Annotated in this window: 888 protein-coding genes, 4 tRNA genes, 3 rRNA genes, 3 pseudogenes and 1 riboswitch (2 of these 899 only partly in view); of the genes and pseudogenes, 504 read left to right on the top strand and 394 right to left on the bottom strand. The window is 41.4% G+C overall.

Annotated elements, in window-relative coordinates; genetic code table 11:
- Positions 1–105 carry the final stretch of a ketosteroid isomerase-related protein gene (locus tag AC6JA8_RS14340; RefSeq protein WP_497974414.1) on the top strand. Its footprint begins 288 nt before the window's first position, so 105 of the gene's 393 nt are visible here — the last part of the coding sequence; its start codon lies off the left edge, out of view; it ends in the stop codon at positions 103–105.
- An 8-nt stretch (positions 106–113) separates the two neighbouring features.
- A complete protein-coding gene (locus AC6JA8_RS14335) occupies positions 114–1,088 on the top strand; it encodes a hypothetical protein (RefSeq protein ID WP_497974413.1) in 975 nt (324 codons plus the stop codon).
- Here AC6JA8_RS14335 and AC6JA8_RS14330 read toward each other — a convergent pair.
- Positions 1,075–1,644 (bottom strand): hypothetical protein, encoded by a 570-nt coding sequence (locus tag AC6JA8_RS14330; RefSeq protein ID WP_497974412.1) that lies wholly within the window; start codon positions 1,642–1,644, stop codon positions 1,075–1,077. The two genes, AC6JA8_RS14335 and AC6JA8_RS14330, sit on opposite strands and share 14 nt — an antisense overlap.
- A gap of 175 nt (positions 1,645–1,819) precedes the next feature.
- Here AC6JA8_RS14330 and AC6JA8_RS14325 point away from each other — a divergent pair, with 175 nt between their 5' ends.
- The 3 genes from AC6JA8_RS14325 to AC6JA8_RS14315 all read left to right on the top strand — a co-directional run bounded on the left by AC6JA8_RS14325 (position 1,820) and on the right by AC6JA8_RS14315 (position 5,789).
- Positions 1,820–2,614 carry a hypothetical protein gene (locus AC6JA8_RS14325; RefSeq protein WP_497974411.1) on the top strand — a complete coding sequence of 265 codons (795 nt, stop codon included), beginning with the start codon at positions 1,820–1,822 and terminating at the stop codon, positions 2,612–2,614.
- On the top strand, positions 2,611–3,771 hold the full coding sequence (locus AC6JA8_RS14320; RefSeq protein WP_497974410.1) for a hypothetical protein: 1,161 nt from the start codon (positions 2,611–2,613) through the stop codon (positions 3,769–3,771). Before AC6JA8_RS14325 ends, AC6JA8_RS14320 begins: the two co-directional genes overlap by 4 nt.
- Positions 3,772–3,866: 95 nt before the next feature.
- Positions 3,867–5,789, top strand: a complete 1,923-nt coding sequence (locus AC6JA8_RS14315) for an RND transporter family protein (RefSeq protein ID WP_497974409.1) — start codon at positions 3,867–3,869, stop codon at positions 5,787–5,789.
- On the opposite strand, the gene AC6JA8_RS14310 is transcribed toward AC6JA8_RS14315, so the two are convergent.
- Genes AC6JA8_RS14310 through AC6JA8_RS14300 form a run of 3 tightly spaced genes read right to left on the bottom strand, consistent with a single transcriptional unit; the run spans position 5,786 to position 9,164 of the window.
- Positions 5,786–6,907, bottom strand: a complete 1,122-nt coding sequence (locus tag AC6JA8_RS14310) for an isoprenylcysteine carboxylmethyltransferase family protein (protein WP_497974408.1) — start codon at positions 6,905–6,907, stop codon at positions 5,786–5,788. The genes AC6JA8_RS14315 and AC6JA8_RS14310 overlap by 4 nt on opposite strands.
- A gap of 10 nt (positions 6,908–6,917) precedes the next feature.
- On the bottom strand, positions 6,918–7,970 hold the full coding sequence (locus AC6JA8_RS14305) for a type III polyketide synthase (protein ID WP_102244484.1): 1,053 nt from the start codon (positions 7,968–7,970) through the stop codon (positions 6,918–6,920).
- Between the two features lie 12 nt (positions 7,971–7,982).
- Positions 7,983–9,164, bottom strand: coding sequence for an NAD(P)/FAD-dependent oxidoreductase (locus AC6JA8_RS14300; RefSeq protein ID WP_497974407.1), 1,182 nt, complete (start codon positions 9,162–9,164; stop codon positions 7,983–7,985).
- Positions 9,165–9,334: 170 nt separating this feature from the next.
- On the opposite strand from AC6JA8_RS14300, the gene AC6JA8_RS14295 reads away from it, so the two are divergent.
- Entirely contained in the window at positions 9,335–9,814 is a 480-nt protein-coding gene (locus AC6JA8_RS14295) for a helix-turn-helix transcriptional regulator (protein WP_497974406.1), read from the top strand.
- Positions 9,815–9,850: 36 nt separating this feature from the next.
- On the opposite strand, the gene AC6JA8_RS14290 is transcribed toward AC6JA8_RS14295, so the two are convergent.
- The gene (locus tag AC6JA8_RS14290; RefSeq protein ID WP_497974405.1) at positions 9,851–10,261 is read right to left on the bottom strand and encodes a hypothetical protein; all 411 of its coding nucleotides are present in this window, start codon (positions 10,259–10,261) and stop codon (positions 9,851–9,853) included.
- A gap of 132 nt (positions 10,262–10,393) precedes the next feature.
- Here AC6JA8_RS14290 and AC6JA8_RS14285 point away from each other — a divergent pair, with 132 nt between their 5' ends.
- Complete coding sequence (locus AC6JA8_RS14285) at positions 10,394–11,398, top strand: Ppx/GppA phosphatase family protein (protein ID WP_497974404.1); 1,005 nt, start codon at positions 10,394–10,396, stop codon at positions 11,396–11,398.
- Here the strand turns inward: AC6JA8_RS14285 and AC6JA8_RS14280 are convergent.
- Positions 11,395–12,318, bottom strand: coding sequence for an alpha/beta hydrolase (locus AC6JA8_RS14280; RefSeq protein ID WP_497974403.1), 924 nt, complete (start codon positions 12,316–12,318; stop codon positions 11,395–11,397). The two genes, AC6JA8_RS14285 and AC6JA8_RS14280, sit on opposite strands and share 4 nt — an antisense overlap.
- A 125-nt stretch (positions 12,319–12,443) precedes the next feature.
- Between AC6JA8_RS14280 and AC6JA8_RS14275 the strand changes: the two genes are divergently transcribed.
- The 8 genes from AC6JA8_RS14275 to AC6JA8_RS14240 all read left to right on the top strand — a co-directional run bounded on the left by AC6JA8_RS14275 (position 12,444) and on the right by AC6JA8_RS14240 (position 22,302).
- Positions 12,444–14,096 carry an extracellular catalytic domain type 1 short-chain-length polyhydroxyalkanoate depolymerase gene (locus AC6JA8_RS14275; RefSeq protein WP_497974402.1) on the top strand — a complete coding sequence of 551 codons (1,653 nt, stop codon included), beginning with the start codon at positions 12,444–12,446 and terminating at the stop codon, positions 14,094–14,096.
- Positions 14,097–14,158: 62 nt separating this feature from the next.
- Positions 14,159–15,475 carry a hypothetical protein gene (locus AC6JA8_RS14270; protein WP_497974401.1) on the top strand — a complete coding sequence of 439 codons (1,317 nt, stop codon included), beginning with the start codon at positions 14,159–14,161 and terminating at the stop codon, positions 15,473–15,475.
- Positions 15,476–15,588: 113 nt separating this feature from the next.
- Positions 15,589–16,560, top strand: a complete 972-nt coding sequence (gene galE / locus AC6JA8_RS14265; protein WP_497974400.1) for a UDP-glucose 4-epimerase GalE — start codon at positions 15,589–15,591, stop codon at positions 16,558–16,560.
- 80 nt (positions 16,561–16,640) lie between these two features.
- Positions 16,641–17,222: a nucleotide-binding protein gene (locus AC6JA8_RS14260; RefSeq protein ID WP_497974399.1), complete on the top strand. Its 582-nt coding sequence runs from the start codon at positions 16,641–16,643 to the stop codon at positions 17,220–17,222.
- Positions 17,223–17,227: 5 nt separating this feature from the next.
- Positions 17,228–18,451, top strand: coding sequence for a GumC domain-containing protein (locus AC6JA8_RS14255; RefSeq protein ID WP_497974398.1), 1,224 nt, complete (start codon positions 17,228–17,230; stop codon positions 18,449–18,451).
- Between the two features lie 18 nt (positions 18,452–18,469).
- Positions 18,470–19,933, top strand: coding sequence for an O-antigen ligase family protein (locus AC6JA8_RS14250; protein ID WP_497974397.1), 1,464 nt, complete (start codon positions 18,470–18,472; stop codon positions 19,931–19,933).
- On the top strand, positions 19,933–21,081 hold the full coding sequence (locus tag AC6JA8_RS14245) for a glycosyltransferase family 2 protein (RefSeq protein ID WP_497974396.1): 1,149 nt from the start codon (positions 19,933–19,935) through the stop codon (positions 21,079–21,081). The genes AC6JA8_RS14250 and AC6JA8_RS14245 overlap by 1 nt, the downstream gene beginning before the upstream one ends.
- Before the next feature lie 15 nt (positions 21,082–21,096).
- Entirely contained in the window at positions 21,097–22,302 is a 1,206-nt protein-coding gene (locus tag AC6JA8_RS14240; RefSeq protein WP_497974395.1) for a glycosyltransferase, read from the top strand.
- On the opposite strand, the gene AC6JA8_RS14235 is transcribed toward AC6JA8_RS14240, so the two are convergent.
- From AC6JA8_RS14235 to AC6JA8_RS14225, 3 genes are read right to left on the bottom strand one after another with little or no spacing between them, the layout of a single operon-like run.
- Entirely contained in the window at positions 22,292–23,416 is a 1,125-nt protein-coding gene (locus AC6JA8_RS14235) for a glycosyltransferase (protein ID WP_497974394.1), read from the bottom strand. The genes AC6JA8_RS14240 and AC6JA8_RS14235 overlap by 11 nt on opposite strands.
- Positions 23,400–24,833, bottom strand: coding sequence for an oligosaccharide flippase family protein (locus tag AC6JA8_RS14230; protein ID WP_497974393.1), 1,434 nt, complete (start codon positions 24,831–24,833; stop codon positions 23,400–23,402). The genes AC6JA8_RS14235 and AC6JA8_RS14230 overlap by 17 nt, the downstream gene beginning before the upstream one ends.
- Positions 24,830–25,933: a glycosyltransferase family 4 protein gene (locus tag AC6JA8_RS14225; RefSeq protein ID WP_497974392.1), complete on the bottom strand. Its 1,104-nt coding sequence runs from the start codon at positions 25,931–25,933 to the stop codon at positions 24,830–24,832. The genes AC6JA8_RS14230 and AC6JA8_RS14225 overlap by 4 nt, the downstream gene beginning before the upstream one ends.
- Before the next feature lie 103 nt (positions 25,934–26,036).
- On the opposite strand from AC6JA8_RS14225, the gene AC6JA8_RS14220 reads away from it, so the two are divergent.
- From AC6JA8_RS14220 to AC6JA8_RS14175, 10 genes are all read left to right on the top strand, one after another.
- Positions 26,037–27,047 (top strand): polysaccharide biosynthesis/export family protein, encoded by a 1,011-nt coding sequence (locus AC6JA8_RS14220; RefSeq protein ID WP_497974391.1) that lies wholly within the window; start codon positions 26,037–26,039, stop codon positions 27,045–27,047.
- Position 27,048: 1 nt separating this feature from the next.
- Entirely contained in the window at positions 27,049–27,726 is a 678-nt protein-coding gene (locus AC6JA8_RS14215; protein WP_497974390.1) for a 4'-phosphopantetheinyl transferase family protein, read from the top strand.
- Between the two features lie 222 nt (positions 27,727–27,948).
- Positions 27,949–34,653, top strand: a complete 6,705-nt coding sequence (locus AC6JA8_RS14210; RefSeq protein ID WP_497974389.1) for an amino acid adenylation domain-containing protein — start codon at positions 27,949–27,951, stop codon at positions 34,651–34,653.
- 32 nt (positions 34,654–34,685) lie between these two features.
- Positions 34,686–40,319 carry an amino acid adenylation domain-containing protein gene (locus tag AC6JA8_RS14205; RefSeq protein WP_497974388.1) on the top strand — a complete coding sequence of 1,878 codons (5,634 nt, stop codon included), beginning with the start codon at positions 34,686–34,688 and terminating at the stop codon, positions 40,317–40,319.
- A gap of 12 nt (positions 40,320–40,331) precedes the next feature.
- Positions 40,332–43,505 (top strand): hypothetical protein, encoded by a 3,174-nt coding sequence (locus AC6JA8_RS14200; RefSeq protein WP_497974387.1) that lies wholly within the window; start codon positions 40,332–40,334, stop codon positions 43,503–43,505.
- Positions 43,506–43,513: 8 nt separating this feature from the next.
- Entirely contained in the window at positions 43,514–44,404 is an 891-nt protein-coding gene (locus AC6JA8_RS14195) for a cupin-like domain-containing protein (RefSeq protein WP_497974386.1), read from the top strand.
- Positions 44,405–44,510: 106 nt separating this feature from the next.
- Positions 44,511–45,476, top strand: a complete 966-nt coding sequence (locus AC6JA8_RS14190; protein ID WP_497974385.1) for a cupin-like domain-containing protein — start codon at positions 44,511–44,513, stop codon at positions 45,474–45,476.
- 256 nt (positions 45,477–45,732) lie between these two features.
- Positions 45,733–46,419 (top strand): sugar transferase, encoded by a 687-nt coding sequence (locus AC6JA8_RS14185; RefSeq protein ID WP_497974384.1) that lies wholly within the window; start codon positions 45,733–45,735, stop codon positions 46,417–46,419.
- Positions 46,420–46,676: 257 nt separating this feature from the next.
- A complete protein-coding gene (locus AC6JA8_RS14180; RefSeq protein WP_497974383.1) occupies positions 46,677–49,130 on the top strand; it encodes a WD40/YVTN/BNR-like repeat-containing protein in 2,454 nt (817 codons plus the stop codon).
- A complete protein-coding gene (locus tag AC6JA8_RS14175) occupies positions 49,111–50,400 on the top strand; it encodes a S41 family peptidase (RefSeq protein ID WP_497974382.1) in 1,290 nt (429 codons plus the stop codon). Before AC6JA8_RS14180 ends, AC6JA8_RS14175 begins: the two co-directional genes overlap by 20 nt.
- Here AC6JA8_RS14175 and AC6JA8_RS14170 read toward each other — a convergent pair.
- Positions 50,381–51,625, bottom strand: a complete 1,245-nt coding sequence (locus AC6JA8_RS14170; protein ID WP_497974381.1) for a M20/M25/M40 family metallo-hydrolase — start codon at positions 51,623–51,625, stop codon at positions 50,381–50,383. The two genes, AC6JA8_RS14175 and AC6JA8_RS14170, sit on opposite strands and share 20 nt — an antisense overlap.
- 117 nt (positions 51,626–51,742) lie before the next feature.
- Here AC6JA8_RS14170 and AC6JA8_RS14165 point away from each other — a divergent pair, with 117 nt between their 5' ends.
- The 4 genes from AC6JA8_RS14165 (at position 51,743) to AC6JA8_RS14150 (ending at position 58,978) form a co-directional block, all read left to right on the top strand.
- Positions 51,743–54,883, top strand: a complete 3,141-nt coding sequence (locus AC6JA8_RS14165) for a hypothetical protein (RefSeq protein WP_497974380.1) — start codon at positions 51,743–51,745, stop codon at positions 54,881–54,883.
- Between the two features lie 81 nt (positions 54,884–54,964).
- Positions 54,965–56,119: a TolC family protein gene (locus AC6JA8_RS14160; protein WP_497974379.1), complete on the top strand. Its 1,155-nt coding sequence runs from the start codon at positions 54,965–54,967 to the stop codon at positions 56,117–56,119.
- A gap of 28 nt (positions 56,120–56,147) precedes the next feature.
- Positions 56,148–57,668, top strand: a complete 1,521-nt coding sequence (locus AC6JA8_RS14155; RefSeq protein ID WP_497974378.1) for a hypothetical protein — start codon at positions 56,148–56,150, stop codon at positions 57,666–57,668.
- A gap of 20 nt (positions 57,669–57,688) precedes the next feature.
- Positions 57,689–58,978, top strand: a complete 1,290-nt coding sequence (locus tag AC6JA8_RS14150) for a hypothetical protein (RefSeq protein ID WP_497974377.1) — start codon at positions 57,689–57,691, stop codon at positions 58,976–58,978.
- Between the two features lie 66 nt (positions 58,979–59,044).
- Here the strand turns inward: AC6JA8_RS14150 and AC6JA8_RS14145 are convergent, their stop codons facing one another.
- Together AC6JA8_RS14145 and AC6JA8_RS14140 are read right to left on the bottom strand one after the other, a co-directional pair.
- Positions 59,045–60,022: a phospholipase A gene (locus tag AC6JA8_RS14145; protein ID WP_497974376.1), complete on the bottom strand. Its 978-nt coding sequence runs from the start codon at positions 60,020–60,022 to the stop codon at positions 59,045–59,047.
- A gap of 52 nt (positions 60,023–60,074) precedes the next feature.
- On the bottom strand, positions 60,075–60,257 hold the full coding sequence (locus AC6JA8_RS14140; RefSeq protein WP_102244451.1) for a DUF1328 domain-containing protein: 183 nt from the start codon (positions 60,255–60,257) through the stop codon (positions 60,075–60,077).
- 174 nt (positions 60,258–60,431) lie between these two features.
- On the opposite strand from AC6JA8_RS14140, the gene AC6JA8_RS14135 reads away from it, so the two are divergent.
- The 3 genes from AC6JA8_RS14135 (at position 60,432) to AC6JA8_RS14125 (ending at position 62,678) form a co-directional block, all read left to right on the top strand.
- Positions 60,432–61,835, top strand: a complete 1,404-nt coding sequence (locus tag AC6JA8_RS14135; protein ID WP_497974375.1) for a sigma-54-dependent transcriptional regulator — start codon at positions 60,432–60,434, stop codon at positions 61,833–61,835.
- 143 nt (positions 61,836–61,978) lie between these two features.
- A complete protein-coding gene (locus tag AC6JA8_RS14130; protein WP_497974374.1) occupies positions 61,979–62,308 on the top strand; it encodes a CsbD family protein in 330 nt (109 codons plus the stop codon).
- 91 nt (positions 62,309–62,399) lie between these two features.
- A complete protein-coding gene (locus AC6JA8_RS14125; RefSeq protein ID WP_497974373.1) occupies positions 62,400–62,678 on the top strand; it encodes an Hpt domain-containing protein in 279 nt (92 codons plus the stop codon).
- Positions 62,679–62,714: 36 nt separating this feature from the next.
- Here AC6JA8_RS14125 and AC6JA8_RS14120 read toward each other — a convergent pair whose 3' ends face one another.
- Positions 62,715–63,314 carry a hypothetical protein gene (locus AC6JA8_RS14120; protein WP_497974372.1) on the bottom strand — a complete coding sequence of 200 codons (600 nt, stop codon included), beginning with the start codon at positions 63,312–63,314 and terminating at the stop codon, positions 62,715–62,717.
- A gap of 228 nt (positions 63,315–63,542) precedes the next feature.
- Between AC6JA8_RS14120 and AC6JA8_RS14115 the strand changes: the two genes are divergently transcribed.
- From AC6JA8_RS14115 to AC6JA8_RS14100, 4 genes are read left to right on the top strand one after another with little or no spacing between them, the layout of a single operon-like run.
- Complete coding sequence (locus AC6JA8_RS14115; protein ID WP_497974371.1) at positions 63,543–63,722, top strand: hypothetical protein; 180 nt, start codon at positions 63,543–63,545, stop codon at positions 63,720–63,722.
- A 54-nt stretch (positions 63,723–63,776) separates the two neighbouring features.
- Entirely contained in the window at positions 63,777–65,219 is a 1,443-nt protein-coding gene (locus AC6JA8_RS14110; RefSeq protein WP_497974370.1) for a CHASE3 domain-containing sensor histidine kinase, read from the top strand.
- 28 nt (positions 65,220–65,247) lie between these two features.
- Complete coding sequence (locus AC6JA8_RS14105; RefSeq protein ID WP_497974369.1) at positions 65,248–65,682, top strand: response regulator; 435 nt, start codon at positions 65,248–65,250, stop codon at positions 65,680–65,682.
- A 2-nt stretch (positions 65,683–65,684) separates the two neighbouring features.
- A complete protein-coding gene (locus AC6JA8_RS14100) occupies positions 65,685–67,232 on the top strand; it encodes an ATP-binding protein (protein ID WP_497974368.1) in 1,548 nt (515 codons plus the stop codon).
- Between the two features lie 173 nt (positions 67,233–67,405).
- Here AC6JA8_RS14100 and AC6JA8_RS14095 read toward each other — a convergent pair whose 3' ends face one another.
- The 3 genes from AC6JA8_RS14095 to AC6JA8_RS14085 form a co-directional block, all read right to left on the bottom strand.
- Entirely contained in the window at positions 67,406–68,455 is a 1,050-nt protein-coding gene (locus AC6JA8_RS14095; RefSeq protein WP_497974367.1) for a hypothetical protein, read from the bottom strand.
- Between the two features lie 9 nt (positions 68,456–68,464).
- Positions 68,465–69,106 (bottom strand): hemerythrin domain-containing protein, encoded by a 642-nt coding sequence (locus AC6JA8_RS14090; RefSeq protein WP_497974366.1) that lies wholly within the window; start codon positions 69,104–69,106, stop codon positions 68,465–68,467.
- 103 nt (positions 69,107–69,209) lie between these two features.
- A complete protein-coding gene (locus AC6JA8_RS14085) occupies positions 69,210–69,911 on the bottom strand; it encodes a hypothetical protein (RefSeq protein ID WP_497974365.1) in 702 nt (233 codons plus the stop codon).
- 287 nt (positions 69,912–70,198) lie between these two features.
- Here AC6JA8_RS14085 and AC6JA8_RS14080 point away from each other — a divergent pair, with 287 nt between their 5' ends.
- Complete coding sequence (locus tag AC6JA8_RS14080) at positions 70,199–70,471, top strand: hypothetical protein (protein WP_497974364.1); 273 nt, start codon at positions 70,199–70,201, stop codon at positions 70,469–70,471.
- 50 nt (positions 70,472–70,521) lie between these two features.
- Here AC6JA8_RS14080 and AC6JA8_RS14075 read toward each other — a convergent pair whose 3' ends face one another.
- Together AC6JA8_RS14075 and AC6JA8_RS14070 are read right to left on the bottom strand one after the other, a co-directional pair.
- On the bottom strand, positions 70,522–71,025 hold the full coding sequence (locus AC6JA8_RS14075) for a hypothetical protein (protein WP_497974363.1): 504 nt from the start codon (positions 71,023–71,025) through the stop codon (positions 70,522–70,524).
- Between the two features lie 63 nt (positions 71,026–71,088).
- Positions 71,089–71,580, bottom strand: coding sequence for a CsbD family protein (locus AC6JA8_RS14070; protein ID WP_491637141.1), 492 nt, complete (start codon positions 71,578–71,580; stop codon positions 71,089–71,091).
- Positions 71,581–71,958: 378 nt separating this feature from the next.
- Here AC6JA8_RS14070 and AC6JA8_RS14065 point away from each other — a divergent pair, with 378 nt between their 5' ends.
- The 12 genes from AC6JA8_RS14065 to AC6JA8_RS14010 all read left to right on the top strand — a co-directional run bounded on the left by AC6JA8_RS14065 (position 71,959) and on the right by AC6JA8_RS14010 (position 81,470).
- The gene (locus AC6JA8_RS14065) at positions 71,959–72,144 is read left to right on the top strand and encodes a DUF1328 domain-containing protein (RefSeq protein WP_497974362.1); all 186 of its coding nucleotides are present in this window, start codon (positions 71,959–71,961) and stop codon (positions 72,142–72,144) included.
- Positions 72,145–72,184: 40 nt separating this feature from the next.
- Entirely contained in the window at positions 72,185–72,457 is a 273-nt protein-coding gene (locus AC6JA8_RS14060; protein ID WP_497974361.1) for a hypothetical protein, read from the top strand.
- A 41-nt stretch (positions 72,458–72,498) separates the two neighbouring features.
- A complete protein-coding gene (locus AC6JA8_RS14055) occupies positions 72,499–73,113 on the top strand; it encodes an outer membrane beta-barrel protein (protein WP_497974360.1) in 615 nt (204 codons plus the stop codon).
- A gap of 132 nt (positions 73,114–73,245) precedes the next feature.
- Entirely contained in the window at positions 73,246–73,602 is a 357-nt protein-coding gene (locus AC6JA8_RS14050; RefSeq protein WP_497974359.1) for a BON domain-containing protein, read from the top strand.
- Between the two features lie 10 nt (positions 73,603–73,612).
- Complete coding sequence (locus AC6JA8_RS14045; protein ID WP_497974358.1) at positions 73,613–74,146, top strand: DUF3341 domain-containing protein; 534 nt, start codon at positions 73,613–73,615, stop codon at positions 74,144–74,146.
- Positions 74,147–74,209: 63 nt separating this feature from the next.
- Positions 74,210–74,341, top strand: coding sequence for a hypothetical protein (locus AC6JA8_RS14040; protein ID WP_491637129.1), 132 nt, complete (start codon positions 74,210–74,212; stop codon positions 74,339–74,341).
- Positions 74,342–74,425: 84 nt separating this feature from the next.
- On the top strand, positions 74,426–75,217 hold the full coding sequence (locus AC6JA8_RS14035) for a YihY/virulence factor BrkB family protein (RefSeq protein WP_497974357.1): 792 nt from the start codon (positions 74,426–74,428) through the stop codon (positions 75,215–75,217).
- A gap of 118 nt (positions 75,218–75,335) precedes the next feature.
- Complete coding sequence (locus AC6JA8_RS14030; protein ID WP_497974356.1) at positions 75,336–75,950, top strand: hemerythrin domain-containing protein; 615 nt, start codon at positions 75,336–75,338, stop codon at positions 75,948–75,950.
- 29 nt (positions 75,951–75,979) lie between these two features.
- Positions 75,980–76,219, top strand: coding sequence for a hypothetical protein (locus tag AC6JA8_RS14025; RefSeq protein WP_497974355.1), 240 nt, complete (start codon positions 75,980–75,982; stop codon positions 76,217–76,219).
- A gap of 99 nt (positions 76,220–76,318) precedes the next feature.
- Positions 76,319–77,104, top strand: coding sequence for a murein L,D-transpeptidase catalytic domain-containing protein (locus AC6JA8_RS14020; protein ID WP_497974354.1), 786 nt, complete (start codon positions 76,319–76,321; stop codon positions 77,102–77,104).
- Positions 77,105–77,172: 68 nt separating this feature from the next.
- The gene (locus AC6JA8_RS14015) at positions 77,173–77,724 is read left to right on the top strand and encodes a DUF3617 domain-containing protein (protein WP_497974353.1); all 552 of its coding nucleotides are present in this window, start codon (positions 77,173–77,175) and stop codon (positions 77,722–77,724) included.
- Between the two features lie 65 nt (positions 77,725–77,789).
- Positions 77,790–81,470, top strand: a complete 3,681-nt coding sequence (locus tag AC6JA8_RS14010; protein ID WP_497974352.1) for an ABC transporter transmembrane domain-containing protein — start codon at positions 77,790–77,792, stop codon at positions 81,468–81,470.
- Here AC6JA8_RS14010 and AC6JA8_RS14005 read toward each other — a convergent pair whose 3' ends face one another.
- A complete protein-coding gene (locus AC6JA8_RS14005) occupies positions 81,471–83,495 on the bottom strand; it encodes an ATP-binding protein (RefSeq protein WP_497974351.1) in 2,025 nt (674 codons plus the stop codon). It lies immediately after the preceding gene.
- Positions 83,495–83,941: a hypothetical protein gene (locus tag AC6JA8_RS14000; protein WP_497974350.1), complete on the bottom strand. Its 447-nt coding sequence runs from the start codon at positions 83,939–83,941 to the stop codon at positions 83,495–83,497. The genes AC6JA8_RS14005 and AC6JA8_RS14000 overlap by 1 nt, the downstream gene beginning before the upstream one ends.
- A 221-nt stretch (positions 83,942–84,162) precedes the next feature.
- Between AC6JA8_RS14000 and AC6JA8_RS13995 the strand changes: the two genes are divergently transcribed.
- The 5 genes from AC6JA8_RS13995 (at position 84,163) to sugE (ending at position 87,732) form a co-directional block, all read left to right on the top strand.
- A complete protein-coding gene (locus AC6JA8_RS13995; RefSeq protein WP_497974349.1) occupies positions 84,163–84,612 on the top strand; it encodes a CBS domain-containing protein in 450 nt (149 codons plus the stop codon).
- Positions 84,613–84,704: 92 nt separating this feature from the next.
- Positions 84,705–85,952: a PepSY-associated TM helix domain-containing protein gene (locus AC6JA8_RS13990; protein ID WP_497974348.1), complete on the top strand. Its 1,248-nt coding sequence runs from the start codon at positions 84,705–84,707 to the stop codon at positions 85,950–85,952.
- Between the two features lie 90 nt (positions 85,953–86,042).
- Entirely contained in the window at positions 86,043–86,315 is a 273-nt protein-coding gene (locus AC6JA8_RS13985) for a metal/formaldehyde-sensitive transcriptional repressor (protein ID WP_102244423.1), read from the top strand.
- Positions 86,316–86,321: 6 nt separating this feature from the next.
- On the top strand, positions 86,322–87,305 hold the full coding sequence (locus AC6JA8_RS13980) for a cation diffusion facilitator family transporter (protein ID WP_497974347.1): 984 nt from the start codon (positions 86,322–86,324) through the stop codon (positions 87,303–87,305).
- Positions 87,306–87,312: 7 nt separating this feature from the next.
- Positions 87,313–87,373: riboswitch (guanidine-III (ykkC-III) riboswitch) on the top strand.
- Between the two features lie 38 nt (positions 87,374–87,411).
- The gene (gene sugE / locus AC6JA8_RS13975; protein WP_102244421.1) at positions 87,412–87,732 is read left to right on the top strand and encodes a quaternary ammonium compound efflux SMR transporter SugE; all 321 of its coding nucleotides are present in this window, start codon (positions 87,412–87,414) and stop codon (positions 87,730–87,732) included.
- On the opposite strand, the gene AC6JA8_RS13970 is transcribed toward sugE, so the two are convergent.
- The 3 genes from AC6JA8_RS13970 to AC6JA8_RS13960 are packed head-to-tail and all read right to left on the bottom strand — an operon-like array spanning position 87,716 to position 91,200.
- On the bottom strand, positions 87,716–89,053 hold the full coding sequence (locus tag AC6JA8_RS13970; protein WP_497974346.1) for a TIGR04282 family arsenosugar biosynthesis glycosyltransferase: 1,338 nt from the start codon (positions 89,051–89,053) through the stop codon (positions 87,716–87,718). The two genes, sugE and AC6JA8_RS13970, sit on opposite strands and share 17 nt — an antisense overlap.
- 3 nt (positions 89,054–89,056) lie before the next feature.
- Positions 89,057–90,022, bottom strand: a complete 966-nt coding sequence (arsS, locus tag AC6JA8_RS13965; RefSeq protein WP_497974345.1) for an arsenosugar biosynthesis radical SAM (seleno)protein ArsS — start codon at positions 90,020–90,022, stop codon at positions 89,057–89,059.
- Entirely contained in the window at positions 90,019–91,200 is a 1,182-nt protein-coding gene (locus AC6JA8_RS13960) for a metallophosphoesterase (protein ID WP_497974344.1), read from the bottom strand. The genes arsS and AC6JA8_RS13960 overlap by 4 nt, the downstream gene beginning before the upstream one ends.
- Before the next feature lie 47 nt (positions 91,201–91,247).
- Here AC6JA8_RS13960 and AC6JA8_RS13955 point away from each other — a divergent pair.
- Positions 91,248–92,114, top strand: a pseudogene (locus AC6JA8_RS13955) (FAD-dependent oxidoreductase); the annotation flags it as partial.
- A 44-nt stretch (positions 92,115–92,158) separates the two neighbouring features.
- On the opposite strand, the gene AC6JA8_RS13950 reads toward AC6JA8_RS13955, so the two are convergent.
- Genes AC6JA8_RS13950 through AC6JA8_RS13940 form a run of 3 tightly spaced genes read right to left on the bottom strand, consistent with a single transcriptional unit; the run spans position 92,159 to position 94,762 of the window.
- Positions 92,159–93,166, bottom strand: coding sequence for a lysylphosphatidylglycerol synthase transmembrane domain-containing protein (locus tag AC6JA8_RS13950; protein WP_497974343.1), 1,008 nt, complete (start codon positions 93,164–93,166; stop codon positions 92,159–92,161).
- Complete coding sequence (locus AC6JA8_RS13945; protein ID WP_497974342.1) at positions 93,163–93,789, bottom strand: hypothetical protein; 627 nt, start codon at positions 93,787–93,789, stop codon at positions 93,163–93,165. The genes AC6JA8_RS13950 and AC6JA8_RS13945 overlap by 4 nt, the downstream gene beginning before the upstream one ends.
- Before the next feature lie 7 nt (positions 93,790–93,796).
- Positions 93,797–94,762 carry a hypothetical protein gene (locus AC6JA8_RS13940; RefSeq protein ID WP_497974341.1) on the bottom strand — a complete coding sequence of 322 codons (966 nt, stop codon included), beginning with the start codon at positions 94,760–94,762 and terminating at the stop codon, positions 93,797–93,799.
- A 175-nt stretch (positions 94,763–94,937) separates the two neighbouring features.
- Between AC6JA8_RS13940 and AC6JA8_RS13935 the strand changes: the two genes are divergently transcribed.
- From AC6JA8_RS13935 to AC6JA8_RS13920, 4 genes are read left to right on the top strand one after another with little or no spacing between them, the layout of a single operon-like run.
- Positions 94,938–95,801 (top strand): phosphate/phosphite/phosphonate ABC transporter substrate-binding protein, encoded by an 864-nt coding sequence (locus AC6JA8_RS13935; RefSeq protein ID WP_497974340.1) that lies wholly within the window; start codon positions 94,938–94,940, stop codon positions 95,799–95,801.
- 3 nt (positions 95,802–95,804) lie between these two features.
- The gene (gene phnE, locus AC6JA8_RS13930) at positions 95,805–96,692 is read left to right on the top strand and encodes a phosphonate ABC transporter, permease protein PhnE (RefSeq protein ID WP_497974339.1); all 888 of its coding nucleotides are present in this window, start codon (positions 95,805–95,807) and stop codon (positions 96,690–96,692) included.
- On the top strand, positions 96,689–97,438 hold the full coding sequence (locus AC6JA8_RS13925; RefSeq protein WP_497974338.1) for a phosphonate ABC transporter ATP-binding protein: 750 nt from the start codon (positions 96,689–96,691) through the stop codon (positions 97,436–97,438). The genes phnE and AC6JA8_RS13925 overlap by 4 nt, the downstream gene beginning before the upstream one ends.
- Before the next feature lie 8 nt (positions 97,439–97,446).
- The gene (locus tag AC6JA8_RS13920; RefSeq protein ID WP_497974337.1) at positions 97,447–98,253 is read left to right on the top strand and encodes a metallophosphoesterase family protein; all 807 of its coding nucleotides are present in this window, start codon (positions 97,447–97,449) and stop codon (positions 98,251–98,253) included.
- Here AC6JA8_RS13920 and AC6JA8_RS13915 read toward each other — a convergent pair.
- On the bottom strand, positions 98,250–99,512 hold the full coding sequence (locus tag AC6JA8_RS13915; RefSeq protein ID WP_497974336.1) for an Hsp70 family protein: 1,263 nt from the start codon (positions 99,510–99,512) through the stop codon (positions 98,250–98,252). The genes AC6JA8_RS13920 and AC6JA8_RS13915 overlap by 4 nt on opposite strands.
- 139 nt (positions 99,513–99,651) lie before the next feature.
- Between AC6JA8_RS13915 and AC6JA8_RS13910 the strand changes: the two genes are divergently transcribed.
- On the top strand, positions 99,652–101,328 hold the full coding sequence (locus AC6JA8_RS13910; RefSeq protein ID WP_497974335.1) for an NAD-dependent malic enzyme: 1,677 nt from the start codon (positions 99,652–99,654) through the stop codon (positions 101,326–101,328).
- On the opposite strand, the gene AC6JA8_RS13905 is transcribed toward AC6JA8_RS13910, so the two are convergent.
- Complete coding sequence (locus AC6JA8_RS13905) at positions 101,317–102,027, bottom strand: alpha/beta fold hydrolase (protein WP_497974334.1); 711 nt, start codon at positions 102,025–102,027, stop codon at positions 101,317–101,319. The two genes, AC6JA8_RS13910 and AC6JA8_RS13905, sit on opposite strands and share 12 nt — an antisense overlap.
- A 42-nt stretch (positions 102,028–102,069) precedes the next feature.
- Between AC6JA8_RS13905 and AC6JA8_RS13900 the strand changes: the two genes are divergently transcribed.
- The gene (locus tag AC6JA8_RS13900; RefSeq protein WP_497974333.1) at positions 102,070–103,002 is read left to right on the top strand and encodes a S66 peptidase family protein; all 933 of its coding nucleotides are present in this window, start codon (positions 102,070–102,072) and stop codon (positions 103,000–103,002) included.
- A 1-nt stretch (position 103,003) separates the two neighbouring features.
- Here AC6JA8_RS13900 and AC6JA8_RS13895 read toward each other — a convergent pair whose 3' ends face one another.
- On the bottom strand, positions 103,004–104,452 hold the full coding sequence (locus AC6JA8_RS13895) for a hypothetical protein (protein ID WP_497974332.1): 1,449 nt from the start codon (positions 104,450–104,452) through the stop codon (positions 103,004–103,006).
- A 191-nt stretch (positions 104,453–104,643) separates the two neighbouring features.
- Between AC6JA8_RS13895 and AC6JA8_RS13890 the strand changes: the two genes are divergently transcribed.
- Positions 104,644–105,861 (top strand): MFS transporter, encoded by a 1,218-nt coding sequence (locus AC6JA8_RS13890; RefSeq protein WP_497974331.1) that lies wholly within the window; start codon positions 104,644–104,646, stop codon positions 105,859–105,861.
- 162 nt (positions 105,862–106,023) lie between these two features.
- The gene (locus tag AC6JA8_RS13885; protein ID WP_497974330.1) at positions 106,024–107,013 is read left to right on the top strand and encodes a hypothetical protein; all 990 of its coding nucleotides are present in this window, start codon (positions 106,024–106,026) and stop codon (positions 107,011–107,013) included.
- Positions 107,014–107,028: 15 nt separating this feature from the next.
- On the opposite strand, the gene AC6JA8_RS13880 is transcribed toward AC6JA8_RS13885, so the two are convergent.
- From AC6JA8_RS13880 to AC6JA8_RS13870, 3 genes are all read right to left on the bottom strand, one after another.
- On the bottom strand, positions 107,029–107,850 hold the full coding sequence (locus AC6JA8_RS13880; protein WP_497974329.1) for a hypothetical protein: 822 nt from the start codon (positions 107,848–107,850) through the stop codon (positions 107,029–107,031).
- 172 nt (positions 107,851–108,022) lie between these two features.
- Complete coding sequence (locus tag AC6JA8_RS13875; RefSeq protein ID WP_497974328.1) at positions 108,023–108,487, bottom strand: hypothetical protein; 465 nt, start codon at positions 108,485–108,487, stop codon at positions 108,023–108,025.
- Positions 108,488–108,500: 13 nt separating this feature from the next.
- Positions 108,501–109,475 carry a hypothetical protein gene (locus AC6JA8_RS13870; protein ID WP_497974327.1) on the bottom strand — a complete coding sequence of 325 codons (975 nt, stop codon included), beginning with the start codon at positions 109,473–109,475 and terminating at the stop codon, positions 108,501–108,503.
- Positions 109,476–109,634: 159 nt separating this feature from the next.
- Between AC6JA8_RS13870 and AC6JA8_RS13865 the strand changes: the two genes are divergently transcribed.
- Together AC6JA8_RS13865 and AC6JA8_RS13860 are read left to right on the top strand one after the other, a co-directional pair.
- Positions 109,635–110,891, top strand: a complete 1,257-nt coding sequence (locus tag AC6JA8_RS13865; RefSeq protein ID WP_497974326.1) for a sensor histidine kinase — start codon at positions 109,635–109,637, stop codon at positions 110,889–110,891.
- On the top strand, positions 110,891–111,400 hold the full coding sequence (locus AC6JA8_RS13860; protein ID WP_497974325.1) for a response regulator transcription factor: 510 nt from the start codon (positions 110,891–110,893) through the stop codon (positions 111,398–111,400). The genes AC6JA8_RS13865 and AC6JA8_RS13860 overlap by 1 nt, the downstream gene beginning before the upstream one ends.
- Before the next feature lie 46 nt (positions 111,401–111,446).
- Here AC6JA8_RS13860 and AC6JA8_RS13855 read toward each other — a convergent pair whose 3' ends face one another.
- The 3 genes from AC6JA8_RS13855 to AC6JA8_RS13845 are packed head-to-tail and all read right to left on the bottom strand — an operon-like array spanning position 111,447 to position 114,771.
- A complete protein-coding gene (locus tag AC6JA8_RS13855; protein ID WP_497974324.1) occupies positions 111,447–112,295 on the bottom strand; it encodes a c-type cytochrome in 849 nt (282 codons plus the stop codon).
- Entirely contained in the window at positions 112,288–113,349 is a 1,062-nt protein-coding gene (locus AC6JA8_RS13850; RefSeq protein ID WP_497974323.1) for a c-type cytochrome, read from the bottom strand. Before AC6JA8_RS13850 ends, AC6JA8_RS13855 begins: the two co-directional genes overlap by 8 nt.
- A gap of 3 nt (positions 113,350–113,352) precedes the next feature.
- Positions 113,353–114,771, bottom strand: a complete 1,419-nt coding sequence (locus AC6JA8_RS13845; RefSeq protein WP_497974322.1) for a c-type cytochrome — start codon at positions 114,769–114,771, stop codon at positions 113,353–113,355.
- A gap of 159 nt (positions 114,772–114,930) precedes the next feature.
- Here AC6JA8_RS13845 and AC6JA8_RS13840 point away from each other — a divergent pair, with 159 nt between their 5' ends.
- The 5 genes from AC6JA8_RS13840 to AC6JA8_RS13820 all read left to right on the top strand — a co-directional run bounded on the left by AC6JA8_RS13840 (position 114,931) and on the right by AC6JA8_RS13820 (position 119,337).
- The gene (locus AC6JA8_RS13840) at positions 114,931–115,467 is read left to right on the top strand and encodes a hypothetical protein (RefSeq protein WP_497974321.1); all 537 of its coding nucleotides are present in this window, start codon (positions 114,931–114,933) and stop codon (positions 115,465–115,467) included.
- Positions 115,468–115,593: 126 nt separating this feature from the next.
- A complete protein-coding gene (locus tag AC6JA8_RS13835; protein ID WP_497974320.1) occupies positions 115,594–116,397 on the top strand; it encodes a trypsin-like serine protease in 804 nt (267 codons plus the stop codon).
- Between the two features lie 6 nt (positions 116,398–116,403).
- Positions 116,404–116,979 carry an SCO family protein gene (locus AC6JA8_RS13830; RefSeq protein ID WP_497974319.1) on the top strand — a complete coding sequence of 192 codons (576 nt, stop codon included), beginning with the start codon at positions 116,404–116,406 and terminating at the stop codon, positions 116,977–116,979.
- A gap of 13 nt (positions 116,980–116,992) precedes the next feature.
- Positions 116,993–117,403, top strand: a complete 411-nt coding sequence (locus AC6JA8_RS13825; RefSeq protein ID WP_497974318.1) for a copper chaperone PCu(A)C — start codon at positions 116,993–116,995, stop codon at positions 117,401–117,403.
- A 245-nt stretch (positions 117,404–117,648) separates the two neighbouring features.
- The gene (locus AC6JA8_RS13820) at positions 117,649–119,337 is read left to right on the top strand and encodes a HAMP domain-containing methyl-accepting chemotaxis protein (protein WP_497974317.1); all 1,689 of its coding nucleotides are present in this window, start codon (positions 117,649–117,651) and stop codon (positions 119,335–119,337) included.
- A 19-nt stretch (positions 119,338–119,356) separates the two neighbouring features.
- On the opposite strand, the gene AC6JA8_RS13815 is transcribed toward AC6JA8_RS13820, so the two are convergent.
- The gene (locus AC6JA8_RS13815) at positions 119,357–120,538 is read right to left on the bottom strand and encodes a PAS domain S-box protein (RefSeq protein ID WP_497974316.1); all 1,182 of its coding nucleotides are present in this window, start codon (positions 120,536–120,538) and stop codon (positions 119,357–119,359) included.
- 68 nt (positions 120,539–120,606) lie between these two features.
- Here AC6JA8_RS13815 and AC6JA8_RS13810 point away from each other — a divergent pair, with 68 nt between their 5' ends.
- From AC6JA8_RS13810 to AC6JA8_RS13795, 4 genes are all read left to right on the top strand, one after another.
- Complete coding sequence (locus AC6JA8_RS13810) at positions 120,607–121,707, top strand: sensor histidine kinase (protein WP_497974315.1); 1,101 nt, start codon at positions 120,607–120,609, stop codon at positions 121,705–121,707.
- 20 nt (positions 121,708–121,727) lie between these two features.
- Positions 121,728–122,423 carry a response regulator transcription factor gene (locus AC6JA8_RS13805; RefSeq protein ID WP_497974314.1) on the top strand — a complete coding sequence of 232 codons (696 nt, stop codon included), beginning with the start codon at positions 121,728–121,730 and terminating at the stop codon, positions 122,421–122,423.
- A gap of 122 nt (positions 122,424–122,545) precedes the next feature.
- A complete protein-coding gene (locus tag AC6JA8_RS13800) occupies positions 122,546–122,974 on the top strand; it encodes a MerR family transcriptional regulator (protein ID WP_497974313.1) in 429 nt (142 codons plus the stop codon).
- The gene (locus tag AC6JA8_RS13795; protein ID WP_497974312.1) at positions 122,971–125,250 is read left to right on the top strand and encodes a heavy metal translocating P-type ATPase; all 2,280 of its coding nucleotides are present in this window, start codon (positions 122,971–122,973) and stop codon (positions 125,248–125,250) included. Before AC6JA8_RS13800 ends, AC6JA8_RS13795 begins: the two co-directional genes overlap by 4 nt.
- Positions 125,251–125,256: 6 nt before the next feature.
- Here AC6JA8_RS13795 and AC6JA8_RS13790 read toward each other — a convergent pair whose 3' ends face one another.
- Complete coding sequence (locus AC6JA8_RS13790) at positions 125,257–126,132, bottom strand: LysR family transcriptional regulator (RefSeq protein WP_497974311.1); 876 nt, start codon at positions 126,130–126,132, stop codon at positions 125,257–125,259.
- A 93-nt stretch (positions 126,133–126,225) separates the two neighbouring features.
- Between AC6JA8_RS13790 and AC6JA8_RS13785 the strand changes: the two genes are divergently transcribed.
- Both AC6JA8_RS13785 and AC6JA8_RS13780 read left to right on the top strand, forming a co-directional pair.
- Entirely contained in the window at positions 126,226–126,510 is a 285-nt protein-coding gene (locus tag AC6JA8_RS13785; RefSeq protein ID WP_497974310.1) for a hypothetical protein, read from the top strand.
- A gap of 119 nt (positions 126,511–126,629) precedes the next feature.
- The gene (locus tag AC6JA8_RS13780) at positions 126,630–128,390 is read left to right on the top strand and encodes an ABC transporter substrate-binding protein (RefSeq protein ID WP_497974309.1); all 1,761 of its coding nucleotides are present in this window, start codon (positions 126,630–126,632) and stop codon (positions 128,388–128,390) included.
- Here the strand turns inward: AC6JA8_RS13780 and AC6JA8_RS13775 are convergent.
- Positions 128,341–129,252, bottom strand: coding sequence for an EamA family transporter (locus tag AC6JA8_RS13775; protein WP_497974308.1), 912 nt, complete (start codon positions 129,250–129,252; stop codon positions 128,341–128,343). The genes AC6JA8_RS13780 and AC6JA8_RS13775 overlap by 50 nt on opposite strands.
- A gap of 64 nt (positions 129,253–129,316) precedes the next feature.
- On the opposite strand from AC6JA8_RS13775, the gene AC6JA8_RS13770 reads away from it, so the two are divergent.
- The 5 genes from AC6JA8_RS13770 to AC6JA8_RS13750 all read left to right on the top strand — a co-directional run bounded on the left by AC6JA8_RS13770 (position 129,317) and on the right by AC6JA8_RS13750 (position 134,483).
- Positions 129,317–129,943, top strand: a complete 627-nt coding sequence (locus tag AC6JA8_RS13770) for a LysE/ArgO family amino acid transporter (RefSeq protein WP_497974307.1) — start codon at positions 129,317–129,319, stop codon at positions 129,941–129,943.
- Positions 129,944–129,954: 11 nt separating this feature from the next.
- Positions 129,955–131,127, top strand: coding sequence for a chromate efflux transporter (gene chrA / locus AC6JA8_RS13765; protein WP_497974306.1), 1,173 nt, complete (start codon positions 129,955–129,957; stop codon positions 131,125–131,127).
- Positions 131,128–131,315: 188 nt separating this feature from the next.
- Positions 131,316–131,939 (top strand): hypothetical protein, encoded by a 624-nt coding sequence (locus AC6JA8_RS13760; RefSeq protein ID WP_497974305.1) that lies wholly within the window; start codon positions 131,316–131,318, stop codon positions 131,937–131,939.
- A gap of 25 nt (positions 131,940–131,964) precedes the next feature.
- Positions 131,965–132,666: a DUF1554 domain-containing protein gene (locus AC6JA8_RS13755; protein ID WP_497974304.1), complete on the top strand. Its 702-nt coding sequence runs from the start codon at positions 131,965–131,967 to the stop codon at positions 132,664–132,666.
- Positions 132,667–132,773: 107 nt separating this feature from the next.
- Positions 132,774–134,483: a sensor histidine kinase gene (locus AC6JA8_RS13750; protein ID WP_497974303.1), complete on the top strand. Its 1,710-nt coding sequence runs from the start codon at positions 132,774–132,776 to the stop codon at positions 134,481–134,483.
- Here AC6JA8_RS13750 and AC6JA8_RS13745 read toward each other — a convergent pair.
- Complete coding sequence (locus AC6JA8_RS13745) at positions 134,469–135,095, bottom strand: response regulator (protein ID WP_497974302.1); 627 nt, start codon at positions 135,093–135,095, stop codon at positions 134,469–134,471. The genes AC6JA8_RS13750 and AC6JA8_RS13745 overlap by 15 nt on opposite strands.
- Positions 135,096–135,314: 219 nt before the next feature.
- On the opposite strand from AC6JA8_RS13745, the gene AC6JA8_RS13740 reads away from it, so the two are divergent.
- Together AC6JA8_RS13740 and AC6JA8_RS13735 are read left to right on the top strand one after the other, a co-directional pair.
- Positions 135,315–136,559 (top strand): hypothetical protein, encoded by a 1,245-nt coding sequence (locus AC6JA8_RS13740; RefSeq protein ID WP_497974301.1) that lies wholly within the window; start codon positions 135,315–135,317, stop codon positions 136,557–136,559.
- A gap of 64 nt (positions 136,560–136,623) precedes the next feature.
- Positions 136,624–137,943 (top strand): hypothetical protein, encoded by a 1,320-nt coding sequence (locus AC6JA8_RS13735; protein ID WP_497974300.1) that lies wholly within the window; start codon positions 136,624–136,626, stop codon positions 137,941–137,943.
- A 24-nt stretch (positions 137,944–137,967) separates the two neighbouring features.
- Here AC6JA8_RS13735 and AC6JA8_RS13730 read toward each other — a convergent pair.
- The 4 genes from AC6JA8_RS13730 to AC6JA8_RS13715 all read right to left on the bottom strand — a co-directional run bounded on the left by AC6JA8_RS13730 (position 137,968) and on the right by AC6JA8_RS13715 (position 140,281).
- A tRNA-Gly gene (locus AC6JA8_RS13730) sits at positions 137,968–138,042 on the bottom strand.
- A gap of 45 nt (positions 138,043–138,087) precedes the next feature.
- Entirely contained in the window at positions 138,088–139,107 is a 1,020-nt protein-coding gene (locus AC6JA8_RS13725; RefSeq protein WP_497974299.1) for a KamA family radical SAM protein, read from the bottom strand.
- Positions 139,104–139,379: a hypothetical protein gene (locus tag AC6JA8_RS13720; RefSeq protein ID WP_497974298.1), complete on the bottom strand. Its 276-nt coding sequence runs from the start codon at positions 139,377–139,379 to the stop codon at positions 139,104–139,106. Before AC6JA8_RS13720 ends, AC6JA8_RS13725 begins: the two co-directional genes overlap by 4 nt.
- Entirely contained in the window at positions 139,379–140,281 is a 903-nt protein-coding gene (locus AC6JA8_RS13715; protein ID WP_102244371.1) for a 3'-5' exonuclease, read from the bottom strand. The genes AC6JA8_RS13720 and AC6JA8_RS13715 overlap by 1 nt, the downstream gene beginning before the upstream one ends.
- 89 nt (positions 140,282–140,370) lie before the next feature.
- On the opposite strand from AC6JA8_RS13715, the gene lpdA (AC6JA8_RS13710) reads away from it, so the two are divergent.
- From lpdA (AC6JA8_RS13710) to AC6JA8_RS13680, 7 genes are read left to right on the top strand one after another with little or no spacing between them, the layout of a single operon-like run.
- Positions 140,371–141,756, top strand: a complete 1,386-nt coding sequence (gene lpdA, locus AC6JA8_RS13710; protein WP_497974297.1) for a dihydrolipoyl dehydrogenase — start codon at positions 140,371–140,373, stop codon at positions 141,754–141,756.
- A gap of 29 nt (positions 141,757–141,785) precedes the next feature.
- Positions 141,786–143,444: a 2-oxoglutarate dehydrogenase, E2 component, dihydrolipoamide succinyltransferase gene (sucB, locus tag AC6JA8_RS13705; RefSeq protein ID WP_497974296.1), complete on the top strand. Its 1,659-nt coding sequence runs from the start codon at positions 141,786–141,788 to the stop codon at positions 143,442–143,444.
- Complete coding sequence (locus AC6JA8_RS13700) at positions 143,444–143,740, top strand: hypothetical protein (RefSeq protein ID WP_497974295.1); 297 nt, start codon at positions 143,444–143,446, stop codon at positions 143,738–143,740. Before sucB ends, AC6JA8_RS13700 begins: the two co-directional genes overlap by 1 nt.
- Positions 143,741–143,748: 8 nt before the next feature.
- Positions 143,749–144,165, top strand: a complete 417-nt coding sequence (locus AC6JA8_RS13695; RefSeq protein ID WP_497974294.1) for a hypothetical protein — start codon at positions 143,749–143,751, stop codon at positions 144,163–144,165.
- Positions 144,166–144,189: 24 nt separating this feature from the next.
- Positions 144,190–145,020, top strand: coding sequence for a glycosyltransferase family 2 protein (locus AC6JA8_RS13690; protein WP_102244366.1), 831 nt, complete (start codon positions 144,190–144,192; stop codon positions 145,018–145,020).
- 2 nt (positions 145,021–145,022) lie between these two features.
- A complete protein-coding gene (locus tag AC6JA8_RS13685; protein ID WP_142409159.1) occupies positions 145,023–145,907 on the top strand; it encodes a glycosyltransferase family protein in 885 nt (294 codons plus the stop codon).
- Positions 145,908–146,990 (top strand): glycosyltransferase family 4 protein, encoded by a 1,083-nt coding sequence (locus tag AC6JA8_RS13680; protein WP_497974293.1) that lies wholly within the window; start codon positions 145,908–145,910, stop codon positions 146,988–146,990.
- 1 nt (position 146,991) lies between these two features.
- Here AC6JA8_RS13680 and AC6JA8_RS13675 read toward each other — a convergent pair whose 3' ends face one another.
- From AC6JA8_RS13675 to AC6JA8_RS13660, 4 genes are all read right to left on the bottom strand, one after another.
- The gene (locus AC6JA8_RS13675) at positions 146,992–147,285 is read right to left on the bottom strand and encodes a hypothetical protein (protein ID WP_497974292.1); all 294 of its coding nucleotides are present in this window, start codon (positions 147,283–147,285) and stop codon (positions 146,992–146,994) included.
- 88 nt (positions 147,286–147,373) lie between these two features.
- On the bottom strand, positions 147,374–148,219 hold the full coding sequence (locus AC6JA8_RS13670; RefSeq protein ID WP_497974291.1) for an endonuclease I family protein: 846 nt from the start codon (positions 148,217–148,219) through the stop codon (positions 147,374–147,376).
- Between the two features lie 177 nt (positions 148,220–148,396).
- Positions 148,397–149,125: an endonuclease I family protein gene (locus AC6JA8_RS13665; protein ID WP_497974290.1), complete on the bottom strand. Its 729-nt coding sequence runs from the start codon at positions 149,123–149,125 to the stop codon at positions 148,397–148,399.
- Between the two features lie 172 nt (positions 149,126–149,297).
- On the bottom strand, positions 149,298–150,602 hold the full coding sequence (locus AC6JA8_RS13660; RefSeq protein WP_497974289.1) for a replication-associated recombination protein A: 1,305 nt from the start codon (positions 150,600–150,602) through the stop codon (positions 149,298–149,300).
- Between the two features lie 109 nt (positions 150,603–150,711).
- Between AC6JA8_RS13660 and rpsU the strand changes: the two genes are divergently transcribed.
- From rpsU to AC6JA8_RS13635, 5 genes are all read left to right on the top strand, one after another.
- The gene (gene rpsU, locus AC6JA8_RS13655) at positions 150,712–150,942 is read left to right on the top strand and encodes a 30S ribosomal protein S21 (RefSeq protein ID WP_407079773.1); all 231 of its coding nucleotides are present in this window, start codon (positions 150,712–150,714) and stop codon (positions 150,940–150,942) included.
- A gap of 81 nt (positions 150,943–151,023) precedes the next feature.
- Positions 151,024–151,296 (top strand): 4a-hydroxytetrahydrobiopterin dehydratase, encoded by a 273-nt coding sequence (locus tag AC6JA8_RS13650; RefSeq protein WP_497974288.1) that lies wholly within the window; start codon positions 151,024–151,026, stop codon positions 151,294–151,296.
- Between the two features lie 68 nt (positions 151,297–151,364).
- On the top strand, positions 151,365–152,801 hold the full coding sequence (locus AC6JA8_RS13645; RefSeq protein ID WP_497974287.1) for a serine hydrolase domain-containing protein: 1,437 nt from the start codon (positions 151,365–151,367) through the stop codon (positions 152,799–152,801).
- A gap of 20 nt (positions 152,802–152,821) precedes the next feature.
- Entirely contained in the window at positions 152,822–153,499 is a 678-nt protein-coding gene (locus AC6JA8_RS13640) for a phosphatase PAP2 family protein (RefSeq protein WP_497974286.1), read from the top strand.
- Entirely contained in the window at positions 153,489–155,108 is a 1,620-nt protein-coding gene (locus AC6JA8_RS13635) for a phosphoethanolamine transferase (RefSeq protein ID WP_497974285.1), read from the top strand. Before AC6JA8_RS13640 ends, AC6JA8_RS13635 begins: the two co-directional genes overlap by 11 nt.
- Here the strand turns inward: AC6JA8_RS13635 and AC6JA8_RS13630 are convergent, their stop codons facing one another.
- Entirely contained in the window at positions 155,109–156,410 is a 1,302-nt protein-coding gene (locus AC6JA8_RS13630) for a TolC family protein (RefSeq protein WP_497974284.1), read from the bottom strand.
- A gap of 2 nt (positions 156,411–156,412) precedes the next feature.
- A complete protein-coding gene (locus AC6JA8_RS13625) occupies positions 156,413–157,000 on the bottom strand; it encodes an ABC transporter substrate-binding protein (RefSeq protein ID WP_497974283.1) in 588 nt (195 codons plus the stop codon).
- Positions 157,001–157,046: 46 nt separating this feature from the next.
- Here AC6JA8_RS13625 and AC6JA8_RS13620 point away from each other — a divergent pair, with 46 nt between their 5' ends.
- Positions 157,047–159,386, top strand: coding sequence for an efflux RND transporter permease subunit (locus AC6JA8_RS13620; protein WP_497974282.1), 2,340 nt, complete (start codon positions 157,047–157,049; stop codon positions 159,384–159,386).
- Between the two features lie 4 nt (positions 159,387–159,390).
- Here the strand turns inward: AC6JA8_RS13620 and phhA are convergent, their stop codons facing one another.
- Together phhA and AC6JA8_RS13610 are read right to left on the bottom strand one after the other, a co-directional pair.
- Positions 159,391–160,182 (bottom strand): phenylalanine 4-monooxygenase, encoded by a 792-nt coding sequence (gene phhA, locus AC6JA8_RS13615; RefSeq protein WP_497974281.1) that lies wholly within the window; start codon positions 160,180–160,182, stop codon positions 159,391–159,393.
- Positions 160,179–160,604, bottom strand: coding sequence for a hypothetical protein (locus AC6JA8_RS13610; protein ID WP_497974280.1), 426 nt, complete (start codon positions 160,602–160,604; stop codon positions 160,179–160,181). The genes phhA and AC6JA8_RS13610 overlap by 4 nt, the downstream gene beginning before the upstream one ends.
- A 143-nt stretch (positions 160,605–160,747) precedes the next feature.
- Between AC6JA8_RS13610 and AC6JA8_RS13605 the strand changes: the two genes are divergently transcribed.
- From AC6JA8_RS13605 to AC6JA8_RS13590, 4 genes are all read left to right on the top strand, one after another.
- The gene (locus tag AC6JA8_RS13605; protein WP_497974279.1) at positions 160,748–160,966 is read left to right on the top strand and encodes a hypothetical protein; all 219 of its coding nucleotides are present in this window, start codon (positions 160,748–160,750) and stop codon (positions 160,964–160,966) included.
- 28 nt (positions 160,967–160,994) lie between these two features.
- Positions 160,995–161,192, top strand: a complete 198-nt coding sequence (locus AC6JA8_RS13600; RefSeq protein WP_102244351.1) for a hypothetical protein — start codon at positions 160,995–160,997, stop codon at positions 161,190–161,192.
- Positions 161,193–161,267: 75 nt separating this feature from the next.
- Complete coding sequence (locus tag AC6JA8_RS13595) at positions 161,268–161,936, top strand: response regulator transcription factor (protein ID WP_497974278.1); 669 nt, start codon at positions 161,268–161,270, stop codon at positions 161,934–161,936.
- 2 nt (positions 161,937–161,938) lie between these two features.
- Positions 161,939–163,390, top strand: coding sequence for a sensor histidine kinase (locus tag AC6JA8_RS13590; RefSeq protein ID WP_497974277.1), 1,452 nt, complete (start codon positions 161,939–161,941; stop codon positions 163,388–163,390).
- Here AC6JA8_RS13590 and AC6JA8_RS13585 read toward each other — a convergent pair.
- On the bottom strand, positions 163,369–163,911 hold the full coding sequence (locus tag AC6JA8_RS13585; RefSeq protein WP_497974276.1) for a hypothetical protein: 543 nt from the start codon (positions 163,909–163,911) through the stop codon (positions 163,369–163,371). The two genes, AC6JA8_RS13590 and AC6JA8_RS13585, sit on opposite strands and share 22 nt — an antisense overlap.
- Positions 163,912–164,119: 208 nt before the next feature.
- Between AC6JA8_RS13585 and AC6JA8_RS13580 the strand changes: the two genes are divergently transcribed.
- Positions 164,120–164,605, top strand: a complete 486-nt coding sequence (locus AC6JA8_RS13580) for a hypothetical protein (protein ID WP_497974275.1) — start codon at positions 164,120–164,122, stop codon at positions 164,603–164,605.
- Between the two features lie 8 nt (positions 164,606–164,613).
- Positions 164,614–165,327, top strand: coding sequence for a YceI family protein (locus AC6JA8_RS13575; RefSeq protein WP_497974274.1), 714 nt, complete (start codon positions 164,614–164,616; stop codon positions 165,325–165,327).
- 36 nt (positions 165,328–165,363) lie between these two features.
- On the opposite strand, the gene tyrS is transcribed toward AC6JA8_RS13575, so the two are convergent.
- Together tyrS and AC6JA8_RS13565 are read right to left on the bottom strand one after the other, a co-directional pair.
- Positions 165,364–166,635 carry a tyrosine--tRNA ligase gene (gene tyrS / locus AC6JA8_RS13570; protein ID WP_497974273.1) on the bottom strand — a complete coding sequence of 424 codons (1,272 nt, stop codon included), beginning with the start codon at positions 166,633–166,635 and terminating at the stop codon, positions 165,364–165,366.
- 97 nt (positions 166,636–166,732) lie between these two features.
- Positions 166,733–167,149: a hypothetical protein gene (locus AC6JA8_RS13565; RefSeq protein ID WP_497974272.1), complete on the bottom strand. Its 417-nt coding sequence runs from the start codon at positions 167,147–167,149 to the stop codon at positions 166,733–166,735.
- 157 nt (positions 167,150–167,306) lie between these two features.
- Here AC6JA8_RS13565 and AC6JA8_RS13560 point away from each other — a divergent pair, with 157 nt between their 5' ends.
- Positions 167,307–167,669 carry a thiol-disulfide oxidoreductase DCC family protein gene (locus AC6JA8_RS13560; RefSeq protein ID WP_497974271.1) on the top strand — a complete coding sequence of 121 codons (363 nt, stop codon included), beginning with the start codon at positions 167,307–167,309 and terminating at the stop codon, positions 167,667–167,669.
- 36 nt (positions 167,670–167,705) lie between these two features.
- Positions 167,706–168,707, top strand: a complete 1,002-nt coding sequence (locus tag AC6JA8_RS13555) for a cation diffusion facilitator family transporter (RefSeq protein ID WP_497974270.1) — start codon at positions 167,706–167,708, stop codon at positions 168,705–168,707.
- Positions 168,708–168,710: 3 nt separating this feature from the next.
- On the opposite strand, the gene AC6JA8_RS13550 is transcribed toward AC6JA8_RS13555, so the two are convergent.
- Positions 168,711–168,926 carry a hypothetical protein gene (locus AC6JA8_RS13550; protein ID WP_133566608.1) on the bottom strand — a complete coding sequence of 72 codons (216 nt, stop codon included), beginning with the start codon at positions 168,924–168,926 and terminating at the stop codon, positions 168,711–168,713.
- 90 nt (positions 168,927–169,016) lie between these two features.
- On the opposite strand from AC6JA8_RS13550, the gene serS reads away from it, so the two are divergent.
- Positions 169,017–170,291, top strand: coding sequence for a serine--tRNA ligase (gene serS, locus AC6JA8_RS13545; RefSeq protein WP_497974269.1), 1,275 nt, complete (start codon positions 169,017–169,019; stop codon positions 170,289–170,291).
- Positions 170,292–170,293: 2 nt separating this feature from the next.
- Here serS and AC6JA8_RS13540 read toward each other — a convergent pair whose 3' ends face one another.
- Positions 170,294–171,028: a phosphatase PAP2 family protein gene (locus AC6JA8_RS13540; RefSeq protein ID WP_497974268.1), complete on the bottom strand. Its 735-nt coding sequence runs from the start codon at positions 171,026–171,028 to the stop codon at positions 170,294–170,296.
- A gap of 225 nt (positions 171,029–171,253) precedes the next feature.
- Here AC6JA8_RS13540 and AC6JA8_RS13535 point away from each other — a divergent pair, with 225 nt between their 5' ends.
- Positions 171,254–171,916 (top strand): response regulator, encoded by a 663-nt coding sequence (locus AC6JA8_RS13535; RefSeq protein WP_497974267.1) that lies wholly within the window; start codon positions 171,254–171,256, stop codon positions 171,914–171,916.
- On the opposite strand, the gene AC6JA8_RS13530 is transcribed toward AC6JA8_RS13535, so the two are convergent.
- The gene (locus AC6JA8_RS13530) at positions 171,888–172,670 is read right to left on the bottom strand and encodes a Rossmann-fold NAD(P)-binding domain-containing protein (RefSeq protein ID WP_497974266.1); all 783 of its coding nucleotides are present in this window, start codon (positions 172,668–172,670) and stop codon (positions 171,888–171,890) included. The genes AC6JA8_RS13535 and AC6JA8_RS13530 overlap by 29 nt on opposite strands.
- A gap of 62 nt (positions 172,671–172,732) precedes the next feature.
- On the opposite strand from AC6JA8_RS13530, the gene AC6JA8_RS13525 reads away from it, so the two are divergent.
- Genes AC6JA8_RS13525 through AC6JA8_RS13505 form a run of 5 tightly spaced genes read left to right on the top strand, consistent with a single transcriptional unit; the run spans position 172,733 to position 176,878 of the window.
- Positions 172,733–173,164, top strand: a complete 432-nt coding sequence (locus AC6JA8_RS13525; RefSeq protein WP_497974265.1) for a c-type cytochrome biogenesis protein CcmI/CycH — start codon at positions 172,733–172,735, stop codon at positions 173,162–173,164.
- A gap of 2 nt (positions 173,165–173,166) precedes the next feature.
- Positions 173,167–173,796, top strand: a complete 630-nt coding sequence (locus AC6JA8_RS13520) for a hypothetical protein (protein ID WP_497974264.1) — start codon at positions 173,167–173,169, stop codon at positions 173,794–173,796.
- Between the two features lie 15 nt (positions 173,797–173,811).
- Complete coding sequence (locus AC6JA8_RS13515) at positions 173,812–175,176, top strand: TldD/PmbA family protein (protein WP_497974263.1); 1,365 nt, start codon at positions 173,812–173,814, stop codon at positions 175,174–175,176.
- A gap of 14 nt (positions 175,177–175,190) precedes the next feature.
- Complete coding sequence (locus tag AC6JA8_RS13510; RefSeq protein WP_497974262.1) at positions 175,191–176,426, top strand: metallopeptidase TldD-related protein; 1,236 nt, start codon at positions 175,191–175,193, stop codon at positions 176,424–176,426.
- Positions 176,426–176,878 (top strand): hypothetical protein, encoded by a 453-nt coding sequence (locus AC6JA8_RS13505; protein WP_497974261.1) that lies wholly within the window; start codon positions 176,426–176,428, stop codon positions 176,876–176,878. The genes AC6JA8_RS13510 and AC6JA8_RS13505 overlap by 1 nt, the downstream gene beginning before the upstream one ends.
- Here AC6JA8_RS13505 and AC6JA8_RS13500 read toward each other — a convergent pair.
- From AC6JA8_RS13500 to AC6JA8_RS13485, 4 genes are all read right to left on the bottom strand, one after another.
- The gene (locus AC6JA8_RS13500) at positions 176,862–177,224 is read right to left on the bottom strand and encodes a hypothetical protein (protein WP_497974260.1); all 363 of its coding nucleotides are present in this window, start codon (positions 177,222–177,224) and stop codon (positions 176,862–176,864) included. The genes AC6JA8_RS13505 and AC6JA8_RS13500 overlap by 17 nt on opposite strands.
- Before the next feature lie 148 nt (positions 177,225–177,372).
- Positions 177,373–178,104: a YebC/PmpR family DNA-binding transcriptional regulator gene (locus AC6JA8_RS13495; protein WP_102244331.1), complete on the bottom strand. Its 732-nt coding sequence runs from the start codon at positions 178,102–178,104 to the stop codon at positions 177,373–177,375.
- Positions 178,105–178,146: 42 nt separating this feature from the next.
- Positions 178,147–178,653 (bottom strand): GNAT family N-acetyltransferase, encoded by a 507-nt coding sequence (locus AC6JA8_RS13490; RefSeq protein ID WP_497974259.1) that lies wholly within the window; start codon positions 178,651–178,653, stop codon positions 178,147–178,149.
- On the bottom strand, positions 178,646–180,232 hold the full coding sequence (locus AC6JA8_RS13485; protein WP_102244329.1) for an ABC-F family ATP-binding cassette domain-containing protein: 1,587 nt from the start codon (positions 180,230–180,232) through the stop codon (positions 178,646–178,648). Before AC6JA8_RS13485 ends, AC6JA8_RS13490 begins: the two co-directional genes overlap by 8 nt.
- A gap of 182 nt (positions 180,233–180,414) precedes the next feature.
- On the opposite strand from AC6JA8_RS13485, the gene AC6JA8_RS13480 reads away from it, so the two are divergent.
- From AC6JA8_RS13480 to AC6JA8_RS13470, 3 genes are read left to right on the top strand one after another with little or no spacing between them, the layout of a single operon-like run.
- Entirely contained in the window at positions 180,415–180,681 is a 267-nt protein-coding gene (locus AC6JA8_RS13480) for a DNA-directed RNA polymerase subunit omega (RefSeq protein WP_102244328.1), read from the top strand.
- A 2-nt stretch (positions 180,682–180,683) separates the two neighbouring features.
- Positions 180,684–180,821, top strand: a complete 138-nt coding sequence (locus tag AC6JA8_RS13475; RefSeq protein ID WP_158649684.1) for a hypothetical protein — start codon at positions 180,684–180,686, stop codon at positions 180,819–180,821.
- A 24-nt stretch (positions 180,822–180,845) separates the two neighbouring features.
- A complete protein-coding gene (locus tag AC6JA8_RS13470; protein ID WP_497974258.1) occupies positions 180,846–183,545 on the top strand; it encodes an SNF2-related protein in 2,700 nt (899 codons plus the stop codon).
- A gap of 8 nt (positions 183,546–183,553) precedes the next feature.
- Here AC6JA8_RS13470 and AC6JA8_RS13465 read toward each other — a convergent pair whose 3' ends face one another.
- Entirely contained in the window at positions 183,554–184,492 is a 939-nt protein-coding gene (locus AC6JA8_RS13465; protein WP_497974257.1) for an HD-GYP domain-containing protein, read from the bottom strand.
- Between the two features lie 174 nt (positions 184,493–184,666).
- Between AC6JA8_RS13465 and AC6JA8_RS13460 the strand changes: the two genes are divergently transcribed.
- From AC6JA8_RS13460 to AC6JA8_RS13420, 9 genes are all read left to right on the top strand, one after another.
- The gene (locus AC6JA8_RS13460; protein ID WP_102244325.1) at positions 184,667–186,289 is read left to right on the top strand and encodes an ABC-F family ATP-binding cassette domain-containing protein; all 1,623 of its coding nucleotides are present in this window, start codon (positions 184,667–184,669) and stop codon (positions 186,287–186,289) included.
- 2 nt (positions 186,290–186,291) lie between these two features.
- Positions 186,292–186,921, top strand: a complete 630-nt coding sequence (locus AC6JA8_RS13455; protein ID WP_497974256.1) for a 2-hydroxychromene-2-carboxylate isomerase — start codon at positions 186,292–186,294, stop codon at positions 186,919–186,921.
- Positions 186,922–186,923: 2 nt separating this feature from the next.
- Positions 186,924–187,481 (top strand): peptidylprolyl isomerase, encoded by a 558-nt coding sequence (locus AC6JA8_RS13450; RefSeq protein WP_497974255.1) that lies wholly within the window; start codon positions 186,924–186,926, stop codon positions 187,479–187,481.
- A 40-nt stretch (positions 187,482–187,521) separates the two neighbouring features.
- The gene (locus AC6JA8_RS13445) at positions 187,522–188,004 is read left to right on the top strand and encodes an FKBP-type peptidyl-prolyl cis-trans isomerase (protein ID WP_102244322.1); all 483 of its coding nucleotides are present in this window, start codon (positions 187,522–187,524) and stop codon (positions 188,002–188,004) included.
- A 110-nt stretch (positions 188,005–188,114) separates the two neighbouring features.
- Positions 188,115–188,975: a hypothetical protein gene (locus AC6JA8_RS13440; protein ID WP_497974254.1), complete on the top strand. Its 861-nt coding sequence runs from the start codon at positions 188,115–188,117 to the stop codon at positions 188,973–188,975.
- 13 nt (positions 188,976–188,988) lie between these two features.
- Positions 188,989–189,444 (top strand): 6-pyruvoyl trahydropterin synthase family protein, encoded by a 456-nt coding sequence (locus AC6JA8_RS13435; RefSeq protein ID WP_102244320.1) that lies wholly within the window; start codon positions 188,989–188,991, stop codon positions 189,442–189,444.
- An 8-nt stretch (positions 189,445–189,452) separates the two neighbouring features.
- Complete coding sequence (gene folE / locus AC6JA8_RS13430) at positions 189,453–190,103, top strand: GTP cyclohydrolase I FolE (protein ID WP_497974253.1); 651 nt, start codon at positions 189,453–189,455, stop codon at positions 190,101–190,103.
- A 104-nt stretch (positions 190,104–190,207) separates the two neighbouring features.
- On the top strand, positions 190,208–190,675 hold the full coding sequence (locus AC6JA8_RS13425) for a nuclear transport factor 2 family protein (protein ID WP_497974252.1): 468 nt from the start codon (positions 190,208–190,210) through the stop codon (positions 190,673–190,675).
- A 95-nt stretch (positions 190,676–190,770) separates the two neighbouring features.
- Positions 190,771–191,094, top strand: a complete 324-nt coding sequence (locus tag AC6JA8_RS13420; protein WP_497974251.1) for a hypothetical protein — start codon at positions 190,771–190,773, stop codon at positions 191,092–191,094.
- Here the strand turns inward: AC6JA8_RS13420 and AC6JA8_RS13415 are convergent, their stop codons facing one another.
- Together AC6JA8_RS13415 and speD are read right to left on the bottom strand one after the other, a co-directional pair.
- Positions 191,095–192,123: a serine/threonine protein kinase gene (locus tag AC6JA8_RS13415; protein WP_497974250.1), complete on the bottom strand. Its 1,029-nt coding sequence runs from the start codon at positions 192,121–192,123 to the stop codon at positions 191,095–191,097.
- 33 nt (positions 192,124–192,156) lie between these two features.
- Positions 192,157–192,933 carry an adenosylmethionine decarboxylase gene (speD, locus tag AC6JA8_RS13410; protein ID WP_491636934.1) on the bottom strand — a complete coding sequence of 259 codons (777 nt, stop codon included), beginning with the start codon at positions 192,931–192,933 and terminating at the stop codon, positions 192,157–192,159.
- A 131-nt stretch (positions 192,934–193,064) separates the two neighbouring features.
- Here speD and speE point away from each other — a divergent pair, with 131 nt between their 5' ends.
- The 6 genes from speE to AC6JA8_RS13380 all read left to right on the top strand — a co-directional run bounded on the left by speE (position 193,065) and on the right by AC6JA8_RS13380 (position 199,719).
- A complete protein-coding gene (gene speE, locus AC6JA8_RS13405; RefSeq protein ID WP_497974249.1) occupies positions 193,065–193,958 on the top strand; it encodes a polyamine aminopropyltransferase in 894 nt (297 codons plus the stop codon).
- Positions 193,959–194,237: 279 nt separating this feature from the next.
- Positions 194,238–194,987 carry a hypothetical protein gene (locus AC6JA8_RS13400; RefSeq protein ID WP_102244313.1) on the top strand — a complete coding sequence of 250 codons (750 nt, stop codon included), beginning with the start codon at positions 194,238–194,240 and terminating at the stop codon, positions 194,985–194,987.
- Positions 194,988–195,017: 30 nt separating this feature from the next.
- Positions 195,018–196,289: a hypothetical protein gene (locus AC6JA8_RS13395; protein WP_497974248.1), complete on the top strand. Its 1,272-nt coding sequence runs from the start codon at positions 195,018–195,020 to the stop codon at positions 196,287–196,289.
- 1 nt (position 196,290) lies between these two features.
- Entirely contained in the window at positions 196,291–197,628 is a 1,338-nt protein-coding gene (locus AC6JA8_RS13390; RefSeq protein ID WP_497974247.1) for a hypothetical protein, read from the top strand.
- Between the two features lie 172 nt (positions 197,629–197,800).
- A complete protein-coding gene (locus tag AC6JA8_RS13385; RefSeq protein WP_497974246.1) occupies positions 197,801–198,832 on the top strand; it encodes a hypothetical protein in 1,032 nt (343 codons plus the stop codon).
- 47 nt (positions 198,833–198,879) lie between these two features.
- On the top strand, positions 198,880–199,719 hold the full coding sequence (locus AC6JA8_RS13380) for a DMT family transporter (RefSeq protein ID WP_497974245.1): 840 nt from the start codon (positions 198,880–198,882) through the stop codon (positions 199,717–199,719).
- A 53-nt stretch (positions 199,720–199,772) separates the two neighbouring features.
- Here AC6JA8_RS13380 and AC6JA8_RS13375 read toward each other — a convergent pair whose 3' ends face one another.
- The 4 genes from AC6JA8_RS13375 to AC6JA8_RS13360 all read right to left on the bottom strand — a co-directional run bounded on the left by AC6JA8_RS13375 (position 199,773) and on the right by AC6JA8_RS13360 (position 203,935).
- Entirely contained in the window at positions 199,773–200,888 is a 1,116-nt protein-coding gene (locus AC6JA8_RS13375; RefSeq protein WP_497974244.1) for a hypothetical protein, read from the bottom strand.
- 113 nt (positions 200,889–201,001) lie between these two features.
- Positions 201,002–202,054, bottom strand: coding sequence for a hypothetical protein (locus AC6JA8_RS13370; RefSeq protein ID WP_497974243.1), 1,053 nt, complete (start codon positions 202,052–202,054; stop codon positions 201,002–201,004).
- Positions 202,055–202,131: 77 nt separating this feature from the next.
- On the bottom strand, positions 202,132–203,007 hold the full coding sequence (locus AC6JA8_RS13365; RefSeq protein WP_497974242.1) for a hypothetical protein: 876 nt from the start codon (positions 203,005–203,007) through the stop codon (positions 202,132–202,134).
- A 16-nt stretch (positions 203,008–203,023) separates the two neighbouring features.
- Positions 203,024–203,935: a TIGR02147 family protein gene (locus tag AC6JA8_RS13360; protein WP_497974241.1), complete on the bottom strand. Its 912-nt coding sequence runs from the start codon at positions 203,933–203,935 to the stop codon at positions 203,024–203,026.
- Between the two features lie 313 nt (positions 203,936–204,248).
- Here AC6JA8_RS13360 and AC6JA8_RS13355 point away from each other — a divergent pair, with 313 nt between their 5' ends.
- On the top strand, positions 204,249–205,466 hold the full coding sequence (locus AC6JA8_RS13355; RefSeq protein WP_497974240.1) for a class I SAM-dependent rRNA methyltransferase: 1,218 nt from the start codon (positions 204,249–204,251) through the stop codon (positions 205,464–205,466).
- Here the strand turns inward: AC6JA8_RS13355 and AC6JA8_RS13350 are convergent.
- Positions 205,463–205,993: a DUF2799 domain-containing protein gene (locus tag AC6JA8_RS13350; protein WP_497974239.1), complete on the bottom strand. Its 531-nt coding sequence runs from the start codon at positions 205,991–205,993 to the stop codon at positions 205,463–205,465. The genes AC6JA8_RS13355 and AC6JA8_RS13350 overlap by 4 nt on opposite strands.
- A gap of 306 nt (positions 205,994–206,299) precedes the next feature.
- On the opposite strand from AC6JA8_RS13350, the gene AC6JA8_RS13345 reads away from it, so the two are divergent.
- The 4 genes from AC6JA8_RS13345 to AC6JA8_RS13330 are packed head-to-tail and all read left to right on the top strand — an operon-like array spanning position 206,300 to position 210,746.
- Complete coding sequence (locus tag AC6JA8_RS13345; protein WP_497974238.1) at positions 206,300–208,147, top strand: hypothetical protein; 1,848 nt, start codon at positions 206,300–206,302, stop codon at positions 208,145–208,147.
- Positions 208,144–208,818: a Type 1 glutamine amidotransferase-like domain-containing protein gene (locus AC6JA8_RS13340; RefSeq protein WP_491636920.1), complete on the top strand. Its 675-nt coding sequence runs from the start codon at positions 208,144–208,146 to the stop codon at positions 208,816–208,818. Before AC6JA8_RS13345 ends, AC6JA8_RS13340 begins: the two co-directional genes overlap by 4 nt.
- Positions 208,819–208,845: 27 nt before the next feature.
- Entirely contained in the window at positions 208,846–210,492 is a 1,647-nt protein-coding gene (locus AC6JA8_RS13335) for a protein-glutamine glutaminase family protein (RefSeq protein ID WP_497974237.1), read from the top strand.
- Positions 210,492–210,746, top strand: coding sequence for a hypothetical protein (locus AC6JA8_RS13330; protein ID WP_497974236.1), 255 nt, complete (start codon positions 210,492–210,494; stop codon positions 210,744–210,746). Before AC6JA8_RS13335 ends, AC6JA8_RS13330 begins: the two co-directional genes overlap by 1 nt.
- Position 210,747: 1 nt before the next feature.
- Here the strand turns inward: AC6JA8_RS13330 and AC6JA8_RS13325 are convergent, their stop codons facing one another.
- Genes AC6JA8_RS13325 through AC6JA8_RS13315 form a run of 3 tightly spaced genes read right to left on the bottom strand, consistent with a single transcriptional unit; the run spans position 210,748 to position 212,563 of the window.
- A complete protein-coding gene (locus AC6JA8_RS13325; protein WP_497974235.1) occupies positions 210,748–211,332 on the bottom strand; it encodes a methyltransferase family protein in 585 nt (194 codons plus the stop codon).
- A complete protein-coding gene (locus tag AC6JA8_RS13320; RefSeq protein WP_497974234.1) occupies positions 211,332–211,697 on the bottom strand; it encodes a YbaN family protein in 366 nt (121 codons plus the stop codon). The genes AC6JA8_RS13325 and AC6JA8_RS13320 overlap by 1 nt, the downstream gene beginning before the upstream one ends.
- A complete protein-coding gene (locus AC6JA8_RS13315) occupies positions 211,694–212,563 on the bottom strand; it encodes a LysR family transcriptional regulator (RefSeq protein ID WP_102244294.1) in 870 nt (289 codons plus the stop codon). The genes AC6JA8_RS13320 and AC6JA8_RS13315 overlap by 4 nt, the downstream gene beginning before the upstream one ends.
- Positions 212,564–212,750: 187 nt before the next feature.
- On the opposite strand from AC6JA8_RS13315, the gene acnA reads away from it, so the two are divergent.
- The 5 genes from acnA (at position 212,751) to AC6JA8_RS13290 (ending at position 220,637) form a co-directional block, all read left to right on the top strand.
- Positions 212,751–215,414, top strand: coding sequence for an aconitate hydratase AcnA (gene acnA / locus AC6JA8_RS13310; protein ID WP_497974233.1), 2,664 nt, complete (start codon positions 212,751–212,753; stop codon positions 215,412–215,414).
- Positions 215,415–215,565: 151 nt separating this feature from the next.
- Positions 215,566–217,413, top strand: a complete 1,848-nt coding sequence (locus tag AC6JA8_RS13305; protein WP_497974232.1) for a S41 family peptidase — start codon at positions 215,566–215,568, stop codon at positions 217,411–217,413.
- A 136-nt stretch (positions 217,414–217,549) separates the two neighbouring features.
- Complete coding sequence (locus tag AC6JA8_RS13300) at positions 217,550–219,733, top strand: carboxy terminal-processing peptidase (protein ID WP_497974231.1); 2,184 nt, start codon at positions 217,550–217,552, stop codon at positions 219,731–219,733.
- Positions 219,734–219,737: 4 nt separating this feature from the next.
- Positions 219,738–219,962, top strand: coding sequence for a hypothetical protein (locus AC6JA8_RS13295; RefSeq protein WP_497974230.1), 225 nt, complete (start codon positions 219,738–219,740; stop codon positions 219,960–219,962).
- 33 nt (positions 219,963–219,995) lie between these two features.
- The gene (locus AC6JA8_RS13290; RefSeq protein ID WP_497974229.1) at positions 219,996–220,637 is read left to right on the top strand and encodes an RDD family protein; all 642 of its coding nucleotides are present in this window, start codon (positions 219,996–219,998) and stop codon (positions 220,635–220,637) included.
- Positions 220,638–220,639: 2 nt separating this feature from the next.
- Here AC6JA8_RS13290 and AC6JA8_RS13285 read toward each other — a convergent pair whose 3' ends face one another.
- Positions 220,640–221,725 (bottom strand): type IV pilus twitching motility protein PilT, encoded by a 1,086-nt coding sequence (locus AC6JA8_RS13285; RefSeq protein WP_497974228.1) that lies wholly within the window; start codon positions 221,723–221,725, stop codon positions 220,640–220,642.
- A 62-nt stretch (positions 221,726–221,787) separates the two neighbouring features.
- On the opposite strand from AC6JA8_RS13285, the gene AC6JA8_RS13280 reads away from it, so the two are divergent.
- Positions 221,788–222,798: a glycosyltransferase family 9 protein gene (locus AC6JA8_RS13280; RefSeq protein ID WP_497974227.1), complete on the top strand. Its 1,011-nt coding sequence runs from the start codon at positions 221,788–221,790 to the stop codon at positions 222,796–222,798.
- Here the strand turns inward: AC6JA8_RS13280 and AC6JA8_RS13275 are convergent.
- Positions 222,749–224,422: an amidohydrolase family protein gene (locus AC6JA8_RS13275; protein ID WP_497974226.1), complete on the bottom strand. Its 1,674-nt coding sequence runs from the start codon at positions 224,420–224,422 to the stop codon at positions 222,749–222,751. The genes AC6JA8_RS13280 and AC6JA8_RS13275 overlap by 50 nt on opposite strands.
- The gene (locus AC6JA8_RS13270; RefSeq protein ID WP_497974225.1) at positions 224,422–225,456 is read right to left on the bottom strand and encodes a DnaJ domain-containing protein; all 1,035 of its coding nucleotides are present in this window, start codon (positions 225,454–225,456) and stop codon (positions 224,422–224,424) included. The genes AC6JA8_RS13275 and AC6JA8_RS13270 overlap by 1 nt, the downstream gene beginning before the upstream one ends.
- Positions 225,457–225,518: 62 nt before the next feature.
- On the opposite strand from AC6JA8_RS13270, the gene AC6JA8_RS13265 reads away from it, so the two are divergent.
- A complete protein-coding gene (locus AC6JA8_RS13265) occupies positions 225,519–226,520 on the top strand; it encodes an enolase C-terminal domain-like protein (protein WP_497974224.1) in 1,002 nt (333 codons plus the stop codon).
- 55 nt (positions 226,521–226,575) lie between these two features.
- Here the strand turns inward: AC6JA8_RS13265 and AC6JA8_RS13260 are convergent, their stop codons facing one another.
- Positions 226,576–227,814, bottom strand: a complete 1,239-nt coding sequence (locus tag AC6JA8_RS13260; protein ID WP_497974223.1) for a hypothetical protein — start codon at positions 227,812–227,814, stop codon at positions 226,576–226,578.
- A gap of 109 nt (positions 227,815–227,923) precedes the next feature.
- Here AC6JA8_RS13260 and AC6JA8_RS13255 point away from each other — a divergent pair, with 109 nt between their 5' ends.
- The 3 genes from AC6JA8_RS13255 to AC6JA8_RS13245 all read left to right on the top strand — a co-directional run bounded on the left by AC6JA8_RS13255 (position 227,924) and on the right by AC6JA8_RS13245 (position 230,692).
- Positions 227,924–228,613 (top strand): hypothetical protein, encoded by a 690-nt coding sequence (locus AC6JA8_RS13255; protein ID WP_497974222.1) that lies wholly within the window; start codon positions 227,924–227,926, stop codon positions 228,611–228,613.
- 14 nt (positions 228,614–228,627) lie between these two features.
- A complete protein-coding gene (locus AC6JA8_RS13250; protein ID WP_497974221.1) occupies positions 228,628–229,764 on the top strand; it encodes a glycosyltransferase family 4 protein in 1,137 nt (378 codons plus the stop codon).
- A 97-nt stretch (positions 229,765–229,861) separates the two neighbouring features.
- Positions 229,862–230,692 (top strand): flagellin, encoded by an 831-nt coding sequence (locus AC6JA8_RS13245; protein ID WP_497974220.1) that lies wholly within the window; start codon positions 229,862–229,864, stop codon positions 230,690–230,692.
- Here AC6JA8_RS13245 and AC6JA8_RS13240 read toward each other — a convergent pair.
- The 8 genes from AC6JA8_RS13240 to AC6JA8_RS13205 all read right to left on the bottom strand — a co-directional run bounded on the left by AC6JA8_RS13240 (position 230,670) and on the right by AC6JA8_RS13205 (position 237,380).
- Positions 230,670–232,019: a sensor histidine kinase gene (locus tag AC6JA8_RS13240; RefSeq protein WP_497974219.1), complete on the bottom strand. Its 1,350-nt coding sequence runs from the start codon at positions 232,017–232,019 to the stop codon at positions 230,670–230,672. The genes AC6JA8_RS13245 and AC6JA8_RS13240 overlap by 23 nt on opposite strands.
- Positions 232,020–232,021: 2 nt before the next feature.
- On the bottom strand, positions 232,022–232,738 hold the full coding sequence (locus tag AC6JA8_RS13235; protein WP_497974218.1) for a response regulator transcription factor: 717 nt from the start codon (positions 232,736–232,738) through the stop codon (positions 232,022–232,024).
- A gap of 2 nt (positions 232,739–232,740) precedes the next feature.
- Positions 232,741–233,376, bottom strand: a complete 636-nt coding sequence (phoU, locus tag AC6JA8_RS13230; protein ID WP_497974217.1) for a phosphate signaling complex protein PhoU — start codon at positions 233,374–233,376, stop codon at positions 232,741–232,743.
- 17 nt (positions 233,377–233,393) lie between these two features.
- The gene (gene pstB / locus AC6JA8_RS13225) at positions 233,394–234,170 is read right to left on the bottom strand and encodes a phosphate ABC transporter ATP-binding protein PstB (RefSeq protein ID WP_497974216.1); all 777 of its coding nucleotides are present in this window, start codon (positions 234,168–234,170) and stop codon (positions 233,394–233,396) included.
- 2 nt (positions 234,171–234,172) lie between these two features.
- Complete coding sequence (gene pstA, locus AC6JA8_RS13220; RefSeq protein WP_102244276.1) at positions 234,173–235,021, bottom strand: phosphate ABC transporter permease PstA; 849 nt, start codon at positions 235,019–235,021, stop codon at positions 234,173–234,175.
- Between the two features lie 3 nt (positions 235,022–235,024).
- Positions 235,025–235,939, bottom strand: coding sequence for a phosphate ABC transporter permease subunit PstC (gene pstC / locus AC6JA8_RS13215; protein WP_497974215.1), 915 nt, complete (start codon positions 235,937–235,939; stop codon positions 235,025–235,027).
- A 100-nt stretch (positions 235,940–236,039) separates the two neighbouring features.
- The gene (locus AC6JA8_RS13210) at positions 236,040–236,258 is read right to left on the bottom strand and encodes a hypothetical protein (protein ID WP_102244274.1); all 219 of its coding nucleotides are present in this window, start codon (positions 236,256–236,258) and stop codon (positions 236,040–236,042) included.
- Positions 236,259–236,372: 114 nt separating this feature from the next.
- Positions 236,373–237,380: an HD-GYP domain-containing protein gene (locus AC6JA8_RS13205; protein ID WP_497974214.1), complete on the bottom strand. Its 1,008-nt coding sequence runs from the start codon at positions 237,378–237,380 to the stop codon at positions 236,373–236,375.
- A gap of 260 nt (positions 237,381–237,640) precedes the next feature.
- Between AC6JA8_RS13205 and AC6JA8_RS13200 the strand changes: the two genes are divergently transcribed.
- Positions 237,641–238,603, top strand: coding sequence for a hypothetical protein (locus AC6JA8_RS13200; RefSeq protein WP_497974213.1), 963 nt, complete (start codon positions 237,641–237,643; stop codon positions 238,601–238,603).
- Between the two features lie 21 nt (positions 238,604–238,624).
- Here the strand turns inward: AC6JA8_RS13200 and AC6JA8_RS13195 are convergent, their stop codons facing one another.
- Positions 238,625–239,125: a hypothetical protein gene (locus tag AC6JA8_RS13195; RefSeq protein ID WP_497974212.1), complete on the bottom strand. Its 501-nt coding sequence runs from the start codon at positions 239,123–239,125 to the stop codon at positions 238,625–238,627.
- A 331-nt stretch (positions 239,126–239,456) separates the two neighbouring features.
- Here AC6JA8_RS13195 and AC6JA8_RS13190 point away from each other — a divergent pair, with 331 nt between their 5' ends.
- Positions 239,457–239,621, top strand: coding sequence for a hypothetical protein (locus AC6JA8_RS13190; protein ID WP_497974211.1), 165 nt, complete (start codon positions 239,457–239,459; stop codon positions 239,619–239,621).
- A 61-nt stretch (positions 239,622–239,682) separates the two neighbouring features.
- Here AC6JA8_RS13190 and sfsA read toward each other — a convergent pair whose 3' ends face one another.
- Complete coding sequence (gene sfsA / locus AC6JA8_RS13185; protein ID WP_497974210.1) at positions 239,683–240,375, bottom strand: DNA/RNA nuclease SfsA; 693 nt, start codon at positions 240,373–240,375, stop codon at positions 239,683–239,685.
- 109 nt (positions 240,376–240,484) lie between these two features.
- On the opposite strand from sfsA, the gene AC6JA8_RS13180 reads away from it, so the two are divergent.
- A complete protein-coding gene (locus AC6JA8_RS13180; protein WP_497974209.1) occupies positions 240,485–241,828 on the top strand; it encodes a hypothetical protein in 1,344 nt (447 codons plus the stop codon).
- Positions 241,829–241,839: 11 nt separating this feature from the next.
- Here the strand turns inward: AC6JA8_RS13180 and AC6JA8_RS13175 are convergent, their stop codons facing one another.
- Complete coding sequence (locus AC6JA8_RS13175) at positions 241,840–243,210, bottom strand: HD domain-containing phosphohydrolase (RefSeq protein ID WP_102244268.1); 1,371 nt, start codon at positions 243,208–243,210, stop codon at positions 241,840–241,842.
- 148 nt (positions 243,211–243,358) lie between these two features.
- On the opposite strand from AC6JA8_RS13175, the gene pyrE reads away from it, so the two are divergent.
- The 3 genes from pyrE (at position 243,359) to AC6JA8_RS13160 (ending at position 246,392) form a co-directional block, all read left to right on the top strand.
- Positions 243,359–243,988: an orotate phosphoribosyltransferase gene (gene pyrE, locus AC6JA8_RS13170; protein WP_497974208.1), complete on the top strand. Its 630-nt coding sequence runs from the start codon at positions 243,359–243,361 to the stop codon at positions 243,986–243,988.
- A gap of 78 nt (positions 243,989–244,066) precedes the next feature.
- On the top strand, positions 244,067–245,338 hold the full coding sequence (locus AC6JA8_RS13165; RefSeq protein WP_497974207.1) for a citrate synthase: 1,272 nt from the start codon (positions 244,067–244,069) through the stop codon (positions 245,336–245,338).
- Positions 245,310–246,392 (top strand): small ribosomal subunit Rsm22 family protein, encoded by a 1,083-nt coding sequence (locus AC6JA8_RS13160; RefSeq protein ID WP_497974206.1) that lies wholly within the window; start codon positions 245,310–245,312, stop codon positions 246,390–246,392. Before AC6JA8_RS13165 ends, AC6JA8_RS13160 begins: the two co-directional genes overlap by 29 nt.
- Here AC6JA8_RS13160 and AC6JA8_RS13155 read toward each other — a convergent pair.
- The 4 genes from AC6JA8_RS13155 to AC6JA8_RS13140 form a co-directional block, all read right to left on the bottom strand.
- Positions 246,389–247,366, bottom strand: a complete 978-nt coding sequence (locus AC6JA8_RS13155) for a transglutaminase domain-containing protein (RefSeq protein ID WP_497974205.1) — start codon at positions 247,364–247,366, stop codon at positions 246,389–246,391. The two genes, AC6JA8_RS13160 and AC6JA8_RS13155, sit on opposite strands and share 4 nt — an antisense overlap.
- A 115-nt stretch (positions 247,367–247,481) precedes the next feature.
- Positions 247,482–247,943, bottom strand: coding sequence for a hypothetical protein (locus AC6JA8_RS13150; protein ID WP_497974204.1), 462 nt, complete (start codon positions 247,941–247,943; stop codon positions 247,482–247,484).
- Between the two features lie 140 nt (positions 247,944–248,083).
- Positions 248,084–248,308 carry a 50S ribosomal protein L31 gene (gene rpmE, locus AC6JA8_RS13145; protein WP_497974203.1) on the bottom strand — a complete coding sequence of 75 codons (225 nt, stop codon included), beginning with the start codon at positions 248,306–248,308 and terminating at the stop codon, positions 248,084–248,086.
- Positions 248,309–248,425: 117 nt separating this feature from the next.
- Positions 248,426–248,716: a hypothetical protein gene (locus tag AC6JA8_RS13140; RefSeq protein ID WP_497974202.1), complete on the bottom strand. Its 291-nt coding sequence runs from the start codon at positions 248,714–248,716 to the stop codon at positions 248,426–248,428.
- A gap of 117 nt (positions 248,717–248,833) precedes the next feature.
- Here AC6JA8_RS13140 and rpmG point away from each other — a divergent pair, with 117 nt between their 5' ends.
- Together rpmG and AC6JA8_RS13130 are read left to right on the top strand one after the other, a co-directional pair.
- A complete protein-coding gene (rpmG, locus tag AC6JA8_RS13135; protein ID WP_102244260.1) occupies positions 248,834–249,013 on the top strand; it encodes a 50S ribosomal protein L33 in 180 nt (59 codons plus the stop codon).
- A gap of 216 nt (positions 249,014–249,229) precedes the next feature.
- On the top strand, positions 249,230–250,609 hold the full coding sequence (locus tag AC6JA8_RS13130; protein ID WP_497974201.1) for an HD-GYP domain-containing protein: 1,380 nt from the start codon (positions 249,230–249,232) through the stop codon (positions 250,607–250,609).
- Here the strand turns inward: AC6JA8_RS13130 and AC6JA8_RS13125 are convergent.
- Both AC6JA8_RS13125 and AC6JA8_RS13120 read right to left on the bottom strand, forming a co-directional pair.
- Positions 250,606–251,634: a DUF4340 domain-containing protein gene (locus tag AC6JA8_RS13125; RefSeq protein ID WP_497974200.1), complete on the bottom strand. Its 1,029-nt coding sequence runs from the start codon at positions 251,632–251,634 to the stop codon at positions 250,606–250,608. The genes AC6JA8_RS13130 and AC6JA8_RS13125 overlap by 4 nt on opposite strands.
- A 5-nt stretch (positions 251,635–251,639) precedes the next feature.
- Positions 251,640–252,425 carry a hypothetical protein gene (locus tag AC6JA8_RS13120; RefSeq protein ID WP_497974199.1) on the bottom strand — a complete coding sequence of 262 codons (786 nt, stop codon included), beginning with the start codon at positions 252,423–252,425 and terminating at the stop codon, positions 251,640–251,642.
- A gap of 285 nt (positions 252,426–252,710) precedes the next feature.
- Between AC6JA8_RS13120 and AC6JA8_RS13115 the strand changes: the two genes are divergently transcribed.
- On the top strand, positions 252,711–254,405 hold the full coding sequence (locus AC6JA8_RS13115) for a S8 family serine peptidase (protein ID WP_497974198.1): 1,695 nt from the start codon (positions 252,711–252,713) through the stop codon (positions 254,403–254,405).
- 3 nt (positions 254,406–254,408) lie between these two features.
- On the opposite strand, the gene AC6JA8_RS13110 is transcribed toward AC6JA8_RS13115, so the two are convergent.
- From AC6JA8_RS13110 to AC6JA8_RS13065, 10 genes are all read right to left on the bottom strand, one after another.
- Complete coding sequence (locus tag AC6JA8_RS13110; protein ID WP_497974197.1) at positions 254,409–255,806, bottom strand: sensor histidine kinase; 1,398 nt, start codon at positions 255,804–255,806, stop codon at positions 254,409–254,411.
- Positions 255,803–256,303: a hypothetical protein gene (locus tag AC6JA8_RS13105; RefSeq protein WP_497974196.1), complete on the bottom strand. Its 501-nt coding sequence runs from the start codon at positions 256,301–256,303 to the stop codon at positions 255,803–255,805. Before AC6JA8_RS13105 ends, AC6JA8_RS13110 begins: the two co-directional genes overlap by 4 nt.
- A gap of 88 nt (positions 256,304–256,391) precedes the next feature.
- Positions 256,392–256,625, bottom strand: a complete 234-nt coding sequence (gene rpmB / locus AC6JA8_RS13100) for a 50S ribosomal protein L28 (protein WP_102244253.1) — start codon at positions 256,623–256,625, stop codon at positions 256,392–256,394.
- 153 nt (positions 256,626–256,778) lie between these two features.
- The gene (locus AC6JA8_RS13095; protein ID WP_497974195.1) at positions 256,779–257,249 is read right to left on the bottom strand and encodes a 2OG-Fe(II) oxygenase; all 471 of its coding nucleotides are present in this window, start codon (positions 257,247–257,249) and stop codon (positions 256,779–256,781) included.
- Positions 257,246–258,265, bottom strand: a complete 1,020-nt coding sequence (locus tag AC6JA8_RS13090; protein WP_497974194.1) for an SPL family radical SAM protein — start codon at positions 258,263–258,265, stop codon at positions 257,246–257,248. The genes AC6JA8_RS13095 and AC6JA8_RS13090 overlap by 4 nt, the downstream gene beginning before the upstream one ends.
- Positions 258,255–259,316 carry a 5'-methylthioadenosine/S-adenosylhomocysteine nucleosidase family protein gene (locus AC6JA8_RS13085; RefSeq protein ID WP_497974193.1) on the bottom strand — a complete coding sequence of 354 codons (1,062 nt, stop codon included), beginning with the start codon at positions 259,314–259,316 and terminating at the stop codon, positions 258,255–258,257. Before AC6JA8_RS13085 ends, AC6JA8_RS13090 begins: the two co-directional genes overlap by 11 nt.
- Positions 259,316–260,524 (bottom strand): ABC transporter permease, encoded by a 1,209-nt coding sequence (locus AC6JA8_RS13080; protein ID WP_491636814.1) that lies wholly within the window; start codon positions 260,522–260,524, stop codon positions 259,316–259,318. The genes AC6JA8_RS13085 and AC6JA8_RS13080 overlap by 1 nt, the downstream gene beginning before the upstream one ends.
- The gene (locus AC6JA8_RS13075; protein WP_491636812.1) at positions 260,521–261,213 is read right to left on the bottom strand and encodes an ABC transporter ATP-binding protein; all 693 of its coding nucleotides are present in this window, start codon (positions 261,211–261,213) and stop codon (positions 260,521–260,523) included. The genes AC6JA8_RS13080 and AC6JA8_RS13075 overlap by 4 nt, the downstream gene beginning before the upstream one ends.
- Before the next feature lie 7 nt (positions 261,214–261,220).
- On the bottom strand, positions 261,221–262,222 hold the full coding sequence (locus AC6JA8_RS13070) for an efflux RND transporter periplasmic adaptor subunit (protein ID WP_497974192.1): 1,002 nt from the start codon (positions 262,220–262,222) through the stop codon (positions 261,221–261,223).
- Positions 262,219–263,526 (bottom strand): TolC family protein, encoded by a 1,308-nt coding sequence (locus tag AC6JA8_RS13065; RefSeq protein WP_497974191.1) that lies wholly within the window; start codon positions 263,524–263,526, stop codon positions 262,219–262,221. Before AC6JA8_RS13065 ends, AC6JA8_RS13070 begins: the two co-directional genes overlap by 4 nt.
- A gap of 85 nt (positions 263,527–263,611) precedes the next feature.
- Between AC6JA8_RS13065 and AC6JA8_RS13060 the strand changes: the two genes are divergently transcribed.
- From AC6JA8_RS13060 to AC6JA8_RS13040, 5 genes are all read left to right on the top strand, one after another.
- Positions 263,612–264,562 carry an aldo/keto reductase gene (locus AC6JA8_RS13060; RefSeq protein WP_497974190.1) on the top strand — a complete coding sequence of 317 codons (951 nt, stop codon included), beginning with the start codon at positions 263,612–263,614 and terminating at the stop codon, positions 264,560–264,562.
- A gap of 41 nt (positions 264,563–264,603) precedes the next feature.
- Positions 264,604–264,909, top strand: a complete 306-nt coding sequence (locus AC6JA8_RS13055; RefSeq protein WP_497974189.1) for a hypothetical protein — start codon at positions 264,604–264,606, stop codon at positions 264,907–264,909.
- A 7-nt stretch (positions 264,910–264,916) separates the two neighbouring features.
- Positions 264,917–265,921, top strand: a complete 1,005-nt coding sequence (locus AC6JA8_RS13050; RefSeq protein WP_497974188.1) for a histone deacetylase family protein — start codon at positions 264,917–264,919, stop codon at positions 265,919–265,921.
- A 1-nt stretch (position 265,922) separates the two neighbouring features.
- A complete protein-coding gene (locus AC6JA8_RS13045; protein WP_497974187.1) occupies positions 265,923–266,276 on the top strand; it encodes a nuclear transport factor 2 family protein in 354 nt (117 codons plus the stop codon).
- A 146-nt stretch (positions 266,277–266,422) separates the two neighbouring features.
- The gene (locus AC6JA8_RS13040; RefSeq protein WP_497974186.1) at positions 266,423–266,824 is read left to right on the top strand and encodes a response regulator; all 402 of its coding nucleotides are present in this window, start codon (positions 266,423–266,425) and stop codon (positions 266,822–266,824) included.
- Positions 266,825–266,841: 17 nt separating this feature from the next.
- Here the strand turns inward: AC6JA8_RS13040 and AC6JA8_RS13035 are convergent, their stop codons facing one another.
- On the bottom strand, positions 266,842–268,203 hold the full coding sequence (locus AC6JA8_RS13035; protein WP_142409184.1) for an HAD-IG family 5'-nucleotidase: 1,362 nt from the start codon (positions 268,201–268,203) through the stop codon (positions 266,842–266,844).
- Between the two features lie 102 nt (positions 268,204–268,305).
- Here AC6JA8_RS13035 and AC6JA8_RS13030 point away from each other — a divergent pair, with 102 nt between their 5' ends.
- The 4 genes from AC6JA8_RS13030 to AC6JA8_RS13015 all read left to right on the top strand — a co-directional run bounded on the left by AC6JA8_RS13030 (position 268,306) and on the right by AC6JA8_RS13015 (position 271,067).
- Positions 268,306–269,745 carry a thioredoxin-like domain-containing protein gene (locus AC6JA8_RS13030; protein ID WP_497974185.1) on the top strand — a complete coding sequence of 480 codons (1,440 nt, stop codon included), beginning with the start codon at positions 268,306–268,308 and terminating at the stop codon, positions 269,743–269,745.
- A 17-nt stretch (positions 269,746–269,762) separates the two neighbouring features.
- Positions 269,763–269,838, top strand: a tRNA-Ala gene (locus tag AC6JA8_RS13025).
- A 196-nt stretch (positions 269,839–270,034) separates the two neighbouring features.
- The gene (locus AC6JA8_RS13020) at positions 270,035–270,547 is read left to right on the top strand and encodes a nuclear transport factor 2 family protein (protein WP_497974184.1); all 513 of its coding nucleotides are present in this window, start codon (positions 270,035–270,037) and stop codon (positions 270,545–270,547) included.
- A gap of 52 nt (positions 270,548–270,599) precedes the next feature.
- Positions 270,600–271,067, top strand: a complete 468-nt coding sequence (locus AC6JA8_RS13015; protein ID WP_497974183.1) for a hypothetical protein — start codon at positions 270,600–270,602, stop codon at positions 271,065–271,067.
- Here AC6JA8_RS13015 and AC6JA8_RS13010 read toward each other — a convergent pair.
- From AC6JA8_RS13010 to AC6JA8_RS13000, 3 genes are all read right to left on the bottom strand, one after another.
- The gene (locus AC6JA8_RS13010) at positions 271,064–271,957 is read right to left on the bottom strand and encodes a chemotaxis protein CheX (RefSeq protein ID WP_497974182.1); all 894 of its coding nucleotides are present in this window, start codon (positions 271,955–271,957) and stop codon (positions 271,064–271,066) included. The two genes, AC6JA8_RS13015 and AC6JA8_RS13010, sit on opposite strands and share 4 nt — an antisense overlap.
- Before the next feature lie 116 nt (positions 271,958–272,073).
- Entirely contained in the window at positions 272,074–273,354 is a 1,281-nt protein-coding gene (locus tag AC6JA8_RS13005; RefSeq protein WP_497974181.1) for an ABC1 kinase family protein, read from the bottom strand.
- A gap of 74 nt (positions 273,355–273,428) precedes the next feature.
- Positions 273,429–274,739 carry a DUF1554 domain-containing protein gene (locus AC6JA8_RS13000; protein WP_497974180.1) on the bottom strand — a complete coding sequence of 437 codons (1,311 nt, stop codon included), beginning with the start codon at positions 274,737–274,739 and terminating at the stop codon, positions 273,429–273,431.
- Positions 274,740–274,903: 164 nt separating this feature from the next.
- Here AC6JA8_RS13000 and AC6JA8_RS12995 point away from each other — a divergent pair, with 164 nt between their 5' ends.
- A complete protein-coding gene (locus AC6JA8_RS12995; RefSeq protein ID WP_497974179.1) occupies positions 274,904–275,491 on the top strand; it encodes a DUF2239 family protein in 588 nt (195 codons plus the stop codon).
- On the top strand, positions 275,488–276,339 hold the full coding sequence (locus tag AC6JA8_RS12990) for a class I SAM-dependent methyltransferase (protein ID WP_497974178.1): 852 nt from the start codon (positions 275,488–275,490) through the stop codon (positions 276,337–276,339). The genes AC6JA8_RS12995 and AC6JA8_RS12990 overlap by 4 nt, the downstream gene beginning before the upstream one ends.
- A 5-nt stretch (positions 276,340–276,344) precedes the next feature.
- Here AC6JA8_RS12990 and AC6JA8_RS12985 read toward each other — a convergent pair whose 3' ends face one another.
- From AC6JA8_RS12985 to AC6JA8_RS12975, 3 genes are all read right to left on the bottom strand, one after another.
- Complete coding sequence (locus AC6JA8_RS12985) at positions 276,345–276,689, bottom strand: hypothetical protein (protein WP_497974177.1); 345 nt, start codon at positions 276,687–276,689, stop codon at positions 276,345–276,347.
- A gap of 8 nt (positions 276,690–276,697) precedes the next feature.
- Positions 276,698–278,032: a hypothetical protein gene (locus tag AC6JA8_RS12980; RefSeq protein ID WP_497974176.1), complete on the bottom strand. Its 1,335-nt coding sequence runs from the start codon at positions 278,030–278,032 to the stop codon at positions 276,698–276,700.
- A gap of 132 nt (positions 278,033–278,164) precedes the next feature.
- Entirely contained in the window at positions 278,165–278,800 is a 636-nt protein-coding gene (locus AC6JA8_RS12975; protein ID WP_497974175.1) for a DUF1826 domain-containing protein, read from the bottom strand.
- A gap of 715 nt (positions 278,801–279,515) precedes the next feature.
- On the opposite strand from AC6JA8_RS12975, the pseudogene AC6JA8_RS12970 reads away from it, so the two are divergent.
- A pseudogene (locus tag AC6JA8_RS12970) lies at positions 279,516–279,602 on the top strand (SEC-C metal-binding domain-containing protein); the annotation flags it as partial.
- Between the two features lie 64 nt (positions 279,603–279,666).
- Positions 279,667–279,870 (top strand): SEC-C metal-binding domain-containing protein, encoded by a 204-nt coding sequence (locus tag AC6JA8_RS12965; RefSeq protein ID WP_497974174.1) that lies wholly within the window; start codon positions 279,667–279,669, stop codon positions 279,868–279,870.
- 69 nt (positions 279,871–279,939) lie between these two features.
- On the opposite strand, the gene AC6JA8_RS12960 is transcribed toward AC6JA8_RS12965, so the two are convergent.
- The 9 genes from AC6JA8_RS12960 to AC6JA8_RS12920 form a co-directional block, all read right to left on the bottom strand.
- Positions 279,940–280,146, bottom strand: a complete 207-nt coding sequence (locus AC6JA8_RS12960; RefSeq protein WP_142409202.1) for a hypothetical protein — start codon at positions 280,144–280,146, stop codon at positions 279,940–279,942.
- A 117-nt stretch (positions 280,147–280,263) separates the two neighbouring features.
- Positions 280,264–281,388 (bottom strand): hybrid sensor histidine kinase/response regulator, encoded by a 1,125-nt coding sequence (locus tag AC6JA8_RS12955; protein ID WP_497974173.1) that lies wholly within the window; start codon positions 281,386–281,388, stop codon positions 280,264–280,266.
- Positions 281,385–281,963: a chemotaxis protein CheB gene (locus AC6JA8_RS12950; RefSeq protein WP_497974172.1), complete on the bottom strand. Its 579-nt coding sequence runs from the start codon at positions 281,961–281,963 to the stop codon at positions 281,385–281,387. Before AC6JA8_RS12950 ends, AC6JA8_RS12955 begins: the two co-directional genes overlap by 4 nt.
- On the bottom strand, positions 281,964–282,788 hold the full coding sequence (locus AC6JA8_RS12945; protein WP_497974171.1) for a CheR family methyltransferase: 825 nt from the start codon (positions 282,786–282,788) through the stop codon (positions 281,964–281,966). It lies immediately after the preceding gene.
- 3 nt (positions 282,789–282,791) lie between these two features.
- Complete coding sequence (locus AC6JA8_RS12940; RefSeq protein WP_497974170.1) at positions 282,792–286,274, bottom strand: response regulator; 3,483 nt, start codon at positions 286,272–286,274, stop codon at positions 282,792–282,794.
- A 172-nt stretch (positions 286,275–286,446) separates the two neighbouring features.
- The gene (locus AC6JA8_RS12935) at positions 286,447–286,647 is read right to left on the bottom strand and encodes a hypothetical protein (RefSeq protein ID WP_102244224.1); all 201 of its coding nucleotides are present in this window, start codon (positions 286,645–286,647) and stop codon (positions 286,447–286,449) included.
- A gap of 103 nt (positions 286,648–286,750) precedes the next feature.
- Positions 286,751–287,956, bottom strand: a complete 1,206-nt coding sequence (locus tag AC6JA8_RS12930; RefSeq protein WP_497974169.1) for an NAD(P)/FAD-dependent oxidoreductase — start codon at positions 287,954–287,956, stop codon at positions 286,751–286,753.
- 73 nt (positions 287,957–288,029) lie between these two features.
- Positions 288,030–288,500, bottom strand: coding sequence for a hypothetical protein (locus AC6JA8_RS12925; RefSeq protein WP_497974168.1), 471 nt, complete (start codon positions 288,498–288,500; stop codon positions 288,030–288,032).
- An 87-nt stretch (positions 288,501–288,587) separates the two neighbouring features.
- A complete protein-coding gene (locus AC6JA8_RS12920) occupies positions 288,588–289,031 on the bottom strand; it encodes a hypothetical protein (protein ID WP_497974167.1) in 444 nt (147 codons plus the stop codon).
- Between the two features lie 114 nt (positions 289,032–289,145).
- Between AC6JA8_RS12920 and AC6JA8_RS12915 the strand changes: the two genes are divergently transcribed.
- From AC6JA8_RS12915 to AC6JA8_RS12895, 5 genes are all read left to right on the top strand, one after another.
- The gene (locus AC6JA8_RS12915) at positions 289,146–290,375 is read left to right on the top strand and encodes an MFS transporter (protein WP_497974166.1); all 1,230 of its coding nucleotides are present in this window, start codon (positions 289,146–289,148) and stop codon (positions 290,373–290,375) included.
- A gap of 106 nt (positions 290,376–290,481) precedes the next feature.
- Positions 290,482–290,808, top strand: a complete 327-nt coding sequence (locus AC6JA8_RS12910) for an FHA domain-containing protein (RefSeq protein ID WP_102244220.1) — start codon at positions 290,482–290,484, stop codon at positions 290,806–290,808.
- A gap of 185 nt (positions 290,809–290,993) precedes the next feature.
- Positions 290,994–292,712, top strand: a complete 1,719-nt coding sequence (locus AC6JA8_RS12905) for an ABC transporter ATP-binding protein (RefSeq protein ID WP_497974165.1) — start codon at positions 290,994–290,996, stop codon at positions 292,710–292,712.
- Between the two features lie 2 nt (positions 292,713–292,714).
- Positions 292,715–293,338 carry a hypothetical protein gene (locus AC6JA8_RS12900; protein ID WP_497974164.1) on the top strand — a complete coding sequence of 208 codons (624 nt, stop codon included), beginning with the start codon at positions 292,715–292,717 and terminating at the stop codon, positions 293,336–293,338.
- A complete protein-coding gene (locus AC6JA8_RS12895) occupies positions 293,335–293,652 on the top strand; it encodes a DMT family transporter (protein WP_491636733.1) in 318 nt (105 codons plus the stop codon). The genes AC6JA8_RS12900 and AC6JA8_RS12895 overlap by 4 nt, the downstream gene beginning before the upstream one ends.
- 1 nt (position 293,653) lies before the next feature.
- Here AC6JA8_RS12895 and AC6JA8_RS12890 read toward each other — a convergent pair whose 3' ends face one another.
- The 4 genes from AC6JA8_RS12890 to AC6JA8_RS12875 all read right to left on the bottom strand — a co-directional run bounded on the left by AC6JA8_RS12890 (position 293,654) and on the right by AC6JA8_RS12875 (position 299,133).
- Positions 293,654–294,082 (bottom strand): hypothetical protein, encoded by a 429-nt coding sequence (locus AC6JA8_RS12890; RefSeq protein ID WP_497974163.1) that lies wholly within the window; start codon positions 294,080–294,082, stop codon positions 293,654–293,656.
- Between the two features lie 73 nt (positions 294,083–294,155).
- Positions 294,156–295,733, bottom strand: coding sequence for an exonuclease domain-containing protein (locus AC6JA8_RS12885; protein ID WP_497974162.1), 1,578 nt, complete (start codon positions 295,731–295,733; stop codon positions 294,156–294,158).
- Entirely contained in the window at positions 295,730–298,108 is a 2,379-nt protein-coding gene (locus AC6JA8_RS12880) for an ATP-dependent DNA helicase (RefSeq protein ID WP_497974161.1), read from the bottom strand. Before AC6JA8_RS12880 ends, AC6JA8_RS12885 begins: the two co-directional genes overlap by 4 nt.
- 122 nt (positions 298,109–298,230) lie before the next feature.
- Complete coding sequence (locus AC6JA8_RS12875) at positions 298,231–299,133, bottom strand: NAD(P)/FAD-dependent oxidoreductase (RefSeq protein ID WP_497974160.1); 903 nt, start codon at positions 299,131–299,133, stop codon at positions 298,231–298,233.
- 109 nt (positions 299,134–299,242) lie between these two features.
- Here AC6JA8_RS12875 and AC6JA8_RS12870 point away from each other — a divergent pair, with 109 nt between their 5' ends.
- From AC6JA8_RS12870 to AC6JA8_RS12855, 4 genes are all read left to right on the top strand, one after another.
- The gene (locus AC6JA8_RS12870) at positions 299,243–300,166 is read left to right on the top strand and encodes a LysR family transcriptional regulator (protein ID WP_497974159.1); all 924 of its coding nucleotides are present in this window, start codon (positions 299,243–299,245) and stop codon (positions 300,164–300,166) included.
- 72 nt (positions 300,167–300,238) lie between these two features.
- Entirely contained in the window at positions 300,239–301,879 is a 1,641-nt protein-coding gene (locus AC6JA8_RS12865) for an acyl-CoA dehydrogenase family protein (RefSeq protein WP_497974158.1), read from the top strand.
- A 129-nt stretch (positions 301,880–302,008) separates the two neighbouring features.
- Positions 302,009–303,127: a DegT/DnrJ/EryC1/StrS family aminotransferase gene (locus AC6JA8_RS12860; RefSeq protein WP_497974157.1), complete on the top strand. Its 1,119-nt coding sequence runs from the start codon at positions 302,009–302,011 to the stop codon at positions 303,125–303,127.
- Between the two features lie 161 nt (positions 303,128–303,288).
- The gene (locus tag AC6JA8_RS12855) at positions 303,289–304,149 is read left to right on the top strand and encodes a pirin family protein (RefSeq protein WP_497974156.1); all 861 of its coding nucleotides are present in this window, start codon (positions 303,289–303,291) and stop codon (positions 304,147–304,149) included.
- Between the two features lie 30 nt (positions 304,150–304,179).
- Here AC6JA8_RS12855 and AC6JA8_RS12850 read toward each other — a convergent pair whose 3' ends face one another.
- Positions 304,180–305,079 (bottom strand): DUF72 domain-containing protein, encoded by a 900-nt coding sequence (locus tag AC6JA8_RS12850; RefSeq protein ID WP_497974155.1) that lies wholly within the window; start codon positions 305,077–305,079, stop codon positions 304,180–304,182.
- Positions 305,080–305,295: 216 nt separating this feature from the next.
- Between AC6JA8_RS12850 and AC6JA8_RS12845 the strand changes: the two genes are divergently transcribed.
- The gene (locus AC6JA8_RS12845) at positions 305,296–306,777 is read left to right on the top strand and encodes an FMN-binding glutamate synthase family protein (protein ID WP_497974154.1); all 1,482 of its coding nucleotides are present in this window, start codon (positions 305,296–305,298) and stop codon (positions 306,775–306,777) included.
- Here AC6JA8_RS12845 and AC6JA8_RS12840 read toward each other — a convergent pair.
- Complete coding sequence (locus AC6JA8_RS12840; RefSeq protein ID WP_497974153.1) at positions 306,774–307,379, bottom strand: inorganic pyrophosphatase; 606 nt, start codon at positions 307,377–307,379, stop codon at positions 306,774–306,776. The genes AC6JA8_RS12845 and AC6JA8_RS12840 overlap by 4 nt on opposite strands.
- 193 nt (positions 307,380–307,572) lie before the next feature.
- Between AC6JA8_RS12840 and AC6JA8_RS12835 the strand changes: the two genes are divergently transcribed.
- From AC6JA8_RS12835 to AC6JA8_RS12810, 6 genes are all read left to right on the top strand, one after another.
- Positions 307,573–308,358, top strand: coding sequence for a S1 family peptidase (locus AC6JA8_RS12835; RefSeq protein ID WP_102244207.1), 786 nt, complete (start codon positions 307,573–307,575; stop codon positions 308,356–308,358).
- A 98-nt stretch (positions 308,359–308,456) separates the two neighbouring features.
- Positions 308,457–308,933 carry a methylated-DNA--[protein]-cysteine S-methyltransferase gene (locus AC6JA8_RS12830; RefSeq protein ID WP_497974152.1) on the top strand — a complete coding sequence of 159 codons (477 nt, stop codon included), beginning with the start codon at positions 308,457–308,459 and terminating at the stop codon, positions 308,931–308,933.
- Between the two features lie 31 nt (positions 308,934–308,964).
- Positions 308,965–309,861 (top strand): EamA family transporter, encoded by an 897-nt coding sequence (locus AC6JA8_RS12825; RefSeq protein WP_497974151.1) that lies wholly within the window; start codon positions 308,965–308,967, stop codon positions 309,859–309,861.
- Positions 309,862–309,919: 58 nt separating this feature from the next.
- Positions 309,920–311,503 carry a HAMP domain-containing methyl-accepting chemotaxis protein gene (locus AC6JA8_RS12820; RefSeq protein WP_497974150.1) on the top strand — a complete coding sequence of 528 codons (1,584 nt, stop codon included), beginning with the start codon at positions 309,920–309,922 and terminating at the stop codon, positions 311,501–311,503.
- Positions 311,504–311,695: 192 nt separating this feature from the next.
- Complete coding sequence (locus tag AC6JA8_RS12815; protein ID WP_497974149.1) at positions 311,696–312,130, top strand: hypothetical protein; 435 nt, start codon at positions 311,696–311,698, stop codon at positions 312,128–312,130.
- Entirely contained in the window at positions 312,131–312,898 is a 768-nt protein-coding gene (locus AC6JA8_RS12810; protein WP_497974148.1) for a transglycosylase SLT domain-containing protein, read from the top strand.
- On the opposite strand, the gene AC6JA8_RS12805 is transcribed toward AC6JA8_RS12810, so the two are convergent.
- Positions 312,899–314,242, bottom strand: coding sequence for a hypothetical protein (locus tag AC6JA8_RS12805; RefSeq protein ID WP_497974147.1), 1,344 nt, complete (start codon positions 314,240–314,242; stop codon positions 312,899–312,901).
- The gene (locus AC6JA8_RS12800) at positions 314,235–314,690 is read right to left on the bottom strand and encodes a hypothetical protein (protein WP_497974146.1); all 456 of its coding nucleotides are present in this window, start codon (positions 314,688–314,690) and stop codon (positions 314,235–314,237) included. Before AC6JA8_RS12800 ends, AC6JA8_RS12805 begins: the two co-directional genes overlap by 8 nt.
- Before the next feature lie 175 nt (positions 314,691–314,865).
- Here AC6JA8_RS12800 and AC6JA8_RS12795 point away from each other — a divergent pair, with 175 nt between their 5' ends.
- Both AC6JA8_RS12795 and AC6JA8_RS12790 read left to right on the top strand, forming a co-directional pair.
- Positions 314,866–315,345: a hypothetical protein gene (locus AC6JA8_RS12795; protein ID WP_497974145.1), complete on the top strand. Its 480-nt coding sequence runs from the start codon at positions 314,866–314,868 to the stop codon at positions 315,343–315,345.
- A 145-nt stretch (positions 315,346–315,490) separates the two neighbouring features.
- Positions 315,491–316,291 carry a response regulator gene (locus AC6JA8_RS12790; protein WP_497974144.1) on the top strand — a complete coding sequence of 267 codons (801 nt, stop codon included), beginning with the start codon at positions 315,491–315,493 and terminating at the stop codon, positions 316,289–316,291.
- On the opposite strand, the gene AC6JA8_RS12785 is transcribed toward AC6JA8_RS12790, so the two are convergent.
- On the bottom strand, positions 316,288–317,193 hold the full coding sequence (locus tag AC6JA8_RS12785) for an alpha/beta hydrolase (protein WP_497974143.1): 906 nt from the start codon (positions 317,191–317,193) through the stop codon (positions 316,288–316,290). The two genes, AC6JA8_RS12790 and AC6JA8_RS12785, sit on opposite strands and share 4 nt — an antisense overlap.
- A gap of 326 nt (positions 317,194–317,519) precedes the next feature.
- On the opposite strand from AC6JA8_RS12785, the gene AC6JA8_RS12780 reads away from it, so the two are divergent.
- Positions 317,520–317,795 carry a hypothetical protein gene (locus AC6JA8_RS12780; protein ID WP_497974142.1) on the top strand — a complete coding sequence of 92 codons (276 nt, stop codon included), beginning with the start codon at positions 317,520–317,522 and terminating at the stop codon, positions 317,793–317,795.
- Positions 317,796–317,825: 30 nt separating this feature from the next.
- On the opposite strand, the gene AC6JA8_RS12775 is transcribed toward AC6JA8_RS12780, so the two are convergent.
- Together AC6JA8_RS12775 and AC6JA8_RS12770 are read right to left on the bottom strand one after the other, a co-directional pair.
- Complete coding sequence (locus AC6JA8_RS12775) at positions 317,826–318,545, bottom strand: siderophore-interacting protein (RefSeq protein WP_497974141.1); 720 nt, start codon at positions 318,543–318,545, stop codon at positions 317,826–317,828.
- Between the two features lie 21 nt (positions 318,546–318,566).
- Entirely contained in the window at positions 318,567–319,805 is a 1,239-nt protein-coding gene (locus tag AC6JA8_RS12770) for an MFS transporter (RefSeq protein WP_497974140.1), read from the bottom strand.
- A 249-nt stretch (positions 319,806–320,054) separates the two neighbouring features.
- Between AC6JA8_RS12770 and AC6JA8_RS12765 the strand changes: the two genes are divergently transcribed.
- The 8 genes from AC6JA8_RS12765 (at position 320,055) to AC6JA8_RS12730 (ending at position 329,415) form a co-directional block, all read left to right on the top strand.
- Positions 320,055–321,833: an IucA/IucC family protein gene (locus tag AC6JA8_RS12765; RefSeq protein WP_497974139.1), complete on the top strand. Its 1,779-nt coding sequence runs from the start codon at positions 320,055–320,057 to the stop codon at positions 321,831–321,833.
- Positions 321,827–322,816, top strand: a complete 990-nt coding sequence (locus tag AC6JA8_RS12760) for a GNAT family N-acetyltransferase (protein ID WP_497974138.1) — start codon at positions 321,827–321,829, stop codon at positions 322,814–322,816. The genes AC6JA8_RS12765 and AC6JA8_RS12760 overlap by 7 nt, the downstream gene beginning before the upstream one ends.
- The gene (locus AC6JA8_RS12755; RefSeq protein ID WP_497974137.1) at positions 322,813–324,558 is read left to right on the top strand and encodes an IucA/IucC family protein; all 1,746 of its coding nucleotides are present in this window, start codon (positions 322,813–322,815) and stop codon (positions 324,556–324,558) included. The genes AC6JA8_RS12760 and AC6JA8_RS12755 overlap by 4 nt, the downstream gene beginning before the upstream one ends.
- Positions 324,551–325,819: a lysine N(6)-hydroxylase/L-ornithine N(5)-oxygenase family protein gene (locus tag AC6JA8_RS12750; protein WP_497974136.1), complete on the top strand. Its 1,269-nt coding sequence runs from the start codon at positions 324,551–324,553 to the stop codon at positions 325,817–325,819. Before AC6JA8_RS12755 ends, AC6JA8_RS12750 begins: the two co-directional genes overlap by 8 nt.
- A gap of 15 nt (positions 325,820–325,834) precedes the next feature.
- Positions 325,835–327,931, top strand: a complete 2,097-nt coding sequence (locus AC6JA8_RS12745; RefSeq protein ID WP_497974135.1) for a TonB-dependent receptor — start codon at positions 325,835–325,837, stop codon at positions 327,929–327,931.
- Between the two features lie 6 nt (positions 327,932–327,937).
- Positions 327,938–328,618, top strand: a complete 681-nt coding sequence (locus AC6JA8_RS12740) for a hypothetical protein (RefSeq protein WP_497974134.1) — start codon at positions 327,938–327,940, stop codon at positions 328,616–328,618.
- Between the two features lie 141 nt (positions 328,619–328,759).
- Positions 328,760–329,038, top strand: coding sequence for a helix-turn-helix domain-containing protein (locus tag AC6JA8_RS12735; RefSeq protein WP_497974133.1), 279 nt, complete (start codon positions 328,760–328,762; stop codon positions 329,036–329,038).
- A gap of 2 nt (positions 329,039–329,040) precedes the next feature.
- Positions 329,041–329,415, top strand: coding sequence for a response regulator (locus AC6JA8_RS12730; RefSeq protein WP_497974132.1), 375 nt, complete (start codon positions 329,041–329,043; stop codon positions 329,413–329,415).
- Here AC6JA8_RS12730 and AC6JA8_RS12725 read toward each other — a convergent pair.
- A complete protein-coding gene (locus AC6JA8_RS12725) occupies positions 329,402–330,124 on the bottom strand; it encodes a YceI family protein (RefSeq protein ID WP_497974131.1) in 723 nt (240 codons plus the stop codon). The genes AC6JA8_RS12730 and AC6JA8_RS12725 overlap by 14 nt on opposite strands.
- A 118-nt stretch (positions 330,125–330,242) precedes the next feature.
- On the opposite strand from AC6JA8_RS12725, the gene AC6JA8_RS12720 reads away from it, so the two are divergent.
- Positions 330,243–331,124: an AraC family transcriptional regulator gene (locus AC6JA8_RS12720; RefSeq protein ID WP_497974130.1), complete on the top strand. Its 882-nt coding sequence runs from the start codon at positions 330,243–330,245 to the stop codon at positions 331,122–331,124.
- Positions 331,125–331,177: 53 nt separating this feature from the next.
- Complete coding sequence (locus AC6JA8_RS12715) at positions 331,178–332,548, top strand: acyl-CoA dehydrogenase family protein (protein ID WP_497974129.1); 1,371 nt, start codon at positions 331,178–331,180, stop codon at positions 332,546–332,548.
- Here AC6JA8_RS12715 and AC6JA8_RS12710 read toward each other — a convergent pair.
- Together AC6JA8_RS12710 and AC6JA8_RS12705 are read right to left on the bottom strand one after the other, a co-directional pair.
- On the bottom strand, positions 332,532–333,350 hold the full coding sequence (locus tag AC6JA8_RS12710) for a substrate-binding periplasmic protein (protein WP_497974128.1): 819 nt from the start codon (positions 333,348–333,350) through the stop codon (positions 332,532–332,534). The two genes, AC6JA8_RS12715 and AC6JA8_RS12710, sit on opposite strands and share 17 nt — an antisense overlap.
- An 82-nt stretch (positions 333,351–333,432) precedes the next feature.
- Positions 333,433–334,050, bottom strand: coding sequence for a TetR/AcrR family transcriptional regulator (locus AC6JA8_RS12705; RefSeq protein WP_497974127.1), 618 nt, complete (start codon positions 334,048–334,050; stop codon positions 333,433–333,435).
- Positions 334,051–334,203: 153 nt separating this feature from the next.
- Between AC6JA8_RS12705 and AC6JA8_RS12700 the strand changes: the two genes are divergently transcribed.
- From AC6JA8_RS12700 to AC6JA8_RS12670, 7 genes are all read left to right on the top strand, one after another.
- Positions 334,204–335,604 carry a TolC family protein gene (locus AC6JA8_RS12700; RefSeq protein ID WP_497974126.1) on the top strand — a complete coding sequence of 467 codons (1,401 nt, stop codon included), beginning with the start codon at positions 334,204–334,206 and terminating at the stop codon, positions 335,602–335,604.
- A gap of 1 nt (position 335,605) precedes the next feature.
- On the top strand, positions 335,606–338,812 hold the full coding sequence (locus AC6JA8_RS12695; protein WP_497974125.1) for an efflux RND transporter permease subunit: 3,207 nt from the start codon (positions 335,606–335,608) through the stop codon (positions 338,810–338,812).
- A 2-nt stretch (positions 338,813–338,814) separates the two neighbouring features.
- Complete coding sequence (locus tag AC6JA8_RS12690; RefSeq protein ID WP_497974124.1) at positions 338,815–339,435, top strand: TetR/AcrR family transcriptional regulator; 621 nt, start codon at positions 338,815–338,817, stop codon at positions 339,433–339,435.
- 3 nt (positions 339,436–339,438) lie between these two features.
- Positions 339,439–339,960: a glutathione peroxidase gene (locus tag AC6JA8_RS12685; RefSeq protein ID WP_497974123.1), complete on the top strand. Its 522-nt coding sequence runs from the start codon at positions 339,439–339,441 to the stop codon at positions 339,958–339,960.
- An 83-nt stretch (positions 339,961–340,043) separates the two neighbouring features.
- Positions 340,044–340,676 carry a glutathione binding-like protein gene (locus tag AC6JA8_RS12680; protein WP_497974122.1) on the top strand — a complete coding sequence of 211 codons (633 nt, stop codon included), beginning with the start codon at positions 340,044–340,046 and terminating at the stop codon, positions 340,674–340,676.
- A complete protein-coding gene (locus AC6JA8_RS12675; RefSeq protein WP_497974121.1) occupies positions 340,676–341,515 on the top strand; it encodes an aldo/keto reductase in 840 nt (279 codons plus the stop codon). The genes AC6JA8_RS12680 and AC6JA8_RS12675 overlap by 1 nt, the downstream gene beginning before the upstream one ends.
- A 6-nt stretch (positions 341,516–341,521) precedes the next feature.
- On the top strand, positions 341,522–342,403 hold the full coding sequence (locus tag AC6JA8_RS12670) for a pirin family protein (RefSeq protein ID WP_497974120.1): 882 nt from the start codon (positions 341,522–341,524) through the stop codon (positions 342,401–342,403).
- Between the two features lie 4 nt (positions 342,404–342,407).
- On the opposite strand, the gene AC6JA8_RS12665 is transcribed toward AC6JA8_RS12670, so the two are convergent.
- Positions 342,408–343,292, bottom strand: a complete 885-nt coding sequence (locus AC6JA8_RS12665; protein WP_497974119.1) for a LysR family transcriptional regulator — start codon at positions 343,290–343,292, stop codon at positions 342,408–342,410.
- 108 nt (positions 343,293–343,400) lie between these two features.
- Between AC6JA8_RS12665 and AC6JA8_RS12660 the strand changes: the two genes are divergently transcribed.
- Both AC6JA8_RS12660 and AC6JA8_RS12655 read left to right on the top strand, forming a co-directional pair.
- A complete protein-coding gene (locus tag AC6JA8_RS12660; protein WP_497974118.1) occupies positions 343,401–344,282 on the top strand; it encodes an SDR family oxidoreductase in 882 nt (293 codons plus the stop codon).
- A 19-nt stretch (positions 344,283–344,301) separates the two neighbouring features.
- Complete coding sequence (locus AC6JA8_RS12655; RefSeq protein WP_497974117.1) at positions 344,302–344,934, top strand: MOSC domain-containing protein; 633 nt, start codon at positions 344,302–344,304, stop codon at positions 344,932–344,934.
- On the opposite strand, the gene AC6JA8_RS12650 is transcribed toward AC6JA8_RS12655, so the two are convergent.
- Together AC6JA8_RS12650 and AC6JA8_RS12645 are read right to left on the bottom strand one after the other, a co-directional pair.
- A complete protein-coding gene (locus tag AC6JA8_RS12650; RefSeq protein WP_497974116.1) occupies positions 344,931–346,475 on the bottom strand; it encodes an ATP-binding response regulator in 1,545 nt (514 codons plus the stop codon). The genes AC6JA8_RS12655 and AC6JA8_RS12650 overlap by 4 nt on opposite strands.
- Positions 346,476–346,747: 272 nt before the next feature.
- Positions 346,748–348,178, bottom strand: a complete 1,431-nt coding sequence (locus AC6JA8_RS12645) for a DNA-3-methyladenine glycosylase 2 family protein (protein ID WP_497974115.1) — start codon at positions 348,176–348,178, stop codon at positions 346,748–346,750.
- A gap of 146 nt (positions 348,179–348,324) precedes the next feature.
- On the opposite strand from AC6JA8_RS12645, the gene AC6JA8_RS12640 reads away from it, so the two are divergent.
- On the top strand, positions 348,325–349,158 hold the full coding sequence (locus AC6JA8_RS12640; protein WP_497974114.1) for a rhomboid family intramembrane serine protease: 834 nt from the start codon (positions 348,325–348,327) through the stop codon (positions 349,156–349,158).
- Here the strand turns inward: AC6JA8_RS12640 and AC6JA8_RS12635 are convergent.
- A complete protein-coding gene (locus AC6JA8_RS12635) occupies positions 349,121–349,570 on the bottom strand; it encodes an LEA/WHy family protein (RefSeq protein ID WP_497974113.1) in 450 nt (149 codons plus the stop codon). The genes AC6JA8_RS12640 and AC6JA8_RS12635 overlap by 38 nt on opposite strands.
- Positions 349,571–349,761: 191 nt before the next feature.
- Between AC6JA8_RS12635 and AC6JA8_RS12630 the strand changes: the two genes are divergently transcribed.
- The 3 genes from AC6JA8_RS12630 (at position 349,762) to AC6JA8_RS12620 (ending at position 353,291) form a co-directional block, all read left to right on the top strand.
- On the top strand, positions 349,762–350,514 hold the full coding sequence (locus tag AC6JA8_RS12630; protein ID WP_497974112.1) for a GAF domain-containing protein: 753 nt from the start codon (positions 349,762–349,764) through the stop codon (positions 350,512–350,514).
- A 243-nt stretch (positions 350,515–350,757) separates the two neighbouring features.
- Positions 350,758–351,492 (top strand): helix-turn-helix domain-containing protein, encoded by a 735-nt coding sequence (locus AC6JA8_RS12625; protein ID WP_497974111.1) that lies wholly within the window; start codon positions 350,758–350,760, stop codon positions 351,490–351,492.
- Between the two features lie 134 nt (positions 351,493–351,626).
- Positions 351,627–353,291: a sensor histidine kinase gene (locus AC6JA8_RS12620; protein WP_497974110.1), complete on the top strand. Its 1,665-nt coding sequence runs from the start codon at positions 351,627–351,629 to the stop codon at positions 353,289–353,291.
- Between the two features lies 1 nt (position 353,292).
- Here the strand turns inward: AC6JA8_RS12620 and AC6JA8_RS12615 are convergent, their stop codons facing one another.
- The 3 genes from AC6JA8_RS12615 to AC6JA8_RS12605 are packed head-to-tail and all read right to left on the bottom strand — an operon-like array spanning position 353,293 to position 357,014.
- Positions 353,293–354,828, bottom strand: a complete 1,536-nt coding sequence (locus AC6JA8_RS12615) for an SDR family NAD(P)-dependent oxidoreductase (RefSeq protein WP_497974109.1) — start codon at positions 354,826–354,828, stop codon at positions 353,293–353,295.
- A gap of 44 nt (positions 354,829–354,872) precedes the next feature.
- Complete coding sequence (locus tag AC6JA8_RS12610) at positions 354,873–355,706, bottom strand: alpha/beta fold hydrolase (protein WP_497974108.1); 834 nt, start codon at positions 355,704–355,706, stop codon at positions 354,873–354,875.
- Between the two features lie 27 nt (positions 355,707–355,733).
- The gene (locus AC6JA8_RS12605; protein WP_497974107.1) at positions 355,734–357,014 is read right to left on the bottom strand and encodes an acetyl-CoA C-acetyltransferase; all 1,281 of its coding nucleotides are present in this window, start codon (positions 357,012–357,014) and stop codon (positions 355,734–355,736) included.
- 63 nt (positions 357,015–357,077) lie between these two features.
- On the opposite strand from AC6JA8_RS12605, the gene AC6JA8_RS12600 reads away from it, so the two are divergent.
- Together AC6JA8_RS12600 and AC6JA8_RS12595 are read left to right on the top strand one after the other, a co-directional pair.
- Positions 357,078–357,653 (top strand): TetR/AcrR family transcriptional regulator, encoded by a 576-nt coding sequence (locus AC6JA8_RS12600; protein WP_497974106.1) that lies wholly within the window; start codon positions 357,078–357,080, stop codon positions 357,651–357,653.
- On the top strand, positions 357,643–357,879 hold the full coding sequence (locus AC6JA8_RS12595; protein ID WP_497974105.1) for a VF530 family protein: 237 nt from the start codon (positions 357,643–357,645) through the stop codon (positions 357,877–357,879). The genes AC6JA8_RS12600 and AC6JA8_RS12595 overlap by 11 nt, the downstream gene beginning before the upstream one ends.
- On the opposite strand, the gene msrB is transcribed toward AC6JA8_RS12595, so the two are convergent.
- The 6 genes from msrB to AC6JA8_RS12565 all read right to left on the bottom strand — a co-directional run bounded on the left by msrB (position 357,843) and on the right by AC6JA8_RS12565 (position 362,792).
- Positions 357,843–358,352 carry a peptide-methionine (R)-S-oxide reductase MsrB gene (gene msrB, locus AC6JA8_RS12590; RefSeq protein ID WP_497974104.1) on the bottom strand — a complete coding sequence of 170 codons (510 nt, stop codon included), beginning with the start codon at positions 358,350–358,352 and terminating at the stop codon, positions 357,843–357,845. The two genes, AC6JA8_RS12595 and msrB, sit on opposite strands and share 37 nt — an antisense overlap.
- A gap of 75 nt (positions 358,353–358,427) precedes the next feature.
- Positions 358,428–359,873: a hypothetical protein gene (locus AC6JA8_RS12585; RefSeq protein ID WP_497974103.1), complete on the bottom strand. Its 1,446-nt coding sequence runs from the start codon at positions 359,871–359,873 to the stop codon at positions 358,428–358,430.
- A 56-nt stretch (positions 359,874–359,929) separates the two neighbouring features.
- On the bottom strand, positions 359,930–360,976 hold the full coding sequence (locus AC6JA8_RS12580; protein ID WP_497974102.1) for a mechanosensitive ion channel family protein: 1,047 nt from the start codon (positions 360,974–360,976) through the stop codon (positions 359,930–359,932).
- 11 nt (positions 360,977–360,987) lie between these two features.
- Positions 360,988–361,911 carry a glutaminase A gene (glsA, locus tag AC6JA8_RS12575; protein ID WP_497974101.1) on the bottom strand — a complete coding sequence of 308 codons (924 nt, stop codon included), beginning with the start codon at positions 361,909–361,911 and terminating at the stop codon, positions 360,988–360,990.
- Positions 361,912–361,956: 45 nt separating this feature from the next.
- Positions 361,957–362,379 carry a DUF6691 family protein gene (locus AC6JA8_RS12570; protein ID WP_497974100.1) on the bottom strand — a complete coding sequence of 141 codons (423 nt, stop codon included), beginning with the start codon at positions 362,377–362,379 and terminating at the stop codon, positions 361,957–361,959.
- A complete protein-coding gene (locus AC6JA8_RS12565; protein WP_497974099.1) occupies positions 362,379–362,792 on the bottom strand; it encodes a YeeE/YedE family protein in 414 nt (137 codons plus the stop codon). The genes AC6JA8_RS12570 and AC6JA8_RS12565 overlap by 1 nt, the downstream gene beginning before the upstream one ends.
- Positions 362,793–362,856: 64 nt before the next feature.
- Here AC6JA8_RS12565 and AC6JA8_RS12560 point away from each other — a divergent pair, with 64 nt between their 5' ends.
- From AC6JA8_RS12560 to AC6JA8_RS12550, 3 genes are read left to right on the top strand one after another with little or no spacing between them, the layout of a single operon-like run.
- A complete protein-coding gene (locus tag AC6JA8_RS12560; RefSeq protein ID WP_497974098.1) occupies positions 362,857–363,618 on the top strand; it encodes a TSUP family transporter in 762 nt (253 codons plus the stop codon).
- Positions 363,615–363,911, top strand: coding sequence for an ArsR/SmtB family transcription factor (locus AC6JA8_RS12555; protein WP_102244155.1), 297 nt, complete (start codon positions 363,615–363,617; stop codon positions 363,909–363,911). The genes AC6JA8_RS12560 and AC6JA8_RS12555 overlap by 4 nt, the downstream gene beginning before the upstream one ends.
- Positions 363,912–363,925: 14 nt before the next feature.
- Positions 363,926–364,777 carry an MBL fold metallo-hydrolase gene (locus AC6JA8_RS12550; RefSeq protein ID WP_497974097.1) on the top strand — a complete coding sequence of 284 codons (852 nt, stop codon included), beginning with the start codon at positions 363,926–363,928 and terminating at the stop codon, positions 364,775–364,777.
- Here AC6JA8_RS12550 and AC6JA8_RS12545 read toward each other — a convergent pair.
- From AC6JA8_RS12545 to AC6JA8_RS12525, 5 genes are read right to left on the bottom strand one after another with little or no spacing between them, the layout of a single operon-like run.
- Entirely contained in the window at positions 364,774–365,523 is a 750-nt protein-coding gene (locus tag AC6JA8_RS12545; RefSeq protein ID WP_497974096.1) for a phosphatase PAP2 family protein, read from the bottom strand. The two genes, AC6JA8_RS12550 and AC6JA8_RS12545, sit on opposite strands and share 4 nt — an antisense overlap.
- Positions 365,511–366,437: a hypothetical protein gene (locus AC6JA8_RS12540; RefSeq protein ID WP_497974095.1), complete on the bottom strand. Its 927-nt coding sequence runs from the start codon at positions 366,435–366,437 to the stop codon at positions 365,511–365,513. Before AC6JA8_RS12540 ends, AC6JA8_RS12545 begins: the two co-directional genes overlap by 13 nt.
- On the bottom strand, positions 366,419–366,742 hold the full coding sequence (locus AC6JA8_RS12535) for a hypothetical protein (RefSeq protein ID WP_497974094.1): 324 nt from the start codon (positions 366,740–366,742) through the stop codon (positions 366,419–366,421). Before AC6JA8_RS12535 ends, AC6JA8_RS12540 begins: the two co-directional genes overlap by 19 nt.
- A gap of 60 nt (positions 366,743–366,802) precedes the next feature.
- Positions 366,803–367,474, bottom strand: a complete 672-nt coding sequence (locus AC6JA8_RS12530; RefSeq protein WP_497974093.1) for a hypothetical protein — start codon at positions 367,472–367,474, stop codon at positions 366,803–366,805.
- A gap of 20 nt (positions 367,475–367,494) precedes the next feature.
- Complete coding sequence (locus tag AC6JA8_RS12525) at positions 367,495–367,842, bottom strand: hypothetical protein (protein ID WP_497974092.1); 348 nt, start codon at positions 367,840–367,842, stop codon at positions 367,495–367,497.
- 94 nt (positions 367,843–367,936) lie between these two features.
- On the opposite strand from AC6JA8_RS12525, the gene AC6JA8_RS12520 reads away from it, so the two are divergent.
- Positions 367,937–368,782: a M48 family metalloprotease gene (locus tag AC6JA8_RS12520; RefSeq protein ID WP_497974091.1), complete on the top strand. Its 846-nt coding sequence runs from the start codon at positions 367,937–367,939 to the stop codon at positions 368,780–368,782.
- A 15-nt stretch (positions 368,783–368,797) separates the two neighbouring features.
- Complete coding sequence (locus tag AC6JA8_RS12515; protein ID WP_497974090.1) at positions 368,798–369,436, top strand: DedA family protein; 639 nt, start codon at positions 368,798–368,800, stop codon at positions 369,434–369,436.
- A gap of 47 nt (positions 369,437–369,483) precedes the next feature.
- On the opposite strand, the gene AC6JA8_RS12510 is transcribed toward AC6JA8_RS12515, so the two are convergent.
- The gene (locus AC6JA8_RS12510) at positions 369,484–370,818 is read right to left on the bottom strand and encodes a D-alanyl-D-alanine carboxypeptidase (protein WP_497974089.1); all 1,335 of its coding nucleotides are present in this window, start codon (positions 370,816–370,818) and stop codon (positions 369,484–369,486) included.
- A 275-nt stretch (positions 370,819–371,093) separates the two neighbouring features.
- Between AC6JA8_RS12510 and AC6JA8_RS12505 the strand changes: the two genes are divergently transcribed.
- Positions 371,094–371,684 carry a hypothetical protein gene (locus AC6JA8_RS12505; protein WP_497974088.1) on the top strand — a complete coding sequence of 197 codons (591 nt, stop codon included), beginning with the start codon at positions 371,094–371,096 and terminating at the stop codon, positions 371,682–371,684.
- A gap of 48 nt (positions 371,685–371,732) precedes the next feature.
- On the opposite strand, the gene AC6JA8_RS12500 is transcribed toward AC6JA8_RS12505, so the two are convergent.
- The gene (locus AC6JA8_RS12500; RefSeq protein WP_497974087.1) at positions 371,733–372,077 is read right to left on the bottom strand and encodes a hypothetical protein; all 345 of its coding nucleotides are present in this window, start codon (positions 372,075–372,077) and stop codon (positions 371,733–371,735) included.
- A 46-nt stretch (positions 372,078–372,123) separates the two neighbouring features.
- On the opposite strand from AC6JA8_RS12500, the gene AC6JA8_RS12495 reads away from it, so the two are divergent.
- Together AC6JA8_RS12495 and AC6JA8_RS12490 are read left to right on the top strand one after the other, a co-directional pair.
- Positions 372,124–372,600: a hypothetical protein gene (locus AC6JA8_RS12495; protein WP_497974086.1), complete on the top strand. Its 477-nt coding sequence runs from the start codon at positions 372,124–372,126 to the stop codon at positions 372,598–372,600.
- Between the two features lie 12 nt (positions 372,601–372,612).
- Entirely contained in the window at positions 372,613–373,353 is a 741-nt protein-coding gene (locus AC6JA8_RS12490) for a nicotinate-nicotinamide nucleotide adenylyltransferase (protein WP_497974085.1), read from the top strand.
- Here AC6JA8_RS12490 and AC6JA8_RS12485 read toward each other — a convergent pair.
- From AC6JA8_RS12485 to AC6JA8_RS12470, 4 genes are all read right to left on the bottom strand, one after another.
- Positions 373,350–374,147 (bottom strand): alpha/beta fold hydrolase, encoded by a 798-nt coding sequence (locus tag AC6JA8_RS12485; RefSeq protein ID WP_497974084.1) that lies wholly within the window; start codon positions 374,145–374,147, stop codon positions 373,350–373,352. The genes AC6JA8_RS12490 and AC6JA8_RS12485 overlap by 4 nt on opposite strands.
- 8 nt (positions 374,148–374,155) lie before the next feature.
- Positions 374,156–375,832, bottom strand: a complete 1,677-nt coding sequence (locus AC6JA8_RS12480) for an IucA/IucC family protein (protein ID WP_497974083.1) — start codon at positions 375,830–375,832, stop codon at positions 374,156–374,158.
- 182 nt (positions 375,833–376,014) lie between these two features.
- Positions 376,015–376,638, bottom strand: coding sequence for a 30S ribosomal protein S4 (rpsD, locus tag AC6JA8_RS12475; RefSeq protein WP_102244139.1), 624 nt, complete (start codon positions 376,636–376,638; stop codon positions 376,015–376,017).
- A 120-nt stretch (positions 376,639–376,758) separates the two neighbouring features.
- Positions 376,759–377,616, bottom strand: coding sequence for an aminotransferase class IV (locus tag AC6JA8_RS12470; RefSeq protein ID WP_497974082.1), 858 nt, complete (start codon positions 377,614–377,616; stop codon positions 376,759–376,761).
- Positions 377,617–377,699: 83 nt separating this feature from the next.
- On the opposite strand from AC6JA8_RS12470, the gene AC6JA8_RS12465 reads away from it, so the two are divergent.
- Both AC6JA8_RS12465 and AC6JA8_RS12460 read left to right on the top strand, forming a co-directional pair.
- A complete protein-coding gene (locus AC6JA8_RS12465; RefSeq protein WP_497974081.1) occupies positions 377,700–379,022 on the top strand; it encodes a CFI-box-CTERM domain-containing protein in 1,323 nt (440 codons plus the stop codon).
- Between the two features lie 27 nt (positions 379,023–379,049).
- Positions 379,050–379,424, top strand: coding sequence for a response regulator (locus AC6JA8_RS12460; RefSeq protein ID WP_497974080.1), 375 nt, complete (start codon positions 379,050–379,052; stop codon positions 379,422–379,424).
- 29 nt (positions 379,425–379,453) lie between these two features.
- Here AC6JA8_RS12460 and grxD read toward each other — a convergent pair whose 3' ends face one another.
- From grxD to AC6JA8_RS12445, 3 genes are read right to left on the bottom strand one after another with little or no spacing between them, the layout of a single operon-like run.
- Positions 379,454–379,819 (bottom strand): Grx4 family monothiol glutaredoxin, encoded by a 366-nt coding sequence (gene grxD, locus AC6JA8_RS12455; RefSeq protein WP_497974079.1) that lies wholly within the window; start codon positions 379,817–379,819, stop codon positions 379,454–379,456.
- A gap of 19 nt (positions 379,820–379,838) precedes the next feature.
- Positions 379,839–380,093, bottom strand: coding sequence for a BolA/IbaG family iron-sulfur metabolism protein (locus AC6JA8_RS12450; RefSeq protein ID WP_497974078.1), 255 nt, complete (start codon positions 380,091–380,093; stop codon positions 379,839–379,841).
- Between the two features lie 6 nt (positions 380,094–380,099).
- Positions 380,100–380,489, bottom strand: coding sequence for a hypothetical protein (locus tag AC6JA8_RS12445; protein ID WP_497974077.1), 390 nt, complete (start codon positions 380,487–380,489; stop codon positions 380,100–380,102).
- A gap of 123 nt (positions 380,490–380,612) precedes the next feature.
- On the opposite strand from AC6JA8_RS12445, the gene AC6JA8_RS12440 reads away from it, so the two are divergent.
- Positions 380,613–383,573, top strand: coding sequence for a helicase C-terminal domain-containing protein (locus AC6JA8_RS12440; RefSeq protein ID WP_497974076.1), 2,961 nt, complete (start codon positions 380,613–380,615; stop codon positions 383,571–383,573).
- A gap of 2 nt (positions 383,574–383,575) precedes the next feature.
- Here AC6JA8_RS12440 and AC6JA8_RS12435 read toward each other — a convergent pair whose 3' ends face one another.
- The gene (locus tag AC6JA8_RS12435; RefSeq protein WP_497974075.1) at positions 383,576–384,319 is read right to left on the bottom strand and encodes a hypothetical protein; all 744 of its coding nucleotides are present in this window, start codon (positions 384,317–384,319) and stop codon (positions 383,576–383,578) included.
- 85 nt (positions 384,320–384,404) lie between these two features.
- On the opposite strand from AC6JA8_RS12435, the gene AC6JA8_RS12430 reads away from it, so the two are divergent.
- The 12 genes from AC6JA8_RS12430 (at position 384,405) to AC6JA8_RS12375 (ending at position 396,520) form a co-directional block, all read left to right on the top strand.
- Positions 384,405–384,761 carry a SirB2 family protein gene (locus tag AC6JA8_RS12430; protein WP_497974074.1) on the top strand — a complete coding sequence of 119 codons (357 nt, stop codon included), beginning with the start codon at positions 384,405–384,407 and terminating at the stop codon, positions 384,759–384,761.
- Complete coding sequence (locus tag AC6JA8_RS12425) at positions 384,762–385,448, top strand: class I SAM-dependent methyltransferase (RefSeq protein WP_497974073.1); 687 nt, start codon at positions 384,762–384,764, stop codon at positions 385,446–385,448.
- 15 nt (positions 385,449–385,463) lie between these two features.
- On the top strand, positions 385,464–385,949 hold the full coding sequence (locus AC6JA8_RS12420; protein ID WP_497974072.1) for a YchJ family protein: 486 nt from the start codon (positions 385,464–385,466) through the stop codon (positions 385,947–385,949).
- Between the two features lie 136 nt (positions 385,950–386,085).
- Positions 386,086–388,818, top strand: coding sequence for a 2-oxoglutarate dehydrogenase E1 component (locus tag AC6JA8_RS12415; RefSeq protein WP_497974071.1), 2,733 nt, complete (start codon positions 386,086–386,088; stop codon positions 388,816–388,818).
- Positions 388,819–388,829: 11 nt separating this feature from the next.
- Positions 388,830–390,056 (top strand): 2-oxoglutarate dehydrogenase complex dihydrolipoyllysine-residue succinyltransferase, encoded by a 1,227-nt coding sequence (gene odhB, locus AC6JA8_RS12410; RefSeq protein WP_497974070.1) that lies wholly within the window; start codon positions 388,830–388,832, stop codon positions 390,054–390,056.
- A 47-nt stretch (positions 390,057–390,103) separates the two neighbouring features.
- Positions 390,104–390,937: a methyltransferase domain-containing protein gene (locus AC6JA8_RS12405; protein WP_497974069.1), complete on the top strand. Its 834-nt coding sequence runs from the start codon at positions 390,104–390,106 to the stop codon at positions 390,935–390,937.
- A gap of 32 nt (positions 390,938–390,969) precedes the next feature.
- Positions 390,970–392,373 (top strand): dihydrolipoyl dehydrogenase, encoded by a 1,404-nt coding sequence (gene lpdA / locus AC6JA8_RS12400; RefSeq protein ID WP_497974068.1) that lies wholly within the window; start codon positions 390,970–390,972, stop codon positions 392,371–392,373.
- A gap of 95 nt (positions 392,374–392,468) precedes the next feature.
- On the top strand, positions 392,469–393,233 hold the full coding sequence (locus AC6JA8_RS12395; protein ID WP_497974067.1) for a dienelactone hydrolase family protein: 765 nt from the start codon (positions 392,469–392,471) through the stop codon (positions 393,231–393,233).
- Positions 393,234–393,377: 144 nt separating this feature from the next.
- Positions 393,378–394,127, top strand: coding sequence for a 3D domain-containing protein (locus tag AC6JA8_RS12390; protein WP_497974066.1), 750 nt, complete (start codon positions 393,378–393,380; stop codon positions 394,125–394,127).
- An 11-nt stretch (positions 394,128–394,138) separates the two neighbouring features.
- Positions 394,139–394,501, top strand: coding sequence for a hypothetical protein (locus AC6JA8_RS12385; RefSeq protein ID WP_497974065.1), 363 nt, complete (start codon positions 394,139–394,141; stop codon positions 394,499–394,501).
- A complete protein-coding gene (locus tag AC6JA8_RS12380) occupies positions 394,498–395,967 on the top strand; it encodes a hypothetical protein (protein WP_497974064.1) in 1,470 nt (489 codons plus the stop codon). The genes AC6JA8_RS12385 and AC6JA8_RS12380 overlap by 4 nt, the downstream gene beginning before the upstream one ends.
- Before the next feature lie 184 nt (positions 395,968–396,151).
- The gene (locus tag AC6JA8_RS12375; RefSeq protein WP_497974063.1) at positions 396,152–396,520 is read left to right on the top strand and encodes a response regulator; all 369 of its coding nucleotides are present in this window, start codon (positions 396,152–396,154) and stop codon (positions 396,518–396,520) included.
- 11 nt (positions 396,521–396,531) lie between these two features.
- On the opposite strand, the gene AC6JA8_RS12370 is transcribed toward AC6JA8_RS12375, so the two are convergent.
- The 3 genes from AC6JA8_RS12370 to AC6JA8_RS12360 all read right to left on the bottom strand — a co-directional run bounded on the left by AC6JA8_RS12370 (position 396,532) and on the right by AC6JA8_RS12360 (position 399,762).
- A complete protein-coding gene (locus tag AC6JA8_RS12370; RefSeq protein WP_497974062.1) occupies positions 396,532–397,656 on the bottom strand; it encodes a hypothetical protein in 1,125 nt (374 codons plus the stop codon).
- A 106-nt stretch (positions 397,657–397,762) separates the two neighbouring features.
- On the bottom strand, positions 397,763–398,263 hold the full coding sequence (gene tpx / locus AC6JA8_RS12365; protein WP_497974061.1) for a thiol peroxidase: 501 nt from the start codon (positions 398,261–398,263) through the stop codon (positions 397,763–397,765).
- A 74-nt stretch (positions 398,264–398,337) separates the two neighbouring features.
- Entirely contained in the window at positions 398,338–399,762 is a 1,425-nt protein-coding gene (locus AC6JA8_RS12360) for a lipopolysaccharide biosynthesis protein (protein ID WP_497974060.1), read from the bottom strand.
- A 98-nt stretch (positions 399,763–399,860) separates the two neighbouring features.
- On the opposite strand from AC6JA8_RS12360, the gene AC6JA8_RS12355 reads away from it, so the two are divergent.
- Positions 399,861–403,976 carry an amino acid adenylation domain-containing protein gene (locus tag AC6JA8_RS12355; RefSeq protein WP_497974059.1) on the top strand — a complete coding sequence of 1,372 codons (4,116 nt, stop codon included), beginning with the start codon at positions 399,861–399,863 and terminating at the stop codon, positions 403,974–403,976.
- A 3-nt stretch (positions 403,977–403,979) separates the two neighbouring features.
- Here the strand turns inward: AC6JA8_RS12355 and AC6JA8_RS12350 are convergent, their stop codons facing one another.
- Positions 403,980–405,572 carry an FAD-dependent oxidoreductase gene (locus AC6JA8_RS12350; protein WP_497974058.1) on the bottom strand — a complete coding sequence of 531 codons (1,593 nt, stop codon included), beginning with the start codon at positions 405,570–405,572 and terminating at the stop codon, positions 403,980–403,982.
- A gap of 158 nt (positions 405,573–405,730) precedes the next feature.
- On the bottom strand, positions 405,731–409,321 hold the full coding sequence (locus AC6JA8_RS12345; protein ID WP_497974057.1) for an Ig-like domain-containing protein: 3,591 nt from the start codon (positions 409,319–409,321) through the stop codon (positions 405,731–405,733).
- 290 nt (positions 409,322–409,611) lie between these two features.
- Here AC6JA8_RS12345 and AC6JA8_RS12340 point away from each other — a divergent pair, with 290 nt between their 5' ends.
- Both AC6JA8_RS12340 and AC6JA8_RS12335 read left to right on the top strand, forming a co-directional pair.
- Positions 409,612–410,052 (top strand): hypothetical protein, encoded by a 441-nt coding sequence (locus AC6JA8_RS12340; protein WP_497974056.1) that lies wholly within the window; start codon positions 409,612–409,614, stop codon positions 410,050–410,052.
- 96 nt (positions 410,053–410,148) lie between these two features.
- Positions 410,149–410,514 (top strand): hypothetical protein, encoded by a 366-nt coding sequence (locus AC6JA8_RS12335; RefSeq protein ID WP_497974055.1) that lies wholly within the window; start codon positions 410,149–410,151, stop codon positions 410,512–410,514.
- On the opposite strand, the gene AC6JA8_RS12330 is transcribed toward AC6JA8_RS12335, so the two are convergent.
- From AC6JA8_RS12330 to AC6JA8_RS12320, 3 genes are all read right to left on the bottom strand, one after another.
- Positions 410,509–411,699, bottom strand: a complete 1,191-nt coding sequence (locus AC6JA8_RS12330) for a hypothetical protein (protein ID WP_497974054.1) — start codon at positions 411,697–411,699, stop codon at positions 410,509–410,511. The two genes, AC6JA8_RS12335 and AC6JA8_RS12330, sit on opposite strands and share 6 nt — an antisense overlap.
- A gap of 9 nt (positions 411,700–411,708) precedes the next feature.
- Complete coding sequence (locus tag AC6JA8_RS12325) at positions 411,709–412,983, bottom strand: hypothetical protein (protein WP_497974053.1); 1,275 nt, start codon at positions 412,981–412,983, stop codon at positions 411,709–411,711.
- 102 nt (positions 412,984–413,085) lie between these two features.
- Positions 413,086–413,862: a hypothetical protein gene (locus AC6JA8_RS12320; protein WP_497974052.1), complete on the bottom strand. Its 777-nt coding sequence runs from the start codon at positions 413,860–413,862 to the stop codon at positions 413,086–413,088.
- A gap of 141 nt (positions 413,863–414,003) precedes the next feature.
- Between AC6JA8_RS12320 and AC6JA8_RS12315 the strand changes: the two genes are divergently transcribed.
- Entirely contained in the window at positions 414,004–414,609 is a 606-nt protein-coding gene (locus tag AC6JA8_RS12315; protein WP_491636519.1) for a hypothetical protein, read from the top strand.
- Positions 414,610–414,655: 46 nt separating this feature from the next.
- Here the strand turns inward: AC6JA8_RS12315 and AC6JA8_RS12310 are convergent, their stop codons facing one another.
- Entirely contained in the window at positions 414,656–415,414 is a 759-nt protein-coding gene (locus AC6JA8_RS12310; RefSeq protein ID WP_497974051.1) for a hypothetical protein, read from the bottom strand.
- A gap of 78 nt (positions 415,415–415,492) precedes the next feature.
- Complete coding sequence (locus AC6JA8_RS12305; protein ID WP_497974050.1) at positions 415,493–416,269, bottom strand: hypothetical protein; 777 nt, start codon at positions 416,267–416,269, stop codon at positions 415,493–415,495.
- Positions 416,270–416,455: 186 nt separating this feature from the next.
- On the opposite strand from AC6JA8_RS12305, the gene AC6JA8_RS12300 reads away from it, so the two are divergent.
- Positions 416,456–417,886, top strand: coding sequence for a hypothetical protein (locus AC6JA8_RS12300; RefSeq protein WP_497974049.1), 1,431 nt, complete (start codon positions 416,456–416,458; stop codon positions 417,884–417,886).
- Here the strand turns inward: AC6JA8_RS12300 and AC6JA8_RS12295 are convergent, their stop codons facing one another.
- Positions 417,887–418,456: a DUF4833 domain-containing protein gene (locus tag AC6JA8_RS12295; RefSeq protein WP_497974048.1), complete on the bottom strand. Its 570-nt coding sequence runs from the start codon at positions 418,454–418,456 to the stop codon at positions 417,887–417,889. It abuts the gene before it with no gap.
- A 119-nt stretch (positions 418,457–418,575) separates the two neighbouring features.
- On the opposite strand from AC6JA8_RS12295, the gene AC6JA8_RS12290 reads away from it, so the two are divergent.
- Entirely contained in the window at positions 418,576–419,283 is a 708-nt protein-coding gene (locus AC6JA8_RS12290) for a hypothetical protein (protein ID WP_497974047.1), read from the top strand.
- A gap of 41 nt (positions 419,284–419,324) precedes the next feature.
- On the opposite strand, the gene AC6JA8_RS12285 is transcribed toward AC6JA8_RS12290, so the two are convergent.
- Positions 419,325–419,465: a hypothetical protein gene (locus AC6JA8_RS12285; RefSeq protein WP_158649663.1), complete on the bottom strand. Its 141-nt coding sequence runs from the start codon at positions 419,463–419,465 to the stop codon at positions 419,325–419,327.
- Positions 419,466–419,523: 58 nt separating this feature from the next.
- A complete protein-coding gene (locus AC6JA8_RS12280; RefSeq protein WP_497974046.1) occupies positions 419,524–419,868 on the bottom strand; it encodes a hypothetical protein in 345 nt (114 codons plus the stop codon).
- A 73-nt stretch (positions 419,869–419,941) separates the two neighbouring features.
- Here AC6JA8_RS12280 and AC6JA8_RS12275 point away from each other — a divergent pair, with 73 nt between their 5' ends.
- Positions 419,942–420,859, top strand: a complete 918-nt coding sequence (locus tag AC6JA8_RS12275; protein ID WP_497974045.1) for a GNAT family N-acetyltransferase — start codon at positions 419,942–419,944, stop codon at positions 420,857–420,859.
- Here AC6JA8_RS12275 and AC6JA8_RS12270 read toward each other — a convergent pair.
- From AC6JA8_RS12270 to AC6JA8_RS12260, 3 genes are read right to left on the bottom strand one after another with little or no spacing between them, the layout of a single operon-like run.
- A complete protein-coding gene (locus AC6JA8_RS12270) occupies positions 420,856–421,608 on the bottom strand; it encodes a substrate-binding periplasmic protein (RefSeq protein WP_497974044.1) in 753 nt (250 codons plus the stop codon). The two genes, AC6JA8_RS12275 and AC6JA8_RS12270, sit on opposite strands and share 4 nt — an antisense overlap.
- Positions 421,605–421,910, bottom strand: coding sequence for a hypothetical protein (locus AC6JA8_RS12265; protein ID WP_497974043.1), 306 nt, complete (start codon positions 421,908–421,910; stop codon positions 421,605–421,607). Before AC6JA8_RS12265 ends, AC6JA8_RS12270 begins: the two co-directional genes overlap by 4 nt.
- A 5-nt stretch (positions 421,911–421,915) precedes the next feature.
- Positions 421,916–422,434, bottom strand: coding sequence for a hypothetical protein (locus AC6JA8_RS12260; RefSeq protein ID WP_497974042.1), 519 nt, complete (start codon positions 422,432–422,434; stop codon positions 421,916–421,918).
- A 132-nt stretch (positions 422,435–422,566) separates the two neighbouring features.
- Here AC6JA8_RS12260 and AC6JA8_RS12255 point away from each other — a divergent pair, with 132 nt between their 5' ends.
- On the top strand, positions 422,567–423,838 hold the full coding sequence (locus AC6JA8_RS12255) for an acetyl-CoA hydrolase/transferase family protein (protein ID WP_497974041.1): 1,272 nt from the start codon (positions 422,567–422,569) through the stop codon (positions 423,836–423,838).
- Here AC6JA8_RS12255 and AC6JA8_RS12250 read toward each other — a convergent pair.
- Complete coding sequence (locus AC6JA8_RS12250) at positions 423,817–424,569, bottom strand: SDR family oxidoreductase (protein ID WP_497974040.1); 753 nt, start codon at positions 424,567–424,569, stop codon at positions 423,817–423,819. The two genes, AC6JA8_RS12255 and AC6JA8_RS12250, sit on opposite strands and share 22 nt — an antisense overlap.
- Before the next feature lie 47 nt (positions 424,570–424,616).
- Here AC6JA8_RS12250 and AC6JA8_RS12245 point away from each other — a divergent pair, with 47 nt between their 5' ends.
- The 3 genes from AC6JA8_RS12245 (at position 424,617) to AC6JA8_RS12235 (ending at position 428,814) form a co-directional block, all read left to right on the top strand.
- Complete coding sequence (locus tag AC6JA8_RS12245) at positions 424,617–425,852, top strand: hypothetical protein (RefSeq protein WP_497974039.1); 1,236 nt, start codon at positions 424,617–424,619, stop codon at positions 425,850–425,852.
- Positions 425,839–427,026, top strand: coding sequence for an SGNH/GDSL hydrolase family protein (locus AC6JA8_RS12240; protein ID WP_497974038.1), 1,188 nt, complete (start codon positions 425,839–425,841; stop codon positions 427,024–427,026). Before AC6JA8_RS12245 ends, AC6JA8_RS12240 begins: the two co-directional genes overlap by 14 nt.
- 90 nt (positions 427,027–427,116) lie before the next feature.
- Positions 427,117–428,814, top strand: a complete 1,698-nt coding sequence (locus tag AC6JA8_RS12235) for a hypothetical protein (RefSeq protein WP_497974037.1) — start codon at positions 427,117–427,119, stop codon at positions 428,812–428,814.
- Here the strand turns inward: AC6JA8_RS12235 and AC6JA8_RS12230 are convergent.
- Both AC6JA8_RS12230 and AC6JA8_RS12225 read right to left on the bottom strand, forming a co-directional pair.
- Positions 428,811–429,662 carry a class I SAM-dependent methyltransferase gene (locus tag AC6JA8_RS12230; protein ID WP_497974036.1) on the bottom strand — a complete coding sequence of 284 codons (852 nt, stop codon included), beginning with the start codon at positions 429,660–429,662 and terminating at the stop codon, positions 428,811–428,813. The genes AC6JA8_RS12235 and AC6JA8_RS12230 overlap by 4 nt on opposite strands.
- Before the next feature lie 35 nt (positions 429,663–429,697).
- Complete coding sequence (locus AC6JA8_RS12225; RefSeq protein ID WP_497974035.1) at positions 429,698–429,940, bottom strand: hypothetical protein; 243 nt, start codon at positions 429,938–429,940, stop codon at positions 429,698–429,700.
- Between the two features lie 379 nt (positions 429,941–430,319).
- Here AC6JA8_RS12225 and AC6JA8_RS12220 point away from each other — a divergent pair, with 379 nt between their 5' ends.
- Entirely contained in the window at positions 430,320–431,276 is a 957-nt protein-coding gene (locus AC6JA8_RS12220) for a hypothetical protein (RefSeq protein WP_497974034.1), read from the top strand.
- Here the strand turns inward: AC6JA8_RS12220 and AC6JA8_RS12215 are convergent.
- Both AC6JA8_RS12215 and AC6JA8_RS12210 read right to left on the bottom strand, forming a co-directional pair.
- Positions 431,269–432,165, bottom strand: a complete 897-nt coding sequence (locus AC6JA8_RS12215) for a S1 family peptidase (protein WP_497974033.1) — start codon at positions 432,163–432,165, stop codon at positions 431,269–431,271. The genes AC6JA8_RS12220 and AC6JA8_RS12215 overlap by 8 nt on opposite strands.
- Positions 432,166–432,245: 80 nt before the next feature.
- The gene (locus AC6JA8_RS12210) at positions 432,246–433,295 is read right to left on the bottom strand and encodes an acyltransferase family protein (protein WP_497974032.1); all 1,050 of its coding nucleotides are present in this window, start codon (positions 433,293–433,295) and stop codon (positions 432,246–432,248) included.
- Positions 433,296–433,468: 173 nt separating this feature from the next.
- On the opposite strand from AC6JA8_RS12210, the gene AC6JA8_RS12205 reads away from it, so the two are divergent.
- Together AC6JA8_RS12205 and AC6JA8_RS12200 are read left to right on the top strand one after the other, a co-directional pair.
- Positions 433,469–434,251, top strand: a complete 783-nt coding sequence (locus tag AC6JA8_RS12205) for a methyltransferase domain-containing protein (RefSeq protein ID WP_497974031.1) — start codon at positions 433,469–433,471, stop codon at positions 434,249–434,251.
- Positions 434,252–434,287: 36 nt separating this feature from the next.
- Complete coding sequence (locus AC6JA8_RS12200) at positions 434,288–435,121, top strand: hypothetical protein (protein ID WP_497974030.1); 834 nt, start codon at positions 434,288–434,290, stop codon at positions 435,119–435,121.
- On the opposite strand, the gene AC6JA8_RS12195 is transcribed toward AC6JA8_RS12200, so the two are convergent.
- The 5 genes from AC6JA8_RS12195 to AC6JA8_RS12175 all read right to left on the bottom strand — a co-directional run bounded on the left by AC6JA8_RS12195 (position 435,122) and on the right by AC6JA8_RS12175 (position 438,582).
- Positions 435,122–436,042, bottom strand: a complete 921-nt coding sequence (locus AC6JA8_RS12195) for a hypothetical protein (protein WP_497974029.1) — start codon at positions 436,040–436,042, stop codon at positions 435,122–435,124.
- Positions 436,043–436,058: 16 nt separating this feature from the next.
- A complete protein-coding gene (locus AC6JA8_RS12190) occupies positions 436,059–436,595 on the bottom strand; it encodes a hypothetical protein (protein WP_497974028.1) in 537 nt (178 codons plus the stop codon).
- Positions 436,592–436,960 (bottom strand): MGMT family protein, encoded by a 369-nt coding sequence (locus AC6JA8_RS12185; protein ID WP_497974027.1) that lies wholly within the window; start codon positions 436,958–436,960, stop codon positions 436,592–436,594. Before AC6JA8_RS12185 ends, AC6JA8_RS12190 begins: the two co-directional genes overlap by 4 nt.
- Before the next feature lie 54 nt (positions 436,961–437,014).
- Positions 437,015–437,575, bottom strand: a complete 561-nt coding sequence (locus tag AC6JA8_RS12180) for a hypothetical protein (RefSeq protein WP_497974026.1) — start codon at positions 437,573–437,575, stop codon at positions 437,015–437,017.
- A 116-nt stretch (positions 437,576–437,691) separates the two neighbouring features.
- Positions 437,692–438,582: a LysR family transcriptional regulator gene (locus tag AC6JA8_RS12175; RefSeq protein WP_497974025.1), complete on the bottom strand. Its 891-nt coding sequence runs from the start codon at positions 438,580–438,582 to the stop codon at positions 437,692–437,694.
- A gap of 126 nt (positions 438,583–438,708) precedes the next feature.
- Here AC6JA8_RS12175 and AC6JA8_RS12170 point away from each other — a divergent pair, with 126 nt between their 5' ends.
- The 4 genes from AC6JA8_RS12170 to AC6JA8_RS12155 all read left to right on the top strand — a co-directional run bounded on the left by AC6JA8_RS12170 (position 438,709) and on the right by AC6JA8_RS12155 (position 441,466).
- Positions 438,709–439,407 (top strand): pirin family protein, encoded by a 699-nt coding sequence (locus AC6JA8_RS12170; RefSeq protein ID WP_497974024.1) that lies wholly within the window; start codon positions 438,709–438,711, stop codon positions 439,405–439,407.
- A gap of 9 nt (positions 439,408–439,416) precedes the next feature.
- Complete coding sequence (locus AC6JA8_RS12165; protein WP_497974023.1) at positions 439,417–439,806, top strand: hypothetical protein; 390 nt, start codon at positions 439,417–439,419, stop codon at positions 439,804–439,806.
- A 21-nt stretch (positions 439,807–439,827) separates the two neighbouring features.
- A complete protein-coding gene (locus AC6JA8_RS12160; protein ID WP_497974022.1) occupies positions 439,828–440,205 on the top strand; it encodes an OsmC family protein in 378 nt (125 codons plus the stop codon).
- 103 nt (positions 440,206–440,308) lie between these two features.
- On the top strand, positions 440,309–441,466 hold the full coding sequence (locus AC6JA8_RS12155; protein WP_497974021.1) for a DnaA/Hda family protein: 1,158 nt from the start codon (positions 440,309–440,311) through the stop codon (positions 441,464–441,466).
- Between the two features lie 27 nt (positions 441,467–441,493).
- Here the strand turns inward: AC6JA8_RS12155 and AC6JA8_RS12150 are convergent, their stop codons facing one another.
- Entirely contained in the window at positions 441,494–442,579 is a 1,086-nt protein-coding gene (locus AC6JA8_RS12150) for a Rieske 2Fe-2S domain-containing protein (RefSeq protein ID WP_497974020.1), read from the bottom strand.
- Positions 442,580–442,692: 113 nt separating this feature from the next.
- Here AC6JA8_RS12150 and AC6JA8_RS12145 point away from each other — a divergent pair, with 113 nt between their 5' ends.
- A complete protein-coding gene (locus tag AC6JA8_RS12145) occupies positions 442,693–443,574 on the top strand; it encodes a phospholipase A (protein ID WP_497974019.1) in 882 nt (293 codons plus the stop codon).
- A gap of 2 nt (positions 443,575–443,576) precedes the next feature.
- Here AC6JA8_RS12145 and AC6JA8_RS12140 read toward each other — a convergent pair whose 3' ends face one another.
- Positions 443,577–443,879, bottom strand: a complete 303-nt coding sequence (locus AC6JA8_RS12140) for a helix-turn-helix domain-containing protein (protein ID WP_102244072.1) — start codon at positions 443,877–443,879, stop codon at positions 443,577–443,579.
- A gap of 8 nt (positions 443,880–443,887) precedes the next feature.
- Positions 443,888–444,121, bottom strand: coding sequence for a hypothetical protein (locus AC6JA8_RS12135; RefSeq protein WP_491636444.1), 234 nt, complete (start codon positions 444,119–444,121; stop codon positions 443,888–443,890).
- A gap of 120 nt (positions 444,122–444,241) precedes the next feature.
- Here AC6JA8_RS12135 and AC6JA8_RS12130 point away from each other — a divergent pair, with 120 nt between their 5' ends.
- Both AC6JA8_RS12130 and AC6JA8_RS12125 read left to right on the top strand, forming a co-directional pair.
- Positions 444,242–445,198, top strand: coding sequence for an NAD(P)/FAD-dependent oxidoreductase (locus AC6JA8_RS12130; protein ID WP_497974018.1), 957 nt, complete (start codon positions 444,242–444,244; stop codon positions 445,196–445,198).
- Positions 445,188–445,487: a TIGR03643 family protein gene (locus AC6JA8_RS12125; protein ID WP_497974017.1), complete on the top strand. Its 300-nt coding sequence runs from the start codon at positions 445,188–445,190 to the stop codon at positions 445,485–445,487. The genes AC6JA8_RS12130 and AC6JA8_RS12125 overlap by 11 nt, the downstream gene beginning before the upstream one ends.
- An 8-nt stretch (positions 445,488–445,495) precedes the next feature.
- On the opposite strand, the gene AC6JA8_RS12120 is transcribed toward AC6JA8_RS12125, so the two are convergent.
- The 9 genes from AC6JA8_RS12120 to AC6JA8_RS12080 all read right to left on the bottom strand — a co-directional run bounded on the left by AC6JA8_RS12120 (position 445,496) and on the right by AC6JA8_RS12080 (position 451,350).
- Complete coding sequence (locus AC6JA8_RS12120) at positions 445,496–446,584, bottom strand: ankyrin repeat domain-containing protein (RefSeq protein WP_497974016.1); 1,089 nt, start codon at positions 446,582–446,584, stop codon at positions 445,496–445,498.
- A 139-nt stretch (positions 446,585–446,723) separates the two neighbouring features.
- Positions 446,724–447,515 (bottom strand): hypothetical protein, encoded by a 792-nt coding sequence (locus AC6JA8_RS12115; protein ID WP_497974015.1) that lies wholly within the window; start codon positions 447,513–447,515, stop codon positions 446,724–446,726.
- Positions 447,516–447,641: 126 nt separating this feature from the next.
- The gene (locus AC6JA8_RS12110) at positions 447,642–448,328 is read right to left on the bottom strand and encodes a glutathione S-transferase family protein (RefSeq protein WP_497974014.1); all 687 of its coding nucleotides are present in this window, start codon (positions 448,326–448,328) and stop codon (positions 447,642–447,644) included.
- Between the two features lie 13 nt (positions 448,329–448,341).
- Complete coding sequence (locus AC6JA8_RS12105; RefSeq protein ID WP_497974013.1) at positions 448,342–448,989, bottom strand: hypothetical protein; 648 nt, start codon at positions 448,987–448,989, stop codon at positions 448,342–448,344.
- A gap of 2 nt (positions 448,990–448,991) precedes the next feature.
- A complete protein-coding gene (locus AC6JA8_RS12100; protein ID WP_497974012.1) occupies positions 448,992–449,366 on the bottom strand; it encodes a hypothetical protein in 375 nt (124 codons plus the stop codon).
- 11 nt (positions 449,367–449,377) lie between these two features.
- Entirely contained in the window at positions 449,378–449,875 is a 498-nt protein-coding gene (locus AC6JA8_RS12095; RefSeq protein ID WP_497974011.1) for a DUF421 domain-containing protein, read from the bottom strand.
- A 93-nt stretch (positions 449,876–449,968) separates the two neighbouring features.
- Positions 449,969–450,415: an FAD-dependent oxidoreductase gene (locus AC6JA8_RS12090; RefSeq protein ID WP_497974010.1), complete on the bottom strand. Its 447-nt coding sequence runs from the start codon at positions 450,413–450,415 to the stop codon at positions 449,969–449,971.
- A 252-nt stretch (positions 450,416–450,667) separates the two neighbouring features.
- Positions 450,668–450,871 carry an FAD-dependent oxidoreductase gene (locus AC6JA8_RS12085; RefSeq protein ID WP_497974009.1) on the bottom strand — a complete coding sequence of 68 codons (204 nt, stop codon included), beginning with the start codon at positions 450,869–450,871 and terminating at the stop codon, positions 450,668–450,670.
- The gene (locus AC6JA8_RS12080; protein ID WP_497974008.1) at positions 450,868–451,350 is read right to left on the bottom strand and encodes a carboxymuconolactone decarboxylase family protein; all 483 of its coding nucleotides are present in this window, start codon (positions 451,348–451,350) and stop codon (positions 450,868–450,870) included. The genes AC6JA8_RS12085 and AC6JA8_RS12080 overlap by 4 nt, the downstream gene beginning before the upstream one ends.
- A gap of 96 nt (positions 451,351–451,446) precedes the next feature.
- On the opposite strand from AC6JA8_RS12080, the gene pdxR reads away from it, so the two are divergent.
- Positions 451,447–452,856 carry a MocR-like pyridoxine biosynthesis transcription factor PdxR gene (gene pdxR / locus AC6JA8_RS12075; protein WP_497974007.1) on the top strand — a complete coding sequence of 470 codons (1,410 nt, stop codon included), beginning with the start codon at positions 451,447–451,449 and terminating at the stop codon, positions 452,854–452,856.
- Between the two features lie 22 nt (positions 452,857–452,878).
- On the opposite strand, the gene AC6JA8_RS12070 is transcribed toward pdxR, so the two are convergent.
- Complete coding sequence (locus AC6JA8_RS12070; RefSeq protein ID WP_497974006.1) at positions 452,879–453,334, bottom strand: hypothetical protein; 456 nt, start codon at positions 453,332–453,334, stop codon at positions 452,879–452,881.
- Positions 453,335–453,406: 72 nt separating this feature from the next.
- Positions 453,407–453,495 (bottom strand) — tRNA-Leu (locus tag AC6JA8_RS12065).
- 57 nt (positions 453,496–453,552) lie between these two features.
- On the opposite strand from AC6JA8_RS12065, the gene AC6JA8_RS12060 reads away from it, so the two are divergent.
- The 7 genes from AC6JA8_RS12060 (at position 453,553) to AC6JA8_RS12030 (ending at position 461,191) form a co-directional block, all read left to right on the top strand.
- The gene (locus AC6JA8_RS12060) at positions 453,553–454,992 is read left to right on the top strand and encodes a hypothetical protein (RefSeq protein WP_497974005.1); all 1,440 of its coding nucleotides are present in this window, start codon (positions 453,553–453,555) and stop codon (positions 454,990–454,992) included.
- A gap of 116 nt (positions 454,993–455,108) precedes the next feature.
- Positions 455,109–455,696, top strand: coding sequence for an NADH-quinone oxidoreductase subunit B (locus AC6JA8_RS12055; RefSeq protein ID WP_102244063.1), 588 nt, complete (start codon positions 455,109–455,111; stop codon positions 455,694–455,696).
- Between the two features lie 18 nt (positions 455,697–455,714).
- On the top strand, positions 455,715–457,421 hold the full coding sequence (nuoD, locus tag AC6JA8_RS12050; protein WP_497974004.1) for an NADH dehydrogenase (quinone) subunit D: 1,707 nt from the start codon (positions 455,715–455,717) through the stop codon (positions 457,419–457,421).
- Positions 457,418–457,930: an NADH-quinone oxidoreductase subunit NuoE family protein gene (locus AC6JA8_RS12045; protein WP_497974003.1), complete on the top strand. Its 513-nt coding sequence runs from the start codon at positions 457,418–457,420 to the stop codon at positions 457,928–457,930. The genes nuoD and AC6JA8_RS12045 overlap by 4 nt, the downstream gene beginning before the upstream one ends.
- Positions 457,930–459,231, top strand: a complete 1,302-nt coding sequence (gene nuoF / locus AC6JA8_RS12040) for an NADH-quinone oxidoreductase subunit NuoF (protein ID WP_497974002.1) — start codon at positions 457,930–457,932, stop codon at positions 459,229–459,231. The genes AC6JA8_RS12045 and nuoF overlap by 1 nt, the downstream gene beginning before the upstream one ends.
- Before the next feature lie 2 nt (positions 459,232–459,233).
- On the top strand, positions 459,234–460,667 hold the full coding sequence (locus AC6JA8_RS12035; protein WP_142409314.1) for an NADH-quinone oxidoreductase subunit G: 1,434 nt from the start codon (positions 459,234–459,236) through the stop codon (positions 460,665–460,667).
- A complete protein-coding gene (locus AC6JA8_RS12030) occupies positions 460,664–461,191 on the top strand; it encodes a NuoI/complex I 23 kDa subunit family protein (protein ID WP_102244059.1) in 528 nt (175 codons plus the stop codon). The genes AC6JA8_RS12035 and AC6JA8_RS12030 overlap by 4 nt, the downstream gene beginning before the upstream one ends.
- A 37-nt stretch (positions 461,192–461,228) precedes the next feature.
- On the opposite strand, the gene AC6JA8_RS12025 is transcribed toward AC6JA8_RS12030, so the two are convergent.
- The 6 genes from AC6JA8_RS12025 to AC6JA8_RS12000 form a co-directional block, all read right to left on the bottom strand.
- Positions 461,229–461,738 (bottom strand): hypothetical protein, encoded by a 510-nt coding sequence (locus AC6JA8_RS12025; RefSeq protein ID WP_497974001.1) that lies wholly within the window; start codon positions 461,736–461,738, stop codon positions 461,229–461,231.
- 152 nt (positions 461,739–461,890) lie between these two features.
- Entirely contained in the window at positions 461,891–463,243 is a 1,353-nt protein-coding gene (locus tag AC6JA8_RS12020) for a YiiX/YebB-like N1pC/P60 family cysteine hydrolase (protein ID WP_497974000.1), read from the bottom strand.
- Positions 463,244–463,341: 98 nt separating this feature from the next.
- Positions 463,342–463,980: a leucyl/phenylalanyl-tRNA--protein transferase gene (aat, locus tag AC6JA8_RS12015; protein WP_497973999.1), complete on the bottom strand. Its 639-nt coding sequence runs from the start codon at positions 463,978–463,980 to the stop codon at positions 463,342–463,344.
- A gap of 2 nt (positions 463,981–463,982) precedes the next feature.
- Positions 463,983–465,107: an arginase family protein gene (locus AC6JA8_RS12010; protein ID WP_497973998.1), complete on the bottom strand. Its 1,125-nt coding sequence runs from the start codon at positions 465,105–465,107 to the stop codon at positions 463,983–463,985.
- Positions 465,104–466,051 carry an NAD(P)-dependent oxidoreductase gene (locus tag AC6JA8_RS12005; protein WP_497973997.1) on the bottom strand — a complete coding sequence of 316 codons (948 nt, stop codon included), beginning with the start codon at positions 466,049–466,051 and terminating at the stop codon, positions 465,104–465,106. Before AC6JA8_RS12005 ends, AC6JA8_RS12010 begins: the two co-directional genes overlap by 4 nt.
- Complete coding sequence (locus tag AC6JA8_RS12000; protein WP_497973996.1) at positions 466,032–467,777, bottom strand: YiiX/YebB-like N1pC/P60 family cysteine hydrolase; 1,746 nt, start codon at positions 467,775–467,777, stop codon at positions 466,032–466,034. Before AC6JA8_RS12000 ends, AC6JA8_RS12005 begins: the two co-directional genes overlap by 20 nt.
- A gap of 160 nt (positions 467,778–467,937) precedes the next feature.
- Here AC6JA8_RS12000 and map point away from each other — a divergent pair, with 160 nt between their 5' ends.
- The gene (map, locus tag AC6JA8_RS11995) at positions 467,938–468,711 is read left to right on the top strand and encodes a type I methionyl aminopeptidase (RefSeq protein WP_497973995.1); all 774 of its coding nucleotides are present in this window, start codon (positions 467,938–467,940) and stop codon (positions 468,709–468,711) included.
- On the top strand, positions 468,708–469,505 hold the full coding sequence (locus AC6JA8_RS11990; protein ID WP_497973994.1) for a (2Fe-2S)-binding protein: 798 nt from the start codon (positions 468,708–468,710) through the stop codon (positions 469,503–469,505). Before map ends, AC6JA8_RS11990 begins: the two co-directional genes overlap by 4 nt.
- On the opposite strand, the gene AC6JA8_RS11985 is transcribed toward AC6JA8_RS11990, so the two are convergent.
- Positions 469,467–470,114, bottom strand: a complete 648-nt coding sequence (locus tag AC6JA8_RS11985) for a hypothetical protein (protein WP_497973993.1) — start codon at positions 470,112–470,114, stop codon at positions 469,467–469,469. The two genes, AC6JA8_RS11990 and AC6JA8_RS11985, sit on opposite strands and share 39 nt — an antisense overlap.
- A 95-nt stretch (positions 470,115–470,209) precedes the next feature.
- On the opposite strand from AC6JA8_RS11985, the gene tatC reads away from it, so the two are divergent.
- From tatC to AC6JA8_RS11965, 4 genes are read left to right on the top strand one after another with little or no spacing between them, the layout of a single operon-like run.
- A complete protein-coding gene (tatC, locus tag AC6JA8_RS11980; RefSeq protein WP_497973992.1) occupies positions 470,210–470,950 on the top strand; it encodes a twin-arginine translocase subunit TatC in 741 nt (246 codons plus the stop codon).
- Positions 470,947–471,444 carry a hypothetical protein gene (locus tag AC6JA8_RS11975; protein WP_102244048.1) on the top strand — a complete coding sequence of 166 codons (498 nt, stop codon included), beginning with the start codon at positions 470,947–470,949 and terminating at the stop codon, positions 471,442–471,444. The genes tatC and AC6JA8_RS11975 overlap by 4 nt, the downstream gene beginning before the upstream one ends.
- Positions 471,441–472,418, top strand: coding sequence for an ADP-glyceromanno-heptose 6-epimerase (gene rfaD / locus AC6JA8_RS11970; RefSeq protein ID WP_102244047.1), 978 nt, complete (start codon positions 471,441–471,443; stop codon positions 472,416–472,418). The genes AC6JA8_RS11975 and rfaD overlap by 4 nt, the downstream gene beginning before the upstream one ends.
- Positions 472,419–472,428: 10 nt before the next feature.
- Positions 472,429–472,860, top strand: a complete 432-nt coding sequence (locus AC6JA8_RS11965) for a FliG C-terminal domain-containing protein (protein WP_102244046.1) — start codon at positions 472,429–472,431, stop codon at positions 472,858–472,860.
- 38 nt (positions 472,861–472,898) lie between these two features.
- Here AC6JA8_RS11965 and AC6JA8_RS11960 read toward each other — a convergent pair whose 3' ends face one another.
- Positions 472,899–473,570 carry a hypothetical protein gene (locus AC6JA8_RS11960; protein WP_497973991.1) on the bottom strand — a complete coding sequence of 224 codons (672 nt, stop codon included), beginning with the start codon at positions 473,568–473,570 and terminating at the stop codon, positions 472,899–472,901.
- A gap of 381 nt (positions 473,571–473,951) precedes the next feature.
- Between AC6JA8_RS11960 and AC6JA8_RS11955 the strand changes: the two genes are divergently transcribed.
- The 4 genes from AC6JA8_RS11955 (at position 473,952) to AC6JA8_RS11940 (ending at position 475,850) form a co-directional block, all read left to right on the top strand.
- The gene (locus AC6JA8_RS11955; protein ID WP_497973990.1) at positions 473,952–474,092 is read left to right on the top strand and encodes a hypothetical protein; all 141 of its coding nucleotides are present in this window, start codon (positions 473,952–473,954) and stop codon (positions 474,090–474,092) included.
- A gap of 102 nt (positions 474,093–474,194) precedes the next feature.
- Positions 474,195–474,647, top strand: a complete 453-nt coding sequence (locus AC6JA8_RS11950; RefSeq protein WP_497973989.1) for a hypothetical protein — start codon at positions 474,195–474,197, stop codon at positions 474,645–474,647.
- Positions 474,648–474,844: 197 nt separating this feature from the next.
- Positions 474,845–475,297: a TraR/DksA family transcriptional regulator gene (locus tag AC6JA8_RS11945; protein WP_102244043.1), complete on the top strand. Its 453-nt coding sequence runs from the start codon at positions 474,845–474,847 to the stop codon at positions 475,295–475,297.
- A 202-nt stretch (positions 475,298–475,499) separates the two neighbouring features.
- On the top strand, positions 475,500–475,850 hold the full coding sequence (locus AC6JA8_RS11940; protein WP_497973988.1) for an FHA domain-containing protein: 351 nt from the start codon (positions 475,500–475,502) through the stop codon (positions 475,848–475,850).
- Here the strand turns inward: AC6JA8_RS11940 and AC6JA8_RS11935 are convergent.
- The 3 genes from AC6JA8_RS11935 to htpG all read right to left on the bottom strand — a co-directional run bounded on the left by AC6JA8_RS11935 (position 475,847) and on the right by htpG (position 480,688).
- Complete coding sequence (locus AC6JA8_RS11935; RefSeq protein WP_497973987.1) at positions 475,847–476,662, bottom strand: hypothetical protein; 816 nt, start codon at positions 476,660–476,662, stop codon at positions 475,847–475,849. The genes AC6JA8_RS11940 and AC6JA8_RS11935 overlap by 4 nt on opposite strands.
- Before the next feature lie 349 nt (positions 476,663–477,011).
- Entirely contained in the window at positions 477,012–478,598 is a 1,587-nt protein-coding gene (locus tag AC6JA8_RS11930; RefSeq protein WP_497973986.1) for a hypothetical protein, read from the bottom strand.
- Positions 478,599–478,777: 179 nt separating this feature from the next.
- The gene (htpG, locus tag AC6JA8_RS11925) at positions 478,778–480,688 is read right to left on the bottom strand and encodes a molecular chaperone HtpG (protein ID WP_497973985.1); all 1,911 of its coding nucleotides are present in this window, start codon (positions 480,686–480,688) and stop codon (positions 478,778–478,780) included.
- A 74-nt stretch (positions 480,689–480,762) separates the two neighbouring features.
- On the opposite strand from htpG, the gene AC6JA8_RS11920 reads away from it, so the two are divergent.
- The 7 genes from AC6JA8_RS11920 (at position 480,763) to AC6JA8_RS11890 (ending at position 486,256) form a co-directional block, all read left to right on the top strand.
- Positions 480,763–481,299, top strand: a complete 537-nt coding sequence (locus AC6JA8_RS11920; protein WP_497973984.1) for an asparaginase domain-containing protein — start codon at positions 480,763–480,765, stop codon at positions 481,297–481,299.
- Positions 481,300–481,310: 11 nt separating this feature from the next.
- Complete coding sequence (locus tag AC6JA8_RS11915) at positions 481,311–482,030, top strand: hypothetical protein (RefSeq protein ID WP_497973983.1); 720 nt, start codon at positions 481,311–481,313, stop codon at positions 482,028–482,030.
- Between the two features lie 55 nt (positions 482,031–482,085).
- On the top strand, positions 482,086–482,793 hold the full coding sequence (locus tag AC6JA8_RS11910; protein ID WP_497973982.1) for a hypothetical protein: 708 nt from the start codon (positions 482,086–482,088) through the stop codon (positions 482,791–482,793).
- Between the two features lie 167 nt (positions 482,794–482,960).
- Positions 482,961–484,799: a hypothetical protein gene (locus AC6JA8_RS11905; protein WP_497973981.1), complete on the top strand. Its 1,839-nt coding sequence runs from the start codon at positions 482,961–482,963 to the stop codon at positions 484,797–484,799.
- Between the two features lie 51 nt (positions 484,800–484,850).
- Positions 484,851–485,267, top strand: coding sequence for a methylmalonyl-CoA epimerase (mce, locus tag AC6JA8_RS11900; RefSeq protein WP_102244034.1), 417 nt, complete (start codon positions 484,851–484,853; stop codon positions 485,265–485,267).
- A 12-nt stretch (positions 485,268–485,279) separates the two neighbouring features.
- A complete protein-coding gene (locus tag AC6JA8_RS11895) occupies positions 485,280–486,020 on the top strand; it encodes a rhomboid family intramembrane serine protease (protein ID WP_497973980.1) in 741 nt (246 codons plus the stop codon).
- Positions 486,021–486,082: 62 nt separating this feature from the next.
- Positions 486,083–486,256, top strand: coding sequence for a hypothetical protein (locus AC6JA8_RS11890; RefSeq protein ID WP_497973979.1), 174 nt, complete (start codon positions 486,083–486,085; stop codon positions 486,254–486,256).
- A 55-nt stretch (positions 486,257–486,311) separates the two neighbouring features.
- On the opposite strand, the gene AC6JA8_RS11885 is transcribed toward AC6JA8_RS11890, so the two are convergent.
- From AC6JA8_RS11885 to AC6JA8_RS11855, 7 genes are all read right to left on the bottom strand, one after another.
- Positions 486,312–486,794: a flagellar basal body-associated FliL family protein gene (locus tag AC6JA8_RS11885; protein WP_102244032.1), complete on the bottom strand. Its 483-nt coding sequence runs from the start codon at positions 486,792–486,794 to the stop codon at positions 486,312–486,314.
- Between the two features lie 119 nt (positions 486,795–486,913).
- On the bottom strand, positions 486,914–488,020 hold the full coding sequence (gene ald / locus AC6JA8_RS11880) for an alanine dehydrogenase (RefSeq protein WP_142409332.1): 1,107 nt from the start codon (positions 488,018–488,020) through the stop codon (positions 486,914–486,916).
- A gap of 89 nt (positions 488,021–488,109) precedes the next feature.
- Complete coding sequence (locus AC6JA8_RS11875) at positions 488,110–488,619, bottom strand: hypothetical protein (RefSeq protein WP_497973978.1); 510 nt, start codon at positions 488,617–488,619, stop codon at positions 488,110–488,112.
- Positions 488,620–488,626: 7 nt separating this feature from the next.
- Positions 488,627–489,922 (bottom strand): FesM, encoded by a 1,296-nt coding sequence (locus AC6JA8_RS11870; RefSeq protein ID WP_497973977.1) that lies wholly within the window; start codon positions 489,920–489,922, stop codon positions 488,627–488,629.
- Positions 489,922–490,326: a FixH family protein gene (locus AC6JA8_RS11865; protein WP_497973976.1), complete on the bottom strand. Its 405-nt coding sequence runs from the start codon at positions 490,324–490,326 to the stop codon at positions 489,922–489,924. The genes AC6JA8_RS11870 and AC6JA8_RS11865 overlap by 1 nt, the downstream gene beginning before the upstream one ends.
- The gene (locus AC6JA8_RS11860; RefSeq protein WP_497973975.1) at positions 490,326–490,889 is read right to left on the bottom strand and encodes a hypothetical protein; all 564 of its coding nucleotides are present in this window, start codon (positions 490,887–490,889) and stop codon (positions 490,326–490,328) included. The genes AC6JA8_RS11865 and AC6JA8_RS11860 overlap by 1 nt, the downstream gene beginning before the upstream one ends.
- A gap of 12 nt (positions 490,890–490,901) precedes the next feature.
- Positions 490,902–491,717 (bottom strand): MBL fold metallo-hydrolase, encoded by an 816-nt coding sequence (locus AC6JA8_RS11855; protein ID WP_497973974.1) that lies wholly within the window; start codon positions 491,715–491,717, stop codon positions 490,902–490,904.
- Positions 491,718–491,802: 85 nt separating this feature from the next.
- Between AC6JA8_RS11855 and AC6JA8_RS11850 the strand changes: the two genes are divergently transcribed.
- Together AC6JA8_RS11850 and AC6JA8_RS11845 are read left to right on the top strand one after the other, a co-directional pair.
- A complete protein-coding gene (locus tag AC6JA8_RS11850) occupies positions 491,803–493,224 on the top strand; it encodes a M16 family metallopeptidase (RefSeq protein ID WP_102244026.1) in 1,422 nt (473 codons plus the stop codon).
- Positions 493,224–494,621, top strand: coding sequence for a M16 family metallopeptidase (locus tag AC6JA8_RS11845; RefSeq protein WP_497973973.1), 1,398 nt, complete (start codon positions 493,224–493,226; stop codon positions 494,619–494,621). The genes AC6JA8_RS11850 and AC6JA8_RS11845 overlap by 1 nt, the downstream gene beginning before the upstream one ends.
- Before the next feature lie 43 nt (positions 494,622–494,664).
- Here AC6JA8_RS11845 and AC6JA8_RS11840 read toward each other — a convergent pair whose 3' ends face one another.
- Genes AC6JA8_RS11840 through AC6JA8_RS11830 form a run of 3 tightly spaced genes read right to left on the bottom strand, consistent with a single transcriptional unit; the run spans position 494,665 to position 496,928 of the window.
- Positions 494,665–495,000 carry a bactofilin family protein gene (locus AC6JA8_RS11840; protein ID WP_497973972.1) on the bottom strand — a complete coding sequence of 112 codons (336 nt, stop codon included), beginning with the start codon at positions 494,998–495,000 and terminating at the stop codon, positions 494,665–494,667.
- Positions 495,001–495,009: 9 nt separating this feature from the next.
- On the bottom strand, positions 495,010–495,876 hold the full coding sequence (locus AC6JA8_RS11835) for a hypothetical protein (RefSeq protein ID WP_497973971.1): 867 nt from the start codon (positions 495,874–495,876) through the stop codon (positions 495,010–495,012).
- Positions 495,876–496,928: a L,D-transpeptidase family protein gene (locus AC6JA8_RS11830; protein ID WP_497973970.1), complete on the bottom strand. Its 1,053-nt coding sequence runs from the start codon at positions 496,926–496,928 to the stop codon at positions 495,876–495,878. The genes AC6JA8_RS11835 and AC6JA8_RS11830 overlap by 1 nt, the downstream gene beginning before the upstream one ends.
- Positions 496,929–497,087: 159 nt before the next feature.
- Between AC6JA8_RS11830 and AC6JA8_RS11825 the strand changes: the two genes are divergently transcribed.
- Genes AC6JA8_RS11825 through AC6JA8_RS11815 form a run of 3 tightly spaced genes read left to right on the top strand, consistent with a single transcriptional unit; the run spans position 497,088 to position 500,848 of the window.
- Complete coding sequence (locus AC6JA8_RS11825; RefSeq protein ID WP_497973969.1) at positions 497,088–498,767, top strand: hypothetical protein; 1,680 nt, start codon at positions 497,088–497,090, stop codon at positions 498,765–498,767.
- A gap of 3 nt (positions 498,768–498,770) precedes the next feature.
- On the top strand, positions 498,771–499,772 hold the full coding sequence (locus tag AC6JA8_RS11820; RefSeq protein WP_497973968.1) for a GGDEF domain-containing protein: 1,002 nt from the start codon (positions 498,771–498,773) through the stop codon (positions 499,770–499,772).
- Positions 499,769–500,848 (top strand): metallophosphoesterase, encoded by a 1,080-nt coding sequence (locus AC6JA8_RS11815; protein WP_497973967.1) that lies wholly within the window; start codon positions 499,769–499,771, stop codon positions 500,846–500,848. Before AC6JA8_RS11820 ends, AC6JA8_RS11815 begins: the two co-directional genes overlap by 4 nt.
- Before the next feature lie 122 nt (positions 500,849–500,970).
- Here AC6JA8_RS11815 and AC6JA8_RS11810 read toward each other — a convergent pair whose 3' ends face one another.
- Together AC6JA8_RS11810 and nadE are read right to left on the bottom strand one after the other, a co-directional pair.
- Positions 500,971–501,339: a hypothetical protein gene (locus AC6JA8_RS11810; protein WP_497973966.1), complete on the bottom strand. Its 369-nt coding sequence runs from the start codon at positions 501,337–501,339 to the stop codon at positions 500,971–500,973.
- 19 nt (positions 501,340–501,358) lie between these two features.
- Complete coding sequence (nadE, locus tag AC6JA8_RS11805; protein ID WP_497973965.1) at positions 501,359–503,098, bottom strand: NAD(+) synthase; 1,740 nt, start codon at positions 503,096–503,098, stop codon at positions 501,359–501,361.
- Positions 503,099–503,202: 104 nt separating this feature from the next.
- On the opposite strand from nadE, the gene AC6JA8_RS11800 reads away from it, so the two are divergent.
- Genes AC6JA8_RS11800 through AC6JA8_RS11790 form a run of 3 tightly spaced genes read left to right on the top strand, consistent with a single transcriptional unit; the run spans position 503,203 to position 506,184 of the window.
- Positions 503,203–504,108 (top strand): DMT family transporter, encoded by a 906-nt coding sequence (locus AC6JA8_RS11800; RefSeq protein ID WP_497973964.1) that lies wholly within the window; start codon positions 503,203–503,205, stop codon positions 504,106–504,108.
- A gap of 40 nt (positions 504,109–504,148) precedes the next feature.
- The gene (locus tag AC6JA8_RS11795; RefSeq protein WP_142410290.1) at positions 504,149–505,093 is read left to right on the top strand and encodes a UDP-glucuronic acid decarboxylase family protein; all 945 of its coding nucleotides are present in this window, start codon (positions 504,149–504,151) and stop codon (positions 505,091–505,093) included.
- A complete protein-coding gene (locus AC6JA8_RS11790) occupies positions 505,090–506,184 on the top strand; it encodes a glycosyltransferase family protein (protein ID WP_497973963.1) in 1,095 nt (364 codons plus the stop codon). The genes AC6JA8_RS11795 and AC6JA8_RS11790 overlap by 4 nt, the downstream gene beginning before the upstream one ends.
- Here the strand turns inward: AC6JA8_RS11790 and AC6JA8_RS11785 are convergent.
- The 5 genes from AC6JA8_RS11785 to apaG form a co-directional block, all read right to left on the bottom strand.
- Complete coding sequence (locus AC6JA8_RS11785; RefSeq protein WP_497973962.1) at positions 506,159–507,331, bottom strand: hypothetical protein; 1,173 nt, start codon at positions 507,329–507,331, stop codon at positions 506,159–506,161. The genes AC6JA8_RS11790 and AC6JA8_RS11785 overlap by 26 nt on opposite strands.
- A 64-nt stretch (positions 507,332–507,395) precedes the next feature.
- Complete coding sequence (locus AC6JA8_RS11780; protein ID WP_497973961.1) at positions 507,396–508,139, bottom strand: amino acid ABC transporter ATP-binding protein; 744 nt, start codon at positions 508,137–508,139, stop codon at positions 507,396–507,398.
- Positions 508,139–508,831 (bottom strand): amino acid ABC transporter permease, encoded by a 693-nt coding sequence (locus AC6JA8_RS11775; protein ID WP_497973960.1) that lies wholly within the window; start codon positions 508,829–508,831, stop codon positions 508,139–508,141. The genes AC6JA8_RS11780 and AC6JA8_RS11775 overlap by 1 nt, the downstream gene beginning before the upstream one ends.
- 7 nt (positions 508,832–508,838) lie before the next feature.
- Positions 508,839–509,612, bottom strand: coding sequence for an ABC transporter substrate-binding protein (locus AC6JA8_RS11770; protein WP_497973959.1), 774 nt, complete (start codon positions 509,610–509,612; stop codon positions 508,839–508,841).
- A 65-nt stretch (positions 509,613–509,677) separates the two neighbouring features.
- Positions 509,678–510,118, bottom strand: coding sequence for a Co2+/Mg2+ efflux facilitator ApaG/CorD (gene apaG / locus AC6JA8_RS11765; protein ID WP_102244013.1), 441 nt, complete (start codon positions 510,116–510,118; stop codon positions 509,678–509,680).
- A gap of 207 nt (positions 510,119–510,325) precedes the next feature.
- Here apaG and AC6JA8_RS11760 point away from each other — a divergent pair, with 207 nt between their 5' ends.
- Positions 510,326–510,673, top strand: a complete 348-nt coding sequence (locus tag AC6JA8_RS11760; protein WP_497973958.1) for a high-potential iron-sulfur protein — start codon at positions 510,326–510,328, stop codon at positions 510,671–510,673.
- 40 nt (positions 510,674–510,713) lie between these two features.
- Here AC6JA8_RS11760 and AC6JA8_RS11755 read toward each other — a convergent pair whose 3' ends face one another.
- From AC6JA8_RS11755 to AC6JA8_RS11745, 3 genes are read right to left on the bottom strand one after another with little or no spacing between them, the layout of a single operon-like run.
- Positions 510,714–511,367: a tRNA-uridine aminocarboxypropyltransferase gene (locus AC6JA8_RS11755; protein ID WP_497973957.1), complete on the bottom strand. Its 654-nt coding sequence runs from the start codon at positions 511,365–511,367 to the stop codon at positions 510,714–510,716.
- Positions 511,368–511,372: 5 nt separating this feature from the next.
- Positions 511,373–511,960, bottom strand: a complete 588-nt coding sequence (locus AC6JA8_RS11750) for a hypothetical protein (protein ID WP_497973956.1) — start codon at positions 511,958–511,960, stop codon at positions 511,373–511,375.
- Between the two features lie 6 nt (positions 511,961–511,966).
- Positions 511,967–512,794: an endonuclease I family protein gene (locus AC6JA8_RS11745; protein ID WP_497973955.1), complete on the bottom strand. Its 828-nt coding sequence runs from the start codon at positions 512,792–512,794 to the stop codon at positions 511,967–511,969.
- A 210-nt stretch (positions 512,795–513,004) separates the two neighbouring features.
- Here AC6JA8_RS11745 and AC6JA8_RS11740 point away from each other — a divergent pair, with 210 nt between their 5' ends.
- Positions 513,005–514,018: a 3-oxoacyl-ACP synthase III family protein gene (locus AC6JA8_RS11740; protein ID WP_497973954.1), complete on the top strand. Its 1,014-nt coding sequence runs from the start codon at positions 513,005–513,007 to the stop codon at positions 514,016–514,018.
- 70 nt (positions 514,019–514,088) lie between these two features.
- Here the strand turns inward: AC6JA8_RS11740 and AC6JA8_RS11735 are convergent, their stop codons facing one another.
- Together AC6JA8_RS11735 and AC6JA8_RS11730 are read right to left on the bottom strand one after the other, a co-directional pair.
- Entirely contained in the window at positions 514,089–516,413 is a 2,325-nt protein-coding gene (locus AC6JA8_RS11735) for an acetyl-CoA hydrolase/transferase family protein (RefSeq protein WP_497973953.1), read from the bottom strand.
- A gap of 5 nt (positions 516,414–516,418) precedes the next feature.
- Entirely contained in the window at positions 516,419–517,546 is a 1,128-nt protein-coding gene (locus AC6JA8_RS11730) for a hypothetical protein (RefSeq protein WP_497973952.1), read from the bottom strand.
- Between the two features lie 142 nt (positions 517,547–517,688).
- Between AC6JA8_RS11730 and AC6JA8_RS11725 the strand changes: the two genes are divergently transcribed.
- From AC6JA8_RS11725 to AC6JA8_RS11715, 3 genes are all read left to right on the top strand, one after another.
- Entirely contained in the window at positions 517,689–518,087 is a 399-nt protein-coding gene (locus AC6JA8_RS11725) for a hypothetical protein (protein ID WP_497973951.1), read from the top strand.
- Between the two features lie 159 nt (positions 518,088–518,246).
- Positions 518,247–519,533, top strand: coding sequence for a S8 family peptidase (locus AC6JA8_RS11720; RefSeq protein ID WP_497973950.1), 1,287 nt, complete (start codon positions 518,247–518,249; stop codon positions 519,531–519,533).
- A 68-nt stretch (positions 519,534–519,601) separates the two neighbouring features.
- Positions 519,602–520,441 carry an RluA family pseudouridine synthase gene (locus AC6JA8_RS11715; RefSeq protein WP_497973949.1) on the top strand — a complete coding sequence of 280 codons (840 nt, stop codon included), beginning with the start codon at positions 519,602–519,604 and terminating at the stop codon, positions 520,439–520,441.
- Here the strand turns inward: AC6JA8_RS11715 and AC6JA8_RS11710 are convergent.
- On the bottom strand, positions 520,410–521,732 hold the full coding sequence (locus tag AC6JA8_RS11710; protein WP_497973948.1) for an MATE family efflux transporter: 1,323 nt from the start codon (positions 521,730–521,732) through the stop codon (positions 520,410–520,412). The genes AC6JA8_RS11715 and AC6JA8_RS11710 overlap by 32 nt on opposite strands.
- Positions 521,733–521,800: 68 nt before the next feature.
- On the opposite strand from AC6JA8_RS11710, the gene AC6JA8_RS11705 reads away from it, so the two are divergent.
- Positions 521,801–522,616: an acyltransferase gene (locus tag AC6JA8_RS11705; RefSeq protein ID WP_497973947.1), complete on the top strand. Its 816-nt coding sequence runs from the start codon at positions 521,801–521,803 to the stop codon at positions 522,614–522,616.
- Between the two features lie 2 nt (positions 522,617–522,618).
- Here AC6JA8_RS11705 and AC6JA8_RS11700 read toward each other — a convergent pair whose 3' ends face one another.
- Both AC6JA8_RS11700 and AC6JA8_RS11695 read right to left on the bottom strand, forming a co-directional pair.
- Positions 522,619–524,034 (bottom strand): cryptochrome/photolyase family protein, encoded by a 1,416-nt coding sequence (locus AC6JA8_RS11700; RefSeq protein WP_497973946.1) that lies wholly within the window; start codon positions 524,032–524,034, stop codon positions 522,619–522,621.
- Positions 524,035–524,037: 3 nt separating this feature from the next.
- Positions 524,038–524,964, bottom strand: a complete 927-nt coding sequence (locus AC6JA8_RS11695; protein ID WP_497973945.1) for a TIGR01777 family oxidoreductase — start codon at positions 524,962–524,964, stop codon at positions 524,038–524,040.
- A gap of 174 nt (positions 524,965–525,138) precedes the next feature.
- Here AC6JA8_RS11695 and AC6JA8_RS11690 point away from each other — a divergent pair, with 174 nt between their 5' ends.
- Positions 525,139–526,065, top strand: a complete 927-nt coding sequence (locus AC6JA8_RS11690) for a MerR family transcriptional regulator (protein ID WP_497973944.1) — start codon at positions 525,139–525,141, stop codon at positions 526,063–526,065.
- On the opposite strand, the gene AC6JA8_RS11685 is transcribed toward AC6JA8_RS11690, so the two are convergent.
- Complete coding sequence (locus tag AC6JA8_RS11685) at positions 526,062–526,544, bottom strand: glutathione peroxidase (RefSeq protein ID WP_497973943.1); 483 nt, start codon at positions 526,542–526,544, stop codon at positions 526,062–526,064. The genes AC6JA8_RS11690 and AC6JA8_RS11685 overlap by 4 nt on opposite strands.
- Positions 526,545–526,638: 94 nt before the next feature.
- On the opposite strand from AC6JA8_RS11685, the gene AC6JA8_RS11680 reads away from it, so the two are divergent.
- From AC6JA8_RS11680 to AC6JA8_RS11665, 4 genes are read left to right on the top strand one after another with little or no spacing between them, the layout of a single operon-like run.
- Complete coding sequence (locus AC6JA8_RS11680; protein WP_497973942.1) at positions 526,639–527,358, top strand: ABC transporter ATP-binding protein; 720 nt, start codon at positions 526,639–526,641, stop codon at positions 527,356–527,358.
- Positions 527,358–528,170, top strand: coding sequence for a hypothetical protein (locus tag AC6JA8_RS11675; protein WP_497973941.1), 813 nt, complete (start codon positions 527,358–527,360; stop codon positions 528,168–528,170). Before AC6JA8_RS11680 ends, AC6JA8_RS11675 begins: the two co-directional genes overlap by 1 nt.
- Positions 528,171–529,943: a carbamoyltransferase family protein gene (locus AC6JA8_RS11670; RefSeq protein WP_497973940.1), complete on the top strand. Its 1,773-nt coding sequence runs from the start codon at positions 528,171–528,173 to the stop codon at positions 529,941–529,943. It begins immediately after the preceding gene.
- The gene (locus tag AC6JA8_RS11665; protein WP_102243992.1) at positions 529,930–530,325 is read left to right on the top strand and encodes an SxtJ family membrane protein; all 396 of its coding nucleotides are present in this window, start codon (positions 529,930–529,932) and stop codon (positions 530,323–530,325) included. The genes AC6JA8_RS11670 and AC6JA8_RS11665 overlap by 14 nt, the downstream gene beginning before the upstream one ends.
- A gap of 3 nt (positions 530,326–530,328) precedes the next feature.
- On the opposite strand, the gene AC6JA8_RS11660 is transcribed toward AC6JA8_RS11665, so the two are convergent.
- From AC6JA8_RS11660 to AC6JA8_RS11635, 6 genes are read right to left on the bottom strand one after another with little or no spacing between them, the layout of a single operon-like run.
- Positions 530,329–530,481, bottom strand: a complete 153-nt coding sequence (locus AC6JA8_RS11660; protein ID WP_491636277.1) for a DUF5989 family protein — start codon at positions 530,479–530,481, stop codon at positions 530,329–530,331.
- A 17-nt stretch (positions 530,482–530,498) separates the two neighbouring features.
- Positions 530,499–531,788: an ABC transporter permease gene (locus tag AC6JA8_RS11655; protein WP_497973939.1), complete on the bottom strand. Its 1,290-nt coding sequence runs from the start codon at positions 531,786–531,788 to the stop codon at positions 530,499–530,501.
- Positions 531,745–532,416 carry an ABC transporter ATP-binding protein gene (locus tag AC6JA8_RS11650; RefSeq protein ID WP_497973938.1) on the bottom strand — a complete coding sequence of 224 codons (672 nt, stop codon included), beginning with the start codon at positions 532,414–532,416 and terminating at the stop codon, positions 531,745–531,747. Before AC6JA8_RS11650 ends, AC6JA8_RS11655 begins: the two co-directional genes overlap by 44 nt.
- A gap of 24 nt (positions 532,417–532,440) precedes the next feature.
- The gene (locus AC6JA8_RS11645; RefSeq protein WP_497973937.1) at positions 532,441–532,980 is read right to left on the bottom strand and encodes a ZrgA family zinc uptake protein; all 540 of its coding nucleotides are present in this window, start codon (positions 532,978–532,980) and stop codon (positions 532,441–532,443) included.
- Positions 532,977–533,435 carry a DUF3299 domain-containing protein gene (locus tag AC6JA8_RS11640; RefSeq protein ID WP_102243988.1) on the bottom strand — a complete coding sequence of 153 codons (459 nt, stop codon included), beginning with the start codon at positions 533,433–533,435 and terminating at the stop codon, positions 532,977–532,979. The genes AC6JA8_RS11645 and AC6JA8_RS11640 overlap by 4 nt, the downstream gene beginning before the upstream one ends.
- Positions 533,436–533,444: 9 nt before the next feature.
- On the bottom strand, positions 533,445–533,891 hold the full coding sequence (locus tag AC6JA8_RS11635; protein WP_102243987.1) for a Fur family transcriptional regulator: 447 nt from the start codon (positions 533,889–533,891) through the stop codon (positions 533,445–533,447).
- 107 nt (positions 533,892–533,998) lie between these two features.
- Between AC6JA8_RS11635 and AC6JA8_RS11630 the strand changes: the two genes are divergently transcribed.
- Positions 533,999–535,360: a hypothetical protein gene (locus tag AC6JA8_RS11630; protein WP_497973936.1), complete on the top strand. Its 1,362-nt coding sequence runs from the start codon at positions 533,999–534,001 to the stop codon at positions 535,358–535,360.
- A gap of 2 nt (positions 535,361–535,362) precedes the next feature.
- Here AC6JA8_RS11630 and AC6JA8_RS11625 read toward each other — a convergent pair whose 3' ends face one another.
- Positions 535,363–536,103 (bottom strand): MipA/OmpV family protein, encoded by a 741-nt coding sequence (locus AC6JA8_RS11625; RefSeq protein ID WP_497973935.1) that lies wholly within the window; start codon positions 536,101–536,103, stop codon positions 535,363–535,365.
- A gap of 169 nt (positions 536,104–536,272) precedes the next feature.
- Between AC6JA8_RS11625 and AC6JA8_RS11620 the strand changes: the two genes are divergently transcribed.
- The 3 genes from AC6JA8_RS11620 to AC6JA8_RS11610 all read left to right on the top strand — a co-directional run bounded on the left by AC6JA8_RS11620 (position 536,273) and on the right by AC6JA8_RS11610 (position 540,456).
- A complete protein-coding gene (locus AC6JA8_RS11620; RefSeq protein ID WP_102243984.1) occupies positions 536,273–537,154 on the top strand; it encodes a M48 family metalloprotease in 882 nt (293 codons plus the stop codon).
- A 197-nt stretch (positions 537,155–537,351) separates the two neighbouring features.
- Entirely contained in the window at positions 537,352–538,230 is an 879-nt protein-coding gene (locus AC6JA8_RS11615) for a M48 family metalloprotease (RefSeq protein ID WP_497973934.1), read from the top strand.
- An 81-nt stretch (positions 538,231–538,311) separates the two neighbouring features.
- The gene (locus AC6JA8_RS11610) at positions 538,312–540,456 is read left to right on the top strand and encodes a type IA DNA topoisomerase (protein ID WP_497973933.1); all 2,145 of its coding nucleotides are present in this window, start codon (positions 538,312–538,314) and stop codon (positions 540,454–540,456) included.
- A gap of 44 nt (positions 540,457–540,500) precedes the next feature.
- On the opposite strand, the gene AC6JA8_RS11605 is transcribed toward AC6JA8_RS11610, so the two are convergent.
- The 9 genes from AC6JA8_RS11605 to AC6JA8_RS11565 form a co-directional block, all read right to left on the bottom strand.
- On the bottom strand, positions 540,501–541,586 hold the full coding sequence (locus AC6JA8_RS11605; protein ID WP_497973932.1) for an AgmX/PglI C-terminal domain-containing protein: 1,086 nt from the start codon (positions 541,584–541,586) through the stop codon (positions 540,501–540,503).
- Between the two features lie 18 nt (positions 541,587–541,604).
- Positions 541,605–542,030, bottom strand: coding sequence for an ExbD/TolR family protein (locus AC6JA8_RS11600; protein ID WP_102243980.1), 426 nt, complete (start codon positions 542,028–542,030; stop codon positions 541,605–541,607).
- Positions 542,031–542,068: 38 nt separating this feature from the next.
- Entirely contained in the window at positions 542,069–542,680 is a 612-nt protein-coding gene (locus AC6JA8_RS11595; RefSeq protein WP_158649654.1) for a MotA/TolQ/ExbB proton channel family protein, read from the bottom strand.
- A gap of 91 nt (positions 542,681–542,771) precedes the next feature.
- On the bottom strand, positions 542,772–543,668 hold the full coding sequence (locus AC6JA8_RS11590; RefSeq protein WP_497973931.1) for a tetratricopeptide repeat protein: 897 nt from the start codon (positions 543,666–543,668) through the stop codon (positions 542,772–542,774).
- A gap of 5 nt (positions 543,669–543,673) precedes the next feature.
- Complete coding sequence (locus AC6JA8_RS11585; protein ID WP_497973930.1) at positions 543,674–546,589, bottom strand: hypothetical protein; 2,916 nt, start codon at positions 546,587–546,589, stop codon at positions 543,674–543,676.
- 48 nt (positions 546,590–546,637) lie between these two features.
- On the bottom strand, positions 546,638–546,895 hold the full coding sequence (locus AC6JA8_RS11580) for a hypothetical protein (RefSeq protein WP_497973929.1): 258 nt from the start codon (positions 546,893–546,895) through the stop codon (positions 546,638–546,640).
- 14 nt (positions 546,896–546,909) lie between these two features.
- On the bottom strand, positions 546,910–548,352 hold the full coding sequence (locus AC6JA8_RS11575) for a hypothetical protein (protein ID WP_497973928.1): 1,443 nt from the start codon (positions 548,350–548,352) through the stop codon (positions 546,910–546,912).
- Positions 548,353–548,374: 22 nt separating this feature from the next.
- Entirely contained in the window at positions 548,375–549,094 is a 720-nt protein-coding gene (locus tag AC6JA8_RS11570; protein WP_497973927.1) for an outer membrane beta-barrel domain-containing protein, read from the bottom strand.
- Positions 549,094–550,404, bottom strand: coding sequence for a vWA domain-containing protein (locus AC6JA8_RS11565; RefSeq protein ID WP_497973926.1), 1,311 nt, complete (start codon positions 550,402–550,404; stop codon positions 549,094–549,096). The genes AC6JA8_RS11570 and AC6JA8_RS11565 overlap by 1 nt, the downstream gene beginning before the upstream one ends.
- A gap of 324 nt (positions 550,405–550,728) precedes the next feature.
- Here AC6JA8_RS11565 and AC6JA8_RS11560 point away from each other — a divergent pair, with 324 nt between their 5' ends.
- From AC6JA8_RS11560 to AC6JA8_RS11530, 7 genes are all read left to right on the top strand, one after another.
- The gene (locus tag AC6JA8_RS11560) at positions 550,729–550,938 is read left to right on the top strand and encodes a hypothetical protein (RefSeq protein WP_497973925.1); all 210 of its coding nucleotides are present in this window, start codon (positions 550,729–550,731) and stop codon (positions 550,936–550,938) included.
- Positions 550,919–552,355: a protein adenylyltransferase SelO gene (locus AC6JA8_RS11555; protein WP_497973924.1), complete on the top strand. Its 1,437-nt coding sequence runs from the start codon at positions 550,919–550,921 to the stop codon at positions 552,353–552,355. Before AC6JA8_RS11560 ends, AC6JA8_RS11555 begins: the two co-directional genes overlap by 20 nt.
- A 16-nt stretch (positions 552,356–552,371) precedes the next feature.
- Positions 552,372–552,710 (top strand): CoA-binding protein, encoded by a 339-nt coding sequence (locus AC6JA8_RS11550; RefSeq protein ID WP_497973923.1) that lies wholly within the window; start codon positions 552,372–552,374, stop codon positions 552,708–552,710.
- Positions 552,711–552,801: 91 nt separating this feature from the next.
- On the top strand, positions 552,802–553,983 hold the full coding sequence (locus AC6JA8_RS11545; protein WP_497973922.1) for a hypothetical protein: 1,182 nt from the start codon (positions 552,802–552,804) through the stop codon (positions 553,981–553,983).
- 13 nt (positions 553,984–553,996) lie between these two features.
- Entirely contained in the window at positions 553,997–555,160 is a 1,164-nt protein-coding gene (locus AC6JA8_RS11540) for a hypothetical protein (RefSeq protein ID WP_497973921.1), read from the top strand.
- A gap of 65 nt (positions 555,161–555,225) precedes the next feature.
- Positions 555,226–555,462, top strand: coding sequence for a hypothetical protein (locus AC6JA8_RS11535; RefSeq protein ID WP_497973920.1), 237 nt, complete (start codon positions 555,226–555,228; stop codon positions 555,460–555,462).
- Positions 555,463–555,623: 161 nt separating this feature from the next.
- The gene (locus tag AC6JA8_RS11530; protein ID WP_497973919.1) at positions 555,624–557,321 is read left to right on the top strand and encodes a methyl-accepting chemotaxis protein; all 1,698 of its coding nucleotides are present in this window, start codon (positions 555,624–555,626) and stop codon (positions 557,319–557,321) included.
- Here the strand turns inward: AC6JA8_RS11530 and AC6JA8_RS11525 are convergent.
- Together AC6JA8_RS11525 and AC6JA8_RS11520 are read right to left on the bottom strand one after the other, a co-directional pair.
- Entirely contained in the window at positions 557,318–558,742 is a 1,425-nt protein-coding gene (locus tag AC6JA8_RS11525) for a bacteriohemerythrin (RefSeq protein WP_497973918.1), read from the bottom strand. The genes AC6JA8_RS11530 and AC6JA8_RS11525 overlap by 4 nt on opposite strands.
- A gap of 140 nt (positions 558,743–558,882) precedes the next feature.
- A complete protein-coding gene (locus AC6JA8_RS11520; protein WP_497973917.1) occupies positions 558,883–560,901 on the bottom strand; it encodes a hypothetical protein in 2,019 nt (672 codons plus the stop codon).
- Positions 560,902–560,961: 60 nt separating this feature from the next.
- Between AC6JA8_RS11520 and AC6JA8_RS11515 the strand changes: the two genes are divergently transcribed.
- A complete protein-coding gene (locus AC6JA8_RS11515; protein ID WP_497973916.1) occupies positions 560,962–562,704 on the top strand; it encodes a DUF6178 family protein in 1,743 nt (580 codons plus the stop codon).
- On the opposite strand, the gene AC6JA8_RS11510 is transcribed toward AC6JA8_RS11515, so the two are convergent.
- On the bottom strand, positions 562,701–563,081 hold the full coding sequence (locus tag AC6JA8_RS11510) for a hypothetical protein (protein ID WP_491636222.1): 381 nt from the start codon (positions 563,079–563,081) through the stop codon (positions 562,701–562,703). The two genes, AC6JA8_RS11515 and AC6JA8_RS11510, sit on opposite strands and share 4 nt — an antisense overlap.
- 7 nt (positions 563,082–563,088) lie before the next feature.
- On the bottom strand, positions 563,089–563,601 hold the full coding sequence (locus AC6JA8_RS11505) for a hypothetical protein (RefSeq protein WP_497973915.1): 513 nt from the start codon (positions 563,599–563,601) through the stop codon (positions 563,089–563,091).
- 189 nt (positions 563,602–563,790) lie between these two features.
- Between AC6JA8_RS11505 and AC6JA8_RS11500 the strand changes: the two genes are divergently transcribed.
- The 3 genes from AC6JA8_RS11500 (at position 563,791) to AC6JA8_RS11490 (ending at position 565,932) form a co-directional block, all read left to right on the top strand.
- Positions 563,791–564,390 (top strand): hypothetical protein, encoded by a 600-nt coding sequence (locus AC6JA8_RS11500; protein ID WP_497973914.1) that lies wholly within the window; start codon positions 563,791–563,793, stop codon positions 564,388–564,390.
- 12 nt (positions 564,391–564,402) lie between these two features.
- Positions 564,403–565,437, top strand: coding sequence for a TadA family conjugal transfer-associated ATPase (locus AC6JA8_RS11495; RefSeq protein ID WP_497973913.1), 1,035 nt, complete (start codon positions 564,403–564,405; stop codon positions 565,435–565,437).
- A gap of 153 nt (positions 565,438–565,590) precedes the next feature.
- Positions 565,591–565,932: a hypothetical protein gene (locus AC6JA8_RS11490; RefSeq protein ID WP_497973912.1), complete on the top strand. Its 342-nt coding sequence runs from the start codon at positions 565,591–565,593 to the stop codon at positions 565,930–565,932.
- On the opposite strand, the gene deoC is transcribed toward AC6JA8_RS11490, so the two are convergent.
- The gene (deoC, locus tag AC6JA8_RS11485) at positions 565,929–566,612 is read right to left on the bottom strand and encodes a deoxyribose-phosphate aldolase (protein WP_497973911.1); all 684 of its coding nucleotides are present in this window, start codon (positions 566,610–566,612) and stop codon (positions 565,929–565,931) included. The two genes, AC6JA8_RS11490 and deoC, sit on opposite strands and share 4 nt — an antisense overlap.
- A gap of 42 nt (positions 566,613–566,654) precedes the next feature.
- Here deoC and AC6JA8_RS11480 point away from each other — a divergent pair, with 42 nt between their 5' ends.
- Genes AC6JA8_RS11480 through AC6JA8_RS11465 form a run of 4 tightly spaced genes read left to right on the top strand, consistent with a single transcriptional unit; the run spans position 566,655 to position 570,406 of the window.
- A complete protein-coding gene (locus tag AC6JA8_RS11480) occupies positions 566,655–567,593 on the top strand; it encodes a sensor histidine kinase (protein ID WP_497973910.1) in 939 nt (312 codons plus the stop codon).
- A 3-nt stretch (positions 567,594–567,596) separates the two neighbouring features.
- On the top strand, positions 567,597–568,367 hold the full coding sequence (locus AC6JA8_RS11475) for a response regulator transcription factor (protein WP_497973909.1): 771 nt from the start codon (positions 567,597–567,599) through the stop codon (positions 568,365–568,367).
- A gap of 47 nt (positions 568,368–568,414) precedes the next feature.
- Positions 568,415–569,182 carry an enoyl-ACP reductase FabI gene (locus AC6JA8_RS11470; RefSeq protein WP_102243955.1) on the top strand — a complete coding sequence of 256 codons (768 nt, stop codon included), beginning with the start codon at positions 568,415–568,417 and terminating at the stop codon, positions 569,180–569,182.
- A 60-nt stretch (positions 569,183–569,242) separates the two neighbouring features.
- Positions 569,243–570,406: a hypothetical protein gene (locus tag AC6JA8_RS11465; RefSeq protein ID WP_497973908.1), complete on the top strand. Its 1,164-nt coding sequence runs from the start codon at positions 569,243–569,245 to the stop codon at positions 570,404–570,406.
- A gap of 437 nt (positions 570,407–570,843) precedes the next feature.
- On the opposite strand, the gene AC6JA8_RS11460 is transcribed toward AC6JA8_RS11465, so the two are convergent.
- From AC6JA8_RS11460 to AC6JA8_RS11395, 14 genes are all read right to left on the bottom strand, one after another.
- A complete protein-coding gene (locus AC6JA8_RS11460; RefSeq protein ID WP_497973907.1) occupies positions 570,844–575,013 on the bottom strand; it encodes an RHS repeat-associated core domain-containing protein in 4,170 nt (1,389 codons plus the stop codon).
- Positions 575,014–575,040: 27 nt separating this feature from the next.
- Positions 575,041–576,237, bottom strand: coding sequence for a bactofilin family protein (locus tag AC6JA8_RS11455; RefSeq protein WP_497973906.1), 1,197 nt, complete (start codon positions 576,235–576,237; stop codon positions 575,041–575,043).
- On the bottom strand, positions 576,218–577,456 hold the full coding sequence (locus tag AC6JA8_RS11450; RefSeq protein ID WP_497973905.1) for a hypothetical protein: 1,239 nt from the start codon (positions 577,454–577,456) through the stop codon (positions 576,218–576,220). The genes AC6JA8_RS11455 and AC6JA8_RS11450 overlap by 20 nt, the downstream gene beginning before the upstream one ends.
- Complete coding sequence (locus AC6JA8_RS11445; protein ID WP_497973904.1) at positions 577,446–578,120, bottom strand: hypothetical protein; 675 nt, start codon at positions 578,118–578,120, stop codon at positions 577,446–577,448. Before AC6JA8_RS11445 ends, AC6JA8_RS11450 begins: the two co-directional genes overlap by 11 nt.
- A gap of 14 nt (positions 578,121–578,134) precedes the next feature.
- A complete protein-coding gene (locus tag AC6JA8_RS11440; RefSeq protein ID WP_497973903.1) occupies positions 578,135–579,433 on the bottom strand; it encodes an LbetaH domain-containing protein in 1,299 nt (432 codons plus the stop codon).
- A 16-nt stretch (positions 579,434–579,449) separates the two neighbouring features.
- The gene (locus AC6JA8_RS11435; RefSeq protein ID WP_497973902.1) at positions 579,450–580,523 is read right to left on the bottom strand and encodes a hypothetical protein; all 1,074 of its coding nucleotides are present in this window, start codon (positions 580,521–580,523) and stop codon (positions 579,450–579,452) included.
- 14 nt (positions 580,524–580,537) lie between these two features.
- Positions 580,538–582,268, bottom strand: a complete 1,731-nt coding sequence (locus AC6JA8_RS11430; protein WP_497973901.1) for a hypothetical protein — start codon at positions 582,266–582,268, stop codon at positions 580,538–580,540.
- A gap of 44 nt (positions 582,269–582,312) precedes the next feature.
- Positions 582,313–591,270, bottom strand: coding sequence for a choice-of-anchor D domain-containing protein (locus AC6JA8_RS11425; protein ID WP_497973900.1), 8,958 nt, complete (start codon positions 591,268–591,270; stop codon positions 582,313–582,315).
- 190 nt (positions 591,271–591,460) lie between these two features.
- Complete coding sequence (locus AC6JA8_RS11420; protein ID WP_497973899.1) at positions 591,461–592,498, bottom strand: uroporphyrinogen decarboxylase family protein; 1,038 nt, start codon at positions 592,496–592,498, stop codon at positions 591,461–591,463.
- Positions 592,499–592,509: 11 nt separating this feature from the next.
- Positions 592,510–593,196, bottom strand: coding sequence for a response regulator transcription factor (locus AC6JA8_RS11415; RefSeq protein ID WP_497973898.1), 687 nt, complete (start codon positions 593,194–593,196; stop codon positions 592,510–592,512).
- On the bottom strand, positions 593,189–594,094 hold the full coding sequence (locus AC6JA8_RS11410; RefSeq protein ID WP_497973897.1) for a sensor histidine kinase: 906 nt from the start codon (positions 594,092–594,094) through the stop codon (positions 593,189–593,191). The genes AC6JA8_RS11415 and AC6JA8_RS11410 overlap by 8 nt, the downstream gene beginning before the upstream one ends.
- Entirely contained in the window at positions 594,094–595,371 is a 1,278-nt protein-coding gene (hemL, locus tag AC6JA8_RS11405) for a glutamate-1-semialdehyde 2,1-aminomutase (RefSeq protein ID WP_497973896.1), read from the bottom strand. The genes AC6JA8_RS11410 and hemL overlap by 1 nt, the downstream gene beginning before the upstream one ends.
- Before the next feature lie 10 nt (positions 595,372–595,381).
- Positions 595,382–596,911, bottom strand: a complete 1,530-nt coding sequence (gene hemC / locus AC6JA8_RS11400; RefSeq protein ID WP_497973895.1) for a hydroxymethylbilane synthase — start codon at positions 596,909–596,911, stop codon at positions 595,382–595,384.
- Positions 596,895–597,851, bottom strand: coding sequence for a Rossmann-fold NAD(P)-binding domain-containing protein (locus tag AC6JA8_RS11395; protein ID WP_497973894.1), 957 nt, complete (start codon positions 597,849–597,851; stop codon positions 596,895–596,897). The genes hemC and AC6JA8_RS11395 overlap by 17 nt, the downstream gene beginning before the upstream one ends.
- A 101-nt stretch (positions 597,852–597,952) precedes the next feature.
- On the opposite strand from AC6JA8_RS11395, the gene AC6JA8_RS11390 reads away from it, so the two are divergent.
- The 7 genes from AC6JA8_RS11390 (at position 597,953) to rplT (ending at position 603,084) form a co-directional block, all read left to right on the top strand.
- Entirely contained in the window at positions 597,953–598,225 is a 273-nt protein-coding gene (locus AC6JA8_RS11390; protein WP_102243945.1) for a hypothetical protein, read from the top strand.
- A gap of 78 nt (positions 598,226–598,303) precedes the next feature.
- Complete coding sequence (locus AC6JA8_RS11385) at positions 598,304–599,365, top strand: guanosine monophosphate reductase (RefSeq protein WP_497973893.1); 1,062 nt, start codon at positions 598,304–598,306, stop codon at positions 599,363–599,365.
- Positions 599,365–601,206 (top strand): 1-acyl-sn-glycerol-3-phosphate acyltransferase, encoded by a 1,842-nt coding sequence (locus AC6JA8_RS11380; protein WP_497973892.1) that lies wholly within the window; start codon positions 599,365–599,367, stop codon positions 601,204–601,206. Before AC6JA8_RS11385 ends, AC6JA8_RS11380 begins: the two co-directional genes overlap by 1 nt.
- Position 601,207: 1 nt before the next feature.
- Positions 601,208–601,645 (top strand): hypothetical protein, encoded by a 438-nt coding sequence (locus AC6JA8_RS11375; protein WP_497973891.1) that lies wholly within the window; start codon positions 601,208–601,210, stop codon positions 601,643–601,645.
- Between the two features lie 55 nt (positions 601,646–601,700).
- On the top strand, positions 601,701–602,345 hold the full coding sequence (gene infC, locus AC6JA8_RS11370; RefSeq protein ID WP_497976885.1) for a translation initiation factor IF-3: 645 nt from the start codon (positions 601,701–601,703) through the stop codon (positions 602,343–602,345).
- 111 nt (positions 602,346–602,456) lie between these two features.
- A complete protein-coding gene (gene rpmI / locus AC6JA8_RS11365; protein ID WP_102243941.1) occupies positions 602,457–602,657 on the top strand; it encodes a 50S ribosomal protein L35 in 201 nt (66 codons plus the stop codon).
- Positions 602,658–602,736: 79 nt separating this feature from the next.
- Positions 602,737–603,084: a 50S ribosomal protein L20 gene (gene rplT, locus AC6JA8_RS11360; protein WP_102243940.1), complete on the top strand. Its 348-nt coding sequence runs from the start codon at positions 602,737–602,739 to the stop codon at positions 603,082–603,084.
- 49 nt (positions 603,085–603,133) lie between these two features.
- On the opposite strand, the gene AC6JA8_RS11355 is transcribed toward rplT, so the two are convergent.
- Positions 603,134–604,009 carry a matrixin family metalloprotease gene (locus AC6JA8_RS11355; RefSeq protein ID WP_497973890.1) on the bottom strand — a complete coding sequence of 292 codons (876 nt, stop codon included), beginning with the start codon at positions 604,007–604,009 and terminating at the stop codon, positions 603,134–603,136.
- Between the two features lie 68 nt (positions 604,010–604,077).
- Positions 604,078–604,725 (bottom strand): fructose-6-phosphate aldolase, encoded by a 648-nt coding sequence (gene fsa / locus AC6JA8_RS11350; RefSeq protein ID WP_102243938.1) that lies wholly within the window; start codon positions 604,723–604,725, stop codon positions 604,078–604,080.
- A 106-nt stretch (positions 604,726–604,831) separates the two neighbouring features.
- Between fsa and AC6JA8_RS11345 the strand changes: the two genes are divergently transcribed.
- Positions 604,832–605,674 carry a hypothetical protein gene (locus tag AC6JA8_RS11345; protein ID WP_497973889.1) on the top strand — a complete coding sequence of 281 codons (843 nt, stop codon included), beginning with the start codon at positions 604,832–604,834 and terminating at the stop codon, positions 605,672–605,674.
- A 33-nt stretch (positions 605,675–605,707) separates the two neighbouring features.
- Here AC6JA8_RS11345 and AC6JA8_RS11340 read toward each other — a convergent pair whose 3' ends face one another.
- Positions 605,708–606,718, bottom strand: a complete 1,011-nt coding sequence (locus AC6JA8_RS11340) for a tyrosine-type recombinase/integrase (protein WP_102243936.1) — start codon at positions 606,716–606,718, stop codon at positions 605,708–605,710.
- 180 nt (positions 606,719–606,898) lie between these two features.
- Between AC6JA8_RS11340 and rnc the strand changes: the two genes are divergently transcribed.
- The 4 genes from rnc to AC6JA8_RS11320 all read left to right on the top strand — a co-directional run bounded on the left by rnc (position 606,899) and on the right by AC6JA8_RS11320 (position 612,446).
- Positions 606,899–607,747 (top strand): ribonuclease III, encoded by an 849-nt coding sequence (gene rnc, locus AC6JA8_RS11335; protein WP_497973888.1) that lies wholly within the window; start codon positions 606,899–606,901, stop codon positions 607,745–607,747.
- Between the two features lie 30 nt (positions 607,748–607,777).
- Positions 607,778–608,749 (top strand): GTPase Era, encoded by a 972-nt coding sequence (gene era / locus AC6JA8_RS11330; RefSeq protein WP_497973887.1) that lies wholly within the window; start codon positions 607,778–607,780, stop codon positions 608,747–608,749.
- Positions 608,749–610,692, top strand: a complete 1,944-nt coding sequence (locus tag AC6JA8_RS11325; protein ID WP_497973886.1) for a ribosome biogenesis GTPase Der — start codon at positions 608,749–608,751, stop codon at positions 610,690–610,692. The genes era and AC6JA8_RS11325 overlap by 1 nt, the downstream gene beginning before the upstream one ends.
- A 191-nt stretch (positions 610,693–610,883) precedes the next feature.
- The gene (locus AC6JA8_RS11320; RefSeq protein ID WP_497973885.1) at positions 610,884–612,446 is read left to right on the top strand and encodes a B12-binding domain-containing radical SAM protein; all 1,563 of its coding nucleotides are present in this window, start codon (positions 610,884–610,886) and stop codon (positions 612,444–612,446) included.
- Here the strand turns inward: AC6JA8_RS11320 and AC6JA8_RS11315 are convergent, their stop codons facing one another.
- Positions 612,447–613,262 carry a hypothetical protein gene (locus tag AC6JA8_RS11315; protein WP_497973884.1) on the bottom strand — a complete coding sequence of 272 codons (816 nt, stop codon included), beginning with the start codon at positions 613,260–613,262 and terminating at the stop codon, positions 612,447–612,449.
- Positions 613,259–613,750 carry a hypothetical protein gene (locus AC6JA8_RS11310; protein WP_497973883.1) on the bottom strand — a complete coding sequence of 164 codons (492 nt, stop codon included), beginning with the start codon at positions 613,748–613,750 and terminating at the stop codon, positions 613,259–613,261. The genes AC6JA8_RS11315 and AC6JA8_RS11310 overlap by 4 nt, the downstream gene beginning before the upstream one ends.
- Positions 613,751–613,915: 165 nt before the next feature.
- On the opposite strand from AC6JA8_RS11310, the gene AC6JA8_RS11305 reads away from it, so the two are divergent.
- A complete protein-coding gene (locus AC6JA8_RS11305) occupies positions 613,916–614,599 on the top strand; it encodes a YfgM family protein (protein ID WP_497973882.1) in 684 nt (227 codons plus the stop codon).
- 22 nt (positions 614,600–614,621) lie between these two features.
- Positions 614,622–615,737, top strand: coding sequence for an outer membrane protein assembly factor BamB family protein (locus tag AC6JA8_RS11300; protein WP_497973881.1), 1,116 nt, complete (start codon positions 614,622–614,624; stop codon positions 615,735–615,737).
- Between the two features lie 31 nt (positions 615,738–615,768).
- Here AC6JA8_RS11300 and AC6JA8_RS11295 read toward each other — a convergent pair whose 3' ends face one another.
- The 13 genes from AC6JA8_RS11295 to AC6JA8_RS11235 form a co-directional block, all read right to left on the bottom strand.
- Complete coding sequence (locus AC6JA8_RS11295) at positions 615,769–616,686, bottom strand: hypothetical protein (protein ID WP_497973880.1); 918 nt, start codon at positions 616,684–616,686, stop codon at positions 615,769–615,771.
- 121 nt (positions 616,687–616,807) lie between these two features.
- On the bottom strand, positions 616,808–617,782 hold the full coding sequence (locus AC6JA8_RS11290; protein ID WP_102243926.1) for a deoxyhypusine synthase family protein: 975 nt from the start codon (positions 617,780–617,782) through the stop codon (positions 616,808–616,810).
- Between the two features lie 18 nt (positions 617,783–617,800).
- Positions 617,801–619,732: a biosynthetic arginine decarboxylase gene (speA, locus tag AC6JA8_RS11285; protein ID WP_497973879.1), complete on the bottom strand. Its 1,932-nt coding sequence runs from the start codon at positions 619,730–619,732 to the stop codon at positions 617,801–617,803.
- A gap of 81 nt (positions 619,733–619,813) precedes the next feature.
- A complete protein-coding gene (locus AC6JA8_RS11280; protein ID WP_497973878.1) occupies positions 619,814–620,734 on the bottom strand; it encodes an endonuclease/exonuclease/phosphatase family protein in 921 nt (306 codons plus the stop codon).
- Positions 620,731–621,471 (bottom strand): hypothetical protein, encoded by a 741-nt coding sequence (locus AC6JA8_RS11275; RefSeq protein ID WP_497973877.1) that lies wholly within the window; start codon positions 621,469–621,471, stop codon positions 620,731–620,733. Before AC6JA8_RS11275 ends, AC6JA8_RS11280 begins: the two co-directional genes overlap by 4 nt.
- 8 nt (positions 621,472–621,479) lie before the next feature.
- On the bottom strand, positions 621,480–622,820 hold the full coding sequence (locus tag AC6JA8_RS11270; RefSeq protein ID WP_497973876.1) for an ABC1 kinase family protein: 1,341 nt from the start codon (positions 622,818–622,820) through the stop codon (positions 621,480–621,482).
- 3 nt (positions 622,821–622,823) lie between these two features.
- The gene (locus tag AC6JA8_RS11265; RefSeq protein ID WP_102243921.1) at positions 622,824–623,303 is read right to left on the bottom strand and encodes an acyl-CoA thioesterase; all 480 of its coding nucleotides are present in this window, start codon (positions 623,301–623,303) and stop codon (positions 622,824–622,826) included.
- Positions 623,304–623,326: 23 nt separating this feature from the next.
- Entirely contained in the window at positions 623,327–624,163 is an 837-nt protein-coding gene (locus AC6JA8_RS11260) for a metal ABC transporter permease (RefSeq protein WP_497973875.1), read from the bottom strand.
- Entirely contained in the window at positions 624,160–625,005 is an 846-nt protein-coding gene (locus tag AC6JA8_RS11255) for a metal ABC transporter ATP-binding protein (protein WP_497973874.1), read from the bottom strand. The genes AC6JA8_RS11260 and AC6JA8_RS11255 overlap by 4 nt, the downstream gene beginning before the upstream one ends.
- 4 nt (positions 625,006–625,009) lie before the next feature.
- Complete coding sequence (locus AC6JA8_RS11250; RefSeq protein ID WP_497973873.1) at positions 625,010–625,867, bottom strand: metal ABC transporter solute-binding protein, Zn/Mn family; 858 nt, start codon at positions 625,865–625,867, stop codon at positions 625,010–625,012.
- A gap of 51 nt (positions 625,868–625,918) precedes the next feature.
- Positions 625,919–631,120 carry a hypothetical protein gene (locus AC6JA8_RS11245; protein WP_497973872.1) on the bottom strand — a complete coding sequence of 1,734 codons (5,202 nt, stop codon included), beginning with the start codon at positions 631,118–631,120 and terminating at the stop codon, positions 625,919–625,921.
- A 228-nt stretch (positions 631,121–631,348) separates the two neighbouring features.
- Positions 631,349–633,571 (bottom strand): hypothetical protein, encoded by a 2,223-nt coding sequence (locus AC6JA8_RS11240; protein ID WP_497973871.1) that lies wholly within the window; start codon positions 633,569–633,571, stop codon positions 631,349–631,351.
- A gap of 163 nt (positions 633,572–633,734) precedes the next feature.
- Positions 633,735–634,820 (bottom strand): tRNA dihydrouridine synthase, encoded by a 1,086-nt coding sequence (locus AC6JA8_RS11235; RefSeq protein WP_497973870.1) that lies wholly within the window; start codon positions 634,818–634,820, stop codon positions 633,735–633,737.
- Positions 634,821–634,899: 79 nt separating this feature from the next.
- On the opposite strand from AC6JA8_RS11235, the gene AC6JA8_RS11230 reads away from it, so the two are divergent.
- The 6 genes from AC6JA8_RS11230 (at position 634,900) to AC6JA8_RS11205 (ending at position 639,592) form a co-directional block, all read left to right on the top strand.
- The gene (locus AC6JA8_RS11230; protein WP_497973869.1) at positions 634,900–635,394 is read left to right on the top strand and encodes an HAD family hydrolase; all 495 of its coding nucleotides are present in this window, start codon (positions 634,900–634,902) and stop codon (positions 635,392–635,394) included.
- A 2-nt stretch (positions 635,395–635,396) separates the two neighbouring features.
- Positions 635,397–636,860, top strand: a complete 1,464-nt coding sequence (ffh, locus tag AC6JA8_RS11225) for a signal recognition particle protein (protein ID WP_497973868.1) — start codon at positions 635,397–635,399, stop codon at positions 636,858–636,860.
- 84 nt (positions 636,861–636,944) lie between these two features.
- Positions 636,945–637,187: a 30S ribosomal protein S16 gene (gene rpsP / locus AC6JA8_RS11220; RefSeq protein ID WP_102243912.1), complete on the top strand. Its 243-nt coding sequence runs from the start codon at positions 636,945–636,947 to the stop codon at positions 637,185–637,187.
- A 56-nt stretch (positions 637,188–637,243) separates the two neighbouring features.
- Positions 637,244–637,474, top strand: a complete 231-nt coding sequence (locus AC6JA8_RS11215; RefSeq protein ID WP_102245490.1) for a KH domain-containing protein — start codon at positions 637,244–637,246, stop codon at positions 637,472–637,474.
- Positions 637,475–637,622: 148 nt separating this feature from the next.
- The gene (locus AC6JA8_RS11210; RefSeq protein ID WP_497973867.1) at positions 637,623–637,994 is read left to right on the top strand and encodes a response regulator; all 372 of its coding nucleotides are present in this window, start codon (positions 637,623–637,625) and stop codon (positions 637,992–637,994) included.
- A gap of 26 nt (positions 637,995–638,020) precedes the next feature.
- A complete protein-coding gene (locus tag AC6JA8_RS11205) occupies positions 638,021–639,592 on the top strand; it encodes an N-acetylmuramic acid 6-phosphate etherase family protein (protein ID WP_497973866.1) in 1,572 nt (523 codons plus the stop codon).
- Here AC6JA8_RS11205 and tatA (AC6JA8_RS11200) read toward each other — a convergent pair whose 3' ends face one another.
- Both tatA (AC6JA8_RS11200) and queF read right to left on the bottom strand, forming a co-directional pair.
- A complete protein-coding gene (gene tatA / locus AC6JA8_RS11200) occupies positions 639,593–639,775 on the bottom strand; it encodes a twin-arginine translocase TatA/TatE family subunit (protein ID WP_497973865.1) in 183 nt (60 codons plus the stop codon).
- Positions 639,776–639,784: 9 nt separating this feature from the next.
- On the bottom strand, positions 639,785–640,330 hold the full coding sequence (gene queF / locus AC6JA8_RS11195; protein ID WP_497973864.1) for a preQ(1) synthase: 546 nt from the start codon (positions 640,328–640,330) through the stop codon (positions 639,785–639,787).
- Between the two features lie 72 nt (positions 640,331–640,402).
- On the opposite strand from queF, the gene hemH reads away from it, so the two are divergent.
- Complete coding sequence (hemH, locus tag AC6JA8_RS11190; protein WP_497973863.1) at positions 640,403–642,820, top strand: ferrochelatase; 2,418 nt, start codon at positions 640,403–640,405, stop codon at positions 642,818–642,820.
- A 1-nt stretch (position 642,821) separates the two neighbouring features.
- Positions 642,822–643,208 (top strand): VOC family protein, encoded by a 387-nt coding sequence (locus AC6JA8_RS11185; RefSeq protein WP_497973862.1) that lies wholly within the window; start codon positions 642,822–642,824, stop codon positions 643,206–643,208.
- On the opposite strand, the gene AC6JA8_RS11180 is transcribed toward AC6JA8_RS11185, so the two are convergent.
- The 3 genes from AC6JA8_RS11180 to AC6JA8_RS11170 form a co-directional block, all read right to left on the bottom strand.
- Positions 643,205–643,873, bottom strand: coding sequence for an MBL fold metallo-hydrolase (locus tag AC6JA8_RS11180; RefSeq protein WP_497973861.1), 669 nt, complete (start codon positions 643,871–643,873; stop codon positions 643,205–643,207). The two genes, AC6JA8_RS11185 and AC6JA8_RS11180, sit on opposite strands and share 4 nt — an antisense overlap.
- Positions 643,874–643,945: 72 nt before the next feature.
- Positions 643,946–644,428, bottom strand: coding sequence for a bacterioferritin (gene bfr, locus AC6JA8_RS11175; RefSeq protein ID WP_102243904.1), 483 nt, complete (start codon positions 644,426–644,428; stop codon positions 643,946–643,948).
- Positions 644,429–644,470: 42 nt separating this feature from the next.
- Complete coding sequence (locus tag AC6JA8_RS11170; RefSeq protein WP_102243903.1) at positions 644,471–644,668, bottom strand: (2Fe-2S)-binding protein; 198 nt, start codon at positions 644,666–644,668, stop codon at positions 644,471–644,473.
- Between the two features lie 218 nt (positions 644,669–644,886).
- On the opposite strand from AC6JA8_RS11170, the gene AC6JA8_RS11165 reads away from it, so the two are divergent.
- Positions 644,887–646,356: a phospholipase D-like domain-containing protein gene (locus AC6JA8_RS11165; protein ID WP_497973860.1), complete on the top strand. Its 1,470-nt coding sequence runs from the start codon at positions 644,887–644,889 to the stop codon at positions 646,354–646,356.
- Here AC6JA8_RS11165 and AC6JA8_RS11160 read toward each other — a convergent pair.
- Positions 646,348–647,193 carry an ATP-grasp domain-containing protein gene (locus AC6JA8_RS11160; protein WP_497973859.1) on the bottom strand — a complete coding sequence of 282 codons (846 nt, stop codon included), beginning with the start codon at positions 647,191–647,193 and terminating at the stop codon, positions 646,348–646,350. The two genes, AC6JA8_RS11165 and AC6JA8_RS11160, sit on opposite strands and share 9 nt — an antisense overlap.
- Positions 647,194–647,253: 60 nt before the next feature.
- Here AC6JA8_RS11160 and AC6JA8_RS11155 point away from each other — a divergent pair, with 60 nt between their 5' ends.
- The 9 genes from AC6JA8_RS11155 to AC6JA8_RS11115 all read left to right on the top strand — a co-directional run bounded on the left by AC6JA8_RS11155 (position 647,254) and on the right by AC6JA8_RS11115 (position 656,547).
- A complete protein-coding gene (locus AC6JA8_RS11155; protein WP_497973858.1) occupies positions 647,254–648,324 on the top strand; it encodes a M14 family zinc carboxypeptidase in 1,071 nt (356 codons plus the stop codon).
- A gap of 97 nt (positions 648,325–648,421) precedes the next feature.
- Positions 648,422–650,392, top strand: a complete 1,971-nt coding sequence (locus AC6JA8_RS11150; RefSeq protein WP_497973857.1) for a sigma 54-interacting transcriptional regulator — start codon at positions 648,422–648,424, stop codon at positions 650,390–650,392.
- An 11-nt stretch (positions 650,393–650,403) separates the two neighbouring features.
- Complete coding sequence (cdaA, locus tag AC6JA8_RS11145; RefSeq protein ID WP_497973856.1) at positions 650,404–651,219, top strand: diadenylate cyclase CdaA; 816 nt, start codon at positions 650,404–650,406, stop codon at positions 651,217–651,219.
- Complete coding sequence (locus AC6JA8_RS11140) at positions 651,216–651,899, top strand: CdaR family protein (protein WP_497973855.1); 684 nt, start codon at positions 651,216–651,218, stop codon at positions 651,897–651,899. Before cdaA ends, AC6JA8_RS11140 begins: the two co-directional genes overlap by 4 nt.
- 35 nt (positions 651,900–651,934) lie before the next feature.
- Positions 651,935–653,299: a phosphoglucosamine mutase gene (gene glmM, locus AC6JA8_RS11135; protein ID WP_497973854.1), complete on the top strand. Its 1,365-nt coding sequence runs from the start codon at positions 651,935–651,937 to the stop codon at positions 653,297–653,299.
- 25 nt (positions 653,300–653,324) lie between these two features.
- Positions 653,325–654,080: a pyridoxine 5'-phosphate synthase gene (locus AC6JA8_RS11130; protein WP_497973853.1), complete on the top strand. Its 756-nt coding sequence runs from the start codon at positions 653,325–653,327 to the stop codon at positions 654,078–654,080.
- A gap of 12 nt (positions 654,081–654,092) precedes the next feature.
- Entirely contained in the window at positions 654,093–654,521 is a 429-nt protein-coding gene (tsaE, locus tag AC6JA8_RS11125; RefSeq protein ID WP_497973852.1) for a tRNA (adenosine(37)-N6)-threonylcarbamoyltransferase complex ATPase subunit type 1 TsaE, read from the top strand.
- Between the two features lie 366 nt (positions 654,522–654,887).
- The gene (locus tag AC6JA8_RS11120; RefSeq protein WP_102243893.1) at positions 654,888–655,394 is read left to right on the top strand and encodes an Rrf2 family transcriptional regulator; all 507 of its coding nucleotides are present in this window, start codon (positions 654,888–654,890) and stop codon (positions 655,392–655,394) included.
- Complete coding sequence (locus tag AC6JA8_RS11115) at positions 655,375–656,547, top strand: cysteine desulfurase family protein (RefSeq protein WP_497973851.1); 1,173 nt, start codon at positions 655,375–655,377, stop codon at positions 656,545–656,547. The genes AC6JA8_RS11120 and AC6JA8_RS11115 overlap by 20 nt, the downstream gene beginning before the upstream one ends.
- A 40-nt stretch (positions 656,548–656,587) precedes the next feature.
- On the opposite strand, the gene AC6JA8_RS11110 is transcribed toward AC6JA8_RS11115, so the two are convergent.
- The 7 genes from AC6JA8_RS11110 to motA all read right to left on the bottom strand — a co-directional run bounded on the left by AC6JA8_RS11110 (position 656,588) and on the right by motA (position 662,757).
- A complete protein-coding gene (locus tag AC6JA8_RS11110; RefSeq protein ID WP_497973850.1) occupies positions 656,588–657,307 on the bottom strand; it encodes a Bax inhibitor-1/YccA family protein in 720 nt (239 codons plus the stop codon).
- A 287-nt stretch (positions 657,308–657,594) separates the two neighbouring features.
- Positions 657,595–658,245: a MarC family protein gene (locus tag AC6JA8_RS11105; RefSeq protein ID WP_497973849.1), complete on the bottom strand. Its 651-nt coding sequence runs from the start codon at positions 658,243–658,245 to the stop codon at positions 657,595–657,597.
- Between the two features lies 1 nt (position 658,246).
- Positions 658,247–659,857: a murein biosynthesis integral membrane protein MurJ gene (murJ, locus tag AC6JA8_RS11100; RefSeq protein ID WP_497973848.1), complete on the bottom strand. Its 1,611-nt coding sequence runs from the start codon at positions 659,855–659,857 to the stop codon at positions 658,247–658,249.
- Between the two features lie 50 nt (positions 659,858–659,907).
- The gene (locus AC6JA8_RS11095) at positions 659,908–660,696 is read right to left on the bottom strand and encodes a hypothetical protein (RefSeq protein ID WP_497973847.1); all 789 of its coding nucleotides are present in this window, start codon (positions 660,694–660,696) and stop codon (positions 659,908–659,910) included.
- Between the two features lie 44 nt (positions 660,697–660,740).
- Positions 660,741–661,001, bottom strand: coding sequence for a hypothetical protein (locus tag AC6JA8_RS11090; protein ID WP_102243887.1), 261 nt, complete (start codon positions 660,999–661,001; stop codon positions 660,741–660,743).
- Between the two features lie 89 nt (positions 661,002–661,090).
- Complete coding sequence (locus tag AC6JA8_RS11085) at positions 661,091–661,855, bottom strand: flagellar motor protein MotB (RefSeq protein WP_491636083.1); 765 nt, start codon at positions 661,853–661,855, stop codon at positions 661,091–661,093.
- 44 nt (positions 661,856–661,899) lie between these two features.
- Positions 661,900–662,757 (bottom strand): flagellar motor stator protein MotA, encoded by an 858-nt coding sequence (gene motA / locus AC6JA8_RS11080; protein WP_102243885.1) that lies wholly within the window; start codon positions 662,755–662,757, stop codon positions 661,900–661,902.
- Between the two features lie 146 nt (positions 662,758–662,903).
- Here motA and AC6JA8_RS11075 point away from each other — a divergent pair, with 146 nt between their 5' ends.
- Positions 662,904–665,213, top strand: a complete 2,310-nt coding sequence (locus AC6JA8_RS11075; RefSeq protein WP_497973846.1) for a hypothetical protein — start codon at positions 662,904–662,906, stop codon at positions 665,211–665,213.
- Positions 665,214–665,265: 52 nt separating this feature from the next.
- Positions 665,266–667,566 carry a hypothetical protein gene (locus tag AC6JA8_RS11070; RefSeq protein WP_497973845.1) on the top strand — a complete coding sequence of 767 codons (2,301 nt, stop codon included), beginning with the start codon at positions 665,266–665,268 and terminating at the stop codon, positions 667,564–667,566.
- A 6-nt stretch (positions 667,567–667,572) separates the two neighbouring features.
- On the opposite strand, the gene AC6JA8_RS11065 is transcribed toward AC6JA8_RS11070, so the two are convergent.
- On the bottom strand, positions 667,573–668,190 hold the full coding sequence (locus AC6JA8_RS11065) for a hypothetical protein (protein ID WP_497973844.1): 618 nt from the start codon (positions 668,188–668,190) through the stop codon (positions 667,573–667,575).
- 234 nt (positions 668,191–668,424) lie between these two features.
- Here AC6JA8_RS11065 and fusA point away from each other — a divergent pair, with 234 nt between their 5' ends.
- The 12 genes from fusA (at position 668,425) to AC6JA8_RS11005 (ending at position 680,516) form a co-directional block, all read left to right on the top strand.
- Positions 668,425–670,584, top strand: a complete 2,160-nt coding sequence (gene fusA / locus AC6JA8_RS11060; protein WP_497973843.1) for an elongation factor G — start codon at positions 668,425–668,427, stop codon at positions 670,582–670,584.
- Between the two features lie 166 nt (positions 670,585–670,750).
- The gene (locus tag AC6JA8_RS11055; RefSeq protein ID WP_497973842.1) at positions 670,751–671,308 is read left to right on the top strand and encodes a hypothetical protein; all 558 of its coding nucleotides are present in this window, start codon (positions 670,751–670,753) and stop codon (positions 671,306–671,308) included.
- A gap of 197 nt (positions 671,309–671,505) precedes the next feature.
- Positions 671,506–672,411, top strand: coding sequence for a LysR family transcriptional regulator (locus AC6JA8_RS11050; protein WP_497973841.1), 906 nt, complete (start codon positions 671,506–671,508; stop codon positions 672,409–672,411).
- The gene (locus AC6JA8_RS11045; protein ID WP_497973840.1) at positions 672,408–673,547 is read left to right on the top strand and encodes a tRNA nucleotidyltransferase/poly(A) polymerase family protein; all 1,140 of its coding nucleotides are present in this window, start codon (positions 672,408–672,410) and stop codon (positions 673,545–673,547) included. Before AC6JA8_RS11050 ends, AC6JA8_RS11045 begins: the two co-directional genes overlap by 4 nt.
- Complete coding sequence (locus tag AC6JA8_RS11040) at positions 673,544–674,077, top strand: GNAT family N-acetyltransferase (RefSeq protein WP_497973839.1); 534 nt, start codon at positions 673,544–673,546, stop codon at positions 674,075–674,077. The genes AC6JA8_RS11045 and AC6JA8_RS11040 overlap by 4 nt, the downstream gene beginning before the upstream one ends.
- Positions 674,078–674,184: 107 nt before the next feature.
- On the top strand, positions 674,185–674,613 hold the full coding sequence (locus tag AC6JA8_RS11035; protein WP_497973838.1) for a hypothetical protein: 429 nt from the start codon (positions 674,185–674,187) through the stop codon (positions 674,611–674,613).
- Between the two features lie 40 nt (positions 674,614–674,653).
- Complete coding sequence (locus AC6JA8_RS11030) at positions 674,654–675,412, top strand: DUF3050 domain-containing protein (protein WP_497973837.1); 759 nt, start codon at positions 674,654–674,656, stop codon at positions 675,410–675,412.
- A 92-nt stretch (positions 675,413–675,504) separates the two neighbouring features.
- On the top strand, positions 675,505–676,755 hold the full coding sequence (locus AC6JA8_RS11025; RefSeq protein WP_497973836.1) for a hypothetical protein: 1,251 nt from the start codon (positions 675,505–675,507) through the stop codon (positions 676,753–676,755).
- Positions 676,756–676,828: 73 nt separating this feature from the next.
- A complete protein-coding gene (locus tag AC6JA8_RS11020; RefSeq protein ID WP_497973835.1) occupies positions 676,829–677,692 on the top strand; it encodes a trypsin-like serine peptidase in 864 nt (287 codons plus the stop codon).
- Between the two features lie 75 nt (positions 677,693–677,767).
- Positions 677,768–678,637, top strand: coding sequence for a trypsin-like serine peptidase (locus AC6JA8_RS11015; RefSeq protein WP_497973834.1), 870 nt, complete (start codon positions 677,768–677,770; stop codon positions 678,635–678,637).
- A gap of 24 nt (positions 678,638–678,661) precedes the next feature.
- Positions 678,662–679,930 carry an aldo/keto reductase gene (locus AC6JA8_RS11010; RefSeq protein ID WP_497973833.1) on the top strand — a complete coding sequence of 423 codons (1,269 nt, stop codon included), beginning with the start codon at positions 678,662–678,664 and terminating at the stop codon, positions 679,928–679,930.
- Positions 679,931–679,994: 64 nt separating this feature from the next.
- Positions 679,995–680,516: a hypothetical protein gene (locus tag AC6JA8_RS11005; RefSeq protein WP_491636054.1), complete on the top strand. Its 522-nt coding sequence runs from the start codon at positions 679,995–679,997 to the stop codon at positions 680,514–680,516.
- Between the two features lie 20 nt (positions 680,517–680,536).
- On the opposite strand, the gene AC6JA8_RS11000 is transcribed toward AC6JA8_RS11005, so the two are convergent.
- The 3 genes from AC6JA8_RS11000 to AC6JA8_RS10990 are packed head-to-tail and all read right to left on the bottom strand — an operon-like array spanning position 680,537 to position 684,461.
- Complete coding sequence (locus AC6JA8_RS11000) at positions 680,537–682,081, bottom strand: cytochrome c biogenesis protein (protein ID WP_497973832.1); 1,545 nt, start codon at positions 682,079–682,081, stop codon at positions 680,537–680,539.
- Complete coding sequence (locus AC6JA8_RS10995; RefSeq protein WP_497973831.1) at positions 682,081–683,721, bottom strand: cytochrome c biogenesis ResB family protein; 1,641 nt, start codon at positions 683,719–683,721, stop codon at positions 682,081–682,083. Before AC6JA8_RS10995 ends, AC6JA8_RS11000 begins: the two co-directional genes overlap by 1 nt.
- Positions 683,722–683,771: 50 nt before the next feature.
- Positions 683,772–684,461, bottom strand: coding sequence for an acetyltransferase domain-containing protein (locus AC6JA8_RS10990; RefSeq protein WP_497973830.1), 690 nt, complete (start codon positions 684,459–684,461; stop codon positions 683,772–683,774).
- A gap of 26 nt (positions 684,462–684,487) precedes the next feature.
- Here AC6JA8_RS10990 and AC6JA8_RS10985 point away from each other — a divergent pair, with 26 nt between their 5' ends.
- On the top strand, positions 684,488–686,851 hold the full coding sequence (locus AC6JA8_RS10985) for a penicillin acylase family protein (RefSeq protein ID WP_497973829.1): 2,364 nt from the start codon (positions 684,488–684,490) through the stop codon (positions 686,849–686,851).
- Here AC6JA8_RS10985 and AC6JA8_RS10980 read toward each other — a convergent pair.
- Positions 686,846–687,505 carry a motility associated factor glycosyltransferase family protein gene (locus AC6JA8_RS10980; RefSeq protein ID WP_497973828.1) on the bottom strand — a complete coding sequence of 220 codons (660 nt, stop codon included), beginning with the start codon at positions 687,503–687,505 and terminating at the stop codon, positions 686,846–686,848. The two genes, AC6JA8_RS10985 and AC6JA8_RS10980, sit on opposite strands and share 6 nt — an antisense overlap.
- 46 nt (positions 687,506–687,551) lie before the next feature.
- Here AC6JA8_RS10980 and AC6JA8_RS10975 point away from each other — a divergent pair, with 46 nt between their 5' ends.
- The 4 genes from AC6JA8_RS10975 (at position 687,552) to AC6JA8_RS10960 (ending at position 689,725) form a co-directional block, all read left to right on the top strand.
- Positions 687,552–688,160: a hypothetical protein gene (locus AC6JA8_RS10975; RefSeq protein ID WP_497973827.1), complete on the top strand. Its 609-nt coding sequence runs from the start codon at positions 687,552–687,554 to the stop codon at positions 688,158–688,160.
- A gap of 69 nt (positions 688,161–688,229) precedes the next feature.
- Entirely contained in the window at positions 688,230–688,535 is a 306-nt protein-coding gene (locus AC6JA8_RS10970; protein WP_497973826.1) for a c-type cytochrome, read from the top strand.
- A 36-nt stretch (positions 688,536–688,571) separates the two neighbouring features.
- Positions 688,572–689,015 carry a GNAT family N-acetyltransferase gene (locus tag AC6JA8_RS10965; RefSeq protein ID WP_102243863.1) on the top strand — a complete coding sequence of 148 codons (444 nt, stop codon included), beginning with the start codon at positions 688,572–688,574 and terminating at the stop codon, positions 689,013–689,015.
- A 257-nt stretch (positions 689,016–689,272) separates the two neighbouring features.
- The gene (locus AC6JA8_RS10960) at positions 689,273–689,725 is read left to right on the top strand and encodes an SWIB/MDM2 domain-containing protein (RefSeq protein WP_142409369.1); all 453 of its coding nucleotides are present in this window, start codon (positions 689,273–689,275) and stop codon (positions 689,723–689,725) included.
- A gap of 108 nt (positions 689,726–689,833) precedes the next feature.
- Here AC6JA8_RS10960 and AC6JA8_RS10955 read toward each other — a convergent pair whose 3' ends face one another.
- Positions 689,834–691,030, bottom strand: a complete 1,197-nt coding sequence (locus AC6JA8_RS10955; RefSeq protein ID WP_497973825.1) for a hypothetical protein — start codon at positions 691,028–691,030, stop codon at positions 689,834–689,836.
- A 126-nt stretch (positions 691,031–691,156) separates the two neighbouring features.
- On the opposite strand from AC6JA8_RS10955, the gene AC6JA8_RS10950 reads away from it, so the two are divergent.
- Genes AC6JA8_RS10950 through AC6JA8_RS10940 form a run of 3 tightly spaced genes read left to right on the top strand, consistent with a single transcriptional unit; the run spans position 691,157 to position 696,630 of the window.
- Positions 691,157–695,335 (top strand): bifunctional proline dehydrogenase/L-glutamate gamma-semialdehyde dehydrogenase, encoded by a 4,179-nt coding sequence (locus AC6JA8_RS10950; protein ID WP_497973824.1) that lies wholly within the window; start codon positions 691,157–691,159, stop codon positions 695,333–695,335.
- 10 nt (positions 695,336–695,345) lie between these two features.
- Positions 695,346–696,128: a pyrroline-5-carboxylate reductase family protein gene (locus tag AC6JA8_RS10945; RefSeq protein WP_497973823.1), complete on the top strand. Its 783-nt coding sequence runs from the start codon at positions 695,346–695,348 to the stop codon at positions 696,126–696,128.
- Position 696,129: 1 nt separating this feature from the next.
- Positions 696,130–696,630 (top strand): PaaI family thioesterase, encoded by a 501-nt coding sequence (locus tag AC6JA8_RS10940; RefSeq protein ID WP_497973822.1) that lies wholly within the window; start codon positions 696,130–696,132, stop codon positions 696,628–696,630.
- On the opposite strand, the gene AC6JA8_RS10935 is transcribed toward AC6JA8_RS10940, so the two are convergent.
- The 3 genes from AC6JA8_RS10935 to AC6JA8_RS10925 form a co-directional block, all read right to left on the bottom strand.
- Entirely contained in the window at positions 696,627–697,397 is a 771-nt protein-coding gene (locus AC6JA8_RS10935) for a Nif3-like dinuclear metal center hexameric protein (protein WP_497973821.1), read from the bottom strand. The two genes, AC6JA8_RS10940 and AC6JA8_RS10935, sit on opposite strands and share 4 nt — an antisense overlap.
- Positions 697,397–698,461 (bottom strand): tetratricopeptide repeat protein, encoded by a 1,065-nt coding sequence (locus AC6JA8_RS10930; RefSeq protein ID WP_497973820.1) that lies wholly within the window; start codon positions 698,459–698,461, stop codon positions 697,397–697,399. The genes AC6JA8_RS10935 and AC6JA8_RS10930 overlap by 1 nt, the downstream gene beginning before the upstream one ends.
- A 210-nt stretch (positions 698,462–698,671) precedes the next feature.
- On the bottom strand, positions 698,672–700,405 hold the full coding sequence (locus tag AC6JA8_RS10925; RefSeq protein ID WP_497973819.1) for a hypothetical protein: 1,734 nt from the start codon (positions 700,403–700,405) through the stop codon (positions 698,672–698,674).
- A 206-nt stretch (positions 700,406–700,611) separates the two neighbouring features.
- Between AC6JA8_RS10925 and AC6JA8_RS10920 the strand changes: the two genes are divergently transcribed.
- Positions 700,612–701,040: an acyl-CoA thioesterase gene (locus tag AC6JA8_RS10920; RefSeq protein WP_497973818.1), complete on the top strand. Its 429-nt coding sequence runs from the start codon at positions 700,612–700,614 to the stop codon at positions 701,038–701,040.
- On the opposite strand, the gene AC6JA8_RS10915 is transcribed toward AC6JA8_RS10920, so the two are convergent.
- On the bottom strand, positions 701,037–702,224 hold the full coding sequence (locus AC6JA8_RS10915) for a hypothetical protein (protein WP_497973817.1): 1,188 nt from the start codon (positions 702,222–702,224) through the stop codon (positions 701,037–701,039). The genes AC6JA8_RS10920 and AC6JA8_RS10915 overlap by 4 nt on opposite strands.
- Positions 702,225–702,232: 8 nt before the next feature.
- A complete protein-coding gene (locus AC6JA8_RS10910) occupies positions 702,233–703,045 on the bottom strand; it encodes a hypothetical protein (protein WP_497973816.1) in 813 nt (270 codons plus the stop codon).
- Positions 703,046–703,198: 153 nt separating this feature from the next.
- Between AC6JA8_RS10910 and AC6JA8_RS10905 the strand changes: the two genes are divergently transcribed.
- Positions 703,199–703,825 (top strand): C40 family peptidase, encoded by a 627-nt coding sequence (locus AC6JA8_RS10905; protein WP_497973815.1) that lies wholly within the window; start codon positions 703,199–703,201, stop codon positions 703,823–703,825.
- On the top strand, positions 703,794–704,414 hold the full coding sequence (locus tag AC6JA8_RS10900) for a class I SAM-dependent methyltransferase (protein WP_497973814.1): 621 nt from the start codon (positions 703,794–703,796) through the stop codon (positions 704,412–704,414). Before AC6JA8_RS10905 ends, AC6JA8_RS10900 begins: the two co-directional genes overlap by 32 nt.
- An 84-nt stretch (positions 704,415–704,498) precedes the next feature.
- Here the strand turns inward: AC6JA8_RS10900 and AC6JA8_RS10895 are convergent, their stop codons facing one another.
- The 3 genes from AC6JA8_RS10895 to AC6JA8_RS10885 form a co-directional block, all read right to left on the bottom strand.
- Positions 704,499–704,786 carry a hypothetical protein gene (locus tag AC6JA8_RS10895; RefSeq protein WP_102243851.1) on the bottom strand — a complete coding sequence of 96 codons (288 nt, stop codon included), beginning with the start codon at positions 704,784–704,786 and terminating at the stop codon, positions 704,499–704,501.
- Between the two features lie 209 nt (positions 704,787–704,995).
- Positions 704,996–705,922, bottom strand: a complete 927-nt coding sequence (locus AC6JA8_RS10890; protein WP_497973813.1) for a CoA transferase — start codon at positions 705,920–705,922, stop codon at positions 704,996–704,998.
- A complete protein-coding gene (locus AC6JA8_RS10885; RefSeq protein ID WP_497973812.1) occupies positions 705,922–707,967 on the bottom strand; it encodes a thioredoxin domain-containing protein in 2,046 nt (681 codons plus the stop codon). The genes AC6JA8_RS10890 and AC6JA8_RS10885 overlap by 1 nt, the downstream gene beginning before the upstream one ends.
- A 182-nt stretch (positions 707,968–708,149) precedes the next feature.
- On the opposite strand from AC6JA8_RS10885, the gene AC6JA8_RS10880 reads away from it, so the two are divergent.
- The 16 genes from AC6JA8_RS10880 (at position 708,150) to AC6JA8_RS10805 (ending at position 725,166) form a co-directional block, all read left to right on the top strand.
- Complete coding sequence (locus AC6JA8_RS10880) at positions 708,150–708,989, top strand: lytic transglycosylase domain-containing protein (protein WP_497973811.1); 840 nt, start codon at positions 708,150–708,152, stop codon at positions 708,987–708,989.
- A 104-nt stretch (positions 708,990–709,093) separates the two neighbouring features.
- Complete coding sequence (gene cmk, locus AC6JA8_RS10875; protein ID WP_497973810.1) at positions 709,094–709,810, top strand: (d)CMP kinase; 717 nt, start codon at positions 709,094–709,096, stop codon at positions 709,808–709,810.
- Positions 709,807–710,901 carry a glycosyltransferase family 9 protein gene (locus tag AC6JA8_RS10870; RefSeq protein WP_497973809.1) on the top strand — a complete coding sequence of 365 codons (1,095 nt, stop codon included), beginning with the start codon at positions 709,807–709,809 and terminating at the stop codon, positions 710,899–710,901. The genes cmk and AC6JA8_RS10870 overlap by 4 nt, the downstream gene beginning before the upstream one ends.
- Positions 710,901–711,923: a bifunctional heptose 7-phosphate kinase/heptose 1-phosphate adenyltransferase gene (locus AC6JA8_RS10865; protein ID WP_102243845.1), complete on the top strand. Its 1,023-nt coding sequence runs from the start codon at positions 710,901–710,903 to the stop codon at positions 711,921–711,923. The genes AC6JA8_RS10870 and AC6JA8_RS10865 overlap by 1 nt, the downstream gene beginning before the upstream one ends.
- 589 nt (positions 711,924–712,512) lie before the next feature.
- On the top strand, positions 712,513–713,580 hold the full coding sequence (gene pheS / locus AC6JA8_RS10860; RefSeq protein ID WP_497973808.1) for a phenylalanine--tRNA ligase subunit alpha: 1,068 nt from the start codon (positions 712,513–712,515) through the stop codon (positions 713,578–713,580).
- Positions 713,581–713,597: 17 nt separating this feature from the next.
- Positions 713,598–716,015, top strand: a complete 2,418-nt coding sequence (pheT, locus tag AC6JA8_RS10855; protein ID WP_497973807.1) for a phenylalanine--tRNA ligase subunit beta — start codon at positions 713,598–713,600, stop codon at positions 716,013–716,015.
- Positions 716,016–716,383: 368 nt separating this feature from the next.
- Positions 716,384–717,934, top strand: a 16S ribosomal RNA gene (locus tag AC6JA8_RS10850).
- A 195-nt stretch (positions 717,935–718,129) separates the two neighbouring features.
- Positions 718,130–721,048: ribosomal RNA gene (locus tag AC6JA8_RS10845) — 23S ribosomal RNA — on the top strand.
- Between the two features lie 135 nt (positions 721,049–721,183).
- Positions 721,184–721,300 (top strand): 5S ribosomal RNA (gene rrf, locus AC6JA8_RS10840).
- Together the 16S, 23S and 5S rRNA genes form the textbook arrangement of a ribosomal RNA operon.
- A 65-nt stretch (positions 721,301–721,365) precedes the next feature.
- Positions 721,366–721,896 carry a ribosome maturation factor RimM gene (rimM, locus tag AC6JA8_RS10835; RefSeq protein WP_497973806.1) on the top strand — a complete coding sequence of 177 codons (531 nt, stop codon included), beginning with the start codon at positions 721,366–721,368 and terminating at the stop codon, positions 721,894–721,896.
- Between the two features lie 3 nt (positions 721,897–721,899).
- Positions 721,900–722,640: a tRNA (guanosine(37)-N1)-methyltransferase TrmD gene (gene trmD, locus AC6JA8_RS10830; protein ID WP_497973805.1), complete on the top strand. Its 741-nt coding sequence runs from the start codon at positions 721,900–721,902 to the stop codon at positions 722,638–722,640.
- Positions 722,637–723,197 carry an RNA methyltransferase gene (locus AC6JA8_RS10825; protein WP_497973804.1) on the top strand — a complete coding sequence of 187 codons (561 nt, stop codon included), beginning with the start codon at positions 722,637–722,639 and terminating at the stop codon, positions 723,195–723,197. The genes trmD and AC6JA8_RS10825 overlap by 4 nt, the downstream gene beginning before the upstream one ends.
- A 77-nt stretch (positions 723,198–723,274) precedes the next feature.
- Positions 723,275–723,643, top strand: a complete 369-nt coding sequence (gene rplS / locus AC6JA8_RS10820) for a 50S ribosomal protein L19 (protein ID WP_102243839.1) — start codon at positions 723,275–723,277, stop codon at positions 723,641–723,643.
- Between the two features lie 72 nt (positions 723,644–723,715).
- Positions 723,716–724,459 carry a ribonuclease HII gene (locus AC6JA8_RS10815; RefSeq protein ID WP_497973803.1) on the top strand — a complete coding sequence of 248 codons (744 nt, stop codon included), beginning with the start codon at positions 723,716–723,718 and terminating at the stop codon, positions 724,457–724,459.
- Positions 724,422–724,730 carry a hypothetical protein gene (locus tag AC6JA8_RS10810; RefSeq protein WP_497973802.1) on the top strand — a complete coding sequence of 103 codons (309 nt, stop codon included), beginning with the start codon at positions 724,422–724,424 and terminating at the stop codon, positions 724,728–724,730. Before AC6JA8_RS10815 ends, AC6JA8_RS10810 begins: the two co-directional genes overlap by 38 nt.
- Position 724,731: 1 nt before the next feature.
- Positions 724,732–725,166: a hypothetical protein gene (locus tag AC6JA8_RS10805; RefSeq protein WP_102243836.1), complete on the top strand. Its 435-nt coding sequence runs from the start codon at positions 724,732–724,734 to the stop codon at positions 725,164–725,166.
- Here AC6JA8_RS10805 and AC6JA8_RS10800 read toward each other — a convergent pair.
- The gene (locus AC6JA8_RS10800) at positions 725,163–725,549 is read right to left on the bottom strand and encodes an STAS domain-containing protein (RefSeq protein ID WP_497973801.1); all 387 of its coding nucleotides are present in this window, start codon (positions 725,547–725,549) and stop codon (positions 725,163–725,165) included. The genes AC6JA8_RS10805 and AC6JA8_RS10800 overlap by 4 nt on opposite strands.
- A 117-nt stretch (positions 725,550–725,666) precedes the next feature.
- Here AC6JA8_RS10800 and rsmI point away from each other — a divergent pair, with 117 nt between their 5' ends.
- Positions 725,667–726,491, top strand: coding sequence for a 16S rRNA (cytidine(1402)-2'-O)-methyltransferase (rsmI, locus tag AC6JA8_RS10795; RefSeq protein WP_497973800.1), 825 nt, complete (start codon positions 725,667–725,669; stop codon positions 726,489–726,491).
- An 86-nt stretch (positions 726,492–726,577) separates the two neighbouring features.
- Positions 726,578–727,342 carry an MBL fold metallo-hydrolase gene (locus AC6JA8_RS10790; protein ID WP_102243833.1) on the top strand — a complete coding sequence of 255 codons (765 nt, stop codon included), beginning with the start codon at positions 726,578–726,580 and terminating at the stop codon, positions 727,340–727,342.
- A gap of 10 nt (positions 727,343–727,352) precedes the next feature.
- Here the strand turns inward: AC6JA8_RS10790 and AC6JA8_RS10785 are convergent, their stop codons facing one another.
- Entirely contained in the window at positions 727,353–729,938 is a 2,586-nt protein-coding gene (locus tag AC6JA8_RS10785) for a hypothetical protein (protein WP_497973799.1), read from the bottom strand.
- Between the two features lie 165 nt (positions 729,939–730,103).
- Here AC6JA8_RS10785 and AC6JA8_RS10780 point away from each other — a divergent pair, with 165 nt between their 5' ends.
- From AC6JA8_RS10780 to AC6JA8_RS10755, 6 genes are all read left to right on the top strand, one after another.
- Positions 730,104–731,372: a folylpolyglutamate synthase/dihydrofolate synthase family protein gene (locus AC6JA8_RS10780; RefSeq protein WP_497973798.1), complete on the top strand. Its 1,269-nt coding sequence runs from the start codon at positions 730,104–730,106 to the stop codon at positions 731,370–731,372.
- Positions 731,344–733,707 carry an LPS-assembly protein LptD gene (locus AC6JA8_RS10775; RefSeq protein WP_497973797.1) on the top strand — a complete coding sequence of 788 codons (2,364 nt, stop codon included), beginning with the start codon at positions 731,344–731,346 and terminating at the stop codon, positions 733,705–733,707. Before AC6JA8_RS10780 ends, AC6JA8_RS10775 begins: the two co-directional genes overlap by 29 nt.
- Entirely contained in the window at positions 733,697–734,227 is a 531-nt protein-coding gene (locus tag AC6JA8_RS10770; RefSeq protein WP_497973796.1) for an aminodeoxychorismate/anthranilate synthase component II, read from the top strand. Before AC6JA8_RS10775 ends, AC6JA8_RS10770 begins: the two co-directional genes overlap by 11 nt.
- Before the next feature lie 62 nt (positions 734,228–734,289).
- Positions 734,290–734,961, top strand: a complete 672-nt coding sequence (locus tag AC6JA8_RS10765; protein WP_497973795.1) for a hypothetical protein — start codon at positions 734,290–734,292, stop codon at positions 734,959–734,961.
- A 21-nt stretch (positions 734,962–734,982) separates the two neighbouring features.
- The gene (surE, locus tag AC6JA8_RS10760) at positions 734,983–735,792 is read left to right on the top strand and encodes a 5'/3'-nucleotidase SurE (RefSeq protein WP_497973794.1); all 810 of its coding nucleotides are present in this window, start codon (positions 734,983–734,985) and stop codon (positions 735,790–735,792) included.
- Between the two features lie 45 nt (positions 735,793–735,837).
- Positions 735,838–736,491 carry a M23 family metallopeptidase gene (locus AC6JA8_RS10755; protein WP_497973793.1) on the top strand — a complete coding sequence of 218 codons (654 nt, stop codon included), beginning with the start codon at positions 735,838–735,840 and terminating at the stop codon, positions 736,489–736,491.
- A 110-nt stretch (positions 736,492–736,601) separates the two neighbouring features.
- Here the strand turns inward: AC6JA8_RS10755 and AC6JA8_RS10750 are convergent, their stop codons facing one another.
- The 12 genes from AC6JA8_RS10750 to thrS all read right to left on the bottom strand — a co-directional run bounded on the left by AC6JA8_RS10750 (position 736,602) and on the right by thrS (position 749,886).
- Complete coding sequence (locus AC6JA8_RS10750; RefSeq protein WP_497973792.1) at positions 736,602–737,201, bottom strand: exonuclease domain-containing protein; 600 nt, start codon at positions 737,199–737,201, stop codon at positions 736,602–736,604.
- Between the two features lie 56 nt (positions 737,202–737,257).
- Positions 737,258–737,518, bottom strand: coding sequence for a 2Fe-2S iron-sulfur cluster-binding protein (locus AC6JA8_RS10745; RefSeq protein ID WP_497973791.1), 261 nt, complete (start codon positions 737,516–737,518; stop codon positions 737,258–737,260).
- Positions 737,515–738,747, bottom strand: a complete 1,233-nt coding sequence (locus AC6JA8_RS10740; RefSeq protein ID WP_497973790.1) for a hypothetical protein — start codon at positions 738,745–738,747, stop codon at positions 737,515–737,517. Before AC6JA8_RS10740 ends, AC6JA8_RS10745 begins: the two co-directional genes overlap by 4 nt.
- Positions 738,748–738,818: 71 nt before the next feature.
- The gene (locus tag AC6JA8_RS10735) at positions 738,819–739,202 is read right to left on the bottom strand and encodes a hypothetical protein (protein WP_102243822.1); all 384 of its coding nucleotides are present in this window, start codon (positions 739,200–739,202) and stop codon (positions 738,819–738,821) included.
- Positions 739,203–739,438: 236 nt separating this feature from the next.
- On the bottom strand, positions 739,439–740,275 hold the full coding sequence (locus tag AC6JA8_RS10730; RefSeq protein WP_497973789.1) for a trypsin-like serine peptidase: 837 nt from the start codon (positions 740,273–740,275) through the stop codon (positions 739,439–739,441).
- 79 nt (positions 740,276–740,354) lie between these two features.
- Positions 740,355–740,975 (bottom strand): 3-oxoacid CoA-transferase subunit B, encoded by a 621-nt coding sequence (locus AC6JA8_RS10725; protein WP_497973788.1) that lies wholly within the window; start codon positions 740,973–740,975, stop codon positions 740,355–740,357.
- Between the two features lies 1 nt (position 740,976).
- A complete protein-coding gene (locus tag AC6JA8_RS10720; RefSeq protein WP_497973787.1) occupies positions 740,977–741,681 on the bottom strand; it encodes a CoA transferase subunit A in 705 nt (234 codons plus the stop codon).
- Entirely contained in the window at positions 741,681–742,874 is a 1,194-nt protein-coding gene (locus AC6JA8_RS10715) for an aminotransferase class III-fold pyridoxal phosphate-dependent enzyme (protein ID WP_497973786.1), read from the bottom strand. Before AC6JA8_RS10715 ends, AC6JA8_RS10720 begins: the two co-directional genes overlap by 1 nt.
- 4 nt (positions 742,875–742,878) lie before the next feature.
- Complete coding sequence (locus tag AC6JA8_RS10710; RefSeq protein ID WP_497973785.1) at positions 742,879–743,976, bottom strand: C45 family autoproteolytic acyltransferase/hydrolase; 1,098 nt, start codon at positions 743,974–743,976, stop codon at positions 742,879–742,881.
- Positions 743,973–747,065 carry an aminotransferase class III-fold pyridoxal phosphate-dependent enzyme gene (locus AC6JA8_RS10705; RefSeq protein WP_497973784.1) on the bottom strand — a complete coding sequence of 1,031 codons (3,093 nt, stop codon included), beginning with the start codon at positions 747,063–747,065 and terminating at the stop codon, positions 743,973–743,975. Before AC6JA8_RS10705 ends, AC6JA8_RS10710 begins: the two co-directional genes overlap by 4 nt.
- A 14-nt stretch (positions 747,066–747,079) precedes the next feature.
- Positions 747,080–748,093 carry a D-alanine--D-alanine ligase gene (locus tag AC6JA8_RS10700; protein WP_497973783.1) on the bottom strand — a complete coding sequence of 338 codons (1,014 nt, stop codon included), beginning with the start codon at positions 748,091–748,093 and terminating at the stop codon, positions 747,080–747,082.
- A gap of 44 nt (positions 748,094–748,137) precedes the next feature.
- The gene (thrS, locus tag AC6JA8_RS10695) at positions 748,138–749,886 is read right to left on the bottom strand and encodes a threonine--tRNA ligase (RefSeq protein ID WP_497973782.1); all 1,749 of its coding nucleotides are present in this window, start codon (positions 749,884–749,886) and stop codon (positions 748,138–748,140) included.
- A 205-nt stretch (positions 749,887–750,091) separates the two neighbouring features.
- Here thrS and AC6JA8_RS10690 point away from each other — a divergent pair, with 205 nt between their 5' ends.
- The 10 genes from AC6JA8_RS10690 (at position 750,092) to AC6JA8_RS10645 (ending at position 761,132) form a co-directional block, all read left to right on the top strand.
- Complete coding sequence (locus AC6JA8_RS10690; protein WP_497973781.1) at positions 750,092–751,363, top strand: winged helix-turn-helix domain-containing protein; 1,272 nt, start codon at positions 750,092–750,094, stop codon at positions 751,361–751,363.
- Between the two features lie 10 nt (positions 751,364–751,373).
- Entirely contained in the window at positions 751,374–751,820 is a 447-nt protein-coding gene (locus tag AC6JA8_RS10685; protein WP_497976884.1) for a GNAT family N-acetyltransferase, read from the top strand.
- 208 nt (positions 751,821–752,028) lie between these two features.
- Positions 752,029–752,616 carry a ribosome maturation factor RimP gene (rimP, locus tag AC6JA8_RS10680; RefSeq protein ID WP_102243811.1) on the top strand — a complete coding sequence of 196 codons (588 nt, stop codon included), beginning with the start codon at positions 752,029–752,031 and terminating at the stop codon, positions 752,614–752,616.
- A 52-nt stretch (positions 752,617–752,668) separates the two neighbouring features.
- Complete coding sequence (gene nusA / locus AC6JA8_RS10675) at positions 752,669–754,075, top strand: transcription termination factor NusA (protein ID WP_497973780.1); 1,407 nt, start codon at positions 752,669–752,671, stop codon at positions 754,073–754,075.
- A gap of 25 nt (positions 754,076–754,100) precedes the next feature.
- Positions 754,101–756,983 (top strand): translation initiation factor IF-2, encoded by a 2,883-nt coding sequence (infB, locus tag AC6JA8_RS10670; RefSeq protein ID WP_497973779.1) that lies wholly within the window; start codon positions 754,101–754,103, stop codon positions 756,981–756,983.
- A gap of 5 nt (positions 756,984–756,988) precedes the next feature.
- Positions 756,989–757,351, top strand: a complete 363-nt coding sequence (rbfA, locus tag AC6JA8_RS10665) for a 30S ribosome-binding factor RbfA (protein WP_497973778.1) — start codon at positions 756,989–756,991, stop codon at positions 757,349–757,351.
- Between the two features lie 7 nt (positions 757,352–757,358).
- A complete protein-coding gene (locus tag AC6JA8_RS10660; protein WP_497973777.1) occupies positions 757,359–758,327 on the top strand; it encodes a hypothetical protein in 969 nt (322 codons plus the stop codon).
- A gap of 78 nt (positions 758,328–758,405) precedes the next feature.
- A complete protein-coding gene (locus tag AC6JA8_RS10655; RefSeq protein WP_497973776.1) occupies positions 758,406–759,284 on the top strand; it encodes a transporter substrate-binding domain-containing protein in 879 nt (292 codons plus the stop codon).
- Positions 759,285–759,403: 119 nt separating this feature from the next.
- A complete protein-coding gene (locus tag AC6JA8_RS10650) occupies positions 759,404–760,255 on the top strand; it encodes a ferredoxin (protein WP_497973775.1) in 852 nt (283 codons plus the stop codon).
- 64 nt (positions 760,256–760,319) lie between these two features.
- On the top strand, positions 760,320–761,132 hold the full coding sequence (locus AC6JA8_RS10645) for a hypothetical protein (protein WP_497973774.1): 813 nt from the start codon (positions 760,320–760,322) through the stop codon (positions 761,130–761,132).
- Between the two features lie 8 nt (positions 761,133–761,140).
- Here AC6JA8_RS10645 and AC6JA8_RS10640 read toward each other — a convergent pair whose 3' ends face one another.
- On the bottom strand, positions 761,141–761,827 hold the full coding sequence (locus AC6JA8_RS10640) for a M14 family zinc carboxypeptidase (protein ID WP_497973773.1): 687 nt from the start codon (positions 761,825–761,827) through the stop codon (positions 761,141–761,143).
- A gap of 9 nt (positions 761,828–761,836) precedes the next feature.
- Positions 761,837–762,331: a 6-pyruvoyl trahydropterin synthase family protein gene (locus AC6JA8_RS10635; RefSeq protein WP_497973772.1), complete on the bottom strand. Its 495-nt coding sequence runs from the start codon at positions 762,329–762,331 to the stop codon at positions 761,837–761,839.
- 230 nt (positions 762,332–762,561) lie between these two features.
- Here AC6JA8_RS10635 and AC6JA8_RS10630 point away from each other — a divergent pair, with 230 nt between their 5' ends.
- From AC6JA8_RS10630 to AC6JA8_RS10580, 11 genes are all read left to right on the top strand, one after another.
- Positions 762,562–763,050 (top strand): ribonuclease H family protein, encoded by a 489-nt coding sequence (locus AC6JA8_RS10630; protein WP_497976883.1) that lies wholly within the window; start codon positions 762,562–762,564, stop codon positions 763,048–763,050.
- An 18-nt stretch (positions 763,051–763,068) separates the two neighbouring features.
- A complete protein-coding gene (locus tag AC6JA8_RS10625; RefSeq protein WP_497973771.1) occupies positions 763,069–763,818 on the top strand; it encodes a 5'-nucleotidase, lipoprotein e(P4) family in 750 nt (249 codons plus the stop codon).
- Positions 763,819–763,895: 77 nt separating this feature from the next.
- The gene (gene bamJ, locus AC6JA8_RS10620; RefSeq protein ID WP_102243802.1) at positions 763,896–764,606 is read left to right on the top strand and encodes a BamJ family beta-barrel-assembly machinery protein; all 711 of its coding nucleotides are present in this window, start codon (positions 763,896–763,898) and stop codon (positions 764,604–764,606) included.
- A gap of 81 nt (positions 764,607–764,687) precedes the next feature.
- On the top strand, positions 764,688–764,999 hold the full coding sequence (locus AC6JA8_RS10615) for a hypothetical protein (protein ID WP_497973770.1): 312 nt from the start codon (positions 764,688–764,690) through the stop codon (positions 764,997–764,999).
- Position 765,000: 1 nt separating this feature from the next.
- The gene (locus AC6JA8_RS10610) at positions 765,001–765,624 is read left to right on the top strand and encodes an Hsp20 family protein (RefSeq protein ID WP_497973769.1); all 624 of its coding nucleotides are present in this window, start codon (positions 765,001–765,003) and stop codon (positions 765,622–765,624) included.
- 73 nt (positions 765,625–765,697) lie between these two features.
- Positions 765,698–766,681, top strand: coding sequence for a hypothetical protein (locus AC6JA8_RS10605; protein ID WP_497973768.1), 984 nt, complete (start codon positions 765,698–765,700; stop codon positions 766,679–766,681).
- Between the two features lie 7 nt (positions 766,682–766,688).
- Positions 766,689–767,966, top strand: coding sequence for a hypothetical protein (locus AC6JA8_RS10600; RefSeq protein ID WP_497973767.1), 1,278 nt, complete (start codon positions 766,689–766,691; stop codon positions 767,964–767,966).
- Positions 767,967–767,980: 14 nt separating this feature from the next.
- Positions 767,981–769,777, top strand: coding sequence for a S8 family peptidase (locus AC6JA8_RS10595; RefSeq protein ID WP_497973766.1), 1,797 nt, complete (start codon positions 767,981–767,983; stop codon positions 769,775–769,777).
- A gap of 2 nt (positions 769,778–769,779) precedes the next feature.
- Positions 769,780–770,052: a hypothetical protein gene (locus AC6JA8_RS10590; RefSeq protein ID WP_497973765.1), complete on the top strand. Its 273-nt coding sequence runs from the start codon at positions 769,780–769,782 to the stop codon at positions 770,050–770,052.
- A 126-nt stretch (positions 770,053–770,178) separates the two neighbouring features.
- Positions 770,179–770,739, top strand: a complete 561-nt coding sequence (locus AC6JA8_RS10585; RefSeq protein WP_497973764.1) for a hypothetical protein — start codon at positions 770,179–770,181, stop codon at positions 770,737–770,739.
- Between the two features lie 14 nt (positions 770,740–770,753).
- Positions 770,754–771,896 (top strand): TadA family conjugal transfer-associated ATPase, encoded by a 1,143-nt coding sequence (locus AC6JA8_RS10580; RefSeq protein WP_497973763.1) that lies wholly within the window; start codon positions 770,754–770,756, stop codon positions 771,894–771,896.
- A 3-nt stretch (positions 771,897–771,899) separates the two neighbouring features.
- Here AC6JA8_RS10580 and AC6JA8_RS10575 read toward each other — a convergent pair whose 3' ends face one another.
- Genes AC6JA8_RS10575 through AC6JA8_RS10565 form a run of 3 tightly spaced genes read right to left on the bottom strand, consistent with a single transcriptional unit; the run spans position 771,900 to position 773,203 of the window.
- Positions 771,900–772,148, bottom strand: coding sequence for a hypothetical protein (locus tag AC6JA8_RS10575; protein WP_102243793.1), 249 nt, complete (start codon positions 772,146–772,148; stop codon positions 771,900–771,902).
- A gap of 32 nt (positions 772,149–772,180) precedes the next feature.
- Positions 772,181–772,477, bottom strand: a complete 297-nt coding sequence (locus tag AC6JA8_RS10570) for a hypothetical protein (protein WP_102243792.1) — start codon at positions 772,475–772,477, stop codon at positions 772,181–772,183.
- Positions 772,478–773,203: a protein-glutamine glutaminase family protein gene (locus AC6JA8_RS10565; RefSeq protein WP_497973762.1), complete on the bottom strand. Its 726-nt coding sequence runs from the start codon at positions 773,201–773,203 to the stop codon at positions 772,478–772,480.
- A 133-nt stretch (positions 773,204–773,336) separates the two neighbouring features.
- On the opposite strand from AC6JA8_RS10565, the gene nth reads away from it, so the two are divergent.
- Positions 773,337–773,990, top strand: a complete 654-nt coding sequence (gene nth / locus AC6JA8_RS10560; protein WP_497973761.1) for an endonuclease III — start codon at positions 773,337–773,339, stop codon at positions 773,988–773,990.
- 1 nt (position 773,991) lies between these two features.
- On the opposite strand, the gene AC6JA8_RS10555 is transcribed toward nth, so the two are convergent.
- Complete coding sequence (locus tag AC6JA8_RS10555) at positions 773,992–774,738, bottom strand: hypothetical protein (RefSeq protein WP_497973760.1); 747 nt, start codon at positions 774,736–774,738, stop codon at positions 773,992–773,994.
- Between the two features lie 74 nt (positions 774,739–774,812).
- On the opposite strand from AC6JA8_RS10555, the gene murI reads away from it, so the two are divergent.
- The 6 genes from murI to AC6JA8_RS10525 all read left to right on the top strand — a co-directional run bounded on the left by murI (position 774,813) and on the right by AC6JA8_RS10525 (position 780,300).
- Entirely contained in the window at positions 774,813–775,595 is a 783-nt protein-coding gene (gene murI / locus AC6JA8_RS10550; protein ID WP_497973759.1) for a glutamate racemase, read from the top strand.
- 10 nt (positions 775,596–775,605) lie between these two features.
- Complete coding sequence (gene eno, locus AC6JA8_RS10545) at positions 775,606–776,886, top strand: phosphopyruvate hydratase (RefSeq protein WP_497973758.1); 1,281 nt, start codon at positions 775,606–775,608, stop codon at positions 776,884–776,886.
- 51 nt (positions 776,887–776,937) lie between these two features.
- Complete coding sequence (locus AC6JA8_RS10540; protein ID WP_497973757.1) at positions 776,938–777,663, top strand: ATP-binding protein; 726 nt, start codon at positions 776,938–776,940, stop codon at positions 777,661–777,663.
- Between the two features lie 66 nt (positions 777,664–777,729).
- Positions 777,730–778,326 (top strand): basic helix-loop-helix domain-containing protein, encoded by a 597-nt coding sequence (locus tag AC6JA8_RS10535; protein WP_142409398.1) that lies wholly within the window; start codon positions 777,730–777,732, stop codon positions 778,324–778,326.
- On the top strand, positions 778,319–779,491 hold the full coding sequence (locus AC6JA8_RS10530) for a hypothetical protein (RefSeq protein ID WP_497973756.1): 1,173 nt from the start codon (positions 778,319–778,321) through the stop codon (positions 779,489–779,491). Before AC6JA8_RS10535 ends, AC6JA8_RS10530 begins: the two co-directional genes overlap by 8 nt.
- Positions 779,492–779,568: 77 nt before the next feature.
- Positions 779,569–780,300, top strand: a complete 732-nt coding sequence (locus tag AC6JA8_RS10525; RefSeq protein ID WP_497973755.1) for a hypothetical protein — start codon at positions 779,569–779,571, stop codon at positions 780,298–780,300.
- A gap of 37 nt (positions 780,301–780,337) precedes the next feature.
- Here the strand turns inward: AC6JA8_RS10525 and AC6JA8_RS10520 are convergent, their stop codons facing one another.
- Complete coding sequence (locus AC6JA8_RS10520) at positions 780,338–780,658, bottom strand: hypothetical protein (RefSeq protein WP_497973754.1); 321 nt, start codon at positions 780,656–780,658, stop codon at positions 780,338–780,340.
- 70 nt (positions 780,659–780,728) lie between these two features.
- Here AC6JA8_RS10520 and AC6JA8_RS10515 point away from each other — a divergent pair, with 70 nt between their 5' ends.
- Positions 780,729–781,088 carry an Hpt domain-containing protein gene (locus AC6JA8_RS10515; RefSeq protein WP_497973753.1) on the top strand — a complete coding sequence of 120 codons (360 nt, stop codon included), beginning with the start codon at positions 780,729–780,731 and terminating at the stop codon, positions 781,086–781,088.
- Here AC6JA8_RS10515 and AC6JA8_RS10510 read toward each other — a convergent pair.
- The 5 genes from AC6JA8_RS10510 to AC6JA8_RS10490 all read right to left on the bottom strand — a co-directional run bounded on the left by AC6JA8_RS10510 (position 781,071) and on the right by AC6JA8_RS10490 (position 787,626).
- Entirely contained in the window at positions 781,071–783,140 is a 2,070-nt protein-coding gene (locus AC6JA8_RS10510) for an alpha/beta fold hydrolase (protein ID WP_497973752.1), read from the bottom strand. The genes AC6JA8_RS10515 and AC6JA8_RS10510 overlap by 18 nt on opposite strands.
- Before the next feature lie 2 nt (positions 783,141–783,142).
- Entirely contained in the window at positions 783,143–784,240 is a 1,098-nt protein-coding gene (gene dinB, locus AC6JA8_RS10505; protein ID WP_497973751.1) for a DNA polymerase IV, read from the bottom strand.
- Positions 784,241–784,301: 61 nt separating this feature from the next.
- Positions 784,302–784,913, bottom strand: coding sequence for a transcriptional repressor LexA (lexA, locus tag AC6JA8_RS10500; RefSeq protein ID WP_497973750.1), 612 nt, complete (start codon positions 784,911–784,913; stop codon positions 784,302–784,304).
- A gap of 62 nt (positions 784,914–784,975) precedes the next feature.
- Positions 784,976–786,754 carry a monovalent cation:proton antiporter-2 (CPA2) family protein gene (locus tag AC6JA8_RS10495; protein WP_497973749.1) on the bottom strand — a complete coding sequence of 593 codons (1,779 nt, stop codon included), beginning with the start codon at positions 786,752–786,754 and terminating at the stop codon, positions 784,976–784,978.
- Positions 786,755–786,795: 41 nt separating this feature from the next.
- Positions 786,796–787,626 (bottom strand): alpha-ketoglutarate-dependent dioxygenase AlkB, encoded by an 831-nt coding sequence (locus tag AC6JA8_RS10490; RefSeq protein ID WP_497973748.1) that lies wholly within the window; start codon positions 787,624–787,626, stop codon positions 786,796–786,798.
- A gap of 154 nt (positions 787,627–787,780) precedes the next feature.
- Here AC6JA8_RS10490 and AC6JA8_RS10485 point away from each other — a divergent pair, with 154 nt between their 5' ends.
- The 4 genes from AC6JA8_RS10485 (at position 787,781) to AC6JA8_RS10470 (ending at position 791,765) form a co-directional block, all read left to right on the top strand.
- Positions 787,781–788,647, top strand: a complete 867-nt coding sequence (locus tag AC6JA8_RS10485; RefSeq protein WP_497973747.1) for a hypothetical protein — start codon at positions 787,781–787,783, stop codon at positions 788,645–788,647.
- 157 nt (positions 788,648–788,804) lie between these two features.
- Positions 788,805–789,908, top strand: a complete 1,104-nt coding sequence (locus tag AC6JA8_RS10480) for an imelysin family protein (RefSeq protein WP_497973746.1) — start codon at positions 788,805–788,807, stop codon at positions 789,906–789,908.
- Position 789,909: 1 nt separating this feature from the next.
- Positions 789,910–791,262 (top strand): di-heme oxidoreductase family protein, encoded by a 1,353-nt coding sequence (locus AC6JA8_RS10475; RefSeq protein ID WP_497973745.1) that lies wholly within the window; start codon positions 789,910–789,912, stop codon positions 791,260–791,262.
- Positions 791,263–791,270: 8 nt separating this feature from the next.
- Entirely contained in the window at positions 791,271–791,765 is a 495-nt protein-coding gene (locus AC6JA8_RS10470) for a hypothetical protein (protein WP_497973744.1), read from the top strand.
- Here the strand turns inward: AC6JA8_RS10470 and AC6JA8_RS10465 are convergent, their stop codons facing one another.
- The gene (locus AC6JA8_RS10465; protein WP_497973743.1) at positions 791,766–792,746 is read right to left on the bottom strand and encodes an extracellular catalytic domain type 1 short-chain-length polyhydroxyalkanoate depolymerase; all 981 of its coding nucleotides are present in this window, start codon (positions 792,744–792,746) and stop codon (positions 791,766–791,768) included. It abuts the gene before it with no gap.
- A 190-nt stretch (positions 792,747–792,936) separates the two neighbouring features.
- On the opposite strand from AC6JA8_RS10465, the gene AC6JA8_RS10460 reads away from it, so the two are divergent.
- Genes AC6JA8_RS10460 through AC6JA8_RS10440 form a run of 5 tightly spaced genes read left to right on the top strand, consistent with a single transcriptional unit; the run spans position 792,937 to position 797,770 of the window.
- A complete protein-coding gene (locus AC6JA8_RS10460; protein ID WP_497973742.1) occupies positions 792,937–793,746 on the top strand; it encodes an alpha/beta fold hydrolase in 810 nt (269 codons plus the stop codon).
- The gene (locus tag AC6JA8_RS10455; RefSeq protein ID WP_497973741.1) at positions 793,747–794,781 is read left to right on the top strand and encodes a 3-oxoacyl-ACP synthase; all 1,035 of its coding nucleotides are present in this window, start codon (positions 793,747–793,749) and stop codon (positions 794,779–794,781) included.
- Positions 794,782–794,805: 24 nt separating this feature from the next.
- On the top strand, positions 794,806–795,537 hold the full coding sequence (locus tag AC6JA8_RS10450) for an SDR family oxidoreductase (RefSeq protein WP_497973740.1): 732 nt from the start codon (positions 794,806–794,808) through the stop codon (positions 795,535–795,537).
- Positions 795,528–796,304 carry an alpha/beta fold hydrolase gene (locus tag AC6JA8_RS10445; RefSeq protein WP_497976882.1) on the top strand — a complete coding sequence of 259 codons (777 nt, stop codon included), beginning with the start codon at positions 795,528–795,530 and terminating at the stop codon, positions 796,302–796,304. Before AC6JA8_RS10450 ends, AC6JA8_RS10445 begins: the two co-directional genes overlap by 10 nt.
- Entirely contained in the window at positions 796,301–797,770 is a 1,470-nt protein-coding gene (locus AC6JA8_RS10440; RefSeq protein ID WP_497973739.1) for a class I adenylate-forming enzyme family protein, read from the top strand. The genes AC6JA8_RS10445 and AC6JA8_RS10440 overlap by 4 nt, the downstream gene beginning before the upstream one ends.
- Before the next feature lie 3 nt (positions 797,771–797,773).
- On the opposite strand, the gene AC6JA8_RS10435 is transcribed toward AC6JA8_RS10440, so the two are convergent.
- Complete coding sequence (locus AC6JA8_RS10435; RefSeq protein WP_497973738.1) at positions 797,774–797,896, bottom strand: hypothetical protein; 123 nt, start codon at positions 797,894–797,896, stop codon at positions 797,774–797,776.
- A 65-nt stretch (positions 797,897–797,961) separates the two neighbouring features.
- Complete coding sequence (locus tag AC6JA8_RS10430; protein ID WP_497973737.1) at positions 797,962–798,258, bottom strand: (2Fe-2S) ferredoxin domain-containing protein; 297 nt, start codon at positions 798,256–798,258, stop codon at positions 797,962–797,964.
- Positions 798,259–798,364: 106 nt separating this feature from the next.
- Between AC6JA8_RS10430 and AC6JA8_RS10425 the strand changes: the two genes are divergently transcribed.
- Genes AC6JA8_RS10425 through AC6JA8_RS10410 form a run of 4 tightly spaced genes read left to right on the top strand, consistent with a single transcriptional unit; the run spans position 798,365 to position 801,378 of the window.
- Positions 798,365–799,777, top strand: a complete 1,413-nt coding sequence (locus AC6JA8_RS10425; protein ID WP_497973736.1) for a TonB-dependent receptor — start codon at positions 798,365–798,367, stop codon at positions 799,775–799,777.
- On the top strand, positions 799,767–800,594 hold the full coding sequence (locus AC6JA8_RS10420) for a S1/P1 nuclease (RefSeq protein WP_497973735.1): 828 nt from the start codon (positions 799,767–799,769) through the stop codon (positions 800,592–800,594). Before AC6JA8_RS10425 ends, AC6JA8_RS10420 begins: the two co-directional genes overlap by 11 nt.
- 18 nt (positions 800,595–800,612) lie before the next feature.
- Complete coding sequence (locus AC6JA8_RS10415) at positions 800,613–801,017, top strand: response regulator (protein ID WP_497973734.1); 405 nt, start codon at positions 800,613–800,615, stop codon at positions 801,015–801,017.
- 10 nt (positions 801,018–801,027) lie between these two features.
- Entirely contained in the window at positions 801,028–801,378 is a 351-nt protein-coding gene (locus tag AC6JA8_RS10410) for a Crp/Fnr family transcriptional regulator (protein WP_102243761.1), read from the top strand.
- Position 801,379: 1 nt separating this feature from the next.
- On the opposite strand, the gene AC6JA8_RS10405 is transcribed toward AC6JA8_RS10410, so the two are convergent.
- Genes AC6JA8_RS10405 through pgsA form a run of 4 tightly spaced genes read right to left on the bottom strand, consistent with a single transcriptional unit; the run spans position 801,380 to position 804,164 of the window.
- Positions 801,380–801,970, bottom strand: coding sequence for a leucine-rich repeat domain-containing protein (locus tag AC6JA8_RS10405; RefSeq protein ID WP_497973733.1), 591 nt, complete (start codon positions 801,968–801,970; stop codon positions 801,380–801,382).
- A gap of 3 nt (positions 801,971–801,973) precedes the next feature.
- The gene (gene panD, locus AC6JA8_RS10400; protein ID WP_497973732.1) at positions 801,974–802,318 is read right to left on the bottom strand and encodes an aspartate 1-decarboxylase; all 345 of its coding nucleotides are present in this window, start codon (positions 802,316–802,318) and stop codon (positions 801,974–801,976) included.
- 15 nt (positions 802,319–802,333) lie between these two features.
- Positions 802,334–803,536, bottom strand: coding sequence for a phosphoserine phosphatase SerB (serB, locus tag AC6JA8_RS10395; RefSeq protein WP_497973731.1), 1,203 nt, complete (start codon positions 803,534–803,536; stop codon positions 802,334–802,336).
- Positions 803,520–804,164 (bottom strand): CDP-diacylglycerol--glycerol-3-phosphate 3-phosphatidyltransferase, encoded by a 645-nt coding sequence (gene pgsA / locus AC6JA8_RS10390; protein ID WP_102243757.1) that lies wholly within the window; start codon positions 804,162–804,164, stop codon positions 803,520–803,522. The genes serB and pgsA overlap by 17 nt, the downstream gene beginning before the upstream one ends.
- Before the next feature lie 70 nt (positions 804,165–804,234).
- On the opposite strand from pgsA, the gene AC6JA8_RS10385 reads away from it, so the two are divergent.
- The 8 genes from AC6JA8_RS10385 to AC6JA8_RS10350 all read left to right on the top strand — a co-directional run bounded on the left by AC6JA8_RS10385 (position 804,235) and on the right by AC6JA8_RS10350 (position 810,966).
- Positions 804,235–804,957: a PilZ domain-containing protein gene (locus tag AC6JA8_RS10385; protein ID WP_497973730.1), complete on the top strand. Its 723-nt coding sequence runs from the start codon at positions 804,235–804,237 to the stop codon at positions 804,955–804,957.
- A gap of 109 nt (positions 804,958–805,066) precedes the next feature.
- Positions 805,067–806,020 carry a class II fructose-bisphosphatase gene (gene glpX, locus AC6JA8_RS10380; protein ID WP_102243755.1) on the top strand — a complete coding sequence of 318 codons (954 nt, stop codon included), beginning with the start codon at positions 805,067–805,069 and terminating at the stop codon, positions 806,018–806,020.
- Positions 806,021–806,052: 32 nt separating this feature from the next.
- Positions 806,053–806,478: a type II toxin-antitoxin system RatA family toxin gene (locus AC6JA8_RS10375; RefSeq protein WP_497973729.1), complete on the top strand. Its 426-nt coding sequence runs from the start codon at positions 806,053–806,055 to the stop codon at positions 806,476–806,478.
- 18 nt (positions 806,479–806,496) lie between these two features.
- Positions 806,497–806,817, top strand: coding sequence for a hypothetical protein (locus tag AC6JA8_RS10370; protein WP_497973728.1), 321 nt, complete (start codon positions 806,497–806,499; stop codon positions 806,815–806,817).
- Positions 806,804–807,487, top strand: coding sequence for a YggS family pyridoxal phosphate-dependent enzyme (locus AC6JA8_RS10365; protein WP_497973727.1), 684 nt, complete (start codon positions 806,804–806,806; stop codon positions 807,485–807,487). Before AC6JA8_RS10370 ends, AC6JA8_RS10365 begins: the two co-directional genes overlap by 14 nt.
- Before the next feature lie 182 nt (positions 807,488–807,669).
- Complete coding sequence (locus AC6JA8_RS10360) at positions 807,670–808,611, top strand: isopenicillin N synthase family dioxygenase (protein ID WP_497973726.1); 942 nt, start codon at positions 807,670–807,672, stop codon at positions 808,609–808,611.
- Positions 808,612–808,795: 184 nt separating this feature from the next.
- Positions 808,796–809,242, top strand: coding sequence for a chemotaxis protein CheW (locus AC6JA8_RS10355; RefSeq protein WP_497973725.1), 447 nt, complete (start codon positions 808,796–808,798; stop codon positions 809,240–809,242).
- Positions 809,243–809,262: 20 nt separating this feature from the next.
- A complete protein-coding gene (locus AC6JA8_RS10350; protein ID WP_497973724.1) occupies positions 809,263–810,966 on the top strand; it encodes a HAMP domain-containing methyl-accepting chemotaxis protein in 1,704 nt (567 codons plus the stop codon).
- A 51-nt stretch (positions 810,967–811,017) separates the two neighbouring features.
- Here AC6JA8_RS10350 and AC6JA8_RS10345 read toward each other — a convergent pair whose 3' ends face one another.
- Positions 811,018–811,935 (bottom strand): hypothetical protein, encoded by a 918-nt coding sequence (locus AC6JA8_RS10345; RefSeq protein ID WP_497973723.1) that lies wholly within the window; start codon positions 811,933–811,935, stop codon positions 811,018–811,020.
- Between the two features lie 197 nt (positions 811,936–812,132).
- Here AC6JA8_RS10345 and AC6JA8_RS10340 point away from each other — a divergent pair, with 197 nt between their 5' ends.
- The 4 genes from AC6JA8_RS10340 (at position 812,133) to AC6JA8_RS10325 (ending at position 819,038) form a co-directional block, all read left to right on the top strand.
- On the top strand, positions 812,133–817,532 hold the full coding sequence (locus AC6JA8_RS10340) for a hypothetical protein (RefSeq protein WP_497973722.1): 5,400 nt from the start codon (positions 812,133–812,135) through the stop codon (positions 817,530–817,532).
- 62 nt (positions 817,533–817,594) lie between these two features.
- Positions 817,595–817,933, top strand: a complete 339-nt coding sequence (locus AC6JA8_RS10335; protein WP_497973721.1) for a DMT family protein — start codon at positions 817,595–817,597, stop codon at positions 817,931–817,933.
- Positions 817,934–817,945: 12 nt separating this feature from the next.
- Entirely contained in the window at positions 817,946–818,776 is an 831-nt protein-coding gene (locus tag AC6JA8_RS10330) for a ParA family protein (protein WP_497973720.1), read from the top strand.
- Positions 818,760–819,038: a hypothetical protein gene (locus AC6JA8_RS10325; RefSeq protein WP_102243739.1), complete on the top strand. Its 279-nt coding sequence runs from the start codon at positions 818,760–818,762 to the stop codon at positions 819,036–819,038. Before AC6JA8_RS10330 ends, AC6JA8_RS10325 begins: the two co-directional genes overlap by 17 nt.
- A 3-nt stretch (positions 819,039–819,041) precedes the next feature.
- On the opposite strand, the gene AC6JA8_RS10320 is transcribed toward AC6JA8_RS10325, so the two are convergent.
- From AC6JA8_RS10320 to AC6JA8_RS10310, 3 genes are all read right to left on the bottom strand, one after another.
- Entirely contained in the window at positions 819,042–820,583 is a 1,542-nt protein-coding gene (locus AC6JA8_RS10320) for a fibronectin type III domain-containing protein (RefSeq protein WP_497973719.1), read from the bottom strand.
- Positions 820,584–820,672: 89 nt separating this feature from the next.
- A complete protein-coding gene (locus AC6JA8_RS10315) occupies positions 820,673–821,896 on the bottom strand; it encodes a hypothetical protein (protein WP_497973718.1) in 1,224 nt (407 codons plus the stop codon).
- 149 nt (positions 821,897–822,045) lie between these two features.
- Positions 822,046–822,345, bottom strand: a complete 300-nt coding sequence (locus AC6JA8_RS10310) for a hypothetical protein (protein WP_102243736.1) — start codon at positions 822,343–822,345, stop codon at positions 822,046–822,048.
- Positions 822,346–822,416: 71 nt separating this feature from the next.
- On the opposite strand from AC6JA8_RS10310, the gene queA reads away from it, so the two are divergent.
- The 7 genes from queA (at position 822,417) to AC6JA8_RS10275 (ending at position 828,815) form a co-directional block, all read left to right on the top strand.
- Positions 822,417–823,484, top strand: coding sequence for a tRNA preQ1(34) S-adenosylmethionine ribosyltransferase-isomerase QueA (gene queA / locus AC6JA8_RS10305; RefSeq protein ID WP_497973717.1), 1,068 nt, complete (start codon positions 822,417–822,419; stop codon positions 823,482–823,484).
- Positions 823,485–823,486: 2 nt separating this feature from the next.
- Positions 823,487–824,614, top strand: a complete 1,128-nt coding sequence (tgt, locus tag AC6JA8_RS10300; protein WP_497973716.1) for a tRNA guanosine(34) transglycosylase Tgt — start codon at positions 823,487–823,489, stop codon at positions 824,612–824,614.
- Positions 824,615–824,639: 25 nt separating this feature from the next.
- Positions 824,640–824,999, top strand: coding sequence for a preprotein translocase subunit YajC (yajC, locus tag AC6JA8_RS10295; protein ID WP_102243734.1), 360 nt, complete (start codon positions 824,640–824,642; stop codon positions 824,997–824,999).
- 15 nt (positions 825,000–825,014) lie between these two features.
- The gene (tatA, locus tag AC6JA8_RS10290; protein WP_497973715.1) at positions 825,015–825,281 is read left to right on the top strand and encodes a twin-arginine translocase TatA/TatE family subunit; all 267 of its coding nucleotides are present in this window, start codon (positions 825,015–825,017) and stop codon (positions 825,279–825,281) included.
- Between the two features lie 93 nt (positions 825,282–825,374).
- Entirely contained in the window at positions 825,375–827,075 is a 1,701-nt protein-coding gene (gene secD, locus AC6JA8_RS10285) for a protein translocase subunit SecD (RefSeq protein WP_497973714.1), read from the top strand.
- Positions 827,076–827,098: 23 nt separating this feature from the next.
- Positions 827,099–828,034, top strand: coding sequence for a protein translocase subunit SecF (gene secF, locus AC6JA8_RS10280; RefSeq protein ID WP_102243731.1), 936 nt, complete (start codon positions 827,099–827,101; stop codon positions 828,032–828,034).
- Entirely contained in the window at positions 828,006–828,815 is an 810-nt protein-coding gene (locus AC6JA8_RS10275; RefSeq protein ID WP_497973713.1) for a hypothetical protein, read from the top strand. Before secF ends, AC6JA8_RS10275 begins: the two co-directional genes overlap by 29 nt.
- A 3-nt stretch (positions 828,816–828,818) precedes the next feature.
- Here the strand turns inward: AC6JA8_RS10275 and AC6JA8_RS10270 are convergent, their stop codons facing one another.
- Positions 828,819–830,525 carry a hypothetical protein gene (locus AC6JA8_RS10270; RefSeq protein WP_102243729.1) on the bottom strand — a complete coding sequence of 569 codons (1,707 nt, stop codon included), beginning with the start codon at positions 830,523–830,525 and terminating at the stop codon, positions 828,819–828,821.
- A 276-nt stretch (positions 830,526–830,801) separates the two neighbouring features.
- On the opposite strand from AC6JA8_RS10270, the gene AC6JA8_RS10265 reads away from it, so the two are divergent.
- The 7 genes from AC6JA8_RS10265 (at position 830,802) to AC6JA8_RS10235 (ending at position 837,410) form a co-directional block, all read left to right on the top strand.
- Positions 830,802–831,107, top strand: coding sequence for an HU family DNA-binding protein (locus tag AC6JA8_RS10265; RefSeq protein WP_102243728.1), 306 nt, complete (start codon positions 830,802–830,804; stop codon positions 831,105–831,107).
- A 71-nt stretch (positions 831,108–831,178) separates the two neighbouring features.
- Positions 831,179–831,256: transfer RNA gene (locus tag AC6JA8_RS10260), tRNA-Cys, on the top strand.
- A gap of 216 nt (positions 831,257–831,472) precedes the next feature.
- The gene (locus tag AC6JA8_RS10255) at positions 831,473–831,952 is read left to right on the top strand and encodes a hypothetical protein (protein ID WP_497973712.1); all 480 of its coding nucleotides are present in this window, start codon (positions 831,473–831,475) and stop codon (positions 831,950–831,952) included.
- Positions 831,953–831,963: 11 nt separating this feature from the next.
- Positions 831,964–832,863, top strand: coding sequence for a hypothetical protein (locus tag AC6JA8_RS10250; protein WP_497973711.1), 900 nt, complete (start codon positions 831,964–831,966; stop codon positions 832,861–832,863).
- A gap of 163 nt (positions 832,864–833,026) precedes the next feature.
- On the top strand, positions 833,027–833,425 hold the full coding sequence (locus tag AC6JA8_RS10245; RefSeq protein ID WP_497973710.1) for a hypothetical protein: 399 nt from the start codon (positions 833,027–833,029) through the stop codon (positions 833,423–833,425).
- Between the two features lie 380 nt (positions 833,426–833,805).
- Complete coding sequence (locus AC6JA8_RS10240; protein ID WP_497973709.1) at positions 833,806–836,778, top strand: hypothetical protein; 2,973 nt, start codon at positions 833,806–833,808, stop codon at positions 836,776–836,778.
- A gap of 98 nt (positions 836,779–836,876) precedes the next feature.
- Entirely contained in the window at positions 836,877–837,410 is a 534-nt protein-coding gene (locus AC6JA8_RS10235) for a hypothetical protein (RefSeq protein ID WP_142409438.1), read from the top strand.
- A 49-nt stretch (positions 837,411–837,459) separates the two neighbouring features.
- Here AC6JA8_RS10235 and AC6JA8_RS10230 read toward each other — a convergent pair whose 3' ends face one another.
- The gene (locus tag AC6JA8_RS10230; RefSeq protein WP_497973708.1) at positions 837,460–838,461 is read right to left on the bottom strand and encodes a phosphatase PAP2 family protein; all 1,002 of its coding nucleotides are present in this window, start codon (positions 838,459–838,461) and stop codon (positions 837,460–837,462) included.
- 203 nt (positions 838,462–838,664) lie between these two features.
- Here AC6JA8_RS10230 and AC6JA8_RS10225 point away from each other — a divergent pair, with 203 nt between their 5' ends.
- Positions 838,665–839,240 (top strand): YaeQ family protein, encoded by a 576-nt coding sequence (locus AC6JA8_RS10225; RefSeq protein WP_497973707.1) that lies wholly within the window; start codon positions 838,665–838,667, stop codon positions 839,238–839,240.
- A gap of 51 nt (positions 839,241–839,291) precedes the next feature.
- Here the strand turns inward: AC6JA8_RS10225 and AC6JA8_RS10220 are convergent, their stop codons facing one another.
- Both AC6JA8_RS10220 and AC6JA8_RS10215 read right to left on the bottom strand, forming a co-directional pair.
- On the bottom strand, positions 839,292–840,992 hold the full coding sequence (locus AC6JA8_RS10220; protein WP_497973706.1) for a hypothetical protein: 1,701 nt from the start codon (positions 840,990–840,992) through the stop codon (positions 839,292–839,294).
- Positions 840,993–841,167: 175 nt separating this feature from the next.
- Positions 841,168–842,397, bottom strand: coding sequence for a multidrug effflux MFS transporter (locus AC6JA8_RS10215; protein ID WP_497973705.1), 1,230 nt, complete (start codon positions 842,395–842,397; stop codon positions 841,168–841,170).
- 245 nt (positions 842,398–842,642) lie between these two features.
- Here AC6JA8_RS10215 and AC6JA8_RS10210 point away from each other — a divergent pair, with 245 nt between their 5' ends.
- A complete protein-coding gene (locus AC6JA8_RS10210) occupies positions 842,643–843,068 on the top strand; it encodes a response regulator (RefSeq protein ID WP_497973704.1) in 426 nt (141 codons plus the stop codon).
- 93 nt (positions 843,069–843,161) lie between these two features.
- The gene (locus AC6JA8_RS10205; protein ID WP_497973703.1) at positions 843,162–844,373 is read left to right on the top strand and encodes a multidrug effflux MFS transporter; all 1,212 of its coding nucleotides are present in this window, start codon (positions 843,162–843,164) and stop codon (positions 844,371–844,373) included.
- Here the strand turns inward: AC6JA8_RS10205 and AC6JA8_RS10200 are convergent.
- Both AC6JA8_RS10200 and AC6JA8_RS10195 read right to left on the bottom strand, forming a co-directional pair.
- Entirely contained in the window at positions 844,366–845,316 is a 951-nt protein-coding gene (locus AC6JA8_RS10200) for a hypothetical protein (protein ID WP_497973702.1), read from the bottom strand. The two genes, AC6JA8_RS10205 and AC6JA8_RS10200, sit on opposite strands and share 8 nt — an antisense overlap.
- A complete protein-coding gene (locus AC6JA8_RS10195; protein ID WP_497973701.1) occupies positions 845,313–845,660 on the bottom strand; it encodes a hypothetical protein in 348 nt (115 codons plus the stop codon). The genes AC6JA8_RS10200 and AC6JA8_RS10195 overlap by 4 nt, the downstream gene beginning before the upstream one ends.
- 223 nt (positions 845,661–845,883) lie before the next feature.
- Here AC6JA8_RS10195 and AC6JA8_RS10190 point away from each other — a divergent pair, with 223 nt between their 5' ends.
- From AC6JA8_RS10190 to AC6JA8_RS10165, 6 genes are all read left to right on the top strand, one after another.
- The gene (locus tag AC6JA8_RS10190; RefSeq protein ID WP_497973700.1) at positions 845,884–846,630 is read left to right on the top strand and encodes an ImmA/IrrE family metallo-endopeptidase; all 747 of its coding nucleotides are present in this window, start codon (positions 845,884–845,886) and stop codon (positions 846,628–846,630) included.
- Positions 846,631–846,709: 79 nt separating this feature from the next.
- Positions 846,710–847,039 carry a hypothetical protein gene (locus tag AC6JA8_RS10185; RefSeq protein ID WP_497973699.1) on the top strand — a complete coding sequence of 110 codons (330 nt, stop codon included), beginning with the start codon at positions 846,710–846,712 and terminating at the stop codon, positions 847,037–847,039.
- 73 nt (positions 847,040–847,112) lie between these two features.
- Positions 847,113–848,294 carry a TolC family protein gene (locus AC6JA8_RS10180; protein WP_497973698.1) on the top strand — a complete coding sequence of 394 codons (1,182 nt, stop codon included), beginning with the start codon at positions 847,113–847,115 and terminating at the stop codon, positions 848,292–848,294.
- Positions 848,272–848,790 (top strand): hypothetical protein, encoded by a 519-nt coding sequence (locus AC6JA8_RS10175; protein ID WP_497973697.1) that lies wholly within the window; start codon positions 848,272–848,274, stop codon positions 848,788–848,790. The genes AC6JA8_RS10180 and AC6JA8_RS10175 overlap by 23 nt, the downstream gene beginning before the upstream one ends.
- A 12-nt stretch (positions 848,791–848,802) precedes the next feature.
- The gene (locus tag AC6JA8_RS10170; protein ID WP_497973696.1) at positions 848,803–851,982 is read left to right on the top strand and encodes an efflux RND transporter permease subunit; all 3,180 of its coding nucleotides are present in this window, start codon (positions 848,803–848,805) and stop codon (positions 851,980–851,982) included.
- 43 nt (positions 851,983–852,025) lie between these two features.
- A complete protein-coding gene (locus AC6JA8_RS10165; protein ID WP_497973695.1) occupies positions 852,026–852,535 on the top strand; it encodes a hypothetical protein in 510 nt (169 codons plus the stop codon).
- Positions 852,536–852,565: 30 nt separating this feature from the next.
- On the opposite strand, the gene AC6JA8_RS10160 is transcribed toward AC6JA8_RS10165, so the two are convergent.
- The 5 genes from AC6JA8_RS10160 to AC6JA8_RS10140 form a co-directional block, all read right to left on the bottom strand.
- A complete protein-coding gene (locus tag AC6JA8_RS10160; RefSeq protein WP_497973694.1) occupies positions 852,566–854,212 on the bottom strand; it encodes an ATP-binding protein in 1,647 nt (548 codons plus the stop codon).
- Between the two features lie 91 nt (positions 854,213–854,303).
- Entirely contained in the window at positions 854,304–854,765 is a 462-nt protein-coding gene (locus AC6JA8_RS10155) for a DUF4383 domain-containing protein (RefSeq protein WP_102243709.1), read from the bottom strand.
- 59 nt (positions 854,766–854,824) lie between these two features.
- Entirely contained in the window at positions 854,825–855,292 is a 468-nt protein-coding gene (locus tag AC6JA8_RS10150; protein ID WP_497973693.1) for a hypothetical protein, read from the bottom strand.
- A gap of 114 nt (positions 855,293–855,406) precedes the next feature.
- The gene (locus AC6JA8_RS10145; protein ID WP_497973692.1) at positions 855,407–856,546 is read right to left on the bottom strand and encodes an SGNH/GDSL hydrolase family protein; all 1,140 of its coding nucleotides are present in this window, start codon (positions 856,544–856,546) and stop codon (positions 855,407–855,409) included.
- Between the two features lie 19 nt (positions 856,547–856,565).
- Positions 856,566–856,976, bottom strand: coding sequence for a response regulator (locus tag AC6JA8_RS10140; RefSeq protein ID WP_158649640.1), 411 nt, complete (start codon positions 856,974–856,976; stop codon positions 856,566–856,568).
- Positions 856,977–857,185: 209 nt separating this feature from the next.
- Between AC6JA8_RS10140 and AC6JA8_RS10135 the strand changes: the two genes are divergently transcribed.
- Together AC6JA8_RS10135 and AC6JA8_RS10130 are read left to right on the top strand one after the other, a co-directional pair.
- Complete coding sequence (locus AC6JA8_RS10135; RefSeq protein WP_497973691.1) at positions 857,186–858,523, top strand: esterase/lipase family protein; 1,338 nt, start codon at positions 857,186–857,188, stop codon at positions 858,521–858,523.
- A 38-nt stretch (positions 858,524–858,561) separates the two neighbouring features.
- Positions 858,562–859,041: an SAM-dependent methyltransferase gene (locus AC6JA8_RS10130; protein WP_497973690.1), complete on the top strand. Its 480-nt coding sequence runs from the start codon at positions 858,562–858,564 to the stop codon at positions 859,039–859,041.
- Here AC6JA8_RS10130 and AC6JA8_RS10125 read toward each other — a convergent pair.
- Entirely contained in the window at positions 859,038–860,939 is a 1,902-nt protein-coding gene (locus tag AC6JA8_RS10125; protein ID WP_497973689.1) for a response regulator, read from the bottom strand. The two genes, AC6JA8_RS10130 and AC6JA8_RS10125, sit on opposite strands and share 4 nt — an antisense overlap.
- Positions 860,940–861,250: 311 nt before the next feature.
- Between AC6JA8_RS10125 and AC6JA8_RS10120 the strand changes: the two genes are divergently transcribed.
- The 4 genes from AC6JA8_RS10120 to AC6JA8_RS10105 all read left to right on the top strand — a co-directional run bounded on the left by AC6JA8_RS10120 (position 861,251) and on the right by AC6JA8_RS10105 (position 865,047).
- Complete coding sequence (locus tag AC6JA8_RS10120; protein ID WP_102243702.1) at positions 861,251–861,697, top strand: hypothetical protein; 447 nt, start codon at positions 861,251–861,253, stop codon at positions 861,695–861,697.
- 70 nt (positions 861,698–861,767) lie between these two features.
- Entirely contained in the window at positions 861,768–862,631 is an 864-nt protein-coding gene (locus AC6JA8_RS10115; RefSeq protein ID WP_497973688.1) for a DUF4423 domain-containing protein, read from the top strand.
- The gene (locus AC6JA8_RS10110; protein WP_497973687.1) at positions 862,628–863,509 is read left to right on the top strand and encodes a hypothetical protein; all 882 of its coding nucleotides are present in this window, start codon (positions 862,628–862,630) and stop codon (positions 863,507–863,509) included. The genes AC6JA8_RS10115 and AC6JA8_RS10110 overlap by 4 nt, the downstream gene beginning before the upstream one ends.
- A gap of 152 nt (positions 863,510–863,661) precedes the next feature.
- The gene (locus AC6JA8_RS10105) at positions 863,662–865,047 is read left to right on the top strand and encodes a sensor histidine kinase (RefSeq protein WP_497973686.1); all 1,386 of its coding nucleotides are present in this window, start codon (positions 863,662–863,664) and stop codon (positions 865,045–865,047) included.
- Here AC6JA8_RS10105 and AC6JA8_RS10100 read toward each other — a convergent pair.
- Both AC6JA8_RS10100 and AC6JA8_RS10095 read right to left on the bottom strand, forming a co-directional pair.
- Positions 865,026–865,739 (bottom strand): hypothetical protein, encoded by a 714-nt coding sequence (locus AC6JA8_RS10100; RefSeq protein WP_497973685.1) that lies wholly within the window; start codon positions 865,737–865,739, stop codon positions 865,026–865,028. The two genes, AC6JA8_RS10105 and AC6JA8_RS10100, sit on opposite strands and share 22 nt — an antisense overlap.
- A 32-nt stretch (positions 865,740–865,771) precedes the next feature.
- Entirely contained in the window at positions 865,772–866,416 is a 645-nt protein-coding gene (locus tag AC6JA8_RS10095; RefSeq protein ID WP_497973684.1) for an iron-containing redox enzyme family protein, read from the bottom strand.
- A 183-nt stretch (positions 866,417–866,599) separates the two neighbouring features.
- Between AC6JA8_RS10095 and AC6JA8_RS10090 the strand changes: the two genes are divergently transcribed.
- On the top strand, positions 866,600–867,031 hold the full coding sequence (locus AC6JA8_RS10090) for an MAPEG family protein (RefSeq protein ID WP_102243696.1): 432 nt from the start codon (positions 866,600–866,602) through the stop codon (positions 867,029–867,031).
- Between the two features lie 23 nt (positions 867,032–867,054).
- On the opposite strand, the gene AC6JA8_RS10085 is transcribed toward AC6JA8_RS10090, so the two are convergent.
- Positions 867,055–868,275 (bottom strand): TCR/Tet family MFS transporter, encoded by a 1,221-nt coding sequence (locus tag AC6JA8_RS10085; RefSeq protein WP_497973683.1) that lies wholly within the window; start codon positions 868,273–868,275, stop codon positions 867,055–867,057.
- Positions 868,276–868,353: 78 nt separating this feature from the next.
- Between AC6JA8_RS10085 and gloA the strand changes: the two genes are divergently transcribed.
- The 5 genes from gloA to AC6JA8_RS10060 all read left to right on the top strand — a co-directional run bounded on the left by gloA (position 868,354) and on the right by AC6JA8_RS10060 (position 873,837).
- Positions 868,354–868,857, top strand: a complete 504-nt coding sequence (gene gloA, locus AC6JA8_RS10080) for a lactoylglutathione lyase (RefSeq protein WP_497973682.1) — start codon at positions 868,354–868,356, stop codon at positions 868,855–868,857.
- Between the two features lie 149 nt (positions 868,858–869,006).
- Entirely contained in the window at positions 869,007–869,990 is a 984-nt protein-coding gene (locus AC6JA8_RS10075; protein ID WP_102243694.1) for a hypothetical protein, read from the top strand.
- 84 nt (positions 869,991–870,074) lie between these two features.
- Positions 870,075–870,563 (top strand): HNH endonuclease signature motif containing protein, encoded by a 489-nt coding sequence (locus AC6JA8_RS10070; protein ID WP_208107828.1) that lies wholly within the window; start codon positions 870,075–870,077, stop codon positions 870,561–870,563.
- A 69-nt stretch (positions 870,564–870,632) separates the two neighbouring features.
- The gene (locus AC6JA8_RS10065; protein ID WP_497973681.1) at positions 870,633–873,158 is read left to right on the top strand and encodes a PAS domain-containing sensor histidine kinase; all 2,526 of its coding nucleotides are present in this window, start codon (positions 870,633–870,635) and stop codon (positions 873,156–873,158) included.
- Positions 873,159–873,240: 82 nt separating this feature from the next.
- The gene (locus AC6JA8_RS10060; protein ID WP_102243692.1) at positions 873,241–873,837 is read left to right on the top strand and encodes a thioredoxin family protein; all 597 of its coding nucleotides are present in this window, start codon (positions 873,241–873,243) and stop codon (positions 873,835–873,837) included.
- Positions 873,838–873,862: 25 nt separating this feature from the next.
- Here AC6JA8_RS10060 and AC6JA8_RS10055 read toward each other — a convergent pair whose 3' ends face one another.
- The gene (locus AC6JA8_RS10055) at positions 873,863–875,029 is read right to left on the bottom strand and encodes a pyridoxal phosphate-dependent aminotransferase (RefSeq protein ID WP_102243691.1); all 1,167 of its coding nucleotides are present in this window, start codon (positions 875,027–875,029) and stop codon (positions 873,863–873,865) included.
- A gap of 142 nt (positions 875,030–875,171) precedes the next feature.
- Here AC6JA8_RS10055 and AC6JA8_RS10050 point away from each other — a divergent pair, with 142 nt between their 5' ends.
- Positions 875,172–875,591, top strand: a complete 420-nt coding sequence (locus AC6JA8_RS10050; RefSeq protein ID WP_497973680.1) for a hypothetical protein — start codon at positions 875,172–875,174, stop codon at positions 875,589–875,591.
- A gap of 23 nt (positions 875,592–875,614) precedes the next feature.
- Positions 875,615–876,802, top strand: coding sequence for a C1 family peptidase (locus AC6JA8_RS10045; protein ID WP_497973679.1), 1,188 nt, complete (start codon positions 875,615–875,617; stop codon positions 876,800–876,802).
- Here AC6JA8_RS10045 and AC6JA8_RS10040 read toward each other — a convergent pair.
- Together AC6JA8_RS10040 and AC6JA8_RS10035 are read right to left on the bottom strand one after the other, a co-directional pair.
- Positions 876,799–877,602, bottom strand: coding sequence for a hypothetical protein (locus AC6JA8_RS10040; RefSeq protein WP_497973678.1), 804 nt, complete (start codon positions 877,600–877,602; stop codon positions 876,799–876,801). The genes AC6JA8_RS10045 and AC6JA8_RS10040 overlap by 4 nt on opposite strands.
- A gap of 66 nt (positions 877,603–877,668) precedes the next feature.
- Complete coding sequence (locus AC6JA8_RS10035; protein ID WP_497973677.1) at positions 877,669–878,970, bottom strand: hypothetical protein; 1,302 nt, start codon at positions 878,968–878,970, stop codon at positions 877,669–877,671.
- Between the two features lie 179 nt (positions 878,971–879,149).
- Here AC6JA8_RS10035 and AC6JA8_RS10030 point away from each other — a divergent pair, with 179 nt between their 5' ends.
- Genes AC6JA8_RS10030 through AC6JA8_RS10020 form a run of 3 tightly spaced genes read left to right on the top strand, consistent with a single transcriptional unit; the run spans position 879,150 to position 881,406 of the window.
- The gene (locus tag AC6JA8_RS10030; RefSeq protein ID WP_102243686.1) at positions 879,150–879,761 is read left to right on the top strand and encodes a MotA/TolQ/ExbB proton channel family protein; all 612 of its coding nucleotides are present in this window, start codon (positions 879,150–879,152) and stop codon (positions 879,759–879,761) included.
- Positions 879,762–879,797: 36 nt separating this feature from the next.
- Positions 879,798–880,235 (top strand): ExbD/TolR family protein, encoded by a 438-nt coding sequence (locus AC6JA8_RS10025; protein WP_102243685.1) that lies wholly within the window; start codon positions 879,798–879,800, stop codon positions 880,233–880,235.
- 22 nt (positions 880,236–880,257) lie between these two features.
- The gene (locus AC6JA8_RS10020; RefSeq protein WP_497973676.1) at positions 880,258–881,406 is read left to right on the top strand and encodes an AgmX/PglI C-terminal domain-containing protein; all 1,149 of its coding nucleotides are present in this window, start codon (positions 880,258–880,260) and stop codon (positions 881,404–881,406) included.
- A 36-nt stretch (positions 881,407–881,442) separates the two neighbouring features.
- Here the strand turns inward: AC6JA8_RS10020 and AC6JA8_RS10015 are convergent, their stop codons facing one another.
- Positions 881,443–882,237 carry a fatty acid desaturase gene (locus AC6JA8_RS10015; protein WP_497973675.1) on the bottom strand — a complete coding sequence of 265 codons (795 nt, stop codon included), beginning with the start codon at positions 882,235–882,237 and terminating at the stop codon, positions 881,443–881,445.
- Positions 882,234–883,007 (bottom strand): fatty acid desaturase, encoded by a 774-nt coding sequence (locus AC6JA8_RS10010; RefSeq protein ID WP_497973674.1) that lies wholly within the window; start codon positions 883,005–883,007, stop codon positions 882,234–882,236. Before AC6JA8_RS10010 ends, AC6JA8_RS10015 begins: the two co-directional genes overlap by 4 nt.
- A 110-nt stretch (positions 883,008–883,117) precedes the next feature.
- Between AC6JA8_RS10010 and AC6JA8_RS10005 the strand changes: the two genes are divergently transcribed.
- Complete coding sequence (locus AC6JA8_RS10005) at positions 883,118–884,281, top strand: glycosyltransferase family 2 protein (protein WP_497973673.1); 1,164 nt, start codon at positions 883,118–883,120, stop codon at positions 884,279–884,281.
- Positions 884,282–884,284: 3 nt separating this feature from the next.
- Here AC6JA8_RS10005 and AC6JA8_RS10000 read toward each other — a convergent pair whose 3' ends face one another.
- The 5 genes from AC6JA8_RS10000 to AC6JA8_RS09980 all read right to left on the bottom strand — a co-directional run bounded on the left by AC6JA8_RS10000 (position 884,285) and on the right by AC6JA8_RS09980 (position 887,954).
- A complete protein-coding gene (locus AC6JA8_RS10000) occupies positions 884,285–884,737 on the bottom strand; it encodes an EVE domain-containing protein (protein ID WP_497973672.1) in 453 nt (150 codons plus the stop codon).
- Positions 884,738–884,739: 2 nt separating this feature from the next.
- Positions 884,740–885,501 carry a substrate-binding periplasmic protein gene (locus tag AC6JA8_RS09995; RefSeq protein ID WP_102243681.1) on the bottom strand — a complete coding sequence of 254 codons (762 nt, stop codon included), beginning with the start codon at positions 885,499–885,501 and terminating at the stop codon, positions 884,740–884,742.
- 2 nt (positions 885,502–885,503) lie between these two features.
- Entirely contained in the window at positions 885,504–885,791 is a 288-nt protein-coding gene (locus tag AC6JA8_RS09990) for a hypothetical protein (RefSeq protein WP_497973671.1), read from the bottom strand.
- Positions 885,792–885,933: 142 nt separating this feature from the next.
- On the bottom strand, positions 885,934–886,326 hold the full coding sequence (locus AC6JA8_RS09985) for a hypothetical protein (protein ID WP_497973670.1): 393 nt from the start codon (positions 886,324–886,326) through the stop codon (positions 885,934–885,936).
- Between the two features lie 2 nt (positions 886,327–886,328).
- Entirely contained in the window at positions 886,329–887,954 is a 1,626-nt protein-coding gene (locus AC6JA8_RS09980) for a protein-arginine deiminase family protein (RefSeq protein ID WP_497973669.1), read from the bottom strand.
- Positions 887,955–888,148: 194 nt separating this feature from the next.
- On the opposite strand from AC6JA8_RS09980, the gene AC6JA8_RS09975 reads away from it, so the two are divergent.
- Positions 888,149–888,787: a hypothetical protein gene (locus AC6JA8_RS09975; RefSeq protein ID WP_497973668.1), complete on the top strand. Its 639-nt coding sequence runs from the start codon at positions 888,149–888,151 to the stop codon at positions 888,785–888,787.
- Positions 888,729–889,649 (top strand): hypothetical protein, encoded by a 921-nt coding sequence (locus AC6JA8_RS09970; RefSeq protein WP_497973667.1) that lies wholly within the window; start codon positions 888,729–888,731, stop codon positions 889,647–889,649. Before AC6JA8_RS09975 ends, AC6JA8_RS09970 begins: the two co-directional genes overlap by 59 nt.
- Here AC6JA8_RS09970 and AC6JA8_RS09965 read toward each other — a convergent pair.
- The 6 genes and pseudogenes from AC6JA8_RS09965 to AC6JA8_RS09940 all read right to left on the bottom strand — a co-directional run bounded on the left by AC6JA8_RS09965 (position 889,646) and on the right by AC6JA8_RS09940 (position 894,485).
- Positions 889,646–889,954 (bottom strand): HNH endonuclease, encoded by a 309-nt coding sequence (locus AC6JA8_RS09965; RefSeq protein ID WP_497976881.1) that lies wholly within the window; start codon positions 889,952–889,954, stop codon positions 889,646–889,648. The two genes, AC6JA8_RS09970 and AC6JA8_RS09965, sit on opposite strands and share 4 nt — an antisense overlap.
- 39 nt (positions 889,955–889,993) lie before the next feature.
- Positions 889,994–890,164 (bottom strand): annotated as a pseudogene (locus tag AC6JA8_RS09960) (HNH endonuclease); the annotation flags it as partial.
- A 112-nt stretch (positions 890,165–890,276) separates the two neighbouring features.
- Positions 890,277–891,422: a DEAD/DEAH box helicase gene (locus AC6JA8_RS09955; protein WP_497973666.1), complete on the bottom strand. Its 1,146-nt coding sequence runs from the start codon at positions 891,420–891,422 to the stop codon at positions 890,277–890,279.
- Positions 891,422–892,360, bottom strand: a complete 939-nt coding sequence (locus AC6JA8_RS09950; RefSeq protein WP_497973665.1) for a class I SAM-dependent methyltransferase — start codon at positions 892,358–892,360, stop codon at positions 891,422–891,424. The genes AC6JA8_RS09955 and AC6JA8_RS09950 overlap by 1 nt, the downstream gene beginning before the upstream one ends.
- On the bottom strand, positions 892,360–892,875 hold the full coding sequence (locus tag AC6JA8_RS09945) for a VOC family protein (protein ID WP_497973664.1): 516 nt from the start codon (positions 892,873–892,875) through the stop codon (positions 892,360–892,362). The genes AC6JA8_RS09950 and AC6JA8_RS09945 overlap by 1 nt, the downstream gene beginning before the upstream one ends.
- Positions 892,875–894,485 (bottom strand): peptide chain release factor 3, encoded by a 1,611-nt coding sequence (locus AC6JA8_RS09940; RefSeq protein WP_497973663.1) that lies wholly within the window; start codon positions 894,483–894,485, stop codon positions 892,875–892,877. The genes AC6JA8_RS09945 and AC6JA8_RS09940 overlap by 1 nt, the downstream gene beginning before the upstream one ends.
- Before the next feature lie 174 nt (positions 894,486–894,659).
- Between AC6JA8_RS09940 and AC6JA8_RS09935 the strand changes: the two genes are divergently transcribed.
- On the top strand, positions 894,660–896,207 hold the full coding sequence (locus AC6JA8_RS09935; protein WP_497973662.1) for a bifunctional metallophosphatase/5'-nucleotidase: 1,548 nt from the start codon (positions 894,660–894,662) through the stop codon (positions 896,205–896,207).
- A gap of 53 nt (positions 896,208–896,260) precedes the next feature.
- On the opposite strand, the gene gcvPB is transcribed toward AC6JA8_RS09935, so the two are convergent.
- Positions 896,261–899,278: an aminomethyl-transferring glycine dehydrogenase subunit GcvPB gene (gene gcvPB / locus AC6JA8_RS09930; protein ID WP_497973661.1), complete on the bottom strand. Its 3,018-nt coding sequence runs from the start codon at positions 899,276–899,278 to the stop codon at positions 896,261–896,263.
- An 84-nt stretch (positions 899,279–899,362) separates the two neighbouring features.
- On the opposite strand from gcvPB, the gene AC6JA8_RS09925 reads away from it, so the two are divergent.
- Positions 899,363–900,079, top strand: coding sequence for a class I SAM-dependent methyltransferase (locus AC6JA8_RS09925; protein WP_497973660.1), 717 nt, complete (start codon positions 899,363–899,365; stop codon positions 900,077–900,079).
- On the opposite strand, the gene AC6JA8_RS09920 is transcribed toward AC6JA8_RS09925, so the two are convergent.
- Complete coding sequence (locus AC6JA8_RS09920) at positions 900,076–900,471, bottom strand: translation initiation factor (RefSeq protein ID WP_497973659.1); 396 nt, start codon at positions 900,469–900,471, stop codon at positions 900,076–900,078. The genes AC6JA8_RS09925 and AC6JA8_RS09920 overlap by 4 nt on opposite strands.
- Before the next feature lie 69 nt (positions 900,472–900,540).
- Between AC6JA8_RS09920 and AC6JA8_RS09915 the strand changes: the two genes are divergently transcribed.
- Complete coding sequence (locus AC6JA8_RS09915; RefSeq protein WP_497973658.1) at positions 900,541–901,536, top strand: adenosine kinase; 996 nt, start codon at positions 900,541–900,543, stop codon at positions 901,534–901,536.
- 28 nt (positions 901,537–901,564) lie between these two features.
- Complete coding sequence (asnS, locus tag AC6JA8_RS09910; protein WP_102243665.1) at positions 901,565–902,977, top strand: asparagine--tRNA ligase; 1,413 nt, start codon at positions 901,565–901,567, stop codon at positions 902,975–902,977.
- A gap of 65 nt (positions 902,978–903,042) precedes the next feature.
- Here the strand turns inward: asnS and AC6JA8_RS09905 are convergent, their stop codons facing one another.
- The 6 genes from AC6JA8_RS09905 to AC6JA8_RS09880 form a co-directional block, all read right to left on the bottom strand.
- A complete protein-coding gene (locus tag AC6JA8_RS09905) occupies positions 903,043–903,432 on the bottom strand; it encodes an Ig-like domain-containing protein (RefSeq protein ID WP_102243664.1) in 390 nt (129 codons plus the stop codon).
- 11 nt (positions 903,433–903,443) lie between these two features.
- Positions 903,444–905,036 carry a PSP1 domain-containing protein gene (locus AC6JA8_RS09900; protein WP_497973657.1) on the bottom strand — a complete coding sequence of 531 codons (1,593 nt, stop codon included), beginning with the start codon at positions 905,034–905,036 and terminating at the stop codon, positions 903,444–903,446.
- A 59-nt stretch (positions 905,037–905,095) separates the two neighbouring features.
- The gene (locus AC6JA8_RS09895; protein WP_497973656.1) at positions 905,096–905,776 is read right to left on the bottom strand and encodes a DNA polymerase III delta subunit-related protein; all 681 of its coding nucleotides are present in this window, start codon (positions 905,774–905,776) and stop codon (positions 905,096–905,098) included.
- A complete protein-coding gene (gene tmk, locus AC6JA8_RS09890) occupies positions 905,777–906,484 on the bottom strand; it encodes a dTMP kinase (protein ID WP_497973655.1) in 708 nt (235 codons plus the stop codon).
- A 55-nt stretch (positions 906,485–906,539) separates the two neighbouring features.
- A complete protein-coding gene (locus tag AC6JA8_RS09885) occupies positions 906,540–907,700 on the bottom strand; it encodes a hypothetical protein (RefSeq protein WP_497973654.1) in 1,161 nt (386 codons plus the stop codon).
- 142 nt (positions 907,701–907,842) lie between these two features.
- Entirely contained in the window at positions 907,843–908,973 is a 1,131-nt protein-coding gene (locus AC6JA8_RS09880) for a hypothetical protein (RefSeq protein ID WP_497973653.1), read from the bottom strand.
- A 222-nt stretch (positions 908,974–909,195) separates the two neighbouring features.
- Between AC6JA8_RS09880 and AC6JA8_RS09875 the strand changes: the two genes are divergently transcribed.
- The 5 genes from AC6JA8_RS09875 to AC6JA8_RS09855 form a co-directional block, all read left to right on the top strand.
- Entirely contained in the window at positions 909,196–910,503 is a 1,308-nt protein-coding gene (locus tag AC6JA8_RS09875; RefSeq protein ID WP_497973652.1) for a hypothetical protein, read from the top strand.
- Positions 910,504–910,505: 2 nt separating this feature from the next.
- Positions 910,506–911,906 carry a hypothetical protein gene (locus tag AC6JA8_RS09870; RefSeq protein ID WP_497973651.1) on the top strand — a complete coding sequence of 467 codons (1,401 nt, stop codon included), beginning with the start codon at positions 910,506–910,508 and terminating at the stop codon, positions 911,904–911,906.
- On the top strand, positions 911,903–912,127 hold the full coding sequence (locus AC6JA8_RS09865; RefSeq protein ID WP_497973650.1) for a Flp family type IVb pilin: 225 nt from the start codon (positions 911,903–911,905) through the stop codon (positions 912,125–912,127). The genes AC6JA8_RS09870 and AC6JA8_RS09865 overlap by 4 nt, the downstream gene beginning before the upstream one ends.
- A gap of 151 nt (positions 912,128–912,278) precedes the next feature.
- Entirely contained in the window at positions 912,279–913,385 is a 1,107-nt protein-coding gene (locus AC6JA8_RS09860) for an OmpW/AlkL family protein (protein WP_497973649.1), read from the top strand.
- A gap of 171 nt (positions 913,386–913,556) precedes the next feature.
- A protein-coding gene (locus tag AC6JA8_RS09855; RefSeq protein ID WP_142409481.1) for a thiolase family protein crosses the window boundary here: on the top strand, positions 913,557–914,131 show its start. 721 nt of this gene lie beyond the right edge of the window; only the first 575 of its 1,296 coding nucleotides appear in the window; it begins with the start codon at positions 913,557–913,559; the stop codon falls past the right edge of the window.

Raw genomic sequence — 914,131 nt, 5'->3', positions numbered from 1 at the left:
AAGTACGTTATTCGTGCTGGAAGCTTCTTTGAAGTTAAAAACAATAAGATCACTCGCGTGACAACTTACTACAACCTTCCACTTTGGATTGAACTGGTTAAATAAAAAAACTTATGGAAAAGAACTTGATTTTTTCAAGCAGGCTAGAAGACTTCGCCAAGATTTTCCTGGCGACGTTTTTAGTTTTCTTTTTCATGATGATGACAGATGTCATGACTTCGACGGCCTTCCTTCTGGTGACGATTTATTTTCTGGATGGGGGGCACGTCTACTCAACACTGCTGGAAGTTTTGGGTGACCCGGAGGAAGTGAGAAAGAAGTATGTCTGGATTGTCCTCTTGGGGTCTTTTTTTCTTAACTTTTTAGTTCATTTTATTTTTACTGATTATTTTTTTTACTACATTTTCTATTTCACTATTTATCACAATATGAGACAGGGCCTGGGTGTGACGTTCCTTTACCGCATTGGTGAAAAGCGTGCGGTACAGGTGGTGAAGTGGGGCTATTATTTTCTGACGATGCTGCCTTTTATTCTTTTTCATATGAAACCTCAGATGACCGAAGGGAAGCTGGGGGAGGCCATCATCAAGCCAATCGATCTCTATCAAGTCTTTTCAGCGCAATCACTAGAGAGTGCTTTTAAAGCAGGCGTGATCCTTTACATCGCAGGGGCCGTGTTTATTGGTGCTTATTTAATTTATAAAAAGAATGCCAGAGGCTTTTTATCGATGCTCTTTTTTATGGCGGTCTACGCTTATGCTTTTTTAATTTCAACTAATGAAATGAAAAGCTATGCGCTTCTTATTTTTTCTCACGCTATCCCGTATTACTTCCTGATGGAAAAGAGGCTAGGGGTGACTCATAAACTCAATTTCATGCAGCGATACGCCTGGTTGTTTCTGTTGGCCATTTTTGCGGTAGGTGGTGTGATTGATTATTATCAGACAGACATTGTGGATTTAATGGAGCCTTTTGATTCTCTGGCATGGGCGCTTTTAACCACGCCGCTTATTTCACATTTTATCTATGATGCCATTATCTGGAAGAGAGGAAACGAACGTTTTCACGCTTTCGTTACTCATACATAGCAGTTCCCAAGGTTACACATCTTTCATAGGTTTCAAAAAGTTTGCGATTAAACATGCGCGCCACTTTCATCTCTTCAAGTTTTTGTTTTGAAGGGCATGGAGGAGTTGCAGTTATTGCGGCCGTTGTGTCTGTTGGTTTTGGTTTCGGTCTTTCATTCCACCCCATCAGTTCATCAATGCGCGAGATCACTCCATTTTGTGCTCTCACAAGCTCCTGGCATTTTGCTACTAATTTAGGATCGCGGCTTTCTCCAGAACGAGGAGAGCAATGAACCATATTGTACTCAACTTTAATGGCGACTTTTTTTAATTCAAGGCCGATCTTCTCACTTGTCGCTTGAAGTTCCGCCACTTCTTTTCTAATAGCTTCCTGATTGGCGGCGTAAACGTCTTCAATACATTTAATTCTGATCTTCTCAGCATCAGTCAAGAGACGATCAAGAAGTCCAGGTTTAGCCCCGCACATTTCATAACCAGACCTGGCCTGAACCAGTCCACTGATCATCAGTGCCAGAACGAAAAGAAAGAAAAAGGTTGCGGCGTGGAGTTTTTTCATAAGTTGAGTATAAAGCATATTAGGCTTAGTTTCTCTGGAGAAAAAGATACCATTTGGTTTGCAGAGCTTTTTAGTCGGACATCTAAGTAGGCATACTTTGAGGGATTGAAGGGGGGAGTTCTCTCTGCGAAAATAAAGAATATTTTATCGTCCCCCTAACCCTGAGGATCAATCTATGTTTATTCAATCTCTGATTCTTCTCCTCTCGAGCGCCACGAGCACAGTGAGTGCCAGTGAAAGTATGCCATGGAGAGCGTTTACCGACATGAAATGCCAAAAAGAGTTCCAGCAGCTGGCCGCTGAAAAGCTGTGGGACAAAGAAATGTTTAGAGAACAGGTGAGCTCATACAGCGAAACTGTTTACCGCAACCTTTCCCACACTATTGGAGAGTGGGTGGAAGTTCATGTTAAACCGAAGGCCTCTCCTGAAGTTATGCTCATTAAAGACACAACTCTGACTCGCATGACTTTCAACAACGATTGCGATTTGCAGACAAAAAATGAAAACCTTCCTTGGGACCTGGATAAAATTTTTAATAAAAAAACGGCCGAAGATTGGACTAATGATGATTTAAGAAATGTAGTGAGCTCTGGAAAAAGAGGGATGATCTATTACTGGTCTCCAAAATTCACTTATTCTGTCTATGATCTGCCAAGAGTTGAAAAACTGGCGAAAAAATTTGGTTATGAATTCACTTCTGTTGTCGATCCTCGCGCTAGCAAAGAAGAAGTGGAAGGCGCTTTGGAAGTCATGAAAAAACACAACCGCTCTAAAGTAAGAGGAGTGGCAAGTAACAAACCTTTTAACCGTAACCTGGCGATGGACATTCATATGCGAGGAGGATTTAATCATTTCCCGGTAGTGTATGTGTATAACAACAAGATGATTCATCCTCGTTGGATCACAGGTGTAATGAAAGACAATGGTCTTCGCACAATGGCCAATGAAATGGCAGGAGAATTGAAATGAAAAAAGTTTTGCTCTTAAGCTTTTTTACTTCTCAAGTACTCTCGGCCGCTACATGTGTGCCTCCCCATGAGTATTATCCCTTTGAAGGGAAATGGGTTTCTAAAAATGATAACGGTGATATCGTCCTGGGAATGTACTCTCGCGTAAGCCCGGATGGAAAATATGTTTTAAGATCTTATTCCGGTAAAGGATTAAGTCAGGTGACATTAATGGAATTAGTTAAAGGGGAAACCAATTCAGTTAAGCCTTATGAAACGCCATTAAAAAATGAAGCCTTTCCGGTTCAGGGGACGTGGAGGTATTTAGTTGACGTCAATGGTGATCACTACAAAATCACAGACATTCTAAAAAGACAAAAGGATGCCAAGAAGCAATTCAAAGGCGGTATCAGTGGTTTTTATACTGTGGCCGCAGAGCTTGCTGGGGGGACACCAAAAAATCACAAGATCAGGTCTCTTTCATGGCCAACAGACAACAGCGACAATCAGGGCGTGGGGGTTCTTTCTAACCGCGTGATCACGGCAAGCTTTGATCAAGATGGAATCGCAGAAAAAATCGACAGTGGTTCAACGAACTACATGTGCAAAAACCTAAGTTCAACAGATGGGCAAATCATGAGTCTTCCGATGATTTCAATGGATGGAAGTGAGTTTGCTTCCATGCCACAAAATCCTCGTGGGTCAGACCCTTCGATGAGAATTTATAAATTCGGTGCTGACAATAAGTCTTGTGAAAAGCGCGATGACTTAAAAGTAATGGCAGCAAAAGTCATTTTCTCTCGTCCTGAATTAAACTCAGTTCTTTTTTATGCTAGCGGTTCAATGGGATCAAAAGGTAATGGGATTTATTTTTTTGACCGCGACGTAAGAAAGAGTTTTACTTTGGATGACCCGGAGAGAAAGGTGCGTGCTGATAGCTATCCTGGATTCACTAACGATGGGCGTATTGTCTATGGGGCCTATTGGGAAGAATGTGGAGAGAAGGGATGTGTGGATAAGGCAGGTTATGTTATTTCTGACCCATACCAGTCATCCGACATCAAAGACTTCCGTGCACAAAACCCTGAGGCCGGAAAGAAGTTCAAAGAATGCATCACTGATGAAGACGTGAAAGCGAATTCTGAAGAGCAGGCTAAAATCTGGAGTTATACACTTTGAAGAAAAAAATTTTGATAATTCTCTTATCTGTCGTCGGAGTTTTTAGCCTCTGGTTTTCTCATGACCTTTCTCAGCGAAATCCAGAGACCATTTTCTTGACAGAAAAGAGTCTGGAGCAATACGACTTATTTAAAAAAGAAGTTGTTGAAAAGCATGCTCTGGTTATCAAGAAAGAAACGAAGGATAAAAATGGCTTTTATGAAAACCTGAAAAAAATAGAAGAGCTTTGCGTGGATGATTGTGAAATGATCACTCCTCGCAAGCTCAAAAAAAATCAGGACGGTAAAGAGTCCAAAAATGAGCTTATGCACCTGGAGTCCGCGGATTATATCGCGGTTATCGTTCAGGACAACAATGATGAAATCCATAAAAAAATCCTGACCTATGCCGAATCTACTCCTTATTGGAGTGATGCCCAGACTTCATTTGCGGGGATTCCTTACACCAATTTTTTACTGGATAAATACTCACTGGTCATTCAGGAAAAACTTTTCCCGGCCATGTTTATCATGGGGCTGGTGATCTCGGTTATTTTCATCGGAAGAGTGAAAAATGCTGTAGTTGTTTACTTGCCATGTTTATTTGCGGCCGGTTTTTCGCTGACGACGCTCAAGCTTCTCTATGGGCAAATGAACATGGTGACGTCGATCATTCCTTTAGTCGTCTTTACTGTGACACTTTCTCTGTCATTTCATCTTTATTTTTCATTGATGGAGCTCAAAAACTTAAAGAATGTTTTTAAAGTTAAATGGGTTCCGATTTTTTTAATGATGTTTACGACTTATATCGGATTTTTAAGTCTGGGCTGGGCCGAGATTTATGTCATCCGCCAATTCGGTTTTGTCTCTTCTCAGCTGGTGTTGTTTGCCACGTTGTTTGCTTTTCTTTGGTACTTCTTATGGGAAGAACACCTCGCCGCACCTGTTGAGAGAAAAATAACATTTTTTTCATCAAAGATTTTTGCCAGAACGCTACCTGCATGGATGATTATAGTCTTTAGTGTCCTAGGGATTGCCAGTGTGGTCATGGTTCCAAAGAGGCTCAACGTCATCACTGATGCCACTCTTTACTTTCCCAAAGATAAGAAAATAAGAGAGCGCATTTTATCAGTCACAGAAACGGTCTCGGGGATGCCCATTATGGAAATCGCCCTAAGTTTAGGCCACGACTTTGACCTGGCCTTTGCCCAAAAAATCAAAATATGGGAAGAGGGAATTGGGGCCTTAAAGCTTTCGCAAAATTACACGATCATCTCCAACAACACACTCGTGACGAAAGTCAATCATGAATACTCAGGCAATGAGCAATTGCCAGAGAGCATTGACAGCTACCTTCTCTTGCGAGGGCAATTGCCACCATCACTTCAAGAAAGTTATCCGGTCGAAGGGACTTATCGTCTGACTCTTTTAGGAACCCCACTCAATGTCACAGATTACATGCAAGATTTAAAAAAAGTGGAAGACTACTTAAAAGATCAAAAGGCCAGCTATCTTATTAATGGGATTCACCACAATTTGATGGTTTCACAAGGGGCGATGATTGATGTTCTGGCAAAAAGTTTTCTTTCCAGCGCTATCGTCATTTTTATTTTTTCTGCCCTTTTCTTGAAGTCATTAAGATTTAACCTGGTGTTTATCACTGTAAGTCTTCTTCCTGTGGCCCTCACTTTTGGTTTGATGTACCTGTTAGGTTTTTCAATCAATATTGCGACTGTTATGACTTTTTCTATTTCATTGGGATTGGTAGGGGATTCAAGCTTTCATATTATTTATGCCAAGAAAGTGCGCTTTAAGGATTTTGATGAGTACGGCCGAGGAGTCCTTTCACCAGTGGTTGGCTCAGGACTTCTCTTATGCACATGTTTTGGGATGTTCGCTTTTAATAGTTTTATGCCGATTAGAGAGTTTGGCGGTATTCTCGCCATTATCATGCTTTTGGGAACGCTGGCCGATTTATATGTCCTTCCCACTTTATTATACGGGACGAGCGATCACAAAAAGGCCTACGAAGAAGTTTAATCCAAGACCACATTAAACTCGATATCAAAAAGATCCCTGACCTTAGCAATCATAATGCTTGGGTCGGGAAGCCCCATTTCCTGAAGCCCTAGTTTTGCGCTGCCGTTAACCAGTATTTTTGAATCTTTTTTACTCACGGTAAAAGTCACCGGGCGGGATACTTTTTTATCTTTAATCGTAAAAATCATGTTGATCGTCTGAGTGCCTTCTGTGAGTGCAACCGGGCCAGTGTAAGAAGCTTTTAGCTCGGGGTATTTTTCAGCATCCATGATTTGGTTATGCATTTTATCATCTCTTGAGCCAACGTCAGTATCAAGGGATTTGACTGCAACACTGACTTCGAGATCTTTAAGATGATCTTGTTCAAGTTGATAATTAATTTTAAAATCTTTAGCGTAACCATCAAAGTTTGTACTAATCAAACCCAGCTTGGTGCTGGTGCTTTGAAATTTAAGAAAAGATTCATTCTTTTTAGCTTCGTTATAGTTAGGTGTTTGAAAGACTTTCTCTTTAGCATGAAGAGGCAAAACGCTCAGGCACAGCATAAAGATGAAAGGGATAAAGCGCTTTTTTTCTTCAAAGTGAATGCGATAAGCAGAATGCTTCATAAGAGAGCTCTCCTCGGCCTTGATTCTTCTGGCCAGAATAAAAAAATTAATGAAAGAAAAAATCCCCATGGTCCAATAGGCCTTAAAGAGTAGAGGAATGCAGAGCAGTTCGATCATGACGATAAAATAATTAGGATGGCGCACGTATTGATAAAGGCCACTGGTTGAGATCTTTGGATTTTCCAGCGAAAGAACTTTAATCGTCCAAAAGGCCTTTAATTTTTCCATAGAGTGCAATCTGATAATCAGGCAAATGCCAAGAATACTGTAAATGATCAAAGCGTACAAAGGTTGCTGTAGTTCTTGTTTTAAGTTGGCCTCTAGAATGAGAGAGACGAACCATAGTGAGTGGAAAACTCTCATTTGCGCACTTTCTTTTTTGTCGACTTCTAAAGCATGGTGATGCAGGTAAAGCCATTTTTCATTGGTCTTACTGATAAAGACTTCACTTAATCTTTGAATCAGATAAAAGAGGATAATGCCATTCATGATGAGTATTGGTTTTGTCATAAACATCATCCTATAGTTTTTTTATCAATGCCATTTCTGAGCAAAAAGCAGGACCCATGGCCAGCATAAGGCCAATTTCATTGCGGGCCTTTTTGTCTGCAATCGTTTTTTCCAGAACGTGTAGGACTGAGACTGAAGACATATTTCCTTTTTCTCTCAAGCTCGTCCAGCTGTGCTTGAATTCTTCAGGGGCCTTGCCAGAAATCTCACTTAACTTATCTAACACTTTTGGTCCACCTGGGTGTGAGACCATAAAGTTGATATCGCTTCCAGTAAGTTTTTTTCCTGATAAAAAGTCTTCGAGATTGGGTTTTACCTTTTCTTCGACGATTTTTGGCACATCACCGCTTAAGACGATCTGAAAACCACTCGAGACCAGATCCCAGCCCATGATGCGTTCAGTGTTTGGATAAAAGTAACTTTCTCCAGCGAGGATTTGAAACTGGGAGTCTTTATAAAGAGGGTGCTCTTCACCGACCATTAAAACAGCGGCCGTTCCATCGGCAAATAGGCTGGTTCCAACCAGGTTGGCCACACTCTTGTCCTGAAATTGAAAAGTCAGGGTACAGAGTTCGCTGGCAAGGAGCAAGGCCGCTTCTTTTGGGTGGCCTTTTAAGTAGTCATTTACGCGGTTGATTCCGGCAACTCCACCTAAACAACCCAGACCAAAGATAGGAAGTCTTTTTGTATTCTCTTTAAAAGGAAGTTTATTCATCAGGCGAGCTTCAAGAGTTGGGATAGCTAGTCCGGTTACTGTTGTCGTCGCAATAAGGGAGATGTCAGAAGGCTTAAGGCCAGCTTGATTTAAGAGATTTTGCACATTGATTGTTTGGAGAGCAAGGGCCACTTCCAGCCAGCGCTTTGAGCGCTCACCGACATCACCCAGACTTTTATATTTTTCAAGCGGAATAGAGAGGTGCCTTCCGTTTACTTGTGAAGCATTGTGAAACTGCTCAACATAAGATTTTTTATCAGGCCAAAGTGAAGCAATCTCTTTCATGATTTCTTCCTGGCTGACATAGATATCCGGAAAATTGGTAGCAACAGAATAAATAGCGCTCATAGGTTTCCTCTCTTATGCTCTTAGCATTTTAATGATGCCTTGAATGGGTGTGTGGATATTTCCGATAATGCCAATAAAATGATTGGCCCTCTCTGGTGACTTGTTTAAAAATTTAACGACCAGACCAACTAATAATGGTCGTCTGATCAGGAATTGGAAAAAGTGGTTAAGTATATTTTTTTGTAAGCTTAAAATTTTCTTTTTTCTTTTGTACTCAGCTAGCGCCAAATCCAATCCACGATTTTTCTCTATTGATTGAACCAACAGACTTGCTGACAAAAGAGCATTGTAAATGCCTTCGCCTGTAAGCGGGTCTATAAAACCAGCAGCATCACCCAGATAGGCGAGGTGGTCTCCGGCAATAAATGAGTTGCTGTTTTTTAAACTGCTCACAATGCGGATCTCGGTTTTTCTGGTAACGAGGTCAAACATTTCCTGCAGGCGTTTTGAACCAGCAATCGTTTGATTGATAATTTCTTCCGGGCGATTGTTTTTTAAGAGTGAGGCATTACAAACGATAGAAAAATTCACGTGGTCATCATCAATAGGATCAAGTCCACAGTAACTGCCATTTTCAAGAATGTGCATTTCCCCCAGGCGCAGGCCGTGGTGAGTTTTTCTTGGAAGGTAGCAGTGAAGGGCCACTCTATCGGTGATGGCCTCGCGGGAATGTTTTAAAAGGTGGCCAATTTTTGATTGTCTGCCGTCAGCAGCAATTAACAAGTCACATTCAAAAGACTCTTTATCTGTATGGACGGCCCACTGCCTTTTTTCCTGGTCAAAAACAACAGAGGTAACGATTCTTTCAAAAAGAATATCGGCCCCTTTCATTATGGCGAGGTCGACTAATCTTTGGTCAAAAATTTCTCTATTAAGTGAGAGTCCTTTTTCTTTTTTATGAACATGTGGGAAATAGCTAGGGATAACCTCATTTTCAGGGGATACCAGAACCATGCCGTGCAGAGGTGAAAATCCCGCTCCTAAATGATTCAGAAGGTTAAGCTCTTCCAAAAGATCGACCCCTTTTGGGCATAAGTATTCTCCGCATACCTTGCGCTCAATACTCTTTTTACGCTCTAAAACCTGGACTTTATGGCCTCTTAGAGCAAGCAGGTAAGCTGCTAAGCTTCCAGCTGGGCCTGCGCCTACGATGACAATATTTAATGGATTATTTTTTAAATTCTCAACTGACATGAAGTCTCCTCTTGGAGATAATGTTCTCACAACCTGCAAAAAAGTCGATCGAACTAACGTTAGACTTCAAAAAGAATTAAGGACTTAAGCGAATTACTATGACAAGTGTTCAAGAAAATAGAATCAAAATTATCACCTTTATAATACTCCTTGGAACCAGCCTTTTTGCTTTGGCTGACATCGTATTAGACTTAAAGGAGGGTGTACCTTTCACCCACTTAGTTCACGAAGCCGCTCTGTGGTTGTTTTCGATGGTAGGGGCCTTCTATCAGTTTAGAATCATTAAGTGGCAAAATCATGAAATGCGCGGCTACCAAAAAAGAATCCATGACCTGGATCAACTCAATGCCGACTTAAAAAAAGAACAGGAAAATTTTGAGAAAAAAATCTCTCATCTTTCCAACGAATTTTTAAATCATATAGATGAGCAATTTAATAAATGGACCTTCAGTCGTGGAGAAAAGGAAATCGCTTTACTATTGATCAAGGGACTTTCAATGAAAGAAATTGCCGATATAAGGGGATCAAACGAAAATACAGTAAGACAGCAGGCCAGCCAGATTTATAAAAAAAGCTCTTTAAGTGGAAGAATGGAATTGAGTGCTTTTTTTCTTGATGATCTTCTGGCGCTTTCAAAATTACCAGAATAAAAAAAGGCCGGATTAACCGGCCTTTTTTTTTGCATTTTATTTTACGCTTGAACAAACCATTGGAAGATTGCTGAAGAGTTTTTCAACAGTAATTGAAGACGTTCTTCCTGTCACTTTGCCAACTTTAATTGGACGTGTCCCGATGGCCAGAGTCACTTGAGCGTGAGTTTTTGGATCGTTTCCAACATACTTAAGTGGAGTACCTGCAGACATTGGTGGAGGAAGAATTTTTTTAGCTTGTACTTTAATCGCTTCATCGTCACCAGAAAGATTGATCACTAATTGTGCCTGACCGTCCTGAGCTTCCTGAACGTCAACTTTAAGTTCACTTCCTTCAACCTTCTGTGCCGTTTCACATTTTGTTACAGTTTTAAAAACAAGAATTGATCTCGCTTGTGCACCTGCAGAAAGAGAAAGAAGAAGGGCCGTCATTAATACAGATTTCATACAAATCCTCCAAATAAAGTGTGTTGTGGGCAAACCATACCAGAAAAAAAGACTAGTACTGAAAGAAGTGTATTTTTTTCAGCTTTGCCGTTAAAATACTGCTTTGACTATCTAACTATCCCGGAGTGTCTTTTGAAACATTACTTGTACTTAATTCTTGCGTTTACTTTTACAATTTCGACCCCTTCCTTTGCAAAAAACTGTCAGGAAGTTCGTCTAGGATTTGATATTGGCTCAGGCTCTACCAAGATGATGGTGGCCAAGGTGGATTATTGTCACAAAAAAGTTTTAGAGGTTTTACTCAATGAAAGTAAGCCGATTTCTTATAACGAAGACCTGGAAAAAAGCACGGATGGAAACTTAAGCCCTGCGATCATTGAAAAAGGCCTAGCGGCCTTGACTGAAATGCAGGCGAAGGCCAAAACATTCAAACCAAAAAAGTCTTATGGTGTAGCGACTTCTGTTTTTAGAAAATCAAAAAATGGAAAAGACGTCATCAAAGGTTTCGCGAAGAAATTAAAAATCCGCCTGGAAGTCATCGACCAGGAAGAAGAAGCGACTCTAGGGTATTTATCAGTGATGTCTTTGATGGATGAAAAAACTCTCGGGCCAAAAAACATGGTGGTGTGGGATATCGGTGGAGGTTCAATGCAGATGTTCAGCCAGGATGAAGGCAAGAAGGCCCAGAAGTACCTTGGTGATTTAGCTTCGGTAACTTTTAAGAATATGGTGATTGAAGTTTTAGAAGGGAAAAGTCTTGAGACGACATCATCGCCAAACCCAATTGGAGATAAACGCGACCAAGCTCTTGCTCTGGCGAGATCTTATGCCCGCATTCACGTTCCTGCTGATTTGAAGGCCGATATTCACGAACGCACAGTTGTGGGAGTGGGTGGAGTGCACTCACATTCCATCAGAGGGCAAATTGGCACAAAAGAAATGAAGTACACGTTAGAAGAACTGGATAAGACAAGTAAGCTTCAAGCAAAAAAAAGCGATGCTGAATTAACGGGTGACTACCGTTCAACAGACGTCACCAACCTGCTTCTTGTTCAGGGCTTTATGGAAGCCCTAGGTATCAAGGAAGTCAAAGTCGTCAATGCGACTCTTCTTCAAGGTGTTGTTCTTAAAAATTAGTTAGCAGAAAAAATCAGGTGCTGAACCTCACTGGCCACTTTACTTACTGAAGGGACCATTAAGTGGTGAGGTTCTTCACCTTTGTACCAAACAAGCTGAACTTTTTCATACTCGCGGTTAACCACTTCTTTTGTTGCATCCGTATCAACAGTCCAATCACCCTCAGATAAGAATAACTGCACCGGAACTTTAATTTGAGAGTTTCCTCTCATCTCATACACTTTTAGGCCCAGGTCTTTAACCTGCAGAGCAGAGTCGACCGGAAGATTCTGGTGGTAGTACTGGCGATCAATCGTCATCGGTTTTAAGTCTCTAAAGCGCGTGACGAAGTAAGCAGTATCAACAGAAATCCCATTGACGAAAAATCCCAGGATGCGGTCGAAAAATCCACCGAAGCGCTGAATGAAATAAGGAGAGACGAGGTGGACACTTTTTAAATTGGCCGGAGTCGGCTCTGTTAAAAGATAGTGGTGAAGCAGAAGTCCACCAGTAGAGAAACCAACCACGCGCACCTCAGAGAAGCATTCAAAAACAAGATTCAGCTGTTCTTTAATATCCTTAATCCAGCGCGTATTTTTATATTCATTGGCCACTTTATAAGTCGAGCCATGTCCCGGAATTAAAAATCCGATTACCGAGTATCCTTTTTGGATAAAAGGTTTCGCTAAAAACATCATTTCTCCTGGGCTTCCCATATAGCCATGGGCCAAGAAAATGGCCTTGTTGGCTTTGGGATCACCTTCTAACCATAGGGCGCGTTTTTCAGCTGTTACACTCTGATTAGGATCAATCTTGCTGTATTCCTGATAAAGGGATTCATTCATCGCCAGGAATTTTTCGCGATTGGTTTGCTCGCAACTTGAAAAAGCGTTAAAGGAAAATGTCAGGGCCACAAGGGTGCTTAGGATGAGTGTTTTCATGGAATCAGTATATACAGAGATTAAGAGGAAATGAAAGAATTTTAACCATGTTTTAATATGACGAACTGTTATGGCAATTGTATCGTTTTTTAAGTGCTCAATTCAACCTGACCGTGAGAGTTATCATGAAAAACATGCTTGTTCTTTTATCTCTTTTAGTAAGCGCTCCTGTCTTTGCAGAATGGAAGTTTGAAACGATTGAAGGCGTCCAGGTCCATTACTATCTTCCCAAGACAACAGCTCCCTTAGTGGCGAAAGCACAAAAAAGGGCCTTGATGGTCAATCTTCATGGATGCTCACAAAAAGCAGAAGACTTAAAAAAAGACGGCAACTGGGAAAACACAGCTGACGATTACAATATGATTGTCGCTCTTCCGAAAGTTCCAAATGGTGGAGTGATTGCGGGGTGCTGGGATTATTACGGAGCTGACCATACGATGAGCAACCGTCACAATGCTCCTTTGATTAAATTAGTTCAAGCACTGCTGACAAAAGCAGAATTAAATATTGATGCCGCTCAAGTTTATCTCTCAGGTCTTTCCTCTGGTGGAGGAGAGACGATGGTTCTTGGTTGTATGGTTCCTGAAATGTTTGCAGGAATTGGCATCAACGCCGGTCCTTCAACGGGGACATCTTCTAGTGAAATCTCTCGCCCGAAAACATCTTATGAATCGATGCTCGCTGCTTGTAAAAAATTAGGAAGTGGCAAAGAAGAATTTTTTAAAACTCAACTGACGTCGATTATTTACGGCAACAATGACTTTATTGTAAACACAGCTTTTAACACTAATAACGCTGAGATCATGCGTACAATTTATGGTGCTAATAATAAGTCTACTTTCGATACAAAAAAATTAGCAGGAACAAACACTGATGGAGCTGGAACGCTGTGGTCAGATGACAAAGGGCCTCGCGTTTCTCTGATTATGAACACCAACCTGGGACACAACTGGCCTGCTGGTCAAGGTGGAAATGGGGGATCGTTCATCAATAAAAAAAGCATCAATTACCCCGACTACCTGGCGAAGTTTTTCTTTACGAACAACCGCCGCTCGCAACTGGTGAGCCTGCCGGAAGTGATGATTGATCCGATTGAAACGAAGGAGTCAAAATTCATCGTCTCAGGGACTCTGACGATTCCAAAAGAATGGGTAAAAACGATTGATATCCAGGTGAAGAAAAAAGACACACAGGAAGTTGTTGATACAGTCAAGGTCGTCGTAGGAAGAGACAGCCGCTTTAGTGGCTTTTCAAAAGTTCTCCCTGATGGAGAGTACTTTTTTGATTTCCATGTCATGAATGCCTTGGGAACAAAACGCACTTTTAAACGCTCATCGTGGTTAGGAGAAGTGGCCGGTGTCAATCTTCCTCAGATTTTCAACACCCGCTACCAAAGTGTGCTGGGATGTTTTTCAATTGAAGGTCAGGCGGTCAATAACGGCGGAGATAAAGTCACCAACGTTCACATCACAATTGATGGAGAAGATAATTATTCTGTGCCTGTTGAAAATACGATGTGGGACTTTAAGACATGCTCTTTAGCAGAGGGTGCTCACGAAGCAGTGGTCGTCGCAGAAAATGAATCAGGTCTTCTAAGCGGAGCTCAACAATTCTCTTTTACATCAGGGCCAAACACGGCGACATCGACACTTCAGGAGCATATGGAAGCTAAGCGCTTGAATTGGGACGAATACGGCTTCTGGTACCTCAAATACGGTTATAGTAGATTTACTTTAGTCCTTGGAACTGATGGGATCTGGAGAGAGAAAAACCTCTAAAAGTCCCTGTCATTTTTTCATGCTTTCACCATCGTGCCCGGGTTTTTAGTTAAAATCTGGGTATGTATAAAACGTTGTTATTTATCCTTTTTTTCGGGATCACATCCCATGTTATGGCAGCCTCACCAAGTGATTGCCGCTCGATCATGCTCGATTTCATCGCGAAGGCGGACAAAAAAGAAAACGTCTCGCTTTTAAAAAATAACTGGAAAGCGAGTGAGAAAAAGAAATTCTTAGACGAAGCTAAATCTCTTGGCTTTTCTGATTCAGACATCAAGCTTTTAATTGAAGGCCTTAATATGCAGACTCAGGAAGTGAGTCTTGCCCGCGTGAAAAACTACCTGACTTACGTTTTAAGCTTAAGCGATAAAGAGCAAAAGGTGGCGATCCTTGATATTGCCCAGCTGGACTCTAGAGAGATCAATTCAAAACACATTAAAAAATTCATCCAGCACGAAAAGAAGATCCAGGAAAAGTCATTGGCAAAGAAGCTAAGCCCAGAGCAGGAAAGACGCTACCAAGAGCTTTATTACGGCTGTAGAGCGCTTCGTCCAAATGATGTGAATAAGAACGCAGCCCGCGACTTTAAACGCTTTAACCTGGCCCTTAACCTGGGGACGCTGGGAGCGAGTTACGCTTTCTACAACATGGATAAAGACATCAATGGTGAATGGTTTGCTAAGCTTGGTTATGACGTTGGGATTACCCTGCTGTTTTCTTACGTGGGTGGAAGTATCCAGACAAAAGCAACGGACACTCAGATTGTGAAATCACTTAAGAGTTACCTGATGGGACGAGTGATGGGGCTTACTGATGTGGCCATCTACGATCCAATGTTTAATAAAGAAAGAGAAAAAGCTGAAGCTCGCATTGAAGAGCTAAAAAAGAATCCTGAAAACAAAGCTGAAATTGAAAAGCTTTTAAAGAGCTACAATGAGCGCGGGCTTTACCGTAAATATAAAGCAGAAGTAGTGAGCGCACTAAAGAGTCTTCCAGAGGGAATTAGCCTGGGAGTGAAAGGAAATTCTGTCGATGAAAACAATGTGGACTGGAATAACCTGAGTCACGCAGATTTAGATCGCCCGGAAGTTCAAGAGGTCCTGGTTCTTGCGGCCATGGCCCAGGTTTACGAAGAAAGCAAAGGCCAGTGGATTGACACTGGTGACGCTGGACTCGACCGCTACGCATTTAATACAGTGTTTTATGCTGTTCAGATACCAAAGAGTATCGCGCAGAATTTCATTACCTATAAAATGCTTTGCATGGGACAGGATAATGCGAAACTATCATTCACCAAAGCGGTGATCTTCAATGTGTCTACGAACTTTATCGTTAATCAGGGGCTATACGGCTACCGCGAAAAAGCGATTAACCAGTAAAACTTTAGAGAAGTTCAAGACAACCTATCGTGTAATTAATACAAAAATTGCTATGGGGCTTTTCATTTAGTGATATTATTGCCCAACTCTAATTTAAGAAACAGGAAGAGATTATGAGCGTTTTAGTGACAGGTGGAGCTGGTTACATTGGTTCCCATGTAGTGAGTCTTTTGGGGGAAGCGGGAAAAGATATTATCATTCTCGATAACCTTACAACCGGAAGGCCAGAGAATATACTCTACGGAAAATTAATCATCGGAGACCTACGCAATCAAGCTTTGCTCGACCAGGTTTTTGCTGATCATAAAATTGAAGCTGTTCTTCACTTCGCAGGAAGTATCGTTGTTCCTGAGAGTGTAACAAACCCTACGCTTTACTATCAAAACAACACGGAAAACTCAGCGGCACTCATTAAAACATGCTTAAAGTATGGAGTGAAGAAATTCATTTTTTCTTCGACAGCAGCAGTGTATGGCATGCCGGAAAGTGGTGTGGCCTCTGAAGAGACACCAACGAGTCCAATCAATCCATACGGACGCTCAAAACTGATGACAGAGTGGATGCTGGAAGACGTTTCTAATGCCCACGATTTCTCTTATGTAGCTCTTCGCTATTTCAACGTTGCAGGCGCTAGCAAAACAGGGAAAATCGGGCAGTCGACACCTCGAGCGACTCACTTGCTAAAAACAGCGGCGGAAGTCGTAACGAAAAAGAGAGCTGGAATGTCCATTTTTGGGACAGACTATAAGACCAAAGATGGGACATGTATCCGCGACTATATTCACGTCGATGACCTGGCCCAGGCCCATTTAGACGCTCTGTCTTACCTGGATAAGGGTGGTAAGTCACAAGTGTTAAATTGTGGATACGGTCACGGTTTTACGGTTAAAGAGGTTATTGGAGCTGTTGAGTCTTACATCGGGCAAAAGCTGAATGTTGAAATGGGCCCGAGACGTGCAGGGGATGCCGTGGAATTAATCTCAAAGGCAGAAAAAATTAAGACTGTCTTAGGGTGGCAACCTAAATACAACGACCTCGACTATATCGTGAAGTCCGCGATTGAGTGGGAAAAGAAGCTTAAGTAACTATTACAAGGTCCCTATTAAGGACCGTTGGGCTTTGGTATTGTGAACTAAATAATAGGTGTATTTTTTTAAGGTGACTCATGATGAATGAAACGCATGCAACGACTGTTTGGGACGCAGGTCCGATCAGTTCAATGATTCAACGTATTCACTATAAGCACACAACGAAAGGGTTGCGTTCAATCAGCGTTTTGAGTGAGAAGCGTTCAGAAGGAAAGACGACTGTGTCGATGCTTTTAGCTCGTGGTCTTTCTGAAGTTTATAAATTTAAAATCCTTCTGATTGATTTAAATCCAGACGGAGACCCGCTTTTAAACCAATACTTGAAAGCTTACGAAAAAGAAAAAACTCAAGACGGTATGGTTCAAGGCCACCCGTTCGACTTCCAGATTTTCAGACTTAAAAACATCGATATGAACTGGCTTAAAAATGCTTATGACGGTCTTTACACGAACCAGTTGGTGAATTCATTCTCAACTGAGTATGACCTGGTGATTGTTGATACGATGACGAGTGGAACAAACGACCACTCTGTGCGCGTAAGCACTCACTCAAACATTATTGTGAGCACAGAGAAGTCATTTGGAAGAAGCGTAAATAAACTGCAATTGGAACTAGAGCAAAACCGCAAGGACGTTCTAGGTGTCCTTTTTAACAAGTAGAATATATGAAAGAAAAAATTTACATCAGAGATTTTTTTAGCCTGCTGGTTTTCTATAAAAAACCTCTGGCGATTATCATGCTTGCCAGCGTTCTGTGTCTGGTGCAGTTAAGTTTTATTCTTCCAAAAACATACCGCTCAGAATTCGAGCTCAATATTTATTCAAAGTACTTTAAGAACGCATTGATCAGTGAAGTTATCCCGGGAATGAACTCAATTGCCGAAATGACTCAGACAACTGATTCGATGGTAAAAGAAACATTAAATGACGAATTCATCGATTCAATCGGAAATGAATTTAAAATCTATGCTCCAAACATGACTCCACAACAGCTTTCAAAAGCTCGCGAGCAGTTAAGAGACAGATTTGAACTGTTCTCAACAGGGGGGCAGTCTTACCACGTTTCATTTTCTTACGGCGACCCGACGGTTACTTATGAAGTGACAAAAAAAGTTATGGACGCAGTAAAGGCGACATTCATCAATTCAAGAATTGAGACAATTGAAAACGCTAAGAAAACAATCCAGCAAAAACTTGAGTCAGTAAACGTGACAAAACAAATCACTGAAGACTCAATTTCTGCCAACGCTCTGGCCTCAAAGAACCCGGACGTTTTAAGATCAGAAATTGCTAAAATCAACTCAGACCTAAGCGCTTTAAAAATGCAATTTAACGTGCACCACCCGCGCATCGTAAAATTAGAGCAAAGAAAAGCGACGATTCAAAATTGGTTAGAAGAAATTGAAGCCAAAGCTGAAAAAACAGAAAAAGCGATCAATGAAGATGGAACTAAAGAGTATTCAGATGCTCCACTTCTAATGGCCGGAGATAAAGAAATCTCTCAAAACATCGCTTCAAAACTTTATACAAAATTTAACGACATCAACGTAGCTCTTGATATCGAAAGAAAAAGCTTACCGGGATACATTGGAGTTATTATCGCTCCTCAAATCCCGTCTTCACCACTTTTTCCTAAGAAAAGACTTTTTGCCAGCCTTGGATTCATGATCGGTCTGGTTCTTTGTTTCGGGTACGTTTTCTACAATGAAATTATGCAACTTTCTCCATCGGAGAGAGCACGTGCAATGGCCCGCGACTTAAAAGGTGAATACTTTGGAGTTCTGCCTCACATTGGAGAAGAAGGTCTTATGACCAATACTGCGATCATTTGGGAAGAAAGAAAACTTCTTGAAAGCAATATCTCTAACAGAATCGCTCTGGACAATTAATAGCGAGAGGCGCTGGTTATGATAGCTGGAGATGACTTTTTATTCACGCTTCATCAGTTTATCATAACCTCACTATGTGTGTTCTTTATGTACTTTGCCTGGAGAGACCAGGCCGCCGGTACTTTCGATCGCCTTGAGCACGTCAATCTTAAATTCATCGGGCCTTTACTCATCGGGATCTTCCTGGGAGTTTATGCTCTATTGTTAAACGAGTGGGGAAGCCTGGGGATTGTCCTGGGATTTGCTTTTGCCTTCCTGATCACGTTTTCTATCTTTGACCCAAAATACGCCGTATCGTTTTTCATTTTCCTTCTGATTTCCAGACCGTGGGAAATTTTTAAGAATGACCAAATGATGGCGGGGATGCCGAGAGATATCTTTATCCTGTGCTTTTTAAGTTTTATCGGTCACAAGATCATTAGAAAAAGATTTTATTTCCAATGGAACCTGGCGAGTGCTTTCGTTCTCTTTTTTGCTATCTGGACATTTTTTTCAATCATACCTTCCTTCCAGTTAGTGGGAGCTCTAATCAATTACAACGAAATCTTTATTAAGGGGATTATCGTTTACTTCCTGATTGTGAATGTTGTTGATAAAAAAGAATACATCCTTCCGGTTCAGTCTGCCCTGGTTTTAGGGATCACTGAAAAAGCAGCGATGTCTTTTTACAATTCATTTTTCCTGGGAAAAGTGGCCGATGGTGAGCGTTTAACCAGCGTTGGTATCTTAGAGAACTCAAACGACATTGCGGCGATTATGATTCTCGTGATCCCCTTTACGCTGGCCTTCTTAAAAGGGATTACGGTTTCTTTTTTCAGATACCTTTTGGGTCTGATTATTTTCTCTTTTTATGCTTACCTGATCTGGCAATCAAAATCGCGCGGAGCTGTTCTTGGTGTAGGGACACTGATTGTTGGATGGTTCTGGCTTAAAGCTCAGAATAAAAAAATGGCAACTATTATTGTAGCTTTGGGAATGCTCCTAAGTATTGGTGCGATGTCGATGATTAAAAGAAATGCCGAAGATGTTGAAGGTTCAACCAACAACAGAAAGATCTATTGGACTGCGGCCCTTAATATGGGAATCAGGCACCCGCTTTTAGGTGTCGGTTACGACGGATATCCTCTTAACCTTCTAACATACACTGATGGTCACGTTGGAACGGAAGGAAAACATAAAACAGCGCACTCGACCTGGCTTTTGGCCCTGGCCGAAACTGGAATTGTCGGATTCTGTTTTTATGTAGGGATTTGGATTTTCTCATTGAGATCAGCGTGGGTGATGAGAAACGAGCACCCCGAGTTTATCCTCGCCATGCTCTCTTACGGAACAGCAATAACATTTTTATCTCACACATATATGTTGTATCCTTATATCCTGTTAGGGTTAACGGTGGCCTCTGGCCAGTTTTATCTCAAGGATGAAGTGAAAGTGCCGACCAAAGGGCTTGAGGCCGCGGTACTCGCTAAAGGGTTACATTGATGAACTACCTGATTCTCTTTTTACTTTTTATTATTTTCTATTCATATGCCGGTTACCCATTAACGATTCTTTTCCTATCTCTTTTTTCAAATAGCAAAGTTAAAAAAGATGACAACTTTCTTCCGGAAGTTTCACTGCTCATTGCTGCCTACAATGAGGAAGAGGGAATTGCTGACAAGATTAAAAACTCATTGGAGTTAGATTACCCAAAAGACAAACTGGAAATCGTTGTTGTCTCTGATGGATCAACTGACCGCACAGATGAAATCGTAAAGAGTTTTGAAAAAGACGGAGTGAGACTCTTTAGAGTGGAAGGCCGGGTTGGAAAAACCGAAGCAAGAAATCAGGCAGTGCTGGCGATGAGAAAAGAGATTATTGTTTTCTCAGACGCGACTGCTGTTTACAAAAAAGATGCTATTAAAAAGATGGTACGCAATTTTGCTGATCCAACAATTGGAATGGTAAGTGGGAATTTGACTTATTTTGAAAAAGGTCAAAGCTCAATGGGACTGGCAACTAAGATTTACTGGAATTATGAGCTGGCGATTAAAAGGGCCCAAAGCCGTATGCACACTCTGACAGGGGCCATCGGTTGCATCAATGCTTTTAGAAGAAAGCTCTACCATGTTCTTCCACCAAATATTATTGAAGACTTTACTGAGCCTCTCATGATCGTGGCCCAAGGGTATCGCATTGCCTATGAAGAAGAGGCGGTTTCATATGAGAGAACAACTCAAAAACCTTCGCAAGAATTCAACATGCGTGTGCGTGTGATCCGCGGCGGGATGAAAGGTTTTTTATACGCTTTTAGAAGACTAAATTTCAAAGACCACACTTTTGTTTTACTGCAACTCTTTGGTCATAAAGTTCTTAGATGGCTTGTCCCCGTATTTTTAATCATGCTTTTTATTGTCAACCTGGCGGCCTTCATCTGGGGAAATAATATGCTGGTTGATGTCTTAATGGTGGCGCAGTTTTTATGTTACTCGATGGCCTTGTTGGGAATGTTGTGGAGACCTCCGGGGCTCCTGGGGAAGATTGCTTCTATCCCAACTTATTTTGTCATTGTAAACTCGGCGAGTTTAAAAGCGCTTTATTTAACATTAACAACAGACTTAGAAGCGACTTGGGAAACCAACGTCTATTAAATTTTGGATAATCGAATGAAAAGGTGTTTGTGGGTTGTACCCAAAGGAATTTTTCCTGTCCGCGATGGCGCACGCGTAGCGAATCAGGCCTTGTTAAAATCTGTCCGACCACATTTTAATGAACTTGATATTATGCTTTTTAATGAAGAGGACTCGGATGAGCTTCACTTGAGCGAGTACAACAAAGAATTCAATCCAACAAATGTTTATTTTTTCAAAAAAGCTTCAGCTCCTGGCAAACTAGAAAAACTTCTTTTTTTAGGAACAAGTTTTTTAAAATCACCTGCACTCCCTGTGACGACAGGATACTTCCTGACATCAAAACTAAAAAGAGAAGTAAACCAGGTCCTAACTCACAGGTCTTATGACCTGGTTGTTTTTGACGGCCTTCACCCGTATACAACTTTTAAAGACATTCCTGCTTTTAAAAACACTCAAGTGGTCTACCGCGCTCATAATGTAGAAGGGGATCTTTGGTCGACAGCGGCCGCTAAAACAAATAACACAATCATCAGCAAGCTCTTATTGTGGCAAGGGCAGAAGATGAGTGCCCTGGAATCAAGTCTGATTAAAAGGGCTAAGAAAGTCTGGTGTATTGCTCCTGAAGACTTAAAGCGTTTTGAAGATTTAAACCCGAATGAAAAAGAAAAACTATCTCTCATCCCGGTAGGATTAGATTTCAAAAAAATCGAAGAGAAAAAAGAGATCAGTGAATCTTCTCCATTAAAACTTCTTTTCCTAGGCAAGATGGACTGGGCGCCTAATAAAGACGGACTCAAGTGGTTTTTGGAAGAAGTCTGGCCGAAAGTTGATCAGAAGAAACTTGAACTGCACATTGTTGGCAGTGGTGACTCAAGCTGGGGAACTGAATTGTTCAAACAGCCTGGAATAAAGTTCTTTGGTTTCGTTAAAGACTTAGATGCTGTCTACCGCGATTGCGACTACAGCATTATCCCCATTCGTTATGGATCTGGAACGAGAATTAAAGTTATTGAAAGTATCTCAAAAGGCATGCCTATTGTTGCAACAGACATGGGAGTGCAGGGAAGTGGGCTTAACGATTATTTTAAAGCAGAGACTAAAGAAGAGTGGATTGCAACTCTTAATAAACTTGACCGTCAAATGGGGAAGGCCATGGCCGCAGCTGCTTTTAAAGAATTGGAGTCGGTGTATTCACCGAAGGCCATTGGGGCAAAGGCCTTTGACTCTGTTATGAATTGATTTCTTTTTGATAAAGCTCACGGGTTTTTTGTGCCCATGAATCAGCACTAAAGCGCTCTTCAATTCCCTGGGCTTCACTTTCAGCTTGTTTTTTCCAGCGAGAGACATTCTGTAGTGTTGCCTCTAGAACCTTCACCCAGCTCTCTGGTGAAAAATCCTCTGCAAAAAAGCCGTTGTGATTATGAGTAACCATACTGGCAATGGCACCTACGTTATTGGCAATGACTGGAACACCAGAGGCCAGGGCCTCTATTAATGTCATTGGCAGGCCTTCTCGCAGGCTTGGCATAATGAGAATATCGGGTGACGTGAAGTAGCTTGAAGGATCACTTACGAAACCGTGAAAAGTTATTTGTTCAAGAAGCCCGTTGTCTCGGGCAAAGGCTTCAGCTGCGGCCCTGTCAACACCATCTCCCAGGACAGTAAGGTGAAAACGTTTTCTTTCCGGGGTCATCGACCATGCTGTTAAAAATGGGAGAAGTCCTTTTTCGGGGCTTATGCGCCCGACGTAGATAAGTTTGATGATCTCGCTTTCAGTTACAAGATTTTTTCTTTCACTTCTAATTTTCGCTGCATTTTTTAATGAAAGCATATTTTCAATGACAACGATGCGATTAAAAGGGCGTAGCGATTTTTCCAGTTCATCTTTCATTTTATAAGAAACAGCAACCACCACACGACAAGACTTCATTGTCATCATGGCGATCTTTTCATAGATGCGCACTTTGAATGTGTGGGCCGTGTTTCCATGGTGAGTGTGAATGTGCGGATGTTTTCCTTTGCTCATATAACAAGCAATAAGCGCTTTAAAACCATGGCTATGAAGAATCAAAGGGAGTGTTTGATCTTGCAGGGATTCTCTAAGTCTTTTGGGAAGCTCTATATCTAAAGCTTTCGTCGAATCGATAATGCGGTAATCAATGTGAGAAGGAATTATTTTTTCAAAGTCGTGGGCCAGGTGAGGGATTCTTGTTTCTCTGATAATAACCATCAAAGGGTTAAGACCAATAGCGGACAAGGCCGCAAGTCCTGTAAGGACAACTTTTTCAGCACCGGCAAGGACACCGGGAGCAAGAACGAGAACTGGTCTATAGGCCTTAGGCTTTGAGTTCATGTTTTCCTTTTAAGTGTCTTAAGTAGTTTACCACTCCTAAATAGAGAGCAGCGTAAATCGGGCTCAGTACTAAAAACCACATTTTTTCTGATGAAAAAACATTTTTTAAAGCATAACAAGCAATCATTAAAATAGCATTCATACCAACATAAAGAGCGAGAGACTTCCAGGCGATCAGATTCCTAATTGGGTAACCGGTAATTTGAGATGAGTAAATCAGTCCCGGGATTTTTGGCAAATAAAAGAAGACCATGCTGGAAATAAGGGCACCCATCGCCCCCCAAATCCCGGCGCAGAAATAAACCACAACAATTGAAAGTGGAGTCAGGATTAAATACATTTTTAAAACCCAACTCGTTTGTCCGGTTGCTCTGGGAATGGCGTCGTGAGGAATGATGTAGGCAAGATATGTTAAAGCGAAAACTTTTAAGTAAACTGCTGACTGCATGTACTGATCGGTGAAAAGAATTTCAATGATCGGGCGGTTAAAGATAATCAAACCGAAAACGGCAGGGATCATGAGATAAGCAATATCGCTTTGAGCTTTTCTATAATGCTGAATCATGCTCAGTTTATCACCAGTGTGAAAGGCGCCAGACACAGCAGGAACCAGGACTTTTTGCACCGACATTTCCAGAATATAAAGTGGTGGTACAGCTAAACACCCCATCGAGTAGAAAGCAAAGCTTTCAGGAGTCAGTTGAGATGAAAGGAGAATCATATCTACTTTTTCCAGGAAAAAACTAAGAACGCCGGCTATTGAAATAGGTGCACAGTAACGCCAAACATCTTTTAGTTTTTCTTTATCGACTTCGAAAGTCAGGACCTTTTCTTTTTTTCCAAGATAGGCTGCAAGAGCAAGCTTAATCAAGAAGAGGGCAGTAAAGCCCCAAAAAGCAGCATTGATGTGTCTTGTGACATAAACTAAAGCGATGATAACAATCCCTTTAATGATTTCAAAACCACTGTTGAATAAGCTTCCGTTGATGCGTCTTCCTTTGGCGATCAGGTACTCACCATAAAAAGAAGCCGGAGCTGCGGTGATGGCCGAAAGAAGTAGCAGGATCGTTTGTGTTTGAGTGATAGAGATAACATGCGAGAGTGGAACTGAAAAAAGAAGTCCGACAATCGCACAAACTACGCTGAGAACAAAACTTAAAACCCAGGCGTGCTCAACATAACGAAGCGAGTTTTCTTTTTTGCCAATCCAGAAGTAGACGCTATAAAGCGGTCCACCGGTTAGGGAAAGAAAAGTGATCGACTGAGCATAAAGAAAGAAGATCTTGTAGATCCCGATATCAACAGGATCAAGAATACGAACCAGGACAACTGGCAAAAACAAATTGGTGATGGCCGAGACCATAGAGATGAGAAAAACCGGCCAGTGACCGGCCTTGAGCTTGTGAAGGCCAATCATGCTTCATATTCCTTGAAATAATTATTCACCATCGTTTTAACTGAATAGTGATCTTCAACCAGGCCTCGTGCCTTTTGCGCATTTTTTTGTGTTTGATAGATACGGGCAAACATTTCGTCGAACTTATTTAAGAAGTCATCTTGGTCGTGGAGTTTAAAAAGCTCCACGTAATCGCCGTATTTTAAAAGAGTCATGTGACCAGGAATTTTGCTGACCAGGCAAGGAGTTTCCACCGCCATAGCTTCAAGGACGGCAACAGGGATTCCTTCGTGAGTCGAAGCACTGACATACATATCAGAGCCCATATTGTAATCGGCCACCAATTCCTGTGAGCCGACCATCTTAATATTTTGGTCTTCCATTTTTTTTAGTTCATCGTAATAGCCTTGCTCACTTGGTGGGCCGGCAACGATGAGTTGATAGAAAGGTCTTTTCTTTAGAGCTTCAATCAAAAACTTTTGATCTTTGAGAGGAACGACTCGTGAAAGTGAAAGAATAATAGGTCGGTTGACATCAAGACCATGACGAGCGGCCAGCCATGCCTTTTTTTCAGCGCGCATTTCAGGAGTGATCTCTCCTTCGTATGTGGAGATACCATTTTGGATAACGGCCACTTTTTTTGCAGCAAGGCCTATGTCGCGCGTATAAAATAGTCCGATCTTTTCACTGACACCAATCATCTTGTCAGCTAAGCGCGAGAAGATTTGCTGGTAAAGTTTGCCGCGTGGGTAATTATCAATGTGATCCAGGCCGTGAGTTGTATGGATAAGTTTGCCCCATTTTTTGAAAGTGAGTTTCTTCCAAAGGCGCAAAGGTCCAAGATACATCAAGGGATTGAGATCGTGGGAGTGAATGACATCGTAACCTTGAAAGTCATGATCCATGCGCTTTAAAAGCGAGAAATCATAACCAGGTTTTTTCAGTTCAGGAGTGATGACATTGAGACCACTTTTCCTGAAGAAATCAACCCATGTGCGTTCGTGATCGTAGATGTAAATGTCTACAGTGTGACCGCGCTTTTGTTGCTCAAGGGCAAGGTGATAGACAATTTTTTCCAGCCCCCCGATTCCTAGGAACTGGGCCACGTGAACAATTCTCATCTTAAAAGTCATCCAGGCAATATGCCTTTAAAGAAATTAGTGTTATTCTCAAAAATCAATATATACTTTATATATTAAATATACTTCGAATTAGGGGACGGACGTGAAATATTTATTTTTTCTTTTGAGTGCTGTTGTTTTCTTATCAGGATGCTCAAGTAATTCGATTTCTGATTATCCTCGCTACACTCAGCACGTGGCAAAGGTGATGGAGAACCAAGAGGCCAACAACCCTGCGAGCGCATTAAACTCTGAAGTCCCAGATATGTCAAAAATCCCTCAGTATATGGCCCCTGGGCATTTGTTCACAATGTCTCATTCGAGTGACAGCAAACTAAGCGGAAAGTTTAGAGCTGACTTCAACGGAATTCTACAACTGCCATACAATGTAAATGTTGATGTAACGAACAAAACTTTTGCCGAAGTAAAAGAGACAGTACTTAATGCTTATAGAAAATTTTTCCAAAAAGGTGTTGAGAGCGTAAATTTCACTCTGACTTCAAAAGACTACTGGGTAGAAGTAAGAGGTCTGGTAAAAAAACCAGGACGTTATTTAGTACGCCCTTCAGACACATTGGATCTTGTTGTTGATGCAGCAGGTGGAGTGCAGGGAGATATCAGCGTAGATTACTTCACAGCTTCTTTAAAACAATCGACTTTTGACTATCAGGTTTTATTAAACCGCTACTTCGAATCATCTGAGAGTGTAGATAAAATCAGATGGCTTGGTGGTGATAGTGTTTTTGTTGCCAAATTAGATAGTCTTGCGGGAGCTAGCCGTGAAATTCCATTCGTCACAATGCTTGGTGGTGTCCAAAAACCAGGTAAAGTTCTTCACCAAAAAGATGCCGGTCTTTATTACTACATCGAAAAATCTGGTGGACTGGTTCAGGGGCTTGGTTACAACGAGTGTTACGTTTTTAGAAACACAAAAGAAGGTGTGAAGAGAATCAACTTCTCTTTTGATAAACCAGAAACAATACCTGTGATTTTCCCCAATGATACGATTTATATGAACTCAAAAATCGAAACAGAAGGGGACACTTGGCTAAACCGTTTTGGACAGATTGCCGGTATCATTTCAACTGCGGCCTTGTTAATCATCGCCCTATAGAATGAAAAATCCTTGGTCTCATCTTTTTCTCAGGTCCTCTTTTTTTGCTCTTAAAAAAGAAGAGGACCTGGATGCTTCTCTAAAAATCGAGCATTCAAAACTTCAATACGACAGTGCTGTTGATGGATTTCATCCAAAGAGAAAAGACGAATTTCTTCTCGGAAGACTTTGTGCTGCAAAAGCATTTTACGAGTGCACCAAACAACCACTTTACGATTTAAAAAATAACCCAGACCGCTCGCCGGCATGGCCTTCTGGAGTAGTCGGAACTATTTCTCACAATGAATTCTGGGTTGGAGCTGCGGTTGCAAAAGACAGCGATCTTCTGGGTGTAGGAATGGATTTTGAAGTCATGGGGAGAACAAAATTAGAACTCGCCAAACAAATCAGGAGTGGAGGCGATCTTCTTTCTCATCCCCAATTTTCCGATGAAGAATTGCTGACTCTTATTTTTTCTGCAAAAGAATCTCTCTATAAAGCTCTCTATCCTCAAGTTAAAAAATTTTTTGGTTTCGAAGATGCTTCCGTCACAAAAATTGATTTGGATAACGGAACATTTGTGATCAATTTAGTTAGTGACCTTAACCTCAATTTTGGCCCAAAATCACGGTTTTCATTCGAGGGCCGCTTTACAGTAGACAACAAAACCTGTTTAACTGTGCTGGAACTGTCTCACTAGAAAACCTGATTCTAGTTGGATTTTTCCGGACTAGTTCAAAAGATTTTTTAGCCCCCATTTGGGCATTTTAAAAATCAGTGACTTAGCCTGAGAATTTCTGACAAATTTGCTATGAAAACTTTACATTTTCCGCACTTTACCGATAAGTGAATGGTGCTTAGTGTTATTATTTATCAATTAATTATTTAGTCATTCGTGCAATTTTTAACCAGGACCCCAGGCTTGTTCATCCATTCGTTATTCGAAAAAACAGCTGATGAAAAAGAGAATGCGATCGCATTGTCGATGGGGGATCGCGCGTGCACTTATGGTGAATTAGAAAAATTATCCAACAAAATTGCTCATGTTTTAAGACAAAGCGGTGTCGGGCCAGGTGACGTCGTCGGTGTCTCGATGAAGCGCTCGTTTGAATTAGTGGCCACAGTGATTGCTATTTTAAAAAACGGAGCTGCTTATCTTCCGCTTGATCCTGAATACCCGGTAGAACGTTTAAAATACATGGTAGCGCATTCGCGCGTTTCAAAAATTATTGCCCACGAAACGTTCACCAATATCTTTCTTGACTCTCGTGCGGACGTTTTATGTTTTGAGAAAATCAATCTCGACACTGCTTCTGAGAAGCGAGTGATCGTTGATTCTAAAAACATTGATCTTGCTTATGTCATTTACACTAGCGGTTCAACTGGAAACCCAAAAGGTGTTTCGATGAATCACAAAGCTCTGGTGAATTTAATCGAATGGCAAAACGAGCAGACGATCAACAAAGACACAATCACTCTGCAGTTTACTCCGTTAAGTTTCGATGTTCATTTTCAGGAAATGTTCTCGACGCTTTCAATGGGAGGGGAACTAGTGTTAATCAGCGAAGAAATGCGCTTAGACACTCATGCACTTTTAAAAGAACTTATCAAGAAAAACGTCAATAGACTCTTTCTTCCATACGTCGCTCTTAACCACCTTTCTGAAGTGGCCGTTGCTCACAATTTGATTCCTTTGAATTTAAAAGAAGTGACGACAGCTGGTGAGCAGTTAAAAGTTACTTCAAACATCAGAAGCTTCTTTAAAAAACTCAATGGAGCTTTTTTATACAATCACTACGGGCCGAGTGAATCTCACGTTGTGACAAGCTTAACTCTTGAAGGAAATCCTGATGCGTGGCCTGGACTTCCAACGATTGGAAAGGCAATTAAAAACTCACAAGTTTATATCCTTGATGAAAATCTCAACCCTGTCACTGACGGAGTGGAAGGGGATTTATATCTGGCAGGAACATGCCTAGCGAATGGATATCTCCATTCACCAGAACTGACGAGTGAGCGTTTCTTAGACAATGAAAAACTAGGACGCATTTATAAAACGGGTGACATTGGTTTTGTAAACCCGGAAGGCAATATCGTTTTCCTTGGAAGAAAAGACGGACAAGTTAAAATCAGAGGCTATCGCATTGAGCTTGGAGAGATTGAAGTGTCTCTTTTAAAACAAAAGCATGTTGATGGCGGTGTGGTTAAGGTTGTTGAGCTTAACGAAGAAAATGTGATCTGTGCCTATATCACGGGGAATGCTCAAATCGGTGAGCTTCGCGAGAAGCTTCGCCTGGAACTTCCTGAGTACATGATGCCGTCTCACTTTATTAAATTAAAAGCTCTTCCTCTGACTCCGTCGGGAAAAGTGGATTATAAAAATCTTCCGCTTCCAAGCAATGAGAGACCAGATCTTTCAGTGGAGTACGCAGCGGTTGAAAATGAAACTCATGCCAAACTTTTAAAGCTTTGGACAAAATACTTAAAAATTCAGGGAATCGGTATTGATGATAACTTTTTTGACCTTGGCGGTAACTCGCTGATGGCCATTAAAATCTTAATCGACATCAATCTCGTATCTGAAAAACAACTGACAGTTGTCGATCTATTTCAATTGCCAACCATTAGAAAGGTTGCCGCTTTCATGAATAATGAAAGAGATGAACTAGATGCTCTGTTTGAAAGAGATGACCTGAACACAGGTCTTATTTCAAATGATATTGCTGTTATCGGCATGGCCGGAAGATTTCCGGGTGCTAAAAACATTGATGAGTTCTGGACGAATTTGATTAATGTAAAAAGCAATATTGAAATCTTCTCCAAAAATGAAATCAATCCGGATGTCTCAGAAGAAATGAGCAACGATCCAAATTACGTTTTTGCCGAAGGCCTTTACCCGGGTCAAGAATCATTTGATAATAAATTTTTTGGGATGACTCCGCGTGAAGCAGAGTTGATGGACCCTCAACAAAGAAAGTTCCTGGAACTGACTCACGAAGGTCTGGAGCTGGCGGGTTATAACTCAGAAAACTTCCAGGGTTCAATCGGCGTGTTTGCCGGAATGGGGAACTCGAAATACAACCGTCTAGTGGATCAGTATCCGGAGAAAGTGGCCATGATTGGTGACTTCAACGTTATGCTTGGTCTGGAAAAAGATTATATCGCTACACGTGTGGCCTTTAAATTAAACCTTAGAGGACCGGCGCTTTCAATTCATACAGCATGCTCAACTTCACTGGTCGCTATTATCGAAGCAGTAAAGAGCTTACGCCTGAAAAACTGCGACATGGCCCTGGCCGGAGGGATCTCTATTTCTGGAGCTCCTCACACTGGACACTTATTCCAGGAAGGCGGGATCTTAACGAAAGACGGTGAGTGCCGATCATTCGACAGTGAAGCCACTGGTACCGTATTCACTGATGGCGGTGGTGTTGTTGTTTTAAAGAGACTTTCGGATGCTCAAAGAGACGGTGATAATATTTTAGCTGTCATTAAAGGTGTTGGGATCAATAACGATGGGTCCAACAAGATGAGTTTCACTGCTCCAAGTGTAATGGGGCAAGCTGAGGCCATCCTTCGCGCGCAAAAAGACGCCAATATCACTGCAGATACAATTGGCTTCATTGAAGCCCATGGGACAGCGACTCCTGTTGGAGACCCGATTGAAGTGGAAGCTTTAACTAAAGCTTTTAGAAAATCAACGGCAGCTAAAAATTACTGCTATCTCGGCTCACTAAAATCCAACCTTGGTCACTTAACTGGATCAGCAGGTGTGGCGAGCTTTATGAAAGCAGTGAAGGCCGTGAAGACGGGAATGATTCCGGGAACGGCCCATTTCCATAAACCAAATCCACTATTAGATTTAGATAATTCTCCTTTTATCATTACGAATGAAACTCGTCCTTTCCCTGAAACTCAGGGGCCGAGAAGGGCCGGGGTTTCCTCTTTTGGTGTTGGGGGCACAAACGCTCACGTGATCATTGAAGAGTATAAAGCAGAGGCTTCAAATTCAATTCACGATCAGAGTCCGACGCTCTTTAAGGTTTCAGCGAAAACTGAAAAACAAATGAAACTGATGAGAGAAGAGCTTTTGAGCTTCTTGCAAAAATCAGACATCACTGAGTGGAAAAAAATTGCTTACACGCTTGAGACGGGAAGAAAAGACTACAAGTTCAGGTCTTTTATTTCGGCAAGCTCTCATAATGACCTGGCCAAAATTAACGGGACTAATTCAGGAAGTGGAGAGTTCACAAAAACTCCTGAGCTTTATTTTATGTTCCCTGGGCAAGGATCACATTATAAGCAAATGGGCAAAGGTCTATATGAGGCCAATGCCGTCTTTAGAGATTTATTCGATCAGTGTTGCACGCTGATTAACAAGCACCTTTCGTACAATATAAAAGACATTATTCTGAGCGAGAGCTCTGAAGAGAACTTAAATAATACTTTCTACTCACAACCGGCCATTTTTATCGTTGAATATTCACTGGCAATGACTCTAAAAGCTTTAGGCTTTAATCCTAAAGGTTATATCGGTCACAGCATTGGGGAGTTCGTAGCGGCGACAATGAATGGCGTGTTCTCATTAGAAGATGGTCTGCGTGCTATTGCCAAGAGAGCAGAGATCATGCAGTCGCTTCCAACAGGGATGATGCTTTCGGTGGGAATGCCTGAGAGTGAATTGCAAAAACGCCTGGAAGTTCTGGAGCTGGATATTGCTGCTGTTAATGGATCAGCTTCATGTGTTGTGGCCGGAGAAACATCAAAGGTTCTGGCGTTTAAAGAAATGCTGGCCCTTGAAGGAATTGCCGCGATTGAACTTAAAACATCGCACGCTTTTCACTCGCGCATGATGAATCCTGCGGTGGAAATGTTTGAGACTTTCCTAAAAGGACTGACTCTTAATAAACCAACGACAAGCATGTACTCAACAGTGACGACTAATCTTGAGTCGGATCTTTTTGGAGAAGCTTCGTACTGGGCCAATCATATTGTGGATACGGTGCAGTTTGCCCGTACCATTAATAAGATTTTAGGACAAAAGAATATCCTGCTTTTAGAGGTGGGAACGAAAAATATCCTGACGAATCTGGCAAAGAAAGAGATGAGTTTTGTCTCTGGTTCAGAGGCCAAGATCGTCACTCTTATGGGTGCTAAGACTGAAGTGGAAATGGCGTCGTTTAATAAGGCCCTTGGAGACCTGTGGTTAGCAGGACTCAAGGTAAGCGATCCATCGATTCAATTCCAGGAAAGCGACAGAAGAAAGGTGATTGCCCCTGTTTATATCTTTGAAGAAAACAGGCTGTGGCTTGATCACAAGAAAAAAGCTCTTAATAAAACTTTATATACAAAATCAGAACCCCGCACTGAGGAAAAGCCTATGAATGCAAAATTAACCACACTTCAAAATACTCTTGTCGAAATTTTCGAAAGATCTTCGGGAATGGAAGTCGGAAGTTATGGCAATGATGTGACCTTTTTAGAAATGGGAATGGACTCATTATTTCTTACTCAAGTGGCACTTCTATTAAAGAAAGAGCTAAAGGTGAACATCACTTTCAGGCAATTGATGGAAGATTATGCTTCAATCAACTTACTGGCCAATTACCTGGTTGATAAAGTGGATATTAAAGTTGATGCTCCTGCGGCGGCAGGCCCAGCTCCTGAAGTTCAGATTCCTTCAATCCCGGCACCTGCTTCAGCAGCAAGCATTGCTCCAACTCCAGCGGCCCCTGCTCCGATTCAACAGCAAGCGGTGATGAGCGCTCCAATGCCAGTGCAAAATAATGTGATCATCCCAACTCTAAGCCCGGCAACTACGGGATCAGGATTGGAGTCGATTATTAATCGTCAGCTTGAGTTAATGTCTCAGCAGATTATGCTTTTAAGTGGTCAGCCAACAGCTGCGCTTTCTCCTGTGGCGCAAACCATTGCCCCGCAAACTCAAATCCAGATTCCTGCCCCAACAGCTTCTCAGGCAATGCCTCAGGCCCCAGTAGCTTCACAAGCTCCGGCAGCAACAAAAGAAGAAGCTCCTAAAAAAGGAAAGGTGAGTGTTACTAACGTAAAAGAAGCGTTTGGTGCTCAAGCAAGGATCATTGCAGAGAAAAACTCTGAGCTAAAACTTTTAGAAAACCCAAAAGTTAAAAACTTCTTTGATCAGTATATTGCGAAAACAAAAGGCTCAAAGAAGTTTACTCAAGATAACCGCGTAAACCACGCAGACCCACGTGTTGTAACGGGGTTTAAACCAGAGAGTAAAGAAATCGTTTATCCTATCGTTGTGAAAAAATCTTACCTGCAAACTCTGTGGGACTTAGATGACAACAAGTATATCGATATGACTTGTGGTTTTGGTTCAAACTTCTTTGGTAACGGAAATGAAAGAATTAAAAAATACGTTCTTCGCCAGATTGAAGAAGGTATCGAGCTTGGACCTCAGCATCCGCTAGTTGCTGAAGTTTCAAATCTTGTTAATGAATTAACTGGTAACGAAAGAACAGCTTTCTGCAACACTGGTTCAGAAGCCGTTTTAGGTGCGATGAGAATCGCTAGAACTGTTACAGGTAGAGAAAAGATTATCGTTTTCAGTGGCTCGTACCACGGTATCAATGACGAAGTTATTCTAAGAGGAGCTAAAAACGGTAAGTCATATCCGGCTGCTCCGGGAATTAATGGAGAAGCGGTTTCTAACATGATCGTGTTAGATTACGGAACTCCTGAATCTCTACAAAAAATTAGAGAAATGGCCCACGAAGTAGCAGCGGTTCTGGTTGAACCGGTACAAAGCCGTCGTTCAGATTTCCATCCGCAAGAATTCTTAAAAGAAGTAAGAAAGATTACACTTGAGTCAAATACGTGCTTAATCTTTGATGAAATCATCACAGGTTTTAGAGTTCACCCAGCTGGTGCTCAAGGGTATTTCGGTATCCGCGCTGACCTTTGTACATACGGAAAGATCGTCGGTGGTGGAATGCCAATTGGTATCGTTTCAGGAAAGACAGAGTATATGGACGCCCTTGATGGTGGACACTGGCAATACGGAGATGAGTCAACTCCAACTGTCGGAGTGACTTATTTCGCAGGTACATTCGTTCGTCACCCATTGGCACTAGCTGCTGCAAAAGGTGCGCTAGAGATTCTAAAAGAAGGCGGAGTAGAGCGTCTTGATCAATTGAATAAAAAAGCACAAAAATTTGTAGATGATTTGAACTTGTTCTTAATGACAGAGCAAGCACCAATCAAGATGGATAACTTTGGATCTCTGATGAAACCAAAGTGGAAGTCGGATATTAACGGTGGTGAAATCCTTTTTGCTCTTTTAAGATATAAAGGTGTTCACGTCTATGACGGATTCCCTTGGTTTGTGAACCTGGCGCACACAGATGCAGACCTGGCAGAAGTTTTAAATGCATTTAAAGAATCAGTTAAAGCTATGCAGGAAATGGGACTCTTTATTAAAGAAGGACAAAGCGCTCAGACAGACATCGCGCTTGATCCAAACATCTTCGACCAAAAAGGTGCACCGATGGTCGGAGCAAAGATCGGAAGAGATGAAAAAGGTAACCCTGCATGGTTCGTTGAAGATCCAGAAAGAGCAGGAGAGTACTATAAGATTAAAGGGTAGGAATGGATTCAAAAGTTCTTGGGGGTGACACTTTGAAAAATAAAGTCACCTATAATCCATTTGAAGGTGGCCCTGTTGCTAAAGCCGTTCCATCAACTGAAGCGCAAAGAGAAATCTGGGCTTCAATGGTTATGGATGAGCAGGCAACTCTTTGCTACAACGAATCGCTGGCGATAGATTTCGAAGGAAATCTTCGCCCTGATGTTTTAAACCTAGCTTACCAGGAGCTGGTAAAAAGACATGATGCTCTTCGCGCAGCTTTTAGCCGTGATGGAAAGACTTTCTTTGTAAAAGAGTATCAACACACTCCAATTAAAAATCTCGACTACTCTCAAAAAAATAGAAGTGAACTGGAAGTCCTAAAAAGAGGTGAAGTCCAGTTTAAGTATGATCTTATTCACGGGCCATGTTACCGCATGACTTTAGTGAAGACATCGTCGACTTCATACACACTTTTATTCTCGGCCCATCACATTGTTTGCGATGGATGGTCACTTGCTATTTTGTTAACAGAACTCAGCACGACCTATATGTCACTTTTAAAAACAGAAAGACTGGCGGTGGAAGAAGCTCCACAGTTTGCCGACTTTGCTGTTTTTGAATATCGTAATGGTCTTGATCACAATCATAAATCTTATTGGCTAAAAGAGTTTGCGACTCCTTTGGTGACAAATCCTTTTCCAATTGATTTCAAGCGCCCAAGCTTCAGGACTTTTAATAGCACTCGCTACGATGTGGTGATTCCAGTGGACACTGTCCGCGGAATGAAAAAACTGGGGAACTCTCAGGGCTGCAGTTTCTATAGCACCTTGATTTCATCTTTTACTCTTTTACTTCATAACCTGAGTAAGTCTCAGGATGTTGTCGTTGGGATGGCCTCAGCGTCTCAGCCTGCGATGGAGCAGAATGATTTAATCGGTCACATGGTGAATCTTCTTCCTCTGCGCACGACGATCAAAGATAACATTCCTTTTAACCAGTTTATGAAATCGGTGCGCTCAAAAATGCTTGATGCTTTTGACCACCAGTTTTATTCATACGGGCCTTTAGTTAAAGACCTAAACTTAAAACGCGATCCTTCGCAAATGCCTCTGCTCAATGTTGTGTTCAATATCGATCAACAGGCCCCGGATCAAGGGCTTAAGTTTGAAGGCCTGCAGGCCTCTTACACGACGATAGCCAGAGAGTATGACAACTTTGAAATTTTTATCAATGCTGTTAGTTGTGGAGATAAACTCGTTCTTGAGTGCCAGTACAACACGAACCTTTTTAGTGCTTCGACGATTGAAAACTGGATGGCCTCATTTATTGAATTAATGAATCACATTGTGCTTGATCCAACAAAGGGGATTAAGCAGTTTGAACTTCCTTATTTAAAAATTCCAAAAGGCGCAGAAGCTCAGTCCGAAACAAAAACAGTTGTTAACCTGATAAGAAACCCTCAGGTTGAAGAAAAAATCAAAGCTATCTGGGCAGAGGTTCTGCTCAATAATGTCGTTGATGTTGAAGACAACTTCTTTGCTATCGGTGGTCACTCACTCCTGGCCATTGAAGTGGCGACTCTTCTTCAAAATGAATTTAAAACAGAATTTACGATTAAAGATATTTTTGAGAATCCGACCATCCTTGCTCTTTCAAATAAGATTGGCAGTGGATTAAAGGGACCAAAAGAGAATCTTCCAACTCTAGTGGCCCAGGCCCTGAGTTCGGCCAATGTCAGCCATAACCAGATGCAGGTTTGGTACTTAGAGGAAATGCACCCGCAGACTCTAATGCACAATCTTCCTGCTTCTATCAGAGTCAAAGCGAAGATTGACCGTGAAGCGCTGGAAAAAACCCTGCATTTTATTATTGAACGTCACCCGTCTCTGCGTACCGCGATCGTCATTGAGAATGGTGTTCCTGTTCAGAAGATTCTCGATAGAGGGCTTTCGCGTTTTAGACCGCGTTTAGAACTGATTAAGACTAGCGAAGAAAAAATCGTTGATCTTCTCAATAAAGAAGCTCAGTTTGCTTTTAACAAAGAAGAGCCACCTCTTTTTAAAGCAAAACTTTATGAACTTGGTCCAGAAGATTACGTTTTCTTCTTTATGGTCCACCATGCGATCTGGGATGGATGGAGCTTTGATATTTTCTTTGAAGAGTTAAGCACTGTGTATGCAGCGATGTTAAACAACGAGGCCCCAGTCTTTACGAAGAACCCGGAGATTACTTACGCTGATTATAGCTCTTGGCTGCACAATTTAATCACTGAGAAAATCCTCAATAAGCAAATTACTTACTGGGAAGAAAAATTAAAAGGACCGCTGCCGATCCTGGATCTGCCGCTGGATTATAAACGTCCATTGATGATGTCTCACGAAGGAGCAACTTTTCCTTTTACTCTTGAGCCGTCTCAGGCAAAACAACTTCGCGATTATGCCAAGAGACACAATTCATCACTTTTTAATGTTTTCCTGACAGCTTTTAAAGTCACTCTGGCCCGTTATAGTGGATTGGATGATATTATCGTTGGTCTTCCGGTTAGAGGAAGAACACGTCCGGAAATCATGCAGACGATTGGTTATTTCGTTAATACGGTGGCCTTAAGGTCATCAATCAATCTCAATCTGGGTTTTGAAGACAATCTGAAAAATGTCAGCGATACATGTATCGAGGCCTTTGATAATCAATTGATTCCATTTCAGATTGTTCTCAATAAAGTGAATCACTCCCGCGATACGAGCAGAACTCCCGTTTTCCAGACTTTCTTCTCTTACCAGGACGTCAGCAACCGTTCGGCAGAGTTAAACGGAACACCATACACGCAAATTAATATCGATAAAGCTTCTACTCATACAGACCTGGATCTATGGATTAAGGCAAGTGATAGAAAAATTGAAGGAGCTTTTGAATTTAGAAAAGATCTTTTCAAAGAAATCTCTATTCAGCGCTTTGCTGAGTGTTTCTTTTACGTGCTTGAAGGCCTGGGAAATGAAGATAAAAGGCCATTAAACATTCAAAGATCAATTCCTGAAATTCAGGAAACGATGATCATGAAAGAGTGGAATAATACTTGGTCAAACACCCAGGGACTAAAGCCGTTTCATAAATTAGTAGAGACTCTGGCCGCATTAAACCCAAAAACGACTGCGATTGAATCAAGCGTAGGCAGCCTAACTTATGCTGAACTTGATAAACTCTCAACCAGAATAGCTAATGCTCTTATGGCCAAAGGTGTAGGAAGAGGGAGCTTAGTAGGGATTTCACTAACTAGAAATTTAAATCTTGTTCCGACAATCCTTGGTGTTTTAAAAACCGGAGCAGGCTACGTGCCACTCGATCCAGGATTCCCACAAGATCGTCTGGACTATATGATTGAAAGCAGCAGACCAAAAGTACTGGTCACTGAAGAGTCTCTGGTTTCACGATTTACTCATGGTGGAGAGAAGATTCTTCTCTCACAAATCATTCACGATACAAGTTTTGATGGGCCTCTTCCAGAGATTCATCACTCACAAGAAGATACAATTTACGTTATCTATACATCTGGTAGCACTGGAAATCCTAAAGGTGTTCAGCTGACTCACGGATCAGTAACGAATTTCCTTCTTTCAATGCAGGAGACGATTGGATTTAACCCAACTGATAAACTTCTTGCGGTAACAACACTGAGCTTTGATATCGCCGTCCTTGAACTCTACCTTCCGCTTATTTCTGGAGGAACAGTTTTCCTTGCGACCAGTTCGGAAGCAATGGATGGGGCGACGTTAAAGACTATTTTAGAACAAAAACAAATTTCTATTATGCAGGCAACACCTTCGACATGGAGACTTCTTCTGGCCTCAGGTTGGAATGGAAATCGTTCGATGAAGATTCTGTGTGGTGGTGAAGCTTTCCCAATCGACCTGGCGAAAAAACTAATCCCGATTTGCCAGGATGTATGGAATATGTACGGGCCGACGGAAACAACAGTTTGGTCTGCTTGTAAAAAATTAACACTAAAAGATGACTTTATTACAGTTGGTAAACCTATTGCCAATACATCGCTCTATGTTCTTGATGACAACCGCTTTATGAAACCTATTGGAGCAACCGGAGAACTCTTTATTGGAGGATTTGGTCTTGCCCGTGGATACTTCGGACGCGATGACCTGACGAATGAGCGTTTTATTGCAGACCCGTTTATTCCGGGAGCAAAAATGTATGCGACCGGAGATCTGGCAAGATTCACTCACAATGGTGAGATTGAATGCCTTGGACGCAACGACGGTCAAGTAAAGGTCCGCGGGTATAGAATTGAACTCGGGGAAATTGAAGCTGATCTTCAACGCATCCCTGGTGTTAAAGAAGCAGCGGTTATTACCAGCGAATACCGTCCTGGGGACGTGAGAATTTTTGCTTATCTTTCAGTTGAGTCGAAAGAGACAACGACAGAAAGAGTGTTGAGAGAAAATTTAAGCAAGAAACTTCCTGCTTATATGATTCCATCTCACTTCACTTATATGGATGTGATCCCTAAGACATTAAATGGAAAGATTGATAAAAAATCTCTTCCACGAATTACGGCCCTGGCCGCAGAAGCACCTGTTGTTGAAACAACTCCAGAAGTTGTTCCACTGCAGACGATTCATGAAGAGATGAGCGATAAAGAAGTGATCCGCCATATGTGGATGGATATTTTAGGTGTAAGTGAATTAAAAAACACTGACAATTTCTTTAACCTGGGAGGGAATTCACTCCTGGCCGTGTCTTTATTTGCCAAGATTTCTGCCCGCTACAAAATAAATATCCCTCTGGCGATGCTGATTGAATCAGAAAACTTTGAAGGGTTTTCTCATTCAGTAATGGCAAAAATTCCGGGAAAACAAGACAGTCTTCTCAATGAAGGGATTACTTTAAAGACAGAGAGAGCTGATTCAATTGCCGTTGTTCCTCAGTTGTTTAAATCTCTGGTTGCAATCAAGTCGACCGGGTCAAAAAATCCATTCTTCTGCTTCCATGGAGTAGGTGGAAATATTCTTAACTATGTAACTTTAGTTCCTGCAACGAAAAATGAAAGGCCGCTTCTTGCTCTACAGTCGGTAGGGTTAGATGGTGTGACACCTCCATTAAGAAGCATTGAAGAGATGGCAAAGAGTTACATTAGAGAAATCAAACTTGTCCAACCCGAAGGCCCTTATTTGCTGGCCGGCGGATCGATGGGAGGAATGATTGCGCTTGAAGCTGCGATTCAATTGATGAAAGCAGGCGAGAAAATCGATAAGCTGATTATGTTTGATACATTTGGGCCAAACCTCGATTTGCGTTCCTATACGAGCGAGCGAGGACGTCCTTTCTTAAAACGTATAAAAGATGCCTTCCAAGTCAGGTCTAAAAATTTATTTAATAAATTCCAAGCGAAGATTTATAGAAAACTAGGGCTTCCTGTCCCACTTCCAATTCTCTTAATTGAAATTGAAAGAAAGAACTATCAGGCCATCTGGAAATACTACCCTAAAGAGCGCTTTAAGGGAGACTTATACCTGGTGAGATCGAAACTCGAACCTCGTGGCTGGTATAGTGACCCTGTGATGGGCTGGAAGGGAATCATCGACGGAGAGATCAAGACATTTGAGATCACGGGGACTCATGAGAACTTCATTGAAAGCCCAGAGCTCGTCGCCGTTTTAAAGAAGTTAATTTAACCAAAGTAATATATGAAAACAAAATACATCCTCTCATCGTTTTTGAGTTTCTCTCTTCTTGTAGGCTGCGCGTATTCAAAAAGTTTCAGCTTCACACCTAAAGAACCCCAATGGAGTTTTTATGGAGAAGGAACCGGGGCCTACGTTTCAAACACCGGCCGCGATAAAGATCAGACGAGCCTTTGGCTTTCCACAGACTGGGGAGAGAGTGAGACGGCCTATTTTACCTGGAATGACCTTTCACCCGGACTATATAAAGTTATCACTTATGTCAGAGCTCAAGACGTGCAAAAAGGATCAGAAGGCGCTTCTTTCTGGCACTTTTACGACGGAGGATTCGGGACAGTTTCTCCTTTTATGGATCTGCATGGAGATTACGATTGGAGAAAAATTGAGTACACAATCAAGGTTAAAGATAAAGACCTGACGGTGTGGTTTAGGCTCAAGGCCCCGGGACAAGTCTGGGTGGATGACTTTTATCTGGAAAAAGTTGAGACAGGAAACGACAAAGTTTCTATTGAACCAGCAGCTCCACTAAAAGTATCTGGAGCGCTCAAAAAACTCGCAGCTAAAACAGCAACGAAAAAAATCCTTTATACATTCGATAAGAGCGAACCTGGTCATCCTTTTGATTTAAAAAACAAAGCAGGAACTTTTTCTCCTCAGAAATTTTTTAATTTCAAAGTGGATAAGATGCCGGTTAAAGACTGGTCAGCTTATGATCGCATTGAAATGGACGTCTTTAACCCCAATGAAAACTACATTGATTTTTACCTGACTTTGGCCGATGACCAAACAACAAACTATTGGTCGCAAGTTAACCATAAACAAACTCTTGCTCCAGGCTGGAATAAACTTAATTTTTCACTGACTCAATATGTAGGAGAGAGAGGCTCTCATCGCTTTCAGCGATCAATTAATCTTTCCAAATTAAATAAAGTGTTCGTGGTGATAGATCCGGATTCAAAGAACACTTACGAAAATAAAAACTTTCTGATCGACAACATTGCCCTTACAGCGAACCCAATGCCGGCCATTCCTGAAAATGTCTGGGCCTTTGACTTCACTTCACAAAAGGCAAATAACAACACTAACCTGACTCAAGTGACGACTCAGACCTCATTCAATGAAGCCCGCGGCTTTGGTTTTGTTGAACCGAAATTCTGGCGAGTCGAAGACTCACAATACGCCAGTGAAATGTTGAGATACTCTATTGGAATGCTCGGTGGGCATTTTCGCGTGAAACTTCCCAATGGAAAATACCAAATGAACCTGGTGGTGGATAAACTAGGCTATTGGGATGTTCCCTTTTGGTCTGACCGCACTGTTTATGCCAATGGAACTCCTATTTTTAAAGAGACCAGAGGGAGTGCGGGGGATTTTTTAGGGGACCTGCTGCGTTTTGAAGGAATCACTCCTGAATCATGGGATCATCCATACGATCTTTATCTCTCAAAAGTTTTTTATAACATCGACAAAACAGTCGACGTCTCAAACGGCTATCTCGACCTGGAGTTTGATGGAGATGCGACGGGAATCAGTTTAAACTCGCTGGTTCTTTGGAGTAAGAGTGCAGAGGCGCAAGCTCAGGCCTATAAAATAGCTCTGGAAAAAAGAAACAAGTTAGAATTTGACTGGATGTCTCGCGCGATCTCAAAAGATAAAACAAATCCTTCGCAAAAGTTTAGTGCAGTTCTGGTTGAGCCAGATCTTTATTTAAATCCTACTTCAGCTAAAAAAGCTTCGGGCACAACTCTTTCATTCCAAGGGGGAATTGGAGATACTCCGTATCAATTGATTCAATTGACGGCTTCAGCATCTAGCGATGAAAAAATTAGCTGGAGTTTTGGTGATTTTACCAATGAAAAAGGCGAAAAAATTGCAAAAGGTGACTTGAATGTAAGCGAACTCGTTTTTCAGTACACATCACCGGACATCAATCATGAAACATATTTATTGACCGGGAAATATTTAAAACCTCTTAAAGATGTTTCTGTTGTCGTTAAAAAATCACAGAACAAATACTTATGGCTCCAGACCAAGATTGGAGAAAAAACTCCTCAAGGTGTTTTTAAAGGCGAGGTTGTTCTTCATAGAGGAAGTGAAAAAATCTCTTTTCCTACAGAGATCACAGTTCTTAATTACACTCTGCCGAAGGTCGATTTTCCTGTGGGATTTTTTGGATTAGACCCTCTACCGTACAGCTATTTCCCAAAAAATGGTTATAACGATCTTAGAAAAAAGTACCGCTACATGGCCCTTTCAAAACTAGGCGAGGCGGGGTTTACGACCTTTACGGGTCTTCCGGAAGATACAAGTGAGTTGAACGATCTGTTTAAAGAAGCTCTCAAATGGGGAATCCAAACTGTTTATTCCTATGGCGGACAATTCCCCCAGGCCTATCTGGACTTGAATAAGAAGCCGGGAAATATGTCAGAGGAGGAGTTCTATAAGAGAGCTGCTGATACATTAAAACCACTCCTTTCTAAAAAAGACTGGCCAAAAATCGTCCATACATTCAGTGATGAGGCCGGTGGGTACTCGGATAAAACAGCTTCTGATATTGAACTCGCTAAAAAATTTCAGAAGTACTTACCGTTTATGACCTTAGGAGGATTTGGGTCTTTCCACGGAGGAGACTCGGCAAAACTTAACGGCTACTTCACTTATGGTTTTTACTCAAGCCTTTCAAAAGGTGATATCTCTCGATTGAAAGATAACAATCTACGTTGGGGGTTTTACAACGCTTCGGCCGGGAATCTTGACGACCCACGTTTTTCATTTGGGCTAGGATTGTACGTGGCCCGAACTAATGGGCTTTCACAGTATCTTGAATGGCATTCAAGCGCTTTTAATAATTATCCTTATTATGATTTTGACGGACGTGAGTCTGATGTGGTTATGTTTTTTCCGACGAGAGATGGAAAACTTTTACACTCTCTTCGGTTTGAGCTGGCAAGTGAAGGGCTTCACGCATATAAAAAGTTAAAGCTGTTGGAAAACGCTGTTACATCCGGAATCGGAAACCGAGAAGCCCTGAACTCGGCCAAGACATGGATGGACTCTCTTAGACGTGAGAATTATTTTTACTCATCGACGACGTTTATGAGTAACAAGAAAATCAATTTCAGAGAGTTTGAGACTAAGTTGAACGAGCATTTAAAAAATGTATTCCTCAAAAAATAGGGCAAACTGTGAAGACATTAAAGTGTTTAAAAGGCGATTTTGAGAATTCTAAACTTGATCGAAAACCCTTTGGTTTCCATCACACCATGAGTAATCACCCCGCCCTTAGCATTGAGAGTCTCTCACTCATCCTGCAAGAACTCCCCAAAGAAAAAGTCATGTTTTCAAAAGGTCTAAACGACCTGAATGTTAACTTCGACGATGCCCTGAACCACGATACAAAAAAGTTAAACTTAAATGAGATGATTGAAACCATCCGCACTGGAAATGGGTATATCGCTGCCAGAAACCTGGAAATGCACCATGCTTTTAGAGGACTTTATGAAGATCTTTTAGAAGATATTGGCGAGCTTTTAAAACTCAATAAAACTGGGACAAAGGCCCTGGAGCCAATGGTGTGGTTGTTTATCGCTTCACCTAATGCCGTCACACCTTTTCACTTTGACCGCTCTTCAAACTTCATCTTCCAAATTAGAGGGAGTAAAGAGCTGGCCGTTTTTCCTCCAAGAGTCGAGGAGATTATTAGTGCAAAGGATACTGAGTCCTATATCGATTGGGCCTCAGACCTACCTCCATGGAGAGAGGAGCTGGATAAACATGCTCATAAGTTTAATTTCAAGGCCGGCGAAGCCGTGCATATCCCTTTTGTATCCGGGCACTACGTGAAAAACGGGCCGGAGGACATCTCGATAACGATGTCGATTTTCTTTCACTCTAAGGAAACTAAGCGCTGGAGTGATGCCATGAAGTTTAACAACCGCCTGAGACGCTTTGGCGTTAAACCCAACGTGGTAGGTGAAACTCCCTTAAAAGACAGGCTAAAGGCAGGCTTCTTCCCCGCTATGAATGGGGCCTTTGTGGTTGTAAAAAAGATCCTGATCCTCTTTATGCTGACATAAATCATCGAAGTTGCAGGTATTTCATAAGGTAAACTTTTACACGGTTTATAGAACCCCACCCTTATTTAGTTTATAAATATTGAGTACAACTTAATATGGGTGACGAATGAAAAACTTAAAGTGTCTTCAAGGCGAGATCAATCCTAAAAATTTAGACCGTAAACCTTTTGGTTTTTCTCATAATCTTGCTAATCATCCTTCACTTTCTTTTGAAAACCTCTCAAGAGTCATTACCACAATGCCAGAAGAGAAAGTCATGTTCTCTAAAGGTCTTAATGATTTAAATAAAGACTTTGAACAAGTTCTAGTTGATGGAAAAAAAGGTTTTGATCTTCACGAAGTTATTGAAACGATCCGCACTGGAAACGCTTATATCGCTGTTAGAAATCCAGAACTTGATCCTTCATTCAAAGATATCTTTGAAGGTATTTGTCACGATGTCGGCGAGTTCATGAAAAAGAATGGAACAGGAACAAAGCCACTTGAGCCAATGCTTTGGCTCTTTATCGCTTCTCCAGGATCAATTACTCCTTTTCACTTTGACCGCTATTCAAACTTCATTATGCAAATTCGTGGAAGTAAGGAGCTTGCAGTTTTTCCTCCGCGTGTGGAAGAAGTTATCAGTTCAAAAGAGCTTGAGTCTTATATCGACAATAAGCCAGCATATCCAGAATGGAATGAAGAGAAGGATAAGCACGCCCACAAGTTCAATTTCAAGAGCGGTGAAGCTGTTCACATCCCATACACATCAGGTCACTACGTGAAAAATGGAATGGACGATATTTCCATTACGATCTCGGTCTTTTATCACACAGAAGAAACTCTGGGCTGGAGCAAGGCCATGATGGTAAATAACCGTATGAGACGAATGGGGATTACTCCAAAAGCAGTAGGGAAGTCTGCGCTGTTGGACAGATTTAAATCGGCCATGGTTCTGCCACTACTAGATAACATGTATGCAATGAAATCGAAGCTGCGCACAAGCGCGAGATATTCGAACTTAGCAGTATTAACATTCGCTAATTTATGGAGTCTCGACGCTCTTTGTATCCTTGACACGATCTTGTTATAAGAAAAAAATCCGTATTCTTGTTGGTATATGGGGCATTCTTTCAATAGTGCCCTAAAGCTCTCCTTTGCCTAAAATTACTAAGCTCCTATAACCTCATTTGACTGCACTGCGCTCTCAATAGTTATTCACATGGTACTTAACTTGCTTTTTCCCCCAGTAATTATTACTAGGTGGCCCAATAATTTGGCCACTTAGAAAACGATTATGGTAATAATTCAGCCATAAAAAAATCTGTCCCTAGATTGGAGTGAGAGCTATGAGTAATTTAGCTGTATCGAGCAATGGTTCGTTGGATATCGAGAAATTCGATATGAGAAGCTTTTTTTATACAGACAGTTTTCTTTTCAAGAATCTTACGATGGGCGAGAGAGCGGTAACCGTTTTTGAAGCGGCCTTCGCTGTTTTTCTTCTTGTTCTTTTTTCGCCAATCATGCTTTTGGTCGCAGTTGCTATCAAAATCAGTATGCCAGGAAAAATTCTTTATTCGCAAACGAGAGTTGGAAAAGATGGAAAGAATTTTTCAATTCATAAGTTCCGCACGATGATTGAAAACGCTGAAGCAAAGACAGGTGCTGTTCTTGCTTCAAAAAATGACCCGCGTATTACAAAACTTGGAAATTTTCTTCGCGCTAGTCACCTTGATGAGCTACCACAACTGTTAAACGTTTTAAAAGGTGAGATGTCTTTTGTTGGACCTCGTCCAGAAAGACCGGAATTCGTAGAAGTGTACGAGAAAGAAATTGTAAAATACACTCGTCGTCGTGAAGTAAAGCCAGGAATTACTGGTCTTGCTCAAATTTGTCTTCCATACGATGCAACTGCTAGTGAAAAAATCCAATACGATATTTACTACATCGATCAAAGACACTCGGTAGTGTTTAACATTTTAATCAGCTACTACACAGCGATTAAAATGCTCTCTTTTATGAAGTTTTTAAAATAACAAAATTAATTCGTCTTTTAAGTAAATACAGACATTTTAAATGAACTTGAAAAAGCCTCTCTCTCGAGAGGCTTTTCTTTTTGTGCCTCAAAAAATTGTCACTTTGGAGTCATTCTGACTCTGTTAAATAAATGCTCTATGTAGGCAGAATCTGCCAGCTTTTTATGATGCTCATAGGTAGGCCCTCTTTTCTTTTAGAATAGACTAACGATCATCATAGCTCTCGTTATTAACCTGCAAATTAATCGGAGAAGTTCATGAAGTACTTTCAACGAAAGCAATTATTGCTTATTTTAATTCTCGCAACATTTTCTCTTTTTGCTTGTAAGCCAAGTGACTCTGGAAACGGAGGAAGCGATTCTGGTACAACCACTGATGGTGGTGCTGGAAGTGGAGGCGGCGTGATTGAAGAACACGTCGGTACATCTGGATATATTTTTAAAACAATCTCAGAATACCAATTCCCAGATGACCCTAACACTCACATCTATGAACCACGCGGTATCGGCGGTGGTGGAGCGATGAGTGGTTTTTCTATCTCTCCTTATAGTTCTCTTTGGTTCGTTGGAACTGATATGGGGACACTCTTTAGAAGTATCAATAGAGGCCAAACCTGGATTCCTATTAATCACAACCAAACAACTTACTCTTCAGATTTAACAAGTGCCGTTGGTGTTGGATTTTCTGCCGACCCGGAAGTTGTTTTCCACGCCCCAGCAGGAAGAAACCCGGTTAGAAGTGACGATGCCGGTGAACATTGGAGTCGCATCTCTTCATTTGCTCTGGCGAGTGGAGAAAAAATTAAATACTGGAGAGCCAACAGCTACGACGCCAACTATATGTATGCCGGAACGACATCAGGTCTATGGCAAAGCCGCGACAACGGATTAACATGGGCAAAGCTTTCTGGAATTTCTGGAGAGGCCCGTGGAACATATATCGACTATCATAAAGACGGTCATATCATCTATCACGCGACTCCAACTGGTATCTGGAAATCAACCAATCAGGGATCAAGTTTCTCTCGTGTGTACCAACCTTCTGGTGGATTACAAATCAGGGCCTTTACGGCCGGCCGAGATGATTCAAAGATTACTTTTGCTTACATTGATAACGATGGAGCGAATGCTTGTTCATCAGTTTCAAGCTTTACTAATGACTGGGGAGCAACAAGCATGAACGCTCACTATGCTCATTGCGGTTATGTGTGGGTTGGTAATGAGAATTTATCTTTTACCAGAACAAACAAAGAAGGCGGCGATCATATTAAGATGGCCGAAAACAATTCAAAGTTCATTGTTGTCACTGGATCAACCGCATGGATTCGTCAGTACGGTACAAAAGTCTGGAAGAGTACAGACTCTGGAGCAAGTTGGGGATTAAAACTTAATCAATACAACTGGGACGTTGTTCCTTATGCGGCCTGGGGTCAGGATAAACTCGAATACAGTGCTGCTGCTTTAGATGTTGGCTGGGACGACAGTGGATACGAAAGTTTTGATATGCACTTGCGATCACCGGCAACGATTGGTGGTACTGGATACTATTTCTTGCACACGTCTAAAAATGGCGGTGATTTCTGGAATGCACCTTTCACAAAGTATGCAGACACGGGATCAAGAGCAAAAGGAAAGAAATGGAAATCAACAGGTCTTGAAGTGACATCTGTTTACCGTTTTAAATTTCACCCAACAAACCCATTGGTTGGTTATGCTGCGATGGCGGATATGGGAGGAATGGTAACGGAAGATGGAGGAAAGAGTTTTAGGATTTCCAAGGTTGCTTACAATAGTAACTACGATTACGCTTTTGACTCAAACAACGACCAGGTCGTGTACGCAGCTTCGGGTTCACAGCACGATTATCCGATGGAGTGGCATGCTAATGCGGCTTCAGGGGATGAAGGTGGGATTTATAAATCTTCTAACCGTGGCCAGACGTGGACGAGGCTGACGCCAAATAACTCGACTTATAACCGCCAGTTTTTAACTGTCGCTTACGATGATAATTCAAACGCCCTTTACGGTGGCCTTCACGGAACGGGGATTGCCAGAAGTTTAGATGGTGGATCGACTTGGTCCCTGTTTAATACTGGTCTGCCTGCCGGGACAAAGATCATCCCGCAAATCGAAATCGACCCGGACAACGGTGGTGTGTATGCCTTATTAACGGGAGACGCTCCGACATTTTCTAATTCATCGAGCACAGGGATTTATTACCTGGCACCTGGAGGGTCTTCGTGGACTCTTTTAAGAACGACGGTGACGAGGCCTTCTGGAGTCGATGCCAACACGAGACTTTGGTATTATCCAACATCTTTTGCTGTGGACTTCTCACCTGGAAGCGATAGAAGCACTCTTTGGTTAGTCGATTACGAGAACAACTCAAACTGGCTGGCCACTGGGATTTGGAAAAGTACGAATAGAGGAGGCACATGGACGAGGCAATCCCAGTTCACGCACCCTTTAAGCATCACGCTTGATCAGGAAAACCCAAGCAACGTTTACGTCAACGGACTTCACACTATCGATGGTTCGTGGGGGAATGGCGGTCTATATTACACAACTAATGGCGGAGCTGTCTGGAAGAAGAATACAATTCCTGCATTTCAATCTAACGCAAGATCGGCTACCATAGATCCAAACGATAGAACTCAACTGTTCTACACATTCTTTGGAAGTGCGATGCTTTATGGACCACGCCCGCAATAAAATTCACCTTATTTCATTCTTATCAATCTTTTTATCAGCATGCTCACCCAAGCCGGGAGAGGTGCTGATTAAAGACCTGGAAACCAAATACGCTAATCTCTATGTTAACGGTGAAACAACCAAAAGACAGGCGATTAAAGAGCTCTCAGATTATCTAGAAAAGAATTCATTTACTGATGAAAACTTAGAGACCATTAATCATAAACTGCACAAAATCGGCGATGGTCACGTTGTGCTGTATGACTCTCGCGCAGAAAAAAATGTGCGTTACCAAAGTGGACTAAAGTTTTATCCTGGGTCTTTTATTGTTTCTTCATGTGAAAGTTGTATCCCGGCAGTTCCTGCAGGAAAATACGCTCTGGCCGAAGTAAACAACAAACCACTTTCTTTTTATATTGAAGAAAAAAAAGACACAGTCGCGGCCTCTTCTAAATGGGGGAGAGATTATAGAGTTGTAGAGCTTTTAAGAGAAAATCCTAAAGAAGAAGATATCACGGTGAGACTGATTCCTATCAAGGGCCAGGCCATCAACACAAAACTTCAATGGACTAAAAAAGAGAATAAAACTCCAGTGTGTGTGAGTTCAGAAAGATTAAGAGACGACCTTTTTAAACTCAACGTGCTGAGCCTGTGGTGCGATGACCCGACAGCTCCAGGGGATCGCAATCAAATTTTTGAAAATTTTAAAAAGCAATTCGATGCTGCCATCGCCGGGGCCAAGCCTACTGATAAGTTTATTATCGACCTTCGTGAAAACGGTGGCGGTGGGGATTATGAAGTTGAGTATGTCCTGAATACCTTTTTTGAAAAATCAATCTTCGTTTATAAGTACCAATACCTAAGAAAGACTCACCCTGGAACGATGAAGTGGATTGAAAAGATCTGGCCGTTTAAGCTGGGCCTGTGGTCACCGGTAGAATTCCAGTACGCTGACTTAAGCAGAAGACCTTCTCAAACCTTCTTTAATAACCGTGCCGTCACGATGATCTCTGCCGGCTGCTTTTCTTCATGTGAAGGCATTGCCTCTGCTTTAAAGCAGGAAAAGCGCACTGTCGTGATTGGAGAAACAACTCACGGTGGAGCAGGAGACCCGGTCCCTTTTCCTATTAAAGGAACACCATTTTCCATCAACCTTCCTACTTGTGTTGTTTGGCAAAAAGATGGAAGCCTGTACGAAGGACAGGGGGTAAAACCAGATATGGTCAAAATTCAGGACAGATTAAGTCCTGCAGATGATGTCCTGCAAATGGCTATTGGTCTAATTCAATAAGATAGGCCATTCCCAACTTTGTAAACATACTCGCGTGCTCAGTCGTGTTATTCGACTTCTCAAACGTGTCGTTTGCTGTGTGGATGTAAGGGCTTTGTTCGGCATTGATGGCCTCTACCGGAAAGCTTGCACGGTAGCCTTCATAGTTCCAGGCCGCGTGGTCAGAGCATCCGTATCCGCATTGCTCCCATGTCCATCTCACCTTAACGTATTTATCGATAAGAGAAGCAACAAACATGTTTTGCTCTTCATTTGTACTATCACTGATTAGTGCCATGTCATAGGTCTTTTTGATGTTGTAGTTAACGCCATCAAATTGGAAGACACCTAGAACTTTCTTTTTGTTTTCGCGGTAAACGCGCGCCAGTTCATATGAACCCTGGATTCCCACTTCTTCAGCGGCGTAAGCGATAAACTGAATCGTGTGTTTTGGTTGATAGCTCTTTTTAACCATGACTCTGATGATATCGCTGATAACGGCGATACCGGCAGCATTGTCGTCAGCTCCTGGCGCGTGAGAATCCACACCTTCATTATCAGTGTTAATTGAATCACCATGACCACCAAGGATAATGATCTGGTCTTTGAGTTCAGGATCACTTCCTTCAATCGTTAAGATAACTGTTGGCTGGTTGTGGTTTTGGTATTTGTAGTATTCAACTTTAGCGTCAGTTCTGCCTTCGGTAAGTTTTGACCATTCAGCACCAATCCACTTTAAAGCGGCTTCACCTTCAGGTGATTTGTAGTAGCGATTCTTATAAGAGGATAAGTGAGTGACGATTCCATTCATGTAATCCACAGACACTTCCGGGAGCCATGAAAGAACTTGAGACTCTTGATTGATTGAGTAGTCAGGTTCAAGAGATGTTTGGAAATCGTACCAGCCGAAGCTCTTGTTGAATAAGTACATGTAGTCGGTGCTTTTCTTTTTCTGGTCTTTTGGTTCACCATGAAGCACGCGGTATCCACCACATCTTTTAAAGTTGTGATGAATGAAGTGGGAAATTTTATCTAATTCAGATTCTTTGATTTTGAAGTATGTTTCTTTTTCGCCTTTAACGACGTCTTTGAATTCAAAAACGCGAAGCCTGCTTTCAGTTATTGTCTCTAAAACTTTTGGTTCGATTCCGATCCACAGAGTTTTGTTAAAAGGATTAATCCCTGCGTGTGAGTTCGACAGAGAAAGACCAAAAAAGAGTGTAAAAGCAAAAAGTTGTGTTTTCATGGCGCCATTATATTCCAAAGAAGTTTCATGCAACCGGACTGGGTAATTATTACAGAGTCCGTGGCTTATCTGTCAATTGCATCCTACAACACGACAGCTCAACATATATAGATACTAATGGGGTTGTACGTGACTGCTTTTATCCGCTCAATGAAGGCACTGGGGATTGTGTCTCTATTCTTAAATTTAGCTCAAGCCACTGAATTGTGGACGCGCTCTCAATTGACAAGCCGAAATTATCTTTCGATTGAAAGAACTGATGAGGCCTTAAAGTTAAATCATTTTTACCAGGAAAAAGGAGAGTTTCAGACTTTAATCGGCTCTTACTCTTTTAAGAAAAAAGCTGAGATTGAAGCTTATGTTTTAAAGAACTTTCCCGCCTATAAACCAACAGAGAAACTGGTCGCGTGGCCAATCCAGGCAAAACTGGAGAAGGAACAAAATAAGCTTTTTGGCGGAAAGAAAAATGAATACATCTGGCTGGCTAAAAACCAATGGAACGATGATTGGGAAAAGAAATACTCTGAGTGGCTGCAAAATGAAGTGACACCAGAGTTTTTTAAAAAATATAAAATTCAAACAGACTGTGCTGATGCTTTAGTCGGCCTGCGCTGGATTTTTGCCCGCATGAACTATCTTCCAGTCGCTAACACTGTTGCCGACACCGGTGGGTTATTTGGTCACTTCTCAATGAAAAAAGAGTGGAGAAAGTACGATACAGCGGCCAACTGGTATGATGACGAACTTTTCATGGCCGCACTTGATTATATCATGAACCTAACGAGCACTAGAACGGTCATTAATGATGGTTTCCCGGTCAGGCTTGATAAAGAAGGATTGGTTGCCGGAACTTTTATCATCACTCAAAACAATGGTTCAGGTCACGCTAAGATCATTACTGAAACTCATTACGAAGAAGTCACAGAACTTCCTCTTTATACTCTGGCCTCAACAAGTCCTCGAGCTCTTCGCGTTTTAACCAAAGAAGTTTTTTTAGATCAAGACTGGCCTTTTAAGGGCAATAAAGAAATCCTGGCCTTCAGATGGCCGGTAGTTGTGAACTCATCATGGGTTTTGCAGAAAAAAGATGCCCGCCCGACTTATTCGGAAGAGCAGTTCAGCGACGATCTCAAAGCTGATTTCCCGGCCTTCATTCAATTTGTTCTTTCGCGAGTCAAGGGAAGTTATGACCCATTAAAGCTGGTGGACCTCGCAGTAAAAGACATTCTTAATTATGCAGATCAACGCATCCAGGTTGTCACTAAAGGTTATGAGTACTGTAAGAGAAATGACTGTCGTCCCGGGACACAAGGCGATGATGACTGGGGAACTCCTAGCCGCGATTCGAAGCTGTTAAAAAAATTCCATGACATTGATATGCTGGTGAAGGAATTTGAAAATCTATCTCCGGGTCTTAATGACCAGTGGATTGCCGGATTAAGAAACGCTACTTTGATTGTTGAAGGAGTTCCTTTAAAACTTTCAAGCTTGCGCTTTATTATGGAAAACGGTCTTTATTCCAGTAACGGCAGCGATACTCCTCTAAGAAGATGGGGACTCAATGCAGATGAATTAATGACTAAATGGATGGCCTCTTCGGAAAAACTTTTAAATGAGAGAGAAGCCGTTATCAGCCGCCCGGAAAATCCATGCAGCAAAGACTGTTATCCAAAGACAAATTTATGGGTAGGCCTAAGCACATACCATATCGATGCTGAACTAAATCAGCTCTATACTCAAATTACGACTTACTGTACTTTGATTGAACCAAAGGCCTGTCAGAATTTCTTTTCTTCAAAAGCTCAAAAAGCAATGGTTTTTAATGGTGAAACGAAATCGCTGGAGTCATGGTTTAAGTTAATTCCATTTTTTCACTCTGATCCAAGAGCTTCAATCGCCCGTCGCTGGGGAGAGTTACCTCAAAATATCAGAGCAAGGGCCTTGCCTTATTTTGATACGATCAAAATTTCAAAAAACTCACTGGCCCTGTTAGATACCACAAAGCTAATGGACTTAAAGACTGGAAAAATCCTGTTTGAAGCGAGTAGAGAATCGAGAATTATCCTGACTGATGTTGGTGTGGTTTATAAAATCAATGATGCCAAAGGTATCATTTTCCGTCTGAATCTGGAAAATTTAAGCTGGGTACAGATCGCTGATCCAGATAACATTCTAAGTTTAGAAATGCAGAGACAATTGTATGTTCAGGAAGACAATGGTTATACAATTTTTTTAAAGCCGCTTTCAAACGGACAAATCATTTTCAGAATTAATGACGATCGCATTGAGTTTATTAAAGAGTACCAGGGTGCTGGACACCAATTAGGAACTCTAGTGACGACAGCCTTAGATAAAAACACGATGAGTTTTATCGATCTGGATCGCACTTTAAATATCGATATCACAGTTCCATCGAGTTCAAGTTTTTACGATATGAACCTGGTGAGCATTTCTTCTTACAATTACCCTGAAGCAGTTCTTGAATACAGAGATCGCGATCAGGATATTTACTACTCTGTATTGGTGAATTTGGAGAAGAAATCGTGGACGAGAATCGCTCCTTCAATCGATGAGCGCTCATCACTTCTGTGGTCAGATGTTCGATTAAGAAAAGCCTTGATCCAGACTAAGTTCAACGACGAATTCCCTCAAGTCTATGCTGTTTCTTGGGATTTGTTTTCACAGTTCCAAGTTCAAAAAATGAACAATCTTTTGCTGGGAACGAAAATCTCAGGGGATACAGTCTATTTTATTGATGGGACAGGCGGTGTTTGGGATCAAAATCCCAAGACAAAGCTTATTGAGTGGGGTAAGAAGCTCGTCGAACTTCCTGGACCCGCAAATTCTGAAGTGAAATTTTTAACTTCACTTGGAGCTTATTTTTCTTCAGATGAAACTGGTACTCTGCGAACTCTTGGCAGTGTGCTTGGGGAACCAAAGAGTTTTAGACTGCCTAAAGATTTACTTCCAGAGAATGAATTTTGCCAAATTCAGACTAAAACTGAGGATATCTTTAGTTTTAGATTTAGTCCAAGTTATGGAGATTATTCGTGTATGGGCGGTAGTCTTTTGAAAAGCGAGATAAGTACTTCAAAAGATGAACTAGTCCCTCAATTTTCTCACTACTCTTGGATAAACAAAGAAAGTTTGTTAGACCTTCGTTGGCATCAAACTTTCGCGGAGTTTGATGTTCAGAAAGGTCTCCTCATTGGCCTTGGAAAGAATATCGGTCTTTGGTGGGATGAGAAGACAGAGTAAAAAATACAGTGTGATTAAAGTGTTGGAAGGATTCCTAAATAAACGTGCTAAACATAGTTAATAAAATTTGGAGATGTGTGTATGAAAAAGATTATCGGTTTTGTGGTCCTGCTTGGGCTATTTGCTGCCCAATCGTTCGCTGGAGAGCAATACTCTCTTCAAACAGCGAAAGAACAAGTTGTTAATGAAAACATTAAAGTTTCAATTGCGTACGAGCAGTACGTATTAGTAAAAAGCCAGGCAAGAACGAAGTCACTTCAACTTCTTCCAACTCTTTCAGTAGATATGCTTATCTACGATTACCAATATGCAATTCTTCGTACACTAGTACCAGAACCATCAAGATTTTTCGAAGCAGCAGCTCAAAAAGACTTAGCTCAAGCAGCTAACGTTAACAGAAGAATCGTTCAAAAAAACCTTCTTGAAGATCTAGAAAACACAATGTTCCTTTTCCAATACCACAATGAAATGCTTGAATCTTTCAAGAAAGAACAAGCGATCACAAACGAAATCGCAGCTCGTTCACAAGAAGCTTACGATCTTGGTGCGATCGACTTCTCTGAGTACTACAGAACTCAAAGAAACGTAGTTTCTTCAAAGACTCAAACAGTAAACGGAAACGAACTTGTTAAAACTGAAGAGTTCGCTCTTAAGTTAATCCTTCAAGTAAAAGACAACCAAGAAGCTCTTGGAATCGACCAACTGGAATTCTATAACGAAGGTCTTGATTTCCCAGCTACTGCTGAAGAAGCAACAAAAATCGCAGTTAACAACTCTAAAGAAGTTGAACAATTCGACTGGATGATCTCAGCGGCTAACAAGCAAAAGAAAGGTGTAGCTCTTTCTTGGATCTCATGGGGTGGAGTTGGATTTGATTACTTCTCAAGAGTTTCAATCGCTAAGCACGAAGTTAACAAAATCGAACTTATGAAGAAAAAAGCTATCTACGAAATCAAAAACCAAGTAGTAGCTCAATACTCACAAATCGAATCTCAAAAACAAAAAATCGCTTACCAAGCACAGTTATTAGACATGGCCAGAGAAGAGTACGCTCAAGCTCAGGCAGCACAAACTGACCTTTTAAACTCTTTCATCGCGACTAAAAAAGCGGAACTAAACGTTATGTACGCAGAGAGAGAAGCTTCAAAACTTAAGTACGAGCTAGAACTTAAGTACATCAAGCTTAAGCGTCTGATTGGTGCAAACATGATCACTAACGAGATCCCTCGTTCATAATAACGGCTAGGTAAAAGGAAATACTTATATGAAAAAACTAATTGCAGCAGCGCTGGTTTTATCGATGAGTGTGGCTAACGCCGCCGTCGTAAACCCGCTTCCAAATGTCAGAGATAATCTTGAAGCAATGTTAAAAGTTACGGAAGGAAGAAAGTCGATCAGCGAAATGAAGAAAATCGCTAACGACAGAAACACTGACGTTGATATCGCTTTCGAGAACTATATTATCGCTAAAAGAAACGTTTCAGTAGCAAGAGCTCAATTCAACCCAATTACAACTGGTCACCTTCTGGGGATGGCAATGGGTCTGAGTTATTTCTGGGCCCCAATTGCTGTTGAAGCCGTTCTTTCTATCCCAACTAAGATCTACAACGTTTCTAAGAACAAATACCTTGAAAAGGCCGCTCTTTATAACCTATATGATGCGCGCGATGTTCTTAACAACGAGCTTGCTCACCTTTACTACGATATTCTTACTCACGAAGTTATCCTTAAGACAATCGATCTTGAAGTTCAGATCCTGAGCTACCAACAAGAAAGATGGATCGAAAGAAAGTTCTCAGCTGATAGAATCGCTGACCTTAAGAAATGGATCCTTCGTTTAAACATGGAAAGAGTGGACATCTACAGCATGTACACTTCTGAGCTTGCAGCGATCAGAACACTGATCTCTACAACTGACGCTAACAAGTACGAACTTGCTCAAGTAGAAGCTAGACTTAACAAAGGGCTAACTTCAGACCTTGATCAAAGAAGCCTACAAAGCTACGCACTTTTAAACAGTGATAAGCATAAAATGGCGATCAACATGGAAAGAGCTTCTCAGGCAAACGTTAAGTCTGTTAAGTGGTCGATCCTTTCATTCTCAGGTCTGAACTTCTCTTATAAGAGAAGAGTTCAGGAAGCAAAGAACGAAGAGAATATTGCTGAGCTAAGAAAAGAATCTGTTGGTGAAGAAGTAAAGACAAACGTTCTACTTCAACTACAAAAATTAGACTCTTCTCTTGATATCTCTGCTAACTACGGTTCAATCTCTGAAGAGTCACTTCAAATGTTTGCTGATTCTTATGAAGCAAACCAAATGGGACAGATGAGCGAAGACGCTGTTATTGAAACAGCTCTTGGAGCGATTCGTGACTACAGAAGTAAAGTAGTGGCCCATTACTCTGCATGGTCTTCATATGAAGACTTCGCAACAGCTTCGAACTACGATTTTACAGCTAACCCAAAATTAGCTTCTAATAAATCAGTTCAGTCCCTAATTGAGACAAACCCTCTTTATAGACTTGAAGAGTCTGACTTCAGAATCGTGAAGAAAGATGGTTACACTTCATTCACATTATCACTTGATACTGACAAAAAAGACGCTGTTGCTGAAGTTGATTACATCTTCAATGGCAGAAGCTTCCCGAACAGATCAAATGACAATGAGAACAGCAACTTCGCTGTAACACTTCAAACTGGAGAGAATTCACCTTCAGTTGTGTCAGGAGTTGCTATCGTGACATTGAATAACGGACACCAATTTAACGTTAAATTTAAGCTTTAAAATAAACTGAGGTTAATAATATGAAAAAACTACTTTTGATCCTGGCACTAGTTGCATCGGTCCCGGCTTTCGCTCTAAACGCGAAACTTGAACCAGCTGTAAAAATGGTAGAAGCGTGCTTAGCTGAGCAAGGCGTTCTTCTATGTAACAGCGAAATCACTGAAGTCCTTAAGACGGTAAGTCTTGATGCAAGAGGTGAGTTTGTTTACTACCTAAAAGACCTTGTTAATAAGAATGAAACTGAAGCAGTTATCAAGAACCTTTACACTGAACTACAAGTTCTAGTTCCAATCTACGAAAAACTTGATGGTTGTTCTGAGTGGTCATGTCGTGACCTTAAGATCTTCCTTGGAGACGTATCAGTTCGTTACGTAAAGATCTCTCCAATCGACTCAAGCCTATACATTACTCTTTATAAGGCACAAGCAGTTCAGTCAGGACGTTACAATCTTCTTATGACTCTTTCAGCGAAAGCTCAAACAGCTAAGACTGTTGCGGAAATGGATGAAATGGTAAAATTCGCTGAATTCGCAAAGGATTACTCTCGTGCGATTAAAGATGAATACTACTTATACCAAGCTGGTGTTGCTATCGTTCGCGATATGACTCTTGCTGCGATGAAATTGCGTCCAGGACACGAAGGTGTTTATAAAGTAACTTTCGACAACGCAGAAATGGCGAAAAACCTAAGAATCGACAACGTAATCGTTATGGAGTCTAACGACCGTGACGCTCTAGTTGTTAACTTTGTTGCTTCTCAATCAAGAATCATTAAAGTTTCTTTCAAACAAGCAGGTCTTCTTGGAAACACATTCTTCTCTAACGAAGATGTTTACAACAATGACAACAACCAGGAAATCCAGTCTCCATTCTTCAAAATGGAACTAGATAGAGAAACAAAAACTGTAAAAGGATACTTCGCAACAGCTCGTTATGGAAAATCAACTTTCACAGGAACTCTTGCTCAGTCAAATATCTCTGTATACGGACAAGCTAACGTTGAAGGTCTTTCAATCGACCAACTTGTTGGTAAGCATGCTGTAAACGTTGGTGGATACGACATGACTCTTGTTATCGGGAAGAGAGCTGACGATAGATCGACTTATGAAGGTGCACTTGTTAATCAAAACGCACTTATCTCTTTCTCAAAAGTATCTCTAGATTCTTCTAAAGGGATTATCTCTCTAGTTGACTCTAAGAACGAAAGAAAGCTTACTCTTGGTGTAACTGACATCTCGAATTCTCCAGTATTCAAAGGACAATTCCTGAATGCAGCTCAAGCTAAGATTCTAAACGTGCAGTCAAAATAATTACTGCCAACTTACGATTTAAAAACAGGCCACCTTCGGGTGGCCTTTTTATTTTTGACGAACAAACTAAAAGAAAAGCATTAGTCCAAGACGGGCATTGCTTTGTTTCTTGTCGTAAGCTAGCAGGTTCTCTGCGTACCCACTGAAGTATTGAAAATAGATTGAAGGATTAAAGTTGGGGCTTCCGAAGTGGTAGATGAGTCCAAGTTCGCGTCCACCTCTGCTAAAGTTGATGATTTTTTTCCCAGCAAACACTCTGTACTCCAGGTCCAGGCGTCCTTTTCCAACAGTCAGGATGTGGGTGATAATCATCTTGAGTTCCCAGTATCCCATGTAGTCGACAATGTTGCGGTTGTTGTTAGCTTTGCTGTAGATGTGCTGAAGTTTCAGTTCTCCTAGGATGTTGTTTCGTCCAATGTGAGAAGCGAAATTTGCTTTAGTGAAAAGGCGGTTGATGGAGCGAGATTTATCGCCGTCTTCACCGTTTGATGTATGAAGCATCCCAATGTCTAAAGAGCGCAAGAATTTGGTATCGTTTTCCGTCAGCCTGTAGAAAGCCTCCGGGTTGTAGTTGATGTCACCAAAAGGAGCAGAGCTCTCGTAAATGTTCCAGAACATCGTCTGGGTGTAACCTAGATAAAGGTTGTAGGATTTAGCGACTCTGTATTTACCGCTAAATTGTAGTTTTAAATCGTCTTTTCCAAAAATGAAGTAGGTTGGTTGGTAGAGAGAGAATTTTTCTCTTGGATTAACTCCTACGACGTCTGATGAAGCTTCCTCGATTTCTTTTTGAGGATCGTGTTTTTCTATTTCTTCGTTAATTTTTTCTTCGTTGCTAGTGGTTCCTTCAACAGGTGTGGCCGAAAAGGCCTGAGGTGAAAGAGCGAAGACCAGGGAGACAAAAAGTGGTTTAAGCATTCCGCGTCCTAAAATAAAAAAAAGCAGCCATGCTTTTTTCTTCCAGTGATAAATTCTTATCAGTGAATGAGAGATAAAAAGAATGACTGCATTTTGGATTTTTTCCTTAAGCGTGAGGGCCTTCAATTTTGCAGGATTGAAGACCCGTCAAACTTATTTAAACAATGTCGTTTGAAAGTTAAGGGAGGTGCTTTCCACCACCGCCTCTGATTAGGCCAACAACAAAGCTTAGGATGGCCAAAACGATGAATACCATCAGTAGAACTTTACCAACCTCAATTGAAACTCCGGCAATACCGTAGGCCCCGAAAAGCATGGCAATAAGCCCCAATACGAAAAAAATAATGGCTGCGCGCAACATATCTATCTCCTTTAAAGAAGTTCACGACTCTGATACTAATTAAAAGCAGGACTTATGCCATCTTTGCATTATTTAATTACATATACTTAGCTGATAGGTGTTGACAGGGATTGGGAAATATGCCACACTTGCCACGTGAACGGTACTAAAAACCCCAGAGAGTAAAAATACCCCATGAAAACAAAAAAACTATCAACACTCATGATTATCGATGATGATAAAGACCTTTTAGACCTGCTTTGTTCGTTCTTTAAACAAAGAGGCTACAACGTTGTTACGTACGAAGATGCACGACTTGCACTGGACGATATTGAGAGTTCAAAAGTAGCAGTCGATGTTGTTCTATCGGACTTCAAACTTCCGGTTATGTCGGGAGTGGATTTCATTAAGCGTATTAGAAAAATTAATTTAGTTCTGCCAATCATTCTGATGACAGCGGAAGGAAGTTTAGAAGTCTCTCTTGAGGCCATCGAGGCCGGAGCTTATGACTTCGTTTTAAAGCCGCTGCACTTTCCACAATTATTAATTTCAGTTCAAAGAGCTCTATTTTTAAATCAGGTGCAAACTGAGAACACTAACCTGAAGAGTCTTTTTAATGAACAGGACTTCCTCGGCCTTAAAGGTGTGATCGGAAGAAGCCCTGGTTTTAAACAAGCGATGGAGCTGGCAAAAAGAGTTTCCAGCTCGCAGGCCAATATTATTATCAGCGGAGAAAGTGGATCTGGTAAGGAAGTTGTCGCTCGTGCAGTCCATGATTTGGGAGAGAGAAAAAACCAGCCATTCATTGCGATTAACTGTTCAGCGATTCCTGAAAATTTATTGGAATCCGAGCTCTTTGGTTATGCCAAAGGAGCGTTCACAGGAGCGATGGGAAGTAAAATCGGTCTTTTTGAAGAGGCCAATAACGGAACATTATTCCTGGATGAGATCGGTGATCTGGCCCTTCCATTACAGGCAAAACTTCTGCGCGTTTTACAAGAAAGAAAAATTAAGCGTATTGGTGAAAACCAACCAAGAGATATTACTGCAAGGATCATCTGTGCGACTCATAAGAATTTAAAGAAAGAAGTGGAAGCGGGACGATTCAGAGAAGACTTATATTTTCGTCTGAACGTTATTCCGATTTATATGCCACCTCTTCGCGACAGAAAAGAAGATATTCTTCCTCTGTCAGAGTACTTTTTGAAAAAATTCAGCTTAATGAACAATGTAAGCATTAAAGGATTTACAAAAGAAGCGATCAAAAAACTTGAAACTCTGCCATGGCAAGGAAACGTTCGCGAGCTGGAGAATGCGATTGAAAGAGCCGTTGTTCTGGCCCAATCGGATTATATCGAGCCCGATGATTTACCTAGCACAGACCATTCAAGTGAAGAAAAGAAAAACGAAGGCTCAGTTGACGGAGCTCTTTTTTCAATCAATTCACTGATGACTCTGGAAGATGTTTGTAAGAAATATATCGAATTTATTTTTAAAAGAAATAATTTTGCTAAAGAACAAACAGCAAAAGAACTTGATATTGACCGCAAGACACTTTATCGAAAATTAAAAGAAATCGAATCCTACGAACTGAACTAAAAAAAGGGGGTATAATTACCCCCTTTTTTATTTTTTCTTTCTTTAACAATTCAAATTTACATTCAATTTTTTGGCAGACAATTTGCTCTATTTATTTTGATTCCCAATGGAGAAAATCATTGGAAAAAACACAGGGAGGAATTATGCATTTTGATACAAACAAAGAAACAAAACGTGACTTCGTTTTGAACGAAGACACCATTAAAGGAAAATGGACGGAGGCCAAAGGCGAAATTAGAAAGATGTGGGGGAAGCTCACTGATGATGATTTAGAACAGGCCAAAGGTGATTTGACAGCATTAACTGGAATTATCCAGCAACGTTATGGCGAGTCGAAAGAATCGATTCAGGCCAAACTAAATGATTATTTTTCTGATACCTGGGGCAATGTGAAGAATGGAATTGCCAGAGGAGCAGAGAAGGCAAAAGAAGCAGTGGCCGAAGCCGCAGAGAGTGCAAAGCAAAAATTGTAATAACAAAGCTTGGACATTGCTTAAGAAAATTTAAGCATAAACTCAATGTTTTGCACCTTGATTACTTATAAAAGAGGTGTAGATTCAATTTATGGAAATAATGAAAGACCAAAAACTCGTCTATTTATCCAGAAGGCAAGCAGAAGTTGCTCAGCTGAAGGAAAGTCTTGCAAAAGATGATTTTGAGTTTTCTCAAGTTGTCGGTCACAGATTAAAAGGACATGGTGAAACATTTGGCTTTCCTCAAATTAGCGCTCTTGGTATTTCGCTGGAAACGGCCGCCAAAGACCGCAATATGGAAAAGCTAAAAGAAATCGTGAAGAGTTTAGATGAGATGGTTGAAGAAAATATCCGTTTAATTAATGCTTAAAAAAGGGTGGTTTTAAACCACCCTTTTTTATTTCTTTTACTCAACTTCTGAGTAATCTACCATAATAAGAGCTTTTCCGGCCTTGTCTTTCATAAAGGCATTCAGTTCTGTTCCTGCTGGAACTGCATTCGGTTGCCCAAAAACTTTCTTTGTTTTGTAGTCATCACCTCTGAAGAATTCATTCACTTTATTTGGACGTTTGGCCATGTTGTAAGTGGCGTAGTCACCATCCGTTTTTAGATCTTCTTTAAGATATTTTTCGATGGACTTAGTTCTTTCTTTGGCAATAGCGACATCGCGGTCAGAAAGTCTTGCTCCTTTTTCGTTAGGGTATTCTTTATCCGCCCAGGCAAGGATCTTGATATCATCGATTGGTTTACCTTCTTTTTTTGCAGTTTGAATAAAATTTTTTAAGTTTCGTTTTCCAGCTTCACTCAAACGCTGAGTCCCTTTATCGAATTCTAATACGGCGTAATAAGCATCAGTAGAGGACGCAGGTGTTGTTGCTTTTTGCTCACCATATTTTTGTGCTTCATACTTGTTTGTTGCTTTGCCATTTTCCATATTGCCTGAAGATGAACAAGCAGTTGCAGCGATAGTAAAAAGAAGTGCTGCAAAAAATTTCTTTGATCCCATGTTAACTCCTCATTGTTGAGCCTCATCATTGAAGCCTTAATGCTCTCATGAAAAGCAAGTCTGATACCCAATTTCCATAACACCTTTTGGACAAAAATCCCGGGAATACTGCCTCAAAAGAGGAGGGCATTTTTTTATAAATTAAATGATATTAATAGTTTGTTATATGCCCCACAGGTGTCCTAATTTGGCCTGTCAATTGCTAAACAAAAGACTCAGGAGTGAAATATGAACACAATTGCTGTTATGCTAGGGACTGGCCTTATTAAAAAAGAAAAAAAGATAAAAATTTCCACAAAAAGTAAGAGTGAAAAACCTTCGCGTCGCTCAAGAAGAGATGTTTCTGTAGAAATATTTCTCAGAGAAATCTTAGGAACACGCCTTATTCAATTGGAAAAAAAATATTAATTCTTTATTTAATAGGATATGGTAGCCGAACTAATTTCTTTCTAGGGAAAGGTTATGCAACAGCTGCCAAAAAAGCTTCTGCCTTCAATGGCCGGTCGTGGGGATCATCCAGTAGATCCAAGAGAATTTAAAAAAATTCTTTTTCAAGCGACTATTCTGCCAATTGCTCTTTCACTTTTACTTTCCATTCTTTTTGTTAAGCAGATTTATACCGTTTTGGAAGAAAATCACAAAGTTCGCCATTCTGATGAGGTGATCAATACGGCCACTGAGAGCATTAAGCTTGTCATTGATTCGGAAACCGGTTTTAGAGGCTATATCATTACCAACAATGAAGCCTATCTGGGGCCGTGGAAGCTCGCAAAAACGAATTTTTTTGTATTGGCCGATAAAATTATCGAGCTGGTTAAAGACAATCCTACTCAGCAAAAAGAAATCCGTGAGATAAAAACACTCTACACCGGGTGGAATGAAAACGCAGAGGCGACAATTGCCTATCGTATAAAGTTCAAACAGCCTTCTCCTGATGAAATGATTACTGCCCGCAAGGCCATCATGGATTCTATCAGGAAAAACTTTGATGAGTTTATTGAGAGAGAAAGAGGGTTAAGAAATAAACGCTGGGCAGAGGCTGAAGAGGCTTCTCGCGATGCTGTTGTAGTGACGATTGCCCTTGGGGTTATTCTGGGGATTTCCCTTGCAGTAATGTCAATTCTTCAGTTGAGGCGCTTGTCGCGAAATTATAGTGCCGCTTATTCATCACTGGCCGAAGCGACAGATCACTTGGAAGAAACAGTTGCTCTCAGAACTCACGAGCTCACGCTGGTGAATAAAGAGCTTGAAGCTTTTAGTTATTCGGTGTCACACGATTTAAGAGCACCATTAAGAGGGATTGATGGCTTTAGCCAGATTCTCATTGAAGAGTATTCTGGAAAACTTGATGGTGAAGCTCTTAAGTATTTAGGTTTTATTCGCTCAGGCGTGCAGAGAATGGGAGTTCTCATTGACGATCTCATTAATTTGTCCCGTCTGACTCGTGCAGAATTTCGCAAAGAAGATGTGGAGTTGTCACAAGTGTCACTGGATATTATTAACGAACTTAAACAAAATGAGCCGACAAGAAAATTTGAATTCACCAACTTCCTGCCACAAACCGTTTCTGCTGATCCAGGTCTTTTAAGAGCGGCCTTGCAGAACTTAATTTCTAATGCGTGGAAGTACTCTCGTACAAAAGAAGTCAGCATTATTGAACTTGGACAAATTTATAAAGATGGGAAAGTCACTTACTATGTAAAGGATAACGGAGTCGGATTCGACATGCGTTTTTACGACAAGCTTTTTCAACCTTTTCAAAGACTGCACCCTAAAGAGCAATTTGATGGTTCGGGAATTGGACTGGCCACTGTGGCCAGAATTATTCGCCGTCACAACGGTAGTATCTGGGGAGAGTCAGAGTTAGGAAAGGGTAGTACTTTTTATTTCACATTAGGCCTATAATTATTTAGCTATTATAGCAGGAGATTTCATGAATAAGATGCCGTACATTTTTTTGATTGAGGACAACGAGCAAGATGAAATTTTAACTATTAAAGCATTAAAGAAGAATAAAGTTTTAAATGATATTAAAATTGCCCGTGATGGGGCGGAGGCCCTGGACGTTCTTTTTAATCCAGAAGCAGCTAACTACGAAAAAGATCTTCCACAATTGATTCTTTTAGATTTAAAACTTCCAAAGATCGATGGCCTTGAAGTGCTAAAAAAAATCAGGAGCAATCCTAGGACAAAAATTGTTCCGGTGGTCATCCTGACAACTTCAAGAGAGGATAGTGATTTGCTTTCAGGATATGAATCAGGTGCTAACAGCTACGTGAGAAAACCTGTAGACTTTCATGAGTTTTCAGATGCGGTAAAAAGTCTGGGAACTTATTGGTTATTACTTAATGAGAGGCCGCCAGTTTAGTCATGATCAAATTACTTAACATTGAAGACTCAGAAACGGATTATCAGCTGATGCTGTATCACCTTAAAAAAGGTGGCATTACTGATCTTTATTCAGAGAGAATCGAAACAGAAGAACAGCTTCGCGAAGCCTTGGGGCGCGAGAAGTGGAGTCTTGTGATTTCAGATTACAATATACCTGGCTTTAGCCCGCTCAATGCTTTGGGGATTGTTCGTGAGACTTCAAGACACCTTCCTTTTATTGTTGTTTCTGGATTGGTAGGGGAAGAAAGTGTCGCCGATATGATGAAGGCGGGAGTGGAAGATTTTGTTATTAAGTCCCGTTATGAACGCCTAACTCCGGTCGTGAAGCGTGCTCTTCGCGAATTTGAAATTCATGAACAGGAAATGAAATCCCGTGCGATTGCCAAAAAAGCTCTCGAGGCCAAGGAAGAGATGCTGGCGATTGTTTATCACGATATTAAAAATCCTTTAGCGGCCATTCAGCTGGATGCACAGCTATTGGAGCTTCTTTCGTATAAAGAGCCCAATGAAGAGATGATGGGAGATTTGCGAATTCAGGCCAAGAGAATTTTAAAAACAGTGGACCGCCTTAAAGTTTTGGTAAGCGATCTTCTTGAACATAATAAACCGACAGCTGAAACGGATTTTGAACACAGTTTTATTATTCGTAAGGCCTTTTACAATCCTCTCCAGGTGCTCAATGAGGTTCTGGATTCGTACAAACCACTCATTCATGAGAAAGATCTTTCAATAAAAAAAATTGTTGTTCAAAGAAAGATGATGGCCTCTTTTGATAAAGACCGCATTTACCAGGTGCTTTCAAATCTTTTAAGTAATGCCCTTAAGTTCTCTCCGGTTGGAGGGGATATTATTATTGAGCTGGAAGAAACAGAAAAAGGCGAAAATGTTTTTGCCGTGACTGACAGTGGACCGGGAATTGCCGAAGAAAACCTGGATAAAATCTTTGAGAAGTATTGGACCGGAGGATCGGGCAATGGTCTGGGGCTCTATATTTGTAAATCAATAGTTGAAGCTCATGAGGGGGTAATTAAAGTTGAAAGCAAAGTAGGCAAAGGGGCCCGCTTTAGTTTCACAATCCCACGCTGTGAGAAGGCCATTGTTTTTGCCGAGCACTCCAAAGATGAACAGAAATTAAAACAGGAAAGAAAAGAGCCAAGCTCGAAAAATATTTACATCATAGATGATGATGAAGACTTGCGAGAAGTAATGACTTGGGCAATTGAAAAGGAAGGCTTCAGAGTTTTTTCTTACGGCAATCCTAAAACAGCGCTGGAGGATTTAAACCTAACAGCTTTTCCGGCCAACTTAATTATTCTTGATTATCATATGGATAAAATGACGGGGAAAGATTTCCTCAATATGAAAAAACACAGCTCACTTGCGGCCATTAAAAATTGCCCGGTTATTATGGTTTCAGCGGCCCCACAAGTCGTCAGAGAAACAGTTGATCCTCAGCTTTACTCTGAAATTCTTTTAAAGCCTCTTGATCTTACGCGCTTAACTTCGGCCATCCGCAGGTACGTCTAAAATCATTTTACATGAGGGTCATTGGCAACAGGAGCGGGCATGTTTGGCTCACCCACAGCTTTTTGTTCGACTGTCGGAGGTTGAGCAGGAGTTGTGGGTGGCGGTGTTTCGCGGGAGCAACTGACGAAGACAAAGAGAGCGATTGGTAAAAAGAAAAGCTTCATAAAGATCTCCTAATTTTCAATGTGGTATTTGTTTTCAATCCCAGGTTTTAGTTTTTGCTTAAATCCATTTTCAATGGCCTTAGAAATTCCCTGGCCAGTATCTACATTGAATTTTCCGTCATAGTTAAAATCCAGGTAAGTTGCCACTGTTTTTGTATCTGAGTCTCTGAGGATCAAATTGCCAATGGCGGTTAATATTTCAATCCCAAAATGTTTTAAGCTGACAAATTTTTCTTCGTTTTTAACTACATCAACATCTCTAATAAAAGGCTTGATATAGCCCTTTATCATTTTGTCATCATTTTTTGCTTCAGCGTAGAGGTCCACTTTTCCCTTAGTGAAAGTCAGAGGCAGGTTGCGTTTTAAAACCTTATTTAATGCCGTCAGGTCAAAGTCTTTAAGTTCCACATCAACATCCCATAACATCGGCTTCTGAGTTAGGTTAAGGCTTCCGATAAATATAAATTCAGATGATCCTTGAAGAGACGCTGTCAGATTGAAGTTCGAATAGGGGTCTTCTTTGGAAGAAGTAATATTGGTGATTCGGCCGTTGATATTTTCAATGCGTAATCTGGATTCATCATCGAGGGATGGAATTTCTTCAAAGACCACCCGGGCGTGGCGCAGGTCCACGGTTTCAACTTTGACGGGAAAGAGAGTGTCTTTAACGTCTTTGACTTCTTTTTTGGCATTTGTAACTGAGAGTTTGCTCATATCTTTTAAGAAAAGGAAATCGACATTTTCGGTGACGATATCAGTGACGATTTTTCCTTTAAAGATTTCCCTCCATGCAATAGAGACATCAACAGAATCAATGGAAACAAACCGTTTTTCATCGCCTTTTAGGTTTCCCTGCACTTTTTCAAAACGGTAAGCTCCTCGCAGGATACTAATATCCAGATCATCCATATGCAGATAATAAATGGGAGAGAATTCGCTTAGGTATTTGTTGGCCTGATGAAGAAGAATCTGAGGTAGAACCATTCGAAAAGCGATTAAAAAAAGAATAATGGCAAAAGGGATATAAAATTTTTTTTGCTTTATAAAGGTCTTAATCATTCAGAAGCCTCATGTCTTGATAAAATAGGGGGATTGAGAAACGATGGCCCCAATGTAGCGATTGACCTTTTTCATAAAGTCTCCTGACCACTGATAAATATTTCGTTTTGAATTACAAACGGTATAGTAAATTTCTTTTTGTAATTCGGGATAGTTTTCCAGGTCCTGGGGGGTAAAGCGTCTGAGGATCATAAACTGAAAACCGATCTCGTTGAGAATACCCTGATCGAGGTTTTCTTTAATTAATGGAAAGAGGTTTTTTTCCTCTTCATCAATATGATTGCGTACGATTTTTGCCAGTGTTTTTATTTCGGCCTCTGTGACATCATCCAGGTCTTTAAGTCTCGCCATTCTAGGCCAGAGGGTTGAGATCATCCGCTCCATGATGGCATGTTCGACTTCGCATTCAAGAACTTTTGTATGCAACTCATCCATGTCAATCAGGGAGTCGTAAACTGTTTTTTCTTCTGCTGCCGAATGTTTCGTTAAGGTATCGAGAAATGTTCTGGAAAAAAATAACTTTTGATGTTTGTCGGCATCGTCGCTAAGAATGACCTGGATGCACTCTCTTAAGTAGGCATGATCAATTAATAAAATACCAACGATATTAAAGCTATTGTCTGTGGCGATCTCTTCACTAATGTTTTGCATGAGTATCTCCGTTGATCAGGAAAATATATTAAAAAAGGAGTTGAGTTTTGAAGAATTAAAACTCTGCCCCGGAGGGCAGAGTTTCAACAAAATGCAGTCGGAACTACATCTTCTTTTTAGCATCGTTAGACGACACTTCGGATGATTTAGGTGCAGCTTTCGCTGTAGATAGTTTGGTTGCAGAAGAGCGATCTCTTCCTAGGGGGATATCCGAGCTCACGCTAGGATCTTGAGAAGGGTAGAATTCATCCGGTGAGGTAAAATCTGCATATGATTCATTTTGATCTAATTGATTGTAGTATTCATCTACGCTTTCATCGTCTTGTGATGATCGTGAGTATGTAGATGTTGAATAAGCTGAAAGCTCATCATCAGCTTCGCGATTCATATTTGGGTTATGATCGATTTTTGCGTAATTAGCATTCAGTCTTCTCTCTGGAGAATCTCCATGGAAAACTTCATCTAAGTTGGCCGAAGAGTGCTCTTGATAGACTGGCGTTTCACTTGTGCCATCGGCTTGAGAGATTCCTGTCCCCGGGTGGGTTTCAAGAGTCTTTGAAGTCAAAGGAGTTACTTCAGTCTTTGGAGAAACACTTTTTGATGAATGAACTGACGACATACAAATGCGTTCGTAAGTTTTATCGAACTCTTCATTATTGCCGTATTTTCTGTGAACAAGTTGTCCTAAAGATTTCGGAGAACCATGAGTCTTTTCAACGTCCGCTTCTGATAACTTATTCCAGCGGCTAAGAACTTGTGTCTTAATCGTCGGCCAATTATTTTGAATCTGTTGGTTGTTTAACATGATAAACCTCAATGTTTATAACTTTACGGATCTCTTGATCTCACAGGTATCTATTGCACCATTGATGCCAAAATTTGGAATAATGGTTTTACAGTAAGTTAGTAAGAAATAACCCATCGAGTTGGGGGAAAATATCCTCAACGGTGTAGCAGAATGGTCATCGTTGCGGTGCGCTTGTTCCAAAATGCTCTGGTATTTATTCACATTTACAGGCACCGATTTTGCTTCACTTTCGGGGAGACCTTTCTTGGTTTCGTTTTAATTTATCTATTACTATGGAGTGAATTATGGCAGTGAAAAAAACAGCACACAAAAATGGACGTCAAAAAAAAGTATTAAAGATGGTGGCAGAAGCTCATGCTCACGACTTCGATAATATGGAAGAACAAGTGTTGAAACATGAAGAGGATGCTATCCGCCGCCAGTTCCTGGTGATTAAAAAAGATTACACCCGATTGATGAGTGACGTGGCCACTGGTTATGGCCTGATTCGAAACTGGGTCAATCTTCAAGCGGTTAATAGAGGAGAGCTCCTTAGAGCTCGTTTTATTAAGAACTAAAAAAAGGGAACCAAAGGTTCCCTTTTTTTATTGCTGAATTTTATATTGAACTAATGTCTCGTTTCTTCCGCTTCTTCTGTTCGAGAAACTGTTGCTCTTTCGGACGCATTCGCGCTTTCAGTTGCGCGGTTGAATTCGCGTTCTTTGACAAAGTCCATGATCAGTAAAGCAAGAGCATCCTGAAGAGGATGAACCACACCGACATTTTCTTTTGTCAGAGTCTCTCTTTTCTTTTCACGGCCTGGTTCCTGGAAATTTCTGACGATGACGGCTCCGATAATTAAACTCACCAGAGAAAGGGCCAGACCCATTATGATCATTGATGAGAAATAAACGAATCCATTCTGGTCATACTGTGCACCAATATCGACAGCGACTAATAAAAGTCCACCGGCAAACATTGTCGCAAGGGCAGAAGCAGCGGCAAAAAGAGTAATCACCGCAACGGCATTGCTTCTGATTAAGTCTTTGATTTCTTCAACAGGATTAATAGTTGGATGTTCACTGGAAAAAAAGGGTTTGATAACTGAGAAAATCAAGAGTAGCCATTTCATTAAGGACCTCCAAACAGAAGAAGGGCCCATTTGCACGGGCCCTTTACTTCATTTTTATTTTAATTATCTACGACGGAAGAAATAAGCTCCGGCAAGGAAGCCTACTGTCGCAGCCCCAAGAATGGCATAACCTGGGTTATCTTTTACTAATCCAGTTGTTCTGTCGACAACTTGAGCACTCAAGTCTCTTGCTCTTTGAAGATACTCTTTTCCTGGCTCAATGATATCATCTTCAATCATGTGACTAGCTCTTGCTTTGATTTTGTTAGCATCGTATTGACCATTTAATTGTGAAGCTGTTGCCATATATTTCTCCTTGGTGTTGGTAAGATCGCGAGCCGTATCGCGAAAGTAATCAGCATGTTTTGATTTGAATTTATCGAATTCCTCGGTAGCGCGCTCTTTGGTGAAGCCGTAGGCCTTTTGAATTTTACCGACAAGCTGGTCAACGCCGCCATCAAGATAAGTCAGGTCATCATCTGTTAATTTTGACCAAGTTTGTTTCAGGTCGCCTTTAAGATCTTTTAGTGATCCTTGAATCATATCTGTGTTCATTTTCTTCTCCTTGAAAATACTAGAACCAATTTCTCGAAATAATCCATTCCAAGATTTATGCCACTAAAAAATCACTTTAAATTTTGGCAACTTGAAGCTTGTCGTAAAAAAAATTGGGGCAAATAGTGTAAGAGGGTTGGGAAAATATGGGACGTGAAAAGTAAGATTTCAATGATTCGTTTATATCATTATATGCATTTCCTTTTTTGGTACTGGCAAAAAACCACACAGAACTTTTTTCCCCGTCTAGCTGTAGAAAAAAACCTCACTATCTTAAGAAACTCCATAAAATTGGTATGAAAAATTTGGCACACAAACTGCTTATACACCTTTGTGAAGTTTCCTTAACAAACTTTTATATGGAACAAGGAGTGAGACATGTTAAAGGCGGCCATTACATTTTTTATTCTTGGAGTCCTGGCAATGTTGCTGGGAGCTTTTGGGGTTTTAGGCCTTTCAACAGATATGGGCGAAATGATTTTATCAGTTTTCTTTATCTTCGCGCTTATGAGCTTTATCGGAAGTGCAGAGATTGAAAGAAAACGTCACAAAGATATTCACTAAATTTCCTTATTAACCTGCATATCGAATAAAAGGAGAGATTATGCAAATGAAAAAAAGTCTTTTAGTTCTAGTTACCATCACTCTGATTGGTGGTTTCACTTCAAATTATGCACACGCACTTGGCAAAGATGAAACAGTTAAAGAAAAAGCTGAGGAAATGGGCAACGACACAAAACGAGCTGCTAAAAAGGCCGTAAGAAAGGCCAAGGACGAAACATGTGAAATGGTCGATGGGAAAATGAAGTGCATGGGCAAAAAGATGAAACATGCTGCTCAGAATGTAGGCGATAAAATCGAAGATGCGGTTGATTAGAAAATAATTTAAAAAGTATTTACATATTACGGAGGATTTTGATGAAAAAGTTTCTTTTTCTAGTGTCGCTTATTGCCTTCTCGAGCATCACTTACGCACAGGAAAATAATGAAGGCGGACTATTTGTTGAACCTATGCTGACATGGGAAAGAGGAAGAGGGGATGTGAATTTCCCGGCGCCATTTAGTAGTGCTGATACTGAACTTGATGGTTTCGGTGTCGGTCTAAGATTTGGTGGGCATGTTTACAATTCTATTTTTTTAGGAGTGGATGGACGTTACTCAATGCCAAAATTTAAAGACAACAAGCTTAACATGGATACAGATGCCAAAGCATGGAACGTAGGCCCTGTTGTCGGGATTCAAATGCCAACAGCGATCGCTCTTCGCGTTTGGGCCGGATGGATTGTTGCCGGTGAAGTTGATCCTGATAAGGATGAAGGTGTTGATGCCAAATTTAAAAGCGGGCAAGGTTACCGCGTAGGTGCCGGCGTGAAACTGGGTTTTGCCAGCTTAAACGTCGAATACCAAAATATGAAGTATGACGACACTGTTTTACAGGAAGTCGGAGTCTTCACTCCAAACACCACACGAGGCGATGTTGAACTCAGCAATGAATCAATGATTCTCAGTGTGAGTTTCCCGGTTGCTATCTAATCATTTTCACACGCCGAAGTTAAAAGCTTCGGCGTACTCAAGTATTTTTTGGCCGGCACACGCTTTGCTCTTTAAATAAGCGGCGGACGTAAAAAATACTGTAGCGCTTGGATTATTTATTAGGAGGAAAAAATGAAACTTTGGTCAATTTTAATGGTCATGGTTCTTTGTACATCTTTTAACTCTGCAATGGCCAAACAAGGCCCAGGTGCAAACCCTCGAGTGGTCGATCAAGAAACAGGTCTGACGGCCGGGGATCAGTCGAACAAACCTCAGGATGTATTGGTGACTAAAAAGATTCGAGCTGAGCTAATGAAAGATGCGGCCCTTTCTATGAAAGCAAAAAATATTAAGATTATCGTTATTAACAATGGTGTGACACTTAAAGGAAATGTGGCAACTGCGGACGAGAGAGCAAGAATTCTTGAACACGCTTATGTCACTGCTCCCAAACACAAAATTTATAATCAGATAAGTGTAGTGAAGTAAGGAGGAAAAGATGAGAACACTAAGTAGGGACAAAATGAATGTTTCAGTTTTCGGAATCTTTGACACCCGTTCATCTACGGAACGCGCTGTAGAGCGCTTAAAAACGTCAGGATTCAGAATGACTGATATTTCAGTGTTGATGCCGGATAAAGATACCACCAGACAATTCGCCCACGAAAAACACACCAAGGCCCCTGAAGGAATAGCGACAGGTGCAAGTACTGGTGTCGTTGTCGGTGGGACTCTCGGATGGCTGGCCGGTATGGGAGCTTTAGCTCTTCCTGGTATCGGGCCACTTGTGGCCGCAGGTCCGATTATGGCCGCAATCGCCGGAGCTGGTGTTGGCGGAACAGTCGGAGGAGTGAGCGGAGCCCTCGTTGGACTGGGAATACCGGAATACGAAGCTAAACGTTATGAAGGATCAGTGAAAGACGGAGGGATTCTTCTGTCAGTTCACTGTGACAATAACGATTCAATTAAAAGTGCAAAACAATTATTAGAAGTCACTGGAGCTCATGACATCGCTTCATCTACTGAGGCGTAGTCATTTCCATTCCCGCAGAAGCCCCCTAACGACTTCTGCGGGTTACACAACCAAGGAAAAGGTATGAAGAAAAAAATGAATGAATTAGTCGAAGATGTACAAGGAAAAGTGGCAGTACCTATTTTAATGTACATTCTTGGTGTGCCTGGATTTGTTTGTATCCTGGCCTGGTTATTTTTCTTTAAAGGTAAATAGTTTCTTTAAGAGGGTGTGATGGTCATCTCAACTCTAAAAAGAGGCTTATTTAGATTTGGCCTTAGAATAAAAGAATTTATTTTTTTGATTTTAAAACACAATATTTTCTTTCATTCTTCGGCCATCTCGTATTATGCCGCTCTTTCAATCGCCCCATTTCTTTTAATTCTTTTACAAGTAGCGGCCTTATTAGGTCATAGAGTTCAAGCAGAACTTACCAGCCAGACATACTTTATTCTCGGTCCTGAAGTCGGACGCATCACTGAAATGATCTTTAACAATGCAGTTGAAGGCATCAGCCTGGCCTCTATCTCTGGAGTGATCGGTGTGATCACACTGCTTTTTACAGCATCCTTTGTCTTTATGCAGCTGCGCTTTTCTTTTGATATGATTTTTGGTTACTACGATCCAGATTCATCTCGAAGTTTTAAAGAGATTGTAAAAGAGCGCATGCTCTCGATGCTTTTTGTTGTAGCGATCGCAGTGTTGTTTCTTTTATCACTCTTTGTTTCCAACATTGTTAAGTACGTCGCCGGAACAGACATGAATGATACTATTCTCGGGCAAGTTCTCTCCAATCTTTTAAGCTTTCTGATCAATTTGATGATGTTCAGTGCACTTTATTATTTTGCTCCTTCAAAAACACCAAAAATAAAGACAGCAGTAGAGGCGGCGATTTTTACATCCATTGCTTTTGTCTTCGGGAAAATATTAATCGGCCTTTATTTTAAAAATATTGCGATCAATTCAGTTTATGGCGCTACAGGGACACTGCTAGTGTTTCTTATCTGGGCCTATTACTCATCCTTTACACTCTTTTTAAGTCTTGAAGGCTTTCTTTTTCTTCACCCAGAAAACCGACAGTTAAAGACTTGAATCATAGGGAAAGTTGACCAATCGATAGCCTCTAAATGAACTTTTCAGTTACTTGGCGCACGCCTTTTTTGGCCTTGATTTTGCGAGGTAAAAAGAGACGTTCAACCTGGAGGGACCAATGACATTTAACATGGATGAAGTTGTTCAAAACAACAAATTTAACATTATTGATGTTTTGCTTTTAGACCACAAATACTTAAAAGAGTGTATTAAAGTTCTTAAGAATGAAGATGAAGATAAAAAACTCAAAGTGAGATATGCCAAAACATTCCTCGATGCTCTTCATAAACATTCAGAGGCCGAAAAGAAAGTCGTTTATGCACCGTTGTTAAAAGTGGCCGATTTAAGAAAACTTATTCTTGAAGGAGAGATTGAGCACGGGATTGTCGATGCTAAAGTCAAAATGCTCACTCCGAAAATAACCGGGCTAAGAACTCTTAGTGATGAAATGGAAATAGAGATGAAAGTTCTCGCAGAATTAGTCGAGCATCACTTAAAAGAAGAGGAGTCTGATATAATTCCAAAAATGCGCAAGGACCTGGATAAAACGATACTCAATGAAATGGGATTTCAGTTTATGAAGTTGAGAAGTTTTACAACCAAGGATCTTCGCCAGTACCCAAAACTGCAAAAAGAAGTAGCAGGTCTTAAAAAATTAGGACATCGAGTTTCTTCACATTTTATCGCCAAAGTTCAAAAGCACACGACGAACAGAGCGCTTCACTCCCGCTAGTTGAGGCAAGCAGTTGCCGGAGGTTTATCATGAAACGATATATTTTTTTAATGCTGGCCTTTTTCCTGAGTTTTACTCAGGCTTTTGCCATTGGGATTTCAGCCCCTTCTATTAGTGCCTCTCCCGGGGCATTCACCAGTATGAAGCAGTGGCCAGATAGCAAGGTTTCACTAAAAAAACCGGCGAAAAATAAGGTGCTTACGAATGCCAACTGCAATGACTGCGTAGAAAAGATCAAATCCCATAAACAAGCTAGAACTACAAAATAAGAAGTGGTATATCCGTCTTCCATTGTCGGTCTTGGGTAAAGTTATCCAAGTCCAGCAATGGAAGACTCTATCGGGTAAACTGATAGAACGAGGTATATCATGAAGTTAATGACAAAAACATTTTTGGCCCTGGCCCTTATTTCAACGGCACTTTCAGCGCGTGCTGATTATCTTTCATGGAAAGAAATCGAAAATCGTTTTAAAGCAGAAGGACTCAATACGAAGGCCCTAAGTCATGTTCAGTGTTTTTTTGAAAAACATGAGAACACAGTTTTTAAAAGAAAAATGTCATTTAATGAAGCTGATAACCGCTGTGGGCAAGATTCACAAATCACCTTGGATAAAAAACGCGTTTTTGCTTTAATTGATTATACAGCCCCAAGTGACCAAAGAAGAATGTTCTTAGTCGACAGGCTTACTGGCGGGATTTCCATGATGGCCGTGGCCCATGGACGCTACAAAGCTCATATGCTCAATACACACTTATCAGAAAATAAAAATTCTATTAAACATGCCCGCTACTTCAGCAATGAGTTAGGTTCAAATGCACCTTCAAGCGGATTTTATGTTTCAGGAGTAGAGTACGAAGGAAAGTTCGGCAGAAGTATGGTTCTGCATGGACTGGAAGATGGAATTAACGACAACGCTTGCGAAAGGGCCGTTGTTGTTCATAAACACTTAATGGTTACGCGCTCAAGTGCACATGCTCTTTCAAGTGGCTGTCCGATGATTAGCCGCGATTATATTGATCACGTCATTAATCTTTTAGAAGGGCACTACGATCCTGCGACCAACGAAGTGACTAACGGATCGGTCGTTTTTATCTACGGGCCTCGTGAAACAAAATGGGCCGCTTCAACTTGTGAAGGGAATTTTAATCTCTAATTTCGATTGCCAAGCTCACAATATTGTCCGTTAATAGACTTACAATATTTGTTTAGTGAGGGAGTCACATGAAATTTAAATCTCTTTTCGTTTTTCTTGCCACTTCAAGTCTTATTTCTTCTGTTTCTGCAGTGGAGAGTATGAAGCCTGGTTTATGGGAGCATAGCTTCACGATTAAAAGTCAAAGCGGACAAGTTGAAAAAGGTCTCGCTGATATGAAAAAAAGTATGGCAAAAATGCCTCCTGAGCAACGCAAAATGATGGAAGAGATGATGGCAAAGCAGGGAATGGGCGTGAGCGATAAAGGAACAAGTGTAAAAGTTTGTATTTCTAAAGAACAGGCAGAAAAGCTTGATATTCCACAAAGCCAGGACTCAAATTGCAAACAAGAGATCCTAAGCCGCACTTCAAAAAATATCAAAATGAAATTTACATGTACGGGAAATCCATCGAGTACAGGAGAGGGTGAATTCACTTTAATTAACCCAGGGGCTTACGTGGGAAAGGCCGTGGTTAACACTGATTCAAATGGGAAGAAAGACCGTTTAGATATGAACCAAAAAGGAAAGTGGCTTTCAGCTGATTGTGGCGCCATTGAGCCGGTTAAGACTCAAAAATAATCTTCAGAAAATGACCAAAAGATAACCAAAAGAATAACAAAAGAATAACAAAGATAGGCCAGTTTATGGTAGGTTTAACCACCATGCTGGCCGCTCTAAAAAACTTCTTCTTTTTTAATGTCTCTCCACTCGTCAAAAAAGGACGAAAAAAAATTCTTACGTTCGAAGACCTGCTTCCTTTACCGGAAGAGCTTAAACTCAACCGCACTCTGGAAGTGGCACCGATTGATTTAAGTTCCCAGAGAAAATTTATTTCTTCACTTGTTGGTGAACAAAAAAAGTTAGTCACAAGAGCGTGGAGCTTTTATGTGATCGGGACACTTTCAAGTTTATCCAGCCCATTTTTTGTGAATCAATTCATCACTCGCCTGACTCGTCTTTCTGAAGGAACAGCGACGTATTGGGAAGTTCTTCCCATTGCTGTGTGTATCGGTTTAATTGGGGTGATGATGGGGATTGGATACCAACATAACTTCTACGCCACTTTAAGGGCAAACGTTTTGATCGTTGCCCGCTTAAACAGATTGATTTTTGAGAAGGCGCTTAAGCTTTCACAAAAGGCCCGCCAGAATGTCAATGTGGGCGATGTGGTCAACCACATGAGTTCAGACACAGAAGCTCTGGCCGAAGTCCCGATGCTCATTGGAGACTTGGGATGGGCGACCCTACTTTTAGTAGGTAGTGTTTCGATGCTTTTTTATTACCTGGGATGGACTGCTCTCATTGCAGTGGCCATTCTGGCGATACTGACTCCGGTCACAAGAAAGATCGCAAAAAGATTCATCCATCTTGAAGATGAGATGATGAAAAAAAGAGACCACCGCGTGACACTGATGGGACAAATCCTTCAGTCAATGCGATTGGTGAAGTATTACGTTTGGGAAGAAGAAATTTCCAATCAAGTTTCACAAGTCAGAGAAGAAGAAGTAAAAGCGAGAAGAAGCCTGGCCAAAGTAGAAATGCTTTCAGGCTTAAGTTTTGTTGCGATTTCCACCCTGGTGTTATTTGTCGCTCTTTGTGTGCACGTCCTAAGAGGCGAAGCTTTAACACCGGCGCTGGTCTTAACTTGTGTTTCACTTTTTGGATTATTACAGGAACCCATCGGGCATTTACCGGGAGTGCTTTCTCGTTTAATCAACGCCTGGGTTTCGGCCAAGAGGATTATTGGATTTTTAAATTCAGAATCAGTTGATGTACAGGTCCTCTCTACAAATGATCGGCCTATTATTTTTGATCGTGTGTCTTATCAAAGTGAAAAGGGCAATTTTGCTTTTAAAGACTTATCATTTTCAATTGCAGAAGGTGAAACTGTCGCGGTTGTGGGGGAAGTTGGTTCTGGAAAAACGACGCTTTTACAATTGATCCTTCAAGAAATTAAACCGCAATCGGGCAGCGTTGCTATTAGCCGCTCAACTCTTGGTTATGTCAGCCAGGAAAGTTATATCATGAATGCGACGGTCTTAGAGAACCTGAAAATGGGGAAAGATGTCAGCGAAGCACGAGTGAAGGAAGTCCTTTATGTTACCTCGATGGAAAGAGATATTAAAAATCTTCCCGGCGGTCTTCTAACTGAGATTGGTGAAAAAGGTGTGAACCTCAGTGGTGGGCAAAAACAGCGCGTGTCTTTAGGCCGCTGTGTGATTCAGGATCCCGACATTGTTTTATTAGATGATCCTCTCTCTGCAGTTGATGTAAACACGGAAAAGGCCCTGGTGAATAACCTGATTCTGGGCGAGTGGAAAAAGAAAACTGTCATCATTGCGACTCACCGTTTAGAGGCTTTAGCTAAGTTTGACCGCATTCTTTTTTTAGAAAATGGAAAAGTTGCGGCCATTGGATCATTAAATGAACTTTTAGAGCAGAGTGAATCGTTTAAGCATTTTTATTCTCATCACCTGGAAGTGCATGCGCTGGAAAAAGATTCAGAGCTGGCCGCTTCAATCAGTGGAGAAAGCGATAAAACTGAAACGCGTTTAATGAGTGATGAGGACCGCGAAGAAGGAGCGGTTAAAGGCTCATTATATATTGATTACATCAAAGCTTTAGGTGGTGAAGGAAAACACCAAAGGGCTATCATTGCGGCCTTAGTTTTAGGAGTCCTGGCCATTTCAGTCTTCCCATTATTTAACCAATGGTGGCTGAGCTGGTTTTCTGGGCATCCGACTCAGATTACGCCGATTCAAGGTGTAATGATCTATGGATTAATTGCGCTTGTGAGTTTAATTGTTCAAATGAGCAATCAGATTTTCTGGCTTAAGCGTGGGATTAAGGCGGGAGTAGAGCTTCACGATAGAATGCTAGCGGCTATTTTAAGAGCACCAGTGCGTTTTTTTGATACGACTCCTGTCGGAAGATTACTTCAGCGTTTTTCGCGTGATTTGGAATCGGTGGATATCCAATTGCAGTGGAGTTTTGAAGCGGCCGTTCAGGCCCTGTTTCAAATTGTGGTTTCACTAAGTTTAATTATTGTTTCCGTACCACTTATTTTAGTGGTGATTATCCCTATCGGGTTTGTGTACTGGAACCTGCAGATTCTCTATAGGGCTTCGGCCAGAGAGGCCAAACGCATGGACTCGATTGCACGTTCACCTCGTTATGCTCATTTTAAAGAGACTTTAGGAGGGCTTCCTGTCATCCGGGCCTATAAAAAAGAAGCGTGGTTTAGGGAGCAGTTTTTCTCTCACCTGGAAAAAAGTCAGCAGGCCTTTGTTAATAACTTTTTACTTAACCGCTGGTTTTCGATTCGCATTCCGATGATCGGAGGGCTTATCTCTGGTTCAACGGCACTGTGTTTGATCGTCAGTGTTTATAATGGATACTTAACAGCGGCGACGGCCGGGCTTGTGATTCTTTACTCAATGTCTTTCTGGGGCGCCTTAAACTGGGGGATTAGAATTCTCTCTGATCTTGAATCGCGCATGACTTCTATTGAACGCATCAGGTTTATGACGAGAATACCAAGTGAAAAACGATTCGTTACTTCTAATCCAGCCGTCGTTGATGAAGCCTGGCCAAGTGAAGGGCGCATTCATTTTTCTAATGTGCATGCCCGCTATGATGAAAGCCTTCCTGAAGTCGTGAAGGGATTAGATGTTACTATTCCCGCTGGTGCACAGGTCGGAATTGTTGGAAGAACTGGCGCAGGAAAGACGACACTTTTTCAAATGATCTATCGTTTTATCAATGTCCATAAAGGAAGAATTGAAATTGATGGAGTAGATATTGCCAGTATCGACCTGGGGACGTTGAGATCAAGACTTGCCATTATTCCACAAGACCCGACACTTTTTATGGGGACTTTAAGAAGTAATTTGGACCCTTATTCGCGAAAGTCGGATGACGAGATCTGGAAAGTTTTAAAAGACACAGGACTAGAAGAATTAGTTAAAAGCTTTCCGTTGGGGCTTCTGTCGGCTGTCAGCGATGGGGGAGCGAACTTATCTCAAGGGCAAAGACAGCTATTTTGCCTGGCCCGTGCACTTTTATTAAATGCTAAAATCATTATGCTTGATGAAGCGACGGCAAGTGTAGATGTTGTGTCTGATGCTAAAATTCAGCGAGTCTTAAGAAGAGAGTTAAAGGGGAAAACAGTTTTAGTTATCGCTCACCGCCTGGGGACAGTCGCAGACCTGGATTACCTGATGGTTATGAATGACGGGCGTCTGGAGTCGTTTAAAGCTCCAAATAGAGAGTTTTTAGAGGAGAGTTCAGCTGAGCTTGGACTCGAAGAAGCTTTAGAAGTTTAATTATTTTTCTGGAAGCTCGACAGTGAATGTTGAGCCTTCGCCTAACACACTTTGAACATAAATATTTCCATGGTGAGCTTCCACAATCTGTTTACAGATATAAAGACCTAAACCAAGACCACCGATATTTTGCTTGTCACTTACGCGCTCAAAGCGTTTAAAAATTCTCTCCTGGTTCTCAGGGGAGATTCCCGGTCCTTGATCAGTGACTTGAATTTTGATCATGTTATTTTCTTTTTTCATTGTCACTTGAATCGGTTTTTTCGGAGCGTATTTCGAAGCATTGGTCAGAAGATTGATAAGCACCTGCTCAATACGAACCTTATCCCATAGACCAACAATGTCCGTTTCAATTTTAACTTCAACCGGAGACTGGGCGTGCTTGAACTGGTGAGAGTACTGGGCCACCACATCCATAATCATTTCTTTCATGCTGAAGTGTTCTTTATTCAAAGAAAGTTTTCCTGCTGAGATACGAGTGACGTCGAGAAGATCGTCAATTAAAACTGAGAGTCTAGTAATCTGGCGGTCAGAGGTTTCAACCATTTTAATCAGTCGTTCAGGTGTCAGGTTAGAGACATTGTCATTATCAATTTGGCGGGCCACACCTTGAATTTGCATTTTTAGGGGAGTCAGTGGAGTGCGCAGCTCATGCGAAGCAATTGATAAGAACTCATCTCGTACTTCGATGGCCTTTTTAGCGTCATCGTAAAGCTGTGAGCGGTGGATGGCCTGGGCGCACTGACGGGCCAGGGCAATCATAAAATCACGTTCAAGCTGATCGAATTTTTTATTGATCGGGAAGCTAAAGCTTAAGGCCCCAAGCGTTTTGCCTTCGACATTCAGGGGAATGTAGGCCACAGCGTATGATTTCTCAAAACGCTCTACAAGGTCAAGGGCAGAGTATTTATCAAGCATGTCTGATGTAATGAACTTGGGTTGACCGGTGCGGACAACTTCAGCAATCGGCACATCTGTAGAGACCGGGAACTTTTTCCATTTTTCAAAAATTTCATCAGGGAAACCAACAAGGCGTTTAAGCTCCAGGAAGTTTTTATCTTCGCCTAATAAAACGATGGAGCCAGTGTTGGCCTCCATGGCTTCAAAGGCCTGTTTAAAAACAACCTCAAAAACTTGATCGGGTGTCAGTGCTTCTGAGAAAGATTCAGTGATACTTTGCAGGCGAGTGGTGCGGTCAATGGCCAGGTTTAGCTGTTCTTGATTGGCCTGAAGAGAGGTGATCATGCGGTTAAAAGCATAAGTCACGCGACCGATTTCATCGTTTTCTAAAATCGGGGCCTGGTAGGTGATATTTCCTAAACCCACTTTTTCAGTCGCATCAAGCAGGTTTAAAATCGACTTGGCCGCATTGCGGGCCATGGCCCATCCGATAGTGATGACAAATGTTAAGAAGAGAATACAAAGGCCAACGGCCACTAAAAGAGGGCGGTAACGGTTTTTGTAGATTGAAGAGAAGATCCCTTCATTTTGTTTGTTGATGTGAATCTGAATTTTTCTTAAGATCTCTTTTGCATCCATCAGGTATTGACTGGTCATTAAGAGATCAGCATTAAGTTCTTCGATCTGATCCTGACTAGTAATTTTATGGATGTTTTTTAGTTTTTGGAAAATCACTTCGTGACTGTGTTCCAATTCATCAAGAGACAAAATAGCGTCGTTTAAGTTTTTAGTTAATAGTTCGTCATCTTTAGTTAAAAGAATACTGTCGTAAAGCAGGCGCTTTGTGACTTTTAAATTTTCTTCAAACTTATAACGAAGTTCGCTGACATCCTTGCGCACGAAAATAACGTTCATATTCTGTTCGGTCGAATTTAAGCTTTCAATCGCCTGAGTGTTTAGACTCAAAAGCGTATTGGCCGTACTCAGTGTTTGGATGTCTTGAAGCTGGTGATAGTTAGAGACGTAAATGGCCAGGAAGCACAGGATGATAAAGAGCACGATCGATAGCATAACCGTGCGCAGACGCTGAACAATAGAAGAGGTTTGATTAAAAGTTTTTTCCATTATGTGCCCTCTTTAACCGCAATGATCTTTACGGTCTTTGGCAGAGGGAATTTTTTAGAAACATAACCAATTCCACCAGGAAAGCGTGAAACCATCTTAACCATCATCGAATCCGAGGTGATTTGAATAGGAGCAATGTGACCGGTGTAGATTTTTTCTCCTATCCAATAAAGCTCAACTTCACGGGATGTTTTTTTGATGTATTTATCTAAAAAAGCTTTGCGGTTTTTGTTGTCGTCGCGGTGATCGAAAAAACGAACGGCATTGCCATTGGGCCAGGTGCGATCCTTTTTCATAAAATAATCTTGAAGTTCTTTTGTTGTCAGAGAATCGAGTGGATTCTTTTGGCTAACAATCACCACGACACTTTCAGCGCTAAAGGCTAAAGAGCTGGAGAAGGCCAGGACCAAAATGAACATCAAGGTTTTAACGAATGGAAATTTCACAGATATATTTATATCCCGAGGAGACGTTCAAATCAATAAACAATGTACGACTCTCTTCATATGAAGCACAGCATATTCAAGTGAAGCATAGCTCAAGGGGCAAAAAGACAAAAGCGAAGGGGATTTTTGGTGAAAGAGGGCAAATTGACGCTTCATTTTTGCGGTCTTTATCTTGCAGTTACCGGGACAGTTTCTTTAACAACACCAACGGAGGTGATTTTATGATCGTAAAGGAATGCATGACTAAGGGAGTGGAGCTTGGAACACCAGAGATGACTCTACATGAAGCGGCCAAGAAAATGCGCGATGGAGATTTTGGAGTTTTGCCTATTCAGAAGAATGATCGTCTCGTTGGAATGTTGACGGATAGAGACATTGCCATTCGCTGTGTAGCAGAGGGACGCGATTATAAAAATATCAATGTCGGTGAAGTGATGACGGAAAGAGTGCTTTATTGCTTTGAAGATCAAACGTTAGATGAAGTGGCCAAAAATTTAGGAGAAAACCAAGTGAGAAGACTTCCGGTGGTTAACCGTGAAAAACGTTTGGTGGGAATTCTCTCTCTTTGCGATTTGGCACATGCGCACCTCAACCCAAAACAACTGGAGAGTACCGTCAATTCGATTACGACTCATGGCCACTCAATGAGCAACAATGATTTTATGTACTAGGAGTTTTTATTAGTAAGCCTGATAGGACGACAAAAAAATAGCAACATCTTGTTGCATCGACTTGGGAGGGCACCTGACTTAAATTCTAGAGTATGAATTTACTTAATAGTTTAAAAAGGTTTCACGCCTTCCTTGGTCTTTTTATCGGGCCCTTTATTTTTATTGCTGCTTTTAGTGGGGCCATTTACGCTTTTACTTTTGCTATGGAGAATTGGGTCTACCGCGATATTTTGACTGTTAAAAAAGGACTGCAGGCAAAATCTCTTGCTGATCAAGTAGAGGCCGCAGAGGCCAAAGTTCATGGTGAATCCCACTTACTTTCAATCAGGCCAGCAGTTAATGAAACGAGTTCTACCCGTGTTCTTTATACCGATTCGACTCTTCCAGCGAGTCAATACCGCACATTGTTTATTGATCCCTACACACTAGAAGTGAAAGCTGATTTGATCACCTATGGTTCAGGGGGAGCGATGCCTGCGCGTATGCAGGTCGATCTTTTTCACCGCGATCTTCTCTTGGGAAAAGGGGGAAGATGGTATAGCGAACTGGCCGCTTCTTGGTTGTGGGTCGCAGGGCTCTCAGGTCTTGTGCTTTTTTGTACCCGTAAAAAACGCGAAGGAAACTCTTATCAGCGTCTGGTGAATAAGCATGTCTCTTTGGGTCTTTTTTCATTGATTGGTGTCTTGATGCTTTCAGTGACCGGACTGACGTGGTCAGAGTTAGCAGGAGAGAATATTTCATGGCTGCGCACTCAGATGCAGTGGCAGACTCCATCGCTTGATACAAAGTTGGATCATCGCCCTTTTAAAGCTTATGAATTCACTCAATTTGATAAAGCTCTTCTTTCAGCTCGCCAAGCGGGAATTGATTCTTCACGCCTCGAAATTAAACCTCCACGAAAAGATAATGAAGGGTGGCAGGTTAATGAGATCGGAAGAAGTTTTCCAAGTGAAGTTGATGGTGTTTTGTTAGACCCTGATACAATGGCGGCGATCGATAAGGTGGAGTTCAGTAAGTTTCCTCTCATGGCCAAATTGACGAGATGGGGGATTGACGTACACATGGGGACACTCTTTGGTTTTGTTAACCAGATGATTGTCGGGCTTATGTCCCTGGGAATTTGCGCCTTAGTCGTTACTGGTTACTGGATGTGGATAAAGCGCAGAGGTTGGCGTTTTAAGAACTCGCTTTATTCAGAATTAAGAAAACTCTCTTTAGAGCAAGTTCTTTATGTTGGGTGTATCGCTCTTCCGGTTGCTTTTTTCTTTCCGCTAATTCTCATCAGCCTCCTTATTTTTATTCCATTCGAGGAAATTTATTTTCGTTTAAAGCGTCCCTAATTGGCCAAGCGACTCGAGATTTCTGGCCGTTAATAAATTTTTCACGCCTCCCTTGTAGTATACCCCCCTATACTATATACTAGAGGGACTATGGCACACACAATTAAAGAAAAAAGCAAAATAACCGCAAGAATCAATCGAATTAAAGGGCAGCTTGAAGCTGTCAGCAAGGCCATCGAAGCCGAGCAGGATTGTTACCAGGTCATGCAGTTGATCGCCTCTTCGCGTGGGGCCTTAAATGGTCTTATGGCAGAGGTTATTGAATCTCATATTCGCGAGCACATCGTTCATTCAGAAAGTAAAAAAGAAGCATCAGAGTCTGCCGAAGATCTTATTGATGTGATGAAAAGTTTTTTAAAGTAGGCATATATGCAAAAGCACTCTTGCAAAGATCACGACCATCATCATGACCACGATCACCACCATGGCCACTCTCATGGGGGAGGCTTAGGTCATCATCACCATCATCACGGACCAAAAAATTACAATTTTGCTTTTGCCTTTGGCATTGGACTCAATATTATTTTCGTAGTTGTTGAAGCCGTTTATGGTTACTTTTCTAATTCATTGGCACTGATGGCAGACGCCGGACATAATTTAAGTGATGTCGCTGGTCTTGTCCTGGCATGGGGAGCAGTCTGGCTTACGACAAAAAAACCAAATGGACGATATACTTATGGTTTTCGCAAATCGACGATTCTCTCTGCGCTTTTTAATGCCCTCATTTTAATGGTTGCTGTTGGTTTTATTATCTGGGAAGCGATCGCACGCTTAAATCATCCTGCCCCAATTCAATCTGGCACGGTGATTATTGTGGCCTTAGTTGGTATTGTGATTAACGGCTTAACGGCCCTGCTCTTTTTTAAAGATAAAGATCATGACATCAATTTAAAAGGGGCCTACTTACACATGGCCGCTGATGCTCTCATTTCTCTGGGAGTTGTTGTCTCGGGAGTGGTGATTTCCTACACATCATGGGAATGGCTTGACCCTGCTGTAAGTATCGCGATCTCTTTAATTATTGTTTATGGCACATGGGATTTATTAAAAGGCTCAGTTCATCTCTCAATGGATGCTGTCCCTTACGGTATTGATCAGGACGAAGTAAAAAAATACCTGGAGTCACTTCCCGATGTAAAAGATGTGCATGACTTACATATCTGGCCGATCAGTACAACTGAAAATGCTTTAAGTGCTCACTTGTCTCTTAGCGATTCTATTCTTCGTAATGAAAGAATCGAAACGATTTCAAAAGTCTTAAAAGAGCGCTTTAAAATTGATCACCCGACTCTACAATTCGAGTTGTGGGACGAAAATTATCACTGTGCTTTTAAATCCCATGACGTTTTATAGAAAACGTGAGAAGATAGAGCCCTAATCGGACGAGGTGCGCCGTACCCGACAAGCAAAGACGACGCTTTAAACTTTATTTTTAATGGAGGTTATTGTGTCACAAACGATGTCGTGGGTTCTTTTAGTTATCGCTGGTCTTTTGGAAGTGGGCTGGGCCATTGGCCTGAAGTACACAGAAGGATTCACTAAAGTCACTCCTAGTATTCTTACAGTTTCGGCCATGGTGGTGAGTATGCTTCTCTTAGGAAAAGCGACGAATGCATTACCTATTGGAACGGCTTACGGCGTGTGGGTGGGGATTGGAACAGTTGGGGCTTCTATACTCGGGATTTATCTATTTAAAGAGCCAGCTTCAGCAATGAAGATCTTCTTTCTGGTGACTTTAATTATCTCAATTATCGGTCTTAAAGTTACTTCTGCGTCTTAAGAAATTCTTTGAGCCAAACAAAGACATTGTCTTGTTCTGGTAAAAGATTTTTGCGCTCAAGTGAGTTTAGTTTAATGAGGTCTTCGTAAAAGTCGACATCAAATTCTTTAGGCAAAAAAGAGAATTTTAATCGGTTTAATTCTTCAATGAGTTTCGCGGCCGTTTCATCTGTAGAGTATGGAATGGCCTTCCATGATTTTTTATCGATAGGTTTTTTTCCACCGAAAAGATAAAAACCGCCATCATCTGTTTCTCCCATGACATAGTCTGTTTGTTCGATTTTTTTGGTAGCTTCTATTAATCTTTCAGCTGGAAGATGAGGAAGATCTGCTCCGATTAAATAAACGGAAGAATGTTTTTTTTGTAGTGTAGAGTAGATGTGGTGTAAGCGTTCGCCCAGGTCTCCTTCTCCTTGTGAGATTGTTGAGAAGTTTGCCCATAAAGGATTTCCTAGTTCCGCATTTTCAGCAACGGCCCAGTATACGGCGAGTTCTCCTTTGGCCTCTCGTGCGGCCTCTGCTGCTACAGCTTCAGTTGCTTTTAAAGAGAGATGAAAAAACTCTTCTGCTTTTTCCTTACCAACGACAGAAGCAAGCCTGCTTTTCACAGTAGAGACGCCTGGAGTTTTAACAAAAATAGCAACGGCCGGGCGCTTATGGGGACGGATGGTCTTGAGCCATTCAGGAAAGGCCTGCTTATAAGTCAGATAGACGTGAGTGAGCGTTGTTTTTAGCCAACCGTGATCCTGATATTTCCGCGGGCTTGTTTCAAGTGTTTCATTCACTGGAACAATATCGATTCCATGTTGATGGGCACGCCAGACGAGGAGGTGATCTTCACCATAAGGTGCATCCAGGTCAAATTGGCCAAGCTGGTAAAAAACTTTTTTGGACATAACAAGTCCCTGGTCGCCAAAGGGCATCTTTAGCCAGCGCGATCGCATCCAGACACCAAGAGCGTTTAAGCTCATAAGTTTTGGCCCAGTTTTGGAAAACGTTAAGTCGAAAAAATAAAGTGCATTAGGATTCTCTTTAAAACGGCTTAAAAGAGATGTGAGATTATTTTCTTTAATTTTTGTATCAGCATGGAGAAACCATAAAAGAGAGTGACGGGCCGCTTTCGCCCCGGTATTGAGTTGCCTGGCCCTTCCCTGAGAAGAGTAAACGAAGCGTACTTTTTCGTTAGTGCTTGTTTTGTTTTTGAAATCCGGGCCAACTAAAATAATTTCAAAAGAAGCATTGAATGCAAGAAGAGAATGGACTAATGATTCCCAGCAGGAATCAGAGCTCTTGACCGGAATAACAATACTTAATTGATTCATAAGTTATGTCAGGGCCCCGCCGCAGGAACTTCCTGCACCAGCAGTACAGCCATAACAATGATCACCAAGAGCAATTGTTTTTTCAACAAACTCATTGAAGTTTTCAAAGTCCCACAGAGTGATTTTTTTGGCGGCAGCAGGCAGCTCCAGCATTTGATTGAAGTCACAATCATAAACTTGCCCATCCCATCCAATAGAGACGAGAGTTTTGCACATTACTGAATCAGCTGCTTTTGGGTTAAAGTTATTTACTAAAAGCTCCATGTAACTTTCATATTTCCCCTGACGGTTAAGGTCATCGAGGAAGCGCTTGATGGGCATATTGGTAATTGTGAAGAGATTGTTGAATTCGATATTAAAGTAATGTTTTAATTCTTTTTTATAATCGGCCTGAAGTTTTTCCTGTGCCCCTGGAAGAAAAGCGCCACCTGGATTGTAAACCAGGTCAAGGGCAAGTCCCGTTCCTGGAACACCATAACCAAGAGAGTTTAGAAGTTTTAAGGCCTCGACACTTTTATCAAAGACTCCGCGCCCTCGTTGCTTATCAACGTTGTCTTTTGTATAGCAGGGAAGAGAAGCGATTACGTGGATTTTGTTGTCTTTTAAAAACTGCGGAAGATCTTCCTGTCCTTTTTCATAGAAGACTGTCAGGTTACAGCGGTCGATGACTTCCAGATTTCTGCTTCTGGCAAATAAAACAAGCTTTTTAAAAGAGGGGTTGAGCTCCGGTGCTCCGCCTGTGAGGTCAATTGTTTTAAGAGTCGGAGTTTTTTCAATCAGTGCGATGATTCTATCGACAGTTGCTTCCGACATGATTTCAGTGCGCAATGGTCCGGCCTCTACATGGCAGTGGTGGCAGGCCTGATTGCATAATTTACCAACATTGATTTGCAATGTTTCAATCGCACTTCTTTTTAGATCTATTTTATGATCGCGAATCTTTTTAGCAAAAGCTACAACATTGCTCATGATGTTTTCTCCGAAGAGGTAAAAGTTATTTCTGCAATTTCAGATTTAACCATAAAACGGTTAGGTGGTCCCCAAAATCCTGTCCCGCTGTGGACATAAATATTCATCCCTTCATGGTTGTGAAGGCCTTTAACGTAAGGCTGAATCAAATAAACAATCAGGTTCCATGGAAAGCCCTGTCCACCGTGAGTGTGGCCAGAGAGCTGAGTGTGGAAACCTTCTTTGACAGCAGCAAAACAGCTTTTTGGTTGATGTGCTAAAAGTATTTTGTATGCGTCCTTGGGAATGCCTGCGGCGGCTTTTTTTGGATCAGAAGCACGTGCTTTATCCAGGCGATCAGCTGATGGATCGTTCACTCCCGCGAGGTAAAAATCTACATTGGCATGTTGAAGTTTTACGTGTTCATTTATCAAAGGATTTAGTCCTGAGCTCTTGGCCCATTCAAGCCACTCGTTAGCATACCAGTAGTACTCATGGTTACCTAAAATGTAGTAGACTCCGTGTTTGGCCTTTAAATTCAATAGAGGCGCCATCTCGTCGCGAAGGAATTCGACTGTGCCATCGATGCAGTCTCCAGTAAGGGCGATGATGTCAGCTTCCATGGCATTGACGGTCTTGACCAGTTCTTCGCAAAATTCTTTTTTTAGAGTTGGCCCGATATGCATGTCAGAGAGCTGGACGATTTTTAATCCATGGAGTCCTGAATGTTCAGGAGGTAGAGGAATGGAAACTTTAACAATCTCCGGGGTAAAAGACTGGTAGAAGCCAACCCCTGTGACGGTTGTGGCACTTCCTAATCCGGCAAGCAGGACATTCTTTTTTAAGAAGTCGCGGCGGGATTGATCGATTTCTTTGTGAGGGTATTTTTTTGTTCTCCAGCGATACAACAACCGGGAGATATCAAGACCGATACATAGAAGAATACTCAGACCGAGAAAACCTAAGAGGACGTAACTTAGGTTCATTAAAAAGTAGAAGGTCTTTGAATGGATATAGATATTCTGGAGCCTGTAGACAAAACGGAAGTAGGCGCAGAAGAGAAAAAGGAAGTCAAAAAGGTAAAGCCATCTTCTGGAAAGTGGAAGAACGTCAATAATATTGCGTTTCATGCTAGAGCGCACATAAAACCACAAGATAAGTGTAAATAGAGCTGAACCGATAATAGGTATAATTGTCATTCATTTATTATAATGAATATTTTTTCGTTATAAATTAAAATAACGACATGGAACTTATGACTAAGAGACAAGTGATTATAATCGGCGCCGGACCTGCAGGTTTGGCCTTAGGGTATCACTTACAGCAGGCAGGAATTGATTACTTGATTTTAGAGCAGAACGATGCCGCCGGCTCTAGCTGGAATGCTATGCCTGACCATCTCTCTCTAATAACCCAATGGCATTCAAATAACCTGATTGATGAAGATCTGCCTCTTTTTGAAAGATCAAAAAGCCATTCGGCCAAGGAGTTTTCAGCTTACCTGAGGGATTTTGCCCGACATCGCGCTTTGAGTATTTCTTACCGGGTTAAAGTGAAAAAAGTGAGCAGGGAAAAGCAGTTTTTTTATATTGAAACTGATATGGGCATTTATCGCTCAGAGGTGGTGGTTGATTGTAGAGGGTATTTTAATTTTCCTTACACTCCCTCTTTCCCGGTAGTGGGTTCACCTCCTCTTATGCTCCATTTTAAGGATTACCGCAACACTCGAGATGTGGAAGGTCGAAAAAATATTCTGATCGTTGGAAAGCGTTTATCTGCTGGTCAGCTGGTAAGAGAGCTCTCAGCAGTAAAAAAGCATAAGCTTTTCCTGGCCACCCGCAGTCCTATTAAATACAGTTCGCGCCCCTTCGTTTACAATTTCTTCCTTCGTCACCTGGGAATTCTGGAGAAAATCATCAAGAAGATGAAAATAAACATCAAAGCAGAGATTGATGTCCCAATGGAATTTTCGGTCAAAAATATTGTGGAAAAAGAAGTCCAGATCAGAGGCGAAATTAAAAGAATTGAAAATCATGATGTCTTTTTTTCTGATGGGCATAAAGAGGAGATTGATGCCATTATTTTTGCAACTGGATTTCATCCACCAGTAGAAGATTTGGGAGATGACTTTGAATCAAAATCAACACCAGGGCTTTATTACTTAGGCAGAAGCGGCCAGCGCAGTTTCACTAGTCGTTTTATTAGAGGGATTCGCGAAGATGCCCCTGAACTTTGTAAGTTGATCGCAGAAAAACTTTCTTTAAGCATTAAAGACCAGTAAGAGTAAAATCCCACTGGAAATAAGAAGAGCATCATAATGCTACGATCAATAAGACTCGCTAACAAAGCTGTTTCAAATTGAATTCCGTACTGTTTTCCAATATAAGCTGTTGCCATTTCTTTGACCCCAATATTGCCGGGAACAACCTGAAAAAAAGAAGAGGCAAGCAGGATAAGACTCATTTCAATCGTTTCTGTTAGACCCAGGTCAATCCCGATGGCCTTAAATGAAAGATAAATTTTAACCGGGTTAATCAGCAACATCCCCAGGTAACAAAGAGATGAAACACTCATAATTTTTTTATCTACAAGATACTTTTTAGGAGAGTATTTCGCATCCATTTTAAAAAGACTGATAACAAAGTCAGAAGCAAAAACAAAAATCAAAGAACTCACCGTCACGCAGACATAGAGGATTTCCAGTGCGTAAAAAAGCGGGTTGATGTGGGAGAGAAAAAGATGACAATAAATCGCCCCAAAAATACCCAGCATTAAAAAGCCAGTCATAACCACGGCCAGCCCCATCGAAAGAAGCTCTCTTTTTGAAATATGGTACTTGTCGTGAAGATAGAGAAGGCGAATCGCACTTCCTCCACGGGCAGGAAGAAGATAATTAAACATTTCTGAAATGGTCGCTAGTCCATACCAATCTCTAAATTTTAAATAAACCCCATATTTACTTAATGGGTAGGCATGAGTGATCCCCAACAGGAGATAATTGACTACGTGGAAGCCGATAAGCCAGGCAATAATCGAGAGATCAATTTGTTTGAGTCGTTCAAAGGATTCACCATTGCGGTAAACATACACGGCAAGTCCTACTAAAAGGGCCAGAGAAAGAAAGAGCAGGAAGAAGTGATAAAGAGTTTTCCAGCTGGACTTCATTTCACCGCCAAAACCTGAGGCTTAAAAACACGCAGGAAGCGGAAATGAATGTTGCTTAAGAAGAAAACCCAGCTAAAGCGCCAGGTGATAATGCTTATATCAAAAAGGACTCGGGCAAAAGGTTTGGTCCTCGTTGTGTAAAACTCAAGAGCAAGGGGTTCTCCCTTTTTATTCAAAAGACCTTTTTGAGCGATACCATTAAAAAGAGATCGTGGAGTTGTTCGCAAAATAGAGTGCTTTGGAATACGGATGCCAATTCCTTTTTCCAGGACTTGTAAAAGTCCCTGATGACAAGTTGGTGTGCGCTTATTTTTTAGAGTAAGCAAGTAATCCTGTAGTTTGAGTAAATCTTCTTTTGAGATATTTTTAATTCGGATAAACACTGCGGCCCTAACGCTATCGAGGCGAGAAGGCTGCACTTTACAAGGATTGATACTAAAGCGCGGGTGGAATTCTTCTTTTCCACAAATTAAAAAGCAGTGATAGTTTGTTGGAGAAAAACCGATAATCAGCTCGTCTTCAATATTCAAGCGATCGCCAAAATACCAAATCCCGTCGTTCGTTCCGTCGGGTTTAGTGACTTCGTGAGAGAGGTTAATAAAAAAATCTTTTGTTAGATTCATAATTTTTTTAAAGTGAGTTCACTTTTAATACTTTTTCCATCAAACGATCAAAGAGGTTAGGAAGGCCTTTTGCTGGATCAAATTTATAACCTCTAGAGAGTTTTCTTAAGTCGACAAAGAAAAGATTCCCTTTAGCTCCTCTGGCCACAACTCTTTCATCGGTAAAGCGTGCCAGGAATTGTTCCTGAGGTTTTACAACTGAGCGCTCGCCAACATAAACCTTGTGGGCGAAATATTGTTTTTCAATTGGCCTTCTACATACTGTTTGTCTTCCAGCTTCCGTATAAATTTTGTAAGTGTCAGTCATCCAGTGCCCCGTAATTGTGTTAACAGCGGGGTATGGGGCTGGATTTCCCCATCCAATTCTTTTTTTATTTCCGTTAGTATTTGAGAACCATGGAAAAATTGTTCTTAAGAAACACACGAACTCCAGGAACTCTACGCGGTCGTAATTTCTGTTTCTAAAAATAGTCACCGGCTCTCTTTTTTCTTCTTTCACAAAACGTTTAAAAGAGGCCTGAAAGTCAGGGTGGCTAAAATGAGTGATAGCATCTTTGAAATCATTGAAGATAAGAAATCCACCGTTATAGTGAACGCATCCGTGGATATAGTTAATTGCCGGTGGCATTCTGTCAGGTTTACCTTGCGGGTATTTTTTTGATTGAGCTGAATTCTCAACCATCTTGCGCATATAGTTTCCTACGTCGCATACAATCTCTTCATCGCTTGGTCCGTCTTGGTATTCTGGAGAGCGCACAGATTGGAAAACAATATTTTGTGTCCAGATAGGTTGATTCGTTTCAGGGTTTAATCCAGTGACCATCGGGTGATCTTCAGTCAGCAGTCCGCCCTTCATAGGTTTAACCCACACGATATTAAAAACGTTGAGAATTCCCCACGTGTTGTGCACAGTTAGGCGTGTCCAGATGATGCCGGTTCTTACAAGATCAATCAAGGTCAATAATGACTTCATAAAGGCCTCTTCCAAGGTGATAAAATAGGGTTCATTTGGGAGTATAGCCCTTGCTTAGATTCAAGGGGGAGGGATTGAAATTTTTACATTCACTGTAGATAAATTGTCATAGTAGAAATTGACGGCTTCCCCTATACTTAAGGGATCAATTAACTTTTAAGAAGGACTTTAAAAGATGAAAACGATCGCTTTGTTAGCCTTATTATTGAGCAGTTCCCATGTTTTTGCAGAGTTAGCCCCCTTAAAATTCGGGGTTGGTCTCTTCCAGCCAGACAAAGAAAAAAACGATGCGACTTATAGGCCGCTGGCGGATTATCTTGCTCGTGAACTTAAACGTCCGGTTGAATTAAAAACAGTGGATACTTGGGAAGGGCTGGCAAAGTCGATTGCAGCAGGAGAGACTGACATCGCTCTCATGGGTCCATGGGGTTATGTACTTGCTAATAACGAAGCAGGTGCTGAGGCCGTGGCAACGATTCTCTATGATGGGAAGCCTGAGTACTATGCCATCATCGTGACTCACCCAAATTCTGGGATTACAAAAACTGAGCAACTCAAAGGGAAGACCTTTGCCTTTGGTGATAAAGGTTCAACGTCTGGTTACTTGATTCCTTTCCACTATTTTCAAAAAACATTCAACGTAAAAGAGCCGGAAGAATTTTTCTCTAAAGTTCTTTATACAAAACACCAGGCGATTGAAACTCAAGTGACAGCTGGAGAGCTGGATGCTGGTGCAGACTACAACCGCAACCGCAACGCGATGATTGAGCAAGGTCTTATTGATGAGAAGAAGTCAGTGATCATCTGGACATCTTCGCCGCTGCCAAATGATGCGATGGCCGTAAGTGCTGAACTGAAGAAAGATAAGAAGTTTGTCGCTTCTCTTCAAAAAGCTCTGGAGAATGTAGGAAAAGAATTAAAGACAAATACGACTCTTCTTCCAGCTCACTACACCGGCTTTGTAAAAAAAGATAATACTTTCTATCGTCCGATCAAAGAAGCGGGATTGGCGACAGGGAAACTCGTTCCTAAAAAATAATTGATGAATAAAAGAGAAGCACTAAAACAAAGCGGGCAGATGAAATCCAAAACCTTTTGGGTAAGCGGATTTTATCTGCTCGTTCTTTTTTTATGTCTTTGGAGCTTAGCTCGTCAGGATGACCTTTCTTTTGGGCGAAGACCTTGGCAAAACCTGGTCAAGACCGCTCAGGATTTTACCCGTCCAAGTTTTATCAAAGTTTGGACTGGAGATGAAAACTTTGAATACAAAAATGACGATGGAGTTGTTCTTCGCACTGAAAATCAAAAGGAACTTGAAAAAAGTTTTTTAAAGTCATTAGGACGAGCTGTCTGGATGACTTTTAAGATTGCGACTTTGGGATCGGCCTTAGCTTGTGTGCTCGGCTTTTTGCTTTCATGGCCAGCGGCCAGAAAGTTAAAATTTCCAAAACCTCTTTTTTACCTCGCCAATGGTATCCTTAATTTTTTTCGCTCAATCCACTCTCTGGTTTTTGGTCTGATGTTAGTAGGGATTGTTGGCCTGGGACCAATGGCCGGTATCCTGGCGATTGCTCTTCATTCAACCGGGACATACGGAAAACTTTTTGCTGAGTCGATTGATTCACTTGATCTTCTTGAAGCAGAAGCTTTAAGACTTAGTGGGGCGGGAGCGATTCAAACTTTCTTCCATGCGATCTGGCCCGAACTTTTGCCTCAATTTCTTTCAACCCATCTTTATGTTTGGGAATACAATATAAGAGACTCCGCAGTTCTTGGGCTGGTAGGAGCAGGGGGAATGGGGTTGCTCTTAAGTGATGCTGTCTCACTTTTTCAGTGGCAGCGATTAGCGACGTTGTTATTGTGCCTTTTTATTTTAGTCAGTGGATTTAGTTTTATTAGCAATAAAATCCGACAGGATATTCTTGCATGAAAAATCTCATCGTCAATTTCAGTGGTGTTTCCTATAAAATCCCTTCTGGAGAAGAGATTCTTAAAGATGTGACTTTTGGGGTAGAAGAGCACTCTTCCTTAACAATCATTGGTCACAACGGAGCAGGAAAATCCAGTCTGTTAAAACTCATCGTAGCTGATCGCTTTAGCTCTCAAGGCGAGACTTCTGTTTTTGGGCACAAACTCAGCTCGGGAATGGACAAAAAAGAGATTCAAGTGCTTCGTTCACGCATTGGTTTTATTCACCAGGGACTTCACCTGGTCGGGAGAAAAAATGCGCTGGAAAATGTTTTAATGGGTCGTTTGACTCACAACCATTCAATGAAGACATGGATAGGTATATTTAATTCAGAAGATTACGATAAGGCCTATGAAGCGATTAAAGAAGTCGGTATGGCCAATAAGGCCTTAGTCCGTGCAGATAAACTCTCAGGCGGAGAGAGACAAAAAATTGCCATCGCCAGGGCCCTGGCCCAGTCTCCTAAACTCTTACTTGCTGATGAGCCGACGGCGGCCCTTGACCCAAGAGCTGCGGGGAATGTGGCAGAACTTTTAAGTGAATTAGTGACGAATAAAAAATTGAGCTTGGTCACAGTTGTCCATTCATTGGAACTCATAGAGAAACTTTCAGAAAGAGTTGTGATCATGAAACAGGGACACATTTCTTTCGACGGGCCCCGAAATGATTTATCGGCCGAAGCTGTGGCCGGTTTTTATAACTTCTAGGATAAACGATGAACACACCAGAGATGATTATCGACAAGAGTGCGCGCCTTTTTTTATGTGGTGGCCCTTATAGCAATTTTTCTTCTTTAGAAGCTTTTTTAAAAGAAAGCGCTAAGGGCGATTACCGTTTTTGCCTAGGAGATATTGGGGGTTTTGGACCTCATCCAGACCGCTCGATTGAACTTTTAAGAAATAACCAGGTCTATTGTATCCAAGGAAACTACGATCAGACTGTTGGCGAAGGCGAAGCCGATTGTGGTTGTGGTTATATCGACCCTATTGATAGAAAATTTGCTCAGGTTAGTTTTGATTACACTCTAAAAAATACCAGCGATGCCAATCGTGCATGGCTAAGAAGTCTTCCAAAACATCTTAAACTTAAATGGGGTGATAAAAAGATCCTGCTTTGTCATGGATCACCTGATGAAGTGAATGAGTTTGTTTTTGAGAGTGAAACATCCGAAGAAAAAATTGATCAGTGGTTAAAAAAATACGATGTTGATGCTATTTGTGTCACACACTCCGGGCTTCCATGGGTGAAAAAAACCAAACTTGGCCACTGGGTGAATGTAGGTGTTCTCGGAAGGCCTGCCCATGAAGGACTTCAACGCGTTTTTTACGCCAGTGCTTCTTTAGTTAATGGTGAACTCTTTTTTGAACTTCATCCTATGGAGTATGACCACACTGAGGTGGTGGCGGCGATGAGGTCAGAAGGATTACCTGAAGAGTTTGTCCAGTCACTTCTAATCGGAGAGTGGACGACTTGCGCGGCGATTCTTCCAATTTCAGAACGAGCGGTAAAGAAAAAGTTTTAAGCTTTGATTTGGCGTTTAGCGTATTGGGCAAGACCATTCACGACAGATTGATAGATATTGTATTCAATAAGTTTTTCTTCACCGAAAGCTTCTGCCAGTTTTTGTCTGATGAGTTTTAATTGAGACGTCCCGCCTGTTAAGCAGACTTGGTCGACGTCTTTTGGCGAAATACCAGATTGAGTGAAAACTTCCATCATCGTTGATGTAATGTTCTCGACCGTTGAAGAAATGCTTTCTTCATACTTTTCTTTAGTGATTTTTTCAGAGATATCAATGCCAGGATAAGTGTATCTAAAAAGGACATCGGACTGGCTTCCAAGCTTCACTTTTGTTTTTTCAATTTCATCAAAAACCGGAAAACCTAATTGGCATTCAACCAGAGTAAAAAGCTGGTTCATGTGTTGCGTCCCATCCGAAGAAAGGGCGAATTTTTGAATGTGCTGTAGGAATTCCCATGTGTCTCGCTCGCGCAGGTGAGTGATGTGGGCAGGTGAGCAGATTTTCGTTAGAAGTTGTCTAGGGAAAGTCAGGACATTGTTTCCACCGGGAATCTTGTATTCAAAACGAGACCCAAAATGAGGAGCAATAAAATCTCTCATCATCATCCCATCGAGAGCATCTCCCGCTTTGAAGATACCACTTAGCCCCAGGATGTCGTCTTTAGAGTAATTGCCGGTATGCACTTTCATCAAAGTAAAATCAGATGTCCCTCCACCGAAATCGGCAATCAGGATAATTTTTTCATCACCGTTCGCAGAGCTATAATCAAGACCGGCCGCAATCGGCTCCGGACAAAAGAGAACTTCTTTAAAGCCTGCAATCTCTGCGGCCCTTTGCATTCTATCTTGTGCCAGTTGGTCTTCAGTTGGGTTGAGTGAGTAAAGAGCAGGACGCCCTAAAACAATGCGCTCAACATTTTCTCCACACACTTTATTGGCGCGTCTTCTCATTTCTCCTAAAAAGACAGCGACGATTTCAGATATGTTCATAGTCTTATTAAAAACAGTCGTGCCGTTATAATTGCTCTCAGGAAGAAATTTTTTTACTGACCTGAAGAAGCGACCTTCGCCATCGTTGTTGATGTATTCTTTAATGGCCTCTTTTCCAAAAAACCATTTGTTGTGCTCTGGTGTATAAAGCAGAGAGCGCAAAACGAGTGCTGAATCCTGCTCCAGAGGGATAGGAGTGATTTTCCCGTCTGATGAGACGTGCGATAAGAGCGAGTTGGATGTTCCGAAATCGACAGCGTAATAAGACATTCTGGCAGTATAGCGCAAAAATAACTAATGTGCAAAAGCTCTTGATTTTTAAGGAATATTTTTTAGGGGCTATTGCTGGACGAGCGTCTTTTGGAGGAGTAAAATTCATCAGGAATTTAACTCCACTTTAGGACCTATTATGCATCATAAATCAGTTGCTATCCCATATACCGGAACCAATCTTCTGGAAATTTCTTTACTAAACAAAGGAAGTGCTTTTTCTGAAAGAGAAAGAGCTGAGCTTCATCTTCATGGTCTGGTTCCACCTACAGTTGAAACAATAGAGGAGCAAGCAGAGCGCGTGAGTGCTCAGTATTCATCATTAAAAGATGACCTGGAAAAACATATTTTTCTTCGTCACCTTCAAGATGTGAATGAAACATTATTTTATCATTTTGTTGTAAACAATGTTCGTGAAATGCTTCCTTTAATCTATACGCCGACAGTCGGAAAAGCTTGTCAGCATTTTTCGAACATCTACCGTGCTTCCAGAGGTCTTTTTATCTCTTATCCAAACCGCGAGCGCATTGATGAAATCCTAAGCAATGTTACAAAAAGAAATGTTAAAGTCATCGTGGTGACAGATGGTGGACGCGTTTTAGGTTTAGGAGATCAAGGGCTTGGTGGAATGGGGATTTCTATCGGGAAACTTTCTCTTTATACGGCCTGTGCCGGTGTGAGTCCTGCTTACACACTTCCAGTTGCTCTTGATGTTGGAACAGACAACCAACAACTCATCAACGACCCTCAATACATGGGCTGGAGACACTCTCGTGTGACAGGGAAGGATTATGAAGATTTTATCGATGCCTTCGTTCAAGCAGTTAAAAGACGCTGGCCGGATGTTTTATTACAGTTTGAAGATTTTGCTCAAACCAATGCTATGCCGATCCTGCAAAAATACCGCGATCAACTTTGTTGCTTCAATGATGACATTCAAGGAACAGCAGCAGTGACGCTGGGAAGTCTAATGGCCGCAGGTCGCACGGTTGGAAAACGCTTAAGTGATCAGCGCATTGCTTTTTTAGGGGCCGGAGCTGCCGGGTGTGGAATTGCAGAGAAGATTATCTCTCGAATGAAGTACGAAGGATTAAGCGATAGTGAAGCGAGATCAAGAGTGTTCATGATTGACCGCTTTGGATTACTGACAGATCAAATGCCAAACCTGCTTGATTTCCAGGTGAACTTAGCACAAAAGAGTGCGAATCTTTCTTGGGCAAAAGATCACAAAGATATTTCTCTTTTTGAAACAGTTCAAAATGCAAGGCCAACAGTGCTTATTGGTGTTTCTGGACAGCCAGGACTTTTTACTGAAGAGATTATTAAAGAAATGTACGCCCACTGTAAAAATCCAATTGTGATGCCGCTTTCTAACCCGACATCAAGAGCAGAAGCTCTTCCAGTGGATATTATTCGCTGGACAGAAGGAAATGCACTGGTGGCAACAGGAAGTCCATTTGCTCCGGTAGAATACAATGGAAAAGTTTTTCCAATCGCTCAATGTAACAACTCTTACATCTTCCCAGGAATCGGCCTGGCCGTTATTGCTTCGGGAGCTAAGAGAGTGACAAACAATATGCTTATGGCCTCAAGTGAAGCGCTTGCTGATGTTTCACCAATGGCACTAGGTCTTGGTGATGATCTTCTTCCGGCCATTGAAGACATTGAAAAAGTATCGCGTGCGATTGCTTTTAAAGTCGGAAAAGTGGCACAGAAAGATGGTGTCGCAAGAGTGACATCAGATGCAGAACTTCTAGCTGCTATCGATGAAAGTTACTGGTATCCAGTGTATAGAGATTTCACTCTAAAAAAGTGATCTTAAAATCTCGTTAATCACCTCAGGTTTTTCCAGAGGAACAAAGTGGCCACATTCAGGGACAATATGAATGTTGGCTGCTTGATGGTGATCCTTAATTCTTAGAATACTTTCTTTTGAAACAATTTTATCATCTTCACCACCAATAGCAGTAAAAGGCATTTTTAAGCTGCCGATTTCGTCTGATAGATCCCGTCTTTCTAAAGTTGCATCAAGTTGATTGAGATAAACCTGGGCCGCATCTTCTCCAGACATTGAGTGAATAAGATTTCTGAGCTCCTGATTCTCGTAAGCTTTTGGATGAAGAAACTCTTTTAATCTTCTGTCTGTTATTCCTTTAAAGAGTCCTTTTTTAATAAACTCTTTCGCTTTAATAGAAACTTCTTTTTCTTCTTTAGGATATCCTTCAGATGAAGAGGCGATCGAGATCACGTGTTGAACGCGTTGTGGATAGGCGAGAGCAAACTCCTGAGCAATATGTCCTCCCATGGAAAAACCCACCAGGATAAAACGTTCTCTTTTGACCGCATTGACAGCGTCTAGCATGGCTTCCTGAGTGTTTTGCGTACGTAGGTTTACAACAGTGTTGTCGGTAAAATCCTGTGTCTGAAATTTCCAGACGCGTTCATCGCAAAGAGTTCCGGGAAGAAAAACAAAATGTGGCATAAGAACTTCAGGTTTGAGTTTGCTATTTTCCACAATATGTTAGTATTGATGAGAACATCTATCAAAGGTATTTTTATGGCACATTGGAAGTTCTTACAAGAAGGCGACATAATTGATGCAGTTTCTCCGGGCTATGCTTCAACTCCAGAAGACATCGAAGGCTCAAGAGAATTTCTTTTGCGATGGGGACTAACACCGAGAATACCGAAGAATCTTATTAAGCCTCACTTTTTGCATTCCAATGAAGATGAAGCGCGCTTTGCTTTTTTAAAAGCGGCCATTGAAGCAGAAGATTCAAACACGATTTGGTGCTTGCGCGGAGGATATGGGAGCAACCGCTTACTTCCGATGCTCGCTAAACTAAAAAAACCAAAACAACCTAAATTAGTTATTGGCCTAAGTGATGTGACATCGCTTTTTGCTTTTTTTCAACAGGAATGGAAGTGGCCAGTGATGCATGCTCCGATTTTGGATCGCATGGGCAGGAATGTCACTCTTCCTCGCCATGAAAAAGAATTTCGCGATCTGCTTTTCGGAGCAAAAAAAGAAATCACATTTAAAAAGTTAAAACCTTTAAACGAGGCTGCTAAAGAAACAAAACAAATCAAATCTAAAATTGTCGGTGGGAACCTGACTGTTCTTCAAAGCACGATGGGGACTCCTTGGCAGATTAAAGCAGACCGCTCATTACTTTTCATTGAAGATATTGGAGAGCGTGGATACCGCATTGACCGCATGCTGGAGCAGTTCAGACAAGGTGGCATTTTTAAAAAATGCGACGGGATTATTCTGGGAGAGTTTCTTGAAGGGGCTGAGCCAAAAACAGGCGTGAACAATTTTAAACAAGTCTTTACCCGCTGGGCACAGGATTTAGAAATTCCTCTTTATTCAGGATTAGAAGCAGGACACGGAGCGATTCAAAGACCAATCCCGTTAGGGACGTCTTGTGAATTGTCTAAATCCGGCAATAGCTTTGAGCTTGTTATTCAAAGCGGTGGGAAAAAGTAAACTATCTGCCTTGAATGTAGATTTCACTCGTATTGCGAAGAAGTTCGGTATCACTGTACCATACTTTTTCTTCCTCATTTGCATACATGGTTTGTGAGTTTCTGATTTTAAATTCACAATGCTTAGTCTCTTCATTCCATCTTCTGCCTGTCACCAGGATAAGATGGTTCGTCTTAAGACCTTTTCCCCAAATGTTCTCTTTATAAAGGAAGTTGTCATTGACTGAAATCATCGCTGGGGATTGATTTAAATTTTCATTAAGTTTTGCCAGGGCCGTATTGAGACTATAAGTAAAAGTGTAACCTTGCATAACCCAATTCTGGTGCTGGTTGGGAAGCTCGATACGTCTATCTTTACAGGTACTCTCTGCCAGAGTGATATAAAGATCGTTCTTAGGATTAAGGGCGGCCAATGCCTCATCAAGTTTAGCAAAAGGGAAGAGCTGTTTATGGCCAAAAGTTTCAAGCTTTTTTGTTAACTCGTTTTTACTTAAACGGCCGGCCTGATACTCGCTTCCTAATTCTTTGATCCAATCAATAACATATCCCATTGCGACAGGTTGACCTTTTTCATCACGGGCCTCCGAGCGCAAACTCTCTTCAGAGCAAAGACTAATCGTTGATTGCTTTCTAAAAATTTGATCGGCATCTCCACCCTGATAAACGTACTCAACGGGGATAATATCTTCTTCCGTTAGCAGGCGTCGTTTATAAAGGGCCGCTGTTCTATTATAGCTGTCTCTTTCTTCCTGAATCCTTTTTGCACGATACTTCAAAACTAAATCGGCAGCTGAAACACTCTGGCCACTAGTAGCTTCGAGGAAATCAGCATATCCGAAGGCGTAACACCAGCTGGTGTCTGTCTGTCCTTTGCGGGGAGAGAAGGCGCTTGACCAGTCAGTCTCTTCCTTACACGATTGGCGGCTTATTTCGATTTGTTTTTCTCTTTGTTCTTTATATTGAGAGATAAATTTTTCGATATAGGCCTTGTCTGCTTTGGCCCAGGCTTCGTTTTTATTTTTCTTATAACGACGGGCCTGGATTTCTTCTAGTTTGTTTTTCATTTGCTGGTACTCATTTTCATCGAGTAGGCCAACACCTTTAGAATAAACAAAGGATTTATAAAATGACCATTCTGATTCGTAGATGGCCCTGTTTTTCATCGCCGGGATATTTTTTTCCAGGTCGAGTTTGAATTCTTTTTGTAGATTGTTGTCTTTGATAAATTTTTCGGCCTTTTCAATTTCATCGAGATTGTTATAGGAAAAAGAATTCTCCATCGCAGAAGTCACCATTGCCTTTGCTCTGGCCGCCGGTGAGGGAGGAGTTTGAGGTTTTAGCGCAACCACGGACATATTGACCGTCGCCACAGCATTGGTCGCATAGTCTCTTTCTCTTGCTTGTGTGCTCAAAACTGAGACAAGCAGGGTAAGCAGAAGCAGCTTTTTCATAAAAACCTCGAAACGAATGAGAGTCTAGAACGTATAAAGCAATTGAGTGGCCAAAAAGACAAATGTATTTACAGTGCTTTGGCCTTAAGAATCTGTCTAAAATTCAAACAGATGTAAAACTTTTAATATTTCCAAGATATTGAAAATAAAGGTAAATTGTAATGAGTTTTAAAGAGCTGAAGGAATAATCTATGAACGACTCTAGTCGAAATAAACTAATGGCCATTTTTCTGATCGTCTTAATTGATGTTCTTGGGATGACTATTATGCTGCCGCTTCTTCCATTTTATTCGGAAAGATTTGGAGCAAGCCCTTTTGTTGTTGGGCTTCTTGTTTCATCCTATGCCATCTGCCAATTTATTTCAGGGCCGATCCTGGGGTATTTGAGTGACAAGTATGGAAGAAGGCCTGTTCTTATTTTTAGCCAGATTGGGACATTTATTGGCTTTTTGATTCTCGCATTCTCTCAATCTTTAACCTGGATTTTTATCTCGCGAGTCATTGATGGTTTGACTGCCGGGAATATTTCAACAGCTCAAGCTTATATTGCCGATCACACCTCTCCAGCTGAAAGAACAAAGGCGATGGGGAAAATCAGTATTGCTTTTAGTTTTGGTTTTTTCATCGGGCCTGCGATTTCTGCTTTTTTAATGAATATCAGTATGCGCGCTCCGATTCTTTTAGCGGCGGCATTGTCTCTGACAAGTATTATCGCCAGCTATAAATTTTTAAAAGAAAACCCAAGAGAAGTGATCCCGGAAGAAAGAAAGATTATTAAGAAAAATAGAAACCCTTTTTCATTTATTATGGATAACTTCAGTTACCTGAAAAATAAAAATCTTCAGAGTTTATTTCTACAGATTTTTTTATTTTACCTGGCCTTCTCTGCTTATATGTCGGGTTTTGCTCTCTTTGCGGAAAGACAGCTACATTGGAAGGGAAGCATCCTGAACCCAGATCAGATTGGTTATGCCTTTACCTACTTTGGACTCATTGGAATTATCACTCAGCTTTTAGTGCTGGATTTTGCAACTAAAATTTGGAAAGACTTAAAAGTTATCGCTATTTGTTTTTTTCTTTGCGTGCTTGGGTATTTACTTCTGTCACGAATTCACGATGCCATTTTCCTGATATTCACCGGGCTCTTGATTTCAATGGGGAGTGGGTTAATCAGACCGCTTTTAATCAGTGAGATTTCTAAGAATGCAAATCCTTCTGAAAGAGGGAGAGTGATTGGAGTTAACCAATCATTACAATCAGTGGCCCAGGTCGTGGCCCCGATGTTTAGTACGTATTTAATCCAAAGGTCACTTCTTAGTATGTGGCCGATTGCTTCGGCGGTTTTGAGTTTTCTAGGATTGGGATTTACTCTTTTTCAGATGAAGGTTAGAGCTGGGAAGCAAGTCTAAAAAATAGAAGCCATTAAATGGCTGATTAATTTTAGCGTATAAGAAAGTATTCTTGAACATTTATTGAGCCTTAAAACTTCTATTTACGGTTTAACATATTTTTAAGAGACCGATATGAATTTGGTGAGAGAATCATTTAATTTACATTCTAAAATAGTCTAGATGGATTTGTTATCATACAAAAAGAAAATATTACCAAGGGCCGCACTCTGTGCACTTTTTAATGCTGGTTTTTTAATTTTATATCCTTATGTTGAATCATTGGGATATGGAAGGATACACGTCGCTCTTCTTTGCTTATATGTTATTGGTAATTTTATTTTCCTGTTTTTAAATATTGGTCTTGTTATTGATCGTTTTAATTCTCTACTGAATCAAAAAAATAAATTTAAAGGATTTTTATGGTATCTGGCCATTTACTATTTACCTTTGTTTGGAGTTTATGTTCTCTATAAGAATTTTCAAGATATTCACCCTGGGACTCTAAGTCTAAAAAGAATAATAAAATATAGGCTGTTGCCAATTTTTCTTCTCACGATAGTTTTAACTGGCTTGTTGCCAAAATTACGGGAGCGGGAACCATTGATTGCCAATATTGGGTATTTAATTTCAGCTCCTTTAGTAAATTATAGTTTTGATTCAGGGGAACGATTGCAAAAGACATTGTCGCTTAAAGAGAATATAAAAAATATTTGTCCTGATGAGAATAAACGTCCGAATTGTGTTTTTGAGAGAATAAAAAAGAAGAATGCATCCGCTCCAATAGGAATAAGTGAAGCTGTATTGTATGTAGCCATTGATGCTATGGAGCTTTTTAAGTATAAAACTCGAGAACCAAGAAGTGTTGAAAAGAATGCCTTGGTTGCTAAAACTTTAATTCAGCATAATCTTGAAATTTTAAATATGACGTGCAATCGCACTCGTCCCATAGATTATAATCCGTCGTTAATACATTTTTTTCTCGGAAATGCAGAGCAAGCTCTTTTAGAGATAGTTGATGAAATGATTCGTATCAAACTTTACAGTGTTGCTATTTCCAGCCTTAGTGAAGTTGCATTGAACGTAAGTAAAAAATTTAATGTTCAACAAGAACTTAGCATGATTAGTAAATTTAAAAACTCGTCTTGTTTTAAATCGACCGTGCTTAATTGATTACTAAAAAATAGTCTAGAGCTCTAAAATGGCACCCATCATAGAGTCGCGTTCACTGATTCCCTTAATGATGGGAAGACGTACTTCATCCGGCAATTCTCCAATGGCGCTAATTGCTTTTACCAGACCTGGAGCATCTGAAAGGGCCACGTAGTACGGCGTGCTACTCATGGAAAGCACAGACGTTAAAATAAAGCGGCGAGTTTGGTCTTTGCTTCTTAAAATTGAATCACCAACGGTTAGATAATCATTAGGAATAGTTGTCCTCGGATCTTTGATTAGTTTCCCACGAGAATCGACAAGAGGCATATGCCAGTAATAAAAACTTCCACCCCAGCCTGCAAGGTCCTGGATGTTGCCAACTCTCATGGCCGCAGTGATGTCTCTGGCAAGAATGTTTTGGAGAGGAAGGACTGCTTTATTTAACAGAATATCTCGTAAAACATTAACTGCAATATTATCAGAAACTTTTTGTAGATCGGGGACCTCTCGATCGGCAATTTGCAGTCCCATCGTCGTATAGGTTCTGATCATATAAGATGATGAACCTGCTCCAGCATTGATGTCTGAAGCTTTTTGAAACCAAAAAAGTGTTCCGTCATCAACTTTTATTTTCATGCTTTTTAATTGCGAATAAATATATTTATAAGCTCGGGGATAATTTTTAGGAATGAATCTTCCGTGGCCGTCGACCACGATACTTCTCAAGATAAGAATCTGCTGTCTGTTTAATGATATTTTTGTTCTGCGCTCAATTTTTCCTAAGCTATTGCTTAATTCACGAGCTTGTAGAGACGTCGCAATTGAAAGAGTGATGGAGAGAAGTAATATTTTCATTGGCATTCATGTAGCATCCGCAAAAGCACTTTGGCCAAAGAGGTTATATTTTTTTCACAGAATCTGTTAATTTTCGAAGAAGATTTATTGGATTTTTATATAGAAAATGTTTGTATTATTCAGCCGGGTCCTCTTTGATGAGATACCCGGCCGATATTGTAAACGGATTATCTTAGTGAGAGTGTCCAGACCCATTGATTTGAACAGAGAAAGACTTTTGTTCGCTTGCTCCTTCTGGGGACGTTAGTTTTACTCTGACATCCCATTTTCCTCCCATTGTGAAATAAAGACTTCTTACGAGAAAAGTCCCAGTCACTGGATTTCCATTGGCATCAACAACTCTTTCAACTTGAGAAGGTGATGAACCATGATTCATCTCAGTCATCCAAAGTTCGACGTCAAGATCATCAGAAATGTCTATAAGGGAGTGTGTTTTTCCATCGCGCGTTTCCATCTTTAAAAAGGCTTCTTCTCCAGCAACTGGATTTTTGATGAAATTTGCGTGAATGTGAATACTGCCTTTTTTAAATGTTAAGTGAGCCGATGGAGTTGGATGATCGTGATCTCCATGAGCAAATGTTGCTACTGAAAAAAGGCTTAAAGTGATTAAGAGAATAGTTCGAATGATTTTTTTCATATGAGCTCCTGTGTTAGTCCAGCATGAGGGCCTTTCTATTTAATGTTGTAGACATTTTGATTTTATATGGCCCTTCCCCCGGATTAGGAAGTCGGGAAAAGCACGTATAGTAATTAGCTTCATCAATGGCTGCCTTGCCCGTAGGGTTACCTTCAGTTGGAAATCTCCATACACGTTTAGTTGGGGCGGGTAGTTTGTTGCTTTCCAACGCTTTTAAAGAGTATTTCCAAATAGGTTGTCCATAGAAGCTGACTAGAAGACTTTTTTCATCAGATGAAACGCTGTCAACACCCGGGTCCATTCCGCCAAGCTCTCTTATTACATTTTGAGTTTCCATATCGATAACTACAATTCCTGAAAAAGGTCTTTTGTCATGGGGACCAACAAGTGTGTAGCTGTCGAGGACTACGTAGGCGTACTTTCCTGAAACGGTTACACCCATTGCGTTTGATTGTAGTGGATATTGAGATTGAATGAGTCCGTAACCTCTTGTGATTTTTTTTGTCTTTAAATCAAAAAAAGTAACCCCGGAAATTCCATTAGTGATGATAAGTGTATCTTTGTAGCGAGCAAAAGAAGTTGAATGTTGATCTTTTAGTGCCGGTGTTCCTTGAATGTTAGTTTTGTAAAGACCAACTCGCTGATAGCTTCCTAAGTCCCATTCCTCTAGCCCGGAGTAAGTAAGAATATATGTTGATTGATTATATGTCAGAAGATCCACGGCTGAATCTAATGTCTCTACTTGATATTCAGTTAGCGACTGTAGTGAAACAAAGCGAACAAGAGAAGGTTTTGGCAACCTGATTGCTTCGCTTCCGGTCCAATAATTTCCAAATCCGGTATAAATAGAATTGTTGTCATAGCGGATGAAATTTCCGCAGGAAGAGAGCTGCTCCATTGCTTCCTTCATACGTAGAGAGGAGTCAGAGGCAAAAAGATTTCCTGAAAGTGTAAGAGATAGGAAGACGGCCTTTAAAGTAGCTTTCACGATGTTCTCCTGGCTAAAAAATTGAATTGTAAAAGATTCTTTAAATCTTGACGATGGATTCATGGTGCAACAAAAGATTGCATCCCATAAAAGAAGATCAAGAAAGCGCAATTATTTGTGGCATTGAATCGGATTCTTCTTCGCGCTATCAATTTTAAAATGAAAAGAATAAATATTTTTTCTTATTTTAGAATTCCAATTGATGAATTAGACCCTGAGCGTGGTAAATTTCAATGGCTAGTCAGGCTGAGATGGATCTACTTGCTTATTCAGTTCTGCATTGTGTTGCCATGGGTGTTTTTTTATCCAAGTTATGTTGATAAAAAAGTTATTTTTTTGGGTGTATGCTTTTTATTGCTGGTAGGAAACATCATTTGTTATACGACTTTGAAATTTAATAGAGATATATTTAATGATAAAATTGTTTTCATTTCTTTAGTTTTTGATCTTTTTGTTTTTTCTATTTTAAGTTCTTTAGTTACGCAAAAACTTGTCTTTTCTTTAGGAAACGTCTTTTTTATTCATGTTGCTTTAGGAGGAATACTCTTATCGCGAAACAAAGCCTTAATCTTTTATTTTCTCACTGCTATCTCTTATGTTCTTTTTTATTCTCTATCTCCAGCATTTGAAGGAGATAAAAGTATTATGTTGCATCTTTTTGATCAAGGCATTTTGCTAAGTATTTTTTTAATGTCTAATTCTCTGAGTATTCAGGTTATGCAGCAAAGAGATCGAATTTATCGAGTGAAAATGAGTGCGGAAAAAATAGACAGATTAAGGGCCATTGGCGCCTTGTCTGCAGGGTTTTCCCATGAGTTTGCGACCCCGCTAAATACGATTAAGTTAAAATTAGATCGCCTTTTAAGAAATAGCACCCATAACAATCAAGACCTGGATATAGCTATAAAGGCAGCGAGTGATTGTGAAAGGATTATTAGAAAGATCAATCAGGCTCAGCTTGACAAGAGGGACTATCTTTTTCAAAACGTAAATTTGGCCCAAAAAGTAGAAGTGATAGTCGACAGTTGGGCCAACGACAATACCATGATCCATTTGAAGAAAAAAATTTCTACAAATGATCGAATTATTATGGTTCCAATTATCAATTTTGCTCAGTGTTTGCTTTACGCTTTGGATAATTGTGCACAGGCCGAAGGTGTTAAGAAAGTTGAATTATCCGTAGAGGAGAAGGATTTATATTCGATTATCAGGATAAAAGATGATGGGCCGGGCTTTAGTCAATATGTCCTTGATAGAGTAGGTGAGCCCTTTTTAACAACTAAAAAAAATGGAACAGGACTCGGACTCTATAGCATTCAACACTTTTGTCATTCGATAAATGGAAAGATGAATTTATATAATGATGGTGGTGGTGTTGTGGAGATTGTGATCCCTTTTAATCAGGAGATAGCTTAATGAAGGATATTTTAATTCTTGAAGATGATGCGTCCTTTCGATCTTCGCTAGCTCAAGAGTTTCTAGATAAAGGTTTTAGAGTTCATGAAATTGATGTCATCAAAAATATTCCTGCTATAAAATATGATTACGCAGTTGTTGATCTTCAATTAAAAAATGAGCGAGGGATAGAGGCCATTTCTTTGTTGCTGGAGCTTAATCCCGAATGTCGAATTGTACTACTTACCGGTTATGGTAGTATTGCTTCTTCTGTTGAGGCCATCAGGCTGGGCGCAATTAATTACCTTACTAAACCTGTTGATATAGCAGAACTTGAACGAGTGTTATTTGAAGGGATAGAACAAGGGGAGCGGTCTGATAAGTCGATGAATCGTCAGTCGCTATCTGAACACGAATATGAATATATCCAGTATGTGCTGAATCAAAATGGGGGAAACATTACAAAAACTGCTAAAGAGTTGGGCATGTACAGGCAAAGCTTGCAAAGGAAACTAAAAAAATCCCCTTAAAAGATTTTTCATGCTTCACTTTCATTAAAAGTGAAGCATGAAAAGCTTATTTTTTTTCTTTAATCAGTGAGTCTACATAATAAGCAACGGCCCATAGTTCATCATCGCTTAGAGTTCCTGTCCAAGGTGGCATTGCAGTTCCATTGACTCCCACGTAAATACGCTTATAGATAGACTCGACATCGTGGGCAGATCTAACATTTGTCTTTTTGAAATCAACAGGATTACTTTCAAGTAAGATGTCTTGGTTTTTTCCAGTAAAATAAGACGTTACTTGTGGTTTTATCGAGTAGGCATCTGACGATTCAGAAAGACTCGGATCTTCCAGAAGTGTTCTTAACTGATCTACCGGAAGATAGGCCTTATGACAGGTAAAACACTGAGCTTTTTGGTGATAAATTATTGCTCCTTTTTTTATGGCTTCAGGCTCATAAGCAAACTTGTAAGGATCTTTACTAAAACGTGGTCGTTCAGGGGACTTGTAATTGTCTCCTTCCCAAACCTGGGGTGCAAATGTCTTGATGTATTGAGTGACAGCATTAACCTCTTGAGGACTGAGCCCCCATGGTAGCATCGCAGTACCTGTCAGACCGTGATTTAAGATATAGGCAAAATCCTCATCGGTAGGAAGGCCACCATCGAGGCTGAGACCAAATTTATAAATTCCTTGTGTAAGATTTCTCGGTTTTGTGTAGAGGGCCCTGTATGTTATCCCTGTTCCATCGCCATTTACTCCATGGCATGATAGACATTTGGCCTGATAGACTTTATGCCCTTCATTTAACTCTTTTTTGTAAACTATTTTTCCACCAAGTACCTTGTCATCATGAAAATGATCAGGTGAGCATGATTGAAGAAATAGTACGGTAAGTGAGAGTGAAAAAAGTTTATTCATATTTATAATCCTTAATTCCGTATTTTTTTTGGGCCTCTTTAACTTTTTTTTCATAAATCTCAGTATTGCGTTTCATGTTTTCGATATGGGGATGAAGGGCATTTTCTCTGTAGGTATGTCTAAGAATTCCTCCAAATAATACAGAAGTTAATAATAGTGAACATACTATGTTAAAAGTCTGTGTGCTGAGAGGTTGTTTTTGAATAAACCTTTTAAAAAGAATCATGTATCCCGATGCAAAGAAAAGGATAGTTAACAGTAAATAAGGGATGAGGTTACTGCTTAATCCTGGGGTAGGGGCCGTAATGACAACAACTACTCCAAAGATAGCTTGTCCTGCTAGGGCAAAAACAGAGATTTTTACGAAGTAGTGAAGAAGGTCTTCACCTTCTTCCTTTTGAGAAGGAACGAACTCATTATTGGCCATTTTTCTTTTAAAGAGCCAGTGTAAGAACAGTGATGTTGTTGTTAGGCATGAGAAGAGAAAGAAAAAATACCTGGCAAAAATATTTGGAAAAAAGAGAGCTGAGAAAAAGCCATGTATTTTATCCCAAATTGTAGGAAACCACATTAAGTTGGTATTTGTCAGAAAGAAAAAAGGGATGATGAGAAATAGTAAAGTGGCCAGGATGATAACAGAAAGATGCCATTTTTTATGAGCTTCAAACCACTCCCAAGCATACTGGTGAAGGTAAGTTAGCAGAAAGGCCACTATCACAAGAGGTATAACTGAAATCCAGCCGTACCCAATGAGTGAGCTCGAACTATAAAAGAAAATGGTGTAGGTAACGTTGATCATAAGTAGGGGGCCAACGCCCATGACTACGGCCATACTTTTATTGACAGTGATGGACTTGGCAATTTCGTAGGCCACATTGTCCATAAATTTGTCCTTACTCTTCATTCCTTTCCATTGAAAAAATGAGCATAGAACAGAAGCGCCAACCATCATCTCGACGAAGAGAATATGGATGAGAAAAAAGAAAACCAGCATTACTTTTAAAACAATAACAGGAGCTGGTAATGGTAGGGGGATGTCGTGTAATTGTGGCATATTTTATTCCTCGAAAGTATCAGTTTTAACTTTAGTTCCTTGAGCTTGGTCTCCCGCAAGAGTTTCACCATTTCTTTTCAAGGTTGCCAGGTATTCAGTAAGAGCACGTGCTTCTTCAGATGTTCCTGGAAACGGTGGCATATAAGGTCGAGCAAGGTGAATGTTTAAAATATAGTAATGAAGACTCTCTTTGTATTCAGAGTCCAATACTCTATTTCCAAACATACTTTGTAGTCTGTCTTGAATTGAGTTTACTCCATGCTCAGAGACCGTGTGGCATCTTGTACAGGCAATTTTAAAAACTTCTTTGCCGGCCTCTATTTGGTTGTCGGGTGTAATTTTTCTTATGCGCGCGAAGTTTGCGTATTTAAGCATTCCTTCATTCGTAAGAAGCGGAAGATCTTCTTCCCTCACAGTATTGGCGTAAAGATAATTAGCGATAGCATATGGCTTTCTAATAAATTCTCTAACTCGCTCAAATTCTCCGATTAGGCATAATCCGATCAGGTAAGGAATTAACATGACTGGGCGTTTGATATAGTGCCTGGTTGATTTGTTCCAGATCGCAAATGCAATGACAACGATAATGCCAACTCCGATGACAGTGTAAAGAAGAACATTCCCGTACCAATGCTGGAATGCTTGTGTCGTTAATGCTGATGGAACATTGGACTTCATTAGCTTAGGTACAACGCTCCAGTACCAATAAGAAGCAATCGCAACGACTGGCAACCAACCTAAAATCCAATGAGTGATTGTTTTTAAAGACGCTTCAAAGAAATCTTTATCAAAAGATTTAATAAACGATGTCACACATAAAGCGGCACATCCCGCGAGAAACATCCCCCAAGCAGTTCTGAAGGCGAGTTGAGGCAGATAAACGGGATTAAAGACAGCATCCCAAAAAGAACGAGTCCCTTGCCACGATCCCGTGTCCATCATGTAAGCTAGGATTGCGACAATAATCATCATCGTTATCCATGAAGCGATACTTAGGTAGAGTCCAAGTTTAATATGACGGAGTTTATTTTGAGGATTATCCCATTTTTTCCAGGTTAAATAATAACAGAGAATAAGGACGACTTCAGAAACAAAGGCCCACCATTCGACATACCAGGCCCAAAAAAAGACTCTTATTAGACTGCCAATGGCGCTGGGATTAACTAGTGATGTAGAAAACCAGATTCCTACACCTGTCATGGCGCCTAGTGATGTTGTAAAAAGAAAGAATACAAAAAGTATACGATAAGCAAGCTCGCTCCATCGCTTGTCCTTTGTTTTATAGCTTTTCCATTCCAAAAATGTGATGAGAGGGATCCCGCCTACGGCCATAGTGTGGCTCATAATAACGTGAATGATAGCAATGATGGCGATAAGAAGCCTATTGCCTAGAAAGTCCAAGTGAAAGATAGGGAAGTCCATAGTGCGATTCCTTTTGATAATAAATTTTTCCTAATTTATATCAGTGTTGAAAGATTCAAGAAATGCATCAAGAAATTGCTGCAACAATTTGAAGCATAGGTATTTCAAGTCAAATAGTTTAATTATGAGAGCAATTAATAATTTTGATCAGGAGAGAAAATGAAAACAATTTCTTATCTTTTATGTGCATTTTTTATGGTTACCGCTCAAGCAAATGTAATAGATCTCAAATCCAGAATTTATGGAGGAGAGCTATATAAAAATGATCACTCAACGGGAAGTGCTTGTTATGTACAAATTAACAACGTTGTAGAAAATTCTAAAAAAGGAAAACACTGCAATGATTTAAATGTACAAATGATGTTTGGACTAGATGATATAGGAGTTCATTCCCGCGAGATGGAGCTTTATTTAGGAAGCAGAAAAACAAATACAGATGCAGAGTTTCGTAAACCGACTACATGTGCAGAGGTTGTAGGTGGAGTTCCTTCTCCATGGGAAGTTGATCGCTGGGGAGATGACACAACATTGCTTTATAATCAAATTTTTAACAATGAGTATAAAGTAAATAAAGGAACAAACCATTATATACTAATTTTTAAAAGTTCTTCAAAAGAACCAACGCGTGCAATGATTCATCGAGTGACATGGCTTAGAGAGGATTCTTACGAGTGTAGAAATCTTATGAGCATGTAATTTTTGATGTCGGCCGAAGCTTCACGTGCGCAGCTTCGGCCTTTTTTGGTGCAACAAATGATGGCATTAACGAAGGGAGCTCTCTTGATTATATTAGCAATGCTAAAATTATCTAGGAGAAATTTAATGAAAAAATTGCCATTGTTTATCTTTGTTGGACTATTGCTTCCAGTTGTAAGTATGGCCGATATTTGCGGTAATACAGATGATCGTGAAGCATCAAATGACCCTCGTGTAGGGAAATTAGTAAGGGCCTATTCGACCGCGGGATGTGGTGCTACTTTAATCAATAATAGTTGTATTGTAACTTCTGGCGCTTGTGCCAATTCAACTGACTATGTTGAGTTCAATATTCCTGCCTCTATTGCAGGTGCCCCACAAAATTCAAGACCGGAAGATGTTTATTATGTGGATAAGTCGACAGTCGTCTATGAAGCTAAGGGAATCGGTAGTCAGTGGGCGGTTATGAAGTTGCAGGCAAACACAATCACGAATAAATTACCTGGCGAAGTGCAGGGGTATTACAAGGTCGCTTCTGCGAAATCCAAGAAGAATGACCCTGTCAAAGTTATTCAGTATTCGTATGGTCTGAATGATACTGAATATGTCAGAAGTGGAAGAGTTAAGCCCAATACGAACGGTGATGTGATTCACTACGCGCAATCGACAGCAAGAGGGGAATTAGTGAAGGCTGGTATTTTTCTTTTGCCTGAGATCTATGAACACAATGCGGACACTTCTTATGGAGCAGGGGGATCGCCAATTATCAATGAGCGCACGAATGAGCTGGTGGGGATAAATACACATGGAGGATGTGGGGCATCGTATGTTGTGACAATTGGCGCACGCTACACTAACTCTGGAACTTCTGTATTGGGGTCAAAAAAGTTTCAAAAAGCTATTCAAAGCTGTTTAAAATCGTCAAAATAACTATGTATGAATAAAGAGATGCTGAAAAATATCGTTCTTACTTTTTTACTGATGAGTGTTTTCATCTTCTCTTATTTATATATGAAAAAAGACCGAGATTACCACGCCCTCTCTCAGTTAGTTCAAACACCGACGGGAGAGAGGCGTTTTTCAGATATCATCAATGGCAAACCGTCTCTTATCTATTTTGGTTTTCTCAATTGCCCTGATGCTTGTCCTACCACATTTAGTATGATGTCCAGAGTGTTCAAAGAACTTGAACCAGGCGACTTGGATAAATTTAACTTCATTTTTGTCGATCTTGATCCGGAAAGAGACTCAATGGAAAGACTTGTGAGTTACTCTTCTTATTTCCATCCTAAGATTTTTCCGGTTGTTGTTCCTCTAAAGGATTTGGATGCTTTTACCAGGTTTTTTGGAATTGCCTTCATGAAAGTTAAATTAGAATCGAGTATGTCCTATACCATTGACCATTCAGTTGATGTGGTTGTGCTCTCGAAAGAAGGAAAGTTTCTTGAGTTACTTCATCATGATGCACCCAAGACTGTGGTGTTAAAACGTATTAAAGATTTAATCAATTAAGGAGTCCTTATATATGAAAATGCTTATTCTTTTATTTTCTCTTTTAAGCTTTGAAGCTTTTGGAGCTTCAAAGATTCAGATTAAAGACGTCTATATTAGAGCGACTCCCCCAGGTGCAAGCACAACCGCTGCTTTTGCATCAATTACAAATAGTTTAAATCAAGATGTAGAGTTGGTTAGTGTTGAAGGTGACTTTGCCAAGACGTTTGAGCTTCATGATATGGATATGAGTGGTGGAGTCATGAAGATGAGGAAAGTTTCATCTATCGTTATTAAGAAAGATGGAATAGTAGAATTAAAATCAGGTGGATTGCACGTAATGATTTTTGATTTAAAAAGCACTCTAAACAAAACTCAAAAGTATAAATTGAAGTTCAACTTTTCTAATAAAGAGAGCTTGGTTGTTTCAGCGTCAGTGAAATAAAGCTCAATTAGTATTCATTTAAGAATTTAAAGATTTTAGCTTCTCACATAAAAATGTGGCATATCTTTTTATTTTTATAAAACAATTTTTATTTTCATTATGAATGTTCCATCTCATGTTTTCATTGGCTTATTTCATTTTTTTAAAGAAAACCTCCTTTTGTGATAGATTTTTTAAAGAATCTTAAGAATCTAAAGATTTCTTGAGATTTGGCCGAAAAGCTAAGTAATAATCGGAGGAGAGTCATGTTAGACAAGTTAAGTTTAAAGGCAAAAATTCTCATACTTTGCACGGCCCTGTCGCTCTTGAGTGTCACTATTAGCTACTTTGCTTACGTCGGTTTTACAGAAATCGAAACGACTAATGCAAGAGTCGTTGAAAAGGCCGCACCTGGTTTAGATTTTATTAACTCAATGGCCCTCCATTATCGCAACGTAAGAATTCATCTTAGGACTCTGGGATTAACTGGCCTAAACAGAGCAGATGGCGATGCCGCCATCAAATCAGCTATCGCAGAAATTTTGGCCTATGATGATCTTAATAAGAGCTATAGAGCAACAATTGTCGATGCTGAAGAAAAAGCTATTTATCAAAAACTAGATAAAGAATGGGAGGACTTTAAAAAAATAGGTCAAAGAGCGATCTCCCTATATCAAGCAGGTAAGAGTGAAGATAAAGACGCTTTAATGAGAATCTTTTTAGTCGAGTGTCCTCAGGCTGCCGCTCAATTTAATGAGCCCTTAGAAGGTATGATTAAATATCATCAAGGCCACATGCATACATACAGCGAAAAATCGAAAGAGATTTCAAAGTCTGCTAATCAGCTTATTATTACTATTTCTCTGATTGGGATCATTATTGGGGTTATCGTTAGTTTTATCTTTGCACAGAATGCGACAAAATTATCTATGGCCATTAATGCTATTGCTTACAACCTTAAACAAAGTGCAGGCGAAGTTGCATCAGCTTCCAATTCTATTGCATCATCATCAGTCCAACTATCCCAGGCCACTACACAACAGGCAGCTTCACTTCAGGAAACATCTTCTTCTATCGAAGAAATCAATTCTATGATTAATTCCAATACCGAAAGTGCAAATCAATCTGCCCAATATTCACAGAAGAGCTTAAAAAGTGCAGAGGCCGGGAAGGAGGTTGTTGAAAAAATGATTCAGGCAATGGAGGCCATTAATAACAGCAACAATCAGATCATGAGTCAGTTGGATGAGAGTAACAAGGAGATGGAAGAAATCGTAAGTCTGATTGGCGAAATTGGAAATAAGACGAAAGTTATTAATGATATTGTTTTTCAAACCAAACTTCTCTCTTTTAATGCCTCTGTAGAGGCAGCTAGGGCCGGTGAGAATGGTAAAGGGTTTTCTGTCGTTGCTCAAGAAGTTGGGAATCTGGCAGCAATGAGCGGTGGTGCAGCAGTAGAAATTACTAAAATGCTGGATAATAGTATTCAGAAAGTAGCCAGCATTTCTAAAAATCAAAAGGAGAAGGTTGGTAAATTAATTCAAGAGGGTCGAGTTAGTATTGAAACAGGGGCAAAAGTTGCGGCTGAATGTGAAATGGTACTCGATGAAATAGTGGATACCGCTGGGCATGTTTCACGTGCCGTCTCAGAAATTGCGATTGCCGGCCAGGAGCAAGCTCAGGGTGTTCAGGAAGTCACAAGAGCAATTGCTCAATTGGATCAGGTCACTCAGGAAAACACCGCGAATGCAGCTGAATCAGCTAATGCTTCTAGTGTTCTTTCAGAGCAGGCCAACAATCTTTCATCTCTAGTTGAACAGCTGGTGTTGACAGTTGAAGGCAAGAAGAAAGATGCCCAAAGCAATGTGATAGAAATTCGTAATGCAAAGAGAGCCGAGAAGCCGAAGAACAATCAATTTCCTTCAGCAATGGATTCACGCTTTTCAGATGTATAAATTTTAATACCGGGGAGGTTTAAATCTCCTCGGCCACACCTAAATAGCCTATACAATTTTTCTTTTCATCTAAAATGGCCGTTACACAAAGTCTGACTTTTAGGCGCTCTCCATTCTTTTTAATGTATGTCCACGTGTGCGTGTCATGTCCATTTATTAAGGCCTTTTTTATAAAAACATCAAATCCAGGTTTTATTTCTTGCCCGAATTCTGCCGATAATTCTTTTGCTCTTTGGACGATCTCTGAGCTTTCATGAAACATGTCTACAGTTTTCTGATTAACCAGCTCACTTGATTTATAACCCAGGAGTTCTTCAGCTCTTTTGTTGAAGGTCTGAATATTCCCATCGGGAAGAGTAGAAATCATGGAGTAGTGAGTTCCATTGAAGATAGCTTCTGTCCAAAATGATTTCATTCTTAATTCTTTTTCAAGCTGCACTTTTTTGGTTTTGTCCTCGAAGGTCACCAGGACTTGTGAAGGTTGTAAGTCTTGTCCTTGAAAAATAGGCGTGGAACTTGTGCTAATCCATGTGACTTGATTTTCTTTGGTGACAATTCCCATTATCTGATTATGAACAGGAAGACCGGTCGCTAGTGAAACCGCTGCAGGATGCTTGCTTCCTGAGAGTGGTTCAGAGTTTTCATCAATGACTTTCCAGTACGGATCATAAGATGTTTTACCCAGCAATTGCTCTTTGCTGACACCGAGAATTCTGAGTGCACTGGAGTTAAACTCCATGATCTTTCCTTTAGAATCATGTAAGACGACTCCAAGAGATAGATGATTCAATAAGACCGAAAGAGTCTTTTCCTTTTCAATCGCGATCGCGGCACTATTCTTTAGTTGAGTTATATCTTGGATAATTAAAAGAAAACCTGAACCAAAAAATTTTGATGAATCATTTAAGATTTTAATGTTCAAGATCTGGTATGGCCTGTCACCATCAGGGGGAAGAAGGAGCTCCGTTTCTTGATCTTGACCATTAAGCACTTCTTCTATAAACGGTCTTAGAATATTGTAGAGTTTTTTATCGCGACCAGAACCTATCTGGCTTTCTAGTGAAACATTGACTCCGACCCAGTCATGGAAGAGCTGGTTCATAAACTTATACTTCAGTTCCTTATCAAGAAAAGCAATCATTAACGGCAGACGATCAGTAATTAATATATCTGTTTCATTGGTGTTTTTTGGTTTGTTCATGCTGAAAATGATATAATAATTTCTAATAAAGTTACAAAAAATGTAGTTCGGTTACCAAAAGGAAGAGAATGTCACAGTCACAGGATCAACTCGGTTTAATTCACAATATCCTTTTTCGATTTCCCGCAATGATTGGCTATTGGGATAGTCATTTGAAAAATAAGTTTGCAAATAAGGCCTATGCAAGCTTTTTTGGCTTTTCTTCAGAGGAGATGCTAGACAAGCATATAAAAGATTTTCTTGGAGATTTTCTATATAAACAAAATTTACCTTACATAGAAAAAGCGCTTGAGGGGAGTGAGCAGCTTTTTTTAAGGGAAAGGAAGATGCCCAACGGAGAAACGAAGTTTCTACAGGTCATTTATGTTCCGGATTTGTTGGAAAAAGAAGTTCTGGGATTTTATGTTTTTATTAATGATCTGACTGCTTTTAAAAAGATAGAAAGGGAAAAAGAAGAACTGTACCAAAAACTAATTCAAAGTTCAAAGATGATTGCTCTAGGACAAATGGCCGGAGGGATTGCACATGAAATTAACAATCCTTTAAGTGTCGTCAATATGAATGCGCGTTTTGCTCAGGACTTGATTGATGACTACAATATGGACCGGAATAAGCTCCAGACCTTTATTTCTAATATTCAAGTTCACAGCAATAGAATAGAAAAAATCGTGACGGGATTACAGTTCTTCTCACAGGAAAGACCCCATGAACCGTATGCACCCTATTCATTAAGCACAATTATTGAAGATACTCTCTCTTTTTGTAAGGCAAAAATAAATGCCAAAAGAATAACTTTTATTCAGTCCAAGCTTCCGTCTGACATTATTTTAAACTGCAACCCCGTGCAAATTTCTCAGGTTTTATTGAATCTTTTAAATAACTCCATAGATGCTCTCGAGGATCATGATGAAAAATGGATTTCTTTGGTTATTAAGAATTATCCGGAATCAGTTGGCATACTTGTGATTGATAGTGGCAAGGGGATTGCGGAGGAAATAGCTGACAGGATTATGCAGCCTTTTGTTTCTGGTAAACCGACGGGAAAAGGAACAGGTTTGGGGCTTAGTATTTCCAAGGGAATCATTTCCCAACATGGAGGTGAGCTCTCAATTGACCGCGAGGCAAAGAATACAACGTTTATTATTACATTACCTAAACCGGTCAAATAGTTTATTATTTTGTTATAAAAATGAATACAAAGAACAATACAGATATGCAAAGACCGAAACTCCTTTCAATTGAAGATGAAAAGGCAATACAAGAGGGTCTGGCCTATATTCTTTCAGATCATTACGATTTAGATTTCGCTGATAATGGAACGGAAGGAATTAAAAAGGCCCTACGCTCAGTTCCTGATTTAATTCTTTTGGATTTAAGAATGCCTGGACTTGATGGCTTTCAGGTTTGTAAGCTTTTAAGAGACGATAGAGAATTTGATAATGTTCCAATTATTATCGTTTCAGCTTTCAACAACTCGGCAGATAGAACAAAGGCTTTTGAGTTAGGGGCCGATGACTATATAACAAAACCATTTGATGCCTCTGAGCTTCTTGCCCGCATTCAACGAAAAATAAATAGCAGACAAGGTGGAGCTTCCAAAAAAATTCCACTTGAAATCGAAATAGATGCAAGAAATCAGCAGCTAAAATTAAACTCGGAAACGATTCAGTTTAGCGCCACAGAATTTAAGATATTTCAGCTTTTATATAATCGCCTCGGACAAGTTGTCAGCAGGGAGGAGATGGTGGAGGTTGTTTGGGAAAAGCAAGAAGTTTCCAGCAGGCTTTTGGACCCTCATATTCTATGCATTAGGCAGAAACTCAAAGACCATAAACTCAATCTACAATCTATCTACGGTAAAGGTTATATCATTAGGCTCGATTAAGCCCTCAAAGCTCATTTTCTCTTAAATCTTTTAACTTCCAGAGTCATCCTCCTGTGAATTCACTCATTTAAAATTTTTTTTAAGGTTGAAACCGTACTTAGGTACGGGTGTACAATTAAGAAATGAAAACAGCTAAAGCACAATCAGAAGCTTTCTACACTATTGGCGAACTGGCCGAAAAAGTAGGAGTGAATGTCGAAACGATTCGTTTCTATGAAAGACAAAAGATCATCTATCAACCTAAGAAAGATACAGGACGAAGAAAATACTCCGCGGAGTTCGTAGAGCATTTAAAGTTTATCAAACAGGCCCAGAAAGTTGGTTTTAGTCTAACTGAGATCAAAGAGTTTATGAGCTTGAAGTTAAATCCTAATAAAAGCTGTATCAGCATTAAAAATAAAACATCAATGAAGATTGATGAAGTCACAGATAAAATTAAAAACCTGCAAAAAATGTTAAAACTTCTTAAGAAGTTTGAATCTAAATGCGATGGAAATGAAACTACCGGGAAATGTACAATCCTGGATGGTTTAAAGGAAATGGAATTATGAGTTCAAAAAACAATCACTCACATACACATGGACACGAGCATGACAGTTGTTGTGCGCCTGTTCAGACACATTCTCATTCTCATTCTCATTCTCATGTTCATAAGCAAGATAGTTGTTGTGGAACTGATCTTCCAATGACTCCTCAAGAGTCTTTATCTGCCAAGAATAATGAAGTGCTGACAAAATTTAAAGTCGCCAATATGGATTGCCCTGATGAAATCAAGGCCATCAATGAAGCACTGAAAATTGCCGGTGTTGTCAAGATTCAGGCGAATCTCATGTCGGGAACGGTTGAAATCCTGCATTCACCAGATGTTCAAAAAACTCTTTTAAAAAAACGGATTGATTCGACTGTTGTTAAGGTTTTGAACGATGAGAGCCCTTCGTCTGTTGGCCAAAACCAAAAAAGAATCTGGACTGTTGCGGCTTCAGGGACCTTACTACTTGTGGGGCTTGTTCTTCAATGGACAAATACAGTCACTGTCTTTGAGAGTCTTTTACTTCTCGTTTCTATTCTTCTAAGCGGAAGCCTGGTTTTTCCAAAAGCATGGTCGTCTCTTAAGAGAAGATATTTGGATATGAACGTTCTTATGACGATCGCAGCCATTGGAGCGATTGCGATTAAGGAGTACTCAGAGGCTGCAGCTGTTGTCTTTTTATTTGCACTCTCGGAACTCCTTGAGAGCTTGAGCGTTCAACGTGCTCGCCATGCGATTCAAGAGCTTTTAAAAATTGCTCCTCAAAAGGCCCTACTTCTTTTAGATGATGGATCGACAAAAGAAGTCGAAGCAAGCGAAGTTCAAATTTCTCAAATGATCAGGGTTAAACCTGGTGACGTTATTCCTGTCGATGGCGAAGTCGTGAGTGGTCATTCATCAGTTAATCAAGCTCCACTAACAGGAGAGTCTGTTCCGGTTGAGAAATCAAAAGGGGAGAGCGTTTACACTGGAACTATTAATCAAGAAGGAAGCCTGGATGTAAAAGTCACAAAAGCTTTTAATGATACAAAAATTTCTCAAGTGATCAAAATGGTCGAAGAGGCGCAAGAGCACAAAGCCGTCAGTCAGAAGTTTGTAGACCGCTTTGCTGAGATTTACACTCCGGCCGTTTTAGTTGTCGCCATTCTTACATTCATCATTCCACCGGCGTTGTTTGGTGGAAGCTGGCATGACTGGCTTTATAAGTCTCTTGTCCTCTTGGTTATTGCATGTCCATGTGCTCTGGTTATTTCAACACCTGTTTCGATTGTCTCTGGTTTAACTGCTCTTGCCCGCAAAGGGGTTTTAGTAAAAGGGGGAGTTGTTCTTGAGTCTTTGGGAAAAATCAAAGCACTGGCCGTAGATAAAACCGGAACGTTAACTGAAGGGAAGTTGAAAGTTGAAAAAGTCATTACTTTCAATTCATTCAGCGAGAAAGAGGCCTTGGTTATTGCCAGAGCGATGGAGTCCCATTCAACTCACCCGATTGCTCAGGCAATTGTGGCCTATGCTGAAGATAAAGCAGTCGAAAAGAAAATCGTCGATCGCTTTTCCACGATTACTGGATTTGGAGTCGAAGGGATTATTGAAGGGCATTCATACTTACTTGGTAATCACCGCTTTGCTCACGACGTTGGAATTTGTACACCAGAGTTAGAAAACAAATTAAAAGAGCTCGAAGCAGAAGCTTACTCAATTGTGATTATTGGGCATAAGCCACACGACAACTGCACTGGAGAAGTTCTGTGTATTATGGCGCTCAAAGATGCGATTAGAAAAGAAAGTAAGGATTCTATTTTAGAATTAAAGGCGGCCGGAGTTGAAAAAGTTATCCTTTTAAGCGGAGATAATCAAAAGACCGTTTCTTCATTAACCAAAGAGCTTCCTTTAGATGAAGCTTACGGCGAGCTTCTGCCGGAAGACAAAGTAAAGCACATCGAAAATTTGAAAGCGAAGTATCAATCGGTGGCCATGATTGGTGACGGGATTAATGATGCTCCTGCAATGGCGAAAGCTTCAATCGGTATTGCGATGGGGTTTGTTGGTTCTGATACAGCAATTGAGACATCTGATGTCACGTTAATGACTGATGACTTAAAACAAGTCTCAACGGCCATTAAGGCCGGAAGAAGAACGCTTTCGATTATTCAGTTCAATATTTTCTTTGCCTTAATTACGAAGGCCATTTTTTTGGTTCTGACATTTTTAGGGTATTCAAATCTTTGGCTGGCAGTGGCAGCGGATACGGGGGCAGCATTGCTCGTTATCCTGAATTCTTTGAGGCTTTTAAGACTTTAATGCTTGCTAAAAAATCTGATCAATCCACCCAATATCAATTGGTGACTTGGTAATGATTTTGATTTTTTGAGTGCACGTATACGGACAGCCTATCACATTCAAAATGGCCCACTCTTTAGAATCAATGTAGGGGCGGGCCAGATAATCGGGAAGGTAGGCAAGAGCATTTCCAGAAGTCACCATCTCTTCAATCAATTTTAAACTAGAGCTTTGAAAGCTGATTTTTCTTTTGAATTTATCATCTCTCCATCCATCGACTGATTGTTTGATCCCCACTTGACCTAAAATATCATTATTAGGACTGACAAATTCATACCCCAAGACTTTTTCCACCGGAATTTTTTTATGAAGCTTTTGATACTTGGCCGCTGGATGAGTTGTACTTGCCACTGTGACAAAAGAGCTTTCTGCCAAAGTTTTACTTTTGAATTCATTTGAAGAATCACTCGAGATAAGAGAGAAGTGTACATCTCTTTCATTCACCCTCTTTAAGGCCTCTTGTTCTGAGCACGCAAGAAACTCAAAATGAGCATTAGGGTAATAGCTTCTGACTTCACCGACAAATTCTACTCCAAACTTAGAAAGCAGAACCTCTGGCCCGGCAATTCTTACTGTCACTTGTCCTTCGTTTCCAGAAAGCTCTAACTTGGCATCGAGTTCAAGTTGAACAATTTGCGAAGCTCTATCTTTTAGTATGTGCCCCTGAGAAGTGAGCTTGATATTACGGCCAATCCTTTCAAAGAGCTTTATTTGCAATTCATTTTCAATACGAATAACGGCTTTACTTAAAGAGCCTGGGGAGACACCAAGTTCCAGGGAAGCTTTGTGTATATTTTCGTGTCGGGCAACACCCAGAAAGTATTTTAATTCATATATTTCCATAATCGAAACAATTATATCATTAATGTTTCTTTTTTGAATCTATAAAAAAATATAAATATGAAGGAGGAATTTAAGATCAACACAGGGAGTATTATGAAAAAATGGCATTTATCGGTTTTATTAAGCTCAGTTCTTTTTTCTACCTTTGCATTGGCCGACGGTCCTTGCGGAGAGGGGCGTTATGTCTATAGATGTTTTCCTGCAAGATGTGGGGAACCGCGCAGGTGTACAATGGTTTGTGATGGGCCGATGAGATCATTTGGAAAAGATAAATCTGAACTGGTTGAAATTAAGATTTCAACCATTGACGGCAATGCTTATGATGCTGAAGATTTAAAAATCCCAAATGAAATTACAGTCGAAAAAATGTGTAAATAAGTCCTTTTAAAATGAAGCGTAATGGCAATGAGAGGATAAAGTGGGTGACAGAATAAACGGGAAGGTATTAACTATTTAAATATTTTTTATATTAAATAGTACTTTAACCAAGAGACGTCATGCTGCTTTTTAAAAAAATGCCTATCGTTGCCCTTACTCTTCTTGTCCTTCTTTTTTCTTGTAGCAAAAAGCAGGATTTGAATGAACGCGTTTTAAATGTGACTGCTCCAAGTGACATTAAAGGATTTGATCCTATGATGGCCAGTGATGTGGGATCAGCAGCACAAATTGCAAAAATTTATGAAGGCCTTCTGACTTATCACTGGTTGAAGCTCCCTTATGAGCTGATTCCTAATTTAGCAGAAGAGATGCCGACTATTTCTAAAGACGGCATGACTTACACTTTTAAAATTAAAAAAGGGATTCTTTTTCAAGACGATGCAGCTTTCCCTAATGGCAAAGGAAGAGAGCTTACGGCCATGGATTTCGTTTATTCAATTAAACGCCATGCTGATGCCAAAAACCAATCGACGGGCTGGTGGTTATTTGATGGAAAAATCCAAGGTCTAAATGAGTGGAGAGAGAAATACGCTAAACTTCCAACAGTCAACTATGATGATGAGGTTGAAGGAATTAAGGCCCTTGATAAATACACTCTACAATTTAAGCTGGCGAAAGTTTTCCCTCAGTTCTTATACGCTCTGGCAATGCCATTTTCTTATGTCGTCGCTAAAGAAGCAGTCGATAAATACGGCAAAGAGTTTATCAATCACCCTGTGGGAACGGGCCCTTATGTTCTTCCAGTTTTCGATCAAGGAAAGCGCTTAGTATTTACTAAAAACCCAACTTTTAGAGAGAAATTTTACCCGACAGAGGCCTCTCCAGAGTTTAAGCATATGCTCGTGGATGCCGGTAAAAAGCTTCCATTCCTCGATAAGATCGTAGTTGATGTCATGGTTGAGTCTCAACCTGCATGGTTAAAGTTCAATAAAGGTGAAGTGGACTACCTGAGTATTCCTAAAGACAACTTTAGTGCAACGATTGTTGATAATAAGCTTTCTAAAGAAATGCAGGATAAAGGGATTTCATTAGCAATTACCCCAGCTCTTGATGTTTATTTTTATGGATTTAACTTTGATTACAAGGTTTTTCAAAATTTAAAGCTTAGAAAAGCGATGAGCCTCGCTTTTGATCAGGGGATGCTGAATAAACTTTTCTATAACAATACTGGTGTTCCTGCTGAGTCTTCTGCGCCTCCAGGTGTTGCGGGAAATGTACCTAGTTTCAAAAATCCATGGAAAGGTCCAAATCTAGATCTTGCTCGCAAGATGCTGGCCGAGGCCGGATACCCGGAAGGAAAAGGTCTTCCAGAGATGACGTTAGATACTTTCAGCTCAACTTCTGCCCGCCAGAAGGCCGAGTTCTTCCAGAAGCAAATGGAGAAAATTGGAATTAAGATTAAAGTTGTGACCAATCTCAATCCAGAGCTTCAAGCGAAAATTAAAAAGAGATCGGTGATGCTGATTGATTACGGATGGATTGGGGATTACCCGGATACAGAAAACTTCTTACAAATTTTCTACGGACCAAACTCTGCTCCTGGAGCAAACAGCGCCAACTACAATAATCCTGAGTTTAATAAAATGTATGAAGTCGTGGCAAAAATGCAAGATTCTCCGGCCAGGACAAAGCTTTATGAAGAGGCCAATCAGTTTTTAGCTAATGATGTTGTCGCTATTTTTACTGTTCACACTCAAAGCTATATGCTTCAGCAGAAATGGGTGAGAAATTACCATGACAGTGATTTTATCTTCGATTTCCATCAATACATTAATGTTGATCAGAAAGAGAAGGCTCAGTGGATGAAGAAGTTTGAATAAACCTTAGTCCTAATGCTCCTAGAATTGTTAAGGCCCCGACGATCTGTTGTGGGCTTAACACTTCTTTAAAAATAATCGCTCCCCACATTGTCGCAGAAATCGGCTCCAGCATCATAATGACTGAGAACTCAGTGCTTTTAATTTTCTGTAAAGCGGCCAGTTCAAGAGTCAGTGGAAGAATGGTGCAAATAAAAGCAATTCCGAGAATGGTGAAGAGTTGAAAGTGGGAGAGTGTATCCATAGCAGTAACATTCGGATGATAAAAAATAAATAAGGCCAAGGCCCCAAAAGTGATCACGTACAAAGAAGAAGCAATTGGAGGTGTGTCGTTTTGGTATTTTTCTGAAAGAAGAATGTAAGCAGCATAAATAATAGCTGAGGCCAATCCTGAGATCACTGCCCAGAATTCTTTGACTTCGATATGCCCGCCTAGAAGTAAAACCAATCCAACTGCACCGATGATCAGACAGATAACTTCCTTTTTCGTAATCTTATTTTTTGTAAAGAAATGAGAAAACAAACTTACCCAAAAAGGATAGGTGTAAAGAATAAGCACCGCAGTTGTAACACTTAGTCCTTTAATGGCACTAAGGTAAGTAATCGACATCGCCGCATAACCAAAGACTCCCAGAAGAGCAAAAATACCAATCTGCTTTAAAGGGATTTTAATCCATTGTCTTTTAAAGATTAAAACAACAACCCATAGAATAAATGAGGCCATGAAAAAGCGATAGGCCATCAGTTCACCGACTGAAAAACCAGAGCTGAATCCCCATTTTCCAAAGACGCCTAAAAGTCCAAAGGCCAGAGCAGTCAAAGAGGCCTGGATTCTGCCAATCATTTTTTGTTTATTTGCTTCCATCTATTGTTATTATAGAATCGTTTTAAGAGAAATGAATTTATTTTTTCCGAGCTAATAGTAGACGATGAAAGAATTTTTAGAAGGTTTTATTTTACAGGCGAGTTTAATTGTCGCACTAGGTTCACAAAATTTGTATGTGATCGAGATGGGAGTTAAGCGCCAATACCATTACCTGGTTGCTACGATCTGCGCTGTCTGTGACTTTGTTCTTATTATGTTAGGGGTCTTAGGGATATCGGCGCTACTAAGCAGGGTTACAGAGTTAAAAATTGCTATTGGTCTGATAGGTGTCGGTTTTTTACTTTATTATTCGATCTTAAAAATTAAAGAGGCGTGGAGCGGTGGACTCATTATCAAAGCAGATAAAACGGAGCTTCCATCAAAAAAGAAAGTGATCTTGATGGCCTTGGGATTTACGTTACTCAATCCACATGTTTACATGGATACTTTCTTTTTAATTGGTGGTTATTCTTCAAAGTTTAATGCAGAAATGCAGAAGATTCTTTTTGGTACTGGCGCAGGAACCTTTTCAATTATCTGGTTTTTCTTTCTTTCAATTTTTTCTTCTTTCTTTTCCAATCAATTAAAAAAAGAAAAGTTTGCCAGAGGATTAGCTTTGATTTCTGGAATTATTCTAGGAATTCTTGGGTTGAAATTAGGCCTTGAATCTTTTCGGACCATTATTGGCTAGATGGAACTCAGATGAAGCTATTAGAAATATTTTTAACTTTTCTACGTCTTGGGCTGACATCATTTGGTGGCCCAATTGCTCATCTCAGTTACTTTCATGAGGAATTCGTTAAAAAGAAAAAGTGGCTTGATGAGCATTCCTATGCAGATCTTGTGGCCCTTTGCCAGTTTCTTCCCGGTCCGGCCAGTAGTCAGGTGGGAATGGCCATTGGGTTAAATCAGTCGGGTTTCCTGGGGGCCTTAGCGGCCTGGATTGGTTTTACTCTTCCATCGGCCATTTTACTTATAATGTTTGGTATGGGCATGACCCATTTCAATTTGCAATCTCATCAAAATGTACTTCATGGACTGAAGGTTGTTGCTGTATCTGTAGTGGCACAAGCAGTCTATGGAATGTGGAAAAAACTATGTCCTGATAAGGCACGCTCTTTGATGGCCATCATCTCATGCACGAGCGTTTTGTTTTTTAGTGCAGCTTATGTTCCTCTTATCGTCTTATTGATAGCAGGTGTATTTGGTTCTTTCTTTTTTCAATCTACATTTCAACTTCCTCATGTTCCAGTTAAAGAAAAACTAGGTCGCAAACTAGGGGCCGGCTGTCTTATCGTCTTTTTTTGCATCCTTCTCTTTGCACCACTTTTACGCTCTTTCTATCAAGCTCCATCACTTATGTTATTCGATAGTTTTTTTAGGGCCGGCTCTCTAGTTTTTGGCGGAGGCCATGTGGTGTTGCCACTGCTCCAGGCCGAAGTTGTGACTCCTGGCTGGGTTTCAAAAGACTTATTCATGGCAGGGTATGGACTGGCACAAGCGATTCCTGGACCACTTTTTGCCTTTAGCGCTTATCTTGGAACAGTTTCGACTCTTTCTTTTAACGGTTGGAGTGGAGGACTTTTTTCTTTATCCGCAGCTTTTCTTCCTTCTTTTTTACTCATTGCCGGTGTTCTACCTTTTTGGGAAAAACTCAGAACATATGATCGAATCAGGAAGGCGATGTTGGGAATCAATGCTTCGGTCGTGGGGATCTTGCTTGCCGCTTTTTTTCACCCCGTGTGCTCGAGTGCTATTTTTAATCTGAAGGATTTTTTAGTGGCCTTGATTGGATTTATTCTTCTGGAAAAATGGAAAGCTCCTTCATGGAGCGTTGTGATGCTCTCAGCTCTCATCAGTCTTATTATTTTCTAATAGTAGCAGACTAAAAGAATCAAAAAACAAAAAAAGTTTGTGTCGTCCTTTTGGAGGACAGAGGAATTTTTGTCACATGTTAGGCTATACACGCGAGTCAAGATATCCAGGATTAGGATTGATCTTGTTTGCTCGGTATTCATAGAGAGTATTGATCATCATTATCCGGAAATAGGAGGTTCATCGGTATGAGGAAGCGTCTAATATCATCAATTTTTACAGCACTATTATTAATCTTGTCGTCCAATGCTTATGCAGCTTTTGGTGCAAACGGAGCTTCGAGCTCTCCGGTTTTCTTCTCTGCGGGCACAGGTCTTTCGATGGGGACACTGGCGGCCTCTAATCTTAATCTTGATTCTCGCAGTATGGTCGTTTACGGTCTGAACTCGGATTTAGGAATGAGATTTGGAAGCTTAAAGGCGGGCCTTGGAGTTGAATATAATTTTTGGATGCAACTAAAAGATCCGGCAGATCTTGGTGGAACGAATGCTCAAGGTAAAGAGTTCTCTCTTGCCCCGGTTGTTGGTTATGACTTTGGTATTTTTAGCCTCAATTTACGTTACTACCTTTCTTCAAAATACTCTTTTGATAAGGCCGATTCATCTGGAAACAAGCTGGCCTTCTTAAGTCCAAAAACATCTTTTGCTGTCGATGTGAAAATTCCATTCAAGAGCGGCACTCCTTACATCGGGCTTCAATATAAAAAAATGAAGTATGGTAAAGCTGATGTGGGCGGTACTGAATCAGAGCTTGCCTCTGGTAATGAAATGACGACATCTTCATACGGCGCTTCGGTGGGATTTGCTTTTTAAGAATTAAGAAAAGGGAGAATGATTTATGAATAAAAATATGAAAAAAATGTTAATGGTCCTGAATCTTTTAGTGCTTGCCAGTTGTATCCAGAGCAAAGGAAATGCTCCTTCTCTAGGCTCAACGGATAACTCATCAGGAGGCGGTGGGGGAACGACAACACCGGCCGCATGTGGAGAAGGTGGAGACTGCCGCATGTTTGTTTCGGACACGATGATCTCGAACGGAAACCAAGGTGCAAATAACGCAGCTGCAATTGCAGCGCTTGATAGCCTTTGTAACTCGGATTTAAATAAACCATCAACTGGAACTTATAAAGCACTGGTTGCTTCGGATGTTAGAAACCCACCAAACACTGATTGGGTTCTTTATGCAAATCAGGCCTATGTCCGTAAAGATGGGACGACACCTATTGGTACGACGACAGGAGGATACATTTTTTATGGAACACTCTCAAATCCTGTTGCCAGTCCATCTGATGGGATGTCGTGGATGACTGGTATTGATATCGATGTAAGTGGTAACTGGTCAGGAGGAAATACAAACAACAACTGTATGAACTTCACAACGCTTTCGCAGACTAAGTACTTTGCTTATGGATATGCTTCAACGAGTGCTGAGAACCATTTTGGTTACAGCCCTGGAAACTTACAAAACGTCCATTGTAACCTTTCAGATCAAGGTGATGTTTCAAATGAAAACCCACATATTCTCTGCGTAGAGCAGTAGAACCCATGCGCTCGCATGCTCAAAAAAATGCTATAAAACCATTTTCTTGAGCGTGCGTTTTTGATAACCTAAAACTCTCTTCTTAATGAGTTTCAGGACAGGGGTTTGTGGGTCTTACAATATTTCTCGTACTATGCAATATTGCAACTCTCGTCTTAACCACCGTCACTATTCTTCAAACATCACGCCTGTGGAAACTCAAGGCCGTCCGTTGGTTGATTCTCGTCTCAGTGATTATTTTAATCGGAGCCTTGTCCGTATTAGGCATTTCAGTTGCCCAAACGTTTGAAGAAAAAATTATTTTTTTTAAGATGCGTATTTTAGGGACACTCTTTTTAGCACCTTGCTGGCTTTATTTTATAAGTTCAGTTTTTGACCGCTGGAAGTGGTTGCACAAGAAAGAAGCGATGATCGTTGTCTTTCTCCCTTGTGTTGTCAATTTCTTCTTAATGCTCAATCCATCGACTCAAAGTTTACTCTTTTATGACCTTAGGCCTTTTCGTTATTTTGATATCTCTATCATCGCTTTTAAGTTAGGCCCAATGTATAGCTATTTCTATCTCTGGTCGATGGGGCTGATGCTCTTGTCCTACATTATCAGTGGAATTAGTTTCGTAAAAAGTAACGGGCAACGACGTTATCAGGTTCTGGCCCTAAACGTAGGGCTTGGGGTGGGGATCGCACAAAAAGTCATTGCAGATATCGCCCATTTCCCTGAGGGGGTGGAGTTTGTTGCTTTCACCTTTTCTTTGTTATTTACGATCATAGCCATCATTTACACGGTTCTTCGTCATCGCCTTTTAAGTGTTGTTCCTCTGGCGATGGAGAGGATCTTTCATGAGATGCCTGATCCCATATTTGTTATAGACGATGAACGCAGAGTCATGGCCATTAATGAAAAAGCTAAATCGTTTTTTAATCTCCCGGAAAATTATTTGGGAGATCCAATTGAAAAACTTCTGCCCGATATCCCTTTGGGGCCGGGAGAGGTTGCCGTGACAGGAAAAGATCAGAAGCCACAGTATTTTCACCTGGCACTGGAAAAAATAGAAGATGGCAAAAGCAATTCTCCGGGGACAGTTATTTTCTTTCGCGACATCGGAGAACAAAAATCTGCTGAACTTCGTCTCCATGAAGGTATGGAATTTCGTGCCCGTCTCCTGGCCATGCTGGCCCATGACCTTTCGGGTTTTGTTGAGGCCCAATCATTGATTGCTTTTACTCTTCAAGAAAATCTAGGTTCAGAACACCAGCAGCATTTTGATTTACTAGAGAGTACCTCGATGGCCTCTCACAATTTAATAAATAACGTCATGGAATGGGTAAAGAAGCAGCCGACACAGTTCCAGTTAATCAGTAAATCTTTTGAGCTCACCACTTTGATAAAAAGTACAATTTCATCGATGGACAGTCGCCTGGTGCTTAAAAAAGTTGAAGTGGAGTTCTTCGGGAGCGATCGCCAATTCTTTGTTGATGGGGACCCGGAAATGATGGCGTCGATACTGCGAAACATTCTCTTTAATGCTCTTCGCTCAACTCCTTCCGGAAAAAAGATATACTTATCTGTTAATGAAAATCAAAATCAAAATCAAATTGAAATCAAAATACGGGATGAAGGGCATGGGCTGGATGAGAAGGAGCTTGAGAGGATCTTAGAAGCCTCTAAAAACTTCAATCTTACAGGAGTATCAAAATCCCAAGGAACAGGTATTGGTCTAATGCTCGTCCGTCACTTTATTTCTCTACATCAGGGAGATTTTAAAATGATGTCGAAACCTGGAGAAGGGACTGAAGTTTTAGTTTCAATTCCTCTTTAGAAACCATGAAATCATTTCAGCAGAATTTTTAGCCCCGCTTTTATTCATGATGCGCGCTTTATAAGTTTTGACTGTAGAAAGCGAGCAATTCATCTCTTTAGCGATCTCTTCGCTCGTGTGACCCTTACTCATCCATTCTAAAACCTCATACTCCCTTGGCGTTGGCATGGCCTGGGTTTGCTCATCAAGAATAGAGGTGACTGAAGCATCGAGGAAGGTTTTATCAGTATTATTCTTGAGAAAATTAAGGGCATCTCCCAGGTTTTTACCGGTTCCCATTTTTCTTAGAATGCCGCTGACTTTTAATTGATAAACTTGCCTAAGAAGATGTGGTTCATTTTGTCCGGTGAGAACAATAATTTTTGCCGAAGGAGACATCTGACGGACTTGTTTAATGACTTCAATACCCGAGATCCCGGGAAGGCCCAAATCGACAATGAGTAGGTCAGAAGATTTCTGGGCAAAGAGTTCTAAAACTTTTTCTCCAGTTGAGGCTTTGCGAATATTGAGTGGGCGAGCAGAGTACTGACTAAGCAGCATCTCAACACCGATGGCACTGACGTAGTGGTCATCGCAAATGATGACATTGGAGAAATCATTAAAGTCTTTCATTTGAAAATTGTAGCGATGAAAAGGGATGATTACAAGGTTTTGCAATTGAGAGGGTGAGGGAACACTCACCGATCGTTTTTGACCAAAGCATCTGTGTCAGAAATGTTTTTGTCACAGTTCTAAACGAGTAAGTTGCTGATTATACCTGAATTTTCTAAACAAGTGTCTAATGGCACATTCTTTCAACCGACATGACGTTGAGAATATTTAGGGGGACTAATGAAAAATATTGTATTTCTTCTTAGCATGTCATTGTTTGGCTGTGCCTGGACTCAACCAACGCTTAATAATCCAATAGCAGTGGAGACAAAAAAGAACTCTCGTCTTCCAAGTTCATTTGATGCTTGTGCTGAATCAAGTGATACAGAAGGTAGGGATAGTATTTTTAGTATTTGCTCAGGTGACAGGGCCTCTGTTAGTTCAAGAACAGGGACTGTTATTGGAGTTAATCCAAGAAAAAAACAAGTGACTATTAGATTTGAAAGCGGAGCCATTGAAACTGTTGGTATTCAGCATGTAACAGTCAACAAGGGCTGCTATCTTAATTATTGTGCAGATGATAGTGGGGCCGTAATTCAAAGGGCCGGAACAATTATTGGGGTAAACCCAGTCACTAAGATGATTTCTCTTCGTTATACCAGTGGGGTCATTGAAACCGTTTCAGCTCAACATGTTTCAGTTGGTAAGGGCTGCTTAAGAGGATACTGCGTAGGAGAGCGTGCCGCTGTTAGTACTCGCGTGGGAAGAATTATAGGAGTTAACCCTATTAAATATTATATTTCTGTTATGTTTGATAGCGGTGTTATTGAGTCAGTATCTCAGGAATATGTAGCTGTAGGGAAGGGATGTTTAAGTGGTTATTGCGTAGGAGATCGCGGAGCTGTTGGTACTCGTGCTGGAAAAATTGTTGGAGTTAACCCAATTAAGAATGAAATTGCACTAACATTCGATAGCGGAGCATCTGAATCCGTTCATATTGACCATGTTTCGGTAAATTCACTTTGTTACCAATATTCAGCAAACGACTACCGTCGTGACGTTGAGACACTTGAGCAGTTTGCAGATACATTTACAACAGACGATAGACAAGAAGCTGAGCTTGAAAGAGCAAGAAAAGAAGCTGCTAAAAAACCAGTATCAGTAGAAAAACCAGCTGTAGTAAAGAAAGATTCTACTTATACACCGATGGGGCCAACAACAAATCCTGGTTATGTTCCGATGGGTCCTGCTAAAGATCCAAATGCACAGTTCTGTCACCTGCGCTCTACAAAACAAAAGTGTGAAGAGTTAAATGGTGTTTGTCAGTGGATTCCACCTACAACATCTTACTGTCAGGCGCGTCCTGGTTCAACAGACCCGAACGCAATATTCTGTTCGCATAGATCGACACAGCAAAAATGCCAGGAGCTCTCTGGTGTTTGTGAGTGGGCCGGACAGGCGAGTGGATATTGTCAGGCAAGATAAGACTTAAAATAGGAAGGCCCGTTTAAAGCGGGCCTTTTTTTGTTAGCAAAAAATTGAGGAATTTATGAAGATTTTTATTCTTTTACTTTTAACAATGGCCTCTGCTTATTCCCAAGATAATTGCGGATCGTCAGATAAAAGAAATATGGTCGATCAGCTTGATTGTTTTTGCGGATCAGAGGATAAATCTGTTGTTCAACAGAAAATAGATAAACTTGGGGTTCTTCGTTCTGAGTTTGCAGAACGAAATGAGAATGACTGTCATTCAGCAATTGTTAAAACTTTATTCTCTGTAAAAGATAATAAAATTAGTTCAGACGTTTCTAAAAAAATGAAGTCATTAAATTATTCAGATGAGCAGATTGATAAAACGTTAAATCCAGTAATAAAGCGAGTGGAGGCAGCTAAGCTCATTAATAGTGGGAGTTGTTCTAAGTCGTCCGTTTCGATCAGTATCTGGCCTTTTAGTTATAAAAGTAGTGTCTCTGAAGAATGTAAGGCCATAGATAAAATGGACCCGAAAGAGCGTGAAGCTGTGATGACACTTGCAATTTTTTCTAGAGACCCATTTAATAAAGGGCAAAATTCTTTTACTCCTCAATTTAAAGAATTAGAAGACGCAAAGAAACTTGTAGAGAGTTACCCTGAAAATCGTATTTCAAAATGTTTAGGATTAACAAGGTCTATTGAAGGAACTTTGGAATGCAGTAGTTCTAAAACCGATGATATTAAAATTGAAAATTGTACTCTGCTTGGAGTGGGACCAACAAACTCTATAAAATGTCTTCAAGGAGACATTGATGCAGCAGGAATTAAAGCGTGTAAAATTTTAGGTTTTGGTGAAGTCAATACGATGAAATGCCTGGACATGAAACCAGATGTGAAAGTCGCGGAGTTGTGCAAGCTTTTGAGGTTTGGAGAAGTCAACACTATCGACTGTCTTAGCCTAAAGCCTGATGAGCAAATTGCAAGAGCATGTAAACTTCAAAATTTTGGAGAAGTGAATACGCTTAGCTGTCTTAAATTGAAACCAAGTAAGGAAGTTGCAGAATCTTGTAAAAAATTAAATATGGGTGAGGTCAATGCTATTCGATGTTTAACAATCAGTCCGGAAAGTGGCATCGCTTCAGCTTGTAAAAGTTTAAATCTCGGCGAAGTAAATACGATGGCCTGTTTACAATCAGGGGCATCGCCAGAAAAAATGCATCAATGTGGATTAAAAAATTTATCAGAACTGCAAACAATTGCTTGCCTTAAACAACCAATTAATGAAAAACCTGCAAGTGTACTGGTAAATGATATACCAAGAGCGCCTAAAGAATTAATTGATGAAAATAATGGAAATTCAGGAAGTGTTTTTAAAAGTAGTGATATTTCTAAGTAATAGTTGGATTGATTAAAGAAAGAATGGAGCGGATTACAAGGGTTGAACTTGCGACCTTCTCGATGGCAACGAGACGCTCTACCACTGAGCTAAATCCGCATTCGTATGGTGTGTTGGGCATATTAATGACCTGACCAAATTATGTCAAATAATTTTAACTTTTTCTCCATTTTTAGTGATGAGCTCACCACTAAATTCAAAGCTTTCAGGATTAAAGGCAGGGGTTTTCCCATGGCCTCCAGGAATGTCGATGATGTATTGCGGCAGTGCCCAACCAGGAAGTCTGTTGTGAAGAGGGGCAAAGATTTTGCGGCCTTCTTCTAGTGACACATAAAAATTCATGGCCCCGCGGGCCTCATCAGAATGGTGAAGGTAGTAAGGCTTCACTTTGATGTCTGCTAAAGCGGTAAAGAGATCGTATAAGGCCTCTGTCGAATCATTTACACCTTTAAGCAGAACGCTCTGAGAGAATACTTCAATATTGTTTTCATTTAAAAGAGCGATGGCCTCTCTGACATCATCAGTGAGTTCACTCGTATGATTCACATGAATCATTACCATTGAGCGCTTAAATAAATGAGCAGCACTTTGAAGAATCGCAATCAGTCCTTCATCAATTCTCGAAGGAAGAATCACGGGAGTTCTAGTGTGGAAACGGATGTATTTAATTGTGTCGATTTCAGAAAAATCTTGAATGTAAGTGGCAAGCTTTTCATTGCTTAAAATAAAAGGGTCACCACCAGTAAAAATCACTTCATTCACTTCAGGGTTTGCCTTTAAATAAGAAAGCGCTTCTTGAAATTTCTGGTCGAAGATTTCGTCTTTAGCAGAGAGTTCATTTTTTCTAAAGCAGTAACGGCATAAAACCGGGCACACCGTTGTCGGTGTAAAGAGCACGCGGTTTTCATAGCGATGAATCAGTTGATTGTTTTTTGCGTGGACCTTGTCTCCAATGGGATCAAGGCGTCCATCGTCTTTGTTCTCATCAATGTGAGGAAGAAATTCATTCCAAAGAGGAGAGCCGGGGCCTGCTTCTAAAATTTTAGCAGCAAAAACGCGAGGGATAAAAACGGGGTAATTCACATGAGGAAAGTCGCACCCGAAAAAATCTTTCAGGTCCTGATTGTTTTTCAGTGCTTCTTTAAACTCATGAGTCCAGCTCATTCGCTCTTTCCTGCATCCGTTTCAGTGTTTTTTTCCAGGTCTTGTTTAAGTTCTTTGATGTAGTGGTGACGGGCCCACCATGCGGTTCCTCTGATTAAACAAGCACCCATGATCGACATTCCGATAAAGTGATAGAACACTTCCGTCATGCTCAGGCGTCCTGAATTTGTCAGCGTGTAGTACATCCATTTTAGAAGGATGAGGTGCAGAACTAAGATAATCAGCTGCTGCAAGCGGTACCACATATTTTCTTTTGTAATAAAATCTTTCATTATTTCTTGAGCCATTTGGCGATGTCTTCTGCACCTGGAGAGCGAAGATCTGTTAATTTTTTAAGCTTAAAGGACTTCTGCATATCACTCCACAGGCAGCGTGCATACAGAATATTTCCTTCCGGCGAGTTTAATAAACTAGTTAACTTTACCGGTCGCCATTCGTTCTTGTGATTTCCACCGCTGTAGAGAATTTCCACGACGGCCGCTTCTTTCACCAGTTTTTCTAAGATTTTAAATTTCTCAGGCAACTCTTCAATGTCCAGCTTCTCAAATTCACTCAAAGTAAAGAGATGGCCGTGGCGTTTGAGCATGGGAGAGAGGGGCGTTCTTACACGATCAAGCGAGTGCAGGAAAACTTTTAAGGCCGCAAAAGCATCATCAGTAGCACGGTGATGGTTAAGAAGCGGGATATCTAGCTCTTTAACCAGAGTTGCAAGCTTGTGGTTAGGCAGTTCCATGTGCGTATGGCGCGCTAATTTACAAGAGCAGTAAACATCATTGCTTGAGAGTTCTAAGTTGGATTTCTGCATACCCATCACCACAAAACCCATATCGAATTTAGCGTTATGAGCTACCACTGGAAGGTCTGCCATAAAGTGTTTTAATTCATGTAAAACAGCTTGCAGAATGGGTGAGTCTTTCACCATTTCGTCAGTGATATTGTGAATCGCTGTCGTGTGCGGTGGAATTGGAATTTGCGGGTTAATGAGCGTCTGAAAAACCGTCGTTTCTTCGGGGGTTATTTTCATGGCCGCAATTTCAATAATGCGATCAACAAGAGGGGAAAGCCCCGTTGTTTCAAGGTCGATGGCAATGATTCCCTGAGGGAAAAATTCCAGCACGCGGGCCTTCTCGGCCGCGGTTAAATTGAGATCGTTTGCGCTTTGCGTTTTTATCACTTAAATGACGGCCCTTTCATTGACAATAGATGCCATTGTCTTTACAAATTTAGGCGTACTTTAAACTAAAAAATTTAAGGATTCAATGAATGAAAAACTTTGATGTTGTTGTACTTGGGTCAGGCCCAGGTGGTTATGTAGCTGCAATTAGAGCAAGCCAGTTAGGAAAGAAAGTCGCAATCGTAGAAATGGATAAATTAGGGGGCGTGTGTCTTAACCGTGGGTGTATCCCAACTAAGGCCGTTTTAAAGTCGGCGCACTCTGTTCACGAAATCGCTGATATGAAATCTCTAGGGATCGATGTTGAGCTAAAAGGGCTTAACGGAGCGACAGCTGTAAAGCGCGCTTCTGGGATCGCTGACCAGATGTCAAAAGGAATCGCCTTTTTGATGAAGAAAAACAAAATCGAAGTCATCACTGGTTTCGGGAAAATCAAAACAAAAACGTCACTTGAAGTAAAAACGGCAACTGCTGTTGAAACAATTAACTTCACAAACCTAATCGTAGCTACTGGAGCTCACTACAGATCATTCCCTGGTCTTGAGCACGATGGAAAGCGCCTGATTGGAGCATGGGAAGCGGTAAAGATGGAAACTCTTCCAAAGTCTATCGGGATTATTGGTGCCGGAGCTATCGGAGTTGAGTTTGCTTACTTCTGGAATGCCTTTGGTGTAGACGTTCATATTTTTGAACTTCAAAAGCACCTGCTTCCAATCGAAGATGATGATTCATCGGTTGAAGTTGAAAGAGCTTACAAAAAATACGGAATTAAACTTTCTCTTGGAATCGAAGGTGTGCGTGCTGTGAACAACGGTAAAGACGTTTCGATTTTCGAAAAAGTTAACGGGAAAGAAGTTGAGCACAAGTTTGAAATGGGTCTCATCGCTGTTGGTATGACTGGAAACATCGACAACATCGGATTAGAAGCAGTTGGTATTAAAACTGACCGTGGATTCATTTCAGTAAACGACATGTACCAGACAAATGTTCCAAATATCTACGCTATCGGTGATGTTTCAGGACCGCCTTTATTAGCTCACGCAGCTTCTCACGAAGGTGTAACAGCAGCTGAGCACTTATCAGGCGCGCACCCACACGCTATCGACAAAATGAACATCGCTGGTTGTACATACTGTCAGCCACAAGTAGCTTCTGTTGGGTATACAGAAAGAGAACTTAAGGCAAAAGGAATCGAGTACAACGTAGGAAAGCTTCCATTTACAGCTAACGGTAAGGCCGTAGCTTCAAATGAAAATACAGGATTTGTAAAAACGCTTATGGGTAAACACGGCGAAATGCTGGGAGCTCACATCGTTGGGACAAACGCGACTGAACTTATTCACGAGTATGTTCTTTTCAAAACGATGGAAGGAATCGATGAAGAGATCTTCGCGACAGTTCACCCACACCCGACACTTGGGGAGTGGTTAGGTGAAGCTGTTCTAGCGTCTAAAAAACGTGCTTTGAATTTCTAATTTAGAATTTTTGTTAAGGAGACCTATATATGAGACACGAAATCGTAATGCCGCAAATGGGAGAGTCAATCACTACTGGTACCATCACGAAGTGGCACAAAGCTGTTGGCGATAAAATCGCTGTAGACGAAACATTACTTGAAATCTCTACTGATAAAGTAGAGTCAGAAATTCCTTCTCCATACGAAGGAACTATTGTTGAACTTCTTTACAAAGAAGGGGACACAGTTGACGTTCAAAAGCTAATCGCAGTTGTTGATGATGCTCCAGGCGCAACAGCTTCTGCTCCGAAAGCGGCAGCAGCTCCTGCTCCAGCAGCGGCACAAGCACCAGCTTCTGCTCCAAAAACAGCAGCACCGGCACCAGCATCAACTGGTGGCGCGAGATACGAAATTGTAATGCCTCAAATGGGAGAGTCAATTACAACGGGTACAATCACTAAGTGGCACAAAAAAGTAGGAGACAAGATCGCAGTTGATGAAACTCTTCTTGAAATCTCTACAGATAAAGTTGAATCAGAAATTCCTTCTCCATACGAAGGGACAATCCTTGAGCTTCTTTACAAAGAAGGTGACACAGTTGACGTGCAAAAACTAATCGCGGTTGTTGGCGATGCTGGAGCAGCAGCTCCGGCCCCAAAAGCAGCGGCACCAGCGGCAGCTCCAGTTGCTTCAACTCAAGCAACTGTTAGCACTCCTGCTCCAAAAGCTGCAGCAGTAGCACAAGAAGCACACGATGCTTCTGGAAGATTCTACACTCCACTTGTTAAAGCAATGGCAAAGGAAGCAGGAATTCCTCTTTCTGAACTTGCTCATATCAAAGGAACAGGAGCTGCGGGACGAGTTTCTAAAGCAGACTTTGAAGCTTACGTAGCTGGTGGAAGAAAATCTGCAGGCGCAGCAGCTCCAAAAGCGGCAACAGCATCTGCTCCAGCGGCAGCTAAAGCTCCAACTGCACCAGCTCCAGGGCCAGTGTTTAGACCAGGTGAGAGAGTTGAAATCGTTCCTATGGACAACATGAGAAAAGCGATCGCTCGCAACATGCAAGCATCAAAGCTTACTTCTCCACACGTAAACTCAATCGACGAAGTCGATATGACAAACCTTGTGAAGTTCAGAGAAAGCTTTAAGAAGCAGTTTGAAAAAGAAGAAGGCTTCGGTCTTACTTACACTCACTTCATCCTATACGCTATCGTTCAAGCTCTTAAAGAGTTCCCGATCGTTAACGCTTCTACAGATGGTGAGAACATCATTTACAAAAAAGACATCAACCTTGGATGTGCGGTTGCAGTTCCTGGTAACGGACTTGTTGTTCCAGTTATTAAAGGTGCAGACAACTTAAACATCAGAGGACTTGCTCGCGCCCTTAACGTTCTTGTTGAGAAAGCTCGTGCTAAGAAGTTAACTCTAGATGATATGTCAGGTGGAACTTATACTTTCACAAACAACGGTTCATTCGGGATTCTGGCAGCGACTCCTGTTATTCTTCAGCCACAACTTGCGATCTTCTGTGTTGGGACAATCCAGAAACGTCCAGTTGTCACTAAAGACGATGCAATCGCTATCCGTCAGATGATGTACGCAACTCACACTTACGACCATAGACTAATTGATGGAGAAGTAGGATCGAAGTTCCTTCGCCACGTTATCAACACTCTTCAAACTATGGACCCTGCGGGACTATTCTAATGAAAAACCTATCAGTTTTAGCTTTATTACTTTTAGCAGTTTCTTGTTCATCGACTCCGGACGTACGTCCGGGGGCCGATGGCATTCATTCTATCAGTCTTCTTGGTGAAGATGTAAAAGACACGGAAGGTGCTGCTCATAAGCAGGCCCGTGCTTATTGCACAAAACAAGGCAAGACTATAGAATACCTAAGTGACGATACTATTAAGGCCACGCCGACAGAAGTTAGCATGGAAAAGAGCTTATTCAAGGATAATGAATCAGTTGCTACTGATATTAAATTTAAATGCAATTAGGAGTTAACATGAAGTTAATGAAATGCGCGCTACTTATCTCACTTTTAGGTCTTGTTTCTTGTGCTTCTCATGAGCACGTTCGCCCAGGAGCTGATGGCATTCACAGAGTCCTTATCAGAGGAACAGAGAAAACTGTCGTAGAAGAACAGGCCATGGCAGAAGCAAAAAGCTATTGTAGTGAAAAAGACCAGTCTCCGGCCTTCACGTCTGAAGACACTAAGTACACTGGTTCAATGGACGAAAGCACTCATAAAACAATCCAGAAAGTCTCAAAAGCGGCTGCCGTTGGCGGTGGCATGATGGGAGTTATGGGTGGAAAAAAAGAACAAAGCGTAGGTAAGGGAGTTTTTGGAGCAGGAGCTGTTGGTTCTGTGTTCCAAGACGAAGAAGCTTACACTGCCGATATGAAATTTAAATGCATCTAATCTAGAAGAAGGCGGGACTATTTAATGACTAACGATTTATCTATTCCCGCCTCTGTCTTAATCATTGCTCAAAACGCCGAAAAACACCTGAGACGCTGTCTTGATTCACTCAAAGCTTTTAAAGAAGTCGTAATCATTGATGGTGGGAGTAAAGATAAAACGGAAGAGATCGCTAAAACTTACCCCAATGTAAAATTCGTTAAAAACCCATGGCCGGGATTTATTCCGCAAAGAAACGTTTCAATTGATAACGCTTCTTATGAGTGGTGTTTTATGATCGACTCTGATGAAGCTGCGACTCCTGAGCTCGTTGAAGAAATCAGAAAAGTTGTGGAGAAAAACGACCGCACGATTGCCATGTGGCGAGTGGTGAGAACGGAGTACTTTGAAGGCGCGGCCATCGAATACGGACATGGCAGAAGCGACTATCAAGAAAGACTCTTTTTAAGAGACAGAACAAGATACACTGGTGGAAACCACCACCTGCACCTTATTGATGGAATTGACTTAGGAAAACAACCACACCTGATGGCCGATTTTCCTCGCCACGTAAGAGTGCTTCACGATCCGGATTATGACCTGGATGCGATGATTACGAAGATGCCCCGCTTTTCAATGCTCATTGGCTCTGAAAAGTTTAATAAGGGCAGACGCGTTTCTGCTCCGGAAGTGATTTTCTCCTTTGTCTGGACGGCCATTCGGATGAGTTGGCGTTCACGAAAAATGGGCAAGAGAGGAATTGTTCTCGCTTTCATGAAAGCATACAGCGACTCTCTGGCAAAACTTTATATTTATGATCTTCAAAATTTCCGCAATATCAAACAAAGTGAAGCGGATAAAAAGTACGTAGGATAACATTGAAAAAAATTTCTGGTTTTACATTTATTAAAAACGGTCTGACCCTAGGATACCCCATCCTGGAGAGTGTGCTTTCGATTGAGCCTATTTGTGATGAAGTTGTCATCAACGTAGGTTTTGATGACCAGGAATGCACAAAAGATGACGGGACATATGCCTATTTAACATCAAACCTTAAAGGCGAAAAATATAAGTTCATTAAAAGCTGGTGGGACCCTGCGATTCAAAAAAGTGGGTTGATTCTTTCTCAGCAAACGAATATCGCACTTGAGCAGTGTACAGGTAAATACTGTCAGTACATTCAGGGCGATGAGTGCATTCATGAAGATGATTTGCCGGCGATTTTAGCAGGTGTTGAAGAGATGGAAAAAAATGATCAGATCGATGGTCTGGTTTTTAACTACATGCACTTCTATGGAAATGTGGACATCTATAAATACACAAGAACAATGTACAGAAGAGAAGTCCGCCTGGTGAGAAATCACAAAGGGATTAAATCGTGGCTGGATGCTCAGGGCTTTAGAAAGGCCGATGATACTAAACTTAAAGCGCGCTTGATTAAAGCGAGAATCTTCCACTACGGTTGGGCAAGGCCAGAAAAAGTGATGGCCAAAAAAGTGGTGGCCTTCGACCGTCTTTATCATGGCAATGCTAAAGATAATCAAAAAGAATTCGCCTACACCCGCGTGTGGGGTCTAAAGAAATTTAAAGGCACTCACCCTAAGGTGGCCAAGCCGTGGTTAGATGCTAACCGCAATGAGCTGGATTTTGATAAACTTCCATTTCAATTTTCTTCGCGTATCTTAGACGTCATCGTGAGTGATTTAATTGAAAGTGCTACCGGTTACCGTATCGGTGAGTACAAAAACTACAAGCTGATTTAAATGAAAGTTATTCTCTTTAACGGATACGATGTTTGGGGCGGCGGTGAGAAGTGGAACTTCGAAGTCGCCCAGAAACTTTTATCTGCCGGGCACGAAGTGGTCTTTATTGGACCTGCTAATGGAGAGCTTTTTAAGCGTTTTAATAAGCTTAAAACAACTCAGCCTAATCTCGACACGCTTGAGTTCCCAATCACCGATAAAACCTACCTGAACATTGTTAAACAAATGGTCTTCTGGCAGCTTTTAAATCAAATCAATGCCGATGCCTTCGTCTTTAACTCTTACCGCGACGTAAGAGCTGTCGGATGGGCCGTGGGGCGCTCGCATATTAAAAAGCGCATCCTGCGAGTCGGGACACCTCATGCTCCAAAAAATAAGTGGAGCTATCGCCTGACTTTTAAAAATGGGATCAATACTTTTGTTGGTATTTCTGAAGATTGCATTGAAGCATTCAGAAAAACAGTTCCTGAATTTCTTGAAGGAAAGACGATCGCTAAGATCACCAATGGAATTAAACTCGATGAGTTTGTGCCGGTAAAAAAAGAAATCGGTGAAACCTTTATCTTTGGAAACTGCTGCCGCTTAACGGAGCAAAAAGGGCTTTCGCTCTTTTTACAGGCGATGAAAAAGCTGGTGGATCAAGGTCACAACGTGAAGGCAATTATCGCTGGAGACGGGGAAGACAAAGAGAAGCTCCTTAAAGAGAGAAAAGACCTGGGGCTGGATTCAGTGGTTGAATTCATCGGGCATATCGAAAAAACGGCAGAGTTTTATCCACAGATTGATGCCTTACTTTTTACTTCTTATTTTGAAGGGACAGCAAGAACCATTCTAGAGTCGTATGCTTGTGCTAGACCTGTCATTGCTTTTAAGGCCAGCAGTATGGCCGAAATGGTAAATGACGGAGTCGATGGTTATTTTGCTGAGGCCTTCAGTGTTGATGACCTTGCTAAAAAAGCAGCGCTTATGATCGCTGATAAAAAGAAAGTCCTGGAAATGGGGCAAGCGGGAAGAGCAAAGGTCGAACGCGAGTTCTCGAGCGATGCGACCTATGCTGAATGGGTCAAATTAATTACCAAATAAATTATTCGCACTTAACGTGAGCTGTGATCTTCGTCAGTTTTGAGTACGGATCATTCTCCACAGTCACAACTTCTGTTTCATCTGAAACCAGGACCACTCTTCCGTAATGATTTTTGTAAGTCAGGACATTTTCAAACCAAGAAAGGTTGTATGAGCAGACTTGTGTCTCTTCACTTTTATTTGTGATTGTTAATGTCACTGTATTGTCTTCATCGCGTGTAACGCTGAAATCCGGTGTATAAGCAAAAACTGAGAATGAAGATAAGATTGATAGGGCAAGAATCGTTTTTTTCATCATTAACTCCTTTTAAGATGCGAGGTAATGAAAGTGTACTGCCCCTAAAACAAAAAGGCACCGCTTTCGCAGTGCCTTTTAGATTTTTTTAGAATTTGTTGATGTAGTTAGCTAGGTTCGGGAAATCGATGAATGGGTTTCTGTTACCTTGAGCATAGTGGATTTGGTTGTTTCTTTCCATTTCTGCGTCATCAACTGGATCGATTTCGTTCCACTTTCTTAGAACTCTTTCTTCAGCAGCTGGAACTTTGATTTTGTATCTAACTGAGAAGTAGAAGATAGCGCGAGCTACGTTTCCTTTGTGTTCAGTTGGTGGTTCGAAAAGATCATCGCTTCCGCCATCGTTAGATGAACCTGATTTTGAAGCTTCACAATCACCAGCAAGAGCACCGTTGTCGTGAGAGATGTCAGCGAAGTCGTAGTTTCCTCTAACAGAGTTTGCTCTTGAATCTGTTGGGAAAAGGTGGTGAAGGTCAGACTTCTGCATATCTTTTGGAAATGATCCTGTGAATTTTGATTGTGGCCAAGTGTGTTCGCAGTTGATTTGGTTGCTGTTTGGAATAGCACCTGGTTTTACACCTGCTCCAGAAGAGAAAGTTTTGTGACAGTAAACATCTCTGATGAATGTTTTACCGTTGTTTTCTTCAAGGTGAAGTTTTCCGAAAAGAACTTTTCTCGCTCCATCGTATCCTAGAACTCTGTGTCCGTAGCAGTTAGCTACACCTGCTTGGTCGCAACCAAGAGTGTCTCTTCCACCTTTAGAATCTCTTTGGTGGTTAGAAGCTAATACATTGTAGATTTCAGTTTTAAGAGCCTCGTCTTTTACTTGTCCTTTAGCAATCACTTGCATGAAAGCTTCTGGGTAGTAAGTTGATTCAGCAGCAGATGCTACCGATAAAAGAGCAAGGAGAAGTAAGCCAATCGTTGTCTTCAAAATAAATCCCTTTGTTGAAAAGTTAAGAGCAGGTGGAATTTAATAGAAGCCATTAGACTTGGCCAATAGAAAGTATTAGTTTGGACTAATAAAATACTTACAGATTTCTTGAGATTCTTACTTGCCTATGGGAGTCATAAAGACATCATAGGCAAGTTTTATTGAGGACTTAGCGGATTAAAAGTCTGAAATTTGGTCGATTAGCTCTGGGTGATCGATAAATGGGTTGCGGTTCCCTTGAAGTTTTTCGATCGCGTTGTTACGTGCCATTTCAGCATCATCAACTGGGTCCAGGTGGTTCCATCTTCTTAGGAACTCTTCCTGAGCGTCTCCAATCGGCATTTTATAACGGATAGAGAAGTAGAAGATAGCGCGAGCTACGTTTCCTTTATGCGACGTTGGTGGTTCGAAATAAGTGTGCCCACCAGATGTCACAGAAGCTCCTGAACGGCTAGCATCACAGTTAGAAAGGTTTTCGTTTTTCACTACGTCAGCGAATTCGAAGTTTCCTCTTGTTGAGTTAGCTTTTGAGTCTGTTGGGAAAAGGTGGTGAAGGTCTGATTTTTGAAGTTCGTTAGGGAATGCTTTAGTGAATTTAGATTGTGGCCAAGTGTGCTCACAGTTAAGCTGGTTTTGGTCTGGCATGTTTCCTGGACCAACACCTTTTGTGTAATTGATTTCGCAGTATAGGTCTTTTACGAAATACCCTTCAGGTCCTTTCTCAAGGTGAAGTTGTCCGAATAAAGCTTTTTTTGCTGGATTGTAACCAAGGGCCTTGTGGTTTTTCATCGCAATTTTAAAAAGGTCTAGCTTAAGGGCGTCATCTTTCGGGTTTGGTGCAAAAGCGAAAGCGTTAAATGAAATAAAGCTCGCCAGTAAGAAAATCATTTTAAAATTTTTCTTCATTCGTCATTCCTTTGATTGTGTTGAGGCACACGAAAAGTCTAAGAGAACAATATTAGAATGACTAATATTTTTTATTAGGATTTAGTTAAAAATTACGAATGTAAGATTTTTTTTTGTCCCGAAAACTCTGGTGTGCGAAGTAAAAATGTCCAGTGGACATTTTTTTTCGGGACTATTTCAGAGAATCTAGGCGCTTTTTGATCCCTTCTTCACGACCCTCTGTAGTTGGTTCGTAAAACTTAGGAGTTCCCATTGGAGAATAGTCCTGTTTTACCCAATGATTGTCGTACGAATGTGGATACAAATAAGGTTTTGAATGAGGAGGTGGATAGTTTCTCAAGTGATTGGGAACCTCAATTGTTCCCTGCGATCTGACATATTCAAGCGCTTGATCTATCGCAAGATAAGCAGCATTACTTTTAAATGTTGAAGCTAAATAAGTTGTCGCGTGCGCCAAAATAATTCTCGCTTCCGGCATCCCGATTTGGGAAACAGCGTGAAGGGCATTGGTTGCAAGGGTTAAAGCTGTTGGGTCGGCATTGCCCACATCTTCACTGGCAAATATCACTAAGCGACGGGCGATAAAAACTGGATCTTCTCCACCATCAATCATGACAGCTAACCAAAGAATGGCCGCCTGTGGATCACTTCCGCGCATACTTTTAATGAAAGCAGAAATCACATCGTAATGACGGTTGCCACCTTTATCAAAAGCGCGGGCATTGTCGATAATGAGCTGTTTTACAGTTTCTTTCGTAGGGTTTTCTAATTCGAGTGTCGCCTCAAGTGAGTTGAGTGCCACACGCGCATCTCCTCCAGCATAACTGGCAAGAACTTTTACCAGTTCAGGCGAGAGAGTGAGTCCACTTTTTTTGAGTGCGTTTGCCAGGATTGTTTCAATCGCTTCAGCACTAAGAATTTTTAATTCAATAATGTGCATGCGAGACAGAAGTGCTTTGTTCACTGAAACGCGAGGGTTTTCAGTCGTAGCTCCAATGAGTGTAAATGAGCCGACCTCTATATAAGGGAGAAGAGCGTCTTGTTGGGCCTTATTAAAACGGTGAATCTCATCAATAAAGATAATCGAATACCGTCCGGTGCTCTCTTTGATCTTCTGGGTTTCAGCAATGATCTTCTTGAGATCAGCAACTCCACCTAAAACAGCGTTAAATGTATAAAATTCCTTTCCTGAAAGCTTCGCCAGGAGGCGGGCCAGGGTGGTTTTCCCGGTTCCCGATGGCCCAAAGAGGATCAGGCTAGGGAAATTTTTTTGCCTCAGGTAGGGGTACTTTTGAAAAATTTCTGAATGTCCGATAAACTCAGAGAATTCCTCTGGGCGGATACGGTGGGCCAGGGGAGCATTTTCCCCATCATTATAGTCTGGTTCATAGGTTTTAGACGTGGATTTGCCCGAGGAAGTGATCTCTTCATCTTCCGCAAGCTCTGTGTCAAATAGTGAAGTTTGCTTTTTTACCACGGTACGCCTAAAAGTCATTGACTCTAAATCGGCGTTATCTTACAGTGATGGAACTTTTTTATCTACAACTTTTGTAGTCCTAATGCCAAGAAAAGGGAGGTGACTTAAAATGGCTCAAGATCCACAATCAGCAATTACAGTTATGATCGACGAAAGATCTGGTGTAGAGCGTTCTCTGAAGAAATTCAAAAGAATGTGTGAATCATTTGGTGTTGTACGCGAGTACAGAAAACGCCAAGAGTACAAAAAACCTTCTGTTAAGCACAAGGAAAAAACCGAAGCTGCAGACAAGAGAAGAAAGAAAACTGCTATGAAATCAACGAGAGTATCTAAATACTAGTCGTCGTTTCTTAGACAAATTCTAAAAAATTGTACAAAATTAAAAGGCTCCGAATGGGGCCTTTTTTTTTGGGGTCATGAAATGGAAAAATCACAAGTCACAGAAAATTTAAAAGCACTCAATGGATGGAGCTATGACGAAGCTTCAAAGTCGATTCAAAAAGAGTTCACTTTTAAGAGCTATTTAAAAACCATTTCTTTTGTTAACACTATCGCTTGGTTCGCTAACCGCGACAACCATCACCCTGACCTGGAAGTGAGCTTCGGTCGCTGCCTGGTAAAACTCACAACTCACGATGCAGGAGGAGTCTCTGAAAAGGATTTCTCTCTGGCAAAATGTATCGACTCTCTGTAAAAAACACAAAAAATCTATTAATTTTATTGGGAGAGTGATAAATCTTCACCATTGTTTATGGGGGATTTATGAAGGTTGTTGCATTAGCACTTTCTCTTTTATCACTGAACGCCTGGGCCATCTCGAAAGAGGATGTCGGCGTACTCAACGAATTGTTTATCAAGACCATTGAGAAAAACGAAAAGAGAGCACACACAGGTGTGGCCGTTTCAGTTTTCACTGCCAATGAAATCATCATGCAAAAAGGCTACGGTTTTGCTGATGCCCAAAAAGAAACTCCCGTTACAAACCGCACAGCTTTCGCCATTGGTTCAACCACTAAGGCCTTTACGTCTCTTGGGCTTAAGCTTTTAGAAAATGAAGGGCATTTAAAACTGACAGATAAAGTCTCTGGGCACTTGATTGATTTCCAACTCGCCAATCAAAAAATAAGCGAGCAAGTGACGATCGAAGATTTACTCTCTCATCGCATTGGTCTTCCTCGCCATGACTTCGCCTGGTATTTAACAGACTTTACTCAGGATGATCTTTATTCACGTCTTAAGTATTACAATTTCCCTGCTGGAGCAGAAGAGAAGTTTCGCAAAACTTTTGAGTACAACAACCTGATGTACATGGTGGCCGGAAAGGTGATCGAGGAGTCTTCTGGAAAAAGCTGGTCTGATTATATTCAACAGGCAGTGCTTAATCCTTTGGAGATGAAAGACACATCGTTTGGAAAAGCAAAAGCGGGTCTGGATGTAGCGACTCCTTACTTGCATGATAAAGCGATTGCTTATAAAGAAATTTCTAACATTGCTTCTGCCGGAAATATGTATTCAACAACAACAGATATGACGAAATGGATTCAGTCTTTTCTGCAAAAGAAGTGGAAGGGGATTGATGATCTGACGAATGCAAGAATTGGTCTGGATAATGAAAACCCCGATTTAAAATACGGCTACGCTTTGGGGTGGATGACTAATACAATGACCCCAAAGATTTCATGGTTTTTTCACGGCGGGAACATCGATGGTTTCTCGGCCATGGTTCTTTTTTCGTACGAACTCAATGTGGGAATCGTCGTCCTGGTTAATGACAACGCTTCTGAATTAAATGACCTTCTGGTGACTGATTTACTTCGTTATGAAATACTTCGCAAACCAGTAGACAAAGATTTTAACTCAATTAAAAAGCGCTTCTTGTTTCCGAAGCTGGATCAAATTAATCTTGCATCTTTATCTTTGAATACAAAAAGTGAAAAGGTCATGGATGAAGTGACGTTATTTGAAAATCCAGGATACGGAGTTTTAAAAACATTTTCAAAAGATGGAAAAGACTATCTCGCTTACTTCAAAAATGTTTGGGAGATCAAAGAAATAGTAGATGACACTTTCAATTATTCTTTTCCTTTGGAAATTGCCGGCCAGACTTACGAATACCCGATGCTGATAGAGCAGGGAAAAATTTCAATTCCTTTTCAACCTGGCACACCTTTTGTGGAATTTAGCTTAACAAAGGAATAAGAGACTTCTATGATTGAGGCATGACATTTCACAGGCCTCAAAATAAGGAACCATTATTCCTCATCGTCGGATTAACTCTGGCCATGGTTCTTATTCACAATAAGGGAATAGACTTTTTGGTGGCAGGACACTTCTTCTCTGAAGGAAAATGGATCTTCCGCGATAATTTTTTTCTGGAAAAAATTCTTCACAAGGGCGGAGTGATTTTCACTCAGCTCTGTTTGGTAGCCTTAATATTCTTCAGAATCAAAGACAGACAAGATTTGTTCAAAAAACATTATCTCAATGTTGTTTTGATCTCGACTATACTTTCAATTATCAGCGTTTTCTTATTAAAAAGAGTGACGACTTTTCCTTGTCCGTGGAGCTCGCAGGCCTTTTTAGGCCAGCATCCCTTGCTTCCTTATAGAATGCTTTTTGCCTCGGATTACCCCAAGGGACACTGTTTCCCTGCCGGGCATTCTTCGGGAGGGTATGCTTTTTTATCTTTATATTTCGCTTACACATTTATTTACGGCAAAAGAAATTTCCGTGCATTAATCCCGGGACTTTTTTTAGGCCTTGTTTTTGGAATAACCCAACAACTTCGCGGCGCTCATTTTTTATCCCATGACCTGGCGACTATTATCGTCTGCATTTTTGTTTCATGGTTAACAATATGGTGCTATTATTCTTATAGTAATAAAGATGAAACTTAAAACGACAACTGCGAAACTTCTACTGATCGTTTCGCTTTCTTTTACACTCTTCTACAATTTTACTTTCTTTAAGAAAGTTCTCGCAGTGTATTCTTTTAGCGGCATGAACATCGTCTTCATTGCCTCTCTTTTTATTTTTCTATGGGCCGCCATTCACTTGTTTCTCACTCTCTTGCGGGCAAAATTCTATGATAAGCCGTTATTAATAGTGCTTTTTTTCTTAAGCACTATGGCCGCTTATATGATGGACAGCTTTGGTATCGCCATTGATGATGTGATGCTTTTGAATGTGGTTAAGACCGATGCCAAAGAATCTTTAGATCTTATGACCTGGAGACTTGGGATTTATCTTTTGTTGCTCTTTGTGCTTCCTTCAATCGTCATTTTTTTCACTCAGATCGAATATAAAGATACCAAAACTCAGTTGTGGTCCCGATTCAAAGGCGTGGCCTTATCATTGCTGGCGATTATCCTGGTTGTGGCCCCGATGGGAAAATTTTACGCTTCGTTTTTTAGAACGCAAAAGCCTATCCGCTATTACACTAATCCGACCTACTACTTATACTCGATGGGAAAATTTAGTACCAGTTTCGTGAAGAATCCTCAAAAGGAATTAGAAGCTCTGGGAAGGGATTCTATTATTCCAGCGGGAGATCCAGACAGAGAGCTTATCATTTTAGTTGTTGGTGAGACGGCCAGAAGAGATCATTTTTCACTTAATGGGTATGAGAAAGAAACCAACCCACTTCTTAAAAAAGAAAACGTAGTGAGTTTTACGAATGTGACTTCATGTGGAACTTCAACTGCTGTGTCAGTTCCTTGTATGTTTTCTCATTTTGGACGCAAAGATTTTAGTGTTGATAAAGGAATGGGGACTGAGAATCTTTTAGATGTACTGTCTCACACAAAAGCTGTGAATATTCTCTGGAGAGATAACAACTCTGACTCAAAGGGTGTCGCCAAGAGAATTAAGTACGAAGACTATAAATCATCATCGACTAATACTATCTGTGATCCTGAGTGCCGCGATGTGGGCATGTTGGTAGGGCTTCAGGAATATATTGATAAAGTTAAAGAGCAGGACGTGTTGATTATTCTTCACCAGATGGGAAATCACGGGCCGGCCTATTACAAACGTTACCCGAAGGAATTTGAAGTTTTCACACCTGTTTGTAAAACGAATGAACTTTCAAAATGCACGAACGAAGAAATCAGCAATGCCTATGACAATGCTATTCTCTATACCGATTTTTTCCTTTCGAAAGTTATCGAGTTTTTAAAAGCAAACAGCCATAACTTCAATACCGGAATGCTCTATATTAGTGATCATGGAGAGTCGTTAGGTGAAAATGGAGTGTACCTTCATAGTATGCCTTATATGATCGCTCCAAAGGCGCAGATCGAAGTGCCTATGATAATGTGGTTTGGCGGGCACATGGCACGCGAAACAAATTATGTGGGTCTTCGTCGCTTAACAAATGAGCCATACTCACACGATAATATCTTTCATACTATTTTAGGAATGATGGAAGTAAAATCATCGGCCTACGTCCCAGAGTTGGACATTCTCCACGGGATTCACATTCAACCGGAAATTCAGAAAAAATAATTATTTTAGAGCAGGGTCGAACTCAGCACCGGCCTCGTAAGAGAGTTCGGCCAGTTTTAGCTCATAGTTGTAAACAGCTTCAACGAATTGTTGATAAACTTGAGCTTTGAGAGTGTAAGACTCGATGATGTCTTTTGCAGGAGTGATCCCAAGAGCAACACCGGAAGCGATATTGTTTAAAAGTTTTTTTGATGTTTTATAAGACTGTTCTAATTCGCTGGCCTTCTTTTGTGCTTCCATCAGGTCCAGGTAGATCTTTTCCATTTGGATTGGAAGATTTTTAATGGCGAAGTTTTGTTGCGCCTTAACTGTTTCAAGTTCAATGCGTGCATTGCTAATGTTGCTCGACTTGATACCAAAATCAATATCCCAGATCAGGCCAATGCCGATAGAAAAATCCGATTTATTGTATGGGTCATAAGCAAATTTAGAGCTCTGTTCTGTCGAATGAGGAGTATTCTTCCAGTCAAAAGATGAAAAGAGTCCAATCACCGGGAGTTGAGATTTTTTCTCACCAGTTAAGAATTTTGTTTTAGCATCGACACCAAGATTTGCTCTTTGTAAGTCGATGTTGGTGTTGCCCAGGTTTTTATTAATTGATTCAAGAGTTGGGACTTCTCTTTGATTGAATTCAATCCAGTCTTGTTCAACTGTTGGATTGTCGTCTTGAGAAATGAATTTTAAACCAAGCAGGGCCTGGGCCAGGCCTTTTTCAATTTCGTATTTCTTAACTTGAGCAAGAGAGCGGAAAAGAACCAGCTTGGTCAGGTCTTCGTTCTTTGCTTTTTTATTGTCTTTCATGTCGGCGATGACTTCATCCAGGTCCTTAAGTGTTGAACCGGCAAAATCATTAAGGCTAGCCGCATATTGGTATCCGTAGAAGTACTCTTTTACTTTTTTTATCAGCGTGGCCTGCTTCTTTTGTACTTCAAGTTCTTTAACTTTCAGGTTGCCTTGAGCGGCTTCATGCATGTCTTTTTCGCGGTTGAAAGCGTAAAGAGGAATCTTTAATTGGATTTCCGCCATGTACGTGTAAGTGTCAATGCGGCTAGATTGTTGTGAAGCAAGTGGAGTTCCTGTCACTGATTTATTAGGGCCAATACCACTGACTAGCGAAAGCCTCGGGCGGAATTCGCCATCGATGCGATCAAAAAGCACATTGGCCTTGTCGACTTCAAATTGCTCAATTTTAACTTCCGGGTGAACTTTCGCTTTTTCAATAAGTTCCTTTAACTGATAAGGCCTGGCCTCAGCAGCTGTAAGAGTGAAGAGCGATGTGAAGAAAAAAAGAGTTTTGAACATCGTTATGATTTCTTCTTTTCGTTAAGGGCCTTTACGCGTTTATTGATCATATCTTTAACGCCAGCCCATCCTTTTTCTTTGAGAGTTTTTGCCATTTTGTCATTGATCGTTTTGACCCATGATTCATCATCAATCGAGACGTCGATCACTTTCCAATCGTTACCACTTTTTAGCAGTTGGTAACTTACATCTGTTTTTTCCCCTTTTTTAGCAACCGTTGAAGGCACTGTTGCTTTGTTGCCGTCAACTAAAGTCGACTTATAAGTGATCTTTACTCCTTGAAGGAATTCAGGAGCTTTTGGGTAAACAGTCTTTGTGATGATTTCTTTAATGCTCTCTTCAAACCACTTTAAATCGGCCGCAGATCTTTTGTTTGCTTCTGCCCCAAGGATGTTCATCGACATTTGTTTAAAGTCGAAATGAGAGTCCAGTTCGCTTTTTGTTTTTGGGTTGTTAAGTGGGTTTTCTTTTTGAGCGAGAGAGAAAATATTTTGGATTAAAACTTCCGGTGCAGCCTCTGTTTGGGCTTTGACGAATAGGGGAACTAAAAGTAAAAAGGTGAAAATAATCTTCATAGATTTTGCCTTCATAAAATGACAATTTTTATGGGGTCAATATAGAAACAAAAGGGTGCCAATGTCTATCCTAAAATGGAATTTAAAGAATATTTATATCCTGCCCATTATTGCTTTGATTTTAAGCGTTTGGGGAGCCTTACAGGCCCCTAAATTGAAAGTAAACATGGACCTTTCGGGGCTTCTGTCAGACACCAACCCGGCCGTTGTAGAAATGAACCACGTTTCAGAGATTGTTGGGGGCGGGGGGTACCTGATTGCCCTTGTGGGGCCGATGGCCTCGCCGGAAAAGAAACTTCCACAAATTACCGAGGCCATTAAAGACATTCCACATATTAAATACTCTTATTACGAACGCGAAACATACGCACTTAAAGACAAAGCGCTTTACCTGATTAGCAAAAAAGAATTTAAAAAACTCAACGAACACGCCCTGGTCCTTTTTTCTGATAAGAAGGTCGACACGACGGGGTTGGACCTTTTTGATGAAGGGGACAATTCAGAAGATGTGGCCGAAGCAAAGAAGTTTTTTGAAACGTTAAGAAAGACTGTGCCTCAAGATCGCTATTTTTTATCCCAAGATAAACTCTATGCCATGTTGTTAATTAAGCCAGACTTTGGTTCAACGGATTTAGAGTCGAGTGAAGTGCTGGTGAAAAAAGTGGAGGAGGCCATCAATAAATTGAGCGGGCCAAAAATCCCTTATCACCTGAGTGGACGATACGTTGAAAAGATCCAGGATAAAGAACAGTTTGACCGCGACATTGCTAAGACGTCGATTATTTCGACAGTGCTTTTGATTATCGTGCTTTTTTTTGGTTTGGGCTCGATGAGAGCGGGATGGTTTACTCTTGCCGGTGTTTTCATGGCCATGGGACAAACTGTGGGGTTAGCTTATCTTATTGTTGGACGAATCAATATTCTTACCGGGTTCTTGCTGGCGATTCTTTCAGGTCTTGGGTCTGAGTACGGGATTCACTTCGTGCGCAGGTATTTTAAAGAAAGACAGCATGGCAAAGACCGCGATACGGCGATTGAAGAAACATACCTGGTAATGGGGCGCTCGCTTTTTTCAGCGGCCATTACTTCGGCCTGTGCATTTTTTATTCTTTCGATTTCAGACTTCAGAGGTTTTTCTGAATTAGGGATGATTGCCGGACTTGGGGTTGTTTGTATTTATTTTACTTTCATGTGTATTTTTCCGCTCGGAGCACGCCTTCTTCCGCACAAAACAGAAGGGCACATTCAAGAGAAATTCTCGCGCTTCTTCTACGCTTTTCCTTTTAAGACGAAGTACATTTACTGGTATGCACTGTTGATTCCTATTATGGGGTATGGTGTTTACAACGCTTACTTTGAATTTGATTTTGAAAGACTTCATAATTTTTCGAAGAAAACTCAAGAGATCAATAAACTCACTGACGATCTTTACGGCAGGGCCATCACGCCTTCGGCCATCCTGACTCGCGATATGGAGCAAGTAAAATCTCTGGAGTCATGGCTGAACAATGATGAAAACTCTCACGTCGTTCATCAGGTTATTTCTTATAACACTCTGGTGCCGGATGATATGCAGAGCCGATATAAGCGCATTCAAAAGATTAAAGCAGAAGTCGATAAAATTTCACCGGAAGAGCTGGAAGAAAAATCTGGAATGAAATACAACCAGGTTCAAAAATGGCTGACGACAAAACCTTATGGTGATGAACTTGTCCCTAAATCTTTAGGAGACAACTTCGGCCCGGATAAAAATATCCTCCTGGTTTTTCCTAAAGAGAGACAAGGGACTTATGAAAATATCAATCGTTATGCAGAAGTCTTGTTAAAAGCAAAAAAGTTTTTTCCGGGAATGGAAGTTGGCTCTGATACATTGGTCTTCTCGGCCATTTTAAATCACATTATCGAAGACGGGAAAATCGTCTTGGTTCTTTTCTTAGTTGGAGCTTTTTTTGTGTTCTGGCCGGATTTCAAAAGTATTCGTTATGCCATGATTCTGGAAGGGCAGCTGGTCATTGGATGTCTTTTCCTGATTGCCTTAATGGGATTAGTGGATGAGCCGTTTACGATTCTAAACGTGGCGATTATTCCGGCGGTACTCGCAGCGGGAATTGATATGGGTGTTCACCAGATTCACGATGAGATTGAGCATCAAGGGCAGCCACTTCGCTGGGGGAAAAAGCGCGGAGAAGCACTTTCTGCGGCCAAGAGAATTTCGGGCCCGGTGCACATGGGGATGCTGACATCTATCTGTGGTTTCGGAGCGCTTTTAACTGCTGAAGCAAAAATGCTTCAGGGAGTAGGGTGGATTTCCATCATGGGACAAGTGGCGATGTACCTGGTGTGTATGGTTCTTTTCCCGACGATCAAAGATTATATTTACTCGTTTAGAAACGGAAAATAATCTTTTACTCTTTCTTTTTCTTCTCGAACTTCGGTGGGAAATCGGGAAGTAAAAAAGACTCCTGGGCCATCTTTAGCGGATCGAGTGAGATCAGCTTAAAGAGGTCGTCAAAGCTATTAATCACATAATAAATGGGCTGAAGGATATCGATACGAAACGGTGTCCTCAGCGCATCCATTGGGTCCAAAGGATTCCTTTGTGCAATATCACTTTCAACAGAGTAGATGACTTCTGATTTCGACGAGAGGATTCCTCCTCCGTATGCTTTCATTTGTCCGTCTTCTTTAATCAAACCAAATTCAATCGTAAACCAAAAGAGGCGAAACATGCGCATCTGGGTTTTTCGGTCTGCTTTTAAAGCAAGCTTCCCATACTGGTGCATGAATTCAGCGTAAGGAGCATTGGTTAGAAGCGGGCAGTGTCCAAAGAGTTCGTGAAAAACATCCGGCTCCTGGATATAGTCGATATCCTCTGGAGTGCGGATAAAGTTTGCTGCCGGAAATCTTTTTTTAGAAAGTAGAGTGAAAAATTGCTCCGGTTGAATAAGTGCTGGAACAGGTTCGACTCCCCAGCCGGTATGCTGGGTCAGGATGTCGGTGATTTCAAAATGCTGAGGAATATGATCGCCAAACTTCAGGTGTTCAACGCCTTTTAAAAACTCTTTTGAGGCGCGGGTCTTTACCAGTTCTTTTTGCCTGTTTAATAAAAATTTCCATGTATCGTTTTCAGTCTGCGAGTAATGGGCACGTCCTTCATGATCCAGAGGGAGTGATTCATAAACGTGCTTTTTTTTCATGACAGTTCTCGCTTGTAGATAGGACGCCTAAGGGAAAACATCGCCAGAAGCGCAGGGTAGAGTAGTTTATCCATCAGGACGTTTCCAGTAGAGAAATCAATATCGTCGATGATGATGCATTCATTTTCACCAGTCTTTTTAATTTTATGAATGTGAGTCCAGCTTTTGATGGGAGCTGGAGTGACTACGCCGCGATCGATGAAATAAATTTCAGTGTCATCCTGGTAAAAATCAGTGATGTGACTAACCCATTTTTTTCCAGAGACTATGAGGTGAACTTCATCGCCTTTTTTGCAGCCATCAAATCGTTCAACCTCCAGGCTTACTGCTGGTGGTTTGAGCTTTTTAAATAGCTCCAGGTCAAAACGTGCAAAGACGGCTTTATAGTTTTTAGCGATAGGTGTTTGGATGGTTAATTTCATTGATTGTTTCTCGGCAAAAAAGGGTTAAAAAGTGAATTTTTTCAAGGATTAATACAGATGATTTTGCTCAGGTATGGGCGGGATTAAAATTTTTTAATCTCAGCTAAATCTCTTTTTAATGTTTGGCACCGATACTAAAGGACATGAAAACGATACTCATGTTTATCTTCACCGTTTTTGTGGCCATTGCTCTAGGAGAGGATTCGTCACAAAGAGCTTTCCCAGGGGGAAGCAAGATGCGTGAAAGTAAGAGTACCAAGGCCTACAAGAAAGCGAAAGAGGCGTGCTTAAAAGGTGACGCCGAACTTAAGGGCAAAAAATTGACTGAGTGTATTGTTAATTATCAAAAGGAAGCAAAATAATTTGCTTCTCATATACCTAGGGAGTGTTATGAAATCTTTACTATTAATCGCTATGACTATCGTTTCAGTTTCTGCTTTTGCTGAGCACCACGAAAAAGACGCTCACAAAGCTGCTATGGAAGCTTGTGCAAAAGAACACAAAGGTGACAAAGCTAAAATCGAAGCTTGCGTTGCTGAAAAAACAAAAGCTCCAGCTACAGAAGCTGCTCCAGCTCCAAAAAAATAGTCTCCACATAAATTTTGGACATTATTCAGGGGAACTCATTGAGTTCCCCTTTTTATATCTCTATACTGTATAACCATGAGAATATTAATTGTTGAAGACCAGCCGAAAATGGCAAGCTTTATCAAAAAGGGTCTAGTGGCCCAAGGGTACATGGTTGATGTATCTGAAACAGGATCAGGGGCCGAGAGTCTGGTTTGTGAAAACGAATACGACCTTGTCGTTCTTGATGTCAATCTTCCGGATCAAAACGGAATGGACACCGCCAGGCACTTAAGAAGAGACGGCTACCGCATGCCGATTCTTATGCTCACGGCACTCTCAACAACGAAAGATAAAATTAATGGACTCGATTCAGGTGCAGATGATTATCTAACAAAACCTTTTGAGTTTGAAGAGCTTCTCGCTCGTATTAGAGCGCTTCTAAGAAGAAACCATGGAACAGAGAGCTCGAAGCTTCGTTTCGGCGATATCGAACTAGACCTGGTTCAAAGAAAAGTGGTGAGAGACCAGAAAGAAGTGACATTAACGGCAAAAGAATTTTCTCTGCTTGAATATTTTATGCGCAACCCGGGACGCCCGATTACCAGAGTGGAAATCAGTGAACATGTCTGGGATGTTAATTTCGACACCAACACCAATGTTATTGATGTTTACATCAATATGCTGAGAAAAAAAATCGATACACCTTTTGACAAGAAAATGATCCATACCATGGTTGGGTATGGTTATATCTTAAAAGAGTAACTATGTTTTTTTGGCAGAAGATCAGTTTAAAACTGAGGCTGAGTTTACTTTTCGGTCTCATTTTTACCGGTATGCTATCGGGCTTCTGTTATATTCTTTACACTCAATTCTCCAAGCTTCAAATCGCCGAGTTCGATACCAGTTTATATAATTACGCAGTCGATGTGGCCGAATCTTTAGATGTGGATAAATATGGTGACGTTGAGTTTGATTCGACTATTTTAAAACTCAATGAAAAGATCCTGCCATTTACTTTAAAAAACAGTTTTATTTCGGTGATGGATATTAACGGCAACGTTATTGAAACCAGACCGCATTTACATGAAACGCAAATCTCCCGCTTAAATGAAGGAGTTGTTGCCCGCGTCCTTAAAAATGGAGCGAGCTTCTCGACGATGGTGAATGAAAAAGTTCCCTACCGAGTGATTAACTATCTCTTGCCCGTACTACAAAAAGATACCCCGCTTATTCTTCAAATCGCTGTGCCTGAAACAGATTTTTTAGTGATTAACCGCAATTTAGTTAAGTTCTTTTATATCAGCGTTCCTATCATGCTTTTGGTTTCCTTGATGATTGGTTATTTTTTCGTCGGTCGCGCTCTAAGGCCGATGATGATGATTATTGCCAAAACTAAAGAAATCGAAGTCACTAATCTGGAAGAGCGCGTGCCAGTGCCTCAGAGCAAGGGGGAGATCTGGCAGCTTGCTGATACCATTAACCATCTTCTGAGCCGATTGAATGAAGCTTTTGATGCCCAGGATAGGTTTATTCAGGATGCTTCTCACCAACTTAAAACTCCACTGGCCATCATGAAAGGAGAGTTGGAAGTTTTTATTTCAGAAAAACGTTCAGAAGCAGAGATGACTCGTTTTATGGAGAGCATTTCTCAGGAAATTAATTTCCTGACAAAGTTAACTAACAACCTTTTAATTCTTGCCCGCGTTGATAGTGGAGCGAGCAATTTAACATTTACAAAAAATCGTCTGGATGAAGTGGTGTTGGGTCAGGTTTCGAGACTTTCAAAGCTTGCCAACATGAAGAAAATTTCACTGCACCTGGATTTTGATTCTTTCTATCAAGCATCAGAGGATGAACTCTCAGTCATGTGCGACCGCGATTTATTGGGAGTGCTTTTTTACAACCTGATTGAAAACGCTATCAAGTACTCGCCAGAGTCTTCGACAGTGTCTATTACCGGAGAAAGTAAAGAAGGAGTGCTTCGCGTGCGCGTTTCTGATGAAGGGGAAGGAATTGAAGAGGCAGACTTAGAAAAGGTCTTCAGCCGCTTTCACCGCCTGCAAAGCACGGCCACAAAAGCTCAGGGGAGTGGTCTAGGGCTTGCGATCTGTAAAGTTGTTGCCGATTCTTTAGGCGCGCGCATCTACGCTACGAGAAACGAAGCCGCAGGCACATCATTTGTCTTTGAAATTAATCAGGCCGCTTTCGGGCGATAGAAACACTTAATCTTGTCATTGCTATACAGAGTAGAAAATGGCCCAAGCCATGAGTCTTCTTGTACGTGAAAGACAATCTTGTGATCAGTCTTTGGTGTGTTTTTTAAGAAGGTCTTCGGGAAAAGCGCCAGAGGCGAGCTCTCGAAGTGAAATTCAATTTTTTTATCAGACGGGATTTTCCCAGAGTAAAGAGCAGCAAGGCAAATATAAGCTCCATAGTCGTTAGCGTGGATAATAATTTTATCCGATTTGCACTTGGCGATACTTTCAACAAACTCCTGAGCATCAACATTTAGAGCAAATGGGTTGATGTGGCGGTAGTTATTCAGCATTTTTCTATGGCGAGATGAAAGTTGTTTTTTTTCATCAGGGTTAAGATTTAAAAAATCAAATGAAGACATGATCGTTTGATCAAAACTCATTTCTAAAGGCTCAGCATAATAAGACATCAATGTTTTCTTTGTGGCAAAAGAGTCCGCAGAAAAGAATATCTTGCCTTTGAAGTTTGATGACTTGTTCATTGAGGGTCCTTTGCTGGGGTTGGATTAGGGATTCTTCCCTAATATTAAACCCTTTCGGTTGGGGACCTTTAAACTTGAATAAAAAACTCTCATTTTCCAGAAGATTTAAGCACTTGATATTCCAACAATATGTTTTATTTAGTGCCCATATTAGTCCTCAAAACCGCCCTTTTGTTATTGCACCAAAGTTTCTATAATAAGGAACACTATGAAGAGAGTTTTAACTACTAAGTTTTTTATTGCCGTCATTTTTTTCTGTATTGGTTTCCTGACGAACCATTTACTAACTAAGTTAAACCGCATGCCGGTTCAGGTGGTGAAGTCGGAAGACCGTTTTCCAGTTAACCCGGATGATTTTGACCACGAGAAAATGATGGACACCATCTCGCGCATGCAGGAAGAAAGCATGGATATGCGAGGAGCGAGTACCTTGGGGATTATCTCTCAAAGAGAAGATAATAAAAACGTTTATTACGATATTCCGCTAAGAGGGGATGATGGCACTAACCACAAACTCAATGTGGAAATCAAAGACGGCATGATCAAAATTAGCGAAGACATTAAAGACAATTCTAACGGTGTCCTGGAGACTTCATCTGAGCGTATGTTCACGATTGCTCCAGGACTGGATGCTGATAAAGCAGAAGTGATCAATCAAAAAGATAAGATCGTTATCCGCATCCCTAAAAAATAAGGAAAGACATGAAATACCTAACTCTCTTTTTTGCAATGGCCCTGACTTTCTCCGCTCAGGCAAAACAATTTGAGCTGATTAAAGAACACTCGCGCATCGGTTTTGATGTGGATTACATGATGATGACGAAAGTTGAAGGTCAGTTTAAAGACTACCGTGGCTTTTTTGAATTAAATGATAAAGAAGACACGCTTTCAAATGTCAGAGTCGAAATCGTCGGTGAGAGTGTCGATACAAATGATGGGAAAAGAGATTTTCACTTAAAGGGGCATGAATTCTTTTTTGTGGCCAACTATCCGGAGATCACGTTTAAGTCTGCTGGCCCTGTTAAAGTGGCGGCCGGACAAAAATTTAAAATCACCGGAGATTTAACTCTTCGTGGAGTGACTAAATCAGTGACTCTTGAAGGATTGTATAAAGGAAAATTAAAAGATCCTTGGGACAAAGAAAACTATTTCTTCACTCTAAGCGGTGAACTTAACCGCAAAGATTTCGAGATCGTCTGGAACAAACAAATGGACGCGGGCGGGGTTTTAGTAGGAGATGCTGTTCGCCTAATGATTGTTGTTCAGGCACAGGTATTAGGAGAGAAAACACCGTTTTCAACTCACATGGTTCCTAATACTAAAGCGATCCAGGAAAGAAATGATTTAAAGAGAGGGAAGATTAAGAAGCTGACGACTCCGACAGATCCAAACGATCATAAAGCACCAAAAAAATAGATAAAAAAAAGGCCGCAAAATGCGGCCTTTTTTATTTTAAGCAAATTTAATAACACAATAATTCTTTTTACCTTTCCTGATAACCATACAAGTTTCACTGGCAAGGTGAGATTCGTTAATCGCCGTTGTCATCTCAGGCATTGTATCGTTATTTAAGTAAACACCTTTTTGCTCAACAGATCTTCTTGCCTCGCTTTTACTTGGGAAAAGCGGAGTTTTTGCAAGAAGGTCAAGTAGAGGAATTCCCGCTGCAAGTTCAGCGCGAGGGATCTCTACTGATGGAACGTCTTTAAAGATCGCCGTCAGGTCTTTATCTTTTAGGTTGGTGATCTTTTCACCAAAGAAGATTTTTGTCGCGTTTAAAGCGGCATTTAGGCCTTCCTCGCCGTGAACAAGCTCAACTACTTCACTTGCCAGGACTTTTTGGGCTTCACGCAGGTGAGGCTCATTAACTGTCTTGTCTTCAAGCGCTTTAATTTCATCAAGTGAAAGGAACGTAAAGTATTTCAGGTACTTCACGACAGAAGCGTCTTCGCTGTTAAGCAGGTATTGGTACATTTGGTATGGTGAAGTCATTTCCGGGTCAAGGTAGATCGCTGTTCCACCTTCAGACTTACCGAATTTGTTTCCGTTTGAATCTGTTACCAGTGGAATAACTAGACCATACACCTGGCGGCCATCCATTTTACGAGTGTAATCGATACCCGCAGTAATGTTACCCCATTGATCGCCTCCACCCATTTGCAGGATGATGTCGTGGTTTAGTGACAGGTGACGGAAGTCGTAAGCTTGAAGCATTTGGTAGCAGAACTCAGTAAAACTTAGTCCCACTTCTGATTCAAGTCTCTTCTTAACTGATTCCTTCGCGATCATTTCAGAAATTCTGAATTTCTTACCAACGTCTCTTAGGAATTCAAGGAAAGAGAATTTCCCCATCCAGTCGTAGTTGTTAACCATAATCGCCGGATTTTCGCCGTCGAACTTTAAAATTTTCTGGAATTGTTTTTTCTGCGCTTCGATGTTTTCTTTGATGACTTCTTCAGTTAAAAGAACGCGCTCAGTGCTTTTTCCCGAAGGGTCACCGATCATACCAGTCGCTCCTCCAAGAAGGACGTAAGGCTTATGGCCCGCGTTCTGGAAGCGTTTCATCGTGATGATGGCAAAGAGGTTACCAATCTGAAGCGACTTAGCTGTCGGGTCATAACCAATATAAAAAGAAATTTTCTTAGTGTTTAAGAGTTCTTTTAATTCCGGGTTTGACACGTCCGCGATGAGTCCGCGGTCTTCTAGTTCTTGGTAAAAATTCATCTGGATAATCCTTTTCTTAGGTGAGTCAGAATTATCGCAGAAAAAGTGCAATAAGAGAATCCTGTGAGGCAGGATTCTCTTAAATTTTATGAGTTGGTTATTTTAAGAATGTTTGCAAATCGCTGATTAAAGTATCTAAACGCTTAGAGTAATTTTGTAGAGTGGCATAGTCTGGTTGAATTTCTTTTCTCGCCAGGGCTTCGCGGTCTTCGCGGATACCTTGCAGACGGGCCACAAACCCTACGTGAGCGTATTCGGCCTCTTCACGAAAGCTATCGTTGCCAACAGACACTCTTTCTTGGGCCCTGTTGGCCACTAGTACGATAAGAGCTGCTGCTTTTTGTTGTTTTTGGTCGATGCCTTTTTCCATGTCTTTTAACCAAAGAGATTCGGCCGCCTGGATTTTTCCTTCAGTGATATCGCGTTCGATTTCACGGTCAACTTGAACGTCATCCTGAGCAAATAACGGAGTGGTCAGGACCATGGACATTGTTAAGATGAATAGCGATTTCATAAAGTCTCCTGGAAATATGCTTATGCTTTACAGCTGTTTAAACTTTAGACACTAGGGTCGTTTGCAAGCCCTCTTAAGAAGGTCGTTCGTTATAAGTGAGCAAGCTTATACCTAGTCATAGTGCACTGATGGTGCCAAAATAGAGGGAGGAGTCAAAATGGATAAGGTCGTTTTTTATGATGGGGATTGTGGGTTATGCCAGCGCTCAGTGAGGGCCTTGGTTTCTCTCGACTCTAAAAAAGAACTACTCTTTGCTCCATTAAATGGAGAGACTTATAAGACAGAGGTTGGTGGGGAAAGTGATATGAGCACAGTGGTGTTTCTTTCTCATGGGCAATTGTTTTACAAGAGTGATGCTGTGATTGAAATTGGCAGGAGATTGGGGGGAGTGAAATCTTTATTGCTTCTTCTTAAAATCATCCCTCGTTTTATCCGCGATAGTGTCTATAACATCATTGCTAGAAACCGAAAAAAAGTTTCATGTATCATACTCCCCAGAGACCAGCGATTTTTAAAGTAAGAGACATTTTCTCTGGGAATTTGCTATAATCAATTTATGGCAAATCATCATCCAAAAATTAATCACGAAGAAAGAAAGTTTTTACCAGCGCTCTCTCTGGTTATCGGTATTGTTTTACTTTGTTTGAAATTTTACGCTTATCACTTAACCGGATCGCAGTCGGTTTTCTCCGATGCCCTGGAGAGTATTGTTAACGTCGTTGCTGGAGTCATTACGCTGGCGGTGATTGTTGTGGCCGCAAAGCCTGCAGATGAAGACCATCCATACGGTCATGGAAAAGTAGAGAGTATGGCCGCGACCTTTGAAGGCGGGGCGATCACTCTTGCCGGTATTTTAATTATCATTCAGTCGATTCAGATTTTTTTCCACGGCGCCCATGTTGAAGAAGTTAACGCCGGTCTGGTATTGATTATTTTAACTGGTGTGATCAATGGGATTTTAGGATTCATTCTTAAAGTTCAGGGAAAGCGCCATCACTCAGAGGCCATGCTTTCCAGTGGCGCTCACCTGATGGGAGATGCACTGACGAGTATTGGAGTTCTCCTCAGCTTATTGATTGTTAAATTTACTGGGGCCCAGTGGGTGGACCCTGTCATTGCTGGTTTTTTTGGAACTGTTTTATGTATTCAAGGAACAAGGATTCTTATTCGCTCTGGCAATGTTCTTCTGGATGCTCACGATCAGGAATTGTTGCAATTAGTGGCCGGGCTTTTCGAGAAAAATTATGTCCCGGGCGTTATCGATATTCACTACACGCGTATTATTAAAAGCGGACCTTTTCACCACATCGAATGCCACATGGTTATTCCAGAGTTCTGGTCAGTGGCCGAAGGTCACACTTTTAGTGAAAACTACGAACAGAGTATTTTAAAAGAATACCCGGTGGAAGCAGAGATCAGAATCCATCTGGATCCTTGTCGTAAAGTGTATTGTGAAAATTGTGAACTGGCGGATTGTCCGATCAGGCAAAGACACTTTATTAAGAGAGTTCCGTTAAACAATCTCGATGAAGTGACTTCACCTACTGAAAGCAGATAAATTCTACTTCTTAGTTCCTTGAACTTTTAGATTAATCGCTTGCTCGTACTGTTTTAAAATATCAGCATCGAGTTCTGTTTTCTCAATTGATTTAATAGATTTCATTGAAGCTTTCATTTCATCACAAGCGTGAATTCCACCATCACCATTGATCGGACGGTTTCTTCCGCCTTCTTTCATCCAGGTGATTTCTCTGCTACAAAATTTACAACGTGCCACGGGGAATCCTTGTGTTTTTCCTATTAAAACTTGCCAAAATAAGGCAAAATAGGAAGCATTAAACTCTCACCAGTATACCAAGGGACCACTATGCTAGATATTAAATTCATCAGGGAAAATTCTGACATCGTAAAGAATGCTTGTAAGCTTAAGAACGTCGCACTGGATATTGATCAATTACTGGCCCTAGATAAAGAAGTTTCATCCCTAAAGACTGAAGAACAAAATCTTTTAACGCAAAAAAACGGAATAACAGCGAAGATTCCTAAGGCTTCTGCTGAAGAACGCCCAGCGCTTATCGCTGAGAGTAAGGCCCTTGATGAAAAAGTAAAGGCCCTTAAACCGCGCGCAGAGAAGGCCGAAGAAGAGCTTAAAACGCTTATGTACCTTACGCCGCAAATCCCTTCGCCAAAGGCCCCAATTGGAAAAGATGACAACGATAACGTTGAAGTAAAAAAAGCAGGAGTTCTTCCGAAGTTTGATTTCACTCCGCTTGATCACGTTCAAATCTTAGAGAAAAATAACTGGGCCGATTTTGAAAGAATCGCCAAAGTTTCTGGTTCTCGCTCATACTCACTAAAAAATGAAATGGTGTTAGTTGAATTAGCAATGCACAGACTTGCTATGGATAAACTAATGCAAAAAGGTTTCACGGTTGTTTCAGTTCCGGCCTTCGCTCGCGAAGAAGCACTATACGGAACAGGACACTTTCCTAACGGAAGAGACCAGGCCTACTACATTCCAGAACAAAATATTTATCTGGCAGGAACTGCAGAAGTGCAAATCAACTCTCTTCACGCAGGAGAGATTTTAAAAGAAGCAGAACTTCCCATTTTATACGCTGGTTATTCTCCATGTTTTAGAAGTGAAGCTGGATCATACGGACGCGATGTACGTGGTTTAATCCGCGTTCACCAGTTCATGAAAGTAGAGCAGTTTATTTACTGTAAAAACGATCCTGCTGAATCTGAAAAATGGCACAAGATCCTGCTTGAGACATCTGAAGAAATCGTTCAGGACCTTGAGCTTCCATACAGAGTTGTCGAATGCTGTACGGGAGATATGGGAGCAGGTAAGGTGCGTATGTTTGACGTTGAGGCATGGGTTCCATCTGAACAAAAATACAGAGAGACTCACAGCTGTTCAGCTCTTCACGACTGGCAGTCGCGCAGAACTCAAACTCGCTACAGAGATAACGACAACAAAGTTCAATACGTTCACACATTAAACAACACGGCGATTGCGACTCCAAGAATCCTTGTGCCTTTTTTAGAGAACCACCAGCAAGCTGATGGCTCTGTAAAAATCCCGGCCAAGCTTCAGCCGTATTTAATGGGTATGACTGTTATTGGAAAAAAGAACTAAAATTAAAATTCACCAACTAAGGCCAGGCCTTTCGTGTTCCAGTCAAAGATTGGGACAATCGTAAGGCCGGCCTCTTTCTCACCATTGTCTTTTTTTGCCTTATCTATTTTTGCAATCCCAAGCCCGTATGAAAGCCCAATAGTTGCTCCGGCAAGAACGTCGTGCAGGAAGTGGCGGTTGTCATTGATTCGGCTGATGCCTACAAAAGTTGAAAGTGCCAGTGCGGGAGTTCCCCAGGCCCAGCCGTGTTCGCCTAAGACATACCCACTAAAAGCAAAAGCAGTTGTGGTGTGTCCTGAAGGAAATGAGTTTCTATCTTTGTGTCCGTTAATAGGACGCGGTTCTCTGATGGTGTATTTTAAAGCAGTCGTTACACCTGAAGCGTAGGCTGAGGCCTTAAACATTCCAATCGCTCTCCTGTACCCGTCAGGGTTCCCGCTAGCTCCGGCCAGGGATTGCCCGAGAGCATAGAGAGCGTTTGGTAAAAGCTGTCCAGAGAGATCACCGAATTTTGAAAGTGATCCAAGTGGCTTGTCATTGGCCACTTCATTTTGAGTAGTATCAACGAGTGAATCTTCAAGTAGTAATACAGTCAGTGTTAGTCCTGTTCCCACCAGTAAAACATTTCTTGCGGAAGTAGTGAAAGGAGAAAGAGCTTCGTTTTTAAAATCTGTGGAGTCCCAGGCGATTGCATTGAAAGAGGACACTAATAAAAGTGCAGGGAGGAGTTTTTTCATCTTTAATCCTTAAAAATGGTGGTGATTTAACTTTATCTGTATTGGAATAATATTCAATAAATTGTTCTGTAAATATATTGTATTAATACCCAATCGAACTAAACCTCTAGGGGATTTAACTGCCGAAGCTAAAGACTCGGCTACTTCTATCCTTTTGAAATATTGTGAGAGGAATATTTTCTGTAAAAATCACTAAATACAAATAGGATATATTTAAACTTTTAAATGTTAGAGACCGAACAGTTAGGTATGAGTATCAGAATCCTGGTTGTGGATGACGACCAAATCAATTCAAGAGTTCTATCACAGAGGCTTACGAAAAGAGGCTTTAACGTAACTTGTGTGGAATCGGGCAGAGAGTGTCTTGAGGCCCTTCAAGGCGATACACCAGATTTAATTCTCCTTGATATTGTTATGCCGGAAATGACAGGGCTTCAGGTCCTGCAATACGTGCGTACGGTGTACTCATCGATTGATATCCCTATTATCATGGCGACTGCTAAAACTGACGTTGCTGATATCGTAGAAGCGCTTAAGCTTGGGGCCAACGATTATATCCAGAAGCCGGTTAACATTGATATCGCAGAAGCGCGCATCAATGCTCAAATCAACGCAGTAAGAAACTACCGCGAGGCCATGGAGAAAAGAGAAGTTGAATCAATCAACTCTCTGATTGCAACATACAACCATGAAATCAACAATCCTTTAACGATTGCTTTTGGGCTTCTAAGAAAAGCGAAGAAGGAATCAAGTACAGAGTACTTCGATCGCATTGGAGACGCTCTTCAACGTGTTACCAACATCGTTAAAGAAATCGAACGCATCACTTCTAAAAGACAAGAAGAGTCTGAACAAGACGTCACTCAGAAGATTTATAAAATTCGCTAGGATTTTTATAATGAATCTGCAGAAGAGTTTTGGATTTCTGATTAGAGATCTTGGTTTCTTTTAATCCCTTATCGCTTTGAGCATACTCCGGCAAAGGCAGGGAGAGCTTTTGGGCCATATCCAGGTAATAATCGCGCTTAGTGATTCGCAAATCGCTGATGATGTTAAGGGTTTGTCCCCATGTCTCAGTTTCAATGATTTTTGTAATAGCGTTCACACAGTCATCTTGATGAGCGAGGTGCAGGAATTCACTTCCGGTTTTAATATCTTTTTTCCCTGACAGAAAGTAGACTGGGTGGCGTTTTTCTCCGTAGAGACCGCCCAGGCGTAAAATCACAGCATTCTTAAAGCGAGCTCGCAGGTACTCTTCTGTTTGGGCCAGAAGCGGAGACTGAGTGTTTTCTGGGTCAATCGGAGTGTCTTCATCTACACTTCCCATATTTTTTCCGTAGACAGATGTCGAGCTGGTGAAAATAATTTTTTTATCGGTTGGGAGATGATCAAAGAAATTTTTAACGGCCACAAAAGGAAGAGGGGGAATGGTATAAACTACAACATCGGCCTTAAGAATCTCTTCGTTGAAAGGGTCTTGGATTAAATCAAAAGTGATGTAAGAAATCCCTTCGCTTTGGAATTCAGGAGACTTGTCGCTAGCGGTGGTGATGGTAAGAGTGTGTCCTTTAGACAAAAGTGTTTTTGCCAATGGTTTTCCTAACCATCCGCACCCAATTAAGCATAAATTTTTGTTCTTCATTTGATTAGCTCCTGTCTTCATACTATCATTGGTGCATCTTTTATCCCATAAGGAGTTTTGAAATGAGAAATCTTTTTTTAGCGGCCATTTTATCTATTGCAACACTAACTAACGCTCACGCTTACACTGACCCAAAAGTTGGTGGAATGGTGACATTAAAAAAAGGACTAGAAAAAAAGATCACTAAAAATGGTGTACTTTTTATCTTCGCAAAACAAGCTGGACCTGATTCGGGGCCAAACGACAGAACTCCTCCAGTTGCGGTGATTAAAGTTGAGAGACCAACTTTTCCTCAGGCCTTCGTGATTACACAAAAAAACGTGATGATCCCAGGTGCTGATTTCAAAGGACCTCTGCACGTGATTGCCCGTTATTCACCATCAGGTGATGCTCTTAATAAAGCAGGAGCGATTGAGGGAATGGACCCAAAATTTCCTTCGACAGATTTAGGAAATAAAAATCTTAATATCGAACTGAATGTGGAACTTAAGTAAGAGTGGATAACTCATTATTTCCAAGTAAAGAAGAATGGGGAAGTGGAGACGAAGCGATGGACAACAAGCTGTCCATCGCTTTGAAAAAAGTTCAGGAGAATCTTTCCATTTCATCCATCAGTGAATTTTATTTCTACGGACTCTCTCTTAAGCCCCGCGCTTATAACCCGTCTTTTCACGTCACCATTGAATTTGTCACCAAGGCCTTTTTATCTCTGCTTCACCCTGATGAATGCAATGATCAGCTTATGCATAAGATTAAAGGGGATTACTTTAATAAAAAGAAAGTGGCCTTCCAGTTGAATGAAAGTGAGAGCATTGCCTTAGAATTAAAAAAGAAAGGGACCTTTCGTTACAAAGGCGAGATTGATTTTTACCTGCACCGTCAGCTTCCTGAAGAAAGAAACCCTTTTGTACGCGTTCCTTTGAAGCGCGCAAATCTTGACTTGCATACTAAGATAATCATGAAAGATTTCAAACTCTATTTAAATGGAGAAAAAGACGAGTCGCTACACGCTGATTCTCTCTTTCGCGCTTTGCGCGTAACAGACCAGGTGCTTTTCATCGAAAACTTCGCTGAACTCTGGTATCATGAGGGACAGATTTTTTCATTACCGCTATTTGAGAATTAATCACAGGAGAGACCTATGGATATCAAGAGTGTCTTAGATAAATTAGATCTGAGAAAATTTCCTTGTCACTTTGTCGACGTAAGAATCGAGCGCACGCAATCGAGCAGCTTTCTTTTTCAAAACGGCGAGCTGGTTGCGGCCAGTGAAAGACCTGTCCTAGGTGCTTTTGTTCGTGTTCATCACCATGGAGCATGGTTTTATTCATCGACAACTGCCATTAGTGCACTAGGTGATGAGATTACAAAATTGATTAAGCAGGCAGAAGCGGGTCCTCATGCTTCAAATGTGTATGTGCTTCCAGACAACAATGGAGCTCACCACTTGATCAATAAAACTAAACATGCATTTTCCAATATCTCTCTGGAAGAAAAAGTGAAGATGGGAGAGAAGTATCTTCCTCTTATTAAAAAAATTGAGAACCTAAAAGATTCAAGAATCAGATACACAGACGTGTACAAAGAAAAATTCTACAAGTCATCTGTGGGAACAGAGTTCTCTTACGATTTTAACCAGGCCGGTTTTGCTTTTGGGGCGACATTGAAAAAAGGCGATGAGCTTTTTGAAGATGGCTTCAGGCTTTATGCAACTGAATTTAATTCATTCCAGAATCTGGAAAACGATATCCTGAGCTACTTTGCTGAGGCTCAAAAATTCCTGAGCGCAAAAACAATCACGCCAGGAAAATACAAAGTCGTTCTTTCACCGGAAATCACGGGAGTCTTTACTCATGAGTCTTTCGGACACAAGTCTGAAGCAGACTTTATGATGGGAGACCCGGAAGCGACAAAAGAGTGGAAGCTTGGAAGCACGATCGCAGCTCCTTGTTTATCAATTGTCGATACAGGTGTACACGACAATACATCGGGGTACTGCCCGATTGATGATGAAGGGACATTGGCACAGAAAACTTACCTGATTAAAGAAGGTGTTTTAACCGGGCGTCTGCACTCAACTCATACGGCAAACGTGCTTGAAGAAAAACCAACTGGAAACGCTAGAGCAATGAACTTTGAATACGAGCCTATCGTGCGCATGACTTCAACGTATATCGAAGGTGGAAAAGTTCCGTTTAAAGACCTGCTTAAAAAAGCAGAGGGTGGAGTTTACTTTTATAACTTCAAACACGGATCGGGCGGAAGTACTTTTACGATTGCACCAATCAGAGCTTACATGATCAGAAATGGAGAGTTGGCAGAGCCGGTTCGCGTTTCAGTTCTTTCAGGTTCAGTGTTTGAAACGCTAAAACAAATCGAAGCTTGCGGGGATGATTTCCATCTTGAAAGCTCTGCCTTTGGTGGATGCGGAAAAATGGAGCAGTGGCCACTTCCGGTAGCGGATGGTGGACCTTCGATTCTTGTTAACGAAATGCAGATCAGCTAAGGAAGGAGAAAAAAATGAAACACGATATTCTGACAACAAACGAAGAGTCTCTTTCTGTTGAAGTCGTCGCAGGACAAGTGAATTCTTCCAGAAATAAAAACATCACAAAAAAAGGTGTGCGCCTTTTTGAAGGCAATAAAATCTACACCACATCTTATGTGGGAGATATCAGCGATGCTGAGCTGGTTAAAAAGGCCCAGAGTTCAAAGAGCGTAGGGATTCCTTACGACTATGAACTTCCTCATTACCAGAATGGCAGAATGATTGACGAGGGAAGCTTCGAGGCACCTCTGTCTCAGATCATGGAAGCGATCCAGTCGACTCAAGAGCGCCTGCAAGGGTATTCAAATGAATTCGTTTTTAACGGAAAATTTGAGCGCTCTTTCCACACTGTCTCACTCAAAGATGACAAAGGTGCAGTGATGGAAAAGAAATTCGGCACCAATGGATGGTACTACCTGTTTAAGCGCGTGGGCTCTCCAAACCTGCTTGATGGATACTTTGCCGGAAGCGGAAGAACGCTGGATATCGATGACGTTTTAGATAAAAACCTGCCTTACCTTGATGCTTATAAAAATGAGATTCCCTTCCAAAGTGGAAAGTACCCGGTGCTTTTCATTGAAGGCGATGGCCTTAAAAATAAATTGCTTGAGTCTCTAAGAGCAGACAAGTACTGCGAAGGCTCAGCTCTTTATAGTGGAAAATTAAACCAGCAAATCTTCAGTAAAGATTTCTCTCTTTATGATATCAACCTGCTTCCTGAGCACGGAGTCTACCGCAGGTTTGACGAAGAAGGGACAATTAGAAAACTGGAAAAACTTCCACTCATTGAAAACGGTGTAATGAAAACTGTTATCGCCGATCTTCGCAATGCTAAGAAATACGGAGTTGAGGCGACTGGAAACGGTGTGCGCTCTTACGACTCTGCTGTTGGGATGGGGTTCAATGCCCTTGTCATTGCGGCAGGAAAGAGAACAACTCAGGAGATTTTAAAGTCTCTTGATCAATGCGTGGTCGTGTTTATGGGAGATGGTGGAGATTTCACGGACAAGGGAGATTTCTCGACTCCACTTCAGCTTTCTTACCTGGTGAAAAAAGGGGAGATCGTAGGCCGTCTTCCACAATTGACGGTGAAGACGACAACCACAGATATGTTTAACTCTCGCTTAATTGAAATTGCCAGTGACGGCTTTCAAAAGAACTTTAGGAATCCAAGTCTCTTTACAGAGATGGATGTGTATTTGAATTAATGAAAATCCAATTTATTTCTCCTGAATCCACTTACAGTGAGGTTCAGGAGCTTCGTGCCCACACTGACTGCATTTTGATTGACCAAAAAAAGCTCAATCAAAAAGACCAGACCGACAGCTTCCAGGTTGATGATGAAAACTTTGATATCAGGAAGCAGCCACTTCGGTTGATTGCGATTTCTTTGCATGACCTAAAACCGCACTGGGGCGTCTTTAATGACCGCTTCAAGCGCAACACAATGGTGATCTCGTTTGATGATGAGATTCAGGACAATCCGCGTATTGTGAGGTTTCTGGAAGAAAGGGGAGTGGCACTTCTCATGTGTAAACGAAATAAAAAAGGCCTTCTTGATTACGAAGGCCTTTTAAAAAGTTTAACCAGTCTCAAATTCACTTCAATACTGGTTGAGGATAATATCGACCTGATTGAAGAACTTACTCCTTGGGCCTAGACAGGTCGCCAATTTGTTTTTTAGCAGCTTCTGTGTCGATCTTGTTTCCTTTGTTAACCAGATCGACAGCTTTATCCGGGTCATTTCTCACCATACCAACGGCCGTTTCTTTAAGTGCACTTACTTGAGCATCACTCATGCTCGTGAGCTCTTTTACAGCTTTCTGGTAATCACTCTCTGAAATCTTTCCCATTTTTTTGAGTCCATCGAGACTCTTAATGATGTCTTCTTTAGAGACAGTAAAGCCCTCTAAGGGATCTTTATCCAAGTCCTCACTGGCAGAGACGGTATTCTGGAAAAGGCAGAAACTAAGAAGAGCGATTGCTAGTAATTTGCCAAAGAACATTGAAAGCCTCCGGGGTGTGACCAGAGTCATACTAACATGGGTGAAAAATCGGGCCACGGGAAGATTCTAACCATTCAAAAGAAGGTCGAAAAATCCCGCCCCTAAATAAAAAGGGTGCCCAGAAAAAGTGGATATAGGTAGGGTAAACCTAAAGGTCGGCGAACGAGTCGTCGTACTTAACGTTGTGGTAAACCTTTGTGACGTCATCGTCACCTTCAAGTAGGTCAACGAGTTTCATAACCGTCTTGAAAGTTTCTTTGTCGATTTCTTTAAACGTTAGAGGCACGCGCTCAAGACCAGCTTCATCGGCAGTAACCTTTAGCTCGTCTAGTTTTGTCTGGATAGCACCGAAAGATTCCATAGGTCCTGTGACAGTGTAGAACCCGTCCTCCAGGACAACATCTTCAGCTCCCGCATCGATCATATCCATTGTGAAGTCGTCTTCTACCAGTTTTCCTTGTGGGATCTCAAAAACAGATTTTCTCTCGAATACGAACTGAAGACATCCAGTTGTTCCTAGAGATCCGCCGCACTTGTTAAAGAAGTTACGAACGTTCGCTACTGTTCTTGTGCCATTATTTGTTGATGCTTCAACGAAGATCGCAACACCGTTAGGTCCGTATCCTTCGTAAGCGATATCTTCATATCCCTCATCATCGTTACCTAGACCTTTTTTGATCGCGCGGTCGATGTTGTCTTTTGGAACGTTGTACTTTCTGCATTTTTCAAGAGCGATACGAAGCATGAAGTTACTTTCAACTTCTTCTCCACCTTGTTTTACTGCTTTTGTAACTTCGCGAAGTGATTTTGTGTAAATTAAAGAGCGTTGTTTATCCTGATCGCCTTTCTTTTCTTTAATGTTGTTCCACTTACGTCCCATGCATGATCCTGTTTTTTAATTATTTATATGTGTCAAAGTTTATCAGTTTTTTAACGGAGCTTCAAAATAAATAAATCCATCGTGTGTGTGTTTTATCATCATTGGATGGTGTTTTTTTGCGAACTTCTCAAGGAGTTTAGTCATTTTAAGGTTACTGACATGATAGTCACCATAAAATTGAGTGATCCCAACTTTAAGGGCCTGCTCGGCAATCGTATCAAAGAGCCTTGTTCCAAGGCCTTGACCCTGATAACAATCAACAATGACGATACCTATTTCGGCCGTTGTTGATTCCGCACTAGGTTTAACGGCGCGGATAACCCCGGCCGGCAAAAGATTGTCGCCTTTGTGATGAACAGCAACGTAGGCCAGGTGATTAACCTGATCGACCTCAGTTAAAAATTTTAACTCGGCCTCTGAGAATTCTGTTTTGTTGGCAAAAAAGCGCTGGCGGATGGATTCAGGCGAGAGCAATGAGAGTCCCGCCTGGATAGGGATTTTATCTTCTGGACTAATTTGTCTGATTTCGAAAAAGTCAGGTTTAGTCATTAAGCCCCAAGTATTCATCGAACGATTTTTCTACATCGATGATTGATCCGTCTGGTTGAATATCAATAATTCTATTGGCCACCGTCTGCACGAACTCGTGGTCGTGGCAGGCGAAGATTAAAGTAGAGTCCCACTTCTTTAAGCCTTCGTTCACTGATGTGATACTTTCAAGGTCAAGGTGGTTTGTTGGACCGTCCATGATTAAAACGTTCGGTGCTTCAAGCATCATCTTTGAAAGCATCATGCGGACTTTTTCTCCACCGGATAGAACGTTTGTTTTCTTCTGGCTTTCTTCACCTGTAAAAAGCATGCGTCCTAAGAATCCTCTGACGAATGATTCGTCTTTGTCTTCTGAGAAGTCGCGTAGCCAGTCCACAAGGTTGTGTCTTCCGTCGGCGAAGAATTCAGAGTTGTCTGCCGGGAAGTATGATTTTTGAGCAGTCACACCCCAATTGATTTGTCCTGAGTCAGGCTTAGAAACACCCATCAGCACGTCCATTAAAGCAGAGCACGCCTGGTCACTTCCTAGAAGAACGATCTTGTCTGTTTTTCTTACCTGGAAAGAAATGTTTTTAAATAAAACTTTTCCATCAAGAGACTTAGAAAGTTTTTCAACCGTAAGAACATCTTTACCAATTTCTTTTTTCGCTTTGAAAGAAACGAATGGGTACTTTCTCGTTGAAGGTTGAATATCTTCAAGCGTGATTTTATCAAGCATCTTTTGTCTTGATGTCGCTTGTTTTGACTTAGAAGCGTTGGCAGAGAAGCGGGCGATGAAGTCGCGAAGTTCCTGCATTTTCTCTTCAGTCTTTTTGTTCTGGTTCGACTTTAACGTCATGGCCAGCTGAGAAGACTGGTACCAGAAATCGTAGTTACCTGTGTAGATTTTAATTTTTCCGAAATCGATATCGGCCATGTGAGTACACACCTTGTTCAGGAAGTGACGGTCGTGGGATACAACGATAACTGTGTTTTCAAATGTCGCCAGGAAGTTCTCTAACCAATGGATCGCTTTCATGTCCAAGTGGTTGGTAGGCTCATCCAGAAGAAGAATATCAGGTTTACCAAACAGGGCCTGAGCAAGGAGAACCTTAACTTTTTCGCCACCGTTTAGTTCAGACATTTTTTTAGAAAGAAGTTCTTCTTTGATACCAAGACCAGAAAGAAGAGTGGCCGCTTCAGATTCAGCTTCCCATCCGTTCATCTCACCAAAGAGTGCTTCAAGATCAGCAGCTCTTAAGCCGTCAGCATCAGAAAAATCTTCTTTGGCATAAAGAGCGTCTTTTTCTTCCATCACATCCATTAAAACTTTGTTACCCATGATAACAACTTTTAAAACTTCGATGTCTTCGTAAAGAAAGTGATCCTGTTTTAGGATTGAAAGACGTTGCCCTGGAGTGATGAAAACGTGTCCAGATGTGCTTGGGATTTCGCCTGATAAGATTTTTAAGAACGTAGATTTTCCGGCGCCGTTAGCACCGATAAGACCATAACAGTTTCCTGGAGTGAACTTGATATCCACTTCATCAAATAATTTTCTGGCCCCGTAGCGAAGTCCAACATTCTGGCAAATAATCATAAGAAATTCCTCATTTTGTAAGAAATCTCTTTTTAGACTGAATGAAAGAAAAAGTCAGTGGTTTTTCATTCGAAATTTCATAGAGATATTGCTCTGGTTCAAAAACTTTTATGGACGGATGCTTTTTTAGGGGAGTAATACTGTCAGATACACTATTTTTTTATCAACACACCGGGTAAAAGATGGAAAACGAACAAACGATTTCACAGGATTTCCTGCCTAAATACGAATCAGCTAGAATTGCTGTCGAGCGCGCACGTCAAATCGTCCGCGACAATAACGAAATGGTCTCTAAACTAAAGTCCGAATCTAATATCCAGGAGGGGATGGACCCCTTTATGGAGGCAGAAAATTTTTCTCACGATGATTCTTATGCTTTTGACCTATATAAGATAAAATCAACTAAAGGTGTTCGCGATTTTATTAAAGATATGTTTGGAGTGCATTAGTCATGTCAAAAAAGAGCGTAAGAAAGGCCAACAAAGGTCTTACTCAAGATGAAAAAGAGCTGGGAAAAAATCGTATTTACATTATCCTGGGAATGATTGTGGTGGGTTTAGCGATCGCCATTTATCGAATCAATCAGTAATTTAAAATTCAAAGGACATTAATTGTGAGCAATCTCATTCCAGGCCAGCGCTTTATGAGCGAGACTGAGCCAGAGCTGGGGCTTGGTATTCTATCGACTGTAGAGTCCAAGACCTTAAAAATTTCTTTTCTCGCGGCTAAAACTGAAAGAGTGTACGGATCAAAAGGTGCGCCGATTAAGCGCGTGGTTTTTGCCGTTGGTGATGAAATCACTTTAAGATCAGGACAAAAAATCACGGTCGACGCTGTCGTTGACCACGAAGGCATCATTGCTTATCAATCAGCAAGCGAAACATACGATGAAAGAGAGCTTTCAGACTCGCTTAGTTTCAATAAACCAGAAGACCGTCTCTTTAACGGAAACGTAGATGCTCCGGGGCTTTTTGAACTTCGTTTTAAAACACTATGGAACAAAAACCGCCTGACTCAATCGAGAGTGAGAGGATTTGTCGGTGGAAGAATGAATCTCATTCCTCACCAGTTTTATGTGGCCGACCAAATTGCCGACAGACCTATCCCGCGCGTGCTTTTAGCAGACGAAGTAGGGTTGGGGAAAACCATTGAAGCAGGTCTGGCACTTCACCATCTCATTTTATCTGAAAGAGTGAAGCGCGCCCTGATCCTGGTTCCCGATTCACTGGTCTACCAATGGTTTATTGAGATGCTAAGAAAGTTCAACTTAACTTTCACCACACTCAATCAGGAAACTCACTTAGAGCCAAACACCAACCCATTTACTGACAACGACTTTGTTATCGTCAATATCGGTCTTCTAAAAGGTGCCGAGATGGCCCGTAGAATGATGAGTGAAGCAACCTGGGACATCATGGTTGTGGATGAAGCTCACCAGTTAAAATGGTCACAGGAGAATGCTTCTCCGGAATATAAGATTGTCGAGGCCATTGCTAAAAAATCTTCAGGTCTTCTGCTTTTAACAGCGACACCTGAACAGCTGGGAATGGAAGGGCATTTTGCCAGACTTAAACTTTTAGACCCGGATCGTTTTTACGATTATAAAAAGTTTTTAGAAGAGACAGCTCACTATGAAGAAGTGGCAAAAACCGCCCGCGAGCTTTTGAAAAAAGGTGATGCTGAAAGCGAAGTGAAACTAAAAGAGCTTCAGGATCTTCACGGACCGGGAAGAATCTTTTTTAGAAATACCAGAACCAGAATGAGTAAACACTTCTCTTTTTTCCCAAAGAGAATCCTGCATGCCTATCCTTTGGAGAGTAAAAAAACTCACCATCTTGGATTAGAAGACGAAGAAACGATCGGGCCTTCATTTGATATGAAACTCGACTGGCTGACGGAATTTTTAGGACGTCACCAAGGTGAAAAAATCCTTTTAATCACTAAATCAAAAACTAAAGTTCTCTGCCTGGAAAAACTTTTAAAAGACCGCTTTCCAGCAATGAATGTGGGTGTGTTCCACTCGGGGCTTTCATTTGTCGCGCGCGATCGCCAGGCCGCTTATTTTGCCGATCCTCAGGGTGCAAACATTCTTTTATGTACAGAGATCGGAAGTGAAGGGCGCAACTTTGAATTCGCTCACCATTTAGTTCTTTTTGATCTTCCGCTTTACCCGGATTTATTAGAGCAGAGAATCGGCCGCTTGGATCGTATCGGACAAGATAGCGATATTCACCTGCATGTGCCTTATATCGTAAGCTCTTACGACGAAATTTTATACCAATGGTTCCACACTGGATTGGACGCTTTTGTTCATTCGGCCAAAGGAGCAAGCATTGTTCACCAGCAGTTGCAATCACTCTTGGATGAGTATTTAAATAAACCGGAACTGTGTTTTAAAGACCCAAAAGTCCTGCAGGAATTCCTGGAGAATACGGCCCGTGAATTTAAGGCCGTCTCCCATAAACTGGAAGAAGGGCGCGACATTTTAGTCGAGTTAAACTCGTTTAAAGAAGAAGAGGCGAAGGCGTTAGTGGGTGAAGTAAAAAAGTTTGATGAAGAGTCAAACCTGATTAACTACATGAGCGATGTTTTCCAGGAACTAGGTGTCGACATTGAGGATTTAGATGACGGAGTCTTCTATATCAAGCCAAGTGACAATATGTACGTTCCTTATTTCCCGGGGCTTCCGGTTGATGGGATCAGGATTACTTACGAGAGAAAAACAGCTCTTCGCCGCGAAGATGTGGAGTTTTTAACCTGGGATCACCCGATGGTTGTCGGAGTGATTGATCTTATTTTAAGCAACACGTTTGGAAACGTGAGTGTGATGATGAGAAAGAAGTCAGGACAGAGTAAAACGTTTATTGAGACGTTCTTTAAACTTCAGGCCGTTGCTCCTAAGAGCTTAAGCCCGGAGAGATTTTTCCCGCCGACACCGATTCGTATCCTGGTTGATTCAACCGGAGAGAACTTCTCAGCGAAGTTTGAGAAATCGGATATCGATGAAAAGATCACTGGAGCGGACATCGAGACAGTCAGAAAAGCAAAAGGACTTCCAAAGGCCGCAGTTCAGAAGGTGCTAAAGAGCGCCCATGACCATGCTCTACAGGAAGCAGCAGAACTTAAAAAGAAGTACAAAGACAACATGATTACTCATCTGGATGCAGAGAAGACGCGTTTATTAAAACTAAAAGCGAAAAACCCTGTCGTCAGAAATGAAGAGATTGAAGCGATTGCTTCGCAAATTGAAGTGCTGACCAAGGCCTACGATGAAGCGGAAGTGGTGCTGGATTCTCTAAGAGTGATTTTCTAGATTAAAAACTATTCGAGAAGTCCTTCGGTCTGGAGGACTTTCTTGAAATCATTTAACAGACTCAGCTCATAGTTTCCTAACTCATCAATCATCATATCTTTTAAGGTCTGAGCAGGAGATGTCTTGTTGGTGATCGTGCGCTTGTCGTAGTTGTTAACCAGCGAGAGAATCTCTTCTTGAAGAGTGAGTTTTTTCTTTTTGTTTGGCCCAAGTCCACTGGCCACTTCTTCATGATTCATGACCAGTTCAAGAATGGCAGGAGTCACGTATGGCTTTTCTTTTAAGATATTGGCCGCGTCTTTACAGTGAAGATAGTAAACGCGTTTGTCATCGTTGCTTAAAAACTTCTTAGGTTTATAGAACAGCTGAATGTCGTCTTTGTTAAAAGTTGTAAGCCCGATATCGTGGATTAATGCCGCTGTACCCAGGTCATCCATCTCTTGTTCTGTACACCTTTTGATTTCAGCAAGTTTTACAGCAAGGGCACAAACGTTAAGTGAGTGCTTGATAATTTCTTCGTTCTTTTCAACTTTTTTCCCGAAAATTTTCTTTAATGTATCCGGGTTTCCAGTAATAACCTGGCGCAAGCTCTTGGCCGCTTTTTCAGTGGCGCGGAAGGCACTTTCCGTTGGGTTTTTTTGCATTCTTTCAACGGCAGAGCTCGCTGCTCCTTCGGCCATATTTACTTTTTCTTCCAGGTCGATTTTCGGATTAGACAATGTTTCATCTAAAAGAGCATCGAGGAATTTTTGGTAATTCACTTCATCTTGTTCAGTGATAAAAAACTTAGCAATTTTTTGCGTTTTGAGTTTTTGAAATTTATCTTCTGAAAGCTGCTCGCCACGTTTAGCGTAGCAAAGGTAGTGCTCTTTGAAGAAGATATAGAGATCAAAAGTCAGATCTCTAAGGGGCTTAACTGTCGAAATGCGAAGGGGAGTGAATTCCATGTGAATATTCTAGAGAAAAACATAAGAAATTCAAGGTACGAATAAGATCTTTCTTATCACCATTACTGGAGTAAATTACTATTGGCGCTCGGGGCGTCATCGAGAGATAACTGATGCCAAACCCCGAGCGTCTCTGGTAGAGTGAACGTCAAAATTTACAATAGGACAGCTTCAATGATCAGTTTCAATAACGTTTCTAAACACTATGGTGGGCAAGTTCTTTACGATAATGCCTCATTTATCCTGCGTCCAGGCGATAAAGTTGGTTTAGTTGGGCCAAACGGCGCGGGAAAAACGACTGTTTTTAGAATCCTGATGAAAGAAGAGGGCTTCGAAGGGGGCTCAATTACTGTTCCTGATAAAGTCCGCGTGGCCTATTTCTCTCAGAATATTGGAGAAATGAAAGGTCGTACTGTTATTGAAGAAGTTATGAGCGGATCGGCGAAGGCCTCTGAGTTAGCTTCTGAGATGAGAAAGATTGAAAAAATGCTGGAGACAGACCTTGATCCAGATGAAATGGAAAAAGTTCTCATCCAATTAGGAGACTACCAGACTGAGTTTGAAAAACTTGGTGGTTACGATTTAGATACTCGTGCAAAAGAAATCATCACGGGGCTTGGGGTTATGCCTTACGACCACGACCGCGATGTTGGACTTTTTTCTGGTGGATGGAGAATGAGAATTGCCCTGGCAAAAGTTCTTATTCAACAACCAGACGTTATGCTGATGGATGAGCCTACCAACTACCTTGATCTTGAGAGTATCGTGTGGCTGGAGCAATGGTTGAAGGATTATAAGGGCGCTGTTCTTATGACTTCCCACGACCGTGATTTCATGAACGGAATCGTCAATAGAATTATCGAAGTGGCCAATAAAACAATCACGACCTACACGGGTGATTACGACTACTACGAAAAAGAAAAAGAAATCAGAAAAGTTCAGCAGATCGCTCAGTATGAATCTCAACAGGCGATGCTACAAAAAGAAGAAGAGTTCATCGCTAAGTTTGCGGCCCGTGCTTCACACGCCGCTCAAGTACAGTCACGTGTAAAAAAGATTGATAAGATTGAGCGCGTAGAGCTTCCACCTGAAGACGTTGTTATGGATTTTACTTTCCCGGTTCCACCGCGCGGGAGTAACGATGTTGTCACAATGAAGAACTTAGCTAAGACATGGACTCGCGATGACGGGACTCCTCATAAAGTTTTCTCAGGACTAACGGCAACTGTTAATCGTTTAGATAAAATTGCGGTTGTTGGGGTCAACGGGGCCGGTAAGTCGACACTCTTAAAAGTCATTTGTGGTTTAACGGAAGCGTCTGGAGGCGAAAGTGCTCTAGGTCCTTCAATCCAAGCGGGGTACTTCTCACAGTTCTCACTAGATCTGTTAAACCCGGAAAATACAGTGCTTGAAGAAATCTCAAGCCGTCTTCCACATTCATCAAATGGATACATCAGAAACCTTTTAGCAGCTTTCTTGTTTCGTGGTGATGATGTTGAAAAGAAAATTAAAGTTCTTTCAGGGGGAGAGAAGTCGAGAGTTGTTCTGGCGACACTTATGTCGAGCAACAACAATCTTTTAATCCTGGATGAGCCTACCAACCACTTGGACTTAAAATCGCGCGACGTTCTTTTAAAAGCACTTAAAGATTTTGAAGGAACGGTAATGTACGTATCCCATGACCGTCACTTTTTACATGGACTATCAAACCGTGTGTTTGAGGTAGATAAGGGTGGAATCAGAGTTTTTGAAACTGGCTACCAGTACTACTTGGACAAGAAAAAATCGGAAAGTTAAGAATGAAAAAGATTGAATTCTATTTTGATTTCCTTTCGCCATACTCTTATGTCGCCTGGACTTGGGTGAGAAAGCAGTCTTATGACTTCGAATTCATCCCAGTTTCAATGCCGGGGATTATCGCCGCTTACGACACCAAAGGGCCGGCGCAAATTGAGCCAAAAAGAAATTATCTTTTTAAAGACCTGCTTCGTTTTACTAAACTCAACAACGTGCCTTTTACGACTCCGGCCCAACTCCCTTTTAATTCTCTCTATGCTTTAAGGCTTGCACTTAAAACGTCAGCAGGAGACAAACAAAAAGAAATCATCGATGCCATCTACAGAGCAGGATGGGAGCACGGTCTGGATATTGGAAGCGATGATGTGTTGAAAAATGTTTTAAAAGAAAACAATCTCTACAGCGATGAGCTGATTGAGAGAATGGAAAGCAAAAACGCCCGCATTGAATTAAAGGCCAATAATGAACGCGCGCTTCAAAGAGAGATTTTTGGGGTTCCGAGTTTCGTCGTCGACGGTGAAATGTTCTGGGGCAATGACTCTGTCAAATATCTTGAAATGCACTTAAATGGAATGGATCCATTAGATAAAGAAAAATACGAACAATTTCTTAAAAAATTTACACCGAGGTAAAAATGAAGATGTTACTTGCAGCTCTTTTCACTCTGGCAAGCGTAAGTGCTTTTGCCGCTAACCCAAAGATCGTTATCAAGACATCAAAAGGGGAGATCGTTGCTGAGCTTTTCGAAGACAAGGCTCCTGTTACAGTTAAAAACTTCCTGTCTTACGTAGACAAAGGTCACTACAAGGGAACTATCTTCCACAGAGTCATCGACGGTTTCATGATCCAAGGTGGAGGGTTTGATAAAGACATGAAAGAAAAAAGCACGGGAGCTCCGATTAAGAACGAAGCGACTAATGGCCTAAAAAATGAAGTGGGGACTCTTGCAATGGCAAGAACTCAGGTCGTTGATAGCGCGACAGCTCAATTCTTTATCAACGTGGCGGACAACGCTTTTCTTGATCACCGCGCAACAAACGAAGCTGGTTACGGATACGCAGTATTCGGGAAAGTGACGAGTGGGATGCCAGTGGTAAATCAAATTAAGAGCGTAAAAACAGCAGTGCGTGCACCTTACGAAGACGTGCCTGTTGAGCCGGTAGTTATTTTAGACATCACTAGAAAGAAATGATAAGTTAGGCCACTAGCAGAATTAACAATACGGGGATTTTATGCAAGTTCAAAAAAACAAAGTCGTAGCAATCGACTATAAACTAACAGACGCAAAAGGTGCTGTGATCGATTCTTCGGCTAACCACGGACCACTTTACTACATCCAGGGGATTGGTAACCTAATTCCAGGTCTTGAAAAAGAACTTGAAGGTAAAAATGCCGGGGACAATATTAAAGTAACAATCGCAGCGAAAGACGGTTACGGTGAAAGAAATGAATCTCTTTGCCAACAAGTTCCTCGTTCACAATTCGAAGCTTCAGAAGGCCTAGAAGTTGGAATGCAGTTTGAAGTTGAAACTGAGCAAGGTGAGCTAATCGTCTCTGTAACAAAAATCGATGGCGAAACTGTAACTGTAGACGGAAACCACCCACTAGCTGGTGTTGAACTACACTTCGATGTAACAATCAAAGAAATCAGAGACGCGAGCGCTGAAGAGCTAGCTCATGGTCACGTACACGGACCAGGCGGACACCACCACTAATGACTTACCTTAAGACCTTCCTCCCTTATTTATTTGGAAATAAAAGAGGAAGGTCTTATAAACTTCCCCAGTCTTTGGATTGGGGGAGTTTAAGTTTTGAAGAAGCCCTCATGTTTCATACTATGCAGGGAACCTTGGCCGAATTCACTCAGACACTTTCAGACCTCACTCCCAAACAAGTTTTTCATCTTCTAAGTTTTAGAGAGCATTTACCTCCTGAATTTTTAGCGAGCTTACACGCACGCTTTGCTCATGAGTGTAAAGTCTTCTTCAGTGCCTTAGAGGCCCCTGTCTTAACGAATAAGGATGTGCAGGAGCTCTTAGATTACAAGACCCACCAGTTGTCTTTATTTGCTTTATTTTCAAGCGACAGAAGTAAACCTGGGCGCCTGTTTATTAGAAAGAGCGACGGCCATTTTTACACAAAAGAAAATGGGGATCTTTGGTCAGTCAGAGTGCTTGCGACTTCGGGAAGGGGATTGCCCTTTAATCATTCCAATGGTGCCACTCCTTGTGGAGTCTACAGTGTGGATTCGGTCATGCCGGAGGCCAACAAAGAATACGAGTTTGGGAAAAACCGCAGGCTGATCGTGAATTTTCTAAAGACTTCACCGGGCGAAGAGAACATTAAACAGTTCTTACCTAAATCCCAAAGGACGGGCCTTTGGTGGACCCCTTCAATTGTTGGACGCGAATTAGGCCGAAGCCTGCTTCGAATCCACGGTACAGGAAGGGTCAATAAGAATCCTTTTAGCTCGTATTTTCCAATGATTCCAAGTTCGGGTTGCTTAACCACAACAGAGCGCACTTTTTTAGGCATGATCAAGATCAATGATCAGCGCTTACTTTTAGATGCCTTAATGGACTCGATGGGCCTTCCCAAGACTTTCGAAAATGAGTCGAAAATTCACGGTCTCTTGTATGTCATTAACTTCGATGGTACATATCAAGCACTTGAATTTAAAAGCTAGCTAGAAGGTTCACATGTATATTTCAACTAAAAGATTTACAGGTTATCCCTGTACTCACCGCCAATGGCGTGATGAAGGACACTGTCGTTTTGTTCATGGCTACTCTCGCGAGTTTTCGTTTTGGTTTAAGGCCAAGACTCTCGATGAGAAAGGCTGGGTTATGGACTTTGGTGGATTCAAAGAATTTAAAACGTTTTTAGACGATACGTTCGACCATACATTTTTGGCAAACGCTGACGATCCGGAACTTCCTCTCTTTGAAGAAATGCATAAGAAGGGAATCGTTAAACTTCGCGTGCTGGAAAGTGTTGGGATGGAAGGGACATCAAAATTCCTTCACCAGAAAATGAATGAATACTTAGACAAAAAAACAGGCGGCCGCGTTTACTGCTTTAGAGTAGAGACGAGAGAGAACGAAAAGAACTCTGGCCTTTATGAAGAAGATAAAAGCGGCTTTAGTGCCGTATAGGAACTCTTATGATTGATCCAAAAAAAATTTTAAAGAAAGTCACTCCAACTCCAATGATTGCCAACGATCTTACGGCGGCAGAGAAGAAAGAAAAAATCACAGCTCTTTTCACTGAGATCATGGAGACGTTAGGACTTGATCTTAACGATGATTCACTAAAAGAAACTCCTCACCGTGTAGCGAAGATGTACGTTGATGAAGTTTTCTACGGACTAGAAGCAACTTCTTTTCCAAAGATCACTGTGGTCGACAACAAGTTTGAATATGATCACCCGGTTATGGAAATCAACATCGTGACGAACTCTCACTGCGAGCACCACTTTGTTCCCATCATTGGAAAAACTCACATCGCATATATCCCGAACAAAAAAGTTCTGGGGCTTTCAAAACTTAACCGCATTGTTGATTACTTTGCAAAGCGCCCTCAAATTCAAGAGCGTTTAACTCTACAAATCCACCAGGCCTTAGTAGAGATTCTTGAAACTCAAAACGTAGCGGTGGTGACAGATGCAATGCACGCGTGCGTAAAGACCAGAGGGATTAAAGATGTGACGTCTATGACGAGAACATCAAAGCTTTCAGGGGTCTTTTTGCAGGACAGCTCGCATAGAGCAGAGTTTATGAGCGCTATCCCGAGAGTTCAGGAAGTGATTTACTAATCTCGTCATGAGATTGTGCGAAAATCCGTATAGTGTTTCCTTATATTGCTAACTTATCGCGAATCCCGATTCGTATTAGAGTTAAGAATAACCAAGGAAACACTATGAACTTAAAAAAACTTTTCATCACTTCACTGTCTGTTTTTGTCTTTTCAACATCTCTTTACGCTGAAACACTTCAAGAAAAAAATAAAAAGCTAGTCGTCGATTTCTACGAACTGGCCTTCAATAAACACAAACCAACTGAAGCTGCCAAAAAATATATCGGGAGCAAATACATCCAGCACAACCCACATGTTCCAAACGGGGCAGCGGCTTTCTATGGCTACTTTGAAGGACATTTTAAAAAGAACCCTGAATCTCACGTCATTATTAAGCGCGCCCTGGCTGACGGGGACCTGGTCGCTTTACACCTTCACAGCAAAGAGAATAAAGCAGACCTGGGGCGTGCGATTGTAGATATTTTTCGCGTAGAAAATGGCAAGATCGTCGAGCACTTTGATGTGGTTCAGGATGTCCCGGAAAAAACGGCCAACGGCAATACGATGTTTGAAGGGGATAAAGAAAACTAATTAAGTGTAAAAAATACATCAAGGCTTGTGACTTATCCGGTATGCGCTAGAATTCCTCCACACATAACAAACAAAAAAATGTCTGGAGGAATTCAATGAAAAAACTAATGCTGGTACTTGCCCTAGCTACAACTGTTTCTCAAGCTCACGCACTAGAGGCGATTGCTGGAACTTATATTTCTGGAAGCTTAGGAGCTTCAACTATTGGTGGGATGACGACGTCAGGAAAAGAGTGCGAAATCATCGTCTGTAAAGAGGCGGCACAGGTCCTTAACGACGGCCAGAACTATATTCAGTCTGGAACAATGTCGGCCTTTTTAGCTGAAAAAATTAAAAATATTCAAGCGGTTAATATTGAAATGTCTGATGAAGAGGCACTAGATGCTCTTATCCAAGACGCTGAATCAATTTTAAAATAATTATTCGTAATCGTAGTGGCTTCGCGACAGGTTTTCTAGATAGTAAATCTGCTCGCGAAGATCACTTATCTGTCCTTCCCAATACGATGGTGATTCAAAAAATGGAAAAGCGTTTTTGAAGGCCGGATCGTCAAAGCGTTTTGCAATCCAAGCAGAGTAATTAATCATTCTTAGAGTGCGCAGGACTTCTGTCAGTCTTAGCTCTTCGTAGTTAAAGTCTCGCATTGAAGTGTAACCTTCAAGGAGCTTGTTGCGAAGATTGTCAGCGTATTCGTCTCGTCCAGGAAGCAGGAGCCACATATCCTGAACGGCGGGGCCCACGACCATATCGTCGAAGTCAATCAGGTTAAAGACATCGCCGCGCTTTAAGATATTTCCAAGGTGGCAGTCACCATGGATCCTTTGAGTCGTGATGTTTTTAAAAGAGTCTTTAGTGAGGTTATAAATAGTCTCTAAAACCGTTTTGTAACTCATCTCCAGATGAGAGGGAACGATCTTTTGTCCGACTAAAAAATCCAGGTTTGATTTTAAGTAGATGTCAGGAGTCAGGTGTAGGCGGTGTTTGGCCTTTTTCATGCTGCCGACATTATGAAGTCTCGCTAGAAGTCTTCCGACTTGTTCGATCTCTTCATTGGTGAATTCGTCGGGAGCTCGTCCACCTTGTTTTGGAAAAACGGTATAAAAGAGTTCAGGTTCGGGCAGAGTAAAGAGAGTCTTCTCATCAAACTCCAAAGGAGCGATCACCGGCACTTCGAATTCTTTTAGGTCTAAAAGAAAATCGTGTTCTTCTTGTATCTGTTCTTTAGTCCATCTTCCCGGGCGGTAGAATTTAATAATCTTTGAGTGGTCACTTGGGTTGTCCGAGTCGCTTTCGATCTCTACTTCGTACACGCGGTTTTCCATCGAGTTCATAGTGAGAACACGGCCGGTAGTGCGAAAGCCCAGTTTTTCAACGGTGTCTAAGACGAGGTCGGGGTTGAGTTCAAAGAAGAATTGAGTGGCATTGGTTCCCCAGAGATTTTTTGTCATGTGAATCGACTCCTTATCTCTGGGGTGAAATCCTTAGTGGATCATGTGGTAAACTTCGATCATTTCTTTTCTTAGAAGTTCCATCTTAGCTGGAACGTCTGGATGATTAGCGTCTTCCGGGTGCAGAAGGTAGTTCGCTGCTGGAAGTTCTTTTACCATGAATTTCGACTGCCAGATGTTTGATTGTGGCATGTTGATATCTGAAGCAAATTGGAATTGCTCTTTGATTTCCGGCTTAATGAATTCCTGAATCGAGTTGAATTTCTGGTCGTTATAAATTTTCTTTCCGTTTTCCAGGCGAGTGTAACCACGAACAACGTAGTCAACGTACACAACGTCGCACTCGAATGCTTCGAAGAGATAGTTGATCGCGTTTAGAGGAATGATCTCTCCACAAGTCGCAACGTCTAAGTCTACGCGGAATGTGCAGATCCCGTTAGGGTCTGAAGCGTCCGGGTAAGTGTGAGACGTGATGTGCGATTTATCTAAATGCGCTTTTACTGAAACAGGAATTGGCTCTCCGCCACCCTTGATGTCAGACATTAACGTCATCGTTGAAGCTCCAACCGGATCGTAGTCCTGGATTGAAACGGCCAGGATATTGGCCTCGATGATTTCTACGATTCTCTCAGCGATCTTTTCAATTTTTTTGGCACTGTATTTATCGTGAATATACTTTACGTATTCTGCTCTTTGCTCTTCATCAAGAGCGATGCAAAAATCATAAAGATTGAAACTTAAAATCTTAGTCAGATTGTTAAAACCAGATAATTTAACTGCTTGCCCGGGAGCTAATTTTGACTCAAACATTGCGCTAATTTCCTATTAAAAAAAGTATTGCGTATTTAAATTTCACGAACTATCTATGTGTCACAGTTTGCCCCTTGTGACAAATGGAATCTTTATCTCTTAACAGAGATAAAACACAATATTGGAGAGTTATGACCACTGAAATCAATGAAAAAAACACAAATGAACTGCTGATTGAAAAAGATTGGTATTCTGAGCGCTATTTCCATAAAAATGTGGCCACTTCTTTCAAAATAAAATCCATTTTGCACTCGGAAAAAAGCCAGTACCAAAAGATCGACGTTCTGGACACGCACGGTGTTGGACGCCTTTTACTTCTAGACGGAAAAACGATGGTCAGCGACCACGATGAATTCGTCTACCACGAAGTGATGGGACACATCCCATCTATGGTTCACCCGGGAATTAAAAACGTTCTGATCATCGGTGGTGGTGACGGTGGGATCGTTCGCGAGTACGTAAAGCACCCGGAAATCGAAAGAATTGACCTGGTAGAAATCGATGAGCGCGTAATCGAAGTTTCAAAGAAATATTTCCCTGACTGTACATCTGGTCTTTCGGATAAGCGTGTAAACGTTCTTCCACAAGACGGAGTAGAGTACATCAAGAATCACAAAAACTTCTTTGATGTTATCATCATCGACTCAACTGACCCTGAGGATTTCGCTGCGGGATTGTTCACGAAAGAGTTTTACTCTCACGTGTACGAGGCCCTGACAGAAAACGGAATCATGATGGCCCAGACTGAAAACCCATTCTACGACGAGTACGGGATTAAATCGTTCTACGACAATCTTCGTTCAGTGTATCCAGTAGTTAAATCATTCACTGGTCCAATGCTGATTTACCCTGGAGTTTTCTGGACATTTGCTTACGCTTCAAAAGGGCTTATTCCTACAAACTTCAACGAAAAGAAGATCCCTCACATGAAAGAGCTGGAAAAAACTCTGAAGTGGTACAACATGGACTGGCATAAAGGTGCCTTTAATCTTTCAAATATTCATAAAAAAGTGACTGGTTGTTAATACAAGGCCCTCTTTTGAGGGCCTTTTTTTTGCCCAAATGCTGTCTAAAATTTAGGCACATGTCTATTTTACGATTCCCTAGTCAACACTAAAAAACCCCTAACTATTCATTATTTATCATTTTTGTCTTCGGCAAGGGATATGCAGTGCTGACTACAGTAGGCTAGAAAAATTACACCCAAGCCGGGTCTCAATTGAGACTGGTTTGGAATTGTATTAAGTTTCATACGAACACAACAACGAACACGTTTATATATTTTTGGAAAAAAGGAGAACCCCATGAACTTTAAAAAAATGACAATCATTCTAGCTTTCAGTGTTTTAAGCTCAAGTGCATTCGCTGCAGGATTCTTAAAAGAAGGTGGATACCTTGGTGCTCATAATGGTGATGATAAAGTTAACCTTTTAATCAAGCCAGCTCCAGGCCGTGATGGTTCATTCTTTGCGGTACTAATGAAAGACGCTAAAAAAATCTCTTTATACTTAGTAGATGAAATCAACTCAAGCTCATACTCAATGACTCCGCTTGAAGTGACTAAAGATGGCGAAATCGGTGTAGTTAATGATGACCCGAGTTTAGTTATCTCATCAGCAAAAAACAATAAAGGACAAGATGTATTTAAAATCATGAGTGCAAACTCTTCAAACAACGCAGGCTTCACTGGATTCTTTGAATTCGCAGGGAAGACTTCAAAAGTAGCATGGCTGGAAATTGATGGTGGTGAGTATAAGACAGATGAAGCAGCAAACGCTCTTCAGATCTCACAAGTTGACCAGAAAGAAAGAGAAGCTACGGCCGTATTCTTAACTAAAGACATCAACGGGACATTCACTCTAAGAGAGAAATTCCCTTCAATGTACCTGATTAATCAAAACTCGGTCCTGGCAACAGGAACTAAGAAAAACCAAATCCCAAGTGCGATTGCGGTTTTCCTTGAGAAGAAAGGTAGTTTCGGTAGCAAGTCGACAGAAATGATTCTGATCAACCCGAAAAACGATACAGACCTTAAGACTTTTACACGTAAGTAATTATTAAATTGATTGATTGGAATGAATGTTATGAAAACTAAAAATATAAAAATGAATAAAGCAATGGCCGCATTGGCAGTAATTGCAACTATCTCATTCTCACAGATGACGATGGCACAGGAAGAAATCAGTCTTCCGGTGATTACTAAGCCAGCGATCCTGGAAGAAGGAACGCAAAGAGAGCTAAGTGCTTCTCAAGTTGCAGAACTTTTACCATGGGCCAAAGACTCTAAAATCTTTTTAAGTGATTTATTGGATAACGTTCAAACTCTGGCACCTTCTGATAAGGTTGACCACCTGGTAGAAGGGATCAAGTCAGTAGTAGGTGAGAGTGCTCCAAAGAACTCTGAACTCTTAATGAGATACGCTCTTAACCGCGGTCTGGTCATCAATGATATCCTGATTCGCGAAGTTGAGGCCAATTCAGTGGGAATGGTTGATGTTCAACTAAGAGTTTTAAAGGCCTCTATCCTGATGGCCATTAAGTATTACGACCAGGATATGGAGATGATGTCAAAGAAGGCCAAGACTTCTTTTGCAGCTTTCGGTTTAGACTATTACGATTTCCTCTCAGAGCTAAATAAATCGGTTTTCGATGCTTCAGCTCAATACAATATTCAAAGAACAGCGCTTGAGTTCCTTCAGTGGGATCTTTACCGCGACCTGAACAATACAGTTTATGCAAATCAGATCGTTAAAATTAACAATGGTCTTAAGACTTTTCCGACGAAAAAATTAACGGATTCTCAGTCTATTGCCCTTATTCGTCAAATGAAGAGTTTGGCAAAACAATTGAAAGTTACAAAAGATACTCCTGCTACGCCTGCAAAAAGCTCTCAAGAGTTTGAGGCGTTAATGGCAAAGAAGATGCTTGTAAGCTCAATTGATGAAGGTGTGCTGTATGCAACTAAAGCAATGGAGTTGGTTTCAACACCAACGGAATTTTTTAGAGTCATCTCTCCAGGAATTGCAAATCCAAGTGAAACCTACACAAACGCTTTAGCAACAGTTGGATTTAATTTTAGGAACGTGCTTCTAAAAAATTCAATGACAAGAGTGGCAGATGTACACAAGTTAGCTGCATTACAAAGTAGCGTGGACAACATTATTGTTATTACAAGAGAGTATACACCATCAGTCAGGACAGCTGCAGAATTCCTGGCCCTTTACTCATACACAGTTAGTAATCCATCGAGTTACTACAGAGCAGATTTGAAGAACTTAACGATGGCCAACATGAGTTACTTTATGGGCCTTAATCCAACAACAGAAGAAAAAAACACTTTATTAGGACGCTTTTAATATGAAAACAACATTAACAGTATTAGCACTAACATCAATTCTGGCAACAGGTGCCCTTAAGGCCGAAGAGATTTCTCTTCCGGTCATTACAAAGCCGGCCATCCTGGAAGAAGGGACACAAAGGACCCTAACTCAAGCGCAGATCGCTGAGCTTCTTCCATGGGCCAAAGACTCAAAATTATTTTTGATCGATCTTATGGAGAATATCCAGGGATTAACGACGAGTGATAAAATTGAAAGACTTGCTGATGGGATCGCCTCAGTTGTAGGCGAGAGCGCTCCAAAAAACTCAGAGCTATTGATGAGATATGCGCTTAACCGCGGTCTGGTCATTAACGATATTCTTTCAAGAGAACTGGATGCAGACGCAGTTGGCTCTCAGGACGCTAAACTTCGCGTTTTAAAGGCCTCAATTGAAATGGCAATCAAGTACTACGATACAGATATGGCCATTTTAGAGAAGAAAACGACAGCTCCTTTTGTTATCTTTGGTCTGGACTACTTTGACTTTTTAAATGAACTTAATAAATCAATCTTCGATGCTTCTGCTCAATACAACGTTCAAAGAACAGCACTTGAGTGGCTACAGTGGGATTTATACCGCGATTTAAACAACGCGAGCTACGCTCCACAGATCGTAAAGATCAACAATAGCTTAAAAACTTTCCCGAATAAAAAAATCACGGATGCTCAATCAATTGCCAATATCCGTTTGATGAAAAAAGTTGCTCAGCAGCTAAACGTCAAATCAACGCTTACTAAGCTGGAAGAAGAAAGAAGACTGGCGATGGCGAAAAACGATGAAGAACGTCGTCTAATGATCGCAAAAACAGAAGCGGAAAAAGAGCGCATTAGAAGAGAAGCAGAGCTGGAAAGACTTCGTGGAAGCAGGTCTTTAGTTGATATTGAAAAAGTTAAATCATACACAACTTCACTTAATAATGGAGGATGGGAGACGCGTAGAGAGTCAGCTCATCAGCTAGGAAACATGGTGGGAAGTGATGTCACTTTAGCTCTTTTATCAAGGCTAATGATCGAATCAGACTCTGATGTAATGAACGCAATTATGAGATATTTGCCAGCGAGAATTGATTCTCCAAGCTACATTATGAAAATTGATTCTCATGCCAACCATAGAGCGCAGGTTATCAGTATTCTTTCATCTGCATCTCGTAGTGGTGGATGGGAAAAGAGAAGAACGATTGCTAGGCTTGTCGGAAATATTCCTACGATTGAAGCTTACCGCTTATTGAGCTCTTGGCTTCAGGGTGAGTCGGATTCAGATGTTAAGAATGCGATTATAGCTTCTATGGGAGCGATTGAGGGTGCTTTAAAATAAGAAATTGAGACTGAATACCATATGATTAAGGCCATCTTCGGATGGCCTTTTGTTTTTCAGTCAGTTACATCTACGTGGCGAGCTAAGGTTTTTTTAGTTAGGACCGATAGGTCTGTTAATGAAACTATCTATATACCCATCTCGATTCCTTTTTATTCTTATCTCATTTCTAATGCATTCTTGTGCTCATTCTTTACCTGAACGAAAACTTGCAAGCTCTTCATTGGCCATTGATCGCGCCGTTAAATCTTTTGAAGAATCTGGAGTCACCGATTCAGAAGAAGAGATTTATTATAAAGAACATCATGTTGAGCGCATTTCAAAAAAGAAGGCCATTCTTGAAATAATCAATCTTAAAGAAGGCGACAGGATTCCGGAGTCTATTTTACTGAATTATTCTTCAGAAGAAATCGCAGAATCTATTATTGAGCGAATTGCTCAGCAAAACAGGGACGCTGACGCCTCATTTGCAAAGGGTTTTCTTCATACGTCTGATGTGCAGCTTTTTTTCCCAGAGAAACTTTTAGATGATGTCATTAGAGAAAAAGAGTTTCTAAATATTCACCAGGTGTCTGATGATCACATTCGAGCTAACGATACCGGGGGGACTGTTCACGATTATCGTAGAGACCGTGTGAGCGTTGAAAGCGTTCTGAGTGGGCTTGATTTTTCATCGCCAAAGAATGAGCTGGCCAGAAAGAAAATGGATGAACTTAGGCCTAAGAGTGCCTTTCTTGTTCCCAAGGATTTATCAGAAGACGCTATTGCTTTTGGTTATGGTGAAATTGTGGCCATCCCAAAAGACAATTTAAGAAAAAGAATGACCTGGACTCCAATGGATAGTTACGCCACGCCAGAGGATCTGGTTCAAGGAGAAACTTTTTTTTCAACCAGAAAGGAAGCCCCAGAAGTTTTTCGTTACTATGAGGCCCAAATTTGGGGGAAGCTTTCAATTTCAGACATTGAAGAATTTTGGATTTCTCCTAAGACCAGCACAGCAACACTGGAAAAGTTAAAAAAGCTTAAAATTCCTATCTATTTTTATAACACTAAGGTTAAAGCCATTAATAATACTTTTAAAATGCCAGTGCGAAATTTTCGTGGACGCTCTGCTTTTGACCCTCAAGTGAAATCGTCTGTTTCTCCCACTTCTTCTGACTCGTGTAGCGGATTATTCAGAAAGATAATTAATTTTTTGAAGTGAATTTATATTCTGTTTTTTACATCTAAAACTCTTTATAATAATCATCTATGTTCATCGAAATGTTCTGGGCCATTGGAATTTTCTCCTTCGTCCCTTTAGTCATTAAGTACTGCGCGGCCAATCCTTTTGCGATGGGGTTCTTCAGACTTTCTGTAGGGACGTTACTTGTCTCTCTGTATTGGAGAAGAAAAATCAACTGGAAAGTCTATAAAGAAAAAGACGCCTGGAAACTTCTCTTAATCGGCGCAACTTTTTTTTGTCATTGGATCACATACACATTTTCTGTAAAACTTGGCTCGCCCTCAATGACTGTATTGGGAATGGCGACCTACGGAATCCAGATGATTTTTTACGGGGCCTATTTTTTAGGCTATCACGTGAGACCAAAAAATATTTTTTGTCTGCTTTTAATTTTAGTTGGAGTCTTCTTTGTACTTCCAAGCTGGGATCTAAATGACAAGGGAACAGTTGGTTTTACTCTCGCTTTAATCAGTGCTTCTTTTTATGCAACAATCCCCATTCAATTACAAAAGGCCCATGCCTTTAATATGGAGACCAGGACCTTTGCCCAGTTCTCTGTGGCCTTTTTAGGGTATGTCTTTCTAGTTCCCAACGCCAATTGGGGAGAGCTAGTCCTAAGGGACTGGTTAGGATTGCTTTTTTTAGGGGTTTTAGGAACCTTTGTGGCCCATTCGTTGTGGTCGAGGGTTGTGGCCCATGTTCCAACGACGACCTCTGGAATCGTCTATTACATCATTACGCCGACAGCGATGTTTCTCTCTTGGTTTTTACTGGGGGAGACTCTGAGCTCTAAACAATTGTTAGGGGCGGGGATCATCTTGAGTGGGGCCATTATCAATATGCTGAAGCTTCCTAAAGTCCAATAAAAAAGGCCCGGTTTAACCGGGCCTTGTGAAGTCTTTTATTTTTTGGGCAGTGATTACTCAGCAACAACCAGGATGCGAGAAACAAGAGCATTTCCACCTCTAGATACCAGTTCGATTGAATCAGCGTAGTCTTCAACAGTCACGAAGTAAGAAGGGTCTCTTCCTGGAACGTAGATTGTTCCTTTTACATCACCGTTAACCACTACATCAAACATTGCATCGTTTCTGATCCCTTCTGCACTGATGATTAGCTTTTTAATGTAACGTCCAGAGTTCAGTCTTACTTGTTGAGTTGTCCCGCTGTAAAGAGTGATTGATGATCTTAGAGCGTCAGTTGTCTTTGGTTGAGCTTCACCGTAAGAGTCGTTGCCGTATGAAGCACATCCCTTAGCTGTTGCTCTTTTTACTGCTCCAACAAGCTCTTGAACAGCGACGAATTCGTCAGCGTAAGAAGCGCGAGTGTTTAAGTAGAAAGCGATATCTTGAGAAGCTGTTTCAAGGGCCTGGATTGTACAAGCGTATCTCATAGCAAAGATCGACTCTGAAAGATCATTGGCCATTGCTTGAGTTGTCACTCTTAGAGCTGTAAGAAGAAGAGTTGGGCTTCCGATCGGGTAGATTGTTCTTCCATCTTCAGTGCTCATTGTATCTAAAACCATTTTTACTTGTTCGCTAGCGAAGTTAACAAATAGTCTTTCGAATTGAGCGTTTGAAGCGCTTACGCGTGAGAAAGCACTTCCAGTCTGGAAATATGGGATGTCCAGACGGTTAGAAACGTTTTCGATGAAAAGGAAATAGTTAAATAGGAAGTGGTTGATCGCTCTCGTTTTTTGTTTGCTATCGGCCGTTACTTTAAGTTCATTTAAAAGAGTGATCCCTCTTTGGATTGCCTTTGAAGTAAGAGTCTGAGCGTAACGAGGAGAGATTCTGTTAGCAGCATCTACCAGACCTTTTTCAAGGATGGCCGCTGAAACACCAGGGTTTCCAGCTTGTGCTTCAATCTCTGCCTGACGGTAAGCATTTTTTAATACCGAAAGACGATCGCGGCAGAAGCTTGATACTGAATCATATTCAGTTGCCGTGTTTGTTTTGTTGATTTTTGTTTCTGCCATTAGTGGGCTAGTTGCCATTAGTCCTACAAGTCCAAGAATCATAAGTGTGTTTTTCATTTTTTTCTCCAAGAAAGTTGTTTTGTTGTTGTGTTGTTTTTACCAATTTCTATATTTTTTTCAATTTCTCTTTGTTCATCGTGCACATTTTGAGCTGACATCAGTCTGCACTGTTACTGCCCTAATTTCACTATGATAGCGCTTATTCCCTTGCCCTTTAGAGGGGCTGACTCACTTACTTCGTAAGGAAAGCCGTTTGAAGCGTAAAAAATAGCAAAATTTCCTGTTGGCATTTTATATTTCGCTAACTCTTCCAAAGGCAGTCGATATGAACTCAACGCCGGCATATTATCCATTAGTGTTTTAAATTCTTCTGCACTCTGAACTTTTTTAAAGCGAGGAGAGATATCTCCAGGGTAAAGAAAGTATTTGTTCCTTTGGGAGATATTTGTAAATTGCATTTGATTGTGAACTTTCGCCACTTCAAAACTAATTGCGCTCTCTGAGAAGTCGCGGCACTCAGTTGATGAAAGATTTAATTCACCAAGAATTTCGTCAATGAGAAATGAGCCTTTAAGTTGATTTTTTCCTGCTGTTAATTTCCAGAAAAATGACTCTTTCCCACAGTGAGAGTACAGGTAGTAGAAGTAAAGTTGATTATGTCCGTATTGAGCTGGGAATTTTTCTTCAGGAGAGTACTCGCCATAAAGCGGAGTCATCGGGTCGTTGATGGCCGCATACAAGTTCATTCCATTTAACTCACCAGTAGCGATAAATTCAAAAACCTGGGCCATTCCTTCGCGCACCCATGGAAGTTCATCTGGATTGATTGAGAAATGAATGGCGTGATAAATTTCGTGGGCCAGTAGGGCCTTAATCCCATTTGAGTAGACTTGCACTAACTGGACTTGAATAACTTGTTCAGAAGTATCTTGAGGGACAAAAAGACCATCACGTCCCGGCATATCCGTCAGGGAAATTTTAATTTTTAGATCCTGGATTTTTGCTAGAATATCGGCCGGGATTTTTTTTCTCACATCGCGGTCGATGAACTGAACTAGTTCCTGAGTTCTTGTGATAAGTGCATTTTGTTGAGTGGTACTCATGTCGGAAAAGATTTTTTTATCGATAGAAAAACGCACGAAGCCTTCCTGCGCCGATACAGCGGCCGGGATAAGGGTCATGGCAAGGGCCATGAAGAAGGCTAAGAGTTTAGTTGATTTCATTCCCCCATTTTAGGGAATTTTAGGGGAAAATAGGGAAGGCCTGGAATATTTACCAGGCCTTTTTAAAAGTGTTTAAATTATTGACAGCTTTCTTTAAGTCTTAAGCTCTTTGAAATCCTTTTGATTTCAGAGGCCGTGTAGGTAAGGGCCTGTTTTTCGTCCTCAAACATTTCCTTGTTGCCTTGGTCGTAAGTCTTAAGCGTCTCGTTTAGGATCTGTAGGTCCGAAATAGCGCAGCTAAAGCGGTAGTTCCATAAAGACTCATCCAAATCACTTGCCGTCGCCGCTGACAGGGTTAGGGCCACTTTAATCACCGAGCGAGCGTCACCTACTGGTACCGTCTGGATTCTGTCTCCCAGGCGCACTTCCTTAACCAGTGTATCTAAAATCCAGTCCAGCTGAGTTGAAGCATAAATGACGAAGTTTTCTTCGAAACGGGCCGCTCTTTGGTCCATGTTTTCGCTATCAGCGTCCATGAACGGGATCTTTCCATTCAGGTCCAGGTTTTTTGCCACTGTTTCAATCATAAAATCGTAGTAGCTGTTTAGGATGTGGTTAGCGGCCATGGCCTTTCTTTCAGTGTTTCCACCAAGAGTCGCTCCCAGGTGGTTTGAGATTGTCAGACCGCGAGTCAAGCTCTTGTGTAGGAATGTATCTTTAGCATTGTTTCCACTTTGTAGTGCCTGAATAATCCCGTCAGTAAGAATTTTATTGGCGATATTGTAGTCACCAGTGTTGTCTAGTTTTAAGCGTGCCTTGTCTCTGAAGTTTCTTAGAAGACTTGTCTGACCTCTGCACCATGTGGCCAGGTATTCAGAACCGATGTTTCCACCACCGATATTTGTCCCGCTTCCTTTTGAAACTTTTGTCGCTCCACCTTCGCGCTCAACGCGAGCTTCTGCTGTTAGAGATGTACCAAGAACCAGAGTAAGGATAAGTAATGTTGTTTTCATGTGTGTGCTCCTCAAATTATTCTAAAGTCGTAATATGGTTTAATTGGATTCCCAAGTTTAATACGCAGTCAACTTTGGCATTGTTCGTGGCATACTTGTTCATAATATGCTCTCTGAATGCCTTAACTTCTTCTCTGATTTTGTCGAAGTTTTCTTTATCTGTTGCCAGGACTACACAGCTTGCCGAGCGGTTGTTATAAGCGTCTTCGCTCAACGTTTCTTTTGCTTTATCTAAAAATTGTGAGTGAAGGGCATTCACCACCGTGTAGTTCATTGAGTTGTCAGTAAAGTTGATCAAGTCATCAGTCTGGATCAATTTCCCATTGGCATCGCGGCCTAAAAGCCCCAGCGTGATCAGGTCATTGATAGCTTCGATGATTTCTTTTTTTGCTACTTTATTTCTTAGCTTTTTAGCGATGAAATCGTAGTCTTCTTTAAATGAGTCAAGAGACACAAGCTCTCTGATAGCAACCATGTACCATTGAGAGAAGTAGTTGTACTGTGACTTTAAAAGTTCAAACGCAGGAGAGGTTTTACCTTTCATGTTTTTATTGATGCGTTCGAAATAAAGAGTCTTTTCTTTTTCAGTTGTCGCCTGGTTGTAGTGAACCAGATTCTCAAAGTGGAAAGTTTCTTTTTCGCTTAATTTTAATGTACGAGCAAAACCCAGGATCGTAGAAGAAGAAAGGTTTCTCTTTCCGCTCATGATCAGGTTGAAATATCCACGAGAATTCTCTCCGAAACCAGCTTGTCTTACGTAGGCAGTTGCAGAGTACTTAGAGTTTTTTGTCTGGATGTGTGCCAGAGAGTCCGAAAGGAAAGCCCTATAATCCACATAATCATAGATCACGGGCTTTTCATTCTTCGGTTGAATGGCAGTGGGGGCTGCCGATTCATGTGTTGTTGTGTGGGGCTGTGTGTGTTCCATTTTTTTACCAAATGTTCAGTTTTAATCTGTCTGCAGTTTAATCTGTCTCCAAAAAAGTCTCCAGAGGTTGTGTAATTTTTATGTACGTCTGTAGTCAGCACTCCTGTTTGCAGGTTACAATAAATAAAGCCTTTGTTTATTAATGACTTATGTCTGTTTTTGGGCGACTGGTAGCTGTCTCAAGATGACCAGGATGGCCTTTTGGATATCATTTTTGTCGTCACCGTCCGGTCTTTTAAAAGACCCTTGGTTGCCGTAGGTCGTGTTTTAGACTAAGAAGAAGACTCGTTATTTTTATATATAAGGAAAGCCCGTGACTAAGACTCCTTTGGTGAATGTTCCAGATAGTGCCATCCCAGAAATTCAACTGATCCGCGACGTGAATAAACACCTCCTGCGTGGACACAGATGGATCTTTGCCGACTGCTTTGACGGAAAAACTCCAACAGGGCTTGCGGTTTTAAAATCGCGAAAAGACTCGGTCGCTATCGGTCTGGTTCAGGCCGACACTCAACTTCGTTTTAGGCTTCTTTGTCTTTGTGAAGAGCCTTATGTCCGTTTAAATAACATTGCCCACACTATCACTCACTGGAGTGAGATCCAATTATCCCGCGCTATCATGATCCGCCAGCACTTTAGAAGTGAAGCGACTAATAGTTTTCGCCTGGTCAATGGAGAAGGGGATGGGATGCCAGGGCTTATCATTGACGTTTATGACCACACGGCCGTGATTAAGCACGATCACCCGGTGATGGAGCGTTTTTATAATCACGCAGGAATCGCAGAGAAACTTCAAAACGATATGCCGTTTATTAAAAATGTTTATTACAAAAGAAGAAATGATGAAGAGGTTAAGGGGATCGATATCGTAGGAACCCTGCAACCGGAAGTTATCTTTAAAGAAAATGGAAGCTTCTTTGCCAGCAACATCCGCGATGCTGCCAAGACTGGCTTCTTTCTTGATCAGCGAGACAACAGAAAACTGATCTCTCAGTTCTCTCACAGTAAAAGTGTCTTGAATCTTTTTAGTTATACTGGAGGATTTTCTATATTTGCGGCCCATGGGGGAGCGAGTGAAGTGACCAGTGTGGATATCGCTAAAGCAGCGATTGAAGCTTCAAAAAGAAACTTTGAAGTCAACGACCTGAAGACCAAGCACAATGCAGTGGCAGAAGACGCTTTTCTTTTTATTGATGAACAAATTAAGAGCAAACAGAAATGGGACCTGGTTATTACCGATCCACCAAGCTTTGCTCCCAATCAAAAAGCTGTGGAGACAGCGACAGCTGCTTACACCAAAGTTTTTGCCAACTCACTTAAGCTGGTTAAGGGCAATGGGTTTTTTGCGGCCAGCTCGTGCTCAAGCCATATCTCAACAGATCAATTCCTGGATATTTGCCGCGAGTCTTTTTCTAAAACAAGAAAAAGAGGGACTCTCGTTTATCTGGGAGGACAGCCTTTTGACCATCCATACCCATTGGCGATGGAAGAGCTTCGTTACCTGAAGTTTGCTCTCTTTAGAGTGGACTAACGGAATTTAAACGTATTTTTAGCGCCTTCAATTTCCAGGGCCTGGATTTCACTTCTTAGTTTTTCCAGTCCTTTTTGGATTTTGTGGTACTCGTCGCTGTCGGCAGAGTTCGTTGTGATTGTTGGTTTTAATTCTTCCAGGCGCTCTTTTAATTCTTCTTCTTCATCTTTTAATTCAAAGACATGTTTTCCAATGAGGTATTTTTCTCTAAACATACTCTCGCGTTCGGCCGGGCAGAAACTGAAGTAGCGGTCAGAGCGCTTCCCCATTTCAAAAGCACGGTTAGGAAGGCAGTACTCCATCCATCCTTGATAAAATCCTTTTTCATAAGCTTCAAGATCAATGCTTGGGTTTCTTCCCATACATACGTTTCTGAGGTCGTCTGTGTACTTCACAGGAGAGCCTTGTCGCCCTTGGAGAAGGCCGAGTTCCTTCATATCTTTAAAACAGTCTTTTTTACTAATAGTTGAACATGAGTACAGAGCAGAAAGAGAAATAAAAAGTAGCAGAGATAAGCGTAGAGACATACGAGGGTCCTTAAAAAAGAGATTATTTGACACCCATCCTATCGGTGGATGTGTCGAATATTTCAGTGATTTATTGAAAAAATAAATACTAGAGCAAAATGCTTTATACTATGAGCAGGAGCACTTATTTTTTATAAGCAACTCTCACATGAATTGTTAAGGCCAACTTATTATTCTTCGCTCTAACGTCATTGGAGAGTCCCTAGGAGGCCCATTGGGGCCAGATGTAAGGGAATGTTTTGCCTATGAGAATTTGCCCAGTGAAAATTTATTGGAATTTTTTTTTGGAATCTCTGACAATAAGGTATGGGAAATACAAAATTAAAAGAGTCAAAACCAAGCAAAGACACTAACCCTTACGGAAAATTCAGGGAGATAGACGGAAGTCACCCTCTGAAAAAGAACGTCCCCGAAGCGGTGGTAGAGTATCAGGTGAGGACAAGGCATGGCGGACAAGTGGCCTTCTTCAATTTTGATCTCGCTCGTGAAATCGGACTCATCCCAGAAAATCATCCAAATGAACTCACTAAAGAACTCAAAGAAGAAATCCTAAACACATTCAGTATCGTCATCATAAACGAATACGATATGATGAATAATTTTAATTTCCCGAAAGAAGAAATCAGACCCAACACTTACATGGCCACTCGTTACCTTCAGTTGCAGCACCCGTGCAAGAAGGGGACGACATCGGGAGATGGAAGAAGTATCTGGAACGGGCAAATTTCTAAAGGCACAAGAACATGGGACGTTTCAAGCTGTGGAACGGGAGCAACAAAGCTAAGCCCTGCTTGCAATATCAATAAAAAATTCTATCAAACTGGAGACCCGACGGTTTCTTATGGCTGTGGTTACTCGGAAAAAGATGAAGGACTAAGTTCACTTTTCTTCAGTGAAGTTTTAGCTAAAAACGGACTGGAAACAGAACGCGTTTTAGGGATCATTGAATTTCAAAAAGGGTTAGCAATTAACATTCGCGTGCACGACAATCTTCTTCGTCCATCGCATATGTTTAATCACTTAAAACAAAACAATCTCCCGACACTTAAGAGAATGGTGGATTACTATATTGAACGCCAGACTAAAAACAAAGTCTGGAAGAACGTTCCATCAGATTCAAAAACTATTTACGACTATTTCTTAAATCAAGTGACTGAGACATTTGCTGAAATGGCCGCAAACTTTGAAGACCAGTATATTTTTTGTTGGTTGGATTGGGATGGAGATAACATCCTGATGGATGGGGGAATCATCGACTACGGATCAGTCCGTCAGTTCGGTCTTTACCACCATGAATACCGTTACGATGATGTTCAGCGCTGGTCGACATCAATTAAAGAGCAAAAACAAAAAGCACGCTACATCGTTCAGACGTTTGCTCAGATTGTTGACTACATTAAGAATGAAAAGAAAAAATCAATTGAAGATTATAAAAACCACCACTCGGTTGTGACATTTGATAAACGCTTCTTTGATTATAAAAACAGAAATATCCTAAGAAAAATCGGATACCCGCAAAAGTATGTCGACTTTCTTTTAGAAAACTGCAGAAAAGACGTAGAAGACTTCAGAGAAGACTTCAGCTACTTTGAAATGGCCAAGTCAGTTAAAGGTCCACAAAAAGTACCAGATGGAATTAACTGGAATGCGATCTTCTGTATGCGCGATATCTTAAGAGAGCTTCCGCAAATTTATCTTTCTCGTGGATTGGACGGGAAGGTAAGTGAGGCTGAATTCTTAGACGTGATCAAGTCAAGCTATGCTACGAAGGCCGATTTGAAGCGCTCGTTAAGACGAGACTTAAAAATCAGAAGTTATCAGAAAAATTATATAAAGTTACTTAATAAAGTAGCGGCAAAGTTTAAGACTGCGCCGGAAAAAGTCCTGTTAGACGTGTCTATGCGCTCGTCAGTTATTAACAAGTACGACCGCGTGACTGGAGATTCGATTACAACCATCGTTCAAAAAGTGATGAACCAACGTCCGAAGCTGGGAGCAGAAGAGATCCAGGGAATTTTAAAAGAATTCACTGACTATCAGAACCTGAATCCGGATAAAGACAGAAAGCCTTCTAACTTTGAAAGTGAAAAAGAACAATCGCGCCTGGTAAAAGGCATGCTACAGATCGTACGAGAGTTTAGAGACGGAATATGAAAATAGTTCTCTATTCCGGAGGCGGCGAAAAGGAAAACCAATTCCTTAATAAGCGCGCCCTCGAACTCACTGGTGCTGATGTTCCTAAACTGACATTTATTCCTTCAAGCTCATACGATGCCGAAGAAGACTTTAAGTTCTTTGTTGAAGAGTTCTCAAAGCTCGGCGTTCAGCGTTTTATCCACTTTTGCGTGGATACACCTTTTACTAAAACTCTTTTGAATGAAGTTTTAAAAAGTGACCTGATCTTTTTAGGTGGAGGAAACACTTTTTATTTTTTAAAGCATTTAAAGAAGAACAAAATGTTCGGCCATTTTAAGAAGTTTCTCAAGAGAGGGGGAGTGCTTTGCGGTCTTTCGGCCGGGGCCATTGTCTTGACTCCACACGTGCATACGGCGAGTTTCCCGCATTTTGACCGCGATGAGAACCCTTGGGACATGAAGAACCTCTCGGCCATGAGACTGGTCAACTTTGAGTTTTTTCCTCACTATAAAAACTCCAAGCGCTACGATGCCGAATTAAAACACCATTCTAAGAAGTCAAATTTACCTCTATATGCCTGTGCAGACGGGGGAGGTATCATTATTGAGAAGGATCAACTCTCTTTCTGCGGGAAAAGTCACGTCTTTTTCCAGGGAAAGAAGTTTACCATTTCAAGCTACCTGGGTTAATTCCAGTCCCTTTTTTAGGAAGAAAAAATGAGAAAGCTTTGCGCCGGTTTGTTTGTCATTTGTTATTTCGTTTTGAATGCCGTTGTTCATGGAGCGACAATTGAAATCGAAGGACGAGCACTTGATTGTCCGAAAGATTCAGCAGGTGTTTTTGTTTGCCAGAAAGACGCTGAAAAAATTCTGGTCGTCGATACGGGGTATGGATTTTCTGCAGTTACTAAAAGTGGCAGTAAATATCCCATTGTTAAATTAGTCGATAAAGTTTCAGATGGAACGCGTGTTTTGTTTGAAGCATCTGATTACTTAAGATCAAAAGCTCCTGATTCAAAGGCCAAAAGAATCAGCGACACTAAAGCTGTGATCTCATCGCTTAAAGGCGTGAAGCATCCTCTGGCGCAAGAGCTGGTAGCGGATGCAAAAGAATACTTAAAAAACAATAAGGGTGGGGAAAAAGAACTTAACCTGACGATTGGAAATGAGAAGGAAGCTTACCAGTGCCGCATGGGGGAGACGAGAAAACTCTCTCAAGCAGAAACAAAACTTGATGAATTATACGGCAACGTGAAATGTGAGTATTACTCATGCCAAAAGCCTGGATCGGATGAAAAAGTCCTGGCCTTCCTGCCAACAGAAAATTCTTTCCAAGGTCCTTCTGTCTTAAAGATGAAAGAAGGCCAGGCCCAGCTAGTGGTCGGCGACTTTAAGGCCACTGGAAAAGATGGAGTGACTTATTTAGCAGAAGAAAAGAGCGCAGGGGATGAAGAGCTTTATGATCCACGTCTTTTAAAAGCGGATATTGATCCCTCTTTAATGGTTCCTTCAAAGTATGAAGCGAGTAAGTCGAGTTTTAACTACCTGACAAACCTGAGTGAAAATAATTTTACGGCCGATGCTGAAGGGCTTTGCAGTAGCAACGACATTAAAGACCTCTTTTCTCTGCAAAAGAAAATTGGAAAAGAGATGAGAGATCATCTCTCTGAAGCCGAGCTGGTGGAATACTTAAAAATGGTTGACGGGAGCATTAGCTCTTATTACGTCGATAAGAAAAAAGGGCAATCTCTTGGATGCTTATACCAAGGGAAAATTATCGATAACAGCGTTATTCAAAACTTTGATCACTTAAAAGACATCTCGATTCCAAAACCTGTCACAAAGTATTTAACAGAAGAAGAAGTGCAAAAACTTTTCACTGACGCCAAGAATATGAAAGATATTCCTTTTGGCTACAAATACGATGGTTGTTACGCTCGCGCACACATCATGTCTCGCCGATTTGAGCAAATGGGAATTGCCGCTCAAAAAGTCTGGATTAAAGGGGATTTAAAAGTTCCTGGGACAGATATTGAGTGGAACTATCACGTTGCCCCAGTTGTCGAAGTTAAAAAGAAAGATGGGACAATTGAAAAATATGTTATCGATCCTTCGTTAACTGAGAAGGCCGTGACTGTTGATCAATGGGTTGCCAAAATGGACAGAGGTTATAAAGGTCCGATCATGAAAACGACTTATCCTTTTCCTTTAAACGGTGGAAGTTTTGATCGCACAGTTGTGGCGATCTCATCAAGTGAGCCCTTTGCGCCAATGGATATGCCCATTACAGAAGAGCAAAAAATGGGGCATGCGACTCAGGTCTTAAAAGAATTTTCTGAAGTTTTAGCGAGTAGAGGTAAATAATGAAACTAACAACTCTTTTTTGCTTTCTATTTGCGGCAAACGTTCAGGCGATGACACTGACAAAAGATTTTGTGACCACAAGATTAAAATACAACGACACCAAAAAAGTTTACGATGTCGATTTTTTAAACCAGGCCGGGGTTTATAAAGCTGATGATAAAGACTTTTCGTGCCTGCAAGGCTCACTAAAAAGTAAAAAACCAGTGAAGGTGACCTTTGATCCAATGGGATTAAAGATTACCGACTGTAAATAATCTAGAGCCAGCGTCTGACTTTATTTTTGTATTCGGCGTAAGAAGCCCCATGCATTTTTTCTAAGTACTCTTCTTCTAAACGCGTTTGGATTTGCATTAAGATGTGGGCGATTAAAAACACTACAAGCGACCAGACGTTAGGAAGGACCATAAAAAAACCTAAAAGACTCCCATGCATTCCCAAATAAATCGGGTTGCGTGAGTAATTAAAGAAGCCCTCGTGAACGAGCTCCGTCTTTTTTTCGTAATCAATTCCAATTCTCCAGGAATTGGCCATTTGCATTTGAGCAACCATCACCCAAAGAAGTGAGACGGCCATAATGATCAGCCCCAAATAAAATACGCTTGGCGGAAGATCCAGGGGAATAAGTCTTGGAAGTCTCTCTTCATTAAAAAGATAAAGAAGCGCTGGGAATCCTGCAGCGAGGATAACAACTTTAAAAAGTTTCCCAATATAGTCGTGGGCACTGTCAGTATTTTTAAACGTGATGGCCAAAATCTTTTGTTGTCTCCAGACACGAACTGTCGGCAGAACTAAACAGAAGAGAATAAAAAAGATGAAATAAAGAACAAGGAAGATTTTCATTATTTTGCCTTCGAAGGACGACTCCAGATAAAAACCAGCACGGCCAAAAGAACAGAAGAGGCCAGGATCTTTATCCATAGGTCAATATTAAGTTTTGGGAAACGCCAGCCAATCACAAGTAGAATCATGATTGTTGCCAGCCATTTTGCCTTGATGCCAATGACTCCACTTTGCTGCCAGTCTTTTAGGGGAGGACCTAAGTATTTATGCTCGAGCATCCACATGTGTAAACGCGCACTCGATTTAGAATAGAAGAAAGCGGCCAAGAGTAAAAAAGGCGTCGTCGGAAGAACCGGCAAAAAGGCACCGATAATTCCCAGAGCGAGGCTTAGATGGCCTAATAAAAGATACGTGATTTTCTTCATGAGTCTATATCGTCGAAATACTCAGTAATGTTAGTTTTTAATTCGTTATAAAACGGCGTGAAAATTTCCAGTTGAGCGATGGTTTTTCTGGTCACCAGCGAAATGGGACGGTTCACTTTGAGTGTTTTATAATGATTCTTTTTTATATGAAGTTCTTTACAAAGGCCAAGGGGAATAAGCCCGTTGCCCAGGCCAACTTTGGCCATTTGATAGACAGCGAGGAAAGACTCAACGTAAATGACCGAATTAGAAAAGAGGTGCGGGTACTCTTTTTTGACTGTAGGTCCAATACTCTTCCAGGTAGCTGAGTTTTCTTCAATCGTAATAAGCGGAAGATTTTTATTGGGCTTATTTTTATTTTCTGCATGTAACAGTGCCAGAGGTTCATCGACTAAATGAAAACTGGCCAGGTCTTTTCGCATATCGTTTGAAGTACAGATTCCCAATTGGTATTTTCCAAGTGTCACGTTTTCTAAAAGCATCAAACTTCGGTGGACGTGGATATCGAGACGGAGATTTTTAAAAGAGCGCAAAGTTTGATTAATAACTTTTGGTCCAAAACTTCCAGCGATAGAGTCGGAGAGCGCCAGAGAGAATTGAGAAATGTGGGAGCTTTTAGTTTCTGGTGCGATGGAGAGATTTTTAAGTTCTAATAAAAGTGGCTTTGCCTTACTCAAAAATTGCAGCGCTTCCGGTGTGAGCTTAAGACGTCTGCCATCGGGCTCAACTAGTTTCATATCCAACTCAACTTGTAGGGCATGGATCCTTTTACTCACTGCAGACTGAGTCAATCGCAGTGCCAAAGCTGCCTGACTGACAGTTTCGTGTTTTTCCAGGGCAATAAGGGCTTCAATTCCGTCTAACATATTCCTAATTCTACTATATTTTATTCAATTTATTCAATTTTTTCTTGTATATAATGACGCTAGAATGAGTTCGAGACAGCAAACACATGGAATTTCTCATAATGGAGGGAAATTCCCTCGTGACGAGCTTTTTTATAAAGATTATACTAGGCCTACAAAACATTTAATCTCACACAAAGGAGACACCATGAGCAAGGTGAAAAAAACACTACAGGTTGGTTCTAAGAACTACGCTTACTATTCACTGAAAGAAGCAAAAAACTTAGGTCTAACAGACATCGACAAACTTCCAAAGTCACTAAAAGTTTTATTAGAGAACTTACTTCGCCATGAAAACGGCAAAGACGTTACATTCGAAGACGCAAAAGCGATCAACGAGTGGGCAAAAACTCAAAAATCTGACCGCGAAATTGCTTACTATCCTGCGCGCGTTTTAATGCAAGACTTTACTGGAGTTCCAGCAGTTGTCGATTTAGCAGCGATGAGAGAAGCGATGAAAAAAATTGGTGGAGATCCAAAAAAGATCAACCCACTTATTCCAGTAGATTTAGTTATCGATCACTCGGTAGCAGTAGATTTCTTCGGGAAATCTGATTCATTTGATAAAAACGTTGCTCTTGAATACGAAAGAAACAAAGAGCGCTATACATTCCTTAAATGGGGACAAAAAGCATTTAAAAACTTCCGCGTAGTTCCTCCAGGAACAGGGATCTGTCACCAGGTTAACCTTGAATACCTTGCTCAAGGTGTTTGGACTAAAACTGAAAATGGTGAAACAACAGCATACCCAGATACATGTGTTGGGACAGACTCACACACAACTATGATTAACGGTCTTGCCGTTCTAGGATGGGGTGTTGGTGGTATTGAAGCTGAAGCGGCAATGCTTGGACAATCAGTCACAATGACTGTTCCAGAAGTTGTTGGTTTCAAGCTAACAGGAAAAATCAACGAAGGCATCACTGCGACAGATATCGTTTTAACTGTCACTCAAATGTTGCGTAAGCACGGTGTAGTAGAGAAGTTCGTTGAATTCTACGGGCCGGGAGTAAAAGCTCTCACTCTTGCAGACAGAGCAACAATCGCCAACATGGCACCGGAATACGGAGCGACATGTGGATTCTTCCCAATCGACGAAAAGACAATTGATTATTTAAAATTCACTGGAAGATCTGCTGACCAGGTAGCTCTAGTTGAAGCCTACGCAAAAGAGCAAGGCCTATGGCTACATGAAGGTGACGCTGATCCAGTGTTCACTTCAACTCTTGAGCTAGACCTTTCAAAAGTAGTAGCTTCTCTATCTGGACCAAAACGTCCTCAAGATAAGATCGAGCTTACAGCTGCTAGCGATGCATTCGGAAAAGAACTTGTTGGTGCTTTCAAAGTTGATCCAGCTCAAGTGAACAACGAATACGCAGTTGAAGGCGCAGACTATAAACTTAAGCATGGTGCTGTAGCAATCGCTACAATCACATCATGCACGAACACTTCAAACCCATCAGTTATGATTGCTGCTGGTCTTGTGGCGAAAAAAGCAAGAGCTCTAGGGCTTAAGTCTCAGCCATGGGTTAAAACAGCTCTTTCTCCTGGGTCTAAAGTTGTAACAGACTACCTTGTTGAGTCTGGACTTCAACAATCTCTTGATGAATTAGGATTCACACTGACAGGATACGGATGTATGTCTTGTATCGGGAACTCTGGACCACTTCCAGAAAATATCTCTAAGTCAGTTAACACAAACAACCTGGTTGTGACGTCAGTTCTTTCTGGTAACAGAAACTTCGAAGGTCGTATCAACCCAGACGTAAAAGCTAACTACCTGGCTTCACCTCCGCTAGTTATCGCTTACGCTCTTGCTGGTAACATCAACATTAACATCTCAAAAGATCCAATCGGAAAAGGTGCTAATGGACAAGATGTTTACCTAAAAGACATCTGGCCTTCTCACGAAGAAATCAACACTATCCTTAACGGAAAACTTACAAGTGCAATGTTCAAGAAGCGTTATGAAAACGTTTTTGAAGGGGACGCTCACTGGCAAGCAATCAAGACGACAGAAGGAGATTTCTTCTCTTGGGAACCAGATTCAACTTACATCAGAAACCCAACTTTCTTTGAAGACATCACTGGTGGAAAAATCAACACAATTAAAGTTGATAACGCTCGCATCCTGGCACTTTTTGGTGACTCGATTACGACTGACCACATTTCTCCAGCTGGTAACATCAAAAAAGCTTCTCCAGCAGGGGCTTACTTAACTGAAAAAGGTGTATCAGTTGCTGACTTCAACTCTTATGGATCACGTCGTGGTAACCATGAAGTAATGATGAGAGGAACATTTGCTAACATCCGTATTAAAAACGAGACAGCACCAGGAACTGAAGGTGGCGTAACAAAATACGTACCAAATGGTGAAGTGATGCCGATTTACGATGCAGCAATGAAGTACATCGAAACAAAAACTCCACTTGTGGTTATCGCTGGTAAAGAATACGGAACAGGATCTTCACGTGACTGGGCAGCTAAAGGAACATTCCTTCAAGGTGTAAAAGCAGTAGTGACAGAATCTTTTGAACGTATCCACAGATCTAACCTGATTGGTATGGGCGTTCTTCCGCTGGTATTTGAAGCGGGGACAGATAGAAAAACTCTTGGCCTGGTAGGTAACGAGACAATCTCTCTAAACCCACAAGGAGAGTTTAGACCAGGTATGAAGTATGAAATGACAATCACAAGAGCTAACGGCGAAGTGGTTAAAACAATGCTTACTTCACGTGTGGACACTGCTGATGAATTAAACTACATCACAAACGGCGGTATCCTTCAGTACGTACTACGTAATTTAAAGTAGCCAAAACAGCTTTAACTAGCTGGAAATGAGAAGGGGGTGTCTAATGTTTAGACACCCCCTTTTTTATTTATCCTGTAAGAATTTCTCTTTCCCCCATAGGTCTTCCTTAAAAAGTTAGAATCAAGCATTCACTGGACCCAAAGGAGACACCATGTTTAAGACATCAGCATTGTCAGTTTTACTTATGACTTCGTTTTTATCAGCGGCGCCTGCACAGGCCGGATTGATGGATTTATTTAATCCTGGAAAGATCCAGTCAGCTGCAGTTAAAGATGTTTATTCAGGTGTGAAGTTCACTTACCTTGATACAGAAGACAGACTTTTAATTGTTAATAGCTTCCTAAAGACAGTTGAACTTGAATACGCCCTTCTGCCACTTAAAGCAGAAAGAATCGGACTAGACTTTAAAAAAGTAAAAGCAGAAGCGATCGCTGCCGAAGAAGCTGCGGGCTCAATTACGCTTTCAGCTGCTGATAGAAAAGACCCGGTTTTAAAAGATAAGATTGCTGAGCTTCAGGCCGTAGCGAATATGGATTTCCTGGATAGAATGCAGCTTTTAGTTGCTAAGTTTGAAGATACTCACTTTGGTATTAACGAAACAATCTCAAGACCATTCATCTATAACGGTATCAGACTTTTTAGAGTTCAAGGAAAAGTGGTTATCGGATCGATTGAGCCAAAGTTTATTTCAATGGTTCAGAAACTTTCTGGAGCTGATTTATCAGGTCTGAGAGTGGGTGATGAAGTTCTCTCTATCGACGGAGTGTCTGTTGAAGATAAAGTTAAAGAACTAAAAGCTTACATCGCCGGAAGTTCGGATGAGTTCAGAGACTCACAAGCTGTGCGTTCATTAACACTTAGAAATTTTAAATATGAAAAGAAAAACTATATCAACATTAGATTAAAGAGTGCAGGATTCTTAAAACTTCCAGTATTCGTTAATAACCCGACTCAAGAGACAGTAAGACCTGATGCTCGTGCCTTTATGAAACTCTTTAACATTCCATCAGACACTGCTGCGATTGGAATTTCATTTGATAGAGCAACAAATAAGTGGACTGATTCTGGTCTGGCCTTTGAAGGTTATTCAGTAAGAAAAATCCAGAGCAATATTAAAGGTCTGACAGAGTACACTGATGATGGTGGAAGTGTAGGGCTTAGAACAGGTTATTATATCAATAAAGGAAAGACGTACGGGTACATGCAACTTATGACCTTTGCGACGAAAAATTTTAAGTCAGGAAACACAACTCAGTCTTTCCTAGATACGATTAGAAACTTTATTATCGAATTAAAAGAAAATGAACTGCCACTTATTTTTGACCTTCGTTCAAACGGTGGTGGTAACGGTAATTTCCCATCAGCTGTTTTATCAATGCTGGCCGAAGAAGGAGTGGTGTACCCGGGAGCTACTTCAGGGATGAGAATCACTCACTATATGCGTCAGCTACAAGAACCATTTATGCACCAAATGGTTAACGCTGAAAACGAAAACACAATCCTGACAGGAGATGAGTTCAACGCCATGTTTGAAGATGCGATTGACAACCGTCTGGATTATTCGCCAATGTACGCTTCTGACCCGACTCCATTTGATGCCAAAGTAAAAGGCTTCAGTAATAAGATTGTGGCCCTGGTAACGGCCGACTGTATTAGTGCGTGTGACAAAATGTCTTTCCTACTAAAGTCGTCAAAAAGAGCGACTATCATTGGAACACATAGCAATGGTACAGGAGCAGGGTATTTATCAACTTCTGAGTTAAACACAGAGTGGACGGACCCTCTAAGAGTGCTATCTAGCCGAGTTCCAAACTACCTGTTTGGTTTACCTGGTAAGTCTTTTGACATCAACATCTTCGAAGCTGACAGCGTTTCAAAAATGTGTACGGAAAACATGCCAACACAGGCCGACGTGGCATACTCGAACACAATGGTTGATATCACAAGAAACAACCTTGGTTGGTTACAGAAAGCTGCTCAGGTTCTTGAAGAAAAATAGTTAACATCTAAGATCGGATACTCTCGGTAGGCCCAGACACAGGCCTACCGAGCAATTTTTTCTTTTGACTCCTCCTCTATAAGTTGGGGTATCATTGATTGATAGACTTTAGGTCCTATACAATCTTGGAGAAAAAATGAAACGTCTGTGTCTCGCATTGGTGCTTTTACTTTCTTTTAACGCGTTCTCGCAGGCGAAAGATCCAAGAGATCCGAGGCGCGAAAAGCTCATCGGTAACATTCTTAAAAATGCACTTGAAACATACCACTACCGTGGAATCAAAATTAATGACGAAGTTTCTCAAAAAGCTTTCCAGCAATATTTAAAAAAGATTGATGGTTCAAAACAATTCCTGACAAAAGGGGATATTAAAGAGCTTGAAGCTTATCAGTTCCAGATGGACGATGAGATGGTAAGTGGCGACTACGTTTTAATTGAAAAAGCGGGTGCTGTTTTAAAGAAGAGAATTGCTCTTGCAGAAGCACTAAGAAAAGAAGTGTTCAAGAAACAATTTGATTTTAACGGAAGTGAGACGCTGGAACTAGACCCGGAGAAAAGAGACTGGGTTAACGATGAATCAAAATTAAAAGCTAATTGGGAAATTGTTTTTAAACAAGCGACTCTTAACAAATACCTTTCATTAATTGACGAGCAAACAGAAAAGCCAACTCCAAAAGGAGCGAAGGCCTCAACTAAGCCAGTTAAGAAAATGAAAGCAGAAAAGAAACTAACAGATGCTGAAATGAGAGCAAAGGCGCACGAATCAGTTTCTAAAAGATTCCAGAAAATTTTTGAGCGTCTAGCTGCTCTAGACAGAGACGATCAACTGGATAACTTCTATAACTCAATCTCAGCAGTTTTTGACCCACACACAAACTACCTTCCAGCAAAGAAGAAAGAAGACTTCGATATCGATATCACAGGGAAACTTGAAGGAATCGGTGCCGTTCTTCAAGAAGATGGATCGTTCATTAAGGTTGTTCAGATCGTTCCTGGTGGACCAGCTTGGAGAGGCAAAGAACTTGAAGCAGACGATATTATTCTTTCAGTTGCTCAAGGAAATAAAGAAAGTGTAGACCTGACAGATATGAAAGTGGACGATGCTGTTCGCTATATTCGTGGTAAAAAAGGAACTGAAGTTCGTCTGACAATTAAGAAAGTAGACGGGACAAGAAAGATCATTTCAATCATCCGCGATGAAATTGAAGTAGCTGCTTCATTTGCAAAATCTTCAGTGATTCAAATGAAAGACACTGACGTAAAAGTTGGTTATATCCAGCTTCCAAAATTCTACCGTGACTTTGAAAATGCAAAGATCAACTGTACAGATGACGTAAGAAAAGAAATTGAAAGACTTAAAAAAGCTAAAGTAGACGCCATCATCCTTGACCTAAGAAACAATGGAGGGGGAGCTTTAGAAGATGCTCGTTTAATGTCAGGACTATTCCTGGAAAAAGGACCGATCGTACAAGTTAAAAACCACATGGGGCAAATTGAAGTTCTGGAAGATGATGACCCAAGTGTAAGTTACGATGGACCGTTAGTTGTTCTTCAAAACCGTTTCTCAGCTTCAGCTTCAGAAATTCTAGCGGGAGCTATGCAGGATTACGGACGTGCGGTTATTGTTGGTGGGGATTACTCTCACGGAAAAGGAACTGTTCAAGCTGTTTTAGATTTAAACCGTGGGCCATTAGTTTCAATTTTTGGTGAGACAATGGGTGCCCTTAAAGTAACAATCCAGAAGTTCTACCGTGTAACAGGAGCTTCGACTCAGTATAAAGGAATTACACCAGATTTGATTCTTCCGGATATTTTCAGTTACGTAGAAAGCCGTGAAAAAGACCTGGAGTATTCACTTCCATGGGATCAGATTCAGGCAAAGCCATTTACAAAATGGACGAAGTTTTCTTATAACCTTCCAGACCTAAAATCGAAAAGTGCTGCAAGAGTAAAAGCTAATCCTCGTTTTGCTAAGATCAACCGCAATGTTGATTACTTAAACAAGAAAAAGAAAGAGACAATCGTTTCTCTTAACCTGAAAAAAGTTCAGGAAGAAGAAGTGGCCAACAAGAAAATGGCCGAAGAGCTTAAGCTTGAAGAGGAAAACAAAAACTTACTTGTAACAAATTTTGAAGACTCACTAAAAGCTCACGAAAACATCCGTCCGGGCGATATGAAAAAATGGTCAAAGGACTTTGAGCAAAGAAAAGAAGAGTGGGTTAAGACTCTAAGACAAGATGTTGTTTTAGAAGAAGGTGTGATGATCGCTGGAGACATCGTGAAGTCACTAAGAGTAAAGAGTACAGTTTCTTCAAAGTAAAATTATGCTAGATAATCGCGAAGTAAATGCTATTTTAGAAAAATTAGAAAATCTCGATGACGAAACCCTGGCCGTTGAACTCCTTAAGGAGTTCAACGCTGCCTCTGGGAAATTAGGAAAACTGCTTCTGAACCTGGACAAGTCCCTTGCTCATGATGAGTGGAAGGCGGAGTGCGATAAGGCGCAGAAAGACTTGGACAACATTGTAAAACGAATTAACGATTTATAAGATTTTTGCGAATTAAGAGAAAGGAAGCTTTTAATGAGTGATAAGAAGGGCAGTTCGAGCACAAAACTTGGTTCCACTTGTATGCCTGAAGGGCGCACAAGCATTGTTAAAAAACCCGTCCATGGTGAAAAACTTATTCTGGATGAACCAAGTGTCAAAACCAAAACCCGCACAGAGCACTACCAGGAACTTTCTAAAAACGATAAGGCCAAAGATGAAGAGGACTTTTACGATTTCTCTTCTCCTATCCAGCGCGGCCTGGGTCTGGCGATAGATGCCGTTTTTTTATTTGGGCTCTATAAACTGATCTTGAAGCTCTCTCCAGTTGAAGTCAAAATTATCAATTATTTTCTGGATAAATATAAGTTGCAGTTTATGTTTGGCGAGGCCGCTTTATTAAAAGTAGTTCTCGTTGCAAGCCTTGGTTTTGCTTTAATTCTTGCAGTGGTGATTCCTGCGGCCTTTTTTAATTCAAGCCTTGGAAAAAAATTGACCAAACAGAGAATCAGAGGGGACGAGAAATACACGCTTTCGATCTCTCAAGCGTTTTGCCGTGAGCTTATCTGGAAGCCTTTAAGCATTGCCTGCGTCGTTGGGTTTGTGCTGCCGTTCTTTGATAAAAAGAAGAAATCGCTTCACGATAAAATTTCGGGGACGTTTATTATTCGCGACTAGCTCTATTCCACAATCAACTTTTGAATGAAGTCCGCCTGTGATGAAACTGCATCCAGCGCCACTTCTTTTTCAATGAATCCTTTCTGGTAAAGGAACATGATATGCTGATCGAAAGTCTGCCCGCCGTTTGTCGATTTTCCTTGTCCCTGAGAGATAATGTGCGGGATGCGGTTTAAATCGTCTTTGCCACTGATACAATCGCGGATACCAGGTGAAGTCACCATGATTTCTTGAGCAATGACTACGCGTCCGTTAACCCCGGGAAGCATGCGCTGTCCGATGATAGCGTAGAGGTTTTCGGCAAGTCTCTTTCTCACTTCTGGTTGCTCGTGAGTTGGAAACATGGAAATGATTCGGCCAATAGTTGTCACAGTGTTTGTAGTATGGAGAGTAGAGAAGACGATGTGTCCTGTTTCCGCAGCTTTTAAAGCGATATTAGCGGTAATAGGGTCGCGCATTTCTCCAATTGAGATAACGTCAGGGTCCTGTCTTAAAGCTGCCCTTAGGCCTGAAGCGAAGTCCTCAGTGTCGCGTCCCACTTCACGCTGGGAGATGCGGGCCTTTTTCTGAGGGTGCATATATTCAATCGGGTCTTCAATCGTCACGATGTGAGAGGCGCGGTTTTCATTGATATGATCAATCATTGCCGCCAGAGTGGTACTTTTTCCGGAACCAGTGGCACCAGTTACCAGGATTAGGCCGCGTTTTTGAAGAGCGATTCTTCCCAGTGTTCTTGGCATATCCAGTTCAGTGAGGTTGGGAACTTTAGTGTTGATAACACGAAGAACGATCCCAATATTTCCAAAATAACTGAAGATGTTGTAGCGCAGACGACACAAGTCAGGGATAGCAAACGCCCCGTCTAGTTCGGCCTTGGCACTAAAGTGATTATCGATATTCTGATCAGAGACCAGGATTTTAACGATGTCTTTGACGTCGTTAGGGGTAAATATTTTTGTTTGAACCGGGATGAGTTCCCCTCGGATTCTTAAACATGGGACTTCGTCCGTTCTGATGTGAATGTCACTGGCCTTGTGTTGGATGGCCACTGAAATCAGTGAAGCGAGGTTTTTTAATGTAAAGGCCATGGGTTTTCGTGTTTCCAATATCGTTTTCCAATATGAGTAATCTAGTTTATTATCATAGGAGAATGAAAATAAAGAAAGTTCTAATTATTCGCTTTTCCAGCTTTGGTGACATTGTTCAATGCTCGTCAGTTGTTGAATTAATTCGTCAGAAATTTCCTGACGCCAAGATTGATTGGGTGACGCGAAGTGATTTTGATTACCTGGTAAAACTTAACCACGACATCAATCACGTGTGGTCATTTAATAAGAAAGCAGGATTTAAAGGGCTTATTGAATTGGGATTTAAGTTGCGAAAAGAAAGTTATGACTGCGTCTACGATGCTCACAACAATCTTCGCTCATCTGTTCTTTCATTTATTTTGCGATCGACCTTTCCTTCGCCTTACTGGGTGACGAGATCAAAAGATCGCTTGAAGCGCATTCTGCTTTTTACTTTTAGAATCAATTTGTTTCCCAAACCGTTTAAAGGAATTCATTCATACGAAGCTCCTTTAATTAAGTGGGGGATCACTCCTCATACAGACCCAAAACTAGTGACGTGGGATTTTAACCCTCAGGCCCTAGAAAAAGTTTCTCCTTATATCCAAGGTAAAAAAAGCATTGTACTGGTTCCTTCAGCGGCATGGGAAATGAAGAGATGGCCTTTGGATCACTGGAAAAAACTAATTCAAGTCATGCCCGAAGCAGACTTTGTTGTCTTGGGTGGAAAAGAAGATCATTTCTGTGAAGACTTAAAAAAGGTCGCGCCAGAAAGAGTCGAAAACCTTGCTGGAAAATTATCATTAGTGGAAAGCTGTGCTCTTATTTCGCGCTCTGAATTGGTAATTTCAGCAGACACCGGGCTTTTGCACGTAGCAGATGTTTTAGGGATTAAAGCACTTTCATTAATGGGCCCGACTGCATTTGGTTTTACAACCGGCCCACAAATCAAAACGTTAGAAATTGATCTTCCCTGCAGACCGTGCACAAAAGACGGACGTGGAAGCTGCTCTCAACAAGTCTACCAGCGCTGTATGGTGGAGATTACTCCTGAGAAGGTCGCTGATGAAGCGCGCCTTCTGACCCGCGGATAGTCTTTCTCATTTCCCACAACAAATGACTGATATACGGTCTTCTGGTTTCTTTAGTGGCAACCATAAGAAGCTTTGTAATTTTTAAACTCGTTGGGTTTGAGTAAAGCAGGATCAAGAGTTCCTGGATATAGTTGGTTGAAAGGGTGATGTAGTTATCTGTTCCAATCCCCAGTGATACGCCTTTTTTCTCCCACCATGAAAATGGGTGGTCTTTATAATCAGGGAAGGCACCAGTTAGTTTTAAGTTGGAAGAGGGAAGCGCAACTAACGATACTTTTTTATTGATCATGCGGTTTAAAACATCGTGCTGGTAATGCTCGATTTCTCTGGCCGTGTGGAATTTTGTTTTTAAGAATTTGATCTGCTCTTTTTGTGTGAGCTTTTCACCTTTGACGATTTTGTCGCGGACTTCTTCATCCTGCCATTCCATGTCCATGATTTCATCGTATTCAAAACTCTTGGGGTCAAGAGGCTTTTGATTCTGATTCATTTCCATGATTCTTTGGAAGAGTCTATGGAAGTAGTAATTCGGGTTGATCCCTAAACTTAAACCGTGCTCAAGTGTATCGATGTGCCAGATGTTTAAAGCATTGTCGACTGCCTGAACTCCCAGTCTTAAAATTTTCCATGTTTCTCCATGGTGGGATCTGATCCTGAAGCCTTGGTACTGAAGTCTTCTAAGACCTGATTTCATTTCCATGAAATGTTTTTTTCTATAAAGTTCTCGCTCATCTCCTACAGTGTCGACTTCACTTAAAACTTCTTTTAAGAAAGGGTATTTTTTTAAGATGTCGAGAATGCTCACAACTTGTTCGTCAAAATGTTCTTTTTTAGAGTCGTAAGAATTCTGGTCAAAGAAGTTACTTTCTTTTCTAAAACTAGGAGAGAGGATGAAATTAAAAAATGGTTTTTCGGCCTTAAACTTCATGAAGCCTTCATAAAGTCCAAGGACAACATCATCTTCAGTCAGGTTTTCAAGACCTGGGATTTGTTCATCGCTGATTCCCGTGCTGCGAGAAAGTGTGAACTTTAGCCTGATTTTTCCAACGTTATATTTATCATAAAGCTCTGAGGCCATATGATAAGCGGCTTCAACGTGGGCCTCTTTCGTTGTCAGGATTAGTTTTGAAAGATAAAGGATCTTGAGGTAAGTCTTAAACTGTTCGCCTTCTTTAAGCCTGATTAGGCGGTCTACATCACCAACAGAAGTAACAGGGATAGAGTCTTCACCGTAGACTTGTTTGATTTTATCTTCATAGAGTTTTTTATCCGGCCCATCGAGGAGTTTTTTGAGTCTCGGGTAGATAAATTCCGCAGAAAGGGATCCGGTTAAATGGATATGCTCTTCATGGTAAGAGAGAGGGAATTCCTTAAAGAAGCCAAAAAAAGCTTCAGAGAAGGGATGTGAGAGGATAGTTGAAATGTCCACTTCATTGTTATGAAAGCCGGCAATGAGTTTTCTAAACTCTTGCAGAGACTTCTCTACAAGCGGGTTACACTTTAATTCCGGGTGATAGGCCAGAAGCTCTAAAGTGTCGCTAATGGTGATCCCGTTGGTTTCGCTGATGATATCAATCAAGGCGTTTTTAATTTCATTGATGATTTTTTCTTTTTTCGCAAACATTATTTCTTCCTGCTGGTAAGAATCAAATCATAGGCTTCTTGGATATGATTGAATTTGCTCAGGGCCTTTTTTTCCAGCTCCTTCGGCAGATTCATCTGTCCGATCTTGTCCGGATGGCGGGCCATGGCGATTTTTTTATAAGTTTTTTTGATGTCTTCAAGTTCAGAGTCTTCATCTATTTTTAAAATGGCATAAGCCGTCTCTAGATCTTTTTTGTGCTGCAGTTTTGGCAATGGAGTCATGATGTCGGCATAACTTAAAAAGAGCGACATCTCTTCAAAAAAGAGTGAAGGGTTTTTGGCCCACATGTTGGCCTCTTTGGTAATAATTAAGTCAACAGCCTCTTTAATTGTCTCTTCTGAGAATTGTCCTAAAATAGGAGACTCGGAAAACAAGCGATCGTCTTTTACTTTGGATTTGATAGTAAAAAGAACCTTAAGCTGTAAGGCCAGCATAAATTCATGTGTTGAGACGTGACACTTTTTGGCCACTCGTTCAATCAGAGTTAAGTCTTTAGTTCTGATTTCTTCAATCATCATTAACACTAACATCAGGACAGAAAAATAGTTTTTAATGGCCTCAGGATTTTTTTGGTTATCCACAGTCAGGAAACGGGCATAATTTCTTTTTTCGGCCAGCATGATAAAAGCGTTCACTTTACTTTCGGCCAGTGTGTAGCCGTAGTGACGGGTAATATCGTTTTGGATTTTTTTAGAAAAATCGCCGCCGCCCCAGCGGGTTTCTTTATAAAGTGCTTCAACTTCTTTTGTCGGTGGAGGTAGAGGAGATGAGCTCTCCTGTGAAGAGTGAGAGGTTTCGTGATGATTGTTTGATCTCTCTGCTAAGCCATACTGAGCACGCAGTCTTTCTTTTTGCCTGCGGATCATACTGTCGATATCGTTGTCGGGTTCATACTGGCCAGGAATCTTTCTTTTTATGGCCTCAAAAAAGACGGGAAGAACGATCTTTACAAACATGAAAAGAACGATGACACCAAGAACGACTCGAATGATAATTTCTTTATTAAGAGGCATAAACTATAGTATCATTAAAAAGATTCGTGCATTTAATAAAAATAGTTACCAAAGAGTAGGCAATGTTTAGCTGGTCGATAAAAGAAATTGAACTCCCTTTAAAATTTACCTGGAATATTTCACGAAATAGCTCAGATATTAAGAGAAACTTTATTGTGAAAGTTAAGAACGGCTCTATCGAAGCTTTCGGTGAAGTGGCCTTTAACGTCAGGTACGGTGAATCCAGAGAGCAGATTCTGGAGAAGTTTGAAGAGTTTAAAAACAATGCGCCTCAAGACTTCACAGGTATTGAAAGCCTGGTGGCCTATTTAGAAACAACGGATCTTCCACAGTCACTTAAGTTCGGGATTGAATCGAGCTTCGTTCATTATGTAGCGATTTTGTCAGGTAAGACAGTTCCCCAACTTATGGGCTGCAATACAGTGAGTTCAGTGAAGACGTCTTTTTCTATTCCTATTATGGAGATCGGAAAGATTGAAAGTTTTATCAAAGACAATAACCTTCAGCGTTTTTCTGTTTTAAAAGTAAAAGTTAACCGAGAAATCGCCCATGACTTTTGTGCAGAAGTTCTGCGTTTAACAAACGTTCCTCTGCGCATTGATGCCAACGAGTCTTTTGAATCAGCACAGGAAACATTAAAATTCCTGGAGCAATTTCCGGACATCAAACGCATCGAGTTCTTAGAGCAGCCGCTTCCAAGTAAAGAGCACGATGAAGCTCTTGAACTAAAAAAACATTCAAGTGTCTTTTTGATGGCCGATGAGTCGGTGACGAAAGAAGAAGTAAACAGTTATCACGTTGAGCGCTTCCACGGTGTCAATATCAAGATGATGAAGTCGGGCGGATACTTAAAGGCCGTGAAGCAATTAAGACAAGCAAAGATGCTGGGTCTTAAAACCATGCTTGGGTGTATGGTGGAAACGAGCCTTGGGATTTCCAGTGCACTTAACATTTCAGGTGGAGTGGATTTCTTTGACCTGGATGGATGTTTACTAATTAAAGACGATCCGTACAAACTGGTCAGCGAAGAGAAGGGTAAGATTTTTTACTCTTACATTCAGTAGTCTGTCGAAAAAATGCGAAGCATTTTTATTTGTTAATTTTAAGAGTTCGACAGACTTAGAAATAAAGTTTTAAGTCTAAATCAATGCGGTCGTAGCTGGCCGTATTCTTAGCATTAAGAAGTCTTTGAGCTGATACACCAATATCAAAAGGCAATTCAAACTGCTTGCGCTTGTAAGCTTCAATGGTTGAGAAGCCAACACCAACTCTTACCCAGCGGCTTTCGTTACCAGTATCTTCTTCCAGCGCTCTTCTTACTTTTGGGTCAGCAACGTTAGCATAAGTAGTCCCTTCAGTTTGCCCAAGAATGAGTGAACTGTTGAGGTTCATCCAGTAAGTCGGGTTATAAGTCAGGGTTAAAGTTGTATCAATCTTATTTCCCAATTTTTGATTAACGGTTTGTTTTTGAGAAGAAAGAGGCATATCGACATCATCAATCCATCTCACTTCTTTTTCAGAAGCAAACTGGTATGTGTAGCGACCTTTAATATCAAACTGGATAGTGTTATCAAGAAAAGAAATTCCAGCCGCAGCTTCAACAAAAGCATCGTACTGCCCGTCTCCTGTTGAAACGTCTTGCAGTGAATCCGGATCATCAGCTTCACCTGTTGGTAAAACTGCACCAGCGGAAATCGACATCCCACGGTCAGAGTAATCAGTCAGTCGATAGATGAATCCAACTTCCGCATCTCCAAGAGCGTCCTTTTCCCATTTTCCGATTGGTTTATATTTGTAGTAGTTTACAACCAGAGACTGCAGCAGTTCTGAGTTGGTGCTTGGCAATTGAAGAGTTAAGTCTTTTACGAATTTTCCAATCGCTGAATCAGGATTAGCATTTCTAATGGTTGCTTGAACGGCAGCGATATTGCTTTCTTTGCTTTGACGGAATTTAATATCAGTAGTGATATGATACATCGGCACTGAAGCATAGACAGTGAGTCTATCTGTGATACCGAAACCATATCCAAAACCTTGTGCATTTACATTGGCCTCAACGTCTGCAGAGAATTCACCTAATGAGAAATTAGAATAAGCTTCAGGGGAAATGGCCTTTAATTGTTCGAAATATGATTTGATGACAGAGCTCACATCTTCCAGACGGCTAGAAGTAAATTCTTCTTTAAGGTCCAGAGTTTCTTGCTGGCCTTTAGCATCGTACTGAGACTCAATCTTTGAAACCATAACCTGCTTAAAAACGACAGTGTTGACGTTTTTTGGAAGGGTGTCGTACGAAGCTGACCAGGCGTTTTGCCCTGTCATTCCTACGGCAAGAATGGTTAGAAGTATTGATTTCATAATTAAACGAATTTTAGCCATAAAAAGGACGGGGAGGGGAAGATTCTGAGGGGAATGAAAAAACTACAAACCACCCCACAAAATTTGTACACATGGTATAAATCTCTAAATGAAAAAATCAGCGTTTTTAACCCTTATTCTGGCCTCTCTCGTCCTTTTCACATCTTGTGGGAAGGAAAAGCTTACGCCTATGGTGAGCGCTGTAACGGTTAATGAACTCCGTAACGACCAACCTATTAATTTCTCATATCGTATTGATTCCACACAGATAGATGAGTACGCTCGTGGGGCCGGTAAATTCCCGGTTTTTGGCAAGCTCTTCCAGGCGATAGCTTTTGTTCTCGCCAATACAACCATCTCTTCTAAGGGCGGTCACGAGCTGGAGTTAGACCCTATTGATGTGGACCTAGACTCCCTAGGCGACATTGATTTTGATTATATTGATTGGATCAGACTGGACTCTCTTCTGGCCCATATTGATAATGCAAAAAAGAAGGACTCTTTAGAGTTTATTGAAAAAGTAGAAATCTATGCGCTGTTAAATAAACCTATCGCAGGTCTTCCTGTTGATGATAATGGCATGACTCGATTAGTGTACTTTGATAAAAAAACTCACCCGCTTGAGTGCAATGGTCGATGCCTGAATCTTAGAATCGAGAAAGTTAATTGGAAGGAAATCATCAAAAATAACCCGAAAATAAAACTTCAGCCAAAGATTATCATTAATTCAGTTCCTAAAAGCACGATGGCCCTAGCTGGATCGGTGAGTTTTAGTATAAAATTCAACCTGGGCTTTTAACATTTAGGACATTCATGCGTCTTGGTTTTGACGGAAAAAGAGCAACTCAGAATTTCAGAGGGCTGGGCAATTACTCCAGAGGTCTTCTCGAAGGTCTTCTTCAATATTCAAATGAAGAAGTCTTTTTATATTCTCCTCCAGTCAAAGACCAAAGAGCGATCAAATGGCTTAAAGAAAATGAAAACGCTCGCCTGCATTTAAGAGAACCACAAGGGACAATCGAACAAAAGATTCCTTCACTGTGGAGATCCTTTTCCATCATTAAAGATTTAAGAAAAGATCAACTGGATCTTTACCATGGGCTCTCTCACGAAATTCCAGTGGGAGTGGGGGCACTTCCTTTTAAATCAGTCGTTACGATTCACGATTTAATTTTTCTTCGCTATCCGGAATTCTTTCCCTTTATCGATCGTGTGACATATAAAAAGAAATTTTCTTACGCCAGCAAAAACGCTGATATGGTTTTAGCTATTTGTGAGCAAACAAAACGAGACCTGATTGAGTTTTTGGGTGTTGATGAAAGAAAGATCTTAGTTCATTACCAAAGCTGTGATCCGGTTTTTTATGAAGAGCGTCCTTTTGAAAAGAAGCGCGAGCTCATGAGAAAATACCATTTCGAGCGCCCGTTTATTTTATGTGTAGGGGCCTTTGAAGAAAGAAAAAATCAACTCAACCTGATTGAAGCTTTTGCCAAAACCTGCCATTTGTATGAACAGGATTTAGTATTGATTGGAAACGGGAAAAAATACCTTGAAGCTTGTAAGCAGAAAGTAGAGGAGCTTAAGCTCTCTCATCGCGTGCGCTTTTTATCAAACATCCCTTTTGATGAGCTTCCACTTTTTTATCAGTCTGCTGATCTCTTTTGTTTTCCTTCTCACTTTGAAGGTTTTGGTCTTCCGATTGTTGAAGCACTTTTTTCTAAAACTCCAGTCATCACCAGCTTTGGTTCATGTTTTCCGGAGAGTGCAGGACCAGATTCTGTCTATATTGATCCACTATCCGTCTCCGATTTAGCAGAGAAAATCACTCTTGTTTTAAACGATGTGGCCCTTCAGGAAAGAATGATTACTAAGGGATATGAATTCGTTCAGCAGTTTCATCGCCAGAAGGTGAATGAGAAACTTCTTGAGTGTTACGCTCGTCTTTTTTAATTCTACCGGCAATTAATGCTCTAGGAATTTATTTCCGATAGGATACGCAAGGTTTCACGGTTGAAGCCTGTTAGTGTTCCTCAAGGATGAATTTGTAATGCGAGTATCAACGAATATTAATTCGATGACTGCTCAGAGATATGTGCGTGCACACTCTGAAGAGCAGGCCCTGGAAGATAGTAAATTATCTTCTGGAGATCGTATTGTCAGATCAGCTGTCGATCCTTCAGGTCTGGCCATCTCTGAGACCATGAAATCAAAAATCCGCAGTAACTACCAGGCGGAAAGAAACTCAAACGATTCAATCTCTCTAATGCAAGTAGCGGAAGGGTCTCTTTCGACTATGCAACAAATGGGTTCACGCCTTCGTGAACTAGCGATGCAAGCGGCCAACGATACAGTTGGTGAGGCAGAAAGAAGAGTTGTCGATGCTGAATTCCAACAATTAAAAAATGAAGTAAAGCGTATCACAGTTTCAACAAGTTTTAACGGAAACCACATCATTAAGGGTGGAGCAAGCAGCACTTACGATCTTCAGGTTGGAGTTGATGGGATAGCAGAGCTGGATAGAATCCAGTACGACATGAGTAAGGTTATGGACTCGCAAAACAACTTTGGTATCGCCAATGTTGATTTAAGAACAAAAGAAGGTGCCCAAAGATCACTGAGTGCGATCGACAATATGATGTCACAAATCGGTGCCAGCCGTGCTCAATTAGGAAGTATGGGAAATAGAATCAACTCTGTTGTCCAGAACCTGCTTGTTTCAAGAGAAAATATTTCAGCAAGTAATTCAAAGATCCGCGACACAGACATCGCTAAAGAAGCTGCTATTAGGCTTCAGGCCCAGATTGCTCAAAGTGCCAGCCTTTCAATGTTAAAAATTTCTAACGATGCTCCAGGGGCTATTTTGAAGCTGGTAAGTTAATCGTAAAGGTTGTGCCACTGCCAGGTTTTGAAGTGACTTTGATTTTCCCGTCGTGTTTTTGAATGATGTGCTTAACAATTGAAAGCCCAAGTCCTGTTCCTTCGATCTCACTTGATCTGGAAGCATCCACTCTAAAAAATCGTTCAAAAATTCTGTGATGCTGATCTTCTGGAATTCCCACGCCATTGTCACTGATTTCAATCATTGTCGAGTTCTCTTGAGAAGAAGAACTGATTTTAACTTCTCCCTCATTTTTGCTGTACTTGATAGCGTTATCAATCAGGTTGATCATTACCTGTTCAAAGAGGTTGTAATCCACCATGACTGTGGGAACTTTAAAATCAAAAGAGAAATGAATCTTCTTATTTGGGTAGTTATGAGCAATTTCATCGGCCAGTGTTTCGGCCAGCATTTCCAAAGAGACTTCTTCGCGTTCCAGGTCTTTTTTCTTTTCGACAGAAGTCAGTCTCAAAAGATCGTTAAAGAGGTTAATGAGTCTTCTGGAGTTATTGTCGATTTTTTCAAAGGTCGGTTTAAATTCAGTGCTAAACTCCGGCCTTTTTTCCAGGTTTAATTTTAGGGCCTGCATCTGCCCGTTAAGAATCGTCAGCGGCGTGCGCACTTCGTGAGAGAAGTTAGCGACGAAATCTTCGCGCATCTGATCGGCCATCTTTCTTTCCGTCACATCGTGCATGATGATCAGGTAGTTTTGAATATTTTTTAACGGAAATACTTTGATCTCAAAAAAATTCTTAAAAGAGTCCTGAATCGGGTTAAAAGAAAACTCGTTGATCTTCTGAACTTCAGAGCTTTCAACAGATTTTTTAATGAAATCCTGGAAATAAAGGTTTCTGGTGACTTCCAGCAGGCTTGATTTCGTCGCCTGTTCAGGAAGAGAGAAAAGGCTGTTAAAAGCGTGGTTAGAGTAGAGGATCATCTCTTCTTTATTAAAAATACAAACCGGGTCGTGGAGAGAGTCCAGAAGGATTTTGTATTTTAAATTTTCGATCTCATACTCTGATTGAATAATCTGGTGATGGACATCTCTTTTAGAAAGAGAGTCTTCGATCACCGCCCAACTTAAATCATCGGGTGGGACAGTGGACTCAAGTTTTTTCAACAGCCCTTTTGTTGGAAGAGCAAAGAACTTGATAAAAAGCAGATTGAAAAAAATGAATACAAACCAGACCAGAAGGTAGACGCTCCAAAAGGATGCGCCTACATGGAGGCCAAAAGATTTTTTGAAAAAATTGTAAACAAACGTCCCTAAGAGAAAGAGAAACAACGCTTGAAAGAATAGAATTCTTTGGTAGCGAATTTCAATCATACTTACTCTTGGGCCACGACTCTATAACCGATCCCTCTGATGGTCTCGATAATCGCAGAATACTCACCCAGCTTTTTTCTTAGACCAAAAATATGAGTGTCGATTGTCCTGTCTGTAACATGAACCGGCCCGTCCTGGATGTATTCTACCAGTTGGTTTCTGGTAAGAACTTTTCCTGGAGACAGGAGGAAGCAGCAAAGGATCTTGTACTCAGAAAGAGTTAGCTCCAGCGGCTGGCCTTCGATCCATACTTTACACTGATCCATATCCAGCATCAGGTCTTTATGGCGAAGGATATTCTTATTTTCTTGAGGAGTGCTTTTGATTTCCTGACGGCGAAGCAGAGACCTTACTCTTGCCATTAAAATCGCCAGATCAAAAGGTTTTGTCATGTAATCGTCAGCGCCAGCATCCAGACCTTCAACGATTTGCTCCGGTGTACTTAGAGCAGTAAGCATGAGGATCGGTGTTCCTTTTGTCGGATTAAAAAGTCTGATGAATTTACAGATTTCCATTCCGTTTACTGAAGGAAGCATACGATCCAGGATAAAAAGATGGATGCTTCCAGCTTCTTTTCCGTCGTTGCCTTGAATGTAGTCCAGTGCTTTTTTTCCGTCGCCGAAAGCAAAAACATTGTGACCTAAACTTTTTAGATGACCTTGAATCATCTCACTAATTTCTAATTCGTCTTCAACAACGACAACATTAGCGTTTTCCATAACTATTCCTTTTTGCCAGTCTTATATTCAGGGTTGTGGCGGATATCTGATCCCGACTCTAAGAAGATAACGTCTTCTGCAATGTTCTTAGCGTGGTCACCGATGCGCTCAAGGTTTTTAGAGATTTTGATGATGCTGTAGCCTTCATCAAAGCTAATTTCATTGTTTTTAATTTGGTTGATGTAGTGTCTGACGATGTCTCTGTTCATGGCATTGATTTCCTGATCGTGGTGAATCACGTCAGTTGCCAGGAATGTATTGCTTCTGACAAAAGAGTCTAAAGCATTTTTTACCATCAAGTTTACTTCCAGGGCCATGTTTTTTAATTGAAGGATTTCTCTTCCAATCGTAATTTGGTGGCGCTTAATTTTCACCGACTGATCACCCATGCGCTCGAGATCAGCGTTGATCTTCATAACCGCAATCGCTGTTCTTAAATCTTTTGCTGTCGGGCTCTTTAGGGCGATATATTTAAAACAAGCATCGTCGATGAGCATGTGAAACTCATTGATCTTTTTTTCCAGTTCAAAAATGTCTTCCATGGTCTTGTCCAGGTTGAGTGAACCTGAAAGAGATGCTTCTACAAGACTCGCCATTTTTAAAACGTGATCGCGTAAATCTCTTGCACAAATATCCATATAATCCTTCCTTTGATTTAACCGAAGCGTCCTGAGATGTAATCTTCAGTTTGCTTCACTTTAGGGTTAGTAAAAATGTCCGAAGACAATCCGTGTTCGATCATATTCCCGTAGACGAAAAATGATGTGAAATCGGAAATACGAGCTGCTTGCTGCATATTATGGGTAACGATAATAACCGTGTACTCTTTTTTAATGTCGTTCATTAACTCTTCAATTTTTGCTGTCGCAATCGGGTCCAGCGCCGATGTTGGTTCATCCATCAAAAGCACTGGAGGATTTACGGCAAGGGCGCGTGCGATACAAAGGCGCTGCTGTTGACCACCTGAAAGCGATGTTCCCATCGAATTCAACTTATCTTTGACCTCATCCCAAAGGGCGGCCTTTCTTAAACAGCTCTCAGCTGTATCAAGTAGAGTAGAGCGTTTTGAAATCCCTTGAAGTCTTAATCCAATAACAACGTTGTCTAAAATAGACATTGAAGGAAACGGGTTTGGCTTTTGGAAAACCATTCCAATTCTTCTTCTTACGTCAACAACGTCGACTTTTTTATCGTAAATATTTTTTCCTTCCAAAAGAACTTCTCCGGCCGTTTTAGTGCCTTCGATTTCTTCATGAATGCGGTTTAAGCAACGAAGGTAAGTCGATTTACCACAGCCTGAAGGACCGATGATGGCATTGATGGTCTTTTCGCGGTACTCGACTGTAATTCCTTTGACCGCGTGAAAGTCACCGAACCAGGCCTGCAGATCGCGGGCCTCAAGAATAACTTTGGCATCTTTGTAATCGCTCATTACTAAATTCCCTTCTTATCTTTGATCTTTCCCAGAATATATCTGGCAATAAGATTCATCGTTAAAATTAAAACCATCAATACGAAAGCTCCACCCCAGGCCTGGCGTTGCCAGTCTTTAAATGGAGAAATGGCGTAGGTGTAAATCTGAACCGGAAGTGAAGCCATCGGTTCATTGATGTGGTAGCTCAGGTACATATTTCCAAAAGCGGTAAATAGGAGAGGTGCTGTTTCACCGGCAGCTCTGGAAATCGCCAGGATAATCCCGGTCAATAGATTTGAGATTGATCCTTTTAGAACAATAAAGAGAATGACTTTCCATCTTGGAAGACCAAGGGCAAGGCCAGCTTCTCTGATGTGGTTAGGAACCAGTTTCAAAATCTCTTCTGATGTTTTGATGATGATCGGGAGCATGATAATGGCCAGAGCAATACCTCCGGCAAGGGCCGAAAAGCTCTTAAGCGGGACAACGACGATAAGATAAGCAAAGATCCCGATAACGATTGAGGGGATACCACTCATTAAATCAACAGTGAGTTTTAGGGTTTTAGAAAGTTTACTTTTACTGAACTCTGATAAATACACTCCACAAGTCACCCCTATAGGAATGGCGATGGCCGCACCTAAAAGCACCAGGTAGATTGTCCCTAAAATAGCATGTTTCATCCCGCCACCAGTTTCACCAACTGGCTTTGGAAGTTCAGTGAAGAAATTCAGGTTTAACGAACTCGCCCCTTGAACCAGAACGAATTGGATGATCATAAAAAGCGGAGCAAGCACGGCCAGGGCACTGGCCAGGGTAAGCGCTAAGAAAAGATAATTTTTAAATTTTCTATAAACTCTGTAGTTCATTGATTACCCCTTTGAAAAACTTTTCACGATAGTTCTGGCGAAAAGATTTGAAAGGAAGGTTATTAAAAAGAGTAGAAGCGCTAAGTAACAAAGTGAAGAAACATGCAGAGGCGTGTTGGCGTCTGCGTATTCGTTGGCCATAACTGAGGCCATCGTCGCCGCTGGAGAAAAAAGTGATGAAGAGATAACCGGAGAGTTCCCGATCAACATCGTCACCGCCATCGTTTCACCTAAGGCACGTCCCAGACCTAAAACAACAGCAGAAGAGATACCTGAAAGAGATGGCGAGATGATCGCCAGTTTAATCATTTCGTACTTGGTTGACCCAAGAGCGTATGAAGCTTCTTTCTGGTGAGCAGGAATAAGTTCAAAGATCGAGCGGCAGATTGAAGAAATCGTCGGCACGATCATGATCGATAAAATAAGGGCCGCTGTTAAAATCCCGATACCAAAACTTGGTCCCTGGAAAAGCGGAAGAAAGCCCAGGTGAGTTTTTAAAAATGGAGCGATTGTCGATTTCACAAAAGGAGCGAGATAGAAAATCCCCCAAAGACCAAAGACGATACTCGGAATGGCCGCGACCATTTCAACTAAAAGAGAAATGATACGCGAAAATGTTTTTGGCAGGTATTCAGTAATAAAAAGGGCGATAAGAATACTAACTGGCGTGGCGATTAAAAGTGCGACCAGTGAAGTGACGACAGTACCAAAAATAAACGGAAGAGCACCATACTGGTCTTCAACCGGGTTCCAGTCTTTACGTAAAAGAAAACTTAACCCATTTCCAACAATCGAGGGCCATGCGGCCTTGATTAAGATGTAGATGATTCCCAATAGCAGTGCGATCACGACTAATGAGATGGTTCTCAAGATATAAAAGAGCAGGGCATCCTGGGTCTTAGATTTCAATTTAAACATAGACTTATAATCGACAATTTTACTCAAAATATAAAGCTTTAAATGTCAGGATTGTGTTAAGAAAGCGGGGAATTGTGCTCCCCGCATGATAATTTTGTTCTTAGTGAGCAGTCTGAGAGACATAGAGACGAAAACTTTTGTCTTTTGAGCGGCGAATTGTGCATTTTCCGCCTTCTTTCGACTCTAACAGAAATTCGTAAAAATCAGGGACAGTGTCGGCGATTTCAAGCACTGACTTTCCTTCGTGCTCTCCAAAATCAACGTAAACTAGTTCTTCGGCAATTATGCCAGTCAATGGACTAATATCAGTCGTCGCCATTATTTCCCTCCGTAGAATTTCTTGGCCATTTAAAAATCTGTATTAGTAGTGTTTCATATCAAAAAACACTTTGAAAAGAATTTTATGCAGGATGAAATTACTCTGATATTCCAATTAGAGTGATTTAAAGAAATTCTTGAAATAGAAGACGATGAGTTTGAACTCTTGCGGGTATTGTTCACCAATTAAAAGGCGGATAAGGTCTAAACTTTTATACAAAGATTCTGCTTTTCTAAAAGGTCTATCTGTTGTCATAGCGGCCACAGTATCCATAACTGAAATCATCATGGTTTCAAACCCAAAAATATTATTTGGATCATCCTTTGCTGACAAATTCATCTGGTTTGTCAGGGTGCTGTAGATATGGTGATTCTCAATAATTTTTAAGTGGTTTGGTGGTAGGGGCACTCGGCCTTTTAAAATGTTCACCGAAAGCTGTGGGTGAGAGGCGAGGAGTTTTTTATCATCATCTGATAAATGTTCATCGTTGTATTTTTCAACTGGGATCGCTGACATCCCGATGTCTTTAAAGTAGCTGGTAAGAAAAAAAAGCTCGATGTCTTTGTCGATATACATGCGCGAGTTCTTCATTACCCCCAACAAGAATAAAGTTGAGAGAAATGGTTGCGCAAAAATGTAATGGTGCCCTTGTTTAATGAATTCTTTATAAAGGGCTTCGTGAATCTGTGGTTTGTTAAAAAGAAAAGTTGCTAAGTTTTTTGCAGACTGAACCTGCAGGTTTAAGACGTTATCATCTGTCGGATCTTCGTAAAGATAACCAAGATTAAGAGTTAGTAAGTTTGTTTGTAGCCTGGCCTTCTCTAAAGGATCACCGATTGAAAGAGAGCGGGTGACGTTAGTAAGGTTTTCTTGTTGGGCCACTCGCAGGAGATTGCGGTCTTCTTCCATAACGAAAAGATTGGCCAGCTTCTTTTGTAATAGGTCTTTGAGTAGTGATGTATTGATTTCAGCTTTTTTATGGAGAACAACCTTTAAAAGGCCATCGACTTGTGCATAAATGTCACAAGGAGCTTCAGCAATAAAGAAGATCTCTCGGAAAGAAATCGGCGTCAGCTTAAAATTTAGGGCATTCTGCTCTAGTATATCAAATGGGTTCTTCATCTTTTTTCATTATAGCAGAACTCGAGTCCACTCTTTAAGCACCAACAGCATAGGCAAAAACGGTCAGATCCCTGAGACTTACTAAACGAAAATAATAAGTGCCTCAAAAAATTCTCAAATTTTCTAGACTTAAAAAATTCTTAAGTTCATAAAAAAAGGAACAATTTCAATAGGATTTAAATTTCTTTTTTTTCCTCCCCAATGAGCTTCTCTCTCGTTCTACAATGCCGATAGGAAATATTCATTGCGGAGAAAGTTATATGACAATCAGAGGCGTCGTTAATCCACAGAGTCTGAAAGACTATCTTGGATCAAGAGATCTAACAGAGCACTTGAAGCTGACAAAAGAGTTGTCATTTCACTGGGCAAACTGGGATCAGACTTGTTTAGCGCAAAGACGTCACTACAAAAATTTCAATAACAACTTTCACCTGATGAGAATGAATCAGGCCCTAAACGAACTCAAGTCAAAGCCAGTGTGGCTTTGTAACAAGATAAAAGTGATCAGAACAGACCTGTTTTCTCTATATGAATCATACCTCGACAGTCGTTTGAGATTGACGTGGTTTGAAAGGAAAGAAGAAATTCTTTTTTCATACGACAGCGAACAGGGGCCGTACTACACCCTGACATCAATGAAGTGGCTGGATAAAGATATCTACGCCCAGTTTGTCATGAGAAAAATTCTTCTTGAGCACTATACGCTTAGATCATTCCGCCTGAACGCGACGATTCCTGTCCTCTTCAAAATGGACAACGATGTTCAGACCTATAAGGATAAAGTTGAGATTCATCAGTTGTCGGAAATGGGTTTTATCTTCAAGATCAGTGATAAGAATTTTTTAAACAAAATAAAAAATTCTCATACGCTCGAGCTGACTATCCCGGTCGCTCCGTATAAAAAGATTGATGCCCTGGCAATGGAAGAAGTCTTTAAACGTATTGATCAGCACGAGATTTCAGTCGAGCGGGATTCAATGCTCTTTAAACTCGAGTCGCGTATATTGAATTTCTACGGGAATTTAAACAACGCTAAGAGAAGTACAAACGAAGAGTTTTACATCTTTGCCCGCTATGAAGACCTGCTGCCAGACGGCCATGAGACGGAGTTGCGCAATATCTTTGCTCCGCTTGTGGAAAGGACAAAAAATCACTTTACCCAAGATCTGCAAGAATACGAAAAAATTAAACAGAACAAGCAATTTGTGAAAAAGGCCGCCTAAGAGCGGCCTTTTCTTTTTGTATTAACGCATTTGAATTTCTTTTACGCCCACAGCTCCCAATAAGAATTTCTTATTAACCACAATGTGAAGCTTTGAGATCATTTGTTTTCCTTTAAAAAGTTTCCACCCTGACTCAGACTTTGCCAGCTGTAGATCATACTCTTTTCTCTGACCGTTTACGCCGTTAAAGAGCGTATCAATCGTTACGATCCCACCTTGTTCCATATCAAAGTTGTTACTCTTAAGAGCGATGACTTCATGGTCACCACGCTTTTCTAAAACCATTCCCGAAGAAAGAAGACCATCTGTTGAAAGGATTTCACGCTCGATTTTTTTGCCATTTAAAAAATCATCTTTGTAGAAAGCTTTGATGGTATCTGTTTCGTCATCTGTTTGCGCGACGAAGGTATACACTTCTTTGTTTTCATCATTGGTAATAGTGGCGATGGTTTCTTCTTTTGCTAGGACTCTTCCTGAAAAGACTAAAGTGACGAACATAAAAAGGCACATTGTTGTGTTCATAATGTTTCCCCCCGAAAACAAAATAAATGAGCGACGAGAGGAGATTGCACGGCCTATGCCAAGTGTTTTGGTGTGGTATTGACACCAAAAACGGCCTTGTCGTATTCCTTACTTTAGGCCAGCCTCCAGTAACGGAGTCATTTTGTCTTTTAATGCGGACCCTCAATGCCCCCAAAACTGGTCAAATTCACCGAACTTTAAAGTGTCTTAAGGTACTGAATCTAATGGAATAAAGCATTAAAAAGAGAGGAAAAGACTAAAGTAATAAAAGGGATATCCGATAAGAATAGTACAATAAAGAAAATGTGCATTTGTATGAGGAGGTAGTCTCATGGGTGATAAGCACGACAATAAGAACAAGCACAGTAAGAAACTGACGACGAAAGAAAAGAAAGCTCAAAACCATTTGAAGCTTATGCAAGGATCGAAAGATCGTCAGGGGTCTACGACAGTAGAAGCTAACAATAATTTTAACAAAGACAAAAAAGCAGCTTAATTTTTTGACCTGCTTTTTTTATAACAAAGGCCCGCGTGTTAAGGACGCGGGCCTTTGTTTTTTAGACGATAGATAATTTTTTGTGCACGATGATCTCTTCAGGCGAAAGCTTGCACTGATAGACCAGTACTTCTACACCTTCACTCATGACTTCTTTAAGCTTCTTGCAGTAAGCAGGATCGATGTCCTGTTCAACTTTAAATGAGTGGCAATCTTCTCTTTGAACCACAAAGAGCATGACAGTGCGGATCCCTTGTTTTTTAAGCTCTAAAAGCTCCCCAAGGTGTTTTAAACCTCTCTCTGTGACAGCGTCTGGGAAAAGGGCGTGTCCTTGATCATCAATTAAGGTAACGTTTTTGACTTCTACGTAACATTGCTCGTCTGGCGAATTAGAAAGCAGGATATCGATGCGGCTCTGGCCGATCTTTGCTTCCGGTTTTAAATCTTTATAACCTTGAAGTTCTTTGATCACTCCGTTTTGGATGGCCTCAATGGCCAGTCCGTTAGTCAGTGATGTATTGATGCCGATCCAGGTTTTGCCGTTGTTGATCATCTCGAAACTGTATTTCAGTTTGCGAGTAGGAGAGTCGTGATAACTCATCATGGCCTGCCATCCTTCACCCAGACACATTTTCATTGTCCCAGTGTTAGCGGTGTGGGCCACAACAATTTCTTCACCCATTTTAATATCGGCAAAAAATCTCTTGTAACGTTTTTGAAAAATTCCAGAGTGTAGTGGTGTTTTAAATTTCATAATAGGTTACTAATTTAGTGCTCTTTTGTGTCCTTTTTCAAGAAAAATAAAAAAGCGCTTATCTAAAATGGTGATAAACTTGAAGTCATTATTGTTATAAGGGCAAGCAATGAGTCAGATTCTCGTCATTTCGGACAACGAAATTCTCAATCAGCTTTATGTGACCAACCTGGAAGTTTACCTGGGCGCAAAAGTGACTCTGGTGGATGCAACTAAAAAAGGTGTAGAGCTTTTTAAAAAGAGTGTACCGGATTTAGTTATTACTCTGAATATGATCAACGGTCATGACTCTGCTTCTGAAATTCATAACTATATCGTTCTCAATAAATATAAGTCGCGCTTAATTGTCATCGGTAATCTCGGCAAGGAAATGGACAACGTCATCGTTGTTCCTAACTCGTACAACTTGCAGAATTTGATTCGCTCTTGCGCTAAAGAGTTAGGTGTGACGGCCAAAGATATGGCCGAAAAAGAAATGCCCCAGTATTACCCGATTGAACAGGAGTTTCTTTCTAAGTTAAGAGAAGTGCCGTGCGCTGTTTATATTCAGATGAAAAACGGCCATTACACGATGGTTGCTAAAAAAGGCGACACGATCGGTGAAACGATTAAACAGTTCGTAAAAGAGGGGATCACCACTCTTTACGTTAACAGTCTTGATCGTTTGTTAATCATCAACATGATCTCTTTATCTATTGTCGAGTTCTTAAAAAACACAGAAGGCCTGGACACAACCGAAAAGAGTGAAGCGGTTAAAACCGGATTCAATTTTGCTTCTCAAAGTTTTAGCACTTCTCCTGAAGTCACAGCTGAAATCGTCAATATCGCTAATGCCTGTACTAAAGTAATGGAAGAGATCGTTAACGAAACTCCAAGCTTAAAAAAACTATTATCCATTTTAAATTCACAGCGCGATGGTTATGTTTATACCCATTCCATCCTGGCAGCATACGTGAGTAACCACATTATCAGACGCGTATCATGGGGAGGGGAGAGCCATATTGAAAAAATCAATTTCGTGCTCTTTTTCCACGACATCATGCTGGCGCCGATTTACTTAAAGCATCCGACCCTAAAGTATGAAGAAGACCTGCTCTTTAGCGATGCTCTCAATGACAAAGAAAAAGAAGTTGTACTCAACCACGCTCGTCTCGCAGCGGAAGTGATCGTGACTTATAAGCGCGCTCCCATTGGCGCCGATCTTTTAATCAAACAGCACCATGGGATTACAAACGGTATTGGTTTTGCCATCGATTTCAAAGACGATATTTCTCCTCTTTCAAAAATCGTTCTTATCTCTGAAGCCTTTGTGGAAGAGTTCATGAAACTTCGTGATCAGAATCCTGATTATGTTTTGGATGTTAAGAAGATCATCGAAGTCCTGACTGAAAAATTCAAAAAGACGACCTATAAAAAGATCATCGAAACTCTGGAAAATTTCCCGGGGAACTAATTAAATCTTTCTTAAATTTTTCTTAAAGACTTCTCCAGGGCCTTTAGCGGGTCCTTGAAGTTACCAGTGTTATAAACACGTTTCATATTGTTTAAGATGTCTCTGTGCTGAGTTGGCGACTTAGGTGTTAAGGCCATGCGCGAGACGAAGTTGCTGGCAAGAATAAAGATACACGAGATGGTCGTGAGTCCTGAAGAGTTTAGCCCTTTTGGGAAACCGTCCCCTGTCGGGTGTTCGTGTTGCTCTAATAAAATGAAATCCACATCAGAGAAGCCGTTAAAATAAGTTGAAAGGTGAGCGGCCTTCTGCGGATGGTTTTTAAAGTCTTCCTGTTCTTCTTCGCTGAACATTTTTAAGTTCGGGTCATTGAGTGATCTGATCTTGATGAGGTCATCATTTCCTAAGGTCACATCTTGAAGAAGAGAGGCGAGGATAAGCTTCCCGCGGGTCATATCGGCCGTCCATCCCATGTTTAAAAGGATTCTCTCGCAGACGTAAGCCGTTGCCACACTTTGCTCGGCAAAAGTGATGTTTCCTGTTTCACTGATGCTGTCCAGGAGGTCAGAGAGATTCTCATAAGAGCGCACCAGGTTTGAAACCGAGTCGATAAAAAAATGAGCGAGTTTATTGACTTCATCAGAGACGCTGGCCGCTTTGATAAACTGATGCATGAAAAAGGCCGTCTTCAAGTGCAGAGTCAGGTATTTTTTTCTGTCTGAAAGTTTAGCATCGTAAATCTTAAGCAGGTTTTTAATAGAAGTGTCGAGGAACTTTAAGTGTTCATCTTTTCTTAGATAGAGATACTTAATATTTTTTCGCGAATAGTTTTGAATGATCTGGTGAGAGTAGAATTTATCCTTCGTGATCACTTTACCAAACTTCGTCGACGTAAGTTCGATATAAACATCGTAAGGCACTTGTTCAAAAAGATAAAAGTTGCGAAGTCGCATCGGGTGCAGGTCATCGCGGGAGAACTCTAAAATAGACTCTTCGAATTCTTCTTTTTTAACCCAATCAATGGCCAGGTTCACGGCCTTCTTAAATTCTTCCAATACAAGAGGCAATTCGACTAAAGCATTGGTCTGCTGATTGTGAACCATATCGTTTGTCAGCTGGGCCTTAACTGAATTGGGAGTGCCGATAAAAACAAAAGGGCGCACACCAAGAGTGTCGTTGATCTGTGCATAGAGATCAGCAATCACCAGGTTCTTGTTGTCGATATTGACGACAATAAAAGAGAACGGCCCATCGGCCGTGAGCATATCCATCAGTGACTCAGGAGTTTTTAAACCCACCAGTTGCACCTTAGGATAGTTGTTTCCCATCAGACGGATAATGTTCTTGTCATCTTCGGGAGTATTTCCAATAAATAATGCTTTCAATCGCGACAACTCGTATGTGATAGTAGATAATTCGTAAGCTTACTCATTTTAACGTAAAATCCGGTAATATGCTGAATTTTGCTCTTTTTATGGAATAATCAGCACTTGCCACAGGCCCCTTGAACGGGGAGGAGCCGAGGAATCACCAATGAAAATGGACATCGCCAAAAACCTTATTAATTTAGGTGCTGTGAAGTTCTCTCCCAATGACCCCTTTAAGTATGCTTCAGGACTGAGAGGACCTATCTACTGCGATAACCGCATTATTCTTTCCCACGTGGAGTTTAGAGACCAGGTTATCCAGGCCTTCATGGATGTGATTAAACAAAATAACTTAAGCTTCGATCACCTGGGTGGGATTGCTACTGCAGGGATTCCTCACGCTGCTTTTATCGCTGACCGCATGAAGAGATCAATGGTCTATGTAAGGCCAAAAGCAAAAGAGCACGGAAGAAAGAATCAAGTTGAAGGTGCTTTCAATGCCGGTGAAAAAGTTCTTCTCTTTGAAGATTTAGTCAATCAGGGAGCAAGCCTTGAAGAGGCGATGGGTGGACTCGAAGGAGCAGAGCTTAAGTGTGACGCTTGTCTCTGCGTCGTAGATTACGAAATGCAAGGGGCCAAGGATAGATTAAGTAACCTATCCATTCAACTATTCTCACTGACAGATTTTACCTCGTTAACTCTTGCAGCTTTCGAGTTAAACTTAATTGATCAAAAGGGAATGGACCTACTCAAAGAATGGCACGCTGATCCTAAGGCGTGGTCTATGAGATTATAGAGAAAAATTTCTAGCGGGACTTTTTTCTTTGCGGTATTTTAAACCAAGTTTTTTACGCCAAATCATTGGAGGAATCATATGTCTTTAAAGGCAAAAATCGAAATCGACGGAAAAGTTCTAGAGTACCCGGTTATTGAGGGCTCAGAAAAAGAAAAAGCAATCGACATTGCAAAATTACGTGCAGACACTGGATGCATTACTATTGATCACGGATTCCTAAACACTGGTTCTTGTGCTTCAGCAATCACTTTCCTAGACGGAGAGTTAGGGATTCTTCGTTACAGAGGATACCCAATTGAGCAGCTTGCAGAAAAATCAACTTTCATCGAAGTTGCTTACCTTCTAAACTGGGGTAACCTTCCAACTCAAGCAGAGCTTTCATCTTTCGAGAAGAAAGTTGCTTCTTACTCAAAACTTCCTGAATACATCACTCGCATGATTGAGCTTTTCCCAAAAACTGCTCACCCAATGGCGATCGCTTCTTCGGTAACAGTAGCTCTATCAGCTCACTACCCAGAACTAAACAACCCGAACCCAACAAAAGAGCAAAAAGATGAAATCTTCGCGCTTCTTCTTGGACAATTCAAAATCATCACAGCTGCGATTCAAAGAGTGACAACTGGTCAACCTCTTGTAGCTTCTAACCCAGCTCTTTCTTACACAGAAGACTTTATGTCGATGATGGGTATGAAAGCTTCTAAAGACGTAGCAAAAGCTCTAGACGTTCTTCTCATCCTTCACGCTGATCACGAACAAAACTGTTCAACATCAACTGTAAGAGTTGTTGGTTCGTCTAACGCTTCAGTATTTGCTTCAATCTCTGCTGGTATCGACGCTCTTTGGGGACCACTACACGGTGGAGCTAACCAGGAAGTTCTAGAAATGCTTGAAGAGATTTCAAACGCTGGTGGCGATTACAAAAAAGCTCTTGAGAGAGCAAAAGATAAAAACGATACATTCAAACTTATGGGCTTCGGGCACAGAGTTTATAAAAACTTCGACCCACGCGCGAAGATCATCAAAAAAGCATGTGACACTGTTCTTGCTCAACTTGGTGTAAAAGATCCATACCTTGATATCGCTAAAGGTCTGGAGCAAACAGCTCTTGCTGATGACTATTTCAAGTCACGTAACCTTTACCCGAACGTAGATTTCTACTCTGGAATCATCTACCGCGCTCTTGGTATCCCAACAAACATGTTCACAGTAATGTTTGCTCTAGGAAGAATGCCAGGGTGGCTAGCTCAGTGGAAAGAAATGAGAGAGACAAAAGAAACTAAGATTTCTCGTCCTCGTCAGGTTTACACTGGGGCAACAACTCGTGAGTACACTGATCTTGGAAAGAGATAATTTAAACTCTGACAATATTGAAAAAGGGGCCTTCGGGCCCTTTTTTTTGTCTATTGAAGACATCCGTCCGCATCTTTTAAATCCAAATTTAAAAGAGTCAGACATGGTTCATTTCATTAAAGAGATGTCCATGAAGTTTACTAAAAAAAGGGAGCAGATAGGGGATTATGTATTAGATGACGATCATGTCTCTAGTTATGCGGCCCTTTATCTGACAACTAATATTCCCAAGCTGCATTTTCTTTTATCAAAACTCTCACCTGATGTTTTAAGCGACATTATCTCGAGACCATTTGTTGATATCGGTTGTGGCCCAGGAACTTTTTCATTGGGGCTAAGTCTTCTTTTTGAAAAAACACCACCAGAAGTTATTTGCGTCGACTCTTCGAGAGTGATGCTGAATCAGGCCGAAAAAATGCTGAAAGGTTTTTTCTCCGGAGTGAATCTTAAAACTCTCCAGCGCTTTAATGAAAAGAAAACGGAGAGTGTTTTATTCTACGGTCACTCAATTAATGAAATCGGCATCCAGAAAGTCCAGGATCAGATTATGATGGTGGACCCGGAGTACGTGATCTTCATTGAACCGGGAACAAGTGAGCTCTTTAGTGAGCTTAAAAAACTTCGTGAGGCCCTTTTGGATTCTTACGATGTTTTTTATCCATGCCCAAGCAGTGCTGCTTGCCCAAATGACTGGTGCCATCAGGTTTTAAGAACCTCTCATGACTTGAGTGTTGAGAGACTTTCACAATTGGTGAGTCTTGACCGCAAAATTCTCCCGATGACCGCTCACGTATATAAAAGAAAGGCCGGGCTTGCACCAAGCAATGAAGCGACTATTATTCGTTTTATCAACGAGACTAAGTTCAGCTTCGAGTACGAAGTCTGCTTTTTTGAAGAAGGTCAAAATAAGAATGTCATCGTTGAAATCCAGAAGAAACAACTGGATAAAAAAGGCGAAAAGCATTTTAAGAATTTAAACGTCGGTGAAAAAATCACCTTCTCGGTAGAGAAGGTGATTGGTGAGAAATACAGAGTTAAGCTTCTATCATTTTAGTAATTCGTCATTTCCGTTTCTTTTAAGTGATCCTGGGCGAATTTTGCTTCATCCATAAAAAAGTATTTATTGCTCTTTAAGTTTGAATCCCAAGTTGTATCAACCATTTTCCATTCACCATTAATTTCAACTTCATTCCATGCATGGTCACCTAATCCACCACTGACCACACCTTTTCCGTGGATAACTTTAACTCTTACGCCGTAAGCGCGCACCATCGCTGCAAAGAGGCTAGCGTAACCAGAGCACACGCTGATTTTTCTCTTTAAGATAGAGACGGCATCGTACTCTTTTTGAGCGTAAGTTCCATCATTATAGGCCGGGAAATCGTATTCAATGTTTGTCGCTACGTAATCGTGGATAGCTTTGACTGCTTCAGTTTCAGTTGTCGCATTTTTTGTAATCATTTTTGTAAGAGCGACAATTTCCGGGTCTTCCGACTGAACCATCGTTGATGGAAGCAGGAAACTCATATCTCTTTCATCTGTGTTTTCAATTTGAGTTGCGCTCAGGTAAGAGTAGCTTGTGTAGCGTTCAACTTTATTGTTTTGGAAAACCTGAATCGCATAAGTACCAGCACCATCTCGAAGAGCAAGACGGAACTTATAAGAACCGTTGCTTGCCGGAATCGTCACTTTCTCGTTGTAGGATCCTTTAGTGATATTGAACATGATCCACTTAATATCAGCACCCATTGTGCCTTGAAGTTCAATAATACTTGTATTTGTTGTTCGGGAGCGGGCCTCTTCTTTGGCTTTTTCAGCACGTCTGGCCTCTTCTTCCGCCTTCTTTCTATTAGCTTCTTCTAAGGCCTTTTTAGCAGCGTCTTTGGCATTTTTAAAAATGTCCTTAGCTGTATCTGTAGCATTCCCTAAATTGACTCCAAAGACTTGGGCATGCAAATCTGTGTTCAGTGCAAAGAATGACGTTAATAAAAGGGCAAGGACGAATGTTTTCGAAGTTGGTTTTTTCATAATGAGAGCATTGTCTCATTAAAGGGCAAGGCAGTGGTTGAGCCTGGGTTTTTTTACAAGGGTGTCAAAACTTTAGATACTAAATAGGGGGCATTTGCCCCCCATATTCAAGAACTTATTGGCAGTTTGGATTTGAGAAACGCCCGATGACGTATTCTAGTCTCTTGTCAGCTGTGCCGATCTGGCCAGAGCGGATCTCATATTGAGCAGCTCTAAGCTGGTTGATCACTTCTGTTTTTGGAAGACAAGTTTGTCTGTTTGGTGAGCCGCTGTTTTTTAGGCAGTTCATTCTCTCAGAATCAAAAACCATGTTTCTGCATGTGTCGATTTCAAAAAACTCGTACATTTTGTCACCGATGTAACCAAGGCATTCGATCTTTTTAGAATCGAAGTTAAAACCCGAACACATTTGAAGAGCATCGTCGTTGAAATAAGAAAATGGTCTGATTGTGTTTGTACATTTCGTACGGTCTGAATCAAAAGACATTGGTTTACAAACCTGGTTGTAAGCAGTGTTTCTGTCGCCAGCAAAAGCAAGGCTTGAAAGAAGAAGCAGGGATAGTGTGAAGTATTTCATGTGTTTTCTCCTGATAAGAAAGTTCTCAGGAATAGAGTTGCAAGGTTGGGATGAAAGATCAAGATTAGATGGGTTAAAGAGAATGCTGTTTGTGTACAAAAGAGGCAAAAAAAAAGGGCCTCTTTCGAGGCCCTTGTGAATTACTTCTTTTTTGATGTAGCAGCGTAGTCTGTACCGAATTTCTTTTTGAATTTTTCAATTCTTCCTTCAGTATCGATTACTTTTGTCTTACCAGTATAGAACGGGTGACAAGCAGCACAGATGTCGATTTTTTCTAGTTTAATTGTAGAACCTGTTGCGTATGTAGCTCCGCAAACACAGTTAACTGTTACAGCTTCGTACTTTGGGTGAATTCCTTCTTTCATTATGGACCTCTTTTTATAGTGATCTCTGCTTTGTATACAGAATCAGGTTTTTTGTAAGCCAGTAATATGGCCAATTTATAGTGTTCCGTCAATAAGTTTCGCTGTAGTGGACTCGTCTTAGTGGGCTTCACAGCTCGAGCAGCCATCCCCAGAGGTCTTTGCTCCAGCATCTTTCATGTCCCAGTGTCCATATTTTTCATTTAGGACTTGTAGCGCTTCTTCTAGTGTTCTGTGGGCACTTTGAAAGAGCTCTGCGTAATCCTTATCAGTCATGGTGACCAGGTATTGAAACTCCACCCCTGGAAGACCTTCTTCGGTTTCAATAGGAGCGGCCCCAAGGGAGATAAACGCCCTTAGAGGATCAGAGTAATAATGCGATGATGTCCAGTTTTCGTGCGTGATATTCATAGATTTCTCGCTTTTTTAAAAAGGTTTAACAATTTTCGGTTGTCATGCCAATGCTAAACGTGTAATTTCACCTTTGTTAATTTTTTTACGTGTGATCACGTTTTGCTGGAGGCAGTTGTGGCTAAAAAAGGTCCTAGAGTTATCGTAACACTTGAGTGTACTGAAGCTAGAAAAGAAGGAAAATCTCCTTCAAGATATACTACTACAAAAAACAAGAAGACGACACCTGACCGTCTAGAACTTAAGAAATACAATCCATTTCTAAGACGTCACACTCTTCATAAAGAAATTAAGTAGTACTTTAGTATCCTAAACAAGATCTAATCAAATACTCTAACTCACCGGAAAGACTTGTCTTTTCGGTGAGTTTTTTTCTTTAGTTTTTCCTCTAAAAAACCGATAAATCCGAGTAGGTAACGCGTTTTTTGAGGTTCAACCTTGGCTTTAAAACTTCTCATTGTCGACCCTGACGAGGCTTGGAACTCCAAGTCAAAAGCCTATTTCATTGAACAAATGTACGAAGTCACCACCGTCGTAAATGGTAAAGAAGCTCAGCTTGCCATGTACAACGACAAGTTTTTCGCCGTCATCATGAACTATGCAACCGAGAATCACTCGTGCATGCAGGTTCTCAAATTCATCAAAACTAATTATACAAGCCAGCGCGTGATCATTGTTATCAACGACCGACAGCTTATTGATAATGGTGTGATCACTGAAGAAAAACTTTTAAAGCTGGGAGTGACGGAAGTTGCTGTCAGGCCTTTTGATGTTCCTTACTTAAAAGAGCTGCTTGAAGGTCACCAGTCTCTTTCTGATTTAATGTCTTCTGTTCCAAAGAAAGAAGGGGTGAGTGAAGAGAAAGAAGTGTCGATGACTGATGAGAGTTTTTCAAAAATCAGAATCGATGAATTCTATTCTGCTCAGGCCGTGCTCTTTGATATTTATATTAAACTCTCAGATAATAAGTATCTTAAGATTTTGCATACAGGAGATACGTTCTCAAAAGAGCGCCTGGATAAATATAAAAATGAGAAGAAAGTTGAGTCGCTTTATTTTCACAATAACGACCGCAGAAAATTTATTCAGTACAACAACTTCTTAACTAAAAAATTAATCGATAACAAAAACGTTCCTGCCTACAATAAAGTAAACGTTTTAAAAAACGTTACTGAAAAATACATCGAAGAGGCCTTCACTGTTGGGATCAAACCTCAGGTTATTGAGCAAGGAAAAGAAGTCTGTGAGAACGTCTTCCAACTGGTAGAGTCTCAGTCAGACCTTTATAACGTTCTTCGTTCGTATCAAAATTTTGATCCGACAGCATACTCTCACGCGTTCCTGGTGACACTTTATACGACAGCTATCATTAAGCAATTCGAATGGCAGTCAAAGGCCACGATTGAAACAGCGGCCATGGCCTGTATGTTTCACGATATCGGAAAGACGAAGCTGCCTCCAGAGTTTGTCGGGCTTAGCACGAAAGATATGACCCCTGAGCAATTTGAGGTTTATAAGAAGCACCCTGAGTTAGGTTTTGAGATCGTAGAGAACATCAGAACGCTTAATAACTCGGTTAAGCAGATTATTCTTCAGCACCATGAAGCCTTTGATGGAACTGGTTTTCCATTTGGAAAGAAGGGAAGCAAGGTTTTAACACTCGCTAATATTGTCTGCCTGGCAGACGACTTCGTACATATTATGATCGATCACAAGCTTCAGCCAACTGAGGCCTTAAAGAAGATCCTAATGAATAAAGAAGGGGTCAAGCGCTACAATTCAATCCTGATTGAGAAGTTTATTAAGGTCTTCGTAGACCCTGATAAAATCAACAAAGACACGGTTCTTCCTTCGAACTCAAGAATTGTGAACGGGTCTAAAAAAGCTTCTTAATTTTTTGGAGCAGATTCTAAACTCTTTAAGCTGTCATTCTTAAGCTCAAAAAGATTATGGGCGTCTTTTTTTATGACGTAGACAATAGGTGCATGGTTTTCGATGATCAGGAAATGCCCTTCGTCTTTTAAGTCCATATCGGGAAGTGATTTTGTGACATCACTGATCTGATAAATGTATTCTTCTTTTTTGTCTTCTGCCATCACTTCCAGTTTGATTAAGTGAGTGGGAGGCGACATAAGTTTTTGAACGGCCTTCTTTTGGGAATCAGTTGGCTCTTCGATAACATGCGAGCTCTTAAGCTTAATGAAATCATCCAGCATATCTTCTAAACGAGTGGCATCCAGTACTTTTTCTTCAGCATTTACCCAAACGTTGTCCTTTTTATGGACTTCGAATTGTGGAGTGTTTGAACCTTGTTTAAAGAGCTTGAAGCTAGTGATGGCCTTGACATCAACATCAAAGACGTTCGATTCAATCAAGTCTGCAAGCGTGATATTTTCCAGAGAGATTGAAGGAGCTTCAACGTGATAGATTCCAGTTTTTCCCGAGATCTTCAGGTAAGTCGAGTTATCAATCGTGTTCATAATCCCTACACTCAGGATGATGCTTTTTTGACCATCATCAGTCAGAGTCAGGATGGCCGTAGGCTTATCCAGAGAGAAGTTTGAATTGTTGGCCGGGTCATCGATTAAAAGCTTTTTTGTCTTAATCGTATTTAAAGAAGAAAAAAGCTTTTCAATAAAAAGTGAGCTGGTAGAAATGTCTTTCGGGCTGGTCATGTGCCATGGAGTTCCGGGCTCAGTTCCAACGCGCTCAAAAGTATATTCACCCGATTTGTTTTTTAAAGAGAGGTGAGTGACCGTCTCTAGTTCTTTATTATTAAAAACCAGCGACTGTTCAATAAATTCGTTGTGAGTTTTAACCGGAGTTTTTAGAAGATCAGATAGGAAAGCGGTAGCTCCAACTAAAAGCAGGAAAGCGACCAGGACAATATTAGAAAGCCATTTCTTTTTATGAAGCATGGAAATTATAGTCCCAGGTCGTCCAAGTCATTAAAGTCCCCATCTCCTCCGTCTTCTTCAACAGCAGCGGCCTTTTTAACCACTTTAGAGACGTCAGGCTCAATGGACTGAATAAATTGTCTAAGAAGGGCGCGCTCTCCTTCCTTAAGAAAGTTGAACTTAACCAGCATTCTGTGTGTATAGTTATTTTGGCTGATGATTCGGCTCTTGATATTAAATGGACGGCAGTAGATGACGTCGGCATTAATAATAAAAGTTTTTGGAATACAAAACTGAATCACGATAGACTGACCTTCAGTAAAGGCCTTATTAGAAAAGAAAAACATTTTATCCATGCTGATTTCAGACAGGATCGTTTTTCCTTTCGAGATTTTATCATCAGAAAGATTAACCGGAGCTTCAATTCCGATTGTGATCACGTTGCCATCGACTGTCGTTGCCGGGGCAGGGGACTCACCATTCATAGAGACAACATTATCTGCACTTTCTTCTGTCGAAGCTTCTTCGGCTTCTGGATTTTCCATTGCAGCGGCCATGGCCTTCGCCATTTCATCTTCACCATCAGCAGGGAGATCGTCGCCTGACTTTAACTGAACAACATTGTCAGGTAATGCCATCTTTTTTGTGTATTCATCTCTGAGTTCTTTGATTTTTTCTTCCATTGATTCTGGAAGGAGTTCGCCGGCATCAATCTTTGCTTGGATGCGCGACTCAATCTCATCTCTAAGAGACCAGATTTTAAGGGAGATTTTCTTGATCAATACAGGGTCAGAAGAACTGTTGTGTATCATTTCTGCCCCTCCTGGGCAGTAACCCTTACGGGCCGGCGAAGCCGCCGACAAAACATCATCGTGATGTTTTGTTCATATGTAGGCATTATCACCTTATCCTGTAAAAAAAGATAGATGGCCGTTTTTCGGAAAAAAATACCTTTGAAAAAAAGTCTGTGCAAAATGACACCATCGCATAAGCTTGTTTATAGACCACATTTCTTTAAAGAAGTTTGATTCAAATGTTCAGGTAATGATTCTGACAAATGATGACGGATCTACAATTGCTCCAAGGAGGGAGAAGTTATGAAGAAGATGCTATTAGGTTTATCTACTCTGGCATTAGCGACAGGAGTGTCTGCTACAGAAGCTAAACACGTACCGGGGGAAATCGTTGTTAAGTTTAAGGCGGGAAAAAGTAAAAACTTTTTATCTGCTAAGACTCTTTCATCTTTAGGTATCCAAGGTCAAAGAGACATTAAACTTTCTTACGACACACTTTCAGTATTAAAAGTATCTGATGACAAATCAATGGAATCGGTTATTGCTACTTTAAAGAATAATCCAAACGTTGAATTTGCAGAGCCGAACTTCATCTACTCAGTTAATCCAATTAAAGAAGCGAACGTAGTAAGTAAAAAACTTCTTAAATCTCCATTCACTGATTTTACGGCTGCGACACCAGACGATCCTAGTTTCGGAAAGCTTTGGGGTCTAAGAAACACTGGTTCAAATGAGCCAAACGGATCGGCCGGAGTAGAAGGAGCGGACGTTAATGCTCTTAAAGCTTGGGATATCACAAAAGGATCAAGAGCGGTGAGAATCGCTGTTATCGATACAGGGGTTGATTACACTCACCCTGATCTAAAAGCTAATATGTGGGTAAACACAAAAGAAATCCCAGGCAACGGAATTGATGATGATGGCAACGGATTCATTGATGACGTTTATGGATATGACTTTGCTAACAATGATTCAAACCCAATGGACGGAAACGGACACGGGACTCACTGTTCAGGAACGATCGGTGCTGTTCACGACAACAAAATCGGAGTTTCAGGTGTAATGTCTGAAGTTCAGATCATGGCCGTTAAATTCTTAGGTGATGATGGATCAGGATCTCTTGAAGGCGCAATTAAAGCGATCGATTACGCTACAATGATGAACGTAGACCTAATGAGTAACTCTTGGGGTGGAGGAGGACGCTCAGAAGCTCTTCTAGAAGCAATTAAGAGAGCATCTGATAAAGGAATCATCTTCACAGCTGCAGCTGGAAACAGCTCATCTAACAACGATTCATCTCCTTCGTACCCAGCTTCATACGACACTCCAAACATGGTGTCAGTTGCTGCAACAACAGCACAAAACGGTCTGGCATCATTTTCTTCATACGGAAGAAACTCAGTTCATATCGCAGCTCCAGGACACAACATCCTTTCTACTGTAAACGGTGGTGGGTATGATGTTTACTCTGGAACTTCAATGGCCACTCCGCACGTTTCAGGGGTTCTAGGTCTTCTACTTGCTAAAGAAGGAAGAATGCCTCACTCAGTAATGCGTGAGCGCCTGACTATGACAAGTGTTCCGGTAACTGCTCTAAGAGGGAAAACTCAAACAGCGGGAAGAATCGATGCTTACAACCTTCTAACTGACGTAAGACCAGAAAGAAGCGGGCCAAAGAACGATGCATGGAAGAAAAAAGCTCTTGAATCATCTCTAGAGTCTGATCACCCATACGCAGACAACATGAACCTTTCTAAAACAATTACTGTTCCAGGTGCAAAATACATCAGAGTAAAAGTAGCTAAGTACGATCTTGAGCAAGGATACGATTACTTAAGAATCGCTGACGGAGCTGGAAACACTGTAGAGAAAGTAACAGGTGCAGGAACTAACTACACAACTGATTACATCGAAGGAAACACTGTAACAATTAACTTCGTTACAGACCGTTCAATGACTAAATGGGGTTACTTAATTCAAGAAATTGAAGTTCAGTAATTATTAAGAAAGAATTGATGAATTATCGGGCCCGCGATCTTCGCGGGCCTTTTTATTTTGGAAAGTTAAAATAAACTGAGTGTGAGTTGACAGGCGGTTGTAATGAAGGTCTCCACCGTGCTCGCGCATGATTTTTTTAGAGATAGAAAGTCCAAGCCCTGTTCCTTCAGCAGAACCTTTGGTCGAATAAAATGGATCGAAGATGCTCTCCACGTGGTCCTCATGGATACCCAGACCACTATCAGTCACTGAAATCTCAATTCTTTCCGGTGTAATGACACTTTCAAGCTTGATCCAGGGATTGATTGTTCCTCGAATGGCGTCAGTGGAGTTATTAATCAGGTTTGTGAGCACCTGAACAATCTGGATTCTTCTGGCAAGAATTTTGGTATTATCTGGAAAGCTGCCAATTTTAAAATCAATTTTCTCATCGTTAATCTTTTGGCTTACCAGGTCCTGAACTTCTTCATAGATGGTTGAGAGTTCGAAATATTCAAAGACATCATTTTCTCCGCTTTTTGACATCGTTTTAAAGCTTTTAATAATGCCCTGGATGCGTTGAGAGTTGCGTTTGATGATCTCAATGTTTTTAAGAGACTTGTCGCTGGTTTGTCCTTGGGAAAGAAGCTCATTGTGAAGAATACGCAGCCTTCCATCAATAACCATTAAAGGAGAGTTAATTTCGTGAGCGAGCTCAGCACTCATCATCCCCAAAGTCGAAAGGCGAGTCTGAAGGACTAATCTTTCGTGTTGAATATTAATTTTTTTATTCAGACGGTATTTCACGATCGTGAAATAAATAAGCACTAACTGAATCACCACAAAACAAAGGGTCAACCCGTAAAAAATATGCAAGTTTCGTTCTTTAACTTTTGAAAAAGCGTGAAGCTTCATGGCCTCATCCACCCAGAGGGAGCTCTCCTCTTCGTGCATACTAGCAATAAGAGTTGTCGTCTTTTCAATCACCGAGTGTAAAAGCGCTTTATTTTCCAGGGGGCGTTCGTTTGCAAAAATCTGATCATAGAGATCTGTCAGTTCAGTGAACTGTTTTTCAAAAGCATTTGAAACACGCACTGTTTTATTTAAGCTTTGTTCAGATAAGAGAAGGTGATAGTTAGATTTGGCGCCAAGGATCTGGTCTTCGGCGGTAGAAATCAGCTCAGGGTCTTTATGCTCTAGCCCCAGAAGAATATCTGCGCGTGAATGGTTAAGACCGTTAATAGACTTGAGAATAAGCCTCGACTGGAAGTGAGTCCTGAAGGTGTCATCCTGAATGGCCGCATTCTCGCTCGTGCTCTTGTAACCTAAAATGATAAAGACGATAAAAATAATCGTCATGATCAGGTTTAAGAGCACTCCCGTGATGATGGAGTTGCGGTTAAAGTCGTTGAGCTTAATCATTTTTTTGAAAACTCAAGAGACTTCACCTGCCATACCCAATAAATACCAATTTTAAGTAATAAGTCTTTATGAATGATTCCATCAACAGGAGCAATAATCCTGCCCGGCCCCATGCGGTCTACAGTTAAGTAGCCTTTGTCATCTTTGTAACTCATAAAAAGATTAGCGCTAGTGATGTCTGCTTTAGGAATGTCGACTTTGTAACCATCAATGGCCACAACTTTTAAAGTTTTAAAATCTGGTTTTGCATAGGCCTTTACTAATTCATGTAAGTAAAACCCGTAGAAAACAGTTTTGATATTTTTATTGTAGGGATCAAAAATCGTGACTGATTCAGGCTTTTTAAATGCCTCCATGTCTTTAACAGAAATGGCCTTAGGAGCTGAGGGAAGAAGCTCTCCCATGAGATTAATTTTTTGTCTTGGAACTCCATCTTTGGCAAAAAGAGAAGTGGCGATGGCGAGAGAGGTAAGTAAGACTAGCATTAGTTTTTTCATGAACATCTCCTAAATTGAAGACAACTAATACCCAAAAAAAAGGCTTCCGTAAAAGGAAGCCTTCTTTATTTTAAATTTTTTTAATTTATTATTCGAAAAGGTGAGCGTTTTTCTTAACGTACTTAGTGATTGAACCAACTTTATCAAGAGTACGGATCGCTGCTGAAGAAAGCTTTAGACGAACAACTGAACCAGTCGCTGGATCGAAAACTTTTTTAGTATGTAGGTTAACTTGTTTCTTAGTTTTTGTTTTGTTGTTAGCGTGAGAAACTTTGTTGGCAAGTAGTCTTCTCTTTCCTGTTAAATCACATGTGCGTGCCATAAAAAATCCTTTATTAAAGATAGTAGTTATTTATTAAATTCTTAAAAAGAGTCAAAAAGATAACTCAATAGGGGCAAAATGACAAGAAGCTTTCGATAGTCATTTATTTTACTCTGCGTGTTGGCCGGTTTTGTGCCCCTTGCTGCCCTTCGTCTAAGAGCACCATCCAGCGATGACCACTCTTTTTCCCTCAGTAACCGCACTTACCATGTGCTCAAATCCATAAATTCCTGTTTTGAAGATCAGGATCGTCCCCATTGGACGGGTGGCGATTTTTTGGTAGTCCGAGGCCCCTTTGGGCCTAAATCTCAGCTCACCACCCACTGTTTGGGCGTGGTTTTGGGTAAGGGAGAGGGAAAAACCCAGGATGCGGGAGCCGTCGTCGTGCCAGATTCCGTCTTCGTCCTCCGGAGCACTCCTGATGGCAATAATATGTTCGATGCTCTCAAAGTCTAATAGCGGTTTTAAGAAGTCGAAGAGGACTCCGCCTGGTTTCTCAGCTTCTAGAAAGTACTGATCGAGCTCGCGCCAGTTTTCGGCCTTTAGGTGAGTGATGATTTCCTCAGTTAAAGGGAATTGTCTTTCAATGATATGGCCGGTTTCGAGTTCCTGGTCTTTAATCATTCGTCTTCCATGCACTCGTAGATTTTTTCTACCGGAACTCCGGCCTCAACTAGGAGGGATTTTACTTTTCCAAGAATCCACATTCTGGTCGGGCGGTTGTAGCGGATTTTGTTATCGAAGCTTTTTACAAAGTCATCGACTAAAAAATCAGAGTCCGGATAATTTTTCATAACCTGATGGTAAACGTTTTTTGTAAAACGAACCACGCCGATAGAAATATAACGGATGGCCTCAGGAGGAAGTGCGAGAGAGAGCTGATGAATAAGATCAGTATAAGATTCTTCTAACTTGTCATCGTAAATAATCGGGTCGAAGTGAATCCCGATAGGAAAACCGCGCTCATGTAAATCGCGGATGGCCTGAAGCCTTGCTTTTAGCCCTGGCGTTTTAAGATCGTTCATCTTGGCCCTGTGTTCAGGGGCAAGGGAGAAACTCACCACGATATTTTCTGATGGAGGAAGCTTGATGAGCTCTTTAATATTGACTGATTTGGTTCTCAGTTCCAGGTAAGCATTAGGTAAATTTTTAAAGAGATTAAAGTAGTGGGGAAGTTCACCGGTTAAATGAGTGAGGGCCAGTGAATCGCTGTATTCTCCGGCGTGAAACCAGATTTTTTCTCCCGGATGATTTCTTTCGTGTTCGTCTGCTAAACGTTTAATTTCGTCGCCGATTTCCTGGTGATTAAGAAAGATCACGATGTCAGGAGACTGAAAATAGCCCTGGAGATAGCAGTAGTTGCACTCGTAAATGCAATTGTAAGCGTGAACGAAATAGTAGTGAGGCTCACCTGATAATCCATAAGCTGGAGGAGCGGGTTTGACGAGTTGCCCTTTTTTTTCACCGATAAATAAATTGAGATTGGTGCGCTTTTGCAGGTAAGGTTTTTTTACCCTGCCAAAAACATCTTCAACTTTTTTGATGAATTTAAATTCACTCTCGGGAAATCTCGTCTGGATTTCCTGAACTTTGGGGTGTGATTTTAAATGCTCTTCAATGAAGATTTTTTCAAACATCATCGCCTAGATTCCCCTGGAAGATTTCTTTGATCTTCTGGTAGTTAAACTGCTCTAGTGCGAGGATGAGTTTCTTTTGGTCTTTGGTATTTCTGATCTGGAAATTGAGTTGGACATAGTCCTGTTCAAGTTCCGGGTCAAAGCTCACTTGAGCGCCAGTTTCCATTAAAGGCCTTAGGTTCTGAGTGATTTTTTCTTTAATTTTTGTATTAAGTGGGTTGAGTTTTTGATCCAGCTTGATGAGTAGAAGCTTACTCAATTCTTTTGGCGTGCGCTCAAGCCCTTCTCCTTCAATAATCGTTGAAAGAGTGGCCATGATGTCATCGTCAGTCATGGTCTTTTTAATAGAAAGACCTCTAAGCACAGTGTGGAGTTTTCTCGCCTGAGAAGTGGTAAAATAAAGTTTGGGGTGAGTGAGGAGTTTATCTTCCAGCGTTTCTGCTTGAATGCTCACTATTTTTTTGACCGTCTTTTCTTCGCGTTCCAAAAAAGCGTGAAGCATTTTTTTAGACAGGGCCGGGGCCTCTTCTTTAACTAGTTTGCAGAAATCATCTGACTCAGCTTCATCGGAAATAAGTTTTAAAGCAAAGGCCGGAAGATCAAAGAGGTGAGCGGCACTCATAATCGACCATAGTTCGCGGTCAACCATGTCGGCAAAACTCGAAAGCATTTTCTTTTCTTCAAGAGTTGTCACGCGCGAGTAAGCGCTGATGCAATCAAGGCTTGAGTGCTCTGTCGTTGTAAAAGACTTAAACTCACATCTTTCAGCATTCTGAGCGTAACTCGAGCGAACCCAGGCGGTGTCGCCGATTTTAAGCTTAGGGTTTAAGCTTCCAGCGATACCGATATTGATGACTTCATCTAATTCTTCTTTGAAGTTCGCAATGACGGCCACGGTTTTTTCGCTGGCCTCTTTAAGTCCCTCTCCAGTGATGAGTAGGTAGTAGTTTTTCGTCTTAAAAAGACCGTTAAAATAGAATTCAACCGGGGCAAAATCCCATTGATTGAAGAAGGCCTGGGCCTCTCCTCTGTGAGCGAAAACTAAAAGTTTCATTATTCGTACCTTAAAGCATCAATGGTCTGGATACGAGCGGCCTTTCTTGCGGGCCAGACTCCAAAGATAAGTCCGGTGAAAAAAGAAAGGAAAAAGGCCGGAGGAATAATCCAAAACGGCGGGCGCATATCAAAGCCAGGAAAAAAGAAGAAAAGCGTATAAGTGATCACAGCAGAGATAAAAATCCCCACAAGTCCGCCTGAGACGGAAATCACCACGGCTTCAATGATAAATTGTTTTAAGATGTCACTTTGACGGGCACCTACGGCACGGCGGATACCAATCTCTCTAGTTCGCTCAGTTACCGACACCAGCATGATGTTCATGATCCCGATGCCACCAACCAGCATCGAAATGAGAGCAATGGCCCCCAGAGCGTAGGTCAGCATGTTTAAGATCGTATTCATACTCTCAAGCATGGTGACTTGAGTGATAATGGTGAAGTCTTCTTCGCCGTTGTGGCGCTCTTTTAAGATTTCTGTGATGTCTTTGACGGCATCGTTAAGACCATTTCTGGTTTTAGCGGCAGCCCTGATACCAAAGAGTCTATCAGTGTTAAAGAGCCTAAGCGCCGATTTCGTTGGAATGAAGACCATGTCATCGACGTTAAAACCCATTTTATCACCGGTAGGTTTTACAATTCCGATAACCCTGTGCTCGCTGTCGTTAACTTTGACCAGCTGACCTAAGGCCATTGATTCGCCGAAAAGGTTTTTCTTAACGTTGTATCCTAAAACGACGACGCGTTTTCCGGATTCATCATCTTCTTTACTGATGTAGTTTCCTTGAATGATGACCATGTTAAAGATTTTAATGAACTGGTCATTTGAACCAAGAATATTGATGTTGTTTGTCCCTTGTTCGGTTTTAACCACACCGGCACCAAACATGACACCCGAGACGGCCGAAAGGGAAGTAGCGTATCTTTGCAGGGCCTCAACGTCGCTTAGAAGAAGCTTACCCTTACTAGACGAGACAGGAGGTCCCATCGTGGATTCTTTATCAGTGCGTCCGGGCTGAAGCATAATCATGTTCGTCCCAAGACTTTCGAATTCGTTGGTAATGTAGCGTTTTGCTCCCGTCCCAACAGAGACGAGAAGAATCACAGCGCTTACCCCGATAATCATTCCGAGCATCGTTAGCATTGAGCGGAGTTTGTTTTCCACTAAGGCTTCAAAAGAGTTGATGACAATTTTTTTCATGATCATACGGACTCCTCACGGATTTTTCCATCTGACATGCGCAGGACGCGTTTACATCTACGGGCCACGTTGTTGTCGTGAGTAACAATGATAACCGTTACACCTTGTTTATTGAGCTCTTCAAAAAGGTTTAAAATTTCTTCAGACGTTTTTGAGTCCAGTGCTCCTGTAGGCTCATCGGCCAGCAGAATTTTTGGATTGTTAACCAGCGCTCTGGCAATGGCCACACGCTGGCGTTGCCCTCCTGAGAGTTCATTGGGAAGGTGGTGCACGCGTGAAGCGAGTCCGACCTTATCCAGAGTCTGCAGGGCCATTTCTCTGATTTTGGCATCAGTCAGGTCTTTATTGTAGGCCGAAGCATACTGCATTGGCATTTCAACATTTTTTAAGGCAGAAGCTTTGGGCAGAAGGTGGAAGCTTTGGAAAACGAAGCCGATCTTTTGATTGCGGTAATGAGAAAGCTCATCATCGTTCATCTCAGTTGTGTTTGTCCCATCCAGGTAGTAGGTCCCATCGCTTGGAAGGTCGAGCAGGCCAATGATATTCATCATTGTCGATTTCCCCGAGCCCGATGCACCAACGATCGAAGTGAATTCGCCTTCGTTGATTTTAATCGAAACATCATTCAGGGCATGAATCTCTTCTTCACCCATGATAAAATTCTTATGAATGTTTTTTAATTCGATAAGAGACATTTTATTCCTATAGCCAAGTCGCTTCTTTAACTTTTACTTTCATGCCGTCAGTAAGTTCAATTCCTTCAAGTGGCTTGGCCACCAGCTCGTTTGGTTTAACACCTTCAAGAATTTCTACGCGCTCGTAGTTTCCAGTTCCCACTGTCACTGGGCGTTTAACGAGCTTTGAATCTTCAATCACGAACACAGAACGGTTTTTACCGACGCCTGTTAAAACCATGGCCGGAAGAATCGTGGCGTCCTTTTTTGCTTCAACGACGATTTCTACATCAGCTGAGGCGCCGACTGGAATCAGGCTTTGGTTTTCTAAGATTTCCAGTTCGATCTGGCTTGTTCTGTCCTGGTCTTTTACCGTTGAGACGAAAGGAACAACCTTCGTCAGTCTTGCTTTGATGATTTGGTTTTTCATCGCCGGGATTTTTACGCGAGCATCTTGTCCGATCTGGATTTTTTGTAAATCCACTTCATCGATTTCACCTTTAATCAGACGAGTTTTTAAATCGATGATCTGAACGTCGATCTTTTTATCCGCCGTCGCCAGACTCGCTCCACTTTGGTAGAATTCACCAACTTTTAAATTTAAAGCAGTGATCATGCCATCAAAAGGGGCCTTGATGATTGTTTTATCTAGGTTGATTCTGGCCACTTCTCTAGCGCGGTTTACACCGTCAAGGTTGGCCACAGACACCAGTCCGTTTTTATAAAGCTCCTGGCTTCTTTCGTAATCTTTAAGAGCTTCGTTGTAGACTGCTCTCAAATCGGCGTTTTCAAGTTCTGCAATCACAGTTCCCTGACGGACTTTATCTCCGAGAGAAACGTGGATTTTTGAGATGCGCCCTGGAGTTCCAAAAGCAAGCTCTGCTTGTTGTTTAGCTTCAACTGTTCCCGAGTTCGTTGTCGTGACAGTGCTTTCAACTGTCCCTTTTCCCAACTTGATCCCAGTGACTTCAACTTTGCTTCCACAAGAAGCAAGAAGAGTAAGAACTAAAAGAAATGCGATATTTTTCATAAGCCGGCCTGCCATAGGTAATTTTGTGAAAGGGTGTAAAACTGAATCTTGTTTTGAGCAAGATTGATTTTAGAATCAAGCAGGTCATCCTGAACTTCCAGAAGTTCAAAGAGCGAGCTCTTTCCTAATTGATATGATTTTGATGTTAAACGGTAGAGCTCTTCAAATTGAGAGACGTTAAGGGTCAGTGATGACACCAGCGTTTCCAGAGCGTTGATACGAATCAGTGTCGTATTTAAGTCGTTTTCCAGTTGCTGCTTTTTTAAACCGATTGAGTATTCAATTTGTTTTTTGGCAAAGTATTTTTCAAAGTGGCTTGAAGCAAAACTTCCGCCGTTAAAAAGTGGAATCGTCAGGACTAAAGCAACAGTATGTGAGCGGGTAGGATTGTGAAGGGTCCCATCCCAGCTGTCGGCTGCATTTGTATAAGATCCCTGGATTCTTAAATCAGGGTATTCGTTTCTGGTAAAGTCTGAAAGCGCCATGCGGTTGATCTTTTCTTCCATCTGTAGACTTTGGTATTTCGGACTTGCACTTAAGTTAGGAACTTCTTTTTTAGCAGCGACAGAGCTTAGAGAGTTAATCAGCTCTAAAATCTGCTCTTCACTCAGATTGGAAACAAAGTCTAAGTCTTTTTGTTCAAGACCAGAGTATTCAACAAAACGGTTTTTCGCGTTTTGCTCTTCTTCGATATAAGAAGTCTTTTTTGATGTGAGAGAGACCAGGTTAGCATCTGAGCGAAGGACATCAATTTTTGTTTTTTGTCCCAGATCAAATCCAAGCTGAGCTTCTTTTTTTCCTGTCTCTGCTTTTTTAAGCGAGTTTTCAACCGCCGCCGTTTTATATTTGGCCAGCAGGTAGTTCAGGAAGTAAGTCGTAAATTGAATGGGGTATTCGCTTTCTTTGATCTCAACATCAATGTCACTTTTATCTTTTTCGGCAAAAGACTTTCTCGTGTTTTGAATCTGATTCAAGTTCACCAGCGACCATTCGTACTGGATGGCCCACGATGAGTTTAAAACTCCAATACCAAGGGCGCGAAGAGCGGCGTTTTTATCTTCAAAGAAATCTTTTTCTCTTTTTAAAACCAGATTGACGTTAGGAAGGTGACTTGTGAAGCGAGTGTAATTTTCTGCTTTCTTCTGCGAACGAAAGGCCCTGACTGTTTTTAACTCTGGCGAAATGTCCTTTGACTTTTCTTGCAGAGAGCGAAAGTTTTCGACGAGCGTAGTTGAATCAGCAAAAGACGACCAACTAACTAAAACAGAACTTAGGAAAAAGAAAAACCGCGGGGACATTTTCATGACGAATGCTCTCATTCCTGTACAGATTAAAATTTAGATGTTTATTATTACACCTAATAGAAAAGCTTCACAAGGATATGTTCATATGACGCAATTACTAAAAATGGTCAGTTCACTCCCAATCGCCTTCGGTGGCGCCGCTATCAGCGGAGAAGGAGGAGGTTACGGTTTTGGTGAAATCAGCGAAGGTGAATCTATTGACCTCTTACACCAGGCCTACGAGGGTGGGATCAGAATTTTTGATACGGCCCCAATCTATGGTTTTGGATTGTCAGAAGTAAGAATGGGCAAAGCATTTAAAAACATGCGCGAGAAGGTCTTCCTGGTTTCAAAATCAGGGGTGACTTGGCATGAAAATAAACGTGTTGATATGACTAATGATCCAAAGGTTGCTGAGAGAATGCTAGAGCAATCTCTGCGCGATTTAAATACGGATTTTATTGACCTGTACATGGTTCACTGGCCAGATGCCCGCGTGGATATCAGAAAGACAATGGAAGTGCTTTCTAAGGCAAAACACCAGGGGAAAATCAAGCATATCGGTTTATGCAACACTAACGTAGACGAGCTTAACAAAGCGTTTGAAATTGACCGCGTAGAAGTGGTGCAGTCAGAGTTTAACTTATTCACCAACAAGTTTGTTCAAAACGATATCTTTCCTTACTTAAAAGAGAAAAACATCAGCTTCATGAGCTGGGGAACTTTGGATAAAGGGATTATCACTGGACGCGTGGATGAGACGAGAAAAGTTTACGACAAGAGTGACTGCCGTTCATGGGCCCCATGGTGGAAAGACATGGATAACTCGGCAAAGTTCGAAGCAATGAAAAAACTTTGGCCGCTTTTAGACAAAAATCACCACACTGGTCTTGAGCTTGCTCTGGCCTACAACTTAAGCTTCCCAGAGCTATCAGTTGCCATCTGTGGTGCAAAGGGCCAGGCTCAGCTTGAATCACTCCTGAAAGCTGTGAAAAATTTACCAAAAAACGAACAGTTACAAGAGTATATCGCCCTTGCACAACCGGCGCAAAAATGATTAAAAAGACGAGCTTAAAATGCATTATCAGGAGACTTAAAATGAAGAAATTCATCTTATCTGCAATCACATTTTTAACTCTGTCATCGCAAGCTTTTGCTTTTGTTCCTCAGATGGAATTCTTCGTGAACCGCGAAGTGGCCACTGCACGCGTATGGAACACAACTTACCGTCCAATCGTTTGTAACGGAAATGCTTTTGGAAGAACTTGGCAGGGTGTTGTTCTTAACTCATGGGTTAACGGACTAGTTATCTACCCAGGTGCTGCTGCAAACGTTTATGTCCACTCGAACTTCTACGATCCAATGGTTCAAGCTTGGGCACAGATCGACTGTCAAATTTGGTAATTCATAAATGATCTTTTATCATCCCGATTGTGATCTACGGTTTAGCGAATATGGAATCGAGATCCCAATCGTGGATGAACGAGCTGCGCACGTTTTTTCTGCCTTAAAATATCTTTATCCTTTTCTTGAATACACCGATTTAAAAACTCTTCCTCGCATTACTCGCGAAGACCTTGAACGCGTTCACAATAAAGATTTTATCCATCGTCTATTGGGAACAGCAGGAGAGAGACAAGGGGAGATTTACCAGTGTTATGAACTCGTCAACGATCAAGGAAAGTTCGAACGCTACAATCCAAAAAATCAAAAACGCGACTGGAAAGAATTGGTAGAAACCATCCTTATGCAAGTAGCGATGACTTACAATTCGACTAAGTACGCACTAAAAAATGGTTTCAGCTATCACCTTGGCGGAGGTATGCACCACGCGATGAGTTTTGCAGGTCGTGGTTTTTGTCTGGTTAATGACATCGTCATTACTCTTAGAAAATTGCAAAATGAAGGTGCCATTAAAACTGCGTGGATCGTCGATGTCGATGTTCACAAGGGAGATGGGGCACCTGAAATTTTACAAAACGATACAACCATCAGAACTTTTTCTATCCACATGAAAGAAGGCTGGCCGCTTAACTCGGGTACAGTCCGCGATCCATGGTTTATTCCATCATCGATCGATGTGGGAATCGAAATAGGTGAGGATGATCAGTATCTCGCGCGTCTGGAGGCCGGCCTTTTAGACATGGAAGAGCGCTTTCCTAATCCAGATGTCGTCATCGTCGTTAATGGCGCTGACCCTTATGAACACGATGAGCTTCCAAGTGCATCTTTCATTAATCTTTCAAAAGAGCAAATGCTTGCCCGTGATAAGTTTCTCTATCAGTTCTTTAAAGAGAGAAATATCCCTCAGTCTTACGTTATGGCCGGTGGTTATGGCACAAAGGCATGGGAAATCTATTTGCAGTTTTTAAAATTTGTTGGAGAAAATTCTTCACTCAGAGTTAAACAGGAATAATATGAATCAAGCTCAGGCCATTATGGAAAAACAAGTTGAAGCCTATAATGAAAGAAATATGGAAAAATTTCTTTCATGTTTTGCTGATGATATTGAATTTTTCAACCTTCATGACTCACAAAGAGTCCTAAATGGGAAAGAGAGCGTAAGAGAGGACTTCACAAAACTTTTTGAATCAAGCCCTAACCTTAGCCTGGTCATTAAAAGTAGAATTGTTTGTGGAAACTATGTAACAGATCATGAAATCGTCCATGGGGCGGCCAGATACCCCAATGGAATTGAGGTTGTCAGCATCAATGAAATCCAGAATGGATTAATCAGAAAGATTTGGTTTACTCCTACAATCATCTATTAGGATTGTTTTTTATCTAAGATAAGTATTCCTTCGTAAATAAAATTTTGCTTAAAACTAACTAAAGTGATTTGCTTCCTCAGTGATTTTTATCGAGAGGAATTTTCTTACCAGTTCAAAGCGTTCGGCCCTTCTATTAGAATGAGGCTATGAGCAAGACAAAATTTAAAATTCTCCTAGTTGAAGACGAACCAATGGTACTGGAAATCCTAAAAGAAGGATTTAGTGCTCAAGGGCACAGAGTGATGACTGCTTCTAGTGGTAACGAAGCGATTGAGATTTTAAAAAAAGAGAGATGCGATATTGTTTTATCCGATCTTAAAATGCCTAATGGCAACGGGATGGATGTCGTAAGCTTTGTGAAGACGATGAAAGCAGCGCCTATCTTTTTCTTTTTAACTGGCCAGTCTGAGTACACGGCTGCCGAGTGCATTGCTGCCGGGGCAAGAAACTATTTCACCAAGCCTTTTGATATCAAAAAATTAATCGGACAAATTGAAAACGAATATAAGATGGAAAGCCTTGGCCTGAAACTCAGCTGTATTGAGTAACAGGCCAAAGAAATAGATTAAGATTCGTGAGGAAGAACGCGGCGGTGAGGACGGAAGTACGTTCTCGGCGAGTATTCAATCAGGTCTGAAACCTTTGTCATATAAATACACGCATACTTTTCTACCTGGTCAGCAAAACGAGACTCTTCAAGACCAGCTCTCATCATCTCTCCCCAATAAGGGTTAAAGAACTGACGGTGCTGTTCTAGTAAATCAGAGATCGTCGAGTTGACCTTATCAATTTCCGCAAACAAGTTGTTTAATTCTTCTTTAGGAACTTCTTCATGGAACTCATGCTTTTTCAGATCGAGTTCATTAAGTTTTGTTTCCAGGTTTTCTTTAATCAACATTTGTTTGTCGATCTCTGCCTGAATAGGAGCGCTCTTCTTAATCGCTTCAATCTCTTCAGCAAGAGGGTCTAAAACCAGAGCAGTTCTCCAGTTAAATGTCTTCTTGATACTTACAACGTCACCGTAGATATGATCCCCAAGATAAAGGATCTCATCTCCTTCAAGGCCCAGGTCTTTTTGCAGTTTTCCGGCAAATCCACCTTGGTAAATCCCTTTTGTGATTTTCCCTTCAGCATTGCTCATAAGCCCTGTTGCCGGGTCAATTGAAAGAAAAGGAGTCTTGATCGTGAAGAATCTTGGCTTACTTGCAAGAGTCACTGTGATCTCAAAAAGCTCCGACCAGTCTTTGTGTTCTTTTAAAAACGGATTGATCGTGTAGTCGAGCAGAAGCTTTGTGTAGTTGAAGTCAGAGTTGGTGATAACTAAAAGTTTTTTACCGTAGCGCTTGTAACGTTCAAACAGTGCTACCACTTCAGGGTCCTGAATGATGAACTGGTCGATGTTGTTGCGCACGTGATTTTTTAGTGTCCCGTCTGAGTGACAAACATCCAGCGCTTCTTTGATTTCAACAGCAAGAGTGTCGAAGTCCGGAAGAGGAAGTCCTTTTTCTTTCAGGTCTACTAACTGCGAGTAGAGAACTCCGTTAGACACCGCAAAGTTTGTATCCAAACTTTGAATGTGTGGATCAGAAAGATCGATGACACCGTTTCCGTAGATGCGTTGTTGCTCTTTGAAATCAAGTGGAGAAAGTCCATGGTAAGACGACTTCACTTTTCCAAAGCGCGAAACCTTTAAAAGATTTCCTTTTGATTTGTCGATAACAAGACCTTGAATAACGCGTTTGAAATCAAATTCAAGTTTTAAAATCTCTGATGGATAGTTCTTATCACTGACAAGTTTTTTTAATGTGGCCTGATGAGTAAATCTCTCGAAGGCCTCCGAGTTGTAACGAACGATCGTATAATCCATGTCAAAGCCAATAGCTTTGATTTTCTTTAGATTAAGAGTACGATTAATGAAAATTCCCATTCTGGGTACCTCTTTTGAAAGTGCAGGGTTGGACAGCATTATATCATATCAGGAAGACTCCGCTCACGTCAATTTTGGTCAAGAATGTATGAGGAGAATCTAATGAAGAATCTATTTATTTTACTTATTCTAACTATTAGTTTTAATACTTTTGCCCAAGGGAAAAACGATACAACGGCCTTAAAGGTGCTCTTAGAAACAGCGCCGATACTCAATACAAAATCGCCACTTAAGGTGGGCGATCTCAAAGGGAAAATCGTTTTGGTCGACTTTTGGACCTATGGCTGCATCAACTGTATGCAAGTGATCCCAGACTTAGATTTCCTGGAAAAAAAATACCCAAAGGACCTGGTGATCCTGGGCGTGCACTCTGCGAAGTTTGACAACGAAAAAGGAAACTTTGAAATTAAGAAGGCCGCTGCTCGTTATGGAATTCACCATCCTGTTATTAATGATTCAAAGTTTGAGATCTGGAATGCTTTTGGTGTGCAGGCGTGGCCTACGTTAGTGCTCGTTTCTCCTGATGGCCGCGTTTATAAAGGTTACTCAGGGGAAGGGCATAGAGATGACCTGGATAAAGACATTGCGACATTAGTGAAGAACTTCAAAGGAAAGATCAATCAAAAGATCGTCGCAGTTGAAGAAGACAATCATAAAATGCGCTTTAAATTTCCTTCAAAGATTATTGAAGTTCAAAGTTTTGCCCTTGATGGAAAGCCTGCGCGCGCGGTTTATTTTTTAACTGATTCAAGTCATCACCAGATTGTCGGTTTAGAAAAAAACGGAACTGAGTTTATGCGCATTGGAAGTGGGAAAGAAGGTTTTACGGCCGAGACTCTTTCTCGTCCTCAAGGAACCGCTTTTAAGGATGGCATTCTTTATATCGCCGATACCGCAAACAATGCTCTTCGCGCTTATGATTTTAAAACAAAAAAACTCTCGACTATCGGCGGAGATGGAAAACGCGGAAGTGTTTGGGCCTCTCCATGGGACGTGAAGTTTACAACTCCAGATGAATTAACAATTGCCATGGCCGGGACTCACCAGCTTTTAGGCTTTAATGTTAAAACAAAACAAACCCGCATTGTCGCCGGAAGCGGAGAAGAGTCGATCAATGATGGGATTTTACCGTTTAATTCACTCTCACAGCCATCAGGTCTTTCACTGGTTAATGGGAAGCTTTACTTTGTCGATGCTGAGACGAGCTCTCTTCGCGTTTTAGAGCACGGAAAGATCACGACCTTGATTGGGAAAGGGCTTTTTGATTTTGGCCTAAAAGACGGGGATAAAGCGACGGCACTGATGCAACATACGACTGGCGTTTATGCGACTGCGGATAAGGTTTACCTGGCCGATACTTATAACAATGCGATTCGCGTTTACGATGTGAAGAGTGGGAAGCTTTCGACTCTGGCCCGTGGGTTAAAAGAGCCTAACGATGTACTCGTTTCCGATGGGAAATTGATTGTTGTGGAAACTGGAGATCATGCGTTAAAGAAAATTGATCTTAAAACTGGAAAAGCTGAAAATTTTATTCAATAATAGGTCTTCACGTAAGTGGGCTCATAGCTCAGCTGGGAGAGCGCAACGCTGGCAGTGTTGAGGTCTGCGGTTCGATCCCGCATGGGTCCACCATTTCTTTTCTTTTTATCCATCTTCGTCGTTAGGCACTCGTCGCGGACTCAGTCACATACTGGGCGTATGCTCCTTCGTCCTTGCTCGGCCTGCCTAGAATCTGGACAAAAATAAAAGAAATGGTAATTCAGGCTGAACTTTTGGGGGCGTTTTAGACTAGTATATTAAATGTCTAAAAAATTTTTTTGAGGGTTGTGTGAAAAAACATATTTTTATTATCGCTATTTCTATCTTTATCTTCTCTAACAATGCCTTCTCTCAAGAAGTTGTCACGGGAGTAAAGAACCCAGAATCACTATTCACAAGCCAGGACCCAAAACTTCATGCAAATAAACAAGTCGTTTATCACATCATTCGCGATTTGCTTGAGGCTAACCGTTGGGACCTCGCAGAGAAATATTTATCTAAAGAGTATCTTCAACATAATCCAAATGCAGCTTCTGGAAGAGACAGTGTTGTTAATTACTTTACAAAAATTAGAAAGGTAAAGGCTTCCGCGATTACTGAAAAGATTGAGCAGTATAAAATCGTGGCGGTATTGGCGGAAGGGGATTTAGTGACTGTGGCCTTTGCTCGTACGGTAAAGGACGAGAAGAATCCGAAGAATGATTACACGACAACTTGGTTTGATATGTGGAGAATCAAGGATGGGAAGGCGGTTGAGCATTGGGATTCGGCCTTAAAAGGCGAGAGTCCAAATCTTAGATAATGCCTCCCTTTGTTGCATTTACACCCCCTAATTCCTCTGCCATATTACGTGCATGTACGAAGTCTTCCTTTTTGTCCATTCATGGTTCCGCTGGATCGTTGTCGTTGCAGGTCTGCGTCTGCTTTTTATCCTGCTTCACGGCTGGATCAAAAAGAAAAAATGGGATGGCTCAGACCAACGAGCACTAAGCCTCTTTAACGAAGTCCTCTCATACCAAATCGCCATGGGGATTTGTCTCTACGGCTTTTTAAGTCCACTTCCTAAAATAGGGTGGAGTGATATGGCGTTTACTCTTCGCGATCCCATCCTGCGTTTTTGGACCATCGAGCATATCACTAGCATGCTTTCTTCAATTGCGATCTTTCATATAGGAAGAGCGATTGCGCTTAAAAAGGCACCTCTGGAAAAGCGCTTTAAAGTCTTATCCATTACGCTTCTTCTCTCAATGCTTTTAATTTTATCTGCTATCCCGTGGCCTTTTTTAAAGTATGGCCGGGACCTGTTTAGAATTGTCTTTTAAATTAATCCCGGCGCGACAGCGAGATAAAATTTCCCAAAATCACACGAGAAAGGAATAACGATAACCACTTTGTATTGGATTTCACCAAGGTGGAGTGAGGGGATGACCATCTCCAGGTTTAGACCATCGTCGGAGAATTTCTTCTTACATTGTCCATAAATGATGTTGGCAAGCTCGCTGGCAAAATCTTTATTTTCATCGGAAATTTTGCTTTGGTTTTCTTGAACGACAATATTGTAGAGAGCAAGGAAAGTCTCTTCTGGAAAGGCGATATAATAGCTACCCTTAAAGTAGGTCGAGGAGATTAATATCCTGGATGAAATCGCGATATTGAGTGGCTCCTTGAGGTTGGACATGAGCATGGGAGCAGAGTGAGTCAGGTTTTTAATTTGTGCCATGTCTGTTAGGACTTTTTTTGTGTTAGTGATAAAGACATTCACAAACTCGAGGTCAATGTTGAGAGGATCGGAGTTTGTTTTTTTGGCAAGTGTTTCGATTTTTCCAACAATTATAATTTGCATTTTTTTGACCAGGTCTTCGTGGTCTAGGGGCATGTGCAAAAATTGTATATTTTTGAGATTGAATTCGTTTGTGATTTCTTGCAGAAGCTCGTAGTCGTCGCAAGCGATGAGAATGGCCGTCTCAATTCCATCTTTTTCACTAAGCATGGAAAAATATTTTAAAATGAAAAAGAGATCTTTTTTTCCAATGTTGGCATTGATGTAAAGACATTTAATCTTTTGCTGGGCCAGAAGCTCGGTGAGTTTTTGGCGGCTACTTAATGAAAAAACATTAATTTTTTTTGCGCTTGCTTTGAGAATTTTCTCTTTAATGAGCTCTCTATCCTCATTGGAACTGTCTATAATGAGGGCATTTCTGTTAAATTCCATGGGGACTTTTCTCTATGATGCTTTTTATATTTAGTTGTCACTTTCTTATCGGCTTTTTTTTAGATTGATTGAATTGATAAACATTAAGTTTTTCCGTTGTTAGCCTGTAGATAACCTTAATGTAAATCCTCGGGGGATATGACTTTTTCAGGGCTTTCCCTGTATTTTAGGATCTGAGGCCAAAGAAGTGAGAGGTCAATATTCACACCGGATTCTTTAAGAAGAGAAAAAAGGCCTCCAATTTTTCGATGTAAAAAAAGCAGGTCTGAATGTGGGTTGCTGATCCTTTGTTTTTTCCAGAGATTCCAGCCTTTTTCCATAAGGCGGGAGGTGAGTCCTGAGTTTTTGAAATTGACAGGGTTATTCTCTGGCTTAAATTGGTTAAATACATCTTTAAGAAAATCCTCAAAAATGTTTTGGGCCTCAAGGTTGTCTTTTTCATAAATAAGACCAAACTTCTCCCCGTATTTAAGAATGTTTTTTCTGTCATGCTCATAGGCAGCTATAAGAAGCTGGGTGTATTCGTCAATAAAGGACGAAGAGAATTCCAGTGTGGCCCCAAAGTCGAGCAGGACAATCCTGTCATCATTTGTGATGAGATAGTTTGCAAAATTAGGGTCTGTTTGCACAGTTCTTAGCTCTATAAATTCCTTTATAAAGAGCTCCAACATGTGTGTGGCCACCTTTTGTTTTCTCTCAAGAGTCACGGCGGGATCCTTGATGAAATCTTTTAAAGGAATCCCTTCAACAAATTGCATACAGAAAAATTCATGAGAGGAATAATCGGCATAAACTTCGGGAACAACGAATTGAGGATGTTGTTTTAAGGCCGCTTTAAAGTAGTGAAAATAATTTCTTTCCCGGACATAATCCATCTCATGGGCCAGGAGTTTTTTTGTTTCTTTGATAACAATTTCCAGGTCGTTGACTTGAGGCCTAATGAGTTTGAAGGCTGCGACTACAGGAAGAAGGAGGCTTAAATCACTGTTGATTGTTTTTTCAATGTTAGGATACTTAATTTTAAAAACAACTTCACCTAATTCATCAATACGAGCACGGTGCACTTGTCCTATACTGCCGGCCCCAAGAGGAGTCGTATCAATAGAGTGAATCTTTTGGATTCTCTCTATCGGGAGATGAGATTTTATAACAGCGTGGAGTTCGTAGAAATCAATGCTTTTTCCTTCCCCCTGAAGAATCTCAAATTTTTGGCGGATATCTTCAGGAAAGTACTCCGAAAAATCCATGCTCAAGAGTTGACCGAATTTTTGAGGAAGCCCTTTCATTTGCGAAAGGGATTCTACTGTCTTGTCGATATTGTTTTGAAAGGCCAGGTTAATCCCGGCCTTAAAGAGTTGAGGGCCTCTGGATAAGAGGCCTGTTTTTATATTTTTCATAGATTACAGAATACGACGAAAAGGATCTTTTGGGACTTAGACAAATCTCATACCAGGCATGAAGAAGCTGATAATTAGTTATAGCCTGGGTAATCAATATACACGTTTTGAGTGCGTTTTTGTTCTACACAAAGAATTTTCTTTTGTGTCGAGCAGTAGGCTTGTGTCCCAGTGTTAACGGCGCTTGTACCTGTTGAATCTCCATTTCCAACAAAGGCAGAGGTTCCATCATTGTTTTTGTTTTGGAAAAATGAACATCCCCCGACAGCGCTGTTAGTAGCGGTGGCCCATGTTTCAGAGAAGCCTGTCCAGTAATCTTCATTAACTCCCGTCCACGAATTTGTCAGAGGGAAATCAAAAATAGCATTGGCGTTTGTCGTACCAATAATAGTAGTCCCATTTTCACGGCGGTATTGAGTATTGGCCTCAAGAATCCATCCTACAGCTTCTCCTGCGCCGTTAGCACAGTTGGCGGTCAAACAAGCAACTCTTCTGGTCACTCCTGATGTCGTGTTGGTCATGACAAGCGCCTTATAAGTGGTGTGCCCATCATCATCAATTCCTTTTGTACTTGCATCGCTTTGGCATTGAGAATCAAAGCGAGTCGCACCATCGGAACCCATTGAGGCTGAACCTGCATCTAGTGCAACACTTGAAGCAAAGATGCGACGGTAGCTTGCTTGAGCATTATATGTTTTTGTTCTCTTGATCATTTCTGCGCATAGAAGAGCGTAAGAGCTATCGCATGTTTCAGAAGACTTTGAAATGGCCAGTGATGAACTAGCTCCAGTATCTCCAATCCTTCCGTTTGACATGAATGAATTGTCTGACCATCCAGAACAGATTGCGCCTGAAGAGATGGCCGTTGCTGAAGAGAGTCCAGTCCAGACATTTTGTCCGGGATTTTCAATTGCATTAGTTAAAGGGAAGACAAAGGCTCCATTGGAATCAGTCGTTCCAATGACAGTCCCATCAGGTCTTCTGTATTCAGCATTTTTTTTAAGCACCCAATCGTTACCAATGCCTCTTAATGATGTCTCACCTAAAACTGCTTTAAAAGTCCCGCTTAGCCCTCGGCTTGTAGCTTCAGTGGCGCAAAGATCATCTCCCTTTGTGATATCTCCAGGGTAAGATCCAGTCCAGGCAAAGGCCCCATTTGTTGTTGCAGTTGTAGAGAATAGGTAACCGTAAGCTTGAGTGACGACTGTCGGGTTTGTGCTACCACCGCCAGAGCCACCACCATTTCCTCCGCCGTTTCCTGTATCAGTTGAGTTTTCAGATGATGATGGTGAAGTGCTTTTTTTCTTTCCCATAAGCTTATCTAATTTGCATCCTTGGGAAAGAAGGGCGATTGTTAGACAGAGTAAAATGCTACGGTATTTCATCAGGGAATCTCCAGGGTAAAGATATTATCTTAAGAATTTTAACAACAGATATTGTTGATTAAAAGTGTGACAAAAAATTCCTAGGAATTTAATGATTTTCGGTTCATCTCTGTTATTACCCGGGTAATATTGACTTTATAATTTAACCCGGGTAATATTGTGACATGAAAACGATAGAAAAAACCACTTTTACGGCCTTTGATGGCCATACGTTACTTTGTCAGGGAGACCTGGTAGAAGTTGTTCTCAAAGTTAAAGGCCATATTGGAAAAGCTTCAAATAGTACTATCTTGATTTTTAGCGATGCAACCGGAAAGACTATTGATTTTAACTTTCATGGAAGTAAGCAAGAAATCATGAAGCGCCTTGAAGTCTACACCACGCCGGGGGCCCTGGACTCATCGGGTCCGGGAAGGCCAAAGTTGGGAGTGGTCTCAAGGGAAGTTTCTCTCTTGCCTCGCCATTGGGAATGGCTGGCCACTCAAAGAGGAGGCGCTTCTGCAACGCTTAGGTTGTTAGTGGATGAGGCCATTAGAAAAGCAGCGAACACTCAAAGTATCAAACAAGTTCAGGACCGCACTTATCAGGTTATGATGATTTTGGCCGGAGATTTACAAGGCTATGAAGAGGCCTTGAGGGCCATGTATAAAAAGGACCGCAAAACTTTTTACAAGCATATCGAGACCTGGCCAATTGATGTGATCAATTACCTGATTCAATCAACCAAGCCTATTTTTGAGGAAGCAAAATGATTAGGGACGTATCAGATACATCGGCATGGGTAACCTATTACCGTGTTTTGGAAACGGAAAGAAAAGATGCCATCTTTAAAGATCCATACGCGAAGGTCCTTCTAGGTGAGGAGCGCGCGAAGTCTTTTGCGAAAGCTCATACGAAAGTAAACAGGTGGACGAATTGGACGGTGGTGATGAGAACTTACATCATCGATCAAATGATTCGCGATTTAATTGCTGACGGTGTGACGACAATTATTAATATGGGAGCAGGTCTTGATAGCAGGCCTTACCGCATGAATTTGGCAACGACTATCAATTGGATTGAAGTCGATTTCCCTCATATTATTGAACATAAAAGTAAAGTGCTGGCAGCTCATGCGCCGACGTGCAAATTAGAAAGAATAGGGATGGATCTTGCTAATCGAGAGGAGAGAAAGAAACTTCTTGAGACTCTGGCCTCTAAAAGTGAGCGCATTGTCGTTTTAACAGAAGGAGTGCTTCCTTATTTAACGGAAGTTCAGGTAGCAGAACTCTCAGAAGACTTGCAGGCCTATCAAAGTTTTCAGTACTGGATTTGTGAATACATTTCCCCAATGTCTTATAAATTTTTAAAGAATCCAAAACAGATGAAGGGGCTTAAAAACTCACCTTTTCAATTTTTTCCTGAAAACTGGAAAGGTTTTTTTGAATCAAAAGGATGGAAGCTTAAAGAGGAGAAGTTTTATTATGAACTCTCTGAAGAGTTAAAGCGATCAACCCCTTTTCCTTTAATGTTTAAGCTCGTGGCTGCAATTAAAGGAAAAGAGTGGGCAAGACCATTTAGAAAAATGTCTGGATACCTCTTATGGGAGAGAGACTCCTAAAGAGATTATTCGTTTCCGCGAATACAAGTAAGGCCAGCGTAGTCTTTTACACCTTGAGCAGATGAAACCTGCACACTAGAAGTAAAACGGTCTCCTGGATTGGCAAAGCTTGAGTCTTTAATAGTTAAACGAACTGAAGCCGCTGGGGTTGTCGTGTTGGCAGCAATAACAGTGTCAAACGTCGCTGTCATTTTTAAGTTCTGAGTAACAGTGTTAAATCCATTTCCAACAATTTTCATTTCAGCTGGATTGCTTGAAACATCAATTGAAAAACCTGCGCCTGCACAGTTATATAGGCTAGCGAAGCTTAGTGTTGGAACAAGAGAAAGAGCGATAATCATTTTTTTCATAAAAGTCCTTACATAGCGATAGTGATAACGTTTTTATTATATTTAATATCTTTTGAAATAATACTTCTCTTTAAAAAATACATAAGCATGCTGACAGATGTAAAGCCGAGAGGCAGCTTTGTGTCTGTAACGGTGATAACTAGTTCATTTTTAGTTTCATTAAAGTTGACCAACCCATAGATTGAAACGCGCGAGTTAAATCCCAGGATTTTTACATCGGCCTGAACGATCAAATCACCAGCAGAAGAGCTGATGGCGATTTTTTTAATCGAGCTTCCTTTTTTATCATCTGGTTTTGTGGTTTTGATTTCCCCAATTGAGATACGGGCGTATGTCGTACAGTCCTTTAAGACCTGGTTTAATTCTAATAAATCAGTGTCAGTTTCTTTTTTGCAGTTTAACAGCATGTCATTGATAAAAGTTGTAGAAGTAGGGTCTGAAAGCGCACCATTATTCAGTGAAAGGTAAACAATCTTATCCTGAACGGTGATGTCTTTAATATCCAGGTCAAATTTACTTTTAGCTTCGTTGTCGATCAAGTTCGCTTTCATTGGAGCAACTTTGATTTTGTTTAAACAGTCTTTTTGAAGTTTATCAATATTCAGGTCTTTTAAAGCAGGGTCTTTCGCACAATCTGCAACGACCTGGCTGGCCTTAATAATGTAAGTGCCATTACTAACTGTTTCAGTCTGATCAAGTTTGAAAGAGAGTTTATCTTTTCTGATATCAAAAGACTTAACGTTTGATTTAAGAGTTGTTTTATCACCAGTTAATGTGTTGAGACCTTTGTATTCTAAAATGGCCGTATCGTTGGCCAGGGCATAACTTCCGTTTAATGTTAAATAGCTCGCACAGTTGGCCATGATGTCAGTCGAGTTTCCGCCAGGAGTTCCTTCCAGAACAGGTGTCTGGCAGTAAAGGCGGAAGTTTTTCATGTTGATGCTATTTTCAGCGTCGACATAAGCAACATGCTCTCCAGCAAGGTTGAGTTGTGTTTCATCGAGAATAAGTTTTGAGTTGGTCAGTTCAAGTGTGTTGATTGTTCCTAGAAGGCTTCCCTCTTCAAGAGTGAAACCGTAGTTACCAAACTGAGTGGTAAATCCAAGGAAGGTTGGTCTGATAAAAATTTGTGAATCAAAAAAATTATTTACGTTATTGATGTTTAAGATAATGCCGTTGTTGTTAACATTGGCACTCTTAAAAATCAGAGTTCCGGCCTTACCTACACCTTTAACAGGGCGTTGAAAACGCAGGCTGTCGATCGTTAGATCGGCCGATAATTTAGTCTCAGCATATGAGCCTAAAGGCATAAGCATAATTATAAAGGGCAGTAGCTTTTTCATAGGGTCTCATCAGGTTAAAATTTGATGTGACCATATCCAAAGGGTGGGGGATTGGGTAGCGCGTATGTAAAAAAGACATTGATGGATGTCTTTAGTTTTTGAGATGTTACGATACTCCCCCAGGAGACTTCACTAGAAGATAGATTCGATTCTTAGTAAGACTCTTTTTTCTTTAGTCACGGAAACAGGAGGAGAAGCATGTATGATGGCCTGACTGAAGGCCGTTGGATGGGCATGACCTTTTAAAAGAGTGATCGTTTTAGGGGGAACCTGCTGAATTTGATCTTGGTTTTTAATGACTTCTTCATTTTTTCCTTTTCCTAAATGTTCACGTCTTACATTTTCTTCATGGGCCCAAAGAGTGCCTGGACCGATAAGGTTGTAGACAAGTCTTAAAGAATTCATATCGCAATGAAAGTATTTGCACATATCTCCCTGAACTTTTTCCAGGCTGAGTCCTAGGTCGGGGGCATCTGAGATATCTGCATAGTGGGAAGTCAGAGTTTTGATGTAGTTGATGAATTCCAGCTTTTCTTCATTGTCATCAAGAATATAGAAAATCTCATCAAGTTGTTTGATTGATTCATCAAAATTGTCTTTTGAAATGATACATTTGAACATTTGGGGAAGTTGCTCGAAATTTTTTTCCAAGTACGTTTTTATGTTTTGAGGCTCAAAGGGAGCGACACTCATAAGAGCAATGTTGTATTCCTTCTGATGGATTAAGTAGAGTTCTTCAAATGTTGTCGCGTTAAGGGCCGTAGGCATATCTTTTCCTCTTTTTGCAATTGATTCGCATTATTCATCTTTGGTGGATATTGCAACTCATTTGCATTTATGTCAAGACTGGCCCGAGGTGTCGTAAATAAATTTTGACCACCATTGCCCCCTGTAGCATACTTGTCATTAGCTATGAGTTTAATTCTACGGGAGAATCGAAATGGCAGTGAAAAAGAAAGTAGCAAAAAAAGCGGCGAAAAAAGCTGCTCCAAAAAAAGTTGCAAAAAAAGCAGCTCCGAAAACAGCTAAAAAAGCAGCAAAAAAAACGGCAACAAAAACTGTAAAGAAAGCAGCAGCGAAAAAAGCAGCACCTAAGAAAGCAGCAAAGAAAGTTGTAAAAAAAGCTGAAAAGAAAGTCGTCGCCAAAAAAGCGGCAACCAAAGCGGCTCCAAAAAAAGCAGCAGCAAAGACGGCAAAGAAAGTTGTAGCGAAAAAAGCGCCAGCAACAAAAGCAGTAAAAGCTCCAGCTAAAAAAGTAGAGACAAAGGCAGCTCCTAAAAAAGCAGCAGCTAAGCCTGTAGTTAAAAAAGCTCCTGAAGCAAAAACGATTTCAATCCCAGTTGGCAGTGCTGAAAATAAAAACATTAAAACAATCGAACAAAACGATTTCCTTAAACTAAAAATCGCTAAAAGCATGCACGATGATCCAAACCCACATGGGCACGAGCATGAGCCAGAAGTAGAGCATGAACCTCTTACTCCAATCGTAAGAGAAACTCCGAAAGTTGGCCGTAATGAGCCATGTCCTTGCGGAAGCGGCTTGAAATATAAAAAATGTCACGGTAAATAGATCCATACGAAGGCCGGTTTTCCGGCCTTTTCTTTTCACTTTCATCTTTGTTACGGAGTCAAAAATGAATTCAACTAAAGAACAAGAAAAAGTCTCTGAAGAGGCTAAAGCGCATGACCATGGTCACGTTCATATTCATGGACCTCATTGCAATCATCACCATCATGAGCCTTTAAAACCGATTATGCGCGATCAACCGAAAATCGGTCGCAATGATCCATGTTCGTGTGGAAGTCAGAAGAAATTCAAGAAGTGTTGTGGAGCTTAATTCACGATAAAGACGGGGAAGGAGAACAAGCCTTCCCCGCCGATTAAAAAGGAGAGTGCCAGAGGCTAATTATTTAGTCGCTGGTTGTTGAGAAGCCGGTTGCGTGGCCGATGGCTGACCTAGCTTCTCCTTAACACATGCCTTTAAATCATTTTTTGTTTTTCCTTCAGCTTTACATGATTCCACTGCTGCTTTTCTTTGTTCTCTGTTGATTTTTGTGCCGGCAAAAGCAGTCATTGAAGTTAGAGCTAAAGCAATCATTAGTGCATTTTTCATATCGTTCTCCTGTGTGTTTATCTAGTCACTCGTTGCGAATAACCAATCTCATGAGTTCATAGTGCGCTCAGGATATTAATAAGAAATTTAATTGGGATTAAAAAAAATTAATGCCTTTTACTCGCTAACTGCAGGAAAAGAGACAATGAACATTGTTCCTTTACCTAAGTTGCTTTCTACGGCAATGGCGCCTCGGTGAGCATCCATAATCTGTTTGGCAATATAGAGACCCAACCCCAGACCACTGATGTGCTCACTATTGCTTCCTCTTTTAAAGCGTTCAAAAACACTTAGAAGTTTTTCTTTTGGAATTCCCGGGCCTTCATCTTTGATTTTTAAGATGGCCTTGTCGCCTTCTTGTTTTAAGCTCACTTCCAGATTAGAGCCTGGAGCGTATTTGAAAGCATTAGATAAAAGATTAACGACAACCTGTTCGGCCCTGAATGGATCACAGTAAACCATAACGGGTTCCTGGATATCGATCTTAATCGTTTTCATTGCCGTTAGTTGGTCTGAATAACGATCGAGAACTTCAGTCATGAGTGTTGAAAAGTTTGCTTTCACTGGCTCAACAGTCAGAGTTCCAGCGCGGATTTTTGTGGCATCCAGAAGATCGTCAATTAAATGGGTAAGTTTATCGAGCTGTTTACTGGAATTAGTGAAAATCTTTTTAAGCTTTTCTGAGGTGAAAGCTTTCATATCCAGCTTTTCATAATTTCTTAGCGCCAGTTGGTTTTGTAGGCGCAGGGATGTGATGGGTGTTTTTAATTCGTGAGAAGCGATTGAAAGGAAATCATCGCGCCATTTCAGTGCTTGTGAGAGCTGGTCAATCTGATTTTGGATGATGAGCTTTTGCTTTTCGAGTTCTTTAAAAACTTTCACCTTACTTTTTACGATTCTGATATCCAGAGGTTTGTATAGGAAATCTACTGCACCGGCATCGTATCCCATAAAAGTGTGTTGGGCATCGATGGCCCCGGCGGTAACAAAGATGATAGGGATTGATTTGGTTTTTTCTTTCCCGCGCATTAATTCTGCCAGCTCAAATCCGTTCATTTCCGGCATTTGAACATCGAGGATCGCAAGAGCGAAGCCGTGAACTAAAAGCAGTTCAAGGGCCTCAACTCCAGATTGAGCTTTGTAAATGTTGACATCTTTTTCCTGAAGAATGTTTTCTAACGAAATCAGGTTTTCAGGTTTGTCGTCGACGATAAGGATGTTGATGGTGTTTTCAGTACTCATAATGTTCCTTCTAATCCGGCCAGGAATGCGCCCATTTCCTTAATGGACATCACGTAATCCGGATTGGCCTTTTTAAATGCCGCTTGAGGCATTGTCTGGTATTCAGCATCGCGAAGGTCTTGAGTAATCGCGAGTCCTTTAAAATGTTTTATAGTCCAAAGCCCTTGGGCACCGTCTTCATTGGCGCCAGTAAGAACGATTCCTAGAAGAGAGCTCTTATAGGCTTCAGCCGCTGTCTCCATTGTGATGTCGAGAGAGGGGCGAGCGTATTGAATTTTCTCCTCAGTTGAAAGACTGAAAGTGAAGTCATGCTCAACTAATAGGTGATAATCCGCAGGGGCAAAATAAATATGCTTAGGCATAATCGGTTCTTTTTCATCAGCTTCCTTTAACGTCACTCCCGGAGGAGTGTAAAAAGCATTAGGGATAAACCGGTATTCTCCCAGGTGGAGAACGGCAATAATGGGAATAGAAAAGTTTGCAGGAAGTCCCTTGAAGAGAGCGTTGAGTGCAGTGACTCCTCCGGCCGAAGCACCGACAAAAATGGCCTTAATATGAGGCTTGTGGTGTTTCATTTATTTAAGCTTCCTGTAAATTCTTTCGTTGTTGGCCCATGGTTCAAAGGCCGCGCCTAATGATGAAAATTTTAAAGTTTCTTTAGAGCCGATTCCTAAAAATCCTTTCATCGAAAGCGAGTCGTGAAAAAGACTGATGGCGCGGTTTTGTAATTTTTTATCAAAGTAAATGAGTACATTTCTACAGGAAACAAACTGCATTTCAGAAAATACTGAATCCGTCGCCAGGCTATGGTCAGCGAAAATGATATTCTTTTTTAAGGCTTGATCTATGGCCGCGGCATTGTAATCGGCAGTGTAGTAGTCGGTAAAATGATGAAGACCTCCGGCCTCCTGATAATTTTGGGTGTACTTCTTGATATCTTCCAGGCGGTAAATGCCTTGCTGGGCCCTTTCAAGAGAAAGAGGGTTGATGTCCGTTGCATATATCATCACGCGATCTAATAAACCTTCTTCTTTGAGAATGATGGCAAATGAATAGGCTTCTTCACCTGTGCTGCAGCCAGCGACCCAGATTTTAATCGAGGGGTAAGACTTTAGGTAGGGGACAACTTTTTCTCTGAAGGCCTTAAAGTAAAGGGGGTCTCTGAACATTTCGGTTGTCGAAATAGTCATGTGCTGAAGAATGGCGGTGAAAAATTCCGGCTCGTGCAGGACTTTCTCCTGAAGGGCCGAAACTGTTTTTATATTGTGAGTGATCAGGGCGTTAGAAAGTCTTCTTTTAACTGAGGCAAGACTGTATTGTCTGAAGTCATACTTGTACTTCATGAAGACGGCTTCAATAAAAAGCTTCACTTCAATGTCGAAGACTTGTCCTTCAGTCATTTCTTATAATCGTCCATTCTGAGGCATCCATACTCTTAAGAGAGAAAGGAGCTTGGTTAAATCAACTGGTTTTGCCAGGTAGTCGTTGGCCCCGGCCTCGCGGCATTTTTCCTGGTCATCGGCCATTGCTTTTGCGGTAACAGCGATGATGGGAAGTTTAGCAAAGCGCTGGTCTTTTCTGATTTCTCTGGTTGCGGTGTAACCATCCATCTCCGGCATCATGATATCCATTAATACCAGGTCAATTCCCAGGTCATTTTTTACTTTATCAAGGGCCTCTTTTCCGTTTCTTGCTGTCTCAACAACCGCACCTTGTCCTTCAAGAGCAGCACTTAGGGCAAAGATATTTCTGACGTCATCATCGGCCAGGAGAATTTTTTTGCCTTCAAAGATTTTTTCTCTATCGCGGAGTTTTTGCAGCATCTTCTGGCGTTCTTTAGGAAGCTTGTCTTCTACCTGGTGAAGAAAGAGACTGACCTCGCTAAAAAGTCTCTCTGGAGAGTGGGCACCTTTTAAAATAATCGACTGCGAGTATTTCTGCAGTTTTTGTTCTTCGCTTTTAGAAAGATCTTTTCCTGTATAGACAATAACTGGAGGCGAGTAGATGCCTTCGGTGCCTGTCATTTTTTCCAGGAGCTCATAACCAGTCATGCCCGGAAGATTCAGATCCAAAATCATACAATCGAAAGTGTGCTTTTTAAGTGACTCAAGAGCATTTGTTGCATTTTCGGCCATGACGACTTCGACCGTTTTATCTTGAATTAATTCTTTAATACTTTCTCTTTGAACTTTGTTGTCTTCAACAACCAAAACTTTTTTCAAGCTGTGAGTGAGTTTTTCTTCCATCTTGGCAATGGCCGTCTTGATGTCATTGAGAGAAACCGGTTTTTTCAGGTAACCTACAGCTCCCATTTTTAGCGCCATATTGGCATGATCTAAAGCTGAGATGATATGGATAGGGATGTGGCTGGTTTTTGGGTTGCTCTTTAGATCATCAATGACCGTCAGACCACTTCTGTCCGGCAGGTGCATATCAAGAAGAATGGCCTGAGGTAAATACTCTTCAGCGGTTTTTATGGCCTCAGCTGCTGTCTGGGCGACAAGGCAGTTAAACTTAAGCTCATGGCTTAGGTCGTATAAAATTTTAGAGAAATTAGTGTCATCTTCTACGACGAGAAGGATTTTAATTTTATCGTTGATTCTATTTCTATCGTCTTCAAAAGGAAGAGATTTGTATTCCATTGGAGGAGGCTCTTTTGCTTTTGGCGCGATGGTCGGAGTGGGAGCAATCACTGATTTTTCCAAGCGCGAGGGAAGAACAGCTTCTGGCAGAGTATCCACATCGTGTTTTTCCGGAAGATTAAGAGTGAAGATACTTCCTTTTCCAGGCTCACTGCTGACAGAAATTGTTCCACCCAGGAGTTTTGCCAGGTCTTTTGAAATAGTAAGTCCAAGACCCGTTCCACCGAAGCGGCGGCTAGTCGTCCCATCTGCCTGCTTAAAAGCATCAAAGATAATTTCTTGCTGCTCAAAAGGAATACCAATTCCTGTATCAATGACAGCAAATTCAATACGGCCATCTTTTTTCGTAACACGAATAGTGACAGAACCTTTTTCAGTGAACTTAATAGCGTTTGATACCAGGTTTTTTAGAATCTGCTCTAATCTCTGGCGATCCTGGAAAATAGTGGTAGGGATACCTGGTGCCAGGTTAATTTTAAATTCAATGTTTTTATTGTTGGCGATAGGCTTAAACAGTCTTTCTAAACTTTCAGAAAAATCTTCTAAGATAATATCTTCAGGTTCAAGGTCTATTTTTCCGGCCTCAACTTTTGAGAGGTCGAGAATATCATTGATCAGGTTAAGCAGGTCATTACTCGACGAGAAGATCGTTTGAGCAAATTCTTTTTCTTCTTCTCCCAGTCTTCCTCGCTTATCTTCAAGCAGTAGCTGAGAAAGAATCAATGTACTATTTAACGGTGTCCTTAACTCATGAGACATGTTGGCAAGGAATTGACTTTTATACTGGCTTGATTGCTCCAGCTCTCTTGCTTTATGTTCAAGCCTCAACTGTGTTTGGCGAAGCTCTTCGTTTTTGCGATTAACTTCATCGGCCTGATTTTCAAGTTCAAGACTTTGCTTGGCCAGCTGCTGGTTCGTTTGTTCAAGTTCAGACTGTTGCAATTCAAGTTTTAACTGAGATTCTTTAAGAGCATTGGTTTGCTCTTCAAGTTCTTCGTTATTGGCCTGAAGTTCTTCTTGCTGGGCCTGGAGTTCTTCTGTTTGTCTTTGTGATTCTTCCAGAAGGTTATTAAGTGTCGCACGGTACTCAGCAGAGCGAAGAGCGATTGCGATACTTTCAGCGACTTCATCTAAGTATTCCAGCATTCTGTCAGAAACGCGGTCCAAAAATCCGATTTCCAACACACCTTTGATCGTTTTTTCTGCAATCAAAGGAAGAAGAACAATTTGATTTGGTTTTGCAGTCATAACAGTTGAAGAGACTGTGAGGTATTGCTCAGGAACGTCTGAAATCACGATGAGGCGTCTTTCCAGAGCTGTTTGCCCGACAAGACCTTCACCGAATTTTACAATGGCCGTCTCCGGGTCTTTAGTGAAAGCATAAGTGCCGGTTCTACGCAACATACCTGATTCACTATTGTAAAGAGCACCCACTTTTCCATCGAGACGATTGCAGAGATACTTAAGAACTCTATTTGAAAGCTCTTCAACGGAAATATCTCCACTGATATTTTCCATCAATCCGGTTTTTCCAGTCTGAATCCATTCCTGAGCTTCCAGGATTTGGTTTTGTTCAACCTGTTTTTGAATAACATTGTTGTAAGTTGAAGAAAGAGAGGTCAGCTGTCTTCTCGTGAAAACAGCAATAGCAACACCGCCAATGATACTGCAGCCAAGGATAACTGACAGGGCCAGCTTGATGGTTTCTTGGGTTTCTTGATTTCTTTTGTCGCGAAGAATAGTTTCAACTTCATCAAAGCGGGTGAAGATGGCGCGAATGGCGTCCATGCGCTTTTTACCTTCGACGGCCGGAAGAATTTTTTCAATATCTTTGTTAGAGTGTCTTAGCTCAATGGCCTTGGCTCCGTACTCATTCCAGGCATTAAAAGCAATCTGCATATCTTTTGCACGATTGGTTTGCCCGAGGTTGTCTTCGGTCATCGCAATGAGCTTGTTGAATTGTTCCGGACCTCTTTCCATTGTGTTGTTATAGGGCTCAAGATAGGATTCATCACCTGTGAGTAGATATCCTCTCACTCCAGTTTCTGCATTAACTATCAATTTCATATTCTCATTGACCTGTCGTAAGACACGGGCACTTTGAACAACCAAGTGATTGGCCGCTAAAAGTTGAAAGATGATATAGACAAAAATTCCTGAAAGGATAAAGGAGCCGACAACTGGAATGACAACGGTACGAGTGCTAAAACGTTTGAAAGTGTTTGGATCAATTGCGTGTTTCATTTGGCAAACTTATCACTTGATTCGAGAAGTTTAAAGTTTAAACCTTTATATGCAACGAATAATTCTTATAAGAGATTGGATATAGAATAAGCTTTTTCATTGGGCAGAGCGTGTAGGAAAGGTGGGAAGTATAACTTCCCACCACTGTCTCTATGAGGGGGGAGAAGATCTACTATTTATTAACAGTAGATTGTGTAGATGGTTGGGCAAGTTTTTCTTTCACGCAGTTCTTTAATTCCTTTTTGATTTTGCCTTCGGCCTTACAAGATTCGTATGCTACTTTTCTTAGCTCTTTATTATGTTCAACTTTTGTCCCAGCAAAAGCGCTCATTGATGAAAGTGTTAAGGCCATGATTACTAGTGCATTTTTCATAAATCTCTCCTTCGATGAAAGTCACTCACCATGAATGGCTTTGTTCATGAGATCATCTTGCTCTTCATAGATTAAGAAGAAATTTAAAAAGGATTAAAAGAATTTAATGTCGGTTAAAGGCAAAAATCTCTACATTTTCATTCGATTTTTCACGGATTAAATCGGCAATAATATGGGCGGCAATTAAACTATATGTAATGCCATTTCCTCCAAAACCCAGTGAAAAATAGGTATTTCTTCTCTCTGGAATACTCCCAATATAGGGAAGACCGTCTTTAGTGCCACAAAAAATTCCGGCCCAGGAAAAATCAGTTTTAAAAGGAATATGTGGATAGAGTTGCTTGAAATTTTCTTCAAGTGCTTTTTGTTTCATTGGAAGTTTCATATCTCTTCTTCGAGGATTGTGGGAAGGATCGTCTTTTCCTCCAATGAGGATTCGTTTGTCATTGGTTGTTCTAAGATAGAGATATGGTTCTGCCGTTTCCCAGATCAGGGATTCTTGGTGCCAGAAGAGTTTTTCATCCATGACTTCACTTAAAATAGCATAGGTTGTTTTAGGGATTTCAACTTTTTTGGGAAGATATTTTTGAGATTCATAGCCGCAGGCAATGATGAGCTTTTTGGCTTCAATGTTAAATCCTGTACTGCATTTTAAAGTGACACTCTTTAGATGGTGGACGATATCCAGCACAGTTGTATTGTCAAAGACGCGAAGATTGTTTTTTATATGAGTAGAAATGAGAGAGTAAGTCAGTTGAAATGGATCGAGGACCGCGCCGTGTTTAGAAAAAATCCCTCCGAGTTTATTAAAAGAAAAACGTTTTTTGATATCTTGAGAAGTGAGCCATTCGGTGTCTGAAATATGATAAAGTCTTCTAAGCTCTTCTTCTTTGATGTGATCACTTAGATGGGACTTTGAAGAAGTGAATTGAAAACTCGGGCGGCGCTTGAATCCCGCTTGGGGGTATTTCTTGGCAAGTGCCTCAAGATGAGCAATGGCCTCGACGCAAAGTTTGTAGCTTTGAACTGCGTGGTCGACTCCGCGTTTTTTGATTAGTTCACGAAGAGGAGTATCTATCTCGTATTGGATGAGGGCCGTGCTTGCGGCCGTACTGCCAAATCCACAATGTCGTTTGTCCACCAAGATGACGTCAAGGCCCATTTTACAGAGAGTATCTGCCATAAGTGCTCCGGAAATACCGGCACCCATGATCGCAATATCGCATTTAAGTGATTGGTTGAGTGAGGGAAAAATCCCCAAAAGTCCATTTTTGATAGGCCAGAAATTTTCAGAAGAGTGTAAATCCATCGTTTTCTCCAAAGGAATTATTCCTAAGGAAAAAGATTGCAAAAAAAAGGCCCGCTTAAAGCGGGCCTTAGTATTAGAAGCCTCTTAGGCGGTTTTCAATAACTGCTTTGTAGATCTCTTGGTGCTCTGCTGATTTTGGATCGATGATTTTGCGAACTTCTCTTAGAGTTCTGAAACCATTGTCTAATCTCTTCTTATCAAGAGCTTTAATTTTGTTTCTTAGAGTGTTGAATTCTTTCTCGTTCATTTTTGGAGCAAGAACAGTTTCAATCATTACAACTTTTGTCTTTTCGATTTCTTCTGTAATTTCTTTGCGCTCAGCTGCTGCTTTTTCTTCAAGAGCAAGAAGCTTCTCTTTTTTATCTTGAGAAAGAGTAGACGCCTGGATTTGTTCTTTTACTGTGTGCTCAATTGACTTTGTCATTGAAGCAGGAACAGCTTTTACTTCTTGTTCTACTTTTTCAGTTGTTGTTTTGTTGCTTGCACAGCTTGAAACCACAAGTGCTGCGGCCATCATAGCGATCAGGGATAAACTCTTCTTCATAAAATCTCCAAAAAATTGTTATGCCCAATACTATATAAGATATTTAGAAAAAATGAAGATAATAAGTAGAATGTCGCAGTGTGAGAATTAGTCTATTACTTCAATGATGGCCGTGGTCGCGGTCAAAGAGCTTTGGTTGTATTGCAGAATGCGCACTTTGGTGCCTTCTTTTAGAAAAAGCGCGCTATTTTTATCGACACCGCGAATGATGTCAGCGGCCTTGGTGTACATATACGTGTCTTTAGTCAGTTTTAAAACTGTCCCAGGTCTTACAATAAAGTCGCCAATTGGTGTCCAGTCTTTTTGGATTAATCTATCTCGTTCCATGTCTTCACTTAAAACATACTTAGCTGAAGAGATCTCTTCCCTTAATGTTTTTGTTTTTCCTAAAAAGATAAAGCCGATACTCTTGGGTGTTGAAATAATATTTGTTGTTCCTGAAGCGGGGATTCTTTCTGACTCTGAAAACTGAGCGCATCCAGTGCCAAGGAGTAATAGAGAAAACAACAATACGGTATTTGATTTTTTCATGAGAGTTCTATCGGATAAAAGCGCCTTTAAATAAATACTCCAGAATAATAAAAGTGCTTCGCTCGGGTATGTTTCTCGAGGCGACTTTGTGAAATAAGTGCTAATTTATCCTTCATGATCAAGGCACTTAAACAGCCTCAAATTTTGCGTCTCTGGTTCGGCCAGGCCTTCTCTTCTGTTGGCGATGAGATCTACCGCGTAGGTCTTATCTGGCTTGCTGTAGGCCTGATGGGTCCTGATACTGGTTATCTGGCAGCAGGGCAGACTGCTTCACTCATGTTGCTTTCTTTTATCGGTGGCAAGTGGGCCGATCGCTGGAACCCAAGGCGAACAATGATCAGTGTGGATTTCATCCGTGCACTGATTGTTCTTACTCCTGTTATCGTTTCTTTTTTTATGCCAACACCACTCGTCTTATTGTGGGTGATGGCCTTTACACTTTCCGGGCTCAGTGCTTTTTTTGATCCCGCCACTCAAGGGCTGATTCCCATTCTTGCCGGCAGCACTGAGCTGATGCAGTCAACGAATGGTTTAATGAGTACCACGATCCGCATGGCCCGCATGATTGGTCCGGCCATCGTTGGACTTTTATCTGCCTTTATCCCGATGATTCATTTCTTTACTATTGATGCTGTGACATTTTGTGTGTCAGCTTACTGCGTTTACTCGTTAAAGAAATACATCCCGCCGATGGATTATTCGAAGATACCCAAGAGCAATTTCAAAACGGCAGTGCTCTCTGGTTTTCACCTGGCCCGCGGTGTGCCGGGAATGAGTTATGTTTTCTTTTCTAAGGCCGTCACGGCCGGTTGCTGGAATTTGGTTATCGCGATTGGCTTTCCACTTTTAGTGCATGAGATGAGTGGCAATGACCCCCGTTATTTCGGATTGGTGATGGCCTCATACGGAGTAGGAAACTTTATTGGCGCCCTTTACTTTGGGAATATGGAAAGAAAAAGATTATGGGAGCTTTATTTTTACGGGCTTCTCTTTTTAGGGATAGGCTTTATTTTGATTGGACTGGCCCCTGATGTTGAGTGGATTATCCTGGCCTCAGCTTTTGCTGGATTCTTTGGACCGATGAATGATTTGGCCTTCATTGATATGCTTCAGAAGAAATTTAAAGTGCAGGACTTGACTAAAATGTTTCGACTGCGCCTGGCCTCAGAGTCGACAATGACTTTGTTTTTTACACTCATATCACCTTGGTTGATTCGCACGACATCAATCCGAACGTCTATTCTCATTGGAGGAAGTATCTGGCTTATTTGTGCTGTTGTGGGATTTTTGATGCATAAAAGTTTTCACAAATCTTATCAAACTTCACAAGAGCTTCATTCATAGAGGTTAATCCTTTCAGTGACCGAGTAAGAAGTCGGTCAAAAAAAATCTTTTCACAATTGACAGTAAATTATCTCAGGTCAATGATTAACAATAGAGGAGTCATTGCATGTCTATTCATATTGCTTTTTATCAAGGCGAGATGAAGCTCACAACTGTTGAGCTAAAAAAGAAAACCTATCTTGGCCGCAGCCAGGAAAACGATATTGCTATTGATGATCCTAGCCTTTCTTCAACTCATTGTATGATTGAGATTGATCCCAATAATTTTATTCAGGTCTATGATCTCAATTCAAAAAATGGAATCCACTTTGGCGGAAAGCGTGTGGCCTCTCATACTTTACTGGTGGATCAGCGTTTATATTTTGGTTCGCACCACATCATGATCGAAAAGCAGTTTTTAACTCCCGAAGAGGCCCAACGTTTACGTGCTTAAAATAATTTGAGTCGCGTTATCTCACGAAATACTTTACGATTTAAGTCGAAATACTAATGTTTGACCATTCAAACTCTTTCTAATACACTCATCCCGCATTCTTGTCTTTTTTTCGTTCAACTTCGCTCGATGCCAGCTACAATGTTCTCTTATAGGAAAAATAGAGAGGATAAGAAGAATTTATTATGAGTACAAATCAAGAAAACTTAATTGAGATTAGAAACCTTAACGTCACTTTCATCTCCGATGGAAAAGTGGTTAAGGCCGTTAAAGATTTAAACCTTAATATCCCTCACGGAAAGACTATCGGTCTTGTAGGTGAGTCTGGTTCAGGTAAATCTGTAACATCTCTGGCGATCATGAGACTGCTTCCAGATCACGGTGGGATTAAAATCACTGGTGAAATTTTATATAAAGGTCAGAATCTTTTAAATCTTTCAATGAAAGACATGAGACAGGTGAGAGGAAATAAGATCTCTATGATCTTCCAGGAACCAATGACCAGCTTGAACCCGGTATTCACTGTTGGTCAGCAGATCGACGAAACAATTCTTCTTCACCAGGACATCTCTCGCGAAGAGGCGAGAAAAAGAACAATTGAACTTCTGACAGAAGTAGGGATTCCTGATCCATCAAACAAAGTAAACGCTTACCCGCACGAAATGTCAGGTGGACAAAAACAACGTGTAATGATCGCGATGGCAATGGCCTGTGAGCCTGAGCTTTTGATTTGTGATGAGCCGACAACTGCTCTGGATGTTACGATTCAACAACAGGTTTTAAACCTGATGATTGAACTTCAGAAAAAACACAAGATGAGTATGCTTTTTATCACGCACGACCTTTCAGTCGTTGCTGATATCGCTGATCAGGTTGCGGTTATGTACCGTGGAGATATGGTTGAGCAAAAAACATGTAAAGCTCTTTTTGAAAATCCAGAACACCCGTACACAAAAGGTCTTCTGGCGTGTAGACCAAAACTGGATAAAAACCCAAAGCGTCTTCCGACAGTTGATGAAATCCTAAAAGATGAAAAAGCTTTCTATCAAGCACTGGTTGACTACAAAGTCCCAAGATCAATTGATGAAGCGAAAAATCCAGTGATTCTTGAACTTCAAAATTTAAAGAAATATTACCCGATTAAGGGTGGGCTTTTCGGCCGCAAAGTTAAAGACTTCAAAGCGGTTGATGATGTTTCAATCAAAATCAGAAAGGGAAGAACTTTCGGTCTGGTTGGAGAGTCTGGATGTGGGAAAACAACTCTGGGAAGAACAATCCTAAGATTGATTGAGCCAACAGAAGGAAAAATCATTTACATGGGTGAAAACATCATTGAGAAAAACCCGGAAGAGATGCGTGCATTGAGAAGAAAAATGCAAATCATTTTCCAGGACCCGTTCTCGTCAATGAACCCAAGAATGACGATTGGAGATATCATCACTGAACCTCTAGTTATCCACGATATTGGAACGAAAAAAGAGCGCTTGGAAACAGCGGCAATGCTTTTAGAGAAAGTAGGTCTTTCGGCCGATGCTCTTAACCGTTACCCGCATGAGTTCTCAGGTGGACAGAGACAGCGTATTTGTATTGCGCGCGCTCTGACTTTAAAACCAGAATTTTTAATTTGTGACGAATCAGTTTCTGCTCTCGATGTGTCTGTTCAGGCGCAGGTCTTAAACCTGCTTCAGGACCTTCAAGACGAGATGGGACTGACATATATTTTTATTTCTCACGACCTTTCAGTTGTTAAGTACATGTCGGATGAAATCGCTGTTATGAACAGCGGAAAGATTGTTGAACTTGCAGATGCAGAAACAATCTACAACAATCCACAAAATGCTTACACGCAGAAGTTAATCGCTGCAATTCCAAAAGGTCGCCCGGGAACATTTGCACAGGGCTAATAATGGAAACGGCTAGAAATGCCAGAGTGCTTTTAAAGAGCACTAACCAGGGAACTCTCACGCTTTTAACCAAGCACTACAACGAGTATTTCCCGATGTCGCAAAATCTCCCTTTCGTTTTATCAACAGAGGGAGAAATTCTTTTTTATCTCAACAATCTTGAGATCAAAAACAGAGGACTTAAAGACTTCAATCGCGCAGGCCTTTACGTGAGTCAAGGCCTTGAAGCGGTAGAGATTATGGGCCGCTTGATCCCGTTTCCACCAACTGATCTTCGCTACAACCGCATGACATCTCAGTTTTTTGTCATCCACAAGGATATGCAGGAACTTGAAGAGACAAGTAATTATGCTTTCTACGTATTAAAAAACGATTTTGCCCGCTACTTCGTTAATCCCAATGAATTTCAGTCGCTTTCTTTTGAAGGCATGAAGGTGAATCCTCCGGTTTCACCAATTGAGCTTTCACTTCTGGCACAAGACTTTGCTGCCCATCATGTTTCCAGTGTCGATAGCGATGGATTCTTTTTAGAAGAGAATGAAGGCCTTTCTTATAAACCTTTTGAGTCTACGCTTTATTCTGTTGAAGAAATTTCAAAAGAACTCGGCCGAATGTTTAATGTATGAGTTGGGTTTATCTAACAATCGCCATTGTCTCTGAAGTTCTAGGCACTGTTTCACTGAAGCATTCAAATGGCATGACTAATTGGCTTCCCAATTTTGGTGTGCTTTTCTTTTATGGTCTGACGATTTATATGCTTTCTTTAGTCGTTAAAACGATTCCTATTGGAACGGCCTATGCTATCTGGTCGGGGATGGGGACAGCTGTTGCTGTTTTAATTGGCTGGCTTTTATATTCGGAAAGAATTGAAATCGCCCATGTTCTGGGCATTCTTTGCATTGTACTTGGCTCAGTGATTTTAAAATTTGCCGACGCTTAATTTATCGGCAAACAAATCCTGGTTGCCCATAACTGTCTGTGAAATTGAAATAAGCTCTTACATCAAGGTCATTGATTAATACTTGCCCCGTGTAGTGAGTAAAAACGTTGCGTCCATCAAAGTGCGGGTAAAGTCGTAAGTAAATTCCAGCAGCGTCTCCACGTAGATTTGTATCTGTCGTATAAACTTCCGGAGTGATGCGGACATTTGAATTTGTGTACGTTTGGTTAGAATTTTGCTTTTTTACTTTTAGAGTCGCACCAAACTCGTAAAGGCCAATAAATGGTCTTTCAGGAGAGATGTCTTTGGAAAAAGTGATATCGAGGCTCAGGCGATCATCAATTGAAGGCGTGCAGTTAAGTGTTCTTACTGCGTGAGCGTTTAGAGTGATAAGAGAGAATATAAGTGTCGTTAAAAGTTTTGTTTTCATCGGACGGAGTCTATGAAAAAGAAGGAGCAAAGACAACGGTCTTGATCTTATAACAAGAATAACTTTTCACAAATTACTCAACAAAGGTAATGTGGTAAGTTCCATCTTGTGAGCGTACTCTATCAAGCTCACTTAAAAGAACGGTCATGCGGTCATAGGTTTCAATCGAATGATCGGCCCAACTATGATGAATGCGCGAATGCTCATTACTTTCTAAGTAACCATTTCTAATTTTTAGTAAGCGAGCAGGATAGTTCACCGGTGAGAAATCAATGTCAGCATTGAGCATGCGATTAATTTTTCGAGCACGCAGGTAGCTTTTGCCGATGCGAGTGAAATGTCGTTCAAATTTGGCCGCAACATCAAGAGGAGTGAGAAGAACTTCCGCTTCTTCTAACGTTTCATCAATCTCTTCTTGGGCCTCTTCATCAAAGTCTGCTATTTCTTCTTCCGGTTCTTCTTGTCTATGCCACAAAATTCCTTGAGCAATCACAGAACGCATGGATGTAAAAGTTTCGGGAGAAAAACCGTGAGTTTCGCAAAAAAGTTCAAATCCCTCTTTGATCAATTCCGGTTCTATTGTATCAAAAAATGTATTTTCATCTGGAAGTTTTTGGTCTTTTTCTTTTAAGTATTCGATGAATTTCATCATGGCCTCAAACACCATGGCATGAGAAAAAGGCCCAATCGTATGAATTTCATCAGGAGTTGATGAAAGAGAGATAAAATCCCGGTCAAAAAAGACCAGAGAGCGTTGTCCTTTTTTGAGCGCAATGTTATAGCGGGGGTTTAAGCGTTTGATCTCATCGGTTTCCATAAGTGCAGCTTCCAGCGGAGTGGCACATTCTGTCACTCTTAAGTCCAGGACTTGAGTGAGCATTTCCAGTTTTTTTGGATCGCGTTTCTTTTGACCACGGAAATAACTATTCACGCGGGATTTTAGCGATGTCGCTTTCCCTACATAAAGAACTTCCCCTTTGTAATTAAGCATGCGGTAGATGCCAGGTACATCGGGAAGAGTGAGGCGCTTTTCTTTGGGAAGTGGATATTCGTATTTTGTTCTGATTGCTTTAGGGGTGATGGCCAGCCAATTTTCTAAATCTAAAAAAGTAGAGATTTCTTTCTCAGCTAAAAGATCCAGGAGTTTACTCCAGATGAGTCTTGTTGCTTCAACGTGAGAATGTCCGCGCTTTAATTCACCGGCATCATAACCAAAATAACCGGCAAGACCTTTGATCCCTCTCGTAGGAAGATTCGGAAGAAGTCTTTTGGCGATTTCGTGAGTGCAAAGAATAACAAAAGGAAGCTCTTCTTTGATCGCTTCGAAGGCCGAAAGTAAAAAAGGTTTTTCGAACTGGGCAAAGTGAATGATACAAATGGCCTTTTTATCAGGCGAGACGCTTTTAACAAAACTAGAAAGCTTTTTCATGGCCTCTGGAAAAGCAATCGCTGTTTCCATGTCGGCCGTCGAAACTCCCGTGATCATTTGAATTCGCCTTGGCACTTCATGACCTTGAGGTTGTTCGACAAAAAAACTTTCAATTGAAGAATCCATTGTAGCGTAGGCCATTTCTAAAATATGGGCGTCACCTGGTTTAGAACCTGTCGTTTGAAGATCGAGAAAGAAAAGGGGAAGGGTTGTTAGTTTCATGAACTCTTCTCCCAGAAATCTTTAATGTCTTGAAGGATTTTTTGTGAAACCAACTCTCTAGGTGTTTCATGAAACCATTCTTTGGGCATTGTTTGGTAATAGCTTTCTTCTAAGAAGCGCGGATCAATCAGGATAATAATTCCTCTGTCTGTTTCAGTGCGTACAACTCGTCCAGCAGACTGAATGGCCTTGGCCATGGCCGGAAAAACATAAGCATAGTCAAAGGCATTTTCACTTCCATAGCGTTTTTCATAGTAACTTTTAATCTGCTCGCGTTCGAAATCAAAATTAGGCAGAGCTGGGCCTACGACAAAAGCTCCGATGAGCATATCTCCGGGATAATCAACTCCTTCTGAAAACACTCCTCCTTGAACACCTAATAAAAGTGTTGGAGTTTGTCCTTCTCTTAGCTCGTGAAGATAATCCTTAATGGTATTGATCTTCATTTCTCTTTTTTGAGAAAGAACCTGATAATCAGGAAGATTCATTTTTGCCTCTACCATTTTCATAAACTCAAAACTTGGAAAAAGAGCAATGTAGTTTCCCTTTTTGACCGCGAGAATACGTTCAATGACCTCACTGATTTTTGGAGCGCTTTGATTTCTGTCTTTATATTTGGTAGAGATTTGCGGGATTACCATGATTTTGCGGTTTTCCTGATCAAAGGGAGAGGAGAACTCCACACATTTGGTTTTGTCACTAAATCCCATGAGCTGCTGGTAATAAGTAAACGGCTTGAGAGTCGCCGAAAAAGCAGCCGTGTTTTTAAATTCTTTGTAGGCTAAGGCCAGCTCTTTTGAGGCATCACAACAGGTGATCTTTAAGATCTCATCGTTGTATGTCTTTTGATAAGTTTGAAAGAATTCATCTCCATTAAGCTCAAGGCTTTCAACAAAACCATTGATGAGATTAGATAATTCTAAAACTGGATCGTGAGCATGAATGTCAGCATCACTTTCTAAGTAGCGAGTGACGAATTCGCGGACGGCCTGGGCCATGTCCAAAAAAGGGCCAGGATCAATCGTGATTCGTCTTGATCCACCTTCTTCGGCGTATTTTTTTATTAAGGCAGACATGTTCTGAGTCAAGGCCACTCCTTCATCTAAGAAGCGATCAGACTTTAAAGAGGCGGCCATATTGATTTCAATTTGCTTAATGCTGGATAAAGAAAGGGAAGGAGAGAAGTAATCCTGGGCCCGCGCTGGGAGATTGTGAGCTTCATCAACGATGAGATTGGGTTTCTCTTTTTGCTTGAACATGGGTTCAGTCAGCCTTCCAATTAAACTACGGGGAGAAAAAACATAATTATAGTCGCCGATGACGACTTCTGCGCGGTCAATGGCCTCAAGAGAAAGTTCAAAAGGACAGACTTTGTATTCTTCACCCAAGGCCTTAAGTTTTTTCATGGTGAGTTTTTTAACTTTGGCCACTTTATTAACCAAATCATTTTCGGCCAGCTTCTTGTAATAGTCGCGGGCAAATTCACAATACTCAGGGTTGCAGAGGACCTCTTCTTTTAAGCACATCTTCATCTTTGAAGTGATGGTGACACTTTTTATTTTGGCGCCATTTTCCTGCATTAAATCGACTGCGGACTCAGCAACCTGGTGCTGAGAGTTTTTAGGAGTAACAAAAACGGTTTTTTGTCCGCGGGAAAGAGAATTCTTTAGAGATGGGTATAAAACTCCCGCAGTTTTTCCAAGTCCTGTAGGAGCTTCAATCAAAAGGGGAATGTTTTCAGAAAAATTATCGGTGATTGTCTGTACCAACTCCATTTGCCCGGGCCTTGGAGACGGAAAAGGAAAGGCCATGGTTTCTGCCATTTCCAGTCTTTTGTTATAGAGTTTTTCTTTGATTTTAGTTTCTTTGACTAATTCTTCCAGGCGACGATCAAGCCATTGCTCGTATTGTTCTGGATCGAGGTCGATTTCAAGTTCAATGGTTTTAAAATTCCTTGAAGAAATGAGAATAAATTTTAAATCGGCAATCACACCAGTTTGTTGATAATAAATATAGCCATAAGTACGAAGCTGCCAGCGGTAAGGGTGATTTTCGTCTTCAATTAATTTTTCTTTTAATTCTTCAGCATTAAAAGCAGTTTTAATTTCTTCAAAAAGAGGAGTCGGTGATTCGATAAAACCATCGGCCCTTCCTGATACAACAAACTCATAAGGTTTTTTCTCAAAACCTAACGTTAGAAACTTTTCAGATGTATAACCTTGGCGCTTTTTAGCGCTGTCTTTTTGATAAATCTGATGAATTTCTAAAGCAGAGTGAGGAGTGCCGCCAAATCCAGAGTGGACTTCAATGCTTCCGACCAGCGGAGCGGGAAGGGCAAAATGTCTGACATCGAGATTGATTTTTTTGAGACTCACCGGCAAAGGATATCAAGATCCTCTTTCGTCTGAAAAGGAAAAGGGGATTTTTGCGGTGAGCATGACAATATTTCTCATTTAAAAGTCAGAAAAATGGCCCTACAAGTAAGGATCAAATTGATTTAAAGCTCAGCGTGCCCGATTTCACTACAGGCAAAAGCTCCCGCCATTGATCCTGACGTTGAAGCAATCAGCACACTATGGGCCATTTCCGCCAAGTCTCCAGCGATAAAAACTCCAGGAACGCTGGATTTTACTTTCATCTCCACTTGATAATTTCCTTCTGGTGTAAGAGCGCAACCCAGTTTGATTCCCAGGTCACTACTTAGCGAAGTAGGAGGTCTAATCATCATCGCATTCTTTTTATAAACGGCACCGTTATCAAGAGTCAGGCTTTCCAGTTTGTGATTTAGACCTGAAAGATTTGTGATTCTCTCTGGATGGAATTCAATTTTTTTCTCTTGGATAAATTTTAAATTCTCTTCACTGTATCTTTTAGAGCCGTTTGCGAAAATGCTGATGGAAGATGAAAGAGGTTTAATAATGCCAGCAATATGCAGAGTGTACTCAGGTTCACCAACGATGGCGAAGTGAGAACCTTTGAGTTCGTATCCGTGACAGTAAGGGCAGTGAATCGCTGTTTCCCCCCAGTATTCACGAAGGTTGGGAAGACTTTCAAGATCGTCTTTTACTCCATGAGCAAGGACAACTTTTTTTGCCTGCACTGACTGGCCATCTTCAAAGTATCCGACAAAAAGTGGACCTTCTTTTTTGATGTCGATGACTTTTTTGTAGGCATAATCAACTTTCTCATACTTATTAATATCATTTTTAATGAGCTCTTTTAATTCCAAAGGAGACATGCCATCTCGTGAAGGAAAGTTCTGCATATGTTTAGCGGCAGCATTGCGGTAAACCTGGCTATCGCAGACTAAGGCCGTGCGCCCCACTCTTGAAATCGCCAGTGCCGCAGATAAACCTGCAGGGCCTCCACCGATAATAAGAACGTCGTATAGTGTTTTCATAGTTCCTCGCTTTTTAAGTTGCATTCTTTCTGATTCAATTTTAACGTTGAGTAAAGCAGAGGAGAAGTTCCGATGCGGTATCAGTATTGATTCAAAAAAGGTATCAATTATGGACATGAGGGCCCTTAACGCTTTTATTATCACTGCAGAAGAACTCAATTTTAGAAGAGCGGCAGAGCGCCTGAATATGACTCAGCCTCCACTAAGCCGTTTGATTAATCAATTAGAATATGAGTTAGGAAGTGCACTTTTTAACCGCACGACGAGAAAAGTTGAACTCACTGGTGCAGGGGTGCATTTGTTTAATGAAGGAAAAAAGATCATCGACTCGATGAGAGATTTAGAGCTGGAAGTAAAGCAGCTTTCTAAAATTAAAAAAGGGGAAGTGACTATTGGCCTAAACGGGCCAGTCTTTCATTCGGACATGCCCCACGTGATTAGTTCCTTTAAAGAACAGTTTAAGGACTCAAGTATTTCATTAAAAGAGCTTCCAGTTTCAAAACAAATCTCAAGCTTAAAGAGTGGTGACATTGATGTTTTGATTACGATCTCACGCTTAAATGACTCTTCATTGGTTTGCCGGGAGGTTCAGTCTCAGGAGCTTGGTCTCTGGGTTAATCGTCATCATCCACTTTCAAAGAAAAAGAAAATCAGACTTTCCGATTTAAATAATGAACCTTTTATCTTTCATCCAAAGTCAGAAAACCTGGGGTTTCAAAAAGATTTTCAGGAATTTCTAAGAGGGCATAGAGTGATCATCAGGCCTTATTACAAAAAAGCGAATGAAAGCTGTGCCAATCTGGTGGTGGTTGGAAAAGGTCACTTGCTTACTTCTAAGCGCATGGTGAATTCGCGCAACGACGCAGTTTTTGTCCCGTTAGAGGACTTCTCAGCGAAAATGAAGATCTATGCTTACTGGAGCACTAAAAATAACTCAGCGCTCGTCAAAACGTTTATACATTTTATTCAGGACGCAGGACACATTCCAGCGTCAGGGCTCGACTCTCATTTTTGTAGTCATCCACTCAAGTAATGCTCGTTTGGAAAAAGCGCTCTCCTTTGTTAAACTAAGACGGTAAAAAAACTTATTGGCGGAGCGAGCGGCATGAATGAATTTTTTCAAGATGGTCCTGTTTTAAGAAATCAGTTTGAAGACGATCAAGTTTTAAAAAACTACATCGAAGAAAAATTGCCGAGCTCAATTAAAAAAGAAGTCACTGCCGATCTGAAACGTTTTGGTGAAAGAGTGACGAAAGACGTTTTAGAGATGGCCAAAAGTGCAGAGAGTAATTCTCCCAAATTAGTGCAGTTTGATCCATGGGGAAAACGCATCGACACTGTTGTGGTTGACCGCGGATGGACTGATCTTCACAGAGTGAGTGCTGAAGAGAAAATCGTCAAATTAGGTTACGAAAGAAAATACGGAAGCTATTCGCGCGTTGTTCAGTTTGCAAAGCTTTATCTCTTTCATCCCTCAAGCGCTTTTTATTCATGCCCACTGGCCATGACTGATGGAGCTGCGAAACTCATTGAGCTTTATGGAGATCAAGAATTAAAATCCACCTTCAATCACCTGACTTCTGATGTCGCAGGAGATTTTTGGACTTCAGGTCAGTGGATGACAGAGAGAACTGGCGGATCAGATGTATCCAATACAGAAACCATTGCCCGCAAAATTGACGGGGAGTGGAGACTCTTTGGGACGAAGTGGTTCACATCGGCGATCACTAGCGAAATGTCGATGGCCCTTGCGCGCATTGAAGATGAGCAGGGAAATACTGTAAAGGGAAGCCGTGGGCTTTCACTTTTTTATATTGAAATCAAAAAGAAAGACGGGACTTTAAACAATATTGAAGTTCTTCGTTTAAAAGATAAACTGGGAACAAAAGCTCTTCCAACGGCGGAGCTCAGGCTTCAAGGTTCAAAAGCAAAACTTGTCGGTAACGTCGGCGAAGGTGTAAAGCAAATTGCTTCGATGTTTAATGTCACAAGACTTTATAATTCTGTGACATCGATTGCTGCTTTTAGAAGAATCCTCTGCCTTGCCAGCGATTACTCAACCAGAAGAAAGGCCTTCGAAAAAATTATTGATCAGCATCCACTGACGGCGCGACTTCTGGAGTCAGCGAGAGCTGATTTTAATGGCGCTTTTCATTTTACTTTTTTAGTCGCAGAAATTTTCGGTAACGAAGAAGTCTTTGATGAGAGTAATATTTTTAAAACTTCAAAAGAAGATTTAAATAAAATTCTTCGCGTTCTTACTCCTGTGTTAAAACTCTATACCGCAAAGAGAACAGTCCAGTGGACAAGTGAGCTTTTAGAAGTGTTTGGTGGAGCTGGTTATATCGAAGACACTGGCATTCCTCTTTTATACCGCGACAATCAGGTTTTTGCGATTTGGGAAGGAACAACGAACGTTTTAAGTTTAGACCTTCTTCGCGCTTTGAAAAAAGATCAGTCGTGGCCAATGCTCATGAACTTCTTAAAAACAGAATTGGATAAATCAACGAGAGCAGAAAAAAATAAAGTTCAGGAAAGTTTTAAGAAACTCAACCTTTGGGTGGCTGATCTTTATCAGGCAGGAGATGTGGCGCTGGAGACAGAGGCGCGCGAGCTTGCTTTTAAGCTTGCCGACCTGACTGGATGCGTGGCCTGGTTAAGAGATTTAGAAGGAAGATCGGGGAGTGTGACAGTGGAAGAAACTAAAGCACTTTCATTATTCATTGAAAAACGCCTGGCTTTTTAGAAAATGTACGCACTAATAGCTCTCGATTACTATCGGCGTTATTAAAAATCCCGATTTGAGAGGTTGCATCTTCGTTGGAGCTACTGGATAATTGAGGCGTTATTTAACACTTTATCCTCGAGAATATATATGAGCATTCAACAAGTTCCATTTATTACTTTGAATCGTTTTGAGCCTGGTTTCCGCGATGAGTTTTTAGCAGGAGTGGCTTCACTTTTTGATAAAACTCAATTCGTTGGTGGACCAATCGTTGCTGAAATGGAAGGCAACCTGGCAACTTACACAAAATCAAAACACGCCATTGGTTGCGCTAACGGAACGGATGCCATTCAAATTGCTCTTCGTGCAGTTGGTGTTGAAAAAAACGATAAAGTTCTTGTTCCTGATATGACTTTCTGGGCGACATTTGAAGCGGTTGTTAACGTAGGAGCAAATCCTGTTACTGTTGACGTTAACCGTGAAGCTTGTCACTGGGATCTTGCAACTTTCAAAAAAGCAGTTGAGCAATTCAAACCAAAAGCTGCCATCATGGTTCACCTTTACGGATGGGTAACTCCTGAGACTTTAGAAATCAGAAAATTTGCTAAAGACGCAGGTGTTGTTCTTATTGAAGACGGTGCTCAGTGTTTTGGTACAGAAATCGACGGGCAATCAGTTGTTGGAACAGCTGTGATTGCAACGACAAGTTTCTACCCGGCAAAAGTTCTTGGTGCTTCTGGAGACGCGGGAGCGATCTTCACATCAAACGATGAGTACGCAAAAAATTGCCGTACATTAATTAATCACGGAAGAACTGATCATTACTCTCATGGAATGATCGGATGGAACTCGCGCATTGGAGCTTACGAGTCACTCTTTTTAAATATGTCACTTAAGCACATCGACGCTCGTATTAAGAGCCGTATGAATGCTGTAAACTTCTACGAAGAAGCTCTAAAAGGTCTGCCATTCAAGCCAGTTCGCGCGACAAAAAATGTAAAAGAAAACGGTTACTGTGCAGTAGGGATGATTGATCCAGCTCTAAGACCGGCACTTATTGAATCACTTAAAAAAGCAAACGTTGGTTACGGGACAATTTATCCTGGAGCAATGAGTATGCAATCGGGAGCTCCTGCTTATTTAGCTGGAAAAATCGACAACGGAAATGCTCACTACATTTCTCAAGCGGTTTTAAACCTTCCATGTTTTGCTTACATTACAACTGAAGAACTTCAGTATGTTTGCGACACTGTAAAAAAACACTTCTAATTCCCCAGGGTAAATATCCGCCCTGAAAAGTCAGGGCGGATTATCCATTAGGCCGAAAAGTCTTTCCTTGTAGCCTCTCTAATCAAGCCTCAAAAAATTTAGTATAATAAAGACTCAAGCGACTCCCTGACCCGTATCTATCTCAGGGAAGGAATTATGTTATGAAAAAAATGTTATTTTCAATTAAGAGTCACGAATCTCACTGGGTAGGCGATGGTTTTCCCGTGAGATCAATGTTCACTTACAACAATCAGGCACGCCATCTTTCGCCTTTTTTGCTGATGGATTATGCTGGCCCTCATGAGTTTGCTCCAAGTGAGCACATCAGAGGTGTGGGCGAGCATCCACACAGAGGTTTTGAAACAGTGACGATTGTCTACTCAGGAGAAGTTGAACACAGAGATTCGTCTGGCGGCGGAGGCCTTATTGGCCCTGGAGATGTTCAATGGATGACGGCGGCGAGTGGACTTATTCACACTGAAAAACATGGAAAAGAATTCGCTAAAAAAGGCGGAATGTTTGAAATGGTTCAGTTGTGGGTGAACTTACCTAAGAAAGATAAAATGACTAAGCCTCGTTACCAGGGAATCAAGGATAGTGACATTCCAAAGATTGATTTTCGTTCTGGAAGTGTGCGCGTGATTGCCGGAGAGTTTGAAGGTCACAAGGGACCTGCGATGACTTTTACTCCGATGAACCTTTGGGACATCCGTTTGACTAAAGGACATAAAAAAACTTTTACAGTTCCGGAAAATCACACGACAGCTTTTTTGGTCCTGAGTGGGAGAGTTAAACTTCCAGAGGGAAAAGTGGTGGAGGCCGCAGAGATTGCAGTGCTTGAAACTGAAGGCACAGCTTTTGAGATCGAAGCGACTGAAGATGCAAAAATTCTTTTCTTAGGCGGAGAAGTCATCAATGAACCAATCGTGGGATACGGACCTTTTGTCATGAACACGATGAATGAAATCCAGGAGGCCTTTAACGATTTTCAATCGGGGCGAATGGGGCAAATCCAATCTTAACTAAAGAGGGCAGACTTCGGTCTGCCTTTTTTATATCAAACTTAGTAAATCTAAATTTTGTTCGAGTTTAAAATGCGGGACATTTTCATAACTCATCTGCGTGAAGACTTCTTCGGCGAGAGTTGAAAATTCAATCGTCTTTATATCATCAGGTTGATGCAGGAAAAGATAGCAGTCGCGAAGACCTAATTTTTGCCATTCTTTGATTCTTAGGGCCCAGTCACCAAGGCGCCTCTCATCGCTTTCATGAAGGTTGTTTCCAATGAGCCTGATTAAGGTCCAGTCCGTCGAAAGAGTGGAGTGAAGAACATCGCGCCTTCCGGCAACATCGGTAATAACTAAACCAATATTCTTTCTATTTAAATAATCAGCGAGAGCAGGAAGGATCACTCCGTTTTGAAACCAGCTCGGGTGGCGAAGTTCAAGTGAGAGTTTAAATTCCGAAGGCCAGTTTTCTAAAAAACGAAAAAGAAGCATTTTATCTTTATAAGAAAACATCTCGTGGAATTGAATAAAACAAGGTCCAAGATTGTTTTGGATTCCGCTGAGGAATTCCCACCAATGAGATAAAATTGTGGTGTCTACTAAACCATTTCTGGCGTGGGAGATATCTTTGTGTAGTTTTGGACAGAATTGAAAATCCGCTGGAACCGCCAAGAGCCATTCGCTGATTGTTTTACTATCTGGAATTCTATAGTGAGTTGTATTGAGTTCAATGCAGTTAAAATTGCGGGAGTAGTGATATAAGAATTCTTGAGGTGGTGTTTTGGGAGGATAGATTTTACCAAGCCAATGTTTGGCCCCCCAGGCCGGGGACCCAAAACGCAGGGTAAAATCATGCCCCGGAGAAACCCTCGAAGCATTGCCCGGATCTTCTGTCGGAAGTGCCGAGTCAACGGAATCAATATTTTCTAGTTTACCAAATTCCATAAAGGGATCATAAAATGATAATTTTATTGAGTCAAAGCTTACGGTTGACCTAAAAAATTATTCTGCTAATATCTCTGGCCATGAGCATGAGACACACTTCACTTTTTCAAATTTCTTCTAGAAAAACTATCACACTATAGTTGCGACTGGATTTCTTACCCCAGTCACCACCATTTATTTCCCCACATTTTTTAAGACAACTTTTTAGGAATCTTTATGAAGAAGTTCTTCTACTTATATTTGGTTTGTGTTTCTGCACTCTCAGTTTTCGCTTATTTTTTTATGCCATGGGCGCTAGTGCTATTAGTTGTTTTATTACCGCTGGCCATCGTGGGACTAAGAGATCTATGGCAAAACTCCCACGCAATTAAAAAGAATTATCCAATTGTAGGGAATTTGCGCTACCTTTTGGAAGAAATCAGACCTGAGATCAATCAGTACTTCATTGAATCCAACACAGAGGGAAGACCTTTTAGCCGTGAGGCCAGATCCATTGTCTATCAGAGGGCAAAAAAACAGGTGGACACTATTGCTTTTGGGACTCAACAGAATTTTTACGAAGAAGGTTATGAGTTTGTGACACATTCTCTTTACCCAACTCACATCGACCCTAAAACATTGCGTGTGCAAATTGGCAGCAAGCTTTGTACGCGGCCTTACTCAGCTTCACTTTTAAATATTTCGGCCATGAGTTATGGCTCTCTTTCAAAAAATGCCATTCTCTCGCTTAACGGTGGAGCACGTGATGGGGAGTTTGCGCACAATTCAGGAGAAGGAGGGTTATCTCCACATCATTTAAAAAATGGAGGAGATATTATCTGGCAAATTGGAACCGGGTATTTTGGTTGCCGGGATGAAGAAGGAAAATTTGATCCTGACTACTTTAAGCTCAATGCTCTAAGACCTGAAGTGAAGATGATTGAAATCAAACTTTCTCAAGGGGCAAAACCGGGGCATGGTGGGATTTTACCGGCGAGAAAAGTCACGGAAGAAATTTCAAAGATTAGAAATGTTCCGATGAATAAAGATGTCATTTCTCCTCCTGGGCATTCTGCGTTTCACGACCCTGAATCGATGATTAGGTTTATCCAAAGGCTCAGAGGGCTTTCAGGAGGAAAACCTATCGGGATAAAAATGTGTTTAGGTCATGCCCATGAGTTTGATGGATTAATTGATAGCATGAAAAAGCTCGAGCTCTATCCAGATTTTATCGTTGTCGATTGCGCTGAAGGTGGGACGGGGGCGGCCCCACTTGAGTTTTCAAATCACATCGGGACTCCTGGAAAAGATGCTCTGATTTACGTCGCTGATAAATTGCAGGAAGCAGGCCTAAGAGATGAAATCAAAATCATTGCGACAGGAAAAGTGGCAACGGCCTTTGATCTGGTCAGGCTTTTATGCCTGGGGGCCGATGCGGTTTACAGTGCTCGTTCAATGCTTCTGGCATTGGGATGTATCCAGGCCTTAAAATGCAATACTAATAATTGCCCGACGGGGATTGCCACTCAAAACCCAGACCTTGCTCAAGGATTGCATGTGCCAAGTAAACGCTTGAGAGTAAAAAACTATCATCAGGAAACACTTAAAATTGTCGCTGAAATGCTCGGGGCCATGGGGCTTAAATCTCACAAAGACTTAAATCGCTCTCATCTCTACCGCAGACTTCATAATTCAGAGATCAGAAGTTACGCTGATTAATTAAAGTGATTTTTGTAATCTTCCATTCCTGCCTGAACAACTTTGAAGGCGTCTTCATGCCCATAGACGGCTTCAATTTTGGTCTTTGGGGGTTCACCGGGAATGGTTTTATAGCTTAAGAAGTAGTGTCTCATACGATCAATAATGACTTGATGGATTTGAGAAATATCGTTAATGCCTTCATAAAAGGGGTCACCATCAAGAACGGCGATCAGCTTGTCGTCGACCTCTCCATTATCAATCAGTTTAATCCCACCGATAATCCTGACGTCCATAATGATGTCGGCCCGCTCGATAGAAAGCTCTGAAAGAACGCAGATGTCTACCGGATCTCCATCTCCATGCGTGGCCACTTTAGAGAGGGCCGTTGATTTCTCGGCAGAGTAGGTCTGTGGGACAAATCCATAAAGAACAGAAGGAAGAGAGGAGAATTTCTGGGGTCTATCCACTTTGATATAACCTGTCTCTTTGCAGATTTCGTATTTAATAGCATCGTTGGGAACGATTTCAATATAGGCCTTCACCACTTTTGGGGCGTCTTTACCAATCTGGATTCCATGCCAGGGATGAGGACGACTCGTAAGAAAAGATTGTTTGCCCATAATAAACCTCCATGAGAGTCCATGTTGCCCGAGGGATTTTTGACGGTCAAGGAGAGAAAAGTAAGAGAATGTAATACCCGAGTGAAAGGTTTCGCCTCTTTCTAACTTTAAATCACATCTAAAATCGTCGCTTGTCAGAGGGTAGGGAAACTATAAAAATCTATAAACCACTTCAAACCAAGAGAGTTTAAATATGAAAATGATTTTCCTTATGCTCGCAACTCTGACAATGACGTCTGCAAACGCGGCCCTTCCAGCTTTAAAGGTAGTACCTAGAATTGTTGGTGGAGTTGAAGTTGATGCAAAAACTGATGCTTCTTTTATTGTAAGCATTGGCGGAGGATGTGCTGGAAGCATCATCGACGCTAAATGGATTTTGACAGCTGCTCACTGTAAGCCGCTTTTTACTCGCGCAGTAACTGGTGGAAGCACTAGCTTATACGCTTCAGACAGAGTGAAACTAAAGGTTCTAAAGTCATACGTTCACCCGGAATATTCATCTTCAAAGAGCTCAAACGATTTCGCTCTTCTTGAACTTGCAACTCCAATCGATTTCGAAAACACTAAGCTTTCAAAAATCGAAATGGCAGATTCTAACCTTGAAACATCAGGTGGTTTAGAAGAAGGTACAGTCGCTACAGTTCTTGGATGGGGTGTAACTCGTGAAAACGGTAGCCAGCCATCAGTGATGAGAATGGTAGACGTTCCACTTGTAAGCCGTGAAAGAGCAAACGCTCGCGAAGCTTACAACGGAGCAATCAACGAATCGATGATCGCAGCTGGATACGACCAAGGTGGAAAAGATTCTTGCCAAGGTGATTCAGGTGGACCACTTATCGTAAAAGATGAAGTGTCTAAGAAACAAACTCTTATTGGAGTTGTAAGCTTTGGAGAAGGTTGTGCCAGAGCTAAGAAATACGGAATCTATTCTAACGTAGCTTACGGACAAGAATGGATCCAAAAAGTAATCAACAAGTAATTGTTTGAAATACGGCCGGCGCTTTATGCGCCGGCCTTTTTTTTGTCCAGGTCCGAATCCCGCCATTCAAATCCTTTCTCTTCACATACAATCTCTTTATGAAAACAAAATTATATCAATGGAAATTTCATTCAGCAGTTGGTCCAATTTATCTGGTGGTCTCTGAAAAGGGGCTCAGGGGAGCTTTCTGGAAAAAACAGAATGTTCCTTATGCAAAAGATTTAAGTGAGCATCCGCTGCTTAAAAAGACAGTGGAAGAGTTGTCTGAGTACCTGGAAGGAAAGCGCAAGACTTTTAGTATTGAGCTTGATTTACAAGGGACTGCTTTTCAAAAGAGTGTTTGGTCGGCGTTGTTAAAAATTCCTTACGGTAAAACCTGCACCTATAGTGATATCGCCAGAAAAATAAAAAATATTAAGGCAGTAAGGGCCGTCGGTGCGGCCAATGGGAAAAATCCCATCAGCATCATCGTTCCTTGTCATCGAGTGATTGGGAGTAATGGCACACTAACTGGTTATGCCGGGGGCCTGAAGGTGAAAGAGAAACTCCTCACTTTGGAAAAAGAACTGCTATAATAATCACACCTCTTAAGTTATAAAGTCGGTGATGATTAAAAAAATAATGTCTCCACAATCAACTATTTTTCCTGTCCTGGTTCTCATCCTGGCGATGGTTTCCATTCAATCAGGAGCTTCACTGGCAAAGAATCTTTTTCCAGTCGCTGGGGCCATGGGAACATCGGCGCTGAGATTATTTTTTGCGGCGATTATTCTCGGAGCGATTTGGAAGCCGTGGAAATCGACTTTTCAAAAAGCAGATCTTAAAGAACTTATTTTTTACGGTGGAAGCTTAGGGCTGATGAATCTCTTTTTCTATTTGGCGATTGCTCGCATTCCTCTGGGGATTGCGGTGGCGATCGAATTCACCGGGCCTTTGGCGATCACGGTTTTATCTTCAAAAAAACTTTTAGATTATTTCTGGGTGCTCTTAGCGGGTGCCGGAGTGCTTTTAATTCTTCCATTGGGAGATATTCAAAATGCTCTAGACGGACTGGGGATATTTCTTGCCTTCCTTGCGGCCTTTTTCTGGGCCCTCTACATTCATTTTGGAGTGCGTGCAGGAAAGAATCATTCTTCTGGTGTTGTCTCTGCGGTAGGGATGATCGTTGCGGCCATCATTGTTGTGCCGGTGGGAATTGTTTCACAAGGCGTGAGCTTCTTAAGCTGGAGTGTTCTTCCTTTTGGCCTTGGTGTGGCCCTTTTTTCCAGCGCGATTCCATACTCGCTGGAGATGTATTCACTTAAGCGCATTCCCAAAAAAGAATTTGGAATTCTTCTGAGCCTTGAGCCAGTATGCGCAGCACTCTCAGGACTATTTTTCCTGCAAGAGCGCCTCTCACTTGTTCAGTGCATGGCCATTGCACTCATTATCTTTGCTTCAATTGGGGTATCAATTAGCTCAAGTAAAAAGAAAATCACTCCTCAAGAGCTGGATTCACTCTAGAAAATTTTTGTTTATAAAGTATACTTATACTTAGATATGTAAGCTAAGGAGAGTGTGCATGAGTTTAAAAGGAAAATTAACGGCAGGGATGATCTTTGTCTGTATGGGTCTAATCATTCTGGCGTTGACTGGTTATTTGAGTTTGAACAATGTTGTAAAGGAATACGAAAAGTTAGTTGTTCAAAGTGTTCCGAAGTTAGGAGATATTTCAGGATTGCGCGCTCGTGCTGCTCAGTTGCGTGCGGATTCACTTAAGCTGACACTCTTTGCAGAAAATCCTGAAGAGTCAAAAAAAGCGATTGAAGGTTTAAATAAATCAATTACTCGTTACCGTGAGATCACTAAAGAATATAAAGAAAAAACATTTTTCTCAAAAGAAGAAGAGCAGAAACTAAGCAGTGTCGATGAAGAGGCGGGCAAAGTTCTGGCCGCAGGTGAGAAGGTATTGGCGCTTTTTAATTCGAATGAAGCCGGTAAAGTTGAGAAAATGAAAGAGGTTCTGATAGGGATCGAGTCTACAGCTCTGGAGCACCAAAAAAGACTTCTGGCCCTGGATGATTATATTGTTGAATCAAGTGCTCAGTGGTCAAAGGATTCGAATGATCTGGCGATGAAATCAAAAACTCTAATGAGTGTGATTGCTGTTTTAACAATCGCTATTTCTATTGTCGGTGCAACTATCTTTTCTTTACGCCTTAGTAAGATTCTTCAGTATATTGCTGATCAATTAAGTACAAGTTCAAATGAAGTTGGAAAAAACGCTGACCGTGTAAGTGATGCCTCAAATAATCTTTCATCAAGTACGACTGAGCAGGCCTCTGCTCTTCAGGAAACAGTTACTGCGACAACAGAAGTAGCGAGTATGATTCAAACGACGGCCGAAAACACACAAAACAGTCTGGCAAAGGCTGAGTCTAGTAAGCAGTCGGCGATCAATGGACAAAATGCTGTTAACAATATGCTCTCTGCTATTGATGCTATCTCTAAATCCAACAGAGAAATCAGCGAGCAGGTTGAAAAGAGTAACAATGAAATGAAAGAGATCGTTGACCTGATCAACAACATCAACGAAAAAACAAAAGTTATCAATGAAATCGTTTTCCAGACAAAACTTCTTTCTTTTAACGCTTCAGTTGAAGCAGCAAGAGCAGGAGAGGCCGGAAAAGGATTTGCTGTCGTTGCTGAAGAAGTCTCAAAACTGGCAGAAATGTCAGGTGGAGCTGCTGAAGAAATCAGGACGCTACTAGAGCAAAGTAATTCGCGAGTAGAGAGCATTATCAGCGCCACAAGAGAGAACGTTACCAGACTAGTGACTCAAGGTGAAGATAAGGTTCAGGACGGCGTGCGCACAGCTGATGGTTGTAAACGTGCTTTAGATGAAATCAATAATGACATCACTGAGATGGTTTCGATGAGTAAACAAATTACTGAGGCCACAAAAGAGCAGTCGATGGGAGTCAGTGAAATCAACTCGGCCCTGGAATCAATCGGGTTGGCAACGAATCAGAATGCCGATGCTTCAAGACAGTGTTCTCTGGCCGCAGATGAATTAAAGATCCAGGTTTCCAACACTCATCAGGTCGTAAACTCTCTTCTAGAAGTGATTTACGGAAATGCTAAAAGGGATGACCAACGAGCTTAGTTTTCACAAATTTCACGGGGGGATTGCCACTTTTTAGAGGAAACCCCCGAGGAAATTTTGTCCTTCAGAGATCTTTAATTACCCAAAATTATTAAAAAGTCACAAATAAACACTTTTCTAAAATTCAGGATGATTTTAGAATTAATGAGTCATCCTTAGAATTGCTTAAGACTCGAAGGTAAACAAGAACTTATGAAGAAAATGCTCTTACTTTCATCATTGCTTTTTGTTTCATTTAATCTCCATGCTGAACTTGCTGGAGAGTTTGAAAAAATCAGCGGCCCCGATATTTGCGCCACAGGAAATCTGGGGATCAAAACTAATTTAAAAGATAAAGAGCGTATTCTTTTATTCGGTTCAAGTTTGAGCTTTACACTTTCTCTTGAAGATAAAGGCGAGAGTAAAGAAGTGGTTGAAGGCGGATGCACTTATCAGGTCTCTTACGAGAAGAAAGTGGATTCTTTCCAGGCCAAAACGATGAGGACAAATTGTCCCGAGACTGCAGAAAATGGCTCAGTTGTAGAGAGTCTCGACTTAAATAAAGACAAGTTGGTTTATAGTTACGAATTCATCTCTCAGAATAAAAAGAAAACAACTTACAGTTGTCATTACAATAGAAAAAAATAGATGAAGATTTTATTTTTAACTCTATTCATGTTTTCGACATCAAGCTGGGCCAATAATCCTAATGCTTGCGATAGCCCGACAGAGCTCGGGACTAAAAGATGTATCGAAGAAGTTTTAGTCACGGTCAAAGAGGCCGGGATTCCTCCTGTTGCGTGCGCCAGTACACTTGATAAAGAAAATCCAGCGTGTCCGCCGTTAGCAGAAGAATTCAATGACAAGTCAGCAGAGTGTGACAAGTTCATCTCTACCTCTGAGTCTGGAGGTTATGGGCCATGGGGCCGGGAAATCGTCAGCTATCTCGAAGGTAAAGGGGATGACTCTATTTTTTATAGTAATGACCTCAATGGGATGAGCAGTGGTGTAAAGGCCTGCCCTAATTGGGAGAAGATGAATAAAGATGAAAAGCAGCACTTCTGGGTGTGGGTTATGGCATCCATTGCCCATATCGAATCGACATGTAATCCAAAGGCCAGAAACGGGCAAGCGACAAACGGTGCGGCCGTAGGTCTTCTTCAGCTCGATGAAAGAGCTTCGGCCAGAAAATGGCGTGGCCCAAATTGCGGTGTTAAATCTGTGAGCAATCCAAAAGAGAACTTGCGTTGTGGACTCGATATTCTGGAAGAGTTACTTAAAGGAAAACAAGGTGAATATAAAAGTAACGGTGAGATTTGGGGAAGAGGTTCGAGCTCTTACTGGCAACACTTAAAAAAGAAAGATGGTGGAGAGATTTCTGATTTGATTCAACTCAATCCATTTTGCAAAGGCTAATCAGGCCAGAGCAGCTTGTGCTTCTTCTAAAAGCGAATCAAATTCTTCTTTATGAGATGGGAAATGCCTGATGGCCTCAAAGACCTGGCCTTCGATGACTCCCAATTTTCTCTTCATCTTTATTCCGCGCTCAATAATCCCGCGGTAGATAGACGGGTCGATGATTTTTCTTTTTAAAAGTTTTTCACCATAATTGATGACGGATTGATGATCATTACTAACCAAGTGAAGTGTATTGAAATAAATGACTTCAGCATTATCCGGCCATTGTGCCAGGTCGATACTTTCAAAAGCTTCTAGCATAATTTCAGATTTATTCATTTCATGAAAAGTACGAGCAATACTTCTAAGCACTTCATATTTTCCATTAGAGTAGTGGAAAGCACGTTTTAAAGTATCGATAGCATTATCAGTTTCACCGAGGCTAAAAAAGTATTTCCCTAAAACGGCAAGACCAGCTGCAAGTGCGTTCTGGATTTCAACACTAGGGGATTTTAGTGCATCAAAAACTCTTAAGTAATTAATGATGTCTGCATATTTTTGGTTGATGATTGAAAGCCTGACTAACTCAGGTATTCTCTCCGGAAGAATAGGGTAGCTCTGGGCCATTTGCACATTGGATTCATAAGCTTTCTTAAAATCCTTCATCTGATAGTAGAGCGCACTCATATCCCTCAACGTTTTATAGTGTTGAGGATTATGAAAGAAGGCCTGTTCATAGGCACTAATGGCCTCATTAAACAAACTTCTTTGTTTATAGATTTCCGCCAGATAGTAATAAGCTTCATAAGGGTGCTGATTAAGCGCCAGGGCCTCTTCAAAATTGGCCTGGGCAAAGTCCAGGTCTTCCTTTATTAAAAGTTCCTGGGCCAAATAAAGGCGTTTTAGATAAGGGGAAGGTGCCAGCTTATGTTTCACACCGGCCAGGATGGTGTTAATGATGGTTTGCCCGGTAAACGGGATGGAGATCAGGCCATCCATATCATAGTCGAGTGCTATGGCCGCTTCGCTTAAAGAATTTTCTTCAGTAATAACAAAGAAGCCTGCATCTGCACGATTAGGCATGGTCTTTATATGAACGTCAAACAATTCGATAGTGCTTCCTTGAGATAAGGTTTTATTGCCGACAATAAAATGAGGTTTTCTTTCTGCGATAATATTTCTAGCTTCGTTTAGATTGTCGGTATCGAAGATATTTGAACTCTTTGATCCCAATTGAGTCAGGGTTTTTTTGACAGACGAACGCGTACTCGACGAAGGATCGACGATCAACCAGATCTTAGTCTCAAAAAATTCCAACGTCGCCATATTTTCTTTAGCGGTCGGATCAAAATAATTACTCATTATCCTCTCTCAAGTCATGCTGGCGCATGATGAGGTTATTAATTTCTTTCTGAGCCGCTTCGTACTGTTCAATGATTTGTTTCCATTCACGGACATCGTACTGAAGAAAAGTTAAAGTTGCGGCGACGGTTTTTTCTTGAGCTTCAATGTCTTCAAGTTTTTCAACTTTTGCGACCACTTCAAAAAGTGATTCTTTATAGGCCCCATTGGAAGGGAGCTTGTGTTTTAATTCTGATTGTCCATCGATAAAAAAAAGCGTGAGGCTATGCCCTCGTTGACAAACGTTGACCGGAAGTTCAAGCACGATTCCGTTGTCCTTGAGTTCTTTGATTAAGAGAACTTCAGATTTCGTAAATTGTGTATGACTTGTTTCATTTCTGATCAAAACTTTGTGGCCACTGCGCTTGAACGTTTTGCTAGAAATACATTGTGAGAGTAAAGCACCCATACATCCATTATAGAGGATTAATCCAAAAGGATGAGAAAAATAATGAAAAAGATTTTTGATATTAGGTAGTAAGAAGCTCAACATTAAGAAAAAAACATTTTAAACAAAGAGAGTTTACAAGTCGCTGTGCCCATTTTTAGGATGAAGTTGAGGTCCCTTTTTCAAGGAGGAGAAAATGAAGACGCTTCTTACTTTCGCTCTGTTATTTTCAATGAATTCTCTTTATTCCAAAACAAATTTTCATGAGGCCCGGCTCTTAACAAAGGCAGAGGTGAGCTCTTTGCATTCGTCAGTCGATCGCGTCCTTCCAAAATTTGTTGAGTTCAAAAAAATGATTAATGGAGAAGATTCCGATAGTCTCTATTTAGTTAACGGATGTTCAAAAGATATTATTGCTTTTGTAAAATACTACAGCGTGGAAGGAGAGTGGAGTGAATCAGATTTCTGGCAGCTCTCGGAAAACCAATACGCTTATATCGGCGAGACACAAAACGAATTTTATTACCCGGGCGCACTTTCTACTGACGGCACTCTCGTCTGGGGAGACATCCCTATTGTTTTTAAAGGCTATGATGTTTTTGTCAGTGAAATGAGAATCACGAGTGGTGATTGGGGAGATTGGTACCACTCTTTTACTTGTGACTCACTTAAATAGCTATTGTTAACTTTTCATTAGGAGAATCTCAAGGGAACCTTTGGTTCTAAATGATAAACGATGAAGAATTAAATGCTCCTTGTTGGGCATTTAATTCTTTTGTAACATTGACCGAAATGATTTTTAAGGAGTGAAAAATCATTTTATGAAAGGAAAAATCAGTGTTGCGCTTTGTATGAGTTTGAAAGAGGAGGCACGCAGGATCGCTCTAAAACTCACCACACTTGAAGATTATGAAGTGACTGTTTATAGTTGCGATTCTTTCAATGAATTTATCGACTGCATTTCTACTAAGCATGTCGACTCCTTTGTCTTTGATTATCTTTGCGATAAGTTCAACGTCATTGAGATCGCTGAAAAACTAAGAAATACACAAAAATTTTGTCGTGCTACTTTTGCTTTTGTTACCCACGAAAAACATAAAGATCGCCCATATCATCACCCGAAGGTTAAGGTGGATACAGTCATCACCAGGCCATTTTCTCGCAAGCAATTTAGTGAAAGTTTAACGAGTGCCTGGGATAAACAGATTAATGGTATTCTACCTAAAAATTTAAGTGTGCTTATCTTAGACAACAATCCAAATGTCCTGGAGATTTTAGGGATGCATATGGAGCAGTTGTCGCATAAGAATTTCGTTACCTGCTCAACAGTAGGTGAGGCCAAAGAGCTCATGGAAAATCAGGATTTCGATCTGCTATTGCTTGATTGGGACCTGGAAGATGGAACGTGCTTTGAAATTATTGACTACGCCCGTGATACCAAACGCTCTAAGCGCTTAAAAGAGTCTATCCCCATCGTCATTACCGGTCGAAGTGATGTGGAAGACATTATGACTCTTTTACAAAAAGATATTAAAGACCATATCATCAAGCCTTTTGACTACAGCGAGTTTGAAGATAAAATTGCTTATGCTCTCGAACGCAGAAGATCAGGCAAACCTTAAAAACCTTGATGGCTTTGATTTCTGTCTGCAATCAAGTTAATCCAATGGAGAATATCCTTTTCTACTTCTTGATGTTCTGGCTCGTGCAAAAGATCATGAGCGAGGATTGGATAAATCTTTATCTGTTTTCCCGGGATATTGGGAGTGCCTTCAAAAAATTCTCTACTTCCTTCAATGTTATTGATTTGATCTCCTGTTCCGTGAAGAACCAGGAAGGGAATTTTAGTTTTTGCTTTATTCTCCTGAACAAAATCCATATTCTCCAAGGCCCCGACTCCTGAGCGGGCAGGAATTTTAATGTCAGCAATCAAGGGATCGGTTTTCATCGTTTCGACGACCTTGAGATCGCGAGAGAATTTTTCGTTAGGCAGGTCAACGACGCCCATGTGAGGAGCAATAGCGTTTGTGGCCTTAAGGGCGCCAACAATAAAACCTGGAAGGTCTGGCATTTTTTTTAAGGCAGGAGCACTCAGGATGAAACCAGCGATGCCATCTTCATGAGTGACTGTATAACGAGCGGTGATAGAGCCTCCTATACTGTGACCAAGAACGATCCATGGTTTTCCATTGTCGAAGTTTTTAAACGTTTTTATGGCCAGGTCCAGGTCGTTGGTGACCATCTCGAAATTAGGAAAGTAAACTTTATCGCCTTCGCTTCGTCCATGCCCTCTTTGGTCGTAGGCAAAAACTTGATAACCGTTTTTAGAAAGTTGGTTTGCAAAATCCAGGTAGCGCTCGGAGTAGTCTTTAAAACCGTGAACGATAATAACATTGCCCTTGACCTGATCAATCTTCGCGGCCATTTGCCATCCCCGAAGAATAAGCCCATCCGAAGTAAGGATTTCCAATTTTCTGGTGATGCGATTGCTGGGGAAGTTGGGAAGGACTTGTGCCACAGACATAAAGCTCTCCTGGTTGCAGATATATTCCATTTTAACTTTGCTCTACAAAGAGTGAAAGATGAGATGAATCAAGAGCATAACGTTTGACTAGAGATTCTTGATGGATTCTTGGGCCAGTGAAATTAAGCAAGATGAAACAGGTGAGATTGTCATAGGCAATGTAAACATTAATGTCGACTACTTTTCAAGATGGTAACCGCAGAAATTGACCTTAATACAACATAGTTAAAAGTTATTAAATTGATAAAAACAAAATAATATTATTTTATCGAGTTTAGGGCGATACTGAGTTTAACAAATAACCGGCCTTTTAAAGGAGACTATATATGAAAACTTTACAACTTATCTTCGGCGCCCTGCTTTTAAGCCTTGTTTTTGGCAGTAGCGTTTTTGCTCAGGATGCAATGAGAGCAGATGAATACAGAAACCATCCAGAATCTTTCAGAATTGGAGATTCAAATGATTTACAAGCAGATCAGATGCGTGCAGATGAAATGAGAGTTTGTGAAAATCACAGAGAAAGAATCGAAGGAGTCCAAAAAGAGCAGTTTAAAAAATTTATCCACGACAGACACTTTAACAGAGGGTCTGATTACATATAAAAAATAAGGCCGCTTTAGAGCGGCCTATTTTTATTTCTTTAATTTCCCGTTCGGGTCATCTTTCCATCCCCAGTAGACTTTCACAATGATATCCTCAGGGAGAATTCCCAAGGTGTAGAGCTTTTGGCGGATGGCCACAATCGACTGCTGTTTTCCAGAAAGCACAATTTTACTAGTCGCTGAGCTTTGATAGCCGCGGGCAATATCGCTGGCGATAATGTCGTATTGAGAGAGTGTGTAAAGGGTGCTGTCTTGTAGGTTGAATCTTTCCAGGACAGGTTTTGATTCACTAAGATCAGTGTTTTCAAAAAAACATCGCACGCTTAATTGTTTGAAGTTTTCTTTAATCGCATAAGCTAGGCCAAAAGTAGTCTCGTCACCAAAGAAGACGACTTCTTTTAATTCTTCACTCAGCACCAGTGAGCCGCGAGGCCCTAGAATTGTGGTCTTTGATCCGGCCTTAGCATCTCGTGCCCAAAGAGCGCCGGGACCTTTCCCGTGCATATAGACCAGGGTTTGCACTACACCGTTTTGTCTATCCCATGAACTTGGCGTGTAGCTTCTCATGATGTCGTCACTCAAGCGCACCTGAATTTTTTGTCCTGGGGTCCATGCTGATTTTTTAAAGGACTTACCTTTAATCGTCAGGAATTGAAAATGGGGTGAGAGTCTTTCATTAGAGACAATTTTACTTTCTGATAAAAAAAGTGGCCCTAAAACTTTGAGAAGAACATTTTTTACTTTGCTCATGATGTTTTTTCCTTTTCCCTCTTATGAGTACTGAGGGTCTTTTTTTGCAGGAAGAACAAATTCTGCATTGCGGACGATCAGCATTGCGACGATGGTAAAAGTGACCACCGAAACAAAACTAATCACTGTCATATTTGATACTAAATTCATTTTCATCGAAATAGCAATCAGTCCTGCACCAACTGCATAACCTAGAGAATGGGCGATACTGGCAAAACCAATCTTTTTCCCTGTGACATTTTCAGCAGATGAAGAATGGCTAATCAGCGCCATATAAACCGGCGGGATGAGTGCCAGTCCAATAGAGATGAAAGCAATGCCAATCCAGATGCTTGTTAGTGTCGCGGCCATACTTAAAATAAATGATCCACCCACTAAGCTGCTTGAACCTACAATGAGTCTGTTTTTCCAGTTGCGTTTAAAAACCCACTGGCTTGTTTGTTGAACAATAAGAGCGAATAAACTACTGGCCAGGACGATTTTTGCCATAAGAACACTGGCCTCATCACCCTTGATACTTAAAGTCTCTTTTAAATGGTGCCCCAATGTTGAGTGAAGGATTCCAATAAAGCTTGTAAATATTAGAGCAAGAACAATAGGAAGGACGGATTCTTTAATAAGCTCTCTCCATTGGAATTTTGGAGTGCTGGTTTCCGTAGGCGTTGCTTGTTTTAGTTGTGGGGTTTTTGATGTCAAAAGACAGCTGATGGCCAAAAAGAAAATCCATCCTGTTCCAAAGTAGATGATATGTTCAAAGTCGACTTTTTTCACCAGGACTAAAACTGGCCCAAGCACGCGGCCGACGTTTAAGCACATTGAGTTGCGGGTAAGAACTTTAAGTTTATCTTTGGTGTCGATTAAATCTAACTGCCACGCTTGAGAGACTGGCACAACTGCTGAAGCAAGAAGACCGTAGATGATACGGCTTAGGTACACAATGGCGATTTTGATTTGAATAGAGAAGACATCATTAAAAACAAATAATGAACTGAGGCAAAGAAATGAAAGACCCATTCCGATCATTCCAAAACTGAGCACTCTTTTTCTTCCCCATGTATCACTTTTACTTGCCCAGAAAGGACCCATGAAAGCGAAGATAAAAGAGCCTACGCTAATAGAGCCGATGATCGATGCTGTGGTGACTGTGGTTTGTTCAGAAATATAAGGGATAGTCGTATAAAGAAGAATCTGGATGCAGCTAAAAGTAAGTGTGTTGAGATAAGCGATCCAGAGTTGTTGGTTCGTGCTAGAGATCTTCATTTATAGTCCCAGTTTAAAAAGGCCGGAAACTAGCGAAGAATCCGGCCCCCAATCTAATAAAAACTAATTAACGATTATAGGCCGTCGTTAACTTCAAGGGATAGGTTTTAGGCCAGTAAGGCTTAGCGTTAATTTCCCCAAACTCTCTTTTGTTTAGGGTAGTTATAAAACTTTCAGGGGTAATCTATTATAGAAAGTTTGGCTTGTCAAACAAGTTTATGGTGAAGTATACAGAATACAGAACTTTAAATGTGGTTATCTATTATGCAGGTCAATGCTCTTTCTGAAAAACACTCGGCCCACTGCTTTTTAAACTCGCTCTTTAGAGAGTGGAGTGATTATAACTTTGATCAAGATTCAAATTCATTTGTTATTCCGTTAAAAAACGAAGGCGCGGTCATTCTTCCGCTAGTGACTTTCTCAGAGATCGGACGTCATGAGTACAGCGATTCTTTCTTTTATAAAAAAGACAAACGCGCTGATGTTGAAGAGGTGAGTTTTCTTGAGCTGGTGGAAGTGCTGCTGGTACATTTGAGCGCTCAGTATAAAACCTCTCCAGAACAAATCAGCATCTTTATGGAGAGGATCACTGACAGTGTTAATAACATTGAGTCTGCCCTCGCTATTCGTTTAAATGAACTCTTAAAACTTTACTCAAAAGGTGAGATGAATTTTAAAGAGGCCGAGCAAGGCCTCTTTATTGGGCACACTTTTCACCCACACCCAAAAAATCGCGATGGATTTAGCCGCGAAGACTTCCGCGAGTTTGCTCCTGAGAGCGCAGGGGAATTTCTTCTACATTGGTTTTTAGTGAAACCAGAAATCCTTCACCATCACGTTTCAAAAAACTTCGAAACTAAAAACTGGTCAAAGGACATGATCCTTGTCGCTTTTAGTGAAAACGCTTTTTTAGAAAAAAAACTGGCCGAAGGTTATATTCCTTATCCTGTTCACCCTTGGCAAAAAAAGATTATCCTGAAAAACCCACTTATCCGCGAGTACGTAGAAGGGGATTTACTGATTGATCTTGGCGCCAGTGAGAACCAGATGGAGAAATGGTCTCCGACTTCATCTCTTCGCTCTCTCTACAATGAGCACTCGCCTTATATGCTTAAGTTCTCTTTGAGCGTGAGATTAACCAACTCTGTTCGCCATCTGCTCCCACTGGAAGTGGTAAGAGGCCTTCAGGTTATGGATGTTTTTAAAACTGAGAAAGGAAAAGAGTTCTTTCATAAGTATCCAAATTTCACCATTCTTTTTGAACCGGCCTTTATGGCCTTGGTTGATAAGGACCAAAAGATCCTGAATGAAACCATTGTCGCATTACGATTAAATCCTTTCACCGTCGGTGAGTCTGATCAAAAATGCGTCCTGGCCACCTTAACTCAAGACCATCCGACTGGAGGTAAGAGTTTAATTGGACTTCATCTCAGTCAACTGGTCAGGGAATCGGGAAAAACAAGTGATGAACTTGCAGTGCTCTGGCTAAAGAAATACTTAGACGTGGCCGTAAAACCCTTAATGATGGCGCAGGCAAATTACGGTGTGCTTTTAGGAGCTCATCAACAAAACATGATTTTGGATATTGAAAATCATCTTCCTAAAAAAGCTTATTTTAGAGACTGCCAGGGAACAGGTTATAGCAAAGTGGGCTTTGAGCTTTTTGCTAAAGACGTCGATCTTATGACGGTAGAAAACGGAAACATTCTCGATGATAAAATGGGGAACACTCTTTTCTCATATTACCTGATGATCAATTCAACGTTCAACGTAATTAGCACTCTTGCCCGCAATGGCAAAGTGGCCGAAAAAGATTTATTAAAAGTTCTTCGCCAGTCCCTGCTTGATTGGAAATCGGAGGGAGTGCGCGACACTTCTTGTTTTAATTACTTGCTGGATGAAGAGTTTCTTCTACAGAAAGGAAACTTCCTGTGCTCATTCGTCAATATGAATGAAAACACAACGGAAAACCCATTGGGAATCTATAACCAAATTAAAAATCCTCTTTGCGAGAAAAACCTATGTTAAATACATTAAAAAATGTCACATACAAACCACTGGCACTAAAAGAGTCATTTACAGCTTCTTTGGTCGATGGACTTTGCACTATCAGTGCTGGTGAAGATGAGCTGGTGCTGATGCTTTCTCCAGGACTTTTAAAAGTTGAGCAGGCAAGCCGCAGAGACAACGATGATCTTTTGCTTGTCGCTTTAGAGTATATCTTTGGACACAACCCAGAACTTAAAAATCTTAAAGTTGAGAACTACATTTCATGTGACATCGTTTTAAAATACTTTCTAAAAGATGGAGATATCATTGTCGATCGCCATCAGTTCTTTCAACTTAGAACTCTTTGGCATGCAGAACATGATTATGCACCAACGCTGGAGACGTGGACACAAACAGGAAACTACGCTCACCCGGTGAGACCCGACATTCAATCGGGGACACTCTATAGCCGTTACGTTCCGGCCATTAAAAAGACATTAAGCTTTAGAATGATTGATCAGGTAAAAGACCTGGATACATTTCATGACTGGCACAACCAACCAAGAGTGGCGAACTTTTGGGAGTTGGCATTGCCAAAAGAAGAGCTTCTTCAATACATCCAAAAAGGTTTAAAAGACCCGCACACTTTGCCAATGATTGCTGAATGCGATGGTGTTGCTGTCGGGTACTTTGAAATGTACTGGACGCGCGAAGACCGCCTGGCCCCTTATTATGAAAGTGAAGCTTACGATCGTGGTTTTCACTTCCTGATTGGAAACCCTGAATTTTTAGGATTTCAAAATACAGACAGCATTTTAAAGAGCTTGAGTCATTTTTTATTTTTAGATGAAGTAAGAACAAGAAAAATTATGGCCGAGCCCAGATCTGATAATGCCAAAGTTTTAAGGTATGTAGATACTTTTACAGCGTGGAGAAAACTCTACGAGTTTGATTTTCCCCATAAAAGAGCGGCCCTTCTTGAATGCAAAAGAGAAGTTTTTTTCATGGGAGATTACCTGTGAACGATTGGCTGCAAGTTAACCTAAACCTCCTGGCAAAAACTTTGGGAGAACTCTCTTATGAGCAGATCCTAAAGGCCGAAGAGATGGAAAAAGGAAAGTACCGCGTCCGCCTGCAAAGTGGAGCAGAGTACACTTTTTGTGCCTGGATGGGGATTTGGGATCACTTGAGGGTTGATGCCCAGTCGATTAAAAAAACGGGAAGCGCTGAGGTTTCTGCCGCGACTTTTTTCATCGATGCTCAGGCCGACCTGGAAATGGATGATATCGTTCTGGGGAATTTCCTAGAAGAAATGCACAACAGCCTTTACTCGGATATCACACTTTTAAAGAAACAAAAAAATATCTCTGCAGAGGCCATGAGCAACTGGAGCGGAGAAAAAGTCCAGGCCTGTTTAAATGGCCACCCTAAAATTCTTCTTTCAAAAGGAAGAGTTGGCTGGGGCACAAGAGAGCTTTCGGCCTATGCACCAGAAAATGAAATGCCTGTCACTTTATTCTGGGTAGCAATTAAAAAAGATATTCTGGAATTTTCTTTTGATGATCAGTATTCGATGACTTCTCTTTTAGAAGAGTCCCTTAATAAAAAAGAAATGAGCCGTCTTTTTGAAGTGCTTAAGGAAAAAAAGCTTTCATTTGATGAATACATCTTCCTTCCGCTGCATCCGTGGCAGTGGGAGCGCTTTGTGAAAATCCAGTATATGGAATCACTGGCCAAAGGTGAAATGGTGGAGCTTGGTTTTTTTGGAGATGAGTACCTACCGCAAATTTCAATCAGGACACTTTCAAATATCTCTCGGCCTGAGAAAGTGGATGTCAAGCTTCCACTGACTATCTTAAACACTTCGGCCATTAGAGGGATTCCTGCTCGTTATATTTCTATCGGTGCAAAACTTTCGCGCTCGATCTTAAGCTTGTGCCAGGAAGATCAACTTTTAAAGTCACTGAACACTGATGTGTTGGTTGAAAAGGGGGGAGCAAGTTTTGAACATAAAGCTTACGCTCAAGTTAAAAACTCCCCATACCGTTATAAAGAATATCTTGGAGCGATCTGGAGAGAGAGCACTGTTTCTAAGCTTGCCGAAAACGAGCAAGGGATTTTAACTGGAAGTCTTTTCTTTCAGGACTTAGAAAAAAAATCACTAATTGGCGCTTATATTGAAAAATCAAAGCTGACTAAAGAAGAGTGGTTGAGAGAGTATTTCAAGTTCGTCATCATTCCTCTTTATCACCTGCAAGTGAAATACGGACTTGGTCTGGTGTCCCACGGGCAGAATATTATTCTAAAAATGAAAAACTATGCTCCGGTGGGGATCATCCTAAAAGACTTCCAGGGCGACTTAAGACTTTCAAACGACTCAGTCTTAAATACTCGTGCTGATTTTAAAGAGCTGGCGGCCAGGCTGGATAAAATGCCAAAAGAGTATCTGATCCACGACCTTTTAACAGGGCATCTAGTGACAGTTCTGCGTTTTGTGTCTGAAGTAATGGAAGAAAGCGATGGTTTTCCAGAAATCGACTTCTATCAGATTCTGGCAGAGGTTGTAGAAAATTATATTAACGAATACTCGGTTCCAAACGAGCTGAGTTTTTTAAATGAAAAAATTCACCGAGTCCTGGTGAACAAAGTACGCTTTAAAATTGGTTATGGGGACTCAAGTGAAAGACCTAAACCAATGGTGGGAGTTGATTTGTTAAATCCACTTTACCTGGGGTTAAAACACAAAGAGGAAATCAATGGATAAAGAATTAGACCTGGCCGGTGTAGGGATCGGGCCGTTCAATTTAAGTCTTGCCGCTATTTTAGATAAAACAGCACTAGATTATAAATTCTTTGATCAGAAATCTTCATTTGACTGGCATTCAGAAATTCTTTTTTCAGACTCTGATATGCAAACATCTTACTTAAAAGACCTGGTGACGCCGGTTGATCCGACAAGCCGCTACTCATTTCTCAATTACCTGGTAGAAAACGGACTCTTTCATGTTTTTATGAACACGGGAAGAACGAATGTCACCAGAAAAGAATTTGAACAATACTGTCAATGGTCTTCGGTAAAGCTGGAGAAAAGACTGCAGTTTGATTCTCCTGTGACGGCGGTCGATTTTGACGGCAAGAGTTTTATCCTTCAGTCAAAGAATGAAACGTACAAAGCAAAAAATATTTGTATCGGGACAGGGCTTACACCTAGAGTTCCAGAGTGCACGGTGGAGCATCTTTCAAAAACCTTCTTCCACGCAAAATCACCAGAGCTTAAAAACCTAAACCTTGAAGGCAAAGATGTTTTAGTCATCGGTGGAGGGCAGACAGGTGTTGAGATTTTTAGAAACGCTCTCAATAATAAATGGTCCCGTCCAAGAAGTATTAAACTCGTGACAGGGAGAATGGGACTTCTTCCACTGGATGAATCACCATTTACCAACGAATACTTTTCACCAAACTACGTCGAGAACTTCTTTGATGTTTTACTTAACACGAAAGAAGGAATCGTGAAGGCGCAAAAATACGCCAGTGATGGAAACACTCCTCATTACCTGGAGGGATTGTACCAGGAACTCTACCAGCGCCGCTTTGTTCAAGGGGATGACCTGGATTTTGAAATCTGTCCGAGCAGGCGATTGTCAAAGGTTGAAAACATGAAAGGTCGCTACCGCATGGTTGTAGAAAACCATTTCACAGGTGGAATGGATGAATTCCAGGCCGATATCGTAATCCTTTGTACTGGTTTTGATGTCTCGGTTCCAAAAATGATTGAGCCGATGAGATCAAAAATCATGTTTGATGAAAATGGACGTTTTCAATTAAATAAAAATTTCACTGTGAAATGGGAAGGCCCACAAGAAAATAAAATTTTCGCTCTGAACTTCAGCCGTCACATGCACGGGATTTCTGAGCCACAGACGAGTCTTATGGCCTGGAGGTCAGCAGTGGTGACAAATACAATTTTAAAAGAGAATTTCTACCAGATTAACAATCAGGTTAGAAATTTTATGAACTATAGATAATTTGAAAAGGACCTTATGAAATCACTTCTCGCGCTCTCTGCACTTCTTTCATCTTCGCTTTACGCTCAGTCGTCAATGGAGCTGGATTCAATTGTGATCCGTGGAACGAAAGAACAAAAAAAGTACAACGAAACAACTTCTAGTATCTCGGTTATTAAAAATGACGACTTCAAGGCCGGGACTATTGATAACTCAATTAATTCACTTAACGGAGTCTCAAACGTTCAAATCAATAAGAATGGTGAGTCCTACAGTATCCGTGGGATCAATAACACTGGAGTGACAGGAGTTCAAAAAGACAACCTGGCCTCAACGATTATTGATGATGTTTTTCAATCTGACCTGGCCATCCGTGCTGGTGTCTTTGATCTTTGGGACCTGGATGGGATGGAAATCCACAGAGGTGGGCAGGCGACTACTCAAGGAATCAACTCTCTTGCCGGAACAATCCTGGTTAACCACAAAGAGCCGTCTTTTTTTAGAGAAGGAAAACTCCGTCTTGGATACGGAAGTTTTGACAGGAAAGAAGCGGCAGTGATGACTAATAACGAGATCATCCCGGGAGTTTTGACATCGAGGCTGACTTATAACAAAGACGCTTCTGATGGTTACATCAAAAACGTTATAACAAATAACGATAAATGGGGAAGAAAGAATAAAGATGCGGCCAGAGCAAGCTTTCTTTATCAAATCAATGATAGCGACAAGCTGATTTTTGACCTGAAGATGTTTAGAAATTCAACGGGAGGAACTTACGTTCAAGGCACAGATCCTTTTAAGCACGAAGTTTTTGAAGACATCGACTATAAAAATAAGGCGCACAATGCTCAGGGAGCTATTCGTTATTATAAAAAGTTTAACGAAGATTTTTCAAATACTTTAATTGTGGCCTTCTCTAAGTCAAAGCAAGAAGTGTCTTCTGATGCTGATGGGACTAAAAATAACCTGGCAGGGCTTAGAACAGAAGATTACAAAGACCAGATGATGACTTTAGAAAACCTGCTTCAGTATAAATCGGGAAAGATTAATAACACACTTGGTTTTAACCTGCATAACTACAAATTAAATGACTATCACCACTTCAACGTTATGTTCCCGATCGGCGGATCAAATTATGCCTTGATTGATGCTATCCAGGCACAAAAGAACCTAAAAACAGTTTACAGTTTATTTGACTCTTTCACTTATGATTTTACCCAAGAGCATTCGCTTAACCTGGGGCTTCGTTTAGAGTATGTTGTTAACGAATACAAAACATTCCTATACGGCGTGAGAAATGGAAACTATGGTGGAGCCAACACGACAATTGATAATTATGTCGCAGGAATTATCGGAGATCATGGAGACGAAAATAAAAAACTAATGGCGTTGCCAAAACTTGGTTACGTCTATCATTTGAATGCCAACAATGACTTTGGTCTTTCATACTCTCAAGCTTACAGAAATGGGGGAGTGAGTGTTAACCGCCGACGTGGAACGGCCAGCAGCTATGATCCTGAACTCACTCACAACTATGAGCTGTCACAAAAATACAATGACAAGGCCTTTAATATTTCAACCAATATCTTTTATACGAACTGGAAAAAGCAACAGGTTCAGGTGCGAGTCGTCCAGAATGATCCGTACGATTCGAGCATTAAAAATGCTTCCTCATCAGAGTTATATGGAGCAGAGGTTCAAGGAGGAGTAAAGATCCTTTCCCGTCATCATTTAGGCGCAAGCGTGGGTTATGTGGCCACGAAGTTTTTAAACTTCAAATCAGGCAGTACGAATTATGCTGGTAAAGAGTTCCCGAACGCTCCCAAATACACTGGACTTATTTCATGGAAGTCAGAAGTCACTGACAATCTGAGTGTTGGTGTGATAGGACGTTTATTAGGACAGAGCTGGGCCAATGCTGAAAATACAAAACGAGCACCAAATCAGTATTACATTGACCTAAACGCCGAGTACGTTTTCTTATCTTACGGGATTGAAGTTTATACAAAAAATCTGTTCGATAAGGACTATTTAATTTATGATGGAACTCCCACATCAACGGCCTTCCCTGGGACATACCATCAGGTGAGCACGCCAAGAGAGTTGGGTGTGAGATTGACTTATAACTGGTAATTAATCATGAAAGTTTTCGCCGCTACAGACATTCGCGCTTTCACTGCTTCGATCGCTGTCCATGGACTGGTGGTTGTATTGGCGTCTGCCGCTTTTTATAAAAGCTCTGTGCAAACACTGGAACTTACCGGTGGACGCGGAAACGGCAAGACAATCTCTTTAGATGGAATCAATTTCAGCAGACGTGCCTCAAGCGCGCCTGCTGCTGCAAAAACTCTCGTAAAAGAAACTTCAACACCGGCCTTTACTAAACCAGCAACTCCAGCAGAAAAAGCGATCACGACTGATTCGGTATCTGCAGTTGCTTCGGCCCATTCATCTGCGGCCACAGGTGGCAGTGGAGTAGGAAATGGAACAGCTTCAGGCGGCGTAAGTGGTCTGGGGTTTGGAACAGGGGCAGGGGATTTTGATGGTGGAGTGCTTTTTTCACAAATCAAAAAGCACTTTGAAACAAGACTGGGTTCTGCTTTAGTGATTAAAGAAGACCAACTGATTAAAATTAAAATTTCCCTGGAAAGTGATGGAACGGTAACGAGCGCGGATCTTATTCAGGGAAAACTTGATATGGGCACTTTGAGAAAAATTTTAAGTGTCGCTAAAAATATCCCACTTAAAAATCTTTGGAAGAGTTCAACTCCGATTCCTTCAGAGTTGATCATTCCTTTATTTTTAACTTCAAATTCTTAAAAAACATTTTTTTTTGAGCACATTTGTATTCATTTTTGAACATGTTCGTGTTCGAAAATTCTATAACGAACGAGATTGTGCTCATATGCTAAAAGGCATTTTTTTTATGCGATAATAAACTATATTTGCTTGAGGTTTATTATGCTTATAAAGAATTTAAAACAACTTCTGGAAGAAAATAATCTATCAATTGCAGAGCTCGCTCGTGAGACTCAAGTTCCCAAGTCTACTCTTAATACGTGGCTAAAAGGGCGTAGTCCTAACTTGGAACAGCTTGAAAGGGTCGCGAATTATTTTAATACGAGCATTGATTATCTGGCATTTGGCAAAACCTCGAAACCCCCTTTGCCAACATTAGTTTATCGTGCCGAGATAGGGCCTGGCCAATATGAAGTTGTTGTTAGAAAAATTTCGGATTAGCAATGAAGAAGGTTTTGGTTGTTGATGACAGTTGGTTAGTAAGGGAAAATCTAAAAGATTTTTTATACGAGTTTTTTATTCTTGAAGTGCAGATGGCCTCTTCAGCTTCTGAGGGAATTGAAAAATTGAAAGAGCAATGCTTTGACTTGGTACTATGCGATTATGATATGCCTGAGGGGAAAGGGGATAACCTTCTTTTGTACCTAAGGGAGAATAAGTATCATGTGCCCTTTATCTTTTTTACAGGTAACTCAGAGCTTAGGATTGAACTTCAATTTCCTTTAATCGAGACCGTGACCGAGAAAGATTTCTCTAAGCTCATGGCCGCCATAAGAAAGACGGCCATCTTCGAAGTGAGAGGAACTATTTTTTCTTAACTTCTTTTTTTGTATGATCTTTTGGGTCAGTAGAAGTTGAGAGCTTTTTAATTTTTCCTTTTTGCAACAGATCTCTCTCTACAATCCCTTTTGTTGTCGGAACCATGTGAGTAGAAAATGGAGTTTTCTCGCCCAACACCTGGGCCTGCACTGTAATTGAAATTCTTACCGTGTCACCAATTAAAACACCGCCGTTATCCATGGATTTATTCCAGACAATGCCATAAGTCTTTCTGTCAATTTCTCCTGATAGGGTAAAGAAATAATTATCCTTTCCCCAAGGGTCTTTTAATTTCCCTTTATAAGCGCCTTCAAGGATCAAAGGACGTTTGATTCCTCTCATTGTTAAATAACCGCCGATAACCAGCTTTTTACCTGTCTCCAGTTTAATTGGTCCCGGACTCTCAAAAGTGATTTCTGGATAATTTGCTGTAAAGAAGAATTCGTGACCTCTTAGGTGAAAATCTCTTTTCCCGTCATTGGTGTCGACACTTTCAGCATTGATCGTGATTCTGATATTAGATAAGTCATTCTCAGCACTATTGAGTGTGAAATAACCCTGGTAGTCTTTAAATTGTCCTTCAACTTTCGTCATCAACATATAGTCGACATCAAAAGCAATTTTAGAGTGCTCTTTAATCAATTCAAAATCTTTGGCAAAAGATGAGACTGACCCGAGCATGAGTAAGCAGATAAATAATCGTTTCATTGAACCCTCCTCTGGGTGAATTTATTATACCAAAAGGGGGAGATAGGCTCTATGGACTCAAGGTTTAAAAAATAGCACAAAACACCCTATTTATGTTATGATCTCCTGGGAGACAGCTATGAGAAAGAAGCACAATCATCACCATCACCTAGACACCCTTCATCCTATGGATTCCTTTGGAGTCGTGTCGGGTTTAACCAAGCAGGTGAGAGTCACTCGCTTGGAAAAACGATTGATTCCTGCGGTGCCTTTTCCGCACAAACACAATTTTTTTCACCTGGTGGTCATTACGAAAGGATCGGGATGGCACGAAATTGATTTCGAACGCCATGATGTGAAAAAGGGCTCAATCTTTTTTATGCTTCCGGCACAGGTTCATTCATGGGCCATGAGTAAAGACACCTGTGGGGTGGTTATCGAGTTTGAAGGGCTTTCGATGTTTTCAGGAGATGAGGCCTACAATATTTTTTCAGATGCCCTTATGCCTTCAGTGAATTATTTTGAAGTTTCGGGAGCGACTCGCGAAGAGATTTTTGCTCATGCGCAGAAAATGCTGGTTGAGTATGAAGAAGAGAAAAAAGATTTTGAAATTCTCCTCCGATTACATCTTGCAACTTTACTGCTGCTTTTTTCACGCATCATTCAGGACCAACCGAAAAAAGTTTCGAGGGTTTCCAAGTTCCGCGAAGATTTTACAAATCTCATCGAGAAGAATTATAAAAAACATCACAGCGTAGAATTTTATGCAAGGACTTTGGGAATCACTCCTAAAGCGCTTACGGCAAAAGTAAACCGTATCATTGGAAAAAGTGTGAGAGACCTGATTCAAGAGCGCTGCATTTTAGAAAGCAAAAGACTCCTGGCCTATTCCGATTTATCAGTGAGCGAAATTTCTATTGAGTTGGGTTTTGATGACCCCAATTACTTTACGCGTTTTTTCACTTCGAAAACCAAGCAAAATCCAGGCAAATTCAGGCAAAAAGTCAGACAGGTTTGTTAACTTTTGAGTTGGGCATTGGCATTGCACTTACCATGGAGACCCAGGAGGAATTTATGGAAAGTTTTTGGAGCGAAGTCAGTGGAAAGATGAAAGATGCTTTTGATAAAGTTGAGGATAAGAGTAAAAAAGACCTAAATCTTATCAAAAGTATACCAGCGATGTTATCTTTTTTAAGTGACTTAGAAGACGATGAAGTGTTGATGTGGCTTGATCAGGCACGCAAGATCAAAAAGCGCCGAGAGCCCAAATTTCCCCCTATTAATGGGGATTTTTACGACACTCGCCAATATCTCAATGCCGATGAAAAATTAGTGCTCGATAGTGTGCGAAGATTCATGATTGAAGAGATAGAGCCCATTGCCACCGAGTACTGGATGAAAGGGGAATTTCCTTTTCAGATCATCGAGAAAATGAAGAGACTCAATATCATGGGTCTTACTTACAATAAAAATCTTGGCGGTCAGGAACGCAGCAATCTGCTGGAAGGAATGATTGGTGAAGAGATCGCGCGCATTGATGTTTCAACATGCACTTTTTTTGGAGTGCACGCGGGACTGGCGATGAATTCAATTTATCACTGTGGTTCACAGGAGCAGATTGAAGAGTTTATTCCTCCGATGATTGCCATGGAAAAAATTGGCGCCTTTGGTTTAACTGAACCGGAAGTGGGCTCTGCTGCTTCCATGGGACTAAAGACTACATGTAAGCGTGAAGGGGATACGTGGACGATTAATGGTGAAAAAAAATGGATAGGGAATGCCACATTTGCCGACATCATTATCATTTGGGCCAAAGACGAAGATGATCATCAGGTCAAAGGTTTTATCGTCGATCGCAACACCAATGGATTAGAAACTGAAAAAATTGAAGATAAAATGTCTCTGAGAATTGTCCAGAATGCCATTATCAGAATGAATAATGTCAAAGTCCCAGAGGCGCGCAGGCTGCAAAAGGCCAATACTTTTAAAGACACAGCACGAGTGCTTAAGATGACCAGAGCAGGAGTCGCCTGGCAGGCCGTAGGATGTGCTCGTGGTGCTTATGAGCACACACTTGATTACACCATGAAGAGACGTCAGTTTGACCGTCCGATTGCAGGCTTTCAAATGACTCAGGATCTTTTGGCCCAAATGCTTTCTCAATTAACAGCTATGCAATGTATGGTGGCGAGACTGAGTATTTTGCAGGATCAGGGAAGTATGTCGGATGAGCAGGCGTCACTTGCAAAAGTTTTTTGCACAGTAGGATGTCGAACCATTACCAGTATGTCCCGTGAGCTTATGGGTGCCAACGGGATTTTAATCTCTAATAAAGTCGCGCGTTTTTTAGGAGATGCTGAAGCTCTTTATTCTTATGAAGGGACAAAACAAATTAATTCATTGGTGGTGGGCAGAGCGATTACAGGTCTTAGCGCGTTTGTTTAACATTTGCGTTTTCGGCCTTAAAGATGGCCAGGTATTTTTTTTCCAGCTCTTTCATTTCTGTCGGCCTGATCTCGGCGAACTTCTTTTTCAGGAAAGCGTTGATCTCAGGCGTATTCCAGGGAGACTTAAGTGAAATCGGGGCGTAGAGACCTGTGACGATAATACTCTTGGGAAGAGTGACGAATTTACCTTCCCAACCCATTTTCGTCATCGTAGAGAGTCCTGAATTGGTGCCGGCAATAAGGTAGCGAGCGCGGTCCTTATCGACAAAACGAAAGCATTGTTCAGTTGTCGGCAGTCTGGTGATATTGCGATTGGTTTTATCAAATTCATCAAACTTCGTTCCAAAACTGTCATTGATGATCGCGACGCCGGGGTATTTTAGCAGGTCTTCAAAAGTTTCAAACTTAAACTCTTTGCCTTTTTTGACAAAAACTACAGTTTCATCCTGCATAAAAGCTTCGGCAGAGTAATTATATAAGGCGAGGCGGTCTTCTGTTTTATAAGGTGGTAAAAGCATATCGATACGTCCGGCCTTTACTTCTTCCTGCGCTCGTCCCCATGTCTCAACATTGATGAATTCAACTTTTACATTGATCTCTTTAAAAATCTTTTCGATGATTTCTACAGATACACCTTTAAGTTTTTTTTCTCCACGTTTGGCCCAGATAACCGGTGGATAATCAGGGTGACCAGTCACTTTGATGACTCGTTCATTAGGCAACGACGTTTTTTTCAGATCAATTTCTGCGTGGATACCAAGAGAGAAGAATAGGGAGCTTAAGATTAAAAGCTTTTTCATTGCGAAGTTATTATGACCTGAGGCGAAGTCAAAATCTATTGTTTAGTGAATGTCCAATAAAAAATTGATGTTGTCTTTAAGTTTACTTTTTAAGTTCAAAAGAAGAGCAGTAGCTGCGCACGAAATGTTCGACGTCTTCCCACATTGTATCATCACCCATGTGAATCAGGATGCGTCCGACAACGACACCAAAGATATAATCCTCAAGTGTGTCCAGGATTTGCTGAGGCTGGATAGTATTGATCATCTTTTTATCGTTGATCAAAGTGAGAACTCTTTCTTCAAATTCAGGATGGCGCTCAAAGATCTCCAGGTTTTCCTGGAAGCGTTTTAAAAATTTTGCGTCAGTTAAAAATTGCAGAAGGATTACTCGGAAAATAACCAAGTCTTCCGTGAAGTGCTTGATACGGTGGCGGACAAAAAGCAGACACTCATCAGTGATGGATTCTTGTACCGGATAGGCCAGGTGAGTGTAGCGCTTTTCTGTCGCCTTTCTCTCGACCATTCTTACGAGCAGTTCATACTTTCCACCAAAATAGCGGGTGATAAGTGCTACGTTTACATCTGCCTTTTTAGCAATCATGCGGGTCGTAGCCCCTTTAAAACCGTGCTTGGCAATGATCTGCTCAGCCGCAGAAAGCAGGCGCTCCTCTGTCGCTAAACGATCTTTGTTTTTAGGTTTTGTAGATTTTGCCGCCATATAAATTGAGCCTAACACCTTATTTTTTTAAAGGATAGCTAAAAATTATGGTCGTTACCAAAAAGTAATCACTTGATTACATCAAGGTTTTAAAGCATACTTGGGCTGTAAACAAAGTAATCGTTTGATTACATCACAAAAAAGGACACACACATGCTTAAAACAATCGCCATAGTAGGGACGGTTGCGATGAGTTCTAGTGCTTTCGCGCTCAGTCTCTCTGAATACCTTGCCCAGGTAGAAGGTCAAAGCTTACGTTACAAACAATCCCAGGCCCAGGCCGAAGGATCGAGACTCGTGTCTCGAGAAGCTGATCTTTTAACTTCACCAAACTTCTTCTTGGAAGCGAGAAAAAGTTTCGACACTTCTTTAGGAACACCTCCGATGTCTATGTATGACAGATACGACAACGACGTGTACCGCGCTGGAATTTCACAGAAGTTTAGTTTTGGTTTAGAAACTAAATTTTCTTATGCTGTTACAAAAAATGCGTATGAAGGTTCAACTTTTAACCCGGACAAATACTGGGATGCTTCTCCAAGTGTTGAACTAACTATGCCTTTATGGGCCAATGGTTTTGGAAGCAGCACTAAGGCTCAGGAAGAATTAACCAGACAACAAAATAAAGCTGATGAATACGCAAACCTTGCTCTTTCACAGAACTTATTAATTGAAGCAGAAGTGGCCTACTGGCAATTGTCTGCCTCGCAAGAAAGAGTGAAGATTCAAGAACAGGCACTCTCAGCAGGAAATAACATTCTTAGTTACGTACAAAAACAAAAGCAAAAAAATTTGGGAGAAAGTGCTGACGTTCTACAGGCAAATGCTTTGGTTGAAGCTTATAAACTTCAACTGCAGCAAGCGGTGAACGAGAAACTTCGTCTTTCAAGAGCTTTTAACAAGTACTTAAACACGAATGCAGACGCTCCAATGCCAAGTCTTGATTCACTTAACTACAATTACCTTGAAAATCTAAAAATCCCAGATCAAAGACCAGGTGACAGATTAGATGTGAAAGCAAGCCGTGCTCAAGCAGCTCTAGCGAAAGCTTCAAGTGATCTCATCATCGAAAGAAATAAGCCAGTGCTTAATTTAGTAGGTGGTTACACACTTCAAGGACGTGGAGTAGAAACATCAAAAGCTTTTGAGAACTCAACGAAAACAAACCATGACAATGGGTATGTTGGAGTGATGTTCCAGCTTCCACTAAACTTCAAAGCTGTGGCCGATGCAAAAGCAGGGGCACAGAGATTAAAAGACTCAGCTGATATCAATGAACAGAACCTTCTTTATACACAAGAGCAGGACTGGATTGATTTAAAGCAGGGCCTTTCAGAATCAAAAGAAACACTAAAGCTTTCTCGCACTATGGAGTCAGCTCAAAAGGCCAAACTGGAAAACGAAAGATCGAGATTAAGACAAGGTCGTACGACAACTTATCAAGTTCTTCTTTTCGAACAAGACTATACGCAAGCGCAGGCCTCTCGCGTACAAGCAGCGACACAAATCATTGCACTTGAGTCTCAACTGAAACTATACCAAGGGGAGAAGTAATATGAGTTTAGCTAACGTATCCATCAAAAGACCCATATTCATCACCTGTGTGATTATCGGTATTCTGGTTGGGGGGATCGCTGCCTTCAAATCAATGTCGGTAGACTTATTCCCTGACGTATCAATTCCGGTTGTTACGGTTCAAACTGTTTATCAAGGAGCGGGACCTCAAGAGATTGAAACTCTTGTTTCAAAACCGCTTGAAGATGAGATCGCTTCGATCTCTGGTATTAAACGTCTTAAATCAAGAAACCTTGAAGGGGTTTCTATCCTTATTATCGAATTTAACGACGATAAAGATTCAAAGGTTGCTGAACAAGAAGTCCGCGATAAAGTAAACATCGCTAAAGCTGACCTTCCTGATGAAGTAGAAGACCCGATTATTAAAAAATTCGACCCGGCCGACACTCCTATTGTTTACCTTTCACTTACAGCTGAAGGCTTAGGTGATGGTGAGCTTTTCGACTTAGCTGATAGAACAATCAAGCCTCGCCTTGAGCAGGTAGATAACGTTGGTGCGGTTGAGATTATCGGTGGTAGAAAAAGAGAAATCCACGTTCTATTAGATAGAAATAAACTTAAATCAAGAGAGATCTCAGTTTCTCAGGTTGCTTCTCAAGTTGGAGCAATGGGGGAAAACATCCCGGCAGGTAAAGTTTCTCGCGGAGAAAAAGAACTTGTATTCAGAGGTGTAGGGGAATTCTCAAACGTTCCGGAAGTTGCTGATACGCTAGTAAACCTTTATGGTAACGAAGTTCCAACTCGCGTTGCCGATCTGGGGATTGTTAAGGATACACTTAAAGATGAGACATCTCGTTCTTATTTAGGTGATAAACGAGTTCTCACTCTACAAGTTTACCGTCAAGCGGGATCAAACACGCTTAAAGTTGCTCAAGACATTAAGAAAAAAGCTGAAGCAATCAACGTTGAATTTAAAAACGCGAAGAACGCACCAAAGCTTGATATCATTGTCGACTCTTCTATTAAGATTGAAGACAACGTTAATGACGTTTATGAAACTATTATCATTGGTATCATCTTAACTGTTATCACCGTATTTTTCTTCTTGGGATCAGTGAGATCGACGCTTATTACAGCGCTTTCTCTTCCCGTTTCACTTATTGGTGCTTTCGTTCTTATTGGTGCAGCAGGATTTACCATTAACATCGTAACTCTTCTTGCCCTGACTCTGGCAGTAGGTCTTTTAATTGACGATGCCATCGTAGTTATTGAGAACGTGTATCGTTTCATGGAAAAAGGTTACGACTCTAAAGAAGCGGCCCAAAAAGCGACAGCTGAAATCCAGATGGCTGTTATTGCGATCACTCTGGTAGTTATGGCGGTATTCGTACCAGTTGCCATGATGTCAGGGACAATTGGTCAGTTCCTTAAATCTTTCGGTTTAACGGTAGCTTTCTCAATGGCGATTTCTCTTTTCGTTGCTCTTACAATTATCCCGATGCTTGCAGCTTATTTCGGGGGAGAGCACCACGATATTAAACACATCCCTGCAAACCCTGGTGTTTATGACAAAACTCTTGGCCGAATGGTCAGAGGATTTGACCGCTTCCAGACATGGTTAGAAAACATTTACGAAAAATTCGTAACGTTTACTCTAAAATCGCCACTGGCGACGATTGGTGCAACACTATTTGTTTTCCTTTTCTCTTTCTATGTCGCTGGATTCCTTCCAGGGGAATTCGTACCAGATGATGACTCTGGTGAGTTGAACATCACTCTGGAGCTAGCTCCAGGGACAAACATTGATGAAACAGCAAGAGTGGCAAAAGAAATTAAAGACATTGTTCAGAAAAACGATATCGTAGACTTCGTTCTTTATACGGCCGGTAACGAAAATGGAGAGGTTAACAAGGCGACTTACGTAGTAAAACTGAAACACGACAGACATGGAATCAAAACAGAAGATTTCAGAAACACTCTTCGTGAACAGCTCGTTGCCTATAGAGAAATTGCTAACCCGATTGTTAAGAAATTTGATACGTCAGGATTAGGGCGTCAGCCGGTTATTCTAAACATCACTTCTCCAAATGCGCAGGCATTGGAGAGAAGTGCGATGAAAGTTTTTGAAGCGATGAAAAAAGACCCGCGTCTGGTTGACGTTGACTCTAACTACCGTACAGGTAAGCCAGAGCTTCAAGTAAAAGTTAAACCAGGTAAAGCGAAAGAATACGGTATCAACACTAAGACACTGGGGGCTGAACTAAGAGCTCAGGTTGAAGGGGCGACTCCGGCAGTTTTCCGTGAAAATGGTCAAGAGTACGATGTACGTGTTCGTCTCTTGGATGATCAGCGTGACTTAAAGAAACTTTATAATCAGGTTTATGTTCCAAACATCAACCACCGCTTAGTTAAACTTTCTGATATCGCCAACGGAGTTGAGACGACAGGTCCGGCGTCGATTGAAAGGATGAACCGCGGACGTTTCATTGAGCTTTCTTCTGGGTTAAAACCAGGTGTTGGTCTAAACCAAGTTATGGCCGAGTATATTGAGAGAATGACAAAAGGCGACCTGAAACTTGAAGACGGTGTAAACCTGAACCTTGGTGGTGACGCCGAAGATATGGCAAAACTCATGACATCGACTATGGTCGCAGTTGGTTTTGGTATCCTGGTCATTTATTTGATTCTTTCTTCTCTGTATGAATCGTTTATCACTCCGATGACGATCATGCTTTCTCTTCCACTTGCCATCAGTGGGGCATTCTTCGGTCTGTTCTTAACTGGTAAGTCGATTAACCTGTTTGCTATCTTCGGGTTCTTTATGTTGATCGGGGTTGCCGGTAAAAACGGGATTCTAATGGTCGACTTTGCGAAGGTACTAATGGAAGAAGGACGCGATAGATTCTCAGCGATCATCGAAGCAGGGAAAACCAGACTTCGTCCGATCCTTATGACATCGTTTGCTCTAATTGCTGGTACCCTTCCGATTGCTTACGGTCTAAACCCGGCATCGAGAACGAGAACATCAATGGGGGTGGCGATTGTGGCCGGGGTTGCTCTTTCAACAATCCTGACACTCGTAGTTCTACCTTCGATCTTTGTTTACATCGACAGATTCAGAGTATGGGCCAATAAGCTTGGTACAAAAATGACAACGAATAAAGAAAAGAATGAACACGCACCTAAGCATGAAGTAGCAGTTGAAACTCAAGGCGAAGTGAATACTGACAACATGGTGACAAAATAGCCATGAACGCAATAATGAAAAAAACTAAAGAAAATGGACGCGATCGTTTGATCGCGTCCGCTCTTAAGCTTTTTTCGGAAAAAAGTTTTCATGCTGTGTCTGTGCGTGAAATTTGTGACGATGCCCACGCCAATCCAAGCTTAATATCTTTTCACTTTGGAGGAAAAGAATCTCTCTTAGAGGTCATTTTCCAAGAACAACTCATAAGTTCTAGATTCCAGGATATGGTTAATATTCTTTCTACGCCGACATCCGCGCTTGATGTGAATGTTAAGTTGAGCCTTTTTTTGAAGTCCTATGTCGATTTTTATCTTGAGAATAAAGAAGTTGTAAGTCTTTACCTGGAAGAGCTGGAAAAAGGGCACGATCTTGCCAGAAAAATTCTTAGTCAAACCTACGGACAGGTATGGGATCGACTCTTGCTTTTTATTCAAGAGTCACAACAGCAGAAATTTATAAATCCAGAATGGGATGCGAAAATTGTATGTTTTCAAGTCATCAGCCCATTCTTTTCTCTTATTAGAAGTAGAGCAACAAATTTGCGACGAACAGAGTGTTCATTAGATGACATTGAGTTTACCGATAAATTAATTAAACAGATCGTTTGTTCCATTAAGGAGTAAAATATGAAAGGGGATATCTACCAATTCGAACTAAGTAACCAGGACCATGAGAAGTTTTCTCTCGAAGAATACCGTGGAAAAACTCTTATGATTGTTAATGTCACCAGCGACTGCACGATGACTTATCAGGATAAGAAGCTGGAGAAGCTCTATCAAAAATATAAAGACCAAGGTCTGCATATCCTGGCGATTCCAAGTTCAAATTTCAACACTGTGAATGGTGAAAACTTAAAACACTACAGTTTTCCGATGGCCGAAGAAGTTTCAGTGCGCGGAAAAAATCAACACCCACTATACGATTACCTAACCCATGAAGCACCAGAAGCAGTAGAGCAGTTCTATAGCATCGCCAAGAAAGCTTTCATTGCACAAAAAATGGATGAGGGCATGGTTACTGACGTGTTATGGAATTACGAAAAGTTTCTCATTGGCAAAGATGGTGAAATCATTCAGCGTTTTTCTTCGGAGATTGAGCCGGATGACTCGCGCATTGCCCGCGCAATCGAAGGCCAGATTCTCTTTTAATTGCGTGTCATAATTCCTTAGTTGCTTCTTCTCGGAGCTTTGTTTAAGGTTACAAGAGTGAAATCTCTAACCAAGGACAAGGCATGATTGATTTATATTATTGGACCACTCCAAACGGTCACAAAATCACTATTTTCCTGGAAGAAGCAGGCCTTCCTTACAAACTTCATCCCGTCAACATTATGAAGAACGAGCAGTTTAATCCTGAGTTCTTAAAAATTGCACCCAATAACCGCATTCCGGCCATCGTTGATAATAATCCTGAAGATGGAAAAGGGGCGCTTTCACTTTTTGAATCAGGAGCAATTCTTTGGTACCTGGCGGAGAAGATTAAAAAGTTCGTTCCTCACGATAACCGCGCGAAGGCCGAAGTTTCTGAGTGGCTTTTTTGGCAAATGGCGGGGCTTGGGCCTATGGCCGGGCAAAACCATCACTTCAATATGTACGCTCCTGAAAAGATCCCTTACGCGATGGAGAGATACACGAAAGAGACCGCTCGTCTCTACGGTGTTTTGAATAAAAACCTGGAAGGAAAAGACTGGGTTGCGGCCGGGCAGTACACAATTGCTGATATGGCAATTTATCCATGGATTGTTCCTCACGAAAATCAAAAACAGAATTTAGCCGATTTTCCTCACCTGAAAAAATGGTTTGAGAAAATGAAGGATAGAGAAGCGGTTAAAAAGGCCTACGAGATCGCCAAAGGGATTAAGTAATGAGAGTTGAGGTCAGCCAAAAATTTATCACTCTAAACGATGGAATGAAAATTCCTACCATTGGGTTTGGAACCTGGCGAGTGAGCGATGCCGATGCCCCTAAGATTTTAGATGAAGCATTTGGGGCCGGTTACCGCTTGATTGATACGGCCAGTATGTATGGCAATGAAGTGGGGATTGGCAAGGCGATTAAAGAAAGTTCCCTTTCACGCGAAGAAATCTTTCTTACGACTAAAGTCTGGAACTCTGAGCACGGCTATGATGCCACATTAAGGGCAATGGATAAAAGTCTTAGCAATTTAAAAATGTCTTACGTTGATCTTTACCTGATTCACTGGCCGGGAGTGAATTCAGAAAAATACATTCCTACATGGAAAGCTTTAATCAGGCTTAGAAAAGAAGGAATTGCCCGCTCAATTGGAGTTTCGAATTTTACCATTGATCATGTGGAAAGACTGATTAATGAAACAGGTGTCGTGCCAGCTATTAATCAGCTCGAGCTTCACCCGTACTTTCAACAAAAAGAATTGCGCGCTTTTCACGACAAGCATAAAATTGTGACTGAAGCCTGGAGCCCTCTGGCCCGCGGAAACCTTTTTGATGATGAAGTGATTGTGGCCTTAACAAAAAAGCACAATAAAACTCCAGCTCAGATTGTTCTTCGCTGGCATTATGAAAATGGAATCATTGCGATACCTAAGTCTGGAAATCCAACACGCATGCTGGAGAACCTGGATATCTTTGATTTTCATTTTGATAAAGAAGACCTGGCACAAATGGATACACTGGATGATGTTAACGGCAGAACAGGGGCCAATCCTCTGACTGCAGATTTTTAGGATAAAATGGAAAATCAAATTCAAATTGTAATCGAGTCCCGCGCAAAAGATTTAGCAGGAATGCCTATTACCAGAGTTCTACCTTGGGTAAAAAAGCGCATGGTAGGTCCTTTTATTTTCCTAGATCACATGGGGCCGGTGCATTTTGATAAAGACCATAAACTAACAGTGAATGCCCATCCACATATCGGGCTTTCAACTCTGACTTATCTTTTTAAAGGACGCATTCACCACAAAGACTCTATTGGATCAAGTGTGGTCATCGTTCCCGGTGAAGTCAATTGGATGACGGCGGGAAAGGGGATTTCCCACTCGGAAAAAACCCCGGCCGATGATATCGGTCGCGAAAGTGATATTCACGGCCTGCAGTTTTGGGTGGCGCTGCCTGATGATCTCGAAGATATGGAGCCTTCTTTTACTAACCACAAAAGTCACGAGATCCCAAAAATTAAAAAAGACGGGGCAGAAGTTTGTGTTGTGGTAGGAGAGTTTCACGGACAAAAGTCACCGGTGAAGGCCTTTAGCCCGATGATTTTTTTAAATATTGAAGCAACAGAAGACTACACTTTCGAATACTCGGCCCCAGAGTTTGAAGTCGCTTTCTACTTAATTGAAGGTGAAGTTGATTTGGGAGAGAGAAAGTTTTCTAATCACGAAATGATCGTGCTTGAGCCAGGTTCTAGTATCCGCGCGGATATTAAAAAAGGCTCACATTGTGTACTCGTAGGAGGAAAGTCTTTTCCTCATCCAAAATTCATCTGGTGGAACTTTGTTTCAAGCTCTAAAGAAAAAATGAACACGGCCAGAGACAACTGGAACTCGGGGAATTTTCCTCAAGTGCCGGGTGAAACCGAAAAAATCATGGCACCGACTGATAAAATTCTCTAGTTGCCTAATCCTCGCGCGGTGGATGTTTTAAACACCACTCTATAAAACTTTGAGTTTTGGGAGAAACAAAACGCTGTGGGGGATAGACAAAACTTACTGTCACAAAGGCCTTCCATGTCCATTTAGGAAGAATCTTAACGAGCTTTTTATTTTTTTCTTCCTGGATGCAAAGATAGTCAGGAATCAAACCTATTCCCATGCCTTCTAGAGTAAAACTCTTGGCCGTTTGCATATCATCAACGGTAATCACTCCCTCAGGATAAACTTCGACATCATCTTTGCCGTTAGTTAAAAGCAGAGGATTAAAGGCCGATGAGAATTTTACAAAGGAGAATTTTTTTAACTCTTTAGGATTTGTTGGCAGTCCATATTTTTTTATAAAAGCAGGAGTGGCCCACAAGCTTCCTTTGAGGTCTGTAAACTTTCTGGCAATAAGACTTGAGTCTTTGAGTTGCCCGAGCCTAAAAGCGAGATCAACTCCTTCAGCGACTAAATCGACGACACGATTGGTGAGAATGAGCTCAACTTTCATCTTAGGGTGAGCGGCAAGATAAGACTTCACATAATAAGGAAGAAAAGAGTGCCCGATATCCGGGACTGTCGTGATACGAAGAGTGCCTGTTAGCTCAACTCTAACATTGGCCAGTTCATTTTCTCCCGCCTCAATTTCTTCCAGTGCTTTTAAGCAACGTTGGTAATAGGCCGAGCCGGCCTCAGTGACACTGAGTTTTCTGGTTGTCCGGTGAATAAGAGTTGTCCCAAGCCTTCTTTCTAAGGCCTGAATCTTTCCACTCACCGTAGTGGTAGGCATACCCATCAATTTGGCCGCGCCACTAAAGCTGCCAGCTTGAACCACTTTTACAAAAACTTCAATTCCATCTAAATTCATAAAAATGATTGTACGGTTATTCGTATAATTATTCCAGATAATACTGACTAATCAGGACTCTTCTTTGGATTTATTATGGTCTTAGGAAAACTAACCTAAGGAGTTTATATGTCTAAGAAATTACTTGTTACCGGCGCTTCAGGAAAACTAGGACAATTAGTTTTAGAGAACCTGATTAAGCGTGGAGAAAAAAATATCATTGCGACTAGCCGTAAAACAGAGAAGCTTGCTTCTTTTGCCGCTAAAGGCGTAGAAGTCAGAAGTGCAGACTTTGAAAAACCAGAAACGCTGGACGCTGCTTTTAAAGGAGCTGAGAGACTTCTTATTATCAGTACCGATGCTATCGGTTCGCGTGTTGAGCAACATAAAAATGCCATTGCCGCAGCTAAAAAAGCAGGTGTTCGTCATATCGTTTATACATCATGGCCTAAGGCCGATACTTCGGTGGCCTTTGTTTCTAAAGAACACATTGAAACAGAAAAGCTGATTAAAGAAAGTGGTCTGACTTATACGATTTTAAGAAACTATCCTTATGCTCAAAACATCTTCTATGCTATTCCACAGGCCCTTGAAATGGGAACACTTTATGGAACAGCAGGCAAAGGGGGAGTGGCCTACGTAACAAGAGAAGATTGTGCTGAGGCTGCTGCAGGCGCTTTAATTCAAACAAATGAAAAAAATGAAATTTACGACATCAGTGGAAAAGACGTGATTGATTACGAAGAGCTGGTGAAGTTAGTCAGCGAAGTGAGTGGAAAACCACTTAAGTATGTCGATATCCCGGAAGCGGATTTAAAGGCGGCGCTTTTAAAATCAGGGCTACCGGAAATTTGGGCCGATGTGTTTGTTACATTTGATCTGTCTTATAAAAATGGCGACACAAAAACAGCGACTGATGCAGTCCTGAAACTTTCAGGGCATGAACCTAAAGGGTTTAAGGAATTCTTAATTGAGAATAAAGCGGCCCTTTTTAGTGCCCAAGCTCACTAAAAACCATTAGACTTTACCTATGAAGATTTTAACTATTCAAATCAGTAAGGTAAAAAAAGTTGAGTATAAAGGAAGGCCCGTGGAAACGGGCTTTTTCAAAGAGCAAGTCAAAGGGCCTTTGAAGCTTTTATCGCTAAAATTAGAAGGTGATGAACAGGCCGATCTCAAAGTTCATGGTGGTCTGGATAAAGCGCTCTACGCCTATCCTTACGACTCTTACGTTGAATGGAAGAAGTTTCGCCCTGAACATACCTATGAACCAGGGGCTTTTGGTGAAAACCTGTGCATGGAAACTTTAGATGAGAAAAGTATTTATATCGGAAGTACTTATCGATTAGGTGAAGCAGAAGTTCAGGTCACACAACCGCGCTTTCCTTGTTTTAAATTAGGGATAAAGTTTAACGATCATTCAATGATCAAGAGTTTTATGAATTTTGGTCGCCCCGGAGTTTACTTCCGGGTGCTCAAAGAAGGGATGATCAAAGAAGGTGACACTTTAGAGTTGCTAGAGCAGGATCAGATTCGTTTTTCAATCACTGAGTTTGTTGATCTGTACTTCAGCGATAAAAAAGACATCGAACGAGTGAAAGAAATTTTGACCATCCCATCCTTAAACCACGAGTGGCGTGCTCAATTTGAACGAATGATCTAAACGTTTTCGATGGCCTCAACCAGATAGGTGAAGTCGATAGGTTTAGTCACGTGATCAAAAAAACCGGCATTTTTTGTTTTTAGTCTATCTTCGGGCATCGCATGTGCCGTCAAAGCGATTACTGGAGTTTCCACTTCCATTGAACGCAGCTTCTCAATAACCTGAAAACCATTCATCTTTGGCATTTCGATGTCCATTAAGATGACGTCATAATGTTTTTCTTTAATTTTATAAAGAGCTTCATTTCCATCTGAGGCCACATCAGCATCACCGCCGTATGAACTTAAAAAGAGTTTAATGATTTCCAGGTTGTCGATAGAGTCATCGACAATAAGGATTGATTTTGATTTAAGCGACCTATCAGTTTTCTCAACCAGCTTAGGTTTGTTGGATGGTCTGAGACCTGGGTAATCAGTAAAGCTGATTCCAAAAGTGCTTCCAAGTGTAAATTCTGAATGAACAAGTTCCACGTCGCCTCCTAAGGCTTCGGCAATTTTTCGCGAAAGAATAAGGCCTAAACCTGTACCTGTACGCGCTCTGCTTTGGCATTTATCTGCCTGGACATAAGGCTTGAAAATGCGTGAAGCTTCTTCTTCATTCATTCCCGTACCTGTGTCTTGAATTAATATTTTTAATTGATTTTTTTGTTGTCCTTTTTCCACTTTTATCGTGATGCCACCTTCATCAGTGAACTTCACGGCATTTCCAACTAGATTGATAAGCACCTGCTGAAGTCTGCTTGGGTCGCTGGTGACATTATCGAGGAAAAGGTGATTAGGTTCATAAGTGAGGAAGATATCTTTTTTTAAGCACTCGGCATGAAAGAGTTCAATCACTTCAGCAATCAAGAGATCCAAATCAAATGGCCTCATTTGAATATCGATTCTTCCGGCCTCTACTTTAGAGAGATCGAGAATATCGTTAATTAAATGGTGGAGGTTTTTTCCATTTTTTAAAATGATATCCAGGTATCTTTGGCGGTCGTCTTCAGAGATGTCATCTTTTTGTAAAAACTCAGCAAACCCCAGGATGGCGCCAAGAGGAGTCCTGATTTCATGACTGATGTCAGCGATAAATTGAGTTTTTAGTTTGAGGGCCCTAAGGGCCATGCTTTGTGATTGTTTGAGAGCTTCTTCGCGGTCTTTCTTTTTAGTCAGGTCTCGGGTGATCACAGAAAAGCCGATGTGGACGCCTTGAGAGTCGTCGAGCCTGCTGATGACAAAATTGGCCCAAAAAGATGTTCCATTTTTTCTCACCCTCCAGCCTTCTTCTTCGATTCGTCCAAAATTGTAGGCCTGTTTTAAATCGTGTTCAGGATGATTTTTTTCGATATCGTCCATCATATAGAAGCGGGCAATATGGGTTTGTGCCGCTTCACTGTGCTTGAGTCCCATCAATCTCTCTGCACCGCTGTTAGAAGAAAGGATGATACCTTTGGTGTCGAGAATATAGACAGCATGATCGACCATTGAATCAATAGTCAATTTCGACATCTCGTATGAATTAGATAATTCACCATTCAACTGCATTCTAGCGTGCACCTTTAAAGTCTATTCAGTTTTTTTCGTATAAAGATTTCTCACACAACAATATGTTTTCAAACTCAATATTGTATTAAGAAGATTCAAGAGGTTTTCAAGCGCACAGACGGGGACATTTTATCTAAAGGTAAGCAAAAAGATGCTTGATGAAATCTTAATATTGAATGACCAATGCGCGGTTATCGCAGAAGATTTTTTTGTGATTATTTGTGAATGAGGATTTTGTTAGGATAAGAGGAATATCATTAGCCTTACAAAGCATTTAATAAATTTTACTTACAGCTGGTTTTCGAGAGGGATTTCCCGTATTCGCGCCAGAGAATATGTGTGAGATAGGCCTTTGAAGAAGACCATTCTTCTTCATCGACCAGGCCTGATTCAATGGCGCGGGCAATGATGAGGTCTTTTTTTGGGTAGGCATTAGTGTCTCCCATACATCTCATAGCGATCATTTCTACTGTCCAAGGGCCGATGCCTTTGATGGCGAGCAGTTTTTTTCTGGTCTCTTCGAGATCGGAGGTTTTTGAGATCACTAGCTCTTTACTTTCGACCAGGCGAGAGAGCTCTCTAATGGCATTGGCCTTATGGCGAGTCATCCCCAATTCTTCTAACCTGGCCTCTTTTAAAAGAGTAGGAGAGGGGAAAATGTAGACGTCTTTTTCTTCTGTTTTTTTAGAAATTTTTTTTCCATATTTTAAAACCAGCTCCTTCATTTTTGCTTTGGCCTGAACGGTCGAAACCAGCTGACCCAGGATAATAGAAACAGCAGTTTCGTAATTATCAAATGAGCCAGGAATTCTGATTCCATTGGCATTCACTTTTTTACTTTTGGGCAGATCGTTTGGGTTATGTTCGGTATCAAAGAGCGACTTTAAGCTGCTTATAAGAGGGCGTGCCATCATCAGAGGAATATTGGTTAACTCCAGTTTGAGTGCCGATTTGCGGGCCTCATAACTCACTTTTAGTGTCCCATAACCTTTGCCATGGGGGATATAGCGTAAGAAATAATCTGGGTGAACTTCTTCCAGTCCATAGGTTTCGTGTCGTCCTAAAAAGGCCATAATAGAGTCCCAGTCATACGGGGCCCTGAGTGCAAGGTGTAAAATGATTTGGTCTTTAGGTATTTTTTCCGCATGCTCTTTTCTTAACTCACTTGGTGCCAGAGAGTAGAATTCTTTAAAGGCTTCGTTAAAGCGGCGGACAGATTTAAAACCAGCGGCAAGCGCAATGTCTGCGAGTGGGCTTTGAGTCTCCATGACTAATAAGCGGGCAAAGTGCAATTTTTTTGTAGTGATGATTTCAATTGGAGAAGCTCCCAAGTGCTCTTCAAAAAGTCTTCTAAGATGCCGGTCACTCATACCTAACTTTTCAGCAAGAGTTTGCACGCTAAGTTCTTCATCGGAAGACGCAGTGATGGCCTCGTCAATTAAGCGCAAAGCTCTTCCCACACTGACTGTTGTTCCTTCCAGGAGTTTGCTTCCAGGAGCAAGATCGGGATGGCAGCGCTTGCACGGCCTGTAGCCCGCCTTTTCTGCCTCAGAAGCACTTTTAAAGATCACAATGTTTTCTGGTTTTGGCCTTGCTGGACAGACGGGACGGCAATAAATGTGAGTTGTTTTCACGCCAAAGTAAAATCGTCCATCGTAACGAGGGTCACGGCGCTGGATGATTTTCTTATAGTCTTTTTGAGATAAGTCCGTCATGTGCTCTATTATATTATGGACACACAAATGTTACTAGCGGTTTTCGGACGCGAGCACAATCTAGTATCAGCTAAGTAACTGCAAAAAAAGAAAAAAATATTCTGCCTCGCCCTTGCACCAAAAGAAAACAACTCCATCTTATACTCATGGAAGTTAAAACCTATATTAAAGAAAACTGGCTGACGAAAAATCCAAAGAGAGACGGTCTCAATCCAACTCTTCTTTTAATGTCACTATTGCTGGCAACCAGCTTCATTTACATCAATGACTTCTTCAATGCCCCTCTTTGGATGTCGGCCACGGGTGAACAAGTTTTCATGAAACATGAGTGGTGGCGTGCCTGGACTACACTTTTCGCGCACGCTGATCTCTCACACATCTTAGGCAATCTCTTTTTATTTTTTCCCTTCTCATATTTTTTAATCGCGTATTTTGGTTTTTCTTTTTTTCCATTTTTTGGTTTTTTTGCCGGAGGTCTTGTTAATCTCGTTGTCCTTTCAACTATGCCCGCTCATGTCTCCTTGGTTGGAGTTTCGGGAGTGGTGAACTGGATGGGAGGAGCATGGCTTGCCCTTTCATGGTTAGTTGACAGGCGAGAATCCAAAGGAAGAAGAGTGCTCAAAGTGATTGCGGTCACTATCGTTTTATTTGTTCCTGATAGTTTCAAACCAGAGGTGAGTTATCTTAGCCACTTCTTAGGATATTTCGCCGGTATCTTCAGCGCGATGCTTTTTTATTTTATTAATAGAAAGAGCATTCTGGCAGAAGAGGTCGTGGAGGAAATTCCGGAAGAAGACGGCCACATCTGGGGTGATGAATATATGCTTTTTGATGAGCCTCGCTTGGAAGAGTGGGGCCATCATCAAGGAGAGAGTCCGAAAGAAACTCTGGATAACAAAAAAGGCGAGATCATCGTTTATAAGTATGAAGAGCTCACACCGACTACAGATCCGAAGATTTTAAAGTCCCAGTATCATTAAAAGGAATAGTGAAAGGTCCTATTTCTGCACGTCCTTGAATCTTATAAGGTATACCTTCTTTTTTGATAAAGAGCACGGCCGAATCTAAAATATCTTTATAGGCCAGCTTCAGAGGAAGTGAGACCAGGGTTTTTGTCTTGGATTTGACCAAAACTTTTTCTTTGTAAGTTCCGGTGGTGATCGTTTTTGAATTGATATCCAGAGTGTATTTTAAATTTTTGACATCAAAATCGATGTTGTTTGGATTTTCTACTTCCAGGACAACGTCCAGGTCTAGGTTAAGAAAAGAAAAGTTTGTAATCCTTACGTCTTGCAGCTCAACTTTGGGTGGCTCAACAATCTTTTTAAAGCTGGAACAGCCAGAAAATGTTATCACCATGGTCAGAATTAAAAATAGGGTCTTTAGTCTCATAAAATCCTCAAGATATATTCTCTGACATCCATAGGCAAATCAAGGATTTTTCGTGGGTATCTATTCCAACATAAATTTTTTCTAAAGATTGATTTTCGCTATTTATAAAGACAGAAAATGATAGTTCAATAGTATTAATATGCCTATGTGAATAGTATGTTTTATTGATGCAAGCCAGGAGTTCTTGGGCAATGAATACTATGCAATCAGATTATTTAATGGATGTGATTTTGAAATTGTCGCGCACTAGAAGCGTGCAAGCAATTATTGAGATCATCAGGCATGCAGGCAGAAAACTGACGGCTGCAGATGGTGCCACATTTATTCTAAAAGATGTTGATAAGTGTTATTATGTTGATGAAGATGCCATTGGCCCTTTATGGAAAGGAAAACGTTTTCCTATAGAAGAGTGTATCAGTGGGTGGGCCATGCTCAATAAGCGCCACACGGTGATTAAAGATATTTATAAAGACCCACGCATTCCTCTTGATGCCTATAGTCCTACATTTGTGAAAAGCTTAGTGATGGTTCCTATTAACGTGGACAGTCCTATCGGTGCTATTGGGAATTACTGGGCGACAGAGCATGAAGCGAGTGAAGAGGAAGTCGATTTGTTAAAATTCCTGGCCGAAATCACAGCGATTGCTATTCAGAATGTGGAAATTCTCGACCAATTAGAGAATTCCTTAAGTGCTTCTCACGAACAAAAACGCGAAAACGATGAGTATATGTCTATTGTGACCAATGAGCTCAAGGCCTCTAAAAATTACCGCCTGGCCATCTCTAACGAAATGGACCGTTTAAGTTCGCTTATCAACGGTCAGATTCACGAACTTAAACAGAATGAAGGGCAGTTAAAGAAAATCATTTACGAAATCTCACTCAAGCAGCTCAATGAAATGGATGCTCTTTTAAGGGACTTTTTACAAGTTAAAAGATTGTAAAAGAACAGCTTAAATTTCTTTCTCTTCTCAGCTCTTGTTCCAGCTCAAAATCCATTTGCTCTTTAAAACTGTAAAACTTGCAGTTGCCACTTAGTAATTTTTTCAAGAATTGTTCTAGCATAGATCTCCTCCTGTTAAAGGCATCATCGCCCTTTTTAGGATTTTTCTCAATACTCTTGAGGGAAGTATTATAATGTGATACTTTCAGCCTAGGCGTGGAAGCCTTTTACCAGGAGAGTGTCAGTGTCTCAGATTGATCAATTCCTCAATGCTCTTAAGCGAGCACTGAAGGCCAAAAATATTATTTATAAAGATCTGGCTCAGTCTCTTGATCTCAGTGAGTCCAGTGTAAAACGCATTCTCGCTGATAAATCCATTAGCCTTGAGAGAATTGAAGAAATTTGCCGTGCTTGTGATTTAAGTTTCGCTGAGATTTGCAAGAACGCTAATTTTGAAGAAGAGATTCCAGGGCATACTCTTTCAAAAGAACATGAAAAAGTATTGGCAGAAAATCCGAGGCTTCTGCATTACTTCATTATGCTCAATGATGGGATGACTCCACAAAAGATAGAAAGAGAGTTTGATATTTCGGCCAACGAATCTAAAAAACATTTGCTTCTTCTGGATAAAATCAATCTCATTGAACTGCACCCACGCGATCGAGTGAAGTTAAAAAACAAAGCGGGGACTTTACGTTTCCGCCGCGATGGAGCCGTGGGGAAAACTCTTTTCTTGCAAACAAAAAATAACTTTCTTAATTATGATTTTAATGAAGAAGGTGACTACATTCGTTTTTCTACTAATTCTTTCGGACCGGTATCTTTAGCTAAGTTTAAGAAGAAGTTCGATAAGCTTGTCGCTGAAATCCAGGAAGAGTCGCGCGTTGTAGAAAAAGATGACAACGAGGCCCATGATATTGGAATACTTCTGGCAATGAGACCATGGAAATATCCTCTTGAAGCGATCAAGAAGAAGTAAATCTTGCATAGCATACAAGCGAAGCAATTAATCAAGAGTGCTTTGAGTCCCTTATTTTATCTTTTTGCATTTGTAGAAAATGATTCTGTGATACCATTTTTTTATTATTAGCAAGAATATGGAATCAGTGCTTTTTGAAAGAAATTAGTCGATTATTAAAAAAATCTCAATACAAGAGAATCATTTTTCTCTTTTGTTTTGTCTCAACTCTTTTGCTCATTGGAGTGTCTGTCGAACTCGGGGTTTCATATTTTTATGAAATAAGAAGGGCCCGTTTAGATGCAGACAATTTAAACCAGGCCTTTGGGACTCAGATTGAAAGCACTTTTAAAAAAGTCGATATGGTACTCTTAAACACGATTGAATTGTTGAAAAGTCGCAACTCAATTGAAGACTGGAAGACTGAAGAGTTATCAAAAATACTTGTCGAAAAAAACCGTTTCATTCCTGAAGCTCAAAATGTTTTTGTTGTCGGCAAGGATGGGCGTGACAAAGTTCGCTTCAAACTCAACAGCAAATTCAATCTAGGGGACCGGGATTATTTCTACAAGCAATTTTCCAGTGTGGAAAATAAACTTGTTTTTTCCAAACCACTAGTGAGCCGCGAGACTGGACGTTTAGTTATTATATTAAGCCGAAAAATCCTGGATAAAAACAATCAGTTTGCTGGAATCGTGGCCGCAGGTGTGCCTCTGATTTATTTCAGCAATTTTTATTCGGAACTTAACTTACTTCCTGATTCGGCCATTACCATCAATGGCATCGACAATCTTCTTTACTCCCGTTATCCGTGGGTCGAAAAGTTTATAGGCTTTCCTTTACAAAATCAGGATACGATCCGTGAATTGTTTTATCACAATAAGCGTGCTGTTTTTGCTGAGAGAAAATCGCGTATTGATGGAGTGACTCGTATCACTAGTGCAAGACGTGTAGGTGATTATGATTTTTTTGTTGTAACGGCCCTCTCAAAAAGTCAGTACATGACGGGATGGTATACGAAGTGTGCAATCTACATCATCAGCTTTATTGTTCTTTTTATTTTTGCTTTAAATTTTTTAACCCGCTCGCTTAAGGCCTTAAATGACCTGGAAGAACAAAGAAAAGTAGCCGTGCAAAATGCCAAACTTACTTCGTTGGGAGAGATGGCCGGAGGGATTGCTCACGAAATCAACAATCCGTTGGCGATTATTTCTGGCCGAGTGAATTTGATGATTAAGAGTATCGATTCAAATCAATACGACCCAGAAGGATTTAAAACATCTTTGGATAAGATTGGACAAACGACAGAGCGAATTGCCAAAATTGTGAGAAGTCTTAAGGCCTTTTCGCGCACAAATGAGCAAGACCCTTTTATTCCGACCCAGGTTAAGGATGTCATTGAGCACACGATTGAAATTTGCCGAGAGAAATTCAGGACCAGTCCGGTCTCATTAAAAATTGATTCGATCCCGGATGTGCAGATCAATTGCCGTGAATCCCAGATCGTTCAGGTCGTTTTAAATCTTTTGAGTAATGCTTTTGATGCCGTTGAGAAACTGGACGAGAAATGGATTGAAGTGAAATTTGAAGTGATTGGTTCTGAAAAAATCCTGATTAAAGTCATCGACAGTGGAATGGGAATTCCAGACAGCGTCGCCAACAATATCATGCAGCCGTTTTTCACCACAAAAGAGGTTGGGAAAGGAACGGGTCTTGGGCTTTCGATTTCTAAGGGGATTATCGAAGATCATAACGGGAAGATCTACCTTGATAAGGAAGTTTCTAACACCTGTTTTGTGATTGAGATGGGAATTGTCTAAACTACCAATCGATCGGTTTGTAGTCTTTTAAGAATTGCCCACACCAGTGTTTCCCAGAATTAATCCCGTCAATAAATGGATCACAAATTCTCGCGGCCCCATCAACGATGTCTAAAGGCGGCTGGAAGTCGTGAACCTTTTGTTTGTACTCAGAGATTTGTGCAGGATCTTCATCAGTCACCCAACCAGTATCAACAGCATTCATGAAAATACCGTCTTTTGCAAAGTCAGACGCTGACGTGTGAGTCATCATGTTAAGAGCGGCCTTCGCCATATTTGTATGCGGGTGGCGGTCTTCTTTTTTGAAACGATAGAATTTTCCTTCCATCGCCGTTACGTTAACAATATGTTTTTTACCAGTGTAATCGCGTCTCATCATGTGCACCAGGCGGTTACATAAAATGAAAGGGGCCACAGCATTGACTAACTGAACTTCCAGCATTTCAGGTGTCTGGATTTCTCCTAAGCGCAGTCTCCAGCTGTTTGTTGTACGAAGGTCAACTTGTTGAAGATCGGCGTCTAGTTTTCCTTCAGGAAAAACTTCTTCGGCCACAAGTGAGTTGTCAAAGCTGTAAGGAACTTGAGAGAGTTCTGCTGAAGCTCTGATTCCAACTCCTGGGCCTTCTCCGTGCCATGTAACCGGCAGAGCGTGTTCACTTGAAGGAGCGCTTCCGTAAGTCAGTTGGTTAAGTTCAGTTTTAAAGTCCTGGTGGTTCTTTAAAAGCCTTTGAGCTTCTGGATTAATATCGTGAAAGTTCAATTGCTCCTGCTCCATTAAATGGGCGTAAAACCCCGGAGGGCGTCTTACTGTTTGAGCAGCGTTGTTGATCAAAATATCCAGGCGTGGGAATTTTTGCTCGATATAGCTTGCAAAAATTTCCACAGAAGGCGAGTGGCGAAGATCCAGACCGTGAATGTGCAGTCTGTCTTTCCAGTCGTTGTAATCTTTTTCTTTGGCGTATCTCATTGCTGAATCAACGGGAAAGCGAGTTGTTGCAATAACTGTCGCGCCAGACCTAAGCATCATTAAAACGGCGTGGTAACCGATTTTCAAACGTGATCCTGTGATGAGCGCGATTTGTCCTGTCAGGTCAGTTGTTTGGAAACGTTTATGGTAGTTGAAGTCTCCACATTCTTTGCACATTGTATCGTAGAAGAAGTGAAGCTTTGTGAATTCGGCCTTGCACACGTAACAGTTTCTTGGTGTATCTAGTTCTGGTGCTTCTGAGTAAGCTTTATCGCTATCGAGTAAAAGTTTTTCAGGGGCAATGAAGACTGAGTTCTCGCGCGCACTTCTGATTCCAGTCATGGCACGCTTAAGTCTATTTTGTTCGACTAATTGTTTTTGCTTAAAGATCTTTACGTCTTTATTTCTTTTGGCGATTTCTTTTTTATCTGGTTTCGCGATAGTTCCGCATGCTTTGAATAAAGCAATTCTTTGCTCGTGGGTAAGCTCTGTCAGGATTTCTGAATTGTTTGCTACATGCTCAAGTAATGAAATGCTCTCAATAACATCGCTTAAATTAAAATTTTTCATAGGGGAGAGTGTTATCACGCTCCCTGCAAATAATCAATTGCGTCTTAGGGAATCGCTTTAATAAAATCGCAAACTTCCGCGATGACATGGGGATCTTTTAGGATACGGCGGTGGCCGAGCCCCTCTGTGATAAGGATTTTTGAGCCTTTCCATTGCTGGTGGATGCTTTCTCCGGCGGCAATGGCGACAGCATTATCGTCTTTATCGTGGACGACTAAACAGGGAAGATTCAGGGTGTTTCCGATCTCTCCGGTGATAAGTTCACTTGGTTTTAGGCCCGCAACTTTTGTAACGAGAGCAAAAAAATGCTCGAGGCCTTTGTCATTTAATCCAAAACTTTTTCCAAAGAATGTCACGACTCTTTCATAAAAGTTTGGTGTCCCGACAAGCACCATGCCTTTAACTTTAAATCCTCTCTTGGCCGCAAGGACTGAGCATCCTCCACCAAAAGAGTGAGCGATCACGGCGTGAGCTCCATTGGGCGCTAATTCTTTTTGAGCATCGATAATAAACTTTGCGTAGTGACCAGGGTTGGTCATTTTGTTAGGTCCATCGGGAGATATACCGTGGCCTGGGCCATCGAGAGCGACAACTCTAAAACCTAGTTCAACCAGTCGAGTAGAGAAGGCCCCAATTTGAGTTCCTCTGCCGTTCCATCCGTGGATGAGCATGACGAGAGGATCAGTGGGATTGCCCCATTCAAAGGCAGCAATCCCATTTGAGAGAAGATACTTTTTAGAAGTTCCATACACGGCCATTTCCGACTCCGGACGAGGGATTCTCGTCGGAGTGGCAAACATTTTAAGCGCAATCTTAGCGGCCAGTGCGGGAGCAAAGCTGCTTAAGAAGGCAATGAGTTTTGGCAGGTGCTTTTTCATTTCTATTAATCTCTTTTACGGTCTTACTTATGGTCTCTCTATAATCGCCGCTACACCCATACCACCAGCAGTACAGATTGAAATTAAACCGCGTCCACTTCCTTTTTGAGCAAGCGCTTTTGCCAGCGAAGCAATGATTCTTCCACCTGTTGCTGCAAACGGGTGACCGAGAGCTAAACTTCCGCCGTTAACGTTAAGTTTGTTTCTATCGATTGATCCCATTGGCTGATCCAGTCCCATTTTTTTACAGTACTCAGGAGACTCCCAAGCTTTTAGTGTACAAAGAACTTGTCCTGCAAAGGCTTCATGAATTTCGTAAAAATCAAAATCCTGAAGTTTTAAATTGTTTCTCTCTAATAGTCTTTTAACCGCAAATGTTGGCGCCATTAAAAGCCCTTCACCTTTAACAAAGTCTACTGCCGAGTACTCAGCATCAACAAAGTAGGCAAGAATAGGAAGCTTGTGTTTGTCGGCGAAGTCTTCACTTCCCAGTAATACTGCTGAAGCACCATCTGTTAGAGCTGTTGAGTTCCCAGCAGTCAGTGTTCCTTTTCCAGTGAAATCAAAAGCAGGTTTTAATTTTGCTAGTTTTTCAATTGTCGTATCAGGTCTTAGGATTGAATCTTTTTTTAATCCTTTAAACTCAAATAATAAATCCTGGTGAAACCCAGCTTCATAAGCACGGGCCGCTTTTTGGTGAGACTCGTAAGCAAGCTTGTCTTGTTCTGCTTGAGAGATTTTCCACTCCTGAACCATAAGCTCAGTGTGCTGTCCCATTGATAAACCAGTTTGCGGTTCTTTGACGGCAGGGAAAATTGGCAGAAGAAGTTTTGGGTTAATTTGCGAGATGATTTTAAATTTTTCAGGAATCGTTTTTGCTTTTTGCAGCTCCATCATGAGCCATGAGAATTTATGTGAGAATACACCCTGGATATCACTGTTTGTATCTGTCCCACCAGCAATACCAGCTTCGATTTGTCCCGAAGCAATTTTAAGGGCAATTTGCGCTGCTGTTTCTAATCCTGTTCCACATGCACGTTGAACATCATACCCTGGAGTGTGAGGGTGAAGGCCCGATTTTAAAACTGCTTCTCTGGTCATGTTCCAGTCTTCAGCGTTTTTCATAACAGCACCAGTGGCAACGTCACCAAGCTGGACACCTTCTAGTTTTGTTTTTTTGACCAGGTCTTTTAGAGTGGCGGTGATGAGTTCTAAATTCGATGTTCTCGAGTAATGCGAGAAAGACTTTGTAAAAGGAGTTCTCGATCCTGCGATAATGGCAACGGGTCTCATTGTTGTAGTTTTCATACTTTATCTTCCTTAAATGATTAGACTTTGACTTTTTACCTACCGGTAGGTAGAATACACCTTATGAATGCTAAAAGCAACAACACAAAGACCGAGGCCCTGAATTTAGCCAAAGAATACCTGCAAACACTGGGGTTTAACGGTTTTAGCTTTCAGACCATTGCCGACTCTCTTGGGATCAAGAAAGCGAGCCTTCATTATTACTTCTCTTCTAAAGAAGACATGGGAATTGCTTTATTAGAAGACTACGAGGAAGGGCATAAAACCTGGGCCAAAAAAGTGCAGGAGCTTCCTTCAAAAGTAAAACTGGAGAAGATGGTTAAAGGATTTTGTTCACTCTCTGCTAAACACAACATGATTTGTCCGGTAGGATCTTTTACTTCTGATTTCTATTCTGTTTCACCGAAGATGAAAACGAAACTACAGCAGTTTCATTTTTTAATCCGCGATTGGCTTATTGAGACGATTGAGCAGGGAAAAAAAGAAGGTACAATTAAAAAGACAATGGACAGTACACTGGCCGCAGACTTATTTCTCACTACACTTCAAGGCGGCGTTCAAGTAGCGCGCATCAGAGGGGAGCAGGAGAGTTTAAAGAAAATGCTCGAGGCCCTTTTGGATCAATTACATGGCAAATAACACCAATCCACTTCACGGAAAAACATTAGAGATGATCGTCACAGAACTTGTAGCGTTTTATGGCTTCGAAGAGCTATCTCAGTTAATCGATATCAATTGTTTTAAGAGCAATCCGAGCGTGAAATCGAGCCTGACTTTCCTAAGGAAAACACCCTGGGCAAGAACGAAGGTGGAAAATCTTTACGTCGCTTACTTGCGCGAAAAAAGCGCTTCAAATTCACCGTAACCAGATTCTTTTAATTTCTCTTTAGGGATAAATTTCATTGCTGCTGAGTTCATGCAGTAACGAAGTCCTGTTGGCGCTGGCCCGTCATCAAAAACGTGACCCAGGTGAGAGTTGGCGTGTTTACTTCTAACTTCGGTGCGTGCACCAAGAAATAAACTGTTTTCTTTTTTTAAAGTGAGATTTTCTTTGACTAGCGGACGAGAAAAACTCGGCCAGCCTGTTCCTGAATCATATTTATCCAGTGAACTAAAAAGCGGCTCTCCTGAAACGATGTCGACGTAGATGCCTTCTTTTTTACTGTCGTGAAACTCATTTTTAAAAGGGCGCTCGGTCCCTTCTTCTTGTGTGACTTCATATTGAATGGGAGTGAGTTTCTTTTTTAGTTCTGCTTTGATAGGCATCTTAAAAGAAGAAGAGTCCCAGGCAAAAAGTGAATGTGAAAAAAGTAATGAACAAAGAATGATTGTTTTCATATTCATGATCATCTTCCAGGAAGAGGGTTAAGGCAACTTAAGCTTTATTTGTCTGGTCTTTGTCTTATTAGGGTTTTATCGGGCGGAGTTCAGTTTCCATTCTTCAAAACTAGAAGTCTTGATTTTTTCTACTGCGGTTTTGATCATTTCGTTATCCGAAACAGTTTGTCCCATAAAGATACATTGATGGTAGATGTCAGCAGAACTCTTTTTGTTGATGAAACTTCTAAAGTACTGCATGCGGTTCATTCCCAGGTGAGTAAAACCTTGAGAAGTGATTTCAAAAGCGCAGTAAGATGACATGGCAAAAGGAAGATAAACTCCAACTCCAGTAATGGCCAGTTCACTGATGCGGCAGTGAGAGTGCAGGCTCATGCGGCTGTAAGCAGAGTACTTGTTAAAGAAAATTTTCCCAGCACTGTCTTCCATATGGTTGGCGAGCATTTTTTCATCGAGTTTTTGCACCATGGACTCAAGCAGTTTACTTTCAATCCCACGGGGCACGTGCATCGCAAACTCGAAATCTTTTTTATATTTTTCCAGGTCTGTCTTTCCTTCATTGTCGTAAGTCACACAGTAACAGAAATGGCTTTGCAGGAATTTTTTTAATGGTTCAAATTTAGAGCGATTGGCCTCAATCATTTGGCGGTCAATGAGGATGAGGTGAGGAAGCTGATAGTTGAGTTCGTCTAGAAAGTTATCCAGGTTGGCAAACCCACGCGCACAGTAGCGCTGGTCGAGTTTAATCATTCCTTTAATCGCTTCGCGGTTGTTGACGTTTTGCTCGTAATAAACAACTTTGACCGGTTTATATTTTGAAATTTCCTGATTGCTTTCAATAAAAGCGAGGAGCTTCTTTTTATCAGCGTTTGATTTTTTCGATTCAATCTTACACAGGTATCCATTGGCGTATTGGTAATAACGGCCAATGGTGTTTTTATCGACGATCGTCAACTTTACATCTTTAATATCCAATTCATCAAAGAGAGGATTTCTCATCTCAATCGTTTGCCCGGGATTTAAGTCCAGGTTGACTTCTATATAACACTGGGCCGCTGAAAGCCATCCGATGCGTCCGAACGTAGAGAATTCTCCATCTGCCACAAACTCAACAGGCTTATACTCAATCACCTGGGGATCGGGTGCTTTTAAATTTAAAAACCACTTGATTAAGTTTCTAAAAAATTTAGGAGAAGGAGTGTAGCCTCGTCCGCGGTAAAGAATCTGGCCAGCTCCGGCGATGATTAACGATTTTTTAAATTCAAGAGAAGTATCGGCCGTCACCACAATGAACATGGTGTTTCTGGCGAAAACATGGTTTCTGATTTTTCCAATGAATTTTTCGGGATGAATAGAGGAGTCGTCTCCGTTTAAAACAACGATGGCCGGAAGCTCTTGAAGTATGAACTGTTCACCTGCAGACGTTGTTTTTAAGTGCTTTAAGGGAAGCTCGTCCTGTAAAAGAGCATTGCTCACAAACCAGAATAGCTCAGCACCTTGGTCGATTACCGCGATACTCATACCTAAATTTTAACAGTGAACCAAACCCAGGTCAAACTGCCTATAAATAGAGGGGCTTAATCGTGGTCCTCTTCCTCTCGAGAAAGGCTTAAAACCGGGGTTGCCAGGGTCAGTCTCTTGCGTTTGATAGACTCCAGGACATTGCTCACCACCAGGTCTCCCACGCGGTATTTGCGTCCGTAGTCAGTCACTGAATAGAAGACTTTCATCGACACCCATGACTCTGTCACTTCCAACACCAAAACGCGAGGCTCTGGGTCTTCAAGGATTTCCGGCACAGCTTTGATGCCTTCTAAGATGGCCGCTTTTGCTTTTAAGATATCTACATCAAAGCGGAAACGGAAGGCCTGGGAAAAACGCGCAGGCTTATTTCTATCTGAAAAAATGAGCAGCTGACTTTGAGCAATCGTTTTGTTGGGAATCACAATCAGCTCGTCACCAAAACCTAAAAGAGAGGTTGCTCGCCAGGTAATCTCCTGAATTTGTCCTACCCACTTGTCATCAGAGTTATGGACTTCAACCCAGTCACCGAGTTGAAAAGGTCTCTCAATTTGTAAGGCCACACCGGAAAACAAGTTTCCTAATGTATCCTGAAGAGCAAGACCGAGAACGATAGTGAAGATGGCCGAAGTCGCAAGAACTGTGGCCAGGTTAAAACCAAAAACATCAGCAGCAATCCAGCTCACGACAAAGGTAGAAAAGAGTAGAGTGAAAAGATTGGCAATGAGCCTTGGAACCCCTTGACTCATATTGGCCAGGAAGAGGTAGAGGTAAACATAGATTTGAGCACAACGGATAAGCACCGTAACCAAAATGAGGAAAGAAACTAGGCCAATGTAGTTGGCGACTTTAACCGTGAAGTAATCTGTCCATGTGGCTTGGATAAGCCCCCAGTGAAAAAGGGCCAGCACGATGGCCAAAACCAGATAGAGCCCGGTTTTCATAAATCGTCTTCTCAGCGTAGCATGTCTTTTTTCTGAGATGCGCTTTAAGAAAAGTTTATAAAAAATCCATCCGAATAAAAGAGCGACAACTAAAACAACAAATGACTCATGTTGAATGAAGTATTCAATTTTCTCAATGGGAAGCCTGACCTGATCCATGGACGATCCTCTTATGATTTAAAAATGCTTAAATTGTATTTTTTTACTAAATCTTTAATCGCATTAACTGAGCGAACAGAGTGTCCGTGCTGATCAATAAGTGGAGAGTAAGCAGCAATTCCCATTTTTCCAGGAACCACGGCCAGGATACAACCACTCACGCCACTTTTGGCCGGAAGCCCGACTGTGTAGGCCCATTCACCTGCTGTATCATACATCCCACAGGTAAACATCAGGCTTAATATATCACTGACGTATTCTTCTTTGATGACTTGCTTTTGGTCTTTAGGTTGAACTCCGTTATTAGCAAGAGTCGCCGCCATTGTCGCCAAATCAACGGTGTTAATTAAAACCGAACACTGTTTAAAATAAAGATCTAAAGACTCCTCAATATCATCGCCAATGACATCAAAGTGGCGAAGCAGGTGAGCGATTGAACGGTTGCGGTGGGCTGTTTTTTTCTCCGAGAGAAAAACTGCTTCATCGACACTGACGGGATGACCAACATAATCACCAAAGAGATTGAGCACGCGCTCTAATCTTTTGGTTTGGTCTTTATCCTGGATATAGCTGCTGATGGCGATTGCACCAGAGTTAATCATAGGGTTATAAGGTCTATGCGTATTTTTTTCTAATTCTACAATAGAGTTAAAGGCTTCTCCACTAGGCTCAACGCCGACTCGGCCTCTGATAAATTCTCTGCCATGCTCTTCCAGGGCCATGCCGTAGACAAAGGGCTTGGAAGCAGACTGCAAAGTAAAATTCTGGGCCACATCGCCTGCTGAATAGACTTCACCATCAACTGTGACAACTGCAATTCCGAAATAATCAGGATTTACTTTCGCCAACTCTGGTATGTAGCTTGCCGTTGCACCTTTTTTATCAGGTGAGTATTTTTTTATTAAGTCTTCCAAAAAAACATTCATGTATTCCATAGGAAAACTATATCCTCAAGTCTCTTGCCCGTCATCTCAATACTCTTAACTTAACCAATTCTTTTCAATCCACATATACAGTCTCATCCCAATAAGCATGGCCGCGACAAAAATAAAAAATTCCCCGTGCCCACTAACAAGCGACACCAGTCCTGGTCCTGGACAAATTCCGGCCCATCCCCAGCCGAGTCCAAATACGATAGCACCAAGAATAAGTCGGTAGTCGATGTCTTTTTTGGTCGGCAGACTAAAAGCTTCACTCCATAAAGGTTTAGGTCGTTTGGTAATCAGGCGGTAGGCAATAGAAAAAACCAAAATAGCTCCGACCATAACCCCAATCAGACTTGGATTCCAGTTGCCAAAAGGATCTAAGAAGCCTTGGACGATATCCGGACGAGTCATACCTGAAACCCCAAGACCTAAGGCAAAGAGAGCGCCGGCCAGGAAAGCTGCAAGATAGGCCTTCATTAGAAACCTCCATGAATAATTTTAGAGAGGAAAAATCCTAGGACTCCAAAAGCAATAAAGGTACAAGTGGCGATAATAGAGCGCGGACTAAAGCGGGAGATCCCACAGACTCCGTGACCGGAAGTACAGCCACTGCCCATCGTTGTCCCTACACCGACGAGAAGACCTGCTAAGGCGTAGTCCCAATATTTCAGAGAAGTCGAAAACGATAATGAAGAGGGCAAGAACTCTTTGACTAAAAAGGCGCCAGCGAAGAGCCCTAAGAGAAAGACGATTCTCCATTTCTTTTCTTTTAAAGAAGAAGGGGAAATGAGGTTTCCCACGATTCCGCTTACACCCATTATCCGGCCATTGGTCAGTAAGAGCATGGCCGCTGCCAGCCCAATCATCATTCCACCTATTAATGCCAACATAAGACCTCCTTTGACAATATAACGATATTATAATATAATAATATTGTCAAGGCAGGGGAACATCATGATTTTAACACTTATTGGTTTATTGACGGGGTTGGTTCTAGGTTTGACTGGGGCAGGCGGGGCATTGATTGCCATTCCTCTTTTTTTAACCGGACTTCACGTCTCTTTAAATGAAGCCACTTTCCTTTCTTTAATCGTAGTTATGATTGCTTCAGGGATTAATTACCTTGGAGGCCATATCGGGGGCGGACAAAAGGCCGATAATAAAATAGTGTCAGGGCTTTTTGCGAGCAGTTTTTTAGGGACGGCAATGGCCCTACAAATTAAACCTTATGTGGGGGACTTGGTTACGGCTTCTTTATTAGGGCTTATCAGTCTTTATGGACTCTGGAGTGTATGGAAGAAGAAAAGTTCTGCCAAACGAGGTGTTGAAGTTAAAACATTTTGGCCGGTTATTTTTTCAGGTATCATTTTTGGGGCCTTGACGACACTTACAGGACTTGGGGGAGGAGTGTTGATCATTCCTCTTTTGATCAACTTTTTTCACCTGAGCTATGAAGAGGCCCTCCCTAGCAGCTTGCTTCTCATTTTCCTGATCTCTCTTTCTTCGTTTGTAATGCAGTTGTTAAAAAAGGGAAGTGGAGGAGTCAGAGGAATAGATATTTTTTTTCTTTTTATCGGCACAGTGCTCGCGTCTTTAGTCGTCAAAAAAATAATGGGCAAAATACCAGCTAAATGGAGTGAATTAGGCCGAAGAGTTGTCTTTACCCTGGTCGTTCTGTATTCTTTTATGGCCATAGGACAAAAGGTTTTAGTATGAAAAAAAACGTCGATTTAAAACAAAAGAGTGTAGAGGTGGCAGACATACTCAAGGCGCTTTCTCATCCACAAAGACTGTTGATTCTTTGTCTCTTAATGGATGGGGAAAAAAGTGTGGGAGAGATTATGCAAAAGAGTGACTTATCTCAGTCTCAGACTTCGCAATTTCTTATCCGTCTGCAAAAAGAAGGTCTCCTTATGTCGCGTAAAGAGGGAAACTTTTCAATGTACAGCATTTCTGATAAAAAAATACAAAAGCTAATTTTGTCTTTGAATAAAATATTTTGCTCTTAACCTAATGAGGGATTATGAACGTTCAGCACTTTTTTGATAAAGACACATTTACTCTTACTTATATCGTCTATGATCATAACACCAAAGATGCAGTGATTATTGACCCTGTTTTAGATTATGATCCGGCCTCTGGTGCGATTGAAAATAACAGTCTGAAATTGATCCTGGATTTTATTAGAGAGCACAAACTTAATCCTCATTATTGTCTTGAGACTCACGCTCACGCAGATCATTTGTCGAGCTCACAAGAGCTTAAAGATTACTTTCCTCATATTAAAATTGCGATAAGTGAAAACATTCAAAAAGTGCAGAAGTCTTTTAAGGATGTCTTTCATTTTGGAGATGATTTTAAAACCAATGGTTCACAGTTTGATAAGTTAATTAAAAATCATGAAGAGTTCTCTGCAGGATCAATTAAAATTCACGCTATCCCTACTCCTGGTCACACGCCAGCATGTATGAGTTTTCATATTAATAATATGGTTTTTACTGGTGACGCTCTTTTTATTGAAGATTCGGGAACTGGAAGATGCGATTTCCCTGATGGAAGTGCACAGGATTTATATACTTCAGTTCATGAAAATCTTTATTCTCTACCAGACGATACAATTGTGTTTGTAGGTCATGATTATCAGCCAAACGGTAGAGACCTTCGTTTTGAGACAACTATTGGCCAGTCAAAAATGCACAATACTCAATTGAGAAAAGAAACATCCAGAGAAGAGTATGTAACTTTCCGCGAGGCCCGAGATAAAACTCTTAAGGCCCCAAGGCTGCTTTTTGCCAGCATTCAGGTCAATATCAATGCTGGAGTTTTACCAGCAGAATTGAAGATGCCGCTTTTTAATAAGATGAAAAAAATCTAGAAGTCTAATCCCATGGCAAGGCCCGCGCCTTTAGGGACTGGAACCAGTGTCAGCCAGTAGGGATTTCCTTTTTGTAGGTTGTAGTACACGCCCCAGGCAAATGAAGCACCGATCGTCATACCGGCCGTGATGTCGTGGAGATAGTGGAAGTCATCATTGGCGCGGCTAATGGCGATGAAGGCCGCTGCCCCATGAGCGATTCCTCCCCAGAACCATCCATGCTGTAAGGCCACGACTGAAGCAAAAGCAAAGGAAGCAGATGAATGCCCAGAGGGAAATGAATGGTGATCATCCGGATAGCCAGGGCGTTTTTCACTGATGGTGTACTTTAGAGCTGTCGTTAAGGCGACGGTGTAAGTCGTTGCCCTTAACATGTGCTCAGCACGCTCCAGCGCCTTGGGGTCATCATGAAATTTTCCCTGCCAAAGAAAGTAGGAACTATAACCCAGGTTGAGCAGACCATACCCGACGTAGTCGCCAATAAAGCCTAGCTTGCCAAGTGGTTTTGCCTCTCGATAGCTCTCTCTTTTTCTGTAAGTGATGTCTTTTCTTGTAATGTACATCATCCCGGTGGTGATCGTTCCTCCGAGAAGAATCCATTTTGCCGGAGTGGTAATAGGACTGATTAAGTCATTGCCGATTTCTTTTAAATACGACTTGTCTTCAAATTGAGGCACTTTTTTTTCTTCGGCAAAAGCAGCCTGGAAGAATAGAAGTAGAGGAAAACACCATTTTAGAAAAACCATGAAACCCCCATCTTAGAGTATTGGGTTTCAATCTCAAATTCAGTCGAGTCATTGGTCGTATTGGTTATGACATTGAAGTTTGATCCTCTTCTGACATGTTCAACTGTGATGAAAGATCGCTCTGATAAAAAATATCCGATAGCAAATTTTCCTCCAACGACGAAGCCTTTATCTGTGAGTCTCGTATAAGAGGCACTGTGTGAATTGTAGTCAGTTGTCAGGTAAAAAAGAGCATAACCATCAAGAAACCATTTTCCTTGTAACCATTGAGCTCCTAAGAGCGTCCCAAATTGAGAATAAGCATTGACCGTTTCCAGTTCTCCATTTTGTTTCCAGGTTTTTTTTCTGCCGATAATTTCTGCGTGAAAGTCCCCATAGATTCGCCAATCTTCATGGCGGTGGGAGTAAAGAAACCCCAGCGATAAATCCTTGCCGGAGTAGGTGTTGTTGGATTCTTTTCCTTTTAAGGGAGAGCCTTTCACTTTTATTCTTAAGGCCAGTTTGTTTTTATCACTATCGGCCTTGAAGTGCTCTTCGTAATAGAGTTCAAAAGCATAAAGGCCTTGATATGAAACACTGCTATTGGGAATGTTGAGGGATGGAGCGTATTCTTTTTTTAGTCTCCCGTTAGAGAGAGCTGAAAGAGAGCCGCCAATTAATCTGTCGCCTGGAAGACCGTAGGCATTTTCAATTTTATAATACCAGTGTTCGTATTCAAAAAGGTCTTGGACAGTTTTCGCCTTTTCATATTCATGCTCTTCCATAAAGTAGCGGGTTTCAGCATGAAGTTTGATCTCACCCGGTTTAAGAAGATAAAACGGGTGAGAGATATCGCTATCGATTTCTTTTGCAGAGAGAGTAAAAGGAATAATTAAAAGTAATAAATACTTTATAATTACATTCCTGAATAGCAACGAGACTGAGAAATAGTGTAATCAGTTTCGTTCACCATATACAGGCAGCTGTCGTAATCGAAGTGTTCTTGCACGCGAACGTGTGGAATCACTTCTCCTTCGCGAGTGATGATTCTGCTTGGTTGAGCTTCGATATCCAGCACTCTTGGATTAGAACAAAAAACTTCCAGAGTTTTATTTTGGTTTGATGCAACCGCAGCGATCGCTTTCATATAGCGAGGGTAGCTTTCGTATTTAGAACAAAGATTTCCAGCGAATGCTGAAGTTGATAGAACAGTTAAAGCAAGTAGTGTGATGTGTTTCATAGCAGGTCCTTGAGAAAAAGTTTGGGCCATGAAACAATATTTTTTTGTAAGTGTAAAGAATTATTTTTTGATGGGATTCAAGCAATGGAAAATCACTTTATACGCTTCTTGTCTCTCGCGCGCAGTCAGAAAAGGGCTGACAGTTTTCCAGATATTTGTTTTATCCTGCAGAGGTAATTTACAGACTCCCACACCGCTATTGATGTAACAACCCGGATGATAAGAAAGAGTGAAATCTGTGATGTGGTCACAAGTTTTTTTGCGCTCTTTTAAATTACCTGACGTCGGACAGTTTCCTTTAACTTCGCATTCATCAACTAATCCTTTTTGTAGACACACCATCACTGTATAAATCCATTCAACTCCGGCCTTCGTGAATTTTTTATCTTCGATATTTTTAACATAAGCGCTGCAAGTAGGATGAGCAAGCTCTGTAAAATAATTCACTCCGACAGTGTCGCATTGGTATTTGTTTTCCATGCACTTATAAAAACCGCACGTGGTATAGGGAAAACACATTTCTTTTTTTGGAAGATTGAGAACCTGGTACTCACCATTTTGCATTGAAAGACATGAATCAGGATTGTCTCCGCATTCGCCAAATTTTTTTTCTAAGCTTTGCAGGTAGGTTGTTTTGAGTTCGCGCTCAAGAACTCCTTTGATTTCGATTCCAGGAATTCCTGCAACTAAGAGTGTGGGTAAGAGGAGAAGAGCAAATAAAAATCTGGCCATCCATGGTCCTGGGTCTGAGGTTATTCGTGAGCAACCTTAATGTCATTTTTCTTTTTATCTAAAGAAACTTCAACCGTGATGTTCTTTAGTGTTTCAGCAGATTCAATTTTATAAATCCCGCGGGCGATCTTTTTAAAGTCCAGTTTCTGGCCTTTTGGCGACTTAAGTGCGACCAGGTCGGCCTTTTCAAAGTCTTTGTAGGGACCGTTGTGTTCTAATTTATTGTCGTAAATATACAGCAGGTTTTTTTCCAGCATAAAGCAGACTTTTTCTTCTTTATAGCTCGATGGGCAGTGGGCAAAGGCCTGTGCCGATGTAAGAACCAATGCCAGCAGGGCAACTGGGAGGTGCATTTTTTGAGTTTTCATAGGTCTAGCGTATCCATTGCGCTATGCGTTTTGCAATATAAGTTTCATTTAAAAAGGTTAGTCTTTTTGCTGTCTTTTGAGTACACTCCGGCCCATGAAAAAACTGTGGTCTTTCGCCCTTATTCTTTCACTCTTTTCGGGATCTTTGATGGCCAATGCTGTCCCGGATAACGACCTTCACATTCCTCCACTTCGCGTGAAGGACTTCGAAAGTGTGACAGAACACGATTTCAACACAGTTACTAAACTCCTCCATAAAATTTATGCTCCAGTAGTTTTAGAAAAGTCTGGCCTCCAACTTGTGATGAATGCGACCTGGAACGATGACACTGTAAACGCTTATGCCACTCGCGAAGTCGACACGTGGACTGTTCATGTGGCCGGTGGGATTGCTCGCGCGAAAGGAATGACTAAAGACTCTCTGGCCTTAGTTGTTTGTCACGAGCTTGGTCACCATTTAGGTGGAGCTCCGAGAACTTTTCTTTACGACGGATGGCCTTCAGCGGAAGGACAGGCCGATTACTGGGCGTCTTCGAAATGTTTGAAGAACTATTACGCTGAATTAAAAAATGAAGATGTTTCAATCAATGAAAACGTTCCTGAGAAAGTCATCAAAGATTGTAACTTCGTTTATAAAAACCTCGGCGAATTGAAAATTTGTATCCGTACAATGCTTGCGAGCCTAAGCTTCGCACATTTCTTAAATCATCTTCCTGATGCTAAAACGCCTGTAAGTATCGACGCCACAGACGACCGCATCGTAAAGGGAACGAACACAAACAATTACCCAAGACCTCAATGCCGCTTTGATACTCTTTATCAAGGGGCCTTATGTACTGTTGGATCTAATGTTGCAACTTCAGAGACTGATGCTAAAATTGGTCATTGTAATGATACCAACAGACCCGGAGCACGCCCTCGCTGTTGGTATAAACCGTAACCAACAGGAACCTTCATGGAATTCATTCACGCAATCATCGACTTCATTCTACACATTGAAGTCCACCTGGATTATTTGATCCAAACGTATCATGCCTGGACTTACTTAATTCTCTTTATGATTATTTTTTGTGAGACTGGAGTCGTGGTGCTTCCTTTTCTTCCGGGGGATTCACTTCTTTTTGCCATCGGTGCTTTTGCGGCCCGTGGCTCCTTTGATTTCTGGACGATCTCGCTGTCACTTCTGGCCGCGGCGATTATCGGAGACAGTGTGAACTATGCCATCGGAAAATATATCGGCCCGAAAGTTTTCCATAAAGACGACTCTAAGTTTTTTAACAAGAGTCACTTGCTTAAGGCCCAGGCCTTTTATGAGAAGTATGGGGCGAAAACAATCATTATTGCGCGCTTTATTCCCATCGTCCGCACCTTTGCTCCTTTTGTCGCAGGGATCGGGGAAATGACTTATAAGAAGTTTATGACTTACAATGTGGTGGGAGCTGTTTTATGGGTGTTCTCATTTATTCCGTTGGGATACTTCTTTGGGAATCTTCCCTTTGTCAGAGAAAACTTCAAGATCGTGATGATTGCGATTATTGTGATTTCGGTTCTTCCGGCCGTGATTGAATTTATCAAAGAAAAGAGAAAACACTAGAAATAAAAAAGGCCCGCATTTCGCGGGCCTTTTTGTTTTAGCTTATATTACTGAAGAGATCCTTCGATAGAGCTGAAGTCAGTAGCTTCTTCTTCATCGATAATGTTGAAGTTCTTAACATTTTCGTTATTGTCGTAAGCGTGGAAACCTTCAACCTGGTAGTTAAACGTTTTTGGACCACTCATTTCGTCCATTAGAGATTTTACCATTGCGTTTTGAACTTGTTTTGCACTTGTCACATCTGTTGTCTGGTTAAAGATACCAAAGAAGCTGTATCCTTTTTGCGTGTTCATCGCCCCTGCAAGAGTTGATGTGTGCATTAGCGTACCCGTTTTTGCTACGAAAGTGTTTTTTAGGTCACTTGAGTTTAGACGGTTAGCAAATGTACCAGCGTCACTTCCTGGAACTGCCACTACGTCTTCAATTTCTTTTCCTTGTCTTTCAGATGACTCTTTAAGAGCTTCAATCAGCTCGGCCATAACTGCACAAGTCGCGTAGTTGTCGTATCTCTTTCCATCAATAACAGTAGGAAGACCGTTACCGTTCCAAAGTTTTAGCTTATCAGTTGTGATGCTGAACTTGTTAGCAACCCATTTCTCAAACTTAGCTGCTCCACCAAGATCAAGGAAGATCGTGTGAGAAGAGTAGTTGTTTGACTTCACGTTTGTTTCTTTAAGGTATTTATAAAGAGCTGGAGAAGTTAGAGTTAAAACTTTTACATCTTCTGGAACATTGTTGATGTCTGCTACCAGAGGGTTTTTCTCTGAGAACTCAACAGCGTCTGCGCTCATATCAACAGATTTTAGGAAACGGTCTTTTTTCGCTAGAGAGGCCAGGCGATCGTATTCTGCTTTAAACACTTTTGACCATGAGTCAGTGTTGAAATAAAGCTTAATGTTTTTCCCGTTAGAATCTCTTGTAATAAGAGGGTATGGGTCCGTGTGAACCTGAGCGTTCGGGAAGATTTGAACTGTTTTATCGTAAGTGATTTTATCAAAGTGTGTGTATCCAAGAGTGTTTAACTGAGAGATAAGGAAAAGCATTTTTTCATTACTCATGAAAGGATCGAAAGACCCTTGAATGTGCAGGTTGTTTCCTTTGATATAAAGTTTTGTATCGTAACGGTAGTTTGGACCTTTTTCTTCTACTGCCCAAAGAGTTGTGATTAATTTTGTTACTGAAGCTAAACGCACTTTTGTATCTACGTTTGAACCTTGAAGTTTTCCGTTTTCATCTGTGTAACAATACGACTGCTCTTTTGCGTCTAGTTTGTACTTTGCTAAAAGCTGAGCGAAGTCTTTATCAGTTGCCTGGCTTGCCATAACTGATGTTGATGACATAGCTAAAAGCGCCATGCTCGTTAGTTTATTAGATAGTTTCATAGTAGCCCCTCATGATGAATGTGTGGATTCCCCAAAAAATATGTATGAGGGGGTATAGCCCCGATGACCATTCGTTTCAACCAAGCTTGTAAATTCTATAGGTTCGCATACTTACTGGGGCTTAGGGTCGAGCCGGGGCCAGAATGTCACCGTTTTTTCTGAATTAACACAGAACTTTTATTTAAAACCTTACATTTTTACCAGGAATTTGCCCTATCGGCCTGGACACGATAAGTTCAAAGTATTGAATTTTTTACCAATCAGGAGAATTCCACATGAAAACATTATTACCATTAGTCGCGGCTGCGCTTTTATTTGCTGGCTGTGAAAAAATCGAAGGACAACTTAACGTTAATAAAGACGTAAAAATTAAAACAACAAAAGGTGTTTTAAGAACTCTAAGAGTAGGGACATACTCTGCAGACATCAAAGCTAACACTAAAAAGAAAATCACTCTTCGTCTTAACAACGACAGCGATGAAAAATATGAATTTAACGTTCCAGATGGATCAATCCCATCAAACGGATCATTTGCTTACAACTCAAATACAGTTGGACAGCCAGTTGACCTAAAAGGAACAGTTGCAACGACTGTAACTGATTCTGAAAGAAGACAAACAACTGAATCTTGCCAATACCAAGAGCCAGTTCAAGTTTGTTACCCTGTACCAAACGGTGGTGTAGCTTGTTCAATCCAGTACCAAACAAGATTCGGTACAAGATGGATTCAATACTACGACAGAAAAACAGACAAAGATGTCTCTCTTACGATCTCAGCTGCTAACACAAATGATGAAGCAGCAACTTTCCAAGGGGATGTAACTTGGGTTGATAGAATTGTATTAAGCTCTACTCAGTGTAGATAGTTAATAAAAAAGAAGGCCTCGAAAGAGGCCTTTTTTATTTGCGTTTTCTTATTGCTTCCAGATGGGACCGGGTGAAACAGCATAGCGCTTTCTCAAGGCCACAATGTCATCCAGTATATGTTCTTGTTCAAGATATGAGCCAAGCTCTTCTAAAAGCTCCTCTTCATTCGTCGTCAGCAGGATGCCGCTCAGGTAATGAGTGTACTCCTCATCATCTTGAATCGAAGTAATGACCAGGTTGTAAGGGCCGAGCTGGCCTTTTTTAATCTCGATCATTGTCTGGTTGGGAAGTCGATTAAATTTATCACCCATGAGAAGGGAGACGTCTGTATAGTTCTCTTTCTCGAGTGAAATCAAAAAGCGGATGTTTTTATATTCGGTTTCAAAATTCATGTTAAAATCAGTTTAACACGAAATTGATTCGAGAAGGAGCTTAAAAGTGTCGGAATTGACCTATTGGAGAAAATGCGGAAGCTGCAAGAAAGAAATCGGCTTTAATACCGTTTACCAGGCCTGCAACGTCAGCACTTGCCGCAAGTTAGTTTTTTGCTCAGTAGACTGCTGGAACCTGCACAACCCGGTGATGAATCATAAGAGTTCATGGGCAGAAGAAAACCGCTCCCCAAGAAAAGAAGACTACAATCCAGCAAGTGACGATTCAGCTCCAAGAAGAGTGATCGTTTCAAATAAACCGACAGCTGCCAGTGGAGCAGAAGTAGTTGGGTCCGCTAACGAAGAAGATATTCTGATTGTCGCTTCCAAGCTTAAACAATATATTAAAGACAAGTACGACATGAACACATCTGCCAACGTGATGGAAGCTCTCTCTACAATAGTGAGAAGGCACACGGACCGCGCGGTCCAAAAGGCGCGCATGGAAGGCAGAAAGACGGTGATGGACCGCGATTTCGAATAAGGATTTTAGGTAATGCAGCTTCTGTACCCACTTGAGTTTAGAAACTCACTGGAAGTTAAATTAGACAGTGCTCACTTGGGTGGAGAACACCATGATGAGTGGTGTGATATTTATAAATTAGATGATCTCTCGCAGCTTGATCAGCTTAATCTGCTGATCTCGCTTGGAGACTTCTTTAAATTTATGCCAGTCCTTTCTTCAACACCTAAAGGGCACATCAAAAAAGATATCCTTAAACATGAAATCAAAGACAGTGTGACTTTTTTTGGTGGAAGTTTTTTTCCTTTTCATCCGGGGCATATGGCCTGTTTAGAGCTTTGCCCGGAAGAAAACATTGTGATCGTGCCTGATTGCAATCCCCATAAAGAGCTCAAAGAAAAAATGAATCCTTATGATGATTTCATGCACCTGTGCCTGACTTTAAAAGACACGCCATACTCGGTTTACCCTGGATTTTTCGGTCGCAATAAACCAAACCCGACATCAAACTGGCTGCCTAAAGTTAAGATCGCCCAAAAGAATTTCCTGATGGGGGACGACTCCTTCATGAACATTCTCAAGTGGCATGAACCAGAAGTATTGCTCAATGCTTTGACTAAAATTTATGTGGCCCCAAGAGATTTTGAGACAAGCGATTACGCTCCTCAGATTGAAAAAGTGAAGGCCATTAACCCAAAACTGGAAATTATTATCCTTCCAGATCATCCGTACAGAAGTCTTTCTTCAAGCAAGATTCGCGCAAGACAAGATTAAATCTTTTCACCTTTATGGAATTTAATAACGGTTTCGCAAAACTCTTTTGGGTGAGTTTTGTGAATGTTATGCCACGACTTTGGGATTTCATACATCTGAGCACGTGGGATATGAGTCTTAATGTGTTCAATACAAGTCGGAGTAAGAGCAGAGCCAACTGCCGGGTCAGCATTGATAAAAAGCACCGGGAAGCTCGTCTGGGTTAAAGCAGAGGTCAGATCAGAATAATTTCCCTGGTAACCGTAGAGAACAGAAACGTGAGGCCAGAATTTAAGTTCATACTTACCGTCTCTTTCCACTACTTTTGTTTTCATCAAATCAGCAGCGTATGAGTAAAGGGGGGAGATGATTGTGAAGATGTCGTCTTTATTGTCAAAGAGCAGACTTTCAACTTCTGCTTTTTTGGCGATGTCAGTTTTTTCCTGATCGCGCTCTGGAGAACGAGGTTGCCTTTGATGAATCCCCATATCTTCGATGATCATTTTTTCAACCATCTCAGGATAAAGTTTTCCAAACATGAGCGTTGTCCTGCCACCCATCGAGTGACCAAGGAGAGTGATTTTTTTAATTCCTAAATGATCTAGAAGGCCTTTTAAATCCTGTGCCATGGCATCAGCAGTATAATCATGTCCTTCGGGCTTTGAAGCTCCATGCCCGCGCTGATCAACTAATAGGACAGAAAAATGCTCAGAGAGTGTAGGGATAAGTGGGATAAAAGTATCCAGTGAACTCAGTAGTCCATGAAGCATCACCAGCACTGGTTTGCCGTTATTTTCAAAGCGGTAATTGAGCATAATGTCCTCTAGAAAAAGGTCTTTAATAGACCCCAGCAGTTTAATGGTTTCACCGGGATTTGGGTACTAAGTTTCAGCACAAAACCTGTGCCTTTTTTGTACTCCTCTTTTTCCTGGGCATTAAAGAAGGCCATGCCGATGACTTTACCTTTTTGTACTTCATAAACCCCGTGGTCAGTCAGGAAAAACTCAGTTTTTCCTTTCACCTTGGCCATGCTGATCCATTCCTCATTCTCTTGTTTTTTCAGGATGAACTCTTTTAAATCAGCTGAGTCGGTAAGTGGTTTTTTAGGCATCTCTTCAGGCATTCTGGTTTCGTTGATTACCAGCTCTTCAATCACTTTATAGTCATTCATGTTCGGAACAGTCTTTAAGTTTAGTCCCAGGTAAGAGTTGATCTGCTTAATAAAAGCAGTATCGATCATCGCCTTAAGTTGTGCCATTTTTTTTGGTGTCATCGTTTCGTCGTACATGGCCACTTGAGAAAGCATCATATCGAAGACCTGTCTCTTATAAAAGAAAACGTAACTGCTGATGTAGTTAGAGCGTCCACCGCGCAGCTTGTATTTTTTTACGTTTGTGCTTTCCATGTATACGTCAACCGGGCCATTATTTTTGGCCATCGTAAAGACATCCGGCCAGACTCCACCGAAGTCGCGCACAACCCATTTACCAGTTGGTTTTAAATCCATCGTTGTTTCAAAACATAAGTTTTGTGAGTGAGGCTCAAAATTCATTCCCGATTTTAGAGAAAGATTTTCAAACATCTTCATGTAGCTCTTAATCATGTACTCTTCAAAGAAGGTGAATGAATCCATTCCACTGGCCTTGATAACATCCATGATTAGTGGTTTTGGTTTTTTATTCGGGCTCATCAGGGCCGAGAAAGAAAGCCATTTACTCTTTGAGTTCACAACTTCATCCGGGATTTCACGGATAAGTTGCCCTCCAAGTTTTTCAGGAGCACCGGGAAGCTCTTTGCCCATAACTAGTCCCGCGCTTTCCGGGAAAACTTTGACATTCATCTCATTGAGTTTTTCTAATCCAATGCGATCGAAGACTTTTTGGTTGGCCACTGAGCGCTCAACTTCGTTTTCACTTACCAGTCGGTCGATGCTTCCAATAACGTTTTTATCCAGACTGACTTTGGCGATAAATGGTTTGTTTTTTAAGTCGCTATGATCCCAAACAACAAGTGAGCGGTAACTTGATGTTGGCGAGGCCGTAAATTCAGTTTCATCCTGAGAAACATACTTATAAGTTCCTCTCATAAATTCGTAGTGAGCTTCTGATTCCGGGTGAACAAAAAGTTTAAAATACTTTTTTCCATCAACCATCATCATCAGCTGTTTTGAAACGCGTTTATCCAGAGAGTCCGCTTGAAGAAACTTTGCATCTTCGGCCGGAACTAGATAGTAGGGAAGTGGAAACTTCGGGTTGTTTTCAGGAATGTATTCAGGAGCAATATTTGAAGCAAAGGCATTGGCCCCCCACAAATCTTTGTTATGCAGATTCTGCTCTTCATTTAAAAGCTCCAAAACACCTTTGGCAATTGGCTCTTTTCCATCAAATTTCGACAGATGTTCACTGGCGATTGATCTTTGCGAGTGTGGATTCCACGAAGGAGTTGAGCATCCAGTGATCAAAAGAGTGATGAGAATAAGTAGTGACGTCAGTTTTTTCATAACCATCCCAAAGTTAAACAAATCCTTCGGACTTTTCGGAAGAATGGGGCATCGGTATGAGAGTTTTAGTGCTGGATTAAAATGGTTGGGATACGCCCTGTTGCCAGGCTTTGAAAAAAAGGCAAAAAAAAGCCTCCGTTTCCGGAGGCTTTTTGTATTTCATGGAATAAAACCAATAAAAACTATGGTTTAACTTTCCAGTAGAATTCCGTTACTAACTGACCAGCGTATTCGAATGGAATGTCGCTTGGAAGTGGAAGGTCAACAACCTTCGCAGTTTTCGCGTCTACTGAGTAACAAGCTGGAACAGACGGAAGTCTTGGAGTTGCCTGAGCTTGTGTGAAGTTAAGTGAAGCGTATCCTCTGTCTGTAAGAGTGATAACGTCACCTTTTTTAATTGTGTATCCTGGAACGTTGATCTTCTTTCCGTTAACTACAACGTGTCCGTGAGAAACCATTTGGTTTGCTGCAAGCATTGACGGTGCCCAGTTAAGTCTGAAGATTACGTTTGAAAGACGGCTTTCAAGAGTGATTAGAAGTGAATCCATCCACGCACGAGACTTGTCTTTTTTAGCTTTCTTTACGTAGTTAACTAATTGACCTTCTCTTAGTCCGTAGTGGTATCTAAGTTTTTGTTTTTCTTTTTGACGAACAGCGAAGTCAGAGATTTTCTTTCTCTTGTTTCCGTGTTGACCTGGACCATATGGTCTTCTTTCTAAAGCGCCTGCTTTTCCAAGTCCTGGAAGTTCAATTCCTAGTGATCTTTGGATTTTGAAACGGCTTTTTCCTGTAGTACTTCTTGCCATGAACTGCCCCTAAATAATTAGCTTTTTAACAACTTCAACAATTAGTTCGTTGTGATTTTAATAAAATTACGTCCGTAAGTAATACAGGTTCCTTTAAGTCATGTCAATTTTAAAACGCAACTACTTTACAAACTCGAGGTAAAGCTCGAGGAGCTTTAGAGTTAATGCACCTGGTTTTCCATTTCCTATCATGTGCGACTCGATCTTGGTAACTGGCACGACGTTTCGCGTTGTGCTGGTGATAAAGCATTCATCTGCATTTAAGAAGTCGTCTTTAGTTAAACTTTTTTCCACTAGAGGGAGGGGAAGCATTTGACGCTTTGCCATCTCCAATAGGGTTTTGCGGGTTAACCCGTCCAGGACTCCGTCGGCCAGCGGTGGAGTAAAGAGAATATTGTTTTTGATGACCCAGGCATTACTCGTCGTCCCTTCAGTCACGTGTCCGTGGGTATTGACCATAAAAGAGTCGTAGGCTCCGCGGGTCGTGGCCTCGCGATTGGCGAGGATATTTTCCTGGTAATTCCCGGTTTTTGGCAGAGATCCTGAAGCTTCAATTCTTTTTTGGAAGAAAATCATGCTGACGCCTTCAGTAGTCCACCAGGCGGGATTAGGTTTAATTTCTTTAGTGAAGATGACCAGGTTATTAGGCCCTGAGAGTTCCGGGTCCAGTCCTAGGTCGCTGTTAGTCCCTCGAGTGAGGACAATTCTTATTGTGGCGTCTTTAAAAGGCGAAGCTTCGATGGTCTTTAAGACCTCGCTTAAAATGACTTCCTTGGAGTAAGTTGGCTCCAGAGAGATTTTTTCAGCGGATAAAAACAGGCGGTCGATATGCTGGTCAATCCTAAAAGGTCTCTTGTTAAAAGTGCGAGTCGCCTCGTAGACAGAATCGCCGTAGAGAAAGCCTCGGTCAAAGACGGAGATCTTAGCTTCTGGGCCTTGTAAAAGAGTGCCGTTAATGTTGACTAAAAAATCTTCCATACGAGAGAACTTATAGAATTTATTGGAAGAAATCAATTCTTAATCCATTGACGATGCATTTCTAAAAAAGGGATAATTTTTCAATGAGAAAATACATCCTTTCATCACTTCTTTTGATTTGGTCGGCCCAGCTTTTTGCGGGAGTTGCGACAACAATCAGGTTAAATACAAATAATGATCTCGTTGTAACAGGGCAGACGACCGGTTCAGCTTTTATTATCAATTCATCTGAGCCAAACGGTGACGGAAGCGCAGAAGGCTTTCCGGCAAAAATTTATGTGCCGATGGATGGACCTTTGTCCGGTGCTGCTGATGAGGCCAAGTATTTTATCGATAAAAATGCGGGGACACTTTTTGATGTGACCAGCACGAGTCAAAAGATCAATTTTCCTCTCTATGTTAATGCCCTGACGGTAACGAATCCTTTTTATATTTACGTTGCCCTCAAAGACAACTCTAACAATTATAAGATCGTCACTTTTTCTTCTACCACTTACAATGGAACGACAAATCTGGATGTCACATTCCCGGTTTCGGTAAAAGAATTTTGTGATCAATCAGGAGTCGATTGCTCTTCTTTTACTTCAACTTCTGGAACTGAAAAAACGTTCACAGCTTACTTTTTCTTAAACGATACTGTTCCGACATCTCTGCCTGTGGGAACGACAATTACGCCCTCATCAGCAGGGTATAATAACGGAATCTACTTTCAGCTCAACATGAGCAATAAAGTTTATACAAAAACTCAAGTGACTCTGGATATTACTAAGACCAGGCCAGGGGATAAGAGACTTATTCTTGAGTATAGTGGAAGTGCCGGGATCACAAATCCCAAAGCGATTCGTGTTATTAGTTTTGGAAGCACTAACCCTGGGTCAGCGATTGATGACGAGCCTATTGTGACGGCCCTGAATGCAGGCGGAAGTTTAACTTCTACGGAGTATCCTTATTCAACCTCAGGTCAATTGACTGTCACCAATCTGGCAAACGGAGTAGAGACCTACCTCTCAGTGGTGATGGTAAATCTTTATAACATCGCAACTGTAGTGTCTCCTGCGGGCAGTGAGACTCCACTTGAGATTCAGGAGCTACTTAAAAAAGAGGGCTGCTTCTTACTTACGGCCGGGTTCGGAGAAGACCATTACGTAATTTCTTACTTTAGACATTTCAGAGATGCGGTTCTCGCAAAGTCTTATTTAGGGAAGGCCTTCATAAGCTTTTATTATGATACGGCCCCTAAGTACGCCTTACTAATCTATAAGCATGAGACATTACGCGCCATGATCAGGGGAATGGCCTACGCGCTTTATTTTATTTTTAATAATATAAGCCTGATCTTGCTTTCTTCGCTTTTTGCAACACTTTTATTTTATTTATACAAAAAACGAGAAAAAATTAAGATTTGACGCGCTCTTTTCGACTATAATAGTTTAATGGTCGATAGAAAGAACTTAATGGTCCTCATCGTTGATGATGAACCAGATATTTTAGAATTAATGGAAGAAGAGTTTCGCTACTGTGGCTACCAAACGGTAACTGCTGTATGTGGAAACGATGCTATTAAAATCCTTGATAATCAACACGTAGATATTGTTGTCTCTGATTATAAAATGCCTAACGGTAACGGGATGGCCGTGCTTTCGCACGTAAATAAAATGAACGACAAACCAGTTTTCTTTTTCGTTTCAGGACAAGCAGACGTATCGACAGAAGATGCAGTGAGAGCAGGAGCGAAGAAGTTTTTTTCGAAGCCCTTTGACCTGGATGAATTGATCAAAGAAATAGAACAAGATTTAATTGAAGCATAAAAAAAGGCCCTCTTTCGAGGGCCTTTTTTTTAGTTAACTTTTAAGATGTCTTCTAGTTCACCATTTTGCATAAGCTCAGTGATGATATCGTTTCCACCAACCAGTTGCCCCTTAACGTAAAGTTGTGGGTAAGTCGGCCAGTTAGAGAATTGCTTTACGCCTTCTCTGATATCCATGTCTGAAAGAATGTTAAATGTCTTGTATCCTACATGGTAGTGGTTAAGGATTCTGATTACGTTCGCAGAGAATCCACACTGTGGCATATCCGGTGTCCCTTTCATGAAAAGGAAAATCGGGCTTGCAGAAATAAGGTTCTGGATGCGTGTGTTGATGTCTAAGCTTTTGTCTGTTTCTTCGATCGCTAAACCTTGAACAACTTCAAATGGGTTACTCATATATATCTCCTAATATTGATTATAGTTTAATGCCGCGTTTTTCAGCTGTGGCAAAATCCATTGTCTTTAATTGAACGGCGTGAATGTCCGCCTTTAAACTTTCTTTTAATAAATCCATGACCATCTGGTGCTGTTGAATCAGCATCTTTCCTTTAAAAGCATCGCTGATGATCACGATGTCTAAGTGATCAGCTGTTCCTGTCATATCGAGAACTTCAACGTGAGCGTCGGGAAGACCAGTTTTGATGATACTTTTTACGTTTTCAAATGCCATAAAATCCTACTTTGGTGCCACTGCAAAAAAGCTAGTGATAAGAGTTAAAGTTCTAAGTGCGAAGGCCGTCCAGCCAAAAAGGCGGTGACGTCCTCTGATTTGATTCTCACCTGCGAGAAGTTTTCTTCCAGTGATAACTAGTAAAATATAGAACACAACTGAAAGAACGGCAAAACTCACGTGAATGTTTAAGATCATAGGATTCACGATCGCTTTAGACGCCTTTTCTACGGCCCCGCGAGAGAGTTCAATTTGCAGAATTAAAATAACGTCCCAAATCAGGACAGCAGTCATTGTAGGAACGTGAATTTTCCTGTTCTTTCTTTTGAGGATACCAAAAACCATCATCGAATAAATAAGAATTGATTGGATTTGAAATACAACTGCACTGCTCATGAATGTTCCTTAATGAATGAGTGCCCACAATAATGGATTTAGTGCGTTTCTTCAAATTTTTCATGGCGCGTAAATGAATTACTTTTCGTTTGGAAAGTATTAAAGTTAGGAAAATTAGTGCTAATGAGCACATCAATCAGGACATTAATGGAAAACGACACATCCCATAGACTTGGAAAGTGGGCCGTCATTGACGTTGAAACGTCAGGTGCGGACCCTAGTTACGATCAGGTTATCGACCTGGGCTTTCTGGAATTTGAAGGCACTAAACTCGTGAGAAAATTCTCCAGTCTGGTTCAGTTTCCAGGGGAGTTGTCGTCTTTTATCCAAAAACTTACTGGTATCACCGACAAGATGCTTTCTAAGGCCCCGACCTGGAGAGAGGTTGAAAAAGACCTGCAGGAGTTATACGGGCGCAAGTTGATTGCTCATAATGCCGACTTTGAACAAGGCTTTTTAAAAAGATCATTTGATAAAATTGACGATGGCAGCACTCGCGAAGAGTACTGTGACACGCTTTTATTCCTGGGTCTTTTATTTCCCGAATACTCTTCACTTAAATTAGAGCACTTCATCCAGGACTGGAAAATTGCGGAGACAGAAACTCACCGCGGTTTTGAAGATTCATTGGATTTATTAAAAGTTGTTTTAATTGCTACGAAGCTGACTCGTTTAGATAAAGCGCTTTATCAGTTTTTAAAGTTGCAGATTTTGGAGAAAAAAATCTTAGCGGACGAATTCTGGTTAATGCAGTTTTTGCACTTAAGTGATGATGAACTTCATGAGATAGCCCACCAGATTGATTTTGATTTAGATGCGCATACCCAGATAGCGAAAGAAAAAATTTGGGCGAGACGTTTCCCGGAAATTGCCAAACCAAAACCTGTGACAAAAAATTTCCCGCTGGAATTTAGCGGGGCCAATATCAAAGGGATTTTTAACGACGAAGAGAAGATCAAGTCCCTTTTCCCTCTCTATAAAAAGCGCCAGGCGCAGATAGACCTTGCTCTAAAAGCAGGGCAATCGTTAAAAAATAACATTCACAGCTTGATTCAAGCGCCAACCGGAACCGGGAAAACTTTCGGTTATTTGATTCCTTCTGTTTTATTTTCAATGGAAGAAAAGAAGCCGGTTCTGGTCGCTACAGGAACAAAAACACTTCAGCACCAGGCCTTTGATAAAGATGTGCCTCAGGTGAGAGAGTTTTTAGGACTGACTGAAGATGAAGTGAAAATTAAACTGCTGGTGGGATCAAACAACCACTTGTGCGAATCGCTTTTTCGTCAGGAAGAAAGTGAGAATACACTTCTAGGGTATTCGCAGGATTTTAACGACGCTTTTACCTCGCTTTATTTTGAAACGGTCTTTTTCCACAACGCTCGTTCGCGTTCACATGAAAAACTTTTAAGGGATGATCTTCCTTACGTCTTAAAGAGAAAAATTGAGCCGCTCATGAAGCGCGAGCGCGAAATCGCCGTAGACTTTAGAAGCTGTTCAGGTAACAACTGTCCGTTTAAAAATAACTGCAGTTATATCACCGGACTTCGCGAGGCCCGCGAGGCCAATATTATTATCGGAAACCACTCGCTCATGTTCTCATGGCCCAAGGGGATGCCACGTCCTATGCACATCGTAGTAGACGAGGCCCATAAAATTGAAGAAGAGGCAACTAAGGCCTTCTCTCTCGAGATTGACCAGAAGAGTTTTGAAATTTTTGTCGGCAACCTTCAGCACCTTCAAGGGGTGGGGTCACTTTTTTATCTTCTTGCTCAAAATGAAACTGAGCCGGGAGAGTCGAGTGATGTGATTAAAAACCTGCGCGAAGAAACGCTTAAAGCTCACCAAATGCTGATGGATCATCTTGCTCCATTGGGCGAGAAAGTTTCGCTTTATTTTAAGCGCATGCCTAAGTACACCGAGCTTTTCTGGAATGAACTTCCAATGATCAATCGCGAGACTCATAAAGAGTCGATTGCTCAGGGGATTTTAAATTCGCTGGAGAGTGTGCATTTTATTTTGCAGACATACCTGGCGCATTTCCTGCCATACAGCGGGCGCTTTGATGTTAAAAACTTAAAGAGCGAAAATGAAATTATCGCTTTTACTCGTTTTGAGTCTTTTTTCTCACAACTTTCTGATTACGTTTTAACCTTTGATAGTCTTTTAAAAGATACGCCAAACTACTGCCGTTCGATGAAGTACATCGAGTCTGATGGGTACTTATTCTCGTCTTCGCCCATTGATGTAGGAAGAATTGTGAGTGATAACCTACTTAAGACTTCGGCATCAGTCATTTTTACTTCGGCCACTCTGGCCAATGGAACAGGGGACACTGGGGCCCGTGGTATTGAGTGGGCGACAGGATACTCTTACCTTGAACCTGAAAGACGTTTTAAGGCCGGAACGTATCTGCCATTTACTTTTGATTATAAGAAGAACACCAAAGTCTTTTTGTGTGATGACGGTCCGTCTTTATATCAGGCGAATTTTGTCGAACATCACTTAAAACATATTAAACCGCTGATTCAAAAATTAGGCGGACGCACACTTCTTTTATTCTCAGCGAAGTCGCGCTTTGAAGTGGCCCGCGAAATCCTTTTAAAGGAGTTTGAAGGGCAGATTCCACTTTTTATTCAGGGGATGGGAACTAGTGTGGTTGAAGACTTTAAACGCTCGGGCTCAGGGATTCTTCTGGGGATGGAGTCGTTTGGAGAAGGGATCGACATTCCAGGGGATGCCCTGCAATTTATCTTCATCGATAAAGTGCCTGACCTGCGCATGGATTTAGTGATTAATGAAAGACGCGACTTTTATGAAGCGAATTTAGGAAATGAATTCACTGATTATTACCTCGCTCACCGCACGCGCTCGCTTCACCAGAAACTGGGAAGACTTCTGCGTACAGAGCAGGATTTTGGGGGAGTGATCATCGTCGATAATCGCGTGAAGACATGGAAAGGAAAAACCATGGAGAAGCTGGTTAAATTGATGGAGCCTTATTCGCTAGAGAGAGCGACGATGGCGGAGGCGACGAAAGAGATTGAAGAGTTTATTTTAGGTAAAGGATCAGAGACGCAATTGTAGCTCTATTCTTTTTCCGTTAAGTCATTTAGGTACTTAATCTGAATTTTCGTCCCATCTTCTGTGCGAACCAAGTAGGGAATCCCACCGTGCTGACTTAAAAAGATCTTCACGTGCTGAGGTTCTTTCACGTTCTTAAAATCAGTTCCTTCATCGTACATACGGTACTGAGTGGCCTGGACGTTTTGTCCGTCGATATTCATTTTCTCAGTCGTCAGGTTCGCGCGCTCAAGGATCACGTTCTTAAAAACCGGCGCTTCTTTATATTCCCATTGATTAAAGCCCACCAAAATATTGAACGAGTTTTTCCCGCTGGCATCGAATTTTTTTGAGCGCATAAAGAGCATTGAACTGGCCGCCGTCGGCGTGGCAATGTGGTATTTTGGGGCCGTGGCGATCTCGGCGCTGTGGTCTTCGTGCTTTGAGCTGGAGAATTTATAGGCCAGGTGGTTGCGTTTCGAGTTGTATTCGAAGGTTTCCCGCGACGTTTCTTTCCCCATAACTTTCTCGATCAAAACGAAAGTTGGGATGTATTCTTTGTTGACGATATACTCAACGTGAATGTTTAAAATCTCACCAGTTGTGACCTTTACAACGGCTTCAGAAATGTAGTGGTAACTCTGGTCTTTTTTATCGCGGTAGACGTCGAAACTTTCTTCTGCATAAATATTTTCGTTGCGATAAAAATTAAAAGCGCCTCGATAAATTTTATCTTCTTTTTTATATGTGCGTGACGTCCAGGTTTGCATGAATTCATTATATCTTGAATTTGATAATCTAAAAGGCAAAAGATATACTGCAGTTACACACTCAAGTTTTATTAAGGAGCCTTTCATGATTACTTATGAAGCCTATAAGATCCTGCACATCTTTACTCTTCTAATGGTTTTAGGAACTGTTGGTGCAATCCTGGCCGAAGGGAAGTGGATTGCGAAAAAATCATTCAAGATTACAGTTGGTCTTTTAACTTTTCTGGTTTTTGTCGCGGGGATGGGGTTGATCGCCAGACTTGGTTTCAGGCATGGAGAACCATTTCCTCAGTGGATTTGGGTTAAAATGGCAGCTTGGGCAGTCTTTAGCTTTTCAGTCATCATGCTCTTTAGAGTTAAGCAAGGCAGAGCGCTTTTTGCAGTCCTGGGTGCTGTTGCGGTTTTAACAGCTGTGTATGCGGCCGTGACGAAGTTGGCCTAAATGACAAAAGAGTCGAAAAAAGATCAGGACAAATTAGGGGCCAAAGGATTTTCCAAAGAGTATTGGGACGTCAATTACGCTGAACCGGAAGAGATGGATAATATCGTCAACGCCAAAGAGCACGCTGAATATATGAAAGCGATTTTTGGCCTTGAGTATGTCGACATCAGCAGTGTTGTGGATTTAGGTTTTGGTTTGGGGATTCTGTTTAAAGAAGTTCTTAAAACATTTAAACCTTATCGAGCTTATGGAATTGAGCCTTCAAAACACGCCTTTGATGTCACCTCTAAAAAGAAATTAAGTCCGACTGAATCGACCAAACTTACACTCGAGAATATCGATCTGGTAACGTGGGCGAAGAAAGATTTAAAGAAAGATAAAACCTACGATCTTGGTCTTTGCACATCAGTGTTTCAATATTTATCAGACGAGGAAATTGAATTTATTTTGCCAATCATGGCAAAAAGAATTCGCTATCTTTATTTTTCAGTTCCGACTAATCTAGAACTCAAAAGACAGGTGGCAGATTTAGAGTTTAAAGATGAGTATGCTATTCATCGCACGAGGGAGAAATACCTCAAGATGATTCGTCCTCATTTCACTTTTATTTCCAGCCGTCTCTTAGAAAGCAAAGTGCATTTCGATGATGAAAGCACTTATTTTACAGATTTATTATTTAGATTTTAATTAGGGGTTATGACTATGCAAGCTTGTCCATGCGGATCATCTGAAAACTACAGCAACTGTTGCGAACCATTCATTAAGGGAGCTAAAAAGGCCCCTACGGCCGAAAAGTTAATGAGATCACGCTATTCAGCATTTGCAGTTGGGGAACTAGACCATGTGGAGAGAACTCACCATGCTTCAACACGTAAAGAACTGGACATGGAAGGAGTGAAGTCTTGGGCCCTAAACTCTGAGTGGTTAGGTTTAGAGATTCTTGGAACCGAGGCCGGAAAAGAGAAGGATTCAACAGGAAAAGTTGAGTTTAAATGCCGTTTTGTTTTCAATGGAGCTACGCAAACCCACCATGAACTAAGCACTTTTGAAAAAGTTGATGGAGAGTGGTTCTTTGTCGATGGTGTAATGAGAAATAACACTGTGAGAAGAGACGCACCTAAAGTTGGGCGCAATGATCCTTGTCCATGCGGCTCAGGGAAAAAGGCAAAAAAGTGCTGCCACCAATAGGCCCAAGAAGATAACCGAGACAAATCTTCCGCCTATGAAATAAAGCTTAAAATTTTGGTATCTTAGAGCTATATTAGGGGTACCAATTTTTAACTGAGTAAAACGTCTCACGTTTTACTTTTCATAGGCTTCTATCATGTCAAAAATTTTCGATTTTTCACATCTCTCGAGTTCAGACATCTCTTTTATTGATTCGCTTTACGACACTTACAGATCTAATCCTGAATCTGTCGATGAATCATGGCAGAGATTTTTTCAAGGTTTCGAATTTCAAGGCGCAGGCTTTGGAACTTCTGGAACATCTGGTGAAGGCATCAGCGATCAAAAACTTCGCGCAGAATTTAATGTCTTTAGATTGATTCAGTCTTTTAGAACAAGAGGGCACCTTCTTGCAGACACGAACCCAATTCGTCCAAGAAGAGATAGAAAGGCAAGAATTTCACTTGAAGAGTATGGGCTATCGGACGCTGATAGAAAAACTGTTTTCCAGTGTGGAGAGTTTTTAGGAATAGGGCCTGCCACTCTTGATCAGATTCTTGATCACATGAAAGAAATCTACTGCGGAAAAATTGGTTTCCAATATATGCACTCTAACAACACTGATGTTAGACGTTTCATGAGAGAGAGAATTGAATCAACTGCCAAGAAGATCAATCTTCCAATTGAAAAGAAAAAAAGAATTTTAGAAAAACTAAACGAAGCCAACGTTTTTGAAAACTTCCTACAGACAAAATACATCGGTCAGAAAAGATTCTCTCTTGAAGGGGGAGAAGCAACGATTCCAGCTCTTGATGCTATTATCAACAAGTCTGCTGAGCTTGGAGCGCAGGAATTCGTTATCGGTATGGCCCACAGAGGTCGCCTGAACGTTCTGGCGAATATCGTAGGGAAAACTTACGAATACATCTTCACTGAATTCGAAGGTGGATCAGAAGAAGAAAAATCTGGTCAGGCCGGAGACGTAAAATACCACAAAGGTTTTACTTCAATTAAGAAAGCAACGAATGGAAAAGAAGTTTTCGTAAAACTTCTTCCAAACCCATCGCACCTTGAAACAGTAGACCCAATCGTTGTTGGGTACTGCCGCGCTCTTCAAGACAACCACTACAACGGTGACATGAACAAAGTGATTCCTATCCAGATCCACGGAGACGCCGCGGTGGCAGGACAGGGGATTGTTTATGAAACAGTTCAGATGAGTAAGCTTAAAGCTTACAACGTCGGTGGATCAATCCATTTAGTTATCAACAACCAAATTGGATTTACGACAGATATCGAAGACGCTCGTTCATCTCAGTACTGTGTTTCAATCGCTAAGACGATTGAAGTGCCAATCATTCAGGTTAACGGAGATGATCCGGAAGCAGTGGTGTATGCAATTGAACTAGCTGTAGAGTTCAGACAAAAATTCAACGAAGACATTTTCGTCGATATTGTTTGTTACAGAAAATACGGACACAACGAAGGGGATGAGCCAAGATACACTCAACCACACCTTTACGGTCTGATTACAAAACACAAGAACCCAAGAGAGCTTTATATCGATTACCTTCTGTCAAAAGGGGAAATCGAAGCGAAACTTGCGACAGAAATGATGGATGCTTATAAGCAACTTCTTTCTGACCGCTTCAATAACGTTCGTCAAAACGAAATCCCGAAAAAAGGTAAAGGCCCGCACAAAGATTGGGAAGGTCTTGAGTTCGCTGGTCCCGATGCTTTTGATGAATCACCGGCAACTGGTGTAAAGCGCGAAGCCCTTGATAAAGTTATGAAGGCCCTTCTGCACGTTCCACAAGGAATGGAGCTGATGAAGAAAACTCAAAAGATCCTTGATGACAGGAAAGAGTTTTACGAAGGGGATAAACTTGACTGGTCACTAGGGGAGCTTCTTGCTTACGGAACACTTGCTGATGAAGGACACCCACTTCGTTTTACTGGTGAAGACGTTATCCGCGGGACATTCTCTCACCGTCAGGCAAAGATTTTCGACGACAGAACAAATGAGTCTTACTGTGGATTAGAGAATATTTCTCCATCTCAAGGAAAGATTTCAATCTATAACTCACTTCTTTCTGAGTACGCTGTTCTTGGATTTGAATACGGATACGCATGGGGGAACCCTAAGGCGCTTACGATTTGGGAAGCTCAGTTCGGGGACTTCGTTAACGGCGCTCAGATTATGATCGACCAGTACATTTCTTCTGCTGAAGCAAAATGGCAGAGAATGAATGGTCTGGTGATGTTACTTCCTCACGGGCACGAAGGAGCAGGACCTGAGCACTCGTCAGCTCGTCCGGAAAGATTCCTTCAGCTGGCAGCTGATGACAACATGGTTGTCGCTAACTGTACAACTCCGGCCAACATGTTCCACCTGCTTCGCCGCCAGGTGAAGTGGACGTTTAGAAAACCTACAATTGTTATGACTCCGAAGTCTCTTCTTCGCGACCCACGTGCATCGTCGACTCGCGATGAATTAGTTAACGGAAAATTCCAGGAAGTCATCGACGATCCAAACACAGGTAAAAAAGTCTCGAGAGTGATTCTTTGTACTGGAAAAATTTACTACGACCTATATGAGAAGAAGATCGCTGATAAACGTGATGATGTTGCTATCGTTCGCGTTGAGCAGCTTTACCCACTTCCAGAGAAGAAACTGGCAAAAATTCTTGAGAAATACAAAGGTGCTGAACCGGTATGGGTACAAGAGGAGCCAAAAAACCAGGGATACTGGACATTCCTTCTTCGTTACGACCAATTTAGAAACCTAAGACTGATCAGCAGAAAGTCTCTGGCAAGCCCGGCAACTGGATTCTCAAACGTACATAAAAAAGAACAAGCAGATATTATTGCAAATGCATTTTCAAAATAAGGACTAGAATCATGAGCGTTGAATTAAAAATCCCTGTAATCGGTGAATCTGTAACGGAAGTCACACTTTCATCATGGCTTAAAAAAGACGGCGACTATGTTGCTGAAGGTGAAGCAGTTTGTGAAATCGAATCTGATAAAGCTTCGATGGAACTTCCAGCGCCAAGTGCTGGTGTTCTAAAAATCATGGCAGAGGCCGGAAGTGAATTAAAAATTGGCGCAAAGATCGGTGAACTAGATACATCGGCGGCAAAACCAGCGGCAGGAGCGGCGAAAGCTGAAGCCCCTGCTCCAAAAGCAGAAGCAGCTCCAGTTCAGGCGGCCGTTTCTTCTGGAAAAGAAGTCAATGTTCCAAGCCCGGCAGCAAGAAAAATCCTTGATGAAAAAGGAGTGGACTCAGCTGACGTTAAGGGTTCTGGAAAAGACGGACGTATCACTAAAGAAGACGCGATGAACGCTCAAGCTTCTGCTCCAAAAGCTGAAGCAAAACCAGCGGCGGCACCTGCTCAAGCCTCTAGACCAGCAGCAGCTCCAGGTTCAAGAGGAGTTCGTCCAGAGAAAATGACTCGTCTTCGTAAGACAATTGCTTCAAAACTAGTTGAAGCAAAAAATACAACAGCAATGCTAACAACTTTTAACGAAGTTGATATGTACGAGCTAATGAATCTTAGAAAGAAATATAAAGATGCTTTCACTAAGAAGCATGGAGTAGGTCTTGGGTTTATGTCACTGTTTACAAAAGCAGTCACAGTTGCTCTTAAAGACTGGCCGGCAGTAAACGCGCAAATCAATGGTGATGAAATCATTTTCCATGACTACGCGGATATCGGTATCGCAGTTTCAACTCCAAAAGGACTTGTGGTTCCAGTGGTGAGAAATGCAGAGAGCTTATCTCTAGCGGAAATTGAAAAAGAAATTCTGGCACTTGCTACTAAAGCTCGCGATGGAAAAATCACGATTGAAGAAATGCAAGGTGGAACATTCTCTATCACTAATGGTGGAGTGTTCGGATCAATGCTTTCAACTCCAATCCTGAACATCCCGCAATCAGCGATTCTGGGAATGCATAATATTATCGAGAGACCAGTAGCGATCAATGGACAGGTTGTGATCCGTCCAATGATGTACCTGGCACTTTCTTACGACCATAGAATTATCGATGGCCGTGAGTCAGTAAGCTTCCTGAAGCAGGTTAAAGAGCTTCTTGAAGACCCTTCGAGACTTCTACTTGATGTTTAAATAATAAAGGCCGGGTATATCCCGGCCTTTTGTTGTGGAGAATGAGTATGAGCGAAACAACGGACAAAAAAGACTTTCCTTATTTGCATGGATTTTCACCGGTAGAGCAGGATCGACTAAGGCGCCAGGCCCGCTTTGCTGAACACACGGTTTACCAAAATGTAAACTTCTCTGCTCAAAAGAAGATTTTAGAAGTAGGTTGTGGAGTAGGAGCTCAGACTGAGATTTTACTTCGCCGCTTTCCCGACATTCATGTGACGGGAATTGATTTAAACGACAAGCAGCTTAGTGCTGCTAAAAAATCTCTGGCCGAACACTCATACGCTAAAGGGCGCTATGACCTTCACCAGATGAATGCCGAGAAATTAGCTTTTAATTCAGCTGATTTTGACGGCGCGTTTTTATGTTTTGTTTTAGAGCATGTTCCTGACCCAAGACGAGTGCTTTCTGAAATTAGAAGAGTGCTAGCTCCTGGAGCTGTTTTATACGCGACGGAAGTTTTAAATTCGTCGTTTTTCTTAGATCCGTATTCTCCCAATGTGTGGAAGTACTGGATGGCCTTCAACGATTACCAGTACGACCAAAAAGGTGATCCGTTTATGGGGGCAAAACTTGGGAACCTTCTGATGCAAATCGGTTTTAGAAATATCGAGACAGAAGTGAAGACCTGGTTTTTAGACAATCGTCATCCGCAAAAGAGAAAGGAGATGATTGAGTTCTGGAGTGACTTACTTCTTTCGGCCAGTGATCAATTAATGGCGGCAGGGTATGTGACGGCAGAAGTGGTGGAGGGAATGAAAAAAGAGATGAGTGTCGTGGCAAGTGACCCGAACGCTGTGTTTTTCTTTTCGTTTATCCAGGCCAAAGCAAAGAATATTTAAGTGTCGAAAACGTAGATAGGAGAGATTTTTAGATGAAAGAGTTTGATGTCGTAGTTATTGGTTCTGGCCCTGGTGGATATATCTGTGCAATCCGTTGCGCTCAATTAGGGATGAAAGTGGCGATTGTTGAAAAATACAAAACACTTGGTGGAACTTGTTTAAACGTAGGGTGTATCCCTTCAAAAGCATGGCTTGATTCTTCGGAGAAATACCATGAACTGACTCACTCATTTAAAAAACACGGGATCGAAGCAACTGGTGTAAAGCTGGACTTCGGAGTTATGAGAGACAGAGTGAAGAAAGTTGTTTCTGATGTTTGTGGTGGTGTTGCTTTCCTAATGAAGAAAAACAAAATTGAAGTCTTTACGGGACACGGATCATTTGTTGACGCTAATACAATCGCAGTCAAAGGCGAAAAAGAAACAGTTCAGATTTCTGGAAAGAAAATCGTTATCGCAACTGGATCAAAACCTTCAACACTTCCAGGTGTAACAATCGATAAAGAAAGAATCATCACTTCAACTGAAGCACTGGTTCTTAACGAGCTTCCAAAGAAACTTATTGTTATCGGTGGTGGGGTTATCGGTCTGGAGCTTTCTTCAGTTTATAGAAGACTAGGATCAGAAGTGACAGTTATCGAGTACGCTGATTCAATCATTGCAACAATGGACGCAGGTCTTGGAAAAGAACTGACAAAAGTTCTTAAGCGCGACGGAATTGAATTCCTTCTTGGCCACGGTGTAACGGAAGTTAAATCAACAGGTAAAAAAGTTACTGTTAAAGCAAAAAATAAAACTTCAAATGAAATTGTGACTCTTGAAGGGGACTACTGCCTGGTAGCAGTAGGAAGAAGACCATACACTGAGGGACTTGCTCTGGATAAAGCTGGTGTAAAAATGGATGATAGAGGACGTGTTGAAACGAACTCGCACCTGCAGACAAATGTACCTCACATCTACGCTATTGGAGATGTGGTTAAAGGAGCAATGCTTGCTCACAAAGCTGAAGAAGAAGGTGTGTTGGTTGCTGAGTATATGGCCGGACAAAAACCGCATATTGATTACAATCTGATCCCTGGTGTTGTGTATACATGGCCGGAAGTTGCGGCCGTTGGAAAAACAGAAGAGCAATTAAAAGCTGAAGGACGCGAGTATAAGTCAGGGTCATTCACTACAAAAGCTTCAGGACGCGCCCGCGCTTCTGAAGAGTCGGATGGTTTTGTTAAAGTTCTTGCTGATAAAAAGACAGATGAGATTCTTGGTGTTCATATGATTGGACCTCGTTGCGCAGATATGATTGCTGAAGCTGTTTTAGCAATGGAATATAGAGCATCAGCTGAAGATGTTGCGCGCACAAGCCATGCGCACCCAACGTATACTGAGTCACTCAAAGAAGCCTGCTTAGCAGCAACTGACAAACGTTCACTTAACTCTTAGACAAATGATAGCTCCATCATAAAAATGGTGGAGCTTTTCTTCAAAAATTCCTATCATTACTTGTCCTAACTCAATCATTAAAGAAGGAGATTTCCATGATTAAGGCGTTATTGTTTTCTTTATTAATTTCTAGCGGAGCGTATGCAAAGGTGAAAACTGAAAGAGTTGAATACAAATCAGGAGACCTGACATTTGAAGGATTCCTGGCCTACGACACTTTAAACCAAGGGAAAAAACCAGGGGTTATGATCGTTCACAACTGGATGGGTGTAACAGCGGAAACAGAATCAAAAGCGATTGAAGTGGCAAAACTAGGGTACATTGCTTTTGCTGGCGATATCTACGGAAAAGGAATCCGCCCAAAAGACACTAAAGAAGCAGGGGAGCTTGCTGGAAAGTATAAAGCGGACCTAAAGCTTCTTCGCGAAAGAGCAAACCTTGCGATTGAAGAATTAAAGAAACAAAAGAAAGTTGATACCAGCAAAATTTTTGTGACTGGTTACTGCTTTGGTGGAACAACGGCAATTGAAGTGGCCCGCTCTGGTGCTGACGTCAAAGGCGTAGTGTCTTTCCACGGTGGATTAATGCCATCTAACGATGACAAAAATATCAAAGGACAAGTTTTAGTTCTTCATGGCGCGATCGATCCATACGTTCCTCAAAAAGACATTGATGGATTCATTAAAGGAATGAATGAAGCGAAAGTTAATTACACAATGACTTCTTACTCAGGAGCTGTTCACAGCTTTACAGAGAAAGCAGCAGGAAACGATATCTCTAAAGGAGCAGCTTACAATGAGCAGGCCGATAAGAGATCGTGGATTGCGATGAAAGAATTTTTAGCAGAACTATCGAAGTGATTTTTTTTAAAGCGGAACTTCTTGCCCGGAAGTTCCGCTTTTTGATTAAAATACTCGGGCACAAATTGCCCCTTTTCCTAACACAATCCCAATAATTTATTTCTCGATTATCCTTAACGATAAGACTTCCATCAGGAGACTCTTATGTTAAAGATAACTACTTTAGTTGTAGCTGGATTACTTACGTTAGGTTCTGCATTCGCAAGCGGTGACCCTTTAGACCAAGACCGTTTTGAATTCCCGGAACCGAGTAAAGCTGATCTAGGGCAAAGTCTCAAACTGTGGGCGACTTATTACTATCTTCCGGAAATCGACGAAGACTCAGGGTCAATCCCTCTTCGCGATATGAAAGGGCAGGAGCTTGGACCGCGCTTAACTTTAAAGCACTGGTGTGACACTGCGATGGAAGGATCAGTTAAAATCAATTTTAAAAATGGCGATATCAAAACGTTCAACTACCAGGGAACGACAAACGATTATTTCGTCGACTGTAAATCAATCTATCCAAGACACACTGGAATCGGGAAGACAAAATTCCGTGAGGCCAATGGAGTTTATGGGGATGGGCTGGATGATTACATCCTTTCACCATACAGAACGCTGGCAACAGATGTGACATACATTAGGCCGGGAACGGCCCTTTATATCCCTAAAGCGCGTGGGGCGAAGATCACTCTGCCAAATGGAAGAGTCATCACTCACGATGGTTATTTCTTCGCGGCCGATAAAGGTGGAGCGATTAAGGGGACCCATGTAGATGTTTATATTGGGGTTTCGAAAAAAGCGACTTTCTTCCCATGGATTGGGAGTTCAGAATCTAAGACATTTGAAGCTATTATTGTAAAAGACCCAAAGATCATTGCTGATCTTCTGGAATTACACTCAATTAAGTAATAACTAGTTCTATGAAAACATTATTTGCCTTTATCGTATGCCTAAATGCTTACGGTGCCACAACTCCTTCGAGCTGTGGCACCTATGACGTTTATGGTGTTATTGAGAAAAATCAAAAAGCACCTGGTTATGTTTTCCTTGTCAATAAAGGAACTCTGTCTGAATACCGTTTTACCATTACTGATGAACAAGAGCTCAAGGCCGCGCCTTATATCGACAGGTCTATCAAGCTAAGAGGAAAGATAACTAAAAAGCTTGATGGGCAACAAGGTGAGTTTAGCTCGATTGAAAGCTATACTGATATTGTGCCGGATCCGGCGAACCTAAAAGGTTTAAATGGACTGACACTTATTAAGAAGGAGAAATGCAGATGAAAAAAATGCTGATGGTTTTATCATTAATTTCTCTTTCAGTGAAGGCCGCTGACAATAATATGCTTTTTATCGGTGGTGGTGGTGAGCCTAAAGGAGCTCAAGGCACTCAGTTTGATGGAAGTGTGCGCGCTCTGGGGGACTTCTACAAGGCCAATAAGAATTATTCGACAACTATTTCTTTTAATGGTGGGCACCCGGACACCGAGAGTCTAATTGCTGATCGGTTTAAAGGAGCAGCTAATTCAGGTCCATTTACCAGTTCAAACTACAAAGCTCTTATTGAAGATGCCATTAAGAAAATTGAAAATAAAGATATCCCGGCAGGAGGAAAACTCCTGGTGTTTATCAATAGCCATGGGGGAGAAAGCAGTGGAAAAACCCATAACATTTCAACTGCTGGATCGGCGATGACTAATATGAACTCGTTGAATGACACTTCATCAGTGAGTCTGGATACTTTGGAAGCGTTAACGAAAGCGGCCAAAGATAATAATATAAAACTTGCAATCGTTGATGGAAGTTGTCACGCTGGGAATTCATTATCGCTTGCTAATGCAAATACATGCGTGATTGCCGCTTCTGGGCCTAAGCATTACGCTTATTCAAATTTTGCAGATGTCTTTGCTGCCCAAATGAAAAAAGGGAAAAATCTAGAGGACATTTTTTTTGAAACCAAAGCTCAAACTCAAGGTGGGGGTTTTCCGATGATCTCAACTCCTGAAGGAGTTGAAGTCCAGGATGAGATTTATCCTTACCTGACACCTTATATGTATTATCACGATGAATACCGTGGTATGGCCTTAGATAAAATTGATGATTACATTAAAGACAATATGACAGATGAATTGATCTGCAGAAGAGAAGCTCACTATGATTCCCTTAAAAAAGTATTGAACTTGATTGAAGAGATGAATCAGATTGAAAAGAAAACTCTCTTTAGCTCTAAGCCTCGTCTGGTAAAGACAGTGGACCTGACTGATTTAAAAAAGAAAATAGATGAGTATAAAAAAACTCAAGATAATTATTTTGCGAAATTAAGAAGGCTTGATCTTGCAGGGCTTGAGACCAAAATCACGATCACGACTGATTATTATAAAAAGGGAACAACTTACACTCATCGCGAAGTTTTAAGCACTGATTACGATCAATTGATTGCCGGAAAAACAAAGGATTTAGAAAATACAAATCTGACACCTGCCAGGAGAGAGAACCTGGAGAATCTTCGCGATTTTTATCGCGCGGCCAGGATCGAAAAAGCGAAACTGATAAGAGACAATCCTCAGTATCTTGAGCAAAGAAACATTTTTGATGAGCTAAAAACCGATCAAAAAGTAGGTTATTCTGTGGCAAGTGCTATTTCTCAAGAAGCAAGTAAGGCCTATGATGCGTACTATAAGAGCAAGCAAAAAGAACTAAAGCAATATGATCAGTCGGCCACAAATCCTTGCAGAGATTTCATTCTCTAGACGTAACCTTAAGGAAATTGGGGAACTCATCAAAGATTCCCCTTAGATAGTGATTTATCCTCAATTTTAGGTTAAAATTAATATGTATCCTTAGCATGTGGTAATTCCAATTATCATATGCATTACGCTCAGTTATTTCACAGGATGTAAATTGAGTGAACCTCATAGGAAGGAGAGAGAAAAAATGGTTAATAAAAAGATCTTACTAGTTGAAGACGATCAAGACATCCGTGAAACATTGGTTGAACTTCTTGAAGGTGAAGGTTATGAAGTTCTCTTCGCTGAAAATGGACAAGTAGGCCTGGAAAAACTCTCTCAGGCATCAGATCTTCCCAACCTTATTCTTCTTGATTTAATGATGCCGATTAAAGACGGTTTCCAATTCTGCGCTGAAAAAGAAGCAGACCCTAAAATAGCTCACCTGCCAGTTGTTGTGATGTCTGCCGACGGACATATTAGAGAGAACCAACAACGTGTAAACGCCCGCGCTTATCTTAAAAAGCCGCTTGATATCTATGAGATCATCGATATCGTGGAAAAGTACTGCGTTTAATTCTTAATTTTTTAGAAACAAAGCTCGTCAATTTTAAGCAGATCGTCTGATCTGTGACCATACTCTTTTCCATGCCAGCTTTTTAAACTATCGGTTTTTTCCTGAATTTCCTGGGCGGATTTAATATCGTAAAAACGAAGAATGCCCTCGCATCTGTTTTTAATGGCCTTCTTAATAATTTTTCTTTGTGGTCTTTCAAAATGAGAAGGGTTAATCGCCTCATTTAAGTGGTCTGTGATGACAGGCCTTAGTAAGTTCTCAGGCGCCACCTGTCGCTCGTTATTAAAGCTCACAGAGTGGTCTTCATTAATCTTTAAAAGTGGGGCCAAGGTTTCATCGTCTAACGTAATAGGGTTAAGCAGGTTTTCGTAAAAATGGAACCCGCCGAAATTGGCCGCCAGGTCGCCGTTTGAATAAACTCCATCAACGACCATTCCGTACATACCATTTTCTGTTTCTTCGCCCCAGTCAATAACTGCTTTCATGGCCTCGCTGGCCGATTTTTTTTCGCTTAGAGCTTTGTGATAAAGCACATAGTACTCGTAACCTTGATTGAACATGTGACCTAATTTATCGACACCTAAGTACACGCCATACATTTTTAGGCTTGAGCAAAAAACAAAGTATGAAGGAGAGATGATTCTATGAAAGCCGGAAAAAGAATAGATAGTTTTTAATTTTCCTGGAAGATAAGTAATAGGTTTGTTGTCTTTTTTATTATCCGGATAAGGGATAATGGAAAGTGGCAAACCAAACACACCATCTCTTTGGTCTTCCCATGTGAAGGTTCCACCAAGTTCATCATAAACTGCAGCGACAACTCCGGCATCGGTTTGAATCGAGGCGAGGCGTGCTTCATCATGAGCGAGTTTCTTTTTGAGTTCGCGTCTTAATAATGGTTTTTCTAAAGCTTCTTGTGATTGAAGGCGTTTTTTTGTCTCTTCAATTTTAGCTGGAAGCTCTCTTAAATCGAGATTTAATTTATCTACCGCTAGCTTCGTTTGGCCGTAGATAAAGCTGGAAATATCCACACCGACGTCCGCCAATTCCTCTTTCGGAACGGTATGCTGGTCAGACTCATAGGCATATGAGTTCAGGGCCAGGATCATGGATAGGGCCAGGATGAGTGTTTTCATGCAGGGAGAATTTGCAAGGGAAGGGCCTAAAATAAAGACCCCTTTTCAAGGACTTCGCCAGGATAAGAGTGAGCTTATCCTGACGGGTGTTTAGCTTTTAAACAGTTTAAGAATTAAGAGCAACCATCGCTTCAGCGTAATTTGGCTCGTTGGCGATTTCTGGAACTTGCTCCGTGTAGATGATTTCGTTTTTCTCGTTGATGATAATAACCACACGAGAAGCAAGACCTTTTAGAGGGCCATCAATGATGTCTAATGGGTAATGCTTAAAAAAATCTGATCTAAAAAGTGAAGCAACAGTGACATTGTTGATTCCCTCAGCTGCACAAAATCTCTTTTGAGCAAAAGGTAGATCCATTGAAAGATTGATAACTGCAACGTTGCCTAACTCTGCTGCATTTTTATTAAACGTGCGAACGCTCATCGCACATGTTCCAGTGTCAATACTCGGGAAGATGTTAAGTAATTTATATTTTTCTTTGAATGATGACAGGCTTACTTCACTTAAGTCTGTTTTTACCATTGTGAAATCGTGGGCAAGGTCTCCAGCATCTGGAAGAGTGCCGCGGCTGTGAATGTAATTACCTTGTAGTGTTAGTCTTGTCATTGAAGAGCTCCTTTAAAGCGGGTTCGACTAGGTCTTCAAAAGAATACTCAAAACATCGGGCGATGAAAAGAAAACTACGCACTATTTCGTAGGTGTTTAAAAATGAAAAGGCCCAAATAAAGGAGCGCAAAGAGCGGGGCCGTAACCAAGAACCATTGAAGTTCGTTAGTAAAAAGATTTTTGGAAGCAAAGCTAATAAGAGTTAAAAGAGCGGAGAGTCCGACGAATTGACTAAGTCTTTTAAAAGGAATCAGCTCTTTGATAGGTGTTTTCATCAGTTTTGCTGAGAGTGAAAAACAGTAGAGCTTGGGAAGTACTTTAATGACTATGCTAATCAAAAGAGTCGTTCTTAAATCCATGTATTTTGCGGCCAAAAAAATAAAGAGAATAGAAAAAGGTGTAAGCCAAAAATAGACTTTCATAATAACTTTCGTTTCGCCCGTGGCCCTTAAAACTGAGTCGTGAGGAATCAAAAGAAGTAGGTAACTTAAAGCAAAGACCTGGAGATAAACGGCCGATGGCAAATAAGTTTTTGTATAAAGAAGCTCTGTAATGGGAGAGGCATAAAAAAAGAGGCCAAAGACAGCAGGAATGACCAAGTAAGCGATATCGCCAATACCTTTCTTGTAGTGATGGGCCATATTGAGCAAATGTTTTTCTGTGTAGGCATGAGCAAGTTTGGGAATGAGATTTTTTTGAACCGATGTTTCTAACAGGTAAAGGGGAGGAATAACTAAACACCCCAGTGAATAAAATGCAAAAGCTTCTGCACTTGTCAGAGTGGTAATGATCAATTGATCGGCCTTATCAATAATAAAAATAAAAAAGGCCGAAAGAGAAATAGGCAGAGAGTATTTTAATATCTCTTTGATTCTTTCTTGATTGATTTCAAAGGAAAGGCTGCCATCTCGGTACCCCAGGTATGTCATAAAGACAAAACTTCCACTCATCATAAAAAAATAAAAGCGAAAGAGAAGATCAATATCCTGGTATTTCCAGGCAATGAAGAGAAATCCTGCGGTCTTGATCACTTCAAAAAACATTGCCAGAGCTGCCCCTAGAACATTTTCACCGCGAGCAATGCAGACTTCGCTAAAATGACCGGCGGGACAAACAAGAAAGCCTGTCACGACAAGAATCAAAAGAGCTGGCATGGATAGGGTGAAGTAGTGATGAAAGAAAAAAGCGGCGATGAAGCCTGGGATTAAAATCAAAGAGGATAAGAAGAGAGTCGCACTCCAACTTGCCTTGATATACTCCATTCTTTCATCTTCTTTTTTTCCTATCCAAAAATAAATAGAATTCACCGGTCCGCCGGCCATTGTAAGAAACGGAATCAAGGATAAATAGAGAAAAAAAGTCTTATATAAACCCATATCTTCCGGGGAAAATAGACGCACCAGAATAATGGGAAGTATCAAATTTATAACGGAAGTAATATTACTTAGAAGGAACAGTGGCCAATGATCTTGAGATAGTCTTTTGATTGAAGAATGCATGTCTATATCATCGTCTTTTTTGATAAAAAAGTATAGCGCTCAGGAATTAAAGACGATATGAATTATTCCGATAGGACTGTGTTTTAAGAGGATATTAATTGAACAAGAATACCCTTCTCCACATTCACGAAGGCCTTAATCTTCTCTGGAAAAAAGTCCTGCAATTGGACTCTCTAGAGAACGATCAAAATTTCTTTGCACTCGGCGGTCACTCCCTCATGGCGATCGACTTATTAAGCGACATTGAAGAGACGTTTGGAATTAAGCTCAACATGAAAGACTTGGTGGAAGCACCAACAATCAAACAACTTGCTATTGTTATTTTGGATAAGCAAAAAACGGCGACGGTTGTAAATGTCAGTGAATATAAAGAGAGAGGTCTTTATCCTCTGACTTTAAATCAAAAACAAGTTTGGGGACTTAATGTTCTTTATCCTGATTCGATCACTCATAATATTTCGACGGCCATTAGAATTAAGAGACCTCTGGATATTAAGATTTTAAACGATGCGATCAACTTAATTGTCCAAAGGCAGGAGTCGCTACGCACTCGCTTTAAAGTTGAGCAAGGAGTGACTTTTCAGGAAGTCATTCCTGAATACATTTTTCATTTTGATTTTTTTGATATCAAAGAAAGTGAGTTAAAAGAAGATATCCAAAAAGAGATGAAGCATGTTTTTAATTTAACAGAAGCTCCTCTCATGAAGGTAAAGTTCTATCGTCTTGGACCTTCGGATTTTGTCTTCTTTTTCCTGGTTCATCACATTGTCTGGGATGGACTGAGTAATACATATTTCTTTCATGAGTTTATTGAATCCTATGAAGCTTTAGAGAAAGGACTCAGACCTGCACTCCCGTCCTTAGGGATGAGCTACAAAGAGCATGCAGTTCGCGAACTGGCCATGATGGAAATGGCCGACTTTCAGGAGCAAAAAGCATCCTGGAAAAACCTTCTGGAGGGGAGTCTACCTGTTCTCAATTTAGAAACGGACTATCCACGCCCTGAAAAAATAGATAACCGTTCAGGCACTCTTTATTTTGAATTAAGTACCAGACTACTGGAGAAGCTGGAAGACTATGTCCAAAAGAAACATATCTCGCTTTATAATGTCTTTTTTGCTGTCTATAACGTGCTTTTGGCCAAGCTTTCAGGGGATTGTGAGCTGATTGTTGGAACTCCTGTTCATGGCAGACTCCACCGCGAAAGCCGTAAGACTTTTGGATACTTTATCAATACGCTGCCAATTCGAACGAAATTGGATGCCCAAAAGAGTTTTAAGGATAATTTAGGTTTGACTCTCGAGTCTCTAAAACAGGCCTTCTATAACCAGAGTGTACCTTTGGATGTCATTTTAAAAACAGCAAAAATTGAAAATGATCCGGGAAGAACTCCACTTTTTCAGACGCTCTTTATTTATCTCGATGTGACTAAAGAGTTGGATGTGTTTAAAGAAAAGCAGCTTTCCCAGGTAAAAGTTGAGCGTTACTCTGTCCATACAGAAGTGGATTTTTATCTTTATAAATCCCGCGAAAAAGTTGAAGGGGTTATTGAATACCGAAAAGATCTTTACAAAGAAGAGACAATGGCCCGCATGGCACGCGAGTTTACTGATCTTTTGGAGAAGATCGTTGCAGATGAATCATTACTGTTAAAAGAGTTGGGAGTAAAAAGTCCAGAAGACTCCCGCCAGTATATTGAGCTGGATCAAAGAGTCTATGATTCTTTCTCAGGAAGAGTGCCTTTTTATCAGCTCTTTGAAGAACACGCCAGGACAACTCCATCCAGACCTGCACTGAAAACGCAGTATACGTCTATGACTTATGGAGAACTTGATCAAAGAGCAAATCATTTGGCCCTGAAGTTAAAAAGAGAAGGTGTCAAAAAAGGCGACTTTGTCGGAGTAAGCACCCAACGAAATGAGAAAATGCTGGTTTCTTTACTGGCCGTTTTAAAAAACGGAGCTGCTTACGTGCCGCTGGACCCGGGCTTTCCTGATGAACGCCTAAGTTACATGATGGAAAGGTCCGGTATTAAGGCCCTAGTGACTGAAAAGATTTTACTCGATCGTTTTTCTTGTGCACAAAACACTCTTATCTATGAAGATATTTTCAAAGAAAGCTTTGAAGAAAGTGAGTTTTATTCAGAGAATGTGGATCTTGAGTCGACTTGTTATATTCTCTTTACTTCAGGAAGCACCGGCAAACCAAAAGGAGTAGAGGTCACTCATAAGAATGTTCTAAATTTTCTTCTCTCAATGAAAAAAGAGCCAGGACTTCATGAAGATGACAAGCTTCTTTCAGTCACAACGTTTAGTTTTGATATTTCTGTTCTGGAGCTTTTTCTCCCGCTTATTAGCGAAGCGAGTGTGTATATTGGTAATGAAATGGAAGTTGTTAACGGCGAGCTTTTAGCTCAGGTGATCCGACAAGAAGAGATTACCTGCATGCAGGCGACTCCAATGACCTGGAGACTTCTGCTTGCTTCTGAATGGAAAGGAAGCCGTAAGCTTAAAGTTCTTTGCGGAGGAGAGGCGATGCCTCGAGACCTGGCCTTAAAACTTTTACCAAAGATAAAAGAGCTTTGGAATATGTATGGGCCAACAGAGACGACTGTATGGTCAACAGTTAAAAAGATTTCGGCCCAAGAGCGCAAAATTCTGGTAGGGCGTCCGATTGATAACACTTGTCTTTATATCCTTAACGAGCAGGGCGAACCTTGTCCGGTAGGAGTTGAGGGAGAACTTTTTATTGGTGGACTGGGAGTTGCTAAAGGCTACATTAAAGATCTTGAGCAAACTCAAAAACGCTTTGTTGCCAACCCTTTTCGTCCTGATGAATTGATGTACAACACTGGCGATATGGCGAGGTTTGAACCAAACGGTGAAGTCGAATGCCTCGGTCGAAGTGATGATCAGGTTAAAATTAGAGGCTTTCGGATTGAGCTGGGTGAGATTGAAACAAGAGTCATGGATATGTCTTGTATCCATGAATGTGCCGTAAAAGTTCATAACCAAAAAATTGTGGTCTATGCTGTGGCCAGCGATGAATATGATGAAAATGCAATGAAGAAGCATTTAAAAAATTCGCTTCCTCATTATATGGTGCCAGCTAAAATTATTCTATTGCCGGATCTTCCTAAAACAATGAATGGAAAGATTGATAAAAAACAGCTCAATGAATCACTGGGACAGACAGTTGTTAAGGAAGAGCTTTCAACTTCTTCTCACATCATTGAAGAGATAAGGAACATCTGGTCTCAGGTTTTGGGACATGAAGATATTGATATTGATGAGAACTTTTTTAATTTAGGTGGACATTCTCTTTCGGCCATTGAAATTTTTGGTGCCATCAATGAAAAGTTTAATTTAAATCTTCCACTTGCTTCTTTATTTGAATCAACAAACATCCGAACCCTAAGTGAGATTGTGGAAGAGGGGATCAGGAAAAAGAATCAAGACCTGGCCAATTTAAAATGTGTAGTGACGATCAAACCGGCCGAGAGCCACTGTGAAGCCGTATTTTGTTTCCATGGAGTAGGTGGAAATGTTCTCAATTACTACCGACTTGCCGATTGTGTAGGAAGCCGTGCTTTTTATGGAATACAGGCGCGTGGAGTAAACGGAGAAGATGATATTGTTGAATCAATCCCGGAGATGGCCCGTATTTATATTGAAGAGATAAAAAAGATTCAGCCTAAAGGCCCCTACATTCTGGCGGGAGGTTCGATGGGGGGAATGATTGCTTTAGAGGCCGCGATTCAACTCAAGAGACAAGGTGAAGAAATTAAATCCCTTCTTATGTTTGATACAATTGGACCCAATGTGGATTTTAAAACTTATGGAAATGTGAAAGTAAATCTTTTAAAGCGTACCAAGAATTCTATGATCTTTAAATTTCATAAGACCATCAATTATATGAAGGTAAAGTTTTATCTTTTTACTAAGGCCTCTATTCCTCATAGTGTAAGGTACTTTAGCATTGAGGCCAAAAACTATGTGGCCTTAAGAAGTTACACTCCTCAAATCTTTGAAGGCAATATCACTTTAATACGTGCACCTAAAGCACACCAGGGATGGTATGCAGATCCTTATCTTGGGTGGAGAAGTGTGATCAATGGGAAAATCGACACAATTGAAATTGAAGGGGCCCATGAAAATTTTATTGAAAGCCCTTCCATGTCCCATGCTTTAAAAATGGTGATGAAAAGGCTTTAATCATTATTCCACCGCGTTCTTATCAAAACGCCCCTGGAGATCCTTCTCAAAAATGCGTTTTTCTCCCTCTCTGTGATAATTAGATCTTTTTAAGTCACTGATGGCCGGCCCTTCAATCACTTTCCCATGGCAATCAAAGCGCGAACCATGGCACGGGCAGTCCCACGATTTTTCGGCCCCATTCCAAGAGACAATTCCGGCAAGGTGAGGACAGACAGCACTCATGTATTCCATTTCGCCATTGATGTTTTTATAGGCAGCCACCATTTTTGTTCCATCTCTAAAAACGACTCCCTCATCTTCTGGAAGTTGATCGAGATCCGCCTGAAAAGATGTATTGATCCAGTCGGCGTATTGTAAGGCCACGTTAGCGTTTTCCTGAACATAATTTTTAGTTGCACTCAATGAAATGCGAGAAGGAGTGTAAAGTTTCTCCCATTCATTTTCTCGCTCCATGATTTTGTCTGTAATAAGCATTGCTCCCACCGTACAATGGGTCATTCCATTTCCTGAGTCACCGGTGATGATATAAACATTTTTTTCATCCATTGGGTTGTGTCCCAGGTAGGCGAGTCCATCAACAGGCTCCATCACTTGCCCTGACCACTGATAAAGAGTTTCTTCAACGAGTGGAAATTTTCTTCTCGCCCAGGCCTCTAGGCGTTGGTAACAACTTTTTGGCTCAGCATTTTGCCCTGTCTTGTGATCTTCGCCTCCAACTATCAGAACATCGAAGTTCTCTCGTTCATAAAGACGCACATAATGGTAGGGATCGAGTGTGTCCCACAATAAAATATCAGGATAAGATTTTTTAGGAACTTTAAAACCTAAAACGTAGCTTCGGTAAGGGGCCTGCTTCGTGTGAATCGCCACCATGTCGTTAATGGGAGTGTTAGTGGCGACGACGATGTTGTCACAAAAGATACGATAGTTGTCTTTGGTTTTAACAAAAGAATTTTCTCCGCCTTGAACTTCAACTACCGGAGTGTTGGTAAAAATATGGCCACCATCTCTTAGGATGATTTCGGTTAGGGCCTTCAGGTATTTTATTGGATGCAGTTTTACCTGGCGGGGAAAGTGCAGGCATGGGCCAGTTTGGATATTGGGAAAAGGAGAGGTGGAAGAAATGGTGACATCAATTAGACCTCCACGATGGGCCGCTTCGAATTCGCGCTCCAGAATGTCTTCGCGCTTGTCTCCTTCTGCAAAGAGATAACCACTCACACGTTTTAAGTCGCATTCTATATGTTCGTTTCGCACAATCTCTTCGACTTTGGCAATGGCCTCGCTATGACTTTGAATGGCAAGCTTGAGTCCTTCTTCGCCATGGTATTTTTCAATGAGATAAAAGCGGTCATCTAATGCATGAGTGAAGTGGGCGGTGGTTCTTCCCGACTGGCCACTAGCTAAGTCCGAAGCCTCTAACAGGCAAACGCGTTTTCCTTCTTTTTGCAAAAGGTAAGCTGTTGTGAGTCCAGCAATTCCTCCTCCTATAATGCAGACATCGGTCTTAAAATCTTCTTTGAGCGCAATACGTTCTGGCATTGCAGCGTTTTGAAACCAAAGCGAAACACTTTCCCCATGGTGGCCTGTCATATTGAACTCCTTTTTAAAGAACACGTACTGCGTTCCTGTATTGCAAGAGAGCGACCAAAATAAATGAGGATTTTAGAGAGAGTTTTGTTCAACAATTCCCCAAATGGGGCAAAAAAAAAGGCCCACCGAAGTGGGCCCTGTAAGGTTCGTTAGACTTCTTATTTAGCTGGGTTCGCACCGTATAGGATACCGCCACCAAAATATGAGTAGTAGATCTTGCTTGAGTCTTTTGGATCAAGAGTCACACTTCTCGCATTTCTTTGTAATGGAGGAAGAGCGTTTTTAGACCATGTCGCACCACCATCTTTTGTGTAGAGCATACCACCGTTACCCCATCCACCTGTCAGGTCATAGTAACCTGAAACGTGAACCTGGTTAGGATTTTTTGGGTCGATCTTAATATCAGTAGCGTGAGTGACTTGTTTCATTCTGTTCCAAGTGTTACCACCGTCAGTTGTTTTCCAGGCACCAGTCATTAACCAATTTCCTTTGTTCTCGTAGTCAACCATCCAGATTGTGCTTGGATTGCTCCAATCGATAGCGAACGCTGTAGGGTAGTACCATAGCTTGTATCCAGCATCAGCGTCTTTAGGATAGTTAACAGTTCCTCTTAGAAGCTTCCATGTTTTTGAACCGTTTACCACATCAAGGAAATAGATCCCTGTGTATGGTTGGTTTGAGAACGTTGGAGCATCTCCAGTTAATAGAGCGTAGACGTTACCAGTGTTCGGGTCTACTTCGATTTGAGGAATGATTTTATTTCCTGCTGGAAGACCAGTGTTCAGGTAGGCCCAGCTTGCCCCATCGTTGTAAGAGACTGCGATACCAGTTTCGTGAGTACCACCGTAGATAACATCGTTTTTCGCATCGTAACCAACAGATAGGAACTGACGGTTGTAGTTCGTGTCTACTGGAGTTAAACGCTTCCAGCTTCTACCTCTATCAACAGACTTATAGATACCACCGTTACCAGTTACAGCGTTTGCGTGCCACTCGTTCGGGAAATCATGAAGAGAGCCGGCAGCAGAGTAAACAACTAAGTCATCAGCAGGGTCAAAAGCATAGTCATAGAAACTGTTGTACTGGTGAGATGGGATTCTAAAACTTGCCCCATGATCCTCAGAAACAACACCACCGATATCAGCTGAAGCTCCGTATAGAAGATTCGAGTTCGTCGGGTGGAATTTCATTTTATAAACAGAGATAACTTCAAGACCTCTTGTGATCCATTTTTTACCTGCTGTTGGAGTTCCTGCATCAGCATACTTTGTGAAAGCTGCTAACCAGTTATCCCCAGTGTTTAGAGAAGAGTGAAGGAAGAAGTATCCAGAGCCAGCTACGACCGCAGAGTTTCTTTGGTTAATAGCAAAGCTTTCGTATCCTGAATCCCACCATCCAACATCAAGAGCTACGGCAGAGTATTCAATTTTATCTTTTGACCATGGAGCATACGGAACAACATCGTAGTCGATCTGGTTCAGTTTTAATCCCCATGTCTGTCCTTTGTCTTTAGAGACGTGAACTTTTGTACCGTACTGACGAATCCATGCTCTACCACCAGTCGTATAGATTGTTGTTGAGTCGTTTTCCGCCATCTTTAAATGGTCACCAACAGGTTGAGCGTTTTTAGTGAAAGCCCCACCATTTTTAGAAACCCATACGAAACCACAGGCCGCGTATGTTTGGTCGATTGATGTTTGTCCCCAGTCGTTCAGGTATTTTCCTGCCCATGAACAAGCATTTGATCCATCGCTGTCTGACATCGCAAGAGTCACACCGCTGGCATCAGATCCACCGGCAAAAAGTCTTACTGAGCCAGCTGATGGAGTGTAGTAAGTAGAGAACGTGACACCGTCATCGCCAGAAACAAGAACTTTTGTTTTAGTTGCGTGGTAAACTTTCCCGTTAGTGTTGTGGTCAATGAATGTTCCCACAGCTTCTTCTGAGTTTACTCTCGTCCAAGATGTCCCTTTGTTCGTTGTTCTTAGAAGACCTTTTGTCGTACCAGCATACATGATGTTGGCATTTGAGCTATCAGAATAGAAGTATTTAATAACTTCACCAGATGCTAGACCCATATTGATGGCCGTGAATGTTTCACCGGCATCAGTACTTCTCTTAGGATTGATCCCGGCAGAAGCATGGAAAACTGTTACACCGTCAGCTGAGAAACCAACGCTTACAGCTTTTGTTAAGTCAGAATCAAAAACGGCCTGGAAGTGATTAACTGCATTCCAGCTCTTACCTAAGTCAGTTGACTTAAAGAGAGTTCCCATATCTGTTCCTACGAACCATAGGTTAGAGTAAGGGCTGATTGAAACACCACTCATCGCTCCACCGCCACCAACACCAAGAGGAATGTATCCTGTTGATGGAGCAGGGACTGGGTCTGGATCAGGAACTACAACTGGAGCAGAGGCCACAGTGATTGTGACAGTCGCTACGTTTGAGTCTGCTTTTCCATCATTTGCTTTATAAGTAAATGATGTCGTTCCACTAAATCCTGAAGCAGGAGTGAATGCACATGAAAGGGCAGAGCATGAAAGAGTTCCGTTTGCAGGTAGAGAAACGATTGAGTAAGTCAGCGCGTTTCCATCAGCATCAGTACCAGCGTTAAGGCTGAAACTAACAGCTTTGTTGTAATCAGTTGCAACAGCTTGAGATGAAGGAAGAACTGGAGCGCGGTTAGCTGCAGCTATTACCGTCACAGTGACAGTTGCTACATTTGAATCACCAACGCCATCGTTTGCTTTATAAGTAAATGACGTTGTTCCACTAAAACCTGAAGCGGGAGTGTAAGTACAGTTTTGTCCTGTACATGTCACTGTTCCACTTGCTGGTTTTGAAACGATACTATAAGTGATGTTTGTGCTATCGATATCAACAGCATCATTAAGCTTGAAAGAGACAGCTGTATTGGCCGCAGTTGAAACTGACTGAGCTTCCGGAAGAACCGGTAGATCGTTCACTGGGTTAACAGTGATTGTTCCTGTTGCGATGTTTGAATCAAGAGACCCATCATTGACTTTATAAGTGAAAGTTACCTGACCATTAAAGTTTGCTGCTGGAGTATAGGTACAAGTGCGTGAAGCTCCACCGTCGCAAGAAAGTGACCCGCTGGCTGGATCTGACACTTTTACATAAGTCAGAGCATTTCCTTCAGCATCAGTTCCAGCATTTAAGTTGAAAGTGACAGGAGTGTCTTCGTTAGTAGAGATAGATTGTGTGCTTAAAACTGCAGGAGCGCTATTAACAGGTCTTGTCGCTACATCCAGGCTTACCAGTGAGAATGCATCGACATACATGTAAGAGGAAGCTCCGGCCTCTTTGATAACATAGATTTCTGCAACAGTTGAGTTTGCCGGTACAGTAAAGGTTGTAGAGTATTGTTTCCACGCTGTAGAACCAACAATCATTCTGCTCTCTTGTAGGATCCCTCCGCGCGAGTTCTTAAACCTGATGCTAACCATAGAAGAGACTCCCATTGAGTCCAGCTTTCCATAGAAGCTCAAAGTATAGCGCCCGCCGATCGTCAATTTACTCATTACATCTTGTGTAAGAGTTCCTACAGCTGTACCACCTCTGGCCGCATACAGCCCGCTTTGAGCGGTTTTTACTGCAGAAAACGACCCAGACTTAGTCCAGTTGGTAAGGCTTGACTCGAAACCAGGATTGGTCACGAGGTTGTCAGCAGCAAACGCCGTGACAGAAGAGAACAAGCACAGTGTCGTCAATAATTTCTTCTTCAAATGCTTCGTCCTTGTTGAAAAGTTAATAAATAAAAAATTGCTTAGATCCAGGTCTTAAAAACATTGGGTAAAAATTTTTTCCGTATTCAAAATGTTATCGAACTACGGCAAAAAATCTTGATGGGGGCAATTTTCATAAGAGCGAATTATTCGGAAAAATTAAATTCAAGGAGTTAAGAAAAGCATCCGATAGAGGAATTATTTAAATACCGTTTGCCTCGGTTAACATTTTTTTGTGAATGTGTTTAGACACTGAGGGGATGGTGCCATTGTGACTTCGAGTTTTATCCATGAAAAACACGCGTTCTCAAATGCTGGTCGCCAGGGAAAAGAGGTCATATCTCTTTGCTTCTCTCTGTAGTGCGATTGCAGCGTTGTGCATGTTTTATAAAATGTTTCAGAACGATCTCTATTTGAAAATCCTGGAATACAAATGGTTTGCGATAGTCATAGGCCTGTTGATCATTGGTAATATCGTTCACGGTTTTTTTGCTTTTAAAAGTTACAACATGCTTGGTGATGAGAGTGATGTCGACACCATCAAAGCAGTAAAACGATCGTACTACCGTTCTTTCATTATCAATTTCCTTACTCCCTACATGTTGCTCATCATTCTCTTCATCCTGATGAAAGAGATAGCGATCGCGGCGATTGCTTTCATTTTGTTCTTGTTGATGATTGCACTATGTTATTATTTTGATCTGAAGCCGACGATGAAGTTAAAAAAATAATCTAGATCTATTCTTGAACGAATATTTTGTTTAGTTATAAATAAAAAATCCGATTTTTAAGTATGACCCACTAATCAGTTAAATGAGGGCTTACTTATGAAAACTTCTTTAAAGATTTTTGTTTTGATTCTTTTGAGTGTTGCTTGCAGCAAGAAAGAGACATCGAATGTTGAGAGATCGACGGCTCAGGTTTCCTGTGAGAAGAGTCCATTGATTGGAAAATGGAAGGCCAAGTCTGATGAAACTTATATTGAGTTTAAAAAAGACTGCTCTTTTGTCAGCAATGAGTGTGATTCAAGCGGAACCTATAGGGCGGCAAATGGAAGAATTGATTTTGACACCCTCTCTGTGAAGGCGGGAAGTGCCTGTCTGAAAGGAAAAAGCAATGCAGGCCTAAAGGTCAACGAAACTGCATTGACCTTTAGCTTTACAACAGGTGAGGAAGATTACACTAAATTATAAATTCTTCTTATGATAAAACGTATAAAGCTTCAACTGATCCGTCGAAGGCTTCTTACAACTTTCTTTACACGCATCCAATGATGCCTGAATTAAATCTTCGCGGATATTAGCATTGGTATGAAGCTTTCCGGCCAGATTGTTCATAAAAGGAATTTCTACATCTTCACCAACCGTCACTCCAATATTCCACAGAAGGCCAAAGACGAAGTCCGCATTGGCGTATTCACCGCGCTCAAAGGCCAGGTTGTACTGCTGCTTTCTTTGAACCTTCTTGCCATTAAAAAGGTTGTACTCTTTAATTTTAAGTGCAAGCTTTTTGCTATTGGCGATCTTTCCAGCAAAATAATCGGCCATCCCTTCGTTGACGGGAGTTGAATGTGAAAGCTCCATGTGGTTACTTAAAGCAACATGCGAAAATTCATGGTAGATGATTTCTGGAACAAGGGCCGAGTCGAGACGGTAGATCTTGCGCGAGAAAAATTCTGAAGCAATATCTGAACTCTGATAAACAGCTTCAATTAAGAGACTGCTCCCAACTAATCTCATAACACTACTAGGATCAGAGATTGAGCCACCTGAAAGTAGCTCAGTCATAAACTGCCTGAAGTTTGTCATATGGGTTTGATTTCTAAAATCAATGATCGCCCCTTTCACACTTGGACGCTCAACACTTCCTTGAAAGTCCTTTATGTTGATTTCTTTTGATGGCCTAAACCAGATTTCAATATTCCAGGGAGGAATGTTTTTTGGAGGATATCCTTTCCCAGCGGGAACTGTCAGGGCGTTGTTGAATTGTGGGTTTAAATTATCATTGGCAAAATGGCCAATCTCATTGAAGACGTTAATGAGCTCTACTCTCACAATAATTTGTGGAAGGTTTTTAACATAATCTGACTTTGCAGTGTCGACAAAGTATTGGCGTGCTTTATTTAGATGGTAATAAGTTGTCGCCGCTCTTAACTGCATATCTTCAGTGTCATCAAAGCGCACAGCTTCGTTATCTTTTCCTTTAACGATCTTGAAGTATTTTCCTTCAAAGGCCTCATCGCTGGTTAAGTTATCCAGTTTGACGTCTTTAATGACGGCATTGAAGTTGTCATCGCGGACAACTGCGCGCTTCAAAATGTCTGAAGCATGAGCGTGAAGGGTAAAAACCAGAAGGAAAAGGGTTAAAAGCGTTTTCATATCGTTGTCCTACATTAAGTTAAAATCTGAGTCCGGGTTTACTGGTGCTTCTGAAACTTGTTGGTCAATGAGCATAATCGCCATGACCGAAAGAAAGCCAAACGGAGGAGGAAGAAGCACTGAGGCCACTCCACCAAAAAGCTTGACCCAAACCATGACTTTTTCTTTCGTGGTTTTTTTCGGGTTCCAGATTTCTTCTAAGGCCGCAAACTGATCAATTTCATCAGCACTAATATAACCGACTTCATAAGCAGCAGTGATAATATCCAGGAAGGTTGCTTGTCTTCCATTGATCATCGTACTGTTATTGATAAGAGCGAGTTCTTTTCTTAAAAGTTTAAGAATGAATCTAAATTTCTCCATCGGAGAAAGATTGATAATCTCAGGTTCCTGATCCACATAATTAATGTGAATGGTGATGTCTTTAGCTTCTAGTCTTTTCTTAAGAGACTTTACAACATTGGCCAGAAGAATGATTTGAGTGGCATTAAACTTCTCGTAAAGGCCTTGTCTTAATGATGTTTTATTTTTAAAGCGTCCCGCATCTGTGACTAATTTGGCCGATTCTTTTTTTCTTGTAGGGAAGTTTTTGGCAACTGTATCCAGTGCGTTTCTATAGCTCGATAGAGTGATTGGCCACTCATGAACCTTTTTTGCTCTCATGCGCTCAAGAGTTTTAAAATCATTTTCTTTGATGATCTTCTTATCAAGCGCAAGCTTATTTAAATGTTTTAGGTTTTTGATGAACTTATATGAAGCTTCATTTAATTTTCCAACTAACGTTCTATAAGTGTCTTCGCTGCAAAGAGTTTTATTCTGAAGATCAGTGATCTTGGTTTTGTAGATATCTAAGGCCTTCGTTTCTTCTTCGGTCGTCAGGTCATTTTTCGCGATTGGGTGAGAAAGAAAATTTGAATCGGCCGCTTTGATTAAAATCCCGGCAGCAATGTCATCTATTGAATCATCCAGGCGTAGTCCTAAAATCGCCAGCTCTGTTTCGTCCTCAGAAGAAAGCGAGAGTTCTTTTTGAATCTCACTTACAACTTTAGTCGCACAACGGTTAATCGTTTTATCATTAATAATTTTTCTTAACGACTCTATCGCATGAGTGTCTTTATACAGTCTCACAACATCATCTTCTTTATGAGATGTGATGAGATGGGAATTTCCTTCCCTTAAATTCCTATAAGGAGAGTCACTCGCAAGAAGTGGTGTAATCTCACTAGCAATGAGGTTAAACATGAGTGACGAACATAGTGTTGTGATGATGAGTTTTGTTTTCATAAACACTTCTTATCGCAATTTATGAGAGTGAAACACCCCAGCTATAATAAATACAGAACCTTAAGGCTCTATCAAGGTTGGGGTGCCCAATGATAGGGAGAGCTAATTTCTAAGAATATCTCTGATTTCTTTTAGTATCTGCTTCTTACCTACGCGAGCGACAAGTTCGTACTGCTCACGACTGTATCCAGCTTCAGAAGGAATTTGATTCTCTGGAATCAAGAGGTGGGAAGGCCACTTCCATCTTCTATACCCATAAGGAGCGTAACCAAATTCAAAACGAGGGTATTTCACATTCACTTCAAGTGTTCTGACTTTTCTAGGAGCGTCTGAATAGTAGTAGATGAGCTCATGATCAGGATCAAAACCTTTGATCATATAAGAGTGTTGATTGTATTTCCCCATTCCTAAGAGTTGCCATTCTACAATATAGATAATGCCTGAATTGATTTCTTTGATCTTTACTGGAAATGTATCTTTTTGAAGATTGTAGGCCCCAACTTCATCGCCGATATAATTAATAAAAGCGCGCACGCGTTTTTTCTCATCACTAATAGAGTCGAACATTGAAGTGTCATTGCCGAATGTTTTCATTTGCGATGAAAGAACTTCAGGAGCATTGATAACAAAAGGAAGAGAGTGCTCGTAAGAAAAGAGAATGCGAATAGCATATAAAGCATCAGCGCAATCAGTAGGAAGACCAGTCAGAATAGTTTTTCCATCTTTAAAAATTTGTGTGGTGAGATTTTTGTTCACCCATCTTTGATATTCATTCTCCCAATATTCACTCCAGACTTGGTTGGCCTGCCATACTTCTGCCTTAACACTTGTTGTAAGAGAGAAAATTAAGAAAAACAAAAATAATAAGCGTTCCTTCATAGCACCTCCTTTAGGAAAATAAATTAAGTAATCAGTGACTTATGTTTAAAAACTAAAAATAAATTTAGTTAGAAAAACTTGCGGCCTCTAAAAATTAATATTAGTTTTTTCTAACGTAAATAAAAATTCTTTGGAGGAATTATGTTTAAGAAATTTACTGCCCTGTTACTGCTTACGAGTTTTACACATGCTTTCGCAATGGCACCAGTGCAAGAGACTTCTGCCATGGCCAAAGCTTTAGAAAGAACTTTCGATGAAATGAATTATTCGTTAAACGTTGAGTGGGATCAAAAAGATCAGCAGTTCTTTAAAACAACTGTCGACGGATTTGAAAAAGAGATTCAATCTCTTCAAACTCAAGGCTTAACTAATAAAGAATTAGTTGAGTTTACCTTGGCTAAAATCAAGGATAAACAATTGCAGAATGACGTAAGAGAGATTGCTAAAACAATCAATGACGAATCAATGTCTACTGATGAAGCAAGAAATTTTGCACTAGAAAAACTGAGTGGGGGATACTCTCAAGGAGCAAGTTGGTCAGGAAGCAGAATGGGAATTAAATTGGTTCTTATCCTGGGTGTGATCATCTTAATCTGTTGTGCTACAAAAGGGCATGACAATGATGATAACGACAGACCAGAGCGCCCACACTGCCGCGATAATGAGTGGGATTCTCGCTCATATCAAGGTGGAGGATGGGATCAGTGTAATAATGACGATTACTATCCATACCCACAAGCTGTTTAAGCTTTCAGGTAAAAGGCCCTCGCGTTATGCGAGGGCTTTTTTATTTTTAGAAAGGAAGTTTTAAGCCAATTTGCAAATCAATCTGTCCATCAATGCGAAGTTCAGTGATCTTAGGAAGAGCACCAATTGTGAGAGCTGGCCTTAAGATAATAGACTGAGAGTTATTTTTAATAAGATCAAAAACATTGCCATCAGCAATAGTGAAGTCAATACATTTATAGTTGCATCGGTTATTGGCCTTTTTGTAGTTGAGAAGTAGTGATTTATTTCTGCCAACTCGGTTTAAATCAAGACCACTAACGAAAGCAAAGCTGGCCTTGTTATTCACAGACTGATCAAATTCTTTATTGTATTGAAAGTAGACGCGTTTGATCTTGATGCTTTTGACAACATCGAAATCCAGGTTTAAATCTGGAAGATCTAACTCAATGGGATCGATTTCTACACGTTGTGGACCTTTTATACGCAAGAAGAGTTTCACCATCGTTTTTAAAAAGGCATTGCTTAATTTTTCAAAGCTATTAGGAATGTCGGCCGTTTCATAAACATCCATGTCTTTAATGTTGTATTTTATGTGCAGGTAAAACAAATCAGGAGCGTCTTTAGTTTGCTCTAATGTCGATTTAGCATTTTCTGAGAGTTCAGAATTTCCGGCCGAGAGAGCTGTCATCATCATGGCCTCTCTTTGTAACTCGGCCAGCGTTTGCACCTTCGCGATAGGTGTAATGGACTCTGTTTGCTTTAAACAAGAAGCGCAGAGGATGAGAAGACAAAAGAATGTCAGGGTTTTGAATGAATTTCGCATAAGAGAAAATCTTAATGCAGACTGAGCGTTTCTCAAGAGGGAAGAAATCTACAATGCGATGAAGCGATTTTTTTTAAATTAAGGAAACCAACACTTAGGTCTTAAAGCATAGAAAGAAGCACAGGTATTTTTTGAATCATCAAAAGGATGTAGCGACAGAGGGAGAACTTCTGAGCAAAGAGTTCCGTTAATTATTGTGTCTAGACGGCATTGTCTGTCCGGGTAAGAGTCGCGGATGAGTTGAGGGGCAATTGTTTTATCTTCATGTTCACATGAGATAGGGAAGTCGCGTACTAAGTTTAAAAAATCGAGGCCACCCAGAGCGCTTCTTAAGCAGGCCTCTAAATCTTTTCCATTTTTCTTGGCGATAGCCTGGCATTTATTTTTTAAAACGGGGCCAACACGTTTTAAGTCAATTTTGAGAGATTGTTTCTCTAGCGTGAGCATTCTTTTAAAACAAGCAGAACTCGCGTAATAATCGGCCTGGCCTTCACTGCTCATTAAACTCATCCCATCTGATCCAACAGGCCCATCCCATTCAGGTGGAACATTCTTTCTTGGAGCGCCTCCAAATAGATGTCCCAGCTCATGGCAAATGATCATTCGAAAAGAGTCTGGTGTAAGGCGAGTGCTGTTTAAAAGTCCAGTATTAATAACAACGGCGAGTTTGTCGAAATCATGACGGGCGCTGGCCGCGGCGGAGATATCTTCTTGAGTGATAAATTCGATGGGTTTATTAAATTCGCGGAGAGATTCTTCGGTATAGAGGTTTTTGGCATCTGCAATAATTTGTGATTTCCAATCTTCCAAAGCGAAAGCGGAAAGAGAGAAAAACACGCAAAGAGATATGGCCATAAGTTTCATCTATGTAGCTTAGCAACTCCTTGCTTCTTTGCAAGGAGTTTGTAGTTATTACTTGGGCAAGAGGGGCGCGATAGGCGTTGATATTACTCAACTAATCTTTGAAAAAATTTTCACAATAAAAAAACTTTTTTGTAATACAATCAGAATATTGAAAAACATAATCTGGTAGGATTCAAAATGGGAATTGATTACAAATCTCCTAAAGACTTTCTTTATAACAGAAAAGGTCCATGGCCTCAGCCATGCCCGGAACATCCTTTCGGTGAATCAGCGGGAGTCATTCATTTGCCATTAAGAGAGGCCGTTGATTGGTGGCTCAATATTGGTTCTCGTTACGTTTTTACTCTAGCTTACACTCCAGTGGCCTTCATTAAAGGGATTCTCAACCCTGGACTTGAAAAAGTGAATGATGAAGAGTTTGCTCAGATGCTGACACATACTATGCTGGCAAAATTTATTAAGAATGTTTTTGATTCAAAAGATAAAGAAATTTTTGGAGACATTCTTCTTCAAGACAATATCTGGATTTGTGACTTTGAACCGGTGAGGGTTGTAAAAACATTTCCGGGAATTTATGCTTCGGCCACTAAGACTTTATTAAAAAAAGACGGTGACCATTACACGGCAATCGAGATTTATGTCGATGAAACAAAGTCGATGTTTAGACCTGGAAATGGAGATGCCTGGGAGCTCGCGAAGTATTTCGTGCTTCAGGGAGGAGCTTTGTGTTCGACATTAGTCGTGCATCCATTGCTTCATTTTCCTATGGATTCAGTAAACGCAATTACAAAAACGGCCTTACCTAAAGATCATATTATTTTTCAACTCCTTTTCCCACATTTGCGTTTTACGCTTTATTTGGAAAAAGCGGTTTTAACTTTCAAGAGTTCACTTCTTATGTCTAAGTGGTGGATGCCGTATGCTCCATACCCGGGAGAATATGAAGGACTGCGCGATTTATTAGTGGAAGGATATAACGGAATTGATCACAACTACAGTTATCCACCTTTTAAGTACCAATTTGAACCAGAGTTTATCGTTGGAAAATACGGAGAGTTTCATCAGGCCTATTACCCGGTCTTCAGAAAATTTGTAACAAATATTCTAGTTGATCTCACTGAGACGGAAGTATTCTACCTTTCTAAATGGGCCGATTATATTTCGGGATGGGTGCCTGGGTTTCCAAAAGGAGTCGAACTGGTGCGCGATCGGGAGCTTCTCATTTCAACTGTTGCTTATTATCTTTTTGATGTGAGTATTGGGCACACCGTAGATCATTACAACTATGGGAACATGGACATCAGAAAGATTCCTTTAAGACTTCGTCATGCTCCTCCTAAAGCAGGAGAGAAAGTTAAAATTGACCGCAGTAAGCTTACGAAGTTTTGGGATTATGGAAAATATGAAATGGCCCGCAGACTCTTTTTTAAAGAGTCTACGAAGACCAGGTTAATGGATGCTGAGTATGATTTTGGAAAGAGAAACACTCTTCTACAAAAGCATGTTAAAGACTTTAAAAACGAACTGCGTGCAGTCGATCAAAAGTTAAAAGCGGACAAAGCGCAGTTTGCGCCTATTGACGATATCGCTGCGAGTATTCAGTTTTAGTTATTTTCCTTTAAAACGTACTTTTAGGGCCTCGCCAGTGTCGGCGTCTGTTCCTTGAAGCTCAAGATATTTACATCCTTTTGGGACTCCCAAGAGGTTTTTGTCTACTTCACAGAAAGTGCGTTTTAAATTCATTTTGCGATAATTTGCAGAAGCTCCAAGTTTAATCACTGATGTCACGTCACAATTACCGTTTTTAAGAGCGGCGAGAGCTTCAATATTAGTGTCTTCCAGGTCGTGTTTGATTTCACTTAGGTCATTAAGTTTTACTTTGAATGAATCGCGAGTCGCATTGATGCCAGAAAAGGCCACGCGTTCTTGAACTTTACTCCTGATCATTGGGTGTACTGGTTTTTTAGTTAGGCCATCCATTAACCAATAAAAGTCCACATAGCCATTTTCATTCGTCACAAACTTACAGCTTTCGTCCGTCTGCGTATGGATGAGAAGGATATTTTCAGAGTTTAAACTCTTTTCTAGTGTAAAAAGTTTTCTTTCAGTTTTTTCTCCGGCCATCGTAACTTGAAAGGTAAGAAGAGCAGCTGCCATAATAAGTGTTGATGATTTCATAAGCACCTCGTTTCATTAGAGTAGTGGCGGCGTTATAACTCGAAAAAAAACATTTAGGGGCATTCGTGGAAAATTTTCACGAAATCACCTTTCATTTTGTAGTTTGGTATAAGGCACTTATGAAAAAACTATTGGGAATTCTACTCTTTACGATTTTTACAGGTTCTGCTTTTGCGGCCACATGTCCTGCTGATCGCAATGATTACTTTTGTATCACGCCGGAGATGGCGCCTAATTCACCAATCAAATTGACTGATTTTTATACTATCCCGGCCAGAATCATGGGGCTTTTTAGCAAAGAACTTCAAAAAACTGGTTATCCACTGATACTTGATGCTCAATGGGAGAGTCCTTTTTTTGGGGCAGGTGTGAGCTTTTATAATGAGCAATTCCGCATGATGATTTTAGGTGGGACAACAAGAATTCAGGGGATGAGTCTGGATGCCTACGCTGCGGTTGTTTGTCATGAGATCGGACATATTGTTGGGGGAGCTCCTCACCAAACGATGACTGGTGCCGAGTGGTCTTCATCTGAAGGTCAGTCTGATTTTTTCGCCGCAAGCGTCTGCCTTCCTCGTTATTATAAAGCAATAGGAGAGATGGAGCACAATATTGCAAAGAGAGTTGAAAAGGCCGGTTTTGAGATGATGAACTCCATGAAAGAGTTTGATTCTAATTCTATCGGACAAGGAAGAAAGTTGGTAAGGCATGCGGTAAACGTCACGGTGGTAAAAGAGACCTTGATTAACAATTATCCTTCAATTCAATGCCGATATGAGACTTTTAGGAATCCAACAAAGAGAGCGAGCTGTTGGTATAAAGAATAGGCAGAGACCCCGGAGATTTGAAAGAGTCTCTGCCTAGACAATCATTTTCTAGTTGCAATTTCGTAGGCCACAAGACCCACAAACATTACAATAAAAACTATCAAGATAATAACTGCTTGGTAATTAGAGTTCTTTTTTACTTCTGGTTTTGAAGTTGTTTCGTTAGTTGGCAATTCGCTCATATCGCTCCCGTGTCCATAGTGGACAATTGATTAATGTCTTTGATTGAAAGAGAATCTTCTAGCCAATGACAGGGGGAGCGCGTGCTTTGAGATGAGAAATGTACTGGTCGTTGGAAGAAACCTTGATAAAACGATCAAAGTTTTCTTTTTTGAGAGAATAAAAAATCGGGGCAGTGAAATCAGGAAGGATAAAATCCAGGTGGTGTCCTGACTTTTTTACGACTTTGGTTTCAATCTGGGAATGATTAACGATTAAAAGCGCCGAGGTTTCGGCCTTGTCGATTTTATAGAAATTCGGGCGCTCGAGGCTTGCCATCTCTGCTTTTGGCAAACAGAAGATGAAACTTAAAACAATAAGTTTTAAATAAAAAAGAATTTGATAGAATCGAGTGGTTTTGTGCACGAAGGAAATTCTATCTTCTCCAGAGGAAAAACTCAAGGTTGAGTGCACTATTCTTTTGTAATAAGATTAATTTATGAACAAAAAAATCTTAAATCAAATCGCTGGAGTAAGTTTTAAACGTTATCGCCAGTTCTATAAACAGAGTCTCCCTGTCAGGGAGAAGAGAGCTATTCTTAAATCAATTGAAACTGCATATCAGGAAAATAACCTGGCCTATGGGCTTTTGCCTGATGGGAAGCTGGGGTATTTTTTTATTTTTCGCAAAACGTTTATGGGCGAATTTCATGAATATTTTTTCCATGTTTCATCTTGTTACTGTCTTCCGCCCGTAAGACGCCAGTTTTATGCTCATATTAAAAGATGCGCAAAAGCGATGAAAGAAGAAACTAAAAAAGTGGATAAGGTCCGTCGTATGGCCATTGAAATTTCGGCCGAAGATACTGTGTCTCGAAAGCACTTTGAAAAACAGGGGACATTGACCTATATCGAGCTTTTGGGGAATACCAAAAAGAGCCTGGCCATTTTGCGTTCAAAAAAACTCGATAATCCTGATATCAAAATAGCCCTTCTCGAGAAGAAAGATATCAATCGCCTGGTTGAACTCGACCGCGAGTCACACATCAAGGATAAAAGTAGTCGCATGCATGCTCTTTTTAAACGAGCAGATGCTAAAAAAGGAATGCGTAAGTTTTATCAAGGATTGCTGAAGAACAAGAGTTTGCTTGTGGCCAAAGAAAAAGGAAAACTCGTTGGAGATATCGGGTATTTTTTAGATAAAAAAAGAAAGCTTGGTTTGATTGCTGCTATTTTTGTGGCCAGGGACTCTCAAGGAAAAGGAGTGAGCAAACTTCTTTATCAAAGAGTATTGGCAGAGTTTGAAAAACAAAAGCTTCCATTTTATTTGGGCGCAAGTACAACCGAGAGAGTGCTGGCAACAGCAAAAAGTATTGGTCGAATGAAAACGAAGTGGGTTTATCTTATAAAGATTTAGTTTTGGGAGTCTCTTAAAATTTTTTTCTTAGGTGTTTGCATATGCTCCCATATTTTTTCAGCAAGCTCGGTGTTTCGAGCGTAAAAACTTTGTGAGAAGGCCAGATAGACGCTCGTGCTGGCAAAGAATTTAGGGAGTTTTACCAATTCCTTAAGTCCTTTTTCTTTGATGATTTGATCGCCCTGGGTTTCTTCTACAACTGCGGCTACAATGCGATTTAAATTGAGTTTCATGAGGTTTTGTTCGGCCGTCGCAACTAGGTCACCATCAGTTTTTACATTCAGAGCATTTAAAGCATCAATTGTGTTAAAACCTTTTTGCGCACCAATTGTCTTATCGTTAAGATTCATAAATTTTTTTCCATCCCAATCGAGTGGATTATTTTTTTTCTTGTAGACCCTAAAGACAAGTATATCCATCGCCTTATTAACGTCGTGCTTGCCATTTTTTAATTTCGGGAAGGCCATATAGCTGGCCCTTTTATCGGAAGGGGCTGCAAAGATAGCATCAATATCTCCGCGTTTCATTTTTAACAGACAGCGCTCGCGAGGAATGTATTGAAAATGAGCAGTGAGATTGAGATTGCTGAAAGTCTTTTTTACTAATGTTTGCCATTGTCCGGTTCCCTTTACATTTGTAAATGGAGGAAAGCCAGTATCGAGATTGCAGATTCTGATCGTTACATTTTCAGCGTGGGCCTTAAAACAGAAAGTAAAAACAACCAGGGTTAAAATTGTTTTTAAACTCATTTAATGATCTCGAAAAAAAGCCCAATGGCGATGACTGATAGACTCAAGAGACCAAACATGAAAATCAGGTCGGCCGCATTTTCAATGCGTGGTTTGTTTTGTTCCGAGCGCATGGATAGATACGAAAGAAGACTTGCTACAAAGAAGAGTACAATTGGCAAAATGACAAATTCATCCAGCAAGGTGACTTCTGATTTTTCCCCCATTTTAACGTAGCTTAAAATGAAAAAACAAATTCCCAGCAGGTTAGATGACGTGGGAAGAATGTGATGGGTAATGGGAGTACGGTTTTCTTTTTTCATAAGACCTAGTTGTCGATTTCAATAACAACCTGGTAGCCGTTAAAGATGGGGATAGAATTAATGAATGTGACCAGGACTCGTCCCCAACCGGCAGCCTTAATAGAGGGGTGGTAGATGGCCTCAATCTTAGAGCGTCCATTTTTTGGAAGAATTAAAACTTGATAAGCGTCTTTTAGACCACGCCAGTTCACTCTTTTTACGAACTGAAGCCTGGCCTTCTCAAGTTCAATTACACCTTTGGTTTCTAATTCAAGGTATCCTCTTTCGTCGCGAAACTCTGGCGGAAATTCAAAAACAGTTTCACCTTTTAATTGGTCTTCTGGAATGGGGACCAGGATTTTTTTCTGAATGTGGTAGCTGAGTTTGGCAACAAATTTCTCCGGAGAATTCTCCAGAACTTCAACCTGAGCGCTGCCACCTGAATGCAGTTTACCTTTTTCGATATGATAATTGGCCATAGGACCGGCAAAGGCTACTTTTACGGTCAAAAGAAAGGACAATAGTCCAGCTAGCAGTATATTCATAAGAAATCCTATCTTAGTTTTTCATAAAAGTTTATCGAAACTCTTGCCCTTTTTTAAGGAGAATCTGACTTATGTTATGTTTTTTTAGATGATCCAGGGATAAAATGAGGGTAACTAATCAAAGAGGCGAAGATGCTAAATTATGTCAGTGCCGATGAGGCCGTTCTAGAAATCAAATCCAACGACAATGTCTTTATTCATTCTGCGGCCGCAACTCCGCAAGAGCTTATTAAATCCATGGTTAAACGCTCAAAAGACCTCAATAATGTGCATATTTATCATATGCATACCGAAGGTGACGCTAGTTATGCTGGGGATATGTACCGCGAAAATTTTAAGGTTCACTCCTTTTTTAACGGCGGCAATATGCGCGAAGCTACTAACAACCATTTAGTGTCGAACTACGTACCGATCTTTTTAAGTGACATTCCCCATCTCTTTTATAACCAGAAAGTCGAACTGGATGTGGCCATGGTGCAACTGACACCTCCGGATAAACATGGAATGTGTAGTCTTGGGCCTTCTGTCGATATCTCTATCGCTGCCCTTAAAACAGCTAAAAAAATTATTGCACAAATCAATCCACGCTTGCCTAGAACTTTTGGTGACCAGATCCATTGCTCAAAAATTACGAAGGCCGTTTTAGTAGAGGCACCACTTTATCAAAGCAAAGAGCTTATTAGCTCTCCAGTAACAGATGCTATCGGGAAAAATATTGCGGGGCTGATTGAAGATGGCTCGACACTCCAGTTGGGAATTGGGGCCATCCCGAATGCGGTTTTATCTCGCTTAGGAAACCATAAAGACTTAGGGATTCATACTGAAATGTTCTCTGACGGTGTTATCTCTTTAAGAGATAAGGGCGTTATCACTGGAAAGTATAAAGTAAAGCACCCGGGAAAAATTGTTTCGAGTTTCGTTATTGGTTCACAAAAAATTTATGACTTCATTGATGATAACCCGGAAGTTTTACTTCTGGATTGTTCATACACGAACAATCCACACATCATCGCTCAGAACCCAAAAGTGGTAGCGATTAACAGTGCGATTGAAATTGATCTCACTGGACAAGTTTGTGCCGACTCAATTGGACCTAGGATTTATTCAGGGATCGGGGGACAGATGGACTTTATTCGCGGGGCCGCTCTGTCAAAAGGAGGAAAGCCGATCATTGCCATTCCTTCAAAGACATCAAAAGGGGAATCGAAGATTGTTCCTTTCCTAAAACCCGGAGCAGGAGTTGTCACAACGAGAGCTCACGTTCAGTATGTGGTAACGGAATATGGTGTTGCTTACTTGCATGGCCTGACACTGGAAGAGAGATCAAAGGCATTGATTAATATCGCTGCCCCAGAACACCGTGAAGACCTCTCTCGCAAGTTTCACGAATTGTGGTTGCGATAAACAGCAAAAGGTCCAAAGGCCTGCTCTGTCGGCATCAGTGAAATCACATTGATGTTGAGGTGAGCAGGTCTATTAATAACCCATTCAATCGTCTCAGCAATATCATCGGCACTTAAAGCATGCATTCCTTTATAGACAGCTTCAGCTTTATTCTTGTCTCCTCTAAAGCGCACTTCTGAAAATTCGCTCTCGCACATTCCTGGCTCAATATTTGTCACGCGCACTTTTGTTCCCAAAAGATCTGAACGCATGTTTAAGCTTAATTGATGAACAAAGGCCTTCGTCGCCCCATACACGTTGCCTCCCGGATAAGGGTATTCTCCGGCAACTGAGCCCAGATTGACGATGTGACCACGGTTTCGCTTGACCATTTCAGGCAGGATTTTGTGGGTGCAATAGAGCAGCCCATTGATATTGGTTTGGATCATGGTTTCCCAATCTTCTAATGAAGCTTTGTGAACAGGGTCTGTTCCTAAGGCAAGGCCTGCGTTGTTGATCAGTACATCGATATTTTTGAGTTCTGCCGGAAGAGAGTCAATGGCCGACTCAACTGCCTTTTTATCTTGAACATCAAGTTTAAGTGGATAAAGGTTTCCACCTAACTCTTTTTTCATTTCTTCGAGTCTTTCAATTCGTCTGCCTGTGGCAATAACAGTATGTCCTGATTTGATAAAGCGTTTAGTCATGGCAGCGCCGAAACCTGCGGTGGCACCAGTGATGAAAATAATCATGGAGGGCTCCTTGTTCATTGCCAACATCATACGCTAGAATAAAGTAAATGAAAAAAAAAATTGCTTACTTCATTGGCTGGATTCTCATCCTTGAGATCCTTTTGCAATTGACAGCTTTTGCTGTTCAGAGTTGGAATGAGCAATCAAAAAAAAGCGCAAACACTTCTGCAGGAACATTTAATATACTTTGCCTCGGTGAATCTACAACTGGACTTGGTGGAGAGTCTTCCTATCCTAAAATATTGGAGAAAAAACTTGCGATAAAAAGCAACTCCAATCTTTTTAAGGTCATCAATGCAGGCATGCCAAGTAAAGATACTAACGATATTCTAGAGCAAGCCGACTCTCTTATTGATAAAAATAATCCTTCGTTAGGAATCTTAATGGTAGGGATTAATGATTACTGGAATCTTCCAGATAGGGAAATGAAATGGTGGGAAAGGAGCTTAGAGTGGATGTCAGAGTATTCGAGGATTGCTAAGATTATTCGTCTAACGATAATTAATCTAAAAACTGAAAGCCCTGCTCCGATATCTCAGGATGTTTTTATTTCAACTTGCAATCAAGGCCCAAAATATTCGACCCCAGAGTATCAGTCGCAGAGAAAATTAGAATCTCTAGTGGAAAAAAAGATTACTAATTATGATATCTATCTCAATCTGGCAGAAATATATCGCAAAAAAAATCAAATTCAAAAAGGTATCGAAATATTAAATCTTGGAGTAGCAAGACTTAATACACAAGGATATTGTCCAGATTCTTATAAGCTTCAGGAAAAAGTCATAGAATATTATGAAAAAGATTTGAAGAATTCTCAAAAAGCACTTGAGCAGATCGAAGAGTATTTAAATCAAAGAATGATATCTTATTTTCGTTTTGAGTTAGTAAATATAAGGAAGGAAATCCGCAATAAATTGGGAATGCCTCCGGCCGAAGCTAAAGTTCTAACGTATTGGGAGAATATGACTTTTAAAAGGAATTTACAGTATTTAGTAAGAAAATTTCAAGCAAGAGGGATACCTGTTATTGTAATGCAATATCCATTAATGCCAGTTGCTCCTTTAAAGCGTATCCTTTTGAATGATTCAGGAGTGATCTTTGTTGAAAACATTAATAACTTTGAAGAAGTTTTGCATAAGAAGACTTACAATGAAGTCTTTACTGATAATTTTGCTCATGTCTTTGGGCACATGACTTCTTTGGGAGCACAAACCATGGCGGAAAATCTAGTTCCTGTTATACTTAAAATCTCAGGAGACGTGAAAAACCGTGAAGATTTTTAAGAAAATTTTTATTTTTTCTTTTGTAACATTGTTCTTTTTAGAGCTTTCACTTCATACCACGGCTTTTGTGCTTCAAAAGGTAATGCTGAAATCTCAAGAGAGTAGAGTCGTTGGTGCGAAATATAAAATTCTTTGCATTGGAGAGTCAACTACAGCTTGGGGAGGAGATCTCTCTTATCCTTCATTGTTGGAAAAAACTCTTAATCTGAGGTTTGGCGATAATAAATTTAAGGTAATCAATGCTGGGAAAACCGGGACCACAACTAAAGTTCTTGTTGATTACACTCCAAGACTGATTAATGAATATAGACCAAATGTGGGCATTATTATGACTGGGATTAACGATTTATGGTCGCTGCCAGACAATGATCCTGAACCTTGGGAAGCAGGGCTTGAATGGCTGTCTGAGTATTCTAGAATCGCCAAATTTGTTCGCATCGCTCTTATTAATAAGAGGTTTTCTCAAAGAGAAGGCTCGTTACATAATATTGCTTCAGGATGTAAAGATTTAACTCACTATAGCGAAGCTCAAACGAAATTTAATGATTATGTTTACCGCGCAGGTGAGATGGTCGAAGCAGGAAAAGTTAAAGAAGCCATTCATTTTCTAAAAATGAAAGCGATATATCTTAATAATAGTGGCTTTTGCATGGACTCATATCCATTATTGGAAAAAATTATCGAGATTCAGCGTGATGTTTTGAAAGATCCTAAACTTGCGTTAGAGACAGTTGAGATTTTTTTAAGATCGGATGTAGCTCCTTTTTACCGACAGATATTTGTAAATATCAAAAACAATCTACGAGAGGAATTAAAGCTTCAACCGGATGGGATCACTTATGCGACTCAAATAAATTATTGGGAAAACTCATCATATAAAATTAACATTCAGAGTATTGTGAGAAGTTTTCAAGAAAAAGGAATTCCAGTAGTTGTTATGCAATACCCCCGCTTACCTATAGCGCCATTAAAGCGAGTGCTTATTTCTCATGAAGGAGTAACCTTTGTCGAAAATAGTGAAAATTTTGAAAAAAGATTAGAAAAAAAGAAATTCAGCGACCTCTTCTCAGATGGCTTCGGAAAAGTTTTCGGCCATTTTACCCCGTTAGGCGCCCAAATGGTTGCCAATACAGCGGCCTTGGGAGTCCTCGAAGCACTCGATATCAAGCCTTAGTCCTGTAAAAAATACAGGATGCCCAGCTCTCTCATTCAATTATCGTCTCCCCATAGGTAAAACCTTGGAAATTTATTCTGAGGACTTTTTATGGCAAACAATAAAACATTAGTGGCCTTGGCCATTATTCTTTCGAGCACATCTTTTTCTGTTATGGCCGATAGTAAAAAACCAATTGGCTGGCAGATAAAAAATAAAACATGGAACAAGTCGTTTGAGAAATCTTATGAAGAGTTCGTAGCGACTTTAGGAAAGGGAAAAAAGTCAGGTGCTTGCCATACGACAAGTGACTGCTTAAAGAGCCCTGTGGCCAATCCTCGTTACTATAATTTAAATCCTGAAGGTCTTTCTGATGTGTATTCAGACTGTGCAGATCTTCCATACATTTTAAGAGCGTACTTTAGCTGGATGAATGACCTGCCGTTTACCTATCCGGTGAACTTAACACCAGCTCCAATTAAATCTCCAGAGCTGCCAGCGCTTTTAGCAGAGCTCGAAAGACTGAATCTGGAATTAGAGAAAGCTGGTTTTCTTAAAAAGGCCGTTATTAAAGCGCAAATTAGAAGCGTGAGAAAGAAAATTTACGGTGATAAAGACACTGATATTCGTTATAACAGCTTTGGAAACACTCTGATTAAAAAGCGCTATGTGAAAAACGGCGACAATATCAATACGATTCTAGAAGGTGTTGCCAATAGCATTTCGACAGCTTCGTTTCGAACAGATGCTTCTTCTGATATGACCAATGAACTTTTTAGAGACACATACCCGGTTGTGATTAATAGGAATGCGATTAAACCAGGAACAGTTCTTTATGATCCAAATGGACACATTGCTGTGGTTTATGAAGTCACAACTAATGGGAAAGTTCACCTAATTGATGCTCACCCGGATAATAGCTTAACGGCGATTACTTATGGTGAAAAATTCTCTCAAACGAATGTTGAAATCGGTGGAGGGTTTTCTAATTGGAGACCCTTTAGCGTTGAGGCCGGGGTAAGTGCAACTTCAAATGATGAGCTTCCAGATTATTCATTAGAGCAGTTTGAAAAAGGTAAGAAATTTGTTTTCAATAATACAGAAATGGACTTTTACGAATACGTTCGCAATAAGCTTTCTGTTGGGAACCTGGTTTATAACCCGGTAGTAGAATTGACAGAGATGATGGATGAAATCTGTCACGATGTAAAAGAAAGAGTGGTGGCAGTAGATGCATCGATTAAAGCAGGTCTTTCAACTCAGAATCACCCGGATAAACTTCCGGACAATATTTATGGAACAGATGGGGACTGGGAGAGTTATTCAACTCCTTCTAGAGATGCCCGCTTAAAAGCTTCGATCCGTGAAGGTCGTGCTCTTATGATTAAAATGATTGAAGGATATAGAAACTCTGATCCTGCCATTAAGTACACAGGCCATGATTTAATCGGAGACCTAAAAGCTACTTATGCCAAAGAGAGCAAAGCTTGTTCATTTGATATCAAGAGAACAAATGGGACAATAAAGTCTTTTAACCTGGACCATGTTTTAAAGAATATTTTTAAACTTTCATTCGACCCATATCACTGTATCGAGCTTCGTTGGGGAATGCTGGATGCTGAGTCTCTACAGTCATGCAATGCCAATAAGGATAAAATGGAATGGTATCAGGCAGAGCAGGGATTAAGAAACACGATTGATAGAAACTATTCATTGAAGATGGACTATTCTCTAAAAGAACTTCCGGGTTCTTCTATTTCACGAGTGAAAGAAGAGAATATTTCAATTGAAGATGCTTTAAAAAATTAAATACGCTCGAGGATACTATAACCTAAGAACTCTTTGGTATCCTCGATGCTCTTTTCCGGATTGTCTTTCACCCAGCCAGGAGTGGGAGGAGTCCTTCCAACTTTTTCAGATTCAACTCCAAAGAACTTTGTTTCTTTTTGTTTCCAGCCAAGCCCTTTAAAAAAATCAAACCAGTTTTCCGGATAAAAAAGAAAAGGAGCGTTTTTCATCTGCTTTAATCTTTTGGGAGTTCTTAAGAATTTTAAAATCTCAGGTGAGTAGTATTCAGTGATCCAGTAACAGAAGTTAGGATGACGATGAAGGGAAGAGGCAAGAGAGGCGGCATCTTCATTGGAAAGATAGGGCACAACTCCTTCTGTCATCACCAGGACTTTTTTGGATTCGCTGGCAACTTTAGCGAGAAATTCTTCGCGCAAATTCTCGATGGATAAATCGAGCTTTACTCTTTCTAAACGACAAAGAGGATTAACAGCTTTTAGTTTTTCTTCTTTAGTGTTGATGATTTTTGGGAAATCGACTTCAATCCAGCGCAAATCTTTTGGGATCAAAAGGCGATAGGGTCTAGTGTCAAGGCCAGCTCCTAAATTTAAAACGGTATCAATGTTCTGATCTTTTACGAGGTCAGTAATGAATTTATCAATGATGTATGTTCTGATGACAACAGACCATGAAGTGTAGCGCGACCCCTGAGTCCTGATAGCTACTTTTGATCCAGCCTCTCCTAAAAGAAGTGAAGCATAGGGGTCTTTAAAAAGAGCATCTTTTCTTTCTGATTCTTCTGCACGGTAGGCGGCCACCCACAAGGCAGTGTCAGTGACATCGTTAATTTCCAGGGTCTCGATTTTCATGCTCATTAGTTTAAACAACTGTGAGCAAGAAGTAATCAGATAACATTTAAAAGTTTAAAGCGGTGATTGGCGTATTGACGGGCCTCGCGGTTTTCACGCATTTGATGAGCGGTTTCTTTAAGATTATCTTGTTTTAAATAGCGCCTTTCTATTTTGGATTCTTTTTTTATGGCCTCCTGATTTCTCGCGTGCAATTTCCTGAACGGATCTTTGTAGGGGCTGACTTGCTTGGAGGGAAGTCGTTTGAATTGAAGAAGGTAGAGGCGTTCGCTAATCATCGCTTCATTATAATGAGAATTGAAAGGGATATGGTAGAGATTATTTAGGCGATGGAGTTTCGCAAACTTAAGTAACTCAATTAATCCTTTTAGTGGATCATAGGTTGGCCACTCTTTAAGGCATTTTGCCTATAGTACTAGAGCTGAACTTTCTAGTACGTCAAAAAACTTTTTTAGTCAGTGTCATTGGGCCTCTAATTCACTAAATCAATATTTTTTTTATCGAGCATAATGTAACCGAGCATTCTGATTATTTACTTTAGCTACTTTGTTATTTCAGTTTCTTATCAAAATTCTCATTATGGCATGCATACTGCTGAAAGACTTTTATAGATCATAACGATCAATAAACGACATTAAAATAAAAGGAGCCCCAAGGATGGAGCAAACGAAAAAACCTGCACGTTCAGTGCTTGTCTGGATGCTTTTAATTTTAACGTTCGCCCTAGGAGTGTCTTGTACTCCTCAGGATGGAACTGCGACAGGCGAGGAAACGACTCAAACTGAAGAACAAGGGACAGACCCAAATGGCGGGACAGGCACTGGTGGAGGATCGACAACAACTCCGACATCTCCAGAAGCGGCCGGTTATTATATTGACCAGATTAAATCGATTGCTTCATCTTCAACGTGCGCTAGTTACTCATGGGCAAGTCGCGGGAGAGCGCCTGCTGGATACATTAAAGGGATGGTGCTTACATACGCCAGAAGCTATTGCCGCTATAAAAAAAATCAGGTCTCACCAACAGCACTCGTCGATATTTTAACGAGGGGAGCAGGGAGTTCTTCAACAGATGCCCTGGCACTTTACTCATCAACTTTTTCTAATCTTGGTTTAGTTGTGAACTCGGCCGGAGAAGGGCCTGTAAGATCCCTTTATACTTTAGGAATTGGGTTAGGAATGAGAGAGAGCTCGGGGAAATATTGTGAAGGGCGAGATATGTCCGCTTCAAACACATCCGCAAGTACAGCGGAGGCCGGAATTTTCCAGACGAGTTACGATTCAATGAGTGCATCGGCAGAGTTAAGTAAACTCTATGCTGAATATAAAGCTGACACTTCCAAATGTTTTTTAGATACATTTAAAGAAGGTGTGAGTTCATGTGGCAACTCAAGCATCGCCGGCAGTGGGGCAGGAGCTGAGTACCAGGCCTTTAATAAATCATGTCCGTCATTTGCTGCTGAATACGCGATGGTCATGCTTCGTGTCCGTCGCAACCACTATGGGCCAATCAACAGACAAGAAGCAGAAGTCAAAACACAATGTAACCAAATGTTAAAGAGTGTTCAGGATTTTATTGATAATGATGTCTACGCTTGCGATGAGATTAATTAAGTGTCTTCATCGTGTCGTTGATCCAAGGCATGTAATAAAGAGCGTTGGTATAAACACCAACTTCATTACATAGAGCTGATCCTCGGCTTGTGACCCCAAAGAGGAATAGCTCGCCATCCTTCTTGATATAGGCCGGACCACCAGAGTCCCCGCTGCAAGTTCCGGCCTTCTTTTCATTCAGTCTCACTTCTGTTTGATGAATAAATGAAATAGGAGCTTCACCTTGTCTTAAAATACCGTCTCCTTCCATTTCAACTTTAAAGCACTTCACATGATTTCCTCTCATGTCGTCTTCGCAGTAAACTTCTCCGAATTCGATATCTTCGTCTTTTACTTTTTTCGGGTTGATCTCTTTAGAGATGTCGACATAGTTCACACCAAAGCCTGCAACCGTTACAGTGTTGCCGATCTTTAGAAGTGATTCATCTTTTAAGAATGTAGCTGGCTTAAATCCAGCCGGGATTGTCCCTTTGAATTTAACCAGAGCGATATCTCCAACATCCACTTCAATTGTTTCATTGTTTGGATCGTAGCTTGAGTGAGCTTTAAAATCTGTTGCTTGAAGAATGTATTCCGCTTTCACATCTGGCTCAAGTGAGTTCATGACTGAGTCGACGTCTGTTGCGAAAACAACTTTAAGATTAGAAATTCTATCAGGCTTGCAGTGAGCAGCCGTTAGAACAACGTTTGGAGCGATTAATGAACCTGTGCAGATGTAATTGGCCTTTACATCGTAAACAGCAACAATGCTTGAAGCGATAGCTTCACCGTCTTTTACACGGACACCGTTGATGACAGAGGCCTTTTTAATTTGAGTATGAGAGGCATCGTTTTTTACGCCACAAGATAGTAAAAATAACGCACTAAGACCAGTAACCATTAGTTTCATAATTTGATGCTCCATTAAAAAGGAAGGCTTATATATGAAGCAGGGGATAATTTTGCAAGACATAATATTGTTAAGATCTTTTATCTGAATAGATTAGAGACTTTAGAAGAGACTCGAGCTTCTTTTAAAGTGTAACAAAAAAGCGTTACACACATCAGCAAAATAGTTCCACCAAATAAAAATTGGGCGTATGGATTCATTTTCATCATGTCTCCTAAAGTGTTTCCCCAAGGATGTAAAAGATAGAACCAGTAGGTGATATCAGAAAGAAGTTCTGAATGCCCGAGGATGCCGAAAGAGAGGTCATCTAAGGCACCAAGCTGAACTATAAAGAGGCCAATTAAAAAAGCGTGCAAGTCAAACCCGAAAGAGTTGCGCATGATAAGCGGCAATGACGTCATCAAAGTGATCACAACCATCGTCATGAATACACTTAATTTATATTTAAAAGCGAGCTGACGAATTTTTTGGAAGAGAGAGCATTCGATATTAAAAGCAAAGAGTGCACCGATAAGGAAACAATCCACTCTGGTTTCAAAAGAGTTAAAGATATAGGCATTTGTGGCCAGGCCAAAATAAAGAAGAACAGAGCGATAGGTGATAACTGCTAAAATCGCAAGTGAAAGTGCGATGGTGATTTCTTTCAGCGAGTGACAGTAATTAACAAGGAGAAGAAAGACAAAGGGCCAGACTAGATAAAACTGCATGACCAGCGAAAGCGTCCAAAGATGAGCGAGTCCATTGTTGGGATGGCCATTGAGGGCATTGAAGTAATTAGTAGTGAAAGTGGCGACAGAGAGAAATTGGGTTTCATCAACTGGATGATGGTGCCATATTTTTATAACCAGATTGATTGCAAGAACTATTAAGAGGGCCGGAACTAATTTAGATAATCTTTTGCTAAGAAATCTTCTTATTCTTATTTTTCCAGTCTCGGACCATTCTTTAATAAAAAAACGTGTGAAGGTATAACCAGAGAGAACCATAAAAAAAATCGCCCCGTGCCCTCGACCAAATAATGTCTTACTATGCCCTGAAAAAACTAAGAGCACAGCAAGCAACCTCAACCATGAAAGGACAGGCGGAAGTCTTAAAGGAATGTCTGGTAGCGGATTAACTTTGGCATTCATTGTCCTGGACTATAATCAATTCAACAGGAGTTCGAAATGGATCATCGTAAAGATTAAACTTATTTTAAGTTTGAGTATCAAATCTTATTCATTCCTTTTAAGAATGAGTTCCTTTCTTTGAATTCTATGGATCTTTCCTGAGATAAGCTTAAGATGACAATGAGGAGTCAATTATGAATGACATCAAAGGAAACTGGAACCCAGACCAATATGATAAATTTAAAAATGAAAGGACACAGCCTTTTATAGATTTAATGAGCTTTATTCAACCGCAGGACTTTCAAAGAGCGGTGGATTTAGGATGTGGAACGGGAGAGTTGACTCATCTGTTTCACCAGACTTTTAGGCCCAAGGCCACCTTGGGGATTGATTCCTCTAGGGAAATGTTGCAAAAATCACAGCTGCATCCGGCTCCGGGGCTAGCATTTATCCAAGACAATATTGAGACCTGGAGGCCTAGTGAGAAAGTGGATTTGATTATTTCCAATGCCGCTCTTCAATGGTGCTCAAATCACTCGGAGCTTTTTAAGAATCTTTATCAATCACTTTCAGCTGGAGGACAACTCGCGGTTCAGATGCCGATGAACCACGATTACCCTACGCATGTGCTGGCCTACGAGATGAGTTTTGAACCAAAGTGGAATCAGCGTTTAAATGGAAAAGGCTACACGAAGTACGACCTATTTTCGGTGGAAGAGTATGCAGCTTTACTTTACCGCTTGGGCTTTCGGGAGCAAACAGTCGTTTTAAAAGTGTACCCCCATGTGCTTGGCTCGCGCGAAGAAGTTCTCGAGTGGGTAAAGGGCTCGATGCTTTCATTCTTTAGGCAAAACCTCACAGATGAGTATTATCAGGAGTTTTTACAAGAGTTTAGAGAGCGCCTCTTTAAGCGTCTTTCTGACGATAGGCCGTTCTTTTACCCCTTTAAGCGCCTGCATTTATGGGCAAGGGTCTAATAAAGTTTAAAGCAGAATTGTCCGATAAGGACCTATATGAAAGCACTACTTTTTTTCCTTGTGACGACATCTACCGCCTTTGCTCAAAACTGCCCAGAGCAGATTGGGAAGTATGGAAACGGAATTCAATACCAGGACATGTTTTGTCGTATCATGGTTGGTGCTGACCGCAAGGACTCACAGTCATACCGCAATTTAACTTTTACTGACTCGGGAGCGATTCAGGTTTTTAGTAATTTTCCGGGAACCACAAATTCTAATTCAACTGGGGCCAGAGTTTTTTACTTATTTCCAAAGCGCACGAAAAAAGGAATTACTAACACCAGTGAGTCGGGACTTAGTTTAACTCACTCTAGTGGCGCTACTTTTAATTTTGATAAAACAGGCAGAGTGAGCTCTCCAGATATGTCGATTAAGGTTGCCAGTGACATCAACTCACAAAATAAGAGTGGTGTTGAAATCGAAAGTTATTCAAAAGGAATTGTTATCGATATCGGTTACCGAATGGGAAGCACTCCACTGACAAAAAAAGATGGAGTCGTGACAGTTACGGACAAAAATAAAAAGAAGTGTACGATGGTTAACTCTGATCTTCACCGTTTTGTCGGTGGGGAAGCAGAGCTAATTTATAAAACCAATGAAGCACTTCATGGCTTCTTATCTAAAAAATGCCCAGGCCTTGATCTTTCAGATTTAATCAAACCGATGGCCCAGGATCTAAAAGTTGTTAAAGCGCCAGCTCTGTTAGGGCAAGCGCCATCAAAAGACTTATCAGGAGCAGAAAACGATTCGAAACGCGAAAGAAAACCGCAGGTCGATGAGTTGGAGTCACTGATTAAGAATTTGGATTCAAAGAGTTCACAGAAGTAGTTACTTAAAGAAAATGTCTGCTCTAACCTGAACGAACTTATCATCATTAAAATGATTTTCTTTTATGAAGTCAGCACCAACTGTCCATGTTCCAAAGAGCCAGTCTTTGTGCAGGAGTTGACGGTAGCTGACTGAGGTATCGTAGCTATTGTAATAATAGGTTGGGGTAAACTTGGCGTTGGCACCTACTGAGTAAGCGAGCCCTTTTCTGGAATTGATTGTTTGAGTGAGAACAAGAGCGTGGCGAAGAGCAAATTTTCCAGTTTCATGCGTCCATACGAGGGCATTGGTAAAATCAGTTTGATAAGTTTGATTCCATTTCCTGGTGAAAGAGACTTGAGAGACTTCTTCAAACTCTTCCTGACGATAGAGAATCAGTTTTTGTGAGAGTCCAATATTGACCCAGCTCAATTGATAAGTTTTTTGCAAGTCCGCTTTGACATAGGGATTAAGCGGCATACTGATTCTGATCCCGAAACTAAGTGAGCTTAAAAAATCCTGAGTTTTATCGAGTAAGAAGCTAGCCCCCGCTGTATAGCGGTTATCGTCTTGTTTGTCAGTCAAACGCCCGTTTTTAGAGAGACTACGATTATTTGAAACCGATGAATCGGTAAGAGCATTAGTGATTTCATCTTGTTGTTTCTCTACAACGATTTTTAACTTTTTAGATGTGTTAGGTAGACTGATTTTAAATTGAAAATCCACATCGTTTTCAATTTTCTGCCCTTCTTTTTTATATGAACTGAGATAAACCAAAATACTGCTTTTTTGCTCTTCTTGTTTAACCGGTTGATTGGTAAAAAACATATCTACACTGCGATTGATCTGATCCCATTTCGTAGCAATATAGGTGTTGGTCGCATCCACGTCTTTGTAGTGATCAGGTTTTTGTGCCCACGAAGGAGCAGAAAGAAAAATCAATGACAGAATAAGTCTTTTAATAATCCACCCCCAAAGTAATGATAGAGTGGGTTTTGATATATTTCACATTACTTAGTTGGTAAGCATAACGGATGAAGTACTTTTTATCGAAATAATAAAGCGCACCGACTTCCAACAGGAACATATTCTTTTTATCTTTACTGGATTCATCTCTTCCGAAAATAGGGTTTTTATGCAAAGCTGTTTTTGCATAACCAATACTTAGTGTGGCCAGAAGAGGCACCCATTTTTGGGTTGGAAGAAAAACTCCTCCCTTAAAACCAAGTCCCGCAGTTTTTAAATTGTCATTGCGTTTGTATGAGTCTTGAAAAAGAGAAGCTGTTACATAAGCATTATATTCATAACTCCAGGGCTTAAATTCCTTTTCAGTTAAAAAGCCAAACTCTAGGTTGAAAAAATTTTTGTTCACACCTGGAAGGGCCAGCATTAGAAGTGTGCCCTTGGGCATATCCATGTCATCGAGTTCATCGGCCATCGCGATATTTGTCATAAAGAGAGAAGAAAGTAAAAGAAGGTGAAGAAGAACTCTCATCTCGTTTGTTTCTTTTTGGTTTGAGGTGTAAAACGGTTGGGGTCTTTTGGTTTTTTGTTCCAAAGATAAATTTTCAAGTCTACTTTACCGTTAGTGAACTCTACGCCTTCGAGTTCCAGTAATCTTTTTTGTCTTAAGTACTCAGGACTCATTTCCGGGAATGAGAGTTTTCCACCAGACTTTATCACTCGTTGCCAGGGAAGACTATGTCCATGACTGCTAGAATGAAGAATCCAGCCTACGCCGCGTGAGCCTTGAGGTTTCCCCGCAAGCTGGGCAATGAGGGCGTAAGTGGCGACCTTTCCCTCAGGAATGGCCTTGATCATTCTAATAACATTTTTAGTGAAGTCGGTGCGAGAATCCATTGCTCATTATCCTCATAAAAGGAGGACTTTATCAATGGAGTTTTGCTTGAAAGACTATAATTCGAGAGGAAAACTCACACCCAGAGCGATTTCTGCATTGGCCTGTTTTGGATTCAGGTCGGTTGACGTGCCGTTGATCTTTGCTTTCGTAAATGTAGGCATACGGTAGTAGGCGTTAAGACTTACCTTTGGCGAAACCTTATAACCAAAACCAAATTCATATGTTTGCCCTCTTAGACTTGAATCCGAACCATAAGATGTGCTGGTGTAGTAACCAGCGGCCCATAGTCTGTAGTAATTCTGTGAGTTGTATCCAAGAAAAACACCAAAATCATTGCGAGTGAAAGTCGTCGAGGCCACAGTGTCACTGGCATAAGTGTAAGAGGTACGAGTGATGTCGACTCCGTAGTTTAGGCCGAATTCTTTTTCATAGTAACCAAATTTTGCACCATACATTGGTCCTGTGTATTTCTGACTTCCAGATTCATCGCTTGAGCCGCTGACGATAAAAGCTCCGTGTGGTTCAAAGAACATTTTGGCCGAGGCTTCGTTGGCAGAAAGAGCGATGAGAGCAAGGGCAAGAATTTTATAAGTGGCTTTCGTCTTCGTCTTCATATTCATCTACGGCCCCTCCTGGGCAAGCGATACTAAATCTTTGAAAATTTTAACATAGATTTATGGGAGGGATTGATGAATCAATTTCTGCCTTAATTCTGACTGACGTGCTTGGTTTATTTATTTTGAAGGCGGTGTTTTTTCTCAAAGATTGCCCAAATCCTTCTGGCAATAGGGCCAATAGGGCGAAGCCTTGGCTTCATTAAACAAAGTTCTAATTCATAAGGTCTGCAGATTTTTTTATCAATTAAGACCAAATCCTTTTCCTGTTCAAATTCACTCTGAGAAATTCGTCCCCAACCTAAGCCGTTGCAGATCAGGCGAAGCTTAGTAGAGTGATCGGGCACGTAAATTTTTGGCCCTCCACCATCGTATAAAGGATCGGGAGTGAGTTCATCTTTTCTTTCGTCGGTATCTTTGTTGTAAACAAAGATCTGAGGATGAGTTTTTAAAAAATCAGCATCAGGCTTTCTTTTTTCCTGAAGCAATTTTCTCGAGACAGCTCCAACGAGAGAGACTGTTTCAATCGTTATCTTTTCAATTCTCTCTTCATCAAAAGGGCAAGGGGCCAGCGCAAGATCGACTTTTCCTTCGATCACCAGACTATGACTTCCATGTAAAACTGTTTTTTCCATAATGAGAACGACAGGAATCACTGGGCGCGAACATTCATGGGCGATAATTTCAATGGCCTCAATAGGAACGAGAGGATCGAGTGCGACTTTTAGTTTCGTCTCTGCCTTATTTTGTCCAAGCTCTTTAGCAATCTTGGCTGTTTCGTAAGACGCTTCTAATGTTTTTCTGGCAGAGTTAATAAAGACTGAACCGACTTCAGTGAGTTTGGGCCTGTACTCACTACGATCAAAAATTTGAATTCCAAATTCTTCTTCCAGATTTTTAATACTGGCACTCAAAGCAGGTTGTGAGCGGTGCAAGTGCTCGGCAGCTGCCCTAAAGCTTCCTTTATCGATAATGGCCAAGACGGTCTCAAGTTGTTCTAAGTTCATAATATTCTTATAACATGATCCAAAATTCAGATCAAGTTGATAGTAAATGAATATTATTAATTATCATGAGTTAGGAGTATTCTTAGGGTGTAAAGAGGCAAACAACTTTAAAAAAAGGAGAAACATATGATCACACTAAGAAAAGCAAACGAAAGAGGAAACGCAGAACACGGATGGCTTCACTCAAACCACACATTTTCATTCGCTGGTTACTACGATCCAAAACACATGGGTTATAGCGCTCTAAGAGTTATTAACGAAGACCGCATCGATGGCGGAACAGGTTTTGATACTCACGGGCACAGAGATATGGAAATCATCTCGTATGTCATTGATGGGGCCCTTGAGCACAGAGACTCAATGGGAACAAAAGCAGTGATTATGCCAGGTGAAGTGCAAAGAATGAGTGCAGGTACTGGTGTAAGACACTCTGAGTACAATCATTTACAAGATAAGCAGACTCACTTCCTACAAATCTGGATTCTTCCAGAGAAAGCTGGAGTAGAGCCTGGGTATGCACAAAAATCTTTTGCTAATGACTTTGGTTGTAGCGATATGGTTTTAGTCGCTTCTAAAAATGGAAGAAATGGCTCAATCACAATTAACCAAGATGTAGATATGTATGTGGTGAAGGCCCAGGATATGGGAGAAAAGATTTTCAAAACTTATCCTCACCGTCACACATGGGTGCAAGTCATTAAGGGAGATGTGAAAGTCGAAGGTGCAACTTTAACAAACGGAGACGGAGCGGCGATCGATAACGTAGATGTGATGAAACTTGAATGGTCGAAAGGCTCAGAGTTCATCGTCTTCGATCTGCCATAAGGAAGATATATGAAAGTTAAATTAAAAAAACTTAGCCAGGCGCTTATGGATGTCCATAAGCGTTTCCTGGAGAATGAAAAAAACCAAGCGGAAGCTTATTTTGAAAAAAAGATTTCTTCGTTTGAGTTTGTGATGATGCTCACTCAAGACAAGGGCTTTGCCTGGCTTCAGCCTTTTTCTGCTTTAATTGCAGAGATTGATGCCCTGGCCGATTCAGAAGAAGAAATGACTGAAGAGGAGATGAAGACCATTGCTCAGAAGGTTGAGTTTTTATTAAAAGACCCGGCCTCGAGTGTGGTGAGCAGATACAATCATCACCTGGGGCAGGACCCGGCATTTATTATGTTCCATTCAAATCTTAAAAATGAGTTGAATGGGTTTTTAAAGGAAAGTGTTTAAAGCAAAAAGTAGGGAGCTTATATGATTACTGGAGTGAGAAAAGAAGAATTAGTAGCGCAGATGACGGCAAGAGGGCATGATATTATCTCTGGACTGCCGACAACTTTAGGTGGAAAAGACGAGGGGCCAACCCCTCATGAAATTTTTGAGGCGTCACTATCGGCCTGCACGATTCTGACGGTACAGATGTACGCTAAGAGAAAGGGGATCAAGCTTGAATCGGCGAATGTCGACGTAAAGATTGTGAAAGAAGGCCCTGAGAGTGTGCTCACTCGTGAAATCTTATTTGTTGGTGATTTGAATGAAGAAGAGAGAGCTCGCCTGGCAGAAATCGCAGAGAAATGCCCGATTCACAAGCTGATGCAGAGTCAGATTAAAATCGAGACAGTGATCAAATAATTTTTTTCATTTCTTTTGAGATTCCATTGTTGTTTTAATTCGTTTGACCTTTTGAGTTTTGTCCTTAAACTCACAAGCGAATTTAAAATGACACTGGGATCACATGACTTCAAATAGAGCGACAAGCAGAAAACTACAGATATTATCAGCGGCTGCGGAAGATCCACAGCAACTCGATCTTTTAAGTTTTATTTCTGAGTTTGCTCTTCCTGAAATTGAAGCGAAGGCAAAGGTTAAAGAAACGAAAGCACCTAGGCCTGTTTTGAATCCTCCTAAAGTCGCTTCTCTCATCTATTTTCATGGAAATGTTAACAGTGAAAAAAGCTTCTCTCGCTTTTGCGTAGGGAAGTCTAATCAGTTTGCTTTTTTGGCCATTAAAAGATTTATTCAAAATGAACGAAATGATTTTGGAATGGTTTTCCTAAAGGCCGACAGTGGTCTAGGAAAAACGCATCTTTTACATGCTTGTGCCAATGAGATGGTGAAACTCAAAAAATCTTTTTATTTCAGTTCTGCCCTTACATTGCCTTCAGATATATCTGGGAAAAATGTAGAGACCTTACTTATTGATGATGTGGAAGATGTAGAAGGGAAGCCTGATATGCAAAAGGCCTTTTGCCAGTTAATTGATTATGTTCAGGCAAAAAAGATCAAAATGATCATTGCTGGTTCGAAACTTCCTAAAAATTTAGTGAATTGTGAAGAGCGTTTAAAAAGAAAGCTCTCTTCAGCACTGATTCATCACATTGATGAACTTGATAGTGAATTGGCGCTGGAAATTGTCGAGCAAAGAAGCCGCGATCTCGAACTTGCACTTCCTGAAAATGTGAAAAAGCTGGTGTCACAACAAACAGGCACGAACGTGTACGGGATTGAAAGTCTTCTCTATAAATTTAAGAGCTCTGAAGAGATTAAGGGCCAAAAGATCACGATGGAATTGGCCTTAGAAGAAGTCAAAGATAAGAAGGCGATTCAGCAGTCATGTGACTTTGATTTTATCCTGGATGCGGTCGGGGAGAGTTTTGGCGTAAGTCGAAAAGATCTTCTGTCGGGAAAAAGAACGATGGCCGTTGCAGAGGCCCGTCATGTGGCGATGTATATCCTGAAAGAAAAAATGGAATTGAGTTTAATGAAAGTTGGAGAATTCTTTAGCCGAGACCATACTTCCGTTATGTACGCTGTGGCGAGAATCAAAAAGCAGTTAAATGAAGATCCAAAAATCAGGACTAAAATTGAAGGACTGATCTCGACTCCAGCTTAATAGATTCTAAAATGTTTTTTATAAAAACTATAGTTGAACTAATTTTTTAGATAACTCAACCGTTCTTTCAATCAATTCATAAGACTGCGTATGCAGATACTCGCTATCTCGCACATAATCCATATTCTGCTCCATCGCCTCAGAAGACCATCCTAATGAGTGTCCTACATAAGGAAACGGAGGGGCCATAAACCCAAGCTCTCCAAAAAAGTTAAGCATCTGCCCGGCCACAGACTGGATATTATCCTGCCCACCAGTAATGATCATTCCTACAACTTTGTTTTGAATCAGGACGCGGTCTTTGAGTGTGATCTGGTTTTGAACGCTATTGAGCCTTTCTGCCATCTTGTAATAAAGTGAGCTGGCATTTCCCCAGCGAATAGGCGAAGAAACGATAACGACATCGGCCCAATGAACCATGCCTTCATAAATTTGGGCCATTTCATCTGTTGGGTCCATCTTCGTAATCGAGCAAGGCCATGTGCAGGCCTTTTCTGATTTTGAGTAAAAGCCTTCGCAGTGCCTGAAGTTTAAGTCAGAGAGTTTAATCAAGCGTGTTTCGACATCAAGATTTTTAGCAGCACTCTTTAAAGCAGAGTTAAGAAGCTCTTCAGAAGTTGAAAAGCGTGGATGATTTTTATCCATCGCTGTTGTTGAAATCCCCAGGACTCTAATTTTTCCTTCTTCGCGTTTTGGCTCTCGGCTAAGATTCATGATGCCAGAATTATAAACTGCTTGGACGCGTTTGGTTTCGCCAGGGATGCTGATATAGAGTTGCCCATTTTCAATTTTCAAAGGAAATGTAGGAACGGCACCAGGATTAGATGAGAGAGGTTCAGCTGAGCCAGAAATACTTTCACCTGTTTTGTGATTGAACTCCCAATAGTGCCATGGGCATTCGATGCATCCTTTTTTTAATCTTCCACGCGAAAGTGGCCCACCCATATGATTGCATTTATTGTTGAGAGCGCCGAAGGCCCCGTCATGAAAAGTAAGTACGACTTTCTTTTTGTCAAATTCAAGTTCCTTTAATCCGCGAGTTTCAAGTTCACGAATAAGGTCTTCGGTTTTACCGATTAAAGTCCATTCTGAAGATGTATTTTCTTGATTCATTGCCAAAGTTCCTAAGTATGATTGAATGTCTGTCTGATTGTACCAGAAAAAGGAGGCGTTTGGGTGATGAATAGTTTTGATAAAAATTAATTAGTATGGATAATAAAGAATATATGAAAACTATACTTTTTTTCGTTTTGTTACTAAGCAGTTCTGTTTTTTCGCAGGAGCTTCCTGATCCTCTTGCAAAAGAGAAGGAAGGCTATTTTAAGCTTTTAGCAACGAAGTATGTTCTTTTGCCTCATAACGGCACCTTTCTTTTGCCGATTGTCTACAATACCAAGCCCCATGAAGATCTTTACTCAGGTATCAAAAGCACAATGAATCAGAAGAACGCTAAGTTTTATAAAAAAGAAGAAACAGAATTTCAGATCAGTTTCATGATTCCGATTCAAAACAGGATTTTCAAATCTAATTTTGACTTAAACGTCGCTTACACTCACCATGCCTGGTGGCAGCTTTATAACAAAGAGTACTCTAGGCCATTTAGAGAAACGAACTATATGCCGGAAATTTTCCTGCGCTACATAGACCCCTCAACCAGCGAGTTTGCTGGTGTTGACTTAATGGCCGCAGACATTGGTTTTGTTCATCAGTCCAATGGACAGATTCAAATCATCTCGCGCAGCTGGAATAGGCTTTATGGACGTATGTTTATGCAAGGATATGGTTTTAAGTTTATTGCGATAGGATGGTATCGCATTCCAGAGAAAAGAAATGAAGACGAAAATAGAAAGATCCAAGAGTTCATGGGGTACGGCAGACTCGAAATTATTAAAAATTTAGGAAAGCATACACTTTCACTAAAAGTTCCTCTGGCCGCTCGTTATCTGAGTACAGATTTAAAATATTCTTACCCATGGAAAGATAATTTAAGGTGGTATGTGAGTGTCCAGTCTGGTTATGGACACTCGTTAATTGAATATAATCGTTATACGCAAAGATATGGGGCAGGGGTCGTTTTAGATAGTTTTATCGATAAAGTGATCGAATAGAGCTAAGACTTGTGATTGATCATGTAGTGATTAACAATCTGCTTAGTCACAACTTTTAAACTCAGGAGATGCTCGAAGTCCTCCTTTTTAAATTGATAGAGGTTTAAGAACATATCAATTTCTTCGGGAGTATAGAATCGTCTTCCATTCTCATAATGGTCAATATCCATGGCCTTCAATTGAATTTTAACCGCTACATCAGTTAAAGAAAGTTTGCGAACCTCGCGTACGAAACGCAGGATTTGTCCTTCTTTGCTTTCACGGTTGTTGTGAACATGTTTACCGATCATTGGATTGTGTTTCATTTTAATTCCTAGTCTTCGTCGACATCGTAGTCATTGCCGCTTCCGTTGGCATATTCTTCGTCTTCATCATAATAGTCGCTATCTTCATCTTCGGCCGAATCAAAAAAGTCATCTGATTCTTCAGCGTCTTCTTCGTAGTAATCCTGTTCATCATCTTCCGGCCCATCAAGAGTCTCTTCTTGCTCTTCTTCGACCTCGTGGTATTGGCCAAATTCGTCTTTGTAAATGTCTCTGTTGCTCATCGTTTTTACCTTTAATAGTGATTGAGGGGGGCTTTATAACACAGGATTTATCGTTTGACACCCTTGAACCTCTAAGCGTTGTCTAATTGTTCTTTTGGTCTTTTGTTTTATATTTAGGTTATGAAAAAAGATTATATTATCATCGGGGCCGGTCTAAGTGGCCTAAATACTGCAAAAAAACTTGTGGCCCAAAACCTGGGAGAGGTGTTGATCCTTGAAAAGTCCCGAGGTTTAGGCGGCAGAATGGCCACCAGAAGAACTCTGGATGCCCGATTTGATCATGGGGCCCAATTTTATAGGAAAAAAGTCGATCTCTTCTCCCACCATGACTATTGGAGAGATCAGGATGTCAACCAACACTGGTTTTTATCAGATGAAGGGGATCATTGGTGTGGGAAAGCGGGGATGACCACGCTTGCAAAAAAACTAGGTGAAGGACTGACTATTTCCCTGGAAAAAGAAGTCCAAAGTATTCATTTTGAAAATGGATTTTGGAAGCTTTTATCAAAAAAAAACGAGGAATGGCAGGCCCGTCATTTAATTATCACTTCACCTATTCCACAAACCATAAAACTTTTAGGTCATGTGGAAAAAGAAAAGTTTCTTAATCCCGATCAGTGGAATGAACTTCAAGGGATCACTTATACAAAAGCTCTTATTGCCTTGGTGACTCTTGAAGGGCCGTTTTCATTAAAAAATGGTTATGTTGAATTCCAAGAAGGGGATTTCTTCTCTATCAGTGACCAGTATCAAAAAGGAGTAAGCCCAATTCCTGCGCTTACGGTAACGATGTCGGCCTTATTTTCAGAGAAAGAATTTGAAAATGAAGAAGCCGTAGTTCTCGAAAAAATCCTGACTGTCTTAAAGACGAGTTATCCTGAAGCTAAAATAAAAAATGCTGAGCTTAAAAAATGGCGATATTGTCGTCCTGAAAAGCAGCTCAAAGATTATTTTTTTGAAATCGCTCCAAAGCTTTATCTCGCAGGAGATGCTTTCGGTGGAAGTAGTCTTGGTGGCGCCGTCAGGTCTTCGGAGTCTCTATGCCGCCATCTTCTTGGAGAAGCTGATGAGAAATAAAATTGAGAGTGTTTTAGAATCACTGAGCACAGAAGAGCGAGACAGACTTATTCGCATGTGCTGGGAAGATAGAACGCCCTTTGAGGCGATCTTCCATCAATATAACCTAACTCCAAATGAAGCCGTCAAATGTATGAGAAAGATGCTTTCTCTCAGAGACTTTAAGCGCTGGCGAGTGCGCGCTAATAATTTAGGCCACCTCAAGCATTTGAAGACCAGGCCAGAGGGGATCACGCGTTTTAAATGTTCACGCCAGAATATGGATGGAAGCACTAAAGGGTATAAGTAAATAATCTTTTAGCGGTCCATTTCAAAATCTAGAATTCCACAATTATCTTCCTGGCAAACTCCACCAGCGGCCTTTAGAAGCTCGCTTACACGCTCCTGGCGTTTTTGTAGGTCATTCATGAATGCATCCGGGTCACCTGAAGACATTTTTAGTTGAGGGATCAGCGGGTAATTGTAGTAGAGGACACCATTGGCCTCAATGATTTTATCTTGCACTGACATTTTTGGATTGGCCGCTATTTTCTTTTTATACTTAAGAAGAGAGAAAAGACGGCTTTCAGATGAATCAAGTGCTGTTTCGCCTTCTTCATCGGAGAAGTCGGTAAACTTGTTGAGTTGGTTAACAGGGATTTGTTTACTTTGAATAATGAGGTCAACAACTTCGTCGGCCGCGTTTCCGGCCGCAATCCATAAGAGGTGAGGAGTTGTTAAGTCGATTCCTGCATTGATTAAATCAACAGCGATTTCTTGGTTGGTATAAATGGCCGTGTTCATCAGAGGAACGGCATTTCCAAGAGAAGTGTCTTCTACGTTTGGGTTTGCTTTATACTCAAGGAGAATTTTTACCGCTTCTTTATTGTTGTTTCTTACTGCGCGAACAAGAGGGAGCGGGGATTTGAACGAGTAAGTTGATTCATCTCTTCCGCTGCTATCAGGATCGGCACCTGTTTCAAGAGCAAGCTTCACACACTTGTTTCTCTCATCCATTTCGGCCTTGCTTGGTTTTGTGTCGTAACTTAAATTAGTGACATCAACAGCAGCGTTGAGGTAAATCGTAGCAACTTTTTTTGTGTCTTTTACATAATTAGTGTCGTACATGTAACCTAAAAATTTTTTGCATGAAGCGAATGGATCAGGTGTGACGACTGGCGGTTGGGTTTCCGCTTTTTTGGGTGGTTCTTCTGGTTTTTTCTCAGGGCCTGGAGTGTTGCCATAATAAATATCAATTTTTTCTTTCACTTCTTTAGCAATCTCTTTTGAAATCTTTTTTAGCTTCTGGTTGATTGAATCAAACATTGAGCTTTCTGCATGGGCAGGAGCGGAAATGATAAATCCAAGGACGAGAAGGAATGAAAAATGGCGTTTCATATTTTGCATAAATATATCCTTTAAAGGTTCAAATAGAAGAAGATATAGCACGTGAAATGCCAATATGATGAGGTGGAAAATCAGCAGGTTAGGCGATAGAGACGAATACAGGTGTTTAGGAATTAGACAATTAAGCGAGTATGGGAATTTAATCCGGATGAAACCAGCAAGCAGGCCTGCTCCATTTTAAATCATCGCACTCATTAACATTTAAACTTGAACAAAGTGTTCCTTTGATGAATGTCTCATATCTACAATCCAGCTCGGGATATTCTCCTACTAGATCAAGTGTCCTATCGCTGGCAGCATTTTCTGTCTTTGCAAAGAAGCTTGAAGGAATGCTTAGTTGTTCTAGGATTTGCTGATAAACCAGGATCGTCTGATGAGATGCCGTTAAGATTTCATTACATAATTTTACGTCTTCCATGTTCGTATAAGATCTTTGACATTCTTGTGCCGAAGGAAGATTTAAAAGCCCTGTGTTCTTAAGAAAGAGATCCGGGATTTTTGCTGCGAGCTTTTTAATACATTCACTTGTTGCAAAATAATCGGCCTGCCCTTCAGCTGACATTTTCTTAGGGGCCCAGGCGCGGACGGCCGGTGTCATCTGCTTGCCAACAACATAAGGTTTGCCTCCCAAAAAATGACCAACTTCATGGCATAAAATCATTCCAAGAGTAGGGACTGTCTGGTGCTCCAATGAAAGAAACGAGGAGACAACAGTGATTTCCCAGCTGTTTTCTGCTTTTTTAGCAGCATAAGCATTAGGAGCGGCCGGTTTTTCGGAAAGGATAAATTTTAAGTTACCACCTTGCTCTTGGATTCTCTCGGCATAGATTGAATCCAGGGCCTTGGTAATTCTCAAATAGTCGACTTTGTCTACTGAAGCATGGGCCACTTGTCCCAGCAAAATGAGAATGAAGAACCAGTATTTTTCCATGCCTCATTTATAACACAATCTAGGAGGCATTTTTCTTTACTATAACTAATACACACCTATCAGAAAGGCAGAGAGGGAAGTTGTTAATTTTAGATTTGGGCCGCCAAGGACCACAGCAGATTGAACCTAACTTCTATGATCCAGAGTTATCTGACCAACGCTCAAAACGTCTTTTTCATGTGGATCATCACGCCATTTTTCAGCAAGAGCGGAGTGGTACCAATCCTTCATTTCTGGCAAACTAAGCATTAAGTTCACATATTGTTTAGCTTCATCACTTACTGCGAGGTTGTAGGTTTGAATTCTAAAAACAACTGGAGCGAAAAAAGCGTCGACTGCCGAAAAATGCTTACCTGCTAAAAATGGACCTTGGAATTTTCTTAGTCCTTGCAACCAAAGATCATCAATTTGATTTAAATCACTTTGTAGTGCCGGAGTTATTTCATTCAATTTAACTCTCACTCCACAATTCATCCCACAGATATTTCTTAGCGATTGAAACCCCGAATGCATTTGTGCAGATGCACTTCTTGCCCAAGCGCGGGCCTCTTTGTTTTGTGGCCAGAGATTGGAATGGGGGTAGCTTTCGGCCAGGTATTCAACGATGGCCAGAGAGTCCCAAACAAGAATTTGCTCGTCTTTTAGGCAAGGCACTTTTTGATTCGGGGCAATTTGTTTGTATTCATCCCAGGCCTTATGGTCATGGAAAGGAATAATTTTTTCTTCAAAAGGGATATTGAATGCTTTTAAAACAAGCCATGGCCTTAGTGACCAAGAAGAATAGTTTTTGTTAGCGATATAGAGAGTGAACATATGTATCCTGTTTTTAGATTTTTAAGATGACTTCAATTTTATTGTTTAAACGGTAAATGCGAGTAGGGGTGATGAAGACTCGACCACCATTACTTTGAAATTTGGAATCGGCCTTATTGATTTTAGAAGCGACTAGTTTTAGCTCTGGCATTTTCTTTAAGTCTAAAACAATTTTAGCACCACTATGGTTTTCATGACTGGTCGTCACTGACCATTCATTCCCAGAAGTTCTGGTGAGCATATAGGTTTCTTCAGTTCTATAACGGTCTCTTTCAATTCCCTGATCAATAATCTCATCGCAGAGCTTTCGGTATTTACCGTCTACTTTTTCATTATTTTCAAAAGTAATGAGAGGAGTTTGGGCCCCTTTTTTAATTTTATAGACGAGAAACTCACTGATAAAAACCCTACCGCCTTCTTTTCTTATCTCTTTATCGATCTCGTCGATTTGTTCTGTGAGTTCTTTGAGAGCGGGCATACTGCTTAGGTCGAGTAAAGTCAGGACAGCTTGCTCGTGCAAACTTGGCTTTGTGCTCTTAAACCACTGCCCGTCAGGTTGTTTAACGATGTTATAGCTTTCTTTAAGGGAGCGAGGATCAATGTCTTTTTTGAAGCCTCGCGCGTGGAATTCAGCACAGGCATCCTGGCATAAATTTGTCATATTTAAGAGACCACTTTTTTTAATTCTTGAAAGAGAGAAAGAAATAGGTTGACTAATTTTTGAATGGCCTCTTCTTTTATTGAATCAATAAAAAGCTTAATTTCTAAACTTAAGTGAGACACTTTCAAAAAGAACATTTCCCGGGTTTTGTAATGGCGCTCTCCTGGAGTTGGATTGGCCTCAATGCTCGGGTCAATAAAACTATGCCATTTATGATTATTCAATATTGTGTCGAGATTTGTGAGGATCTCCTTTGAGACTGTTACAGTTTTGGAACTTAGCGAGCCGCGTGCTTTATAAAAAAGAGCTCCGGACTTAAACTCTATCGATTCGAATGAATCATAATCATTACCAATTGAACAAAATAATTCCATCATCCTTATAGTCTCTAAGAGAGTTGTACATTATTCAGAGAATTCTTTCCAGTAATACTCAGTTTCCCATCAGCTTCTAGGATCGCCACATCAATGTCAGCGATATCGTGAAAGCCTTGTTTACGCAGAAGAGTTTTTAGTTCACCTTCACTTAGTAATTCCTTCCTGATGTTTTGAGGAACGACTTTCCCTCTGTGGATGAGAATCGTAGGTGTCCCTTCAATAATGTGACTTGCGGTTTTACTTTTATAGGTAAGGTAGGCAATGAGTGTGCTCATAATAATGAGAACACTTGCCAGAAAGAGGCCACCGATGAGAGAGTTATCGCCACCATTCATCGAATTTTGAACAGCGTTACTGATTAAAAGAACGGCCACGAATTCCGTGGCGTTCATCTGACCCATCTGCCTTTTTCCCGACACTCTGAGCAGAAAGAGAATAAAAATATAAACGGACACGGCCCTGATAAAAAGACCAAGTAAAGGAACGTCTAGATGAAATAATTTATCCATGACTTAACTTAAACAGAGAAAAAGAGTTTTTTCCAGTTAAAAAATCAAATAAATAAGCACTTCTCATACCAGCGGTGAATGGCCGAGCTGGAATTAAAATTCTTCATTAAGTAATGACGAAATAGCAGCAGCTCCTGCCATATTTCCAGAGGCAACTGCAAAAAGTGTAGTTTGTACCATCGACATAGCGTCGCCAGCTGCAAAGACTCCCGGAATAGTGGTTTCATTTCTGTCTGTAACTTTAAAAATACCAAACTCGTTTACTTCGCTCCCCAGCTTTATACCAAGATCTGATTTCATGAGAAAGGGAAGCTTTGGTGCAATAAATAATCTGTCTATAACAATAGATTTACCATTTTCCATCATAACATTCTTTAAAACGGACCCATCGTAGATAAGCGATTCAATTTTTGTTTCAACGATTAAGACATTTTTTCTCAAAATTTTCTCTCTCATTTCAGGTTCAAGATTAAATCCATCAGTGAAGACAGTTAAATCTTTTGATAGTCCGTAAATTGAAGGTAAAATGTTATACGCCATCTTCGAATTCAGAATGAGCCCAAGTCTTTCATTCATTACTTCAAGGCCATGGCAGAAAGTACAATGTAAAACAGATTTCCCCCATAACTCTTTAAACCCATTAATTGAGGGGAGCTGGTCAATGAGGCCGTGAGCAAGAATAATTTTTCGCGAATAAATACTTTCTTCACCAACGATTGCTTCAAAAAAAGAACCATTTTTTTGAATGGATTTGACTGTTTGGTTATTCAGCTGGATTGTTTTATATTTTTTTTAATCTGCTTTAACTTTCTCTCTCCACTCAGCAGGATGGATTCCATCCTGCGAGGGAAAGTTGTTCAAAGAAAGTGAAGGTGCATTCCTAGGTCGATTATCATCACAAATGAGCGCAGTTCTTCCCATTCTGCCAACGGCCATGGCAGCACTAAGGCCAGCGGGGCCGCCGCCAATAATTAATACATCATAGTTAGTTGTCATAGACTATACCCAGCTTTTTCTAATCCTTGAGCGGCATCTCGAGAGCCGATTTCAGCTTGAGCAAGAATTTGGATTCTATTCCATAAGTTGATGAGGCCGATGGCGAATGTAAGCTCAGAAATTTCTGTGTCAGAGAAATGCTCTTTGACTGTTGCATAGATCTCATCTGAGACGCCATGTTTACCGAGTTGAGTAAGGGCTTCAGTAAGTTCAAGTGCCGCCTTTTCTTTTGCAGTGAAAAGGTGAGAGTCACGCCAGATAGGAACATGAAACATACGGATCTCTTTTTCACCTGCGATCTTTCCTTGCTTAACATGGATATCAAGACAGAAGGCACAGCCGTTAATTTGCGAAGCTCTGATTTCAACCAGGTTCTTGATCGTATGGTCAATTGATGATTTGTAAGAAGCAATACTTAAGTCAAAAAGCTCCTTCATTAGCCCTGGAACGGTTTCAAAGTGATTTAGACGAGCATTCATAATATCTCCTTAAAAGATTGTTTTCATGTACTCAGTATAGTTTTTTATGGCATACTTAAAAGTGACACAAATGTGGAAAATAGGTAGGTCATTAAGATGCAGTCGAAGGGCAATTTAGGGTATAAGGGAATATATAATAGAGTCAGGAAAAGTATCCAGAATGGCTCTCTCAAACCGGGTGATAAGGTTGCTTCTATCAGAAGTCTTTCTGAGGAACTTAAAGTCGCAAAGAGAACGGTTGAGGCCGCTTACGATATGCTTATTGGAGAAGGGTACTTGGTCACAAAGGGTCCAAGAGGAACGATTGTAAATCCTGATCTTGTCATTCGCGAGACTTCTCCTGAAAAACTTAATCGCTTAAACGATCCAGAGCTTGTTTCTATTGTAAAGCTTCGCGAATTAAAAGGCCTCTTTAGATTAGGGATTCCGGCCCAAGATCATTTTCCCTATAAAACCTGGCTTCTTATTTCTGGTAGAGTTGTTCGGAAAATGGATGCTGCCGATTTATTAAACCCACCAGTTCTAGGTTATCGTCCATTGAGGGAGGCCATTGCAAATTATGTGAATGTCTCGAGGGGGATTAGTTGTTCTCCAGAGCAAATTATCATCACCAGTGGATATAAACATAGCCTTTCCTTAATTCTTCATACGCTTGCTCAGAAAACGGATAAAGTGGTGTTTGAAGATCCTGGGTATATTTTTGGGCTAAAATTATTAAAGAGAATTGTTAATAAGCTTTATTTTAATCCGGTTGATTCTAATGGGCTCAATTTAGATTACTTTAAAAAATACAATACCGATGCGAAGTTTGTTTTAACGGCACCGACTCATCAAAGTCCTTTGACGGTATCGCTGTCTTTGTCTCGAAGACAAGAGTTACTGGCCTGGGCCACAGCTAGAAAATCTTGGATTATCGAAGATGATTACGATGGAGAATTTCATTATACCAAGAGAGTGATTCCGGCGCTCAAGAGTTTAGATGTAAATGACAGAGTTATTTATATCGGAACTTTTAGTAAGACAATCATGCCAGCGATTAGGACAAGCTATATCGTTGTTCCTGCTGCGACTGTCTCAAATTTTATGGAAACCTCGGAAATTTTCGAAACAAGTCAGCCGCTTATATCACAAAAAATTCTAGCAAGTTTTATCCAGGATGGACATTTTTACAGGCATCTTAAAAAGATGAGAGTTCTTTACCAAGAGAGAAGAAAATTTGTTATCAGTGCTCTTGAAAAAGCATTCCCTCGAGTTTTTAAACTCGAAACTACGGACGGAGGAATGCAATTGATTGCTTATTTGGAAAAAGGCTCAGATGATGTTGGTCTCGCAGACATTTGGCAAAAAAATGGTCTCCTTGTTTATCCCTTATCTAAATGGTTTAGCGGTAAAAAGAAGATGTTTGGTTTAGTCATCGGTTTCACTAATATCAGGTCAGAAGATGAGGCCTTATCAGCGTTTAAAAGTGTATCAAAGAAAACGTATGAATTTCTTGAGATTAGATAATATTCTCTGTAAAAGTTTAAGATTATTGATTATGTTTTTTTAGGTAATTTTCTAGCAACAATGCCTTGGTACCCCTTTGCATATATTTGTAGGCAAGCATCCATTCATATGGATCAGCGACCGGGATGTCATTCCATTTCCCTGATATTTTAACCGGAACTTTATGCAAAAACCCATCCTCGCGCACTACACGAAAGTTTCCGATGATATCGATTTCCGTTTGCTCATGAATCACTTTTATCAGGTAGTCAGATTTGAATTGGTCATTGTGTGGAATTTTTTCGTAACTAAGATCTCCCAAAACTTTAATGACATCTTCGAGAGGTGACTCGACGGTGATATCCCAATCTTTCACATTCTCAATAAGACCTAAACTATAAAGAAGCCCACTGCCACCGAGAGCGTGCTTAATCTTGTGATCAATAAAACGTTGTGAGAGGAGTTTTAGTATAGAAAGCGATGGAATCTTAGACGACATGATTCAATTTAGCAGAAGCAGAATAACTTTGAAAAAAAATAATATCTATGGATAATGAAAGATAAGAAAAAATGGTGCCCGAGACGAGACTTGAACTCGTACGACCGGTAAAGGTCGGCAGATTTTAAATCTGCTGTGTCTACCGATTCCACCACCCAGGCACATATTAGGTAAGTTCTTAAAACATTGATCGGAAGAACTGAGATTGTGAGAAATTTATGACTATCTGTCAATTACAAAAGGCCCTGATCGCAAGTTTTTTAATCTCAACACTCGCAGGTTGTGGAAGTGCACCTGTTGATGAAAAAAGAGACGAGAGAAAAATCCTGGGGCAATGGAATAAGTTACCTCCGAGATTCGCAGAGCGAGAAGACGACGAGTCTGTCGTCGCCAATCCATTCTTTGATGTAGACCCGAACATAAAAAACTTCGCACCTGTTGAGGCCAATAATTTTAGCATCAACTATGTCGTCACCACTCCGGAAGAGAGTAACTACCTTTATGACCTGGATCTTTTTTCAGGGAAGCTCTACCGCGAGCGTGCCTTTTGCCCGCAGGATGATATTTGGGAAAATTACAGAGCGGACTTGATGACTCCAAACTTCACTCAAGGGATTGTCCCGCGTGTATATGATGAAATGAAGCAGCCGATGAAGATCGTGATCATTTCTAATAAAGATAAGATTGAAGCTTTTAAAGAAAGCCCAACGCATTTTGACCAGGCGCGAATCTTGGGTTCGGTGGTGATTGATGAGTGTTCGAATTACCCGTGTGACTTAAAAGAGAAGTGGAAGTCGTCTCAGGTTTTATTCGGGGTCAACAGCCGCGATCCTCAATACAATTCAGTTAGTTCATTTGCTGATTTAAAAAGAAAAATTGATTGGAGCTATGCAAAAGGGATGTTGACCAATATGCATGGATATCACCGAGTGGGTGGAAAGATTTTTCCGGCCTTCAGGATTTCAAAGGAACTTAACTTAAAAGATACCTACAACTATTTTCAAAAGACGGCACAAGTAGTGAACACGCAGAAGTTCGTAGAACTCAACAATTGGCGTGCTCAGTGTATGAAGATGTACGACACTGTTTGGGATGAAGCGGAGAAAATCCGTGGACAAAAAAGTGGCCAGGCCGACAGCTTCCTTAAGTATTTTAAAGAATTTTACTCGAAAAGTTCCAATGAATTTTATGAGTGCCAGAAACTCGTTCGCCCGGCGAGCATCACTGATAACACCAGAAGATTTTGGTTTTTTACTTATATCCAGGCCTTCACACTGCTGGAGAAAAGTGGCTTTTATTACAGCTGTACGGACAACTCATGGGCCTACAATCCACGCGTGGATGAAGGGCACTTTTATGTAAGTCAGAATAAAGAACTTGAGCGTTGCCGCGCCAAGAATTTTGAAGGGGCCTTCGACCAAGCTATCAATGGATTGAGTTTAATGAAAAACCAGATCAACTCCCAGTACCGTTTCGTAGAATACGACAACGTCAGAGGGGGGAGTCACCAAAAAATCTACGGCTGGGTCTTTGATAAGATCCAGAATTTCGCTTGTAAATATGAGTCTAAGACACCAAACCAAATTCCTTTTGATGTTTTTCCGCAGGACGTTGTATGGGAAAACTTCAAGCAGGATGAGGCCGGTCTGGTCAGGTAAATTTACGCACAGAGAATCTCTCGTTTTCAATGTAAGTAATTGATTTACATTTCTAGGTGTTATCCCTAAAATATGACTTCGAACCCGACATTAATTTTTTTTGAATAGGAGACGTTATGTCGACTAATAAGAGACTCGTGAGCCCGATCAACAAAGTCACTAGCACTAGTGAAGAGGACTTTGCCTTAGATCGTTTAATTGTAACAACTAAAGCTGGAACATTCTTAGAATGGGCCAAGAGATGGGGACAAGCAAACTCGCTTTGGCCGTTTCCATTCGGGACTGCATGTTGTGCGATTGAGTTCATGGCTGTAGTAGGTCCAAAATACGATTCATCACGTTTTGGTGCAGAGGTTGTTCGCTTCTCTCCACGCCAATCTGACCTTATGATCATCGCTGGTACCATCACTGAAAAACAAGCGCCGGTCCTAAGAAGAATTTATGAGCAAATGGCAGAGCCTAAATGGGTTATCGCCATGGGTGCTTGTGCTTCTTCTGGTGGATTCTACCGCGCTTACCACGTTGTTCAAGGTGTCTCTCGTGACATTCCAGTAGACGTTTACATCCCAGGATGTCCTCCGACTCCGGAAGCTGTTATCCAGGGAATCATGCAGATTCAAGACCGTATTAAAAACGGTGTTTCTGCTTTTGATGAAAAACTAAAGCAAGACGATCAAAAACAAGCACTGAGCGCAAACGCGTAATTGGCAAAGGTATAATCAATGACTGAATCGACAACACCAACATCTAATTACTCAGCCGTTCTTATTGAAAAGTTCGGTGAGAAAAATTACTCATACGCCTTCGGCAACCATGTTGTATGGGCGACAACTGAAAACCTTGTAAGTGTCATGACTAAGTTTAGAGATGAACTTGGATTCAACATGATCCTTGATGTTTGCGGTGTCGACAATACTGGAAGACCAAAGACAGAATGGACTCACGGAAAAAGATTTGAATCTGTTTACCACCTACTTAATATGGAAAACCATGAGCGCGTCCGCGTTCGCGTTCCAGTTGATGCTGACGGTGGAGAAATGGTTCCCTCTGTTATGTCTGTTTGGAAAGGGGCGGACTGGTTTGAGCGCGAAGCTTGGGATATGTTCGGGATCAACTACGAAGGACGCAAAAAAGAGCGTCTACTCACTCACCACGAGTTCGTAGGTCACCCACTTAGAAAAGACTATAGAGCGGACCACAATCAACCGCTTTCAGAATCAATCGATATCCACTTTGATCCAGATCCAACGATCACTCACGAAGAATCACTAAAGCGTGAATGGATCAACATCGGGCCTTCTCACCCAGCTACTCACGGTACACTTCGTATCATGGCAGAGATTGAAGGAGAGGTAATCAAGAGATCAAAACTTGAGATCGGATACCTGCACAGATGTTTCGAAAAAATGACTGAAAACCACCTGTACAACCAGGTTGTTCCTTATACAGATCGATTGAACTACTGTTCATCACCAATGAACAACATCGGATGGTGTAAAGCGATCGAAGACATGATGGGAATTGAAATTCCTGATCGTGCAAAAGCTATCAGAATGGTTCTAGCTGAGCTTTCTCGTATCATCGACCACATGGTTTGTATCGGAGCTGCAGGGGTTGACCTTGGGGCACTGACATCTTTCTGGTACTGCTTTGAAATGAGAGAAAAAGTTTACGAACTTTTCGAAAAACTTTGTGGTGCTCGTCTAACAGTTTCTCTTACTCGTATCGGTGGGCAAGCTCAAGAGCTTCCAGTTGGATGGGTGACGGACTGTCTTGATGTTGTAAAACAAATTGAAAAGAGAGTTGAAGAAGTAGACGCTCTTTTAACTAAAAACAAAATCTACCTTGATAGAACAAAAGTCACTCCAATCACTGCTAAAAACGCAATCGACTGGGGATACACAGGTCCATGTCTAAGAGCTGCTGGTGTTAACTACGATATCAGAAAAGCTAACCCATACTACTTCTATAAAGATGTAGAGTTCGAAATCCCAGTTGGGTACGACGGAACTCCATTTGATAGATACGTTGTTCGTATGGAAGAGATGAGACAGTCTTGCCGAATCATCAACCAGGTTCTGGCAAACCTACCAGCTGGCGCAGTACAGTCTCTTGATAAGAGAGTTTGTATTCCACCAAAGAAAGAAGTTTACACAAACATCGAAGGTCTAATGAACCACTTCATGCTTATCATGAAAGGTGTTCGTCCACCTGTCGGTGAAATTTACTCAGCAACTGAAGCGGCCAACGGAGAACTTGGGTTCTACGTTATCTCTGACGGTGGACCAAATCCATTCAGAGTAAAGGTACGTCCACCATGTTTTGCAATTTATCAGTCGTACGGTGAAGTGGTTAACAACCACATGCTTGCCGATGCAGTTGCACAGCTGAGCTCAATGAACATTATTGCAGGGGAGTTAGACCGATGAGTTCTCACGGAGCAGAAAAATCACACAGCCAAGGGGCACCTTTTAAGTTCTCGGCTGAAAACTTAGCAAAGTATGAAGAGCTACTTACTCGTTACGACGATGTTGAGTCTGCACTTCTTCCGGTTCTTCACTTAGTTCAAGAGCAAAACAGATGGCTTCCAACAGAAGCTATCGAATACGTAAGCTCACTAATGAAAATCCCAGAAATCAAAATCAAAGAAGTTATTTCTTTCTACGATATGTTCTACGACGTACCGGTAGCAAGAAACATGGTTCACGTTTGTACCAACATTACATGTTCAATGTTCGGTGGACGCGAAATCTATCAAGGTCTTTTAAAGCACTTTGATACAGATTACTTAACTCCAACACGCGATGGAAGAATCTCACTTCAGAAGATGGAGTGTTTAGGTGCATGTGAAATGGCACCTTGTATGCGTATTAATAATGATTACGTAGGCCCGGTTGACCTGGTAGCTGCGATTCAAAAATTAGAGGAGCTTCCATAATGGATAAGATCATGGAAAAAGACACTGCTAATTACAAAGATTACACTCTTCTAAGCTACCACCATATTCCAGGTGTTCATAACATCGACGTTTTCGAACGTGCGGGTGGATATGAAATGATGAAAAAATGGGTTGGGGCTGAACCTGAAACAATTAAAGAAGAAGTAAAACAATCAGGACTTCGTGGACGCGGAGGAGCTGGATTCCCAACTGGTGTTAAGTGGGGATTCTTCACTAAAGACCGTGCCGCTCAAAAATACCTTCTATGTAACGCCGATGAATCAGAGCCGGGAACTTTCAAGGATAGATTCCTTGTGGAGAAAAACCCACACATCCTGATTGAAGGGATGATTATCTCTGCATGGGCACTGGGAACTCAAAAAGGGTACATCTACATTCGTGGAGAGTTCTACCAGCAAGCAGTGATCCTGGAAAAAGCGCTTAAAGAAGCATATGCCAAAGGATACCTAGGAAAGAACATTATGGGCAAAGGTTTCGACTTTGACCTATACGTTCACCGTGGAGCTGGAGCTTATATCTGTGGAGAGGAAACAGGAATGATTTCATCTCTTGAAGGTAAAAAAGGTCAGCCAAAACTAAAACCTCCATTCCCAGCGATCAAAGGATACCGTGGACTTCCAACGATGGTTAACAACGTTGAGTCTCTTGCGGCCGTTCCTTGGATTATGAGATTTGGGGCAGCAGAATACAAAAAATTCGGAACAGAGAAGTCAGCAGGAACAAAACTGTTTTCAATCTCTGGTGACGTTAATAAGCCAGGTGTTATTGAAGTACCACTTGGGACAACACTAAAAGAAATCATCGAAGTTCACTGCGGTGGTATGAGAAACGGCAACAAACTTAAAGCGGTCATCCCTGGTGGATCATCGTCTCCAGTTTTAAATGCAGAGGATTCATACGCTGTAAAAATGGACTACGAAGATGTCGCGAGCAAAGGATCAATGCTTGGTTCTGGTGCCATCGTCGTTATCGATGAAACAAGAAACATGGGTGATATCCTTAAGTACACTCTTGAATTCTACCACCACGAGTCTTGCGGGCAATGTACTCCATGCCGCGAAGGAACTGGTTGGATGGAGAGCATCTTTAAGAGAAGAGAATCGGGCAAAGCTCAAAAATCAGATATCGAACTTCTGGATAAGACAGCGGCTTCAATGAGAGGGCAGACTATTTGTGCTCTTGCTGATGCAGCGGCGATGCCGACTCAGGGGATGATCAAGTTCTTTAGACCAGAACTTGAGACCTATGTAACGACAAACGTAAATTCTAATAAGAGATAGTCATGACTGAAAAAGTAAAAATTACCTGGAACGGAAAACAAATTGAAGCAGTCAAAGGATCAAACCTTCTTCAAGCTGCTTTAGATAATGGTGAACAAGTTGCTCACTACTGCTACCACGCGGGACTTTCAATCGCTGGTGTATGCCGTATGTGTATGGTTGAACAAGACGGGGTTCCTCGTCCATTCCCTGCATGTAACGCTACTTGCGGAGATGGAATGGTTGTTCGCAACGACACTCCAAAAATCAAAGCTGCAGTTGAAGCTACACTTCAATTCCACCTTGTAAACCACCCGCTTGATTGCCCGGTTTGTGACCAGGCCGGAGAGTGTGGACTTCAAGATTATTACATGAAGTACGGACAGTACGACTCGCAAATGATCGACAAAAAAGTTCACAAGGATAAAGTTCAGGATATCGGTAAAAACGTAATGCTGGACGCTGAGAGATGTATCCTTTGTTCACGTTGTACGAGATTCACTGCTGAAGTGACGAAGACAAACGAACTAGGGATTTTAAATCGCGGTGACCACGCTGAAATCAACGTTAATGAAAACCTTAAAAACGATTACGCTCAAAACCTGGTAGACATCTGTCCGGTTGGAGCGCTTACATCTAAAGACTTCCGTTTCAAGCAACGTGTATGGTTCCTGGAAGAAGTTCACACGACTTGTATTGGTTGTGAAACTGGATGTTCAGTAAAAGTTTCTCAAAACAAAAACGGATCATACCGTGTAAAACCAGTATACGATGAAGCTGTTAACAAGCACTGGATGTGTGACGATGGTCGCTCAATCTACAAACACGTTTCAAGCCCGACACGTCTTCAGAACGCTTCTGAAAACCTAAACGGTCTATTCGTGCCAGCTGATGAAAACGCTGTAATCGAATTGGTAAAAGGAAGAAAGGCAAAGTTCATTCTTTCTACATCTCTGACAAATGAAGAATACGCTAAGTTCTTTGCTTCAATTAAAGGATCAAAAGCTGAAGTGGCCCTTTATACACTTCCAACTGTTGGGCCAGAGTTCGACGGAATCCTAAGACGTGGGGATAAAAACGCTAACCTTCGTGGTGCTCAAAAAGCTTTCGAAGCAGCTGGTTTTGACCACACTCAAGCAGGTCTTGATAAACTTCTTGGATCGATCTCAGGTAGCGACGTAGCTTACGTTGTCGTCCCTGAAATCCTATACAATGAAGACCACTTCAATACACTTTTAACAAAAATTGAAAAAGCTTCTACTAGAATTGCACTTACTCCAGGTGAAACACTTTCAACAATGAAAGCGTTCAACTACCTTCTGCCAGTTCCAAGCTTCCTTGAAAAAGAAGGCGAGATCGTGAACTTCCAGGGTGTAAACCGCAAACTAGCAGCTGGATTAAGTTACGGCGAAACAACTAAAGACGTAAGCTACTACGGGAAATGGGTGAACCTATGATTATCAACTCTGATCTATACAAAGCACACGGATATATCAAAGGGACAGTCCTTGGACTAAAGATCACAATCATTAAGCTTGTGAAGGCCCTATTTGGTATCGATAAAGTTATGACTTTAAACTATCCGGAAGAGAAGTATTTCTATTCTGATCGTTTCAAGGGAAAACACGTCCTGACAGTAAAAGAAGACGGAACACTAAGATGTACATCTTGTATGCTTTGTTCAACTTACTGCCCAGCTCAGTGTATCCATATCGTGGCAGCTGATGACTCTGATAAAGAAGTAGAGAAGGCACCAGTTTCTTTTGAAATTGAGATGCTTCGTTGTGTATTCTGTGGTTTCTGTGAAGAAGCTTGTCCAGTAGATGCTATCCGCTTATCAAGCGAGTATGAAATGGCCGGGCACGCAGAGAAAGAATGGGTTGCTGATCAGTACGAACTAGCGTTTAGAAAATCTCTAAACGGTGGGCGTGGGATTCAGTCGACAGTTGATGATAAAGACAGGCTAAAACTTCGTTTATAGTGCATAAAAAAGGCCTCCATTTCGGAGGCCTTTTTTTTTATCTTTTTTGATACATACAGCGGCTCGTTCTACTCTTTAAGTTCGACACTTTTGTCAGAACTCCATTATCAGCAAGTGTCAGCGTATTAGTGAAAGCAAGGTTGCTGCTGATGCGAACGATAGACGTCAGCACATTTCCTTTTTGAGTCACTTCCGGTTTAGTTCTATCCGGATTAGGTGGGTTTCTGTCTGGATTAGGTGGATTGCGATCCGGGTTTGGTGGGTTGCGATCTGTTTCACCACCAAGGTTTACGTTACAGAAGTCTTCAGCACCCATGTGGTTGTTGCTTTGAAGGCGATAGCCATTGCACGCGCGTGTGATCGTTAGGGCAGCACCGCAGTCGTCACTTCTCATATCAATGAGGTCATAGTTTCCTTCGAAATTAACCAGGGCCCCTGTAGCTAAGGCGTTTGTGCCTGAGACACTTCCCGAGTTTACTTTATTGCTAGAATTTCCGCATGAAGCACATAGTGCGAGCACGCTTAAAGCGAAGAATACATTTTTCATGATCACTCCCTAAGATAATCAATTTGAAGTTTAGGGGTATCATCTCTTTTTTTTTCGTGCAAATAAGAGTTGGCAAGTAGGGTGAAAATTACAATTTCATTGGGAAATGTGAGATTTTTGGGGCCAAAAAGGCACCGAAAAGGAGCGTATTTCTACGCTCCTCTATAAAGTTCCTCGAGTTTTTTTGCTTCTTCTTTTTCGCGGGCCAGGCGTGCTGCTTCTTCAAGCTCTTCTGGAGTCAGTTCTTTTTTGAGCTTAAATAATTTAGTCCACTCATCTTTATCCAGGTTTTGGAAAGTCCCACCTCTTTTATTTCCTTTTAAGTACAGTACGAACTCAGATTGTTCAGGGTTCGTCACTGAAAGAAGGGCCAGGTCATCCGGGCGAAGACTTAGCTGGAAAAGAGTTTTTGTTTCATGCCATTTGATATCGCCGTAGCTAAAAGTAATGAGCTCGGCACACGTGATTTTATCTGCTGTTCTAGCATCAAATTTAAAGTCATAGGCCTTTCCCGCCTGGGCAATCAGATCCTGAAACACTGTGGGCGCGCGGTCAGCAACACCGAGAACGCGAGTGACAGCGATTTCATCTAGGTTGATAAAAGTATCAAGACTCTGGAAACCCAAACCTGGTTTTCTAATTTCCATGATCTGATTTCCTGCTTCAACTTGCTTTCTTAAAAAAGCAAAGTACTCCTGATCCCAAACACCAAGTTCAATGAGTTCTTCTTTTGTTCCAAGCCATACTCCCACGTGTCCCCAGTGTCCTGGGATCGTGTAATTTGAAAGAACGAAAGTTCTTTTTTCATAAATCAAATCAAATGGTCTTAGCTTTGAGCGCAGAAGACTCTTGGCCTCTTCATTGTTATTCAAACGGCCCTGTCTCCATTTCATATGGTCAGAGATAAATCCCCACAGGCGTGCAACTCCGGCCACAACAGCAGTCGTGCCCTGGATGGCCTTATCGGAAATGCGGTACATATTCGGGTCGTATTGCTTTTGATAAAGATGAATAGATTTTACGTTTTGAGGAAGATCGACTTCATCGGATGCGACTTCATTTAAAACGCCTGAAATAAATTCATTGGAATTATATTTTTTGTAATCATTAAAAAAATCTTCTAATTGAAAGCCATCAAATTTTGTCAGCCCTTTAACAACACGTCTTAAATTAGTGTCACTAATAAGGAGCTCCCTAATTGTAGAAAAATCATAAATGGATACAGCATTGCTTAAGGCGAGAGGTTTACATCTGGCCATGGCACCAATGTAGTATGATTGGAAATTTAATAAACTTGAGTATCTCTTGGTTAAGGTTTTCTGTAACTGAATGATCTCATAAGAAGAGATCGTCTCTGAATGATCTCTGAGAGATTTAAAATAATCATCGGATGAAGTGACAATCTCCATGTGCTCCCTGAGTTTTTCCTGACATAGGTCCTCAGCTGCAAAAAGAGAAGTAAAGGCCTGGGCCGCCACAAATAATGTAAAAAGTAGTGTTTTCATCCCCACTATTTTATGAAGATTTTTGCCTGAGTGGGGGGGCAGTGCATTTTTTATAAACGGGTGTTTATTTTTTAGACACTAAGGGGTCTCAAGGGCCCCTATGAATAAAGTGACTTATGAAGCATTTTTAAATAGGTCTCTCGCGGGATAGAAACCCCGCCTAAGCTCTCGACCACAGGGGTGACCATCTGAGTGTCGATCCATCCAATCCCTTGCTGGTGAAGCTGGTATAAAAGCGAAATAAGCGCCACTTTAGAGGCGTTATCTTCGATATGGAACATACTCTCGCCGGAATAGAATTTATTGATACAGACCCCGTAAATTCCGCCCACCAGGCGCTCATCCAGGTAGGTCTCCACAGAATAGGCAAACCCATTTTTAAACAGGTTAATATAGGCATTAATAATGTCCTGAGTGATCCATGTGCCCTGGTTGTCAGAGCGCGCGACTTGGGCACAGTTCATGATGACGGCCTCAAAGTTAGTATTAAACTTCACTTCATACGGGCTCTTTCTAAGAAACTTTCTGAGACTTTTACTCATGTGCATTTTTTCAAAAGCTAAAATCCCACGGGGGTCAGGTGAAAACCAGGCCAGAGGGTATTCGCTTGAAATCGGCCAGGGAAAAATTCCCTTCGAGTAAGCAAGAAGAAGTGATTCCAGCTCCAGGTCTCCGCCTAAAGCAAGAAGGCCATGCTCATCGGCCGTATCGACTGGAGGAAATTGCGCAATCGCCATGGTTACTTGCTTCCCATTGCCTGAATTAAAAACGTCGAAAGAGAAGCGGCCACCATTAAAGTGGTTTCCGGTTCAATTTGTTTAACTGCTGAAGACTTCACCTGAGGGGCAATCTCCACCATGTCAGCTCCACCAATTTTGAAGTTTTCAAAAAGTGTCTGCATGATGAGCATTGGTTCGTGTGGAGAAAGTCCACCTGGCTCTGGTGTTCCGGTAGCTCCAGCATATTCTTGGTCGAGAACGTCGATATCAAAGCTGATATAGATTTCTTCAACGTCTAATTTTTTTAATTGGGCGACGATGTCGTCGGCCACAGCATTAGCTCCGCGGTCAAAAACTTCTTTGGCCCAGATTTGCGTATGGTGGAATTTATTCTCCCAGTGCATGCGCTCTTTTCCTGAGGCCCTGATTCCAATTTGCACCAAGTGTTTTGGTGATTCAAGGAAAGGGATCACTTGTGAAGTCCATGTGCCAAAACAAATATCAATTCCCAGTCTTTCTTCTAAAAGATCAGTGTGGGCATCAAAGTGAACTAGGGCCACTTTTTTTCCTTGAGCTTTCTTCGCCTCAAGATAAGCGCGCACGATCGGGTAACTGACCGAGTGGTCGCCACCAATCATAAACATCGATTTAGCAGGAAACTGTTCGTGAAAGCTTTTAGCAAAATCATAAGCGATAGAAAGGGGAGAAACTGGAAGGGCAATACCTTCGCTTCCATAAAGTGCCTGACGGCATTTTTTAATTGTTTCATCGTTGAGGTATTTATCGTGAAGTAGGTGAGGGATGACACGAACGTCTCCCACATCATAGGCCCTTAAATCATCTTTTGAATTAATCAATGTCTCGCGCAGAAAAAGTGGACCCCAGTTGGCCCCTCTTTGAATCCCACCACCAGCATCAGAAGCAATCCCGAAGATCACACACTTTGCTTGCGGAAGTGTGGTCTCTAAACTTTTCTCCCACAATTCGCGAACGCGTTTGTCTTTGACGGCATCTGGCCCAAAAAGTTTTCTCTGCAGGTTTTCTCTTTTGTCACTTGCCGTGTGAACAGTGAAGACACCTTCTCCCGGTGGCACCAGGTAGTGTTTGGTTTTGGCAAGAAATTCTGCTCTTGATGGCGTACTCATATAAGTCCTATGGAAGGGGAAAGCCTGTTTTGTAAAATCATTTTCTGGTATTTATTTTTAAAATCAAAATCGGTCATTTCAAAAAAGTTTTTAATCACTTCGACTTCAAAGTTAATAGTGTGCTGGTCAATATTTTTAAAAACACCGGCAATGTGCGAAGTGTGTTTAATGTTTTTTAAATTTCTAAAAAGACCGAAGTCTGCAGGCTCTTTTTCAAAAACATCTAAAACGGCAAAGGCTTCATCGTTGGCCGAAAGGAAGTTCACCAGGTCCTGAGTTTTGATAAGTTCTCCGCGGGCAGCATTGATAATAAGAGCGTCTTCGCGGATAGCGTTTAAGAAATTTTTGTCGATGATGTGACGGCTCTTAGCATTCAGACCACAGGCCAGGATCACGACATCAGAGTTTTTATTATTGAGTTGAGTGAAGTTTTCAAACGGGTCGTAAATTGAGAGCTCTTTTACCATAGGGGCCAGAGTCGCATTTAAGATTTTTCCGATATGACCGTAACCAATCAGTGTCACTTTTAAATCCGAAATAAGGCGTCTAGGCCATTTTCTATCCACATCCCAGAATGGTTGTTGAGGGATAGGGGAAAAGTGATTTAAAAGGGCGCTTAAGATGTATTGCGAGACGGCCTGGGCACGGATGGTGCTGCCGATAATGATCGGGGCCTTTGAGCCTTTGACGAAATCCACCGGGATATTGTCATAACCAGAATTTGGGTGCAGGACGAGTTTGAGTTTATCGACTTGCTCGCCGCTTAGAAGATCGAAATTGGTATGCGTGTTGGTGATGAGCATATCCGTGGCAGCTCCCGAGTCACTCGGGAGCATGTCAACGTATGGATTTAAAGATTCGATTTCGGTTTGGTTAAAGGCGCTCGAGAAGTAAGGCGATGTACTTGTTCTTTTAATCGTTAATTTAGATTCCCACTTCTTCATAATAATATTCTTTATAGGTCGTCTTACATTGACGAGTCTTAGTGGCCTGTTCACGTATCGGGCCTGGTTCATTTGACTCTGAAACCATATAGCACTTTGTCTCTTTTTTCCAGAAGCTATTCGTAGGATCTTGAGGATCCTTGATTTCTTCCCCGTTAGAAGCTCTCATTTCGTATTCGTAGATATCGGCCAGGTGACCAATATTTTCCATTTCAATTCTATGACGCTGAGTCGAAAGCATGTAATCAGTCATCTTGAATCGGGTATTCTTTTGGAAAAGCACTTCTCCAATATCGTCAGGAGTGATCGTAGGTCTTCCAATACGGTAGCGTGTCGGCCAGTTTACGTGGCCAAAAACGATGTAGATAAGCTCCGAACAAACGATTTTATCGAGAGTCGAGATATCGAAGTTAAAGTCGTAGCTTTTTCCCATCTGATCCAGACCGCGGGTGATTTGCTCCGAGATTTGAATCGGCGACATCAGGCCATCGAGTTTTCTCACAACTGTGAATTCATCGATATTCATGAATTCTTTAATTGTGTTTAAGCGAACACCCGGACGAACAGCTTCCAGGATCGTTTTTCCTTTCTCAATGTCTTCCTGGTAAGGAACAATCGATGGGTGATTCCACATTCCGATTTCATCCAGCTGAGCTTTTGTCCCGAGGTAAAGTGCCACGTGACCGTAGTGCCCGGGAATGAGTTTATCTGTTAAGACGAACGGGCTCTTTTCTAAGATGATATCCATTGGCTTAAGGCTTTTGGTTGCAATATCCAGAGCACTTTGATTTTCGTAAAGGTATCCCTTTCTCCAGTGAATACTGCCGGCGATATTGCCGAAGAATCCACTTAGAAAATTGGTGATCTTGTTAAAGAAGCCGATAATGGCATCGTTTAATCCAAACGCCGAGAGTTTAAACTCGCGTCTTCCTTGAGAGATTTCAATAGAAGAGCGGTTGCTCATAATTTCATCTAACAAGGCCAAGGCATTGGCATCTCTTTCCAGAGTGATTTTTAAATCGACAGCAATAGAGCGCACTAAATTGACCTGTTGAAAAAATTTGCTGTTTTCTACGGTCTCCACTGCGCGGTTAATTTGCTCAGTTAAGCTCTTTAATTTCTTTTCACCTTCAGCATCAATTTTTTTATCACCGATCGTGTTCTTGATAATGCGTCTTAGGCCACCGTCTTCCTGATAAAGGATCTTGTGAACTTCCTGCATATTATCGATAACCATCAGGTTTGAAGAAAGCCAGATAAGATGCGCCTTCACCATTGGAAGTTTAACTTCCGGTGAAGAAAAAGTTTTAGACATTGTCGACGCTTTAAATTGGTAAAGATCGCCAAATTCCATCATCTTGGAATTGATCTTATAAAAGACATCAAACGTGCGCTTGATTAAATAAAGATCATCGCCTGAGAAAGTGTTGTTCTTTTGGATTTTTTCTAAAAACTTGAGCGACAACTCCACATTGTAGACCCTGAAGCGGTCAAAAACACGCATTAGTTCCGTATAATGAATCAGGTTCTCGTCAATATCCTTAAGCGGGTTTTTCTTCTTGATCTCTATATGATCGACTTCCAGATCAAAGTTTTCCAGCTGATGAATGCCGGAAATTTCCAGGTGACCATCATCCAGATGGGCCGCCTTGTCGATTTCAGACATGGGAGTAGGTCTGATGCTAAATTGATCAGTGGAAGCTTGTACTTTAACATTGTAAAGCATAGCGACTGTTAGTATAACTAAGCTGATTGCCCTCATTCTCACTCCATTGGGATTTCGGGTAAAAGTGTATCACCTGTTGAACTTGACACAATGCAAAGTCGGTGAGAGTGTAAATTCTTTAGACTCCCTACTATGAAAGCTTATTTTTTTGGATATTGCTATGATTACTATTAAATCTTCACGAGAAATTGAATTAATGAGGGCCACAGGGCGCTTAGCGGCGCAAACCCTTGAGTATATTGGGCCTTTCGTAGTTCCAGGTGTAAGCACCGAGGAATTAGATAAGCTTTGTCATGATTTTATCGTCAACAATGGGGCCTACCCATCTTGTCTTAATTATCATGGCTTCCCTAAGTCAGTTTGTACTTCAATCAATGAGGTTATCTGTCACGGGATTCCAAGAAAAGATGAAATCCTTAAAGATGGAGACATCTTAAATATCGACGTTACCACCTACCTTAATAAGTTTCACGGGGACACTAACAAGACGTTCTTAGTTGGAAATGTTTCTCCTGAAGTTAAAAAGCTAGTCGACGTCACTTATGAGTGTACGAGAGAAGGGATCAAGACCGTTCGCCCAGGCGGACGCATCGGTGATATCGGAGCGGTTATTCAAGAGATTGCTCACTCTCACGGCTACTCAGTTGTTGAAGATTACTGTGGACATGGAATTGGTCGCGAATTCCACGAGGCTCCACAAGTTGTTCACGTTGGTAAAAAAGGAACTGGCCCGGAAATGAAACCGGGAATGACTTTCACCATTGAACCCATGATCAACCTGGGGAAAAAAGAAGGTCGCGTGCTAAAAGATGGATGGACTGTTGTGACCAGAGATAAAAAATGGTCAGCACAGTTTGAACATACAATTCTGGTGACACCAGACGGATTTGAGATTCTGACTCTCAGATCTGATGAGCCGAAAAACTGGCCATGATGGAAGGAGCGGCATTCTTTAATGCGAAGGCCACCATCAAAGATATCAGTCTTTTTTTAGACATCGACTCTAAACGCGATGTCATCAAAGAGTTCCATTTCGATGGACCTTGCGCTTCTTTATATAAAGTCGAAATGGAAGAACTCAAGTCACTCGTTTTAGGAAAAACCCTGGAAGAGGTCAAAGGTATCAACCGCGCTTCGCTTATGTTTGAGACCAGATTAAGCAATGGGCATAAGGCCGTGACTTCAACTGGGCTATGGCTTTTACGTGAGGCCATTGCTTCTTATATGGGAGAGTCGCGCTTTTTTAAGGAAGACCGCGATCTTTTATGCCTATGCTTTTCAGTCACTAAAAGAGACATCGTTCAGAAAGTTTTAAGTAACCGCGACTTTGAATTAAAAACTCTACTACAAGAGACGATGGCCACAAGTGCCTGTGGAAGTTGTAGAGGGCCAATTTTGTCGTTGATTGAAGAAACGAGAAATGCCCATGGAATGATTAAAGGACTCGATCACTCGAGGTCTCGTTTCGATAAAGACGGCAACTGGATTAAAATCGCTGGCCACTACCCGGGGCCACTTTTAATAAAGCTTGATGAGTTAAAAGAGGAATGGATGAAACGCGAAGGGATCGCTGGTCAATTCAGCATCGAACTCGTCAACATCGAAGGTTTTCATATCAGCGTGAAAATCAATTCTACCAATGAAAAAACAGTTAGTGGCCTTCTGTCTGCCTTAACTGATTTTTGGAAATCAAAGCTGGGAGTTTTGTTTTTTCTTCAGAGCGTTTAATCTTTTTTTAGCGATGATCGCGCAGTTCTTTTTGATTGAATCAAAATTCTTAAGTTTGTTAAAAACGGTTTCAATTTTATTTTTCTGTGTGATCAGTTGGTGGGTAGAGAGTTCTTCTTCCAGGTATTTAATTTTTTCACTAAAGCCCGAAAGCTCCGGAATGGCCTTTTCCAGACAGTCAGGAGTCGCCAGCTCACTTTGCAATCCGGCGAGGTATTGGATGAACATGCGCGGGACTTGTTTTTGGAATTCGTTAATATAGCCCATCTTAAAAGGTCGCATGCTGGCGTCGACCCCGCTTAAACTTAAATCATAGAGTTCGTGCTCTTTAATTAAGAGCAGGCGCAAAAGACCGACGGAAGGGGTGAAGTCTCTTGAGGAACAAATCTGGTCCACATAATTCTTTTTAAGATTGATATCGTTAGAGCTCGCTAGTTCGTTAACAAACTCCTGATTCAGGCGAAATAGGGCGTTTTGTTGCTCTTTTTTGTGAAGGCGTTCTTCTTCTTTTGCTAGGCATTGTAAAAGCATGTTTGGGGCCGCATAAACCTCCGCAGTATAGCCTACCACTAAGGTCAAAATGAGTGCCATAAACGAATGTCTGATCATAGATAGTCCCAACCATTTTTTTACAATTATCCTCTCTAAGTATATAGTTCTATCAATAGATTGCAAGAAACACTGGTGAGATTACTTTGAAAGAAATGAGTTTTTGGGAACACGTGGAAGAGCTCCGCAAAGTTATTATGCGGATTGTTTATATTTTAATAGCGTCGTTTTTAGTCACGACTTATTTTGTCGACGATATCACCGAGTGGCTTTTAAAACCAATTCGTCACTCTCTGGCAGAAACCCACTCGGGGACTCTGGTTTATCACAGCATTTTTGAGAAAGCGTGGGTTCAGGTAGATGTGGCTATCTGGTGGGCCATTATGTTTTCTTCGCCGTTTTGGTTTTACCAGATTTGGAGTTTTATCAGACCAGGTCTACATGAGCACGAAGTTCGCGCCGTAAAACCGTTCATGATTATCGGTTGGATTCTTTTTATCTGCGGGATGGCCTTTGGTTATTACGTTGCTTTCCCGGCCGTCTTTAATTTCTTATCAAGTGTGGGAGTCGGAGACATCCAGGCCAACATCAACCTGCGCGACTATGTTTCGACATCAAGCCAGATTTTGGTGTTCTTAGGGTTTATTTTCCAGGTGCCAAACATTCTGCTTATTTTAGGATTTATGGGGATTGTAACTAAACAATCTCTGCGCGCGCTTCGCCGCTATATCTACGTGGGGCTAGCTGTATTTGCAGCGATCGCTTCTCCACCAGACGTTATCTCAATGCTTGCCGTATGGATTCCATGTTGTGCTCTGTTTGAAATCGGAGTGCTTTTAGTGGCGTGGGTTGTCCATCCGTATTTACACCGCCACCACATGAAGGGTCACAAATGAGTACGTTTAAAAAAGTAAGACTAGAGTTAGTACTGCCAGTTGTTTTCGCCTGGTTTTTTATGTCGGTTCTAGTCGACATTATTACCATTCCGACAGTTTTTAGAAATTCATCAAGCATCGTTGATGCCGGGAAAATCGGGATGACGGTTTTTGGACGTTTCAATATTTTTGAAATCATTTTTGCCTTAGTCGTGATTTCTGGAGCGTGGGTAAAATACAGAGACTTAAAACACAAGATCTGGATGTTTCTGGCGATTCCTCTTGTGGCCCTGTCACTGATCTACAAATTCTATATGACTCCGATGATTACTAATACGACGTATGAAATTCATCAGACACAGACAAGTGACCCTCAGTATGCTGTACTTCAGGAAAAGCATGCCTTCTATCACAACTCATATAGAAAACTTGAATACGTAAAATTACTTCTTCTCTTAGGTCTTGGTGGAGCTGTCCTTGTCGACCGCGTGAGAAACAATAAGGAGATCGCATGATTTTAATTACTGGAGGCGCAGGCTTCATTGGCAGTGTGCTGGCAAAACAATTAAATCAATTAGGTCACACAGACCTTGTGATCGTCGATAAACTTGAAGACAGCATTAAATGGAAAAACCTTCGCGGGATTAAATACCTTGAGTACATCCATGCCGATGAACTCTTCGGTGGCGATTATGATGATTTAATCGCTGAGACAGATTTGATTTTCCACATGGGGGCTTGTTCAGCGACAACTGAAAAGAACATGGACTTCTTGATGAAAAACAACGTGGCCTACACTCAGGCCCTGTGGCGTTTTGCCGCTACTAAAAATATCCCATTCATCTACGCCAGCTCTGCTGCGACTTACGGTGATGGAGAGTTAGGCTACAGTGACGACCACGGCATGATCCCAAAACTGATGCCATTAAACCCATACGGTTACTCAAAACAATTAGTAGACGAGTGGGTTTTAAAAGAAGAACAAAAACCAGACCATTGGTTTGGCCTAAAGTTCTTTAACGTGTACGGCCCAAATGAGTACCACAAAGACGATATGAAATCGTTAGTGTGCAAGGCCCACGAACAAATTAAGTCTAATGGAAAAGTAAAACTCTTTAAGTCTCACCGTCCGGATTTCAAAGACGGAGAACAACTAAGAGATTTTATCTATGTTAAAGATGTTGTCCGCGCGATGATTGAACTAGCAGACCCGGACAAGGCCGAGTTCTCTGGAATTTATAACCTGGGAGCAGGGAAGGCGAGAAGCTTCCATGATCTCGTGAAGGCGACTTTCTCGGCGATGAATGTTCCGGCCAATATTGAGTTTATCGATATGCCAGAATCAATCCGCAACCAGTACCAGTATTACACTCAGGCCGATACAACGAAATTAATGAAGGCCATTCCAGAATTCCAGTTCACTTCGCTGGAAGATGGAGTGCGCGATTACGTTCAAAACTATCTGATGAAAGCAAACCCTCACTGCTAAGGAGAGAAGGATGGCAATGTTTCAAGGTGGAATCAAAGCTGCTGCTAAAATGCTGGCCGGACTTTCAAAGGCCGCGAGGGAAAAAGTTTTAGAAACGATTTCTAAAAAAGACCCACAGATGGCCGAAGCTCTTCATAAGAGTATGTACACCTTTGATGACCTTCAGTACTTAACTCCCATGATGCTGATTGAACTTCTTCGTTCAGTTAAAGTGGCGGACATGGGACTAGCGCTGAGAATTGCAGCTCCCGCTCTAAAAGAGCACGTCTTAAAAAACACTCCGCGAGTGATGAGACAAGAGATTGAGGAAATCCTGATGGGGCCACCACAGCTCGCAAGCAAAGTGGAAGAGGCACAGGAGAGAATCATGGCGATTGTGCGTGAGAAGATTGATAAAGGTCAGTTGATCATTAATAAAGATTCTTCAGAGACATTAGTCTAAATAAAAAAGGCCCGGTTTCCCGGGCCTTTGTTTTTATCTTATAGTTTGCTTAGATCCGCTGTTGTGACTCTATCAACACCACCTCTATACACGATGCTGTTTGTATCAAGGAATCCAAGACCTGCTTTTTCTACCAGGACTTCACCGTTAGCAAAAACCGCAAGGACTCTCATGTTTCTACCTGCTTTGGCGTTTGCTGTATTGATTCTTAACTCCATGATGTCACCTTTTTTCACTCCGTCGTGCTCTTCAACTTGAGCGATTACGTTTTCTACGTTGTTCACAATAAAATCCATACGTGTAGGAAGTGCGTATCCTGCGATTCTGTCTGCTTCAACAGTTGTATTACATCCAACGAATGCTTGTTTGTTTTCGAACACATGGAATACAGCACAGTAGCGGCTTACAGTTTTTGTTTTATCGTTACCTGCTTGAGTCGTCACAAGGATGGCCTCACCAGCTTTTACACCAGCGATTTCTTCTCTTGTTGATTTAGAAACTGCGCTCAGGTCAATATTTTTTCTTTTACCATCTCTATAGTCGTAAAATTCTGCTGTCTTCCCATCATCTTCAATCTCATTAGAAGCGATTTCGATAATCTGACCAGTTGCCGGGATAATGTATTTTTCTACGCGTCCAAAAAACGCTTTAGCTTGTACTTGTGAAATAAAAGAAATCGTCATTAGAGAAAGTAGAAGTGTCTTCTTCATAATATGCTCCTGTGTGAGATAACAAATTTTCTCCATAGTAGCAGTGAATGAGGCCAGCACTCGGCCTTTAGAAATTATTACAAGGGGGTGTTAAAAAACTGACAGTGTCATCTAAGCCCTGAAATATGGTGCTGGAGACAATTTGGCAGTGTCATTTCCCATCTTACTTCGCGTTGTTTAGTAGATTCCGTAGGACCAAGTAGCAGAAATCCCGTAGGACCACTTTGGCACGATCCTAGCTTTAGTAAATATTAAGAAAGATGAGAAATCTAGGATGGGTTTTTTATCAATTGGTCTCTTCTAGGATGGAGGGGATGGTTACAAAAGCATGGATGGCTAAAAAAGTGGATCTAAACCCTTTTGTTAGTAGGAGACAATCACATGGGTAAAAAAGGATTTTTCACACTCTCTACGATTACCAATTGGCTCAACGAAATGCTCATTAACTTAAACCCACCGCTCAGACGACTCGAAAGAGTGCCAGTCAGAGTGACGGCCCACAGAAAAGAACTCAGAAAATAATAACAATCATGGCCATCTAAATATTAGATACCTGCTATGAAAAAATATTATTTAACCTTTTGATCACCAGGGCGTACTTATAATCATCTTTTTGGAGTGGTTATGAAGTACGCCCTTTTTACATTTATCGCAGTTTGTTCACTAAGCTCATTTGAAGCATCTGCTCGTACCATCAATTCATTCAGAGACTCAGACGCCATCACAGGCATCGCACAGTTCATGTACGATGTTTCTGAAGACATGCCCTCATCATATAGACTAACAGATAAAAAAATTAATATTAAAGACTTCTCGAAGTGTACAACGGTTGGTGCAGATGCCGTTCTTGATGATGTTGAATCATCTATTAAGAAGGTTCTTCGTTATTACCCGGATGAAGATGTTCCTTTTGAGCAAGCGATTGTCGATCTTGAAGATTATTTAGACCACGCAAAGTTTAAGAAGTGCCAGTTTGAAAAAAAGAATGCGCAATCAAAAGTGCTCAGCACATATTATGTAGATGCAAGCGATAAGATTCATTTACGTGTGGACAATGTGCTCCTTACGGCAGAGTAATTTTGACTACAATCATCCATAAGTTTTTCTAATAAAGGGCCACTTTGGGCCCTTTTTTCGTTATTACCCTCACATAAAAGTTGGCACAAACAGTGCACTATTAAATTGCGAATCGCTCAGGAAGAGTGGTTTTACGAGAGAGGAATTTTCGTAACGTTCTCAGGGATTGAAAAAAATTGTCTATATAAGGAGTTTTTATGAACGCTGAAATGATGAAACAATTTGAAAACCTTTTCATTGAACTTAAGAAGAACACACTTAACGAAATGAAAATGATTGATCCTGTCCTTGAAAAAGGTGATGAGGTGGATCTATCTTCAGAGGATCGTCAAAGAGCACTAGAACTAAAACTTCTAGGAAGACAAAACTTCATGCTGAAGAAAATTGACAATGCTTTATTTAAAATTAAAAACGGCACATTTGGAATTTGTGAAGAGTGTGACGGAGAAATTGAAATGAACAGACTTCGTGCCCGCCCAGTAGCAACTCAATGTATTGCTTGTAAGGAAGAGGAAGAGAGAAACGAAGGTCAAATGCTGTATGAGAAACGCTCTCACACTCACGGAAAAACTCTTGGTGGAAACGTGATTCAAATGCGCTCTCACGCTCAGGACCTGGAGACGGTTTTGGCCGGCAATTCAGAGTTCTAAACATAAAAATATCATAAATAAAAATGCAGTCTTAGGACTGCATTTTTTATTTTCTCCAAGCTAAATTGGCACTTTTTTCACCAGTCTTTTTTTTGATTTTATCTAAGTCGTGGATATACTTTAAGAGTAGGAACTTTCGGCACTTTGCCTTATCTTTTACTATAATTGTTTGTGAGCCAAGCTCTTTTTAGTAGGTAGAACCATGGCCTTCATTCTCGTCATCTCACGTCCGGACATGCCGGAAGTAAAAAAAGAAATCACAGTGGACAGAAAACTTGTCCTGGGGAATTCTCTTTACTGTGATGTCGTGCTTGAAGATAAAACAATTGCAAGCATGCAGTGTGAAATTCTTCCGGTGAAGACGGGACACATTGTCGCTAAAAATCTGGACCTGAAAAAAGAAGTGCATCTCAATCAATTGCGCTTAAAGCGCTCGGCCTTAAAGCTCGAGGATACGTTAAAGATCGGGCCTTTCGTTTTAAAAATTGATCCAACCAAACTCACTCCTGAAGAGCTGGCAATCATCAACACTGAATACGAAGAATTCGTTTAATAGATGAGTTTCTGAAGCAGGGCTTCGCTTTTGCGTGCAGGGTCTATTGATTCCTGCGTTTCGATATGAGCGGATACAAATCCTTTTTTAGTAAGCCATTTCTGTAAGCGCTCTGCCGAGAGTTTCAGGTCTGTGCTTTTTTTCACTTCAGCTTCCAGCTCATAAGTTGTCACACCATTATTGGCCGTCTCACCAACTTGCAGGGTGAACTGGTCGCCATCGACAATCAGTTTAATTTTTGTGCGCACTTTTTGGTTCATGTGCGAAGAGAAGAATTGTTTTTCGCCTGTACACAAAGAGCACAGAGTGGGAAGAGAGGCGATGATACCTTTGTCTTCCAGTTCTTTTTGGATGTCGTGGGCCTCATCCAAAGCTTTGGGTTCAAGTTTTTCTAAAAGCTCGTGATAGTGTTCGATGTCTTTTAGCAGATGAGGGGCCTTAATTATTGATGATTCGGCCAGGGTCTCTTTGAAAGTGAAGATAGAGTAGGCCCAGCTTTTTTCTGTCTGCTGAGTCTGCCATTTTAAATCCAGTCCATCCCACATAAAACGCAGTTTAATGACCGGTTCAGATTTTTTAAGCAAGTATTGTCCGTCATCGAAAATTTCAAAGTAGTAGTCGCTTCTTTTGGTGCGCTCGCCTTTAAAGTCTTTTAAGAACTGAGTTTCTAAATTGCGATAGCCTTCTTTAGTGAGATTCACTTTAAGCTCAACTTCGCGCTTAATTTCGGCCTGAATTGAGGCGGGAGCCACTGCCGCCTGGGCAGAGAGCGAAAGAGTGAATAAAGCGCTTAAAAAGGCAAAAGTCTTCATGGCAAAAGAATGCCAAAAAGGTGAAGACACCGTCAAATTAAGATTAGGTCAGGGGGGCCCTGATTTCCCGAACTTGCGAGCTTAAAAGCTGTTAAAAACTTACTTGTCGCTAGCTGGGATGCGAGCTGAGTCCTCTTGAGAGGATTGTTTGGTTTGCGAGTAGGGGTATGAGTTGAAGTCGTTAAATGAGCACGAAGCCACTAGTAGTAAAGTTAATAAAGTTAAAACGAGTGACTTCGAGATCATATTTTTTTACCTTCTAAGTTTGTGTAGAGTCACCAAAATTAAAAAACTTGTATGACTCTTTTAATTAATCATTTCATTATAAATTCTTTTTCATTTTTTTCGGTTATTTCCAAAATAACTGAATTAAATCCAGACAGGCCATATCGCTTTTTTCAGTAATTTCTTCGGCCGCTTTTGCTGTCGGCATACCAAAGAGTTTCTTGAAGAAGCCAACGAACTTTCCATCTGGCTTTGGAGCGGCCGTGGCCACAGCTCCCGTTGTTCCACCTAAAACTGGCTTAAAGAATTTATTTGAGTTTAACACAATTCTGTCAAAAGTGGTGGCACCTTTTCCTGCGCCAAGTTCATGGTTGAGTTTTTCGATAGCCTTTTCTTTTAGGAATTTTTCAACATTGCCTGCTCCTTCCGGGTGAAGCTCAGAATCCCAGACAGCAGCAAGGTCATCAGGAAAACTCATGACGGGAAGAAGGAATTCAATTTCAGTTGCGTACTTTGAAGCATAGTTAAAGTACATCATACGAGGGTCGATGAAGTAAGCTGTGTTTCTTTTGTTACCAAAAGAGTTTGCGACAGAGAATTTTGGAGTGTAAGAAAGAAACGGACTTCCTTTTGGCTCTTTTGAGTGCTTCACGAACATCGTCGTGACTCGCGCAGCTCTAGTGTATTCACTTGAACCATTATTATCAGTTCCCATGAACTTCTCATACATCGCTGTTAAAGAGCGAAGACGTCTGTTCCATGTTCCTTGGTTTTTAGTCATCATTGTCGACATCAGGAAAATCTTTTGTTCTTTGATGGCCTCAGTGCGCGCCAGCTCTTTTCCACCAACTTCGGCAACTTGAACGATGTCGTCGTTGATCCCGCGGTAAATAAGCACGCGGTCCTCATAAGGAAGCGGGTCGACCATGATGGCCAGGTGGTTTTCCCAGAATAGTTTTTCAAAGGGAGGCATCTGCTCCCACGGAAGATATTTTCTTAAAAGATCAGCGGCCCCTTTGCGGTCATTTTTAGCAACGAGAGCTCTAAACTGCTGGTCATCAGAGGCCTTATCAAGAGCATCCATAACAGCTCTGCGGGCCGTGTCCTGAGCTTTTACTTTTTTATTATAGATTCGTTCCTCAGAATCAAACTTCTCGTTAATGTTTTTCCAGTATTCAGCGCGCTCTTGAGCGCGTTGAAGAAAATCGTTATCTACGCCATAGCCCGCTTCAGTAATGGCGGCTTTTCTTAATTTTGCCATGACCTGCAAGCTTTGGAAGTCTTGAACTTTACCGTTGTAATAAAGCTCAAAGAGAGAGAACTGGCTGATGAACTTTGTTCCCATCATCTGGTTCATGAGTGCTTTTAATTCAGTCACAGCATCTTGGTCTATTCTTGCTTGAGCTGAGTGAAAGATTTTAACTTTGTAGGACTGGTCTTCGACTACAGGGACAATCTTATAAGCTTCTGAGCTTGGCATTTTCGGGTCTTCAATGACTTCGAATTTAATTCCTTGGTATTGAAGAGAGTTGGGAAGGTACTTAATAAAGTCCTCTCCGTTTTTTGTCTGAGTCGTACTCTTAATCGTAAAGAGTTGATCAGCATTTAATGGTGGATTGACCTCATTGGCGATGTACCTGTCGGCCTGGGTTCCTGGAAAATAAGTCGTACAAGACGAAACAAAAAACGCCAGGATTAAAAGAAATGACATAGCTCTCACGGCAAAACCTCGTTGGTTTGGGAATAGTCCACAGGTCTTGTCGGATTAAAACTCTCAAATATTTAATTCAATTTTAGTGTCTGAATTTTAGACAGAGTAAGAGGCTGATAAAAGAAGGCCCGGAAATTTCCGGGCCTAAAAAGGACGTAAAGATATGAGAATTTTTATTTTTACAGCGCTAAATTCGTCAATTCTTGCATCAATTCCTGTGTGCGCGCCACGAAGGCTTCACGGTCTTCGTGTTTTAGGCCTTCACTAGAGATGTGAGCAAGGTCTTCTACATGGTGAGCGATTTTCTTCACTAGAGCATCGTTGCCTTTTTCATGTAGCTTCAGAGCGTTTTGAATTAACGGACTTCCTGGATTGATGACCAGGGTTTTTTTCACCGGGAACATTGCATCGTTGCCCATGTTTTTTGCCATCTGGTTCATGCGCTTCATTTGCTCATCAACTTTAAAGTAAGCAGGAGATTTTGAGTTTTTAATTTTAACGATCTCGATGTCTTTTAATCCACCGTGGTTAAGTGAGTCTAAATCTTCTTCCTCTTCCGTTTTGTTTTCTGTTTTGCCGATCAGGATGTCAGTGAAGAGATCCTTCACTTTAATGTCTGAATCCGTTGTTGCGTCCTGTTCAAGAAGAGAGGCAATTTCAGAATCCACAGAAACGAACTTGTAAGTTGCGTCTCCAAGTTTTGTAAACTCCACGTGCTGAGTGAAGTGTGGATCGATGTATGATTCTGTCTCCAGAGCTTGAAGTCCCTGAGAAAGAAGCTCGCGTCTTAGGGCGTAGTCAGACTTTCCTTTTTCAAAGTACAGGACTTTTCCTTCCATTTTTGTTTTGTAAGCTTCTGGAATAGAGGCCGTATACTCTTTAAGTGTCACATACTTGTTGTCTGAGTTTTTAAAGATAACGAAGTCTCTCATCATCTCATCAAACTTGTTATCAGAGATCGCTCCGTATTTAAGGAAAAGCTGGATGTCTTCCCAGATTGTTTCATAACGAGCGCGGTCGTTGTTGAAGAGTTTCTTTAAGCTCTCAGCAACTTTTTTAATAACGTAGTTTGAAATTTTTTTGATGTTCGGGTCACCTTGCAGTGATGAACGGGAAACGTTTAGTGGGATATCGCTTGAATCAATTGATCCTTTTAGAAGAGAAAGGAATTCAGGAACAATGTCTTTAACATTGTTAGAAACGAACACCTGCTTGTTATAAAGCTTGATGTTTGATTCGTTAAAAGGTTTGTTAGGGTTAAGCTTCGGGAAGAAAAGAACTCCGTCTAATGTAAACGGGTGATCTACTTTTAAGTGAATCCAAAACAGAGGCTCTCCGTCCATAGGGAATTGTTTGCGGTAGAATTCTTTGTAGTCTTCATCTTTTAGAGTGCTTGGGTCTTTTTTCCAGATTGGTTGAGTTTCGTTAACAACTCCTGGATGAGCAGATTCTTCTTTTGCCTCAGCGTCTTTAACGAAAATTTCATAGGGCATGAAATCACAGAATTTTTTTAGCGTTGAAGAAACTTTCCATGCATTCAAGAACTCTTCTGATTCAGCATTGATGTGCAGAGTGATTTTTGTCCCGACATCAGATTTTGTTGAAGACTCAAATGTGTAATCGGTTTCACCTTCACAGACCCATTTTGTTGGAGTGCTGCCAGCGTTCATCGACAGAGATTCTACTTCTACGCGGTTTGAAACCATGAAAGCAGAGTAGAAGCCCAGACCAAATTTTCCAATAATGTCGTTTCCAGGAGTGTTGCCTTCTGATTTCATCTTTTGGACGAACTCTTCTGCACCAGAGAAGGCCAGTTGAGCGATATACTTTTCAACTTCAGCTTCGGTCATTCCCAGACCGTTGTCTTCGATAGAAATTGTTTTAGCCGCTTTATCAACGCTAACCGTGATTTTCCCTGTAGGAATCTCTTGGTTTTGAGTGCGCGCCAGAGTGGCCCTTTTGGTAATTGCGTCAGTCGCGTTGGCCACTAGCTCTCTTAGGAAAATATCGTGTTCAGAGTAAAGCCACTTTTTAATGATAGGAAAAATGTCGTTTGTGTTAACGCTAATCGTTCCTTTGCGTGATGTCATGATTGCAATCTCCTGTAAGTATCCTTAAAATGTTTTGATTACAATATGGTTTTGAATGAACTCGAGTCAAGGTTATGCCACAAAAAAATAATGAAAAAAATGCTCCTAAAGACGTCCTGCTTATTACAACGGGCGGCACTATTGAGAAAACATACGATGAATTCGATGGATCACTGGAAAATAGAGGGACTTCGATTAAAAACCGCATCCTTTCCAAGCTACGTTTGCCGTACACAAATATTTTAGTTCACCCGCTTTTATCAAAAGATTCTCTTTATATGGATGATGCCGACAGGCAGCTGATTTGTGAGACGATTGCAGAAGACCTAAAAAGAGAGGCACCCATTGTCGTTCTTCACGGAACAGACACGATGGCCCTGACGGCGGAGTATTGTTTTCTTAGAATTAAAGATCCTGCCGTGCCAGTCGTTTTTACTGGTGCGATGGTTCCGATGGGCTTTGATGATACGGACGCTACTCAAAATGTAACGGAAGCACTCCTGGCCGCAAGACTTTTATCGCCAGGATTTTATATTTCTTTTCACAATCAGATTTTTAAAGTGCCTCACGTGCAGAAGAATAAAGAAAAAAGAACATTTGAAGAAAAATAGGAAAGAGGATCATGGGATCAATTGCGCGCTTTTTTAAATTTCTTAAAGAATCATGGCAGTTTATTTTAAAAAACTTCCGCGTCTACCTGGCGAGCTACATTGCCTTTTTCTTTGTCGATGTGATGGCCTCAATTCCTTGGCAGGCCTTTGGATTCCCGGAGCAGAGTGTGCCGGAAATTATTTTTTCACTTTGTGTGGGAATTGCCAGCTTAGTGATTATCGTCAACGTTATCCTGATTGAAAAATCCCGTTATAAACACCGTGAAAAAGAGCAGCTCCTTTATTCAGTTCCGACGTATTTAATTTATTCGCTTTATTCAGTTCTCATCATTCTTATTGGCCCAGGGTCTGTGCTTCTTGTCGGATCGATGGCGGGAATGTCTCAGCCTGTTATGATTGGTTTAGCCGTGCTAGTGGGTCTAATTGTTGCCATTTTTGTGGCGATGGTGGCGCTGGCGTCGGTGTTAATTGATAACGATAGTATAAATTATTTTAAAATAAGTTATCGCATGGCACGCCAGGATGTGCTCTTAATCATTTGTTTTGGGGTTCTTTCTTTCTTGGTAGAGCTGCCGTCATTTGCTTTTGACCAAATACCTGACTGGCGTTTTGTGGTAAGCTTTAACCTGCTGTATGCTTTTTTCGATGCCGCTGCGATGATCGCTCTCACTGTGACTTCTGTTAGAATTTTTTATTACCTAAAGCACCAGCTCAATGATCAAAGCCAGTAAAAGATTTACTGGAGCGTAAAAAAAACCGCAACCAATTTTGTTTATTCAGAGTAGAATGAAAGTAATGACAAGTCTTCATCACTTAAAGAGCATCATCGTGCGCTCGTTCGCCGATTTCCGGGAGTATTTTTCTCCTTTGGATTTCTCGTTCTTTTTTCTTTTAGCGATGTATTTCATTATCGATATCACTCGTATTAAATTTTTTCCCATGGCCACGAATGCACAGAAAGTGATTTTTCAAATCAGCTCTTCTTTCTTGCTTCTGCCTTTTTCTTCTATGGTCATCGCTGACATTATCCTGGTGAGAAAGTCGCGCGACCTGAGTGTGCCGAAAGAAAATCTTTTTAATAACACATTGACGTTTATGCTGACATCAATTGTGACCATGTTCATTGCCGGGCTTGGGTCGCTATTTTTAGTTCTGCCGGGAATCGTGCTTTTTGTTATTCTTTCCATGGCCCCTTTTATTGCCGTTTATGAAGAAGGTGAGGGCTGGTATCCAATTCGCAGAAGTATTGACTTAATTGGGAGAGAGAAATTTCTGATGGTGCTTGGAGGCCTTTTATTTTTATCACTAGTCCAGCTGATTCCGGCGAGTATCCCGTATTCTGATAATCTTTATCTCACATTTTTCATCGGAGTTTTTAAGGCCATTTTCTTTCCACTCAACATTATTTTCTCTTCGTTTTTGATGATCAATCTCTACCAACATTTGCGAGAAGAGCAGCTGGCCGCAATGGTTGCCAGCGAAGAATATGTTTAGTGCCCACTATCAGTTGCACTTTTTTGCCTAGGGGCCCTTTCCACAATTTTCCATAATTTAAGCTAAGCTTTGGAAATATCACTTCTTGAGCGAACTTGTCGGTCAAAACCTCCAATACGGACTCGTTTAAAATTAAAATATTAGTATCTAGAACCGAGAAGTTAAGTATGGGAACTAAGACTTTCTCTCACAATTTAATTAAGCGTTTTCCACTCCTCATGATGTTAGGGGCGCTTTTGCTTACATCATGTATTGAAAACTCTGGAGTCAGGGCCAAAAAAACTCTTACAGGTTCAGGTCTGACTGGGACAGGAGGAACGGGAAGTGGTTCAGGCTCTCTTCCAAATGGATCAGGTGTTGGATCTAGTGATACGACTCTGCAATCAGTGAAGGTTGAGCTTTCACACTTAGTTGACCCATTCGATGGTACATACAAAAAGAAACTAACAATCCCAAAAAACTATAAAGGGAATCTTTACCTGGCCGGACTAAACGTCGGGGCCCTTCAAAATAAACTGGTAAAGGTGCGCTTTAATTTTGGTCTTGATAAACAACCTGTCGTGCTTGATGCCACGATTGCGCGAGCGCCGGGGATTGTGCCACAAACTGACATTCAAGTTCTTGTTGTTGATATGAACTCAAAACCGTTTAGCAAAATGCGTTTGGGTTATGACCTCTTTGACTACAACGATTACACAGCTCTTAATAGCGATGGGACTGAAAAGGCCGTCGTTCAAAATAACCGCGATGGCGGTCTGTATTGCCGTGGTCTGTCTCTGGAAGATGACCCGACATTTGATTCATCAACATCGACAAACGCAACTTGTTCACAAGCTGGTGACAAGTGTCTATACGCTTACGCCAAAGTGACAGATGCAACGATGTATGACTCTTCAACTGGACTGACAACCATTCCAACTCGTCCGCAAATCTGGACAGTGGGAAGTGGAGTGACCAGAAGCCCGACACTGGCGACTTCTGCAAACTCAATGTGTCTTCCTGATTATGAAGACTACGTTGGATTCAATGATCTTTTTGCTCAAACACTGACTGGTCTTAACTACAATGATCTTATTTTAGGAATGAGATACAGAGGCCCATATCGTGCTATCAATCCATCGGCATGGAAGATTACAGGAAACGCGATTTTTAACAGCTCAAAAGGTCTCTTTGAAGTTTCAAACTCAACACTTGATCCATACACAGGTTTTAGGTCTTTATTATTCCCGCGCGCCGGGAAAGTGAAACTAAACCAGGATGTTCGTTATTTCGGATCATCATCTCGTTTTGGTTTAAGAAGTACATTAGTAGCAGATTCAACGGGGACATCAAAGTATGTCGACGGGTGTAACCTTCGTGTTATGCAATATGATGTGACTACAGCTGAAAACGTTGGCTCTTGTAATGTTAACGGATCAATTGAAGTCTTTTATATGAAAGATGGCTCTGAAGTTAACATCACTACTGATAGAACAATCAAGCTTCAGTTAGTAAAAGCTTCAACAGTTGATAGCGAAGGAAAAGAAGTTTTAACTTCAAACTTCAAGCGTTGTGAATCATCTTCAACATGTGGATCAGATGAGTGTTGTTTCAACTCTCGTTGTTGGTCTAAAGAACTCGTTACTCAGTGTGTGGACCAGACTCCGGTTAACGGAAACCGTCCAGTGGGTGATGTTTGTTCATCAGACTTTGAATGTTCAAGCTTATGTTGTAACCAATCAACTGGTTCTTGCCAGCCTCACAATCCAAGTGGAACAACTCCGGTTCTTTGTAGCAAAACAGCAGGTCAGCGTTGCGTGTCTCGCGAGTTTTGTAAGCCTGAGTATGTTGCAACTTGTAAAATCGTGAAGAACGGAACAAATGCCGATGGTACACAGGCCTGTACACTTCGTTGTCCAGCAGTGGAAACGTACGGTGAGTGTACTGCGGGTTACTGTATTCCGCCTGCAGTTCCGGCGATTCCGGCCTTTGACCCTACCGACTGTTCACAAGCAGTTGACCCATAGGGATTCACTCTCTAAAATAGAGCAGTCGTAAACAATGAAAAGGCATAAAAAATGTTTAATAAAGACTGTTACCTAGATCACGTGGCCATTGCTGTCTCTAACTTAGACCGCGCTCAAAAAGTGTGGGAAGACCTGGGCCTTACTTTTAATCCTGTCAGAGAAGAAGTTCCTTCACAACAAGTGACAACAGCGTTTGCTCACGTCGACGAACACGCTCATATCGAGCTGGTGTGTCCGATTAACGGCGAAGGGCCAATTCAGAAATTCATCGAGAAAAATGGGGAAGGAATTCACCACATGAGTTTTATGGTTCCTGATGTCGCAAAAAAAACCGAAGAGATGATAGCGAACGGTTACAAAATGATTTATGAAAAACCAGTTCCTGGTGCTAACAATTGCCTGGTGAATTTTGTTCACCCGAAATCAACTGGTGGTGTTTTAATTGAAATCGCCACAAAACAATCTTAGGATTTTTGATTTATGAACATGCAGTCTCAAATCTATCTTCCCAAACTTTCACTGGTCAATAAGGCCTTGATCATTTTATCAAGTGTGCTTTTCATCCTGGATTTTATCCTGGCAAGAGCTGGTGGAATTGGACTAGGAAGTATGCTTGGTCTTTCAGCGGAAAGAGTGTTTCACGGACATGTCTACAGCTTGCTGACGTATCCTTTTTTATCTAACTCAATCATCGAAGTGATTTTAAATTGCTTGATGCTTTGGTTAATGGGTTCAGAGTTTGAATCAAACTGGGGAACAAAGCGCTATTTAAGTTTTATCCTGACAACGATTTTAGGTGGAGCTCTTCTTTATCTTTTAGTTGTTGGAATCTTTTTTCAAAGCAGCGTGATTTTTTCTTTCCCACTGACAGGTCTTTCAGGAATTGTGGGCGCTCTGTGTTTGGCCTACGCTGTAATTTACCCGGATCGCATCTTTTCTTTCCTGATGCTCATCCCGGTTAAGGCCAAATACTTTTGCATGATCCTGGTTGTGATCTCTCTTTATCAGGGAATCGCCAGCCCGACAGGTGTTGGGGCATGGGGTCAATTGGGGGCCATTGCTTCGGCCTATGTGTTTATGATTGTGATCTCTCATCGCAATTTCAGAGCGCTTTCAGATAAAATGAGCCAAATGACGCAGGTGAGATCTAAGCCTAAGAGCAAGGCAAAGCTGACAATTGTGAAAGATGACTCAGAGAAGCCGCCTAAGTATTGGCAATAGGCTGATTTGGTGCTAACTTGTCGTAAACTAAAATTTTTTTAAAGACCATAAAAGAGGCATACATGAGACTAAGTAGAGCATTACAAGAAAAATTAATGGACGTTCGTTTAAGAGATAAACTAATTGCTGAAGGCAAAGTAACGAAAGAAGAAGTTAAGAAATATCTTGATGGAATGCCTGATGAAGCTAAGAACGCTACTTGGACTGAAGAAGATTCAGCAATCGACGACGAGTAGTTTGAATTTAAAATTGATATAACAAAAAGGCCCTCGTAAGAGGGCCTTTTTTATTTTACTGAACAATGAAACTTGCAAAGAATATGTTTTTTACGACAGGTCTCTTCATCGACTTGTTGATCTCTCTCTTGAGTCTATCCTCTAAAAGAATTTTTCCAGAAAGCGAGTTGAGTTCATCAGCTCCCATTTTTGAAGTGATGTCGATGATACGGTCTTGAACCATTGGAAGGTAAGCTTTCACTTCATCCAAATCTTTTGCTTCAAAAAGAACTAAATGCATTTCCACTTCTAACCATCTCATGCGCGAGTTGGCCGCTTCGTTTTTTGGAACTAAGCTGATAGTCATCTTGTCGACTTTAAAGAAGGTAGGAATGGCCTTAGAGTCCACAGTATTGAGAAGCTCAGCTTTCATCGCGGCCTCATCAATAGGTGGCTTCTTATAGACTTTTTCAGTGTAATAGAAGAGACCAACAACAGCGAGTGTTGCCAGAACCATTACGCCTAAGAGAATCATGTCTACGAGTTTTTTACCGGTCATATACAAATGATTTTAACACGTTTGGGAAAAATAAAAACATGGAAAAAGAAACTGGAGTGTCTTGATCGGAAAAGAGGGCAAAAAAAAGGGCCGCTTAAAGCGACCCTTTATCTTTTAAACTAGAAAGGAAGTTTTGTGTAAGTAAGTCCTAGGTCATTTGCTACTTGTTCGTAAGCAAGTGTCCCTTTGTAGATATTGATCCCTGGACGGAATGTTTTATCTTTTTGAGCAGCTTCTTCAACACCCATGTTTGCGATCATACGAGCGTACTTAAGAGTTACGTTTGTAAGAGCAAATGTTGATGTACGAGCTACTGCACCTGGCATGTTCGCTACACAGTAGTGAACGACACCGTCAACGACGAAAGTTGGATTTTCGTGAGTTGTTGGCTTACAAGTTTCAATACATCCACCTTGGTCAACAGCGATATCTACCACTACTGAACCTTTTTGCATTTTAGAGATCATGTCTCTTGTTACAAGGTGAGGAGCTTTCGCACCTGGGATAAGAACTGCACCGATAACAAGGTCTGATTCAAGAACAGCTTTTTCAATGTTATCTGGGTTTGAGTAAAGAGTTGTGATGTGAGATCCGTATAGAGCGTCTAGTTCAGCAAGTCTCTTAGTTGAGATATCGATTGCTGTTACAGAAGCTCCCATTCCCATTGCCATTTGGATCGCGTTTGTACCAGCGATACCAGCTCCAAGAACAGTTACTTTTCCGCGTTTAACACCAGGGACTCCACCAAGTAGAACACCTTTTCCACCTTTATCTAGTTGAAGGTAAGCAGCTCCGATTTGAACTGACATACGTCCAGCAACTTCTGACATAGGAACTAGAAGAGGAAGTGATCCGTCTGCGTTTTGGATTGTTTCGTAAGCGATTGCTGTACATCCTGACTTCATTAGACCTTTTGTTTGCTCTGGATCTGGTGCAAGGTGAAGGTATGTGTATAGGATGTGGTGAGGCTTAAGCATTGCGATCTCTACTGCTTGAGGCTCTTTTACTTTGATGATCATTGTTGATTTTTCGAAAACTTCAGCAGCTGTATCAAGGATTTTTGCTCCAGCTTTTACGAATTCTGCGTCTTCGATACCGATACCAACACCAGCGTTCTTTTGAACGTATACAGTGTGTCCGTCAGCGACAAGAGTTCTTACTCCTCCTGGAACCATACCAACACGGTTTTCATTGTTTTTAATTTCCTTAGGTACTCCGATAATCATAGTTATCTCCTTCATAGGTTTTAGGGCTCAAAAAATATCCCATGAGAATTCCACAAAATGAGGAGAAAAGGAAGGGGGTGGTAATGCTTTCAGGGGTTCTTTTTTCTGCGCTTGTGAATCATGACTCTGACCCAGATGAAGGCAACCAGGAGAAAAGGCAGCGTATAAACCACAAATTCGGTCTTATTTGGGCCTGGAGGGGTCACTTCCACAGGGACAGTGGTACTGGTTAAGGTATCGCCATTTTGTTTATTTTTGACGACTACGATAATGTCCCAGATTTCATTGCTGGGAAAAGGAAGTGTCGCAGTATAAGAATATCTGCCCTTATCCTCGGTTGGAATCAGGGCCGTACTCTTTAAAATGGGTTCCGGGCGCCCTTGTGGGTGGGCCTTGATTTCAAAATAGAGATCGTCTTTTTTTAGATTTTCCCCTTCAGGGTAAAATGTAAAAGTTCCATTTTCCGTATCCGGGTCTGCCCAGACAGAGAGTTTATACTCGCCAAATTTATGGTCGACTAAAATGGGAAAGGGTGGACCTTCATGGGCAAAAAGAGTTGAAGCAAAAAAAGAAAAAGACAGAATTAAAAAATATTTCATAAATCTTTTACGGGGCAATACCTACAAAAGTCCCGCGCATCTCCATCGGAAGTGACATGACCCAAAGGGCGAAAAGAAAAATCGCCAGGTGAGTGCCACTCCACTTAAGCTGCGCGCGTTTTTCATTTTTTCCCATCCAGACCAACGTCATTGATCCTAGAAATCCTAAAAGTAAAAAACCGTATTGTATAGGTGTCACAATGTGGGTTGGCACGCCCATCATGGAATTAGAGAGCTGGATTTTAAATAAAAGTGGGACAAAAGCAAAAAGGCCGGTGAGTAAATGGAAACTGTAGTGAGAAACCCAGATAAAAAAACCAAGAGGCAAGAGTGTCGGGATTAGTTTGTAATCTTTTTTAGAAATCAGCAGTAGAGGCAGGAGAATTAAAAAAGTTATAAAGAGCGACAAAAGTAGGACGAAGTTATTTTGGATGCCCGTCACATCAGAGAAAGTCATCGTTAAATCGTAAGCAGGGCCAGTCATGGCAAAGGCATTTAAGAGCGCCCCAAAAGTAAAAACAACAATGAGTAAAAGAAAATCCAAACGTTTTGTTAAGAGTCCAATTCCGGCGCGAGGAGAGTCTTCTTGTAGCTCTTCACCGCTCAGGACCATTTCAACTTTGACGTTGTCATAAGGGCAAGCCGCCACACAGTCCATGCAGAAAGTGCAATCGAGGTTCCCATTTTTTTTCGGGATAAATAAAAAGGTTTCGCATCCGCGTTTTAAAATCTCGCCGTCTTTTTCGACACCTTTTAAGCATTCATAGGTCGTACAGCTCTCGCAGACAGAAAGATTTTTTGCTTTAACTGTGGCGGGACTCATCGTGCTTGAGAGGAAATTAAACTGGCCGATAGGGCAGAGGTATTTACAAAAGCTTGCTTTTTTAAAAGTGAGATCCACAAAGACTGCAATCAGAAAGTAGCCGATGATAATCCAGGCGGTAAGCGCCGGGCTCGACCAAAGATGAAAATATTCATAGGTAAAAAGAATGGTGATTAAAAGAAAAATCCCCAACCACTTATTTTGAAGTTTTTTAGGCCAGAGTTTTTTAGGAGCATGAAAAACTCGCAGAGCGTTTCTCACAAAAATAAAAGGGCAGCTCATGCAAAAATAATTGCCGAGTAAAAGGAGAACAAAAACCAAAACTCCGCGGTAGTGAACCCAGACAAATTGTGTGGCCAGGTTTTTAGGCGCAAAGGGATTTCCCCAAAGACCCTCAGCAATTAAGAGCACTGAGGCCACGAGCAGAAGAAACTGAAAAATGGTTTTAGTTGATAAGAGGATTTTTTTCTGGGATTTCATTAATTGGTTTGCAACACGACTTCTTTGCTGGCCACTGAGCCATCAGGTAGAGTAATCGTCAGGAAAATAATCCATTCACCTAGCATCGTCAGTTTAAAACGGGTGCTGTAGATGGCGTCTTTTAAATAAGTCGCTTCAGTAAAAATAGGGATCATTCCACCGTGATTCATGGTCGCCTCAATATCGATTTTAGCGTTTTCGATATTTTTCCCTTCTTTGTCTTTTAAGGTAAAAGTGAAATTGACCGGAGTCTGCAGGTCAATGGATTTAGGATTATAATCCCAGGTTAAAACCACATCGGCCTTTTTAGCTTCGCCCCTGGATTTCAGGTTGAAATTTTCTTTTAAGAAGAAAAGTCCAAGGGCGATGAATAGGAATAAACAAACAACTGCGAGCTTTTTCATTATTTAATCGCACAAGTGCACAGCTGGTGTGCCTCTTCTTCTTTTGTCGGGAAAAGATGCATGTACATCGCAACGGCCATTGGGATGAAAACAATTGTGTTGTAGAAAAGGTGCAGTTCTACGCGTGGGTAAAAGAGCTGCAGAATACTTACTGGAACAGGTGAGCCCCAGAAATTGGTATGAAGAATCGCCTGAAGCTGAAGAAGAAAGTGTTCAATGTGGTGCCAGAACTGAATAGCAAAAGAGGCCATCCACCATTTGTAGCTTCTTCCTACAAATCCTTTTCTCAGAATCCAAAGACCCACTAACATGAATAGGGCATAAAGGTAGTGCATAAGTTCTGAAGAGACGAGCCACGGAAACCAGTGACCTAAAACTCCACGCGATTCAGGGCGAGGCCATCCAAGAGCAAAAATTTGAAACGCCTGAACTAAATGTTCTGCCCAGTGAGCAAGAACAATAAAAGCATAAACTCTTAAAGCGAATTCATGTTTATTCGTATTAATCAGATTAATAAAGTTTCTGTAGCGGGATTCTCCGGCAATCATCGTGTCTGTCGTCATAAAAGAGTCCTCTCAATAAAATAGCTTTTGACCATCATACAATGGAAAAACCGATTCTCCAAATTCTCTCATGGCCAGCTCCTTTAAAACAGAGTGGGAAAGATCATGCGAAATATGTATTAGACCAGTTTTCTCGGCCTTTATTTCCCGCACATACTCAAAGCATTTCTCAACAGTTAAATGCGTCGTGTGGCTGCCTTGTTTTAGGCAGTCAATGATCAGGAGTTTTAATTTCTTTTCTTTGAGGATTTTTACGATGTGATCAGGCAAAGAGTGGCAATCGACGATATAGGCGAGATCGCCCAGGATAAAACCCATTGTTTCCGCGTGCCCGTGTGGGTAGTTAAAAAAGAAAAACTCTTCTCCAAAAAGTGTCGTTGGTTTTTCAAGCTCCACGGACTGCAATTGCAGGCGAGGAATTCCTCCTCCTAAAACAGGCCCTTTGTGATGAAAGATATAAGGGAAGCGTGCCTCAATTGAGGCCTTAGTGCTGGCGTTGGCAAATACAGGAATCTCTCTGGGAGGAGGTCCAAAACAAAAAGGGCGAAGGTCATCAATCCCGTGCAAATGATCGGCGTGTTCGTGAGTGATAATAGCAAAATCAACTGCGGATATCTTATTGCTAAGTATTTGTGTCCTTAGGTCAGGAGTTGTATCGACGAGAATGCGTTGTCCATTTTTTGTTTGAATGAAGACACTTGTTCTCATTCTCTGATCGCGGTGATCAAGTGAAGTGCACACTAAACACGAACAACCTATTTGCGGTATTCCTACACTGGTGCCTGTACCAAGTGCCATTAACATATTTTTATTCAGAGATTTTTCCATTTAGGGCCCATTTTGTTCTGATTGTTTTTGGCCAGAGAAGCAGTATAATTTTAACTCAACTATAAGAGATCAAGGAACAAAAATTATGTTACCGAGAAAGTTAAAACTTTTGAAATCTCCACAATTAATTAAGGTCTTGTCGCTTACGGCAGTGGTCTTTCTTTTTGATGCATGTTCGAGCATGGGGATGGGTTCAAAGTCTGCGCCGCTTAAAGCGGGCTTCAATGTAAAAAAAGTGGTGTTAAGAAATGGTCTAACCGTTCTTGTTGCACCCAATCCAAAACTTCCAATTGTGTCTTATTACACACTCTTTGACGTTGGTGGAAGAGATGAAGGTGTTGGCACAACAGGGGCGACACATTTTCTTGAGCACATGATGTTTAAGGGAGCAAAGAAGTACGGCCCAGGTCAATTTGATACGTTGTTAGAAAAGAGCGGTGGTATGACCAACGCTTATACAACAAATGACATGACGGTTTACTATCAAAACATCCCGGTGGAGTTTTTGGATACGATGATCGACATGGAAGCAGACCGTATGCAAAACCTGCTTTTAGAGCCAGTGTCGTTTGAAAGTGAAAGACAGGTTATCTTTGAAGAAAGAAAAATGCGTTATGAAAACAGTCCGGATGGATTGATTTTCTTGGCGTTAATGAAAAAAGTTTTTGCCGGCACACCATACGGACAATCAGTTATCGGTGAAGAGGCAGACTTAAAAGCGCTGACTCGCGATCAAATGATGGAGTTCTTTAAAAACTATTACGTTCCAAACAACGCCATTATCGCTATCTCTGGTGACGTTGACCCGGATACAGTCATTAAAAAGATTGAAGAAAAGTACGGAGTCATTCCAAGATCAGAAAAACTTAAAGAGCTAAAAGATAAAACTTCAGGTGAAGAAGTGTTTAAGTCGAAAGCTGAATTTGGACAAGAGTACAAGTTTTACGCAACAAACCCGATTCCAAAATTTGTCATGGCCTTCCAGGGAGAAAAACTGGGGACAAGAAAGTCTTATGTTATGGACCTTCTGGCGATGATTCTTGGAAATGGGGGAAGCTCTTACTTAACACAGAAATACGTAAAGTCTGATGAACCGATGTTGACTGAAATCAATCTTTCTAACTTTAACCTGATTCACTCGGGTGTTTTTTACTTTGCCGGAGAGTTAATGGAAGGCAAAAAGATTGAAGACGTGAAAAAACAAATCGAAGGTGACTTAAAAGAGATGTGTGACCAGTCGATCAACCAGCGTTCTCTGCAAAAATCAAAGAACCAGATTCTGGCCCAAGGTTACAATCAACTTAAGACCAATGCTGGTGTCGCTTCAACGATTGTCCGCAACGAAAAGTGGCACGGTGATTTTAATTACGGTCTAAAGGAAATGGAAATTTATAACTCAATTTCAGAAAACGAAGTGCAGATTGCCTGCCGCGAAGTTTTAGAAGAGTCGAAGTCCATCTTCATTTCAACTTGGGATAAATACCCTAAAACCGCGGAGAAAAAATAATGAAAAAACCATTAGTCTTACTTGCGGCCCTGGGCCTTTCATTTAATGCTTTTGCCGCTTCGGGCGCTAAGCCTGTCGCGATTGAAGATAATATTAAACGCCTAAAGTGGAACGGCATTGATGTTGTTTATATTGAAGACAATCGTTTCCCAACTTACGATTTGACCATCTATTTTGCAGATGGTGCTTTAAGTGAGAAAAAAGGGCAGAATGGTCTTTCTATTCACGCTTTTAATCTTCTAGACTCAGGAACAGATAAACTCTCTCAAAAAGAAATTTTAGACCAGTTAGAATTCTTAGGAACAGAGTTTGGGGCGGACGTCACTCATGAATACAGTACAGTCACTGTTTCGGGTTTAACGAAGGATTTAAAAACATCAATGACTCAGATTTGTTCACTGATGAGATCGGCGACTTATCCGGAAAACGTCATTAAAAAAGAACTACAATTAGAAAGAAACGGACTGCAAAGTCTTGTGGCCTCACCTCAAGGTCTTTCAGAAAGAGTGTTTCGTGAAATTTCACTAGGTGGAACTCCATACTCTTACCCGGTTGCCGGAAAGCTTAAAGACCTGGCAACCTATACGCCGGCCGCACTTCGTGGGCAGATGAACTACTTCCTGGATAATGTAAAAAAACGCATCTACCTGACAGGTCCAAAAAGTGCTCTTGCATTGGAAAAAATCCTGGTTGATGAATGCCGCTTTAAGGGTTCAGATTCTGATTTTGTCAGAGCGGTTGATGCTCCCAAGAAAAAGACGGCAAAAAGAGAGTTTATTTTCGTTCCGGTTCCAGATGCTAACCAGGTTCAATTGCGCATCGGACGTTTCTTAAACTACGATGAAACAAACGAAAGAAACCTGGATGCTTTAGCCTCTGATTTCTTGGGTGGCGGTTTTACCTCTCGCTTAATGCGCGAAGTGCGTGTGAAGCGCGGCTTAACTTATTCGATTGGTTCGTTCATCTCTTCTCAGAAACAATACGGAAGAGCGGGGATTTCAACGTTTACTAAAAACCAGACGATTGACCGTCTCATTGAAGTTATTGATGAAGCAGTTACTAAGATTCACACAGAAGGAATTACCGAAGAAGATTTAGACCGCTCAACTCAAGGGATGATTGGCGCTTATCCATTCAAGTTCGAAAGCAACCCGGCCTTCTTGGGTCAGCTGCTTTTACTGGATCACATTGGAAAACCTTACTCTGATCTTTTTGACTTTAAAGATGCAGTCAAGAAGTACAATGCTAAAGATGTGGCCAAGAAGATTGGCGATATTTTTGGAATGAAAAAACAGACGATCTTTGTCCTTGGGGATAGATCAATTGAACCAAAACTAAGAGCGCTGACAAAAAAATACGGGCCGCTTAAGGTCGTAGACTACAAACAATACTTATAAAAATGAATGGGTGGTGGCGGAAGTCACCACCTTTTTTTGAAAGTTATTCTGCCTCTGTGTGAGCGTTCATGTTCACCACCGCTCCAGGAAGAATCTCTAAAGACTTAGCAATGATTTTACCGTTTACGACTGCCGTAGGGTAAAGAGTGACGTTGCCTGTTGATTTAATCTCACCCGTGAATTCACCATAAACTTCCAGGTCTCCACAAATCAAAATGGCCTCTGTGACCGAGCCAATTTCCAGCACAATCTTAGAAGGCGCTTCAACAGTGATATCGCCCATTAGTTTTCCCAGCAGGTGAGTCGTGCCGACAAAATGAAACTTTCCGTTTAAAACAGTTTGTTTGCCAATGGAAGTGTAAGTTTGATTCTGGATCATATCATCAACCTATAATTTAAGTGCGTACGCCATGCTTTGGTAGTGGATAAGATCGCCTGTGCGCGAGAAGATGAAAACAGTAAACGAGTAGTTTCCTGATTTTCTTGGTCTCACAAAACTTGCATCCACTGGTCTGAATCTTTGAGTTGCAAATGGTTCACCGGCTGCGTAGTTGATCTGGAAGTCACTTCCACCAAAAGCATTGTATGGGTAGGCCTGAATTCCAATTTCGTTTTTCATCAAAACAATAATGTGACCGGAGATTTTTGCATCGTCTGTCACGGCCGGGATGATGTTGAATTGAAGATTGACAGTGTCTCGGTTAACCAGCGCTTTAAATCCTGAAAGATTCAGGATGGCCGGGCGAGTGCGGTCTTTTTGTCCCTGGATAGGCTTAAAGAGAGAAAGTGTAGAGAGTCCGATCGTGTTTACTGTTCCACTTACGGGAGCAGGACAAGCGACAGGAGCAGGGCACTTGGCATCAGAGGAAGCAGTCGTCGCTGATTTTGTTTCGACTCCAGTAGAAGTCGCCGTTTTCCCTTGTTCCTCAAAAGCGAGAAGCTGATTTTTTAATTTAACATTCTCTTCCATCTGATCAGCGAGTTTGTTTTCTAAATCTTCACTCTTGGATTGTCTTTCGCGGATAAATTTATTTTGCTGGTAGTTTTGCAGCAGGCGAGCAGGACCGGCATTCATAAGGCCCACGACACCAATAACTAAAGCAACAAGAGTAATGGCCGGTAGACCAATGAAAAACAAATAAATCTTTGAGCGCTTGATCTCAAAGTATTTTGGTGAGTCATTCTTTTGGTGATAAATAATCGAGACACTGTCTTTTTTGGCAGTCTCAGGATTGTTGGGCCTTTGTTCGCTCACTAGTTATTGCCTTTTTTAATCTCAATTCCTTCGCGAGTTCCTTCTTTGAAAAATCTTAGAGAAGGCTCAAATGCGAGTTTGCCCATGTTTTCTAAACCGTTTTTCGTCCAGACTTCGCTGACGATTTTCCAGTTGTAGTTTTCATCTTGTCTTAGATAAAGAAGTTTTCTACCAGTGTCGTTGATTGTGTTTGACTGGTAGTTTTGTGTGAACGTTACAACAGCGTAGTTCTTGGCCTGTAGAATAGAAAGATTGTCCAGGTCGATTTTAGGTTGTCCAGGGTTAGAGAAGACGGCCTTTTTATAAGCTTTATAGGCAGCGTATTTTCCTTTTGAGTCTACGAAATCATTTTGATCGTAGTAGCTAATATAGCTTTCGATGTCCTTTTTTCTCCAGGCATCTAGCCACCCATCAACTGTTTTTTTCAACTCACCTTTTTGTGTTTCCCAAGTTTTCTCATTTAAGTAAATAAGATCTTGAACAACAATCATTGGTGTTTTGTTAAGCTCCAGGTATTTTGAAACATCAATCAATTCATTGTTGGCCGTGACAACACATCCTCTTGAATCAAGACCTTTATCAATTCTTGTTTCATCGTTAGTAGAGTGCAGCCAGATCCCTGACCCAGTCTTTTTGTTGATTTTATCTACCGGGTTTGGGTAATCAGTAACGAAGGCACCAGCTCCGTAAATAGCACCTTGAGGGCCAGACTGAGCAAGGAGTTGTTTGTTAGTCATGAAATCAACGAAGTTATAAACGCCTTCTGGTGTTCTGAAATCACCCTCAGCTTCTTTGTCGCCTGGTTTTTTCCCTGTGGCCATTTGGTATGAACGAACAAATTCAGGTTTTCCGTCAGCATTTTTGAAGAGGTGAAGAGAGTGAGTTGACTTTTCTGCAATCAAAACGTGGTGAGCAAAAAAGTTATCCATCATAAGAAGTGGAGCTGGCAGAACTTTTGTTCCATCTGCACTTGTGCCTTGTGCGAATGAAGATGTTAAAGGCAGAAGTGTAAGCGCACCAACTGTAAGAATCTTAGCAGCAATGTTTTTCATCGAAATAACCCTCTAAAACGGTCAGGTAAAGTATAAAATCTTACTTTATTTTAGACAAAAGCGCGCTTTCGATCAACTTAAAAGCATCACTAGGCAGTTAGTACTATGATTTTCGTAAGTATCGTCCGATAGGATAACTGATAAAATAGTAGAAAATAGTTGAACAAAATCAAAGGGACAACCATGAGTGGGGCAAAGAAAATTGAGCCAGTATTCGAAGACCCGTTGAATGCCAAAATTCAGCGCAAGTTTGATATTGTCTTTACGCCAATTGTTCCACAAAAGGCCAAAATCCCCAATGAAAATAATTCAAGTGTATTTAATGATGATATCGATTTTAATACAGGACTAGACGACGAGATGAGTATGGGAAATGACAATGGAAGTAAGGGTGAAAAAGACTCCGGGCTTCAAATTGACCTGGACTTTTCAATGGACGATGACACTCCGGCCATTCCGGAAAAACCAGTCGCTACTCAAGCGGCCGCACCAGCTGGCAGCAAAGAGGATGATGACTTAGGTTTTTCACTGGATTTTGATGTCGATGCACAGGAAATTGAAACAAGACCTGAGGCGACACAAGCAACATCTCCAATCGCAGTGGAAGAAGAAGGATTTTCATTGGATGACGTGATTGCTGATCACGACAATTTTGATGAGTCTACAAAAAAGACCGTTGTGGTCAATCCAAACAACCTGACGAATTCAAACCTGGCCGAGTTCGCTCTCGATTCAACTGGCAGCACTGGCTCTTCTGCTGATCTTATGACGACGGAAGAGGCAAAGGCGAATATGGAGTCGACGATTAAGGACATTCTTCGTCCTAAGTTTGACGATACCAAAGAAACAAATATTGAAGGACTGGAAAAAACGCATACCGGGGCACTGGATAATATCGAAGACAGCGTACTTGATTTTGGGGGCAATACTCCTTCTCAAGGTTTTTCGCTGGAAAGCGTGATTGATGATAATGAAGCTTTTGCTCTTGAACCAAGAAATAATACGCGCTCAGATTTTGCAGTTTCTTCTAACGAAGCAACCCGCGAGTTTGACATCAGCGATATGGAAGAGATTGAAGCAGTACAAGCTGAAGCTCCGGTAAAACCTGAACTTCCAAAAGCTGCACCAGTTGTGGCCCAATCGCAACCAGAACCAACTCGCCAGGCCGTTGTTGAGGAACCTGTTTCTTCCTTTGGCGCTGGTGCGGGACTAGGGACGCAGTCACTGAGCACCGAAGACTCGATGCGCTTTCAGGCAACGATCAGAGCGCTTCGTGAAGAAAGAGAAGAGTTGTTGTCGCAAATTAAAACATTAAAGGCCGACTCTAAAGAATTAGAACAAGACAACCTGACATTAAAGGCGAACTTAGATGAAGCTAAAATTGAAATTACGATTCTAAGAAAACGTCATATGGTGGAATTAGAAGACCTGAAGTATCGCTTAAGCATGAGTGAAGAGAAAAAGGCCCTTGCTGATGAGAAGGCACGCCAGGCCGAATTACGTCGTGAAAAGCTTGAGCAGAAAGTAAGGATTGACTTTAATCAGGTAAAACAAAGAGAAAAAGAGTTGGAAAGTAAACTTGAACTACTTTCTATGGATGTAGATTCCCAAGTTCAGAGTCGCGACCAGAAAATTTTAGAGCTGAGAAGAAAAATTGACGCTCTAGAATTTAACATGGAAAATGCTTCTATTAAGGAACAAAAATCTCTGGAAGATAAGAGAAAGCTGGAAGATCGATTAGGTAAAATAATGAAGACCCTGAGACATTCGATCAAGAACCTGGAAGATGATATCGACCATGTAGAAGAAGACGATGATCATCAAAAGGAAAAGAACTAATTTATGACACAATCTCTGACTGATTTTTTAAGTAGTTTTTCTTTTTTTGAAAATGAAAAGAATTTGATCTCTCATATAGAAGAGTTCCTGGCCCGCGAGTATTTGGTCAGACCGTTATTGGTGTATTCAATTCATAACAAAATACCACAAATTGATTTTAAAAAATGCCGTACGATTGTAGGGAAGGCCGACCGCCAGAAGCTCTACAGTACTAAGCTTTTAGATGATCTCTTTATCAAGCGCGATGATATTAAACATCTGCCTTGTTTGTCAGTTAAAGTAGAGAACTGCTTCTATTATTTTTTAAACCTGGGTTTTAAAAGAAGCCAGTTTCATTTCGCTGTTTTTTCTGCTCCGTCGGAAATCTCGACAGATGTGCTGAAGTCGTTGTCGCAATTTGCGGCCAGCCACTTAAAAATCATCCAGCGTTTTGAAGATCTTTATAAGACACATGAACTCATCCATATCGATGACGTTACAGGTTTATACAATCAGAGGAAACTTTATAAAGACTTAACGTTGCTGGTAGATAAGTTCCAGAAAGAAAAAGATCCTTTCTGCGTGCTTTTTATCGACATCGATTACTTTAAAAAAGTTAACGACACTTATGGACACTTGGTGGGAACGAAACTTTTAGAAAACGTTGCCCGCGATATTAAAAGCCTTCTGCGCGACAGTGATATTAGTTATCGTTACGGGGGAGATGAGTTCGTAGTGATCCTGGTGAACTCGGATGCTGTGGCCGGAAAAATTGTAGGTGAACGTATCCTGCAAATTATCCGTGAGCGCACATACGAAGTGGAAATGAGAAATGAAAAGAAGATGGTCAAGCTGAGTGTTTCTATTGGGGTGGCGGAATTCCCGACAGACGCCGTGAACTCTCAGGAGATCCTGGCGATTGCTGACCGTATGATGTACGAAGCAAAAGAATCGGGACGTGGAGTGGTCTTTAATACTCAAGACGTTTTTAAATCGAGCCTGCAAAAGGCGGTTAAAGCGAAATGATCATCCTGGTATTGAGTGATCTACATTTAGGAAAAGGAAAATTTCTTAAAAACGGGCAGCTCAACCTCCTGGAAGATTTCTTGGAAGATGAAAAATTCTTCGACTTCTGCGACTACTACTCAAAAGGCGATTACGAAAAAGAAGAGGTCCACCTTGTTTTAAACGGGGACATCTTAAATCTCATCCAGATTGATGTGGATGGTGTTTTCACGAATATCATCGACGACACTGTTACTGTCAGGGCCATTGATGCCATCGTTAAAGGGCATCCGAAATTTTTTGAAGGCCTTCGCCGTTTCTTAAAAATTCCCGGGAAAAAAGTCACATACGTCATTGGAAACCACGATTCAGGGATGGCCTTTAGAGAGGCCCAGCAGGCCCTTCGCCGCTATGTTGGTGAAGAGATTGAGTTCTGTTTTGAAGTCAATCTTTGTGGTGTTCATATTGAGCATGGTCATCGTTTTGAAGTCATTAACACTGTTCCAAGTGACAAGTATTTTATGGAAGGTCCCAATGGAAAAATGATTTTAAATCTTCCGTGGGGAACACTTTTTTGTATCAACCTTCTTCCTATTTTAAGAAAAGACCGCCCGAATATTGATAAAGTAAGGCCGCTCGGAAGTTATGTGCGTTGGTGTTTTTTCTATGACTTTGCTTTCTTTTTAAAGATGAGCAAGATCGTTTTAAAGTATCTTTTCCAGAGTAACTTCGACGAGTACATCAAACAAAACAGAAACTTTAAAACCACACTTTCTATCTTAAAGCAGATCACGATTTATCCGCTTTATGGAAAAAAGGCGAAGGGGATTTTAAAGCGCCACCCGGAAATTCATACTGTCGTCATGGGGCATACTCATGTGCAGGAGTGGTTGCGTTTCCCGGAGAATAAATACTATTTCAACACCGGAACATGGAACACGATTCCTCACCTGGATGCCGGGCAAATGGAAGCCTCTACGCGTTTTACGTATGTACAGATCAAAGTTGATAAAGAGAAAAGATCACTGCTGACGGGAACGATGAATCTATGGCAGGGGACTTGGAAGCCATACAGAGAAGAAGTGTCTGCCGTATAAAAATGATTTTAAAGTACCATCTACGTCGTTGCTTCGTCGTTCGGTCGTGCGACGTACAGTCGTACGTCTCCTCCCTTACTCCGGGCGCGCCTAGTATCTGGCACTTTTAAATCATTTTTGAATTAAGCTTTTTTAGAAACTTTTTTTGTCGCTTTAGCAACTCTTTTAGCTGGAGCTTTTTTCGCTACTTTCTTAGTTGCTTTTTGGGCAGCTTTTTGAGCAGTTTTAATTGTCTTTTTTGCTTCAGACTTTTTCTGAGAGATGATCTTCTCAACTTTTTTCTGAATTTTGTTCAGTTCTTTCTTTTGTTCAGTAAGGAATTTTTTTGCTTTCTTTACTTCATCCACTACAGTTTTTTCGATTCTTTTTTCAAGAGTCTTTTTTTCAACGTGAAATTTATCAACCAGCCCTTGAACAACATGTTTTTTTCTCAGGGTTTCGATTTCACCTTTTAATTCCTGGAACGATTTAAGTAACTGCTTCTTATTCACTATGAACTCCTTTCTAGGGTTAAAGAATCTTTTTGCTAATAGGGACTCTGTGGCCAAAGCCAAAACTTTTTGGCTTCACTTTTATTATAGGGCAAAATTGTTTTCGTTTATACTCTGATTTTGATAAAAGTGAATAAACTTTCAGGACCTCGTCCTTGTCATGACCGCGCTTGATCAAGTCCGCTGGGCTAAAACGCGAAGATAACAGGGCTTCGAGGATCGGGTCCAGCCTGTCATAGGGCGGAAGGCTCTGGCTGTCTTCCTGGTTTTCACGAAGCTCGGCACTTGGTGGGCGAGTGATGATGTCTTCTGGAATCAGCCCGCCGTAGTTGGCATTGATAAAGTGGGCGAGTTCAAAAACTTCAGACTTAAACAGGTCTCCCAAAACTGAAAGGGCCCCAACTGAGTCTCCATAAATCGTCGAGTAACCCACAGAGAGCTCTGACTTGTTGGAAGTGTTAAGCACTACTGAGTTTAAATCATTTGAGCGCATATAAATCAAAGCGCCTCTTAAGCGGCTTTGGATATTTTCATCGGCAAGACCTTTTAGTTCTGCTCCGAAGTTGTCGCGGTAAGCAGTTTTAATCGTCGAGTGGATAAACTTGATCGGCATAGTCGTAAGTTTTACACCGAGGTTGCGGCAAAGATCGTATGAGAGATCAAAACTCACTGAACTCGAATAAAAACCCGGCATAAAAACAGCTTCAAGTTCAATCGGCATCGTTTTTTGCAGAAGTTTGATAATGGTTAAAACGAGTGCTGAGTCCATCCCTCCAGAAAGAGCGATGGTAAATTTCTTCATGCCATTTTTAGTGATGTAGTCGCCGATTCCGAGTAAAAGAGCATCGAGAACTTCCTGGCAGCCTTTAGGCCCCATTGGTGTCAGCGACAATGTGTCGCTTGATAAACGAGTGGAGAAGATCGTGCTCCAGCTGTTAGTTGATGAGTGATAAGACCTGACGTTTCCTTTTTCTGGTTCCTGATAGACTGGCATTTCAAGTGAAAGGATCTGGGATTTAAAACCATGGGCCATCTTAACAACACTGTTGCCATCGACGACAAAACTATGGCCGTCGAAGATGATTTCATCTTCAGCACCCACGCGGTTGACGTACACAAAAGGAGCTTCCAAAAATTGTGAAATCTCCAGTGCGCGGTTGATTCGCGTTTCAATTTTTCCCAGGTGGTAAGGACTGGCACTGATATTGATGACCATGTCGCACTTTTTATTCTGTTCAGATAAAAGCTCGACCGGATCGACATCATGCAGGTGGGAAAACCACATGTCTTCACAGATCAGAAGTCCAAAGTTTTTGCCCTGGAACTCAAAAACCACCGACTGGTTGCCAGGTGTGAAATATTTCTTTTCCTCGTACAGGTCGTAGTTAGGAAGAAGTTGTTTAGTATAGAGGGTTCGCAGTTTCTTTCCCGGCTCCAGGATGTACATGACGTTTTCAATCTGGGCAGGCCAGCCAAGTCCGTCAAATTCATAGCGAAGACCACCAAAAAGGAGTGCCAGAGGGGATTTACTTTTTAATTGGCGCTCTGACCAAATAGAGAGATCCTCGAGGAAAGCGAGGTAATCATCAATAAAAGTCTTTTTGAGTGGAAGATCCTGCAGAGGATATCCGGTTAAAAAGAGCTCCGGAAAAATGTGCAAACCACTGTGACTTCCGTCTTGAAAAGTGGATGTAAGGTACTTAAAAATGCCTTCGAAGTCAGCAATTTCATGGTGAGTTTGGTGAAGATTTAATTGCATGAACGCATCCATTGATCTAAATTTACACTCTAGATAATAATACGGATTCATGGCTTCGTAAAACGGCAATTTTAAAGCGTTTCACCATGAGTTGAAGGATACCCATGATCGGTGTTGTCTTTGTCATTTTAGCTGGCGTTCTTTGGGCGATTGATACGTTGATTCGCTACCCAATGCTCTTTGCCGGTGTTTCAGCTGAAAGAATTGTGTTCACCGAACAACTTATTCTTTCAATTGTTTTTATTCCCTTACTTTTAAAAGACGCTAAAAAAATCGGTGCACTTAAGCTTTCGACCATTGCTTACTTTGGCGTCATTGGTGTCTGTGGCCAGGCCATTGGAACGCTGACTTTTACTAAGGCCTTTATGCTGATTAACCCTTCGCTGGTTATTTTGCTGCAAAAGCTTCAGCCTATCGTGGCCATCTCACTTGCCCGGGTTTTTCTGGGTGAAAAAATTAAACGCGAGTTTTTATTCTGGGCCGTCATCGCTCTGGTTGGGGGATTTCTAATTTCTTCTCCAGATATCATGCCAGGGTTAATGGGGCTTGATTTCTCAATGGCGCTTTTAAGCAAAAAGGCCATCTGGGGTTATACACTAACCATGATTGCGGTAGTGAGCTGGGGAGCTTCAACGGTCTTTGGAAAAAAACTTTCTGCTCAGGGATTCGATGAAATCCAGATTATGGGCGGGCGTTTTGTTTTAGGTCTCGTGTTTATGACCTTTTACTTATACTACCAATTTGGTGGACTAAGTTTAGATTGGAACCTTGCCACTTATGGTAAAATTCTGATTATGGTTTTACTTTCTGGTTTTGCCGGAATGTATTTTTATTACAAAGGGCTTAAGACTTTATCGGCAAGAGCAGCAGCGCTGGCCGAAATGTTCTTCCCGTTTAGTGCCGTGGTGATTAACTGGATTTTCTTAGGAGCTAAGCTCCAGCCAGTTCAGATTGTGGGGGCGAGCCTCCTGGTCATCTCATCATCGGTCATTCAATTAAAGAAGTATTAGGAGAATGAATATTATGAAAAAAGTAGTACTGCCAACATCAATGGAAGGAAAGACAGTTCTAGTAGCAGGAGCGGCGGGATTTGTTCCTTCAACTCTTTGCGAACACTATTTAAATCTTGGAGCGAAAGTTATCGGTCTGGATAACTTCATTACTGGCTCGGAATCAAACATTGAGCTTCTTTCAAAAAGCAAAAATTTTGAATTCCATAAACACAACATTTACGAATCTCTTCCAGATTTTAAATCACAGAAGATTGATTATATCCTTTCAATGGCCTCACCAGCTTCACCGATTGACTTTGGTTTAATCCCACTGGAAATCATGCGTGTAAACTCAGAAGGAACACTGAAACTTCTGGAGCTGGCAAAAGAAAAGAACGCGCGTTTTCTAGAAGCTTCGACATCTGAAGTTTACGGAGACCCGGAAATTCACCCGCAGACAGAAGACTACGTAGGGCACGTTAACCCAATCGGACCTCGTTCTTGTTATGACGAATCAAAGCGTTTTGCAGAAGCTCTAACAATGAGCTTTCATACAAAATACAAAGTAGACACGAGAATCGTGCGTATCTTTAACACATACGGACCGCGTATGCGTCCAAATGATGGACGTGTTATCCCGAACTTTATCACGCAAGCGATGAGGGGAGAGGATTTGACTGTGTACGGAGACGGGACACAAACTCGTTCTTACTGTTACTCTACTGACTTAGTTCAGGCGATCCACAATGTTTTAATGAGTGATGATGTCACTCCATTTAACTGCGGTAACCCTGATGAGTACACAGTAAAAGAAACAGCAGAACTAGTGATTAAAATCCTAGGAAGCAAATCAAAGATTAAGTATCTTCCACTTCCAAAAGACGACCCAAAAAGAAGAAGACCAAATATCGGCAAACTTCAAAGCATCTCTGATTACAAACCAGTAGTGAAATTTGAAGACGGTATCAGAGCGACAGCGGAGTATTTTAAAACTTTACTATGAAAGTAGCGATTACCTGTGATTATTTATTAGGCAGAAGCCACTACGTGGAGATCATCGAGAACCTTTGTGAGGTTTTCCCTGAAGCTCCGATTTATTGTTTTGCTCACAAAAAAGGGGCGATCTTAGGTCATATTGAACAAAGATCTATCAAGTCGACCTACTTAAGCAATATCGTCTCGACAGAAGAAGAGTTTTACCAGCACTCGAATAAGATTCCTTCGCTGGCAAAAAACCTTTTTGTTTCGTGCGAATACGATCTCATTATCAATGTTTCAAAAGGTTTCTCTCAAGGTCTGGCAAAGTGTGAGACGACAAAGATCATCACTTATCTTTACGACCTCGATTTGGATTCGAAGATTAAAAAAAGCTTTATGCAAAAAATCTTGTCTCCAATGGTTTTCTCCTGGATAAAAAAATCATTAGGGCAAGCTGATAAAGTACTTTTCTCAAGAGAGGATTTATTAAAAGAACTTCACGGCCTAAAAAATACAGAAGTGGTTCCTCCGCCATTTAGAGTGTCGGACTATGCTCTTTTCCCTAAAGACATGTTTAAGCATCACTTCTTTTTGATTGAGGCCAAAGGTCTCAATGTAAAAGAAGCAACAGATCTGATTGAATGGATGAAAGAGTGGAATTACTCATTTCAATTCATCGGGCCGGATGCTCACTTAAGTTCAATTAAATCTAACTTCCCTGAAAACACTTTCTTTGGAGACCGCTGTAGCGGGGAGCATGCTCCGGTTTTGGCCTCATCTAAAGCTCTAGTGACATTCAATACAGAAGATTTTCCGGCGCTGGCCCTTGGGACTTTAGCAACGGGAAGACCTGTTATTCTGGCAAAGCCTCTTTCAAAATGGCTTTCTGGTTTAGGAGTGGATTACATTTCTCATTTCGATAAAGCTGAAATTAAAAAGGCCCTAGACAATGTTATCAGCGACAATGTGCTTGAAGCACAGAAGCTGCGTGCCCATGTAATGGAGTACCATGACATTAAGTTTAAGGCGCAAATGAAGCGAACGTTAGATAAAGCGTTTCATGAGATTCACCCTCATGATCACGCTCACTCTAGCGACTGCTCTCAATGCAAGTAAAGAGCTTATCTAGGTTTGATCCCGTAGAATTTTGAAAAGGTCCAAAATGGTTGTAGGCCTTTCCCGCTTGAAAGTGAGGAGAGACACATCTTTGCTCAAAACCTTTAAGTTTTCCATTCACCACGTTTGATGGGTGAGTGGCGCTCGTTTTTGTGGTGTTAACCTGAATGGCAAACGTCTGAACCAGTTTATGAACTCCACAAAAAGCGTTGAAGCTTTGGTATGAACTTCCCAGTGCTTTAATTAAATCCGCCTGAGTGGCCTTTTGACTGATCTGGCAGCTTGCCTTGTTTTGGTTTAAAGAGTTCCATGCACGGATACAGGGCTGAATATTTCCTGCACTGTTTGGTGTGAATTGAAACATCCCAATATTTAATCTTGAAGCTGCATCCTGAGCAGGGTCTTCGTAAAATTTAACTCCCGCAGGTTTTCTGTATCCAGAAGGGCCAACTTTGGCGGCCACATTTTTTGATGTTGTCGTGTCTGCCGTGCTTAGTGATTCAGCGTATGCCAGGCAAGAAAACATTCTGGTCCACGTGCTTAGAAGTTCTTTTTTGGCCGATTGATCACCACTTAAAACTTCCTGGCGAAGCGTGTTTACAGTGTTGGCAAAACGATTAAGTTTATCAATCGTCGCTTGCCCAGGAACTTTACTCATCGTGGCCGAAAGAGTTGATGATGTCACATTACAAAGCGGGTGCCTGATAAGTGAAGTTGGAAAGTAAGCGTTGTCATCAGAGCTTGTGCCATAATAGCTTCCGATGTAGCCAACTTTTGCTGGAACATCACTGATCATCTCCTGCACATAATAGCTGATCTGATCAGCAAAATACTCATGTGGAGCTTCGTCGTTAAAGCACTGGTCAACTTGATCGCTATTGATGACTTGTCTTTGCGAGCCCACAAGCTCATTGTCATTTTGTGAATCATCTACTTGAGCACCGACTTCAGCACCGGCATTTAAGTAAGCGTCTTCTGAAAGCTCTGGCCCAAAATCCAACGTCGGTTTTGTCGATGGCGCAGGAGTCGGAGTGACCGGTGCCGGATTAGGCGCAGGTGTTGGCGATGGTTTTTTTGAACCCATGGCCTGGGCGTGAGTTGAAACAAGTGTGCACAGAAGTGTGGCTAAGATGATTTTTGTTTTCATAGGAGCTTTTTCGGCTCGCTATGGAAAAATCTTAGGGTATCCGTCTAATGCTTAGAAGGCAGGATTATAATTTCTTTAAGAAATCGATAGTTCTTTTCTCTTTTGGGTCACCAAAAACATCTTGTGGAGTTCCTTGCTCAACTATTACTCCCTTATCCATGAAAATCACTCGGTCGGCCACTTCGCGGGCAAACCCCATTTCATGAGTCACTACCACCATGGTCATACCGGTGTGAGCGAGGTCTTTCATAACTTTGAGAACTTCACCAACAAGTTCAGGATCAAGGGCACTCGTGGCCTCATCAAAAAGCATTACGTCTGGTTTCATCGCCAATGCTCTGGCGATGGCCACACGTTGTTGTTGCCCACCAGAGAGATCCCTTGGGTAGGCGTGTGCTTTTTCTTTTAGGCCTACACTTTGAAGAAGATCCAGCGCTCGCGTTTGCGCTTCATCTTTTGAAACTTTCAACACGTTCATTGGCGCAAGAGTGATATTTTCCAGCACAGTTAAGTGAGGGAAGAGATTAAAACTTTGAAACACCATCCCGATTTTCGTGCGGTAAATATCCAGCACGTGCTCTTTGGTGTTGTGTTCGATGATTTGGCCTTTGAAATTAATCTCACCGCTTGTCGGCAGTTCAAGATAATTCAGGCAGCGAAGGAAAGTTGATTTTCCCGAACCAGAAGGCCCGATAATAACCACCACTTCACCTTTAGTGATATCAGTTGAAATATCTTTTAGGACTTCATTGTGTCCGAAAACTTTTTTGATGTTGGAGATTTTTAAAATCACTTCATTGGATTTCATTACACGCCTCCTTTTTGCAGCAGGCGGTTTTCCACACGGGAAGCAATAAAGCTTAGGATCATAACAATGATTAAATAGCCCAGGGCTGCCCAGATATAAACTTCCCAGACGCGAAGATACTTAGCTCCCACACGTTGAGTGACATAAAGAAGTTCCCCAAGAGAAATAACCGATACCAGTGAAGTCTCCTTTGTCAGTGCAGAAAGCTCATTCACGACTGGCGGGATAATTCTTCTATAGGTTTGCGGAATGATAATTTTGTACATGGTCTGATGGCGCGAAAGCCCCAGGGCCCTGGCCGCTTCCGTCTGACCTTTAGGAATAGAGAGAATTCCAGCGCGAAAGATTTCTGCCAGGTAAGCAGCACTATTGAGTGAGAGCGCTAAAATCCCTGCCGGAAAAGAATCAATGACCATATCAATTCCATAAGAAGAGAAGATGGTCGGAAGTGCAAAATAGATAAAAAGAATTTGCAGTAGAAGTGGTGTCCCTCTAAAGAGAGTGATGTAGGCGATTGAAAACCAATTGAGAATTTTAAAAGAAGAGATTCTCATGAGTGCGAGAATCATTCCCAGCATCAGTCCAAAAAAACCACTGATGAGAGTGAGTTTTAGAGTGATGATTATTCCTTCCGCTAGACGCGGAAGGACGATTGTTTTAGAAAATGCCCAAAAGCCTAATTCAAATTCCATCTAGTACTTATAATGAAGGTTCAGTTTTTAGCCATTGCTTGTAAATGCGCGAATAAGTCCCATTCGCTTTGATTGTCTTCACCGCTTCTTCCAGTGCCTTTAAAAGTTTTGGGTCAGCTTTTCTCACGGCAATTCCAATTGGCTCTGGCTTAAGCGCGTTTCCTGAAACCTTAAACGTTTTAGCATCAAGACCAGTGTAGTATCTTCCAACAGCTTCATCTGTGACAATAACATCAGCTTGATTTGCTTTAAGGGCACTGAAGGTTTCAGTAGCACCCGGAAATGTTTTGATTGCTTTAATTTTTACACCTTTCTTTTGAATCGCTTCAACTGCAGTGAAAGAAGTCGTGTCTACTTGAACAGCTACTGTTTTTCCGGCCAGTTCAGTATCTTTAGTAACCGCAGCTCCTGTTTGCTTAACAACAAAAACTTGCCCCATTGAAATATAAGGAACAAAGTTTACCGCTGCCGATCTCTCTGGAGTGATATTCATTGATGACATAATGATGTCGTAACGGTTTGACTGAAGCCCTGCAAGGATTCCATCCCATGGCATAACGATAAACTCAGCTTCAACTTTTAAGATTTTTGCCAGTTCGCGCGCCAGGTCTACGTCCAGACCGATGATCTTGCCATCTGTCGCTTCAAACTCCATTGGTGGATAAGTTGTGTCCACGGCCACTTTAAGTTTTTTCGCCTTAACGACTGCATCTAAATCAGCGAAGGCAGAAAGTGAAAAAAGAGATGTAAGAAGAGTAGCTAAAACCAAAAGACGTTTCATAAAGGTCTCCGTAAGTAATAAACGATTATTTATGGTAACGGGAACGTTTACGAATTGAAAAGGTTTTATTGAATAACGGTTTCGCCTTCTTCATTTAAATTGCGAGGAGGTCTGAAGAAGAAAACAGGAACTGTAACCCAGAAGCGATTTCCGAATTCATCGATCATCTGGTATTTCCCACGCATATTCCCATAAGGAGAGTGGAGTGGGCAGAAGCTTGTGTATTCGAAAGATTCACCTGATTTAAGCATTGGCTGCTCACCAACAACACCTGATCCTTGAACGTCATACGTTTTTCCGTTTCCGTCTTTGATCTTCCAGTGGCGGTGGATAACGCGACAAGCGACTTCACCGTTGTTAGTGATTTTGATTTTATAAGCGTAAAAGTACTGATTGTTCTCTGGAGACGAGCGCTCTGGAACGTAATGAGGGTAGACTTCGATTAAGATATCTTGAGTTGTCTCAAAATAATATTCATTGGGTTCAATTGGATTAATCTGTTCCATGGGGCCTCAAAATGTGTTTTAGACGCTTCTCATACCAAAGGCGTCACGCTTTTTAAAGCTTTGCACCAAACTTTTTAGTTTGGAGCCTGAAACAAGAGTTTGGCTATAAGTAACTAAAATAATTAGGGTTTTCTGCCGATATGCTTTGAAATTGAGTTCCTAGGCGTGATAAAATGCGAGGAACTGATAAATATTTTGGAGATATATATGGAAGACAAAAACCTAAATCGTCGTTCGTTTTTCGGAATGGTGCTTGCTGCGGCTACTATCGTTCCTTTCGCCTTCAAGAGTGTTAAAGCTCAAGCTGCTGGATGCCCAACAACTCCTCCTGCTGGAAAGCAAGTAGCGAAAGTTGGAGAGGGAATGGCAAAGAGTTTAGAGTATGTTGAAGATGGAAAAACTTCGACAAACGCAAAACACAAGCCAGGACAAAATTGTGGAAACTGTAAGTACTACAATGAGAAAAAAGCAGAAGGCGGATTCGCTCCATGTACAATGATGGGGATGAAGTACGTAACAAACTGCGGATGGTGTAAATCTTATCTTGCGAAATAATTTTTAAATAAATGAATTATAAGAAGAGGAGTAACGAGAGTTACTCCTTTTTTTTGTCTAAATAGTTGGTCTGATAAACGACACGACCCATTTTCTGAATCTGTAAATCAATCATCTTTTGAAATGAAGCCACCGCTGAGCTTGTATCCAGCTTTGGTTCTAATATTTTTAGGGCCTCAACACTCGCTTCCAGTGTTGAAAGAGCGTTTTGTGCTGGGGCCTTTCTGATTCTGTAATCTGATTGTTCTTCAGGTGCTAATTTAATGGCCGGAAGTTTTTGTAGATTGGATGAAGAGAGATAAATCTTTTTAGCTTTTCTCCACGTCCCATCAATCAGCAATAGGTGAGTGATAGCTTCACTGCTCACAGGTGTTGATTCCAGGACTTTTGCATCCTGACCTGGATAGAGAAGGGCACAATTATTTTTTGGGTCACAAAGAAGTGTGTTGAGCTTTAAATCATTGGTGAAGTCTTCCCCCACCATGACAGTCATCTCTTTAAAACTTTTCTTCATAATGCGAACAGTGTTAAGCGGATGCTTGGTTTCACTCGGGTGCTGAAGCACGATTAAGTGAATGTTGTTTGGAATCGTTTTTAAAGTGTCACATAGGCAACGGGATTTTAAGAAATCACACTGCTGACAAAAGGCACGGCTTTCGCTCGTGAAAGAGTAATCTAAATTGTATTGTTCCATAGTTTTTACCTGCGCTTTAATTTCGTTTGAATGCAGCTTAGGAGTTTTTTATCCGGAGTCTTGTGAACTCTCTGGCAGTCTTCCAGAGACTGATTCACGAAGGCCATACATTTTTCTTCACTGTCTCCAAAACGGGCGTCTTTTCTGTGCTTCATACAGTAGAAGGCCAGGTTCTGGTTGATCTCAATCAGGCGCTCATCCATCGGAGCACTCTTTTTTGTTTTAGGTTGAGACTTCGGGATGATCGTCGTAATCGACTTTTCCTTTTGTGGTTCCTGGTAATTGATTTTTTCGTCAATGACGATTTCTTCTCTTGAAGGTTTTTCTTCACGTCTGGCCGGTTTCACCACGATTTCAGCAGGTCTTACATCTTCGCGATAAACCGGACGAGTTGCCGGACGCGTTTGATGAGGAGACTTCACCTGAGGTGGCGGAGTATTTTTCGCAGGCCTTTTCATGTAATAAGAATCACCGCGCTCAATTTGTAAAAAAGCGCGGTTGGTTTCATCAGAATAAGTTTTAGGTTCAGTTTTTTCTTCGGTCGAGCTACAGGCAACGACAAGGAGAAGAAAGAGGTAAGGGAAATATTTCATAATTTATTACAAGCGATTAACAAGTTCCGGGTAATCGACGAACGGGTTTCTGTTTCCCTGAAGCTGCATGATCTTTTCATTGCGCTCCATCTCAGCTTCATCAACCGGATCTTCTGCATTCCATTTTTTTAAGTATTTTGCCTGAGTGGCATCAATATTCATTTTATACCTTGTAGAGAAATAATAAAGAGCTCTCGCTACATTTCCGCGGTGTTCAATAGGCGGCTCAAACGATCTGATACTTGTTCCAATCGCATTTCCGATCATTGAGTCCTGGCAATTGCTATGCGTGGCCTTCCCATCAACTTCAGCAAAAGGGTTGTTGCTTCTTGTAGAGTTGGCCTTCATGTCTACCGGAAACAGGTGGTGAAGGTCGGTCTTTTGAAGCTCTGAAGGAAATTGTTTAGAGAATTTACTTTGAGGCCATGTGTGTTCACAGTTAATCACATTTGGATTAGGGATCTTTCCAGGACCTACGCCTTGGTTTTGATCGACTTCGATATTGCAGTAGACTTCTTTAACCGAGTATTTTTTATTCCCATGAGAGACTAAAAAAAGATCGCCAAACATCATTTGTCTGGCCTCTTGGTAAGTCATGTCTCTTTTTTGTTCTGTGCACTCACTTTCATCAGGGCAAGAGTCACTTAGAGTGTCACTTCCACCTTCATTCTTGATGTGAATTTTTTCAGACAGATTAAAAATTTCATTGCGCAGATCAGTTTGAGAAGTTTTCTGGTTAGTAAACTTCGCAACAGTTGACTCGGGATAATAGCTTACAGTTGCAGTAGCATTAATGGCCCAAAGAACAAACGGGAGCGCTAGCATCGTCTTCATAATTCTACATCCTTTTAAAAGTATTTAGACTGATTCGCTTTTGTATTTAATGTATTTTTATTGTCGTAATACTAGAGTGCTTTGACAACCTTTTTTCATTGGAGGAAATGACTCCAGTATAGATGGCAGAGTCATTACGTCAGAGAATTATTTGAATATTTACAGGATTTGATTAGAATAAAGAAATTAGTCCATTTATTAGAGGGTGTTATGAAATATAGAAGTGAAATCACCGGTGTCGGCTCTTATGTTCCACCGAAAGTTTACACGAACTTTGATCTGGAAAAAATGATGGACACGACTGATGAGTGGATTCAGCAGCGAACGGGGATTGTAGAGCGCCGTTGGGTTGAGCCTGATGTCGCAACATCGGATCTTGCTGTGAATGCCAGTCTTGAAGCGATTAAAAATGCAGGTCTTGAGAAAAAAGACATCGATATGATTATCTTCGCGACTCTAAGTCCGGATCACGACTTCCCGGGGACTGGATGTTTTTTACAGGCCAAACTCGACTTGCCAGAGATTGCAGTGCTTGATATTCGCCAGCAGTGTACTGGGTTCATTTACGGTCTAAGTATCGCAGATAAATTTATCCTAAGTGGGTCACACAAAAATATTCTTGTTGTAGGAGCGGAAGTTCACTCAAAGGGACTTGATAAAACTCCCAACGGCAGAAACGTTGCAGTTTTATTCGGTGATGGGGCCGGAGCTGTGGTTGTTTCAAGAAAAGACCTGAGCAATGAAAAAACAGACTCGCGTATTATGACGACGCACTTATATGCTGATGGGGCCTTTGCAAAAGAGCTTTGGATCCCAGCTCCAGGAAATGCTCTTGGAAAAGAGAGAATTAACCACCAGATGTTGGAAGAAGGTCAACACTTTCCGCAAATGAACGGTAAAACAGTTTTCGTTCATGCGACGAAGAGAATGGCAGAGTGTTTAATGCATTCTTGTAAAGAAGCAGGCGTATCGTTAAACGATATCGATGTTTTTCTTTTCCATCAGGCCAACCTAAGAATCAATTCAAAAGTAGCAGAGATGCTCAATATCCCGGAGTCGAAAGTTTTCAATACGATTCAAAGCTACGGGAATACAACGGCAGCGACTATCCCTCTGGGGATGAACGATGCAATTAAAGCAGGTGTTCTGAAAAAAGGAATGCTTGTGGCCAGCGCCGCTTTTGGTTCAGGGTTTACCTGGGCAAGCGCAGTGTGGAGATACTAAAAGTCACATTTGATTAAAACTTCGTCGGTCATTTTAAGACCGACGAAGATCTTTTCACTAGTTTGATAAATTAGTGAGCGTAAATTTTAAAGAAATGAAAAAAGTTAACATTAATCGCATTCCAGATGCGCTCAAAAAATCCTTCATTTTGGCTGGCAATCGCACGACCCTGGTAAGGGCGGACAACAAAGTCGGCAACCACTGGAGCATCCAGGATAATCTCACTTGCTTCAGCAGGAGAGATAATGTTTTTTTCCAGGGCCTCATCGCGAAGAGCTTCCCTGAATTTAGGGTGAGCGACGTTAATGAGCGCCACCGCTCTGTCACCAGTTGAGCGACCTTTTAAAACCGCTGTTCCGTATTCTGTGACAACGTAGTGAACACTTTCAGCAGGTGTCGTCACGTGTCCGTTATAGAGATCGAGAACGATGCTTGAAAGCTCACCGTTTTTTGCCGTCGATCTGATCGCGATAATTGATTTACCACCATTACTTCTTGCGGCCCCAGACATAAACTCAACTTGTCCACCTGGGCTTGAAAGACGTCCTTCCGGCCCAAACTCTGCGTTTACATCTCCGGTTAAACGGACTTGTAAGGCAGTGTTGACCGCATGGAATTTATCAGTGTTCTGAATGTTTGCCGGAGAGTTTACCGCTTCAGTCGTCACGAACTTTACGGCCTTATTCTTGTTAAGCCACTTGTAAAGGTCTTCAGAACCATAAGCAAATCCGGTTTCAGCTTTTTTAGCAATCCCGCGCTCCATGATATCTTTTAAACTATCACCAAACATCTCTGTTGAGATTTTAAGATTCTTCTTCCCGGCATTTTGAAGACCATCAGGAAGTCCGCCGAAAATATTACCAATACCAATTTGTAGAGTTGATCCACTTTCAATTAAGTTACCTAGCTCTTCACCAATAATTTTTTCAACATTCGTAAACGGAACAACCGGAGGACCGGCAAGGGCCGCCTTACTCTTAAACGAAGCCGTGATTTGGCTTGAGTGAATAATGTTATCACCTGTTGTAAAAGGAACGTTCTCATTGATTTCAGCAATGATTTTCACTTTCGGGTTACCTTCTAAGATCGCATGAATCATATCGTGGTTTGGCCCAAGAGAGTGGTTTCCTTTGGCATCGGCAGGAGAAACACGCACGACAATCGCATCGTACTTAAAGTCTTTCATTGCCGGGTCTTTCATGTAGCGAGGGAAGTCACTTAAATATCCCGGTATATACTTAACGAATCCTTCTCCGTGAAGCTTTCTCATGTTTGATCCCACGAAGAAAGACTTAAAGCGGATTTTTCCATCAGCAAGCTCGGCCCCTTTTCTTAGAGTCGACTCGTTGATCCCGTTAACTAGTAATGAAATTTCAAAACCTTTTTTTAGTTTTGGTGCTGCTTGAATTAAAGCACTCATGGCTTCAGGAGAAGCTCCGGCCGCGATAGGGAAGAAGATGCGTGCGCCGTCAGGAAGTTTTCCCACTGCTTGCATTAGTTCACCCTTTGGATCGTGCCCTAATCCCTTAATGATGTTTGAGTAAGGGATTTGTGGTTCAGGAGGAAGAAGACCGGCAAGATTTTTCTTAAAGGCCGCTGTTCCTTCTTTCCCATTAACGAAAACAACAACACCTGAGTGACGTTCACTCGCTGCGTGCATTAAGCGTCGGCCGATTTCGTAGTGGGCAGATGAGCGCGAAACTCCGAGCTCATTAAAGAGGTACTTGCGCTCTTCATCTGTTGCACCTGTTTTTGTTTTTCCTAACTCGATACTCGCCGTCCAGGCAACACAGTTGTCCGATTTACAAGGACCGCGCTCTTCAGGATTTTTCAAAAAGTGTTTTACGTTTTTTGCTTCATCAGGTTTTAACTGAATAAGGTGAGAGTAACCCCAAACCGGGTTTTGCTCTCTTTCCGGGTAGCGGTTGAATCCACCTTTGATCATCCATTCGCGGGCCCATTCATCACGAGTTAAATCTAGTTTACCCCAGCGATAGATCTGTGCTTTTGGATCGGCAGATGTACGAAGAACACCTGAGACGTATTCGTTAGGAACTTCAAAACCAAACTCTAAAGCAAGAGTGGGTTTATCTGCGCTATCGAGGTTAAACTCTTTTAAGTATTTCGCCACCAGTGCATCGTTGGTCATATCCACGGCGACAAAGAGTTTTTGCACTCGTCTTTCGGCCGGTCCAACTTCCAGGATCTGATAGGGAAGTTTGTTGGCATCGGCGAATTTTTTAAGACGTCCGACAAGTTCACCGGTTTTTTCCATTCCCGGCATGTCTTGTTTTGCGATTAAGCTCTTTACTAATTCCGTACACGGATCAGCGTAGACATTAAACGAAAGCAGTAGGGCCGTGATAAAAAATAAAATCTGCATTTTGTTTTTCATATTTTCTAATCCACTGGGTATTGTTTAGTTGCAGGCCAACTTACGAATTTACCAAAGTTACTATAATTTGCATTGTTAAAAGCCGTCGGGTCGGCACCTTCATCGTAGACGAAGATTGCACTGGCGCGCTTATTGATGGCATCATCAATTCCGTAGTCACCAGTCACTCCCAGGCCGTTGAGAACTTCACCATATCTCTTTGAACTGTCATAAGAGACTAACCAATTGATTAATTCTAATTTTTTCTGATCGCTTTTTAATTCTTTTGGATAAATGCTGCTAAAAAGAGCAAGAGTTTTCTTATCTGCGAGCATTTCAGAATGAAGCTCTTTAGGGTCCGTTTCATTGATAAGTGTTTGCACTTGAGCAATGGCCTTTTGAATTTTCGGGTCTTCAAGAGTGGCATCAGGATTCTTCACCCCTAAAGCACTGAGTCTCGTTCTTATTTCAGAAACGTGAGAGTAAACAGACTGGGCCTTACAGAAAATAAAGCAGTGCTCACCACCACCCTTTAAAAGGTTAGGATAATCGGGGCCATCGTGCCCTCCGAAAGTAAACTTAACTCTAAAAAGAGCTGCACGTCTGACTTTCTGGTAGTAATCGATGACACTTTTTTCATTAGGAGTAAGAAGATACGACACTTCTAGTGTTGGGCTTGATCCAATCGTTCTTCTTGTCAGGTAAGTTTGAAGGTTTTTCCATGCTAGACCCGTCTCTTCAATTTCACCAAAGCCACGGGCCCCTGGGGTGTCAAGATCGATAATGTAATTGCCTGCGCGCAAAAGACCGTGGTCGTTATTCCAGTCTTTTTGAAGAGCGACCTGAGTCCCAAAGCTATTTTCCAGATAGGCCTGAAGTTTTGGCCCGGTCTGGGCATTAAGTAGGATTACCGGAACATCCACTCCTTGGTCATTTTGCTTGAAGAAAACCGGAATTTTATTTTTCTTGGCAAACTGAGCGATGAAGTTCCTGTGATTCAGGTGACTATCGAGATCGATAGTCTTAGCGACATTAGCGTCCATTTTAGGAAGCATGGACTTAATGATCTTCATACAATCTTCGGCGTGAACCGAGGTTGGAAGAGAGTTAAAAAGGGCCAGTAACAGGACAAAAATAAAAGCTTTTAATTTCATTTTCACACCTATGAGAATGGTTCTCATTAATAAAATAGACGAAATCTAGATACTTATCGGAAAGTCTGATAAAAACATTAAAGTATTAAAGTTTTTTGATCAGGTATTCGATAAGAAACCAAGTCCTTTTAAGGAGTTTTAGGTGAAAAAATATTTTATAGCTTCAAATTTAGTGGTCCTGGTACTTTTAGGTGGATGTGCAACGACGACTCCTCATAAAGAGCGCGTAGTCGCTTCCAAAGAATACGAATGCCGTTTCAGTGAGACTATTGGTGGAGAGAAGACTGATTTCGTTTTCAATCCTGATGGGCTGAAGTTGCAAATCACTGCTCCTAAAGCAGGAACAGAGGTCGTATTTCTCGAGGAGGATAACTTTATTTCAGGTGGTTTTACTTATGCTCAAGCAGCAAAGAAGGCCACGGACTGGGATGTCTCAAAGGTAGAGTTCCTTTCATTTACCACTAATCCTAAAGTGACAGTGAACTTCAAACGCACACCAGCTTCAAAAAAGATGACTGTGACAAAGTTCTGTGCGCTTTAAACAATAAAAATTATTCAAACACCGGAGTCTTTTTATCGGAAAAAGACTCCGTCAATTTATTTACACCTGCTAACAAAAACTTTCATTCACAAGTGATCTATTGCTAATCAGTTTCAATCATTGCGACCATGAAATACAAACATAAATCAAGGATGATATATGAATTCGAAACTTTTAGTTGTTTCATTATTCTCGCTCGTTTTCTCTCTATCTGCTCACGCTACACCATTTAACGGTTACATCGTAAAAGTTAAAAAAGGCTCAAACTTTTTATCAAGCAAAGCGATCTCAACTTACGGACAAGTGACAAAGACTGCTGATACAGGATTTGGAACATTCGCTCGTCTGGAAACGAACAAAGGTCTTTCAGATAAAGCGATGCAGGCCCTTGCTAACAATCCGGACATTGAATACATCGAACCCAACTACATTATCTCTCTTGAGAGCGTAAAAGGGGAAGCGCCTAAAGATGCTTCTTTTTCTAAGCAATGGGGTCTAGCTAACAACGGTAAAAACGGCGGGATCTTCTCTCCGGGAGTTGCTGGTGAAGATATCAATGCAATGAAAGCATGGGACATCACTAAAGGTGCAACAGGTGACAAGACAATCAAGATCGCAGTTATCGATACAGGTGTTGAGTACACTCACCCTGATTTAAAAGCTCAAATGGACGTGAACCTTGCTGAGCTTAACGGAAAGCCAGGTGTCGATGATGACGGCAACGGATATGTAGATGATATCTACGGATACGATTTCGCCAACAAAGACGGAGACCCAGCTGATGGACACGGACACGGGACTCACTGTGCAGGTGTTATCGGTGCTAGCCACAACAACATTGGTGTTGCAGGGGTGATGGCCAACGTAAAAATCGTAGCGATTAAATTTCTTTCAGATAAAGGTTCTGGAGAAACTATCGATGCAATCTCAGCGATCGACTACGCTATTAAAAGAGGCGTAAATGTTATGTCGAATTCATGGGGTGGTGGAGATAAAGAACAATCACTTCTTGATGCCATTACAGCTGCTGAGCAAGCAGGGATTACCTTTGTTGCGGCAGCAGGAAATGAGTCAAACAACAACGATTCAACTCCAAGCTATCCGGCAAACTACGACGTTTCAAACGTTATTTCAGTAGGGTCATATACATCTGCTGGGGCAAGATCAAGCTTCTCTAACTACGGGGTAAAGACTGTTCACGTAACAGCTCCAGGCTCGACGATCCTTTCAACTTACAAAGGTTCATACGCTAACCTTTCAGGAACTTCGATGGCCACTCCACACGTTTCTGGGGTTGTAGGGCTTCTTCTTTCAAAAGAACCGGGACTTACACCTGCTGAAATCAGAGAAAGACTGATTAGAACGTCTACTCAGACGGCTAAACTAAAGTCTTCTTCTCTCTCTGGGGGGCGTGTAGATGCTTACCGTGCTCTAACGAACAACTAGTCATTTCTATAAAAATACGCTAAAAAGGGCCCATATTAGATATGGGCCTTTTTATTTTTAGGACGACAGTGACAGAACAAACCAGCAGACCATTTACCGTTAAAAAAAGTGTGAAAGAGGGAGACCCTCTTGTCATGATCGACTTCCTGGAAAAACACACCAAACTTTCAAAGAGTGTTTTAAAGAAAGTTCTCAATAACGGCGGAGTCTGGTTAAGAAAACTCAACAACTCAAAGAGATTAAGAACCAGAAGAGCAACAGCTGAACTCACTAATGAATCCCATGTAGAATTCTTTTTTGATCCTCGTTACCTTTCTTTAGAGGTTCCAGAGTCGCGCGAAGTTTTAGCACAGAAAGAATGGGGGATTTGGTACAAACCCCCGGGTCTTTTATCTCAGGGAACAGATTTCGGTGATCATTGCAGTATTTTAAGGCAAGTTGAGAAGGCCAAAGGGAAAGCTTACCTAATTCACAGACTGGATCGTGAAGCACACGGGCTTATGGTTTTTGCCTACACTCATCATGCGGCCGGCTCACTTTCAAAATTGTGGCAAAACAGCGATGTCGAAAAATTTTATAAAGTTGAAGTCGTAGGAAATATCCAGAAAAGATACCCATCAGGCGGCGAAATTAAATTCCAGATTGATGGGAAAAGCGCTTACACCACATTTACTATCCTGGAGCAAAAAGAGCACACGACCATTTTACTAGTGCAAATTCATACGGGAAGACTCCACCAGATCAGACGTCACTTTGAAGAGCTGGGTTATCCAGTTTTAGGCGACCCAAAATACGGAACAGGAAATAAAAACAGTGAAGGTATCCGTTTGATGGCCTACCAGCTAAAATTCACTGATCCACTTTCGAAGAAAGCTATTAATTTTGAATTGTCAGACGTAGCTTTCTAATTCTGTTGCGGTAGAAAGCAATCAGGAAAACACACATACATGTCAGACCGATCGCAAGACCGATCCAAAGGCCGCGTGCCTCCATGCCATTTTTGTAGGCGAGGTAAGCTCCAATTGGAAGACCGATCACCCAGTAAGAAATAAGGCCTAAGATCATTGGTATTTTGGTTTCGTTAAGCCCTCGCATGACACCCGATAAAACTACCTGCACACCATCCGGGATCTGAAAAATACCTACCCAGAATAAGAGTGCGCTTCCGTATAAAATAACCGGTTCATCTATAGTGGCCAGACCCATGACCTGGTTAGGAATTAAGAGATAGATCGTAGCGAAGATAACCTGAAGAACCAAGACAAGGGTAATAGAGCCCAGGCTGTAGCGGATAATTCCTTCGAGTGATTTTTTTCCAAATTGCTCACCGACTAAAACTGAAATGGCCCCACCAAGTGCCAGCGGAACCATAAAGGTCAGAGAGGTTATATTGATGACTAAGCTTTGAGCGGCCCCGGCCACCAGGCTCATTCCACCAACTAAAACAGTGACAACAGAAAAAATCAAGACTTCACATAAAAGAGCAAAAGCAATCGGAGTTCCGAGCTTTAAAATTTTTCTGATAGATTCCATGTTCTGTTGAGCTTTAAATTCAGTCACGGATTTCATGTAAATAAAAACGGTGATGGCCATAAGGAAACGGCAAAGAAGAGTCGCGATGGCCGCTCCTTTGATGCCAAAGCCTCCAAAGCTGCCATAACCAAACATGAAGAAAATATTTAAAAAGACGTTAACGACATTGTAGAAAAGAATAATCGCATTAGGCGCATAGGTGTGTCCCTGGGCCTGCAGATAATCTTTTGTTGCCTGAAAAACAAAGGCAGGAAAAAGTGAGATCGACGTGATTTGCAAAAAGGTGATTACATGAGGAACAATTTCCGGAGTCAGTTTAAAGTAACCGATATAAAGATCAGCAAAAAAAAGAATCGTGCTCAGAATGAGTGAGAGAAAAAAACTCACATAATAAGCATTGAAAAGGAGAGTCGGGTCTTTTTTTCCTTCACCTTTAAGCTGAGAGGCCAGAGGTCCTGTACAAAGAAGAATACCTACTCCAATCATTAAAAAAGGAGAGAAAATCGTCGCGGCCACACCTATAGAGGCCACCGCCAGGCTGGAGTAGCGGCCGGCCACCATGATATCACCCACACCAAATAACATTTGTCCGATCTGGCCTGCGATAATTGGCAGGGAAAAAATCAAAATTTCTTTAGCTGTGGCGATATTTTTTCTTAGTGACATAGCACAGTAGTTTACAAACAATCTTTTACTATAGACAATGAAATTATATTAAAAGAAAGGATTCTTCAGTGGAAAACAATAAATCAGCTGTGCGCGAAGACAAAGCGGACATCAACTCGGCTACTTCGACAAAAAAAGGGCTTCAGGCCGTTATTGAAAATGTGTTTAGACGCTTTTCGACTCTTGGATTTGTCTTGTTTTTACTTCCTATCGCTGCCGTTTTCATTTTCTGTATTGCTGTGGCCCTGACTCCGGGAATAATGCTTTTCCAGTGGGCTTCAGACGTCGTTGTGAATTACCCTTTTGTCCTAAAAGCATTCTGTTATGGATTGTGTGGTGGAGGGGCTTTTATCGGTTTTATTTTTACTCTGATCTTCATTGTTCCTTTGATGAATGCTCCATGCCTTCCTTTTGTTAAGTCATACAGAGGGGCCTGGTTTTCAATTGAATCAATCCCATGGTTTTATCACAATGCTTTGACTTACCTGGTCCGTTACACGGTTTTAGATTTCCTGACACCTTCTCCGTTAAACATTCTCTTTTTCAAAATGATGGGAATGAAAATTGGAAAGGGAGTTATGATCAACTCTTCAAACATCTCAGACCCATGTTTAATTAGACTGGGTGATTATGTCACGATTGGTGGTTCTGCCTACATGATGGCCCATTATGGGATGAAAGGATTTCTTATTATCGATAAACTCCATATCAAGCGTGGAGCGATGATTGGCCTTTCTGCAAAAATCCTTGGTGGTGTAACCATCGGAGAAAAAGCAGTAGTTGCTCCTAACACAGCGGTTCTGCCTAAAACCATTATCAAAGATGGTGAGAAATTTGGTGTACCAGTCTCTAATGGCTCAGCGACCGTCACCGAAGCTTCTTAAAATTATTTAACTGCTTTATACATTGCTAGCGCCCGGTCTCGTTGCTCTTTGTAGGCTACGATCGGGTGTGGGTAGTCTTTCCCTACAAAACAGCCTGCAGCTGCCTGCTCAAGTGGAGCAGAGTCGTGCGGGTGATGAATCGTCTTATTGGAAAAGCCGGCAAGTTCAGGGCACCACATTCTGATATAGTCCCCATTAGGATCAAATTTTTCAGATTGATTATAGGGATTAAAGATCCTGAAATAAGGCTGGGCATCGACACCTGTTGAAGCACTCCATTGCCAGCCCCCATTGTTGGCCGCCATGTCGTAATCGAGAAGCTTTTCAGCAAAGTATCTCTCACCCAATCGCCAGTCGATTAAAAGAGTTTTAGTTAAAAATGAGGCCACAACCATGCGCAGTCGATTATGCATCATCCCTGTGGTGTTTAAACACCTCATGGCCGCATCGACTAGGGGATAACCAGTTTCTCCATTACACCATTTTTCAAAGTCTTCTTTTTTCCCCAGCCACTTGATTTGGTCGTACTCCGTTTTGAAGCAGTGGGTGTCTACACCAGGGTAAGCATCGAGGATCATCTGATAGAAATCGCGCCAGATAATTTCTGAAAGCCAGGTTTGATGGCCTTCGGATTTTTTTTCAAGAGAGGCTCGGATCATATCGCGGATAGAAAGATTTCCCATGCGAATGTAGGGTGACAAAAGAGATGTTCCATCAATTGAGGGAACATCCCTTGCTGTTTTGTAATCTTCAATACGGTTTTTAAAATCTTTAAGACGTTTTTGTGCTTCCAATGCTCCACCTTTTAAAGCGGATTCAGTTTCCACAAAACAAATATCGTAGTACCAGTTATGCTCCAAAATATTCTTTGAGTTTTTATAAGGGGCCAGTTTTTTTAAGTCGCATTTATATTCCGGGACGCGGGATTCTTGAGCGTGAAAAATCTCCAGCCATTTATTTTTATAAGGAGTAAAAACTTTATAAATTTCCTGCTGGCCATTGAGCACTTCTTTTTTCTCGAAAAAGACGTGATCTTTATAATTAAAAACGTGGATGCCTTTTTTGAATAAGTCTCTTTCTACTTTTTGATCCCGCTCTTTAGCATAAGGCTCATAGTCGCGGTTGAAAAACAGGGCCTCAATTTTAAAATCTTCGATAATCTTGGGAATTTCCTCTGCCGGATTTCCGTAACGGACAATGAGGCTTGAGCCGTGTTTGTTTAAAACGGATTCAATCTCTTTGAGCGAGTCCATAATAAAAGTGACTCTGGAGTCATTTTTATTGTGGAGTTTTTCCAGAATATTGCTGTCAAAAATAAAAGCAACATAAGTCTCATCAGAATTCTTCAGTGACTCTGAAAGAGCATAGTGATCATGAAGTCTTAAATCGCGTCTTAACCAAACCAGGGACTTTTTCATTTTCTATTTCTTCTTGTGTTCAAACATTTTGGCAAAGGCCGCTTCAATTGTCGGGTATTGGAAAGTAAAGCCTGCCTCTGGAAGCCTTTTTGAAACCACGGCCTGTGAATCCAAAATAACAGAAGACATCTCGCCAAAAGCAATCTTAAGTGCGGTGGCCGGAACTGGTATTAGTGTCGGTTTATGAAGAGCATCGCCCAGGGCCTTCGTGAAATGAAAATTATCGATCGGCTGAGAAGTAGAGCCATTATAGATCCCACTATAACGATCGTCCGTGACGGCCTTTGCATAAAGATCGACGAGGTCATCAAGATGAATCCAACTCATGACGTGATCGCCCATTCCGATAGGGCCACCTAGACCTAGTTTAAAAGGAGGAAGCATTTTTGCCAGGGCACCTCCGTGAGCTTCAAGGACGACGGCCGTGCGGACAATAACTGTGCGCTTGCAATTTTTTAACGTATGAGCGGCGGCTTCCCAGTCTTTGCAAAGGGTGGCCAGGAAGTTGTTGGCCAGCTTTGAGTCCTCTGTAAGAGTTTCGTTAGTGTTAACGGGGTAAATTCCTACAGCAGAGGACGAAATAAAAAAGTCCAATGGGGTGCTACGATTATGGTTAATGACGCTTGTTAACTGGATTGTTGACTCGACTCGTGATGAGTGGAGTTTCTTTTTTTGCTCATCACTCCAGCGTTTTGCCGCGATGTTTTCACCCATTAGGTTGATCACTCCATTTATTCCGGAGATGCTCTCTACAGGGGGAGGAGTTGAAGTGTCTTGCCATGAGAAGGCCTTCACATTTGGGTGATTAAAAACCGGGGGTAGGTGGGAGGTATTTCGAGAGAGGATATGCAGCTCGTGCCCTTCATTGAGGAGCTTCTCGCTTAGTCTCGTCCCGACAAAGCCTGTGGCACCGGTGATTAGTATTTTCATCTTTATCTCCTCTTCGAAAGTTCTTTTTGTTGTTCTTTAAACAATTCTTGTGCAGTTTCTTAGATCATTATAGTTTTATGTTATATTTTTACTAGAAGGACGATGTTATAATTGAGTTCGACATTTTCTAGACGCGAAGGAATTAAATTGGTCAGTACTACTTACACTATTCAAATGGCGTCTAAGCTCTCGGGGGTTGGTGTCCATACAATCAGGGCCTGGGAAAAGCGCTATAAGGCGCTAGTGCCCATCCGTGATGCCTCGGGGCACAGGACCTATTCAAAGACAGATGTTGAAAAGCTGCAACTTTTAAGTGAATTGTGCTTGCTTGGCTATACCATTTCAAAAGTGGCCCCCTTATCCATTCCAGAACTCAAGGAATTGCTTATTGACCTAGGTAGGTCTGAGGCAAGTCTGGAGCAGGGGGATTTCAATTTAGTTAACGAAGCGAAGCCATCTGTTGACTCTTCACAGTCAATGGCCATTTTAACTTTTGCTTTAAAAAGTTATAAGCTAGACATTATTTCACTGGAGCTCACGAAGCTAAAGCAAACACTTTCACCCCGTGATTTTGCTCTGGATATATTACTGCCTCTTTACCGTTTAAAGCAGGAGTGTGTTTCTTCAGGAGAGTACACGTCGATTCAGGCTGAAGCCCTGCGCTCGCTTTTAAGATTTCATTTAGGGCATCATTTATTTCACTCACCGGCCAAAGAAAAAAGCAAGGTGCATATTCTGATTAGTGGAATGGAAGGAGACCTGCAGGACATCGAGTTGGGAATCATGGGATTGTTGTGCAGTCATTATGGACTCCCTTACACATACCTGGGAGCAGATATTGGTTATGAAGCTCTTGGTGAAGTGGCAAAGGCGCTTGAAGTAAGTACGGTCCTTCTTGGGCCAACTAATGTGCTGGCGCAATTAGGAAAGGGGCATTTTCAAAATTATGTTGAAAAACTTCTGATGAAATTAAATCCTGCTATTGAGTTAATTGTGGCAGGAAAATCTGAGCTTGAGATGGAAAAGATCTCATCAAAGCGCCTTTATGTTTTTAAAACCATCGACGCTGTTGATGAGTATCTTTCAAATATCGTTTACTAGAGAATCTTTTTAATATCTTTTAAAATTTCACCTGGTTTGTCATTCGGAGCGTATCTTTCTACCGGTTGCCCTTCTTTGTTAACCAGGAATTTTGTAAAATTCCATTTGATGGCCTGGGTGCCAAGAATCCCAGGAAGAGATTCTTTTAGATAAGAATAAACCGGAGCTGCACTCTTGCCGTTGACGTCTACTTTCGCGAAGAGGGGGAAACTTACATCATATGTGAGAGAACAGAATTTTTTAATTTCTTCTGCATCTCCTGGCTCTTGTGCTCCAAACTGGTTGCATGGGAAAGCAAGAATTTCGAGACCCTGGTCTTTGTATTCTTTGTAAATTTGTTCTAGCTCAGTGTACTGAGGTGTGAAGCCACACTTTGAAGCCACGTTGACAATAAGTAGAGTTTTTCCCTCGTATTGTTTAAGAGACTGAGACTTTCCGTTGATATCAATAACCTCAAAATCGTAAATAGACTTCGCCATATTTTTCTCCCTAAAAATAATGAATTTTCTTTTAAAAATCCTAGGGGAAGAATACCATAGAAGCTAGGAATTTTTATCGAGACTGAGGTTTAATATGGATATTATTCAGATCAAAGATATTTCCAAGTCCTATGGACTGGATTTCTCACTTCAAAATGTAACTCTTAACGTCCAGAAAGGAAAAATCTTTTCGCTTCTAGGCCCTAACGGTGCTGGTAAAACCACCCTGGTAAAGCTGATGCTTAATCTACTGCATAGCGACTCGGGATCAATTGAAATCAATGGTCTTTCTGTGAGTGATAAAAATTCCAGAATGGGCATTGCTTTTATTCCGGAAAAATTTAATTTCTTCCCATTTTACACTGCTCGTGGAGTCTTGGAGTTTTTTGGAAAGATGAAAGGGATTGAAGGAGCAGAGCTTACTTCTCAAGTGAATGCAGCCTTGGCCGAACTTCAAATTTCAGAGCTGGCAGAAAGAAAACTCTCAAAAATGTCTAAAGGGCAAGTGCAGAGAGTGGGGCTGGCCAGTATCTTGATTGGCAATAACGACCTCATCATTCTCGATGAACCTTTCTCTGGTCTTGACCCAATCGGGATTAGAGACTTAAAAGAGATCATCAGAAAATTAAAAGGGCAGGGGAAAACTCTCTTTATCAACTCTCACATTCTTCTAGAGATGGAGCAGCTTTGTGATGAGATTGCTATTTTAAATAAAGGGCAAGTCTTATTTGCCGGATCTGTCCCATCAGTTCTGGAAAAAGAAAAATCACTGGATGATTTCTTCTATAAGATTGTTAACGGAGAAAGAGCTTAATGAAACCACAATACAAAGCACTAATCTTAGATACGATTTTAAAAGAGCTAAGAAGTAAGACGTTGATCTTTATTTTTGTGGCGACAACTGCGGCCCTTATTCTAGGTCATATGGTCATGAACCTGGTCAACTCCCAGATGGGTGGGGATGCTAGTTTTAGTCTCGCAGGTGTAGATGTTCTTTCGGTGAATTTCCGCATCCTCAACAGTGTGAGTTTTTTAGTTGCGGCGATTTTTGGAGTGAGTGTTTTTCGCTCTGACTTCCAAAACAATATCATCTACCAATACCTGTCGTTTCCTATCAGCAGAGCAGAGTACTTTTTTGTCCGCGTGCTTGGAACGTGGTTATTAGTGTTAGGTTACTACGCTTACTCATATATCCTTTCGGCCATTCTTTTTTCTTTTGCTTTTAAGAAAATCGTTTTCACCGCGGGACATTTGGGTGGATTTTGTATCCTTTCACTTTACTTACTACAGGTTATTTTCATTTCTATTTTCTTTTCTCTATTGATGAATAAAATTGGAGCGCTGTTTGCGACTTTTATCAGTTGTATTGCTTCGGCCGTCGCTTATGCAACGTTTGCTAAGCTTCCATACAATGAATTTTTTGCCAACATGAGTGCTTTTAAAGGAATCGGGTTATTGGTTTATGGCCTTTTCCCACGTATCTCATTTCTAGCGGATACATCAAACAATATTCTTTTTAGAGAGGCCGTTTCTGTTAACCTGTGGGAGCAGATCGCTCACTTGATTATTATCAGTGGAGCTTATGTTTACCTGGCCAATTATTTTGTTAAGAAGAAGGATTTCTAATTGTATATTCTTGGCATCTCATGTTTCTACCACGACAGTGCCGCCGTCTTACTCAAAGACGGCGAGATCCTTGCTGCCGTTGAAGAAGAGCGCTTCACTAGAAAAAAACACGATAGCGCCTTTCCTGAGCAGTCAATCCTCTTTTGCCTGAGCACGGCGGGAATTGGACTGGGCGATATTGACTCCATCGTCTTCTACGATAAACCCATTTTGAAATTTGACCGTTTATTAGAAACGTATTTTGCCAGCGCTCCGAAAGGACTAAAATCATTTCTTCACGCCATTCCTATCTGGCTTAAAGAGAAAATCTATTTTAAGAAAATGCTTAAAGATGGATTAAAAAATATCTCAGCTGAAAAAAAGCATCCGCCGGTCTATTTTAGCGAGCACCATCTCTCTCATGCGGCCTCTGCTTTTTTCCCATCACCTTACGAAGACGCGGCCATTTTATGTGTCGACGGTGTTGGTGAGTGGGCGAGCTCGAGTGCTTGGGTTGGATCAAAAAATGAGATTAAGCCTCTTTTTGAAATCCAGTTTCCTCATTCTCTGGGATTATTTTATTCGACTTTCACCGGCTATTTAGGTTTTAAAGTGAATTCCGGTGAATACAAAATGATGGGCCTTGCTCCGTATGGAAAACCCATCTACAAAGATTTAATTCTTAAAGAGCTGATCGCACTTTTCCCCGATGGAAGTTTCCAGCTCAATTTAAAATATTTTAGCTTCACTAGCGAAAGTGGAATGTTTACAGAGGATTTTTGTAAGCTCTTTAACCACGCTCAGAGAAAATCAGAAGATAAGCTCGAAGAGTTTCATAAGGACATGGCCGCTTCTGTTCAAGCCGTGACAGAAGAAGTTGTTCTTCATCTGGCCCGTGCAGTAAAAAATCTTTCAGGCCAAAAAAATCTCGTCATGGCCGGAGGCGTGGCCCTTAATTGTGTGGCCAACGGAGTCCTGGTGAAATCAGGACTTTTTGATAAGGTTTGGGTTCAGCCTGCTTCAGGAGATTCTGGAGGAGCTCTTGGATGCGCACTGGCCTTCTATCACTTGCACTTAAAAAAAGAGCGGGTGATTTCGGCAAACTTTCAAAAGGGGTCAATGCTTGGGCCTAGCTTTTCTACTGAAGAGATTAAAAAGCTTTTAATAAAATATCATTTTTCTTTCCATGAATTCCCAGACAGCTCATCTTTGGATGAAGTGCTGGTAAAAGATCATTTAGTGAAAGAAAAAGTCGTAGGTTTTTTTCAGGGAAGAATGGAGTTTGGACCGCGCGCTTTAGGGTGTCGTTCTATTATCGGTGATGCCCGCGATACGAAGATGCAGTCGGTGATGAACTTAAAAATTAAAAAGCGCGAGTCCTTTCGCCCTTTTGCTCCGATTGTTCTAAAAGAAAATGTCGAAGAGTATTTTGACTGGAAGGCCTCGGATGAGAGCCCTTATATGCTTTTTACGGCACCTACAAAATCCAGGGAGCTTCCGGCCACGACTCATGTTGATGGATCGGCGAGACTTCAGGTGATTGATAAAAATATTCACCCGCGAGTTCACGCTTTAATTTCTGCCTTTAAAAAAGAAACCGGATGCGCAGTTCTTATCAATACTTCTTTTAATGTAAGAGGTGAGCCGATCGTGTGCACGCCTTTTGAAGCTTTAAAATGCTTCATGACTACAGATATGGACACACTTGTGTTGGAAAATTTCATCATTGCCAAAGAAAAACAACCTGAAGTGGTGATGAAAGCTAAGTGGGAGAGCGCTTATGCAGAAGACTAATAATGCGCCAACAGCTCATGAGCTAAGAGTCTTTTCATTGATTGTAGCGATTGGTTTTAGCGTTTTAGGTTGGGTTATTCCCACTCTTAGAGGAAAAGACATTCATGTGCCGCTTCTTTTGGTCGCGGGACTGGTTTTTGTTTTTGGAATGGCCACACCTAAACTGATGGTGAAGCCCCGTGAGATCTGGATTAAAATCGGAAACGTTCTGGGAAAGATCAACAGCACTATTATATTCACCGTGATCTACTTCACTGTCTTTGCGGGAGTGGGATTGATTTTTCGAATCATTAAAAGAGACAGGCTCTTCACCAGGTTTAAGAGCGTAAAGAGCACCCTCGTTATGAAAAACGAGATTTCACCTTTTACTGATCCTTTCTAATTTTTAAAAGAATGAATAAACAAAAGGCGCGACCGCACTTCCCTGAGCGTAGATAACCAGCGCTCCAAAGAGAATTAAGAATAGAAGAATGGGAAGCAGCCACCATTTCTTATGGCGTCCCAAAAAGCGAAAGAGGTCTTTTAAAGTATCAAGCATAGATTAAATTCTATAGCTTAGATCTTGATAGTCAACCCGTCCTGCAATGAATTGAGGTAAGCTTTTATCGCCGGGATAAGCCCTGCCAAAGTCCCCACGACAAAGATGCCTGCCAGGTAGTACCACTCTGTTTTTGAAAGCGGCTCAATTGGTAGGTACACTGAGAAGTTAGACTCAAGCCATGGACGTACGAAATAAAGAAGTCCGTACATTGAGGCCACACCAACGATACATCCCATCAGAACCAAAAAGCTCGATTCGTACAGGAGTAGGAAAAAGACATGGCGCGAGCTTGCTCCAAGAGACCTTAAAATGGCCATCTCGCGTCTTCTTTCATTGATAGAAGTATAAAGAGAGATAAGAATACTCATGACTCCTACCAGAAGAACACAAAGACTCACTAGAAAGAGAATTTGTTCAACATAGCCGATCGTCTCCCACATTTCCTGAAGAGAAAGAGCAGGGATAATCGCCATGACTGGCTCATTAGGGTACATATCGATATTTCTTCTCATACGAAGAACGGCGATACGCGATTTTAGCTTCACCATAAAAGAAGTGAGCTGGGTGATTTCGATATTTTCTTTTTTAAAGCGTTCAGGATTGATCGCTTCGCCACTTGGTACACCTGTTTCCCAGCCAAAGTGAATCGCTTCCATTCCTTGAAGAGTGATGTACACGCCCGTATCAATCGGCGTTTGGGTTGGCGCCATGATCCCTACAATTTTAAAAGGAGTGTTGTCGTGGGCCAAAACAGCTTCGCTTGAGAGTCCGTGAGAGATGACAATCGGATCGCCAACTTTGTGCTTAAATTTTTTAGCGACTTCAGAACCAAGCACTACATCAAAAGTATCAACAGGAAGAACTCCTTCCTGCATTTTAACTTCCTGGTCGCCGCGGAAGCGGTAGTGTTTGTAGAAATTTTCATCAGTGGCGACAACGCGGAAGCCGCGGTAAGCGTCTCCTAATGAGATAGGGATCGTCCACTCAACCTGTGGGTTGGATTTTATATCATTATAAGTCGTCATCTTGATGTTGTTGACCGCTCCACCGATATGAAAAACAGTGTAAAGCAGAAGCTGAAGAGAGCCGCCCTTGGCCCCAACAATCAAATCCGTTTTAGAGATGGTGTTGGTGAAGCCGTCTCTGGCCCCGTTTCTGATGCGCTCAATCCCTAAGAAAAGAGTGACAGAAAGAGCGATGGATAAAACACACAGAAAACTTGTGAACTTTCTGTTTTTGATAGACTTATAAGTTAAAAAATTAATCATGGTGATTGATCTCTGGAAGTGAAATGGATCTTGCAAAATACGATCTTAAGCGCTCGTCATGGGAAACAAAGATCAGGGTGAATTTTTTCTTCTCCCAGACCTTCATTAAAAGCTCCATAAACTCGCGGGTGTTTTTTTCATCGAGAGCACTGGTTGGCTCATCGGCAATGATCATTTCAGGGTTTCCGATCAGGGCGCGGGCCGCGGCCACTCGTTGCTGTTGACCAATTGAGAGGTCGGTGACCTTTTTATTGATATGTTCGCGCAGTCCAAGCGAGTCGACCAACTCTTCGGCCTGGGCGTGGAAATCGTGGTCAGCTCTTGTTTTATTGATCATGCAAGGAAGAACAATATTTTCTTTAACCGTCAGGTAGGGGATCAGGTTGAAGATCTGAAAGATGTAACCAATTTTTTCCCCGCGAAGGTGGTCGCGTTTACTTTGAGAAAGTTTGGTTAAATCCTGACCCAGGACACTGACTTCGCCTGAGTTAGCCTTGAGAACTCCGGCCGTTAAATTTAAAAGAGTGCTTTTCCCGTGGCCTGATGGCCCGTAGAGAAAGACTTTTTCACCGGATTCAATATCAAGCTGGTCAATGTTGATGACCAGCTTGTTATGATTAGGATAAGAGAATTTACATTGTTTAAGTGAAATGGCTTTTGTCATAAGACGCTTCTTGAAAGGAGAGCACTATAGTTTAAATTGCTCCACAGCTTTTGTTACATTGATAGTCTTAGTTTCTGAACCAACTAAGTCAATCTGTAGTTTCTTAATGTGAGTGAAATATTTTTTAATGGCCACAGACACTGTTGAACCTTTTGGATCTTGAGCGCATGTGATCTTAGCTTTAGCTTCGATGTCACTGTGGATACCAGCTTCTTTTTTGCTTGCGGGTTTTTCGTCGTGATCTTCCATTTCCTGCTCAAATGAAGCTTCTCCAATAGAGCAGCCCAGTTTTGCATCTAACGTGATTAGTTTAGTCAGTAGATCTTTTTTCCAAAGATTTTGAGCGTCAGCGAATGTTTTCTTTTCTTTGTCTGTTTTTGGAGCGTACTCAAATCCGATAAAAGATTCAGCTGGTCCATCAATGTCTAGTTCAATTGTTTTTCCATCTACGGCCATTTCTAGTTTGATTGAACCGTGTTCATGGGCCCCAAGACCTTTGCCATGTTCATGAGCAAATGTTTGAGAAGAAAGAATAAGGGCAAGTACAAGAGTTAGTTTTGTCACGGGTGTGCTCCTTGTGGTGACGGTGGTGTATAAGTTTTCAGTTCTTTCATCTTGAGTCCTTCCATTTTAAAAGATGACTCCAGATCCGCGTTTGTTTCCACCGCAAGCTTTCCCGTGAGCTCGATTGGATAAAACGAAGGTTTAACTTTTGATCCTTTTTTCATTTTCACCAGTACCAGTTGGTTTGGTGGTGGAGGTGGAACGTGCATGCATGCTGGCACGTATGGCATGAAGAGAAATTCCACAATTTCTTTTGCTTCATAATCAAGCGGCATCATAAAGCCCTTGATCGTCACTTCTTTGCCCAGAACTTTTTGTAGTTCTGGTTTAATGACGTTCTTTTTTGTTTTAGTGTCAAAGTCCAGGGTCTTTAAAGTTTCCCATGGGACATCTAGAGCAAAAGCACTCATTGAAACCAGTAATGTCAGTGCTCCCGTAAGCATTGTCTTTTTCATTTATAACCCCTAACTTTTTGCACATTGTTCACAGACAGCGAAGATCTCCAGCCTGTGTTGAATGTTGCTATAACCCTTTTTCTGCAGATTCAGTTCGATCTTTTCCATTAGACAATCGTGGAACGATTCGATTTTTTTGCAGATTTTGCAAATGATGTGGTGATGGTGGTGGTGAGGATCATTGTACTCAAAATGGGCCATATCTTTTTCCAGGAAAGACGTATTGACCAGCTGGGCATCAACGAATTGATTGAGGCAGCGGTAGATAGTGGCCTGGTCGCAAGAATTTTTTGGCAATTTTTTGAGGATATCCTCAGCAGTAAAGGGGCCGTGCTCTTTTATTAAGAGACCCAAAATAAGTTTTCTAGGGGCGGTTATAGAGAGCCCTTTTTCCTTTAGTAGCGAAATACAAAGAGCATCTCGCTCTTGTTCCTTTTTCGGATTTAAAATACCCATAATTTTACCCGTCCTTAGGCGATTTTATAGGGAAAATATTTGATTTGCAAGTGGTTTGCAAAATACATTTTTTACCCTTTTTTAGGTTTTCGTTTATCATCTATATTATGGAATTAAAGATACTTTTAGTCGAACCCAATGATTCGGTGGGGGAGCTCATAGCCAAGAACCTGGAAAGGGAATTTGGCGCAAAAACCATCCACTATAAAAGTGGCGCGGAAGCAGTTGAGGTCGTCAAAAAGGGCGAGTATTTTGATTTATTCGTCGTTCGCAATAATTCTGAAGAAACGGCCGATCATCCCAGCGAAGCGATCGCTGCCCTTTTTCTCAACGTCATTTATGATGACTCTTTAAGAACTCCATTGATTGTTATTGGAGAGTTCGAGCACACATATAAAAAGTTTGCCATGGTTTCTGACCGCTTGAGAATTGAAGAGCTCAATCGACTGGTGCTTAAAGCACTCAATCTAAAAAAAGAAGAGTTCTCGCATTTAAAACTTCCAGACTACATTCCTTTTCCTATCAATTATTTTTATCTCATGAACCTTTCTCCGTGCGATGTCTATATTAAGCTCGCTAAAAAAAGTGGGGACGAGTATGTCAAACGTTTGCACTTTGGTGAAAACTTCACAAAAGAGAGCTTGAAAAAATATGAAGACCTGGGGTTGCGCGAATTTTTCATCTTAAAAGAAGAACGTGAGCTTTTTATGAACGGTCTTCTGACTCAGTCCCTGAGAAATCTTAAAAAGCCGGTGACTATTGATGAAGCCGTAGTAAAGACAGGGGATTCTTTTGTTATTAGTAGCGACTTGATTAAGTCTTTGGGGATTACGTCAACTTGTGTGGCCATGGTCGATCAAACCGTTCACCAAATCAGAACGCAGATTACTAAGACAGATAAGCTGGGCTCACTGCTAAGAAAACTTTTAGACAATCAATTGAGTTATTCTTACCGAAGATCCTACCTTATATGCCTGATGTCCTACACACTTCTGCCAAAGATGGAATGGGGAAGTCAGGACCAACAATCAGTTATGCTGGAAAAACTCTCGATGGTGAGTTTCTTTCACGATATTTACCTGGATGATGAAAAGCTCTTAAAGATCATGGATAACGAAGCTCTAAAAAAGGCCAATCTCACTCCACGAGAAAGAGATGCGGTTTTAAATCACGCTCACCAGGCCGCCCTTTTAGTTCAAAGCTATCCGCGACTTCCTCAAGGTGTCGACATTATCATTAAACAACACCATGGAGTTTCTAATGGAGTCGGTTTTCCAGAAGTGATGACGGCCGGGATTTCGCCGATGGCGATTTTCTTTGTGGTGATCGAAGACTTTGTGACGACTCTTCTAGAACAGGGGAATGAGCCGAATTTTGCCGTGATTCTCTCACATCTCAAACTGCGCTATCAACTTCCGACCTACAGAAAAATAGTGGCGGAAATTGAGCACATGTTAACTAAAAAATAATCCTAGAAATTATAGTTGTAACCAAAGAGTCCACCGAACTCTAACTTATCGCCGTTCATCGTTGGTGAGTTTCTCACATCTTTATTAACCAACTTGGCATTCAGCGCCCCCATTAATGAAGACTTTTCTGTAAGCTTGTAGACCGGAAGCATCCCTATACTCGGTTGAACGTAGTTATTAAGATGGTATTCGCGGCGAGTGGCCGTCGCTTCATGAGACCTGACATTATAGTAGTACTCAGCGTACTTATCATCAAACCAGTCCAGCCCAAAGTTAGTTAAGAGAAAGAATTTTTCTGAGATTAAGAACATCTTTCCATAATTAAACTGCACCACTGTTCCTTTGGAGCGCCCGTGGATATCGTGAGAAATGTTTAAACCATAACTAAAAAACTTGGCAGAGATACCAGCAAAGGCCGAATCTTTTCGTGGGATCATTCCCGCGCCCTGGTAGCGATCACCATCGCGTTTAATAAAGAGGGTGACGTTTGCCATCTTGGAACCAAGGGCCATAAATGAGAGGCCTTGGGGCCCAAGAGAAACCCGACCATAACTCGCTTGCACAAGAGGAATGGGTTTGACGATCCATTTTTTATCCATGTTTTCGTATGTATTTCCCTTGCGCAAATTCTTTTTAAAAACAAATCCTGCACCAAGTGAAGCGCTCCAATCTCGGGCATCTTCAGCGAGGGCAATGGTTGTCGACATAAGGAAAAAAGACAAAAGCAGGGTTGTAGTTTTCATATCTAATGATCATAAAGGATTCCTTAAAAAAGAAAAGAGCACTTATTCACTCCGCTATTTAGACAAAGCTTCTGCAAGAAATTGACAGATTAATTTCCAACCGAAATTTAAAGAAAGTGTCAGGATAGAGTTACGTTTTGATTTTCATCGTTTGTTACGGAGGACATATATGAAAAAATCTCTATTGCTTAGTTCACTTGCTCTTACTATGACACTTTCAACTGCAAGCATTGCTTGTGACCAACACGGAAATTCTGGATTCTTACCTGAAAACAACCTTTCTATCGGTGTAAACGATAAAATGGCAGGGGACATGACAGAAGAGCGCTTCCTTTCAATCATCGGACGCGTAGAAGCTGTATATTCACCAATCATTTCTGAAATGGGTGCAACTCTAAAGATGAATAACCTTTGGACAAACAACACTGTAAACGCTTCAGCTCAACAGTACGGGACTACATGGCAAGTAAACATGTACGGTGGTCTTGCTCGTCACAAACTGACAACTGACGATGGTTTCATGATGGTAGTCTGTCACGAACTTGGTCACCACATTGGTGGAGCTCCAAGATACGACAGAAACACTGACTGGGCATCTAACGAAGGACAAGCGGACTACTTCGCAGGTCTAAAATGTATGAGAAGAGTTCTTCAAAACGACGATAACATCGCTATCGTTGCTGGTATGACTATCGATGCAGAAGCGACAAAACAATGTCAGGCCGTTTACAAGTCTGAATCTGAAGTAGCTCTTTGTCAGCGTATCGCAATGGCAGGGAAGTCACTTGGATCACTTCTTGGATCACTTGGTGGAAACGCTAACGTAAACTTCAATACACCTGATAAAAAAGTTGTAAGACAAACTAACGATGCTCACCCACAAGCTCAGTGTCGTCTAGATACTTACTTCCAAGGTATGCTATGTGATAAGTCGATCGATGAAAACGTTTCAAAAGACGACGCTATCCCAGGTACATGTATTAAAAAAGATGGATACGCTCGCGGAGTTCGTCCTCTTTGTTGGTACAAACCAGGCTCAAACGAGATCTAATCGTCAAAAAAACTACGCCAAAAAATTGACAGCAGGGGCTTCTTCGGAAGCCCCTTTTTTATTTTTTCCCAATGAAAAACGATCTCTGTCAGTATCCGTCCTGAAATGTCAGGTAATGAAAGAATATTTTCTTTTCCAGATTGTTTTTAAATCGCAAGAATTAACCCATTCCTAATATTTGTTACGGAGGACTTTATATGACAAAAGGGATTTTAGTTGCACTGATGGCAACGACTTTATCTTTCCAAGCATTTTCTTGCGATGTTCACGGAACTGGTGGATTCGCTCCAGAAAATAACCTAAAAATCGCTGTAGGCGACAAAGCTGCAAACAACATGACTAAGGAAATGTTCCTTAATGCAATCAGCCGCGTATCTTCTGTTTACGAGCCAATCGTAAAAGAAAAAGGCGGAAAGCTAGTTATGAACAACAGATGGGATGACGAAACAGTTAACGCGTCAGCTCAACAAATGGGTACTACTTGGCAAGTTAACATGTACGGAGGTCTTGCTCGTCACCCTCTAGTCACTGTTGATGGATTCATGATGGTAGTATGTCACGAACTAGGTCACCACATTGGTGGAGCTCCTAGAAAAGGCGGATGGGGATCTGCATGGGCTTCTAACGAAGGTCAAGCTGACTACTTCGCTGGTCTAAAGTGTATGAGAAGAGTTCTTGAAAACGATGATAACATTGCAATCGTTTCAAAAATGGAAGTAGATGCTGAAGCAACAGCAAAATGTCAGCAAATCTACAAGTCTGAGTCTGAAATCGCTCTATGTCAGCGTGTATCAATGGCAGGTAAATCACTTGCTATGCTACTTGGTGACCTAGGTGGAAACTCAAACGTAAAATTCACAACTCCAGATATGTCAAAAGTATCTAGAACTAACGACAACCACCCAGCTGCTCAATGTCGTCTTGATACATACTTCCAAGGATCACTTTGTGATAAAGCGATCTCTGATGATGTAGACGGAAAAGATGCACTTAAAGGTGTATGTCTTAAGAGAGATGGATACGAATTAGGTATGCGTCCTCTTTGCTGGTACAAACCAACAGCTGCAGAACTATAATTTTTCCTAAATAGAAAAGTCATATAAAAAAGGGTCAGATTATTCTGGCCCTTTTTTATTTTTAAGAGTTTTATACTGATCATGATGAAGACTCTCATTCTTACTGAAAAACCCTCTGTTGCACGTGACTTTGCCGTGGCCCTTGGTGCTCTGGGGAAAGGCCAAGATGGGTTTATTGAAAATGATCAATATGTCATCACGTGGGCCATAGGGCATTTACTTGCTCCTTATGATCCCGAAGATTACGATGCCGCTTATAAGAAGTGGAGTTTAGCGACACTTCCTATTATTCCTTCTGAGTTTAAATTCAAAGCTCAGCCCAAAACTAAAAAGCAACTTGATGTGATTAAGAGAATCCTCAAGAGATCTGATATTGATAAACTTATAGTTGCTACCGATGCTGGACGTGAAGGAGAGCTCATTGCTCGCCTGATTTTAAATGAAGGAAGGGCCAAGATGAAGGCCTTTCGTTTTTGGACGTCAGCGGCCCTTACTAAAGATGTTATTCACCAAGAGATGAAAAACTTAAAACCTCTTTACGAATACGACCGTCTTTTTATTGCGGGAAGAGCTCGCCAAAAAGCGGATTGGCTAGTGGGGATGAACCTTTCAAGACTTGCGACCATTAAACTCAACGATCTCTTTTCTATTGGAAGAGTGCAGACTGCAGTTTTGAGTCTTTTGGTTGAAAGAAGAAAAGCGATTGATACATTTATTCCTCAGGATTATTTCGAATTCAAAGGGAAGTTTAAGTTTAAAAATGGCATGGTCCAGGCCTATTGGTTTGATCCAAAGAAAAAGGAAGATGAGAAGAGACAGGATAAGCGCGATTTCTTCGACGAGCTCCTTAAAAAAGTTCAGAATAAAAAGGCCGTGATCTCGGTTTTAAATGAAACAGAAAAGACGTCTTACCCTCAAGGTTTATACTCTCTGACTGAACTCCAAAGACAGGCCAACATGCTCTATGGGTTTTCAGCGTCTCGAACGCTGGAGATTGCCCAGTCACTTTACGAAAAATACAAATGCCTTTCTTACCCGAGAACTGACTCAAAAGTTATGGCCACCTCTTCATTTGATATGGTCAGAGGCCTGGTTTTTAAATTTAAAGAAATCTATCCAGAACATTTTGAGAAATTTGCCGGCTTTAAAGTCAGTGTAAAAAATAAAACAGTCTTTGATGATTCAAGGCTGACGGATCACCATGGTCTCATTCCTTTAAAAGATTTTAGCGGCGATGAGACTTCTGCTGAAGGAAAGATTTTTCACTTAGTTTTAAAACGTTTTATTTCAAACTTCCTGGAAAATCACCGTTACCTGGAAACTGATGTGGAAATTACCTGCGAGAACAACCTGTTTAAGGCCCGCGGGAAAAAGATCATTGAGATTGGTTTTAAAGCGCTTGAAGGAAAAGAAAGCGAAGAGATTCTTACGGAAATCTCATTGAATGAAGAAGGTGTCTTTGCAAGTGGAGATGTGGAGTCGAAAAAGACAAAGCCTCCTTTTGAGTACACTGAAGCTTCACTATTATATGACATGACCAATCCAGCAAGACTGGTGAATGAGTCAGACCTGAAAAAAATCTTTAGAACTGAAATTGGTTTAGGCACTCAGGCCACTCGCGCGCAAATCATCGAGACACTTTTAAAAAGAAACTACGTTGAAAGAGCGGCAAAGAATTTAAAAGCGACAGAAAAAGGAATTCTTCTCGTCGATAGACTCAACGATATGCCAAAGACCCGCGAACTAACCAGTGTCTCGCAGACAGCGAAGCTGGAGCTTGCTCTGCAGAGTATGGCCGAAGGGGAAACGGACGACTTGGATTTCTTGGACAAGATTAACGACTTCATTCAGACGGCAACAAATGAATGGAAGGCGATTGAAGGAGTTCCTCGCGATAAATCAAAACCTAAATCTTACGGTGGAAAAACTTACGGGCCAAAAGTCCCGGCGAAAGTTTCAAACCTTGGCCCTTGCCCTGTCTGTGGCGCCGAGATTAAGGATTTTCCAAAATCATACAGCTGCTCTCGCTGGAAAGAAGGCTGTCAGTTTACGATCTGGAAAGTAGTAGCAAAGAAAAAGCTTAGTGAAACTCAAGTAAAGAAGCTTATGGCCGATAAAAAAACCGATTTGATTAAAGGTTTTAAATCAAAGGCCGGAAAACCTTTTGATGCTTATCTGACGATGAACAAAGAAGGGAAAGTAGAATTTGAGTTTCTTCCTAGGTAAAATAAGACCAAAAAAAGGCCCGCTTTAAAGCAGGCCCCTTTTTCCTAGATCTTCGTGCTCTCAGAGAAGAAGTTCAGTGGCTGGCGTACGTCTACCAGACCCCCTCCCTTCGGTTTTGGGAAATCAATAATTCGTAAAATGTTGGCCATACAAGAGATCCCTTTTGGAGAGAACTGTGTCTGTGCCGTTTTGATATTAACTGTAGAAACTTTTCCGTCACCTTCGATTCGGAAGTTCAAGTCGACTATCCCTTTGATCTTTTCCGAGTGTTCCTGAAGCTCCTGTTGGTAACAGAACTTAAATTGAGGCAAGTACTCCTGAAGAATTTTTCTTAAGACTTCAGGTTCAATTGATCCCATAACAACAGTGTCCGCCTGAACGAATGCTGTATCAATTCCTTTTTTGTTAGCGAGACCTCTTGTGGTTGTAGAGCGGTCGTAGTTACCGACAGCATCTTTCCCAAGAAGGTGTCCCGATCCATCACCGATTCCGGCAGGGGCGCGGTAGTCTCCGGTTAAATTAGAACCTTTGTTACCAATTCCCGTACCACTAGTTAGTCCGCGACTTCCCTCAGTCCCAGCTCCGGCAGCAATTGTCATGGTGGCACTGTTACCCATTAGTGCCTTCAGTCCTTTACCTTTAAATTCGTATCCCTTCTGAGCAGAGTCTCCGAGTCCTGTCGCACCAGCGACGTTTGGACTTGAAAGAGGTCCTGCTTTGGCCGATCCCTTTTTAGACTTCTGAACTTTTTGGTCCAGGGCCTGAGTAGGGTCTCCTGTTTTTCCTGCTTCGTTTGTTGTAACTTTTTGGACCCCAGGATCCGTCATCGTCGCAACTTTTTGCAGTTCTTGTTTTTCAATCTTCTTCTTTAACTCCTTATATGATTCAGGAGGAGTAATGAAGTTCATTTTAATTGCTGCAAGTTTTTCTTTCTTTTCTTCCTCGATCTTATGAGCGGGGAATTTCACTACAAACACTATCGCATGGAGAAAGAGAGAGGCCATAATCGCTTTTTTGATAAAATCGCGGTTGGACTCATCTTTGGAGTAGTGTCTTGTAGGTATGGCCAGCTTCGCGGCAACTTTTCCGCGATGATGGTTCACTTTTATTGGTCTTAATGTTGGTATCATGAGCACACCACCTACAACTTAGTTTTTCTTGCCTTCTTCAGCGGCGATTGAGAAGTTTTTAGCTCCTGCAACTTTCGCCATATCCATCAGCTCAACAGCTCTACCTAAATTCGCAGCAGTGTCTCCTTCAAGGATAACTGAGTCGGTTTTTAGGTTTTTAAGCTCGCTGGCGATTTTTCTAGTGATCTCTTCCGGTACTACGGCCTTTCCTTGAACGGCCACTTTCCCATCTTTACCAAGAGAGATAACCAGGATCTCGGCTTCTTTCTTTTCATTTGTCAGCGCTGTCTTAGGAAGTTCGATGTCCATTCCTGATTCCAATGCTGCTGTCGAAGAAACCATAAAGATAATCAAAAGTACTAACATAACGTCGATAAGCGGGGTCATGTTAATGTCTGCTACGATATCCTCATCATTATCATCATTTCCAACTTTCATACTCATAGTGAACTCCTGCGGTGAAGATTAATGCCTACTAATAATTATCTCTTGATCGAGTTGAACTGATCGGCCATGTCACCAAGAGAGTGTTTAAACTCTTTTGCCGTAGCAGCAACTTTTACGTTGAGATAGTTGTAGAACATAACCGCGATAACCGCGACCGCAATACCAGAACCTGTAGCGATCAGGGCCTCTGAGATTGATCCAGCTACAACCGAGAACCCGGCCTTACCAGATGAACCGATTTGTTTAAACGATTCCATGATCCCCCAAACCGTACCAAATAGACCTACGAATGGTGCAGAAGATGCGATCGTACCAAGCATCCACATATTTTTCTTTAGGTGGGAGTTGGTTTCATCCAGACGTCTTTGTAGTCTTTGCTCATAATCTTCTCTTGATGATGATTCATCAAAAACAGCATAGTGAGCTTTAGCGATAACTTCCGGACAGTTTTTATATAGGTATTCCATTTCGTGAAGTTTTTGTGTCTCCACGATTCTTGTGGCTTCATTCACATAGTGCTTGGCCTCTTTTTGAAATTTCGTCAGCTGCAGAATCTTATGGATTGTGATAACCCAGATCGCTACAGAGAAGGCCAGTAGAGGCCACATGATAAATCCACCTTGCTTAAAAATTTCAATAAAATGCATACGTACTCCTTTGGACATAGTTCTCTAGAGAATCTACTCTAGATCCGCGTTTAAATGTTTAACAGGTTCAACTTTGAGAGAGAGCTACGAATTACTTCTTGGGGACAGTAACTTCTTTTGGTGTATCCTTAATCTTTTGATTAACTTCATCTAGGATCAACTCATTTCTTTTATTGTATTCAGCTGCGTATGTTCTTTTTTCTAAAATGGCCTTTGCTTCTTCCAGGCGGTTTTTTCTCATCAGGTTGTAAGCGTAAAGACCTACAATGTCCGCGCGGTTTAAGTAGTCGCGCTGGATTTTTGAGATATATGAAAACGACTTATCCATATCGTTTTGTCTGAAATAGATCAAGGCCAGAGAGTAGAGAAGATCGATATCTTCGTTATTTTTTGCTTCCAGTTTTTTTAAGATATCCAGCGCCTTGTTGTTTTCATTGAACTCGATATACAGCTGGGCCATATTGAAGTCCGGAGTGAAATAACTAGGCACGATCGTATTGGCCTTCTTAAAAGCATCGTAAGCTTCATTAAAGCGTTTAAACACCAGGTGAATCAGACCCAGGTTGTTGGAGATGACCGCCTCAGCAAGTTTCTTTTGCGAGTCGTTCATATCTTTGTTTGAAGCTCTGGTGGCTTCCATTCCCAGCTCGTAATAAAAGATCGCTTTAGGGTAGTCCTTGTTAAGCGAGTAACAAGTCCCCAGAGCATTCCAGTAAAACGGGTTGGTTTTATTCTGGTGCATTTTTTCTTCCAGCATCCCTTGGCCTTTAGCGATTTTTTGCTGATGGCAAGCAACCAGCGCCAGAGAGATGAAATCGCGTTTTGGCGACTCCATCGCCTGAAGGCGATTGGTGTTATAGCGCATGAACGATTCTTCAGCTAAAAGGTCATACTGGTCTTTCTGGATCTGGTTATTAAAACTTGGCCCTGCACAACTAGCAGCTAAAACAGCGAGAGCAAGTAGGGCGAATGTTGTTTTGGTTTTCATACTCATTATTGTCCTGCAACCACTCTATTACTATTTGAAGTCCCAATGTCTAAAGTGTTCGAGAAGAGAATCGCCGAGTGAAAATTAAGTGCTTTTTCCAATGAATTATTTTTTTCTAAACCGACTATATCATTTTTTTGAACTTCGAAAAAATAATTATTTTTCTCTAAAAAGGCCATTTTTTCGCGATCAACTTGCAGGCCCTTAGAGATCAGTGACTCAGTAATTTGGCGCATTCCCTGCTTAAACCCCTCTAAATACTTATCATCTACCCCTTTTGGGATGTAATTTCTAACCGCTTTTACCAATGAAAAGTACGGTTTTCCCAGGACGTTTCTAATCATGATAACTTCCTGTGGTCCAGAGCTCTTAGAAAGGGATACGGCCTCGTTATTAAGCTCTCCAATCATGGCAAAATACTGCTCTAGTTCCGAGTTAAACTTGTCCTCGTTGAACTTTTCTTCCTCTGTGAAGACGAATTTCATCTCCAGGGCCTTTTTCGCGAACTCTGTCACGTACTCATATTGAGTTGTGATAGCAGAGAGGTCCAGGATAGGCTGAAGGTCTGCGATGTCTTTTTTCACAGCTTCAGGGTTCTGGTAGAATTTGTATCTTACGTATTTATCCATCATGTTTTTAAGAGTCATGTTTTCAGCATGGGCCTTAAAGTAAGTGATAGCTTCTTTGTAGTTATCAGCGTAAATCATGCGTTCCATGTTTTCGTTTTGAGTTCTCGTGATCAGTTTTTCACTCAGGTCACATTTTTTGAATTCTTCTTCCACTTTAATCAGAGTCCCGATGTTCATCTTGTGAATGATCGTGTTCTCGTTGATTAACTGGTAGAAGTCTTCTTTGTTTTTGTAGAGGTCTTTACAAAAACGTCTTGCTGTCATGAGGGCCACTTCGTTAGATGTCTCTACGTTTTGCAGAAGTCTATATCCTTTTGCCAATACGAATAGGGACCCCGTAACTTTGATCAAGTCTTTATCGTCATACAGGTCTAAGCTTTTCTTTAACCATTTGTATGAATCTTTCCCTTTATTTTGTTCAAGAGAAAGAGCAGCAATAGCGTAGGCCGCTTCAGCTTTTGTTCTTCTTGGGTATTGTTTTGAGTCGTAGATCGACTCATATCCTTTCATCGCTTCTTTTACTTGTCCTTTTTTCTCTAGTGCCTGGTACTTATTAAATAGAAGCCCTCCAAGAACCGCAATCGAGTTCTCGATGTATTCTTTAGAGAAATTCAGGTAACCCTTTTCAATTTTTCCAATCCAGAAAGCAAGTTTGTCCGTGTTCTTTTCTTTGATGTAGTAATCAAGAATCTGAGTCAGCATCTCGCGGTGAATGTTTTCATCGCTCTTATAGTAGAACTTATAGACCATCAGGATATTAACCGCTTTTTTGATACGGTTAAGTTCAAAGTACTTGTTAAACAGTTTTTGATAAATTGCTTGTGACTTGTCTGATTGAGGGTAGAAAATCACAAAGTTTTTGAAAGCAAAAATTGTGTATTCGTCTTCTTTGGCCTTTGGAAGTTTTGCTAGCTCAATTGTCGCGAGCATCGCATCCAGAGACTTTCTTGTCGTTTCATTTTTATCTTTTGTCAGTTTCGCATTCATTACCGCACGCACGTAGTACTTAAGTGCAACCTGGTAATCCTGAGCTGAAAGCGCAGTTTCCCCCTGGTAGTAGCGGTATAGTTTTTTGTTTGGACGGTCTAAGCTTGAGAGGATATCAAAGTATCTCATGATCTTTTTGTAGTCGTCTTTGCTGTAAACAACCGGGTCTTTTGACTTGTCTTTGATCAGGTTGATTTGCATGAACCCGGCAACTTCCTTGATCTTGTTTTGTGCCTGGAAAAGGTCATCTTTATCCAGTTTGTTTTTCTTGTGTAGCTCAAGAATGCTGTTGGCCGTATCAAAGTATTGGTCATCTTTTTTACTTTCACGGTAAACATCAAGTTGAGTCAGGCGAACTTTCATTTCACCGTTAGGGTCTTTTCTTTTTCTTGTATCTTTAAGCGCCGCTTTTAAAACTTCATCTGTCATAGAGAAGTTGTTTTTGTTCATTGATGAAAGTGCTAGTCCAAGGAGGTGAGGAGCTGATGGATTAGCATTAGCTTCGAAGAATTCAACCCCTTCATAAGTAGAATCGGCCTGAACGAAGAAGATCCCGATGGCAGTAAAAATCTGCTCCTTCATTGAAACGTACTTTTTATTTTTTGTCGTTTCATATGAAAGCTTGATGAGGTCCAGGGCCTTCTTGAAATTTCTTTCTTTAAGGTGACACCAACCAGCGTTGTAAAGGTGCTTTCCGTACCATTCATCGTCTGGGTTTTTAAGAACGTCGTTGTAGTAAACGACCGCTTCATGGTAGCGTTTGTTGTTATAGTAGTATTCTGCCAGAGCTGTCTTGGCATTGTACATTGTTTTAGACTCGCCAGTGCTGTTAGCAATAGCAAGCTTCAGGAAGCGTTCAGTGTCTGAAGCTGTCCCGTAGTCGCGAGAGTTAATCGCCAGGGCGTAGTAGATTTCGGCGATTCTCTGGTATTTTGGGTATTGAGAAATAATCGTTAAAGCGTAACTCTGAGCCGTTTTGTACTGCTCTTGAGATGCTTTAAAGAAAGTTTCTTTTCCATTCTTAATAACCACGCTGGCGTCGGCCTTAAGCAGGTTTAAGTTTTCCTTTTCTTTAATCAGTTTTATTTTTTCTGAGTAAAGCTCAAACAAACGGTGCTTAAGCTCTGGGCCTGAATAACGGTTTCCTTTAATCGTTTTAATTTCGCTGTCGATTAAGACCATTAGTTTTTTCCAACGTTCTTGATCAAACGCCGGAGCGGGCGTCATAGCTCCAGTTTGTGGAGCTTCTTGGGATAAAGAAACGTTAGCTGAGAGTAGTGTAAGAAGAAGTAGGAGTGTTTTCATGAAATGCCCTCTGTATGTGCGGAGGATTAACGTCAATATTAAGTACAATTAGCGTAGGTTTTCAATTTCTCTGCGGTTTTCAAAGTCAAAATTGTTTTTCTCAAGCAGTGAGCGTTTAAAAGATTGGCGCTCTCTTTCGTTAACTGTTAAGTCCCCAGGGGCCATGATCTGTCCTTTGATCTCTAAACTCCCAAGGTCGATGACTTCATATTCTTTATATTTATAAATAACGTTTTTCTTTTCCTCCTGGGCCATAAGCCCAGAAGAAAGAAGAAGTGATAGTGTTGCGACAGCTAATATTTTCATAATTTGTCCCTTCATTATTTATTGGCCACTTTTTTGTTATCGACACATGCAGACTGAAGACCAAAAGAGTAGTCCCCAAGTTCATCGGCCCAGAAAGAACCGTTGAAATCAAAGAAGTACTGGCTCGTCTTTCTATTGATGTTCACATCAGAACCACGAGAACGACCTGCTTCAGCAATCGCTTTAGCATTGTAAATGTCATCGCGTTTCTTAGATAAAAGCTCCAGTTTCAGGTTGAACATCGAGTAGCTGTGTTTGTGAATCTCGTTAACAAAAGTGAAAATCTCTTTTTTAATGTAGTGGTTGATCTTGGCGCTGATAAAACCGATTGTTGAATCCAGGTTTCCTTCTAGGTTTTCAGTGAATTCATTTCTGTTTTTTAAGCGCTTTAATAAAGCAAGCTCATCTTTAGCTGCTTTTAAGCTCGCTAAATCCAGGTTGAACTTAACCTGTTTTCTCGTTTGAGTGATCAGGTTTCTGATAAATGGGTTTAAGTTCCCTCTGGTTTCCGGGTCTGCATAATAAAGATCCAGGAAGTAAGTGTGAGACATTTTGTTTTTACCAAGAATGTCTTTTAGGGCCTGGGCCTTTGGTTGGTAGAACTCATAAAAGTGATCAACAACTTTTAGCGAGTCATCCCACAGACATAGGTTGTAGTAAGAAAGGGCCATTAAAACTTCCGCCTCTGGAAAGAAGTAACTTTCTAGTAGAGGAGCTTTGTATGTAACCGTCAGACCAAGTGCGCGGTTGTAGTCTTTTAGGTAATAGTGTGCCCAGGCCTGATCCATCAGGATGTATGGCCATTTGTAAGAGCGCTTGTCGATTTGTTCATAAGTTGTAAGAGCGTCTTCGTATTTTTTCTCTTCGATTTTCACTCTTGCAGTTCTGATGATACAAGTCTCTTTTAGGTAGTTGTAGTAGCGCTTAAGTTTTTCACCCTTAACGTTTGATTCTTGTGCTGTTGATTTTTTTACACAAGACTCATACAGGTTAAGAGCTTCAATGTTTTTGCGCTCCATATTTCTGATGGTCCCTTTAATCAAGGCGGCCTCAGCAGAGAACTGGTGAGTTTCTGGAATGCGCGAAAGGATTTCATAGGCCTTGGCATTCTGGTCCTTGTTAAACAGTCTTGTCCCCAGAATCAGTGAGATCGATGGAATGTTGAAACTTTCCAGACGTTTTTCATCCAGGTTTAAAACGGCCATTGTTCCGGTTTTTAGAACCAGGGTTTCAATGTCAGCCTCAAGTTCAGCGTCGATTTCATTGTTGGTTTCAAGGTAGTTATTGATGTAGGGGATCGCACTAAAATAGTAAGATCCTTCAATCAACTCGTGAGCAATTTTCTTGTCGCGGGTCTTTGATTTATCTTTTTGATAAAGTTCATAAGCACCTTTAGCAGAAGCATGCACCTGCGATGTGACTGTAAGAAGAGCGATTAACAGTGCTAAGTATTTCATATGACCTCTAAGATTTTATAGATTAGAAAGAGACCCCGATTGTCAGGATGGCATCAGTATTTTGTCTAAGCTTAGAGCTTGGAGTCTTACCGTTAACTGTCGGTCCTGGGGCCTTGTAGTTATTCATGATCAGGTCTACACCGATATGAATATTTTTTGTTGCATGGAAACTAAGACCAGTTTTAGCAATCACTGATGTGTACTTTTCATCTTTGTAGGTGTTGGCCTGTGAAGGAACGGCAACTGAAGTCGCGTTACTAGAAGTGTTGAGTTTCCCAAGCCCCAGACCTAAGTTCCAGTCAAAGTAGAAAATTTTGTTAAACGTATTGATCTTCCCGTAGAAAGGAGACCACTTCGCTACCACACCATAGTTGCTGTCAGTCTTTCTGATAAACGGAATAGAGCCATTTAAGCGCTTTAAGTTTTCCATGGCTTCGTTGTCACTGTTGCTGTACTTAGTGTACAGAAGTTCCACCGCCCATTCTTCCGTCAGATAGAAACCTGCATTGGTGTGAATCATTGAGGTGTCTTGGAAGTTTGATGATAGACCCATACCGTAACCAAGGTTCAGGTAAACAGTTTTGTCTTTTTTGTGAACTTTATTTTGAAGAACGTATACTTTTTTATCTGGGTCCAGCCACATAAAATCGTATAAGTCTTTCTCATCAGCCCTAAGCGCGGGTGCGCTTAGGGTGAATGAAACAAGTGAAAGAGCAAAAATATTTCTAAGTTCTAGTTTCATTAAATGGCTCCTAATACTGTCGCTTTAACTTTATAGCGAACTTCAACTTTAGATCCCTCAGCAGGTAGAGAATTAGCATCGAACTTTACAGTTCTTTGGGCAGCATTAAAGACATAACCAGAGCTAACTTTTACGTTGTTAACATAAACGTCAACTTTGTCTTCGTATGGAGATTCATTAAGAGCGAAACTATCCATTAAGTTAACAATTCTTCCCCCCATATCCAGAAGGATAGTAGAGAAGTCTTGCTTAATGTCGGCAGTAATACCAGCTGTAGCAGTGGCAACTTCTTTATAACGGTTACCGATAGTTTCCCATTGGTATCCATAGTTTTTCACTGTTACGATAGAGTAGGCCTTAACCATCCCTTTGTTTGTTTTCTGAGCTTGAAGCTTATCAAGATACTCTTGAACTTTCTTTTCTGACTGGTCTTCCTCATCAGAGATGTAAACCACAACTAAGAAAGCATCAGGTCTTAAGAAGCTTGAAGCGTAACGGTCCATAAAGCTTGCTGAAGTCTTCAGACCTTGCTCAATCCCTGATCCTGAAGTTCCAACCTTTACCCATTTCGTGAAATTCGAAAGGAAAGTCGCTTTATTTGATTTCGCAGCCGCACTTGTCAGTTTCGTACTGTCACCAACCATTTTTCCATTTCTTGTCGATGTCCCATCTGTCGTTGTGATGGCCATCTTGAAATCGATATCCTTTTCGATGAACTGGTTAATGAACGACTGAAAGTTTTTCCCTAGAGCATCCTGTTCATCCGCCATCGATCCCGAGTCATCAATAACCCATAGGATGTCAACGTCACCGTTCTTCCCTTTGTTTTGAGTGAAGATTTCTGAACGGTCGTTTAAGATCACAACTGGCTCAGTAATTGGTGGTTCAACTACCGGTGGGTTTACCACTGGAGGATTGACGACAACAGGTGGATTCGTAACTGGAGGGTTAGTCACCGGAGGAGTGACAACAGGAGGTTCTGTCACTGGAGGATTAACAACTACCGGAGGATTTGTTGTTCCACCGCCACCGCCGTTATCTCCTGTGTTTCCACCACCAGTATTGCCGCCACCAGTGTTTCCACCGCCAGTTCCAGTATCACCACCACCGGTGTTTCCTCCACCAGTGCTGCCGCCACCGTTACCACCAGGCACAATTCCGCCACCATTACCACCAGTGTCTCCACTGGGTGTACTGATTTCAGAAAGACCTTGTTTTTCGTAGAACTCACTTTGCTTACAGGCACCAAGAACGAGAAGGCATAGGGCAATAAGCAAATGCTTTTTGCCTCGAGAAAGATTTAATAGCATGAACGTCCCCATCTAACGTCAAAGACTTGATCTTTTCCGAAACTCTGATTTTGATAACAACAAAACGTGCAACTTCAGTAAACGAACTACTTCAAAATCAAAGGCTATTAGGTGGTTTGATTATAGCGATTTAAGAAGTGAGTTTTTCAGGGATTAAAGTTTTTCCGGGAATATCCGACAAGAATTGATGAATATTCATGACTTATTTGTGCTTTTTTTTCAAAAATTCGTGATAAAATTACTTTAAGCGGATCTTTAAAAAGTGCCAATTTCGGTGGACACCGCAAGTAGTAAGTATCTCAACTCTATAACAGGAGAAGTAACATGTGCCTAATTTGCGTAGAATTCAATAAGAAGCGCATGACTCGTGAAGAAGTGAAAAAAGCTTTACCCGAGATGGTGATGTTTGCTAAAACTGAAGAGGATAGGAATCATTATAAGAAGCTCCAGTCATTAGGAGATTCGTCTGACGAAAATGCACTTTCAGATTTTATCGATGATCATATAAGTAAATATGGGAAAAAAATTAGCTGATTTAGACTTCACCAACCGCCTTTATACAAAGGCCCCTTTTCTTTATGCCCAAGTTAAACCTACGCCGCTTAAAGAACCAAAAATACTACATTTAAATACAGAGCTATTTGAACGCATGGAGCTTGATCCTTCACTCAAGGATGCTCCATCGTTTCTGCGTTTTTTAAATGGAGACCTGGATTTTGAAGGACTCTTTTTTGGCGCTAGTTTTTATTCAGGTCATCAGTTTGGCCATTATGTTCCACGCTTAGGTGATGGGCGGGCCATTACACTGGCAGAAATAAAAAACCATTCAGGTGAACACTTTGAGCTGCAATTAAAAGGCTCAGGGCTGACTCCTTTTTCTCGCATGGGTGATGGCAAGGCCGTGGTGCGATCAAGCATCAGAGAGTACCTGGCGAGCGCTCACTTAAAGGCATTAGGCATTCCTACCACTGAGGCCTTGGCGGTGATTACGGGCGCAGATGATGTCTACCGCGAAGAGATCGAAAAGAGTGCTATCGTTTTACGTGTGGCCGAAAGTTTTCTGCGCTTTGGTCACTTCCAATACTATGCTCACTCGAATCAAAAAGAAGAACTCAAAGAGTTAGTTGAATTTGCGATCTCTCACTATTTTCGCGAATACGATGATCATCCAAACCGCTATGTGCTTTTTTATCAGGAAGTCGTAAAGAAAACGGCGAAACTTTTTGCCAACTGGCAAGCTGTTGGCTTTTGCCATGGGGTTTTAAACACTGACAACATGTCGCTTCTGGGACTCACTCTCGATTATGGCCCGTATGGTTTTATCGATCACTTCGATCAAGACCACGTTTGCAATCATTCAGACCACGAAGGGCGCTATAGCCTGGGGAATCAGCCGGGAATCGGGATGTGGAACCTGGAAAGACTAGGGGAAGCTCTCGCTGAATTTATCAATGAAGAAGACAGAAAGAGAACGCTCGAGACCTATCCGCCGCTTTTTTTATACGAGTATAGAAGATTACTTTTAGAAAAGTGCGGGCTTTATAAAATGCACCTTGATGATGAAGACCTTTTAAGAGGCATGCTCAATATGTTGGTGACAAGCAGAATTGATTACACTCAATTTTTCCGCGCGCTCTCTCGTTATGAAAAAGGAAGTCTCGCTCTTACTGGATTTGATAATCCAGAACTAAAAGAGTGGCTTCTTCGCTATGACCAAAGATTAGTGATCGAAGAAGAGGATGAGTCGTCTCGCCATGAAAAAATGCTTAATCGCAATCCTAAATTTATCTTAAGAAACTATATCGCTCAGATGGCCATCGAAGACAGGGCAATGATGTCTGTTGTTTATCAGGTGCTCACCAACCCATTTTCAGAGTGGGAGGAGTTCCACGAGTGGTCTAAACCTGCTCCAATGAAATATAAAAACCTGTCAGTGAGCTGTTCGTCATAATAAGTAGAGGTGATTTATGAAAGTTGTCGTTTTTGGATACTCTGAAGGCCCGGATCGCTACTCAAATATGGCGGCCAATCTTCTTCATGACTACAAACACGAAGTGGTGACAATCAACCCTCGTCAGGAAGAAGAACTCAAAAAGATTAACACTTCTTTTCACACCCTGACTCTTTATGTGAACCCGCAAATTTCTGACAAATATCAGGACCTGCTTCTTAACTCTAAACCCAAGAGAGTGATCTTTAATCCAGGGACAGAAAACCCGGCCTTAGAAAAGAAATTTGAGGCCCAGGGAGCGGAAGTGGTTATTGGTTGTACTTTGGTGATGCTTAAAACGCAGCAATTCGACTAGAGAATTCCCGAGTAAAAAACTTTCTTTCTTGCCCATCTAGAGATTTAGATTTTTAATTATATCTATCAATCAACAATGGTGATGGGAACATATGCAATCAAGAACACTTATTGGTCTTTCGCTTTGTCTTGCTTTAATGTCAGGCACAACTCTGGCCGAAAGCAAAAAGAAAAAACAATTTTTACCGGACACAGCTGTTCGCCATAAGATGAACACCATTTCCGGCACCATCAGAAATCTTGGGCCATATATTGCGTCTGAGCAGGAATTCACTAAAGAGAACAATAAAAAATTTATTGAACAAAACCTGTTGAATTTAACAGACCTGTTTAAAAATCTAAAAGTTCACCCGGTCATTTCAACTCAAGGTCTCTCCCTTAACCAACTGGTCATGACTGAACAACTTCAACAGACGGTGACTTACTTTAAAGCAGGCAAGAGATCTCTGGCACGCGCGAAATTCACCAGTGCCCTCAACCTTTGTATTGGCTGCCACGCACAGTCTCCAGGACAAGAGCTGGGAAAATTATTTGCTGATAAAGACATCCAGAAAATGAAGATCTCACTTTTTGAAAAGGCCGAGCTTTATTTTATTACCCGCGACTACGATAAAGCGATGGAACTCTACAACGAGTTCTTAAGCAAAGTGAAGAAGACTGATGACGATGAGTTTATCTATAAAGCACTGGAGCGCGAGCTCATTTATTACGTGCGTATTAAAAAAGATTTTGCCGCAGGAAAAGCACAATTTGATAAGCATCTAAAGGCGAAGCTCTTTAATGAAAAGATCACCGAAGAAGTCAGCGAGTGGAGCAGAACCCTTGGGGGGAAAACTCTTTGGGACGGCTTTAACCCTGAAGCGACAAAAGAAGAAGAGATGGAAAAGTTTATGAAAACTTTTATTGCCGATGATGAAGAAGGCCCGATCTTCACGGTGACAAACTCTTCTGAAGTTTACGACTTGAATCTTTCGACGATTCTTCTGGATTACTACAACGCTCATCCTGATACACGCCTGGGAGGAAAAATCCTTTACTGGCTGGCGATTTTAGATAAGAGAATTAACGATGATTTATTCTTCTCAATCGGCGACTTCTATCTTCTTTCTTGTATGGAAAAATACAGCAAAGACCCGATTGCAGCAGAGTGTTTTGATGCTTACCAGGAAGACCTGGAGATCAATTACCTTTCAAAAGATAAAAAAGAATTCCCTAAAGACATCATTGAAAAACTTAATTCTCTAAAGAAGAAAATTAATTATATCGATGAATAAAAAGGCCATTTTTATGACAAAATTTTTTCTGTTACTTTTTTTGATTTCTCACGTTTCCCTGGCGGCAGATGCTAAAAAAACAACGGGAGACCAAAAGACCGAGGCCCGTGCCATTATGGACGGAGTGTACGATTCTTTTGTTAAGGTGATTCCATACGTTTACTCAGACGAAAAAAATGGTGGGCTGCTATTAAAAGACTCTCAACAAAAAGTAGAGCTTTTAAAGAACCTGACAGATATTTCTGATTATTTTAAAAGTGCCCGTCACGTGGAGTATTTCCAGAGACCAGGATTTAGACCGAGTCTTGAGACAATCAATCACCACATGGATGACACCATTCGTTCGGTGAAAAACGACAACTTTGCCTTTGCTCAAAAGCGCATGAAAGCGCTGACTGCTCTTTGTATTTCATGCCACTCACAACTTTCTGAAAGCGCTTCTCAAAATGCATTTGGAGCGGCCATTAATAAGACTAAAAGAGAAAGTTTTGACTCTGACTTTGCTTACGCGAATTATCTTTTCTTAGTAAGACGTTTTTCTGAGTCAGAAAAATATTTTGACCTGGCAATTGAAAAGGCGCTTAAAGAAAATCAGGAGCATGAGCTGTACTCATCACTGAGAAAAGAGATCTCGATTCATACGAAGATTGATTTCAATGTTAAACAAGGCAACCAGATGATTGCCAGGTTTGAAAAGGACCCAAGACTTCCTCCACTGGCCAAGTCTTCATTAGTGAGTTGGAAAAAATCGCTTAATAAGTGGAAGTCGTTTAATCCTAAAAAAGTAAAATCGATTGACCGCTTTATTAAAACTTACCTGGCCCCGCTTGAGTCTGAAAAAGGGCAGACGGCCGGTGGTGAGCACGATGTGACTCTTTTAGTGGCAAGTGGTGTGCTTTCAAAATACTTAAACGATCATCCAAAAACTCCACTGGCGCCTGAAATTCTTTATTGGCTTTCAATTGCTGAAAGAAGACTTTCGAATACCTACTTTTTCTCACTTAGTGATCTCTATTTAAAGGACTGTATCAAGCTTTACCCGAAATCGCGTTTTGCTAAAAAATGCTACACAGAGTACGCGGAAAACATCGAATTTGGGTACAGTGGCTCGTCTGGAACGGATATTCCTATCGAGGAAAAACAAGAGCTTGAGCGCCTGAAAGGGTACTTGAAGTAAGTTTTTCTTGAAGTTATGGCGTAAGGCCATTAAGATGAAAAAAATAGAAATTAAAGGGATTGTATATGAGCGAAGCGGCTAAAGTTGAAAGTTTACCACAACCACCAGAGCCAGAAGTAAATGCTGACGGGATTAAGATTTACCCAACGTCATTTATTCCGGCAAAAGCACATATGGAACCATCTCGTGTTCCAACTGCAAAAATGACAGGTCTTCAGATCGAAGTACTTCACGTCGTGATTTTCTTCGTTTTGACTATTGGGCTTTTCATTAGCATGTGGAAAAAACCAAACGAAAGATAAGTTTTCACAAACATTTCAAAATAAAAAGGCCATCCATGTGATGGCCTTTTTTTTGTCCAAGTAAGCACCATTTTACTGACTAATATCAAAGTTTATTTATTTGAAACAAACCCATACCTGATATTAATGTTTTATTTATAAATTAATTATATGGGAAATGTATGGAGTGGTTCCAAAGAATTGGGCTAAGAGAAAAAGTTCTCTTAACTGTGGGCGTGACTTGTCTTATCTGCGCATCGGCGTCGTTAGGGGTGGGAGTGTATTTTAAAAACCGCGAATTTCGTGAGGGGTTAGTGAGTAAGGCCCAAACGATTCATTCGAGAATCCATGTTGCCAGCCAGTATGTGGCCAAACAAGGTGGTCTGGCGAATATGGTGGATTTTTACAAAAAGAAATACCGTAGTTCAGATGAGCTCACCGATGAAGATAAACAAATTATCATCCAGCAGGTGCCAATATATGCAGCGATGAGAATAGGTGCTGTGGATTCTGAAAAAGAGATGTACTCCTTTAGAGTCTTTTCTAATGAACCCAGAAATAAAGACCATCAAGCGACTCCTGATGAGATGAAAATCTTTGATCGTTTTGCCACTAACTCTGAGCTCAACGAAATCGTTCATGATGTTGGCAGGTATGTCACAGTTTATCGTCCGGTGCGCATTAAAGAAAAGTCGGGATGTTTGACTTGTCATGGTGATCCGTTGACGAGCCCATGGGGGAATGGGAAAGACATTCTCGGACACAAGATGGAGAATTGGCAGGATGGAAAACTGCACGGAGTTTTTGCGATCACTAGTGATGTGAAAATGATTGCGGCCGAAAATCATGATTCAGGAAAAATTTCGTCGACGACTTATATGGGAGGCTTTATTACTGTGGGGGCTTTTTTTGCTTTGGCCCTGGCCTACTTTATCGTGCGCTCTCCACTTGAAACGCTAAAGAATGTGACGATTAACCTGGAGAATTCGAAAGCTCTTTTAATGCATGCTTCGGAACAAATAGGCGAAGCTTCCACTGATTTAGCAAGCTCTTCCAAACAGCAGTCAATCTCACTTAATGACACTGCGACTTCCGTCAAAGAAATGAGTTCTATGATAGAGAGCAATTCGATGAATGCTCAGGAAGCGGCCAATGCTTCTATTCGTTCTAAGGCCAAAGCTGATAGTGGAAAAGCGGTTGTTAAAAAGATGATTGATTCTATGAAGGTCATCGACCAGAGTAACCAGGATATCGTTGAGCAAATTAACCAAAGTAATAATGAGTTAAAAAGTATTATTCAAGTGATTTCAGAAATTGAAAACAAAACGAAAGTTATCAATGAAATCGTGTTCCAGACAAAACTTCTCTCTTTTAATGCTTCAGTTGAGGCCAGTAGAGCGGGAGAGCATGGAAAAGGATTTGCAGTCGTAGCAGAAGAAATCGGCAATCTGGCGCAGATGAGTGGAAAGGCCTCGCTGGAAATTTCGACCATGTTAGAAGAAAGTATGGAGAAAGTTGATCGCATCATCGAAAAAACCAAGGCCAATGTCGACTCTCTCGTTTTAAGTGGCAATGAAAAAATTGAAAACGGGGTCATGACAGCTAAAGAGTGTGGGGATGTCCTGGAAGAAATTTTTAGGAACGTCTCCAATGTAACAAAGATTGCTTCAGCGATTGAAACGGCAGGGGCAGAACAGGCCGAAGGAATTAGTGAGATCAATAAAGCGCTGGATGAGCTTCATCAAGTCACCCAGAAGAATAGTCATACAGGGCTTGAGACAGCCAGTGCCGCAGAAAAACTCGCCAGCGAGTCCCGTGCCCTCAATATCATTGTGAGTGAGCTGTCGCTGACGATTTATGGTGATAAGAAAAAAAGTTAAGCAGCTTTCTCTTCGTGATAGTGACCGGCATATTGCATATCCACACCCATGATGTGACTGATCAGCCAGTTTCTTAAAAACGAGATAAGCTTTTGATCATCGAGAGTTCCTTTTTCAATCTGCTCGCCATAACGGCCGACTTGTTCAAGGAGCTTCTCATGAATTTTTTTGTGAGAGTTTAACTGAGGATAGCCAATAGACTCCATAAACTTTTCTTCATGTGAGAAGTGTTCACGTGTGTAAGCGGCCAGGTCTTTAAAAGAATTGTAGAGAGTAATCTTGTCTTTTTTCACATACTGAGCAGAAAGAGCATCTACCAGGATATTGATCTTGTTGACCAGGATCTTGTGTTCATCGTCCATCTTATCAACTCCAAGCATAAGCTTGTCACTCCATACGAATTGTTGAAGTTTTTTGACTTTGTTTTTATCTTTTGGAAGATAAAATTTCATGTTCTCAGTGAACTTGATGAGGTCTTTTGTCTGATCAGCAAAAGCGTGGGCGTGTTCAGTTGACTGGCTGGCCACTAAACGGTTTCTATCTGCAACTTCCTGAAGATTTCCAATCGCTTTATCCAGTAATTCTACACCTTGAGATTGCTCTTTTGTGGCCACAGAAATTTCCTGTACCATCGAATTGATTTCTGCAATCTGGCCGGTAATAGAGGAGAAGATAGTCTCACAGCTTTTTGCCTGATTGTATCCGGCCTCGCTTCTCTTGGCCGTATCAGATGTCAATCTCTCAACTTTGACTTTTGTTTTTTCCAACGCCTGATTAACAGACGTCACACTCTTTTCCACGATTTTAGAAATCTCATCAGCAGAGTTCCCACTTACTTGAGCAAGTTTATTGATTTCTTCTGCTACGACTGCAAAACCTTTTCCGTGCTCTCCAGCGCGGGCAGCTTCGACTGAAGCATTAAAAGAGAGTAGTTTCGTTTGAAAAACGATTTCATTAATAAGTTTGGTTTTTTCTGCAATCTCTTTAATAACCATGAGTGACTGAGAAAGCTCATTGATACTGTCTTGCATTTGCGACTGGAAGTTTTCACTTCCTACTTTAATTTCAAGACTTGAACTCACCATCTCTTGAACGATCTTATGTCCTTCGCTTGCCATACTCTGGAGATCTGAGGCCTTGTCATTAAGGTCTTTAGCGTTGTCGCTCGTTCGCATGATCATTGAATTGATTTCATGACTGGCCGATACAGTAGAGTTTAGTGTATCAAGCTGTTCTTCAGAAGCTTTAAAAAGATCTGAGCTAACAGTACTAACCTGTTCGGCCGATCCAGTGAGGTCAAAGCTGATTGTTGATACATTATCCAGATTGCTCAGGATATTTTTCCTGTCTCTCAAAAACTTGTACACAAAGTACGCAGCACAAGTGAGAAGAAGTGTGAGTAGTATCAATAAAAAATTCATAATCAGAGTCCTGCTTTTTATATTTGTCATGATATCGTCAGAGGAATGCTCCAACCTAAGAACATTCTTCGAATATGATAACAATCATACTTTTTGCCTATCATTAGATGTAATTGATTGAAATTTTAAGAAAGTTTTATTTAAACTTTTCCGCAATTTTTGGCAGCCTCGAGTGAAGCTTCGACGATTTCTTTGATTTTTTCCGGAGTGATTTTCCCGTCTTTTAAAAGCTCGAGGAATTTAATACGAGATGATTCTCCGGCCTTTGCCAGATAGAGAAGGAAGGTATCAAGTTTTTCCATACCAGCTTCGCCTAATACGCGCACGACATCTTTTACTCTTTTTGCCATCTGAGTTTGTCCCAGGTAACGCAGAATTTTTGTCGCTGCTTTGACTTGATCAGGGGAGATTTTAGCGTCCGACTTTAAGATACTAAAGAGTTTTCCGGCGCTGGCCAAACTTAAACCCACACTCGCTAGAGAAATACCAGCAGTCATGCGGGCGTCTTTAAATTCTACCAATGCATTTTTGGCCTCGATGATCGCAGTAGAGTCGCTATTTCGAGTTAAATACGCGGCCTCCAGGCGGTTCATTTCCTGGTACTGATCAAATGATTTTTTTCCGTAGTAGCCGGCACTGGCCAGCTCAACTGCACTTCCGGCAAGGGCAGTGTAACCCAGAATGCTTCCACCAATTGTTCCTGCGGCCACTCCGGCCGTCAGTGATCCAGTAATCATATAGGCCCCGGCCACAGTTCCCACACCGGTTAAAAGCAGAGCTCCCCCAATAACAGCTGTTCCAATGGCAAAATACTTATCAAAGTTCTCATCACTCACATCTTCTTTATTGATCTTATTGATTGAATCACACATCAGACCGGCGTACTCAGGTTTTTTCATCAGAAGTTGTCCGGCAGCAAAGGGGTTGATCTTTACCAGCTCAGCAATATCGTCTTCATCGGAAACGATTTTTCCCTTTGTTTTGGTGGCATCGTAGGCGATGTTGAGCGTATCGTGAGCTTGGGCCAGCATTTTACCTTCGGCCTCTTTAATGGCGTCTTTTACGTCGCTTGTTGCAATTTTTTTATGTGGGATAAACTGGAACTGTGTGGTTTTTTTATTTTTAGTCGTATCGTCGCTGTGAAAGCGCTTGATACTTCCAGCTTCATCTTTCATTGTTTTGGTTAAAAGCAGGGGACCAGCGTCTTTGGAAACTTCGGCCATGTACTGGTTGATGTATCCGTCAAAACCTTTTTTAGCATTTTCATCATTGGTCAAATCGGCCGAGTCATAAATGTAACCGACATCTTTTTTCACTTTGATTTTTGAGAGAGCAGAGTTCAATCGATCAATCGAAGCATTAAGGGATGTTGTCGCCGATTCAGGAGTCATTTTCCCTTTCGGGTCCTGCATTTTAGAAAAAGAAATCAAATCGTTTGCCAGCTCTTTTTTGAAGGCCGGGTCCATGTTTTTACAAACATCAGTACTTGAATAAAGACCTCTTCCCACCATTATTTTTTTCTGACAGACATCGCCGATGACGGTATCCATTTCTTTTTGTGATAGGTATCCAGCTTTCATAAAATCGGGATTAAATTTTTGCCTGAAGGCCATCAGTGACTTGGCCGTATTGGTGATAATTTGTTTTGAAAGTTGATTTTGAAAGTAGGGTTTAACCGTTGCTTTCATCGCTTTCATGACACCGTTATTAAAATCGAGAAAGCTTTTATTTGTGCTGTTTGAATTGGGAGGAAGACAGGGAAGGGCGGTATCTTCAAGTGTGTTTAGACTTTGAAAACTCGCACTTAAAACGCGCTCGTGCAGTTTTCTTTTTGCTTCTTTGTCTTTGACACATTTTTCAAAGTGATCTTTAACTGCAATAAAATTAGCGAGCATCTGCTGGTGTTTTTGTAACTCCATTCCGTCAGCAGAATTTAAATACGCACGATTTTTTGGATCGCCCATCATTTTGTAAGTCGCATCGAGAAGCGACTTGCCGTGTTTGGCAATTAACTCCATACTCCCCACGCCCGTTTTGATTTCACGGTGCTGGATCAGAAGATCGGCAAGGGGGTTAGAAACCAATGGCGCAGCAAATCCTTCACTCTGAAATAAGAGCAGAAACGTAAGAGTGAAAGTGAGTAGTTGCCGAATGATCATCCTATGGGTCTTTTCGGATTATTCCTTGAATTCCTCGAGGGCAAATGCTATAAAAAACCCATGAGCGAAACACCTAAAAAACCAAGTAAAAACGATCCCTTAACCATCCTAATGAAAGAGTCTGATGCCTACAATCACCTGGATCAGATTGAAAAGTACGTTGAAGGAGGCCAGGACCTCTCGGTTTTACCCGTCCAGCCAGTTTACCTGGCCCTAAGGAAATTACCTTTAGACAAGGTCGCTGAGTATCTTCCGAAATTCTCCAAAGAGCAGCGCGAAGTTTTTATGGACATCGATCTTTGGCAAAAAGATGAAATCGATGTGGAGCACTTCACGTATTGGTTACAAGCTTATTCCTTAGTGGAAGATGAAACAGTGAAAGCTGACTTTGTCACTAGCGAACAGTTCCTGCTATTTTTAAAAAGCCGCTTCAATGTCTGGAGCTTTGATGCCGAAGACCCAAATTACCCGGATCACGACAATTATTTTTTAACTGATGACAACCAACTTCTTTTTGAATTTGATGAGACATTCCCATACGTCGATGAAGTTCGCTCATTGATTCGCCATCTTTATTACGAATTGGGAGTGGAGAATGCTTATACATTCTTATTCAAGATGGTGTCTGATTCATTTTCTATTTTACAGGAAGAAGAGTATCAACTGCGCAAAGAGCGTATGAGAGATTATGGTTTTGTCGATTATATCGATGCGCTTGAAGCGGAAAATCCATTTATTAATATCGACTTCTTAAATCTTTTCATTCAGAAAAAAACGGCAGCGACTGGCAGAATTGATGAAGTTTCCAAGAATCAAAATCTGCACAATTCATCGCTGGTTGCTTTTAAAGATCACTTCAAAAAAGTCATCGATGAACTTTTAAAAGTTTCAGATCAAAAACGCGCAGACTTCTTGCAGTTTAATTTTGTCAGACTCATCAATGCCCGCCTTGAGTCCCAGGGTTCACTGAAAAAAGGTTCAGTGGCCATGACGAGAACTGGTTCACAGACAAAAAATCTTATTCTTCTTGGTTTTAATTACATCAAGTCGACAGACTTTTTAAAGGAAACACCAGAAGAAGGGCTCTTTACACTTTTTAGTTTCAGCGACCTTTATAAAATTGGAAACTCGCTGATCAAATTCAATTTAAAAGACTTAAAAAAGGCCCTGGCCACTCATGGCTTCGAAGGGGATAAAGAGGCATTCCTGGGAGACTACTGGAGTGATTTCCTGGATAACTCTTTTGATACTCCGACAAAATTCCATGCCCCAAAAGATGATTCTCCAAAAACAATTATCGAGTTTGAAGAGTATCAGATGTGGATCTATAAAACTAAAACCCTAATAGCGTTAATGCCATTTGCAAGCAAGTTCTATGAGACACTGACGACTCTAAAAGAAGAAGGGCGTTTAATGGACAGCTATTACTTAAACTACACTGTTGATGACATCAACTTTGAGTCGCTTTTATTAAGCAACTTTGCCAACTTCTACTTAAGTTCATTCAATGAAAATCCTTCGCAGAATAATGGAGCTAAACTGGGACTGACCGTTGATGAGTATAAAGCATTCTCTCAGGGAGTAGTGTCTCCTTCGGAAGGGAAGTTCATCCTGACGCCAGAACTCTTTAAAAAGATCCAGAAGTTCTCAGAGACTTATGGCCTTAACCAGGTGTTTGATTTCAATAATTACCTGCAGGACCTTCTCAAATCGCAGATGGAAGGCTACGACATTGATTCGATGTCGGATGAAGACTTTAAACACGTCGGTGGACCTATTATCCTGACGGTCGTTAAGCACTAAGCAAAATGTGAATTAATAAGCTGAGCGAGATTCTTCTGCAAAGGAGAGTCGAGCTTGGCCAGTTCCGTGCTCATCTTTTCTTTTAAGACTTTTTTCCTTTCCATTTGTAGCAGGATCAGTTTTTCAGTCTGAGAAAAATTCATTTTAAGCGGGATTTTTTTCGTAAGAAAAATCTCCAGCGCTGAAAGACGGTCGTTTTCCTGCTCCAGGAAATGCTGAAGTTCATATTGTTCGCCGACCTTGGCATTTTCGCGTTCTTTTCTTTCGTGGTCTTTGTACTCTTCACTTTTAACGTAGTCTTCAAAGACATCTTCAAAGCCTTTAAGGCCTGCCAGGACTTCTTTTGAGAGATTGGTGTTTCCGATTTTTTTACTCATTTATTTCCTACCTATCACGCCCTTTGGCCTTCGTGGGTTTTTCATAGAGCATGAAGTTTAGTGTTTCCAGAAAGTAGAGTTCTTTAGTCTCAACGTAGAGCTTTTTCTGGGCATCGGCAGAATCTTTCAGGTCCTGAGAGATTTTGTAGAGCTCGAGGTTTTTGATTTTATCAACTTTAAGTGAGAGCTTATTTAAGAGTTGAAGCTCTTTGTTGTTTGGTCTCTTAACTTTTTTAAAGTAATGCTCAGGTAGGTCTTTTACTGATCTGACAGAGGGGAAAAGACTCTTTACCGATTTGCTGGTGATGATATAAAGCGGGTAGGGAAAACGCGGATGAAGAGCGTTTTCTAAAATAACCTGTTCTAGGTTAATAATCACAGATTCTAGGTCGGCCGCTGCGTAGTTTGAGAGGTTGATATAGCAGGGAACCTTTCCAATTCTTGAGTCCTCGACCACTTCCTGTACGTCGGCAACTGAGGGGCCCTTGAGGAGGATTTCTTCAAAAATAGGGATTTTCATGGCACTTCCATTTCGTTATTGAGACTGCTCTTAACTCAGTATAAACTAAGTTGTAAGTGATCTCTAGAGAGAACAAATTCACGCAAGGATTGCATGATCAATTTCCCTTATGTTTCGCTGCCTGAGTATTATACTCGGTTGCTAGCAAGCAACATTCAAAACTCCACCGCGGCTAACACTAACCTCGAAATGTATATCAACGAGAACAAAGAGCTCAACGCTTTAGTTAAAAAAGTCTTTAAAGACATCGACCCCGATGGATTCCTGGGAAAAATTCTTTCGATCTCGGGCTGGACTGGAATCAGAAACCGCCTGGCCGCTGTGTTTTTAGAGCATGCGATGACGGGAAGATTTCCAGAGACTGCAAATTTAAATTTAGTTACCGATTTAATCAACGTCGAAAATAAACTCCGCCACTTTACACCTGCTGGATTTAACCGCGCTTTTCTTTTAGCTTTCTATGCCAAGATGTCTTTGATTCATATCAAGATGAGAAGTGACACCAGAGAGCTGACACCACTTTTAATTAAAGACGAGCACATTGAATACATGAAGCTTTCCAAAGCAAAATCAGTGCGCATTGATTGGCTGATGCTTCAGTTGATTCAGTTTGAACATTTCCTGGGGCAAGAGAGGCTCTTTACTCTGCTGCAAAGTGAGACGAGATACGCTTCACTTTTTTCTTTGCTTTCAAAAGATGAGCAGACTCAGATGATGAATAATTTTATGACTTACGGAGCTTCAATTAACGACTCCGATATTTTTACGACAGATGTTTCTACCCAATAGGAAAGGGCGATTATGAATAACAGTATCTGGAACTTAATCAACGATCTAAGCAAAAAAAACGGTATCACCGAGATCTTAATCAACGGGCCGAAAAATGTTTTCGTCGAAAGAGGCGGGCAGTTCATTCAAATCAATGCCAATCTTCCAGCTGCCGATATTAAGCAATTTATTAAAGATGTGGCCGACATGAACCAGAAGACGTGTGACGGCGACAATCCGATTCTCGACGGGAATCTTCCGGATGGATCGCGTATCAACATCATCAACGAGCCATTTGTTAACGGCTCACCGGCGATCTCAATTAGAAAGTATTTGAAATTTATTTCCAGCTTCGATTCTAATCAAGGTGTCTTTGGTCTTAGTCCTCATTGGGTCGAATTTTTAAGGGCCATCGTTCACTCGCGCTTAAATATCGTTGTTTCCGGAGGAACAGGTGTAGGGAAGACGACATTTTTAAATTTAATGATCAACGAAATCGCAAAACATGAAAGAGTGATCGCCATTGAAGATACGCCTGAACTAACAATCAATATGCCCAATGTGGTGAGACTTGAGTCTGGAGCGAAGGCCCTGATGTCGAAGTCAGCACTGAGCACCCGCGACCTGGTTAAAAACACTCTGCGTATGCGCCCGGATCGCATTATCATCGGTGAGACGCGCGGAGGAGAGCTCTTTGATTTACTGCAGGCGATGAACACTGGACACGATGGAAGTATGACTAGCGTGCACGCCAGCTCTGCCAGTGAATGTCTCTCAAGAATGGAGACACTCTTCTTACTTGCCGGGTTTGAAATCCCATTAACTGTCGTCAGAAAGCAGATGACGTCTGCTGTTCAATTCATCATTCAATTAGGCCGTGACAAAGAAGGCAATCGCGTGATCAACGAAATCATCGAAGTGTGTGGGATGGAGGGGCCAACAATGTTGGTTCAAACTATTGCCCGCAGAGAAGATGGCTTCCTGGTGTTTGAAGGGATTGCTCCTAAGTGTATGGAGAGGCTTAACCGCCAGGGCGGACTGCCACTTAACTTCTTTGAAAATATGTAGGAAAACATGTAGCCCATTTTTGTTGTCAAAAAAACAACTCGATTTAGCGGCCTAATCTTAAGGTCCCCCCTGCAAAAACAGCCACATATTTAATCCCCTGATAAGAGGAGTAAGATAAGTAAAATTTCTAAGACCTCGTAGGGAGAATAGCTTATGGCTTCAGTGGTGAAGATGGGCAGTGCCGTTTATTTAAAATTCAATCCAGACATGGATGAACTCTCAGATATGAAATTTACCTTTGAAAGAATTGGCGGAGAAGCTTTTGTGTTTGATCTCACATCACTTAAGAGTATGGGCCGTCATGCTCTCAATGAATTGATGAACTTCCAGGAAGAGGCGAGAAAAAAAGGGGATGTCTATATTCTTACTCCAGAGAGCAATATGCGTGAAGAACTCTTGAGTCTTCACGCGATTAAGGATTGTGAAATTTATAAAGATAGAAATGAAGTTCGCCAGGCCTTAAAAGAAAAGGCCAAGGGGCACTTTCCTATTTAATAGAAGTCTTGCGAGACAATTCCCTTAACGATCGACACACCTGCGCTTGTGCCTAAGCGGGTTGCCCCTGCTGCCAGCATTTTTTTGGCCGTTTCCAGGTCTCTGATTCCACCACTTGCTTTGACATTCACCGACGTTGAAACACTCTCACGCATCAGTTTAATGTCTTCTACGGTGGCACCACCGCCATTGAAGCCCGTCGATGTTTTGACAAAGTTTGCTCCGGCCTTCTCTGCGATCTGGCAGGCCTGGACTTTTTCTTCTTCAGTCAGAAGAGAGGTTTCGATAATCACTTTGACTACTTTTCCTTCGGCCGCATAAACGACTTCGCGGATATCTTCTTCAACTAATAAAAGTTTTTGTGATTTTAAGGCCCCGATGTTGATGACCATATCGATTTCATCGGCCCCGTCTTTAATTGCGTGAGCTGTCTCAAAGGCCTTGACGGCCGTAGAGCTTGCCCCCAGAGGGAAACCGATAACCGTACAAACCTGAACGCCTGTGCCTTTTAAAAGATCAGCACAAGTTGCCACGTAGGCCGGGTTCACGCAGACAGAAAAAAAGCGATATTGTTTAGCCTCATCGACTAGCGTGTGGATTTGAGCAAAAGTGGCATCTGGTTTTAGTAAAGTGTGGTCAATACTTTTTGCAATTGTGTCTTGAATGCTTGCTATTTCCATACGCTCCTTGCCTTATCATCTGTCTTCATTAACACTTTTAGTATGATTAAATCCCGGTGGTTTTACCATCCCTTATTTATTTTTATTTTCTCGCTTTTGGCCTTAGCGCTATCGCTGTTTTTGTACATTCGTTCGTACCTTCAGGTCAACGAGGCGCTTCAAGATGTGGTTATTAAATACAACCTTAATGCTAAGCAGATTTTCCAGAGCGAAACATGGGTATTGATCCTGACTCTTTCTCTGCTGGTATCAGTTATCCTCGCAGGACTTTTCATCATCTACATCTACTACCAAAAGATGATCCAGCTCTATAGATTGCAGCAAAACTTTATCAATGGTTTTACCCATGAACTAAAGACGCCGATTGCTTCATTGCAATTGTTCCTGGAGACTTTTTCCCGCCACGAGCTTGAGCGCCAGGAGCAGCTTCGTTACCTGGAATACATGAAGCGCGACACCAAACGTCTTTCAGACAACGTAAACCGCATCCTGCAATTGGGAAGACTGGAAGATAAAAACATCAAGGCCGACTTTAAAGATGAAGATCTCATTTCAGTGATTGGTCAGTTTATTAAAAACACGCCCCATCTTTTTGATGAAGGAAGAGTGGAGTTTGAAAGTGATGTAGAAAGTTATTTTATGCAAATCGACTTCGGTCTTTTTGAAATGCTTTTAATGAACCTGGTGACGAATGGTTTTATTTACAACAAGTCCCGTGAAAAATTAGTGCGTATCAAAGTCACGATGATTGAAAAAAGTTTAGTGATTGATGTCAGCGATAATGGGATTGGTTTAGAAAAAAGCGAACTTAAAAAAGTCTTTAAAAAGTTCTACCAGGTAGGAAGATCTACAAAGGGAAGCGGATTAGGGCTTTACATTGTCCAGAGTATCGTTAAACTCCACAAGGGCGAAATTACCGCTCACAGTGATGGGGTGGGCAAAGGAACAATCTTCAGGATTGTTTTTAAGGAAACGAAATAGGTTATGGCAGTCGTCACAAAAAATACTGGCAAAAAAATTCTTATCATCGAAGATGAAAAGCATATTGCTGAGGCCATTAAACTCAACCTGCGCATGCTGGGCCACGATGTCTTGCACGCTCTTAATGGGCTTGAGGGACTAAATTATTACGGAGAGTATGCTCCGGAGCTGGTCATTGTCGATTTGATGATGCCGGAAATTGATGGTTTTGGCGTGATCACTGAGATTAGAAAACGTGATCCGAAGATTCCTATCCTTGTTATTTCGGCCAAAGAGCAGGTTAAAGAAAAAATCAAATGCCTCTCTCTTGGAGTTGATGATTATCTTTCAAAACCTTTTGACCTGGATGAATTTCTTCTACGCGTAGACCGTCTTTTAACTCGCATGGAATGGAATACAGTTGCACCTGAGGAGCTGGCCAAACAAGAGGAAGATGAGATTGCCTTACTCGGCGAAAGCTATGAATTTGGTGATCACCAAGTAGACTTTAAAAACCTGAAGGCCCATTCATTTAAAAAATCTAGCCCACAAAATTTCGATTTAACTTTGCAGGAAATCAAGATCCTCAAAGTCTTTTTTGCTCACCCAAATATGCCCCTGACTCGCGAAGAGATTCTCGAGAAAGCTGTAGGCTATGACCGCGGCGTGAGTACCCGAACTTTAGACAATTTCATTGTGCGCTTTAGAAAGTACTTCGAGAGCGACCCTAAAGACCCGAAGTTCTTTAAAAGTGTGCGCTCAGTCGGCTATCTTTTTGACAGACAAGGCGAGTAAAGTTACTCTTTCCCCACTAAATTTTAGAGTTTAATTAGGAGTTAATGATGGGTCTTCTGACTGGAAAAAAAGCCTTAGTTTTAGGTATTGCAAACGATATGTCGATTGCATGGGGAATCACAAAAGCACTTAAAGCTGAAGGGGCGCAAGTGGCGCTTTCTTACTTAAACGAAAACCTACAAAAACGCGTTGAACCACTTGCTGCAGAAGTGGGCGCTGACTTTATTTTCGAAATGGACGTAACGATTGATGAGCACTACGAGCGCATCCAAAAAATCGTAGAAGAAAAATGGGGCAAGTTCGATATTCTTGTCCACTCACTCGCTTTCGGTGATAAAAATGACCTGAAAGGACGCTTCGTTGAAACGTCTCGCAACGGTTTTAAAATGGCCTGCGATATTTCAGCTTTCTCACTCATCGGTCTATGTAACGCTCTTAAAAACAATATGAACGACGACGCTTCAGTTATCGCTATGACATACCACGGATCTGTAAAGGTTCTTAAAGGGTACAACGTCATGGGTGTAGCAAAGGCGGCCCTTGAAGCTTCTACAAGATACCTGGCAGACGATCTTGGACCTCAAAATATTCGTGTAAACTGTATTTCAGCAGGACCAATCAGAACGCTTGCAGCTTCTGCAGTTCCTGGTCTAAAAGATTTCTTAAAAGTGATTGAAGAAAAAGCACCACTAAGAAAGAACGTTACTCAAGACGACGTTGGTGGAACAGCTGTGTACCTTGCTTCGAGATTATCTCACGGGGTAACAGGACAAGTTCTTTACGTTGATTCTGGTATCAATATCATGGCCCAATAATGATTTTTGGCCCCTTCTAAAGAAGGGGCCTTTTATTTTTAACTTCTCCTCTCAGGTTCTATGGCAAAAAAACAACTGCAATCAGGTCTGAAGCTTACAGGCATCGCACCCAATATTCTTTTAACCCACGTTCAAAACACGGCGCCTTTCTTATTCAACGGTGAAATCGACACTACCGGAAAAGAGCGCGCTTACTTAGCAAAGCTGGTTTTTTACAAAAAGAATTTAAACTCTCTAAAAAATATCGACCTGACAGAATACTTTCATATCTGTATGGCCGCTCACTGGAGTACAGCAGGAACATTTGTCCCAACCGACGTCGACAACCAAATCAGAAAAGGATTGTGGGAGCACGCTGAAATTAAAAAACACATCGAACGCATGGCCAAAATCACCATCGCATCGTGGACTTGGGACTACGAACAAGTCACTAATAGAAAGTCTTATAACCCGGAACGCGGCCAAGTCATGAGCACTCACGAAGGGACATGGCTTTCTGTGGCCATTGGTGGCTACTGCGCTCTAATGAGACACAAACACTTTGACCTGGCCCGCGAAATGGCCGACGTTATTCTTGCTGAAGCTGAAAAAGAAGAAAAACTTCTTTTAGAGTTAAGAGAAAAACGAGACCACGTAAACTTCTTAAGATCAACAGCGCTTATGGCCCACAACTTCGGCGACCTTGACCGTGTTATCGATCAATGGGAAATGCCAGAAGACGATCCCTTTAGAAAACGCATTTATAAATTAGGCCACAGACTCAATGAGGCCCAAGACCCGATCCTGGTTTATGCCGGACAGGTTAACAAAGCGTTTTTATCTGTAGAAAACCACCGTCACATGTCGATGAGACAACCAAAATGTCTTCGTCGCTCAAATAAATTCTTAATCCCGGTCGGTCCATTTATGGACAAGTGGGGAAGAGACTTAGGCGAAACCAAACTTTTAACTAATGATGAAAAAGGCGAAATCGTCTGCGCTTTCTTAGAAGGCTTCGGCCGTCAGGATGCGGCCCTAGGCTACGTGCGTGCTTACCACGGAATGATGAGCGTTCTTCCTCGCGGACTTGAAATCCTTGAACAAAACATTCCTTATGATGTTGTGGCCGAACTTAGAAACTCTCGCTTTGGGGAGCTTGCTAAAGTATCGGAAGAAGAGATGGTGACAAGTTATAAAAAACGCCTGGAAGAGTTTGTCTGCCCAATCACAAATTTGAAGTTCTAAATCATCTTTTTATTAGATTGCCGAACTCACGTTGGCTAATGGTAAACCCTAGTGAGATTTACCATTAGAAGAATTTTACCTGAAGGATGTAAGATCGTGTTATTGAAAAGATATTCATCGCAAATAATTTCAATCTTATTTGAGTAGTAATTGCAATAGTGGATAAGAATTAAAAAAAGTTGCAGGCATTAAGCAAATTAGAGACATAATATTTCCTATAACTATATTAGCATAATTTCCCGGTTCGACATTTTCGCCGAACCATTGAATTGAGTATATCTTTAAGTAAATATAGAAAGAACCTCCTATGGATAAAAAAATTGTCGCTAGATTGCCAAAAGTGTAAACATCAGACTTTATTACATTAAGTAAAAGTAGAATACAATGAATTGGAAGAATCCCGATATTTAAAAAAAATAAAGCAGTTATTATTTTTCTCATTCACAACTCTCTTTAATTTGCTTGTCCAAATCCTTTTCCCTATTCTTTAACTTATTAATAGTATTAAAAGTATCTGGATTTGCAAAAAATTGTAACGTTCCAGCAGTCTGCCCTAGAAGCATATTGGTCCCTGTTGTGAAGATATCAGTAATGGGACTTTCTTTCCGTACAGTTTGAAATGATTGTTCGAGGGTTTTGCCTTTGCTTAGTTCCATTATCAAGTTTGTTGTATCGTAAGCAATTTCATAAACCAAGGTTGGCATAACTAAAATGAGTACTGGATTTTTTCCATAAGGATCAGTGAATAGCAGAGGGCGATTGGAAACATATCGATATAAATTAGTATCGCCTCCTTTTAAGCCAATTGGATCTTTCGTAAGAAATCTTCCTGTATTAGGATCATAATTTCTAGCACGAAGGTAATATAGACCCGACTCTAAATCGAATTCGCGTCCAGTAAAGCCATAAGCCACAGGAGCTGAATTCTTATCAATGGTAAAGGCTTCCTGGTATTTATTATTTGTATTAATGTCACCAAAAGCTCCAAAGCTTTTCTGATCTACGCTTGGCAAGGAATTTATCACCGAACCTAAGTGATCTGTTATATAACTTTTAGCTGCAATGGATGTGACTTCGCCTAAGTGCTCATCAATATTTTGACCATCTACGTATTGAGTGATCTCACCATTGCCTTTCTTTGATAATAAAATATTTTCGCTATAAGCCAAATAGGAATATGATTGGGTGAAAGAGGTTATTTTATTATTTTTATTGATTTGTATGTTTTTAGCAACCCTTCTATTTAGAGCATCATAGTAGTAGGTGCTAAAAATTGAATCTTCATTGACGCCAATTGATAATTGGAATGTTGATAATTTATTATTTAAGTTATATTCAAAATCGTGCTGTAATTTTTTTTGTTCGTTGACAATTGTTGAAACATTTCCCAGGCCATCTAAATCATAAGCGTATATGGTACCAAACACGTGTGAATTTTTATAACCAGTGATTGAATCGTTTATAAAATCAATGAAACCATTGTAAGAGTCTTTAATTCTGTTTCCTGTTTGATCATAAAAAAACTCACGATTGTAGATTTGAGAGTTTTCACTAAGTAGCTGGTTAGATGAATCATATTTGTAATTACTTTTTATGTTTTCACGTTTAGATTCTGTGATGTTTCCGGAAAGGTCGTAATTTAGACTTTGTGAGATATTGTAAACGCTATTGGGTGTGATCAGATTCCTCCAATTTATATTAGTTATTCGACTTATTTGATCGAATGAGGTTGTCTGTGTAAAACCATCAGAATTTGTTACTTTGATTTTTCGTCCAAAATCATCATAGGATATATTACTTTCAAACTTCTTTGATCCATTTCCTATGAAATCGCCAGAGCTGATCTTCTCCAGTCTTCCAGCTAAATCATATTGAGAAGAGAGTAGTGTTGCACCGTTAATGCTTTTTAACGTTTTAATCTCTCCAGAAAAATCTCTTGTAATGACGAAATCATTTTCTATGAGACCTAACGGATTTTTAGAGTCTGTCGCTCTTGTTGAGTAGGCGATTACTTTAAATGGAGGAAGGTTCTCGTGTGTAAAACTAAGCTTTTGAACTTCGTTATCCGCTGTTTTTAAAAGATTCGCTTCAAGTATAGGGGCGTAAGTAAAACTAGAGGTTTTTGAGTCTTCAATAGTCCCGCTAACATTAATTTTTTGAATTGTTTTTTCAATAAGGCGATCGTGCAAATCATAGGTAAAGGTGGTTATAGTTTTCTTACCTAGTCCAGAGGCTAGGCTTTTCTCAACTTTTATTAAATTATCTCGGTTGTCATATGTGTAATAAACTTTTTCTCTGGCAGCTGTACTTATTCCTTTTTTATTTGTTAAGACTGTAGGGTTGTCCTGTTGAATCAAGTTTTTATTGCCATCGTACGAAAAGGTGGTTGTAGTACCTTTTGCATCTATAACTTTAATTAAATCCCCTCTAAGATTATATTCAAATTTCGTAGCATGGTTTTGAGCATCGATTTTTTTCACTAGTCTTTGCATTCTGTCATATATTAATACAGTCGTCTTTCCATCTGGCTCAATAACAGCAGAAGGTTTATCAATAACTAAATATGATGCTTTTCCAGCGTTATATTGAAATTGAGTTTTTCTTCCTAAGTTATCCGTAATTTGAATAAGCCTTCCTCTAATATCCCAAGCATATTTTGTAATTTCTTTATTTTTGATACCGACAACTTCTTTTATTAATAATCTTCCTAAAACATCATATGTGTTGTTAGTTGTTGGACCACTACTATCTTTTATCTGAATAATTCGATCATAATTGTCATAAGTAAAATTTAAGCGACGACCATTGGCGTATTGCCCGACTACGACCCTTCCTCGAATATCATATGATAACTTTAAGGGGTTTCGTGCATCGAATAGAATTGTCTTTAGCCCATAAGAGTTTGTTTGATCTGAATAAGTCGCGATACCATTGTTTGTTGTTACTATGTTTCCGAAATTGTCATATGTGTAGTTTAGAGATAAACCATCTTTTGATATTCCTAAGATATCTCCTGTTGATTGATCTAATGTAAAATATGTAGGAACTCCAGAAGGAGGCACGATTTCTATGGGCTTATTGAAGTTTAGATCGTAAGTAATGGTTGTCGGTTCAGAATCTTCGGGCCTCTGTATAGATGAAAGATTATCTTGGCTATCGTATTGATATTTTGTGACATAGCCTAGAGCATCCGTCTCATTTTCAACTAAATTTCTCAAGTTCCACTTTTTTTGTTCAATAGAACCATCAGGATTAATTGTTTTAACAAGTCGATAATTACTGTCAAATTCAAAATGAGTTACAGCACCATCAATCTCGGTAAGGGTAGTAGAGAGAACTCCATCATTTGAATTGTTGTAAGAAAAATATCTTGTTGCTTTTCCTGGTTCAGTTTCACTAATAGCGCGACCTTTTTCGTCATAAACGAAAGAAGTCGTTCTTTTTAACGGATCAGTGAATGATAGTAATAGTCCATCAAGATGGCCGATAATAGAGGATTGATAAGTATAGGATGTGACAAGACCATTAAAATCTTTAACAGTTAATAGATTGCCTTTTGAATCGTAAGTGTAGTTATAGCTAAGATTGTCTCTTTCTCTTAGGACTTGTCTGAGATAGTTGTTGGAATTATAAGAGAAAACAATTTTTCCAGCTAAGCCTGTTTCAACTGAGGAAAGCTGTCCTGCATTGTTGTATTGAAAAAATATTCTTTCTTTATGAGGGTCTGTAATTGTAACAATGCTACCGAATGGAGCAATATTAGTATTTTTTGTGAAGGTGAATTTAACTTTGTTTGCTTTAGTAAGTTCGTATCGATCAGAGAACTCTATCATAGAGCCAAAAAAACCAGGAGGGTTCTTATAAGAACCATCACTATTTTTTAAAAAAACATGAACTCCACCATTTTCGTCAGCCCAAAGGAGAATACTTACGTTATTTTCACTAGAAGGATATACTTTGGTTTGAAAGTTGTGAAACCAATGCTTACCAAGTCCATTACTTAATAAAATCGGCTGAGTCATATACGTTCGTCGAAAGTATAAGTCTGTTAATGTTGTTTTTCCCTTTAGGTGAAAATCGGTATCTTGATGCCACATAAGTCCTGTGGATACGTTTACTGGGTCACCACATGCTTTTTGTGAAGGACTGCATGAGTTCATTGGGCTACCGTTAACTACTGCAGGCAAACCGCTACTCGATGTAATTGTAAGACCGTCTGCAGAGACTTCAAATTCGTCCAGAACAGAATCATCTGTTGGATCAGGATTTGGATTTTCTGGAGTTTGGCATGGTCCAGCAGTTGCACAGACGTATCTATAATCAGTCGTATATAAATATTCTAATAATTCTTGGCCATTGGTGCCTGTTTTCCATGAATGGCTCACAACTGTACATAAAGGCTGATTATTTCCTCGGCAATAAAATGGCGAAATAGTTGCTTCGCACCACCATTCTGCACCGGCCTTTGCAGCTGCAAGAGTCGAGTAAGTCCCATCGGGAAAAACGTTGTTCTTATAGCACTCTTGAGTAGCATTTTTTCCAAATGCTTCAGAATTTATTAAGAAAATAAAAAAAAGTAGTGAAAAAATAATTTTATTATTCTGCATATACGACCTAGTCCCATCAATCTATAATTACTCAAAATTGCCATTATCCAAATTACTATTCAGTACATAAGATCCGTGAAGAGAGACTGTACCATGTGCAACTCCACCAGTTGTAACAACAGCATCTCCATAAACCTGAGCATTACCAAAAACTAATGCATTAGACTCTATTAGAGCATTCTCATAAACATATGCCTGCCCATAGACTTTTGCAGTTCCAACAACTCGAGAATCTCCACTAACTACGGATTCACCAAAAACCTGTGCTGAATTTCTTACAATTGCACTTTCTTTTATTTCGGCTTTTCCATAAATTTTAGAATCACCACTAATCAGCTTTGCACTCACTACGGCATTGTCATAGATTTTTGCATTCATAGAAACAATGGTACTTCCAGAAACAAGCGCATTTCCGTAGACTTGTGCTGAGTTCTTAATGGTGGCATTCTCAAAAACTATAGCTGAACCATAAACTTTTGAATTATCGAGCAAGAGTGCATTACCTAGTACTTTTGCATTATCGGCGACTATGGTATCTGTCCCTTTTAAGATAGCCGTAGAAAAAATCTCAGCATTGTGACTTAATGTCGCTTTTCCTAAGATCTGAGCAGATCCTCTCACTTTAGATAAATCAGACATCGTAACATTTCCATTAACTACAGCATCTTCTGATACAGAAGAGTTGTTATATAGAATAGAGTTACCTAGAACTTTTGCTGAGTTTGAAACTTTCGAGTTATCGTAAATTTGAGCATTGCCAGATATCTGTGCATAGTCAGACACAATAGTGTCAGTCCCTGAAATAAGAGCCGCTCCATAAACTTGAGCATTATCCTTAATTTTTGAATTAAGTTGAATTATGGCCGAACCATAGACTTGAGCAGAGTTTTCTACCGTCGCAGTATCTTTAACGTGCGCATTTTCATAAACAAGAGCATTGCCATTTACTAAGGCATTTCCTTCAACGACGGCCTCTCCTGAAATTCGAGCATTTCCAGAAATAATAGCATTCCCAAGAACTTCAGCTGAGTCACAAACGCTTGCATTGGCGTTGACTTTTGCAGTAGGGGCAACAAAAGCTGTAGAGGCCACAAAACCTCCTCCATTTGGATGAGGTGCTCCTGCGATAGATATACCTGGGCATATTGATGCTTCAGAGTGTGCAATCCCTGCAATGAAGACAAGGCTTAAAAGAGACGATTTTTTAATATAGTTGGCTTTCATGCTTTACTCCAATAATTTTTTTCTTGTTTTGAAAGTGATGCTCACCAGTGTCTAGGTCACTTGATACAATAACGGTTCCGTAAACCGTAACATTCCCATGAGCTCGACCACCGTTTGAGATAATTGCATCGCCGTAGATCTGTGCATTTTCAAAAACTTCACCGTCTGAGTTCGCTGAAGCGTTTTCATACATAATGGCCTGGCCGTAAACCTTTGCCGTATTTTTGATTTGTACATTATCAGCAAGTAGAGCTTCTCCAAAAACCTCAGCTGAATCTTTTACAATAACATTGTCTCGGATTTGTGCTTTTCCATAAACTCGAGCGTTGTTACTGATCAGTTGTCCAGTAACAATTGCTCTATCGAAAACTTTGGCATTGTTTTCAATAACAACACTTCCTGCCACAATTGCATTTCCAAAAACTTCGACAGAGTCTTTTAAACTACTGTTTTCAAAAATAAGTGCATGTCCGTAGACTTTTACAGTATTCATTAGAATGGCTGCGCCTAAAACTTGTGCATCGTCTGCAATATAAACGTCAGTTCCATTGACATAGACGTTTCCTGAAACTTGAGCACTCTGCGATAGAGTTGCTTTTCCGTACAGTTGAGATGAACCGCTAACTTTTGATTTTCCAGATAGTGAGATATATCCATTTAGATAAGCGTTTTCAAAAACACTAGCGTTGTTTGTAATGATAGAGTTTCCAAAAACTCTCGAGTGTCCATAAACGCGGGCACTGTTTTGAATTTGTGCCATTCCCGATACTTGAGCAGAACCTGAAACAATTGCATTGCCAGAAAGAGTTGCATTCCCATAAACCTGAGAATTATTTAAAGCTTTCGAGCTGTTTTGAATTAGAGCGTTTCCATAAATTTGTGAATTATGATCTATTACTGCATTATCTTTAATGTGAGCATTCCCATAGACTAAAGATTTTCCTTTGATAATAGCATTGTCTTCAACTAAAGCGGTTCCTCTAACTCTTGCTTCACCATCAATAATCGCATTTCCAGAAACAACTGCAGATTCGCATACACTGGCATTTATTGTTACGATAGCTGTCGCAGCCACTGTCGCTGAAGATGCCACAAATCCACCACCATTTGAATGGGGGTATCCACCTGTTGCCATATCTGGGCAAGATGATGCATGGGCTGAATGAACACTTAAAGAAAAAAAGGTGATGATATAAAATAATTTTGAATTAATTTTCATTTCTACTCCAACGCAGTTTCTTTTTGATATTTAGCTGGGCAGATGTAGGACAATTTAGTACATCTGTTAAAACTGAATTTGCAGGGTATTGTTTTACCGCGCAAATGTTCGTTGTTCCGGATGTGATAACATTTTGTCCTATTGATGCTACACCGTGAATTTTTGAATTTCCTTTAATTTGAGCATTCCCAATGATTGAGGCACTACCATAAACTTTGGCAGATTCATCAACTATTGCGCTTCCTGCAACTCTTGCATTCTCAAATACTTTTGCATTGGCTTTTATAGTTGCGCCTTCTGAAATTTTGGCATTCCCATAAACTAAAGCATTGTCAGAGACTCTTATCGCTAGATTTGGTGGGGAAGAGGTTAGGGAAGCATTTCCGAAGATTTGAGCATTATCAACAATAACAGAGCCATCGTTAATTCTAGCGTAACCATAGACTCTCACTTGATCATCAATTTGAGTGTTTCCTAAGACTGTTGCATATTCGCAAACTGAAGCGTTTGGTCCGACGTAGACAGCTGGATCAATGACTACAGTTAAGGCAACATTTCCTCCACCGTTCGTGTGAGGCACTGTTGGTGCTCCATTACAATAGACATCCATTGCTTGAGCTTTTGCCACAATGAAAAGAAGAAAAATGTAATTAGTTTTTCTCATAAATTATTTCCTGATTAAAGATGATTTCCTTGTTTGTAATCACCGGAAGTAAGTACAGCATTTCCATAAACTAAGGCTGTCCCATGAATGGAAGTTGTTCCAGTTACTTGTGCATTTCCATAAACTTGGCCGAATTCAAAGATTTTTGCGTCTCCACCGATAATGGCATTTTGATAGATTGCTGCATCTCCAGAAATTCTTCCTTGATCTGCAATTTGAGCATTATCGTAAATTTGTGCTTTTCCGAAAACTTGTGCACTTCCGCGAACAACCGATTGTCCGTAAACTTGTGAACTTCCAAAAATTTTTGCTAGCTGAAAGACTTGTGCCTGACCTTGAATGACTGCTTCGCCACTAATTTCAGCATTGTCATAAATTATTGGAGATTCATAAATTTTTGAACGACCACGAATTATAGCGTTGTCATAAATTTTTGCATTTCCTGCAACTTCTGCATGGCCATAAATGTGAGCTTCGCCATAGACTTGAGCATCTTCATAAACAAAAGCATCGCCAGTAATGACAGCGTCGTCATAGATATAAGCGCCATCTGCTAATTTAGCATTCTGCTTTATTTTTGCATTTCCCGCGATCATTACAACATCAGTGGCTTGAGCATTATCTGTAATTTCTGCAGTTCCTGAGATTTGTGCATCTCTGTCAATTAAGGCATTACCTGAAACTTTTGAATTTCCATAAACTTGACTTGCTCCTTGTACCAGAGCTTTTCCATAAACATCAGCACTGTCATAAATGACAGCTTGGTCAGCGATAGTTGCACTTTCACGAACTGTAGCATTCCCAAAAACTTGAGCTGTCCCCGAAAGTGTGACTGTACCGCTTACTAGGGCAGAGTTGTATACTTGCACTTTGTTATTTTCAGCAAATTGCACAAGTCCTTTAACATTGGCACTGTCAAAAATCTGAGCTTGTCCTCTAATCACAGTGTGAGTAAGTTGAGAGCCTGTAACAGATTGAGAAATGACTACGGCATTTCCATAAATTTTTGAATTCCCTTCAACAATTAATGGTTTAGTAAGGGTTGTAAGAGTTGCATTTCCAAAAATTCTTGAATTGCCTCTGATTGTTAAAGGTTGAGAGTTTGTTGTAGAAAGTACAGCTGATCCTAGCACCTGAGCAGTATCACAAACTTCAACGTTGATACCAACATAAGCCGTTGGCGCAACTGTCGCAGTTGCTGCAATAAATGCATCATTCTCATTATAAGAGCCGGGAACACCTCCACAGTCTAGAGCAGCTAGACTTGCGCAAGAGAAACCAAGAGCAGATAAAGCTAAAATATTTTTATACATATAAATCCCTTTTCGATTAATGTGCAATTAAAACGCTATCGTGAGTCCCCGTACTTATGTGAGCATCCCCACGAACCACTGAAGTCCCATAGACCTGAGCAGAACCATCAATAATGGCTGCTTCATAAATAACAGCTTGTCCATAAACCTTGGCACTTCCTGCAATTTCAGAATGATCTTCAATGCTAGATTCACCATAGATTTCAGCATTGTCTGTAACGGATGAATTGTCTCTAACAGTAGATTTACCATAGATTTTTACATTTCCAGCAATATAGGGAGTTCCAAAAACTAGAGATTGGCCGTAGATTGAAACACCTGTTGCTCCATTACCTTCAATTAAGCCTTCAGCTTCTAGAGCGACAACCGAATTTCCACGAATATTAACAATTCCTGTTGTATGAGTTGATCCTGTGACTAGAGCGGCGTCACTGATCGTTGTATTTTGATCAAGGACGCTCGCCTCACCGGCCACAGTTGATGTGCCTCTGACAATCGTGTTTCCTTTTACAATCGCATTTTCAGTTACAAGAGAATTTCCTCTTACTTGAGCAGAGCCCAGAACATGTGCAGTGTACATAACTCTGGCATTGTCATAAACTTTTCCTTGCCCATAAACGTTTGCAGAGTCTCCTAATTTAGCAGCTCCATAAACTTGAGCTTGTCCATACACTTGTGCTGTATCACTAATCATTGCTGTTCCGTAAAGACGAGCATTCTCCGATATAGAAGCATTGTTGTGAAGTACTGACTGACCGTAAACTTGAGCTTGGCCATAAGCTTGGGCCATGTCTGTAATAATGGCGTCCTCATAAATTCTCGCACTACCATAAATTTGAGCAGAACCAGATACTCGAGCATTGCCTTCGACAATTGCTTGATCGCGGATTTCCGCTGTTCCTGAGATTGAGGCTTGATCACAAACTACAGCTGTAGACCCAACGAAAACTGTTGAAGCAACAGTTGCAGTGCTATAGACAGTTCCACCGCCGTTGGTATGGGTATTTGCTGTGCCTGTCTGTGTATTAGTACAAGTCGCGGCGTAGAGATTGAATGAACTAAAAAGAGTTATATAAGCAATATGTTTCATAAAAATCCTTATTGTTAGTATTCGTCATGAGTCGGAATTGGTTTTCTGAAAGCGATTGGCCCTTGAGTTAGCAAAATTTCTCCCCACCAGTAGACAGCGTTAGTTGTTGTTACAAGTGAAGGGGTTAAAGAACTCATCCCGAAATTTAAAATTGGATCATCGGTAATGACTTCAGTTGGTGAAGGTACCGTAGAATCAATGGAATCGATCCCAACTTGACCTTGACTGTTATTTCCCCAACAAAATAATTGATTTGTTGTTGAAGAGTGAGCGCAAGCTGTTGCCATGCCGACATAAACTTTTGTTGTATTATCTCCTGTAATACTAGCAACTAAAGTAGGAGGTAATACGGCGCCTGTTGTGCCATTTCCAATTGCGCCAGCGAAATTATTCCCCCAGCAAATAACTTGAAAAGAGGCATCGACAGCACACACACTGAATTGGCCAGCTGAAATTTGTTTTAAAGCAAAGTTTCCGAACCCTGTTAATCCTGTAACTGATTGAGGTTCTAGAGCTGTTGGTGTTGAAGAGTTTCCAATTTGTCCTTGTGACAGCTCTCCCCAGCACTTAGCTTTCGCAGTTGTTCCATGAGTCCCACATGTATAATTTAAGCCACTGCTAATGCTCTGAAGTCCTTCAGATAAATTTGTTACGGCTTCTGGGGATGGGTGAGGGTCTGTATCTGATGTTCCGATTCCAAGTTGACCAAATTCATTGCTTCCCCAGCAGTAAGTTCCAGATGGAGTAATCGCACATGTGTGCTTGTTTCCAAGTGCAAGCTTAGTCGCTCCCGAAATGCCAGTAACAAAACCGCTTCCCGTTGGTGATACGGTACCTAGTCCTAATTGACCGACGTCATTTTTCCCCCAGCATTTAACCTGGCCATTAAACCTAATGGCACATGTATGACTACCTCCTGTTTCTACGAGTGTTGCATCTCCAACTTGCATGCTTGAAAAGCTAGGCGAATCAATAAATGTTTGTGAATCTGAAGAGATTTGATTTGAAGAATTGTCTCCCCAACATAAAACGTCCCCAGTTGTTGAAACGTCTGAAAACGACATGATTGCACATGTATGCTTAGCTGATGAACCTGATGAGAACTTGAAGAATCTATTATTACTTTGACAGTAAGCATTTCCTTTTGGGATAGCTGTATTGTAAAGAATTATGTCGTTACAAGCTCTTGCCATACCACCCATGGATACTGAATTTAGAACAATTTTACCGTGAGCAACGGCATTTCCTTCTAGGTGTGAGTTATTTAGTTGAGCATGTCCATATGCTTTCGCAGTATCTGACATTGTTGTGAGGCCCTGAAGTTTTGCATGGCCATAGATTTGAATGTTATTATTTAAAACAGCATTATCTAGAATAACGGCATTTCCTCCAACTTGAGAATTCCCTGCAATTTGTATCCCGTTTCCTGTCCCATAATTTTCGATATGAGCAAATTCTCCAATGTAAGCACTATCTTGAATAACAACTTTTCCTTTAATAGTTGCATACCCATCAATCTCTGCCCATTCATCAATAATTGTGTTACCTGAGATTGTATTCACCCCACAAACCTTCGCATTCGGCCCAACATAAACAGATGGCTCAACATACGCCGTAAGCGCAACGAATCCACCTCCGTTTCCATGTTTAAACCCTGGCATGTATCCACATTCGTCGGCCATCACTGGCGCTGACAGAAATAGGACTGCAGCCACTAATGACAGCCGATTTCTTAGACGTTTCATTCTTTTCTCCTCATAAAAAAAGTTCAATTGATATGTTTTATTTTTCATAGATTTTCCCAGCACATTTCTTGGTTTTTAATTGTTTTTACACATGTCTTCTTGTCTTTGCGGTAGAAGTCTTTTGCAAATTCTGTTGAAGACGGGGTTCTGTTTTGTGAAAGATTGAATTTTAATCCTGTATCCAGGCATTCAACCTGTCCGTTGTCAAAGAGCACACAGTTTTGAGCGTTACCTTTTAGAAGTTTGATTGGTTTGTAATCAACTCCTGGACCAGTCTTGCTTGAGTTTGTACGAGCAATGGCCATGACATCTCCGCCAATCTGACAGCTTCTTCTGATTAGAACAGAATGGCTTCCGATTGTGGCAACTGGAGCACTTGGAGCAATGGTAACCTTACATGATTCACCTGAAAGGTGAGTGTCTTCATTACAAGATGTCGAAACGATCTTAAAGGCTTTTTTACTTTCTCCGATGATTTCAGGAAGTTCACATTTTTCTGCATCTTCTTCACCTTCATTTTTAATCGTCAGTGAAAGCTGAGATTTTTGAAGTGAATCAAAAGCAAGTAGGGAAGGTTGCACAAATAATTGAGGTGGACCTGGGAGCACTCCGCGCGCATAAAGAGGTGCTGAAACTGATCCCCCAACTTGACAGCTAAAGTTTAAACTTGCGTTTTTATCACCTACAGAGCCAGCAGGAGCAGCCGCTACGATGACCTGACAATACTCGCCCGGTTGAATTAAGCTGAGTCCTGTACAAGCTTTTGCTAGTCCTTGGTAACTTAGATTAAATTCAGAAGCATTTGGTCCTGTGATAGCTGGTTCAGCACAAGCGCGGAATGCACCTGGGGACGTATTCTTCATTGTAAGAACTTTGTCTCTTGATTGAGTTCCTACAGCAACGTTCGTGAAATTGATTCCAGTTGGTGTAAGCGCTAGTGCCTGAGTTGCCGCAATACCTTGACCTTCGATGGCAATTTGAACTTCTCCACCAACAGTACAAGTGTATTTTAGAATACCTGTTCTCAGGCCAATTGCTGAAGCTCTAAACTCAGCCGCTTGGTTACAACTTTTTCCTGGGTCAAGTGTAGCCGTACATCCATTGTATGGGCTGGCCTGAAGACGGAAAGCATTTGGATTTGTTCCTGCCAGAGAAGGAGCACAGTTACGAACCTTACTGCTTGAATTGTTAGTGATCTTAAAGAAAGCGACTGCAGATGATTGTCCAATTGGAACTTGTAAAAAGTTGAAACTTGTTGTTGAAGCAACAATTGCTGACTTTCCGGCAATCGCCGTTGCGCTTAAAGTTGCATTTGCTGTTCCACCAGTCGTACAAGTTCTGCTGATTGTCGCAGCTTTTTTACCTAATGAAGAAGGGATTGACTCCAGTGTAACCTGGCAAGAAGTTCCGGCATTCATAGTTGCACTTGTACAGCTATGACTTGCAATGGAGAATTCGCTGGCGTTTGGACCAGTGATCACCGGATTCTGACAGTTAAGTGCTGGACCAGCTCCTAGGTTGTCAAGTTCGATGACTTTTTCTTCTGAAGCTTGACCTAGAGTTACATTTGTAAACTCAACTCTATCTGTTTCAAACTTAAGGTTTGGATCAAGCATTTTTCCAGCAGCATTTAGGCCTGCTGTTGCTTTTCCTCCAATCGCACAGTGACGACTGAGTTCGGCTTTTTTCAATCCTACACTTGTTGGTGTTGCCACTACCGTAATTCGACAAACTCTTTGCGAAGCGAGGCTGTCACTACAATTGTCTTCAAGGATTTTAAATTGAGACGCATGCACACCCGTTAGAGCAGGAGCGCTACAAGAGCTGGCAAGTCCGGCGCCTTTATTCAGGAGAATAAATTCGTGCGGTTTACTTGCCTGATTGACTCCGGTAAAACCAAAATCGAATTCTTTTTCAGTCATGGCCAGAGAGCTTTGAGCGTTTACAGCTGAAGCTTTAAGAGCAACTGAGCTTGTTCCACCTACAGTACACGTGAAACCAACTTGAGCATTTTTTGTACCAGGAGTCACAGGAATAGCAGAGATATAGGCTGAACATGAATCCTTCGCTCCTTTTAAAGAGGCTGAGCAATTCATAGATTCAATCTTAAATTCATTTGCGTTTGTTCCAGTGATTGCAAGAGGACTGCATCCACTAACTGGGCCAGGTCCTTGGTTTGTCCAAGTGATTAACTGGGCCTTCGTCGCCTGAGCGACATTGGCATTTCCGAAGTCGAAACTTGATTTATCTGCAAGGACTTGTGCTGTATTTGATGCTGTCGCTTCAGTGATTAGTGGCACATTAACCATGCTTGTACTTCCACATGCAAAGCTTAGTCGTGCCGATTTCATTCCTGGAGAGCTTGGAGAGGCAAAAACTTTTACCGAGCATGAAGAAGAGAACTCAGAAGAGCATGTGCTCTCAGCAATCGAGAACTGATCTGCATATTCACCTGTCACCTTAGGGTGTGAACAGTTTAAAAGAGCTTTCTTTCCTTGGTTGGCGAATGTGACAATTTCAACTTTTGATGAGTTTTTACTTGGAACTTTTCCAAAGTTAATTGATTTAACGTTGGCAATGATTAGACCTGGAGTTGCCGTCGCTGTTGCTGATAATGTAGCTGTCGCGACACCACCCACGCCACATGTACGTGTAAGAGTGGCCTCTTTTGCACCTGCAGATGATGGATTTGCTCTAAGTTTGATAACACAATAACCTTTTGAAGCTAGAGGTGATGTTCCACAACTGTCTTCTGTAATCGCGAATTGAGCAGCATGAGTTCCACTTAATGTGGCAGCAGAACAATTAAAGGCCTTTCCCTCTGTTTGATTTGAAAGAGTGGCATATAGTTCCTGAGAAGGTTGACTTTCAGGGATTTCACCAAAGTCGATAGTTGTGCGGGCAAAGGCAATAGCAGGAGACCCTGTAATTGATGTTGCAGAAAGTTCTGCTTTTGCTGTTCCTCCGATTGCACATACTCTTTTTAATCTTGCTTTTTTTGCTCCTAGAGTTGATGGAGATGAAACAATTGTGACCTGACAATTAGATTTTCTTCCCATTGAGGCAACACATGTACTGCTTTCAATTGTAAAGTGAGAGGCATCTGGCCCTTCAAGAACTGCAGAGTCACAGCTTGTCGCTCTACCTTCAGTCGAGTTGACGATAGTGAAAGTTCTGCTCGCACTTCCTGTTCCCATCACAACACTTCCGAATTCATTTGCAGTAGGGAAGATTGCCATTTGAGCAGTGATTGTTGTCCCTGTGGCCGCGAGAGTGCTTGAGAGAGTTGTACTGTTACACTGAAGATTTAATGAAGCACTAATCAGTCCTAGGGCCGCTGGATGGGCCCTGACTTTTGCGATACAGCTTTGCCCTGGGTTTAAGCGGCTTCCACAAGCATTTGGATTCTCAATTTCAAACTCAGAAAAGTTGAAACCTGAGATCGATAAAGGCTGACATCCAGAAGCTGATACTGTCCCGTTATTTTCAATTACAAAATCCTGGTAGTTAGAGTAAGCACCAAGGAAGATTTCACCAAAGTTGTAACTTAATGGCTGAACTGAAAGCACTGATTGAGTTGAGACAGCAGAGATTGTTGTACTTAATGTACCTCCAATCGAACAAACTTTTTTCAAGCTTGCTGTTTTGTTTCCGAGTGAAACAGGGTTTGCTTTTAGGTCAATCGTACAGGTATCTCCAACAGGAAGAGAATTTCCACATGTCTCAGATCCGTTAACGATTTGGAATTCAGCAGCGTTTGTTCCTTCAAGTGTAAAGGCGCTACACCCAGAAGCTGAACCAGTTCCTGTATTTGACAGAGTCACTGTTAGGGCTTCAGAAAGACCGCCATTTTCAATAGCTCCAAAGTTAATTGGGGTAGGAGTTGTTGAAAGAACTGGACCAGTCCCTGTTCCTGAAACGTTGGCAGTCATTGTTCCGCCAGACGAGCAAGCAAACTGAAGAGTCGCATTTTTTGCCAGTGTTGAAAGAGGTGAGAAGCTGACTTCGATGTCACACGTACCACCAGGAGTAAGGGCACTGTCTGAACAATTGATGTTGCTGACTGCAAAGTTGTTGCTGTTAGTTCCTGTTAAAATAGGGGCGGTACATCCGATCGCATTTCCATCACCATTGTTCGTGACGGTGAATGTTTGAGCACTCGATGTCTGACCAACGAGAATGTTGCCGAAATTGTGAGATGAAGGAGAGATCGCAAGTTCAGCTCCAATTCCTTTACCGTTTAGTGACGCAGTAACATTTCCACCAGTCGTACATGTTAATTGAATATTTGCTTCTTTTATTGATCTCGATGTTGGCGAGAACTTTACATCTACAGCACATGAGCTTCCTGTTTCAATTGAGCCAGTCGAGCATGTCGTTGAGTGAACGCTGAATTGAGCAGCGTCAGCTCCCGTAATTGAAGGCACTGAACATCCTGAAGCATTTTGGTTCCCGGAGTTCGTAATCGTTAATGTCTGAGCTGCAGATGTCTGTCCAACATTAACGCTTCCGAAATTTGAATTTGAAGGAGAGATGGCCAGAAGTGGACTATTTCCTGTTCCTGTCAGCGATGCACTTAGTGTTCCACCATTAGTACACGTTCTTTCTAGCGTTGCATTTTTACCATTTGACGTTAAAGGCGAGAATGTCACCTCTACACTACAATTGCCACCGGCCCCGATTGAACCAGCTGGACAGTTAACAAGGCTTAGAGAGAAGTTGCTGCTGTCTGCACCTGTAATGACCGGCGCACTACACCCTGTGGCACTAATGTCACCAGAGTTTGTCATGGTGAAGGCCTGAGGAGCAGAAGATTGCCCAACTGGAACGTTTCCAAAGTTGTGAGACACTGGAGCGATGGCCAGGACAGGGGCCACTCCATTTCCAGAAAGAGCAGAAGTTAACAGGCCACCAGAGCTACAGCTAAATTGCAGTTGAGCATTTTTAGGTAATCGATAAAGAGGACTGAAGCTAACGTCAATAGAGCATGTTCCTCCATTTGCAGGAACAGTTCCACCAGAACATGTCACATTACTTAAAGCAAAGTGAGCAGTGTCAGCTCCAGTGATAACCGGAGATGTACATCCAATAGCATCTCCATTCCCAGAGTTTGTGATAGTAAATGTGGCCGATGTTGAAGTCGCTCCAACCTGAGTGTTTCCAAAGTTGTGCGTTGTTGGTGTCATCGCCAACAGAGGAGCAATTGCTTGAGCACTTACAGAAGCACTTAGTTCTCCACCGTTTACACAGTTGCGTTTTAAAGTCAGGTTTTTATTTCCACTTGTTGCTGGAACAAATTTAAGTTCAACTGAACATGTTCCCATTGAAGGAAGATTATTTGTTGAACAAGTGTCATTAAGAAGAATGAAGTCGGCCGTATTTCCTTGGATAACAGGTGCGCTACATTGAGTTGCGTTTCCTAAACCTGAGTTAGAAAGAGTAAAAGTTTGAGAAGACTGACTACCAACAGCGACTGTTCCAAAGTTATGAGTCGTTGGAGAAATGGCCAGGACTGGTTCAACAAGAAGACTTTGTGCCGTGATAGCGTTGGTTAAAGTTCTAACTGTTCCACCAACAATACAAGTGCGGTTTAGCGTACTTTTAATTAATCCAACTTTGGTTGGTGTCGCTGCAATTTCAATGTTACAGCTTGCACCTGAGGCCAGGTTATTTTCAGCACACTGGTCGTTGATAATCTGAAAGTGAGAATAATCAGCACCTGTCAGGTATGGTTTCGAACAGTTCGTTGCTGCTCCTGAACCCAGGTTATCAATAGTAAAAGTATGAGATGAAGATGTCCCACCATTTGGAACTTGTCCAAAATCAAAGGCCAATGGGCTTAGTAAAAGATTTGGAGTCGGTCCAGGAACAACTGAATTGACTTCAAGAACTGCTGAGACTGTTGGAGTTGAAGCACATGTCAGATTTAAGCTCGCTGTTCTATGATCAATCCCTGTTGGATGAGTGCGAACGACAACCGTACATTGGCCAATTCCTGTTGGCAGATCCATTCCAGCACATGAATCAGAAATAATAGAGAACTCTGAAGCGTTTGGTCCAGTAATTGTTGGAACCTGACATGAAGTTGCGTTTCCACCACCAATGTTATTGAAAGTCACTACTGTTGAAGTGCTTGTTGTATTCATTAGGATATCTCCAAATGAGACAACTTCTGGGTTAACGGCAAGAAGAGGATTTGCATCCAGACCGAAAACACTTAATCCATTGATGTCAGTTGAGGCCAATCCGCCTTGAGAGCAGTTTCTTGTTAGCGTTGCTGAACGGGTCCCAATATCTTGTGGTGAAGCCGAAACGACAACCTGACACGAGTTTCCTGGAAGGAGAGGGCTTGAACCGCACGAATCAGATGTAATCTGGAAGTCTTCAGGGTTTGCTCCTAAGATTGCAGGGGCTGAACAGTATTGAACTGTCACTGGAGTGTCATTGCGGAAGGTGAATGTTTTATTTCCAGCAGGGCTTCCAATGTTTACACTTCCATATTGATGATTAAAAGGAATGACATTTAGAAGAGGAGAAATCGCTGAGTATGTGACTGCTTGAGAAAGAGTTTTAACTTCTCCAATCGTTTCGCATTTTCTTGAAAGGGTTGTGCGTTTTTGCCCGCCAGAAGTAGGGGCAGCGGCTAAACGAACTTCACATGCACCGATTAGGTTGCCAAAAGAAACCTCATCAAGAACAGGCGTTGTTGAACCATTGGCCGAGTGAAAAATGGCCCTGAACTTTAAATTTCCATTTGTTCCTAAAAGAAGAAGCTTATTGTTAACTAGGCTCGCGGTCGTTGATTGCAGGAATGAGCCATTGCTATTTGACCAGTTAGAACCATCCCAGTATTTCCAGTTTAGACCATTGTCATTAGAGATAACAAAGCGAACTTGATCTCCAGAGCCACCTCTTGTAATGGCCTCGAAATTTTTAAGTGCAGATGTATAAGGAATGGCCGCTAATGTTTCAATGTATGGATGATCCGTAGGGTATCTTAGCCATTCATTTTGAATCTGATAGTTACTTGTATGCTGAACGGTACTGAAAATAGCGAACTGACCAACTGAGAAGTTTGCAGTGTAGGCAGCATTGCGAGTGCTTCCGATGCGGATTTTAGTAATATTTGTTCCGATTCGGTTAATTTGAGTTGTAAGAGTGCTTCCAAGTTGAATCCCGTTAATAAAGAGTCTTGTCTCTCCATTTTGGAAATCCATATTGAGTTCCAGCTCAACCTCTTCACCTTGGACAGCATTGTATGATCCAAAGTTATAACTTGCGGCCGTCGCACCTGCCAGGTCGTAGGCAAGAAGAGAGACCAACCCAGTATTTGAATGATGAAGCTGAATGCGATTTAAGTTTGAGTTAGCATTTTCAAAGACAGTGAAAATCGCCTGAGAAGTTGCCGGAGACCCTTGATAGTTTGGAATGTAACGGAAGCGAAAAGTTGATACTTTATGGAAGTCACCTTTTCCTAAAGCTTCGTAGTCCACATAACGTAGATCGCTGGCATTAAGATTAAGAGCACCATTACTTACGCTTGCGCCTCCAACCTGTGTCGCAGTTAGATTTCCGTTTCCTTGATCTCCATTGATTGAATTGTTGTAAGATGCATAAAAAACAGAATCAGAAGTAATGGCCGATTTTTTCAAACGGGCCACTCCGTTAGCAAATTCAATTTTTGAGCTGTCAGAAATAGTGAAAAGGGCCGGATTGTCGAATTCATAGATTGAATTCGATCCAGCTAAAGGAGGAAGATCGTTTGTTCCACAAGTGTTTTTAACAATCGTGAATTCATCTGCATCTTCACCTTCAAGCACAACAGGCTCACAACCAAGAATGGGAAGCGTTCCAGTGTTTTGGAAAGTAAATTTTTGTGAAATAAGATTTGTTACACCTAAAGCAGTCGCTGGAAGCTCAGCACTCAATGGAGAAAGAGACATTTGTCTTGAAGCAACAGCTTCAACTTTTACACCATTTGTTTCAGTTGAAACACTACCGCCAGTACTGCACGATCTGGCGATCGTCAGTTTTTTGGTTCCTAAAGACAGAGGTTTTGCTCTTAGTTTAACTAAACACGAGCCACCCTCAGCAATAAGAGTTGAATTTGTACATGTGTTTTGAGTGACCTGAAATTCATTGATATCGCCACTGAACTGAAGAGCTGAACAGTTAGTTGCATCAACAGCACCATCATTTTTGATGGTGAAGAATACTTCATCTGATACGCCACCAACCGGAACGTCTGTAAAGGTTTTTGTTTTTGGAAGAAGGCTTAAAGATGGAGCGCTTGGAACGCTCTTACAAAGTTTCGTTGAGTTTTCAATAACACTTGTGCCACCAACAATAACTTCGTCACAGATTTCAGTCAGGGAGCTGGTCGATTTAACGATGGCCGAACCAGAAATCTGGGCCTTCCCATGGATCTTGGCATTTTCGATAGAAGCTTCGTCAATAACTCTTGCCTGTCCGTAAACTTGAGAAGAGGTAACTTTCGCTTTTCCTCTGACTGTGACCTGACCGAATACATTCGATCCTGAAACAGTGATGTCTTCAATGATTTTTGCATTTCCATAAATACGCGAATGGTTATTGATGATAATGCCCAACTCGCCATCTCTTGAATCAATGACAGCTCCACCTTCAACGATAGATTCATTGATTTCGACGATGTCTGCAATATGGGCCCTTCCTCTTACTTTAGATCCGTTGATGATTTTTACATCGGAACCATAAAGAGTGACGTACTCACAAACTTCTGATGTTTCATCAATGTACGGATCGCCAGTCATAATTCTGACTGTATCTGCAATGAATCCACCACCATTTTCATGAATTGTTCCACGTTGCCCCGAACATGGTTTTGCTTTCACTAGGTATGACTTGGCAAACCCCGTTGCTAGTATTGCAAATAGAATAATCGCTATCGACCAGCGGTAATAATGAGAAAAAGACAGACGACAACGCCTTAAGACAAAAGTAGTCCTTGATCGTCTTTCCATGACGATTACTCCCTGAAAAATGAGGTAAATAATAAATGTTCGAAGAGATGATCTAAGGCGGTAAAAACCTTGTCAATTACAAATGGTACACAATATTCGAAAAAGAATTAAATACAATAGCTTAGTCGTTTAATATTTATTTAAACTTAAAAAGGCGAGGAGTGACTTTGCAATCACTCCTGACAGAATCTTAATAGACGAAATTTTTATGAATATACTCAACCGTCTTTCTCACATTACTTTCCGGAGTCTGCTGAAGAACCCCATGCCCTAAACCACAAATCCAACGATCCAGGTTTTTCAGGTCTTTTAACGGCGCCCAGAATTGCTCTAGTTTCGCTTCAACAATCGGCCAGTCATAGTGCAGGTAACTTGGATCAAAGTTTCCTTGGATCATGTAATCGTTTCCAAGCGCTTTAAGCGCAGCTGATAAATCCATTCTCCAGTCAATTCCCAGAACGTCGATGTTCTTGTCCTGGATTTCCTGAAGGTAGTTCATATGAGTGAGCTTTGAGTAGTAGACCACTTTTTTCGTTGGGTGAAGTTTCTTAAATTCACTTGTTACTTTTCTAAGCATTGGCAGAACAAATTCTTTAAAGTCATTAAAAGTTAATTCACCAACTGCTGTATCAAATAAGCACACGGCGTCTGCTCCGCCTTCAGCTTGAACCGACATTTCTGTCAGAAGTTCAGGAAGAAGAATTTCACAGAAACCTTGCCATCTGCCATCGTAGAAACCTTTTTTTGAGCTCGTTAGGTTTCCAGAGTGTGATCCTTCAACTGCGTAAGTGTAAAGTGTCCATGGAGCACCAACAAATCCTAGAAGAGATTTCGTCTGAGGAAGTTCAGCGCGAAGAAGTTTAGTCGCTTCCTTTTGGAAGTTATAATACGCTCTTGATTCCTGAATCAGTTTACATTTTTTTACATCAGCTGGTGTCTCAAGTCTGAATTCTAAAATTGGCCCTGGGGCATAAGTTAATCCCAGTCCAAGTTGCTCAAGAGGGAAGAGAAGATCCGAGAATAAAATCGCGGCATCGAAATTAAAATCGCGGATTGGTCCCATGGTGATTTCACAGGCCATGACCGGGTTTTTACACATAGTCATGAAGTCAGAATCTTTTTTGATATTCTGATAGTGAGAGTGATAGCGACCCGCCTGGCGCATAAACCACACTGGCACTTGAGTCTTTCCATCGTTTGTTTTTAGTCGGTCGTTAAATAATCCCATGTCACATTCCTTTAATTCACAATTAATTTATATCCAATACTTCTGATACTTTGAATTTCGAGAGCTTTTTTTGGATCGCTCTCACACCACTTGCGAAGTTTTACAATGTAGTTGTCGACAGTGCGGTTAGAAGGAAATTTGTCTTCTCCCCAAATCTTTTCAATGATCTCTTCACGGTCAACGGCATTGTTCTTCTTGGTGTAGAGCAGCTCCAGGATCGCGCACTCTTTTTGTGAAAGGGTGATCACGTTTCCTTGGGCATCCTGAACTTCATAGCGCTTAAACCAGATTTTAAGCCCGCCGTGGGAGATTTCCTCCGGAAGCTTGTTGATCTCGCTTTGGCTTGAAAGGATGCGGTTTAACCTTAAAATAAGCTCTTTTAAAGCAAACGGTTTTGTTATGTAATCGTCAGCGCCGATTTCTAATCCTTCAACTTTTGTTTCAGGGTCATTCATTGCCGACAAGAAAAGAAGCACAAAATCTTTTCTTAGTTTTCTAAACTCACGGGCCAAATCTAGTCCGTTTCCGTCTGGAAGTCCGATATCCATCAGGATCACACTTGGATGCTCAGATTTAAAGAGCTCGCGGGCTTCTTTCGCATTTTTTGCCCATGTGCAACCGTGTCCTAAACCTTTAAGGTATTCAGAAAGGGTGATCCCTAAGTTTTCTTCATCTTCAACAATAAGAATATTAAGCATGGGCCTCCTCACTCTTTTTAAAGATCAAATCAAACTTAAGCCCATGGTTGGCCTTGGTGATTGAGAGACTGCCGTGCATTTTATCTAAAAGTTTCTGGCTCAGGTAGAGCCCAATCCCAGAACCCTTGGTTGAATTGTGTTTATAAAAGAGCGTCCCCAGTTTTTCCAGGTCACCTTTAAAGTCCCCGTGGTCAATATAGGCGAGGTGAACCTTGCCTTCTGTCTGTGAGAGGACGATCTGAATTTTTTTACTCGTCGTATGAATGCGTGTGTTTTCCAGAAGATTTTTCATAATCAATTCCAGCGCAAACTCATCAGCATCAATATTGATGTTTCCCTCTGGAGCAATGATTTCTACTTCATGTTCAGGTACCCAGGCCTTTGCCAGTTTTTTTATAAAAGGTAAAAGAGAGAGGCTCGTTAGATTTAATTCACCTCCGCGCTCGATGCGCGAAAGCTGCAGGATCTTATCCATTTGTGTCTCAAGCTTTGTCGTATCAGCAATCAGGCGCCCGATAAGCTTGTTTAACGTCGGGTCATTTTTTGATTCTAAAATCTCGTTAATCACTTCACCTTGTAGACGAATGCTTGCCAGTGGAGTTTTTAGCTCGTGAGTCAGGCTAGCAAAAAAGGCCTGTAGGGACTTTGTCTTTCTTTGGTCTTTTAAATAGAGAACTAAAAGAGAGATTGAAAGAAGCATTAAGAGTACCAGGAAACTTCCACCTTCCCAGGCGAGCATCTTAGTGATGCGCGGTCTGTCTGCGTGGCCTAGAAAACTCTCAAAGTTGATCATGATATAAACCCACCATGCCCCAATCATCAAAAGAACTCCGGCCCACAGTAATGAGAGGGTAAAAAGGAGTTTTGATGAATGGGAGAATGGGTTTTTAATGTTCATTAAAGTTTAATATCCAGTCTCTTGGCGATATCGGCCACGACTGTATCGTCGTGAGCTAAACTCACAAAGCCCACTTCGTAAGCGTTTGGCGCCAGGTAAATCCCGCGGTCTAATAACACTTCAAAAAGTTTATTGAAATTTTCAGTTAGGTTGGCTGGGATGTCAGCGATCTTTGTTACGTTCTCTTTTGGTACAATCCAAAATAAAGAAGAGTAGGTTGTGATCTGGAACATATTGAACTGACCGTTGTTATACGTCTTCATCCAGTTCGCTAAAAGAGTCGTGATCTTTTTTGTTTGTTCTTCAATTTTTTTGTAAGACTCAGGAGTCATCTCTTTAAGAGTTGAAAGTCCACCAACCATTGCTAAAGGGTTCGCCGAAAGAGTTCCCGCTTGGTAAACTTTTCCAATCGGCGCCAGGTGCTCCATAATAAATTTTGAAGCTCCAATCGCTCCAACCGGTAAACCACCACCGATGATTTTTCCTAGTGTGACGATGTCTGGCTTAATTCCTGTCACTTCGGCCATTCCACCGAAAGCAACACGGAAACCAGAGATAACTTCATCAAAAATGAGAAGTGCTTTATTGGCAGTTGTAATGTCTCTTAAAAATTGCAGGAATTCTTTTGGCTGAACCATTAGACCATTGTTTGCCGGAAGAGGCTCAATAATGATTGCCGCAATTTGGTCTTTGTGATCGATGAAGCATTGTTTTAATCCTTCAGTGTCACCAAGTTCAAGAATAAGTGTATCGTGAGCAACACCTTCTGGAACACCTGCAGATGAAGCTTCAGCTTCTCCAGCTAATCCCGAACCAGCTTTAATCAGCATTGAATCCACGTGTCCGTGGTAGCAGCCGTTAAACTTAATAATTTTATTTCTTCCCGTCACTCCACGAGCAAGGCGAAGGGCCGTCATAACAGCTTCTGTTCCAGAGTTAACGAAACGAAGTTGTTCAACGTGAGGAAGTTTTCCTAGAAGAAACTCAGCAAGCTCCAGAGAGTAGGGCTCACAAGCTCCATAACTCCATCCGCGTTCAAGACCTTCGTGCAGGGCCTTTTCAACTTTTGGGTGTCTGTGACCAAGAATGAGTGGTCCAAAACTCATACAGAAGTCGACGTATTTTTTATCTTCTACGTCGTAGATATAAGCGCCTTCTGCTCTGTTAAAAAAGCGAGGTGTTGTATGAAGACCCTTAAAGCTTCTTACTGGTGAGTGAACTCCACCAGGCACTAATGTTTTTGATTTAGAAAAAAGATCAGATTGAATATTCGACATATGTATTCCTTTAGACTCTCGTCCATGATTTAAATTCTTCAATTCCGGCCATCGGAAGAACTTCGATTCCATTTGCGCGGAAAAGATCGTACGTTTTGCCGATCCCACACGCGTGCATGCGCTCTTTGATTTCCGGGAAGTGATAAATATAGGCCTGGTACTGGAAGTAACTTGTCCAGTAGAAGACTTCTGTTTTTAAAATCTCTGCTTTAAACTCAGCGCTTAGGTTTTTATTGATCTCGCGCTTGTAGCACGCCACAACTTCTGCCGTCGTCAGTGTGCTTTTTGCTTCATCATTAGATAAAACAATCAGCTGGGCCTTGGTGTCGATCATGATTCCAGCCGCACGAGATGAGCGCAGGTTTTCGACTTCATCATCGCCAATGCCATCAGCAGTCCCATTAACCCAGAAGCCAAGAGCGGCCAGGTCTTTCATTGTTTTTGTTCCAGCGGCCCAAAGTGATTTTGGGTTACTTCCAGCGATCGCATCAAAGCAGTATTTGCTAGTGATATAAAGATGCAGTCCCTGGTCTAATGTAACCGGGATATTTTTTTTCGTAATGAGCTCATCATTTGCCGGATGCCCGTCAAAAACTTTTGGAGCAATCGCAAAGGCCGGAAGTGAGCGTCCTTCAAGTTCAAACAGCGCCACGTCTTCGCCATTTAAGTGGCCTTGGTGGCTATGAAGGAAAAATTCACCTTTAGAGCTGTGAAGTTTTCTGACGTTGATTCCAACCGCAAGGTGGCATCCGCCGCCGTATTCATTAAAGGCCTTTCTTTCGCGAACAACTTCTTCTTTCGTGCGCGCATCCTGAACCATCGCAAGCTTCTTTAAAAGCTCTCCGTTATCAGCGCGGTTGAGTTTGCACTCAATCGCCAGTGCTCCTTGAGAAGCAGAAGAAGGGAAGACTGTCTGAGGAAGAATCATAAAGTTGATTCCATCCAGAAGTCTTTTTAGTTCTTCATTTGAAGAAGGCGTGTGAGCCAGTCTTTCAATTCCCGGAAGAGCTAAGACGATAGCGTCGTATTCACCATCGCGAAGTTTTTGGATACGTGTATTGATATTTCCACGAAGCATCTTTGTTTTTACAACGACGTTTTTTGCTTTTGGAAGATAGTCGGCCAGTTTCTTTTCAATATTGACGATTCTTCTTGGCGAAGATGTCCCGATAATTAACTCAGCTCTATTTTTAATCGTAGGAATTGTTTCGTTCTTAATAAGAAGAATATCGTGAGCAAAACTTCTTTTTGTCACAGCGGCCAGCGTGATCCCTTCAGGACGAAGAGAGCCCAGGTCTTTATGTGAGTGAACCACCAGGTCTACCTGGTCATTTAAAAGTGCTTCATCAAGCTCTTTTGTGAAGAAGTTATTTCCACTCATCTGCCAAAGCGGCTGTGAGGTTTGAATGTCACCTTGAGTTTTAATGACAACTAATTCGAAAGTATCGCCGGTTAAGCGCTCTAGTTCGTCTTTGACTTGTCCACATTGAGTGAGGGCAAGAAGTGACCCTCTGGTTCCGATCTTATAGTGAGTAGGCAAACTGTAACTCCTCCCAATCAAATGGTGTGCTAGATAGAGTAGGCCTTGCGCGTTTTTCGGCAAGGGAAGCGATTGTTGATCTCGCCTTATTTACCTTTTCCATCTTTTCGATATTGAGCTTGGCGCTTTGTCTGAAAATATCTTCCAGACGAAGAACTCCATCTTTTTCTGTGAGACTAGTTTCTATCACAGAGGGAGATCCAAGATCAATAAAGAGCTTCATTTGTGCTCTGGGAGAAGTGTGATATTTGTAACCGAAAAATTGCAAGAAGAAGAGTTCATCAAAAAGAACTTCATCTGCTCCAATAGTGTTAACGATAAAAGGGAAACGAGCGTAAATGTCTTTTGCGCCCCACGCGATGCTCTCTAGCCCATAAGTCGACGAAAGTTCCGCTACGCGCGCGTCGTTTCTGGCAGAGATAAACACGTTGTGCTTTTTCTTTAAAAGTTTAATCAGGTCTTCGGCAAGAGTTCCCGAACCTAAAACCAGTACATCTCCGTCGCTCACGGCCGTATGAATGAGTTTTCTGGCGATTCCTGCGTATGTAAGCTGACCAATCTCAGTTAAATGGTCAGTTCTGACTTTTTTATTGTCCTGGAAAAGTTTTTCCAGAACCATCATGACGTGATTGTTTCTTTCAGGAGATTTTAGGAATTCCTGGTAAGCGTCTTTAAACTGGCCGACAACTTCGTACTCAGCAACCACTTCAGAGCGCAGACCGCAGATTGTTTCTAGTAAAAAAACGTAGGCGTCTTGACCTTCAAAAATGTCGGTAATGACATCTTCTCTAAGCGCGTTTTCGCGAAGGTGTAAAAAAGGTGCTTCACCAAGTCCCATAACTAGGGTACGCTGGCACGTCTTTAAAACGAACACGTCTCCCTTTGATGGGCTCGCGTGCGAATTTGCCTTTAAATTAATGACAGTTAAATTGGTAATCATAGTCTTAACTAGTTATAGCTCTCTAAAGCCTGTAAATTGTCATAAAAATGTAGGTTTTAATCTTTTTTTCTTATCATTTTTTCTGTGATAAGGTGCCTTTAATGAATATCTTTCAGACTTTATATACGCCAATAAAAGGCGCATTTTTGGCCTTCGACAAAAAAGTCGATGGATCAATCACCTTTTTCATTAAGCACTACGGAAAAAGCCGCTTTATGATCGCCATGAGCAAAAAGGCTCAGTATTTGGGGCTGGAAAAGCTCTGGGAAAAGGGACCAAAGGCCTTCGTATATTTCTTTCTTTTTTATTTAGTGCGTGACACCATCCTTTATATCATCCTTCCCATCGTTTTTGCCCGCATGGCCACAAATTAAGTTTTGCCAACAAGTTCCGTCGGTTTTATTCTCTAATGTACTCTTTTTTTTGACCCTTTAACGCTCATAGGAGAATCCATGGAACTAATGTTTAGTCCAAAAGAAATTTTAAATAGAGGAATCGGTTTAACATTTGATGATGTTTTATTAGTGCCTCGCTACTCAGAAGTTTCATCGAGAAAACATCCAGTTTTAAAAACTAAAATTACAAAAAATTATGAAATCGATCTGCCAGTGATCACGGCCAATATGGACACCATCACTGAAACAGAAATGGCCTGTGCGATGGCAAGTCTTGGAGGGATTGGCTCTCTTCACCGTTTCATGAATGAGACTGAACAAGTGGCCATGGTTAAAAAAATCCAGGAATACTTAAAAGAAAAAGGTCTTAAAACGCCAATCGCTGCAAGTATTGGGGTTAAAGAAGAAGGAATTAAAAGAGCAGATATGCTGGTGGATGCCGGCGTTCAAATCATCACTTTAGATATCGCTCACGGCGACTCTATTATGATGCTTGAGACACTTGATTACTTAAAAAAGAAACACCCAAAAATCGACGTTATCGCAGGTAACGTAGCGACTGCTGATGGTGTAAAGAGAATGATTGAGCGCGGAGCTGACGCGGTAAAAGTAGGGATCGGTCCAGGGTCAATGTGTACAACTCGTATCATTACTGGTCACGGTGTTCCTCAATTATCGGCCATCGCTCTAGCGGTAAGTGTTGCTGAAAAACACGGAATCCCGGTTATTGCCGACGGTGGATTAAAAAATTCTGGAGACATTGTAAAAGCACTTTGTGCCGGAGCTTCTTCAGTTATGGTTGGATCTCTTGTTTCAGGAACGTTTGAAACTCCAGGTGAGTTAAAAGGTGGAATGAAACAATATAGAGGAATGGCCTCAAAAGCAGCGCAAGTTTCTTGGCGCGGAGAAATGCCTCAAGGGATGGCGGCAGAAGGTGAATCGACAATGATTCCTTCTAAAGGGCCAGTGTCTCACGTGATTAACGAGCTGATGGGAGGTCTTCGTTCAGGAATGACTTACATTGGTGTCGATAACATTAAAGCGATGTCAGAAGCAGCGCTATTTATCCAGATGACAGCATCGGGAATGAGTGAATCAAAACCTCACGGAGTGAGATAATGGATTTTTCTAAGCTTGGAAACTTCGCCAAACTTGGCGGTCTCATTGGTGGGATCCCTAGTTTCTTTGATAACTTCAAAGAGATGGAAGAAATTGTTTTAAATTATCCCAAGCTTAAAGACAGGATTGCCAATAAGGAAGAAGAGCGCGAAAAAGCGATCAAAAACTTAAAAGAAATCAGAGCGGAGCTTTCGCTTCCATTCTTAAAAACTTTTGAAAAATTTCTCGATGCCTCTTTGTCGCAATTATATGATGGGATCAACTTCAACGATAACGGCAACAACTTAAAAGAGCTGTCGCTGAAAAATAACATCGTTTTAGTTCCCAACCACCAGTCGCATGCTGATTACGTGGCGATTAACTATATCTATTTTAAAAAATACCAGTCGCCACTTTTTGTGGCGGGTGGAAATAACCTGAATATTTTCCCGATCGGGCCCTTGTTTCGTCGTTCAGGATGTTTTTTCATCAGAAGAACATTCGCCAACGACATCCTTTATAAGTTAACTCTTGAAGCTTATCTTCACTACATGCTGGTGAAGGGAAATCCAATTGAGTTTTTCTTTGAAGGAGGAAGATCGCGCACTGGAAAGCTTCTGCCGCCAAGATACGGTCTGTATCAAATGCTGATTGAAGCTCATAATGCCATCCCGGAAAAAAACAAGATGCCACTAAAGTTTATCCCGGTGTCGATTGTTCACGAATACGTTCCTGAGCAAAAGTCCCTGGTGCGTGAGCTTGAAGGTGGAAAAAAGAAAAAAGAAAGTGCCGGCCAGGTTTTTGGTCTGGTGAGGCTTTTTTCATACCAGTTCGGGAATGTGCACATCAATGTCGGTCATCCGGTAGATATGCCACCTGTCGATATGGACAACCTGAAAACCCAGACTCAGAAGCTTGCTTTTGAATGCTTTTTAGAGGTCGGGAAAAATATGCGTGTGACTCCAACGTCACTTCTGGCGATGATTCTTTTAGATGAGCCGACAGGAGCGCTTAAGTGGGAAGAAATTCTCTCTAAGGCCCGCCACATCGTCGCTTACTGCCAGAAATTTAATGTGCCGATCACGGATTCAATCACTCCGGATAATTTAGAAAAATCACTGGAGAGATCAATTGATATCTTAATTGGAAATAAAAAAGTTGAAGCGATCGGAAACCCGAATGGAAACCACGTTTTTTATTCGATTAAAGACGATTCAAGAAAAGAGATTCTTTATTTCAAAAACACGGTTCTTCACCATTTCTTAGTTCCGTGGATTGTAAACATGGGATGGGTTAACCTGTTTTCAGGGCACATCACCAACGTCGATGACCTAAAGAAGTTCTTTATCTCTCAAAGAAAGCAGCTAATGCATGAGTTCTATCTTCCAACGGTAAAAGAGTTTTTAACATCAACTCTTGATATCGTTTCTGATGCTGTCGGAAGAGAAGTAAAGACGCTGGAAGAGTGTATGGAGCTTTCTCATAAGGAGCTTTATCAGATCCTGCAGAAAGTGAGTCTTTTCTCGCGCGCTTGTAACTACTTAATGGAAGCTTACTACGTTTGTGGTCTGACGCTCACGGCACTTTCTAAAGAGTATAAAGAAGGCTTCAAAATGGAGACTTTCTTAAAGAAGTATAAAGAAGTTTTCGAGAGTGAAAGAAAACTTAAGCGCATTATTAAATACGCTGAAAGTTACTCTGTTCCTCTTTCTAAATCGAGTTTGCAGTATTTCATTCACACTGGCATCGTCGCAAGCAACAGCGGTTATTATGCAGTCACGGATTCCCAGAAACTGGTTGAAGTCCTGACAAAAGTGGAATCGGATTTAAGCTCGCAACTCTCTATCAATCTTTTAAATTAATATGGCCGCCATCAAGCTAAAAAAAATTAATTGGCAGAGGCGGCGTTTTATCGCCAGCGGCGAGCTTTGCGACCTCGGCCTGTGGATGGACGCAGACCAGACACTTAAAAAAAGAATCCTGACGGACTCAACTTACCAATTGGTCGGGAAAAAAAGCATCGTAGAAATAAGCACCAAAACCGGAAAGGGTAGGCTTCTTTTAGAAGTCGTAGGTGTTCCCAAGACGGACCTGCCGACTTTTGACGTAGAGGCCCAGGCAACTCTGGTTTGGGAGTCGCCGGAGGAAGCCTTCAAGGTGGATTTTTCTGCCTTAAAAGTTCAGGCCCAGCAAGTCATCAAGGGAAGTAACCTGGCCATAAATGACACTTACCACATAGTTTTGGATGGCCCTAAATTAGAGCTTCATTTTTTTATTCAAAAAGATTATATTCATTCGTAGCATTACTAAAATAAAGGACACTCTAAATAACTAGAAGGTCTATATCCAGAGGTAAATTATTAAAGACAACCAGAGCCCAGGTTCATTCCAGAGACCATCATTCGACCGCGATCGCCAATCAAACAAAAACCAAGGTCCAAGAGTTAACGAGCAAATCAGGATTCCTGAATGCCGCTTACTAGGGGACGACGGTCACCAATACGGTGTTGTTTCTATGGCCGAAGCAAGAAGAATTTCTGATGAAGCAGGCCTAGATCTTGTTGAAGTGAGCCCTACAGCTCAACCTCCGGTTGTTAAGCTTATCGACTTCGGTAAGTACAAGTACGAGCTTCAAAAGAAAGCTCAAGAAGCTAAGAAAAAGCAAATTGTTATCCAGTTAAAAGAAGTTCAGCTACGTCCAAATATCGAGCAAGGTGACTTAGATACAAAACTAAATCACTGCCGCAAGTTCTTAGACCAAGGTGATAAAATTAAGATTTCTATGCAATTCCGCGGTCGTGAAATGTCATATCGCGATGCAGGAATGGAGAAATTTAAAGCTATCATCGGCCAAATTGTTGAAATGGGTGCAGTTATCGAGTCTGAGCCAAAAATGATGGGTAATAGAATTATCGCCATTTTAGCTTCGACTAAGAAGCCACCTGTGAAGAAAGCGGATGAGAAACCTGCTGCTTCGGAACAAAAAGCTAAAAAGGACTAAGAAAGTCTTTTACAAGGTATGAATTTATTGATATTTATACCTGCTTTAAAAAGCATTTAATGCATTATTTTATAAATTGATCGTTGATATAGCGAATGTTGGGAGTATTTCATGCCAAAAATGAAGACAAGAAAATCAGCTGCGAAAAGATACAGCGTAACTGGTACAGGTAAAGTAAAAAGAAGCAGATGTGGTCTAAGACACAAGCTTGAAGTTAAGAGCCAAAAAAGAAAGAACAGAGCAGGTGGACCAGCTCTAGTTCACCAATCAGAGCACGAAAAAGTTAGAAGAATGCTTCCATACGCATTCTAATTAGAAGATAAAAATATAAAACAGATGTTTTGGGCCTAAGAGAAGAAGCTTCCCCCAAAGATCGTTACAGGAGTAGAAAATGGCACGCGTACGTAGAGGATTTAAAGCTAGAAGAAGAAGAAACAAAGTTCTAAAACTTGCAAAAGGTTTTCACTTTGACCGTAGAACAAAATATAAGCACACAGCTGAAACTGTTAAACGTGCTCTTAACTACGCTTACGTAGGAAGAAGACTACTTAAGAGAGATATGAGAAAGCTATGGGTAGTAAGAATTGCAGCAGCAGCTCGTACACTTGAGACTTCATACTCAAAATTCATCGGATCTCTAAAAGCAAACAATGTTACTCTTAACAGAAAAATGCTTGCAGAAATCGCAGCTACTGACTTTGCTGGATTCACAGCAATTAAAAACGCACTTAAAAAGTAATTTTTAAATACAGTTTTAAAATAAAAAGGCCCTCGAAAGAGGGCCTTTTTTATTTGTGCTTTTTGAACATTGTTATGTCTGGTTTGCGAGAAAGATCCAGGTGGTGTTCATAGACCTTTTTACCATTCTCATAGTGGGCGCAAGTCCCGTCTTTATGAAGCTCAATCATCCCTTTGACTTCTGTTCCTTCAGGGACGCTGATGGCGTTAGTGCTATTAGCGCTCAGGCCGCTAATGTAGTTGTTGATGTAGATGTCTTGAATGCGAGTCCTATCAAAATTCTGAACAGTTCTTTGAGTCGTTGAATAGTAGGGTGCCATGATGGAAGGTTTTGTCGATTCATGACAAAGACCAAGTAAGTGCCCCATCTCGTGCAGGACAACTGTCGGAAGGTCCATATCCACTTGGTACATGGCATTTGCCATCACCAGGTCTGAAGCGTAGTCGCGGTAGTTAACGATGATATCTGCGTGAGTCAGCTGCACGTACTGGCCAAGGCCTGCGCTGCTAGTGACGACGCCGTAGTACTGAGTGATAGCGATAACGTTTGTCTGAACGTTTGAAAACCATTGAGGGGATTTATAGATTCCGATTTCACTGTCTCTGAAGGCCGATGTTGTTGAGTAGCCTGAGTTATTGGTAATTGGAAAAGGCACTGTAATAAGCGTTTTAGAGCCACCTACAGCATCATTCCACACCTTCGCCATCTGCTCGAGAGGGTTGAGCCCTCCGACCATCATACCCGCTGTAATATCGCCGGAAAAATCAGAAGACATTTTAAGAGTCAGAGGAAGGGAAGAGTCACTCCATTTCCCGATAAGGCATGCTGATCCACTGCTACCCAGGGCAGACTGAGAGGTCGTTGTCTGCTTTTTACAAGCAGCAAACAAGAGAGTGAATAAGGAGAGAAAAAGCAGGTTCCTCATTGCTCTATTATCGGGCAATAAGGGGGGAAACTTAGGGCAAAAACCTTAATTTTTGCCCCAGTTTGGGATTACTTAGTGTTGGCCTTCTTGTGGTCTGCTAAAAACGCCTCTAAACCATTTGTAGTTAGGGGGTGCTTATAGAGCGACTTGATAACAGAAAGAGGCATTGTGCCTACATCTGCCCCAATTAAGGCGACTTCTCTGACGTGTGCCGAGTGGCGGATAGATGCCGCCAGGATCTTTGTTTTGAATCCGTAGTTATCATACATTTGGCGGATTTCAGCGATCAGGTCGTTTCCGTTGTGTCCGATATCGTCCAGGCGTCCAATGAATGGAGAAATGTAAGTTGCTCCGGCCTTAGCTGCCAGCAGGGCCTGGTTCATTGAAAAACAAAGTGTGACGTTTGTCTTGATGCCTTTTTTTGTGAAGTGAGCACAAGCTGCGATTCCCGCTTCAGTGAGAGGAAGCTTGATCACCACGTTTTTGTGAATCTTTGCCAGTTCTTCACCTTCTTTAATCATACCATCCAGGTCAAGTGCTATAACTTCCGCCGAGATTGGACCGTCAACGATCTCAGAGATTTCGCGGATAACGTCTTCTTGTTTGCGTCCGGTTTTAGCAATCAGAGATGGGTTAGTTGTGACTCCGTCAATAATACCCAACGAAACTGCTTCTTTAATTTCAGCAATAATTCCTGTGTCTAGAAAAAATTCCATAAATCCTCCGGTTTAAAAAATATGCCATTAGAGTACGCTCGGTGGGTGTTTTCGGAAAGCTTTTTTCCCACTGGGGTAGAAAAAAAAGTAGGTTATAATCTTATGTATGAAGTCATTACTGCTTAGTTTTTTAATCCTTGGAATTAACGAATCCTTTGCTATTGAGTCGAAGGCGCTTCATTCTCTGACGGTCAGAGATGAGCCTAAAAACAAAATTAAAAAAGAGACGCTGGTAATTGGGGCCGATTCTTTTTACGATGTTAAGGCCGATTATACGATGTTTTCCGGGCGAGTGACTGACCGTGATGCCACAGCTTCAATCGTTAAGATCTCCAGCGAAAATAAGAACGTAAAATTTTTCCGCGCCGGGGATTTAGTAGAGTTTAAAATCCAAAACAACAAAGAAGGCGATTACTGTCAGGGCTACGTCCGTAGTATTGAGCCGGATTACTTTGTCATGTATGCCAAAGAGCTATTCCCGTGTTTTCCCAAGGAAGAGTACTTCAGACGCGGGACTGCGCTGATTATGCACTCTGAGAAGCTGGCAGAACGCGTGCGCGAAGCCTCTGTTTACCGCGCCAGTTTAATTAATAAGAAAAAAGATTTCATGGTTCAGCTCAACGATATCAACAATGGGATCTGGAACTTTGAAGAAAGAAAAGTGCAGACGGCCGCTGATTACGACCGCCAGATTGCTGAACTTGAAAAAGCGAAGATTAAAGCATTGGATGATTTACTCTCGCGCAAAAATGATGAGATTAAGCTTCAGCGCGAGCTGGCCTTCCGCTTAGATAATATCGACAAAGAATTAGATTTCTACCGCATTGATAAGAATGATTTGATGTTTGACCGCTGGCATATGGATCACGATGTGGGGCTTCCGGTGTACGATAGGCCGGAAGAAGTAAGACCTAGAAGAGCGAGTGGTGAAAAAGTATTAGACGATTAAAAAAAAGGGCCCGAAAAACGGGCCCTTTTTATTTTAGTGTTTTCTGTAGTTAGAGTAGATGTCTTCCAGGATTTCCTCGTTGTATAGGAAATTCGGAGCGTGCTCCAGGTAAAGCTTAAGGTCATAAGAAGGAGCAAGTCCTAGCCATTCCTTAATAAGTGTTACGCTCTTTTCTTGTTGAATCCACTTGAAGATACACGCCTGACGAAGTGATTTTGGAGTCAGAGTGATCATGAGTTTATTTCTGTAGTCTTCGAAAATGATCTCAATCCCTCTTGGCGATAATCCACCAGAAATGATTCTGTATGGGTTAGCGTAGAAGAGAAGGTTATCAAATGTGATTTGTGACTTAGCTTTCATTTCATCAAGGATCGCTAGGTAGTCAGCAAAAACTTTTTCAAAGATTTTTGGAAGAACAACTGTATAAGCATCTCTTTTTGGGTGACGGATAAGAACACGTGCCTCTCCGTTAGAGATCGTGATGTCGCTCATTTTAAGTTCTGAAAGATCAGAAACTTTTAACCCTGCTCCAAAGATAAGAAGGAAAAGAATCTGGTTTCTTTTAGAAAGAAGCTCCTGGATTTTATCCTGAGAGTGAGATTCTTCAACTAGGTAAGTCCAAAGAGTTTTTACGTCGATGAATGGAGTTGGTCTCGGGATATCTAAAAACTTCGGTGAAGTTGGAAGTTTTCTAACTGGGTTTGAAGACACCAGTGATTTGTTTAAAAGGAAATCAAAGAAGATTCTTAGAGCTTGAACTCTTCTTCTTCTTGAGTTGTCAGAAGAGTACTTGTTTTCCAGGTACTTTCCGTAGTTTGTCACTAGCGCTTGGTCGAAGTTCTTTACTTCAACTGAAGCGTACTCAGTGTTTAGGTAAAAATTAAAGCAGTCTAGGTCTGTTTTGTAGTTCTTAAGTGTGTTTTGGCTTTTTCCCTGAGTTCTAAGGTTGCGGTAAAACTCTTGTTGAAGCTCGAAAAGTTCTGGGTTTAGAGGGGCGCTTGAAACCGGGGTTTGGACAGTAGATTCTGTGGTGTTTGTGTTCATAGTTCTTTCGTCTCTCTCGGAAAAGTGTGTGTGTGAAGAGTCATTTCAAAGTGTTAGCGCGGGCATAGTATCTTAGTTGGTAAATATTAACAACCAAAAAAGAGAATCTTGATAACGCGTATGAGTAGTGATAAAAAACGCGCTGAGATAAAAACATTCAAATAATCAGTAGGCTAAGCCGTGCAAGAGACGACCTTTAATCAAGAAACTCAGGAAGATGGGAGCATCCGCTTTCCTGATACACATTCATGGCTTAATGCATTTTATTCCGAAGCGTCACTAAAAAAATTCGATCAATCGGAACTTCATCATATTATTTCTCACAAAATTTCTTTTGCTCAACTCGAAAAAAAAATTAATTATACATTTAAAGATAAAAAGTATTTGATTCTCGCACTCACTCAATCAACTTTTTGTTATGAGATGAAAGAGAGTACACTGCACTCAAATGAACGCCTGGAATTTTTAGGCGATTCACTCATCAACTTTATTGTTGGAAAAAATCTTTATCACCTTTATAAAGATCATCACGAAGGCGATCTCTCAAAACTGAGAGGAGCTCTAGTTAATGAAGAAAAGCTTGCTGAACTCGCTCGTTCACTAACTCTGGGAGAGTTTTTGTTCATGGGGCGCGGAGAGCTTCGTTCGCGCGGGTTTGATAAAGACTCGATTTTGGCGGACGCCTTTGAAGCTCTTTTTGCTGCGATTTATTTTGATTCAAATAATAATGTTGAGATTTTAGAGCAAACACTAAAATTTATTGTCGATCAGTTTGAAAAGAATACAAAGACTTCATTTTACTCTTTAGAACAATTGAATGTTTTTGATACTAAGTCCAAGCTTCAAGAATTGACGATGGCCGCCCACGGGGTATTTCCCACTTATAAGTCGAGTGAGCTTCCGGATCACACAGGGTTTCATGTCGAAGTGTGGCTAGGGGACAAGAAGCTGGCAGCAATGACAGGTCCATCAAAGAAAAAAGTAGAAAAGCAATTAGCGAAAAAAATTATAGACGAGAAGCTTTACTAAAATAAAGCGTGAATGAGAAAGGAGACGAGAATGTTAATCGAAGATCAGCACCCCCACAACAAATCCATCATGGTTGCAGTATTAGGGGCGCCAAACGTAGGGAAAAGTTCATTGATCAACTGTTTGATCGGAACAGACCTGTCAGTTGTTACTAGTAAACCTCAAACAACAAGAAATAAATTTCACTGCGTGTTCACAGTTGACCGCACTGAAGTTGTTATGGTGGACACTCCGGGTCTACACAAGTCAAACCAGGAATTCAACAAGCGCTTAAATGAACAGGCCAGAGAAGGAACTGAAGGAGCGGATTTAAACCTGCTTTTAATTGATATCTCTCGCGACATCTTAGACCAATTTGTAGATTTTAAAGAAAATTTCCAGCAAGAACTTGGGCCGACATGGGTTCTTTTCACAAAAGCTGACAAAGTTGAAGACTCGGAAAAACTTCCACTAAAAGAAGTTTTTGAAAGAGCAAAAGAAATCTTCCCATCACTTGAGAAGTACTTTTTAATTTCTTCAAAAGAAGGAATTAATATTCACGATTTAACTGGAGCTCTTTGTGATAAAGCTGAGCCGGGACCACACTTGTATCCAAACGGAGATGTGTCAAACAAGAACCAAAGATTCTTCGTTACTGAATACATCCGCGAGCAGGCCTTTGAACTTCTAAAAGATGAAGTTCCGTATGAAGTGGCCGTGGTGATTGATGAATATAAAGAAGTAAAAGGGAAAACAGACCCTAATACTTATGAATCTCATATTTCAGCTTCAATCCTGGTTAACCGTCCGTCGCAAAGAGCGATCGTAATTGGTTCATCTGGATCGATGATTAAAGAAATTGGGATCAGATCGAGAAAGAAAATTGAAGTTATGACTGGAGGCCCAGTGCACTTAAACCTACACGTAAAAGTGTCGCCAAAGTGGTTCTCAAATAACTTTGTTCTTGAAGAAATCGGTCTTCCTCGCGCTAAGGATTCTAACCGCGTTTGGAGAAAGAAGTAATGGAAACAAAACAATATCACCGCTCAATGGTGATCTCCCTGATCGGGAGACCCAATGTCGGTAAAAGTTCACTATTTAACAGGCTGATGAGAAAAGCTCATAAGGCCATCACTCACGATAAGCCGGGAGTTACGCGCGATCGCCACTACGGTATCGCGACTTTTGAAGAGCTTGCCGGAAAAGATGCGGCCGAAGCGATCCTGGTTGATACCGGGGGATTCTACCCGACAAAAATCGAAGAAAACGTTCCAAGAAAGAATGATCAGATCATGAATAAGTTTTTTAACATCATGACTGACCAGGCGAGAACAGCGATCAGAGAAAGTGACTTGATTCTTTTTGTTGTTGATTCACGCGAGGGAGTTTTACCTTTCGATGAAAGTATTGCTGATTATATCCGTGCTCAGAAAAAACCATTCTGGGTTCTGGTTAACAAGTATGATACTGACAAGCAGGAAGGCGAAGAGCTGGAGTTCTACCAATTAGGTATTGGCGAAGAAGAAATGTTTAAAGTTTCTGCTGAGCACGGCCTTGGGTTATTAGATCTTAAACAAAGACTGCAAAAAGAAATCATTAAATTCGAAAACTCACAAAAAGATGAGATGTCGAACTTGCAAAAAGGTGTAACTCCAAGAGAGAAAGTTGTGGCACGTCTGGCGCTGATTGGTGCACCAAACGCTGGTAAATCAACAATGCTTAACTTGCTTCTAGGAGCGGAGAGAGCACTGGTGAGTGATATTCCGGGAACCACAGTTGACCCGATCGAAGGCTTCTTTGATCTCTTCTTTGGAAAAGAGGCACATCTATTGGATGATGATTTAAGTTTCGCTAAGACGGACTCACTTTTATTCCAACAGTATGAAGAATTCAGAAACAACAACCCTGATGTTTATAAAGACCTGGCCGTTGCCTACAACCTGGAAGAAGAAGGGACACAAGGCGCGCCGATTTACGACGAAGAAGACTACATTGGTGAAGAAACTCCGCTTTTTGATGAAACTCTTGAAGCAGATGAACACAACGAAAATGAAATCGATTTCGACGATGCTCTTTCAGATGAAGAAGTTCAAAAATCGGAAGACGATCTTTATGAAACAGTTTTTGCTGTAGATGATGAAAACTTTTCTGATGAAGATGAAGAATTAACAGAAGAAGAGATGCTGGAAAATGAAGGATACTCTGAAGAGTATCTCCAGGCAGAAGCTCAGATGTTAAAAGAAGAGGAAGAAAAAGGATCACAGTGGCGCTCTATGCACATTGTAGATACAGCAGGGATCAGACGCCAGAAGGCCGTTGAAGGTTTTATCGAGCAGCAGTCTGTTTACCGCTCACTACGCTGTATCACAGAGAGTGACATTATTCTTTTTATGATTGATTCAACTATTGGTATTTCTCACCAGGACCGTCGTCTTTTAAATATCGCTCTGGAAAAAGGAAAATCAGTTATTGTTTGTTTAAACAAAGTGGATCTTTTAAAAGAGAAGCTTGTCGATGAAGCGGCCAAAAAAGAATGGATCGCCGATTTAAGAGCAACTGTCCCATGGTTAAATCACTGCGACCTGATTCCTATTTCAGCGAAGTACAACAAGCATATTGGAAGGTTAAGAGAGTCGATCAAGAAAACTGTCTTGATTAGAAACAGAAGCATTGGAACTGGAAAACTTAACCGTTATGTTTACCAGCTGATTGAAAAAAATCCAGTGGCGATTAAGAAAGCAGGTAAGAGATTAAAGGTGAAGTATGCTTCGATGTTAAAATCGAATCCGCCGACTTTCCTTTTCTTTACAAACCTTTCTAAGGACATTCCGGATAACTATAAGAGCTACTTGAAAAACGGATTGAGACGCGAGTTTGAATTCGACAACACACCGATTCACATTGTGTTTAGAACAGGAGAGGACTTAAATCGTCGCCTGGGCAAACGCATGAAAGAAGTTACCTGATTGATACTGACATTGTTCATAAAATAGGCCCGGAGAATCCGGGCCTATTTGTTTCTTTTCTTGTAAGTACGCCTAACTTTATGTGAAAACTTCTCACATTTTGTAAAATCTTTGTTTACCTAAACTATTTTCAATGTAGAGTTAAATTATTTTAGAAATAGTATTTATTGCGCATTAGAAGGAATGATTGCGTGATCGTAACTCTGATTAATCCACCAGTGCTCATGAGAAAAGGTAACGCCGCAACTGTGACGCCGTCACCTCCATTGGGTCTTGCGTATGTGGCCTCTTACATCAGGTCTTTTTACCAGGTCGAGATTGTCGACAGCATGGGAGAGGCCCTCGATCAAGTCACAGATATTAAAAACTCACCATATTTTTTTTACGGACTACAGATCAACGAGATCATTGCGCGCATCAATCCAAAAAGCCGAATCATTGGCCTTTCGTGCATGTTCACCAGCAACTGGCTTTTGCACAAAGAGATTGTGAGAAAAGCGATTGAGACTTTTCCTGATGCTCTTATTGTTTTAGGTGGTGAGCACGCCACAGCTGCTCATGAAAATATTTTAAGAGAGTTCCCAAAAAATCTGGTTTGTGTTTTAGGTGAAGGAGAGGAGACGCTTCTTGATCTTTGCCAGCAGCTGGAAAAAGAAGATGGCGATCTCAAAAAAATAAAAGGCATTGCTTATTGTGATGAAGAACTCGCTATTGTCTCGTCTCGCCGTGAGAGAATTAAAGCACTGGATGAAATCCCAACCCCGGCATGGGATCTTTTCCCAATGGAAAATTACCTGCAGCAAGGATCTGGGGCCACAGTTCATAACCGCCGGACGATGATGATGCTCACTTCTCGCGGGTGTCCTTATAAATGTTCTTTTTGTAGTGCCCCTTTGATGTGGGATAAATATGTTTTTCACCGCGCGCCTGAGGCCATCATTCAGGAAATCAGAACATATATTTCTCTTTATAAAATTGACCACATTGAATTTATGGATCTCGTAGGTCTGGTCAATAAAAAATGGACCATGGATTTCTGCGAGAAAATGGCCCAGGCCAATCTTCCGGTCACTATCACATTTAGTCCTGGAACCCGCAGTGAAATCCTCTCAGAAGAGATTTTACGCGGTTTAAAAGCGGCAAAACTTCTGCGCATCCAGTACGCACCTGATTCAGGCTCAACTGAAGAGGCAAAACTGTTAAAGAAGAATGCCAATCTTGATAAGATGACTATTTCCATGGCCAAAAGCGTGGAGCTCGACCTGCCTATTTGTAGCAATATTCTTGTAGGATATCCTGGGCAAAGAATGCGCGATCTTTATCGAACAGGGAAGTTTTGTTTGAAACTTGCCCGTTTGGGAGTCGATGATGTTCTCGTTCACAACTTTGTTCCTTATGATGGATCAGAGTTTCATGAAAAGCTGATTAATGACCCTAAAAAGAAATTTATTAAATATATCGGTGACACTTTTATGACCAGAACGACTGGGCCTTCATTGGGTTATGTGCAGTCGTATTCAGAAAATATCCCTTCATGGTTTTTATCAGTTTTTCGTTTTTCGGTGCTTGGTGCCTGTGTGATTGTGCACTATCTTTTTCACCCTAAACGCATTTTTAAATCGATAAAAAATGTCGCCAACAAACTGCCTGTGACTTATCTGGAGAATTTACTTTATCTCAAATTTTACCGCGAGGTAAAAGTGATGAAGAAAATGGAGGCCATTTCCATCGAGAGTTTTAAGGGGATTGGTTGATTACCAGTTAAAGATATAGCTCACCATCGTGCTATATGCATTTCCACCTAAGTCTTCAAACCCATACCCGCCAGTAGTAAGAGGGGCGTAGCGCTGAGTGTTTTTGTCGAAGAAGGCAACTGAGTGGAAAAGAAACTCAAGACCGATATAACTTTCTTTAAGTTCAATAGGGAATTCCAGACCAAAACCAACACCTGCCCCTAGACCACCGCCGGCGTCGTTAGGAAGTTGAGTTTGATCAGTGTATTTATTGGTAGTGTACCAGTACTCGAGACGCCCAATGAGGTAGGGGTTTGAGTATGTGATTGCTGTTCCTAAGTTCGCAGTATCGATGTAGTAGCGGTAGCCCAAAAAAACGCGAAGCATGCTGATTTCAACCATTCCCGGAGGACAGGCTTCAGTATTTCCATTACAGCGTTTATCGGGAAAAGCCCTTACAGCATCTTTTAAAAACATCGAGTGTTTTGAAAACTCGACACCTAATCCTAAGGCCGTTTGAAAATCTTTAAAGAAAGTAAAAGAAACACCATACGAAGGCGGAAGGTTTTCATACGCCAGACCGCGGTTGCCATCGAAAGTTGTTAATCCCAGCGACAGGTTGAAAGAAAAAAATCTGCCGTAACGATAAAAGCGCTCATCTTCAACCACTTTGGCGTTTTCAATGTCTTCATTGAAATCCGTAAAGATGTCTCCACCGACGTTCAAGTCATCATCGTCGGCCGAAAAAATATCGTTACTGGCCTCCTGAGCGCTAGTGATCGCTGGAGTTCCCAGTAAGAGAGTGAAGAATAAAAAGGCGCTTAAGAATTTTTTCATAGATAGAAGTGAATCCCTGCAACCACAAAGTTACTGCCAACAGTTTCAAAGACAAAATCTTTTTTCTTATTGGCCGACACACCAAATTCAAAGCTAAATCCAAGTGAGTTTAGACCTGTGAAGTGAAATTCACTTCCTAAGCTTAAATCAAATTGAAAACCTGAGTATGTTTTACCGTTAACTTTGTTGGCGATTAAAGCACCAAGGCCCGCGAAGTAGAAATTGAGTTGAGGCTCATCGAAGATATTGCGGTAGAGTTTAATTCCCGCACCGTATCCACCATCAGTGTCTGATGTTGAAACGCCCACCATTCCACCGAAAGCGAAAGAGCGGCTTTTTTGCATTTTAAAGGAAAGGGCCGGGAAATCGTTTTTGAGTTGGTTAGTCATTCCCACGCCAAGGCGGTTAGTTTTTTCTAACGCATAGGCACTTTGAAATGAAATGAGTAAGCATCCTGCAAGTAAAACTCGTTTAAAGAGATTCTTCATAAGGTCAAAATCCTTCTTACCTAAATAAATGTGGACTGCGCATCCTGTCAGCAGTGTTTTTCTTAATATATTTATTCTAACTAAGCTCTCTATTTTTGACAACTTAACAAAGGCTTTTTAGAATGACTTTGTTTAAAAATGTAAACTTTCAACCTAAGGTAATCAATGACGACTACAACGACTTCATCTTCAAACCGCGAAATTAACGAAATCCTGAACGAAAATAAGGTTCAAGGCTTTGTTGCTAAGAATAAAATTGCCGTTTACACGGTTTTAGGGGTTATCGTGGCCGCTGTTTTAGGCTTTGGAATGTTTAAGACATTCGCTGACAAGTCTAACGTTGAATACAACAATAAGATCCACGCTTTTGAGATCACAACTCTAAAAGACTACCTGGCAAACCCAACAGCTCCAAATGCAGCTAAAACTCTGGAGAGTGGAGTGATGAACCTTCACCTGGAAATGGGTGAGTATTTAGGACTACTACCTCTCGTTATCAAATCAAGTGACGCTTTAATGGCCCACGCTCAAAACACTGAAGCGCGTGCTGTTTTATCTGTTGGTGAAAAAATCGCAAGCGATGACTACGCAAAATATTTCATCCTAAGCCGTCAAGCAGCAGTGTTTGAAGACCTGGGTGAAGATAAACTTGCTATCGAAACTCTGGAAAAAATGACTTCTCAGTCAGTAAAAATCTTCGAAGGGAAAACTTACCTTGATCTTGGTCGCCTTTACATGAAAGCTGGTGACAAGGAAAAAGCTAAGAAGAACTTCACATACGTTGTTGAAAAAGCAAAAGGCGAAGCAGAGTTCGTAAAAATCGCTCAACTTTACCTGACAAAACTTTAAGCTTTAAAACTGGTTCATTAGAATGAAAAAATATTGTATCCCTTTGCTCCTTTCTCTGTCTGTACTGGCTTCATGCTCAACATTAAGAGAGTACAAACCTACAAAGGTGGTAGAGGAGCGCGCTCTTTTAACTCCGCTTTGGATTAAAAACCTTGATCCAAATTACGACAGCGGAAATTTACCCATTGGCCTTCAGTCTCCACTGGTTCACGAAGGCATCGTTTACGCCGGACATAACGGCGGATACATGAAAGCTTACGAGCTGGAAAATGGACGCGAGATCTGGAGTGAATTCGACGGATCTGCTTACCATGCAGGTGCTGTGGCCTACAAAGACCAGGTGATTTACGGAACAGTTCAAGGTCGAGTGATTTCTCGCCATGGAATTCTTGGGACTATTAAGTACTCAGTTGACCTTGGAGCTTCTGTTGAAACCAGAGGTGTGGTGAGTAATGGAAGAGTTTTCTTCCAACTTAGAAACCACCAGGTTTTCTGTTTAGATGTAGAGACTGGGAAAATCCTTTGGGGTTACAAGCGCTCAGTTCCTTACCTGACAACTCTTCAGCGCGCAGGAACTCCTGTCGTTTATAAAGACAAGCTTTTAGTTGGTTTTGCCGACGGGACATTTGCTGCTTTGTCTATTGAAGAGGGTGTTCTTCTTTACGAAACAAAGCTGACAACAGCTTCAAAATTTGTCGATATCGACAACGCTCCCTTTGTTCTTCAAGACAGAGTTTACATCTCTCCAGTTGGGGGAGCTCTAAGCTTAATTGACCCGAACACTGGAAAGGTTTTAAGAACATCTGACTTTACAGTTTCAAGACCACCTCTTGTCCGTGACGATCAACTGATCTTTGGAACGCCAAATGGTGAGCTATTAGTGACTGATAAAAACCTTAATCTGCAAAAGACTGTGAAGGTTTCAAGTGGTGTGATCACTTCTATCGTTCCTTATAAAACATACTTTGCAGTTTCAACGACAACTGGTGAATTAAAACTGGTTGATCAAAAAGGACTCAATGTAGTGGAGACTTTTAAATTAGGTCACGCTTACTCTGCGGTCTTTGGAGAAATGGTCTCGACTGGAGATAACCTGGCGGTACTGTCTTCAAGAAATCGTCTGTTCTTATTTCATTAAGCAATAAAAAAGCTCCCCGAGGGGAGCTTTTTTATTTTAAGCTTTCAAAATACTCTCTTGCCCATTCAACATTTAATCTCGTCATCACTTCGTTTGAGTAAGTGTTCGATGATTCTTTTGATTTACTTCCTATAGAAGCAATTGAGCGCATTGGAGTGGCCTGGATTTTATCCAGAGACGTCACCAGTGCAATGTTTGAAAAGATGGTTGTCTTTAAAAGAGTGTCCATGCTTTTTTCTGCAGGCGGGAAGCTTGAGTTTTTAATATGTGTGATCAGGTTCTCATAGATGTAGTAGTTGTTACTTACTCCGAACTCACAAAGTTCTCTGATTTCTGAATACGTTTTTGCCAGGTGAATATCCAGCGCTTTGTGAACCAGTTCGTTCATTTTAGCATCATTCATATCGCCTTTTTGTGAGCGGAAGATGTCGACAACTTTTGGTGTCACATCATCTTTTGCCAGAGGAAGAGAAAGCTCTGGTCTTTTTGAAACGTAATCGGCATCGTCGATCTTTTTATAGTCGTAGACAAATTTTTTGTTATTTTTATAAGTCACATTCCCGGCAAAACCAGCAGGTTTTCTTCCTTTGTGTTCAAGAAGACTCGTGTGGAAATGAGGACAGATGTTCACACTTGGGGCCTCAAAGTCTTGAGCGTATTTTTTCATGCTCTCGTATTGTCCAAAGAGAGTCAGGAAATAAAGTTTTTTATTTGAAAGAGTTGCTTCTTCACTTAGAGATTTTTCTACACTTGTCGCAGTCCCTGCACTTGCCGGCATTCTCGATTTTGATGAAGAGAATTTAAAACCACTTGAAGTAATTTCCGGAACCTGGTTTTGTCCCATATTTTTTGGAGTGTAGCGGTCCATCTTTTGCTCAAAGCTTTCAGGCCCTGCACATGAAACAAGAGTCGTAAGAGTAAGGGTAGAAATGATAAAAAGATTTTTCATAAAGGCCTCTCCATGGTCTCTGATAAATCAGAGGATGAAGCTTTATCGGGTTTTTATGAAAAAATGTGAGAGGGAAAATGCGCCTCGAGAAGCTTTTGGCCCTCGAGGCGTAAGATATGGATTACCAGTTTAAAACGTAGGCAAAAACTAACGGTGCAACGATTGTAGCATCTGATTCGATGATGAATTTTGGAGTAGAACCATCAAGTTTTCCCCAAGTGATTTTTTCGTTTGGAACCGCACCAGAGTACGACCCATATGAAGTTGTTGAATCAGAAATCTGGCAGAAGTAACCCCAAAGTGGAGTGCTACGCTCAAGATCTTGCTCCAGCATTGGAACAACACAGATCGGGAAGTCACCAGCGATACCACCACCGATTTGGAAGAAACCAATTGAGTGATTAGCTGAAACTTCTGTGTACCATTCCGCTAAGCGGATCATTGTCTGGATACCAGAATTAACTGTGTGAACGTTTTTAATTCTTCCTTCGATAACAGCAGCTGCGTACATGTTTCCGTTAGTCGAGTCTTCCCAACCTGGTGTGTAGATTGGAATGTTCTTTTCCATAGCAGCGATCATCCAAGAGTCTTTTGGATCGATCTGGTATTCTTTTTTGAACTCTGGGTTCTTAAGAAGTTGCCAGAAGTAGTAGTGAGGAGGATGGCTTTGTCCCGCTTTATCAGCGTTTTGCCATTCTTTATTTAAAAGACCTTCGATCTTTCTCATTGCTTCTTCTTCAGGGATACAAGTGTCTGTTACACGGTTTAGACCTTTTTCCATAAGCTTCACTTCTTCTTCAGCTGTCAGCGCTCTCCAGTCTGGAATGCGGTGGTAGTGATTGTGAGCGACAAGGTTATAGATATCTTCTTCCAGGTTTGCTCCTGTACAGCAGATCCCGTGAATTTTGTCTTGTCTGATCATTTCAGCAAGAGACTTTCCAAGTTCAGCCGTCGACATTGCTCCTGCAAGAGTGACAAACATTTTTCCACCTTTAGCAAGGTGAGTTTCCCAACCTTTAGCTGCATCAACAAGTGAAGCAGAGTTGAAGTGTTTGTAGTGAGTAAGCATAAATTCTGTAATAGGTCCGCGTTTCATTGTTACCTCAAAAAATTATTATTGCTTTAAATACGTATACGATTTTAAACAGCTCTCGTAGAAATCCACCAGACGAACACCTTCGCGTGGCATGATTTTTCCTTGAGCAATTTGACGGTCGATGTTCTTTTTCATTGTGTACGCCATCGCTTCCGGGTTGTACTGCATAGCTGCCAGTACTGACTCAGAAGATGATCCACGGATCACTTCTTCGATGTAGAAATCTGTTGGATCTTCATCGTCACAGAAAACGTGAACTTCGTTTAGTCTTCCGAATAGGTTGTGAAGATCTCCCATTACGTCCTGGTAAGCTCCAGTTAAGAAGAGACCGATATGGTAGTCTTCGTCTGGTCTAAGTTCGTGAAGTGGAAGCAGGTTTCTTGTTTCGTTGATGTCGATAAACTTATTGATCTTTCCATCAGAGTCACACGTGATGTCTACCAGTGTTCCCAGAACCTCTGGTTTCTCGTTTAAGCGCGTGATCGGAACGATTGGAAGAAGTTGTCCAATGGCCCATAGATCCGGCGCAGACTGGAAGATAGAGAAGTTACAAAGGTATTGTGGCGCAATCCCCTGGTCGATGTCGTAAAGGTTTTCAGGAATGAATTCCATTGTAGGAAGAAGTGCAGAAATCTTTTTTGTGATTTTCCAGAAAAGAGTTTCAATGCGTGCGCGCTCTTCAAGTTTAATGATTCCCAGACGGAAAGCGTTCATACACTCGCGCTTAAAGTCTAGAGCATCGTTGTAAACTTCCTGAGCGTTTTCTTCGTTGATTGTTTCAAGCAGGTCTCTCATGTTTTGAACAAGAGTGTGGTCGCCGGCAACAATATCTGTTTTGTAATCAGTAAATGATGTTTCGATTTTATCGACAACGTTCGTAATTACACACGAGTGACGGGCAGTAATCGCGCGTCCTGATTCCGAAACAATGTTTGGGTGTTTTACTTTTTCTGCATCACAGATTTCTTTTAAGATATACACGATATCTGAAGCGTAATCAGCAAGCTTGTAGTTCATTGATGAGTCACTTGTTGACTGTGATCCGTCGTAGTCAACACCAAGACCACCACCAACGTCGAAGTACTCAAGAGGGGCACCAAGCTGAACAAGCTTAGCAAAGATACGTCCACCTTCGCGGATAACTTCTTTGACTGTTCTGATGTCAGTTACCTGAGAACCAATGTGGAAGTGGAAAAGTTTTAGTGAATTGATGAAGCCTTCATCTTTTAGGATTTGAACAGCTGTCAGGATTTCAGCGATCGTTAGACCGAATTTTGCTTTTTCCCCACCAGAGTCTGCCCATTTTCCAGAACCCTTAACAACCATCTTCGCGCGCAGACCAATAACTGGTTCAACATTCATTTCGCGAGAAAGCTTAAGGATTTTGTGAAGCTCAGAGAACTTCTCGATAACCACGATAACTTTTCTTCCCAGTTTATTTCCAAGAAGAGCAAGGCGAAGGTACTCTTCGTCTTTGTATCCGTTAAGGACAGTCAGAGCATCAAGGTTGTCGTTATAAGCAAGAACTGAAAGTAGTTCAGGTTTAGACCCAGCTTCAAGACCAAAATTGTAAGGAGCGCCGGCATCGACGATCTCTTCAACAACTTCTCTCATCTGGTTTACTTTAATTGGATAAACACCAGTGTATTGGCCCTGGTAGCCAGCTTCGCGAATGACGTCGCGGAAAGTTTCGTTAATGACTTTAACGTGTGATCTTAAAATATCGTGGAAACGTACAACAATCGGAAGAGGAATATTCTGAGCTTTCATTTCTTCAAGGACTTCAGAAATATCAATGCGTGGACCATTTTCGTTTTGGTGTGGACGCACACATAGATGTCCTTCGTCGTTGATATCAAAGTATCCATCACCCCAACGGCTGATGTGATAAACGCTGTCTGCTTCTTCTTTTGTCCAAGGGGCCGGAGGGCGCGCTTTGTCGTTTTCCATGATCGTGTCACCTCATTAAAATTCAAGAATTAATAAGGCCAGAATTTAGCTTATTTGAAGTCTATTCACAAACTTAAAATGCTAAAATTCGAAGGTCGCCACCACTGGGTAATGATCACTTGGCAAGGCGTAGCGCTGGAAGGAGTCCTGCGGGTAGGGAACCAGGACCCCATTGGGATCGCGGTAGTGGTAAATGCCTGATTCTTCTTTTTGAACTCGCCCGTGGAGCTCGGGAGGAAGGAGAATGTAGTCTAGCTGAGAGGCTTCGCGGTTGTTTTCGCGCCCGAAATGGAAATAAGAAAATCTGCGCTCGGCAGGCTCTTTGATGACTTCGAGAACGTCTTCCAGGTCGGTTTTTTCATAGAGGGCCTGGAATTCCGGCTCCAGAAGTACCCTCTGGGCCTGGCCGTTCATGTCTCCGGCAACCACTACCGGGACATTGGGAAACTCTTTGCGTCGCTCGTTGTAGGTCTCAACTAGCGAGTGAAATTCTGCTTTTCTTCTGAGCTGTCCGTTGAAATCGATACCTTCTTTATCCAGTTTGGATTTCAAATGCACCAGCATAATGATGAAAACCACTTTCTGGTCTTTGATCAGTCTTAGCTCGGCAATATCGCGGGAAAAACGGTGAAGCTTAAGTTCACTTTGGTTTTTTTGATGGTCTAAAATTTCGTGCGGGTAATTGAAGTTAAGTACTTTTTCTTTATGGCTTAAAAGCTGGTGGAAAAAAGGGACGCGCTTGTGGATGAGATAACCCATCTCGATACCGCGGTCAGAATTTCCCGGTAAAAGTGCGGTGTAGTATTCGTGATTTAAATAGCGGGCGTTTAATAAATCGAGACTTTCTTTTCCGCCCACTTCACAAAGCATGACGATGTCGGCGTTGATTTCTCTAAGAGTTCTCGCCACCCATTCAGTTTTGTCCGCAGGTTTTTTGTAACCTTCACCCGGAGCTTGATTCATTAAAAAAAGATTTTCTACGTTGTAGAGACAAAGTTTCAATTACAGCTCCAGCCAAAGAGCATTGTCGTGTAGGCCTTTTTCGTTTTGTCCCAGACGTCTTTGCAGTGATAGCCCTGATAAAAAGTAGGCGATGGCGCCTCTCTTAAAAATGTGTCGATTTGCTCTTTTAAACAAACAGCATCTTTGGGTAATTCTTTGACGTTCTGGATTTTTGTAACTCTCAGGCTTCCTTCGCGGCCAACTAAAAGGCCGTAATATTTTCCTTCGTCTTCACGCAGGAAATAGTACTCGTTGTTTTCAATAAAAATAGGAATCTCTCCTCTGGGAATAGTGAGAGTGATTAGTTTTTTGTTGGCGTCCAGGCCAATGGCCTTGGCGAAATAAAGAGTGGTGTAATCTTTTATTTCCGAGTCCTTTAAATTTTTGCGAAAAATTTCGCTGATGTAGAATTTTGATGCTTCTTTTTTGTGTTGAGGGCAAGGAGAGTCCCACATGATGATGCGCGGGAGGACGCTGGCCTCTTCTGCGGCCCAGTTAGCAATGGGCATTCCGTATTCTTTTTGAAGTTCGGCATTGAGTTTGGCTTCGTTTAATTTTCCCGATTTAAAATCGTCGAGTTGGTTGAGCCATTTTTGTCTGATTTCTCCAGTGGCTTTCTGGCAGTAAGCGTTTTCAGGACAGCCAGCGTGTTCGATTTTTGAGTACTCCAAAGCACCGTGGACAAAAGTTGTCCAAAGGGCCAATGAGAGCAAAACAAAGTGTCTAAACCAAAGCATAGTTATTCCTAAAACTGATACTTAAATTTAACCTCATTTTCGATGGAATTTCTAAACTTATTTCGGCCTTCGAGCCAATTAATTTCGCTTCTCCAGCCCTTGAGTTTTGCATAGAGGCCAAAAGTTGAGCGATCGAGGAGGAGAAATTCCTGTCGAGGGGATTTTCTGCCTTTAAAGTCGAGATCCTTAAAAAAATCCTTGAAGAGGTCAAAGGGATTGATGGCCTCAATTGGATGTGTCCCAGACTTGGTATAGGGCGCATAAAGAGATTTAATCATCTCGAAGTGACGCTTGATCATATCTTCAGGTTCATCTTCTTTAAAGAAGTGTAGATGCTTGGAAATCACAACGTAGTGATCGAAGCGGTCTTCTTCCAAAGACATCAGGAGACCACAGTAATCGACGAGAAAATCCGGATCAAACTCACGGGTTGAGCCAAAGTCCAGCATGATGATTTTGTCGCGTTTAAAAAGGTAATTGCCGTTTTGTGGATCAGTGTGCAGTCGTTTTAATTCCCAGAGTGAAAAAAGAAAACTTTCATACAGGGATGTTCCCAGGAAATTTTTTTCTTCGTCGGTGTAGTGAAGGGTTTCTTCAAAGCTGTCGCCCTCAACCCACTCCATAGTGAGAACCTGTTCTGAGCAGTAATCAGGATAGACTTCAGGAATGACAATCATCGGGAAGCGTTCTTTAAATTGTGATTTAAAAAACTGGATCTGCTCCATTTCTGTGATGTAGTTGCACTCTTGGATCAGGGAGGTTTTGAGCTCCTGGATCATGTTGTCTACATTGGGCTTATTGGGATAGAGCAGGTGAATAAGTTTGTCGATTTTGTGCAGGTTTTGAAAATCGTGTTTGATCGCATTGACGATTTTTGGGTATTGAATTTTAACCGCGACGACTTCGCCGGAATGCAGTTTTGCCTTGTGAACCTGCCCAATACTGGCAGCGGCCACCGGTTTTAAATCGAATTCTAAAAAAAGCTCCTGAGGGGATTTTTTGAAATTCTCTCTGATCATGCGAATGACTTCTGCTTCCGGCATTGAAGGAGAATTTTTTTGAAGATTAGCAAAAAGGGCCGAGATTTCTTTTGGTAAAACCAAATCCTCTGAGATGGAAATCATCTGCCCTAATTTCATCATCGCCCCTTTGAGTTCTCCCATGGTTTGAATGATTTCTTTAGAGGCCTTGATTTTTAGTTCCAGGTCGCGGGCCTTTGGATTTTTATCAATGTAGTCCTGCGCTTTATTTTTAGCAGCATCAAGGGCGAGTTGGGCAGAAGCCTTGGTTAGACTGGTGCCCAGGCTTAAAAATCGGGAAAGTTTTCCTGATTTGAATTCTTCGCTCATAACTTATTTGGTTTTACTTTTTTTCATGTCTTCAATGCGCTTTTTTCCAGATTCAAAACGTCTTTTTTCTTCGTCTGTTTCTGGAATTAACCCTCTGGTTTGAATCGGGCGGCCGATGTCATCCAAAGCGACAAACGTCAGGTAAGCTGTCGTTGTGTGTCTGGTGATTCCAGTAAAAGGATTTTCCGCGATAACTTTTACACCAACTAACATTGATGTTTTTCCGACGTAGTTAATACTCGCTTGAATAAGAACGTGATCACCAATTCTAATAGGGGCCTTAAAGCTGATATCGCCTACGTGAACAGTGACAACGGGGCGGTTTGAGTGTCTCTCGGCAACCATCGCAGCGGCCATATCGATCCACGACATAACCACCCCTCCGAAGATAGAGTTTTGTGGATTGGTATCGTTAGGCATGACGAGATAGCGCATTTCAACAGCGCTATCAGCAACGGTTTTTGGCTCGTTTTGATTGTGCATAAATCTCTTTCCTTAAGATTAGTTTACTTAAGAAGAGTATAAACCTTTTTTAGGAAAAACGATACCACTAGCGCCCCAAAGAGCACGACGGCAAGAGTGGCGCCACTCGGAAGGCCAAACGCATTTGCTAGGATAATCCCGGTAACAGCGAAGATGACAGAAAAGAGTGTGCTGATAATGAAGGTTTGTCTGATGTTCGTTGCAAACTTCAGTGCAAAAAATCCTGGAACTAAGAGTAATGTTTCAACCAGGACGGTCCCGGCCAATTTGATGCTTGTGACAATGAGAAAGGCCAGTAAAACAAAAAAAGTGTAATGGAAAACCTGCGCTTTAATTCCCGAGGTGATTGCTCCTTCTTCATCGTAGGTTAAGAAGAGCCATTTTTTTAGCGGCACTAAGATAAGTAGAGCAGTGATAATTAAAATGAAAAGTGAGAGATAAAGGTCTTCAGCTGTTAAGAGCAGGATATTTCCAAAGAGAAAACTTAAAAGATCGCTTTGGTCTTTGGCAAAAAGTGTGTGGATGATAATCCCCATCGCCATTGTCGAAGTATAAAAAATCCCGATCATTGAATCGTTGGGTAGTTTCTGTCTGAAAGTTGAGTAGGCCAGAAACATCGTCAGAAAAATAGTGATGATAAGAGTTGAAACAAAAACCGGCAGGGCCTGTGTCGCTTCAAATAAACTAAGTGAAATGGCCAGTCCCAACAGTGTCGAGTGAGAGATGGCCGCTCCCATGAAAGCGTTTTTGCGGGCAATAATCAGAGGTGAGATCAGGCCGCAAGTCAGCGACAAGCATACTGTTCCTAAAAGAGCATAAAGCAGGAAATCATACTGAAGAAAATCATTGATGAAACTCATGGTTTTCTCCTGATAAACTGATGGCCGCTTTTATTTTTCTCATGAGCGTGATCGTGATTGCAGAAATGGTGGTCATGCGAGTGATCCACACCGTCGTTTTTTTCCAGGTCTTTTTCATGGATTAAAAGATGTTCAAACTCACAGTGATAAACGTCTTCAAGAATATTTTTTGTCAGGAAATCGCGGTGGTCATGCCAGTGAACATCGCGGTTTAAGCAAAGAATGTTCTGGCAGCTTTTGATAATCTGATTGATATTGTGGTCAACGATCATGACCGATGTCTGATCGCGCTTTTTAATCGTTTCAATGAGTGACAAAAGTTGATCCTGACCGTTGCTGTCGAGACCTTTGGTCGGCTCGTCTAAAAGCAGGATTTGCGGTTTTTGAATAATGGCACGGGCAATGAGCACGCGCTGTTTTTCTCCCCCTGAGAGTTTAGAAATCAGAGAGTCTTTTTTGTGGGCAATGCCCACTAAGTTTAAAAGCTCATCAACGAGATGAGGATTTTTAATTTTATGAAGAGAAATACTGAAATCTAAAAGCTCGCTGACTTTCACTGGCATGATCGGATTGAGTTCGCTGCTTTGAGGAACGTAAGAGAGCAGGTGATATGGGTATTTTTTTAAACTTGAAAGCGGCTCACCATTAAAATAAATCTCGCCGCTTTTTGCTTTTAAAAGGCCTGCGATGATTTTCATCAACGTCGATTTCCCGCCGCCGTTAGGTCCCAGGACCCCAAGGCTTTCACCTCTATTAAGAGAGAAAGAAATATCCTTCAGGATAGGCTCAAGACCTTCGTAACTGAAAGTAAGTTTCTCTGCTCTTAAAATGGCTTCGCTCATATGCTTAGTGCGCCTTAAGTTTAGTGTTTAAGCTCTCCAGCACCTGAAAGTAATTGAGTCCTTCAGAGTTTGCTGTATCCAGATCAATTGTAATATCAGTTGACCTTTTTTTGGCAAGAATATTAGCGGGAACTTTGATTCCTATTTCTTCAATCCAAATGACTTTTGGCGCTTTTAGAGCGTCGTAAAGTTTTTTAACTGAAGCAGGAGTTGCTTCCTGGTGATGGCCTGAGCCTTTTATCGCTACTACTGTTGCGTCTTTCCCGCCAAGTTTTGCCAACAGGGGAAGAAGAGCATCGTGAGTGAGCACCACTGGTTTTTTTATTTGAGCTAATGTGTTTGTTAACTCTTTTTCAATTCTCATCTCTTCGCTCTGGCATTTTTTAGGAGCTTTAATCACCAGAAGTTTAGCACTGACTAATTGGTCTTCTAGTTTTGTTTTAAGCGAACAGAAAATTTTTGGGTAAAGCCAGAAGTGCGAAAGCGCTTCGTGGTTTCCTCCCGGATAAAGATTGTAGTCGCGGCTATCAAGCGGAAGTGTGAATGTTTTTGTCCCCGGAGTTTTTGATCTTTGATAATGGATTTTTTTAATCCATGGGTTGAGCTCTCCTGGTCCAGTGATCAGGGTCTTGGCCGAAATAAGTGACTTCACTTCATTCGTGCTTGGCTCGTACTCGTGGGGGTCCCCAGAAATTTTAACCAGGGAAATAAACTCATAATCCTTCACCTGATTTTCAGTGAAGATGATATTGGCCAGGCGGCAGAGCTCGGGGTGAGAGCACGCGATGGTCTCGGCGGCGAAAGCACCTGGTAAGCTATTAAAATAAAAGAGAATTACTGCTAAAAATAGGGTAGTCTTCATAAGGGCCAGAATCTAGCAGAGAATTTGCGTCATGGGAAGATTTATTGCGGATTACTTGCAATAATAGTGGTGGTCCCAACGGTACCCGTTATCAAATGGGAACTTACCTGCGGCCGTATCACCTTCAACCGAGTCTACGATCGAGTCAACGATACTCATAGGGTAATTGATGGTTTCACCAGTTGTCGTGTAATACCCAGAGTATGGCTCAGGAGGGAACTGTCCGAACGATCCACCGTTTTGCACGACTCCTGACTGACAGTAAGCTGCACCCAGGGCCTCAAGTTTTTGGAAAGTAGAGGCGCGCATTTTTGGTTCACCAGTATAAGCGTTGAAGTCGACTTCTGTTTCTGAAGTTTCAGAAGAAATCAGAAGACCTCCACCAGGTTGGTCTGAACCAACACCTTCACTTGAGACGAACTTGTTGAAGTAAACGTTCAGGTCAGTTCCTGAAGGAAGTTTACATGTCAGTTTGCCGCCGACATTACTTGCTGTCCCTGAGCAACACTTCGCTGCTGAAGTTGTCGTCTTTCCAAGTGGCATACAACAAGCGAAGTCTTTAGAAGAGAAGATTGCTGCGTGAGAGAGTTTATCTTGATAAGTAAATCGTTTGGCCTGGTTACCAATACCAGCAGATTCACTCTCAGAGTTTCCTTCTTCATCATAACTTGCAATCGGGTTAAACGATGTGTACGTGTTGGCCACAGCATTGAACTGTGATCTCGTTTGAATTGATGAAGAGAAGATTCCCGGAACAAGCTTGTTTTGGTTTCCGTTACAATAGATTGGTTCATAAGTGATCTGTGGGATACCAATAAGCTCTAAGCGCCCAAGTTTTGTCAGGTAGTAGTATGGGTTACCTGGAGTTGTCACTGCACCTAAAGAAGCATCCAGAGTCTGTTTGTATTTTTCCAGAGGCATGAAATCGATAACAACAGCAGCATATTTCCACTGACGGTTAGCTGCAGCCCCAGTGTAGGCCTTGATGTTCATCATAGGACGATTTTGAGTTTTTGCGTTCGCTGAAATACACCATGCTTCGTAATCACCCGTTGAAAGAGCATCAATAGGTTGTCCTGAAGAACCACTCGGATAATTTGCAACACCATCACATGTCGCTTTGTTTAGGTTTCTTAAGTTTGTAATGTTAACCGCTTCAACACGTCCGTCGTCGTACATGTATTTCATATACACTCGCGAAATCGTCGGAGTCGCCGAAGCCAGGTTGGCATTGGCGTTTGCCGTGTTAAAAGGAATATAGGCCGGAAGATAAATACTCACACCGTAGTCAAGATCCTTGTCGACGAAGAAGATCAATGATCTTTTTGTTCCGTTAGCGTCAGTATAAAGATCGTAAGGAGGCGACTGAGTAAACATATAAGCAAATGGAGGATAAGGAACATCCTGATTCATTTTATATGTATAATTTCCACTTTCAAGGTCACCAACAGGTGAAGTGTCAAGGCGAGTGTAACCTGTCGCTGGCAGACCATTGTATGATCCTGTCGCAGAGTAAGGTGCAGATGTCGCCCATGATGGAACAGTCGTTGTATCATCAGGCTCAAGGTTTTCAGCATCAGATGGTTCGTACACGCGAGGAGGCAGGATCTGGTATCCACTTACATCGCGGTAAAGGATCTGCATACACCCATTTTGTCCAGGGTATTTACAGAAGTACTCATACTCGCGCTGGTATGTCGATTGAACGACCTGATCTTTTGCATCTCCAAATCCGTTGTAATCAGCGTTTACAAGTGGAGTGCGGTAGTTTAGACATGAAAAGTTTGATGTCTCAAGACTTAGACGGTTTTTTACTTTCCAGTCGTGTGTTCCGTCTGCGAATTTTCTGATCCATCCACCACCACAGCAAGTGAGTGATCCAGTTTCATTGATAACTTTCCACTGATCTTTTGCTGGTTCAGCGTTGGCCGAAACACTAGGGTAGTTTGCTGTCGTTTTAGCAATTTTCGAAGCCGTGTAACGAGAGTAACGGTAGTTTGCTTTTGGGTCAGTCACTGAAAGTCTTGATGTTACCAGGTTGACGTTTGTCCCCATATTTTCTGGGATAATCGTCGCAGGACCCGATGTGAACATCGTAAAGTCTTTTCCGATTTCACGGCAGCAACGGTTTTGGTTTAATTCATAATCGTAGTAGTTTGAGCTTCCCAGAGTTGGAGCTGCTTTGCCTTGACCACAAATCAGCGATTCTCTCCAATAGTTTTGCTCAGCTTCAGTTCCCCCGAAGTAGGCAAGGGCCATTGAACCAACAGCGTCTTCATGCATTTTGTTTGGACCACAGTCTAGGTCTGTATGACAAACAGAACCAGCTCTTCTTAAACAAGCATCTGCCGCCATGATTGGCTGAGTGATGTGTTGAAGAAGTTGAAGTGATCCACCTTCAATATTGGCGAAGGCCGAAGCAAAAGTTGATGTGTGTTTTGCTTCTCCACCGCAAGAGTTTTGCATTTCTCTTAACTGCGAAAGAGTGGTTGAAGAAGTGTTGTAAGGAACATAATCCAGGTCATCACCGATGGCCGGACAAGACACAGTTCTTGATGAACCGGTTTGAGTTGAATCACATGAACCAATTTGTGAAATGTAATCAGCTCTTTTTTGTGTATCAGGATTACTGTGGGCCGTTGAAGCAGTTGATGAAAGCGAGCGTCCTGGGCGACAGATACCCATATCGTCGACTTGTGAACTCGTTAAACCAAGAGCGTCTGTTCCACCATTGTATTTGATATTTGCGATAACTTCTGTCGTAAGTGACTTTGTTGCTGTGACATATTTAAGCGGTCTACCTAAAACGTTTGCGTCCATCCCGAAGAAGATATCATCAAACTCATTAGGAGAGCGAACCACTTCATCGTTAAAACGGTTTGTAGTTAAGGCCGCACAGTAGAAGTTTGGAGCACATGTTAAGTTCTTTTGGTTGTACTGGCCATTAAGGGCCGTGAAGTCGCGCACACATGGAGCTCCAGCACCACGGTACACACAACGTTTTCCGCTTGAACCTTGAGTTGTTGTCCCTGAAAGGATTTCAAAGATTGAACCAATTTTTTCCTGGTTATTAACTTCTCTTGCTTCAGTGTCGTAAATCGGCCAGCGAGTTCTCGATTGAGAAACGTCAGCACACATATACTCCCAACCTAACTGCGAAATACAGTCAGAGTCAGTGCTACACTGGTGGTACTGTTGACAAGTCCCGGCCTGGTTTTGTTTTGGGTCGCTGATGGCCAGAGTAGGGTCGAAGTCGTAATCAGCGGCCACCGAAGCAGAGATATCAGGAATGATGTTAACGACTGTATCTGTTCTGTCGGCCACATCAAGGAAAGAAGCGTTGATGGCCAGGTAAAGTTTCGTCGTTGTTGCTGTGATTCTTCTTCCAGAACCAACACCAAACCAAGTCACACCATCAAATGATCCGATGAGTGCACCTTTATTAAAGCCAAACCAGTCTTTCTGGTAGCCGTTAATAAAATAAGTGGCCTGAGTCTTAAGGCGGTTTAAGCGCTGAGTTTGTAGAGATGTTTCTTTTTTATGTGAGAAAGGAATCATCGTCACTGGCAGGTAACAAGCACGGCCAAAATGTGTGTCTTCGTAGTTACCTAGAGTGACGTTGGTAGAGTATGTATCTCTTGATGTCGTGTATCCGCTGGCGCGAAGACCGTTACCACCAGTTGTCGCCGGGTGAGCTGAGAAAGTCTGAAACCAGCTGTCTTTTGCACACTGAGTACAAGGAGTGAAGTATCCGCTTGTGGCCGATACGATATATGTTTTCCCTAATTCAACCGCAATCATTTTTGCTGGCTGAGTTTGAGAAAGGGCGACATTCATACGTCCAAGAATTGAATTGACGTTGTAGCTTCCGTTAACTGGAGCTGCGCGGTTTGCAGTGTCCAGGTAATAGAAGTCTTCACCTTCTTGAATGATGGTGCTTGAAAGTTTACTAACGTCATCATAGCTTGTTCCATCAACAGCATAAAAGCGGTGAGGGGCACTACGGCTAGGAACGTTTACGTTTAAGTTGGTAATCGGCCCGATCGGATTTTCCGGTGTCGGAGTATAACAGTAGAAATCGACAATATTAGCTGTCGTTTCAATCGAAGATTTATAAAGCGGTCTGACTCCCCAGTCCGGGCATCTGATCGCTCTTTCGTCATCTGTATAAGTCGTCGGGCATCCACAGGCGATGGCCAGTTTCTTTTTTGTCGCTTTGTAATCTGATTCAGCTACACCTGGAAGACACAGTGAGTACGAGCCTGAGCTTTGGGCCGTTTCAATACATTTCCAGTCAGCTAAATACTGGGCCACTCTTTTTTCAGCGTCACTCTGAGGAGTTGTTCCCGGAGTTGTTGTTGATGGTGGAGTGTGCGAGATATTTGTACAAATATTAAAGATATTCGGGAAATTAATAAATGAGAGAGGATTAACTGCATACTCACTCATGGCCTGAGCGTATTGCGAGTCACTTGTTGCAGAAGACTTAATACTAGCATCTTTCACACACTGACCTTCAATACAGCAGTCAAAGCCTTTAGCTTCACACGAAGAGGTAGAGCATGAGCTGACTGGAGAAGTAGAGTTTGAAGAAACATCTACTTTAATGGCCAGAGTTGAGAGAGTCACTTTTGTCGTGGCAATTTGTGACATAACCCCAGTGTTGATATTGCTTTCAAAGAGTTTCAGTGTTGAAGACGTAAGGTACGTTCCACCTGAACAAGTAGGGCAGATTTCAGTCAAAGCATAGGCCGCTGAAGTTCCAGCGACTCCGTCAACTGAAGCAACTCCACAGGCAGCAGCATTTTCAGAACGGCTTGGGACATCAACTCTAAAAAGTCTTTCAGTTGTTTTTGTAGAATAGTTACTGATGGAAATAGGCACAAGTCTCAAGCGCAATTGCTTATTGCTTGAGCCATAGTTACCAACCAGACAGAAAGATTTCCCGTTTTGATAGTAAGGAAGACCTGTTGTGGCGTCACTGCTGATCAGGAAGCTATGGATGTTTGATCCACGCAGGTACATAACTGTATCTGAGTTTTGATTAACCGTGATCGTTCCTGTGACTTTCAGTGAAGTAAACCAGTAAAGGGCCTCATCTGAAGCAAAAGTCGGAGTGGTTGTTCCTGTTGTTGTTGAAGATGATGAAGCCGTCGTCTTTTTTCTGTTGGTTCCAGCAGACTGAGGCATACAACCTTGAAGAATCAAGACTGCAGCGATAGTGAATATAAGCGAGTGAAGGGTCTTCATCACAATACTTATCGTCCGCTCTTTTTAATTGGGTTAACTCTTTAAATTATTAGAGAGTGATAGGTATATTTTACCGTGCAAACAGCAGTGAATTGATCGGTTTTTTAGGCAGCAAGAGCAAAATGGCAAGCACTTAGAATTAATAAAGAATTATGGCCCAAGAAATTTTGCTTTAAATTGTGGAAACAATGAGAATGCCCGTTTTCGGTGGCAGTGGACTAAAAAGATTGCCTATTGGCCGAAATTAAAGCCCGTTGATGTTGTGGAAGTTGCCGTTGTCGTGGCAAATGGGTTTCCGTAACCAAAGTAGCCATAATTATACATCCATGGGTTTTGGTTGTAGATATCAAAAGTATGCAGCATCTGTTTTTGGAAGATGGCCTGATCTGTCAGCATATTGATGTTTTGTTTTGTCTGGTAGTTGTTAAACCACATCGGAATGAGAGAAGGGGCAACTGGAAGCACACCTTCACCAAATACTCTTAAGCCACTTTTCTTTTTTGTTTTAATAACCGAGTTTGATTTGGTGTCGTAGTCGTAATAGTAGTTTGGATCTTTATAAACTTGCTCTTTTCTGTCTTGTCTTTCAACAACAGAGTTCTCTTTTGTAATCATCTCACAGACATCTTGGAAAGAAGTTTTTAAAGATCCCTGGCTACTTTGACAAGTTTGCAGGAAGTCTCTCATTTCATTTGGAGAGAAAGTCATCGTTGAAGATGCTTTCTGAGCGCTGATTTCTTTAGCAAAAGAGTTCCCGATAACGGCAGCAACATCAGAGCTTAATCCGTATACTTTATTTAAAGTGAACTGGGCCGGCTCTGTTGAGCATCCAGCGTTCAAGCGAATAGATTCGTCTTTAATCTCCATTCCTTTGGAGTCAACGTTACATGAGCGTAGGTATTTTTCTGCTACATACTTTCTCATGTTTTCAATGGCGTTGTAGTTGGCATTTGTCAGCTGGTTAATATCGTTTTGGATACTTCTGGCCGTCTGAGTGTATTTGTCCTGGAGATTACTAATTTTGTATGCCACTTCTCCAATAAGGTCTTTACATTCTTTGATCATTGAATTTTCAGTTTTTGCATTAAAAGAACTGCAATCTTTTCTAAACTGCAGTGATTTACTGTCTGCCACCTTTAAGGCCCCAGCAATTCTTTGTTCAGCTTCAACATCATCAAGTCCACCCAGTTCTGGGCATTGGAAGAAAAAGAGTGAAAGACCACTAAGTTTTCCCTTAGCTTCTTTACATGTTTTTTCTCTGCTGGCACTGGCCGGAGTGCGAGTTAAGCTCTCGTAGATATCAGTAGATGTTGCAACTTGGTCCATCTTTTGAATCTGAGTGACCATATCTGTTTCAACATTTGGTTGCTCTGGAACTGTGCGACCTGCAACGATGTTGTTAACAATATTCTGATATTTTTTAGTATTCTCTTCAAACGCTTGTTGTAAGATTGATTTTTGCGTAGGTGAGAAGTGCACCGCACTTAATTCTCCCGAAACTGATTTAATCAATGCATCTCTTTGAACTGGAGTGCTGGCGATTCCTTCACAAATACCAGCTGCAAATGGCTTTTTCTCATTCAGACAATCTAGGATTCTCTCTTTAGGAAGATCACTTTCCAGCATTGCTGTTGCTTCAGGTGCTTGTTCATTAATCATTTTTAAAATGACGTCTGGCTTAACATCTTTTGGAATAGATTTTAAAATGGCCTCGGCATCAATGCGCACTTCTTTTTTAGCATCAGCACTACGAATGCTGTCGTAAGCTTTTTTAAAAGAGGCAAGAACGTTATCGAGTTCACGAAACTTAGATTTCGACTTAAATGAAAATGTCTTGGTCACACTCTCAAAGAGAGTAGCACCAGGCTTATCTTCTTCAACGATCTCTCTACAGATTTCTGACTCTGGAGAATTTTTACATAGGTGGCTCATAGTGAATGTATCAGCTTTAGAAAAATCTGAATCTTTGGATTTTTCTAAAAGTGTAGAAAGAACACTTAAGATCATTCCATTTCTGATAACACCTTTTAAATCATCAATCGAGTTTTGAACTTTTACATCAGCTGCTTTTTGTTGTTGAGCTCTCAGGGCATCTTGCTGTGCTTTGGTTTTTTCAAAGCTGGCCAAAGACTCTTCATATTTACTTTTTAGTCCTTTGATCTCATCGATAATTTTTCTTTGTTTCTCAATATCCTGTAGACGTTCTCTGAGAACATCAATCTTGTCTTGTTGGTTTTTGTAATCATCAAGATTGTTTAATTCACTCATCATCTTGCCAGCGCCTTCTTTACAGAATTGACCTGGATTGTATCCATGAGCGGTTGTGGCAACAGTGTTGGGACGATTTGGATCGTACGCAGGTTTTTTTCCATCAGCACCAAACGCACTAAAGCTTCCAAGCGCAAGGCTTGTGCAAAGAGCAAGGTGAAGTGACGTTTTAAACCCTTTCATCATTGGTTTCCGTTAAGTTTCTACGTCAATCTTATCGGAAGTTTATCAAAAGACTAAAGTATTGATGGGGATTTTATCGAGTGCCCTAATGTTTCAGGGAACTTAAAAAGAAGGAGGAGATGCTAAGCTGTGAGATTTTCTGGCCGGTTTCTGAGGCATTACCCCTTTAACCGTGGCCAGAAGTCATAAACGAATCGTGGTCCTGAAGCCTCTTTCTTTGGTCTTTTAGTGACAGGAAGAAGTCTTCTGAAATTTTCATCGTGTCTTTTAGATCAGGCGTTTTAAAGATCACGTCCCTAAAGTAGCTCACGTTATTATAACCCGCGGCCATCCAGATTAAGTGTTTTCTAATCGACACTAAAAGGGTGTGGTCACTGTGCGCGTACGGCACAGAGTACTCGATAAGTTTATTGATAACTTCCAGGTGATCCTGAGGAGTAAAGAAGATGTCATCAGCTTCTGTCATATAGGGTTCTAAAAATAAGAATGGATTTCTTAAAGGGCCGCGTCCTAACATCAGCGCCTGGCACTTTGTCGTCTTCATTCTGTTTTTGACCAGAGTCGAAGTGTGGAGATCGCCGTTTCCAATAATATCTAAAGGAGCTTTTTCTCCCAGGAATTCCAGGTGATCCCAGTTGGCGTTTCCTGTGTATTGTTGCGCGCGCGTTCTGCCGTGGACAGCAACAAACTCAATTCCTTCTTCTTTGGCGATGTGAATGACTTCTAAAGCGTTGATAGAATCGTGATCCCATCCCAATCTGATTTTAATCGTCAGTGGAACTTTGATGGCCTTTTTTACAGCGCTAAATAGGGGAGGAAGAGCACTTGGGTCTTTTAATAAAGAAGATCCCGCTCCTGTTCCGACAACTTTTTTTACCGGGCAACCCATGTTGATATCGATAAATTTTGGATTGAATTCTTCAGCAACCTTAGCGGCTTCAGCAAAAGCTTCTGCGCCTTCACCAAAAAGTTGCAGTCCCATATTTTTTTCGCGAGGGTCAACTTTTAACATGTCGACTGTTCTGACATTTTTATAATTGATCCCGTGGATAGAAATAAGTTCACTGACCGTTCCGCCAGCGCCTAAGTCTTCCATTAAAAGCCTAAAAGGGGCCGTACAGATTGAAGACATCGGAGCTAAGAGCAGTGGAGAGTCAAAAGAAAGCGAGCCCATTTGAATAGGTGTGCGACGCGCTTTAAGGACGTCGATTTTTTTTTGAAGTTCTGGGCTAAATGGTGCATTCTTGGTCATGAAAATTTTCTCTAGCTCAATGAAATAATGACTCTAGGTAGCAGAGAGAGAAACCACCAGTCAATGGAATCGCCCTGATATGAAAAATATTTCCCAAGAAAATAAACCAAAGATGATCATTTTTGATCACGACGGCACATTAGTGTGCACCGAAACTCCTGAATTTAGTTTATTTCCGGGGATTAAAGAACTTTTAGTTGATCTGGTGGCCCAGGACTTTCACATCAGCGTTTGGACGGCGAGATCCCACAAATCCACAGTGGAGAGCTTAAAGCGCCTGGGGATTGCCGAGTATGTCGGAGAAATTTACGGGCACGACGACGGGATGTCTAAACCTCATCCGATGGGGCTTTTAAAAATCACCCAAGGGATTGAAAAAGAAAACTTACTTCACATTGGAGATAGTCTCGGAGATCTCGATGGAGCAAAAGCTTTTGGAATTCCTGTTATTGCAGCTTGCTGGAATAGCACAATTCAGGTAGAAATTTTCCGTGCCAAAACACCATATGTCGCAATGAAGCCGGCCGACTGTCGTCCGATCATTGAAGCGCATTTTAACCTCAAATTGGGATAAGCATGTTTGATACGTTAAGTGAGAAATTTTCGAACGCCTTTAAATACATTCAAGGCAAATCAAAAATCACTGAAGAAAATATTGAAGAAACACTAAAAGAAGTGCGCACAGCTCTTCTGGAAGCTGACGTTAACTTCAAAGTTGTTAAAGAATTCGTGGCCGCTGTTAAAGAAAAAGCTCTTGGTGAAAAAGTTATCAAGGGAGTTAACCCAGGCGAGCAGTTTGTTAAGATTATGCACGACGAACTGGCGCGTATCATGGGAGACGCCAACGAAGAAATCAATTTAGAGCGCCCGGGAATTGTTCCTATTCTGGTTGTCGGTTTAAACGGACAAGGGAAGACGACGTTTTCTGGAAAGCTTGCTCTGCACTTAAAAAATAAAAAGAAAAAAGATGTGTTGCTCGTTCCTGCGGATACATTCCGTCCAGCAGCGAAGGCGCAGCTACAGACCCTGGCAAAACAAATCGATGTAGATTGCTTCGACTCCGATTTGAATCTTCACCCAAAAGAGATTGCCAAACTCGCAATTGAAGAAGCTAAAAAACGTCACAAAAGTGTAGTGATTATCGATACGGCCGGGCGTCTTCACGTCGATGCTGAATTGATGGATCAACTCAAGGAAGTGAAAGAATCAATCAATGATTTAAAACCGGAAGTCCTGATGGTGGCAGACGCCATGACTGGACAAGCGGCCGTTGATGTTTCTAAAACTTTCCATGAAGCTATCGGTGTGACGGGAATTGTTCTCTCGAAAATGGACTCTGACGCTAAAGGTGGGGCGGCCTTATCTATCCGTCACGTCACAGGTGTACCTATTCGTTACGTTTCGATGGGCGAGAAGATGAAGGATTTGGAGTTATTCCATCCTGATCGTCTTGCTAAGAGAATTCTCGACATGGGGGATGTTCTTTCACTAGTTGAAAAAGCACAAGACAACATTAACGAGTCTGACGCTGAGTCGATGATGAACAACTTTAAAAAAGGAAAGTTCACTGTCGATGATTTCTTAAAGCAAATGGACATGATTAGTAACCTGGGCTCAATGGGCTCGATTCTAAAAATGATTCCAGGGATGGGCGGTATGCTTCGCCAGATCGGCGATCTAAGCCCTGCTGAAAACGAAATGAAGCGTATGAAGATCATCATCTCATCAATGACCAAGGCAGAACGCCAGGACTATAAAATCATCAAAGAAAGCCGTTTAAAACGAATCGCTAGCGGTTCAGGGACAACGGAAGCTCAGGTGAAGGACTTCCTTGGGAAGTTCAAACAAATGGAGCAAATGATGGGTGGGATGGCCGCTATGATGAATGGCGGAGGTTTTCCGGGAATGCCGGGATTTCCAGGAATGGGAGGAAAGAAGGGTTTTAGGCAAGATCCTAACGCTGTGAATCCTTTCGCTGGAATGCAAGGCAAGGACAAGAAAAAAGGTGGCAAAGGTCCTTGGGGCAAAGGATATTTTTAAGCATAAGCTTTTAATATTTGACTAATTAGACCGTATGAATTATTTAATTTAATCTGTTTTTTATTACTTTATGGAGAATTTTAGATGTTAACTGTTAGACTATCGCGTGGTGGAAGAAAAAATGATCCTGTTTACACAATCGTTGTAACTGACTCTCGTAAATCAAGAGACGGTGGTTTCCTTGAGAAACTAGGACAATACAACCCACACGACGCTACTTCACTTAAGAACGTAAAAGTTGACCGCCTTAAAGCTCTTGTAGCTTCTGGTGCAACTCTTTCTGATACAGTAAGAACTCTACTTAGCAACCAAAAAATCGCTCTTTAAGCTTTTGTAAAAAAGCTTTTTGAGATCCACGTTTTTGGAGGTTTGTTGTGAGTGAGTTGAAAGACCTTATTAGCTACGTAAGTAAAGCTCTAGTAGATATGCCAGAAGCTGTTACTGTGAATGAAATCGTTGGTGAGCAGACGACTGTAATCGAACTAAAGGTAGATAAAACTGACCTTGGTAAGATTATCGGAAAGCAAGGCCGTACAGCGAGATCACTAAGAACGATCCTAAACGCAGCGTCGACTAAGTTAAAGAAGCGCTCGGTTTTAGAGATCATCGAATAGTAAATGAATAAAATTGATTTAACTGCCAAATTTTTTGGGGTATGAAAAAAGGAAGTTTTCGGACTTCCTTTTTTTTTACCTCTTTTAATCTAAAGACTTAGCTCCTTTCCCCAAAATTTTCCGATGATTTGTAATACAATATATTCTTATGAGTATAGTGCCGATTCTATTAATCGTTGATGACAATAGCGACCTCCTTGAAATGTATGAAGAGATTCTTCAGATACCAGGCGTAAAAACTGTTGGTATTGATTCAGGGGCGTCTGCATTGGAATTTTGTAAAAACAATCATGGTGTCCAGGTCATTATTTCTGATTCTAATATGGGAGAGATGTCCGGAATGGAGCTCCTCTCTAATCTAAGAAGCTATTATCAAACTATGCCAGTCTTCTATCTTTTTACTGGCGCCTTTGACATCAGAGAAGAAGAAGTTAAAGAGGCCGGAGGCCATGGCCTTATCTTAAAACCATTTGACCTCGATGAAATTTTAGAGAGAATTAAAAAGGACATTAAATTCTAATTTTCTCTAGAGAGAACAAAGTGGTCATGGAAGACAAACAAAAAGATGCCCTTTCCCGTCAGGGAGCTGAAGAGTTTTTAAAAATTTGTGAGCAGTTTAAATTGGGAAGTCTTCCCACTGAATCACCAAATCCACGTTCAATGCATTTATCAGATGAAGCGAAAACGGATGTCAGTCGTGCGATTGCAACAATTAAAGACATTGATTACGACGTCTTTTTAAAGGTGCGTGAAGTGCTCCCTCAAATCAAATTTCTCCAGGAGAAAGTTGAGGCAACACTTAAAGCTGGAAACAATATTTTCCTTTGCGGTTGTGGAGCAACAGGAAGACTCTCTCTTGCTCTGGAAACAATCTGGAGACACAAATACGACAATCACCCTGAGTATCAAAACCGCATTTATAGTTTTATGGCCGGAGGAGATGTCGCTCTTATTCACGCCGTTGAGAAGTTTGAAGACTTTCCGGAGTTTGGTGAGCGCCAGTTGATGGAGCTTGGTTTTAAGGAAGGGGATTTACTTATTTCAACAACGGAAGGAGGAGAGACTCCTTTTGTGATCGGGGCCACTGAGGCCGCTTCGAAAAAAAGCAGCAATTCTCCATTTTTTCTCTATTGTAATCCCGATGATATTTTAAAAGTCACCGCTCTTCGCTCAAAGAACGTGATTGAAAACCCAAAGATTCACAAGATCAATGTGACAGTGGGGCCAATGGCCTTGACTGGAAGCACGCGTATGCAGGCCACGACGATTTTAATGTATGCAGTGGGGCTGGCGATGTGGTTTCACGATGAGAGTTTTAAAAAAATTGAAGATGAAGTGGCAAGCATCATCTCTTTCGTGGGAAAAACAGATTTTAATTTCTTAAAACCTTTCATTGAAAAAGAAAGCGACATTTATAAAAATGGTGAATATCTTCTCTATGAGACAGACTCTTATTTTGGGATCAGCATCCTGACAGATACGACGGAGAGATCGCCGACATTTAGCTTATACCCGTTTGAAAATCAAAAGGAAGAGCATAAGAATCCTTCGCTTTCTTATATGTATTTTTCTCAGGCAAAAACCAATGAAGAGGCCTGGAACTCTCTTTTAAAGCGCGCTCCACGCACGTTTTACTGGCCGGAAGTCACAGCGCAAACCACTCATGAACGCTTGATGGGCTTTGATATCAGCCAGCACTTTCCGGCCATGAGACAAGAGTATTTAAAAAAGAAAAATCACCATTTCAAAGTGCACTTTAACCGCGAGCTTAACCAAATCCATTTTGAACTGGATTACTTAAAACATACGCTGGATTTAGGCGGATTGAATTTCCTTTCAGCTCACCTGGTGCTTAAGATTTTACTTAACAATCTCTCGACGACGATCATGGGGAGAATGGGGCGCTACGAATCTAACCTGATGACCTGGGTGCGTGCGAGCAATAATAAACTTATCGACCGCGCAGTGAGATACGCTACAACCTTACTTAAGAAAAAGGGAATTGATGTCCCTTACGATCAATTAGTTCATGCGTGTTTTAGATTAAAAGATCAGATCCCTAGGGATCAGGCGCTGGTGCTTAAAATGGTAGAAGAATTCGAAGGCAAGAAGCAGTAGTTAAGACTGCTTCTTGTTATTGTTGTCTTCTTTTTTCTCGTCTTTATTGTCTTCTTTCATTCCTTCTTTAAAGCCCTTGATTGAAGCTCCCAGAGTTTTTCCCAGCTCTGGAATTTTCTTTCCACCAAAAAGAAGTAGGGCGATGGCCGCAATTAAAAGGCCTTCTGTAAATCCAATTCCCATAACAGTTTCCTAGTATAGTTTTGAAAGCTCCATCGAGTATTTTCCCGGAGCATAATTCATAAAACGTTCGTCTTTTAGTTTTTCAAATTTCTTAGAGCTGTAGCTCGCGAATGGGAAAATCGCAATCCCACCACGCGGAGTGAACTCACCGATAACTTCGATGTAGTGTGGGTTCATTAACTTCACCAGGTCGTCACAGATTTTCTGAACGCAGTCCTCATGGAAGTCGCCGTGGTTTCTGAAGCTAAAAAGATAGAGTTTCAGCGATTTTGATTCCACCATCTTTTTATCAGCGATGTAGTTGATAAAGATTTTTGCGAAGTCTGGCTGTGATGTTTTTGGGCATAGAGAAGTAAACTCAGTGCACACAAATGTCGTCCAAGCAGTTTTGCCCGGGTTTTTATTGTCGAAGGCCTCCAGAGTCTCTGGAGAGTAAGTTGTTGGATAATCAGTGTGGCTTTCGCCTAGCGAGAAGCTTTTTAGCTCGTCTTTTCTCGTCTCTGACTTCGGGTTTTGTCTAGCTGATTTCGAAGCAGTATTCTTGCTCTTTTTCATAGGGTTTCCATAGTCTTAAAGTTCTTCTTTTGATATTACTCTTATACCATTTTAAGCCTGAGGAATAAAGCCGTGAGTGAAGGAAAAACAAAAGTTGTTTTCGTGCAGCTAGGTTCGCCTAAAAGCCCTAAAGTCAGTGATGTCAGGGCCTTTTTAAGGGAGTTTTTAGCTGATCCCCGTGTTGTGGACATCAATCCCGTCCTGTGGAAGATCATTTTATACCTTTTTGTCCTGCCATTTAGGCCCAAGCGATCGGCCGAACTTTATTCTCGTATTTGGGACGGAAAGACTTTTCCGCTTCTTTCAATCACTAAAAATTTCACTGACCGCGTTCGTACATTCTTGACTTCACCTAAGGTGGAGGTCAATCATGCTTTTTTACTTTCAGAGCCTCGTGTAAGTGCGGTCTGGGATGACTGGGAAAAAGACCCGAATCCTGCAACTAAACTAAAAGTGATTCCTATGTTTCCCCAGTATTCGGAGTCGACGATTGCTTCCGGCCTTGATGGCCTTGCCCATGTTTATAAAAACCGCGTGAAAATTCCTGAAATCAGCGTGGTGACAAATTTCCATACAACAAAAGCATTTATTGATAACAGTGTTCTGCAAATTGATAAGTATCTTGAGAAGTTTAAAAAAGAAGGCGTGCAATTAGACCGCCTGCTTTTAACTTTTCACGGAATCCAAAAAAGAAGAGTGGTGCAAAAAGAAGATGTGTATTACCAACACTGTTATGAAACATTCTTTTTAATCCGCTCGCGTTTAAAAAATATCTCCCCAGATAAAGTGACGATGACTTTCCAGTCGCGTTTTGGTTCTGAAGAGTGGTTGACTCCTTACACGGAAGACACAGTCGTGAAGCTGGTGCAAAAAGGTGAAAAGCACCTAGCAGTGTACTCGCCAAGTTTTGTGGCCGACTGTTTAGAGACCCTGGATGAGTTAGGGCATGAGCTTAAACACACAGCTCAGGAAGAAGGGGGAGACATTCACTTTATCCCTTGTTTAAATGACGATGAAAAATGGTGCAAAGACTTCGCTAGTTTTGTTGAGCACCAATGTCTTTCAGATATCGAAACACGCGAAGCCGACTTTTATACATTAGAAAAAAATGACTATAAGGAATTTATTGAAATGAGTGCTCAGGAATTAAAACAAAAATCGACACCACTAACGCCGGAAGCGAAGAGCTCAATTGCTATTGTGGCCTTAACTATCTTCCTCGACCTGGTTGGGTTCTCTATTATTTTCCCATTGTTTCCTAGTTTAGCGAAACACTACCTGACAGTTGATGCCAACAACGTTTACTTGCAGGCGATTTTTGGATCGATCCAATCGATTTCAAACTACACGGCCGATTCAACGAATGCTTTTTCAGGAATCGTTTTATTTGGTGGGATGTTAGGGGCGATTTACTCGTCTTTACAATTTTTCGCCGCTCCACTTTGGGGGGCATGGTCAGATAAGATTGGAAGAAAGCCAGTTCTTGTCCGCTCAATGGCCGGGATGGCCGTTGGATACGCCATCTGGTTTTTCTCAGGATCATTTACACTCCTGATTATCTCTCGAATTATCGACGGGATTATGGGTGGAAACATTTCAACTGCAACAGCGGTTGTGGCCGACGTAACAACCAAAGAAAACCGCTCAAAAGGGATGGCGATCATTGGAGTGGCCTTTGCTCTAGGATTTGTTGTTGGACCGGCATTTGGTGGGATTCTTTCACTGATTGATTTAACGAAAATTTACCCGGAATCAGTAGCATGGGGAGTAAACCCATTTTCTGTTCCAGCTGCTTTTGCTTTTATCCTTTCAGTTTTTAACACGGTATGGATTTCTTCAAAGTTTAAAGAAAGCTTACCTCCAGAAAAAAGAGGTGAAGCGAAAACTGAAAGAAGTGCCAACATCTTTAAGCTTTTCAAACCTCTTCCATACCCAGGTGTTAACTTAGTTAACCTTGGATACTTTTCATTCTTAACAGCGTTCTCGGGAATGGAGTTCACTCTCACGTTCCTCGCAGCTGAAAGATTAAATTACACGTCGATGCAAAACGCTTACATCTTTATTTACATCGGCTTTATTATCGCCTTTGTTCAAGGTGGATACGTAAGAAGAAAGGCCGCTGTTGTGGGCGAAAAGCGCATGGCCTTAATGGGAATGGTGTCTTTAATCCCTGGTCTATTGTTAATCGCTTTAGCTTATTCGTCTCCAATGCTTTATGCCGGATTATTCTTCCTGGCGGTTGGTTCTTCGATGATCATGCCGTGTTTAACAACTCTGGTGACGTTTTATACGCCTAGTGAAGAGCAGGGAAGAAGTGTTGGTATCTTCAGGTCAATGGGAGCTCTTGCTCGCGTTTTAGGTCCCATTTTTGCGGCCATTATTTACTACAAAGATGGCTCAGCAGCTCCGTATTACATTGGGGCCGTATTCTTATTAATCCCAATCATCATGGTAATGAAGTTACCAGAAGTAAAAGAGCAGGCGGTCTAAAATGAAATTAGGATATGTGATTTATTATGTAGAAAGTGTTGAAGCAACAGTCGCTTTTTATGAAAAGGCTTTTGGGCTTGAACGCAAGTTTGTCCATGAATCGGGTGAATACGGCGAGCTTTTAACAGGAGAGACGACTCTTTCATTTGCGAGCTTAAACATGGCCGAAATGAATGAGATTGGTTTTTCTGGCAGAGCAAAAGGTTTTAAGTCTGCTGATATGGAAATTGGATTAGTGACTTCTGACGTTCTTGCTGCTCATAAAAAAGCAGTGAGTGCCGGGGCAGTAGAAGTTAAAGAACCAACACAGAAGCCTTGGGGACAAACAGTCAGCTATGTGAGAGACCTCAATGGATTTCTCATCGAGATCTGCTCACCAATTGGCTAACAAAGAAATGGATTGTACTTTTTCTCTTCATAAATGCGGGTCTCATCACCGTGGCCCGCAATCACTCTGGTTTCATCCGGCAAATTAAAAAGCCTTTCTTTAATCGACTTTATAATCAATCTGCCATCGCCTCCAGGAAGGTCACTTCTTCCGATTGAGCGTTGGAATAGGGTGTCTCCAGCAAAGAGCATCGGCTCATCAAAATACTCTGTATAAAACGAACATGAACCAGGAGTATGTCCTGGAGTGTGAATGGTTTTTAGGAATGTTTTAATTTCCGGGTCTTCGAAGGAAAACTCTTCATTGTCTTCCAGGTAAGAGTCAATTGGCTTCGGAGCACCAACGACTTGCCTGAAAAAAACACCCTGTTGTGGAAGAGCGTCGTAGAGAAACTGGTCACCTTTATGCAGATGAAGGCTTGCTCCTGTGGCATTGGCCACCTCTGTGCTTCGCCCGATGTGGTCAAAGTGCGCGTGAGTGTGAATCAACTTTTTGACTTTGATATTGAGGTCTTTTACTTTTTGCAGAATAAACTCGTGGTCATTTCCCGGATCGATGATAATGGCCTCGCGGGTTTTATCCGAATAGAGGATAGAGCAGTTACATTGGTAATTGCCGACAGGGAAGCTTAAGAGCACGAGTGAGTTTTTCTTTAGTGTATTCATGAAGAGATCGTAGCATAAAAAAAAGGCCCTGATAACAGGGCCTTTAGTCTGGTATTAGTTGTAGAAAAATACTTAAGAATCTTTTTCCATCTCGATTTGAGACTGGATGTAGTTCTGGATTCCCACTTGCTTAACAAGTCCAACCTGAGTTTCAAGCCAGTCCACATGCTCTTCTTCACTCTCAAGGATGTGAAGGAAAAGGTCGCGGGTTACGTAATCAGATTCGCTTTCAGCAAGCTTAATGCATTTTTTTAGGTGAGGGATAGCTTCGTTTTCAACTTCAAGGTCAGCTTCCATCACTTCCTGAACAGTTTGCCCGATTCTAATGCGGTCAATTTTTTGTAGGTTTGGTAGCCCTTCAAGGAAAAGAATGCGCTTGATAAGCTCATCAGCGTGTTTCATTTCATCGATTGAAGCTTTGTATTCCAGGCGGCCTAGTTTATCTAGTCCCCAGTTTTGTAGCATTCTTGCGTGAAGAAAATATTGGTTGATTGCTGTTAACTCTTTTGTAAGAACAGAATTAAGAGCATCAATGATTGCCTGACTTCCTTTCATAATAAGCACTCCAAAAAAAAGTAATGTGTGAGGTGCCTAAGATTATGAGTCGGATTTTTTGGTTTTGGAATCTAAATTGTTCTGATTATCGAGGATTTTTTTGACAGCATCGACTACGCATGCCCCGCATGAGTCGCCAATCCCAAGATTCTTTAGAATCTGGTCCTGAGAGTGGTTGTGTGTCCCGATTTGGTCCATCAGCATTTTCTCAGTTATCCCTTTGCAAATACAGATATACATTTAAAGTGTCCTCTTGTTGCCATTCTAGTTCAAAAGTATGCCTAGTCAAACTAAAATATCTGTCTTCTAACAACTGGCTGAATTTACATGATTCTCTTGGGTAAAAAAGACCTGTCAATAAAGCTGACAGGGGCTGAATTCTTTACAAGCTCACTCCTTTGAGAGGCCATCTGGTCGTATTCTTGGGGGACAACAACTTTTAGGACCAAGAGGCCATTATGAAGTCTAAGAATCTTTTATTAGCACTTTCTTTGTTAGTAGGTACGAATGTATTTGCTGCCGATATTGAAGGTAAAGATCCATTCAGCTTAAGCATGCAAAGACCACATGATGTCGTTCTTCTCAATCACGGTCTCGCTTCATTAGAAGAGCGTCTGCAGATGATTGAGAGAGCAGAGAAATTCATCGACGTAGAATACTTCATTTATAGAACAGATAAATCGGCAAAACTTTTTACTCAGGCCTTAGTGAAAAAGGCACGCGAAGGTGTAAAAGTTAGAATGCTTTTAGACTGGTTCATGGTTAAAAGTGACCTTTCTCCATTTTATGCTCACGAGCTTGAAAAAGAAGGAATTGAAGTTAAGTACTTTAACACAACTTCAACTCTAAACTTATTTTCAGGTCAGTATAGAAACCACAGAAAACTTATTTTAGTAGACGGTAAAGAAGTGATCACTGGAGGAAGAAACATCGGTGATGAATACTTTGACCTTCACGAAGAATACAATTTCCTAGACCGTGAAATGCATATTGAAGGCGATATGGTTGCGGCGATTCAAAAGACATTTGATGAAACATTCGCTGCTAAAAAGAGCGTGCGCGTGGCCCGTGATAGAATGCCTGAAATGGATGATGCTAAGTACAGAAGAGGGGACAACGACGATACAGCAGGATACGAATACGACCTGAAGAAATGGAAAGAAAAAGTAAAGCTTGCCCAGGATTTTGTGAATGCCCCAATGGATGCAAAACGCGAGCAGGACATCAGAGCAAAAGGACAGGATGAGTTAACTAAAGAGTACCGTGGTTCATGTAATGAAATTACTTTCATGTCAGAGTACCCAAATATCGGAACGAAAAACAGAAAAGAAAACCGCGTAATCAAGCACAACCTTTTTGAGCGTATTGCTAAGTCAGAAAAGTCAATCTTGATTGATTCACCTTACTTTATCGTAAACAAGGAGCTTTCTGAGTCGCTGGATAAGGCCCTTGCTAATAAAGTAGAAGTTAAGCTTTTAACAAACAGCCTAAACTCAACAGACGCGATCTATGTTTATGCTAACTTCGACAGCAACGTGAGAACGTGGTTAAACAAGGGATTAGATTCATACATCTTCAAAGGAACAAGACCAGAGACGTATGAAGTTTTAGAAAACGAATCAGGCAAAGCGCGCTTTGGAGTGCATGCAAAGACTTTTATCTTTGACGATAAAAACGTGATCATCGGAACATACAACGTAGACCCAAGATCAGCTAACTACAACTCTGAAATGGTGGTGGCGTGTGAGAACTCACCAGAGCTGGCAGCGGAAGTAAAAAAGGACGTCGAGTCAAGACTGGCCGGCAGTATTCACCTTGACTCTGAAAAGACGATTGCTGATGCTGAATTCTACCAAACAAGTTTTGGAAAGAAGCTTCTGTATTACTTCACAAAAATCCCGGCAAACATCTTCGACTACCTATTGTAATTTGACTATAAGCTCTCGGGCGATATTAACGCCTGAGAGCTCTTCTGCCTGCTCAAAACCTGGAATCGGATTCACCTCTAAAATCTTAATATCACCTTTCTCAGGCAACAATAAATCAAGTCCCGCATAATCAAGCCCGCTATGAAGGAAAGCTTTTTCGGCAATAGACTCTAAGTCTTTTGGAAGTTTCTTAAGGATTTTTCCATTTGAGCGCTTTGCATTTCCGCGGAAGTCATCTTTGGCGATAGTCTTTTCAATGCAGGCGAGGACTTCACCTTTGAGCATAAAAAGGCGCCATTCTTTTTTATGAGGAATGTAGGGCTGGATTAAAAAGCGCTGATCTTTCATGGCATGGAAAGTTTCAAGCACACTTTGAAGTGACTTTTGACCTTCCAGAAAGTTGACGCCAATGCCCTGGTTACCGCGGTTCATTTTGAGGATGTACTGGTGCCCAAGCTTCGCGATGGCCGCTTCTAGTTCATCAGTCATTGTCCCTCTATAAAGGAGAGTCGGGATGGCCGGCAGATCGTACTTCTTAAAAAAAAGTGACTGAAGATCTTTTGAACGGAATGTCCCTAGAGCATTGTAAGGGTTTGAAATTTTCATCCCTAGATTTTCATGATGCTTTGTGACCACCAGATCAAAATCGTCATAATTGGTTCCGGTTGTCCTGTGGAGGTAGAGTCCGCTTTTGTCCTTTTCCACGGGAAGAATCTGGTGCTGATAGGGGTTTAGGTACAAAACGGAGTGTTTTTGTTTTCTGCCTTCTTCAATCAACCTCTTGGTTGTATAGAGATTAGGGTTAAGACTGGCGATAATAAGATTATTTTTTCCCATGGGGACTCACTAAGTTTTGATTGAATTCCTTAAAAGAACCTAGGTATAATATCATCCATAATGAAAGCCCGTCATGTATTAATTCTATTTAGTATGCTTTGCACTTTTAGTGCGAGTCATGCCCAGTCGACTCCAACAGCTCCTGCGCCAGCAGCGGCACCTCCGGCAACGGAACTCGGAATGACTCCGGCAATTAAAAATTATTGTGATAAATTAGAAAAAAGCTTCAAGCGCTATGGTTGGGATAAGAGTGAGTGTGAAACCTTTAAATGGAGTCACTACAGAAACTCGGTTCTAGGCGATCCATTAATGTGGACAGTTTTTGGCGATGTCAGTGATGAAGAACAGCCAAGCTTTAAAGACAAAGACGTGACGATTGTGATGTGCGGAGTGCACGGAGATGAAATCACGCCGGTTAAGTTTTGTTTTGATTTAATGTACTACCTGCGCGAAGCCTACTCAAACCCAGAGAAGCTAAAAGGTGAGTTTCATAATAAAGTTGTCCTCGTCTCTCCTTTAGTTAATCCTGATTCATATTTTAAAGCGCGCCCGACGAGAGTTAATGCCCGCGGAGTAGACCCGAATAGAAACTTTCCGACAGCAGACTGGCAAAAAGAAGCGAGAAAAATCTGGCTGACGAAACTAAGAAAAGATAAAAGAAAAAACCCAGGTGAGAAACCAAACAGTGAACCGGAAGTTGTCTTCCAGGTTAACCTGATTAAGCGCTACAGCCCGGATAAGATTGTTTCAGTTCACTCGCCACTGACTTTATTAGATTACGATGGTCCAAGCATCGCCGCCAACAATGGTCTTGATGGTGTGAAAGCTCACGAGCTTTTAAACCAGATGAGTAAAGATGCTTCCGGATACAATATTAAAGACTATCCTTTTTTTCCAGGTTCACTAGGAAACTGGGCAGGACAGGAAAGAAACATTCCAACATACACATTAGAACTTCCCTCTGCTGACCCAAGAAAGAGTAACGAGTACTGGAAGCTCTTTGAATCGGCCATGCACAAGGTGATTGTCCACAGTCTTCGTCAAGATTTGGCGAAAGCTCCGGGAGTGACAGACACGCATGAGCCAGGAAAAGAGGGTGTTCCTGCGATTCCAGGTACATCGGCAAACTAAACAATCGTTTGCAAATTAAAATTGGCAAAAATTCAAGTTTTGAAGAAAAACGTCGATAAGACTCTTGAGTGAATCTGTACACTTTAGGAGAGAGCTTATGCTAGCGAGTTTTTCTGAATTTAAATTCTATCAATCATTCAGAATTCCAGTAGAAGAGGCCGACGACCTGAGATTTCTTGTTCAAATGTCAAAGGACCGAGGTCCAGAAGAGTATATTGATGATGCCAAGTTAATTGATATTTCATTAACTGGGCTTGGATTTGCTACCAGCGAGCGCATTTCTGTTGGCCAGGAAATCACCATTTCTCTTCAATATAAGAAGCACCACCTGGATTTAACCGGGAAAGTTGTGCGCGCTTTTTCGCAGTCGCTTGATGATCAAAAAATCATTTATGGGATTGAAATCGAAGAGGAAAAGGGGATTGCAAAATTCCTTGAGCACTATATTCTTGGCTTCTCGGGAGAGAGATTAAAAAACTGTCTGATCGATTCAGCGATTAAAGAACGCTACACTAAAGCGACGGATGGATTTGAAATCTTCTCGCTTTTACTTTCACTCTTTAAAGACATCACTCACTTTGGTGACAAAGAAGGGTTCATTGAATCAATGCTTGATGAAGTTATCCGCATTTTAAATGCTCAGAGAGCTTCGTTATTTTTAATTAATCCAGAGACTAACGAGCTTGAAGCCGTGTGTGCTCTTGGAGTGAGAAAAGAGCAGTTAAAATTCGATTACCGCATCGGGATTGCCGGATCAGTATTTACTACTGGTGTGGCGCTAAACATTGATACAGTTCATGATAGCACGCGCTTTAACGAAGCCTTTGATAAGAAATTTGGCTTTGAAACAAAGTCGATTATCTGTCACCCGATCCACAACCGCGAAGACAAGATCATCGGTGTTATCGAAGTTTTAAACAAGAGAAACGAAGACCGCTTTACGATTGAAGATGAAAAGACAATGAAAGTTCTTTCACTGATTTTCTCTTCTGTGTTTTATAACTTTACGCCAATGTCGGACAAGTCTTTAATCAGAAGATTTTCGAATCCTTTTGACAGAAAGAATGCTCTGATTGGTAAGGTGCCTCACGTCGCTTCTTTAAGAAGCACGATCGTGAAACTAAAAGACATCGAAGCTCCAGTGCTTATTTACGGAGAGCGCGGAGTTGGTAAATCACTTTACGCTAAGATTCTTCACGTTGAAGGTCAGCGTGGATTAAAATCTTTTGAAGTGGTTCACTGTGCTGAAAAAGATCAGGAGATGGTAGGGAGACTGCTTTTTGGACCAGAAGAAACTGAAAGCAAGTTCATCACTTGCCAGGGGGGAACTGTTCAGCTGCATGAGGTTTGGGCCCTTTCTCCAAATAACCAGAAGACACTTTTAGAAGTGTTAAAAACTCGCCATATCCCGAACACAAAGTTTAGTCTTGATGTTCGTATCGTAGCGACAACGACCAGAGATCTTGGTCTCTTGGTGGCCAACGGAGAGTTTGACCGCGAGCTTTATGAGTTCATCTCAAAAGCGACTGTGTTTATGGAACCACTAAGAAGAAGAGGCGATGATATCGAGCTTCTTGTGGATTACTTCCTAAAAGCTGAATGTAAAAAAGAAGGGCTTCTGCTGAAGTCGTTTGCTCCAAAGTTAATGGAGAAATTAAAGAAGTACGACTGGCCAGGAAACATCAAAGAACTTCGTCTTTGTGTGGAAAGGGCAGTGCTTTATAATCCAAAGGCCCACGTGATCACTGATATCGAGATTGAAGATTCAGCTTCACCACTAGTGGATCTTTCAGAAAAGAAGAGAATGTTTGGGGACCTTCCCTTTGTTGGCGACCACAACATTGCGCTTAAAGACCGTCTTTCATTGGTAGAGCGTGAAATGATCCATGCCGAGATCAGACGCTGCAATGGCAATAAGTCCAAAGCTGCAAAGGCGATGGGCATTAGCCGCGAAGCTTTAAGAAAGAAGCTTCTGATGAGTACAGATATCCTGAAGTCTCTGAACTTAACAGAAGATGAACGCTTAAAATTCATGAAAGAAGATGACGAATTCTCAAATGCGGCTTAAAAAGGATAGGTATGTCCTTTTTAAGTCCATTTTTTAACCATCTCAACGTAAAAGATTTCATCGACATCCTGATCGTCGCGATTCTTATCTATCAACTGCTGTTGATCGTAAGAGGAACGAAGGCCGCTCAGATGATCGTGGGTCTGGGGTTCCTCTTTGGCCTTTTTTGGCTGGGGATTACTTTCAAGCTTTACTCACTCAACTGGGTGCTAGCTCACTTTTTTGATTCATTCTTTATCATCGTCGTCGTTTTATTTCAGGACCAGTTCAGAAGTGCGCTGGCTTCCGTTGGGACGAAGAGAAATATCCTGACAGTCTTTTCAAAAGATGAACACGATTTTGAAATCGATGAAATCGTCGAGGCCTGTGGGGCCTTATCGCGTGAGAAGATCGGGGCGCTGATTGTTATTGAACGCACGCACGGTTTACTCAACTATATCAACACCGGGACGAGACTGGATTCAAGAATCCATTCGGATATTATTTATTCGATTTTCGAATCGAGCTCCAGCCTTCACGACGGGGCCATCATCATCCAGAACTCAAAGCTCACAGCTGCGGGCTGTTTTTTGCCCCTATCAAAGAACTTTGATATCGAACGCCACTTAGGGACCCGCCATAGGGCCGCTCTGGGGCTGACAGAAGTTACCGATGCATTAGTTATTACTTGTTCTGAAGAAACTGGTAAGATTAACTTATGTGTCGAAGGGATTTTCTATCTGTGTAAAACAGAAAAAGAGCTAGGGCAGTATCTTCGTCACATTTGGAGCAATGAAAGTTTAGACAGTGCTCTAAGACCGATTAAGACCAAGGACATTGTTCGTTGAAATTAGAAAAGGCCCAAAGACACACGCTCAAAATCATCGCGATCTTTTTTGCAGTATCGCTGTGGTTTTATGTTTTAAACAGTGAGCCAGTGGAAATAGAAAAAAAGATTCAAATTGAGTTTCAATTGCCCAAGGGCTACGCCATCTCCAGTCAAACCGAACGACAGCTTACTTTAAAACTTAAAGGCTCAAAGGCCTTCATTGGAAATGTTTTTTCCAACAAAGAGAAGCTGGTAGTGGATTTGAATCCTTACTTTAAAAAGTTCGGCAAAAGCTTTAGAGTTCAATACCATCCGTCGCAAATTACGGTGCCGTTTGGCGTGGATATTTTAGAGATGCACCCGAAAGAGGCGAGCATTGAAATCGACCGCCTGGTGCAAATGCAGCTGCCGGTCAAGGTTCTGTACATTGGCAATATGGCCTATGACAAAAAATTTAAAGAAGTACACGTTGAGCCAGAGAACGTCATGGTCAGTGGACCGGTTGACGTCATCAGAAAATTGTCTAGAGTAGAGACCACTCCGGTGAACCTTTCAACTGTAGACAAAGAAGAAGGGACACTGACGGTTCCTTTGGATGAATTGGACTCGCGTTTGATGTATGAAGAGAACCCAAGAATTAAATTAAAATATAAAGTACAACTGACGATTCCTAAGCGCGAAGAAGTTAAAAAAGAATAGCGCTTAGAAAGTCACTGCTCTTAAAGGATGAGGTTATGTCGGAGAGAAAACTTTTCGGGACAGATGGAATTCGTGGTAAGGCGAATGCTTACCCAATGACAGCAGAAGTGGCGACGGCCCTTGGTCGCGCAGTAACTCACTACTTTCAAGCAACGAATCCCAACAATGCTAAACCTATCATCATCGTCGGAAAGGACACCAGGCTTTCATGTTATATGCTGGAGATGGCCTTTGCTTCAGGTGTGTGTTCTCAAGGTGGAGAGGTTATTTTAACTGGTCCTCTTCCCACTCCGGGAGTTGCTTTTGTCACTCACTCAATGCGCGCAGACGCAGGAGTTATGATCTCTGCTTCTCACAATCACTTTGAAGACAACGGGATTAAAATCTTTGATGGAAAAGGAAATAAACTTCCAGACTCTGTAGAGCTGGAGCTTGAAAGACTTGTGCTTAACCCGGAATTAATGCCGGCCAAATTCGGAGGCCTTTTAGGGAATGCCGAAAGATTAAAAGAAGTTTACGGGCGCTATATCGTTCAAGTTAAATCGGCCCTGGGGCACGACTACGACCTGGATGGAATGCGTATCGTTTTAGACTGCGCTAATGGCGCCGGTTACAAAGTGACTCCGATGATTTTCCAGGAGCTGGGAGCAGAAGTGTTTTCAATTGGGATTTCGCCTAATGGAGAAAACATCAATAAGAACGTAGGCTCACTTCACCCGGAAGCGGCCCGCGCAGAAGTTTTAAAGTACCGTGCAGACATCGGGATTTGTATCGACGGTGACGGCGATAGAGTCAGTGTTATTGACCAGGAAGGAACAATGATTGATGGGGATAAACTCATCGGTCTTTTTGCTAAGCTTCTTCTTGCTCGTGGCGAGCTTAAAGCGGGAGATACTGTCGTCGGAACAGTTATGTCGAATCTAGGGCTTGAGCTTTATATTAAGTCTCTTGGACTAAATTTTTATCGCACAAAAGTAGGAGACCGCTATATCATCGAATATATGCGCGCCAATAACTGTATCCTGGGTGGAGAGCCTTCTGGACACATCATCTTCAGCCGCCACTCGACAACGGGAGACGGATCTCTAGGTGGATTAAAAGTTATTGAGGCGATGAAATACTTCAACAAATCGCTCAAAGAGCTGGTGGAAGAAGTTGAACTTTTCCCTCAGTTTATTAAAAACGTGATGGTGAAAAATAAACCACCACTAGAGACAGTTAAAGCGATTGAAGAAGCGACGAAAGAAGCAGAAAAAAAGCTGGATGGAAGAGGGCGTGTTCTTCTTCGTTATTCAGGAACAGAGCCTCTTCTTCGCGTCATGGTTGAAGGTGACAATGCGGAACTGGTTGAAGCAGAATGTAATCGACTGGTCGCTGTTGTGAAAAAAGAGATTGGTTAGTTTAGTTACTTATTAGGAGTTTAGAATGATCCCTCGTTTAGGCGTTAACATTGATCACGTGGCCACTTTAAGACAGGCCCGTGGAGAAGATTATCCAAGTGTCGTAGACGCCGCTCAAGTGTCGTTATCAAACGGTGCTGACCAAATTACAATTCATCTTCGTGAAGACAGAAGACATATTCAGGACACTGACGTTGAGACAGTTCGCCTGGTGACAAAACGTTTCGGGAAACCACTTAACCTGGAAATGGGAGTAAACCCTGAGATCGTAGAGATTGCAATTGCTTCAACTCCTGAATGGATCTGTTTAGTTCCAGAAAAACGTCAGGAAAAGACAACAGAAGGCGGTCTGGACCTTTTAGATGATGCTAACTTCATTCGTATTGAAGAAGCGGTTAAGAAGCTTAAGAGCTCAATCAAAGACGTTAAAATCTCTCTTTTCCTAGAAGCTAAGATTGAAGTTTTAATCAAAGCGACTCAATTAAATATCGACGCAGTTGAAATCCACACAGGAGAGTACGCGCGCGTTTTCGCTAACGGTGATGATGTCGGCCGCTATATTGAACAGTACAAAGCGGCTAAAGAATTTTTAACCAACAATAAAATTGCCACACATGCAGGCCATGGTCTGACGGAAGAAAGTGTTGTGCCGCTTTTAGAAAATAAAATTTTCGAAGAGTACAACATCGGTCACTGGATCATTTGCCATGCTCTTTTTAATGGGCTTTCAAATACAGTTAAGAACCTAAAAAGCGTTTTTGAAGCACATCCTTTAAAATAGAAAAGGTGACACATGAGTTTAGTTCGCGCCTGGAAAAAAGTCCTCGAGTCTGACCTTGCCAATATCGCTCTTGAAATGAAAGAAGTGATTGAGCCACCGAGTGTAATTATCCTCGATGGCCCCGTGGGTGCGGGGAAGACGACATTTACTAAGATCTTCTTAGGAACGACTAAGCAGACGACGAGTCCGACTTATTCACTGATTAATGAAATCGACAATCTTCTGCACGCTGATCTTTATAGAATTGAAAAAAGAGAAGAGCTCATTCATTTGGAAATCCCGATGTATTTAGAAGAGAAAGATTATTTCTTGATTGAATGGGGAATGCCCTACCTGCGCGATCTTCAAAGAATTATCGGTGATGAATTTAAATTTTATCAATTAAAAATTGAGATCAACGAGAACAACTCACGCAATTTTTTACTTAGCAAAATTGTTTAAAAAGTGGTCCTACGTAGGCAATTTTTTCCGATCAAAATACACGGATAAATTATTTTTCCATCAATAAATTGCATCGAATCAAGTGACCTAATTAGGCGGTTTTATTAGGGATTCACCCGATCTTAACGCTTTAGATTACCTTAATTTCAATACCTTACAATCAAAAGATAGAAAATAGTTTGTTGACTTCTATGTTTCCCACACGTCATACTATTCTTGTTAGATTGATTCTTTTCGAAGGGAATCAAGTCAGACTAGAAAGAAGGGCACGGATGAGCACTTCTACCAGTAGACGACACACGCATCTCTCGAAGAATTTTCTAAAACACGGTTACGATCAATTGGATTTTTTATGGAGGAAGACCAATGAGACTTACATCAAAAGGGCGTTACGCAGTTAGAGCAATGTTAGACCTTACTACTCATTCAAATGGGAATCCAGTAAGACTACAAGAAATCTCAACAAGACAGAACATTTCTCTTCATTACTTAGAGCAACTTTTCAGAAAGCTAAGAAATGGCCAAGCAGTTAAGTCTGTTCGTGGACCAGGTGGCGGTTATGTACTAGCTCGCAACATGGACCAAATTACAATTAAAGACGTACTAGACTGTGTTGGAGAAAACATCAACCCAGCTCGCGATATCGTAGGAACTGAAGCTGAAGCAGCGAACTCTCTAGAGTTCCACCTGTCTAAGAACTACTTCATGAACCTTGGTATCATCATGAAAGAATACTTAGCAACTACTTCACTTGGTGACCTAGTTCGCAAGTCTAAAGAAACTGAAACTGAAGCTGGTATCGCTGGTGCTTCTAATGACGCTGGAATTATGACTTCAGCAATTAGAAACCCGATTGGAGAGATCAATCAGTAATCGTTTCTACTTTGATTATAATGCAACATCCCCGCTATCGAAGAGAGTCGTAGACTTTCTCCATATCGGGGATTTTCTTTTTGGCAATCCGGCCTCACTTCACCAATCCGGAAAAAAATCCCGCAAGTACATCAACGAAAGTATTGATTACATCCAGCACCTCTTTAACTTAAAAGACCACAAACTTTTTTTTCATTCGGGAGCTTCCGAAGGAATCAACTCGATTTTTAAAGGGCTGGCGTTTAAGTTTTTTAAGGAAGGAAAAAAAGCGAGCTTCTTCTTTTCAGAAGTCGATCACGCTTGTGTTGTTCAGTTAAAAAATGACCTTGAGGCCCTGGGCCACGTGGTGCAGTTTTTTGGCGTTGATAAAAACGGGCTCTTTGATAAGGATGAATTGATTAAGAGTCTTCTGAATGAAGTGAGTGAAGGGCGCGAGTGTTTTATGAATTACACTTACGTCAATAATGAATCCGGAGTCGTCTGGCCACTTGAGTGGGCAGCGGAAATAAAAAAAGAAACAAGGTGTTTTGTTCATGTGGATGCTGTTCAGATCGCAGGAAAGATTCCCAATTGGGAAGTGCTAAACGCCGACCTTGATGCCTACACATTTTCAGGTCATAAGTTTGGTGCGCTTAAAGGGATTGGTTTTACCTTTTTTAAAAAGGACCTGGAGTTCAATCCACTTATTGTCGGTGGGACTCAACAAGAAGGTCTGCGTGCAGGAACGGAAAACGCACTTGGTGTTTATTCTATTAAACTTGCCCTTCATGATATGAAAGAGAACTTCAATCCAGATGAACTCTCATTGGCAAAAAATGAGCTGGAAGAGGCACTGGTAGAGTTTATAGGGGATCGTGGTGAGGTGGTTGCGCGTTCATCTCCATACCGCAATCTCAACACTATTTTCCTGGTGCTTTACGGGCAAAAGGCAGAAGTTTTAAGTGCTAAGTTTGATATGATGGGAATTGATCTCTCTACGGGCTCAGCTTGTTCATCAGGTATTATCAAAGAAAACCGCATTCTCATGGCCATGGGTTATAGTTACGAAGACTCAAGGGCCGCGCTGAGATTTTCATTTTCGCCGCATATGACATCTAGTGAAGTGGGTGGGTATGTGGAGAAGATTAAGTCGATACTAAAAGGATTTATTTAATAAAAAAAGGCCCTCATTATGAGGGCCTTTTTATTTTTTCTTAACGACGTCTATCGCCAGTGAATCTTAAAATAATCAAGAACAAGTTAATGAAGTCTAAGTAAAGAGTAAGAGCACCAAGAACAGTGATCTTTGATCTTTCTTCTGCGTTGATTGCGTGTTGACCCATTAATTTAATTTTCTGAGTGTCGTAAGCCGTTAGCCCGGCAAAGATCAGAAGACCAATTAAGCTAAACACTAACCCAGCTGTTCCACCCATCATCGCTGGGAAGAAGATTGCTAGAAGCGAGTAACCAATAAGTCCAAAGAGACCCATTGTACAGAATGTCCCGATAGGCCCCAGGTCTTTTTTAGTGAAGAGACCAAAAGCTGAAAGCCCGGCAAACCCAATCGCTGTTGTAAAGAACGCAGACTGAATGCTTGCTTGAGTGTAGATCAAAAAGATTGTCGAGAATGTCACCCCTGTCAGTGCAGAGTAAAGCAGGAAGAGACCAGTGGCCATCACTGCACTCATTCTTTGAATCATTGCTGATAGTCCTAGCACAACTCCGAATTGAGCAATAATTACGGCCCAGAATAAAAATCTATTCTGAACGATAGTCATCGCCATTTGATCGTTGTTTCCGATGTAAGTTGAAATCCCAGCAGTCAGTAAAACACCAATGGCCATCCATTGATAAACTCTGGTCATGAACCCGGCCATGACTTGTGAACGTGTCTCTACGTCCAGGCCGTTATTGTAACGTGTGTTTCTTTCCATATAACCATCCCTTAAATAGTTGATAGGGAAATTATACTCCTAAAAATTCTTGAGTCTAAGCTTTTTTAGGTCCTCTAAGTTCTCGAGATTCGCCTTTCGACGCATTTCAAGAAGCGTCCAGGTCTCCTTAGTGTCGTGTTTGACAAACAGTGAAATCAGTCGTTCTAAAAGATCGTGTAAACGCTTCCACATAAGTATTCCTCCATAAATAATCTTCAGGCGACATACTAATGAGAAAGCTGGCGGTGAGCCAGTCAGGAAATGGTTAATCTTTGATTAGGCCAGGATTAAAACACGCCTTTAAGAATCGGCATGATTTCTTTAATACCATAGGCAATCATTTCAATCGACATTGAAAGAAGAATTAAACCCATGATTCTGGTCATAACGTTTAGACCAATCTGGCCTAGTTTTTCTCCGATTTTTTCAGCGTAACTTAAAATGATTTTGATAATGAAGCCGACAACGAGAACCATGACAATACCAGCGATCCAGTGAATAGAGCTGGTGAAGTTTTTTGCGTGAATGATAGAAGTAGAAATAGCACCAGGGCCTGAAAGAAGTGGAATCGCCAGTGGGATGATTCCAATTTCTCGCTCGAAGTCGATAGACCTGATTTCATCATTATTGATTTTTGAATTTGATTGCTGTCCGGAAATCATACTGAAGGCCGTTGTCGTTAAGAGAATTCCACCACCGATGGTGAATGAGGCAACAGAGATCCCGAAGAAATTTAAAACGGCCTGGCCGCAGATTAAGCTGATTAAAATAGTGATGGTAACAGCTGTGGCCGTGTGGTTGGCGAGTTTTTTAACGTTGATAGAATTGTGATTTCTCACAAATCCTAAAAAGACGGGAATCGCGCCAATCGGGTTAACGATAGAAATCAGTGTGATAAAAAATTTGAGCACATCAGTGATTGCCGGAGTAAATTCCATTTTATGACCTCAGTACCTTTGATTTAATTTTATTAATAATTGATCGCGACTCTTCAATGCCAATCAAATAAGTAATCCCGAAATACAGCACACCATAAACACCCAAGATAATCACTGCGCGAGGGATCGGGTGCTCTAGTAAACCTAAGTGAATAAAGAATTTAATCGAAAGACCTACGGCGCTGGCGATTAAAGCACTTCCCCATAACTTTGATTGATAGCGGTATTCAACACCGGTTTTTCCGATGATTTTGTTGAGCTTTTTTTGAAGCAGGACAAATTCAATCCAACCACTGATTCCCGCTGAGGCCGTCAAACCTGCTGTCGCATAAACCGGATCACTGCTGATCATTGGGGCAAATTTAAAAGCAAATAAGTACCCAAGGATAGTCGTGAAGAAGATACGAACGATCGCAAAATTGAGAGTTGTCTTTGTATCTTTAAGTGAGAAGAAAGTTGAAGAGTAAAGTCGCCCGATGGTTGAAGCGAGAAGCCCGACACTTGAACCGATTAAAACCATCCAGACCACATGAGTGTCTTTTTCAGTGAACTTTCCCGTCTGGAACAGGGCCGCAACCAAAATGTCCCCCAGGATTAAAAAAGCACAAAGAGAAGGGACGATGAAAAAACTAATGCGAGCAATTCCTCTTTGCAGGCGATCGCGAAGCTTGGCATAAATTTCTTCAGGAGAGCCGGTGATCGAACTCATCTCCGGAAGTTCACTGGCCGAAATACTCATTCCGAATAATGAAACAGGAAGAAGATAAAGTGTCTGGGCATAGGCCAGGTTAGAGACCGCTCCCGTTGGAAGAAGTGAGGCCAGGATGTTGTCGATGTATGAACTCACCTGAACAACTCCGCGAGAAACAATACTTGGAACAAAGTTCTTTAAGATGATTCGTACGTGGAGGTTTGCTGTCTCCATGGAAAAGCGAAAAGTTCTAAGAAGTTTAATGGTTGTTGGAAGTTGAACTGCCACTTGTAAAAAACTTCCCGCCACAAGACCCCAACCAGTGTAAATGGCCAGGTCGTATTGGCTTGAGCCGTTACCGAACATTAAAAGTGTGGCAATGATGGCCACGTTCCAGATAACTGGGGCGACATATGAAAGAAAGAATCTTCTATGGCTGTTAAGAATCCCCAAACACCAGGCCGACATAACAACCAGTCCTGTACCTGGGAAAAAAATCTGCACAAGTTTAATAGTTAGTTCGCGCTTTGGGCCTTCAAATCCAGGAGCGATTGTATCGATGAGAAAAGGAGTGGCAACAATTCCTCCGACCACTAAAAAAGAGGTCATCAGGAACATTAAACTTCCGATGGTCAAAGCGACACGCGAAGCTTCCAGGTGATGTTCTGGATTTTCTGTTTTTTCGTTGTGCTCGCGGGCCAGAAGACCGGCATACACTGGAATGAAAGAAGCTGAAAGAACCCCTTCGCCAAAAAGGTTTTGTAAAAAGTTAGGGATTTTTAAAGCGGCCTTAAAGGCATCACCAGCATCAGAGTTACCGAAGTAGTGAGCGAAAGCTCTCTCTCTTAGAAGACCCGCAATTCGGCTTAAGAAAATTCCAAGCCCGACAAATAAAGCGCCGCTTTTTTTATTGTTACTCATATAGATCTAATTAAAGGAGAGGTTAGATGAAAGATCAACGACTATCTTAATTAAGACGGAAGGTTTTTTAAGACAAAGGCCCCCACATTCATCTTGATCCCAACGTCTTTTTGGAACTCGGGGATAGGGGCAACATTCCAGTTCCATTCAGTCACAGGTCTTGGCAAATTCAGGTGGGCATAATTGTGATCTGTCTGAATCACTGAATCCTGCTTGTTGTAGTAACTAGTGATAGTGTCGGTGATTAAGAGCACCGGAGCATTAAAACTTTTTAAGTACAGGAAGTGATGGCGGGTGACGTCTTGAAGATAAGTCTCAACATCTTCCTTTTGAAATTTATTTTTGAATGTCTTTTCAATATACGCTTCCAGGTGAAGAGGAAGCTGAGACATGATGTTGACTGAAAGAACCAGCCCCCAGTCTTGGGTCAAGAAAGCTTCAGGGATTTTTCTTGAGAGCTCTCCCTTAATCAGCGCACTTTCAATCTCAGAAATATCGTGCTCAACAAATTCAATATTAGTGAAGTGGGCGAGTTCGCGTTTGACACTTTTTAAATGAACGATATCGACCAAGGTCACTTTTTTAAAAGTACGGGCCAGGGTTTCTATAGGGATTTCATGTAAAGGACCTGAGCCTAAAACTAAAACTGAATCGCAATGTTTAGCCTCTGATAAATGTTCGGTGATAAAAGATTTGCACTGGGTGCGATGGGGAAGCCAGGCCTTCTGGCAGCGCTTTTCGCGGGCCAAAAGTGAGATACTCTCGGCGAGGTGTCCTAGCTTTTTGGCCGAAGCAAGCTTGGGTGACTCAGATATATAAGTGAAAATTTCTCGTATCAAAAGTCATGCTCCCAAAGGATATTCTTTTGATACGAGTATAAATCTTAAGCTGCTTTTTTACTAGTCTTCAGTGTTTTTGCATTCACATAGTTTACGTATGAAGGAATTCTATGGTGGAGTAGGTCCCACACAATTTTCTCTTCAAGACCATCAACCTTAGCACATCTCATGAGTTCTTCGACTTTTCCATCAAGCATCTCATAATCAATAGTTGAACGGTAAACATGCTCGCACTCAACGAGAATTTCTTCGATTTCGTCCTTGTATTGAGCAATTAAAGTGATAACAAAACTGTCGCGATCCATATAAGCCCCTTATGTACTTCAGCGATTAGACACTGATAAGGGGCTATTCGGGTAGTTGAATGAAATACTTTAGTATTTTTGTTAAAGTCCTAGAAATTTCTATGGCGAAGGACAAACTCAACCCTGCGGTTAACGTTAATACCTTTTTCTTCCTCTTCAGAAGACACCGTAGCACTTGATTGGGCCACAGGGATCAACTTGTCAGGTAAGACGCCAAAGTCCTTAATAAGTGAATTTCTGATGGCCATGGCACGCTTAAAAGAGAGGTCCCAGTTGGCCTGCTCAGTTGCGCCTTCACCTTTTTCAGTATGACCTACAATCGAGACAGTTCCCTCATAGTCTCTAAAGACGTCAGCGAGTTTCTTCAGATACACTTTTCCTTCAAAGGAAATTTCTGTTGAGCCAAATTGGAAAACAATATTTCCAGGGATGGCGAACTTTAAGTAATCCGAATTGTAGTCGGCGGAGAAGGCATTACCATCAAAGAGCTCATCCACAAGTTTTGATAAAACTTTGTGCTCCTGAAGATAAACGGGGCGGGGACGAGCTGGCTCTGTTACATCTGCCTGGTCGAACCCGCCTTCTTGTCCGTTAAGCACTGAATACGAAGTATTCGGCGTACTACCGATTTTTCCTACTGAATCTGATCCACCTTTAAAAATTGTAGCGGTGGTAAAATAATCGGCGATTGCCGCTTTAGTCGACTCGTCGGCACCCATCAGCCACATTACCAGGAAGAAGGCCATCATCGCAGTCATGAAGTCCGCGAAGGCTACTTTCCAGGCACCACCGTGAGCACCACCGTGTCCTTTATTAATTCTCTTAATGATAATAGGCGCTTTTTCGTCTGCCATAATGAAATTCCTTTTTCAGTATGATTTAACTTTTAATTACTAAACTACTTTTTCCCAGCGTTTGCCGTCGCTTCATCCACTTCTTTGAATGTAGGGCGGAATTCCGTTGGAATACTTCTTCTACCAAACTCAGCACAAACCTTCGCGTTGACTCCTTTAGAGAAAGCGAGAAGACAAATTTTTGCTGTGATCATAAAACGCATTTCTTCTTTTAAGTTCGATTCAACCTTTGCAGCAAGTGGTTGCAGGTAACCGTATGAGAATAAGATCCCCAAAAACGTTCCTACCAGAGCGGCCGCAACCGACATACCGATAACTTCCTTACCTTGAGTCAGCTTACCCATGGTGATAACAACCCCGAGAACCGCGGCAACGATCCCCAGACCTGGCATGGCATCCGATACACGGTTAATACCACCAACCAGAACGTGCTCTTCTTCAGTTACGATATCTAAGTCAGCATTCATTAGATCTTCCAGATCGTAAGGAGACAGTGACGAAGCAATCTGAACTTTTAAAGTATCGCAGATAAAATCGATCGCATGGTGATTGTGTAAAACAGCAGGGTAGCGTTTAAAAATTTCTGACCCTTCTGGATTTTCAACGTGAGGTTCGATTGAGATCGGGTTTGCTGAGGCCATCTTAATAAGTTCGAACATACATTGAAGAAGTTCGATATAAGCGGCTTTTGAAATCCCGGTTCCTTTTAAAGCTTGAATACATTTTGCAAGCATGGCCTTGATAACAAATGGATTGTTGGCCATAACCAGAGATCCAACAGCGGCACCACCGATGATGAGAACCTCAGTTGGCTGCCAAAGAATCGCTAAGTTACCATGGTGAAGAACGTATCCCATGATAACACAGACTGTAGTAACGACTGCACCCACTATAGTGAACATAAAATCCTCCAAATGATTTGCTATCTTATCGAAAGCTCATTTTGAATCTTTAGTTTTTGTGCACTTAGGAGATCTGTTTAGGCAAAAAAGAGTAGAGTCATTCAAGTTTGGTCAACTAATTGCCGATAATAATCTCGGAGAATTATATGAAAATAGCACTTTTAGTCTTTTCCTTAGTGATTAATTCAACTTTTTTGCCCGTCCTGCATGCGGCAGAAGAGAATAAAACTCAGCTATCAACATCCTTTGATGTTTTTAATAGCAAGTGGAATTACACACCGACGCTTGAGCGAACGGAGGGGAATTCTAAAATACATACGAAATTTTTTAAACGCATTCTTTGGATTGAAAAAACTCCAGTCACGATTGTTGATACCAGCTTTGTGTATTTAGAGAATCCACAAAAAGACCCTGATGCAAAAAAGAATGAACTTGCTTATATCGCTCAGTCAATTAAAAAAAGTTTTGGGCCACAGATGGTGATTAGTGGTCAGGGAAATTCACTTACAGTTGAAGGGAAAGTTGAAAAAATTAACCGCACAGTCAAAGTGAGTCTCCTTAAAAAGAGCAATCATGTAACCATCATCACCTCGATGATCAGAACAGGGCTTTACCCAAAACTGCGTGCGGAAGTCAATGAGCTTCACAATGGTTTATTGGACTATGATGGAGAGTTTAAAGTAAAAAAAGAAAAGAAGACTACATGGTTTTCTCTGCCATTTATGATTGATGAAGCCCACGCTGCTCCGGGATTTGATTTCACAAGTCTCTTTACCGGAAGTAATGCCAACTCTAGTGCAGGTGCCTTGGGGGGATTTAATGTCAACTTAACAGGAGACATTCGCAATCTTGAAAATAGTGTCAACAACGTCAATACCAATTTAGGAAAACTCAACACAGGTATCGATGCGGCCAATGTGAATTGGGGAAATACGAATACTCAGCTTGGAGGCGCCAATACGAATTGGGGCAATACCAATGTCCAAATCGGAAACGCCAACACCAATTGGAACAATACAAATGTGCAGATTGGGAATGCCAACCAAAACTGGTCTGACACTAACAAGCAAATGGATGAGTTTAATAAAAACATCGATAAAGTTAATGCCAATGCCACTCGTGCAAATGAGAACTGGGCCGATACCAATAAAGAGCTGACCAAGGCCAACGCCACGGCAGACAAATTTGCAGATGAATACAAAAACATGAACACGAACTGGGCGGAGAGTAACAAGCTTCTCTCAAAAGCTCTCGACCCAAATCACATGGCAAAAGTTGCTTTTTATACGGCCGCCGGAGCTGCTCTGGGTGGGATCGCTGTGAGTTTAGCGATTCAAGGTGTGAGTGAAGGGATTAGTTTTCTTCATGAGCTTTTCACGGGAGCTAAAAAGAAAAAGTTAGAGTGGGAAGATTTTGAGAAGGCCATGGCCGCTTGGGATAACCAGCTTAATGATCTGGTTAAGATGGAGCAGATTGTAGACAATTACATTGATGCTTTTAATTTCTTTGAAGGGAAAAACCTGGGGAATGACTACGTCAAACAATTATCAAACGCCAGCCGCGACATGCGTTTTGACCGCGATATGTTTATGGAAAAATTCAAGGATCAGAACCTGGATATTTCTTGCCGTAAAATGTATTACGATGCCGCTGATGAATTGGATCAGAAAGTGAAAGAGTACGACAAGATCATCCAGTATGCGACTAATAACAGTATGTCGATTGCCAATGGACCTGCTTATTTCTGTAATCAACTAAAAGAGCTTCAAAGAAGAATCCTTTCTGCTGAAACTCAGATGCAGGATCTTCGTTTAAAAATCCTGGTGGCCGAAAATCAATACTACGGCAAACAGTCAGATGCCCTGGATAAGCGCGATGATGATATTGAAAAAGTAAATGATCGCATCGCTAAGACGATGGATGAGAAAAAAGCTTACGATAAAAAAGTGATGGAGCGAATTCAGGAGGCCCATAAGCAAGCGCGCACTGATTGGCTGGCCGCTTGTATGGATGCTAAAAACGAAGAAGGTCTAAAGATTAAAGAGGATCTAAAAGACAGCTTTTTTCTATTTGCTTATTTTAAAAAGAAAAACCGTTGTAATGACTCTTACGCCAAAGTTGAAGAATCTGTAAAAAAACGTACCGAAGAGAGTATTAAAACCCTGGCTGCTGAGGAGACGCTAAGAAAAGATTTAGTGGTAAGGGCCAACAATACTGTTGAGATGAATCTTTCAGAAGAACAAATGAACTGGATGTCGAGAGTCCACATGGATGCTTACTGCTATCAGTATGCCCATGGAGGAGAAGATAAAATCCCGGCAAAATGTAAGGAGTTCCCTGAGCTTCTTTACTCTCTAAGCCTCTCAAAAGGTTATGAGAAAGCTAAAAACGCTTACCAGAACAAATGCCAGGACCGTTACTTGAATGGTATTAAATCTCTGGCAAAGACTCCGTGATGAGTGAGGATTCGGTATCAAACTGTTAAAGACCCTCTTCATTATTTCGTCCTTGCTTTTTTCCCAGCTGAGCTGGGGGATAGATCTTTCTAAACTTTCTGAATCAGAAATGGAGGCCGTAAAAAAACTCGGCCTCTCTGAAACGGAAATTAAAAACCTCGATACCGACACTCTAAAGGCCACCCTCGAAGAAAAACTCGATGCGGAAAAAGAGGCCTTAAAACAAGAGGCCAAAGAAAAATTCCAACAAGTCGTCGACGAAAAAATTGAGCCAAAACTCAATGAAATGCGCGCGAGCGTGGAAAAAGAAAAGGCCGAATTAAAAAAAGATGCGATTAAACTCGGTGCTGGTTACATCACATCAACGATTTCTCTTTTTGCTGCTACTCTCATTGCTCCACAGGCCATCATGGTTTGTAAGACAAAACCTTCCGCCGTCATTTATGCCGGCAGTGCTGCTGTGTACGTGCTTCAGGAAATGAGAAACATTAAAATTCTTAAGGCCTCGCAGTTAGCTGAAATCGAAGTGGTCAACAAGATCGATATCGATAAAACTAAGAGCGTAAAAGAAAATGCCAAAATACTGGAAGCTAAAGTCGATGAACAAGTCGGCTATATCAAGGCCTATAAAAACACCATTGATCATGCTGTCAGTGCTCTTAAGAAAAAAGCGAAAAATGCCAAAATGGTAAGTATCGGCTTCCTGGCCTCTTCGGCCACTGCGGCCGCTGAGCAAATGGATTGGATTAGCGGAGGAGGCGCTTGTGTGGCCTCGGCACCCGCTTCACTAGAGCAACTTAATTTCTCACCAAAGCTTGATGCTCGTTACGCTAAACTCATTGATGAGGCCCAGAGTGCCCAAGATAAATGGGCCTACTACTACGAGTGGGAATCTTTAAAATTTGGTGTCGACCGCACTCTTTCATGGAGTGAATACGAAAAATTAAAAAATGTTCCAGTGAGTTCAGGCATTTTAAAAAATGCCATGAGTTTTATTCACTCGACACTTTTAAGCACGGCCCTTGCAGCAGAAGAGACAAAAAAAGTCACAGTGGCCGGGTCCCTTAAAGACAACAAAGCGGCCGACTGGATCGGGGATTTAGACAAGCTGGGAATTGTCGGAGGACTTGCCACAAACGTCGTGGCCTACATGGCCGGATGGCAAATGGGCTTTTTAAAATCCATCATTGCCAGCGGAACTTCTCGCGCGATTACCTTTGGTGCCCAAGGGGCCCTGGCCTTTACAGCAGGCAAACTCTTTGGTGATGCCGCAACCGATCTGGAGAAAAAACTTGCGCGCATTGAGCGCTTGATTAATGATGTTCAGTCCGTTTCCAAAAAAGGAATCAATATGCTTGTTCCAAGCGACGCCGATGCCCGTCGCTTTCAGGAAATCGCAGCTAAAATGGGTGTGCCATCGGATAAATTAATTACGGAAATGAGTATCAATGAGGCGCAGGCCTATTTAAAAACAATCAAAGCAAAGGCAGAAAACCTGGATGATGAGGGCCGCGCCTTGATTGACAAATACGAAGAAGAAATCACCACTAAGCTTAAAGCAAAAGGTAGTGAACTGCAGGAGAAAGTAGAAGAAAAGGCGCAGGAAAAAGTAGAAGAGAAAACCTCTTTATTGCGCTTTTTTATTCCCGATGTTCAAGCGGCCAATGTTGCTCCAGTGTATGTCCTGACGAGGGTAAAAGACATCTCATGCGTCGATAAAAGATCATGTCCGCCGCTTAGTTTCCCCCGCGGGACTAACGCCAACACAAAAATTTTAAATCAATACTTAGGGCTGTATGAAAATTACTACCAGGCGGTTAAAACCAAAAATCCAGAGCAGGAAAACTCGGCAATGGCAGCTCTCGAACAATATAAACCTGTCGTGACTTCTTTTAGAGATCAGGTTTTTAAGAAAGGCTTGGAAAAGGGGCGAGTTCAAAATACGAACTATTATGCTTATGAGCGCGCCAAAATTAATGAAGAGGTGAATAACTTCGCTCGTTTTTATGCGAAACTCTCACCTGAGGATCAGGCCGAAATGAGCGCGCGTTTTAATCCGGCATCCCAGGATTTTAGCGCTCCTCAGGGGAAAAAAGCGCTGAAGATTAAACTGAAGGCAAAAATCAATGAAGCTGAGATGAGAATTTTAGATCAGTTAATTGCCAAACTTGAGGCCAGCGAAGTTTCTCATAACGGGCCTGATATGAGTTTTGTGGAAAGAGACAGGTCGCAGGACGGAGAAGACGAGTTTAACTTTGGAAATACGAGTATTCACCCGAAAGAAAGCGGGCTCTTTGACATTATCCATCTTCGTTATCAGCGCTATATCAAAAACACTTTTCCAGATTTATAAGAAAGACTAATCGTCCCACTCCAAATCAGTGTTAATCGTCACGCCTGAAACCGTTTTTTCTTTTTCTTTTTTAATGAATGGGAAAGAAACAGGAGTTGTTCCATCGAAAGTTTCTTCGAAAGCAATAGTGATTGTACGAGGAACAAAATCCATCAACATTTTTAGGTAGTCGTGGTTTTTAATTGTATCAATAACCGAGGTGTCGGCTTCGCCATCAAGGTCAATTTCCATCATCGGTTTTGATGATGTGTTTTTAACAATAAGCGCCGCTTTAACTTTATCGCGGGGAAGTTCGCTGGTCAGGTTCCAAGACCCAAGGTGGAAATAGTCCAGGTAGAAAAAGGATTTCTCGTATTTAAATTTGCGGTTGATCAAAAGCTGTTGCATGAACTTTCTAGTCGACGGGTCTTTTGATTTTTTCGCTAATTTTTCGGCAAGATAGCCGTCTTCAACGCGGATAATATAAGCGCCAGGTTTTCTCGTAGACTCAAACAACATGTACTGGAAGCCCACGGAAAAGAGGGTAAAAAGTTTTTGTTGGGGCAAGTGGACGTGGACAGCGTCGGTTTCGATCAGGGTTTTAACGCCTTCGTATAGGTCTTGTTTGCTGAGGTCGCCGCTCATAGGGAAAATGCCTTTTTTTTATAATTGGGTTAATTTTGGGAAACCCGAAAATTTTTAGAGATTTTTAGTGAAATTGTCAATTTGTTTGATGCTCCTTGTTCAATCTTTTTCCCTCTTTATAGCTAAACTTCCATTGACTCATCCCTCTAAATTTCTTATTATTCACCCTTAAATTAAGTTTAAAAAAGTTCAAAAAATTTTTTAGGGTAAATAAACCTTTTTGGAGATGAATTTATGAAATTAATGGCGAAGACCAGAAACATCGGGATCTCTGCTCACATCGACTCAGGAAAGACGACGTTAACTGAACGTATTCTTTTCTACTGTAACAAGATCCACAAGATCGAAGACGTTAGAGGTGGTGGTGCCGGAGCGAAGATGGACCACATGGAACTTGAAAAAGAAAAAGGGATCACAATTACTTCTGCAGCTACAACTGTAACTTGGGAAGGTCTAAATGGTGAAGGTATCAAATATGCTGAAGGCATCGATAAAGAATGTCGTATTAACATCATCGATACTCCGGGCCACGTTGACTTTACAGTAGAAGTAGAGCGTTCACTTCGCGTTCTTGACGGAGCTATTCTAGTTCTTTGTTCAGTTGCTGGTGTTCAGTCACAGTCAATCACGGTTGACCGTCAGATGAAGCGTTACTCAGTTCCTCGTATGGCCTTCCTTAACAAGATGGACCGTATGGGTGCTAACCCACATAAAGGTGTTGCGGCACTTAAAGAAAAACTTTACCACAATGCTGTATTAATGCAGCTTCCAATCGGTGCTGAAGAAAACTTCAAAGGTGTTGTTGATCTAATCACTAGACAAGCATACTTCTTCGACGGAGAAAACGGAGAGAAGATCAGAGTTGAAGCTGTTCCAGCTGATATGGCAGACGATGTTGAATCATTCAGAGAGAAGCTTCTTGATGCAGCTTCTGAATTCGATGACAACATGGTTGAAAAAATTCTTGGTGGCGAAACTGTTACTGAAGAAGAAATCCACAATGCAATTAAGAAAGGTGTTCAATCACTTAAGCTTACTCCAGTATTCATGGGATCAGCTTTCAAGAACAAAGGTGTTCAACTTCTTCTTAACGGTGTTGCTAGATACCTTCCATCTCCGCTTACATCAGCGAAGCCAAAAGCTATCGATAACAACACAAACCAAAAAATCGAGCTTGAGCCAGATAACTCTAAGCCACTTGTTTGTATGGCGTTCAAGATTACTGACGAGCAATTCGGTCAGTTAACTTACACTCGTATTTACCAAGGGACTTTAAATAAAGGTGACACGATCGTTAACACAAGAACTAAGAAAAAAGTTCGCGTAGGACGTATCGTACGTATGAACGCTAACGACAGAGAGAACATCGAAACTGTTGGTTCAGGTGACATCATTGCTCTAATCGGTATCGACTGTGCTTCAGGGGATACATTCGTAGCAGAAGACGGACCAACGCATTTATCATGTGAAGGTATGCACGTTCCTGCAGCGGTTATCGAGCTTTCGATCTCTGTTAAGGATAAAGATCAACAAACAAGACTTTCAAAAGGTCTTTCACGTTTCATGAAAGAAGACCCAACTTTCCACGTTTACACAGATGAAGAGTCTGCTGAAACACGTATCGCAGGTATGGGAGAGCTTCACCTTGAGATTTACGTAGAAAGATTAAAACGTGAATACAACTGTGACGTTCAAGTAGGTGCTCCTCAGGTTAACTACCGTGAGACAATCAGAACTGAAGCGAAGTTCGATTACCTACACAAGAAACAAACAGGGGGTTCTGGTCAGTTCGGTCACGTAATCGGTATGATCAAGCCACTTGCTGAAGAGAAAAAAGCGAACGAGGAAGAAGTATTCCAGTTCCATAACGAAATCAAAGGGGGAGCAATCCCTAACGAATTCATCGCTTCATGTGAAAAAGGATTCAACGACGTTATGGACAAGGGACCTCTAGCTGCGTTCCCACTAATCAACGTAGAAGTTTACCTACAAGACGGTCGTTACCACGATGTAGACTCTTCTGACCTTGCTTTCCGTATTGCTTCTCGTATGGCGATGAGACAAGCTGTAAAAGCTGCTTCTCCAGTTATCCTTGAGCCAATCATGAAAGTTGAAGTTGAGACACCAGATGAGTACCAAGGGGGGGTTATTGGTGACCTTTCTTCTCGTCGCGGGATCATCCAGGCTTCTGAATCAAATGAAACAGGTGACGTTATCATCAACGCTCTTGTTCCACTTTCAGAAATGTTCGGTTACTCGACAATTCTACGTTCTATGTCTGCTGGTAAAGCTTCTTACACAATGGAATTCGCGAAATACGCTGAATGTCCAAACAACATTGGTGAGAAAGTTATGGCAGAAAGAAAAGAGAAACTTGCAGCTCAAGCTGAATAGTTTCCTTCCAAATTCTCAAAAAAAGTGGGGCCCTGCAAATGGGCCCCTTTTTTTTTGCCTTTTGAACTATCTCTTTTTTAGATAGGAAGCATTGAGTAATATCATTTCCAATCTCCATCTTTTTTGTCTATAACCCCGGCATTCAAAAAATAATCTTGGGGGATCTATGAAGGCAGTATTAAGCGCAGCTCTTGTTTTCTCGTTAACCATTTCTTCTAGCTTTGCTGGGACAACTAGGACAGTAAACGCAGACGTTAAAGCTCTAGGTCAATTGGCCATGGGTTGGGAGGAGCACTCTGTAAAAGGAAAAAATGCTGAAGAGATCCTAAAGAATTACTTAGAAGAAAACTATGGTGAAGAACGCGAATTAGTGTTCAAAGAGTATGGTGAGATGGCCTACGGTGATGAGATTGATGAAGGATTTACTTCAGTGAAATCTGCTATTCTTATGTCTGGCTTTGCTGAGAGTGCTTTAGAAGAAATGCTTGAAGGCCTTGATGAATCAAGTGAAGCAGAAAGAATTAAAGAAATTAAAGCGAACATTTACGACCTAAACCACGGCTGGGCACCGGTCATTAAAAGGTTAGAGCGCCAAGGCGTGAAGTTTGGTTACAGTGGAAATGGCCCAGGATACTGTGGGATTTCTTTTGTTGAATTACTAATCGTTGATGAAAAAGAGCAAAAGGTTTACGAGGTTTACCTTTCAGAAGGTGGGTCTTGTTAGTTTTTTGTTAGCTTTCATAAGTTGAATAAAGGCGGTCTCTCCAAAGGCCGCCTTCTTTTTACATGGTTTCTTTTCTTTTCCAGTATTATTAGGTAAACCTAATACATTATGAACGCTCTATTACAAAGTAATACTCTATTAAGAGTCGAGCAGGATGCGAGACAACCTCTGCGTCTAAATAAGCACAGGAGTGCTAATTGATCGAAACATCGCAACTCCAGACATTAGTGGCCGTGACCCGTGCCAAAAGTTTTTCTAAGGCCGCGGAAGTCTTAGGTGTAACCCAATCTGCCATCAGCCAGAGTATCAAAAATCTTGAGTCTAAATTAGAGATCAAGATCTTTAAGCGCTCGGGAAAGGCGGTGATTTTAACGTCTGAAGGCGAGAAGCTCTACCGACTGGGAACTCAGTTTTTGGAAGAAATGGAAGAGACTCTGACAGAACTTCAGGGGGACCGCGATCAAATGCAGGGGAAGGTGAGAATCGGAACCCTGACTGGTATTGGGAAGACGTGGCTTGCTAAAGAAGTCGTCTGGCATGCGAAAGAAAACCCTGAACTTCAACTTTCAGTCCGCATGGGCCATCAAGAAGACCTGCTTCTTGATTTCGAGGCCAACAAAATTGATATCCTGATTTTACCTGAAGACGATGTGCCTCTTCATGGTGAGAAAGAATTCTTCATGGAAGAAAAATCGACTCTGGTTATTCCACGTGAGATGAAGGATGTGTATTTCAACACAAAGCTGACGCTTGAAACGTTGGAGAAAATTCCGACTATTTTATTTGAACAAGATGATCTGCTCTTTTTAAAATGGTGCAGAAGTAAATTTAAATCGACTCCAAAAAAATTGAATGTGCGCTTTTCTGTAAACTCACACGGTCACATGCTTCAGGCCGTAAGCGAAGGTCTGGGAATCGCCGTTGTGCCGAATCACGTTTTAAATCGTTCGTATTTCAAAGATAAGGTTCTAACGCTTGGTAACGAATATGAAGTACCGAGTGGAAAGCTCTATATCGTCTATCATAAAGAATCAGAAAATCTTCTGCGTATCAAAAATACTATTGATAGACTGCTCTCACATCGTGATACATTTAATACATGATGATTCTCTCCCTATTTCCGGCCGACTTAAAACAATTTCTTAGTGAAGTTGAAAGTGTTGGTGCGCGTCTGTGTCTCGTCGGTGGCGGAAGCCGCGACTTTTTAAGGGAAGGAACTCTGTCTAACGACCTGGACTTTGAAGTCAGGGGAGTGGAGATCAGTGCACTGAAATCTTTTTTTAAAAAAAGAGGACTGACTTACACTGAACTTCCTTATGACATTGTCCGTGTGGGGCTCAAAGGTTTTGACCTGGAGTTCTCTTCGCCTCGCCTGGAAAATCCACTGACCGGAAATAAGACCCATCACCATTTTGAAGTGGTGCTTGATAAAGAACTTTCTTACGACCGCGCTTTTGCCAGAAGAGACTTCACGCTTAATGCTATTGGTATCGAGTTTAATTTCACCCAAGACCAGGCCCGTGTCGTCGACCCTTATAAGGGAGTGCAGGATTTAGAAGAAAAAACACTCCGTGAAATCAGCGACTATTTTTTTCTTGATTCAGTCAGGTTCCTGCGCCTGGTGCGCTTTCAGGTAAAATACGATTTTAAAATCAGTGAAAGCATTAAAAACCAGATGGGACTTTTTGATTTGAGTGAACTCTCAATGCATCACTTTAAAACAGAGATGAAAAAATCAAAAAAGGCCGGGGCCTTTATTAATGAGTTCTCAAGTTTGGTGAAAGATTATCATTTGCCAGTTAAGGAAGTTTATAAGATTTGGGAAAATGTTCATTTTTCTCCTGACCTGGAAACGATTGAAGATTTACTTGTGAGTGTTTTCTTAAAAGATCCAGGTGCAGCTAAAGAAGTGGCCTCTTTTTTCTCGATGCCGGATAAAATTTTAAAAGACCTTAAGTCTTTTTATGATTCTTATCAGGCTATTTTAAAATTAAAAAAAGAAGACCTGATTCCTTTATGTCAAAACGAAATGGATGCACCGGAAGTAATGGCGGTTCTTCGCGATTTAAAAAACCTGGAAGATAAAAAAGAGTGGAGAAGGTATTTTCCAAGCCATCTTATCATCTCGTGGGATGACTGGGCCGATGAATCTGTGGATGCTGAGTTGATTCAGGTAACGCCAGCACCTCTGCGTTCATATCTGCGTTTTTATCAGACGATGAAAAGGGTTATTCAATGAGTTTTTCTATCGTCACTTTAAAAGAAATCAATTTTAATTCCGAAATCCTAAAGCAAGTTGAAGACATTTTTTTTCTTTCAACCTCAGTTAAGAGTTTTGCTTCCGAAGAAAGGCGCCTGACGTTTTTTAAACGTTGGTGCGGCGACTACCAGACTCACTATCCGCAGGAGTTTTTTGTGGTGATGGAAGAAAAGAAGGTACTAGGTTATCTCAGTGGATGCCAGGACTCTTTTGCCTCTTTGAAAGTGCTCGATGTCCCAGGGCTCGCAGTTTTTGAGGAACAGTTTGAAAAATTTCCGGCCCATCTGCATATCAATTTTCATCCGGATGCCAGGGGGAAAGGACTGGGGAGTCTTTTGGTTCAGCACTATATGAAAGTGCTTAAAGACCAAGGAATTAAAGGGCTTCATCTCACAACTTCGCCCGATGCTCAGAACGTAAATTTTTACTTACGCCTAGGTTTTACACATACAGTTAAGCGCGAGTTTAAGGGCTCCGAGCTCTACTTTATGGGCGCCATACTTGAGTAACACTCACGGTTTTAATACTAGCCATTTTCCATTTAGTTTTTTTGTGTTATACTTTTTATGTAAGGTTTAATGCATGGATCGCATAGAGGCCTTATCAGGAATGGAATATGGTCGATATACATTCAATTCTGGCCGATCACCGCTCAAAAGGTAAAGCTGAAGACACTCAAGATGTCGGCGGCTCTAGTATTGAGTTAGGCCCTTCTACCTCAGAAATTCCGGATATTTTTTTCGATAAGATCATTGTGGATTATAAATTAAGCCGCATTGAAATTCTCGTGCTTATGTATATCTATCGTAGAGTCTGGTGTTTTCCCAACCTTCACAGGTCGCACGGGATCTCACAGATGATGTCCCACACTGAAATGGCCAAAAACCTGGGGCTTGCTATTGAAGACGTTTATTCGTCTTTAAGAAAGCTTGAAGAGTACGATTTCATTCGTACCATTAGGGCCGGACAGTATTTTTCGCGTCGCTTTTTTTCCAAAGAATTGGACGCAATTTTCAATCAAACATACGACGATTTCGAAATTTAATGGTATGACCTTTCTATAGTTTTTTCTATAGGACAGGTTTATGACATCCATTATGAATCACCCCGATCTCATCGCTCACCACGAAGCACTGGCCAATCACACTCTATACAATAAAATCAGGTCTCTCGATGAACTCAAAGTTTTTATGGAGACTCACGTGTTCGCCGTGTGGGATTTTATGTCGCTGTTAAAGAGGCTGCAAAAAGACATTACGTGTGTGGAGTTGCCGTGGAGACCAAGTCCTTATCCAAAAGAAACTGTGCGCTTGATTAATGAAATTGTTCTAGGTGAAGAAAGTGACAAAGATTTAGAAGGCAAGGCCTGTGATCATTTCACTCTTTATTTGCGTGCAATGAATGACGTCGGTGCTGATCCAAAAAGACTGCTTTCATTTATGAGTGATCTTAATTATGAAGAGTATTGCACGAAGGCCGAGCATGACTTCGTAAAATTTAATATCGATCTTTCACTCAATGGAAAAATTCACGAAGTGGCAGCTGCGTTTTTCTTTGGAAGAGAAAAACTAATTCCCGACATGTTTACTTCTATACTTGGTGATCTTTCAAAAAACTTCGACCAAAAAACTCAGGAATCATTTCCCAACATGCGCTACTACCTTGCTCGTCATATTGAAATTGACGGAGGTGAGCACTCACATGCAGCTTCAGATTGTCTTCAATCTCTCTGCGGAAATGATGAAAAGAAGTGGGAAGAAGCAAGAGCGGCCGGAGTTCAATCGCTTAAATTAAGAAGCGCGTTGTGGGATGAAGTCGAAAAAAAGATAGTGTCAAAATCTTAGCACTTCCTATCATATTTTCTTACATTCATCTCAAGTGAAAAATTTCATTTACCATTAATCCTAGTTCACACATTTTTCAACTAGGAGGAAAAATGAAATCATTCTCACTTATGGTGGGGCTACTGTGTTTGCTCGCTGTAAACACAAACCAAGCTTTCGCTAAATCAGCAGATGCTTTTCATAAACGTTTTCAAGTCATCCGTTCAGACGACGGTAAATTAGTAGGGATCAGGGATAGAACTCTTCCGGTAAAATTCTCGGTTGTTCCTTATGTAAATATGATTAAGTCTCAGCTTAAAGCTGAACAATCACTAATGTCAGAGCAAAACCTGGCAAGCGGTGAGTACGAAGCGAATGTACGTTCTGTTTTGGATGAAGACCGCGAGCTTCTTCTTGCTCAGGGATACACTCAAGCTGAGTACGACCGTTATGTGCAGACAGTTGTTGATTCACTAAAACAACTTGCAGTTGTTAACGTTGATGGTGTTTTCACAAACCCAGCGTTTAATGAAGTTGTTTCAAAGTTCGAAGGTAAAATGACTGATGCTATTTTACTTCTAGACCCGACAATCCTTTCAAACGTTCAAGACCCGACATTCTTCTATAAGAGAAACGTGACTTATAAAGCAGTAAGCTGGGCGCTTGATTTCGCTAGAAAGAGACTGAGCAACATCCCAATGCTAAACACAGCTAGCTACGTGGTTGTTCAAGTTGAAAAACTAATTACTGAAAGAAGAAACTTCCACCAAAACATGCTTCTTCACTATCTTGAAAGCTTCGATGAAAAAGAACTTGGTTTAACTCACGACGAAGTGAACATGATCTGGTCATCTATCTATGAATCTCGCATTCCATGGTACGCTTTCTGGGAATCAAGTGCAGCGAAGTCTAACTGGACGAAGTATGGAGTGAATAACTTCTACGCTAACTTCAGAGCGGGAACAGCTAAGCTTCAAAAAGCTGGCGGCCTTTACTCAGAAGTAAATGATCGTATGAACTACGCTTTCCAACGCGTAACTTTTAACAATGAAAAAGTAATTGTTAACCTGTTTGATAACGAGTCTATGCTTCAGTCTCGTCCAGCGGTTGCTTACAACTACGACCGTCCAACTCAAATTGCAAGAAAGCGCATTATGCTGACTCTTGCTCAACTGGGACTAAGTTTTGTTCCATTAAGCGCTACAATTAAAGACACTGCAGGAAACTTCATCAAGTCTTACTATGCTAACCAGAAAATCACTGAGGGAGCACTGTACGGATACTTTGAGTCAATGGGTGAAGACTCTGGTATGAGACAAGTAAAAGCTCAATACCTAAACCCTTTCGATGCACTAGCAATGTAGTTTTCCTCATAACAAGGCGGCCAATTAAATGGCCGCCTTTTTTTTATTTAAAATTCAAAAATAAGGACATCCTATGAAAATTTTCGCTTCTTGCCTGCTGTTGGCCCTTTCATACAATGCTTTTTCTTACGATAAAGTTATCTACGGTGTAGATGACAGAAAAGATATTTTCGAATCAAAAAACACTCTTTATAAAACTCTTGCTCAGTCAACTGCAGCGATGATTCCGACAAATGCACTAGAAGAGCGCGAAGGGAATTTACTGGAAATTACCGGAACAACTCTGGAAGACGACGGGATCTGTTCAGACGCTCGTTTTGCCAAGCAATTAACAGCGGCAAACTGTTCAGGATTTTTAGTAGGAGAAGACCTGTTAGTGACGGCCGGTCACTGTATTGAGTCGCTAAGTGATTGTTCGCGCTACTCATGGGTTTTTGACTACGCCAATACAACTGAAGAAAAGAAGACTCACATTGTACCGAAGTCAGCTGTCTACACATGTACGCAAATTATTTCGCGTGCACTGGATAGAGCAACTGACAACGACTATGCTCTGGTTAAACTTGACCGCAAGGTGGAAGGACGCCTTCCTCTAAAAGTGAGAACGTCTGGAAAAATCGCTAATAAAGCTGACCTGGTTGTTATTGGTCACCCGTCTGGGCTTCCATCAAAAATTGCTGATGGTGCAGCTGTGAGAACAAACAAAAATAACTACTACTTCCAGGCGACTCTGGACACGTTTGGAGGGAACTCTGGATCGGCGGTTTTTGACTCTAAAACAGGTGTCGTAGAAGGGATTTTAGTACGTGGGGAAAGAGACTACGTAAGCGACCCGGTAAGAGGGTGTTCTATCCCTAAGGTTTGTAAGATGACAGAATGCCGTGGGGAAGATGTGACAAGAATCACAAATATCAAGGAACTGAAGGGTTTTCACTAAGTAATAATTTCACGTTTTAGGGGGAAACCTCTTAAAAATGATAGGATCTGGCGACTCGTTTTCATAGGAGAACATGTGCGCCAGGTCCTTTTTTTATGCCTATTTTTGACTGCGATGAATGCCCGTGCTGCTGTCAATATCGACTTGAGCACAGTTGGGTCGATTTATGGAAAAGACGACCGCGAACTAGTTACCACTCAATCAACAAAAGAGATTCAGGAATTAAGCCGCTCAGTGGCCTTGATTGTCAGCGCAGACCTTTTAGAAGAGAACTTTTTTAAAACCACTATTAAAGCTCAAACACTGCAGGAAACTTTGCAGATGTGCGTGGATGAGCGCTTTTCAAATAAAAGTGCACTTCCGGGATGTACGGGCTTTTTAATTGGACCTGATCTCATGGCCACGGCCGGACACTGTTTTCAAACCAGTGAAGACTGTATGATGAAAAAAGTCATCTTCGATGTCGACAGTAAAAAGCAAACAAAAAAAGGGTACAGCGTTTTAAATAGCAATGTCTTTAGCTGCAAGTCTATTGTGGCGCAGTCCTTTGATGGCGAGAGCGATTTCACAATCATCAAACTAGATCGCGCTCCTAAAAAACGCCCGGCACTTAAATTAAATTTGAAAAATAAAATTGCGGATAACGCCCGCGTTTTTATGATCGGTCACCCATTTGGGCTTCCGCTAATGCTTTCAAAAAGTGCCAAAGTAAACCGCAACACCAGTGATATCTCTTTTACTGCTGGGCTGGATTCATTTGAAGGCAATTCGGGCTCTCCGGTTTTTAACGCCAGCACTCTGGAAGTTGAAGGGATTCTAGTCAATGGACAACAAGATATTGTTTTAGATTCAAAAAATGAATGCTATCGTAATGCCAAGTACGAAGAGGACAACGGCGCCGAAGGCATCTTCAGGATCAGCGGGCTTCTGCCTTTTCTTCATTAATTTATACATTCAGGGATCAGTTTCATGGGACATGTAGGATTTGGATCTTACCGCGTAAGTATTAAGTCAAAAGTGCACAGAGAGTCGTTAGTTAAAGCGCTAGAGGCCGGCTGTACATTAATCGATACATCTTCAAATTACACCAACGGTGAATCAGAGGAGTTGATTGGCTCTGTCTTAAGTGAAAACCCACAATATAAACCTATTATTGTCACGAAAGCTGGATATATCCAAGGGCACGCTTTACGCGTTTTAAAGGAACTTAATGAAAAAGGACTGGCCTTAGAAGACCTGGTGGATTTAAGTGAAGAGCTAAAACATTCTATTCACCCTGAATTTTTAAAGAGTCAATTGGATCAAAGTTTAGAAAGACTAAAGCGCGATTCAGTGGATTACTTTCTTCTGCACAACCCGGAATATTATTTTCAGACAGAAGGCTCAACTCAAGACGAGTATTATGCCCGTTTAAAGAAGGCCTTCATTTACTGTGAAGAAGAAGTGAAGAAGGGAAGAATTAAGGCCTATGGTGTGAGTTCAAATAATTTTGGGCTTCCGCTTAACGATCCACAAGTGACAGACCTTTCACGCATCCTTGCTGTGCTTAAAGAAATGAACGGCAAAAATTTTAAAATGGTTCAATTCCCATTTAATCTGATTGAGATTGGAGCCCTGGAAAAACTTGGCGATTACGGCGATGAGAGTTTACTTGAACTCTGTATGGCCAATGGTCTTACGACAGTGGTTAATCGCCCTTTAAATGCGTTTACACAAAATAAGCTGGTGAGACTAGCGACCTATGAAGAACAGACGAAAAACCTGGACGACAAGAAGGCACAGGAGCTTTTTGATCACGCCATGGGATTAGTCAAAGCAAAGTGGGATGAAGCGGCCGATGAAAATACAACGGCAGATGATTTTCATGAAGTAGAGATGATTAAACAGTTCACTGATCTTTGGAATAACCTTCCGACTCCGGATGCAGTAGATCAGGTTTATTACGGACACTTCTTTCCTTTTATTGCCCGCGTATGGGGAGGCCAGGGTCTTTCTGCTGAGCAGGCACAACCGTTTTATCAATTGATGGAAACCTCATATCTTTATTCCCGAAGAAATCTCTCAAATAAAGCGCTCGAATTTAAAAAACAAGCGATGTCTGTGGGGCTTTTACCAGATGATGGCGATAGACCTTTTTCAGTTATGGCGGTTGAAACTTACCTAGACTATGGTTTTGATTACATTCTTGTAGGGATGAGAAAACCTGAGTATGTCGATCAGATGAAGGCCCTTTTCTAAAATCATTCAGGCTTAGGGAAATTTTTGCCGATGAACCCAATGTTCAAAAACATATGGGGGACTCATGCAATTATCCAAAATCGTGCCAACGGCACTGGCCATCTTCATGTTATCAAGCATTCTAAGCGCCACAGAAGCAGCAGAAAAAGTTCTGTGTGTGGTTTCAAGCGACGTTGATAAAAACACCGGCAGAATGACGTATGAGATGGATGAAGACGGACGTGGGATTAAGCACATTTATATGGAAGCTTATGAAAACGGAAAACTGACAGAGAGAAAAGAAGTCGATATGAGCGAGATCAATGGAGATGGAATCATCCTTCACCAAAAAGATAAATACGTTACAGTCCGACTTTATAGCCATAACTTTGATGAAGAGCGTGGTGGAGTGCTTTATTTAGACACTTTATACAATGCGGTTAAAGGTGAAAGAAAAGAGTATCAAATTGAAGTGGCCAAAAATGCTCAATCAGAAATCGTGATGATGAATAATAAGAAAGAATTTAACAATATGAAGTTTATTGGAAAAAAAGCGCCGATCATTGGTGTGATCGGCATTGAAAAAGTGAATTTTACAAAGAATTAATATGGTTAAGAAGCTGAACCCTAAGCAGGTTCAGCTTCTTTTGTTTTTGAATAATTTTTCGTGATAACGAGAATGATGATCTGAATTAAGAAGAATGAGCCTAAGAAGACTGCTCCACCTTCACTGAATCCATAAGAGTGAAGTCCCGATGCCAGGATGTAGTTAACACCGAACCATGCCATCATAACACTTAAGAAAGCAGCAGCAGTGACTGTCATAAAGCGGTCGTTTTTAATCCATGAAGTGTAACGCCCGTGAAGAATCGCAGTGTAAAGACAAAGAACGATTAACGACCATGTCTCTTTTGGGTCCCATCCCCAGAATCTTCCCCATGAATAGTCGGCCCACACACCACCAAGAATAATCCCGGCAGCAAGCATCGTCGTTCCCCATTTAAGAGTTGTGTAGATGATATCGGCGTTTGTATTTTCTTCTTTTTTATCCATCTTTCCAAGACGGCGCTTGATAAGAACAGTGTTGGCAAGAATCCAGCTTAAGGCCAGAGCTCCGTAAGAAAGAATGATCGTTGTTACGTGAGTTGATAACCAGAAGTTGTCGCGAAGAACTGGAACCAGGGGCGAGATTGTCGCTGTTAGCATCCCGTTAGCGAAGTTGATCATCATTAGCGTACAAACGTTGTAAGCAAGACCCATGTAAACGAAAACTTTTTCGTTCTTAAAATGTCCTAGGATCAGACCCAGTAAAAGGGCCCCTGAACCAGAGAAGAGAACTGTTTCATACATATTAGTGATCGGAGCTCTTCCAGAGATGATAACTCTAAAAGTGATCAGAGTGATCTGAGCAACGATTGATAAACCGGCAAGTCCAAGAGTGATTTTGAAGTTTTTAAAAAGAACCATTGAGGCCAGGGCAAGAATTGAAAGGAGCATCGCTACACTTGCCAGCCCGGCTTTAGCATACCAGTACTCAACCAGGTATTTATCACCGAAGGCCGAAATGTAATCAGCTTTTGATTTTAGTAACACTGGAAGAAACGGGTCGCCTGGAGTCACTGCTTTTTGGGCCACAACTTTATCTTCGGTTAAAAAAGTTGTCAGTGGAGACCAGTTTAAACTTTTGCCTTGGATGTCTGCAAAAAGCCAGTTGTTTCCGCTTTTGATTTCTTTATAAAGGAAAATATTGTCAAAAAGTTTTCCCATGGCCTTCTTATAAGAATCGTTTCCTTTTCCCATTCTGGCCTCATTTCTGATTTCATCTTCTCTAGTGATAAGAGTTTCGTAATCAATTTCGTGAGTGTCATTAGGCAAACCTAAAAACTTCATAGCATCGACATGGTCAATTCTCGCCATAAGTTTGAGAGAGGCCGGAAGGCCCATGCCGTTTAATGAAAGAAGGCAGTAAGCTTCAACCGCAGAAAGGTCGTCGACTTTTGCTTTTCCCGTTAAGGCCTTCATCGCTTCTGAGGCGTGAACATAAAGAGGTTTAATCCTTCCGCCTTGTTGAATAGGTAGAGTTTCCAGTTCTTTTTTACAGAAGTAAGTCTCCATTCCGTGGGCGCTGGTAAAAGTGAGTGCCGAGAGCAGGATTAAGATGAGAGTTTTCATTAGGCATCAGCTCCTTTTTCTTTTTTTCTTTTGTTCAGATTGTAGTGCCAGATTCCACCGAGCACGAGCATCAGCGATCCTAAATATTTTAGTTCGCGTCCCTGATCGACGTTTACTGCCAGTGTTGAGTGATAGTTTCCACCGCTGTCTTGAGAGTAAGAGGCCTGGTAGAAAGTGTACCCAGAATGTTTTAATGGATTGTTCATAAAGACGTGGTGATTAGTCATCTTGCCGTCGTCAAAAAGTTTGACGAAAGATTCGTAACTGGCCGGGTTGTCTGTTCCCGGGTCTTTGTCCATTTTAAACTGTGAGAGTGCCACTTCAAAAGGAAGAGTTAAACTTTCTTTGGTCACTTCGATAATAACTTTTTTCCCGCCAATAATGAGACTCAGTGGAGAGTAGTTGGTCGCCCAGTACTCTTTGCCCATGATCTCAAGTTTCACCGCGCGGATGTCACCTTTAATAACCTGTCCATTTTTCTGAATAGGAATGGTTGAAACTGGGAGATTAAAAGGAACAAGTTTATCCTGGTGGTCGACTAAAGAAATTTCGGCCCCCATCCATGGAAGACCAACAGTTGGTCCCTTTAATTCGATATTGTGAACTAACCACTTCTTGTCATCTTTAGAATAGAAAGCGAGCTTCTTTCCAAAAAGAAACAGGTTGGGTTTCTCTTCAAAGATTCTTTTAGAAAAAGAGCGGATGATCGATTTTTGATCAACCTGAAAATTCGCATCAACCGGAAATGGTGAGAAGTCCGGGAAGAATGTTAAGAGTTTTCCGTCAACCGGATAAACTAAGAAACGATTATTGGCACTTGTTGTTTTAACCGGAAGTCTTTTTTCTTCTGGTGTAAAACACTCAGCAGTTTCTGAATTCCAAATAATAATCCCAGATGGATTTTCTTTTTCAAAACAAGTCGCCAGGTTGGCCGGCATGTAGTTAAAGGTCAAAGGACCCATGCTCATTGTCGATTGAAATTCCGAGCTCGATTCAGGGTGAAGAGTCAGGAGAACTTCTTGCTCAGCAAACGGGTTTTTAAAATAGTATTTAGAAGACTGTACAGGAGCATTGGCCGGGTATGAGTTGATGGCGTCAGTCCAGACGAATTTCCCTTCGGCAAAAGGGATGTACTCAACAACATTAATCCCTTCGTACTCTTGATTGATGTTGGTAGAAAAAGCACTATAAGGAAGCTCTGTCGTGACTTGTTTTCCTTCTTCAGGATAAGTCATTTTCAAAACATCTTTAGAAAGAATAACCTGACGGTTAGGTTCATTTGGAGCAAGGGTGATACTGCCGTCAATTCCGGCAATATAAGTGATCATTGATCCTACACCTATAATGATAAGGCCCGCATGAATGGTGTAGAAACCGTAGAGTCTTTTTTTCGGCGGCAGTCTTAAGAAGGCCGCAAAGATAATTGACATGAGCATCCCGAATTGGATGAACATGAAGTAAAAAGTTTTGTAAACGGTGCGGTTAGCGAAGTCTGTTCCGTAATACGATTCGAGAAATGTTCCGATGATCATAGCTAGGGAAAAAAGTAGAATGATGATGACGGCGAATTTCAGGCCGCCAATAGTGCGCTCAACTCTGTTCCAGTCTACGTTCCAGTCTATTTTTAATAGTCTTTTCACAGTGAGTCCCTAATTGAATGTATGCTTTTTTATATCACAGTCGATATGGGCTAGGAACGAATAACTTTCACAACAAGCATAAGAATTCCAAAGAGTATTGGCTGATGAATCAGGTAAACAAAAAGGGAGTGCTTGCCTAAATAGTTCAGAGATTTAACTAGTGGATTTTGAGGGAACTCAATTCGCTGAATGCCTTTGTGCGCGGCAAATATCCCGAGTAAACTAGCTCCAACCCAGGGAAACGGTGAGATATAATCCCACGATGAGTGGGGAAGTTGAATCCAGGGAATTGTTTTATCCATAGTGATCGATGGGATGAACAAACATAGACCTATAATGAGTGCTTCCCGCGGACGTTTTAAAAACGGCAACGACATGACAGAAACAACGGCGATCGAGTGCAAAGTGCCAAAATAAATCCAGTTCTCAGGGAAGAATTTGTAAGTAACGACGCTGATGACGACGGCCCAAAAAACGATGAGTAAAAGGCGTTTTAAAAATGGTTTCCACTTAATCCCATCGCGATGAGCGAGAGTGAGTGCCACTCCTACAGCAAAAAGAAAAAGAAAGACAATTAATCGCGGGAAAAAATACCAGAACGGGTGATGAACGATATCAAAACTCACGAAGCCAAAATAATCCAGGTCAAATGAGAAGTGAAAAATGATCATTAAGACGACAGTAAAGCCGCGAAGGACATCGAGAAAGAGCGAGCGGTTTTTGTGTTTAACTTCTTCCATAATTATGTTTAGATTATTTCATGATTATGAATAAAAAGAAAACGCTAAAGATTGCTCTCTTTATCTTCGCCCTTATTGTCTTGTCAGCTATTGTGGGAGGCTACGAATTCTTTCGCTCTCGCGTACCACAGATGAATGGAGAAGCGGCCCTCTCGGGTTTAAGTGCACCGGTGGAAGTTGTGCGCGACAGGCACGGAATCCCGCATATTAACGCTCAAACATCAGAGGATGCTTTCAGGACTCTGGGTTATGTCATGGCCTCTGAAAGGCTTTTTCAAATGGAAGTTAGCCGCCGCCTGGCACAGGGGGAGTTGGCAGAACTTCTCGGGGAAAAACTCCTTCGTTCTGATAAGCTTTTTAGAAATCTTGGACTCAAGTATGAGTCGGAAAAACTTTTTGCCAGAAAGACAGCTGAAAAATCTTTTGATCCGCAAATGTTAAAAGAGATGAATGCCTTTTACGACGGGATCAATCAGTTTGTAGAAAAGGGGCCGTTGCCGATTGAATTTAAAATCCTGGGGATTAAGCCTCGTCCATTTACGATGGTCGATGGTCAGAGTTTCGTAGGACTCATGGGTTTTAGTTTTGGTATCGCTATTATGACTGAGCCACTATTGACTGATCTTGCAAAAAGAATTGGCGGCGATTTAACCAATGATTTGCGCAACGAAAAAATCCCTAATGAGGCGACACGTGTAGTGGACACTTCCAGCGTCGTCTCAAAAGAAGTGTTAAAAGTCATCTCGAGTCTAGAGTCTGGATTCCCACTTTTTGAAGGATCAAATGGCTGGCTTTTATCAGGAAAGAGAACTTCTTCAGGAAGTCCGGTTCTATCTAATGACCCGCACATTTCTTATTCGCATCCCGGGATCTGGTTTGAAGCTCATATAAAGACACCAGAGTATGAGTCTTACGGTCACTTCCTCTCACTGATTCCTTTTCCTATTCTTTCCCACAATCGCGATCGCGGCTGGGGTCTAACGATGAGTTTGACTGATGACATGGACATTTATCAGGAACAAATCAACGAAAAAGACCTGACCTACCGTTTTAAAGGAAAAGATCTTCCGCTGGAAAAGCGCGAAGAAATCATCAAAGTAAAAAACGCGCCTGATTTTAAAATGACTGTGTTAAAAACGCACCACGGGCCGATTCTAGATTACGCCTTAAGTGAGACGACAAAAGAGAAATCACTGAGTCTTCAGTGGCCTTTTTACAGCGAGAAAAACGACCCGTTCACCACTGTTTTCCGCATGGGACGAGCTAAAAACATGCAGGAGTTTAAGGACGCCGTGGCCACGGGGATGGCGCCAGGTCTAAATATTCTCTATGCCGACAAAGAAAATATCGGTTGGTGGATTTTTGGAGAAGTTTGGAAAAAACGTCCGGGAATTAAAACTGATTTTATTCTCGATGGTCAGAGTGGAAATGATGAAATTCTAGGTGTGCTGGCCTTTGATGAAAAACCTCATTCAGAAAACCCGGAGAGTGGCCTTATTGTGTCGGCCAACGCCAGGCCTCTTGGCTATCCGGCGCACTTGCGCGGAGACTGGCAGCCAGATGACCGACAAAAAACGCTGGAGAAAATCCTCTCACAAAACGACAAATGGTCGCCTGAAGAGTTGATGGAAGTTCAGGCCTTGAACATGAATTTTGAAAACAAAATTCTGCTTCACGCTTTATTAAATGACTTGAGCTTTAAAAATAAGACAGAGGAAAACCGCTATGAAAAATACGTGCAGATTTTGCGCGAGTGGAATTTAAGCTCTGAGATTACTTCCATTGCTCCTTCAATTTATTATAGCTGGGCCCGCGAAATCCAGAAGAAAATGCTGGCGGATTTAACTGAGGATGAAAGAGAGATTTTTGCCAAAGTTCCCAACGGATGGATCTTTTTTAAACGCGTGATTCAGGAACCAACGTCGCCGTGGTGGAAAAAATTCGATCGCACTGCTCTTTTAAAAGAGACCTTTATCGGTACAATTACCACCCTGGAGAAGCGTTTTGGCGAAGACACCAATGACTGGAAGTGGGGAAAACTGCACACGCTTGAATATGTTCACCCCGTCGGAAGAGTGAAGCCGCTCAATTATATTTTCAACCTCGGCCCTTACCCGGCCCCGGGTGCGACTCAGGAAGTGAACAACCAGAAAGTGACTTCATATAAAGGAGATTTCGCAGTGACGGCCGGCCCATCAACCCGCAGGATCATCGATTTTGCCCGTCCGGAAAAAGCGTGGGGAATTCTGCCAATTGGAAATTCAGGGCATCTGTTGTCGCCTTTTTATAACGATCAGGTCCAGCTCTTTTTAGAGGGGAAATACCGCGAAGAGCTTCTGGATTTAGATGAAGGTGATGCACGCTTTAAAATGACTTTTAAATCTTTATAGGCCCGGGAAAAAAACCATCAGCGGTTTTTTTGTCTGGATGACCACCTTGCCTTGCCCCTGGTTGCTTAGACCACGAGAACTCAGGGGCCCGATCTTAAGCCACTTTTTTACTTGATAGGCACATTCTCCGCTCACTTTTATGTGGTTGTCCTCTAATGAGGCGATGCTAAAAATTCCATCAATTAAGAATTCATGGCGTCCGGCCGCTAAAAACTCTACCTTATCTTCAAAACACAAGCGCGGAAGCGGGGATTTTTTCTTCCAGTTCTTTATATAAAGGATCATTTCACCAAAATTCACCACTTCATGATCCACTCTTCCCCCGAGGAAACCGGCAAAAACAAATCTTCCGATATTATTCTGGCGTGAAAATGTTTTAAGGAAAAAGCTTAAGTCGGAGAGGTTTTGGTCTGTTTTAGTGATCGTCATCTGTTTTTTACTGCTGTCTCCATCGCCCACGGAGATGGAGCCTTTGCATAGAAGCGGGGCCTTTTTTAGAAGTTTCCCTTTATGTATCAGACCGCCATCAATAAAAACCAGACGGGTGTTTTCGTCTTTTAAGAAAGGGGTAATCGATTTCATGGAAAAAGGCATGGGGCCGATCACCAGGAAAGTCAGTTTATGATTTAGGGGGTGTTTTTCATTTTTGATCATGTTAATGTAGGTCTCCAGCATCACTATATAAGAAGGCGATAGCATCTTGAAAGTAAATTTAAGCTCTCTTTCCCAAAGGGCCCAGGCCCTGATTAGCGCTCCAAGGTTTTACCTGGAAGGGGAAAGTCGTGAGCTTGATTTTGCCATCGAGAATGTAGGTGACAAGATTTTGACGGCCAGGCACCGCGGTCCTCGCGATGAAATGAGCTTTCTTTTTGCCGAAGTCCTGTCCCAATTTTCTGAAGGAAAAACTCTGCGTGAAATCTGGAGGATCTCTTTTAGGGAGATTGAGAGTTTTTTACGCGACGAAAATCACCTGCCATTTTCTCCTGAAGACGCGCTTAAGCTGGAGAATCTCTTTGTAAAAGTGAAGCTTTCATTGATGGGCGCCCTCTTTAGAGTTGTCCATGCTTTGGATTTTTCGGAAGTGTCTAAGGCCTCTTCCCGCTGGAGTGAGCTCTCTTTAGTAGAGAAAAATAAGTCTTCCCAAGTGCTTTTTTCCGCCCTTTCCTGGGATTTTATCTACTGTGATGGGGAGGTTTCTTACGTCCGTGGAGTTTTCGAAGGGCTTTCAACAGAGGCGATGGAGGCCTTTTTGGGTGAGATTTTTCGAGGAGCGGGCAAAGTTCTCCCTATGAAAGTGGTTGCCGTCTAATAATCTTTTAGAGTAAAATTCTAAGCAGTTTAGTTAATTCCATTCTATTTATTACTTTACGAGGTTTCGATGAAAAGTACTCTTTCTTTAGTCTCTGTCTTTGTTCTATCTTCACTATTGTCTACAGGTTTTGCTCAAGACGCAGCTAAAGGAAAGGCCTTATACGCAACATGTATTCAGTGCCATGGTGAAAATGGGGAAGGAAACCTTGCTAAAAAAGCACCAAAGCTATCTGGTCAGCATGACTGGTATGTAGTGAAGCAAGTGACAGAGATCAAGTCAGGAGTGAGAAAAAACCCTGATATGCAACCATACGTAAAAGGCCTATCAGACCAGGACATCAAGGACCTGGCTGCCTATATCGTGACTCTATAATCGTTAGAAAGTTTACTCTTATTGCAAAGGATTGCTATGAAGCTTACTTTTAAGAAGGCCAAGACAGAAAAGGACATCAAAGAGATCTACGATCACAACATCGACGCATTCTCAGATTCTCCTGACTTCAAATGGACATTTGAAGAGATTAAGAAGGAAGTCTCTGAAGGGTGGGAGCTGTTTTCCCTGATCGATGACAGCGAAATCGTTGCTGCCGTCTTCTATAAGGTAGAAGATGACTCCCTTTTAACTAAAAACACCGCTATTAAGATCGACCATCAGGGAGCTGGGCTCTCTCACTCTATTAAAGAATTCTTTGAAAAAGTGGCACGCGAGAAGAAATTAAAGCGCATTTACCACTACTGCCGCATCGATAATTTCAGGATGTATTCTTTAAATGAATCACACCAATATAAGAAAACCCCAAGGAAATTAGGGCCGGAAGGACTGGTCGTCGAGTGGATGAAGACGGTAAAATAGGTCATCTCCCTAGGGAAAATCATCAATCCCCTAGGGAAAAATGATAAAAAAAGTAAAAAAAATTGTTTTTTGCTATAGACATGATGAAAATTTTCGAGCAATAATTTATCTATAAGTGAATTTCTCGAGGGAAAACGTAAGATATAAGAAAATTTCCCCTCGGAAAAAATGAAAAAGAAGAAAAAAGAAAACGTTTCTTTAACCATAAACAACTTTAGACAATCAACAACATGTCTAATTTAACGGAGGAATCTCAAATGGCAGTTAAGAAAAAAGCAGCTACTAAAAAAGCAGCTCCAAAAGCAAAAGCTACTAAAAAAGCAGCTCCAAAAGCTACAAAGAAAGCAGCTCCAAAAGCTACTAAGAAAGCAGCTCCAAAAGCTACTAAGAAAGCAGCAGCTCCAAAAGCTACTAAAAAAGCAGCTCCAAAAGCTAAAAAAGCTCCAAAAGCTAAGTCAGCTCGTAAACCAAACGCAGCTTTCATGAAAGCTCTTACTCCTTCAGCTGTACTTGCTGAAATCGTAGGAAACAAGCCACTTCCACGCACTCAAGTTGTTTCTAAAATTTGGGACTACATCAAGAAGCACAACCTTCAAAACCCAAAAAACAAAAGAAACATCATTGCAGACGACAAACTAGCTAAACTTTTTGGAAAAAAAGAAGTTACTATGTTCGAACTTGCAGGGATCGTTGGAAAGCACCTATCTTAATTTTTATTAAGTAAAAGCTCCATAAAAGGGCCACCTTCGGGTGGCCTTTTTTATTTGGGCAAATGAAACACAAAATAGAGTTGGATTTTAAGGGGAATAAAGAGGGGATTAAGGCCTTCTTAGGCCAGAGTACTTAGATTCAACCGAGTCGCTAACCCATTCAGTCTTATCCGTTTTTCTCACTTCTCTGGCCGTCTTTAAGAATTCGTTACATTGAAAGCTTGAAGAGATATTGCTGGAAGTCTCACTCTTATTTTCCAGGTAGGCCACACAGGACTCACCATAGTAGTTGAGGAATTCCGGGAAATTTTTGGCAAAAAGGTTAATGATGGCCTTATGTCTTGGTAGATTTGGGTCTTTAAAGATTTTATCCGGGATAATGGGCAGGTTTTTAATCTGCTCCAGGATCTTCTGACGGTTTTTAAAACTCGAGCTCAAATCCTCAATGCGCTTCCAGGCAAGATTCATTTTATCGCCCACTACTGGGCCATCCAGAAGATAAATCACAGCGTAAAGATCTTCCTCTTCTTTAGTTAAGAGTCCCTTGGCCGACAATAAATTCATCGCCAGCTCTTTTTGCAGACCATTGGTAATGCTTGATTGCAGGCTTAAGCGCAAGGCCGGGATAAGTTTGGTAAAACATTTATCCGGGACAACTCGCGAAATAAGATTTTTGTAGTTGTCGTCAAAGTCTTTATCAAAACTCTCTTCAGTGAGTTTTCCAATGACCGCTCTTTGGACATCTGGCTTTTCACAATAAAGATTGGCGATGCTGTCGTTTACAGCACGCTGGTAAAAAGGCCAGGTCTTAAGTGTAGAAGGGTATTTTTCGATTAAGGCGGCCAGCTCCAAACCAATGTCTGGGTCTTTTTTTGAAAAGAACCAAAATGAGTTTAGTTCAGTGTCACAGGCCTTAATGGCGTCTTTTGCAGTCTCTTTTTTTTGCTCTGAAGCCTGAGAGTAGCATTCGCTAAAAAACTTCTTAGCATAAAGAGCGCGCTTTAATTGAAAGAATTCGTCGTTGGCCAGAGCGCTTGAGCGTCCAATGTCTTCGATTTGTTTAAAACTCTTTAAGCTGAAATCGCGGGTTTTAAGCTTGTAGTCGACCATTTCCATGGCCATGGACTGGTACATGTCTTTCCAGAGCTTCATGCGCTCGCTTGGGCGGATGTCATTAACGTGGGCCAGAAATTCTTCGAAGTTCTTTTCCTGCTCGAGCGCAGAGAGGTCCTTTAGCGTGTAAAGGGTAGTGCTTTGTCCGTGAGCAAATGAATGGGCCAGCAGCAGGGTTAATAGTGACATCATAACCAAATTTTAGGGAGGGAAATGCTATTAGTCAAACTCCAAAAATGGTGGTCTTAACGAGGCTTTTAAGATACCTTTGTGGCACTTAAATTTTTAAAAATTTCATCCCCTTACGGAGCTTTATTTATGCCTTTAGTGCCAGAGGATTTTTTAGTTACAATCCAGAGTGTCGACCATGCGTTTTCTGGAGCAAACTGGAAGATTATTTACTACAAAGAGTTCAGCAACATTATCGTTGAAAAAGATCATACGCTACATGCCGACATCGCATTAGTGCTGACGCCGTACTTAACGAACCTGAAGCAAAACTTCAGAGCGCAGATGGTGTTTAGGTCAACTCCTTTCCTGGTTGGTTTTTACTACGACAGAAAAGAAGTGCGCTTTTACACTCCAAAGCTTTCTCAGGAACTCTTTATTCTACAACAAAGTGAGATCCTGGATTTAAACATTCCTCAGGTTAAAGACCTAAGAGTGCACACGGAGCTTGCCGCTTCACTACAGGCAAAGAACTTCCCGACAGTGGTGGAAAACCTTATCAGTGTTGAAGGGCTTCCTGATTTATTAAATGACCCAAAATACCAGGCGATTGAAGAGAGATCTGCTCAGATCGTAAAAAAGCTTCTTAGCTTCTTAAACGAATACCGTCCGACTCTTTTTGAAGATGTTTCAGACTTCGGTTTAGGGCTAACAGCTCAGTACGCACTTCTGCGCATTCACTTATTAAAATTCCTGGCGATTCTTCCTTCTCTAGACCACGATAAAAGAGGGGGGGAAGTTAAACGCATCCTGATTGAAGCACTTTCTCGCTTCCTAAAAGACAACAGAAAGGCCAGACGTGCTAAGAAAAAAGGACAAGAGAGAGCTCTTCCTTCAACTTACACTCTTGGGATTAAAGCTTTTTATTACCTGGCCAAAATCATGCCAGCCTGGCCGCTTGCTTCGATTATTAGAAGCGCCGTTAAACTTATGGCCAAGCGTTTTATCGCCGGCGAGAGCATTGAAAAAGCAGACCGCTCTTTGCGCGCCTTAAGTGAAACAGGAAGAGATGTAACTCTCGATCAACTAGGAGAGCTTGTTGTTTCAGAAAGAGAAGCAGACCACTATAAAGACGAAGTTTTAAAACTTGTAAGAGGATTTTCTCTTCACGTTAAAAAAGGTGAAATGAACGTTGCCGGGATTAACCGCGCTCACGTTTCAATTAAAGTGTCGGCCCTATGTTCTGACTTTAAACCTCAGGCCTTCGATTACACTTATGACCTGGTTGCTCCAAGACTTAAAGAAATCCTGCTTGCGGCAAAAGCAGAAGATGTCTTCATCAATATCGATGCCGAACACTATCACTACCGCGATGTGGTTTTTAAAATCTACCGCCGCGTTCTTTTAGAGACAGCGGAACTAAGAGATTACAAATCAACTGGTATCGTTATTCAGGCCTACCTGCGTGACGGGTACCAACACTTAAAAGAGATTATCGCCCTAGCAAAAGAAAGAGGGCTTCCAATGCCGGTTCGTCTGGTAAAAGGAGCTTACTGGGATGCTGAAACAGTTGAAGGGGATGCCCACAGTTTTAATGCTCCTCAATTCTTAAACAAAGAAGAAACTGATATTCACTTCAGACAGCTTATTCTTAAAATTTTAGAATCTCACCCGCACTTAAAACTGGCCCTGGCCTCACACAACTTTTCTGACCACGGGTTTGCTGAAGCAGCTAAAGAACTTCTTTACCCACAAGTGGGAGAAATTGAGCACCAGTGTCTACACATGACTTATGAAGCTCTTTCAACGGCATTGGCAAAGATGGGATGGGCGACAAGAAACTACGTTCCAGTGGGAAGCTTACTTGTTGGGATGGCCTACCTGGTAAGACGTATTATGGAAAACTCTTCGCAAGTAGGGGTTTTAACCATCATGCGTTCTCACAAAAAGCACTTAACTCTTCAGTCGCCGTACGCGATTCACGAAGAAAAGAAAAAAGCGGGAACAATTGCCCGCGATCAATCAGTGTCAAAACTAGAAGACGAATTCTTCAACGTGTCTCCACTTCGCCTGTATCTTGATGATGAAAGAGCGTGGATGGAAAAAGCACTGACGTCGTTTGAAGAAAAATCTCTTGGAAAGGACTATCACAACGGTTTTGACCTAAAAGGTGACTGGGTAGAAATCAAAGCGAGTTCAAACCCGGACATCCTGGTTGGACGCATCCGTTTTGCTAACCTTGAAGATGCAAAAGCTGCGATTGAAACAGTTGACCGCTCTTATAACGAAGGTTCATGGGCCAATTCAAAATGGCCGTTTAGAACAGCGACACTGGTCAAAGCTGCAAGCTACATGCTGGCAAAAAGAAATGAGCTGTCTGCTCTGATCGTTTACGAAGCAGGGAAGTCTGTTGGTGAAGCTCTGGCAGACGTTGATGAAGCTATCGACTTCTTAAATTTCTACGCAAGAACTGAAGCTTACTTACAAAGAAACCTGACTGATCTTTCAAGCCGCGGTCCTGCTGTGGTTATTTCTCCGTGGAACTTCCCTCTAGCTATCCCATGTGGGATGGTGGTGAGTTCACTGGTTTGTGGTAACACTGTTATCCTAAAATCAGCTGAGCAGACTCCACTTATCACTCAGCTTCTGGTTGATATTCTTCACGCTTCAGGAGTGCCTAAAGATGTTCTTATTCACCTTCCAGGTGAGGGGGAAACAGTTGGTGACTTCTTAGTTAAAGACGAAAGAACATCAACTATTGTTTTCACTGGTTCAAAAGCCGTTGGGACATACATCGCCGGTGTGACAAGAAAGAGACTTTATAAAAATAAGTTAACGAATAAGTCTTACCCAGTTAAGGCCATCACAGAAATGGGTGGAAAAAATGCGGTTATTGTTACTCAGAATGCCGAGCTGGATGAAACAGTTTCTGGAATTCTGTACTCCGCTTTTGGTCACGCTGGACAAAAGTGTTCAGCTTGTTCACGTGTTATCGTTCACAACTCTCTAAAAGATAAACTGATTGAAAGACTTCGCGCTGCTGCTTCTGATTTAAAAGTAGGAGAGTCGTTTAAGTTTGATACGACAGTAAACCCGGTGATTACGGCCTTTGACCAAAAACGCCTTCGCCAGTCGGTGAGAGAAGCTTCTAATGAGGCCACTAACTTTGGTGGATCAGTTGTTATTGACCGCTCTAACGACAACCTTCCAGGTTACTGTGTTGGTCCGGTAGTGATTGAGCTTCCATATAAGCGCGCTTTAGATAAAGAAAGTTTTGCTCAAAGAGAGCTTTTTGGGCCAGTGGTTCACATTATTGGTTTTGACACTCTTGATGATGCTGCCCGATTATTTAACAGCACTGATTACGCTTTAACTGGGGGGATTTTCTCTCAGTCGCAAAACGATATCGATTACCTTCTGACAAAACTTGAATCAGGAAACCTTTACATCAACCGCACTATCACTGGTGCCCGTGTTGCCATTGAACCATTTGGTGGATTTAAACTTTCTGGGACAGGGCCTAAGGCCGGCGGACGCCACTATATTCTAAGTCTTCACCAGACTCAGGATCAGACAATTGCTGCGGCAACTGAAGTCAAACTGGGCGTGGAAGAAGGGCATGATTCTCCAGTCACTCTAAAAAAACCTTCTCGCCTAACAGCTGAGTCGCGTTTAGCGAGAATGGAGAAATTCCTTGATGTCTTTACATCAAGCTTTGAAACTCACTACCAGGGAATCTACAGCAATTATAAAGAAGCGCTTCGCGATTATAAGAAATGGCTTTCAAAAAATTACGTGGGCTTCGTGGAAAAAGAACACAAAAACCGCGTGATCCCAGGCCAGTTAAGTTATAACGATTACCGCTTAAGCACTGAGCACGCTTTGGTTGTTTCTGTGACAGATAGACCTGAGTTAAAAACACTGATCCAAGTTTTTTCGAGTTTAATCTCGGGGACAGGTCTTGCGGTTGCTTGCCGTAACCGTCAGTCGTTCCAGTGGTGGATGAATTTAAGAGACACTTTGATTGAAGCAGGCTTCTCAAAAGAAAACCTGGAAGTGTATTTTGCTAAAACTTCTGAGTTGGCAAAATCAATTAATGACCCAAAACTTTCAGTGATCATCTACGATGGGCCAATGGATGAATACCATCTGCACATTGGGGATTTCCTGAACGATGCTAAACATGACGAACGCATGAAACTGATCTTAACTGTTAATGATCATTTAAAAGCATCAGATTTTTATCACCAGGCCCTAAACTACGTATGGGTACGATCTCTTGCCGTCAATACTATGAGGCACGGAGCTCCGCTGGATCTGGAAATTTAAGAGGTATACTATGCGCATTGGTTTTTTTGGTTGTGGAAATATGGGAGCAGCACTAGCGGAAGGTTTTAAGAAAAACCATCCTGGTGTTGAGATGTATTTTTTTACTCCTTCAAAAACCAAGGCGCAGCAGCTGGCCGACAAAACCGGAGGCCACTTTGTGAGCTTTTTGGTGGATATGCCAAAAGATTTGGACTGGTACGTCCTGGGTTTTAAGCCACAATCTCTTTCAGAGTTCACTTTCCAGTTTAATGAAAATGCCAAAATCCTTTCGGTCTTAGCTGGAACGGGGATTGATACTTTAGAAAAAAAATTCCAAGTCAAAAACATTGCCCGTCTAATGCCTAACACTCCATCGAGTTTAGGAATGGGGGCCAATCTTTTTTACGCAGGTTTTGAGACAGGTGAGTTTAAAGATTACCTGCGAGCTTTAGGTAAACTTTTTACCATGAAGAGCGAAGCCGAACTTGATGCCATTACCGCCTTTAGTGGTTCAGGCCCGGCACTTATTTTTGAATACGCCCGCCTTTTTGAAAAACACCTGACGGCCATTGCCGGAAGTAACCCTGAGGCCCGTGAAATTATCGCCCAAACTTTTTTAGGTTCTGCTAAACTTATGGAAAGTGCGATTTCAGAGGGAGTGAGTTTTGAAACTCTTCGCGAGCAAGTGACTTCTAAAAAAGGAGTGACTTTCGAAGCGCTGCAGATTTTAGAAAAAAACAACCTGGAAAATATCATGGGTGGAGCTTTTACAGCGGCCTATAAAAGAACATTAGAAATTAAAAAAGGAATTTAATATGCTTCAGGAAATTCTAAAAAATAATGTACCTAAAAAATACCAGGACACGATGTTTGTTCGTCTTTTTGGTTTGATGAAAGTGCCACTTATTTTCTGGGTTTCTCCAAGTGTAGTCACTTTAAATGACAAAGAATGTATCATCAAGATCCCCCTTAATAGACGAACAAAAAACCACTTAAACTCGATGTATTTTGGAGTTCTCTGCACAGGTGCAGATATCGCCGGTGGGCTAGTGGCGATGAATGAAATCACCGCTTCTAAAAAGAAAGTGGCCCTGTCGTTTAAAGATTTCAAAGCAGATTTCCTAAAGCGCGCTGAAGGCGACGTGCATTTTATCGTGACTCAGATCCCGGAGATTAAACAGTTTGTTGCTGATGTGATTAAAAGCGGCGAGCGCATGAATTTCCCAGTGGAAATTAAGGCCGTTGTCCCAAGTATTAATCCAACTGAAGAAGTGGCAAAATTCGTTTTAACTCTTTCTTTAAAAGTAAAAAACTAGGCCGGATTTTCCGAATCCATATACTCGCATGAAAGCCCAGGGTAAGTTTCCTGGATTCTTTTCATGAGCGATTGAATCCCAAATTTTTCCGTTGCGTGATGACCGCCGGCAAACATGTGAATGCCGCTTTCGCGCGATTCATGATAGTCGTGTTCACTCATTTCTCCAGTGATATAGGCATCAAGCCCCATTTTGTGGGCCTCACGCCATTCAGAGTTTGCTCCACCGGTAATGATACCGATGCGTTTGATCTTTTTAGCGTCACTTGGATTTGAGTAAAGAACAGAGTGAGAGAGTTTCTTTTCTAAAATACTTTTTAATTCACTTCCGCTGATTTCAGTAGGCAAGGCACCACTAATACCAGTGAAGGCCCCCTTATAATTTCCAAAAGGCTGAAGCTCGCTCATTTCAAGAAGTGCGGCCAGGCTTTTTGCATTTCCCACTTCAGGGTGAGCATCCAGAGGAAGGTGGTAACCAAAAAGATTGATATCATTTTTTAATAGGGGGGCGACTCTCTTATAAAAAGGGCCGGTCAGAGTTCTGGTGCCGTGGAATTTCCAAAAGAGTCCGTGATGAACAACGAGAGCGTCAGCTTTGATTTTTTCGGCGTACTCTGCTGATTCTCGGGTGGCCGAAACGGCAAACAGGACTTTTTTAAGTCCTGTTTTTCCTTCTATCTGCAGTCCATTGGGACAGTAGTCGTCAAAGAGTTCTGGTTTTAAGAGAGTCTTTAAAAATAAATCAAATTCGCTTCGTTCAACAGTCATTATGAGTTCAGGGGACTAGGCCCTCTCCCTTCGGTAAAAGTTGGTTTGTTTTTTTCCAGGCTGTTTTTAAGTTTTGCCACTGTTTCATGCAACTCATGGTGGTGAGGTGCAATCGTTAGCGCAAGAGAGAACTCTGTTAGGGCCTGGTCAAAATCTTTTAAAAGCACATAAGCTCTTCCTGCATTGATGTATGGATACTCGCGGTTTTGGTAGTTGTGAGCGCGTTTAGCGAGCTCAAACCAGCGAAGACTTTCTTCCACCTGACCTTCGGCCAGGATGTAGTTTCCAAAATCGTTATAAGCAGGGCCGTATTGTGAATCTAATTGCACCGCTTTTAAGCAGTACGCTTTCGCTTGAGTTCTATCATCAAGCAGTGAGTAGCTCCATGCCAGTAGTGTAAGCACTTCTGCCGTTTCTTTGTAGTTTCTTGCGCGGTAGAAATTCGCTTTAGCTTCTTCATAGTTTTTTTGAGCAATGAAGTAGTGTCCTTTGTGAAGATAGTAGTCGTATTTTTCTTCACGTCTCATTTGTAGGAAAACCAGCTGAGAGTTTTTCTTTGTGTTTTCTTCTGCCAGTTCATGAAGTCGTGCTTCGTCGAGGAAGAAGAGAGGAGCACGGTTACTTTCTTCGGCCTGAGTGATCGTTGGAATATTTTCTTCCTGAATGAGTCCTAAGCGCGGAAACTGCACGTCCAGGTTTGTTGTTTCAATCACAAAGTTATGGATTTCAAAACTGTTGCGGTAAAGCAGGTTGATATATCCCACGACCATTGTTTCCATACGAGCGCTCTTAAAAGGCATCTTGATCACGCTTTCGATGAAGTTGTGGTAGCTTCTGATTTGGTTTTTAAACTGCGGCCATTCTACGGTTGTTGCAGTCATTTCAAACTCTTTAAACTCGCGGGTAAAAAACACGCTGGTGTCGTTTAAAAGTTTTTGAATTTGGTTTTTACCACGAGGACCATAATGAAGTCTTTCTAGCTCTGTGAAAGCAAAAAGCAGTCGATCCAGGTAGCCGGTAGCGGTGAAAAATTCTGCAAGCAGTAGGGTGTTGGTCGTTTCCATGCAATCTTCCTTGATATGCGAGGTATTTGAGCGAAAAGAAGCCGCTCATCTTGAGCAGTTCTCTCTTAAGAATATTTTATGATAATCAGATTTTCTTTTTCAATGAAATTCGGCGGATTGAAAGAAAGTGCCCTATAATTTCTACTATAGGGCCATTATGACTGTGTATTAATTCTTTTATTTTCTTACTTTAAAGTGGTTAGCTGTGTTTTATTTTGCCATTTCGTATTCGATCAGGCGTTTATCAGCGGCCACACTTGTATAACGCTTAGAAATCATATCGAAGAGATTATCTCCCTTTTTACCCACTGAGGCGATATCGCGGAAGTTGACTACACCAGTCCCTTTAGGAGCGTCTTTTCCGAAGAGTTTTCCAAACGGGTTTTCACCATCTTTTTCTTCTGCTTTTTTCTTGTTGATACCGAATCCTCCCATGACTGAGATAGATCCACTACCACCACCGTAAGAAGGGGTTTTCCCTTGAACAGCAGCAGCTACACCACCTTGAGATCCAGCTTGTGATCCTGGGCCGCTACCACCGCCGCCTCCGCCACCGCCGACACCACCACCGCCTCCGCCACCAGTTGAGCCTGCGCCACCTTCAGTGACTTTCGCTGCTGTAGAAGCTTCGATGCTGTTGTCTTTGTTTGCTGCTGCGATAATGCTACCAACAGGAGTAACACTCGATGACGTTGTCCCGCCTTCAGTTCCTGTTGATCCAGATGAATTGATTCCTGAGTTTGTATTTGAATAAACTGTTCCTGTTCCACCATCACCAAAAGTGATGATGTTGTCATTCATTGTATCAAACGTTCTTTCAAGACCACCAGTTAAACACTGAGCGAGTCCTGGGTTTTGCTTACAGAAAGTTGTCATCGCTTCATCTTCAGAAACAGTGAATGGGTCAATCGGCTTGTAAGCATCGATCTTAGCGATGGCATTGTTGACATCATCAGCACGTTTTCCCAGAAGGCTGGCAAGAAGCCCGTTTGCTCCCGCACTTGTAGCGATAGCAATCAGTTTACTTCTCATCGCATCTCTTTGGGATTGGTTCATTACAATTTTAAATCCATTGGCCTGAACTCTTGCGGCCTCAGTACAGTCTTTAGAAGTTACACCGATATCAACACCTTTAGAGCCAATAGAGCTACATTTTCCAACGATATCATCTGTTTTTGGGAAATCAGTATAGATCGAGTAAAGATAGGCCAGTTTACCAGAGTCTACGGCCATTCTTTGATTGTACATATCTTGTTGCATTGAAAGCGATTCACCTTGTGCTTTTAAGGCACCTGTCGCTGCATTTTCTTCATTCGCGTACTTTAACTGAGAATCAGTCATTTTATCTTTGTACACTAACTCTTGAGTCGCATATCCAACTTGAGTGACGCCTTCTAAAAGATCCAATGTGACCTGAAATTTTTTACAAGCATCGTAGTCCAGAGTTTCAATACCTGCTGATTTACATTTAATGGTAGCTGCAGAAGCAGAGATTTGAGAGGCCGATGCATTTTTTTGAGTGGCCGCTTTCGCTGCATCCGCACTTCCTCCAGAACTTTCAGACGCCATAATTTGTTCCTGGTCATTCCAGTCGCGTCCGTAAACACCGATTAGGTAGGCGATAGATTCACAACGTTTTGCGATCTCTGTTTTCTTTTCAATACATTTTGGATCAGACTTTTTTTCCTTACAGCAAGCATACTTTACGTATGGCTCCCATTGAAACTTACTGCGCGAACCTTCTTTGCTATAGAGCTGACGGATATGACTACGGCTTAAATCTTCACATTCATTTAATGAGGCTGAACCCGGAAAGTTCTTTCCTTCAGAGGCTGCGTGAAACGCAGGAGCTTCAGTTTCTGAACAGGCAGCACCACTTTCATCTGCTGCATAAACAGAAAAACTCAGGCCGGCCAGAAGTGCAGTTAAAAGAATTGTTTTCATAAAATCACCCAATATTTTTTTGGTCGATAGAGAAATTATACGTCTACTTCTCGGCTAACCCGTGTAGTTTCTTGAGTTTATTGGTCAAGTTGTAGTAATCTCGAAGTAACTCCTTGGAATGTGATGGAAATTCTATTAAAGTAGGGCATAAGAATGACAGAAGAGTTGCCCGATTATTGGGGCACATTTGAGAGTGAAAATTATTTATGGCCAACCCAATTTACGAATATGAATTAACTATTTTAGAACAACACCTTGATACCTTCGGACACGTTAATAATGCCGTTTATTTGGAGTTATATGAAGAGGCCCGTTGGGATTTCATTACTAAGAATAAACTTGGTTTAAAAGAGATCCTGGAGACCAAAGTGGGCCCTGTGCTCTTAGACCTAAACCTTACTTTTAAAGCGGAATTAAAAAACCGCGAGAAAATTAAAATCGTCTCTCAGGCCCGTCCGGAAATGAGAAACAAATTTGTCATGATTCTCGATCAAAAGATGATTAAGGAAGATGGCAAAGTCGCTTCGACATTAACTCTTTCTGTTGGAATGATGGATCTTGCTCAACGAAAACTTATTTCACCAAGTGCAGAGTGGCTACATGCTCTGGGGCTTGAAGAATTCAAAGAGCCTTAGTTCTTTTCTTCATCAAAAAGTCTTTTTAAGCCTGACTGTACATAACGATTTGAGATGATCTCAAAAATAGAGGCGGTATTATCGGTGACGATATCACTGTTTTTGTATTTGTAGTTTTTATCACTCTCATCAGCAAAATTCTGAACCATTTGTCCATTTCCACCCGGAGAAGCTTCAGCAAAATTTAGGTTGAGAGAATTCTTTTTTTTCTCAGACTTGCCGTTCGCAAGACCTTTTCCGCCAGAGACTTCGATCCCAACTTTTGCTTGTGCTTGTTTGAGCAGGCTTTCAACTGCAGAGTTTTCACTTCTAGAAGATGCGATATTTGAGGCCATCGATCGTGAGTTTGCAGCTTTGTTGATATTTCCTTCTCCAAATGTGGCCTTCGCTAATCTTCCAACATTTTCTTCAGTGATTTTTGGAATATCTCCCACTTTTGAGGTATCGATTTTAGAGATCATCTGATCACTGAAGCTTCTGGCATTAAGGGCCTTATTGGCCAGGGAAGCTGAGTCCAGACCATTTAAATAAGGATTACCATTAGCAGCGTTTGAAGTGGTTGCTAATAAATCTTTTAGGCCTGTCGAAGTGGCAAAACCAGCGGTCGCTGTTTCTGTAGGAATAGACACCGTCGTCTCTTTTTTACAAGCGTTGTTTCCTTTTGCATCGATGAGCTTTTTACATTTACAGTTTTCATCAAACTGACCATTAATCAGGATACATCCGGCCACGTCGGCAGTATAGGCTTCGTTGGCATAACCAGAAGAGTCTCCGGCAAGCAGGTAAGTGTCCTTGGCCCATAAATCAATACATGTTTGTGAGTTTGTGCGATTAGTGTTTTGTTTTCCTGCTTCAGTATAACAGTAACACTGCGGCTCAGTGATTGAGTCCCTGCCATTAGGGCAGTGATTAGCGTATGAGTCTTTAAAAGTCGCAATCATCTTATCAATCTTTTTGATATTTTCCTGCGATTCTTTTTCTTGTTTATCAGCATTCTTATAAAGGATTCCAGAATAGATTGTCCCGATACCAGAAACGATCAGAACTCCGGCCGAACTCCCTAGGATTTTTTTATAGTCAAAACCGCTGGCACTAGCTGCATCAGCAGCTTGCACTGGAGTTAATCCCGCTTGCAAAGCAAAGAGAGTTAAAAATAAAAATGTCAGCAGCCCTTGTTTCTTCATATTTATCTCTAAGTTCTTATCTGAGGCGGATTGACGGCCGGAGCTTCTTTTACCGGTGCCGTGGCAGGTTGTGAGACCTTTGTTTTGCCTTCTTCAGCTCCTTCTTCTGCTGGTTTCGAACAATCCGGACTCTTTGCCGGCCAGATAAGTTCATAGGCCGCAAAACCAGCAGCAAGGGCGTACCCAGCTGTTAAAAGCATGTTGCGCTTTTTTTCTAGCTTGGCAATTTCCACAACTGTCTGTTGTTCTTCTTTTAAATACTCGAAGGCCTTTACTTGCCCTTGATAACCATTAGTCGTCGTTTCAAGTTTATATTTTCCTTCAAGAGCTTTTACTTTATCTTTTGCTTTTTTCTTCAGGTAAAGATCGCTCGCCAGTCCTGCCGCGGCCGTAACTCCCAGGATATTTTTTGATGTGCAAGAACTCCCTTTTAACTCAAAACCATTTTCCATAATCAAGCTGCTAACAGCATAAGCTGCGGCCGCACCGTTCATCACCATTGAGCCAGTAGTGTTTCCTTGATTAAGTTTTGAAGCATCTGAAGAGAGCCCTGTCTTTTTTTCTACGCTGGCCAGGTGACATTTTTCTTTAGCGGCAGCATCTTTTAAGGCACCACAGTCTTTGGCCTCATTGCGAGTCTCTCTGGCCGCTGCTTTTCCTACGCAACGATTGAGGGTTGTATTCCATTCCATTGATGTGTTTTTGGCACACGCCGCTTGTTGATCGGCGATATACTTATCAGCGCTAGCATCATCCATGGCCAGAGATACACTTTGGGCAAAGAGAGAAAATGCGATAAGTAAACAACCAAGTTTCATCATATTTCTATTATAGGGTTTAATTGTTTTCACCATTTATCTTTTCGGTCTAAAGCCTTCCGGGCCTTAAATTTTAATAGGATAATCGGGGTCATCAAAAATCATTGTCGACTTAAAAAGTAGGCAATTTGAAAGGGTTTATGTTAGGGTGCGCTCATGAAAACAATAATTTTTGGACTTCTTTTTGTAGTCTCACTAAGTGCTCATGCCCTGACTGCTTCGGACCTTAAGGCCGGAGACGTCGTGCTCTTGTCGCTTAACTGTTATGAGTGCCGAATGATTGAATCTGAGACTGAGTCTCTCTTTTCTCATTCTGGAGTCGTGGTTGTCGATGAAGAGGGCCGCACCCGCATCGCTCAATCCCTGGGAAGACTGGATCATTTCTCTTTTGCTGAATTCACAAAAAATATTACGCCGGGAACATTCGTTCACGTTTATAGACCTAAAGAACTTAAAAATCTTACGAAAGAAAAGCGCGCTCTTTTAGAAAAAGTGATGCTTGATGTGTTCAACGAGAAATTTAAAAACGCTCCTTTTGATTCAAAATACATCTGGAACAATTTTAATGCGAATGGAGTCGAGTATCTTTACTGCTCAGAATTCATTGCTAAATTCCTGGATCATTTCCTTACGAAAAAAACAATCACAGCACCAATCAGTTATAAAAAACATTACGACTATTGGAGTAAGTATTTCAAAGGCCAGGTTCCTGATGGAGAATTAGGAAATTCACCGGCCTCATTTTCAAGAGATGACAGATTTGAGTTCGTTGGAAGAATTTAACCGCTATTATTCTACTGGCGGCAATCCTCCTGTGACCAGAAGCCTGCTGGACTTCTTTCGCACATGTGTGAAAGAAAGAATGCCAGAAAAGGCCCGTATTCTGGAGCTGGGATCGGGGACTCGTTCACTTTTTGAAGAGGTCTCACTTCCCAGAGAAAGAGTGACGGCCATCGATTTTTCCTCAGTGGCCATCGAGCGCGCAAAGGCGCTGGGTTCTCCTATTGAGTATAAAAATCTCGATATCACTTTTCCTGACGCCCTTGAGGGAGAAAAGTTTGATGTGATTTTTGATTCTCACTGTCTTCATTGCATAGACAATAGAGCGGCGAGAGTGAGTGCTTTTAAAAATATCCACGATGCCCTAACTGAAGAAGGGATTTTCTGTGCAGAGATGATGGTTCAGCCGGCCCATAACAGTGTGAGTTTCCCAATGAAATTCATCCCGACGGCGCGAGAATTAGAAGAGGAAATTTTAAAACATGACTTTCAGATCGTGTATTTTATGATTGGAAGGGGTCTTAGTTTTGAGAATGGAAATCAGGAATGTGATCTTCTAAGAGTGATAGCAAAAAGAAAAGTATCCGCTTAAAAATAAAAAGCCCGCTTTCGCGGGCCCTTCACACAACAACAAACACTATCCTTTCGGAGGATTTTAGGGTTGGCGCCCTAAAAATTAATTATAATCCTTTGGATTCGGTCTTTTCTCAGTAATTCTGGCCTTTGTCAATTTGCCCACTACCACCTCTGAAACTTCTTCAGGGTAGATGATTTCTTCGCGAAGCTCGATGTTCTCGCCAGCCTCTAGTGATTCTAGCACTTTAGAGCTCTCATGCAAGCTTAAATTGCGAAAAGTTTTTCCTGTGTGCGTCTTAATTGCGATAACGTCCTGCGCCTTAAGATCTAGTGAAGCGTGAGCTCCAAGTGACAGAAAACATAATGCTAATAGAATGAGTCCCTTCATAAATGACCTCCTGATTAATTCGATCCAATCCTTGATCGTTATTCTGACAAGAGGTAATACAGGATTCATGCCAACTAAAATGCTCAACTTTTCTCGGTTTTGGTGTCAAAGGGGACTGTTTTGATCCGTTTTGTCATGGATGGGGTGGGGCCACTCTAAATCTGGGGCCAGAATGAGTCCGGCCCAGAGTTTAAGTGTAAGGTTGGGGGTTATTTAATAACCGAAAGGCATAAGTCTTCACTCTCGATCATTTTTTCAATTTCTTTTTGAGTGTATTGCCCAAGATGTTCAGCAATCAGGTTGAAGAGGGCCTGGTCTTCGTGGTGGAAGCGATCCAGCGAGGTCTCAACCTTAAAAACTTCACAGAACCTCTGCCAGAATTTTTCTTCAACAGCAGCGAGGGCCACGTATTTGTGATCCTTTGTCTGGTAAAGCGAGTAACAAGGATAGACTCCATTGTGCAGGAATCTGTTTCTTCCAAGCTTTCTGTCGGCCTCTGGCCAGAAGATCCCCAGGACTTCTTCAGTTACTTGATCGAGGTATGTTTTTACGAATTGAGTTTTGTTTTCTTTTGTCGCCTGGATATAGGCCGCTAAAAGATCTGTCGCTCCCTTGTGCCCAAAGCTGATTCCAGCGATCGGTAAAAAAGGAGGATCGATAATTTTTTCTTTTTGTCCTGCCACGTAGAGAGATAAGAGACCAGTCATCGCCATGGCATTGAGATCGTGCATTGATTTCTTTTCAGTTGCGCTGGCAAGAAGTTCAATGACGACCATTGGTTTTTTTAATGTTAAATCACTATCACTGATTCTTAGCTTCTCTCTCGTCTTTGGAGGAATCCCGACAATCACAGCATCGGCATTCACCACTAACTGATGGATTTTTTCCTGATCAGCGCTCGAGTTAAAATCAAAGCGCTCGATTTTTTTTCCGCGGTTTAAATTCTCATACCAGGAAACAAAACTTGAATCGAATTTAGCAAAGAGTCCTGAGAGAAAAGGGTCCTGGAAAACGTGGTCTTCAATTTTTACGACGTCAGCACCTAAATCTGTCAGAATTTTTCCACACAGAGGACCTGGAAGCCTGTGGCTTAGGTCGACAATTTTCATTCCTTTAAGAGGTTTAAAAGCACTCATTACGACGGCTCTCCCGGAGTCAGAACTTTTACAAACTCTTCGAAACCATCGCCTTTAAGTTCACACGCATTCATCGTGCAGATTTCAAACATCTCTTTTCCGTTTTCGCCATTGTGGTAATCAAGGACAAAGCGCGGAAGGAAGAATGGGATAAATTTTAAGTAATCTTCTCTTTGCGCCCACGATTTTGGAAGCTTCATCACTCGCATTGCTTCTACTGGATAAGTAAGCGCGCGCAGTGATTCACCAGCTGAAACCGGGTTCACTTTTAAAACCGTGTGAGTGACAGAGTCTTTTAGTGCCAGCATCGTATCCAGGTAATCGCGATCAGAGAATAAAACAGCAGCTCTTCTCATTAATTGAATGTAAGTGGCCACTGGAGATTTAAAAGAGGCATCGAAGTAGTTGTAGTCCTGGTTTGGATACAGTTCAAAGTGCTCTGATAATTTTGCTCTCGTTCTCATTTGGTCGCCGTTTAAGAACTCTTTTGAAATAAAGTTCATAGCATCCTGGAAGTTTTGCTTGAAAACTTCATTTGATGAAATCTCATACAGTCTTAGTTGTGATTCAGCAAAGAAGACGAAGTCTTCAAGGTAAGGATGAGAGAACTCCACAGTTGTTGTGTGTCTCATCTTCATGCCGCCTTCAGCGTTTGTTAAGAACGTTTTAAAGACTCCTTCAATCGTTGTATTGATCAGGTTTGAGGCCATGCGCTTGATAACGTCAATTTGCGAGTATTGAACCACATCAACTAGAGCTGAAATCAGCATAAAGTTCCAGCTAGCGACACCTTTGTTGTCAGTTGCTGGCGGCATGCGGTCTTTTCTTTCGTTAAGGACTGCACGTCTTACTTTTCTAATGATGTCCCAGTTTTGCTGTTGGTAGAACTCTTCTTTTAATTCAGGATTTAATGAAACAACATTCAGGTTGTGCTCAAAGTTTCCTTTCGAAGAAATCTGGAACCACTTTTTGATGGAGTCCATATTTTTAGCAAGCGTTTCTTCTTCATCGTCATTTCTATTGAGCAGGTCTTCAAACTCTTCTTCCGTGAATGTGAAGTAAAGCCCTTCAACTCCTTCACTGTCGGCGTCTTGGGCCGAGAAGAAATGGCGAAGTCCATTGACGTCATCTGAAAGCATTTCTTGCTCTAAATAATCAAGCGTGTTGATCAGTGTATCGAAGACCAGTGGAGAAGGATAAACTAAGCTTAACTTAGTCATCGTTCTTAAGAATCCCGCCTGGTCATAAAGCATTTTTTCAAAGTGAGGCACTAACCATTTTTCATCCGTTGAATAACGGTGAACTCCACCGCGAGCGTGGTCGTTTATTCCACCCATCAGCATGCGCTCAAGAGAGTTGACGATAAATTCGCCGTGCTCTTTGGCGATCATCCCTTCAAGCATTTGCTCCAGGGCCCATTCATAATAAGCAAAAGTTGGGAACTTCGGAGCTGCTCCGTATCCACCCCAGGTTGTATCGCGGAATTCTTTAACCGCTTCTAAAATCCCATTTGGGTGAGGGAAGTGCCCCTCAAACTGCACGTCTCCCGGAGGAATAGATCCTTTTTTAATCGCTTCTGTTACTTGAACAGCATTTTTTTCGACTTGTTCTTTTTCATGATCGTAAGCGCGCTTAAGTTCCATGATTAAAGCAGGGAAGTTAGGAGCGTTGTCCTTAGAAGTGAGTGGATAGTATGTCCCCACATAAAAAGGACGCGTGTCCGGCATTAAAAACGCTGATAGCGGCCATCCGCCAGAGCTTCCAAAAAGCTGTGCGGCCTTCTGGTAGTAGTTGTCGATGTCTGGAAATTCTTCGCGGTCTACTTTAATAGCGACGAAGTTATCATTTAAGAATTTTGCGACTTCATCATTAGAGAAAGACTCATGGGCCATAACGTGGCACCAGTGGCATGACGAATACCCAATCGATAAAAAGATCGGTTTATTGTTTTTTTGAGCGTACTCCAGGGCCTCAGGTCCATAGGTCCACCAATGGATAGGATTGTCCTGATGTTGTCTCAAATAAAGTGATTTTGCATTTTTCAAACGATTAAAGTTTAGGGAAGAACTCATTTGTTGGCCTTTGTGATAAAAAACTAAGACCTTAATTATAGGACAGGCCCTCTCATAAAGGGAAGAAATTATTGATTATGCACATCAGTGAAAAAAATTTAGGATGACATCTATTGTCTAGACGGGAGTTGGACCTTTTGGATAAAGATCTCTTCATGAAATTTTTAGGCGTGGTAGGCATGACCCTTATCCTTGGAGGTCTTTGGGGACTTTCGGGTGTGATTGCTGAAAACAGATTAAAAGAATTAGAGGCCCAGGGGCACATTACTTACGGACCACTTCCGGCAGTAGCACCTCAGAGTTACTCTTACGAAGGTCTTCACCAGGCCTTTGACCCATCTTTACCGCTTAAGCGCGCGGGTGAACTTTCAAAAGCAGAATTTGAAGAACTTATCCTGACATCACTAAACCCTGAGATGCAAAAAGGACTGAAGCCTTATATTGGTTCAGTGCTTAACTTCTCTGTTGAATACCAAATGGACCCGTTTTGGATTATTTCCATCATTATGGTGGAGAGTAATTTTAAACTTGATGCCCTAAGCCCGAAAAATGCACGCGGTTTAATGCAGATCAAACCAGACACGGCCCAACATCTTTATCAATTAATGCAAAAAAATTTAACAGAAGATCAGGTGGCAAAAAATCTTTATCACCCGGAAGAAAATATTGAAGTCGGTGTTTTTTATTTAAAAAAGTTACTTCAGAACTTCCGCATGAACTATCGTTTTGCGACAGTTGCGTATAACATCGGGCCACAAAAACTAAGAAACCGTCTTGAAGAAAAAAGTTTAGATGTAAACAACTTCTCGTATCTAGTTAAAGTTAAAGACCGTTACGTGACTTTAGCGCAGAATTTCTCTGCTACAATTAAAAATCGTCCTCATCCATACGAGGGAACGTACGTGTATTCTGAGCAAGGTTTAAAGCTTGAAGAGAAGATCGTAGATCTCTTCAGCAACTCTACTTCAGAGACTCTTACGGCTTCTTCGCACTAATATAATCTCTTTTAATTCCTTACAACTAGTTCATAGCGTCTTTTTTTATTACGCCGGTCTGCTAGATTTATACGATTGAAATTTTCACTTGGACGATTAACCCTATGTCTCAAAATAACGAGTTTGCAAAGATCATTGCGATTGATGGACCTTCTGGTTCTGGAAAGTCTACAGTTGCGAAGGAACTTGCCCGCGCCCTAGGCGTACTTTATATCGACACTGGTGCCATGTTTCGCGCACTGGGATTCTATGCTGATCAACAAAAGATTGAACTGGTTGAAGGCGTAGGCTTAACTCATTTTTTAAATTCTATCAAAATGGATTACGGTGTTTCATCGACATGTCTTATTCGCATCAACGATGTAGACCTGACTGAAAAAATCCGCGAGCACCATGTTTCAAAACTGGCCTCAATCATCTCTCAACTTCCTTCAGTGAGAAAATACCTTCTGGATTTCCAGCGCTCACTGGCGATGAATAAAGTTTGTGTGATGGAAGGCCGTGATATCGGAACAGTGGTTTTCCCGAATTCATTCTGCAAGTTCTTTATCACTGCTTCAGTTGATATCAGAGCAGAAAGAAGGCTTAAGCAACTTCAGCAAAGCGGAGATAACTCCGTTACCCTTGAACAGATTAAAGACGACGTAAGAAAGCGCGACGAAACAGATATGAACCGCGTGGTTGCGCCGTTAAAAAAAGCTGACGATGCTATGTTGCTTGATACAACAGAACTCGACATCAATAACATCATCAATATCCTATCTAATGAAGTGAAGTTTAGAGCGGCCCACTTGGGGTTTTCTCTGGGTTCTAGCACATGAACGTATTGATCAATAGATCAGATGCCATCGGCGATTCAATTCTCACGATGTCCATGGCGAAAATGATTAAAGACAAACATCCAAATGCGAAAGTTGTTTTTATCATTTCCGCCAAAACGGCAGATGTATTTAAAGATCACCCTTACGTTGACGCTTATAAAATTTATCATCGCAATGCCCGCTTTTACATCAAGATCAATGAGATCTTAAAGATCTTCCGTGAAGTAAAACCAACTCATTATTTTTTTGTGGGCGGTGGTTATCTGCCGAATTTTGTCGCCTGGCTTTTAATGATTCCTTTTAGAGGTGGATTAAAGTCGAGATGGCACACTTATTTGTTTTTGAACAAAGGTGTTCGCCAGAAGCGCTCAATGGTGACCATGCATGAGATGGAGTACAACTTAAATCTCCTGGCGCCAATGGGCATTGATTACAATTACCAAGACAAGGAAAAGTACGCTCCGGAAATCTCGATGAGTGAAGACGAAAAGCGAGAGGGGATGCTGGACTTTTATAAAGACCTTGAGGCCGAGGGAAAAACCACCGGACTTAAAATGGTTTTTATCCACCCGGGAATGACTGGCCATACACTAAATTGGTCGCCAAGAAATTACGGGCGTCTGGTTTTAAAACTGGAACAAAAATTTCCAGAAAAATTTCTGTTTGTGATTTCGTTTACACCAAGTGATGACCTGTATGTAAAAGGCATGCGCGAAATCCTGGATCAAAAAGAAAACGAATCACTGCAAAACCGCATTTATTATTTTAACGGTGTTAAAAAAGGTCTTCGCCATTACATGAGCATCCTGAGTCAGGCGTCTCTGTTTGTCGGACCGAGTACCGGGACAACTCACATCGCGGCCGTTTTAGGTGTGCCGGTTGTGGGGTTATACTCGCCAATTAAAATTCAATCGGCCCTTCGTTGGGGGCCATTGTCAAAGAATTCTGAAAAGACCAGAATCTTAGTACCCGATGTTATTTGCGGGGAAGTTAAAAAATGCGCTGAAAGGGCGTGCCCATACTTTGAATGTATGAGGAAAATTGAAGTTGAAGATGTGGTCAAGCAGGCCACAGCGATTATGGAATTATAATGAAAAATTTAATCACTCTTGAACGCTTTAACGAAATCACCCAAAAATTTAATGCTCTTTCTCCCATCATCGTTGTCGGAGACGTAGGGATTGATAAATACACTTTTGGAGAAGTTAAAAGAATCTCTCCAGAGGCACCAGTGCCTGTGTTAGAAGTAACCAAAGAATGGCTAAAGCTTGGTCTTGCAGCCAACATCTCACACAACTTAAAAACGCTTGGGGTTCAATCAACTCTTTGTGGTGTAGTTGGAGAAGACACGAATGCAGCTGTGTTCGATACTCTTCTAGAAGACGAAAAACTTAATACTTGGGGAATCGTCAGAAGCTCAGGTCGCCCGACGATCTTTAAAGAGCGCGTGACAACAAACACTCAACAAATTTGCCGTATCGATTACGAATCGAGCGAGTATGTTGATGAGGCCACTGAAAAAAAATTAATGAGCCGTTTTGATGAATTCTCAAAAACTCACTCGGCCGTCATCATTGAAGACTATGCTAAAGGGACGCTGACAAAAAATGTTATTGCCCACCTGATTGCTGAATTTAAGAGCAAAGGAAAGTTAGTTGCTGTTGATCCGGGAAGATCAACACCTCCGCTTTTTTATAAAGGCGCCAATCTTTTAAAACCAAACTTAGCTGAGGCCCGCGCCATGGTTGAGAGCCTTGGTTACAAAGAAAAGAAAGTCGAACAAATGGCAAAAATCCTGGTTGAAAAACTAGAAGTCGATAAACTCGTCATCACTCTTGGTGGAGACGGGATGGCCTTGATGGACGTAAAAAATGGCGGAGAGCTTACAGTGATTCCTACTGTGGCCAACGAAGTTTTCGACGTATCAGGGGCAGGAGACACGGCCATCAGTGCTTTAACATCGGCACTTTTAGCAGGCGCTACACTCGAAGAAGCGGCCTGGATTGGGAACTGTGCTTCCGGCGTTGTCGTTGGGAAAAAAGGCACGGCCACTGTTGATCTTAAAGAACTCAAAGAGTTCTACGATCAAATCAAGGCCAAAATCCGCCACTAAAAAATCGTGTAAAAATTACTTGACAAAAATGATTCAAGGCGTTAGATTAGACCTGTCCTTAGGCTGTATGGGTCTTTAGGATAAACCCGTGGAAAAGGGCGATGATTTTCGAAAGGGGATCAGAGCAAAGCTTAAGACCTTAGGGGCATTATCATGGTGCTTGATGGTTTTTTAGGTTGCCGAAACGGTAAAGACGGCTTTCTTCGTTAGACGAACGGGTCGGCGGTGTGTGGCGAGCACATTTAGCTGGAAGAAGGTGTTAGGTCTTTGGGAGGAGTTTTTGGGTCCGTAACGACGTTCAATCGTTTTCTAGCTTTCTAAACCGACATTCATTGATGATCGGGCAAGCACCTCAGGAGGACTGGCCAGATGACGAGAGACAAAGGTCCTTGAGTGAAAGGCCTTAATTAAAAGTTGTTAGACTAAAAACTTTAAAATTTAAAAAAATTCAATTTTTTATAGAAGGGCGAGACTAGAGTTTCTCGCCCTTTTTTATTTTGTCTTTTAAGCTGCATGCCTTGCCAAATTCGCGGCGTCATGGAAAAATTTTGCCTTTAAAACGACCCTCTTACATCAAAGGTAAAAATTCATGGCCCACGATCTAGAAAAAGCGAAACAAGACTTTCTTGCCAAGCTTGCCCCACTTACAAAAGAAGCAGACATTCTCAATTTAAAATCAGAATTCGTTGGAAAGACCGGCGTTGTTTCTGAAATGCTTAAATCGCTCAAAGATATGAACCCGGAAGAAAGAAAAACTTTCGGACCAAGAGCTAACGAACTTAAAGATTTTATCAACGATCAGTGTAACCTTCAGCTTTCAAAAATCGAAGTTGAAGAGATCAATAAAAAATTAGCTGAAGATAGAATCGATATTTCTTTAACTGACAACATTCAGGTAAAAACAATAAAGAGTGGTGGCTTCCACCCAAGAACAATCATCCAGCAGGAAATTGAAGACATCTTCCTTTCAATGGGGTTTGATGTTTTAGATGGCCCACACATCGAAGATGAATTCCACAACTTTGAAGCTCTAAACATTCCGGCAGATCACCCTGCCCGCGATATGCAGGATACTTTCTGGTTCCACGACCCGCATACAACTCCTGCTGATACAAAAAAATATTTACTAAGAACTCACACATCAAATATTCAGGTGCGCGGGATGCTTTCAAGAAAGCCGCCTTTTAGATTCATCGCTCCGGGAGTGGTATTCCGTTCAGAGAGAACAGATGCTTCTCACGAAATGGTGTTCACGCAGCTTGAAGGGATGATGGTTGGAAAAGACATTTCGGTGGCGAACCTGATTTATTTCATGAAGACCATCCTAAAAGAAATCTTCAAAAAAGACGTTGAAGTCCGTCTGCGCCCGGGATTTTTCCCATTCGTAGAACCTGGATTTGAGCTGGATATCAGATGCCTTATCTGTGAAGGAAAGGGCTGTTCAGTTTGTAAGCAAATCGGATGGGTAGAGCTTCTTCCATGTGGAATGATTCACCCGAACGTTTTAAAGGCCGGAGGAATTGATCCAAACGAATACAACGGATTCGCTTTTGGTCTGGGGCTAGATCGTCTAGTCATGATGAGATACGGAATCGATGACATCCGCCACCTGCAAAGTGGGGATCTTCGTTTCAACTCTCAATTTAAATTATTCTAATTTTGTAAGGAAAACATATGTTAATTTCTCTAGACTGGATTCGCGATTTCACTGATGTCCCAAATGTTTCAAGCAAGGACATCTATTCTAAATTCACGCTGGCAACTGCCGAAGTTGAAGACGTGCAAACTGTAGGCGAGCACCTTGAAAAAATCGTTATCGCTGAAATTTTATCATTCGAAAAACACCCTGAAGCCGACAAGCTTAACCTGGTCACTTTCACTATCGGCAACAACGATGTGAGAAAAGTTGTCTGTGGAGCAAGCAACGTAAAAGTGGGAATCAAAATCCCTTACGCTTCAATCGGGGTTAAACTTCCAAATGGCCTTTTACTAGAGCCAAAAAAGATCCGCGGCGTTCTTTCTGAAGGAATGCTTTGTTCTGAAGAAGAACTAGGATTCGCGGAAGAGTCAGAAGGAATCATGGAACTACCGGCAGATGCTCCATTAGGGGTAAACATGCTGACGTATTTCAAGATGAAAAAGGACACCATCCTGGATATCGACAACAAGTCACTGACTCACAGACCAGATCTTTGGGGACATTTCGGGATGGCCCGCGAGTTCTCAACGATTTTTGATATTCCTTTAAAAAACCGCTTCACAAAAGAGTGGAGTGACAACCTAAAGAAAAAATACACTAGTGAAAAATCGCCAATTGGTGTCCGTTTTGACGGTGAAAGTGCCGGGATCTCATACTTTGGTCTTTCAATGAAAAACGTGACAGTGGGCGAGTCTCCTGAGTGGCTTAAAAACCGCCTGAAGGCCACAGGTCTTCGCTCCATCAACAACATCGTGGATGTTTCAAACTACGTGATGCTGGAGCTTGGTATGCCTCTGCACATCTTCGACCGCGACCTGATCGCTGGTGGCGAAGTTGTGATTAAAAAACTAGCAGGTGAAACAACTTTCAAAACACTTGATGAAGTCGACAGAAAACTAATCGCTGGTGATACAGTGATTTCTGATTCAAATGGCCCTCTGGTTCTTGCCGGAATCATGGGTGGTCTAAATTCAGGTGTAAGTGAAAAAACAAAAAACATTTTTATCGAAGTCGCTAACTGGAAACCGGCCATGGTTCGCCGTACATCGACTCGCCTGGGGCTTCGTTCAGACTCTTCTCAACGTTTCGAGAAAACTCTGGACTCAAAGCTTACAGAAAGAACGCTTCTAAGAACTGTAGAAATGATCCTGGAGCTTTGCCCGGGAGCAGAGGTTGTGGGGAAAGCAGAATACGCTGGGATTGATTTAAACAGCATTCCGGTTCTTAAAATCGAGACAACTCTTAAGAAAATTAAAACAGTCCTGGGGTTTGATTTGACTGAAGAGCGTCTGCTTAATATTTTTTCTCACCTTGATTTCGAAACGACAAAACAAGGCGATAAATTCTTAGTCACAATCCCAAGCTACCGCTCGACAAAAGACATCGAACAAGAAGCTGACCTGATTGAAGAAGTGGGCCGTATTATCGGTTACGACAACATCACTCCAGGAAGTCCGCTAGATATCATTGCTCCAGTGAAATTAACTGAAATGCAAAAGGTTCAGCGCCGTGTGCGCGAGTTCATGGTGCTTCAAGCGAAAGCTTTCGAAACAATGTCATACCCGCTTATTGGAGAGTCTCTTCTAAAGAAAGTTTCATGGCCAGCGTCTACATCTCTAAAGCTGGTAAACTCGCTTTCAGTAGATCACAACTTAATGAGACCAAGCCTAATCCCAAACTTACTGGAAGTGTGTGAAACAAACGCGAAGAACTTCGATCGTTTCCGTTTCTTCGAGCTAGGGCGCTCTTATACAGAAGACCAAAAATCATTTGCGAAAGAAGCTCTACAACTAGGCGCTGTTTTCGCTGATAAAGAAAAGAATCCATACGTAGATATGATTAACGTCGTTAACAATCTTCTTTCTTCTCTTAATCTTTCTGCTGAATTCGTTGAGAGAAACGCAAAGTTTTCTAACCCGCTTGTTCCTACAGAGTGGATTGGGAATCATCCTTTCGAATTCCAAAACATCAGAGTGATGGGGAAGTTTGTAGGAGCTGTTTTCTCTGTACACCCAATGGTTCTTCGCGCTCTTAAAGTGAAAGGACACGTGTGTATCTGCCTTTTTGATCTATCTATGTTTGAGAATTTCTCAGCAAAAGATAAAACTAAATATAAACCACTTAGCAAATTCCCATCTTCTACATTTGATTGGACTGTAGTTGCGTCCCCAGAAACATTAGCTTCTGAGGTTCTTGGAGCATGCAAAAAAGTGAAGCTTAAAGAGCTGAAAGAAGTGCAAATTTTAGACATTTTCTCCAATGAAAATAAGAAATTTGTAACTATTCGTGCGACACTTGCCGATGAGGCCCAGACCCTAACTTCTGAGCTACTTAAGCAGGCAGAAACGGCTTTAATTGACGCGACTTCAAAGGCAGGTTTTAATTTAAAATAATTTTTTTAAAAAAAGATTGAAAAAAGTATTGACGATCTAATTGGGTGTCTATATTATCGCCTCTCACCAGCCAAGCAAACTGCTTCTGAAAAAACGAACGAAACACTTCGTTGCTGGATTTTGTTCTTTAAAAATTTAAATATAGAAAAAAGATTTTGAAGGCTCTGCCTTCAATTCAAGATGAGAAAGGTCCCAAACAAAAAATATCTGACGTAACTATTCAGTCACGCTGTTAAAAGCTCAAGTTGTAATAAAGTTGAAAGTGATAAAAAGTCGGAGCCAGTACATTTCCTGTCACTGGTAATTAATGAATAGATCAATCCGTATAGTAGTTTGTTAAATTAAATTTAAATCAAATTTTATATTGAAGCTTGGAGAGTTTGATCCTGGCTCAGAACGAACGCTGGCGGCGTGCCTAACACATGCAAGTCGAACGTGAAAGTCCTTCGGGATGAGTAAAGTGGCGCACGGGTGAGTAACACGTAGGTGACCTGCCTTTTAGAGGGGAATAACCAGAAGAAATTTTGGCTAATGCCGCATACGAAGCACGGTTTTAAGACTGTGCTTGAAAGAATGCCTCTGCATATGCATTCGCTATTAGATGGGCCTGCGGGACATTAGCTAGTTGGTGGGGTAAAGGCCTACCAAGGCGACGATGTCTATCCGGTCTGAGAGGATGATCGGACACACTGGAACTGAGACACGGTCCAGACTCCTACGGGAGGCAGCAGTGGGGAATATTGCGCAATGGGGGAAACCCTGACGCAGCAACGCCGCGTGAGTGAGGAAGGACTTCGGTCTGTAAAGCTCTGTTAATGTGGAAAAATGGTAGTTGGTCTAATAGGCCGATTATTTGATGGTACACATAGAGGAAGCACCGGCTAACTTCGTGCCAGCAGCCGCGGTAATACGAAGGGTGCAAGCGTTGTTCGGATTTATTGGGCGTAAAGCGCGCGTAGGCGGACCTGCAAGTCAGATGTGAAATCTCGGGGCTCAACCTCGAAACTGCGTCTGAAACTACAGGTCTAGAATCTCGGAGGGGGAAGGGGAATATCGCATGTAGGGGTAAAATCCGTAGATATGCGATGGAACACCAGAGGCGAAGGCGCCTTCCTGGACGAGTATTGACGCTGAGGCGCGAAAGCGTGGGGATCAAACAGGATTAGATACCCTGGTAGTCCACGCTGTAAACGATGAACACTAGATATTGGAGGATTTGACCCCTTCAGTGTCGTAGCTAACGCGTTAAGTGTTCCGCCTGGGAAGTACGGTCGCAAGACTAAAACTCAAAGGAATTGACGGGGGCCCGCACAAGCGGTGGATTATGTGGTTTAATTCGAAGCAACGCGCAGAACCTTACCTAGGCTTGAAATCCTACGAATCCCTTTTAAACGAGGGAGTGCCCTTCGGGGAATGTAGTGACAGGCGCTGCATGGCTGTCGTCAGCTCGTGTCGTGAGATGTTGGGTTAAGTCTCGCAACGAGCGCAACCCCCATTTTTAGTTGCCAGCATTAAGTTGGGCACTCTAGAAAGACTGCCTGGGCTAACCAGGAGGAAGGTGGGGATGACGTCAAGTCCTCATGGCCCTTATGTCTAGGGCTACACACGTAATACAATGGTCGGTACAAAGGGATGCGAACTCGCGAGGGGGAGCCAATCTCAAAAAACCGATCTCAGTCCGGATTGGAGTCTGCAACTCGACTCCATGAAGTTGGAATCGCTAGTAATCGCGGATCAGCACGCCGCGGTGAATACGTTCCCGGGCCTTGTACACACCGCCCGTCACACCATGGGAGTTGTTTTTACCTGAAGCCGTGGCCCTAACCGCAAGGAGGGGAGCGTCTACGGTCGAAACGATGACTGGGGTGAAGTCGTAACAAGGTAGCCGTAGGGGAACCTGCGGCTGGATCACCTCCTTTTAAAGGATCCAGCTCTATAGGAGCTTTATCCGGTCAAATTGTTTGGAAGACCTTTCTTATTTTTGAATTTATAGATTTTTATGTTCTTTAACATTGACATAACAGGATCAGATAGAAGACGAGAACCCATGTAAGTAACGAGAGTAATGCCCTCGTTATTTGAAATTAAATTAAATATAACTTAATAACAAAATGAAAAAAGCTATTAAGGGTGTATGGGGAATATCTTGGCAGCAAGAGGCGAAGAAGGACGTATATTAGCCAGCGAAATGCATCGGGGAGTCGGCAAATAGACTTTGATCCGGTGATGTCCGAATGGGGAAACCTTCACACTTGAAAGAGTGTGAACCATGTAATGAGTAAACTAGTTACATAGGAGCGAACGCAGGGAATTGAAACATCTTAGTACCTGCAGGAAGAGTAATCAAACGAGATTCCGGCAGTAGCGGCGAGCGAAATCGGAAGAGCCCAAACCAGAATACTTGTATTCTGGGGTTGTAGGACTCACATACGGAAAGGCAATTATAGGAGAACGGTCTGGGAAGTCCGGTCAAAGAAGGTGAAAACCCTGTATCCGAAATGATTGTCCTCTAGTGAGTATCCTGAGTAGGACGAGGCACGTGAAACCTTGTCTGAAGCTGGGGGGACCACCCTCCAAGGCAAAATACTACTTGCTGACCGATAGTGAACAAGTACCGTGAGGGAAAGATGAAAAGAACCCCGATGAGGGGAGTGAAATAGATCTTGAAACCATACACTTACAAACAGTCAGAGGGTTATTGTAAAGCCTGATGACGTACCTTTTGCATTATGATTCAGCGAGTTATGATATGTTGCGAGGTTAAGCCGTTGCAGGTGTAGCCGTAGGGAAACCGAGTCTGAATAGGGCGATTAGTAGCATGTCATAGACCCGAAACGGGATGAGCTAGCCATGAACAGGTTGAAGCGGGGGTAATACCTCGTGGAGGACCGAACTCGTGACGGTTGAAAACGTCTGGGATGATTTGTGGTTAGGGGTGAAAGGCCAATCAAATTCCGTGATAGCTGGTTCTCTCCGAAATGCATTTAGGTGCAGCGTCCGACGAATACCAATGGGGGTATAGCACTGACTTGGCTAGGGGGCTTACCAGCTTACCAAACCATATCAAACTCACAATACCATTGAGTACTATCGGGCAGTGACACGGCGGTTGCTAAGGACCGTCGTGAAAAGGGAAAGAGCCCAGACCATCAGCTAAGGTCCCAAAATCGTCGCTAAGTGGAGAAGGTTGTGGAATTACTTTGACATCCAGGAGGTTGGCTTAGAAGCAGCCACCCTTTAAAGAAAGCGTAATAGCTCACTGGACTAGTGATTCTGCGCCGAAAATGTAACGGGGCTAAAGTGACGTACCGAAGCTATGGAATATGTAAATATTGGTAGGAGAGCATTGTGTTTGCCGATGAAGGCGTACCGTAAGGAGCGCTGGAGGTCTCACAAGAGCTGATGCTGAAATGAGTAGCGATAAGAAGTGTGAGAATCACTTCCGCCGTAAATCTAAGGGTTCCTGGGCCAGGTGACTCCGCCCAGGGTTAGTCGGGTTCTAACATGAGGCCGAAAGGCGTAGTGGATGACCAACAGGTTAATATTCCTGTACTTAGTAAAAATCGTTTGACTAGATGGAATGACGGAGAAAGGTAGTGAAGCCACTTATTGGTTGTGGTTTAAGTATGTAGGGGGTCGATTAGGCAAATCCGGTCGGCGTTAACTCTGAGATACGAATACGAGCGCAAGCGAAGTTCATGATCCTCGGCTTCCCAGAAAAGTTTCGCTAGGAGATTTTTATTAACCCGTACCATAAACCGACACAGGTAGATGAGGAGAGAATCCTCAGGCGCTTGGGAGAACTCTTGTTAAGGAACTCTGCAAATTGGTGCCGTAACTTCGGGAGAAGGCACGCCTTTGATGGTAAGATCACTTGCTGGTCAAGCTGTTGGAGGTCGCAGTGAAAAGGGGGTAGCGACTGTTTATCAAAAACACAGGTCTATGCAAACACGTAAGTGGAAGTATATGGGCTGACGCCTGCCCGGTGCTGGAAGGTTAAAAGGAGAGGTTATCGCAAGAGAAGCTTTGAATTGAAGCCCCAGTAAACGGCGGCCGTAACTATAACGGTCCTAAGGTAGCGAAATTCCTAGTCGGGTAAGTTCCGACCTGCACGAATGGCGTAACGACTTCCCCACTGTCTCAACAGGAGACCCAGCGAAATTGGTGAGCGCGTGAAGAAACGCGCTACCCGCGGAAGGACGAAAAGACCCCGTGAACCTTTACTGTAGCTTGGCATTGGGTTTCGATTAACATTGCGTAGGATAGGTGGGAGTTTTTGATCCGTGCATTCCGGTGTACGGGGAGACAACCTTGAAATACCACCCTATGTTAATTGGAATCCTAACCTACGATCGTAATCCGGTCGGGGGACAATGTCTGGTGGGCAGTTTGACTGGGGCGGTCGCCTCCTAAAGAGTAACGGAGGCGCACGAAGGTTCCCTCAGGCCGAATGGAAACCGGCCATAGAGTGTAAACGCATAAGGGAGCTTGACTGTGAGGCAAACGAGCCGAGCAGGTGCGAAAGCAGGTGTTAGTGATCCGGTGGTTCCGAGTGGAAGGGCCATCGCTCAACGGATAAAAGGTACTCCGGGGATAACAGGCTGATCTCCCCCAAGAGTTCACATCGACGGGGAGGTTTGGCACCTCGATGTCGGCTCATCGCATCCTGGGGCTGGAGCAGGTCCCAAGGGTTTGACTGTTCGTCAATTAAAGCGGTACGCGAGCTGGGTTCAGAACGTCGTGAGACAGTTCGGTCTCTATCCTCCGTGGGCGTAAGAAATTTGAGTAAATCTGACCTTAGTACGAGAGGACCGGGTTGGACGAACCTATGGTGAACCGGTTATGACGCCAGTTGTATCGCCGGGTAGCTAAGTTCGGAAGGGATAACCGCTGAAAGCATCTAAGTGGGAAGCCTATTACAAGATAAGATTTCTATTAAGACAACTTCTAGACTAGGAGTTTGATAGGTTGGGGGTGTAAGAGCAGTAATGCTTTGAGCTGACCAATACTAATTTGTCGTTTTGCTTTTTTTTGATTACATGGGTTCTGCTTTTATTTGGTCTTGTTTTGTGAATGTTAAAAATGTTCAAAAATGAGGTTGATTTGTAGTGTTGAAAGACATATAAACAGCTTCGAAATTATAAGTTTGTTAACGATATATCCAGTTTGGGTGTGTTATTAGCGAAGAGGAAACACCCGATCCCATCCCGAACTCGGAAGTTAAGCTCTTCAGCGCCGAAGGTAGTGCCAGGGAAGCTTGGTGTGAGAAAAGGTCAATGCACCCTCTTATTTTATAAAAAGGCCCAAGTTTATCTTGGGCCTTTTTGTTTTTTGGAGTATCTAAAACGTCATGACAAAATCAACAAATATTCACATTGGCCACTGTACGTCCCCGCATGGGATTAAAGGTGAGTTTTCTTTTGTTCTCTATAATTTTGATGATTCTGTATTGGAAGATGGGATGACTTTAACTCTCACTCCAAGATCTCCAGAGAGCTCTGTTCCCCAAGATGGGAAAGAGTTTAAGATTAAAAGTATTCGCATTGGTAATAAGGCAATTGCTACGCTGGAAGGTGTGAGTGATCGCAATACTGTTGAGGCGATGATTCCATTTGATATTTATCTTGCTCGTGAAGCGTTTCCGGAGACGGAAGATGATGAGTATTATGTGAATGATCTTTTGGGTCTGGAAGTTTATCACTATTACACTAAGAGTCTCTTGGGGCGAGTGATGGATTTTTATGAGAATGGGGCACAGATTGTTTTAAAAATTAAAACAGACAAAGAAATTATCGAAGTGCTTTTTTTAAATCAATATATTCCAGTAGTGGATATTGAAGGTGGGCGATTGGAAATTATTCCTCCCATTTTCGTTGAGTAGTGAATGAAAAAAATTTGGATTATTACATTGTTTCCGAATTATTTTGATTCATTAATCAATTTTGGAATCACGGGGTCTGCTCTTAGAGGAGAGCGTGAGGCAAAGATTGAAATCAAGACAGTTCAGTTAAGAAATTACACTCCTAAAGATTATAAAGGCGTTGATGATTCTCCCTATGGAGGAGGTGTCGGCATGGTTATGCGTGCTGATGTTTTAAAAGAGGCGCTTTTAAAAGGTGTTGTTCAAGACGGTGGTTATGGTGAAGATTTTCGCCAGAAGCTGCACATAGTGTTTCCTGGGCCGCGCGGGAAAACGTGGAATAATGACTACTGCAAAGATTTTGCGGCGAGATTTTCTGTGCCGGATTCAAAAGACCTGGTGTTTATCTGTGGCCGTTATGAAGGCATTGATGAGAGATTTTTAAATCTCTACGTTGATGAGCAGATTTCTCTGGGGGATTTTATTTTAACCGGGGGAGAAATCCCAACGATGGCCATTATTGATTCAGCCTTGAGATTTTTTAATGGGGTTCTTGGGAAGCGTGAAAGTGCGGATCAGGAATCGTTTCAAAGTAATATGCTGGAGCATCCTCAGTACACGCGCCCGAAAATGTTTGATGGCGTAGAGGTTCCTGAGATTTTAACTAGCGGGCATCATCAGAATATTGAAAAATACCAAAGGGAAGAGGCCATGAGGATCACTAGACTTCACCGCCCTGACCTTTTAGAGAAGGATAAAAAATGAAATTGTACTTAGGACTGGTTCACCACCCGATTAAAAATAAATTAGGGGAACTGGTGACCACATCAGTAACCAACCTGGACATCCACGACATCTCGAGATCGTGCAGAACTTTTGGGGTGAAGAAATACTTCATCATTACGCCTTTTGTGGCCCAAACAGAGCTGGTTAATGAGATTCTGGGGCACTGGGAGCAGGATAAGGCCAACGCCTTTAATCCAGACCGTCAGGATGCTCTGGCGATTGCGCAGGTGGCTAAGTCCATCGACGATGCAGTCGCGGAGATTGAGAAGATTGAAGGGAAGAGACCTTTGATCGCAGTGACTGGGGCAAACTTTGATAGTTTTGACGGGGATGTGAAAGAATTGACAAAAAAGATGGAAGTTCTTAATATGCCTTGTTTTCTATTATTCGGGACTGGATGGGGGCTGCATCAGCTGGCGCTTGATAAAGCGGAGTTTAAGCTTTCACCAATTATCTCGAAAAATTCTGATGGGTACAATCACTTGTCAGTAAGGTCTGCGGTAGCGATTTATTTGGATCGTCTATTCGGAGAATAAAAAATTTTATCACCTACTCGGTTAAGAACAACACGGTGTTGGTCCTCTGGGAGTAGCTCAAAAATTGAGGAGTTCATATGAACTTAATCGACATTGTAAACAAGGATCACGCGAATCCTAAAGTAAAAGATCTTCCAAATTTCCAATCGGGAGATACAATCGCAGTACACACAAAAATCACTGAAGGGACAAAGTCTCGTATCCAGATTTTCGAAGGTGTTTGCATCGGTTTTAAACAAAAAGGCGACATGAATGGTCACTTCCGTGTTAGAAAAGTTTCTAACGGTATTGGTGTAGAAAGAGTTTTCCCTTTCCACTCACCAAACGTAGAAAAAGTTGAAATCGTTCAAAAAGGTAAAGCTCGTAAAGCGAAACTTTACTACCTACGTGAGAGATCTGGTAAGTCAGCTCGTATCGCTATCGATTACGATCGCAAAGAAGACTAGTTCTTATTTAAAAAATAAAGATCTTATAAAAAGCCCCTCGAAAGAGGGGTTTTTTTTTGTTAAATTTTCACCATGTTTGATTTCAAGTTTATGAGTAAAAAATCCCAGGAACATGAAGGCGCTTTTTTTATCGCTGGCTGTGATGAAGTGGGAAGAGGTCCTTTAGCGGGGCCGGTAGTGGCGGCGAGTACTTCAATCGAAGTTTTAAACTTTGATGAAAAGGAAATCAAAGCGCTGCTTAGAAAATTAAAAAAACTTGGGGTCAACGACTCAAAAAAATTATCGGCAGAAGCAAGGCTTGGCATTTTAGGCGAGCTCTCATTTAATGAGCTGTCGGCAAATCAAATTTATACGTTTCAGTATTCAAAAAACATCACTCTTAAAATTTTAATTAAAGAATTATCAGCAGGTGTGATCGATGAGATCAATATCCTGCAAGCATCTCTTCTGGCCATGAAGCAGGCACTTCTTGAAAGCGCTCCAGTGCATTTACCGGGAGTGATCCTGGTGGATGGGAATAAAAAACTTAAACATGAAGCTGATCTTCATGAGCAACATGCAGTTGTTGAAGGAGATGCAAAATCTCTGCTGATCGGGCTTTCATCAATTGCCGCCAAAGAATACCGCGATCAATTGATGAAGAGTTTGGGAGAAAAGTATCCAGGCTACGGATGGGAGCAAAATGCTGGTTATCCGACCAAGATGCACTTGGAGGCGATTTCGCTTTTAGGAGTGACTGAACTTCACAGACTGACATTTAAAGGAGTCAAAGAAGTTTATGCAGAAAGGGGATATGGTAGAGGCACAAGTCTCTAGAGAGTTTCATCGATTGGGCGTTCCGGCCCTGGTCTCTTCGCTCGTTCTTCGCGCACAAAACTTAGGTCAAATTGATATCGCTTATCTGGAAAGGACAGCGAAAAAAACATGGGTTCTTAAAATTATCGAGACAAAATCTTCTGTCTATCCTGCGCATTCACAGTTATTTCGACTTTTAAAAACACAAGACTATTTAAGTAGGGTTTTAGATGTCGAGTCAAAACTTGAAGTTAAGTTTTGCCAAAAAGCCGATCCTCCATTAACCTTTTAGTATGAAAAAAATAATTATCTCAACTGTTGTTTGTTTTACACTTCTCTTTTCATCTGTTTCACAGGCCGCTCTTGATCCAAAACTAAAAATGTTAGGGACAATGGCCGGGTATGGAGTTGTTGGGGGAGCACTTTTAGGAACTGCAACAATGGCCTTTGGAGCTAATGGACGAGCGATTGCAAAAGGAGCGTCACTTGGTCTTTATGCCGGGCTTATTTTTGGTGGGTATATTATTTTAAACTACGAAATGAAAAAGCGTGGTTATGGGCAAGAGACTAAAGAAAATTATTATCCAGACAGCTCTGGAGAATACGAAGACCCACAAGGGAATCTTTCTTTTCAATTTGATGAGTTCCGCCTGGCGCAGGTAGAAAATAAAAAGGACCCAAAAGTGGATCCTTCATTTTCTTGGAATTTTTTAAGTTACGAATTCTAAACCTGGTAAGTTTGTTTTCTGTTACCAAATTTCTGGTTTAGGTTTTCAGTTTCATCAGTATCAAACTGCTCTTCAATTAATTTGAATGCGTCGAAGTTATAAAGCTTAAAAACTTTTAAGAATTCTGTTTTTACGTTTGAAAGTTTTACCTGATCTCTGTTTTTATTCAGAATGTGAAGAGTCTCAACGAAGATGCCAATCCCTGAAGATCCTACGAAGTCCAGCGCGTGCATATCCAACGTGATCGTGCATGTTGGGTTCTTTTTTGAAAGTTCCTGCAGCTCTAAACGCAGTGGCAGTGAGTTTTCATAGTCTAGACCTCCAGACATATGAACAATAATATTTCCCTGCGAATCAGTGTGGATTTGAGCTTTCATGGCCATTTGTACGTTCCTTTTTAAAGGTTAGCTGTGCTAGAATGATTTTAGCATTAAATCAAAAGCGATTCTCCTGGCGTTAACTTTTGCCCTTTTCGAGGAGAACTATTTACAGGATTAATTTTGTCGGAATTAACACTCGTCACACTTCCCATTGGCAACACCGGTGATATCACAAGAAGAGCGCTGGCCGCTTTAGAGTCCGGACGCACTTTTTATGCGGAAGACACGCGCGTTTTTAAAGACCTCCTGAACTCTCTGGGGATTTCTTTCCAAGATAAATTTATTGATTCTTTTCACGACCAAAGTGTCGGGAAAATTGAGGTGATCGTCGGAAAAATTAAAAACGGCGAATCAGTTTATTTAGTTTCAGATGCAGGAAGCCCGATGGTCTCTGACCCGGCCTATCCGCTTTTGAAAAGACTTTTAGAAGAAGGCATTGAGATCAAGACTCTTCCAGGTGTCACTGCGGTTATTACGGCGCTGGAGCTCTCGGGTCTTCCTCCGCACCCATTTCACTTCTGGGGTTTTCTTGCGCGCGGGAAAGGTGAGAAGAAAGATTTTTTTAAAGGCCTTAACCGAGTCGTGGGAACGCATATTTTCTTTGAATCTCCTCACCGTATTTTTGAAACGGTTGAGCAATTTTTTGAAGTGAATACAGACAAAACCTTAGTTATTGCCCGCGAATTAACCAAAACGTATGAGTCTGTTTACAGGCTTTCAAAAAGTGATTTACCTAATCTCAAAACCATCGTCGTAGATAAAGGCGAGTTTGTTGTTCTTTTTCATAACGAAGTTGAAAACGGAAGCTCGGTTAATCAAGACGAGGTTAACGAGCTCATTAACGACTATCTGGAAAATGGTGGAAGCACTAAGAAGCTGGCGAAAATTTTTTCTAAGGTTCTCGGCAAGGACACCAAGAGTGTCTATGACCAACTAAGCCGGTAAGGTTAAGAAATAATTTTCCGCTGGAAGCATTCTCCTGTAAAATTATTTAAACTAATCATGTTAATAATGAAATTCATGGGACGCTTATGCTAGTTAGGATTATTGGCGGCCATGGTGGGGTATCACCAGGCTTTAAAGCAACTTCTTATCTGATTGATGGAAGACTTTTAATCGATGCAGGTTCAGTTGCTTCAGGTATCCAGATTGAAGAGCAGTCACATATTGATTACGTGCTTATTTCTCACTCACATCTCGATCATATTTCTGATCTTGCTTTCCTGGCCGATAATTGTTTTGGCATGAAGGGGAGACCTTTTGAAATTTATGCCAACACTCCAGTGAGAGAGGCGATTAAGACTCACTTGTTAAACGATGTGATCTGGCCTGATTTTACGGCCCTTCCCAATAAAGAAAATCCGACACTGCGTTTTCACGATATCAAACCAGAGATGTCTTTAGTGTTGGGAGATTACCGCATTCTTCCGGTGCCGGTGAATCACTCAACAGGGGCCTTAGGGTTTATTATTGAAAGAAAAAATGCTTCAGTTGTCTTCACACAAGATACGGGGCCAACTGATGCGATTTGGGAATACGCTAAACAGGTTAAGAATTTAAAGGCCATTTTTACAGAAGTGAGCTTTCCTAATGCGCTCTCGCAAGTCGCGCGCGACAGTCAACACCATACTCCGGCGACGATGAAAGCGGAGATCAAAAAAATGCCTCCTGATGTACCAATTTTTCTGGGGCACTTAAAACCGAATTTTCAATCGCAACTTTTTAAAGAGATTGAAGATTTAAAAGATGAACGTATCACGATCCTGGGATCGAGTGATACGTCCTATGTTTTTTAATCGTTGGTGATTAAGGCATACCAGGCAGGATAAACATCTGACGAGTTGGGATGTTTACCGGTGTGAAGCGGGGAGGTGCTTGTTTTGGAGTTCCGCTTAAATCCGGGCCAGATGGAGTTTCATCTTTTTCTTCTCTTCTTGATGATCTCTCTTCGCGTCTGTCAGTACATGTTTTCTTTTCAGAGTCCCATGCGTATCTGATACCAGGGCGACCGTCATTTGAATCCTGAATCCACTTGTCATTTTTATCATTACATTTTTTCTCTTCATCAGCAGATGAATCTTTTTTATTGCTCGCTTTAGGGTCTTCGATACAAGATTTCTTATCTTCAGAAAGAACCAGTGTTTTTGGAGGGCTCATCGCCGCACCTTCTTCACTACAGTTCGCTTCTGTTTTTAGGACTGAAGCTTTAGGGTCTTCAATACAAGATTTTTTGTCTTCAGATAGAATCAGTACTTTCTTTGGATCCATGGCCTCGCCTTCTGCTTTACAGGCTTCAGCTGTTTTTAGGCCCGCTGCTTTATCTGCGTTAGGGTCTTCAATACATGCTTTTTTATCTTCAGAAGGGATAAGCGATTTTTTAGGATCCATCGCTTCGCCTTCGGCCTTACATACTTCTGCTGTCTTTAGGGCCTTAGGGTCTTCAATACATGTCTTTTTGTCTTCTGAAGGGATAAGTGATTTTTTAGGATTAAGGGCCTCACCCTCGGCCTTACACATTTCACCGCTCTTAAGACCTGAAGTGCTTGGGTCTTCAACACATGTCTTTTTATCAGTAGAAGGGATGAGTGCCTTTTTAGGGCTCATGGCCTCACCTTCGGCCTGGCACATTTCTCCAGTCTTCAATCCAAGAACAGCAGGGTCTACACATGATTTTTTATCTTGAGATGGCACAAGGACAATCTTAGATTTTTTGTTTTCACTTTCGGCCTTACAGATCTCCGGTGTTTTTGGAGAGAGCGTTGAAGGGTCAACACAAGATTTATTATCTTGAGATGGGAAGAGAACCATTGCTGGTTTTTTATTACTTCCTTCTGCCAGACAGATGTCTGGTGTCTTAGGAGAGAGTGTTGAAGGGTCAACACAAGATTTTTTATCTTGAGATGGGAAGAGAACCATTGCTGGTTTTTTATTACTTCCTTCGGCCAGACAGATCTCTGGTGTTTTAGGAGACAGGGTTGCTGGGTCTACGCAGCTTTTTTTATCTTCTGATGGCACAAGGGTCATTGCTGGAGTGAGTTTCTTTCCTTCTGCTAGACACATTTCAGCTGTTTTTAATGAACCATCGCTGCTTAAAACACCATTTGATGGAGTCAGGTTCTCACAGCTTGAACTTCCCGAAATAGAGAAAGTGACGGCCTGGCCAGTTTTGTCTTTTTGTCTAAGTTCCAGACCACGTCCTAGTTCATCTGAAATCAATTCAATTTTCTGTGAACATTCAGAAGATTTTAATTCTCTATCTTTTAATTTACAGACAACTTTCGAAGTATCAAATTTGTTTTCTCTATATGGAAGATTTCTTACAAAAATACGTTGTTTATTGTTTGGTCCATCGATTTTAGAACAGCTGACAGCATTGCCCATTCCTGCAAATGTACTGTCAATGACGCTTTCAAGTTTTAATTCATCCAATGCCGTCTCAGCTTTTGCCTGAGCGCGGTTAAGTAGTCTTTCATTAGCATTGATAAAGTGAAGAACGCCCTGGATTTCATCCAGGTTTTGTTGATTAAGAACTTCTAAAAATTTGTTAAAGTTACAGCCTTGAATATTTTCCTGAAGGAATGCCGGATTAGCGATGGCCTTTCTACAGGCTTCATTTTTTTTCATCCAGTCTGAGAGCTGTTTCATATGTTCAGACATCGCAGAAGAGATCGCGGTTTTTTCATCAACTAAAAGCTCTGACTCAGAACCGATCTTGGCATTTTTAAGGGCGCCAATCAGACGATTAAGAGGGGCATTTCTTACTTGTCCCAGGTAATTAGCATCAAAAAGTTTTGTGCCTTTTCCTGTTTTTTCAAAACTCTCAACACTACACAAACGGTCTTGAGCGTGTGTCAGAAGTTTTTTAAGCAGGTATTTATCGTTTGCATTGAGAGCGAATTTTTTATCAGAAGAGTTTCCAAACTTAGCGTTACTCGCTTTATAGAGATCATCGATAACATCGCCGATTTTACTTTTTTGGATATAAGCAGAATTGTCGCCATCATCAATGGCCTTTAGAAAATCAACTAAACCAGGAGTGCCTTTTTTGATGTCGTCAGCGTCGCTACCAAACTTTGCTGCTTGATAGAGTTTTGCTACTTTTTTAAGAGAGTTTTGGTATTCCTGATAAATGGCCGCTTCAAAGGCTTTTCCTTCGTATTCCTTTTTTGGATCATGGGGAACAAGCAGCATGTTGCCCTTAGAATCGACAACGGTGTCTTTGCCTTCGTAGTTTAAAAATTTTGCTTGAAGCTCTAAATACAGTCTTTTGAATTCTGCTTTTTCGGCCACGCAATTAACAGAAGCGGCCTGGGCAGAAGTTAATGAAAAAAGCGCAGGAATGAGAATCATTCCCAGAACACGCGACCATTTTTTTAAGGTGGTTTTCTTCATTTTTTCCTAATCTAGCTTCGTCTAATCATCGGTCAAAAACATATTGTTACAAAGGCTAATCGGCTTATCCTTAATAAAACTTGAGAAATTGGATCAAGTGATTATGTTTTATGTCTTTTCAACTGCCAAAAAAAATGGCCAAATAGGGATCCTCAGGACCAAAACATGACTAATCAAGCGATTACCAAAGAAACAAGTGAAGATTTCGATCCCCAAAAAGAAAAGGAGATCATGGACTTCCTTACCCTGAATTTTGGCTTCGAGGTTTTTACCCCAGGGCTTGAGCGCACCCGAGCAGTGTATGCACCTTTTATTGCGAGCTTTAAAAAGCAGGGAACTAAGGTTGTGATCATTGCAGGGACCAATGGGAAGGGGCAAACGGCCCACACTCTGGGGTCGCTGCTTGCTAAAGAGAAAAAGAGCTTCGCCCTTTGGACTTCTCCGCATATTCTAAGTATTCGCGAGCGTTTCTTATATTCTAAAGACGGGCATTCAGAAGAGGCCAGTTATGAAGAGTTGAAAAACTCTATCGAGAGCGCCCAGGAAAGACTTCACCAGGAATTGCCTGGGACGAAGGTTTCTTTTTATGAGTTTTTATTTTTGGTTTTTTTAAGAGAGGCCTTGAATCGAGCACCGCTAGATTATCTTCTGCTTGAAGTGGGGCTTGGTGGGAAACTTGATGCTGTTAACCATTTTGATGCGGATTGTGCTTGCATCACTTCTATTTCCCGCGATCACCAAAGTATTCTAGGCAGTCGTTATGAGCAGATTTTAGGAGAGAAAATTGCGGTGTCCCGGGCCAATAAAGTTCTCTTTACTCATTTCTCTCTGAATTACTTAAACGAGCTGACCAGTCAGTACGTAAAGAGTCATCAGGTCGACTGGAGAATGATTCCAAAAAATGAGAAATCGGATAATTATTTTCTGGAAAATCAGCGTCTGGCCTGGGAGATGTTTTACTATTTAGAGCCAAAGACAGATCTGACATTTGAGACGGGAATCTCGCACCTGCCGCTCTATAAAGGACGTAGAGAAATAATGACATTTAGCGGGAAGTCCCTTATCTTTATAGGTGCCCATAATATTGATGGCGTACGCAGAATGCTCGAGAGTTTTGAGGAAGATAAATCTTTAATCATGCCCGAGAGTTTACTGATTAGTTTTTCAGCGAGGCCTTTAAATGAAGTGACTGTGATGCTGAAATCACTGATCGATTTTTTTAAAGAAAGAGCAGAGCTCTCGCTTACAACTTTTGACCATCCAAAAGCACTTCCACAGGAAGCACTTAAGGAAGCGGCGGAACTTGTTAACAAAGGAATGTTAAATTTTGTCTTCGACTGGAAAAGAGAACTTCAAACGACCAAGTCGCAAACCATTTTGGTATGCGGGTCTTATTACTTTATTGGTGAAGTTCAGCGTTTTATTCGCTCTTAGTTTTTCTTCATCTGTTTTTGCCCGCGAAACTTTTGAGTTCGATCTGGGCCAGAAAATCAACGTGCTTTCAGATAAAGCTTTTAGAAAGTCTAGCACCAACGAATTTGAAGCTGTTGGTAACGTTGTTATTACTCACTTAAAAAATTCTATTTACGGGGAAAAGGCGAGAATCAATTTCACGACAGGTGAAACTGAAGTCATCGGTAACGTCCGTTATATTGCACCAGAGATGACCCTCTATGGGACGAAGTTGAAGTACAACTTTCTCACCAAGATTATTGACCTGGATAATGCCCGCGTGCTTTCTGATAACTATGTTGTCACTGGAAAGAAAATCATTCAGACATCAAGTGACAAAATTTACGCCGAGGAAGCAGAGTACACGACATGTAGGGATTGTCCGGAATCGTGGAGTATCTTTGGAAAGCAAATCACAATTACAATCGGCCAGTACGTCACTTTGAAACATGCCTTTATTAAAGTCAACGGTGTGACGGCCATGTATGTGCCGTACATTGTTTTTCCTATTAAGCAAAAAAGAGAAACAGGACTTCTTTTTCCTTCAATTGGATTTAGTTCAGATGAAGGCTTCCGTTACCAGCAGCCTTTTTTCTGGGCGATAGATGATTATAAAGATCTCACGCTGACTCCTTCCACCTTCGGGGACAGGGGGCTTGGGGGAGAGTTGCAGTACAGGCAGAATGTCAAAGAGAAGAGTTGGTTTGAGTTAAACACTTTGGGGATCAACGACCGCATTTATGAGCCTAATAAAATTGATAAGAGTTTAAGTGGGAAAAAAGAATTCCGTCAGTTCTCTGACCTGGAAGCGCATTATATTTATAAGCACTACTTAAACGGACATATTTATTTCAACGACACTTCAGATCTCGACACGATCAGGGACATGGACTTTTTTGCTAAGGAGCGCGTCCGTGGAACAGAAGTTGGGGGCGGCGGGTTTCTGGAAGGAAGAAATTCTCTTTTTTCTCTTAGCATGCAGAGCTATTACAACAAAAACATGCTGATTAGTGACCCGAAGAAATTTGATAAACAGTATGTTCAGATGTTGCCTAAGCTAACTCTGTCATCTGTGCCCTATAACATCATTCATAGCCCATACCCGTTTCTTAAAAACGTCTCTTTTGGTTTTGGTGCTGATTACACAGTCTTTAAGCAAAACACTGTGGATATCAACGGACCGATAAGAAACGCCCGTCGTCTTAACTTTGCTCCCTATTTAGATTGGCAATTAGGAAACCTAGGGCCGGTTTTTTTCTCTCATCACTTAAAGCTGGATTACCAAACTTATCATTTACCAACTGAGCAAAATAAGAGTTTTGCAAAAAAAGGTCTGATCTATGAAACAGAGGCCAAGGTAGAGTTGGAAAAAATTTATGGGCTTTCTTATATAGAAGAGAGACCGATTAACTTAAATTCAGAAGAAGCGGCCCGTGCGAATGCTGCTAAAAATGTGACGACAATCGGAGTGCTTCCAGAAGTTAAATCGGGGAATTCTGAACAGACAACACTGGTTTACAACAACAGCTACCGTCACTCTCAGGAATTTAAATTAAAGCACTACTACCTGGGTGAACAGAAATTTAGCGGGAATAAAAATTTTAGAAACCAGATTGAAAGCGATGACGGTCAATTTGATTACCTGGATGCTTTAAGAGACCGCGAGCATTTAATCAACCAGACGACGGCGCAGGATTCACTTCCTCTAAGTAACACACTTGAGTTTCAGTGGAATAACAACCTTATTAGAAAAACATCTAATAAGTTTGATCCCTATAAAGACAACCGTTACTTAAAAGACAATTTCAGCTACAGCAATATCACTTTCTTTGATGTCTCTCAGGGGATTGATATGACGGTTGATTCTGAGCGTCCGTGGGTCGACAGGCTAACCAGGCTTTACATCAATACCGGCATCGCACTTGATCGCTTTACTCTTGGAGTTCAGGAATTTTATTTTCATAAGTCAGGTGAACATAAACTGACGTCGACCATTGGTTTTAATTTTGATCGCCTAAAGCTTAATGGGGACTTCACTTACAACTCGTTTAATTCTTCAAGCACACCTATTACTAAACTTGTGGGTTATGACCTGGAGTTAAATCTTAACGATTTGATCACGCTTAAAAATGAACTCGATTACAACATCGAAAGTAAACTCATTTCACAAAGTAGTTACTCGATTCTCTATGCGCCGATTAACAATTGTTGGAAGCTGGAGTTTAATTACACACGCGACTTAATTGATAAAAAATTTGGTCTGCTTCTTTACATCAACTACAACAGCAATAACTTTACATCTATCAATGTTAGATAAAATCCTGATCATCGATTTTGAAGACAGCTTTACTTACAACATTGCCAGTGTTTTATACGCTCACGAAAAAAGTGTGCAGGTTTTAGGACATCGAGAGTTTTTTTCGTCTTTCTATTTTGATGAACTGATGAAGTCATCACAAAAGCACGCCCTTATTCTGGGGCCAGGTCCTGGGCACCCGGATGAGTACATCCATTACCAAGAGAAAATAAAGTTGCTCATGAATAAAAAAAATCTTTTTGTTATGGGGATCTGTCTTGGGCATCAGCTCATGGGGAAAATCGCCGGCAGGAGAGTCGATTATTCAAGACATCAAGTTCATGGTCAAAGTGAGCTTATCGTGTTTAAAGGGCGAAAAATCCCTGTTCAACGCTACAACTCGCTCTCTGTCTGGGAGAAAGAAAAGGAAGTGGACATTCAGGAATTTCCAAGAGGAGTGTCTTACCAATTTCATCCAGAATCCATCGGAACAGCTGATAATGACATCTTCTTTGAAGACCTGCTGGGTTTTTTAGGCTAAGGAAGTAGGCAAGATCAGTCCATTGCAAAATACTTGTCCCGTTTTGGGTTATCATAAAATCTATGGCCCAGGACTTTAAAATTGAAGGCATTTACGATCAAAGAACTCTGAAACTTTTAAAACAAAAAGGGCTTCGGGACTTTGGATTTAATTTTTCACCAAGAAGTTTTAACTTCATTCAAGAATACGTTTTTCTAAATGACTTAATTCCACTTTTAGATCCACTCGATAGAATTCATCTGCATTTTGACCGCTCCAATGATCCGATGATTAAAAAGGTGTTGGAAGACTTAAAAAAGGCCGGGTTTAATTTAGAGAATGTTTATATCGATTGTGATGAATGGAGTGAAAGGCCAGAAACAATGGGAGTGAAGTATTATCTCACTTACCATCCTGAGCTGGATATTTCTCTATGTAGAGGAGAAAACTTTTCGGGAATGATTTTTAATTTTTCTTATTTCGAAGAGCTTCACCAGCGCAATGTCTTAAATAATTTTATTTCTAATTTTTACACTCACTTTTCAAAAGTGCTCACTGACGACAAGAAAATCGTTTTGCGCATGGATTGGAACAGCAATATCATGCCATCGCTTTTTGATTATTTTGAGTTCGACCTGATGAGTTTTTCCATCAACTCAAAAATTGAGGTCTGTTACCGCAACGTGGACTTAAAGAAGCTTACGAGCGAGATGGATTTAATTAAAAAGAATACACATTCATTAGATAATTTTTAAATTAACTAGAGAGAGAGGCCTATGTTAAATATCGTTCTGGCAAACGATGATGGAGTTCATGCTCCTGGGATTAATATTTTAAAAGAAACTCTACAGAGTATCGCTAATGTCATTGTTGTTGCTCCCATGAATGAGCGCTCGACGACTGGGCATACACTAACACTTGATACGACTGTGAGGCTGGAAGAAATCGCAGAAGATGTTTATGCTTGCAATGGTTTTCCCGCCGATTGTTCATTGATGGCCATTGGCCATTTGTTTAAGAATCCCCATTCAAAATACTATGGGCAAAAAATAGATTTACTTGTTTCGGGGATTAATCGTGGGGCCAATCTCGGACAGGATGTTTATTACTCTGGTACTGTCGCTGCCGCTAGAGAAGCTGCCTTTCATGGCATTCCTTCAATCGCTGTGAGCTCGTGTATGGATTTCAAAAATCCCGACAAAAACACTCACTACTATTATAGTGCTTCAAATTTTATAAAAACTCTTGTACAATCAAATATATCGAAAGCGATACCGCAGATGACACTATTGAATATCAATGTTCCTTGGTGTGCAGAAGCGGAGATTTTAGGAACTAAAGTCACCCGAACCGGACTTAGAAAGTACTCCGAAGATATCGAAGAAAGACTAGATTTCAGAGGAAGAAGGTACTATTGGATTGGCGGAGTCTATAAAGGCTTTGAAGAGTTTCCAGATTCTGATTGCCAGGCCATTGAAGATAAAATGATTTCTGTTGCTCCCGTTAAACTCTGCGATTACGGACGATCACAGATGGAAATAATAGAAGACTTAAAAGGTTTTCTAGAAAATATTTTTCCTCGCTAGCCGATAAGGTGATGTGACGAAGGATTCAAGGAAGATATTGGAATAATGACCATTACGAAAAACGCTCTATTACTTATGATTTCTCTTTTTGCTTTTGCCTGTGCATCAGTGAAAAGTGGTCATTACGTTATGGTTAAGCCAACTGACACTATCGAAAGCCTCGCTAAAGAGTTCAACGTTCCCAAAGAAAAAATCCAAGCATCAAATACCGGCAAGAAGATTAAAAGCGGAGAGTGGGTCTTTATCCCTCTTAAGCGCGGAATCCTTGAGCAAGATATCGAAGCTCGTCCATTTGATCCTAATCACCTTTTACAGAGTGGTGAGTTCCTCTGGCCAGTTCCTTCAAGCAATCGCCTAAGTTCAAACTTTGGTGCTCGTTGGGGAAGAAAGCATGAAGGTGTGGATATTCCTGCGCGTGTTGGATCACACATTGTATCAGCAGCAGAAGGCGTCGTGGTTTATTCTGGAAACGAGATCGGTGGATATGGAAATATCACCGTTATTGCACATAAGAATGGGTATTTTACTGTTTATGCCCATGCTAAAGAAAATTATACGAAACAGGGTCAAAGGGTTTATCGTGGGCAGGTTATCGCACAGGTTGGGATGACGGGGCGTACGTATGGGCCGCATCTTCATTTTGAGGTTAGGAAGAATGGGCAGGCCATTGACCCAACTGACTTCCTAGCAGCTAATTAAAAAAAAACTTAGAATTGATTCTGAATGGTATCTACGTCGTTGCGAGCGTGCTTAGTATCTACCATCCATAATCAATTCTGTGCGGATTGGTTTGGGGGGAGTGGTTTGAGTTAGTTCTTTCTTTGGAACATTTCTAGGAGTTTTAGGTACATTAGGGCGGTGTTTTTGGCGTCTTCGAGGGCGGTGTGTTTGACTTCGCCCATGCCGAGGAAAGACATTAATTTTGAGCCTGAAGAGCATTCTGGGGGGATGAACTTTAGGTCAATTAATGTGTTGGCAGTTGATGAGAGGTCGAGGTTTCTGTGGTGGAAGTGTTTGCGCATGAATTCCCATGAGAGGTCGCGGTTTAGGAATGGGAGGTCGATGGCGCTCATTGATTTTCCAAAGAGGATAATCTTTTCGTTCTTTTCGTTTTTAAAGTAGTTTTTAACTTCTTTGCTGATGAGGTAAGTCTCAAGCTCATCTCTAAAGCTGTCCAGGTGCAGGCCTGTCACATGGGCCTTGTGAATAAGCATTTCATTGTGTTCGATAACCCATTTATCTAGTCTTGGTTTTAGCGTTTCGAAAGATGGGCATTTGATATAGAAGTTGCGGGCAAGTGAGTCTTCAACTTTTTTAGATTCTGTACAAAAAGGAATCATTCCGAACTCGATCATGTAATCGTTTTCGTTTAGGCCAGTGGCCTCGATATCAATAGATAAATAACGCATATTGTGCCAATCGTTTAAGGGTTTTTTTCAATGTTAGAAGAGGAAGTGATTTCTGTCTACAAATAAGAAAATGTGAGCTCGACTAAGTCGGCCTCTCTAAAGAGGTCGCGGACGCTTTTTTGGCAAGAGAGGATGCTTTCTTCATTGATAGTGACAACGCATTTTCTGCAAATGCCGTCACCCCCACAGCTGGAAGCGACAGGGATGCCATTTTTTAAAAGTAGGTCCATTAAAGTCATGTCAAAGACGGAGTAAGAGATATCCAGTGAAAGGACGAGCTTTTTAGAAGCAAGGCCTGTGACTGTGAGTTTTTTCATTGTCCGCACCAGAGTCTGGCGATACTTCTATCGTCGATATGCAGACTCGATTCTTGTTTTTTCTCCCCCCTGAAGCTGGCATGTCCAAAAATATTTCCTAAGTTCTCTACGTGATAAATAGGAAAATTCATTGCCAGGAAAAAATCCAGTTGGGCCTTTCTTCCACGTGTTGATTCATAAAGAATGCGATCGGGGCTTGAGAGAAAAAGATGGCGTGAGAAATTGAGAAGTTCATTAAGCGTGTAAGATGAATCGATTTGATCAATTTCATAGGCCACTAAGTGCTGAAGGTGTTGAACCGGATTTCTTCCGTCGCTGGAGAAGAGGACGATTTCCTGATTCTTTCCTTTGAATTCACAAATAGGCATTGGCAGTGCTGAAGGGCGGGCCTTCATAAAATAAGAGAGTTTTGGTTGAGTTGTATAAGGTCTAAAGAGAGTCATGGAGCTGACTGCAAGGAAATAGTCCTGTCCGTCGCTCATGCCAATAGAGTGAGTTCTCTTAGGTTCTCTACCAAACATTTCATCTCTTAGTGTCGGCTCTTTAGAAAGGTCGTAATTGCAGTTGGCCTCGAAGTTTCCTTTAGGTGACTTGTTGGCATCAAGCCCATTCTTTTCGTATTCGTAATCAGAAAGCTTAGAGTAAGTAGGCGACATGTATTGTTCTACAATTCCTCTAAAGCTTTTGCGCTCAAACGTTTCATAGCGAGTAAGTATGTCATCACCTTTTAGGAATCGTTCATTGAGTTCATCACTTTTAATTAAGTCTTTTTGATTCTCGCGCAGGAAGTTTTCCAGTCCCACACTTACACCCAGGGCAGTTGGGGCCAGAGTGTCGAGTTTGGTGGCCACTGAGAGCAGGTTTTGTTTTGGTAGAAATTTTTGTGCCAGGAAATCAAGACCTCGTAGATAAGGCATCTTGGTGTCATCTTCCAGGCGTTTTGGCCTGAAGTCATAATAGTAACTCTTGCCGTTAACTTTTAAATAAATCTGCAGGCGTGAAAAGGGAGAGGCCTCATCAGGTCTTTTTGACATCTCAATCAATGAAAGCATGATAGATCTTTCAATAAAAGAAAGGGACTTGTTTTCAAAGATAGGAGTATTGAGTGTGCGATAAAATTTGAGTGTGTGTTCATCTTCACTAATGTATTGAACACGGCCTAAAGGAGCGCAGTAATTTATTTTGGCATTTTGAACTGGTAGCGGAGATGTGTTTTTATTCTCCGCCATTGATTCAAATTTTTTTGAGATGTAAGCGCAGGAACTAAGTAAGAAAATAGAGCACAGTAGGAGAGATTTCCTCATAGTTCATTGGCCCTATCGTCGATGTAGTAAAGTCCTTCGATTTCTTCTTTAACCTGAGATTTATTTTTTACTTCTTCAGCTAAAATGTCGTTTAAGTTAAGCTTCTCAGCTTCAGCGTTAGTCGCCTGTACCACAAACATGACCCACATTCCCGAGTGTTTCTCTCCGGCAGAAGATGCCTGGGTCGTGGTGCTCAAAATTTTATATCCGCGGTTAATGAACTCGTAAAAAAGTTTATCAAATTGCTTTTCTCGATACCCTGAAGACCTTGGTGGAGGTGCTGGGATGAAGTAGGTAAACGACTGGATCTTATAGTCCATTTGGTAGTCTTTTTGGGGCCTTAATAGGGCCTTTAGGGCTTCTTTGAGACGATTGATCATTCTATATGCCTTGTCGTAATGAGTGTTACTAGTTCAATATTAAGACTTACTGCCTATGATAACCTCAATAAAGTTTTATGGAAAACTTTACCCACAAAAAAATTTAAAGCAAAAAATAAAATAGCGGTTATAATCATAAGTGTAAGGGATAGGATGTCCACTTACTAGTGGCAGGATGCCAAAAAAAATGGGGCCTTTGCAGGGGGCCCCTTTTTTATTTTAGAGCTCAAAAAATTCTACAAACAACTTTCAATCTTCATATCAGTCGGCATTTTCTTAGCAATAGTACACAAGTGATTGTGAAGCGCAGAATACACATCCCAATTATCAAAGATTGTCGTCGCTTTTCCTTTTACTACCGCAAAGACTTTCATCTTCCCGTTGATGTTGACGAAGAGAGGGGCTCCGCTGTCGCCTTCTTCAACGCGCGCAGAAGATTTTGAGTACACGTACCCTCCGCTCCATTTGTAGTTGTTTAAATCGGCCATGCGTTTTGTGTCGTTACTCATTTCGCTAAAGAGATTGATAGAGACGGCCTTTAATGGGTAGGCCTTGATGTTTTTAATAATCTGATTATGCTCGGCCAAAGTCACAGGAGTTGCGAATTTTAGTTCGTCAATTTCTGGAGTAACTTCATTCCACCAAAGAACAGCGAAATCCTCATCTGGACCGATCTGAGCTTTTTCTCCGCGTGAAGCGATTTTATCCGCAAGGGATTTGGGAAGTTCGATATTGATGTGGCGATCGAAGTTGTTCTTTGGCACATACCCGATGCGCACGACTTGTCCGTCCGGTCTCTTTACGTACTTATAGTAACCAGTCTGGATGTTGAGTTTGTTGTCTTTAGAAATATAGGCGAGCTTTACACAGTGAGCGGCCGTAACCATGATATTTTTAGCGATAAAAGTGGCATTACAATAACCAGGAATACTCTCGCCGGTTGAATCGGGTGCTTCACTTTTAATCTGCACTACAGGACTCCATTCAGGAGAGTCGGCAAACACTGAGTTTGTCAGGGCAAAAAGAGGTGAGGCGCCAAGAAGCAGGCATAGGGAAAGAGTGAATTTAAGCATAAACCAATCCTTTGATTTTTTCTTAAATCCTATCCATCCCCGGGATTCTTTGGGAACTTACATTTTATTACTATAGAGTTTATTCCAGTGGGGCTTCGATCTTAAGATCTGCTTTTTCCACACCGGGAGCAAGCTTGATGATCTTAAACGCATTTCCTGTCGGTTTAAATACACCCATCTCTGTGACAACCAGGTCGACAACTTCTTTTCCCGTTAGAGGAAGCACACATCTCTTAAGAAGTTTTGCTGTGCCGTCTTTACTGAAGTGATTCATCATGATGATGACCTGTTTAGAACCATTAACTAAGTCCATAGCTCCGCCCATTCCGGTGACCTTTTTCCCTGGGATCATCCAGTTGGCAAGGCTTCTTTCGCTATCGACTTCCATACCACCAAGAACACAGTAATCAATGTGTCCACCGCGGATCATTCCAAAGCTTAGTGAGCTATCAAAGAAGCTAGCTCCTGGAGCAACACTGACTGTTTCTTTTCCAGCGTTAATTAAAGTAGGAGAGACTGATGATTTAGTAGGTCTGCCACTCACACCAAGCACTCCGTTTTCAGAGTGAATCATGATGTGCAGGTCTTTGGGCATACGCTCGGCGATGATCGTCGGCATTCCAATTCCTAAGTTAACAGAGCTGTGAGGGGTAAAAACTTTAATGACCTCATCTGCCATTTGTTCATTTGTCCAGGCCATCTTAAACTCCTTCCGTCACTAGAAATTCAATTTCATTTTTATAATTTTTCCCTTGGAAAATCCTTTGGACGAAAAGTCCTGGAAGGTGAATGTCTTCTGCCGGGATTTGTCCGACTTCAACTAACTCTTCGACTTCTACGACAGTGATTTTTGCGGCCATCGCCATAAGAGGAGAGAAATTTCTAGCGGTTTCTTTAAACCACAGGTTTCCATAGGTGTCGCCTTTTTGCGCTTTAATAATAGCGAAGTCGGCGTGAAGAGCAGTCTCTAAAATACAAGGGCGGTCAAACATCTTAACGTCTTTTCCTTCGGCGATAAGAGTTCCGTATCCTGTTGGCGTGTAGAAAGCGCGCACACCCATTCCGGCCGCACGGATCCTTTCAGAGAATGTCCCTTGAGGCACAAGCTCCACCTCAACTTCTTTTGAAAGCATTCTTTTTTCCAGGTCAGGGTTTCCACCGACGTATGAGCAATAAGCTTTTTTGATTTTATCTTGAACTAGGATTTTAACTAAACCACGTCCAGAGTTTCCAATATTGTTGGAAATAACAGTCAGGTCCTTTACGTCAATGGTCGTTAGTGCATCAATGCAGTTTTCAGCGATCCCGCAAAGGCCAAAGCCTCCGCTCATCAGAGTCATGCCTGATTTAATATCGTGTAGGGCCGCATGGGCATCTTTGTAAACTTTAGGAGATTGTGTCGTCATTATTCGAAATCCTTTAATGCTCTTTTAAAGCGGTTCATTCCTTCTACTAACTCTTTTTCTGAAATAATCAGAGGAGGAGCGAGAACGATTCTTTTATTTTGTGTCGCCAGGTGGATGCCATTATCAAAAAATCTCTTCCACTCAATATCGACAGTTAAATCAACTGCGGCCAGCATGCCGTGGTATCTAATGGCCTCAACTTCTTTCATTGAGCGCAGTGATTCCATTTCGCGTTTAAAGACCTGGCAAATGTGCTCCAGGTGTTTTTGGAAATCGAAATCCTGGCAAATTTCTAAAACGCCTTTTAGTGCGGCCACGCCTAATGGGTGAGCGTAATTTGTCAGACCACAGGCAAGGGTGTTGTTCATGTAGTAAGTATGAATAGGCTCGCTGGTCCAGACAGCTCCAAAAGGAACCATTCCTCCGGTGATGGCCTTAGCAAGACAGATGATGTCTGGCTTAACATTGTAGTGCATGTATCCGAATGATAAACCTGTGCGCCCAAAACCACAGATGACTTCATCCATAATTAAAAGAATCCCAAATTCGCGGCATAATTCACTGATGCCGTCCCACCATTCTTGAGTTCCGGCGTAAACTCCGTTTCCTCCAGTGATTGTCTCGAGAATAAAGGCCGCAATTTTTTCCGGGCCCGTCTGTAATATAATTTCTCTGGTGCGTGCGATAGCATCAGGTTCCGAAGGTTCTGGGATACGCACAACCCAGTTTTCTGGAATCATGTGTGCTTTGTTTCTCCAGTCTCCAGTGGCCGCTAGAGCTCCAAGGGTCGCGCCATGGTAAGAGGTCTGTCTGGCAAGAACGACTTTTTTCTTGGTGATATCTCGGGCGATTTTAAGGGCATTTTCGACAGTCTCTGCACCACCAGTAGTGTAGAAAATTTTTCCGTCTTTTTTGTCCATGTATTTTAGGAGTTCTTGAGTCGTTTCGGTTTTTCCCGGAAAAATTCCGCGAGGAGCACTCATGGGAACATTATCGAGTTGCTCCTTCATGTGTCTGATGATGGTTGGGTGATTGTGCCCAAAACTAGCTTGATAGCTGATAGAGGACATATCGATTAACTCGTGGCCTGTGTCAGTGATGATTTTTACGCCATCAACAGAGGCAATACTAAAGCGCAGTGGGTTTTTCTGTTTTACCCAGGTAAAGAAAAAGGGATACTCTAATTCTTCCATATTTTTATTTCACTTTTTTAAAATCGTGTCCATCGTTAAAGAATTCGTACTCGCGGTAGTCGCTGTCGTGGGCCGGGCATCCTCTCCAGAAGATGTGGTGGCCGCGTTTTAAATCAGAAGCTCCACCACCACAAGTAAATGATGGGTCTTGAGCACCGTTTTCAAAGTGAGAACAAATTGATTTAGGGAATTCTTCGTGGTCTGAAAGAAGGTTTTTAAAATCTTCTAAGTCAGTTACCTTATATGTTTTCTTTGACAGAAGCGCCCAGCGGTTAAAAGTTGTTGAGCTCATAGAGCTTTTGTCTTCTAACTTCTCAACATGAAAGCCTACGCAGTGGTTAGTGTGAAAAACACTCCCAACTTGTCCGGCCTGAAGTCCTGAAACTTTTTCAGCAACAGTTGGAGTGATTTCTAGATGCTCTCCACCTTCTGGAGAAGCAATCAGGTAATTGTGTCCAGATGTCACTGGCGCTTTCATCAGTGTGTCTCTCATGAGACCAAGGCTTTTTTCTTCAAGCACTCGTCTGACAAGTAAAGGCCAGATAAGGCCAGCTTTAGCATTGGCCGTATTGATGTTGTTAACACCAATTAGAGTATTGTCTGTCGTCACACCCATTAAACCTACACAGCCAACCAGTGTCAGCACCAGCTGAGCTGTGTGGTGATCGTTGGCCGGAACATGGATAAGTGACATATAGTTTTTTGCCGACCTGTGCATGTCCCATGTCTGTCCTGAAAGAATTTCATCAGGAGTTTGGATATGAACAGTTGAGCATCCTTCTTCTGGAAGAATAATATCTCTGAAGTCGGTGTAGTTGTTTAAAACAACCAGGTCGGGAAGAGTCAGACCCGCACCTTTGGCGATACCTTCAATTTCGCTGGCGATATTGGGAGCAAATTTCTTTGAAAGATTAAACTGCTCCATGGCCAGCTCATCTAGTTTTTTTGCCAGTGCCGGGTTTTTTGCCAACATCAGATTGCGCCTGATTTCTGTCAGCTCTCCGATGGCCGTGCGGAATTCTTCTCCATGGGAAAGGCCCCAGTCGTAGTTACTTTTCCCTGCTTGGTACTTGATATAAGGGAACATACAATTTGTGCTCATGATTCTAAATACTCCTTCATCGCATCGAAGCTTGGGCAGATCAGGTAGTGGCCAGTGTCTTTATTGAGCACAAACATTTTGCTCATTGAACCTGGGATTGAACCTTTGAAGTACCCAAAGCCATTGTCGACTTTAATAGCATCAATTTCATAACGAGAAAGCTGATCAACCAGTTTATCGTGGAAATTCTTAGTGGTTTCTCTATAGTCTTCAAGATTCGCCATCACATTTTTAAAAGCATGGTAGTAGCTTAGGAAATGGAATTCATCTCCATCCCAAGTACTGATCATCATCAGCGGCTGCTCCAGGAAATACTTCGTTGAAGTGTAAGCGATCCCTGACTGCCCAGAGAAGTAAATCATCCCGGCATCTGGAGTGATTTCACTAAAACACGAGGCCATAAATTGCTTTTGTGAGTATCTAAAAAATTGTGAAGCTGTTTCGTTGTAAATGAGAGCAACATTGTATTTTGTTGCCAGCTCTCTTACACCACGAAGGAATTCGTAAGGAACTTTTTCCATCGTTTTTTGTAGCACCGGCTCGATCCAGGTCGCCAGGTATTCACCTGTGGCGAATTCTTTTTCTACCGATTTTAAAACTTCTTTATAATCATTTTCATTCGGGTTTGGCAGGTGAGTGACCTTGAAGTATGGATCGTTCTCTAAACTTAGAGATCTCGCCAGCATTGAGCCGTTTCCAAAGAAATGGTTTTTAAACGTCAGCATTTTATTGACGTTTTTCTCTTTGATTTTTGCGTCCGATTTTACCCAGATTGCCTTTGCCACTTTATCCACACACTCAGACTGGCCTGATGTTGTGTATCCATGGCGAAGATCTTGAGGGAGAACAGAAAGGAAATCTCTGACTCCTTTTAAGAAGGCCTCTGAAACGAAGTTTGAAAGACAAACTTTGTTCACCATATAAGGAAGTTGGAAGTCTAAGTAAGCTTTGTCTAAACTTCTGATTGAAAGCGGGATGTTGACTCCACGGCTTAAATGAATCTGTGGTTTTTTCCAGTCGACTTTTGTCGTGTAGTAGAAAACGTCTCTGTGGTTTTCGAAATCAGGATAGTCTTCTCTCATGTAGTTTTGCTCAACCGCTCCCAGAGACAGGTTGATGTTGATCATTCCACCGGCAAGACGGTCGCGGTTTCTTCCCTGGATGCGTTTAGCTCCTTTAACAATGGCCATGGCCGAAAGAGCGTATTTAAGTGCTCTTCCCAGTCCTGATTTTTGCAGGCTTGGGTCAATGGTTAAATCCAGCATATAAAGACAGTCATGGTCGTTGAAGTTCGGGTCTACACGCACTCCACGCTCAAGTGGATACAAGTGAAGAGGGCCAGCAAAAGCAATCCCCATGAGCTTTTTCTTTTTATTTAAAAGACCAAGGCATAGAGAGCTCTTATCTAAAACAGTGTGTTCAAATTTTTCAATATCTGTCTGGCGAGCAGGCTCATAGACGGCCTTTTGCATGTTCATAATTTCCTGACGGAAGCTCAGGAAATTTGTCGCGTTGATTTCTACCAACTCCACATGGGCCGCTTCAGCTGTTTTTGAAAGAAGCGCATTCACGCGGTCAAAAACGGCCTTGATATCCAGTTTTTGGTTAAGAGCGCGGGCAAGTTTTGTTTGAATTAAAAGATCATGCCATTCGTAGTTCTCTGTCGCTTCAGTCGCGTCTGTTTCAACGTGAGTTGGAAGGTTGGCGTGCTCATTTAAAAAGAGCTCGCGGCAGATAGCATCTAGTCTATCAAATAGGAAATCTAAGTCTTTTGGGCCAAAAGCTGTCGAGAGCCTAAAGCGCAGAGTTTGTGCTCCCGCCGGGTAGTAAAGAAGACCGTGCTTAAAGCGCAGGTCGACAAACTTATTCATACTCGCTGAATCTGGTACGTCAAAAGCAAAAGCAAGACCGTTGATTCTCGGTCTCTTGATGTATTGAGAGTGCTTCTTTAAAAGCGCCTGAAGTCTTGGGTAAACTTGTTTTTCAAGATCTAAAATGCGCTGTTGGCACTGATCAAGGCTGATAGCGTGAGCGTATCCTCTTAATAAAGAGGCCACAGAAAACTCTTCGCCTTTAAAGATATTTTTTGTTTCCTTATGTGAAAGAACAATCCCTACCTGTGCTTTTTTTGCACACACAACGTAGTCTGGATTGATTTGTTCACCGTTAAGACCTTTAAGGTTTAATTGTCTATGCCAGAAGAACTCGCGCCCTAAGTGAAACCCAGTTTGAACTTCATCGTGGATCACGGGAACTTTAAACGTTTTTGCCATTAAGAGCAGGGCCGTGTGGAAGCGGTCAGATGAATAACAATCTCCACCTTCACACTGCATAGGTTCGATTAAAATAGCGAAGATTTTTTTAGAAAGAAGCTGCTCTCTTACTTTTAAAAGAGTCTCAATTTCTTTTTTTACCATCGGGTCTGAGTGCCACATGCTTGGAACCATGAAGTCTTTTAGGGCCGCTTCGTTCCATGTCTCTCTCCATAGTTCTGGAAAGCGCACGTTGATTTTTGAGTCTTCAAGCTCCGGGTACTTCACGTATTCGGCCAGGTAATTCTTCCACTCAAAAGGCTCGCGCTTACTTTTGTTCCAAGTCGCCGCCAGAGTCACCATCATGCGCCCGTGGAATGATCCTTCAAAGGCAAGAACCTTGTTGGCCTCCGGGTTTACGCGTGAAAGATAACAGTAGCCAAGGGCCACTTCGTTTGCTTCCGCTCCCGAGTGGGTGATGGTCATGTGGGTTTTTTTCCACCCTAATTTTCTATTGAAGAACTTAGTGTATGAAAGTTTTGTGTCTTTAAATTCTTTAGTGGTAGCATCGTTAATCCAGCTCTCTAAGAACTCTGCCGTTCCAAAGAAAACAGACGGGTTAAAGCCGTGACCAAGTGTCGCGATTTGAGAGGCCGCATCCAAGAGGTAGTGAGTTGTCCCATCACTTGATTCAATCCCCATGTAAGGCCCGATAGAGCTCTTAAGTCTTGTCAGGTAAGTCTTTTTCTCCGCAGGAATCATATTGTCTGCGTAGTATTTTTTTAAGATGTCATTTCCAAATTCAGCGTCTTTACTGTTGATGATAGGTAATTTCATATCGCTCTCACTCTCTAAAGGATGTCTTTTTTAATAATATCGCCGATAAATTTAATATAAGGGTGCCCGTTGTTTTCCATCATTTTTGGGAACATGGAAATCGGAGTGGCCCCCGGGAAAGTGTTGATCTCGTTTAAGAAGATCTCGCCGTCCTTTGTGTAGAAAAAGTCGATACGTGATAAGTGGCGAAGCTTGAGCGCTTTAAACGCTTTAATCGCGTAGGCGCGCATTTTTTCTACCACTTCTGGAGATAATCCAGGGGCGACAACTTCAGTTGTCGTTTTTGAATTCGGGTCATATTTTTCTTCGTATGAGTAGAAGCTGCTTGGGCAGTTGATTTCTCCCGGCACACTGGCGTGGATTTTTCCTTCAAACTCGTATGTTGAAATTTCAAGCTCACGGGCCTCGACCATTTTTTCGACCAAGACGTACTCAGAGTATTGAAAAGCATTTTTAAGTGCGTTTTCCAGTTCGTCTTTTTTGAAGACCTGGTAGCAGCCCACACTTGAGCCTTGAGAAGCGGCCTTCACAAAAACTTTTCCGTGTTGATCAAAAAGCCTGTGTGCTTTTGGGGCATCTTCAATGCTGGTTAGGAATTCAAACGGAGTGTTTGGGATATCCAGGGCATTAAACCACAGTTTGCTGGTAACTTTGTTGAAGCTGATAAGACTCGCCTCAGGTCCACAACCTAAGTAGGGAAGAGAGATCAGGTCTAGGTAAGTCTGGATTTCACCTGTTTCACCAGGAGGCCCGTGAATACATGGAACGACGTAGTGGATTTCTTGTTTAAAAGAGGGACCTACGAGTTCGCGTTTAAAGTTAAGCTCGACGCTCTCTCCACGAGAGCCGTCGGCATTAACTAAATAGAAATTTTTATCTTTAGATTTGGGTTGCCCGATTTCAACTTTGATAACGTTGTAAAGGCCAATCTCCAGGAGATTTTTCTCTATGTATTTTGAAGAGACAACTGAAACTTCGTGCTCAGTTCCACTTCCACCAAAAAGAAGAAGTACATTTTTTTTACTCATAGTTTTCACCCCATCCTTAAGGCGCTTTTTTTACTAGTAGAGAATTATCTTAATTTCGCAGGGACTCTCTCTAGGTTCAGTTTTGTAAAAAGTTCTTTTAATTCAGTAATCGTTAAGTTCTTTGATCCTTGCTCTCCGTATCCACGGATACTGACAGCAGCATTTTCCATTTCACGGTCTCCGATAACCAACATGAAAGGAGTTTTCGATTGCTGGATCTGGCGAGTTTTGTAACCCATCGTCTCGTTTCTTTCGTCAACTTTGACTCTGAAGCCCAGGTGCTTAAGCTCGCTTGCCAGGTTTTTAGAGAACTCTAAGTGTTTTTCAGTTGAAACAGGAACGATCACCGCTTGCTCAGGAGCTAGCCAGAAAGGGAAGACTCCAGCTACGTGCTCAAGGTAAACTCCAAAAAATCTCTCCAGAGATCCGAGTAGGGCACGGTGGATAACAACCGGACGCTCTTCTTGACCCTGATCGTTTGTGAAGTTTAAATCAAAGCGCTCTGGAAGTTGGAAATCCAACTGGATTGTTCCCAGCTGGTGGTATCTACCGATAGCATCGGCAATTTGAATATCGATTTTTGGCCCGTAGAAAGCTCCATCTCCTTCGTTGATATGGAAAGCTTGTCCTGACTTTTCAAGAGCGCCTTTGAGTGCGTCTTCAGCGATATCCCAAGTCTTGTCATCTCCCAATTTTCCTTCTGGACGAGTTGAAAGGCCTACTTTGATGTCTTTAAACCCAAAGTGGTCATAACAAACAAAGAACATATCCATAAGCTTAATAATTTCGGCCTGGATGTCTTTTAGGGCGATAAAGATGTGGGCATCATCCTGACAGAATGTGCGCACGCGAGTAAGACCCGCTACAGCTCCAGCAGCTTCAAAACGGTGAAGACGGCCAAAGTCCGCGTATCTCATCGGTAGGTCGCGGTAAGAGTATTTGTAGTGCTTGAACATCATCATGTGACAAGGACAGTTCATCGGCTTAATTCCGAATTCCTTCTCGTCAGCGTGAGTTAAGTACATATTGTCTTTATAGTGAGCGTAGTGCCCAGAGGTTTTCCAAAGTTCAGTATCAAGAACTTGTGGAGTGATGACTTCATCGTAGTCGTATTTTTTGTAAATGCGTCTCATGAAATCAATCAGCTCGTTATAAACTGTCGTTCCCTTTGGCATAAAAAATGGCGAAGCAGGAGCGATTTGATCGAAGTGGAAAAGTTCCATTTCTTTCCCTAGCTTTCTGTGGTCGCGCTTTTTTGCTTCCTCAAGGAAGTTTAAGTAGTCTTCTAATTGTTTTTTTGTCGTGAAGCTTACAGCGTAAATACGTTGAAGCATTTTATTTTTTGAATCACCTTTCCAGTAAGCTCCAGCGACACTTTGAAGCTTGAAGAATTTTGGCAGGTGCCCAGTGTTCTCTACGTGTGGCCCTCGGCAAAGGTCGATGAATTCACCTTGTTCATAACAAGAGATCTCTTCGCCTTGAGGGATTCCTGAAACCACTTCAACTTTTAACGGTTGATTTTTTTGTTTCCAAAACTCTACTGATTCATCACGCGAGAAAACTTTTCTTTGAACCGGAAGTTTTTCATCGATAATTTCCTGCATGACTTTTTCGATCTTTGCTAAGTCTTCATCGTGAATCTTCACATCTAAATCAATGTCGTAGTAAAAACCGTTTTCAATAACAGGACCAATACCGAATTGCGGGTTATGGGTCTTATAAATACGAGACACAGCATGTGCCATTAAGTGAGCAGTTGAGTGACGGATGGTGTCAAGGTCGTATTTGGCCATTTAAGGAACTCCGAATAAAAGGGGATTTAGTTACTTTTTTACACAGTTATTCTACCGCCCTCTCTTCGCCAAATCAACGACTTGAATCTTACATCCGAAAAAATCTTACAATGGGCTTTTGACGCTGTAAGAATCGCGTGATATGACCTTTGGGCCGAAAGCTTTAAGAAGGGTTAAAGCTCGTTCACTATTATGGAGAAATGCCATGGTTACAAGTCAAGATTTAGGTTTATCTATTGGATCAAACCCTAATGAAATCACGCCTTATATTGGCCTTTTAGAAGAAGAGGTTAAGTTAGAAGGTATCGTGACAAAGACCGAGGTGGCGAGGTCGTATTATCAGCTTGGAAAAGTCTATTATGACAAGGCCGATTTAATTGGAGCAGAAGAGTCTTTCGTTAAAGCTCTTACATTTGCTGATCCTATTAAAGATGGATTCTCAGTTCTTAAGACATACGGTTTCCTAATCCGTATAGCTTCAGAGAAGCTAGAGGACACAAAAGCACAAAAGTACATCGGGGAAAGTGAGAAGCTAATGGATGCTCTTTCACGTGCTCTTCCGACGCTAACATCTGAATTTTTCTACAATCTAGGAGTTGTAAAAAACTATAGCGGTAACTTCGAAGAAGCTAAGACAAACTTTGAATTAGCTTACAAAAAATCAAACGAAGAAAACGAGCCGGAGCTTCTTTCTAAGTGCCTTCTGTCTCTAGCGACAAATGCATTCTACAGAAAAGATTTAGAGCTTTCTTTAAGATACCTAGACCAGCTTAATGACCTGCTAAAGATCATTAAGAAGTTCTACCTTTCGGGGGCCATGTACACGTATTATGCGAAGATCTTTATCGAGATGAACGAAAACGATAAAGCGCTTAACTACTACAAGCTAGCTAACGAATACCTTCAATCAAAAAAATGCTGGAACCTTTACGGGTACATCCTTTTTGGAAAAGCAACTGCCCTTAAAAAGGCCGGAAATTTTGATGAGGCCCTAAGCATGTTCCACCTTGCTCAAGAGTCAATCGACACGACCATTTTCAGAAGATTAAACCACTTAATTGAAGCTGAAATTGACGATGTAAACGACTCAACTGTGGATCTATACCTTGATAGAACAAACAGAAAAATCGTTGAGAGATCCCTTGGAACAATCGATTTCAAACACAGATTCGTTCTACTTGAAATCCTTTTCCTTCTTTCTAAAAACCCAGGAACTTACTTTGATAAGGAACAACTGGCGAAGATGATCTGGAAAGACGAGTACAACCCGTTAATCCACGATAAACTAATCTATACTTCTGTGTCTCGTTTAAGAAAACTAATCGAGCCGACAGATGCAGACTCAAAACGCAAATACATCATCCGTGGAAAAGACGGTTATACGTTTAATCCATTGGCAAAAATCCGCTTCCATATGGAAGTGAAGACAAACTCTGAGCGCTCAATCGGTAACGTTGATTTGAGTTCTCCTGTTTAATTTTTAAGTGATGACTAAATTTAGTATTATCGACAAAGCCTCTGCCTTAACACCAGAGGCTTTGTCGTTTTTAAAGGACTACGATCAGCGCTTTTTCCCAACTCCATGGGATGAAAAGTCTTGGGAACAAGTTTTTGACTCGGCGAGTGAGAGATTTATTCTACTGGCCGACGATGGGTTTGTTTTATTTGATATCAATGGCGCAGATTCCTTTGCTCATTTACTTAAAATCCTCGTCAATCCAGACAAAAGAGGCGCAGGTTTAGGGAAGGCCCTTTTAAGTGAAGCTATTGAAATATTAAAGAGCAGAGGAATGAAAACATTTTTCCTTGAAGTCGAAGAAAATAACGATTCGGCCATTGGTCTTTATCAAACAGCAGGCTTTAAAATCATTCATAAGAAGAAGCATTTTTATAGCAATGGGGCCACGGCCTTCATTATGACTCTTAGTGTTTAGTGATCTCTGCAGAGGCTAAATGTTTGCATTTGAAAGAATTTTTGCTATAGTCATCGGGTAATGATTTTTATTTGGGGTTATTTCAAGAATTTCTTGGACCCAACTCTTCTAATCATTACCTCCGAAATACGAGTATTAAATGTACCGAATATAGTAAGGGTGGATTTTTTAATTCCGCCCTTTTTTTTTTATTAATGGGATAAAAAAGATGGTTCTCAAAGGCCCACGCCAGGGAATGGAATTAAAACTTTTTGAGTTAACTCAAAAAATCGTTAGCGAATGCAATCTTGAATTGTACGAGATGGAGTGGAATCCCACTTCAGGCAATTTAGTTGTCTATATCGTTGATCCAAAAACAAACACAGCTGTTCTTGATGATTGCGTGAGAGTTGACCGCGGTTTCAATCCGTACATGGAAACTGAAACGTGGATCCCGGATAACTTTACATTAGAAGTCTCTTCTCCAGGTCTCTATAGAATTTTAACGACAGTTAAGCATTTTAAGAGTGTTGTCGGTGAAGACATCATGCTTAACCTGGTGAAAAAAATCGACGAAGAAAAATACCCGGATTTCCCGAAAGCTCTTCGCAACAACCTAAGGTTAAAAGTGAACCTGGTGAGCGCGAGCGATGAAGGAGTGGTGATTGATGCCAAAGGCGTAAAAGTTGAAGTTCCTTATGAGCAAATTAAAAGGGCAAACTTAGAAACCGACATCAATAAAGTTAGAAATACAAAAGACGCTGAAGTGGACTCTGAACTGGAAACAGATGATGAGTTTGTCGGCGAAGACGAATAAAACAAAGAATATAAACGTTAACTAAGAACAATAAGGTAAAGGGAAGGTTCAGATGAATTTTTCAGAATTAGGCAGAATGATTGAAACTCTAGGAAAGGACCGTGGAATCGATAAGCGCGTTGTCGTGCGTGCTATTGAACAGGCCTTCTTAGTCACAGCTAGAAAGAAATTTGGAATTCAAGGTGAATACGAAACTCGTTATAACGACGCAGACGATGAAATTGAAATCTATCAATACAAAAACGTAGTTGAATCTGTAAAAGATCCAATTATCGAAATCACTCTAAAAGACGCTAAGAACTTAGACAGCGAAGTAGAAGTTGGTGACCAATTAGGGATCAGAATTGAAAACCCTAACTTCACACGCGTTGACGTTCAGACAGCTCGTCAGATTATCTTCCAAAAAGTAAGAGATGCTGAAAGAGAAATCCTATTCTCTGATTTCAAACACAGAGAAGGTGAACTGGTAACTGGTATCGCTAGAAGATACGAAAGAGGAAACGTTATCGTTGACCTTGGAAAGTCTGATGCCATTTTATCAAGAAAAGAAATCATTCCTGGTGAGAACTTCAAAACTGGGGATAGAATCCAGGCTTACTTATCAGAAGTAGTGATGACAAACAGAGGGCCGGAAATCCGTCTTTCTCGTACGTCTCCAATGTACTTAGTAAAACTATTTGAAGTTGAAGTTCCAGAAATCCTGGATGGAAACATCGAAATTAAATCAGCAGCAAGAGAGCCAGGACAACGCGCGAAAATCGCCGTGTTCACAGCGGACAGAGAAATCGATCCGGTTGGAGCTTGTGTTGGTATGAAAGGGTCTCGTGTACAAAACGTTGTAAACGAACTTCAAGGTGAGAAAATCGATATCGTTCGTTGGAACTCAGACATTGAAACATTCGCAAGAGCAGCCCTTGCTCCTTCTGAAATTTCAAACATCCAGGTTGACCACGCTAACTACTCAATGGACGTTGTTGTTGAAGAAGACCAATTATCACTGGCCATCGGAAGACGCGGACAAAACGTTCGTCTGGCGGCGATGTTAACTGGTTACAAAATCAACATTATTTCTAAAACTAAACTTCAAGAGAAGATTAAAAAGGCCGTTGAAAGTCTTATGCAGATTGTTTCTGTTTCAGACGCCCGCGCTCAAATGATGGTTCAAAATGGAATCATGTCGATTGCTGATCTTTCGGCAATGGATGCAGAGACTCTAGCTGGGATCCTAAGCGGAAACGAAGCAGATGCTAAACAAATCCTGAAAGATACACATGATGCTATCGAAAAAGGAACTATCAGTCTTGAGGACGATGAAGAAGAATTAATTTCAGCTTCAGCTGTTCCAGCTTATAAAGGACTTCTTGATAAGCATAAAGAAGTATCGGCTGATGGAAAAGATAAGTTCTCTGAAGCAGAAAGACGCTTAAGAGAAGAACTAGCAGCTTTCAAACTGAAGTAAGTTAAGAATGTAAACGGAGTTAATAATGCCTAAAAAAGTTTTTGAACTGGCAAAAGAATTAGATATGGCGCCACTCGACCTCGTCGAAGCGCTAAAAGCGAAGGGGTTCGCAGTCAGAAACCATATGACTGAATTATCTGACGCTGATGTCGAAGGTTATCTTGCCGCTGTAAAAAAGGAAGAGGAAGTCAAAGAAGACACGACTGCCAAGAAAAAAGTCGTGCGCAAAAAGGCCCCTGCCGCAGCAGTGAAGACTACTGAAAAGAAGACTGTTGTAAGAGCAGCCGCTGAGACTTCGGAAGGAGAGGAAGCTGAGAAGAAAACAACGAAAAAAGCTTCGACTGTAAAAAAGAAAGTGACTGTAATCCGTCGTAAAACTGATGACTCTGAAATGGATGAATCAGAAACAATGCAAATGGATGCACAGGACGAAGAAGAAAGTGCAAGAGAAGTAGCTCACGAAGCTGTTGAAGTAGAAGCTCCAGAGGCTGAAGTTGAAACACTGAGTGCAGAGACTGAAGAGTCGACTGAGCAGGCAACTGGTGGTCTTCGCGTGGTTTCAAAACCTGTGAAGAAAGACACTCCAAATGAAGCGGGTGTTATCACGAGAAAAGCGGCAGACAGAGAAGCTCATAAAGAAGCGCAGAGAGAAGAGAAAAAAGCTCAAGCGACTTCAAGCATCGATCGCGTTCACCGCTTTACACCGGTCTACACACCTTCTAAAGATCCTAACTTCAAAGAGAAGCAGGAAAAAGAAGAAGCAGCTAGAATTGCGGCGGCTAAGGCCCAGGCAGCAGCTGCAGCAGCTAAGAGCTTTAGTGCTCCGGGTGCTGAAGGTGATGACGACGAAAATAAAAAAGAAGAAGAAAACAAAAAACGCATGGGTGGTCTCGCTTCAATGATGAGCGGGAAAAAGGCAATTGCGAGCAAAGCGCAAGCGCTGACTATGTCTCGTGCGGAAGAAGAACTTAAATCATACACAGCTTTAAGTGGAACCGGTCGCCCGATTTACACTCAAATCTTGAGAAAGAGAGATTACGTGGGGCCAACTCAGCAGACAGAAATTACTGAAGTAAAAGATTCTAAACGTGTTGTTCAGATCCATAAAGGTGTTGTCCTGGGGGATCTTGCACATAAGCTGAGCGTGAAGTTTAAAGACCTTCTTGATGAATGTTTAAAACTAAACCTTCTGGTTAAAGAAACAGACTATGTAGGTCCAAAATTAGCAGCGGAAATCGCGGCACTTTATAACTACAGAGTTGAAGATAAAGCTTTCAACGAAGAAAAAATCATTGGAAAAGCTGCTATTTCAGAAGACCAAAAGAGCAAGTTCCCGGTTCGCCCACCAGTTGTAGCGATCATGGGACACGTTGACCACGGGAAGACAACTCTTCTTGATACGATCAGAAAAGACAAAGTAGCAGCAGGTGAAGCGGGTGGTATCACTCAGCACATCGGTGCTTACCAAGTTAAAGTTGATGGTGGAAAAACTGTGACTTTCCTGGATACTCCAGGTCACGCGGCTTTCGGGGCCATGAGACAGCGTGGAGCAAATGCAACGGACATCGTAGTTCTTGTCGTTGCTGCAGACGACGGGGTAATGCCTCAGACAAAAGAATCAATCAAGTACTGTGAGAACGCTGGTGTTCCAATCATTATCGCAGTTAACAAGATGGATAAGCCGGGTGTAAACCCAGATAGAATTAAGCAAGAGCTGACAGAGTTTAACCTTCTTCCAGAAGACTGGGGGGGGACAACTCAATATGTTCACGTATCGGCACTTAAATCTCAAGGGATCGACGATCTTCTTGAGGCCATCCTTCTTCAAGCGGAGATCTTAGATCTTCGTGCAGATCCAAAAGGAGCTGTTGAAGGTGTGGTTATCGAGTCGAAGATTGAACAAGGAAGAGGGCCAATGGCAACCCTTCTGGTTCAAACGGGAACTCTGAACAAAGGTGATTATATCGTTGTGGGTGAAACTTATGGACGTGCAAGATCGCTTAACGATCATGCAGGTGCTCAGCTTCAATCTGCAGGACCTTCGACTCCGGTTCAGGTTCTGGGACTTGAAGAAGCTCCAGCTCCAGGGGATCGCTTAAACATCGTTAAAAACGAAAGAGAAGCTAAGAAGATTGCTGAAAACCGTGTAAACGAAAGAAAGCTTCTTCAAGCAACTCCGGAAAAGAAAAAAGTATCTCTGGAAGATTTCTTCTCGAATGCTTCTAAAGAAGGTGAAGAGCAAAAAGTTCTTAACCTTATTATCAGATCTGACGTTCAAGGGTCATACGAGGCGATTAAGTCTGCTGTTGAGTCTCTTGGGAACGCAGAAGTTACAGTTAAAGTTATTGCTGGTGGTGTTGGGCCGATCACGGACTCTGACGTTCAGATGGCAAGTACAGCAGCTGGATTCTTGATCGGATTTAACATGAGACCAGTTACTTCAGCTCGTAAGCTTGCTGAAGATAAAGGTGTCGATATTAAGAACTACTCGATCATTTATGAGCTAATCAATGACGTTAAACTTGCTCTTGAAGGTCTTCTTGACCCTGAGTTCGTGGAAGAGTTCATTGGTCGCGCAGAAGTTCGCGAAGTCTTCAACATTCCAAAAGCAGGTGTTATTGCCGGATCTTACGTTATCGACGGCAAGATTGCTCAGGGATGTGGTATCCGTCTTCTTAGAAACGGGAAAATCATGCACGACGGGAAGCTTTCTTCTCTTAAACGTTTCAAAGACGATGTTAAGGAAGTTAAGAATGGTTACGAGTGTGGTATCTCTCTTGAAGGATACGCTGACATTAAACAAGGTGATATTTTCGAGGCCTATATGATGGTGCAAAAGAAAAGAACACTTGAAGATAGCGCCGGAATGTCTCAGTCTGGAGCTAAAGCGGCTCAACCTGTACTGTAGTAATTATGGCAAAGAAAACGAACAATTTTAAAAAAGAAAAATACGAAGAAAGGCTGTTGAATGAAATCAACGGCCTTCTACGTAGCTCTATTAGCGATGCAAGATTGCAAAGAGTTTCAATTACAAAAGTTGAACTCTCTCCTGATTATGGCTATGCTACTGTTTCATGGGACACCTATGATTCAGGGACGCGTGGAGATGCAAAAAAAGCACTTGATTCTGCCACTGGAAGAATTAGATCAGAGTTGGCAAAAGTTTTAGAAGTCAGGCACGTACCAGCGATTTCTTTTATCTACGACAATCAGTTTGAAGAAGAAAAGAAGATCATGGATCTTCTAAAAAAAGAACAAGACGGCTCAGACGAATAAAATCCCAGTGAAAACAGATTATCAGAAAATCCCACTTGTCTTTAATGTCTACAAGCCGGTGGGACCTTCTTCTTTTTCTATCGTTCATCATTTCAAAAAAAATTTAGGATACGACTTCGGAAAAATCGGGCACTTCGGAACTCTTGATCCCTTTGCAGAAGGGGTGCTTTTAATCGGCGTTCAAGGGGCCCAGAGGCTCAATGATTACATCCATGAGCTGCTTCCTAAGACCTATCGTGCTGTTGGAATTTTCGGCGGAAAAACGGACACAGGTGACCTGACGGCGCTTGTGAATGTTGAAAAACATATTGCTGTTGAATTTCAAAAAATGGCCAAAGAAGTACTTGAAGAAAAATTGGCGAAGCATTTTTTAGGGGAGTACTGGCAAGCTCCCCACAGTGTGTCTGCTACCAAGTTTGAAGGTAAGAGACTTTACGAACATGCACTGGCCGGGCGATTGATTCAAAAAGAAAAAGTAAAACGTGAAATTTTAGATTTTAAAATAGGCCGTTATGAATACCCTGAGATGGAGTTTGAAATCACGGTGAGTTCAGGAACTTATGTTCGTAGCTTCTTTGAAGAAGTGGCCGAGCTCTTAGGCGGATATGGGGCCTTGCAAATTCTTGAGCGCACAGCTATTGGAGAAAACACCTCTGCCAATGGAATCAGGCAAAAAGATTGGCCAATCAAAGGAGAAATGTTTGATCTGGAAAAATGGGGAAGGCCCCTAGATCAGGTTCTTCGTCTTAATAAAGTTCGTTTAACCAGTGAACAAACCTCTAAATATCTTCAAGGTCAGAGACTAAAATTGGATCTGATAGAATTGGTTTATGATCCAGAACAGGATTTAATTTCATCGCAAAATATATTGTGGGTGTATAATCAGGACTCACATCTTTTAGGTTTGGCGCGTCCTTTGAACGAAGAGCTGGCCGCGATTTTTAACTTGCAATTGGCCATTTCACTTTTTCTGTAATTCATTTGCTGACTTATTATGACCGTGTAAAACTAAGGGATGATTACGTATTTAAATACGTAGCAGAAGGTAGTTTCTTTGAAAAATTTTACTCTGTTGTCTGCATTATTCGTGCATCTTTTTCTCAGCATCGCTCATGCTGAGATGGTGTACTACTATCATCCACCAGAGTCACCTCTGGATGTTCGCTACAATTATCATTGGAGTATTCTTAAAGCATCATTAGATGCGACTACTAAAAAATATGGAACTTATTCACTTAAGGCCTCAGTCTTTATGACTGAGGAAAGGCAGCTGCGCGAATTGAGTAAGCGCGATAGCAAACTCAACATCATGATTCGTGAAACTAATAAAGAGTTTGAAAAAAGATTTCTTCCCATCAGAGTTCCAATTGATCGCAGCCTGGTTAGTTACCGCGTGCTTTTAATCGATAAAAAAAATAAAGATCTCTTTAAAAATATCAATACTCTTGATGAGCTTAAAAAGATTACCTTCGGCCAGGGAGCTGGTTGGGGAGATGTGCAGATTTTGAAGTTGGCGGGCTTTAATGTGAAAACTGAGGTCTATTATGACAAAATCTTTGAAGGCCTCTTAAAGGGGGATTTCGCCGCTTTTCCTCGTTCGGTAACCGAAGTGATCGATGAAATTGAAAAGCGCAAAGAGAAGATGCCGGACTTGATGATTGAAGAAAATATTTTACTTTATTATCCGCTGCCAACTTACTTCTGGTTTCCTAAAAATGAACACGGCAGAAAACTGCGCACCCGCGTGAGAGAAGGAATCGATATTATCCAGCAGAATGGAACTTTTGAGAGCCTATTTGACCAGTATTATAAGGCCCAAGTCTCGGCGCTGAAGCTAAGAAAGAGAAAGCTTTTTAAAATTGATAATCCACTGCTTCCAGATGCGACCCCCTTGAGCAATAAGAAGCTTTGGGTAGACATCAATAATTTTTGATTTGGGTTTTGCAACGAGTCGAAAGAGAGGGTGTGAAATCACTCACATTTTGCTAAACATCTCGCAATCTTATGTTAAAATAAGCCCATACAATAACTGATTATTTGACTGGAGTTTGAGTGAGCACAACATACATTGCCATGACTGTGGCGATTTTAATGGGAATCGGGCTATTAGTAGGAATTGGAGCACTTAGTTTACTATCTGGTGCCCTGAACTTTCTTTTTGTAAGACCGAAGATTGAAATCCTAAAATCAACTTTAGGGGACAATGGTTTTGCATTCGCTTTCAAATGGGACCAGGATGCTGAGCCGGTAAAATTCGACCGCGTTCGCGTTCACTTATTCAACCCATTTGGATCTCCAACAGAAGTAGATATCACTCGCGAATTCGACGGATCAGACTTTGATTTTGCTCGCGACGTAGACATGGGTGAGAACCTTAAAAAAATTCTTTCGGCTTCTACGCTTGATAAAGCAACGATTGAAGTTGAAGTAACGGCAACAAAAGACAATGTCACTCATAAGCAAACTTTCAAAGCAGTGGACTTCGTAACAAAGAGAAACGAATCTACACAAACTGTTGAAGATGTAGCGAGCAAGTTTGTTGTAACAAAAGAAAAACCAAGATTTGAAATTCCAGAGAGAACTTTCATTTCACCTCCACTTCCAAAGACAGCTAAGCAACTTAAGATGGCGACGAATCCAATGTTCGCTGGAGAATTTGCTGGTGCAGCTGCTGGCGGTGGTGCGGCCGCTCCTGCTGTTGAAAACTTTTCAGTTTCAAAAGTATGGATTGAGCCAGGGTGTATCGTTTGTGACGCTTGTGAAGCGATCTTCCCGGAAGTTTTCGAAGTCACAGATTCAACTTGTATCATTCGCCCAGGCGCTCCTTTGAACGACGGATTAAAAGTTCAAGAAGCTGCTGAAGCTTGTCCGGTTGAAGTTATCAAGTTTACGAAAGTAGGCTAACTTTTTAGATTGAATATTATAATGAAAGGCCCTCCATGTGAGGGCCTTTTTTTTGGGTGAAATTATGAAAGGATTCATTTTTATTTCTCTCTTTTTCTCTCTGTTTTTTTCGTCAGCTTTTGCCTGTGAAAATTATCAGGGGCAGTCTTTTTGTGTTGGCGATAGAGCGATTGCAGATAATGCCGATGGAAGTATTGTCGGAGTCAGTAAAAGTAAAATCTCCATTGATTTCACCGGTGGATCAACAACTAAAAAGGGTGTGGCCACTTTTGATATTTCAAAAGTCTATTTAGGCAAAGAGTGCTCGGGGGATTTTTGTGTCAATGACAAAGCTGTCGGGGGAAACCTTGAGGGTGTTATCGTCGGTGTTTCAAAAGATGGTGTGGCCATCAATCATAAAAAAGAATCGGATAAATACTCGGTGATTAAAACCTATCAACAGAAAGACTCTCTGGTGAGAAAGGGGTGTGTAGAAGCTTATTGCGCCAATGACTCTGCCGTCTATAAAAGTTTTGATGGAGTGATTGTAGGAGTGAATTCTAAAAGCTCTCTCGTGGCCATTAGCTTCGTTGGAGGCACGAGCAAGTACACTGGTGTCGGAACTTATGCTCTAAAGACTGTAGGAGTCGCTAAGGGCTGTTTCCAAGGCTATTGTTATGGTGATCGCGCAGTTAGTGGATCGTTGGATGGGGTGATTGTGGCAGTGAATCCTTACCGCGGCCAAGTGTCTGTTCAGGGGAAAATCAACGGAAAGACAGCGATTGTGACGGATGATTTAAAAAATGTAACGATGAGATCTTTATCTGAAAATGTCCACGCCAATGATTCAAAACGAATGATTAACACCCTTTCGGATTTTAACCATTCGTTTCGCTAAGTCGTAAATTATGCTTTAAAAGTTTCGATGGTGTTGGTCGTAAAAAGCTTCTTGAAAGCTTCTTCGTTTTCTTTCCATACACTCTCAAGAGTCACTGTCTCTGAAAGCACAGGACATTCAAACGTTAGAACTGGAGACTTAAACTCTTGAGGTCCGAATTCTCCCAGTGAACCTGGAGTCGGGTGAGTTAAGAAATCCGCTTCGATTGGATACTTGTTATATTGGGCCAGGAAATCCGCCACTTCTTTACAGGCACCGTTATAGTTAATAACCGGGTACCATGAATGGAAGCTGATGATGAATTTTGGTGGATACTTCTTAAAGAGTTCAACCAGGAATCTGTTTTCTGGTTCTGAAAGAGGCTCTTTTCCAGGGAAGTATTTAGCTTCGCGCGCCTCTGGAGACCATTGAGCTGAAGGGAGGTTGCGGTTGAGGTCGACACCGTTAGCGTTAACACGCGTTCCAGCTTTATAACCATCAACGTTCACAACGGGAACAACAACAACTGGCATATTCAGTTCGTCGTTTTCTTTAAGCCATTTAAAAAGTTCTTTAGCGAGGTGAGCACCTTCGACTTCGTCGCCGTGAACGGCGCCTAAAATGTAGTTGTACTTTGGAGCATCAGAAGACGTCTTCCATGCTTCGATTTTTTCACCCTTAACACTCGTTCCATGTGGCAGTTCGATGAATTTCATTCGTTTTCCTTATTCCTTCAAAAGTGTATACACCGCTGATTGTCCCGGTGTTTCTTCGACTTCGATTTCCAGTTCGTTGAATTCAAATTTATATTCTGCAAAGACCGCGCTCTTAATTTCTTGAGCAAGGTAAGCAGCGATTCTTTCTGCTGAAGTGTTTTCAATCGGCATTAAAAGAACATCTGTCTTTGGAATGCTGAAGACACTTTCATCAGGAGTGATAATATTATAATTCTTTTCTTTATCTTCGATGATAATTTTTGGGTGATTTTTTGGGATCAGTAGTTTGTGGTCCAGCGAATCACAGATTCTTCTCACTATCGGCTTGATGTTTAGGAAATCAAAAACCATATCATCATCAAGTTCAGGAGCGTTTCCTCTTACCTGGACGCGGTAATTGTGACCGTGAAGAGGCTCTCTTGTTCCATCCTTAAAAAGCATGAAATGCGAAGAAGCGAAGTTGAAATACTGTTTATAGACGCGAATGGAAAATGCTGTTTTCATCCCTAAGTGATAACATAATCGCTTTAAAAAGAGTATTATTTAAACTAGAATTTAAACCTATGAAAAAATCAGAAGTCCTTAAAACTCTTAAAAAATTGCGCCCGCTTTTTGACCAATTCCCAGAAGGTGTGGAAGCAATAGATAAACTTATCTCGTTAAGTGACGACCTACCGGATACCAAAGAGGCCAAGACCTTAAATTGGGACTCAAAATTCCCGCTTCCAGATGAGATGAGAGAGCTTAAAAGTGCTTATGGTGTTTTTGCCGATGGGGCCTGCCGAGGTAACCCGGGGCCCGGGGCCTGGGGTGTCTTGATTCAGGACGCTCAAGGGGAAATTATTTTAAAATCTTCGGGAGTTGATGTTCCTACAACCAACAACAAGATGGAGCTTGAGGGAGTCATCAGAGGTCTTAAGGGACTGATTGAAAAATGGATTGAAGAAGGGGTTTCAGACCGACTGAGCCCGGTTTTTGTTTATAGCGATTCAAAATATGTCACAGAAGGAATTACGAGCTGGGTGACAGGCTGGAAAAACCGCGGATGGAAAAAGGCCGATGGAAAAGAGCCTGAGAATCTGGAGCTTTGGCGCGAACTCGATCAGCTTAAATCGCGTTTTGACACTATCACTTTCCACTGGGTCAAAGGACACGCAGGCCACCCGCAAAATGAAATGTGCGATCAAATGTGCAACCACGCCTTGGATGAGGCGGGTTTTTAGTTTTATAAGGAGATAATAATGAAAGTTCTGACAGGGTTATTGCTTTTAACTCTACTGAGCGCTTGCTCAGGACAGCCAACCAAACCTAATCCACGCGAGTACCAAATCGGTGCTTACTTGTGGCAACAAACAAGTGGCGAGTACCGCGCGCTTACTTACCAAGCTTACAACATTGCTAAAGAAAAAATTGAACGCGAGCTGGAAAATAAACACAACAGAAAACGCGCCGTGGTTTTTGATATCGATGAAACAATCCTGGATAACTCTTACGGTGGAGCAAGTGAAATTAAGGAAGGTCTTTCTTGGAAAGAAAGCCATTTTGCCGACTGGGTAAAATTAAAAAAAGCGGTCGCGATTCCAGGGGCCCTTGATTTCATCAAATTCCTAGTTGATCGCCAGGTCGAAGTTTTCTACATTTCAAACAGAAGAGTTGATATGTATGACGATACAATGACAAATCTTGTGGCACAGGGTTTTCCAGTTAAAAAACAAAACTTAATGCTCATGGGAACTGAGCACACTAAAGAACCTAGAAGACAAGAAGTGCTCAAGAAGTACGACATCGTGATGCTGGTTGGGGACAACCTGACGGACTTTCACCAGGCCTTCGAGAAAAAAAGCGTTGCGGAGCGCAATGCGCTTGTTGATCAAATGAGAAGCGAGTTTGGGCAAAGATTTATTATGCTTCCCAATCCTTTGTACGGAGATTGGGAGAGAGCTCTGCCTGCGGACAAGACAAGAATTGAGCTTTTAAAAGATGAGCCTTAGCTTGATCTTTAAGCGAAGGGGCATTAACGTATTAGAGTAAATAAAATCGTTCACCATCATACAAAGGAATGACAATCATGAAAAAGGTGCTATTACTCGCTCTAGTTGGGGCAATGGCCTTTGGATGTTCTAAAGGAAAGGATCCAAAGACTGAAGAAGAAAAAACGTTCTACGCTATCGGGACAATGTTCGGATCACGTTTAACTCAGTTAAACATGACTGACGCTGAAATCGATTCACTTACAGCTGGTCTAAGAGACGCTGCTAAAGGTGAGAAACAAAAAGTTGATCCAATGGCATACCAGCAAAAAATCCAGGATATGTTCAAAGCTAGAATGGAAAAACAAGCTGGCGAAATTAAGAAAAAAGGAATTGAATTCCTAAATAACTTCGTAAGCAAAGAAGGAGCAACTAAAACTGCTTCTGGTCTAGCTTATAAAGTAATCAAAGAAGGAACAGGGCCATCTCCAAAAGAAACTGACGTTGTAAAAGTTCACTACCATGGAACTTTAATCGACGGAACAGTATTTGATTCTTCTGTTGAAAGAAAACAAGAAGTGTCTTTCCCGCTTAACAGAGTTATCCGTGGATGGACTGAAGGTCTTCAAACTATGAAAGTTGGTGGGAAATCAAAATTCGTTATCCCATCTGAGCTTGCTTACGGCGACGCTGGTGCTCCACCGAAAATCGCTGGTGGTGCAACTCTGATTTTCGAAGTTGAACTTCTTGGAATTGAAAAAGGACAAGAGGCTGCAGCTCCAGCTGCTCCAGCAATGAAGAAAAAATAATTTTTAGATTCATCTAAAAAATATAAAGAAGCCTCCCTGATGTTCTCAGTGGAGGCTTTTTTGTTTTTGGAGGAGAAACTCATGCACAAGTTAACTTTTTATGTACCACTAGACTCAGCAGAAAAAGTAAAGTCGGCCTTATTTGCAGTAGGTGTCGGAAAGATTGGAAACTATGATTCATGTTCATTTGAAACCAGAGGTGTCGGCCAATTTAGGGCCCTCTCGGGAGCAAATCCAACTATTGGAAACGTGGGCGTTGTTGAAAAAGTTGAAGAGCTTAGGGTTGAAATGGTGATGGATGATACTATAGTTAAAGAAGCAGTTATGGCCTTAAAAAAAGCTCATCCCTATGAGACTGTGGCCTATGATGTGATAAAATGTGTAGAGGTCTAAAATGAAAAAATGGATATTACTCTGTGCCCTTATGAGCGCCAATGCTTTTTCTCAAACATCTGCCGATGATCAGTTTCAGCGCCAGATTGATGAGATTATGAAAGCGCGCGAAGAAATGCTTAAGTCGCTGATGGACGATTCTAATATGGGTGAGTTCGAAAACCGCATGCGCGAAATGATGAAACGTTTTGCCGGCCCTGATTTTGACATGTCTGATTTTGAATCACCTGTCATCGGGCAGTACGACTGGGTGGTGACGGACACACAAAAAATTTTAAAACTTAAAGTCCAGCAGGCCAAAGATCATCCACTCGATATTAAAATTGAGCAAGGTATGATCAAAATTAAAGGGGACGTTGTTGCCACTCAAGGGACAGGGAAAAATAAGTCGACTAGAAAGACCAGCTTTGAGCGCAGTTTTTCTTTACCTGATGATATCGATCAAACAAATCCAGAATTTGAAAATAAAGATGGTGAAGTTTTGATTAAGTTCAAGCGTTTAACTGCAGGTAAGAGCTCTTCTAAGGCTTCAGCGCCCGCTGGAAAGGTCAAAGTAAAGGAGACTCAAGCTCCAAAGAATGACCGCATTCCTGTTGTGCCCGGGAGTGATGACCTGAAAATCTAGTCTTTTTAGGCGCGATAAGAGGTGTCCATCTATTCCTACTTGAATGGTTTTCCATTTAGCGGATAATAGATGGATGACCAGGATTTTAATTGCAGGGCTTATGGTTTTTCTCTCGGCAAATGTCTTTGCTGAAGATGTCTATTATCTCAACAATCTCAAAAGCTGTGAGCTAAAAATTTTAAACAATGGCAAACTCGAAGTTGTCGATAGCTCGCCATTTTCTGATACCGTTTTACAAATTAGAAGACTTCCAAAGAATCCTGCGATGGTCGCGTTTAAAAAAGACGAACGCATTTATGTGACTAAAGAAAGTTGCGTGGTTTCAGTGGATGCCAGACGAGTCAAAAATCGTCTAAATGGTCACGAGTTTAAAAAAGAAGCTCGCCAATACACTGAGCAAGAAAAGTTTAATTCCTATAAATTTTATCTCGAAGTAGAAAGTGGCATTGTGAAAATGATGGACGATGCTCCGGTCGGTGAAGACTACAATAGTATTTTTCCGACTTCATCCTCAGGCAACCCGGTAAGCTGGGGAAGTGCGAATGAGAGTTCTTATAAAGCAGGAATGCTTTTATCTTTAGGGTTTGGTTATAAACTTAAGCAAGAACGTTTCCTGGCCTTTAAGGTTCGTTTATTGAACGGGCAAAAATCAGATACGCTCTCACTGACAGATGTAAACACGGGGATTTCACAAAACGGGTCGTGGACTTATGAAGACTCGTTTAAAAATTTCTATGCTGGCTACAAGTTCTTATTTGACTACGGAACATGGAAGCCGATGGTTGCTCTTTACCTGGGTGTCTCGATGATGACGTCGACGATGACGGATGAGATTTCAACTTATGAATTAAAAAGCTCACTTTCTCCTGCGGCCTTGCTGGAAGCGGGGTTAGAGTATCACTTAAATTCTCACTGGGCGATTGCCGGGATTTTAGGATTTGAGTACATGGGGAAAAAAAGCATGACGTTTTCTGATTCAAGTGGATCAGATTTTAAGACGGGAATGGGTTACAACAACAACTACCTGAGCTTTGGCGTGAAATATTATTTTAAATAGAGTGTTTATGAAAAATAATTTTCTACTATTGACCTCACTCATTATACTTGCGGCCTGTAAGCCGGAGACCACTAAACTTGGTGGTTTTACTTTTAATACCCCTGGAGGATCGCCGATTAAAGCGACAACGGGGACGTCGATGACTTTGGTAAATCCTGCGAGCTCGCCAGGATTTGTTTCAACTCCTACGGTGCAGGTTTCTGGCGTTGTCTCGGGCGAGACGGTGCAAATTTATCGCGATTCATCTTGTAGCGCTATCGTTGGTTCAAGAGTGGCTTCGGCCTCAACTGTCTCTGTGACGTTATCTACGTTGAGTGTGGGAACCTATTCTCTTTATACAAAAAGCACGAATCAATTTGAAAGCAGCACATGCTCAGGGGCCCTTTTGACTTATCAATACCTGGGAGTGGCGCCTAAAACGGCAACGGGTATGACTCTTCTTTCACCGGCCTCATCCCCAAGCACCGACTCAACCCCGACGATTCAGTTGACTGGGCTTTTATCTGGAGAGACGGCCAATATTTATATCGATTCGGGCTGTACCCTGTCTTATGGAAGTGCAGTGGCCACTGGAACGAGTGCCACGATTACTACGAACCCTCTGGCGCCTGGAACGCATATGTTCTATAGCAACAGTACAAATTCTTTGGGAACAGGGACGTGTTCGAGTGCGCTTTTAATGTATGAGTACACTGGAGTTATGCCAAATACGGCTTCAATGCTTTCTTTGTATGCTCCAACGACAACACCAAACTATTCGGCAACTCCAACTATTTTGGCCAATGGTGTGGCCAATGGAGACACTGTTTATCTTTATACTGACGCCGGTTGCTCGAGTGTGGTGGGAAGCGCTTATGCCACGACAACGTCGGTGCAAATTACAGTTTCGACCCTGGCGGTAGGAACTTACAGCTTTTACACGAACTCATCCAACATCATTGGAACAAGTGCATGTTCATCAGCTTTAGTTGCTTACACTTATGCGGGCCCTGCGCCTTCAGTGGAAATTAGCTGGAGTGCTAATCATGAAAAAGCAGTTAACCAAGCAGGTGGGGGATACCGCGTTTATTACAGTCGCACTTCAAGCTTTGATGTGGGCACGGCGACTTATGTAGATGTCCCTTACGTTAGTGGTCCGCTTTCACCGACCTCAGTAGTTATGACGAATTTATTAAAAGGCTCGACGTTCTTTAAAGTTGTCGCCTATTCAAGTTTAAATGCACCAGGATCAAGCAGCGGCTCTCAGAGCTTGCCTTCGGTCGAGTTCTCAGTGAACTTGCCGTAGGAAGGATGGACAAGATGAAATTTAAAATACTGATGTGCCTGTCATTGAGTTTGTTAAATGTGAACGCTTTTGCCAAAGCGCCCAAGCTTAATTACGTCCCAGGGGAAATCCTGGTGAAGTATAAATCTTCAGTCTCTGCCAATAATCAGAAAATCTCTATTGAAAGAGAAGGGCATAAAAGACTGGCCCGTTACAATCGCGGTCTGGCCAGAGTCAAACTAGTTAGTAAAACAGATATGAAGCAGGCGATTCTAGATTTTAAAAATGACCCGGATGTCGAATACGCTCAGCCTAATTATATCTATAAAGCGCTAGCTGTTCCCAATGACCCTCGTTACGGTCAACTTTGGGGATTAAAAAATACTGCGCAAACAATTACAACGGCCGGAGGAAAAGACACACCTTCAAGCACTAATAACCCAGGAGTGGCCGGAAGAGATATGCAGGCGGAGTACGCCTGGAATACAATCACAGATTGTTCTTCTGTCACAGTGGCCGTTTTGGATACGGGAATCAATTACAATAATTCAGACCTTTCATCGAATATGTGGAATGGTGGAGGTGCATACCCTAACCATGGTTATGACTATGTTGATAACGACGATGACCCAATGGATTTAAACGGACACGGAACTCACGTGGCCGGAACGATTGGGGCGCGCGGAAATAATGGTGTGGGATCAACCGGAGTGTGCTGGCGATCAAGCCTGATGGCCGTGAGAGTTTTAGGAACTACTGGAAGTGGTACATCGGCTGGCATTGTGGCCGGAATTTATTTTGCGGTTGATAATGGGGCCAAAGTTATCAATATGAGTTTGGGTGGAGATAGTTATGATGCTGCTTACAGTGCGGCCATTGATTACGCTCAAAACCATGGAGTGTTAATTGTAGCGGCAGCAGGAAATGATGGGACTAACAACGAATCACTTCCGATGTATCCATGTAACTTCACTCAGGCCAACGTTATTTGCGTGGCCGCTTTAACTCAGAATTATTCACTGGCCTCTTTTTCAAACTATGGAACAACAAGTGTTGATGTCGGTGCTCCCGGCGTGAATATTGTCAGCACATGGCCGGGAACAAATGCTTCAGTGTCAGATTCATTGACCAGCGGATGGACTTTTACCAGTACAGCAGGAAGTCCATGGGCCTACAAATCGCTTAACTTTGGTTCGCCGACAGCGTGTCTGGTGAACCCGTCAAACTATAATTACTCGAGCGCTAGATATGCTAACAACAATGATGCCAGAGCATGGAAAGCGTTCTCTATCAGCTCATCTGTTTCAGCAGCGACAGTTAATTTCTATGCCATGTACGACTTGGAAAATAACGCTGATTACGTGACGATCAATAAAAAATCGGGCTCAGGTGATCCTATGTCAGGAGGAACTGTTCTCGACTCTTTTACAGGGTCTACTGATGGTTATGCGCTTCCTCAAGAATACGACTTGAGTTCACACATCGGCTCAACTGTGAGTGTGGGTTTTAATCTTTTAACTGATAGTTCTGGAACTGATTTAGGTGCCAACATCAGTGTCTTTTCAATTGATACACTGACGTTAAATACGACCAGCTACAATGTTATCAGCGGGACTTCGATGGCCGCACCTCATGTGGCCGGTGTGGCTGCAATGATTTTTGCTTACAATCCTAATTACACTTATGAAGAAGTTGCGAAGTCTATTAAGATGGGCGGAACAGCTCAATCATCACTGACTGGAAAAACAGTGACTGGTCGATCGGTGAGTGCTGTGGGGGCTTTAAATTATATCCAGGCGCCTCTTGGTGGAGCGGCCAACATTCTTCCATAAAAATGAAAAAAATAGTTTTTAGTTTTATTCTCCTTCTATTGTTTGGTTTTAAAAAACCACTCGAAGGAGAGTATATTGTGACGATCAAGAATGCGAAAAACAAAGAGGCCTTGGCCTTAAAGCTTGAAAAACTTCCCCCGCAAAAAATGCAGCCGTTGGGCCCTGGTGTTTACCTGATTAAGTATGAAAAAGACCCAGGTCTTAAAAAATTAATTGAGACTCTGGGCCAAGATATCAGCGTTCAGCCCAATCTTCCTTACAAGGCCCGGAAGTAACTCCACAGAATGTGGGCATTTTATCCGACTAAAGTTATCCACTCGGATACCGATAAGCTTCGAGAGAATTAATAAACGCTCGAGGTTTTTATTAAAAAGTTAACTTATTTAGGATTAGTCGCCGTCATGGCCGTTTTTTACCAAAGGGCCTTTGCTTTGGAAGAGACGTACTTTAAAGGTAATAAACTCGATGTTCCTTACCGTGAACAGGCCATTATCATTGGTAAAGAAGGCTTTTATCCCAACCGCATTGTCGTTTACAAGGGCGAGAAAGTTCGCTTTTTTATTACGGCCGTAGGGGTGGATTCAGCTTGTTTTAGTATCCCGGATAAAAATGCATTCTCGACTCCAAGTAAAGATAAGATTGCTGAAACAGAGGTCTTTTTTGATAAAGTTGGGGTTTTCCAGTTTAATTGCCCGAATCTGACTTTCAATGGGAGAGTCATGGTTTTAGAGAAAGCTTCCGATATGGCAGAGACACAAAGACGAGGACTTGCCTCTGATGTGGTGAAGGTCTGGCGACCAAAAGATACACCTAGTGAATGGGTGCAGATTAAGCGCGAAGACTTAAAAGAAGATATAATGGATTTAGACCGCGACCGTCTCGAGTATCGTGAAACTCCCAAGGATCAGCCTCGCGAGGTGATTGATTTTGGCAGCAGAGATTTAGCGACGGTTGAAGATTAGGACGAGAGTAAAGTATGTCAGTATTTAAGGACGCCATTGACCAGTTTCTCTATCCCATCAAGGATCTCCTTGAGGATGCTGGCGTTTCCGAAGTCATGATCAACGGGCCCAAAGAAATTTTCATCGAGAAAAAAGGTTTGGTCTATAAAGTTGAAAACCAATTCCACAATGAAGAAGCGCTTGTCTCAGCGATGAGAGCGATCGCTCAGTCTGTGGGACGTCGTATTGATAAAGACAATCCTCGCCTTGATGCCCGTCTTCCAGATGGGTCTCGTATTCACGTTGTTTTGCCTCCTATGGCCAAAAACGGAACGACGGTAGCGATCAGAAAGTTTTCAAAAGAAAAATTAACACTGAATGATTTAATTACTTTTGGCTCTCTTTCAAAAGAGGCCGCCAGGTTTTTAGATATCTGTATTTACCTGGGGAAAAACATTATCGTTTCCGGTGGTACGGGGTCAGGTAAGACGACGATGCTGAACGTTTTAGGCTCACGCATTCCTAAAACACAACGTCTGATCATCATCGAAGATGCGGCCGAGCTTCAGGTAAAAGCTGAACACGTTGTAAACTTCGAAACAAGAAAAGCTGATGCTGAACGTGGAGTGACGGAAGTCTCTATCCGCGACCTGGTTATTTCGGCCATGAGACTTCGTCCCGACAGAATTATTGTTGGGGAGGTTCGTGGAGAAGAAGCACTCGATCTTATCCAGGTAATGAACACTGGTCACGACGGTTCAATGGGAACTGTTCACGCTAATAATCCAGTTGATGCTTGTACGCGTTTAGAAACACTTTGTCTGATGGGTGACACCAAGATTCCACCTGATGCCGTAAGGAAGATGGTTGGCTCTGCCATGCAGATTATCGTTCAGTGTTCGCGCTTTCACGACGGGGGAAGAAGAACTTCTCACATTTCAGAAATTACCGGTATCGATAAAAACGGAAACTACATCTCACGCGATATTTTCAGATGGGTGCAGACAGGAAAAGACCCGGACACTGGAAAGTATATCGGAGAGATGGTTCCATGCAACTACGTGCCGACATTTTTTGAAGACATTGTGGTTAACAAACTTCCATTTCCAAAAAGCAATTTCCTTGCACCTGAATGGTACAACCAGAAACTAAAAGGTGATAAGGGAGAAGCTGCCTAAGAACTAAAATTCGATATCAATTCCTTCAGGCCCGATCTCGCAGGTGACTTCGGTTGATTCTTCGTTTTTAGCTTCATGGACGATATTCTTTAAGTCTTCCACGGTGATTTCCGGGTCCAGGTCAAAGTCCAATGAAATGGCATTAACCAGGTTGTGAAGAACTTCGTAATCGCGCAGTGATTTGAATTGGTCGATTTTGATAGTCAGGGTGTAAGTGTGGTCTTTAGCATCTTGGACAACGTCGATTTTCACAAGCTTCTCCTCATAGCGTTTGTGGGCCTTGCCTATTCTTTGATTTCCTTAATCGTCATAGAAGGTATTATAGCAACGACTTTGATTTTTTGATCAACTTTTTGAGCTTTTTCTAACTTTGCTTTAATTTCCTTAAATTGCGGGTGTTCTTTGGTTATCTTATAAATGGCCGCATGACGGTGAAACTTGACCACTAAATCATGACCTTCCTCAGAAACGGATTTCACCTGGTCAGTAAAAGAGTCGGTAAGTTCAGTCTTATTCATAGTTTCCGCCGAAAGGTGAGTTGAAAAGAGCATTGAGGCGACAACGACAAGCAGTGATTTCATTTATTGTCCTTTTTCCTTGTTATCCATGTATTCAAACATATGTCCTAAGCGCGAGAAGCCTTTGATTGCGGCCTTCATGTCTTCGACTTGTTCTTCGTTATATTGATCTAGGTCATCATGACGGGCATCAGGATCGTAGTTAAACCTTTTTGTGAAGTACTCACTTTGAAATGAGGATTTTGAATCTTTTAATAAAAGGGCTTTCCATTCTTCAAAAGGAACCGGGTGATCAAAAAGTCCCGGGTCAAAAACAGTCGGGACAAGTTTCCCATCTTTTTTCACCAGCACTAAACTGGCCACGTGATAAGTCCAGCCAATTTCACCCATTGAAGTTTGGACGTAGAGTTCACCTTCAACAAAAGCTTTGCCCGAAACCACACCCATCTCATCCATCACCATGGCCATGCGGTGAGCTCTGGCATAACAGCCATCGGCCGGGTAGTTAAAAGAGTTGTCCTCATCATTTTTTAACGTATTAAAAATCTCGCTTGCTCTTTTTGGAGAGAGCACAGTGAGTTCGATATTTTTTCTATTGTGAGGGGAGTAGAGAGTGGAGGTTTCACTTTGATTTTCCAGTGAACCACTACAGTTTAAATCAGCAGGAGGCAAACCAGCTTTTTTTAAAACGCTCGGGAGTGACTTGATCTGACGAGCAAGAGTTCCAGCAGAGGCCGCTTGAAACGTGGTGCTTAAAATCAGGGTCAATAAAAGAAGGACCTTTATCATTCAACTATTCTAAACCAGATAGGGAATCTTTAAATATCTAAGTATTTCTTTCCGCAATTTTTTTACTTATTCCGGAGTGTATTTGGCCGGTATTTGGGTTTACAGGCAATGGGGCTTTTGAAATAATCATTCCATGAGTTTAAAACAAGATAAAGCAGACTACATCCTCGAGAGATTAGAACAATTATACCCAGAGACCCCGATTCCTTTGGACCACAAGGATTCTTATACTCTTTTAATTGCGGTTTTACTTTCGGCCCAGTGTACGGATGAGAGGGTCAATAAAATTACTCCGCTTTTGTTTAAGCGTGCAGACACTCCAGAAAAAATGGTGAAGCTCTCAGTTAAAGAAATTGAAGACATCATCAGGCCTTGTGGGCTTTCTCCAAGAAAATCAAAAGCGATTCATGAGCTTTCTCAAATTCTTTTAGACAAACATAACGGTGAAGTTCCGGCGAGCTTCGAAGACCTAGAGGCCCTGCCTGGCGTCGGGCATAAGACGGCATCGGTGGTGATGGCCCAAAGTTTTGGTGTCCCGGCCTTCCCGGTCGACACTCATATTCACCGCCTGGCCCAGCGCTGGGGACTGACGTCGGGAAAAAATGTCGAGCAGACAGAAGCGGACTTAAAAAAAGTTTTTCCTAAAGAAAAATGGAACAAGCTTCACTTGCAGATTATTTTTTACGGAAGAGAGCATTGCACGGCCCGCGGTTGTGATGGGCTCACGTGTGAGCTTTGTTCGTCACTGAATTTCCTTAAAACAAAACCAGTGAAAACAAAAAAATAATTTAGGCGTGGATTCCAGATCTCAGAGCTGAGAGAAGTCCAATGAACTGGTCGAACATCTCGCGTTTTCTAAATGAATAATCACCCATTAATGCTGGTTTTAAGTCTTCGGGTTTATCTGTTGGTTTTTTGTTATAGATTAAAATGCGTAGGTTGTTGTCGTCTAAAAGCAAAAACGTCATATCGAGATTAAAGGTCATTAAACGCATTTCTCTTCTGCCACTCTTTGGGTTGATGCCGGCAAAAAAAGTGGTCTGAAAAAGAAACTCAGGATTAGTTAAGCTCTCCATCACAGCTTTTGTCAGCACTTCAAAACTCACGCGCATCCACTCCAATGCCTTTTCTTCGGCCTCAAGTTGCCTTGGAGAAAATTCACTTTTATTCATGCTTTCAGAAAAAAATTTAATTTCTTTTTCGATGAAGGCATCGAGAAGATTATTAAAAAGCACTCGCGTGTTTTTAATTTCATCGTCGTTTAACATTTCGCCGTTGTAGATTTTTTTGCTGCCAGAAAAAACGTTGTGGACGATTCCTTTTTCCAATTCGGCCAGCTGAAGGGCACAGTTAGGCGACTTTGGGTTTTCCTGGGATAAAACCAATTCTTTAGTCAACATGCTTCCACCAATGGTTCTCTGGTTTACTGCCAGGGCCAGCCAGGTGTAGTTTTTTAAGTTTTCGTGGGAGTTCTCTTTTAAATAGAAGGACTCAAGCGCCTTATAGGAGTTTTTCTTAAAAAGGTTCGATAGCATGCAGGGTTTTCCACTTAACAATAATAAAATCTTTGTTTAAGATAGTCCGAGTGAAGGAGATTGTGGACAAAAAAATGAATGCACCTAAGCATAAGATCGGCGTTTTTGACTCTGGCATCGGTGGATTTAGTGTCCTCTTCGAACTCCTTAAAGCTTTCCCAGAAGCAGAGTATTTTTACTACAGCGATGATGCTCATGCTCCCTATGGTCCTAAGACCGATGAATACATTACCGAAAGAACATTTGTGATTACTGACGAGCTGATTTCCAGAGGCGCGGAGATGATTGTTGTGGCGTGCAATACCGCAACAGCAGCTAGTATCGATGCCTTGCGAACAACTTATCCGCAGATGCCTTTTGTTGGTGTAGAGCCTTACCTGAACGCTTACTACAAAGAAACTGGCCCATCAAAGATGGCAGTGCTGACAACGGTTTCAACCGGAAAATCTGAGCGTTTTAAGCGGTTAAAAGAGCGTCTTGACCCAAAAGGTTTTATTGACCATTATTCTCTACAAAACCTGGCACGCATGGTGGAAGAGCTTTATAAGCATCCCGAGTATGAGGGAGAGTTCGATAAGCTTTTAGTGAGTGAGTTAGAACCCCTTCAAGGCAAGCACTACACGCATGCCATTTTAGGGTGCACTCATTACCCGTTGGTGAGAAACAAAATTGAAGATATTTTAAAACTCAAAGCACTTTCACCTTGCCCTTATGTGGCCCAAAGAGTGAGAGAGCTTTCAGTGAAGCCGGGAGAAATTCCTGGTGATATTAGTGAGACTTTTGAATTTTATTCGAGCAGTAAACCCGAGTGGGTGAAAAAAAATCGCTCTGATTTTTATTACCCCTTCAAAAAATAAGGATTTTTTTATGTCAAAGATTAAGTCTATTAAGGCCCGCCAGATTCTGGATTCACGTGGAAACCCAACGGTAGAAGTTGATGTAGTGACGGAAGCCGGCAACCTTGCACGCGCAGCTGTACCATCAGGAGCTTCAACTGGTTCAAAGGAGGCCCTTGAACTTCGCGACGGCGACAAGTCTTACTACATGGGAAAATCTGTTTTAAAAGCAGTTAAAAACGTCAATGAAATCATCGCTCCAAAAATTGTGGGGATGGATTCAACGGAACTAAAAAAGATCGATTCAATCATGCTGGAAATGGATGGGACAGAAAACAAATCTAAGCTTGGAGCAAACGCTCTTTTAGGTGTGTCGATGGCCGTTTGCCGTGCAGGTGCAATGGATTTAAATATGAGCCTGTTTAAATACATGTTTGAAAAGTGTAAAGCGCCAAACTCGCACAAAAAATATGTGATGCCTTCTCCACTAATGAACATCATCAACGGTGGATCGCACGCTTCAAACAACCTGGACATCCAGGAGTTTATGATCGTTCCTCACATGAAAAAATCTTTCGGCGACAACCTTCGCGCAGGTGTAGAAGTGTTTCACTCGCTTAAGAAAGTTCTTTCTGAAGGAAATCACTCAACTAACGTAGGTGACGAGGGAGGATTTGCTCCGGATCTTCAATCACACGAGGAAGCTATTGAACTTATTTTAAAGGCGATCACAAATGCCGGGTATAAACCGGGTGTTGATATTTCTATCTCTTTGGATGCAGCGGCAAGCGAGTTCTACAAGGATGGAAAATACAATATGCAGGGGAAAGTTTTTTCTACTTCTGACATGGTTAAATACTATTCAGATTTAGCAGCTAAGTATCCGATATATTCCATTGAGGATGGTCTCGATGAAGGGGATCACCAGGGATGGATCGAGCTGACTAAAGCTCTTGGTTCAAAAGTCACTCTTGTTGGAGACGATTTATTCGTAACGAACAAAAAGATTTTTGAAGCGGGGATTAAAGCAGGTGAAGCAAATGCCATTCTGGTGAAGGTAAACCAGATCGGAACAATGAGCGAAACTTTCGAAGCAATGGATCTTGGGTTCAACAACAACTACAAGGCCATCGTTTCACACCGCTCAGGGGAAACCGGCGACTCTTTCATTGCTGATCTTGCTGTGGCCACAGGTTGTGCGCACATCAAGACAGGCTCAGCGAGCAGATCTGACCGTATGGAAAAATACAATCAGCTTCTTCGCATTGAAGAAGAGCTTGGGGCAGACGCACTTTACATCCCGGTAAAATAGTCATTGTCACAGGGTCTTCTCAAAAAGCGCAAAGCTTAAAGAGAGGATCCTGTGTTTACTTTAAAAAAGAAATCTCCACCAACTGCTCAGAATAACCCCCTTCCTCTTGAAGGAGATTTAAAAGAGCGCCTTTTTTTCCACGATGTCATCAATCACACTCACGGGCTGCTTCTTTATCTAGGACAAAAAGAAATTGAGAAAGAAGATGTTCCTGCCGCTGATCTCAAGATGTTGGTAGGAGAGATTAAAACTCTTCAGAGCCTTATCCGTGATCACTATAACTTCAGACACAAGAATCTGGCCGTGACGTTAGACTGGGTGCCTTTTAGCGTGGCCAAACTCTCTTTTGCTCAGCTTTCTGCGACCTATATGGGGGACATGAACGTCAGTTCAAGTTTTAAGATGGAAGGGCCATCAGTTGAGAGCGCACAGATTTATTACCCATGCTTTTATCGCATTATGAACAACCTGGTTAAAAACATCGCCGAAGCACGCGTGGAATCGGTGGAGTTTGAGTTCTTTTTAAAAGAGACCGGGCTATTTATTAAAACCAAGAATTACATGAAAAAAACTGATGAAGGAAATTTACCAGAGTATTTATCACAGGTAATCCTGGCCGAAAACGTGACTCCAATTCAAGGGTTGGGGTTAGAGTCTATTCATCATCTCGCTGAAGAAAACGGCGGGAGTTTTTCTTTTGAGATCTTCGAGAACACGTGGGTGAATCGTCTCTTCCTTCCAACGAAGGCAGTAAAATCCGAGAAAAACGCTGCTTAAGGCTTGTCACCAGTCTAAATTATTCTTAATCTATTAAGTATAGAATCAATCCAAGAAGGAGTGAGCATGGAATACTTTATCGGATTAACGTTTGATCCAGGCTCTATCCACTATAAAAAGATCGAAAGCTTCAGGAAGCGCTTTGATCCCAAATTCGAAAAAGCTGAAGTCCTTCAGCTGACGATCCTTCCGCCTTTTTCAGTCGACTTTCAAAGAAAAGAAGATGAGACAAAATTTGTTGAAGAGCTCACGGAGCTGCTTGAAGGGCACCTTTATGGACTGGATGCTCTTTCGCAAATGGAGTTTAATGGCATCACTTTTTCTATGGGGAAAAAAGGAGTGCTCTCCCTGACTCCGATCATCTCGCCAGACATCTTACACTGTCAGGAATCGCTCTATTTTTTTCTAAAAGAATATGGAGTAAAATTTAATAAAAGTAAAAATGCCGGCAATCCGCTTTTACCTATCGGTCGATTTGAATTCACCGACAGTATGGAAGCAGCGATTGAAACGGCCAAGATCGAATTTTCTTCTCCCTTTGTGATGGTGGCCGAAAGCTTTGTGCTTTTTCTTAAAACTCCCAGAGAGTGGAAAAACAAGAATAACCTTTTTGATTTCGATAACCGGAATCATTTTTTTTTCGTGAACCAATTGTATGCGTAAATTACTTTGTCTGATCTCCCTGATGTCTCTGCCTCTTGCTGATGCTTTTGCCCTGGCCGCTCACCGCGGGGGAGCAGAGCTTTTAAACCCTAAGGCCTATTCTATTATGACCAGTGCAATGGTCTGGCAGACTTCTGCATCCATTGATGAAGAGGGAGTTGAAACAACTCTTGCTGACGGATCAGAGTACCGTCTGATCGATGTGGATTTTGGCGTGTCTTATGGGATTAGTAAAAATCTTGAGGCCACTCTTTTTGGGCGCTTTAGAAGTGTTACGTCGACATTAAATGATGTCACTGCAACTAATTCTGGCCCTGAGTCTGTAGCGATTGAAGGAAAATATGCTTTTGATCCTATTGGCAATCTTCGCTACGCCATTGCTGCCCACTACCGCCAGACACTTTATTCAAATGCTACTTATGATGGAACGGCCCAGCTTCCAACAGAAGAAGTTATCTTAGGAGATGCCGGAAGTGAGTACGGTGTAGACCTCCTGGCCACTTACTCATCACCTTCATGGAAATGGGATATGAAAGTGGGTTACAACAACCCGGCCAACGACAACTCAGAAGAAGTTGTCTACAAGCTTGAAGGGATGTACCGCTTTACGAAGCTTGGTCTTCTGGCCGGTGTAGAGGGGATTTATTCACTTAAAAAAGATCAGTTCACTGAGACACCGCTTTTAAAACCAGTTCAGTCCACAGGGGCCTCAAAACTTTTCTACAGCATTAACCGCGAAAAGCTCGCGCCTTATGTCGGGGCCAACTATGCTTTTGATAAAATCCTTTTTGGGATCAAAGGGCAGACCGTGGTTTCGGGGCGCTCGACAGATAAAGGAAGCTCGCTTTTGGCAAGCCTTACGTGGAACTCTGAAGGGGTGACACCAGAGTCGGTGAAGGTGGAGTCGTTTAAAGAGTATATTGTCGATGGTTCCGTCTTAAAGGTTTCAGCCAGAGGGAATTTCATTCGTATCGACCAGGGTCTATCGACCGATGTTGAAAAAGGGATGAAGTTTGATATCTACCAGACAGATTATTTTGGCGGTAACGTCCTGGTAGGAAGTGGCATCGCTTATGAAGTCGGGGCAGATTGGTCAATTATTAAGCTAGTGAAAAAGTACAAAGAGATTGAAATTAAACCGGGTTTCGCCGCTCGCGGGTACTAGGAAAGAATTTAACTGTTTGATAATAATCAGCATGGTGATAAAATTAAACTATTATTATTAAAACTTGAGGAAACGGCATGAAAAGCTTTCGTTTAATGTTTATCGCTCTATCCCTGGCGCTTTCGGCAAATGTTTTTGCTAAGACATTTTCTAGCCAGTTCTCAGAGTTCGAACTTCCCAATGGTTGGGACTGTGCTCTGGAAGGATCTGAGTGGGTTTGTCAGAGTGAAAATAAAGACCGTAAGAAAGAGGCCATCATCATTTTGGCCGCTAAATATAGAGGAGAGCAAGACTCTCTTGATGAATACCAAGCTTACTTAAAAGCGCCGAAGTCATTTACACTTCCAGGTGGAAAGACGCAAATTTCAGAAGCAAAATCAGTAACAGTAAGAGAGATCAACGGACAGAAATGGGTTGACTCACTTCACTTAGCTTCTGAAGTTCCAGGTTTCTATACAAGATACCTAGCGACGGTAAAAGACTCTCTAGGGATCGCTGTAACGTTCTCAGTTGCTAAAGATCACTACGATGCTTACCAGGATATTTTTGAAAAGATTATTGCCACTCTAAAAGTATTCGATCAAAAATCAAATGCTCAAGGAGCAACGAGAGCTAAGCAACAAGAAGGTGACTTAATTGGAGAAGGAACATACATTCCAGACCAAGGGACACAAGCTGACATCTCAATGCAGAAAAAAGGTAAAGATGGCTCTGGTGGTGATGAGACGACAACGATCATCGGAATCATTGCAGTGGCAGCGATTGCATTCTTCCTAATTAAGATGAAAAAGAAAAAAGGTAAAAAGTAGACATAAAAAAAGGGACCTTCGGGTCCCTTTTTTGTTTTTAGATGATATTTAATTTTTTGAGATTTTCTCTGGAGAGTGGAAGAGTTTTATCATGGGTCTCTTCATAGCTCTTAACTTTCTTCCAGTCGGTCTCTTCGGCCGAGCCTAAAAGAACTCCCTTTTTTTGCCAGGATTGATCCTGAAGATAAGGCGAACCAGTAGCATTGGTAATCTCTACTTCTTCCTCTGCCTTTAATTCATTGGCGATTTTAAGTTCGTTTGCGATCTCTTTGAGTTCGGCATTCTCACTGCCTGAGGCGCGGGCCTGGGCACGGTAAAAACCTCTTAATAAATCGAGCTTGCGAACTCCATCTGTCATACCTGAGCGTATCGGTCGGAAAACGAAAAAGCTTTAATCGTAAAGGTTTTTTAGTTAAGATAGCGAAGGTATGGATTACAAGTCATTCAACGGGCCACATTTAATGCAACAGTTCCAAGGGGATGAGGAAGTCCTCCTGGAGATGATTTCTATTTTCCAGGACACCTACCCAGACCTGCTGGGCCCAATCCGCGACTCAATCCAGGAGCGCGATGCAGATAAGCTTCGTTTAAACGCCCATACTTTTAAGGGAGTGTTTAGCAACTTCTTTGCTGAGGATGGAGCGATGCTGGCGTATGAGTTAGAACTGCGCGGGCAAAAAGCGCAGTTTGATGATTCTCACATACTGCTTAATCGCCTGGAAGATCAGCTGATGCTGTTTCTTTATGAAATTGTCGTGTTGAAAAAATCTCTAGATAAAATTTCTTAAAATTGTTTTGATGTCGCTCAAGTGCGTTTTGTGTGGATTGTGGCCGGCACTTTCAATTTCATATAAATGAAAATCGGCCAGTTGATTTTTGACCTCATTAAAGTGCGCCTTGTATTTACCATCCAGGCTCCCGATAATTCCCACAACTTTTAAGAGCGAGAGTTTTGCCATGACTTCCTGATAGAAATAAGGCGAGCTTCCCGGAGAGTTAAACTCCATTGAGGCCTGCCATTCTTTGGGAGAATGCGCGAGTTTTTTTTCCAAATCGATTGGGTAGTGGGAAGTCTGGTTATAACCGGTAAAAATCGGATTTTTATACCAGCTTTCAAAGAATACTTTCAGGTCACTCTCATCTTTGACATCTTTAAAAAGCATGCGGTCAGATTCAAGCCTCATCCTTTTTTCTTCGGCCGTCTTAAACCCAAAGTGTGAAGACTCCAAAATCAATTGCTCCGGCCTTAAATAATCAAGGGCCAATTCAAGAGCAACCCTTCCTCCCATAGAGTAGCCATAAAGCGTGTAAGGGAGTCCCTGAGCTTTAAAGAGAATCAACTCGCTTAGGTAGTAGAAGACATCTTCGCGCTTTTTAAAGGCCCCTGCACGGCTTTTACCGTGGCCTGGGAAATCAATAAAGAGATAAGCGCACTGATGGTGAGAATCCATTAAAGGAATCATATCGGTGTGATCTTCCATAAAACCATGGAAGAACACGACAAGCCTTTTAGCATCGGGGTGAGGAATGTAGAGATAGTGTAGAAGATTTTTAAAAAACTCTTCGCGGGCAAAGTTCGCCACTTCAAAACGCTTTGGCTTCATTCCTTCTTTTACCAGGTCTTTTCCTGCCGGATAAAAGTAGCGAGGGATGAGATAAGGGTGAAGTTCTTTTTTTAAATGGGCCTTAATATCATCAATTGTTTTATCGGGGTCCGTACTCTTAAAAACCAGGGCCAGGGCCTTGGTCCATTCGTGGTGATTAACCCCGACAGAGACGGCCTCTGCGATCCATGGGAGTTCTTTAACTTTCATTTCCACTTCAATGGGATTGATGAGTTCGCCACCGCTTTTAAAAAGAATATCCCCACGGTGAGAGAAAGAAAATGTGCCATCGCTATTTTGAGTACCAATATCTTTGGTATGGAAAAAACCTTCATCATCCACAGGTGCGCCCGGAGAAAGAGTCGGCCCTTTAATTAAAAAGTATCCGTTTTCATCGAGTTTAACCGTCTGACCTTTTAAGGGAGTTCCATTGAGCATGACCAGTGAAGAAGTCTCACTCATGCCATAGGTTTCAAAAACAGGAAGATTTTCTTTTTTCGCTTCTAATTTTAGCTCTTCACTTAAAGGAGCTCCACCAATGAGAATTCCGCGGCACTTTTTTAAGTTTGAAAGTTCCTGGGGCTCAGTCAGAGCGCGCTTAAACTGCAGCGGCACTAAGGAAATAAATTGAAAGTCATTTTCTCGCACATTGGTTAAAGAGCCCATGCTAAAAAAAGCTCTCCATAATATCATCATCCCGCCAATGTGGTGATGAGGGAGATTCATAAAAGTCGTGTCGAATTTATTCATCTTAAAAAAATCAATCACGCTCGAAGCAGATGAGTAGACATTTTTTAAAGAAAGAAAAATTGCTTTTGAAGGCCCGCTTGAACCAGAACTCAAAATACTAAAGGCCATGGCCGATTCAGGGATTTCCAAGTCGGGAAAGGAAGTGTCTTTTTTTCCTGATCCGATAACTCCGGTGATGACCCTTTTAAATCCCAGGACCTTTTGATAATCCAAAAGAGCATTGTCCGGTTCTTTAGAAGAGAGCACCACTACATCTTTTTTGGCAAAGATAGAAGCGAGTAAATGGGCAAAGAAAAAATAAGGGGAGTCGATTTTTAAAGCGTAATAATGGTCTTCATCTTTAAGAGAGTCGGCCAGTGACAATGAAAGTTCAATAAGATCGCGGTAATTTGAGGTGTAGTCTTCTTCTTTAAAAAAAGGAAGGTCCCCAAGACGATCGTCTTCCAAAAACTGGGCGCAGTAGGCTCTTAAATTTAAATGTTCCATGATTAAGCACAGAGAGGAAGCAGGCTTAATTGAATGGGATCAGCTTCTTCTCCTGTTAGAAATCTTACTCCAACACCAAGAAGACGTACAGGGCTACTTTTTTTTGCAAGGCTCACATTGAGCAAGCGGTAATAACTTTCGATATTGGCCAGCTTGTCGAAATGATTTTCTTCAAACTCAAAGGGCATGAGTGTTTCTTCTGAAGTCGACTGCTTAAAGTCTGAATACTTCACTTTGACAAAAATCTTTTTTATTTTCTTATGGGGCTCATCTTCAAGGTGGCGCTCGACACGCCCTTTCATTTCAGAAAGAAGCTCTTCTAAATAAAGCTTCATTTCTTCCGGGTTCGTCATGTCTTTTAAAAAAGTGTTTTCCACACTCAGAGATTTTCTCTCCCAGTCTGTGCAGACTTCACGCTCATCAATACCTTGAGCGTAGTAAAAAAGATCCAGGCTAAACTTGCCAAAACTTAAGGCCAATACTTCTGGAGGGAATTGCCTTAGGTCTTGGCAAGTTTTAATGCCTAGACTTTCTAAAAGCTGGTGTCCTTTTTTACCGACACCAGGAATAAGTTTGACTGGTAGCTCTTTAATAAAGCTTTGCACTTCGTGGGGTTTGATGACAAAAAAACCATTGGGTTTTTTCCAGTCGCTGGCGATTTTTGCCAGAAACTTATTAGGTGCAATCCCCACAGAGGCCGTAAGCCCTGTCGCTTTTAAAATATCATCTTTAATCATGCGGCCTATATCAGTCGCGCTCACATGATCGCTGACGTCGATATAGGCTTCATCTAAAGAAACAGTTTCTACCTTGTGAGAGTATTTCAGAAAAATATTCTGAATGATCTCTGAGGCCTTTTTATACTTTCTAAAATTAGGTGGAAGGATCACCAAATTTGGGCAAAGCCTGACGGCATAATCCGTCGGCATTGCCGATTTCACTCCAAACTTGCGGGCAATGTAGTTGCTTGTGCAAAGGACACTGCGAGTTCCCGGTGCCCCGCCAATGGCCAGAGGAACATTCTTTAATTCTGGACGATCACGCATCTCAACTTGCGCATAAAAACAATCCATATCGACATGTATTATTTTTCGAACCATAAGACGTAACTATCCATTCACGCAAAATTGCGCGTTCAATTTATTTATTTTTCGCTAAAGATTAGTAAGAGCGAAGAAGCCCTACTAAGTTTCCTACAATTTTAAAATCGGCCACATTCTCGTCGACGACGATAGGTGAGTAGTTTTTATTTGCAGGAAGGAGTTCAATTGCTTTTTTCTGCTGGCTGAAGGTTTTTACCGTTGCTTCACCGTCGATAACCGCGACAACGATCTGACCGTTGCGCGCTTCTTTGGTTGAACGGCAAACAATAACGTCTCCTTCAAGAATTCCCGCTTCAATCATCGAGTCCCCTTTAACCGTCAGGGCGAAGTATTTGAAGCCACCTTTAATAAAGGTGCGAGGAACAGAGATCATGTTGGTGGCGTTTTCAATGGCCTCAATCGGGTTACCGGCCGCAACCATACCCAGCAGTGGGATGAGGTCTGAGTCGGATTCGACTTCGTCATTTTTGATTTCCAGGCTTCTGCGCTGGTTCCATTCTCTTTCAATCAGTCCTTCTTTATTTAAGTACTGGAGGTACTTTTGAACTGATCCAAAAGATTTCAGACCGAAGTGATCTTTGATCTCTTTTTGAGTTGGGGAGTGGCCATATTCTTTGTTGTAGGCCACAATAAAGTCATAGAATTCTTTTTGTTTTTTTGTAATCGCCATAAAATAAGCATAAGCGTAACTTTTGCGTAAGTCAACAGCTCGGCAAATTTTTTTCTAACTTATTATTTTTGCTCCACCCCAGAACTTTCATCGCGACTTAGAACCTCGGCCAGTTGGGCCTGGGCCTGATGGTAGACAGAGAGGAATTGTTTTTCATCGTTGCGCACTTTATGTTGTTCAGTGATCATCGCTAAATCGTGGGCCGCAAATTTTTTAATGAGCGCTTGCACTTTTTCTTCTTGTTGACCCATTTCAATTAAAAGATCACTGGCAAAATTTAAACTTGAATCAAATGTCTCGCGCTTAATTCTGTGCACTCCCATATCCATCATATCGAAGGAGTGACCGCGGTTTCTTGAGCGGGCAAAGATTTTAACGTGCGGGTATTTTTCTCTGATCGTCTTGGCCGCTTTAATTGAATCTTCAACGTCATCGATGGCCAGAACAAAGTATTTTGCCTTGGCGATTCCTGCGGCCTCGAGAATATCGAGTCTCGAAGCATCTCCATAATAGACTTTGTGGCTAAAGCGTCTCACCAGTTCAATTTGGTTGGGGTCGCGGTCAATGGCCGTAAAAGGAATTTTCTGCGTGCGCAAAACGCGCGCAAAGATTTGTCCGAAGCGACCGAAGCCGGCGATGATAACTTCAGGGGACTCATCCTGAATGGTGTCGTAGTTAGGCGTATTGCTATTTTTACAAGCGATGGCCTCGTACTTATCGTTTAGTAAAATTAAAAGCGGGCTCATCGCCATTGAGATAGTGATCACCACAGTTAAAAGAGAAAGAATGTCTGGATCGGCCAAGTTGTAAGTCAGGGCGATACCAAAAATAACGAAAGCAAATTCTCCCCCTTGTCCGATAGCAAGCGACATGAGTTTTGAATTCATCTTGTCCATCTTAAATGACCTGGCGATGAAGAAGAGAAGAAGGTGTTTAAAGATCAGGTAGGCAATTGAGAGACCAATAACCAGTAGTGGTTTTGAAATCACCAGGTCCAGGTTAACGCTCATCCCGACACCGATAAAGAAAAGACCCATTAAAAGATTTTTAAACGGCCCTAGATCTGCTTCAAGCTCGTGGCGGTATTCAGAGTCGGCAAGAAGAACGCCGGCAATAAAAGTCCCCAGAGCTGCAGAGAGACCAATTGAGAGCATCAAAGCGGCAACACCTAAAACAATGACGAGGGTAACTGCAGTAAAGAGCTCTCTGATTCTTGTCGCGCTGATGACGCGAAAAATCGGCCTGATCATAAAACGGCTGGCAAAAACTAAGAAGGTGATGATCAGAACGAACTTGAGGAAAGTCCCCATATTAAGCGAACTCGACCCGGTGTCAGCGAGAGTTGGGATGATGGCAAGAGCTGGGATTGCCAGCAAGTCTTGCATGAGTAAAACAGCAAATGAAGACTGACCGAACTCAGTTCCAAGCTGGCTTCTTTCACTTAGTGTCTGAAGCGCAAAGGCCGTTGAAGAAAGAGAAAGGGCAAAACCAATCACTACAGTTGAGACAGTGCTAAGGCCAAGCTGTAATCCAATGCCCATGAAAACCAATGTACAGACTAAAACCTGAAGACCACCAAGTCCCACAAGTTTTGTTCGCATCTGCCAAAGTTTTTTTGGCTGGATTTCTAAACCAATGATGAAAAGAAGAAGGATCACTCCCAATTCAGAAAAGTGTTTGATGTTCTCTGTTTCATGGGCGTGGTCAAATCCAAAAGGACCCACCAGGATTCCGGCGATAAGATAGCCGAGAATAGACCCCAAACCCAAGCGGGTGAAAATGGGGACGAGAATAACTGCTGAACCGATTAAAACGAGGGCCTGATTGATAAATGAATTCATGCCCTCTATTAAACTCTGTGCGATTTATTTTTACTAGCTTTTTATTCCTTTAAGGCGCGCTCAAAATGAGGCGAGTAGCGGGCAAGCATTTGCATATAACCTGTGACATCGCTTTTTTGTGGTGCAGGCAGTTCCTTAAAGGGAATTATGTGCTCTTCTGGTACGTATCTAAAGGTGAAGTTAATTCTTCTCGTCTCGAAGTTTTCCACATTCAGTTTGAAGACCGTCTTAAGTTTATTTTCTACGCGCTGAACGCGGTGGAAAGCTTTGTCTTTATAAAGTTCCCCGCCAAAGATTTGCAATGAAGAATCTTCTAACCATTGCTCATAGATCACATTGTTTTTGAGATCTTTTTTTCCGAGAACAAATTGGAAGAAGGCCCTCTCTCCAAAAGAGATAGAGGCCACGGGCCCAAGTTCAAAGTCTTTATGATCGCCTACGCGAGCAGTGTCGATTTTTTTCCCGGTCTCATCAATAGACGTCCCATAGAAATTGATCAAACAGGTGTTGAGTTTCCATCCGCGAGGGACTTCGTGCTTTTTAAAATGCATCTTAGTAATACCTTCAATGGTCTCGATGATTTTTTTTAAGACCTTCGGGTAATCTTCGGCCTTAATGCATCTATTATGGATGCCCTTTGGCGGGTGATAGTAATTAAGACAGGCAAACTGCCAGTTTCCGAGCCAGTACACCGGACGCAGAAGCTGTCTTTGGGTGTCGCCTTCGGGCGGAGGGTTGTTTTCAGAGTAGCGCATCTCCCAGATAGGGTGAAGGGTACCCAGCCATTCCAAGATGGCCTCTTTTTCGTCTTTCTTAATAAAGGTCGGATGGTAGAAAAGCCCATCCTTTCGTACGATAATTTTCTTGCTCATAATTAAAGAAGTTTTAGTTTTGCTTAACCCTGAATGTAAATTCAATGCCCTTTTATATGTAATTTTTACTGACTTTAGAAGACTTAATTGTTCTTTGACAATTTGGTTGCTAAACCGTGCTAACGAAAATTGTATACCGTGGGGGAATTACAACATGAAGACTTCTAAATTAACTAAGACCGCTCTCGCTGTAGTTGTTGTTGCTCAACTTCTATCAGTAGAAGCATTTGCTGGAACAGTTAAGGTAACGAACCTTACAACCAACAAAATGGCGATCCAGGATCCGTACTTCCAGTTAAGCAAGCCAAGCATTACTGAAGTCACAGAAGAAGAGGCGTTGGAATTCATTAACGATTCAACTCTTGGCCTAACTGTAAAGAACGTCACAGTTCCAAACATTCCACCAAGACCACCTGAAGAAAAGGGTATCGTTAACAATGGAACAAACAAAGGGCTTGCAGCTGTAACTGCTGATGGGACAACACCAACTCCTAAGTCTGGAGTTCTTGACGGTGTCATCATGGTTATCGACAAGCTAATCGCGATCGGACAAAAAATCATTCCTACAATTGAAAAAGGAAAAGCGGTTGTTACTAACAACCCAATGGCCGCAGTATCAGTTCTTCCAAGACTAGACTCTAAAGACACTGCAGTTCACGACATGGGTGGATGGTCAATTCCAGTTACTAAGCACTACAAAATCTCTTACACAAACGGATTTAACTCTGAAGTTGTGGCCTTCGTTTACAGCATCACGTTCCAACACGGTGGACAGTTCGAAGGAAAAGGTAAATACCTAACAGGTATCAGGGCCTCTGCTAGAAATATTTCTGTAGCATGGGGATTTGACCTAGATGCAAGCTCTCAGCTAATCGCCATCTCAAACGTAGGGACTCCTGCAAACGTAGTAGCTGGTGCTACAGTTGAAATGTCTTACACAGTAAAGAACTGGACTAAGACGCTTACAACGAACACATCGTTCTTCGTTGCTGGTGACGGAAGATTGTACAGACTTGATTAATTAACCCACAATTTATCTAACTCTTAAAAAGGGCCTGCATTTTTGCGGGCCTTTTTTTTTGACCTTGTTTCTTTTTTTCGTTGTCATGGGATTAAGTTTGAAGTATCAAACAAATGTTGAAATAGACATCCATGTATACAAACAAAGGAATCATATCATGTTTAAAAGCCTTATCTGCCTGGTTTTACTAGGTTCTTTTTCGGCCGTGTCGGCCCAAAGTCTGGAAGAAGCTCAAACTAAGAGTATTTCAGGATACTCAAAACTCGTTTACAAAACTTATTCAGACTCACTCAAGAGCGCGCTCACTTTAAAAGAAGACATCGCTAACTTTGTCAAAAATCCAAGTGTCATGACAATGGAAGTGGCAAAGAACTCTTGGAAGCTTGCGCGCGCACCATACGGACAAAGTGAAGTTTTCCGTTTTTACAATGGTCCAATCGACCGCGATGGAGGACCTGAAGGTCTACTAAACGCATGGCCTCTTGATGAAGCTTATATAGACTATGTTGTTGGAGCTCCAAATGCAGGGATCATTAACAACCTTGCAGAGTTTCCAGTGATCAACAAAGAGCTTCTTGAGTCTCTTAACGAACTTGATGGAGAAAAAAATATCTCGACTGGCTACCACGCAATTGAATTCCTTCTATGGGGACAAGACCTGTATGTTGATGGCCCGGGAAGAAGATCGTACGAAGACTATGTTAAAGGAAAAGGACTGAACGCTGAAAGAAGAGCGGCCTACCTTTTAATTGCTGCTGATCTTCTTGTTGATCACCTTCAAGGTCTAGTTGATGAGTGGGCACCAAATAAAACAAACTTCAGAGCTGAGTTTGAATCACAAAAACAAACAAGCACACTTAAAGACATCCTTTCTGGAATCATCTACATGACAGGAGATGAGCTTTCTGGAGAAAGAATGTACGTGGCGTACGAAACAATGGGACAAGAAGATGAACACTCGTGTTTTTCTGATATGACCCACATGGATATCCAGTGGAACTTTTGGGGAGTAGAAAACGTTTTAAGAGAAACAAAAATGCTTGAACTCGCTCCACTAAAAAACACTGAACTTGCTAAGAGAGTTAAAGCTCGCGTGGCAAAGGTTCACAAAATGCTTGCTGAGCTTCCGGCCCCATTTGATCAGGCGATTCTTTCAGAAACATCTAGACCACTTATCCTGGCGTCCATTGAAGAAATGGAAGTCCTTGCTAAGGATCTAGTAGAAGTATCAGAGGCCCTAAACGCAAAAGTAGATTTTTAATATGCACATACTGCTTTATCTTCTTCTTTCATTTTCTGTTTTTGCTAACGAAGAGTTCCCGGCCGGCGCCGGGAGCACTTCGGATTTATCAGTGGGGGCCTTTAGTCATCCGCTAAGTGGCGCCCGCGGGCAAGAGCGCAGAGACTTTGTTTTAGGCAATAGTTTCTTCCAGTCAGTCTGGGTAACATCACCTTCTTCAACTCCTATTAGAGACGGCCTTGGTCCAACTTACAACGCGACTTCATGCACGGCCTGTCACTTTAAAGATGGACGTGGAAGAGGTCTTCCTGATCAGGATGGCAAAGTTGATATTTCTCTCTTGTTTAGATTGAGAGTGAAAAATGCAGACGGCTCGGTGAGTGAACCAGACAATTACGGCGGGCAATTTAACCCGCAAGGAATTGCTGGAGTCCCAGGTGAAGGAGAGGCTTTTGTAAGTTTTGAAACAGTCACAGGAAAATTTAATGATGGAGAGGTTTATGAATTAAAAAAACCTCGCTACTCATTTTTGAATCTTGCGTTTGGAGCTTTTCCTAAAAACACAATTTTTTCACCAAGAGTTGGCCCACAGATGAGTGGTCTTGGATTAATTGAAAACATTAAAGAAGAAGATATTTTAAAGCAGGCAGACCCGGATGATTTAAATGGCGATGGCATTTCGGGAAGACCTAATATGGTTTACTCAATTGTTGAGCGAAAGATGATGCTTGGGCGCTTTGGTTGGAAGGCCGGAAAGCCAAGTCTTCTGGAGCAAAATGCAGCCGCTTTTCACGGCGATATCGGAATTACGAGTTATCTATTTCCAGAAGAAAGTTGTCCTCTGGTGCAGATTGACTGCGCTAAAAATAGAACACCAAATGACATTTCTCCTGAGCTTTTAGGGAAGGTGACCATCTACACTCAGCTTTTATCTGTACCAGTTAAAAGAGATGTCGGTTCAAAATCAGTAGAAAATGGCAAAGCTGTTTTTATGAAGATGAACTGCCAAAGCTGCCACACTCCAAGTTATGTGACGGGAGTAAACTCAGAGTTTGAGATTCTAAATAACCAGAGCATTTATCCGTATTCAGATTTTCTTCTTCATGATATGGGCGACGAGCTCGCCGATGATATTGGCAATTATAAAAATGAAGAAGACGCTGGTACCCGCGAATGGAGAACTCCACCTCTATGGGGATTGGGTCTCGTTCAAGTAGTCAATGGGCACACTCGCTTAATGCACGATGGGAGAGCTAGGAATTTTAATGAAGCTATCCTATGGCATGGGGGAGAGGCCCAAAAATCAAAAGAGAAATACTTAAGTTTAACGAAAAAAGAGCGCGATGATGTCGTGGCTTTCTTAAAAAGTTTATAGGGGATTTTATGAAATTATTTTTAGCGCTCATGCTACTTTCAACAACAGCGATGGCCGAAGTATTTAAACTTCCTGCAGGGATCACTTTCCGTGCTAAAGGAGTAGGTTATGACTGTGGTGAATTTTTTACTGAGTACAAACCAGCTCCAAAAAAATACGCTGATCAAAAAATCACTTTCCTTCAACTGGCCGCAGATAAAGACCTGAACACTTTTTTAGTTGAAGGGACTTTCCCTGGAACAGATGGTGGACTTTGTACATTTGGCCTTTTCTTAAATCGCTCGCGCGATACGAAGTCGATGGAAATTGACCACACTGAAGTTGTTTCAACGGGAAATGTAGAAGCTTGTTTTGAAACTAAAAACTGGATTGACGACAATATGAGTTCAATGAAGTACTACGCTTCAAAAAGAGGAATTCGCTTTATTGCTTTTGAAGTAATGAATGAAGAAAACGATGTTTGCCCAAACAATACGGTGAGAGCGGTTTTTGATAGAAGATAATTAAAGCCCGAAGCGCTTAAAAAACTTCATAATCATCGCACTTGCATCCGGACCTTTCGGCTCATTGTACGGAAGGTCTGGAACTCCGCCGCTCCAGCCATGAGAGAGATTATTGATCATGTAGCGCTCGATAAAAATATCTTTATCTGAGTTAGTCGTCGTATAAAGTGTGTAGCCATAAGTTTTTGTATCGGGAACACTTACGACATTTTTTTCCAGGAAGTAAGAGTTGTCTCTGATTCCGTTATCAAGAAAGTCATTAAAGATTTTAAATTCAGTTTCTACCTGAAAAGCATGAATGGGGCTCATGAGAGGCGAGTTCATCCCGTGGAAAATAATAATCGGCATGACTTTTGGTCTTTCACTGACAAAAAGTGAGCAGTTATTTCCGTAGAAGCCCGCAATTGATGCCGGGACATTTGCTCCACTTAAAACGACTTCCGCAAAATCCATTCCCATATAAGACGAATAGAATTGAGAGCCATCGTGAGAAGCAAGGGCCTTGAATCTTTCCGGGTAACAGTTTCCTAAAATATTCACCATCGAAGCCCCAGCACTCATGCCGGCAGCAAAAACTCTTTCTTTATCAGCGTCGAATTTTTCAATCACTTTATCGAGCATCTCGACAATGACTTTCGCTTCACCACTGCGACCGTTGTTGGCCGGCATGATCCAGTTCCAGCATTTAAAAGAGTTGTAAGCGATATTTTGCTCTGGAAAAAGAGCGATGAACTTTTCTTTGTCGGCCCATTTTTCAATGCGCGATCCTTTGGCAAAATCAGCGGCATTCTGCTGGCAGCCGTGAAGCATGACAACAATTGCGGGTTTTACTCTCGAAGAAAGTGTATCAGGGACATAAATTTTATAATTTCTTGCGCCGTAGATTCCTTGATATTTATCAGTGGTCCATGTGCCTGCAAGAGCAAATGAAATTGAACAAATGTTTAATACTACGAGGAGATAAAGTCTTTTTAGTGTCATAGGGGGCCTTTATAAAGCAATTGTGAAACAATTTGTAGCCTAATGCGTAGATGTTAGACAAAGTAAGTTTAAAAAAAGTTCTAAATATCGGCTTTTTCATGGCCCGCATGATCTTGACAGTTTCGTTGTGGCGCGCGAATTTTCACGTGCAAATTATTTTTCCTTTTGTTTTTCATTAGAGGACCCCTATATGAAATTATCAAAAATCACTCGAGATTTTGGCGATATTGCTTTTTATACAGAAGGCTCAGGTCCATTCCTGCTTGGTCTCTCTGGTTTCACATGCAGTCACTACAACTTTATTGATTTAGCTCCAGAACTTAAAAAGAACTACACAGTTGTTTTAATCGATAATCGTGCGACAGGAAAATCTTCTCGCACATCACAAGATTATTTAATGAAAGACCTGGCCGAAGACGCTCTTGCGGTGATGGATTCATTAGGCGCAAAAACTTTTGGACTGATGGGAATTTCAATGGGGGGATTTATCGCTCAGGAAGTTGTCCGTTTAGCTCCCGAGAGAGTAAGTGCTCTTTCACTAATGTGTACAACATCAGGGCCTCCAACGTTTGATCACCCGAAAAAATTAACAGAAGCAGACCTTCGTGCTTCTGGTGCATGGCCCGCTCGCGACTACGCAGAGTTCATGACAAGATTTACCACTCATCCAAACCTAGAAAAAAATGATCCGGAAAGATTTCAGCGAATCATCAACCTTCGCTTAGAACACCCAATGGACCTGGAAGAAAAAATCCGCCAGAATAAAGCGGCGGTGACGTTTTTAGAAACGCCAAATCACCTGGCCGATATCAAGTGCCCAGTGTACGCGATTGCCGGAGAGACAGACCGCTTTGTGAGTCCAGAGTCTCCAAAATTATTTAAGAGCGTGATCCCGCAAACGGTTGTTGAACTTGTGCCGGAGACAGATCACTACTTCTTCTTAGAAAAACCAGTTTTAGTTGCTGAAAAATTACATAACTTCTTTCAAGGGAAAGTTTAAATGACTTATATCAATCTTAAAAAAGCTGCCGTTTGGCTTCCAGAGGGCTTTGAAGATGCCGCTCATATTGCTCGTGAATCAGGTGTTCCTGAGCATGTTGTGTCTCAGAAAATGGGGATCGTCAGAAAGTGTCGTGCAGATAAAGACACTCACCCAGGGGACATGGCCGTTAATGCTGCTAGAAAAGTTTTAAAGGATATCGATCCTCTTTCAATCGACATGGTTATTTGGACAGGGTCTGAATATAAAGACTATATCGTTTGGACTGCCGGGATTTATGTTCAAAGAGAGCTGGGTTTAAAAAATGCCCGCGCTTTTGATATCTCTGCTCGTTGTTCAAATAAAATTTTAGGTCTTCACCTTGCAAAATCACTTATGCAAACAGACCCAAAACTAAAACGCGTTCTTCTTTGTGGCGGACACAAGACAGGTGATTTAGTTAACTATAAAGATGCCAACACAAGATTCTTATACAACCTTGCTGATGGTGGATCTGCTATCCTTCTGGAAAAAAGCGATGTCGCTTCAAACCCTTTATTAGACTCTTCAATTATCACAGACGGGGATTTCACGACAGACGTTATCGTTCCAGGTGGCGGGACAAAACACCCGTGGAGAGATGGATTAGATGTAAGCATGAGCTATCTTCAAGTTCCAGATGTTGATGGAATGAGAGAGAGACTTGAAAAAAGATCGATCACAAATTTCCTTCAAGTTATCCGTGAAGCAAGCCAAAACGAACTTAAAAAACCAATCGATTATCTAGCGATTCTTCACATGAAGAAATCTGCTCACGATGCGATTTTAGAACCAATGGAATTAAAGCAAGAGCAATCAATTTACCTAGATCACTACGGGCACTTCGGAGCTCCTGATCAGGTGCTTTCTCTAGGGTTAGCAGAAAAACGCGGGAAACTTAAAAAAGGTGACCACGTCGTTCTTGCGAGTGCGGGAATTGGTTACATGTGGTCGGCAATGTCACTTCGTTGGGACACAAATACTTTTGATACAAATGAACTACAAGATTTAGGATAAGAAAAATAATTAGGAGAAATTAAGATGAAAGGACTAAACAACAAAAGAGTTTTTATTACAGGTGCAGCTTCAGGAATCGGTCGTGCGACAGCTGAGAGATTCTACGCTGAAGGATCAGAACTAGTTCTCGTTGATATGCCAACTCTTGAGCAATCAGAGCTTAGCGCACTTTTTCCAACTCGTATGACTTATATTTCTGGAGACGTTACTAAGACTGACACTCTGGATGCAGTTAAAGCTGAAATGGCAAAAGGTGTAGACGTTCTTATCAACAACGCTGGGATCACTCGCGACTCAACAATGTTAAAAATGACTGACGAGCAATGGGATCAAGTTATTGCTGTTAACTTAACGTCAATCTTCAAGCTTTCAAAAGCGGCAGCTGAAGTGATGAAGGCATCTGGAAAAGGTGGATCAATCACTCACGCAGCTTCAGTCGTTGCTCACTACGGAAACTTTGGACAAGTGAACTACTCAGCAACTAAAGCTGGTGTTATCGCTATGGCAAAAACGATGGCCAAAGAACTTGGAAAAGATAAAATCCGCGTAAACGCAGTTGCTCCAGGATTCATCGCCACTCCAATGGTTAAGAAAATGCCAGAAAAAGTTCTAGCGATGATGGAAGAAAAAGCTTCTCTAAGAAGACTTGGAAACCCTGAAGATATCGCTGCAGCTTACGCTTTCCTAGCTTCTGATGATGCTTCATACATCACAGGAACATGCCTAAACGTTGATGGTGGTACAATATTAGGCTAGAACTTTACTCACAGTTAGAAGGACAAAAAGCTAAAGACTCTGATCCAACACTGGTTCTAGTTAATGGTCTTTTTGCTGACACCACATCATTTGATGGGGCGTGCTTCTATCTTCGTGAAAAGTTCCAATACCTAAGATACGATTGCAGAGGGCAGGGGAAATCTCCCAAGCCTGATTCAATTTATCACTTAGAAGACCATGTGATGGACCTGCGCGGCCTTCTCGAAGACCAGAAGCTTGGAAAAATTTTACTTATTGGTTTAAGTAACGGCGCTCGTATCGCTATGGAGTACGCAAGAAGATACCCAACAGATGTTGTGGGCGTCGTAGCTTGTGACACTTTCGATATTCCGACGCCAATGATTAAAGCAAAACTTGGCAGCTGGCTTATGGCCCATGAAACAGGTGGACCACTTCATCGTTTTGATATCGCTACCCCATGGATATGGGGCGAAGATATTTTTAATGAAAAAAGTGAACTGTTTTTAAGCTACCGCGAACGCGCAGGCACCATCGAAAGTCATGTGGTTTCCAATCTTATATTGGGGGCCATGCAGACTGATATTGATATCTCAGAGATCAATTGCCCGATCCTTTTTGTGGCCGGGAAAGAAGATCTTCTGACTCCGCCGTTTCTGCATGAGAAAATGCAGGCGAAAGCAAAAAACGCGGAATTTAAAATGGCCCAAGGCGGGCACGCAGGTTTGATTGAGAGACCTGCGATAATGGAAAAACAAATTCTTCCTTGGATTGAGAAAATAGTATGAGTCATTGGATTGATTTTTTAGAAAAAAACGCACACGTTTACGACGATAAAGTGGCCATCATTGACCAGGAAACAAACCGTCGCCTGACATATGCTGAGTTAAACCGCGAAGTGGACCAATGGGCCGCTGTGCTTTCTCATCATGGCGTTTCTAAAAATGACCCGATTGCTTTTTTAAATACGACGAACTGTCTTTTACACGTAACACTTATGCTTGCGTGCTCGAAGATCGGAGCGTTTTTCGTTCCGTTAAACTTCCGTCTTTCAAATCCAGAAATTGAAAATGTAGTTAAGGCCCTAGGCCCAAAACTTTACGTTGGTGTTGGTGAAAAAGTTCTCAATGTTGATGTGCCATATTTAGATACGAAACAAATCAATCTCAACGAGTACACAACTTACCCTGAAAACAAATCAACTCTCGATGACACTATCTTGATGCTTTATACATCAGGATCAACAGGTGTACCTAAAGGAGTTATGTTCCATGGGAATATGCTCTTAACCAATCAGATTGAAACGTGTAAAGGATGGGGACTGACTCCTGATGATATCACGTTGGTGGAAACACCATTCTTTCATACAGGTGGATACAACGTTTTACTTCTTCCGCTTTTATATTTAGGTGGAACGGCGATTCTTGCTCAGGCCTTTAATCCAGAAAACGTTTTTAACTGTATCGAAAAAGAAAAAGTCTCGGTGTACTTTGGTGTGCCGACGATGTTTCAAATGTTATTGGAAAAACCGCGTTTTAACGAATGCGATTTTTCTTCAATCCGCTTTTTTGTCTCTGGTGGGGCCGCTTGTTCGATCCCGATGATTGAGGAGTACCAAAAGAAAGGATTGATGTTTAAGCAAGGCTTTGGTCTTACAGAAGTCGGGCCAAACTGTTTTCTTCTGGATGAAAAAGACGCTATCAAAAAAGCAGGATCAATTGGAAGACCGATGCCTCATTCGCGTGTGCGTGTGATCAATAAAGAAGGTAAAGATGTGGCGGCCAATGAAGCAGGAGAGCTGCTTTTAGCTGGTCCACATGTGTGTGTCGGTTACTATAAAAACCCCAAGGCCTTTGAAGAGACTTTTAAAGATAATTATTTCTACACAGGAGATCTTGTTCGTTTTGATAACGACGGGTTTTTCTACGTGGTAGGAAGAATTAAAGATATGTATATCTCTGGTGGTGAGAACGTTTATCCAGGTGAAGTAGAAAAACAAATCACGACCCATCCAAAAATTTCTGAGGCAGTGGTAGTGTCAGTTCCCAATGAAAAATGGGGAGAAGTAGGGTTTGCGTTTTTAAAGACTGATGGAGAAAATTTATCTTCTGAAATTCTGCGCGAGTATTTAAACCCATTACTTTCAAGATACAAACACCCGCAGCATGTTTACTGTATGAAGGAATTTCCGCTTTTACCTAACGGTAAAGTCGACAGAAAAGAGCTTAAGAAAAAAGCACTGGAACTAGTGTAAAAACTATTTTCTATTTGCTTTAACTTTTACGCGTACGCGGGACTTATCAATATTTGTTCTTGTAACAAACACCATCATGACTAAGCTTGTAGCTAAAACAAAAACTGTTGCATCCATAAAGCTCATAAAAATCTCCCAAAGACTGGGTCAAAACATCTGACCGGTAAACTTCTTATCGGGTTCTTTTTAAACTACTTTAGTCGAGCGGCTTCCTCGGTTAATTTGGCAAACAGTGTATCTTCGTCTTCCGGGCGAAGTCTCAGATTCCATTCACCTTTAGGGTAAAGGACGCTGGCGATCCCAGCTTCGCATTCGCCAAGGCAAGTAGAGGCGGATACGCGTACTTCGCTCTTTGAAAAACATTCGCGGGCGCGGTTTTTAAGGTTTTTCCTCATGGCCACGGCCTCTTCGGGAGAGCTTTCTGTGCCATCGGGGCGGTTGTATGTGCAGCTGGTGCAGACAAATAAATGGGCCTTTAATTTACTCATAAAATCCTCTTCACACTGATCGGTAATTTCTCTCCCAGTGTTTTCTTATGACTATATTATAGCTATCATTAGAGAGAAACAATTCATTCTTTTTTAAGAGGTAACCATGGGACTGGGGCAGAGACAAAAAGCTCTAGAGATCAATCTCAATAGCAAAATTTACGGAACATTTGCCGAGATCGGAGCAGGTCAGGAAGTGGCCCGCCATTTTTTTCGTGCAGGTGGTGCGGCAGGAACAATTGCCAAGAGTATTTCTGCTTATGACATGACTATGAGTGATGCCATTTATGGCAAAGAAAAAACCGGCCGTTACGTTTGTGAAGAGCGCTTACAGAAAATGCTCGATACTGAATATGAAACGTTAGTGTCACGTTTAGAAAATGTCAGAACGACTGAGACAACTTACTTTGCTTTTGCCAACACTGTATCGGCAAAATCATTTAAGGGAACCGGTGAGAACCACGGCTGGATCGGAGTGAAGTTTCAACACGAGCCAAAAGCAGAACCTTCTCAAGTTATCATGCACGTAAGTATGCTCGATGCTGAAAATGTTCAACAGCAAGAGGCCTTAGGTTATATCGGTGTGAACTTGATCTATGCTGCCTATTATTTAGCTCAAAATAGTGAAGAGTTTATCGCAAGCTTGATGGACAGTTTAACGACGTCGAGAATCAAGATTGACATGATCAGTGCCAAAGGTGCTGCTTTCCACGGTATCGATAGCCGTCTGTTATGTCTTGAACTGGTGAAGAGCAAACTTTGTGAAGCTGTTATTTTTGATGAAAACGGAAACGTGCTTCAGGCCTCTGAAGTTCTTTATAAAAAGAACGTGTTGGTTGTGCGCGGAGGTTACAGACCTCCAACTAATTTAAGTTTAGATATGCTGGAGTGTGGACTTAGAAAATTTAAGGCCTCGCTTGATAAGAGCGAACAGGAAAATATTATCGTGATTCCGGAAATCAGTATGTCGCTTTTACTTGACCGCGGTACTGTCGATAATGAAGATTTCCTGGCGCGTGTTGACCTGCTTTCAGCGCTAGGGCAGAAGGTTTTGATTTCCAATTCAGAGTCTTACAGCGACCTGAATATGTTCTTTACAAAATACGCTAAGAAAAAAATCGGGTTTGTGATGGCCTCATATAATCTTGAAGAAATCTTAAATAAGAGTAAATATGATGGCAACCGATGTGGGTTAGGCTTAGTCGGATCAATTGGGAGATTATTAGAGCCAAACACAAGGCTTTATATTTATCCTGCTCGCGATGAAGAAAATAGTGAGATCCAGACTATTGAGTCCATCCAGGTTAGTGACGATATGACGTTTCTTTTAATGTATTTAAAAGAAAATCAGTTGATTGAGGACATCGAGGACTACAATCCTGAAGTGATCTCAATCTGGTCAAGAAGAGTGTTAAAAATGATCCAGGATGGGACAGAGGGTTGGGAAAAATTTGTTCCTGCTTCTGTTGCTAAGACTGTTAAAAAGAAATGTTTATTTGGAGCAAAGTGTGACATTTAAAAAAGTATTATTAGTTTGTGCAGTATTATCGATTTCACCAAAGGCCTTTTCTTGGGGAAAAACAGGACACAGAATTGTCGCTGAAATCGCCCAGAGAAACTTAAATAAAGACGCTGAAAAAGGTGTGAAAGAACTTTTAGGTGTAGAAGATCTCTCTCGTGTGGCGACTTTTTCTGATGAGATCAGGTCTAATAAGGCCTTTGATTACACGGCTCCATGGCACTACGCCAGCATTCCTACTGGGAAAACTTATTTCGATCAAAAACGCTCTAAAGACGGCGACGTGATTGAAGGGCTTTTTCGTATGGAAGAAACTTTAAGAGATCCAAAAAAATCAAAAGAAGATAAGGCCTTTGCTCTTAAATTCATGGTGCATATGATGGGAGATCTTCATCAGCCTCTTCATGTTGGTATTGCTGAAGACCGCGGAGGAAATACTGTGCGCCTGAGATGGTTTAAAGGTGAGACCAATCTGCATGCGATCTGGGATGAAAGCATTGTTGACTTCGAACAGCTTTCTTACACAGAATACTCGACTTATTTGAATCATTTTACTAGTGACGAAAAAAAGGACTACAGCAAAGGGACTTTCTTAGACTGGGCCAAAGAGTCACAGGATTTAAGAGGCCTGGTTTATGACACTGGTGGGAGTGAGAATCTAACATACGAATACCATTTTAGAATGAAGCCAACAATGGAGCTGCGCTTACGTCAGGCGGGAATCAGGCTTGCAAGCATTCTTAACAGTATCTTTAAAAGAGAGCCGCTATCAAAAGAATACGAAGCATTAAGACAAAAAGTGAAGGACAACATTTAAAAACCAGGTGAGAAGTGTATGACAACCCCTCTTGAAAAGAAAATGCAAAGAGATGTTTTAATTTGTGATGATGACAAAGCTATTTGTGAAATTCTAAGGGAGTACTGTGAGCATATGGGATGTTTTAAAAACATCGTCTTTGCTCATGATGGTATTACGGCAACTCAAAAACTACGCAATCAAAAATTTGCTTTAATCTGTCTGGATATGAGCATGCCGAAAAAAACGGGTTATGATTTGATCGGTGAATTTGACAACAACAGCATCAACAACAAAGATAATATTCTGGTCGTGTCAGGGACTTTGGAAAAAGACCTGATTGCTAAAATTCTCCAGAGTGGAGTCAAGAGCTTCATGGTTAAGCCTTTTGATGAAAAACAATTCCAGGAAAAAGTTTTAAAAATTTTAGGTGCTCAAAAATAAGGATACTTGTATGTCTAAAGAGTCCATCAGACTTAATCCTGGAGATTACCTGTTGCGAGAGGGTGAAGAAAGTACAGAAATGTATTATCTTCAGTCTGGGACTCTTTCCGTTTTTAAAAGAAAAGGTGATAAAGAACACCAAATCGGCTCGATCATTTCAGGAGAGCTGGTTGGTGAGATGTCCTTTTTAGACAAACATCCACGCTCTGCTTCGGTTAAGGCCGTTACAGAATGCGTTCTTGTTATTGTTCCTCATGAGAAGCTGGAAGCGACTCTTAACGGGCTTCCTAAGTGGTTTACAGCGCTCTTACACACGCTCTTGGACCGTTTAAGAAAGGCCAACGCCAGAATTAAAATCTAAGTTAAAAAGTAATTTTGAAATTGCGTTCGATGCTTTCTTTTTCTTTGATCGGGAAGGGATTGTTTTCCACTGAAAGGTGATGCAGGTTTTTTAATTCTTTGAGCTTAAGTGGCAGTTCATTGAGTTTATTATTTTCTAAGTTTAAGCGCCTTAGTTTCTGCAGGCGATAAAGACTATAAGGGATTTCTTCGATTCGATTATTCCCCAAATCCAGGTAGTGAAGATTAGGAATCTCGTTAAAAAAGTTTTCTAAAGACTTCGCACTTAAGTTGTTTCTTCCTAAGATAAGCTCTTTTAAATGAGACCTGCTTTTTAGTTCAGGAAGTTCTGATAAACGATTATTTTTCAGGCTTAAATACTGAAGCGCAGGAAGTTCGAAAACTTCTTTGGGAATTGTGGCAATCTGGGTGGAAATCAGGCTGAGCTTTTTTAGTTTTTTTAAGATGCTGATATCTTCCGGGAAGTAAGTGAATTTTCCGCCGATAATCTCGAGCTCCGTCAAGTCCCAGAGGTTTAAAACCTCAATAGGAAAGCGCGATTCATTTTCATCGCACTTTAAAACTAAACGCTGAGAGCTTCGCGATTCAAACATCAATTACAAATCCTGAATATACTTGTTGTGAGCATCAACTAAAATACATTTTGGGGTAATGGCCCTGTCACTTAAAGCGTAACTGAAAATGATAACTTCTTCACCTTTTTTTATTAAGAGAGCAGCTGCACCATTGATGCAAACCATTCCCGATCCACGCGGTCCAGAGATAACGTAGGTTTCCAGGCGGTTTCCCGAAGTATTGCTTACCACTGTGACCTTCTGTCCTGGCCATAGGTCAATGCGATCCAGAAGATCCTGATCGATGGTGATAGATCCGATATAAGCAAGGTCAGCTTCTGTCACAGTCGCTTTATGAATTTTACTTTGTAATAGTTCTCTTAACATTGATGTCTCTTTCTCTTAATTGCTGTTTGGTCCCGGAATACCCAGGAAGTATAAAATCGAAGTCATTGGCCCGTGTGAAAGATGTTGTTGGGCCTCTTTTCTCACCACGTCTTTAGCGTGGAAAGCAATCCCCAGTCCCGCAGTCGCGAGCATCGGAAGATCATTGGCGCCATCTCCAATAGCTACGACTTGCTCTAGTGAAATATTTTCTTGTTGAGCGATCAGTTTTACCAGGATCGCTTTTTGGTTAGCGTTGACGATGGTCCCTGTCACGTTACCAGTAAGAACTCCATCTTTGGCTTCAAGTTCATTGGCAAAAGAGTAGTCGAGTCCCAGTTTCTTTTTTAAAGCATCGGCAAAGAAAGTAAATCCCCCGGAAATAAGCGCAACTTTGTATCCTAGGATTTTAATTGTTTTAATAAATTCTTCTACACCTGGAGTAAGTGGAAGATTTTCTAAAACTTCCTGCATGCGAGAGACTTCAAGACCTTTTAGTTTTGAAACGCGAAGGCGCAGAGACTCATCGAAATCAATTTCACCATTCATTGCTCTATGAGTGATCTCTTTAACTTCAGCTCCCACGCCACAAAGTTCTGCCAGCTCGTCGATAACTTCTGCTTGAATCAGCGTCGAGTCCATATCAAAGACGATCATGCGTTTGTTTCTTCTAAAGACATTGTCTTTTAAGAAAGCGACATCGATTTTGTGATTAGTAGAAACTTGCATCAGCTCAGCTTTTAGGGCCTTGCTATCCAGAGTTTTTGGGATCGAAGTCGAAATCTCCATTGAAGAGAATTCTTTTGGGCTTACTTTATCAATGCGTTCGATGTTGATTTTATAGTTGGCGAGGATTTGTGCTAAATCAGCAACAAAACTCGCTGTCACTTTTTGTGGAGACACGCACGTTACGATAAATTTTTCGCCTTCCATTTCCGGAGTCACGACTTGTTTATCAACGACTTTGTAAGAAAGAGAAAGCCCCATCAGGTTGGCATCAAAGAGCAGGTCTTTAAGTACGTTACCACTGTGGTTGTTTTCGTTTCCGTTAAAACCTAGTACGAAACTTAGAGAAAGAAGCCCGTGAGTTACGGCCTGTCCCATGTCGAGAACATCGACATTGTACTGGCTGATGATTCTCATTAAACGCGCAGTGATCCCGGGACCATCTGGCCCACTAACAGTAACAAGAATAGTTTTTCCATTAAGTAGTTGGTTCACTCGCATCCTCTATGTTTTTTTTGCGTTTTTTTTCTTTTCTAATTTTTTGGATTTTACCTACCAGGCCTAATGAATATTCAACGGCCGAGTAAAGTGAAAATATTGAAGCTAAATAAATAAGAATCGTTCCGATTAATGGCATATCGATTCCCCATGGGACATCGTAGGCCATAAGAAGTGGAACACCTACCATCTGTGTAGCTGTTTTCCATTTACCTAAAGCACCAACTGGAACACTCAATCCTTTTTCAATGGCCAGCAAGCGAAGGGCAGTGATGTACATCTCGCGCAGAACGAGAATCAAAACAACTAAAACATTCACGCGGTTCATCGCCAAAAGCATAATCAGTGCAGAGATCACCAGAAATTTATCAGCAATGGGGTCTAAAAAAGATCCAAAAACAGTAACGATATTTTTTCTTCTGGCGATAAAGCCATCAAGGAAATCTGTGATTGAAGCTGCGACGAACGTCCAGGCGGCAACATAGTTGAGAAGTTTTGTATGCTGACGTGCCCACTCGTAGTTGACCAGCACGGAAAACATAGAGAAAACAATAATAGGGATCAGAATCACTCTGAACATAGTTAAGCGATTTGGAAGGTTATCGATTTCCCACTCGTTACTCATTTTTTTCCTTCTTATAATAAATGTAACTCTATTTTAACCTAAGAGTAGTGAAGCTTACTAGGAGAAAAAATTGGAAAGACACTTAAGTTTAATTAAAACCGATTACCAAGAACTGGAAAAAAGAGTTTTCCCTCGTTTTCCCTTTGGTTTCATGATTTTCAAAGAAGCTTCAGGCGCTAAAATGGTGTTTGAAGTTAAAGATATTTCGCTTACAGGGATGCAACTATCTTTCAAAGACGGAACTCATGATTATAAAGTGGGCTCAAAGATCGAAGGTGAGCTGCACTGGAGAGGAATCAATGTTTCTATTAAGGCGAGAATTCAATGGGTGCGCGAAGCTTCATTGGGGCTAGCATTTGATTCGAGCATCAGTTTTGAAGAAAAAATGCGCTCGTTTTTATCTTTCGACAATATTGTTTCGCATATTAAGCCACTTCATAAAACTGACATGTCTATCGACCTGCCAAATAACCTGATGTTCTGGCTTAAGGCCGATGGCGTTCTTGATCTTTATGTCTGGGAGCACGCGAGTGCCGGGATTTCGCGCTTTCAAATTCTTATGATGGAGCATTTCATCGAATGGGAAGAAGGTGTGGGTCTAAAAACAGGTCGAGTTATGACTCAAAGAGACCTAGATACTCCGCTGTCACTGGAAGATGAGTTTGTTTTCCAGATTGACGACTCTGTTGTGGCAGAAAAAATCGAAATGGCCTTAGGCGTTGTGAGAAAAGTCTCTGACGATCACCTGCCAACTGACGCTAAAGAATTTCTAATCTATAAACTTGGCGGATAAACCAAGAAAAGTCACCTAGCACATAGGTGACTTTTTCTTTCCTAACTCCCAGAACCCTTTTATAATTAAAGGGCATTTACCTCTTTTATTCAAAATTGGAGTTCAATCAATGAATCGTAACCTTGCTTTGGAATTTGTCCGTGTAACTGAAATGGCCGCTATCGCTTCGGCCCGTCTAATGGGTCGTGGTGATGAAAAAGCTGCAGACCAGGCCGCTGTTGATGCCATGAGAGCAATGCTTGATTCTGTTGAATGTGATGCTATTGTTGTTATCGGTGAAGGTGAGCGCGATGAAGCTCCAATGCTCTACATTGGTGAAAAAGTTGGAACAGGAAAAGGAGCAGAATTAGAAATCGCCCTTGACCCTCTTGAAGGAACGACAGTGTGTGCGACTGGTGGTTACAACTCAATCTCAGTCATGGCCATTGCTGAAAAAGGAAACTTCCTACACGCACCAGACACTTATATGAAAAAAATCGCTTGCGGTCGCGAAGGAAAGGGATTGATTGATATCAATGAATCACCAAAAGAAAACCTGCGCCGTCTTGCTGAAGCAAAAAAATGCCGTATCGCCGATTTAACAGCTATCGTTTTAGATCGCCCTCGCCATAAAGAACTTATTCAGGAAATCAGAGATGCTGGAGCACGTATCCAGTTAATCGGAGACGGTGACGTTTCTGCAGCGATCGCGTGTTGTGATCCAAACTCTGGGGTAGATATTCTCTTTGGTATCGGTGGAGCACCAGAAGGTGTTCTTGCAGCAGCAGCGATGAGATGTATGGGCGGAGACTTCCAGGGAATCCTTCAGTGGAGAAACGATGAAGAAAAAGGCCGTGCTAAAAAAATGGGAATCACTGATCTTAACAAAGTTTTCAAACTAGACGATCTTGCACGCGGGAATGTGATGTTTGTTGCGACTGGAGTCACAACAGGAAACTTCCTTCAAGGTGTAAAATTCAAGTCGTGGGGAGCAATCACTCACTCAATCGTTATGAGATCAAGCTCTGGAACGATTAGGCACATTGAAGCTGAACACCACTTTGATACAAAACCTCGTTATTAATTTACTGACTAATATTTTACGGAGAAAATGTTATGGCAAGTGCCTCTAGAACTGAAGTTGTCGATGTGGATATCAACAAGCTTTACGACGTTATCGTCGATTATGCAAAATACCCTGATTTCGTTGATGGCGTAAGCTCAACAAAAGTTTTAAGTCAGAATGAAACAAGCGCGAAAGTTGAATACTCGGTAAACTTAATTAAGAGTTTCAAATACACTTTAGCGACAACTCAATCTCGCCCGACTAAAGTTTCATGGGTTTTAGAATCAGGTGACCTGTTCAAAAAGAATGATGGTAACTGGACACTTAAAGACCTGGGTAACGGCAAAACTGAAGTGACTTACAGCTTAGAAGTTGATTTCAAAATGTTTGCACCAAACGCAATCCTTTCTGCTCTAACAGAAAAGAATTTGCCAGTGATGATGCAGTCATTTTTTAAACGCGCTAAATCTGTTTAAGACTAAGGAGCGAGTGTTATGAGTGATAAAGAAAATAAAGGCTCACCTATCGAAGGCATTATTAAAAAAGTAGTGTCGGTTGGTGTTGGTGCTGCATTCATGACGGAAGAGTCGGTAAAGAAAATCTTAGAAGATCTTCCTCTGCCAAAAGAAATCCTCTCTGGTCTTGTCCAGAATGCCAAAGGCGCTAAAGAAGATTTCACCAATGGAATCAGAGAAGAGATTAAGACTTATCTTTCGAAAGTCGACGCTTCAAAAATTGCCACAGATATTTTAGACCGCTACGACGTTGAAGTTGAAGCGAAGTTTAAATTCAAAAAGAAAAATGATCAAAACTGATTTAGACCAAAGGCTCCGCTCACTCAAAGCGGAGCTTGGTTCTTCAATTCTTGTCGCTGTTTCTAAGTATTCACCAATTGATGATGTGGCCATGGCCTATGAGCTGGGGCAAATGGATTTTGGTGAAAACCGCGTGCAGGACCTGGAAGAAAAAGCAGCAGCTTTTGCCACTCGAGGGCTTAAAGATGTTCGCTGGCATTTTATTGGAAACCTTCAATCCAACAAAGTTAAAGAGCTTTTAAAAATTCCTCATCTCTATAGCATTCATTCTGTGAGTTCAAAAAAACTCGTGGAAGAAATCATCAAGAGAGAAGGAGAGTTTAAAGGTGACGAGTTAAAACTTTTCTTCCAGCTCAACACTTCTCATGAAGATGAGAAATCCGGATTTGAAACAGTTGAAGAGATGCTTGAGAGCATGCTTCTTTTAAAAAAACACGGGAGTGCAAAACTCGCGATTCATGGACTCATGACCATGGGGTCTGTGCGCGCTGATGACTTTGAAGCTGCCGCTTTAAAGTGCTTTCGCGACTTAAAAAGCGCCCGCGACCTGGCCCAAAAAGAGCTGGGGCTTTCAGATTTAAAGCTCTCAATGGGCATGAGCCAGGATTATAGAATGGCCCTCAGGGAGGGGGCGGATTATATCCGGGTGGGCTCTGCTATCTTTAAATAAGGCCGACATTCCTCATGTTTTTAGTGTTTTAGACCCTCAAAACCTATAATATTTTCATGACTTAAGCACCCTTAACCAAATCCTGATATATCTAAAAATCAGATACAGTAGCTATGGCTTTTCTATGAGGAGAAAACGAAGGGCTTTGCTATAGTGCAAGAAACGAAATTTGAGAGGGATTTATGAGAAAGGTACCAGAGCTTAGTCTTTTAAGTTATGTTCACGGGACACAAAACGACAAAGTAAAATTTGTTAATGATATCTTCGGCGGTCTTAAAGACTACGGATTCATTATTCTAAAAGACCACACAGTTGAGCAAAAGAAAATTGACCGCGCTTACGAGCTGGTAAAAGAATTCTTTGATCTTCCTCTTGAAACAAAAATTAAATACAAAGGAAATAACGGCGGACAACGCGGATACACTCCTTTTAAAACAGAACACGCTAAAGACAACAAGAACCCGGACCTAAAAGAGTTCTGGCACGTTGGACGTGAGCTGGCAGCAACAAGCGCATACAAAGGTGTTTACCCTGAGAACGTCTGGCCAACAGAAGTGGCTGAACTAAAAAAGACATTCATCGAGCTTTACGAAGCCATGGATGCAACATCAGTGACTCTACTTGAAGCAATCGGGAAAGGTCTTGATGTACCAAGTGATTATTTCTCAAACATGATTCACGACGGAAACTCAATCGTTCGTATGATCCACTACCCACCTACAAAAGGGCAGGATACAAAGAACTCAATCAGAGCTGCTGCTCACGAAGATATTAACCTTATCACAATGCTGGTTGGAGCGACTGATTCAGGACTTCAACTTCTTGAGCGCGATGGAACTTGGTTAGACGTAGAGTCTCGCCCAGGTGAAATCGTCGTTGATACAGGGGATATGATGTCGAGAATTACAAACAATGTTCTTCCTTCGACAACTCACAGAGTAATCAACCCTTCTGATGACGGGTCTGCAAGATTCTCTATGCCGTTCTTTGTTCACCCACACTCAAATGCTATTTTAAAGTGCATTCCTTCTTGCGAGAGCGCTGGTGGAAGAACTCCAGAGCCAGAAATCACTGCTGGGGATTTCTTAACTCAGAGATTGAGAGAGATTGGTCTAATTAAGTAGCTTGAAAAAAGGCCCCAGTGGGGCCTTTTTATTTTGTAGAAAGGAAGAAGAGTCGTCTTCGCTTTTTAAGAGTTCAAGCTACCGTCGAAGGAAAATCTATTTAGTTTCTCTCCTAATTCCTTAAAATTACCAGCTCCATAATCTTTTAACATTCCCTTACTAAACTATTTCTCGAGGGGGATTTATGAAATACATTTCGTTTCGTTTAGAAAATAATTTTTATGCGGTTTCGATATTAAAAATTAAAGAAGTGATTGCAGATAAAAATATTACTCCTGTTCCTCTCAATCCAAATCATTTAAGCGGTATTATAAATGTTCGCGGAATAATTATTCCGATTGTTGATCTATGTCTTAAGTTAAACTTAAGATCGGACGAAAACAATTATAGAAAGACGATCATCATATTAGAGATCAAAGAAAAACTCATTGGAGTCTTAGTCGATTCAGTCTCTAATATCCTGGACGCCGAAGCAGATGAGATCAAACCTGTTTCTGAGAATCTCATCGCATTCAAAAAAAATTATATTGAGGGAGTCATCAGTGACAACGAAAGACTACACCTACTCATAAATCTCGAAGAGATGTTGGGCAGTGGTGTGCATACTCACGAGCTAAAACTCGTCGCTTAAAAAATTAATAGGGGTTTACAATGAAGAACTGGAGTTTGAATGCCAAGGTTTACTTAGCCATGGGTTTTCTCGTCTTTGGAATTGGCGCCGTTGCTTTTAACGGCTTTTATCAAATGAATAAAATTAATAATGTTCTTCAGGACATTAGTATTGTTCAAATGAATAAGGCCAATAAAACGCAAGCACTGTTAGAGAAGTTTTATCTGCAACAGAGTATTGAGAAGAACTATATCGTCAATGTTGAAGAAGGTGCTTTTAAGACGGCACAAGAATCAATTGAAAAGCGCGATGAAGAAATTAAAGCGCTTATTAAAGAAGGAAAGAGTGTCTTAAAAGGCGAAGAGCTGCAATCTCTTCTTTCTTTTGAGAAAATCTATCAAGAATGGTTTGTCTTGGATCAAAAAGTTGAGGACCTCGCCCACGATAAAAAAATCAAAGAAGCGGCAAACTTGATTGAAGAACATGGCCGAATATTAAGAAAAGAAGCAGAGACCATTTTAGAAGGATTAAGCACTCAGGTAGAAAAAGATATTGATCAGGCGGCGCTTAGTGCACAGAAGGACTATGATGAAGCAAAGATTTTCTTTGTGGTTTCAAGTCTTCTAACAATCGCTATCGGATTGGGGGTTGCAACTTTTATTTTAAGAGCGCTTTCAAAGTCAATGAACTCGATCATTGAAAACCTTTCAGAGAATTTTCTGCAGGTGACTTCGGCCTCTCAGCAGATTGCCGCTTCGTCTGAAGAGCTCTCAACTGCGGCCACTGAACAGTCAGCTTCTCTGGAAGAAACTGCGGCCTCAATCCAGGAAATGAGCACAATGGTGCAGAAAAACTCTGACTACGCTAAACGCGCCAGCCAGATGGCCTTAGACAGCCGTGGAAGTGCTTCTAAAGGGAAAGAAGTTGTCGACAACATGATTATGGCGATTAACGAAATTAATGACTCGAATACTGATATTATGAAGCAGATCAATCATAGTAATGCTGAGATCTCAAAAATTGTTGAAGTGATTAGTGAGATTTCTAAGAAAACTCAAATTATTAACGACATCGTTTTCCAGACAAAACTTCTCTCTTTCAACGCTTCAGTTGAAGCGGCCAGAGCTGGTGAACATGGAAAAGGGTTTGCGGTTGTTGCTGAAGAAGTTGGAAAGCTGGCACAGGTTTCAGGGAATGCTTCGCTAGAAATTTCTAAAATGCTGGAAGAAAGTATTCATCAGGTAGAGAGCATTGTAAAAAACACAGCGACTCAGGTTGAGGGACTGATTGGTAAAGGAAAAGAGAAAATTGAATCGGGGACAATGGTTGCTAAAGAATGTGGAGATGTCCTGGAAGAGATCGTTCATAAAGTTTCTGAGGTTACGAGCATGACAGATGAAATCGCTGTGGCCTGTGAAGAGCAATCTAGCGGTGTTTTAGAGATCACAAAGGCGATGAATGTCCTGGGTCAAGTGACTCAGACAAATGCGGCCACATCGGCCCAGGCAGCGGCTGCCGCTGAGTCTCTTTCATATCAGGCGAATTCGCTGAAGTCAGTGGTTGATACTCTGGTGGTGACAGTTAAAGGCGCACAGGAGGAAGAAGCACAAAAGGAAGAGCTTAAGGATAACGTCAGGACAATGAGAAGACCTGAAGTTAAAGCGACAGTGGGATTTATGAAAAAAGTTTCTGGAGAGTCTTACTCACTTCCAGGAAACAATGACCCTAGATTTGAAGAAGTTTAAGAAAGATACTTTTAAAAGAGGCGCCTTAAAAAGAGGCATAAAGAGCGGCCATTAGAACCTAAGTCCTATGGTCGCTCTGAAGTTTAAAATGTTCGTTGTTTGTTCTGTGCCGTCTGAAAAAGTTTCTGTAGAACTCAGTGATTCAACAGCTCCTTCAAAAACCATGGCCAGGTTTTTTGAAAAAGGCATCATATATCCCAAGCGGGCCTCTGGTAAAAGAGTGACACGCCCTGAACTCTTGTCGTCATCGACAGTCGTTTCAGATTTCCCAAGGCCTGCGGCCACTGTGAGATAAAAATTATTTTTGTTATCAGAGAAGGTTACAAAATGATAAGTCGCTGCCACCGTTCCCATGATTCTTCTCGTCGGGATATCCAGTTCAGGATTTTCAATCCTGTAGACCTCATTGTCCATTCTCGCGCCAAAACTCATCTCAAACTCAGGCAAGAAGCGGTAGTTGTATTCCAGCGTCACGTTGTAGCCCGAGCGGCTCGAGTTTTTTTCATCGGCAACAGAAGACGAGGACTGAGTCAGACCTTTATTGTAGCTGGCCTTAATGGCCCAGTTATTCTGCGCTCTGAATTTTTTGTAAACTTCGTTGTAGTTAATATCAGGAGTAAGGCCTGGATCGCTGGCGATTTCCAGGGCCACGTTTCCGTAGACAGTAGAGTTGGAGCTGACGATATCTTCTTTGTTAAAAGGAATAGTGACTGTGCGGTCAACTGGAACCCAAAGAGAAAAATCGCGGTTAACTTCAGCGGCCTTGCAAACCACACTGACGTTATCGTTGGCGAAAATAATTTCCTGGCCTTTCATGACTCCGTCTTTAATCCCTTTGGCCACTACAAATGACCTGCGGTCTTTAGAGACTGTTTGAATAACGGTCAGTTCTTCTTTTGCGTAAGAATTATTTACGGGAGAAAAAGTGAGAATTCCAAACAGAAACAGTAAGGTAGAGTGTTTTTTCATACTTATATTCTACCATGGGGCCCGCCAATAAAAAGACACACTTTTTTTTCCACCCCTTAGGAGAGACTGTCCGGAACACTCGGTTTTTATAGGGGGTTCTCCAATGGGAAAGAAAGGTACCTGACAATGGATGTAGGAGATAAAATAGTAAAGGTCACATCATATTTTGCGATAAGTAGTTGAGGAGTTACGACTAGATGCTACTGAAAAGAAGTTTTATCAACACTTTTAAGCTCGCCACATTGATGATTGTGGTGTCTGCCTGTGTGCCGAAGGCCACGGAGAAAAAAGCTGTGTGTGGAGAGAACGAAGCATTTAGTACGGTGACGAGAAGTTGTTACAGTATTGAAGAGCAAAGATATAAGCCGGTAGGGACGAAGTCGTCTGATACACTGGCCGAAGAAACTCCAAAGACAATTACGCTGACATATACGGATGCAAATAAGGACCAGGCCATCTCTTGTAAAGTGTTTGCGATTTCATCGAATGTTGAGGCGGTGTCGCCGTTGCTTTTAAATAATGGTTTAACTAATAAAGCTGCCGATGTTTATGCGGCCTTTTATAATTTGGCCAATAGTATTCCTGTTCCAGATACAGCAACTGCTGCTACGTATAGAGCAAATATGCTGGATGCTTTAACAATAATGAGAACTAGTTTCACTCAATCTAGTATTGATAGTGCTATGACAGTTTTCTTGTCATACGCTACAAACCTTTTATCTCTAGCAACTAACCATCCTGGTGAAGCTAATGTCCAAAACTTTTATACCTTAGGGCAAACAATGCTTCAGGAGTTTGCGCCGTTTAAGGCTCAGGTTAACAATCGCTGTGAGTGTTCTGCTGGTGTTTGTACAACAACTATTTCACCAAAACTTCACAAATCGGGAAGTGCTGGCTTCTCATATACGATTACTGATGTGGATGGGGAGAGTGCTACTAAGGCCGTTTCTTTAACGATCACTCCAATGTCTACGGCAAGTGCCCATTTACAGCCTGTGGCTAAGTCACTTAATGTGACAGGAGCTGAAAGTAATACATCAACTGCAACTGGGATTAATTTTACGATTCCTGCTGCTGGAGATATCAATTCAACTGCGGCCGCGAGTTTTCAATATACTTTTGTTTCAGCAGCAAAAGGGACAGTCACAAACTGTATGAATCTCTCAGGTTCTACTAATGGCAAATATGATACGACTTGTACTTATACTCCTGCAAATGGAGATGCCTATACGACGTCAACTCCAGCGGCGGCGACAGTTTCAATCCCAAATGTAGGGCCTAATCCTGCAGTATTTACGGCCGTAGCAAACGGTACTTATGCAAATAATAAAATCTCTATTGAGTATGTAGACTTACAGGATAGCAATTCACCAGTTAGTAGAGCTCAAGCATTCGGTTTAGTTTCCTCATACCAAGATAGTTTTGTAAGAGTTAATGGGGATGCTATTACTGTTTATATTAACCTTGGCATCACTTCAACTCTAAAGGTCGTTGAGCTAATCAACAACCATCCACAGGCCAATAAATTAGTTGTGGCAAGTGGTGGATCGGCGAGTAATAATGCAGTACCAACATCAGGAGCAATTTATTTAACTGGTGGTGTAGATGCTTTTGATACTATTAAATACACAGTGAGCAATGGGATTTCTAGTTCTACAAATACTGGAACTATTCAGATCAATGTGACTTCGACGAATGACCTTCCGATGATCGCCAGAGATTATTTAGGGTCGCCATATTCGCATACAGAGACTTTTAACGAAGAAACAGTTGGGCACTCTATCACAGTATCATTTAAAGATGTAGACAGTTATACATCTCCAATGACAATTAGTGCAGTTGTGAACGAAACTCTTTTAGCTTCGACGACGTGTCCGGCAATGACGACAGCAGACATGCCTTTTATTTCTCCTAACTCTAAAGTTCATGTTAATGTTCCTGCGCCAGCGGTTGCAACTTGTGCGGCCGATGGAACATGTACAGCGACAATTACTGTAGATACAGATTTAGATTTCTATGGTGATGTATGTCTTTATTACTCAGTGACAGATTCTCTAGGCGCTTCATCAGTTAATGCTCAGGGAGTTAAGCTCTCGATCACGGGAGTTAACGATGCACCATTATTAAGTAACGCTGCACTTGCGCTCAACAGTGCTTCTGATACAGTTGTGACTCCTCTTTCGGCCATGAGCATTGACGAAGACTTAGCAGGGGCATCGGTTAGTTACAAAAATATTTATGTAAGGCCAAGCGGTAGTTCATATGAGGCAGCACAATTAACAACAGTATCTCTGTTGAGTTCGGCTCCGACTTTAATTCCAAACGTAGCCTGTGTAAATTATAGGCCTGGAACATCAACTCCAATTGGGAGTGTTGTGCCAAGTGGAGTTGGAGCGCTTTATTTCGATATCACAAATCTTCGTTGTTACGTTGCGACGGGAACAGGGACTTCGGATTGGAAATTATATCCATCACTAACGGCCTATCCTGCCAATTGTAATATTAATGTTACTGACTCAACGACGTTCGGTACAGTTGCACCAACAGGTACGCCTTCTGCAGCTAATAAGTACTATCTGAATACATCAAACAATAAATGTTATAAGTCATCTGCCACAAGTTGGGCATTAGATCCAGCTATGACAAATTATAAAATCTCTTATATTCCGACGACTGATAAGTCGGGAACATCTACAATTACTGTAACTGTTCAAGATAATGGTGGAGCAACAGCACCAAGTGTCGATACAACAGTAGGAACATTTGTTTTAACTGTTAATTCAGTTGATGATCCGCCAGTTTTCAGATCATTTTTTACTTCAATTCAGACAAATGAAGGTGGAGACGTTCAAACAGAAGGCTTCCTTATTGATGAGGACAATGGCGCTACAGCGGATGAAGATCTGCAACCGATGAGCATTTCCAGCATTACAACAGACAATGCCAGCGTACTGCCAGTTTCTTCAATTAGCATTTTTTATGACCTAAATGACAATGGTGTTGAAGATAGTGGTGAATCTCGTGCTATTGGCGATATGCTTGAAGCAGTAGCAGCTGACGATGCGAGTTTACATAAAGTTTACTTGAAATTAGATCCTGTTGATGGAGTTTCTGGAAATGCGAATATCAGTGTAACGATTAGTGATGGTACAAGTGCAGTGACAAAAAGCTTCGCTTTTATTGTTCACCCGATTGCTGCCCTTCATGGGGGATGGAATAATATTTCATCTGTCGGTTTAAAAACAAATAAATCTGGTGCACCTGTCGCGGCCACTGATATTTCTTGCGGCTACAACGTAACGACTGATAAAAATAATTGCAGTTCAAGCAATGTACTTAAAGATTGTAAAGGCACAACAAGCCCTAACGGATCTATTGTTCCAAGTGCTAAAAATACAATTTATTGGGATGAAACTAATCTTCGTTGTTATAGAAGTACAGGTTCTACGGAATTTACTTGGGTAGATCACAATACATCTTGCCCTATTACCAAAGCGATAGCTATTACTACTGTTGATATTGCGATTACTTCATCGGGGACAGTTTTAAATGTTGTTTCTACTACAGGATTTCCGGAAGCGGGAACAATTACAGTGGATACAGAGCAAATGACTTATACGGCGAAGACTGCGACATCATTTACAGGTCTGGTTCGTGCCGTTAATGCAACGACAGCAGCAGCTCATTCAATTGGAGCAAAGATCACTGCGAAGGATGCGGCTCCGTTTATTAAAGATGCAGCATCTGACCCGGCCCCAACTCCAACGGCAGTTAATCAATTCTATTATACAGTAGAAGATAAAACATGCCGCCAGAGCGTTTACAGTGGAACAAATCTTGTTTGGGACTCAACGCTATATCAGCCATCGAAAGTTACTCTAGCATGGAAACCTTTTACCGTTGTTGGTTCAGGCCCTGAAAGCGGAGTTCAGATTGTAGGTTGGAACGTCTATCGTCGTGAGCACGGTACTGATTATAACTTTAAAGGTGGACACCTAAAAAATACAAATTCAACATCTGTATTTACTATTGCTGATCCAAGTGTGAGAACTTTTACTGACACGACAGCAGTTGCAGGAAAAGTGTATTTCTATGTTGTCCGTCCAGTTGAAAATAGAAGAAATTTCCCGACATATACGCCAGAGATTTTCTCTGAAGTTCGTGTCATGGCGGCACCTAGTAATTATGCTTTTGTTCATCGTTGGATCGTCAACCAAGAAATTTGTAACGGAATGAATATTACAACATCAACAAGCCCTAATTATGTTGATACATCTAACAATTTCCGTTGTCCTTATATCGGGCCAGGTACTTCATCGGGTTATTATGATTATGGAAGAGACCTGCTTGTTGACACTCAAGAGTTAGGATGTCCATATGCGGCCGCACCAGCTTGTACAGCTAACGGATGTGTTGGTATTGGAGCTCCTACTTACAATGCGGCAGCAGTAGGACATGTTGTCCCTGCTAATGGACTTTATTATGACCGTGGAACGGGGACATGTTACCGCAGTGCTGGCGGTTCAACATGGGAAACAGTTGAAGCAACAGCTGTGGCCAGCATTGCTAATATTTTAAACTCTGCTTTAAATGCTCCTCTAGTTAATGTGACTCAATCAAAAGCAGTCGCTATTTGTTCAGCAAGAACGGCCCCTACTGTACCAACAGTAAAGAATGCTGCTAATGCAACCGTTCCAGGACTGACTTTTGGAGCTGTATCACTGCCAGATAAAAAAGATTACATGGGGTATGCTTCTCATAAACTAAACATTACCGATCCAGAAATTACAGAAATGGAACAAGGTTTCTCGCTCAATGTAACATCTCGCTGTAACGGAAGTGCAGCAAGCGGATTGGAGACGGCCTATACAGATTCGGCCATTCCATCGACAAGTTTTATCTACTCACTTCCAGGAACGGCTTCATCAGGAATTAAGTCGCTTTATACTGGTTCCATCGCATGGGCAAGCAGTAGAGGTACTGAAGCTTGCGTGTCTCGTTTTGGAATTCAGGATTTATATGGAAACGTTGCGGAGTGGACAAAAGATCAAATGGACTGTTCTTCGGCCTATGTTTGTACTCCAGTTACTGGTTCATCGTATGAGGCTTATGACTTCGATGGAGCTGGAACACCGTATGCCTTTGATTTAAAATCTGGTCCATATAACGATGCAGATGGAAGTGGAACGGTTGCGGGAACAGACGCATGGTTAACTCAATGGACATTCTCTGACCAACTATTTGGAGCGACAAAATTCTCTTTCCCGTTAGCTCTACCAATTAATGGCGATATTGATAGCATGACGGCCTATGAAGATTCAGCGGCCCTTCCTTGGATTTTAAACATTGGTCCTTCTTCTGGGATTACAACAAATAAACTTCATGAGGATGGTATTATCGTCAATGGTGCAGCTGTTAATGCGGGCACTGGAATTGGTTCTTTCGCCGTTGGTGGTAGTTACCGTTCTGGAAATCTGGCCGGACGATACACTTCGGAGCTTGTCCCTGAAAATGATAAACGCTCAGACATCGGTATGCGCTGTATTATCCCAGTCAGCGGCTATGCTTCGGACGCAAAACACACATACCCTTATTAAGCATTGTCTCCCCACTTTTTCTTCGCTAAACTATCCTTGTTAAGACACAAGGAAGTTGTTTAATGTTTCAAAGTTTAGGCCTTCTGGTTATTTCTAACCTCTTTATGACGTTTGCCTGGTACGGGCATTTAAAAAGCAATCAGCATTCAAAATTATGGATGGTTATTCTCGTTTCATGGGGAATCGCTTTTTTCGAATACTGCTTTCAGGTTCCGGCCAACAGGATAGGAATCCAGCACATGAATATCGCCCAGCTTAAAGTCGCTCAGGAAGTTATTACGATGACTGTCTTTGGGCTTTTTGCCGTTTTATATATGAAAGTTCCGCTGACAAAAAACTTTCTCTACGCCAGTCTTTGTCTGGTGATGGCGGCGTTTTTTATGTTCAGGGACAGAGTCTAAAAGAGGGAAGAGATGGGAAAAATTATTAGTTTCATCAATCAAAAAGGTGGCGTTGGTAAAACGACCATGGCCTTCAATACAGCCTTTGCGTTGGCGCAAAAAGGAAAGAAGGTCCTGGCAATCGATCTTGATCCTCAAGCGAATCTCACTCTTTTATTTGAAGCAAAAAATAATTACAACCTTCACCACCTTTTAATCAACTCGATTAAAGAATTAAAGATGATCCACGTTCCGGCGATGCTCTCGGAAATTCTTCATTACTCAAAAGGAAACGCGGTTGTCGATTTGATCCCAGGAGGCCAGGAGCTTTCAGGATTTGATTTAACAGTGGCCGGAATCAATGCTCCAAGACAGCTGATTCTGAGAAAATTTTTAGAGATCAACACGCTTAAAGACCGCTATGACTATATCGTGATTGATTGCCCGCCGACACTAGGGCTTTTAGTGATCAACGCTCTTTGTGCCAGCGACGGGGTGATCATTCCATTTAAGGCGGATGATTTTTCACAGAAAGGGCTAGAGCATTTCTATCAGGTATTGTCCGACATCTCTGATATGGGAATCGTAAAATCTCCGGATATCGTTCTTCATGTGCCTAATTTGGTTGATTTGAGACGAAAACAAGAAAATGATGATTTGACAAAAATTATTGAGATCGTAGATCAGGAAATTGGAGAGGGGAAAGTCTTCTCGCCTTTTTTAAATAAAGCAGGTCTTGTAAAATCACTATCAGGAAGAAAATCCGTTTTTGATTTTAAGGGGCAGGATTTTAATGAGCTTCGCGAGAAGTTCACGGGAATCGCCGATAAGATCGAGGAGTGGGCAAATGTCAGACAACAATAAAAAAAGTTCTAATCCGCTATACGTTGTCAGCAACAATGGAGTTGACGTGGAAGCAGCTAACAGTATCTTAGATTTGATTTTAAAGAAGACTGGTCTTGATCAATTAATTCCTATCTTAGAGAGCATCATGCAGATGTTTTTATCGCAGGTGACGTCGTACCCGATGTTTCTTGAAGTGAAAAAAATCTTTGATGCTATTTTCGAAAAAGCTATTGAGCTAATGTTTCAAGCTCAGCAGTTAATGCAAAAAAAGAAAGCTTAATTTTTAAGGGCGATAAGTACAGCGGAATCCAAATTGCTCGTAGGCCAGAGTTGGATCGTAGAAACTTAGGTTGAAAATACCCCCGACTCCACCATTATACCAGGCCCCGCCTCTCATGACGGCTTCTCTATCTGTCAATGAAGCTGGGTTATAAGAGCCGACGTAATTATTATAATTATAAGCTGGATGGGCCGAGAAGGCCGTATTGATGTTGATGACATCACTTGAGCTGATTTTTGTGTCGAGCTCAGCGTAGTCGCGCCAGTAATCGACAGTGTCGCCATTCTTATAGGCCTTATCACAAGTTGTCCCGTTACAAGTCACACTCCAGTCAACCCATTCTTCAACGTTCCCTGAAATGTCCCAAATATCTTCACCCGTTGAAAGCCTGTGAGTTCGCTTGTGCACGAATGTTCCCGCTCCTGCACAAGTGTTGGCGGCAGTATTATAAAGACAGTTCGCGGCACTTGAGGGTGCAGTGGTGTTATTGTCAAATCCATCAGACCAGTTGCTGGCACTCCACCCACGATTTAAATAATCTGTCCCTTTTACACCGTTGAGCCAGTTGCTGCTTTGGTCTTCAATGTTTCTGGCCACTGCTTGCCATTCAGGATTGGAGATCAGGCCGTAACCACTTCCAAGAGCTGCACAGGCGGTGCGCGCATTGATTTGTGAAATGTAATTCCAGGCCGCACCTGCACTGCCTGAAAAAGGTTTGTTGTTATAAATGCGTGCTTCATATTTCATGACACAAAAGTCTGCCGAGACACCAACGGTATTGTCAGCAGGGACTTGAAGGAAGTCACCAAAGGTTTGCGGGCATGTTCTAGTGAATGTCGCTGTGGCGGTCGAACAAGTTGATAAATTCCCCAGAGAGTTTTCAATCTGAACAGCAAAAGTAGCAAGACCCAAAGGAAGAGTACTTGAGACTAAATCAATGCTTGATGATGTGGCCGTGCCTGTTGCGACTTCATTTGTACATGAAGAATCAGAAAACAGGTGAACGATCTCGCCTGATTTTATGCCGGCAACTCTAATAGTTGCTGTACTCGCTGAACTTGAAGCGGCACCTGGTGCAATTCTTGTCAGAGAGCTTGGCCCGGAGCTTTGGGTATCAAGAGTTGCTGATTGGTTGTTAGTGTTGGCATCACTTGTCCCAACATTCGTGCGAAGTCGTACGCGGTATGAATATGTGTTCCCTGGAGTCAGACCACTGATCGTGGTCGTATTTGAAGCCTGGCCTACGACTGTAAGTTTTAATACCGGAAGACCTGCTACAATGTCGTAGACATCATAAGCGATAGCGCTGGCGTGTGCTGTCCAGTTTAAAGTCACAGTTGAATCAGTGTGCGCGATAGACGTGATCCCTGCAAAAACTAAAGATGAATCGACTCCATTAGTGGTAGTGCCACCAGAAGTTCCACCGTCGGTTTTTGCATCGGTTTCAACCGGCTTGCGGTCAATTTTAATAGGGTTCTCCACGCAACTTGAAACAAGCAGCATGGTGGAAAGAAAAAATAGACTTGTGGCCGTTTTGATTCCCATAGTGATGGTACTTTATCGGCAAAGTAAGTATTTACTTAATATTAGGGGAGAGGGTCACTCAGGTGAGTGTCCCTCTTATGGTTAGGCGTTTATTTAATGGATAATACTGCATCTTTTGCGTTACTGAAGTAATCTTGTCCATAATTGCGGTAGAGCTCTTTCATTGATACTTCTGAAATACCTGTCAGTGCCAGAAGTGCTTTCACATCGTATGAAGTGTTGTAGTAATTTGATTCGTAACTATAGGCGTGATCGTATAATTGTTTTCCTTCCTGAGAGATCATAAAACTAGTGTGCTCCTGGTAAGCAAGGGCGACATCAAAAGAAAATTTGCTCGTTGAAATCGTCGCAGCTTTTAAATCTGAACGCACGACAACTTTAATTTGGTTAACTTCCTTCACCGGAAATTTGTATTTATCGTAAGCGCTTTCAAAGAGGCCTAGGTCTGTTTTATTCTTTTTTACGGTAATCTGGAAATCATCCCAATGGCCGTCAGCCTGTCTTTCGATAATTGAATCAGTTAATGCTTTCCTAAGAATATTAGAGACGTTTTGTGGAGAGTAATCTTTGTTTAAGTAGGCAGACCTGACGATGTTGACGCCCGGAATGTAGACGTAAAAGTCTTTTTTCATATCAATGGCAAAACCATTTCTGGCGACAGTGACAAACACCAGTTTTTTATTCATCCATTCGTTCATTGATTTCTGAAAGTTTGTAAGAACGGCCTGCTCTTTTAGTGAGAGTTTTACTGAGAGCTCTTCTAGCTCTTGCAGATCGCTGTTCATTTTAGCGATCTGGTTTGACAGCTGATCGGCCTCTTTAAAAGTGATATACCTTTGGGCCTTCATTGAATACTCAATGTATTTTCCAAGAATTCTACTGACACGGTCTTCTTCGTTAAGTGTTTTTTTTAGTTCTTCCTGTGCTTTTTGGAAAACTTTTAAATGATCAGGATTAACCACGGCCAATGAGTAAATTTTTTCTTTAGCATCGCGGAGTGCGGATTCTTCTTTGTAAACGGTTGAGCTGTTTTTAATTAAGCTGGCCATCGCTTCGGGGCCAAAGAAGACATTTTCTTTTTCTCCTTCTCTAATGGCAGCGAGTGAGACTTGTCGAACAACAGAGGATGCCGATTGAGTGTAATTTTCGTTTGGAATAACATGAGCGCGGTTAGCAAGCAGATTATCGATTGAGCTTTTGCTTTTAACCAGGCTTGTCTGAAGCTCTTTAATCTCTTCTAAGGGCGTTTTTTTAGCGGCCAGGACAACTGGAGAAAAGACCAGTACAGAGGCAGATAAAACCCATGTTTTCATAAATGGAGCTCCGATTAAGTGGTATAACTTATCAATGCTTTAAGCAAAGCGGATGCCTAGTCCTGGGGGATGTTTTATTGTGGTATTGCCGGGGGAACTTTAAGAAGGGTGTCTAAAGTTTAGACAGCTGGCCGTTTGGATTAGTGACATTATCTCGCTCTGATTCGGCGAGGTTTAACAGATGTCTCAGGAGCTTTTTTGGCCTCTAAAACGGGTTTTAGGGTCTCTTTTTGAATTCCGGCCTGTCCGGTCGAGACGTCATCGCTAATGAGGTCGCTCTCGTTTAGAACGCCCGTCACAGCATCAACGTTTCTCATTTGGAGTTCTTCAGCTTTTAGCTGATTGGTCTCCAGGGCGCGAAGCTCGGCCTCAAAATCCGGGTATGGCGCCTCTGAAGCGATGGCCCCGAATGAGATAATGAATGTTAAAAGTAGTCTTTTCTTTAACATACAATTATTTTTTCACACATTTGGATTTTTTAAAAGGGCCAATGGAAATCATTCATGCTAATTAATTATTCATGAGTTACCCAGAGAATTATCCAGAAGACTTGTTATTATCGTCGTACCACTACGATCTACCTCCAGAGTTGATTGCCCAAAGACCCGTCGATGGTGTTAACCGCCATCAGTCGCGCCTTATGGTCTATAATCAAAAGACGGACACGGTTACTCATGATTATTTTTATAATCTTCCAAAGTACCTTCCGGCCGATTCATTGATCGTGTTTAATCAGTCCAAAGTTTTTCCTTCAAGGCTTTTAGGAAATAAAAAAAGTGGCGGCAAGGCCGAGCTTTTTTTCCTTTCACATGAAACCAATCAAAATGGAAGTTATCCGGCGTTGATCAAAACCAGATCGAAAAAAAATATCGGAGATGAATACACTTTTGCCGCTGAGATGAAAGTGGAAGTTTCTGAAATCTTCTCCGATGGAACGTTCGGCGTAAAAGTCAGTCTTCCTGCTGGATTTAAAAATCTTCTGGATTACCTTGAGACCCATGCGCTTATTCCTATTCCTCCTTACATTAGAAAAGGGGAAAGTGATGAAGAAGATAAAAAAAATTACCAGACGGTTTATTCAAAACACACCGGCTCTGTGGCCGCACCTACCGCAGGATTACATTTCACCAATGACCTTTTGGAGAAATTAAAAGAATCCAATGTTGAGCGCGCGTTTGTCACTCTTCACGTTGGCCTTGGGACATTTAAGCCGGTGACGGTGGCCCATTTAAAAGATCACGTCATGCACTCGGAAGAGTATTTTGTTGATGAAGAAAATTTATCGAAAATCAGAAACGCTAAAAACGTTTTTGCGGTAGGGACGACTAGTTTAAGAGTGCTTGAGTCGAGTTATGGGAAAGATATTTCTCCCAATGAACACTATAAAACCCAGATCTTTTTGCATCCAGGCGTAGATGTGAAGAGCGTCAGTGGTCTTATCACTAATTTTCACCTCCCCGAATCTACCCTTCTTATGTTAGTCTCAGCTCTTATTGGAAGAAACAAGACCCTGGAGCTTTACGAGCTTGCGGTTAAAGAAAAATACCGCTTCTTTTCTTATGGCGATGCCATGTTGATTTTAAGGTAATTATGACAACAGAAAAAAAGATATTTAAAAAAATCGCTCAATCAAAAAAGGCCCGCGCAGGTGTGATTACAACTGCCCACGGAGAGATCGAAACGCCGATTTTTATGCCGGTAGGAACGCGTGCTTCAGTTAAGACTATGTGGCAGGAAGAACTAGAGGAGATGAACGCTCAGATCATTCTGGGAAACACGTATCACCTGTATCTTCGTCCGGGTCATGAGCTGATTGAAAAAGTAGGCGGAGGCCTGCATGGTTTCATGAAATGGGACCGCGCCATTTTAACCGACTCTGGTGGATACCAGGTTTTTTCTCTTTCTTCGATGAACAAAGTCACTGAAGAAGGAGTCACTTTTCAATCGCACTTAGATGGATCAAGACACTTAATTTCTCCAGAGAAATCAATGGAGATTCAAAGGGCCTTAGGTTCAGATATCGTTATGAACTTTGATGAATGCCCAGCGCTTCCAGCGACAAAAGATCGTTTGAGAGAAAGCATGGAGCTCACTCTAAGATGGGCCAAACGCTGCCGCGATTATCAACTTAAAGACCATCAAAATCTTTTTGGGATTATCCAGGGTGGGTTACATCATGATCTGCGAACTGTATGCATGGAAAGACTCAAAGAAATGAACTTCGAAGGCTTTGCTCTTGGTGGGCTTTCTGTCGGTGAAAAAAATGAAGAGATGGTGAGCTTCCTAGATAATTTTGTGCACACGATGCCAGAAGATAAGCCGCGCTACTTAATGGGCGTTGGAAAGCCATTAGACATCTTAAACGGAATCCGCGCAGGGATTGATATGTTCGACTGCGTTCTTCCAACAAGAAATGCCAGAAACGGGCAGTTCCTCACAAAAGGTGGCCCTCTAAACATTAAAAAAGAACGCTTTAAAGAAGATCTTCTTCCACCAGATCCAGAATGTAATTGTAAGGTTTGTCGCAAATATAGCCGTGCGTATATTCGTCACTTGTTTACAGTCGGAGAATACCTGGCCGGCAACATGATCACGTATCACAACTTGTATTTTTATTTGCAAATGACTCGTGATGCAAGAGAAGCGATTAAGGCGGATAAGTTTGACGAGTTTTACTCATCGTTTTATAACTCTTACACATCAAATATGTGGAACTAACCACTTAAAAGTTTAAGGAATCAAAATGTTAAAATCACTTTTAGCTATCGTAGCACTTTCGTCAACTAATGCGTTTGCTCAAGCAGCAGGTGCAGCTCCAGCGCAAAACCCAATTATGCAATTTCTTCCATTAGTTGTTGTCTTTGTTATTTTCTATTTCTTTATGATCAGACCACAGAAGAAAAAATATGAAGAAGAGCAGGCCCTGCTAGAAAAACTAGCTAAGGGAGATGAAATCTATACTAAATCTGGCCTTATCGGGACAGTTCACGGAATTACTGATACAGTAGTGACTGTAGAAGTTTCTGAAGGCGTACGTTTCAAAGTTTTAAAGAACCAGATTGGTGGTCTTTATAAAACTCTTACTGAGTCTGCTAAAAAATAAAAACATGGAGTTTATATGTTTGGATTAGGTGCTGGTGAATTATTATTAATTTTTGTGATCGCGATCCTATTTCTAGGGCCGAAAAAGATCCCAGAACTAGCAAAAGGTCTTGGTCAAGCAGTGCGTGAATTTCAAAAAGCACGCGACGAAATGATGAACGAGATCAACAAGCCTCATACCCCAGCTGAGCAGGGGAAAAAGGCAGACGTAGAAGTTGTTGCTCAAAAAGTCGAATCACCTGAAGCCAAAACTGACTCATCTGAATCTACAAAGCAATCATAAAACCGTTCTTGCAATTTCATAAATATATCAACTATACTTTCTGGTACATCCAGAAAGTATAGTTACTTTTGTCTATTAAAAGGGAGTTTTTTGATGAAGACCAACTGGTGGGTACGCTTCAGTGTACTACTCGTTCTTATTGCCGCAGCGGTAATCGTATTACTACCAACAGTGATGAAGTTTGATGAAAATGGATCTTATCCGGTCAAATCAAAAATCAATCTAGGTCTAGACCTTCAAGGTGGTCTATACATGGTTCTAGGGATCGACTTTAAAAAAGTTTATCGCGATGAAATCCAGACAAGTGCCAGAAAGATTGAATCACTTCTAAAAGATGAAGAGATCGGTGTAACAATCGGTGCTCTTGATGCCACAGACCCAATGGACCCAAAACAGGCCATTGCTCTTAACAAAGCTTCTGACATGGAAAATGCCAAGAAAAAAATCAAAACGATTTTTGGCAATACAATCAGAATCACTAAAGAAGAAGGTGAAAAACTAGAGATTGCTATGGCCCACGCGGTTAAGACTCAAATTGAGCAGCAGTCAGTAGGTAAATCAATCGAAGTTATCAGAAACCGTATCGATGAATTCGGGGTTACAGAACCAGAAATTATCGCTCAAGGTGAAGATAGAATCGTTGTTCAGCTTCCAGGTGTTCGCGATATTGAAAGAGCAAAAGAGCTTATTGGTAAAACAGCTAAGCTTGAATTCAAAATCGTAAACGACACAATCCCTCCGCAAACTCTTCAAGCATGGATGGAAAAAGCAAAAGCAGCAGGCATCGTTTATAAAAAAGGCGAGCGCTTCTCTGAATACATCAAAAAAATGAACGAATTCCTGGCAAAAGACATTCCTGAAGGACATGAACTTGCTTTCGAAAAATCTCCAACTCACGACGAGTCTCTTAACATTCCTTACGTGATTGAAGCGACTCCAAGAATTACTGGGGATGACCTGGCAGACGCCCGCGTTCAAATCGACCCACAAAAAAACCAGCCATACGTTTCTATGGAATTTAAAACTCAAGGCTCTAAGCGCTTTGAAGAAACAACTGGTGCAAACGTAGGCCGCAGAATGGCCGTTGTTCTTGACGGTAACGTTTACTCAGCTCCAATGATTCAGGGGAAAATTGCCGGTGGACACGCTCAGATCACTTTAGGTGGTGGAGCAAACTTCAATAAGACAATGACTGAAGCCCGCGACCTTGCTCTTGTCTTAAGAGCTGGTGCTCTTCCTGTTCAGCTTGATTTCCTTGAGCAAAGAACAGTTGGTCCTAACTTAGGTAACGACTCAATTGAGAAAGCAAAAGTTGCTTCTTATATTGGTTGTGGTCTCGTATTCCTTTTTGCTCTTGTTTACTACAAGTTCTCAGGTGTAATTGCGATCGTGACACTTTTATTAAACGTTCTTTTCACCGTAGCTATCTTAGTTGCGATTGATGCCACACTTACCCTTCCAGGGATTGCAGGGATCGCGCTGACAGTAGGGATGGCCGTCGACTCCAACATTATTATCTTTGAGAAGATCAGGGATGAAGTCAGAAAAGGAATCAGCAGCTACAAAGCTTTCGATATGGGATACAACTCGGCCCTTTGGACGATCCTTGATGCCCACATCACTCAAGCAGCAGCAGGTTTCTGCCTACTGAACTTCGGTACAGGTCCAATCAGAGGTTTCGCGATCACGCTTCTCATCGGTATCGCGGTTACGGTATACACAGCGTACTATGTTTCAAAAATCCTATATGAACTATATATGGAAAAAACAGACGCTAAAGAACTGAGTATTTAATTTAAAGTTTGGAGTAATTCTATATGATCGAGTTAATTAAACACGGTACGACGATTGATTTCATGGGGAAACGTAAATACGTAATGACGTTCTCTCTGATCATCACGCTTATTTGTCTTTATGGGATTTTTTATAAAACAGAATACGGTGTAGACTTTAGAGGGGGAGCGGAAGTTCAAACGAAGTTCTCTAAAGAAGTTCACCTGGATACGGTTCGTGATGTTCTTGGTAAAGCAGGCTTCCACGATGCCAGCGTACAAACTATCGGCCAGCCTCAGGATAACGAAATCCTAATTAAGGTTTCAGCTGATGAAGCTTCACTAAACGCAACAACAGAAAAGCTAACTCAAGCTCTTCACACATCTTTTGCCGATAACACGGCAGAGATTAGAAAAGTCGATATCGTTGGTCCAAAGGCCGGAGCTGAGCTTCGTATGTCGGCTGTAAAAGCGATGTTCTGGGCGATTCTTTCGATCATGGTGTACATGGCGATTCGTTTCGACTTCCGTTATGCTCCAGGAGTAATGGTTTCACTTCTTCACGATATTATTATCGTTGCCGGGGTTTTATCATTTGTTGGCTCAGAGTTCTCTCTACACACGGTTGCGGCCCTTCTTTCAATCATCGGTTACTCAGTTAACGATACCGTTATCGTTTACGACCGTATCCGCGAGCACGAAGATCATGGCGACCAGACGAAGAGCTTAAGAACACACATCAACGACGCGGTAAACGACACGCTTTCAAGAACGATCCTTACTTCGGTAGCGACTCTTCTTGTAGCGGCTTCAATGTACTTCTTCGGTGGTGCTGCTCTAAGAGATTTCTTCCTTGCGATGTCAATTGGTATCATCTTCGGTACATACTCTTCTGTTTATGTTGCCGCTTCAACGACTCTGTTTATTGATGAACTGACAAGAAAATCGAAAAGTGGAAATGCACAAAAAGCTACAGCTTAATCTATTTCATCTTCTTATACTGACAGGCCTCCTCTCATGGGGAGGCCTGTCTTTTTCTCAAGACTCCAAAGCACAAGATTCAAATCCTACAGCAGAGACCCAGGAAATAGAGGAGCACGACACTCAGGACCTGGAGAAGCTTTTAAAACGCTATAACACTGATTCTGAGAAGGTTCTGGAAGACTCTGGCAAGATCCATAATATTCAGCAAGACGCCGCTACAACGGAAGTTAAAGAGGCCGACATTGAAGAAATGCGCCCGAGCGATGTTCTGGAAAAGGCCAAAGAGGAATCAATCCAAAGGGCCCGTCACTATCAGGCCAAAAAAGAAGAAGAACTTAAGAAGGCCAATGCTTCTTATGCTGAGTCTGTCAGAGTGGCCCTGGAGCCTTTACAGAAGCTTTCTGAAGCAGAACTTTTAAAGCGCCTGGATGAAGGGACAAGAGAGTCTCCAGTTCGTCCTTACATGGACCAATTTCCCAATATCACCCTTTATGCCGTTCGCTTAATTAAAGACAAGGAGAGTATCCCGTCTGTTGTTAAGATCGTCGAAAATAAAGAGCGCCTCATCCAGTTTGGAAGTGTGATGCTTTTTACTGTTATTTTTGGATTTATTTTAAAACGAATCATGCACCGAGAGGGCAGGTCATTTATTAAGGCCGCTTTTTACTTCTTAATCCGTGTGACTTTTATGATGGCCCTAAGAATAGGAGTGGTTTACTACTTCTACGCCAAAGAACTTACGCCAGCGGCGAAGGTTTTCAAAAAAACATTTCTTTAGAATTTAAGATTTAGGCACACAACCAATGCGCTTATCAGTCGTCGCTTCAGTTGTTGCTTGCCCTGTTGGAACGTTCCCGTTAAGCGTGCTTGGCGTGCGCACTGTAAAGAGCTTTCTTCCCCCTTGAGTCAGAGGATCAGCTGTTGTGCTCGTTGGCCAGTAGAAATAAATCGTCTTCGTATGCATTGCTGCTGCGTTTGCTTTAATCTTAATTCCGTTTTCAATGTAGAAACCGTAATTATTTAAAGTAGTCTCGCGAACAAACATTGTTCCGTATAGTGTTTTGTAAGTCGATCCATCTTGAATAGTCTCAGCTTCTTTTTCTGCCAGGTATAGACCTTCAGTATCGTCCATAAACTCGCCCAGAAGATTTAAGAGCGGCTGAGTCCCGTTAAACTGAGTAGCTGTCGGACAGTATGTCTTTCCAGTTGTCGCATCAGAGAATGGCACCATGATGTATCCAAGTGGGATATTAGCACTTGAAGTTGATGTTGTTGTCGGACGGTTAGGGTAGCTTAGAAGCCTGAAGAGATCGATTGTTGCAGTGATGTTGTAATCACTCAGGAGACGCTCTTCTAATGTTTTATTGATTGTTAATTTGTTGTTGTTTTCGGCCTTCGCCACAAAACGAGTGTCGGCCTTATCCCACATTGAATAGGCCCCAGGAATGAGTTCCAGGCGATCCCATTCAGCAGAGTCGGTTACACCGTGAAGCTGCTCATCGTGACAAACAACTTGTGATTGATTTGTTCCACCAGCAGGAGGAATAGGGGCCGGAGTTTCATTGGCCGCAAAGTAATAGAAGATGCGGGCAAATGTTGTTCTGATAATGTTACCAGAGTTATCGACCTTTCCACCGTAAGTCATACAAGTGTATTGATTGATCGGTGTAACTTTTAATACACCAGTTGTCGTATCAGACGCTTGATTGATTCTTCTAATCTGGAACTCTTTAGACTGAGCACCTGAGCCCGCCTTTGTTTCCTGAATCTTTAAAAGCCATGTTTTATTTCTAGTAAGAGTAGAAACGTTCGCACTAAAAGAGTTTGAACCTGCAGATGTTGTCATTTGAAGACTGACAGTGTTTGTTCCATCAGTTGCAATTAGTGAACACCCTGGAGTTGTCTGGTCTTCTGTCAACTGGACTGTACACCAGTTGTGAAGGTTTCCGATTTTTGTGTTAAGAGCGATATCAGTTCCCATGATGGTATTAACATAAAGGATTGGCTGATCTGTAGGTGTTTTGGCCGCACAGAAAGAATCACAATTGTTGATAATATCTGATTTACCGTTAATACATGAACAGAAGTCACTCTTGATATCGATTGCGTTTGTTGGTCTTTCGTCTTTAATGACATCGGCCACACAAATGTTTGCTGAGTTGTTGATTCTTGCCAGGATGTCTGTCGCGCTTACACCATCAATCGTATAACCTTCAGAGTCCACCAGTTCTTTTTTTACTTCAGAGAGTTCATCAAGGCTCGCCAGGTGGTAGCCATCAGAACATGCAGTTGTACAAGTGTCATAAGGTTTAGAGTAGATAAGGTAACTAGAGTCGCAACCACTGTTGCCTGTCGTAGTAGAGAAGTCTTTTACATATCCTCTTCTTTTTGCCACAGACTGATCACCAATACATGAGCTCACAACCACAAGAGTTGCGGACATAATCAGGACAGATAAAAAGTGTGCAGGCAATTTTATCTTTTTCATAAACGGATATTAAAGTTCTCCAAATTCCTAGTTAGTTAATCGACTTCTGCGTTTCAAACTTTAATGCTTTTCATTACCTCTATTTTAGTCCTCTGGAGGTGATTGCCTTAATAAAAACGAAAACTAAGGATTGATTCTATGATTTTAATAGGTTAGCCTATTTGTAGCTGGCAGTGAGATATTGGAAGATGCCTTAATTTAGAGGCTAACTAAAGTTTCTTTTTGATCTAACCGATAGAGATCACATAGCATTTAATTACTCTAAGGAGACAGGCCATGACTAAGGCAGATTTGATTGCAGCTCTTGAAAAACAAGCTAACCTTACTCACAAGCAAGCTGAGACAATCATCAATATCACATTCGACAGCATGATTAAGGCGCTTTACGAGGACGAGAGAATCGAAATCAGAGGCTTCGGGTCATTTGCTAACAGAAACTATAAAGCGTACGAAGGCCGCAACCCTAAGACCGGGAAAATCGTAAAAGTTCCACCTAAGAAAGTACCATTCTTCAAAGTTGGTAAGGAACTTAAAGAGATGGTGGATGAAGGCAAGGATAAGTACGTTATCCGCGAAGCATAGTTTTTTCTTTAAAAATCATTGACATATGAGGGGTGTTCTAGCAGAATGCCCCTTATCTTTTTAATTCCAATGGAGACGTGCCAGAGTGGTCCAATGGAACGGTTTGCAAAACCGTAAAGCCGGCGGTTCAAATCCGCCCGTCTCCTCCAATTTTTCCAGAAATCATCCATTTTCGTCGTTGCTCGGTTGCTCACAATCGGTCACATACATTTGAGTATGCTCCCTCTTGCTCGCGCTCTCGCGCCTAGAAACTGAATAATTTCTGAAAAAATTGAATTCTAAAAAACATATTACAATCATCAACATTTGCTCTTTAGCATTTAGTGGAAAATTCCGATTCAAATATATCATTAAGAGGAGTTTTTATGAAGGGACCATTTATTGTAATTCTTATGTTGGTATTTGTATCGTGCGCGCAAATGGATGAGCATATGAAGTATTTGACTGGGGAAAAACAAGAAGAAGCAAAGAGACAAAAGGAAGAAAAAATAAAAGCAGAGGCATTGGCAGAAAAAGAGAAGCAAAAAAATATTGCTGAATTAAATGCATTAATTGCCAGTAAGTTGTCGCTGTCGAATACTATTAATTTAAAGATTGGTCAGAAAAAAGATGAAGTCATAAAGATATTACTAAAACCTGATTCTGTGTCAGCGAGTGAAAAAGGAGAGTTTTGGCATTATCGACTATATGAAAACTATAATCCGCAAGCAACCTATAATAAAGTAGTTCCTTTTAAAATTTCATTCAGAAATGAGAGAATTATTTCTTATGGAGTAGATCAAGAACAAGTTGAAAGAGATAAAGCCCAAGTCGTAATTCAAAAAGAAATGACAAATCAAAAATAAAGGTATCGGAAATGGATAAACATCAGTTATGGACTTATATATTAACGGTAATATCTACTCTGATTGCGGTTGTTTCTCTAGTCGCAACATTAAGAAGTGATTGGAGAATCGCTGAGCTTTCAGGGGCATTCGATAAATCAAAAATAGGAGTGTATATAGGAGATTATTTATTACCAGAGAATCAACCTCTGGAAGTAATAATAGGCGCTAGTGAGCTTTCTGAAAAAACTACTCCAGTAATTGCAAGTATACCTTTTATCTTGAAATCAGAAGGTGAAAGAAGTTCAGAATCACTAATCTTAACATTTCAGTACAAAGATATCTTTCAAAGAGAAAAACTAAATGATCTAGAAATGGGAGTTACTGGCAGTTTTGATAGAGATGATTTGAAAAAAACGTTTTCAAAAACGGATGAAATGTCATACGTGAATTATAAAATAAAAGCTCTAAATCCAGGCACGAAATTCATGATCTTGGAGCCACTTTTCTTAGGAAATACAAAAATTGAAGGTAGTTCAAGTGCTAAGACTAAGGATGGGTACGATATGAAGTTTAAGTTCAGCGCAAATGTGATGTATCGTTTTAATATAAATTTCCAAGCAAAAGATACATACATCAAAAACTATCCAGTAAGTATTTCTGTGGACAAAGCAAGTACTATTCAAGATCTTTATAAGGGTAGATTGCAAGAGTTGATTGAAGTTAAAAGAAAAGAAATACGTGAACAAGTAGGTTTTTTTAAGTACTTGGTTTCGCTTGTTTTTTCGAAACCTAAACGAAACATCTTTTTAGTATATATTCCATTGAAAGAACAGAAAATTGGTAGTTCTAAAATCTACCTTGGGATAAGTGATTTCCAAGTAGCAAAAATCGAATATGATTTATTGTTGTTTAGATTCCTTTTTTTTTAAGTGTTATGAAATATTACAAATAATTATTAAAAAAAAACCTGATGGAAACTGCTTTTTTTAGCAGCCTTTTTTCACAAAACCATCAATTGCTTCACAAACCAACAAACTCATTTTACTTTCTTAATCCCCTTTGATACCAAGCTCGCAAAACAAAGGGGATCATATGAAAAATCTAGTATTGATTGCTGCATTTCTATTTTCGACATCTGTCTTTGCAGAAGGCTTCCGTGCTTTTGAGTGTGAAGTTTCTCGCTTAACTAAGAATCAAAATGAAGAATTAAGTTTAAAGATGAATTCGAAACTGACTTTTGTTGAAAAGGTTCGTTCGTGGAGTCTTAGTGTTGAGGAACTTGAACTTAGTTCATATGATCAACATGGGCCGGCGATGAAATATGAAACAGAGCTTGTGGGGAAGAGTGAAGTTGGGTATTTTTTCTACCTGGATCTTTCTCTTGAGTATGAGCTTGATATTGATGTGAAGACACTAGAAGCGAAGCTTTACTGGTGGGGACTAGGAGAGCGTGTGAAGCTTGCTGATCTTGGGTGTACGCTGGAACAATAAAATCTTTTGTAATGTCTCAATGAAAAGGGCTTTCATTGAGACATTTTCTTGTCAGTTCTCATAGATGTGAATGTGACAAAAATATTCTTTTGTCACACATTCTTATTATTCTTTGTTTAGGTCTCTCTCATCACGCTTTCATTATATGCAGAATAAGCATTCGTATTTTGTAAAATTCAAAACACACGCTCAATAGAATTACTGAACATTCTCTTTTTTATTTGTTTAATACTCCTTAAGGAGTAGTCCGGAAGAGGGTGTATTCTATGGCAAACTGATTCAAGCTCTCCGGTATTTCAACGATAAGAAAGTTAGTCGGTAATACTTAAGGTCGGGGTTTTAAAGAAATGTTCATTCGATACAGATTCAATTTGTTTAGCATGCTTTTCATTCTTTTAATTCTGTCTGGGTGTAGCAGTAAGATCAGTGTTGATTTACTTTCAAAATTAATTGGCAGTGGAAATGAAGACTCTTCATCATCGAGCTCTGAATTCGTTGAATATAAACGTACAGTCACTAAGAATAATGATCCAACTGTGTCGATTACGACAGTTGATTCAAATTATACAACAAGAAAAATAGATCTTGGGATTAGTGCAGAAAAAATTAAGACGATCGTTTACGATGAAAATTTTTGGGTTTTTAAAGCATATACTGAACAAGAAATAAAAGAAGGCAAATACAGGACATATTATTTAAATTTAAATGACGCCAATCCTACTCCTGTCAATTTTATAGGTCAGACAAATCTTCCATGTGTCACTCAACACGCTAGAGATCCGTGGATGGTTATTATCCGTGGGTATTTATACTGTGCCAATACGACAGGATCAAGATTAACGAGAATTAATCTTTCTAATTATAGCGATAAGACTGTTTTTAATTCTGTCACTCTTGATTTGTATTATGCGGATACCGAATTGCCACTAGCTTGGACTCATTTTTTTGTAGGAAGTGATTTGTACTTAAGAGTAGGTGTCTGGGGAAACATAGGATATGTTCGCATCAATGGCAATAGTGTGACAGCGAGCTGGATAAAAAATGGAGATGATTCAGTTGGGATTAGGTGGTTAAATAATGAACTGGTGAATGTTTCTGGTGATGGAGAGGTAACTATCTACACGGGGACTTCTACATCTGAAATCGTCACTTTACCAGGCTATGATCGATCATCAAATAATGTGCCTTTTAGTAGATATCGATTTTTAATTGATAAGGATATTTATTATTTTATGTGTTCTCCTGACAGTTATGCAGGAGCTTTAGGGTTGTATAAAACAAATCTGGACGATATTCGAAATGCAACGACAGAGTATTATGATTTTGGAACAATTAGGTGTGATGAATTCTCAAATTTTCAAGGATTCAATCTAAATGGTTCATTGTATTTTAAAGCTTATGATACGGTCGAAAAGAAGGTCAATCTTTACCGCTTTAGACCAAACGAGAGTGAAAAATTTCAAAAAATAGTGGAACTGGCCGATTTGGAGTTTGATACATTTTTTGCTTATAATTTTAAACCTGTGGAGTATTCATTTTATTCTGATTCAGAAAATCTTTGCTTTTCTGGAAAGAGTGGAAATACCTATGTACCATATTGTATTGATCAAAATCATAACTTAAATAGAATGGGGCAAGTCTCTGCTGAAGAACCATTTTTAGCGCCGATTAAATTTAAAAAATATGGAAACGATCTATTGTATTTGGCAAAAGCAGACAGAGTGAGGCTATATAAAGCTGATCTCACGAGCCATGTATCATCTGAAGTCACTTCAGTAAATAGTCTTTTGAATCTGGATTTTGCATGGGAACCCGCATACGCCAACTTTACAGGAACTAAGAGTGATACAGTACTGACGGGAGAGAACTCATTGCTTGGAATTGTGACTTTTACTGATAAGGATGTAGATGTCACGATAAAAGATATAAAAGGGAATGAATATAAGCATGCTTTTACAAGAGTTAATAACAGCAAAATTTATAATTTATATGCTTATAAAAACAAAACACTCTTTGCTTACGGACAAAATGATTATTATGACCTAGTTATTTTTGAACAAGATAAAGAAAGAAAGATTCCTCTGACCCGACGTATTCTTAATGGCGATGGAACTTTAATCACCAAATATCATGATCGTTATTTTTACTACTTAAATGTTAATTACGAATTAATGAGAATTGACATGGAGACAGAGAACGTTGTCTTGGTAGATACGTCTGTTCTGGAATTTGAAATCGTTGATGGAAATGTTATTTATAATAAAGACGAGCCTGGTGCAGTGTATGTGGTAGATAAAAACCTAATAAAGACACTTGCTACAAATAAATTGTCTGATTTTGGAATAAGGACAACTTTTACAGATTACGTAACTGTCTTCAGAAACAACATTTATGCGGCCGAGATTGATTCTAATACGGGGGAGCCTCATTCTTATCTTGTTGGTGAAAACGGGGTTAAGACGGAAATTAAGGATGTCCAGGGCAATCGAATGTTCACTGAATTGGTGGTATATGGTGTTGCTAGTGTAAATGACAGATATGTTTATTTCATAACTTATGACGAAAATGGTGATGAGTTAATGCATTTGTTTGATAATCAAACGGCAAGCACTTTGGCGACTTATCTAATGAGTAATAACAATTTCTTTTTGCCTAATATGATACCCAATAAAAATGATGCCTCTAAAATGATTGTTGAAGTTGATACTTCATCTGCCCCATTCGTTGCCAAGTTCTCAGAGTATATCGATGGCAGTTTTGAGGAGCATTTATACAATCTGCCAGCCATTATTGATGACACCTCTATATCCGTAGAAAATGCTAAAGTTATTACAGTAAAAGATAAAATCCTTCTTGCTATCCAACGTAGTGATGTAGATCGAATTTACCTTTTAAAACGTACTCCGGAATTGCCTGAGCTTATCTTTGAAAATAGGCACGATACTATCATTAATGCTGTTAGTAATTCTTTGTCCATTGATTTGCAATCGACTTTTTATTTTTTCTCAGAGTCAAAGGATCAGTTGGCAATTCATTATTCAAAGCTGATCAATGGAAATCTGGGGAGTGCCTATGCAGAATTTGACTCAAATACAAATCGCTTTATTGAAAAAAATATTGTGGCCAAAGATGCGATGGATATCAGGTCCGAGATTTTCCTTAAAGCGAAAGAATTTTATCCAGATGGTGTTAATGAGCAGTTTTTTTACGACAGAGGGATAATTTTAGATCCAAGTAAAAAATATTCAGTTTTTAGGTACTTTAAAAATTCTAACTATTGTTATCGCGTCACTGAGTTCATGAATTTTGATAAGGTCATCTTTGATCTTGATATAGAAGAGATTCCAAGATAATAGTGGTTGATTTTTAGCGTCTGGTATTTTTATTGTTGTTTGCCCTTTGGAAAAATGTGAAAATCTTTTGAGATTTATCATCAACCAAAGGACGAACAATGAACACTTTTAAACTGCTTGTCTGCCTCCTATGCCTAAGTTTAGCTGGCTGTGCAGAAATGGGCCTAAAGCCACATAAACCTTCAACAAAGAACTCTCTTGAAATTGCTAAAACAGCGGGGATGTTTCAGATCCTAACAATTAAGGGGGCCACTCCTGAGATTACAAAAATTTTAAACAGTGACCTGATGAGCTGTGGGGCAACGACATTCAGTATGCCTAGAGGAAATACAGTTGGAACATTTGTGAGAGAGATTTTCGAGCAAGAGTTAATTTCTGCTAAAAAATTATCAGATCATGGAACACCTGTTGAAGTCGTCATCAAATCGATGGATCTTTCGACAATTTCAAAAGAAAATGGAGTCTGGACGATTGAAATTGCTTATACGGCAAATGATAAAACGACTAATGTGAAAACGATTACAGAGTTTGAGTCAAAAGTAAGCTTGCTAACTTCTTGTACTCATACTGCTTCAGTGTTTGAGGATACGATGGCAGATAACTTAGTGGAATTTTTTAATAAGATTCGTTAATTGAATTGATTGATAGTGCCGGCCTTTGGGGCAGGCACTATTAAAACTGTTATCTTGCGGCCTTTGCAAAACCTTCTGCTAAACACGCCTCAACTTTTTTCATCCCTTCAGGCATTTTTGAACATTTTAGTGGTGCCTGAGTTTGTTTACCTTTCCATTCAAGGTAAATCATAAAATTCCCGCGCTCATCCACGCCAGGGTAGATTTCAATTCCAGATCTATTCTCTTTGTTTCCAGTCATGGCATTAAGGGCAAGCTTTGTGATTAAGTGGCCAGCAACAGCTCCAATAATAACATCTGAGGCCCAGTGTGCCTGATCGTGCATGCGTGCATAGGCAGTAATAGCGGCAATACCGTAGGCAACGTAAGGAACAACCGGATAGTCTTCTTTAAACATTTCAGAGATCACAGTTGCAACTGTAAAGGCCTGGGCCGTGTGGCCTGAGTAAAATGACTTATTACCGTCTTTAAAAAATTGGTACGGTCCATCTCCTTTATTTGGTCTCTCTCTTCTAAAGGCCTCTTTAGCTGCTCCTGTGGCAATTGATGAGGCGAGAGAGGCCCCAACAATAAAAAGCCCGGCCTTCTTTAATTTGTTGTTTTGGAAATACATTCCAAGAAAATATGAGCCAGCTGCGATTCCTAGTCCTGCTTGTCCTGTTCCAAGAAAATTACCAACTGTTGCCAGAGGCTCCGTGATATTAGATTTATGTGACTGAACAACATTCATGATTTCCTGGTCGTTGGAAAAAGCAACAATCCCTAAACTTGTCGCCGCTGCTAGAGTTAAGAGTTCTGAGTTGTCTAAAGCTAGCGGAACGAAGATGGATTTTTCTTTATCTTGTGAAAGATAATTATCTAATGTGTATGAATCAAGAACTGTCCCCCTGAATCTGGCAATCTCGAGTTCTTGCTCAACTGTGCACCCATAAAATGATCTCTTACATGACTCTAGGTCTTTTAGGATGGCCCCGTAATCCAGGTTGAGAGTTGTCCCGGCCATCGTTTGAAAAGAGATGAGAAGAGCAAGTACACATGTTGTAATTTTCATCCGGGGTCTCCTTAAAAGTGATCTAGGAATAGGCTAACAGAAGAAACTTTTTGTACTTGCTTCGTGAAAAAGTTGCAGAGGGAGGGAAAGGGTAATTATTTAAGTAGGTTAGAGTATTTATTGGAAGAACTTGAACAATCATAAATGTTGTAAGTGTGCTGAAACATTAGTTGGTATTCCTTCCTTTCTTTACTTTCCTAAGCATGGTGAAAGGATTAGTCTATGCCATGGCCTTAAAAGCAACAATTCACAAAGTCAGACTCTCTGTCGCCAATCTCAATATTCATCACTATGAAGATTACAATCTCACGATTGCTAAACATCCTTCAGAAACCAACACCAGAATGATTTATCGTTTGGTGGCCTTTGCTCTTCTTTCACAAGAAGGATTAGAGTTCACTAAGGGGCTCTCCACAGATGAAGAGCCTGATCTATGGAAGATCAATTATGATGGCTCCATTGATCACTGGATTGAGTTAGGTCTTTTAGAAGAAAAGCGTATTAGGCAGGCCTGTTCAAAGGCCAAAAAAGTTTCGCTCTTTACTTATCATGGTAATCAGGCCGAAGCTTGGTTTGAATCGATTGAACCGCATATCAGAAGATTTGATCATTTAAACATCACTCATCTTTCAGTTGTCGATGGATTTGATATTGAAGAGCTGGCAGAAAGAACGATGAATTTCGACATTAATATTGATCACGATGAACTGTGGTTATCCACTGAGAAAGAGAGAGTGCATTTCCATTTTCAGAATGTCGTCAAATCCCAAGATCGTTAAGATGAAAAAGAGAGCAGGAAGCCGATGGCCCCTGCTCTTTTGGTATTTGAATTATTTTTCCAGATAGAAAACTTTTGATTGCTTCCAGGTGAAATCCTGAATTTTAGAGAGAATCATTTCACCAGCATCACTATAGTTTTGCGTGAATGAAACATTAGTCATAAATTCAGTTTTAGCTCCTGTTAAAATTGACCCTACTTTTGCCCCTTCGGCCTTTAGATCGACAGTCACAACAGTATAGTTTCCATTGGCAACATACTCATATGAAATATTGCCTTTGCTGATGACCTTATCAATTTCAATAATATCTTTACGAGTGATCTTTAAAGCAAGGGCCACTCTTTTTGGATCAATCTTGCCATTTAAACGGAAAGAAAAAGAGTATTTTTTCAATGTCCCTTCAAGACTTGAAGTCGTCAAATACCCAAGCTCGCGGTTGTAGTCCATCATCAGCACTTTGTAGTTCGCCTCGATATTATTTACATCTCCTTCTTCTTTGGCCTTGAGACTTTTCTTAACAAAGACAGCGGCCTTCGTGCCACGGTTATAGTACTCACCATCATTAGACTTCGCTTTAATTGTGACATTCCCTTTTGTGTCCAGGTCAACTGTGAAGTCTGGCCCTAAGATTTCAGAGAGAGCACTGAATTCAACTTTGATGGCAGCCTTGTGAGTCTTAAGCAGTTTTTCCTGCGGAACCTGGATTACTTTTGTACATTCATACTTTTCTTCTTTGTACTTAGTTTCCATCTTACAAACTTGTTCTTTATAAGGAATGTTTTTACATTCTTCTTTTGCCGGCACCATTTCACACTTCGTCTGATAGTTGTCTTCGCAGACTTCGCGCTCGCGAGGAACTTGTTGGCAAACCTGATCACCTGGGATGGTTGTACATTCTTGTTTTGTTTCATCGTGACAGACGTACTCTTGTTTTGGTTCTTGTTTACATTCGTAGCGGCCAGGAATGGTTGTACATTGCTGACGGTTAACGTTTTCACAAACGCGCTCTGTTTTTGGAACCTGACGACACTCCTGACGAGATGGGCCTTGAGAGCATTCTCTTTCTTCGTAAGGAACCTGACGGCATTCCTGGCGAGAAGGTGCATTTGTACATTGTTGCGTAGGAGGAATTTTTGTACAACGGTTTTCACCGTTAACAATTGAGCATTCTACACGTCCCGGGACGGTCGTACATTGCTGTCCACCTGGGACTGTTGAACACTCTTGTCTGTAGCGAACGACAACACGGCATTGCTGCTCACCAGGAACCGTTCTACATTCATTTTCATAACGAGTTTCATTGCGGCACTGTTGCTCTGTAACGTTTCTGCATTCCTGACGGTCTGGAGTCGTCCCACAAACATTTTCATATTTTGTTTCATAACCACAAACGCGGTTAGGAACTTGACGGCATTCTTGTCTGCTTGGAAGCCTGTGGCATTCAGTTTCCATTTGAGTTTCTGTGTGGCAGATCGGATCGTTGACTTGTCTACATTCTTCGTGGGCAGGAATGGTTTTACATTCTTTTTTGTATTTAGTGACATCACGGCAGACGTTTTCTTCATAAGGCACTTTTTTTGTACAAGTGTCTTTGACTTCCTGATCAATCATCTTAATTTCTTTTAGATAATTCTCCAGGTTGAAAACTTCTTCTGGCTGGTTTTCATAGTTAAAAGTTTTAGATGTATCAGCGAAAACGAAACTGCTTTGAAGCAGACAGCACAGCAGACTGGCCTTGATGAACCGGTTCATTTTATCCCCCCCCTCGAGATCTTTGAATTAAGTACACGCGAGGGAGCAATCGCTGGGCCAAGAAAATTTTTAATGAGCTATGCATTAAGAGAATGAAATGCTGTTTAGGAGAAAAATCTTGGGGCCAGTTAGTCACTGATCAAAAAGGTCAAATAGCACCTTTCATTGCAGCAATTTAGTGGGCAAGCCCCACATCCTGTGCCCCTGAAACTTCAATTTTATTTTTAATCTGTCTCATACCAAGGGCCAGGATAATAAGTGCCAGGGATGAGACAACGACGAATAAAATAGAAATTGGCAGAAGAGTCTGAGCTTTTAATAAACTCACTCCTAATGAGGCCAGAGCGCCTAAGACCATCTGTAAAAATCCCATCAGGGCAGCGGCACTACCGGCCTTCTTTCCAAAAGGGGCCATGGCCAGAGCTGCAGAGTTTGGGTTGGAGAGACCAATACATGCAAGAAATAAAAAGAGGGTTAAAATCACTGAGTAGAGATTGTAGTAACCGTGATAAGCGCAGAAGCAGAAAACAAGGCTGACCGTTAATAGCGCAAGGAAAGCACCGATTAAGATTTTCTCGCTTTTAAATCTTTTAACTAAAGGAACATTGAACTGGCTCATGCCAACAATCCCCATCGCAATAATAGCGAAGATCCATCCATAGGCCGCTTCAGTCACTTTAAAAATTTCCATAAAGATCGTTGGTGATGAAGCAAGGTAAGCAAAGAGTCCTGCAAATGCCGTTGCACCAGAAAGAGCGAAAGCATAGAACTGCGGCTCTTTAATAATAGAAAGATAATTTCTAATAATCGGCATTGGTTTTAAAACGTGGGCCTTGTCTCCATGGTGAGACTCTGGCAGGAAACGGGAGATCACTAAAAGAATAGTTAGAGCAATTCCAGTCAGCACATAAAAAATCACTGACCAGCTAAAATGCACGGCGAGGAATCCTCCAATCGTTGGAGCTAATAAAGGTGAGACACCTAAAATAAGAATTAAGAGTGAGAGAACTTTGGTACTTTCTTGCGGTGTAAATAAATCTCTTACCATCGCAAAGGCAGCGACACTGGCCGCACAAGCACCTAACCCCTGCAGGAATCTAAAGAAGATCAGGATTTCAATATTAGGAGAAAGAGCGCAGGCGATCGAGGCGATGATATAGAAGATAAGACCTGCATAGAGCGGTTTTTTTCTTCCAAAGCGATCCATCAATACGCCATAGATTAATTGTCCAGAGGCAAGGCCTACGAAGTAACTTGAAAGTGTCATCGAGACTTGGGCCACACTCGTTTGAAAAAAATGCGCCATCTGCGGGAAGGCCGAAAGGTACATATCAATTGTAAATGGACCTAGTGCTGTCAGAGAGCCGAGCATGAGAATGAGGAAAACATGATTTGTTTTTTTCATGGCGAAAGATGTCCTTGTATGAATGGAGTCATATTAATGGAATCTATGCTTACTTACAATGAAAGCTTTAAAGAGATACCTGCAGAGAACCTGGTTACGTTCAGGGATTCAGAGGGAATGTTGGGAGACGAGATGGGGAAATTTTCCAGCTAGGGAATCTGAAGGTGAGCAAACATTTGAAAATAATTGAGAAGAGCGCTTTGGCATTGAAATTGTAAATCACTAGCGCAATGAGGAGGCATGCAATGGGCCCAATTTTTAAGATTTTATTAGCTGAAGATGATGAAGGGATTAGAGAGACAATCTTTGAAATTTTAGTGGAAGAAGGACATGAAGTGACGGTGGCCAGGGACGGGGAAGACGCACTGACTTGTTTAGAGAGAAAAAAATTTGATCTTATTATGACGGACTATAAGATGCCAAAGATGACTGGGGCACAATTGATAGAATGGTGTAAAGATCATAGTATCCATTCACAGTTTGTCTTTATAACGGCCAATATGAAGGCCTTACTTTTAGATGAAGTGATTAAAAAATTTCCGGCAAGGATTATTGAGAAACCAATGTCTTTAGACGATATTCTGGATGCTGTTAAGTTTGCTCAGGATAATCGCAAGGAAGCTTTTTCTAAATTTATTCAAAGAAATTCATTACCTATGAAATATGCCTAAATAAATTATCAGCGAATCAGTTATTTAAAATTCTTATGATAAGTATTTATGATTTGAAATGGAAAGATCCCTTGAGTTCAGATAGTGTTAGGTATGAACTCAGAATCACTTCTAAAACCTAAATCATTTACTGACTCCAGAGGCTTTGTTGTTTTACTTGGTGCTTTGACGGCGTTTGATCCGCTTTCAATTGACATGTATCTGCCGGCCTTTGGAGATATTCAGAGAGAATTTCATACATCATTTGATCAAGTAGAACTGTCGATGTCGTCCTTTTTTATTGGGATGGCCTTAGGGCAGCTTTTTTATGGGCCACTATCTGATCGCTATGGAAGAAAGCTTCCTCTTTTAGGCGGGATGATTCTTTATTTCTTTGCCACTATTGGGTGCATGTTTGCTCCGAATATTGAGATCTTTATTCTCTTGCGTGTACTTCAAGCTTTAGGTGGATGTGCCGGGATGGTCATCACGAGGGCCATTTTAAGTGATCTCTTTGACTCAAGAAGAGTTGCTGACTTTATGTCTTCAATGGCCTTAGTCATGGGACTCGCTCCAATCCTTGCTCCTACAATTGGTGGATACATTAATAATTATTTTGGTTGGAGAGCAATCTTTGGCCTTCTCGCTTTTTCAAATCTCTTTTGTCTGGCGGCCATCATGGCCTTACTTCCAGAAACTCATTTCAAACGACTGCATAGCTTAAATATCTCTTCGACCTTAAAATCTTACGGACAACTTTTAAAAGACCGCATGTTTGTCGGTTACCTGATTCCGGTGACGGCCATCAGAGCAGGGATGTTTGCTTATATCGCCGGCTCGCCTTTTGTTTTTATCGAGCTCTATGGCATCCCCAAAATTTATTATGGATGGATCTTTGGTCTCAATGCGATGGGCTTAGTCATTGCTTCGCAAATTAACCGAGTTCTTTTAAAGCGCTATTCTATTGATCAGGTTTTAAAATACACCATTGCGATTGCTGCCGCAGCTTCATTGATCGTTTTTCTGGGGCCGATGGTAAGTTCTCTGGCCTTAGTTCTTTTGATTTCCATTTTTATTTTTATATCGACTTTAAACTTTGTCACACCCAATGGAATGGCCGGGGCACTTTCAATGCAAGGGCATAGAGCGGGGACAGCTTCTGCTTTATTCGGATGTTTACAATGGGGACTGGCCTCGGTGTCATCTTTTATGGTGAGCCATTTCCACAATGGAACATCACTTCCTATGACCGGAACTATTTTTGGGTGTGGGCTTCTCTCTCTAATGGCCTACCAGGTTTTAAAACCAAAGCTGCAAACTACTTAGCCACAGATGAGGAATTTGTATTAGAGTTAGGGTGAGGAAGATAGTTAATCGCTTCTGCTTCACGTTTTGTATTGTTAACAAAAAGTGAGAATTCTTCGCTGACCTTAATTTTCTTTTGCACACCTCTTGATTCCAGAGCTTTTGCCACTAAGTATTCATTCCCAGCACCAAGCCCTGCTGCAAGTTGATCCATGATTGTCACTTCACCGCCTGGCTGCCAGGTCTTTTTAGGAGGAGTAGCCTCTGCACACGTTTTTCCTTCATAAAGACCAATTGGGGCCCCAAGAACAGTGGGGTCGTTAGAATTATTTTTTGGAGCGAGCACATTCTGACTAATGGCCCCAGTTCCGAGTTCAATCGAGCCATGGGTAATAGGAGTTTCCATTTTTATTCCACTTCCCCATGGAATGCTTCCCATGTGCTGAGCGCGCGCATCTAAATCAGAGCTGTAACCAGCGGGGTTTGGATCAATGAAAACCATATTTTGACCAGCATCTTCAGGCTTACAGAAAAATTCAGTTTCTGAAGCTGCGTATTTGTATTCATCACAAAGACCGAGTGAGTGCATGTATTCATGCACGGCCATTGAAGCAGGAGAGCTTGAGGTCATGACTGGAATACTTCCACCTGTTCCACCGTATTCAGGGTGATCTTTAACAATCATTGCTTGATCGATATTATTAGCGGCAGCATCGCGAGCGATATTTCTAGACTGACAAGTCATCGCGCGATCAATCCCAGGAAGAGGAGCGCAATTGAGCTCTGAGGCCTCAACAAGTTTTATGTCAAAATCAATTTCATATTGATTGAAAGGATAAGTATTTTTTAAAGTGTTAATCACTTCCGTGGCCTTCGTTTTATCTGCCTGGTCTGTGTAAACAGTAAATTTATAAGCAAAGGCCGGAGCACTCATGCAAAGTAATAAAAGAGTCATAACTTTCATTTTATTTCTCCTTCGCCATAAACCTTTTTATCCAGGCGGGAAACGATTTTGTAAGTGAAAGGGTGAACACTCGTCGCTGGAATAGAAAACTTCACAACTCGAAATTGTTCATCTTCAATAAGTTTAGTATTCCCCAGAACCATGGCCTTTTTACTTTTTGATCCTTCAACAATAGTAAACGTCGAAATAAAAATAGATTTCATGGCCACTGGCTTTTTGTATTTATCGGTAAGGATTAAATCGAAGTTGGCATTCTCTTCTTTTTTCCCCTGGTCACAAAACTCTTCATTAAAAAAATGCCCTTTTTCAATTTCAGCTTTTTTGGTTTTTGGATCGAGTTTCATTACGACGCTAAGGAGTTTTCCGCATTGGGCGGAAGCTATCTGGGAAGATAAAATAAGAGATATGAGGAGTAGGGCCTTCATCTAAATAAGAGTAACATAATCTTATTTAAAACCTAGACTTTTGGACTAAGCCTTTCTAAGTTGTTAGAATTTCGTTAAAGGGAGAAGATTTTCCCCAGGGGACCCTAGCAACAAAAGCTGGTGTTGTGATAGCTAGCTCCCTATGAAAATACTTATTGCTCTCACCTTATCATTCTTTAGCTTAAATCTTCAGGCCCAAGTGAGTCTCCCTGAGTTTAAAAAATTGGTCGATGTTTTTCATCAGGAGTTTGATCAGGAGCTTCGTCAAAAAAACTCTTTGATGATTATTAACAATCCCACTGGTGGTGATGCGGATTTTTGGTGGAAAATGGATCAAAGGCACGCTTCTTATAGTAGCTACCAGGACCCTAATGGTTCACTAACTCATTTTCTTTTTCTCTTTGGTGGATACGCCCGCATTCCGGGAATGACTATTGAAGGTGTCGCGATGACTCTTTGTCATGAGCTGGGCCATGGGATTGGAAGTGCCCCATTAAAAGAGTGCGGAGAAAAAAGATGTGCTTCGGTTGAAGGGCAAGCAGATTATTTTGCAGCAAGGTTTTGTATTAAAAGAATTTTAAAAAGACTTCCAGTGACTCTTTCAACTCCACTTGATTCTTATACAGAACAAAAATGCCAGGAACGTTTTAAAACAAAATCAGAGCTGGAAATGTGCTACAGAAGTTTTCGCGTTTTAGAAAACGAGAGATTGTTTTTTAGGACAGAAGAAGGAAGTGCCGTTGAGACTTATTATGATCGCCCGGATTTATCAGTTGTCGACAAAGTTGAGTTAGACCCTTATTTTTATCCCGAGGCCCAATGCCGTTTGGATACAATGGTCAATGGAATTTTAGAACTTGAACGTCCACTTTGCTGGTGGAGGCCCTAATGTCACAAAAAGAAAACTTGTGACGTATAATGAAAAAAGTATAGTCATGGCGAAGACTTTTTAGTTATAATTAATAAATATGAAATCAATTTTAGGAAAATGCTTTTTAGCTTTAACGCTCATATTAATGGGTGTGAGTGTTTGTTTTCCTAATGATATTGATTGCTCAGAGGAGCACTCATCGTCTTCCATCTCTAAAGAGCAGCCGATTAAGAATGCTCAAAACCAGAAAGACCAACAAGAAGAGCACCACTGCATTTGTTCACTTTCTTGCCACAACTTGTTTGTGCAAAAGCTTGAAGCAAAAACACTTTCTTCACATTTTATCATCAAGTCTATTGCCTTAGTTTACATTCCCTCATTTTATCCAAAAATCACCCTTTCTTTCGAAAAACCACCGACAGTCTAGTCCTTTTGTTTTTCCTGTTTAGACATTTAATTTAAGACATAAAGGATTCACTATGTGGAAATCAGCGTGCCTAATGGCATTACTGCTTTCCTTTGAAGTCCAGGCAAATTCTTGCGGCATCACGAATGTTGAAGGACTTGTCGTATCTTTAAAGGACACAGCAGAAGAAAAAGAATTTAAAGCAGCAAGCTCTCGTTATACCCGCGACTGGAAAGAGCGCTCACTTTATAGGCCAAGACCCGAGGTTGGGATTGGTTTTGAAGGCAATAAAGATGATTTTGGTAAAAACGAAATAACGGCCGAAATTCTCTTTAACCTTGATGAATACCGTAAATACTCTTTGCTTAAAAAGAGCGCAGAAGCAGAGGGTGAATTAAAAGGGATCGAGTTTAAAAATAGTCAAACTGAACGCTTAATTGAAGGGGCCAGTGCACTTTTTAGGCGCTCGCAAAATGCTTACTTTCTAAAACGCATCGACAGCATTCTTCTGGCCTTGGATTCTTCTTTAAAAAATTATGAGCGCCGAAGCTTACGCAGCCGCGATGAAGAGATTTCTTTGACTTCATTAAAGCTTATGAAGAAATCAATGCTCTTAAAGCGCAATGCTTTGGAAGACGAGATCTCTTCGGATAGGGCCTTTCTTAGTAGGTGGAATAAGCAGGACTGTGAACTTAGAAATGATGAGCTTCTGGCCTTGTTAAAAGAGGCCAAGGGGCGCACAAAAGATCTGTCACAAGGCTCACTTAAAGAAAATGAGCTTGCCTATAGAGCTGAGTTTCAAAAGGCCCAAAGTGATTATGAAAGAAGGCCACGCATCTCTAATTTAAAAATCGGACCGACATTTGCCAGAGAAAAATCAGAAGGATCTTCAGAGACCCGCATTGGAGTTGCTGTAAGCATGGATTTCCCTCAGTTTGGAAAAACTTCAGAGTCTTCTTTTAATGAAATTTCAAGAGAGCTTGCTCAGGTTGAAAAGAAAATTGCAGAGCGAGAGCTTTCGGCACAAAAGCGCATATTAGAAGAGCGCATTACCCGCAATTTAAAATTGCTTGAAGACCTGGGACAAGAAAAAGAAGAGGGCGAACTTCAGAAGATGAAAAAGAACTTTGATCAAGGGCTTATTTCACCGCTGGTTTACCTGGAGTCTTACCGCAATTATGTGGACTCATTAGAGTCTATGATCCAAGCACGCAATCAAATTTTTGAAAGCGACTTAAAACTAAGAGGTTTTTATGAAAACAATTCTTTTTTTTAGTTTGATGAGCTCATTGACTCTTTTTGCCGGTGAAGGTCATGGGCATAAAGAAAAAAAAGAAGAACATGCTGAGCACAAAGATGATCATAAAGATGAGCACGGCAAGGAAGAACACAAAGACGAGCATAAAGAAGAGCATAAAGACGAACACGGCCACGGCGATGACCACAAAGAAGGCATGAGCGAAAATGGCTTTAAACTCAACGAGAAAAGCACGAAAAAATTCGGGATTCACACAGTCACGTTAAAGGCAGGCATCGTGGAAGTTCCACGCGAGGCTATCTTTAAAGGACTTAATGAAGTCAATGTTTACCGCTTACGCGAAGGATTCTATAAACGCATCGATTTTAAAACATTAGAAAACAAAAAAGACGTTTTGAAAATTTCCTCTTCTGAATTAAAGAGCGGAGACCAGATCGTCATTCAAGGAGTCGGGTTCCTGCGCATTGCTGAGATTGCAGCAAGTGGCGGGATCAGTGACTCTCACTCGCACTAAGGATGAGAATGTATGTTAAATAAAATAATTCATTTTTCGGTTTTTAACCGCTATAGCGTCCTTGCCTTGACTCTCTTGGTTGCTATTGCGGGTGTTTTTGCCTTTCAAAAACTACCTATTGATGCTGTCCCTGACATCACTAATAATCAGGTTCAAGTTAACACTCCGGTTGAAGGCCTTGCCCCGGAAGAAATAGAGCGCACGATCACTCAGCCCGTGGAAGCAGGTTTGCGTGGAATTGCTGATGTTGAACAAATCAGATCAATCACGCGTTTTGGACTTTCTCAGGTCACTATTGTTTTTAAAGATAAGGTAGATATCTATAGAGCAAGACAACTTGTCTCTGAAAGGTTGCAGGGAATTTCTTCAGCTCTGCCGAGTGGAATTACGCCTGAAATCGGGCCGATTTCTTCTGGGTTAGGAGAGATCTACCAATACATCATTGATTTTGAAAAAGTTGACCCGACTAAAGAAGGCAGGCTTAAGCAGTTAATGGAGCTTAAATCAATTCAGGAATGGACAATTAAGCCAAGACTTTTAAGTGTTGCTGGTGTTGCAGAAATCAATACCAGCGGTGGTTTTGAAAAACAATTCCACATCATTCCGAATATGGCAAAGATGGCCTCTTACAATATCCATTTTGATGACATTACCGAGGCCCTGGAAAAGGTGAATCGCAATGTTGGTGGGGGAAGTGTAGAGCAAACCGCAGAGCAATTTTTGATTCAGGGGATTGGTCTTTTAAAAAATGAAGAAGAGATCCTGAATGTTCCGGTTAAAAAATTAGAATCACTAAAAGTGATCCGCATTAAAGATTTTGCCAGCGTAAAGCTGGGCAAAGAAATCAGAACGGGAAGTGCAACTCACAATGGAAAAGAAGCTGTCCTTGGGACGGTTATGATGCTCATTGGAGAAAATAGCCGTACGGTTTCATTGCGTGTGGATGAAAAAATTGAAGAGATTAAAAAAGCACTTCCAAAAGGTGTTGCTTTAACGACTGTTTATGACCGTTCGGTACTGGTTAATGCGACACTGGGGACAGTTGAGCACAACCTTATGTTTGGTGCGATTTTAGTTATTGTCGTTCTCTTTATCTTATTAGGAAACGTTAGAGCAGCTATTATTACGGCCGTCACAATTCCCCTCACTTTACTTGCGACCTTTTTAATCATGAAGCCACTTGGGCTTTCGGGGAACCTGATGAGTTTAGGGGCCCTGGATTTTGGGATCATTGTAGATGGAACAGTTATCGTTCTCGACAACTGTGTCCGCTATATTCATGAACTCAAGAAAAAGTATGGACGAAAACTTACGAGAGCTGAAATCATGCAAGCAGTTTACGATGCAACAGTTGAGATTCGTCTTGCCGCTGGTTTTGGAGAACTCGTTGTTGTCGCTGTGTTCATTCCAGTTTTTGGGCTTACGGGAGTTGAAGGGAAAATGTTCCTTCCTATGGCCTTGACTTTTGCGATTGCAGTCTTTTGTGCGCTTATTTTTTCATTTACGATGGCGCCGGCCCTGGCCTCAATTATTTTGAGCGGAGACGCTGAAGAGAAAGAGCCAAAGTTTATGGAGCTTTTAAAGAAAATCTATCGCCCGGTCCTGGATTTCTCAATCTACAATCCCAAAAAGATTATGGCGATTGGGGCCTTGAGTGTCGCTCTTGGTGTTGGTCTTTTTATGACCAGAGGCTCAGAGTTTCTTCCTCAGCTTAGTGAAGGGTCTTTTGCCTTTCACATGATTAGACCTGTTAATATCGGTTTGGATCAATCAATTAAGTTTCAGGAAAAAGCAGAAGAGATTATTAAAGAGTTCCCTGAAGTCGATCACGTCTTTTCGAGAATTGGAACCAGTGAAGTGGCGACTGACCCAATGGGTGTGAACGTCTCGGATACTTATATCATGCTTAATGATGTTAAGAGCTGGCCTAAAGTGGTCAACAAAAAGCAGACTCATGAAATGCTGGTTCAGAGAATTATTGCCCGCTTACAAGAAGAATTGCCAGGGCAGAATTATCTTGCCTCACAACCAATTCAAATGCGTTTTAACGAACTTTTAGAAGGAACAAGGGCCGATGTTGCAGTCAAAATCTTTGGGCCTGATATGAAGACATTGATGAACTACGCGAAAGAGACCAAAGAGATTATTGAAAAAGTCCCGGGTGCCGGAGACGTTGAAGAAGACCTGGCAGGAACATCTCCTGTTCTTCGCGTGTTTCCTAAAAATGATGTACTGGCCTCGATTGGTGCTTCTACAGGGGATGTTCTCGACTCAGTCGAGATTGCTCTTGGTGGAAAGGAAGTGGGAGTTCTTTATGAAGAGAATAAAAAATTCCCGATTATTGTCAGGCTTTCAGAAGATGAGCGCAGCGATTTAGATGTTATTAAAAAAATCCCGGTGGGAGTTTCTGAATCTTTAACTGTGCCTCTGAATCAAGTTGCACAAACTGAGTTTTCTGAAACCTATGGAAGCATCACTCGCGAAGACTCTAACAGAAGATCTGCAGTTCTGGTTAACCTGCGCGGAAGAGATACGGAGAGTTTTGTTCATGAGGCACGTGCTTTAGTAGACGAAAAAATTAAACTTCCAGAAGGCTACTATTTTAAATGGGGTGGAAACTTTGAAAACCTTCAGGTCGCTAAATCGCGCCTGCTTGTTCTAACTCCGCTTGCCCTTGGCCTGGTGTTAATGATGATCTATGCGGCCTTTGGAAATGTAAAAGAGACATTTCTTGTTTTCTCATGTGTGCCGATGGCATTAGTAGGAGGGGTTATTGGTCTTATCGCCAACTCATTGCCGTTTAGTATTTCAGCAGGTGTCGGCTTTATTGCCCTTTCGGGGATTGCCGTTTTAAACGGAGTCGTACTGGTGAACTTTTTTAATCAGTTAAAGAAAGAAGGTCTTATCGGTGTTGAGATCCTGCGCACAGGTGCAATGGTTAGGCTTCGCCCAGTTCTTATGACTGCGATGGTTGCGGTTTTTGGTTTTCTTCCAATGATGCTCTCGACTGGAGTCGGTGCCGAAGTGCAAAGACCTCTGGCAAGCGTTGTTATTGGAGGAATCATTTCTTCAACTCTCTTAACTCTGGTGGTTGTTCCATCTTTATATGGGGCCTTTATTTTAAAACTAAAACCTTCCCACCGCGAGCACTCCTCGTCAACGGTGGGGGAAACAGCGGGGTACGAGGTTTAGGCCTCGTACCTTTTATTAATTAATTTTTATCAAGGAGACTTATATGTTTAAACAATCTGCATTTTTTCTAACAACTCTTGTTTTTTCTTTTAATGCTTACTCATTTCATGCGGTTTCAGAAATTCTTCCAAGTGGAAAACTTTTAATCTGTCAGGATTTTAATCAAATTAAAAAAGGTGGAATCGTTGAAGTTTACGAACGATTTAGAACTGATACGGACCGAAACGTAAAGATGGTTAAAATGCGCGAGATAACTTTGCCTAAAGCAGGAGAGAAAGTTAAGTTGACTCACAGTGATTTTCATCAAGTTGGCACCACGTCGGTGAATGAATACCACTCTGAAGAGTCTGGTTCGGCCACAATTGTCTCGAGTGAGACATTGTTGGGCGAAAAGCGTCTTGTAAGGAAAGCTCCAGATGAAAGAGCACGTCCAAATTTTAATCAAACCTACGAGATAACTAAAAAAGATATTGAACTCATTGAGCAAAAATGTCTTGTGGCCATCCCAGATAACGGGCTTAATGTTGATGAATTAAAAAAAGTAAGCTGGTAAAATAAAACAGGGCCGGGAAACCGGCCTTTTTTATGCTGTCAGTTTGATATCCTTTTTTTGTTTTCTTGGAATCTCAATTGTAAATGTCGTATTTTTAAATGATGGATCGTAGTAGAACTTGCCTTGATGGCTTTCAATAATCCCACGGGAAATAGAGAGCCCCAGTCCAGTACCTTTTCCGAATTCTTTAGTCGTAAAGAAAGGTTCCATAATCTTCATTTGAATATCAGATGAAATCCCAAAGCCACTGTCTGAGGTTCGGATGATGATATATTCCTTATCCTTTGATTCTGAGATATTCATTTTTATCCATTTTTCATCCAGCGATGAAATGGCGTGAACAGAATTATTAATAAGATTAATGAGAACCTGAGTTAGTTGAGGGGCACGGGCCTCAAGTTCAAGTGAAACATTCTCAGGACACTCGACACTAAGTTTAATATCTGAAGTTCGGAGTCTTTCTTCACAGAGAAATTGGGCATCTTCTATAATACTTACCAGGCTGATAAGGTTCATAGGGTCTAAGTCTGCGTTGCGAGAAATATTTTTTAAACCTTTGATGATTTTTGCAATTCTGGCAGCAGTCTCATTGATCTGAGTGATGCTCTTTAAAAAAGCTGGTTGATTATACTCATTTGCCATGAGTTGATTTTTTAATTTACTCGAGCGAGAGAGGATCACTGTCAAGGGATTGTTAATCTCGTGGGCCATACTTCCTGCAAGCTCTCCGAGTTCAGAGAATTTTGAACTTTGAGCAATTGTCAGGTTTTGTTGAGAAATAAGTGCTTCGTTACGTTTTCTTTCTGTGATATCTCGGCCCATGATCAAGAAATGAGAGACTTCGCCATGGCAATTGATTTTAGGAGAAATAACTGACTCATAATGAGTTTCAACGCCATTTAGATGAGAGGTTGATTCAAACTTCACACTGGTTTTATGGGCGATAACTCTAAGGAAATTTTCTAATGTCACCGGAATAAGAGAAGAAGAGATAATTTTTTCAACCGGCTTCCCAATAATTTGCTGGGCGTTTATATTGACCTTTTGACAAAAGGCCGGATTAACAGCTTCTAGTGGCCATCCTTTTTGCTGATCAACTCGCACAATCCCCATCATATCGGTAGAATCGTTAAAAAAAATGTGGGCCCATTCTTCAGATGTTTTCAATTCCTCTTGAGTCTTTTGCAGAAGTTTACTTTCAAGTCTAAAAGTGAGGAGATGTTCTGATTGACGGGCCAATCTTAAAAGGGCCTGTCTTTGATCATCTGTCAGCGTTTTTGGTTGAGTATCTATAATACAAAGAGTTCCCAAGTTACAGCCGTTTTTTGCTTTTAATGGAACACCGGCATAGAAACGGATTTTAATTCCGCTTGTGACTAAAGGATTATTTTTGAACCTCTCATCAAGCAGGGGGTTCTCAACGAGAAAAAGATCATCTTGTTTTATAGCATGATCGCAAAAGGCCACTTCTCTGGGAGTCTGGTTCATTTCAAGTCCTACTTTGGACTTAAACCATTGACGGTCACTATCGACAAAACTAATAAGAGAAATGGGGGCATTACAAATTGATGCCGCAAGAAAAGTGATATCGTCGTAACACTCTTCTTTTTCAGTATCCAGGATTTCTAGTTCATGGAGACTCTCAAGTCTTGTCTTTTCATCTTTTAAATCGGTCATACACAATTCTTCTCGGCATATGTAGAGATTTTGAGATTAAGATAATATTAATTTTTTTTACCGGGCACGGAATGCCCGGTAAGTTATTGATTTATACCTTATGCATATTGTGTGGATGATGATGGTAGCTGTCTTCGCGGTGAATGACATAACCATAATAACCACCGGCAATGGCAAAGATACCATGGGCAAAGATTTCAAAACCAAATAATGGCCAGTAACCAAAAAGAGTATTAGTCATGGGGATTATCCCCAGAATGGCGAGTGCGCCCATAACCCAGAAAACAACTTTAGCATAAATAATCGAGTAGTGTGTGCTGCTGCTTTTTGAGAAATAACAAGCGATTCCGGCAATCCCAAAAAGAATTAGTGCAATTTTGTTAAAGATATTAAGTGGGAATACATCAAGAAACATTCCGTAACTGGTGTTGACTTTTATCAGAGGAAGACCCTCTGTTACATTTAATGTGGGGACAAAGGCGATTAGCCCCATCATCATCATTACCAGTCCTGCAATCAGGGCAAAATTTCTGGTTTGTAGATTGTTTGTCATAGTTATCTCCTTGATAAAAACCTCAAGAAGATAATGTGCAAGTTTTGGGCTAGATTAACTTAGCTTAGTTCTTTTCTAATGTATCTTGGGTCACTTGGCGCTCTTTCACATTCTTTTTTACTTCCAAGAGTTGAGAGGCCATCTTTATCGCTCATTAGCAGATAAGTTCCAAGATCAGTATCGAGAAGGATATAGGTATTGTTAATCTTTTTTGTCTTCTTATTTCCAGTAGAAATTTTGTACATTAAGCTTGCCGTCGCTCCGTATTCCATCGCTGCGAATTCATAAACCTCATCACGCAACTGCCCTGTCAGGTGGCCTGATTCAATAACATCTTCAGTGAGTTTTGAAACAACCAACTTGCCTGTCTCTGTATTATAAAAACGAAGAAGTGCACTTTCATTTTTTACGATAAACTCTATCTGGGCAGGAATTCCACCACAAACGAGAACGTTAATGTCATCACCAGCGGCATAAGCTGAGCTTAGAGTTAAAGACATCATAAATGCCAGGAGAGTTGCCTTCATAGGTAATCCTTCTTTTATAGTTTATAGGGTCTATTTAAAGGCATTTTTTGTTTGGAGGACAGCCCTCTGGGTAATTCCTATAAGGCCGTCAAAACTTTTGACACTTTTAAAAGGCTATTGCCCCTGATTACCGGTAAAGAAAAGGTGGGAAGGTTGTAGGTTTAAAGGTCTTTCTTTACGGACTTTTGCCATCAGATTTTTTTCCTTAATGGCCTTCCAGATGCACTCACCGGGAAGTGAGTCTTTTCCATCTACTAAGTGGATATAGTCGCGAAAAACTTCTTCTTTGGATTCATCGTAAATCCCTGTGCAATCGGCGTAGGGAAATTTTTTGTGAGAGAAAGTAAAAAGAATGTTCCTTCGTCTTTCCTCCTGAGTATTAACTTGTTCTGTATTTTGCAGAAAACTTTTTTCAACTTCACTTCCTGCATTCTTTTTAAAGTAAACCATTGGTTGAACGACGCTCAGAAAATTTATTCCGAAGGATTGGGAAATGTGATTCATGATCTCCATATTCTGGGTATAGGCCCAGAGGCGAAGCTCTTCGGTTTGATTGGCCGCAGGTGTGGCAAAGCCACTATCAGCAAAATCTCTTTTTTTAATGTCTTCAGTAAAAAGGTCTCGATAGATCTGGCTCCCAAGAAGAATGCTATGAAAAAAAGGATATTCTCTTACACTTTGTCCTTCCCAAACTTTTTTCTCATATAGAGAAAAGCGATGAGGGTAATTAACTCTTGGATCAACGACAGCAAAGACATCATTGCCTCCGCCATAGTGAATGACGAGATCGGGATCATATTCAATCACATCTGTGACGAGTCTAACTAGGTCCTGCTGGCTGACTGATGAAGCAATACCAAAATTGTAGGCCTTAAGATTTTTCCCGATGGCTTCCTTGTGAGCGGCCGCTTCAATATACCTGGGGATATCGACTTTATTGAAGTGAACTGTTGATCCTCCAAGAACAATCACTCTGAATTCATCAGAGGGCTTTGGCAGGGCCGGCAAATGCCCGCGGTAACCTAATTCATTATGAAAGTCATTATAGATAGGAGAGCCCGGTCGTCCTGTGGCCATAACATAGGGACGGGGAACATGATTGTCATCGGTGAGCATCCAGGCGTCTTTTAAAACCTTCTCACGCACAAAAGTTCGGTAGATGATTTCAGCGCTCGTCAAACATAAAACAGAAGAAATAAGCACCATAAAGGTGCGCGCGAGAAAACGTTCTATCTTCTGATTAGAGTCATGCATGGATTTATTCTATCAAAGTCTAAGATGCTTTGACAGGCAAGATCTTGGAAATTTTCTGTAAAAAAATGTCTTCATCAAAAGGTTTAATTAAAAAGTTTCTCACTCCGTGGTGAGTGGCAATCGTAAAGATGTCTTTATCCATAGATCCAGACATGGCCAGGACTTTATCAACGCTATTGATGTTGAGTTTATCGGCCTCAAACTCTGTTAAGAGATCGTAGCCAGTCTTTCTAGGCATAACCATGTCGAGGAGAATGAGGTCAAATTTTTGGTTTCTAAGTTTAGTTACAGCACTCTGGCCGTCGTGGACAACGATCATATTTTTGATGGAATCCATACGCCCAATGTAGGCCCGGATTAAATCGCAAATTTCTTCATCGTCATCAACAAGAAGGATACTGTACTGGGCGTATCGATTGAGTATTTCCATAGATCCCTCCATTATAAAATGGCCATTAGGATTACGATAAAGATTCTAGTTTGCTTATTCTTAATCTAATAATATTGCCAACTTTACCTCTGTAAAGAGAGATCATTTATGCCAACATTTCTTGGAGATGAATGATTGTATAGCCGACTAAAACTCTTTGATTCAACATTCTTGTTGAAGTGCCGTTAAGGCTTCCAAGGGAGGCCCTTGTGCTATCTAAAATCCTTACCACCATTTGTCTTTCATTCATTCTTTCCTCTTTTGCCTGGGCGCAGACGCCGAAGCACTATGTGTTTTTAGTTCATGGAATTGGCGCGAGTCCAACGACTTTTGGAAAGATGGGTGAAACTTTAAAAAGAGAATCACAGGGATTTGACCCACACACAGACTGGCAGTTTATTAACTTTGCCTATCAAACTGGAAGTGCCACTAAAGATGTGGCCATTTTTTCTAAAGAGCTGAGTGATTATATCGCTGAGTCTTTTAGAAATGCCGGAGGTCTAAATCCCGAAGACAAATTTTCTCTGGTGATGCACTCACAGGGAGGATTGATCGGACTTAACTTTCTTCTTAAGTCATTTATGGGAGATAGTAACTATCACCCGGAATTAAAACATCACCTGGATGCATTTGTAACGATGGGGACTCCTTACTGGGGAGCAAAGATTGCTATTTTTGCTAATCGTATGATGCCAATTCTCTCTTACCTGCGCATTCCACTCTCGGAAAAATTTGGTGTTGAAGAATTAAAAGACATGGAGCTTGCTTCTGATTTTACCGCTCAAATGCGTGAGACTCTTATCGATCCTAAAAACCAGGAAGTGGTTAGAGAAATGACGACTCAAGGTCGTTTTTTGGTTTTTGCGGGAGTTACAGAAAGGCTAAATCTACTGGCCCCTTTTGTAACAGGGAAAAACCGTTATGAAGACGATACGGCCGTGCCGATTCCTTCCTCGAAATTAGATTTCATCTATTACAAAGATCCTGAATTCTACAATGATTACGTCACTGCCAACGAGTTTAGTGAAACTCATATGGTAGAAGCAGAAAACAATATTGTAGTGAATGCCTTTCATGCTTCGCCTTTTCCTCAAAAATCGAAATTCCCGGGGATTGCCAAGGTTCCTGATCGTTGCGCCAATATCAGTTACCGAGACTGTGATCATCCGACATACCCAACATTAGTAGAGCATCTTTTTAAATTGCAGAGAGAACCGGCCTTTGTCCGTGACCTGACAAGTTTTGCGATTGATTTAAAAATTAATTTAAAAGGAAAGAGTATCGACCGCAAAAAAATGTCTATTGCTTTTAAGGGGCTGACAACTGGACTTAAGATTGGAAAAGATATTGAGCTTTATAATAAAGTCAGTCGTTGGAGTGATGAAGGGGATTTTCGCCTCTATCACACAGGATACATTGATTCTAAAAAAACCACATCGACAGTCGGAAGAGTGGAGATGATTATTACGGCCCCTGGCTTTAAAGACCGAACGGTAATTGTGCCGGTTAAAAGTGCGCAAAGCACCTTTATTGAACTCAACTGGTAACTCACTTGAAACTTGGCCGTCCAAAACTCACATTGAGAATGCAAACATTTATTGAAAAGGCCCTGGATCACAGTCCCTTTTGGGACGTGTGTTGTGACCACGGTTATGTGGGGATTGGTGCCCTCTATACTAAGCGCTTTTCTCACGTGCATTTTGTCGATCAAGTGCCACACATTATAGAGCGTCTAGATCAACTCATTAAGCAGTCCCCAGATTTTAAAGAGGATTTTCCCTATAGCCTGCATACAATGTCAGGGGAATCTCTGGATGGCGATATCACCGGAACCTTTCTTATTGCCGGAGTCGGAGGAATGACCATTAAGAATATTCTTTCTGCGGCCTTAAAAAAAGAAACGCTTAAAGCACAACGCTTGCTGCTTTCTCCTCATACAGATGAAGCTGTGATGAGTGCTTATATAATGAGTGAAGATTTTAAAACTTATTACTCTATCAAAGAGCGCCTGATGCTGTTAGATGGAAAAAAACACCGTCCGCTTTATATTCTCGATAGAAACTAAACTTCAATAAATTCGTCGTAAGAGTTTTCAATAAATTTAATCAGCCCCACGATGCGCTCCATCTCCAGTGGTTTTTTGAGCAGGTCCAAGGCCCCACGTTTGATTGCTTCTTCGCGGGTGATATCGGCCTGGCCGGTAACCAGGATGACATAGGGGATAACCCGGTCAATCTTTCGAAGCTCGTCTAAAAGGAAAAGACCTCCACCATCAGGCATGCGGATATCGCTAATGACAAACTCGATTTTCTTGTCTTTGACCATTTCCAGTGCTTCTTTTCCGTTTTGTGCTTCAATTGTGTTGTAGCCTTCAAGTTTTAAGTAGGCACAGATCGCTTCGCGGATATCAATATCGTCGTCCACAACCAGGATGGATTTTCTTTCTTTTAAAAGGAGCTTGATGGTAAAACAGGTGTTCTGATAGTGTTCATCATAATAAATCTCTCCACCGTGTTTAGTGATAACCTCATAGGCAAAACTCAATCCCAATCCCGTGCCTTTTCCTACATCCTTAGTCGTAAAAAAGGGCTGGAACATGCGATCTGCAATGGCGCGGTCAATGCCTTCGCCAGAATCAATAAAATGCAGGAAATACCATTTTTTATTTTGTGAAGCTTCAATCTTAATCCACTTATTTGCACGCTTTTCCAGAGCATCAAAAGAGTTGTTAAGCAGGATTAAAAAGACCTGGGAGAGTTGGATTTGATAACAGTTCAAGTGGGTTTGAAAATATGGAGCATTTAAATCACAAATTAAATCAATATTGTGATTGCGGATTTTTTCTTCGCAGAGATTGAGGATGTTTTCCAACAAGTCCCGTATAACGGTGTCTTTTTTCTCCTCATTGGAAGCGTCTTTAGAAATATCTTTTAATCCCTGAATCACGTTAGAGATTTTATCTACTGTCCCTATAATAGATTTAGTATTCTTTAGGAAAAGTTCACTGTCGGGAATCCCGCGCTCAATCATCTTTTCCATGATGCGGGTCTTGGTATGAATAACTGTCAGAGGATTGTTAATTTCATGAGCAATTCCTCCGGCCATTTCACCCAGAGCTGCCATTTTCGAACTATTGATGGCCGAGACTTTTTGCATCTCTATTTTCTTTTCCTGCTCGCTTATTTTTCGTTCTTTTTCAACATTGAGATGCCTGATTTTTTTTACCATGCGGTTAATAGAGTCTTCCAACAGGTCAATTTCATCTTTGTATTTATTTTTCCTCTCTATATGCAGGAGGTTTTCATCGACTGAGTTTAAGTTGAAGTTCTGGATAAATTTTACGATCTGTTCCAGGTTTTTGTTGATGTAGTAATGGAAGACCAAAAGAATAATCCAGGAAATCATAAAGGTTTTAATAAATTGGGCCAAAACGAAAAAACCAATTCGTTTGTAGAGGTCAGCTTTGATATAACTAGTGGTGGCCGTGATTTCCAGGTATCCCAGGTACTCGGTGCCATTGTCGTAGGTGTGATTATAGTAAAGCGGGTAGCGGTAAGTTCTCACTTCATCAGAAGGAGACTCCTGTAAGTTGGTTTTGATAATAATAGGGATGTTGTCACTGTTGGTAATCGTGACTTTTTCAATGTCCTTAATCGTGATTAAGCTCTCGGCCTGAACATTCAGGTACGAGCGGTCTTCTTGCCAGGAAGCACTGACCATCGCCGGAATTGTTGAGGTTTTTATCTGTTGAAGCTTTTTGTCGAGGTTGGAAACTTCATCTTTATACTCATAATTAAAATGAAAGAAAACGACGATGGATGTGAAGATTGTACTGACAATGATAACCACAAAAAGTAGTTTCTTTTTGAGAGGTCGGAAGAGTTTTTTTTCAAAAGCTTGATCGCTTGCCATTTGTCTTGCCTTAAAAAAAAGAAAGAACCCATCACTACTTAAGTTAATCACTATCGAAGTCTTAAAACAAGAAAGTGTATCCTAATAATTTTTTAACATGTTCTTGATTCGGAACGCTCACAAAACGAGAATAAAACGTCTTAAGAATAAATTAATGTTGAATGTTTTTTGCGCATCAAAATTATTAATTACGACAGTTTGTTCGTTTTGTGCAAAATGTTCATTCAACACTTGTAGCGTGACATTTTGTGAATAATGTTTTTTAAGTTTGTGAACGAATTTGACAGCAAAAAAGTCGGGTTTTATAAAAAATGCAAGATCAACGGCAAGACGTTCTTGCTACAAAACTTACAGGAGATTTTATGAAACTTTTAATCGTTGCTGCATCTATGATTCTTTCTGCATCGGCCTTCGCTCTTAGCTCAACAACTCACGATTACTCTCAAGTATTAGGAGCAATCAAGTTAGACAACGCGTGTATTACTGATTCAGAAGTTAAATCAATTAACCCAGTGAAGGTTTGTACGAACCTTGAAGCACACACGACTAACAACGGTGGAGAAATCGGCTCTCACACTGACTGGGTATGTACAGCATGGGAAAACCAAAACCTTGCTTACTCACGTGCTTTCGAAAAGACTGTATGTCTTAAGTATGCACCAGTTAACGAAGCATCAAGCGGAGAATGTCTAAAGTATGGTAAGGTTGCTGATTTCCTACCAGCAACAATTAAAGTTAGAACTGTGACAACTCACGGAGAAGCTTCTACTGAAAGAACATCATGGTTCTCATTCCCAGCTTGCGAATAATTATTAGCAGGATTTGGAATATGGCCGGCGAAGAAGACTTCGCCGGCCTTTTTAAGTTTTTAAGGATTTCATGAGCGAGTACAATTTTACTGAATTTAAAGATTTTTTTGAGTACAACTTAAAGAAATATAACCGTGACAGCGAAGGAGTAAAGATTTTTACTCTCAATGACCTGTCAAAGAGACTGGGCTACAAATCTCCAAGTCTTTTGTCCATGATTGCAACAGGCAGGCGCCTTCCTTCAAATGAGATTTTAGAAGTTTTATTTGAAGAATGGAAGATTGAAAAAAACCAAAGAGAGATTATCCGCATCCGTTTGGAGATTGAAAAACGTATGCGTAAAAATAAGCCGGCGGGTCTTTTACTAGAGCGACTGGCAAAGATTGATAAAAAATCCAAATACCAAATGATCGACCTGGATGCTTTTAATTCTATCAAGGAATGGCATAACCTGGTTTTACAAATGCTGGTATCCACTCCTGATTTCAAAGAAGACTACACTCAGATAAGTTATCTTCTAAAACGTAAAGTGACACCTTCCCAAGTAAGAAAGGGGATTGAGACGCTTTTAAAAGTTGGCCTGATTAAGCGCGACCCAAAAACGGGAGAGCTTGAGTCGGCGACACCCGATTCAAGTAATGAAACAACTCATGATATTCCAAGTGAGGCGATCCGCGAGCACCACAAAGGGATGATTGCCCGGGCCCTCGAAGCAGTTGAAGAGCAGAGTGTCCATGAAAGGCACTTGAATGCTCTTACACTAAAGTTTAACAAAGATAAAACAGATGAGGCCAAGGCCTTCATTCTCAATTTCGTCAAAGATTTTAACAGCAAATTTTACGATCATGCGTCCAATGACATTCATCAGCTCAATGTACAGTTTTTTGGACATACAAATAGCAACCATGTCTCAAGTAAGGAAACACTCCAATGAAAAGATTCGTGTACTTAATTGTCTGTGGGCTTTTAGTAGTAGCTGGTGCTTTCGCTAAAGAAGGCGGGGGAACTGTCGTTGGTAATGGAGCGGGGATTGTTGAAAGTAATTTCCAACAAGGTTACTTATCCCTTTCTAAGATCATAGCCAATTGTGAAGCTGCACAGAACTGTGGTTTAGATCTCGAAGAAAAAAATATATTAAAAGATATTCACGAGGTACTGACAAAAAATCTGCAGAATAAAAATCGCCTGGTATTCCTGTCAGAGAAGGCCAATCCTGGTTTTTTTACCACTGGTGCAAGTGAGTCTTATCGCATTGCCAAGACTATGCTTGTTCCCAATTCTCCTATTTATATCAATACCGATATGCTTTATGACAAAGATGGAAATCCAACTTTAAACTTCAACGGGATTGTGCGCATCCTGGTTCATGAGTTGGGCCATCAGACAGGGATCGAAGGACATAGCACTCTGGATATTTTAGGGGCGAAGATCGCGACCTATGCAGAAGAACATACAAGCTATTTTCGCTACAATGTTGAAGAGACCCGCGAATCTGTTTTTTTCTCCGTGGCCAATTACAGTTACCCGATCAAAACAACACTGGTGATGTTTAATTGGAAAAATTCATCGTCGCGCGATCTCTCATATGCAATTATCGCAAACTCTGAGTGCCCTTACGATTCTGAGAGTTACGCCGGGATTGAAGTCTTAAATGGACATTATTCATTTGATCGCCGCGGGCAACTTTCATTCAATGCCTGGGTTAAGCTCTCGTGTTTTGAATCTTTCTCTGGGAGCACCAACATTTATCGCAAAAATCTGCATATCGCTTTGGATAGTGACCTGCAGATCACTGGGCTTACGGTAGAGTAGTTTTACTGGTGAGACCACATCATTTTAGAGGTGTGTTTTTTACTTAAGTAATTTATATTATTGACTTTTTTGTTAAATTTTTTGACACTGTTTTTTTTACTTAGTTCGCTTAAGGACTATTCTTTTAAGCATAATTAGTATATGAAATGAGTATGCCTAAAGAGATAGTTATTTTATTCGGATTTTTTGCGGCGTTTGTTTTTATAAACTTCGTCATCTATCTTTTTCTTTTTTTTAAGATGAAAGAAAAGCTTTTCCGTGAGCTTGCTGTTTACTGGTTATTAGTTCTTCTTGTTTTTATCATTGAAGGAGGAGTTAAGACTGGTGAACTGGCCTTGAGTCTTGTTTTCATTGTTAATATTCTTCCTATTTATATTATGTCTAATTTTCTGATCCGCTCTTATGACATGAATTTAAATGCCAAGAAGTATGTTATCTCTTCTTTTGTTGTTATCGTTCTGGCAATTATTAATGATCAGCTGAACTTTCCATTTTTTGTTCTGGCCTTCCCCATTGCCTTTGTTTCGGCCATGCCGATGATCGAAGCCATTTATCACACTTTGAAAACCAAGAAGAAGGAAGCTTCTTTTGTGCAAAAATTTATGGCCGGAGCTGTTTTTGTACCCGGGATTTTTTGCTGTTTTCATTATGCTATCGCTCGCAATATCCCAGGGACAGAGATGGTTGGCTATGGTTCGGCCTTCTTGAATTATATTATTGCATCAATCGCTTTACCGGTATTTGTTATCCAGGAACTCAACCGTGAAAAAACAGAAAAGCTTGAGCTTTTAGTCGCAGAAAGAACTAAGGAACTCTATGCTTCTAAAATACAAAAAGAGAAGCTTCTACGTGTTGTGGTTCATGATATTTCCAATGCCCTTCAGGCCCTTATCCTTCAGACCAGCAGGCTTTCATTGTCTCGCGATGAGAAAGTTATTGAAGCCTCTATTCGCATGATGAAAAACTTAGATGCAATTAGTGATCTTACTAAACATGTAAAAGAAATGGAGCACCTACGGGCCAAGTCCGGGAAGCTTCATCCTGTATCTATTGACGAATGTTTTTCAGAGATCAAAGAGCTCTTTTATGAGCGTTATCAGCAGAAAAATGTACATCTCCATTTTATAAACAAGGTTCCTGCTGATATTGTCATTTATGTAGATAAAGTGAGTTTTATTCATTCAGTGGCATCGAATATTATTTCTAACGCTTTGAAATTTTCTTACCCTAATTCTGAGGTAGTGGTGACTGCGACTGAAGATAATGGACAAGTTCATTTTGTTGTTCAGGATTATGGTGTAGGGATGAGCGAAAAGTATTTAACTAGTTTATTTGAATTTGAAGCCTCTTTCACCACTTTAGGTACGGGTGGTGAAAGAGGAACAGGATTTGGAATGCCATTAGTTAAAAATTATACAGAAATTTTTGGTGGAACAGTATCTGCAAGTTCAAGCCAGCACAAGGAAGCAAGCGGGACGCGCATTCAGGTGAGCTTGCCTGCAGTTGTTCATAGAGATCATGCCACCAGTCTTAATTGAGAGTATAGTCGTCCATTGAGCCTATCCCAGACTGAATCAAATTTTGGGTGATATGGATTTTTTAAATACACTGTTTCAACTTCTTGATGAAAAAAGGCCACGAGGTCGACGGCTTCCCCTTCATGATCAGGGCAAGGAACGTTGAGGGAAAGAGGGGTTGCACCCGCTTCTACTGACATTCTTCCCATGCCTTTACTGACTCTCATTGTTCCCGTCATTGCATCTGCAGTGCTTTCCAGAAAGCGTTTCATATTAAATCCAGACAAGATGTATTTCCATGGTATATCAGTCTTTTGTTGGCGGAATTTTTTAGCGACGGTAAATTGACTGCAAATCAAAATGTTGTCGCCTTTTTGGCGAAGGCCTAAAAGGGCCTCGGCGCTCCATGAATTGAAATATGCATCCAATGAAGCAGTCTCATCGCCCCAGTTAACTTCTTTGAAAAAAGTCACAGCAAAACATTCACCCTGGTAGAACAGGGCCAGGATTTCGTCCTGGCGGGTAAATTCATTTGAATTTAACTTTGCATTGAGTTTGTATTCATTGTTAAAGTAATCAGTCCAGGTTTCATGCCAGCAACGAAATGACTTCTGATAAATCGAATGAAGATTTTTTGGGTTATTTTTCATGTTGCCAAAAAGTAAATAGGCATCAATTTTATCAAAGTCGATAATTTCTTTTTTATCATTCATAAATGTCCTCAAAAAAATTTGCTTTAAAATAATTAAGCTATTTTTTTCAATGGTTGGAATGCCACAGAGTCTTCTATTTCTTTCATCATCCAGTTGAATGCACACGAGGATTGCAGAAGGTTTTCGGTGATAATTTCGAGAGTTTGTGGTGGAAAGCTCGCCAATAGTTTTTGGGCCTCTTCAACGTGGTGAGGATCTTCTTCTCCGTGAACAAAAAGAAAAGTAACTGCCTTTTTGCCATAAATGGTCGAAAGCTTTTTAGAAAGAGGTGGACAAATTTTTTGTGCCAGAACCTCCAGATAGAGAATATAGCCCATAAGCGCGAGCGGATCTTGGTGTTCAATCTTGAAATACTGAGGTTCATAGAAAAAACGGGTAGAGTTGAGTTCTTTAAAATCCTCGATTGAGTACCCTAGTGCTTTTAAGTCATTAAGTGCCAGGCGTTCATGGTTGGCCTCTTCTCCTAAATGTTTTAAAAATCTAAGGTGTATCATTTGTTGTTGTTCATAATTAAGTCTTCCAGCACTAAGAGCAAGCATTCGAGTCGAATGTCTGACATAAAAAAAAGTTTGCGCTATGTAATTAGCGTAGAAATCTTTATTCTCCCAAGGCATGCTCTCATAAGAGTTTAAGAGAATGCTTACGGAGTGATTTAGGGCCTCTTTTAACTTATCCATTAAGTACCTCATGTAGGGGAAGGTTTCTGCTAGTATTGAATGTTAGATCTTAATTCTTTCAGGAATAAGATAAAAAAAGGGATTAGAGAAAAATCAGTATTTTAGGTTGGTTTGTTCAATGTTTCTTAAGGTTGAGGTGCCAAAAAACTTGTGCATTTTTTATTTATAAAGGACACTTAGATCATGAATCCAAATCTTATCTACTACCCGTGTTTTGCCTTATTACTTCTTTCAGCAATGGTGCTTGTGCGAATGTTTTTAACCCGTGTTCAAGGCATTAAAAGCGGCCAGGTCGACTTCAGGTATTTTAAAACCTATAACCATGCCGAAAAAGACCTACCGACACAGATGACCCAAGCTTCACGCAATTTCACCAATCTTTTTGAAGTGCCGACACTCTTTTATATGGTCTGTGCATTCTCGCTGATCACACAACAGGTTGACGGATTTTTTCTGTGGCTGGCGTGGATTTACGTGGCCCTTCGTTATTTGCATTCTCTCATCCATTTAACCAATAATAAGATCATGCCTCGAATGGCGGTTTACGGGTTAAGCTGGATTGTTCTTATCATTATGGGAGTTATCCTGGCGTTTAGAATCGCGGGGAGTCTTTAAGCGACTTGTAAGCAACTTGTAAGCTACTTGGTCGACTGCTCGCGGATTTTATGACGGCCTTTTAAAACTAAAAACAGACACACTAAGGTGAATGCTGCCGCTGCAATATAAGGAGCGCCAGGAAGCGGGTAATGGTCTTTTTTCGTAAAGAAAGAAAACAACCCCGTATACACTAATGGGCCAATAATAGACGTCAGGCTGGTAATGGCCACCAGTGTTCCTTGTAATTCACCTTGCTCTTCAGAGGGGGTGCCTTTAGTAATCATTGACTGCAACGAAGGCATAACGATACTGGTGAATAAAAGAAGTGACGTGGCCGCATAGAGCATCCACGACTTGGTGACTAAAGCATAAAGAAGAAAGTTGGCCACTAAAACAATGAGTCCATAGATCACTGATTTGAGCTCTCCAATTTTTGGTGTGACAATTCTTGTGGTGAAGCCTTGTCCTAATCCAAAGGCAATTCCCACGACGGTCAGAGAGATTCCGATTTCCATTGAGTTCCACTGGAACTTGTAGTGAGTAAACAAGGCCCAGATGCTCGGATGGGATTGACCGGCAAGGTTGGTTAAAAAGAAGGCCCAGATTAAAATCGCCGCTGGAGAATAAAACATTGCAGTGATGACGGATCTAATCGGGTTGAGTTGTGATTTGTCGACTTTTGTTTTTCTCTTTTCTGCTGGCAGAGATTCAGGAAGAACAAAAAGACCAAAAATAAAGTTCGTCAAAGACATGATGGCCGCAAGAATAAAAGGCCAGTTGTGACCAAAGCTTCCTATGATTCCTCCAATGGCCGGTCCAATCACAAACCCCAGACCAAAGGCTGCACCAATCATTCCAAAATTTTGGGTGCGGTTTTTATCAGTAGAGACATCGGCAATATAAGAAGAGGCCACGGTAATGCTTGCACCGGTCAGACCCGAGATCACGCGTCCAATAAAAAGGATGGTGAGGTTAGGAGCAAAGGCCATTAAAAGATAATCGAGTCCGGAGCCACATAAAGCAATCAATAGAACAGGTCTGCGGCCAAAGCGGTCAGAGAGAGAACCTAGTAGAGGAGAAGCAAAAAAGAGCATGAATGAGTAAAGAGAAATGAAGTACCCATAGAACGTACTGACAAAAGCTTCATCGCTTCCAAATCTTCGGATAACTTCCGGCAAAATAGGAACGACGAGACCGATGCCGATAGCGTCTAAGAGTATAGTGACAAAGATAAATGTCATTCTGGCCTGTGAATTTCTCATTTCATTATTATGAAAGACAAAGAAGTAAATGTCATAGATAATAAAAAAAATATTCCCTTTTTTCTCAAGGAATTGATTATGGAAAATATTAAAGGTCTCTGCACTAATCCTGATCCAGTTACTCAAAAATATGTTTTTAACCACACTATGCTTCGCGTGCGCGATCCCGAAGTGTCGCTGGACTTTTACTCGCGCATCCTAGGCATGAAGCTTTTAAGAAAAATCGATTTCAATGAATGGAAATTTTCTCTTTATTTCCTGGCCATGATTGAAAATGAATCTCAAATCCCAACAGACAGCGATAAATCGCGTGCACGTTTTACAGCAGGTCTCAGTGGTGTTTTAGAGTTAACTCATAATCATGGGACAGAGTTGGAAGAAAAGACTCCGTACCACAACGGGAACACTGAACCTCGTGGGTTTGGGCATATTTGTTTTTCTGTCCCAGATATCAAAGCAGCTTGTGCGCGTTTTGAAGCACTTGGCGTGCCTTTCCAAAAGAAATTGGGAGAAGGGGGAATGAAGGATATTGCCTTTATTAAAGACCCGGATAACTATTGGGTGGAGATTATCGAGGCCTAATTGAGACCACTCCGAAAAATGAATATTACATTTATCCAAAAAATCTTACAATCACCGCTTTTTTAAGCAAAGTCGACCTTGGCCCGTCGCCAAGGTCGACTCATTTATCCTAATTTCTCCCTCGCTTTATTTTTTTAGGGGAGATTTTTATGAACGCAAAGTTTTTGCATGTGAAGTATCTTGCCATCGTTTTGATGGGGATCGTGATTCTTCTTCTTGTTTCATTTGATGCATTCTCTCAGTCCGAAGTCGATATGGGCGCAGGTGATACCTTCTCTCTTAAGGCCTCTCAAGACATTTTAAAAGAAGTGGTTTCATATGAGCCGTATGAGACAACGTGTTCGCGCGAAGTTTACGATGGCACTCACCGCGTGTGTTCGGCAGGAAGAACAGAAAGGCGCTGCCGTAAGATTTCAGGTGTTGGAGAAGAGTGCTGGGATGAAACAGAAGAAGTGTGCAGCGATGAAGCTTCTTATAGAACTGAAACTTATGACTGTACCCTGCAAAGAAGAGTTGTAGACTACGTTTATGATTACTCTGTAAATGCCTCTATCGAGGTGACTAAAACTCTTAGGTCAAAAAACTATGATTTAAACTCATGCCTCTTTGGTGTGAAGCTCTCTGCAAGCTCTGAGGACTATTATGCTCGCTGTAAAAGTGCAGTCGTGAAGGCCTTTGTTGTTGATCGCAAAGAAGTGCTTAATGGCCGCAATAAAGAGCGTACAATTAAACTCGATCTGGATTTTTTCCCCATTGAAGGACTAAGTGCTCTGGCGGAAGGTTTAAAGGATTTGACGTATAAAGATGGGGTGGTGTCTTTTAAAAGCGCTAACCTGGCCGCCGCATCGAATTTTAAGCTGAATGTGAAACTTACAAGAAATCGTTTTCTCCTAAAAGATAAGGTGATTTTTAACCGTGAAATCAATCCTTCGGAGTTTGCGACGACGGCCCTTTCCGGCGGCAAATACCTGGTAACCCTTAATCTGGGGAAACTCTCAGGTGGCTTTGATTCAACCAAAAAGCACACTCTTAAGGTGGATTTGAGTACTTTAAAGGCACAAGACGTAAAGGATGCGATTAATACGCCGACTCTCTCTAATGCACTTTCAGAGTCTTTAGTGATTAATGACTAAATTTTGTTGGGCCTTTTAATGTAAAAATTTCAAAAGGCCTAATCTCTTATGAAAGATTTGAAAAACTCCTTTATAACTGAGCCCATGAAAAACGCATTGAAAATCACCGCGGCCCTTTTTATTACTCTTATCTTTGCAGGAGAGATTTCTGCACAAGATTTCCCGACAGGACCGGAGCTCTCAGAGACTCCAGGTAAACTTTGCGACCAACCATCTAAGCTTCGCTATCCAGAAAAAATCGCTTACTGTGATCGCGATGTTTCTTACGAAACAAAAGAAATCATCATCCACGAGTATGATCAGAAGTTTAATTATTCTATCGCTAAGATGCCGCGTGGAGAGTTCAAGATTGATCACCTGATTCCACTTTGTGCAGGTGGATCAAATGACATTACAAACCTCTGGCCTCAACATAAGTCAGTCTATGCAATCACTGATCCGCTGGAGCCAGTCATCTGTTCAAAAATGGCCCAAGGCCGCCTGAAGCAAAAAGATGCGGTTTCTTTAGTTATCGAAGCTAAGACCCACTTAGAGCGTACGAAGAAAATTATTGAGTACGTCAGTCGACTTTAATAGCACTGGCCATTTCGCCCTGCTTTGTTAAGATTAATTATCTTTCAAATGTAAGTCGGAATAGTTTTAATGACTCGGTTTGGTGCTGAATTTTTCAGACATTCACCTGAAATGTTGTGTGTGGCCGATTTTAACGGACACTTCGTCGAGCTCAGCACTCCATGGACCGAGACACTTGGTTATAGTATTGAAGAACTTCTCCAACTTCCTTTTTTCGCTCTCGTTCACCCTAATGACATTCAAAAAACCAAAGATGAATATTATAAATTTGTTGGTGGAGAAGATTATAAAACGACCAATTTTATAAATCGTTTCCGTCATAAAAATGGCCATTACCGCTGGCTGCAGTGGAGTGCTTCATCTGATAAAAATGAGAAGAAAATTTTTTGTATTGTCCGTGATGTGACTGAGGAGAGGCGCGAGATTAACGTTCTTTTAGAGGCCCAGGAAGTCACACAGGTTGGAAGCTGGGAGATTGATCTCTCTACAGGTGACCTTTTCTGGTCAAAGATGACTCACAAGATTCATGAAACTGACCCGTTGACCTATCATCCTAAACTTGAGGATGGAATTAATTTTTTTAATTTCGAGGCCAGAGACATTCTCGAAGGAAAAATTAAAAGCCTGATGGAAAATGGTAATAGTTATGATCTCGAATTGCCTTTTATCACCGCGAAAGGGAAAAAAACCTGGGTTCGATGTGTAGGGCGTGCGAGCATGTATGACAATGTTGTTCTTCGCGCGTACGGAACGATTGAAGATATTGGTCTTAAGAGAAAAGAGAAGTCTCTCTATGAACTTATCATTGAAAATGGAAATTATGGGACTTGGGATTGGGATTTGGAAACAAACCAAGTGCACTTTAATGACCGTTGGTGTTCACTGGTAGGTCTTGATGTCACAAAAGTGAAACACGATCTGGCCACTTGGGATGCCCTGGCACACCCTGATGATAAAATTATCGCCTATAAAGATATCGAAGATCATCTCAATGGAAAAACACCTTACTACCGCAATGTCCATCGAATGAAACATGCCGATGGCCATTGGGTCTGGATTCTTGATCAGGGAAAAGTGGTTGAGACCCGTGATGGAAAACCTGTGCGTTTTTCAGGAACACATACTGACATTACCTATGTAAAAGAGCTGGAAAACGAACGCGGGCTTTTAAATGACCGCTTTAAGCTGGTTCTTGCCGCTATTAAATTCGGTGTCTGGGAATGGAATATCAAAACAAATGCTCTTGCTTGGGATGAGAGCATGTATGAACTTTTTGATGTTTCTCCAAATGATTTTTCCGGTGATTATACTGCTTGGGAAAAAACAGTACACCCTGACGATAAAGAGCTGGTAGCAGCGGCCCTCCAGGCCTCTATTGTAGATGGGATAGATTTTGATACTAGTTTTCGAATTGTTTTGAAAAATGGTCATATCAGGCATATTGCGGCCAAAGGTTATGTCGAGCGCGATAGTAATGGAAAAGCACTGCGCTTTAGCGGTATCAATTGGGATATCACCAAGAATGTAGAGCAGGAAAGAATTTTTGAAACCATTTTAAACAACATTCCCATCATGATCACTTTTTATAATCATAAAGGTGATGTTGAGTGGATCAATCCTCATTGGAGCGAAGTCCTGGGGTGGACACTTGATGACATGAAAAAAGTCAGAGACATGGCCATCAATCTTTTTGCCACTGAGCGCGAACAACAAGAAGCGATTCAATTTATGATGGAAGCTCCACCGGAGTGGAGAGAGTTCACTCTCGTTAAAAAAAATGGAGAGCTGGCACATACGACCTGGACAAATGTGCGCCTGGAAGACGGACAGATCATCGGCATTGGTCAGGACATTGGAGAAAAGCGCATGCAGGAAGAACTGATTAAAGATCAGCAGGCACGCATGATTTCTTCAGCGAAACTTTCATCTCTAGGGGAGATGGCAAGTGGAATCGCCCACGAAATCAATAACCCTCTGGCGATCATAAAAGGCAAGGCCTACCAGATTTTAAAACGTCTGGAGAATGGTGAAGTGAACGTCGATTTTTTAAGTAGAGAAATCTCTAAGATTGAACAAAACAGTTTAAGGATTGTAAAAATTATTAAAGGGCTAAGAACGTTTTCTCGTCACGGGGAAGCTGACCCATTTAAGGCCGTCGCTTTTAAATCGATTCTCGATGATGTTTTAGAATTGTGTTATGAGCGCTTTAAATATCAAGGTGTGGAGTTAAAAGTCTCCGGTGACTTAAGCACCGAAATCCGCTGCCAGGAAACTCAACTGGCCCAGGTTGTATTAAATCTTATTAACAACGCCCACGATGCTGTTGTAGACACTCCTAGGCCTTGGGTGCATGTGCACGCTGATAATGATGGAGAGGCCCTTCGAATCACTGTGACGGATTCAGGCCCAGGAATTAGTGAAGAGATTGCTCAAAAGATAATGCAGCCTTTTTTTACAACGAAGGAAGTAGGAATGGGGACTGGTCTTGGTCTTTCAATTTCCAAAGGAATTGTTGAAATTCATGGAGGAAGGCTTTTTCTTGATCGGAATTGTCCGAATACTCGTTTTATCATTGATCTGCCGCTTAAGAAGTAAGATCTAATAATTTCCATCTTCTCATAGGTCAAATAACGAAAGTGTTTTATGCTTATAGGGTTGAACTATCCCTGGAGTTTATATGAAACACTTATTATTTTCTTCTCTCTTATTACTTTCTCTTTCAGCGTTTGCAGACGTAAAACCAAAATCAGATGCACCTAATTTTAAATTGAATGATCTTGCAGGCAAAGAGCATGCACTTAGTGACTTCAAAGGTAAATGGGTTGTTCTGGAATGGTTTAACAAGGATTGCCCTTACGTCAAAAAACATTACGGAAGCTCAAACATGCAATCACTACAAAAAACATTCACAGACAAAGGAGTTGTGTGGTTAACGATTAATTCATCTGCTAAAGGTGAGCAAGGTTACCAGGAAGCTGCTGATGCTGAAAAAACAATAAAAGAACTTAAAGCAAACCAATCCTTTCTTTTAACTGATGCAAGTGGATCGGTGGGAAGACTTTATGGAGCGAAAACAACTCCACACATGTTTGTTATTTCTCCTGAGCAAAAAATTGTTTATGCAGGAGCAATTGATGATAACAGTGCCGCTGACCCGGCAGTGATTCCTCAGTCGAAGAATTATGTCGCTGAAGCGCTGAATGCGGCCATGGCCGGAAAGGCCGTTGCTGTGGCGACTTCGAGACCGTATGGATGTAATGTGAAATACAAATAAAAAAGGCCCCGTTTGGGGCCTTTTTTTATTTGTAGTCTTTTAAAAACTTATTTAATTCTTTTGATCCTTCCACAATCATCTGTGTGTCACAGCTAAAAGCAAGTCGGATAGACTGCAAGCTCTCTGGTGAATCACCAAAACAGCTTCCAGGTGCGTTTCCAATTCCTTTCTGTGCTAATTCTTCAGAAAGTTTTTCGACGTCAATACCTGGCTTCACTTTACACCATAAATAGAAAGCAGCTTTTGGAACATAAGGAGTCAGGATATCTTGATCCTTTAGTGAGTCTAAGAAAAGATTTCTTCTCTTTAAGTACTCAGCATTCATGTCTGCATACCATTGGGCAGGAGTGTCTTTTACTGCGTGGATCGCACCCCATTGAGAGATACTGTTAATTCCATTGACTGTACAACGAAGAAGCTTAGCTGCACGGTCATTAAAGAGTTCATTCATTGAAGCGAAGTAACCTAAGCGCAGGCCGCTCATTGCGTATGATTTTGAGTATGAGTAAACTGAAACGGTTTTGTCGTAAGTAGGAATTAAGGAAGCAATAGAAGTGTGAGTCCCGCCATCAAAAAGAATGTGCTCGTAGGCTTCATCACTGACGATCCATAAATTATTTTTTACCGCCAGATCGGCGATCTTTTGCAATTCTTCTAAAGGAATGATTGCCCCCGTCGGGTTTTGTGGAGAGTTTAAGAAAATGACTTTTGTTTTTTTCGTGATCGCTTTTTCAATATCGGCCGCACGGTAAACGTAGTTGTGTTCTGGTTTTAATTCGATCCCAATTGTTTTTGCTCCCGCCAGGCGCGCGTTTTCTACGGCCTCTGTCCACATTGGATCAGGAACAATGACTTCATCGCCTTCTTCAACAATACATTGGTAAGTAACGTATAAAGCATGCATGGCCCCGTTAGTGATAGAGATGTGAGCTGGTTTAACCGGGATTTTATTTTGAGTGTTTAACTTTTGAGCAAGAGTTTCTCTTAGCTCCGGAATACCGTTGTTAGGAATGTAGTGAGTCTTGTTGGCCTCTAGGGCCTTTTCGATGGCGCTTTTGACATTCGGGTGAACATCAAAGCTTGGATCTCCCGATTCAAAACGGTAGATCTTTTGACCGTCCTTCTGTGCTTTTAAGAGTTTTTCCCTAATAACAACAATCTTTCCCAGCGAGATATTATCCAGTCGGCTCATGAACTTCTCCTGAAGTGTGGGGTGAATGAATTTGGTCGGGTTTATTGTGCATTCAAAATGACGCTTTTCCAAGGAGATTGTAATAGAATGATGGTTTTTTCCGACTGACAGAAATTGTAATTTTTTGAGAAGATACTCTTGTATGAAAGGTGTAAAACTTAAAATTTTAAATGTACTTATTTGGTCGGCCATTTCGACGGGAAGTGTTTTTGCTGAATGTATTGATGGAAAAGTGAAGTTCATCCAGCAGAATAAAGAAGTGATAAATAACGAAAGTTATTGTTACGATCTGGCCTCAAAACTCTTTATCTCATCAAAACCCTGTGCCCATAACAAGGTTTGCCAGAGCAAGAATCTTGGAACTATTGAAATCAAGATGAGTGAAATGGCCGGAGTCACAGGCTCTTTGGGATTTAAAATCTGTGAGAAATACCACGGAACTCCACAGATTATGGAGTACCAAGTTCAAACGAAATGGATTCAAACCAGCCGCTGTATTTTCAGTGACGGCTCTTTTATAGACAATGCGACTATCGCACAGAAAGTAAAATACGTGGATTAGTAAGATCTGTGATTAAGAACAGGATGTTGATTTTTTTATCAGGACTTCTATGCCTTGGGCAACATGCTTTGGCGGCGCCCTTTTGTCCGAACGCAGGCCTTTTTGATAAACTTACAAGGCCTGTCGATCTAACCAATGAAATGCCTCCCATTAGAGACCAGGACAGCATTGGTTGGTGTTACGGTTTTACGGCCGCAGACCTTTTAACCCATTATCTTTATAAAACTAAAGGCTCAAGCGTTGTCGGTGGGGTGAGAAACGCCAATTACCTCACTAAAGGCCATAGTGTGTCGTCGATTGGTATTTCGGCGATGTATAATCAAAGTAAAAAAAGCTCGTATGGAAAATCATTAAAAGGACTAAGTTCCGAAGACCTCTCAAAGCTCAATAAGAAAGTTGTGGCCGAAGGAGGAAGCATCTATGAGGCCTTGGCCGTAGTTAAAGAAAACGGTTTTTGTTATGAGCGCGATATTTCGAGCGAAGATTACTCTTATGTGGAAGACTATCGTTGTGCTGTTAAAAACCGCTGTAATATCGGCGAGATTTTAAATATCATTTACGATGCTCCTAAGGCCCGCCTGGGTTGTGATGACCTAAAAACGATTAATACAGTCTTTAATAATCTTTCTTTAAGCACGATAAAAAATGTCTTAGTGAGATCAGCTAAGCAAAATGCGCTGGCCAACTTAGTGAATGTGGCCTGTGATAAAAAATTCACCAAAGGCTTTTTTGCTGACCGTCCTACTTTTGAAACTAAAACCATTGCAATAGGGGATTCTCCTAAAGAATTGATGAACTCTCTCGATGCTCATTTAAATCGCGGGATTCCTGTCGGGATTTCTTATTATGCTGATTTTTTAATCGGTGGAACGGGAAGAACGATGGCCCATGCTTCCAGCATTGTGGGAAAGCGTTTTAATAAAGACACTTGTGAAGTTGAGTATATCCTGCGCAACTCATGGGGATATGGCTGTGGTTATTATACGAGAGAAAATCCTGACTATAACAAATGCAAAAGTGCTTTAAAAACTGAGGGAAGTCCTAAGGCCTATGTTGATAGTTTGATTGATTGCCGCAAGAAGAATCCAGCATTGCCGAGAAACCCTCGCGTTCGTTGCGAGGATTCCACCAGCTATGTTTATGTGAGAAAAAGTGATTTGGAAAAACAAGTCTACAATATCACGACCATTGAAGAAGACAGTCTGTTCTAGTAAATCCCGAAACCACAGCGACCTTTTAAGAATTTGTCGAAGGCTTCATTAGAGATAAGTTTTTTGTTGAAGAAAACGTTTCCACCTTTTGAGTGGTCAGTAAACCACAGTTCTTTTCCTGGGATTAAACAAGTTTTTTGTCCTTTCTTTTTAACTGAAACGATCTTGCTTGCTTTGTCTCCTTCAAATCCAACTGGCCAGTCAGCTACAGCAGCAGCTTCAACGACAACGCCTTTACCATTGTACTGAACATCTGGAGCGATGGCCGTGCCGTTTGATGTTTGTTTAATCGGCCCTTCTGTTAGAGCACCGCTGATGATTTCTTTTGTTTTACCGTTAAAGACAACTTCTTCTTCTGTTGGAAGAGTGACAATCACCAGGTCTTTTTCAGCATCTGATTCATAACGAATCGCTGGAAGAATGTTTCTAGGAAAGAAGTACATCATTTTTAAGTGAGCGTGGCTTTCAACTTCATCTGGAGAGTCCCAGACTAAAAGCCCCAGGTCTGATCTTGCCATATCCTGGAATTGGAATTCAAAATCGCGACCGACACCAAAACCTTCCATCGGAACGATTCTATTAACTCCATTGTTTTGGAATTTAAAACTTGTTTCATTGTAGTTGTTGTTTCTATCAATGTCGTAACAAATATCCCAACGATTGTGGTTGCGTGTGCGGCAGCTGATGCCGTTGAGTTCAACTTCGTTAGATTCTTTTAATGGCGCTTGGATAAGTGTTTCGTCGAATTCAGCATAAGCAGATACAGACGAAAGCATAGCAAGTAGAACAATAGACTTCATAAAAACTCCTATGGATAAATTCCATTAGATTTGATCGGACATTCTATTGTTGATTACTTTTTGAAATTAAAAAAGTGAAAAGCCACATTTTTTCTTTAAAAAACTGTCAAGGCCTGCGTCAGTCGCATACTCAGGTCGGATGAGCACATCCTTTTTTTCAGCATCGTTATACCAAATATCTTTTGATGGAATCTTACAATCCTTGTGTCCTTTTTTTGACACTGTCGCAATTGTGACGGAAGGAGCGCTACTTCCATCTCTAAGCTCAATATCACCATAAGGAAGATCGCCAGATTTATCCGCGCGGATCACTACGCCACTGCCGTTGTACTTCACAGCAGGAGGGAAAGCTTTGTTTTTATTTTTTGGGTCCTGGGCCATTTTGCCTTCAGTTAATACACCGCCAATAATCTCACCGGTCTTAGCGTTATAGGTAACAGCTTCACCGTTTGGCAGTGTCACATGCAGCTCATTTCCTACTTGGTTAATAGAAGGCAGAGTTGTGCGCGGGAAAAAAAGCATAATGCTATAAGTAGTGTGGCTGGTTGTATCGTCAGGAGCATCAGAGATCATCAGTTTCATATCTGACTTTGCTCTTCCTGGAGAATCAAAATCAAATGTGCGGTTGATGTAGTATTCATTGGTAGGAACGATGGCATTTGGGCCGCCGTTAAAAATTTTAAACCCATCTGGAGGAGAGTTGTCTCCACCGATTCTACAGACGGCGAAAGTTGAATTGGAAGAGGTGTTTCTGCAGCTAGGGTAGCCGTCTCGAACTCCCGGTCTGTCCCTGAAGGGTGCTACCAAATCAGAGACCTGGTAGTTAGCTTCAGGAACAGATGAGAGAACAACTTCTGGTTTTGTTTCTACTTTTGGAGGGCAGTCTAAAACCGGAGGTGTTAGCGTTTCATTTACAGTGCTGGTTAACGTTTGTGCCTGCATTGATGTTTGCACCAATGCCGATTCCGTTAGATCGCGAACTGCGGCAGTATCTCTTAAAGTCTCACTTCGAGGAGAGTCTTTTAAGTTCAGTCTCTCAGGAGTTGTTGAGTCTTTTTGTTTCTTATCTGTGAGTTTAATCGCCGGATTGTTTTTGTTGTAATAAACCCAGTAAGACTCACCGGCATGAGTACCACTTGTGACTTTTATTTTAATCCCAGAATTGCCGGAAGAGAATTTTTTTATTTCTAAAATATCGCCAGTCGTGCCTTTTTTTAATGTGGTCTTGATATTTGCGGCCGAGCGTAAAAAATTTGGGTTAGCGCGTGCATTTAAAAAACTATCCAATTCAATTTCGTCACCAGCTTTAAAAGCAAGCATTGTTGAGAGTGATAAACCGAGTAAAAAAATTGGGTAATGTTTTTTCATACTCAGAGATTATACAGGAGATTAAATTAAAATCAGATAGAGATAATTATTACCGGAGCAAAACGCTTTTATGAAAAAATGAAAACTAAGCTAAAATATTAATTAAATTAGCCGTAAAGGTTTTATAATCGAATGAGTCGAATATAAATTACGATACTTACAGATCAAGGAGTCTGCAAATGGAATTGATGCATTTATTTAAGCAAGGTGGCTTTATCATGTACCCGCTACTTATTTTCTCAGTAGCCGTGTGGACAGTTGCCATTCAAAAAATCTGGTTCCTAATGAACTTTAATAAACAAGCTAAATATTTCTATGACGAAGGAATGAGAATCATTCAATCAAAACGTTTCAATGAAATGGAATGGCTATACAAAAACTGTCCTGAACTTATTGCTAAGCCACACTCTGCAGTTTTCGAAGATGCTTCATCTTCTGAAGAGTGGGAAGCACGTATGCAACGTCGTCTTAACGAAACATCAATGGGTCTAAAGAAAAATATCTGGATCCTTGGTACTGTTGCTTCATCAGCTCCATTCGTAGGTCTATTCGGTACGGTTTGGGGGATCATGGGGTCATTTAAAGAAATCGGTGCTGCAGGTAAAGCAGGGTTTGCGATTGTATCAGCTTCAATTTCAGAAGCTCTTATCGCAACAGCGGCCGGGATTCTTGTAGCGGTAGTCGCTCTACTTTTCTACAACTACATCCTGGTAAAAATCGGTGAATCACTGGCAATGTTTAAAAACGGCATTGGTGATTTAGCTGAAAGCTTTAACTCTGCTAAAAAGTAAGCGAGAACGAGAATCTTTAAACTGTAGGAGTGCCTTATGGCAATGAACGTAAATAACAACAACGATGGTGATGACAACATCATGGCGGAAGTAAACCTTACTCCGCTTATCGATATCATGCTCGTTCTTCTGATTATCTTCATGGTAACGTCGACAGCAGCCCTTGAATCGGGTCTGGATATCGAACTTCCAAAGACTGCGATCACCAATGAAAAAAAGCAGGATGAAATTTTAATCATCACGCTTAATAAAGAAGGTAAAGTTGCTCTTCAAGGAAAGTATGTTGAAGAAGCAAAACTTGCAGAAGAAATGGTGGCCAAACTTGCTGAACTAAAAACAGAGTCAGTTATCCTTGAAGGTGACACTCAAGCGTTTTTAGGAAAAGCAGTTGAGATCATGGATATCGCAAAGAGTGCAGGAGCTAAAAACTTCTCAATCGCTGCGGAAGAAGATGCATCTAAGAGACTTAAGTAAAAACAGCAAAGGGTAGTAAAGTATGAGTGCTGAAAAAAAACCATTGTACACTCCCGGCGAAAGCAATATGGAGCAGGAGACGAAGCGCTTTAATAAACGCGCGTTCATCGGAAGCTTCATCATTCACTTGTTTTTCTTTTTGATTAAAATGCCGGAGCTGCACCTTGAGCACAAACTTAAGGACGACCCGAAGCTAATCCCGATTAAGATGGAATTAGTGACTCCTCCGGCAAAAAATAAGATCGTTAAAAACAACGTGACTGCGGCCGAAAGTGAAAAAGTTGTGCAGCCAAAGCCGGAAGAAAAAGTGAAGAATGGAACTGACAGAGTGGTAAAAAACTCTGATCGCATTGGTGATAAAAACCAAAAGAAAGTTCAGGACGTTCAAAAAGGTGATCCGGCCTCAAGAAAGAAAGAAGCTTACAAACCGGGAACTGATGTAAGAAAAGCTCCAAGAACAACAGTGGGTTCAGGCTCAGCACCTAGCCAGGTGAAAGCTAAAGACAACAACACTGGTGGATCGGGAGACACTTACCAGGGTCTAGACATGACTAACGTCACTGATTCAATCAGAAAAAGTGGTCAGGGTTTAAAAAGAGCAGCAGCTAAAGGTGCTAAAGACGACGGTGGAGCTGGTTTTGGTACTGGTGGCGGTATCGGTAACGGTGTTGGTGGTGGAGGCGGAGACGGCTTCATTACAGGTTCACCAAACGGTACAGCAAACATGGCCAAGGTGGCAACAAACGTTGGTAGCTTAACTGGATCAGCAAAAGGAAAGATCGATTCTTCTCGCGGCTTCGACGGCCTTGCTCAAAAAGGATCAATCTCTGTTGCCGGTGTTCCGGTTGAAAAAGTAGCTGTGTCGACAATTAACCCGGATGAGATCAGAAGAATTCTTCGCGATCACATTCCACAATTTAGAAGCTGTTACCAGTCAGAGCTTGAAAAACAAAATAAACCAGACGGCCTTCAAGGGGTCATGCTGTTTAACTTTGTGATCGGTGGCGACGGTGGTGTGAAGAAATCTTCAATCACGTCAGAAGAAATCACTTCTGATAAAGTCCGCGACTGTATGAAAGATGTGCTTCAAGGGATTCGTTTCCCGGCACCGGGTGGCAACAGAAATGTTGAGGTTAACCAGCCGATCAACCTGTATCCAAGAAGAATGTAAAACAATAAAAAGGCCCTCGCGAAGAGGGCCTTTTTTTTATCTAAATAACCAGGACTGCGAAGATCCATTCTTAGGATTGTAGTGGCCGGGATTGTGATGGTGGTTTTTATGATAGTAAACACCACTGCCAAAAAAGTTCACCAGCCTATAATAAAGATTGTTATCCATGTTGTAGATCTTCACATCGCCATCATCCATAGTCTCATGAGTGATGTAATTGATATGAGCAAAAACAAACATATGAAAAGCATATGAAGGGATAAAGAAAAGCACAAATAACGATGGCCCTAAAAGCATAAACCAGAAGGCCAGGCGCATCGGCACGGCCAAAAAGTGCATAAAACAAATCAGCTTAAAAAGAGCATGGTTTGTGCGAGTGTCACCGTGGTACTTTAAGTATTTTGCTAAAACCACTTCTGTCCCACCAAAATTGTTAGCGAGAAGAAACTTAAAAAAGTTTTTCTTATGTGGATTGTGCGGGTCCATATCCGTATCGGCGTGAGCGTGGTGCATAGTATGGTTGAGTTCAAAGGCCGCAAGCCCCAGGAGAATATAAACACCCGCGATTTCGCCCATGATGGTATTTAAAAGAGGTGGTCTTAGGTTTCTGTGAACACAGTTGTGCATCAGAACTGGAACCTGAACACCAATGATAAGTCCGATGGGAAGAAGGGCCAGATGCCATGGATTCATTGGTAAATTTGAAAGCGCTTTAATATCTGTGAGCTGATACTGAATGTATAAAATGATCGCCGTCACAATAAACTGCACGCTAAAGTACTTAATCAGGTAGTATTTATCTTTTCTAAACTTTGACCAGCTTGTTTTCATAAACCCCTCATATACTTTGGATTAAAGAGATGAGGCTTTAGGTGATGGTTCTTATGATAGTAAACACCGCTGCCAATGAAATTAATAAACTTATAATAAAGATTTGAGTCTACGTTAATGATTTGGATTTCACCGTGTTCGTCTACGACGTGAGTGATATAGTTAATGTGAGCGAAGGCCAGAGTGTAAGCGATAATGGCCGGGATAAAAAAGAAAACAAACAATGTTGGCCCTAAGATAAGAAACCATAGAGTCAGCTTTAAAAAGATACCAGCGTAATGCATAAGAGTTGCGGCCTTAAAAATTCGTTGATTCTTCTTTGTATGGCCGTGGAACTCATAAAAGGTCTCTTCAATAACCGTGACTCCACTAATAAGCGCAGTAAAGAAAAACTCCATAAAGCTTTTATTGGCCGGGTTATGTGGATCGTTTTCAGTATCAGAATGAGCGTGGTGAAGAGTGTGGTTAATGGCGATAATACTCTGGCCCATTAAAACGAAAAAGCAGCAAAGCTCGCCGATGATTGTATTAAGAGGTTTGATTTTTAGATTCCCATGCACACAATTGTGCATAAGTGTCGGGACAAAAATACCAAACATCATGGAAAAGGGGATTAAAACGAAATGCCAGGTTTCTGGTTTAAAGCTTAAGTCAGTCGGGAAGAAGACCAGGGATAAGACAATGAGCACGCTTACAACAATAAGGTGCATCCCTAAATAGTTAGGGAGAAAATAAGGGTTAGTCTTAAATTTTTTCCAGGTGGCCTTCATAATGGACCTAGTTTAATGAAAAAAGGCTTTGGGGATAAGCCAAGGGGGGAATATCTACAGTGCTGTTTAAACTTTAGCCATTTTTCTTATTTAGTTGGTATGATAAGTCTATGGTTTATTTATATGTGGGCTTTACGCTCTTATGGGCGCTTTTTTTAGCGATGGTCTTTTGGGGCCAAAAGAAGATCTTATCTCTGGATAAGCTCACAGCCCGTCCAGAGGGAGATAAGCTCTCGGTCAGTGTGGTCATTGCCGTAAGAAATGGCGAGTCCGATATCGGAGAAACCCTTAAACCACTTCTGGGCAATCTTGCCTTAAATGAAATCATCGTGGTTAATGACCGCTCAAGCGATAAAACTCAGAGCATTCTTGCTTCCTTAGAAAGAGAAAATAAGAGACTTAGAATTATCGAAATCACCGATTTGCCGGCCGGCTGGCTAGGGAAGGTTCACGCCATTGATCAAGGGATGAAGGCCGCGACAGGGGACTATGTGCTCTTTACGGATGCCGATGTGATGATTGATTCTACCGCTATTAAAAAAGCCCTGTCAGCGTGTCTTACTTATAAGCTCGATCACCTGGGTGTTCTTCCGCGCATTGAGCGTGGAGGATTTTTTTACAACATGATGATGAGCACTTCTGTTTTTCTTTTTACTGTTTCATCAAAACCTTGGGTGAGCGTAGAAAAAAGAGACAGCGCTTACGTTAAAGGTGTTGGGGCTTTTAATTTTGTTAAGCGCGAGAGCTTTTTAAAAACTGCTGGGTTTGAATGGCTTAAGATGGATGTCGCCGACGATGTGGCCTTAGCGCAACTCATGGCCATGAATGGCGGGCGTTCGATGTTAATGAGAGCTGGAGAGGGAAGACCTTCCCTTCATTGGTATGAGAATTTTAAAGGCATGGTTTATGGATTAGAGAAAAATATTGTCGGGGGCTTTACCAACTATCGCCTTTCGCTGGTTATTCTTATTCCTTTTATTTCACTGCTTGTTTCACTTCTGCCTGCTGCCGGACTTTTTATTCCTCATCCGGCCGTTTTTTATTCTGCTGTTGTTTGTTTTTTCCTCACGATTCTTTTTTCTTTGATGGTTAAAAAACACTCGGCCTTTAGTTTTTTTGAAATTCTCTTTTTCCCATTGGGAATAAGTGTTTTGGGTTTGATCCTTGTCAGGTCTTCAGTGATTTGTTTTAAAAATGGCGGGATTAAATGGAGCGGAAGCTTTTATCCGCTAAAAGAACTCAAGGCCGGAACCCGTGTGAAGCTCGGCCTTTAAGTTTTATCTTAGATTAGAAATAATTTTAAATTCTTTCTCTGTGACTGGATTAATAGAAAGCCTTGAGCCTTTTTGGACGACCGGCATACTCTCTAATCCTTTAGTGTCTTTTAATGTTGAAAGAGTTACGACCTGATCGAATTTTTCGACGAACTCCACTTCTACCATAAACCAGCGAGGGTTTTCTTTTGTGGCCTTCTCGTCGTAATACTCGCTTTTAGGGTCAAACTGCGAAGGGTCTGGGTGAGAGGTTTTTGAAACCTTTGCCAGCCCGGCAATGCCTGGGATTTCACAGCTAGAGTGATAGAATAAAACTACATCGCCGATTTTCATCTCATCGCGCATATAGTTTCTAGCTTGGTAGTTGCGGACACCATCCCATCCGGATTTTTTCTTTTTTTTGAGATCATCAATGGAAAAGACATCCGGCTCACTTTTCATAAGCCAATAGTTCATGATCAAGGACTCCAATCTTTGAGTGAATACTTGGTAATGATCTTACCTAGAGTTCCGTCCTTTCTCAAATCTTCTATGCCTTCTGTAAGGATTTTTGCGAATTCCTTGGAGCGAGGGTTCTTGGGAGAGAACCCAATATAGAGCGGATCGCCTTCGGTGCATCCGGCCTCTTCATAATTGTCGCGGATTTTTTTGGATTCTGTGAAGTAATTAAAGACGAAAGGGTTTTCGATAATCGTGTCGATTTTATTTTCCTTCATATTCTCAATGTTGGACATGAGAGGAAGGCTTCCGGTCCCTTTGACTGTCTGTTCAGGGTGATCCATCAGGTAGCTGGTGAGTTCGGCGGAATAAGCGTAGGATTCGACAATGCCGAGTTTGCGGCCTTTTAAATTACTTAAGCTCACATACTCCCATGGGTCCTTTGCTTTGACGTAAAAGCACTCTTTGTTGCTTCCCATGCTTTTTGCCGGATAGATGAAATCGGGAGCATCGGGCATGGTAGTTGAAACGAGACCTGTGGCCTTCCCGCTTCGCACACTCTCAATAGAATTGGTCCAGGTATCCACCTGGTAGTCGATGTTGTGGCCTTTTCTTTCAAAGACAAGTTTCGCCACTTCGACGATGTAGCCTAACTCTTTACTTTGGGCAGATGTAGGATCGCAATTAAAAGGGCACCAGCGGTCCGCTTTTAGGATGATGGTTTCTCCCATAAGAGACAAAGGGACACATGCCAGAATAAATGTGGATAAGAGCTTTTTCATATCTATAGTAAGTTTAATTTTTTTAAGTTTGCCTGTTTAATTTCGGCATCACTTTTTACCGGCGCCACTTCTTTGGTTTCTTTTTGTGTTGCTGTGGCCTCTTTATTTTTTTGTTTCTTTTTTGATTTTTCGTTTGGATTCTTTGAATCGCCATCCAGGTTTAAATCGACGTTGTTTTTTTCGCTGCCGGCAACGGCCGATTCATTGAGTGTGGTCTTGATGCCGCTTTTACCCAGCTTGTTTTCACTCAGGTAGCTTTTGAGATTGAGGAGCTTGTTATCAATGTTCATCCCTCCATTATAGTTCAGATTTTATTTAGTAAAAGATTTGTTTAATCTCTAAAGGATTACAATGTCTTACAAAAGGCCCCGAGGGGCCTTCTTGAATGGAAATTGAATAAAAATCGACTAAAAAAGATGGCTAAGTGTAAGCTTATTTAATGGCCTTACATTTTAGGGGTTGTCTGCCTTTGACAATAAGGAAGTAGTGATCGCGTTTTTCGTGGGACTGCTTAAACATGGCGGCCTCCACTACCGGGATTTTTTCTTTTTTATCTTCGAAATAATAATCGCATTTTTTTAATTTTAAATGCCATAGAGTCTCATTGACCTGAGCGCGTGGATTCCCCATTTGAGTCATTGGAGTGTTGTCATACTGACAAGTCGCAAACTTTGACTTCTTGTGAAACAGACTCACGCTTGGTGTGTTTTTATCCAGGAGAGAGAGTTCAACTCTAGATTCCTTATCCACATTACAGCTGAAGTTGTGTTCATCTTTAGCGTGCACAGAAAAAGAAACGAGTAATGAGAGCAGTAATATTTTCATAATTATTTCCCCGCCGGACGACAGTGTGGGATTGAGTGGCTTGAGCAGTGGATATTTCCAGCGCCAAGGTGAGCATAATCCCAGCTCGAGATAAAATCAGATTTGATTTTTCTCTTTTTCATTTCGTCTTTTAAATAACCGTTAAACAGGTTGTTGCCAGTGTCTGGAAAGACGACTGTTTTATTCATGAGAACTGAGTTGGTAGGGTTAGGAAGAAACGAATTTGTCGAGCCCGGTTTTGCCAGTTCAACTTTTTTCGTCTCTGGATTCTCCATCGTATAACCACCATAGAAAATATTTGGGACATCCAGCTCATCGTAGTATTTAGCACACTGAGGAAGGCGAGAGAGAATTTTTGATTTAATCAGCGCCTTATCTTTTTCAATTGATTCATTAATAGCATCGTTGAGAGTTGTGAAGCGTTTATCCAGTTTCATCACTTCCTGGATTTCGTAGTTGCTGACCTGGTCAATGTTGTTTGAGCAGTTGTTTTGCAATTCAACGAGCATTTTTTCTTCGTTGCTCACATCTTGTGCCTGGGCATTTCCGAAGATGAGCTTTAGTAAAACGGTGCGTGCTCCAGCTGGAAGCGTTTTGATTCCACCAGGACGTTTTTTGACAATATCGTTGATGTATTCGCACGTTACATAGTTTCCACCAAAGCGGATATTTGTTCTGGTGTTTCTTGATTCCGCAGCATCTTTATCTGGATTGTTGATATCCAAATCCATAAAAGGGATTTGCCCTTGTTTTGGATTGCTCATGAGTTCCAATGCTTTTTTCGGACTAGCGGCCATTAAAGAGAATTCACACTCTTTCGGACGGCCATCATTGTATTGTGTAGGAATGATTTTAAAAATCTCATCCACGTGCCCAACAGCAAGCCAAGATGTCTGCAATTGGATAACGTTCTCTGGGCTTCCACAGAATTGGTTGGTAAATACTGACCCCTGGTTGTCTCCAACCAGGCAGAAGCCACCTGGGGCCCCTTCAATATTTCCTCCCATTTCTCCAGAGCCAAAAGAAACATCTTCTAAATTTCTGGCGCTGGCATTGGGAGAGTAGGCTTCCTTAATATTGGCCCCCTGACTTATTTCACATTGGGCCCCGGCCTTACTTAGCTTTTCTCCAGAATCTGGCCAGACACGGTTATAACTATCAATCTGTCTGATTGAAGGTGAACCGGTTTTTAAGTCAACAAAAGATTCAAACCAGTCCTGTTGCCAGGTATAACTTTGAATCGGAGTGTAAGTGATTTGCCCGATGATGGCGTTGATTTTTTCTTCGGGTAAGTTTTTTTGTGTCAGTTGGTTTTTTATATCGGCAACCAGCACATCAAAATCTTTTTTATCAGTCATTGGCAGAATGATCTGCGGAACTTTTTCATAATCGTAATTTGCAATAACCTTGCTGACAAAGTTGCGGGTTACTTTCTTTGCATCTTTTGTCGGCATGTAAGGTTGATTGGAAATAACGAAGGCCTGTGTGGGATAAGTTTCATCTAAAAGTGTGGCACCACTTGTAGGGCACACCGGAGCTGAGTTTTTATCCGGGCACTCAAGTGCCAGGGCCTCATGAAAAGTTAAAGTCATAAGCAGAGCGGAACCTATAAGATTGATTTTTTTCATAAAGAAAATTCTAACACAGCTAGGCCCGGGAGAAAGAGAACCTTAGGGGTGAAAAAAATGCCCTTTTTATTTAGAGGAAATTCTCTAGTCCTTTCAAGGAGTTTATCACCTCCATAGTTTTTCAACATTCTTCCCTTACCTTTTAGGGAAGGATCCACTCCAAATAGGGAGTGACCAAAATAGGAGTGATAGCTATGAAACACGTTCTTTTATCGGCCCTTATCCTCACTTCCATCCCTGCCTTTGCTCAAGAAGAGTCAACGGATACGGGGGCAGCGACTACGACGACAGACTCCTCCGCGGGATCAGAGTCAAGCTCGGATACCAAGACTGATGAAACAGTCAAGAATAACGACAAGACTAAACCTACGAAGGAGCGTTCGGATAAGTCTGATCGGGCAGAGGCCAAGTCTGATTTAACGGAGGAGCAAAAGGCAAAACTCGATGAGCTTAGAGAAAAACTAAAGGCGGGAGACATTTCCCGTGAAGACTTCTTCTCTGCTTTAAAAGACCTGGACATTAGACCCGAGAGACCACCAAGAAGGGATGATGAGCGAAGAGACAGAAGAAGGGAGCGAGGCCCGCGAGAGAGAGATGACAGAAGAAGAGATGAAAGGAGAGAAGACAGAGAAAGAAGAAAAGAAATGAAAGAAGACAAAGAAGAAGCAAGTGACGACGCCAAAGAAAATAAAAAAGAGAATCAGAAAGAATCCCGCAGCGATGCTAAAAGTGAAGCCAAAGAAGAAAGAAAGGCGATAAAAGAAGAGAGAAAAAATGAGAAGAAGGAAAACAGCAAAGAACAAAGAAGTGAAAGGAGAGGACGAAAGGACTAATTGGACACTCTTTGTTTTAGCTGTTTTTTTTATAGCGACGATAACCCCTCAATGGGCCCGCTCCGCTGATTTTGGAGCGGGCCTTTCTCAAACTTCCACCGGGACAATTGGCAAAAATTACAGCGTTGGTTTCGGGATGACTCAAAAACTTTCTGTCTCACTTTATGCCAGTCAATCCAATCAGGAAAGTAGTGATTCAGGATCAGATAACGAAGCTCATTCTTATAAAGGCACATTGATTTATAGGCCTGATCAGAGTGTGAGACTGGCCGTAGGTTACAAGCAGATAGATGACTACAACAATTACAAAGGGTCTTCTTATAGCGGTAAACTCACAATAAAAAATAATCCTTCTGCCAGCAAGGAGCACTCCCTTGGTGTAACGAAATTTTCAATTGGCCTGCAAAGCGATTCCATGAAGTACTCCAAGCTTGAGAGTGAACGTTATGAAAAACTCTCAGTGACTATCGGGTTCTCTCAGGTGATTGGAGATTTTTTTACCTTTGGGATCGACTGGAGTAAAAACACTTTTATTCCCAAAGGGGTGAGCACTCTTAAGGCCTTTAAAAACACTTCCATCGACAACACGGATATTTCAGACACTGTTGGCAATCTGTCTGATTCTTCGGCGGGAGGATATATTGAGTATAACGACTTGAGCTTTTGGTCAGTAGGAGTGAATTACTCTCATGGAAAAAATCTTCTGGATAAAAATGATACTTCAAACACGATTGAAGCTTATGCAGATATCGATCTTTGGGAGAATATAACTATTTCTCCTTCCTACGCGGTGACCAGGTCAAAGTCGAGCACTGACCCCAAAGTCAATTCAATGAGTCTTAATATCGGGATTAGTTATTAAGAAGCGGCACGAGATTGTGTTGGGAAAAAGTTCCACCATTCACTCGGGTCTTCATCGGAAAGTCTCAGGCAGAGCTCTGGAGACCAGCGCGGTTTTTTGGCCGGGCGAAGAAGGTTCATTCCTGAGGCATGCAAACTCTTTGATCCTTTTTTTCCGTTACAAGGCCTGCAACAAGTGACGACATTCTCCCAGCTCGTTGGGCCTTTTTGGGAAACAGGAATAATGTGATCGAAAGTAAGTTCAGAAGCAGGAAGTTTAATTGAGCAGTATTGGCATTGGAATTGGTCTCTGAAGAAAACATTCATGCGGGTAAATTTGACGTTCAGAGAGATTTTATGATTTTGAAATAACCGGAGAACTTTGGGGAGACGATAAGCGGTGGAAACGGTTCGTATGAGTTTATCTTGATATTCATCGACAACTTCCGCCCGACCAGTCAGAAGGAGTATCATGGCCTTCTGCCAGTTTATTATCTTTACGGGAAAATAGTTGCAGTCCAAAAGCAACGTTCTCATTCTTAAGATTATAGCATGAAATTTTTTTTGTAGGGGAAGCGGTCAGAATTTTTAATATTTTTTGCCGGGTCGGGGTCAGAGTGCCACTTCTAAGTCATTTATTTTTCAAATGTTAGATCAGTTTAAGGGATTTTTTATCAAGGCGCAGTTGATAATTGAATTCCTTATACTTTGTAGGGCTTAATTCTTTACCCTGAGCGCTCAGAATCTCTTCCAGCTCAAAGTCTTCCTCGCCTTTGATATAAATGGTGATCGCCATTCCCGGTTTATCGTGACGAGCAGTTCTTCCCACACGGTGAATGTAGGCGTCGCTATTTTGAGGAGGCCCGATATTGATGACGTGGGAGACGTGAGGAATATCTAATCCACGGCTAGCGATATCTGTCGCAACCAGGATGTTGATAGTTTTTTCTTTTAGACCCGTAAGAGATTTTTTTCTCTGGTGAGTCGTCATATCACCCTCGAGCACGGCTGCTTTATATTTATCAGCAACTAAAAGGGCGTTGAGGCTTCTGGCCTCTTCTTTTGTCTTAGTGAAAATTAAACACGATTTAATCTTGTGTTCTTTAAGTAAAAAGCGCAGAAAAGGGTAGCGAAGATCATTGCTAATGGGAGCAAAGATTTCAGCAATGGCCGCTTTGGTTTTGTTGGCCTTAAATTCAATTGTCTCAGCGTCTTTTAGGAATTCTTCCGTAAGGCCCTTAACTTCTTCACTCATCGTTGCTGAAAAAAGCAGCGTTTGTTTGCGGTTTGCAGTCGCATCCATCGCCACTTTGATATGGGGAAGAAAACCCATATCCATTAACTGATCAGCTTCATCGAGAACAACCGTTTCCACTCCGCTTAAATCAATAGTTTCTTTTTCGATATGATCTTTTAATCGCCCCGGGCAAGCGACAATAAGGTGCACGCCATTTTTTAACTCTCTTACCTGAGTATCAAAACTTTTTCCGCCGTAGAGGCTGATGCTGATAATGTTGGTAAAACGCGCGCATTTTTTGGCCACAGCAAGGATTTGCTCTGAGAGCTCCTTGGTGGGAGTGATAACTAGCATTTTAGTCGGTCTTTTGGGAGCACCGATAAGTTTAGTGATAATCGGAAGAACAAAGGCCAGGGTTTTTCCACTTCCAGTTTCGGCCAGGGCCACCAGGTCGCGCCCTTCCAGGATTTTAGGAATAGCACTTTCTTGAATCGGCGTGAGCGATTCAATTTTCATTTCACTTAGGGCCTTGGTGATTGCTTCCGGGAAGTGATTCATTAGGCCTTACCTTTATGAGTGATCTTAAAGCAGTGGTGAACTTTCTGATCGCGGTAGTCTTCTGGAATTGTTTTTCCTGTGATGTCCTGAATGTTGTAAGCACTCATTAGTTCTTCGGCCATTTTAAATTTTCTTTTGTTGTTAGAAAAATACAGGACACCTTCAGGAGCTAAGAGACGCATACAGTGCTTCACTAAGAACACCTGGTCTTTTTCAACTTCAAAATCCTCTTCCATTTTTTTTGAGTTAGAAAAAGTCGGAGGATCAAGGATGATCATATCAAAACGGCTTGAAGCCTTTTCCAGGTAATCGAGAGCACTATCGACGATAAAGATGTGGTCTTTAAGAGCGATTCCATTTTCTTCGAAGTTTCTTTTTGCCCAGTCCATGTACGTTGCTGACATATCAACACTCGTCACCTGGCGAGCGCCACCAAGGGCGGCCATTACACTGATTGAACCTGTGTATGAAAAAAGGTTCAGGACTTTTTTTCCTTCAGAGGACTTTGTGACGATTTGTCTTAGAGGCCTGTGATCCAGGAATAACCCTGTGTCCAGGTAGTCGTGAAGGTTAACCAGGAAGTTTGCTTTATATTCTTTAACCGGGAAGAATTCATTTTTTTCTTCCAGCTTCGTGTATTGAGTTGTGCCTTTTTGTCTAAAACGCGATTTGATAACGACTTTTTCTTCGCCAATTGAAAGCAGGTCTTTAACGGCACTGATAATGAATTCAAAATGTGAGAATTTATCCGCATCGATTTCTTCGTCGCGTTTTTCAAAAATAACCGCATTGTCTTTGTAGATATCGACAATAAAAGGGAATTCAGGGATGTCTTTTTCATAAAGACGGAAAGCTTCAAGGCCTTCTCTTTTGGCCCATTTTAATCTGTGTTTATAATTTTTTTCCAGGCGGTTTTTAATTGTGTTTAAATCAGACATTAGTTCTTACCCATTAGTTTCTTTTCTTCTGTTATAACATCTTCCAACGTCTGGTTGTGAAAACGAATACAGTACTCACCAAGTCTAAGGGTAATGTCAGCATTGATTTCTTTATTGATCCCTTGAGTTTCAAAAGAACACGTTGGATTGTTTTCTACAATTGAATGGAGAGACTCAGTTGCCACAAACTCCACATGCTCAAGTCCTGAAGCATAAGAGTGTCCTGGTTTTGGAGCAGGAAGTTCCAGCACATCAATTTTTCTGCCTTTATACAAAATAGGAGAGTGCAGTTTATAAGTTGCGATTAAGCGCCCGTTAACCATTGATTCAATCAGCATGTCACCATGGTGACTAAGCTCTGATCTTTTTTCCTGATACTCTGATTCACTTCCTACGCGGTAGCAAATATGATCCAGGTAGTATTTTTCAACATTCATCCCGGCCTTTTCAATCAATGAGAAAAGCTTATCTAAAAAAGGAATCGGGTCAGTGATGATGTCGTTTAACGATTTCATTAGCGGTAATCCGAGTTTTTAAAGAAGTGAACAGTTGGGTTTTTTTCCATAACCAGCTTCAGGTCCCATTCAGAGCGCACTGAAAAACACATGCGTTTCTTGTGGTCGTAAACAACGTTTGAAGAGTTGTTGGCCATGAACTTGTCCTGGTCTTTTTCGTTTTCAAACTTAAGCCAACGGACACCAACGAAAGAGTATCCTTCGTAGTCAGCGTTAACGTTGTATTCATCTTCTAAACGGTATTTTACAACTTCAAACTGCAGGGCCCCAACCGCACCCAGGATTTTTTCTCCTGTCGTGTGGCGAGTAAAGAGCTGAACAGTTCCTTCTTCTGAAAGCTGTTGTAAACCTTTTTCAAGTTGTTTTGCTTTCATTGGATCTTTTAGAATAACTTTATTGAAAATTTCCGGAGCAAAGTTAGGGATACCCGTAAACATGAATTTTGATTTTTCAGTAAACGTATCACCGATCTGGAATTTTCCAGTGTCGTGCAGACCGATAATGTCGCCCGGGAAAGCTTCTTCAGTGATCTCTCTATCTTGTGCCTGAAACATAAGTGGAGTCGGGATCTTTAATTCCTTTTCGCTTCTTACGTGGTAAATTTTTTGGTTTCTTGTAAATTTTCCTGAACACACGCGCATGAAGGCCACGCGGTCGCGGTGTTTTTTATCCATGTTTGCCTGAATCTTAAAAATAAATCCAGTAAACTCAGTTGTCGATTGCGGGTCAATCATTTGAGTTGGTGAATCAGACTCAAAGGGAGCAAGCTTAACTTCGCGAGGCTTAGGGCCTGGCGAGTTTGTGGAAATCATATCCAGTGTTTCTTTGACTCCGAAGTTATTGAGGGCCGATCCAAAGAAAACCGGCGTCTGGATTCCGTGCAGGAACTCCTCAATGCTGAAATCGCCAATTAGTGAACTTACTAATTCTAATTCCTCTTTTAAAGTTTCTAGAAGTCTAGCTCCCACGAAATCAACAACTGCTTTTGAATCTAAATCAGAAGCTTCAATGATGATTGGGTTAAAAGGATCTTTAGCGTCTTTAAACGACATGATTTGTTTTGTGCGAAGATCGTAAACTCCTTTGAAGTCTACACCTGAACCAATCGGCCACGTCATAGGAACACATTGGATATTTAAAATTTTCTCTACGTTTTCAAGAAGAGCAAACGGGTCCATGGCCTCGCGGTCGTATTTATTCATGAAGGTAACGATCGGCGTATCTCTCATACGACAAACTTCCATAAGTTTAATCGTCTGTGCCTCAACCCCTTTAGCAGAGTCGATCATCATCAGTACCGACTCAACAGCTGTGAGTGTTCTGTAGGTATCTTCAGAGAAATCCTTGTGACCTGGAGTATCTAGTAAGTGCATTGCTCTTTCGTTATATGGAAAACTCATCACAGAAGATGAAATCGAAATCCCACGTTCCTTTTCAATTTCCATCCAGTCCGACTTTGCATAGTTGCCGTCTTTTGCTTTGACCTTTCCGGTTTCACGAATAACTTGACCAAACCACAACAACTTTTCAGTCATCGTCGTTTTACCGGCATCGGGATGGGAAATAATGGCGAATGTGCAGCGCGGAGCTGTGTTCATTGAACTAAGCATGAATGATCCTAAATAAAAGGTAAGTCTCGCATTTTTAACACATTGAGACCAACGGGTGAAGCACTATTTTCCGGTCTGATTTAATCAGGCGGGAGCTATGATAGAAAATATTTAGCAACGGGTCAAGAATCCGAAAAGTCAGGCATAAAAACAAACTTAACCTAGTAGGTCCTTATGCTTAAAACATCATTTTTAGCTCTTTCTCTAGGGGTCAGTCTAACGTTTAGCGATGCTCATGCAAAATTAGTCCAGATCCTTCACACTAATGACACTCACTCGTTCTTAAATAACACCAATCACGACTCTGAAGTTGGCGGCTCTTCAAGACTAAAAGCACTGATTGACTACTACAAAGATGCAGCAAAAAAAGAAGGGATCTCAACTATCACTCTTGATGGTGGAGACTTCCTGGAAGGAAATATTTATTACATGGCCGACAAAGGTCAAAAGAGTTTTAACGTCCACAATAACGTCGGCTACGATGCTGTTGCCCTGGGAAATCACGATTACTTGATGGGTGCTCAAGGTTTAGATGACATCCTAAAGAATACCGATTTAAATTTCTCTTTTCTTGCGGCCAACGTGACATCGAGCTCGAAATACCCAAATATCAGGGACAAACTGCAAGCTTATAAAGAACTGGAAATCGATGGAATTAAAATTGCGATTCTAGGACTGACAACCAGTGATTTTTTCTTTAGCTGGACGCTTGATGGCAGCACGATTGAAAGTCCCTATAAGACTGCTCAAGACTACGAAAAAATCTTAAAGAAAAGAAACAACGACTTCATTATTGCCCTTACTCATATTGGAGTAAACCGCGATCTTAAGCTTGCTAAAAAAACCAGCAATATCGACTTAGTTGTCGGTGGACATTCACACACCACTTTATTTGAACCTCTTTATGAAAAAAACAAAAGAGATGTAAAAGTTCCGGTTGTTCAGGCGGGATTCCACACTAAATACTTAGGAAGAATCGTTGTTGATTTAGAAAAAGGAAAACCTTTAAAAGTCGTTTCCTATCAACTTGTTCCGGTGAAATATAACGGAGAAGACCAGGAAGTAAAATCACTGGTTGAAGACGCTGATTATGAATTAGATAAGATGTACGGTCGCGAGTGGCTCAATGAAAATGTAGGTTACTCTGACTTAAAAGAGGAAGATAAATCTGGATCGAGAAAATGGGCCTACTTTATCGCTGATGCTCTTAGAGAAAAAGCGGGAACAGACCTGGCGATGCACGTTTCTTCAATGAATGGTGAAAACTACCCGATCGGAAATATTAATAGACGCGACATTATGAACTCAATTCCTCGCGTGTTTGACATGAAAGACACTCACGGGTGGTCTATTTACACAGTAAAAGTAAATGGACTTCTTCTTAGAACTCTTTGTGAAACACTGGCACATTTTGGGCAGCCTCTAAGTTTCTCAGGGATGACTTTGGAGTGGGTAAAAACTCCATTTGGGCCAAAAATTGCCAAGGCCTTAATCAATGGAAAGAGAATTAATATCTTTAAAGACTATACAGTGGCCTTAACCGAAGGGATTGTAAGAGGGGCAGTGGAAATTTCTCCAAAAACAAAAGTGATTCTGAAGAATCCGATGAAAACTCAGTTTAAGATTTGGGAAACATTAGAAGAGAAAATTGAAAGAGATATCAAAAATATCAATAAAATGACGGAAGCTAATCATGCATTTTTCTTCCCTGATGTAGATTAGTTTGCACTATAAGAGCAAAAAAAAGGCCCTCATTAAGAGGGCCTTTTATTTGTTTAAGCTTCAACACACTTTTGGTGCGCTTTTTGGATTTCCACACAGATTTCATTGATGTTCATATTTGATAGAACAGTCGGCTCAATCACATTGTGATACAAGTGAGGAAGGTGTTTTAAATCTTCCATAAACGTCAAATTCTTGTTGGCGTCTACTTCGTCTACTTTCTTTATCGGAGTAAAGTGAGGTGCCGTTGTTAACACGTGTGGTGTTTCATTGATTAGACCATTGATGGCCTTCACAACTTCTACGAAACGGTCAAGTTCAGCTTTTGAGTAAGACTCAGTCGGCTCAATCATGAGTCCGTAAACTTCAGGGAAAGCAACCGTCGGAGCGTGAAGACCGAAGTCTAAGAAGAGTTTTCCGATTTTAGCAATGGCCTGAGCTTTTGGAGTTCCACCTTTTTCGATTCTCTCAAAAGTCTCTTTTGAGATTGTTAAGATAAACTCGTGCATACGTGTTTCGTTTTCACAGTTTTCTGGAAGCGAAGGGTAGATTGGCTTTAGTCTGTCGTATAAGTAGCGGGCAGCAAGAACCGCCACACCCGACATCTCGCGGACGCCGTTTCCACCAAGAGCTTTAATGTATGTGTAAGCGCGCACTTTATGAGCGAAGTTCCCTACGTGACGGTGGAATGAACCAATTGATTTTGGAGCTTTTTCTACGTCAAAGAAGTTTCCTTTTTTCACAACCTGAATCCCTGGAAGGTAATCTACTAGGCGGTGAGAAACGGCAACAATCCCGTCTCCAGGACCACCACCTCCGTGAGGGATTGTCCAAGTTTTATGTAGGTTGTTGTGAACAGCATCGACACCCATTTTGTCTAAGTCGATCCATCCGGCAATGGCGTTCATGTTCGCGCCATCCATATAAACCAGACCACCAACTCCGTGGATTAAATCGGCCATCTCTTTAAATGATGTTTCAAATAACCCAGATGTATTTGGGTTCGTTACCATCACACCGGCGATGCGAGTGTTGTATTTTGCGATTTCAGCTTTTAGCTGTTCAAAGTTGATGTGACCGCGGCCATCAGCTTCAATGATCACGATACCGTATTGAACACCATCGATAGTTTTTGTTTCAAACCCTGCCATTGTTGCAGTTGCCGGGTTTGTCCCGTGAGCTGATCTTGGGATTAAAACGACGTTTCTCGTGTCAGCTTCACCGTTATTTCTGTGGTAGCCCTGGAATAGTTTTAGACCAACTAGTTCTCCTTGAGCTCCCGCAACCGGTTGAGTTGTTACAGCTGGAAGACCAGTGATTGATTTAAACATTTCCTGGATTTCATAAAGAACTTCCAGAGACCCTTGCACGTCTTCAATTGGTGCCTGAGGGTGAACGTCTGTAAATCCTTTTAGTCCAGCTGCCCAGTCGTTGATGTAAGGGTTGTATTTCATTGTACATGAACCAAGAGGGTAGATGTTGTCATCCGGACTTACGTTTAAGTCAGCTAGCTTTTTGTAGAAAGATTTAATCTCTTCGACTTCAAGATTTGGAAGACCAACCGGAGTTGTTCTCAGGAAGTCTTCCGGGATTTCCGGAAGGAATTCATCATTTTCTTCAGCTTCAAAGTTCTCTGCAAAGAAGTTTTCTAGTTTTTCCAAGTCTTCGTCGTTATGCACGTCAAAGAATGAAAGAAGAAGAAGGTTTCTGCCATCGTGAAGACGGTTAGAGACATCAACTCCAAGTTGAATGTTTGCTTTAGAAGCTTTTGCCTGAAGGTCTTTGACTTTTACTGGAAGCTCAAGCACGAACTCGTTGTAGAAAGGAGTTGAAGGGAAGGCCAGGTTAACACCCTTGTACTGAGTCAGGATTTGCGCCATTTGAAGAGCGTAATCGCGTCCAGCTAGAGCTGCTTCCGTCATCCCGTCTTCACCGCGAGCTAAGATCGCTGCTCCAGCGGCACTTGCTACGAAAGACTGGTTAGAACAGATGTTCGATGTCGCTTTCTCGCGACGGATGTGTTGCTCTCTTGTAGAAAGAACCATACACAGAGCATCTTTACCATTGATATCGCGGGCCCTTCCTACGAAGCGACCTGCTGTTTGCCTGATGTCGTTTTTATTTTTGTCATTGTAACGAATCCCGAAGATCCCAAGACCTGGGCCTCCGAAGTTCGGACCGATTGCCAAGTGTTGTCCTTCACCAACAATCATGTTGGCCCCTTGCTTCTGGCTTCCGAATTCTGATGGCTGAATCAGCCCCTCAGTTGCCAGTAACATTGGATCAAAAAGAGCAATTGATTGAACCTGAAGTTCTGAACAAAGGTCAGTAAGCGAGTGAACGTCTTCAAGGTTTCCGTAGTTGTTGACTTGAGGAAAGACGATACACGCTAATTTCTCACCTAGGTCTGTGGCCATCTTGTGAAGAGTGTCGCGGTTAGTGATCCCTGTGTCTTTATCAGTTGGAACAGTGATGATGTTGAGTCCCGTCTCTTTTGCTTGAGTTTTTAGAACTTCGATATCACCAGGGTAAATTGATTCACATACCAGAGCAGTGTTAGATCCTTTTACCAGTCTTGTCGCTGTTTGAATCGCTTCATAAAGCGCTGTTGATCTTTCGTAGAAAGAAGCATTGATCGCTTCAAACCCTGTCAGCATTGAAAGAGTTGAAGAGTAGATCCAAAGAGTTTGTAGAGTCCCTTGAGATCTTTCTGGTTGGTATGGAGTATAAGCGGTAGTTAAACCTCTAAGGTCACACACGTAAGGAACGATGTCTTGAACTTTATAATTTTTTAATCCATCGCCGATGAAACAAGTTTTTAAATTGTTTTTTGCAGCGAGAGTTTCCATGTGAGCAATCAGGTCGTTGTAACCTAATTCTTCTGTTACGAATGGAGCTTTGTCGAATTTCACATTGTCCGGGATGTGCGAGAATAAATCCTTTAGCTCTTTTGCACCAAGGGCCTTAAGCATTTCGCCTTGCTCTTCTTTTGATGAAGAGATGTAGTATTTTTTAAGCTCGCGTGGAAGCTTATTCGGGTCATAGGGAAGCTTTTTGAAATTCGTAGTCATTTCATTTCCTTTTTGGATGGTTCTTTTAAAACGCAAAATATGAGCCTATAATAGCCAATAATGAATGAGTTGATAAAGATAAAAATGAGCGATGAGAACGCTTCTTTGTGGCCGGATTTTCTAAAGTCCGCCTTGCTGGAAAATGAACGTTTCTCATTGGTAGTTGAACCAGAGCGTAAGTTATGTGATCTCTGCGATTATCTTTATTACCGTGAGGAGATTCTCTCGTTTCACTCCAATGAATTAGGGGAGATGAGTTTTGATTTTGAAGAACTCATGAAGTATCACCAGAGACAAAACTACGCACTTTCCAAGGAACCATTGGCAAAAGCACTGGCCATTAAGGGAAGTGGGGAAAAAAGAGTGATTTGGGACACTACTTGTGGCACGGGTAAAGACAGTTTATTGATCTCTTTTTTTGGAGCAAAACTCACCAGCTTTGAGCGAAACCCGGCCGTTTATCTTCTCTTAAAAGACGCTTTGCGAAGATTCCCGGTGGATTTTCATTTAGAGTTCGGCGATGCCCGCACGCTCACGCATTCTCATAAACCTGAAGTCATCTATTATGATCCCATGTACCCCGCCAAAAAAAAATCGGCCCTGGCACGCAAGGAGATGCGCATCTTTAAGGAAATCGTCGGAGATGATCCGGACTCAAAAGAATTTTTAGAGTGGGCCTTAAAAACAGCAACCGAAAGAGTGGTGGTAAAGCGTCCGCTTGAAGCAGACCCTATTAAAGAGAAGCCGACAGCGAGTTACGTTGGCAAGAGCACTCGCTACGATATGTATAAGATTTTTTAACCGCCGCTGCGTTTAGTTTTAAACCCAAGTTTTGTTAATAAGGCCTCGGCCTTATCTCTTTGATCCCCTTGAAGTTCAATCTGGGGCTTGGCCTCTTTTTTATAAGTTCCACCTGTTCCACAATGATTCTTTAGCTTTTTGGCCAGGTCTTCAAAGTAGGTCGGGTTAAACGGGAAATCGTGAATCACTGTCACTAATTTTCCACCGCGCTGGTTCTTTTCTAGTTTTAACTTCAAAGTGACTTTTGCCGGATCAATCGGCACTGATTGGAGAGGTGAGTCAGCGCAAACGCATGGGTCTTCACCACATTTTTTGCAGAGTTTTAAATGGGAGCCATCGCTGGAGTAAACAAGGCGGGTGGCGCTTTCTTTGACAGGTTTATTTTGTTTCATTTTTAGCGGTTTTTCATTATTCTAATTTAATCAAAAAAGAGATTTTATATTAAAAGGAATGAGTAGGTTATGGCAAAGAAATTTGACGTTTATGGAATTGGAAACGCCCTGGTCGATATGGAATTTGAAGTCACAGCGGACTTCTTAAAAAAGGCCAATATTGAAAAAGGTCTTATGACCCTGGTAGATGAAAATCGTCAAACAGAAATCATTAACACTCTTCATGGAACTCAACATAAAAGATCTTGTGGAGGCTCTGCTGCCAACACAATGATTGCTGTGTCTCAATTTGGTGGAAAAAGTTTTTACTCATGTAAAGTGGCTAGCGATGAAACTGGGGATTTTTATTTTAAAGACCTGATGGACAACGGTGTTGAGACCAACCTTTCTTCAAGCTCACTTGAACCAGGCATCACTGGAAAGTGTATCGTTTTGATCACTCCAGATGCCGACAGGACAATGAATACATTCTTAGGAATTACATCAAATTTTTCTACAAAAGAATTGATGGAAGAGCATATTAAAAATTCTAACTATCTTTATATTGAAGGGTATTTAGTTGCGAGCCCGACAGGGAAAGAAGCGTCTGTTAAAGCAAAAAAAATCGCTGAAACTCACAATGTAAAAACAGCACTGACGTTCTCAGACGTAAACATGGTGAATTTCTTTGCTGATGGCCTAAAAGAAATGATCGGTGATGGGGTTGATTTACTATTTTGTAACGAAGCTGAAGCTTACGCTTACACAAAATCAAATGACCTGAATGAAGCGGTCAGCGCACTAAAGAAGATTGCTAAAACTTTTGCTATCACTCTAGGGCCAAAGGGAGCTTTAGTTTTTGATGGAAAAGAAGAAATCCAGGTGGTCACGATGCCGGTTGAAGCAATCGACACCAACGGTGCGGGAGATCTTTTTGCAGGCGCAATGTTATACGGTATTAATAACGGTATGACGTACGGGGAAGCCGCTAAGTTAGGCTGTTTTGCTTCTTCAACACTGGTCACTCAGTTTGGGGCCCGCTTACGTCCAGAGCAAGCAAAAAAGATTAAAGAACAACTCGCTTAAAAATTATTTTATATAGATAAGGAAATATATGGACCGCTTAAGTGTAAAAAAAATTTTAACAGAAGAGATCGTTGATACAGACGCCACAGTAAAAGGCTGGCTGAGATCTGTTCGTAACTCGAAGAAATTTTCATTCCTGGTTTTAAACGACGGCTCTTCTCAAGAGAACCTGCAAATTATCGTCGATGAAGTCCTGCCAAACTATGCTGAAGTAGCAGGTCTTCTTTCTGGTTCCGCTGTTGCTGTGACTGGACGCCTGGTTCGCGGTGGTGGAAAAGTTCAATCGATTGAAATGCAGGCAAAGTCTGTTGAAATCATCGGTAAAACTGATGAAACATACCCGCTTCAAAAGAAAGCGACATCGCTTGAATTCCTAAGAGAGCAAGCTCACCTTAGAATCAGGACAAACACGTTTGGAGCGATCATGAGAGTTCGCCACCATTTAGCGATGGCCACTCATGAGTTCTTCTCTAATAGAGGATTTTTCTATTTAAACTCACCGATCATCTCAGGCGTAGATGCTGAAGGTGCAGGTGAAATGTTTACTGTTTCAACTCTAGCTTCAGACGTCACAAAGTCTCCAAAGACAAAAGAAGGGAAACTTGATTTCTCTCGCGACTACTTTGGAAAAGAAACTTTCCTGGCCGTAACTGGTCAGCTAGAAGGTGAGTGCTACGCTATGGGGCTTGGAGCTGTGTACACGTTTGGGCCGACATTTAGATCGGAGAACTCAAACACAACTCGCCACCTTTCTGAGTTCTGGATGATTGAGCCAGAAGTTGCTTTTGCTGATTTAGATGAAATCGCGGGCCTTGCCACAGACTACATCAAATACTTAATTGCTTACGCTTTAGAAAAAGCTCCTAAAGAACTTGAGTTCTTAATCAACCGTGAAGATGCAACTTGTGAGAAAAACCACATGGAGATCTTAAAACACGTTCGCGATTCAAAATTTATGCGCATCACTTACACTGAAGCGATGGAGATTTTAGGAAAGGTTGATCCGGCGGTGAAGAAATTCGAATACCCGACAAACTGGGGAGATGAACTACAAACTGAACACGAGCGCTACCTGGCAGAAGTTCACTTCAAGATGCCGGTTATCGTAACAGATTACCCAAAACAATTTAAGGCCTTCTATATGAAGCAAAACCCGGATGGAAAAACAGTCCGTGCGATGGACATCCTGGTTCCAGGTGTTGGGGAGATTATCGGTGGTTCTCAACGTGAAGATGATCTTGCAAAGCTTGAAGCGAGAATGGATGAAATGCACATGCAAAAAGAGCCGCTATGGTGGTACTTAGACCTTCGTCGTTTCGGGTCTGTGCCTCACGCAGGATTTGGTCTAGGGTTTGAAAGAGCTCTTATGTACATCACTGGGATGAACAACATTAGAGACGTGATTCCGTTTCCAAGAACTCCAAAAAATTGTGACTTCTAGTCGTCAAAATAAAAAGGCCCTCTATTAAGAGGGCCTTTTTTTTGTCTTAAATGAAAATTTAAAAATTAACGAACAGCTTGTCCTGAAACATCCACGACAATGTGGCTGTCTTGGTCAAATGAAAGCGTGAATCTTCCAGTGTGGTATCCTTCAAAGAATGGACGGTAGTCAATTCTAAAAGAACATCTCTCACCCGGTTGAAGTGTACGGCAGTTTGTGCTCGCACCGTAGTTTGTTCCACCAATTGTTGCGCGGATCATGTTCAGTGGAGTTGTTCCTGTGTTTGTTACACGATAAGCGATCGATGAGTACGAGTGCACTCTTTGAACACCAAAGTGGTAGTAGTGTCTCTCAACACCTTTTTCAGACGACAGTTCGATGTTTCCTTGAACATTAGTCTTGGCAAATACCGGCAGGGATAAAAGTAGTGAGCAAGCAAGAAGTAATTTTTTCATAAAGGCCTCTCCTAGTTTTCGGTTTTCGGTTTGTTATTATTATCACGTGCTTGTGATTGGTTGTTATTAGGAGTTCCACCTTCGCGGTTTCTGTTGCGGTTCCTATTTCTGTTTCTATTGCGGTTGCGCCCTTGTCCTGGTGGGCGTGGTTCACCTGGTTGTCCTTGTCCTTGAGCTTGTTGAGCTTCGCCTTGTGGACGCGGAGGTCTTGGCCCTTGGTTTTGTTGATTCTTGTTGTGCTCTGGACGTCTTTGTTGCTGCTGTTGTGGACGTTGCCCCTGCTGATGTTGTTGCTGTGGGCGACGTTGTTGATTTTGGTGCTGGTGAGATTTTGTAATCTGCTCAGCTTCCGCTGTGATTTTTTCTGAAGCGTTCATCACTTCAGCAATTTCCTCAGAGTCTTCTTCGTCGAACTCTTCAAAGTCAGCGTTCTTTTCAGCGTATTCTAATTCTTCACCTTCAAGGTTTTTATCAAACGTCTTAAGCGTGTTGTGTTCCATGAACTGATCAGCTTTTAGCTTTTCTTCTTTTGAAAGACCAATAACTGTCGATGTCTCGTTAGTGATATGTTCAAACGTCTCAGGGAAACGGTAGTCTCCTGGAAGTTCTGAATCTTTGGCGTGGTATTGGTTGACTGCGTACGTTCTCTTGATTCCCGTGTCTGTCAGCATTTCAAACTGCTCAACCAGAATGTGAAGTTTTAAAACTTTACCTCTATCGCCGTTAAGCGCTCTGATAAATGTTCCTTCTTTCGGAAGATTTTTTCTTTTGTCTGAGTAAACATCGTCTTCGTACTTGATACAACACTTAATCTGGCCGCAAACACCGTTAAGCTTACTTGGAATAAGTGCCAGGTTCTGGTTCTTGGCCATCTTAATAGAAACGTTTCCATAGTTCTTTAAGAACGATGAACAACATGTCTGAAGACCACAGGCCCCAATGGCCCCGATAGCAGCAGCGCGGTCGCGCACTGAGATCTGGCGAAGTTCAATTCTCATTTTTAGTTCATACACCAGGTCTTTAACCAGGTCTCTGAAGTCAACTCTTGCTGGAGCGTTGAAATAGAATACGGCCTTTTTACCAAACTGCGTGAACTCCACGTGAGTGAGAATCATATCCAGTTTGTATTTTTCAATTAAGTGTAAACAAATAACTTCAGCGCGCTTTTCAGAATCGCGGAATTCAATCTGCGCTTTGATATCTTCGGCCGTTGCCACTTTAGCAATCGAGCGGATAGGGAGCATTGATTTGTTGAAAGTCACATCGTAAGGAAATGAGTTGATATAGCCAACAGTCATCCCTCTATCACTCATGGCCACAACTTTCTGACCGTAAGCAAACTTGCGCTTTCCAATTAAAAAAGGAAACGAGCGGGCGTTGCCGGGAAAGCGCACGCGGATCATGGTGATGATTTCACCTTCTTTAAAGCGCGAGTTTTCTTTTTCGCTTTGATCGATATTTTCCTCAGAAGCTTCGCTGTCTGATTCATCAATCTCGATGGTGTCGTTTGAAATTTCTTCGTTTAGCGTATCTGCATCTTCGTATGTCGATGCTGTATCTTGAGAATTGGGTTGCATTAAATTAAATTCCGTAAAAATTAGCACTAGCCTTATATTCTAGGGAATTACGAACGGAAGTCACTGCACATAGCAGTAAGTCAAAACTAAAAAAACAGGGATAAACGCGAGAGTTTGGTGTTGTTGAAAGCTTCACTTTCTGAGTAGTGCTTTAGCTTTTCCAGTTCTTCTGAGCAGCCTTTAAAACTCGCACTCTTAAGGGTTTTGTTTAGACGCTCTTCAATAAACTTTTTTTCTAAAAGAAGTTCATCCTCTGAGGCCTTGAGTTCTGCGAGAAGCTCCTGAGCAGAAGCAAACTCCAGTGGGGGAGCATCATAATCAGTCTTGTCTTCACCAGAAGGCAGAAGGACTTTAATAGCACGGCTCTCAACCGTGGCCAGAAGGTTTTCATCTTTAGGAGCAAAAAGAAAGAGGCAGAAGTCTTCTGGAAGTTCTTCGAAAACTTTAAGCAGTTTATTTGAGACAACGGTGCTTAAAAGATGAGCATCCATGATGAAAATAAATTTCTTTTTGAGTTCAAAGGCCTTGTAGTTAAGAAATTTTAATAGATCTAAAATTCCCTGAGACTCAACCTTGTAAGAGTTTTCTTTTTTATCTAACTCCACCCATAAAACATCCGGGTGGTCTTGAAGAGGGGTGATGGCCTTTAAAAAATCATGGCCCCATTCTTTGGGATCAGTGTGCACACCATACCTGGCGAGATACACCGATCCCAATTGGTTTTTTTCATACTTTAAAAGTAGAGTTTGGGTAAGAGAAGACGACACTTATAGTTCTTCTTCCAGATTAGCAGACCTGCTCTGGCTAATAAGTTTATTTGTCGCTTCAAAAATCTGCATCGTCATCTGATCAAGAGTCACTTCTGCATCAAGCTTTAAAATCCTGTTAGGGAAAAGCTCCGCCATAAGATCGTAGCCGACGACTAGTTTCTTGTAGAAATCCACACCTTTTGATTCGAAATAATCCTTAGGAGCATTTCTCATTTTCTGGCGCTTTTCCGATGTCTCCACATTGATTCTTAAATAGAACGTCAGGTGAGGAACCAGGTTAAGCGGGAAAACGTTGTGAATGTTTAAGACTTCAGCAACACCTAAACCTCTTGAGTGCCCCTGGTAAACCAGAGAGCTGTCGATATAGCGGTCACAGATGATAACTGTGTTAGGAATAGCTAGTTCTTTTAAAACAACTTCAGAAAGAAGTTGAGCGCGTGAAGAAGCAAATAGGTGAGCTTCGGCAAGAGGCGTGATCTCAGTTTTTGTTTCTAAAATTGCCTGGCGCATTTTTTCGCCAAACGGAGTTCCGCCTGGCTCGCGCAGAACGAGAACGCGGAAGTTTTTTTCTTCCAGGTAGTTTTTTAATTTAATAATTTGAGTTGATTTACCCGCGCCTTCAATTCCTTCAAAGCTCAAAAAGAATGAGCCGGGAAAAGCGGGTGCTCTAAATGAATTCAGTAATTCTTGGGTGATTTCTTTCATGTTGTTGTCCTCACCCTTAGAGTACCTAAAATATTCGAGAAGTTAAAGGGTGTTTTTAGTTCGACACTTCACTCTCAAAAAGGTTGTCACTCGAAGGAATTGGACCGTCTTCTGACCCAGAATTGTCGTAGTTTTCCTTTGAAACCTGCGATCTAACCGGGTCTAATTCCATGGCGCTGGTGTTGTCGTAGAAATAATTTGGATCGTCTTCACCTGCGTTAATTTCCTGGAATTTTGAAGATTCCATGAACGATTTTCTTTGATTTGGCCTGATTGGATTAAGGTTTCTTGTTTCAAATTTTCCCGAGCGTCCCTGGTCGTTGACCTGGTTATTTTGACGTCTTTCACCCAACTGACTTCTTGCACTTGGATTGGTTTGTGGCGGCATTGGCTCGTTCATATTTACTGGATCAAGCATTTCCGCTTGTTCACCCACTGACTTCGCTTCTTTATTCGAAAAAGGTGAGCTTAGTTGGTTTTTAATGTGGAATAAGAAATAACCAATTCCCACAATCGAAACCACTAGAAGCCACTTATAAATAGTGCTGCTACTTGTGCCTGGTTTTGAATCAGCTGTAAAAGATGTATCGATTTTTTCTCTCTCAAAAGATTTCCCGCGCTTGACGTTGCTTAGGTAAGCAAGGCCTGAAATCGCTTCTGTCTCTGGCGAAATGGCCATGACTGATTCTTGTTGCTGCATTAAAACGTGAGAGGGAACACCTGGAAGTTGGTCAGATTCTTTAAGCGATCTGCGGTCAAATCCATCTACCTGATAGAGCTTCATCCACGTATGACCGTGGTTTGTAGAGACCATATCTGTCAGAAGAATTTCTTTATCTTCCAGCATTGTTGTCAGTTCATATTTTTCAAACGGACCAGTTTTTTGGCCGTTTCTTAGCATGAAATACTGTTGTTCATCATCTGTGCTTAAAGTTGTTGCTGAAACTAATTGCGGTTTTCTTCTCTGGAAATAAGGGTGTTCAAAAAGAGCAATCCACTCGTTGCTATCGATGTTTCTTACCTGGTAGTCTTTGACTTCATCGTGGTGATCAATCAAATAGTTTTTTAAATCATAGAGGGTGATATAACCAAAACTTGAATCAGCTTCTGCTCTTATTTCAAAAACGTGCTCGCGGGCATCGACGTTTTGACAAGCTTCTCCTTCGCTATAAAGGAAATCCTTTAGTGTCACAGTTTTTAATGCTTGATTGGCCATAATCTCGAACCCTGGTTTGTGCTTAAAAAAACACGGTTTATCAGATTATTTATCGGTTATTAGGAGAGATTATTTAGGGAGAAAGTGATGGGATTAGGAGACAAAAAGGGTTGGGCAAAGGCCCAACCCCATTGATTTTTGATTAAAGAGCAACGTCGAAATAAAGAGCGAATTCTGGGTATTTAACTTCTTTTGCAAAAAAGTCTCTTCCGTCTTTAGCTCCGAAGATCTTCGATCCAACTTCGGCCGTTAGGCTGACTTTTGGAGTAAATGAGTAAGTGTGACCAATGTAGTACTCGAACCAGTCATCAACACCAGGTGCCTGAGCAAATGGAGCGCCTGAGAAGTGAAGGTACTTGAATTGGAAGTAAGCACTGTTGTTGTCGTTGAACTGGTAAGACACAACCCCGATGTTCATCTCGTGAGAGATATCGAAGTCCTTAGCAGTTCCATCTTGCCATGGAGTGTTTAGGATGAAGTCATCGTTAAAGAAGTAAGATAGTTTATCTGTGATCTGGAACGTGAACGATGGAATTAGCTCTAAGCTGTGTTTCCATGTCGTCGCTTTTACTTTTCCTTTTGCAGGGTCATTGTATAGGTACTGAACCAGCATAGATGTAGAAAGGTTATCACCGAATTTTTTGCTTAAGCTTGTGTTGATACGAGAGTTACCGTATCCAGAAGCAGCACCGTGGTTACGGTCGAAGATACGACGGCCAACACCGACGTCCATTTTTAGACCATTTTCTTTTTCAGTTAACACGTTTTCGCGAGTTAAAAGTAGAAGTGATCTGTAGTGACGGTTGATGAATGTTCCTTTTGCTTCAGCATCTGTGTATTTAAATTCAGATGTAGCAAGGAATTTCCAGTTTTGTACTGGGCGGTAAATGATTGTCGGGTTGTGCATGATCTTTAGATCTTGGATGTCGTGGTCATCTTTGTTTGCACTGTTAACATCTTTTCTCGTGAAGTAATATTCACCGTGGTATGAAGCACTAAAGTGAGATTTTAGGTATCCCCAGATTGGGCCTTGGTCTTTTGCAGCAGCTTTTTCAGCAGCTAGTTTTGCTTCTTCAGCTCTTTTAGCTTCAAGCGCTTTTTCTTCTTCAGCTTTTTTTGCAGCTTCAGCAAGACGAGCTTCTTCCGCCTTTTTTGCCTCTAGGGCCTTTGCGTCAGTCGCTTTTTTCTTTGTCGTTGTTGTTTGCGCCATAGCGTTACTAGCAAGCATTAAGCTCATCGCCATTGCTAGACTCATAGTAAGTTTAGAAAACATCTCTTCCACTCCTCATTAGATAGTTACTTCAGTGTACCCCGTGCAATCGGATTCATTATTCTTTATTAGTTTACTCAAGATTACAATGACATTTTAATTAGTTGTCCATAAAAGGGCCAAGAGTAAGAAAAAGTAAGAAATGTTTAGTCGAAAAGCTCGTAGCGGAGCAGCTGTCAGAATATTAAGTGACAAGCTGGCACTGGTTTGAGAATCTGAGAGTCGATGTCACAAGTTTTTTTTATTTTTCTCCTATTGCAGGCCACTTTAATTCGTTTACCACTGTCGATTTTGATCGTTGTGTTAAGACCTTTGGTTCCTTTTTTCAAAAAAAGACTCAACTTTGAACGCCTGAACTTTCTTGAGGAAGAGTGCCGCTCATTTAAAAGAGACAATCTTAAGGCCGACTACTGTTTTGAGATTTCTTCTGAGGGAGAATTAGAGCAGGTCAGGCCGTTAATTGAGGCCGTGCTCGATCAGAAAAAGAAGGTTGAAATTATTTATTCATCTCCTTCGGTTGAAGTGAAATGCCACAACCTTTATAAGAGTCACCCTGAACTGATCCGTCTCTTCAGGCTTCCACTTTTGTCAGCTTCGCCTTTTAATCTGCTCTATTTTCAAAGTGTGTGGGAATGGGTGAGTGCGCCTGTGGTGGTTTTTTGTCGCTATGATTTTTTCCCTGAGCTTCTGACGTTAAAACTCTTTAAGAAAAAATTTATTCTGGTCTCTGGTGCATTTAAAAAAACATCGTGGTTTAAGCTGCAGAGTTTTATGTGTTTTGATGTTGTGATTGCGGCGACTGATAAAGAAAAAGAAAACTTCACGAAGCTTTTTTCGGGAACACCTAAGAAAGTCTTCTCATGCGATTTCCGCGTGCCAAGAATTGCGACGAGAATGCAGAAGGCCCAGGAAGTGCTGGCGCAAAAAGATGTGCTCACAACTTATATAGATGTTTTAAAAGCACTGCCCGCCGATCAAAAGATCATTCTTGGAAGTGCCTGGCCTTCAGATATGCCGATTTTAAAAGATGAGAAATTGATTGCGGCGGTAAAAGATAAGAAGCTGCACCTTTTGATTGCTCCTCATAAACTCGACGACGAATTTGTTTTGAGCTTAAAGCAAAGCTGTATTGAACTTTTTGGACAAGAGAATGTCGGAGTGGTTAATAACCAGACGACCTACACTCATCATCCTGTTGTCATCTTGCAAATGGGCGGAGTGCTCTGTGAGCTTTATAGTTTATTTGCCCTTAGTTATGTGGGTGGCGGATATGAGCGATCAATTCACTCGGTTTTAGAACCCTTTGTTTCGAATAATGCTGTTGTTGTGGGCCCTAAGGTCGGCCGCTCGACAGAATACGACCTGGCCTCTTCCTTACTTCCCGACGAAATTCATGTACTCAATCGAGCAGATTCCTTTTATACTATTAAAGAGTCGATGAATTTAGAGACTTTGAATCGATCAAAGCGCGAAGAGCTCCGCAACGAGACGGCGCGTGAAATGAAAGCAGTGATTGCTGAACTTCTAGGGTAAGGATGCTTAATAGAAATCTTGATTACGCACTTGTCGGGCACAATTTTTTTGCCTTTTTACTCTCTATCGGTTTGTTAAACCGTGGCAAAAAAGTTTTAGTTCTCGATGATGACCGTTTTAATTATGGTGATTTTTTCACGAACTCCCTGACGAGCCTGGATGTCGAATTCATTAAGGCCTGGGGAGAGTCGATGGATTTGGCCCCTTTAAGAAATATTGAAAGCTACCTCTCGCCCGGAAAAGTGTATTTTTACGTCGGAAAAAAACAAGTGGTGCTTGGCGATGTCCCTCACCGCAACTTCCGCGAGCTTTGCCGTAAATTCCCTTCGCTTTTTTACGATGCTCAAAAACTCTCAGGCACTTTCTCCCATGAAAACGAAATCATCTCTTTTGACTCCGTTTATAATGATTTCTGCCAGAAGGTGAGTGCACTTCTTTTTAATGAAAAGAGTGCTGGAAAAATGTCGCTTCTTTTTGAAAGCTCAATCCCGGAAGATTTAAAAGGGCACTTTAATCATTTCTTTTCTCACTTCGCCCAAAAAGAAGGGATGATTGAACAAGAACTATATGACTTCAATGCCCTGGTTTTTATGATGCGTGGTTTTTTCCAAAACCGCTTAAGTATTACTGGCAGTAAGTCGGAGATCATGCACCTCTTTTTCTCTTTGGTCTCTCCTTATTACAAGCTCGACCACGAACGATTGATTGCTGATCTTTTAAGTCATCACCTTTCTATTGGTGGAGAGTTTAAAAAACTAAATCTGCAGGACTTAAAATTCCAGAGTGGGCTTGTGAAGAGTTTTGAACTCGAGAGCTTTGATGGCCTTATTAAGCCACAGAAAATGGCCTTTATTGGGGGATACCCGGTAGGGCTGCCGATTAAACTTCAGGCCACTCAGTCGGCTTCTTATAATTGCCTCAATACAGTTTTCCATTTTAAGAATGAGGTTCCGAAACTTCTTCAGGGGAAAAAATGTGTTTTCACTTCACCGATTAAAATCGGAACGGAAAGACCATTCTGGGAAGTGTACTTCGAGGAGAAAACGGCCACCTTTAATATGATCATGGCCAAAAAAGAAGGGACAAAAATCGATTTTATCCGCGAAAGAGTCAAAAGCATCCTGATGGATGATCTCAATTTTCTTTTTCCGGAGTATACATTTGAATTAGTGGACACAAAAATGAAGTTCACTCTCGATGTTTTTATCGAAGATAAGGATTACAACGCTTATAAAAGAACTGAAGCGGGCTTTAGAAAAAAGATCACTGGCGTCTTAGAGGACACCGCTCCTTTTTTAATTTCCCGTCTCAAAAACGTGCTCTATTTTGGCCCCTATAATGAAGATTCTTTGGGGACTTTTTCGTCTCTTATTGAAATCAAGCGATGGCAGGAGTCCCTGTGAGAAACCAAAAAGGGCAGACAGCGGTGGAGTATATCCTGCTTCTGGTGGTGGTGACGGCCATTGTAACCTCGCTTTTTGGCTATATAAAAACCAGGTACTTAGGTAATATCGACCAGTGCTCTAACCCCTCGAATAAAGGTAAGCTCCTTTGTAAAATCAATAGTTACGTTCAGCCCACCGGGGGCAAAAAACGTTACCAATATTTCCCGTTTAAGAAGTAAACAACCTTCTGTAATCTTTTCACGCTTTGCATAAAACTAATGTGATTCATCCTCAGTCTGCTAAACTCGTGGCGTTAAGTATAATTTGGCATATTAATGATTAAGGCCAGGCTACCCCCGAAGTGCTTAGGTCTATACATGAGGAGAAGTTATGAAACTTAAGGTGGAAAACAAAAGATTAACGTTTATGAGCTTGTTTTTAGCTACGGCTTTAATTGCAGCAACAGCTCACACTGCTCCACTACGCGCTCAAGACGATGTTCTTGATGATGCAGAAGATGCTTTAGCTAACGGTGACGCTCTGGATATGGACCAGATTGAAATCGAAGGAAAGTTATCTCCTTCTGAACTTCTAAAGAGAAGAAGAGAAAAGCTAGAAGAAAGAAATAAGCTAATGGTTGAAAAGAAAATTGAAGATATCCGCGTGAAGCAAGAGATTGCTTTAACAAATAAGCTTCAAGGTGCTTTCAATAACAGCTTAAACAACTTAAACGAAGATAAAGTTCAAACAACTCAAGCTGCACCGGCTCCAGTTGCTCCGGCACCTGTTGCACCGGCTCCAGTGATTGAAACAAGAATCGTTGAAGTACCAGCTCCAGTAGTAAAAGAAGAAAAGAAATCAAAAGTGATTCCTTCTCTTGGAATCAGCAACATTAAAGGTGACAGAATTGACCTTCAGTCAAACGTATCTTTTGGTGTTAATGCTGAAACAATGCTGACTTCACAAATTTCAGCAGGTCTTGGACTTAACTATGCAACAATGGATCTTTCAGATGTTGCTAACGAATATGTAAACACAGGTTATAACAACGTTTATAACACTGGTTATTACGGAACTTATGGTTCAGGAAGAGCGATGAAGTTCACAAAGCTTACAATTGAAGCGACAGGGAAATTCTTCTTTACTGAAGACTCGAAATTTAAGCCATATGCTGGAGCAGGTTTAAGCTTTAACCGTACAGGTCTAAAGTATGACAACAACACAGCATATAACACTGGATATGTTAACTTTGGTAACGAAGAGCTTTCTTCATCAGCTTTCGCAGGATCTGCTAAGCTAGGTGCTGAATTCGATATCTCTGACACGATTGGATTAAACCTTGACCTGTCATACACAAAGAACATTACTTCAGGGATTTCAAAGTCTGCTGGAACGGTTTCAACTAACCCAGACCAAGGGCGTTTAGAGAACATCTCTAAAGAAATCGAAGATGGTGATGTAACTGCAGTTCAAGCTGGTCTAGTTATCAGATTCTAACCAACAAACTTCTGATGAAAATCTAACAAGAGCGGGCTTCAAATGAAGCCCGTTTTTTTTGCTCCAGTATTAAAAAATTCCCTCTGAAACATTCCTTTCTAAAATCCATAAGACGCTATAGAATTATTAGCATATCAATCTTATTTGCCGCCAATTCATGGAGAGAATTTTATGTCAATGAGAGATGTCTACATCGTCGATGGAAAAAGAACGCCACAAGCAAAAGCAGGCCTTGATTTAAAAGATGTGCAAGCGCCATACTTAGGAGCTTACTTAGTTAAGCACTTAATTGACAACACAGACATCCCGACAGACCAGGTTGATGAAGTGATCTTCGGAAACACTGGAACTCCAGCAAAATACCCAAACGTCGGACGCGTAATCGCTCTTGAAGCGGGTCTTGATAAAAAAACTTCTGGTTATTCAGTTCACAGAAACTGTGCTTCAGGAATGGAGGCCGTTGCTCAAGCGTATTTAAAAATCGCTTCGGGAAGATGTGATGTCATTGTTGCCGGTGGTGTTGAATCAATGTCGCAAATGCCACTTATGTACAACAAAGAGATGACTGAGCTTTTTGCAAAACTGATGAAAGCAAAAACGATGGGAGAAAAACTCTCAGCAATGAGTACTTTCCGTCCTAATTATCTGACTCCAATCGTGGCCATCGAGCAAGGTCTGACAGATCCTTTTTGTGGATTAAATATGGGGCAGACGGCGGAGCTTCTGGCACGTGAATTAAAAATCAC

This window comes from Bacteriovorax sp. HI3, assembly GCF_059738875.1.
The sequence above is the reverse complement of the archived record's forward strand: the minus strand, read 5'-3'. Positions and strand labels throughout refer to the sequence as shown.

What these genes read in the sequence shown, in the direction of transcription:
- AC6JA8_RS14335 (WP_497974413.1), top strand. Translation starts at nt 114, where the DNA reads ATGGAAAAGAACTTGATTTTTTCAAGCAGGCTAGAAGACTTCGCCAAG.
- AC6JA8_RS14330 (WP_497974412.1), bottom strand. Translation starts at nt 1,644, where the DNA reads ATGAAAAAACTCCACGCCGCAACCTTTTTCTTTCTTTTCGTTCTGGCA.
- AC6JA8_RS14325 (WP_497974411.1), top strand. Translation starts at nt 1,820, where the DNA reads ATGTTTATTCAATCTCTGATTCTTCTCCTCTCGAGCGCCACGAGCACA.
- AC6JA8_RS14320 (WP_497974410.1), top strand. Translation starts at nt 2,611, where the DNA reads ATGAAAAAAGTTTTGCTCTTAAGCTTTTTTACTTCTCAAGTACTCTCG.
- AC6JA8_RS14310 (WP_497974408.1), bottom strand. Translation starts at nt 6,907, where the DNA reads ATGACAAAACCAATACTCATCATGAATGGCATTATCCTCTTTTATCTG.
- AC6JA8_RS14305 (WP_102244484.1), bottom strand. Translation starts at nt 7,970, where the DNA reads ATGAGCGCTATTTATTCTGTTGCTACCAATTTTCCGGATATCTATGTC.
- AC6JA8_RS14300 (WP_497974407.1), bottom strand. Translation starts at nt 9,164, where the DNA reads ATGTCAGTTGAGAATTTAAAAAATAATCCATTAAATATTGTCATCGTA.
- AC6JA8_RS14290 (WP_497974405.1), bottom strand. Translation starts at nt 10,261, where the DNA reads ATGAAATCTGTATTAATGACGGCCCTTCTTCTTTCTCTTTCTGCAGGT.
- AC6JA8_RS14280 (WP_497974403.1), bottom strand. Translation starts at nt 12,318, where the DNA reads ATGAAAACACTCATCCTAAGCACCCTTGTGGCCCTGACATTTTCCTTT.
- AC6JA8_RS14275 (WP_497974402.1), top strand. Translation starts at nt 12,444, where the DNA reads ATGAAAAACATGCTTGTTCTTTTATCTCTTTTAGTAAGCGCTCCTGTC.
- AC6JA8_RS14270 (WP_497974401.1), top strand. Translation starts at nt 14,159, where the DNA reads ATGTATAAAACGTTGTTATTTATCCTTTTTTTCGGGATCACATCCCAT.
- galE (WP_497974400.1), top strand. Translation starts at nt 15,589, where the DNA reads ATGAGCGTTTTAGTGACAGGTGGAGCTGGTTACATTGGTTCCCATGTA.
- AC6JA8_RS14260 (WP_497974399.1), top strand. Translation starts at nt 16,641, where the DNA reads ATGATGAATGAAACGCATGCAACGACTGTTTGGGACGCAGGTCCGATC.
- AC6JA8_RS14255 (WP_497974398.1), top strand. Translation starts at nt 17,228, where the DNA reads ATGAAAGAAAAAATTTACATCAGAGATTTTTTTAGCCTGCTGGTTTTC.
- AC6JA8_RS14250 (WP_497974397.1), top strand. Translation starts at nt 18,470, where the DNA reads ATGATAGCTGGAGATGACTTTTTATTCACGCTTCATCAGTTTATCATA.
- AC6JA8_RS14245 (WP_497974396.1), top strand. Translation starts at nt 19,933, where the DNA reads ATGAACTACCTGATTCTCTTTTTACTTTTTATTATTTTCTATTCATAT.
- AC6JA8_RS14240 (WP_497974395.1), top strand. Translation starts at nt 21,097, where the DNA reads ATGAAAAGGTGTTTGTGGGTTGTACCCAAAGGAATTTTTCCTGTCCGC.
- AC6JA8_RS14235 (WP_497974394.1), bottom strand. Translation starts at nt 23,416, where the DNA reads ATGAACTCAAAGCCTAAGGCCTATAGACCAGTTCTCGTTCTTGCTCCC.
- AC6JA8_RS14230 (WP_497974393.1), bottom strand. Translation starts at nt 24,833, where the DNA reads ATGATTGGCCTTCACAAGCTCAAGGCCGGTCACTGGCCGGTTTTTCTC.
- AC6JA8_RS14225 (WP_497974392.1), bottom strand. Translation starts at nt 25,933, where the DNA reads ATGAGAATTGTTCACGTGGCCCAGTTCCTAGGAATCGGGGGGCTGGAA.
- AC6JA8_RS14215 (WP_497974390.1), top strand. Translation starts at nt 27,049, where the DNA reads ATGAAAAATCCTTGGTCTCATCTTTTTCTCAGGTCCTCTTTTTTTGCT.
- AC6JA8_RS14200 (WP_497974387.1), top strand. Translation starts at nt 40,332, where the DNA reads ATGAAAACAAAATACATCCTCTCATCGTTTTTGAGTTTCTCTCTTCTT.
- AC6JA8_RS14190 (WP_497974385.1), top strand. Translation starts at nt 44,511, where the DNA reads ATGAAAAACTTAAAGTGTCTTCAAGGCGAGATCAATCCTAAAAATTTA.
- AC6JA8_RS14185 (WP_497974384.1), top strand. Translation starts at nt 45,733, where the DNA reads ATGAGTAATTTAGCTGTATCGAGCAATGGTTCGTTGGATATCGAGAAA.
- AC6JA8_RS14180 (WP_497974383.1), top strand. Translation starts at nt 46,677, where the DNA reads ATGAAGTACTTTCAACGAAAGCAATTATTGCTTATTTTAATTCTCGCA.
- AC6JA8_RS14175 (WP_497974382.1), top strand. Translation starts at nt 49,111, where the DNA reads ATGGACCACGCCCGCAATAAAATTCACCTTATTTCATTCTTATCAATC.
- AC6JA8_RS14170 (WP_497974381.1), bottom strand. Translation starts at nt 51,625, where the DNA reads ATGAAAACACAACTTTTTGCTTTTACACTCTTTTTTGGTCTTTCTCTG.
- AC6JA8_RS14165 (WP_497974380.1), top strand. Translation starts at nt 51,743, where the DNA reads ATGGGGTTGTACGTGACTGCTTTTATCCGCTCAATGAAGGCACTGGGG.
- AC6JA8_RS14160 (WP_497974379.1), top strand. Translation starts at nt 54,965, where the DNA reads ATGAAAAAGATTATCGGTTTTGTGGTCCTGCTTGGGCTATTTGCTGCC.
- AC6JA8_RS14155 (WP_497974378.1), top strand. Translation starts at nt 56,148, where the DNA reads ATGAAAAAACTAATTGCAGCAGCGCTGGTTTTATCGATGAGTGTGGCT.
- AC6JA8_RS14150 (WP_497974377.1), top strand. Translation starts at nt 57,689, where the DNA reads ATGAAAAAACTACTTTTGATCCTGGCACTAGTTGCATCGGTCCCGGCT.
- AC6JA8_RS14140 (WP_102244451.1), bottom strand. Translation starts at nt 60,257, where the DNA reads ATGTTGCGCGCAGCCATTATTTTTTTCGTATTGGGGCTTATTGCCATG.
- AC6JA8_RS14135 (WP_497974375.1), top strand. Translation starts at nt 60,432, where the DNA reads ATGAAAACAAAAAAACTATCAACACTCATGATTATCGATGATGATAAA.
- AC6JA8_RS14130 (WP_497974374.1), top strand. Translation starts at nt 61,979, where the DNA reads ATGCATTTTGATACAAACAAAGAAACAAAACGTGACTTCGTTTTGAAC.
- AC6JA8_RS14125 (WP_497974373.1), top strand. Translation starts at nt 62,400, where the DNA reads ATGGAAATAATGAAAGACCAAAAACTCGTCTATTTATCCAGAAGGCAA.
- AC6JA8_RS14120 (WP_497974372.1), bottom strand. Translation starts at nt 63,314, where the DNA reads ATGGGATCAAAGAAATTTTTTGCAGCACTTCTTTTTACTATCGCTGCA.
- AC6JA8_RS14115 (WP_497974371.1), top strand. Translation starts at nt 63,543, where the DNA reads ATGAACACAATTGCTGTTATGCTAGGGACTGGCCTTATTAAAAAAGAA.
- AC6JA8_RS14110 (WP_497974370.1), top strand. Translation starts at nt 63,777, where the DNA reads ATGCAACAGCTGCCAAAAAAGCTTCTGCCTTCAATGGCCGGTCGTGGG.
- AC6JA8_RS14105 (WP_497974369.1), top strand. Translation starts at nt 65,248, where the DNA reads ATGAATAAGATGCCGTACATTTTTTTGATTGAGGACAACGAGCAAGAT.
- AC6JA8_RS14100 (WP_497974368.1), top strand. Translation starts at nt 65,685, where the DNA reads ATGATCAAATTACTTAACATTGAAGACTCAGAAACGGATTATCAGCTG.
- AC6JA8_RS14095 (WP_497974367.1), bottom strand. Translation starts at nt 68,455, where the DNA reads ATGATTAAGACCTTTATAAAGCAAAAAAAATTTTATATCCCTTTTGCC.
- AC6JA8_RS14090 (WP_497974366.1), bottom strand. Translation starts at nt 69,106, where the DNA reads ATGCAAAACATTAGTGAAGAGATCGCCACAGACAATAGCTTTAATATC.
- AC6JA8_RS14085 (WP_497974365.1), bottom strand. Translation starts at nt 69,911, where the DNA reads ATGTTAAACAACCAACAGATTCAAAATAATTGGCCGACGATTAAGACA.
- AC6JA8_RS14080 (WP_497974364.1), top strand. Translation starts at nt 70,199, where the DNA reads ATGGCAGTGAAAAAAACAGCACACAAAAATGGACGTCAAAAAAAAGTA.
- AC6JA8_RS14075 (WP_497974363.1), bottom strand. Translation starts at nt 71,025, where the DNA reads ATGAAATGGCTACTCTTGATTTTCTCAGTTATCAAACCCTTTTTTTCC.
- AC6JA8_RS14070 (WP_491637141.1), bottom strand. Translation starts at nt 71,580, where the DNA reads ATGAACACAGATATGATTCAAGGATCACTAAAAGATCTTAAAGGCGAC.
- AC6JA8_RS14065 (WP_497974362.1), top strand. Translation starts at nt 71,959, where the DNA reads ATGTTAAAGGCGGCCATTACATTTTTTATTCTTGGAGTCCTGGCAATG.
- AC6JA8_RS14060 (WP_497974361.1), top strand. Translation starts at nt 72,185, where the DNA reads ATGCAAATGAAAAAAAGTCTTTTAGTTCTAGTTACCATCACTCTGATT.
- AC6JA8_RS14055 (WP_497974360.1), top strand. Translation starts at nt 72,499, where the DNA reads ATGAAAAAGTTTCTTTTTCTAGTGTCGCTTATTGCCTTCTCGAGCATC.
- AC6JA8_RS14050 (WP_497974359.1), top strand. Translation starts at nt 73,246, where the DNA reads ATGAAACTTTGGTCAATTTTAATGGTCATGGTTCTTTGTACATCTTTT.
- AC6JA8_RS14045 (WP_497974358.1), top strand. Translation starts at nt 73,613, where the DNA reads ATGAGAACACTAAGTAGGGACAAAATGAATGTTTCAGTTTTCGGAATC.
- AC6JA8_RS14040 (WP_491637129.1), top strand. Translation starts at nt 74,210, where the DNA reads ATGAAGAAAAAAATGAATGAATTAGTCGAAGATGTACAAGGAAAAGTG.
- AC6JA8_RS14030 (WP_497974356.1), top strand. Translation starts at nt 75,336, where the DNA reads ATGACATTTAACATGGATGAAGTTGTTCAAAACAACAAATTTAACATT.
- AC6JA8_RS14025 (WP_497974355.1), top strand. Translation starts at nt 75,980, where the DNA reads ATGAAACGATATATTTTTTTAATGCTGGCCTTTTTCCTGAGTTTTACT.
- AC6JA8_RS14020 (WP_497974354.1), top strand. Translation starts at nt 76,319, where the DNA reads ATGAAGTTAATGACAAAAACATTTTTGGCCCTGGCCCTTATTTCAACG.
- AC6JA8_RS14015 (WP_497974353.1), top strand. Translation starts at nt 77,173, where the DNA reads ATGAAATTTAAATCTCTTTTCGTTTTTCTTGCCACTTCAAGTCTTATT.
- AC6JA8_RS14010 (WP_497974352.1), top strand. Translation starts at nt 77,790, where the DNA reads ATGGTAGGTTTAACCACCATGCTGGCCGCTCTAAAAAACTTCTTCTTT.
- AC6JA8_RS14005 (WP_497974351.1), bottom strand. Translation starts at nt 83,495, where the DNA reads ATGGAAAAAACTTTTAATCAAACCTCTTCTATTGTTCAGCGTCTGCGC.
- AC6JA8_RS13995 (WP_497974349.1), top strand. Translation starts at nt 84,163, where the DNA reads ATGATCGTAAAGGAATGCATGACTAAGGGAGTGGAGCTTGGAACACCA.
- AC6JA8_RS13990 (WP_497974348.1), top strand. Translation starts at nt 84,705, where the DNA reads ATGAATTTACTTAATAGTTTAAAAAGGTTTCACGCCTTCCTTGGTCTT.
- AC6JA8_RS13985 (WP_102244423.1), top strand. Translation starts at nt 86,043, where the DNA reads ATGGCACACACAATTAAAGAAAAAAGCAAAATAACCGCAAGAATCAAT.
- AC6JA8_RS13980 (WP_497974347.1), top strand. Translation starts at nt 86,322, where the DNA reads ATGCAAAAGCACTCTTGCAAAGATCACGACCATCATCATGACCACGAT.
- sugE (WP_102244421.1), top strand. Translation starts at nt 87,412, where the DNA reads ATGTCGTGGGTTCTTTTAGTTATCGCTGGTCTTTTGGAAGTGGGCTGG.
- AC6JA8_RS13970 (WP_497974346.1), bottom strand. Translation starts at nt 89,053, where the DNA reads ATGAATCAATTAAGTATTGTTATTCCGGTCAAGAGCTCTGATTCCTGC.
- arsS (WP_497974345.1), bottom strand. Translation starts at nt 90,022, where the DNA reads ATGAGCAATGTTGTAGCTTTTGCTAAAAAGATTCGCGATCATAAAATA.
- AC6JA8_RS13960 (WP_497974344.1), bottom strand. Translation starts at nt 91,200, where the DNA reads ATGACAATTATACCTATTATCGGTTCAGCTCTATTTACACTTATCTTG.
- AC6JA8_RS13950 (WP_497974343.1), bottom strand. Translation starts at nt 93,166, where the DNA reads ATGAAGTCCAGCTGGAAAACTCTTTATCACTTCTTCCTGCTCTTTCTT.
- AC6JA8_RS13945 (WP_497974342.1), bottom strand. Translation starts at nt 93,789, where the DNA reads ATGAATCTAACAAAAGATTTTTTTATTAACCTCTCTCACGAAGTCACT.
- AC6JA8_RS13940 (WP_497974341.1), bottom strand. Translation starts at nt 94,762, where the DNA reads ATGAAGTCATTATTGACCTTGATTGATCTTGTAAGAACCGGCATCATC.
- AC6JA8_RS13935 (WP_497974340.1), top strand. Translation starts at nt 94,938, where the DNA reads ATGAAAACGATCGCTTTGTTAGCCTTATTATTGAGCAGTTCCCATGTT.
- phnE (WP_497974339.1), top strand. Translation starts at nt 95,805, where the DNA reads ATGAATAAAAGAGAAGCACTAAAACAAAGCGGGCAGATGAAATCCAAA.
- AC6JA8_RS13925 (WP_497974338.1), top strand. Translation starts at nt 96,689, where the DNA reads ATGAAAAATCTCATCGTCAATTTCAGTGGTGTTTCCTATAAAATCCCT.
- AC6JA8_RS13920 (WP_497974337.1), top strand. Translation starts at nt 97,447, where the DNA reads ATGAACACACCAGAGATGATTATCGACAAGAGTGCGCGCCTTTTTTTA.
- AC6JA8_RS13915 (WP_497974336.1), bottom strand. Translation starts at nt 99,512, where the DNA reads ATGTCTTATTACGCTGTCGATTTCGGAACATCCAACTCGCTCTTATCG.
- AC6JA8_RS13910 (WP_497974335.1), top strand. Translation starts at nt 99,652, where the DNA reads ATGCATCATAAATCAGTTGCTATCCCATATACCGGAACCAATCTTCTG.
- AC6JA8_RS13900 (WP_497974333.1), top strand. Translation starts at nt 102,070, where the DNA reads ATGGCACATTGGAAGTTCTTACAAGAAGGCGACATAATTGATGCAGTT.
- AC6JA8_RS13895 (WP_497974332.1), bottom strand. Translation starts at nt 104,452, where the DNA reads ATGAAAAAGCTGCTTCTGCTTACCCTGCTTGTCTCAGTTTTGAGCACA.
- AC6JA8_RS13890 (WP_497974331.1), top strand. Translation starts at nt 104,644, where the DNA reads ATGAACGACTCTAGTCGAAATAAACTAATGGCCATTTTTCTGATCGTC.
- AC6JA8_RS13885 (WP_497974330.1), top strand. Translation starts at nt 106,024, where the DNA reads ATGGATTTGTTATCATACAAAAAGAAAATATTACCAAGGGCCGCACTC.
- AC6JA8_RS13880 (WP_497974329.1), bottom strand. Translation starts at nt 107,850, where the DNA reads ATGAAAATATTACTTCTCTCCATCACTCTTTCAATTGCGACGTCTCTA.
- AC6JA8_RS13875 (WP_497974328.1), bottom strand. Translation starts at nt 108,487, where the DNA reads ATGAAAAAAATCATTCGAACTATTCTCTTAATCACTTTAAGCCTTTTT.
- AC6JA8_RS13865 (WP_497974326.1), top strand. Translation starts at nt 109,635, where the DNA reads ATGAAAAGAATAAATATTTTTTCTTATTTTAGAATTCCAATTGATGAA.
- AC6JA8_RS13860 (WP_497974325.1), top strand. Translation starts at nt 110,891, where the DNA reads ATGAAGGATATTTTAATTCTTGAAGATGATGCGTCCTTTCGATCTTCG.
- AC6JA8_RS13855 (WP_497974324.1), bottom strand. Translation starts at nt 112,295, where the DNA reads ATGAATAAACTTTTTTCACTCTCACTTACCGTACTATTTCTTCAATCA.
- AC6JA8_RS13850 (WP_497974323.1), bottom strand. Translation starts at nt 113,349, where the DNA reads ATGCCACAATTACACGACATCCCCCTACCATTACCAGCTCCTGTTATT.
- AC6JA8_RS13845 (WP_497974322.1), bottom strand. Translation starts at nt 114,771, where the DNA reads ATGGACTTCCCTATCTTTCACTTGGACTTTCTAGGCAATAGGCTTCTT.
- AC6JA8_RS13840 (WP_497974321.1), top strand. Translation starts at nt 114,931, where the DNA reads ATGAAAACAATTTCTTATCTTTTATGTGCATTTTTTATGGTTACCGCT.
- AC6JA8_RS13835 (WP_497974320.1), top strand. Translation starts at nt 115,594, where the DNA reads ATGAAAAAATTGCCATTGTTTATCTTTGTTGGACTATTGCTTCCAGTT.
- AC6JA8_RS13830 (WP_497974319.1), top strand. Translation starts at nt 116,404, where the DNA reads ATGAATAAAGAGATGCTGAAAAATATCGTTCTTACTTTTTTACTGATG.
- AC6JA8_RS13825 (WP_497974318.1), top strand. Translation starts at nt 116,993, where the DNA reads ATGAAAATGCTTATTCTTTTATTTTCTCTTTTAAGCTTTGAAGCTTTT.
- AC6JA8_RS13820 (WP_497974317.1), top strand. Translation starts at nt 117,649, where the DNA reads ATGTTAGACAAGTTAAGTTTAAAGGCAAAAATTCTCATACTTTGCACG.
- AC6JA8_RS13815 (WP_497974316.1), bottom strand. Translation starts at nt 120,538, where the DNA reads ATGAACAAACCAAAAAACACCAATGAAACAGATATATTAATTACTGAT.
- AC6JA8_RS13810 (WP_497974315.1), top strand. Translation starts at nt 120,607, where the DNA reads ATGTCACAGTCACAGGATCAACTCGGTTTAATTCACAATATCCTTTTT.
- AC6JA8_RS13805 (WP_497974314.1), top strand. Translation starts at nt 121,728, where the DNA reads ATGAATACAAAGAACAATACAGATATGCAAAGACCGAAACTCCTTTCA.
- AC6JA8_RS13800 (WP_497974313.1), top strand. Translation starts at nt 122,546, where the DNA reads ATGAAAACAGCTAAAGCACAATCAGAAGCTTTCTACACTATTGGCGAA.
- AC6JA8_RS13795 (WP_497974312.1), top strand. Translation starts at nt 122,971, where the DNA reads ATGAGTTCAAAAAACAATCACTCACATACACATGGACACGAGCATGAC.
- AC6JA8_RS13790 (WP_497974311.1), bottom strand. Translation starts at nt 126,132, where the DNA reads ATGGAAATATATGAATTAAAATACTTTCTGGGTGTTGCCCGACACGAA.
- AC6JA8_RS13785 (WP_497974310.1), top strand. Translation starts at nt 126,226, where the DNA reads ATGAAAAAATGGCATTTATCGGTTTTATTAAGCTCAGTTCTTTTTTCT.
- AC6JA8_RS13780 (WP_497974309.1), top strand. Translation starts at nt 126,630, where the DNA reads ATGCTGCTTTTTAAAAAAATGCCTATCGTTGCCCTTACTCTTCTTGTC.
- AC6JA8_RS13775 (WP_497974308.1), bottom strand. Translation starts at nt 129,252, where the DNA reads ATGGAAGCAAATAAACAAAAAATGATTGGCAGAATCCAGGCCTCTTTG.
- AC6JA8_RS13770 (WP_497974307.1), top strand. Translation starts at nt 129,317, where the DNA reads ATGAAAGAATTTTTAGAAGGTTTTATTTTACAGGCGAGTTTAATTGTC.
- chrA (WP_497974306.1), top strand. Translation starts at nt 129,955, where the DNA reads ATGAAGCTATTAGAAATATTTTTAACTTTTCTACGTCTTGGGCTGACA.
- AC6JA8_RS13760 (WP_497974305.1), top strand. Translation starts at nt 131,316, where the DNA reads ATGAGGAAGCGTCTAATATCATCAATTTTTACAGCACTATTATTAATC.
- AC6JA8_RS13755 (WP_497974304.1), top strand. Translation starts at nt 131,965, where the DNA reads ATGAATAAAAATATGAAAAAAATGTTAATGGTCCTGAATCTTTTAGTG.
- AC6JA8_RS13745 (WP_497974302.1), bottom strand. Translation starts at nt 135,095, where the DNA reads ATGAAAGACTTTAATGATTTCTCCAATGTCATCATTTGCGATGACCAC.
- AC6JA8_RS13740 (WP_497974301.1), top strand. Translation starts at nt 135,315, where the DNA reads ATGAAAAATATTGTATTTCTTCTTAGCATGTCATTGTTTGGCTGTGCC.
- AC6JA8_RS13735 (WP_497974300.1), top strand. Translation starts at nt 136,624, where the DNA reads ATGAAGATTTTTATTCTTTTACTTTTAACAATGGCCTCTGCTTATTCC.
- AC6JA8_RS13725 (WP_497974299.1), bottom strand. Translation starts at nt 139,107, where the DNA reads ATGAGCTGGACTCATGAGTTTAAAGAAGCACTGAAAAACAATCAGGAC.
- AC6JA8_RS13720 (WP_497974298.1), bottom strand. Translation starts at nt 139,379, where the DNA reads ATGAAAGATTTTATTACAAAAGAAAATATGTGGTACCGCTTGCAGCAG.
- lpdA (WP_497974297.1), top strand. Translation starts at nt 140,371, where the DNA reads ATGAAAAACTTTGATGTTGTTGTACTTGGGTCAGGCCCAGGTGGTTAT.
- sucB (WP_497974296.1), top strand. Translation starts at nt 141,786, where the DNA reads ATGAGACACGAAATCGTAATGCCGCAAATGGGAGAGTCAATCACTACT.
- AC6JA8_RS13700 (WP_497974295.1), top strand. Translation starts at nt 143,444, where the DNA reads ATGAAAAACCTATCAGTTTTAGCTTTATTACTTTTAGCAGTTTCTTGT.
- AC6JA8_RS13695 (WP_497974294.1), top strand. Translation starts at nt 143,749, where the DNA reads ATGAAGTTAATGAAATGCGCGCTACTTATCTCACTTTTAGGTCTTGTT.
- AC6JA8_RS13690 (WP_102244366.1), top strand. Translation starts at nt 144,190, where the DNA reads ATGACTAACGATTTATCTATTCCCGCCTCTGTCTTAATCATTGCTCAA.
- AC6JA8_RS13680 (WP_497974293.1), top strand. Translation starts at nt 145,908, where the DNA reads ATGAAAGTTATTCTCTTTAACGGATACGATGTTTGGGGCGGCGGTGAG.
- AC6JA8_RS13675 (WP_497974292.1), bottom strand. Translation starts at nt 147,285, where the DNA reads ATGAAAAAAACGATTCTTGCCCTATCAATCTTATCTTCATTCTCAGTT.
- AC6JA8_RS13665 (WP_497974290.1), bottom strand. Translation starts at nt 149,125, where the DNA reads ATGAAGAAAAATTTTAAAATGATTTTCTTACTGGCGAGCTTTATTTCA.
- rpsU (WP_407079773.1), top strand. Translation starts at nt 150,712, where the DNA reads ATGGCTCAAGATCCACAATCAGCAATTACAGTTATGATCGACGAAAGA.
- AC6JA8_RS13650 (WP_497974288.1), top strand. Translation starts at nt 151,024, where the DNA reads ATGGAAAAATCACAAGTCACAGAAAATTTAAAAGCACTCAATGGATGG.
- AC6JA8_RS13645 (WP_497974287.1), top strand. Translation starts at nt 151,365, where the DNA reads ATGAAGGTTGTTGCATTAGCACTTTCTCTTTTATCACTGAACGCCTGG.
- AC6JA8_RS13640 (WP_497974286.1), top strand. Translation starts at nt 152,822, where the DNA reads ATGACATTTCACAGGCCTCAAAATAAGGAACCATTATTCCTCATCGTC.
- AC6JA8_RS13635 (WP_497974285.1), top strand. Translation starts at nt 153,489, where the DNA reads ATGAAACTTAAAACGACAACTGCGAAACTTCTACTGATCGTTTCGCTT.
- AC6JA8_RS13630 (WP_497974284.1), bottom strand. Translation starts at nt 156,410, where the DNA reads ATGTTCAAAACTCTTTTTTTCTTCACATCGCTCTTCACTCTTACAGCT.
- AC6JA8_RS13625 (WP_497974283.1), bottom strand. Translation starts at nt 157,000, where the DNA reads ATGAAGGCAAAATCTATGAAGATTATTTTCACCTTTTTACTTTTAGTT.
- AC6JA8_RS13620 (WP_497974282.1), top strand. Translation starts at nt 157,047, where the DNA reads ATGTCTATCCTAAAATGGAATTTAAAGAATATTTATATCCTGCCCATT.
- phhA (WP_497974281.1), bottom strand. Translation starts at nt 160,182, where the DNA reads ATGAAAAAAAAGCACGTTTATGAATCACTCCCTCTGGATCATGAAGGA.
- AC6JA8_RS13610 (WP_497974280.1), bottom strand. Translation starts at nt 160,604, where the DNA reads ATGAAATTAACCATCCAAACACCTATCGCTAAAAACTATAAAGCCGTC.
- AC6JA8_RS13605 (WP_497974279.1), top strand. Translation starts at nt 160,748, where the DNA reads ATGAAAACGATACTCATGTTTATCTTCACCGTTTTTGTGGCCATTGCT.
- AC6JA8_RS13600 (WP_102244351.1), top strand. Translation starts at nt 160,995, where the DNA reads ATGAAATCTTTACTATTAATCGCTATGACTATCGTTTCAGTTTCTGCT.
- AC6JA8_RS13595 (WP_497974278.1), top strand. Translation starts at nt 161,268, where the DNA reads ATGAGAATATTAATTGTTGAAGACCAGCCGAAAATGGCAAGCTTTATC.
- AC6JA8_RS13590 (WP_497974277.1), top strand. Translation starts at nt 161,939, where the DNA reads ATGTTTTTTTGGCAGAAGATCAGTTTAAAACTGAGGCTGAGTTTACTT.
- AC6JA8_RS13585 (WP_497974276.1), bottom strand. Translation starts at nt 163,911, where the DNA reads ATGAACAAGTCATCAAACTTCAAAGGCAAGATATTCTTTTCTGCGGAC.
- AC6JA8_RS13580 (WP_497974275.1), top strand. Translation starts at nt 164,120, where the DNA reads ATGAAGAGAGTTTTAACTACTAAGTTTTTTATTGCCGTCATTTTTTTC.
- AC6JA8_RS13575 (WP_497974274.1), top strand. Translation starts at nt 164,614, where the DNA reads ATGAAATACCTAACTCTCTTTTTTGCAATGGCCCTGACTTTCTCCGCT.
- tyrS (WP_497974273.1), bottom strand. Translation starts at nt 166,635, where the DNA reads ATGAATTTTTACCAAGAACTAGAAGACCGCGGACTCATCGCGGACGTG.
- AC6JA8_RS13565 (WP_497974272.1), bottom strand. Translation starts at nt 167,149, where the DNA reads ATGAAATCGCTATTCATCTTAACAATGTCCATGGTCCTGACCACTCCG.
- AC6JA8_RS13560 (WP_497974271.1), top strand. Translation starts at nt 167,307, where the DNA reads ATGGATAAGGTCGTTTTTTATGATGGGGATTGTGGGTTATGCCAGCGC.
- AC6JA8_RS13555 (WP_497974270.1), top strand. Translation starts at nt 167,706, where the DNA reads ATGGCAAATCATCATCCAAAAATTAATCACGAAGAAAGAAAGTTTTTA.
- serS (WP_497974269.1), top strand. Translation starts at nt 169,017, where the DNA reads ATGCTAGATATTAAATTCATCAGGGAAAATTCTGACATCGTAAAGAAT.
- AC6JA8_RS13540 (WP_497974268.1), bottom strand. Translation starts at nt 171,028, where the DNA reads ATGAAAAAACTCCTCCCTGCACTTTTATTAGTGTCCTCTTTCAATGCA.
- AC6JA8_RS13535 (WP_497974267.1), top strand. Translation starts at nt 171,254, where the DNA reads ATGTTAGAGACCGAACAGTTAGGTATGAGTATCAGAATCCTGGTTGTG.
- AC6JA8_RS13530 (WP_497974266.1), bottom strand. Translation starts at nt 172,670, where the DNA reads ATGAAGAACAAAAATTTATGCTTAATTGGGTGCGGATGGTTAGGAAAA.
- AC6JA8_RS13525 (WP_497974265.1), top strand. Translation starts at nt 172,733, where the DNA reads ATGAGAAATCTTTTTTTAGCGGCCATTTTATCTATTGCAACACTAACT.
- AC6JA8_RS13515 (WP_497974263.1), top strand. Translation starts at nt 173,812, where the DNA reads ATGGATATCAAGAGTGTCTTAGATAAATTAGATCTGAGAAAATTTCCT.
- AC6JA8_RS13510 (WP_497974262.1), top strand. Translation starts at nt 175,191, where the DNA reads ATGAAACACGATATTCTGACAACAAACGAAGAGTCTCTTTCTGTTGAA.
- AC6JA8_RS13505 (WP_497974261.1), top strand. Translation starts at nt 176,426, where the DNA reads ATGAAAATCCAATTTATTTCTCCTGAATCCACTTACAGTGAGGTTCAG.
- AC6JA8_RS13500 (WP_497974260.1), bottom strand. Translation starts at nt 177,224, where the DNA reads ATGTTCTTTGGCAAATTACTAGCAATCGCTCTTCTTAGTTTCTGCCTT.
- AC6JA8_RS13495 (WP_102244331.1), bottom strand. Translation starts at nt 178,104, where the DNA reads ATGGGACGTAAGTGGAACAACATTAAAGAAAAGAAAGGCGATCAGGAT.
- AC6JA8_RS13490 (WP_497974259.1), bottom strand. Translation starts at nt 178,653, where the DNA reads ATGACTAAACCTGACTTTTTCGAAATCAGACAAATTAGTCCAGAAGAT.
- AC6JA8_RS13485 (WP_102244329.1), bottom strand. Translation starts at nt 180,232, where the DNA reads ATGATTATTTGCCAGAATGTTGGACTTCGCTACGGGGCCAGAAAATTA.
- AC6JA8_RS13480 (WP_102244328.1), top strand. Translation starts at nt 180,415, where the DNA reads ATGGAAAACGAACAAACGATTTCACAGGATTTCCTGCCTAAATACGAA.
- AC6JA8_RS13475 (WP_158649684.1), top strand. Translation starts at nt 180,684, where the DNA reads ATGTCAAAAAAGAGCGTAAGAAAGGCCAACAAAGGTCTTACTCAAGAT.
- AC6JA8_RS13465 (WP_497974257.1), bottom strand. Translation starts at nt 184,492, where the DNA reads ATGGAATTCACTCCCCTTCGCATTTCGACAGTTAAGCCCCTTAGAGAT.
- AC6JA8_RS13460 (WP_102244325.1), top strand. Translation starts at nt 184,667, where the DNA reads ATGATCAGTTTCAATAACGTTTCTAAACACTATGGTGGGCAAGTTCTT.
- AC6JA8_RS13455 (WP_497974256.1), top strand. Translation starts at nt 186,292, where the DNA reads ATGAAAAAGATTGAATTCTATTTTGATTTCCTTTCGCCATACTCTTAT.
- AC6JA8_RS13450 (WP_497974255.1), top strand. Translation starts at nt 186,924, where the DNA reads ATGAAGATGTTACTTGCAGCTCTTTTCACTCTGGCAAGCGTAAGTGCT.
- AC6JA8_RS13445 (WP_102244322.1), top strand. Translation starts at nt 187,522, where the DNA reads ATGCAAGTTCAAAAAAACAAAGTCGTAGCAATCGACTATAAACTAACA.
- AC6JA8_RS13440 (WP_497974254.1), top strand. Translation starts at nt 188,115, where the DNA reads ATGTTTCATACTATGCAGGGAACCTTGGCCGAATTCACTCAGACACTT.
- AC6JA8_RS13435 (WP_102244320.1), top strand. Translation starts at nt 188,989, where the DNA reads ATGTATATTTCAACTAAAAGATTTACAGGTTATCCCTGTACTCACCGC.
- folE (WP_497974253.1), top strand. Translation starts at nt 189,453, where the DNA reads ATGATTGATCCAAAAAAAATTTTAAAGAAAGTCACTCCAACTCCAATG.
- AC6JA8_RS13425 (WP_497974252.1), top strand. Translation starts at nt 190,208, where the DNA reads ATGAACTTAAAAAAACTTTTCATCACTTCACTGTCTGTTTTTGTCTTT.
- AC6JA8_RS13420 (WP_497974251.1), top strand. Translation starts at nt 190,771, where the DNA reads ATGAAAAAACTAATGCTGGTACTTGCCCTAGCTACAACTGTTTCTCAA.
- AC6JA8_RS13415 (WP_497974250.1), bottom strand. Translation starts at nt 192,123, where the DNA reads ATGACAAAAAATCTCTGGGGAACCAATGCCACTCAATTCTTCTTTGAA.
- speD (WP_491636934.1), bottom strand. Translation starts at nt 192,933, where the DNA reads ATGTTTGAGTCAAAATTAGCTCCCGGGCAAGCAGTTAAATTATCTGGT.
- speE (WP_497974249.1), top strand. Translation starts at nt 193,065, where the DNA reads ATGACCACTGAAATCAATGAAAAAAACACAAATGAACTGCTGATTGAA.
- AC6JA8_RS13400 (WP_102244313.1), top strand. Translation starts at nt 194,238, where the DNA reads ATGAACTTTAAAAAAATGACAATCATTCTAGCTTTCAGTGTTTTAAGC.
- AC6JA8_RS13395 (WP_497974248.1), top strand. Translation starts at nt 195,018, where the DNA reads ATGAAAACTAAAAATATAAAAATGAATAAAGCAATGGCCGCATTGGCA.
- AC6JA8_RS13390 (WP_497974247.1), top strand. Translation starts at nt 196,291, where the DNA reads ATGAAAACAACATTAACAGTATTAGCACTAACATCAATTCTGGCAACA.
- AC6JA8_RS13385 (WP_497974246.1), top strand. Translation starts at nt 197,801, where the DNA reads ATGCATTCTTGTGCTCATTCTTTACCTGAACGAAAACTTGCAAGCTCT.
- AC6JA8_RS13380 (WP_497974245.1), top strand. Translation starts at nt 198,880, where the DNA reads ATGTTCATCGAAATGTTCTGGGCCATTGGAATTTTCTCCTTCGTCCCT.
- AC6JA8_RS13375 (WP_497974244.1), bottom strand. Translation starts at nt 200,888, where the DNA reads ATGAAAAACACACTTATGATTCTTGGACTTGTAGGACTAATGGCAACT.
- AC6JA8_RS13370 (WP_497974243.1), bottom strand. Translation starts at nt 202,054, where the DNA reads ATGAAATCAACTAAACTCTTAGCCTTCTTCATGGCCCTTGCCATGACC.
- AC6JA8_RS13365 (WP_497974242.1), bottom strand. Translation starts at nt 203,007, where the DNA reads ATGAAAACAACATTACTTATCCTTACTCTGGTTCTTGGTACATCTCTA.
- AC6JA8_RS13360 (WP_497974241.1), bottom strand. Translation starts at nt 203,935, where the DNA reads ATGGAACACACACAGCCCCACACAACAACACATGAATCGGCAGCCCCC.
- AC6JA8_RS13350 (WP_497974239.1), bottom strand. Translation starts at nt 205,993, where the DNA reads ATGTCTCTACGCTTATCTCTGCTACTTTTTATTTCTCTTTCTGCTCTG.
- AC6JA8_RS13345 (WP_497974238.1), top strand. Translation starts at nt 206,300, where the DNA reads ATGGGAAATACAAAATTAAAAGAGTCAAAACCAAGCAAAGACACTAAC.
- AC6JA8_RS13340 (WP_491636920.1), top strand. Translation starts at nt 208,144, where the DNA reads ATGAAAATAGTTCTCTATTCCGGAGGCGGCGAAAAGGAAAACCAATTC.
- AC6JA8_RS13335 (WP_497974237.1), top strand. Translation starts at nt 208,846, where the DNA reads ATGAGAAAGCTTTGCGCCGGTTTGTTTGTCATTTGTTATTTCGTTTTG.
- AC6JA8_RS13330 (WP_497974236.1), top strand. Translation starts at nt 210,492, where the DNA reads ATGAAACTAACAACTCTTTTTTGCTTTCTATTTGCGGCAAACGTTCAG.
- AC6JA8_RS13325 (WP_497974235.1), bottom strand. Translation starts at nt 211,332, where the DNA reads ATGAAAATCTTCCTTGTTCTTTATTTCATCTTTTTTATTCTCTTCTGT.
- AC6JA8_RS13320 (WP_497974234.1), bottom strand. Translation starts at nt 211,697, where the DNA reads ATGAAGAAAATCACGTATCTTTTATTAGGCCATCTAAGCCTCGCTCTG.
- AC6JA8_RS13315 (WP_102244294.1), bottom strand. Translation starts at nt 212,563, where the DNA reads ATGTTAGACGGAATTGAAGCCCTTATTGCCCTGGAAAAACACGAAACT.
- acnA (WP_497974233.1), top strand. Translation starts at nt 212,751, where the DNA reads ATGAGCAAGGTGAAAAAAACACTACAGGTTGGTTCTAAGAACTACGCT.
- AC6JA8_RS13305 (WP_497974232.1), top strand. Translation starts at nt 215,566, where the DNA reads ATGTTTAAGACATCAGCATTGTCAGTTTTACTTATGACTTCGTTTTTA.
- AC6JA8_RS13300 (WP_497974231.1), top strand. Translation starts at nt 217,550, where the DNA reads ATGAAACGTCTGTGTCTCGCATTGGTGCTTTTACTTTCTTTTAACGCG.
- AC6JA8_RS13295 (WP_497974230.1), top strand. Translation starts at nt 219,738, where the DNA reads ATGCTAGATAATCGCGAAGTAAATGCTATTTTAGAAAAATTAGAAAAT.
- AC6JA8_RS13290 (WP_497974229.1), top strand. Translation starts at nt 219,996, where the DNA reads ATGAGTGATAAGAAGGGCAGTTCGAGCACAAAACTTGGTTCCACTTGT.
- AC6JA8_RS13285 (WP_497974228.1), bottom strand. Translation starts at nt 221,725, where the DNA reads ATGGCCTTTACATTAAAAAACCTCGCTTCACTGATTTCAGTGGCCATC.
- AC6JA8_RS13280 (WP_497974227.1), top strand. Translation starts at nt 221,788, where the DNA reads ATGAAAATAAAGAAAGTTCTAATTATTCGCTTTTCCAGCTTTGGTGAC.
- AC6JA8_RS13275 (WP_497974226.1), bottom strand. Translation starts at nt 224,422, where the DNA reads ATGTTTGCGAAAAAAGAAAAAATCATCAATGAAATTAAAAACGCCTTG.
- AC6JA8_RS13270 (WP_497974225.1), bottom strand. Translation starts at nt 225,456, where the DNA reads ATGCCTCTTAATAAAGAAATTATCATTCGAGTCGTTCTTGGTGTCATC.
- AC6JA8_RS13265 (WP_497974224.1), top strand. Translation starts at nt 225,519, where the DNA reads ATGTTTAGCTGGTCGATAAAAGAAATTGAACTCCCTTTAAAATTTACC.
- AC6JA8_RS13260 (WP_497974223.1), bottom strand. Translation starts at nt 227,814, where the DNA reads ATGAAATCAATACTTCTAACCATTCTTGCCGTAGGAATGACAGGGCAA.
- AC6JA8_RS13255 (WP_497974222.1), top strand. Translation starts at nt 227,924, where the DNA reads ATGAAAAAATCAGCGTTTTTAACCCTTATTCTGGCCTCTCTCGTCCTT.
- AC6JA8_RS13250 (WP_497974221.1), top strand. Translation starts at nt 228,628, where the DNA reads ATGCGTCTTGGTTTTGACGGAAAAAGAGCAACTCAGAATTTCAGAGGG.
- AC6JA8_RS13245 (WP_497974220.1), top strand. Translation starts at nt 229,862, where the DNA reads ATGCGAGTATCAACGAATATTAATTCGATGACTGCTCAGAGATATGTG.
- AC6JA8_RS13240 (WP_497974219.1), bottom strand. Translation starts at nt 232,019, where the DNA reads ATGATTGAAATTCGCTACCAAAGAATTCTATTCTTTCAAGCGTTGTTT.
- AC6JA8_RS13235 (WP_497974218.1), bottom strand. Translation starts at nt 232,738, where the DNA reads ATGGAAAACGCTAATGTTGTCGTTGTTGAAGACGAATTAGAAATTAGT.
- phoU (WP_497974217.1), bottom strand. Translation starts at nt 233,376, where the DNA reads ATGGATATTTGTGCAAGAGATTTACGCGATCACGTTTTAAAAATGGCG.
- pstB (WP_497974216.1), bottom strand. Translation starts at nt 234,170, where the DNA reads ATGAGCGATTACAAAGATGCCAAAGTTATTCTTGAGGCCCGCGATCTG.
- pstA (WP_102244276.1), bottom strand. Translation starts at nt 235,021, where the DNA reads ATGAACTACAGAGTTTATAGAAAATTTAAAAATTATCTTTTCTTAGCG.
- pstC (WP_497974215.1), bottom strand. Translation starts at nt 235,939, where the DNA reads ATGTTTAAATTGAAATCTAAGACCCAGGATGCCCTGCTCTTTTATATC.
- AC6JA8_RS13210 (WP_102244274.1), bottom strand. Translation starts at nt 236,258, where the DNA reads ATGGCGACGACTGATATTAGTCCATTGACTGGCATAATTGCCGAAGAA.
- AC6JA8_RS13205 (WP_497974214.1), bottom strand. Translation starts at nt 237,380, where the DNA reads ATGAAGAACCCATTTGATATACTAGAGCAGAATGCCCTAAATTTTAAG.
- AC6JA8_RS13200 (WP_497974213.1), top strand. Translation starts at nt 237,641, where the DNA reads ATGACAATCAGAGGCGTCGTTAATCCACAGAGTCTGAAAGACTATCTT.
- AC6JA8_RS13195 (WP_497974212.1), bottom strand. Translation starts at nt 239,125, where the DNA reads ATGAACACAACAATGTGCCTTTTTATGTTCGTCACTTTAGTCTTTTCA.
- AC6JA8_RS13190 (WP_497974211.1), top strand. Translation starts at nt 239,457, where the DNA reads ATGGGTGATAAGCACGACAATAAGAACAAGCACAGTAAGAAACTGACG.
- sfsA (WP_497974210.1), bottom strand. Translation starts at nt 240,375, where the DNA reads ATGAAATTTAAAACACCACTACACTCTGGAATTTTTCAAAAACGTTAC.
- AC6JA8_RS13180 (WP_497974209.1), top strand. Translation starts at nt 240,485, where the DNA reads ATGAGTCAGATTCTCGTCATTTCGGACAACGAAATTCTCAATCAGCTT.
- pyrE (WP_497974208.1), top strand. Translation starts at nt 243,359, where the DNA reads ATGAAAATGGACATCGCCAAAAACCTTATTAATTTAGGTGCTGTGAAG.
- AC6JA8_RS13165 (WP_497974207.1), top strand. Translation starts at nt 244,067, where the DNA reads ATGTCTTTAAAGGCAAAAATCGAAATCGACGGAAAAGTTCTAGAGTAC.
- AC6JA8_RS13155 (WP_497974205.1), bottom strand. Translation starts at nt 247,366, where the DNA reads ATGAAAAAACCAACTTCGAAAACATTCGTCCTTGCCCTTTTATTAACG.
- AC6JA8_RS13150 (WP_497974204.1), bottom strand. Translation starts at nt 247,943, where the DNA reads ATGAAATACTTCACACTATCCCTGCTTCTTCTTTCAAGCCTTGCTTTT.
- rpmE (WP_497974203.1), bottom strand. Translation starts at nt 248,308, where the DNA reads ATGAAAGAAGGAATTCACCCAAAGTACGAAGCTGTAACAGTTAACTGT.
- AC6JA8_RS13140 (WP_497974202.1), bottom strand. Translation starts at nt 248,716, where the DNA reads ATGAATATCACGCACGAAAACTGGACATCATCGCATTATTACTCTGAT.
- AC6JA8_RS13130 (WP_497974201.1), top strand. Translation starts at nt 249,230, where the DNA reads ATGTACGAAGTCACCACCGTCGTAAATGGTAAAGAAGCTCAGCTTGCC.
- AC6JA8_RS13125 (WP_497974200.1), bottom strand. Translation starts at nt 251,634, where the DNA reads ATGCTTCATAAAAAGAAATGGCTTTCTAATATTGTCCTGGTCGCTTTC.
- AC6JA8_RS13120 (WP_497974199.1), bottom strand. Translation starts at nt 252,425, where the DNA reads ATGATACACAACAGTTCTTCTGACCCTGTATTGATCAAGAAAATCTCC.
- AC6JA8_RS13115 (WP_497974198.1), top strand. Translation starts at nt 252,711, where the DNA reads ATGAAGAAGATGCTATTAGGTTTATCTACTCTGGCATTAGCGACAGGA.
- AC6JA8_RS13110 (WP_497974197.1), bottom strand. Translation starts at nt 255,806, where the DNA reads ATGATTAAGCTCAACGACTTTAACCGCAACTCCATCATCACGGGAGTG.
- AC6JA8_RS13105 (WP_497974196.1), bottom strand. Translation starts at nt 256,303, where the DNA reads ATGAAAAAACTAATGCTAGTCTTACTTACCTCTCTCGCCATCGCCACT.
- rpmB (WP_102244253.1), bottom strand. Translation starts at nt 256,625, where the DNA reads ATGGCACGCACATGTGATTTAACAGGAAAGAGAAGACTACTTGCCAAC.
- AC6JA8_RS13095 (WP_497974195.1), bottom strand. Translation starts at nt 257,249, where the DNA reads ATGATTAAAGACCAGGAACTCGAAACCGGCCATATCATTGAAAGACAA.
- AC6JA8_RS13090 (WP_497974194.1), bottom strand. Translation starts at nt 258,265, where the DNA reads ATGATGTTTGAAAAAATCTTCATTGAAGAGCATTTAAAATCACACCCC.
- AC6JA8_RS13085 (WP_497974193.1), bottom strand. Translation starts at nt 259,316, where the DNA reads ATGAAACTTTTAGTTTTCGCTCACAGAGGAGAGGCCCAGGCCTTCTTC.
- AC6JA8_RS13080 (WP_491636814.1), bottom strand. Translation starts at nt 260,524, where the DNA reads ATGATCATGAAAAAAATTGTCATCAACTCTTTTGAAGCCTTAGTGGAA.
- AC6JA8_RS13075 (WP_491636812.1), bottom strand. Translation starts at nt 261,213, where the DNA reads ATGTCTCTTATCGAATTAAAAAACATTCATAAGAATTTTATCATGGGT.
- AC6JA8_RS13070 (WP_497974192.1), bottom strand. Translation starts at nt 262,222, where the DNA reads ATGAAAAATATCGCATTTCTTTTAGTTCTTACTCTTCTTGCTTCTTGT.
- AC6JA8_RS13065 (WP_497974191.1), bottom strand. Translation starts at nt 263,526, where the DNA reads ATGAAAATGTCCCCGCGGTTTTTCTTTTTCCTAAGTTCTGTTTTAGTT.
- AC6JA8_RS13060 (WP_497974190.1), top strand. Translation starts at nt 263,612, where the DNA reads ATGACGCAATTACTAAAAATGGTCAGTTCACTCCCAATCGCCTTCGGT.
- AC6JA8_RS13055 (WP_497974189.1), top strand. Translation starts at nt 264,604, where the DNA reads ATGAAGAAATTCATCTTATCTGCAATCACATTTTTAACTCTGTCATCG.
- AC6JA8_RS13050 (WP_497974188.1), top strand. Translation starts at nt 264,917, where the DNA reads ATGATCTTTTATCATCCCGATTGTGATCTACGGTTTAGCGAATATGGA.
- AC6JA8_RS13045 (WP_497974187.1), top strand. Translation starts at nt 265,923, where the DNA reads ATGAATCAAGCTCAGGCCATTATGGAAAAACAAGTTGAAGCCTATAAT.
- AC6JA8_RS13040 (WP_497974186.1), top strand. Translation starts at nt 266,423, where the DNA reads ATGAGCAAGACAAAATTTAAAATTCTCCTAGTTGAAGACGAACCAATG.
- AC6JA8_RS13035 (WP_142409184.1), bottom strand. Translation starts at nt 268,203, where the DNA reads ATGGGAATTTTCATTAATCGTACTCTTAATCTAAAGAAAATCAAAGCT.
- AC6JA8_RS13030 (WP_497974185.1), top strand. Translation starts at nt 268,306, where the DNA reads ATGAAGAATCTATTTATTTTACTTATTCTAACTATTAGTTTTAATACT.
- AC6JA8_RS13015 (WP_497974183.1), top strand. Translation starts at nt 270,600, where the DNA reads ATGTACGAAGTCTTCCTTTTTGTCCATTCATGGTTCCGCTGGATCGTT.
- AC6JA8_RS13010 (WP_497974182.1), bottom strand. Translation starts at nt 271,957, where the DNA reads ATGGAATTTAACAGAAATGCCCTCATTATAGACAGTTCCAATGAGGAT.
- AC6JA8_RS13005 (WP_497974181.1), bottom strand. Translation starts at nt 273,354, where the DNA reads ATGAAAAATATAAAAACAGGCCTCTTATCCAGAGGCCCTCAACTCTTT.
- AC6JA8_RS13000 (WP_497974180.1), bottom strand. Translation starts at nt 274,739, where the DNA reads ATGAAATACCGTAGCATTTTACTCTGTCTAACAATCGCCCTTCTTTCC.
- AC6JA8_RS12995 (WP_497974179.1), top strand. Translation starts at nt 274,904, where the DNA reads ATGAAAACGATAGAAAAAACCACTTTTACGGCCTTTGATGGCCATACG.
- AC6JA8_RS12990 (WP_497974178.1), top strand. Translation starts at nt 275,488, where the DNA reads ATGATTAGGGACGTATCAGATACATCGGCATGGGTAACCTATTACCGT.
- AC6JA8_RS12985 (WP_497974177.1), bottom strand. Translation starts at nt 276,689, where the DNA reads ATGAAAAAAATGATTATCGCTCTTTCTCTTGTTCCAACACTAAGCTTC.
- AC6JA8_RS12980 (WP_497974176.1), bottom strand. Translation starts at nt 278,032, where the DNA reads ATGAAAAAGCTACTGCCCTTTATAATTATGCTTATGCCTTTAGGCTCA.
- AC6JA8_RS12975 (WP_497974175.1), bottom strand. Translation starts at nt 278,800, where the DNA reads ATGCCTACGGCCCTTAACGCGACAACATTTGAAGAACTCTACTTAATC.
- AC6JA8_RS12965 (WP_497974174.1), top strand. Translation starts at nt 279,667, where the DNA reads ATGAATTCAACTAAAGAACAAGAAAAAGTCTCTGAAGAGGCTAAAGCG.
- AC6JA8_RS12960 (WP_142409202.1), bottom strand. Translation starts at nt 280,146, where the DNA reads ATGAAAAATGCACTAATGATTGCTTTAGCTCTAACTTCAATGACTGCT.
- AC6JA8_RS12955 (WP_497974173.1), bottom strand. Translation starts at nt 281,388, where the DNA reads ATGAGTACTGAAAACACCATCAACATCCTTATCGTCGACGACAAACCT.
- AC6JA8_RS12950 (WP_497974172.1), bottom strand. Translation starts at nt 281,963, where the DNA reads ATGAAACACCACAAGCCTCATATTAAGGCCATTTTTGTCGGTGCTTCG.
- AC6JA8_RS12945 (WP_497974171.1), bottom strand. Translation starts at nt 282,788, where the DNA reads ATGACTGAAGGACAAGTCTTCGACATTGAAGTGAAGCTTTTTATTGAA.
- AC6JA8_RS12940 (WP_497974170.1), bottom strand. Translation starts at nt 286,274, where the DNA reads ATGAAACACGCAATTGATCCAAACACTTTCAAACGTTTTAGCACTCGT.
- AC6JA8_RS12935 (WP_102244224.1), bottom strand. Translation starts at nt 286,647, where the DNA reads ATGAAAAATGCACTAGTAATCATGGCCTTAACACTTTCATCAATGAGC.
- AC6JA8_RS12930 (WP_497974169.1), bottom strand. Translation starts at nt 287,956, where the DNA reads ATGGATTTACACTCTTCTGAAAATTTCTGGCCTATCAAAAATGGACTT.
- AC6JA8_RS12925 (WP_497974168.1), bottom strand. Translation starts at nt 288,500, where the DNA reads ATGAAGAAGAGTTTATCCCTGATCGCTATGATGGCCGCAGCACTTGTG.
- AC6JA8_RS12920 (WP_497974167.1), bottom strand. Translation starts at nt 289,031, where the DNA reads ATGAAAAAATCAAATACCGTATTGTTGTTTTCTCTATTACTCCTTGGC.
- AC6JA8_RS12915 (WP_497974166.1), top strand. Translation starts at nt 289,146, where the DNA reads ATGATCAAGGCACTTAAACAGCCTCAAATTTTGCGTCTCTGGTTCGGC.
- AC6JA8_RS12910 (WP_102244220.1), top strand. Translation starts at nt 290,482, where the DNA reads ATGTCTATTCATATTGCTTTTTATCAAGGCGAGATGAAGCTCACAACT.
- AC6JA8_RS12905 (WP_497974165.1), top strand. Translation starts at nt 290,994, where the DNA reads ATGAGTACAAATCAAGAAAACTTAATTGAGATTAGAAACCTTAACGTC.
- AC6JA8_RS12900 (WP_497974164.1), top strand. Translation starts at nt 292,715, where the DNA reads ATGGAAACGGCTAGAAATGCCAGAGTGCTTTTAAAGAGCACTAACCAG.
- AC6JA8_RS12895 (WP_491636733.1), top strand. Translation starts at nt 293,335, where the DNA reads ATGAGTTGGGTTTATCTAACAATCGCCATTGTCTCTGAAGTTCTAGGC.
- AC6JA8_RS12890 (WP_497974163.1), bottom strand. Translation starts at nt 294,082, where the DNA reads ATGAAAACAAAACTTTTAACGACACTTATATTCTCTCTTATCACTCTA.
- AC6JA8_RS12885 (WP_497974162.1), bottom strand. Translation starts at nt 295,733, where the DNA reads ATGAAACTAACAACCCTTCCCCTTTTCTTTCTCGATCTTCAAACGACA.
- AC6JA8_RS12875 (WP_497974160.1), bottom strand. Translation starts at nt 299,133, where the DNA reads ATGAAAACACTATACGACGTTCTTATTATCGGTGGAGGCCCTGCAGGT.
- AC6JA8_RS12870 (WP_497974159.1), top strand. Translation starts at nt 299,243, where the DNA reads ATGGACATGAGGGCCCTTAACGCTTTTATTATCACTGCAGAAGAACTC.
- AC6JA8_RS12865 (WP_497974158.1), top strand. Translation starts at nt 300,239, where the DNA reads ATGAATGAATTTTTTCAAGATGGTCCTGTTTTAAGAAATCAGTTTGAA.
- AC6JA8_RS12860 (WP_497974157.1), top strand. Translation starts at nt 302,009, where the DNA reads ATGAGCATTCAACAAGTTCCATTTATTACTTTGAATCGTTTTGAGCCT.
- AC6JA8_RS12855 (WP_497974156.1), top strand. Translation starts at nt 303,289, where the DNA reads ATGAAAAAAATGTTATTTTCAATTAAGAGTCACGAATCTCACTGGGTA.
- AC6JA8_RS12850 (WP_497974155.1), bottom strand. Translation starts at nt 305,079, where the DNA reads ATGGAATTTGGTAAACTAGAAAATATTGATTCCGTTGACTCGGCACTT.
- AC6JA8_RS12845 (WP_497974154.1), top strand. Translation starts at nt 305,296, where the DNA reads ATGAAGAAGTTCTTCTACTTATATTTGGTTTGTGTTTCTGCACTCTCA.
- AC6JA8_RS12840 (WP_497974153.1), bottom strand. Translation starts at nt 307,379, where the DNA reads ATGGGCAAACAATCTTTTCTTACGAGTCGTCCTCATCCCTGGCATGGA.
- AC6JA8_RS12835 (WP_102244207.1), top strand. Translation starts at nt 307,573, where the DNA reads ATGAAAATGATTTTCCTTATGCTCGCAACTCTGACAATGACGTCTGCA.
- AC6JA8_RS12830 (WP_497974152.1), top strand. Translation starts at nt 308,457, where the DNA reads ATGAAAACAAAATTATATCAATGGAAATTTCATTCAGCAGTTGGTCCA.
- AC6JA8_RS12825 (WP_497974151.1), top strand. Translation starts at nt 308,965, where the DNA reads ATGATTAAAAAAATAATGTCTCCACAATCAACTATTTTTCCTGTCCTG.
- AC6JA8_RS12820 (WP_497974150.1), top strand. Translation starts at nt 309,920, where the DNA reads ATGAGTTTAAAAGGAAAATTAACGGCAGGGATGATCTTTGTCTGTATG.
- AC6JA8_RS12815 (WP_497974149.1), top strand. Translation starts at nt 311,696, where the DNA reads ATGAAGAAAATGCTCTTACTTTCATCATTGCTTTTTGTTTCATTTAAT.
- AC6JA8_RS12810 (WP_497974148.1), top strand. Translation starts at nt 312,131, where the DNA reads ATGAAGATTTTATTTTTAACTCTATTCATGTTTTCGACATCAAGCTGG.
- AC6JA8_RS12805 (WP_497974147.1), bottom strand. Translation starts at nt 314,242, where the DNA reads ATGAGTAATTATTTTGATCCGACCGCTAAAGAAAATATGGCGACGTTG.
- AC6JA8_RS12800 (WP_497974146.1), bottom strand. Translation starts at nt 314,690, where the DNA reads ATGGGTGCTTTACTCTCACAATGTATTTCTAGCAAAACGTTCAAGCGC.
- AC6JA8_RS12795 (WP_497974145.1), top strand. Translation starts at nt 314,866, where the DNA reads ATGAAGACGCTTCTTACTTTCGCTCTGTTATTTTCAATGAATTCTCTT.
- AC6JA8_RS12790 (WP_497974144.1), top strand. Translation starts at nt 315,491, where the DNA reads ATGAAAGGAAAAATCAGTGTTGCGCTTTGTATGAGTTTGAAAGAGGAG.
- AC6JA8_RS12785 (WP_497974143.1), bottom strand. Translation starts at nt 317,193, where the DNA reads ATGTCTGTGGCACAAGTCCTTCCCAACTTCCCCAGCAATCGCATCACC.
- AC6JA8_RS12780 (WP_497974142.1), top strand. Translation starts at nt 317,520, where the DNA reads ATGAAAACTTTACAACTTATCTTCGGCGCCCTGCTTTTAAGCCTTGTT.
- AC6JA8_RS12775 (WP_497974141.1), bottom strand. Translation starts at nt 318,545, where the DNA reads ATGAGCAAAGTAAAAAATGTTCTTCTCAAAGTTTTAGGGCCACTTTTT.
- AC6JA8_RS12770 (WP_497974140.1), bottom strand. Translation starts at nt 319,805, where the DNA reads ATGAAGATCTCTAGCACGAACCAACAACTCTGGATCGCTTATCTCAAC.
- AC6JA8_RS12765 (WP_497974139.1), top strand. Translation starts at nt 320,055, where the DNA reads ATGTGGTTATCTATTATGCAGGTCAATGCTCTTTCTGAAAAACACTCG.
- AC6JA8_RS12760 (WP_497974138.1), top strand. Translation starts at nt 321,827, where the DNA reads ATGTTAAATACATTAAAAAATGTCACATACAAACCACTGGCACTAAAA.
- AC6JA8_RS12750 (WP_497974136.1), top strand. Translation starts at nt 324,551, where the DNA reads ATGGATAAAGAATTAGACCTGGCCGGTGTAGGGATCGGGCCGTTCAAT.
- AC6JA8_RS12745 (WP_497974135.1), top strand. Translation starts at nt 325,835, where the DNA reads ATGAAATCACTTCTCGCGCTCTCTGCACTTCTTTCATCTTCGCTTTAC.
- AC6JA8_RS12740 (WP_497974134.1), top strand. Translation starts at nt 327,938, where the DNA reads ATGAAAGTTTTCGCCGCTACAGACATTCGCGCTTTCACTGCTTCGATC.
- AC6JA8_RS12735 (WP_497974133.1), top strand. Translation starts at nt 328,760, where the DNA reads ATGCTTATAAAGAATTTAAAACAACTTCTGGAAGAAAATAATCTATCA.
- AC6JA8_RS12730 (WP_497974132.1), top strand. Translation starts at nt 329,041, where the DNA reads ATGAAGAAGGTTTTGGTTGTTGATGACAGTTGGTTAGTAAGGGAAAAT.
- AC6JA8_RS12725 (WP_497974131.1), bottom strand. Translation starts at nt 330,124, where the DNA reads ATGAAACGATTATTTATCTGCTTACTCATGCTCGGGTCAGTCTCATCT.
- AC6JA8_RS12720 (WP_497974130.1), top strand. Translation starts at nt 330,243, where the DNA reads ATGAGAAAGAAGCACAATCATCACCATCACCTAGACACCCTTCATCCT.
- AC6JA8_RS12715 (WP_497974129.1), top strand. Translation starts at nt 331,178, where the DNA reads ATGGAAAGTTTTTGGAGCGAAGTCAGTGGAAAGATGAAAGATGCTTTT.
- AC6JA8_RS12710 (WP_497974128.1), bottom strand. Translation starts at nt 333,350, where the DNA reads ATGAAAAAGCTTTTAATCTTAAGCTCCCTATTCTTCTCTCTTGGTATC.
- AC6JA8_RS12705 (WP_497974127.1), bottom strand. Translation starts at nt 334,050, where the DNA reads ATGGCGGCAAAATCTACAAAACCTAAAAACAAAGATCGTTTAGCGACA.
- AC6JA8_RS12700 (WP_497974126.1), top strand. Translation starts at nt 334,204, where the DNA reads ATGCTTAAAACAATCGCCATAGTAGGGACGGTTGCGATGAGTTCTAGT.
- AC6JA8_RS12695 (WP_497974125.1), top strand. Translation starts at nt 335,606, where the DNA reads ATGAGTTTAGCTAACGTATCCATCAAAAGACCCATATTCATCACCTGT.
- AC6JA8_RS12690 (WP_497974124.1), top strand. Translation starts at nt 338,815, where the DNA reads ATGAACGCAATAATGAAAAAAACTAAAGAAAATGGACGCGATCGTTTG.
- AC6JA8_RS12685 (WP_497974123.1), top strand. Translation starts at nt 339,439, where the DNA reads ATGAAAGGGGATATCTACCAATTCGAACTAAGTAACCAGGACCATGAG.
- AC6JA8_RS12680 (WP_497974122.1), top strand. Translation starts at nt 340,044, where the DNA reads ATGATTGATTTATATTATTGGACCACTCCAAACGGTCACAAAATCACT.
- AC6JA8_RS12675 (WP_497974121.1), top strand. Translation starts at nt 340,676, where the DNA reads ATGAGAGTTGAGGTCAGCCAAAAATTTATCACTCTAAACGATGGAATG.
- AC6JA8_RS12670 (WP_497974120.1), top strand. Translation starts at nt 341,522, where the DNA reads ATGGAAAATCAAATTCAAATTGTAATCGAGTCCCGCGCAAAAGATTTA.
- AC6JA8_RS12665 (WP_497974119.1), bottom strand. Translation starts at nt 343,292, where the DNA reads ATGAATTTAGATGGAATTGAAGTTTTTGTAAAAGTGGTTCAAGCTGGC.
- AC6JA8_RS12660 (WP_497974118.1), top strand. Translation starts at nt 343,401, where the DNA reads ATGTCTAAGAAATTACTTGTTACCGGCGCTTCAGGAAAACTAGGACAA.
- AC6JA8_RS12655 (WP_497974117.1), top strand. Translation starts at nt 344,302, where the DNA reads ATGAAGATTTTAACTATTCAAATCAGTAAGGTAAAAAAAGTTGAGTAT.
- AC6JA8_RS12645 (WP_497974115.1), bottom strand. Translation starts at nt 348,178, where the DNA reads ATGACGGACTTATCTCAAAAAGACTATAAGAAAATCATCCAGCGCCGT.
- AC6JA8_RS12640 (WP_497974114.1), top strand. Translation starts at nt 348,325, where the DNA reads ATGGAAGTTAAAACCTATATTAAAGAAAACTGGCTGACGAAAAATCCA.
- AC6JA8_RS12635 (WP_497974113.1), bottom strand. Translation starts at nt 349,570, where the DNA reads ATGAGACTAAAGACCCTATTTTTAATTCTGACCATGGTGATAACATTT.
- AC6JA8_RS12630 (WP_497974112.1), top strand. Translation starts at nt 349,762, where the DNA reads ATGAATACTATGCAATCAGATTATTTAATGGATGTGATTTTGAAATTG.
- AC6JA8_RS12615 (WP_497974109.1), bottom strand. Translation starts at nt 354,828, where the DNA reads ATGAAAAATTTTAATTTAAGCGATGTTATTGAGAGCATTTCATTACTT.
- AC6JA8_RS12610 (WP_497974108.1), bottom strand. Translation starts at nt 355,706, where the DNA reads ATGAAAAAGCACCTGCCAAAACTCATTGCCTTCTTAAGCAGCTTTGCT.
- AC6JA8_RS12605 (WP_497974107.1), bottom strand. Translation starts at nt 357,014, where the DNA reads ATGAAAACTACAACAATGAGACCCGTTGCCATTATCGCAGGATCGAGA.
- AC6JA8_RS12600 (WP_497974106.1), top strand. Translation starts at nt 357,078, where the DNA reads ATGAATGCTAAAAGCAACAACACAAAGACCGAGGCCCTGAATTTAGCC.
- AC6JA8_RS12595 (WP_497974105.1), top strand. Translation starts at nt 357,643, where the DNA reads ATGGCAAATAACACCAATCCACTTCACGGAAAAACATTAGAGATGATC.
- msrB (WP_497974104.1), bottom strand. Translation starts at nt 358,352, where the DNA reads ATGAAAACAATCATTCTTTGTTCATTACTTTTTTCACATTCACTTTTT.
- AC6JA8_RS12585 (WP_497974103.1), bottom strand. Translation starts at nt 359,873, where the DNA reads ATGAGTATCGCGGTAATCGACCAAGGTGCTGAGCTATTCTGGTTTGTG.
- AC6JA8_RS12580 (WP_497974102.1), bottom strand. Translation starts at nt 360,976, where the DNA reads ATGGATCAGGTCAGGCTTCCCATTGAGAAAATTGAATACTTCATTCAA.
- glsA (WP_497974101.1), bottom strand. Translation starts at nt 361,911, where the DNA reads ATGGAATACATGAATGTTTTTTTGGAAGACTTAATAAAAAAATACTCA.
- AC6JA8_RS12570 (WP_497974100.1), bottom strand. Translation starts at nt 362,379, where the DNA reads ATGAAGGCCTATCTTGCAGCTTTCCTGGCCGGCGCTCTCTTTGCCTTA.
- AC6JA8_RS12565 (WP_497974099.1), bottom strand. Translation starts at nt 362,792, where the DNA reads ATGTTGGCATTAATAGGTGGAATGATGATTGGGCTGGCAGCGGCCATG.
- AC6JA8_RS12560 (WP_497974098.1), top strand. Translation starts at nt 362,857, where the DNA reads ATGATTTTAACACTTATTGGTTTATTGACGGGGTTGGTTCTAGGTTTG.
- AC6JA8_RS12555 (WP_102244155.1), top strand. Translation starts at nt 363,615, where the DNA reads ATGAAAAAAAACGTCGATTTAAAACAAAAGAGTGTAGAGGTGGCAGAC.
- AC6JA8_RS12550 (WP_497974097.1), top strand. Translation starts at nt 363,926, where the DNA reads ATGAACGTTCAGCACTTTTTTGATAAAGACACATTTACTCTTACTTAT.
- AC6JA8_RS12545 (WP_497974096.1), bottom strand. Translation starts at nt 365,523, where the DNA reads ATGGTTTTTCTAAAATGGTGTTTTCCTCTACTTCTATTCTTCCAGGCT.
- AC6JA8_RS12535 (WP_497974094.1), bottom strand. Translation starts at nt 366,742, where the DNA reads ATGAAACACATCACACTACTTGCTTTAACTGTTCTATCAACTTCAGCA.
- AC6JA8_RS12530 (WP_497974093.1), bottom strand. Translation starts at nt 367,474, where the DNA reads ATGGCCAGATTTTTATTTGCTCTTCTCCTCTTACCCACACTCTTAGTT.
- AC6JA8_RS12525 (WP_497974092.1), bottom strand. Translation starts at nt 367,842, where the DNA reads ATGAAAACTCAAAAAATGCACCTCCCAGTTGCCCTGCTGGCATTGGTT.
- AC6JA8_RS12520 (WP_497974091.1), top strand. Translation starts at nt 367,937, where the DNA reads ATGAAAAAACTGTGGTCTTTCGCCCTTATTCTTTCACTCTTTTCGGGA.
- AC6JA8_RS12515 (WP_497974090.1), top strand. Translation starts at nt 368,798, where the DNA reads ATGGAATTCATTCACGCAATCATCGACTTCATTCTACACATTGAAGTC.
- AC6JA8_RS12510 (WP_497974089.1), bottom strand. Translation starts at nt 370,818, where the DNA reads ATGAAACTATCTAATAAACTAACGAGCATGGCGCTTTTAGCTATGTCA.
- AC6JA8_RS12505 (WP_497974088.1), top strand. Translation starts at nt 371,094, where the DNA reads ATGAAAACATTATTACCATTAGTCGCGGCTGCGCTTTTATTTGCTGGC.
- AC6JA8_RS12500 (WP_497974087.1), bottom strand. Translation starts at nt 372,077, where the DNA reads ATGAATTTTGAAACCGAATATAAAAACATCCGCTTTTTGATTTCACTC.
- AC6JA8_RS12490 (WP_497974085.1), top strand. Translation starts at nt 372,613, where the DNA reads ATGCAGCTTCTGTACCCACTTGAGTTTAGAAACTCACTGGAAGTTAAA.
- AC6JA8_RS12485 (WP_497974084.1), bottom strand. Translation starts at nt 374,147, where the DNA reads ATGCTCAATTACCGCTTTGAAAATAACGGCAAACCAGTGCTGGTGATG.
- AC6JA8_RS12480 (WP_497974083.1), bottom strand. Translation starts at nt 375,832, where the DNA reads ATGAAAAAACTGACGTCACTACTTATTCTCATCACTCTTTTGATCACT.
- rpsD (WP_102244139.1), bottom strand. Translation starts at nt 376,638, where the DNA reads ATGGCAAGAAGTACTACAGGAAAAAGCCGTTTCAAAATCCAAAGATCA.
- AC6JA8_RS12470 (WP_497974082.1), bottom strand. Translation starts at nt 377,616, where the DNA reads ATGGAAGATTTTTTAGTCAACATTAACGGCACTCTTTTACAAGGCCCA.
- AC6JA8_RS12465 (WP_497974081.1), top strand. Translation starts at nt 377,700, where the DNA reads ATGAGAAAATACATCCTTTCATCACTTCTTTTGATTTGGTCGGCCCAG.
- AC6JA8_RS12460 (WP_497974080.1), top strand. Translation starts at nt 379,050, where the DNA reads ATGGTCGATAGAAAGAACTTAATGGTCCTCATCGTTGATGATGAACCA.
- grxD (WP_497974079.1), bottom strand. Translation starts at nt 379,819, where the DNA reads ATGAGTAACCCATTTGAAGTTGTTCAAGGTTTAGCGATCGAAGAAACA.
- AC6JA8_RS12450 (WP_497974078.1), bottom strand. Translation starts at nt 380,093, where the DNA reads ATGGCATTTGAAAACGTAAAAAGTATCATCAAAACTGGTCTTCCCGAC.
- AC6JA8_RS12445 (WP_497974077.1), bottom strand. Translation starts at nt 380,489, where the DNA reads ATGAGCAGTGCAGTTGTATTTCAAATCCAATCAATTCTTATTTATTCG.
- AC6JA8_RS12440 (WP_497974076.1), top strand. Translation starts at nt 380,613, where the DNA reads ATGAGCACATCAATCAGGACATTAATGGAAAACGACACATCCCATAGA.
- AC6JA8_RS12435 (WP_497974075.1), bottom strand. Translation starts at nt 384,319, where the DNA reads ATGCAAACCTGGACGTCACGCACATATAAAAAAGAAGATAAAATTTAT.
- AC6JA8_RS12430 (WP_497974074.1), top strand. Translation starts at nt 384,405, where the DNA reads ATGATTACTTATGAAGCCTATAAGATCCTGCACATCTTTACTCTTCTA.
- AC6JA8_RS12425 (WP_497974073.1), top strand. Translation starts at nt 384,762, where the DNA reads ATGACAAAAGAGTCGAAAAAAGATCAGGACAAATTAGGGGCCAAAGGA.
- AC6JA8_RS12420 (WP_497974072.1), top strand. Translation starts at nt 385,464, where the DNA reads ATGCAAGCTTGTCCATGCGGATCATCTGAAAACTACAGCAACTGTTGC.
- AC6JA8_RS12415 (WP_497974071.1), top strand. Translation starts at nt 386,086, where the DNA reads ATGTCAAAAATTTTCGATTTTTCACATCTCTCGAGTTCAGACATCTCT.
- odhB (WP_497974070.1), top strand. Translation starts at nt 388,830, where the DNA reads ATGAGCGTTGAATTAAAAATCCCTGTAATCGGTGAATCTGTAACGGAA.
- AC6JA8_RS12405 (WP_497974069.1), top strand. Translation starts at nt 390,104, where the DNA reads ATGAGCGAAACAACGGACAAAAAAGACTTTCCTTATTTGCATGGATTT.
- lpdA (WP_497974068.1), top strand. Translation starts at nt 390,970, where the DNA reads ATGAAAGAGTTTGATGTCGTAGTTATTGGTTCTGGCCCTGGTGGATAT.
- AC6JA8_RS12395 (WP_497974067.1), top strand. Translation starts at nt 392,469, where the DNA reads ATGATTAAGGCGTTATTGTTTTCTTTATTAATTTCTAGCGGAGCGTAT.
- AC6JA8_RS12390 (WP_497974066.1), top strand. Translation starts at nt 393,378, where the DNA reads ATGTTAAAGATAACTACTTTAGTTGTAGCTGGATTACTTACGTTAGGT.
- AC6JA8_RS12385 (WP_497974065.1), top strand. Translation starts at nt 394,139, where the DNA reads ATGAAAACATTATTTGCCTTTATCGTATGCCTAAATGCTTACGGTGCC.
- AC6JA8_RS12380 (WP_497974064.1), top strand. Translation starts at nt 394,498, where the DNA reads ATGAAAAAAATGCTGATGGTTTTATCATTAATTTCTCTTTCAGTGAAG.
- AC6JA8_RS12375 (WP_497974063.1), top strand. Translation starts at nt 396,152, where the DNA reads ATGGTTAATAAAAAGATCTTACTAGTTGAAGACGATCAAGACATCCGT.
- AC6JA8_RS12370 (WP_497974062.1), bottom strand. Translation starts at nt 397,656, where the DNA reads ATGAAAACACTCATCCTGGCCCTATCCATGATCCTGGCCCTGAACTCA.
- tpx (WP_497974061.1), bottom strand. Translation starts at nt 398,263, where the DNA reads ATGACAAGACTAACACTACAAGGTAATTACATTCACAGCCGCGGCACT.
- AC6JA8_RS12360 (WP_497974060.1), bottom strand. Translation starts at nt 399,762, where the DNA reads ATGCATTCTTCAATCAAAAGACTATCTCAAGATCATTGGCCACTGTTC.
- AC6JA8_RS12350 (WP_497974058.1), bottom strand. Translation starts at nt 405,572, where the DNA reads ATGACAGGCCACCATGGGGAAAGTGTTTCGCTTTGGTTTCAAAACGCT.
- AC6JA8_RS12340 (WP_497974056.1), top strand. Translation starts at nt 409,612, where the DNA reads ATGAAAAACACGCGTTCTCAAATGCTGGTCGCCAGGGAAAAGAGGTCA.
- AC6JA8_RS12335 (WP_497974055.1), top strand. Translation starts at nt 410,149, where the DNA reads ATGAAAACTTCTTTAAAGATTTTTGTTTTGATTCTTTTGAGTGTTGCT.
- AC6JA8_RS12330 (WP_497974054.1), bottom strand. Translation starts at nt 411,699, where the DNA reads ATGAAAACGCTTTTAACCCTTTTCCTTCTGGTTTTTACCCTTCACGCT.
- AC6JA8_RS12325 (WP_497974053.1), bottom strand. Translation starts at nt 412,983, where the DNA reads ATGAAAACAAAACTCATCATCACAACACTATGTTCGTCACTCATGTTT.
- AC6JA8_RS12320 (WP_497974052.1), bottom strand. Translation starts at nt 413,862, where the DNA reads ATGAAGGAACGCTTATTATTTTTGTTTTTCTTAATTTTCTCTCTTACA.
- AC6JA8_RS12315 (WP_491636519.1), top strand. Translation starts at nt 414,004, where the DNA reads ATGTTTAAGAAATTTACTGCCCTGTTACTGCTTACGAGTTTTACACAT.
- AC6JA8_RS12310 (WP_497974051.1), bottom strand. Translation starts at nt 415,414, where the DNA reads ATGCGAAATTCATTCAAAACCCTGACATTCTTTTGTCTTCTCATCCTC.
- AC6JA8_RS12305 (WP_497974050.1), bottom strand. Translation starts at nt 416,269, where the DNA reads ATGGCCATATCTCTTTGCGTGTTTTTCTCTCTTTCCGCTTTCGCTTTG.
- AC6JA8_RS12300 (WP_497974049.1), top strand. Translation starts at nt 416,456, where the DNA reads ATGGGAATTGATTACAAATCTCCTAAAGACTTTCTTTATAACAGAAAA.
- AC6JA8_RS12295 (WP_497974048.1), bottom strand. Translation starts at nt 418,456, where the DNA reads ATGAAATCATCAACACTTATTATGGCAGCTGCTCTTCTTACCTTTCAA.
- AC6JA8_RS12290 (WP_497974047.1), top strand. Translation starts at nt 418,576, where the DNA reads ATGAAAAAACTATTGGGAATTCTACTCTTTACGATTTTTACAGGTTCT.
- AC6JA8_RS12285 (WP_158649663.1), bottom strand. Translation starts at nt 419,465, where the DNA reads ATGAGCGAATTGCCAACTAACGAAACAACTTCAAAACCAGAAGTAAAA.
- AC6JA8_RS12275 (WP_497974045.1), top strand. Translation starts at nt 419,942, where the DNA reads ATGAACAAAAAAATCTTAAATCAAATCGCTGGAGTAAGTTTTAAACGT.
- AC6JA8_RS12270 (WP_497974044.1), bottom strand. Translation starts at nt 421,608, where the DNA reads ATGAGTTTAAAAACAATTTTAACCCTGGTTGTTTTTACTTTCTGTTTT.
- AC6JA8_RS12265 (WP_497974043.1), bottom strand. Translation starts at nt 421,910, where the DNA reads ATGAAAAAAGAAAACCGTACTCCCATTACCCATCACATTCTTCCCACG.
- AC6JA8_RS12260 (WP_497974042.1), bottom strand. Translation starts at nt 422,434, where the DNA reads ATGAATATACTGCTAGCTGGACTATTGTCCTTTCTTTTGACCGTAAAA.
- AC6JA8_RS12255 (WP_497974041.1), top strand. Translation starts at nt 422,567, where the DNA reads ATGCTAAATTATGTCAGTGCCGATGAGGCCGTTCTAGAAATCAAATCC.
- AC6JA8_RS12250 (WP_497974040.1), bottom strand. Translation starts at nt 424,569, where the DNA reads ATGATTATTTTCATCACTGGTGCCACCGCAGGTTTCGGCGCTGCCATG.
- AC6JA8_RS12245 (WP_497974039.1), top strand. Translation starts at nt 424,617, where the DNA reads ATGAAAAAAAAAATTGCTTACTTCATTGGCTGGATTCTCATCCTTGAG.
- AC6JA8_RS12235 (WP_497974037.1), top strand. Translation starts at nt 427,117, where the DNA reads ATGGCAAACAATAAAACATTAGTGGCCTTGGCCATTATTCTTTCGAGC.
- AC6JA8_RS12230 (WP_497974036.1), bottom strand. Translation starts at nt 429,662, where the DNA reads ATGAAAATCGAGACCCTGGAAATTAACGATGTCACTGACACTGCCTTG.
- AC6JA8_RS12225 (WP_497974035.1), bottom strand. Translation starts at nt 429,940, where the DNA reads ATGATTAGCGAACGCCTCTACCTTCTTCAATTCAAACGACTTCCCTCC.
- AC6JA8_RS12220 (WP_497974034.1), top strand. Translation starts at nt 430,320, where the DNA reads ATGGAGCAAACGAAAAAACCTGCACGTTCAGTGCTTGTCTGGATGCTT.
- AC6JA8_RS12215 (WP_497974033.1), bottom strand. Translation starts at nt 432,165, where the DNA reads ATGAAACTAATGGTTACTGGTCTTAGTGCGTTATTTTTACTATCTTGT.
- AC6JA8_RS12210 (WP_497974032.1), bottom strand. Translation starts at nt 433,295, where the DNA reads ATGAATGCCAAAGTTAATCCGCTACCAGACATTCCTTTAAGACTTCCG.
- AC6JA8_RS12205 (WP_497974031.1), top strand. Translation starts at nt 433,469, where the DNA reads ATGAATGACATCAAAGGAAACTGGAACCCAGACCAATATGATAAATTT.
- AC6JA8_RS12200 (WP_497974030.1), top strand. Translation starts at nt 434,288, where the DNA reads ATGAAAGCACTACTTTTTTTCCTTGTGACGACATCTACCGCCTTTGCT.
- AC6JA8_RS12190 (WP_497974028.1), bottom strand. Translation starts at nt 436,595, where the DNA reads ATGAGAGTTCTTCTTCACCTTCTTTTACTTTCTTCTCTCTTTATGACA.
- AC6JA8_RS12185 (WP_497974027.1), bottom strand. Translation starts at nt 436,960, where the DNA reads ATGGATTCTCGCACCGACTTCACTAAAAATGTTATTAGAATGATCAAG.
- AC6JA8_RS12180 (WP_497974026.1), bottom strand. Translation starts at nt 437,575, where the DNA reads ATGAAGACGAAGACGAAAGCCACTTATAAAATTCTTGCCCTTGCTCTC.
- AC6JA8_RS12175 (WP_497974025.1), bottom strand. Translation starts at nt 438,582, where the DNA reads ATGAACTTAGAACAACTTGAGACCGTCTTGGCCATTATCGATAAAGGA.
- AC6JA8_RS12170 (WP_497974024.1), top strand. Translation starts at nt 438,709, where the DNA reads ATGATCACACTAAGAAAAGCAAACGAAAGAGGAAACGCAGAACACGGA.
- AC6JA8_RS12165 (WP_497974023.1), top strand. Translation starts at nt 439,417, where the DNA reads ATGAAAGTTAAATTAAAAAAACTTAGCCAGGCGCTTATGGATGTCCAT.
- AC6JA8_RS12160 (WP_497974022.1), top strand. Translation starts at nt 439,828, where the DNA reads ATGATTACTGGAGTGAGAAAAGAAGAATTAGTAGCGCAGATGACGGCA.
- AC6JA8_RS12155 (WP_497974021.1), top strand. Translation starts at nt 440,309, where the DNA reads ATGACTTCAAATAGAGCGACAAGCAGAAAACTACAGATATTATCAGCG.
- AC6JA8_RS12150 (WP_497974020.1), bottom strand. Translation starts at nt 442,579, where the DNA reads ATGAATCAAGAAAATACATCTTCAGAATGGACTTTAATCGGTAAAACC.
- AC6JA8_RS12145 (WP_497974019.1), top strand. Translation starts at nt 442,693, where the DNA reads ATGAAAACTATACTTTTTTTCGTTTTGTTACTAAGCAGTTCTGTTTTT.
- AC6JA8_RS12140 (WP_102244072.1), bottom strand. Translation starts at nt 443,879, where the DNA reads ATGAAACACAATCCAATGATCGGTAAACATGTTCACAACAACCGTGAA.
- AC6JA8_RS12135 (WP_491636444.1), bottom strand. Translation starts at nt 444,121, where the DNA reads ATGAGCAACAGAGACATTTACAAAGACGAATTTGGCCAATACCACGAG.
- AC6JA8_RS12130 (WP_497974018.1), top strand. Translation starts at nt 444,242, where the DNA reads ATGAAAAAAGATTATATTATCATCGGGGCCGGTCTAAGTGGCCTAAAT.
- AC6JA8_RS12125 (WP_497974017.1), top strand. Translation starts at nt 445,188, where the DNA reads ATGAGAAATAAAATTGAGAGTGTTTTAGAATCACTGAGCACAGAAGAG.
- AC6JA8_RS12120 (WP_497974016.1), bottom strand. Translation starts at nt 446,584, where the DNA reads ATGCAAAATATGAAACGCCATTTTTCATTCCTTCTCGTCCTTGGATTT.
- AC6JA8_RS12115 (WP_497974015.1), bottom strand. Translation starts at nt 447,515, where the DNA reads ATGGAAAAATACTGGTTCTTCATTCTCATTTTGCTGGGACAAGTGGCC.
- AC6JA8_RS12110 (WP_497974014.1), bottom strand. Translation starts at nt 448,328, where the DNA reads ATGTTCACTCTCTATATCGCTAACAAAAACTATTCTTCTTGGTCACTA.
- AC6JA8_RS12105 (WP_497974013.1), bottom strand. Translation starts at nt 448,989, where the DNA reads ATGACAAATTTATGCCAGGATGCCTGTGCTGAATTCCACGCGCGAGGC.
- AC6JA8_RS12100 (WP_497974012.1), bottom strand. Translation starts at nt 449,366, where the DNA reads ATGATGGAATTATTTTGTTCAATTGGTAATGATTATGATTCATTCGAA.
- AC6JA8_RS12095 (WP_497974011.1), bottom strand. Translation starts at nt 449,875, where the DNA reads ATGGATAAATTATTTCATCTAGACGTTCCTTTACTTGGTCTTTTTATC.
- AC6JA8_RS12090 (WP_497974010.1), bottom strand. Translation starts at nt 450,415, where the DNA reads ATGGCGTATAACATTTTACCTTCAATTTACGGACTATCAAAAGATTTA.
- AC6JA8_RS12085 (WP_497974009.1), bottom strand. Translation starts at nt 450,871, where the DNA reads ATGACAACTAACTATGATGTATTAATTATTGGCGGCGGCCCCGCTGGC.
- AC6JA8_RS12080 (WP_497974008.1), bottom strand. Translation starts at nt 451,350, where the DNA reads ATGAATGCTCGTCTAAATCACTTTGAAACCGTTCCAGGGCTAATGAAG.
- pdxR (WP_497974007.1), top strand. Translation starts at nt 451,447, where the DNA reads ATGCAGTCGAAGGGCAATTTAGGGTATAAGGGAATATATAATAGAGTC.
- AC6JA8_RS12070 (WP_497974006.1), bottom strand. Translation starts at nt 453,334, where the DNA reads ATGTCGTCTAAGATTCCATCGCTTTCTATACTAAAACTCCTCTCACAA.
- AC6JA8_RS12060 (WP_497974005.1), top strand. Translation starts at nt 453,553, where the DNA reads ATGACTATCTGTCAATTACAAAAGGCCCTGATCGCAAGTTTTTTAATC.
- AC6JA8_RS12055 (WP_102244063.1), top strand. Translation starts at nt 455,109, where the DNA reads ATGTCGACTAATAAGAGACTCGTGAGCCCGATCAACAAAGTCACTAGC.
- nuoD (WP_497974004.1), top strand. Translation starts at nt 455,715, where the DNA reads ATGACTGAATCGACAACACCAACATCTAATTACTCAGCCGTTCTTATT.
- AC6JA8_RS12045 (WP_497974003.1), top strand. Translation starts at nt 457,418, where the DNA reads ATGAGTTCTCACGGAGCAGAAAAATCACACAGCCAAGGGGCACCTTTT.
- nuoF (WP_497974002.1), top strand. Translation starts at nt 457,930, where the DNA reads ATGGATAAGATCATGGAAAAAGACACTGCTAATTACAAAGATTACACT.
- AC6JA8_RS12035 (WP_142409314.1), top strand. Translation starts at nt 459,234, where the DNA reads ATGACTGAAAAAGTAAAAATTACCTGGAACGGAAAACAAATTGAAGCA.
- AC6JA8_RS12030 (WP_102244059.1), top strand. Translation starts at nt 460,664, where the DNA reads ATGATTATCAACTCTGATCTATACAAAGCACACGGATATATCAAAGGG.
- AC6JA8_RS12025 (WP_497974001.1), bottom strand. Translation starts at nt 461,738, where the DNA reads ATGAAAAATGTATTCTTCGCTTTAAGCGTGCTCGCACTATGTGCTTCA.
- AC6JA8_RS12020 (WP_497974000.1), bottom strand. Translation starts at nt 463,243, where the DNA reads ATGAAAACACTACTTTTTACATTATTTGTGGCGGCCCAGGCCTTTACT.
- aat (WP_497973999.1), bottom strand. Translation starts at nt 463,980, where the DNA reads ATGGCGATTGCGCAATTTCCTCCAGTCGATACGGCCGATGAGCATGGC.
- AC6JA8_RS12010 (WP_497973998.1), bottom strand. Translation starts at nt 465,107, where the DNA reads ATGAGTACGCCATCAAGAGCAGAATTTCTTGCCAAAACCAAACACTAC.
- AC6JA8_RS12005 (WP_497973997.1), bottom strand. Translation starts at nt 466,051, where the DNA reads ATGAAGAAGTGGGAATCTAAATTAACGATTAAAAGAACAAGTACATCG.
- AC6JA8_RS12000 (WP_497973996.1), bottom strand. Translation starts at nt 467,777, where the DNA reads ATGCTTTACAATGTTAAAGTACAAGCTTCCACTGATCAATTTAGCATC.
- map (WP_497973995.1), top strand. Translation starts at nt 467,938, where the DNA reads ATGATTACTATTAAATCTTCACGAGAAATTGAATTAATGAGGGCCACA.
- AC6JA8_RS11990 (WP_497973994.1), top strand. Translation starts at nt 468,708, where the DNA reads ATGATGGAAGGAGCGGCATTCTTTAATGCGAAGGCCACCATCAAAGAT.
- AC6JA8_RS11985 (WP_497973993.1), bottom strand. Translation starts at nt 470,114, where the DNA reads ATGATCAGACATTCGTTTATGGCACTCATTTTGACCTTAGTGGTAGGC.
- tatC (WP_497973992.1), top strand. Translation starts at nt 470,210, where the DNA reads ATGAGTTTTTGGGAACACGTGGAAGAGCTCCGCAAAGTTATTATGCGG.
- AC6JA8_RS11975 (WP_102244048.1), top strand. Translation starts at nt 470,947, where the DNA reads ATGAGTACGTTTAAAAAAGTAAGACTAGAGTTAGTACTGCCAGTTGTT.
- rfaD (WP_102244047.1), top strand. Translation starts at nt 471,441, where the DNA reads ATGATTTTAATTACTGGAGGCGCAGGCTTCATTGGCAGTGTGCTGGCA.
- AC6JA8_RS11965 (WP_102244046.1), top strand. Translation starts at nt 472,429, where the DNA reads ATGGCAATGTTTCAAGGTGGAATCAAAGCTGCTGCTAAAATGCTGGCC.
- AC6JA8_RS11960 (WP_497973991.1), bottom strand. Translation starts at nt 473,570, where the DNA reads ATGAAGAAGACACTTCTACTTTCTCTAATGACGATTTCTTTTATTTCA.
- AC6JA8_RS11955 (WP_497973990.1), top strand. Translation starts at nt 473,952, where the DNA reads ATGGGTAAAAAAGGATTTTTCACACTCTCTACGATTACCAATTGGCTC.
- AC6JA8_RS11950 (WP_497973989.1), top strand. Translation starts at nt 474,195, where the DNA reads ATGAAGTACGCCCTTTTTACATTTATCGCAGTTTGTTCACTAAGCTCA.
- AC6JA8_RS11945 (WP_102244043.1), top strand. Translation starts at nt 474,845, where the DNA reads ATGAACGCTGAAATGATGAAACAATTTGAAAACCTTTTCATTGAACTT.
- AC6JA8_RS11940 (WP_497973988.1), top strand. Translation starts at nt 475,500, where the DNA reads ATGGCCTTCATTCTCGTCATCTCACGTCCGGACATGCCGGAAGTAAAA.
- AC6JA8_RS11935 (WP_497973987.1), bottom strand. Translation starts at nt 476,662, where the DNA reads ATGAAGACTTTTGCCTTTTTAAGCGCTTTATTCACTCTTTCGCTCTCT.
- AC6JA8_RS11930 (WP_497973986.1), bottom strand. Translation starts at nt 478,598, where the DNA reads ATGTCATTTCTTTTAATCCTGGCGTTTTTTGTTTCGTCTTGTACGACT.
- htpG (WP_497973985.1), bottom strand. Translation starts at nt 480,688, where the DNA reads ATGACATCACGCAAAGGAACGATTAGCGTTAACACAAACGACATTTTT.
- AC6JA8_RS11920 (WP_497973984.1), top strand. Translation starts at nt 480,763, where the DNA reads ATGCCACAAAAAAATAATGAAAAAAATGCTCCTAAAGACGTCCTGCTT.
- AC6JA8_RS11915 (WP_497973983.1), top strand. Translation starts at nt 481,311, where the DNA reads ATGGGATCAATTGCGCGCTTTTTTAAATTTCTTAAAGAATCATGGCAG.
- AC6JA8_RS11910 (WP_497973982.1), top strand. Translation starts at nt 482,086, where the DNA reads ATGAAAGTAATGACAAGTCTTCATCACTTAAAGAGCATCATCGTGCGC.
- AC6JA8_RS11905 (WP_497973981.1), top strand. Translation starts at nt 482,961, where the DNA reads ATGGGAACTAAGACTTTCTCTCACAATTTAATTAAGCGTTTTCCACTC.
- mce (WP_102244034.1), top strand. Translation starts at nt 484,851, where the DNA reads ATGTTTAATAAAGACTGTTACCTAGATCACGTGGCCATTGCTGTCTCT.
- AC6JA8_RS11895 (WP_497973980.1), top strand. Translation starts at nt 485,280, where the DNA reads ATGAACATGCAGTCTCAAATCTATCTTCCCAAACTTTCACTGGTCAAT.
- AC6JA8_RS11890 (WP_497973979.1), top strand. Translation starts at nt 486,083, where the DNA reads ATGAGACTAAGTAGAGCATTACAAGAAAAATTAATGGACGTTCGTTTA.
- AC6JA8_RS11885 (WP_102244032.1), bottom strand. Translation starts at nt 486,794, where the DNA reads ATGACCGGTAAAAAACTCGTAGACATGATTCTCTTAGGCGTAATGGTT.
- ald (WP_142409332.1), bottom strand. Translation starts at nt 488,020, where the DNA reads ATGATTATCGGAGTACCTAAGGAAATTAAAAACAATGAAAACCGTGTT.
- AC6JA8_RS11875 (WP_497973978.1), bottom strand. Translation starts at nt 488,619, where the DNA reads ATGAAATATTTTTTAATTCTGTCTTTTTCTTTTTTTGCTTCAACTCTT.
- AC6JA8_RS11870 (WP_497973977.1), bottom strand. Translation starts at nt 489,922, where the DNA reads ATGAAATCCCAGAAAAAAATCCTCTTATCAACTAAAACCATTTTTCAG.
- AC6JA8_RS11865 (WP_497973976.1), bottom strand. Translation starts at nt 490,326, where the DNA reads ATGAAAAAGCTCGCAGTTGTTTGTTTATTCCTATTCATCGCCCTTGGA.
- AC6JA8_RS11860 (WP_497973975.1), bottom strand. Translation starts at nt 490,889, where the DNA reads ATGACGACAGACACGATGATTGCCGGAGAATCCCGCTACAGAAACTTT.
- AC6JA8_RS11855 (WP_497973974.1), bottom strand. Translation starts at nt 491,717, where the DNA reads ATGGAAAAATCTCTGAATAAAAATATGTTAATGGCACTTGGTACAGGC.
- AC6JA8_RS11850 (WP_102244026.1), top strand. Translation starts at nt 491,803, where the DNA reads ATGTTACCGAGAAAGTTAAAACTTTTGAAATCTCCACAATTAATTAAG.
- AC6JA8_RS11845 (WP_497973973.1), top strand. Translation starts at nt 493,224, where the DNA reads ATGAAAAAACCATTAGTCTTACTTGCGGCCCTGGGCCTTTCATTTAAT.
- AC6JA8_RS11840 (WP_497973972.1), bottom strand. Translation starts at nt 495,000, where the DNA reads ATGATCCAGAATCAAACTTACACTTCCATTGGCAAACAAACTGTTTTA.
- AC6JA8_RS11830 (WP_497973970.1), bottom strand. Translation starts at nt 496,928, where the DNA reads ATGAAAAACATTGCTGCTAAGATTCTTACAGTTGGTGCGCTTACACTT.
- AC6JA8_RS11820 (WP_497973968.1), top strand. Translation starts at nt 498,771, where the DNA reads ATGACACAATCTCTGACTGATTTTTTAAGTAGTTTTTCTTTTTTTGAA.
- AC6JA8_RS11815 (WP_497973967.1), top strand. Translation starts at nt 499,769, where the DNA reads ATGATCATCCTGGTATTGAGTGATCTACATTTAGGAAAAGGAAAATTT.
- nadE (WP_497973965.1), bottom strand. Translation starts at nt 503,098, where the DNA reads ATGCAATTAAATCTTCACCAAACTCACCATGAAATTGCTGACTTCGAA.
- AC6JA8_RS11800 (WP_497973964.1), top strand. Translation starts at nt 503,203, where the DNA reads ATGATCGGTGTTGTCTTTGTCATTTTAGCTGGCGTTCTTTGGGCGATT.
- AC6JA8_RS11795 (WP_142410290.1), top strand. Translation starts at nt 504,149, where the DNA reads ATGGAAGGAAAGACAGTTCTAGTAGCAGGAGCGGCGGGATTTGTTCCT.
- AC6JA8_RS11790 (WP_497973963.1), top strand. Translation starts at nt 505,090, where the DNA reads ATGAAAGTAGCGATTACCTGTGATTATTTATTAGGCAGAAGCCACTAC.
- AC6JA8_RS11785 (WP_497973962.1), bottom strand. Translation starts at nt 507,331, where the DNA reads ATGAAAACAAAAATCATCTTAGCCACACTTCTGTGCACACTTGTTTCA.
- AC6JA8_RS11780 (WP_497973961.1), bottom strand. Translation starts at nt 508,139, where the DNA reads ATGAAATCCAATGAAGTGATTTTAAAAATCTCCAACATCAAAAAAGTT.
- AC6JA8_RS11775 (WP_497973960.1), bottom strand. Translation starts at nt 508,831, where the DNA reads ATGGAATTTGAATTAGGCTTTTGGGCATTTTCTAAAACAATCGTCCTT.
- AC6JA8_RS11770 (WP_497973959.1), bottom strand. Translation starts at nt 509,612, where the DNA reads ATGAAACGTCTTTTGGTTTTAGCTACTCTTCTTACATCTCTTTTTTCA.
- apaG (WP_102244013.1), bottom strand. Translation starts at nt 510,118, where the DNA reads ATGGAACAGATTAATCCAATTGAACCCAATGAATATTATTTTGAGACA.
- AC6JA8_RS11760 (WP_497973958.1), top strand. Translation starts at nt 510,326, where the DNA reads ATGGAAGACAAAAACCTAAATCGTCGTTCGTTTTTCGGAATGGTGCTT.
- AC6JA8_RS11755 (WP_497973957.1), bottom strand. Translation starts at nt 511,367, where the DNA reads ATGGAACAATACAATTTAGATTACTCTTTCACGAGCGAAAGCCGTGCC.
- AC6JA8_RS11750 (WP_497973956.1), bottom strand. Translation starts at nt 511,960, where the DNA reads ATGAAATATTTCCCTTACCTCTTTCTTCTCCTTGTCGTTGCCTGTAGC.
- AC6JA8_RS11745 (WP_497973955.1), bottom strand. Translation starts at nt 512,794, where the DNA reads ATGAAGACGATGCTAGCGCTCCCGTTTGTTCTTTGGGCCATTAATGCT.
- AC6JA8_RS11740 (WP_497973954.1), top strand. Translation starts at nt 513,005, where the DNA reads ATGAAATATAGAAGTGAAATCACCGGTGTCGGCTCTTATGTTCCACCG.
- AC6JA8_RS11735 (WP_497973953.1), bottom strand. Translation starts at nt 516,413, where the DNA reads ATGAAAAACAAAATGCAGATTTTATTTTTTATCACGGCCCTACTGCTT.
- AC6JA8_RS11730 (WP_497973952.1), bottom strand. Translation starts at nt 517,546, where the DNA reads ATGAAATTAAAAGCTTTTATTTTTGTCCTGTTACTGGCCCTTTTTAAC.
- AC6JA8_RS11720 (WP_497973950.1), top strand. Translation starts at nt 518,247, where the DNA reads ATGAATTCGAAACTTTTAGTTGTTTCATTATTCTCGCTCGTTTTCTCT.
- AC6JA8_RS11710 (WP_497973948.1), bottom strand. Translation starts at nt 521,732, where the DNA reads ATGTCACTAAGAAAAAATATCGCCACAGCTAAAGAAATTTTGATTTTT.
- AC6JA8_RS11700 (WP_497973946.1), bottom strand. Translation starts at nt 524,034, where the DNA reads ATGAAAAAGTCCCTGGTTTGGTTAAGACGCGATTTAAGACTTCATGAT.
- AC6JA8_RS11695 (WP_497973945.1), bottom strand. Translation starts at nt 524,964, where the DNA reads ATGAAAATACTAATCACCGGTGCCACAGGCTTTGTCGGGACGAGACTA.
- AC6JA8_RS11690 (WP_497973944.1), top strand. Translation starts at nt 525,139, where the DNA reads ATGGCGTCTAAGCTCTCGGGGGTTGGTGTCCATACAATCAGGGCCTGG.
- AC6JA8_RS11685 (WP_497973943.1), bottom strand. Translation starts at nt 526,544, where the DNA reads ATGGCGAAGTCTATTTACGATTTTGAGGTTATTGATATCAACGGAAAG.
- AC6JA8_RS11680 (WP_497973942.1), top strand. Translation starts at nt 526,639, where the DNA reads ATGGATATTATTCAGATCAAAGATATTTCCAAGTCCTATGGACTGGAT.
- AC6JA8_RS11675 (WP_497973941.1), top strand. Translation starts at nt 527,358, where the DNA reads ATGAAACCACAATACAAAGCACTAATCTTAGATACGATTTTAAAAGAG.
- AC6JA8_RS11665 (WP_102243992.1), top strand. Translation starts at nt 529,930, where the DNA reads ATGCAGAAGACTAATAATGCGCCAACAGCTCATGAGCTAAGAGTCTTT.
- AC6JA8_RS11660 (WP_491636277.1), bottom strand. Translation starts at nt 530,481, where the DNA reads ATGCTTGATACTTTAAAAGACCTCTTTCGCTTTTTGGGACGCCATAAG.
- AC6JA8_RS11650 (WP_497973938.1), bottom strand. Translation starts at nt 532,416, where the DNA reads ATGACAAAAGCCATTTCACTTAAACAATGTAAATTCTCTTATCCTAAT.
- AC6JA8_RS11640 (WP_102243988.1), bottom strand. Translation starts at nt 533,435, where the DNA reads ATGAAAAAGACAATGCTTACGGGAGCACTGACATTACTGGTTTCAATG.
- AC6JA8_RS11635 (WP_102243987.1), bottom strand. Translation starts at nt 533,891, where the DNA reads ATGGGTATTTTAAATCCGAAAAAGGAACAAGAGCGAGATGCTCTTTGT.
- AC6JA8_RS11630 (WP_497973936.1), top strand. Translation starts at nt 533,999, where the DNA reads ATGGAATTAAAGATACTTTTAGTCGAACCCAATGATTCGGTGGGGGAG.
- AC6JA8_RS11625 (WP_497973935.1), bottom strand. Translation starts at nt 536,103, where the DNA reads ATGAAAACTACAACCCTGCTTTTGTCTTTTTTCCTTATGTCGACAACC.
- AC6JA8_RS11620 (WP_102243984.1), top strand. Translation starts at nt 536,273, where the DNA reads ATGAAAAAATCTCTATTGCTTAGTTCACTTGCTCTTACTATGACACTT.
- AC6JA8_RS11615 (WP_497973934.1), top strand. Translation starts at nt 537,352, where the DNA reads ATGACAAAAGGGATTTTAGTTGCACTGATGGCAACGACTTTATCTTTC.
- AC6JA8_RS11610 (WP_497973933.1), top strand. Translation starts at nt 538,312, where the DNA reads ATGATGAAGACTCTCATTCTTACTGAAAAACCCTCTGTTGCACGTGAC.
- AC6JA8_RS11605 (WP_497973932.1), bottom strand. Translation starts at nt 541,586, where the DNA reads ATGATACCAACATTAAGACCAATAAAAGTGAACCATCATCGCGGAAAA.
- AC6JA8_RS11600 (WP_102243980.1), bottom strand. Translation starts at nt 542,030, where the DNA reads ATGAGTATGAAAGTTGGAAATGATGATAATGATGAGGATATCGTAGCA.
- AC6JA8_RS11595 (WP_158649654.1), bottom strand. Translation starts at nt 542,680, where the DNA reads ATGCATTTTATTGAAATTTTTAAGCAAGGTGGATTTATCATGTGGCCT.
- AC6JA8_RS11590 (WP_497973931.1), bottom strand. Translation starts at nt 543,668, where the DNA reads ATGAAAACCAAAACAACATTCGCCCTACTTGCTCTCGCTGTTTTAGCT.
- AC6JA8_RS11585 (WP_497973930.1), bottom strand. Translation starts at nt 546,589, where the DNA reads ATGAAAACACTCCTACTTCTTCTTACACTACTCTCAGCTAACGTTTCT.
- AC6JA8_RS11580 (WP_497973929.1), bottom strand. Translation starts at nt 546,895, where the DNA reads ATGAAAATATTAGCTGTCGCAACACTATCACTTCTTCTTTCTTCTGGG.
- AC6JA8_RS11575 (WP_497973928.1), bottom strand. Translation starts at nt 548,352, where the DNA reads ATGAAATACTTAGCACTGTTAATCGCTCTTCTTACAGTCACATCGCAG.
- AC6JA8_RS11570 (WP_497973927.1), bottom strand. Translation starts at nt 549,094, where the DNA reads ATGAAACTAGAACTTAGAAATATTTTTGCTCTTTCACTTGTTTCATTC.
- AC6JA8_RS11565 (WP_497973926.1), bottom strand. Translation starts at nt 550,404, where the DNA reads ATGCTATTAAATCTTTCTCGAGGCAAAAAGCATTTGCTTATTGCCCTA.
- AC6JA8_RS11560 (WP_497973925.1), top strand. Translation starts at nt 550,729, where the DNA reads ATGTGCCTAATTTGCGTAGAATTCAATAAGAAGCGCATGACTCGTGAA.
- AC6JA8_RS11555 (WP_497973924.1), top strand. Translation starts at nt 550,919, where the DNA reads ATGGGAAAAAAATTAGCTGATTTAGACTTCACCAACCGCCTTTATACA.
- AC6JA8_RS11550 (WP_497973923.1), top strand. Translation starts at nt 552,372, where the DNA reads ATGAAAGTTGTCGTTTTTGGATACTCTGAAGGCCCGGATCGCTACTCA.
- AC6JA8_RS11545 (WP_497973922.1), top strand. Translation starts at nt 552,802, where the DNA reads ATGCAATCAAGAACACTTATTGGTCTTTCGCTTTGTCTTGCTTTAATG.
- AC6JA8_RS11540 (WP_497973921.1), top strand. Translation starts at nt 553,997, where the DNA reads ATGACAAAATTTTTTCTGTTACTTTTTTTGATTTCTCACGTTTCCCTG.
- AC6JA8_RS11535 (WP_497973920.1), top strand. Translation starts at nt 555,226, where the DNA reads ATGAGCGAAGCGGCTAAAGTTGAAAGTTTACCACAACCACCAGAGCCA.
- AC6JA8_RS11530 (WP_497973919.1), top strand. Translation starts at nt 555,624, where the DNA reads ATGGAGTGGTTCCAAAGAATTGGGCTAAGAGAAAAAGTTCTCTTAACT.
- AC6JA8_RS11525 (WP_497973918.1), bottom strand. Translation starts at nt 558,742, where the DNA reads ATGAATTTTTTATTGATACTACTCACACTTCTTCTCACTTGTGCTGCG.
- AC6JA8_RS11520 (WP_497973917.1), bottom strand. Translation starts at nt 560,901, where the DNA reads ATGATCATTCGGCAACTACTCACTTTCACTCTTACGTTTCTGCTCTTA.
- AC6JA8_RS11515 (WP_497973916.1), top strand. Translation starts at nt 560,962, where the DNA reads ATGAGCGAAACACCTAAAAAACCAAGTAAAAACGATCCCTTAACCATC.
- AC6JA8_RS11510 (WP_491636222.1), bottom strand. Translation starts at nt 563,081, where the DNA reads ATGAGTAAAAAAATCGGAAACACCAATCTCTCAAAAGAAGTCCTGGCA.
- AC6JA8_RS11505 (WP_497973915.1), bottom strand. Translation starts at nt 563,601, where the DNA reads ATGAAAATCCCTATTTTTGAAGAAATCCTCCTCAAGGGCCCCTCAGTT.
- AC6JA8_RS11500 (WP_497973914.1), top strand. Translation starts at nt 563,791, where the DNA reads ATGTATATCAACGAGAACAAAGAGCTCAACGCTTTAGTTAAAAAAGTC.
- AC6JA8_RS11495 (WP_497973913.1), top strand. Translation starts at nt 564,403, where the DNA reads ATGAATAACAGTATCTGGAACTTAATCAACGATCTAAGCAAAAAAAAC.
- AC6JA8_RS11490 (WP_497973912.1), top strand. Translation starts at nt 565,591, where the DNA reads ATGGCTTCAGTGGTGAAGATGGGCAGTGCCGTTTATTTAAAATTCAAT.
- deoC (WP_497973911.1), bottom strand. Translation starts at nt 566,612, where the DNA reads ATGGAAATAGCAAGCATTCAAGACACAATTGCAAAAAGTATTGACCAC.
- AC6JA8_RS11480 (WP_497973910.1), top strand. Translation starts at nt 566,655, where the DNA reads ATGATTAAATCCCGGTGGTTTTACCATCCCTTATTTATTTTTATTTTC.
- AC6JA8_RS11475 (WP_497973909.1), top strand. Translation starts at nt 567,597, where the DNA reads ATGGCAGTCGTCACAAAAAATACTGGCAAAAAAATTCTTATCATCGAA.
- AC6JA8_RS11470 (WP_102243955.1), top strand. Translation starts at nt 568,415, where the DNA reads ATGGGTCTTCTGACTGGAAAAAAAGCCTTAGTTTTAGGTATTGCAAAC.
- AC6JA8_RS11465 (WP_497973908.1), top strand. Translation starts at nt 569,243, where the DNA reads ATGGCAAAAAAACAACTGCAATCAGGTCTGAAGCTTACAGGCATCGCA.
- AC6JA8_RS11460 (WP_497973907.1), bottom strand. Translation starts at nt 575,013, where the DNA reads ATGCAGAATAATAAAATTATTTTTTCACTACTTTTTTTTATTTTCTTA.
- AC6JA8_RS11455 (WP_497973906.1), bottom strand. Translation starts at nt 576,237, where the DNA reads ATGAAAGCCAACTATATTAAAAAATCGTCTCTTTTAAGCCTTGTCTTC.
- AC6JA8_RS11450 (WP_497973905.1), bottom strand. Translation starts at nt 577,456, where the DNA reads ATGAAAATTAATTCAAAATTATTTTATATCATCACCTTTTTTTCTTTA.
- AC6JA8_RS11445 (WP_497973904.1), bottom strand. Translation starts at nt 578,120, where the DNA reads ATGAGAAAAACTAATTACATTTTTCTTCTTTTCATTGTGGCAAAAGCT.
- AC6JA8_RS11440 (WP_497973903.1), bottom strand. Translation starts at nt 579,433, where the DNA reads ATGTATAAAAATATTTTAGCTTTATCTGCTCTTGGTTTCTCTTGCGCA.
- AC6JA8_RS11435 (WP_497973902.1), bottom strand. Translation starts at nt 580,523, where the DNA reads ATGAAACATATTGCTTATATAACTCTTTTTAGTTCATTCAATCTCTAC.
- AC6JA8_RS11430 (WP_497973901.1), bottom strand. Translation starts at nt 582,268, where the DNA reads ATGAAACGTCTAAGAAATCGGCTGTCATTAGTGGCTGCAGTCCTATTT.
- AC6JA8_RS11425 (WP_497973900.1), bottom strand. Translation starts at nt 591,270, where the DNA reads ATGGAAAGACGATCAAGGACTACTTTTGTCTTAAGGCGTTGTCGTCTG.
- AC6JA8_RS11420 (WP_497973899.1), bottom strand. Translation starts at nt 592,498, where the DNA reads ATGGGATTATTTAACGACCGACTAAAAACAAACGATGGAAAGACTCAA.
- AC6JA8_RS11415 (WP_497973898.1), bottom strand. Translation starts at nt 593,196, where the DNA reads ATGCTTAATATTCTTATTGTTGAAGATGAAGAAAACTTAGGGATCACC.
- AC6JA8_RS11410 (WP_497973897.1), bottom strand. Translation starts at nt 594,094, where the DNA reads ATGAACATTAAAAACCCATTCTCCCATTCATCAAAACTCCTTTTTACC.
- hemL (WP_497973896.1), bottom strand. Translation starts at nt 595,371, where the DNA reads ATGTCGAATATTCAATCTGATCTTTTTTCTAAATCAAAAACATTAGTG.
- AC6JA8_RS11395 (WP_497973894.1), bottom strand. Translation starts at nt 597,851, where the DNA reads ATGATTACCAATTTAACTGTCATTAATTTAAAGGCAAATTCGCACGCG.
- AC6JA8_RS11390 (WP_102243945.1), top strand. Translation starts at nt 597,953, where the DNA reads ATGAATATCTTTCAGACTTTATATACGCCAATAAAAGGCGCATTTTTG.
- AC6JA8_RS11385 (WP_497973893.1), top strand. Translation starts at nt 598,304, where the DNA reads ATGGAACTAATGTTTAGTCCAAAAGAAATTTTAAATAGAGGAATCGGT.
- AC6JA8_RS11380 (WP_497973892.1), top strand. Translation starts at nt 599,365, where the DNA reads ATGGATTTTTCTAAGCTTGGAAACTTCGCCAAACTTGGCGGTCTCATT.
- AC6JA8_RS11375 (WP_497973891.1), top strand. Translation starts at nt 601,208, where the DNA reads ATGGCCGCCATCAAGCTAAAAAAAATTAATTGGCAGAGGCGGCGTTTT.
- rpmI (WP_102243941.1), top strand. Translation starts at nt 602,457, where the DNA reads ATGCCAAAAATGAAGACAAGAAAATCAGCTGCGAAAAGATACAGCGTA.
- rplT (WP_102243940.1), top strand. Translation starts at nt 602,737, where the DNA reads ATGGCACGCGTACGTAGAGGATTTAAAGCTAGAAGAAGAAGAAACAAA.
- AC6JA8_RS11355 (WP_497973890.1), bottom strand. Translation starts at nt 604,009, where the DNA reads ATGAGGAACCTGCTTTTTCTCTCCTTATTCACTCTCTTGTTTGCTGCT.
- fsa (WP_102243938.1), bottom strand. Translation starts at nt 604,725, where the DNA reads ATGGAATTTTTTCTAGACACAGGAATTATTGCTGAAATTAAAGAAGCA.
- AC6JA8_RS11345 (WP_497973889.1), top strand. Translation starts at nt 604,832, where the DNA reads ATGAAGTCATTACTGCTTAGTTTTTTAATCCTTGGAATTAACGAATCC.
- AC6JA8_RS11340 (WP_102243936.1), bottom strand. Translation starts at nt 606,718, where the DNA reads ATGAACACAAACACCACAGAATCTACTGTCCAAACCCCGGTTTCAAGC.
- era (WP_497973887.1), top strand. Translation starts at nt 607,778, where the DNA reads ATGTTAATCGAAGATCAGCACCCCCACAACAAATCCATCATGGTTGCA.
- AC6JA8_RS11325 (WP_497973886.1), top strand. Translation starts at nt 608,749, where the DNA reads ATGGAAACAAAACAATATCACCGCTCAATGGTGATCTCCCTGATCGGG.
- AC6JA8_RS11315 (WP_497973884.1), bottom strand. Translation starts at nt 613,262, where the DNA reads ATGAAAAAATTCTTAAGCGCCTTTTTATTCTTCACTCTCTTACTGGGA.
- AC6JA8_RS11310 (WP_497973883.1), bottom strand. Translation starts at nt 613,750, where the DNA reads ATGAAGAATCTCTTTAAACGAGTTTTACTTGCAGGATGCTTACTCATT.
- AC6JA8_RS11305 (WP_497973882.1), top strand. Translation starts at nt 613,916, where the DNA reads ATGACGACTACAACGACTTCATCTTCAAACCGCGAAATTAACGAAATC.
- AC6JA8_RS11300 (WP_497973881.1), top strand. Translation starts at nt 614,622, where the DNA reads ATGAAAAAATATTGTATCCCTTTGCTCCTTTCTCTGTCTGTACTGGCT.
- AC6JA8_RS11295 (WP_497973880.1), bottom strand. Translation starts at nt 616,686, where the DNA reads ATGAAAAATCTTTTTATCATTTCTACCCTTACTCTTACGACTCTTGTT.
- AC6JA8_RS11290 (WP_102243926.1), bottom strand. Translation starts at nt 617,782, where the DNA reads ATGAAACGCGGACCTATTACAGAATTTATGCTTACTCACTACAAACAC.
- speA (WP_497973879.1), bottom strand. Translation starts at nt 619,732, where the DNA reads ATGGAAAACGACAAAGCGCGCCCTCCGGCCCCTTGGACAAAAGAAGAA.
- AC6JA8_RS11275 (WP_497973877.1), bottom strand. Translation starts at nt 621,471, where the DNA reads ATGCTTTGGTTTAGACACTTTGTTTTGCTCTCATTGGCCCTTTGGACA.
- AC6JA8_RS11270 (WP_497973876.1), bottom strand. Translation starts at nt 622,820, where the DNA reads ATGAGCGAAGAATTCAAATCAGGAAAACTTTCCCGATTTTTAAGCCTG.
- AC6JA8_RS11265 (WP_102243921.1), bottom strand. Translation starts at nt 623,303, where the DNA reads ATGCACAATCAAAACGAGCCAAAAACCGTTGCTGATAGCGCTGTTGAA.
- AC6JA8_RS11260 (WP_497973875.1), bottom strand. Translation starts at nt 624,163, where the DNA reads ATGAGTTTCATCAATGATTTTCTTCAGTATGATTTCCTGCTTTATGCT.
- AC6JA8_RS11255 (WP_497973874.1), bottom strand. Translation starts at nt 625,005, where the DNA reads ATGAGCGAAGCCATTTTAAGAGCAGAGAAACTTACTTTCAGTTACGAA.
- AC6JA8_RS11250 (WP_497973873.1), bottom strand. Translation starts at nt 625,867, where the DNA reads ATGAAGACTACCCTATTTTTAGCAGTAATTCTCTTTTATTTTAATAGC.
- AC6JA8_RS11240 (WP_497973871.1), bottom strand. Translation starts at nt 633,571, where the DNA reads ATGATGAAAGGGTTTAAAACGTCACTTCACCTTGCTCTTTGCACAAGC.
- AC6JA8_RS11235 (WP_497973870.1), bottom strand. Translation starts at nt 634,820, where the DNA reads ATGACCAAGAATGCACCATTTAGCCCAGAACTTCAAAAAAAAATCGAC.
- AC6JA8_RS11230 (WP_497973869.1), top strand. Translation starts at nt 634,900, where the DNA reads ATGAAAAATATTTCCCAAGAAAATAAACCAAAGATGATCATTTTTGAT.
- ffh (WP_497973868.1), top strand. Translation starts at nt 635,397, where the DNA reads ATGTTTGATACGTTAAGTGAGAAATTTTCGAACGCCTTTAAATACATT.
- rpsP (WP_102243912.1), top strand. Translation starts at nt 636,945, where the DNA reads ATGTTAACTGTTAGACTATCGCGTGGTGGAAGAAAAAATGATCCTGTT.
- AC6JA8_RS11210 (WP_497973867.1), top strand. Translation starts at nt 637,623, where the DNA reads ATGAGTATAGTGCCGATTCTATTAATCGTTGATGACAATAGCGACCTC.
- AC6JA8_RS11205 (WP_497973866.1), top strand. Translation starts at nt 638,021, where the DNA reads ATGGAAGACAAACAAAAAGATGCCCTTTCCCGTCAGGGAGCTGAAGAG.
- tatA (WP_497973865.1), bottom strand. Translation starts at nt 639,775, where the DNA reads ATGGGAATTGGATTTACAGAAGGCCTTTTAATTGCGGCCATCGCCCTA.
- queF (WP_497973864.1), bottom strand. Translation starts at nt 640,330, where the DNA reads ATGAAAAAGAGCAAGAATACTGCTTCGAAATCAGCTAGACAAAACCCG.
- AC6JA8_RS11185 (WP_497973862.1), top strand. Translation starts at nt 642,822, where the DNA reads ATGAAATTAGGATATGTGATTTATTATGTAGAAAGTGTTGAAGCAACA.
- AC6JA8_RS11180 (WP_497973861.1), bottom strand. Translation starts at nt 643,873, where the DNA reads ATGAATACACTAAAGAAAAACTCACTCGTGCTCTTAAGCTTCCCTGTC.
- bfr (WP_102243904.1), bottom strand. Translation starts at nt 644,428, where the DNA reads ATGAAAGGAAGTCAGGCAATCATTGATGCTCTTAATTCTGTTCTTACA.
- AC6JA8_RS11170 (WP_102243903.1), bottom strand. Translation starts at nt 644,668, where the DNA reads ATGTATATCTGTATTTGCAAAGGGATAACTGAGAAAATGCTGATGGAC.
- AC6JA8_RS11165 (WP_497973860.1), top strand. Translation starts at nt 644,887, where the DNA reads ATGAAGTCTAAGAATCTTTTATTAGCACTTTCTTTGTTAGTAGGTACG.
- AC6JA8_RS11160 (WP_497973859.1), bottom strand. Translation starts at nt 647,193, where the DNA reads ATGGGAAAAAATAATCTTATTATCGCCAGTCTTAACCCTAATCTCTAT.
- AC6JA8_RS11155 (WP_497973858.1), top strand. Translation starts at nt 647,254, where the DNA reads ATGAAAGCCCGTCATGTATTAATTCTATTTAGTATGCTTTGCACTTTT.
- AC6JA8_RS11150 (WP_497973857.1), top strand. Translation starts at nt 648,422, where the DNA reads ATGCTAGCGAGTTTTTCTGAATTTAAATTCTATCAATCATTCAGAATT.
- cdaA (WP_497973856.1), top strand. Translation starts at nt 650,404, where the DNA reads ATGTCCTTTTTAAGTCCATTTTTTAACCATCTCAACGTAAAAGATTTC.
- glmM (WP_497973854.1), top strand. Translation starts at nt 651,935, where the DNA reads ATGTCGGAGAGAAAACTTTTCGGGACAGATGGAATTCGTGGTAAGGCG.
- AC6JA8_RS11130 (WP_497973853.1), top strand. Translation starts at nt 653,325, where the DNA reads ATGATCCCTCGTTTAGGCGTTAACATTGATCACGTGGCCACTTTAAGA.
- tsaE (WP_497973852.1), top strand. Translation starts at nt 654,093, where the DNA reads ATGAGTTTAGTTCGCGCCTGGAAAAAAGTCCTCGAGTCTGACCTTGCC.
- AC6JA8_RS11120 (WP_102243893.1), top strand. Translation starts at nt 654,888, where the DNA reads ATGAGACTTACATCAAAAGGGCGTTACGCAGTTAGAGCAATGTTAGAC.
- AC6JA8_RS11110 (WP_497973850.1), bottom strand. Translation starts at nt 657,307, where the DNA reads ATGGAAAGAAACACACGTTACAATAACGGCCTGGACGTAGAGACACGT.
- AC6JA8_RS11105 (WP_497973849.1), bottom strand. Translation starts at nt 658,245, where the DNA reads ATGGAATTTACTCCGGCAATCACTGATGTGCTCAAATTTTTTATCACA.
- murJ (WP_497973848.1), bottom strand. Translation starts at nt 659,857, where the DNA reads ATGAGTAACAATAAAAAAAGCGGCGCTTTATTTGTCGGGCTTGGAATT.
- AC6JA8_RS11090 (WP_102243887.1), bottom strand. Translation starts at nt 661,001, where the DNA reads ATGGATCGCGACAGTTTTGTTATCACTTTAATTGCTCAATACAAGGAC.
- AC6JA8_RS11085 (WP_491636083.1), bottom strand. Translation starts at nt 661,855, where the DNA reads ATGGCAGACGAAAAAGCGCCTATTATCATTAAGAGAATTAATAAAGGA.
- motA (WP_102243885.1), bottom strand. Translation starts at nt 662,757, where the DNA reads ATGTTCACTATAGTGGGTGCAGTCGTTACTACAGTCTGTGTTATCATG.
- AC6JA8_RS11075 (WP_497973846.1), top strand. Translation starts at nt 662,904, where the DNA reads ATGAAAATAGCACTTTTAGTCTTTTCCTTAGTGATTAATTCAACTTTT.
- AC6JA8_RS11065 (WP_497973844.1), bottom strand. Translation starts at nt 668,190, where the DNA reads ATGAGCGGCGACCTCAGCAAACAAGACCTATACGAAGGCGTTAAAACC.
- fusA (WP_497973843.1), top strand. Translation starts at nt 668,425, where the DNA reads ATGAAATTAATGGCGAAGACCAGAAACATCGGGATCTCTGCTCACATC.
- AC6JA8_RS11055 (WP_497973842.1), top strand. Translation starts at nt 670,751, where the DNA reads ATGAAGGCAGTATTAAGCGCAGCTCTTGTTTTCTCGTTAACCATTTCT.
- AC6JA8_RS11045 (WP_497973840.1), top strand. Translation starts at nt 672,408, where the DNA reads ATGATGATTCTCTCCCTATTTCCGGCCGACTTAAAACAATTTCTTAGT.
- AC6JA8_RS11040 (WP_497973839.1), top strand. Translation starts at nt 673,544, where the DNA reads ATGAGTTTTTCTATCGTCACTTTAAAAGAAATCAATTTTAATTCCGAA.
- AC6JA8_RS11035 (WP_497973838.1), top strand. Translation starts at nt 674,185, where the DNA reads ATGGTCGATATACATTCAATTCTGGCCGATCACCGCTCAAAAGGTAAA.
- AC6JA8_RS11030 (WP_497973837.1), top strand. Translation starts at nt 674,654, where the DNA reads ATGACATCCATTATGAATCACCCCGATCTCATCGCTCACCACGAAGCA.
- AC6JA8_RS11025 (WP_497973836.1), top strand. Translation starts at nt 675,505, where the DNA reads ATGAAATCATTCTCACTTATGGTGGGGCTACTGTGTTTGCTCGCTGTA.
- AC6JA8_RS11020 (WP_497973835.1), top strand. Translation starts at nt 676,829, where the DNA reads ATGAAAATTTTCGCTTCTTGCCTGCTGTTGGCCCTTTCATACAATGCT.
- AC6JA8_RS11010 (WP_497973833.1), top strand. Translation starts at nt 678,662, where the DNA reads ATGGGACATGTAGGATTTGGATCTTACCGCGTAAGTATTAAGTCAAAA.
- AC6JA8_RS11005 (WP_491636054.1), top strand. Translation starts at nt 679,995, where the DNA reads ATGCAATTATCCAAAATCGTGCCAACGGCACTGGCCATCTTCATGTTA.
- AC6JA8_RS11000 (WP_497973832.1), bottom strand. Translation starts at nt 682,081, where the DNA reads ATGAAAACTCTCATCTTAATCCTGCTCTCGGCACTCACTTTTACCAGC.
- AC6JA8_RS10990 (WP_497973830.1), bottom strand. Translation starts at nt 684,461, where the DNA reads ATGGAAGAAGTTAAACACAAAAACCGCTCGCTCTTTCTCGATGTCCTT.
- AC6JA8_RS10985 (WP_497973829.1), top strand. Translation starts at nt 684,488, where the DNA reads ATGAATAAAAAGAAAACGCTAAAGATTGCTCTCTTTATCTTCGCCCTT.
- AC6JA8_RS10980 (WP_497973828.1), bottom strand. Translation starts at nt 687,505, where the DNA reads ATGATCAAAAATGAAAAACACCCCCTAAATCATAAACTGACTTTCCTG.
- AC6JA8_RS10970 (WP_497973826.1), top strand. Translation starts at nt 688,230, where the DNA reads ATGAAAAGTACTCTTTCTTTAGTCTCTGTCTTTGTTCTATCTTCACTA.
- AC6JA8_RS10965 (WP_102243863.1), top strand. Translation starts at nt 688,572, where the DNA reads ATGAAGCTTACTTTTAAGAAGGCCAAGACAGAAAAGGACATCAAAGAG.
- AC6JA8_RS10960 (WP_142409369.1), top strand. Translation starts at nt 689,273, where the DNA reads ATGGCAGTTAAGAAAAAAGCAGCTACTAAAAAAGCAGCTCCAAAAGCA.
- AC6JA8_RS10955 (WP_497973825.1), bottom strand. Translation starts at nt 691,030, where the DNA reads ATGATGTCACTATTAACCCTGCTGCTGGCCCATTCATTTGCTCACGGA.
- AC6JA8_RS10950 (WP_497973824.1), top strand. Translation starts at nt 691,157, where the DNA reads ATGCCTTTAGTGCCAGAGGATTTTTTAGTTACAATCCAGAGTGTCGAC.
- AC6JA8_RS10945 (WP_497973823.1), top strand. Translation starts at nt 695,346, where the DNA reads ATGCGCATTGGTTTTTTTGGTTGTGGAAATATGGGAGCAGCACTAGCG.
- AC6JA8_RS10940 (WP_497973822.1), top strand. Translation starts at nt 696,130, where the DNA reads ATGCTTCAGGAAATTCTAAAAAATAATGTACCTAAAAAATACCAGGAC.
- AC6JA8_RS10935 (WP_497973821.1), bottom strand. Translation starts at nt 697,397, where the DNA reads ATGACTGTTGAACGAAGCGAATTTGATTTATTTTTAAAGACTCTCTTA.
- AC6JA8_RS10930 (WP_497973820.1), bottom strand. Translation starts at nt 698,461, where the DNA reads ATGGAAACGACCAACACCCTACTGCTTGCAGAATTTTTCACCGCTACC.
- AC6JA8_RS10925 (WP_497973819.1), bottom strand. Translation starts at nt 700,405, where the DNA reads ATGAAAACAATTCTTTTAACTGCACTTCTGGCCGGCCTGAGTTTTTCT.
- AC6JA8_RS10920 (WP_497973818.1), top strand. Translation starts at nt 700,612, where the DNA reads ATGGCCAACCCAATTTACGAATATGAATTAACTATTTTAGAACAACAC.
- AC6JA8_RS10915 (WP_497973817.1), bottom strand. Translation starts at nt 702,224, where the DNA reads ATGAAGAAACAAGGGCTGCTGACATTTTTATTTTTAACTCTCTTTGCT.
- AC6JA8_RS10910 (WP_497973816.1), bottom strand. Translation starts at nt 703,045, where the DNA reads ATGATGAAACTTGGTTGTTTACTTATCGCATTTTCTCTCTTTGCCCAA.
- AC6JA8_RS10905 (WP_497973815.1), top strand. Translation starts at nt 703,199, where the DNA reads ATGAAAACAATAATTTTTGGACTTCTTTTTGTAGTCTCACTAAGTGCT.
- AC6JA8_RS10900 (WP_497973814.1), top strand. Translation starts at nt 703,794, where the DNA reads ATGACAGATTTGAGTTCGTTGGAAGAATTTAACCGCTATTATTCTACT.
- AC6JA8_RS10895 (WP_102243851.1), bottom strand. Translation starts at nt 704,786, where the DNA reads ATGAAGGGACTCATTCTATTAGCATTATGTTTTCTGTCACTTGGAGCT.
- AC6JA8_RS10890 (WP_497973813.1), bottom strand. Translation starts at nt 705,922, where the DNA reads ATGAGTGCTTTTAAACCTCTTAAAGGAATGAAAATTGTCGACCTAAGC.
- AC6JA8_RS10880 (WP_497973811.1), top strand. Translation starts at nt 708,150, where the DNA reads ATGAAATTTTTAGGCGTGGTAGGCATGACCCTTATCCTTGGAGGTCTT.
- cmk (WP_497973810.1), top strand. Translation starts at nt 709,094, where the DNA reads ATGTCTCAAAATAACGAGTTTGCAAAGATCATTGCGATTGATGGACCT.
- AC6JA8_RS10870 (WP_497973809.1), top strand. Translation starts at nt 709,807, where the DNA reads ATGAACGTATTGATCAATAGATCAGATGCCATCGGCGATTCAATTCTC.
- AC6JA8_RS10865 (WP_102243845.1), top strand. Translation starts at nt 710,901, where the DNA reads ATGAAAAATTTAATCACTCTTGAACGCTTTAACGAAATCACCCAAAAA.
- pheS (WP_497973808.1), top strand. Translation starts at nt 712,513, where the DNA reads ATGGCCCACGATCTAGAAAAAGCGAAACAAGACTTTCTTGCCAAGCTT.
- pheT (WP_497973807.1), top strand. Translation starts at nt 713,598, where the DNA reads ATGTTAATTTCTCTAGACTGGATTCGCGATTTCACTGATGTCCCAAAT.
- rimM (WP_497973806.1), top strand. Translation starts at nt 721,366, where the DNA reads ATGACAAAATCAACAAATATTCACATTGGCCACTGTACGTCCCCGCAT.
- trmD (WP_497973805.1), top strand. Translation starts at nt 721,900, where the DNA reads ATGAAAAAAATTTGGATTATTACATTGTTTCCGAATTATTTTGATTCA.
- AC6JA8_RS10825 (WP_497973804.1), top strand. Translation starts at nt 722,637, where the DNA reads ATGAAATTGTACTTAGGACTGGTTCACCACCCGATTAAAAATAAATTA.
- rplS (WP_102243839.1), top strand. Translation starts at nt 723,275, where the DNA reads ATGAACTTAATCGACATTGTAAACAAGGATCACGCGAATCCTAAAGTA.
- AC6JA8_RS10815 (WP_497973803.1), top strand. Translation starts at nt 723,716, where the DNA reads ATGTTTGATTTCAAGTTTATGAGTAAAAAATCCCAGGAACATGAAGGC.
- AC6JA8_RS10810 (WP_497973802.1), top strand. Translation starts at nt 724,422, where the DNA reads ATGCAGAAAGGGGATATGGTAGAGGCACAAGTCTCTAGAGAGTTTCAT.
- AC6JA8_RS10805 (WP_102243836.1), top strand. Translation starts at nt 724,732, where the DNA reads ATGAAAAAAATAATTATCTCAACTGTTGTTTGTTTTACACTTCTCTTT.
- AC6JA8_RS10800 (WP_497973801.1), bottom strand. Translation starts at nt 725,549, where the DNA reads ATGGCCATGAAAGCTCAAATCCACACTGATTCGCAGGGAAATATTATT.
- AC6JA8_RS10790 (WP_102243833.1), top strand. Translation starts at nt 726,578, where the DNA reads ATGCTAGTTAGGATTATTGGCGGCCATGGTGGGGTATCACCAGGCTTT.
- AC6JA8_RS10785 (WP_497973799.1), bottom strand. Translation starts at nt 729,938, where the DNA reads ATGAAGAAAACCACCTTAAAAAAATGGTCGCGTGTTCTGGGAATGATT.
- AC6JA8_RS10780 (WP_497973798.1), top strand. Translation starts at nt 730,104, where the DNA reads ATGACTAATCAAGCGATTACCAAAGAAACAAGTGAAGATTTCGATCCC.
- AC6JA8_RS10770 (WP_497973796.1), top strand. Translation starts at nt 733,697, where the DNA reads ATGTTAGATAAAATCCTGATCATCGATTTTGAAGACAGCTTTACTTAC.
- AC6JA8_RS10765 (WP_497973795.1), top strand. Translation starts at nt 734,290, where the DNA reads ATGGCCCAGGACTTTAAAATTGAAGGCATTTACGATCAAAGAACTCTG.
- surE (WP_497973794.1), top strand. Translation starts at nt 734,983, where the DNA reads ATGTTAAATATCGTTCTGGCAAACGATGATGGAGTTCATGCTCCTGGG.
- AC6JA8_RS10755 (WP_497973793.1), top strand. Translation starts at nt 735,838, where the DNA reads ATGACCATTACGAAAAACGCTCTATTACTTATGATTTCTCTTTTTGCT.
- AC6JA8_RS10750 (WP_497973792.1), bottom strand. Translation starts at nt 737,201, where the DNA reads ATGCGTTATTTATCTATTGATATCGAGGCCACTGGCCTAAACGAAAAC.
- AC6JA8_RS10745 (WP_497973791.1), bottom strand. Translation starts at nt 737,518, where the DNA reads ATGAAAAAACTCACAGTCACAGGCCTTGCTTCTAAAAAGCTCGTCCTT.
- AC6JA8_RS10740 (WP_497973790.1), bottom strand. Translation starts at nt 738,747, where the DNA reads ATGGCGGAGAATAAAAACACATCTCCGCTACCAGTTCAAAATGCCAAA.
- AC6JA8_RS10735 (WP_102243822.1), bottom strand. Translation starts at nt 739,202, where the DNA reads ATGATCAATCGTCTCAAAGAAGCCCTAAAGGCCCTATTAAGGCCCCAA.
- AC6JA8_RS10730 (WP_497973789.1), bottom strand. Translation starts at nt 740,275, where the DNA reads ATGCTTAAATTCACTCTTTCCCTATGCCTGCTTCTTGGCGCCTCACCT.
- AC6JA8_RS10725 (WP_497973788.1), bottom strand. Translation starts at nt 740,975, where the DNA reads ATGGCCTGGACAAATGAACAAATGGCAGATGAGGTCATTAAAGTTTTT.
- AC6JA8_RS10720 (WP_497973787.1), bottom strand. Translation starts at nt 741,681, where the DNA reads ATGACGACACAATCTCCTAAAGTTTACAAAGATGCCCATGCGGCCCTA.
- AC6JA8_RS10715 (WP_497973786.1), bottom strand. Translation starts at nt 742,874, where the DNA reads ATGGAAGAATTAGAGTATCCCTTTTTCTTTACCTGGGTAAAACAGAAA.
- AC6JA8_RS10710 (WP_497973785.1), bottom strand. Translation starts at nt 743,976, where the DNA reads ATGAGCACAAATTGTATGTTCCCTTATATCAAGTACCAAGCAGGGAAA.
- AC6JA8_RS10705 (WP_497973784.1), bottom strand. Translation starts at nt 747,065, where the DNA reads ATGAAATTACCTATCATCAACAGTAAAGACGCTGAATTTGGAAATGAC.
- AC6JA8_RS10700 (WP_497973783.1), bottom strand. Translation starts at nt 748,093, where the DNA reads ATGAGTAAAAAAAATGTACTTCTTCTTTTTGGTGGAAGTGGAACTGAG.
- thrS (WP_497973782.1), bottom strand. Translation starts at nt 749,886, where the DNA reads ATGGCCAAATACGACCTTGACACCATCCGTCACTCAACTGCTCACTTA.
- AC6JA8_RS10690 (WP_497973781.1), top strand. Translation starts at nt 750,092, where the DNA reads ATGGTTACAAGTCAAGATTTAGGTTTATCTATTGGATCAAACCCTAAT.
- AC6JA8_RS10685 (WP_497976884.1), top strand. Translation starts at nt 751,374, where the DNA reads ATGACTAAATTTAGTATTATCGACAAAGCCTCTGCCTTAACACCAGAG.
- rimP (WP_102243811.1), top strand. Translation starts at nt 752,029, where the DNA reads ATGGTTCTCAAAGGCCCACGCCAGGGAATGGAATTAAAACTTTTTGAG.
- nusA (WP_497973780.1), top strand. Translation starts at nt 752,669, where the DNA reads ATGAATTTTTCAGAATTAGGCAGAATGATTGAAACTCTAGGAAAGGAC.
- infB (WP_497973779.1), top strand. Translation starts at nt 754,101, where the DNA reads ATGCCTAAAAAAGTTTTTGAACTGGCAAAAGAATTAGATATGGCGCCA.
- rbfA (WP_497973778.1), top strand. Translation starts at nt 756,989, where the DNA reads ATGGCAAAGAAAACGAACAATTTTAAAAAAGAAAAATACGAAGAAAGG.
- AC6JA8_RS10645 (WP_497973774.1), top strand. Translation starts at nt 760,320, where the DNA reads ATGAAAGGATTCATTTTTATTTCTCTCTTTTTCTCTCTGTTTTTTTCG.
- AC6JA8_RS10640 (WP_497973773.1), bottom strand. Translation starts at nt 761,827, where the DNA reads ATGAAATTCATCGAACTGCCACATGGAACGAGTGTTAAGGGTGAAAAA.
- AC6JA8_RS10635 (WP_497973772.1), bottom strand. Translation starts at nt 762,331, where the DNA reads ATGAAAACAGCATTTTCCATTCGCGTCTATAAACAGTATTTCAACTTC.
- AC6JA8_RS10630 (WP_497976883.1), top strand. Translation starts at nt 762,562, where the DNA reads ATGAGAGAGCTTAAAAGTGCTTATGGTGTTTTTGCCGATGGGGCCTGC.
- AC6JA8_RS10625 (WP_497973771.1), top strand. Translation starts at nt 763,069, where the DNA reads ATGAAAGTTCTGACAGGGTTATTGCTTTTAACTCTACTGAGCGCTTGC.
- bamJ (WP_102243802.1), top strand. Translation starts at nt 763,896, where the DNA reads ATGAAAAAGGTGCTATTACTCGCTCTAGTTGGGGCAATGGCCTTTGGA.
- AC6JA8_RS10615 (WP_497973770.1), top strand. Translation starts at nt 764,688, where the DNA reads ATGCACAAGTTAACTTTTTATGTACCACTAGACTCAGCAGAAAAAGTA.
- AC6JA8_RS10610 (WP_497973769.1), top strand. Translation starts at nt 765,001, where the DNA reads ATGAAAAAATGGATATTACTCTGTGCCCTTATGAGCGCCAATGCTTTT.
- AC6JA8_RS10605 (WP_497973768.1), top strand. Translation starts at nt 765,698, where the DNA reads ATGACCAGGATTTTAATTGCAGGGCTTATGGTTTTTCTCTCGGCAAAT.
- AC6JA8_RS10600 (WP_497973767.1), top strand. Translation starts at nt 766,689, where the DNA reads ATGAAAAATAATTTTCTACTATTGACCTCACTCATTATACTTGCGGCC.
- AC6JA8_RS10595 (WP_497973766.1), top strand. Translation starts at nt 767,981, where the DNA reads ATGAAATTTAAAATACTGATGTGCCTGTCATTGAGTTTGTTAAATGTG.
- AC6JA8_RS10590 (WP_497973765.1), top strand. Translation starts at nt 769,780, where the DNA reads ATGAAAAAAATAGTTTTTAGTTTTATTCTCCTTCTATTGTTTGGTTTT.
- AC6JA8_RS10585 (WP_497973764.1), top strand. Translation starts at nt 770,179, where the DNA reads ATGGCCGTTTTTTACCAAAGGGCCTTTGCTTTGGAAGAGACGTACTTT.
- AC6JA8_RS10580 (WP_497973763.1), top strand. Translation starts at nt 770,754, where the DNA reads ATGTCAGTATTTAAGGACGCCATTGACCAGTTTCTCTATCCCATCAAG.
- AC6JA8_RS10570 (WP_102243792.1), bottom strand. Translation starts at nt 772,477, where the DNA reads ATGAAATCACTGCTTGTCGTTGTCGCCTCAATGCTCTTTTCAACTCAC.
- AC6JA8_RS10565 (WP_497973762.1), bottom strand. Translation starts at nt 773,203, where the DNA reads ATGATAAAGGTCCTTCTTTTATTGACCCTGATTTTAAGCACCACGTTT.
- nth (WP_497973761.1), top strand. Translation starts at nt 773,337, where the DNA reads ATGAGTTTAAAACAAGATAAAGCAGACTACATCCTCGAGAGATTAGAA.
- AC6JA8_RS10555 (WP_497973760.1), bottom strand. Translation starts at nt 774,738, where the DNA reads ATGCTATCGAACCTTTTTAAGAAAAACTCCTATAAGGCGCTTGAGTCC.
- murI (WP_497973759.1), top strand. Translation starts at nt 774,813, where the DNA reads ATGAATGCACCTAAGCATAAGATCGGCGTTTTTGACTCTGGCATCGGT.
- eno (WP_497973758.1), top strand. Translation starts at nt 775,606, where the DNA reads ATGTCAAAGATTAAGTCTATTAAGGCCCGCCAGATTCTGGATTCACGT.
- AC6JA8_RS10535 (WP_142409398.1), top strand. Translation starts at nt 777,730, where the DNA reads ATGGAATACTTTATCGGATTAACGTTTGATCCAGGCTCTATCCACTAT.
- AC6JA8_RS10530 (WP_497973756.1), top strand. Translation starts at nt 778,319, where the DNA reads ATGCGTAAATTACTTTGTCTGATCTCCCTGATGTCTCTGCCTCTTGCT.
- AC6JA8_RS10525 (WP_497973755.1), top strand. Translation starts at nt 779,569, where the DNA reads ATGAAAAGCTTTCGTTTAATGTTTATCGCTCTATCCCTGGCGCTTTCG.
- AC6JA8_RS10520 (WP_497973754.1), bottom strand. Translation starts at nt 780,658, where the DNA reads ATGACAGATGGAGTTCGCAAGCTCGATTTATTAAGAGGTTTTTACCGT.
- AC6JA8_RS10515 (WP_497973753.1), top strand. Translation starts at nt 780,729, where the DNA reads ATGGATTACAAGTCATTCAACGGGCCACATTTAATGCAACAGTTCCAA.
- AC6JA8_RS10510 (WP_497973752.1), bottom strand. Translation starts at nt 783,140, where the DNA reads ATGGAACATTTAAATTTAAGAGCCTACTGCGCCCAGTTTTTGGAAGAC.
- dinB (WP_497973751.1), bottom strand. Translation starts at nt 784,240, where the DNA reads ATGGTTCGAAAAATAATACATGTCGATATGGATTGTTTTTATGCGCAA.
- lexA (WP_497973750.1), bottom strand. Translation starts at nt 784,913, where the DNA reads ATGGCGATTACAAAAAAACAAAAAGAATTCTATGACTTTATTGTGGCC.
- AC6JA8_RS10495 (WP_497973749.1), bottom strand. Translation starts at nt 786,754, where the DNA reads ATGAATTCATTTATCAATCAGGCCCTCGTTTTAATCGGTTCAGCAGTT.
- AC6JA8_RS10490 (WP_497973748.1), bottom strand. Translation starts at nt 787,626, where the DNA reads ATGAGCAAGAAAATTATCGTACGAAAGGATGGGCTTTTCTACCATCCG.
- AC6JA8_RS10485 (WP_497973747.1), top strand. Translation starts at nt 787,781, where the DNA reads ATGAAGACTTCTAAATTAACTAAGACCGCTCTCGCTGTAGTTGTTGTT.
- AC6JA8_RS10480 (WP_497973746.1), top strand. Translation starts at nt 788,805, where the DNA reads ATGTTTAAAAGCCTTATCTGCCTGGTTTTACTAGGTTCTTTTTCGGCC.
- AC6JA8_RS10475 (WP_497973745.1), top strand. Translation starts at nt 789,910, where the DNA reads ATGCACATACTGCTTTATCTTCTTCTTTCATTTTCTGTTTTTGCTAAC.
- AC6JA8_RS10470 (WP_497973744.1), top strand. Translation starts at nt 791,271, where the DNA reads ATGAAATTATTTTTAGCGCTCATGCTACTTTCAACAACAGCGATGGCC.
- AC6JA8_RS10465 (WP_497973743.1), bottom strand. Translation starts at nt 792,746, where the DNA reads ATGACACTAAAAAGACTTTATCTCCTCGTAGTATTAAACATTTGTTCA.
- AC6JA8_RS10460 (WP_497973742.1), top strand. Translation starts at nt 792,937, where the DNA reads ATGAAATTATCAAAAATCACTCGAGATTTTGGCGATATTGCTTTTTAT.
- AC6JA8_RS10455 (WP_497973741.1), top strand. Translation starts at nt 793,747, where the DNA reads ATGACTTATATCAATCTTAAAAAAGCTGCCGTTTGGCTTCCAGAGGGC.
- AC6JA8_RS10450 (WP_497973740.1), top strand. Translation starts at nt 794,806, where the DNA reads ATGAAAGGACTAAACAACAAAAGAGTTTTTATTACAGGTGCAGCTTCA.
- AC6JA8_RS10440 (WP_497973739.1), top strand. Translation starts at nt 796,301, where the DNA reads ATGAGTCATTGGATTGATTTTTTAGAAAAAAACGCACACGTTTACGAC.
- AC6JA8_RS10435 (WP_497973738.1), bottom strand. Translation starts at nt 797,896, where the DNA reads ATGAGCTTTATGGATGCAACAGTTTTTGTTTTAGCTACAAGCTTAGTC.
- AC6JA8_RS10430 (WP_497973737.1), bottom strand. Translation starts at nt 798,258, where the DNA reads ATGAGTAAATTAAAGGCCCATTTATTTGTCTGCACCAGCTGCACATAC.
- AC6JA8_RS10425 (WP_497973736.1), top strand. Translation starts at nt 798,365, where the DNA reads ATGGGACTGGGGCAGAGACAAAAAGCTCTAGAGATCAATCTCAATAGC.
- AC6JA8_RS10415 (WP_497973734.1), top strand. Translation starts at nt 800,613, where the DNA reads ATGACAACCCCTCTTGAAAAGAAAATGCAAAGAGATGTTTTAATTTGT.
- AC6JA8_RS10410 (WP_102243761.1), top strand. Translation starts at nt 801,028, where the DNA reads ATGTCTAAAGAGTCCATCAGACTTAATCCTGGAGATTACCTGTTGCGA.
- AC6JA8_RS10405 (WP_497973733.1), bottom strand. Translation starts at nt 801,970, where the DNA reads ATGTTTGAATCGCGAAGCTCTCAGCGTTTAGTTTTAAAGTGCGATGAA.
- panD (WP_497973732.1), bottom strand. Translation starts at nt 802,318, where the DNA reads ATGTTAAGAGAACTATTACAAAGTAAAATTCATAAAGCGACTGTGACA.
- pgsA (WP_102243757.1), bottom strand. Translation starts at nt 804,164, where the DNA reads ATGAGTAACGAGTGGGAAATCGATAACCTTCCAAATCGCTTAACTATG.
- glpX (WP_102243755.1), top strand. Translation starts at nt 805,067, where the DNA reads ATGAATCGTAACCTTGCTTTGGAATTTGTCCGTGTAACTGAAATGGCC.
- AC6JA8_RS10375 (WP_497973729.1), top strand. Translation starts at nt 806,053, where the DNA reads ATGGCAAGTGCCTCTAGAACTGAAGTTGTCGATGTGGATATCAACAAG.
- AC6JA8_RS10370 (WP_497973728.1), top strand. Translation starts at nt 806,497, where the DNA reads ATGAGTGATAAAGAAAATAAAGGCTCACCTATCGAAGGCATTATTAAA.
- AC6JA8_RS10365 (WP_497973727.1), top strand. Translation starts at nt 806,804, where the DNA reads ATGATCAAAACTGATTTAGACCAAAGGCTCCGCTCACTCAAAGCGGAG.
- AC6JA8_RS10360 (WP_497973726.1), top strand. Translation starts at nt 807,670, where the DNA reads ATGAGAAAGGTACCAGAGCTTAGTCTTTTAAGTTATGTTCACGGGACA.
- AC6JA8_RS10355 (WP_497973725.1), top strand. Translation starts at nt 808,796, where the DNA reads ATGAAATACATTTCGTTTCGTTTAGAAAATAATTTTTATGCGGTTTCG.
- AC6JA8_RS10350 (WP_497973724.1), top strand. Translation starts at nt 809,263, where the DNA reads ATGAAGAACTGGAGTTTGAATGCCAAGGTTTACTTAGCCATGGGTTTT.
- AC6JA8_RS10345 (WP_497973723.1), bottom strand. Translation starts at nt 811,935, where the DNA reads ATGAAAAAACACTCTACCTTACTGTTTCTGTTTGGAATTCTCACTTTT.
- AC6JA8_RS10340 (WP_497973722.1), top strand. Translation starts at nt 812,133, where the DNA reads ATGCTACTGAAAAGAAGTTTTATCAACACTTTTAAGCTCGCCACATTG.
- AC6JA8_RS10335 (WP_497973721.1), top strand. Translation starts at nt 817,595, where the DNA reads ATGTTTCAAAGTTTAGGCCTTCTGGTTATTTCTAACCTCTTTATGACG.
- AC6JA8_RS10330 (WP_497973720.1), top strand. Translation starts at nt 817,946, where the DNA reads ATGGGAAAAATTATTAGTTTCATCAATCAAAAAGGTGGCGTTGGTAAA.
- AC6JA8_RS10325 (WP_102243739.1), top strand. Translation starts at nt 818,760, where the DNA reads ATGTCAGACAACAATAAAAAAAGTTCTAATCCGCTATACGTTGTCAGC.
- AC6JA8_RS10320 (WP_497973719.1), bottom strand. Translation starts at nt 820,583, where the DNA reads ATGGGAATCAAAACGGCCACAAGTCTATTTTTTCTTTCCACCATGCTG.
- AC6JA8_RS10315 (WP_497973718.1), bottom strand. Translation starts at nt 821,896, where the DNA reads ATGAAAACATGGGTTTTATCTGCCTCTGTACTGGTCTTTTCTCCAGTT.
- AC6JA8_RS10310 (WP_102243736.1), bottom strand. Translation starts at nt 822,345, where the DNA reads ATGTTAAAGAAAAGACTACTTTTAACATTCATTATCTCATTCGGGGCC.
- queA (WP_497973717.1), top strand. Translation starts at nt 822,417, where the DNA reads ATGAGTTACCCAGAGAATTATCCAGAAGACTTGTTATTATCGTCGTAC.
- tgt (WP_497973716.1), top strand. Translation starts at nt 823,487, where the DNA reads ATGACAACAGAAAAAAAGATATTTAAAAAAATCGCTCAATCAAAAAAG.
- yajC (WP_102243734.1), top strand. Translation starts at nt 824,640, where the DNA reads ATGTTAAAATCACTTTTAGCTATCGTAGCACTTTCGTCAACTAATGCG.
- tatA (WP_497973715.1), top strand. Translation starts at nt 825,015, where the DNA reads ATGTTTGGATTAGGTGCTGGTGAATTATTATTAATTTTTGTGATCGCG.
- secD (WP_497973714.1), top strand. Translation starts at nt 825,375, where the DNA reads ATGAAGACCAACTGGTGGGTACGCTTCAGTGTACTACTCGTTCTTATT.
- secF (WP_102243731.1), top strand. Translation starts at nt 827,099, where the DNA reads ATGATCGAGTTAATTAAACACGGTACGACGATTGATTTCATGGGGAAA.
- AC6JA8_RS10270 (WP_102243729.1), bottom strand. Translation starts at nt 830,525, where the DNA reads ATGAAAAAGATAAAATTGCCTGCACACTTTTTATCTGTCCTGATTATG.
- AC6JA8_RS10265 (WP_102243728.1), top strand. Translation starts at nt 830,802, where the DNA reads ATGACTAAGGCAGATTTGATTGCAGCTCTTGAAAAACAAGCTAACCTT.
- AC6JA8_RS10255 (WP_497973712.1), top strand. Translation starts at nt 831,473, where the DNA reads ATGAAGGGACCATTTATTGTAATTCTTATGTTGGTATTTGTATCGTGC.
- AC6JA8_RS10250 (WP_497973711.1), top strand. Translation starts at nt 831,964, where the DNA reads ATGGATAAACATCAGTTATGGACTTATATATTAACGGTAATATCTACT.
- AC6JA8_RS10245 (WP_497973710.1), top strand. Translation starts at nt 833,027, where the DNA reads ATGAAAAATCTAGTATTGATTGCTGCATTTCTATTTTCGACATCTGTC.
- AC6JA8_RS10240 (WP_497973709.1), top strand. Translation starts at nt 833,806, where the DNA reads ATGCTTTTCATTCTTTTAATTCTGTCTGGGTGTAGCAGTAAGATCAGT.
- AC6JA8_RS10235 (WP_142409438.1), top strand. Translation starts at nt 836,877, where the DNA reads ATGAACACTTTTAAACTGCTTGTCTGCCTCCTATGCCTAAGTTTAGCT.
- AC6JA8_RS10230 (WP_497973708.1), bottom strand. Translation starts at nt 838,461, where the DNA reads ATGAAAATTACAACATGTGTACTTGCTCTTCTCATCTCTTTTCAAACG.
- AC6JA8_RS10225 (WP_497973707.1), top strand. Translation starts at nt 838,665, where the DNA reads ATGGTGAAAGGATTAGTCTATGCCATGGCCTTAAAAGCAACAATTCAC.
- AC6JA8_RS10220 (WP_497973706.1), bottom strand. Translation starts at nt 840,992, where the DNA reads ATGAACCGGTTCATCAAGGCCAGTCTGCTGTGCTGTCTGCTTCAAAGC.
- AC6JA8_RS10215 (WP_497973705.1), bottom strand. Translation starts at nt 842,397, where the DNA reads ATGAAAAAAACAAATCATGTTTTCCTCATTCTCATGCTCGGCTCTCTG.
- AC6JA8_RS10210 (WP_497973704.1), top strand. Translation starts at nt 842,643, where the DNA reads ATGGGCCCAATTTTTAAGATTTTATTAGCTGAAGATGATGAAGGGATT.
- AC6JA8_RS10205 (WP_497973703.1), top strand. Translation starts at nt 843,162, where the DNA reads ATGAACTCAGAATCACTTCTAAAACCTAAATCATTTACTGACTCCAGA.
- AC6JA8_RS10200 (WP_497973702.1), bottom strand. Translation starts at nt 845,316, where the DNA reads ATGAAAGTTATGACTCTTTTATTACTTTGCATGAGTGCTCCGGCCTTT.
- AC6JA8_RS10195 (WP_497973701.1), bottom strand. Translation starts at nt 845,660, where the DNA reads ATGAAACTCGATCCAAAAACCAAAAAAGCTGAAATTGAAAAAGGGCAT.
- AC6JA8_RS10190 (WP_497973700.1), top strand. Translation starts at nt 845,884, where the DNA reads ATGAAAATACTTATTGCTCTCACCTTATCATTCTTTAGCTTAAATCTT.
- AC6JA8_RS10185 (WP_497973699.1), top strand. Translation starts at nt 846,710, where the DNA reads ATGAAATCAATTTTAGGAAAATGCTTTTTAGCTTTAACGCTCATATTA.
- AC6JA8_RS10180 (WP_497973698.1), top strand. Translation starts at nt 847,113, where the DNA reads ATGGCATTACTGCTTTCCTTTGAAGTCCAGGCAAATTCTTGCGGCATC.
- AC6JA8_RS10175 (WP_497973697.1), top strand. Translation starts at nt 848,272, where the DNA reads ATGAAAACAATTCTTTTTTTTAGTTTGATGAGCTCATTGACTCTTTTT.
- AC6JA8_RS10170 (WP_497973696.1), top strand. Translation starts at nt 848,803, where the DNA reads ATGTTAAATAAAATAATTCATTTTTCGGTTTTTAACCGCTATAGCGTC.
- AC6JA8_RS10165 (WP_497973695.1), top strand. Translation starts at nt 852,026, where the DNA reads ATGTTTAAACAATCTGCATTTTTTCTAACAACTCTTGTTTTTTCTTTT.
- AC6JA8_RS10160 (WP_497973694.1), bottom strand. Translation starts at nt 854,212, where the DNA reads ATGACCGATTTAAAAGATGAAAAGACAAGACTTGAGAGTCTCCATGAA.
- AC6JA8_RS10155 (WP_102243709.1), bottom strand. Translation starts at nt 854,765, where the DNA reads ATGACAAACAATCTACAAACCAGAAATTTTGCCCTGATTGCAGGACTG.
- AC6JA8_RS10150 (WP_497973693.1), bottom strand. Translation starts at nt 855,292, where the DNA reads ATGAAGGCAACTCTCCTGGCATTTATGATGTCTTTAACTCTAAGCTCA.
- AC6JA8_RS10145 (WP_497973692.1), bottom strand. Translation starts at nt 856,546, where the DNA reads ATGCATGACTCTAATCAGAAGATAGAACGTTTTCTCGCGCGCACCTTT.
- AC6JA8_RS10140 (WP_158649640.1), bottom strand. Translation starts at nt 856,976, where the DNA reads ATGGAAATACTCAATCGATACGCCCAGTACAGTATCCTTCTTGTTGAT.
- AC6JA8_RS10130 (WP_497973690.1), top strand. Translation starts at nt 858,562, where the DNA reads ATGCAAACATTTATTGAAAAGGCCCTGGATCACAGTCCCTTTTGGGAC.
- AC6JA8_RS10120 (WP_102243702.1), top strand. Translation starts at nt 861,251, where the DNA reads ATGAAACTTTTAATCGTTGCTGCATCTATGATTCTTTCTGCATCGGCC.
- AC6JA8_RS10115 (WP_497973688.1), top strand. Translation starts at nt 861,768, where the DNA reads ATGAGCGAGTACAATTTTACTGAATTTAAAGATTTTTTTGAGTACAAC.
- AC6JA8_RS10110 (WP_497973687.1), top strand. Translation starts at nt 862,628, where the DNA reads ATGAAAAGATTCGTGTACTTAATTGTCTGTGGGCTTTTAGTAGTAGCT.
- AC6JA8_RS10105 (WP_497973686.1), top strand. Translation starts at nt 863,662, where the DNA reads ATGCCTAAAGAGATAGTTATTTTATTCGGATTTTTTGCGGCGTTTGTT.
- AC6JA8_RS10100 (WP_497973685.1), bottom strand. Translation starts at nt 865,739, where the DNA reads ATGAATGATAAAAAAGAAATTATCGACTTTGATAAAATTGATGCCTAT.
- AC6JA8_RS10095 (WP_497973684.1), bottom strand. Translation starts at nt 866,416, where the DNA reads ATGGATAAGTTAAAAGAGGCCCTAAATCACTCCGTAAGCATTCTCTTA.
- AC6JA8_RS10090 (WP_102243696.1), top strand. Translation starts at nt 866,600, where the DNA reads ATGAATCCAAATCTTATCTACTACCCGTGTTTTGCCTTATTACTTCTT.
- AC6JA8_RS10085 (WP_497973683.1), bottom strand. Translation starts at nt 868,275, where the DNA reads ATGAGAAATTCACAGGCCAGAATGACATTTATCTTTGTCACTATACTC.
- gloA (WP_497973682.1), top strand. Translation starts at nt 868,354, where the DNA reads ATGGAAAATATTAAAGGTCTCTGCACTAATCCTGATCCAGTTACTCAA.
- AC6JA8_RS10075 (WP_102243694.1), top strand. Translation starts at nt 869,007, where the DNA reads ATGAACGCAAAGTTTTTGCATGTGAAGTATCTTGCCATCGTTTTGATG.
- AC6JA8_RS10070 (WP_208107828.1), top strand. Translation starts at nt 870,075, where the DNA reads ATGAAAAACGCATTGAAAATCACCGCGGCCCTTTTTATTACTCTTATC.
- AC6JA8_RS10065 (WP_497973681.1), top strand. Translation starts at nt 870,633, where the DNA reads ATGACTCGGTTTGGTGCTGAATTTTTCAGACATTCACCTGAAATGTTG.
- AC6JA8_RS10060 (WP_102243692.1), top strand. Translation starts at nt 873,241, where the DNA reads ATGAAACACTTATTATTTTCTTCTCTCTTATTACTTTCTCTTTCAGCG.
- AC6JA8_RS10055 (WP_102243691.1), bottom strand. Translation starts at nt 875,029, where the DNA reads ATGAGCCGACTGGATAATATCTCGCTGGGAAAGATTGTTGTTATTAGG.
- AC6JA8_RS10050 (WP_497973680.1), top strand. Translation starts at nt 875,172, where the DNA reads ATGAAAGGTGTAAAACTTAAAATTTTAAATGTACTTATTTGGTCGGCC.
- AC6JA8_RS10045 (WP_497973679.1), top strand. Translation starts at nt 875,615, where the DNA reads ATGTTGATTTTTTTATCAGGACTTCTATGCCTTGGGCAACATGCTTTG.
- AC6JA8_RS10040 (WP_497973678.1), bottom strand. Translation starts at nt 877,602, where the DNA reads ATGAAGTCTATTGTTCTACTTGCTATGCTTTCGTCTGTATCTGCTTAT.
- AC6JA8_RS10035 (WP_497973677.1), bottom strand. Translation starts at nt 878,970, where the DNA reads ATGAAAAAACATTACCCAATTTTTTTACTCGGTTTATCACTCTCAACA.
- AC6JA8_RS10030 (WP_102243686.1), top strand. Translation starts at nt 879,150, where the DNA reads ATGGAATTGATGCATTTATTTAAGCAAGGTGGCTTTATCATGTACCCG.
- AC6JA8_RS10025 (WP_102243685.1), top strand. Translation starts at nt 879,798, where the DNA reads ATGGCAATGAACGTAAATAACAACAACGATGGTGATGACAACATCATG.
- AC6JA8_RS10020 (WP_497973676.1), top strand. Translation starts at nt 880,258, where the DNA reads ATGAGTGCTGAAAAAAAACCATTGTACACTCCCGGCGAAAGCAATATG.
- AC6JA8_RS10015 (WP_497973675.1), bottom strand. Translation starts at nt 882,237, where the DNA reads ATGAAAACAAGCTGGTCAAAGTTTAGAAAAGATAAATACTACCTGATT.
- AC6JA8_RS10010 (WP_497973674.1), bottom strand. Translation starts at nt 883,007, where the DNA reads ATGAAGGCCACCTGGAAAAAATTTAAGACTAACCCTTATTTTCTCCCT.
- AC6JA8_RS10005 (WP_497973673.1), top strand. Translation starts at nt 883,118, where the DNA reads ATGGTTTATTTATATGTGGGCTTTACGCTCTTATGGGCGCTTTTTTTA.
- AC6JA8_RS10000 (WP_497973672.1), bottom strand. Translation starts at nt 884,737, where the DNA reads ATGAACTATTGGCTTATGAAAAGTGAGCCGGATGTCTTTTCCATTGAT.
- AC6JA8_RS09995 (WP_102243681.1), bottom strand. Translation starts at nt 885,501, where the DNA reads ATGAAAAAGCTCTTATCCACATTTATTCTGGCATGTGTCCCTTTGTCT.
- AC6JA8_RS09990 (WP_497973671.1), bottom strand. Translation starts at nt 885,791, where the DNA reads ATGAACATTGATAACAAGCTCCTCAATCTCAAAAGCTACCTGAGTGAA.
- AC6JA8_RS09985 (WP_497973670.1), bottom strand. Translation starts at nt 886,326, where the DNA reads ATGAAAATATTACTGCTCTCATTACTCGTTTCTTTTTCTGTGCACGCT.
- AC6JA8_RS09980 (WP_497973669.1), bottom strand. Translation starts at nt 887,954, where the DNA reads ATGAAAAAAATCAATCTTATAGGTTCCGCTCTGCTTATGACTTTAACT.
- AC6JA8_RS09975 (WP_497973668.1), top strand. Translation starts at nt 888,149, where the DNA reads ATGAAACACGTTCTTTTATCGGCCCTTATCCTCACTTCCATCCCTGCC.
- AC6JA8_RS09970 (WP_497973667.1), top strand. Translation starts at nt 888,729, where the DNA reads ATGAGAAGAAGGAAAACAGCAAAGAACAAAGAAGTGAAAGGAGAGGAC.
- AC6JA8_RS09965 (WP_497976881.1), bottom strand. Translation starts at nt 889,954, where the DNA reads ATGAATGTTTTCTTCAGAGACCAATTCCAATGCCAATACTGCTCAATT.
- AC6JA8_RS09955 (WP_497973666.1), bottom strand. Translation starts at nt 891,422, where the DNA reads ATGAATCACTTCCCGGAAGCAATCACCAAGGCCCTAAGTGAAATGAAA.
- AC6JA8_RS09950 (WP_497973665.1), bottom strand. Translation starts at nt 892,360, where the DNA reads ATGTCTGATTTAAACACAATTAAAAACCGCCTGGAAAAAAATTATAAA.
- AC6JA8_RS09945 (WP_497973664.1), bottom strand. Translation starts at nt 892,875, where the DNA reads ATGAAATCGTTAAACGACATCATCACTGACCCGATTCCTTTTTTAGAT.
- AC6JA8_RS09940 (WP_497973663.1), bottom strand. Translation starts at nt 894,485, where the DNA reads ATGCTTAGTTCAATGAACACAGCTCCGCGCTGCACATTCGCCATTATT.
- AC6JA8_RS09935 (WP_497973662.1), top strand. Translation starts at nt 894,660, where the DNA reads ATGCTTAAAACATCATTTTTAGCTCTTTCTCTAGGGGTCAGTCTAACG.
- gcvPB (WP_497973661.1), bottom strand. Translation starts at nt 899,278, where the DNA reads ATGACTACGAATTTCAAAAAGCTTCCCTATGACCCGAATAAGCTTCCA.
- AC6JA8_RS09925 (WP_497973660.1), top strand. Translation starts at nt 899,363, where the DNA reads ATGAGCGATGAGAACGCTTCTTTGTGGCCGGATTTTCTAAAGTCCGCC.
- AC6JA8_RS09920 (WP_497973659.1), bottom strand. Translation starts at nt 900,471, where the DNA reads ATGAAACAAAATAAACCTGTCAAAGAAAGCGCCACCCGCCTTGTTTAC.
- AC6JA8_RS09915 (WP_497973658.1), top strand. Translation starts at nt 900,541, where the DNA reads ATGGCAAAGAAATTTGACGTTTATGGAATTGGAAACGCCCTGGTCGAT.
- asnS (WP_102243665.1), top strand. Translation starts at nt 901,565, where the DNA reads ATGGACCGCTTAAGTGTAAAAAAAATTTTAACAGAAGAGATCGTTGAT.
- AC6JA8_RS09905 (WP_102243664.1), bottom strand. Translation starts at nt 903,432, where the DNA reads ATGAAAAAATTACTTCTTGCTTGCTCACTACTTTTATCCCTGCCGGTA.
- tmk (WP_497973655.1), bottom strand. Translation starts at nt 906,484, where the DNA reads ATGAAAGAAATCACCCAAGAATTACTGAATTCATTTAGAGCACCCGCT.
- AC6JA8_RS09885 (WP_497973654.1), bottom strand. Translation starts at nt 907,700, where the DNA reads ATGGCCAATCAAGCATTAAAAACTGTGACACTAAAGGATTTCCTTTAT.
- AC6JA8_RS09880 (WP_497973653.1), bottom strand. Translation starts at nt 908,973, where the DNA reads ATGTTTTCTAAACTTACTATGAGTCTAGCAATGGCGATGAGCTTAATG.
- AC6JA8_RS09875 (WP_497973652.1), top strand. Translation starts at nt 909,196, where the DNA reads ATGTCACAAGTTTTTTTTATTTTTCTCCTATTGCAGGCCACTTTAATT.
- AC6JA8_RS09870 (WP_497973651.1), top strand. Translation starts at nt 910,506, where the DNA reads ATGCTTAATAGAAATCTTGATTACGCACTTGTCGGGCACAATTTTTTT.
- AC6JA8_RS09860 (WP_497973649.1), top strand. Translation starts at nt 912,279, where the DNA reads ATGAAACTTAAGGTGGAAAACAAAAGATTAACGTTTATGAGCTTGTTT.